General features: G+C 68.0%; 851 protein-coding genes, 11 tRNA genes, 10 pseudogenes and 1 riboswitch (2 of these 873 only partly in view). Of the genes and pseudogenes, 413 read left to right on the plus strand and 459 right to left on the minus strand.

The genetic code is table 11. The annotated features are described in order from the left end of the window. The 5 genes from clpX to SPHPHY_RS0113605 all read right to left on the minus strand — a co-directional run. Positions 1-103, minus strand: partial view of an ATP-dependent Clp protease ATP-binding subunit ClpX gene (clpX, locus tag SPHPHY_RS0113585; RefSeq protein WP_022687233.1) — the beginning only. The gene continues 1166 nt to the left of window position 1, outside the view; the window shows 103 of its 1269 coding nt (coding positions 1-103); the start codon lies at positions 101-103; the stop codon falls past the left edge of the window. 266 nt (positions 104-369) lie between these two features. Further along, positions 370-1059: an ATP-dependent Clp endopeptidase proteolytic subunit ClpP gene (gene clpP / locus SPHPHY_RS0113590; RefSeq protein WP_022687234.1), complete on the minus strand. Its 690-nt coding sequence runs from the start codon at positions 1057-1059 to the stop codon at positions 370-372. Between the two features lie 229 nt (positions 1060-1288). Then, positions 1289-2224: a glycosyltransferase family 2 protein gene (locus tag SPHPHY_RS0113595; RefSeq protein ID WP_022687235.1), complete on the minus strand. Its 936-nt coding sequence runs from the start codon at positions 2222-2224 to the stop codon at positions 1289-1291. A 264-nt stretch (positions 2225-2488) separates the two neighbouring features. Continuing rightward, positions 2489-4177 (minus strand): trigger factor, encoded by a 1689-nt coding sequence (gene tig, locus SPHPHY_RS0113600; protein WP_022687236.1) that lies wholly within the window; start codon positions 4175-4177, stop codon positions 2489-2491. Between the two features lie 57 nt (positions 4178-4234). After that, positions 4235-4319: transfer RNA gene (locus SPHPHY_RS0113605), tRNA-Leu, on the minus strand. A 106-nt stretch (positions 4320-4425) separates the two neighbouring features. On the opposite strand from SPHPHY_RS0113605, the gene SPHPHY_RS22310 reads away from it, so the two are divergent. Together SPHPHY_RS22310 and SPHPHY_RS0113615 are read left to right on the plus strand one after the other, a co-directional pair. Continuing rightward, positions 4426-4590, plus strand: a complete 165-nt coding sequence (locus SPHPHY_RS22310; protein WP_022687237.1) for a hypothetical protein — start codon at positions 4426-4428, stop codon at positions 4588-4590. Between the two features lie 11 nt (positions 4591-4601). Further along, positions 4602-4802, plus strand: coding sequence for a hypothetical protein (locus SPHPHY_RS0113615; RefSeq protein ID WP_022687238.1), 201 nt, complete (start codon positions 4602-4604; stop codon positions 4800-4802). A gap of 14 nt (positions 4803-4816) precedes the next feature. Here the strand turns inward: SPHPHY_RS0113615 and SPHPHY_RS0113620 are convergent, their stop codons facing one another. Both SPHPHY_RS0113620 and gatB read right to left on the minus strand, forming a co-directional pair. Further along, positions 4817-5164, minus strand: a complete 348-nt coding sequence (locus SPHPHY_RS0113620) for a GFA family protein (RefSeq protein ID WP_231370422.1) — start codon at positions 5162-5164, stop codon at positions 4817-4819. Positions 5165-5226: 62 nt separating this feature from the next. Continuing rightward, positions 5227-6747, minus strand: coding sequence for an Asp-tRNA(Asn)/Glu-tRNA(Gln) amidotransferase subunit GatB (gene gatB / locus SPHPHY_RS0113625; RefSeq protein WP_419554954.1), 1521 nt, complete (start codon positions 6745-6747; stop codon positions 5227-5229). A 69-nt stretch (positions 6748-6816) separates the two neighbouring features. Between gatB and SPHPHY_RS0113630 the strand changes: the two genes are divergently transcribed. Next, complete coding sequence (locus tag SPHPHY_RS0113630) at positions 6817-7863, plus strand: glycosyltransferase 61 family protein (RefSeq protein WP_022687241.1); 1047 nt, start codon at positions 6817-6819, stop codon at positions 7861-7863. A gap of 25 nt (positions 7864-7888) precedes the next feature. Here SPHPHY_RS0113630 and gatA read toward each other — a convergent pair whose 3' ends face one another. Both gatA and gatC read right to left on the minus strand, forming a co-directional pair. Then, positions 7889-9373: an Asp-tRNA(Asn)/Glu-tRNA(Gln) amidotransferase subunit GatA gene (gatA, locus tag SPHPHY_RS0113635; RefSeq protein WP_022687242.1), complete on the minus strand. Its 1485-nt coding sequence runs from the start codon at positions 9371-9373 to the stop codon at positions 7889-7891. Beyond that, positions 9373-9660 (minus strand): Asp-tRNA(Asn)/Glu-tRNA(Gln) amidotransferase subunit GatC, encoded by a 288-nt coding sequence (gatC, locus tag SPHPHY_RS0113640; protein ID WP_028056908.1) that lies wholly within the window; start codon positions 9658-9660, stop codon positions 9373-9375. Before gatC ends, gatA begins: the two co-directional genes overlap by 1 nt. Positions 9661-9796: 136 nt before the next feature. Between gatC and SPHPHY_RS0113645 the strand changes: the two genes are divergently transcribed. From SPHPHY_RS0113645 to SPHPHY_RS0113665, 5 genes are all read left to right on the plus strand, one after another. Then, a complete protein-coding gene (locus SPHPHY_RS0113645; protein WP_022687244.1) occupies positions 9797-10897 on the plus strand; it encodes a DUF3089 domain-containing protein in 1101 nt (366 codons plus the stop codon). Then, on the plus strand, positions 10894-11370 hold the full coding sequence (gene ruvX / locus SPHPHY_RS0113650) for a Holliday junction resolvase RuvX (protein ID WP_022687245.1): 477 nt from the start codon (positions 10894-10896) through the stop codon (positions 11368-11370). The genes SPHPHY_RS0113645 and ruvX overlap by 4 nt, the downstream gene beginning before the upstream one ends. Before the next feature lie 73 nt (positions 11371-11443). Next, on the plus strand, positions 11444-11701 hold the full coding sequence (locus SPHPHY_RS0113655; protein ID WP_028056910.1) for a DUF1294 domain-containing protein: 258 nt from the start codon (positions 11444-11446) through the stop codon (positions 11699-11701). Positions 11702-11744: 43 nt separating this feature from the next. After that, positions 11745-12734 carry an aspartate carbamoyltransferase catalytic subunit gene (locus tag SPHPHY_RS0113660; protein ID WP_028056911.1) on the plus strand — a complete coding sequence of 330 codons (990 nt, stop codon included), beginning with the start codon at positions 11745-11747 and terminating at the stop codon, positions 12732-12734. Beyond that, positions 12731-13951 (plus strand): dihydroorotase, encoded by a 1221-nt coding sequence (locus SPHPHY_RS0113665; RefSeq protein WP_022687248.1) that lies wholly within the window; start codon positions 12731-12733, stop codon positions 13949-13951. Before SPHPHY_RS0113660 ends, SPHPHY_RS0113665 begins: the two co-directional genes overlap by 4 nt. A gap of 3 nt (positions 13952-13954) precedes the next feature. Here SPHPHY_RS0113665 and SPHPHY_RS20190 read toward each other — a convergent pair whose 3' ends face one another. The 3 genes from SPHPHY_RS20190 to serB form a co-directional block, all read right to left on the minus strand. Then, positions 13955-14803, minus strand: a complete 849-nt coding sequence (locus tag SPHPHY_RS20190) for a hypothetical protein (protein WP_051148322.1) — start codon at positions 14801-14803, stop codon at positions 13955-13957. After that, positions 14803-15519, minus strand: coding sequence for an AAA family ATPase (locus SPHPHY_RS0113675; protein WP_022687249.1), 717 nt, complete (start codon positions 15517-15519; stop codon positions 14803-14805). The genes SPHPHY_RS20190 and SPHPHY_RS0113675 overlap by 1 nt, the downstream gene beginning before the upstream one ends. Before the next feature lie 77 nt (positions 15520-15596). Then, positions 15597-16478: a phosphoserine phosphatase SerB gene (gene serB / locus SPHPHY_RS0113680; protein ID WP_022687250.1), complete on the minus strand. Its 882-nt coding sequence runs from the start codon at positions 16476-16478 to the stop codon at positions 15597-15599. Here serB and miaA point away from each other — a divergent pair. The 6 genes from miaA to SPHPHY_RS0113710 all read left to right on the plus strand — a co-directional run bounded on the left by miaA (position 16477) and on the right by SPHPHY_RS0113710 (position 22835). Further along, positions 16477-17391 carry a tRNA (adenosine(37)-N6)-dimethylallyltransferase MiaA gene (gene miaA, locus SPHPHY_RS20195; protein ID WP_022687251.1) on the plus strand — a complete coding sequence of 305 codons (915 nt, stop codon included), beginning with the start codon at positions 16477-16479 and terminating at the stop codon, positions 17389-17391. The genes serB and miaA overlap by 2 nt on opposite strands. 79 nt (positions 17392-17470) lie before the next feature. Continuing rightward, positions 17471-19216 carry an acetolactate synthase 3 large subunit gene (locus SPHPHY_RS0113690; protein ID WP_022687252.1) on the plus strand — a complete coding sequence of 582 codons (1746 nt, stop codon included), beginning with the start codon at positions 17471-17473 and terminating at the stop codon, positions 19214-19216. Between the two features lie 90 nt (positions 19217-19306). Continuing rightward, the gene (gene ilvN, locus SPHPHY_RS0113695) at positions 19307-19822 is read left to right on the plus strand and encodes an acetolactate synthase small subunit (protein ID WP_022687253.1); all 516 of its coding nucleotides are present in this window, start codon (positions 19307-19309) and stop codon (positions 19820-19822) included. A gap of 122 nt (positions 19823-19944) precedes the next feature. Then, positions 19945-20964, plus strand: coding sequence for a ketol-acid reductoisomerase (ilvC, locus tag SPHPHY_RS0113700; RefSeq protein ID WP_022687254.1), 1020 nt, complete (start codon positions 19945-19947; stop codon positions 20962-20964). A gap of 272 nt (positions 20965-21236) precedes the next feature. Then, a complete protein-coding gene (locus SPHPHY_RS20200) occupies positions 21237-22031 on the plus strand; it encodes a hypothetical protein (protein WP_022687255.1) in 795 nt (264 codons plus the stop codon). A gap of 186 nt (positions 22032-22217) precedes the next feature. Next, a complete protein-coding gene (locus SPHPHY_RS0113710; protein WP_022687256.1) occupies positions 22218-22835 on the plus strand; it encodes a YceI family protein in 618 nt (205 codons plus the stop codon). 42 nt (positions 22836-22877) lie between these two features. On the opposite strand, the gene SPHPHY_RS0113715 is transcribed toward SPHPHY_RS0113710, so the two are convergent. Both SPHPHY_RS0113715 and SPHPHY_RS0113720 read right to left on the minus strand, forming a co-directional pair. Next, positions 22878-23246, minus strand: coding sequence for a hypothetical protein (locus SPHPHY_RS0113715; protein ID WP_022687257.1), 369 nt, complete (start codon positions 23244-23246; stop codon positions 22878-22880). 66 nt (positions 23247-23312) lie between these two features. Then, positions 23313-23717, minus strand: coding sequence for a BLUF domain-containing protein (locus SPHPHY_RS0113720; protein ID WP_022687258.1), 405 nt, complete (start codon positions 23715-23717; stop codon positions 23313-23315). A gap of 229 nt (positions 23718-23946) precedes the next feature. Here SPHPHY_RS0113720 and leuA point away from each other — a divergent pair, with 229 nt between their 5' ends. After that, positions 23947-25605 carry a 2-isopropylmalate synthase gene (gene leuA, locus SPHPHY_RS0113725; RefSeq protein WP_022687259.1) on the plus strand — a complete coding sequence of 553 codons (1659 nt, stop codon included), beginning with the start codon at positions 23947-23949 and terminating at the stop codon, positions 25603-25605. Beyond that, the gene (locus SPHPHY_RS0113730; protein WP_028056913.1) at positions 25602-26264 is read left to right on the plus strand and encodes an HAD-IA family hydrolase; all 663 of its coding nucleotides are present in this window, start codon (positions 25602-25604) and stop codon (positions 26262-26264) included. Before leuA ends, SPHPHY_RS0113730 begins: the two co-directional genes overlap by 4 nt. A gap of 288 nt (positions 26265-26552) precedes the next feature. Here SPHPHY_RS0113730 and SPHPHY_RS0113735 read toward each other — a convergent pair whose 3' ends face one another. Genes SPHPHY_RS0113735 through SPHPHY_RS0113745 form a run of 3 tightly spaced genes read right to left on the minus strand, consistent with a single transcriptional unit; the run spans position 26553 to position 27993 of the window. After that, the gene (locus tag SPHPHY_RS0113735) at positions 26553-26978 is read right to left on the minus strand and encodes a DUF1178 family protein (protein WP_022687261.1); all 426 of its coding nucleotides are present in this window, start codon (positions 26976-26978) and stop codon (positions 26553-26555) included. A gap of 12 nt (positions 26979-26990) precedes the next feature. After that, complete coding sequence (gene grxC, locus SPHPHY_RS0113740) at positions 26991-27248, minus strand: glutaredoxin 3 (protein ID WP_022687262.1); 258 nt, start codon at positions 27246-27248, stop codon at positions 26991-26993. A gap of 31 nt (positions 27249-27279) precedes the next feature. Then, positions 27280-27993, minus strand: coding sequence for a ComF family protein (locus tag SPHPHY_RS0113745; RefSeq protein WP_022687263.1), 714 nt, complete (start codon positions 27991-27993; stop codon positions 27280-27282). A 50-nt stretch (positions 27994-28043) separates the two neighbouring features. Between SPHPHY_RS0113745 and SPHPHY_RS0113750 the strand changes: the two genes are divergently transcribed. Beyond that, the gene (locus tag SPHPHY_RS0113750; RefSeq protein WP_022687264.1) at positions 28044-28883 is read left to right on the plus strand and encodes a class I SAM-dependent methyltransferase; all 840 of its coding nucleotides are present in this window, start codon (positions 28044-28046) and stop codon (positions 28881-28883) included. A gap of 3 nt (positions 28884-28886) precedes the next feature. On the opposite strand, the gene SPHPHY_RS0113755 is transcribed toward SPHPHY_RS0113750, so the two are convergent. From SPHPHY_RS0113755 to tpiA, 4 genes are all read right to left on the minus strand, one after another. Continuing rightward, positions 28887-29273 (minus strand): response regulator, encoded by a 387-nt coding sequence (locus tag SPHPHY_RS0113755; RefSeq protein WP_022687265.1) that lies wholly within the window; start codon positions 29271-29273, stop codon positions 28887-28889. 71 nt (positions 29274-29344) lie between these two features. Beyond that, the gene (locus SPHPHY_RS21005; protein WP_156025102.1) at positions 29345-31738 is read right to left on the minus strand and encodes an ATP-binding protein; all 2394 of its coding nucleotides are present in this window, start codon (positions 31736-31738) and stop codon (positions 29345-29347) included. After that, on the minus strand, positions 31735-33042 hold the full coding sequence (locus SPHPHY_RS0113765) for an EAL domain-containing protein (protein WP_022687267.1): 1308 nt from the start codon (positions 33040-33042) through the stop codon (positions 31735-31737). Before SPHPHY_RS0113765 ends, SPHPHY_RS21005 begins: the two co-directional genes overlap by 4 nt. Before the next feature lie 938 nt (positions 33043-33980). Continuing rightward, complete coding sequence (gene tpiA, locus SPHPHY_RS0113770; RefSeq protein ID WP_022687268.1) at positions 33981-34718, minus strand: triose-phosphate isomerase; 738 nt, start codon at positions 34716-34718, stop codon at positions 33981-33983. A gap of 114 nt (positions 34719-34832) precedes the next feature. Between tpiA and SPHPHY_RS0113775 the strand changes: the two genes are divergently transcribed. Both SPHPHY_RS0113775 and SPHPHY_RS0113780 read left to right on the plus strand, forming a co-directional pair. Then, positions 34833-36770, plus strand: a complete 1938-nt coding sequence (locus SPHPHY_RS0113775) for a peptidylprolyl isomerase (protein WP_022687269.1) — start codon at positions 34833-34835, stop codon at positions 36768-36770. After that, positions 36751-38256 (plus strand): anthranilate synthase component I family protein, encoded by a 1506-nt coding sequence (locus SPHPHY_RS0113780; protein WP_022687270.1) that lies wholly within the window; start codon positions 36751-36753, stop codon positions 38254-38256. The genes SPHPHY_RS0113775 and SPHPHY_RS0113780 overlap by 20 nt, the downstream gene beginning before the upstream one ends. Before the next feature lie 693 nt (positions 38257-38949). Here the strand turns inward: SPHPHY_RS0113780 and rpsI are convergent. The 8 genes from rpsI to SPHPHY_RS21010 all read right to left on the minus strand — a co-directional run bounded on the left by rpsI (position 38950) and on the right by SPHPHY_RS21010 (position 47276). Then, positions 38950-39501: a 30S ribosomal protein S9 gene (gene rpsI, locus SPHPHY_RS0113785; protein ID WP_022687271.1), complete on the minus strand. Its 552-nt coding sequence runs from the start codon at positions 39499-39501 to the stop codon at positions 38950-38952. Beyond that, on the minus strand, positions 39501-39980 hold the full coding sequence (gene rplM / locus SPHPHY_RS0113790; RefSeq protein ID WP_022687272.1) for a 50S ribosomal protein L13: 480 nt from the start codon (positions 39978-39980) through the stop codon (positions 39501-39503). Before rplM ends, rpsI begins: the two co-directional genes overlap by 1 nt. A gap of 131 nt (positions 39981-40111) precedes the next feature. After that, positions 40112-40891 (minus strand): hypothetical protein, encoded by a 780-nt coding sequence (locus SPHPHY_RS0113795; RefSeq protein ID WP_022687273.1) that lies wholly within the window; start codon positions 40889-40891, stop codon positions 40112-40114. Next, positions 40891-41931, minus strand: coding sequence for a heme A synthase (locus SPHPHY_RS0113800; RefSeq protein WP_022687274.1), 1041 nt, complete (start codon positions 41929-41931; stop codon positions 40891-40893). Before SPHPHY_RS0113800 ends, SPHPHY_RS0113795 begins: the two co-directional genes overlap by 1 nt. Before the next feature lie 184 nt (positions 41932-42115). Continuing rightward, entirely contained in the window at positions 42116-42622 is a 507-nt protein-coding gene (locus SPHPHY_RS0113805; RefSeq protein ID WP_028056916.1) for a CinA family protein, read from the minus strand. After that, a complete protein-coding gene (locus SPHPHY_RS0113810; protein ID WP_022687276.1) occupies positions 42619-43320 on the minus strand; it encodes a prolyl hydroxylase family protein in 702 nt (233 codons plus the stop codon). The genes SPHPHY_RS0113805 and SPHPHY_RS0113810 overlap by 4 nt, the downstream gene beginning before the upstream one ends. A 56-nt stretch (positions 43321-43376) precedes the next feature. Beyond that, a complete protein-coding gene (locus SPHPHY_RS0113815) occupies positions 43377-44315 on the minus strand; it encodes an RcnB family protein (protein WP_022687277.1) in 939 nt (312 codons plus the stop codon). Positions 44316-44402: 87 nt separating this feature from the next. Next, positions 44403-47276, minus strand: a complete 2874-nt coding sequence (locus SPHPHY_RS21010) for a hybrid sensor histidine kinase/response regulator (RefSeq protein WP_196802169.1) — start codon at positions 47274-47276, stop codon at positions 44403-44405. A gap of 76 nt (positions 47277-47352) precedes the next feature. Here SPHPHY_RS21010 and SPHPHY_RS0113825 point away from each other — a divergent pair, with 76 nt between their 5' ends. After that, positions 47353-49395 carry an NAD(+) synthase gene (locus SPHPHY_RS0113825; RefSeq protein WP_028056918.1) on the plus strand — a complete coding sequence of 681 codons (2043 nt, stop codon included), beginning with the start codon at positions 47353-47355 and terminating at the stop codon, positions 49393-49395. A gap of 282 nt (positions 49396-49677) precedes the next feature. Here the strand turns inward: SPHPHY_RS0113825 and SPHPHY_RS0113830 are convergent, their stop codons facing one another. Both SPHPHY_RS0113830 and SPHPHY_RS0113835 read right to left on the minus strand, forming a co-directional pair. After that, on the minus strand, positions 49678-53904 hold the full coding sequence (locus SPHPHY_RS0113830) for a translocation/assembly module TamB domain-containing protein (protein ID WP_022687280.1): 4227 nt from the start codon (positions 53902-53904) through the stop codon (positions 49678-49680). Then, complete coding sequence (locus tag SPHPHY_RS0113835) at positions 53904-56033, minus strand: autotransporter assembly complex protein TamA (protein WP_022687281.1); 2130 nt, start codon at positions 56031-56033, stop codon at positions 53904-53906. The genes SPHPHY_RS0113830 and SPHPHY_RS0113835 overlap by 1 nt, the downstream gene beginning before the upstream one ends. Before the next feature lie 244 nt (positions 56034-56277). On the opposite strand from SPHPHY_RS0113835, the gene SPHPHY_RS0113840 reads away from it, so the two are divergent. From SPHPHY_RS0113840 to SPHPHY_RS0113865, 6 genes are all read left to right on the plus strand, one after another. Beyond that, the gene (locus tag SPHPHY_RS0113840) at positions 56278-57444 is read left to right on the plus strand and encodes an acyl-CoA dehydrogenase family protein (protein WP_022687282.1); all 1167 of its coding nucleotides are present in this window, start codon (positions 56278-56280) and stop codon (positions 57442-57444) included. After that, a complete protein-coding gene (locus tag SPHPHY_RS0113845) occupies positions 57441-58214 on the plus strand; it encodes an enoyl-CoA hydratase/isomerase family protein (protein ID WP_022687283.1) in 774 nt (257 codons plus the stop codon). The genes SPHPHY_RS0113840 and SPHPHY_RS0113845 overlap by 4 nt, the downstream gene beginning before the upstream one ends. 100 nt (positions 58215-58314) lie before the next feature. After that, entirely contained in the window at positions 58315-59547 is a 1233-nt protein-coding gene (locus SPHPHY_RS0113850; protein ID WP_028056920.1) for an efflux RND transporter periplasmic adaptor subunit, read from the plus strand. A 6-nt stretch (positions 59548-59553) separates the two neighbouring features. Then, positions 59554-62868 carry an efflux RND transporter permease subunit gene (locus tag SPHPHY_RS0113855; RefSeq protein ID WP_022687285.1) on the plus strand — a complete coding sequence of 1105 codons (3315 nt, stop codon included), beginning with the start codon at positions 59554-59556 and terminating at the stop codon, positions 62866-62868. Further along, positions 62868-64421 carry an efflux transporter outer membrane subunit gene (locus tag SPHPHY_RS0113860; protein WP_043131237.1) on the plus strand — a complete coding sequence of 518 codons (1554 nt, stop codon included), beginning with the start codon at positions 62868-62870 and terminating at the stop codon, positions 64419-64421. The genes SPHPHY_RS0113855 and SPHPHY_RS0113860 overlap by 1 nt, the downstream gene beginning before the upstream one ends. Positions 64422-64473: 52 nt before the next feature. Next, entirely contained in the window at positions 64474-64983 is a 510-nt protein-coding gene (locus SPHPHY_RS0113865; protein WP_043130071.1) for a GNAT family N-acetyltransferase, read from the plus strand. A gap of 46 nt (positions 64984-65029) precedes the next feature. Here the strand turns inward: SPHPHY_RS0113865 and SPHPHY_RS20215 are convergent, their stop codons facing one another. Beyond that, positions 65030-65368 carry a phasin family protein gene (locus tag SPHPHY_RS20215; protein ID WP_022687288.1) on the minus strand — a complete coding sequence of 113 codons (339 nt, stop codon included), beginning with the start codon at positions 65366-65368 and terminating at the stop codon, positions 65030-65032. Positions 65369-65507: 139 nt separating this feature from the next. On the opposite strand from SPHPHY_RS20215, the gene SPHPHY_RS0113875 reads away from it, so the two are divergent. From SPHPHY_RS0113875 to SPHPHY_RS0113890, 4 genes are read left to right on the plus strand one after another with little or no spacing between them, the layout of a single operon-like run. Further along, entirely contained in the window at positions 65508-66038 is a 531-nt protein-coding gene (locus SPHPHY_RS0113875; protein WP_028056922.1) for a hypothetical protein, read from the plus strand. Next, the gene (locus SPHPHY_RS0113880; protein ID WP_022687290.1) at positions 66035-66646 is read left to right on the plus strand and encodes a peptidylprolyl isomerase; all 612 of its coding nucleotides are present in this window, start codon (positions 66035-66037) and stop codon (positions 66644-66646) included. Before SPHPHY_RS0113875 ends, SPHPHY_RS0113880 begins: the two co-directional genes overlap by 4 nt. A gap of 55 nt (positions 66647-66701) precedes the next feature. Beyond that, the gene (locus tag SPHPHY_RS0113885; RefSeq protein ID WP_022687291.1) at positions 66702-67934 is read left to right on the plus strand and encodes a M20 metallopeptidase family protein; all 1233 of its coding nucleotides are present in this window, start codon (positions 66702-66704) and stop codon (positions 67932-67934) included. Between the two features lie 14 nt (positions 67935-67948). Continuing rightward, positions 67949-68455: a biliverdin-producing heme oxygenase gene (locus tag SPHPHY_RS0113890; protein ID WP_022687292.1), complete on the plus strand. Its 507-nt coding sequence runs from the start codon at positions 67949-67951 to the stop codon at positions 68453-68455. A gap of 4 nt (positions 68456-68459) precedes the next feature. Here the strand turns inward: SPHPHY_RS0113890 and SPHPHY_RS20220 are convergent, their stop codons facing one another. Further along, positions 68460-70598 (minus strand): histidine kinase dimerization/phosphoacceptor domain -containing protein, encoded by a 2139-nt coding sequence (locus SPHPHY_RS20220; RefSeq protein ID WP_022687293.1) that lies wholly within the window; start codon positions 70596-70598, stop codon positions 68460-68462. Positions 70599-70735: 137 nt separating this feature from the next. On the opposite strand from SPHPHY_RS20220, the gene SPHPHY_RS0113900 reads away from it, so the two are divergent. The 9 genes from SPHPHY_RS0113900 to nagE all read left to right on the plus strand — a co-directional run bounded on the left by SPHPHY_RS0113900 (position 70736) and on the right by nagE (position 80666). Beyond that, a complete protein-coding gene (locus SPHPHY_RS0113900) occupies positions 70736-71092 on the plus strand; it encodes a PilZ domain-containing protein (protein WP_022687294.1) in 357 nt (118 codons plus the stop codon). A gap of 44 nt (positions 71093-71136) precedes the next feature. Beyond that, positions 71137-71688, plus strand: coding sequence for a (2Fe-2S)-binding protein (locus SPHPHY_RS0113905; RefSeq protein ID WP_022687295.1), 552 nt, complete (start codon positions 71137-71139; stop codon positions 71686-71688). Positions 71689-71778: 90 nt separating this feature from the next. Continuing rightward, positions 71779-72051, plus strand: a complete 273-nt coding sequence (locus SPHPHY_RS0113910; protein ID WP_022687296.1) for a DUF1488 family protein — start codon at positions 71779-71781, stop codon at positions 72049-72051. Positions 72052-72465: 414 nt separating this feature from the next. Next, complete coding sequence (locus SPHPHY_RS0113920) at positions 72466-73473, plus strand: N(4)-(beta-N-acetylglucosaminyl)-L-asparaginase (RefSeq protein ID WP_022687298.1); 1008 nt, start codon at positions 72466-72468, stop codon at positions 73471-73473. Beyond that, on the plus strand, positions 73470-74222 hold the full coding sequence (locus tag SPHPHY_RS0113925) for a copper homeostasis protein CutC (RefSeq protein WP_022687299.1): 753 nt from the start codon (positions 73470-73472) through the stop codon (positions 74220-74222). Before SPHPHY_RS0113920 ends, SPHPHY_RS0113925 begins: the two co-directional genes overlap by 4 nt. A gap of 82 nt (positions 74223-74304) precedes the next feature. Next, positions 74305-75342 (plus strand): SIS domain-containing protein, encoded by a 1038-nt coding sequence (locus SPHPHY_RS0113930; RefSeq protein ID WP_022687300.1) that lies wholly within the window; start codon positions 74305-74307, stop codon positions 75340-75342. After that, positions 75339-76469: an N-acetylglucosamine-6-phosphate deacetylase gene (gene nagA / locus SPHPHY_RS0113935; RefSeq protein ID WP_022687301.1), complete on the plus strand. Its 1131-nt coding sequence runs from the start codon at positions 75339-75341 to the stop codon at positions 76467-76469. The genes SPHPHY_RS0113930 and nagA overlap by 4 nt, the downstream gene beginning before the upstream one ends. 22 nt (positions 76470-76491) lie before the next feature. Beyond that, positions 76492-78969, plus strand: a complete 2478-nt coding sequence (gene ptsP, locus SPHPHY_RS0113940; protein ID WP_022687302.1) for a phosphoenolpyruvate--protein phosphotransferase — start codon at positions 76492-76494, stop codon at positions 78967-78969. Next, entirely contained in the window at positions 78966-80666 is a 1701-nt protein-coding gene (gene nagE / locus SPHPHY_RS0113945) for an N-acetylglucosamine-specific PTS transporter subunit IIBC (RefSeq protein WP_022687303.1), read from the plus strand. The genes ptsP and nagE overlap by 4 nt, the downstream gene beginning before the upstream one ends. A 35-nt stretch (positions 80667-80701) precedes the next feature. Here nagE and SPHPHY_RS0113950 read toward each other — a convergent pair whose 3' ends face one another. Then, positions 80702-81439: a GntR family transcriptional regulator gene (locus SPHPHY_RS0113950; RefSeq protein ID WP_028056925.1), complete on the minus strand. Its 738-nt coding sequence runs from the start codon at positions 81437-81439 to the stop codon at positions 80702-80704. Positions 81440-81784: 345 nt separating this feature from the next. Here SPHPHY_RS0113950 and SPHPHY_RS0113955 point away from each other — a divergent pair, with 345 nt between their 5' ends. The 6 genes from SPHPHY_RS0113955 to SPHPHY_RS0113980 all read left to right on the plus strand — a co-directional run bounded on the left by SPHPHY_RS0113955 (position 81785) and on the right by SPHPHY_RS0113980 (position 95356). Continuing rightward, positions 81785-84553 carry a TonB-dependent receptor gene (locus SPHPHY_RS0113955; RefSeq protein ID WP_022687305.1) on the plus strand — a complete coding sequence of 923 codons (2769 nt, stop codon included), beginning with the start codon at positions 81785-81787 and terminating at the stop codon, positions 84551-84553. Positions 84554-84688: 135 nt separating this feature from the next. Further along, positions 84689-87019: a beta-N-acetylhexosaminidase gene (locus SPHPHY_RS0113960; protein ID WP_022687306.1), complete on the plus strand. Its 2331-nt coding sequence runs from the start codon at positions 84689-84691 to the stop codon at positions 87017-87019. Continuing rightward, positions 87019-89580 carry a glycoside hydrolase family 3 C-terminal domain-containing protein gene (locus SPHPHY_RS0113965; RefSeq protein ID WP_022687307.1) on the plus strand — a complete coding sequence of 854 codons (2562 nt, stop codon included), beginning with the start codon at positions 87019-87021 and terminating at the stop codon, positions 89578-89580. Before SPHPHY_RS0113960 ends, SPHPHY_RS0113965 begins: the two co-directional genes overlap by 1 nt. 82 nt (positions 89581-89662) lie before the next feature. Next, on the plus strand, positions 89663-91090 hold the full coding sequence (locus SPHPHY_RS0113970; protein WP_022687308.1) for a glycoside hydrolase family 125 protein: 1428 nt from the start codon (positions 89663-89665) through the stop codon (positions 91088-91090). Positions 91091-91101: 11 nt separating this feature from the next. Next, the gene (locus tag SPHPHY_RS0113975) at positions 91102-93408 is read left to right on the plus strand and encodes a GH92 family glycosyl hydrolase (protein ID WP_028056927.1); all 2307 of its coding nucleotides are present in this window, start codon (positions 91102-91104) and stop codon (positions 93406-93408) included. A 46-nt stretch (positions 93409-93454) separates the two neighbouring features. After that, positions 93455-95356: an alpha-L-fucosidase gene (locus SPHPHY_RS0113980; RefSeq protein WP_022687310.1), complete on the plus strand. Its 1902-nt coding sequence runs from the start codon at positions 93455-93457 to the stop codon at positions 95354-95356. 318 nt (positions 95357-95674) lie between these two features. Here the strand turns inward: SPHPHY_RS0113980 and SPHPHY_RS0113985 are convergent, their stop codons facing one another. Next, complete coding sequence (locus SPHPHY_RS0113985) at positions 95675-97513, minus strand: methyl-accepting chemotaxis protein (RefSeq protein ID WP_022687311.1); 1839 nt, start codon at positions 97511-97513, stop codon at positions 95675-95677. A 112-nt stretch (positions 97514-97625) separates the two neighbouring features. Continuing rightward, positions 97626-98669 (minus strand): DUF2332 domain-containing protein, encoded by a 1044-nt coding sequence (locus SPHPHY_RS20225; RefSeq protein ID WP_022687312.1) that lies wholly within the window; start codon positions 98667-98669, stop codon positions 97626-97628. A 298-nt stretch (positions 98670-98967) separates the two neighbouring features. Between SPHPHY_RS20225 and SPHPHY_RS0113995 the strand changes: the two genes are divergently transcribed. The 9 genes from SPHPHY_RS0113995 (at position 98968) to SPHPHY_RS0114035 (ending at position 106184) form a co-directional block, all read left to right on the plus strand. Beyond that, on the plus strand, positions 98968-99231 hold the full coding sequence (locus SPHPHY_RS0113995) for an STAS domain-containing protein (RefSeq protein ID WP_022687313.1): 264 nt from the start codon (positions 98968-98970) through the stop codon (positions 99229-99231). A gap of 30 nt (positions 99232-99261) precedes the next feature. Further along, on the plus strand, positions 99262-101466 hold the full coding sequence (locus tag SPHPHY_RS0114000; protein WP_022687314.1) for a chemotaxis protein CheA: 2205 nt from the start codon (positions 99262-99264) through the stop codon (positions 101464-101466). Then, entirely contained in the window at positions 101463-102320 is an 858-nt protein-coding gene (locus SPHPHY_RS0114005) for a CheR family methyltransferase (protein ID WP_022687315.1), read from the plus strand. The genes SPHPHY_RS0114000 and SPHPHY_RS0114005 overlap by 4 nt, the downstream gene beginning before the upstream one ends. Then, positions 102317-103348 (plus strand): protein-glutamate methylesterase/protein-glutamine glutaminase, encoded by a 1032-nt coding sequence (locus SPHPHY_RS0114010; RefSeq protein ID WP_022687316.1) that lies wholly within the window; start codon positions 102317-102319, stop codon positions 103346-103348. The genes SPHPHY_RS0114005 and SPHPHY_RS0114010 overlap by 4 nt, the downstream gene beginning before the upstream one ends. Beyond that, on the plus strand, positions 103336-103911 hold the full coding sequence (locus SPHPHY_RS0114015) for a chemotaxis protein CheD (protein WP_022687317.1): 576 nt from the start codon (positions 103336-103338) through the stop codon (positions 103909-103911). Before SPHPHY_RS0114010 ends, SPHPHY_RS0114015 begins: the two co-directional genes overlap by 13 nt. A 43-nt stretch (positions 103912-103954) precedes the next feature. Then, a complete protein-coding gene (locus SPHPHY_RS0114020) occupies positions 103955-104329 on the plus strand; it encodes a response regulator (protein WP_022687318.1) in 375 nt (124 codons plus the stop codon). A gap of 19 nt (positions 104330-104348) precedes the next feature. Next, a complete protein-coding gene (locus tag SPHPHY_RS0114025; RefSeq protein WP_022687319.1) occupies positions 104349-104789 on the plus strand; it encodes a chemotaxis protein CheW in 441 nt (146 codons plus the stop codon). Between the two features lie 70 nt (positions 104790-104859). Beyond that, positions 104860-105864: a chemotaxis protein CheB gene (locus SPHPHY_RS0114030; protein WP_028056929.1), complete on the plus strand. Its 1005-nt coding sequence runs from the start codon at positions 104860-104862 to the stop codon at positions 105862-105864. Beyond that, entirely contained in the window at positions 105861-106184 is a 324-nt protein-coding gene (locus tag SPHPHY_RS0114035) for a hypothetical protein (RefSeq protein ID WP_022687321.1), read from the plus strand. Before SPHPHY_RS0114030 ends, SPHPHY_RS0114035 begins: the two co-directional genes overlap by 4 nt. Before the next feature lie 27 nt (positions 106185-106211). Here SPHPHY_RS0114035 and SPHPHY_RS0114040 read toward each other — a convergent pair whose 3' ends face one another. Further along, positions 106212-106556 carry a hypothetical protein gene (locus SPHPHY_RS0114040; RefSeq protein WP_022687322.1) on the minus strand — a complete coding sequence of 115 codons (345 nt, stop codon included), beginning with the start codon at positions 106554-106556 and terminating at the stop codon, positions 106212-106214. A gap of 318 nt (positions 106557-106874) precedes the next feature. On the opposite strand from SPHPHY_RS0114040, the gene nhaA reads away from it, so the two are divergent. Further along, the gene (gene nhaA / locus SPHPHY_RS0114050) at positions 106875-108074 is read left to right on the plus strand and encodes a Na+/H+ antiporter NhaA (RefSeq protein ID WP_022687324.1); all 1200 of its coding nucleotides are present in this window, start codon (positions 106875-106877) and stop codon (positions 108072-108074) included. Between the two features lie 9 nt (positions 108075-108083). Then, a complete protein-coding gene (locus tag SPHPHY_RS22070; RefSeq protein ID WP_156025103.1) occupies positions 108084-108290 on the plus strand; it encodes a hypothetical protein in 207 nt (68 codons plus the stop codon). Between the two features lie 106 nt (positions 108291-108396). Here the strand turns inward: SPHPHY_RS22070 and SPHPHY_RS0114060 are convergent, their stop codons facing one another. Next, positions 108397-108834 carry a hypothetical protein gene (locus SPHPHY_RS0114060; RefSeq protein WP_051148324.1) on the minus strand — a complete coding sequence of 146 codons (438 nt, stop codon included), beginning with the start codon at positions 108832-108834 and terminating at the stop codon, positions 108397-108399. Positions 108835-108990: 156 nt separating this feature from the next. Between SPHPHY_RS0114060 and SPHPHY_RS0114065 the strand changes: the two genes are divergently transcribed. The 6 genes from SPHPHY_RS0114065 to lexA are packed head-to-tail and all read left to right on the plus strand — an operon-like array spanning position 108991 to position 113719. Continuing rightward, positions 108991-109581: an anthranilate synthase component II gene (locus SPHPHY_RS0114065; protein ID WP_022687327.1), complete on the plus strand. Its 591-nt coding sequence runs from the start codon at positions 108991-108993 to the stop codon at positions 109579-109581. Beyond that, a complete protein-coding gene (trpD, locus tag SPHPHY_RS0114070; protein WP_022687328.1) occupies positions 109578-110573 on the plus strand; it encodes an anthranilate phosphoribosyltransferase in 996 nt (331 codons plus the stop codon). The genes SPHPHY_RS0114065 and trpD overlap by 4 nt, the downstream gene beginning before the upstream one ends. Continuing rightward, on the plus strand, positions 110570-111355 hold the full coding sequence (trpC, locus tag SPHPHY_RS0114075) for an indole-3-glycerol phosphate synthase TrpC (protein ID WP_022687329.1): 786 nt from the start codon (positions 110570-110572) through the stop codon (positions 111353-111355). The genes trpD and trpC overlap by 4 nt, the downstream gene beginning before the upstream one ends. Then, positions 111356-111826 carry a cyclic pyranopterin monophosphate synthase MoaC gene (moaC, locus tag SPHPHY_RS0114080; protein WP_022687330.1) on the plus strand — a complete coding sequence of 157 codons (471 nt, stop codon included), beginning with the start codon at positions 111356-111358 and terminating at the stop codon, positions 111824-111826. After that, positions 111823-112998, plus strand: coding sequence for a molybdopterin molybdotransferase MoeA (locus SPHPHY_RS0114085; RefSeq protein WP_022687331.1), 1176 nt, complete (start codon positions 111823-111825; stop codon positions 112996-112998). Before moaC ends, SPHPHY_RS0114085 begins: the two co-directional genes overlap by 4 nt. Positions 112999-113056: 58 nt before the next feature. After that, positions 113057-113719 (plus strand): transcriptional repressor LexA, encoded by a 663-nt coding sequence (lexA, locus tag SPHPHY_RS0114090; protein ID WP_022687332.1) that lies wholly within the window; start codon positions 113057-113059, stop codon positions 113717-113719. A 969-nt stretch (positions 113720-114688) separates the two neighbouring features. Here the strand turns inward: lexA and SPHPHY_RS20230 are convergent. Further along, positions 114689-116962, minus strand: coding sequence for a ComEC/Rec2 family competence protein (locus tag SPHPHY_RS20230; protein ID WP_196802170.1), 2274 nt, complete (start codon positions 116960-116962; stop codon positions 114689-114691). 29 nt (positions 116963-116991) lie between these two features. Between SPHPHY_RS20230 and gltX the strand changes: the two genes are divergently transcribed. Genes gltX through SPHPHY_RS0114115 form a run of 3 tightly spaced genes read left to right on the plus strand, consistent with a single transcriptional unit; the run spans position 116992 to position 119943 of the window. Continuing rightward, positions 116992-118440 carry a glutamate--tRNA ligase gene (gene gltX / locus SPHPHY_RS0114105; RefSeq protein WP_022687335.1) on the plus strand — a complete coding sequence of 483 codons (1449 nt, stop codon included), beginning with the start codon at positions 116992-116994 and terminating at the stop codon, positions 118438-118440. Between the two features lie 12 nt (positions 118441-118452). Further along, entirely contained in the window at positions 118453-119736 is a 1284-nt protein-coding gene (gltA, locus tag SPHPHY_RS0114110) for a citrate synthase (protein WP_022687336.1), read from the plus strand. 12 nt (positions 119737-119748) lie between these two features. Further along, positions 119749-119943, plus strand: coding sequence for a hypothetical protein (locus SPHPHY_RS0114115; protein WP_022687337.1), 195 nt, complete (start codon positions 119749-119751; stop codon positions 119941-119943). Between the two features lies 1 nt (position 119944). Here SPHPHY_RS0114115 and SPHPHY_RS0114120 read toward each other — a convergent pair whose 3' ends face one another. Genes SPHPHY_RS0114120 through SPHPHY_RS0114130 form a run of 3 tightly spaced genes read right to left on the minus strand, consistent with a single transcriptional unit; the run spans position 119945 to position 123580 of the window. Next, positions 119945-121270: a sensor histidine kinase gene (locus SPHPHY_RS0114120; RefSeq protein ID WP_022687338.1), complete on the minus strand. Its 1326-nt coding sequence runs from the start codon at positions 121268-121270 to the stop codon at positions 119945-119947. An 8-nt stretch (positions 121271-121278) separates the two neighbouring features. Continuing rightward, positions 121279-122367: a DUF2336 domain-containing protein gene (locus tag SPHPHY_RS20235; protein ID WP_022687339.1), complete on the minus strand. Its 1089-nt coding sequence runs from the start codon at positions 122365-122367 to the stop codon at positions 121279-121281. 34 nt (positions 122368-122401) lie between these two features. After that, a complete protein-coding gene (locus tag SPHPHY_RS0114130) occupies positions 122402-123580 on the minus strand; it encodes a hypothetical protein (RefSeq protein ID WP_022687340.1) in 1179 nt (392 codons plus the stop codon). A 232-nt stretch (positions 123581-123812) separates the two neighbouring features. Here SPHPHY_RS0114130 and SPHPHY_RS0114135 point away from each other — a divergent pair, with 232 nt between their 5' ends. After that, positions 123813-126011, plus strand: coding sequence for a hypothetical protein (locus tag SPHPHY_RS0114135; protein ID WP_022687341.1), 2199 nt, complete (start codon positions 123813-123815; stop codon positions 126009-126011). 15 nt (positions 126012-126026) lie between these two features. Here the strand turns inward: SPHPHY_RS0114135 and SPHPHY_RS21015 are convergent, their stop codons facing one another. Both SPHPHY_RS21015 and SPHPHY_RS0114145 read right to left on the minus strand, forming a co-directional pair. Beyond that, a complete protein-coding gene (locus SPHPHY_RS21015; RefSeq protein WP_081645315.1) occupies positions 126027-126785 on the minus strand; it encodes a PAS domain-containing protein in 759 nt (252 codons plus the stop codon). A 76-nt stretch (positions 126786-126861) separates the two neighbouring features. Next, complete coding sequence (locus SPHPHY_RS0114145) at positions 126862-127686, minus strand: class I mannose-6-phosphate isomerase (RefSeq protein WP_022687343.1); 825 nt, start codon at positions 127684-127686, stop codon at positions 126862-126864. A gap of 116 nt (positions 127687-127802) precedes the next feature. On the opposite strand from SPHPHY_RS0114145, the gene bamD reads away from it, so the two are divergent. From bamD to SPHPHY_RS0114160, 3 genes are all read left to right on the plus strand, one after another. Next, a complete protein-coding gene (bamD, locus tag SPHPHY_RS20245; RefSeq protein ID WP_022687344.1) occupies positions 127803-128801 on the plus strand; it encodes an outer membrane protein assembly factor BamD in 999 nt (332 codons plus the stop codon). A 63-nt stretch (positions 128802-128864) separates the two neighbouring features. Further along, entirely contained in the window at positions 128865-130520 is a 1656-nt protein-coding gene (recN, locus tag SPHPHY_RS0114155) for a DNA repair protein RecN (RefSeq protein ID WP_022687345.1), read from the plus strand. Positions 130521-130626: 106 nt separating this feature from the next. Then, positions 130627-131214 carry a DUF1826 domain-containing protein gene (locus SPHPHY_RS0114160; protein WP_081645316.1) on the plus strand — a complete coding sequence of 196 codons (588 nt, stop codon included), beginning with the start codon at positions 130627-130629 and terminating at the stop codon, positions 131212-131214. A gap of 7 nt (positions 131215-131221) precedes the next feature. Here the strand turns inward: SPHPHY_RS0114160 and SPHPHY_RS0114165 are convergent, their stop codons facing one another. Then, positions 131222-131554 carry a hypothetical protein gene (locus SPHPHY_RS0114165; protein WP_043131259.1) on the minus strand — a complete coding sequence of 111 codons (333 nt, stop codon included), beginning with the start codon at positions 131552-131554 and terminating at the stop codon, positions 131222-131224. Positions 131555-131565: 11 nt separating this feature from the next. Next, a complete protein-coding gene (locus tag SPHPHY_RS0114170; protein ID WP_022687348.1) occupies positions 131566-133017 on the minus strand; it encodes a L,D-transpeptidase family protein in 1452 nt (483 codons plus the stop codon). Positions 133018-133229: 212 nt separating this feature from the next. Here SPHPHY_RS0114170 and SPHPHY_RS0114175 point away from each other — a divergent pair, with 212 nt between their 5' ends. Beyond that, positions 133230-135965, plus strand: a complete 2736-nt coding sequence (locus SPHPHY_RS0114175; protein ID WP_028056937.1) for a TonB-dependent receptor — start codon at positions 133230-133232, stop codon at positions 135963-135965. Between the two features lie 70 nt (positions 135966-136035). On the opposite strand, the gene SPHPHY_RS0114180 is transcribed toward SPHPHY_RS0114175, so the two are convergent. The 6 genes from SPHPHY_RS0114180 to SPHPHY_RS0114205 all read right to left on the minus strand — a co-directional run bounded on the left by SPHPHY_RS0114180 (position 136036) and on the right by SPHPHY_RS0114205 (position 143225). Continuing rightward, positions 136036-136683: a glutathione S-transferase family protein gene (locus SPHPHY_RS0114180; RefSeq protein WP_022687350.1), complete on the minus strand. Its 648-nt coding sequence runs from the start codon at positions 136681-136683 to the stop codon at positions 136036-136038. Next, positions 136680-137522 (minus strand): class I SAM-dependent methyltransferase, encoded by an 843-nt coding sequence (locus SPHPHY_RS0114185; protein WP_022687351.1) that lies wholly within the window; start codon positions 137520-137522, stop codon positions 136680-136682. The genes SPHPHY_RS0114180 and SPHPHY_RS0114185 overlap by 4 nt, the downstream gene beginning before the upstream one ends. Positions 137523-137556: 34 nt before the next feature. Beyond that, positions 137557-138630, minus strand: coding sequence for a recombinase RecA (gene recA, locus SPHPHY_RS0114190; RefSeq protein ID WP_022687352.1), 1074 nt, complete (start codon positions 138628-138630; stop codon positions 137557-137559). A 112-nt stretch (positions 138631-138742) separates the two neighbouring features. After that, on the minus strand, positions 138743-139576 hold the full coding sequence (locus SPHPHY_RS0114195) for a 4-(cytidine 5'-diphospho)-2-C-methyl-D-erythritol kinase (RefSeq protein WP_022687353.1): 834 nt from the start codon (positions 139574-139576) through the stop codon (positions 138743-138745). Beyond that, on the minus strand, positions 139577-141277 hold the full coding sequence (locus tag SPHPHY_RS0114200; protein ID WP_022687354.1) for a tetratricopeptide repeat protein: 1701 nt from the start codon (positions 141275-141277) through the stop codon (positions 139577-139579). It lies immediately after the preceding gene. Positions 141278-141566: 289 nt separating this feature from the next. Next, positions 141567-143225, minus strand: coding sequence for an electron transfer flavoprotein-ubiquinone oxidoreductase (locus tag SPHPHY_RS0114205; protein WP_022687355.1), 1659 nt, complete (start codon positions 143223-143225; stop codon positions 141567-141569). A 109-nt stretch (positions 143226-143334) separates the two neighbouring features. Between SPHPHY_RS0114205 and SPHPHY_RS0114210 the strand changes: the two genes are divergently transcribed. Beyond that, positions 143335-144090 carry a uracil-DNA glycosylase family protein gene (locus SPHPHY_RS0114210; RefSeq protein WP_022687356.1) on the plus strand — a complete coding sequence of 252 codons (756 nt, stop codon included), beginning with the start codon at positions 143335-143337 and terminating at the stop codon, positions 144088-144090. Then, entirely contained in the window at positions 144087-145934 is a 1848-nt protein-coding gene (locus SPHPHY_RS20250; protein ID WP_022687357.1) for a lytic transglycosylase domain-containing protein, read from the plus strand. The genes SPHPHY_RS0114210 and SPHPHY_RS20250 overlap by 4 nt, the downstream gene beginning before the upstream one ends. Before the next feature lie 503 nt (positions 145935-146437). Here the strand turns inward: SPHPHY_RS20250 and SPHPHY_RS0114220 are convergent. Further along, the gene (locus tag SPHPHY_RS0114220) at positions 146438-147010 is read right to left on the minus strand and encodes a TIR domain-containing protein (RefSeq protein ID WP_022687358.1); all 573 of its coding nucleotides are present in this window, start codon (positions 147008-147010) and stop codon (positions 146438-146440) included. Next, positions 146995-147855, minus strand: a complete 861-nt coding sequence (locus SPHPHY_RS22075) for a macro domain-containing protein (RefSeq protein ID WP_156025104.1) — start codon at positions 147853-147855, stop codon at positions 146995-146997. The genes SPHPHY_RS0114220 and SPHPHY_RS22075 overlap by 16 nt, the downstream gene beginning before the upstream one ends. A 333-nt stretch (positions 147856-148188) precedes the next feature. On the opposite strand from SPHPHY_RS22075, the gene SPHPHY_RS0114230 reads away from it, so the two are divergent. The 4 genes from SPHPHY_RS0114230 (at position 148189) to SPHPHY_RS21470 (ending at position 151029) form a co-directional block, all read left to right on the plus strand. Next, positions 148189-148857: a recombinase family protein gene (locus SPHPHY_RS0114230; RefSeq protein WP_022687360.1), complete on the plus strand. Its 669-nt coding sequence runs from the start codon at positions 148189-148191 to the stop codon at positions 148855-148857. An 823-nt stretch (positions 148858-149680) separates the two neighbouring features. After that, positions 149681-149944 (plus strand): hypothetical protein, encoded by a 264-nt coding sequence (locus SPHPHY_RS22080; RefSeq protein WP_156025105.1) that lies wholly within the window; start codon positions 149681-149683, stop codon positions 149942-149944. Positions 149945-149972: 28 nt separating this feature from the next. Continuing rightward, positions 149973-150227, plus strand: a complete 255-nt coding sequence (locus SPHPHY_RS0114235) for a hypothetical protein (protein WP_022687361.1) — start codon at positions 149973-149975, stop codon at positions 150225-150227. 44 nt (positions 150228-150271) lie between these two features. Next, positions 150272-151029, plus strand: a protein-coding gene (locus SPHPHY_RS21470) for an IS5 family transposase (protein ID WP_156024961.1) whose coding sequence is annotated in 2 segments (ribosomal slippage) — positions 150272-150605 and positions 150605-151029 — 759 coding nt in all. Because the reading frame shifts where the segments join, the coding sequence is not laid out codon by codon here. On the opposite strand, the gene SPHPHY_RS22805 is transcribed toward SPHPHY_RS21470, so the two are convergent. Both SPHPHY_RS22805 and SPHPHY_RS0114250 read right to left on the minus strand, forming a co-directional pair. Continuing rightward, entirely contained in the window at positions 150960-151628 is a 669-nt protein-coding gene (locus SPHPHY_RS22805; RefSeq protein ID WP_419554955.1) for a DUF6538 domain-containing protein, read from the minus strand. The two genes, SPHPHY_RS21470 and SPHPHY_RS22805, sit on opposite strands and share 70 nt — an antisense overlap. Positions 151629-151719: 91 nt before the next feature. Beyond that, positions 151720-151806: transfer RNA gene (locus SPHPHY_RS0114250), tRNA-Leu, on the minus strand. Positions 151807-151976: 170 nt separating this feature from the next. On the opposite strand from SPHPHY_RS0114250, the gene SPHPHY_RS0114255 reads away from it, so the two are divergent. The 6 genes from SPHPHY_RS0114255 (at position 151977) to gltB (ending at position 160632) form a co-directional block, all read left to right on the plus strand. Further along, positions 151977-152906 carry a complex I NDUFA9 subunit family protein gene (locus SPHPHY_RS0114255; RefSeq protein ID WP_028056942.1) on the plus strand — a complete coding sequence of 310 codons (930 nt, stop codon included), beginning with the start codon at positions 151977-151979 and terminating at the stop codon, positions 152904-152906. 35 nt (positions 152907-152941) lie between these two features. Continuing rightward, complete coding sequence (locus SPHPHY_RS0114260; RefSeq protein WP_022687363.1) at positions 152942-153751, plus strand: undecaprenyl-diphosphate phosphatase; 810 nt, start codon at positions 152942-152944, stop codon at positions 153749-153751. 155 nt (positions 153752-153906) lie between these two features. Then, the gene (locus tag SPHPHY_RS0114265) at positions 153907-155346 is read left to right on the plus strand and encodes an NAD(P)-dependent oxidoreductase (protein ID WP_022687364.1); all 1440 of its coding nucleotides are present in this window, start codon (positions 153907-153909) and stop codon (positions 155344-155346) included. After that, positions 155343-155639, plus strand: coding sequence for a hypothetical protein (locus SPHPHY_RS0114270; RefSeq protein ID WP_022687365.1), 297 nt, complete (start codon positions 155343-155345; stop codon positions 155637-155639). The genes SPHPHY_RS0114265 and SPHPHY_RS0114270 overlap by 4 nt, the downstream gene beginning before the upstream one ends. Beyond that, positions 155636-156118 carry a hypothetical protein gene (locus tag SPHPHY_RS0114275; protein ID WP_022687366.1) on the plus strand — a complete coding sequence of 161 codons (483 nt, stop codon included), beginning with the start codon at positions 155636-155638 and terminating at the stop codon, positions 156116-156118. The genes SPHPHY_RS0114270 and SPHPHY_RS0114275 overlap by 4 nt, the downstream gene beginning before the upstream one ends. Beyond that, positions 156115-160632: a glutamate synthase large subunit gene (gene gltB / locus SPHPHY_RS0114280; protein WP_022687367.1), complete on the plus strand. Its 4518-nt coding sequence runs from the start codon at positions 156115-156117 to the stop codon at positions 160630-160632. The genes SPHPHY_RS0114275 and gltB overlap by 4 nt, the downstream gene beginning before the upstream one ends. A gap of 131 nt (positions 160633-160763) precedes the next feature. Here gltB and SPHPHY_RS0114285 read toward each other — a convergent pair whose 3' ends face one another. The 8 genes from SPHPHY_RS0114285 to SPHPHY_RS0114320 form a co-directional block, all read right to left on the minus strand. Further along, positions 160764-161285 carry a hypothetical protein gene (locus tag SPHPHY_RS0114285; RefSeq protein WP_022687368.1) on the minus strand — a complete coding sequence of 174 codons (522 nt, stop codon included), beginning with the start codon at positions 161283-161285 and terminating at the stop codon, positions 160764-160766. A 223-nt stretch (positions 161286-161508) separates the two neighbouring features. After that, on the minus strand, positions 161509-162393 hold the full coding sequence (mmsB, locus tag SPHPHY_RS0114290; RefSeq protein ID WP_028056943.1) for a 3-hydroxyisobutyrate dehydrogenase: 885 nt from the start codon (positions 162391-162393) through the stop codon (positions 161509-161511). Next, entirely contained in the window at positions 162393-162662 is a 270-nt protein-coding gene (locus tag SPHPHY_RS0114295) for a hypothetical protein (RefSeq protein WP_022687370.1), read from the minus strand. The genes mmsB and SPHPHY_RS0114295 overlap by 1 nt, the downstream gene beginning before the upstream one ends. Positions 162663-162674: 12 nt before the next feature. Continuing rightward, positions 162675-163451: an enoyl-CoA hydratase gene (locus SPHPHY_RS0114300; RefSeq protein ID WP_022687371.1), complete on the minus strand. Its 777-nt coding sequence runs from the start codon at positions 163449-163451 to the stop codon at positions 162675-162677. Between the two features lie 119 nt (positions 163452-163570). Next, on the minus strand, positions 163571-164611 hold the full coding sequence (locus tag SPHPHY_RS0114305; protein ID WP_022687372.1) for an enoyl-CoA hydratase/isomerase family protein: 1041 nt from the start codon (positions 164609-164611) through the stop codon (positions 163571-163573). Further along, on the minus strand, positions 164608-165753 hold the full coding sequence (locus tag SPHPHY_RS0114310) for an acyl-CoA dehydrogenase family protein (protein WP_028056944.1): 1146 nt from the start codon (positions 165751-165753) through the stop codon (positions 164608-164610). Before SPHPHY_RS0114310 ends, SPHPHY_RS0114305 begins: the two co-directional genes overlap by 4 nt. A 10-nt stretch (positions 165754-165763) precedes the next feature. After that, complete coding sequence (locus SPHPHY_RS0114315; RefSeq protein WP_156025106.1) at positions 165764-166321, minus strand: hypothetical protein; 558 nt, start codon at positions 166319-166321, stop codon at positions 165764-165766. 8 nt (positions 166322-166329) lie between these two features. Continuing rightward, a complete protein-coding gene (locus tag SPHPHY_RS0114320) occupies positions 166330-167865 on the minus strand; it encodes a CoA-acylating methylmalonate-semialdehyde dehydrogenase (RefSeq protein WP_022687375.1) in 1536 nt (511 codons plus the stop codon). 80 nt (positions 167866-167945) lie between these two features. Here SPHPHY_RS0114320 and SPHPHY_RS0114325 point away from each other — a divergent pair, with 80 nt between their 5' ends. The 4 genes from SPHPHY_RS0114325 (at position 167946) to SPHPHY_RS0114340 (ending at position 170948) form a co-directional block, all read left to right on the plus strand. Further along, complete coding sequence (locus SPHPHY_RS0114325) at positions 167946-168845, plus strand: LysR family transcriptional regulator (RefSeq protein WP_022687376.1); 900 nt, start codon at positions 167946-167948, stop codon at positions 168843-168845. 220 nt (positions 168846-169065) lie between these two features. Beyond that, positions 169066-169731, plus strand: a complete 666-nt coding sequence (locus SPHPHY_RS21020; protein ID WP_022687377.1) for a PEPxxWA-CTERM sorting domain-containing protein — start codon at positions 169066-169068, stop codon at positions 169729-169731. Continuing rightward, a complete protein-coding gene (locus SPHPHY_RS0114335) occupies positions 169728-170318 on the plus strand; it encodes a L,D-transpeptidase family protein (protein ID WP_022687378.1) in 591 nt (196 codons plus the stop codon). Before SPHPHY_RS21020 ends, SPHPHY_RS0114335 begins: the two co-directional genes overlap by 4 nt. A gap of 99 nt (positions 170319-170417) precedes the next feature. Continuing rightward, the gene (locus SPHPHY_RS0114340; RefSeq protein WP_022687379.1) at positions 170418-170948 is read left to right on the plus strand and encodes a CAP domain-containing protein; all 531 of its coding nucleotides are present in this window, start codon (positions 170418-170420) and stop codon (positions 170946-170948) included. Here the strand turns inward: SPHPHY_RS0114340 and SPHPHY_RS22810 are convergent. The 3 genes from SPHPHY_RS22810 to SPHPHY_RS0114350 all read right to left on the minus strand — a co-directional run bounded on the left by SPHPHY_RS22810 (position 170924) and on the right by SPHPHY_RS0114350 (position 172434). Next, on the minus strand, positions 170924-171154 hold the full coding sequence (locus tag SPHPHY_RS22810) for a PEPxxWA-CTERM sorting domain-containing protein (RefSeq protein ID WP_156025107.1): 231 nt from the start codon (positions 171152-171154) through the stop codon (positions 170924-170926). The genes SPHPHY_RS0114340 and SPHPHY_RS22810 overlap by 25 nt on opposite strands. Before the next feature lie 196 nt (positions 171155-171350). Then, a complete protein-coding gene (locus SPHPHY_RS0114345; RefSeq protein ID WP_156025108.1) occupies positions 171351-171746 on the minus strand; it encodes a hypothetical protein in 396 nt (131 codons plus the stop codon). A 436-nt stretch (positions 171747-172182) separates the two neighbouring features. Further along, entirely contained in the window at positions 172183-172434 is a 252-nt protein-coding gene (locus tag SPHPHY_RS0114350; RefSeq protein ID WP_022687381.1) for a DUF2171 domain-containing protein, read from the minus strand. A 56-nt stretch (positions 172435-172490) separates the two neighbouring features. Here SPHPHY_RS0114350 and SPHPHY_RS0114355 point away from each other — a divergent pair, with 56 nt between their 5' ends. After that, positions 172491-172703, plus strand: coding sequence for a hypothetical protein (locus tag SPHPHY_RS0114355; RefSeq protein WP_022687382.1), 213 nt, complete (start codon positions 172491-172493; stop codon positions 172701-172703). 51 nt (positions 172704-172754) lie between these two features. After that, the gene (locus tag SPHPHY_RS0114360; RefSeq protein WP_022687383.1) at positions 172755-173813 is read left to right on the plus strand and encodes a ribonucleotide-diphosphate reductase subunit beta; all 1059 of its coding nucleotides are present in this window, start codon (positions 172755-172757) and stop codon (positions 173811-173813) included. A gap of 175 nt (positions 173814-173988) precedes the next feature. On the opposite strand, the gene SPHPHY_RS0114365 is transcribed toward SPHPHY_RS0114360, so the two are convergent. The 3 genes from SPHPHY_RS0114365 to SPHPHY_RS0114375 all read right to left on the minus strand — a co-directional run bounded on the left by SPHPHY_RS0114365 (position 173989) and on the right by SPHPHY_RS0114375 (position 177351). Next, positions 173989-174828, minus strand: coding sequence for a hydroxypyruvate isomerase family protein (locus tag SPHPHY_RS0114365; protein ID WP_043130076.1), 840 nt, complete (start codon positions 174826-174828; stop codon positions 173989-173991). Between the two features lie 240 nt (positions 174829-175068). Then, entirely contained in the window at positions 175069-176178 is a 1110-nt protein-coding gene (locus SPHPHY_RS0114370) for a glycoside hydrolase family 43 protein (protein ID WP_231370425.1), read from the minus strand. A 117-nt stretch (positions 176179-176295) separates the two neighbouring features. After that, positions 176296-177351: a glycoside hydrolase family 43 protein gene (locus SPHPHY_RS0114375; protein WP_022687386.1), complete on the minus strand. Its 1056-nt coding sequence runs from the start codon at positions 177349-177351 to the stop codon at positions 176296-176298. A gap of 611 nt (positions 177352-177962) precedes the next feature. Between SPHPHY_RS0114375 and SPHPHY_RS0114380 the strand changes: the two genes are divergently transcribed. Beyond that, complete coding sequence (locus tag SPHPHY_RS0114380) at positions 177963-178295, plus strand: STN domain-containing protein (protein ID WP_156025109.1); 333 nt, start codon at positions 177963-177965, stop codon at positions 178293-178295. Between the two features lie 35 nt (positions 178296-178330). On the opposite strand, the gene SPHPHY_RS0114385 is transcribed toward SPHPHY_RS0114380, so the two are convergent. Beyond that, positions 178331-179086, minus strand: a complete 756-nt coding sequence (locus SPHPHY_RS0114385; protein ID WP_022687388.1) for a glutaredoxin family protein — start codon at positions 179084-179086, stop codon at positions 178331-178333. 55 nt (positions 179087-179141) lie between these two features. On the opposite strand from SPHPHY_RS0114385, the gene SPHPHY_RS0114390 reads away from it, so the two are divergent. Further along, on the plus strand, positions 179142-179558 hold the full coding sequence (locus SPHPHY_RS0114390; RefSeq protein ID WP_231370427.1) for a MerR family transcriptional regulator: 417 nt from the start codon (positions 179142-179144) through the stop codon (positions 179556-179558). A gap of 219 nt (positions 179559-179777) precedes the next feature. Here the strand turns inward: SPHPHY_RS0114390 and SPHPHY_RS20260 are convergent, their stop codons facing one another. Both SPHPHY_RS20260 and SPHPHY_RS0114400 read right to left on the minus strand, forming a co-directional pair. Beyond that, entirely contained in the window at positions 179778-181697 is a 1920-nt protein-coding gene (locus tag SPHPHY_RS20260; RefSeq protein ID WP_022687390.1) for a TonB-dependent receptor, read from the minus strand. 359 nt (positions 181698-182056) lie between these two features. Further along, positions 182057-182266: a hypothetical protein gene (locus SPHPHY_RS0114400; RefSeq protein ID WP_022687391.1), complete on the minus strand. Its 210-nt coding sequence runs from the start codon at positions 182264-182266 to the stop codon at positions 182057-182059. A 535-nt stretch (positions 182267-182801) separates the two neighbouring features. Here SPHPHY_RS0114400 and SPHPHY_RS0114405 point away from each other — a divergent pair. Both SPHPHY_RS0114405 and SPHPHY_RS0114410 read left to right on the plus strand, forming a co-directional pair. Continuing rightward, positions 182802-183920, plus strand: a complete 1119-nt coding sequence (locus SPHPHY_RS0114405) for a glycosyltransferase (RefSeq protein WP_028056948.1) — start codon at positions 182802-182804, stop codon at positions 183918-183920. Next, positions 183905-185440: a hypothetical protein gene (locus SPHPHY_RS0114410; protein WP_022687393.1), complete on the plus strand. Its 1536-nt coding sequence runs from the start codon at positions 183905-183907 to the stop codon at positions 185438-185440. The genes SPHPHY_RS0114405 and SPHPHY_RS0114410 overlap by 16 nt, the downstream gene beginning before the upstream one ends. A gap of 618 nt (positions 185441-186058) precedes the next feature. Here the strand turns inward: SPHPHY_RS0114410 and SPHPHY_RS0114415 are convergent. Next, positions 186059-186135 (minus strand) — tRNA-Arg (locus SPHPHY_RS0114415). 83 nt (positions 186136-186218) lie between these two features. Here SPHPHY_RS0114415 and SPHPHY_RS0114420 point away from each other — a divergent pair. Next, on the plus strand, positions 186219-186719 hold the full coding sequence (locus SPHPHY_RS0114420; RefSeq protein ID WP_022687394.1) for a hypothetical protein: 501 nt from the start codon (positions 186219-186221) through the stop codon (positions 186717-186719). Between the two features lie 10 nt (positions 186720-186729). Here the strand turns inward: SPHPHY_RS0114420 and SPHPHY_RS0114425 are convergent, their stop codons facing one another. Genes SPHPHY_RS0114425 through hemB form a run of 3 tightly spaced genes read right to left on the minus strand, consistent with a single transcriptional unit; the run spans position 186730 to position 190434 of the window. Continuing rightward, entirely contained in the window at positions 186730-188922 is a 2193-nt protein-coding gene (locus tag SPHPHY_RS0114425; protein WP_022687395.1) for a spermidine synthase, read from the minus strand. Then, positions 188915-189445, minus strand: a complete 531-nt coding sequence (locus SPHPHY_RS0114430) for a GNAT family N-acetyltransferase (protein ID WP_022687396.1) — start codon at positions 189443-189445, stop codon at positions 188915-188917. Before SPHPHY_RS0114430 ends, SPHPHY_RS0114425 begins: the two co-directional genes overlap by 8 nt. Continuing rightward, a complete protein-coding gene (gene hemB / locus SPHPHY_RS0114435; RefSeq protein ID WP_022687397.1) occupies positions 189442-190434 on the minus strand; it encodes a porphobilinogen synthase in 993 nt (330 codons plus the stop codon). The genes SPHPHY_RS0114430 and hemB overlap by 4 nt, the downstream gene beginning before the upstream one ends. Before the next feature lie 76 nt (positions 190435-190510). Here hemB and SPHPHY_RS0114440 point away from each other — a divergent pair, with 76 nt between their 5' ends. Then, the gene (locus SPHPHY_RS0114440) at positions 190511-191395 is read left to right on the plus strand and encodes a diacylglycerol/lipid kinase family protein (RefSeq protein WP_022687398.1); all 885 of its coding nucleotides are present in this window, start codon (positions 190511-190513) and stop codon (positions 191393-191395) included. 530 nt (positions 191396-191925) lie between these two features. Beyond that, positions 191926-192114, plus strand: a complete 189-nt coding sequence (locus SPHPHY_RS0114450; RefSeq protein WP_022687400.1) for a hypothetical protein — start codon at positions 191926-191928, stop codon at positions 192112-192114. A gap of 9 nt (positions 192115-192123) precedes the next feature. Here SPHPHY_RS0114450 and SPHPHY_RS0114455 read toward each other — a convergent pair whose 3' ends face one another. The 3 genes from SPHPHY_RS0114455 to xseA all read right to left on the minus strand — a co-directional run bounded on the left by SPHPHY_RS0114455 (position 192124) and on the right by xseA (position 194679). Further along, the gene (locus SPHPHY_RS0114455; protein ID WP_081645439.1) at positions 192124-192954 is read right to left on the minus strand and encodes a M23 family metallopeptidase; all 831 of its coding nucleotides are present in this window, start codon (positions 192952-192954) and stop codon (positions 192124-192126) included. 71 nt (positions 192955-193025) lie between these two features. Beyond that, a complete protein-coding gene (locus tag SPHPHY_RS0114460) occupies positions 193026-193226 on the minus strand; it encodes a DUF2093 domain-containing protein (protein ID WP_022687402.1) in 201 nt (66 codons plus the stop codon). A gap of 13 nt (positions 193227-193239) precedes the next feature. Next, positions 193240-194679, minus strand: coding sequence for an exodeoxyribonuclease VII large subunit (gene xseA / locus SPHPHY_RS0114465; RefSeq protein ID WP_022687403.1), 1440 nt, complete (start codon positions 194677-194679; stop codon positions 193240-193242). On the opposite strand from xseA, the gene purD reads away from it, so the two are divergent. From purD to SPHPHY_RS0114480, 3 genes are all read left to right on the plus strand, one after another. Then, positions 194678-195937, plus strand: a complete 1260-nt coding sequence (gene purD / locus SPHPHY_RS0114470; protein ID WP_022687404.1) for a phosphoribosylamine--glycine ligase — start codon at positions 194678-194680, stop codon at positions 195935-195937. The genes xseA and purD overlap by 2 nt on opposite strands. Before the next feature lie 79 nt (positions 195938-196016). After that, a complete protein-coding gene (locus tag SPHPHY_RS0114475; RefSeq protein WP_231370429.1) occupies positions 196017-196616 on the plus strand; it encodes a hypothetical protein in 600 nt (199 codons plus the stop codon). After that, positions 196613-197077: a GreA/GreB family elongation factor gene (locus tag SPHPHY_RS0114480; protein WP_022687406.1), complete on the plus strand. Its 465-nt coding sequence runs from the start codon at positions 196613-196615 to the stop codon at positions 197075-197077. The genes SPHPHY_RS0114475 and SPHPHY_RS0114480 overlap by 4 nt, the downstream gene beginning before the upstream one ends. 4 nt (positions 197078-197081) lie before the next feature. Here the strand turns inward: SPHPHY_RS0114480 and SPHPHY_RS0114485 are convergent, their stop codons facing one another. Beyond that, positions 197082-198377, minus strand: coding sequence for a hemolysin family protein (locus tag SPHPHY_RS0114485; protein WP_022687407.1), 1296 nt, complete (start codon positions 198375-198377; stop codon positions 197082-197084). 145 nt (positions 198378-198522) lie between these two features. On the opposite strand from SPHPHY_RS0114485, the gene SPHPHY_RS0114490 reads away from it, so the two are divergent. Further along, positions 198523-199206 (plus strand): OmpA family protein, encoded by a 684-nt coding sequence (locus SPHPHY_RS0114490; protein ID WP_022687408.1) that lies wholly within the window; start codon positions 198523-198525, stop codon positions 199204-199206. A 27-nt stretch (positions 199207-199233) separates the two neighbouring features. Here SPHPHY_RS0114490 and SPHPHY_RS0114495 read toward each other — a convergent pair whose 3' ends face one another. Both SPHPHY_RS0114495 and SPHPHY_RS0114500 read right to left on the minus strand, forming a co-directional pair. Next, positions 199234-199662, minus strand: a complete 429-nt coding sequence (locus tag SPHPHY_RS0114495) for a nucleoside deaminase (protein ID WP_028056949.1) — start codon at positions 199660-199662, stop codon at positions 199234-199236. Positions 199663-199720: 58 nt separating this feature from the next. Then, positions 199721-199951 carry a hypothetical protein gene (locus SPHPHY_RS0114500; RefSeq protein ID WP_022687410.1) on the minus strand — a complete coding sequence of 77 codons (231 nt, stop codon included), beginning with the start codon at positions 199949-199951 and terminating at the stop codon, positions 199721-199723. Between the two features lie 142 nt (positions 199952-200093). On the opposite strand from SPHPHY_RS0114500, the gene rpmB reads away from it, so the two are divergent. Next, positions 200094-200390 (plus strand): 50S ribosomal protein L28, encoded by a 297-nt coding sequence (gene rpmB / locus SPHPHY_RS0114505; protein WP_022687411.1) that lies wholly within the window; start codon positions 200094-200096, stop codon positions 200388-200390. A gap of 79 nt (positions 200391-200469) precedes the next feature. Here rpmB and SPHPHY_RS20265 read toward each other — a convergent pair whose 3' ends face one another. Next, positions 200470-201432 carry an esterase-like activity of phytase family protein gene (locus tag SPHPHY_RS20265; RefSeq protein WP_156025110.1) on the minus strand — a complete coding sequence of 321 codons (963 nt, stop codon included), beginning with the start codon at positions 201430-201432 and terminating at the stop codon, positions 200470-200472. Positions 201433-201575: 143 nt separating this feature from the next. Between SPHPHY_RS20265 and SPHPHY_RS0114515 the strand changes: the two genes are divergently transcribed. Next, entirely contained in the window at positions 201576-201926 is a 351-nt protein-coding gene (locus SPHPHY_RS0114515) for a glycine zipper 2TM domain-containing protein (RefSeq protein ID WP_022687413.1), read from the plus strand. A 213-nt stretch (positions 201927-202139) separates the two neighbouring features. On the opposite strand, the gene phbB is transcribed toward SPHPHY_RS0114515, so the two are convergent. The 4 genes from phbB to SPHPHY_RS0114535 form a co-directional block, all read right to left on the minus strand. Continuing rightward, positions 202140-202862, minus strand: a complete 723-nt coding sequence (phbB, locus tag SPHPHY_RS0114520) for an acetoacetyl-CoA reductase (protein WP_022687414.1) — start codon at positions 202860-202862, stop codon at positions 202140-202142. 57 nt (positions 202863-202919) lie between these two features. Then, on the minus strand, positions 202920-203924 hold the full coding sequence (gene hemH, locus SPHPHY_RS0114525) for a ferrochelatase (protein ID WP_043131278.1): 1005 nt from the start codon (positions 203922-203924) through the stop codon (positions 202920-202922). Next, positions 203924-206137 carry a xanthine dehydrogenase family protein molybdopterin-binding subunit gene (locus SPHPHY_RS0114530; RefSeq protein WP_022687416.1) on the minus strand — a complete coding sequence of 738 codons (2214 nt, stop codon included), beginning with the start codon at positions 206135-206137 and terminating at the stop codon, positions 203924-203926. The genes hemH and SPHPHY_RS0114530 overlap by 1 nt, the downstream gene beginning before the upstream one ends. An 88-nt stretch (positions 206138-206225) precedes the next feature. Beyond that, positions 206226-207905, minus strand: coding sequence for a class I adenylate-forming enzyme family protein (locus tag SPHPHY_RS0114535; protein ID WP_022687417.1), 1680 nt, complete (start codon positions 207903-207905; stop codon positions 206226-206228). Positions 207906-207970: 65 nt separating this feature from the next. On the opposite strand from SPHPHY_RS0114535, the gene lgt reads away from it, so the two are divergent. Genes lgt through SPHPHY_RS22675 form a run of 5 tightly spaced genes read left to right on the plus strand, consistent with a single transcriptional unit; the run spans position 207971 to position 211343 of the window. Further along, on the plus strand, positions 207971-208858 hold the full coding sequence (lgt, locus tag SPHPHY_RS0114540) for a prolipoprotein diacylglyceryl transferase (protein WP_022687418.1): 888 nt from the start codon (positions 207971-207973) through the stop codon (positions 208856-208858). After that, positions 208858-209880, plus strand: coding sequence for a class I SAM-dependent methyltransferase (locus SPHPHY_RS0114545; RefSeq protein WP_043130078.1), 1023 nt, complete (start codon positions 208858-208860; stop codon positions 209878-209880). The genes lgt and SPHPHY_RS0114545 overlap by 1 nt, the downstream gene beginning before the upstream one ends. Further along, entirely contained in the window at positions 209877-210392 is a 516-nt protein-coding gene (locus SPHPHY_RS0114550; protein ID WP_022687420.1) for a GNAT family N-acetyltransferase, read from the plus strand. The genes SPHPHY_RS0114545 and SPHPHY_RS0114550 overlap by 4 nt, the downstream gene beginning before the upstream one ends. Next, positions 210389-211150 (plus strand): peptidoglycan editing factor PgeF, encoded by a 762-nt coding sequence (gene pgeF, locus SPHPHY_RS0114555; protein WP_022687421.1) that lies wholly within the window; start codon positions 210389-210391, stop codon positions 211148-211150. Before SPHPHY_RS0114550 ends, pgeF begins: the two co-directional genes overlap by 4 nt. A 58-nt stretch (positions 211151-211208) precedes the next feature. After that, positions 211209-211343, plus strand: a complete 135-nt coding sequence (locus SPHPHY_RS22675) for a hypothetical protein (RefSeq protein WP_269213766.1) — start codon at positions 211209-211211, stop codon at positions 211341-211343. Positions 211344-211503: 160 nt separating this feature from the next. Here the strand turns inward: SPHPHY_RS22675 and SPHPHY_RS0114565 are convergent, their stop codons facing one another. From SPHPHY_RS0114565 to hslV, 3 genes are all read right to left on the minus strand, one after another. Beyond that, complete coding sequence (locus SPHPHY_RS0114565; protein WP_022687423.1) at positions 211504-212610, minus strand: helix-turn-helix transcriptional regulator; 1107 nt, start codon at positions 212608-212610, stop codon at positions 211504-211506. Between the two features lie 37 nt (positions 212611-212647). Next, positions 212648-213949, minus strand: coding sequence for an ATP-dependent protease ATPase subunit HslU (gene hslU, locus SPHPHY_RS0114570; RefSeq protein WP_022687424.1), 1302 nt, complete (start codon positions 213947-213949; stop codon positions 212648-212650). A 135-nt stretch (positions 213950-214084) separates the two neighbouring features. Next, the gene (hslV, locus tag SPHPHY_RS0114575) at positions 214085-214627 is read right to left on the minus strand and encodes an ATP-dependent protease subunit HslV (RefSeq protein WP_022687425.1); all 543 of its coding nucleotides are present in this window, start codon (positions 214625-214627) and stop codon (positions 214085-214087) included. A gap of 143 nt (positions 214628-214770) precedes the next feature. Between hslV and SPHPHY_RS20270 the strand changes: the two genes are divergently transcribed. Then, positions 214771-214956 carry a hypothetical protein gene (locus SPHPHY_RS20270; RefSeq protein ID WP_022687426.1) on the plus strand — a complete coding sequence of 62 codons (186 nt, stop codon included), beginning with the start codon at positions 214771-214773 and terminating at the stop codon, positions 214954-214956. Between the two features lie 224 nt (positions 214957-215180). Here SPHPHY_RS20270 and SPHPHY_RS0114585 read toward each other — a convergent pair whose 3' ends face one another. From SPHPHY_RS0114585 to folE, 5 genes are all read right to left on the minus strand, one after another. Beyond that, positions 215181-215588 carry a holin family protein gene (locus SPHPHY_RS0114585; RefSeq protein ID WP_022687427.1) on the minus strand — a complete coding sequence of 136 codons (408 nt, stop codon included), beginning with the start codon at positions 215586-215588 and terminating at the stop codon, positions 215181-215183. Positions 215589-215603: 15 nt separating this feature from the next. Beyond that, positions 215604-216140 (minus strand): glycoside hydrolase family 108 protein, encoded by a 537-nt coding sequence (locus SPHPHY_RS0114590; protein WP_022687428.1) that lies wholly within the window; start codon positions 216138-216140, stop codon positions 215604-215606. Positions 216141-216209: 69 nt separating this feature from the next. Next, on the minus strand, positions 216210-216560 hold the full coding sequence (locus tag SPHPHY_RS0114595; RefSeq protein WP_022687429.1) for a dihydroneopterin aldolase: 351 nt from the start codon (positions 216558-216560) through the stop codon (positions 216210-216212). Next, entirely contained in the window at positions 216560-217285 is a 726-nt protein-coding gene (locus tag SPHPHY_RS0114600) for an SDR family oxidoreductase (protein ID WP_022687430.1), read from the minus strand. The genes SPHPHY_RS0114595 and SPHPHY_RS0114600 overlap by 1 nt, the downstream gene beginning before the upstream one ends. 5 nt (positions 217286-217290) lie before the next feature. Then, entirely contained in the window at positions 217291-217917 is a 627-nt protein-coding gene (gene folE / locus SPHPHY_RS0114605; RefSeq protein WP_022687431.1) for a GTP cyclohydrolase I FolE, read from the minus strand. 104 nt (positions 217918-218021) lie between these two features. Here folE and SPHPHY_RS0114610 point away from each other — a divergent pair, with 104 nt between their 5' ends. Beyond that, positions 218022-218228, plus strand: coding sequence for a DUF2945 domain-containing protein (locus SPHPHY_RS0114610; protein WP_022687432.1), 207 nt, complete (start codon positions 218022-218024; stop codon positions 218226-218228). Between the two features lie 128 nt (positions 218229-218356). Next, positions 218357-219742: a M20/M25/M40 family metallo-hydrolase gene (locus SPHPHY_RS0114615; protein ID WP_022687433.1), complete on the plus strand. Its 1386-nt coding sequence runs from the start codon at positions 218357-218359 to the stop codon at positions 219740-219742. Here SPHPHY_RS0114615 and betI read toward each other — a convergent pair. Continuing rightward, complete coding sequence (gene betI, locus SPHPHY_RS0114620; RefSeq protein ID WP_022687434.1) at positions 219709-220299, minus strand: transcriptional regulator BetI; 591 nt, start codon at positions 220297-220299, stop codon at positions 219709-219711. The two genes, SPHPHY_RS0114615 and betI, sit on opposite strands and share 34 nt — an antisense overlap. Before the next feature lie 48 nt (positions 220300-220347). Here betI and SPHPHY_RS20275 point away from each other — a divergent pair, with 48 nt between their 5' ends. Then, a complete protein-coding gene (locus tag SPHPHY_RS20275) occupies positions 220348-221568 on the plus strand; it encodes an aromatic ring-hydroxylating oxygenase subunit alpha (protein WP_022687435.1) in 1221 nt (406 codons plus the stop codon). A gap of 100 nt (positions 221569-221668) precedes the next feature. Further along, positions 221669-223297, plus strand: a complete 1629-nt coding sequence (locus SPHPHY_RS0114630) for a phytoene desaturase family protein (protein WP_022687436.1) — start codon at positions 221669-221671, stop codon at positions 223295-223297. Here the strand turns inward: SPHPHY_RS0114630 and SPHPHY_RS20280 are convergent. Then, complete coding sequence (locus tag SPHPHY_RS20280) at positions 223269-224576, minus strand: amino acid permease (protein WP_022687437.1); 1308 nt, start codon at positions 224574-224576, stop codon at positions 223269-223271. The genes SPHPHY_RS0114630 and SPHPHY_RS20280 overlap by 29 nt on opposite strands. Between SPHPHY_RS20280 and SPHPHY_RS0114640 the strand changes: the two genes are divergently transcribed. The 5 genes from SPHPHY_RS0114640 to SPHPHY_RS0114665 all read left to right on the plus strand — a co-directional run bounded on the left by SPHPHY_RS0114640 (position 224575) and on the right by SPHPHY_RS0114665 (position 235718). Then, on the plus strand, positions 224575-226173 hold the full coding sequence (locus SPHPHY_RS0114640) for a tetratricopeptide repeat-containing sulfotransferase family protein (protein ID WP_022687438.1): 1599 nt from the start codon (positions 224575-224577) through the stop codon (positions 226171-226173). The two genes, SPHPHY_RS20280 and SPHPHY_RS0114640, sit on opposite strands and share 2 nt — an antisense overlap. A gap of 232 nt (positions 226174-226405) precedes the next feature. Continuing rightward, positions 226406-228916 carry a TonB-dependent receptor gene (locus SPHPHY_RS0114645; RefSeq protein WP_022687439.1) on the plus strand — a complete coding sequence of 837 codons (2511 nt, stop codon included), beginning with the start codon at positions 226406-226408 and terminating at the stop codon, positions 228914-228916. Between the two features lie 589 nt (positions 228917-229505). Then, positions 229506-232364: a TonB-dependent receptor gene (locus tag SPHPHY_RS0114650; protein WP_022687440.1), complete on the plus strand. Its 2859-nt coding sequence runs from the start codon at positions 229506-229508 to the stop codon at positions 232362-232364. Between the two features lie 55 nt (positions 232365-232419). Then, positions 232420-233523, plus strand: coding sequence for an arabinan endo-1,5-alpha-L-arabinosidase (locus SPHPHY_RS0114655; protein WP_022687441.1), 1104 nt, complete (start codon positions 232420-232422; stop codon positions 233521-233523). 170 nt (positions 233524-233693) lie between these two features. Then, positions 233694-235718 (plus strand): M13 family metallopeptidase, encoded by a 2025-nt coding sequence (locus SPHPHY_RS0114665; protein ID WP_022687442.1) that lies wholly within the window; start codon positions 233694-233696, stop codon positions 235716-235718. A 132-nt stretch (positions 235719-235850) separates the two neighbouring features. Here SPHPHY_RS0114665 and SPHPHY_RS0114670 read toward each other — a convergent pair whose 3' ends face one another. Continuing rightward, positions 235851-236393, minus strand: a complete 543-nt coding sequence (locus SPHPHY_RS0114670; protein ID WP_051148443.1) for a DsrE family protein — start codon at positions 236391-236393, stop codon at positions 235851-235853. A gap of 566 nt (positions 236394-236959) precedes the next feature. Here SPHPHY_RS0114670 and SPHPHY_RS0114675 point away from each other — a divergent pair. From SPHPHY_RS0114675 to chrA, 3 genes and pseudogenes are all read left to right on the plus strand, one after another. Next, a pseudogene (locus SPHPHY_RS0114675) lies at positions 236960-237781 on the plus strand (glycoside hydrolase family 43 protein); the annotation flags it as partial. A 612-nt stretch (positions 237782-238393) separates the two neighbouring features. Continuing rightward, positions 238394-239047: a chromate resistance protein ChrB domain-containing protein gene (locus SPHPHY_RS0114680; protein ID WP_419554957.1), complete on the plus strand. Its 654-nt coding sequence runs from the start codon at positions 238394-238396 to the stop codon at positions 239045-239047. Further along, positions 239044-240441: a chromate efflux transporter gene (gene chrA / locus SPHPHY_RS0114685; RefSeq protein ID WP_022687446.1), complete on the plus strand. Its 1398-nt coding sequence runs from the start codon at positions 239044-239046 to the stop codon at positions 240439-240441. Before SPHPHY_RS0114680 ends, chrA begins: the two co-directional genes overlap by 4 nt. Before the next feature lie 154 nt (positions 240442-240595). Here chrA and SPHPHY_RS0114690 read toward each other — a convergent pair whose 3' ends face one another. Both SPHPHY_RS0114690 and SPHPHY_RS0114695 read right to left on the minus strand, forming a co-directional pair. Then, positions 240596-240949, minus strand: coding sequence for a hypothetical protein (locus tag SPHPHY_RS0114690; RefSeq protein WP_022687447.1), 354 nt, complete (start codon positions 240947-240949; stop codon positions 240596-240598). Between the two features lie 394 nt (positions 240950-241343). After that, positions 241344-241433, minus strand: a tRNA-Ser gene (locus tag SPHPHY_RS0114695). Between the two features lie 127 nt (positions 241434-241560). On the opposite strand from SPHPHY_RS0114695, the gene hspQ reads away from it, so the two are divergent. The 4 genes from hspQ to SPHPHY_RS0114715 all read left to right on the plus strand — a co-directional run bounded on the left by hspQ (position 241561) and on the right by SPHPHY_RS0114715 (position 243419). Next, positions 241561-241950 (plus strand): heat shock protein HspQ, encoded by a 390-nt coding sequence (gene hspQ / locus SPHPHY_RS0114700; RefSeq protein WP_022687448.1) that lies wholly within the window; start codon positions 241561-241563, stop codon positions 241948-241950. 145 nt (positions 241951-242095) lie between these two features. Then, positions 242096-242392 carry a 50S ribosomal protein L21 gene (rplU, locus tag SPHPHY_RS0114705; RefSeq protein ID WP_022687449.1) on the plus strand — a complete coding sequence of 99 codons (297 nt, stop codon included), beginning with the start codon at positions 242096-242098 and terminating at the stop codon, positions 242390-242392. A gap of 28 nt (positions 242393-242420) precedes the next feature. After that, entirely contained in the window at positions 242421-242690 is a 270-nt protein-coding gene (rpmA, locus tag SPHPHY_RS0114710; protein WP_022687450.1) for a 50S ribosomal protein L27, read from the plus strand. A gap of 177 nt (positions 242691-242867) precedes the next feature. After that, on the plus strand, positions 242868-243419 hold the full coding sequence (locus tag SPHPHY_RS0114715; protein ID WP_022687451.1) for a GNAT family N-acetyltransferase: 552 nt from the start codon (positions 242868-242870) through the stop codon (positions 243417-243419). Positions 243420-243688: 269 nt separating this feature from the next. On the opposite strand, the gene SPHPHY_RS0114720 is transcribed toward SPHPHY_RS0114715, so the two are convergent. Then, positions 243689-244543: a metal-dependent hydrolase gene (locus SPHPHY_RS0114720; RefSeq protein ID WP_022687452.1), complete on the minus strand. Its 855-nt coding sequence runs from the start codon at positions 244541-244543 to the stop codon at positions 243689-243691. Positions 244544-244596: 53 nt separating this feature from the next. Between SPHPHY_RS0114720 and SPHPHY_RS0114725 the strand changes: the two genes are divergently transcribed. Next, a complete protein-coding gene (locus SPHPHY_RS0114725; RefSeq protein ID WP_022687453.1) occupies positions 244597-245187 on the plus strand; it encodes a TetR/AcrR family transcriptional regulator in 591 nt (196 codons plus the stop codon). A gap of 129 nt (positions 245188-245316) precedes the next feature. Here SPHPHY_RS0114725 and SPHPHY_RS0114730 read toward each other — a convergent pair whose 3' ends face one another. Then, on the minus strand, positions 245317-245643 hold the full coding sequence (locus SPHPHY_RS0114730) for an MTH938/NDUFAF3 family protein (RefSeq protein ID WP_196802173.1): 327 nt from the start codon (positions 245641-245643) through the stop codon (positions 245317-245319). Positions 245644-246514: 871 nt separating this feature from the next. On the opposite strand from SPHPHY_RS0114730, the gene obgE reads away from it, so the two are divergent. The 9 genes from obgE (at position 246515) to lptG (ending at position 256716) form a co-directional block, all read left to right on the plus strand. Beyond that, a complete protein-coding gene (obgE, locus tag SPHPHY_RS0114735) occupies positions 246515-247561 on the plus strand; it encodes a GTPase ObgE (RefSeq protein ID WP_022687455.1) in 1047 nt (348 codons plus the stop codon). A 78-nt stretch (positions 247562-247639) separates the two neighbouring features. Continuing rightward, positions 247640-248761 (plus strand): RICIN domain-containing protein, encoded by a 1122-nt coding sequence (locus SPHPHY_RS21025; protein WP_022687456.1) that lies wholly within the window; start codon positions 247640-247642, stop codon positions 248759-248761. Between the two features lie 44 nt (positions 248762-248805). Continuing rightward, on the plus strand, positions 248806-249909 hold the full coding sequence (gene proB, locus SPHPHY_RS0114745; protein WP_022687457.1) for a glutamate 5-kinase: 1104 nt from the start codon (positions 248806-248808) through the stop codon (positions 249907-249909). Continuing rightward, positions 249906-250808, plus strand: a complete 903-nt coding sequence (locus SPHPHY_RS0114750; RefSeq protein ID WP_022687458.1) for an NAD-dependent epimerase/dehydratase family protein — start codon at positions 249906-249908, stop codon at positions 250806-250808. The genes proB and SPHPHY_RS0114750 overlap by 4 nt, the downstream gene beginning before the upstream one ends. A gap of 42 nt (positions 250809-250850) precedes the next feature. Continuing rightward, a complete protein-coding gene (locus tag SPHPHY_RS0114755) occupies positions 250851-251093 on the plus strand; it encodes an acyl carrier protein (protein ID WP_022687459.1) in 243 nt (80 codons plus the stop codon). A gap of 5 nt (positions 251094-251098) precedes the next feature. Beyond that, positions 251099-252382, plus strand: coding sequence for a serine palmitoyltransferase (gene spt / locus SPHPHY_RS0114760; RefSeq protein WP_022687460.1), 1284 nt, complete (start codon positions 251099-251101; stop codon positions 252380-252382). 48 nt (positions 252383-252430) lie between these two features. Then, on the plus strand, positions 252431-254341 hold the full coding sequence (locus tag SPHPHY_RS0114765; protein WP_022687461.1) for an ATP-binding protein: 1911 nt from the start codon (positions 252431-252433) through the stop codon (positions 254339-254341). An 84-nt stretch (positions 254342-254425) separates the two neighbouring features. Then, positions 254426-255625: an LPS export ABC transporter permease LptF gene (gene lptF, locus SPHPHY_RS0114770; protein ID WP_022687462.1), complete on the plus strand. Its 1200-nt coding sequence runs from the start codon at positions 254426-254428 to the stop codon at positions 255623-255625. Then, positions 255622-256716: an LPS export ABC transporter permease LptG gene (gene lptG / locus SPHPHY_RS0114775; RefSeq protein WP_028056961.1), complete on the plus strand. Its 1095-nt coding sequence runs from the start codon at positions 255622-255624 to the stop codon at positions 256714-256716. The genes lptF and lptG overlap by 4 nt, the downstream gene beginning before the upstream one ends. Positions 256717-256826: 110 nt before the next feature. Here the strand turns inward: lptG and SPHPHY_RS0114780 are convergent, their stop codons facing one another. After that, positions 256827-257906 carry a fatty acid desaturase family protein gene (locus tag SPHPHY_RS0114780; RefSeq protein ID WP_022687464.1) on the minus strand — a complete coding sequence of 360 codons (1080 nt, stop codon included), beginning with the start codon at positions 257904-257906 and terminating at the stop codon, positions 256827-256829. A 119-nt stretch (positions 257907-258025) separates the two neighbouring features. Between SPHPHY_RS0114780 and SPHPHY_RS0114785 the strand changes: the two genes are divergently transcribed. Then, positions 258026-259177, plus strand: a complete 1152-nt coding sequence (locus SPHPHY_RS0114785) for a hypothetical protein (RefSeq protein WP_022687465.1) — start codon at positions 258026-258028, stop codon at positions 259175-259177. Positions 259178-259229: 52 nt separating this feature from the next. Here SPHPHY_RS0114785 and SPHPHY_RS0114790 read toward each other — a convergent pair whose 3' ends face one another. The 10 genes from SPHPHY_RS0114790 to SPHPHY_RS0114840 all read right to left on the minus strand — a co-directional run bounded on the left by SPHPHY_RS0114790 (position 259230) and on the right by SPHPHY_RS0114840 (position 268107). After that, positions 259230-259475, minus strand: a complete 246-nt coding sequence (locus SPHPHY_RS0114790) for a hypothetical protein (RefSeq protein WP_022687466.1) — start codon at positions 259473-259475, stop codon at positions 259230-259232. Between the two features lie 155 nt (positions 259476-259630). Next, a complete protein-coding gene (locus SPHPHY_RS0114795) occupies positions 259631-260455 on the minus strand; it encodes a transporter (protein WP_022687467.1) in 825 nt (274 codons plus the stop codon). Next, on the minus strand, positions 260452-261222 hold the full coding sequence (gene xth, locus SPHPHY_RS0114800) for an exodeoxyribonuclease III (RefSeq protein WP_022687468.1): 771 nt from the start codon (positions 261220-261222) through the stop codon (positions 260452-260454). The genes SPHPHY_RS0114795 and xth overlap by 4 nt, the downstream gene beginning before the upstream one ends. Positions 261223-261259: 37 nt before the next feature. Beyond that, positions 261260-261598, minus strand: a complete 339-nt coding sequence (erpA, locus tag SPHPHY_RS0114805) for an iron-sulfur cluster insertion protein ErpA (RefSeq protein WP_022687469.1) — start codon at positions 261596-261598, stop codon at positions 261260-261262. A gap of 91 nt (positions 261599-261689) precedes the next feature. Next, positions 261690-262826 carry a M23 family metallopeptidase gene (locus tag SPHPHY_RS22565; RefSeq protein ID WP_022687470.1) on the minus strand — a complete coding sequence of 379 codons (1137 nt, stop codon included), beginning with the start codon at positions 262824-262826 and terminating at the stop codon, positions 261690-261692. Between the two features lie 202 nt (positions 262827-263028). Further along, positions 263029-263475 carry a peroxiredoxin gene (locus SPHPHY_RS0114815; RefSeq protein ID WP_022687471.1) on the minus strand — a complete coding sequence of 149 codons (447 nt, stop codon included), beginning with the start codon at positions 263473-263475 and terminating at the stop codon, positions 263029-263031. Then, positions 263454-266099 carry a bifunctional [glutamine synthetase] adenylyltransferase/[glutamine synthetase]-adenylyl-L-tyrosine phosphorylase gene (locus tag SPHPHY_RS0114820; RefSeq protein WP_022687472.1) on the minus strand — a complete coding sequence of 882 codons (2646 nt, stop codon included), beginning with the start codon at positions 266097-266099 and terminating at the stop codon, positions 263454-263456. Before SPHPHY_RS0114820 ends, SPHPHY_RS0114815 begins: the two co-directional genes overlap by 22 nt. A 225-nt stretch (positions 266100-266324) precedes the next feature. Next, on the minus strand, positions 266325-266972 hold the full coding sequence (locus tag SPHPHY_RS0114830) for a sigma-70 family RNA polymerase sigma factor (protein WP_028056963.1): 648 nt from the start codon (positions 266970-266972) through the stop codon (positions 266325-266327). A gap of 103 nt (positions 266973-267075) precedes the next feature. Next, complete coding sequence (locus tag SPHPHY_RS22320) at positions 267076-267213, minus strand: hypothetical protein (protein ID WP_022687475.1); 138 nt, start codon at positions 267211-267213, stop codon at positions 267076-267078. 99 nt (positions 267214-267312) lie between these two features. Beyond that, on the minus strand, positions 267313-268107 hold the full coding sequence (locus SPHPHY_RS0114840; protein ID WP_022687476.1) for a response regulator: 795 nt from the start codon (positions 268105-268107) through the stop codon (positions 267313-267315). A 265-nt stretch (positions 268108-268372) separates the two neighbouring features. On the opposite strand from SPHPHY_RS0114840, the gene SPHPHY_RS22570 reads away from it, so the two are divergent. The 3 genes from SPHPHY_RS22570 (at position 268373) to SPHPHY_RS0114855 (ending at position 270536) form a co-directional block, all read left to right on the plus strand. After that, positions 268373-268531, plus strand: coding sequence for a NepR family anti-sigma factor (locus SPHPHY_RS22570; RefSeq protein ID WP_231370432.1), 159 nt, complete (start codon positions 268373-268375; stop codon positions 268529-268531). Between the two features lie 54 nt (positions 268532-268585). Beyond that, positions 268586-270130, plus strand: coding sequence for a sensor histidine kinase (locus SPHPHY_RS0114850; RefSeq protein WP_022687478.1), 1545 nt, complete (start codon positions 268586-268588; stop codon positions 270128-270130). 271 nt (positions 270131-270401) lie between these two features. Then, positions 270402-270536, plus strand: coding sequence for an entericidin A/B family lipoprotein (locus tag SPHPHY_RS0114855; RefSeq protein WP_028056964.1), 135 nt, complete (start codon positions 270402-270404; stop codon positions 270534-270536). 397 nt (positions 270537-270933) lie between these two features. Here SPHPHY_RS0114855 and tatC read toward each other — a convergent pair whose 3' ends face one another. The 10 genes from tatC to petA form a co-directional block, all read right to left on the minus strand. Continuing rightward, positions 270934-271698 carry a twin-arginine translocase subunit TatC gene (gene tatC, locus SPHPHY_RS0114860; protein ID WP_028056965.1) on the minus strand — a complete coding sequence of 255 codons (765 nt, stop codon included), beginning with the start codon at positions 271696-271698 and terminating at the stop codon, positions 270934-270936. A 5-nt stretch (positions 271699-271703) separates the two neighbouring features. After that, the gene (gene tatB, locus SPHPHY_RS21485) at positions 271704-272171 is read right to left on the minus strand and encodes a Sec-independent protein translocase protein TatB (RefSeq protein WP_022687481.1); all 468 of its coding nucleotides are present in this window, start codon (positions 272169-272171) and stop codon (positions 271704-271706) included. Between the two features lie 29 nt (positions 272172-272200). After that, complete coding sequence (locus tag SPHPHY_RS0114870; RefSeq protein ID WP_022687482.1) at positions 272201-272440, minus strand: twin-arginine translocase TatA/TatE family subunit; 240 nt, start codon at positions 272438-272440, stop codon at positions 272201-272203. Between the two features lie 27 nt (positions 272441-272467). Continuing rightward, complete coding sequence (gene scpB / locus SPHPHY_RS0114875) at positions 272468-273037, minus strand: SMC-Scp complex subunit ScpB (protein ID WP_022687483.1); 570 nt, start codon at positions 273035-273037, stop codon at positions 272468-272470. After that, complete coding sequence (locus SPHPHY_RS0114880; protein WP_022687484.1) at positions 273034-273768, minus strand: segregation and condensation protein A; 735 nt, start codon at positions 273766-273768, stop codon at positions 273034-273036. Before SPHPHY_RS0114880 ends, scpB begins: the two co-directional genes overlap by 4 nt. Positions 273769-273849: 81 nt before the next feature. Continuing rightward, positions 273850-274404 (minus strand): hypothetical protein, encoded by a 555-nt coding sequence (locus tag SPHPHY_RS21030; RefSeq protein ID WP_022687485.1) that lies wholly within the window; start codon positions 274402-274404, stop codon positions 273850-273852. Positions 274405-275164: 760 nt separating this feature from the next. After that, positions 275165-275695 carry an adenine phosphoribosyltransferase gene (locus tag SPHPHY_RS0114890; protein WP_022687486.1) on the minus strand — a complete coding sequence of 177 codons (531 nt, stop codon included), beginning with the start codon at positions 275693-275695 and terminating at the stop codon, positions 275165-275167. An 81-nt stretch (positions 275696-275776) separates the two neighbouring features. Beyond that, positions 275777-276619 (minus strand): cytochrome c1, encoded by an 843-nt coding sequence (locus SPHPHY_RS0114895; RefSeq protein WP_022687487.1) that lies wholly within the window; start codon positions 276617-276619, stop codon positions 275777-275779. A gap of 31 nt (positions 276620-276650) precedes the next feature. Further along, a complete protein-coding gene (locus SPHPHY_RS0114900) occupies positions 276651-277937 on the minus strand; it encodes a cytochrome b (RefSeq protein WP_022687488.1) in 1287 nt (428 codons plus the stop codon). A gap of 14 nt (positions 277938-277951) precedes the next feature. Beyond that, complete coding sequence (petA, locus tag SPHPHY_RS0114905) at positions 277952-278536, minus strand: ubiquinol-cytochrome c reductase iron-sulfur subunit (protein WP_022687489.1); 585 nt, start codon at positions 278534-278536, stop codon at positions 277952-277954. 171 nt (positions 278537-278707) lie between these two features. On the opposite strand from petA, the gene SPHPHY_RS0114910 reads away from it, so the two are divergent. Then, positions 278708-279160 (plus strand): tRNA (cytidine(34)-2'-O)-methyltransferase, encoded by a 453-nt coding sequence (locus SPHPHY_RS0114910; protein WP_022687490.1) that lies wholly within the window; start codon positions 278708-278710, stop codon positions 279158-279160. Here the strand turns inward: SPHPHY_RS0114910 and SPHPHY_RS20305 are convergent. After that, positions 279087-279863, minus strand: a complete 777-nt coding sequence (locus tag SPHPHY_RS20305) for an AcvB/VirJ family lysyl-phosphatidylglycerol hydrolase (protein ID WP_022687491.1) — start codon at positions 279861-279863, stop codon at positions 279087-279089. The two genes, SPHPHY_RS0114910 and SPHPHY_RS20305, sit on opposite strands and share 74 nt — an antisense overlap. A 64-nt stretch (positions 279864-279927) precedes the next feature. On the opposite strand from SPHPHY_RS20305, the gene hemF reads away from it, so the two are divergent. Both hemF and SPHPHY_RS0114925 read left to right on the plus strand, forming a co-directional pair. Next, positions 279928-280770 carry an oxygen-dependent coproporphyrinogen oxidase gene (gene hemF, locus SPHPHY_RS0114920; RefSeq protein WP_022687492.1) on the plus strand — a complete coding sequence of 281 codons (843 nt, stop codon included), beginning with the start codon at positions 279928-279930 and terminating at the stop codon, positions 280768-280770. A 92-nt stretch (positions 280771-280862) separates the two neighbouring features. Continuing rightward, positions 280863-281399, plus strand: a complete 537-nt coding sequence (locus SPHPHY_RS0114925) for a GNAT family N-acetyltransferase (protein ID WP_051148446.1) — start codon at positions 280863-280865, stop codon at positions 281397-281399. Here SPHPHY_RS0114925 and SPHPHY_RS0114930 read toward each other — a convergent pair. Further along, on the minus strand, positions 281369-282112 hold the full coding sequence (locus SPHPHY_RS0114930) for a hypothetical protein (protein WP_022687494.1): 744 nt from the start codon (positions 282110-282112) through the stop codon (positions 281369-281371). The two genes, SPHPHY_RS0114925 and SPHPHY_RS0114930, sit on opposite strands and share 31 nt — an antisense overlap. After that, positions 282109-282930 (minus strand): hypothetical protein, encoded by an 822-nt coding sequence (locus SPHPHY_RS0114935; protein ID WP_022687495.1) that lies wholly within the window; start codon positions 282928-282930, stop codon positions 282109-282111. Before SPHPHY_RS0114935 ends, SPHPHY_RS0114930 begins: the two co-directional genes overlap by 4 nt. A gap of 137 nt (positions 282931-283067) precedes the next feature. On the opposite strand from SPHPHY_RS0114935, the gene lipB reads away from it, so the two are divergent. The 3 genes from lipB (at position 283068) to SPHPHY_RS0114950 (ending at position 285027) form a co-directional block, all read left to right on the plus strand. Next, positions 283068-283772: a lipoyl(octanoyl) transferase LipB gene (gene lipB / locus SPHPHY_RS0114940; RefSeq protein WP_022687496.1), complete on the plus strand. Its 705-nt coding sequence runs from the start codon at positions 283068-283070 to the stop codon at positions 283770-283772. 91 nt (positions 283773-283863) lie between these two features. Beyond that, positions 283864-284121: a hypothetical protein gene (locus SPHPHY_RS0114945; protein WP_022687497.1), complete on the plus strand. Its 258-nt coding sequence runs from the start codon at positions 283864-283866 to the stop codon at positions 284119-284121. A gap of 216 nt (positions 284122-284337) precedes the next feature. Then, the gene (locus SPHPHY_RS0114950) at positions 284338-285027 is read left to right on the plus strand and encodes a hypothetical protein (protein WP_022687498.1); all 690 of its coding nucleotides are present in this window, start codon (positions 284338-284340) and stop codon (positions 285025-285027) included. A 203-nt stretch (positions 285028-285230) separates the two neighbouring features. Here SPHPHY_RS0114950 and queE read toward each other — a convergent pair whose 3' ends face one another. The 6 genes from queE to SPHPHY_RS0114980 form a co-directional block, all read right to left on the minus strand. Continuing rightward, the gene (gene queE, locus SPHPHY_RS0114955; protein WP_022687499.1) at positions 285231-285863 is read right to left on the minus strand and encodes a 7-carboxy-7-deazaguanine synthase; all 633 of its coding nucleotides are present in this window, start codon (positions 285861-285863) and stop codon (positions 285231-285233) included. After that, the gene (gene queC, locus SPHPHY_RS0114960) at positions 285860-286558 is read right to left on the minus strand and encodes a 7-cyano-7-deazaguanine synthase QueC (protein ID WP_022687500.1); all 699 of its coding nucleotides are present in this window, start codon (positions 286556-286558) and stop codon (positions 285860-285862) included. Before queC ends, queE begins: the two co-directional genes overlap by 4 nt. Positions 286559-286751: 193 nt before the next feature. Continuing rightward, positions 286752-287669 carry an Hsp33 family molecular chaperone HslO gene (locus SPHPHY_RS0114965; protein WP_022687501.1) on the minus strand — a complete coding sequence of 306 codons (918 nt, stop codon included), beginning with the start codon at positions 287667-287669 and terminating at the stop codon, positions 286752-286754. Positions 287670-287813: 144 nt separating this feature from the next. Next, positions 287814-288731: an ornithine carbamoyltransferase gene (argF, locus tag SPHPHY_RS0114970; protein ID WP_022687502.1), complete on the minus strand. Its 918-nt coding sequence runs from the start codon at positions 288729-288731 to the stop codon at positions 287814-287816. 39 nt (positions 288732-288770) lie between these two features. Then, positions 288771-289973: an aspartate aminotransferase family protein gene (locus tag SPHPHY_RS0114975; RefSeq protein WP_022687503.1), complete on the minus strand. Its 1203-nt coding sequence runs from the start codon at positions 289971-289973 to the stop codon at positions 288771-288773. Between the two features lie 100 nt (positions 289974-290073). Further along, a complete protein-coding gene (locus SPHPHY_RS0114980) occupies positions 290074-290709 on the minus strand; it encodes a YoaK family protein (protein WP_043131327.1) in 636 nt (211 codons plus the stop codon). A 98-nt stretch (positions 290710-290807) separates the two neighbouring features. Here SPHPHY_RS0114980 and SPHPHY_RS0114985 point away from each other — a divergent pair, with 98 nt between their 5' ends. Next, complete coding sequence (locus SPHPHY_RS0114985) at positions 290808-291392, plus strand: hypothetical protein (RefSeq protein WP_022687505.1); 585 nt, start codon at positions 290808-290810, stop codon at positions 291390-291392. 28 nt (positions 291393-291420) lie between these two features. Here SPHPHY_RS0114985 and parE read toward each other — a convergent pair whose 3' ends face one another. Continuing rightward, positions 291421-293397: a DNA topoisomerase IV subunit B gene (parE, locus tag SPHPHY_RS0114990; protein ID WP_028056971.1), complete on the minus strand. Its 1977-nt coding sequence runs from the start codon at positions 293395-293397 to the stop codon at positions 291421-291423. 141 nt (positions 293398-293538) lie between these two features. On the opposite strand from parE, the gene SPHPHY_RS0114995 reads away from it, so the two are divergent. Then, positions 293539-294402, plus strand: coding sequence for an outer membrane protein (locus tag SPHPHY_RS0114995; RefSeq protein WP_022687507.1), 864 nt, complete (start codon positions 293539-293541; stop codon positions 294400-294402). A 334-nt stretch (positions 294403-294736) separates the two neighbouring features. Here the strand turns inward: SPHPHY_RS0114995 and SPHPHY_RS0115000 are convergent, their stop codons facing one another. Further along, a complete protein-coding gene (locus SPHPHY_RS0115000; protein WP_022687508.1) occupies positions 294737-295519 on the minus strand; it encodes a GcrA family cell cycle regulator in 783 nt (260 codons plus the stop codon). Between the two features lie 63 nt (positions 295520-295582). Here SPHPHY_RS0115000 and SPHPHY_RS0115005 point away from each other — a divergent pair, with 63 nt between their 5' ends. Continuing rightward, the gene (locus SPHPHY_RS0115005) at positions 295583-296434 is read left to right on the plus strand and encodes an ABC transporter permease (protein WP_022687509.1); all 852 of its coding nucleotides are present in this window, start codon (positions 295583-295585) and stop codon (positions 296432-296434) included. Then, positions 296392-297138 (plus strand): phosphatase PAP2 family protein, encoded by a 747-nt coding sequence (locus tag SPHPHY_RS0115010; RefSeq protein ID WP_022687510.1) that lies wholly within the window; start codon positions 296392-296394, stop codon positions 297136-297138. The genes SPHPHY_RS0115005 and SPHPHY_RS0115010 overlap by 43 nt, the downstream gene beginning before the upstream one ends. A 42-nt stretch (positions 297139-297180) precedes the next feature. On the opposite strand, the gene galE is transcribed toward SPHPHY_RS0115010, so the two are convergent. Continuing rightward, on the minus strand, positions 297181-298179 hold the full coding sequence (gene galE, locus SPHPHY_RS0115015; protein WP_022687511.1) for a UDP-glucose 4-epimerase GalE: 999 nt from the start codon (positions 298177-298179) through the stop codon (positions 297181-297183). Between the two features lie 66 nt (positions 298180-298245). Here galE and msrA (SPHPHY_RS0115020) point away from each other — a divergent pair, with 66 nt between their 5' ends. Continuing rightward, positions 298246-298785 carry a peptide-methionine (S)-S-oxide reductase MsrA gene (gene msrA, locus SPHPHY_RS0115020; protein ID WP_022687512.1) on the plus strand — a complete coding sequence of 180 codons (540 nt, stop codon included), beginning with the start codon at positions 298246-298248 and terminating at the stop codon, positions 298783-298785. 231 nt (positions 298786-299016) lie between these two features. On the opposite strand, the gene SPHPHY_RS0115025 is transcribed toward msrA (SPHPHY_RS0115020), so the two are convergent. Continuing rightward, positions 299017-299943: an L-threonylcarbamoyladenylate synthase gene (locus SPHPHY_RS0115025; RefSeq protein ID WP_022687513.1), complete on the minus strand. Its 927-nt coding sequence runs from the start codon at positions 299941-299943 to the stop codon at positions 299017-299019. Between the two features lie 37 nt (positions 299944-299980). Between SPHPHY_RS0115025 and SPHPHY_RS0115030 the strand changes: the two genes are divergently transcribed. Continuing rightward, entirely contained in the window at positions 299981-301666 is a 1686-nt protein-coding gene (locus SPHPHY_RS0115030) for an acyl-CoA dehydrogenase (RefSeq protein ID WP_022687514.1), read from the plus strand. A 562-nt stretch (positions 301667-302228) separates the two neighbouring features. Here SPHPHY_RS0115030 and SPHPHY_RS20310 read toward each other — a convergent pair. From SPHPHY_RS20310 to SPHPHY_RS0115050, 3 genes are read right to left on the minus strand one after another with little or no spacing between them, the layout of a single operon-like run. Further along, positions 302229-302714, minus strand: coding sequence for a hypothetical protein (locus SPHPHY_RS20310; RefSeq protein ID WP_022687516.1), 486 nt, complete (start codon positions 302712-302714; stop codon positions 302229-302231). Positions 302715-302729: 15 nt separating this feature from the next. After that, on the minus strand, positions 302730-303086 hold the full coding sequence (locus SPHPHY_RS0115045) for a GntR family transcriptional regulator (protein WP_022687517.1): 357 nt from the start codon (positions 303084-303086) through the stop codon (positions 302730-302732). Positions 303087-303132: 46 nt separating this feature from the next. Then, a complete protein-coding gene (locus tag SPHPHY_RS0115050; protein ID WP_022687518.1) occupies positions 303133-303711 on the minus strand; it encodes a nitroreductase family protein in 579 nt (192 codons plus the stop codon). Between the two features lie 124 nt (positions 303712-303835). Between SPHPHY_RS0115050 and SPHPHY_RS0115055 the strand changes: the two genes are divergently transcribed. From SPHPHY_RS0115055 to SPHPHY_RS0115080, 6 genes and pseudogenes are all read left to right on the plus strand, one after another. Next, positions 303836-305635 carry a peptide MFS transporter gene (locus SPHPHY_RS0115055; RefSeq protein ID WP_022687519.1) on the plus strand — a complete coding sequence of 600 codons (1800 nt, stop codon included), beginning with the start codon at positions 303836-303838 and terminating at the stop codon, positions 305633-305635. Positions 305636-305745: 110 nt separating this feature from the next. Further along, positions 305746-306324 (plus strand): AMP-binding protein, encoded by a 579-nt coding sequence (locus tag SPHPHY_RS0115060; RefSeq protein WP_022687520.1) that lies wholly within the window; start codon positions 305746-305748, stop codon positions 306322-306324. Between the two features lie 39 nt (positions 306325-306363). Beyond that, positions 306364-307121, plus strand: a protein-coding gene (locus SPHPHY_RS21490) for an IS5 family transposase (protein ID WP_156024961.1) whose coding sequence is annotated in 2 segments (ribosomal slippage) — positions 306364-306697 and positions 306697-307121 — 759 coding nt in all. Because the reading frame shifts where the segments join, the coding sequence is not laid out codon by codon here. Between the two features lie 29 nt (positions 307122-307150). Beyond that, positions 307151-307777: pseudogene (locus tag SPHPHY_RS20315) on the plus strand (AMP-binding protein); the annotation flags it as partial. Between the two features lie 90 nt (positions 307778-307867). Further along, positions 307868-308212: an AMP-binding enzyme gene (locus SPHPHY_RS22680; RefSeq protein ID WP_269213773.1), complete on the plus strand. Its 345-nt coding sequence runs from the start codon at positions 307868-307870 to the stop codon at positions 308210-308212. Positions 308213-308287: 75 nt separating this feature from the next. Next, positions 308288-309373: a mechanosensitive ion channel family protein gene (locus SPHPHY_RS0115080; protein ID WP_022687522.1), complete on the plus strand. Its 1086-nt coding sequence runs from the start codon at positions 308288-308290 to the stop codon at positions 309371-309373. Here SPHPHY_RS0115080 and SPHPHY_RS0115085 read toward each other — a convergent pair. The 6 genes from SPHPHY_RS0115085 to SPHPHY_RS0115110 all read right to left on the minus strand — a co-directional run bounded on the left by SPHPHY_RS0115085 (position 309346) and on the right by SPHPHY_RS0115110 (position 316494). Further along, the gene (locus SPHPHY_RS0115085) at positions 309346-310503 is read right to left on the minus strand and encodes a sensor domain-containing diguanylate cyclase (protein WP_022687523.1); all 1158 of its coding nucleotides are present in this window, start codon (positions 310501-310503) and stop codon (positions 309346-309348) included. The two genes, SPHPHY_RS0115080 and SPHPHY_RS0115085, sit on opposite strands and share 28 nt — an antisense overlap. A 97-nt stretch (positions 310504-310600) precedes the next feature. Beyond that, on the minus strand, positions 310601-311995 hold the full coding sequence (gene otsA / locus SPHPHY_RS0115090) for an alpha,alpha-trehalose-phosphate synthase (UDP-forming) (RefSeq protein ID WP_022687524.1): 1395 nt from the start codon (positions 311993-311995) through the stop codon (positions 310601-310603). Beyond that, positions 311992-313773: a glycoside hydrolase family 15 protein gene (locus SPHPHY_RS0115095; protein WP_022687525.1), complete on the minus strand. Its 1782-nt coding sequence runs from the start codon at positions 313771-313773 to the stop codon at positions 311992-311994. The genes otsA and SPHPHY_RS0115095 overlap by 4 nt, the downstream gene beginning before the upstream one ends. Beyond that, positions 313770-314513, minus strand: a complete 744-nt coding sequence (gene otsB / locus SPHPHY_RS0115100; RefSeq protein WP_028056976.1) for a trehalose-phosphatase — start codon at positions 314511-314513, stop codon at positions 313770-313772. Before otsB ends, SPHPHY_RS0115095 begins: the two co-directional genes overlap by 4 nt. A gap of 47 nt (positions 314514-314560) precedes the next feature. Next, a complete protein-coding gene (locus SPHPHY_RS20320) occupies positions 314561-315223 on the minus strand; it encodes a hypothetical protein (protein ID WP_022687527.1) in 663 nt (220 codons plus the stop codon). A 284-nt stretch (positions 315224-315507) separates the two neighbouring features. Continuing rightward, a complete protein-coding gene (locus tag SPHPHY_RS0115110) occupies positions 315508-316494 on the minus strand; it encodes an NAD(P)H-dependent flavin oxidoreductase (RefSeq protein WP_022687528.1) in 987 nt (328 codons plus the stop codon). Between the two features lie 252 nt (positions 316495-316746). Here SPHPHY_RS0115110 and SPHPHY_RS22685 point away from each other — a divergent pair, with 252 nt between their 5' ends. The 8 genes from SPHPHY_RS22685 (at position 316747) to SPHPHY_RS0115155 (ending at position 323773) form a co-directional block, all read left to right on the plus strand. After that, positions 316747-316872: a hypothetical protein gene (locus tag SPHPHY_RS22685; protein WP_269213767.1), complete on the plus strand. Its 126-nt coding sequence runs from the start codon at positions 316747-316749 to the stop codon at positions 316870-316872. Positions 316873-316967: 95 nt separating this feature from the next. Continuing rightward, a complete protein-coding gene (locus tag SPHPHY_RS0115125) occupies positions 316968-317927 on the plus strand; it encodes a UDP-2,3-diacylglucosamine diphosphatase (RefSeq protein WP_022687531.1) in 960 nt (319 codons plus the stop codon). Next, entirely contained in the window at positions 317927-318949 is a 1023-nt protein-coding gene (locus SPHPHY_RS0115130; protein ID WP_028056978.1) for a glycosyltransferase family 4 protein, read from the plus strand. Before SPHPHY_RS0115125 ends, SPHPHY_RS0115130 begins: the two co-directional genes overlap by 1 nt. 99 nt (positions 318950-319048) lie before the next feature. Continuing rightward, on the plus strand, positions 319049-319726 hold the full coding sequence (locus tag SPHPHY_RS0115135) for a DUF1013 domain-containing protein (protein ID WP_022687533.1): 678 nt from the start codon (positions 319049-319051) through the stop codon (positions 319724-319726). A 178-nt stretch (positions 319727-319904) separates the two neighbouring features. Continuing rightward, positions 319905-320675, plus strand: coding sequence for a 3'-5' exonuclease (locus SPHPHY_RS0115140; RefSeq protein ID WP_022687534.1), 771 nt, complete (start codon positions 319905-319907; stop codon positions 320673-320675). A 112-nt stretch (positions 320676-320787) separates the two neighbouring features. Continuing rightward, a complete protein-coding gene (locus SPHPHY_RS0115145; RefSeq protein ID WP_022687535.1) occupies positions 320788-322296 on the plus strand; it encodes a sensor histidine kinase in 1509 nt (502 codons plus the stop codon). Further along, positions 322293-322742: a response regulator gene (locus tag SPHPHY_RS0115150; RefSeq protein WP_022687536.1), complete on the plus strand. Its 450-nt coding sequence runs from the start codon at positions 322293-322295 to the stop codon at positions 322740-322742. The genes SPHPHY_RS0115145 and SPHPHY_RS0115150 overlap by 4 nt, the downstream gene beginning before the upstream one ends. Before the next feature lie 2 nt (positions 322743-322744). Further along, positions 322745-323773 carry a sensor histidine kinase gene (locus tag SPHPHY_RS0115155; RefSeq protein ID WP_022687537.1) on the plus strand — a complete coding sequence of 343 codons (1029 nt, stop codon included), beginning with the start codon at positions 322745-322747 and terminating at the stop codon, positions 323771-323773. A 256-nt stretch (positions 323774-324029) separates the two neighbouring features. Here the strand turns inward: SPHPHY_RS0115155 and metH are convergent, their stop codons facing one another. The 5 genes from metH to SPHPHY_RS0115180 are packed head-to-tail and all read right to left on the minus strand — an operon-like array spanning position 324030 to position 329848. Next, the gene (gene metH / locus SPHPHY_RS0115160) at positions 324030-326705 is read right to left on the minus strand and encodes a methionine synthase (RefSeq protein WP_022687538.1); all 2676 of its coding nucleotides are present in this window, start codon (positions 326703-326705) and stop codon (positions 324030-324032) included. After that, positions 326702-326932 (minus strand): hypothetical protein, encoded by a 231-nt coding sequence (locus SPHPHY_RS0115165; RefSeq protein ID WP_022687539.1) that lies wholly within the window; start codon positions 326930-326932, stop codon positions 326702-326704. The genes metH and SPHPHY_RS0115165 overlap by 4 nt, the downstream gene beginning before the upstream one ends. Next, positions 326929-327975: a homocysteine S-methyltransferase family protein gene (locus tag SPHPHY_RS0115170; RefSeq protein ID WP_022687540.1), complete on the minus strand. Its 1047-nt coding sequence runs from the start codon at positions 327973-327975 to the stop codon at positions 326929-326931. Before SPHPHY_RS0115170 ends, SPHPHY_RS0115165 begins: the two co-directional genes overlap by 4 nt. Next, positions 327972-328913, minus strand: a complete 942-nt coding sequence (gene metF / locus SPHPHY_RS0115175; protein ID WP_022687541.1) for a methylenetetrahydrofolate reductase [NAD(P)H] — start codon at positions 328911-328913, stop codon at positions 327972-327974. The genes SPHPHY_RS0115170 and metF overlap by 4 nt, the downstream gene beginning before the upstream one ends. Continuing rightward, entirely contained in the window at positions 328910-329848 is a 939-nt protein-coding gene (locus SPHPHY_RS0115180) for an ArsR/SmtB family transcription factor (protein WP_022687542.1), read from the minus strand. Before SPHPHY_RS0115180 ends, metF begins: the two co-directional genes overlap by 4 nt. A 128-nt stretch (positions 329849-329976) precedes the next feature. Between SPHPHY_RS0115180 and SPHPHY_RS0115185 the strand changes: the two genes are divergently transcribed. The 3 genes from SPHPHY_RS0115185 to SPHPHY_RS20325 are packed head-to-tail and all read left to right on the plus strand — an operon-like array spanning position 329977 to position 331918. Beyond that, entirely contained in the window at positions 329977-330273 is a 297-nt protein-coding gene (locus SPHPHY_RS0115185; protein WP_022687543.1) for a hypothetical protein, read from the plus strand. A 60-nt stretch (positions 330274-330333) separates the two neighbouring features. Next, on the plus strand, positions 330334-331275 hold the full coding sequence (locus SPHPHY_RS0115190; protein WP_022687544.1) for an aldo/keto reductase: 942 nt from the start codon (positions 330334-330336) through the stop codon (positions 331273-331275). After that, a complete protein-coding gene (locus tag SPHPHY_RS20325; protein ID WP_022687545.1) occupies positions 331268-331918 on the plus strand; it encodes a hypothetical protein in 651 nt (216 codons plus the stop codon). The genes SPHPHY_RS0115190 and SPHPHY_RS20325 overlap by 8 nt, the downstream gene beginning before the upstream one ends. Before the next feature lie 108 nt (positions 331919-332026). On the opposite strand, the gene SPHPHY_RS20330 is transcribed toward SPHPHY_RS20325, so the two are convergent. Both SPHPHY_RS20330 and SPHPHY_RS0115205 read right to left on the minus strand, forming a co-directional pair. Then, on the minus strand, positions 332027-332677 hold the full coding sequence (locus tag SPHPHY_RS20330) for a DUF4893 domain-containing protein (protein WP_022687546.1): 651 nt from the start codon (positions 332675-332677) through the stop codon (positions 332027-332029). After that, positions 332674-333459 carry a 3-hydroxybutyrate dehydrogenase gene (locus tag SPHPHY_RS0115205; RefSeq protein WP_028056980.1) on the minus strand — a complete coding sequence of 262 codons (786 nt, stop codon included), beginning with the start codon at positions 333457-333459 and terminating at the stop codon, positions 332674-332676. Before SPHPHY_RS0115205 ends, SPHPHY_RS20330 begins: the two co-directional genes overlap by 4 nt. 125 nt (positions 333460-333584) lie before the next feature. On the opposite strand from SPHPHY_RS0115205, the gene SPHPHY_RS0115210 reads away from it, so the two are divergent. Then, positions 333585-334484, plus strand: a complete 900-nt coding sequence (locus SPHPHY_RS0115210) for a neutral zinc metallopeptidase (protein ID WP_022687548.1) — start codon at positions 333585-333587, stop codon at positions 334482-334484. A gap of 743 nt (positions 334485-335227) precedes the next feature. Here SPHPHY_RS0115210 and SPHPHY_RS0115215 read toward each other — a convergent pair. Then, positions 335228-336550 (minus strand): DUF2171 domain-containing protein, encoded by a 1323-nt coding sequence (locus tag SPHPHY_RS0115215; protein ID WP_022687549.1) that lies wholly within the window; start codon positions 336548-336550, stop codon positions 335228-335230. A gap of 250 nt (positions 336551-336800) precedes the next feature. Between SPHPHY_RS0115215 and SPHPHY_RS0115220 the strand changes: the two genes are divergently transcribed. The 4 genes and pseudogenes from SPHPHY_RS0115220 to SPHPHY_RS22815 form a co-directional block, all read left to right on the plus strand. Next, positions 336801-336876, plus strand: a tRNA-Ala gene (locus SPHPHY_RS0115220). Positions 336877-336895: 19 nt separating this feature from the next. Beyond that, positions 336896-337660, plus strand: a complete 765-nt coding sequence (locus SPHPHY_RS0115225; RefSeq protein WP_028056981.1) for an NUDIX domain-containing protein — start codon at positions 336896-336898, stop codon at positions 337658-337660. 41 nt (positions 337661-337701) lie between these two features. Beyond that, on the plus strand, positions 337702-338397 hold the full coding sequence (locus SPHPHY_RS0115230) for an extensin family protein (RefSeq protein ID WP_022687551.1): 696 nt from the start codon (positions 337702-337704) through the stop codon (positions 338395-338397). Positions 338398-338435: 38 nt separating this feature from the next. Next, positions 338436-338585, plus strand: a pseudogene (locus tag SPHPHY_RS22815) (barstar family protein); the annotation flags it as partial. Positions 338586-338677: 92 nt separating this feature from the next. On the opposite strand, the gene SPHPHY_RS0115240 reads toward SPHPHY_RS22815, so the two are convergent. From SPHPHY_RS0115240 to SPHPHY_RS0115260, 4 genes are all read right to left on the minus strand, one after another. Continuing rightward, positions 338678-339217, minus strand: coding sequence for a hypothetical protein (locus tag SPHPHY_RS0115240; protein WP_022687553.1), 540 nt, complete (start codon positions 339215-339217; stop codon positions 338678-338680). Between the two features lie 210 nt (positions 339218-339427). Next, entirely contained in the window at positions 339428-339721 is a 294-nt protein-coding gene (locus SPHPHY_RS0115245; protein ID WP_028056983.1) for a hypothetical protein, read from the minus strand. Positions 339722-340224: 503 nt separating this feature from the next. Continuing rightward, entirely contained in the window at positions 340225-340998 is a 774-nt protein-coding gene (locus tag SPHPHY_RS0115255) for a transglutaminase-like domain-containing protein (RefSeq protein WP_022687556.1), read from the minus strand. Positions 340999-341103: 105 nt separating this feature from the next. Next, positions 341104-341844, minus strand: coding sequence for a Bax inhibitor-1 family protein (locus tag SPHPHY_RS0115260; RefSeq protein WP_022687557.1), 741 nt, complete (start codon positions 341842-341844; stop codon positions 341104-341106). 120 nt (positions 341845-341964) lie between these two features. Here SPHPHY_RS0115260 and thpR point away from each other — a divergent pair, with 120 nt between their 5' ends. Beyond that, positions 341965-342513, plus strand: coding sequence for an RNA 2',3'-cyclic phosphodiesterase (thpR, locus tag SPHPHY_RS20335; protein ID WP_022687558.1), 549 nt, complete (start codon positions 341965-341967; stop codon positions 342511-342513). A 6-nt stretch (positions 342514-342519) separates the two neighbouring features. Here the strand turns inward: thpR and SPHPHY_RS0115275 are convergent, their stop codons facing one another. Further along, positions 342520-343542 carry a glycoside hydrolase family 3 N-terminal domain-containing protein gene (locus tag SPHPHY_RS0115275; protein ID WP_022687559.1) on the minus strand — a complete coding sequence of 341 codons (1023 nt, stop codon included), beginning with the start codon at positions 343540-343542 and terminating at the stop codon, positions 342520-342522. Positions 343543-343900: 358 nt separating this feature from the next. Between SPHPHY_RS0115275 and SPHPHY_RS0115280 the strand changes: the two genes are divergently transcribed. Then, complete coding sequence (locus SPHPHY_RS0115280; RefSeq protein ID WP_022687560.1) at positions 343901-344773, plus strand: MipA/OmpV family protein; 873 nt, start codon at positions 343901-343903, stop codon at positions 344771-344773. Here the strand turns inward: SPHPHY_RS0115280 and SPHPHY_RS0115285 are convergent. Together SPHPHY_RS0115285 and argS are read right to left on the minus strand one after the other, a co-directional pair. Further along, the gene (locus SPHPHY_RS0115285) at positions 344763-345497 is read right to left on the minus strand and encodes an SPOR domain-containing protein (RefSeq protein ID WP_022687561.1); all 735 of its coding nucleotides are present in this window, start codon (positions 345495-345497) and stop codon (positions 344763-344765) included. The genes SPHPHY_RS0115280 and SPHPHY_RS0115285 overlap by 11 nt on opposite strands. After that, positions 345497-347224, minus strand: coding sequence for an arginine--tRNA ligase (gene argS, locus SPHPHY_RS0115290; RefSeq protein ID WP_022687562.1), 1728 nt, complete (start codon positions 347222-347224; stop codon positions 345497-345499). Before argS ends, SPHPHY_RS0115285 begins: the two co-directional genes overlap by 1 nt. A 152-nt stretch (positions 347225-347376) precedes the next feature. Between argS and SPHPHY_RS20340 the strand changes: the two genes are divergently transcribed. Beyond that, positions 347377-347658, plus strand: a complete 282-nt coding sequence (locus tag SPHPHY_RS20340) for a hypothetical protein (RefSeq protein WP_022687563.1) — start codon at positions 347377-347379, stop codon at positions 347656-347658. Positions 347659-347972: 314 nt separating this feature from the next. Here SPHPHY_RS20340 and SPHPHY_RS0115300 read toward each other — a convergent pair whose 3' ends face one another. From SPHPHY_RS0115300 to SPHPHY_RS0115410, 21 genes are all read right to left on the minus strand, one after another. After that, entirely contained in the window at positions 347973-349136 is a 1164-nt protein-coding gene (locus tag SPHPHY_RS0115300; protein ID WP_022687564.1) for a deoxyguanosinetriphosphate triphosphohydrolase, read from the minus strand. A 1-nt stretch (position 349137) separates the two neighbouring features. Next, complete coding sequence (locus tag SPHPHY_RS20345) at positions 349138-351090, minus strand: SPOR domain-containing protein (protein ID WP_156025112.1); 1953 nt, start codon at positions 351088-351090, stop codon at positions 349138-349140. Between the two features lie 307 nt (positions 351091-351397). Next, entirely contained in the window at positions 351398-352909 is a 1512-nt protein-coding gene (gene ftsZ / locus SPHPHY_RS0115315; protein ID WP_022687567.1) for a cell division protein FtsZ, read from the minus strand. A gap of 117 nt (positions 352910-353026) precedes the next feature. Further along, positions 353027-354286, minus strand: a complete 1260-nt coding sequence (ftsA, locus tag SPHPHY_RS0115320; RefSeq protein ID WP_022687568.1) for a cell division protein FtsA — start codon at positions 354284-354286, stop codon at positions 353027-353029. A gap of 12 nt (positions 354287-354298) precedes the next feature. Beyond that, positions 354299-355288, minus strand: coding sequence for a cell division protein FtsQ/DivIB (locus tag SPHPHY_RS0115325; protein WP_022687569.1), 990 nt, complete (start codon positions 355286-355288; stop codon positions 354299-354301). Further along, positions 355285-356256 carry a D-alanine--D-alanine ligase gene (locus SPHPHY_RS0115330; protein WP_022687570.1) on the minus strand — a complete coding sequence of 324 codons (972 nt, stop codon included), beginning with the start codon at positions 356254-356256 and terminating at the stop codon, positions 355285-355287. The genes SPHPHY_RS0115325 and SPHPHY_RS0115330 overlap by 4 nt, the downstream gene beginning before the upstream one ends. Beyond that, positions 356253-357161: a UDP-N-acetylmuramate dehydrogenase gene (murB, locus tag SPHPHY_RS0115335; protein ID WP_022687571.1), complete on the minus strand. Its 909-nt coding sequence runs from the start codon at positions 357159-357161 to the stop codon at positions 356253-356255. Before murB ends, SPHPHY_RS0115330 begins: the two co-directional genes overlap by 4 nt. Continuing rightward, positions 357158-357352: a hypothetical protein gene (locus SPHPHY_RS20350; protein ID WP_156025113.1), complete on the minus strand. Its 195-nt coding sequence runs from the start codon at positions 357350-357352 to the stop codon at positions 357158-357160. The genes murB and SPHPHY_RS20350 overlap by 4 nt, the downstream gene beginning before the upstream one ends. After that, positions 357349-358764 (minus strand): UDP-N-acetylmuramate--L-alanine ligase, encoded by a 1416-nt coding sequence (gene murC / locus SPHPHY_RS0115345; RefSeq protein ID WP_022687573.1) that lies wholly within the window; start codon positions 358762-358764, stop codon positions 357349-357351. Before murC ends, SPHPHY_RS20350 begins: the two co-directional genes overlap by 4 nt. After that, entirely contained in the window at positions 358761-359921 is a 1161-nt protein-coding gene (gene murG / locus SPHPHY_RS0115350) for an undecaprenyldiphospho-muramoylpentapeptide beta-N-acetylglucosaminyltransferase (RefSeq protein WP_022687574.1), read from the minus strand. Before murG ends, murC begins: the two co-directional genes overlap by 4 nt. Beyond that, a complete protein-coding gene (locus SPHPHY_RS0115355) occupies positions 359918-361159 on the minus strand; it encodes an FtsW/RodA/SpoVE family cell cycle protein (RefSeq protein WP_022687575.1) in 1242 nt (413 codons plus the stop codon). Before SPHPHY_RS0115355 ends, murG begins: the two co-directional genes overlap by 4 nt. Beyond that, positions 361156-362457 (minus strand): UDP-N-acetylmuramoyl-L-alanine--D-glutamate ligase, encoded by a 1302-nt coding sequence (murD, locus tag SPHPHY_RS0115360; protein WP_022687576.1) that lies wholly within the window; start codon positions 362455-362457, stop codon positions 361156-361158. Before murD ends, SPHPHY_RS0115355 begins: the two co-directional genes overlap by 4 nt. Continuing rightward, complete coding sequence (gene mraY, locus SPHPHY_RS0115365) at positions 362454-363524, minus strand: phospho-N-acetylmuramoyl-pentapeptide-transferase (protein WP_022687577.1); 1071 nt, start codon at positions 363522-363524, stop codon at positions 362454-362456. The genes murD and mraY overlap by 4 nt, the downstream gene beginning before the upstream one ends. Position 363525: 1 nt before the next feature. Next, a complete protein-coding gene (locus SPHPHY_RS0115370) occupies positions 363526-364896 on the minus strand; it encodes a UDP-N-acetylmuramoyl-tripeptide--D-alanyl-D-alanine ligase (protein ID WP_022687578.1) in 1371 nt (456 codons plus the stop codon). Beyond that, a complete protein-coding gene (locus tag SPHPHY_RS0115375; protein ID WP_028056986.1) occupies positions 364893-366308 on the minus strand; it encodes a UDP-N-acetylmuramoyl-L-alanyl-D-glutamate--2,6-diaminopimelate ligase in 1416 nt (471 codons plus the stop codon). Before SPHPHY_RS0115375 ends, SPHPHY_RS0115370 begins: the two co-directional genes overlap by 4 nt. A gap of 10 nt (positions 366309-366318) precedes the next feature. Next, on the minus strand, positions 366319-368034 hold the full coding sequence (locus SPHPHY_RS0115380; protein WP_022687580.1) for a peptidoglycan D,D-transpeptidase FtsI family protein: 1716 nt from the start codon (positions 368032-368034) through the stop codon (positions 366319-366321). Then, positions 368031-368651: a hypothetical protein gene (locus SPHPHY_RS0115385; protein ID WP_022687581.1), complete on the minus strand. Its 621-nt coding sequence runs from the start codon at positions 368649-368651 to the stop codon at positions 368031-368033. The genes SPHPHY_RS0115380 and SPHPHY_RS0115385 overlap by 4 nt, the downstream gene beginning before the upstream one ends. 2 nt (positions 368652-368653) lie before the next feature. Continuing rightward, the gene (gene rsmH, locus SPHPHY_RS0115390) at positions 368654-369592 is read right to left on the minus strand and encodes a 16S rRNA (cytosine(1402)-N(4))-methyltransferase RsmH (RefSeq protein ID WP_022687582.1); all 939 of its coding nucleotides are present in this window, start codon (positions 369590-369592) and stop codon (positions 368654-368656) included. Continuing rightward, the gene (locus SPHPHY_RS0115395) at positions 369589-370092 is read right to left on the minus strand and encodes a division/cell wall cluster transcriptional repressor MraZ (protein WP_028056987.1); all 504 of its coding nucleotides are present in this window, start codon (positions 370090-370092) and stop codon (positions 369589-369591) included. Before SPHPHY_RS0115395 ends, rsmH begins: the two co-directional genes overlap by 4 nt. Positions 370093-370463: 371 nt before the next feature. Then, positions 370464-370817: a hypothetical protein gene (locus tag SPHPHY_RS22330; RefSeq protein WP_022687585.1), complete on the minus strand. Its 354-nt coding sequence runs from the start codon at positions 370815-370817 to the stop codon at positions 370464-370466. Between the two features lie 39 nt (positions 370818-370856). Further along, a complete protein-coding gene (locus SPHPHY_RS0115410; RefSeq protein ID WP_022687586.1) occupies positions 370857-371846 on the minus strand; it encodes a cysteine synthase A in 990 nt (329 codons plus the stop codon). Between the two features lie 134 nt (positions 371847-371980). Here SPHPHY_RS0115410 and SPHPHY_RS0115415 point away from each other — a divergent pair, with 134 nt between their 5' ends. The 4 genes from SPHPHY_RS0115415 (at position 371981) to aat (ending at position 375319) form a co-directional block, all read left to right on the plus strand. After that, positions 371981-373264, plus strand: coding sequence for a type VI secretion protein ImpB (locus tag SPHPHY_RS0115415; protein ID WP_022687587.1), 1284 nt, complete (start codon positions 371981-371983; stop codon positions 373262-373264). A 73-nt stretch (positions 373265-373337) separates the two neighbouring features. After that, complete coding sequence (locus SPHPHY_RS0115420; RefSeq protein ID WP_022687588.1) at positions 373338-373724, plus strand: hypothetical protein; 387 nt, start codon at positions 373338-373340, stop codon at positions 373722-373724. A 159-nt stretch (positions 373725-373883) separates the two neighbouring features. Beyond that, the gene (locus SPHPHY_RS0115425) at positions 373884-374591 is read left to right on the plus strand and encodes a ParA family protein (protein ID WP_022687589.1); all 708 of its coding nucleotides are present in this window, start codon (positions 373884-373886) and stop codon (positions 374589-374591) included. After that, on the plus strand, positions 374561-375319 hold the full coding sequence (gene aat, locus SPHPHY_RS0115430) for a leucyl/phenylalanyl-tRNA--protein transferase (protein WP_051148328.1): 759 nt from the start codon (positions 374561-374563) through the stop codon (positions 375317-375319). The genes SPHPHY_RS0115425 and aat overlap by 31 nt, the downstream gene beginning before the upstream one ends. 35 nt (positions 375320-375354) lie before the next feature. Here the strand turns inward: aat and SPHPHY_RS21500 are convergent. From SPHPHY_RS21500 to SPHPHY_RS0115450, 4 genes and pseudogenes are all read right to left on the minus strand, one after another. Continuing rightward, positions 375355-375588 (minus strand): annotated as a pseudogene (locus tag SPHPHY_RS21500) (DUF2155 domain-containing protein); the annotation flags it as partial. A 215-nt stretch (positions 375589-375803) separates the two neighbouring features. Continuing rightward, positions 375804-376199 carry an NADH:ubiquinone oxidoreductase subunit NDUFA12 gene (locus SPHPHY_RS0115440; RefSeq protein ID WP_022687592.1) on the minus strand — a complete coding sequence of 132 codons (396 nt, stop codon included), beginning with the start codon at positions 376197-376199 and terminating at the stop codon, positions 375804-375806. Between the two features lie 102 nt (positions 376200-376301). After that, positions 376302-376958 carry a cold shock domain-containing protein gene (locus tag SPHPHY_RS0115445; protein WP_231370433.1) on the minus strand — a complete coding sequence of 219 codons (657 nt, stop codon included), beginning with the start codon at positions 376956-376958 and terminating at the stop codon, positions 376302-376304. Positions 376959-376979: 21 nt separating this feature from the next. Continuing rightward, positions 376980-377525 (minus strand): regulatory protein RecX, encoded by a 546-nt coding sequence (locus SPHPHY_RS0115450; RefSeq protein WP_022687594.1) that lies wholly within the window; start codon positions 377523-377525, stop codon positions 376980-376982. Between the two features lie 121 nt (positions 377526-377646). Here SPHPHY_RS0115450 and SPHPHY_RS0115455 point away from each other — a divergent pair, with 121 nt between their 5' ends. The 6 genes from SPHPHY_RS0115455 to nusG all read left to right on the plus strand — a co-directional run bounded on the left by SPHPHY_RS0115455 (position 377647) and on the right by nusG (position 383553). Beyond that, positions 377647-379410: a fatty acyl-AMP ligase gene (locus SPHPHY_RS0115455; protein WP_022687595.1), complete on the plus strand. Its 1764-nt coding sequence runs from the start codon at positions 377647-377649 to the stop codon at positions 379408-379410. Positions 379411-379697: 287 nt separating this feature from the next. Continuing rightward, positions 379698-382046 carry a putative bifunctional diguanylate cyclase/phosphodiesterase gene (locus SPHPHY_RS0115460; RefSeq protein ID WP_022687596.1) on the plus strand — a complete coding sequence of 783 codons (2349 nt, stop codon included), beginning with the start codon at positions 379698-379700 and terminating at the stop codon, positions 382044-382046. Between the two features lie 45 nt (positions 382047-382091). Next, positions 382092-382167, plus strand: a tRNA-Trp gene (locus tag SPHPHY_RS0115465). A gap of 101 nt (positions 382168-382268) precedes the next feature. Then, a complete protein-coding gene (locus tag SPHPHY_RS0115470) occupies positions 382269-382511 on the plus strand; it encodes a hypothetical protein (RefSeq protein ID WP_022687597.1) in 243 nt (80 codons plus the stop codon). Positions 382512-382801: 290 nt separating this feature from the next. Next, a complete protein-coding gene (gene secE, locus SPHPHY_RS0115475; protein WP_022687598.1) occupies positions 382802-382999 on the plus strand; it encodes a preprotein translocase subunit SecE in 198 nt (65 codons plus the stop codon). A 17-nt stretch (positions 383000-383016) separates the two neighbouring features. Further along, a complete protein-coding gene (gene nusG, locus SPHPHY_RS0115480) occupies positions 383017-383553 on the plus strand; it encodes a transcription termination/antitermination protein NusG (RefSeq protein ID WP_022687599.1) in 537 nt (178 codons plus the stop codon). 362 nt (positions 383554-383915) lie between these two features. Here the strand turns inward: nusG and SPHPHY_RS20360 are convergent, their stop codons facing one another. Beyond that, a complete protein-coding gene (locus tag SPHPHY_RS20360; protein WP_156025114.1) occupies positions 383916-384803 on the minus strand; it encodes an AraC family transcriptional regulator in 888 nt (295 codons plus the stop codon). Positions 384804-385114: 311 nt separating this feature from the next. On the opposite strand from SPHPHY_RS20360, the gene rplK reads away from it, so the two are divergent. The 5 genes from rplK to dapF all read left to right on the plus strand — a co-directional run bounded on the left by rplK (position 385115) and on the right by dapF (position 389316). Beyond that, on the plus strand, positions 385115-385546 hold the full coding sequence (gene rplK / locus SPHPHY_RS0115490; RefSeq protein WP_022687601.1) for a 50S ribosomal protein L11: 432 nt from the start codon (positions 385115-385117) through the stop codon (positions 385544-385546). A gap of 4 nt (positions 385547-385550) precedes the next feature. Then, positions 385551-386243 carry a 50S ribosomal protein L1 gene (gene rplA, locus SPHPHY_RS0115495; RefSeq protein WP_022687602.1) on the plus strand — a complete coding sequence of 231 codons (693 nt, stop codon included), beginning with the start codon at positions 385551-385553 and terminating at the stop codon, positions 386241-386243. 345 nt (positions 386244-386588) lie between these two features. Further along, positions 386589-387752 carry an alpha-hydroxy-acid oxidizing protein gene (locus tag SPHPHY_RS0115505; RefSeq protein ID WP_022687603.1) on the plus strand — a complete coding sequence of 388 codons (1164 nt, stop codon included), beginning with the start codon at positions 386589-386591 and terminating at the stop codon, positions 387750-387752. Between the two features lie 72 nt (positions 387753-387824). Further along, positions 387825-388301, plus strand: coding sequence for a DUF6456 domain-containing protein (locus tag SPHPHY_RS0115510; protein ID WP_022687604.1), 477 nt, complete (start codon positions 387825-387827; stop codon positions 388299-388301). A gap of 70 nt (positions 388302-388371) precedes the next feature. Further along, entirely contained in the window at positions 388372-389316 is a 945-nt protein-coding gene (gene dapF, locus SPHPHY_RS0115515) for a diaminopimelate epimerase (protein ID WP_022687605.1), read from the plus strand. A 43-nt stretch (positions 389317-389359) separates the two neighbouring features. Here the strand turns inward: dapF and SPHPHY_RS20365 are convergent, their stop codons facing one another. From SPHPHY_RS20365 to SPHPHY_RS0115530, 3 genes are all read right to left on the minus strand, one after another. After that, positions 389360-390475 (minus strand): sensor domain-containing diguanylate cyclase, encoded by a 1116-nt coding sequence (locus SPHPHY_RS20365; RefSeq protein ID WP_196802174.1) that lies wholly within the window; start codon positions 390473-390475, stop codon positions 389360-389362. Then, positions 390472-391770 carry an HD-GYP domain-containing protein gene (locus tag SPHPHY_RS20370; RefSeq protein WP_022687607.1) on the minus strand — a complete coding sequence of 433 codons (1299 nt, stop codon included), beginning with the start codon at positions 391768-391770 and terminating at the stop codon, positions 390472-390474. Before SPHPHY_RS20370 ends, SPHPHY_RS20365 begins: the two co-directional genes overlap by 4 nt. 130 nt (positions 391771-391900) lie before the next feature. Continuing rightward, positions 391901-391986 (minus strand) — tRNA-Tyr (locus SPHPHY_RS0115530). 224 nt (positions 391987-392210) lie between these two features. Between SPHPHY_RS0115530 and SPHPHY_RS0115535 the strand changes: the two genes are divergently transcribed. Continuing rightward, on the plus strand, positions 392211-392987 hold the full coding sequence (locus tag SPHPHY_RS0115535; RefSeq protein ID WP_022687608.1) for a TrmH family RNA methyltransferase: 777 nt from the start codon (positions 392211-392213) through the stop codon (positions 392985-392987). 103 nt (positions 392988-393090) lie between these two features. Here the strand turns inward: SPHPHY_RS0115535 and SPHPHY_RS0115540 are convergent, their stop codons facing one another. Continuing rightward, positions 393091-393408 (minus strand): 2Fe-2S iron-sulfur cluster-binding protein, encoded by a 318-nt coding sequence (locus tag SPHPHY_RS0115540; protein WP_022687609.1) that lies wholly within the window; start codon positions 393406-393408, stop codon positions 393091-393093. A gap of 53 nt (positions 393409-393461) precedes the next feature. Here SPHPHY_RS0115540 and SPHPHY_RS0115545 point away from each other — a divergent pair, with 53 nt between their 5' ends. Both SPHPHY_RS0115545 and SPHPHY_RS0115550 read left to right on the plus strand, forming a co-directional pair. Next, a complete protein-coding gene (locus SPHPHY_RS0115545) occupies positions 393462-394088 on the plus strand; it encodes a DNA-3-methyladenine glycosylase family protein (RefSeq protein ID WP_022687610.1) in 627 nt (208 codons plus the stop codon). A 74-nt stretch (positions 394089-394162) separates the two neighbouring features. Beyond that, a complete protein-coding gene (locus SPHPHY_RS0115550; RefSeq protein ID WP_022687611.1) occupies positions 394163-395122 on the plus strand; it encodes a sensor domain-containing diguanylate cyclase in 960 nt (319 codons plus the stop codon). 91 nt (positions 395123-395213) lie between these two features. Here the strand turns inward: SPHPHY_RS0115550 and SPHPHY_RS0115555 are convergent, their stop codons facing one another. Then, positions 395214-395633: a DUF2147 domain-containing protein gene (locus SPHPHY_RS0115555; protein WP_022687612.1), complete on the minus strand. Its 420-nt coding sequence runs from the start codon at positions 395631-395633 to the stop codon at positions 395214-395216. 24 nt (positions 395634-395657) lie between these two features. Between SPHPHY_RS0115555 and SPHPHY_RS0115560 the strand changes: the two genes are divergently transcribed. The 3 genes from SPHPHY_RS0115560 to ychF all read left to right on the plus strand — a co-directional run bounded on the left by SPHPHY_RS0115560 (position 395658) and on the right by ychF (position 399034). Then, on the plus strand, positions 395658-396527 hold the full coding sequence (locus SPHPHY_RS0115560) for a 5'-methylthioadenosine phosphorylase (RefSeq protein ID WP_022687613.1): 870 nt from the start codon (positions 395658-395660) through the stop codon (positions 396525-396527). Between the two features lie 34 nt (positions 396528-396561). Next, the gene (locus SPHPHY_RS0115565; protein WP_022687614.1) at positions 396562-397863 is read left to right on the plus strand and encodes an Nramp family divalent metal transporter; all 1302 of its coding nucleotides are present in this window, start codon (positions 396562-396564) and stop codon (positions 397861-397863) included. Positions 397864-397933: 70 nt separating this feature from the next. Then, positions 397934-399034, plus strand: coding sequence for a redox-regulated ATPase YchF (gene ychF / locus SPHPHY_RS0115570; RefSeq protein WP_022687615.1), 1101 nt, complete (start codon positions 397934-397936; stop codon positions 399032-399034). A 449-nt stretch (positions 399035-399483) separates the two neighbouring features. Here ychF and SPHPHY_RS0115575 read toward each other — a convergent pair whose 3' ends face one another. Beyond that, the gene (locus tag SPHPHY_RS0115575; protein WP_022687616.1) at positions 399484-399708 is read right to left on the minus strand and encodes a hypothetical protein; all 225 of its coding nucleotides are present in this window, start codon (positions 399706-399708) and stop codon (positions 399484-399486) included. A 119-nt stretch (positions 399709-399827) separates the two neighbouring features. Between SPHPHY_RS0115575 and SPHPHY_RS20375 the strand changes: the two genes are divergently transcribed. From SPHPHY_RS20375 to bfr, 7 genes are all read left to right on the plus strand, one after another. After that, positions 399828-401198, plus strand: coding sequence for an ectonucleotide pyrophosphatase/phosphodiesterase (locus tag SPHPHY_RS20375; RefSeq protein WP_051148329.1), 1371 nt, complete (start codon positions 399828-399830; stop codon positions 401196-401198). Continuing rightward, on the plus strand, positions 401195-401515 hold the full coding sequence (locus SPHPHY_RS0115585; RefSeq protein WP_022687617.1) for an ArsC/Spx/MgsR family protein: 321 nt from the start codon (positions 401195-401197) through the stop codon (positions 401513-401515). The genes SPHPHY_RS20375 and SPHPHY_RS0115585 overlap by 4 nt, the downstream gene beginning before the upstream one ends. Then, positions 401512-402939, plus strand: a complete 1428-nt coding sequence (locus SPHPHY_RS0115590) for a phospholipase D-like domain-containing protein (protein ID WP_022687618.1) — start codon at positions 401512-401514, stop codon at positions 402937-402939. The genes SPHPHY_RS0115585 and SPHPHY_RS0115590 overlap by 4 nt, the downstream gene beginning before the upstream one ends. Positions 402940-403287: 348 nt before the next feature. Continuing rightward, positions 403288-405519 (plus strand): phosphoribosylformylglycinamidine synthase subunit PurL, encoded by a 2232-nt coding sequence (purL, locus tag SPHPHY_RS0115595; RefSeq protein ID WP_022687619.1) that lies wholly within the window; start codon positions 403288-403290, stop codon positions 405517-405519. Positions 405520-405636: 117 nt separating this feature from the next. Further along, a complete protein-coding gene (locus SPHPHY_RS0115600) occupies positions 405637-406830 on the plus strand; it encodes a DUF418 domain-containing protein (protein WP_022687620.1) in 1194 nt (397 codons plus the stop codon). A 53-nt stretch (positions 406831-406883) separates the two neighbouring features. After that, positions 406884-407054, plus strand: coding sequence for a (2Fe-2S)-binding protein (locus tag SPHPHY_RS21505; RefSeq protein ID WP_081645327.1), 171 nt, complete (start codon positions 406884-406886; stop codon positions 407052-407054). A gap of 89 nt (positions 407055-407143) precedes the next feature. Further along, positions 407144-407659, plus strand: a complete 516-nt coding sequence (gene bfr, locus SPHPHY_RS0115605; RefSeq protein WP_028056991.1) for a bacterioferritin — start codon at positions 407144-407146, stop codon at positions 407657-407659. Between the two features lie 41 nt (positions 407660-407700). Here the strand turns inward: bfr and SPHPHY_RS0115610 are convergent, their stop codons facing one another. The 7 genes from SPHPHY_RS0115610 to SPHPHY_RS20385 all read right to left on the minus strand — a co-directional run bounded on the left by SPHPHY_RS0115610 (position 407701) and on the right by SPHPHY_RS20385 (position 414084). Then, positions 407701-408180 (minus strand): Hpt domain-containing protein, encoded by a 480-nt coding sequence (locus SPHPHY_RS0115610; protein WP_028056992.1) that lies wholly within the window; start codon positions 408178-408180, stop codon positions 407701-407703. Positions 408181-408245: 65 nt separating this feature from the next. Beyond that, a complete protein-coding gene (der, locus tag SPHPHY_RS0115615) occupies positions 408246-409613 on the minus strand; it encodes a ribosome biogenesis GTPase Der (RefSeq protein ID WP_022687623.1) in 1368 nt (455 codons plus the stop codon). A gap of 228 nt (positions 409614-409841) precedes the next feature. Then, on the minus strand, positions 409842-411167 hold the full coding sequence (locus tag SPHPHY_RS0115620; protein WP_022687624.1) for a PQQ-like beta-propeller repeat protein: 1326 nt from the start codon (positions 411165-411167) through the stop codon (positions 409842-409844). Then, entirely contained in the window at positions 411164-411910 is a 747-nt protein-coding gene (locus SPHPHY_RS20380; RefSeq protein ID WP_022687625.1) for a tetratricopeptide repeat protein, read from the minus strand. The genes SPHPHY_RS0115620 and SPHPHY_RS20380 overlap by 4 nt, the downstream gene beginning before the upstream one ends. A 68-nt stretch (positions 411911-411978) precedes the next feature. Further along, positions 411979-412857, minus strand: coding sequence for a 3-methyl-2-oxobutanoate hydroxymethyltransferase (gene panB / locus SPHPHY_RS0115630; protein ID WP_022687626.1), 879 nt, complete (start codon positions 412855-412857; stop codon positions 411979-411981). Between the two features lie 24 nt (positions 412858-412881). After that, a complete protein-coding gene (locus SPHPHY_RS0115635; RefSeq protein ID WP_231370484.1) occupies positions 412882-413265 on the minus strand; it encodes a hypothetical protein in 384 nt (127 codons plus the stop codon). A gap of 57 nt (positions 413266-413322) precedes the next feature. Next, on the minus strand, positions 413323-414084 hold the full coding sequence (locus tag SPHPHY_RS20385; RefSeq protein WP_022687628.1) for a Crp/Fnr family transcriptional regulator: 762 nt from the start codon (positions 414082-414084) through the stop codon (positions 413323-413325). 410 nt (positions 414085-414494) lie between these two features. Here SPHPHY_RS20385 and SPHPHY_RS0115645 point away from each other — a divergent pair, with 410 nt between their 5' ends. The 7 genes from SPHPHY_RS0115645 to SPHPHY_RS0115685 all read left to right on the plus strand — a co-directional run bounded on the left by SPHPHY_RS0115645 (position 414495) and on the right by SPHPHY_RS0115685 (position 425042). After that, on the plus strand, positions 414495-415844 hold the full coding sequence (locus tag SPHPHY_RS0115645) for a site-specific integrase (protein WP_022687629.1): 1350 nt from the start codon (positions 414495-414497) through the stop codon (positions 415842-415844). A 433-nt stretch (positions 415845-416277) separates the two neighbouring features. Beyond that, positions 416278-416931 (plus strand): hypothetical protein, encoded by a 654-nt coding sequence (locus SPHPHY_RS0115650; RefSeq protein WP_022687630.1) that lies wholly within the window; start codon positions 416278-416280, stop codon positions 416929-416931. 358 nt (positions 416932-417289) lie between these two features. Continuing rightward, positions 417290-417526, plus strand: coding sequence for a hypothetical protein (locus tag SPHPHY_RS0115660; protein ID WP_156025115.1), 237 nt, complete (start codon positions 417290-417292; stop codon positions 417524-417526). Then, the gene (locus SPHPHY_RS0115665; protein ID WP_156025116.1) at positions 417523-417807 is read left to right on the plus strand and encodes a hypothetical protein; all 285 of its coding nucleotides are present in this window, start codon (positions 417523-417525) and stop codon (positions 417805-417807) included. Before SPHPHY_RS0115660 ends, SPHPHY_RS0115665 begins: the two co-directional genes overlap by 4 nt. 402 nt (positions 417808-418209) lie before the next feature. Further along, positions 418210-420318 (plus strand): AAA family ATPase, encoded by a 2109-nt coding sequence (locus SPHPHY_RS0115675; RefSeq protein ID WP_022687635.1) that lies wholly within the window; start codon positions 418210-418212, stop codon positions 420316-420318. 423 nt (positions 420319-420741) lie between these two features. Beyond that, complete coding sequence (locus tag SPHPHY_RS0115680; protein ID WP_022687636.1) at positions 420742-421116, plus strand: hypothetical protein; 375 nt, start codon at positions 420742-420744, stop codon at positions 421114-421116. Then, positions 421116-425042: a phage tail length tape measure family protein gene (locus tag SPHPHY_RS0115685; RefSeq protein ID WP_022687637.1), complete on the plus strand. Its 3927-nt coding sequence runs from the start codon at positions 421116-421118 to the stop codon at positions 425040-425042. The genes SPHPHY_RS0115680 and SPHPHY_RS0115685 overlap by 1 nt, the downstream gene beginning before the upstream one ends. Before the next feature lie 38 nt (positions 425043-425080). Here SPHPHY_RS0115685 and SPHPHY_RS20390 read toward each other — a convergent pair whose 3' ends face one another. From SPHPHY_RS20390 to SPHPHY_RS0115695, 3 genes are read right to left on the minus strand one after another with little or no spacing between them, the layout of a single operon-like run. Next, positions 425081-425329, minus strand: a complete 249-nt coding sequence (locus SPHPHY_RS20390) for a helix-turn-helix transcriptional regulator (RefSeq protein WP_022687638.1) — start codon at positions 425327-425329, stop codon at positions 425081-425083. Further along, entirely contained in the window at positions 425319-425597 is a 279-nt protein-coding gene (locus SPHPHY_RS22820) for an AlpA family phage regulatory protein (protein ID WP_081645329.1), read from the minus strand. Before SPHPHY_RS22820 ends, SPHPHY_RS20390 begins: the two co-directional genes overlap by 11 nt. Before the next feature lie 58 nt (positions 425598-425655). Next, positions 425656-425856 carry a hypothetical protein gene (locus SPHPHY_RS0115695; RefSeq protein ID WP_156025118.1) on the minus strand — a complete coding sequence of 67 codons (201 nt, stop codon included), beginning with the start codon at positions 425854-425856 and terminating at the stop codon, positions 425656-425658. A 266-nt stretch (positions 425857-426122) separates the two neighbouring features. Between SPHPHY_RS0115695 and SPHPHY_RS0115700 the strand changes: the two genes are divergently transcribed. Then, the gene (locus SPHPHY_RS0115700; RefSeq protein ID WP_022687640.1) at positions 426123-426764 is read left to right on the plus strand and encodes a hypothetical protein; all 642 of its coding nucleotides are present in this window, start codon (positions 426123-426125) and stop codon (positions 426762-426764) included. Beyond that, the gene (locus SPHPHY_RS0115705) at positions 426757-427188 is read left to right on the plus strand and encodes an SGNH/GDSL hydrolase family protein (protein ID WP_022687641.1); all 432 of its coding nucleotides are present in this window, start codon (positions 426757-426759) and stop codon (positions 427186-427188) included. Before SPHPHY_RS0115700 ends, SPHPHY_RS0115705 begins: the two co-directional genes overlap by 8 nt. Positions 427189-427655: 467 nt before the next feature. Here the strand turns inward: SPHPHY_RS0115705 and SPHPHY_RS0115710 are convergent, their stop codons facing one another. The 5 genes from SPHPHY_RS0115710 to SPHPHY_RS0115735 all read right to left on the minus strand — a co-directional run bounded on the left by SPHPHY_RS0115710 (position 427656) and on the right by SPHPHY_RS0115735 (position 433363). Then, complete coding sequence (locus SPHPHY_RS0115710) at positions 427656-428756, minus strand: N-6 DNA methylase (protein WP_022687642.1); 1101 nt, start codon at positions 428754-428756, stop codon at positions 427656-427658. A gap of 118 nt (positions 428757-428874) precedes the next feature. Continuing rightward, positions 428875-429816, minus strand: a complete 942-nt coding sequence (locus tag SPHPHY_RS20395; RefSeq protein WP_022687643.1) for a hypothetical protein — start codon at positions 429814-429816, stop codon at positions 428875-428877. Next, complete coding sequence (locus SPHPHY_RS21035) at positions 429803-431656, minus strand: hypothetical protein (RefSeq protein ID WP_022687644.1); 1854 nt, start codon at positions 431654-431656, stop codon at positions 429803-429805. Before SPHPHY_RS21035 ends, SPHPHY_RS20395 begins: the two co-directional genes overlap by 14 nt. Beyond that, positions 431653-432567 (minus strand): hypothetical protein, encoded by a 915-nt coding sequence (locus tag SPHPHY_RS0115725; protein WP_022687645.1) that lies wholly within the window; start codon positions 432565-432567, stop codon positions 431653-431655. Before SPHPHY_RS0115725 ends, SPHPHY_RS21035 begins: the two co-directional genes overlap by 4 nt. 154 nt (positions 432568-432721) lie before the next feature. Continuing rightward, positions 432722-433363: a hypothetical protein gene (locus SPHPHY_RS0115735; protein WP_051148454.1), complete on the minus strand. Its 642-nt coding sequence runs from the start codon at positions 433361-433363 to the stop codon at positions 432722-432724. Positions 433364-433601: 238 nt separating this feature from the next. On the opposite strand from SPHPHY_RS0115735, the gene SPHPHY_RS0115740 reads away from it, so the two are divergent. Next, on the plus strand, positions 433602-434090 hold the full coding sequence (locus SPHPHY_RS0115740) for a hypothetical protein (protein WP_022687648.1): 489 nt from the start codon (positions 433602-433604) through the stop codon (positions 434088-434090). 317 nt (positions 434091-434407) lie between these two features. Here SPHPHY_RS0115740 and SPHPHY_RS0115745 read toward each other — a convergent pair whose 3' ends face one another. From SPHPHY_RS0115745 to SPHPHY_RS0115750, 3 genes are all read right to left on the minus strand, one after another. Further along, positions 434408-435184 carry a S1/P1 nuclease gene (locus SPHPHY_RS0115745; protein WP_022687649.1) on the minus strand — a complete coding sequence of 259 codons (777 nt, stop codon included), beginning with the start codon at positions 435182-435184 and terminating at the stop codon, positions 434408-434410. A gap of 175 nt (positions 435185-435359) precedes the next feature. Further along, positions 435360-436850 (minus strand): recombinase family protein, encoded by a 1491-nt coding sequence (locus SPHPHY_RS21520; RefSeq protein ID WP_196802178.1) that lies wholly within the window; start codon positions 436848-436850, stop codon positions 435360-435362. Positions 436851-437091: 241 nt separating this feature from the next. Further along, positions 437092-437919: a glycosyltransferase family 2 protein gene (locus SPHPHY_RS0115750; protein ID WP_022687650.1), complete on the minus strand. Its 828-nt coding sequence runs from the start codon at positions 437917-437919 to the stop codon at positions 437092-437094. Between the two features lie 499 nt (positions 437920-438418). Here SPHPHY_RS0115750 and SPHPHY_RS0115755 point away from each other — a divergent pair, with 499 nt between their 5' ends. The 3 genes and pseudogenes from SPHPHY_RS0115755 to SPHPHY_RS22580 form a co-directional block, all read left to right on the plus strand. Beyond that, on the plus strand, positions 438419-438622 hold the full coding sequence (locus SPHPHY_RS0115755) for a hypothetical protein (RefSeq protein ID WP_022687651.1): 204 nt from the start codon (positions 438419-438421) through the stop codon (positions 438620-438622). A gap of 9 nt (positions 438623-438631) precedes the next feature. Further along, positions 438632-439105 (plus strand): hypothetical protein, encoded by a 474-nt coding sequence (locus SPHPHY_RS0115760; protein WP_022687652.1) that lies wholly within the window; start codon positions 438632-438634, stop codon positions 439103-439105. A gap of 117 nt (positions 439106-439222) precedes the next feature. Continuing rightward, positions 439223-439427, plus strand: a pseudogene (locus SPHPHY_RS22580) (IS5/IS1182 family transposase); the annotation flags it as partial. Positions 439428-439559: 132 nt separating this feature from the next. On the opposite strand, the gene SPHPHY_RS0115765 reads toward SPHPHY_RS22580, so the two are convergent. The 3 genes from SPHPHY_RS0115765 to SPHPHY_RS0115770 form a co-directional block, all read right to left on the minus strand. Further along, complete coding sequence (locus SPHPHY_RS0115765) at positions 439560-439787, minus strand: DUF6471 domain-containing protein (RefSeq protein WP_022687653.1); 228 nt, start codon at positions 439785-439787, stop codon at positions 439560-439562. Between the two features lie 510 nt (positions 439788-440297). Next, positions 440298-440894 carry a DUF4760 domain-containing protein gene (locus SPHPHY_RS21530; RefSeq protein ID WP_196802179.1) on the minus strand — a complete coding sequence of 199 codons (597 nt, stop codon included), beginning with the start codon at positions 440892-440894 and terminating at the stop codon, positions 440298-440300. Positions 440895-441655: 761 nt separating this feature from the next. Further along, positions 441656-441732: transfer RNA gene (locus SPHPHY_RS0115770), tRNA-Pro, on the minus strand. Between the two features lie 166 nt (positions 441733-441898). Between SPHPHY_RS0115770 and yajC the strand changes: the two genes are divergently transcribed. The 4 genes from yajC (at position 441899) to SPHPHY_RS0115795 (ending at position 445306) form a co-directional block, all read left to right on the plus strand. Continuing rightward, complete coding sequence (gene yajC / locus SPHPHY_RS0115775) at positions 441899-442237, plus strand: preprotein translocase subunit YajC (RefSeq protein ID WP_022687654.1); 339 nt, start codon at positions 441899-441901, stop codon at positions 442235-442237. Position 442238: 1 nt separating this feature from the next. Beyond that, on the plus strand, positions 442239-443840 hold the full coding sequence (gene secD / locus SPHPHY_RS0115780; protein WP_022687655.1) for a protein translocase subunit SecD: 1602 nt from the start codon (positions 442239-442241) through the stop codon (positions 443838-443840). 88 nt (positions 443841-443928) lie between these two features. Beyond that, complete coding sequence (gene secF, locus SPHPHY_RS0115790; RefSeq protein ID WP_022687657.1) at positions 443929-444900, plus strand: protein translocase subunit SecF; 972 nt, start codon at positions 443929-443931, stop codon at positions 444898-444900. 19 nt (positions 444901-444919) lie between these two features. Continuing rightward, complete coding sequence (locus SPHPHY_RS0115795; protein WP_028056997.1) at positions 444920-445306, plus strand: Mth938-like domain-containing protein; 387 nt, start codon at positions 444920-444922, stop codon at positions 445304-445306. Positions 445307-445322: 16 nt separating this feature from the next. On the opposite strand, the gene SPHPHY_RS0115800 is transcribed toward SPHPHY_RS0115795, so the two are convergent. From SPHPHY_RS0115800 to SPHPHY_RS0115895, 20 genes are all read right to left on the minus strand, one after another. Beyond that, the gene (locus SPHPHY_RS0115800) at positions 445323-445736 is read right to left on the minus strand and encodes a DUF983 domain-containing protein (RefSeq protein ID WP_051148455.1); all 414 of its coding nucleotides are present in this window, start codon (positions 445734-445736) and stop codon (positions 445323-445325) included. 44 nt (positions 445737-445780) lie between these two features. Then, positions 445781-446077: a DUF1467 family protein gene (locus tag SPHPHY_RS0115805; protein ID WP_022687660.1), complete on the minus strand. Its 297-nt coding sequence runs from the start codon at positions 446075-446077 to the stop codon at positions 445781-445783. Positions 446078-446122: 45 nt separating this feature from the next. Further along, the gene (locus SPHPHY_RS0115810) at positions 446123-447763 is read right to left on the minus strand and encodes a ribonuclease J (protein ID WP_022687661.1); all 1641 of its coding nucleotides are present in this window, start codon (positions 447761-447763) and stop codon (positions 446123-446125) included. Between the two features lie 85 nt (positions 447764-447848). Further along, a complete protein-coding gene (locus tag SPHPHY_RS0115815; RefSeq protein WP_022687662.1) occupies positions 447849-448637 on the minus strand; it encodes a type III pantothenate kinase in 789 nt (262 codons plus the stop codon). A 14-nt stretch (positions 448638-448651) separates the two neighbouring features. Then, positions 448652-449353, minus strand: a complete 702-nt coding sequence (locus SPHPHY_RS0115820) for a biotin--[acetyl-CoA-carboxylase] ligase (RefSeq protein WP_419554974.1) — start codon at positions 449351-449353, stop codon at positions 448652-448654. 22 nt (positions 449354-449375) lie between these two features. Then, positions 449376-450836: an NADH-quinone oxidoreductase subunit NuoN gene (gene nuoN / locus SPHPHY_RS0115825; RefSeq protein ID WP_022687664.1), complete on the minus strand. Its 1461-nt coding sequence runs from the start codon at positions 450834-450836 to the stop codon at positions 449376-449378. After that, positions 450836-452374 (minus strand): NADH-quinone oxidoreductase subunit M, encoded by a 1539-nt coding sequence (locus SPHPHY_RS0115830; protein WP_022687665.1) that lies wholly within the window; start codon positions 452372-452374, stop codon positions 450836-450838. Before SPHPHY_RS0115830 ends, nuoN begins: the two co-directional genes overlap by 1 nt. Before the next feature lie 16 nt (positions 452375-452390). After that, positions 452391-454526, minus strand: coding sequence for an NADH-quinone oxidoreductase subunit L (gene nuoL, locus SPHPHY_RS0115835; RefSeq protein ID WP_022687666.1), 2136 nt, complete (start codon positions 454524-454526; stop codon positions 452391-452393). A 6-nt stretch (positions 454527-454532) separates the two neighbouring features. Further along, positions 454533-454847 carry an NADH-quinone oxidoreductase subunit NuoK gene (gene nuoK / locus SPHPHY_RS0115840; protein ID WP_043131399.1) on the minus strand — a complete coding sequence of 105 codons (315 nt, stop codon included), beginning with the start codon at positions 454845-454847 and terminating at the stop codon, positions 454533-454535. An 8-nt stretch (positions 454848-454855) separates the two neighbouring features. After that, complete coding sequence (locus SPHPHY_RS0115845) at positions 454856-455467, minus strand: NADH-quinone oxidoreductase subunit J (RefSeq protein ID WP_022687668.1); 612 nt, start codon at positions 455465-455467, stop codon at positions 454856-454858. Positions 455468-455552: 85 nt separating this feature from the next. After that, on the minus strand, positions 455553-456038 hold the full coding sequence (gene nuoI, locus SPHPHY_RS0115850) for an NADH-quinone oxidoreductase subunit NuoI (RefSeq protein WP_022687669.1): 486 nt from the start codon (positions 456036-456038) through the stop codon (positions 455553-455555). 1 nt (position 456039) lies between these two features. After that, positions 456040-457086, minus strand: coding sequence for an NADH-quinone oxidoreductase subunit NuoH (nuoH, locus tag SPHPHY_RS0115855; protein ID WP_022687670.1), 1047 nt, complete (start codon positions 457084-457086; stop codon positions 456040-456042). Further along, on the minus strand, positions 457083-459077 hold the full coding sequence (nuoG, locus tag SPHPHY_RS0115860) for an NADH-quinone oxidoreductase subunit NuoG (RefSeq protein WP_022687671.1): 1995 nt from the start codon (positions 459075-459077) through the stop codon (positions 457083-457085). Before nuoG ends, nuoH begins: the two co-directional genes overlap by 4 nt. Beyond that, positions 459077-460381 carry an NADH-quinone oxidoreductase subunit NuoF gene (gene nuoF / locus SPHPHY_RS0115865; protein ID WP_022687672.1) on the minus strand — a complete coding sequence of 435 codons (1305 nt, stop codon included), beginning with the start codon at positions 460379-460381 and terminating at the stop codon, positions 459077-459079. Before nuoF ends, nuoG begins: the two co-directional genes overlap by 1 nt. Continuing rightward, on the minus strand, positions 460378-461073 hold the full coding sequence (locus SPHPHY_RS0115870; RefSeq protein WP_022687673.1) for a complex I 24 kDa subunit family protein: 696 nt from the start codon (positions 461071-461073) through the stop codon (positions 460378-460380). Before SPHPHY_RS0115870 ends, nuoF begins: the two co-directional genes overlap by 4 nt. Further along, entirely contained in the window at positions 461073-462353 is a 1281-nt protein-coding gene (locus SPHPHY_RS0115875) for an NADH-quinone oxidoreductase subunit D (protein ID WP_022687674.1), read from the minus strand. Before SPHPHY_RS0115875 ends, SPHPHY_RS0115870 begins: the two co-directional genes overlap by 1 nt. Beyond that, positions 462350-463198 (minus strand): NADH-quinone oxidoreductase subunit C, encoded by an 849-nt coding sequence (locus SPHPHY_RS0115880; protein ID WP_022687675.1) that lies wholly within the window; start codon positions 463196-463198, stop codon positions 462350-462352. The genes SPHPHY_RS0115875 and SPHPHY_RS0115880 overlap by 4 nt, the downstream gene beginning before the upstream one ends. Next, entirely contained in the window at positions 463195-463785 is a 591-nt protein-coding gene (locus SPHPHY_RS0115885) for a NuoB/complex I 20 kDa subunit family protein (RefSeq protein ID WP_231370435.1), read from the minus strand. Before SPHPHY_RS0115885 ends, SPHPHY_RS0115880 begins: the two co-directional genes overlap by 4 nt. Next, positions 463755-464129 carry an NADH-quinone oxidoreductase subunit A gene (locus SPHPHY_RS0115890; RefSeq protein ID WP_022687677.1) on the minus strand — a complete coding sequence of 125 codons (375 nt, stop codon included), beginning with the start codon at positions 464127-464129 and terminating at the stop codon, positions 463755-463757. The genes SPHPHY_RS0115885 and SPHPHY_RS0115890 overlap by 31 nt, the downstream gene beginning before the upstream one ends. Before the next feature lie 105 nt (positions 464130-464234). After that, a complete protein-coding gene (locus tag SPHPHY_RS0115895; protein ID WP_022687678.1) occupies positions 464235-464699 on the minus strand; it encodes an NUDIX domain-containing protein in 465 nt (154 codons plus the stop codon). A 107-nt stretch (positions 464700-464806) separates the two neighbouring features. Between SPHPHY_RS0115895 and dcd the strand changes: the two genes are divergently transcribed. After that, positions 464807-465361: a dCTP deaminase gene (gene dcd / locus SPHPHY_RS0115905; RefSeq protein ID WP_022687680.1), complete on the plus strand. Its 555-nt coding sequence runs from the start codon at positions 464807-464809 to the stop codon at positions 465359-465361. Positions 465362-465496: 135 nt separating this feature from the next. Beyond that, positions 465497-466083: pseudogene (locus SPHPHY_RS21535) on the plus strand (IS5/IS1182 family transposase); the annotation flags it as partial. 374 nt (positions 466084-466457) lie between these two features. Here the strand turns inward: SPHPHY_RS21535 and SPHPHY_RS0115910 are convergent. The 5 genes from SPHPHY_RS0115910 to SPHPHY_RS0115930 form a co-directional block, all read right to left on the minus strand. After that, the gene (locus tag SPHPHY_RS0115910) at positions 466458-466808 is read right to left on the minus strand and encodes a tetratricopeptide repeat protein (protein WP_022687681.1); all 351 of its coding nucleotides are present in this window, start codon (positions 466806-466808) and stop codon (positions 466458-466460) included. A 190-nt stretch (positions 466809-466998) separates the two neighbouring features. Next, entirely contained in the window at positions 466999-467427 is a 429-nt protein-coding gene (locus SPHPHY_RS0115915; protein WP_043130100.1) for an ExbD/TolR family protein, read from the minus strand. Positions 467428-467449: 22 nt separating this feature from the next. Beyond that, positions 467450-467917 (minus strand): ExbD/TolR family protein, encoded by a 468-nt coding sequence (locus tag SPHPHY_RS0115920; RefSeq protein ID WP_022687683.1) that lies wholly within the window; start codon positions 467915-467917, stop codon positions 467450-467452. 117 nt (positions 467918-468034) lie between these two features. Further along, on the minus strand, positions 468035-468826 hold the full coding sequence (locus SPHPHY_RS0115925) for a MotA/TolQ/ExbB proton channel family protein (protein ID WP_022687684.1): 792 nt from the start codon (positions 468824-468826) through the stop codon (positions 468035-468037). 70 nt (positions 468827-468896) lie between these two features. After that, positions 468897-469568, minus strand: a complete 672-nt coding sequence (locus SPHPHY_RS0115930) for an energy transducer TonB (RefSeq protein ID WP_022687685.1) — start codon at positions 469566-469568, stop codon at positions 468897-468899. Positions 469569-469792: 224 nt separating this feature from the next. On the opposite strand from SPHPHY_RS0115930, the gene SPHPHY_RS20405 reads away from it, so the two are divergent. Continuing rightward, on the plus strand, positions 469793-470677 hold the full coding sequence (locus tag SPHPHY_RS20405; protein ID WP_022687686.1) for a hypothetical protein: 885 nt from the start codon (positions 469793-469795) through the stop codon (positions 470675-470677). Here the strand turns inward: SPHPHY_RS20405 and SPHPHY_RS0115940 are convergent. After that, a complete protein-coding gene (locus tag SPHPHY_RS0115940; protein WP_022687687.1) occupies positions 470652-471032 on the minus strand; it encodes a dihydroneopterin aldolase in 381 nt (126 codons plus the stop codon). The genes SPHPHY_RS20405 and SPHPHY_RS0115940 overlap by 26 nt on opposite strands. Then, the gene (locus SPHPHY_RS0115945; protein WP_022687688.1) at positions 471029-471661 is read right to left on the minus strand and encodes a glutathione S-transferase family protein; all 633 of its coding nucleotides are present in this window, start codon (positions 471659-471661) and stop codon (positions 471029-471031) included. The genes SPHPHY_RS0115940 and SPHPHY_RS0115945 overlap by 4 nt, the downstream gene beginning before the upstream one ends. 145 nt (positions 471662-471806) lie before the next feature. Between SPHPHY_RS0115945 and SPHPHY_RS0115950 the strand changes: the two genes are divergently transcribed. The 4 genes from SPHPHY_RS0115950 to SPHPHY_RS0115965 are packed head-to-tail and all read left to right on the plus strand — an operon-like array spanning position 471807 to position 474683. Further along, the gene (locus SPHPHY_RS0115950) at positions 471807-472316 is read left to right on the plus strand and encodes a GNAT family N-acetyltransferase (RefSeq protein WP_022687689.1); all 510 of its coding nucleotides are present in this window, start codon (positions 471807-471809) and stop codon (positions 472314-472316) included. A 38-nt stretch (positions 472317-472354) separates the two neighbouring features. After that, positions 472355-472915: a DUF1285 domain-containing protein gene (locus SPHPHY_RS0115955; protein ID WP_022687690.1), complete on the plus strand. Its 561-nt coding sequence runs from the start codon at positions 472355-472357 to the stop codon at positions 472913-472915. Continuing rightward, positions 472912-473499 carry a CoA pyrophosphatase gene (locus SPHPHY_RS0115960; RefSeq protein WP_022687691.1) on the plus strand — a complete coding sequence of 196 codons (588 nt, stop codon included), beginning with the start codon at positions 472912-472914 and terminating at the stop codon, positions 473497-473499. Before SPHPHY_RS0115955 ends, SPHPHY_RS0115960 begins: the two co-directional genes overlap by 4 nt. Next, complete coding sequence (locus SPHPHY_RS0115965; RefSeq protein ID WP_022687692.1) at positions 473487-474683, plus strand: CCA tRNA nucleotidyltransferase; 1197 nt, start codon at positions 473487-473489, stop codon at positions 474681-474683. Before SPHPHY_RS0115960 ends, SPHPHY_RS0115965 begins: the two co-directional genes overlap by 13 nt. Here SPHPHY_RS0115965 and SPHPHY_RS0115970 read toward each other — a convergent pair. Together SPHPHY_RS0115970 and parC are read right to left on the minus strand one after the other, a co-directional pair. Continuing rightward, on the minus strand, positions 474653-476320 hold the full coding sequence (locus tag SPHPHY_RS0115970) for a putative bifunctional diguanylate cyclase/phosphodiesterase (protein ID WP_022687693.1): 1668 nt from the start codon (positions 476318-476320) through the stop codon (positions 474653-474655). The genes SPHPHY_RS0115965 and SPHPHY_RS0115970 overlap by 31 nt on opposite strands. 132 nt (positions 476321-476452) lie before the next feature. After that, positions 476453-478702, minus strand: coding sequence for a DNA topoisomerase IV subunit A (gene parC, locus SPHPHY_RS0115975; protein WP_022687694.1), 2250 nt, complete (start codon positions 478700-478702; stop codon positions 476453-476455). 82 nt (positions 478703-478784) lie between these two features. On the opposite strand from parC, the gene SPHPHY_RS20410 reads away from it, so the two are divergent. The 6 genes from SPHPHY_RS20410 to purQ all read left to right on the plus strand — a co-directional run bounded on the left by SPHPHY_RS20410 (position 478785) and on the right by purQ (position 483462). Then, positions 478785-479942 carry an OpgC family protein gene (locus tag SPHPHY_RS20410; RefSeq protein WP_022687695.1) on the plus strand — a complete coding sequence of 386 codons (1158 nt, stop codon included), beginning with the start codon at positions 478785-478787 and terminating at the stop codon, positions 479940-479942. 44 nt (positions 479943-479986) lie between these two features. Further along, on the plus strand, positions 479987-480823 hold the full coding sequence (locus tag SPHPHY_RS0115985) for an alpha/beta hydrolase (protein WP_043131409.1): 837 nt from the start codon (positions 479987-479989) through the stop codon (positions 480821-480823). Continuing rightward, a complete protein-coding gene (locus SPHPHY_RS0115990; RefSeq protein ID WP_043130105.1) occupies positions 480823-481641 on the plus strand; it encodes a DUF4349 domain-containing protein in 819 nt (272 codons plus the stop codon). Before SPHPHY_RS0115985 ends, SPHPHY_RS0115990 begins: the two co-directional genes overlap by 1 nt. A gap of 100 nt (positions 481642-481741) precedes the next feature. Continuing rightward, positions 481742-482521, plus strand: coding sequence for a phosphoribosylaminoimidazolesuccinocarboxamide synthase (gene purC / locus SPHPHY_RS0115995; RefSeq protein ID WP_022687698.1), 780 nt, complete (start codon positions 481742-481744; stop codon positions 482519-482521). A gap of 45 nt (positions 482522-482566) precedes the next feature. Next, complete coding sequence (purS, locus tag SPHPHY_RS0116000; RefSeq protein WP_022687699.1) at positions 482567-482797, plus strand: phosphoribosylformylglycinamidine synthase subunit PurS; 231 nt, start codon at positions 482567-482569, stop codon at positions 482795-482797. Then, positions 482794-483462: a phosphoribosylformylglycinamidine synthase subunit PurQ gene (gene purQ / locus SPHPHY_RS0116005; RefSeq protein WP_028057005.1), complete on the plus strand. Its 669-nt coding sequence runs from the start codon at positions 482794-482796 to the stop codon at positions 483460-483462. Before purS ends, purQ begins: the two co-directional genes overlap by 4 nt. A 62-nt stretch (positions 483463-483524) precedes the next feature. Here purQ and SPHPHY_RS0116010 read toward each other — a convergent pair whose 3' ends face one another. After that, the gene (locus SPHPHY_RS0116010; protein ID WP_022687702.1) at positions 483525-484268 is read right to left on the minus strand and encodes a queuosine precursor transporter; all 744 of its coding nucleotides are present in this window, start codon (positions 484266-484268) and stop codon (positions 483525-483527) included. A 57-nt stretch (positions 484269-484325) separates the two neighbouring features. Here SPHPHY_RS0116010 and SPHPHY_RS0116015 point away from each other — a divergent pair. Next, positions 484326-484402, plus strand: a tRNA-Arg gene (locus SPHPHY_RS0116015). A gap of 21 nt (positions 484403-484423) precedes the next feature. Here the strand turns inward: SPHPHY_RS0116015 and SPHPHY_RS0116020 are convergent. The 6 genes from SPHPHY_RS0116020 to SPHPHY_RS22585 all read right to left on the minus strand — a co-directional run bounded on the left by SPHPHY_RS0116020 (position 484424) and on the right by SPHPHY_RS22585 (position 490795). Then, positions 484424-485743 (minus strand): GntP family permease, encoded by a 1320-nt coding sequence (locus tag SPHPHY_RS0116020; RefSeq protein WP_022687703.1) that lies wholly within the window; start codon positions 485741-485743, stop codon positions 484424-484426. 140 nt (positions 485744-485883) lie between these two features. Beyond that, the gene (locus SPHPHY_RS0116025) at positions 485884-487224 is read right to left on the minus strand and encodes a hypothetical protein (protein ID WP_156025121.1); all 1341 of its coding nucleotides are present in this window, start codon (positions 487222-487224) and stop codon (positions 485884-485886) included. 28 nt (positions 487225-487252) lie between these two features. Then, positions 487253-487969 carry a hypothetical protein gene (locus tag SPHPHY_RS0116030; protein WP_022687705.1) on the minus strand — a complete coding sequence of 239 codons (717 nt, stop codon included), beginning with the start codon at positions 487967-487969 and terminating at the stop codon, positions 487253-487255. 1 nt (position 487970) lies between these two features. Continuing rightward, positions 487971-488681 carry a C39 family peptidase gene (locus SPHPHY_RS0116035; protein ID WP_022687706.1) on the minus strand — a complete coding sequence of 237 codons (711 nt, stop codon included), beginning with the start codon at positions 488679-488681 and terminating at the stop codon, positions 487971-487973. 2 nt (positions 488682-488683) lie between these two features. Next, positions 488684-489058 carry a hypothetical protein gene (locus SPHPHY_RS20415; RefSeq protein WP_022687707.1) on the minus strand — a complete coding sequence of 125 codons (375 nt, stop codon included), beginning with the start codon at positions 489056-489058 and terminating at the stop codon, positions 488684-488686. Between the two features lie 72 nt (positions 489059-489130). Next, positions 489131-490795: a beta strand repeat-containing protein gene (locus SPHPHY_RS22585; RefSeq protein ID WP_022687708.1), complete on the minus strand. Its 1665-nt coding sequence runs from the start codon at positions 490793-490795 to the stop codon at positions 489131-489133. A gap of 457 nt (positions 490796-491252) precedes the next feature. Here SPHPHY_RS22585 and SPHPHY_RS0116050 point away from each other — a divergent pair, with 457 nt between their 5' ends. Further along, positions 491253-492284, plus strand: coding sequence for a helix-turn-helix transcriptional regulator (locus tag SPHPHY_RS0116050; protein ID WP_022687709.1), 1032 nt, complete (start codon positions 491253-491255; stop codon positions 492282-492284). An 11-nt stretch (positions 492285-492295) separates the two neighbouring features. Further along, positions 492296-493150, plus strand: coding sequence for a helix-turn-helix domain-containing protein (locus SPHPHY_RS0116055; protein WP_081645335.1), 855 nt, complete (start codon positions 492296-492298; stop codon positions 493148-493150). A 16-nt stretch (positions 493151-493166) separates the two neighbouring features. Here SPHPHY_RS0116055 and SPHPHY_RS0116060 read toward each other — a convergent pair whose 3' ends face one another. After that, a complete protein-coding gene (locus SPHPHY_RS0116060) occupies positions 493167-494402 on the minus strand; it encodes an NAD(P)/FAD-dependent oxidoreductase (protein ID WP_022687711.1) in 1236 nt (411 codons plus the stop codon). 213 nt (positions 494403-494615) lie between these two features. Between SPHPHY_RS0116060 and msrB the strand changes: the two genes are divergently transcribed. Beyond that, positions 494616-495065: a peptide-methionine (R)-S-oxide reductase MsrB gene (msrB, locus tag SPHPHY_RS0116070; RefSeq protein WP_022687713.1), complete on the plus strand. Its 450-nt coding sequence runs from the start codon at positions 494616-494618 to the stop codon at positions 495063-495065. Positions 495066-495391: 326 nt separating this feature from the next. Here the strand turns inward: msrB and SPHPHY_RS0116075 are convergent, their stop codons facing one another. Continuing rightward, the gene (locus SPHPHY_RS0116075) at positions 495392-496393 is read right to left on the minus strand and encodes a hypothetical protein (RefSeq protein ID WP_156025122.1); all 1002 of its coding nucleotides are present in this window, start codon (positions 496391-496393) and stop codon (positions 495392-495394) included. A 510-nt stretch (positions 496394-496903) separates the two neighbouring features. Here SPHPHY_RS0116075 and SPHPHY_RS0116080 point away from each other — a divergent pair. From SPHPHY_RS0116080 to SPHPHY_RS0116115, 7 genes are all read left to right on the plus strand, one after another. Beyond that, on the plus strand, positions 496904-497308 hold the full coding sequence (locus SPHPHY_RS0116080; RefSeq protein ID WP_022687715.1) for a hypothetical protein: 405 nt from the start codon (positions 496904-496906) through the stop codon (positions 497306-497308). A gap of 22 nt (positions 497309-497330) precedes the next feature. Beyond that, positions 497331-497936, plus strand: coding sequence for a cob(I)yrinic acid a,c-diamide adenosyltransferase (gene cobO / locus SPHPHY_RS0116085; RefSeq protein ID WP_022687716.1), 606 nt, complete (start codon positions 497331-497333; stop codon positions 497934-497936). A gap of 304 nt (positions 497937-498240) precedes the next feature. Then, positions 498241-498430: riboswitch (cobalamin riboswitch) on the plus strand. A gap of 164 nt (positions 498431-498594) precedes the next feature. Continuing rightward, positions 498595-500538: a TonB-dependent receptor plug domain-containing protein gene (locus SPHPHY_RS0116095; protein ID WP_022687717.1), complete on the plus strand. Its 1944-nt coding sequence runs from the start codon at positions 498595-498597 to the stop codon at positions 500536-500538. 1 nt (position 500539) lies between these two features. Then, entirely contained in the window at positions 500540-500950 is a 411-nt protein-coding gene (locus SPHPHY_RS0116100) for a DUF1636 domain-containing protein (protein ID WP_022687718.1), read from the plus strand. Continuing rightward, positions 500947-501957 (plus strand): nicotinate-nucleotide--dimethylbenzimidazole phosphoribosyltransferase, encoded by a 1011-nt coding sequence (gene cobT, locus SPHPHY_RS0116105; protein ID WP_022687719.1) that lies wholly within the window; start codon positions 500947-500949, stop codon positions 501955-501957. The genes SPHPHY_RS0116100 and cobT overlap by 4 nt, the downstream gene beginning before the upstream one ends. Beyond that, complete coding sequence (locus tag SPHPHY_RS0116110; protein WP_022687720.1) at positions 501954-502568, plus strand: histidine phosphatase family protein; 615 nt, start codon at positions 501954-501956, stop codon at positions 502566-502568. Before cobT ends, SPHPHY_RS0116110 begins: the two co-directional genes overlap by 4 nt. Positions 502569-502695: 127 nt before the next feature. Next, entirely contained in the window at positions 502696-503394 is a 699-nt protein-coding gene (locus SPHPHY_RS0116115; RefSeq protein WP_022687721.1) for an adenosylcobinamide-GDP ribazoletransferase, read from the plus strand. A gap of 3 nt (positions 503395-503397) precedes the next feature. On the opposite strand, the gene SPHPHY_RS0116120 is transcribed toward SPHPHY_RS0116115, so the two are convergent. The 3 genes from SPHPHY_RS0116120 to SPHPHY_RS0116130 are packed head-to-tail and all read right to left on the minus strand — an operon-like array spanning position 503398 to position 506787. Beyond that, positions 503398-504843 (minus strand): cobyric acid synthase, encoded by a 1446-nt coding sequence (locus tag SPHPHY_RS0116120; protein WP_022687722.1) that lies wholly within the window; start codon positions 504841-504843, stop codon positions 503398-503400. Continuing rightward, complete coding sequence (gene cbiB, locus SPHPHY_RS0116125) at positions 504831-505760, minus strand: adenosylcobinamide-phosphate synthase CbiB (protein WP_022687723.1); 930 nt, start codon at positions 505758-505760, stop codon at positions 504831-504833. Before cbiB ends, SPHPHY_RS0116120 begins: the two co-directional genes overlap by 13 nt. After that, complete coding sequence (locus tag SPHPHY_RS0116130) at positions 505747-506787, minus strand: aminotransferase class I/II-fold pyridoxal phosphate-dependent enzyme (protein WP_022687724.1); 1041 nt, start codon at positions 506785-506787, stop codon at positions 505747-505749. Before SPHPHY_RS0116130 ends, cbiB begins: the two co-directional genes overlap by 14 nt. A gap of 54 nt (positions 506788-506841) precedes the next feature. Here SPHPHY_RS0116130 and cobU point away from each other — a divergent pair, with 54 nt between their 5' ends. From cobU to mobA, 4 genes are all read left to right on the plus strand, one after another. Continuing rightward, positions 506842-507357, plus strand: a complete 516-nt coding sequence (gene cobU, locus SPHPHY_RS0116135) for a bifunctional adenosylcobinamide kinase/adenosylcobinamide-phosphate guanylyltransferase (RefSeq protein WP_022687725.1) — start codon at positions 506842-506844, stop codon at positions 507355-507357. 61 nt (positions 507358-507418) lie between these two features. Next, on the plus strand, positions 507419-508510 hold the full coding sequence (locus SPHPHY_RS0116140) for a Gfo/Idh/MocA family protein (protein ID WP_022687726.1): 1092 nt from the start codon (positions 507419-507421) through the stop codon (positions 508508-508510). A 75-nt stretch (positions 508511-508585) separates the two neighbouring features. Continuing rightward, positions 508586-509899: an adenylosuccinate lyase gene (purB, locus tag SPHPHY_RS0116145; RefSeq protein ID WP_022687727.1), complete on the plus strand. Its 1314-nt coding sequence runs from the start codon at positions 508586-508588 to the stop codon at positions 509897-509899. A 253-nt stretch (positions 509900-510152) separates the two neighbouring features. Then, positions 510153-510698 carry a molybdenum cofactor guanylyltransferase gene (mobA, locus tag SPHPHY_RS0116155; RefSeq protein ID WP_022687728.1) on the plus strand — a complete coding sequence of 182 codons (546 nt, stop codon included), beginning with the start codon at positions 510153-510155 and terminating at the stop codon, positions 510696-510698. A 207-nt stretch (positions 510699-510905) separates the two neighbouring features. Here the strand turns inward: mobA and SPHPHY_RS0116165 are convergent, their stop codons facing one another. Continuing rightward, positions 510906-511496 (minus strand): arylesterase, encoded by a 591-nt coding sequence (locus SPHPHY_RS0116165; RefSeq protein ID WP_043130108.1) that lies wholly within the window; start codon positions 511494-511496, stop codon positions 510906-510908. 50 nt (positions 511497-511546) lie between these two features. Here SPHPHY_RS0116165 and SPHPHY_RS0116170 point away from each other — a divergent pair, with 50 nt between their 5' ends. Together SPHPHY_RS0116170 and SPHPHY_RS0116175 are read left to right on the plus strand one after the other, a co-directional pair. Continuing rightward, positions 511547-512266, plus strand: a complete 720-nt coding sequence (locus tag SPHPHY_RS0116170) for an ABC transporter ATP-binding protein (protein ID WP_043130111.1) — start codon at positions 511547-511549, stop codon at positions 512264-512266. Continuing rightward, positions 512263-514752, plus strand: a complete 2490-nt coding sequence (locus SPHPHY_RS0116175; protein WP_022687731.1) for an ABC transporter permease — start codon at positions 512263-512265, stop codon at positions 514750-514752. The genes SPHPHY_RS0116170 and SPHPHY_RS0116175 overlap by 4 nt, the downstream gene beginning before the upstream one ends. Positions 514753-514754: 2 nt before the next feature. Here the strand turns inward: SPHPHY_RS0116175 and SPHPHY_RS0116180 are convergent, their stop codons facing one another. Then, positions 514755-515450 (minus strand): FadR/GntR family transcriptional regulator, encoded by a 696-nt coding sequence (locus SPHPHY_RS0116180; RefSeq protein WP_022687732.1) that lies wholly within the window; start codon positions 515448-515450, stop codon positions 514755-514757. Positions 515451-515665: 215 nt separating this feature from the next. Here SPHPHY_RS0116180 and SPHPHY_RS0116185 point away from each other — a divergent pair, with 215 nt between their 5' ends. The 3 genes from SPHPHY_RS0116185 to SPHPHY_RS0116195 are packed head-to-tail and all read left to right on the plus strand — an operon-like array spanning position 515666 to position 519863. Then, complete coding sequence (locus tag SPHPHY_RS0116185; protein WP_022687733.1) at positions 515666-516835, plus strand: HlyD family secretion protein; 1170 nt, start codon at positions 515666-515668, stop codon at positions 516833-516835. Between the two features lie 2 nt (positions 516836-516837). Continuing rightward, positions 516838-518421, plus strand: a complete 1584-nt coding sequence (locus tag SPHPHY_RS0116190) for an MDR family MFS transporter (RefSeq protein ID WP_022687734.1) — start codon at positions 516838-516840, stop codon at positions 518419-518421. Further along, entirely contained in the window at positions 518421-519863 is a 1443-nt protein-coding gene (locus SPHPHY_RS0116195; protein WP_022687735.1) for an efflux transporter outer membrane subunit, read from the plus strand. Before SPHPHY_RS0116190 ends, SPHPHY_RS0116195 begins: the two co-directional genes overlap by 1 nt. Here the strand turns inward: SPHPHY_RS0116195 and SPHPHY_RS21040 are convergent. The 9 genes from SPHPHY_RS21040 to coxB (SPHPHY_RS0116240) all read right to left on the minus strand — a co-directional run bounded on the left by SPHPHY_RS21040 (position 519849) and on the right by coxB (SPHPHY_RS0116240) (position 528739). Beyond that, positions 519849-520547, minus strand: a complete 699-nt coding sequence (locus SPHPHY_RS21040; RefSeq protein ID WP_022687736.1) for a TetR/AcrR family transcriptional regulator — start codon at positions 520545-520547, stop codon at positions 519849-519851. The genes SPHPHY_RS0116195 and SPHPHY_RS21040 overlap by 15 nt on opposite strands. Then, the gene (locus SPHPHY_RS0116205) at positions 520460-521149 is read right to left on the minus strand and encodes a Crp/Fnr family transcriptional regulator (protein ID WP_231370436.1); all 690 of its coding nucleotides are present in this window, start codon (positions 521147-521149) and stop codon (positions 520460-520462) included. The genes SPHPHY_RS21040 and SPHPHY_RS0116205 overlap by 88 nt, the downstream gene beginning before the upstream one ends. A gap of 23 nt (positions 521150-521172) precedes the next feature. Beyond that, positions 521173-521514 (minus strand): response regulator, encoded by a 342-nt coding sequence (locus tag SPHPHY_RS0116210; RefSeq protein WP_196802181.1) that lies wholly within the window; start codon positions 521512-521514, stop codon positions 521173-521175. 38 nt (positions 521515-521552) lie between these two features. After that, on the minus strand, positions 521553-523109 hold the full coding sequence (locus tag SPHPHY_RS21045) for a sensor histidine kinase (protein ID WP_051148331.1): 1557 nt from the start codon (positions 523107-523109) through the stop codon (positions 521553-521555). A 105-nt stretch (positions 523110-523214) separates the two neighbouring features. After that, a complete protein-coding gene (locus SPHPHY_RS0116220; protein WP_022687738.1) occupies positions 523215-524276 on the minus strand; it encodes a c-type cytochrome in 1062 nt (353 codons plus the stop codon). Next, a complete protein-coding gene (locus SPHPHY_RS0116225; RefSeq protein WP_231370437.1) occupies positions 524273-524839 on the minus strand; it encodes a cytochrome c oxidase assembly protein in 567 nt (188 codons plus the stop codon). The genes SPHPHY_RS0116220 and SPHPHY_RS0116225 overlap by 4 nt, the downstream gene beginning before the upstream one ends. After that, complete coding sequence (locus tag SPHPHY_RS0116230) at positions 524836-525243, minus strand: hypothetical protein (RefSeq protein WP_022687740.1); 408 nt, start codon at positions 525241-525243, stop codon at positions 524836-524838. Before SPHPHY_RS0116230 ends, SPHPHY_RS0116225 begins: the two co-directional genes overlap by 4 nt. Then, positions 525240-527765: a cbb3-type cytochrome c oxidase subunit I gene (locus SPHPHY_RS0116235; RefSeq protein ID WP_022687741.1), complete on the minus strand. Its 2526-nt coding sequence runs from the start codon at positions 527763-527765 to the stop codon at positions 525240-525242. The genes SPHPHY_RS0116230 and SPHPHY_RS0116235 overlap by 4 nt, the downstream gene beginning before the upstream one ends. Then, positions 527762-528739 carry a cytochrome c oxidase subunit II gene (gene coxB, locus SPHPHY_RS0116240; RefSeq protein ID WP_419554975.1) on the minus strand — a complete coding sequence of 326 codons (978 nt, stop codon included), beginning with the start codon at positions 528737-528739 and terminating at the stop codon, positions 527762-527764. The genes SPHPHY_RS0116235 and coxB (SPHPHY_RS0116240) overlap by 4 nt, the downstream gene beginning before the upstream one ends. A gap of 68 nt (positions 528740-528807) precedes the next feature. Between coxB (SPHPHY_RS0116240) and SPHPHY_RS0116245 the strand changes: the two genes are divergently transcribed. After that, positions 528808-530385 carry an alpha-amylase family glycosyl hydrolase gene (locus SPHPHY_RS0116245; protein ID WP_022687743.1) on the plus strand — a complete coding sequence of 526 codons (1578 nt, stop codon included), beginning with the start codon at positions 528808-528810 and terminating at the stop codon, positions 530383-530385. A gap of 49 nt (positions 530386-530434) precedes the next feature. Continuing rightward, positions 530435-531439, plus strand: a complete 1005-nt coding sequence (locus SPHPHY_RS0116250; RefSeq protein ID WP_022687744.1) for a glycosyltransferase family 4 protein — start codon at positions 530435-530437, stop codon at positions 531437-531439. A 59-nt stretch (positions 531440-531498) separates the two neighbouring features. Here the strand turns inward: SPHPHY_RS0116250 and SPHPHY_RS0116255 are convergent, their stop codons facing one another. The 7 genes from SPHPHY_RS0116255 to cyoA form a co-directional block, all read right to left on the minus strand. Next, entirely contained in the window at positions 531499-532029 is a 531-nt protein-coding gene (locus SPHPHY_RS0116255) for a response regulator transcription factor (RefSeq protein WP_022687745.1), read from the minus strand. Further along, positions 532026-533324: an ATP-binding protein gene (locus SPHPHY_RS0116260; RefSeq protein WP_022687746.1), complete on the minus strand. Its 1299-nt coding sequence runs from the start codon at positions 533322-533324 to the stop codon at positions 532026-532028. The genes SPHPHY_RS0116255 and SPHPHY_RS0116260 overlap by 4 nt, the downstream gene beginning before the upstream one ends. A gap of 175 nt (positions 533325-533499) precedes the next feature. Continuing rightward, complete coding sequence (locus SPHPHY_RS0116265) at positions 533500-534198, minus strand: SURF1 family protein (protein WP_022687747.1); 699 nt, start codon at positions 534196-534198, stop codon at positions 533500-533502. Next, positions 534198-534620 carry a cytochrome o ubiquinol oxidase subunit IV gene (gene cyoD / locus SPHPHY_RS0116270; protein WP_022687748.1) on the minus strand — a complete coding sequence of 141 codons (423 nt, stop codon included), beginning with the start codon at positions 534618-534620 and terminating at the stop codon, positions 534198-534200. Before cyoD ends, SPHPHY_RS0116265 begins: the two co-directional genes overlap by 1 nt. Then, complete coding sequence (gene cyoC, locus SPHPHY_RS0116275; RefSeq protein WP_028057018.1) at positions 534620-535252, minus strand: cytochrome o ubiquinol oxidase subunit III; 633 nt, start codon at positions 535250-535252, stop codon at positions 534620-534622. The genes cyoD and cyoC overlap by 1 nt, the downstream gene beginning before the upstream one ends. 5 nt (positions 535253-535257) lie before the next feature. Further along, entirely contained in the window at positions 535258-537258 is a 2001-nt protein-coding gene (gene cyoB / locus SPHPHY_RS0116280; RefSeq protein ID WP_022687750.1) for a cytochrome o ubiquinol oxidase subunit I, read from the minus strand. A 7-nt stretch (positions 537259-537265) separates the two neighbouring features. Continuing rightward, positions 537266-538399: a ubiquinol oxidase subunit II gene (cyoA, locus tag SPHPHY_RS0116285; RefSeq protein WP_051148332.1), complete on the minus strand. Its 1134-nt coding sequence runs from the start codon at positions 538397-538399 to the stop codon at positions 537266-537268. 111 nt (positions 538400-538510) lie between these two features. On the opposite strand from cyoA, the gene SPHPHY_RS0116290 reads away from it, so the two are divergent. Next, complete coding sequence (locus tag SPHPHY_RS0116290) at positions 538511-539839, plus strand: MFS transporter (protein ID WP_022687752.1); 1329 nt, start codon at positions 538511-538513, stop codon at positions 539837-539839. 158 nt (positions 539840-539997) lie between these two features. On the opposite strand, the gene grpE is transcribed toward SPHPHY_RS0116290, so the two are convergent. Beyond that, a complete protein-coding gene (grpE, locus tag SPHPHY_RS0116295; protein ID WP_022687753.1) occupies positions 539998-540564 on the minus strand; it encodes a nucleotide exchange factor GrpE in 567 nt (188 codons plus the stop codon). Positions 540565-540603: 39 nt separating this feature from the next. Continuing rightward, a complete protein-coding gene (gene hrcA, locus SPHPHY_RS0116300; protein ID WP_022687754.1) occupies positions 540604-541701 on the minus strand; it encodes a heat-inducible transcriptional repressor HrcA in 1098 nt (365 codons plus the stop codon). Positions 541702-541748: 47 nt separating this feature from the next. Here hrcA and SPHPHY_RS0116305 point away from each other — a divergent pair, with 47 nt between their 5' ends. After that, a complete protein-coding gene (locus SPHPHY_RS0116305) occupies positions 541749-542099 on the plus strand; it encodes a hypothetical protein (RefSeq protein WP_022687755.1) in 351 nt (116 codons plus the stop codon). A 93-nt stretch (positions 542100-542192) separates the two neighbouring features. Here the strand turns inward: SPHPHY_RS0116305 and SPHPHY_RS0116310 are convergent, their stop codons facing one another. Next, positions 542193-542693, minus strand: a complete 501-nt coding sequence (locus tag SPHPHY_RS0116310) for a DUF6438 domain-containing protein (protein WP_028057021.1) — start codon at positions 542691-542693, stop codon at positions 542193-542195. 89 nt (positions 542694-542782) lie between these two features. Between SPHPHY_RS0116310 and rph the strand changes: the two genes are divergently transcribed. Next, on the plus strand, positions 542783-543496 hold the full coding sequence (gene rph, locus SPHPHY_RS0116315; protein WP_028057022.1) for a ribonuclease PH: 714 nt from the start codon (positions 542783-542785) through the stop codon (positions 543494-543496). Further along, positions 543493-544119 (plus strand): RdgB/HAM1 family non-canonical purine NTP pyrophosphatase, encoded by a 627-nt coding sequence (rdgB, locus tag SPHPHY_RS0116320; protein WP_022687758.1) that lies wholly within the window; start codon positions 543493-543495, stop codon positions 544117-544119. The genes rph and rdgB overlap by 4 nt, the downstream gene beginning before the upstream one ends. A 188-nt stretch (positions 544120-544307) precedes the next feature. Here the strand turns inward: rdgB and SPHPHY_RS0116325 are convergent, their stop codons facing one another. Then, positions 544308-544856 carry a CAP domain-containing protein gene (locus tag SPHPHY_RS0116325; RefSeq protein ID WP_022687759.1) on the minus strand — a complete coding sequence of 183 codons (549 nt, stop codon included), beginning with the start codon at positions 544854-544856 and terminating at the stop codon, positions 544308-544310. An 81-nt stretch (positions 544857-544937) separates the two neighbouring features. Here SPHPHY_RS0116325 and hemW point away from each other — a divergent pair, with 81 nt between their 5' ends. Next, the gene (gene hemW, locus SPHPHY_RS0116330; RefSeq protein WP_231370439.1) at positions 544938-546170 is read left to right on the plus strand and encodes a radical SAM family heme chaperone HemW; all 1233 of its coding nucleotides are present in this window, start codon (positions 544938-544940) and stop codon (positions 546168-546170) included. A gap of 257 nt (positions 546171-546427) precedes the next feature. Here hemW and SPHPHY_RS0116335 read toward each other — a convergent pair whose 3' ends face one another. Then, a complete protein-coding gene (locus tag SPHPHY_RS0116335) occupies positions 546428-547588 on the minus strand; it encodes a Gfo/Idh/MocA family protein (protein ID WP_022687761.1) in 1161 nt (386 codons plus the stop codon). Between the two features lie 143 nt (positions 547589-547731). Here SPHPHY_RS0116335 and SPHPHY_RS0116340 point away from each other — a divergent pair, with 143 nt between their 5' ends. The 8 genes from SPHPHY_RS0116340 to SPHPHY_RS0116375 all read left to right on the plus strand — a co-directional run bounded on the left by SPHPHY_RS0116340 (position 547732) and on the right by SPHPHY_RS0116375 (position 555744). Next, complete coding sequence (locus SPHPHY_RS0116340; protein WP_022687762.1) at positions 547732-548112, plus strand: c-type cytochrome; 381 nt, start codon at positions 547732-547734, stop codon at positions 548110-548112. 17 nt (positions 548113-548129) lie between these two features. Then, positions 548130-549173, plus strand: a complete 1044-nt coding sequence (locus tag SPHPHY_RS0116345) for a sugar phosphate isomerase/epimerase family protein (protein WP_028057024.1) — start codon at positions 548130-548132, stop codon at positions 549171-549173. Positions 549174-549230: 57 nt separating this feature from the next. After that, the gene (locus SPHPHY_RS0116350; protein ID WP_022687764.1) at positions 549231-550538 is read left to right on the plus strand and encodes an MFS transporter; all 1308 of its coding nucleotides are present in this window, start codon (positions 549231-549233) and stop codon (positions 550536-550538) included. Continuing rightward, positions 550535-551455 (plus strand): hydroxypyruvate isomerase family protein, encoded by a 921-nt coding sequence (locus tag SPHPHY_RS0116355; RefSeq protein WP_022687765.1) that lies wholly within the window; start codon positions 550535-550537, stop codon positions 551453-551455. Before SPHPHY_RS0116350 ends, SPHPHY_RS0116355 begins: the two co-directional genes overlap by 4 nt. Positions 551456-551487: 32 nt before the next feature. After that, positions 551488-552069: a gluconate 2-dehydrogenase subunit 3 family protein gene (locus tag SPHPHY_RS0116360; RefSeq protein ID WP_022687766.1), complete on the plus strand. Its 582-nt coding sequence runs from the start codon at positions 551488-551490 to the stop codon at positions 552067-552069. Continuing rightward, positions 552066-552902, plus strand: coding sequence for a sugar phosphate isomerase/epimerase family protein (locus tag SPHPHY_RS0116365; protein WP_022687767.1), 837 nt, complete (start codon positions 552066-552068; stop codon positions 552900-552902). The genes SPHPHY_RS0116360 and SPHPHY_RS0116365 overlap by 4 nt, the downstream gene beginning before the upstream one ends. A 26-nt stretch (positions 552903-552928) precedes the next feature. Beyond that, the gene (locus SPHPHY_RS0116370; protein ID WP_022687768.1) at positions 552929-554608 is read left to right on the plus strand and encodes a GMC family oxidoreductase; all 1680 of its coding nucleotides are present in this window, start codon (positions 552929-552931) and stop codon (positions 554606-554608) included. Positions 554609-554709: 101 nt separating this feature from the next. Next, a complete protein-coding gene (locus SPHPHY_RS0116375; protein WP_022687769.1) occupies positions 554710-555744 on the plus strand; it encodes a LacI family DNA-binding transcriptional regulator in 1035 nt (344 codons plus the stop codon). A gap of 164 nt (positions 555745-555908) precedes the next feature. Here SPHPHY_RS0116375 and SPHPHY_RS0116380 read toward each other — a convergent pair whose 3' ends face one another. Both SPHPHY_RS0116380 and SPHPHY_RS0116385 read right to left on the minus strand, forming a co-directional pair. Continuing rightward, positions 555909-556352, minus strand: a complete 444-nt coding sequence (locus SPHPHY_RS0116380) for a hypothetical protein (RefSeq protein WP_156025124.1) — start codon at positions 556350-556352, stop codon at positions 555909-555911. A gap of 133 nt (positions 556353-556485) precedes the next feature. Then, positions 556486-556839: a DNA primase gene (locus SPHPHY_RS0116385; RefSeq protein WP_231370441.1), complete on the minus strand. Its 354-nt coding sequence runs from the start codon at positions 556837-556839 to the stop codon at positions 556486-556488. A 117-nt stretch (positions 556840-556956) separates the two neighbouring features. Between SPHPHY_RS0116385 and SPHPHY_RS0116390 the strand changes: the two genes are divergently transcribed. Together SPHPHY_RS0116390 and SPHPHY_RS0116395 are read left to right on the plus strand one after the other, a co-directional pair. Then, positions 556957-557913 (plus strand): isopenicillin N synthase family dioxygenase, encoded by a 957-nt coding sequence (locus SPHPHY_RS0116390; protein WP_022687772.1) that lies wholly within the window; start codon positions 556957-556959, stop codon positions 557911-557913. Further along, positions 557910-558152, plus strand: a complete 243-nt coding sequence (locus SPHPHY_RS0116395; RefSeq protein ID WP_022687773.1) for a polymer-forming cytoskeletal protein — start codon at positions 557910-557912, stop codon at positions 558150-558152. The genes SPHPHY_RS0116390 and SPHPHY_RS0116395 overlap by 4 nt, the downstream gene beginning before the upstream one ends. A gap of 993 nt (positions 558153-559145) precedes the next feature. Here the strand turns inward: SPHPHY_RS0116395 and SPHPHY_RS0116400 are convergent. Together SPHPHY_RS0116400 and SPHPHY_RS0116405 are read right to left on the minus strand one after the other, a co-directional pair. Further along, positions 559146-559670 carry a phosphoribosyltransferase gene (locus SPHPHY_RS0116400; RefSeq protein ID WP_022687774.1) on the minus strand — a complete coding sequence of 175 codons (525 nt, stop codon included), beginning with the start codon at positions 559668-559670 and terminating at the stop codon, positions 559146-559148. Between the two features lie 56 nt (positions 559671-559726). Next, complete coding sequence (locus SPHPHY_RS0116405) at positions 559727-560926, minus strand: penicillin-binding protein activator (RefSeq protein WP_022687775.1); 1200 nt, start codon at positions 560924-560926, stop codon at positions 559727-559729. Here SPHPHY_RS0116405 and rsmI point away from each other — a divergent pair. The 6 genes from rsmI (at position 560925) to SPHPHY_RS0116435 (ending at position 566762) form a co-directional block, all read left to right on the plus strand. After that, entirely contained in the window at positions 560925-561779 is an 855-nt protein-coding gene (rsmI, locus tag SPHPHY_RS0116410; RefSeq protein ID WP_028057028.1) for a 16S rRNA (cytidine(1402)-2'-O)-methyltransferase, read from the plus strand. The two genes, SPHPHY_RS0116405 and rsmI, sit on opposite strands and share 2 nt — an antisense overlap. Before the next feature lie 72 nt (positions 561780-561851). Next, positions 561852-562619 carry a 3-keto-disaccharide hydrolase gene (locus tag SPHPHY_RS0116415; protein WP_022687777.1) on the plus strand — a complete coding sequence of 256 codons (768 nt, stop codon included), beginning with the start codon at positions 561852-561854 and terminating at the stop codon, positions 562617-562619. A 115-nt stretch (positions 562620-562734) separates the two neighbouring features. Next, positions 562735-564666, plus strand: a complete 1932-nt coding sequence (locus tag SPHPHY_RS0116420) for a beta-N-acetylglucosaminidase domain-containing protein (protein WP_022687778.1) — start codon at positions 562735-562737, stop codon at positions 564664-564666. Between the two features lie 98 nt (positions 564667-564764). Beyond that, positions 564765-565145, plus strand: coding sequence for a YraN family protein (locus SPHPHY_RS0116425; RefSeq protein WP_022687779.1), 381 nt, complete (start codon positions 564765-564767; stop codon positions 565143-565145). A 32-nt stretch (positions 565146-565177) separates the two neighbouring features. Beyond that, complete coding sequence (gene gshB, locus SPHPHY_RS0116430; protein WP_022687780.1) at positions 565178-566143, plus strand: glutathione synthase; 966 nt, start codon at positions 565178-565180, stop codon at positions 566141-566143. Positions 566144-566162: 19 nt separating this feature from the next. After that, the gene (locus tag SPHPHY_RS0116435; RefSeq protein ID WP_022687781.1) at positions 566163-566762 is read left to right on the plus strand and encodes a DedA family protein; all 600 of its coding nucleotides are present in this window, start codon (positions 566163-566165) and stop codon (positions 566760-566762) included. A gap of 22 nt (positions 566763-566784) precedes the next feature. Here SPHPHY_RS0116435 and SPHPHY_RS0116440 read toward each other — a convergent pair whose 3' ends face one another. Further along, positions 566785-567672: a tyrosine recombinase XerC gene (locus tag SPHPHY_RS0116440; RefSeq protein ID WP_028057029.1), complete on the minus strand. Its 888-nt coding sequence runs from the start codon at positions 567670-567672 to the stop codon at positions 566785-566787. Positions 567673-567763: 91 nt separating this feature from the next. Here SPHPHY_RS0116440 and SPHPHY_RS20440 point away from each other — a divergent pair, with 91 nt between their 5' ends. Further along, positions 567764-569209, plus strand: coding sequence for a diguanylate cyclase domain-containing protein (locus tag SPHPHY_RS20440; protein ID WP_022687783.1), 1446 nt, complete (start codon positions 567764-567766; stop codon positions 569207-569209). A gap of 218 nt (positions 569210-569427) precedes the next feature. Next, the gene (locus SPHPHY_RS0116450) at positions 569428-571599 is read left to right on the plus strand and encodes a primosomal protein N' (protein WP_022687784.1); all 2172 of its coding nucleotides are present in this window, start codon (positions 569428-569430) and stop codon (positions 571597-571599) included. A gap of 93 nt (positions 571600-571692) precedes the next feature. Here SPHPHY_RS0116450 and SPHPHY_RS0116455 read toward each other — a convergent pair whose 3' ends face one another. The 3 genes from SPHPHY_RS0116455 to SPHPHY_RS0116465 form a co-directional block, all read right to left on the minus strand. Then, positions 571693-573063 carry a dihydrolipoamide acetyltransferase family protein gene (locus tag SPHPHY_RS0116455; RefSeq protein WP_022687785.1) on the minus strand — a complete coding sequence of 457 codons (1371 nt, stop codon included), beginning with the start codon at positions 573061-573063 and terminating at the stop codon, positions 571693-571695. Between the two features lie 6 nt (positions 573064-573069). After that, a complete protein-coding gene (locus SPHPHY_RS0116460) occupies positions 573070-574074 on the minus strand; it encodes an alpha-ketoacid dehydrogenase subunit beta (protein ID WP_028057030.1) in 1005 nt (334 codons plus the stop codon). A gap of 145 nt (positions 574075-574219) precedes the next feature. Further along, the gene (locus SPHPHY_RS0116465) at positions 574220-575533 is read right to left on the minus strand and encodes a 3-methyl-2-oxobutanoate dehydrogenase (2-methylpropanoyl-transferring) subunit alpha (protein WP_022687787.1); all 1314 of its coding nucleotides are present in this window, start codon (positions 575531-575533) and stop codon (positions 574220-574222) included. Positions 575534-575728: 195 nt separating this feature from the next. On the opposite strand from SPHPHY_RS0116465, the gene SPHPHY_RS0116470 reads away from it, so the two are divergent. Together SPHPHY_RS0116470 and SPHPHY_RS0116475 are read left to right on the plus strand one after the other, a co-directional pair. After that, the gene (locus SPHPHY_RS0116470) at positions 575729-576478 is read left to right on the plus strand and encodes an ImuA family protein (protein ID WP_022687788.1); all 750 of its coding nucleotides are present in this window, start codon (positions 575729-575731) and stop codon (positions 576476-576478) included. After that, on the plus strand, positions 576393-578600 hold the full coding sequence (locus tag SPHPHY_RS0116475) for a Y-family DNA polymerase (protein ID WP_022687789.1): 2208 nt from the start codon (positions 576393-576395) through the stop codon (positions 578598-578600). The genes SPHPHY_RS0116470 and SPHPHY_RS0116475 overlap by 86 nt, the downstream gene beginning before the upstream one ends. A 1-nt stretch (position 578601) precedes the next feature. Here the strand turns inward: SPHPHY_RS0116475 and SPHPHY_RS0116480 are convergent, their stop codons facing one another. After that, positions 578602-579015: a type II toxin-antitoxin system VapC family toxin gene (locus tag SPHPHY_RS0116480; protein WP_022687790.1), complete on the minus strand. Its 414-nt coding sequence runs from the start codon at positions 579013-579015 to the stop codon at positions 578602-578604. Further along, positions 579012-579275 (minus strand): type II toxin-antitoxin system Phd/YefM family antitoxin, encoded by a 264-nt coding sequence (locus SPHPHY_RS20445; protein WP_196802182.1) that lies wholly within the window; start codon positions 579273-579275, stop codon positions 579012-579014. Before SPHPHY_RS20445 ends, SPHPHY_RS0116480 begins: the two co-directional genes overlap by 4 nt. 42 nt (positions 579276-579317) lie before the next feature. Between SPHPHY_RS20445 and SPHPHY_RS0116490 the strand changes: the two genes are divergently transcribed. Then, positions 579318-582572: an error-prone DNA polymerase gene (locus SPHPHY_RS0116490; RefSeq protein WP_022687792.1), complete on the plus strand. Its 3255-nt coding sequence runs from the start codon at positions 579318-579320 to the stop codon at positions 582570-582572. 79 nt (positions 582573-582651) lie between these two features. Then, positions 582652-583113 carry a BLUF domain-containing protein gene (locus SPHPHY_RS21050; RefSeq protein ID WP_022687793.1) on the plus strand — a complete coding sequence of 154 codons (462 nt, stop codon included), beginning with the start codon at positions 582652-582654 and terminating at the stop codon, positions 583111-583113. 75 nt (positions 583114-583188) lie between these two features. Here the strand turns inward: SPHPHY_RS21050 and SPHPHY_RS0116500 are convergent, their stop codons facing one another. Together SPHPHY_RS0116500 and SPHPHY_RS0116505 are read right to left on the minus strand one after the other, a co-directional pair. Then, positions 583189-584208 (minus strand): fumarylacetoacetate hydrolase family protein, encoded by a 1020-nt coding sequence (locus SPHPHY_RS0116500; RefSeq protein ID WP_022687794.1) that lies wholly within the window; start codon positions 584206-584208, stop codon positions 583189-583191. A gap of 51 nt (positions 584209-584259) precedes the next feature. Next, entirely contained in the window at positions 584260-584877 is a 618-nt protein-coding gene (locus tag SPHPHY_RS0116505; protein WP_022687795.1) for a S24 family peptidase, read from the minus strand. Between the two features lie 85 nt (positions 584878-584962). Here SPHPHY_RS0116505 and SPHPHY_RS22340 point away from each other — a divergent pair, with 85 nt between their 5' ends. Continuing rightward, entirely contained in the window at positions 584963-585139 is a 177-nt protein-coding gene (locus SPHPHY_RS22340; RefSeq protein ID WP_022687796.1) for a hypothetical protein, read from the plus strand. Next, on the plus strand, positions 585136-585477 hold the full coding sequence (locus SPHPHY_RS20455; protein ID WP_022687797.1) for a hypothetical protein: 342 nt from the start codon (positions 585136-585138) through the stop codon (positions 585475-585477). Before SPHPHY_RS22340 ends, SPHPHY_RS20455 begins: the two co-directional genes overlap by 4 nt. On the opposite strand, the gene SPHPHY_RS0116520 is transcribed toward SPHPHY_RS20455, so the two are convergent. Together SPHPHY_RS0116520 and SPHPHY_RS0116525 are read right to left on the minus strand one after the other, a co-directional pair. Next, positions 585434-585769 carry a hypothetical protein gene (locus SPHPHY_RS0116520; protein ID WP_022687798.1) on the minus strand — a complete coding sequence of 112 codons (336 nt, stop codon included), beginning with the start codon at positions 585767-585769 and terminating at the stop codon, positions 585434-585436. The genes SPHPHY_RS20455 and SPHPHY_RS0116520 overlap by 44 nt on opposite strands. Positions 585770-585882: 113 nt before the next feature. Beyond that, a complete protein-coding gene (locus SPHPHY_RS0116525) occupies positions 585883-586440 on the minus strand; it encodes a type 1 glutamine amidotransferase domain-containing protein (protein WP_022687799.1) in 558 nt (185 codons plus the stop codon). A gap of 129 nt (positions 586441-586569) precedes the next feature. On the opposite strand from SPHPHY_RS0116525, the gene SPHPHY_RS0116530 reads away from it, so the two are divergent. The 7 genes from SPHPHY_RS0116530 (at position 586570) to SPHPHY_RS0116565 (ending at position 593620) form a co-directional block, all read left to right on the plus strand. Next, on the plus strand, positions 586570-587583 hold the full coding sequence (locus SPHPHY_RS0116530) for a DNA topoisomerase IB (protein ID WP_022687800.1): 1014 nt from the start codon (positions 586570-586572) through the stop codon (positions 587581-587583). 1 nt (position 587584) lies between these two features. Next, positions 587585-588769 (plus strand): mechanosensitive ion channel family protein, encoded by a 1185-nt coding sequence (locus SPHPHY_RS20460; protein ID WP_022687801.1) that lies wholly within the window; start codon positions 587585-587587, stop codon positions 588767-588769. A gap of 399 nt (positions 588770-589168) precedes the next feature. After that, a complete protein-coding gene (locus tag SPHPHY_RS0116540; protein WP_022687802.1) occupies positions 589169-590440 on the plus strand; it encodes a dicarboxylate/amino acid:cation symporter in 1272 nt (423 codons plus the stop codon). A 52-nt stretch (positions 590441-590492) separates the two neighbouring features. Then, entirely contained in the window at positions 590493-590879 is a 387-nt protein-coding gene (locus SPHPHY_RS0116545) for a glycine zipper 2TM domain-containing protein (RefSeq protein ID WP_022687803.1), read from the plus strand. A 232-nt stretch (positions 590880-591111) separates the two neighbouring features. Next, positions 591112-591561 carry a MaoC family dehydratase gene (locus SPHPHY_RS0116550; protein ID WP_022687804.1) on the plus strand — a complete coding sequence of 150 codons (450 nt, stop codon included), beginning with the start codon at positions 591112-591114 and terminating at the stop codon, positions 591559-591561. A 24-nt stretch (positions 591562-591585) separates the two neighbouring features. Beyond that, on the plus strand, positions 591586-592764 hold the full coding sequence (locus SPHPHY_RS0116555; RefSeq protein WP_022687805.1) for an acetyl-CoA C-acyltransferase: 1179 nt from the start codon (positions 591586-591588) through the stop codon (positions 592762-592764). 352 nt (positions 592765-593116) lie between these two features. Further along, positions 593117-593620: a pyridoxamine 5'-phosphate oxidase family protein gene (locus SPHPHY_RS0116565; RefSeq protein WP_022687807.1), complete on the plus strand. Its 504-nt coding sequence runs from the start codon at positions 593117-593119 to the stop codon at positions 593618-593620. A 60-nt stretch (positions 593621-593680) separates the two neighbouring features. Here SPHPHY_RS0116565 and SPHPHY_RS0116570 read toward each other — a convergent pair whose 3' ends face one another. Next, positions 593681-594925, minus strand: a complete 1245-nt coding sequence (locus SPHPHY_RS0116570) for a polyhydroxyalkanoate depolymerase (RefSeq protein WP_022687808.1) — start codon at positions 594923-594925, stop codon at positions 593681-593683. A 146-nt stretch (positions 594926-595071) separates the two neighbouring features. Between SPHPHY_RS0116570 and SPHPHY_RS0116575 the strand changes: the two genes are divergently transcribed. Then, positions 595072-596847: an ABC transporter transmembrane domain-containing protein gene (locus tag SPHPHY_RS0116575; protein WP_022687809.1), complete on the plus strand. Its 1776-nt coding sequence runs from the start codon at positions 595072-595074 to the stop codon at positions 596845-596847. A gap of 84 nt (positions 596848-596931) precedes the next feature. Further along, entirely contained in the window at positions 596932-598473 is a 1542-nt protein-coding gene (locus SPHPHY_RS20465; protein ID WP_022687810.1) for a hypothetical protein, read from the plus strand. Between the two features lie 1090 nt (positions 598474-599563). Here SPHPHY_RS20465 and SPHPHY_RS0116585 read toward each other — a convergent pair. The 5 genes from SPHPHY_RS0116585 to SPHPHY_RS0116605 all read right to left on the minus strand — a co-directional run bounded on the left by SPHPHY_RS0116585 (position 599564) and on the right by SPHPHY_RS0116605 (position 604601). Next, positions 599564-599815 (minus strand): ATP synthase F1 subunit epsilon, encoded by a 252-nt coding sequence (locus SPHPHY_RS0116585; protein ID WP_022687811.1) that lies wholly within the window; start codon positions 599813-599815, stop codon positions 599564-599566. Positions 599816-599971: 156 nt separating this feature from the next. Continuing rightward, positions 599972-601453: a F0F1 ATP synthase subunit beta gene (gene atpD, locus SPHPHY_RS0116590; RefSeq protein WP_022687812.1), complete on the minus strand. Its 1482-nt coding sequence runs from the start codon at positions 601451-601453 to the stop codon at positions 599972-599974. A gap of 65 nt (positions 601454-601518) precedes the next feature. Next, positions 601519-602397 (minus strand): F0F1 ATP synthase subunit gamma, encoded by an 879-nt coding sequence (locus SPHPHY_RS0116595; protein WP_022687813.1) that lies wholly within the window; start codon positions 602395-602397, stop codon positions 601519-601521. A 100-nt stretch (positions 602398-602497) separates the two neighbouring features. Next, positions 602498-604027, minus strand: coding sequence for a F0F1 ATP synthase subunit alpha (gene atpA, locus SPHPHY_RS0116600; RefSeq protein WP_022687814.1), 1530 nt, complete (start codon positions 604025-604027; stop codon positions 602498-602500). A 4-nt stretch (positions 604028-604031) separates the two neighbouring features. Next, positions 604032-604601, minus strand: coding sequence for a F0F1 ATP synthase subunit delta (locus SPHPHY_RS0116605; protein ID WP_028057034.1), 570 nt, complete (start codon positions 604599-604601; stop codon positions 604032-604034). A gap of 120 nt (positions 604602-604721) precedes the next feature. Between SPHPHY_RS0116605 and SPHPHY_RS20470 the strand changes: the two genes are divergently transcribed. From SPHPHY_RS20470 to SPHPHY_RS0116625, 4 genes are all read left to right on the plus strand, one after another. Further along, on the plus strand, positions 604722-605630 hold the full coding sequence (locus SPHPHY_RS20470) for an Ada metal-binding domain-containing protein (protein WP_231370442.1): 909 nt from the start codon (positions 604722-604724) through the stop codon (positions 605628-605630). 63 nt (positions 605631-605693) lie between these two features. Beyond that, the gene (locus SPHPHY_RS0116615; RefSeq protein WP_081645342.1) at positions 605694-607220 is read left to right on the plus strand and encodes a CpaF family protein; all 1527 of its coding nucleotides are present in this window, start codon (positions 605694-605696) and stop codon (positions 607218-607220) included. A 59-nt stretch (positions 607221-607279) separates the two neighbouring features. Continuing rightward, entirely contained in the window at positions 607280-608461 is a 1182-nt protein-coding gene (locus tag SPHPHY_RS0116620; RefSeq protein WP_022687816.1) for a retropepsin-like aspartic protease, read from the plus strand. A gap of 77 nt (positions 608462-608538) precedes the next feature. Beyond that, complete coding sequence (locus SPHPHY_RS0116625) at positions 608539-608772, plus strand: DUF6894 family protein (RefSeq protein WP_022687817.1); 234 nt, start codon at positions 608539-608541, stop codon at positions 608770-608772. Between the two features lie 4 nt (positions 608773-608776). Here SPHPHY_RS0116625 and SPHPHY_RS0116630 read toward each other — a convergent pair whose 3' ends face one another. Further along, complete coding sequence (locus SPHPHY_RS0116630) at positions 608777-608983, minus strand: hypothetical protein (RefSeq protein ID WP_022687818.1); 207 nt, start codon at positions 608981-608983, stop codon at positions 608777-608779. Between the two features lie 152 nt (positions 608984-609135). Further along, positions 609136-609330, minus strand: a complete 195-nt coding sequence (locus SPHPHY_RS0116635) for a hypothetical protein (RefSeq protein WP_022687819.1) — start codon at positions 609328-609330, stop codon at positions 609136-609138. Between the two features lie 47 nt (positions 609331-609377). On the opposite strand from SPHPHY_RS0116635, the gene SPHPHY_RS0116640 reads away from it, so the two are divergent. Beyond that, the gene (locus tag SPHPHY_RS0116640; protein ID WP_022687820.1) at positions 609378-610169 is read left to right on the plus strand and encodes a class I SAM-dependent methyltransferase; all 792 of its coding nucleotides are present in this window, start codon (positions 609378-609380) and stop codon (positions 610167-610169) included. Between the two features lie 64 nt (positions 610170-610233). Here SPHPHY_RS0116640 and phaR read toward each other — a convergent pair whose 3' ends face one another. Continuing rightward, a complete protein-coding gene (phaR, locus tag SPHPHY_RS0116645) occupies positions 610234-610797 on the minus strand; it encodes a polyhydroxyalkanoate synthesis repressor PhaR (protein WP_022687821.1) in 564 nt (187 codons plus the stop codon). Positions 610798-610897: 100 nt separating this feature from the next. On the opposite strand from phaR, the gene SPHPHY_RS0116650 reads away from it, so the two are divergent. After that, on the plus strand, positions 610898-611893 hold the full coding sequence (locus SPHPHY_RS0116650; protein WP_419554976.1) for an alpha/beta fold hydrolase: 996 nt from the start codon (positions 610898-610900) through the stop codon (positions 611891-611893). A 93-nt stretch (positions 611894-611986) separates the two neighbouring features. Here the strand turns inward: SPHPHY_RS0116650 and alr are convergent, their stop codons facing one another. Beyond that, positions 611987-613036, minus strand: a complete 1050-nt coding sequence (gene alr, locus SPHPHY_RS0116655; protein ID WP_028057038.1) for an alanine racemase — start codon at positions 613034-613036, stop codon at positions 611987-611989. Positions 613037-613402: 366 nt separating this feature from the next. Between alr and SPHPHY_RS22825 the strand changes: the two are divergent. After that, positions 613403-613543 (plus strand): annotated as a pseudogene (locus SPHPHY_RS22825) (metallopeptidase TldD-related protein); the annotation flags it as partial. Positions 613544-613673: 130 nt separating this feature from the next. Here the strand turns inward: SPHPHY_RS22825 and SPHPHY_RS0116660 are convergent. The 3 genes from SPHPHY_RS0116660 to SPHPHY_RS0116670 all read right to left on the minus strand — a co-directional run bounded on the left by SPHPHY_RS0116660 (position 613674) and on the right by SPHPHY_RS0116670 (position 616683). Beyond that, complete coding sequence (locus tag SPHPHY_RS0116660; RefSeq protein WP_022687824.1) at positions 613674-614252, minus strand: TerD family protein; 579 nt, start codon at positions 614250-614252, stop codon at positions 613674-613676. Positions 614253-614351: 99 nt separating this feature from the next. Next, complete coding sequence (locus SPHPHY_RS0116665) at positions 614352-615431, minus strand: DUF475 domain-containing protein (RefSeq protein ID WP_022687825.1); 1080 nt, start codon at positions 615429-615431, stop codon at positions 614352-614354. Positions 615432-615441: 10 nt separating this feature from the next. After that, positions 615442-616683 carry a TerD family protein gene (locus SPHPHY_RS0116670; RefSeq protein ID WP_022687826.1) on the minus strand — a complete coding sequence of 414 codons (1242 nt, stop codon included), beginning with the start codon at positions 616681-616683 and terminating at the stop codon, positions 615442-615444. Positions 616684-616970: 287 nt separating this feature from the next. Between SPHPHY_RS0116670 and SPHPHY_RS0116675 the strand changes: the two genes are divergently transcribed. Next, complete coding sequence (locus SPHPHY_RS0116675) at positions 616971-621434, plus strand: AAA domain-containing protein (protein WP_028057041.1); 4464 nt, start codon at positions 616971-616973, stop codon at positions 621432-621434. Between the two features lie 6 nt (positions 621435-621440). Here the strand turns inward: SPHPHY_RS0116675 and SPHPHY_RS0116680 are convergent, their stop codons facing one another. From SPHPHY_RS0116680 to SPHPHY_RS0116705, 6 genes are all read right to left on the minus strand, one after another. Continuing rightward, a complete protein-coding gene (locus SPHPHY_RS0116680; RefSeq protein WP_022687828.1) occupies positions 621441-621746 on the minus strand; it encodes a hypothetical protein in 306 nt (101 codons plus the stop codon). A 10-nt stretch (positions 621747-621756) separates the two neighbouring features. Then, on the minus strand, positions 621757-624027 hold the full coding sequence (locus SPHPHY_RS0116685) for a ribonuclease R family protein (RefSeq protein ID WP_028057042.1): 2271 nt from the start codon (positions 624025-624027) through the stop codon (positions 621757-621759). A 166-nt stretch (positions 624028-624193) separates the two neighbouring features. Beyond that, entirely contained in the window at positions 624194-624970 is a 777-nt protein-coding gene (locus tag SPHPHY_RS0116690) for a metallophosphoesterase family protein (protein WP_022687830.1), read from the minus strand. Positions 624971-625042: 72 nt separating this feature from the next. Further along, positions 625043-625672, minus strand: a complete 630-nt coding sequence (locus SPHPHY_RS0116695) for a DUF1190 domain-containing protein (RefSeq protein ID WP_022687831.1) — start codon at positions 625670-625672, stop codon at positions 625043-625045. Between the two features lie 10 nt (positions 625673-625682). Then, positions 625683-626096, minus strand: coding sequence for a DUF350 domain-containing protein (locus SPHPHY_RS0116700; RefSeq protein ID WP_022687832.1), 414 nt, complete (start codon positions 626094-626096; stop codon positions 625683-625685). A 134-nt stretch (positions 626097-626230) separates the two neighbouring features. Beyond that, entirely contained in the window at positions 626231-626872 is a 642-nt protein-coding gene (locus SPHPHY_RS0116705; protein ID WP_022687833.1) for a DUF2491 family protein, read from the minus strand. Positions 626873-626971: 99 nt separating this feature from the next. Between SPHPHY_RS0116705 and SPHPHY_RS20475 the strand changes: the two genes are divergently transcribed. From SPHPHY_RS20475 to SPHPHY_RS0116720, 3 genes are read left to right on the plus strand one after another with little or no spacing between them, the layout of a single operon-like run. Further along, on the plus strand, positions 626972-627397 hold the full coding sequence (locus SPHPHY_RS20475) for a YjfI family protein (RefSeq protein ID WP_043130112.1): 426 nt from the start codon (positions 626972-626974) through the stop codon (positions 627395-627397). A 15-nt stretch (positions 627398-627412) separates the two neighbouring features. Then, positions 627413-628153, plus strand: coding sequence for a PspA/IM30 family protein (locus SPHPHY_RS0116715; protein WP_022687835.1), 741 nt, complete (start codon positions 627413-627415; stop codon positions 628151-628153). 6 nt (positions 628154-628159) lie between these two features. Further along, positions 628160-629323: a glutathionylspermidine synthase family protein gene (locus tag SPHPHY_RS0116720; RefSeq protein WP_022687836.1), complete on the plus strand. Its 1164-nt coding sequence runs from the start codon at positions 628160-628162 to the stop codon at positions 629321-629323. Between the two features lie 21 nt (positions 629324-629344). Here SPHPHY_RS0116720 and SPHPHY_RS0116725 read toward each other — a convergent pair whose 3' ends face one another. The 3 genes from SPHPHY_RS0116725 to SPHPHY_RS0116735 all read right to left on the minus strand — a co-directional run bounded on the left by SPHPHY_RS0116725 (position 629345) and on the right by SPHPHY_RS0116735 (position 634099). Next, complete coding sequence (locus SPHPHY_RS0116725) at positions 629345-629770, minus strand: VOC family protein (RefSeq protein ID WP_022687837.1); 426 nt, start codon at positions 629768-629770, stop codon at positions 629345-629347. Positions 629771-629961: 191 nt separating this feature from the next. Continuing rightward, complete coding sequence (locus SPHPHY_RS0116730) at positions 629962-633300, minus strand: glycosyltransferase (RefSeq protein WP_028057045.1); 3339 nt, start codon at positions 633298-633300, stop codon at positions 629962-629964. A 58-nt stretch (positions 633301-633358) separates the two neighbouring features. Beyond that, on the minus strand, positions 633359-634099 hold the full coding sequence (locus tag SPHPHY_RS0116735) for a Crp/Fnr family transcriptional regulator (RefSeq protein WP_028057046.1): 741 nt from the start codon (positions 634097-634099) through the stop codon (positions 633359-633361). Between the two features lie 181 nt (positions 634100-634280). Here SPHPHY_RS0116735 and SPHPHY_RS0116740 point away from each other — a divergent pair, with 181 nt between their 5' ends. Further along, on the plus strand, positions 634281-637691 hold the full coding sequence (locus SPHPHY_RS0116740) for an amidohydrolase family protein (RefSeq protein WP_028057047.1): 3411 nt from the start codon (positions 634281-634283) through the stop codon (positions 637689-637691). Between the two features lie 256 nt (positions 637692-637947). Here SPHPHY_RS0116740 and SPHPHY_RS0116745 read toward each other — a convergent pair whose 3' ends face one another. The 7 genes from SPHPHY_RS0116745 to SPHPHY_RS20480 all read right to left on the minus strand — a co-directional run bounded on the left by SPHPHY_RS0116745 (position 637948) and on the right by SPHPHY_RS20480 (position 643242). Next, the gene (locus SPHPHY_RS0116745) at positions 637948-638334 is read right to left on the minus strand and encodes a DUF4174 domain-containing protein (RefSeq protein ID WP_231370444.1); all 387 of its coding nucleotides are present in this window, start codon (positions 638332-638334) and stop codon (positions 637948-637950) included. A 130-nt stretch (positions 638335-638464) separates the two neighbouring features. After that, positions 638465-638674, minus strand: coding sequence for a hypothetical protein (locus SPHPHY_RS0116750; protein WP_022687842.1), 210 nt, complete (start codon positions 638672-638674; stop codon positions 638465-638467). Between the two features lie 102 nt (positions 638675-638776). After that, entirely contained in the window at positions 638777-638983 is a 207-nt protein-coding gene (locus tag SPHPHY_RS0116755) for a cold-shock protein (RefSeq protein ID WP_022687843.1), read from the minus strand. Between the two features lie 319 nt (positions 638984-639302). Further along, positions 639303-640343, minus strand: a complete 1041-nt coding sequence (locus SPHPHY_RS0116765) for an oxidoreductase (protein WP_022687845.1) — start codon at positions 640341-640343, stop codon at positions 639303-639305. A 128-nt stretch (positions 640344-640471) separates the two neighbouring features. Further along, on the minus strand, positions 640472-641275 hold the full coding sequence (locus SPHPHY_RS0116770) for an NIPSNAP family protein (protein WP_022687846.1): 804 nt from the start codon (positions 641273-641275) through the stop codon (positions 640472-640474). 174 nt (positions 641276-641449) lie between these two features. Further along, positions 641450-641788 carry a hypothetical protein gene (locus tag SPHPHY_RS0116775; protein WP_022687847.1) on the minus strand — a complete coding sequence of 113 codons (339 nt, stop codon included), beginning with the start codon at positions 641786-641788 and terminating at the stop codon, positions 641450-641452. 188 nt (positions 641789-641976) lie between these two features. Continuing rightward, the gene (locus SPHPHY_RS20480) at positions 641977-643242 is read right to left on the minus strand and encodes a PQQ-dependent sugar dehydrogenase (RefSeq protein ID WP_022687848.1); all 1266 of its coding nucleotides are present in this window, start codon (positions 643240-643242) and stop codon (positions 641977-641979) included. A 376-nt stretch (positions 643243-643618) separates the two neighbouring features. Here SPHPHY_RS20480 and SPHPHY_RS0116785 point away from each other — a divergent pair, with 376 nt between their 5' ends. Continuing rightward, complete coding sequence (locus SPHPHY_RS0116785; RefSeq protein WP_022687849.1) at positions 643619-645757, plus strand: TonB-dependent siderophore receptor; 2139 nt, start codon at positions 643619-643621, stop codon at positions 645755-645757. Between the two features lie 305 nt (positions 645758-646062). Here the strand turns inward: SPHPHY_RS0116785 and SPHPHY_RS20485 are convergent, their stop codons facing one another. The 4 genes from SPHPHY_RS20485 to SPHPHY_RS0116805 form a co-directional block, all read right to left on the minus strand. Beyond that, entirely contained in the window at positions 646063-646500 is a 438-nt protein-coding gene (locus SPHPHY_RS20485; protein ID WP_022687850.1) for a copper uptake system-associated protein, read from the minus strand. Continuing rightward, positions 646493-647113, minus strand: a complete 621-nt coding sequence (locus tag SPHPHY_RS20490; RefSeq protein WP_022687851.1) for an SCO family protein — start codon at positions 647111-647113, stop codon at positions 646493-646495. The genes SPHPHY_RS20485 and SPHPHY_RS20490 overlap by 8 nt, the downstream gene beginning before the upstream one ends. After that, positions 647113-647589, minus strand: a complete 477-nt coding sequence (locus tag SPHPHY_RS0116800) for a copper chaperone PCu(A)C (protein WP_028057049.1) — start codon at positions 647587-647589, stop codon at positions 647113-647115. Before SPHPHY_RS0116800 ends, SPHPHY_RS20490 begins: the two co-directional genes overlap by 1 nt. A gap of 282 nt (positions 647590-647871) precedes the next feature. After that, positions 647872-648339 (minus strand): hypothetical protein, encoded by a 468-nt coding sequence (locus SPHPHY_RS0116805; RefSeq protein WP_156025125.1) that lies wholly within the window; start codon positions 648337-648339, stop codon positions 647872-647874. A gap of 265 nt (positions 648340-648604) precedes the next feature. Here SPHPHY_RS0116805 and SPHPHY_RS0116810 point away from each other — a divergent pair. From SPHPHY_RS0116810 to SPHPHY_RS0116825, 4 genes are all read left to right on the plus strand, one after another. Further along, a tRNA-Gly gene (locus tag SPHPHY_RS0116810) sits at positions 648605-648678 on the plus strand. A gap of 207 nt (positions 648679-648885) precedes the next feature. Then, positions 648886-651150, plus strand: a complete 2265-nt coding sequence (locus SPHPHY_RS0116815; RefSeq protein ID WP_022687854.1) for an alpha-N-acetylglucosaminidase — start codon at positions 648886-648888, stop codon at positions 651148-651150. Then, positions 651147-652274, plus strand: a complete 1128-nt coding sequence (locus SPHPHY_RS0116820; RefSeq protein WP_022687855.1) for an acyltransferase family protein — start codon at positions 651147-651149, stop codon at positions 652272-652274. The genes SPHPHY_RS0116815 and SPHPHY_RS0116820 overlap by 4 nt, the downstream gene beginning before the upstream one ends. Positions 652275-652518: 244 nt before the next feature. After that, positions 652519-653469, plus strand: coding sequence for an alpha/beta hydrolase (locus SPHPHY_RS0116825; protein ID WP_051148459.1), 951 nt, complete (start codon positions 652519-652521; stop codon positions 653467-653469). A gap of 57 nt (positions 653470-653526) precedes the next feature. Here SPHPHY_RS0116825 and SPHPHY_RS0116830 read toward each other — a convergent pair whose 3' ends face one another. From SPHPHY_RS0116830 to SPHPHY_RS0116850, 4 genes are all read right to left on the minus strand, one after another. Then, positions 653527-653877 (minus strand): hypothetical protein, encoded by a 351-nt coding sequence (locus SPHPHY_RS0116830; RefSeq protein ID WP_196802183.1) that lies wholly within the window; start codon positions 653875-653877, stop codon positions 653527-653529. A 136-nt stretch (positions 653878-654013) separates the two neighbouring features. Continuing rightward, positions 654014-656809, minus strand: coding sequence for a TonB-dependent receptor (locus SPHPHY_RS0116835; protein ID WP_028057052.1), 2796 nt, complete (start codon positions 656807-656809; stop codon positions 654014-654016). Positions 656810-657857: 1048 nt separating this feature from the next. Beyond that, complete coding sequence (locus tag SPHPHY_RS21055; RefSeq protein ID WP_022687860.1) at positions 657858-660467, minus strand: PAS domain-containing protein; 2610 nt, start codon at positions 660465-660467, stop codon at positions 657858-657860. A 476-nt stretch (positions 660468-660943) separates the two neighbouring features. Further along, positions 660944-662869 (minus strand): CocE/NonD family hydrolase, encoded by a 1926-nt coding sequence (locus SPHPHY_RS0116850; RefSeq protein ID WP_022687861.1) that lies wholly within the window; start codon positions 662867-662869, stop codon positions 660944-660946. Positions 662870-663073: 204 nt separating this feature from the next. On the opposite strand from SPHPHY_RS0116850, the gene SPHPHY_RS0116855 reads away from it, so the two are divergent. Then, a complete protein-coding gene (locus SPHPHY_RS0116855; protein WP_022687862.1) occupies positions 663074-663562 on the plus strand; it encodes a glycine zipper 2TM domain-containing protein in 489 nt (162 codons plus the stop codon). A gap of 3 nt (positions 663563-663565) precedes the next feature. Here SPHPHY_RS0116855 and SPHPHY_RS0116860 read toward each other — a convergent pair whose 3' ends face one another. Beyond that, positions 663566-663763, minus strand: a complete 198-nt coding sequence (locus tag SPHPHY_RS0116860; protein ID WP_022687863.1) for a hypothetical protein — start codon at positions 663761-663763, stop codon at positions 663566-663568. Positions 663764-663794: 31 nt separating this feature from the next. Here SPHPHY_RS0116860 and SPHPHY_RS0116865 point away from each other — a divergent pair, with 31 nt between their 5' ends. Then, the gene (locus SPHPHY_RS0116865) at positions 663795-665240 is read left to right on the plus strand and encodes an oligosaccharide flippase family protein (protein WP_022687864.1); all 1446 of its coding nucleotides are present in this window, start codon (positions 663795-663797) and stop codon (positions 665238-665240) included. Positions 665241-665247: 7 nt separating this feature from the next. Here the strand turns inward: SPHPHY_RS0116865 and SPHPHY_RS20500 are convergent, their stop codons facing one another. From SPHPHY_RS20500 to panC, 8 genes are all read right to left on the minus strand, one after another. Then, a complete protein-coding gene (locus SPHPHY_RS20500; protein ID WP_196802184.1) occupies positions 665248-666141 on the minus strand; it encodes an ATP-grasp fold amidoligase family protein in 894 nt (297 codons plus the stop codon). 144 nt (positions 666142-666285) lie between these two features. After that, positions 666286-667344, minus strand: a complete 1059-nt coding sequence (gene queA / locus SPHPHY_RS0116875) for a tRNA preQ1(34) S-adenosylmethionine ribosyltransferase-isomerase QueA (protein ID WP_022687866.1) — start codon at positions 667342-667344, stop codon at positions 666286-666288. Beyond that, positions 667344-668027 carry a peptidylprolyl isomerase gene (locus SPHPHY_RS0116880; protein WP_022687867.1) on the minus strand — a complete coding sequence of 228 codons (684 nt, stop codon included), beginning with the start codon at positions 668025-668027 and terminating at the stop codon, positions 667344-667346. Before SPHPHY_RS0116880 ends, queA begins: the two co-directional genes overlap by 1 nt. Before the next feature lie 191 nt (positions 668028-668218). Beyond that, positions 668219-668719 (minus strand): pantetheine-phosphate adenylyltransferase, encoded by a 501-nt coding sequence (gene coaD / locus SPHPHY_RS0116885; RefSeq protein ID WP_028057053.1) that lies wholly within the window; start codon positions 668717-668719, stop codon positions 668219-668221. Between the two features lie 16 nt (positions 668720-668735). After that, positions 668736-669644, minus strand: coding sequence for a polyprenyl synthetase family protein (locus SPHPHY_RS0116890; protein ID WP_022687869.1), 909 nt, complete (start codon positions 669642-669644; stop codon positions 668736-668738). Beyond that, positions 669641-669880 carry an exodeoxyribonuclease VII small subunit gene (locus tag SPHPHY_RS0116895; protein WP_022687870.1) on the minus strand — a complete coding sequence of 80 codons (240 nt, stop codon included), beginning with the start codon at positions 669878-669880 and terminating at the stop codon, positions 669641-669643. Before SPHPHY_RS0116895 ends, SPHPHY_RS0116890 begins: the two co-directional genes overlap by 4 nt. 108 nt (positions 669881-669988) lie before the next feature. After that, the gene (locus SPHPHY_RS0116900; RefSeq protein WP_022687871.1) at positions 669989-670279 is read right to left on the minus strand and encodes a hypothetical protein; all 291 of its coding nucleotides are present in this window, start codon (positions 670277-670279) and stop codon (positions 669989-669991) included. Between the two features lie 109 nt (positions 670280-670388). Beyond that, entirely contained in the window at positions 670389-671231 is an 843-nt protein-coding gene (gene panC, locus SPHPHY_RS0116905; RefSeq protein ID WP_022687872.1) for a pantoate--beta-alanine ligase, read from the minus strand. A gap of 74 nt (positions 671232-671305) precedes the next feature. Here panC and SPHPHY_RS0116910 point away from each other — a divergent pair, with 74 nt between their 5' ends. Genes SPHPHY_RS0116910 through pgmG form a run of 3 tightly spaced genes read left to right on the plus strand, consistent with a single transcriptional unit; the run spans position 671306 to position 673760 of the window. After that, entirely contained in the window at positions 671306-672124 is an 819-nt protein-coding gene (locus SPHPHY_RS0116910) for a division plane positioning ATPase MipZ (RefSeq protein WP_022687873.1), read from the plus strand. A gap of 2 nt (positions 672125-672126) precedes the next feature. After that, positions 672127-672393, plus strand: a complete 267-nt coding sequence (locus SPHPHY_RS0116915) for a J domain-containing protein (protein ID WP_022687874.1) — start codon at positions 672127-672129, stop codon at positions 672391-672393. Then, a complete protein-coding gene (gene pgmG / locus SPHPHY_RS0116920; RefSeq protein WP_022687875.1) occupies positions 672390-673760 on the plus strand; it encodes a phosphoglucomutase/phosphomannomutase PgmG in 1371 nt (456 codons plus the stop codon). The genes SPHPHY_RS0116915 and pgmG overlap by 4 nt, the downstream gene beginning before the upstream one ends. Before the next feature lie 91 nt (positions 673761-673851). Here pgmG and SPHPHY_RS0116925 read toward each other — a convergent pair whose 3' ends face one another. Next, a complete protein-coding gene (locus SPHPHY_RS0116925; protein ID WP_022687876.1) occupies positions 673852-674592 on the minus strand; it encodes a Crp/Fnr family transcriptional regulator in 741 nt (246 codons plus the stop codon). 136 nt (positions 674593-674728) lie between these two features. Here SPHPHY_RS0116925 and murA point away from each other — a divergent pair, with 136 nt between their 5' ends. From murA to SPHPHY_RS21550, 3 genes are all read left to right on the plus strand, one after another. Then, positions 674729-676012: a UDP-N-acetylglucosamine 1-carboxyvinyltransferase gene (gene murA / locus SPHPHY_RS0116930; RefSeq protein WP_022687877.1), complete on the plus strand. Its 1284-nt coding sequence runs from the start codon at positions 674729-674731 to the stop codon at positions 676010-676012. A gap of 146 nt (positions 676013-676158) precedes the next feature. Beyond that, positions 676159-676371: a hypothetical protein gene (locus SPHPHY_RS0116935; protein ID WP_156025126.1), complete on the plus strand. Its 213-nt coding sequence runs from the start codon at positions 676159-676161 to the stop codon at positions 676369-676371. A 284-nt stretch (positions 676372-676655) separates the two neighbouring features. Further along, positions 676656-677598, plus strand: a protein-coding gene (locus SPHPHY_RS21550; protein ID WP_156025127.1) for an IS630 family transposase whose coding sequence is annotated in 2 segments (ribosomal slippage) — positions 676656-677002 and positions 677001-677598 — 945 coding nt in all. Because the reading frame shifts where the segments join, the coding sequence is not laid out codon by codon here. An 85-nt stretch (positions 677599-677683) separates the two neighbouring features. On the opposite strand, the gene SPHPHY_RS21555 is transcribed toward SPHPHY_RS21550, so the two are convergent. The 3 genes from SPHPHY_RS21555 to SPHPHY_RS0116955 form a co-directional block, all read right to left on the minus strand. Beyond that, positions 677684-678145, minus strand: a complete 462-nt coding sequence (locus SPHPHY_RS21555; RefSeq protein ID WP_081645349.1) for a VOC family protein — start codon at positions 678143-678145, stop codon at positions 677684-677686. 626 nt (positions 678146-678771) lie between these two features. After that, on the minus strand, positions 678772-679995 hold the full coding sequence (locus tag SPHPHY_RS0116950) for a threonine synthase (RefSeq protein ID WP_022687879.1): 1224 nt from the start codon (positions 679993-679995) through the stop codon (positions 678772-678774). A 135-nt stretch (positions 679996-680130) separates the two neighbouring features. Next, on the minus strand, positions 680131-681417 hold the full coding sequence (locus SPHPHY_RS0116955; RefSeq protein WP_022687880.1) for a homoserine dehydrogenase: 1287 nt from the start codon (positions 681415-681417) through the stop codon (positions 680131-680133). Between the two features lie 940 nt (positions 681418-682357). Here SPHPHY_RS0116955 and SPHPHY_RS21060 point away from each other — a divergent pair. Then, positions 682358-683140: a DUF6454 family protein gene (locus SPHPHY_RS21060; protein WP_022687881.1), complete on the plus strand. Its 783-nt coding sequence runs from the start codon at positions 682358-682360 to the stop codon at positions 683138-683140. Between the two features lie 13 nt (positions 683141-683153). On the opposite strand, the gene SPHPHY_RS0116970 is transcribed toward SPHPHY_RS21060, so the two are convergent. Continuing rightward, on the minus strand, positions 683154-683807 hold the full coding sequence (locus SPHPHY_RS0116970) for an FMN-binding negative transcriptional regulator (protein WP_231370447.1): 654 nt from the start codon (positions 683805-683807) through the stop codon (positions 683154-683156). A 52-nt stretch (positions 683808-683859) separates the two neighbouring features. Here SPHPHY_RS0116970 and SPHPHY_RS0116975 point away from each other — a divergent pair, with 52 nt between their 5' ends. From SPHPHY_RS0116975 to SPHPHY_RS20515, 4 genes are all read left to right on the plus strand, one after another. After that, the gene (locus SPHPHY_RS0116975) at positions 683860-685797 is read left to right on the plus strand and encodes an OPT family oligopeptide transporter (protein ID WP_022687883.1); all 1938 of its coding nucleotides are present in this window, start codon (positions 683860-683862) and stop codon (positions 685795-685797) included. Continuing rightward, complete coding sequence (locus SPHPHY_RS0116980; RefSeq protein ID WP_028057059.1) at positions 685794-686252, plus strand: OsmC family protein; 459 nt, start codon at positions 685794-685796, stop codon at positions 686250-686252. The genes SPHPHY_RS0116975 and SPHPHY_RS0116980 overlap by 4 nt, the downstream gene beginning before the upstream one ends. A 130-nt stretch (positions 686253-686382) precedes the next feature. After that, positions 686383-686763: a hypothetical protein gene (locus tag SPHPHY_RS21065; protein WP_022687885.1), complete on the plus strand. Its 381-nt coding sequence runs from the start codon at positions 686383-686385 to the stop codon at positions 686761-686763. A 50-nt stretch (positions 686764-686813) separates the two neighbouring features. Next, complete coding sequence (locus SPHPHY_RS20515; protein ID WP_022687886.1) at positions 686814-688121, plus strand: PepSY-associated TM helix domain-containing protein; 1308 nt, start codon at positions 686814-686816, stop codon at positions 688119-688121. Here SPHPHY_RS20515 and SPHPHY_RS0116995 read toward each other — a convergent pair. Both SPHPHY_RS0116995 and SPHPHY_RS0117000 read right to left on the minus strand, forming a co-directional pair. Then, positions 688076-689269, minus strand: coding sequence for a multidrug effflux MFS transporter (locus SPHPHY_RS0116995; RefSeq protein WP_022687887.1), 1194 nt, complete (start codon positions 689267-689269; stop codon positions 688076-688078). The two genes, SPHPHY_RS20515 and SPHPHY_RS0116995, sit on opposite strands and share 46 nt — an antisense overlap. Positions 689270-689312: 43 nt before the next feature. Then, the gene (locus SPHPHY_RS0117000; protein WP_022687888.1) at positions 689313-690494 is read right to left on the minus strand and encodes a M24 family metallopeptidase; all 1182 of its coding nucleotides are present in this window, start codon (positions 690492-690494) and stop codon (positions 689313-689315) included. A gap of 126 nt (positions 690495-690620) precedes the next feature. Between SPHPHY_RS0117000 and SPHPHY_RS20520 the strand changes: the two genes are divergently transcribed. Then, positions 690621-690938: a PilZ domain-containing protein gene (locus SPHPHY_RS20520; RefSeq protein ID WP_022687889.1), complete on the plus strand. Its 318-nt coding sequence runs from the start codon at positions 690621-690623 to the stop codon at positions 690936-690938. On the opposite strand, the gene SPHPHY_RS0117010 is transcribed toward SPHPHY_RS20520, so the two are convergent. From SPHPHY_RS0117010 to SPHPHY_RS0117080, 15 genes are all read right to left on the minus strand, one after another. Next, the gene (locus SPHPHY_RS0117010) at positions 690920-692605 is read right to left on the minus strand and encodes a glycogen debranching enzyme (protein ID WP_081645451.1); all 1686 of its coding nucleotides are present in this window, start codon (positions 692603-692605) and stop codon (positions 690920-690922) included. The genes SPHPHY_RS20520 and SPHPHY_RS0117010 overlap by 19 nt on opposite strands. 59 nt (positions 692606-692664) lie before the next feature. After that, a complete protein-coding gene (locus SPHPHY_RS0117015; protein ID WP_022687892.1) occupies positions 692665-694284 on the minus strand; it encodes an alpha-D-glucose phosphate-specific phosphoglucomutase in 1620 nt (539 codons plus the stop codon). After that, the gene (glgA, locus tag SPHPHY_RS0117020) at positions 694281-695729 is read right to left on the minus strand and encodes a glycogen synthase GlgA (protein ID WP_022687893.1); all 1449 of its coding nucleotides are present in this window, start codon (positions 695727-695729) and stop codon (positions 694281-694283) included. The genes SPHPHY_RS0117015 and glgA overlap by 4 nt, the downstream gene beginning before the upstream one ends. A gap of 5 nt (positions 695730-695734) precedes the next feature. Continuing rightward, positions 695735-696997 carry a glucose-1-phosphate adenylyltransferase gene (glgC, locus tag SPHPHY_RS0117025; RefSeq protein ID WP_081645350.1) on the minus strand — a complete coding sequence of 421 codons (1263 nt, stop codon included), beginning with the start codon at positions 696995-696997 and terminating at the stop codon, positions 695735-695737. Positions 696998-697263: 266 nt separating this feature from the next. After that, the gene (gene glgB, locus SPHPHY_RS0117035) at positions 697264-699435 is read right to left on the minus strand and encodes a 1,4-alpha-glucan branching protein GlgB (protein ID WP_022687896.1); all 2172 of its coding nucleotides are present in this window, start codon (positions 699433-699435) and stop codon (positions 697264-697266) included. Continuing rightward, positions 699432-701855, minus strand: coding sequence for a glycogen/starch/alpha-glucan phosphorylase (locus tag SPHPHY_RS0117040; protein ID WP_022687897.1), 2424 nt, complete (start codon positions 701853-701855; stop codon positions 699432-699434). The genes glgB and SPHPHY_RS0117040 overlap by 4 nt, the downstream gene beginning before the upstream one ends. A 31-nt stretch (positions 701856-701886) precedes the next feature. Next, on the minus strand, positions 701887-702792 hold the full coding sequence (locus tag SPHPHY_RS20525) for a YihY/virulence factor BrkB family protein (protein ID WP_022687898.1): 906 nt from the start codon (positions 702790-702792) through the stop codon (positions 701887-701889). A gap of 96 nt (positions 702793-702888) precedes the next feature. Next, positions 702889-703242: a HesB/IscA family protein gene (locus SPHPHY_RS0117050; RefSeq protein WP_022687899.1), complete on the minus strand. Its 354-nt coding sequence runs from the start codon at positions 703240-703242 to the stop codon at positions 702889-702891. Continuing rightward, positions 703242-703721, minus strand: a complete 480-nt coding sequence (locus tag SPHPHY_RS0117055) for an SUF system Fe-S cluster assembly protein (RefSeq protein WP_022687900.1) — start codon at positions 703719-703721, stop codon at positions 703242-703244. The genes SPHPHY_RS0117050 and SPHPHY_RS0117055 overlap by 1 nt, the downstream gene beginning before the upstream one ends. Continuing rightward, positions 703718-704935, minus strand: coding sequence for an aminotransferase class V-fold PLP-dependent enzyme (locus tag SPHPHY_RS0117060; protein WP_022687901.1), 1218 nt, complete (start codon positions 704933-704935; stop codon positions 703718-703720). The genes SPHPHY_RS0117055 and SPHPHY_RS0117060 overlap by 4 nt, the downstream gene beginning before the upstream one ends. 82 nt (positions 704936-705017) lie before the next feature. After that, complete coding sequence (locus tag SPHPHY_RS0117065; protein WP_022687902.1) at positions 705018-706082, minus strand: SufD family Fe-S cluster assembly protein; 1065 nt, start codon at positions 706080-706082, stop codon at positions 705018-705020. Then, complete coding sequence (gene sufC / locus SPHPHY_RS0117070; RefSeq protein ID WP_022687903.1) at positions 706079-706822, minus strand: Fe-S cluster assembly ATPase SufC; 744 nt, start codon at positions 706820-706822, stop codon at positions 706079-706081. Before sufC ends, SPHPHY_RS0117065 begins: the two co-directional genes overlap by 4 nt. A 7-nt stretch (positions 706823-706829) precedes the next feature. After that, positions 706830-707078: a hypothetical protein gene (locus SPHPHY_RS22090; RefSeq protein ID WP_156025128.1), complete on the minus strand. Its 249-nt coding sequence runs from the start codon at positions 707076-707078 to the stop codon at positions 706830-706832. Next, positions 707075-708550: a Fe-S cluster assembly protein SufB gene (gene sufB, locus SPHPHY_RS0117075; protein WP_022687904.1), complete on the minus strand. Its 1476-nt coding sequence runs from the start codon at positions 708548-708550 to the stop codon at positions 707075-707077. The genes SPHPHY_RS22090 and sufB overlap by 4 nt, the downstream gene beginning before the upstream one ends. 2 nt (positions 708551-708552) lie before the next feature. Further along, positions 708553-708996: an RrF2 family transcriptional regulator gene (locus tag SPHPHY_RS0117080; protein ID WP_022687905.1), complete on the minus strand. Its 444-nt coding sequence runs from the start codon at positions 708994-708996 to the stop codon at positions 708553-708555. Positions 708997-709279: 283 nt separating this feature from the next. Between SPHPHY_RS0117080 and SPHPHY_RS0117085 the strand changes: the two genes are divergently transcribed. Then, entirely contained in the window at positions 709280-710305 is a 1026-nt protein-coding gene (locus SPHPHY_RS0117085; protein WP_028057064.1) for a quinone-dependent dihydroorotate dehydrogenase, read from the plus strand. Between the two features lie 64 nt (positions 710306-710369). On the opposite strand, the gene SPHPHY_RS0117090 is transcribed toward SPHPHY_RS0117085, so the two are convergent. Both SPHPHY_RS0117090 and SPHPHY_RS20530 read right to left on the minus strand, forming a co-directional pair. Then, positions 710370-710660, minus strand: coding sequence for a hypothetical protein (locus SPHPHY_RS0117090; RefSeq protein ID WP_022687907.1), 291 nt, complete (start codon positions 710658-710660; stop codon positions 710370-710372). Positions 710661-711038: 378 nt separating this feature from the next. Further along, a complete protein-coding gene (locus SPHPHY_RS20530) occupies positions 711039-712787 on the minus strand; it encodes a gamma-glutamyltransferase family protein (protein ID WP_196802186.1) in 1749 nt (582 codons plus the stop codon). Positions 712788-713016: 229 nt separating this feature from the next. Between SPHPHY_RS20530 and SPHPHY_RS0117105 the strand changes: the two genes are divergently transcribed. Next, positions 713017-714768 carry an AMP-dependent synthetase/ligase gene (locus tag SPHPHY_RS0117105; protein ID WP_022687910.1) on the plus strand — a complete coding sequence of 584 codons (1752 nt, stop codon included), beginning with the start codon at positions 713017-713019 and terminating at the stop codon, positions 714766-714768. Between the two features lie 135 nt (positions 714769-714903). On the opposite strand, the gene SPHPHY_RS0117110 is transcribed toward SPHPHY_RS0117105, so the two are convergent. After that, positions 714904-715197: a GIY-YIG nuclease family protein gene (locus SPHPHY_RS0117110; protein ID WP_022687911.1), complete on the minus strand. Its 294-nt coding sequence runs from the start codon at positions 715195-715197 to the stop codon at positions 714904-714906. Positions 715198-715244: 47 nt separating this feature from the next. Then, positions 715245-718196, minus strand: a complete 2952-nt coding sequence (locus SPHPHY_RS0117115; protein ID WP_022687912.1) for a M16 family metallopeptidase — start codon at positions 718194-718196, stop codon at positions 715245-715247. A gap of 167 nt (positions 718197-718363) precedes the next feature. On the opposite strand from SPHPHY_RS0117115, the gene SPHPHY_RS20535 reads away from it, so the two are divergent. The 15 genes from SPHPHY_RS20535 to SPHPHY_RS0117190 all read left to right on the plus strand — a co-directional run bounded on the left by SPHPHY_RS20535 (position 718364) and on the right by SPHPHY_RS0117190 (position 729711). Beyond that, positions 718364-719185, plus strand: coding sequence for an aspartyl/asparaginyl beta-hydroxylase domain-containing protein (locus SPHPHY_RS20535; protein WP_022687913.1), 822 nt, complete (start codon positions 718364-718366; stop codon positions 719183-719185). A gap of 83 nt (positions 719186-719268) precedes the next feature. Next, complete coding sequence (locus SPHPHY_RS0117125) at positions 719269-719841, plus strand: NifU family protein (protein WP_028057067.1); 573 nt, start codon at positions 719269-719271, stop codon at positions 719839-719841. A 34-nt stretch (positions 719842-719875) separates the two neighbouring features. After that, on the plus strand, positions 719876-720469 hold the full coding sequence (locus SPHPHY_RS0117130) for a malonic semialdehyde reductase (RefSeq protein ID WP_022687915.1): 594 nt from the start codon (positions 719876-719878) through the stop codon (positions 720467-720469). Positions 720470-720483: 14 nt separating this feature from the next. Further along, positions 720484-721098, plus strand: a complete 615-nt coding sequence (gene tsaB / locus SPHPHY_RS0117135) for a tRNA (adenosine(37)-N6)-threonylcarbamoyltransferase complex dimerization subunit type 1 TsaB (protein WP_022687916.1) — start codon at positions 720484-720486, stop codon at positions 721096-721098. Continuing rightward, positions 721095-721580, plus strand: coding sequence for a ribosomal protein S18-alanine N-acetyltransferase (gene rimI, locus SPHPHY_RS0117140; protein ID WP_022687917.1), 486 nt, complete (start codon positions 721095-721097; stop codon positions 721578-721580). The genes tsaB and rimI overlap by 4 nt, the downstream gene beginning before the upstream one ends. Before the next feature lie 61 nt (positions 721581-721641). Then, positions 721642-722061 (plus strand): Fur family transcriptional regulator, encoded by a 420-nt coding sequence (locus SPHPHY_RS0117145; RefSeq protein WP_022687918.1) that lies wholly within the window; start codon positions 721642-721644, stop codon positions 722059-722061. 9 nt (positions 722062-722070) lie between these two features. Then, complete coding sequence (locus SPHPHY_RS0117150) at positions 722071-722784, plus strand: lysophospholipid acyltransferase family protein (RefSeq protein WP_022687919.1); 714 nt, start codon at positions 722071-722073, stop codon at positions 722782-722784. Then, complete coding sequence (locus SPHPHY_RS0117155) at positions 722781-723206, plus strand: c-type cytochrome (RefSeq protein ID WP_022687920.1); 426 nt, start codon at positions 722781-722783, stop codon at positions 723204-723206. Before SPHPHY_RS0117150 ends, SPHPHY_RS0117155 begins: the two co-directional genes overlap by 4 nt. 256 nt (positions 723207-723462) lie before the next feature. After that, positions 723463-724782 (plus strand): tRNA (N6-isopentenyl adenosine(37)-C2)-methylthiotransferase MiaB, encoded by a 1320-nt coding sequence (gene miaB / locus SPHPHY_RS0117160; protein ID WP_028057068.1) that lies wholly within the window; start codon positions 723463-723465, stop codon positions 724780-724782. Positions 724783-724960: 178 nt separating this feature from the next. After that, entirely contained in the window at positions 724961-725959 is a 999-nt protein-coding gene (locus tag SPHPHY_RS0117165; protein ID WP_022687922.1) for a PhoH family protein, read from the plus strand. A 45-nt stretch (positions 725960-726004) separates the two neighbouring features. After that, positions 726005-726253, plus strand: a complete 249-nt coding sequence (locus SPHPHY_RS0117170; protein WP_022687923.1) for a type II toxin-antitoxin system VapB family antitoxin — start codon at positions 726005-726007, stop codon at positions 726251-726253. Beyond that, positions 726250-726648 carry a type II toxin-antitoxin system VapC family toxin gene (locus SPHPHY_RS0117175; protein ID WP_022687924.1) on the plus strand — a complete coding sequence of 133 codons (399 nt, stop codon included), beginning with the start codon at positions 726250-726252 and terminating at the stop codon, positions 726646-726648. The genes SPHPHY_RS0117170 and SPHPHY_RS0117175 overlap by 4 nt, the downstream gene beginning before the upstream one ends. Further along, complete coding sequence (gene ybeY / locus SPHPHY_RS0117180; protein ID WP_022687925.1) at positions 726645-727154, plus strand: rRNA maturation RNase YbeY; 510 nt, start codon at positions 726645-726647, stop codon at positions 727152-727154. Before SPHPHY_RS0117175 ends, ybeY begins: the two co-directional genes overlap by 4 nt. Positions 727155-727165: 11 nt before the next feature. Beyond that, positions 727166-728080: a hemolysin family protein gene (locus SPHPHY_RS0117185; RefSeq protein ID WP_022687926.1), complete on the plus strand. Its 915-nt coding sequence runs from the start codon at positions 727166-727168 to the stop codon at positions 728078-728080. A gap of 302 nt (positions 728081-728382) precedes the next feature. After that, on the plus strand, positions 728383-729711 hold the full coding sequence (locus SPHPHY_RS0117190) for a PQQ-dependent sugar dehydrogenase (protein ID WP_022687927.1): 1329 nt from the start codon (positions 728383-728385) through the stop codon (positions 729709-729711). Positions 729712-730059: 348 nt separating this feature from the next. Here the strand turns inward: SPHPHY_RS0117190 and SPHPHY_RS0117195 are convergent, their stop codons facing one another. Next, positions 730060-730362, minus strand: a complete 303-nt coding sequence (locus SPHPHY_RS0117195; protein WP_022687928.1) for a polyhydroxyalkanoic acid system family protein — start codon at positions 730360-730362, stop codon at positions 730060-730062. A gap of 168 nt (positions 730363-730530) precedes the next feature. Between SPHPHY_RS0117195 and lnt the strand changes: the two genes are divergently transcribed. Both lnt and metK read left to right on the plus strand, forming a co-directional pair. After that, positions 730531-732063, plus strand: coding sequence for an apolipoprotein N-acyltransferase (gene lnt / locus SPHPHY_RS0117200; RefSeq protein WP_028057069.1), 1533 nt, complete (start codon positions 730531-730533; stop codon positions 732061-732063). Between the two features lie 42 nt (positions 732064-732105). Then, positions 732106-733305: a methionine adenosyltransferase gene (metK, locus tag SPHPHY_RS0117205; protein WP_022687930.1), complete on the plus strand. Its 1200-nt coding sequence runs from the start codon at positions 732106-732108 to the stop codon at positions 733303-733305. A 249-nt stretch (positions 733306-733554) separates the two neighbouring features. Here the strand turns inward: metK and SPHPHY_RS20540 are convergent, their stop codons facing one another. Continuing rightward, on the minus strand, positions 733555-734181 hold the full coding sequence (locus tag SPHPHY_RS20540; RefSeq protein ID WP_022687931.1) for a phosphatase PAP2 family protein: 627 nt from the start codon (positions 734179-734181) through the stop codon (positions 733555-733557). 57 nt (positions 734182-734238) lie between these two features. Then, a complete protein-coding gene (locus SPHPHY_RS0117215) occupies positions 734239-735012 on the minus strand; it encodes a hypothetical protein (protein ID WP_156025129.1) in 774 nt (257 codons plus the stop codon). Between the two features lie 47 nt (positions 735013-735059). Between SPHPHY_RS0117215 and trmB the strand changes: the two genes are divergently transcribed. The 3 genes from trmB to SPHPHY_RS0117230 all read left to right on the plus strand — a co-directional run bounded on the left by trmB (position 735060) and on the right by SPHPHY_RS0117230 (position 736704). Beyond that, the gene (gene trmB, locus SPHPHY_RS0117220; protein ID WP_022687933.1) at positions 735060-735740 is read left to right on the plus strand and encodes a tRNA (guanine(46)-N(7))-methyltransferase TrmB; all 681 of its coding nucleotides are present in this window, start codon (positions 735060-735062) and stop codon (positions 735738-735740) included. 91 nt (positions 735741-735831) lie between these two features. Continuing rightward, the gene (locus tag SPHPHY_RS0117225; RefSeq protein ID WP_022687934.1) at positions 735832-736401 is read left to right on the plus strand and encodes a PEPxxWA-CTERM sorting domain-containing protein; all 570 of its coding nucleotides are present in this window, start codon (positions 735832-735834) and stop codon (positions 736399-736401) included. A gap of 96 nt (positions 736402-736497) precedes the next feature. Then, positions 736498-736704 (plus strand): hypothetical protein, encoded by a 207-nt coding sequence (locus SPHPHY_RS0117230; protein WP_022687935.1) that lies wholly within the window; start codon positions 736498-736500, stop codon positions 736702-736704. Between the two features lie 31 nt (positions 736705-736735). On the opposite strand, the gene SPHPHY_RS0117235 is transcribed toward SPHPHY_RS0117230, so the two are convergent. Genes SPHPHY_RS0117235 through SPHPHY_RS0117245 form a run of 3 tightly spaced genes read right to left on the minus strand, consistent with a single transcriptional unit; the run spans position 736736 to position 739952 of the window. Beyond that, entirely contained in the window at positions 736736-737194 is a 459-nt protein-coding gene (locus SPHPHY_RS0117235; RefSeq protein WP_022687936.1) for a DUF3429 domain-containing protein, read from the minus strand. Between the two features lie 3 nt (positions 737195-737197). Beyond that, positions 737198-737821, minus strand: coding sequence for a YbhB/YbcL family Raf kinase inhibitor-like protein (locus tag SPHPHY_RS0117240; RefSeq protein ID WP_028057071.1), 624 nt, complete (start codon positions 737819-737821; stop codon positions 737198-737200). Between the two features lie 55 nt (positions 737822-737876). Continuing rightward, entirely contained in the window at positions 737877-739952 is a 2076-nt protein-coding gene (locus tag SPHPHY_RS0117245) for a catalase (protein WP_022687938.1), read from the minus strand. 165 nt (positions 739953-740117) lie between these two features. Here SPHPHY_RS0117245 and SPHPHY_RS20545 point away from each other — a divergent pair, with 165 nt between their 5' ends. Then, positions 740118-741542: a methyl-accepting chemotaxis protein gene (locus SPHPHY_RS20545; protein ID WP_231370449.1), complete on the plus strand. Its 1425-nt coding sequence runs from the start codon at positions 740118-740120 to the stop codon at positions 741540-741542. Here the strand turns inward: SPHPHY_RS20545 and SPHPHY_RS0117255 are convergent. Further along, positions 741530-743191: pseudogene (locus SPHPHY_RS0117255) on the minus strand (ATP-binding protein); the annotation flags it as partial. The gene SPHPHY_RS20545 and the pseudogene SPHPHY_RS0117255 sit on opposite strands and share 13 nt — an antisense overlap. Positions 743192-743311: 120 nt before the next feature. Next, positions 743312-743737, minus strand: a pseudogene (locus tag SPHPHY_RS22830) (PAS domain-containing protein); the annotation flags it as partial. Between the two features lie 160 nt (positions 743738-743897). On the opposite strand from SPHPHY_RS22830, the gene SPHPHY_RS0117260 reads away from it, so the two are divergent. Further along, positions 743898-745298, plus strand: a complete 1401-nt coding sequence (locus SPHPHY_RS0117260; protein WP_022687941.1) for a DEAD/DEAH box helicase — start codon at positions 743898-743900, stop codon at positions 745296-745298. A gap of 99 nt (positions 745299-745397) precedes the next feature. On the opposite strand, the gene ruvA is transcribed toward SPHPHY_RS0117260, so the two are convergent. Together ruvA and SPHPHY_RS0117270 are read right to left on the minus strand one after the other, a co-directional pair. Next, complete coding sequence (gene ruvA / locus SPHPHY_RS0117265; protein WP_022687942.1) at positions 745398-745994, minus strand: Holliday junction branch migration protein RuvA; 597 nt, start codon at positions 745992-745994, stop codon at positions 745398-745400. An 89-nt stretch (positions 745995-746083) separates the two neighbouring features. Then, the gene (locus tag SPHPHY_RS0117270) at positions 746084-746509 is read right to left on the minus strand and encodes an organic hydroperoxide resistance protein (protein WP_022687943.1); all 426 of its coding nucleotides are present in this window, start codon (positions 746507-746509) and stop codon (positions 746084-746086) included. A 116-nt stretch (positions 746510-746625) separates the two neighbouring features. Here SPHPHY_RS0117270 and SPHPHY_RS0117275 point away from each other — a divergent pair, with 116 nt between their 5' ends. Both SPHPHY_RS0117275 and SPHPHY_RS0117280 read left to right on the plus strand, forming a co-directional pair. Then, positions 746626-747066, plus strand: a complete 441-nt coding sequence (locus SPHPHY_RS0117275; protein WP_022687944.1) for a MarR family winged helix-turn-helix transcriptional regulator — start codon at positions 746626-746628, stop codon at positions 747064-747066. A 128-nt stretch (positions 747067-747194) separates the two neighbouring features. Further along, complete coding sequence (locus SPHPHY_RS0117280) at positions 747195-747518, plus strand: hypothetical protein (protein WP_028057073.1); 324 nt, start codon at positions 747195-747197, stop codon at positions 747516-747518. Here the strand turns inward: SPHPHY_RS0117280 and SPHPHY_RS0117285 are convergent. The 5 genes from SPHPHY_RS0117285 to SPHPHY_RS0117305 all read right to left on the minus strand — a co-directional run bounded on the left by SPHPHY_RS0117285 (position 747509) and on the right by SPHPHY_RS0117305 (position 752225). Then, a complete protein-coding gene (locus tag SPHPHY_RS0117285; protein WP_022687946.1) occupies positions 747509-748123 on the minus strand; it encodes a glutathione S-transferase family protein in 615 nt (204 codons plus the stop codon). The two genes, SPHPHY_RS0117280 and SPHPHY_RS0117285, sit on opposite strands and share 10 nt — an antisense overlap. Further along, complete coding sequence (locus tag SPHPHY_RS0117290; RefSeq protein WP_022687947.1) at positions 748120-749007, minus strand: dienelactone hydrolase family protein; 888 nt, start codon at positions 749005-749007, stop codon at positions 748120-748122. Before SPHPHY_RS0117290 ends, SPHPHY_RS0117285 begins: the two co-directional genes overlap by 4 nt. Positions 749008-749231: 224 nt before the next feature. Then, complete coding sequence (clpS, locus tag SPHPHY_RS0117295) at positions 749232-749564, minus strand: ATP-dependent Clp protease adapter ClpS (RefSeq protein WP_022687948.1); 333 nt, start codon at positions 749562-749564, stop codon at positions 749232-749234. A gap of 130 nt (positions 749565-749694) precedes the next feature. Beyond that, entirely contained in the window at positions 749695-750519 is an 825-nt protein-coding gene (locus tag SPHPHY_RS22590; protein ID WP_022687949.1) for a phasin family protein, read from the minus strand. Positions 750520-750602: 83 nt separating this feature from the next. Further along, positions 750603-752225 (minus strand): PHA/PHB synthase family protein, encoded by a 1623-nt coding sequence (locus SPHPHY_RS0117305; RefSeq protein WP_081645453.1) that lies wholly within the window; start codon positions 752223-752225, stop codon positions 750603-750605. Positions 752226-752418: 193 nt separating this feature from the next. On the opposite strand from SPHPHY_RS0117305, the gene SPHPHY_RS0117310 reads away from it, so the two are divergent. Together SPHPHY_RS0117310 and SPHPHY_RS0117315 are read left to right on the plus strand one after the other, a co-directional pair. After that, a complete protein-coding gene (locus tag SPHPHY_RS0117310; protein WP_022687951.1) occupies positions 752419-753627 on the plus strand; it encodes an LL-diaminopimelate aminotransferase in 1209 nt (402 codons plus the stop codon). Positions 753628-753763: 136 nt separating this feature from the next. Beyond that, positions 753764-755884: a RelA/SpoT family protein gene (locus SPHPHY_RS0117315; protein WP_022687952.1), complete on the plus strand. Its 2121-nt coding sequence runs from the start codon at positions 753764-753766 to the stop codon at positions 755882-755884. 311 nt (positions 755885-756195) lie between these two features. On the opposite strand, the gene SPHPHY_RS0117320 is transcribed toward SPHPHY_RS0117315, so the two are convergent. Continuing rightward, positions 756196-758019, minus strand: a complete 1824-nt coding sequence (locus SPHPHY_RS0117320; RefSeq protein WP_022687953.1) for a methyl-accepting chemotaxis protein — start codon at positions 758017-758019, stop codon at positions 756196-756198. A 488-nt stretch (positions 758020-758507) separates the two neighbouring features. On the opposite strand from SPHPHY_RS0117320, the gene SPHPHY_RS0117325 reads away from it, so the two are divergent. Continuing rightward, on the plus strand, positions 758508-759497 hold the full coding sequence (locus SPHPHY_RS0117325; protein WP_022687954.1) for a M48 family metalloprotease: 990 nt from the start codon (positions 758508-758510) through the stop codon (positions 759495-759497). A 22-nt stretch (positions 759498-759519) separates the two neighbouring features. Then, positions 759520-760530 (plus strand): glycosyltransferase family 2 protein, encoded by a 1011-nt coding sequence (locus tag SPHPHY_RS0117330; RefSeq protein ID WP_022687955.1) that lies wholly within the window; start codon positions 759520-759522, stop codon positions 760528-760530. Between the two features lie 36 nt (positions 760531-760566). On the opposite strand, the gene SPHPHY_RS0117335 is transcribed toward SPHPHY_RS0117330, so the two are convergent. Next, entirely contained in the window at positions 760567-761838 is a 1272-nt protein-coding gene (locus SPHPHY_RS0117335) for an aspartate kinase (protein WP_022687956.1), read from the minus strand. Between the two features lie 51 nt (positions 761839-761889). On the opposite strand from SPHPHY_RS0117335, the gene ubiG reads away from it, so the two are divergent. Further along, positions 761890-762651, plus strand: a complete 762-nt coding sequence (ubiG, locus tag SPHPHY_RS0117340; RefSeq protein ID WP_022687957.1) for a bifunctional 2-polyprenyl-6-hydroxyphenol methylase/3-demethylubiquinol 3-O-methyltransferase UbiG — start codon at positions 761890-761892, stop codon at positions 762649-762651. 6 nt (positions 762652-762657) lie between these two features. Here the strand turns inward: ubiG and SPHPHY_RS0117345 are convergent, their stop codons facing one another. Further along, a complete protein-coding gene (locus SPHPHY_RS0117345; protein WP_022687958.1) occupies positions 762658-762888 on the minus strand; it encodes a hypothetical protein in 231 nt (76 codons plus the stop codon). 113 nt (positions 762889-763001) lie between these two features. Between SPHPHY_RS0117345 and SPHPHY_RS0117350 the strand changes: the two genes are divergently transcribed. Continuing rightward, entirely contained in the window at positions 763002-764816 is a 1815-nt protein-coding gene (locus tag SPHPHY_RS0117350; protein WP_028057078.1) for an ABCB family ABC transporter ATP-binding protein/permease, read from the plus strand. Between the two features lie 451 nt (positions 764817-765267). On the opposite strand, the gene SPHPHY_RS0117355 is transcribed toward SPHPHY_RS0117350, so the two are convergent. Further along, on the minus strand, positions 765268-766437 hold the full coding sequence (locus SPHPHY_RS0117355) for a phospholipase D-like domain-containing protein (RefSeq protein WP_022687960.1): 1170 nt from the start codon (positions 766435-766437) through the stop codon (positions 765268-765270). Positions 766438-766552: 115 nt separating this feature from the next. Between SPHPHY_RS0117355 and rpoZ the strand changes: the two genes are divergently transcribed. Further along, positions 766553-766897, plus strand: a complete 345-nt coding sequence (rpoZ, locus tag SPHPHY_RS0117360; RefSeq protein WP_022687961.1) for a DNA-directed RNA polymerase subunit omega — start codon at positions 766553-766555, stop codon at positions 766895-766897. A gap of 537 nt (positions 766898-767434) precedes the next feature. Here rpoZ and SPHPHY_RS0117365 read toward each other — a convergent pair. From SPHPHY_RS0117365 to rpmI, 6 genes are all read right to left on the minus strand, one after another. Beyond that, positions 767435-768229, minus strand: a complete 795-nt coding sequence (locus SPHPHY_RS0117365) for a ThuA domain-containing protein (protein WP_231370451.1) — start codon at positions 768227-768229, stop codon at positions 767435-767437. 58 nt (positions 768230-768287) lie between these two features. Further along, entirely contained in the window at positions 768288-769166 is an 879-nt protein-coding gene (locus SPHPHY_RS0117370; protein WP_022687963.1) for an aldose 1-epimerase family protein, read from the minus strand. After that, positions 769159-771522: a phenylalanine--tRNA ligase subunit beta gene (pheT, locus tag SPHPHY_RS0117375; protein WP_022687964.1), complete on the minus strand. Its 2364-nt coding sequence runs from the start codon at positions 771520-771522 to the stop codon at positions 769159-769161. The genes SPHPHY_RS0117370 and pheT overlap by 8 nt, the downstream gene beginning before the upstream one ends. A 103-nt stretch (positions 771523-771625) precedes the next feature. Continuing rightward, positions 771626-772726 (minus strand): phenylalanine--tRNA ligase subunit alpha, encoded by a 1101-nt coding sequence (gene pheS, locus SPHPHY_RS0117380; RefSeq protein ID WP_028057079.1) that lies wholly within the window; start codon positions 772724-772726, stop codon positions 771626-771628. 165 nt (positions 772727-772891) lie between these two features. Next, positions 772892-773257 carry a 50S ribosomal protein L20 gene (rplT, locus tag SPHPHY_RS0117385; RefSeq protein ID WP_022687966.1) on the minus strand — a complete coding sequence of 122 codons (366 nt, stop codon included), beginning with the start codon at positions 773255-773257 and terminating at the stop codon, positions 772892-772894. A gap of 20 nt (positions 773258-773277) precedes the next feature. Then, positions 773278-773481 (minus strand): 50S ribosomal protein L35, encoded by a 204-nt coding sequence (gene rpmI / locus SPHPHY_RS0117390; protein WP_022687967.1) that lies wholly within the window; start codon positions 773479-773481, stop codon positions 773278-773280. A 178-nt stretch (positions 773482-773659) separates the two neighbouring features. On the opposite strand from rpmI, the gene SPHPHY_RS0117395 reads away from it, so the two are divergent. The 4 genes from SPHPHY_RS0117395 (at position 773660) to SPHPHY_RS0117410 (ending at position 778957) form a co-directional block, all read left to right on the plus strand. Continuing rightward, on the plus strand, positions 773660-775741 hold the full coding sequence (locus tag SPHPHY_RS0117395) for an AsmA family protein (RefSeq protein WP_022687968.1): 2082 nt from the start codon (positions 773660-773662) through the stop codon (positions 775739-775741). Between the two features lies 1 nt (position 775742). Then, positions 775743-777320 (plus strand): cisplatin damage response ATP-dependent DNA ligase, encoded by a 1578-nt coding sequence (locus SPHPHY_RS0117400; RefSeq protein WP_022687969.1) that lies wholly within the window; start codon positions 775743-775745, stop codon positions 777318-777320. Positions 777321-777348: 28 nt separating this feature from the next. Further along, a complete protein-coding gene (gene aroC / locus SPHPHY_RS0117405; protein ID WP_022687970.1) occupies positions 777349-778425 on the plus strand; it encodes a chorismate synthase in 1077 nt (358 codons plus the stop codon). A gap of 73 nt (positions 778426-778498) precedes the next feature. Further along, entirely contained in the window at positions 778499-778957 is a 459-nt protein-coding gene (locus SPHPHY_RS0117410) for a hypothetical protein (RefSeq protein ID WP_022687971.1), read from the plus strand. Positions 778958-779678: 721 nt separating this feature from the next. On the opposite strand, the gene SPHPHY_RS0117415 is transcribed toward SPHPHY_RS0117410, so the two are convergent. The 5 genes from SPHPHY_RS0117415 to SPHPHY_RS0117445 all read right to left on the minus strand — a co-directional run bounded on the left by SPHPHY_RS0117415 (position 779679) and on the right by SPHPHY_RS0117445 (position 786092). Beyond that, on the minus strand, positions 779679-780968 hold the full coding sequence (locus SPHPHY_RS0117415; protein WP_022687972.1) for an adenylosuccinate synthase: 1290 nt from the start codon (positions 780966-780968) through the stop codon (positions 779679-779681). Positions 780969-781078: 110 nt separating this feature from the next. Further along, positions 781079-781672: a CPBP family intramembrane glutamic endopeptidase gene (locus SPHPHY_RS0117420; RefSeq protein ID WP_156025130.1), complete on the minus strand. Its 594-nt coding sequence runs from the start codon at positions 781670-781672 to the stop codon at positions 781079-781081. 437 nt (positions 781673-782109) lie between these two features. After that, a complete protein-coding gene (locus tag SPHPHY_RS0117435) occupies positions 782110-783210 on the minus strand; it encodes an ATP phosphoribosyltransferase regulatory subunit (protein WP_022687975.1) in 1101 nt (366 codons plus the stop codon). A gap of 38 nt (positions 783211-783248) precedes the next feature. Then, positions 783249-784826 (minus strand): phosphoglycerate dehydrogenase, encoded by a 1578-nt coding sequence (serA, locus tag SPHPHY_RS0117440; RefSeq protein WP_028057080.1) that lies wholly within the window; start codon positions 784824-784826, stop codon positions 783249-783251. 111 nt (positions 784827-784937) lie between these two features. Next, on the minus strand, positions 784938-786092 hold the full coding sequence (locus SPHPHY_RS0117445; protein WP_022687977.1) for a phosphoserine transaminase: 1155 nt from the start codon (positions 786090-786092) through the stop codon (positions 784938-784940). Between the two features lie 296 nt (positions 786093-786388). Here SPHPHY_RS0117445 and SPHPHY_RS0117450 point away from each other — a divergent pair, with 296 nt between their 5' ends. Both SPHPHY_RS0117450 and SPHPHY_RS0117455 read left to right on the plus strand, forming a co-directional pair. Next, positions 786389-786928: an extensin family protein gene (locus SPHPHY_RS0117450; RefSeq protein ID WP_231370452.1), complete on the plus strand. Its 540-nt coding sequence runs from the start codon at positions 786389-786391 to the stop codon at positions 786926-786928. Between the two features lie 38 nt (positions 786929-786966). Then, complete coding sequence (locus SPHPHY_RS0117455) at positions 786967-787854, plus strand: LOG family protein (protein WP_022687979.1); 888 nt, start codon at positions 786967-786969, stop codon at positions 787852-787854. A gap of 277 nt (positions 787855-788131) precedes the next feature. Here the strand turns inward: SPHPHY_RS0117455 and SPHPHY_RS21070 are convergent, their stop codons facing one another. The 3 genes from SPHPHY_RS21070 to recQ are packed head-to-tail and all read right to left on the minus strand — an operon-like array spanning position 788132 to position 790776. After that, positions 788132-788524 carry a hypothetical protein gene (locus SPHPHY_RS21070; protein ID WP_022687980.1) on the minus strand — a complete coding sequence of 131 codons (393 nt, stop codon included), beginning with the start codon at positions 788522-788524 and terminating at the stop codon, positions 788132-788134. Between the two features lie 10 nt (positions 788525-788534). Further along, the gene (locus SPHPHY_RS0117465; RefSeq protein WP_022687981.1) at positions 788535-788963 is read right to left on the minus strand and encodes a TIGR01244 family sulfur transferase; all 429 of its coding nucleotides are present in this window, start codon (positions 788961-788963) and stop codon (positions 788535-788537) included. Between the two features lie 46 nt (positions 788964-789009). Then, entirely contained in the window at positions 789010-790776 is a 1767-nt protein-coding gene (recQ, locus tag SPHPHY_RS0117470; protein ID WP_022687982.1) for a DNA helicase RecQ, read from the minus strand. Positions 790777-790882: 106 nt separating this feature from the next. Between recQ and SPHPHY_RS22095 the strand changes: the two genes are divergently transcribed. Together SPHPHY_RS22095 and SPHPHY_RS0117480 are read left to right on the plus strand one after the other, a co-directional pair. Then, a complete protein-coding gene (locus SPHPHY_RS22095; protein ID WP_022687983.1) occupies positions 790883-791053 on the plus strand; it encodes a hypothetical protein in 171 nt (56 codons plus the stop codon). Beyond that, on the plus strand, positions 791050-791328 hold the full coding sequence (locus tag SPHPHY_RS0117480) for a GNAT family N-acetyltransferase (RefSeq protein ID WP_022687984.1): 279 nt from the start codon (positions 791050-791052) through the stop codon (positions 791326-791328). Before SPHPHY_RS22095 ends, SPHPHY_RS0117480 begins: the two co-directional genes overlap by 4 nt. A 166-nt stretch (positions 791329-791494) precedes the next feature. Here SPHPHY_RS0117480 and SPHPHY_RS20560 read toward each other — a convergent pair whose 3' ends face one another. The 4 genes from SPHPHY_RS20560 to SPHPHY_RS20565 form a co-directional block, all read right to left on the minus strand. Beyond that, complete coding sequence (locus SPHPHY_RS20560) at positions 791495-793660, minus strand: M3 family metallopeptidase (protein WP_022687985.1); 2166 nt, start codon at positions 793658-793660, stop codon at positions 791495-791497. Between the two features lie 85 nt (positions 793661-793745). Next, entirely contained in the window at positions 793746-793931 is a 186-nt protein-coding gene (locus SPHPHY_RS0117490) for a DUF1328 family protein (RefSeq protein ID WP_022687986.1), read from the minus strand. Positions 793932-793962: 31 nt separating this feature from the next. After that, positions 793963-794460, minus strand: a complete 498-nt coding sequence (locus SPHPHY_RS0117495) for a Dps family protein (protein WP_022687987.1) — start codon at positions 794458-794460, stop codon at positions 793963-793965. Positions 794461-794539: 79 nt separating this feature from the next. Continuing rightward, on the minus strand, positions 794540-794797 hold the full coding sequence (locus SPHPHY_RS20565; RefSeq protein ID WP_022687988.1) for a hypothetical protein: 258 nt from the start codon (positions 794795-794797) through the stop codon (positions 794540-794542). Between the two features lie 164 nt (positions 794798-794961). Between SPHPHY_RS20565 and rpmG the strand changes: the two genes are divergently transcribed. Then, positions 794962-795129: a 50S ribosomal protein L33 gene (gene rpmG / locus SPHPHY_RS0117505; protein ID WP_022687989.1), complete on the plus strand. Its 168-nt coding sequence runs from the start codon at positions 794962-794964 to the stop codon at positions 795127-795129. A 118-nt stretch (positions 795130-795247) separates the two neighbouring features. Here rpmG and SPHPHY_RS0117510 read toward each other — a convergent pair whose 3' ends face one another. Then, on the minus strand, positions 795248-795610 hold the full coding sequence (locus SPHPHY_RS0117510) for a response regulator (protein ID WP_028057081.1): 363 nt from the start codon (positions 795608-795610) through the stop codon (positions 795248-795250). A 37-nt stretch (positions 795611-795647) separates the two neighbouring features. Between SPHPHY_RS0117510 and SPHPHY_RS0117515 the strand changes: the two genes are divergently transcribed. The 4 genes from SPHPHY_RS0117515 to SPHPHY_RS0117530 are packed head-to-tail and all read left to right on the plus strand — an operon-like array spanning position 795648 to position 798217. After that, a complete protein-coding gene (locus SPHPHY_RS0117515) occupies positions 795648-795926 on the plus strand; it encodes a DUF3572 domain-containing protein (RefSeq protein ID WP_022687991.1) in 279 nt (92 codons plus the stop codon). Positions 795927-795970: 44 nt separating this feature from the next. Beyond that, the gene (locus SPHPHY_RS0117520; protein WP_051148463.1) at positions 795971-796552 is read left to right on the plus strand and encodes a hypothetical protein; all 582 of its coding nucleotides are present in this window, start codon (positions 795971-795973) and stop codon (positions 796550-796552) included. A gap of 32 nt (positions 796553-796584) precedes the next feature. Further along, complete coding sequence (locus SPHPHY_RS0117525; RefSeq protein WP_022687993.1) at positions 796585-797055, plus strand: RidA family protein; 471 nt, start codon at positions 796585-796587, stop codon at positions 797053-797055. A gap of 31 nt (positions 797056-797086) precedes the next feature. After that, positions 797087-798217: a GNAT family N-acetyltransferase gene (locus SPHPHY_RS0117530; RefSeq protein ID WP_022687994.1), complete on the plus strand. Its 1131-nt coding sequence runs from the start codon at positions 797087-797089 to the stop codon at positions 798215-798217. On the opposite strand, the gene SPHPHY_RS20570 is transcribed toward SPHPHY_RS0117530, so the two are convergent. Genes SPHPHY_RS20570 through SPHPHY_RS0117545 form a run of 3 tightly spaced genes read right to left on the minus strand, consistent with a single transcriptional unit; the run spans position 798214 to position 803210 of the window. Then, on the minus strand, positions 798214-799917 hold the full coding sequence (locus SPHPHY_RS20570) for a hypothetical protein (RefSeq protein WP_022687995.1): 1704 nt from the start codon (positions 799915-799917) through the stop codon (positions 798214-798216). The two genes, SPHPHY_RS0117530 and SPHPHY_RS20570, sit on opposite strands and share 4 nt — an antisense overlap. A gap of 10 nt (positions 799918-799927) precedes the next feature. Then, complete coding sequence (locus SPHPHY_RS20575) at positions 799928-801664, minus strand: hypothetical protein (RefSeq protein ID WP_022687996.1); 1737 nt, start codon at positions 801662-801664, stop codon at positions 799928-799930. Positions 801665-801695: 31 nt separating this feature from the next. Then, positions 801696-803210: an NAD(P)/FAD-dependent oxidoreductase gene (locus SPHPHY_RS0117545; RefSeq protein WP_028057082.1), complete on the minus strand. Its 1515-nt coding sequence runs from the start codon at positions 803208-803210 to the stop codon at positions 801696-801698. Positions 803211-803320: 110 nt separating this feature from the next. On the opposite strand from SPHPHY_RS0117545, the gene SPHPHY_RS20580 reads away from it, so the two are divergent. Continuing rightward, positions 803321-805732 (plus strand): hypothetical protein, encoded by a 2412-nt coding sequence (locus SPHPHY_RS20580; protein WP_022687998.1) that lies wholly within the window; start codon positions 803321-803323, stop codon positions 805730-805732. 165 nt (positions 805733-805897) lie between these two features. On the opposite strand, the gene SPHPHY_RS0117555 is transcribed toward SPHPHY_RS20580, so the two are convergent. The 3 genes from SPHPHY_RS0117555 to SPHPHY_RS0117565 form a co-directional block, all read right to left on the minus strand. Continuing rightward, positions 805898-806299, minus strand: a complete 402-nt coding sequence (locus SPHPHY_RS0117555; RefSeq protein ID WP_022687999.1) for a hypothetical protein — start codon at positions 806297-806299, stop codon at positions 805898-805900. Beyond that, positions 806296-807210 (minus strand): hypothetical protein, encoded by a 915-nt coding sequence (locus tag SPHPHY_RS0117560; protein WP_231370453.1) that lies wholly within the window; start codon positions 807208-807210, stop codon positions 806296-806298. Before SPHPHY_RS0117560 ends, SPHPHY_RS0117555 begins: the two co-directional genes overlap by 4 nt. Positions 807211-807550: 340 nt before the next feature. Further along, on the minus strand, positions 807551-808768 hold the full coding sequence (locus SPHPHY_RS0117565) for an argininosuccinate synthase (RefSeq protein ID WP_022688000.1): 1218 nt from the start codon (positions 808766-808768) through the stop codon (positions 807551-807553). 208 nt (positions 808769-808976) lie between these two features. Here SPHPHY_RS0117565 and SPHPHY_RS20585 point away from each other — a divergent pair, with 208 nt between their 5' ends. From SPHPHY_RS20585 to SPHPHY_RS0117580, 3 genes are all read left to right on the plus strand, one after another. Next, positions 808977-809411 (plus strand): EF-hand domain-containing protein, encoded by a 435-nt coding sequence (locus SPHPHY_RS20585; RefSeq protein WP_022688001.1) that lies wholly within the window; start codon positions 808977-808979, stop codon positions 809409-809411. Between the two features lie 258 nt (positions 809412-809669). Further along, positions 809670-812156, plus strand: coding sequence for a glycoside hydrolase family 3 protein (locus SPHPHY_RS0117575; protein ID WP_028057084.1), 2487 nt, complete (start codon positions 809670-809672; stop codon positions 812154-812156). 129 nt (positions 812157-812285) lie between these two features. Beyond that, complete coding sequence (locus tag SPHPHY_RS0117580) at positions 812286-813620, plus strand: glycoside hydrolase 5 family protein (protein WP_043131561.1); 1335 nt, start codon at positions 812286-812288, stop codon at positions 813618-813620. Between the two features lie 464 nt (positions 813621-814084). Here the strand turns inward: SPHPHY_RS0117580 and SPHPHY_RS0117585 are convergent, their stop codons facing one another. Beyond that, the gene (locus tag SPHPHY_RS0117585) at positions 814085-814990 is read right to left on the minus strand and encodes a hypothetical protein (protein WP_156025132.1); all 906 of its coding nucleotides are present in this window, start codon (positions 814988-814990) and stop codon (positions 814085-814087) included. 105 nt (positions 814991-815095) lie between these two features. Continuing rightward, positions 815096-816325, minus strand: coding sequence for an SAM-dependent methyltransferase (locus SPHPHY_RS0117590; protein WP_022688005.1), 1230 nt, complete (start codon positions 816323-816325; stop codon positions 815096-815098). Positions 816326-816409: 84 nt separating this feature from the next. Here SPHPHY_RS0117590 and thrC point away from each other — a divergent pair, with 84 nt between their 5' ends. Together thrC and SPHPHY_RS0117600 are read left to right on the plus strand one after the other, a co-directional pair. Further along, positions 816410-817807 carry a threonine synthase gene (gene thrC / locus SPHPHY_RS0117595; RefSeq protein WP_022688006.1) on the plus strand — a complete coding sequence of 466 codons (1398 nt, stop codon included), beginning with the start codon at positions 816410-816412 and terminating at the stop codon, positions 817805-817807. A gap of 2 nt (positions 817808-817809) precedes the next feature. Continuing rightward, positions 817810-818691, plus strand: a complete 882-nt coding sequence (locus SPHPHY_RS0117600) for a class I SAM-dependent methyltransferase (protein WP_022688007.1) — start codon at positions 817810-817812, stop codon at positions 818689-818691. Between the two features lie 203 nt (positions 818692-818894). Here SPHPHY_RS0117600 and SPHPHY_RS0117605 read toward each other — a convergent pair whose 3' ends face one another. The 3 genes from SPHPHY_RS0117605 to SPHPHY_RS0117615 are packed head-to-tail and all read right to left on the minus strand — an operon-like array spanning position 818895 to position 820542. Continuing rightward, positions 818895-819530 (minus strand): heme exporter protein CcmB, encoded by a 636-nt coding sequence (locus SPHPHY_RS0117605; RefSeq protein ID WP_022688008.1) that lies wholly within the window; start codon positions 819528-819530, stop codon positions 818895-818897. 29 nt (positions 819531-819559) lie between these two features. Next, the gene (ccmA, locus tag SPHPHY_RS0117610; protein WP_022688009.1) at positions 819560-820129 is read right to left on the minus strand and encodes a heme ABC exporter ATP-binding protein CcmA; all 570 of its coding nucleotides are present in this window, start codon (positions 820127-820129) and stop codon (positions 819560-819562) included. Further along, a complete protein-coding gene (locus SPHPHY_RS0117615) occupies positions 820123-820542 on the minus strand; it encodes a metallopeptidase family protein (protein WP_028057085.1) in 420 nt (139 codons plus the stop codon). Before SPHPHY_RS0117615 ends, ccmA begins: the two co-directional genes overlap by 7 nt. Positions 820543-820588: 46 nt before the next feature. Between SPHPHY_RS0117615 and SPHPHY_RS0117620 the strand changes: the two genes are divergently transcribed. From SPHPHY_RS0117620 to SPHPHY_RS0117630, 3 genes are all read left to right on the plus strand, one after another. Continuing rightward, entirely contained in the window at positions 820589-820891 is a 303-nt protein-coding gene (locus SPHPHY_RS0117620) for a 4a-hydroxytetrahydrobiopterin dehydratase (protein ID WP_022688011.1), read from the plus strand. 96 nt (positions 820892-820987) lie between these two features. After that, positions 820988-821689 (plus strand): guanitoxin biosynthesis heme-dependent pre-guanitoxin N-hydroxylase GntA, encoded by a 702-nt coding sequence (gene gntA / locus SPHPHY_RS0117625; RefSeq protein WP_022688012.1) that lies wholly within the window; start codon positions 820988-820990, stop codon positions 821687-821689. After that, positions 821686-822276, plus strand: coding sequence for a DUF1989 domain-containing protein (locus SPHPHY_RS0117630; protein WP_022688013.1), 591 nt, complete (start codon positions 821686-821688; stop codon positions 822274-822276). The genes gntA and SPHPHY_RS0117630 overlap by 4 nt, the downstream gene beginning before the upstream one ends. Here the strand turns inward: SPHPHY_RS0117630 and SPHPHY_RS22100 are convergent. Then, on the minus strand, positions 822273-822434 hold the full coding sequence (locus SPHPHY_RS22100; protein ID WP_022688014.1) for a hypothetical protein: 162 nt from the start codon (positions 822432-822434) through the stop codon (positions 822273-822275). The genes SPHPHY_RS0117630 and SPHPHY_RS22100 overlap by 4 nt on opposite strands. 132 nt (positions 822435-822566) lie before the next feature. On the opposite strand from SPHPHY_RS22100, the gene fdhD reads away from it, so the two are divergent. The 3 genes from fdhD (at position 822567) to SPHPHY_RS0117650 (ending at position 828559) form a co-directional block, all read left to right on the plus strand. Beyond that, positions 822567-823352 (plus strand): formate dehydrogenase accessory sulfurtransferase FdhD, encoded by a 786-nt coding sequence (gene fdhD / locus SPHPHY_RS0117640; protein ID WP_022688015.1) that lies wholly within the window; start codon positions 822567-822569, stop codon positions 823350-823352. Then, the gene (locus SPHPHY_RS0117645) at positions 823349-825613 is read left to right on the plus strand and encodes an FdhF/YdeP family oxidoreductase (protein WP_022688016.1); all 2265 of its coding nucleotides are present in this window, start codon (positions 823349-823351) and stop codon (positions 825611-825613) included. The genes fdhD and SPHPHY_RS0117645 overlap by 4 nt, the downstream gene beginning before the upstream one ends. Before the next feature lie 195 nt (positions 825614-825808). Then, positions 825809-828559, plus strand: coding sequence for a TonB-dependent receptor (locus SPHPHY_RS0117650; protein WP_022688017.1), 2751 nt, complete (start codon positions 825809-825811; stop codon positions 828557-828559). A gap of 4 nt (positions 828560-828563) precedes the next feature. On the opposite strand, the gene SPHPHY_RS0117655 is transcribed toward SPHPHY_RS0117650, so the two are convergent. After that, positions 828564-830078: an ABC transporter permease/substrate-binding protein gene (locus SPHPHY_RS0117655; RefSeq protein WP_022688018.1), complete on the minus strand. Its 1515-nt coding sequence runs from the start codon at positions 830076-830078 to the stop codon at positions 828564-828566. After that, positions 830075-830842, minus strand: coding sequence for an ATP-binding cassette domain-containing protein (locus SPHPHY_RS0117660; RefSeq protein WP_028057089.1), 768 nt, complete (start codon positions 830840-830842; stop codon positions 830075-830077). Before SPHPHY_RS0117660 ends, SPHPHY_RS0117655 begins: the two co-directional genes overlap by 4 nt. A 58-nt stretch (positions 830843-830900) precedes the next feature. Between SPHPHY_RS0117660 and SPHPHY_RS0117665 the strand changes: the two genes are divergently transcribed. After that, positions 830901-831674, plus strand: coding sequence for an SDR family oxidoreductase (locus SPHPHY_RS0117665; RefSeq protein ID WP_022688020.1), 774 nt, complete (start codon positions 830901-830903; stop codon positions 831672-831674). 206 nt (positions 831675-831880) lie between these two features. On the opposite strand, the gene dnaN is transcribed toward SPHPHY_RS0117665, so the two are convergent. Then, a complete protein-coding gene (gene dnaN, locus SPHPHY_RS0117675; RefSeq protein ID WP_028057090.1) occupies positions 831881-832984 on the minus strand; it encodes a DNA polymerase III subunit beta in 1104 nt (367 codons plus the stop codon). Positions 832985-833101: 117 nt separating this feature from the next. Next, positions 833102-833716 (minus strand): outer membrane protein, encoded by a 615-nt coding sequence (locus tag SPHPHY_RS0117680; RefSeq protein WP_022688023.1) that lies wholly within the window; start codon positions 833714-833716, stop codon positions 833102-833104. 133 nt (positions 833717-833849) lie between these two features. Between SPHPHY_RS0117680 and SPHPHY_RS0117685 the strand changes: the two genes are divergently transcribed. The 3 genes from SPHPHY_RS0117685 (at position 833850) to SPHPHY_RS0117695 (ending at position 836330) form a co-directional block, all read left to right on the plus strand. After that, a complete protein-coding gene (locus SPHPHY_RS0117685; RefSeq protein ID WP_231370454.1) occupies positions 833850-834335 on the plus strand; it encodes a hypothetical protein in 486 nt (161 codons plus the stop codon). A gap of 62 nt (positions 834336-834397) precedes the next feature. Further along, a complete protein-coding gene (gene rlmN, locus SPHPHY_RS0117690; protein WP_022688025.1) occupies positions 834398-835582 on the plus strand; it encodes a 23S rRNA (adenine(2503)-C(2))-methyltransferase RlmN in 1185 nt (394 codons plus the stop codon). Further along, positions 835575-836330 carry a sulfite exporter TauE/SafE family protein gene (locus SPHPHY_RS0117695; RefSeq protein ID WP_028057092.1) on the plus strand — a complete coding sequence of 252 codons (756 nt, stop codon included), beginning with the start codon at positions 835575-835577 and terminating at the stop codon, positions 836328-836330. Before rlmN ends, SPHPHY_RS0117695 begins: the two co-directional genes overlap by 8 nt. 7 nt (positions 836331-836337) lie before the next feature. On the opposite strand, the gene SPHPHY_RS0117700 is transcribed toward SPHPHY_RS0117695, so the two are convergent. Then, positions 836338-836943, minus strand: coding sequence for a flavin reductase family protein (locus SPHPHY_RS0117700; RefSeq protein ID WP_022688027.1), 606 nt, complete (start codon positions 836941-836943; stop codon positions 836338-836340). Between the two features lie 26 nt (positions 836944-836969). Here SPHPHY_RS0117700 and SPHPHY_RS0117705 point away from each other — a divergent pair, with 26 nt between their 5' ends. Both SPHPHY_RS0117705 and SPHPHY_RS0117710 read left to right on the plus strand, forming a co-directional pair. Further along, positions 836970-837662 carry a cytochrome b/b6 domain-containing protein gene (locus tag SPHPHY_RS0117705; RefSeq protein WP_022688028.1) on the plus strand — a complete coding sequence of 231 codons (693 nt, stop codon included), beginning with the start codon at positions 836970-836972 and terminating at the stop codon, positions 837660-837662. Beyond that, positions 837659-838414, plus strand: a complete 756-nt coding sequence (locus tag SPHPHY_RS0117710) for a molybdopterin-dependent oxidoreductase (protein WP_022688029.1) — start codon at positions 837659-837661, stop codon at positions 838412-838414. The genes SPHPHY_RS0117705 and SPHPHY_RS0117710 overlap by 4 nt, the downstream gene beginning before the upstream one ends. A gap of 31 nt (positions 838415-838445) precedes the next feature. Here the strand turns inward: SPHPHY_RS0117710 and SPHPHY_RS0117715 are convergent, their stop codons facing one another. From SPHPHY_RS0117715 to coxB (SPHPHY_RS0117760), 10 genes are all read right to left on the minus strand, one after another. Further along, positions 838446-839078: an SURF1 family cytochrome oxidase biogenesis protein gene (locus SPHPHY_RS0117715; RefSeq protein ID WP_022688030.1), complete on the minus strand. Its 633-nt coding sequence runs from the start codon at positions 839076-839078 to the stop codon at positions 838446-838448. Then, on the minus strand, positions 839075-839404 hold the full coding sequence (locus SPHPHY_RS0117720) for a DUF983 domain-containing protein (protein WP_022688031.1): 330 nt from the start codon (positions 839402-839404) through the stop codon (positions 839075-839077). The genes SPHPHY_RS0117715 and SPHPHY_RS0117720 overlap by 4 nt, the downstream gene beginning before the upstream one ends. 53 nt (positions 839405-839457) lie before the next feature. Continuing rightward, the gene (locus SPHPHY_RS0117725; RefSeq protein WP_022688032.1) at positions 839458-840369 is read right to left on the minus strand and encodes a cytochrome c oxidase subunit 3; all 912 of its coding nucleotides are present in this window, start codon (positions 840367-840369) and stop codon (positions 839458-839460) included. A 34-nt stretch (positions 840370-840403) separates the two neighbouring features. Then, positions 840404-840949, minus strand: coding sequence for a cytochrome c oxidase assembly protein (locus SPHPHY_RS0117730; protein WP_022688033.1), 546 nt, complete (start codon positions 840947-840949; stop codon positions 840404-840406). Beyond that, positions 840946-841083, minus strand: a complete 138-nt coding sequence (locus SPHPHY_RS22350; RefSeq protein ID WP_022688034.1) for a hypothetical protein — start codon at positions 841081-841083, stop codon at positions 840946-840948. Before SPHPHY_RS22350 ends, SPHPHY_RS0117730 begins: the two co-directional genes overlap by 4 nt. After that, a complete protein-coding gene (locus SPHPHY_RS0117740; RefSeq protein ID WP_022688035.1) occupies positions 841080-841979 on the minus strand; it encodes a heme o synthase in 900 nt (299 codons plus the stop codon). The genes SPHPHY_RS22350 and SPHPHY_RS0117740 overlap by 4 nt, the downstream gene beginning before the upstream one ends. A gap of 13 nt (positions 841980-841992) precedes the next feature. Continuing rightward, positions 841993-842976 (minus strand): alpha/beta fold hydrolase, encoded by a 984-nt coding sequence (locus SPHPHY_RS0117745; protein WP_022688036.1) that lies wholly within the window; start codon positions 842974-842976, stop codon positions 841993-841995. Further along, positions 842958-843713 carry a GNAT family N-acetyltransferase gene (locus SPHPHY_RS0117750; protein WP_022688037.1) on the minus strand — a complete coding sequence of 252 codons (756 nt, stop codon included), beginning with the start codon at positions 843711-843713 and terminating at the stop codon, positions 842958-842960. The genes SPHPHY_RS0117745 and SPHPHY_RS0117750 overlap by 19 nt, the downstream gene beginning before the upstream one ends. 71 nt (positions 843714-843784) lie before the next feature. Then, positions 843785-845452, minus strand: a complete 1668-nt coding sequence (gene ctaD / locus SPHPHY_RS0117755; protein WP_022688038.1) for a cytochrome c oxidase subunit I — start codon at positions 845450-845452, stop codon at positions 843785-843787. A gap of 4 nt (positions 845453-845456) precedes the next feature. Beyond that, positions 845457-846662, minus strand: a complete 1206-nt coding sequence (coxB, locus tag SPHPHY_RS0117760) for a cytochrome c oxidase subunit II (protein WP_043130132.1) — start codon at positions 846660-846662, stop codon at positions 845457-845459. Between the two features lie 189 nt (positions 846663-846851). Between coxB (SPHPHY_RS0117760) and pyrE the strand changes: the two genes are divergently transcribed. From pyrE to SPHPHY_RS0117800, 8 genes are all read left to right on the plus strand, one after another. Next, a complete protein-coding gene (gene pyrE, locus SPHPHY_RS0117765; RefSeq protein ID WP_028057097.1) occupies positions 846852-847433 on the plus strand; it encodes an orotate phosphoribosyltransferase in 582 nt (193 codons plus the stop codon). Positions 847434-847435: 2 nt separating this feature from the next. Beyond that, a complete protein-coding gene (locus SPHPHY_RS0117770) occupies positions 847436-848176 on the plus strand; it encodes a pyridoxine 5'-phosphate synthase (protein ID WP_028057098.1) in 741 nt (246 codons plus the stop codon). Between the two features lie 10 nt (positions 848177-848186). After that, positions 848187-848606 (plus strand): holo-ACP synthase, encoded by a 420-nt coding sequence (gene acpS, locus SPHPHY_RS0117775; protein ID WP_022688042.1) that lies wholly within the window; start codon positions 848187-848189, stop codon positions 848604-848606. Positions 848607-848610: 4 nt separating this feature from the next. Next, positions 848611-849555 carry a signal peptidase I gene (gene lepB, locus SPHPHY_RS0117780; protein ID WP_028057099.1) on the plus strand — a complete coding sequence of 315 codons (945 nt, stop codon included), beginning with the start codon at positions 848611-848613 and terminating at the stop codon, positions 849553-849555. Continuing rightward, the gene (locus SPHPHY_RS0117785; protein WP_022688044.1) at positions 849552-850646 is read left to right on the plus strand and encodes an AI-2E family transporter; all 1095 of its coding nucleotides are present in this window, start codon (positions 849552-849554) and stop codon (positions 850644-850646) included. Before lepB ends, SPHPHY_RS0117785 begins: the two co-directional genes overlap by 4 nt. A gap of 75 nt (positions 850647-850721) precedes the next feature. Then, complete coding sequence (locus SPHPHY_RS0117790) at positions 850722-851681, plus strand: hypothetical protein (protein ID WP_156025133.1); 960 nt, start codon at positions 850722-850724, stop codon at positions 851679-851681. Then, positions 851663-852196, plus strand: a complete 534-nt coding sequence (locus tag SPHPHY_RS0117795; protein ID WP_022688046.1) for a DUF2141 domain-containing protein — start codon at positions 851663-851665, stop codon at positions 852194-852196. The genes SPHPHY_RS0117790 and SPHPHY_RS0117795 overlap by 19 nt, the downstream gene beginning before the upstream one ends. 14 nt (positions 852197-852210) lie before the next feature. Then, complete coding sequence (locus SPHPHY_RS0117800; protein ID WP_022688047.1) at positions 852211-853395, plus strand: glycosyltransferase; 1185 nt, start codon at positions 852211-852213, stop codon at positions 853393-853395. Here the strand turns inward: SPHPHY_RS0117800 and SPHPHY_RS0117805 are convergent. The 6 genes from SPHPHY_RS0117805 to rpmF form a co-directional block, all read right to left on the minus strand. Further along, positions 853350-854093 (minus strand): polysaccharide deacetylase family protein, encoded by a 744-nt coding sequence (locus tag SPHPHY_RS0117805; RefSeq protein WP_022688048.1) that lies wholly within the window; start codon positions 854091-854093, stop codon positions 853350-853352. The two genes, SPHPHY_RS0117800 and SPHPHY_RS0117805, sit on opposite strands and share 46 nt — an antisense overlap. A 43-nt stretch (positions 854094-854136) precedes the next feature. Beyond that, positions 854137-854496 carry a MerR family transcriptional regulator gene (locus SPHPHY_RS0117810; protein WP_022688049.1) on the minus strand — a complete coding sequence of 120 codons (360 nt, stop codon included), beginning with the start codon at positions 854494-854496 and terminating at the stop codon, positions 854137-854139. Positions 854497-854501: 5 nt separating this feature from the next. Then, positions 854502-854801 (minus strand): integration host factor subunit alpha, encoded by a 300-nt coding sequence (locus SPHPHY_RS0117815; RefSeq protein ID WP_022688050.1) that lies wholly within the window; start codon positions 854799-854801, stop codon positions 854502-854504. A gap of 88 nt (positions 854802-854889) precedes the next feature. Beyond that, the gene (locus tag SPHPHY_RS0117820; protein WP_022688051.1) at positions 854890-855870 is read right to left on the minus strand and encodes a beta-ketoacyl-ACP synthase III; all 981 of its coding nucleotides are present in this window, start codon (positions 855868-855870) and stop codon (positions 854890-854892) included. Then, positions 855867-856901 carry a phosphate acyltransferase PlsX gene (gene plsX / locus SPHPHY_RS0117825; protein ID WP_028057101.1) on the minus strand — a complete coding sequence of 345 codons (1035 nt, stop codon included), beginning with the start codon at positions 856899-856901 and terminating at the stop codon, positions 855867-855869. The genes SPHPHY_RS0117820 and plsX overlap by 4 nt, the downstream gene beginning before the upstream one ends. A gap of 43 nt (positions 856902-856944) precedes the next feature. Then, a complete protein-coding gene (gene rpmF, locus SPHPHY_RS0117830) occupies positions 856945-857124 on the minus strand; it encodes a 50S ribosomal protein L32 (RefSeq protein WP_022688053.1) in 180 nt (59 codons plus the stop codon). A 210-nt stretch (positions 857125-857334) separates the two neighbouring features. On the opposite strand from rpmF, the gene SPHPHY_RS20590 reads away from it, so the two are divergent. Continuing rightward, on the plus strand, positions 857335-857718 hold the full coding sequence (locus SPHPHY_RS20590; RefSeq protein WP_022688054.1) for an MAPEG family protein: 384 nt from the start codon (positions 857335-857337) through the stop codon (positions 857716-857718). A gap of 7 nt (positions 857719-857725) precedes the next feature. Here SPHPHY_RS20590 and SPHPHY_RS0117840 read toward each other — a convergent pair whose 3' ends face one another. Then, complete coding sequence (locus tag SPHPHY_RS0117840; protein WP_028057102.1) at positions 857726-858385, minus strand: MBL fold metallo-hydrolase; 660 nt, start codon at positions 858383-858385, stop codon at positions 857726-857728. Positions 858386-858482: 97 nt separating this feature from the next. On the opposite strand from SPHPHY_RS0117840, the gene pabB reads away from it, so the two are divergent. From pabB to msrA (SPHPHY_RS0117860), 4 genes are all read left to right on the plus strand, one after another. After that, the gene (pabB, locus tag SPHPHY_RS0117845) at positions 858483-860228 is read left to right on the plus strand and encodes an aminodeoxychorismate synthase component I (protein WP_022688056.1); all 1746 of its coding nucleotides are present in this window, start codon (positions 858483-858485) and stop codon (positions 860226-860228) included. A gap of 49 nt (positions 860229-860277) precedes the next feature. Continuing rightward, entirely contained in the window at positions 860278-861477 is a 1200-nt protein-coding gene (locus SPHPHY_RS0117850; RefSeq protein ID WP_022688057.1) for a pyridoxal phosphate-dependent aminotransferase, read from the plus strand. Between the two features lie 222 nt (positions 861478-861699). After that, positions 861700-861849, plus strand: coding sequence for a hypothetical protein (locus tag SPHPHY_RS22105; protein ID WP_022688058.1), 150 nt, complete (start codon positions 861700-861702; stop codon positions 861847-861849). A gap of 37 nt (positions 861850-861886) precedes the next feature. Then, complete coding sequence (msrA, locus tag SPHPHY_RS0117860; RefSeq protein ID WP_022688059.1) at positions 861887-862540, plus strand: peptide-methionine (S)-S-oxide reductase MsrA; 654 nt, start codon at positions 861887-861889, stop codon at positions 862538-862540. A gap of 132 nt (positions 862541-862672) precedes the next feature. Here the strand turns inward: msrA (SPHPHY_RS0117860) and SPHPHY_RS21560 are convergent, their stop codons facing one another. The 7 genes from SPHPHY_RS21560 to SPHPHY_RS0117895 form a co-directional block, all read right to left on the minus strand. Then, the gene (locus tag SPHPHY_RS21560; RefSeq protein ID WP_022688060.1) at positions 862673-862846 is read right to left on the minus strand and encodes a Trm112 family protein; all 174 of its coding nucleotides are present in this window, start codon (positions 862844-862846) and stop codon (positions 862673-862675) included. Next, the gene (locus SPHPHY_RS0117870) at positions 862843-863466 is read right to left on the minus strand and encodes an LON peptidase substrate-binding domain-containing protein (RefSeq protein WP_022688061.1); all 624 of its coding nucleotides are present in this window, start codon (positions 863464-863466) and stop codon (positions 862843-862845) included. Before SPHPHY_RS0117870 ends, SPHPHY_RS21560 begins: the two co-directional genes overlap by 4 nt. Further along, positions 863463-864359 carry a tetratricopeptide repeat protein gene (locus tag SPHPHY_RS0117875; RefSeq protein ID WP_022688062.1) on the minus strand — a complete coding sequence of 299 codons (897 nt, stop codon included), beginning with the start codon at positions 864357-864359 and terminating at the stop codon, positions 863463-863465. Before SPHPHY_RS0117875 ends, SPHPHY_RS0117870 begins: the two co-directional genes overlap by 4 nt. Before the next feature lie 92 nt (positions 864360-864451). Further along, complete coding sequence (locus tag SPHPHY_RS0117880) at positions 864452-865315, minus strand: TorF family putative porin (RefSeq protein ID WP_028057103.1); 864 nt, start codon at positions 865313-865315, stop codon at positions 864452-864454. A gap of 161 nt (positions 865316-865476) precedes the next feature. After that, on the minus strand, positions 865477-867030 hold the full coding sequence (locus tag SPHPHY_RS0117885) for a SulP family inorganic anion transporter (RefSeq protein ID WP_081645357.1): 1554 nt from the start codon (positions 867028-867030) through the stop codon (positions 865477-865479). Positions 867031-867173: 143 nt separating this feature from the next. After that, entirely contained in the window at positions 867174-868496 is a 1323-nt protein-coding gene (locus SPHPHY_RS0117890) for an ATP-binding protein (RefSeq protein WP_022688065.1), read from the minus strand. 10 nt (positions 868497-868506) lie between these two features. After that, positions 868507-869217, minus strand: coding sequence for a response regulator transcription factor (locus SPHPHY_RS0117895; RefSeq protein ID WP_022688066.1), 711 nt, complete (start codon positions 869215-869217; stop codon positions 868507-868509). Positions 869218-869374: 157 nt separating this feature from the next. On the opposite strand from SPHPHY_RS0117895, the gene SPHPHY_RS0117900 reads away from it, so the two are divergent. The 3 genes from SPHPHY_RS0117900 to SPHPHY_RS0117910 all read left to right on the plus strand — a co-directional run bounded on the left by SPHPHY_RS0117900 (position 869375) and on the right by SPHPHY_RS0117910 (position 871087). After that, a tRNA-Gly gene (locus SPHPHY_RS0117900) sits at positions 869375-869449 on the plus strand. Positions 869450-869585: 136 nt separating this feature from the next. Continuing rightward, a complete protein-coding gene (locus tag SPHPHY_RS20595) occupies positions 869586-870296 on the plus strand; it encodes an HPP family protein (protein WP_022688067.1) in 711 nt (236 codons plus the stop codon). Continuing rightward, positions 870293-871087: a DUF72 domain-containing protein gene (locus SPHPHY_RS0117910; protein ID WP_022688068.1), complete on the plus strand. Its 795-nt coding sequence runs from the start codon at positions 870293-870295 to the stop codon at positions 871085-871087. The genes SPHPHY_RS20595 and SPHPHY_RS0117910 overlap by 4 nt, the downstream gene beginning before the upstream one ends. Positions 871088-871390: 303 nt before the next feature. Here SPHPHY_RS0117910 and SPHPHY_RS0117915 read toward each other — a convergent pair whose 3' ends face one another. Further along, a complete protein-coding gene (locus SPHPHY_RS0117915; RefSeq protein ID WP_022688069.1) occupies positions 871391-871759 on the minus strand; it encodes a hypothetical protein in 369 nt (122 codons plus the stop codon). A 93-nt stretch (positions 871760-871852) separates the two neighbouring features. On the opposite strand from SPHPHY_RS0117915, the gene SPHPHY_RS20600 reads away from it, so the two are divergent. Next, positions 871853-872272 carry a putative quinol monooxygenase gene (locus tag SPHPHY_RS20600; RefSeq protein WP_051148465.1) on the plus strand — a complete coding sequence of 140 codons (420 nt, stop codon included), beginning with the start codon at positions 871853-871855 and terminating at the stop codon, positions 872270-872272. 205 nt (positions 872273-872477) lie between these two features. On the opposite strand, the gene ribH is transcribed toward SPHPHY_RS20600, so the two are convergent. Genes ribH through SPHPHY_RS0117950 form a run of 6 tightly spaced genes read right to left on the minus strand, consistent with a single transcriptional unit; the run spans position 872478 to position 877342 of the window. Beyond that, on the minus strand, positions 872478-872897 hold the full coding sequence (ribH, locus tag SPHPHY_RS0117925) for a 6,7-dimethyl-8-ribityllumazine synthase (RefSeq protein ID WP_022688071.1): 420 nt from the start codon (positions 872895-872897) through the stop codon (positions 872478-872480). Further along, positions 872897-874027 carry a 3,4-dihydroxy-2-butanone-4-phosphate synthase gene (ribB, locus tag SPHPHY_RS0117930; RefSeq protein WP_022688072.1) on the minus strand — a complete coding sequence of 377 codons (1131 nt, stop codon included), beginning with the start codon at positions 874025-874027 and terminating at the stop codon, positions 872897-872899. Before ribB ends, ribH begins: the two co-directional genes overlap by 1 nt. Then, complete coding sequence (locus tag SPHPHY_RS0117935; protein WP_022688073.1) at positions 874017-874622, minus strand: riboflavin synthase; 606 nt, start codon at positions 874620-874622, stop codon at positions 874017-874019. The genes ribB and SPHPHY_RS0117935 overlap by 11 nt, the downstream gene beginning before the upstream one ends. Positions 874623-874633: 11 nt before the next feature. Continuing rightward, entirely contained in the window at positions 874634-875611 is a 978-nt protein-coding gene (gene ribD / locus SPHPHY_RS0117940) for a bifunctional diaminohydroxyphosphoribosylaminopyrimidine deaminase/5-amino-6-(5-phosphoribosylamino)uracil reductase RibD (protein ID WP_028057105.1), read from the minus strand. Between the two features lie 25 nt (positions 875612-875636). Beyond that, on the minus strand, positions 875637-875987 hold the full coding sequence (locus tag SPHPHY_RS0117945) for a hypothetical protein (protein ID WP_022688075.1): 351 nt from the start codon (positions 875985-875987) through the stop codon (positions 875637-875639). Positions 875988-876004: 17 nt separating this feature from the next. Then, positions 876005-877342: a glutamate--tRNA ligase gene (locus tag SPHPHY_RS0117950; protein ID WP_028057106.1), complete on the minus strand. Its 1338-nt coding sequence runs from the start codon at positions 877340-877342 to the stop codon at positions 876005-876007. Positions 877343-877421: 79 nt separating this feature from the next. Here SPHPHY_RS0117950 and SPHPHY_RS0117955 point away from each other — a divergent pair, with 79 nt between their 5' ends. Continuing rightward, positions 877422-878357 (plus strand): ribose-phosphate pyrophosphokinase, encoded by a 936-nt coding sequence (locus SPHPHY_RS0117955; RefSeq protein WP_022688077.1) that lies wholly within the window; start codon positions 877422-877424, stop codon positions 878355-878357. Between the two features lie 63 nt (positions 878358-878420). On the opposite strand, the gene SPHPHY_RS0117960 is transcribed toward SPHPHY_RS0117955, so the two are convergent. Next, the gene (locus tag SPHPHY_RS0117960; protein ID WP_022688078.1) at positions 878421-879401 is read right to left on the minus strand and encodes an NAD(P)H-dependent glycerol-3-phosphate dehydrogenase; all 981 of its coding nucleotides are present in this window, start codon (positions 879399-879401) and stop codon (positions 878421-878423) included. After that, complete coding sequence (gene tsaD / locus SPHPHY_RS0117965) at positions 879398-880423, minus strand: tRNA (adenosine(37)-N6)-threonylcarbamoyltransferase complex transferase subunit TsaD (RefSeq protein WP_022688079.1); 1026 nt, start codon at positions 880421-880423, stop codon at positions 879398-879400. Before tsaD ends, SPHPHY_RS0117960 begins: the two co-directional genes overlap by 4 nt. A 55-nt stretch (positions 880424-880478) precedes the next feature. Between tsaD and hemC the strand changes: the two genes are divergently transcribed. From hemC to SPHPHY_RS20605, 3 genes are read left to right on the plus strand one after another with little or no spacing between them, the layout of a single operon-like run. After that, entirely contained in the window at positions 880479-881372 is an 894-nt protein-coding gene (hemC, locus tag SPHPHY_RS0117970) for a hydroxymethylbilane synthase (protein WP_028057107.1), read from the plus strand. After that, entirely contained in the window at positions 881369-882031 is a 663-nt protein-coding gene (locus SPHPHY_RS0117975) for a uroporphyrinogen-III synthase (RefSeq protein ID WP_022688081.1), read from the plus strand. Before hemC ends, SPHPHY_RS0117975 begins: the two co-directional genes overlap by 4 nt. A gap of 24 nt (positions 882032-882055) precedes the next feature. Next, on the plus strand, positions 882056-882931 hold the full coding sequence (locus SPHPHY_RS20605; protein ID WP_022688082.1) for a hypothetical protein: 876 nt from the start codon (positions 882056-882058) through the stop codon (positions 882929-882931). Positions 882932-883474: 543 nt separating this feature from the next. On the opposite strand, the gene SPHPHY_RS0117985 is transcribed toward SPHPHY_RS20605, so the two are convergent. Further along, entirely contained in the window at positions 883475-885049 is a 1575-nt protein-coding gene (locus SPHPHY_RS0117985) for a lysine--tRNA ligase (RefSeq protein ID WP_022688083.1), read from the minus strand. A 51-nt stretch (positions 885050-885100) separates the two neighbouring features. Here SPHPHY_RS0117985 and SPHPHY_RS0117990 point away from each other — a divergent pair, with 51 nt between their 5' ends. Continuing rightward, a complete protein-coding gene (locus tag SPHPHY_RS0117990; protein WP_022688084.1) occupies positions 885101-885622 on the plus strand; it encodes a sterol desaturase family protein in 522 nt (173 codons plus the stop codon). A 37-nt stretch (positions 885623-885659) separates the two neighbouring features. Here SPHPHY_RS0117990 and SPHPHY_RS21565 read toward each other — a convergent pair whose 3' ends face one another. Next, the gene (locus tag SPHPHY_RS21565; protein ID WP_022688085.1) at positions 885660-885821 is read right to left on the minus strand and encodes a DUF1674 domain-containing protein; all 162 of its coding nucleotides are present in this window, start codon (positions 885819-885821) and stop codon (positions 885660-885662) included. Between the two features lie 91 nt (positions 885822-885912). On the opposite strand from SPHPHY_RS21565, the gene SPHPHY_RS0118000 reads away from it, so the two are divergent. From SPHPHY_RS0118000 to purH, 4 genes are all read left to right on the plus strand, one after another. After that, positions 885913-887214, plus strand: coding sequence for an RsmB/NOP family class I SAM-dependent RNA methyltransferase (locus SPHPHY_RS0118000; RefSeq protein WP_022688086.1), 1302 nt, complete (start codon positions 885913-885915; stop codon positions 887212-887214). A 28-nt stretch (positions 887215-887242) separates the two neighbouring features. After that, the gene (rpe, locus tag SPHPHY_RS0118005; protein WP_022688087.1) at positions 887243-887905 is read left to right on the plus strand and encodes a ribulose-phosphate 3-epimerase; all 663 of its coding nucleotides are present in this window, start codon (positions 887243-887245) and stop codon (positions 887903-887905) included. Further along, the gene (locus SPHPHY_RS0118010; protein ID WP_022688088.1) at positions 887902-889638 is read left to right on the plus strand and encodes a heparinase II/III family protein; all 1737 of its coding nucleotides are present in this window, start codon (positions 887902-887904) and stop codon (positions 889636-889638) included. The genes rpe and SPHPHY_RS0118010 overlap by 4 nt, the downstream gene beginning before the upstream one ends. A 331-nt stretch (positions 889639-889969) precedes the next feature. After that, a complete protein-coding gene (gene purH / locus SPHPHY_RS0118015) occupies positions 889970-891523 on the plus strand; it encodes a bifunctional phosphoribosylaminoimidazolecarboxamide formyltransferase/IMP cyclohydrolase (RefSeq protein ID WP_022688089.1) in 1554 nt (517 codons plus the stop codon). A 149-nt stretch (positions 891524-891672) separates the two neighbouring features. Here the strand turns inward: purH and SPHPHY_RS22110 are convergent. The 5 genes and pseudogenes from SPHPHY_RS22110 to nadB form a co-directional block, all read right to left on the minus strand. Then, positions 891673-892430 (minus strand): annotated as a pseudogene (locus tag SPHPHY_RS22110) (IS5 family transposase). A 257-nt stretch (positions 892431-892687) separates the two neighbouring features. Next, entirely contained in the window at positions 892688-894211 is a 1524-nt protein-coding gene (locus SPHPHY_RS0118030) for a lipopolysaccharide biosynthesis protein (protein WP_022688090.1), read from the minus strand. A gap of 160 nt (positions 894212-894371) precedes the next feature. Further along, positions 894372-897152, minus strand: coding sequence for a DNA polymerase I (gene polA / locus SPHPHY_RS0118035; protein ID WP_022688091.1), 2781 nt, complete (start codon positions 897150-897152; stop codon positions 894372-894374). A 52-nt stretch (positions 897153-897204) separates the two neighbouring features. Further along, positions 897205-898440 (minus strand): serine hydrolase, encoded by a 1236-nt coding sequence (locus SPHPHY_RS20610; protein WP_022688092.1) that lies wholly within the window; start codon positions 898438-898440, stop codon positions 897205-897207. Positions 898441-898459: 19 nt separating this feature from the next. Next, on the minus strand, positions 898460-899357 hold the 3' portion of the coding sequence (gene nadB / locus SPHPHY_RS0118045) for an L-aspartate oxidase (RefSeq protein ID WP_022688093.1). The gene runs 680 nt beyond the window's last position; only the last 898 of its 1578 coding nucleotides appear in the window; its start codon lies beyond the right edge, outside the window; it ends in the stop codon at positions 898460-898462.

The raw sequence follows: 899357 nt of genomic DNA on the forward strand, positions 1-899357 counted from the left end.
AGACGGTCGGACCGGCGATCAGCTTGCGCACTTCGTGCTGCGACTTACCGCAGAACGAGCAATAGAGGGTGCTCTTGCTATCGCCACCACTAAGTTTCGTCATTCAGTCCATCCTTCGTCGCAGGCCGTTCGACCCGCCCTGTGCGCGGCGCAAGCTAACGCACCGTCCCTTAAGCAACAACGTACAAAGCGCCGTTCGTCGTCGCGCGGGCGCATAATCACCTCGCACCGCCTTCCCGTGACATATCGAGCCTCGGGCCACCTGCTTCAAGAGCCGCACGCCCGCGGTCCGGTGTGATGCCGCTAACGGAAAAGGGATAAGGTTGGGTAGCGCGGCGCGCGTCATCGACACGCGCGCCGCGCGAGGCATTACGCGGTGGTCGCGCTGTCGTCGGCCGGCTGCGGCCGCTTGTCGAACACCTCGTCGATCAGGCCGAATTCCTTCGCCTCCTCGGTGGACAGGAACTTGTCGCGGTCCATCGCGCGCTCGATCTCCTCGAGCGAGCGGCCGGTGTACTTGGCATAGAGCTCGTTCAGGCGATGCCGGATACGCAGGATTTCCTTGGCCTGGATCTCGATGTCGCTCGCCATGCCCTGCGCGCCGCCCGACGGCTGGTGGATCATGATCCGCGCATTGGTGAGCGCGACGCGCATGCCCGGCTCGCCCGCCGCCAGCAGGAAGCTGCCCATCGACGCCGCCTGCCCGATGCAGACCGTGCCGACGCGCGGCCGGATATATTGCATCGTGTCGTGGATCGCCATGCCCGCCGTGACGACACCGCCCGGCGAGTTGATGTACATGTAGATGTCCTTCTTCGGATTTTCCGACTCGAGGAACAGCAGCTGCGCGGTGATGAGGCTGGCCATGCCGTCCTCGACCCCGCCGGTCACGAACACGATCCGTTCGCGCAACAGGCGCGAGAAGATGTCGAACGAGCGCTCGCCGCGGTTCGACTGCTCGATCACGATCGGCACCAATCCGGCCTGCGTCTGCTGCATACCGAGCCCGGCGCTGGCCAGCTTGCCCGCGAAATCGCCGGTGTCGAACGGATTGTGCATGGAAAACTCTCTTTTCGCGCTTTCGGAAGACCCGCAACATCGGTGCTTCCGCGAAACGGTTCAAGCCCCTTCGCCGCGCTGCGGCGGTGGCGCGCACAAGTTGACGGGCCTGATGCCACCTCGGCGCAGCGGGCGCGCGCCCCCGGATAACGACGGCTAGGCCCCATGCCGCAGGGCGTGCCGGGCCGCTGCCGCCACGCTAATCCATTATGGCCGCTGCCGAACGGCCTCAGCGGGGCGCGGGATACGCCAGATACGCGAGCCGCCGGACTTCGCGGCGTCCGCGCACGACGGTGTCGAGAATCAGCCCCGCGAAAATGCACAATGCAGCGAGGATCACCAGCCCGGTCACGAGGATCGCGGTGGGCACGCGCGGCACGAGCCCGGTTTGCATGTACGTCATCACCAGCGGCACGGCGAGAATCACCGCGAGCACGGCCAGGAGCCCGCCGACCGCGCCGAAGAACCACAAGGGCCGTTCGATGCGATAGAGCGTGGCGATGGTGCCCACGATCCGCCAGCCATCGCGATACGTGCTCAGCTTGGACTCAGACCCTTCCGGACGGGCGGAATACGGCGTCTCGATCTCGCCGACCGGCATCTTGAGCTCCAGCGCATGGACGCTGATTTCGGTTTCGATCTCGAACCCGACCGACAGCACCGGGAAGCTTTTGACGAAGCGGCGCGAGAAGACGCGATAGCCGGTCAGGATGTCGCTGAAGCTACGCCCGAACAACCGGGTGAGCATGCCCGTGAGCAGCGCATTGCCCAGGCGGTGCCCGCGGCGATAGGCGGCGACCGCTTCTCCGATGCGACAGCCAACCACCATATCGAGCTGTTCGTCACGCATCCGCGCCACCATCGCGGGCGCGGCGCTGGCGTCATAGGTCGCATCACCATCCGCCATGACATAGATGTCGGCGTCGATGTCGGCGAACATGCGGCGCACCACTGCACCCTTGCCCTGAATGCGTTCGGTGCGGACCACCGCCCCGGCGGCGCGTGCCACCGCGACGGTGCGGTCGCGACTGTTGTTATCGTAGACGTAGACGGTCGCCTCCGGCAGCGCCGCGCGGAACGCCGCCACGGTCTGCGCGATCGCGGCCTCCTCGTTATAGCACGGCAGCAGCACGGCGACCGAAGGCCGGGTAGCGATCTCAACCATCTTGACCTTCCTTGCCGGCTTCGAATGCCCGCCGCGTCGCTCTTATGGGGTGGGTGCGGCAAAATCGAGGGAGCGTTGCGGGCCTGGGATTGCGGGTGTTCGCGCTCGGACAGGCGGGCAACCTTGTTCGATCACCGTTGACGAAGGTGACATCGGCCGTGCGCCGAACGCGAAGACGCCGCCGGCGGGATTCTGGCCCCGCCGGCGGCGTCCGATCCTCCATCGCAGCGGCGGTCGCGTGACGCCCGCGCGCCGCTCACGGCATCAGGCGGCGGGCTTCTTCGCGCGCGGCTTCTTCGCGGGTGCCGCGTCGGCCGCCTGCGTGCCCTCGGCAGCTTCCGCTGCCTCCGGCGACCCCTCGACGATCTGCGTCTCGGCCTCGACCGGCGCTGCGGCCTTCTTGGCGCGCGGCTTCTTGACGGGGGTCGGCTCGGCCTCGCCCTCGGTCGCTACTTCGTCCGCTTCGCTCACCGCGGCCGGCTTCTTGGCCGCTCCCTTCTTGGCGGGCTTGGCATCGGCCGCTTCGTCGCTGCCCTCCGCAGCCGGATCGGCCTTCTTCTTGGCGCGCGCCTGCTTCGGCTTGTGGTTGTCATGATCGTGGCTGTGCGTGCCGGTCGCGAAACCGTCCTCGCTCTCGATCGCGGCTTCCAGCTCTTCCTTGGTCGTCTCGCGGTCGGTGACCTCGGCCTTGTCGAACAGAAAGTCGACGACCTTGTCCTCGTACAGCGGCGCACGCAGCTGCGCGGCAGCCATCGGGTCCTGCTGCACGTACTGCATGAAGCGCTGGCGATCCTCCGGACCGTATTGCTGCGCCGCCTGCATCAGCAGACGCTGCATTTCGGCCTGCGTCACCTCGATGCCGTTGGCCTGGCCGATCTCACTCAGCAGCAGGCCCAGGCGCACGCGGCGCTCGGCGATCTTGCGGTAATCGTCGCGCTCCTTCTCCATCTCGTCGAGCGCGGCCTGCGGATCGGGCTCGTGCGTCGCTTCGTGCTGGAGCTGCTGCCAGATCTGGTTGAACTCGGCCTCGACCATCGACGGCGGCACTTCGAAGTCATGCCCCTCGGCAAGCTGGTCGAGCAGCTTGCGCTTCATGTAGGTGCGCGTGAGGCCGTTGTTCTCCTGCTCGAACTGACCCTTCACGAGCCCGGTGAGCTGCTCCAGGCTTTCCAGCCCGAGGCTCTTGGCCATCTCGTCGTCGATCTGGCTCTCGCCTGCGGTCTGTACCGACTTGATCGTCAGGTCGAACGTCGCGTCCTGCCCGGCCAGTTCCTTGGCGCCGTAATCGTCGGGGAAGCTGACCTTGATCTGGCGCTCCTCGCCGGCCTTCGCGCCGACGACCTGCTCCTCGAAGCCCGGGATCAGGCGACCCGCGCCGATCTCGACTGCCATGTCGGTGCCGGTGCCGCCATCGAATGCAACGCCGTCCATGGTCTTGCCGACGAAGTCCATGACGACCTGGTCACCGGTCTCGGCGGTCTTGTCGCCGGCGTCTTCCCAACGCTTCGCGCCGTCCGCGAAGCGCTTCAGCTGCTCCTCGATCGCCGCTTCGTCGACCGGTACGGTCAGCCGCTCCAGCTTCAGCCCCTCGATCGCCGGTGCCGGCACCTGCGGCAGCACTTCCAGCTCGATCTTCAGCTCGGCGTCCTTGCCGGACTCATAGCCGTCGGCCAGCTCGACCGTCGGCTGCATCGCCGGGCGCAGCTGCTTCTCGGCGATCAGCGCCTGGATGCCCTCCTGGATCGAGGTGTTCAGCGCGTCCTGCTCGATCGCGGGGCCGTGCATCTTCTTGACCAGGTTGGTCGGCACCTTGCCGGGGCGGAAGCCGGGCATCTTGATCTGCGGTGCGACGCGCTTCAGCTCCGCATCGACCCGCTTGGCGATATCGCCGGCGGGGATGGTCAGGGTGTAGGCGCGCTTCAGGCCCTCGTTCAGTGTCTCGACAGTCTGCATTGGCCGCTTTCGTGAGAAGAATTTTGTGAGTGGTGGCCACCCCGCTGACGCGGGGACTGGTGCGGGCGAAGGGAATCGAACCCCCACATCTTGCGATACCAGAACCTAAATCTGGCGCGTCTACCAGTTCCGCCACGCCCGCTAGTCGGACACCGCCGGTCGGCGGCATCTATACCGCGTTGCGCGATGGGGCAAGCGGGCAACCCGCGCTTCGGCCACGCGTTGATGGCGAGAAGGAGAAAAATCCCATGGCGACCAACCCCGGAGACATTCCCGCCGACGTGCCGCAGCCGACCCAGCCGGTCACGCCCGACGCGCCGCCGCCCGAAATCTCGCCCCCCGGCCCCGATATCGACGTCCCCGCCCCGGGCATGCCGTCCAGCGACCCCGCCCCCGCGAACCCGAGCTTCTGAAAGGCGCATCCATGACCGACAAGACGATCGACCCGATTCCGAATCGCGACGACGAGCGCTCCGACATCCAGCAGGCCGTTGAAGCGCGCAGCGATGCCGTAGCGCGCGGCGAAGGCGGCGAGGAACCCGCCCGTTTCACCGACAGCGGCGAGTTCGACGGTAACAGCGGCACCGGCGGCGAGGTGAAGAACCAGGATCTGACGCAGCAATAAGCGGCGCGACGGCATTAGTCCTGATGAATGATGCCGTCGCCCTCGATCCTAAGCCACGGCTGCTTCTCGCCTTCAAATACCGAAATGGTCAGTGCGGGGAGCGGTTCGTCGCCCGTGTCGTCCGCGAAGGCGCCGAGCGGAACGGCGACGAGTTCCTCAACACCCTCATTCACATAGGCGATCGTTCCGCCACAGCCGACGCACCACCGATACCACGCCTTGCGGCCGCTATCCGCAAGACGCTCCCACACACGAAATTGGCCGTCGATCGAGACGTTCTCAATCGGGAAGCGCGCCTGCGCCGAAAATGGCCCGCCCGTACGACGCTGACAGGCGCGGCAGTGGCAGATCGACACGCGCACCGGCTGTTCGACACCGGTAGCGGTCAGTTGACCGCACCGGCACCGGGCCACCCGCCTGACCGTCACCCCAGCGCCTTCTTCAGCAGGTCGTTGACCACCGCGGGATTGGCCTTGCCCGCCATGGCCTTCATCGTCTGGCCGACGAAGAAGCCGAACAACGCCACCTTGCCGCCGCGATATTGCTCGAGCTGGCCGGGGTTCTTCGCAAGCACATCGGCGATCACCGCCTCGATCGCGCCGGTGTCGCTGGTCTGTTTCAGCCCGCGTTCCTCGACGATCTTGCCGGGCGCTTCGCCGGTTTCCAGCATCGCCTCGAACACCTGCTTGGCGAGGCTGCCGCTGAGCGTGCCGTCGGCGACCAGGGCGAGCAGTTCCGCGGCCTGACCCGGCGTGACCGGGCTCTGCGCGATGTCCTTGCCGAGTCTGTTCAGCGCGCCGAACAGCTCGCTCGTGACCCAGTTCGCCGCCGCGACCGGCTTGGCACCGGCCTCCAGCAGCGCGTCGAACCAGCGCGCGCTCTCGACCTCGGCGGTCAGCACCTCGGCATTGTAGGCCGTGATGCCGAGCGCCTCGTAGCGCGCGCGCTTGGCGCCCGGAAGTTCCGGCAGCGAGGCGCGGCATTCGTCGAGGAACGCGTCGTCGAGTTCGAGCGGCAGCAGGTCCGGATCGGGGAAGTAGCGGTAGTCGTGCGCATCTTCCTTGGAGCGCATCGACCGCGTGGTGCCGCTGTCGGGATTGAACAGCCGCGTTTCCTGGACGATCGTCCCGCCATTCTCGATGACCTCGACCTGGCGCACCGCCTCATGCTCGATCGCCTGCATGACGAACCGGATCGAGTTGACGTTCTTGGTCTCGGTACGGGTACCGAATTCGTCGCCGGGCTTGCGCACCGACACGTTGACGTCGGCCCGCATCGAGCCCTGGTCCATGTTGCCGTCGCACGATCCGACATAGCGCAGGATCGAGCGCAGCTTGGTCAGATACGCGCCCGCGTCCGCCGGCGACCGCATATCGGGGCGGCTGACGATCTCCATCAGCGCGACGCCCGAACGGTTGAGGTCGACGTAGGAGCGGGTCGGATGCTGGTCGTGCATCAGCTTGCCGGCGTCCTGCTCGACGTGGATGCGCTCCACACCGATCGTCTTCGTCGCGCCATCGACCTCGATCTCGACCGCGCCCTCACCGACCAGCGGGTGGTAGAGCTGCGAAATCTGATAGCCCTGCGGCAGATCGGCGTAGAAATAATTCTTGCGATCGAACCGCGACCATTTGTTGATCTGGGCATCGATCGCCATGCCGGTGCGCACCGCCTGCCGGATGCACTCGCGGTTCGGGACCGGGAGCATGCCCGGCATCGCGGCGTCGACGAGCGACACCTGGCTGTTCGGCTCCGCCCCGAACGTGGTCGCGGCGCCGGAAAACAATTTGGCGTTGCTGGTCACCTGGGCATGAACCTCCAGCCCGATCACGACTTCCCAGTCGCCGGTGGCACCCTTCACTTTGTACGCGCTCGCGGTCACCGCTTCCGCTCCTTGCTGCAAGCCCGCCGCTCTAGTCAGCGTGCCGCGCTCTGGCAACGGCATGGTTCCGGCTTGACTCGCGCCGGGGGCTCCGGTCCTTGCGCATGCGGGGAAGCGAGGGGAAGCGCCACGATGTTCAGCCTTCAACCGATCACGTCGCGGATCGCGCAGCGCTTCGCCGGCAAGAGGTTCGATCGCGATGCGGAGACCGTCGAGATCGACCCGGCCGGGCGCGTCGCGCGGGCGCCGGCGCTGTTCCTGCCGGACGAGCTCGATCGGGTGGCGGGGCATCATCCCGGCGTGTCGGCGCACGACGATCTCGAACGCCTGCTGCACACCGACCGCGTCGAGCCGGCGACCACCGCGCGAATCGTTCGCGACGTGATGATCGCGGACGGAACGCTGATGCGTCGCGCCGGGATCGAGGTGCTGCGCGACGGCCCGAAGCGAAAGGTGCTGCGCGGATCGATGCCGGTGATCGCCGAGGCGATGCTGTGCACCGACTGGGTGATCGAGCGCTACTTCGGGCATTGGGTGGCGGACGGCTGGTCGCGCGAGCAACTGGCGATCGATCGCGGGCTGGTGCCCGGCGTCTTCGACCCGGCGCTCTTCGCACATGGCGCGCAATACCGGCCGCTGCTCGAGCTGGCCGCGGTTTCGCTGGCCGATACGCTCGTGCGGCGGCTGTGGCTGGTGGACGACCGCGGCTACAATCCGGCGCGAATGGAGCGCTTCCGACGCGTGCGCGCGCGCCTGCGCCGCGCGGTAAGCGGCGGCGGACCGCAGCGGGTGTTCATTCGCCGCGGCGGCCGGGCGGCCGGGCGTCACCTGCTCAACGAAGTCGACGTGATCGACACGCTGGCCACGCGCGGCTTCACGATCATCGCGCCGGAGGAGATGACCGCGCAGGCGGTGGCGACGGCGTTGCGCGATACGCGACTGGTGATCGGGGTCGAGGGGTCGGCGCTTTCGCACGCCAATGCAATACTGGGCGACGGCGCGTGCGTGTTCGCGATCCAGTCACCGACGTCGTTCAACTCCGTCCACCGGCTCGCCACAGCTGACGCGGGGCTGCGCTTCGCCTTCTCGGTCGGCGACGCACGGGAAGGCGAGGCATTCACCATGCCGATAGAGCGCCTGTCGCGCGCGATCGACATGGTGGAGGAAACGCTCCGCTAGGCAGCGGGATCGCGGCGCTGAAAGATCACCACCAGCGGTTCGGGCGCGCGCTGAAGCCGGCGCGTTCCTCGATCGCCAGCGCGGCGTTCAGCACGCCCTGTTCGTCGAGCGGCCGTCCGATGATCTGCAATCCCAGCGGCAGCCCGGCCGCATCGAGCCCGCCCGGCACGCTCATCGCGGGCAGCCCGGCGAGGCTGGACGGCACGGTGAACACGTCGTTGAGATACATCGCCAATGGATCGTCGGACTTCTCACCGAGCGCGAACGCCGCCGACGGCGCGGTGGGGGTGAGCAGGACGTCGCACGTCTCCCACGCACGCTCGAAATCGCGCGCGATCAGCGTACGAACCTTCTGCGCCTGCGTGTAGTAAGCGTCGTAGAAGCCGGCGGAAAGCACGTATGTGCCGATCAGGATGCGGCGCTTCACCTCGTCGCCGAAGCCCTCGGCGCGGGTCTTCGCGTACATCTCCTGCAGGTTCGCGCCGTCCGGCAGGTCGCGCAAACCGTAGCGGACGCCGTCGTAGCGCGCGAGGTTGGAGGAAGCTTCCGCAGGCGCGATGATGTAATAGGCCGGCAGCGCGTATTTGGTATGCGGCAGCGAGACCTCGACGATCTCCGCGCCGGCATCCTTGAGCCATGCCACGCCCTGCTGCCAAAGCGCCTCGATTTCCGGCGGCATGCCATCGACGCGATACTCCCGCGGAATGCCGACGCGCTTGCCCTTCAGCGAGGCGTTCAGCTGCGCCTCCCACTGCGGGACCGGCAGGTCTAGCGAAGTGGCGTCCTTCGCGTCGAAGCCGGCCATCGCCTCCAGCATGATCGCGCAGTCGCGCACGTCGCGTGCCATCGGCCCGGCCTGGTCGAGCGAGGAGGCGAAGGCGATCGTGCCCCACCGCGAACAGCGGCCGTAGGTCGGCTTGATCCCGGAGATGCCGACGAATGCCGCCGGCTGGCGGATCGAACCGCCGGTGTCGGTGCCGGTCGCACCCGGCGCGATCCGCGCCGCGACCGCGGACGACGATCCGCCCGACGAGCCGCCCGGGGCGAGATCGGCATTGCCGCCACCCGCGCGCCGCCACGGGCTGATCACGTTGCCGAAGTAGCTGGTCTCGTTCGACGATCCCATCGCGAACTGGTCCATGTTGAGCTTGCCCAACATGCCTGCGCCCGCATCCCACAGGTTCTGCGACACGGTCGATTCGTATTCGGGAGTGAAGCCTTCGAGGATATGGCTCGATGCGGTGGTCGGCACACCCTTCGTGCAGAACAGGTCCTTCATCCCGATCGGCACGCCTGCCATCGGCTTGAGCGTCTCGCCCGCCGCGCGCGCTTCATCGGCGGCGTCCGCGGCGGCGAGCGCGTGATCGGGGGTTTCCACGAGGAAGGCGTTGAGCGGCCGCGCAGTGACAACGGCGGCGTTGAACGCCTCGGCCACTTCACGCGCGGAAAAACTGCCGTCACGCACGCCGGTGCGGATCGCGGCGATGCCCAGGTCGGTGAGTTCGGTCATTATTCGATCACCTTGGGAACCGTGAAGAAGCCGTGTTCGGCCTGCGGGGCGTTGGCCAGCACGCGCTCGCGGATGCCGCCGTCGGTGACGACATCGTCACGCAGCCGCAGATGGTTGGGGATCACCGCGGTCATCGGCGCGATGCCGGCGGTATCGACCTCTCCGAGCTGCTCGATCCAGTCGAGGATATTGCCGAGCTCGGGCGCGAGCCGGGCGGCTTCGTCGTCGGTGATGGCGATGCGGGCGAGGCCGGCGATGCGCCTGACGGTTGCAGTGTCAACGGACATGCGTGTGCCGCTACCACCCGCGGGCACGATCTTGCAACACGCCTCCGCCCCGGTTGCGCGACGTGCGACGATCGGGCACCAGCTTTGCGGTTGCGGACTGCGCGATTTTGCTGCACCGCACAATGGTGATACGCCCTTGGTTCGCAAATTCCTCTACGTCGTCGTTGCGCTGATCGTGCTCGCGACCGCGGCTGCCTTCGCCTACCGGCTCTGGGGAGTGGGCATGATGCGCATGGCGATGGTGCCGGGCGAGTCGTTCCGCGACCAGGGCCGCATGACGGCGCAGGATTATGCGCCGGATCGCATGTGGCTGTCGCGCCCTGCCCTGGCCGGTAATCCGGCACTATGGGCGCCGCCGGGCTATGCAGCCCGGAAGGCCCCGGGGGGCGCGGCGGTGTTCTTCATCCACCCGACGTCGTACCTGAACCGCGCGCACTGGAACGCGCCGCTGAACGACGACGAGGCGAACAATCGCGCCGCCCTGTTCCTGCGCGGGCAGGCCAGCGCCTTCAACGAGGCCGGCGAGATCTGGGCACCGCGTTATCGGCAGGCGACGTTCGGCGCGTTCCTGACCGACCAGCGCGCCGCCGAACAGGCGCTGGCGCTGGCCTATGGCGACATCCTCGCTGCGTTCGACGCGTTTCTTGACGAGGCCGGGCCGACGCGCCCGATCATCCTCGCCGGGCACAGCCAGGGCGCACTGCACCTGACGCATCTGCTGAAGGACCGCGTGGCGGGCACGCCGCTCGCGAAGCGGATCGTCGCGGCGTATGTGGTCGGCTGGCCGATCTCGATGAGCAACGACCTGCCGGCGCTGGGGCTGCCGGCCTGTGCGCGTCCGGACCAGCGCGGCTGCGTGCTATCGTGGCAGACGTTCGCGGAGCCGGCCGACCCGTCGCTGATCCTCGAGAACTACGACCGCTCGACCGGGTTCGACGGCAAACCGCGGCGCGGCACGCAGATGCTGTGCACGAATCCGCTGACTGGCACGCCCGACAGCGCCGCGCCGGCGAGCGCCAATCTCGGCACGCTGTTCCCCAACGCCTCGCTCAGCGACGCGAAGATCGAAGCCGGGCGGATCGGCGCGAAGTGCGGCGGGCGCGGGCTCTTGCTGATCGGATCGCCGCCGGACGTCGGCCCGTACACGCTGCCGGGCAACAACTACCACGTCTACGACTACAGCCTGTTCTGGGCGAACGTGCGCGCCGACGCCGTGCGGCGGCTGGCTGCCCGGTGACGTTCGGCACGATCGTGGGCGAGGCTGCGGCGTTTCGCGCGCTGCTGCCGGAAGGCGGGCGGCTGCTGGGGCTGGACGTGGGCACCAAGACGATCGGCACCGCGCTGTGCGACGCCGAATGGAGCTTCGCCAGCCCGGCGCAACTGATCCGGCGCACGAAGTTCACCGCCGATAAAGCGGCATTGCTGGCGCTGTCGCAGGCGCAGCAGGTGAAAGGCTGGGTCATCGGGCTGCCGCTGAACCTCGACGGCAGCGAAGGCCCGCGCAGCCAATCGACCCGCGCCTTTGCGCGCAATTGCCGCGACACCGGGCTGCCGATCCTCTTGTGGGACGAACGCTGGTCGACCGTGGCCGCGGAGCGTGCGCTGATCGCGCAGGACTTCAGCCGTGCCAAACGCGCCGAGCGGATCGACAACCATGCCGCCGCGCACATCCTGCAAGCTGCGATCGACGCGCTGGTCGCCGTTCCCTGACGATCATCGTTTGTGCGCATCGCCGTGCGAAACGCGGACAGCCCTTGTGACGCCTGACGTATTTACATGGGTCGTGCCAGCGGTTCTGGCGACCAACCTGCTGACGATCCTGTGCTTCGCCACCGACAAGCGCGCCGCCGAACGCGGCGGGCGGCGCGTTCGCGAATCGACGCTGCTGTGGCTCGCGGCGATCGGGGGTAGCCCGGCGGCGTTCTGGGCGCGTCGGCGCTTTCGCCACAAGACGCGCAAACAGCCGTTCTCGCTACGCCTCCAACTGATCGCCATGGCGCAGGCCGGCATGGCGCTGGGGCTGGGGTCGCTGTTCTTCTGAGCGGCTTGCACCGTCCCTGCCCCGCCACTAGGCAGCGGCTTTGATGATGCAATCGGACCACCGCCCCGCCACGCTGATCCCCGGAGGCGCGGTGTTTCCGCATCGCCACCTGACCGGGATCGAGGGACTCGAACCGCACGAGATCACCTTCCTGCTCGACGAAGCGGATGGGTGGGTTGAGGCGAACCGGACCCGCGCCGCGCCCGACAAGCGGCTGGCGGGCTTCACGCAGATCAACGCCTTCTTCGAGAACAGCACGCGCACGCTGCTGAGCTTCGAGATCGCCGGCAAGCGGCTGGGCGCGGACGTGGTCAACATGCACGCCGCGCAGTCCAGCGTGAAGAAGGGCGAGACGCTGATCGACACCGCGATGACGCTGAACGCGATGCGCGCCGACGTGATCGTGATCCGGCACATGTCGTCGGGGGCCGTGCGGCTGATCGCGGACAAGGTCGACTGCCCGGTGCTGAACGCCGGCGACGGGCGGCACGAGCATCCGACGCAGGCGCTGCTCGACGCGCTGACGATCCGGCGGCGACTGGGCAGCATCGTCAACAAGCGCGTCGTGATCTGCGGCGACCTGCTGCACAGCCGCGTCGCGCGTTCCAATATCCTCGCGCTGACCGCGCTTGCCGCGGAGGTGCGCGTGTGTGCGCCCTCGACGCTGATGCCGCCCGCGATCGAGCGGTTCGGGGTGACTGCGTTCACCGATTTCAATCGCGCGATCGAGGGCGCCGACGTGGTGATGATGCTGCGCTTGCAGACCGAGCGGATGGCGGGCGGCTACGTGCCGTCGATGCGCGAATATCACCTGCGATATGGCCTGACGCTCGAGCGGCTGAACACGCGCGCGCCCGGCGCGCTGGTGATGCATCCGGGGCCGATGAACCGCGGGGTGGAGATCGATTCGGCGGTGGCCGACCATGTCGAGCAATCGGCGATCACGGAACAGGTGGAGATGGGCGTGGCGGTACGGATGGCGTGCCTGGACGTGCTGACGCGCCGCGCACGCAAGGTGGAGGGCTGGGCATGACGCAGGCGCTGCACCTGACCGACGCGCGGATCGTCTGCCCGGCAGGCGGCGAGCGGAACGGCGCGCTGCTGATCGTCGACGGCACGATCGCCGCAGGCGAGGCGCCGAGCCATGCCGAGCGCGTCGACTGTCGCGGCCGGGTGCTCGCGCCCGGCATCATCGACGTCGGCGTGGCGCGGATCGACCGGGCAGCCGCGCGCGCGGGCGGCGTGGTACGGGTCGCGCCGATGCCGGACCAGACGCCGGTGCTCGACGAACCCGGCGCGGTACAGCGGCTGGCGCTGATCGGCCGGCCCGACGTGTGGATCCACCCGATCGCCGCGGCGACTCGCGGATTGCAGGGACAGGATCTCGCCGAGATGGCGATCTGCCTGTCGGCCGGCGCGCGCGCGGTCGGCACCGGCCGTGGCTGGATCGCCGATTCGGGCGTGATGCACCGCGTGCTGATGTACGCGCGCGATCTCGACGTGACGGTCGTCAGCCACGCCGAGGACGGCGGGCTGGCGGCCGGCGCGGTCGCGACCGAGGGCGAGACGGCAACCCGGCTCGGCCTGCCTGCCGCTCCGGCGCTGGCCGAGCCGCTGGCGATCGCGCGCGACCTGCTGCTGGCGGAGGAGACCGGCGCGCGGCTGCACCTGCGCTGCGTCACGACCGCCGCCGGCTTCGCGCTGGTGCGGGCCGCGAAGGCGCGCGGCGTGCGGGTCACGTGCGGGATCACGCCGGCCTATCTGCTGCTGAGCGACAATGCCATGAGCGATTTCCGCACCTTCGCGCATCTCTCCCCGCCGCTGCGCAGCGAGGATGATCGCAAGGCGGCGCTGGCGGCGCTGAGCGACGGGACGATCGACCTGCTGTGCTCGGGGCACGACCCGCACGGCCCGGAGGAGAAGCGCCTGCCGTTCGCGGACGCCAGCGCGGGGGCGGCGGATGCGGCGACGCTGCTGCCGCTCGCGCTTGGGCTGGTGCGCGACGGGCGCATCACATTGCCCCGATTGTTCGCGTTGCTGGCGCAGGGCCCGGCGGCGCTGCTGCGGCTGGACACGGGCACGCTGGCGGCGGGGATGCCGGGCGACGTGATCCTGATCGACGAGCACGCGCCGTGGCAGATCGACACTGACCGGCTGCCGGGCATGGCGGGCAACACGCCGTTCGACGGCCTGCCCGTGCAGGGGAAAGTGACCGCGATGTGGAAGGGCGGCCGCCCCGTCGCGGGGTGAGCGTCAGCGCGCGTGGCGCGGCGGCGCGACTCCGGCGAGCGCGGCGGTAACCGCACCCTCGTCCGCCGGACCGGGCATGAAGCGGTCGATGCTCGCCGCCGCTTCGGCCGGGGCCGGTGCCTGGTGCAGCGCCAGCGCGACGGGCTGACCGGGGTCGATCGCGGGCGTGATCGAAAGCAACGCCGCGACCTGGTCGGCGCTCCCCTGCGGGCGCGCGAAGCGCATCCAGTCGAGGATCCGCTGCCGTGCCGCGGCGGGCGGCAGGTCGAGTCCGACGAGGAAGAAGGCGTCCGGCCATTCGCCGGCCAGTGCGAGCGCCAATGCCAGGTTCTGCCGCGTGCGCGCATCCGCCCCCGGCACGCGCATCGCCGCCATCAACACCTCGACGCCCTGCTGCGGCGCTCCGCCCAGCGCGAGCGCGAGGCCGCGGTCGGTGGCCGGGATCAGCGCAGCAAAACGGGCGAGCGTGGCCTGCGCGGCATTGCCCTGCCCCGACGCGACTTGCGCGAGCGCGAGGTTCAGCGCGGTGCGCCCATCGACCTGCCGCAACGCGAGCGTGTCGGCGAACGCCTGCGCCGCCGAGCGAAAGCGCCCGGCGCGAAGATAGGCGGTACCGAGCAGCGCGCGCCGCTCGCCATCCGCGCCGTCAAGCGCCACGGCGTGTTCGGCACGCGCGATCGCGACCGGCCAACGTCGTTGCTGAAGCGCACGCCGCGCCGCCAGCATGTCCTCGGCGCCGGTCGCGCTGGCCACGTTGCGATGGTCGCCGAAATCGAAGCGCAGGATCGCGCAGCCCGCCAGTGCCATCGCCAGCACGAGCACCGCGCCGGCGCGTATCGCCGCCCGCGCCATCAGCCGAGCACCCGGCGACCGAAGCTGTTGGCGGTCGCACGTACCGCACCATAGCCGCCGCCGGGCGTGCCGGCCGCGAACACCGTGCGCCGGAAATTCTTCTCCAGCCGGTCCGAGACGAACGTCCAGAGCGCGGCGATCTCCGCGGCGGCGCGGCCGTCCGGATCGGCCTCCATCACGGTCCGTCCGTCGACCATCGACGCGGCGTAATCGGTACGCTGGTGGATGGTAACCGGCGCGACGGTGCCGTGCTGCGACAGCGTCACGGCGGTTTCAGCGGTGATCCGCGCATTCGGGGTCGCGGCGTTGACGACGAACAGCAACGGCTTGCCCGAGCGCTCGCACAATTCGATGGTCGCGCCGACCGCATGCAGGTCGTGCGGACTAGGCCGCGTCGGTACGATGATGAGTTCGGCGACGTGGATCACCGCCTGGATCGCAACCGTCAGCGCCGGCGGCGTGTCGATCACGGCCAACCGCACGCCCTGTTCGCGCATCGCGTCGAGATCGGCGGCAAGCCGTGGCACGCTGGTGGGCACGAACAGCGGATGCGGCTCGGCACGTGCCGCCGACCAGTCGATCAACGTCCCCTGCGGGTCGATGTCGAGCAATGCCACCGGCCCGGCGGCGGCGTGCTGTGCCTGCACCGCCAGATGCCCGGCGAGCGTGGTCTTGCCCGATCCGCCCTTCTGCGATGCGACCGCGAGTACGCGCATATGCTGCCGATGTCCCCCGTTGATCCGCTGCCTGGCCTTGCCATGCGGACGGTGGAGGAAGCGTTAACGACGTAGCGTCAGGTGGCGATCCACTCCGCGCGCGGCACCCCTTGCGCCCACAGCAGCGCGGTGAGATCGCCATGCTCGACCCGGGCCGCAGCGGCGGCGGCGACGATCGGCTTGGCATGATAGGCGACGCCCAGTCCGGCGATCTCGATCATCGCGAGGTCGTTCGCGCCATCGCCGACCGCCAGTGTCGCACCCTCGGCCAGCCCCAGCGCCTCGCGCCGCTCCAGCAGCGTTGCACGCTTCGTGGCGGCGCCGACGATCGGGCGCGCGACCGTGCCCGACAGGACCGCGCCGTCGATCTCCAGCACGTTGGCGATCGCGCGATCGAAGCCGATCGCACGTGCGACCGGCTCCGCGAAGCGCGTGAAGCCGCCCGACACCAGCACCGCATTCGCCCCCCATGCGCGCATCGTGCGTACCAGCGCCTGCGCACCGGGCATCAGCGCCACCCGCTCGCGCAGGCAGGCGTCGATCACTGCCGCGTCCAACCCCTTCAGCAACGCGACCCGCGCGTCGAGCGCAGCCTCGAAATCGAGCTCGCCGCGCATCGCCGCCTCGGTGATCGCGGCAATCCTGGGCTTCAGCCCGGCATAGTCGGCGAGTTCGTCGATGCACTCGACGGTGATCATCGTCGAATCCATGTCGGCGACCAGCAGCATCTTGCGGCGTCCGTCGCGTGGTTGCACGACCACGTCGACGCCGGCGAATGCGCCTTCCAGCGTCGCGCGCGCCGCCGCCGGGGCCAGCTCGAACTGCCAGTCGGCGGCGTCGCCCTCGTCGATCCACGCCAGCGTCGTCGGTGCGCAGCCCGCCGCGGCGAGCCGGTCGTGCGCCTCGGCCATGATGTTGGGCGTCAGTCGCCCTGCTGCTATCAGCGTCGCCGTGAACATGCCCACCCCCGAGAAACCAAGGCTGGCGCTCATCGCAGGGCCGACCGCCAGCGGCAAGAGCGCGCTGGCGATCGCGCTGGCGGAGCAGATCGGCGGGGTGGTGATCAACGCCGACGCCAGCCAGGTGTACCGCGACCTGCACGTGCTGTCCGCGCGCCCCTCGCCCGACGACGAGGCGCGCGTGCCGCACCGGCTGTTCGGTTACGTCGATGGGGCGGCCGCGTGGTCGGCGGCGCGCTGGGCGGCGGATGCGGCGGCCGAGGTGCGCCGCGCGCATGAGACGGGTAAAGTGCCGGTGCTGGTCGGCGGCACCGGGCTGTATCTGCGGACGCTGCTCGACGGGATCGCCCCGGTGCCGGAGATCGACCCGCTGGTACGCGCCGCGGTGCGCGCGTTGCCGGTGGCGGAGGCGCATGCGGCGCTGTCCCACGAGGATCCCGCCGCGGCCGCGCGCCTGCACGCACGCGACACGACGCGCGTGGCGCGGGCGCTTGAAGTGGTTCGCGCGACCGGCCGACCGCTCGCCGCATGGCAGGCGGCACGCGTCGGAGGCATCGGCGCCGCCGTCGACGTGCGCGGACTGGTGCTGCTGCCGGACCGCGAGACGTTGTTCGCGCGCTGCGACGCGCGGTTGACCGCGATGTTCGCGGACGGCGGGGTGGCGGAGGTGGAGGCGCTGCTCGCACGGGCGGACGTTCCGGTCGACGCGCCGGTGCGCCGCGCGATCGGCGTGCAGGAAGTGGCGGCGATGCTGACAGGCACGCTGTCGCGCGATGAAGCGCTGACGGCGGCGCAGCAAGCGACGCGGCAATATGCCAAGCGGCAATATACGTGGTTTCGCAATCAGTTACCGGCTGAATGGCAATGCTGCACCGCGCCAAACCTGCAATTATATTTCGCAAAAGACGGTTGACGCGTAACTTTCTATGCCGTAGCGCGCCCCGACTTGCCGGGCTAATAGCGTCAGGCAACCCATTTCGAGGAGACGTGACGTGACCGAGAAGAGCGGAGCAGACATCCTGGTCGAGGCGCTGTGCGATCTCGGCGTGGAAGTCGTGTTCGGCTATCCGGGCGGTGCCGTCCTGCCGATCTACGACGCCTTGTTCCGGTCGCAGCGGATCAAGCACATCCTGGTGCGGCACGAACAGGCAGCGACGCACGCAGCGGAGGGCTATGCCCGTTCGACCGGCAAGCCCGGCGTTGTGCTGGTCACCTCCGGCCCCGGCGCCACGAACGCGGTCACCGGGATCACCGACGCACTGCTCGATTCAATCCCGATGGTGGTCATCACCGGACAGGTGCCGACCGCGCTGATCGGCTCGGACGCGTTCCAGGAGGCCGATACCGTCGGCATCACGCGTCACTGCTCGAAGCACAATTACCTGGTGAAGGATCCCGCGCGCCTCGGCCCGGTGATCCACGAGGCATTCCACATCGCCACCTCGGGCCGGCCCGGGCCGGTCGTGGTCGACATCCCGAAGGATGTGCAGGTCGCCACCGCGCGCTATACCAAGCCCGGTCCGATCCAGCACAAGACCTATCGCCCGCAGCTAAAGGCAGATCGCGCCGCGATCGAGCAGGTCGTCGACATGCTGGCGGCCGCCGAGCGCCCGGTGCTGTACACCGGCGGGGGCATCATCAACTCCGGCCCGGCGGCGGCGCAGATGTTGCAGGAACTGGTGCGGATCACCGGCGCGCCGGTCACCTCGACGCTGATGGGGCTGGGCGCCTATCCCGCCAGCGGCCCCCAGTGGCTCGGCATGCTCGGCATGCACGGCACCTACGAGGCCAATATGGCGATGAACCAGGCCGACCTGGTCGTCGCGATCGGCTCGCGGTTCGACGACCGTGTCACGGGGCGGCTCGACGCCTTCTCGCCGAACAGCCGCAAGGTGCATATCGACATCGATCGGTCGAGCATCAACAAGACGGTGCGGATCGACCTCGCCATCGTTGCCGATGCTGGCCACGCGATGGAGGACATGATCCGCGTCTGGAAGGCGCGCCAGCATCCGAAGCCCGACACCACCGAATGGCAGCACCGCATCGAGGGCTGGCGCGCGGTCAAGTGCCTGGACTTTCCCGAGACCGGCCCGGACATCATGCCGCAACGCGCCGTCCGTGCGCTGTACGACGCCACGCATCGGCGCCAGCCGATCATCACGACCGAGGTCGGTCAGCACCAGATGTGGGCCGCGCAGCATTTCGGGTTCGACCTGCCGAACAAATGGCTGACCAGCGGCGGGCTCGGCACGATGGGCTACGGCCTGCCCGCCGCGATCGGTGCGCAGCTCGGCAATCCGAATGCGCTGGTCATCGACATCGCGGGCGAGGCGTCGATCCAGATGAACATCCAGGAACTGGCGACGGCGACGCAATATCGCCTGCCGGTAAAGGTGTTCATCCTGAACAACGAATATATGGGCATGGTCCGCCAGTGGCAGGAACTGACCTATGAGAGCCGCTATGCCGAAAGCTATTCGGACTCGCTGCCCGATTTCGTGAAACTGGCCGAGGCCTATGGCTGGAAGGGCATCCGTATCGAACGGCCCGACCAGCTCGACGCCGGAATTGCCGAGATGCTGGCGCACGACGGTCCGGTGATGGTGGATTGCATGGTGGCGAAACTCGCCAATTGCTTCCCAATGATCCCGAGCGGCGCGGCCCATACGGACATGATCCTGCAGGCCAACGAGGTGTCGGGCACCATGGACGACGAAGCCAAGGCGCTCGTCTGATCATCGTCACCCCGGCGCAAGCCGGGGGCTCGTGCCGCAAGGGCGCGCTTACAACAGGGAGACTCCGGCTGCCGCCGGGGTGACGCTATAGTGCATATCCGCGAAGAGAAAGCCGAGCGCCACACGCTGGCGGTGATCGTCGACAACGAACCGGGCATCCTCGCCCGCATCGCCGGGCTGTTCACCGCCCGCGGCTACAATATCGAGAGCCTGACCGTCAGCGAGATCACCGCCGACAAGGCGGTCAGCCGGATTACGATCGTCACCAGCGCAAGCCCGGCGACGCTGGAGCAGATCGTGGCGCAGCTCGACCGGCTGGTGCCCGTTCACCGCGTTCACGATCTGACCGCAGAGGGCGATCACGTCGAGCGTGAGCTGGCGCTGGTCAAGGTTCGCGGCACCGGCGACCAGCGTATCGAGGCGCTGCGACTGGCAGAGGTGTACCGCGCCCGCGTCGTCGACGCGACCACCAGCAGCTTCGTCTTCGAGGTGACCGGCGGATCCGCCAAGCTCGACAAGTTCGTCGAACTGATGGGCGAGGTCGGGCTGATCGAGGTCGCGCGCACCGGCATCGTCGCGATCTCCCGCGGCAAGGGCGCGGCGTAAGTCAATCACCACCACCACCGTCACCCCGGCGCACGCCGGGGTTCCCGGCAAGGGGCAGAACGCCTGCCGCTGGAGATGCAGCTTTTGCTGGCATCACGGACAATTCGAAAGGGAATGAAGATATGAAGGTCTATTACGATCGCGATGCCGACCTGAACCTGGTCACGGCCAAGAAGATCGCCATCGTCGGCTATGGCTCACAGGGCCATGCGCACGCACAGAACCTGCGCGATTCTGGCGTGACCGAGATCGCGATCGCGCTGCGCGAGGGCTCCGCGACCGCGAAGAAGGCCGAAGGCGCCGGCTTCAAGGTGATGAGCACCAAGGATGCCGCGGCATGGGCCGACATCCTGATGATCCTGGCACCCGACGAGCATCAGGCGGCGATCTGGGAGGACGACATCAAGGGGCGGATGAAGCCGGGCAGCGCGCTCGCCTTCGCGCACGGCCTGAACGTCCATTTCGGGCTGATCGAGCCGCCGACGGACATCGACGTCATCATGATCGCACCCAAGGGCCCGGGCCACACCGTGCGCAGCGAGTATGTGCGCGGCGGCGGCGTGCCGTGCCTGATCGCGATCCAGCAGGACGCCAGCGGCAACGCACATGACGTCGCGCTCGCCTATGCCAGCGGCGTCGGCGGCGGTCGCTCGGGCATCATCGAGACCAACTTCAAGGAGGAGTGCGAGACCGACCTGTTCGGCGAGCAGGCGGTGCTGTGCGGCGGCGTGACCCACCTGATCCAGGCCGGCTTCGAAACGCTGGTCGAGGCCGGCTATGCGCCGGAGATGGCGTATTTCGAGTGCCTGCACGAAACCAAGCTGATCGTCGACCTGCTGTACGAGGGCGGGATCGCGAACATGCGTTACTCGATCTCGAACACCGCCGAATATGGCGACATCGTCACCGGCCCGCGGATCATCACCGACGAGACCAAGAAGGAAATGAAGCGCGTGCTGGCCGACATCCAGTCCGGTCGCTTCGTGAAGAACTTCGTGCTCGACAATCGCGCCGGCCAGCCGGAGCTGAAGGCGGCGCGCAAGGCCGCCGCCGCGCACCAGATCGAGAAGACCGGTGCGGAATTGCGCGCGATGATGCCGTGGATCGGCGCGAACAAGCTGGTGGACAAGGACAAGAACTAAGCGAGGCGCGGCCGTCGGCAGCAAGGCTGGCGGCCGACTCGCACAAGCGCGGCCGGACCCGGCGGGGAGCGCCGCTTACTCCCCGCCCCTCCTTCAAGGGAGAGGTCGCCGGGTGGGCGGCGCATCGTAAGCGGCCGCCGCCGCGACACACATCCGCCACGAACGCTCCCCACCACCGCGCGTCTCGCAGGGGAAGCGCGCGGTTCCACATGACGGTTTTGTCACCCCAAAGCCGATTGCCGCCCCACCGGTGCTGATGTAATCGCCCGGCCATGCGGACGGCGACGTACCGAGCTTCGTCGTACCGGACCCGTCGGGATGCGGCCAGTCGCGTCGTCTCGACGCTGCTGGCGCTCGCCATCGCCGCAGCGATCATCCTCGCGTTGCTGACGATGGGCGGGGTGGTGCGCGGCGATTTCGGCGACGGGCGGCGCCTGACCACATTCGACGTACGCAACGAAGGCGCGCCGCAGCAGAAATCGACGACGCAAAAGGCCGAGCGGCAGCGCGCCGCCCCCGAGCGCAGCGAGATCACACCGCCGCGCGTGGTGACCGAGCGCCCCGTCCCGGCACCGCCGTTGCCCGAACAGCCGCTGCACCTGCCCGGCGTCATGATCCTCAACAAGTCCGATTATGCCGCTTCGGACATCGGCACGATCCGCGGCACCGCCGGGCCGCCCGCCACCGGCAATGGCAAGAGCGGGCGCGGCGACGATACGCAAACCGTCGGGCTCGGCCCGGGCGGCGAGCCGCTGTACGCCGCGGAATGGTATCGTCGCCCGTCGCGCGCCGAAACCGAGCCGTACATGCCGCGCGGCAAGACCGGCTGGGGCATGGTCGCGTGCCGCACCGCGCCGCGCTTCCATGTCGAGGATTGCCGGGAGCTGGGCGAATCGCCGGGCTCGGGGATCGGCCGCGGCTTGCGGCAGGCCGCGTGGCAGTTCCTGGTGCGGCCACCGCGCAAGGGCGGAACGGACATGATCGGCGCCTGGGTGCGGATCCGCTTCGACATCACCGCACGCGGCGCACCGGACGCCGACGCACCGGAAAGCGACGACGGTAATTAGGTCCGATCGACCTTGACCGGAATTGGTCGCCGCCCGTCGCGCTCGGTTCGAGGTTCCGCCGCTGCGGCGCCGGTAGAGACGGCGAGGCCTGAGCGCCTGGCGTGAAATGATCCGTTTCGTGCGCGGCGTCTTCGCAACGACCTGAAACTGTGGTGCAAGGCTCGTTACAACAGGAGGATCGATACCATGCGTCCCATCATCGCCGCCGTGCTCGCCACGACGCTCGCCGTTCCCGCGGTCGCGCAACTCGCCACCACCGCGCAACAGCCCGGCCAGCCGCAGGCATCGCGCGTCACCGCAGGCACCTATCAGGTCGATCCGGCACACACGCAGGTGACATGGGAGGTCAACCACATGGGCTTCTCGATGCTGCAGGGGCAGTTCGGCGCGCAGGGCGGCTCGATCACGATCGACCCGAAGAAGCCGGCCGCGACCAAGGTCGACGTGACCTTTGCGATCGACGCGCTGTCGGTCACCTCGCCGCAGTTCGCCAATCACCTGAAGTCCGGTGACTTCTTCAACGCGGCTGCAAACCCGACCGCGCGGTTCGTCTCCACCTCGGTCACGCCGCGCGGCGCAACGCGCGCGACGCTGAACGGCGACCTGACGATCAAGGGCGTGACGAAGCCGGTGTCGCTGGACGTCACCTTCGTCGGCGCCGGGGCCAACCCGATGAGCAAGAAGGCGAACTTCGGCTTCACCGGCACCGGCACGATCAAACGCAGCGACTTCGGGCTCGGCTATGCAGCGCCGGTCGTCTCCGACGCCGTGAAGCTGACCGTGCAGGCGGCGTTCACCGCCTGATCCGAACGTCCCGGCCCCCATCCGGGGGGCCGGGCTTCGTCATCACCCCAGCGTGTAGGCGACGGTGAACTTGCCGTTCTTGCGATTGCCGAGGCTCCACAGCCACGTCTTCCCGCCGGCATATCTGACCGCATAGGTCTCCACGCGCGCGTTGTCGTCCTCCTCGGCCTTGATGAACGACACGCCTTCGATCGGGCCCAGCGCGGCAAGTGCGGGCTTCATCTGCGACATCTGGTTGCCGCAGGCGGACAGCAGCGGCTCGGCCATCAGGTCGGCGGGGCACGTACCTGCCGCCGCTTCGGTCACGATCCGCCGCAGCGCCGGCCCATATTGCCCCTCATCGGCGGCCTGCGCGGCCCCTGCGGCTGCCATCGATGCCGCGGCAGTCACGAACAGCATCACCTTGCGCATCGCGCTCTCCCCTTGTCGTTGCGGGAGGTATCGCGCCGATCGCGTCGGCCGGCAAGCGGTGACGCGTCAGGCGGCGCGGCGGATCTGGACGAAGCCGTCGAAGGTCGCGCGCACCGCCGGAGAAGCCCCGGCAATCAGCGTCTGCACATGCCGGACGAACGCGTCGGCGTCGGCACCGGCCACGCGCTCCGCCATCGCCCATTCGCCGAACTCGCGCGCGGCAATGTCGCGGCATGACAGGATCACGACCGCGCGGTGCCGCGGGTCGGCGGTGATCCGCTCCAGCGTACGCTCCAGCGGCAACTGATTGCCTTCGAGCGCCTGCAGAAAGCGGCGGCCGTCGGCATAGAGCAACCCGGTCAGCCCATCGCGCGCGTTGTTGCGGCGCGACGTGGCGAGGATCGACGCGGTATCGACCGCGCCGACGAACGAGCTGATATAGACGACCTGCAACAGGGAAGTTCCGGACATAGCGACACTATTTGCCGCGCAACGGTTTCATTTTCCTCAACGTCCCGGACGCACTGGACAGCGGCCGCGGGCGCGCGCTAATTATCGCGGCGATGACGTGCCGGCTGGCCCTCCTTCTGCGACTTACGCGCCCTTAGGCGTGCATCTGCCGACGCGTGCATCGCACGCGCCACGCGCCTAAGGGCTGACCCGACTTTCCCTTTTCGCTCCTGTCCGAGAGAGCCTCGTCATGCTGCGCGATCCTTCCGCCAAATACCGCCCTTTCCCCACCATCGACCTGCCCGACCGCCGCTGGCCATCACAAACGATCGCCACCGCGCCACGCTGGCTGTCGACCGACCTGCGCGACGGGAACCAGGCGCTGATCGATCCGATGGACGCCGAGAAGAAGACGCGCTTCTTCGACCTGCTGGTCAAGGTCGGCCTGAAGGAGATCGAGGTCGGCTTCCCCAGCGCCGGCGCGACCGAGTTCGACTTCATCAGCGGACTGGTGCGTGACGGGCGCGTGCCTGACGACGTCGCGATCCAGGTGCTGACGCAGTCGCGCCGCGACCTGATCGTGCGCAGCTTCGAGAGCCTGGAGGGGGCGAAGACCGCGATCGTCCACCTCTACAACGCCGTCAGCCCGGCGTGGCGCAAGATCGTGTTCGGGATGACCCGTGACGAGGTTAAGGCGATTGCGATCGAGGGCGCGAAGGTGCTGCGCGACGAAGCCGGCAAGCGTCCGGATACGCGCTGGCAGTTCGAATATTCGCCGGAGACGTTCTCGACCGCCGAACTGGATTTCTCGGTCGAGGTCTGCGCGGCGGTGATGGACGTGCTGCGCCCGACCACCGACGCGCCGATCATCCTGAACCTGCCCGCCACCGTCGAATGCGCGACGCCCAACGTCTATGCCGACCAGATCGAATGGTTCGGGCGCAACATTCCGAACCGCGAGGCGGTGGTGATCTCGCTGCACACCCACAACGATCGCGGCACCGGCGTGGCGGCGGCGGAGCTGGGGTTGATGGCGGGCGCCGACCGCGTCGAAGGGTGCCTGCTGGGCAACGGCGAGCGCACCGGCAATTGCGACCTCGTGACCGTTGCGCTGAACATGTACACGCAGGGCACCGACCCGCAGCTCGACCTGTCGAATATCGACGAGATCGTGAAGACCGTCGAATATGCGACGCGCATCCCGGTCCATCCGCGCACGCCTTATGCCGGCGACCTGGTGTTCACCGCCTTTTCCGGCAGCCATCAGGACGCGATCAAGAAGGGGTTCGCGTCCCAGTCGGCACGCAACGACGGCATGTGGGAGGTTCCCTATCTGCCGATCGATCCCGCCGATCTCGGCCGCAGCTACGAAGCGGTGATCCGCGTCAACTCGCAATCCGGCAAGGGTGGCGTCGCCTGGGTGCTGGAACAGGACAAGGGCCTGAAGCTGCCCAAGCGGATGCAGGCCGATTTCAGCCGCCACGTTCAGGCGCTGGCCGACGAAAGCAGTCGCGAGTTGAACGCCGCCGATATCTGGGGCGCGTTCGATCGCGCGTATCTGCCCGGCGACGACGATCGCTTCGTGCTGCGCGACTATGAGGAAACCGGTGCGGCGGGCGAGCGGGTGTTCGTCGGGCGCGTGGCGATCGACGGCGAGGAACGCTCGCTGTCGGGTCGCGGCAACGGGCTGATCTCGGGCGTGATCGCGGCGCTGGCCGACAGCACCGGGCCGGCGCTCGACGTGATCGACTATAGCGAGCATGCGATCGGGCACGGCGCAGGTGCACAGGCGGTCGCGTATCTCGAATGCCACACCGGTGACGGACGCACGGTGTGGGGCGTCGGGATCGACAGCGACATCGCCACCGCCAGCGTGCGCGCCGTGCTCTCCGCGGCGAACCGCGCGTGACGCGCCGCTACGCCGCCTTCCTGTTCGATATGGACGGGACGCTGATCAACAGCATCCCCTCCGCCGTCCGCGCCTGGACCGCCTGGGCCGAACGCCATGCTATCGACGTCGACGAACTGATGGCGGTGATGCACGGCGTCCGGGCGATCGAGACGATCCGCCGCTTCGCACCGCCCGGTGTCGATCCGCAGGCGGAGTTCGAGGCGCTGCTCCAGGCCGAGATCGACGATGTCGCCGATGTCGTCGAGATACCCGGCGCCGCGGCGTTCGTCGCGACGCTACCGCCGGAACGCTGGGCGATCGTGACGTCGGCACCGCGCTCGCTCGCCGAGGTGCGGCTGCGCGCCGCCGGGCTCGGCGCGCCGGGCGTGATGGTGACCGCCGATGACGTGTCGCAGGGCAAGCCGGCACCGGATTGCTTCCTGCTCGCGGCCGAACGGCTGGGGGTATCGGCGGCGGACTGCCTGGTGTGGGAGGACGCCCCCGCCGGGATCGCCGCGGGAGAGGCCGCGGGGGCTGATGTGATGGTGATCACCGCGACGCATCACGCGCCCTTGGTGACGCCGCATGGCACGGTGGTGGATTACGGCGCGCTGGCGGTGTCTTCGGCGAGCGACGGCAGCCTCTTGCTGCGAAAGAACGTCGACGCTGCTACCTGAATGGCGCCGCTGCACCAGCCGTGCAGCGCGCTGCCACGCCCGATCGACATTCAGCCGGTTGCCCCACAAGCTCCGTCACTGCGAGTGTGGCAAAGCGATCCAGCGTTGCGCAAGACGACCCGGATTGCTTCGCTACTCTCGCAACGACGGTAGATGAGCGAGTCTGTCCGATCGTGGGAGCGGGTGCGCCCGAACCGATCGATGATCTTCAGTGGCCGGCAGTCCGGCACGCGTGCTGCGCTGAATGTCGACTCTGCCCCAGCCTCTGGCTCCGGCAGCGCTGAAGCGTCAATTTACCGTCTCGGGTGGCGTGACCGGCAGCGGCAGCGGCGCGATCGGTACGCCTTCTTCAACCAATTGCCGCGCTTCGGCCACCGACGCCTGCCCGTGAATCGGCGCATCGGGCTTGTCGCCGGCGTGCATCGCTCGCGCTTCGGCGGCGAACTCGCCCCCTACCCAGCGCGACCCGGCCAGCGCCCGTGCCTGTGCGGTCGCGAGCTTCGCCAGCAACGCTTTCGCCTCTGCCGGCGCGACGCCGCGATTGCCCTTGGGTGCGACATTGGGCGCCATCATCGCCTTCTCGATCTCGTCCGTCCCGCATGACGGACAGGCGAGCAGCCCACGCGCCTTCTGGTCGTCGAAGGCGGCGGACGACGCGAACCAGGCTTCGAAGACATGCCCGTCCCGCGCACAGCGCAGATCGAAGACGATCACGTCCGGATCACGTCAACGACCCAGCAGCGCGTCGAGCTTGCCCGCGCGGTCCAGCGCGGCGAGATCATCCGACCCGCCGACATGCGCGCCGTCGATGAAGATCTGCGGCACGGTGGTGCGCCCACCCGCCCGCTCGATCATCTCGCCGCGCTTGGCGGTGTTCATCCCGATGTCCGTTTCCTCGACCGCGACGTCCTTCGACGACAGCAGCTTCATCGCGCGCGCGCAATACGGACAGAATGCCTTGGTGTAGATTTCGACCTGTGCCATCGATCCTAGGTGAGATCGCGCAGCCGCGCTGTCAATCGTCGTCGTCCGCCAGCACCCGCGCCCAGGCGAGGATCGTCACCGATGCCGCCCCCGCGGCCGCGAGCACCCGCACGCAGGCGTCCGCCGTCGCGCCGCTGGTGTGGACATCGTCGACCAGCACCACGGCGTGCCCGCGTACCGCCGCCCGCCCGGCGTCGCTCACCCGGAACGCGCCGGCGACCGTCGCGCGGCGTTCGCGCGGCGAGCGGTTGCGAAGCGGCGGCGTGGCGCGGTGCCGCTCCAGCGCGCGGACATCGACCGGCAGGTCGGACAGGCGCGCGATCGCAGTCGCGATCAGCGCCGCCTGGTTATAGCCGCGCCACCACAGGCGCCGCCGGTGAAGCGGCACCGGGATCAGCAGTGTCGCCGCGTCCGGCACGTGCCGCAACATCAGCCGGGCCGCGGCGTCCGCGTAGGCGGTGCGCCCGCCGTACTTCAATCGCAAAGCGACCGTCCGGGCCACGGGACCATAGGCGACCGCCGCGCGCACGCCGCCATGCACGGGAGGATCGGCGAGGCACGCGGCGCAACGGCTATCCGGGCCACGATAGTGGTCGAACGGAATGTTGCATCCCGCGCACCACGGCGGTCCGATGAAACGCAGGCTCGCCCAGCAAGCGGCGCAGAACCGCCCCTGCCCGGCAACCGTGCCGCCGCACCCGGGGCAGCGCGGCGGCAAGGCGAGATCGATCAGGCGGGACAGCACGCCCGCCCTTGTGGCGCGCGGCGCGAACGGGCACAAGCCGGGGCAGGATCATGCAGCCCGCCGACATCTTCGATCGCGCCGCACGCCGCGCCCGCCGCGATCGCGCCGCCGCCGGCTACGCCGCACACGATTTCCTGCGGGCCGCGATGCTCGACGGCATCGCCGACCGGCTGGATGCGGTGAAGCGCGACTTCGCCGACGTGCTGGATCTCGGCTGTTTCGACGCCTCCTTCGTGCCCCCGCCCGGCACGCGGGTGGCGCGGCTCGATCCCGGCTTCGGCTTCGCCAAGGCGGCGTGCGGGGTACAGGGCGACGAGGATCGGCTGCCGTTTGCCGATGCCGCGTTCGATCTGGTGGTCGCGGCCGGCACGCTCGACAGCGTCGGCGACCTGCCCGGCGCGCTGACGCTGATCCGCCGTACGCTGCGCCCGGACGGATTGTTCCTGGGCGCGTTCGTCGGCGGCAACAGCCTTTCCACGTTGCGCGCCGTCCTGCGCAGCGCCGAGGGCGAGCGGCCGGTGGCGCGGCTGCACCCGCAGATCGATCTGCGCTCGGCAGGCGATCTGCTGGTGCGCGCCGGGCTGACGCTGCCGGTGGCGGACTTCGAGACGTTGACGGTCCGCTACGCCTCGTTCGGGCGGCTGCTGGACGATCTGCGCGGAATGGCCGCGAGCAACGTGCTGGCGTCGCGGCACCCGCTGCGCCGCGACGTATTGGCGCGCGCGATGGCGGAGTTCGCGGCACGTGCGGCGCCCGACGGGCGGACGGCCGAGCGGTTCGACATCGTCTTTCTCACCGGCTGGTCGCCCGCGCCCGACCAGCCCAAGCCGGCGCGCCGCGGCAGCGGGCGGACCTCGCTCGCGGACGCGCTTCGCCCGCCGGGCGGCTGATCGTCAGATCAGGTCGGCGTCGCCGTCGTCGGCGAGCAGCCGGCCCATCGCGTCGAACAGCTCGTCCATCGCCACCGGCTTGAAGATGACATCGTCGGCGCCCCCGGCCAGGCAGCGTTCGCGCAGGTCGACGGCGGTATCGGCGGTGACCACGATGATCGGCATCCGTGCCTTGGAGTCGGAGCGCGCGCGGATGTGTCCGATCGCGGTCATGCCGTCCATGCCCGGCATCCGCAGGTCGACCAGGGCGATGTCGAAGTCGTGCGCGTCGATCAGCGCCAGTCCGATCTCCGCACTTTCGGCCTCGACCATCGCGGCCCCCGCGACGTCCAGCATGTCGCGAACGACGCGACGGTTCATCCTGTCATCCTCGATGAACAGTACCGTCATCGCTGCCATGTCCGGCCCCTTTGCTGCGCCGCCACGCGTTTTGCGCGAGACGGCGGCGACTCCTCACCCGGCTACGCAGCGTCCTTGACGGTGCGTCTGGGCATCACGCCTATTGCGTCCACTAGGCCCTTCTTGGAAATAGGCTTTTCTATAACTTTAGTGAGCCCGATTGCGTGGACTTCCTGTCGCTCGCGGTCGCCGAGCGCCTCGGTCAGCAGCGCGACCGGCGCGTGGTGCGCTGCGGCGACCAGCGCCGCCAGCTCGGCAGGAGCGCGACCGAAGGTCGCGGCGTCGACCAGCACCTGATCCGGATCGACGCGGGCGATCGACGCCAGCGCGTCGTCGGCATCGCTGAACGTGACCATGCCAAGGGGCTCGAACAGCGCACGAAACATCGCGCGGGTGATGGGGTTGCGCTCGACGATCAACAGGCCGCCGCGCGCACCCGCCGCGACGGGGGCAGTGGCCGGCACCAGCGGCAGGTCGAGTGTGAAGCACGATCCCGCGCCGACGCGGCTCGTCACCGCGACGTCGCCGCCCATCGCCTGCGCAAGGCTGCGGCTGATCGACAGGCCCAGCCCGGTGCCCCCGAAACGCCGCGTCGTTCCGGCATCCGCCTGCCGGAACGACTCGAAGATGATCGGCTGCGCCGCGCCGTCGATGCCGATCCCGCTGTCGGCGACGGCGATCCGCAGCCGGTCGCCCTCCTGCGCGACCAGCAACGACACCGATCCGGCCTCCGTGAACTTCACCGCGTTCGACAGCAGGTTGAACACCACCTGCCGCAATCGCGCCGCGTCGCCCGTGATCCATTGCGGCGCGTCGCCAAGCTCGACCTCGAACCGCAAGCCCTTGGCCAGCGCCGGCTCACGCCAAAGCCGTGCCGCTTCGGTCACGCACTCCCGCAGGTCGAGCGGCGCCGCCTCGACGGTAAGCCGCCCGGTCTCGATCTTCGCCATGTCGAGGATATCGTCCACCAGCGCGCGCATCGTCAGCCCGGCGGCGCGCACCACGCCCAGCCGCTCGCGCGTCACCCTGTCCAGCCCGCCGCCCGCGATCATCACCTGCGTCATGCCGAGGATGCCGTTCAGCGGCGTGCGTATCTCGTGGCTGGTGGTCGCAAGGAACTCGGTCTTCGCACGCGAGAGCTTCTCCAGCTGGGCGTTGCCGGCGGCGAGGTCGCGGTTCGCGGCGCGCTCGCGGTTGCGGCTCCGGCCGATCAACGCGAGCCCGATCGCCAGCAACGCGATGACCAGCAGGGTCGCGCCGACCACGAAGTAGAGCACCATCCGCTGCGTCTGCGCGGTCGCACGCTCGAACGCGATCGTGCGCGACAGCGCTGCAGCCTTCAGTCGCGTGATCCGCAATTCCTGGTTGGCATAATCGAAGCGCGCCGCCGCCAGCGCTGCGCTGGTCGAGCGTGCGATCTCGGTCGCCTGATCGTCGAGCCGCTTGAGCGCCGTAAGATGGGCCAACGCCGCGGCGGGATCGTTCGCGGCGACAAAGACGCGATGGGCGATCTCGTGCGCGTCGCGATCGGCGAGCACCGTCCGGGTCGCGTCCGTGCCGGTAAAACTCTGCTCCACCAATTGCCTGGCGTGGGCGATGTCACCCTTCTTCAACGCGATATCGGCGAGCACCGCCAGTAATTGCGGTCGGGTCGACGTCGCACCGGGTCGCGCCGCTATTGCAAGCGCGCGGGTCGCACTGCGCCACGCGCCGTCCACATCGCCGCCACGCAATTGCGCGAGCGCCAGATTGCCCGCGGACTGGACGATCGCCGGCGCGCTCCGCAGCGTTCGCGCCGCCTCCAGCGCGCGGCGGAACTCGGCCTGCGCCTCCGCGACGCGCCGCAACGCCAGCAAGGCGTTGCCGCGGCCGTTCTCGACCGCGACTGCCAATCCGGCGTCGTTGGGGTAGACTTCGCCGGCCTGCGAGAAATAGCGCAACGCCCCCTCGTAATCGTGCGCACTGACATAGAGCAGCGCGATCAGGATCAACGCGCGGGCGCGGCTGCGCGAGTCGCGCACGGCCACGAACATGTCGTGCGCGCGCTGGAGCGTGACCAGTGCATCGGCGACGCGGCCGGCGTCGGTCAACGCACTCCCCTGCGACAGCGTGATATCCGCGAGCAGCGGCCGCGGCGCCCTTGCCCGTATCGCGGTGCGGCGGGCATCGTCGAGGATCTTCAGCCCCGCATACGGATCGCCGACCCGGACCTGCGCTTCGCCTTCCAGCCACAGCAACGTCGCGCCGGGAACGCCGCGCGCGTCCTCCGGCGCGAGCTGTGCACGTGCCGTCCGCGCCAGCGTGATCGCGTGTTCCGGATCGACCGCCACCCGCTCCTCGATCGCCGCCAGCCCCGATGCGGCGGCAGGAGCTGGCCCGGCTGCATAGGCGGGCACCCCGCCGATCAGCGCGACGGCGAGGAAAGCGCCAGGCGCGATCCGCACCCGGCGTGTCACGCGCGTTTCCACGTCGCGGCCAGCCGCGTGAACGAGGCGCGCATGTCCTGCGTCGCGTCGCGGAAGCGGTCCTCGGTCAGGAAGGTCAGCAGAACGTCGAGCGCGACGGGGCGGCTGATCAGATAACCCTGCACCATGTCGCACCCCATCACGGACAGCAGCGCGAGCGCGGCGTGGCTTTCCACCCCCTCCGCAACGACCTCCATGTCCAGGGCATGCGCCAGATCGATCGTCGAGCGGACGATCAACGGGTCGCGATTCGAGCTGGTCAGCTGCGTGATGAACAGCTTGTCGATCTTCAATTCACGCGCGGGCAACTGCTTCAGATAGGCGAGGCTCGACAGCCCGGCGCCGTAATCGTCGATCGAGATGCTGATCCCGATCCGGTCGAATTGCTGGAGATGCGCGATCGCGCGATCGGGATCGCGGATGACCGACGTCTCGGTGACCTCGAAGCCGAGCCGTGCGTCCGGTGCCGCGGCAATCCGTTCGCCCACCAGTTGCGCAAAACGCGCATCCGCCAGCAAGTGACCGGAGATATTGATGAACACGCGCAGGTCGTGCCCCGCCGCGCGGAGCCGCCGCTGGTCCTCGATCGCCTGCGCGATCGTCCATAACGTCAGCCGCTCCATGCGCTGCGCGCGCTCGATCGCCGGGATGAACTCGGTCGGCGCCACCAGGCCGCGGTCGGGATGGTTCCAGCGGACGAGCGCCTCGACGCACTCGATCGCCTGCCGGCGAACATGCACCTTGGGCTGGTAGTGGAGCATCATCTGCCCGCGATCGAGCGCGAGATCCACGGCATCCGCAATCGCGTCATCGACGTCGTGCTGCCCGGCGTTCCAGCGCGCGAGCGGTGATATCCCCGACTGCGCTTCCGCCAGCGCCGCCTCGGCCTCCTCGATCAGCAGCGCCGACCCACGCCCGACCGGTCCGATCGCGCCGCCAAGGACGAGATCGACATCATGTCCCTCGTCGTCGATCACCATCGACGCGATGCAGCTGCGGCGACAGGTCGTCAATCCGTCCGCCAGCGCGTCCGGCCGGTCGCTGACGAACTGGACCTCGATCACGTCGCGGCCGGACCATTCGACACTGGCGTCCGGCACTGACGCCACGAGCCGTGCGACCAGTTCCGACATGACGCGACGCACGCCCGCCACGTCGATCGTCCGCCGTAACGCATTGTAATTGTGCAATTGCACCAACACGCAGATCTGCCGCGCCAGCGACACGTCACGCTGCTCGAAAGCGCGTTTGCCGTTCAGGCGCCGGGGCAATGCGAGGTGATGCAGGCTGGCCATGTCCTTCCCGGTCTAGAACGCACTCTTGAAGAATGACTTAAGTCCTCAGCACCGATGGTGAATAAATGGTTAACGATGTTGAGCTATCCCTAACCTTCAATTAAGTAGAAGTCACCCGCTTAAGGGTCGTCAAAAAAAGATGGAGACAGCCATGTTCGCCTTCGTCACCGCACTGATCCTCGGTTTCGTCGTTAAGCCCTGGTAATTGCCAGATTGGTCCGGGGCCTGCGCCGTTTCCTTACGGAAAGCGCGGACTTCCGGACCACACTGCGGCCTCGCCGGGCATGGAGTTCGGCCGGTCGATGATCCCGGCGCGTTCGCGCCGGCGCCGCCTCAGCCGGGCGGCCCCTTCCACATTCCGAACCATCGCGGACACGGTCGAGCCACCTGCCCCAGATCGACGCACGACTTTCGACGATGCGACGGAGCATTATCGCGTTTCCCTGCGGCAGGCGTCGTCCGATGAACGGATGCTTGTGCGCGTCGCGTCGGGCATCTCGCCGCACTTGCCGCACGATACGGCACGTCAAAGCCGACGCGCCAAGGCTTCTGTGGCTGCGGCCCGACGGGCGTGAACGGAGGTGCCATACGCGCTGACCGCCGGTTGCAACGTCACGCACCACGCTCGACCACAGCCCGTTCGTGCACACACGTATGAAGCGCCGGGTGCTACGCAGCAGGAGCCTTGGAGGAGGTCCGCTTGGCTCGCCCGCCCTTTACAGACCGGTCTCACGCCCGCACGGGCGGCCCGAAAATCGCCCGGTGGCCAGCCATGTAACGCGACGAGCGACGAGGCCGACGACGACCTCCGCACAACCGGTGCGCGTTTAAAACGCGACGTGGACCATCCCTCCGCCGCTTCGCCGCGTGATGCGAGCGACGCCCCCGGTCCCCTCCATCCCGACGCCGTGCTGGTCGACGCCCGGCGTCGCTGCGACCTAATCCGCGCCCTCGATGATCGGCACGAACTTCGCGGCCGTCAAACTCGCGCCGCCCACCAGCGCACCGTCGACGTCGGGCAACGCCATGATCGACCGCGCATTGTCGCCGGTCACGGAGCCGCCGTAGAGAATTCGCACCGCGTCCGCGCCTGCGCCGATCAACTGCCGCATCTTGGCGCGCGCGATCGCGTGGATTGCGGCGATGTCATCCAGCGTCGGGGTTCGTCCGGTCCCGATCGCCCAGCGCGGTTCATAGGCGAGCGTCAGCCAGTCGCCGCTCGCCCGCTCCGGCAGCGACTTCTCGATCTGCGCCTGCACGACGCGCTCGGCACGGCCGGCATCGCGCTCGGCGCCGGTCTCGCCGCAGCACAGGATCACCGACAGGCCGTGGCGCCGCGCCGCCGCCGCCTTCGCCCAGGCGTCCTGGCTGGTCTCGCTCTGGTATTCGCGGCGCTCCGAATGGCCGACGATCGTGAAGCGCGCGCCCGCCTCACGCACCATCGCCGCCGAGACGCAGCCGGTATAGGCGCCGCCATCCGCCTCGTGGATGTCCTCGGCACCGATCGCCAGGGCCGGCACGCGCTGCGCGGCGGGCGCGATCAGCGTCGCGGGCACCGCCACCGCCACGTCGACGGCCGGGTGCGCCGCCGCCGCCACCGCGATCGCCTCCAGCTCGGCCAGCATCGCCAGGTCGCCGTTCATCTTCCAATTGCCTGCCACCAGCTTGCGCCGCATGCCCCGCTCTCCCTGTTTTGCAATGAACCTGCGTTAGCCGCCTGCACGGCTTGATGCCAACCGGACGTGTAACTAAAGCGACAGGCTTCACTCCTCTGCCGGTCTTCCTCCTCCATGCTCAGCTTCCTCCGCGGCATCATCCATTCGAAGGTCGGCATGATCGTCACCTTCGGCGTCCTGATCGTGATCGCGCTGGCGTTCGCGGCCGGCGACGTCACCGGGCTAGCGAGCAGCAGCGGCATCCTCGGCCACCCGCTCGCCAGCGTCGACGGCGAGAAGGTGACGGCCGACGACATCCGCCGCCGCGCGCAGGACGAGCTGCGCAACGCCCGCCAGCAACAACCCGACCTCGACATGGCCGGGTTCGTGCGCGCCGGCGGGGTGGAGGGCCTGATCACCCGCACGCTGACCGGCCTCGCGCTGGAAACGTTCGGCGAGGAACAGGGCATGCGCGTCAGCCGCGCGCTGATCGGTAGCGAGCTGAAAGCGATCCCCGCCTTCGCCGGCGCCACCGGGCAATTCGACCAGCAGGCATATCTCCGACTGATCGCGCAGCGCGGGATGACCGACGCACAGGTCCAGCGCGAGATCGCCCGCGAGACGATGGCGCAGTTCCTGATGGTGCCGACAGTCGGCGCGACGCAGGTGCCGCAGCAGCTGGCGCTCCGCTATGCCTCGCTGCTGCTGGAGCGGCGTGCGGGCCAGGCGGTCCTGATCCCTGCGCTGCCCGCCGGCCCGGCTCCCACCGATGCGCAGGTGCAGGACTGGTACAAGCGCAACATTGCCAGATACACCACCCCTGAGCGTCGCGTGATCCGCTACGCGCTCGTCACGCCACAACAGGTCGCGGCGCAGACCGCACCCACCGCCGCCGAGATCCAGCAGGCCTATACCGCCGACAAGGCGAAATACGCACCCAAGCCGCTGCGCGACGTCACACTGGTGACCGTGCTCGACCAGAAGGCGGCGCAGGCACTCGCTGGCAAGGTCAAGGCCGGCACGCCGCTCGCGGCTGCGGCGCGCAGCGCCGGGCTGGAGGCGCGTACCGTGACCGGTACCGAGCAGTCGGCGCTTGCGACGCAGACCGCACCCGCGGTCGCCGCCGCGTTGTTCGCAGCACCGCAGGGCGCCGTCGTCGGCCCGCTGCGCGGTGCGATCGGGTTCGTCGTCGCACGCGTCGAGAAGGTGACGCAGGACCCCGGCAAGACGCTGGACCAGGCCCGCCCGGAGATCGTCGCGGCGCTGACCAAGCAGAAGTCGGCCGATGCGATCGGCAAGATCCGCGACGCGATCGAGGATTCGCTCGCCGACAACGCCAACATCAACGAGGTCGCACGCGACCAGAAGCTGACCGTGCTCGCCACCCCGGCGGTGCTGTCGAGCGGCGTGAACCCCGATCAGCCGCAGGCGCAGGCCGACGCCGCGCTCACCCCGATCGTCGCGGCCGGCTTCGCCGCGGAGGACGGCGACACGCCGACCACGGTGCCGCTCGGCGAGGACGGCGGCTTCGCGGTCGCCGCGCTCGACCGCATCGTGCCCGCCACGCCGATCCCGCTGGCGCGCGCGCGCGCGCAGGTGGTGGCCGACCTCACCGCCGAGCGCGCGCGCCTCGCCGCGCGCGCCGCCGCCGATGCGATCGTCGCGAAGGTCAACGCCGGCACCCCGCTGCCCGCCGCCGTCGCGCAGACCGGTGTCAAGGCGCCGCCGGTCGAACGCGTCGAGGCGACGCGCGCGCAGATCACCGCCAATCAGGGCCAGGTGAATTCGGTGCTGGCGATGATGTTCGGGATGAAGCAGCGCACCGCCCGCGCCATCCAGGCGCCCGACGGCCGCGGCTGGCTGGTGCTGCATGTCGACACGATCGTGCCGGGGGATGCCAGCAAGCAGCCATCGGCGATCCAGGCCACCCGCGTCGATCTCGGCCGCGCGATCGGTGCCGAATATGCGCAGCAATTCGCCAACGCGGTCGCCGCCGCACAGGGCGCCAAGCGCTTCCCCGATGCCATCGCCACGCTGAAGAAGGACCTGCTCGGTGGCGACGCCGGCCAGTGAGGCGCTGGCGGCGCTCGCCGCCGGCCGCCCCGCCCTGGTATGGCGGCGGCGGATCGCCGATACCGAGACGCCGGTCGCCGCCGCGCTCAAGCTGATCGAGCCCGGCCGCGGCGACTTCCTGCTCGAGTCGGTCGAGGGCGGCGCGGTGCGCGGGCGCCACTCGATGATCGGCCTGGCCCCCGATCTCGTGCTGCGCGCGCGTGGCGACCGGGCCGAACTCAACGCGCGCTGGCTTGAGGACCGCGACGCCTTCGCGCCGGTCGCGGCGCCGACGCTGGCCGCGCTGCGCGATCTCGTCGCCTCGATCCGCATGGATCTGCCCGCCGAACTGCCGCGCGCGCTCGCCTGCCTCGTCGGCTATTTCGGCTATGAGACGATCGGGCTGGTCGAGAAGCTGCCCGAACCGAAACACGACGCGCTCGGCCTGCCCGATCTGATGTTCGTGCGCCCGACCGTGATCCTGATGTTCGATCGCCTCGCTGACGAGCTCTTCCTCGTCGCGCCGGTCTGGCCCGACACCGCGCGCGACCCCGGCGCGCAGATCGCCGCCGCCGAAGAACGGCTCGATGCGGTCGAGGCGCGGCTCGCCAGCGCCACGCTGCCGCCCCGTTCGCGCGTCGATGCCGCGGAACCGGCACTCGCCCCGGTGCTCGCGCCCGGCGCTTATGCGGGGATGGTGGCGCGCGCCAAGGACTACATCTCGGCCGGCGACATCTTCCAGGTGGTACTGGCGCAGCGCTTCACCGCACCATTCCCGCTCCCGGCGTTCGAACTCTACCGCGCGCTGCGGCGCATCAACCCGTCACCGTTCCTCTATCACCTGGACTTGCCGGGTTTCGCGCTGACCGGCTCCAGTCCCGAAATCCTGGTGCGCGCGCGCGATGGCGAGGTCACGATCCGCCCGATCGCCGGCACCCGCCCGCGCGGCCGCACCGCCTCGGAAGACGCCGCCAACCGCGACAGCCTGCTCGCCGATCCCAAGGAACGTGCCGAACACCTGATGCTGCTCGATCTCGGCCGCAACGATGTCGGCCGTGTCGCGTCGCCGGGCACGGTGCAGGTTACTGACAGCTATGGTGTGGAATTCTACAGCCACGTCATGCACATCGTGTCGAACGTCGTCGGCCGGCTCGCCCCCGGGCACGACGCGATCGACGCGCTGTTCGCCGGCTTTCCCGCCGGCACCGTCAGCGGCGCGCCAAAGGTTCGCGCCTGTCAGGTGATCGCCGAACTGGAGGCGGAGAAGCGCGGCGCCTATGCCGGCGGCGTCGGCTATTTCTCGCCCGACGGATCGATGGATTCGTGCATCGTGCTGCGCACTGCAGTGGTCAAGGACGGCACGATCCACGTCCAGTCCGGTGCCGGCATCGTCGCCGACAGCGATCCGGCCTACGAACAGCGGGAGTGCGAGGCGAAGGCAGGCGCGATCCTCGCCGCTGCCCGTGAGGCGCTGCGACAGGCCGCCGCGCCGGACTTCGGGCAGTGAACGACTAGCGCGTTTTCCGATCATGTTGCGCCATCGGCACGGAGGTGATTTCGATCCGCCGCAAGGCGCGAGGAGGGCGCGATGCCTTGGTATCGTAAGCGGGGAGCAACGCCGCGGCGGGCCGAAATCACCCCGCCGCGTAGCGGGCGCCCAAAGGGCGATGACGGTGGCGCAACGTGGTCGGAAACCGCTCTGGCGGAATCGACACCCGGCGCCTCACGGGCACCGGACTGCTCGCCGACATCATCGACCTGTTCGGGCGAACCGCGCTCCGGCGGTGGGGCGGACTGCTCCCTCCACCCGCTGTTGCCAGCATAGCGACGCAAGCCGGGGCGGCGTGCGGAACGCTGGATCGCCTCGGCACGCTCGCAGTGACGACGCTTGCGGGGTATCCGGCTGAAGGTCGATCGGCCCCTGCGCGGACCTCACGTCGCTGGCCGCCTTTGCGCCCGGCCAGGCACCACTGCGGCCAGCGGCTTCGATACGCGCGCGAACGACATCGAACGACAATCGTCACCGCCATCGCAGGACCCAGGCGCTGCAGGCACGCCAGCTCGACACAGCAAAAGGGCGGCCCGTTGCCGGACCGCCCTTTCGTGTAACCGGCCGTGCCGCCGCCGCGCGGTCGGACTTCGCCGACCTGCCCGCTGCAACGAGGCTCCGGACCGCGTGGCGATCCGGAGCAGCCCGCATTTAGCGCTTCGAGAACTGGAAGCTACGACGTGCCTTGGCGCGGCCGTACTTCTTACGCTCGACGACGCGCGGATCGCGGGTGAGGAACCCGGCGGCCTTCACGGGCGCGCGCAGCGCCGGCTCGTAACGGGTGATCGCCTGGCTGATGCCGTGCTTCACCGCACCGGCCTGACCCGACAGACCACCGCCCTTGACGGTGCAGATCACGTCGTACTGGCCCTCGCGCTCGGTGATCCCGAACACCTGGTTGATGACCAGACGCAGCGTCGGACGTGCGAAATAGACTTCCTGATCGCGACCGTTGATCGTGATCTTGCCCGAGCCCGGCTTCAGCCAGACGCGTGCGACGGCGTCCTTACGACGGCCGGTCGCATAGGCGCGGCCGTACTTGTCGATCTCCTGCGCACGCAGGGGCGCGCGCTGCACCGGCTCCTGCACGTCGCCGGCCAGATACGCATCGGCCGAGGTCTCGACCTGCTCGCCGTCGTTGGTCTCGCGCTGCTGCTGGAGCGCCGCACCCAGATCGGAAAGGGACTGGCGGTTGTCGGACATTATGCGCCCACCTTGTTCTTGCGGCTCATGGCCGCGATATCCAGGACTTCCGGGTTCTGCGCCTCGTGCGGGTGCTCCGAACCGGTGAAGATGCGCAGGTTACGCATCTGCTGACGGCCCAGCGGACCGCGCGGGATCATGCGCTCGACGGCCTTTTCCAGAACGCGCTCCGGGAAGCGACCTTCCAGCACCTTCGCGGCAGTGATGCCCTTGATGCCGCCGGCATAGCCGGTGTGCTTGTAATAGATCTTGCCGGCCAGCTTGTTGCCGGTGAAGCGCACCTTGTCCGCGTTGATGACGATGACGTTGTCACCGCAATCGACGTGCGGGGTGAAACTGGTCTTGTGCTTGCCGCGCAGCACGTTGGCGATCACCACCGCCGCACGACCGACCACGAGGTCGGTGGCGTCGACGATGTGCCACTTCTTTTCCACCTCATGCGGCTTGGCCGCCTTGGTGGTCTTCATCAGCGCCTTCATGGTGCCTGGTGACCTTCATATTCGCGTCGAAAGAGAAAGACGCGCCACCCCGCCGGGTGCACGCGTCGATGGCGGCGCAATGCCGCGAGCGGCCGAACCTGTCAAGGTTTCCGCCGCTTTGCTGACGGGTATTATGATACCGCAGGAAAAAACGTGAGCCGTGTGACGTCGCGGTTCACGTGTCTTTCACCCACGACTCCCGCATCCACCCGCTGATCGTCATGCTGCTGCGTGACAAGGCCACTGCGGCGGTCGACGACACTGCTTCGGGCCAGCGATATGGCGGTGCCGCCGTCCTTCCCCGCGGCAGAAACGGTCACCGACACGCGCCGCCCGCTCACGCGCACGGTCTCCGTCCCGTTCATCGACAATGGCGGCTGCACGGCGCCGACCGGCGGCAGCGTCACGGTGCGGCTGCCGGGCCGCCGCCCGGTGTCATCCGGCGCAAGGACCATCGACAGCACGCCTGCCACCACCTGCACGCGCTGGGCTGTGGTCGCCGCATCGTGGACGCGCCACAGGGGCAGCCGGAGATCGTCGCGCGTCGCCGCCGTCCCGATCGCCGCGCGCAGCCGTGCCCAGATCGCATCGAGATCGCGGATGCGCAGGAGGTGCCCGCCCCGGTCGAGTTCGACGTCGATCGCGCGCCCGTTCAACGCCGTCGCCAGCATCGCGTAATCGCTGCCGCTGCGGCTGTCCTGCGTCGCGATCAGCGTCATCCGCGCGAGGTAACCGTCGCCACGCCGCGTGAAGACGATCCGCCGCTCGCTCTCGAAACGCCGCACGCCGTCGCGATCGTCGTGATGTTCCTGCACGCGGACCAGCCGGTAGGGAACATCGAGCGCCGGCGCGAAGCGCGCCTGCGCGGCGCCGCCCGCCAGCAGTGACAGAAGCGCGAACGCGCCGCGCATCACCCGCGGCGGCGGCTGACCGCGTGCGCGGCGGCGACCGTCGCGATCAGCAGCAGCGCGGCGTTCGCCTGATGCGCGACCGCAACGACGATCTGGACTCCGCTGAGCAGGGTGGCGATGCCGAGCAGGATCTGCGCGACGACCAGTGCAGCGACCGCCAGCGCCGTACGCGGCGCATTCCGCATCCGCGCGCGATACGCCAGCCACAGCAGCGCCCCGGCCGCGGCGAACGCGATCCAGCGGTGGAGGAATTGCACCACGATCGGATTGTCGATCGCGTTGCGCCATGCCGGCGCGACCATCGGCACATCCGCCGGAAACACGGCATCGCCCATCAACGGCCAGCTCGAAAATGCATAACCGGCGTCCAGCCCGGCGGTCAGCGCGCCCAGCAGGATCTGCACCGCCAAGGCGCCGATCGCCAGCGCCGGCGCGAGGCGCAGCGCGGTGGCGCGCGCCATCGGATTGGCGGCGAGCAGGTCGAGGTCGCGCGCGGTCCACACGATCCCGCCGAGGATGAACAATGCGGTGCCGAGATGCGTGGCGAGCCGCAGGTGGCTCACGTCGGTGCGCACCGACAGGCCCGAGGCGACCATCCACCAGCCGATCGCGCCCTGCAACCCGCCCATCGCCAGCAACGCCGTCAACCGCCAGCCATAGCCGCGCGGGATCTGCCGCCGCACCGCGAACCATAGCAGCGGCAGCGCGAAGGCGAGCCCGATCACGCGCCCGAGCAGGCGGTGGAGATACTCCCAGAAGAAGATCGCCTTGAACCCGTCCAGCGTCATGCCGCGGTTCAGCTGCTGATATTCCGGAATGCGCTGGTAATGCGCGAACTCGGCCATCCACTGCGCCTGGGTCAGCGGCGGCACGATGCCGCTGATCGGCTTCCACTGCGTGATCGAAAGCCCGGACTCGGTGAGCCGCGTGATCCCGCCGACCACCACCATCGCGACGATCAGCGCCGCGACCATATACAGCCAGCGCGCGATCGCCGCCGGACGCGTGGAGAGCGAGAAACCCGGGCTGGCCTGGAGCATGCCGCCTTCTAGGCCCCGGCCGGTTGGAAGGAAAGCGCGTTCATCCCCTGCCCGGCGCGCCAGTAAGCGAACCCCATAAGCGACCCGATAAGCGAACGACGTGCCCCCCCCTTGCGCCTATTCCCTTCCAGCCCCGTCCCTTCGGGAACCAGCTTTCGTTCCGCTCGCGATTCCGTTGGAGCCGCTACGCCACCGCCTCTTCCAGCAGCCCCAGCGCAACCTCCAGCGCAGCTTCGCGCACCGGGCCGCGGCCACGGTCGCCGAAGTGGCATTCGCGGTGCCAGACCTTGCCGTCGCTGCGTCGCCGACAGGCGAGGTGGACCAGCCCCGGCTCGTCGCCCGGCGCGCCCGCGCCGGCGAAGCCGGTGATCGACAGCGCGATGTCGCCGTCGGAATGCAGCAGCGCACCCTCCGCCATCGCACGCGCGACGTCCTCGCTCACCGCCCCGCACCGCTCGATCTTCTCCGCCGCGACGCCGAGCAGTTCGCACTTCGCCTTGGCCGAATAGACCACGAAGCCGCGCTCGAACGCGTGGCTCGCACCCTCGACATCGGTCAGCAACGAGGCGAGCAGCCCGCCGGTGCAGCTTTCCGCGGTGACGATCGTCAGGTCGCGCGCGCACGCCGCCTCCAGCACGCGCCGCGCGGCATCGACGACCGCGGCGGGAATGCCGCCGAGCGGCTCGCTCACGAGGCCGCGGCGTCGCGCGGACGACGCCCCCACGGCTCCTCGCGGAACCACTTGGTGATGATGTACTTGGTGCCCTCCAGCACCGCCATCCCCTCGTGCAGCGTCGCGGTGTTGGGGCGGCCGTCCGCGGTCATGTTGTCCCACGCCAGCAGCATCCCCTTGCGCGGCGCCACCCGCAGCCCTCCCTTCGGAAACCACGTCGCACCGCCTTCCTCCACGTCGTTGAGGTAGATCATCGCGGTGAAGGTGCGCTGCCCGCCATTCTCGCGCATCGCCGGCCAGTAACTTTCGGCCTCGTGGAAATAATCGTGGTGAGCGCGGAAAAGCTGGCCGGGGGCATAGCGCTGCCCCTGCATCGTCTCGCCGAATTCCGGCGCGATGCCCAGCGATGCCGCGATATAGGCGTCGATCTGGCGGATGCCGTCCGCGGCGCGATCCATGTCGCAGCTGTCGCTGGTGCGGCTGCCGGGCCCCCCGCGGTCGCTGAACAGCGTCGAGGGGCGGCGGTTGGCATCGATGACCTGCACCAGCCAGTCGCAATTGGCCTCATCGAGGAAATCGATGCAGCGCCACGCCGCGACCGTGTCGCTCGGCAGGCGCTGCATCCGCGGATCGGCATCGAGCCGCGCCGCCACCGCCTGCCCTTGCGCGGCGCGGACGGCGGAGGGGTAGCCGGGGGGTGTGGTCGCGATCGACATGACCGCCCCGGTTTCGCGCGCGGCGCGCTGCGTTGCAAGTGATCCGCGTCAACCCGTCAGGCGAAGATGCCGTGGATCACGTCGACGACCGTCCCGTCCTCGATATCGACCAGCAGCGCGTCGTCATAATAGCGCACCCAGCGGTAAGGCTCCTCCGCGTCGGGCAGGCGATAGGCGTAGGGATCATAGATCCAGTAGCGCGGCGTGTAGAGCATCGGGGACAGCGGCACGCCGACGCCGAAGCGCCGATAACCGCCGTTCCAGCCGTAAGGCGCGTAATAACGCGGCAGCCGGAATGCCGCGCTGCGTTGGTTGCGATAGCGGTTCCAGTCGTAGCGCGGATCACGCCGCCAATCGCGATCCCAGCCGGCGCCGCGTCCCGAGCGCCACGCCACGGACGGCGACGGCGACCGGTCGGGACCACCGAAGCGCTGCCGCGGATCGGCACGTTCGCTACGCCACACCCGATCGCCCTGCTCGCCGCGCGCACGCACGTCGTCGCGGCGGTCGCGATCACGGTCCCGGTCGCCCGTTGCGACGGGTGGCCGCGCGAGGCCGCGATCCCAGCGGCGTTCCCCCTCACGCGCGGAGGTGCGGGAATCGTCGCGACTTCCCTGCCAGTCGCCCGGTTGCCGATCGGGGCGATCGTCGCCGCGTCCGTCAAGCTGCGACTCGACCCGATATTCCCGACCGCGCTGCCGGTCGCCATCCGGTCGATCGGCGCGCTGGTCGCCGCGTCCCTGCCAGCCGCCCGGCTGCGCCGTCGCGGGCGTCGCACCGCCGCGGTCGCGGCGTGGCTCTCGCGGCTCCTCTCGCGGCGCGGCGGAGGGCCGCTCGGCCGGTGCAGCTTGCTGCGGCGGCGGTTGCGGGCGTTCGGCGCGCTCGCGTCGCCAGTTGCCGCGATCCATCGACCGGTTGTCCTGCGCCAGTGCCGGCGGCACCAGCGCCGTCATCGACAGCAAGCCCGCCATCATCGCCCTCAACATCGTCCGCATCTCCACCGATCATGGGGATGCTTGTGCACGCCCCCGCGACAACGAACACTGAACCGCGTCGTCAGCCGATTGAAAGGAGCGACCGCATCAGCGCTGGTGGAGCAGCCCGCGGACGCGTTCCAGCAGCAGTGCGCGCGGGTACGGCTTGCGGATCAGTTGCTGCTCCGAAACGCCCGCGATCTCCGCCGGATCGGCATGGCCGGTCACGAACAGGATGCGGACATGCGCGTGGCGCTGCGCGACGTGTTGCGCGAACTCGATCCCGTTCATCCCCGGCATCGTGATGTCGGTGACGACCAGCTGGATGCCCGGTTCGTGGAAGAAGGCGTCGAGCGCGGCGGCGCCGTTCGACGCCTCCACCACGTGGCATCCCACCTCGCGCAATGCCTCGACCGCGATCTGCCGCACGCGATCGTCGTCGTCGAGCACCATGACGATGGCGCCGGCAAGCGAGTCGGCGAGCGGCGGCGGGCTCGGCAGTGGCTCGGCGACCGCCTGCGTCGCGGCGCGCGGCAGGAACACGCTGACCGTCGTGCCCTCGCCCGGTGCACTGTCGATCCGCACCCCGCCGCCGGATTGCTTCGCGAAGCCGAAGACCTGCGCCAGCCCCAGTCCGGATCCCTTGCCGACCTCCTTGGTCGTGAAGAACGGCTCGAACGCATGCGCCAGCACCGCGGGCGGCATGCCGGTGCCGGTATCCTGCACGGATACGCGGACATAGTCGCCGGGCGGCGGCTCCTCGGCGCGCGTCGGCTCGCCACGCCGGACGTTATCGACCGCCAGCGTCAACAGCCCGCCGCCGACCATCGCGTCGCGTGCGTTGATCGCGAGGTTGAGGATGATGAGCTCCATCTGCGTCGGATCGACCAGCGCCGGCCACACCGGCATCGCCGCGCGCGTCTCGATCGCGATCTCGCGCCCTAGCGTGCTGCCGAGCAGGTCGAGCAGCCCCAGCACGGTGAGCCGCAGGTCGACCACCTTCGCCTCCAGCCGCTGCCGCCGCGAGAAGGCGAGCAGCTGCGCGGTTAGCGCCGCGCCGCGCTCGGCGGCGACGCGGATATGGTCGAAACGCGTGCGCAGCCGCTGGTCGAGCAGGCCACGCTGCCCCGCGACGGTCAACGCATCGACATTGCCGAGGATCACGGTCAGCAGGTTGTTGAAATCATGCGCCACGCCCGAGGTGAGCTGCCCGATCGCCTCCAGCCGCTGCATCTGGTGAAGCGTTTCCTCGACGCGCTCGCGCTCGGCGATCTGTTGCATCAGCTCGGCGGTCCGCGACGCGATGCGCTCCTCCAGTCGCTCGCCGGCCAGATGCGCCTCGGTCACGTCGATGCCGCACGCGGTATACCCCTGGAACTCGCTGCCCAGAAAGCGCGGCCGCGCCTCGATATGCACCCAGCGTTCCTGGCCGCACGCGGTCAGCACCGGATATTCGCCGGACATCGATGCCGGCCGGTTGAGCCAGCCGGCGCGGTTCCGCAGCGCCTCGTCGCGCCGGTCGGGGCGCAACAACGCCACCCAGCCGCCCGCCGTGACTTCGTCCGGCGAGATGTCGAGGATGGTCTCGAACCCCTTGCTGGCGAACGCGACACGACCGTCGGGCTCGGTCATCCACACAAGTGCCGGCAGGCTGTCGGCCAGCGCGCGGAAGCGTTCCTCGCTCTCGCGCCACGCCTCGGCCTGCGATTTGCGCGTCGTGACGTCGGCGAGCGTGCCGACGATGCGGACGCAGACGTCGCCATCGAACAGCGCGCGCCCGCGCGCCGACAGCCAGCGCACGTCCGCCCCCGCCGGGCGGACGACCCGGTATTCGATATCCAGCGGCGCGCGGACCACGGGATCGACCACCGAGGGGAAGACCGCGCGGAGCGCGGCGCGATCCTCGGGGTCGACGCGCTCGCGAAACTGCTCGATCGTCATGAACGGCGTGTCGGGCGGCAGCCCGTAGAAATACAGGCCGCGCGGCGAACAATAGAAGCGGTCGCGTACGAGGTCATATTCCCAGGTCGCGATCTCGCCGGCCTCGGTCGCCTGCTCCAGCGAGGCCCGTCCGCGCTCCAGCGCCTGACGCGCCTGATGACGATCGGTGCGATCGACGCCCTCGATGAAGATCGCCGTCACCTGCCCGTCCGCATCGGTGATCGGCTGGCAGATGAAGTCGATCCAATAATCGCGCAGCCCGCCCGGCTCGGTGGTCGGCAGCTTGACCGGCATGTCGCGTCCGCGGAACGGCCGGCCGGTGCGGCGCACCTCGTCCAGCTTCTCGATGAAGCCGATCGCGGCCACGTCGGGCAGCGCCTGCGCATAGGGAAGGCCGATCAGCGGCCGTTGCCCGGTCATCTCCCGATACGTCTCGTTGGCCAGTTCGATGACATGGTCGGGGCCACGCAGCACCGCGATGAAGCCGGGCGCCTGATCGAACATCTGGCGCAGCCGCTCGCGCTCATCGTCGATCGTCTCGATCTTGCGCACGCGCTCGGTGGTGTCGGAGACGATCGACAGCACGCCGCCGACGCTGCCGTCCGGAAGCAGGATCGGCGAATAGGAGATGTCGAAATAGACACGCTGCGGGCGGCCGTCGCGCAGAACCTCGAACGGGTGGTCGCGCGCGGCCACCGTGCGTCCCGTGGTGCGCACCTCGTCGAGCATCGGGCCCAGCGCTTCCCACGTCTCCCCGCTCCACTCCCGCGCCGGGCGCGCGAAGCCACGTGGGTGCATGTCGCTCATCACCTTGGCGTGAGCATCATTGTAGAAGGCGACATAATCGTCGCCCCAGAAGATCGCGACCTGCGCCGCCGATGGCAGGAACAGCGTCAGCGCGCTGCGCAGCGTCGCGGGCCATGCGCCGGGCGACCCCACCGACGAGGACGTCCAGTCGGTGTCGCGGATCAGCCGCCCCATCTCTCCACCCCGCGTCAACGACTGGGCGAAGTCGTCGTACGGAAGCTCTTTTCTTTCCATCGCGTTCGAATGTAGCGCGCCGGATTTGCCGCGAATAGTTGGCAAAGTGTACATTCGCTCGGTATTTACCGGACGCATGAACCCTGCTTTCCGCTCGCTGCATCGTCACGGCATGGTGCGCGTCGCCGCCGCCACCCCGGTCGCCACCGTCGGCGATCCCGCCGCCAACGCCGCGGCGGGGATCGCGCTGGCCCGCACCGCACACGACGCCGGCGTCGACCTCGTCGTCTTTCCCGAGCTGAACCTCAGCAGCTACGCGATCGACGACCTTCATCTCCAGTCGGCGCTGCAGGCGGCGACCCGCGCTGCGGTGGCAGCGGTGGTCGCGGCGAGTGCGGAGCTTCGTCCGGTGCTGCTCGTCGGCGCGGCGCTGGAACGCAGCGGGCGGCTCTACAATTGCGCGCTCGCCATTGCGCGGGGGCGTGTCCTCGGCGTGGTGCCCAAGACGTTCCTGCCCAATTACCGCGAATATTACGAGAAGCGCTGGTTCGCGAGCGGCGCCGGGCTGACCGGCCTGTCGATCGCGATCGACGGGCAGGACGTGCCGTTCGGCACCGACCTGCTCTTCGCTGCCGACGACCTGCCGCGCTTCGTCTTCCATGCCGAGATCTGCGAGGATTACTGGTCCCCTACCCCGCCCTCGACGCTGGGGGCGCTGGCGGGCGCGACGATCTGCGCCAATCTGTCGGCGTCCAACGTCGTGATCGGCAAGTCGCGTGAGCGGATGATGCTGTCGGCGTCGCAATCGGCGCGCGCGCTATGCGCCTATGTCTATGCCGCTGCCGGGCCGGGCGAGAGCACCACCGACGTCGCGTGGGACGGGCAGGCGAGCGTCCACGAGCTCGGCGAATTGCTCGCGCAGTCGGAACGGTTCGCGCATGCGGCCTCGCTGACGATCGCCGACGTCGATGTGGAGCGACTGGTGCAGGAGCGGACGCGCAACGGCACCTTCAACGACGCCGCCGCCTTCGCGGGACACCCTGAGACGCGCTTCCGGCGGATCGGCTTCGCGCACCGGCCGGACTTCGCGGATCTCGGGCTGATGCGTGAGATCCGGCGCTTTCCGTTCGTGCCGAATACACCCGGCAAGCTGGACGAGGATTGCTACGAAGCGTTCAACATCCAGGTCGAAGGTATCGCCAAGCGGCTGGTGGCGGCGCGTGCGCAGCGGCTGGTAATCGGCGTGTCGGGCGGGCTGGACAGCACCCACGCATTGATCGTCGCCGCCAAGGCGCTCGACCGGCTGGGGCGGCCGCGCAGCGACATCCTCGGCATCACCATGCCGGGCTTCGCCACCAGCGCGGGCACGAAGGACAATGCGTGGAAGCTGATGCGCGCGCTGGGCATCACCGCGGAGGAGATCGACATCCGCCCCGCCGCGACGCGGATGCTGGAGGACATGGGGCATCCGTTCGGCCGCGGCGAGCCGGTCTACGACGTGACGTTCGAAAACGTGCAGGCGGGGCTGCGCACCGACTATCTGTTCCGCATCGCCAACCAGCGCGACGGGCTGGTGGTCGGCACGGGCGACCTGTCGGAACTGGCGCTCGGCTGGTGCACCTACGGCGTCGGCGACCAGATGAGCCACTATGCGGTCAACGCCGGCGTGCCCAAGACGCTTATCCAGTTCCTGATCCGCTGGGCGATCGGCACCGACCAGTACGATCGGGAGACCGATGCGGTACTGGAGGCGATCTTGGGGCAGGAAATCAGCCCGGAACTGGTCCCGGGCGACACCATGCAGAGCACGGAGAGCAAGATCGGGCCGTATCCGCTCAACGATTTCTTCGCGCATTACCTGATCCGCCACGGCCTCGCGCCGTCGAAAGTCGCGTTCCTGGCGTGGCATGCTTGGCACGACGCCTCGGCCGGCCGCTGGCCGCTCGGCTATCCCGCGGAAGCGCACACCGCCTACGATCTGGCAACGATCACCCATTGGCTGGAACGCTTTCTTATCAGGTTCTTCCAGACCAGCCAGTTCAAGCGCTCGGCGCTGCCCAACGGACCGAAAGTGTCGGCGGGCGGCGCGTTGTCGCCGCGCGGCGACTGGCGCGCACCGTCGGACGGCACCGCCGCGGCGTGGCTCGCGGAGCTGAAAGCGAACGGGCCGGGGATCTGAAGTCCCCAGCCCGCGCGATCTGCGGGTCGATCGACTGAACAAGTGGCTTGTTCGGCATCCTGTCTGGCGACGAAGTAGCTAAAATCGCCGAACAATTCTGAGCGCCGCTCCACCCGGTCACCGCCCTTGCAGATGCCGCCTTCGCCGTTGATTATCGCGACCAGACGAGCTCACGACGCTGACGTTTGTCCAACAGCGTGTCGCGGCGTAATCGACGCTTTGACTCCGCGTCACGTCACGCCGGTGACCTGCGCCCGATCTCGGGCGTAGGTGCGTCTCGGCTTAGAAATCGCGGGAGTAGCGGAGCTGCACGTTCGACCCGCCGAACGACCCGGCCTGTGACAGAATGCTGATCGACTTGGTCAGGGCGATCGTTAGCTGGGTCGCCGTGAAGCCGCGGGCATCGGTGACGATCTCGATATAGATGTCGTTCGTCAGATATTTGCCCGCTGCGAGTGCCGACCCGCGCCCGGTCGCCTCGTCGGCGCCGAGGACACGCAAGCGGTCGAACCCGGTCGCCGAGCGCAGCTTGCCCAGCGGGTTCAGCCCACCGCCCGACCCGCGCAGCGAGTTGAGCGCGGAGGCGAGTTGCAGCGCCTCGATCGCCGACAGGTTCTCCGGATTGGTGCCGAACAGCAGCCGGCTCAATACCTCGTCCTGCGGTAGCGACGGGGTGGAGGTGAAGGCGATCTGCGGCCGCTGGCCGGTGCCGGTGATGTTGATGTTGAACGTCACCCCATCGTTGACCGTGGTCGCCAGGATGTTGATGTCCGGATCGGTCAACGCCGCGCCGCCACGGAACCGCACCTGCCCACGCTGCACGTCGAAGCGCTTGCCCGCGAACGAATACGTACCGCGCACCAGGTCCAGCCCGCCCCCGATCGTGGGTGCGGCGGAGGTGCCGCCGACGCGCAGGTCCATCGACCACTCGCTCTCCAGCCCCATGCCGGACACGAACAGCTGGTTCTCGGCCCGCACGCGCAGGTCCAGCTTGAACAGTCCGACGGGCGGTGGAGCCGGACGATCAGTCGGTCGCGCCGCGCGGACGTCGCTCTTGCGGCGCACGCCGGTAAGTTCCGGCACCTCGGCCGATCCCTGGCGGATGATCTCGTAGCGCGCATTCGGCACGCGAATATCGCCGGAGATCAATCCGCCCGCCGCGCTGTTCTGGATGCGGATGTCGCCGCTCGCCGTCGCGCCGAGTGCATCGGAGCGCGCCAATTGCGCGTTGCGCATCGCCACGCGGACGTCGAGCGGGAAGCCTTGCGCCGCCGCGAGGCTGACGTTGCCCTGCGCCTGCACGGTCCCGTCGCCGGCGCGTGCCTGCAACTGCGACAATTCGAGCCGGTCGTTGTTGAAGCGCGCCGCGATGCGCATGTTGCTCAGCCGCGTACCGTAGGTTTCGTTGGTGTAGGTCAGGTTGTCCGCACGCACGAGCCCGTTGACGCGCGGTGCGCCGACCGTGCCGCCCAGGTCCGCCGCGATCGCGATCGGTCCGGACAGCTGCTGCTCGGCGAGCCCGGCAAGGCTGAACAATACCCCCGACGGCCCATTGTAGCGGATGCCACCCGAAAGCGCCCCCTGCATCAGCCGCGTCGTCCAGCTGCCGCTGCCGCTCGGCGTCAGCGTCGCGATCATCCGCCCGACCGGCGTGCCCCCGCGCTTGATCAGCGCGCGTCCTTCGCCGGCTGCGCTGGTCAGCCGGCCCTGGAAGACGATGTCGACCGGCTCGGAAACCGAGGTCAGGCTGGACCGCGTGAAATTGGCGATGTTCATCCGGGCATCAGCGCGCGGGGAGGCCTGGCCGGCTTCCTGCACGTAATCCATGCTGCCGGTCGCCTGCCCGCCGACGCCGAGGTTCGGCACGAGCGCGCTGAGCAACGACAAGTCCAGCTTGTCGAGCCGCACCTGCGCCTGCGTCCCACCGCCGCCGAAGCGACCGGCAAGCCGCATCGAGCCCTTGTCGAAATCGAGCCGGGCCGGTTGCAGGCGATAACCACCACGCTCCGGCACGATCCGCGCCGGCGCGGCGGTGCGGAATGCGACGTTGTTGGCCGCGCCCTGCAATGCGATGAGGTACAGGTCGGGCGACAGGCGCGAATTCACCGCGACACGGAACGGCACGCTGTTCGAGCCGGTGAACAGCGCCTGCGCCGTACCTGACCCGCCACGGTAATCGACCTTCACGCGCCCGCTATCGAGCACCGTCGCACCGTAACGAAGGTCGGCGACCTGCGCGTCGGCCACTATCTGCGGCTTGTCGTACAGGACGATGTCCGCGTTGATCAGCGCGCGGCCGATCGTAAAGTCGACCATGCCGGGGATCGTCGCCGACAGCGCACGCGCATTGACGCTGGCGCGCTGATACTTGCCCTGCGCGCGCAGCGTGGCGAGCCCGTTCAGGCCCTGCCCGTTGAAGCGCACCTGGCCGGCGAACGGTCCGGCCACGGTCTGTACGACGCGTCCGCCGAACTGGACCCCGGCGAACAGCACGCGGCGGATATCGACCGCCAGCTGTCTGCCCGGCGTGACCAGCACGTCGGCGGTGAACGGACCGTAATTGGTGCCACCGGTCGCGTTCACCTGATAGGCGCCGCCACGCCCGACAACCCGTGCATCGAGGTTCGCAAGTCCGATCCCGACCCCGGGGCGCGGCGCGCGCAGCCGCACGACGGGCGCCGTCGCCGATCCCGTGACGCGCGCGGTCAACGGGCCGTATTGCTTCGAGAAGGCGTCTGCATCGACCAGCACCGCGCCGCTCGCAGGGTCGAACCGCCCCTGCCCGCGCGTGATGCGGAATTGCGGCGCATTCATCGTAAGACTCTGGAAGGTGACGACGCCTTCAGGCGAATAGCCGAAGCGCGTGCTGAGCACCGCATTCCCGCCCAGGAAGGAGCGAACGCCCTCGTTGAAGAGCTGCTTGGTCTGCACTGCGACGCGCCCGGTGATCCCGAACCCGCCACGCGCGCCGGGAACCAGCTTCGCATCGGTCTGGATGTTGAGAATGCCGACGCTATCGACGCGGAAGTTGTTGACACGGCCCTGCAATCCACCGGTGTATCGCCCGGTCTGGACGTTGGCGGCGATGATTGCGGTCGCATCGATCGTGTCGGAGCGGATGCGCAGATTGTCGGACAGCACGTTCGGCATCTGCACCGCAATGTCGCCATCGATCCGCGCATTGGTGGTCAGCCCGCCGAGCGCCGGGTTCAACCCCGCAACGCGCTTGGCGCGGGCGTGGACCGGCACCATGATACGGTCGCTGTTCACACGAGCTAGACCCTCGGCATACAGGTTCTCGACGCTCATCTCGCCGAAGCCGAGCGACGCGGCCCGCACCTTGTAGTCGACCGTCGGCGTGGCGAACGCCCCGTTCAGCACCACGCGCGCCAGCACGTCACGCCCGCGCAGGTTCGGAGCGATCGCACCGGGGGTCAGCAATCGCGCGTCGACCGCGAAATTGCCGAACCGGCTGTTCTTCAGGTCGAGCATCCCGCCGGCATCCACCGCCAGCGCGTCCGAATTGAGCTTGATGCGGGTGTCGGCGCTACGCTCGCCGAGCGTCACGTCGGCCGCCACCTGCAACGCGGGTGCCGTCAGACGCTCGACCGGGCCTTCCAGATAGAGGCCGGGGCGCGTCGGACCGCGCACTTCGAAATGGCCATTGCGCGCGGTCAGCGACAGGTTCGCCAATTGTCCGCCGCCCAGCGTGGCGAGCGCACGCCCTTGCCACGCCGCCCAGCTGCCGCGACCGGCGACGGTAGCAGTCAACGGCGCCTTCAATCCGGCCAGCTGCGCGACCACGCCGCCCGCGGGGGCGTTCAGCCGCACGTCGAGATCGAGCTTGTTGTCGTCGGGCACCGCATCCAGCTTCAGCCGCGCGACATCGCCGCCGGCGACCCCGGGGCCACGCAACGCGACCGCGTCCACCAGCAATTGTGCGCGACGATCGGCGATATGCGCCTGCCCGTCGAAGCGCGCGATGTGGCGCGCACCCGAAACCGCCGGTTCCATGACGAAGCGTGCGACCTGCATGCGGCCGATGTCGATATCGAGATCGGGCAGCAGCGGTGCATTGGGGTCGGTCGGCTCGGTCGACGGCTTCAGCTCGGGATTGCGGCGTAGCGTGATGAGCTGGCTCGACACGCTGCGCACGTCGACATGGTTGCTGGCGAACGCGAACGGCCGCCAGTCCACCTCCAGCCGCGGCGAGGTGAGGAACACGCCCTTGGGGTCGCTGACCCGCACGTCGCTGAGCCGCATCCGGCCGTAAAGCGAACCGTCGATCCGCCCGACCTTGATGTTCAGCCCGGAGGCGGTGGTGTAGCCGCCGATCTGGTCGGCGACGAAGCGCCGGCCGGGATCGGTGTTGATGCCCAGCACGATCGCGAGCACCAGCAGCAGCAGTGCGGCGATCGCGATCCCGATCCACTTCAGGATTCGCAGCCACAGCGGACGGCGATCCGCCGCGATCATGCCCTCGCCCGGCGCCAGCGTCTCGTCAGTCATCAGAACGCCTGCCCGATCGAAATGTAGAGCGCGACCTTGGCATCGCCGGGACGCGGGTTGAGCGGCGTCGCGACATCGACGCGCATCGGGCCGAAATTGGTATAGAAGCGTCCTCCGATACCGGCGCCGAAGCGCAGGTCGCTGGCATCCGGCAGGCTGCTTTCGTAGGTGTTGCCGGCGTCCAGGAACGGCACGATTCCGAAGTTGCCGAAGCGGTAGCGTGCCTCGATCGAGAATTCGTTCAGGCTGCGCCCGCCGATCGGCCGGAGGTCCTTGACCTCGTCGCGATCCTTGTCGTCCGGGACCAGCGAGCTTTCGGGTTCGAGCGGCCCGAGCCGTTGGAAGCCGTAGCCGCGCACCGATCCGCCCCCGCCGCCGTAATAGCGGCGCGACGGCGCGATATCATCGCGCGCGATGCCGAAGATGCTGCCCGCGCGTACGCGGCCGGCGATCACCAGCTTGTCGGACACCGGATAATAAGCGGTGCCCTCGATCAGGCTGCGCCCATAGGGACGCACCGAGCCCTGTACCGAGGTTTCCGGGCTCAGACTGAGTTTCAGGCGATAGCCACGCGTCGGATTGAGCAGATCGTCAGAGGTATCGAACTGCACCTGCCCGGGGAGCGCGAGCACGCCATAAGTTCGGCGCACGCGATCGTTGTCGGCGAAGTCGAAGACGCTTTCGTTCGTGCCGACCAGCTCGAACCCATAGGCATAGGTGAACTTCTTCTGCCAGATCGGCGTCGAATCGTAGGAGATGCGGCCGGACAGCGTGCCGGTGAACGCCTCGAACGCATCGTAATTGGCGCGCAACGCGCTGGCGACCAACGTCACCGTGCGGTCGCGCTTGCCGGCGTTCTGTCGGCGGAAGGTCCCCGACACCCCCTGCTGCTGCGTGCCCGCGATCGCGCCCAGGATCAGCGCGCCCTCGGGCGGGAACCGGTTGCGGTTGGTGAATGTGCCCTCGACCGTCACGCCCTGCCCGGTCTGGAAACCGGCTCCGCCTGCCAGGCTTTTGGCCGGGCCGCGCGTCTGCCGGACCATCAGGTCGACCTGCTCGGTCCCGTCGGGCAGGATCGTGCCGGTGCGCACCGGCTGGACGCCGACACCGTTGAACAGCCCGGTCGCGACCAGCGCTTCGCGCAGATCGTCGGCCTTGCGGTTGTCGTACAATTGTCCTTGGTCGAAGCGCGGGAAAACGTTCAGGTGCTTCAGGTCGAACACCGGGTCACCCTCGGTCCTGAGCGCCCCGAACGACGATCGCGGACCGGTATCGACCGGCAGGGTGTAGTCGCCCCGCGCGGTCCGCTCGTCGAGCAGGATGTCGCGGTCGCCGACCTTTACGAACGGATAGCCCTGCTGCGGCAACTTCAGGCTGACGTTCGCCTCCGCGCCCTGCACGCGTGCCGCCTCGATGGGATCGCCGGTCCTGAGCGGCAACTCGCGCCGGACGAGGTCGGACGGGGTCGTCGGTTGCGCCTGCACGGTGATCGTGCCGAGTTTGTATTGCTGGCCCGGCGTCGCGCTGACGATCGCCTTCAGTTGCTGCTTTTCGCCCGTCACGTTCTCGATCGTGGAGATCGCCGTTCCGTCGTAATAGCCGAGCGACTTCATCAGCCGCACCGCGAGTTGCTCGTCCTCGCGACCGCGCGCCGCCACTTGCGTGGCATTGTCGGCCTTGCCCTTGCCGTCGCGCAGTGCCGACAGCGAATTGAACTCGTCGGTCAGCCCGAGCGGGTCGAGGCCGCGCACTTCGCTGGCATAGCGGATGTCGGGTGTCTCGTCCGCCTTCGGATCGGCGACGCTCTGGAGCGGCGTCGAGTCGAAGGCCGCCAACGGCTCCAGCGGCTGTGTCAGCGCGGGGTCAGGCGCTGGCGCCGGCGGCAGCGCGCCGGGCACGATCGGCTGCTGCGCGGCATCCTGCGCCGGCGCGGGCGCAGCGGTCGGGGCCGCTTCGGTCGTCATCGGCTCCAGTGGCGCGTTCAGGTCGCCGGACAGCGGCGGCAAGGCCTTGTCGAACTCGGCATCGGGGACGATCGGGGCGTTCGCCTGCTGGTCGGCTTCGGCGGGCTCCGCGGGCGTTTGCGGCGCATCGGGTCCCTGCGCGGGCGCCGCGCCGGGGGTTTGCATTTGCGCATGCGCCTGCCCGGCGATCAGCGCGATCCCGGCGGTAGCCAGGAGCAGACGGAAATGACGAGTCGAACGAACCAAGAATACGCCCCTTTGCGCAGGGGACACCGGTGCTCCGGCTCGTACCCCCGTCCCCTCGCAACGTTCGACATGCCAAACAGTTGCGCTTGCCCGTGTCATCCCGGCGACTGGCGTACCGCCCGGCCAGGCCGTAGGACGGCGGCAACGAAGCGTGGGAGAGTGCATGAACTTCGATCTCGACGACGATCACCGCATGATCGCCGAGCTGGTGCGGCGGTTCGTCGACGACGAACTGGTTCCGCTGGAAAACGGCGTCCTTGACCGTGACGCACGCGGCTACGGGCTGGAGCTGACCGCCGACGAACGCGCGCAGGTCGACCGCGTCTCGCGCGAGCTGGGATTATGGGGCCTCGACGCGCCCGCCGACGTCGGCGGGACCGACCTGCCGGCCGTGGCGATGGTCGCGGTCAACGAGGCGCTGGGTCGCACGATCGCGCCGTGGACGCTCCCCCCCGATTCGCCGAACCTGCGCATGCTGGCCGCTACGGTCGACGAGCGCCAGCGCGAGGCGTATCTGGCGCCATATGTACGCGGCGAGACGATCTCGGCGATCGGCATCTCCGAACCGGGCGCGGGCTCCGACCCGGCGGGTATGAAGACCATTGCGGTGCGCGACGGCGACGACTGGGTGTTGAACGGTCGCAAGATCTGGATCACGAAGGCCGACCGCGCCGATTTCACGATCGTGATCGCGGTGACCGACAAGGAAAAGCGCCAGCGCGGCGGAATGAGCGCGTTCCTGGTCGATCGCGACGCACCGGGCTTCTCCGTGGTGCGCCCGATCCCGATGATCGGCGGCGAGACGACCTACGAGGTCGCGCTGGACGATTGCCGGGTGCCGGGTTGGAAGCTGCTCGGCACCGAAGGCCAGGGGTTCGCGCCGATGCAGCTGCGGCTGAACACGCGTCGCGCGGAGATGGCGGCGAACGCGATCGGCATGGCGGCACGCGCGCTCGACATGCTGGTCGAGTACGCACCACAGCGCACGACCTTCGGCAAGCCGCTCAGCGAGCGCCAGACGGTGCAGAACTGGGTCGCCGATGCCGCGATCCGCATCCATGCGGCACGGCTGATGGCCTATGACTGCGCGTGGAAGATCGACCAGCGCCGCGATGCGCGCACCGAGGTGTCGATGCTGAAGAGCTTCGCGCTGGAAATGGCGTGGGAGGTGCTCGACCACGTCATGCAGGCATTCGGCGCGATGGGGGTGACCCGCGAGCTGCCGCTGGCGCAGATGGCGGCGCGCATCCGCCTGATGCGGATCTACGACGGTCCGACCGAGATCCACAATTGGGTCGTAGCCCGCAACCTTCTGGGAACCCGCGCATGAAGCAGCATCTCTCCGTAGCCCGCGCCCGCCATGTCGCCACCGTGGTGATCGATCGCGCGCCGCACAATCACGTCAACGCCGCGCTGATCCATGCGCTGGCGGACGTGCTCGACGACTGCGACGCCGATCCGGACGTCCGCGCTGTCGTGCTGGCGACCGAAGGACGGGTGTTTTGCGGCGGCGCCGACCTGACCGGTGACAAGCCGCTGGTCGACGAACAGGGCGAGAGCGAGACACCGGCGCTATATCGCGGCGCGGTGCGGCTATTTTCCGCGAAGAAGCCGATCGTCGCGGCGATCCAGGGCGCGGCGGTCGGCGCCGGGCTCGGGCTCGGGCTCGTCGCCGACTTCCGGGTCGCGGCGCCCGAGGCGCGCTTCTCCGCCAATTTCGTGACGCTCGGCTTCCATGCCGGCTTCGGGATCAGCCACACGCTGCCGCGGGTGATCGGCGGGCAGCATGCGTCGCTCATGCTGCTGACCGGGCGGCGGGTGAAGGCGGACGAGGCGCTTCGTTACGGTCTGGTGGACGCGATTGCGCCACTTGACGAGGTGCGCGCCGCCGCGCAGGCGCTGGCGGCCGAGATCGCGGTCAACGCGCCGCTGGCTGTCGAGGCGACCCGCGCCACGCTGCGCGCCGATCTCGCCGAGGCGGTGCGGACACGGACCGAACACGAGCGCGCCGAACAGGATCGGCTGATGCTTACGGCCGATTTCCGCGAAGGTCTGCGTGCCGTCGCCGAGCGTCGAGCGGGACGTTTCGTACGCGCCTGAAAATATAAATCGTCACGCTGCGAAACATTTGCGACAAATAACGCTTAGCCGACAGGGCGCTTCCCGCATTCAGACAGGGCGATGTGTGACGACAGGTTCGATGGTACGGCGGGTGCGTGCAGCAGCCGGGCCGGCAGGCGCGGCGGCGCTGCTTGCGCTGGCGGCGTGTAGCGGCGGCTCCGGCGAAGACGGTCAGGGCAAAAGCAAGGGCGGCCCCGGCGGCGCGGGCAACGGACCGGTGCAGGTCGGTTTCGTCGTCGTGCAGCCGACCGCGGTGCCGACGATCAGCGACCTGCCCGGCCGCACCGTCGCCTTTGAAAGCTCGCAGGTCCGCCCGCAGATCACCGGCGTCATCCAGAAGCGCTTCTTCACGGAAGGCGCATTGGTGAAGCGCGGTCAGCCGCTCTACCAGATCGACCCCTCGCTCTACCGCGCCGCCGCCAACCAGGCGAGCGCGAACGTCGCCAACGCACAGGCCACCTTCGCCGCGGCCAAGACCCGCGCCGACCGCTACAAGCCGCTCGCCGACATGGAGGCGATCAGCGCGCAGGATTATACCGACGCGGTCGCCACGCAGCGGCAGGCCGCGGCATCGATCGACGTCAACCGGGCGCAGCTCGACACCGCGCGCGTCAACTTGCGCTTCACCACCGTTCCCGCTCCGATCACGGGCCGGATCGGGCGCTCGTTGTTCACGGTCGGCGCGTTGGTCAGCGCGACGCAGGCCGATCCGCTCGCTACGATCCAGCAGCTCGACCCGATCTTCGTCGATATCCAGCAATCGAGCGCCAATCTGCTCGCGTTGCGCCGCGCGCTGGCCAGCGGCGGCGCCGCGCCGGCCCGCGCCGAGGTGACGCTGAAGCTCGAGGACGGCACCGACTACGGGATCAAGGGCACGGTGGAATTCGCCGAGGTGGTCGTCGATCCGACCACCGGCACCGTAACCCTGCGCGCACGCTTCCCCAATCCGCAGTCCCTACTGTTGCCCGGTATGTTCGTCCGCGCGCAATTCGCGCAATCGATCCAGAACAACGCCTTCCTCGTGCCGCAAGCCGCGATCAGCCGCGACGCCAAGGGTGCCGCCTCGCTCTTCGTCGTCGGCGCGGACAACAAGGCGGTCCAGCGCACGATCCAGGCCGACCGCACGCAAGGCGCCTATTGGGTGGTCACCGGCGGGCTCCGCCCCGGCGACAAGGTCATCACGCAGGGGCTCGCGAATTTGCGGCCGGGCGCGGCGATCACCGCGGTGCCGGCCAATGCTCCGCAACCCGTCAAGGCCCCCTCCGCCGAGCAGATGGAGAAGATGCAGGCCGGCAAGAGCAAGGCGGGCTGACGCTTCATGTCGCGTATCTTCATCGATCGGCCCATCTTCGCGTGGGTGCTGGCGATCATCGTGATGCTGGCCGGCGTCGGGGCGATCCTGTCGCTGCCGATCGCGCAATATCCCGATGTTGCGCCGCCGCAGGTGTCGATCCGCGCCACCTTCCCCGGCGCGAATGCGCAGACGATCCAGAACAGCGTCACGCAGGTGATCGAACAGCAGCTGACCGGCATCGACGGGTTGCTCTATTTTCAATCGAGCTCGTCCAGCCGCGGCTCGGTGACGATCACCGCGACCTTCGACAAGGGCACCGATCCCGACATCGCGCAGGTGCAGGTTCAGAATCAGGTCCAGCAATCGCTCAGCCGCCTGCCGCAACAGGTGCAGCAACAAGGGCTGGTGGTTCGCAAGTCCAACCCGGACTTCCTGCTGATCGTCGGCGTCTATGACACCACCGACAAGCTGACCAACCAGGACGTCTCCGACTATCTCGTCTCCAACCTTCAGGATCCGCTCGGACGTACCCAGGGCGTGGGCGACACCAACGTGTTCGGCTCGCAATATGCGATGCGGATCTGGCTCGACCCTGCGCGGCTCAACAGCTTCCAGCTAATGCCCGGCGACGTCGTCACCGCGATCCAGAACCAGAACACCGAAGTGGCGGCCGGCGAGATCGGCGGGCAACCGATGCCGTCGTCGCAGATGCTGAACGCGGTGGTCACCGCGCAGTCGCGGCTTCAGACCCCGGCGCAGTTCGCGCAGATCATCCTCAAGACCGCACAGGATGGCGGCACCGTTCGCCTCTCCGACGTGGCGCGGATCGAATTGGGCGCGGAGAGCTACAATGCGTTCAGCCGCGTCAACCGCCACCCGGGTGCCGGCATCGCGGTGCTGCTCGCGCCCGGCGCCGACGCGCTCAAGACCGCCGAGCTGGTGAAGGCGCAGGTCGCGCAGGCGGCGAAGGGCTTCCCGGCGGGGCTGACCTACGCTTTCGCCAACGACACCACCGACTTCATCAAGCTGTCGATCGAAGAAGTGGTCAAGACGCTGATCGAGGCGATCATCCTGGTCGTCATCGTCATGTTCGTCTTCCTGCAAAGCTGGCGCGCGACGCTGGTGCCCGCGATTGCGGTTCCGGTCGTCCTGCTCGGCACGTTCGCGGTCTTCTATGTCGCGGGCTTCTCGATCAACACGCTGACGCTGTTCGGGCTCGTGCTCGCGATCGGCCTGCTGGTGGACGACGCGATCGTCGTGGTCGAGAACGTCGAGCGGCTGCTGGAGGAAAACCCCGGCATGACCCCGCGCGAGGCGACGATCGAATCCATGAAGGAGATCACGGTCGCGCTGGTCGCGATTGCGCTGGTCCTGTCGGCGGTATTCATGCCGATGGCGTTCTTCGGCGGATCGACCGGCGTGATCTATCGCCAGTTCTCGCTGACGATCGTGTCGGCGATGGTGCTGTCGGTGCTGGTCGCGGTGATCCTGTCGCCGGCGCTGACCGCGACGTTGCTGAAGCAGACGCACGACGAACATGGCGATCCGATCGAGGAAAGCTGGGTCGGCCGCAAGCTGCCGCGCGTCGCGCATGTGCTGGAGCGCGCGCGCGACGGCTTCAACGACACCTTCGATCGCGGCGTGGCGCGCTACGTCGCGGGCGTGCGGCGCGTGATCGATCGCAAGGCGCTGTTCCTGCTGATCTACCTGCTTACCGTTGCGTTGCTGGCGGTGCTCTTCCTGCGGATGCCGACCGGCTTCCTGCCGACCGAGGATCAGGGCGCGGCTATCGTCCAGTTCCAGCTGCCGGCCGGCGCCACCCGCGCACGTACCGAGGAAGTGCAGCACAAGGTCGAGGATTATCTCGCCACCAGCGAGGGCAAGAACGTCCGCACGATGTTCACGGTCAGCGGCGGCGGCGGTGGCGGCGCCAGTGGTCAGAACACCGGCCAGGGCTTCGTCAACCTCGCCCCATGGGATGATCGCGCGGGCAAGGAAAACACCGCGGATTCGATCGTCGCGCGTGCCTCGGCGGCGTTCCGGGGGCTTCGCGACGCGCGTGTCTTCGCGCTGGTGCCGCCGGCCGTGCGCGGGCTGGGGCAATCGAACGGCTTCACGATGGAATTGCAGAATTCCAGCGGCATGAGCGCCGAGAAGTTTGGCGCCGCCAAGGACAAGCTGCTCGCCGCAGCCAACGCCGATCCGGCGCTGGCTTCCGTGCGCCTGACCGAGCTGCCCGATGTCGCCACGCTGAAGATCGACGTCGACCAGCAGAAGCTCGCGGCGTTCGGGCTGACGCAGGCCGATGTGAACACCACGCTATCGACCGCGTGGGGCGGTCGCTACGTCAACGACTTCGTCGATCGCGGCCGTGTGAAGCGCGTGTTCGTGCAAGGCGACGCACCCTATCGCGCCGCACCGACCGACCTGAACCAGTGGTTCGTACGCGGATCGGGCGGGCAGATGGTCCCCTTTGCCGCGTTCGCGCAGATCGGCTGGAGCCAGGCACCCGTCACGCTGTCGCGCTTCAACGGCATCCCGTCGTTCGAATTGCAGGGCGCCGCCGCCGCCGGCAAGAGCTCGGGCGACGCGATGACGCGGATCGAGGAACTGGCGGCGCAGATCCCGGGCACCAGCGTGTCGTGGGCCGGGCTGTCGTTCCAGGAACGGCTGTCGTCGGGACAGGCGCCGCTGCTCTACGGTCTGTCGATCCTCGTCGTCTTTCTCTGCCTCGCCGCGCTTTACGAAAGCTGGTCGATCCCGTTCGCGGTGCTGCTGGTCATTCCGCTCGGGTTGATCGGGGCGATCCTGTTCACGACGCTGCGCGGACTGGTCAACGACGTCTATCTCCAGATCGGTCTGCTGACGACGATGGGGCTGGCCGCGAAGAACGCGATCCTGATGATCGAGTTCGCCGAACAGGAGGAGAAGAAGGGCAAGCGCGTCATCGATGCCGCATTGTCGGCAGCGCGCATCCGGCTGCGCCCGATCCTGATGACCAGCCTCGCGTTCATCTTCGGCGTGCTCCCGCTGGCGATCTCGACCGGCGCGGGCGCCAACAGCCGCATCGCGATTGGCACGTCCGTGATCGGCGGGATGGTGACAGCGACGGTGCTGGCGGTCTTCTATATTCCGCTGTTCTTCGTGCTGGTCCGCCGCGGGTTCCGCGACGGGTGGAGGGGCCTGCGCCGCGGTGCCGACCCCAGCCCCGACGATAACGGCGACGATCACGGCGACGATCATGGGGGCGGTCACGGCTCCGCCGCGGCGCCCGACGCGCCCAGGCAACTGCCGCGCCCGATCGAAAAGCCCGCGCTGCCAGCGCCAGAGGGGGCATGATGATCCGCCTGTTCGCCATCCTGTCTGCCTCGGCCGCATTGGCCGGCTGCTCGCTCGCGCCAACCTATGTCCGCCCCGCTCCCCCGGTGCAGTCGTCATGGCCGGTCGGCGACGCCTATCTGCGCCGAAGCGAGGCGGCGTTGCCCAGCGTCACCTATCGCGACATTTTCCGCGATCCGCGTCTGCAGACGCTGATCGACCAGTCGCTCGCCAACAATCGCGACCTCCGCGTCGCGGTGGCGAATATCGAGGCGACCCGCGCGCAATATCGCATCCAGCGCGGCGACCTGTTCCCGCAGATCAACGCGAGCGGCAATTACAGCTACCGTGAGAGCAGCCGATCCGGCGTGAACACCGGTATCAACACCGGCACCGGAGCGGGCACTGGGTCTGGGACTGGAACCGGCAACACGGGCGGCACCGGTTTAGGCGGAAGCGGTGTCGGCACGGGTACGGGCGGCACCGGTACGACCGTGGTCTCCGGCGCGAACAGCACGTTCCAGGCGCAGGTCGGCGTGACAGCATTCGAGATCGACCTGTTCGGTCGTGTCCGCTCGCTGACCGGAGCGGCGCTGTCGCGCTATTTCGCGCAGGAAGCCGCCGCCCGCGCGACGCGGCTGACACTGATCGGCGATCTCGCCACCGCGTGGCTCAGCTATGCCGCCGACAAGAGCCTGCTGACCGTCGCCGAGCAGACCGCGGTCGCAGCCCGCAACAGCGTGCGGCTGACCGATGCGCGCCGTCGCGGCGGTGTCGCACCGCGGACCGACGTGCGCCAGGCCGAACAGATACTCGCCACCGCAGAAGCCGATCTCGCCGAACAGCGCACGTTGCTGGCGCAGGACGTCAACGTGATCCAGTTGCTGGTCGGCGCGCCGGTCGATCCGGCGCTGCTGCCGGGCGGTATCGAACAGGCCGCCCGGACGATCGGCGAACTGCCGGCCGGAATCGACTCCGGCGTGCTGCTCCGCCGCCCCGACGTGGTGCAGGCGGAATATTCGCTCCGCGCCTTCAATGCTGAAATCGGCGCCGCACGCGCGGCGCTGTTCCCGCGCATCACGCTGACCGGGCTGGTCGGCTTCGCGAGCACGGCGCTGCGCACATTGTTCACCGGCGATGCCTTCAACTGGTCGGTCGCCCCCAGCGCCAGCTATCCGATCTTCCGCGCCGGCGCCGGCCGCGCCGGGGTCGAGTACAGCGTGGCGCAGCGCGATGCGGCGCTCGCCACCTACGAGCAGACGATCCAGAGTGCGTTCCGCGAGGTGTCGGATGCGCTCGCGCGGCGCGGTACGATCACCGAACAGCTCGCCGCCAACCAGCGCTTCTACACCGCGGCTGTCGACACGCTGAACCTGACCAACGCGCGGTACCGTGGCGGGATCGACACCTATCTGACGTCGCTCGATGCGCAGCGGCAATTGTATTCGGCGCAACGCACGCTGGTGCAGACGCAGCTGGTGCGGGCGACCAATCTCGTCACGCTTTACCGTACCTTGGGCGGCGACTCGCTGCTCGACGTCACCGATCAGGGGCCGAAGCCCGCAGCGGGTTGACCGCCGCGTCGTGCGCGCCGACGATGGCCGATCGATGGTGAGGAACGCGAGCATGCCGCAACATCGCATACGCCGTTTCGAAGAGCGCGACCGGTTACCGATGCAGGCGTTCGCGCGCGGCCTGCCGGAGCACGACCTGCTGTTCCTCGGCCGCGACCTGCGCCAGCCGCGCGTGATCGCGGCGTGGCTGGCCGCGATCGCTGATGGCTGGATCGACGGGCTGGTCGCCGAGGATGAGGGCGCGCTGGTCGGCACGGCGGCGCTGGTCCGCGATCCGCTGAGCTGGAGCGCCCATGTCGGCGAGATCCGGTTGCTCGTCGCCCCGGATCGGCGTGGCAGCGGGCTGGGCGGCGACTTGTTGCAGGCGGTGATGCAGATCGCCGACGCGCGCGACGTAGCGAAGCTCACCGTGGCGATGACCGCGGATCAGACGGGCACGCTGGCGCTGTTCGAAGGTCTGGGCTTCGTCGCGGAGGCGCGGCTTTGCGATCATGTACGCGACGGCGCCGGACGGGCGCACGACCTGCTGGTACTGGCGCATCGCCCCCGCCCCACTGCGTGACGACATCGCGGACGGCGAACCCGCCGCCCGCGAGATCTGGCCGGGCTCAGGCGGAGGGGTCACCCGAATTGCCCGGTGCCACTGCCGCGCGGCCGAACTGCATGATGAGCTGGCCGATCTCGCGCGCCTGCTCCATCGATCGCTGGCCCTGTGTCTGCAGATAGTCGCTCTGGATCTGCATGACCTGCGACAGGTCCTTGGCCTGCGCCGCGGCGCGCATCGCGGCGAATGCCTGTTGGGTGTTCGTCTCGACCTGATCGAGGATCTTGGTGCTGATCGTCGATCCGCTTTCCATCATGTGCTGCCCCGACTGGCGGATCTGGTCGGTGGCTTTCTGCGCTGCGTCGGCGGCAGCGCGGCCCATGTCGTTCCTGTTGTCGGTCATCGTCGATCTCCCTCGTGGCAGATGATGGCTGCCTGCGCTCAACCCGGCAAGCCGGTGCTTGGTTGCTGCGTGTCGCAACCGCGGGCTGGTGGAGCGACCGCGCTCGGGATAGAATGCGCGGATGTCCTGGAGCGCGAAGATGACCCTTGCCCTGCTGCTGCCGCTGCTGATCGCCGCCGCGCCCCCGCCCGCGCCGCAGGAGCAGCCGGCCTCCGACGCGGCATGCGCGACGATCCGCCCTGCCTTCCCGGTGGGGTTCGAGGGGTGGAGCGTCCGCACCCCACTGGATGCCGGCGCCGGCACACGCAGCGCGCCGGTGCTGGTCGTCGGTCGCGCCGCCGAGCTGCGGCTGGTGTCGTTCGATCGCCTGACCCCGGCCGTTACCCCCACGCGCATCGCGGAGCCGAGCAGTTCCGGCGGCATGGCGTTGTTCCAGGTCACGCGGCCCGGCACCTACCGCGTCGCACTGGGTGGCCCGGCGTGGATCGACGTGGTGCGCGCCGGTCGTTCGCTGCCGGCCATGGCGCATGGACATGGACCGTCGTGCACCGGCATCCGCAAGATGGTCGACTTCAAGCTCGCACCCGGGCGCTATATCCTGCAATTGACCGGCGCCACGGCCGTGACCTTGCCGGTGATGATCGCGCACGCCCGGCGGGTCGCGGCATGATCGCGCCGCTGCTCGCGCTGCTGCTCGCCACACCGCAGGTCGCGCCGACCCCGCCCCCGCCCCCCGCGGCTCCCGCAACGGCCCCCACCCCCGCGACGTTGACCCGCGTGGTGCTGACCACCGCGGCAGGACCGATCGTGATCGGCGTCGACTCGCGCGCCGCACCCGTCACCGCCGCCAACTTCCTGAAATTCGTCGACGGCAAGAAGCTGGACGGCGTCTCCTTCTATCGCGCGGTGAAGGTCGCGAACGGCTTCGGCCTCGTCCAGTTCGGCACCCGCAACGATCGCGCGCGCACGTTGCCGGCGATCAAGCACGAACCGACGACGCAGACCGGGCTCAGTCACACCGACGGCACGATCTCGATGGCGATGGCCGCGCCCGGCACCGCCAGCGGCGACTTCTTCGTCGTCGTCGGCGATTTGCCGTCGATGGACGCCACCGCCGGCCAGCCCGGCTTCGCCGCGTTCGGACGCGTGCTGGAGGGGATGGACGTCATCCGCACGATCCTGCTCGCGCCCACCTCGCCGACGCTGGGCGACGGCGCCATGAAGGGGCAGATGCTGGCGCCCGCGATCCGCATCACCACGGCACGTCGCGCGCCCTGACGCGCTTCCGCCTCCATGACGGATCGGTTACAGGAGCGACCAAAGGAGTCCGCCCATGACCAGCACGCTCGCCACCCGAACCGACTGGAGCGCGATCGTCGCCACCGAACTGGCCGACGTCATCGCGCTGCGCCGCGCGATCCATTCCGAGCCGGAGGTCGGGCTGCACTGCCCGCTGACTACAGCGAAGGCCAAGGCGGCGCTCGCCGGGCTGCCGCTGGAAATCCGCGACAGCACCAGCACCACCGGCTTCATCGCGATCCTGCGCGGCGGGCGCGGTGGCGGCGGCGCATCGAACGGGCGCACGGTGCTGCTGCGCGGCGACATGGATGCGCTGCCGATGACCGAGGAGACCGGGCTGCCGTTTGCCTCCACCATCCCCGGCGCGATGCACGCCTGCGGACATGACGCGCATACCGCGATGCTGGCCGGCGCCGCCAAAGCGCTGTGCGCGCGTCGCGAAGAGCTGTCGGGGACGATCGTCTTCATGTTCCAGCCCGGCGAGGAAGGCCATCACGGCGCACGGCACATGATCGCCGATGGCCTGCTCGACATCGCCCGGCCGGAGGCGGCGTTCGCGCTGCACATCCTGCCGAACGCACCGGCGGGAACGTTCGTCGGCCGCGAGGGCGCGATGCTCGCCTCGACCGACACGGTACTGGCGACGATCCGCGGCACGGGCGGGCACGCCGCGATGCCGCACGACGCGATCGATCCGATCCCGGTCGCCTGCGCAATCGTCACTGCGCTGCAACAGCATGTCGCCCGACGCGTGCCGGTCGCCGATCCGGCGGTGCTGACGATCACGCAGATCCACGCCGGTTCGTCGCACAACATCATTCCCGGCGAAGTGAAGCTGATGGGGACGCTTCGTACCCTGTCGGAGAGCACGCGCAGCGCGATGCGCGCGGCCTTCCATCAGGTTGCGCAAGGGATCGCCACCGCGCACGGCTGCGTCGCCGAGACCTCGATCGAGGAAGGCTATCCGGTGACGATGAACGACCCGCGCGCCACGCGCGTGCTGCGCGAATTGGCCGGCGAGGTGCCGGGTGCGAGCGGCTGGACGACGATGTCCGCGCCGATCATGGGTGGCGAGGATTTCAGCTACGTGCTGCGCGAGGTGCCAGGCGCAATGGCGTTCATGGGCGTCGCCGCGCCCGACAGCGACTGGCGCACCAATCCACCGCTCCACAACACGCGAATGACGATCGACGAGCAGGTAATGGCGACCGGCGTCGCGATGCACTGCGCTGTGGCGGAACGCTTCCTGGATCGCGGGCTGGACTGATCGTCGTGACCGCCATGACGATGCTGCGCGACGCCACCGGCCCGGCGCACGAGCAGGTCGACGCCGCCTTCGGCGCGCACGATCTGTCCTCGACCGCGGCGTATCGCGCCTTCCTGCTGGCGCACGCGCGCGCATTGCCGGCCGCCGAGCGCGTGATGGCGGCGCTGCCGTTCGCCGCCACGTTGCCGACGCGCACGCCGTCGCTCACCGCCGATCTCGCCGCGCTGGACGCCGACATGCCCGCGCCGTTGCCCTTCACGCCCGGCGGTGACGCCGCGACATTGTGGGGCGTGCTCTACGTGGTGGAGGGGTCGCGGCTCGGCGGTGCGCTGTTGGCACGGCAGGTGCCGGACGGGTCTCCGCGCGGCTATCTCGGCGCGGTTCATGCGCCCGGCCAGTGGCGCGCGATCCGCGCCGCACTCGACGACGCGGCCGCGGGCCGGGACGCGGACTGGACAGGGCGGATGGTGGCGGGCGCGCTGGCGACCTTCGCGCTCTACGCGGACGCCGCCGGCGCCTGAGCGCTCAATCCGCCTCGATCGGCGCAGTCAGCACGGCGCGCAGACCGGGGCGGTTGTCGAGATATTCGACCTGCCCGTCGATCCGCTGGATGACGGCGCGCATCATCCGGCTGCCGAAGCCCTCGCCATCGCCCTTCTTGCCGACGCCCTGGTCGGCGACGATCAACCGCAGCCGGTTGCGATATTGCTCCAGCACGATCTCGATCGGCCCGCCATCCTGCGCGGGATACGCGTATTTGGTGGCGTTGATGACCAGTTCGGCGGCGATCAGCCCGATGTTCACGGCGCGATCCGTGGGGATCAGAACGGGCGCAAGCGACAACGACATGTGCCGCCCCCATTCGTCGCCCAGCGACGCCTTCATGTCCTCGATCAACTCGCCGATATAGCGGCTGAGGTCGATGGTCTCGATCTGGTCGTCGCTGTAGAGGCGACGGTGCACCAGCGCGACCGCGGAGAGCCGCGAGCGTGCTTCACGTAGCTGGTCGGCCACGGCGCCCGGGCCCGCATCACGCGCCTGGATCGCAAGGAACGACGACACAAGTTGCAGGCTGTTCTGCACGCGGTGATCGACCTCGCGCATCAGCAGGTCCTTCTGCACCAGCAACGCGTCCTTGTCGGCGCTGGCGCGCTCCAGTTCCTGGTTCAGCCGCCGCAATTCGTTGGAGGCCCGCGCCTCGCGCAACAACCGGCGCAGGCGACCGACGCCTTCGATCTGCTCCAGGGTCCAGCGCCGCGCACGCCCGCGTACCGTCTCGTGCCACGATTCGAAGGAGGCGCGCGGGTGGAGCGTGACGTCGGGATCGTGCGGCACCGCCTTGTGTGGATTGCCGGCCCACTCGATTTCCTCGATCTGCTCGACCCGCAGCCACATCATCACGTGGCGATCGTCGATGCGGAGCGCGAGCACCCCCGTGATCGCGCCGAACGACCGCGCACCGTGCCATTCGGCCGCCAGTTCGCGTGTCGCGAACGGCATCGCTTCCTCGCGTAACGACAGTGCGCGAACCAGATCGAGCACGTCCTCGTCAGCCGGAACGACGCCGCTGGCGATAACGGTCTGGTCGCGGATCAGCACCAGACCATCCGCATCGAGCATCCGGCGCACCTCCTCGACACGCCGACCGAGGATCTTGAGCAGGTCCGCATCCTGGAACAGCAGCGGGCGTAGCGCATCCTCCTCGCTGCGCAGCGCCAGCCGGCCGCGATACGCCTCCGCCTCTTCCTTCGCCAGGATCTGCCGCGCCAGCGCGCCGGCCATCGCCGCGGCGGCAGCGCGGATGCTGCGCGACATCGTCTTGGGCGTCATGTTGTGACAGGCGACCAGTCCCCACAACAGCCCGTCCTTCACGATCGAGATCGACGCCGAGGCTTCCACGCCCATGTTTTGCAGATACTCGACGTGCACCGGCGAGACGCTGCGGATCGCGACGTCGCTCAGGTCCACGCCCTCAAACCCGGCAGGGCGCAGCGGCGCGGGCACGTAGTGGACGTCGGGGATCACGCGCGTGCGGTTGCGCACGTAAAGCGCACGCGCCTGCCGCGGAATGTCGGTCGCGGGGAAATGGTGGTGGAGGAACGAGGACAAGGCGGGATCGCGGTCCTCGCCGACCACGCAGCCCGCTTCGTCGTCGAGAAAGCGATAGATCATCACGCGATCGAACCCGGTGAGCGCCCGAAATGCCGTGGCGGCGCGTTCGCACAGCGCCTTCAGCGTACCCGCCCGCTCGAACCCGGCGGTGATCGCGTCGAGCCAACCGAGCGTCGCGGCGGCCGAGCGCGTCTCCTCGCCGGCCGGCTCCAGCTCGGCGATCAGCCACGGACCGGACCGGTGCAGCGCCACGTCCAGCCCGGCGACCGGCGCCGCCAGCACCGTACCCCCGGGTCCCATCGGCGCCGCATCGGCCAGTGCCGCGACGTCCTGCGCCAGAAGCTCCGACAGATCGCGCCCCAGCCACTCGGGCGTCAGCACGTCCTCGATCGCGCCCGCACCGGCCACGACCCGCATCGTCTTGGGATCGGCGACGAGCATGATGCCATGCGGCTGCACGGCGCCCGACAGGTGGATAGGCTCACGATCGCACGGCGTGAGCTCCCGATGCTCCGGAAGAAGCGCGTCTTTCGAAGCAGGTTGCGGATCCATCACCTCGCGATATGGCAACCCGCCCGCGAGTGGCAACCGATCTTACGTAGATCAGCGGTTTTTTCGAGCCAACGGGTGCACAATGGGTGCAACGTCATTAACGCGCGTTTTGCTCTGCATGCTAAGAAGAACCTGCGATGTCCGATTCCCCGCCACGTGAACCGCGCGCCAGCGTCATCCTCTACGCGCGGATCGACCATGCCGGCCGCTCGGTGGAGGTGCGCGTGCGCAATCTGTCGGCGACGGGGGCATGTATCGAGAACCCCGGTGAACTGAATCAGGGCGATCAGGTCGCCGTCACGATGGGCACGCTGCTGGAGCTGCCGGCGGAGGTGATGTGGACCTCCACGACGCTGGCGGGTTTGCACTTCGTCGAGGGCGCGATCGATCTGGCGGAGGCGCGCAAGCACCGCGACCGTGGCGTCACCGGCCCCAGGCCGAGCGCGGGCTGGATCAACAACATGCAGCACGCCTATCGCCGCCGCGACGGCTGATCACCCCGCTTGTTGCCGCGCAGGCGGCGGCCTAGGACGGCGGCATGACCCGCCTGACCGTCAATAACGAGGCCGTCGAATACCGGATGGCGCCCGATACGCCGCTCCTGTGGGCGCTGCGCGACGCATCGAATTTGACCGGCACCAAATACGGCTGTGGGACCGGCAGCTGCGGCGCCTGCACCGTCGATGTCGACGGACGCGCGGTGCGATCGTGCCAGCTGACGCTGAAGGCGGCGGAAGGCGCGTTCGTCACCACGATCGAGGGGTTGTCGCGGGAGCGCGCCCATCCGGTGCAGCTGGCGCTGATTGCCGGCAACGTGCCGCAATGTGGATATTGCATCCCCGGCATCACCATGGCCGCGGCGGCGCTGCTCAAGCACGATCCTGCGCCCAGCGAAGCGGCGATCGCTGCGGCGATCACCAACATCTGCCGCTGCGGCATCTACCCGCGGTTGATCGAGGCGATCCAGCGCGCCGGCCGCGCGATCCGCGGCGACGAGCGGCTGCCCCCCGCCCCCCGCCCCGGGATCGAGCCCGCCGATGCCGCGCGCCTCGTACCCGCGCTCGACCCGACCCGATCCGGCCGCCGATAACCGTCTTCGCTACGCTGCGTGCGACGCGCTCGGGAACATCATCGCGCCTTCTGTCTTCTTGGCTCGACACTCACGTGAAGGAAAAATGGCATGGCTGCCGACCGGCTCGAAATCGACAACAGCACCCTGCTCGACAACATCGACGAGCGACAGGTGGAATTCAGTGCCGAGGCGGACGGCGACGATTATGAGTTCGCGGTCCAGTATGACGTGCTGGAGGCGTTGAGCGGGGATGCGCCCGACGGCGACGCGCTCGACACGTTCAATCGCTTCTCCGACACGATCATCGATGCCGCGCTGTCGGCGCTGGCGCGCAACGCGGATGCAGTGCCGATCGTCGTCAGCGAGAGCGATCTGGAATAGCGTTTCGCGCAACAATGCTGCCGCCGCGACAAGAAGGTTGCGGCGGCACCCGCTTCGGTCCACTCTCCCACGCACATAATGAAAAGCCGCCATGACGCGGCAGGGAGAGGATAATGGACGTACCAAGCATCATGGTGATCGGCGTGGGCGCACTCGGGGCGCTGGGCACACTCGCGATGGTAGTGGTGCTCGCCCGCCGCGCACCGCAGCGCTGACAGCCTGTCGGCCGTCGTGACCTGACGGTTTGACGGCATCGGGACAAAGGCCGTGGAGCGTGATCGCCCCGCGGCCTTTGTCGTGTGTGGAATCCAAACCTTTATGGAACCAGTAGCATGACCAATGCCGGTTTGCATTGGCGACCGGCCGCGGAGTGTGCATGGTAATCGCCAACATGGAAGGCGGCGGAGAGATCGCATGACAAATCGACGGTCGGTGTTGACCGGTCTGGCCGCGCTGGGCGCTGCGGCACCGCTGGCGGCGCGTCCGGCACCGGCGAAGGGGGCGATGATCGTCTCCACCTGGGATTTCGGTGCCGCCGCCAACGACGCCGCCTTCGCGGCAATGAAGGCGGGCGGCAGCTTGCTCGATGCGGTCGAGGCGGGGGCGAAGGTGCCGGAGGCCGATCCGGCCAATCATTCGGTCGGCTATAGCGGCTATCCCGATCGCGACGGACACGTCACGCTCGATGCCGTCATCATGGACGATGCCGGCGGGGTCGGCGCGGTCGCCGCGCTGGAGGATACCATCCACGCGATCTCGGTCGCGCGACGGGTGATGGAGCGCACGCCCCACACGCTGCTGGTCGGCGAAGGCGCGACACGCTTTGCGCGCGATCAGGGGTTTACGACCCGGAACCTGCTGACGCCCGAGGCGGAGCAGGCGTGGCGCGACTGGCTGAAGACCGCGCATTACAGTCCGGCCGCGAACAGCGAAACCGGCACGTATGGCGGGCCGCGCCACGTCACCCCCGGGGGCGCGCTCGACCACGACACGATCGGGCTGCTGGCGCGCGACCGCGCGGGGCGAATGGCGGGCGCGTGCACGACATCGGGCATGGCGTTCAAGATGCGCGGCCGCGTCGGCGACTCGCCGCAGGTCGGCGCCGGCCTATACGTCGAGCGCGGCATCGGCGGCGCGACCTCGACCGGGCTGGGCGAGGAAGTGACGCGTGTCTCGGGCACTGCGCGCGTGGTTGCGTCGATGCGCGCCGGGCTGTCGCCGCAAAAGGCGTGCGAAGAGGTGGTCCGTCACATCGCACGGCTGCGCGGCGATGCCATCAAGGGGGTGCAGGTCGGCTTCCTCGCCCTCGATCCGCGCGGCGACGTTGGCGCGTTCTGCCTGCTGCCCGGCTTCACCTATGCCGTAACCGACGCGACCGGGCGGACGAGCGTGTTGACGGCCCCGTCGCTGTTCGCGGCATGACCGAACGATTGCTCGAGGTCTGCGTCGAGGACGTGCGCGGCATCGCCGCGGCGGTCGCCGGGGGCGCGCATCGTATCGAATTATGCGCCGCGCTCGATGTCGGCGGGCTGACCCCGCCCGCCTCGCTGGTCCGCGCCGCCGCGCTGGCGCCGCTGCCGGTTCACCTGCTCGCCCGCCCGCGCGCGGGCGGCTTCGCCTATGACGCTGCCGAGCGCGCGCTGGTCGCCGACGATATCCGGACCGCGGCCGACGCCGGTCTGGCCGGGGTGGTGATCGGCGCGAGCGGCCCCGACGGACGGCTCGACACGGCGGCGCTGGCGCAGTGGATCACGCTCGCGCGCGAGCTGGGCACCGCGCGCGGCCGCCCGTTGTCGCTCACCCTGCACCGCGCCTTCGATCTGGCTCCCGATCTTCCCGCCGCGCTCGACACTGCGGTGGAGTTGGGGTTCGATCGCATCCTGACCTCCGGCGGCGCGCCACACGCTGCCGACGCGCTGGCGATGCTGACTCGGCTGGTCGGGCATGCGGGCACGCGAATCGTCGTCCTGGCAGGCAGCGGCGTCGCTACGACGACATTGCCGGCGATCCTGGCGACGGGGGTACGCGAGGTCCACGCCTCGTGCCGCACGTCGAGCGGGGAACAGGACCCGGAGCTGCTCCGCTTCGGCTTCGTCGCGGCGACAGCGAAGGCTGCCGACGTGAAAAGCGTCAGCGCGCTGGCCGCGCTGCTTTCTGCCTGGCGGACTTGAACAATACCAATTTAAGACTTAAGCTTTTCCGAGGGAAGCGGCACATCATGGTCGCGCCATCGTGAGGGGACCACATTAGATCATGCCCGACAACGCCGACCAGACGTTGATGTTCGCGGAAGCGGGCGAATCCGCTGCTGCGGTTGCGCGCATGATCGCCGCGAACCGCGCCACGCTCCAGTCGCTCGCGCAGGAGCTTCGCGCGACGCCGCCGGCGGTGGTCGTCACCTGCGCCCGCGGCTCCTCGGATCATGCTGCCACCTACGGCAAATATCTGATCGAGACGGCGGTCGGCGTGCCGGTCGCCTCCGCCGCACCGTCGGTGGCATCGGTCTACGAATCGGCGGTGAAGACGCCGGTCGCGCCGCTGTGCATCGCGATCTCGCAGAGCGGGCGCAGCCCCGACCTGCTCGCCACGGTCGCCGCACAGAAGGCCGCGGGCGCGCGGATCGTCGCGCTGGTCAACGATGCGACCTCGCCGCTCGCCGAAGCCGCCGACACATTGGTCCCGTTGATGGCCGGCCCGGAGAAATCCGTGGCAGCGACCAAATCCTATATCACCGCGCTCGCCGCTTTGGCGCTGCTGGTCGCCGAATGGGCGGATGACGACGCCTTGCGCGACGCGGTCGCGCGCCTGCCGGATCGGCTCGCCACCGCGTGGGCGCTGGACTGGAGCGACGTCGTCACGATGCTGACCGACGCCAGCAACCTGTTCGTGATCGGGCGTGGACTCGGCTTCGGCGTCGCGCAGGAGGCGGCGCTGAAGCTCAAGGAAACCTGTGCGCTCCACGCGGAGGCCTTCAGCGCCGCCGAAGTTCGCCACGGGCCGATGGCGATCGTCAACGAGGGTTTCCCGCTGCTGGCCTTCGCCACCTCCGACAGCGCCGGTGACGGCGTGCGTGAGGCCGCAGCCGAGTTCGCCGGGCGCGGCGCCCGCGTCGCGCTGGCCGATGCGCTTGCCGACGGGGCGAGTCATCCGCCCGCGCTCGCCGACCATCCTGCGATCGAGCCGATCCTGACGATCCAGAGTTTCTATCGCATGGCCAACGCACTGTCGGTCGCGCGCGGGCTGGACCCCGATTCGCCCCGCCACCTGAGCAAGGTCACCCGCACGCTATGACGCTGCACAGCTTCATCAACGGCCATATCGTCACGCCGCTCGGCACGCTGTCGGCCGCGACGATCGGCATCGAGGGCGAGATCATCGCGGCGATCACGCCCGGGGCAGCCGACGACGCGATCGACCTCGACGGCGGCTGGGTGATGCCCGGCTTCATCGACACGCAGGTGAACGGCGGCGGTGGCGTGCTGTTCAACGACACGCCGACCGTTGCGGGCGTTGCCGCGATCGCCGCCGCGCATGTCCGTTACGGCAGCACCGCGACGATGCCGACGCTGATCAGCGACACTCCCGACGTAATCGCGCGCGGGCTGGACGCGGTCGACGCCGCTATCGACGCCGGCGTGCCCGGCGTGGTCGGCATCCATGTCGAAGGCCCCGTCATCAACGTCGTGCGCAAGGGCATCCACGATCCGGCGCGCTTCCGCCCGCTCGACGACGAATTGCTGACGCTGCTGACCACGCCGCGCCGCGGACGCGTGATGGTCACGCTGGCGCCCGAGCGGGTCACGACCGCGCAGATCGCCGCGCTGGTGGCGGCGGGCGTGCGCGTGTGCCTGGGGCATACCGACGCCGACTATGCGACCGCCACCGCCGCCTTCGCAGCCGGCGCGACCGGGGTGACACATCTGTTCAATGCGATGTCGCCGCTCGTGCATCGCGCGCCGGGTGTCGTCGGCGCGGCGCTCGACAACGACAGCGCGTGGTGCGGGATCATCGTCGACGGCTTCCATGTCGACGACGCTGCGCTGCGCATCGCGTTGCGCGCACGCCCTGCGGACCGCTTCATGCTGGTTTCGGATGCGATGCCGTGCGTCGGCGCGGCGAACAAGGATTTCGTCCTGCAGGGTAAGCCGATCCGCGTCGAGGACGGTCGCTGCGTCGGCGCCGACGGGACGCTGGCAGGCTCCGACCTCGACATGGCGGGCGCGGTGCGCGGCGCCGTGACGCGGCTCGGGATTGCCCCGGAACAGGCGGCGGCGCTGGCATCGACCAGCCCGGCGGAGTTCCTCGGCCTGTCCGACGAGCGCGGCACGCTCGCGGTGGGCAAGCGCGCCGACTGGGCGATCCTGACCCGCGACCTGTATCCTGCCAGCACCTGGATCGGCGCCCGGCCGGTTGCCTGACCTTCCTTCGTTCGGAGACGCCATGGCCCCCCTCTCGCTGACCGCACCGCTCGCAGGCTGGGCCGGGACGCTCGACGACGTGCCCGACGCGGTCTTCGCCGAACGGATGCTCGGCGACGGCCTGGCGATCGACCCGACCGGCGACGTGCTGGTCGCGCCGTGCGCTGCCCGCGTGCTGACGGTGCAGCCGACCGGCCATGCGATCACGCTGGTGACGGCCGAGGGTGCGGAACTGCTGATCCATCTCGGGCTGGACACGGTGACACTGGGCGGGCGCGGGTTCGAGATGCTGGTCGCGGCCGACGAGCAGGTGACGCGCGGTCAGCCGCTGATCCGCTTCGACCTGGACCTGATCGTGCGCGAGGCGCGCGCGGCGGTGACCCCGATCGTCGTCACCAATGGCGAGGCGTTCGCGATCGAGACCCGCGCCACCGCGGGGGTCGTCGCGACCGGCGATGCGTTCATGACGCTCGTCCCGCGGGATGCGGCGAGACGGCAGGCGGCGAGCGATGGTCCGGCCGCGACCCGCACGATCGTCGTGCCGCTGCCGCATGGCATCCACGCCCGCCCCGCCGCGCGTATCGCCGAGACCGCGCGCCGCTTCGATGCGGTAGTAACGCTCGCCAAGGACGGGGCGCCGGTTGCCGCGACCAGCCCGATCGGGCTGCTGTCGCTGATTGTCGCGAAAGAGGATCGGCTGACGATCGCGGCGACCGGCGCGCAGGCCGAGCAGGCGGTCGCCGCGATTGCCGAGCTGATCCTGCACGGTATCGAGGAAGCGCCCGCCACCGCCCGCCCCGCCCCCGCGGCCCCGGCCCCGGCAACCGTGCCCGACGGCGCGATCGCCGGCGTCACCGCTGCACCCGGCCTCGCGATCGGCCCGGTTGCGCGCTGGGACGTGCAGGATCTCGACGTACCGACGGACGGCTGCGGCATCGCCGCCGAGGAAGCGGCGTTCGCCACGGCGTGCACCGCGCTGTCGGCTGACCTCGCCGCCCGCTCCGCTGCGGCAAGCGGCCCCGCGCGCGCGATCCTGGACGCGCACGCGTCGATGCTCGGCGACGACGCATTGCTCGACGCGGCCCGTGCCGCGATCGCCCGCGGGCACAGCGCGGCGTTCGCGTGGCGCGCTGCGATCCGCCCGCAGGCGGATGCGCTGCGTGCCGGCGGCGACCCGCGGCTCGCCGAGCGCGCCGACGACATGCGCGATCTCGAACGCCAGCTGATCGCGCGGTTGATGGGTGTCGCGGACAGCATCGTGGCGCTGCCCGATGGCGCGATCCTCGTCGCCGACGACCTGCTGCCGTCGCAATTCATGGCGCTCGACCTCGATCGGGTGGCCGGTCTCGCGGTGGTACGCGGTGGCCCGACCTCGCACGTCGCGATCCTCGCCGCCGCGCGCGGCGTGCCGATGCTGGTCGCGCTGGGCGAGGCGCTGCGTGCGGTGCCGGTCGGTGCGCAGGTGATCCTCGACGCGAGCGGCGGGCTGCTGCACGCGACCCCAGACGCCGCGACGCTCGACGACGCGCACGGCCGCGTCGCCGCGGCCGCCACCCGGCGGACCGAGGCGCTGGCGCGCGCCGGCGAGGACTGCCGCACTCTCGACGGCATGCGGATCGAGCTGTTCGCCAATTGCGGGTCGGCTGCCGATGCCGAGCTCGCGGTGCGCAACGGCGCCGAAGGCTGCGGCCTGCTCCGCACCGAATTGCTGTTCCTCGACCGCGACACCGCCCCGGACGTCGCCGAGCAGACCGCCGACTATCAGGCGGTCGTCGATGCGCTCGACGGGCGTCCGCTGATCGTCCGTCTGCTCGACATCGGCGGCGACAAGCCCGCGCCCTATCTGCCGATCGCGGCGGAGGAAAATCCCGCGCTCGGTCTGCGCGGCATCCGCGTCGCGCTCGCGCACCCGGACATCCTCGAGGACCAGCTGCGCGCGATCCTGGCGGTGCGCCCGCTCGGCCGGTGCCGGATCATGGTGCCGATGATCGCGGGGGTCGACGAATTGCTCCGCGTTCGCGCGGTGCTCGACCGGCTGACCGGCGGCGCGCGCGACGTCGAGCTGGGCGTGATGGTCGAGACGCCTGCCGCCGCGATCGGCGCCGACCTGTTGGCCGCCGAGGCGGATTTCCTGTCGATCGGCACCAACGACCTCACCCAATATACGCTGGCGATGGACCGCGGGAATCCGGCCGTCGCCTGCGCGCTCGACGGATTGCACCCGGCGGTGCTGCGCCTGATCGCCGAAACGGTGCGTGGGAGCGGCCTGCGCGGGCGCTGGACCGGCGTGTGCGGCAGCCTCGCCTCCGATCCGCTGGCGGTGCCGATCCTGCTCGGGCTCGGCGTCACCGAATTGTCGGTCGCGCCCGCGGCGGTGCCGGAGATCAAGGCGCTCGTCCGCGAGCTCGATCTGCGCGCCGCGCGCGATCATGCACGCGCCGCGCTCGCCTGCCCGGACGCCGCCGCCGTCCGCCGCCTCGCACGGGAGTTTGCGCGATGAAGTCGATCCTGGGCACGCTCCAGCCGCTGGGCCGCGCATTGATGCTGCCGATCGCGGTGCTGCCGATCGCAGGGCTGCTGCTGCGCCTCGGCCAGCCCGACCTGCTCGACATCGCGTTCGTCAGCGCGGCGGGCGACGCGATCTTCTCGCACCTCGGATTGCTGTTCGCGATCGGCGTCGCGACCGGCTTCGCGCGCGACGGGAACGGCGCGGCCTGCCTGGCGGGCGTCGTCTGCTTCCTGGTCGCGACCGAGGCGGCAAAGGTGCTGCTGGTCGTCCCGCCGGAGACGAGCGCCGGGCTGACCGGCGCCGCTGCCGAGCTCGCCACCGCGGCGTGGAAGGCGAAGGCGATCGCGCGGCTGGACGTACCGGCCGGGATCATCTCCGGGCTGGTCGGCGGGCTGTTCTACAACCGTTTCTCCACGATCAAGCTGCCCGAATATCTCGCCTTCTTCGGCGGACGCCGCTTTGTGCCGATCGTCAGCGGGCTTGCCGGGCTGGTGCTCGCCGTGGTCATCGGTACGGGATTCGCGTCGATCTCAAGCGGCATCGACCAGCTGAGCTGGGGCATCGCCGCCTCCGGTGGCGCCGGGCTGTTCCTGTTCGGGTTGCTCAACCGGCTGCTGCTCGTCACCGGGCTGCACCATCTGCTCAACAACATCGTGTGGTTCGTGATGGGCGACTATCACGGCACCACCGGCGATCTTCGCCGCTTCTTCGCGGGCGATCCCGGCGCGGGCGCGTTCATGGCCGGCTTCTTCCCGGTCATGATGTTCGGCCTGCCCGCCGCCTGCCTCGCGATGTACCACGCCGCGTTGCCGGAGCGGCGCAAGGCGATCGGCGGCATGCTGTTCAGCCTCGCGCTCACCTCCGCACTGACCGGGGTGACCGAGCCGATCGAATTCAGCTTCATGTTCCTCGCACCGCTTCTCTACGCGGTCCATGCCGTGCTGACCGGGGTGTCGATGGCGTTGATGGACGCCTTGGGCGTAAAGCTGGGCTTCGGCTTCTCCGCCGGGCTGCTCGACTATGTGCTGAACTTCAATCGCGCGACGCGGCCGCTGCTGCTGCTCCCGGTCGGTGCGGTGTATTTCGCGCTCTATTACGGGCTGTTCCGCTTCTTCATCGCACGGTTCGACCTGAAGACACCGGGGCGCGAAACCGTCGAGGCGGGTGCGCCTACGGTCGTCGCAGCCGGCGAGCGCGGCGCCGCCTTCGCACGTGCGCTGGGCGGCGCCGCGAACCTGATCGAGGTCGGCGCGTGCACCACCCGCCTGCGGCTGAACGTCCGCGATCAGCAGGCGGTGGACGAGGCCGCCCTGAAGGCGCTCGGCGCGCGTGGATTGATCCGCCCCTCGGCGACGGCGTTGCAGGTCGTCCTCGGCCCGATCGCCGACGTCGTCGCGGTCGAGATCCGCGATGCGCTGGCGGCCGGCGGGATCGAGGTCGCCGCGGTCGCGGCTGCGGACCGGGTGGCGGAAGCGCCCGTGGCGCTGTCCCCGGCGGCGCTCGTGGCGCTCGGCGGCAAGGCCAACGTCCACACGGCGAGCATCCATCCGGGCCGCGTCCGCGTGGCGCTTGTGAACGAAGCCGTCGACGAGGCGGCACTTCGGACGCTGGGCGTGCGCGCGGTCGCGCGTCCCGCCGACGGGACGCTGCACCTGCTGGTCGCCGATACGGGAACACTGACGGTCTGATCGTCATCCCGCCGCGGCGCGGATGACGATCAGACCTACAGGTCGGAAAGCTCCGCCACGAAGTCGTAGGCATCGCCGCGGTAATAGGAGCGCGTGAACTCCACTGCGCGCCCGTCGCGACGAAAGCCGCGCCGCTCGATCAACAGCCCGGCGTGGCCGGCATCCACCCCCAGCATCTTGGCGTGTTCCGGGCCGAACGGCACCGCACGCAGCCGCTGCAGCGCGCGCACCGGCCGGCTGCCCGCCTTGTCGAGCGCGCTGTAGAGCGAGTCGCCGACCGCATCTGCGGAAGGCAGGCAATAACCCGCGATCGCGGACATCTCGAACGCCATCGGCTCGTTGTCGGCGTGGCGGATGCGCTGGAAACGGAACACCGGCGCACCCGGCGACAGACCCAGCGCCATGCTCTCTTCCGGGCTGACGGTGCTGGCGATGCGGCTGATCCACTTGCTGGACGCGGTCTTGCCGCGCGCCGCCATGTCCTCGGAAAAGGACGACAGCTTGGAGAAGCTCTTCTCGACCCGCCCGGCGACGAACGTCCCCGCGCCGCGGCGGCGCGTCAGCAGCCCGTCCTCGACCAGACCACCGATCGCCTTGCGCACGGTGATGCGCGACACCTCATATTCGGTCGCCAGGTCGCGCTCGGCCGGGATCGCGTCGCCGTGGTTCAGTATCCCGCCGTCGATCGCATCGCGGATCACCTGCTGCAACTGGAGGTAGAGCGGCGCCGAATTGCCTGGGCGAAACCGTCCCACCTCATCCGAAAAGGCCATCCACATCCCTCCACGCCGCCGCTCCCGACGAACGCGACGGGTAAAGGCACGGCAAACCGTAACCAAACCCCGTGCCGCGGACAACGTGCAAGCCGATGCCCGGCGTATTTTACCGGCACGCTCTCCGGTCAGGAGTATGTAGCGAAAAGGCCACAGTCCCACGCAAAAGCGAAATTTGGTTTTGTGAATGAAACCTTCCCGTAACTTTCCATGCCGCTCCGGACCGATTTGGGTTATAAGACCAACTACGGACCGATTGAGACGAGAAGCGCCGAGCGGTGCCCTCTTCCGCCGGTGCGGCACTGCGGAAATGCACCTCCACGTGCATTCATGAGGGGATTTAATATGCGCCTGCGTCGTTACATGCTGGTTTCCACCGCGCTGCTCGGCTTCACCGGCACCGCATACGCGCAGCAGACCACCCCGCCCGCTACGACGCCGCCCAGCGAAGCCGCATCGGACACCACCGGCGAAGACATCGTCGTCACCGGTTACGCCGGCAGCCTGCGTCAGGCGATCGAGCTGAAGCGCAACGCCAACGCCGTCGTCGATTCGATCTCGGCCGAAGACATCGGCAAGTTCCCCGACCGCAACGTCGCGGAGTCGCTGGCGCACATCCCCGGCGTGTCGATCGACCGCCGTTTCGGCGAGGGCGAGAAGGTCGCCATCCTCGGCACCGATCCGGCGCTGAACCGCATGCTGCTCGACGGCCACGCGCTCGCCTCGGCCGATTGGGGCGGCAACGACAACGACCCGTCCAGCCGTACCTTCAACTATTCGTTGCTCGCTCCCGAGCTCGTCGACCGCCTCGAAGTATACAAGTCGCCGGAAGCGCGCCTGGAAGACGGCAGCCTCGGCGGCACCGTGATCGTGCGGACGCGTCGTCCGCTGGAACTGAAGGCGAACTCGTTGTTCGCGTCGGGCGGCTACACCTACAACGACCGCGCGGAAAAGGGCAGCATCCGCGGCTCGGGCCTGTACAGCTGGAAGAACGACGACGAGACGTTCGGCGTCCTGGTCGCCGCGACCTATGACAAGCAGCAGCTGGTCCGCGCGGGCGTCGAATTCTTCGGCTACGACAATGCCGATGGCTCGGGCAGTCCGTTCATGACGACGAACGGCGCCGGGCAGCGCGTGCTGAAGAATCCGAATGCAGTCATCACCGGCGGCACGCTTGCCGATCTCGACAAGGCGGCCTCTCCGTTCGGCATCAACTACGCCTATTTCCAGCAGCAGCGCGAGCGCACCAGCGTGTCGGGCACGGTGCAGTATCGCCCGGCCAGCAACCTGACGCTGACCCTGAACGGCCTGCACATCAACGGCAATTACAACAACTACAGCCAGTCGATGTACACCATCCCCGGTGCGTGGAGCGGGGCAGACCTGCAATCCGCCACGATCTCGAACGGCGTCGTCACCAACGCCGCCTTCGGCGCGGCGACCAGCCAGCGCAACGCCCAGCTCGACACGCTGGTGCGCGCCACGAAGCTGAAGACCGACAATCTGAACTTCTTCGCGGACTGGGAAGGCGACGACGGCGCGAAGGTTTCGTTCCTCGGCGGCTGGAGCAGGGCATCGGGTGGTCGCAATCCGGAATATCTGTTCAACGTGCAGACCAAGTTGCCGTTCAGCTACGCGATCACGCCGACCACGGCACAGGTCGACTTCACGGGTGATGCGACCAACCCGGCGAACTACTTCACGAACCCGAGCAACAATCCGGTCACGATCGAAGGCCGCCCGTTCAACGTGAACGGCACGCAGCTCAACGCGGCGCAGATCGGCGGACAGGATTATAGCGTCACCACCGACCGCGATATCTTCGGCGGCTTCGACGCAACGGTGCCGATCGGCGACGGTTTCTTCAAGCAGATCCTGATCGGCGCGCGCATCACCGATCACGTCAACAAGATCGACGCGCGCGGCGTCAACAGCTACCTGGCCACGTCGTTGCTCGGCTCGCAGCTCGGCGTGGCGACGTCGACGACGCCGGACGGCATCTTCGACGGCTCGGGCGGGTCGGGTTCGGCCACCAAGTACATCAACCTGTCGCGCGAGGCAGTGATCGATATCCTGGCGAACAGCATCAATACGCCGCTGTTCTACAAGGTCGGTGCCTCGACCCGTGTCGAGGAGCGCACCGCGGCCAGCTACGTGCAGGTGAACTTCGATCAGGGCGGACTGCGCGGCAACCTGGGCGGTCGTCTCGTCTACACGCGCGACATCTCCTCCTATGCATTGTCGCTGCCGACCCCCGGAAACGACAATCCGATCCCGATCCCGACCAGCACCGCGACCGATTATCTGAAGTTCCTGCCGGCCTTCAACGTCGCTTACGAGATCAGCCCGCAGTTCATCGTCCGCGGTGCGGCGGCGAAGGTCATCTCGCGTCCGCGCTATCAGGATCTGGCCGCGTCGATCTCGCAGAACGACGTGACCTTCGATGCCGGCGGCGGCAATCCGAACCTGAAGCCGTATGAATCGACCAATTACGAAGTGACGGCGGAATTCTACCCGCGCGCCGGTGCGTTGCTGTCGCTCGAACTGTATCGCCGCGAGATCAGCAACTACATCGTAACGACGTCGATCCCGAACCAGAGCTTCTTCAACTCCCTGCAGGGCAAGGTCATCAACACCTACCGCGTGTCCAGCCCGATCAACGCCGGCAAGGCGAAGGTCAACGGCGTGCTGGTCAACGGTCAGGCGGAGATCTGGGGCGGGTTCGGCATCCAGGCGAACTATGCCTATCAGGACAGCTCGACCGAGGTGATCCCCGGAGTCGACGGTGCGCTCAATCTGCCGTACCTCTCGAAGCACACGGTCAACGTGATCCCCTACTTCGAAAAGGGTCCGTTCCAGGCGCGTCTCAGCTACAATTACCGCTCGTCCTACTTCCGGTCGATCGGTCGCCTGAACTCGTTCGAGATGGTGGCGCCGTACAACCAGCTGGACGCTTCCGCATCGCTGGAACTGACCAACAACATCTCGGTCACGGTGAATGCGCAGAACCTGCTGGACGAGACCTATCTGCAGTATAGCAGCACGCGCGATCGTCCGTCGGCCTTCTACAAGAACGGCCGCACCTATGTGGCGAGCCTGTCGTTCCGCCTGTAACCTTCCCTATTGATCTTCCTGAGCCTGGGCCTTCGTCATCGACGGAGGCCCATTTTTTATGTCCGCACCCCATGGACGCGCCTCGTGGCGGACGGCATGATGGCCCTAATACCAAAACGAGACCAAGGAGTTGAGATGACCGGCAAGGCAGCCGTCGCCACGATCGGAGCCGCGCTTGCCGCAGCGATCGTCGCCCCCGCGAGCGCGCAGGTGTCGCCGTCGCTGCTCCCGCTGCCGCAATCGGTTGTTCCCGCAAAGGGCGCGATCACGATCGCCGAGGGTACGACGGTCGCCGCGACCGTGCCCGAAGCGGCGGCGGCCGCGCGGTTGCTGGTCGAGCATGTCCGCACCACGCGCGGGCTGACGCTCGCACTGGCGGATGCCGGTGCGCGCATCCGCTTCGACCGCGATGCGAGCGTGACCGGCGACGAAGCCTATCGCCTCGCCGTCACGCCCGCCGGCATCCGCATCCTCGCCGCCGCGCCGGCCGGCTTCGTCCATGGCGCGATGACGCTGGTGCAGATGTTGAGCCCCGACGCGCGCATCGGCCAGCCGGTGCGCGTGCCTGCGGTCACGATCGACGATGCGCCGCGTTTCGGCTGGCGCGGGCTGATGATCGATCCCGCGCGCCACTTCCTGCCGCTGCCCGCGCTCCGCCGGATCGTCGACCAGATGGCGGCGGTGAAGCTCAACACGCTCCACCTGCACCTCACCGACGATCAAGGCTGGCGATTCGAGGTGAAACGCTATCCGAAACTGACCGAGGTCGGCGCGTGGCGCACTGCGCCGTCGACCGGAGGCGCGGCGCCCGCAGCGCGCGTCGGCGGCTTCTACACGCAGGACGAATTGCGTGCGCTGGTCGCCTATGCCGGCGAACGCGGCATCACGATCGTGCCCGAGATCGACCTGCCGGGCCATGCCACCGCGCTCGTCGCCGCCTACCCCGAGCTCGGGATGCTCGGCGACCGGCCGCCGGTCGGCAACCGCTGGGGGATCGAGGCCTATCTGTTCAATCCGGGGCCGAAGGGCATCGCATTCGTCAAGGAGGTGCTCGACGAGTTGATCGCGGTCTTCCCCGGCACCTACGTCCATCTTGGCGGCGACGAGGCGGTGAAGGACCAGTGGCAACGCAGCCCCGAGGTGCAGGCGCAGATCAAGGCGCTGAAGCTTAAGGACGAGAATGCGCTGCAAGGCTGGATGATCGACCAGTTCGGTCAGTATCTGCAATCCAGAGGTCGCCGCCTGATCGGCTGGGACGAGATACTGGAGGGCGGGCTCCCGGCCTCCGCCTCGATCATGTCGTGGCGTGGCGAGGCGGGGGCGGTCGCCGCGGCGAACCAGGGCCACGACGTCGTGCTCTCGCCGGGCACGCCGCTCTACCTCGATCGCGTGCAGAGCACCCTGCCGGACGAACCGCCCGGGCAGAATGTCGCGAGCACGCTGGCGGCGGTCTACGGCTATGATCCGCTGCCGCAGGGGATCGCCGCCGACAAGGCGCAGCATGTGCTGGGCGCGCAGGGCAATGCGTGGAGCGAGTATCTCGTCACCCCCGCCGCCGTCGAGCACAAGCTGTTCCCGCGCGCCGCCGCGATCGCCGAGATCACCTGGTCCGCGAAGCAGGCGCGCGACCTGGCGGGCTTCCTGCCGCGCGTGCGACGGCAGTCGGAGCGCTGGACCCGCGCCGGGGTCACCGTCGCCGACAGCGCGTTCGCGGTCGATTTCGCGGTGCCGGGCAAGCGCGGCGCCGCGTTGCGCGGCGGGCGCGTGCCGCTGACGCTGGCGACGCAGGCCGGTTACGGCACGATCCGCTACACCACCGATGGCACGGCGCCGACCGCGCGGTCGCGCCCGTATCGCACACCGTTGTCGCTGGCGCCCGGCGTCGTCGTGCGCGCCGCAGCCTTCGACGCCGCCGGCCTGCCGACCGCGGCGGTGCGGCAGTTCGACACATCGCGCCCGGCATTGCTGGCGCGCAGCAACGCGCAACTCGCCGCCTGCGCGCCCGGTACGTTGGGATTGCGCGTACCGCTGACCCCCGACGCGACCGACACGTCGCCGGCGTTCAACCTGAACCTGTTCGACACCTGCTCGATCTATCCTGCCGCGCCGCTCGACCTCGCCGGCGGCTATCGGATCGAGGTGGTGCGGCTGGCCCGCAACTGGGCGCTGGCGCACGACCAGTCCAGGCTGCGCGAGCATTACGCCGTCTCGCCGCACGGCGAGTTGCTGGTGCAGCTCGGCTGCGTCGCGGCGGCGGCGGCACGCAAGGCCGGCGACACGACGGTGCAGCCGGTCGCGCTCGGCGCCTTCCCGCTGCCCGATCCGGCCACCGCGCCGCAACGCTTCACCTTCGCGGGCAGCCTGCCCGCCATGACCGGAGATCAGGACATCTGCTTCCAGTTCACCTCGCCGCTCGGCGACCCGTATTACGCGGTCGCCGGCGTACAGCTGACGGAGCGGCGCTGATGTGCGCGCGCTGGTCGGCGCTGCCGTTGCTGCTCGCCTCCACCGCCGCCGTCGCTGCGCCCGCGCCCGCCGATCCGGTCGCAGCGGCGATCGCGAAGATGACGATCGAGGAAAAGGCCGCGCAGCTGCAAAGCACCGCGCCGGCCGACGCGGCGGCCCGCCTGCCCGCGTACGACTGGTGGAACGAGGGGCTGCACGGCCTCGCGCGCAATGGTCATGCGACGGTCTTCCCGCAGGCGATCGGGATGGCGGCGACCTGGGACACCGACCTCGTCCACCGCATCGGCGACGTCGTCGCCACCGAGGCGCGCGCCAAGTTCAATGCGCAGCCGGTCGGCGCCAACCGCCGCATCTACGAAGGGCTGACGATCTGGTCGCCCAACATCAACATCTTCCGCGACCCGCGCTGGGGCCGCGGCCAGGAGACGTACGGCGAGGATCCATATCTGACCGGGCGGCTCGGCGTCGCCTTCGTCACCGGATTGCAGGGGCCGGACCCGCTCCACCCGAAGGTGATCGCGACGCCCAAGCATCTCGCGGTCCACAGCGGCCCCGAGGCGGGCCGCGACGGCTTCGACGTCGATCCCAGCCCGCAGGATCTGGAGGCCACCTACCTCCCGGCATTCCGCATGGCGGTGACCGAGGGCAAGGCGCAGTCGCTGATGTGCGCCTATAATTCGATCCTCGGCACCCCGGCCTGCGCATCGGGCGCGCTGCTCAACGATCGCGTGCGGCGCGACTGGGGCTTCACCGGGTTTACCGTATCGGACTGCGATGCGATCGCGAACATCCACCTGTTCCACCACTACCGGCTCGATGCGGCGGCGGCGGCGGCGGCGGCGATCCGCGGCGGCAACGACCTGAATTGCGGCAACACCTACGCGGCGCTGCCCGCGGCGGTGAAGCGCGGACTGGTCGGCGAGGCGGAGGTCGACACCGCGCTCCACCGGGCGCTGGACGCGCGTCGGACGCTCGGCATCGCCTTCGGCGCGACCAGCCCGTGGGCGTCGATCAGGCCGGATGCGATCAACACCCCCGCCGATCGCGCGCTCGCGCTGGAGGCGGCGCGCAAGGCGATCGTGCTGCTCCGCAACGAAGGCCGGCGCCTGCCGCTCGCCGCGAGCACGAGGCTGGCGGTGATCGGCGCGAACGCCGACGATCTCGGCGTGTTGCAGGCCAATTACCACGGCACCGCCGTGGCGCCGGTCACCCCGCTGGAAGGCCTGCGGCAGCGGTTCGCCCGCGTGGCGTATGCGCAGGGATCGGTGCTGGCGGACGGCGCGCCGGTGGTGCTCCCCGAAACCGCGCTGACCGGCCTTGCCGCCAGCTACAGCGTTGCAGGACGCGAGGTGCTGAAGCGCGCCGAGCGGCATATCGACCTCGATCTCACGCGCGTTCCCCCTGCCCCCGGCTTGCCGGCGCAGGGCTATGTCGCGCGCTGGACGGCGCGTCTGACGCCGCCGGGGCCGGGCACCTACCGGCTGGTGCTGGACCAGGCGCAATGCTGGAAGGATTGCAGCACGCACGACACCGCGACGCTGACGATCGGCGGGCGCGTGCTTCACGACGGCGCGCTGCCGAAGGGGCGCGTCGAGATCGCATGGGACAGCGGCGGCCGGCCGCAGCCGCTGGAGCTGGTGCTGAACCACGCCAGCCAGGACGAAAGCTTCCGCCTGCTGTGGTTGCCGCCGGAAGAGCCGCTGCTTGCCGAGGCGGTTGCGGCCGCGCGGAAGTCCGATGTGGTGGTGATGGTCGGCGGGCTCTCTCCCGATCTCGAGGGCGAGGCATTGCAGGTGCAGGTGCCGGGCTTCGTCGGCGGCGATCGCAGCGATATCGCGCTGCCGTTCGCGCAGCAGCGGCTGCTCGCGGCGCTGAAGGCGACCGGCAAGCCGCTCGTGCTGGTGCTGGCGAGTGGCAGCGCCGTGGCGGTCGATCCGACGCTCGCCGATGCGGTGCTGGCGCTGTGGTATCCCGGCGAGGCCGGGGGCACCGCGCTTGCCGACGTGTTGACCGGTGCGACCAATCCGTCCGGGCGGCTGCCCGTCACTTTCTACAAGGCCACCACCGATCTGCCCGCCTTCGTCGATTACGGGATGAAGGAGCGCACCTATCGCTACTTCACGGGCTCGCCGCTCTGGGGGTTCGGGCACGGCCTGTCGTACACGTCGTACGGCTATGCGCAGGTGTCCGCACCGGCGAGCGTGGCGAGCGGCCAGCCGCTGACCGTCACCGCGCGCGTCACCAACAGCGGCACGCGCGACGGCGAGGAGGTGGTGCAGGCGTATCTGGTCCCGCCGAAAGCGGCCGCCGCCAGCTTCACCGCACCGGTGCTGCAACGCCAGCTGGTCGGCTTCCGGCGCGTATCGCTGCGCGCCGGCAAGAGCGCCAGCGCGCGCTTCACGATCGATCCGCGGATGATGAGCATCGTCGATCGCGATGGTCGCCGCCACATCGCGCCGGGCGCCTACCGGTTGTGGGTGGGCGGTGGGCAGCCCGACAGTGCACCGGGCGCGTGGACCGACTTCACCGTGACCGGGCAGGACGTGGACCTGCCGAAGTGAAATGCCCCGTCCGCCTTTCTCGTCACTCTGGCGCGTGCCGACGTGACGGGGGCGAAACGACGTCCCGACCAAGGAACTCGATATGACCGCCACCCGCCGCCACTTTCTCGCCGGCACCGCCGCCTTGGCTGCCGCCCCCGCGATCGGTGCCGCCGCCCCCGGCCTTGCGAGCAAACGCCCCGCCCCCGCCGACCGCCGCTTCACCTCGCCGGCAGTGGAGCGCGAACTCGCGCGCGTGTCGCGACAGATCGCCGACCCGAAACTGCGCTGGATGTTCGGCAATTGCTATCCGAACACGCTCGACACCACGGTCAAGATGGGGGCGGTCGACGGAAAGCCCGACGCCTTCGTCATCACCGGCGACATCAACGCTCTGTGGCTGCGCGACAGCTCGGCGCAGGTCACGCCGTATCTCCACCTCGTGAAGGAAGACCCGAAGCTCGGCGAGCTGTTCCGCGGGCTGATCGCACGACAGGCGCGCTCGATCCTGATCGATCCCTACGCCAACGCCTTCACGCAGGATCCGGCGGCGATGACCGAGCTGGAATGGTCGCTCAAGGATCAGACCGAGATGAAGCCCGGCGTCGCGGAGCGCAAATGGGAGATCGACTCGCTTTGCTACCCGATGCGGCTCGCGCATGGCTATTGGCAGGCGACGCGCGATCCGCGCCCTTTCGACAAGACCTGGGCCGCCGCCGCCCGCGCCAGCATCCGCACCTTCCGCGAACAGCAGCGCAAGGACGGTCGCGGGCCGTACAGCTTCCTGCGCACCTCCAATCGCACCACGGAGACGATGCCGCTGGAGGGCTGGGGCAATCCGATGCGACCGGTCGGGCTGATCGTCTCCGGCTTCCGCCCGTCGGACGACGCCTGCCAATATCCGTTCCTCATTCCGTCCAACCTGTTCGCGGCGACTGCGCTGCGGCAGATGGCGGCGGTCGCGAGCGAAGCCGCGCGTGACGCGGCACTGGCGCAGGATGCGATCGGGCTCGCCACCGAGGTCGAGGCGGCGTTGCGGCAATATGGCACGATGCGGCTGCGCGACGGGTCGGAAGTGTGGGCGTATGAGGTAGACGGCTTCGGCAACGCGATGTTCATGGACGACGCCAACGTGCCGTCGCTGTCGGGGCTGGCCTATCTCGGCTGCGTCGCACCCGACGACGCGCTGTGGCGGCGTACCGAGGCGGCGGCGTGGAGCGCGGCCAACCCCTATTTCTTCCGCGGCACCGCCGGCGAGGGGATCGGTGGCCCGCACGTCGGACTGGGGCAGATCTGGCCGATGTCGCTGATCGTCCGCGCGCTGTCGACGAGTGACGCAGGTATCATCCGCGCCTGCCTGAAGACGCTGCGCGACACCGATGGTGGCACCGGCTTCATGCACGAGACCTTCGACCGGAACGATCCGGGCAAGTGGACCCGGCACTGGTTCGCCTGGGCCAATGGGCTGTTCGGCGAACTGATCGTGCGCCTGGCGCGCACGCACCCTGCGATCCTGAAGGAAGCGCTGTGAACGACACGCCGATGCTCACCCGCCGCGGGCTGCTCGCCACCACCGCCACGATCGCCGCCGCACCGATGCCGGCGTTCGCCGCGTCCGCACCGCGCGCTGCGCCGAACCTGTTCGTCGGCACCGGTGGCGACGGCCACACCTATCCCGGTGCGACATTGCCGTTCGGGATGGTGCAGCTGTCGCCCGACACCGATGTCGATCGCTGGGACACCTGCTCGGGCTATCACCACGGCGACGCGTCGATCATGGGGTTCAGCCACACGCATCTGTCGGGCACCGGGATCGGCGACATGCTGGACGTGCTGGTCGTCCCCGCGCGCGGCCCGGTCCGGTTGCTTCCCGGCCCGCTCGCCGATCCCGACGCCGGCTATCGGCAGCGCTATTCCGACGAACATGCCGAACCCGGCTATTACCGCGTCGCGCTGGAGAACGGCGTGCGCGCCGAGCTGACCGTGACGGACCGCACCGGCTGGCATCGCTATACCTTCCCGAAGGGCGCCGGGCACATCCTGGTCGACCTGTCGCACCTGATCGCCGACAAGCCCGGCGCGCGCCCGCTGATCGACGACGCCAGCCTTGCGATCGATGCCGACGGGACATTGACCGGCAGCCGTCGCGTGTTCCGCTGGGCCAGGGGCCGCCGCGTCCATTTCGCGATGCAGCTTTCGCGTCGCCCCGACCGCATCGTCTTCTATGGCGACGCCGATGCCGAGCAACCCGCCGGGGCACGCCGCGTCGCGGGCAAGCGCGTGAAGGCGGTGTTGTTCTATGACGACGCCGGCGCCGCGCCGCTGCTGATCCGCTGCGGGATTTCTGCGGTGGACGTCGCTGGCGCGCGCGCGAACCTCGCTGCGGAGGGCAGCGGCGACTTCGACGCCGTCCGCCGCGCGGCCGCGCGCCGCTGGGCGACCGAGCTGGACGCGATCCGCATCGAGGGTGGCACTGCCGACCAGCGCGCGATCATGGCCAGCGCGCTCTATCATGCGATGGTCGCCCCGACGCTCTTCTCCGACGTCGACGGGCGCTACGTCGGGCTCGACCGGCAGGTGCACGCGCTCCCCGCCGGGCAGCGTGCCTATTCGACCTATTCGCTGTGGGACACGTACCGTACGCTCCACCCGCTGCTGACGATCATCGCCCCGGATCGTGCCGCCTCGCTGGTCACCGACCTGATCCGCCAGACGCAGCAGAGCCCGTACGGTCCGCCGGTCTGGCCCTTGCAGGGCGTGGAGACCGGCACGATGATCGGCTGGCACGCCGTCCCGGTGCTCGCCGAGGCGCAGGCCAAGGGCATCCGCGCCGATTACGCCGCGGCGTGGCCGGCGATCGCGAAGCGCTCGTTCGACTTCGCCGCCCCCGATCTGGAGAGCAGCCAGGGCCGCGAACCCTATGACCGGCTCGGCTACGTCCCGGCCGATCGCGTCAACGAAAGCGTCAGCCGCACGCAGGAATATGCGTATGACGATTGGGCGGCATCGCGGCTCGCGCAGGCGATCGGGCGCACGCCCGACGCGACCCGGCTGCGCAAGCGCAGCGGCAACTGGCGCAACGTCATCGATCCGGCGGTCGGCTTCGCGCGCCCGCGCTTCGCCGACGGCGGGTGGTGGAAGGACTATGACCCGATCCAGCTCGGCCACGATCCCGATCGCTGGCGCGACTATACCGAGGCGAACGGCTGGCAGGCGACGTTCCTCAACCAGCACGACATCTACGGCCTGATCGCGCACATGGGCGGGGAGGCGCGGTTCGAGGCCAAACTCGACGCCTTGTTCTCCGCGCCCTCGACGCTGCCGAAGAACGCGCCGCCCGATATCAGCGGGCTGGTCGGCCAATATGCGCACGGCAACGAGCCGGACCAGCATGCCGCCTACCTCTATGCCTTTGTCGGCGCGCCGTGGAAAACGCAGGCGATGATCCGCCGCCTCTGCACGGAAATGTACAAGAACGCGCCCGACGGCGTGATCGGCAACGACGATTGCGGGCAGATGAGCGCGTGGTTCGTGATGTCCGCGCTCGGTTTCTACCCGGTCGATCCGGTCGAGGCCGCCTATGTCTTCGGCTCGCCGTTGTTCGAGCGCGCGACCGTCACGTTGCCCGGCGGCAGGCAACTGGTCGTCGAGGCGCCCGGCAACACCGAAGCGACCCCGTATGTCGGCGCGGTGAGCTGGAACGGCCGGCCGTGGACGAAAAGCTGGATCGCGCATGCCGAGCTCGTGAAGGGCGGCACGTTGCGCTTCACGATGAGCGCGACGCCCAATCGCGCGTTCGGGCGTGCCATGGCCGATCGGCCGCCCTCGTCCGGGCGCGCGCCGGTATGATCCCGCCGCCCGCCGTCGCCTTGTCCGCTTTCGTCAGGAACCTCCGATGACCGATCTCACCCGTCGCGCGCTGATCGCCGCCGGCGCCGCCACCACCGCGCTCCCCGCGCTCGCGCAGGGCAGCGCGGCACCCCGGCCGTGGGGCGCGACACCGTCGAAGCGCCAGCTCGCGTGGCACATGCGCGAGCAATATGCCTTCGTGCATTTCTCGATCAACACCTTCACCGATCGCGAATGGGGCTATGGCGACGAGAGCCCGAAGCTGTTCGACCCCAGCGACTTCGACGCCGACCAGATCGTCGGCGCGGCCAGGGCGGGCGGCATGCGCGGGATCATCCTGACCGCCAAGCATCACGACGGCTTCTGCCTGTGGCCGACGATGCTGACCGAGCATTGTATCCGCAACAGCCCCTATAGGAACGGCAAGGGCGATATCGTCCGCGAGATCGAACAGGCGACGCGCCGCGCCGGGCTTGCGTTCGGCCTGTACCTGTCGCCGTGGGATCGCAACCATGCCGAATACGGCCGTCCCGCCTATATCGATTACTACCGCAAGCAGGTGGTCGAGCTCTGCACCCGCTACGGCGAGCTCTTCGAATTCTGGTTCGACGGCGCGAATGGCGGCGACGGCTATTACGGCGGCGCGCGCGAGACCCGGAAGATCGACGCGCCGAGATATTACGACTGGCCGTCGATCATCGCGCTGGTACACCGGCATCAGCCGATGGCGTGCACCTTCGACCCCTTGGGCAGCGACATCCGCTGGGTCGGCAACGAGGATGGCGTCGCGGGTGATCCGTGCTGGCCGACGATGCCGGACCATCCCTATGTCCAGTCGGAGGGCAATTCGGGTGTGCGCGGCGCGGCGCTGTGGTGGCCGGCGGAGACCAACACCTCGATCCGCCCCGGCTGGTTCTACCACGCCGACGAGGATGCGAAGGTGAAGTCCCCCGCGCGGCTGCTGCGCTATTTCGACGAGTCGGTGGGACGCGGGACCAACATGCACCTCAATCTTCCGCCGGACCGCCGCGGCCGGCTCGCCGATCACGACGTGGCGGTACTGCGCAGCTTCGGCGAGGCGCAGGCGAAGACCTATGCCCGCGATCTCGCGCAAGGCGCGGTGGCCCATGCCAGTGCCGAGCGCGGACGCGCGTTCGCGGCGGCGCGCGTGCTCGACGGGCGGCGCGACAGCTACTGGTCGACCCCGGACCGCGACACGACGCCGACGCTGACGCTCGACCTGCCGCCCGGGCGGACCTTCGACGTGATCCGCGTGCGCGAGTTCCTGCCGCTCGGCGTGCGCGTCACGCGGTTCGCGATCGATCTGGAGGAGGCCGGACGATGGCGCACCGTCGCCGAGCATGACGGGATCGGCGCGCAGCGGATCGTCCGCCTGCCGCAGCCCTCCTCGGCCCGCCGCCTGCGCCTGCGGATCATCGAGGCCCCCGCCTGCCCCGCGATCAGCGAGATCGCGCTGTTCCGGCAGGTACAGCCCGTGGCGGTCGCCGCGCCGCGGTCGTCCGACCCGACGATCGTCCCGCGTGACGGCTGGTCGATCGTCACCGCGAGCGGTCCCGGCGCCGAGGCGCTGATCGACGGCGATGCGCAGACGCGCTGGACGGTGCCGTCGCCCACCGCCGCGCGCCCCGCCGGCGTCACGCTCGATCTCGGGCGCGCGCTGTCGCTGGCCGGATTCAGCCTGACGCCGTCGCGGACCATCGCCAGGGATACCGCTCCTCCCCGCGGTTACGCCGCGGAGACGAGCGTCGACGGGAAGACCTGGGCGCCCGCCGCGACCGGCGAGTTCGGCAACATCGCCTATGCCCTCGCGACGCAGCGGATCGCCTTCGGGGCGCGACAGGCGCGCTACCTGCGCCTGCGCTTCGACGCGCCCGCGATCCCGGCGGGGCAGATGACCGTCGCGGAAATCGGGGCGTTCACCGGCTGATCGTTTTGAAACGGACCTGCCGCGCTCGTTGACCCGTGGGCAGGCCTGGCGCGACGATGATGAGACGTCCGCCGGGCCGGGGATCGACGTGCGTCCGGACGCCGTGCCTCACGTGACAGGTCAGCGCCCCCGGCCGCTTCGCCGCATTCCCCGATGACGCGTGGAGCGACCGTACGATATCGCGCGCCGCGTTGCGGCGGCTGATCCGCTGATCGCGGGGCGGGTCGTTTCGCCCCGGCTGAAATCACCCCGCCGCGTAGCAAGCGCCGAAGCGGCGATGACGGTGGTGCAACGTGGTCGGGAAACCGCTCCGGCGCCTCAGAACGCCGACCAGTCGTCCTCTACCGTCGCCAGCGCGGTGTTGCCGACCGCGCGCACCGGACGGGGCGCGCTGCGCACCGGGGCGGTGACCTGGCGCGGCCGCGGTGCCGCCGCGACCGGCATCGCGCGGATCGGCGCATCCTCGACCGTGAACGTCGCTACGGCTCCGGCCAATTGCTCGGATTCGCGCGCCAGCAGGTTGGCGGCGGCGGTCGATTCCTCGACCATCGCGGCGTTCTGCTGCGTCACGCTGTCCATTTCGTTGATCGCGATGTTCACCTGGCTCAGGCTCTGCGCCTGATGTTCCGAAGCGCGCGCGATCGTCGCCATGACCGTGCTGACGCTGCCGACGCGATCGATGATCTTCTCCAGCGCGTGCCCGGTTTCGTCGACCAGCTTCACCCCCGACTGGACGTGGTTGATCGCCGAGAGGATGCGCGTCTTGACGTCCGACGCCGCATCGGCGGAACGCTGCGCCAGCGCGCGCACTTCGCTCGCCACCACGGCGAAGCCCCTGCCCGCTTCGCCCGCGCGCGCCGCTTCGACGCCGGCGTTCAGGGCCAGCAGGTTGGTCTGGAATGCGATCCCGTCGATCACGCTGATGATGTCGGCGATCTCGCGGCTGGCCTGGTCGATACCGTTCATCGCCACCACCGACTTGCGGACGACCTCGCCGCCCTGCTCGGCGGCGTCGCGCGCCTCGGCCATCGCGCCGTTGGCGTTGGCGGCGTTCGACGCGCCCTCCCGGACGGTGCCGGTGATCTCGTCCATCGCCGCGGCGGTTTCACGCAGCGATGACGCCTGCTGCTCGCTGCGGGCCGAAAGATCGCGCGCCGACTGGCTGATCTCATCGGCGTTCTGCTTGATCGTCTCCACGCTGTGGCGAACGTTGCGCGTCAGGTCGGACAATTTGCCGACCGCGTCGTTGAAGTCCTTCGCCAGCACGCCGAAGCTGCCCGGCAACGCCGCCAGCCGCACCGTCAGATCCGCGTCCGACAGGCGATGCAGCCCATCGCCGATCGCGCGCATCGCCAGCTCGCGCTCCTGATCGGCGGTCAGCTTGGCCCGCGCGGCGTCGCGGAACACCAGGACCGCGCGCGCCATGTCGCCCAGTTCGTCGGCGCGGTCGACGACCGGCACGTCGATGTCGTTCTTCCCGTTGGCGAGATCCGCCATGCGGCCGGTCAGCGCGGTGATCGGGCGCGCGATGCTGCGGCTGAGCACCATCTGCAGAATGACGGCGATGCCGATCAGCGCCAGGCCGCCGAGCACCAGCGCGATCGTCGCGGTGGTCATCGCCTGCGACTGGTGCGCGGCATTCTGCTCGATCGCGGCGGTTTCCTGCTCGCGCAACTCGCGCAAGGGCAGGACCACGGCGCTGGTAAGCACCTTCTTCCCGGCGTCGCGCACCGCCTGTTCGGCGGCCTCGCGCTGCCCGGACTTCACCATCTCGACCAGCCGGTTGCTCCAGTCGTGCCGCCATCTGGCGGTTTCGCGACGTGACGTGAGCACCAGTTCGCGGCTCTTCGAATCGGTCACCAGCGACCCGAGCGCGACGGTCGTCTCGTCATATTCGGCGCGCGCTTCGTCATAGGACTTCAGGTAGGACGAGTCGCCCGTCACCAGATAGCCTCGCAACTGGCTGTTCTCGCGCAGGATCGATGTTTCCAGCGTCAATGCCTTGGCATAGACTTCCTGGCTGTGATTGCTGCCCTCGGTCGCTGCGCGAATCATCCAGATATTCGCGAAGAACACCACCATCATGATCGCGGCGGACGCATTGATGACGAGGAAGGCGAAACCCAGCTTTTTGGGTATGCTCAAGGTCTTGAACATTAGAAGTCTTCCTGTCGACGGAACAGCGCCTGTACGCTGCGGGTGTTAAGCGTTGTTATTGCGGTCTTATCGGCGATTAGTTAAGCCTCTATAAAGCCGGGGTTCATGTTCGTTAATTCTGCGACGGGCCGCCGCACCACTGGATCCACCCGCCGTAGGGGTGGCACGTCGCGAGCAGGCGGTTACCCCCGGTGGGCCAGCAGGTGAGCCGCAGTTCCACCGCGGTCCGCGCGGCATTCCATTCGAAAGAGATCCAGGCGAGTGGCCGAAGCCGATCGGCGCGTGCGCCCGCCGCGGCGATCGTCTCCAGCAGGCGACACCGCTCGTCTATCCCGAAATACTGGATCACCATCGAGTGGAACACGACGCGCACCCGCCCCGGGACCCCGGGGGTTTCCAGCTGCCGTGCCAGCCACGTCGTGGCGTCTTCGCGCGTCAACGTGGGGGGATATCGACGCGCCAGGCCCAGGGCGTGCGACAGTCGCGACGACCGCGCGGGCTGGTCGGCGAAGACATAGGCCATCAATCGCTCGCACGTCGCCGGATCGTGGGGGTCGAGCGGATGCAGGTCGACGCCGCGTGACGCGACCACCTCCACCGGCTGGTCGGGCGCGGGGGCGCCGCGCCATTCGGGCGCGATGCGCACCGGGGAGGCCGGATCGCCCGCGGCCACGCCGCCGAGATCGTAGGCATAGCGCGCCAGGTTGAGGTTCAGCCCGGCGCTGGAACCGAGTTCGAGCAATTCGACCGGCAGGGCGAAACGCTGCCGCACCGCCATCAACGCGGCGAGGATCGCGGCCGCGCGGCCGACTTCGTTGGTCTGTGGCGGATCGCGCATCCAGTCGGCGATGAACGAATCGTGGCCCGTCAGCGCGGCACCCACCGCGCCGTCGACGTCGTCATGCGTGCCGCGGTACAGGGCGCCGAGCACCGGCGGCGTGTTGCGGCGCGCCAGCGCATGGAGCGCGGCGTTGAAGCGCATCGCCACCGCCGCTGCCGACGGGTCGCCCGGCCAGTTCGCCAGCATCGTGGCGGTGCGCGGGGCCCGGTGCAGCTGCCGCTCACCCGCCGCCAGGACGTCGGCGACGAACGGCGAGCCGATCGCTCGCATGACGACCGATTGGCGCGCGAGTTCGCCCTGCTGCGGTTCAGGCACGTTATACTTCCATGCTTCGGGCAAGTCGTTGATCTCTCGGGCGGGATCGCCCCTTGTCCCGGACCAATGCGCAACATTGATTGCCAACGAATTAATCCTCCCGATCCCTTCGCGGCGACCGGCCGATATATGTTCAGTGATTAACGCCATTTTAGGAGGGCTCGGGCAAATCGGGAAACAGCCCGGCCTCGTCATCGCGACGGCAAGAGGAACCGGCGACCGCAAGCGAAGGGGACAGGGCCATGATCGTACGACGCCGACCACCCTGCCCCGCCGCCATCTGACAGGAAGCCCCGCGATGTCGATCATCCTCAATTCCCGACTGGATACCGCGGCCGCCGGCCCGCTGCACCAGTCGCTGAAGAAGCTGGTCGAGGCCGGGCAGCCGATCGCGATCGACGGCAACGCGGTCGACCAGATCGGTCAGGCGTGCCTGCAGGTGCTGGCCGCGGCGCGTGCCGCGGCGGTGGCGCGCCGCCTGTCGTGGCAGGTCGCTTTCCCCAGCGTGGCGATGATCGAGGCCGGCGAACTCGCCGCGCTCGACGTCGTCACCGCCGCCTGATCCTTCGAACCTTTCGCGCAGGAGCCGACCTTGGACCTCGACGCAATCCAGCAGATGTTCTTCCAGGAATGTGAGGAAGGTCTGGCCGGCATGGAAAGCGCGTTCGCCGCGCTTCGTGACCAGCAATACGACAACGAGACGATCAACGGGATCTTTCGTGCGGTCCACTCGATCAAGGGCGGGGCGGGCGCGTTCGGCCACGAACGGCTGCAGGCCTATACCCACCAGTACGAAACGCTGCTCGACCTGCTGCGCAGCGAGACGCTGGGGCTGACCCCGCCGCTGGTCGACCTGATCGTCGCCGCGTTCGACATGCTGGCCGATCACGTCGCGGCGGCGCGCGACGCGGGCGATGCGCCCGACGATGCGGCGATGCTCGCGCGGCTGATCGCGGCGGCGAGCGGCGAGGAGGCCGCGCCGGCCCCGGCGCCCGCAGCGGCACCCGTCGAGCTCGCCTTCGAGCCGACGCCCGTAGCGCTCGACGATTTCGACGACCTGATGTCGATGCTGGACGACGTCGGCGGCGCGGCCGCACCCGATGCGGCGCCGGTCGCGGATGGCCCGCCCGCATGGCTGGTCACGTTCCGTCCCTCCGCCAACGCGCTGGACCACGGCGCCGAGCCGTTGCTGCTGCTGCGCGAACTGATCCGCATGGAAGGCCGCGTGCTGTCGTGCGACGCCGGCGCGCTGCCGACGCTGAACGCGCTGGACCCCGAGCTGTCGTACCTTGCGTGGCAGATCGCGGTGCCCGGCACCGCCGAGGAAGACGACATCCGCGCGGTGTTCGAGTTCACCGACAGTTGCGCGATCACGCTGACCCGTGCCGACGGCCCGGCGCCGCTCGCCGCGCCGCAGACGATCGTGGTCGCGGCGCCGGTCGCGGCCGCCGCCGTACCTGCGCCGGCCGTCGCCCCGGCCCCTGCCCCCGTCGCTGTGGCCCCGGCACCCGCCCCGGCTCCGACTCCGGCCGCCCCGGCGCCCGTGGCAGTCGCCGCCGTCCCTGCGCCCCCCGCGCCGCGCCCCGCACCGACCGGCCCGGTCGCACCCGCGACCCCGGTCGCGCAGACGATCCGCGTCGACCTCGACAAGCTCGACCGGCTGGTGAACCTCGTGGGCGAGCTGGTCATCACGCAGGCGATGCTCGCGCAGCGGCTGAGCGAGAACGACATGGCCGGCATCTCGGAGCTGACCGATCTCGATCACCTGACGCGCGAACTGCAGGAATCGACGATGGCGATCCGCGCGCAGCCGATGAAGACCGTCTTCAGCCGCGTGCCGCGCATCATCCGCGAACTGGAAGGCGAGACCGGCAAGCGCGTCCGCCTGGATATCGAGGGCGAGATGACCGAGGTCGACAAGACCGTCGTCGAGCGGATCGGCGAGCCGCTGACCCACCTGATCCGCAACGCCGTCGATCACGGGCTGGAGACGACCGAGGAGCGGATCAAGGCCGGCAAGTCGGAGACCGGGGTCGTCACGCTTTCGGCCGCGCATCATTCGGGCCGCATCGTCATCACCGTCGCCGACGACGGGCGCGGGATCGATCGCGCGCGCGTCCGCGCCAAGGCGGTCGAGCGCGGGATCATCCTGCCCGAGGCGGTGTTGAGCGACGAGGAGGTCGACAACCTGATCTTCGCGCCCGGCTTCTCGACCGCGTCGACCGTCTCGAACATCTCGGGGCGCGGCGTCGGCATGGACGTGGTGCGCAAGAACGTCCAGGCGCTGGGTGGACGCATCGGCATCCACTCGCGCTTCGGCTCCGGCTCCAGCTTCTCGCTCAGCCTGCCGCTGACGCTGGCGGTGGTCGACGGGATGATCGTCACGGTCGGACACCAGACGTTCGTCATCCCGCTCAGCCACATCGTCGAGAGCCTGCGCCCGTCCGACGGCTCGGTGACGGCGGTCGGCATCAACGGCTCGGTGCTGGACGTGCGTGGCTCCTACGTGCCGATCTATCCGGTAGCCGAGCAGCTCGGCATCGACGGCGGCGAGAACGATCCGCAAAAGGCGGTGCTGATCGTGGTCGAGGGCGACCAGGGCCAGGCCGCGCTGCTGGTCGACTCGATCCAGGACCAGCGGCAGGTCGTCGTGAAGAGCCTGGAGGCGAACTACCAGGCGATCGACGGGCTGGCCGGTGCGACGATCCTCGGCGACGGGCGCGTCGCGCTGATCATCGACGTCGATGCGCTGACGTCGCAACGCTCGCGTCGCACCCCGCTGGCACATGCGGCATGAGCAATGCCGCTGCCCTCGCGGCTCCGTCGGCCCGGCGTGAGTTCGATTTCACGCATGCCGATCACCAGGCGATCTCGCGGATCGTCTACGACGCGCTCGGCATCCTGCTGCCGGAGGGCAAGGCACAGCTGGTCTATGGCCGTGTCGCCCCGCGCGTGCGCGCCTGCGGACTGGGCAGCGTCGCCGCCTATCTGAAGCAGATCGCCGACGACGATGACGAGCGCGACCGGATGCTGGACGCGCTGACCACCAACCACACCAGCTTCTTCCGCGAGGCGCATCACTTCGAGGATTTCTCCGAGCGGATGTGGCCGAAACTGGCGCAGCGGCTGACCAGCGGCGGGCGCGTCCGGCTGTGGTCGGCGGCATGTTCGAGCGGCGAGGAACCCTATACGTGGCTGATGGCCGCGCTGGGTGCCGACAAGAGCGCCGCGCAGCGCCTGCTGAAGGGCGACCTGCGCCTGCTCGCCACCGACGTGTCACCCAGCGTGCTGGAGACCGCGCGGGCCGGCCGCTATTCGGCGGACACGCTGCGCACGGTGCCGGCGAAGCTGCGATCGACCTGGATCGACAGCCGGCTGACGGTCGACCCGCTGCTGCGCGACGCGATCTCGTTCCGCCCGCTCAACCTGCTCGGCGCCTGGCCGATGAAGGGGAAGTTCGACGCGATCTGCTGCCGCAACGTCATGATCTATTTCGATGAACCAACGAAGGCCAAGCTGCAATCACGGCTGGCCGATCATCTGGAGACTGGGGGGATGCTGTACATCGGTCATTCGGAGCGCCTGTCGCCCGATGTGGCGAAGCGCTTCGACTGCGTGGGGCGTACCGCCTATCTGAAGGTGAGCGCGTGAGCGTCCGCACCCTCGTCGTCGACGATTCGCTGACCATGCAGGCGCTGATCCAGCGCACGCTGGCCAGCGACCCGGACATCCAGGTCGTCGGCACCGCGTCGAGCGCCGACGAAGCGCGCGCGCGGATCAAGGAACTCGATCCCGACGTCGTCACGCTCGACATCGAAATGCCGGGCATGAACGGGCTCGACTTCCTCGAACGGCTGATGCGGCTGCGCCCCACCCCGGTGGTGATGCTGTCGACGCTGACCTCCGAAGGCGCGGATGCGAGCATCGCGGCGCTGGAGCTGGGCGCGTTCGAATGTTTCGACAAGCTGGCACTGCGTCGCCCGGACGAGGCGATCCGCCTGCCGGCGCTGGTCCGCGCCGCCTGCGGATCGCGCGGGCGCAGCGTCGCCGCCGCGCCGCGCAGCATCGCGCCGGAGCCGGTCCACCATGCCGATTACGTACCGCGCGACCAGTCGATGATCGCGGTCGGGGCGTCGACCGGCGGGGTCGAGGCGCTGATCGAGCTGCTGTCGGGCTTTCCCGCCAACTGCCCGCCGACCGTCATCGTGCAGCACATGCCGCCCAGCTTCACCGCCAGCTTCGCCGCGCGACTCGACCGGCTGTGCAAGCCGCACGTCGAGGAAGCGCGAGCGGGCGCGGTGCTGGCGCCGGGCAAGGTCTATCTGGCGCCGGGCGGCGACCGGCACATGGAGATCGCCGGCCCGGCGACGCGCCGCTACTGCCGGCTGCTGACCGGCCCGAAGGCGAGCGGCCACCAGCCGTCCGTCGACGTGCTCTTCCACTCGGTCGCCAGGATCGCCGGTGCGGACGCGGTCGGCGCGATCCTGACCGGCATGGGCGCGGACGGCGCCGAGGGGATGCTGGCGATGCGCGACGCAGGCGCGATGACGGTCGGCCAGGACGAGGCGTCCAGCGTCGTCTACGGCATGCCCGCCGTCGCGCACCGCATCGGCGCGGTCGCGCAGCAGATGCCGCTGCGCCGGATCGCCGCCCGCCTGCTTCAGGAATGCCGCGCATGACCGGGATCGTGCTTCGCGACGGCCTGCGCCGCATGACGGTGGCGCAGGGCGAGACGCGCGTCAGCGGCGAGACCGACGTGGTGCTGACCACCGTGCTCGGCAGCTGCATCGCCGCCTGCTTCTACGATCCGGTCGCCAAGGTAGGAGGCATTAACCATTACCTGTTAGCGGAGGGGGGTCATGCTTCCGATCCCGCCTCGATGCAGCGCTACGGCGTCTATGCGATGGAAGTGCTCATCAACGCCATGCTGGCGATGGGCGCGGCGCGCTCGCGGCTCAAGGCGCGGATCTTCGGTGGCGCCACGATGCGCAGCGGGTTCCGCGACATCGGCGGCGACAACATCGCGTTCGCCCGGCGGTTCCTGCGTGACGAACGCATCGCGCTCGTCGGCGAGGATGTCGGCGGCAGCGGCGCACGGCGCGTCGAGTTCCGCCCTGCCCTCGGCCTCGCACGGTGCCGTGTCGTGACCGAGACCACGATCGCCATGCCGGCCGTACGCGCCCGCCCGGTCGCGCCACCGCCACCGCCGCCCGCGTCGCTCGGCGACGTCGAGTTCTTCTGATGCCCGCCCTCGCCACCCGCATTCTGCCCAGGAGCCGTTACCCGTGACCAAGACGATCATGACCGTCGATGACTCGCCTAGCATGCGGATGCTGCTGCGCGCCGCGCTGACCGACCTCGGCTATCAGGTCGTCGAGGCCGAGGACGGCGTCCACGCGCTGGAGACGCTTGCCAGCTTCGACGAGGAGGAGGAGCCGGACCTGCTCATCACCGATATCAACATGCCGCGCATGGACGGGTTCGGGCTGATCGAGAACGTCCGCGCCGACGGTCGCCGCACGCTGCCGATCCTGGTGCTGACCACCGAAAGCTCCGACGAGAAGAAGCAGCGCGCGCGCCAGGCCGGCGCGACCGGCTGGATCGTCAAACCCTTCAACCCCGAAAAGCTCGCCGCCGCCATCCGGCGCGTGTTGCACTGATCCAGGAGGACCGTTCGTCATGTCCCGTCAGCTCATCACCTTTCAGCTCGGCGACCAGTATCTGGGCGTTGATATCATGGCGATTCGCGAGATCCGCGCCTGGTCGCCCGCCACGCCGCTGCCGAACGTGCCGAGCCACGTGCGCGGCGTCGTGAACCTGCGCGGCGTCGTGCTGCCGGTACTCGATCTGCGCCACCGCCTGGGCTGGGGCATGACCGATCCGACGGCGCGCCACGTGATCATCGTCGTGCGGATCGGCGAGCAGTTGCAGGGCATCATCGTCGACGCCGTCAACGACATCGTCACCGTCCAGACCGAGGACATGCAGCCGCTGCCCGACATGGGCGACGCCGCTGCGCAACAGTTCCTCGACGGTCTCGCCACGATCGACCAGCGGCTGATCATGGTGCTGGCGCTGGACCGGCTGGTCGAGCGGGCCGCGCTGGCGGACGCGGCCTGAGCCGAGGGCAAGGCGACACCGCGATGCGGGTCGAAACAGATAGTTAACGCGCGTGTACTAGGACAGGGTCATGGCTGGAACGAAAGTATTGGTGGTCGACGATTCGCTGACCATGCGCGCGCTGATCTCCGGCGCGCTGGAGCGGATCCCGGGCGTGGAGGTGGTCGGCATGGCCGACGGCGCGGCGGAAGCACGCGGGCTGGTGGAGAGCACCCGGCCCGACGTGATGACGCTGGACGTCGAGATGCCGGGAATGAGCGGGCTCGCCTACCTCGCCGAGATCATGGACACCAAGCCGATGCCGGTGATCATGTTCTCGACCCGGACGCAGGACGGCGCGGCGGAATCGATCGAGGCACTGCGGCTGGGCGCGATCGACTGCTTCCCGAAGCCGCGCGTCGCGGCGCCGGCCGAGCTGGACGCGATCATCGCCAAGCTGGCGAAGCGGCTGAAGGCGGCGAAGAAGGCCGACCTGAAGCCCAAGAGCGCGCCCAAAACGGCGAAGTCTCCGCCGATCGACTGGAACGGGCGCCTGCTGCTGGTGGGCGGCGACGCGTCGAACACCAAGTCGATCTTCGACCTGTTCGCCGGTTTCCCCGCCAATTGTCCGCCGACCGTCGTCGTCCAGCACCTGGGTCCGGGCATGGTCGAGAGCATGGTCGAGAAGCTCGCCGAGCAATGCGCGCCCAAGGTTGTGGTGGCCGCCGACGGGATGAAGCCCGAGCAGGGCACGATCTACCTCGCGCCGCACGGCGACGCGCATCTCGTGATCGACAGCTGGCCCAACGGCACGCTGCGGCTGCTGCCCAAGGACCCTGTCGCGGGTGAGCGTCCGTCGATCTCGCTGCTGTTCGCCTCGGCGGCGAAGGCGGCGGCGGCCAATGCGGTCGGCGTGCTGCTGCTCGACGGCAACGAGGACGGTGCGGGCGGCCTGCGCGCGATGAACGCGGCGGGCGGCTATGCCTTCGCGCCGGCCGAGAGCGGCGGCGGGTACACGCTCACGCGCGGCATGGTGCAGCAGCCGGTGGCCAGCGACGCGCTGGTGGCGGGCGTCATGAAGATGTGCTCGAAATGAGCGCCGCCGCGCTTCCCTCCCCGTCCGGCGGGGGGGTGGCGACGGGGGCGGTGCCGCGCTCGCTCGCCCATGCTCTCGCCAACGAGCTGGTGCTCGCGTCGGGCATGCTCGCCGACCTCGCCTACGACCTGGGCAGCGACGGCGACACGCTGCGCCGCCACATGGCAAGCCTGCAGCGGATCGATTATGTGACGCAGATGCAGCTGGCGATCGCCGATCTGCTGCGCAGCGTCGGCGATGAGGGCGGCATCGCGCAGGTGACGTTGCAGGACATGGCCGACCGGCTGCGCGCGTCCGTCGCGGAGTCCGCCGCGGCCTGACGCCGCGCCGGATCGCCGCCATGCCGCCTATCGGCCTTCGCGCCGCCGCAGGGTTCGCGCGATCAGCCCGAAGTGCAGCAGCTGGATCGCGACCAGCAAGGCGCCCGCGCCGATCGATGCCGGGAGCACATCGCTCTCCTGCCCGGCGCGTGGCGGGACCGTCAGCGACATGACCGCCATCCCGCCGAGCGTGACGACGGCGAGCGCCGGCATCACCGACAGCGCGATGCGCCGCGGCGCCGACCACGTGACCGCGCCCGTGAACGACCATTGCATCGGCAGGTGCTCCTCGCACCGAAAGCGTTCGTTCGCCCGGTACGCCAGCACGCAGCTGACGAGGACGAACGTTGTTGCGACGATCGACGTGCCCATGACGACGCTCCTGATGCTCAGCCCCCACATCGCCTTTCTGCCGCCGGCTGGGCAAGCGCGTTCGAATGTCATCGCGCGCACACCGAAGCGCCCCGAAACGCTGCGGCGCGGCCCCGAACGCTCCCGATGACGGCGTTCCGCGTCCCTGGATCGCCCCGAACGCGACGCGCAGCGATCGCGACGAAGCGCACGGCTTGTCCTCGGCGGCTCCCGATGCGATAGACGACGCGGGTGTCGACCGCCGAATTCCGGTGGCAGGCAGGTGTCTTGCGCTGGTCGGGCCGCCAGTGACGCCGCTCTGTATCCGGACCCGCCGCCATGCCCCGACACGCCCCCGCGCGCCGCAGCCCGATCCGCGCCTTCCTCTCCTCGCAAGCCGCTGCCGGCATCCTGCTGATGGCCGCCGCCGCGCTCGCGTTGCTCGTCGCCAACTCGCCGCTGGCTGCGGATTATGCCGCGCTGCTTCATCGCACGCTTGGCCCTATGTCACTGGAACATTGGATAAATGACGGGCTGATGGCCGTCTTCTTCCTGCTGGTCGGCCTTGAGATCAAGCGCGAGCTGCTGGACGGACAACTGGCGACCTGGCCGCGTCGGATCCTGCCGGGCATCGCAGCGGCGGGCGGGATGGCGGTTCCGGCACTGATCTATCTCGCCTTCAATCGCGGCGCGACCGCTGCCGGCTGGGCGATCCCGGCAGCGACCGACATCGCGTTCGCACTCGGCGTCATCACGCTGCTGGGCGATCGCGTGCCGGCCTCATTACGCGTCTTCCTCGCCGCGCTGGCGATCATCGACGATCTCGGCGCAGTGGCCATCATTGCCCTTTTCTACACCACGCACGTCTCCCTGCCCGATCTCGCGACAGCCTTCGGCGCGCTCGGCGTGCTGGTCGCACTCAACCGATACGGGGTGCGTCGGCTCACGCCGTTTCTGCTCGTCGGCGTCCTCCTGTGGGTCTTCATGCTGCGATCGGGCGTCCATGCCACGTTGGCGGGGGTCATGCTGGCGCTGACGATCCCCATGACGCGCGCGCGCGACAGCGCCGACGGCAGCGCTGACGGCGAGAGTGCGCTGCACCGCCTGGAACATGCGCTGCATCGGCCGGTCGGGTTCCTCGTCGTGCCAGTGTTCGCGCTGGCCAACGCAGCGGTGCCGATCGTCGGCCTGCCCGCCGCCGCGCTGACCGCGCCGGTGACGCTCGGGGTGGCCGTCGCATTGCTGACCGGCAAAGTCGCGGGCGTGTTCGGCGCCGCGACGCTGGCGATCCGGCTCGGGCTCGCGGACATGCCCGCGCACGCCACGCCCCGCCAGTTGTTCGGCGTCGCGCTGCTATGCGGAATCGGCTTCACGATGAGCATCTTCATCACCTTGCTCGCCTTTCCCGCCGATCCGCTATTGCAGGCGGAGGCGAAGCTGGGGGTGCTGGCAGGATCGCTGCTGTCCGGCGTGCTGGGCTACGGCGTGCTGCTCAGGTCGCGTCGAGAGGGCGAGCGAAGCAGATCGATTCCAGGTTAGAGCCAATCGGTGCCCGACGTCGGTGTTCGCATCAATCAGTACGCGCTCACGCCAGCGCTTCAAAAAATCACTGTGCCGGCCGACTGGCCATTGCGGATGGCCAAGCACGATCGATCCGACAACGCGATCGAACATGGTTTAGTGATCCAAGCGCACGCCTCGTCGCCAGCGCGACCATCCGCCGCCGACAACCTCCCGCCGTCGATCCGCGCCTGAACGCCGGTCTCCGATCGCAATCCATTGGCAAACCGAGCGGCGACCTGGGTTCCGCATGATGTCGGGCCGGATCGCTGGTCGCGCCGCCCCGGCCGCCCCTTGAAACTCAGCGCCCGCCCGGGATCATCGAGTCGTTCTTCTCCGCCGCGCGCCGCTCCGCCGCCCACGCGCGGTTGATCGCGAGCGCACATCCGGTCTGCCCGCCAGATCCGACCGGGGAGCACGTATCCGGCAACCCGCCAGCCACGCGGCTCACCTGGTCAGCGGTCGCCACCCGGTTCGTCCATGCCTGATTCTTCGCCGCCGGCTCAGCGCTGTCGCGGAGCGGCTTCGGAATGCGGAATTGTTCGTCCGGGTTCAGGCGGCTGCAGACCACCACTTCATCACCCTGCGCCTTCGGGCACGCTTCGTTGCCCTCCAGCGTCACGCTACGCACGCGCTGTGGAGCCCGGCCTGTGTTGCCGGCAGACTGGACCTGCGCCAAGGCACCTGTCGGCAGCGCCAGCGCCACGGCGAAAACAAACGCAACAGCGTGACGACGCATGTCATTTCTCCTTATCACCGCGAACGCGCAGCATGGCGCTTTTCTCCGCGCCGTATCTCTCCCGTCCATTACGATTCTTTGCGCGCCTGCAATATTCCTTCGGCCCGCCGCCGCGCTGCCGGTTGCGATGCCGCGCGCATCGGCTATGGCGGTAGCATGATCCTGGTGATCGACAATTATGACAGCTTCACCTGGAACCTGGTCCATTACGTCATGGAACTGGGTGCCGAGGTGCGCGTGGTTCGCAACGACGCGCTGACAGCCGCCGAAGCGCTGGCGAGCGGGGCTCAGGCGATCCTCATCTCGCCCGGACCGTGCACCCCGAACGAAGCCGGGGTCAGCCTAGATCTGGTCGCCGCCTGCGCCGAGGTGCGTCGCCCGCTGTTCGGGGTGTGCCTGGGACATCAGGCGATCGGTCAGCATTTCGGCGGCAAGGTGGTGCGTGGCGGGCTCATGCATGGCAAGACCTGCCCGGTCGACCATGACGGCACCGGCGTGTTCGCCGGCCTGCCTGCGCCGTTCACCGCCACACGCTACCATTCGCTGATCGTCACCGACGTGCCCGATTGCCTCGCGGTCAACGCCACTGCCACCGATGCCTCGGTGATGGGGCTGCGCCACCGCGAGTTGCCGATCCATGGCGTCCAGTTTCACCCCGAAAGTATCGCGACCGAGCACGGCCACGATCTCATCGCCAATTTCCTGCGTATGGCCGGTATCAACCACGCGGGGCGGATCGCGGCGTGACGACGGTGGCATTGCTGCCCGACCCCTCCTCGCCGCTGTCGCGCGAGTCGGCGGCGCAGGCGTTCGCGGACATCCTCGATGCGCGGACCGGCGAGGAGGCGGTCGCCGACTTCCTCATCCGACTGGCGGAGCGCGGCGAGACCAGCATCGAAATCGCCGAGGCTGCCCGCGCTTTGCGTGCACGACTGCTGCCGATCGAGGCACCAGCCGGTGCGATCGACGTCTGCGGGACTGGCGGTGACGGGCAACACACGCTGAACGTCTCCACCGCAGTCAGCCTGGTCGTCGCCGCCTGCGGCGTGCCGGTCGCCAAGCACGGCAATCGCGCCGCCTCGTCCAAGGCCGGCGCCGCCGACACCCTGGAAATGCTCGGTCTCGATATGGAGCGTGCCGGCGCGCAGGCGGAGGAAACGCTCGCCGGGCTCGGCATCTGCTTCCTGTTCGCCGCCAACCATCATCCGGCGATGAAGCGCATCACTCCGATCCGCCGTCGCATCGGCCGTCGCACGATCTTCAACCTGATGGGCCCGCTCGCCAACCCGGCCCACGTTACGCGGCAGCTGATCGGCATCGCCCGACCCGACTACGCGCCGCTTTACGCAGACGCACTGGCGCAGCTCGGCAGCGATGCCGCGGCAGTCGTCGCCGGCGAGGAGGGGCTGGACGAAATCTCCGGCGCCGGTGCGACGCGCGTGGTGACGGTCGGCGACGTAACGCTGCCCGCGCGGATCGTGCCCGAGGACGCCGGGGTCGCGCGCCATCCCACGATCGCGATCCGCGGCGGTGACCCGGCCTACAATGCTGCGGCGCTGCGCCGTCTGCTGGCAGGCGAGCACGGACCATATCGTGACGCTGTGCTACTCAACGCCGCCGCGGCCTTGGTGCTCGCCGGACGCGAGCGCGATTTGCGTGCCGCTGCGCGAATCGCCGCACGCGCGATCGATGATAAGAGCGCAACGACCCTGCTCGATCGCTGGATTTCCTGGTCATGACCATCCTTGCCGAGATTTGTGCGACAAAGCGTGCCGAGGTGGCGGCGCGCAAGGCCGCGACCTCGCTGTCTGAGCTATCTGCGCTCGCCGCCGCCCAGTCGGCGCCGCGTGGCTTCCGCGCGGCGCTCGACGCGATGGTCGCTGCCGGCCGCCACGCGCTCATCGCCGAGATCAAGAAGGCCAGCCCGTCGAAGGGCCTGATCCGTGCCGATTTCGATCCGCCCGCGCACGCCCGCGCCTATGCCGAAGGTGGAGCGGCCTGCCTCTCTGTGCTGACTGATGCGCCTTATTTCCAAGGACATGAGGATTATCTGGTCGCGGCCCGTACCGCGTGCGCGCTGCCGGTCCTACGAAAGGACTTCACGGTCGATCCTTGGCAGGTGATCGAGGCGCGGAGCATCGGCGCGGACGCAATCCTGCTGATCGCTGCCGCGCTCGACGATGCCTGCATGGCCGAATGCGAGGCAGCGGCGATCGAACAGGGGCTGGACGTGCTGGTCGAAGTTCACGATGCCGTTGAAATGGAGCGTGCGGCCCGGCTGCGGACTCGACTCGTCGGCGTCAATAATCGCGATCTGAAGACTTTCGAAGTCGATTTCCGGCGCACGTACGAGTTGGTCGCGCACGCCCCCGCCGGCTGCACATTCGTTGCCGAGAGCGGGTTGTCGATACGCGCCGACCTCGATGAACTGGCGGCACATGGCGTGTATTGCTTCCTGATCGGCGAAGCTCTGATGCGCCACGCCGATGTCGCAGCAGCGACCCGCGCAATGGTCGGCTGAATGGCCGGTCTCACCCACATCGACGACGATGGTGCCGCGCACATGGTCGACGTCGGCGACAAGGCGGTGACCCGGCGCGAGGCGGTAGCGACCGGGCACATCGCGATGTCGGACGAAGCACTTGGCGCAATCCGCGCCGGCGCGGTGAAGAAGGGCGACGTCCTCGCGGTCGCTCGCGTCGCCGGGATCATGGCCGCCAAGCGCACCAGCGATCTCGTGCCGCTTTGCCACCCGCTCCCGATCACGCGCGTCTCGCTCAACCTTCTGCCCGAAAACAATGGCATAACCGCCGTCGCGACCGTCGCTACCGACGGCAAGACCGGGGTCGAGATGGAGGCGCTGACCGCGGTGTCGGTCGCATTGCTCACCGTCTACGACATGGCCAAGGCAATCGACAAGGCGATGACGATCAACGACATCCGCGTGATCGAAAAACGCGGTGGCCGCTCCGGCGACTGGCGGGCGGCATGACGCTGGTTCCGGTTGCCGAGGCGCAGGCCCGCGTGCTGGCGCTGGGCCGCCATGTCGACGCGGTGGACGTCCCGCTGATCGAGGCACTTGGCCGCTGGGCCGCCGCTCCCGTCATCGCGCGCCGCACCCAACCTGCCGCCGATCTGTCCGCAATGGACGGCTACGCGCTGCGCTTCGCCGATCTTCCCGGACCTTTTCAGGTAATTGGCGAAAGCGCCGCGGGCACCCCTTTCGGGACCGCCGTCGATAGCGGACAGGCGGTCCGCATCTTCACCGGCGCCGCGCTACCATCCGGCACCGATACCGTGCTGGTCCAGGAAGACGCCGCTCGCGATGGTGCGACGCTGACGCTCGCCGGCGAAGGCCCCGCGCATGTCGGCCGCAACGTCCGCCGCCGCGGGCTCGATTTCCATGAAGGCGATATCCTCGTCGAGCGAGGGCAACGCCTTACACCCGCGCGACTCGCGGTCGCTGCGACTGGTGGAGTGGCGCGGTTAACGGTCGCGCGCCCGGTCCGCGTCGCGCTGGCCGCAACTGGTGACGAACTGGTCGAACCCGGCACGCCCGGTGACGCCCTGCCCGAGTCCAACCGCCTGTTATTGCGCGCGTTGCTCGCCGACATGCCGGTCGAGATCGTCGACCTCGGAATCCTCCCGGACCGGCTAGATCGCTTGACGGACGCATTTGCGCGCGTCGACGCCGACGTGCTGGTCACCACCGGCGGCGCCTCGGTCGGTGACCACGATCTCGTCCGCCCTGCGCTCGCAGCCGCGGGTACGACGCTCGACTTCTGGCGGATCGCGCTGCGCCCCGGCAAGCCGATGCTCGCCGGGCGGCGCGGCGACATGGCAGTGGTCGGCCTGCCCGGCAATCCCGTGTCCGCGTTCGTCACCGCGCTCCTCTTCGTGCGTCCGCTCGTCGCGCATCTCGCCGGCGCCAGCGATCCTTTCCCAAGCGTCTCCCGGGTCTTGCTGGGCGAAAACCTGCCCGCGAACGGCGAGCGTACCGACTATCTACGGGCCGAATTGCGCGACGGGCGCGCGTACGCCTCGACTATCCAGGACAGCTCGATGCTGCGCACGCTGGCACGCTCGACATGCCTGATCGTGCGTGAATCGCACGCGCCCGCGGCGGCGGCCGGCGACTCGGCGGAAGTCCTGATGATCGCTTGACGGAGGGCTATATGTTCCATAAAGGTTCGCACTCCGTTCACTAGGAAGGCGCCGGGACATGCTGACGCGCAAGCAGCACGAGCTGATCTGCTTCATCGAGGATCGCCTGGCCGACACCGGCGTCTCGCCCTCGTTCGAGGAGATGAAGGACGCGTTGGAGCTGAAGAGCAAGTCGGGTGTCCATCGCCTCATCAGCGCCCTTGAGGAACGTGGTTATCTGCGCCGCCTTCCCAATCGCGCGCGCGCACTGGAAGTTCTCAAGGCACCTGAGCGCGGCGCCGAGGCGAAGCGCGCCGCCCCTCCGTCGGTCAAGCGTACCATGCCCGCGCCCGCGAACGACGTGGTCGAGATCCCGCTGCACGGGCGGATCGCCGCGGGCGTGCCGATCGAGGCGTTCGAAGGTTCGACGATGCTTCCGGTACCCGCCGCACTGCTCGGGGCAGGCGAGCACTTCGCGTTGGAAGTGTCGGGCGATTCGATGGTGGAGGCTGGCATCTTCGACGGCGATTATGCGCTGATCCGCCGTCAGGAAGTGGCGCGCGACGGTGAGATCGTCGTCGCACTGATCGACGACAGCGAGGCGACGCTCAAATACTTCCGCCACGAAGGTGCGATGATCCGCCTCGATCCTGCCAATCGCGCGTACGACCCGCAGCGCTATGCGCCGGCGCAGGTCCGTGTACAGGGTCGCCTGGCTGGGCTGTTGCGTCGTTATTCCTGACGCTCGGTAGCGGCGGCAGCCGGCAATGTGTCGTACCGCGGTGATCGATATTCGCTAGGATCGTCGCGCCTACGGGTAGTTGGTTGAAGGCTTCCTGGCTAAACTCGCGCCGGCACCGCGGGGTTGAGCGGCTTCGATGCGCTTGCTCGCAAAATGGGGTGCACGTGCCGCCGACTTTGTGCGCGTTCACGACGTTTTGTAGCACCAACCACCTTCAGCCTAAAACGTCGGAGCATCCGGCGATCCAGATGCGCGATTACTGACAAACCGGTGTGCGCTGAGATCCGGCTGCTGCTTTTGTCATCAAGCAACGAAGCTTCGGATCAGATCCGTGGCGAAGGCGAGTGCTGATGACTGGCAGACACCAACCTGCACTGGATCGAAATCGATATGCCGATGCGACGTGCACTTGCCGGGAGCCGCGGCGCTCGAACATTTTCGCAGTTTCAAGATAGAACGCGGCAAGCCGCCGAAGTTCGTGACCGGGAGCGGGGTCGAGGACGGTGGCGTGGTGCGGCCGGATTGTCGTGCTACGCTGACGAATACGGAATAGCGAGTGACGCCGAGGTATAACCATCAAGACCAGACGTGCAACATGACTCCGCGCAAAACAACGCCAGATCTCACGCGTCACTATCTTGTATGCAGCCGTTCTTACAAGTGAGGCGGAGCGCATAACAGCGCGCGAGATTGATTGGCTACGCTGATTCCGCTTGTGCAGCACGTCGTTCACGTCCGCCCGGCGACAATGAGCGCCGCTCTAGGGCCGATCGACATTCAGCCGAATCCCCTGCCAACTCCGTCTCTCCAAGCGTGGCTAAGCAAAGGGCATCGTGCGGAACGCTGGATTGCTTCGCTACGCTCGCAAGACAGGTGAAGGGAGCAGATCTGCCGGGCCGTGCAAGCGCGGTTGCCCGAGCAGGCGGAATGTCGATCCCGCCCTGTTCGCACGACAATCGCTACCGACCGTCACTCACTGATCCGCCGCCGATCTCCGCCACTCATACGACTTTGGCTCGGCAATCCGTAATCGCGAACGTCGCCCCGCGGGCGGTCCCGGCGAACGAAACGCGACACCCTGCCCCTTGCAGCGACAACCGGGAGCGCCGTCGCCATGATCCACGGGTGCGCGTCGCCGGCGCGACGGACGGTGGTCACCCGCTGCGTTGCGAAGGTCACCGCCACCCCGCCGGTCCGCGCCAGCATCGTTCGATCGAGCGTCAGCCAGCGGGCGCGGCAACGGTGTGGCAGGCGTCGATCGCTGACGACGACATCGGCATCATGGCACAGTGGCACGAACGCGGCCGCGGGGACGAGATCGCTGCTGCGGGTCGCCAGAATACGCCAGCGCCGACCCGCGGCGGTACGCTCCATCCGGCAGAGGTCGCGGTTGCACTGCGCCGCGCCCTCCTCGCTGAGCAGCGCCGGCTCGCCGTCCAGGCCGCCAGCCTCCGACAGCAGATCGCGCATATAGTCACCGGTACGATCGCGCAGGATCGCCACCCGACCGGCATCGTCGCGCAGGGCGAGGTGCCGGCCGCCCCCGGTAACGATCAGGTCCGGCACCGGCGTCGCCAGCGTCCAGACGGTGCCGATCGCAACCGGCAGCAACCCGGCGTAGCGCCACCGCGTCCGCCAGATCGCCAGCCATAGCCCGCCTGCCACGATCGCGCCGAACGCCGCGTGCGGCATCACCGGCAGCGCCGTCACGGCGCCGGGCGCCGCCGCCACGCTCCGCGCGATCCACAGCAACACCGCGAGCGCCTTGCCGGCGACCCACCACCCCACCGCGCCCAACCCAACCGCATCGAGCAACAGCGCCAGCGCCTCCGCAGGCATCACCACGAATGTCGTCAGCGGGATCGCCACGATGTTTGCGAACGCACCGTACAGCCCGGCCTGATGAAAATGGAACACCGCGATCGGCATCAGCGTCAGTTCAACCGCCACGCCAGTGACCAGCAGCGATGCAAGCCCGCGCAACACGCCGCGCCAGCGCGACTCGTCATGTACGACGAACCATCCGCGCACGCGCGGATGTTCGTGGAGCGCCACGATCGCGGTCACCGCCGCGAACGACAATTGGAAGCTCGCCCCCGCCACCGCCTCGGGCCATGCCAGCAACACGACCAATGCCCCCACCGCCACCAGCCGCAGCGTCAGCGCCTCGCGTCCCAGCGCCAGCGCGACAAGCACCATCAGCGCCGCGACGCAGCTGCGGATCGTCGGCACCTGCGCCCCGGTCAGCCACGTATAACCGATCGCCGCGACCGCTCCCGCCGCGGCTGCGACCAGCGGCAGCCGCCCGGTCAGCGCCAGCCGCGGTGACAACGCGAGCACGCGCAGCGTCATCCACATCACCAGCGCGACCGCCGCGGTGATGTGCAGCCCGCTGACCGATAGCAGGTGCGCGAGTCCTGCCCGCCGCATCGCCTCGGCATCGGGTTCGTCGATAGCACCGGTGTCGCCGGTGGCGAGTGCCGCGGCGATCCCGCCCGCGCTGCCCGGTAGCCGTGCCTCGATATGGGCGCTCAAGCGCTCGCGGACGCCCGCGCCGCCGTCTTTTGCCGGGGTCACCACCGTCACGGGTGCGAACCCGCGCCCGCTCGCCCCCAGTCCCGCGAACCACGCCACCCGCGCGAAATCGTACGCGCCGGGCACCGCCGCCGGCGCGGGCGGCATCAATCGCGCGCGGACCCGGACCGTCGCGCCACGCGCCACCCCCGCCCGCAACCCGTCCGCTTCCAGATTGACGCGCACCCGAGTCGGCGCACGACCGTCACCATCCCACGCGCGCACCGCCAGCGTCACCCGCACCAGCCGCCGCGCCGGCAACGGCTCCACGCGTTCTACTTCGCCGGTCACCCACGCGATCGTCGGACGCGCCAGCACCGGCGCGGCGACACGCTCGGCCCGCGCCCAGACCAGCGCCAGGCCGATTGCGAAGCCGAGCGCCACCGCACCCAGCAACACCGGCGCCCTGCCGCCCCGCGCCGTCGCCAGCGTGGCCAGCCCCGTCGCGAGCGCCACCAGCAACGCCGCCGTCCAGCTGCGCGGATCGGGCAGCACGAACCACGCGGCCACCCCGGCACCGAGCGCGACCGGGACCCACAGCACGAGCTGGTCACGCTCGGCCTCCAGCCGCCGTTCGATGCGCGCGTGTATCAAAGCGATACCATGTCGCGCGCGCGTTTGAAGCGCCGACGATGCTTTGCTAGAGGCGGGCGCGGCTGAACTGGCCATTCGATTTTCCAGCCTGGGAGCAAGCGCGCTTGAGCGCAACCGACAAAACCGCCAGCGCGGACGGCCCCGCCGTCGTCACCCGCTTCGCCCCGTCGCCGACGGGGTTCCTTCACATCGGCGGCGCGCGCACCGCGCTGTTCAACCTGCTGTATGCCCGGCATCACGGCGGCACCTTCCGGCTGCGGATCGAGGACACCGACCGCGCACGCTCGACGCAACCCGCGATCGACGCGATCCTGAACGGAATGCGCTGGCTCGGCCTCGACTGGGACGGCGAGGAGGTGTTCCAGTTCGCGCGCGCCGATCGCCACGCCGCGGTCGCGCACACGATGATCGAACATGGTCACGCTTACCGCTGCTACCTGACGCAGGAGGAGCTGGACGCGATGCGCGCCGCGGCGCAGGCCGCCAAGCAGCCGTTGCGCATCCGCTCGCCGTGGCGCGATCGCACCGATCATCCCGCGGACAAGCCCTATGTCGTGCGTCTGCGCGCGCCGACCGAGGGCGCCGTGACGATCGCGGACAAGGTGCAGGGGGAGGTGACGGTCCAGAACGCCGAGCTCGACGACCTCGTACTGCTCCGCTCCGACGGGACACCGACCTATATGCTTGCGGTCGTCGTCGACGACCATGACATGGGAGTGACGCACGTCATCCGCGGCGACGACCATCTCAACAACGCATTTCGCCAGCTGCCGATCTATCGCGCCATGGACGCGATCGAGGGCGGCTGGCCCGACCCGGTCTATGCGCACATCCCGCTGATCCACGGCAGCGACGGCGCCAAGCTGTCGAAGCGCCACGGCGCGGTCGGGATCGAGGCGTACCGCGACGAACTCGGGATCCTGCCGGAAGCGCTGGACAATTACCTGCTGCGGCTCGGCTGGGGGCATGGCGACGACGAGATCATCAGCCGCGAGGATGCGATCCGCTGGTTCGATCTCGACGCGGTCGGCAAGTCGCCAAGCCGGTTCGACCTGAAGAAGCTTGAGAACCTCAACGGTCATTATATCCGCGCCACCGACGATGCGCGGCTGGCGGATCTGGTCGCGGCCAAACTCGATCTGGATCATGACGATACCCGGCGTTCGATCCTGCTGGCGGCGATGCCGTCACTCAAACCGCGCGCCGCGAACGTCAATGAACTCACGGACGCCGCAGGGTTCCTGTTCGCCACGCGCCCGCTGGCGGTGGACGAAGCAGCCGCACCGTTGCTGGCCGGGGACGCGCCCGCGCTCCTCGCCCGCCTGCACGGGACACTTGACGCAGTGCACAACTGGGATACGGAGACGACCGAAGCGGCGGTGCGTTTGGTGGCCGAAGAGGCGGGCGTGAAGCTCGGCCAGGTCGCCCAGCCCCTCCGCGTCGCGCTGACCGGCCGCAAGACCTCGCCGGGCATCTTCGACGTACTCGTCCTTCTAGGACGCGCGGAAAGCCTGGCCCGCATTGCGGACCACATGACCCCGACCGGGGCCTGACAGGAGAAGATCATGACCGAAGCCGCAAAGTTCACGCTGTCGGGCGAGGCGCTCGACTATCCGGTCCTGTCGGGCTCCGTCGGCCCCGACGTGGTCGACATCCGCAAGCTCTACGCGCAAACGGGCGCGTTCACCTATGATCCGGGGTTCACCTCGACCGCGTCGTGCCAGTCGAAGCTGACCTATATCGACGGCGACGAGGGCGTGCTTCTGCACCGCGGCTACCCGATCGGCGAGCTTGCCGAGCAGTCCAGCTTCATGGAGGTCTGCTACCTGCTCCTGAACGGCGAACTGCCGGACCAGGGCGAGCTCGACGCCTTCTCGCGCACGATCACGCGCCACACGATGGTGCATGAGCAGCTGGCGCAGTTCTTCCGCGGCTTCCGTCGCGACGCACATCCGATGGCGATCATGTGCGGCGTCGTCGGCGCGCTCAGCGCTTTCTACCACGATTCGACCGACATCCATGATCCGCAGCAGCGCATGATCGCGTCGCATCGGCTGATCGCGAAGATGCCGACGATCGCGGCAATGGCCTATAAGTACAGCGTCGGACAGCCGTTCCTCTATCCCGACAACTCGCTGAGCTACACCGGCAACTTCCTGCGCATGACGTTCGGCGTTCCCGCCGAGCCGTATGTCGTGAATCCGGCGGTGGAGAAGGCGATGGATCGCATCTTCATCCTGCACGCCGATCACGAACAGAATGCGTCGACCTCCACGGTCCGGCTGGCGGGTTCGTCGGGGGCCAATCCGTTCGCGTGCATCGCAGCGGGCATCGCCTGCCTGTGGGGGCCGGCGCACGGCGGCGCGAACGAGGCGGCGCTCAACATGCTGCACGAGATCGGCACGCCGGAGCGCATCCCCGAGTTCATCGCGCGTGCGAAGGACAAGAACGATCCGTTCCGCCTGATGGGCTTCGGCCATCGCGTCTACAAGAACTACGATCCGCGCGCGACCGTGATGCAGAAAACGGTGCGCGAGGTGTTCGAGGCGCTGAACGTGCAGGATCCGCTGTTCGAGACCGCGCTGCGGCTTGAAGAGATCGCGCTCAACGATCCGTATTTCGTCGAGAAGAAGCTGTTCCCGAACGTCGATTTCTATTCGGGCGTGATCCTGTCGGCGATCGGCTTCCCGACCAGCATGTTCACCGTGCTGTTCGCGCTCGCACGTACCGTCGGCTGGGTGGCGCAGTGGAACGAGATGATCACCGATCCCGATCAGAAGATCGGCCGTCCGCGTCAGCTCTACACCGGGCCGACGCAGCGTTCGTACCTTCCCGTCGACCAGCGCTGAGGACGTCGGCCCATGCTCCGCAAGACCCTGTTCGCCGTCGGCGTGCTCTGCGCGTTGATGGGCGCCTTATGGATCGCGCAGGGGCTGGGCTATGTGGATTGGCCGCGCTCCAGCTTCATGCTGGGGCGTGCCGTCTGGGCGGATTACGGCACCGGGCTGGCGGTGTTCGGGCTATTGCTGATCCTGCTCGGGCGGCGGCTGCGCTGAACTAGGCGGCGTCGGGTAGCGAGAGCGTGAAGCACGCGCCTTCGCCGGCCCCGCTCTCGACGGTAAGCGCGCCGTCCATTGCCTGTGCCAGGCGACGGGCGATGTAGAGGCCGAGGCCGTTGCCGCCGGGCTCGCTGTCGTCGCCACGAACGAATTTCTCGAAAATGCGCGGCTGCTCATGCTCCGGGATGCCGCGTCCGTCGTCCGCGACCAGCAGGCGAACGTGCCCGTCGCGACGTTTCAGCCGCATCCGCACCGTCCCGCCGCGCGGTGAGTAGGCCACCGCGTTGCCAAGCAGGTTGACGACGATCTGCAACGCCCGGCGATGTTCTCCAATCGCCAGTGCGCTCGCTTCGCCCGACAAGGGCGCAATCGTGACGCCCGCCTGCGCGGCCGCCCCGGCCAGCAACCCCGCAGCGGTGCGCGCGATCTCGCCCAGGTCGATCGGGTCGCGGGCGGTCGCGAAATCGGAACGCTCGATTGCCTCCATGTCGACCAGATCGTCGACCAGTCCGAGCAGGTGCCGCCCGGCGCTGGCGATGTCCGCGGCATAGTCCATGTAATGCGCGTCGACGGGCCCATCGACGGCGGCGCGGATGCTCTCCGCCTGTGCGATGATCGTGCCGAGTGGCATGCGCAGAACACGGTGCAGCCGCGCGTTGAAATTGTTCGTCAAACCGTCGGGTACCGACGCCTCCGGCACATCGGTGAACACGCCGCCCACGAAACCGGCGAACCCGCCCCCGACATCGTGACGGACATGCCCCGCCAGCATCACGCGCTCGCCGCATGCACGCAAGGTGGCCGCCTGTCCGGCGAAGTCGCGCGCGTTCGACACCGCCTCGAGCAACGGCATCGCGCCATCCGAATGCGCCGTCAGGACGAACAATCCGGCGAGCGGCTGTGCCAGAACGACCACCGGATCAAGCCCGTGCCGCGTCACCGCTTCGGGCGCGAGCCGCGTGACGCGCAGGCCCGCATCGACCTCCCACGTCCACGCCGCGCCCGCCGGGGGCGATACCTCCGCAATCATGCCCGGTGCGGCTGCGGCCGCCGGCCGCTCGCGCAGCAGGGTCGCCGCCAGTGCGACGGTACGATCCTCGCCCGGCACCGCGCGGACATGCCAGTCGCCGTCCACGCGATCGTCGCCGATCGTCACCGTCCGCGCGACCGGCACCCGCAAACCGCGCGCGATCCGCACCAATGCGCCGACCGCGGCCAAGGCGAGTCCCGCACCGGCGCGGCCTGCCGCACGGTCGTTCAACTCCGCGAACCGTGCGTCGCCGCTCAGCACACGGTCGTCGGCATCGACCAGGGCGTGGAACATGCCGCGGGTCACGCGGCGGAGCGGCGGGCCAGCGCCCGCACGGCGGCGCGGAAGTCGCGCGGCAACCGCACCGTCGCGATTGTCGAAGCGGCGGCCGCCGGGTCAAGCGCGGCGAGCGTCTCGATCGTCTCGACCAGCATCGACAGATCGCGCTCGCGATCCGCCTCCGACAGGAGGAAGCCGGCGCGCGCAATCGCTTCTCTCGGCAAGCCTGCCGCGCGCAGCGCCAGCCATAGCCGGTCGCTCGCCGAATCGAGCACCAACGCGCGCGCCTCCACGGAGTCGATCGACAACCCCTCCGCCAACAATGCCACGAACAGCGTAATGCGGGCGCTATCGAGGGCACGCACCATCAACTCGGCACGCTCCGAAGCCGAGGGTGAAAGCGCCTGCACGAGCCGCGCGGCCGCATCGTCGACCCCGGCGGCGTGGTCATACCCGCTCAGGCAGCGATGTGTGGCGTCGGCCAGCGCGCGATCGCTCTCTACGCCGCCCGCCCCGCTCAGTCGTTCGCGCAGAACCGCCGCCACCCACCACGCGACTCGCGCATACAGCACCACCGGCAAGATCGCCTGCCGCCCGCCCACCGCCAGCCGACGCGTCCCATCCGCGACCAGATAGGCGATCGCGGCGGTGCGCTGCGCCGGCGCGCCGCTCTGGACCAACGCCGTCACCAGGGTTGTCCCGGCGTCCGGCGCCCGCAGCGTGGTCAGTGAGTCATCGAGCAAGTCGACGCGTGCCTGGGCAATCAGTTCGCCGATCAGTTCGGCATCGCGCATCAGCCCGGCCTCGATCAACCGCGGCCACGCCAACGCCTGATTCGATTCGAGCACCGCTGCCGCGTCGCGGCGACCGGCGTCCGCCAGGGCGCGCGCGGCGTCGCCGACGATCTGCTGCTCGATCGCGCCGATCGTCGTCTCGGCCAGCCGCAGCGTTGCGGCACGCGTCCGGTCGTCCAGCCGGCCGGGCTGCGAGAGGAACACGTCCTCGACGGCCACGTCCGATCGCCGGTCCGCCGCGGACGCGGCATCGGCGACCCGCGCCGCGATTCGCGCGGGATCGCCGACGACGGAGGCGTGATGAAAAGCCGCGGACATGCCGACACTCTAGCCGGCCTTCGTTAAGGCCCGGCTAAGCGTGGCGGAGTCGCTCGACGGCGGCGATCAGCGTCACTGCGGCGTAAGCGGAGACCGCTGCGATGCCGAAGGTCGGGTATCCCAGCAACGCGAACAACGTCAGCAACGCCAGATAGGCGGGGGTCACACCCCACCACGGCCTCCGCCCGCTCGCGCTCGCCGCCCGCTCGCCGACCCCGCCGACCACGAGCGCGAACAGCGCAAGCAGCCGCGCCGTCGTCGTCGCGGCCTGCGCATCGACCACATGCGCCAGCAGCAGCGTCGCCAGCCCCGGCGCGACCAGGATCGCGATGCGGTTCGCGCGCAGCAGCCCAGGCTCGTCGCGAAACAGCGCCAGCGCGCCGGCCAGTTCCGACGACAATATCCCGACCAGCACCAGCGCCAGACCGCTCCCCGGGAAACCAGATGCGATCGTCGCCAGCCCGGCGAACATCGCCACCGCCGCGCCGGCGCAGCAGGCCTCGGTCCCGATGCCGTGCCGGGCGATCCAGGGGATCGCCATTCGCGCGAGCGGACGCAGCACCACCCGCTCGAACCAGCTCGGTCGCACTGCCATCGATGCGGAGAGGACCGCGCGCCCACGCTCCTCCAGCGCGACGGCACGCCGCTCGATCCCGTGCCCCATCGCCATACCGTCCAGCCGCAGCGTGACGTGTCGCGCGCCGGCCTGTTCGGCGGCATGGAGCAAGGTGGATTGCAGGTCGTAATCCTCCGGCAGCCGCGCCGCATCCGCCACGCGGCCGGCATCGATGCGTGCCACCCCCGCCCACGCCGCGCCGCCGCCGACACGCTCGAACCCCGGCGCCGCCTGCGCCGCCGGCACCACCAGCAGCGCGTCGCCTGCCTCGCCCGCGATCCGGCTCACCACGTCCTCGGTCGTGACCAGCCCGTCGGCGACCATCACGACCCGTGCCAGCGGGTGGAGCTTGGCCAAGGCGTCGGCAGCACTGCGCACCGTATCAACCGCCACGCCGCGGCGGCCGATCCGGGCCAGCGCCCCGATCAGTTCGGGCGTCAGCCGCGAGACGACCACGACGATCTGCCCCGCATCGCACGCCAGCAGCAGCCGCGCCTGATATTCGATCAGCGTGGCGGCCGCGAACGGCAGCGTTGCCGCAAGCATCCCGGAGCGGTCCTCCGCCTCATGGGTCGCGAATAAGAGGCCAGCCAGCATGGATGAGGCTGTTAGGATCGACGGCCGCCACTGGCAACAACCGTGACGCGACCGCTGCTTGCGCCGAACCGAGCGGCCATGTGGGCCGGAAACGGCTTCCCGGGCGCGGCAAACGTGTTACACCCGCCCGATGAACGGGGGGCCGTCTTCCATTTACGACATTCGACCGGCTGGTGCGGACGCGCCGGCAGCATCATTCGTCCCGACGCCGCACGCGGAGCCGCAAACGTACGTGACCGATCCCGTCTTCTCCGATGACGACGACATGGCCGCGCCGCTGCGTCGCCGCATGATCCTCGGCTGGGTCGCGGCGGTGCTCGCCGCGGTCTGGATCGTGGGGCTGCTTTGGATCGCCCGCGACGCGCTTCCGACGATGCCGCCGCTCGCGCTCGCGCAGTTCGGCGCCGCCGCGGCGACCGTTCCCGCACTTGCCGGGATCGTCTGGCTGCTCGCCCTGCGCACCAGCGATGCCGAGGCGCGACGGTTCGGCGCGACGGCGCGCGCGATGCGTGTCGAATCGGCCGCGCTGGAGAGCGCGGTCGCGGCATTGGGCGACGAGATCGAGGATCGCCGCACCGCGCTTGCCGAACAGGTTCGGTTGCTCACCGCGCTCGGCGAGGCCGCGACCGCACGGCTGGCGACCATCGGCGACGACCTGTCGGCGGAGATCGGGCGCGCCGACACGCACGCGCGTGCGCTGTCGATCGCAACCGTCCACGCGAACGAACAACTGGCCGCCCTGCTCGCGGCGTTGCCGCAGGCCGAGGACGAGACGCGCGCGCTCGCCGCCACGATCGATCAGGCCGGGCTGGTCGCCTACGAACATGCCGGTGCGCTCGACGCACAGGTCGCCGCGCTCACCGCACGCGGGCGCGAGGCGGAAACGGTCGCGGGCGGCGCTGCCGAGAAACTCGCCGCTTACATGCAGCGCATGGAGGCGACCAGCGCCACCGCCGGGCTGCGGCTCGACGGCGTTACGTCGGACGCCGCCGCGGCAGTCGACGCGTTGCTGGAGCGGACCGCGAGCGCGATCGACGCGTCGCGCAAGGGCATCGTCGCGCAGGGCGAAGCGATGCTGGCGATGGTCAACGCCAACCAGCAGGCGCTCGACCATGCCGCGCGCGGCAGTGCCGAGGCGCTCGGCGAGCGGATTGCGCTCGTCGAAGTCGTGATCGAGCGAATCGCGGCGCGGCTGGACGCGCAGCGTGGCGCGGGCGAGATGCTGTTCAGCACGCTCGACGACGCGATCGATCAGGCCGGCGGCCGCTTCGATGCGCTGCACGCGCAGGGTACCGAGCGCAGCCGGCAACTGGCGGCGACGATCAGCGCCCTGCAGGCCACCACGGAGGCGCTGACCGTCGCGCTGGACAGCGGCAACGGCTCGGCCGAGCGCACGATCGCCACGACCGAGAACCTGCTCGTCGCGCTCGACGCCGCGGCGCGTGAGATGGACGAGACGATGCCCGACGCAATCGCGCGGCTCGAGACGCGGGTCGGCTCGACCAAGCAGGTGATCGTCGCCGCCAAGCCCGAGCTGCTCGCCCTGGTCACCGCCGCGGAGAGCACGCACGACGCGATCGAGGCGGTAGCGCAGGTCGTCGCCGAGCAGCGCCAGACCGTCGAGACGCTGACGACGCGGCTCAGCGAAGGGCTGGAGCGCGGCCGCGCGCAGGCCGGGTTGATCGGCGACGCGGTCGAGGATGCGACGCGCCGCGCCGACGACCTCGCCAAGGAAGCGGCCCCGCGCCTCCTCGAAGCATTGCTGCGCGTCCGCGAGACCGCGGCGGCCGCCGCAGATCATGCGCGCGAAGCGTTGGCGCGCGTGATCCCCGAGGCGGCCGAGGCGCTGGAGAGCGCTGGCGTCGCCGCACTGGAGCGCGCCGTCGAAAGCGGCGTACAGCGGCAGGTGGAGCAGGTCGCGCGCATCTCGGAGACCGCCGTGGCCGCCGCAGGGCGTGCGGGTGAGCGCCTGCAATCGCAGCTGAGCGGCATCGAGGCGACGATCGCATTGATCGATCAGCGGTTGGAAGACGCACGTGCTGCGGGCGAGGAGAACGAACGCGACACGTTCGCGCGCCGTGCCTCGCTACTGATCGAATCGCTGAATTCCGCGTCGATCGACCTCACGCGCACCTTCGCACCGGAGATCTCCGACAGCGCCTGGGCGGCGTATCTGAAGGGTGATCGCGGCGTCTTCACCCGGCGGGCGGTGCGGTTGCTCGACGGCAGCGAGCAGCGCGACGTGGCGCGGCTCTATGACGACGACGCGTCGTTCCGCGAGCAGGTCAACCGCTACATCCACGATTTCGAGGCGATGCTGCGCACGATCCTGGCGCAGCGCGACGGCTCGCCGCTGGGCGTGACGTTGCTGTCCTCGGACATGGGCAAGCTGTACGTGGCACTCGCGCAGGCGATCGAACGCCTGCGCTGATCCGCGGATCGCTCCTCAGATCTGGATCGTCGCGCGCAGATACTCGCGCATCCGCTCGGCGCCATCGTCCGTCATCCGCAACAGCACCCGGCGGCGGTCCACCGGGTCGGGCTCGCGCGCTACCAGCCCGCGCTCGACCAGCATCGCAATCTGGCGCAGCGCAGTGGTGAGCGGTGCACGCGAGGCGATCGCGGCACTGGTGGTGTAGGTGCTGCGCCCGGCCAGATCCTGCACGAACAGGTCCAGCATGACGTCGAACCCCGCCTCCCCGAACAGCTCACTGTCGAAATATTGGTTCCGGAGCCGACGCTTCTGCAAGATGCACTCCGCGGTGCGATGCAGGATACGATCCTCCTCGCCGGGCGGGGGGCCATCGAGCAGTTCCACGGTCGCCATCACATGCCGCATGGCACCCACTTGGAACAGGGTCACATGGTTGGTGACCCACAGCGGCCTGCCATCGGCGCAGACGTAGCGCTTCGTGATCGAGAACGGGGGGCCGCCGGCCACCAGCGCGTCAAGCCGCTCGCGGTTCATCGCCCTATCGTCGGGATGGATGATCGCCAACAGGTCGCGTCCGATCAGTGCTTCCCGCGTGTGACGCAGCGCTGCGACGAAATCGTCGTCCGCGTCGACGATCATCAAATCCTGATCGACAACACAACTCGACAGTCCGCGCGTCCCCGCACGGTCACCGACCCGATTGATGTTCCCCGTCACTCTGTTGTCCCCGCGCGCGGCGATGGCTGCGCCGCGTGATGTTAGCGCCAACATCCCGCGGAATGTACTGCGACGCAACAGGAATGTGGAAGCTGCGCGGGCGGCGCATCACCCGCCGCCCGCACGTCAGTCACAAGCGAGTGGTGCCGGGATAGGCAAACAGCAGGTCGGCATCTTCCGACGCGTGCAGTTCTTCGGTGCCGGTAACGGTCACGCACTCGCCTGCCTTCCATGCCACGCCTCCCACCACGCCTTCGCCGCGGATGGGCACCAGCCAGCCGGTCGTGCCAACGGGGAGAGCGATCGCGCGCTTGCCGCCAGTCCACCGCTCAAGAACGAATTTGGGACCCTCGACCAGGATCGTCCGTCCCGGGGTGACCTCGCCGGGCTGCGGAGGCGCGACATAGGGATCGAGGTCGGCGACCGCGACACCGTCGTCCAGGTGCAACTCGCGCGGCCGTCCATAGTCGAACAGCCGGTAGGTCGTGTCGGAATTCTGCTGCACCTCGATCAGCGTCAGACCGGCGCCGATTGCGTGGATCACTCCCGAATGCGAATAAAAGAAATCGCCCGCCTTCACCGGCTTCCAGTCCAGCTTGTGCTCCAGGCTGCCGTCCTCGGCCGACGTGCGCAGCTCCTCGCGCGTCATCGGCTGCAGGGGACCGATCGCGATCGTCGAATCGGGTTCTGCGGCCAGGATCGTCCAGCATTCATCCTTGCCACGCGGTAGTCCGCGCTTCTGCGCCTCCGCGTCGGACGGGTGATCCTGTACCGACAGTTTCTCGCTCGTGAAAAGATATTTGATCAGCAGCTCGGATTGCTCGGGATGCGGGGACTGGAACCACACCTCGCCGATCGGCTCGGCGCCGGGCGCCGGATCGGGGAAGCCCGGATAAAGCTGATGCCGGCCCCAGGGCTTCTCGACGCGCTTGGTGGCGAGCAGGGTGGCGGGCATGATATGATCCTTCGTCCGGTCGTTGACGGGCGCATCAACGCATTCGCGCTAGCGCGCGTTGCGCGCTCGTGAAAGCCGTTGTTCGCAAGCCCAGGTCTACGCTAAGAGCCGGGTCGATGCGTACCCTGTCCCTTCGCCCGCTCCTGTCCCGCCCGCTCGCGACCGGGCTCGTCGCCGCGCTGGCAGTCTCTCTCGCCGGCTGTTCGAGCGGCGGCCGCAATCGCGCCGACCTGCCCTATGTGGCGCGCGACGTGGGTACGCTTTATTCGGCCGCGAAGCAGCGGCTCGACCAGGGCCGTTACAAGGAAGCCGCGGCGCTGTTCGACGAGGTCGAGCGCCAGCATCCGTATTCGGTATGGGCGCGGCGCGCGCAGTTGATGGGCGCGTTCAGCTATTATCTGGGCGGCGAGTACACGCAGGCGATCCAGGGCGCGCAGCGCTTCCTGTCGGTGCACCCGGGCAATCGCGATGCACCCTATGCCTATTATCTGATCGCGATGAGCTATTACGAACAGATCAACGACGTCACCCGCGATCAGAAGATCACGCAGCAGGCGCAGGATTCGCTGGGCGAGTTGATGCGCCGCTATCCGACCTCGCGCTACGCCGCCGATGCGCGACTGAAGCAGGATCTGGTGAGCGACCACCTCGCGGGCAAGGAAATGGAGATCGGCCGCTTCTACGAACGCCGTCGCCAATGGCTGTCCGCGACGTTGCGCTTCCGCCGCGTGGTCGACCAGTATCAGACCACCACCCACGTGCCCGAGGCGCTGATGCGGCTGACCGAAGGCTATCTGGCACTCGGCGTCCGGAACGAGGCCGAGAAGGTCGCGGCAGTGCTGGGCGCCAATTACCCCGGCACCGATTGGTACAGCCGCGCCTACAAGCTGGTGAAGGACAATCCGCCCGCCACGATCGCGCCGCTGCCGCCCGGCCAGCCGATCGTGCCCGTCGCGACGAAGCCGGCCATTCCAGGAGAGGCGACAGGCGCGACGCCCAAGGCGACTGCGCCTCTGCCCTCCACGCCGGCGACGACCGGTGGCGACGCGCAGGCCGGCATCCCGGCGCCGGCGGTCGGCGCATCTTCGCCCGCGACGAACCCGATCGGCGGTTGAGCCGAGCCCCTGGAACAAAAAGGGTAACCCCTCGCGGCTTTTGCGGGTAAGGAACCCCGGCCCATGCTGACCGCGCTTGCCATCCGAGACGTCGTGCTGATCGAGGCGCTGGAGCTGGAATTCGGCCCTGGCCTCGGCGTGCTGACCGGTGAGACCGGTGCAGGTAAGTCGATCCTGCTCGACGCGCTCGGGCTTGCGCTGGGGCGACGTGGTGAAAGTTCGCTGGTACGCAGCGGCGCGACGCAGGCGGTGGTCACTGCCACCTTCGACACCCCGCCGACGGTCGCCACGCTGCTGACCGAGAACGGACTGGAGATCGACCGGGGCGAGCCGCTCATCATCCGACGCATCGTCAAGGCCGACGGCGGCAGTCGTGGCTTCATCAACGACCAGCCCGCCTCCGCCGCGCTGTTGCGGGAGATCGGCACAATGCTGGTCGAAATCCATGGCCAGCACGACGATCGCGGGCTGCTTGCCGCAGCGGGGCACCGCGCGCTGCTCGACACGTTCGCCCGCGGCGGGGTGCGCGACGTCGCCACCGCCTATGCCGCATGGCGCGACGCGCGCGCGGCGTTGACCACGGCGCGCGATGCGATCGCCGCGGCGCGCGCCGATCGCGACTGGCTGGATCATGCCGTCACCGAGCTTGAGACGCTCGCTGCCGAGCCCGGCGAGGAAGAGACGTTGGCCGAGCGGCGACGTTCGATGCAGCGTGCCGAAAAGACCGCAGTCGATCTCGACGCGGTGGTGGAGCATCTCGACGGCAGCGCGGGGGCGCTCAGCCACCTGCGGCAGGCCGCGCGCGTGCTGGAGCGGATTGCGGACGATCATTCCACGCTCGGCGAGGCGCTGGCCGCGGTCGATCGCGCGCTGATCGAGGGCAGCGTGGCCGAGGAGAAGTTGCGCGAGGCGTCGCTGGCGTTGATCCACGATCCGCGCCAGCTGGAGGACGACGAGGCGCGATTGTTCGAGTTGCGCGCGATGGCGCGCAAGCACCGTGTTCAGCCCGACGCACTTGCCGATCTCGCGGCCGAGCTGCGCGAGCGGCTGACGCGGCTCGACGCTGGCGAACAGGGGCTGGTCGATCTGGAAGCGGCCGTAGCTCGCACACGCGGCGCCTATGATGCGGCGGCCGAGCAACTGACCGCGATCCGCAGCGCCGCTGCGACCCGGCTCGATGCCGCGGTCGCCGCGGAGCTGGCGCCGCTCAAGCTCGACGCCGCCCGCTTCCGCACCGTCGTCGCCCCCCTGCTCGAAGGCGACTGGTCGGCCGCCGGCCGCGACCGGGTCGAATTCGAGATCGCCACCAATCCGGGCGCGCCGTTCGGGCCACTCGCGAAGATCGCATCCGGCGGCGAATTGTCGCGCTTCATCCTCGCGCTGAAGGTGGCGCTTGCGGAGGAAGGCGGCGCGGCGACGATGATCTTCGACGAGATCGATCGCGGTGTCGGTGGCGCCGTCGCCAGCGCGATCGGCGAACGATTGGGGCGACTTGCCGGATCGACGCAATTGCTGGTCGTGACGCACAGCCCGCAGGTGGCGGCACGCGGCGCGACGCATCTGATGATCGCCAAGGCGAGTGACGGCACCGTGACTCGCACCAGCGTCCGCCCGCTGGACCCGGCCGGCCGCCGCGAGGAGATCGCGCGGATGCTATCGGGCGCGACCGTCACGGATGAGGCGCGCGCGCAAGCCGAGCGGCTGCTGGAAACGGCATAGCGAGCGAGCGCCCGGCACGCGCCGGGAGAGACGTTATAGAATGTCGTATGGACAAACCCAGCGCGCTAGCGTTATGTTACACTATAACATAGCTCGAAGGTAGGCAATGTATCTAACGGACATTCCACCAGGCCCCTCTTCCGCGGACTGCGTCGCGATCGACAGCACGTCCGACGTGCTCGACAGCGTCACCGCGCCGCATTTCGCGCTCGCGCTTTGGCGGCGTCCTGCGCCCGCGATCGTCTCGGCCTTCGATCTGGATACGGTGGACGACCTGTCGCTCGTGCTCCATGCGCTCGACGAAGGTACGCCCGCTGGCCCCGCTCTGCTCGCCGCAGGCTACCCACCCGACACAGCAAGGACGCTCGCGGACGACCTTACGCTACTTGCCGCCATCCATCGACGATTGACCGGCGCAGCCGCCATCACGGTACGTCTTGACGTCATCGACACCGATGCATGTCGCCGCTTTCACGCCGATTACGTCAGCTTGCGGATGCTGTGCACGTATCGCGGCATCGGAACGCAATGGTGCCGCACCGCCACGCCGGAGACCGTGCACACGCTCCCCACCGGTACGGTCGGCGTCTTCAAGGGGCGGCTGGCGATGGAGGAACCGCTGATCCTGCATCGCTCACCGCCGCGATGCGCCACCGGCGCACAACGGCTCTTGCTGGTCCTCGATCCGGGCTGAGGCCGCATCAATCGCGACGCCTGGTCTCCGCCGGCGCGGTGTCGGCGTCCTCGCCGCTGCGATCGGCGCGCGCGGTCATGCCGGTCGCCGACGCATCGTCCATCATCTGTGCGTCTGGTGCGGGCTCCTCGGGCTCGGGCAGTGCCGCCGTCTCGTTGCTCGGCTCGGGCGTCGGCATCGCCACCGGGCTCGGTTCCTCGGTCGGGGTCGGCTCGGGCGTCGGCTCAAGTTCCTGGACGGTCATGTTCATCTCGGGCGGCTCCGGCTCCGACTTCGAGCATCCGGCCACGGTCAGGCTCGCCAGCGCGACCAATGCCAATCGATGCCGACATACCGTCATTCGTCCGTCCTTCATTTCGCCGCCAGCGCCTGTGCCGCGGAACGCCGTTCGACCGTAGCAGCCAGCTTGCCGTCCCAGCCATAGGGATCTTCACGAAAACCGACCTGCCCGTTCGCGCCCGCGAACGCCGACCAGTAGAGCAGGTACACGCTGACCGGCTCGGCCATCTTCGCGCGCACCGTCTTGCCAGCCGCCAATGCAGCGTCGATCTGTTCCGGCTGCCACTCGGGTGTCGTCGCCATCAGAAGCTTTGCTAGATCCTCCGGCTTTTCAAGCCGTACGCACCCATGGCTGGCCAGCCGATCGAACTTCGAAAATCCTGCCCGCGCCGGCGTGTCGTGCAGGTACACCGCGAAATCGTTGGGGAAATCGAACTTGAACCTTCCCAGCGCGCTCTGTTCCGACGCTTGCTGCAACCGCTTGCCGCCGTCCGGCGTCGCGATCACGCGAAAGCCGTTGCGCTTCAGATAGCCGGGGTTGGCGCGCTCTTTGGGAAACAGCTCCTTGGTCGCGATCGACGTCGGCACGTTCCACGGCGGGTTGATGACGATGCTGTTGATCTGCGAGACCAGCATCGGCGTCTCGTTGCCGGGCCGGCCGGTCACCGCGCGCATCGACATGATCGGCTTGTCGCCGTCGAACGCCGTCAGCACCGCCGCGGCGATGTTCACCTGCACGCGTCGCCGGTCCAGCGTGGGGGGCAGCCAGCGCCAACGCTCCAGGTTGGCCATGATCTGCTGCACGCGCTGTTCGACCGGCACGTTCAGCGCCGCCAGCGTCTGCGCGCCGACCTGCCCCGCGGGGTTGAGCCCGTAGCGCCGCTGCGCGCGCCGCACCGCCTCGAGCAAATCGGCGTCGAAGCGATCGCCGGTGCCGGACAGGTCCGGATCCTCGATCGCCAACCGCTCGCGCAACTTCGCCACCGCCGCGCCGCTGCTCCCGAACGATGGCGCGGTCGTCAGCATGGGCCACCCGCCCGCCGCCGCGATCCTGCGATAGCGCGCCAGCCCTTCGACCAACGTGTCGTAGCCCTGATAGGGCGGTGGCAGCGAGCGCACCCACGTCGTCAGCTTGTCGCGCGCCGCCGCATCGGTAAAGCCGGGCAGCGGATCATAGGCGACCGGGCGGATACCCCAATCCTTCTGGAAATCCGACGGCATCAATCGCCCGCCATGCACCGCGCGCGCATGGTCGAGCGCGACGCGCGCCAGCGACGGCCCGTCGAGCGACTCCAGGTCGGTGCGCGGCGTGCGGCTCAGCCCCTGCGCCACCTCGTCCTGCGCGATCAGCTTCGCGAGTTCGCGCTGCTGCGCACTGGTCAGCGTCGGCAGCGGCAGTTGCGGATCGACCAACGGCACCGGCGGCAGCGCGGGAACGGGCGGGGTGACCGGCACCTGCGCGGCGGCGGGAACGACCGCCAGCGTGGCGGTCAACAATAGGCTGCGGAGAACGGAACGGATCATGGTTGCGGCTCTATCACCTTTGATTCGCGGGGGTGAGCCGGCAAATCGCACAATCGCGATTGCGGGTCATGCAGCGCGCGGACGTCATGCCCGTCCAACGAGCGGTTTCTCGAAAGGTCGCGCATCCACCAGGCGACATTAACCAATCTTTATCGTCGCCGGCCTTAGGAGCGAAACCGAGCAACATAATGAAATTCCGAGGGGAATAACTGATGTCGAGGGCGGCTTTCTTTTTGTCGGCGGCGATGATCGCGCTGGTTGCCGCGCCGGCCACCGCGCAGGACCTGCGCGGGTCCGCCGCAGACGCCAAGGGCAAGGATGGCAAGGAAGCGGCTTCCCCCAACACCGCCGACATCGTGGTCACCGCGACGCGTCGTTCCGAACGGCTGTCGAACGTGCCGATCGCGGTGTCCGCCTTCGGGCAGGCCGCGCTCCAGAATTCGGGCGCGACCGACATCCGTCAGATGACGCAGATCGCGCCGTCGCTGCTCGTCTCCTCGACCGGCAGCGAGGCGAACGCCTCGGCGCGCATTCGCGGCGTCGGTACGGTTGGCGACAACCCCGGCCTGGAAAGCTCGGTCGCCGTCTTCATCGATGGCATCTACCGCAGCCGCACCGGCTCGGGACTCAATGATCTGGGCGAGGTCGAGCGGATCGAAGTGCTGCGTGGGCCGCAGGGCACGCTGTCCGGGCGAAATTCCTCGGCAGGCGCGATCAGCATCTACACCAAGCTGCCCGAATTCAACTTCGGCGGCATGGGCGAGGTGACGTACGGCAATTACGATATGGTGCGCGCACAGGCGGCGCTGACCGGCCCGATCATCAAGGATCTGCTGGCATTCCGGATCGACGGCGTGGCCTCGAAGCGCGACGGCTTCCTCAAAGATACCGTCAACAATACCGATTACAACAATCGCAACCGTTATTTCGTACGGGGCCAGTTGCTCTTCACCATCACCCCGGATCTCGCGGTTCGCCTGATCGGTGACTATACGCATCGCGACGAGAAGTGCTGCGGCGCGGTCTATGTCGACACGAACGAGAAGATCGATCCGACACCGGGGGTACCCGGTGACTATGCGATCAACCCGGCCGGCAATCGGATCACGTCGATCCTGCGCAGCCTGGGCGGCATTCTTCCCAGTGAGGGCAATCCGTACAACCGCGTCATCGCGCAGACGGCGGGCCGCGCCTATTCGAACGTCACCACCGACGGCGGCGTCTCGATGCGCGTGCGCTGGAACCTCGGCGCCACCCAGCTGACCTCGCTGACCGCGTATCGCGAGTACAAATCGGGCGGCGCGGCCGATGTCGATTACTCGAACGTCGACATTGCCTATCGGCCCGACGATGGCGAAAGCTATCGTCAGTTCAAGGTGTTCAGTCACGAAAGCCGCTTGTCGGGCTCGATCTTCGACAATCACCTCGACTGGCTGGTCGGCGGCTATTACGCGCACGAAAAGCTTGCGGTCGTCGACAATCTCCGCTTCGGTAGCCAATATGGCGCATTCGCCGCCTGCCGCATGGTCGCGACGATCAACCCACTGGCCGCGTTGCGCAATCCTGCCAATCTCGGCTGCCTCAGCGCCGCAGGACGTGGTGCGCTGGGCGCCGCCGTCGGCGCGAACATCATCGGCGGCCTCGATCGCCTGAGCACGCTCAACAACCTCGGCAGCCTGCGCGACGTCTACGACCAGACCAGCGAGAACTTCGCCTTCTTCACCCACAACATCTACAAGATCACCGATCGCCTGAACGTGACAGTCGGTCTGCGCTACACCAACGAACATAAGACGCTGGAAGCAGGCTTCAACAACAACAATAGCGTCTGCCCGGCGCAGCAGGCAGCGCTGCGTCCGCTGCTCGGCGGCAGCAACGCGACGCTGCGGTCGTTGGCAGCCGGTATCGTCACGCTGTCGTGCACCGGCAATTCGACTTCGGCGTTGACGGGCGTCGCGCTGAATGACCAGATTCGCGAGAGCCAGCTGACCGGCACCGGCGTCCTCTCGTGGAAGCCGCTTGAGAGCACGCTGCTCTACGCTTCCTACGCGCGCGGCTACAAGGCGGGCGGCTACAACCTCGACCGTTCGGACCTTACCCCGAACGTCTTCGCGACACCGGTTGCGGGCAACGTCACCAACCTGCGCTTCGATCCGGAGACGGTGAACGCTTACGAACTCGGGCTGAAGTTCAGCTCGCGCCAGTTCACCGCCAATGTTGCGGCATTTCGTTCGGAGTTCACCAACTTCCAGCTGAACACCTTCAACGGAACCAACTATATCGTCCAGAATATCGGCGGCTGCGACACGGCGCTGAACGGGGCCGATCGCGATCCGTCGTCGGACACCGGCGCCTGCGCCGGCAAGGTCGGCAAGGGCTTGGTCACGCAGGGTGTCGAGATCGAAGTCGGCATGTATCCCACGCCGGACGTGACCGTGAACATCGGCTACACGCTGGCCGACGCGAAATATGCGCGCAATCTGGTCGGCAGCAAGGCGGGCGAGCCGTTGAACAGCGCGTTGTTCCTGCTGCCCGGCGCGCAAATGTCCAACGCACCGCGCAACACTGTTACCAGTTCGGTGAGCTGGACGCCGGCGATCGGCAGCAGCGGGTTAAGTGCGCTGTTCTACGTCGACGGCCGCATGACCAGCGACTACAACACCGGCTCCGATCTGTTCGTCGAGAAGCGGCAGGACGGCTTCTTCCTGATGAACGCACGTGTCGGCCTGCGCGGGGACGAACAACGTTGGGCGATCGAGCTTTGGGCGCAGAACCTGCTCGACACCGATTACCAGCAGGTCGCGTTCAGTGCGCCATTCCAGGGCGCGAATTCGCAGTCGCAGGTGCAGGCGTTCGGTGCGCCGGGCGTCCCGACCGCCAACACGCTGTTCACCTCGTTCATCGCCGAGCCGCGCACCTATGGCCTGACCCTGCGCTCACGGTTCTGAGACCTCTGCCGCCGGACGAGGCGATCCTCGCTCCGGCGGCACATACCTGATCGCACGTCAGCGGTTCCCGCTACGCGTAGGCGTAAGGTCCCCCCTTTGCGAGCGCGCGCTGGTACGCCGGGCGGGCGTGAATGCGCTCCAGCCAGCCGATCGTGTTGGGATGCCCCTTCGCCAGCCCGGCACGATGCCGCGCCGCCTCCAGCGGAAAGCTCATCATGATGTCTGCGGCCGTGAACGCATCGCCCGCAAACCACGGATGGTCGGTAAGCGACGCCTCGACGTAATCGAGATGTCGGTCGATCATCGGCTGGATCCGCGCCGCGACACGCTTGCCGAGCAGCGGGATGCGCGACACGATCAGCTTGACCAGCAGCGGCGGCATCAGCGAACCCTCGGCGTAATGCAGCCAGAAGCGGTAGGCGAGCGCATCGTCGCGGCGGGCCGGCGCGCCCAGCTTGCCGTCGGCGCGATCGACCAGATATTCGACGATCGCGCCCGTTTCCGCGACCACCCGCGGTCCGCTTGTGCCTGGCGCAGCCATGTCCTCGATCACGGGCGACTTGCCGAGCGGATGGACGCGGCGCAGCTCCGGCGGTGCCAGCATCGTCGCCTTGTCGCGTTCGTAGCGCTTCACCTCGTAAGGCAGCCCGAGCTCCTCAAGCAGCCACAGAACCCGCTGCGACCGCGAATTCTCGAGATGGTGGACGACGATCGTCATGGCACTTCCTTCGGCGCGTAGGCGGTTACGACCCATATCGCAGCGGTGAACGTGACGGCACCGTTCCGTATCCGTGTCGCGAACAGATCGCCGAGCCGTGCTTCCAGCTTCGCACGCTCGCCCGTTTCGGCCTCGGCCAGCACGGACGCAGCCGGACCGATGCGACGGTAGAAGGCGAGCGCCTCGGCGATCGGGTCCGCCCCCGCCCCCGCCCCGACGACGTAATCGACATCGTGCGGCTGCATGTCGACCGCGCTCCAGCCGGCCCTCGTCAGGAGATCGGTGACGAACCCGCGATCCGCGAAGGCGAACGGGCCAGGCTCATACCCGCCGTTCGCCGGCCGCACGATGCCCAGCGTGGCGTCGAGCGCCGCCGCCCAGTCGTTCTCTCCGCGCGCGCGAAAACAGGAAAAGATCAACGTTGCGCCGGCCACGGCGCTGCGACGCAACGTGGAAAAGCCCGCATGCGGATCGGCGAAGAACATGACGCCATGACGCGATACCAATAGGTCCAGCGGCGCCATCCCGGGCACCACGTCGAGCACATCGCCGGCGACGAAGCGGACGCGGTTATCGACATCGCGCGCGCGCGCCACGGTAAGCAGGGGCTCCGACAGGTCGATCCCGCTGACCTTCAACCGCGGCCGAGCCGCCGCGAGCGCCAGCGCGGTGCTCCCGGCCCCGCAGCCGAGATCCACCGCGCTCCCTTGCTCGGGCGCCTGCACAGCAATCGCCGCGTCGAGCACCGCTCCCACCCCGGCGAGTGCGCGTTCGGTGCGGGCATGCTCCTCCGCCCATGTTCCACCCACACGCCCGCGCCATGCCGCGGCATCGGTCATGACGTGCAGCCGCCCGCCAGCGTCCGACGCGCGATCAGATGTCGTCTTCTTCGCTCGGCCCGGCCATCATTCCATCGGCGACCTGCTCGGTACGCCCACGGATCGCCTTTTCCAGCCGATCCATCATCTCGGGGTTCTCGCGCAGGAAGTTCTTGGAATTCTCACGTCCCTGCCCGATCCGCACGGAATCGTAGGAGAACCAGGCACCTGACTTCTCGACCAGCCCGGCCTTGACGCCGATATCGAGGATTTCACCGACCTTCGAGATGCCCTCACCGTACATGATGTCGAACTCGACCTGCTTGAACGGCGGCGCGACCTTGTTCTTGACCACCTTCACGCGGGTCGCATTGCCGGTCACCTCGTCACGATCCTTGATCGCACCCGTGCGGCGAATGTCGAGGCGAACCGACGCGTAGAACTTCAGCGCATTGCCGCCGGTCGTCGTCTCCGGATTGCCGTACATCACGCCGATCTTCATGCGCAGCTGGTTGATGAAGATCACCATACAGCGCGAGCGGCTGATCGAACCGGTCAGCTTGCGCAGGCTCTGCGACATCAATCGCGCCTGCAAGCCGACGTGGCTGTCGCCCATCTCGCCCTCGATCTCGGCCCGCGGCACGAGTGCGGCGACCGAATCGACCACCAGCACGTCGATCGCGTTCGAGCGCACCAGCGTGTCGACGATCTCCAGCGCCTGCTCGCCCGTATCGGGCTGCGACACGATCAATTCGTCGATGTTGACGCCCAGCTTCTTGGCGTAAACCGGATCCAGCGCGTGCTCGGCATCGACGAACGCCGCGGTGCCGCCGCCTTTCTGCGCCTCGGCGATGACGTGCAGCGCCAGCGTCGTCTTACCCGAGCTTTCCGGGCCATAGACCTCGATCACGCGCCCGCGCGGCAACCCGCCGACGCCCAGCGCGATGTCGAGCCCGAGCGAGCCGGTGGAGATCGTCTCCACCTCCATCGATTGCTTCGCGCCCAGCTTCATCGCCGAACCCTTGCCGAAGGCACGGTCGATCTGTGCCAGTGCGGCGTCGAGCGCCTTCTGACGGTCTGTAGTCGCGGTTGCCATGCCGGTATCGATCACCTGAAGTTTGGCGGCCATTGCCGTGGAGCCTTTCGCTAGAGCAACCGCGCGCCGCATTCAACGCGCAGCGCCGTTGTATCCATTTTGTTCTAATAGAACAAGTGGCGAACTTCACCGGAAAATCAACCATTCAGCCAATCGTGGTCGAACAACACCACCAGCCCGGCGCCGCCGAAGCGATCAGCGAAGCCGCTGAGTCGCGTCCAGCGACGTCTTCGAACAGCGCGAAGCACGTCGCGCCCGATCCCGACATCCGCGCGAGCACCACGCCGTCGCACCCGGCCAGTCGTGCCAACACGTCCCGGATCACGGGCGCGACCGCTTCGGCCGGCGGCTGGAGGTCGTTGCGCCCCGCCATTGCGCGCGCCAGCGTCGTACCCGTTTCGGACAGCGCGCCGCGATCGACGCCATCCCAGCGCGCGAACACCGCCGCCGTCGACACCGCGACGTTTGGATTGACCAGCAACGCCGGCATGTCTCCCAGCCCGTCGATCCGCGTGAGCGCATCGCCGCGTCCGCGCCCGAACGTGGCCCGGCCGAGCAGGCACGCGGGTACGTCCGCGCCAAGGTCGGCGGCGATCGTCATCAGCCGCGGCGTTTCCACCGGCACGTTGTGGAGCCGCGCCAACGCGCGCAGCGTCGCGGCTGCATCCGCCGATCCGCCGCCGATCCCGGAGGCGACCGGCAGATGCTTGTCGAGCGTGATCGCGTGGCAGGCATCGGGTGCGAACGCCTGGCGAAAGGCGTGTTCGGCACGCATGACGAGGTTGTCGCACGCCGGCCCGACCGCGGCAGCGAACGGCCCGGTCACCGTGAACGACGGCCGCTCGGCTGCGTCCACCGCCACGCGATCGCCGTCGCGCGCGAAGACGAACAGCGTCTCCAACTCGTGATATCCGTCGTTGCGACGCGCGCGGACGTGCAGCGCGAGGTTGAGCTTGGCGGGCGCGATCTCGGTCGGCATCTACTTGGACAAACCCCTGGCGATCTTCTCGCCCAAGCGCGCCCGCACGGCCGCCGCGGCGGTTTCGTGCGCCGCGTTCCAGGCGTAGCGCGCCTCGTAGCGCCGCCCCGCATGCCAATAAAGATCGCCGAGATGCTCGCCGATCTCGGCGTTGAGCGGATCGGCGAGCGCGGCGCGCTCGACGAGCGGCAATGCACGTTCCGGATGGCCGCGCAGGTAGAGCGCCCACCCGAGCGAGTCGGCGATCGCGGCATCGTCCGGCTTCAGGCGCGCGGCTTCCTCCAGCATCGCCTGCGCCGCCGCCATCCGCTCGCGATGGAGGATCAGCGCATAACCGAGATAATTGAGCGCCAGCGGCTCGCTCGGCCCCTTTGCGGCGGCTCGCTCCAACGCCGGGCGTGCTTCGCGCCAGCGCCCCGCCCCGTCGAGCGCGGCGCCATATTGCAGCCAGTCCGCCCAGTCGGCGCGCGCGCCGGCGCGCGCGATCAGCCGCGCATAGAGCGGCGCCGCGGCGGCGGGCTGGTCGAGCTGCATGTGCAGGTCCGCAAGCCGCTGGAGCGCGCCGGTGCTCGCATCGGTGTCGGCAGAGAGCTTCGCCAGCGCTGCCAGCGCATCGCCCTCGCGGTCGTTCTCCGCCAGCATCTGCACGCGCCCGGTCGCCGCGATGGACGCATAGGCGCTGTCGGCCGGCACCTCGGCCAGCACGTCGAGCCCGGCATCGACCGCCCCATCGCGCGCAAGCACCCCGGCCAGCAACAATCGCGCGCGGTCGTTGTCGGGATCGGCGCGCAACGCCGCGCGCAGCAGCGTGTACGTCAACGGGCCGGGTTCGCCGGTCGCCAGGTCCGCGGCAACGCGCGTGAACAGGTGCGAGGCGCCGAACGCCAAAGACGGCTTCACGCCGCGCTTCGGGACAATGCTCAGCGCGGTGTCGCCACCGTCGGAGTCGAGCAACGCCTGTGCCTCCGCGGTCCTGCCCTGCCCGGTCAGCAGGCGCGCGGCGGCAACGCGCTCGTCGAGGCCGGCGAGGTCGCCGCTGCCCAGCGCCCCGATCGCGGCGACACCTTCGGGAGTGCGTCCGGTGGCGATCAACAGCAGCGCACGGGTCTCGGCGGCGAAGCGGCGCGCGACCGGCTCGGCGGGTGCCTCCGCCACCGCGGCAAGCGGATCGCCACCGTTCTCCAGCGCGACCCAGCCACGCAGCGGCGCCGACAGGATGCGCAGCCGGTCGCCATCGAAGCGCGCCAGTGCCGCGGCCGCGGCCGCACGGTCGCCATCATGCGCCGCCCTGGCCAGCGCGAGCAGCGCGGTGTCGGAAGGTGCGGCACGCTGCGCCACGAGCGCCGCGGCGGCGCGGTCGGCCAGCGCCATGTCGCCGGCGCGCACCGCCGCGCGGTACGTACGCAGCGCCACCGGCACGTCGCCGGGATCGTCGGCCAACGCCCGTGCATAATCGCGGGTCGCCAGGCCTAGCGCTCCGTCGCTCTCCGCGATCCGCGCACGGGCATAGGCCGCGAGGTCGCCGGCCGCGGCGTACGCAGGCGTCGCCAGGCCGAGCAGCCCGGCGGCGAGCGGAAGCAGGAGGCGGCGAGCAAGCGGAATGGCAGTCTTTCGGTCACGAACGGCGTGCGGGGACGGGTAGTTGGGCGCGCGGGCGAGGTCCAGCGTGGCGAGGTCCGGTGATGGCACGGGGCGGATCATGCCGCATCAACTCGCGAGCCGGCGGTGGCGTTCATGCGCGATGCGATGAAGATAGGCGACGGAGTCGGATCGGCGACGGTTGTCGGCCGGGGTGGAGGCGTGCCGGGCCGGCGCACCCTGCGGGGCGGTCGATATCCCGGTTTGCTGCGAGCATTGATCCGTATGGCTCGCTACGAAGCGACTGCGAGGCCGGTCTCCCACCGTCGAACCGAAGGGAAACCGGACGCCCGGATCACCGCGATGCCGCCCCACCCCTCGAACGCCCCACCGCCCCCGATCACCTAACACCTCACATGTTAGGATAATTCGGTCCGCCGCCGCCTTCGGGCACCACCCAGTTGATGTTCTGGGTCGGGTCCTTGATGTCGCACGTCTTGCAGTGCACGCAATTCTGCGCGTTGATGACGAACTTCGGCTCACTGACGTCCTCGCCGACGATCTCGTAGACCCCTGCCGGGCAGTAACGTTGCGCCGGCTCGTCGTACAACGGCAGGTTGTATTCGACCGGCACCGCCGGGTCCTTCAGCGTCAGGTGGACCGGCTGGTCCTCCTCGTGGTTGGTGTTCGACAGGAACACCGAGGAGAGCCGGTCGAAGGTCAGCACGCCGTCCGCCTTGGGATAGGCGATCTTCTTGACCAGGTCCTTGCGCCACAAGGTCTCGTGATCGGGGTGGTGGCGCATCGTGAACGGCATCTTTAGCCCGAGATATTCCGCCCACATCGTCACGCCGGACAGCCCCGAGCCCAGCAGGTCGCCGAACTTCTTCACCAGCGGCACGACGTTGCGGACGACCGACAGCTCCTTCTTCACCCAGCTGCGCTCGAAAGCCTCCGGATATGCCACCAGCTCGTCGCTGCCGCGCTGTGACAGGATGGCGTCGACCGCCGCCTCGGCGGCCATCATCCCGGTCTTCATCGCGGTATGCGTGCCCTTGATCCGCGGCACGTTGAGGAACCCGGCGCTGTCGCCGATCAAGGCACCGCCGGGGAAAACCAGCTTCGGGATCGACTGCAACCCGCCGTCACTGATCGCGCGCGCGCCGTAGCTGACGCGCTTGCCGCCCTTCAGCAGCGCGGCGACAGCGGGATGCGTCTTCCACTTCTGCATTTCCTGGAACGGCGAGACATAGGGGTTGGAGTAGTTCAGCCACGTCACGAAGCCGATCGACACCTGCCCGCCGGCCTGGTGATAGATCCATCCGCCGCCATTCCCGCCGTGTTCGCTCAGCGGCCAGCCCTGCGTATGGACGACCTTACCCGGCTGATGCAGCGCGGGGTCGATGTCCCACAATTCCTTGACGCCAAGCCCGTAGACCTGCGGATCGCAGTCGCGGCGCAGGTCGAAGATCCGCATCAACTCCTTCGACAGATGCCCGCGGCATCCCTCGGAGAAAAAGGTGTATTTGGCGTGCAGCTCCAGACCCGGCTGGTAATCGGGCTTGTGCGTGCCGTCGCGCGCGACGCCCATGTCGCCGGTCGCGACCCCCTTTACGCTGCCGTCGTCGTTGAACAGGATCTCGGCGGCCGCGAAGCCGGGAAAAATCTCGACCCCCAGTTCCTCGGCCTTGCCCGCCAGCCAGCGGCACAGGTTCGCCAGGCTGCCGGTATACGTGCCCTTGTTATGGAGGAACGGCGGGGTCCAAAGGTGCGGCAAATTGACCTTGCCCGCCTTGGTGAGCACCCAATGAAGGTTCTCGGTCACCGGCACTTCGGCGAGCGGGCAGCCGGCGTCGCGCCAGTCCGGCAGCAGCTCGTCCAGTGACTGCGGATCGATCACCGCCCCCGACAGGATGTGCGCCCCGACCTCGGAGCCCTTTTCGAGCACGCACACCGAGATGTCGGCTTCACGTTCGGCCGCCAGCTGCTTCAGGCGGATCGCCGCCGACAGCCCTGCGGGACCGGCACCGACGATCACCACGTCATAGGGCATGGATTCGCGGTCGCTCACTTCGTCATCTCCTGCGCGGGCGCCGCACCGGGCGCTCGTCGTATCGTCCCAACGTCTGGTCGGCTCGGCGGTGCCAGCAAGTTGACCTTCCCGTCAACCTCGCATCCTAATGGCGCCGATGGGGGCCGATCAGAAAATAGACTGGGCTGCGCACGCGGCCAGCGCACTCGACTGGTGGCACGATGCCGGCGTCGATGTGACGGTCGGCGACGAAGGTTTTGCATGGCTGGAGACCGCCGAGCGGTTGGCCGAGGCGCGGCAGGCCGCCCGTACCGCGCCCGAGCCCGCCACTGCTCCCGCGATCCCGCCCGACGCGCTCCCCGGCGACGCTCCGGCCTTCGCGGCGTGGCGTATCGGCGAGACGGTGCCCGAGGCGCGCTGGGGCGGCGCCGCGATCGCCGCCAGCGGCCCCGCCGGTGCCGACCTCCTGGTGTTCGTCGACTGCCCGGAGCGCGACGACCGCGAATTGTTGATGGAGGGCGACGTCGGACGCCTGTTCGACCGGATGCTCGCCGCGATCGGACGCTCGCGCGCGGATACCGGGCTCGCCTCGGTGTGCGTGCGCCGCCCGACCACCGGCCGCGTGCCGCGCGACACCGAGGCGCGGCTTGGCGAGATCGCGCGCCATCACGTCGCACTCGCAGCGCCGCAACGACTGCTGGTGATGGGCGATGCGGCGAGCCGTGCAATCCTGGCGATGAACGTCGCGGACGCGCGCGGGCGTTTTCATGCGCTTAACCATAAGGATGGCAAGGTGACGCAGGTCGTGGCAAGCCACCACCCGCGGTTCCTGCTGGACCGGCCTGCCGCCAAGGCGGAGGCATGGAAGGACCTGTTGATGCTGACCGGGGAGGTCGAACAGTGAAGCACGCTTTTGCCGGACTGTTGCTGACCGCTGCGACGGTACTGGCCGCGCCGGCGCTGGCGGCGCCGATTGATGGCGCGATGCCGGCGGTGGCGCCTGCCGCTCCTGTTCCCGCCGCCCCTGCTCCCGCGATCGCTGCCGATGCCGGCATTCCGTCGCAGCTCACGCCCGAACAGCGCAGCGGCTACCGGGCCGTGTTCGCGGCGCTTCACGAAGGCCGCTGGAGCGACGCGCAACTCGGGCTGGATGCGATGGCGCCCGGCCCGCTCCATTCCTACGCGCGCGCGGAACTCTACACCGCCAAGGGTTCGCCGAAGGCGGATGGCGCGGCCGTGGCACGGCTGCTCGCCGAGGCACCCGAACTGCCGCAGGGCGATGCCTTGCTGCGCGTCGCCAAGGCGCGCGGGCTGACCGACCTGCCGGTGCTGCCCGAACAACAACGATTGATCTGGCAGGACGGCGCGCCGATCCGTGTGCGGGCCCGGGCAACCGGCAGCGATCTGGTCGCCGCCGATCTTGCGGTGAAGATGCAGCCGCTGGTCAAGGCCGACCTCGGCGCCGAGGCGCAGGCGCTGCTCGAATCCACCACCGGCCTCTCGCCCGAGGCGCAGACCGAATGGCAGGCGCGGGTCGCGTGGATCTACTTCCTGCAAGGACTCGACACGCAAGCACGCGAGATCGGCGCGCGCGCCGCGAGCGGCAGCGGCGACTGGGCGATCCACGGCCGCTGGACGCAAGCGCTGTCGGCATGGCGCCAGCACGATTGCGCGACCACGCAGGTCGAGTTCGAGAATGTCGCGGCCCGCAGTCCCGACACCGATCTGCGCGCCACCGCGCTCTTCTGGGCCGCACGCGCCGACATGGCATGCGGCCGTCCCGACCGTGTCGAAGCGCGGCTGAAAACCGCGTCGCAATATGGCGAGACCTTCTACGGCCTGCTCGCCCGCCAGGCGCTCGGACTCGGGATGCCGGCGGTGCGGCCGCAGCGGGTATCGGGTGACTGGGCGCGGCTGGAGCGCCGCCCCAACGTCCGCGTCGCCGCCGCGCTTGCCGAAATCGGTGAGACGGACGATGCCGACCGCGTCGTGCGGCAGCAGGCGCGGATCGGCAGCCCGTCCGAATTCGCCAGTCTCGTGCGGTTCAGCGAGACGCTGGACCTGCCCGCCACCACCGTCTGGCTGGCGCACAACATGCCGCAGGGTTCGGTTGCCACCGCCGAAACCCGCTATCCGATGCCGAACTGGACGCCCGACACGGGCTGGCGGATCGACAAGGCGCTGGTCTATGCACACACGCTTCAGGAATCGGGCTTCCGCAACAAGGTGCGCAGCCCGGCCGGCGCGTTCGGGCTCATGCAGATCATGCCCGCCGCGGCCACCGATTACATGCGCGAACGCGGGGTCGCGATCGATCAGGACGCGCTCGCCCGCCCCTCTACCAATATCGACATCGGCCAGCGACATATCGAGAAGCTGCGCGACATGGGCCTGACCGGTGGGCTGCTGCCGAAGGTCATCGCCGCGTACAATGCCGGGCCAAAGCCGGTCGGCGAATGGAACGCGCTGGTTCGCGACGGTGGCGATCCGCTCCTCTATATCGAGAGCATTCCGTATTGGGAGACGCGCGGCTACGTCGTCACCGTGCTGCGCAACTATTGGATGTACGAGGCGCAGGGCGGCAAGGCGAAGAGCCCCAGCCGCGTCGCGCTGGCACAGGGAATGTGGCCGCGCTTCCCCGGTCTGCCGGGCGCAACCGCAGTGCGCATGAAAGCGCCGCTAAGCCCCGATACCGCGCTTGCCGTCAACGCCAGCGTCGACGTCCGCACGCCGGCCCAGTCGAACTAAGGTGCTGCGAGCCCGATTGCGTCGGTGATCGGCTTTCGGTTGGCTCCTTGAGCGTCCGGCGGCGCTGTCCGCGCAAGCTGCCGCATCGGCAACGAGCAACGCCCGGTCGGGCGCGAACCAAGCCGACGAGAATGGTCGCGGACTTCCCGGCAAGGCAGCAGGCACACGTACCGAGAACACGCGGACGCCGGCATTTCGCCAGACCCACCGCCGCTTGTCGAAAAAGTGTGATCGTGCGTGACGGTAGGAAGCCGCGGTGACCGCTACCACCTGCGCTCTCACGAGAAAGCCCTGCCGGCTAGAAAATTCGGCGGGCTCGCGAGCCCGGCGAAAAATGGTGCCCAGAAGAGGATTTTACCGGACCCCTCCTAAGGCACTGAGAAACAATGACTTTTATTTAGGCCGCTGTCACTGTTGGTAATGCCTGATGTAACAGTTTGCCTAGGCGCATTGCAAGGGGCTGGCCGATGTGAGTCCGCAACAGGGACTCGAACCGCATGGCCTCACTTATTGAACACCACGCCCTTACTCTCCTGATATGCCTTAGAGTAGTAAGCTAGGGCGCTAGTCGGCTGGGTAGTGAGGTTGAACTGCCCTATGGCTTGATCGATGATGGCGCGCTTGAAGGGGATATGGATCGCTTTCACTGTCTTCGCGTCGATACGGGCAGCAAGCGCAGCAGGCCATTCAGAGCGATGCGAGGCAGGATTGAGGATGCCCGCATAGTCGGTGTAGACAACGATCAACGGTATCTTGCAGGTATCGATAGCGTACTTAATCTCATACGGTACGAAGTCAGTGTCATTCTTGGTAGTCTTGCCGATTATCAAAACCATGTTCTTAGAATTATCAAGCCTCTCACGAAGGCTTCGCATGATCGTCTCGCGCTTGCTCGTATCACGAACGGCAGCGACCTTATCATGGCTGTTGACGAACTTGAAGTCTACGCCGTCGTGCTCATGCCACGCTTTCAGCATACGGTAGTATTTGATATCGGATGCTGTCGGGTCCGTCTTCCCCTCAGCGTGGAAGGCGATGTATGTTCCGTTGCGATAGGCCATTAGATCGCGCTCCATCCACGCTTGATTTCAACGATATCTAAATGCTCGAAACAATCGTCTGAAAGGTTGATTGTCATGTTTCGGGGCAAGTCATGCGTCCGCTTAGCATCAACGATCTTCAACGCGATCAATCTAAGCAGATGTTGAGGCGCGATGTTGAGGCTAGCTCGACCGTTCCCGATAAGCGGCATGGCTACAGGAGCGCCATTCCCCACGCGATCAACGGCAGCGAGGACCGCACCAAGGGCATCCCACAGGACCGGCACAGTCGAATTGGCCCGATGCGTCACAACGTCTGTCTTAGTCAGGGCTACTAGGTAAATCTTATGAGGGCCGTTCTTGATAATAGCTACCGTTCCGAGGGGGTAGCGTATCGGATGCCCCTTTGCCCTTGCCTCTGCTACACCCTGATATCCAGCTAGGGCATTGTCTACGTCGGCACGGAAACTTTGCTCGTTGCCGCCATAGACCCTAGAAATGACCTGACCATGCAGAGACGTGGCAGCTACAATGTCGCCTAGCGTACTATCGAAGTATTCATTTACGGCTACGATCCAATCCGTCGCCTCATCAAAGATATTAGCGAACTTAAGCGTCAGCGTTGTTCCCGTATTCGGAAGGCGAAAGCTCACCTCCCTATGCTCGTATATCGAGCCGAGAAACCCAGCTAGGGACAGCAGCCCGGCAACCACAAGATAGCCGACGCCATGACCATCAAGCCATGTGCTAGCGTCTTTGGACACTCTGGTGATTACCTCAGTCAGCAACCACACCGTACCTAAGACGCTCAGTGCCGCAGTGAGGCCGCGCCACCATCGCCGCCTAAAGCCAATCTTAAATGACTGCCAAACCTTGTCCACACTGCCCCCGATGACGATCCCCTATGAATGATTAGAGGGCATCCGTTCGCAGGTAGCAAGGCGGCTACGACCTGAAATTGCTAGAGATATGCGAGAGGGTAGATCAAAGCGGAGGGAGCGGTCTTTCCCCCGTATACCCGGCCTGCCCGGTCCCACGATTATGACACGCCTGCCCGACCTGCATTATCGCGCGTGGTTCTCCATCCCTGCATGACGTGTCACAGTCGCCAAGCTTCGCCCCAGCTAGATCGATGATGACAGGACCGGGAACGGCTTGCCCTTCTAACCGTTCATGGGTATACGTTCGTTGACCCGTGAACAGGACTAGCTGAAATGAACCTCCGCAAGATGACCAAGGCTGTCGCCTACCTCCGCGTTAGCACGGATAAGCAGGGCAAGAGCGGCCTAGGGCTAGAGGCTCAGCGGGAGGCAGTGGCCCGATACGTTGCGGCCAATGGCGTTGACCTGATCGGGGAGCATATCGAGGTAGAGACGGGCAAGGGAGCTAATGCCCTGTCCAAGCGGCCTGAGCTTGTCGCTGCCCTCGCTACTGCCAAGCGGGAGAAGGCTGGCCTGATTATCGCCAAGCTCGATAGGCTTGCCCGCAATGTTCATTTCATATCGGGGCTGATGGAGACAGGCGTAGAGTTCGCCGTCGCTGATATGCCGAACGCTGATCGCTTCCAGCTACACCTATTCGCCGCATTGGCTGAGAAGGAGGCCGAGGTAATCAGCCAACGGACCAAGGCCGCTCTAGCCGCTGCCAAGGATCGGGGGACTGAGCTAGGCAAGCATGGCAAGGTACTGGCTGCTGCCAACAAGGCTGAGGCTATGGACCGGCTAGAGCCTATCGCTGCTGACCTCCTGGCATTGAAGGCTGAGGGCCTGTCCGTTCGCAAGATGGTCGAGGCCCTGAATACCCGGTCGATCCCGTCGCCAGCCGGGGGCAAGTGGCATCCCGCCAGCCTGCACAAGGCGCTTGCTCGATTGGAGGCCCGCTAGATCGGCCAGAGACGGCCACCGGAGTCGATATGGGAGGCTCAGGGTATCGACCTAGCCGGGATACCGTGGCGGCTCTGTACGGGGCTTATTCTGGGGCCGCTCAGATGCGGGAGGAAGGCCCGGAGCATTTCATTACCGTATAGCATAGAGACACCGCCAGTTCCCGTTTAGGCCGGGAGCAACGTAAGCCGCATTAGCGGCAGGGCATACGTAACTGCTAAGATACTGAAGGCCGCAAGGCTTAGCTTAAGAGCGACGGGCTGTGCCATCTTTTATTAGATGATGCAGGGTATCGGACCACGGGCAATACAAGCTGCGCTAATCAAACTCAACGATCATGCTGCTGTAGTGCTCCTCCATAGTGACAGAACGGATTTACTCAATCCGGTTATCTATCTGTCCGGGGGGGACCACGGGATACAGCTACATCTCTCAAATCTAACGATCATACTATAGCAGTATGTATCCTTGGTACTCGACGGCTTGATACCGTGAATGCCACGCACATCATCATCATTCTTCCGATAGGCTCAGAGCAGCTACCGTTCGCTTTATTCGGTCATGCTTTCTGGAACAGTAGCTCGATATCAGGCTGAGCCTTTCTGAGGAATGATCCTCTCCATACGCATTGCTCATCAATCCAATGATGCCCATCGGCCCTGAGCAAATTGCCAGCCTGCTAGCTATAGCATTGCCCTAGTTGGTAGCTAGCAGGCGTACCCTTTCCTTAACTGGAATATCCCTGTTCCTGTTTGCTTACGTGCAAGCGGGCGGTCTGTCTGAACTTTTGCCAAATTACCTCCACCATAATCAAGGATGACCCATGACAATTATGTCCGTTGATACCAGCCGCCTTAGTGATCCCCGGATTATTGCCCATCTTGATGGCATTGATAGCCGGATCATCAACGGCTTTCGCCTTGCCCTAGATGTTCTCTGTATTCCGATGCCCAAGCATATTGAGCGCAAGCCTGCTGGCCGTCCCTCTATTGCCAAGCTGATGGCCGCTGCTGATGCAGATAGCGGGACCATTTATACCTATCGCAATGAAAAGCTGAGGCTCGGGGCATCTGCTCCGCAAATCTAATCCCCTCTACTTCATACAAGGAATAGCTATGACCAACAAAGACACCCTTGCTGCTATCGCCACTGAGATTGAAACGCTCAGCGCCGACCTGCTCAAGGTCAACAACTACATCGATATCCTTGGCAAGCCTGCCATCGATAAGGCCAATGAGATTGATAGGGCATTGAAGGATGCCAAGGATCGCTTTGCTACTGCCCTTGCTGACGAACAGGTAGAGGCCCGTACTCAACGGCTTAGCCGCTTCTCTGATATCCGTGTTGAGGTTACGGTCAGGACCCATTGATGTGAGCGCCGCGATCTGATTCAGGCCCCGTGAGGAGAGCGTGGATGAGCGACCTGTACTGGTTGACGGATGAGCAGATGGCGCGCCTGCAGCCGTACTTCCCCAAGAGCCATGGCAAGCCGCGGGTCGATGACCGACGGGTGCTGAGTGGCATCGTCTTCGTCAATCGCAACGGACTGCGCTGGTGTGATGCACCGAGCGCGTATGGTCCGCACAAGACGCTGTACAACCGGTGGAAGCGCTGGGGTGAACGGGGCGTTTTCCTGCGCATGATGGAGGGTCTGGCGTCAGCGGAGGCCGTGCCGAAAACAGTCATGATCGACGCGACTTACCTGAAGGCACACCGCACGGCATCGAGCCTGCGGGTTAAAAAGGGGATCTCGGCCGCCTGATCGGCCGCACGAAAGGCGGTATGAACACCAAGTTGCATGCCGTCAGCGATGCGGATGGGCGGCCCTTGAGCTTCTTCATGACCGCCGGGCAGGTCAGCGACTACACCGGCGCGGCAGCTCTGCTCGACGATCTGCCAAAGGCGCAATGGCTGCTTGGTGATCGCGGTTATGATGCGGATTGGTTCAGGGACGCCCTGGAAGCCAAGGGCATCCAGCCCTGCATCCCGGGCCGTAGATCGCGCAACGAGCCGGTCAGGTACGACAAGCGGCGCTACCGGCGCCGCAGCCGCATCGAGATCATGTTCGGCCGCCTGAAAGATTGGCGCCGCGTCGCCACACGCTACGACCGATGCCCAACGGTCTTCCTCTCCGCCGTCGCCCTCGCGGCCACAGTCATCTTCTGGCTATGACCAATGAGTCCTGACCCTAGGTATTTGCCTTTGCCCTCATTGGGGCTGGCATCGTCGCTGTACTCAACGGCCTGATTTTGGCTTTCCGATGCGCGGGCATTCTGTCCGAACCGGGCATGAAGTGAGTTTAGCAGGGCTTCCCGATCTGCCCCGGCTGTCTCCCGCTCATGCTCTACTAGCAATCTGCCAGCCCTAGCTATGTCGGCTAGCGATCCCTCAGGTTCCTTACCGGCGCTCAGGGCGTCCATGATCGGGGAAAGAGCCTCAGCCTCCATGTCCGTGGCAAATAGCTCATCGGCTACATGGTCCGTTTGCTCTAGCTCCTGTTCCCATTGGCTCCGCTCCCGCTCAATCTGAGCAGGGGACCGGGGAGGCTTTGGTTTGGGAGCAGGCTTGCCAGCTAGGGACCGGGTAGCATCTGCTAGCAGCTTGTCCGTTTCGACAGTGTGAGCAGGGATGCGGAGCTTGGCCTCTGCCCGATCCTTGGACCGTAGCGACAGCATGAACTCAGCCCGACCGCCAAAGGCAGGCCGTAGCTCGACAGGGATGGCCCGCCGAAAATAGTAGGTTGAACCGCGCTTAGCGAGATAGGTACACATGGCTTTCAGCCCCTGTTACATCTGTAACAGCCGCCTGTAAAAACCGTTGTATCTCAGCTATTTCCTAGGCTTTTCAATAGCCTAGGGAGAATGGTGCCCAGAAGAGGACTCGAACCTCCACGACCTTGCGATCGCCAGCACCTGAAGCTGGTGCGTCTACCAATTCCGCCATCTGGGCACGGGGTAGGCCGGTGCCTCTATGGGCCGTCGCCGGGGCTGTCAACACGCCTGACCGGATTGCCGTCACTTTTTTGCAGCGCGGCACGTTTGGCGGCTAAACCTTGTCAACGCGCGAGGCGGAGGGCAAGGCGGGGGCAGAGCTTTGGGGCTTTCGAGATGAAGGACGGCATGGACAACAAGCTGGTGACGCTGATCGGCGGCGGGGGCTTCCTCGGTCGCTATATCGCGCAGGCGCTGCTGGCGGCGGGCGCACGCGTGCGCATCGCGCAACGCGATCCGCGGCAGGCATTTTTCCTGAAGCCGCAAGGCGGACTGGGACAGACGCAGTTCGTCGCGGTCGACGTGACCCGTCCCGATACGATCGCCAACGCAGTGCACGGCGCCGACGGCGTCGTGAATCTCGTCGGCACGTTCGCGGGCAACCTGCACCGCATCCATGTCGACGGCGCGCGCCATGTCGCCGAAGCCGCGGCGCAGGCCGGTGCCGCGCTGGTGCACGTCTCGGCGGTCGGCGCGAACGCCGATGGCGATTCGGCCTATGCGCGGAGCAAGGGCGCCGGCGAGGATGCCGTGCGCGCCGCCTGCCCCGCAGCCACGATCCTGCGTCCTTCGACCGTGTTCGGGCGCGAGGACCAGTTCATCAATCGCTTCGCCGCGATGATCGCCGGTCTGCCGGTCGTGCCGGTGCTGCGTGCCGGCGCGCGCTTCCAGCCGGTGTTCGTCGGCGACGTCGCGCGTGCCGCAGTGACCGCGCTTGCCGATCCCGAGACGTTCGGCGGCCGGACCTTCGAGCTCGGCGGCCCGGAAGTGCTGACGATGCTCCAGCTTCATCAGCGGATCGCCTTCCACACCGGCCGCTCGCCGCGGCTGGTCGCGCTGCCCGATGCGCTCGGCAGCCTGCTCGCCGCGCTGCCCGGCACGCCGATCACGGCCGACCAGTGGAAGATGCTAGGGCATGACAGCGTCGTCGGCGCGGGCGCGGAGGGATTGGCCGCACTCGGCGTTGCCGCGACGCCACTCGATGCGGTCGCACCCGAATGGCTGGTGCGCTATCGCAAGGCCGGCCGCTTCGGCATGATCGGCCGCGCGGCGGGCTGATCCCGCCGGCGGCCACCCACCAGCGGGGAACGCGCGTGAACGACCTTTTGACCATCATCCTCCTCGGCATCGTCGAGGGGGTCACCGAATTCCTGCCCGTCTCCTCGACGGGACACCTCGTCCTGGCCGGCGCCTTGCTCGGGCTGTCGGAAGGTGACGCGACCTTCGACATCGTCATCCAGCTCGGCGCGATCCTCGCGGTGATCGTGCTGTTCTGGCGACGCTTCCTGCACGTCGGCACGGGGCTGCTGCAACGCCGGCCCGACGCGATCCACTTCACGCGCAACGTCCTGCTTGGCTTTCTCCCCTCCGCCGTCGTCGGTGCGATCGCCTATTCCGCGATCCGCGCCCTTCTGGAGGCACCGGGCACCGGGCCGTTCGTGGTGGCAGTGGCGCTGATCGTCGGCGGCGTCGCGATCCTGTTCATCGAACGCGTCGCCCCGCGTGCCGAGCGCGGTTCGGTGGAGACGATGTCGTGGAAGACCGCACTGAAGATCGGCTTCGTGCAATGCCTCTCGATGGTCCCGGGCGTCAGCCGTTCCGGCGCGACGATCATGGGCGCGCGCGCGATGGGCGTCGATCAGGAGACTGCCGCCGAGTTCAGCTTCTTCCTCGCGATCCCGACGATGATGGGCGCAACGGCGCTGGCCCTGTGGAAAAGCCGCCACGATCTCGGCGATGCGCACCTTTCGGCAATCGCCATCGGCTTCGTCGTGTCGTTCGTGGTCGCGATGGTCGTGATCCGCTGGTTCATGGCGATCGTGACCAAGCACGGCTTCGCGCCATTCGCCTGGTATCGAATCATCATCGGCGTGGTCGCGCTCGCCATGCTGGCGATGCGGTGATTATCATATCGGACCTATTTTTTGGGTGAAGATGCGAGCCACTTGCATCTTCGGCCACGAACCGGCATTTAATAGGTAAGTCTTGCTTACCCACTAGCTCAAAAGCGCGTGACAGCCGGCGAATGATGTGAGACGTCGGCCATCGGAGGACACCGATGGCCGACATGCTCAAGTTCGTTGATCGCCCGCAATCCTATCCGGCAAAGCGTACTGCCGACGACCGCGCCGATGATTTCCGCGAGATCGCGGAACGCTATGCGCCACCCGCGGCGGAGGATCAGGCCGGCCGCTGCTCGCAATGCGGCGTGCCGTATTGCTCGGTGCACTGTCCGCTCCACAACCACATTCCCGACTGGTTGCGACTGACTGCCGAAGGGCGGCTGCGCGAGGCATACGAGTTGAGCAACGCTACCTCGACCATGCCCGAGATCTGCGGCCGCATCTGCCCGCAGGACCGGTTGTGCGAGGGCAATTGCGTCATCGAATTCTCCGGCCACGGCGCGGTCACGATCGGGTCGGTCGAGAAGTTCATCACCGATACCGCCTGGGAAGAAGGCTGGGTCGAGCCGCTCGTCCCCGGCCCGGCGCGCGGCCAGTCGGTCGGCGTGATCGGTGCCGGCCCGGCCGGGCTGAGCGCCGCGGAATATCTGCGTGGGCACGGTTATGAGGTTCATGTCTACGATCGCCACGATCGCGCAGGCGGGCTGCTGACCTATGGCATCCCCGGCTTCAAGCTGGAGAAGCCGGTGGTCATGCGCCGCGTGGACCGGCTCAAGGCCGGCGGCATCGTCTTCCACGAAGGCTTCGAGGTCGGCCGCGACGCGACGCTTGACGAGCTGCGCACGCGCCACGACGCGTTGCTGATCGCGACCGGTGTGTACAAGGCGCGCGCGATCGAGGTCGGCGGCAACAACCTGAACGGCGTCGTCGCGGCGCTGGACTATCTCACCGCATCGAACCGCAAGAGCTTCGGTGACGCCGTGCCGGCGTTCGAGGACGGCAGCCTGAACGCCGCCGGCAAGGACGTGGTCGTGATCGGCGGCGGCGACACCGCGATGGACTGCGTGCGCACCGCGATCCGCCAGGGCGCGAAGAGCGTGAAATGCCTCTACCGCCGCGACCGTACCAACATGCCCGGTTCGCAGCGCGAGGTCGCCAACGCCGAGGAAGAAGGCGTCGAGTTCGTCTGGCTCTCCGCCCCGCACAGCTTCGAGGGCGAGGACGGCGCGGTACGCACGGTACGCGCGAACCGCATGCGGCTCGGCGCGCCCGACGCCAGCGGCCGCCGTGCGCCCGAAGTTGATCCCGGCGCTGCCGAGGCGATGCCGGCCGATCTCGTCATCAAGGCGCTCGGCTTCGATGCCGAGGAACTGCCGCGGCTGTGGGGTGCCCCCGAACTGGGCGTCACGCGCTGGGGCACGGTGCTGGTCGACAGCAAGACGTTGATGACCAGCCTCGACGGCGTGTTCGCGGCCGGCGACATCGTGCGCGGCGCCTCGCTGGTGGTCTGGGCGATCCGCGACGGCCGCGACGTCGCCGCCACGATGCATGCGCATCTGAAGGCGAAGGCCAGGGCGGAAAGGCAGGCAGCGTGAGGTTGTCGCCCCGGTATATCGACGCGATCAGGTCGGCGACCCGGGAGGCGTTCGGCGCCAGCGCGATCGTGCGGCTGTTCGGCAGTCGTCTTGACGACACCAGACGCGGCGGCGACATCGACCTTCACATCGAGGCCGATCCGGCATCCGCGGATCTTGAACACGAGGTCCGTTTCCGCGTGCTGCTGTGGCGATCGCTGGACGAGGAACAGGTGGATGTGGTCGTCGCGGCGCGTGGGGCCGAACCGCGATGGATCGATCGCGCCGCATGCCGCGAAGGCGTCGTGCTATGACACGCGACGATGTGCTTGCCGCTACCGGGGAGGCCGTTGTCGCCGCGCAGCAACTCGCCGACCATGTCGAGCGCCTGCGCGGCAGAATGGACCGGGCGCTGCCGACGACGGGTGACGCGATTGTCCGTTGGCAGGACGAGGAACGCGAGCGGCTTCATGCCTTGTTGCGCATGTTCGACCAACTCTACGATCTGACGTCGCGAAAGCTGTTTCGCGGGCTGCTGTTCCTGTCGGGGGAGACGATCGCCGGTCTTTCCGCACAGAACCAGTTTCGCCGGGTAGAGGCGCTGGGCGGCATCGCATCGGCAGACCGCTGGATCGAGCTGGCCGCCACCCGCAACGTGCTCGCCCACGATTATCCGACCCGACCTGTAGAACAGGCTGCCCGCGCCAATCTGGCCTGGCGCGAATTCATCGATCTCATCGCCGGCACCCGCCAGACCATTTCGCTGCTTCGAACCGAAGGGCTGATTTCATGACCGACTCCCTCGACGCCCGCCGTCAGTATCTCGCCGAACACGGCATGTACCGCCCCGACATGGAGGGCGATGCGTGCGGCGTCGGGCTCGTCGCCGCCACCGACGGCAAGCCGTCACGGCGTGTCGTGCAGTCCGCGGTCGATGCGCTGAAGGCGGTGTGGCATCGCGGCGCGGTCGACGCCGATGGCAAGACCGGCGACGGCGCGGGCATCCACGTCGACCTGCCGGTGCGCTTCTTCGACGATTGCATCGCGGCCAGCGGGCACAAGGCGATGCCGAACCGGCTCGCGGTCGGCATGATGTTCCTGCCGCGCACCGACCTGTCGGCGCAGGAGACGTGCCGCACGATCGTCGAATCCGAGGTGATCGGCGCCGGCTACACCATTTACGGCTGGCGGCAGGTGCCGGTCGACGTCTCGGTGATCGGGTTGAAGGCGCAATCGACGCGCCCCGAGATCGAGCAGATCATGATCGCCGGTCCGATGCCCGACGACGTGTCGGTCGAGGAATTCGAGAAGAACCTGTATCTGGTCCGTCGCCGCATCGAAAAGCGCGTGATCGCCGCACAGATCCAGGGCTTCTACGTCTGCTCGCTCAGCTGCCGCTCGATCATCTACAAGGGGCTCTTCCTCGCCGAGAGCCTGTCGGTCTTCTATCCCGACCTGACCGACGCGCGCTTCGAAAGCCGCGTCGCGATCTTCCACCAGCGTTATTCGACCAACACCTTCCCGCAATGGTGGCTGGCGCAGCCGTTCCGGTGCCTGGCGCACAACGGCGAGATCAACACGATCCGCGGCAACAAGAACTGGATGCTCAGCCACGAGATCCGCATGGCGTCGATCGCGTTCGGCGAGCATTCGGAGGATATCAAGCCGGTGATCCCCGCCGGTGCATCGGACACCGCCGCGCTCGACGCGACGTTCGAGGCGATCTGCCGCTCGGGCCGCGACGCGCCGACCGCGAAGCTGATGCTGGTGCCGGAGGCCGCAGCGGACGACATGCCGCCGACGCATGCCGCAATGTACCAGTATCTCGCCTCCGTCATGGAGCCGTGGGACGGCCCCGCCGCGCTCGCGATGACCGACGGGCGCTGGGTGGTGGGCGGCGTCGATCGCAACGCGCTGCGCCCGTTGCGCTACACGCAGACCGCGGACGGCCTCCTGATCGTCGGGTCGGAGGCGGGCATGGTCGTCGTGCCGGAGAGCACGATCGTCGCCAAGGGCCGGCTCGGGCCGGGGCAGATGATCGCCGTCGACCTGCACGAAGGCCGCGTGCTGCTCGACCGCGAAGTGAAGGACCGCATCGCCGCGGAGCAGGATTATGCCGCGATGATCGGCGAATTCTCGACGATGGACGACCTGCCCCCTGCCCCTCCCGGCACGCTGGCGCGCTACGATCGTGCCGAGCTGGCGCGGCGGCAGGTCGCCGCCGGTCAGACGATCGAGGACATGGAGCTGATCCTGTCGCCGATGGTCGAGACGGGCAAGGAAGCGATCGGCTCGATGGGCGACGACACGCCGCTGGCGGTCATCTCCGACAAGCCGCGGCTCATCAGCCAGTTCTTCCGGCAGAATTTCGCGCAAGTCACCAATCCGCCGATCGATCCGCTGCGCGAGCGCTACGTCATGTCGCTCAAGACGCGCTTCGGCAATCTCGCCAACATCCTCGATACGGAGGATCGGCGCGAGCGCGTGCTGGTGCTCGAATCGCCGGTGCTGACCTCCACCGACTGGGGGCGGCTGAAGGGATATTTCGGCAACGCCGCCGCCGACATCGACTGCACGTTCGAGGCGGGGGGCGGCCCGGAGCGGCTGCGCGCCGCGATCCAGCGCATCCGCAACCAGGCCGAGCAGGCGGTGCGGGAGGGCAAGAGCGAGCTGTTCCTCACCGACGAGCGCATCGACGAGGACCGCGTCGCGATTCCGGGCGTGCTGGCGGCGGCGGCGGTGCACACACACCTCGTGCGCCGCGGCCTGCGCTCCTATGCGTCGATCAACGTCCGCGCGGCGGAATGCCTCGACACGCATTATTACGCGGTGCTCATCGGCGTGGGTGCCACGACCGTGAACGCGTATCTGGCGGAGGCGGCGATCGCCGACCGCCACGCACGCGGGCTGTTCGGCAAGCTGTCGATGGAAGAATGCACCGCGCGCCACAAGAAGGCGATCGAGGAGGGGCTGCTCAAGATCCTCAGCAAGATGGGGATCGCGGTCATCTCCTCGTACCGCGGTGGCTATAATTTCGAGGCGGTCGGGCTCAGCCGTGCCTTGGTGAACGACCTGTTCCCCGGCATGCCGGCGAAGATCAGCGGCGAGGGTTATGCCTCGCTGCACGTCAACGCCATCGAACGCCACGAAGCGGCATTCGACCAGGCGGTCGCGACGCTGCCGATCGGCGGTTTCTATCGCCAGCGCCACACCGGCGAGGCGCATGCCTATTCCGCGCAGCTGATGCACCTGCTCCAGACGGCGGTGTCGACCGACAGCTATTCCAGCTATCTGCAATTCTCGCGCGGCGTGGCGGACCTGCCGCCGATCTACCTGCGCGATCTGCTGCAGTTCAACTTCCCCAACGAAGGCGTCGCGGTCGATCAGGTCGAGGCGATCACCGAGATCCGCAAGCGCTTCGTCACCCCCGGCATGTCGCTCGGCGCGCTGTCGCCGGAGTCGCACGAGACGCTGGCGATCGCGATGAACCGCATCGGCGCCAAGGCGGTGTCGGGCGAGGGCGGCGAGGACAAGATCCGCTACAAGCCCTACGATAACGGCGACAACGCCAATTCGGTCATCAAGCAGGTCGCGTCCGGCCGCTTCGGCGTCACCGCGGAATATCTCAACGCCTGCGAGGAGATCGAGATCAAGGTCGCGCAGGGTGCCAAGCCCGGCGAGGGCGGGCAGCTGCCCGGCTTCAAGGTGACCGAGTTCATCGCCAAGCTGCGCCACGCCACCCCCGGCGTGACGCTCATCAGCCCGCCGCCGCATCACGACATCTACTCGATCGAGGATCTGGCGCAGCTGATCTACGACCTGAAGCAGATCAACCCGCGCGCACGCGTTTGCGTCAAGCTGGTGTCGTCGGCCGGGATCGGCACCGTCGCGGCGGGTGTGGCGAAGGCGCATGCCGACGTCATCCTCGTCTCCGGCCATGTCGGCGGCACCGGCGCCTCCCCGCAGACCAGCATCAAATATGCCGGCACACCGTGGGAAATGGGCCTGTCGGAGGTCAACCAGGTCCTGACGCTCAACGGCCTGCGCGGGCGGATCAAGCTGCGCGCCGACGGCGGGCTGAAGACCGGGCGCGACATCGTGATCGCCGCGATCCTGGGTGCGGAGGAGTTCGGGATCGGCACGCTCAGCCTCGTGGCGATGGGCTGCATCATGGTGCGCCAGTGCCACAGCAACACCTGCCCGGTCGGTATCTGCACGCAGGACGAGGCGTTGCGTGGCAAGTTCGTCGGCACGCCGGAAAAAGTCATCAACCTGATGACCTTCATCGCCGAAGAGGTCCGCGACATCCTCGCCCGGCTCGGCGTCCGCTCGCTCGACGAGGTGATCGGCCGCACCGAATTGCTGCGGCAGGTCAGCCGCGGTGCCGAGCATCTCGACGACCTCGACCTGAACCCGATCCTCGCCAAGGTCGACGCGACCGACGCCGAGCGCCGCTTCTCGCTGAGCACGTTCCGCAACGAAGTTCCCGACAGCCTCGACGCGCAGATCATCAAGGACGCGTCGGCGGTGTTCTCGCGCGGCGAGAAGATGCAGCTGACCTATTCGGTGCGCAACACGCACCGCGCGGTCGGTACGCGGCTGTCGAGCGAGATCACGCGCACCTTCGGCATGTCGAAGCTGGCCGAGAACCACGTCACGATCCGCCTGCGCGGCTCGGCCGGCCAGTCGCTCGGCGCATTCATGTGCCGCGGCATCACGCTGGAGGTCTTCGGCGACGCCAACGACTATGTCGGCAAGGGGTTGTCGGGCGGCAAGATCATCGTGCGACCGGCGGTATCCTCGCCGCTGCGCAGCCAGAACAACACCATTCTCGGCAACACCGTCCTGTATGGCGCGACCAGCGGCAAGCTGTTCGCCGCCGGCCAGGCCGGTGAGCGCTTCGCGGTGCGCAATTCCGGCGCGACCGTGGTGGTGGAGGGCTGCGGCGCGAACGGCTGCGAATACATGACCGGCGGCACCGCGGTGGTGCTGGGCGAGGTCGGCGCCAATTTCGGTGCGGGCATGACCGGCGGCATGGCGTTCGTCTACGACGAAAGCGGCAGTTTCGCGCGCCGCGCCAACCCCGAGAACATCGTCTGGCAACGCGTCGCCGCCGCGCATTGGGAAGAGATACTGCGCGGGCTGATCGCCGAACATGCGGTGGCGACCGACAGCCGCTGGTCGCGCGGGCTGCTCGACGATTGGGACCGCACGGTCGGCGCGTTCTGGCAGGTCATCCCGCGCGAAATGCTGTCGCGGCTCAGCCACCCGCTCGACGACGCCGAGACGCTGGAGGCGGCGGAGTAAAAGCGGATTGCTTGAAGGCCTGCGTTGAAGCGGTGGGTGAAGTCGCGTCGTCCCTCGCTCGTCTTCGCATCGTCATTGCGGGCGGAGCGAAGCGATCCCCGGGCATTCTGGTCCGGCGCTGGATTGCTTCGCTACGCTCGCGATGACGGACCATCGTTGGCCCTGCCGCGGAACCGCCACGCTATCCAGACCGCACCGACGGCAAGCGCCAGCACCGGCCAGCCGCCATCGGTGCGCCAGAGGTACGCCGCCCCCGCTACGACCGCCGCCAGCGTCAGCAACAACGCCGCCCATGGCGCATGTAGCCGCCGCGCGAGCCACACGGCGAGCGCCAGTGCGGCAAGCGCGTTCAACGCCAGCCATGCGTAGGAGGCGCCGGCCCCCAGCGATCCGGCGAACGGCAGCTTGACGGTGGCATAGCCGATCATCCGGTTCGGGAAACTGTCGGCCGCCAGATGCACCCCCGTCCCCGCCGCCACGCCGCACGCCGCCGGATACCATCGCCGCCGCGCCAGCAACGCGCACGCCGGCACGATACTGTGCGTCAGTGCGCTGCGATGCCCGAGCCACAGGTGCAGGTCGACGTCGGGCAGGGTCAGCCCGATGACGAACGCGACGATCGTGACCGCCACGGCGGCAAGGGCGGGTGTCATGCGCCGCGGGTGCCACGGCCGCCGCCTCGCGTCCATCGTCGCGCGCTGTCAGGCGAGCGGCCTCAGGCGAGCAACGTCGTAACGTTTGTCATTGCGACCGCAGCGAAGCAATCCATGCCCGACCAGGACGACCCGGATTGCTTCGCTGCGCTCGCAATGACGATCTACCGGCAACGCCGATCCCTCCGCCTGCGATGCCGGAGCGCAGAGGCCGCCCGATCGATCAACCCCGCGGCGTATCCAGCATCCGGATGATCCCCGAGAAATCGAGCCCACCCTGCCCGGCATCCACGAACTGCCGGTACAGGTCCCGCGCGCGCGCGCCCATCGGCGCTTGCGCCGCGGCGCCCTCGGCGGCCGCCATCGCCAGCTCCAGGTCCTTGAGCATCAACGCTCCGGCAAACCCGCCCTGATAGTCGCGATCGGCCGGCGATTCCGGGCCGACGCCCGGCACCGGGCAATAGCTCGTCATCGACCAGCTCTGCCCCGTCGCCTTGCTGGAGATGTCGTAGAAGGTCTGCGCATCCAGCCCCAGCTTCTCCGCCAGCGCGAACGCCTCGCACGTCGCAGCCATCGTCGCGCCGAGGATCAGGTTGTTGCACATCTTGGCGACCTGGCCTGCGCCGCTGTCGCCGGCATGGATCACCGCCTTGCCCATGTCCTCCAGGAACGGCCGCGCGCGCGCGAACGCATCGGCGCTGCCCCCGACCATGAAGGTCAGCGTACCGGCCTGCGCCGCGGCGATGCCGCCGGATACCGGCGCATCGACCGCCGCGATCCCGCGTGCCGCCGCCTCCCCGGCGATCCGCCGCGCGGTGGCGAGATCGATCGTCGAGCAATCGATCAGCACGGTATCGACCGCGACGTCACCGAGGCTCTCGGCATAGACCTGCGCGACGTGGCTGCCGGCGGGCAGCATCGTGACGATCGCTTCCGCGCCGTCGGCCGCCTCGTGCGCCGATCCGACCGGCAGGCAACCTGCCGCCCGCGCCACCTCCAACGCCGCCGCCGACAGGTCGAAGGCGCGGACATCGTGCCCCTTTTTCGCCAGATTGGCGGCCATCCCGCCGCCCATGTTGCCCAGCCCGATGAACCCGACGCGCGCCATCATGCCACCTTCGCCCGGCGCGGCCGCAGCGCAGCGCCGATCAATGCGCCGACCAGCGCCAGCGCCGCGACGCCGAGGAACGTGCCGACGAAGGTGATCGCGACCGGCTCGAACGACGCCGACACCGACGCCAGCATCATCGCCACGACCACGACGGCGCCCGCCGCACCGATCGCCGCCGCCGCGACGAGCGGGTGCCAGTGCGTGAAACGCACCGCCGCCACGCCGGCGAGCAGGATCAACAGCAATGTCAGGATCACCAGCGTCATCTCGTCTACTCCCTACTTGCCCGTCCATTGGCCGGGGCGCTTCTCGACGAACGCCGCCATGCCTTCCTTCTGGTCGGCGGTCCCGAACAGCCCGTGGAACAGCCGGCGCTCGAACTGCACGCCCTGCGCCAGCGTGGTCTCGAACGCGGCGTTGACCATTTCCTTGTTCGCCAGCACCGCCAGCGGCGCCATGTCGGCGATCGTCTGCGCCGTCTTCACCGCTTCTTCGACCAGCCCGGCCGCGGGAAGGATACGGCTGACCAGCCCGGCGCGTTCCGCCTCGGCGGCGTCCATCATCCGCCCGGTCAGGCACATCTCCATCGCCTTGGCCTTGCCGACCGCGCGCGCCAGCCGCTGCGACCCGCCCATGCCGGGGGTCACCGCCAGCTTCACTTCGGGCTGCCCGAACTTCGCGTTATCGGCGGCAAGGATGAAGTCGCACATCATCGCCAGCTCGCACCCGCCGCCCAGTGCATAGCCCGCCACCGCGGCGATGATCGGCTTGCGCGTCTGCGTCAGCCGTTCGTAACCGCCGAAGAAATTGCCGCCGTACATCTCGGCGAATCCTTGCGCCGACATCTCCTTGATATCGGCACCGGCGGCGAACGCCTTCTCGCTGCCGGTCAGGACCGCACAGCCTTGCGTCGGGTCCGCATCGAACACGGCAAGTGCGGCAAGCAGGTCGGCCAGCACCTGCGAATTGAGCGCGTTGAGCGCCTTCGGCCGGTTGAGCGTGATCAGCGTCACGCCCCCGCGCTGCTCGACCAGGATCGTCTCGTACTCGGCCATTCGTTCGTCTCCCGTCGCTCCGGCGCAGCCAGGAGCCTGTGGCTGTTCAATCGCCGCGGTCGGTATGACGCGGGGCGCCTCGGCCGACACCGCCCCCTTCCCGCGGCGGGGCGATGACATCACCCCGGCGTCCACGCCTCGTCGTCCGGCAACGGCGCGAAGATACGGTCGATCATATGATCGCTCACGCCCTCGACGGTCGCGGGCTCCCAACGCGGCGCATTGTCCTTGTCGACGATCAGCGCGCGCACGCCCTCCACGAAGTCGGGGCGCTGCACCACCCGGCACGCGACCGCATATTCCTGCCGCATCTCGTCCGCGAACGTCGCCATCCCCGCGGCATCCTTGAGCAGCTTGAGCGACACCTTCATCGCCTGCGGCGATTTGGTCGCCAGCGTCGCACGGGTCGCCTGCGCGAAGTCGCCACCGTCCGCGTCGAGCGCCGCCAGCACCTCCTCCAGGTCGTCCGACGCGAACAAGCGGTCGATCTCCGCCCGCTGCGCCAGGATCTTGCCCGCAGGCGCCGCCTCGGCCAGCGCCGACAACGCCGCGTCGATCGCATCGGGGTCGGTCGCGATCGCCGCCTTCGCCTCCTCGATCCGCGCGGCCGGCAGGTAATGCGTCGCCAGCCCGAGCGCGACCGCCTCCGCACCGTCGAGTCGCGCGCCGGTCAGCGCGAGATACTGCCCGATCCGCCCCGGCAGCCGCGACAGATACCAGCCGCCGCCGACGTCCGGGAACAGTCCGATGCCGGTCTCCGGCATCGCCAGCCGGGTGTTCTCGGTGGCGACGCGATAGCGGCACGGCATCGACACGCCGACCCCGCCGCCCATCGTCACGCCGTCCATGAACGCTATCGTATCCTTGACGTAGGTGAACAGCCGGTGGTTCATCCGATACTCGGCCCGGAAGAACGCACGCGCCTCCTCGCCGTCGGTCGCGCCGCTGCCGGCCAGCATGCGGATGTCGCCACCCGCGCAGAACCCCCGACCCTCGGCATGATCGATGACGACGCACCGCACCGCCTCGTCGCCGCGCCATGCCTCCAGTGCATCGAGGATGCCCACGCACATTGCGGTGTTCAGCGCGTGCAGCGCCTTCGGCCGGTTGAGCCGGATCCGCGCGACCGGGCCGTCGGTCGAGACGAGAAGGTCGCTCACTGCCGCACCAGTTCGCGGCCGATGATCATCCGCATCACCTGATTGGTGCCCTCCAAAATCGAATGGACGCGCAGGTCGCGCCAGAACCGCTCGATCGGATAATCCATCAGATAGCCATAGCCGCCATGCAGCTGCAGCGCACGATCGACGACGCTCGATCCCGTATCGGTCGCCAGCCGCTTGGCCATCGCCGCGAAGCGCGTCTTGTCGGGCGCGTCCGCGGTCACCTTGGCCGCCGCGACGTAGAGCAGACAGCGCGCCGCCTGCAGCTCGGTCTCCATGTCGGCCAGCATGAATTGCGTGTTCTGGAAATCGCCGATCGCCTTGCCGAATTGCTTGCGATCGGTGGTGTAGCGGATCGCCTCGTCGAGGCAGCGCTGCGCCCCGCCCAGCGAGCACGCCCCGATGTTGAGCCGCCCACCGTCCAGCCCCGCCATGGCGAAGCGGAACCCCTCGCCCTCCTGCCCGACGCGATTGGCGACGGGCACGCGGACGTTGTCGAATGTCACCGCGCGCGTCGGCTGCGCGTGCCAGCCCAGTTTGCGCTCGTTCGCGCCGAACGACACGCCCGGCATGTCCTTTTCGATCACCAGGCAGGAAATTCCCTTCGGTCCATCGGCACCGGTGCGCACCATGGTGACATAAAGCTCGTTTTCTCCGGCACCGGAGATGAACTGCTTGGTACCGTCGACGACATAATGGTCACCGTCGCGCCGCGCGGTCGTGCGCAGCGCCGCTGCGTCGGACCCCGATGCCGGCTCGGTCAGGCAGTAGCTCGCGATCCGCTCCATCGTGACCAGATCGGGCAGGTAGCGCGCCTTGAGCTCCGCCGATCCGTAGCTATCGATCATCCAGCTCGCCATATTGTGTATGGAAATGAACGCGCTGGTCGCCGGGCACCCGTAGGCCATCGCCTCCATGATGAGCGCAGCCTCCAGCCGTCCGAGGTTGATCCCGCCGCTCTCCTCGCTGACGTAGATCGCCGCGAAGCCCAGTTCCGCCGCGGCCTTGATCGTGTCGCGCGGAAAGATGTGCTTCTCATCCCACTCCGCCGCGAACGGCGTGATGCGGTCCGCGGTGAAGCGGCGCGCAAGCTCTTGAATCTCCCGCTGTTCGTCGGTCAGGTCGAATTGATCGGTCATGCTCATATCCTCAACAGCGACGATAGCGCTGCGTGGCGGACGGGTCGCTGCGCACCAGCACGGTGCCGCCGGCGTCCAGTCGATAGATCTCGCGGCGCTCGAACGTCCTGCCGTCGCGCGAGAAACGCAGATCGACGGCGACTTCCTGCGCCGTATGCCGCTCCATGCGCTGCACCCGGGCACGCGCCTGGTAGAAGCGAATGGTGTCGGCGTCGACGTTGATGCGCCCGGTGGCCTCGGTGTTGGCCAGCTCGCAATCGTTATCGCCCGCACCCCAATAGCCCAGGAACTCGGTCGGGAAGGCGCGGTCGCGTGCGGCGTTGGGGCTGACGCGCGCGATCGGCACGCCGCTCAACGCCGTGCGCGCCGCACCGTTCTGCGCTACCGACTGCTCGATCGCCGCCTGCGCCTCGGCCTCGCGTTCGGGAACGTCGACGCGGTTGTAGTCTGCCTCACCCCCGCCAGAGCAGCCGGCCAACAGGATCGCCGCCACCACGACCAGTCGTCGGGCGGCACCGCGACGGGGCGCGGCGCCATGTCGCGAACGAACCGGAGAAATCGCTGGCATCACCTTCTTTACCCCATGGTTGGGATCACGAACGCGTCCTGGACGCGACTGGGTCCACCGTCTTCGCTGCCGCGCGGGAGCGCCGAGCCATCGGGCCAGCGCTGCGTCACCGTCTTCACCTTCGTCCAGAAGCGGACGCCCTCGGTGCCATGCTGGTTGGTGTCGCCGAACGCGCTGCGCTTCCACCCGCCGAACGTATGATAGGCGACGGGTACGGGGATCGGCACGTTGATTCCCACCATCCCGACGTTCACCCGCGCGGCGAATTCGCGCGCGGCATGTCCGTTACGCGTGAAGATCGCGACGCCGTTGCCATATTGATGCTCGCTCGGCAGTCGCACGGCGGTCTCGAAGTCGGGCGCGCGGACGATCTGGAGGACCGGCCCGAAAATCTCTTCCTTGTACGCCTGCATGCCGGGCGTGACGCGGTCGAACAGGCTCGGGCCGATGAAGAACCCTTGCTCATGCCCCTGAAGCGCGAAGCCGCGTCCGTCGACGACCAGTTCCGCCCCTTCGTCGACGCCGGTCTGGATCCAGTCCGACACGCGTTGGCGATGCGCGGCATTCACCACCGGGCCGTAATGCGCCTGCTGGTCGGTCGACACGCCGACCCGCAACGCCGCGATCGCAGGGAGCAGTTTCTCGCGCAACGCCTCGGCGGTCTTCTCGCCAACCGGCACGACTACCGGCAACGCCATGCACCGCTCACCCGCCGAGCCGAATGCCGCGCCTGAAAGGTCTGCGACCACCTGGTCGAGATCGGCGTCGGGCATGACGATGCCATGGTTCTTCGCACCACCCATCGCCTGCACGCGCTTTCCCGCCGCCACGCCGCGGCGATAGACGTGATGTGCGATATCGCTCGATCCGACGAAGCTGATCGCGCCGATCGCAGGGTGATCGAGGATGGCGTCGACCATTTCCTTGTCGCCGTGCACCACTTGCAACACACCCGCCGGCAGCCCGGCCTCCGCCATCAGTTCGGCCAGCCGCACCGGCACGCTCGGGTCGCGCTCGCTCGGTTTCAGGATGAAGGCGTTGCCGCACGCGATCGCCACGCCGAACATCCACATCGGGATCATCGCCGGGAAGTTGAACGGGGTGATCCCCGCACCGATCCCGATCGGCTGCCGCATCGAATAGACGTCGATCCCCGGCCCCGCACCGTGCGTATACTCACCCTTAAGGACGTGCGGGATGCCGCAGGCGAACTCGATCACTTCGAGGCCGCGCTGGATGTCGCCCTTCGAGTCTGCGATGACCTTGCCGTGCTCGGACGACAGCAGATGCGCCAGTTCGTCCATGTGCGCCTCGACCAGTTCCTTGAACCGGAACATCACACGCGCGCGCCGCTGCGGGTTGGTCGCCGCCCACGCCGGCTGTGCCGCCTGCGCTGCCGCTACGACATGGTCGAGCAGCGCCGCGTCGCCCAACGCCACGCGCGCCTGCACCGCGCCCGTATTGGGGTCGTACACATCCGCGGTGCGCGGCGTCGTGCCGCCGGTCGGACGGGCGCCCGCGATGTGATGGTCGACGCTGCGCATGGCATCTCTCTCCTGTTTGGGTGAGGTGTGCGCGCCACCACGTTTGCAGGCAAGCGGCAAATCTGCAACGTTCACCTGCAATGACGCAGCCCCTTCCCTGGAACGATCTGCAGGACTTCCTCGCGGTGGCACGCGTCGGACAGATCGCCCGCGCTGCCGCGCTGGTCGGCGTCGATGCCACCACGATTGGCCGCCGCCTGCGCCGGCTGGAGGCGCGGCTGGGCCGAACCCTCTTCGAACAGACACGCGAGGGGCAGGTGCTGACGGAGGCGGGCGAGGCGCTGCTCGCGCAGGTCGAGGAGATGCAGAACGCCGCCGAGCGGATCGTGGAGGCGCCCGGCCCCGCGGAGTCGCTATCCGGCCTGTTACGCATCAGCGTAGCGGAGGGATTCGGCACCTGGCTGGTCGCCGCACACCTCCACGAATTCGCCGCCCGGCATCCCGCGCTTACCATCGACCTCGCCGCCAGCTCCGGCTTCCTCAGTCCGTCGCGCCGCGAGGCGGACGTGGCGGTGCTGCTCGCACGGCCGCGCCACGGGCCGGTCGTTGCGGGCAAGCTGTCCGACTATGCGCTGCATCTGTATGCGGCCCGCTCGCTGATCGAACGCAGCGGCGCGCCGACCCGCGAGTCCCTCGGGCGGCAGCACCCACTCGTCGGCTACATCCCCGACTTGCTCTATTCGCCCGAACTGCGTTTCGCCGACGATCTCGGCGCCCTGCCCGCGCCGACCTTGCGCAGCTCCAGCATCAACGCGCAGGCGCGACTGATCGCCAGCGGCGCCGGGGTCGGCGTGCTGCCGCATTTCATCGCGGGAGCCGAACCAACGTTGGTACGTGTGCTGCCCGAGGTGACGATCACGCGGTCGTTCTGGCTGGTCACGCACCGTGATACTCGACAGTTACGGCGCATTCGGGCCTTTTCCACATGGCTCGGTGAACTCGTCGGCAAGCACCGCGCACGACTCGTGCCGACTTGTTAACTTTCCAACGCCCGTTAACCTTTGGCTGGATTGTTGATAATCCTAACGAAAGGTTAACGAATCGCCAGTTCCGGGTGGCGTACCGGCCACAGTCGTCCCGCAATGCATCAGGTGGGACGGTGTTTGGACGCATTTCACTGGACTCACGTGGAGAGTGAGGCGCAATTGAAACAATCGCGTTATCAACGATGAATCTGTACGAGAGAGATTGGTCGATCGAATGAAAAACTGGCGCTCCCTCCTGCCTTACGTCTCGCGCGTGCCCGTGGTGCGCGTGGCGATGGCGCTGGGTGTGGGCACCACCGTGATCGGCGGTTATGCCGGGCTCGGCTATCTCGGCGGCACGGTTCCGTTTGCAGAGGCGATGAACCTTCCCGCAGCATTGGCGGTGATGCCCGATCCGCTTTCGATCCTGACCGCGCGCTCGCCCGGCGAGCGCGGCAAGGGCGCGATGTTCAATATAAAGCCCAACAAGCCACCCAAGCCACGGCAATATGCCGGCGTGCCGCCGCGCGGCCCGCGCGAGCGCGTGCTGGGTAATGTGCGCGAGCGCAATCCCGGTCCGGTGGTCCCGGCTGGCGCGTTGCCGCTGCAGCCGGCCGGCTTTGTCCCGGACCTGCCCGTGCCGCTGACCCCCGATGCGCTCGGCCCGCTGCCGCCGGGCGGCACCACCGGCTTCGGCCCGCCGGGCGTCTTCCCGACCGGGCCGGTCGGCACGCCGGGCGTGCCCGGTGTTCCCGGGCCGAACCCTACCCCCACCCCGACGCCGATCATCCCCGCCCCCGCAGTGCCCGAACCGGCAACCTGGGCGATGATGTCGCTGGGCTTTGCGCTCACCGGCCTCGCGGTACGCCGCCGCAAGCGGACGCGCGCACCCGCCGCATGATCCGGCAACGCCTCGGCGCGGTTGCGCTGACGCTTGCCGCCGTCACGATCGCAGTGCCGGTGGCGGCGACGACCACCGCCACCACGATCGGCACCTATGGCATGCGCTTCCGCTATCCGGCAGGGCGCGAGGGCGCCTTGCCGATGACGGGCGGGCAGCCGTTGCGCGTGCGCAGCCTGCTCAACATTCGCCGCCCGATGCAGTTCGGTGATTATGTCTGGAGCGACCTCGGCGTACCCGCGACCGGCGCGATCCGCGTTCGGATCGATCTTCCGCGGCAGACAGTCTCGGTCTTTCGCGACGGTCACGAAATCGGCACTGCCGTGATCCTCTACGGCACCGATCACAAGCCGACGCCGACCGGCACCTTCCCGATCCTGATGCGCGCGCGCCAGCACACCTCGACACTCTACGATGCGGAGATGCCGTACATGCTGCGCCTCACCAACGACGGGGTCGCGGTCCATGCAAGCGCGGTGCGCCGCGGATCGGCGACCCACGGCTGCATCGGCGTGCCGCTCGCCTTTGCGCGGCTGTTGTTCGACCAGGTCGCGCGCGGCGATCTCGTGACGATCGTCGGCGCCTGATCGCCACAGGCGTAAACACGCCCTAACCAGATTCCCTAACCCGCGGTAAGGAAGGCGGGAAGTACCTTTTCCAGGTCATCAGGAAAAGGTTACCCGGACATGCCGCGTGTCACGCTGCGCCCCCGATCACTGCTCGTCGCGCTCGCCGCGCTGGTCTGTGCACCGTTCGTCACCGGTGCATCGAACTATTCGAATACCTTCGACGCGCGCGTGCTGGCCGCGCACAATGCCGAGCGTGCCGCGCTCGGCATCCCGCCACTGCGCTGGAACCCGGAACTCGTCCAATCAGCCCACGCCTGGGGCCAGTATCTCGCCTCCACCGGTCGTTTCGAGCATGCGCCGGAACGCCGCATGGATCCGGAGGGCGAGAACCTGTGGGCCGGCACCCGCGGCTATTACTCGCCCGAGGCGATGGTGGACGGCTGGATACGCGAAAAGCGCTACTTCAAGTCCGGCGCCTTCCCGAACAACAGCACCACCGGGCATGTGGGCGACGTCGGTCACTATACGCAATTGATGTGGCGCGACACGATCGAGGTCGGCTGCGCGCTGGCACGCGGTGGTCAGGAGGACGTGCTGGTCTGCCGCTACAAGAACGCCGGCAATTATCGCGGCGAACGCCCTTTCTGAGCCGGTCGGGCGCGAGGTCGGCAAGGACCACGGCGGCCTTGGACGAAGCGCAGCACCGTCTTGCGACGTAGCGCGCACCCGATAACGGCAAAGCCGACGATCATCGTCGCCCTTGTCGCCGGCTCCGGCGGCACACCGCCTTGACGCACTGCGGTGATGATAGCGCGGAACCGTCCGGGTCGTGGCGCTCGCCCGAACGTCGACACGTTGCGCCACGGCGTCCACCACGCGCGTCACCGACGAGAAGCCGGAGCGCGACAAGCTATTCACGTCTGCCACTGCCCGCACCGACCGGATGCGTCACCGTTACGCGACCGTCCGGAAATAGCGCCATCGCCGAACCCCGATGTACGCCACGCGGGACCCAGCACGTATCCAGCGAAATCGCCCGCTGGCCCATCATCATCGAACAGCGCGCGCAAGTCGATACGATCGACGCTCCCCTGGACGGCTGCATTCGGCCCATGGCTTAACGATGCCAGCCCGGCGCCACGCTCGACAGGTGCCCCGCCGGCCCAGGCTACGATCCTCGCCCGTCCTCCCAACGCCGATCATCAGATCGCCAAGCGCCAGCACCTCGTCGGGCGCGTCCATCGTCAGCGACGTCTCGATCCGCGTCGGCGCGCCGATCGGATCGCGGTACGTCACCGCGCCATCTTCGATCATCACGGCCTGCGCGCGTGTCGTGGTGGCGATCACGCCGCCGTGCACGATGCAACCTCGTAGCGTCCCGGCACGCAGCGGCGCGGAGGTCACCGCGGTGGCGGAAGCACGCGACGCGAGCGCAATCAGCGACAATGATGCGAACGACGCATTGTTCATCCCGGCACTCGACCTGCCGACGGGTGCTTGCCTTATGCGCCTCCGCTCCGTTTAACGCGCAATGACGGACGCAAGCGCGTCCACTGCTCCAGACGGGGCCACCGCCGGACGGCAGTCGCGTCGACCCGGTGCCACCACCGGCAGTACGGCGTAGCGCTCAATCTGGTAGATACTGCGACCGGACGACCACAATCTGTAGCGTTTTTGCGGTCCTTGCCGTACAACGATGTGACTCGACGGATCACCGTCGATCACCGCCGCCGCGGGCCTGTTGGGGCGCACGGCCGGCAGTCAGGAGCAGGTTCGGCGAATGAACGGCGGCGCGTCATGGCAGGCAAACGAAACCCCGGCGCGCCTATTGGCGGCCGGGGCCGGCGATTGCAGCCGCGCGACGGGCGCCGCCGCGGCGGGCTTATTCCGCCTCTTCGAACATGTCCTGCGCGTTCTGCGCGGTTGCGGACAGCCGCACCGTCTCGCCCTCGATCTCGGCGACGAGGCCGATCGGCAGGTAATGGTGCTTGGCGCCCTGCCCGTCCTGCGTGGAGGGCGAGTCGTTCTTGGTCAGCTTGATGCGGTCGCCGTCGACGTGGTCGACGGTGCCGACGTGCACGCCGTCCGCGCCGATCACTTCGGCATGTTCCTTGATCTGGCTGGCATCGACCATAGTCGTTCTCCTTTGTTGGGTTCGGGCGGCAAACGCGCTGCGACGGCTTTGGTCGCATGATCGATACGCTTCCGCTGCAATCCGCGATCATGTTCGCGGTCGCCGCCGTCTTCGTTCTGGCGGGCACGTGGCTGCTGTGGCAGTTACGCATCCCGCAAGGCCCGGCGCGCGTTTACGTCTACCGCATGGCCGGAATCATGGCGATTTCAGGCGGTGCTGTGCTCGCAATGTCGGCATGGGCGATGTGGCAATGGAGCCTCGATCCGTAAGCCGGCCGCCCGCCTGTTCCTTTCCCGAATTATATCCCTCGGAGTAAACCCATGTCGCTTCTTCAGGCGTCCAAGCAGTACAAGCCCTTCGAATATCCCTGGGCATTCGAATATTGGAAGCGTCAGCAGCAGCTGCACTGGCTTCCCGAGGAAGTGCCGCTCGGCGAGGATTGCCGCGATTGGGCGCAGAAGCTGACCGATCACGAACGCAATCTGCTCACGCAGATCTTCCGCTTCTTCACGCAGGCCGACGTCGAGGTGCAGGATTGCTACCACGAAAAGTACGGTCGCGTGTTCAAGCCGACCGAGATCAAGATGATGCTGACCGCGTTCAGCAACATGGAGACGGTTCACATCGCCGCTTACTCGCACCTGCTCGACACGATCGGGATGCCCGAAAGCGAGTATGGCGCATTTCTCGAATATACCGAGCTGAAGGAGAAGCATGACTACATGCAGAACTTCGGCGTCGACAGCGACGAGGATATCGCGCGCACTCTGGCGATGTTCGGCGGCTTCACCGAAGGCGTACAGCTGTTTGCCAGCTTCGCGATGCTGATGAACTTCCCACGCTTCAACAAGATGAAGGGCATGGGACAGATCGTCACCTGGTCGGTGCGTGACGAAAGCCTGCACTGCGAGGGCATCATCAAGATGTTCCACACCTTCTGTCAGGAGCGTCAGTGCCTGACCAAGGCGGTGAAGGCCGACATCGCCGACGTGTGCCAGACGACGATCCGCCTCGAGGACAATTTCATCGATCTCGCCTTCGAGATGGGGCCGGTCAACGGCATGACGGCGAAGGACATCAAGAAGTACATCCGCTACATCGCCGACTGGCGGATGGGGCAATTGGGGCTGAAGCCGATCTACATGATCGACGAGCATCCGATCCCGTGGCTCACCCCGTTGCTGAACGGCGTGGAGCATGCGAACTTCTTCGAGACGCGCGCTACCGAATATTCGAAGGCCGCCACCCGCGGGCAGTGGAACGACGTCTGGGACAGCTTCGACAAGCGCCAGAAGGCCAAGGTCATCGTTCCCGCCGCCAATGAAGATCCCGTCGAGATGGGCGACATGTTCTCGCGCGCTGGCGTCGCCGCCGAATAAGCGCACGCATCGACACGAACAGGGCCGCAGCTTCCCAACCGGAAGCTGCGGCGGCGTTTACGGTGGGTGGGCGCCGCCAGGGTCCGAACGTCAGCGCCGCTGCGCCGTCCTCTCGTCCCATCCAGTGCCCTGCCGACACCAAGCGGTTATAACGGCCAGCCCGGCAGGATGATACTCAGACGGTGCAGGTCCGCACGGCTTGCGCCAGGGCGGTCAGTGGATCGCCCACCGGCACGAACTCGTGGGCGAAGTAACCCTGGAAGCCGAGATCGGCGACACTGCGCGCGACCGCCTGCCAATTCACTTCTTGGGTTTCATCGAGATTGTGGCGCCCCGGAACCCCGCCGGTGTGGAAGTGGCCGAGCCACTGGATGTTCTTGCGGATCGTGGCGATCAGGTCGCCTTCCATGATCTGCATATGATAAATGTCGTAAAGCAACTTCACGCGCGGCGAGTTGACCTCCTTGGCCACGCGCACGCCCCAGTCCGTATGGTCCGCCATATAGTCGGGATGGTTCACCTTGCTGTTGAGCAGCTCGATGCAGATCGTCACGCCATGATCCTCGGCGATCCGCTTGACGCGGTTCAGGCCGATCACCGCGTTCGACGCGCCCTCCTCGTCGGACATGCCGCGACGATTGCCCGAAAAGGCGATCACGTTCGGCACGCCGGCCTTGGCCGCCTGCGGAATACCGATCCGGAACGCCTGTTCGATCGCCGCGTGATTTTCCCGTCGGTTCAGGCCGTTCGGGATCGTCATGTTGTCGGCGGCATAGCCCATCGTACAGCGCAGCCCGTAACGGCGCGGCGTCTCATACTCCGCGGGCTGGAGCAGATCGATGCCTTGCAACCCCATCTTCACCGCCGCGGCGCACAGCGTGTCGAGTGGAATATCCTGATAGCACCAGCGGCTCACCGACTGCTTCAGCCGGCCGGCACGTGGAGGCGTCGCGGCCACTCCCGCGGTTGCGCCAAGCGCGAGAGAAGAACCGATGACGTTTCGCCGTGTGATCATGGCTGTTCTCTACGTGAGAAGCGAGCGCCGGGAAAGCGCAATGCTGCTCGGGCGCGCAACCGGGCAGCCGTGCGGCGTCACGGGAACGCCGCTACCCTCAGACACATAGAACGGCTCCTGCCGCAATTGCGTCGCTCCCTTCGCACGGCAACGGTTGGCCGGGGTTGATGCAATACCGTCCAAGCCGACGTGCAGGGTCGTCCGCCCGCCGGCCACGCTGCTTGCGAAAGTGCGGCCGCTTCAATGGAAGAAACGTTCGAGGCGTTCCGCCTCCCCTACTGTGATCGCGATGACCGCCCCATGCTTCGGGCGCGTGAAGTTGGTCGCCTTCATCGGCGATCCCGCGTCGTTGAAGCGACCGATCGGCGTGTAGGTCATGAAGTCCTTCGTCTCCGCGAAGCCCATGTTGTTGGGCTTGATCCCGAACACGTCGTACATCAACACGTAGGTGTTGCTGTTGTAGCGACGCCACAACGTCGGCGCCTCCGACGCATGCTGTTCCTGATCGACCTTGCCGGGCTCGTAGCTCCAGCCGCCATTGATCCGGGTGGACACCGCATGGCGGATGTTTCCCGGCGGCGTGTGGGCGACGTAGAACATGTGATATTTGCTGCCGACCTTCGTGATGTCGGCGTCGATCACGTTGACCTTCGCATCGGGGAAGGAGAACAGTTTGCGCGGCGCCTCCGTCAGGGTCTTGAAATCGGCATCCGCGTACGAATAGACCAGATAGTTCGGCCCGTTGCCATCGCGGACCGTGTAATAGACCATCAACCTACGACGTTGCGGATCGTAAATCGTTTCCGGCGCCCAGCTGTTGCCGATGTTGCGATACTGCGGAAACAGGCTGGCGGGCGTTACCCGTGCTAGCGTCCAGTGCAGCAAATCGTACGACTTCATGAAGATCAGGTTGCGATTGTTACCCCAGCCATATTCCTTTTCCGGCCGCTCCCAGTCGGTCGTACGCAACCCTTCCCGTTTGGCGAAGATGTGCAAGTCGGTCATTGAGAGATAGAAGGCGCCGTCCGGTCCGCGCATGATGTGCGGATCGCGAATACCTTTCTGCTCGGCGACGTCACGGCCCGAGAGCACCGCCTTGCCGTCATTCACGTCGGTGAAACTATACCCGTCGCGCGACGTGGCGAAGTGAAGGGAGTGATCTTCGTCCGTGAAATAGGTCATCAGATAGGCGCTGCGCTTGCCGGTATCTGCCGCCGGCTTGATCAGGCCCGCCTTGTCGACGATGGCGAGCTGGCGAGCCGCCGGTGCAGCAGCCGGCGTCGCGGCGTGCATCGCGGTCGTGGCCACGGCGACCACCAGGCAGGTTACGTTTCGCAGGACACGTTTCAAGATGCTCTCCCTTTCCGAACGGCTCTCACCAATACTCCGACAAGTCAATCAGGAGAGCTGACTGCTGCGGTGCCTGTCAGCGCGGCAGACCGCGCCGGCGACGATCGGCAATCCGGCTCACGATCGCGGTGCCGCCACCTTCTCGAAGACCGGCCGCGTCTCTCCGTCGAGCTCGGTCGCTTCCCGTACGACCTCGATCCGGTCGCCCCGGTCGCGAAGCTCGTAGAGCTTGCCGCGCGCATTCTGGAACGGGCGGTGCAGGACCATCATCAGCGTATCGTCGAAGCGGCGGAAGATCATGCCATGCCCGCTGTCTGCGCGGACCAACGGCGGCAATTGCTCCCACGGGCCTGCAATGTCGCCGCTCGTGGAACGCGCGACCGACTGGACGTAGCCGTCCTTGTCGTAGCTGGACCAGAGCATCAACAAGGTGCCGGTCCGCGTGCGGAACAACTCCGGCCCATCGGTGACGTTGCCGGCCGTGGGATCGGTCGGGTCGGCTCGTTTCACCCACGGCGCCTCCGACGCGCGGAACAACAATCGCGGCACCCCGGCGGCGCGCAGGTCGCCGGTCAACGGCACCGCCTCGATCGTCCCGTCGCCGATCTGCACCCACTCGTGCGCGTAGACCATCCACGGCTTGCCGTCGCGATCGACGTGGAGCGTGCCGTCGAGCGTCATCACCGAGGCGTCGACCACCGGCGCGCCGCCGCGCAACAGCCGAAAAGGACCGCCGAGCGTGTCGGCAACCGCGATCAGCGTGCTGCGCCGTACGGGTCGGCGGCCGCCCACCGTCGGCAGCTTGGCCGCATCGTTGTAGAACGTGGCGAACAAATACCAGCGCCCGCGCCACCGGTGGACCTCGGGCGCCCAGGCGCCGTCGTTCGCCCATGTCCCCGGCGGCAAGGTGAAGACCACTTTGCCGCGCTGCCAGCGTTTGAGGTCGCCACTGCGATAGGCCATGATGCCGAGCCGCTTGTCGCCGGTCATCTCCGGCTCGTTACGCGTGAACAACCAATAGCTGCCGCTCGCACGATCCGCGACGATCCATGGATCGTGCAGCGGCATTGCGGGCATCAGCAGCGATCCCGCATCGGTCGCGACGGATCGCTTCGGCACCGCCGCGGGAAGGCAGATCAGGAGCGCCGCAGCGGCTAGCGAGCGAATAAACATGATACACGAGCACCTTCGCGACTTACCTTGAGGGTAGCGACAGACCGCGGCGGAGCAAGCCCGACCGCGCCCGAGCGCGTAAGACGGGAAGAGGCTCCGCTTCGGCAGCGCGCCAAACCTGCGCTCCGCCAGGCACGTATCGCACCTCGCCGCCAATATGGGTCGCAAAAGCAGCGAAGCGCAAAGCCGGGCGCGTTAAGGATGTTGCAGTTGCCGCGGCCGACAGCCGGCAACTCGCTTTCAGTCCGGACCCGTAGATGATCGGAGCAATCGACCTTCGCGGCCGATCAGATGACAACGGGCAACCAGAGTGGTCGGGGCCGGTACAAGGTAGCCGTCATGCACACATCGATCGTGCCTTGCGCCGGCCACATCGTGTGTACCGCTGTGATAGCACGAAGACCATTGTCGCGCCGGGCATCGAACGCGACACCCGGGATCAATTTGACCGACCGACGCGCCTGCGGCGACATGGTTCGCGGAGGAAGATTCGCGGTCAGGCGAACGCGCGTCACGATCGCGATACAATCTCGGTTTTCAGCCCAACGGGCGTGTCCGCCGCACGATCGGCGCCGCTGTCTCTCCCCCCATCAAAGTCGAAGGATGAATCGATGAAAATCTCTGTGGCACGAATGATGGCGCCGGCCCTCGCGCTTGCTTTCGCGGGATCGGACGCTGCGGCGCAGGGTCTGCGCTACGATTGCCAGAACGAGCCGGTCGCGATCGAAATCCCCGGCGATCGCCTCGACAGGGCGCTGGCGCAATTGCGGATCGCGACGCGCTGCCCGATCTCCGGCACGAAGCTGGCGAAGGGCAAGCGGTCGCGCCCGCTCGTCGGCACGATGGTGCCCGAGGAAGCGCTACAGGCGATGCTGAACGGCACCGGGCTGCAGGCACGTCGCCTGAAGGGTGGGTTCCAGGTCGTGCGGCTCCCGCGCCGTTGAGAATGCACCGGGGAGGCTGAGCGCCTCCCCGGGCGTCACCCGGCCATGCCGATGCCCGTCCACACGGCCATCGCGATCATCATCAGATTCTCGGTCAGCGACAGGAAGCCGAGCGGCACGTTGCTCGATCCGCCGACGCACGCGCATTTCAACGCGCGCCGGTCGATGTAGACCGCCTTGATCACCGACGCCGCGCCGATCGTCCCGATGCTCAGCGCGACCGGCACGGACAGCCACGTCGCCGCGCCTGCGATCATCAGCACGCCCGCCAGTCCCTCGGCAAAGGGATAGACGTAGGAATAAGGCACCCAGCGTTTCGCGAGCAGGTCGTAGTTGAGGAACATCGTCGCGAAACTCTCGATATTCTGGAGTTTCAGCAGCGCCAGCACGGCCATGCTGAACGCGACGAACCACTCCCCCGCACGCAGCGTGAACGATGTGCCGTACACCGCATGGCTGGCGGCCAGCGCCATCAGCGCGGTCATCGCGAACAGCGCCGCGACCGGGCGGTAGGTGGTCGCCTCGGGATCCACGACGCGCTTGCCGAAGCGGCGGCGCAGATCGTCGTAGCCGCCGATCCGGTCGCCATCGATGAAGATCTGCGGGGTCGTGCCGACGCCGTGCTCCGCCTTGAACGCGTCGGTTTCCGCACGCGTGCGCAGCCAGTGGTCCTCGACGGCATAGCCCTGCCGTCGCAACAGATCCTTCGCCTTTAGACCATACGGGCAGACATGGCGCTCCATCACCATGCGGTACAGGACGGCGCGGCGCGGTTCGACAGAGGCGGGCATGACAGCGTCTTTCGGTTGGTATCGGGGAAGCTGTCACCCATATGGGGTCCGTACCATGGTACGGAGTCAAGGCATGTCGGGACTGACGATCGCCGGACTGGCGCGCGCCGCAGGAGTTGGTGTGGAGACGGTGCGTTACTACCAACGGCGCGGGTTGCTGCTCACCCCCGATCGCACCGGCGCGACCGGCGGCATCCGCCGCTACGACGCGCAAGATGTTCGCCGGCTGCGTTTCATCCGCTCGGCGCAGGCGGCCGGCTTCACGCTCGAACAGATCGGTGAGTTGCTGGCGCTGGACGCAACCGAGGATCGCGCGCGGGTACGCGCGCTGGCCGGCGAGCGGCTGGCGGCGCTGGATGCGCAGATCGCTGCACTGGAGACCGCGCGCGCGTCGCTGCGACGGCTGGCCGGCGAATGTGCGGACGGGGCGGCCGGACCCTGCCCGATCCTGACGTCCTTCGAACATCGCTGAACGAGATACCGGATGGGAGCGGCATGATCTCCGCACGTGGCGCCGGTCCGAGCCACATGCCGCGATCATGAGCGGGACCGGGACGCGACGGCGGCCTGATCAGGCGAAGCCTCGCCCTGTCCACGAGCCCGCGCATCTTGCGATCGAAGCGGTGTGATGGGCTCGGTCCGCCACCCGGGCCACGGCCCGGCTGGCGCGCAAACCGACGCCGTAAATTGGTCAGCCTTCGAGATCGGTGGCGAGCGAAACGCCCATGTAGCGGCCGGCGTTGTAGGTCAGTCCCCCCGAGGACCCGGCGATCCAGCGATAGCTGTCGAACAGGTTCGTCACCTGGACACGTGCCACGAGGTCACGTTGCGCCAGTCGGAGCCGGTGCCGCGCGCCGATTGCGACGGTGAGCCGGGACGGCAGGTGGACGGCATTTTCCTGATCGGCGAACGACCCGCCGTGACGGGTCACCTGAACGTCGAGCGATGATCCCTTCCACCCCTCGGGATGCACGTCCATCGCTACCACGACGCGGCTGCGGCTGGTCCCGACCGGACGCGCGCCGATCGCCCCGTTCGTCACCGGTTCGCCGGCGACACGCGGATCGAGCAGGACCGCGCCGGCGACCACGCTCGCGAACCGCGTCACCTCGCCGCTCAGCGATCCCTCGACGCCGCGATGGCGGACCTCACCCAGCCGGCGGTAAAAGCCGCTCGCGTCCAGGTTGAAGTAGGGCTTGCGGATGTCGAACACCCCGACCGCACCCTTCAATCCACCTGCGGTGGCGCGCACGCCCGCATCCACCTGTTGCGTCCGCAACGCCGGCGGCGCCGCGTTCCGGTTGCTGGCGTTGTCGGGCGCGACTTCGCTTTCCTCCAGGCCGCGGGTAAAGCCTGCGTACGCCGACACGCCGGACGCGACATCCAGCGACGCCATCAGGTTGAACAGCCACGGGCGATCGCGCGCGACGATCTCGTCGCTGCCCGGTGGGCGCACATGCTTGCGGTAACCGGTCTTCTGGATGCCGAGGTTCAGGCTGCCGCGTCCCTTCCAGCGACCTTCGTAGGCGATCCCGGCCGTGACCTGCCGGACGTCGTCCGGCGTGCGTTCCGCAAAGCCGAACAACGGCTCCGCCTGCGGTGCCTGGGTCCTGATGTCGCGTCGGGACAGTTCCACCGCATCCGCGTCGCCATAGATCCGCGCCTGATCGCGGGCGCGCAACGATGCATGGAAGCGGTGGACGCGCGGACCTTCGGTGAGCGCGCGCGACACGCGGATCTCGCCCGAGGTCGAGGCGTAGCGTGACGCGGGCGCGGCATAGACGGTTTCGACACCCACGCCGCGCGCGTCCACGTCCAGCCACAAGGTCGTCCGGTCGCGGTCGATGGCATAGACCGAGCGGAACAGGCCAGCCGCCAGCGACCATTCGCCGCGGCGCGTCCGTGCGATCACCCCGGCGTTGCTGCCGCTCGACGTATTCGTCGCCCACGTCTGCCCGGTGTATCGTCGACGATCGCGCAGCGGTGGCGGGACGAACGGCCCGCTGGTGAAGTAGGTCGGGACGGCTTCCTCGCTCCACGATGTCTCCGCGCTCCAGAACGGGATCACCTCGGTGTCGGGTGCCGGTCGCCACCGGAAGCTGAGCCCGGCGGAAAATATCTGCGGCGTGCCGCCGAACCATTCGTTGTCGCGATATCCGGCCACGCCGCCGGCGGCGGACAGCACCTCGCCGGCAATCGGGGCGCGGACATCGAACTCGATACTGGCATCGCCGAACGTCCCTGCGTTCAGCCGCGGGCTCAGCACCACCGCATCGGGCGTTTCGGGCAGCCGGAAATCGGCGATGCCGGTGGGAGCGGGAAACGGATAGTCGATCGCGGTCAGGCCGATGCGGACGATGGAACTGTCCACGATACGGTAGCTGAGGTCGGCCTGCTGATCGATATACAGGCCCTCGACGCGGACGTTGCCGGCGTCGACGGGCGAGAAGCCGCGCACGTCCTCTTCATCGTACAGCCCCACGGATTCATTGGCGTAGCTTACGCCGAACGCGTCCTCGGCGGCGCGTGCCGCATTCTGGTCGGCACGTTGCGCCGCTGCCTCGCCGGCCCACCCCAAGGCCGCGAGCGCCATCAATACCCGGTTGTGCATACCCGATCCCCTTCCGCTTTTTTAGCGGAAGGGCGCGCACCGACCAAGATGAAACCGCGCCGGGGCCGCGCAAGATCGGTCAGCATCGGTCAAAGCGAGGAATAGACGCGGGATAGTCGAAGTCTTTCGCGACAACCAACGCACGGGAGCGCTGCAGGTCACGGTCTCCCGGCAACGCACCTTCGACAGCATCGACCAGCATCGCGCGCTGCTCTCACGCCAGCGACACTCCTATTTGCGCCGAACCTCGCCGCGATTGCTTTTCCCCGAAGCGCAAGCCGAACGAGAACCCCGCGCCACGCGAAAGCGTCCGCGCGAGACGCCGCGCCGCACGGTCCATCGCGGCCAGCGCAGCGCCGTCAGTCGCGCGGCGCGCGGGCGATCACTGCCTGCGCCGCACGCAGCCGCGCCTTCCATATCTTCACCGACGGATGCCCGGCAGCGAGACCCACGAGCCGCCCCTCGATCTGCGCCACATCGCGCCGTGCTGCGTCGAGTTCGGCCGCGGTCGGCGCGGGTTGGATCTTGGCACGCGCATGTGCGCCGGTGCGGCCCTTGCTCTTGGTCATGACGACCCAGATGCTCGCAGCGGCGGCCCGGCGTCAATGACCGACGTGCAGGGGGCGGGCGTCATCGCGGCACGACGCGCCCCGCCGCCGGAAAAAGCCCGTCCGGATACAAGACGATCCGCGACGAGCACGAGCGCGGGGCATGGTATGGCATCAGCATATCGGCAGGCATGATCGGGGCTCCGGTCGGCCGTGATGGCCACGCCCTCTCCTGGCCACCCCCCTGCTGCCAGCATGGTGGCAGCAGCATGCCCGCCCCATCGCCTTTCCTTGCCCTCCCGCATCGGAACGGACCGCTGCCCCTTTCCACGCCATGCCGAAACGTGGAACCGCCGGGCCGATGAACCCGGCCCCCGCTCCCTTCATACTCCTCGCAAAGCAACGGCCTGGCCGACGTTGCAGCAATCTTTGCAACGCTTCGTCGTAAATGCTGCTGCTCCGCGCGCTTTTGCTATACTAGCGGATCCGTCATCAGTGTTCTCCGTGCGTCATCCTTGCCGATCGTCATTGAAATGAAACCGGAGCGAGCCCGATCGTGACCAATACTGAGCCCTTCCCCGCGCCTGTGCCGGGTCCGGAGCTGTCGATCGTGGTGCCGACCTTCAACGAGGCCGACAACATCGGTTTGCTGGTCGAGGCGGTGGCAGCGGCTGCAACCGGGATCGCGTGGGAGCTGGTGTTCGTCGACGACCACTCGCCGGACGGGACCGCCGAACGCGTGCGCGGGATCGCGCGAGACGACGCCCGCGTGCGGATCGTGCATCGCTACGGGCGCCGCGGGCTGTCCAGCGCGTGCGTGGAAGGGATTATGTCGTCATCCGCGCCGTGCTGCATCGTGATGGATGCCGATTTTCAGCACGACGAGCGGATCATCCCGGCGCTGTTCGCTGCAATCCGCAGCGGCGAAGCGGATCTGGCGGTGGGAAGCCGCTATACCGATGGCGGCGGCTTCGGCGGGTGGGACAAACGCCGCGTCGCGATCAGCAAGCTGGCGACGCGACTGGCGGCGCGGCTGACCGGCACCGCGATGACCGATCCGATGAGCGGGTTCTTCGCGGTCCGCCGCGATAGCTTCATGCGCTCGCTGCCGGGCCTTTCCTCGATCGGGTTCAAGGTGTTGCTCGATATCGCGGCCTCGGCACCGGCGCCACTCGTGGTGGTGGAGGTGCCCTATACCTTCCGCACCCGCCAGCGCGGCGAGAGCAAGCTCGATACGCTGGTACTTTGGCAATATATCGAACTGCTGATCGACAAGACCATCGGGCGCTACGTCTCGACCCGTTTCGTCAGCTTCGCGGTGGTCGGCGGGCTGGGCGTTGCGGTGCACTTCCTGATCCTGACCAGCCTGTACATGGGGCTGGGCACGTCGTTCGGCGTGGCGCAGACCGCGGCCACGGTCGTCGCGATCTCGAACAATTTTTTCCTCAACAACGCGCTGACGTACAGCGATCGGCGGCTGAGGGGACGTCGGCTGTTCTGGGGCTGGATCACCTTCAACCTGATCTGTGCCACCGGCGCCGCCGCCAACGTCGGCGTGGCCGATTATCTGTTCGCACGTCCGGTCAACTGGGTGTTGTCGGCATTCGCCGGCATCCTGGTCAGCGTGGTCTGGAATTACACGATCAGCAACGCCGTGACGTGGCGCAGGAAGTGAACGGCGCGACCGAAGCGGCGGCGTCGCCGGCGAGCGCGGACGAGGTGGATGGCGCCGCCGCGAACCGCGCGACCGCGACGGGATTTTTCCGCCAAAACCCCCACCAATGGAGCCGCGCGGCGTGGCGGAGCGACCGCGTCGGCCTGACGATGCGTGCGCTCGACGCGGTGCCGCCGGCGCGCATGGCCCTGTGGCTTTACGTGCTGGCCTGCGCAATCCTGCTGCTCGTCGGATTCGCGGTGCGGTTCCGCACCGGGGCCGCAGCGCTGGAGGCCGACGAGGCCGAATATCTCGGCCTGTCGAGCGAGATCATGCGCGGGATCTGGCATCTCTCGCCGCGCCGCACGCTGGCCTTCCCGGCGCTGCTGGCTGCGATTCGGTCGCTGTGGGACGACCTGCTGTTCCTCCAGGTCGTCGTCGCCGCGATCTTTGCGCTGTCGGCGCCGGCGCTGTTCGCGCTGGTACGACGGCTGACATGCTCGACCGCGATCGCCGCGGTCGCGACGGTCGCCTTCGTGCTGTGGCCGCCGGTGATCTATTATGGCGTTTCACTGTACAGCGAAACGCTGGCGCTGCCGGTCTTCCTTGCCGCACTGGCGCTGCTACCGTCCGGCACGCGGGTTGCCGACGGGATCGCCGCGGGCACGCGCGCAGGCATCGATACCGCCCTGCTGCGCGCGCCGTGGCGGCATGCACTGTTCGCCGGCATGATGCTCGGGTTCGCGGCGCATGTCCGCCCGATGTACCTGCTGTTCCTGCCGGTGCTGGTGCTGATCGTGCTGATCGAGGAGCGGCGCGTCGCCGTCGCGTTGCGCCGTACCGCGATCGTGCTGGCAGGCTTTGCGCTCGTCGTGCTGCCGTGGTCGCTCTACATGAGCCAGCGCCACGAGCGCGTGATCCTGCTGACCGCCAATGGCGGCGAGACGCTGGCCGGCGGGCTGACGCCGCGGCTGCTGACGCCGGCCGGTCGCTACACCATCCGAACCGATGACCGCACCACCTGGGTTGGGCCGGGCAAATGGCTGCCGATGCACGACAACGGCTATCTGTCGGCGCAAGAGCAGACCCTCCCCTACACGCAGGTCGACGGGCTTCTGCAGAAACGCACGTTCGCGTGGATCGCCGCCGACCCCGCGCAGGCCGCGTTCATCGAAATACGCAAGCTGAGCTACATGTGGGGCATCTATCCGTTCGCCGGGAATGGCACGCGGCAATGGCTGTTCGGCAACCTGCCGACGCTGTTCGTGCTCGCGCTGTCGCTGGCGTTCCTGCTGACAAGCCGCACGGCGCGCGTCGCCTTGCCGCGACTGTGGATGCTGGCACTGTTCGTCAGCGGCGTGGCGCTGATCAGCTGGGGTAGCTGGCGTTTTCGCCAGCCCGCCGACGCCGGCCTCCTGGCCTTCGTCGCGTGCAATCTCTGCTGGCGGCTCCGCCGGCACTTGCCCGCGCGGCGTGCGGATGACGGGGAGAGCGGGGACCCGCCCCGCGCCGACGGCGGCCTTACGACCACGATCAGTTGAACGGCGACGGCGCGGCCGTCGCGTTTGCCCTACGTTTCGAATCGCTCGCTTTCCGGCACGTCATGGCGGGGCGGATTGGTGCCCGATCAACTGACGGGCAGCTGCAGGTGACGACAACGGCTCCTACCCGGCAGAAGGCACGCTCGCGATCCGACCGGTCGCATAGCCCACGACGTCGCCGCCCGTTGCACAGGCGGCTGTAGGTCACCTGTCCTTCCGGGCGTGACCGGCCCTCGAGCCCGGCGCCGCTCCTTATCCGTGAGGTCACGATTCCAGAAGTGGGGGCGAAGCGTCGAGGGAAGGCCAAGAGGCGGTGTGCTCGTGAGCCGCTCCAATCGCGGATACGCCGCGTGCATCCTTGGCGTCGCCACCCGGAACGCATCGTCCCTCTGTACCGGCACCTGCGGTCCGGACGCGTGCGTCTGGCGAAGCATAAAGCTCATGAAGCATGAAGCTTACACGAACATGCGCGATCTACTCCAGAAAGCGTATTTCACGCCGACACGGCGACGTCACACATGGCGCCAAGCAGCCGGCACTCCATCGAAGCAGGCACCAAGCACGGCAACAAACAAAAACCCCGCCCAGCACTTGGCGGGACGGGGTTTTGTTTTCCAATGGTGCGCCCGGAACGATTCGAACGTCCGACCCTCAGATTCGTAGTCTGATGCTCTATCCAGCTGAGCTACGGGCGCATCGTGGAGCGGCGCTGTTAGCCGGCGAATCGGGACCACGCAAGGGCATTGCGCCACTTTTTTTGCCCCTCTACGCCGAAACCATGCTTCGCCCGCTCGCCTCGTTCGCTTCGCTGTCGCTCCTCGCCGCCTGTGCGGCCGATCCGACGGTCTACCCCTCGCTCGCGCCCCGTCCGGCCGAGAAGCTGGGGTTCGAGGAACCCGCCCCGCCGCCAGCGACTGCGGCCGTCGCTGACCCGGCGCTCGACGCACGCCTCGCGGCGCTCTCGCAGCAGCGCGCCACCGCCGTGAAAGACTTCGATCGTGCCGCCGCGCGCGCCGACACGCTGGCGCGCTCCGCGCGTGGTGCGAAGGTCGGCAGCGACGCCTGGATCGCGGCGCAGACCGCGATCGCCGATCTCGATGCGCTGCGCTCGACGCATGCCGACGCGCTCGGCACGCTCGATGAACTCGCCGCCGCGCGCGCGCAGGCGCTGCAACCCGCCTATCCGTCGCTGGAACGCGAACTGGCCGCGGCGCGCGCCGCCGCCACCGCGCAGACCGCGCGCATCGACGCCCTCACCGCCGCGCTGCCCAGCCCCTGAGCGCCGCCGCTCAGAACGTCAGCAGAGGCAGGATGCTCGCATAATCGTCGGTCCACGCCGCGAACCCGGGGCGCGCGCGCAGCGTCTTCCATTCGCCCTCCCGACCCGTGACCAGCGCCAGCGTCCACGGATCACGTGTCATCACCACCCAGGACGACGGCGTCTCCTCCTCCTTCAGCAGCGAGGGGCGGTGGTCGAGGATCAACGCCTGCCACCCGCCCGCACGCGCCGCCGCCGCGACGACCGGGCGCAGGTTGACGAAGCGGTTGGAGATATGGACCGCCAGCACGCCGTTGCGCGCCAGCACCCGCGCGTAGCCCGCGAACGCCTCGCGCGTCAGCAGGTGCATCGGCACCGCGTCGGAGGAGAAAGCATCCAGCGCGAGCACGTCGAGGCTGGCGGGTGCGGCCCGCTCCAGCGACAGCCGCGCATCGCCCAGTACGATCGTCGCCTGCGGCGCGCAATCCGCGACGAAGGTGAAGCGCCGCGCCCGCGTCAGCGCCGCCATCGCGGGATCGATCTCGTAGAAGCGCCAGCGCTGTCCCGGTTGCGCGTAACAGGCCAGCGTGCCCGTCCCCAGCCCGACAACCCCGATCCGCGCGCCCGGCCCGAACACCGCCGGCGCGGCGCGCATCACGTGACCCACACCCGAATCGGGCGTGTAATAGGTCGTCGGCGTCCGCTCGCGCGCCGCCGTTCCGGTCAGCTGGACGCCGTGCAGCGTCGTGCCGTGGATCAGCGTCCGCCGCCGCGCCTCGTCCGCCACGGTATAGACCCCGAAATAGCTGCGCACCCGCGCGCCCGGCTCCAGCGACAGCGACACCGCGCGCACGCCGCCGAACAGCAGCAACCCGCTGGCGAGCACCAGCAGGTACGGCACTCGCGCGCCCAGCGACACCAGCCCGCCCAGCGCGACGATGGCGAAGATCGTGCCGACATGCCGTACCTCGCGAAACCCGCCCGGCTCGCGCCCGATCAGCAGCACCGCGCCCGCCAGCAGCAGCACGATCGCGACCGACCCGATCGCCGGCGCTCCACGGCGATGCCAGACGGCGCGCAATGCTGGCGTCAGATAGGTCTGCGGCACCAGCATCCCCGCCGCCACGATCAGCAGCGGATATTCCCACGTCCAGTCGAACAGCGTCGGCGCGACCAGCCCCGCGAACACGCCGCCCAGCGCGCCACCGAACGACATCGCGAGGTAGAAGCCGGTCAGCCTCGCCGGCTCCGGACGCAGGCGGTACAGCTGGGTGTGCAGCGCGACCGAGATCATGAACAGCAGGATCAGCGCGGTGACCGCACTGAACGTCGCGCGCTCCGCGAATCCGCCCATCAGGACGCCGCCGAACAGCACGATCGTCACCGGCGCGCTGGACGTCAGCAGGTCCGCCGCCCCGCGCCGCGCCGCGAACGCGATCGAGAAGCTCAGCAGGTAGATCGCGAGCGGGATCACCCACAACAGCGGCATCGCGACCAGATCGGTGCTGACGAACGTACTGGTCGCCAGCATCATCCCCGACGGTACGAAGCCCAGCGCGATCCACCGCAGCACCCGGGCTCGGCTCGGCGCCGGCCGCCGCGCCGGCTCTCCGCCCGTTCCCGATCCGGCGGGCAGCAGCCGCGCACATGCCGCGACCAGCACGATCAGCGCGATATAGCCCGCGCTCCACAACCACCGCTGCCGCGTGACGGTCATCAACGGCTCGACCAGCAGCGGGAACGCGAGCAGCCCCGCGAAACTTCCAAGGTTCGACGCCGCATAAAGCGCATAGGGATCGGCGCCGGGTCGTGCGCTGGCGAACCAGCGCTGCATCAACGGCGCCTGCGCCGACACCGCGAAGAACAGCGGCCCGATCGACACGACGAACAGGTATGGCACCCACAAGGCCGGCTCCGCGCCGTCCGGCAGCGCGCGGTCGCTCAGCCCGATCGGCAGGAACGCGCAGGCGGCGAGCAGCACCGCCAGATGCACCACCCGCTGACGCCGCGGCGCGACCCGGCTCAGCAGATGCGCATAGCCATAACCGCCGAGCAGCAGCGCCTGATAGACGAGCATCGCCGAATTCCACACCGCCGGCGCCCCGCCCAGCCGCGGCAACGCGATGCGCGCGATCATCGGCTGGACCAGGAACAGCAGGAACGATCCGGTCAGGATCGTCGCGACGAACAGCACCCGTGCCCGCGCCGACGCGCCCTCAGTCATCCAGCGCCCGGTCGATCCGGTACGTCACGCTGTCGGCCAGCGCCGGGTCGTCCGCATGCACGGGGTGGAAGAAATCCAGCGCCGCCACGTGCCGCATGCCCAGCCGCGCCATCACCGCGCGGCTCGCGGCGTTGCGGCGCGCGGTGATCGCGTGGATCGCCGCCTCGTCGCGGTTCGCCCAGGCCCAGCCGAGCCACCCCGCCGCCGCCTCGCGCGCATAGCCCGCACCCCAATGCTCGCGCGCGATCGCCCAGCCGATCTCCAGCATCCCCGCGATCGGCGTGTGCGGTGCCCCCGGCTTCAGCCCGACGTGCCCGATCACCGCGCCATCGTCGCGCCGCTCGACCACCCCGAAGCCGAGCGGGGCATAGCCGGCGTGCCGCGCCAGCGTCGCCGCGCACGCCGACTCGTCCTTCGGCCCGCCCAGATCGGCCATCACCGCCGGATCGCACCAGATCGCAAACAGCGCCGCGTGGTCCGCCGCCACCGGCATCCGCAGGATCAGGCGCGGCGTGTCGATCACGCGCCCAGCAACCGCGCCGCCAGCGGCGCGTGATAGGTCAGCACGCCCGAGCAACCGGCACGCTTGAACGCCAGCAACGTCTCCAGCACCACCTGCTCGCGATCCGCCGCGCCCGCCGCCACGGCGGCCTCGATCATCGCATATTCGCCGGACACCTGGTACGCGAACACCGGCACCGCGAACGCCTGCTTCACCTTGGCGACGATATCGAGATACGGCAGCCCCGGCTTCACCATCACGCTGTCCGCGCCCTCGGCGATGTCGAGCGCAACCTCGCGCAGCGCTTCCTCGGCATTGGCCGGGTCCATCTGGTACGTGGTCTTGTCGCCTTTCAGCAGCCCGCGGCTGCCCACCGCGTCGCGGAACGGGCCGTAGAAGGCGGAGGCATATTTCGCGGCATAGGCCATGATCTGGACGTTGACGAAGCCCTCGCGCTCCAATGCCGCGCGGATCACGCCGACGCGCCCGTCCATCATGTCGCTCGGCGCGATCACGTCCGATCCGTTACGCGCCTGGTTGAGCGCCTGCGCGACCAGCGCCTCGACCGTCGCGTCGTTCATCACATAGCCGCGCTCGTCGATCAGCCCGTCATGCCCGTGCGTGGTATAGGGATCGAGCGCGACATCGGTCAGCAGCCCGATATCGGGCACCGCGTCACGGATCGCGCGTAGCGCCTGGCACATCAGATTGTCTGGGTTCAGCGCCTCGACACCGTCGTCGCTGCGTCGCCCCGCCTGCGTATTCGGGAACAGCGCCAGGCACGGGATGCCCAGCTCGTGCGCCTCCTTCGCGCGTGCCACGATCCGGTCGACCGACCAGCGCGACACGCCCGGCAGCGACGCGATCGGTTCCTCGACGTCCCTCCCCTCGGTCACGAACAGCGGCCAGATCAGATCGGCCGGCGTGAGGACGTTCTCGGCATGGAGCCGGCGGCTCCAGGCGGCGGCACGGGTGCGGCGCAAGCGCAACGCGGGATAAGCGGCGTGCATGACCGCGCTTTCCCGCAATCGGCGCGCCCATGCAAGCGTTACGGGGGCGAAACGCCGACCTGTGCGTTGGTCGCGTATGACCGAGATCCGCTCCGCCGTCCTGATCGTCAACGCCAAGTCGCGCCGCGGACGCAAATTGTTCAGGCGTGCCTGCCGCCAGCTGCGCGACCTGCCGTTCAGTGTGATCCCGCACGCGGTGAAGGACCCCAAACACCTCGACCGTACCGTGCGCAAGGCGCTGGAGAAGAAGCCCGATCTCGTGATCCTCGGTGGCGGCGACGGCACGATCAGCGGGCTGGTCGACCTGCTGGTCGGCCATGACGTGATCCTCGGCGTGCTGCCGCTGGGCACCGCGAACAGCTTCGCGCGCTCGCTCGGCCTCCCGCTCGACATCGAGGGAGCGATCGACGTCTTCAAGACCGGGGTGCCGAAGCGCATCGACCTGGGAATGATCGACGACGATTATTTCGCCAATTGCGCTGCGATGGGGATCAGCCCGCAGATCGCCGAGACCGTCCCGCACAACCTCAAGAAGGTGCTGGGCCGCATCGGTTATCTCGGCTGGGCCGGCTATCAATTGTCGCGCTTCAAGCCGTTCACGCTCTACGTCGACAATGGCGAGGGTGAGAAGAAACTGCGCGTGGTCGAAGTGCGCATCTCCAACGGCCCCTATCATGGCGGCACGTGGCTGGTCGACGAGGCCGGCATCGCCTCGGGCGAGATCGTGGTGCAGGCGGTGAAGGGTCATTACAAACGGCGGCTGGTCCGCAACTGGGCGTACAGCTTCCTCGGCCGCAACGAACGCCACCACGATACCGTCAGCTTCTCCGGCAAGTCGATCAAGGTCCGCACCGACCCGCCGCTGCCGATCTCGATCGATGGCGAGGTGCTCGCCCACACCCCCGTCACCGCGCACGTCGCTGCCGGCGTGATCGAGGTGATGGTGCCGCGGACCGATTGAAGGACCCGCTACCGGATCGAGCGCGAGCGGCGAGCGGCACCCGTCCGCCACGCCGGGTTCGATCGGGAGCGTCCTTGCGAAACGGCGACGCAGCGGATCAGGTACGATACGACGCGGTCGGTCGGATCGATGCGGGATCGCGCTGCGTCGACGTCAGGGCCGGAATGTCGATCGGCTTGCGACCGCAGGTCCCGCCACCGTCCACTGCCCCCCGCCTGCCGTCATTGCGAGCGCAGCGAAGCAATCCAGAGCCGGACCACGACACGCCGGATCGCCGCGCCACACTCGCATCGGCGACAACGTATCCACAAAATCAGCCTGGCCGCGGGCGGAGCCCCCGCCGGAAAAGCGGCCGCGCGGTAGATCGCAGCCGTGCAAGCTCGCCCAGCGTCACGTGGACAGCCTCGCGACGACCACTATGAGCCAAATCGCCAAGCCGACCATCTTTCCGCCCGTTGCGGACCCCGCGATACATCTCCTCCCACACACAAGGCGGAGACCAACCGGTGCCATCACGAACGCAGGCGATAATGGTCGCCGCCGCGCTTCTGGCGACGGGGGTGATCTTCGTGCTCGGCATCGTCGCGATGCGGGCGCTGCTCCATTACCTCGACGCACATCCCGCCGCCGCGACGATCCTGCGCGCGGCCGGCATCGCTGGCGTGATCCTGCCATTATCTGTCGTTTACCTGCGCAGGATTCGCCGGCCCGAGGCCTGACACGCGCACTCAAGCGCGCGGCATCGTCCCCGCCACCAGCATCGGATCGATCCGCGCGCCGTTCCACGTCATCGCCCAGTGCAGATGCGGCCCGGTCGCGCGGCCCGTCCGCCCGACAAGGCCGATCGCCTCGCCCTGCCGCACCCGCTGCCCGACGCGCACGTCGATGCGCGACAGGTGCAGGAATGCGCTGGTCAGCCCGTGACCATGATCGAGGATCAGCAATCGCCCCTCCAGCGTGAACGGCGGATCGGCGGCCAGCACCACCACGCCATCCGCCGGCGCGACGACCGGCGCGCCCTCCGGCTTCGCCACGTCGACGCCGCCGTGATAGCTGCCCGGCTCACCCGCGTAGATGCGTTGCGCCCCGAACAGCCCGGAGATTCGCCCCGTCGCCGGCCATACGAAGCGCTGCCGCCACCCCTCCGCCGCGCTGCCCACGGTGCGCGCCGCGACGATCCGCGCCAGCTCGCCCGATCGTTTCGCCGCAAATTCCGCGTCCGGCACCGGCACCTTGCGCAGCGTCGGCAGCCGCTCGATCCGCCAGTCGCCCGCCGCGATCGACAACGTCGCGGTCATCGTGCTCCCGTCGGACAATCCGGCGATCAGCACCGCCTGCGGGCCGGCGTCGCGGTCGAAGGCGATCACGAACCGCCCGTCCGGCGCGACCACCACCGGCGCACCGTCGAGCGTCAGCGCAGTCGTCCCCGCCGGCACGTTCCCCAGCGCCAGCCCGCCCTGCCGCAACGCCCCGCGCAATCCGAAGCGGGTCGCTGCTACCAGCTGCGGTGGCGCCGGCAGCAATGGTCGCGGCGCGGCGGCCACCGACGCGGCGGGCATCACCGCCGGCGCCCCCACGCATGCCGCCGCCAGCAACGGTGCGAGCAGCGGTGCGAGCAGCGGCCGGCGCCTCACCGCGGCGCCAGCTCCTCCATCGCGATCGCGCCGCTTGCGAACGGCCGCTGCGTCGCGACGTCCCAATATCGAAGGTCCTCCAGCGGGATCCGCGCGCCGCTCACCGCGCACACCACATGGTCGCCCGGCGCCAGGATGCGGAAGCCGTTGGCCATGTAATGCAGCTTGGCGGGACGATCGGTATGGGACATCAGCATCGGACAAGGGCTTTCAGATCAGGCGCGGCTGTTCGGGTTTGTCAGGATAGGCGCGGCGCGGGCTTCGCTCAACCTTGGGCTCAACCTTGGGCTCAGCCGTGGGCTCGACCGTCGGCCCCGGTCGCGGGCTCCCGTCGACCTGCACCGCGACCGCGCCGTCGCGGAAGCGAAGCGACAGCGCGCCCGCCGCCCGTGCCGCATCCGCGGTCGTCACGGTTCCGCCCTCCGCCGCCTCGACCCGCGCATAGCCGCGTTCCAGGATGCGGTCCGGGTTCAGGCTGTCGATCAGGCGCCCGACATCGGCCAAGCGCCGCCGTCCCGCCTCCAGCCGCCGCTCCAGCGTCGCCGGGCGGATCGCGCCCGCCGCATGGGTCAGCTCGCCGCGCGCCCGCGCCACACGCCGCTCCAGCGCGCGGTCGCCGCGCATGCCCAGTTCGTCCAGCCGCTGCCGCTGCGGCCCCAGCAACCGGTCGCGCGTCGGCATCAGCCGCGCCAGCCCTGCCAGTTGCTCGCGCCCGCGCTCGACATAGCGGCGCGCGCAACGCTGCGTGCGGTTGGCCATCGCATCCAGCGTCAGCCGCAGCTCGGCGAGCACCGGGACCGCGATCTCCGCCGCCGCGGTCGGGGTGGGGGCGCGCAGGTCGGCGGCATGGTCGCACAGCGTCGTATCGGTCTCATGCCCCACCGCCGAGATGATCGGGATCGAACATCCCGCGACGGCGCGCACCACCACTTCCTCGTTGAACGCCCACAGGTCCTCGATCGAACCGCCACCGCGCGCGACGATCACCAGGTCGGGGCGCGGCACGGGTCCGCCGTCCGGCAACGCATCGAAGCCGCGCACCGCTGCCGCGACCTCTTCGGCCGCCCCCGCGCCCTGCACCTTCACCGGCCACACCAGCACGTGAGTCGGGCAGCGATCCTCCAGCCGGTGCAGGATGTCGCGGATCACCGCGCCGGTCGGTGACGTCACCACCCCGATCACGCGCGGCATGAACGGCAGGGGCTGCTTGGCGGCCGCATCGAACAGCCCCTCGCCCGCCAGCTTGGCCTTCAGTTTTTCCAGCAACGCCATCAGCGCGCCGGCGCCGGCCAATTCCATCCGCTCGATGACGATCTGGTATTTCGACCGGCCGGGGAAGGTCGTCAGCCGCCCGGTCGCGACCACCTCGATCCCGTCCTCGGGGCGGAATGCCAGGCTCCCGGCGCTCCCCTTCCACATCACGCCGTCGATCACCGCGCTCTCGTCCTTCAGGCACAGGTAGACGTGCCCGGAGGTCGCGCGCTTGTAGCCGGAGATCTCGCCGCGCAGCCGGACGTGGCCGAACTCGCCCTCCACCATCCGTTTCAGCTTGCCCGACAGCTCGCCGACGCTCATCGCCATCGCATTGTCGCCGGGCGTCGGCTCGGCTACCAGCCGCCCCGCCTGAGTATCGAAAAGGGGGTCGGCCATGAACATCCTGCTGGTGGGTTCGGGGGGACGCGAACATGCGCTCGCCTGGAAGCTTGCGCAGTCCCCGACGCTGGATACGCTCTTCGCGGCACCGGGCAACCCCGGCATCGCCGAACATGCGACGATCGCGGAACTGGACGTGACCGATCACCGCGCAATCGTCGATTTCGTGCGACGCCAGCGCATCGGACTGGTCCTGATCGGCCCCGAGGCGCCGCTGGTGGACGGGCTGGCGGACAATATCCGCTCGATCGGCGTGCCGGTCTTCGGCCCGGGGCGAGAGGCAGCGAAACTCGAGGGTTCCAAGGGCTTTACCAAGGATCTGTGTGCGCGCGTCGGCATCCCGACCGCGCGCTATTTCCGGGTCACCTCGAAGGACGGTGCCCTCGCCTGCCTCGACGATTTCGGCGAACGCTGCGTCATCAAAGCCGACGGCCTCGCCGCCGGCAAAGGCGTCGTCGTCGCGACGACCCGCGCCGAGGCCGAGGCCGCCGTCGCCGATCTCTACGCAAACGGCCCTGTCGAGGCCGTGATCGAGGAGATGCTCGAAGGCCCGGAAGCGAGCCTGTTCGTGCTATGCGATGGCACCAGCACCGCCTCCTTCGGCTCCGCGCAGGACCATAAGCGGGTGGGCGACGGCGATACCGGCCCGAATACCGGCGGGATGGGGGCGTACAGCCCTGCCGCGGTGCTCACGCCCGCTCTGGAGGAACGCGCGCTGGGCGAGATCGTGCGTCCGACGATCGACGCGTTGGCGGCCGCCGGGACGCCGTATGTCGGCGTGTTGTACGCTGGGCTCATGTTGACCACCGACGGCCCGAAGCTGATCGAATATAACGTAAGATTCGGCGATCCCGAGTGTCAGGTGCTGATGATGCGCTACACCGGCGATCTGGCCGCGCTGTTGCTCGCCGTTGCCGAGGGCAAGCTCGCCGACACCCCCTCCCCGGTCTTCTCCGACGACGTCGCGCTCACCGTCGTAATGGCCGCCGACGGATATCCCGGCACGCCGAAGACCGGGGGCGCGATCGCTGCAATCGACGTTGCGCAGGCCGACGGTGCGGTCGTCTTTCAGGCGGGTACGACGATGAAAGACGGACATTTGGTGTCGAACGGCGGGCGCGTTCTCACCGTGACCGCCACGGGCGCCGATGTCGCCGCGGCGCAACGCGCCGCTTACGCCGCCGTCGCACGGATCGACTTCCCGACCGGCTTCTACCGCCGGGACATCGGAGCCAAGGCGCTCATCGAAGGTTGAGCGTGCACTCTTTTCGGCACAGGACGACGTGATGAACTCTAGCGGTTATGCTTTGGAGCCGATTTCGCAGGACGGCGCGTTGATCACGATCGCGCTCGGGCTGGTCGCGGTTCTCGCGATCCTCACCGTGATCGCCATGATCTGGGGCGCAAAGCTCAAGCGGCAGCGCCGGGCCGCCGAGGCGGATGAACAGCATCGCATCGAAAGTCTGAAAGCGGACGGGGTCGAGGCGACCAATACCGCCGAAGGCGGATCGCCGGTCGTCACAGCTCCCCATGCTGCCCCGAGCGACGAGCTGGCGACCGCTACGCCTCCGCCAGAGACGGCGATCGACACGTCCCGCCCGACACTTGCCGGGGAGCCGATCCCGGCGGCCGCGCCGTTCGAAGCTGTCCCGGCCAGCGTTGTCGCAGAGGTTCCGACCGAAGAATCGCCCGACACGCAATCCGTCTCGATCCTCAAAGGCCTCGGTCCCAAGATCGCGACCCGGCTCGGTGAACTCGGCATCACGCGCGTCGATCAGCTCGCATGGCTGGACGACGCCGAGGCCGAACAGCTGGACGCGCAGCTCGGCGTCTTCCAGGGGCGCATGGAGCGTGACCGCTGGCGCGAGCAGGCGCGGCTGCTCGCGCAGGGCGACCGCGCCGGCTACGAAGCACAATTCGGCAAGTTGGGATGAGCGTCGCCTTCCGCCGCGAGAGCGATGAGGAACATCTCGAACCGCGCTTCGAACTGCCGATCCCGCCCGGCCCCAATCTCGTGACGCCACGGGGCCGCGCGCTGATCGACGCGCGCGTCCGTGATCTCGAAGCGGCGTTGGCAGCGGCGAGCGACGATGAAGCCGTCAAGCCGATCGCGCGCGACCTACGCTATTGGAAGACCCGCCGCGCCACCGCGATCGAAACCGCGCCGCGTGCTGACGGCATAATCGGCTTCGGCAGCGCCGTCCGTTTCCGCCTCGCCGGTCGCGAGCGCACCGTGACGCTGGTCGGCGATGACGAGGCCGATCCCGCTGCCGGCCTGCTCGCCTTCTCCGCCCCGCTGGCGCGCGCACTGATGGGCGCGGAGCCGGGAGAAGCGGTTGCCTTCAACGGCCGCGACGATGCTATCGATGTGCTCGCGGTGAACGAGCACGGCTGAGCGTTCAGGCCTCGCTCACCAGCAGCTTGTCGATCCGCCGGCCGTCGAGGTCCACCACCTCGAACCGCCAGCCCTGCTCCTCGAAACTCTCGCCTTCCTCCGGCAGCTTGCGGAACGCCGCAAGCGCCAGCCCGGCGACCGTCGCATAATCACGATCCTCGGGCAGATCGATGCCGAGGCGGTCGGCGAGTGCATCCGCCGCCATCGTCCCGGCTACCAGCAACGACCCGTCGTCGCGCACGACCACGTTGGGGCTCTCGTGCGGATCGGCATCGGAAACGAACTCGCCCGCAATCGCGGCCAACAGGTTCGCAGGGGTCACGATCCCCTCGAAATGCCCGTATTCGTCGTGGATAAGCGCCATTGGCACCTCGGCACGGCGCAGCGCGTCGAGCGCGTCCATGGCGTCAATCTGGTCGATCACCACCGGCGCCTTGCGCACCAGCCGCTCGAGGTCGAGCGTCTCGCCGCGGAACAGCGCCATCGCCACGTCGCGCGCCTGCACCACGCCGACCACCGCATCGATCGAGCCGCGCGCCACCGGCAGGCGGCTGTGCGGCGTGTCGAGCAGCTTGGCGCGGATCGCGGCATCGTCCAGCGAGATGTCCAGCCAATCGACCTCCGTGCGCGGCGTCATCACCTCGCGCACCGGCCGGTCCGCCAGCCGCACCACGCCCGAGATGATCGAGCGCTCGTGCTCCTCGATCACACCCGACTTGCTCGCCTCGGCGACGATCAGGTGCAGCTCCTCGGCGGTCACCTGGTCCTCATTCTCCCGGTTCAGCCCTAGGATGCGGAACAGCAAGGCACTGCTGGCGTCGAGCACCCAGACGATCGGCTTGGTCAGCATCGCAAGCCACGCCATCGGCAGCGCCACCAGCGCCGCGACCGCTTCCGGCTTGCGCAAGGCGAACTGCTTGGGAACCAGCTCGCCGACGATCAGCGAGGCGTAGGTCGTCAGCGCGATGACCAGCACATAACCGAGCCGCTCCGCCAGCGCATGGCTGAGCCCCATTGCCTCCAGCCGCGCGGCCGTCGGCGTGCCGAGGCTCGCGCCCGAATAGGCGCCTGCTATGATCCCGATCAGCGTAATGCCGATCTGGACGGTCGAAAGGAATTTTCCGGGATCGGCGGCAAGATCCATCGCGATCGCAGCGCCGCGCCGACCGGTGCGCGCCATCGCCTCCAGCCGCGCCTTGCGGGCGGACACGATCGCCAGTTCACTCATCGCGAAGACGCCATTCAGCGCCACCAGCGCCAGAATGATGACGACGTCGATCCAAGGGAACGGCGGTAGCATGGTTCGCGTCCCTCTTGGCGACAAAGCGCGGCGACGACAATCCGCAAAATCACCTCGGCACGCTTCAGCCGCCATTCAGTGCGCGTGCGGAACAATCCCGCGCAACGTCGGGTTGACCGGCATCAGCCACGAAAGGGAATTGTAGATGAAGCTATCGTCGAAGCTGGCGGCCACGCTGGCCTGCGTGTCGCTGCTGAGCGTAGCGGCATGCACGACCGATCCCGAGACCGGTCAGCGCACGATTTCCAAGACCGCGATCGGCGGTATCGGCGGCGCGTTGGGCGGATACCTCTTGGGCGATCTGGTCGGCGGGCGACGTGACCGGACCGAGAAGATCATCGGTGCCGGCATCGGCGGTATCGCCGGTGCCGGCGTCGGCGCGTACATGGACAAGCAGGAGCGCGAGTTGCGTGAGCGCACGCGCGGCACCGACGTGGAGGTGACGCGACAGGGTGACGACCTGCTGCTCAACATTCCGTCCGGGATCAACTTCGCCTATAACTCGGCGAACGTGCAGCCGCAGTTTCGCGCGACCCTCGACAAGGTCGCCAGCGTGCTCGCCGATTACAACCAGACCTACGTCGACGTGTACGGCCATACCGATTCATCCGGCAGCGACGCCTATAATCAGGATCTGTCGGAGCGGCGTGCTACCTCGGTCGCCGACTATCTCTCCAGTCACGGCGTGCAACCCGCGCGGATCGCAACGCGCGGCTTCGGCGAGACGCAGCCGATCGAGTCGAACGAGACCGAGTCGGGACGCGCCGCCAACCGCCGCGTCGAGATCAAGATCGTCCCCGTCTCGCAGAACGACGTCTCGGCACGCTGAGAGCCACACGGCGCTGGCGATCGATCGTCAGCGCCGCGCTGCAAAGAACGCGCGCAGCAACGCCGATGCCTCACCTGCCCCGATTCCGGCGAAGGTCTCCGGACGATGATGGCAGGTCGGCTGCGCGAAAAAGCGTGGGCCGTGCTCGACGGCTCCGCCCTTCGCATCGTCTGCGCCGTAATAAAGCCTCGCGATGCGTGCGTGGGCGATCGCGCCGGCGCACATGGCGCATGGCTCCAGGGTGACCCACAGGTCGCAATTCTCCAGCCGATCGCGATCTAGCGTCTGGGCGGCGGCGCGAATGGCAAGGATTTCGGCGTGGGCTGTGGGGTCGCGAAGGCCACGCGGCGCATTGGCGGCTACCGCAATGATCGCGCCTTGGCACATCACCACAGCGCCTACCGGGACCTCGCCAGCGCGCCCTGCTGCGCGGGCAGCGTCCAGCGCGGCGCGCATCGGATGTGGCAGCGGAAACATACCGCCGCCTACCCCGCCGCGCGCCACCCGGCCAGCGTCAGCGCGGCTGCTCCGCCGGCTTCTCCACCTTGATATCCGGCACAGCGACGGTCTTGTTCTCCGTACCGACCGTCACCTTGGCAACGTTCGCGTCGAACTTGGGCGCTTGCCCGCCTTCGATTCGCGGCAGCTGCGCAGTCTGCGTCTGGTCGAACTTGACAAAGCCGAGCAGCAGCGCGGCAAGAAACACCAGCGCTACAATTCCGATCAGCACCAAAAGGGTACGCATCCTTTTTCTCCCGACTTTATTGGATTCGCTGCCGCAACAACGCCGGCTTCGCGGGGTGGTTGCAGCCATCGCGACTTGACCGATCGCGCAAGGAAGGTTACTCGCGCCCACTTTCCGGGCAACCGAATTCAGGATTAGTCACATGTCGCGCATTTGCGAGCTGACCGGCAAGGGCCGGCAGGTGGGTAACAACGTATCCCACGCCAACAACAAGACGAAGCGCACGTTCCTGCCGAACCTGCAGAACGTCACGCTGCTGTCGGACGCGCTCGAGCGTTCGATCCGGCTGCGTGTGTCGACGCACGGCCTGCGCTCGGTGGAGCACAATGGCGGGCTTGATAACTGGCTGGTCAAGACCGCCGACGACAAGCTGTCGCTGAAGGCGCGCCGCCTGAAGCGTGACGTCGTGAAGAAGCGCTCGGCCGCCGTCGCGGCCTGACGCCAGCGGCACTGCCCGATACGAGGAAGACCTGCCGTCCCGCTGACGGTGGGTCTTTCTGCGTGTCCGTGGCTCATGTTCAGCCGTGCCACCGGTATTTGGCAAGCACGGTCCGCCGCCACGCGGCACCGTCATTGTCGGTGACGAGCCAGATCATCGTTGCGTCACGCTCGCGCGCGACTGCGAGGCCCTCGGGATTCTCGCCGCCCAGCGTAGGCCCGAAACGCGCCACCACCTTCCCGTGCAGCAGCGCCCCGGCGCGGATACGGTCTGCTTCGACTCGTACCAGCAGCGCATCGAAATGCAGCGGTGGCTGCCAGCGACGATTGAGCACCAATACATCGCCATCGGGCAGCACCGCCGCATCGCTCGGTACATAACCCGGCGGCGGCAGGTAGCGGAGAGCATGGCTGACGGTGGCCTCGGACGCCGGATCACCGTCAAACAGTGCCGCCGCGCGTGCCCCGACCTGCCGCAGCCCGCCTTCGCGCAGCGCCAGAAAGCGTCGCTCGCGAAGCCGCACCAGCGACTCGGCACCGCTGTTTACACCCCAACCGCGTAAAGCCGTGAGAGCCGCCCACTTCTCAGCACGGGCGAGGCCAGGTGCATACCGCCAGATCGCGTTCGCGCGCTCGTAGCCGATCCAGGTGCGGCCCGTTGCGGGATCGACCACCATCGACTCGGTGTCACGGGTCTCCTTGCTCCAGCCAGTTCCCGGTCCGTCGTGAAGCGTCCTGCCGGGTAGCGTGCGCACCACCCCGCCCGCGAGTCGCAGCCGTACCAACATGCCGCCATCGGTGAGCAGGATCACTTGCCCACGATGTAGGGCCAGCGCGGAGAAGCCGCCGAAACCACGTTGGTTCGCCGACAGCGTGAACGCGCCGACCGGTTCCAGCGCCCCGATTCGGCGTGGCCACCCGCCGTCGGGCACGAATGGCTTCGCGGTAACGATCAGGTCGCGTGGGAAGATCAGCCGCCGTGGAGCGCCGCTGAACGACGGCACCAGCAGCAACACCATCGGGATGAATGCCCACCGTCGCACGCGGCCTTTTAGGCGACCTACATCACGGTGGAAAAGGATGAACCTGCGATAACGGGCGCATTCAGGCTCCGCTCAACGCGAATCACCCATAAGCATCACATCGACGGGAAACCGCCGACCGGATTGAGAACGGGAGACGATCGATGTTCAAGAACCTCGCACTTGCCGGCGCCGCGCTCGCGATGGGTGCCGCCGCCGTCGCGCCGACCACCGCTGATGCGCAGCGCTACGGCAGCCGCTATAGCCGCTACGACGATAACCGTGGCTCTTACGACCGTCGCGACTATCGCGGCTCGGACCGCCGCTACAACTACAACCGTCGCTGCTCGAACGGCACGACCGGGACCGTGGTCGGCGCGATCGCCGGCGGACTGCTGGGTCGGGTGATCGACTCGCGCGGCGACCGTACGCTCGGCACCGTACTGGGTGGCGTCGGTGGCGCGGTTGCAGGCAATGCGATCGAGAAGTCGAACAACTCGCGCGGCTGCCGCTGAGGCGGTGGTCGGCACTGCCGGCAAGCGATGTGTGCAGGGCGCATCGTCTTGCCAGGCCGCCCCAGGCCGACAAGGATCCCTCGCGTAGTGTATGAGGGCGCGAGCCCGGTGCCAAAAGGCGCCGGGCTCGTGTTATTCATAAGGCACCGGCTCAAGCGAACCCAGCGGCGTCGATCAAATGCAGCGGACCCGCAGCGCGCAGGCCTCCGCCCGTCAGTACATATGCTGACCGCCGTTGATGCTCAGCGTCGAGCCGGTCACGAATCCGGCATCATCCGAGCAAAGGAAGGCAACGCCACGTGCGATCTCCTGCGCCTGTCCCAAACGCCCGACCGGGATCTTGGCGACGATCTTTTCCAGGACGTCGCCAGGTACGGCCGCGACCATGTCCGTGTCGATATAGCCCGGTGCGATCGCGTTCACCGTCACCCCGGCACGGGCGCCTTCCTGCGACAACGCCTTGGTGAAGCCGTGGATGCCGCTCTTGGCGGCCGCATAATTGACCTGCCCGTATTGACCGGCCTGCCCGTTGATCGAGCCGATGTTGACGATCCGCCCCCATTTGCGGTCGCGCATTCCGGGAAACACGGCTTTCGCCATGTTGAAGCAACCGCCGAGGTTGGTGTCCATGACCTCTTTCCACATCTGGTAGGTCATCTTCAGGATCGTGCCATCACGCGTGATGCCGGCGTTGTTCACCAGTACGTCGACAGGGCCGAGCGCCTCGGCGACCTTCGCACAGCCCGCCTGGCAGGCGTCGAAATCGGCGACGTCCCACTTGAACGCCGCGATGCCGGTGCGTTCGGAAAACTCCTTCGCGCGCTCATCATTGCCGGCATAGACGGCCGCGACGGTCATTCCCATTTCGCGAAGCGCAAGGCTGATCGCCTCCCCGATGCCACGCGTACCTCCCGTGACGATCGCGATCCTTGCCATAGCATCCTCTCCCGTTGTCCTCGCCCCGGCGGAGCGACGTACATCAACCCGGCAAGCCTATGCGGCGCGCACCCAGCCTTCAAGTTCACGTGCGAGTAACGTGCGCAGCATCGCGATGCCTTCCGCGCCGTCGTTCAGGCACGGCAGGTAGGCAAAGTGCGTACCACCCGCCGCGACGAAGCTTTCGCGTCCGCGGATCGCGAGTTCCTCCAGCGTCTCCAGGCAATCCGCCGAGAAGCCCGGCGCCAGGACCGCAACCTTGCGCTGCCCCTGTGCCGCCAGTTGCTCCAGCGTGATGTCGGTCGCGGGCTCCAGCCACTTGGCGGGTCCGAAGCGCGACTGAAATGCGACGTTCAACGGCCGGCCCAGCGCGTCGCTCAGCAATCGTGCGGTCTTGCGGCAATGACAATGATAGGGATCGCCCAGTTCGAGCGTGCGCTTCGGCATGCCGTGGAAGCTGGCGATGATCGTGTCCGGCTCGAAATCAAGCTTAGCCAACTGCGTCGTCACGTTGCGGGCGAGCGCATCGATGTAGGCGGGGTCGTCGTAATAGGGCGGCAGGGTGCGCAACGCCGGCTGCCAGCGCATTCCCGCCAGCGCCAGAAATGCCTTGTCGTTGGCGGTCGCGGTCGTCGCCGCGCAATATTGCGGATAGAGCGGCGCCAGCAGGATCCGCTCGCACCCGGCCGCCTTCATCGCCGCCAACCGGTCGCCGATGGACGGATTGCCATAGCGCATCGCCCAGTCGACCAGCACATCATCACCGAACGCGCCCTTCAGCGCCTCGGCCTGTGCACGGGTGACCGCGGCGAGCGGCGAGCCGGCGTCGGTCCACACTTGCTGATAGGCGTGCGCAGACTTTTTCGGCCGGGTCGTCAGGACGGCACCGCGCAGGATCGGCTGCCAGAGCAGCTTCGGAAGCTCGACGACGCGCCGATCGGACAGGAACTCCGCCAGATAACGGCGCACGGCACGCGTGTCCGCAGCATCGGGCGTGCCGAGATTGATGATCAGCACGCCAATGCGCGCTCGCGGGATGATCGGGTGATCGGGGGGAAGCATCACGCGCTCCTGAACGGCAGATGGCGCCACCGCGTTCCCCCGGCGGCGAACAACGCATTGGCGATCGCCGGTGCCACTGCCGGCACGCCCAGGTCGCCGACCCCGCCCGGGTCCGCCGACGACGCGATCAACTCGATCGTGATCTCCGGTGTATCGCCCAGAGTTGGCAGTCCGACATCGCCAAGGCGGCGCACACTCGCCAGTCCGGACTGATAAGATGCCGCCGTCCCACACCCCATTGCAACCCCGAAGACCAGCCCGCCCTCGATCTGCTGGCGTACCACGTCGGGGTTGATCGCGCGGCCGCAATCCACCGCCGCCACCAGCCGATCGACGCGGGGCTGCCCGCTTCCATCGACGCTCGCCTCCGCCAACACCGCCACGGCGCTGCCCGCCATGCTGTGGCAGGCGATCCCCTGCTCGCTGCCCGGCACGCCACCGCTCCACCCGCCGAGTGCCGCCGCGGTCGTGAGGCAACGCGCCAGCCGCACGTCGCCGCCGAGCATCCCGACGCGGTACGACATCGGCTCGCTGCCCGCGACGCGCGCTAACTCATCGAGGAAGCATTCTGTAAAGAATGCGGTGTAGCCGTCCGCCCCGCCGCGCAGATGCCCGGTCGGCAGATCGAGCCCGACGGGATGATGATGAACCGCCAAGGCCGGAAGGCGATACGGCGGCATTGCCCCAGCCATCGCATAGCCGTCTGACCCCGCTGGCAGCAGCGCCGAGAGCCGCCGCAGCGCATCGCCCGGCAGAAGCCGCGCCGCCAGTTCTCGCCCGGTCGCCGCCACCGCTACCCGTGCACGCCATCCCAGAATCGTACCATTCGGGGCCAGCCGTGCCGCCATCCGCGCCTTGGCGGGCGCGCGTACCCGGTCATGGAGCAGGGCTTCCCCGCGCGACCACGCCAATTGCACCGGGCGGCGCAACTCGACGGCCAGCACCGCCGCCTGCCGGATGACGTCGACCTCCAGGGCCGCGCCGAACGACCCGCCTGCCAGCATCGGGTGAACGATGACCTGCGTCTCGCTCACGCCGATCGCCTCCGCCGCCGCGCTACGCGCCAGCGACGGCGCCTGCGTCGCGACCCACAACTCCAGCCGATCGTTCTGCCAGTGAGCGGTCGCCGCGGGCGGCTCGACTGCGGCATGCAGCCCCGGGGCGACGCTATACTCGGCCTCGACCAGCCGCGCGCCCGCGAACACCGCCTCGACGTCGCCGACCGCGGCTGTACGATACCCCTCTTCCTCCAGCGCGGCGTCGAGCGCCCGCGCGATGGCGGCATCGTCCGGGATCCGGGGGCCCTCGAAGCGCGGCGCAAGCGCCTCCAGCGCGCGATTGGCCGACCACCAGTTATTCGCGACCGTCGCCACCCAATGATCGTTGCGGACGACGTGAAGCACCCCGCTGATGCGCTGTGCCGCCGGCAAGTTCGCCGACAGCAATCGAGCGCGCGGATGCGGGGCCTGCCGGATGCTGGCGAACACCATGTCGGGCAAGCGTATGTCCGCGACGAAGTTTGCCGATCCGTCGACCTTCGCCGGCACGTCGAGACGCGGTACCGCGGTGCCGGTCAACCGCCCCTCGTCGCCGATCCGGTACGGCAATTCATCCGGCAGCGTTTCACTCGCGGCGGCCTCGGCCAGTTCCGCGAAGCGCAGACGCCGCGCGCCCTGCACGACGAAGCCGTCCGCCGTGGTGCAGTCGCGCCAATCCGCGTCCCAGCGCTTCGCCGCCGCCTGGCACAACAGCACCCGCGCCGCTGCCCCCGCCTCGCGCAGTGGCGCCTCGAAGCGGCGGATCGAGGTCGAACCTGCGGTCAGCATCAGCGCGTCACGCGTCCAGCGCTCGTCACGCACCCGCTCCGGCATGCCATCGAATCCGGCGCCGAACAGGTAGTCCGCCGCCAGTGCATTGGCATAAAACGGCGAAACGGGCGCAGCCTCCACCCCCACCGTCCGCCAGTCCGCGCCAAGCTCGTCGGCGACGATCTGCGGCAATGTGGTATAAACGCCCTGCCCGTGCTCGCATTGCGGCACCGCCACGACGACACGCCCGTCGCGCGCGATCTTCACGAAGGCGTTGAACACCTGCTCGCCAGGCGCGGCGGCAAGGTTGGGCAGATAAGTCCGCGGCCACGCCGCCCAGGCGACGACCAACCCCACGCCCACCCCGCCGGATACGAGAAGCCTGCGCCGCGTGATCTCCACCATGCCGCCGGGTTAGCGGGCGGCGCAGTGCGGCGGAAGAGGCTTGTCAGCGATGCGGGCCGGCGCGGGGAAGCGCACGCCACGCCAGCGCTCAGCCCGCCACCAATTCTCCATAACGCTTGCGCAGCGCCAGCTTGTCGATCTTCTCGGTTCCCAGCCGCGGCAGCGGGCTGGCGCTGAACCATAGTCGATGCGGAACCTTGAAGGCGGCGAGGTGCTCGGCGAGGAAGGCCAGCAGATCGGCCTCGCTCGCCGCGCGCGGGTCGGCCAGATGCACGACCGCGCATGGCACTTCGCCGAGCCGCTCGTCAGCCAGCCCGAACACCGCTGCCTCGGTCACGGCAGCATGCGTATAGAGCGCGGCCTCCACCTCCTGGCAGCTGATGTTCTCGCCGCCGCGAATGATGATGTCCTTCTTGCGGTCGACGATGAAGAGATAGCCGTCGTTATCGAGATAGCCGAGGTCGCCGGTGCGGAAGAAGCCGTCGGCGGTGTAGCAGGCGGCGGTGTCCGCGGGGCGGCCCCAATATTCCTCGAAACAGGCCGCCGAACGGATGCCGATCTCGCCCAGGCCGCCGTGGCGCACGTGATGGCCGGCATCGTCGAGGATCGCGAAGTCGACGAGCGGCGCGGAGGCGCGTCCGGTGGAGGAGGGCTTGCCGAGATAATTGCTGCGCCAGTTGCCCGCGCCAACGGCGTTGGTCTCGGTCAGGCCGTAGCCGATCAGCGGCGACCCCGGCAGTTCGGCATCGAGACGGCGGACATGCTCCACCGGGCGCGGCGCGCCGCCGGCAGCGAAGTCGCTGACCGTCGACAGATCATAGTCGCCGCGTCGTGGGTGGTTGAGCATCTCGAGGCTCATCAGCGGCACGCCGACGAAATAGGTCACCTTCTCGCGCGCGATCAGCCGCATCGCCTCCTCGGCATCCCAGCGCGGCATGAGCACGAGCTTACGCGCCATCGCGAAGCTCTGCAAAAAGGTCGGCACCATTGCCGTAACGTGGAACAGCGGCACGTTGAGCAACGTAGCGGGCTGTGCCGCCATCGGCTTGCCATCCTGCGCCGAGATCGCGAGCATCATCATCGCCGAAGCGAGAAAGTTGAAGGTGCCCTGCACGACCTGGAAGTGCGTCGACAACGCACCGCGCGCGCGGCCGGTCGAGCCCGACGTGAACAGGATCGTAGCGTGATCGTCGGGCTGCACCACCGGCAGCGCGGCACCGTGCGAGCGCGCGAACACCGCGTCCAGCGCGCGGTCCAGCGGCTCGGCATCGTCGAACGGCTGCACCGGCACGTCGATGCCCGCCAACCGCTTCGTCCGCGGCGGATCGGCGAAAATCAGCGCCGGCGCGACCTCTTCGATGGCCGCCGCGAGTTCCTCGGCCTGCCACCAGCCATTGAGCAGCGTCGCGACGCCGCCAGCCATCACGATGCCCATATAGAGCACGATCCACGCCGCCGAATTGCGCGCGGCGATCCCGACGCGATCGCCGGGCCGGATGCCGTAGCCATCGACCAACGCCTGCGCGACGCGCGATGCAGCGTCGTGAGCCTGTCCAAAGGTGATGCGCTCCGCACCTGCGACCAGGAATTCCTTGTCGCGGTGCTCGGCGCAAAAGTGCGCGAAATAGGCCGGCAGCGTCGGCGGCGCGGTGGCGATCGTGGGCAGCGTACGCCCGAAGCGAGCAATGCTACCCAGCATCAGCGGTCCACCTTCCCCGGTCAAGGCCGCCATCGTGGCATCCATGCGCGCGTCAAGCTCGGTCCGCATCACTCTCTCCGCTTGGGTTTGTCTTATTCGCCCCTTATGGAGGCGCGATTCACGAGGGGAAAGCCTTGATCCTGCCCGCGCTCACGGCTGCCGTAGCGGCAAGCCACATACATTTTTCCGACCTGGGCCTGCACCCCGACATCTTCTCGATCGGCGTGTTCACGCTGCGCTGGTATAGCCTCGCCTATATCGCCGGGATCGTCATCGGTTGGTGGTATCTGCTGAAGCTGCTCGCCCAGCCCGGCGCACCGATGGCGCGGCGCCATGCCGACGACCTCGTCTTCTACGCGACGCTCGGGATCATCCTGGGCGGGCGGATCGGCTACGTGTTGTTCTACGCGCCCGAGATGCTGACGCGGCCGCTGTCGATCCTGCGGCTGTGGGATGGCGGCATGTCGTTCCACGGCGGGGTGATCGGCACGTCGCTGGGGCTGATATGGTTTGCGCGCAAGCAGGGTCTGAACTGGCTGCGCATCCACGATTACGTCGCGTGCTGCGTACCGTTCGGGCTGTTCTTCGGGCGGCTGGCGAATTTCGTGAACGGCGAATTGTGGGGCAAGCCCGCCGACGTTCCATGGGCGATCGTGTTCGAGCGGACGGTGCCGTTCGGCATGGCCGAGCCGGCCCGCCATCCCAGCCAGCTGTACGAGGCCGGGCTGGAGGGGATCGTACTGTTCGCGCTGCTGTGGTTCTTCTTCTGGCGCACCGACGCGCGCTACCAGCCGGGCAAGTTGGTCGGGCTGTTCCTCGCCGGCTACGGCGTGGCGCGCTTCACGGTCGAGTTCTTCCGCGAGCCTGACGCCCAGCTGCGCCAGTTCGCCGAAGCGACCGGGCTGCACATGGGCCAGTGGCTGTGTGTGCCCATGGTGATCGCGGGTGCGTTCCTGGTCGTCACCGCGCCAAGCCGTCGTACGCGCGTCGCGCCGATCGCCGGATCGGACGCGGTCGCCTGATGGCTGAAATGCTGCTTGCCGAGCGGCTGGCGCGCGCGATCGCGCTGGGCGGGCCGATACCGGTCAGCCAGTTCATGGCCGCCGCAAACGCGCATTATTACGGCACGCGCGATCCGCTCGGCGTGGGCGGCGATTTCACGACCGCGCCCGAGATCAGCCAGATGTTCGGCGAGTTGATCGGCGCCTGGGCTGCCGATGTGTGGGACCGCGCCGGGTGCCCGCCGGTGGCGTGGGTCGAGCTCGGCCCGGGGCGCGGCACCATGACCGCCGATGCCTTGCGCGTGATGACGCGCGCCGGGATGACGCCGACGGTTCATTTCGTCGAAACCAGCGCGACGATGCGCGCCGCGCAGGCCGAACGTGTGCCGGGCGCGACGTGGCACGACTCGCTCACCACCCTGCCCGACGACCTGCCGCTGATCGTCGTGGCCAACGAATTCTTCGATGCGCTGCCGATCCGCCAGCTCGTGCGCCGCGACGGCGCGTGGCACGAGCGGCTGGTAGCGTGTCAGGACACGCTGTTCGTGCCGATCGCCGGCGCGCGTGTGCCGGACACGATCATCCCGCCAGCGCTGCTCGACGCCTCGCCGGGCGCGATCATCGAGACCTCGCCAGCCAGCGTCGCGATCATGGCGGACCTGTCCGCGCGGATCGTCGAGCAGGGCGGCGTCGCGCTGGTGATCGACTATGGCTACGACGGGCCCACGGTCGGCGACACGTTGCAGGCGGTGCGCGGCCACGCCTACGCCAATCCGTTCGAGGCGCCGGGCGAGCAGGACCTGACCGCGCACGTCGACATGGCGACGCTGCGACTGGTAGCGACAGCGTCGGGCGCACGCACGTACGGCACCACGACGCAGGGCGCGTTCCTGCGCGCGCTGGGGATCGATCAGCGCGCGACGGCGCTTGGGGAACGGGTCGCCGGCGATCGCCGGCGGCTGGTGGAAGACATGGGGGAGTTGTTCAAGGTGATCGCATTGACGCACAAGGATTGGCCGCAACCCGCGGCCCTCGCCGCATGACGCGCCCGGCCACGCTGCGCCGCGCGTCCGCAAAGGACGCCGCCGCCCTCGCCGGCGTCGCGCGCGCCACCTTCACCGAGACGTTCGGAATGCTCTATTCCGCCGCCGACCTCGCCACTTTCCTGGAGCAGCACACCCCCGATGACTGGGCGCGCGAGATCGACGATCCGCGCTATGCGGTGATGGTGGTCGAGGACGGCCATGCCGCGGTCGGCTACATCAAGCTCGGCCCGCCGCGGCTGCCATTCACGCCGCCGCAGGGCGCGATCGAGCTGCGGCAATTCTATCTGCTCCAGCCGTGGCAGGGCGGCGGCATGGGGCCGAAGATGATGGAATGGGCGCTGGAGGAGGCGCGCGCGCGCGGCATGGATGAGATGTACCTGTCGGTATTCATCGACAATGAGCGTGCGCGGCGCTTCTACGTCAAATACGGGTTCGAGGATGTCGGCCGCTACGCCTTCATGGTCGGCGATCACGAGGATACCGACGTCGTGATGCGACGCGCGCTGTGATCGTGCCGCGGCCGTTTCGCGCCGCGCTGCTGGACGGTGTGCCGCACGGCTTCTTCGGGCGCTCGGGCGGCGTGTCGGATGGAGTCCACGCCGGGCTGAACGTCGGCCTGGGGTCGGGCGACGACGGCGCGACCGTACAGGCGAACCGCGCCGCGGCGCTGGCGGCAGTCGCCCCCGACGCGTGCCTGCTGACGCCGTACCAGGTTCACTCCGCAACCTGCGTCACCGTGGAGGCGCCATTCGCGGAGCGACCGCAGGCGGATGCGCTGGTCACCGATCGTCCGGGGCTGGCGATCGGCGTGGTCACGGCCGATTGCGCGCCGGTGCTGCTGGCCGACGTCGCTGCGAACGTGGTCGGCGCGGCGCATGCCGGGTGGAAGGGGGCGTTGGGCGGGATCACCGACGCCACCGTTGCAGCGATGGTTGCGCGGGGCGCGCGGGTAGAGCGGATCGTCGCCGCGGTCGGCCCGTGCATCGCGCGCCCCAGCTACGAAGTGGACGACGCCTTCCGCCGCCGCTTCGAGGAGGCGGATGCTGCCAACGAACGCTTCTTCGTCGATGCTCGCGCCGGACACCATCGCTTCGACCTCGAAGGCTATGTCGTCCACCGCCTTGCCGCCGCCGGGGTGACGCGCGTCGCGGCGCTCGGGCTGGACACCTATGCGGACGAGGCGCGCTTCTTCTCCTATCGCCGCGCCACGCACTGCGGAGAACCGAGCTACGGCCGACAGATCGCGATCGTCGCGCCGGCCGGCTGAGCGCGGCCGGATCGTTCGCCGGGGCCAAGGGTTGATGGCGGGCAAGCGGAGAGCGATCATGAGCGACGACATCATGGACCGGCCGGTCCTGGAGAAGAATTCGAAACGGCCGATCAAGTTCGGACTGTTCTATCTCGGCTTCCTGCTGATCGCAGCGCTGCTGATCCTGTTCTACGCCGGCGACCTGATCTAACCCCGGCACGCTCGGCGGCGGCGTTGCCGCATCCGGATCGCGACGACGATCGTCACGATCACAAGCGCTCCGGCTGATGCATAGTCCATGTGGGTGGCTCTCCCGATGACCGGAGTACGCCCGACCCGTGCGCCGCCTCCGTCAAAGAGATGAGAGGGCGTCAAAACCTCGTCAGTATCCGGATCAGCTGCGATTGCCGGGTGGTCTGCGTCTTGGCAAACAATTGCCGCATGTGGACGCGGACGGTCGCGATGCTGACGCCAAGCATCGCCGCGGCCTCGTCCGGGGTCAGGCCGTCCACCAGCACCTTCGCCACGTCGCCCTCCCGCGCCGTCAGCCCGAAGGCGGCGCACCACAAACCGCGTGCGGGCGCCGGCCGCGCCTCTGGATCGAGCAGCGTCACCAGCGCTGCGGCGTGATCGGGCACCAGCGAGCGGCGCTCCTGCGGGAGCGGCCACGCACATAGCACGTAGGAGGGCCGGTCGGCATCGCGTTCGATCTGCGTCGCGTCGGCTGCCGCGCCCCCCGGCACCGTCGCGCGTTCGATCAGCGCGGACAGGCGCCGCTGGCTCGCCCAGTCCGTCGCCACCAACCGACCGCCACGCACGCGCAGCCCGTCACCGCGCGCCACCGCCGCCTCGAAATCGGCGGTCATGCGCAGTACCGCGCCGCTTTCGTCGAGCAGCGCCGCCGGCTCGCCCGTCGCGGCCAGCCGCGCGGTCCACCATTGTTCGCGCAGCTTCTCGGCATGAAGCACGCCGAAGGAGAGCGCGCGCTCCAGCGTGTCGGACAACGCGGCGAGCCGCCGCCATTGCGCGTCGCTGGTGACGCCCCGTCCGACGGCATTGTGGATCGACAAGCCTCCCACCCAGCGGCCGTCGCCGATCACGGCCGCCATGGATGCGAAATGCCCCATGCCGGCATGTTCGGCCGTCCAGTCGACATGGCGACGCGTCATCGGATCGTCGAAGTCCAGCACGTCGATGTCGCGGTAGAGGCGTGATCGTTCGAGGCGCGCCACCACCGGCACCTGCGGATCGAGCAGGTAGATGCCCTCGTCACGATAGCGGGCGGTGGCGACAGGATCGGGATGGTGGATCGCGTTCCACGCCAGCGCGCCGCGCCCGCGATCGACCATGCCCAGAAAGCCGCAATATCCGCCGACCCAGTCCGACGCGCGCTGCAACCACGGCAGCCAGCCGTCCGCCCCGTCATCCATCGCCGCCACATAGGCGCCGTGGATCAGCGCCCCGTATTCGTCATCCATGCCGCCCCCCAGCGATAACCTGGGGATAAAGCCTATGTTACAGGACGAAGCGGCTCAAGTCGGAGTTGCGCGCGACGCTGGCCAGTTGCCGCTCGACATAGGCGCCGTCGACGGTCAACGCGTCGCCCTTCCGATCTTCGGCATCGAAGCTGACGTCCTCCAGCAATTTCTCCATCACCGTCTGAAGCCGGCGCGCGCCGATATTCTCGATCTCGCCGTTCACTTCGGCCGCGATCCGCGCGATCGCGCGGATGCCGTCGTCGGTGAAGGTCACCTCGACCCCCTCGGTCGCGATCAGCGCCCGGTATTGCGCCGGCAGCGATGCCTTGGTGTCCGACAGGATCGAGACGAAATCGTCCTCGGTGAGGCCCTTGAGTTCGACGCGGATCGGCAGCCGGCCCTGAAGCTCGGGCAGCAGATCGCTCGGCTTGGCGACGTGGAACGCGCCGCTGGCGATGAACAGGATGTGGTCGGTCTTCATCGGACCGTATTTGGTGGCGACCGTCGTCCCCTCGATCAGCGGCAGCAAATCGCGCTGCACGCCCTCGCGGCTGACCGAGCCACCCCGCACGTCGCTCACCGCGATCTTGTCGATCTCGTCAAGGAAGACGATGCCGTTCTCCTCGGCGTCCTGCAACGCCACGCGGCTGACCTCGTCCTGGTCCAGGCGCTTGTCGGCTTCCTCCTCGACCAGTTTCTCCCATGCGGCCGGCACCAGCAGCTTGCGACGCTGCTTCGGCCCGCCGCCGAACGCCTTGCCCATCATCTCGGACAGGTTGATCATCCCGACCGATCCCTGCCCGCCGGGCAGATCGAACGGCATCTGCGGCGCCTGCGCGAGTTCGAGCTCGACCTCCTTGTCGGCGAGATGCCCCTCGGCGAAACGTTGGCGGAAGCTGTCGCGGGTCGCCTGGCTGGCGTCCTTGCCGACCAGCGCGTCGAGCAGCCGGTCCATCGCCGCAGCCTCGGCCTTGTCCTTCACCGCCAGGCGACGGCGTTCCTTTTCGAGCCGCACCGCTTCCTCGACAAGGTCGCGCGCAATCTGCTCGACGTCGCGGCCGACATAGCCGACCTCGGTGAACTTGGTCGCCTCCACCTTCACGAACGGCGCGTCGGCGAGCTTGGCGAGGCGGCGGCTGATCTCGGTCTTGCCGCAGCCGGTCGGCCCGATCATCAGGATATTCTTGGGCGTCACCTCGTCGCGCAGGTCCGGCGCGAGCTGCTGGCGGCGCCAGCGGTTGCGCAGCGCCACTGCGACCGCGCGCTTGGCGTCCTTCTGCCCGATGATATGCGCATCGAGCGCGGCGACGATCGCCTTGGGGGTGAGATTATCGTTCATGGTTTTTCAAAGCCTTGGTCGGCGAATGTTGCGAATGTTGAGACGCTGGTCATTTCCGTGGACGCCGGAATCGCGTGCGGCACGCGCGCGTTGCCGGACGAGGACGCCCAGCCTCCACCGCGGCGACGACGATGGTCAGGTGCTGGACTCCAGCGTCTCTACGGTGAGCCGATCGTTGGTGTAGACGCACACCTCCGCCGCGATCGCCATCGCCTTGCGGCACAGCACCTCGGCATCGTCCTCGTAATCGACCAGCGCGCGTGCCGCAGCGAGCGCGTAATTGCCACCCGAGCCGATCGCCGCGATGCCCTTCTCCGGCTCCAGCACGTCGCCGTTGCCGGTGAGGATCAGCGTCACGTCCTTGTCGGCGACGATCATCATCGCCTCGAGGTTGCGCAGATACTTGTCGGTCCGCCAGTCCTTGGCCAGTTCCACGGCCGCGCGCATCAGGTGGTAGCCGTGGCGCTCCAGCTTGGCCTCGAGCCGCTCGAACAGCGTGAAAGCGTCGGCGGTCGCGCCGGCAAATCCGCCGATGACCTTCCCGTCGCCCAAGGTCCTGACCTTGCGCGCATTGGGCTTCATCACGGTCTGGCCCATCGAGACCTGCCCGTCGCCGATGACCACGACCTTGCCGCCGCGCCGTACCGAAAGAATGGTGGTGCCATGCCAGACGGGCATGGAATGTGAATCGTTACCGCTCATAGGCCCGCGATTTGGGGCGCGGGGGTGCCACAGGCAAGGGCAACGGAAGATTGTAACCGGGGTAATAGTATCGACACGAACAAGCGACCATATCGCGCGCAGGAGAGTGAGCAGCGTCGATGATTACCGACAAGGACCGATTGTATTTCCAGACCCGTGCCGAGGCCGAACTGCGGCTGGCGGCCGAGGCCGAGGACCCCGCCGTGTGCCAGGCGCATTATGCGATGGCGACCCAGTATCTGGAAGCCGCGCACGGCGCCAACATGCGGCTGCCGCCCGACCCGCAGCGGCTGGCGCGGATATAGTCGCCCACGTCCGGCGTTCGTCGCGTCGCCGTCGTCGACCCGGAATCCCGCTTTCTTCCGTCCGCGCCGACGGAGATCTGGGTCGTACGGCGCTTCGCGCCACGGTCGACCTGACGTTCGTCATTGCGAGCACAGCGAGGCAATCGAGGGCGTCCTTGCCCCTCTCGGGATTGCTCGCTCCGCCCGCAACGACAGATCACCGGACGCGTGCTGGCGGAATCCCGTCAGCGCGCCTTTGCCTTCCCCCATTCCCGCGCGACGGTATAGCCGAGATAGCCGGTGCCGAAGAGCGCGTAGAGCGGCTCGGGCAACCCGGTGAGATACGCGTTCATCGCCTGCGCGATCGCGGTCGCGGCCGCCGGCCGGAATGCGGCGATCACCCCCATCGGGATACTCCACAGCAGCAGCGCATACATGACGTAGAGGAAGCCGGGGCGCGCGCGGCTGGTCCACGGATCGGCAGCGCCGGCCTCCGCCAGGATCGCGGAGAGCTGCGCCTTGACGCGCTCCAGTTCCTGCGTGCCCTCAAGCCGCAGCAGTTCGCGTTGCGCCGTCTCACGCGCACGCGGATCGGGGATCAGTTTGTCGAGCAGCCCCGCAACGGGGCCGATGATCGTATCGACGATCGCCATGTCCGTTCCCCTCCGTCAACCAATGCGCTGTGCGAGCCAGCCGTAGAGGAAGGCCTCGTTGGCGGGGCGCTGCTCGGCGAGCGTCAGGTAGCGTTCGCCCTGCAACGCCTCGACCGCGCGCGTCAGCACCGTCTCGGCGACCGGACCGCGCGTGGCGAGGAAGCCGGCGAGCGCGTCTAGCGTCTGCGCGCCGATGCGGCCGTCGCACGGCAGGTCGGGATACTCGCGCGCGCCGCGATTGAGCGCGTTGAGCGCGCGTTGCAGGAAGGTCGCCGCGACGATCGGCCCCATGTTGACCCCGGTGTCGAACAATTCGGCGGCGAGCCGCGGTGCGTGCGCGGCGACCTTGTCGAAGGCGGGACGCGTCCAATAGCTGCGGCGATAGATCGCGGCGGCGGCGGGGCGCGCGAAATGGCGCATGTCGCCGGCATAGCCGCTGGCGCGCGCGACCGCCTCGGTGATGCCGAAGCGGGTCGCCCCGCCGCGGTCCGCGGGGTGATGGACATAGCCGCCCTCACGGTCGATCACGGCGTCGATGAGATCGTCGATCATGCTGTCATTCTCCTTCTGCTGGAGAACATATCAGCAACATCGTCTTGTAGGACAGCCGCCCGGCGTGGCTCAACGCCCCCGGACGATCTCGCATCCCACCCGCGCGTCGGGATAGACGTCGGGCTTCATCGAGCGGACCCGCACCTCGCGGACGCGCGGATCGGCGAGGCAAAGCGCCGCGACACGTTCGACCAACGTCTCCTGCAAGGCGAAACCCTCGCCCGCGGTCAGTGCATGGATGCCGTCGCGCAACGCATCGTAATCGAGCACCTGCGCGATCGTGTCGGCGTCGGGCGCCTGCTCGTAGGCTACGGTCATCCGCACCGACAGCAGCACGCGTTGCGGCACCGCCTCGTGCGGGTGGATGCCCAGCCGCATCGCGACCGCGAGATCGTCGAGGATGATCGCATATTCGGCCATCACGCGCGCCCCTCGAACATCACGTCGCGGTCGCCGGGGCAGAAACGCTGGCCGCAATCGACGAACACGTTCTGCCCGGTAACGCTGCGCGCCTCCAGCAGCCAGACGACCGCTTCCGCCACCGCTTCCGCCCCGACCGGGCGGCGCAGCAGGTTCGCACGCGATACCGCATCGAATTCGGCCGCGCTCTGGTCACCGCTCGGCAGCGTCAGGCCGGGCGACACCGCGTTGACGCGCACGCGCGGCGCGAACGCCTGCGCCATCAGCACCGTCGCCTGCGCCAGCGCCGCCTTGGTCAGCGTGTAGCCGTAGAAATCGGGGTTGGGGTTGGCGAGCTTCTGGTCGAGCAGATTGACCACAGCGCCCTCCCGCCCCTGCCCCGCCAGCGCCGCGGCCAGCAAGGACGGGGCGACGACGTTGATCGCGTGCAGCCGCGCGGCCAGCACCGCATCCGGCGCGGCCGGCGCGTCATATTCGAAGAGCGAGGCATTGTTGACCAGGCCGTCGACCGGACCGCCGTCGCAGGCGCGTGCGAACAGCGCCGCCGCGTCCGTCGCGTCGGCCAGATCGCCCGGCACCGCCACGCCGCCCAATGCCGCCGCCAGCGCCTCCGCCTCGTCCCGCGAGGATCGATAATGGATCACCGGCACGTGCCCCGCCGCCGCAACCGCGCGCGCGATCGCCGCACCCAGCCGCTTCGCGCCCCCGGTCACCAGCACGCGCATGGCGATCAGCGCAGCCCCATCAGCGCCAGCACTTCCTTGCGGCTGCGCTCGTCGTCGCGGAACACGCCCATCATCCGGCTGGTCACCATGCCGACGCCGGAGGTGCGCACCCCGCGCGCCGTCATGCAGGCGTGGCTCGCCTCGATCACCACCGCGACGCCGAGCGGCTTCAGCCGCGTCCAGATGCAGTCGGCCACCTCGGCGGTCAGTCGTTCCTGCACCTGCAGGCGTCGCGCATAGCCGTGCAGCACACGCGCCAGCTTGGAGATGCCGACGACATGGTTGCGCGGCAGGTACGCGATATGCGCCTTGCCGATGATCGGCGCCATGTGATGCTCGCAGTGCGACTGGAACGGAATGTCCTTCAGCAGCACGATCTCGTCATAGCCGCCGACCTCTTCGAAGACGCGCGACAGGTGCACGCCGGGATCCTCGCCGTAGCCCGCGCAATATTCCTTCCATGCGCGCGCGACGCGGCGCGGGGTGTCGACAAGACCTTCGCGCGAAGGATCGTCGCCGGCCCAGCGCAGCAGCGTGCGCACCGCGGCGGCCACGTCGTCGGGCACCGCGATCTTGCCGTCTGCTGCCACCAGATCGCCGTCGTCGGGCGTCGCCTGCACCGTTTCGCTCATCTTATCCTCAATCAAGTCGCGCGCAGCCTTAGCACGATTTGCCCGCGCGCAACCCTGCGCGTCCCCCGCGGGTTGCACAGGCCGATACGCGAAGGAGAGCGACGATGGCCGACGATCTGAAAAAGGGCGACGACGTGAGCTGGAAGTCGCATGGCGGCACCGCGCACGGCACGGTCGAGAAGAAGCTGACGTCCGAAACCTCGATCAAGAGCCACAAGGTCAAGGCATCGAAGGACGATCCGCAATTTCTGGTCAAGAGCGACAATGGCGGGAAGGCCGCACACAAGCCGGGCGCGCTGAAGAAGGAATGAGCCGACGCGCGCGTCGACGGTGACGAAGCATCAGGCAAGCAACGCGTCGTCACGGTCGCTCACACGCCTTGTTGCGGTCGAAGACAGGTCCTAACGTCAGCCACTTCGGCGCAACGAAGGGGCGGCAAATGACGTACGGCAGGTTCTTCTCGGGCATGGTCGCCGCTACGCTGTGCGCCACGCCGTTCGCCGCGCTCCGTGCCGAGCCGGCTGCCGAGGCGCAGGCGCTGGACATCGCCAAGCGCGCGATCGCCTTTCGCAGCGTCGCCGGGCCGGGCAACCAGACCCCGCAGCTTGCCGCCTATCTGAAGTCGGTGCTGGTCGCGGGCGGCATCTCGGACGTGGCGGTGACGCCCGTCGAGGACACCGCCTATCTCGTCGCGCGCTGGCCGGGCACCGATCGCGCCGCCAAGCCGCTGGTGATCTCCGGCCATATCGACGTGGTCGAGGCGAAGCCCGCCGACTGGCAGCGCGATCCCTTCACCCCGGTGGTCGAGAACGGCTACCTGTACGGCCGCGGCGCCACCGACATGAAGCTGGACGCCGCGGTGACGATCGCGGCGCTGTTGCAGATGAAGCGCGCCGGCTTTCGCCCGCGCCGCGACGTCGTGCTCGAATTCTCCGGTGACGAGGAGACGCGCATGAAGACCAGCGCGCTGATCGCCGAGCAGCTCAAAAACGCCGAGCTGGTGATCAACATCGACGGCGGCGGTGGCCGGCTCGGGGAGGACGGCAAAGCGCAATTCTTCACCTGGAACGGCGCCGAGAAGACCTATGCCGATTTCGAGCTGACCGTGACCGACCCCGGCGGGCACAGTTCCGCGCCGCGTCCGCAGAATGCGATCAACCAGCTGTCGGCCGCGCTGGTGCGGATCGGCAATTACCGCTTCACCCCGCAATCGTCCGATCTGACCAGGGCCTTCTTCGTCGCCGCCGCGAAGCAGAAGACCGGCGCGCTCGCGGCCGCGATGCGCGCGTTCGCCGCGAACCCGAAGGACGAGAAGGCGATCGCCACGCTCGCCGCCGACCCCGCGTACGTCGGGCAGATCGGCACCACCTGCGTCGCGACGATGGTGGGCGGCGGGCACGCGCTCAACGCCTTGCCGCAGCGCGCCACCGCCAACATCAATTGCCGCATCTTCCCCGGCGTGAAGCCCGCCGACGTGATGGCGACGCTCAAGCAGGTCGCCGCCGAACCGAAGATGACGATCCGCGACGTCAGCGAGGGTTCGGTTGCCAACGACGCCTCGCCGATGCGCGCCGATTTCGTCGCTGCGGTGACCAAGGCGATCGCGAAGACGCGCCCCGGCGTGCCGGTGTTCCCCAGCATGTCGGCGGGCGCCAGCGACAGCATGTGGTTCCGCTATCACCACGTCCCCAGCTATGGCGCGAGCCCGACCTTCATCAAGGAATCGGACGATTTCAGCCACGGCCTGAACGAGCGGACGCCGATCGACAACATCGCGCCCGGCATCGCCTACTACGAGTCGCTGTTCACCGACCTGTCGAGATAAGCGGCGGCGAGCGCGCGCGCCTCGTCGGCGGTGAAACTGCCGGGCGACAGGCACAGCTCGAGCCACAAGCCATCGACCAGCGCGGTCACCCCGATCGCCGCCAGCCGCACGCGCGCGGCCGGAAGCCCGCAGTCGGCGAGCAGTTGTTCCAGCCGCGCACGGAACCCCGCATAATGATGCTCGTGCCGCGCGAGCATCGCCGCATCCCCGCGCGCAAGGCTCCATAGCGCCAGCCAGGTCGCGAGCAGCGCCGGGTCCGCGATCGGGGCACCGAAATTCGCCGCGACATAGGCACCGAGCCGTGCACGCGGCGACGTGCCCGCCGACGCCACCGCCACCTCCAGCGCCGCGCCGACCTGCGCCGCGACATGGTCGTAGGATGCCGCCACCAGCCGATCGACTCCGCCGAAATGGTGCGTCACCAGCCCCGGCGACACCGCCGCCGCCGCTGCGATCGTGCGCACCGATGCGCCCGCCGCGCCGCGCTCCGCCAGCACGCGCACCGTCGCTTCGATCAACTCGCGACGCCGATCGTCGGGAGTGGCGCGCTTGCTCATCGCCCCGGCCTGTTATACGATCGTGCAACAAGCATGCGAGAACCTCCTATGCCTCGTTCTGCCGAGCTGCCACCTGCCGGTCTCCCCCACGCCGATCCTGACGCGGACTGGAGCCTGCCCGGCTGGCTCTATACCGATCCCGAGTATTTTGCGCTCGAATGTGCGCGAGTGATCCGCCCATCGTGGCAGATCGTCTGTCACGAAAGCGATCTCGACCGGCCCGGCGCATGGCGGACGCTGTCGTACCTGGACGAGAACGTCGTCGTGGTGCGCGGTGCCGATGGAGAGATCCGCGCCTTCCACAACGTCTGCCGCCACCGCGCGATGCGGCTGGTGGACGGCAGCGCGGGATGCGCGCGCAAGCTGGTCTGCCCGTACCACGCCTGGGTCTACGAACTCGACGGGCGGCTGAGCGGCGTGCCGGCGCGCCGCGACTATCCTGCGCTGGACATGGACGCGAGCGGGCTGGTCCCCGTCGAGGTCGACCGCTGGCGCGGGTTCGTCTTCGTCCGGCTGGAGGACGACGGCGGCCCGCGCGTCGCGGAGATGATGGCGCCCTACGACCACGAGATCGCGCCGTATCGCTTCGGCGACATGCGTCGCATCGGCGACGTGCGCCACCGCGAGCGGGCCGTGAACTGGAAGAACGTCGGCGACAATTATTCCGACAACCTGCACATCCCGGTCGCGCACGACGGCCTGACGCGCCTGTTCGGCAAGAGCTATGCGATCGAGGCGGCGGGATGGGTGGACCGGATGTCGGGCCAGCTGGTCGACCGCCCGTCCGACGATCCGTGGGAACGCTTCTACCAGACGCACCTGCCGCCGGTCGAACACCTGCCGCCGGCGAACCAGCGGCTGTGGCTCTATTACAAGCTGTGGCCGAACATGGCGTTCGATCTCTACGCCGACCAGATCGACTTCATGCAATGGCTGCCGCTGACGCCGACCACGTGCGTGCTGCGCGAGATGACCTTCGCGCTGCCCGATCCGCGGCGCGCGATGAAGCTGGTCCGCTATGCCAACTGGCGCATCAACCGCACCGTCAACGCCGAGGACACATGGCTGATCGAGCGCGTGCAGCAAGGCATGGCCTCATCCAGCTACACCGCCGGCCCGATCGGCGCGAGCGAGGTATGCCTGCGCAGTTTCGCCGCAAAAATCCGGACCCGCATTCCCGAAGCCCGCCTCCACCGCGCGCCGGCGCCGGGCTGGTCGAAGCACTCTCCGTCACCCCTGCGCCGGCAACGGCCCGTGGCGGTCGAGTGAAGGCAGGAGGCGGGACACGGGCGCGCCGGTGCTGTGCCGGGCGTGCGGCGGACTGAACAGCGATAGCCCCCTGTATGCGCAGGGGCGACGGGGAGCGGGCATGGCGGGAAAGTACGACGCGATCATCATCGGCGGTGGCCATAACGGGCTGGTCTGCGCCTTCTATCTCGCGCGCGCCGGATTGAAGGTCCGCGTGCTCGAACGCCGCCATGTCGTGGGGGGTGCGGCGGTGACCGAGGAATTCCACCCCGGCTTCCGCAACTCCACCGCCAGCTACACCGTCAGCCTGCTGCGCCCGAAGGTGATCGCCGACATGAAGCTGCACGACCGCGGCTTTCGCATCATCGAGCGGACGATCAGCAACTTCTTCCCCTTTCCCGACACCTATCTGACGCTAGGCGGCGGGATGGCGCGTACGCAGGAGCAGTTCGCGCGTTTCAGCCGCCGCGATGCGGAAGCTTATCCGCGCTACGACGCCGCGCTGGAGCGCGTTGCGCAGGTATTGCGCGACCTCGCGCTCAAGGCGCCGCCCAACGCCGGCGGCGGTCTGGCCGAGGTGGTCTCCGCGGCGCGGCAGGGGTGGCCGCTGGCGAAACTCGACATCGCCGCGCAGCGCGACCTGCTCGACGTCTTCACCAAGTCCGCGCGCGAGTTCCTCGACGGCTGGTTCGAGGACGACCACGTCAGGTCGGCGTTCGCGTTCGACGCAGTGGTCGGCAATTTCGCGGGCGTCTCCACCCCCGGCTCGGCCTACGTCCTGCTCCACCACGTCTTCGGCGAGGTGAACGGCAAGTTCGGCGCTTGGGGCCATTCGGTCGGCGGCATGGGTGCGATCACGCAGGCAATGGCGGCGGCATGCCGCGATGCCGGGGTGGAGATCTCGGTCGACGCGCCCGTCGCGCGCGTGCTGGTCGACGGCGGCAAGGCGGCGGGGGTGGCATTGGACAGCGGCGAGGAGATCGTCGCACCGGTGGTCGCCGCCAATGTCGGCCCGGCGCTGCTGTATCGCGAGATGGTCGACGACGCCGACCTGCCCGAGGACTTCCGCCGCCGCATCGCCGGGTTCCGGACCGGTTCGGGTACGTTCCGCATGAACGTGGCGCTGAGCGAGCTGCCCGACTTCACCGTCCTGCCCGGCAAGGAACGCGCCGAGCATCATACCGCCGGGATCATCATCGCCCCCGGACTCGACTATATGGACCGCGCGTTCGACGATGCGAAGGCGCACGGCTGGTCGCGCGAGCCGATCGTCGAAATGAAGCTGCCGACCACCGTAGACGACAGCCTCGCTCCGCCCGGTATGCACATCGCCAGCCTGTTCTGCCAGCAATTCGCCCCCGAGCTGACCCCCGGACCCGACGGGCGCCCGCGCAGCTGGGACGACGTGCGCGAGGAAGTCGCCGACCTCATCATCGACACCGTCGACCGCCACGCGCCCAATTTCAAGAAGTCGGTCATCGCGCGCCAGATCCACTCCCCGCTCGACCTGGAGCGCAAGTTCGGTCTGGTGGGCGGCGACATCTTCCACGGCCGCATGAGCCTCGACCAATTGTGGTCGGCGCGCCCCGTGCTGGGGCACGGCGACTATCGCGCGCCGATCCGCGGGCTCTACATGTGCGGGTCCGGGACACATCCCGGTGGCGGCGTAACCGGCGCGCCCGGGCACAATGCCGCGCACGCGATCCTCGCCGACCGCAGCCTCATGGCGCGGTGGCGCCGCCGCGCCTGACCGCGAGGTACACCGGCACCCCGGCGAGCAGCAGCCCCAGTGCCCAGCCGTTCGCCTCGCGCCCCAGCCCCCACGCCAGCCACGCGACGAACCCGGCCGCGACGAGGCCCGCCACGCGCGCGGGCCCGTCACGCCGCAGCAGCTTCACTGCGGCCAGCGCGCTGACGAAATACGCGAGCATCCCCGCGGCCAGCGACACCGCCGCGACGAACGCGAACAGGTCGCCCATCCCGCGCGTGTAATTGGCCAGCGTCACCGCCGTCACCATCGCACCCGCCAGGACGTGCGCGCGCACCGGCACGCCACGCATGCTTTCGTGCGCGAACCAGTGCGGGAACACGCCGCCGCACGCCATCGCGCGCGGCACCTCGCCCTGCAACAGCACGAAGCCGTTCAGCGCTCCCAACGCACTGACCGCGGCGAACAGCGCGACGACCTGCGCCACCCCGCTGCCGAATGCCACCCCCAGGAAGTCGGCGATCGGCGCGGGCGAGGCGGCGATCGCGGCGCGTGGCATCATGTACGTGATCGCGCTGGACACCGCGAGGTAGATCAGCCCGACCGCCGCCGTACCGATCAACGTGGCGCGCGGCACCGTCCGGCTGGCATCGCGCACCTTGTCCGCCGGCACGGTCGCCGATTCCAGACCCAGGAACCCCCAGAAGGTCAACGCCGCCGCGCCTGCCACCGCGCGCGCGTCCAGCGGTACGGCCGGGTTGCGCACCGCTGGTCCGCCGCCTGCCAGCACCCACCATGCGGCGAGCAGCACCACGGCACCGAGCGGCAGCAGCTTCAACACCATCGTCACCACCTGCACCCGCGCCGCCGCGCCGACCCCGGCGATGTTGACCAGCACCATTGCCCACACCAGCGCGACCGCGACGAGCGCGGCATGCGGGATCAACGCCGGGATCGCGACGCTCAGCGCGCTGACCGCCGCCACCGCGATCGCGCCGTTCCCGGCCCACACCAGCGTCCAGTAACTCCACGCCGCCGCAAAGCCGATGCGCGGGCCGAACGCGAGATCGGCATAGGCATATGGCCCGCCCGCCCCCGGCACCGCGCCGGCCAGCCGCGCGAAGACGAATGCCAGGCAGAGCGATCCCGCGATCGTCGCCACCCACCCCAGCGTGCCGTTGCCGCCCAGCGGCGCGAGCGTCGCGGGCAGCAGGTAGATCCCCGATCCGACCAGGTTGCCCATCACCAGCGCCAGCGCACCGAAGAAGCCGATCGTGCCGCTTGATCGCCGGGCGTCCGCGTGGTTTGCTCGCTTCTCCATGCCCGCTTCCTCCCGCACCACCCGCTTCCCGCCGATGCTAGTCGACGCCGCGCTGGCGCTCCATGACAATCGCCTCGACGTCGCCGAGCCGCTGTTGCGCACCTATTTGAAACGCGATCCGTTCGACGCGCGCGCGATCCGGATGCTTGCGGAGCTTGCCGGGCGCATCGGGCGCAATCGCGATGCCGAGACGCTGCTGCGCCGCGCGCTCGAACTTGCGCCCGGTTTCACCGCGGCGCGCGCCAATCTCGCGATCGTCCTGTATCGCCAGAACCGCGCGGTGGATGCGCTGGCCGAACTCGACACGCTGCTCGCCGCCGAACCCGAGCATCTCGGCCACGCCAATCTGAAGGCCGCGGCGCTCGGCCGGCTCGGCGGGTTCGAGGAAGCGATCGCGCTCTACGAACGCGTGCTGGGCGCCGCCCCCGCGCAACCCAAGGTGTGGATGAGCTATGGCCATATGCTCAAGACGGTCGGGCGGCAGGGCGACGGCGTCGCCGCCTATCGCCGCGCCACCGCGCTGCGCCCCGCGCTGGGGGAGGCGTGGTGGAGCCTCGCCAACCTCAAGACGGTCCGCTTCGACGACGCCGATGTGGCAACGATGGCCGCGCAGCTCGCCGACCCGACGCTCGCCACCGAGGACCGCTTCCACCTCGACTTCGCGCTCGGCAAGGCGTGGGAGGAACGCGGCGATGCCGACCGTGCCTTCACGCATTACGACGCCGGCAACGCGTTGCGACGCGCGCAGATCGCGTATGACGCCGAAGAGACGACCCGCTTCGTCGACGCGATCGTCGCCACCTGCGACGCCGGTTTCTTCGCCGCGCGCGCCGACTGGGGTTGCCCGGCCCCCGATCCGATCTTCGTGCTCGGCATGCCGCGCGCCGGCTCGACGCTGGTCGAGCAGATCCTCGCCAGCCATCGGCTGGTCGAGGGGACGACCGAGCTGCCCGACCTGCCCGCGCTCGCGCGCCGGATCGCAGACTACCCCGCCGGCCTGTCGGCGCTCACCCCCGAACGCGCGCGCGAACTCGGCGAGGAATATCTGCGCCGCGCCGCGGTGCAGCGCCGTACCGACCGCCCGTTCTTCGTCGACAAACTGCCCAACAACTGGGCGCATGTCGCGCTGATCCGGCTGATCCTGCCCAACGCCACGATCATCGACGCGCGCCGCGACCCGCGCGCCTGCTGCTTCTCCAACTTCAAACAGCATTTCGCGCGTGGTCAGGGGTTCAGCTACGCGCTGGACGACATGGGCCGCTATTACCGCGACTATGTGCGGATGATGGCGCATGTCGATCGCGTCCAGCCGGCGCGGGTTCACCGCGTCATCCACGAAGCGCTGGTCGACGCGCCGGAACCGCAGATCCGCGCGCTGCTGGCGGCGTGCGGGCTCGACTTCGATCCCGCCTGCCTGTCGTCGCACCGCACCGAGCGCGCCGTCCGCACCGCATCGTCGGAACAGGTGCGCCAGCCGATCTTCCGCGGCGGCGACCGCGCGTGGCGCCCGTTCGCCGCCCATCTCGCCCCGCTGGAGGCGGCGCTCGGCGACACGATCGACTGCTATCCGGAGCCACCCGCCTCGCTGTCCCGGTAAGGCGCGCTGACGAAGGGGCTCGCTGCGCCCCGTCGTGACGCGCGGTTCTTCATCACACCTGTACGATCCGCCCGCCCACGTGACAAATTCGCCACGCTTCATCGCCATCGTTCAATGGCTTGCATGCCCGATTGACCGCGCCACCGCCGCAGCGCAGCATGTCGTCACAAGAGCGCAACAAAGGGGCGCACCGAAAAGGGGGATTGTTGTGGTGGTCAGCTTTCGTGCTCGCATGCTTCTGTCGCTTCTCGCATCGGCGGCGATTGCCACCCCCGCCGTCGCGCAGACGACCGGCAGCGACAGCGGTCAGACCACGCAAGCGGACGTGCCATCGCAGCAGTCCGCCGCCACCAGCGACGGCGACATCATCGTCACCGCGCAGAAGCGCGACGAAAGTATCCAGAACGTCCCGATCAGCATTCAGGCGATCGGCACCCGCCGGCTCGATCAGCTGAACGTCTCGAATTTCAACGACTATACGCAGCTCCTGCCGTCGGTCGCGTTCCAGTCCTCGCAGCCCGGCGTCACCACCGTCTACATGCGCGGCGTCGCCTCGGGCGGGGACGGCAACCACTCTGGCTCGCTGCCGTCGGTCGGCGTCTACCTCGACGAACAGCCGGTGACCACGATCGGCGGCACGCTCGACATCCACATCTACGACATCGCGCGCATCGAAAGCCTCGCCGGCCCGCAAGGCACGCTCTACGGCGCGTCGAGCGAGGCGGGCACGATCCGCATCATCACCAACAAGGCCGACACCGCCGGCTTCTATGGCCGCGTCGATGGCGAGGTGAACATGCTGCGCTCGGGCGGGATCGGCTACACCAGCGAGGGGATGCTCAACATCCCGTTCGGCGAGCGCGTGGCGCTGCGCATGGTCGGCTTCTACCAGAAGGACGCCGGGTTCATCGACAACGTACCGGGCTCGCGCAGCTTCCTTCCGCAGCCCGGCGGCGTCACCGTCGACAATGCCGGCTTCGTCGAGAAGGACTATAACGACACCGAGACCTACGGCGGCCGCACCGCGCTGAAGATCGACCTCGACGATACATGGACCGTCACGCCGACGCTGCTCTACCAGGAACAGCGCAGCCACGGCAGCTACGGCTACGATCCGAAGGTTGGCGACCTCGAGGTGCAGCGCTTCTACCCCGAATATCGCCGCGACCGCTTCGCGCAGGCCGCGCTGACGATCGAGGGGCAGGTCGGCAACTGGGACGTCACCTATGCCGGCGCGCTGCTCGATCGGCGCGCGGTCCAGTCCAGTGACTATACCGATTATTCAGAGGCCTATGACTCGCTCTATTCGGCGGTCGGCGGGCTCGCCGGCTACTTCTACTACCAGGACAACGCCGGCAACACGATCGACCCGCGCCAGCGCGTCATCGGCCGCGATCATTTCAAGAAGCTCAGCCAGGAAGTGCGCATCGCCTCGCCCGCGGACCAGCCGTTCCGGATCGTCGCGGGCGGCTTCTACCAGCGGCAGAGCAACCTGATCTTCCAGGATTACCAGATCCCCAACCTCGGCGCGCAGGTGTCGGCGAACGGTTATCCCGGCACGCTGTGGCTGACGCGCCAGCACCGCGTCGACAAGGATTACGCCGTCTTCGGCGAGGCCAGCTACGACCTGACCCCGAAGCTGACGCTGACCGCGGGTGGCCGCGTCTTCATCTATGACAATTCGCTGATCGGGTTCTTCGGCTTCGGCCGCAATCCCGGTGTCGATCCGGAAGACGGGCGCCCCTATACCGCGACACCCTTCAACGCCGCCGGCAGTTCGCGGACCGGCGTGGCGAGTTGCTACCTGGCGGGTGGCGGTACGTTACGCGACGCGTTCATCAACGGCGGCGACACGTCCGCTTTCCTGACCACGCCGGACGTCGGCGCGATCCCGTGCGTCAATCTCGGCGTGCCGGCCGGCGGGCGGGTCCTGCCCAAGCGTGCCGATGGCCAGGGCGTCACCTACCGCTTCAACGCGACGTGGAAGCCAACCGACGAGATCCTGTTCTACGCCACCGCCTCGCGCGGCTTTCGCCCCGGCGGGATCAACCGGCGCGGCGACGTCGGCGACTACGATGCGGATTTCCTGACCAATTACGAACTGGGCTGGAAGACGTCGCTGCCCGGCGGTGCGCTCCGCTTCAACGGCGCGATCTATCAGCAGAACTGGGACCAGTTCCAGTTCTCGTTCCTCGGCGAGAACAGCTTCACCGTCATCCAGAACGGCCCGGATGCGCGCATCCGCGGTATCGAGATGGACACCAACGTCGCGCTGGGCGGCCTGTCGCTGACCGCCGCCGGCTCCTACACCGACGCGAAGACGCGTACCGACCTCTGCGCGTCGGTGGTGTGCAGCGGCACCGGCGACGACGTGCTCGCCCCGTCGGGAACGCGCCTGCCGATCACGCCGCGCTTCAAGGTCAGCGGCACCGCGCGCTATTCGGTGCCGATCGGCGCGATGCGCGCCTATGTGCAGGGGCTGGTCGCGCACCAGAGCTCCGCGTCCTCGGACCTGCGCATCGCCAAGGCCGGCGCGCTTGGACGACTGGAGGCTTACACCAGCGCGAACCTTTCGATCGGCGGCGAGCTGTCGAACTATACGTTCGAGGTTTTCGTGCGGAACCTGTGGGACGAACGCGGCCAGATCTCGCGCTTCCAGCAATGTGGATCGTGCGACCAGCGCCCGTACGTCGTCCCGATCGCGCCGCGCACGATCGGAATCCGCGCGGGCGCGAAATTCTAGGCGGGATCGAGATTCAGCGCCTCGCGCATGCCGGGCTGTTCGCCAATGAAGATTGGCCATCCGTCAGGGCGCATCGCGCTCGCACGATCGGGCAGGTTTGCGGCCTTCGCCCGTCATTGCGAGCGGAGCGAAGCAATCCAGCGTTCCGCGCGACGCCCTGGATTGCTTCGCTCCGCTCGCGATGACGGCGCTGCGGGGACGTTCGCTGGATGTCGATCGGCCTAGGTTGCGCACCCCGGCCTCGCGCCGGGGTCCGCTTCGCCCCAGCGATCAGGCAAACGATCGGGCCAGCCCCGGCCGAGGGTCGCGCGTCGGCCGCGGGGAATGTCGGACAGTCTGACGGGCTGTCGGGCCATGCTCGTCAGGACAGCCGGCGACGAGCCGTGCCGATTGCCGTCACTTCCTCTTTTCGCAAACGTTGTCTCCGCCGGTTGCTGTGTCGCGCGCGCCACATCATGTGGAGATTGCACGAAATATGAAACGCCGCTTCTTGCGCAATCCGCAGCCCGTGATACGCATATGTCCGAGTAATGGACGGCGGCAGACCGTCCATCTCGCGGACTGTTCCGCGTTGCAGGAGAGGATTGTCGTGGCACCCAAGCTGTTGTTTCTCGCATCGGTTTCCGCAGCGTCGCTGCTCGCCGCGGCCCCTGCGTACGCGCAAGCCGATGCCGTAGCGGCAACCCCGTCTTCCGACGCCGCGGCGCAGCCCGCCGCGCAGGAGCAGGCGGCCGACGATATCGTCGTCACCGGCGTTCGCGCCTCGATCATCGGCGCGCTCAACCGCCGCCGCGAATCGACGCAGATCGTCGATTCGGTCGTTGCGGAGGATGTCGGCAAACTCCCCGACAACAACGTGGTCGAGGCGTTGCAGCGCGTCACCGGCGTGCAGGTCACCGATCGCGGCCAGGGCGAAGCAGCGGGCATCCAGATCCGCGGCCTGCCCGATGCGCTCACCACGCTCAACGGCCGCAACATCTTCACGTCCTCGGGTCAATCGTTCTCGCTGCAGGACATTTCCGCGAACCTCATCAAGCGCGTCGATGTCTACAAGACCCGCGCCGCCGACCAGATCGAAACCGGCCTGGCCGGCCAGGTGGACGTCGTGACGCGCCGCCCGCTCGATTTCGACGGTTTCGCGCTCTCGGCGCTGGCGCGCGGGATCTACGACCAGGAAGCCGACACCTTCAATCCGAACGGCGCACTGCTGGTCAGCAACCGGTGGGAAACCGGGATCGGCGACATCGGCGTGCTCGTGAACGGCAGCTACACGCGCTCGAAATTCCGCACCATGTCGACCACCGCGGGCGCGTTCGTGCCCTTCGCGACGCTCAACCCGCCCGCGGGCAGCGGACTCACCGGCTTCCAGCGCATCTTTCCCGCCCCGACCAATCCGACGACGGGCGCGTTCATCAACACCCCGGCGCTCGGCAACTGGCAGGTCGGAACCGAAACCGGGCTGCCGACCGTGCCGGGCTCGACGATCAACGTCAACGGCGTGGAAACGCCTTACTATCTGTCGCGCGACGCCGTCTTCAGCTCCGACCTTTATGGCAAGCGTGAGCGGCCGTCCGTCAATATCGCGCTGCAATGGGCGCCGAACAGCAGTTCGGTCTATACCGCCGAGGCTTATTACTCGGGCTTCCGCGGCGAGACGTTCAACAGCCTCCAGTTCAGCTTCGTCGACGCATGGGGAAATCCGCAGGCGCCGGAGATCTATGACGGCACCAACATCGTCAAGTCGCGTGTCGCCAACGACGTCTACGGCTTCAACAGCGCGGATTACGGCCGCAGCCAGACCGACAGCTTCGTCTATGCCCTGAACGGCAAATGGGATGTCGGCGAGCATGGCGGGATCGTCGCCGACCTCGCGTATCAGACCACCACGAACAAGACCGCCTTCTTCGCGATGCGGACCGACCGCCTCGCCAAGCAGATCACCACCGACTTCAATGCCGGCGGCGGGATCCCGTCGTACCAGTTCGACAACGACGCGCTCCTCACCGATCCGAGCGTGTGGAACGTCGCGCAATTGTACGACAACAATAGCCGCGACAAGGGCAGTGCCTTCACGGCAACCCTCGACGGTTTCCACAAGTGGGACGGCGGCTTCCTTCGCCAGATCAAGGGCGGCTTCCGCTACGACGTTCGCCGCGCGTCGAACGAAATCCGCACGGCCGACGCCGCTTCGCTCAACCGCCCGCTGTCCAGCCTGCCGGCCGGCGCCACCTTCACGAACTCGGACTTCTTCGAAGGCCGCGGCGACGTGCCGACCAGTTGGGTCTCCGGGAACGGTTATTATAATTACGCAAACGCCGACCAGATCCGTACCCTGTACGGGCTGAAGACCTCGGACCAATTGTCGCTGACCAAGACCTTCGACATCGATGAGAAAACGACGGCCGCGTACCTGCAAGCAGACGGACAGCTGACGATCTTCGGTCGCCCGCTCGATCTGCAAGGCGGCGTCCGGTACGTTGCGGTCGATACCGACGCGACCTTTATCGACCGGTTCAACAACGGCGCGGTTTCGCGCGCCTCGCCGGGCTCGGACCGCTTCCTGAAGAGCTTCACGGCTCGCTACGAGATCACGCCCGCGATCCGCGCGCGCTTCAATTACGGCGAGACGCTGCGCCGGCCCAACTTCGGCGACATCAATCCCAACTTCAATCTCACCGGCGATCTGACCAACGTCGGCTATGGCAGCGGCAGTGCGGGCACCGCGAACCTGAAGCCGACCACGTCGAAGAACTATGACGTGGCGCTGGAATGGTATTTCGACCGCAACAGCGCGATCACCGTCACCGGTTTCCGCCGCGAGATCGAGGGGCTGGTGGTCCCGGTCAGCCAGCTGGAATTCATTCCGAACAACGGCATCGTGGCGGGCGCGACCAACAATTTCGTCATCAGCCGTCCCGCCAACGCCTCGAGCGGCGTGCTGAAGGGGCTGGAAGTGGGACTCACCTACTTCCCGACCTACCTGCCCTCGATCCTCGATGGTCTCGGCTTCCAGGGCAGCCTGACGCTGCTCGATTCGAGCCAGAGCGTGCCGATCTACGACAATGGCGGCCGACAGACCGGCGAGCAGCGCTCGAAGTTCTTCGGCGTGTCGGACCTGTCGTACAATGCGACGCTCGCCTACGACAACGGCCCGGTCGGCGCGCGGCTCTCCTACGTCTACCGGAACGCGTGGCAGGCCCGGTACGAAGCGCGGCTGTTCGCCAACCCGCTCGGCGTGTGGCGCCGCGCCGAGGCGAGCCTCGATCTCCAACTGACCGCACGGCTTACCGACCGGCTCGGCCTGACCTTCGACGCGGTGAACCTGACGCGCACCAAGCAGCAGGAATATTATCGCTTCGACAATGCCGGCGACAAGGATCGCTACAATCTGGGCACGGTGCTGATCCCGCGGACCTTCGCGATCGGCGCACGCTACAGCTTCAACTGATCGCCAGGGGGCGGGCCGCACGGTCCGCCCCTTCCTCCATGAGAAGGATCTGCCCGTGAAGCGCTTCCCCACGCTCGCGTTGCTGCTGTGCGCCGCGGGTTGCGGCGCGTCGGACGGCAAGCTGTCCGCCAGCACCGCGCCCGCCGCCGTGCCGAGCCCCGCCCCCTCGCCGACGCCCGGCCCCTCGCCGACGCCCAGCCCCACCGCCGCTCCGACGCCGGGTGCGAGCCTGTCGCTTGCGCTGACCGGCAATGTCGCGCCCGTCCACGACCCGGCGATCATGAAGGACGGCGACAGCTATTACCTCTTCACCACCGGCAATGCCGGCGACTCCGAGGGGCTGCTGGCGCTGCGCACGTCGACCGACCTGCGCGACTGGACGTTGCGCGGCGGCAGCTACGCCGCGCTGCCCGCCTGGACCGCCGCCGCCGTGCCCGGCGCGTCGGGAATGTGGGCGCCAGACATCTCGAAGGTCGGCAACCAATATCGGCTCTATTACTCGATCTCGACCTTCGGGAAGAACCAGTCCGCGATCGGGCTGGCCACCGCGACGGCGATCGATCCCGCCGCACCGGCCGCGAACTGGGCCGATCAGGGGCCGGTGATCCAGTCGCAGGGCAGCGACGATTACAATGCGATCGATCCGATGGCGTTCACCGATGCGGAGGGGCGCGCGTGGCTGACCTTCGGCAGTTTCTGGTCCGGCATCAAGATCATCCGCCTCGATCCGGCGACCGGCCTGCGTCTGTCCGGCGCCGCCGCGCCGCGTGCATTGGCGCAGCGACCGGCGCCGGACGCGATCGAGGCGCCGTTCATCATTCGCCACGACCGATTCTATTATCTGTTCGCGTCGTTCGACTTCTGCTGCCAGGGATCGAAGAGCACCTACAACACCGTCGTCGGGCGCTCGGCGGCGGCGGACGGCCCCTATGTCGACCGCGACGGCAAAGCGATGCTGCAGGGCGGCGGGACGCAGGTGCTCGGCAACGGCCAGGGCGACGGCAGTCGCTACGTGGGACGCGGCCACGCCGCTGTGCTGCAGCAGGGCGACGGCGACTATATCGTCTACCACGCATATGACACGCAGAAGAACGGCCTGCCGACGCTCCAGATCCAGAAGCTGACGTGGAGCGCGGACGGTTGGCCGAGCGTGCAGTGACGTTGCGGCGGACGCCCGCGCACTAGTCGATCGAGGCGAGACGCCGACATGCGGCCGCCGTCGTCCGCCCCCGGCATGTTCGCGACGATCGTGGCGCCGGGGTTCGGCGTGGCGCCGGCTCGATCCTGCGGCTAGGCTCGACGTTCGCCGATCCGCTTCTGGAGTCCTCGATGCGCCGTACCGCCTTGCTCGCCCTTGCGCTGGCCTCCCTGCCCGCGCTGCTCGCCGCCCAGACCGGCGGGCCGCGGTATCGCCCATGGGGGCTGGAGCTCCGGAACATGGACCGGAGCGTGAAGCCGGGTGACGATTTCTACGCTTACGCGGTGGGAACGTGGCTGCGCGATCACCCGATCCCGGCGGACAAGGTCGGCGCGGGTTATAATTACGATCTTCCCGACGAGATCGAAGCGCAGGTGCGCGGTATCGTCGAAGAGTCGGCGGCGCGTCCGGCGACGGCATCGGCAAGGAAGGTCGGCGACTTCTACGCGGCGTGGATGGATGACAAGGCGATCGAGGCGCGCGGGCTTGCACCGCTGAAGTCGCGGCTGGCGCCGATCGACGCGGTCCGGACGCGGCAACAACTGGTGCGATTGATGATGCGGCCGGGCTATTCCTCGCCCGTCAACATCGGCATCTCGACCGACGCCGACGATCCGACGCGCTACATGGTCGATGCCGGGCAGGCGCGCCTGGGGCTGCCGACGCGCGACTATTACCTTCTCACCGGCGAGAAGTACGACACGGTGCGCCGCGCCTATCGCGCCTATCTCGTCAAGTTGCAGGATCTCGCCGGAATACCGGACGCCGCCGCGCGCGCCGACCGGATCATCGCGCTGGAAACCCGGCTCAGCCAGGATCAATGGACGCCGGAGCAGGGCCGCGATCCCGTCAAGACCCACAATCCGATGACCCGCGCCGAGCTGACCAGGCTCGCGCCCGAAATCGACTGGACGCCGACCCTTGCCGGCATGGGGCTGGGCGCGGCCGCAAAGGTCAACGTGTCGCAGCCGAGCGCCGTCGCCGCGGCGGCGAAACGGCTGGGTGACGTACCGATCGCGACGTGGAAGGAATGGATGACGGCGCGCTTCCTCTCGGATGCCGCACCATTTCTGCCAAAAGCGTTCGATCAGGCAAACTTCGACTTCTACGCCAAGACGTTGCGCGGCGTACCGGAGCAGCGCGCGCGCTGGAAGCGCGGCATGGCGCTGATCGACGATGCGCTGGGCGAGGCGGTGGGCGCGATCTACGTGCAGCGGTACTGGTCGGCGACGACGCAGGCGAAAGCCGACGAGCTCGTATCCGATATGCGCGCGGCGTATCGCGACAAGATCGAGGCCGCGAAGTGGATGGACGACGCCACACGCACGGCCGCGCTGGCGAAGCTGGCGAGCTTCGATCCCCGGGTCGGCCACCCCGCGAAGTGGATCGACTATACGGCGCTGACCGTCAGCCGCACCGATCCGCTGGCGAACAATCTCGCCGTCGCGGATTTTCAGTGGCGGCTACAGCTGAAACGCTTCGCCGGGCCGGTCGACCGTGGGCTGTGGTTCATGACGCCGCAGACCGTGAATGCCTATTACGATCCGACGATGAACCAGATCACGCTGCCGGCCGCGATCCTGCAGCCGCCGTTCTTCGACGCGAACGCCGATCCCGCGGTCAATTACGCGGAGACCGGCGCCACCACGATCGGGCACGAGATGGGACATGGCTTCGACGACGAAGGCCGGCAGTTCGACGACAAGGGGCGCCTGCGCGACTGGTGGAGCAAGGCCACCGCTGCGCAATATACCGTGCAGGCGGACCGGCTTGCGCAGCAGTTCGACCAATATGAGCCGATCCCGGGCGTGAAGATCAAGGGGCGGCTGACGCTCGGCGAAAATCTAGCGGACCTCGGCGGCCTCGAAACCGCCTATGCCGCGTATCGCCGCTACGTGTCGCGGCACGGCGAGCCGCCGGTGCTGGACGGGATGACGGGCGACCAGCGCTTCTTCCTCGCCTATGCGCAGGCGTGGCAGGGGAAGCGGCGCGAGGAAGCAGTCCGTCAACAGCTGCTGAGCGACCCGCATTCGCCCGACAAATACCGGGTGAACGGCATCGTCCGCAACTTCGCGCCCTGGTATCAGGCGTTCGGCGTAAAGCCGGGCGACGCCATGTATCTTCCGCCCGAACAACGCGTCAGCGTCTGGCAGTAGGCGTCGCGTCTTCCGAGTGACGGGGAGCGGGCAGGCTTGTCCGCGCGATGCGTGTGCCGACGGTGCGCGCAGCGCCCGGCCCGTCCGAAGCGACGGTTCACACCCCGCGCCGATACGTCGCGCACGGCGCGCTCAGTCCGGTATCAGCGCCCATCCACGCAGCTGCAACGTCGCCAGCGTGGTCAAGGCCGAGACATCGACCTCGACATCCTCGTCGACCGACGCCGGATCGATCTTGTTCCCGACGAGCGCCTGGCTGCACACCCGCACCGACACGCCGGCCGACCGCAGCGCCGCGATCAGCGGCAGATTGGGATTCTTCGCCACCGAGGTTCGTCCGGCGTAGGCGGCGTCCGCCATCACCAGCGGCGTCGCGGCGCCGTGGACGACGACGACGACGTCGCCCGGCGCCGGCCTGACGCCGTCGGCGCCCAGCAGGTTCAGGAAGCGGGCGACCTTTTCCAACGACGGGTTCGCCTGGTCGGGTGTCGCCGCCGCCCTGGTGACGTTGAACATCACCCGATAGCGTAGCGAACGATCGGGCCGCTCCTTCGCGTCGGGAACCGGGGTTATGGCACCGTAACCCTGCACGACGGGATGGCGCGGATCGGCGGCGCTCGCGGCAGCCGGCGTAACCATTGCCAGCGCGGCCACGATAACCGGCTTGAAGATCATCTGCATTCCTTGCACCATCCTGTTCGGGCGAGCGTCACGGGCGGGCGTGGCAGCCGGGACGCCTCCTAACTCCCCGCTCTGCCCTGCGGCAAGCGACGGTGCCTGCGCGGTCCTCAAGCGACCCGCACCCGCGGTTGGAACGAGCGCGTCCGTTCCGGTGGCCGCGACAGCGACCTTGCCCGATCGGCGACGCGACTTCCTGCGCCGCAATCACCCGCGCGCTATCCGCTCCTCTCCGGAAAAGCGGCGGCGCGCACCGGTTTTGCTGCATGAGAGCGGCGTATGGCGCATCGATCGAGCGATCCATCGGGGCAGCGGCGGGACATGGCCCCGCGCGCGGGGGCCATTGGCTGCGGATCGTCGGGCCGGGCCTTGATGACCGACGACAAAGGCCTGACAACCGGCACCTCCGGACACCCGGGGCGAAATTGGAAGGAATGGATATGTTGAACCGACGCGACTTCGGCGCAGTGCTGGCCGCCGGCATCGCCGCGCCGGCCGTCGCCCGCATCGCACCCGCTGCGCCGCGCGGTGGCGGCTTCGTGTTCAGCTATTTCCACAATGCCGACGACGGCAGCGCCGGCATGCGGCTGGCGATCAGCGATGACGGATGGCATTTCCGCCCGGTGCGCGGTGGCGCACCGATCCTGGTGCCGCAGGTCGGCGAGAACAAGCTGATGCGGGACCCGTCGATCGCGCGCGATCCGCTGACCGGGCTGTACCATATGGTCTGGACGACGGGCTGGACCGGGGTGACGATCGGCCATGCCTCCTCGCGCGACCTCGTCCACTGGTCCGCCCAGCAGGCGGTGCCGGTGATGGCGGCGTTTCCGGGCACGCGAAACACCTGGGCGCCCGAACTGGTCTGGGACGATGCGGCACGCCGCTTCCTCATCGTCTGGGCGAGCACCGTCGGCGAGGCCGGAACCGAGGGCGATCACCGCCTCTATGCCACCACCACGCGTGATTTCCGCAACTTCAGCCCGACCACCAAGTTCTTCGACCCGGGCTTCAGCGTCATCGATGCGACCTTCCTGAAGCATGATGGCCGCACGATCATGTTCTTCAAGGATGAGCGCAAGCAGCCGTTGCGCAAGGTGATCCAGTGGTGCGAAGCCACGCTCTCGCCGACGCCACGCTTCGGTCCGCTTTCGGCGCCGATCACCCCGGCGTGGAGCGAGGGCCCGACCGCGATCGCCGTCGACGGCGAGATGCTCGTCTTCTTCGACCGCTACACCGACAAGCGCTGGGGCGCGGTGGCGTCGCGGGACGGCAGGAGCTGGCGCGATGTGTCCGGCCGTATCGCCGTTCCCGCCGGCGCGAATCATGGGACGATGATATCCGCCGACCGCGCGTTGCTCGACGCACTGGCAGCGCTGCCGATGTGAATCGCGTGCGCATGCCGGCGGAGAGATCGGCTCCGTGGCCGGCATGCCGCGCCGCACAGGCACGGGACATGGTAACCTCGCCCGGCCGTGCTGCCGCGCCATCCGCCCGAGAAAGCCGTGACGAAGATCGCGGATCTGCCGGGGAGCGATGTCTCCGCGAGACCGCGGCCAGGCAGGATCGACATTCAGCGCTTCGCGCGCTGCCGGACGGCTCGCGAATGAAGATGGTCCATCTGTCCGGGCGAACCGCGCTTCCACGATCTGGCGGCGGATGGCACACGCGCTGCCGTCCATCCCCCGTTGCCGTGACACGTCGCAAACGAGCTCCGGCAGTTGACAATGCGTAGGGCGCATGGCTCACTACGGGCATGGGGATCGCGATTACCCCACGAGGCGTCAGCCGATGAATCGCGTCCAGCAAGCACATGCAAGGGACGCGTCATGCCTTCTCCAAACCTGATCACACCGGACAAGCTCGCCCGCCTCATCGGATCGGTGAGCGTCCCCTGGATCTTCGATCTGCGCGACGAACCGGCGCGCGCCATTCCGGGATCACTGTTTCCCGCTCACCGCGATCCGACCAAATGGGGTCATGCCGCCGGGGCACCCGCCGTGCTGGTGGATGCCGATGGCAGCGGCCGGGCCGTCGCCGCAGCGGCTATCCTGCGCAGCGAAGGCGCTGTTGCCGAGGTGCTGGAAGGCGGATTCACAGCGTGGACCGCCGGCGCGCTGCCAACCATATCGCTCGCCCATTTGCCGCCGCGGCATGAAGACGGCCGGACCTGGTGGGTTACCCGCGCGCGCCCCAAAGTCGATCGCATTGCCTGTCCGTGGCTGATCCGGCGCTTCGTTGATCCCGATGCCCGGTTCCTGTTCGTCGCCCCGGGCGAGGTGCTGACCGTCGCGGCGCAGCAGCAAGCCGAACCGTTCGACATCGCGGACGAGGGCGTCTTCTGGAGCCACCGCGGCGAGCGCTGCACTTTCGACGTGATGGTCGAGGCGTTCGGACTCGAAAAGCATGAACCGCTGATGCGACTGGCCGCGATCGTGCGGGGTGCCGACACCGACCGGCTCGATCTGGTGCCGGAAGCGGCCGGGCTGCTCGCCATCTCGCTTGGGCTGTCGCGCATCCACAGCGACGATCACGCCCAGCTCGATGCGGGGATGGCGGTGTACGATGCGCTCTATCGCTGGTGCCGCGACGCGCAGGGCGAGAAGCACAACTGGTCCTCGCATCAGCCGGCGCGCGGGAAGGTTTCCGCATGACCGCGGTGACGGTGGGCGCCGCGATCCCGGCGCGTCCGGAGCCGGTCACGCTCGGTCAGGCATTCTGGGTCTGGCTGCGTATCGCGATGCTCTCGTTTGGCGGCCCGGCCGGGCAGATCGCGGTCATGCACCGCATCCTCGTCGACGAGAAACGCTGGATCGGCGAGCAGCGCTTCCTGCACGCGCTCAACTATTGCATGTTGCTGCCCGGCCCCGAGGCGCAGCAGCTCGCCACGTATATCGGCTGGCTGATGCACCGCACGAAGGGCGGCATCGTCGCCGGCGTGCTGTTCGTCGCTCCCGGCGCCGTCGCCATCATGGCGCTGAGCTGGATCTATGTCCTCTATGGTCGCGTCGGCATCGTCTCTGCCCTGTTCTTCGGCCTGAAATGCGCGGTGCTGGCCGTCGTGCTTCAGGCAGTGGTGCGGATCGGCGGGCGGGCGCTCAAGACGCTGCCGGCACGGATGCTCGCAGCGGCTGCCTTCGCGCTGATCTTCTTCGTCGGCGCGCCATTCCCGCTGATCGTGCTGGGTGCCGGCCTGGTTGGCTGGTGGTCTGCCCGGCAGGGCAGCACGGCCTTTCGGGGTGGCGGCCACGGCGCCTCCAGGGGTGCGATCGTGGCCGACGCGGACACGCTGCTCGGTGAGGAACTGCCGGCCCATGCGCGGCCGACGTGGCGGCAGACGGTCCGCACGGCGGTGGTCTGGCTCGCGCTCTGGCTCCTGCCGGTCGCGGCGTTGTTGGTCGTGCTCGGTCGCGACGACGTGTTCAGCCGCATCGCGACCTTCTTCTCGACGATGGCGATGGTGACGTTCGGAGGGGCCTACGCCGTGCTCGCCTATGTCGCGCAGCAGGCGGTGGAGAATTACGGCTGGCTTGGGCCGAAGGAGATGCTGGACGGCCTCGGCATGGCGGAAACGACACCCGGACCGCTCATCATGGTCCTGCAATTCGTCGGCTTTCTCGGCGCCTACCGTGATGCGGGCAGCCTGTCGCCGCTGGTGGCCGGTACGTTGGGCGGCTTGCTTGCGACCTGGGTGACGTTTGTGCCGTGTTTCTTATGGATATTCCTTGGCGCCCCCTTCATTGAACGGCTTCGCGGAAACGTCGCGGTCGCCAGCGCTCTCTCCGCCATCACGGCGGCCGTCGTAGGGGTTGTCCTCAATCTCGCGGTCTGGTTCGCCCTCCACACGCTGTTCCGTGCGACGGTAATGGTCAAGGCTGGACCGATCCGCTTCGACGCGCCGGTGTTATCCAGCATCGATCCAGCCGCCCTCTTTCTCGCGGTGGGTGCCGGCTGCGCGATATTCATGACGCGGGCAGGCGTCATCACGACCTTGCTGGCGACTTCCGCCGCCGGCCTGGCGCTTCACGGCTTCGGAGCGATCCCGTAAGGGCGTTCGTGCCACCTCACGATGACGCTTCCGTAGCTTCAGTGGCGAGCACGAGGTCTGCTCCTGAGCATAGGCGACCTGCCGAGCGGGTACTCGCCGGGTGCACTGGGCATCGCCGCCGGCACGCCGCGAAGCGTAATGCGGATTGTGGCGGTTAGTGCGCATCCCCGGTCTCAGACGAAAGTCGATCAAGCCAGGCCTGTGCCTGCTTTGGCTCACCCACGGCATGGGATGTGACGGATCCCCGCGACTGGAGGAACTGCCGATGCAATTCGAACGCGGGCAGTGCCAGTTGACCCCTGATCTTATCGATTGCCCCAGCCATTTCGGTGAGGCTGTCGACAACGGGGGCAATCACCGCGCGGGTCCGACGATCTCCATGGTGATCGAACAGCCCCCACTTTCCCGCGGCCGTAGCTCGCAATGCGGTGACGAGCTGCTCACGATACTCGGCCTCAAGGTCCAGGCGGCGAGAATCTAGTTGTTCGAGGCGGTCAGCTTTGGCCATCAGTCGAAGCTTACAGGAGCAAGCTGATGTCCGCTACCAGGCGATCACCGCCGATGATCGCCTGGTAGCGGACACAGCACCGACCACCACCAGGTTCATGGGATCGGCGGTTGCCTATCCCGGCATGGGCGGAGCCGCCCTGCGGCGGCCGGCACTTTCAGCGCCACGACGTGAAGCCGCCCGGCAGCACGCAGAGGCAGAGGCCGCTCGATGGCGGAGCTTGAACGGCCTGTCGGGTGGTATAGCGTTCCGGCAGGCGGCGTCCGTCAGCATCCGGTGCCAGATCGATGCGGTACAGTGATGTGGATCGCGTCCGGTTGCGACAGCGGACAACGCTTCCCGCATGGGAGAGCGAGTCCGTCCAGGCTTATGAGACAAACTGAAATGATGGAAGTGGCGGAGAGGGTGGGATTCGAACCCACGGTACCGTTGCCGGCACGCCGCATTTCGAGTGCGGTGCATTCGACCACTCTGCCACCTCTCCGCGAGGGTCACCAGGGGCCGGTCGGCACACCCGGTGGCAGGTCGAGGCGCGGCCCCTAGCCTGCCGTCGCATCGGACGCAAGCGCATCTCGTGTTGTGCCGCGCGATTTCCGCACTAGATACGATGCATGACCCGCGAAGTGCAGGCTGATACTCGCCACCACGATCCGATCGCTCCGCCGATCGCCCCCCCGGTAGTCCACGCCCGCTTCTCGATCGGCGACGTGGTGCGCCACCGCATGCTCGATTTTCGCGGCGTGATCTTCGACGTCGATCCCGTCTTCGCCAATAGCGAGGAATGGTATGAGTCGATTCCCGAGACGCTGCGCCCGCGCAAGGATCAACCGTTTTACCACCTGCTCGCCGAGAATCTCGAATCGAGCTACGTCGCCTATGTCAGCCAGCAGAACCTGGAGCATGACGACAGCGACGAACCCGTCGAGCACCCGGCGATCGCCGGCCTGTTCGATCGGCTGGCCGACGGGCGTTACGGATTGAAGCCGCTGCATCGCCATTGAATGGCGATCGTCGGACATCATGATCGGGGAATCGGTTGACATCCGCCGGGGGCTATCTTAACCGCCACCCTTCAACCGCTCGGCTTCGTCCGTAGCGGTCCATGACATTTGGGAAGCAATTCCCGTTGAAGGAAACATCGTAGCCATGTTCGCAGTCGTGCGCACGGGCGGCAAGCAGTATCGCGTCGCCGCCGGAGACAAGATCGTCGTCGAGAAGATCGAGGGCGAGGCCGGCGCGTCCGTGACGCTGGGTGATGTGCTGCTCGCTGGCGAGGGCGCGGAGCTGAAGGACGTCGCGGGCCTGACCGTCGCCGCCGAAATCATCGCCCAGGCGAAGGGTGAGAAGGTGATCGTTTTCAAGAAGCGTCGCCGCCACAACTATCGTCGCCGCAACGGCCATCGCCAGAACCACACGATCCTCAAGATCGTCTCGGTCGGCTGAGCCCAGAAGCGCGGAAGGAACAGACACAATGGCACATAAGAAAGCAGGCGGTTCGTCGCGTAACGGTCGTGATTCGGCCGGTCGGCGCCTCGGCGTGAAGAAGTTCGGCGGTCAGGAAGCGATCGCGGGCAACATCCTCGTGCGCCAGCGCGGCACGAAGTTCTATCCGGGCCGCAACGTCGGCATCGGCAAGGACCACACCCTTTTCGCACTCGTCGATGGCCGCGTGGTATTCCACGACGGCAAGCTGGGCCGTAAATTCTGCTCGGTGGACATGATTGCGGCCGCGGCCGAATAACATCGGGTAACCAAGCGGGTTGCCCACCAGGGTGACCCGGGGTTCCGCCAAGGAACCCAGCCAGACAAGGGAGACGGGTCCGCCCCGGCTCCCTTTTTTTCATGCTCCCTTCCCCCGGATGTCCAGTGTCGCGCCAGCGTCATCGATGCGTGGCAGGCCCCGACGAGGAGAGTGAGCATGTTCGCGTTGACGCCCCGCTTGACGTTACGGCCCGGTTGGCTGGAGGACGCACCCGCGCTGACGCGCGCGATCGGCCATGCGGCGGTCGTCAATTGCCTCGCGCGCGCGCCATGGCCGTATGCGCTGGATGACGCCGCGGCGTTCCTGTCGCTGCCGCACGGCCCTGCCGAGCCGCGCTTCGTCATCATCGATCGTCAGCACGCGTACCGGCTGGTCGGCGGTATCGGGCTGCACCGCGCCGACAACGGCGACCACGAGCTCGGCTATTGGCTGGCACCGGATGCATGGGGGCGTGGGTACGCGACCGAGGCGGGTCGCGCCGTCCTGGACATCGCACGCCACGCGCTGCCGATCACGCGCATCGTCGCCTACCACCATGCGGACAATCCGGCCTCGGGCCGCGTCCTGCGCAAGCTCGGCTTCATCGAGGGCGGTCGCTCGCAACGCTTCTCGTTGGCGCGGGGCGCAATGGTCGAGGCCGTCGACTTCGCGCTCGATCTCGATGCGGAAGACACCCGTACCGACGCCGCGATGCCGATCGCGGCGTGAACGCCCGGGTACGCTGCCGCGCGCACCCGGGCGCGCCCCGGCGGCTGGAATGCGGTGAGCGGCGCCCTCAAGCGGCAAGCGGCCCGGACCCAAGTCCCCGGACATGGTGCGACCCTGTGACGCACCGCCAGACGTAGAAGCAGCTCCCCGGATCATGTCCGCGACGATCGGGAGTTTCAATGAACGCCCCCTGCCCACAAGCTCCACGCCGGACGCGACCGCCGCCCGGCGCGCGGCGCTGCGCCCGGCCCTCTCCGCTGACGTCGGCGTCACGCCACAATCCGCGGCAGCACCGCCGCTTCGTAGTCGCTTTCCGCCAGCGCGATCAGCGCGCGATCGTCATGCTTCCACGGGTGGAAGCCGGGCAGGAAATACGCCGCCCAGACCCCGGCCACCTTGCGCGCCATGCCGGGGTTGCCGAACGCATACCACGCCATCCGCGCCCACACCCGCGGCCCCGTCAGCCCGTCCTGCCGCAGCAACTCGGCCATGCCGCGCGCACGGCCATGCACGAACCGCCACGTCGTGATCAGCATCACCAGCGCCTTGATCCGCCAGCGCGTGAAGCGCGGCCACGCCCGCGTCGCGTGTAGCCACGTGTCATAGGCGACGCCCTTGTGCTCGATCTCCTCCGCGGCGTGCCACAGCCACAGCGCGCGCGCCTGTTCGTCGCCGCCCGCCAGATGCTTCGGGTTCGCGATCAGTTCGTGCGCCAGCATCGCGGTGAAATGCTCCAGCGCGCTCGTCGCCGCCAGGCTGCCGATCGGCGGGCGGCCCCTGGTCAGCGCCAGCGCGGCATCGACGTCGCGCTCCAGCAGCGTGGTGTCATATCCCTGCTCGGCGACGTGGCGGTTGAACGCGACATGCTCGCGCGTGTGGATCACCTCCTGCTTTACGAAGGCGTTGATCTCGCGCGCCAGCCGCGGCGGCGTGCCCTCGCGAAAGCGGCGCACGCTGTCGACGAAGAACCCCTCCCCTTTCGGGAACGTCACGGACAGCGCGTTGTAGAAGGCGGTCCCATACGGGTCGTCGTTCAGCCACCAACGCCGGATCGCCTGCCCGCGCCCGAATCGCCGGTCGCGCGGCGTGATCGTCAGGTCGGCAGGGGTGGTTGCTTTCGCCACGGAAACCTCCACTAGGGATAGACACAGCGCTCTAACTTACACTGGTGTAAATAGTGGCCTCCGCTCCCAATGCAACTCCTCGCCGGCGGCTCAGCCCCGAGGCGTCGCGCGACGCGGCGCTGGAGGCGGCGCGCGCGCTGCTGGTGGCGGAAGGCCCGGGGGCGGTGACGCTGAAGGCGGTGGCGGGGCGGATCGGGCGCACGCATGCCAATCTCCTCCACCATTTCGGCTCGGCGGACGGGCTGCAATCGGCGCTGATCCAGCGGATGACGGCGCATGTCGTCGCCCCGATCCGCGACGCCGCCCGCCGCTCGCGCGAGCGTAAGGATCCGGCCGAATTGGTCGACGTCGTCTTCGACGCGTTCGGCGCGAACGGTGCCGGGGCGCTGGCGAGCTGGATGATCCTGAACGGCAACCAGGACGCGCTCGACCCGATCCTCACCGCGGTCCACGACCTCGTCGAGGAACTCTCGCGCGAGGAACAGCGCCCCGACGCCCCGATCAAGGACGAGACGCTGCAGCTGGTGCTGGCGGCGCTGGGCGATGCGCTGCTCGGCGCGCCGATGGCGCGCGCGCTGGGCTTGCCACGCGGTCGCGCACGCGCGCTCGCACGGCAGATGCTGTTGCGCGACCGCGGGCTGTGAGGGGCGGGATCGCTGTTAGTGGCGCACGCGCCGCTTACGCCCGATACTCGAGGTTGAAGGGAAGAGCCATTCGCCACCGTTCAGCCTCCGGCCTCGCGACCGTCACGATCCGCGGCGACGCGGCGCAATTCAGCAGGTGGAGTGCAATAGCGCTCCTACGGCGCGGTCGACCGCCAGCGTGTTGTAAAGACTAACGGCGTCGTTAGTCTCTCGTATGTGCACGACGAGGCCGGCATCAGCGAGCACGACTAGCGTCTCCGGCATCGTCTCCAGCATCAGGTGCATGCCCCGACTGAGTATTACAACTTCACTGCTCTTATCGATCAATTCCTGCACGTCTGCCGGTTGAATACCCGGTCGATGCCGAGTGCCAGTTTCCCGCCAGTCCCATTCGCGCCCGCCGCCGGGATACAGCTTGAGGTCGCGCGCACGCGGTATCCCCTCGGCCTCGATCATCCCCCAAGATATGCGGCAAACTTTGGGGGATGGTTTAACAGGCATTGCACCGCCGCTCAGCATTGTCGCCCGGCGCATTCCGGGAGCGAACTTAAGTGGTCTAACACTCGTAGCAGGCACTGCCCAGAACCTCCGCAAAATGGCGAGGCTCATCCCTATGCCAAGTCCGTTTTCCACCACGTTGTGCCGTTCCGGCGGCTCCGAGCCGACCGGATCACCCGCAATCCGACCGGCTCCTATCGGGCGGAAAAGCGGACAGGCGGGAAGCGCCGATTGCGGTCAATCGCACGACCGCATACCCTTCCTGGATGCGGTCCTTTGTTTCCCTGCTCCTTCCGTTGCTCGCAGCCTGCGACGCTTGGCCCACCGTCGTGGATAATCGGACTCAGTCGCAGTTGACGGTGCGCTATCTTCATCGCGATTACGATCAATGGTCAGCGCCGTTTCCCGTCTCAGCGGGTAAAGCGATGCCGTTAGCTAGAGCCCATTGGATACAGGACGTTCGCGCGCTTCGCATCGACGACGGATCTAGGTCTTATTCTGTCTCCGGAGACGCCCTGCAAAGGATAAAAGACGCTTGCCCAAGCACCGAGATGGGGCGACGCTTCTCTACCGCGGGCACCTGCTACTTGATCTACTTAGGCGTCGGCCGATTACAGACGATGGCAGCAACCCCGCGAGGTCTTGAATATGAGGAGGTAGGGAACGGCAGCTAATCTGCTCGCAGCGTAAAAAGCTGCTGGCCCGCTAACCACCAAACCCTGTCACCCACCGCCCGGAAGAAGCCGCGTCGCCGGTCGCGCGCAAGCCCGCCCCCGCCGCGTGCGCTCCGATATCGCTTTGGCGGCGCTAAAGCGCTAAGCCGCGCCCCATGCACTTTCTCGATCAAGCGAAAATCTTCGTCCGCTCCGGCGGGGGCGGTCCCGGCGCCGTCAGCTTCCGGCGCGAAAAGTTCATCGAATATGGCGGGCCGGACGGCGGCAACGGCGGCAAGGGCGGCGACATCGTGTTCGAGGCGGTCGCCGGGCTCAACACGCTGATCGACTTCCGCTACACCCAGCATTTCCGCGCACCGCGCGGGCTCGGCGGATCGGGCAGCAACCGCACCGGCGGCGGTGGCGACGATCTGGTCATCAAGGTACCGGTCGGCACGCAGATCCTGGCCGATGACGAGGAGCGCACGCTGCTGGCCGACCTGACGCGCGTCGGGGAGCGAATCACCTTCCTGCGCGGCGGCGACGGCGGGCGCGGCAACGCCAGCTACAAGACCTCCACCAACCGTGCGCCGCGCCAGCACGGCACCGGCTGGCCGTATGAGGAGGCGTGGGTGTGGCTGCGGCTGAAGCTGCTCGCCGATGCCGGGCTGGTCGGGCTGCCCAACGCCGGCAAGTCGACCTTCATCAACCAGGTGACGAACGCGCAGGCCAAGGTCGGCGCCTACGCCTTCACCACCACGCGCCCGCAATTGGGCGTGGTCCGCCACAAGCAGCGCGAGTTCGTGGTCGCCGACATCCCCGGCCTGATTGCAGGCGCAGCGGAGGGCGCCGGTATCGGCGACCGCTTCCTGGGACATATCGAGCGTTGTCGCGTGCTGCTCCACCTGATCGATGCCAACGATGCCGACGTGGCCGAAAGCTACCGCATCGTCCGCGACGAGCTGAACGCTTATGGCGGCGGCCTCGACGAGAAGCCGGTGGTCGTCGCGCTCAACAAGATCGACACGCTCGACGACGAACTGATCGCGGCGCTCTCGGCCGAGCTGGAGGAAGCGAGCGGCGCGGAAGTGATCCCGATCTCCGGTGCGAGCGGGGTCGGCGTCGACTGGGCGCTCGACCGCTTGCTGGAGGCGATCCCGACCCCGGGGCGTCCGGTCGAGGACGACGGCGAGGAAGATACGCTGGAATGGTCACCGGTGTGAGCCGTTAACGACGAAACTGACCTGCACTATCGGACAAACCGATCTGCTCGGCTATGCGAGGAGCGGAAAGGTACGTTTATGATCGAGATCAGGTTGCGTTCGTTGATGGCGGTGGCCGGGCTGGCGCTGCTGGCGTCCTGCGGCGGGGAAGACGCGGACACCGCTGCTCCGATCACAGGGGTTACGCCGACGCCGACGCCTTTGCCGTCGCCGTCGCCGTCGCCGGCAACGTCCCCCGCCCCGGCCCCCGCTCCGACGCCGTCACCGACACCCTCCCCGACCGTGGCGCCCACGCCGACGACCGTGGCGGTGGTGCCATATACGCTCGGGTCGTTGACCTACACGCTGCCCGCGGACACCCCCGCGGACAAGGCCGCGGCAATCCGTGATGCGATGGATTTCGCGGTCGACCACAGCAATGCGCTCGGTGCGTTCCACGGCAACGTCAACGTCGTCTACGATGCGGGCGTGCCGACGGCGGACGCGGGCTATCTCCGCACGATCCGCTTTGGCGGGTCGATCGGCCGGCGCGTGGCCCTGCACGAACTGGCGCATTGGCTCGGCTCCGGCTCGGTCGGCGAATGGGACCAGCTGGTGCGCGCAGGTCGTTTCACCGGCGCGCTGACGGTGGCACGGATCACGGCGTACGAAGGCCCGGCGGCGTGGCTGAACGCGGACGGCCAGCATTTCTGGCCATACGGATTGAACTACGATCGCGAATTCAGCGAGACCCAGCGCAACACGCAACTGGTCAGCGCGCAGGTCGTCGACATGGGGCGCGGCGGGGACGCGACGGCGGCGATCGCCGGGACGCGCCGCTTCCAGAACAGGTCCAGCGGCATCGTCCTGCAGGCGGTCGCCGCCGCCGGCGTACCGTCGCAGGGCCCCTCGATGAGCGGGGACGACCAGCAATGGCGCGTCATCTTTGCGGACGGGTTCATCACGCTCGCCAATGTCACGGACGGTCGGATGATCCAGGCGAGCGGCACCGGTGACGGCGTCGCAGCGGTCCTCGCCGCACCCGCGACGACCCCCGCGCAGCAATGGGAGATGCTGCCGACCGGCGACGGCTGGTTCCTGCTGCGCAACCGCGCGACCCGCACCTGCCTCGACAATGTCGGCGACGTCGCTGCCGGCGCCGCGATCCGGCTGTGGGGATGCGGCTTCCATCCCAACCAGCAATGGCGATTGATCCGCTGACGGCATTGCTGGGCGCGGGGGGCGTGGCTAACGCTGTCGGCGTCATGTCGCTGTTCCCGCCCGCCACCTGCCCGCGGCTGATCGTCAAGATCGGCTCGGCCCTGCTCGTCGATCCCGATGGCGGGGTGCGCCGCGCTTGGCTGGAGGCGGTCGCCCGCGACATCGCCCGACGCACCGCCGCGGGGCAGCAGGTGGCCGTCGTCTCGTCCGGTGCGATCGCGCTGGGCGCGCGGCGGCTGGGGCTTGCGAAGGGCGGACGCGCGAGCCTGGAGGATGCGCAGGCGGCGGCGGCGACCGGGCAGATCGCGCTGGCCGGCGTCTGGGCGGACGTGCTGGCGGCGCAGGGGCTCACCGCCGCGCAGATGCTGGTGACGCTCGGCGACCTGGAGGAGCGGCGCCGCTACCTGAACGCCGCCGCGACGCTCGGGCGGCTGCTGCAACTGGGCACCGTGCCGGTCATCAACGAGAACGATTCGGTCGCCACGGAGGAGATCCGATTCGGCGACAACGATCGGCTGGCGGCGCGCATCGCACAGGCGGCGGGCGCGCAGGGGGTGTTGCTGCTGTCCGATATCGACGGCCTCTACGATCGCAATCCGGCGCTGCCCGGCGCGCAGCATATCCGGCGCGTCGAGCGGATCGACGCCGCGATCGAGGCGATGGCCGATCGCGGCTCGGCCTCTGGGATGGGATCGGGCGGGATGGTGTCGAAGATCGCCGCCGCGCGGATCGCCAATGCCGCGGGTGCGAGCCTCGCGATCGCATCCGGCCGCGTCGAACATCCGCTGTCCGCCGATGCCCGCCACACGTTGTTCGTCGCGGAGCGCACGGCCCCGGCGCGCAAGGCGTGGCTCGCCGGTGGCCTCACCGCCGCGGGTGCAATCCATGTCGATGCCGGCGCGGCGCACGCGCTGACCGAGGGGCGCAGCCTGCTCGCCGCCGGGGCGACCCGCGTCGAGGGCGGGTTCGCACGCGGCGACCTCGTCACGATCGCCGGCCCGGCCGGACCGATCGCGCGCGGCCTGTCCGAATATGACGCCGCCGACGCCGCGCGGCTGCTCGGGCGACGCAGCGACGAGCATGCGGCGCTGCTCGGCTACGCCCCGCGCGCGGCGCTGGTCCACCGCAATCACATGGCGCTGCTGTGATCCTGGCGATCACCGGCGGCACCGGCTTCGTCGGCGGGCACCTGATCGACCGCGCGCTGGCCGCCGGGCATCAGGTACGCGCGCTCGCCCGCCGTGCGCAGCCGCCGCGCACCGGCGTGACATGGATCGCGGGGGCACTGGACGATACCGACGCCGTATCGGCGCTGGTCTCCACCGCGGCGGCGGTGATCCACGTCGCGGGGTCGGTCAACGCCCCCGATCGCGCCGCCTTCGCCGCCGCCAACATCGACGGCACGCGCACGATCGTCGCGGCGGCGCAGACCTGGGACGTCAAGCGCTTCGTCCACGTCTCGTCGCTGGCCGCGCGCGAACCCGGACTGTCCAACTACGGCTGGTCGAAGGCCGGTGCCGAAGAGGCGGTACGCGAAAGCGGTTTGTCGTGGACGATCGTCCGCCCGCCCGGCGTCTACGGCCCCGGCGACTTGGAGCAGCGCGACCTGTTCCGCGCCGCCGCGCGCGTCGGTATCGTGCCGATGCCGCCGCGCGGGCGCTTGTCGATCCTCCACGCCGCCGATCTGGCCGACCTGCTGCTCGCGCTGGCCGCGATGCCGGGCGACCGCGCGATCTACGAACCCGCGGATGCGAGCGGCGCGCTCGGCTACGACGATTTCGCGCGCGCGATCGGCCGCGCGGTCGGACGGCGCGTGCTGCCGGTGTCGCTGCCTGCCGCGTTGCTGCGCACCGCCGCGCGCGCCGACCGGCTGCTGCGCGGCACGCAGGCCAAGCTGACTGCCGATCGCGTCGCCTATATGGTCCATCCCGACTGGACCGCCGACCCCGCGAAGGCCCCGCCCCCGGCGCTGTGGCAGCCGCGGATCGGCACGGACGAAGGGCTATCCGACACGGCCCGGTGGTATCGCGCCCACGGCTTGCTATAGCACAGCCCGACAAACGCCGCATTTCGGGGCCAAAGCACATCCATGACCGACCGCACCACCATTCTCGACACGCTGCGCGCGCAGATCGAACCCTTCAACAAGAAGGGCGTCGCCGTGACCGAAGCGACCACGTTCCAGGGCGACCTGGAATGGGATTCGCTGACCGTCATGGATTTCGTCGCCGCGATCGAGGACGAGTTCGAGATCATCATCACGATGAACATGCAGGCCGAAATCGAGACGGTCGGCCAATTGGCTGACGCGGTCGAGAAGCTGAAGGGCTGAGCGGCATGACCGAGAGCGGCCTCCAGCCCGAAGCGCTGTCCCCCGAGGCACTGGCCGGCGCGCCGGCGATGGCGCCGACCGCGCACGATCTGTTCGCGAAGTTCGATCCGCTGCTCGCCGAACGCGATGCGTTGATGGCATCGGGCGTGCGCGATCCGTTCGGGATCGTGATGGAGCAAGTCCTCTCCCCCACCACCGCGGTGATCCGCGGCAGGGAGACGATCCTGCTCGGCACCTACAATTACATGGGCATGACGTTCGACCCGGACGTGATCGCCGCCGGCACGCGCGCGCTGGAACAGTTCGGCAGCGGCACCAACGGCAGCCGGATGCTCAACGGCACGTTCCGCGACCATGTCGAGGCAGAGGACGCGCTGAAGGAATTCTACGGCGCCAGCGGGGCGATCGTCTTCTCGACCGGCTACCAGGCGAACCTCGGCACGATCTCGACGATCGCGGGGCGTGGCGAATACGTCATCCTCGACGCCGACAGCCATGCGTCGATCTACGATGGCTGCAAGATGGGCGACGCGGAGGTGGTCCGCTTCCGCCACAATTCGGTCGAGGATCTCGACAAGCGCCTCGGCCGCCTGCCCAGGGAGCCGGGCAAGCTGGTGGTGCTGGAGGGCGTCTACTCGATGCTCGGCGACATCGCGCCGCTGCGCGAAATGGTCCAGGTATCGAAGAAGCACGGCTGCATGGTGCTCGTCGACGAAGCGCATTCGATGGGCTTCTTCGGGGAGCACGGCCGCGGCGTATACGAAGCGCAGGGGCTCGTGCTGGGCGAGGACGTCGATCTGGTGATCGGCACCTTCTCGAAGTCGGTCGGCACGGTCGGCGGCTTCTGCATCTCGAACCATCCCAAGTTCGAGGGGCTGCGCTTCTCGTGCCGCCCGTACATCTTCACCGCCTCGCTGCCGCCGTCGGTGGTGGCGACCGCCGCCACGTCGGTGCGCAAGCTGATGACCGCGCACGACAAGCGCGCGCGGCTGTGGAACAATGCGCGCCAGCTTCATGCCGGGCTGAAAGGCCTCGGCTTCGCGCTCGGCACCGACGATTGCGACTCGGCGATCGTCGCGGTGATCCTGCGCGATCAACAGCAGGCGGTGATGATGTGGCAGGCGTTGCTGGAAGCCGGTCTGTACGTGAACGTCGCCCGCCCGCCCGCCACGCCGTCCGGCACGTTCCTGCTGCGCTGCTCGATCTGTGCCGAGCATAGCAGCGAGCAGATCACGCGTGTGATCAGCATGTTCGCGGCGGCCGGGCGCCTTGCCGGCGCGACCGGCTGAGCAGGCGTTTTTAGGATCCGTTAACGATTATTAACTAACGTCGCGGGCGTGAGCGATCCCGACGAAACCCGGCCACCGCTGGCCAGCGCCTGGCGCACCATCACGCTCGCCGTGATGGCGGTCGCCGGTGCGGTCGTGCTCGCGCTGCTCGTCGTCACGCTGGCCGAAGTCAACGGCCAGCGCGATCGCGCCCTCGCCTCGCAGCGCCGCAGCTACAACGTGATGATCCTCGCGCGCACGGTGCAGGGCACGATCGCGCATTCGGAGGCGTCGCTCGGACGCTACGTCATCTCCGGCGATCAGCAGCTCGGGCAGGTCTATTACGACGATTGGCGTCGTGCCCGGCAGGCGATCAGGCGGCTGGTCAAGCTGGTGTCGGACAATGCCGTTCAGCGTCAACACGTCGGCGCATTGAACGCGGCGTTCGAGGAACGCGGCGGCGAGCTCGCACGCGTCGCGCTCAGCACCAATTACGGGCAGAACAGCCAGGCGCTGTCGCGTTTCTATCAGGCGCGCACCAGCACCGCGCTCACGCACATCAACGACGCGTTGGACGGGATCATCAGCGACGAACGACTGCTGCTGCAGATGCGTACCGCGCAGGCGCGCGCATCGGTGCATCGCTCGACGACGATCGCCAAGGTGCTGGCGGTGTTCGGCGTGCTGCTGGTCGGCGGCGGTATCGCGATGGGGTGGGTGATGGTCGACGCGCTGACCGATCGCGCCGCAGCCCGCGGCGAAGCGGAGAGCGAGCGGCTGCGCGCGGACGAGCTGGCCGCGGCGGTGGCAAACGCCACCGCCGAATTGCGCGCGCAGGAAGCGCGACTGCGGCAGGTGCAAAAAATGGAGGCGGTCGGGCAGCTGACCGGCGGCATCGCCCACGATTTCAACAACATGCTCGCGGTGGTCGTCAGCGGGATCGAGCTTGCCGCGCGCCACCTTCCACCCGGCGCCACCGAAGCGGCCCGCCATCTGGACGGCGCGCGCGATGGTGCCGACCGCGCCGCAGCGCTGACCGGGCGGCTGCTGGCCTTCGCGCGGGAGACCGCGATCAACCCCGAGTCGATCGGCGCGGGCGCGTTGTTCGCCGGGCTGGGCGACCTGCTGACGCGCTCGCTGGGCGACGGCATGACCCTGCTGCTCGAGGACGACAGCGACGGGTGGTGCGCGCGCGTCGATCGCGTCCAGCTCGAAAACACGCTGGTCAATCTCGCGGTCAATGCGCGTGATGCGATGGCCGGACGCGGTACGCTGACGATCCGTGCCGGTCGCGCGACGACCGCCGCCGGCGCGTTCATGTCGCTGGCGGTCACCGACACCGGCTGCGGGATCGCACCGGCGGTGCTGGACCGGGTGTTCGAGCCGTTCTTCACCACCAAGCCGCTCGGCAAGGGCACCGGGCTGGGCCTCAGCCAGACGTTCGCCTTCGCGCGGCAGGTCGGCGGCGAGGTGACGATCGCGTCGGTCGTCGGCCAGGGCACGACCGTCACGTTGCTGCTGCCGCGCGACCGCGTCGATGCCCCGCCGGTCCCGGCCGCCGTGGTGGCGCTCCCGCTCTCCGCCGCCGAGACGACGCCGCTGGCGGTGCTGGTCGTCGAGGACGATCCGCGCGTGCTGTCCGCGACGATGGAGGCGCTTGCCGAGCTCGGCCATTATCCGGTCGCGTGCGACGACCCGGCCGATGTCGCGGATGCGCTGGCCGCGATGAAGCAGGTCGACCTGATCCTGTCCGACGTGCTGATGCCGACGCTGACCGGGCCGGAGATGATCGCGACGCTGCCCGGCGCCTTCGCCCATATCCCGGTGCTGTTCATCACCGGTTTCGCCGGCGAGGCGGGCGGCGGTATCGACCTGGGGGATCGCCCCGTGCTGCGCAAGCCGTTCACGCTCGCGGGGCTGGACCGCGCGGTCGCGAACGCCGCACTGCGCATCGATCCGGCCGCGCTCGCCGCCGAATAGCCGAAATCGCCTGCTGACGCGCTCGCGTACGCGCCCTATAGCCGGTCGCTCCGTCCCCGACCCAAAGGCAGCGCCGCCCCGCCCATGACCTCGATCGACCGCTACATGGCCCGGCTGATCGCGCTGCCGCTCTTCTCGACGCTGCTGATCTCGGCGATGCTGCTGATCCTCGACCGGATCCGCCGCCTCTTCGATTTCGTCGCGACGCAGGGCGGGCCGGTCAGCGTGGTCTGGAAGATGCTCGCGAACCTGCTGCCCGAATATCTCGGGCTCGGCATACCGATCGGGCTGATGCTCGGCGTGCTGCTCGCCTTCCGCCGCATCGCGACATCCAGCGAGCTGGACGTCATGCGCGCCGTCGGGATGAGCTACGGGCGGCTGCTGCGCGTGCCCTTCTATTACGCGATCGTGCTGGCGGCGCTGAACATCGCGATCGTCGGCTATGTCCAGCCGCAGGCGCGCTACGCCTACGAGCAATTGCGTTTCGAGCTGCGCACCGGTGCGCTCGGCGCCTCGATCAAGGTCGGCGAATTCACGCATCTCGGCAACCGCATGACGCTGCGGATCGAGCGCAGCCAGGATCGCGGCCGCAAGCTGTCGGGGATCTTCGTCCATGCCGAATCGCCGAAGGGCGACTGGGTCGGCGTCACCGCGGCGACCGGGCAGTTCCTCGCGACCGATGACCCCAACGTCATCATCTTCCGCCTGACCAACGGCACGCTGATCCACAACCGCCCGGACTTCAAGACGCCGCGCACGCTCACCTTCACCGCGCACGACCTGCCGATCAACCTGCCGCGCTTCGAAAGCTTCCGCACGCGTGGCGGCAAGAACCTCGAATATACGTTGCCCGAACTCGCGAAACTCGGTCACGCGCCGAAGCTGAGCGAGCAGCAGCGCGACGGCAGCCGCGCCGAATTCCATTTCCGGCTGGTGGAAGTCGCGTCGATGTTCCTGCTGCCGCTGCTGGCGGTCGCGCTGGGCGTGCCGCCCAAGCGGTCGACCTCCGCGCTCGGGGTCTTCCTCTCGATCGTGATGGTCGTCACCTATCACAAGATCAATCAATATGCGGCGTCGCTCGGCGAGCGCGGGGCGGTCGATCCGGCGATCGCGCTCTGGGTGCCGTTCGTGGTCTTCGCCGCGGTGATCCTGTGGATGTACCACACCATCGCCAACGTGCCCGGCGGACAGCCGATCGGCGCGCTGGAACGGTTCTTCGGCAAGGCATGGGCGATGATCGCGCGCTACTTCCCGGGACGGCGCCGCAAGGAGGCCCGCGCATGACCGCGATGTTCCCGTCGCGCACCGTCGCGATCTACATGGCGCGGCTGTTCCTGACGCGCACCTTCGGTATCCTGTTCGGATTGGTGCTGGTGCTCCAGACGCTCGACCTGCTCAGCGAAAGCGGGCGCGTGCTTGCGACCGCCGGAAACGGCGATGCGGAGGTGTGGCGCTACGTCTCGCTGCGCGCGCCGCAGCTGATCTCCACCTTCCTGCCCTTCTCGGTGCTGCTGGGCACGATCCTGACGCTGATCACGATGAACGCCAACAGCGAGATCGTCGCACTGAAGGCGTCCGGCCTGTCCGCGCATCAGGTGCTGGCGCCGCTGGTGATCGCCAGCGTCGGCATCGCGATCGTGACCTTCGCCTTCAACGACCGCGTCGTCAGCCGTGCCACCGCCGAACTCAGTGCGTGGCAGAAGGTGAACTACGGGCAGATGCCGATCGATCGCGGCAACCGCAGCAACGTGTGGGTGCGCGCGGGCGACGATCTGATCCAGGCCGACACGATCGGCGGACGCGGCGCGGGCGCGCAGCTGGGTGGCGTCACCCTCTACCAGCGCAACCCGGACGGGGGCTTGCGCGGGCTGATCTCCGCGCCGCGCGGCGTGCGCGCCGGCGACGGCTGGCGGATCTGGCCGGCGAAGCGCTTCGACGTGGCGGCGGGCACCGTGACCCGGCTGGGCGCGACGATCGTTGGACGCGGGGTGACGCCGGACCAGTTCACGCTCGCCAGCGTCGATGGCGACGCGTTGTCGTTCAAGGGCCTGCGCGAGGCGATCGGCGACCTCAAGGAGGCGGGGCGTCCCACCAAGTCGCTGGAGGGCGTGCTGTGGCACAAGCTGTCCGGGCCGCTTTCGTCGGTGCTGATGCCGCTGCTGGGCGCGGTCGCGGCTTTCGGGATCGCGCGCTCGGGCGCATTGTTCATCCGGGCGGTGATCGGAATGGGCCTGGGCTTCGCGTATTTCGTCGCGGACAGCTTCGCACTGGCGATGGGCAATCTCGGCGCCTACCCGCCGTTCCTCGCCGCCTGGGCGCCGTTCCTGCTGTTCCTGCTGATCGGTGAGGCCGTACTGCTCCGGACCGAGGAATAATCGACATAGCGCGGCACCGCGCGTTCCCGATGCTCCCGAAAACGTGCGGCCCGGGATCCCGATCGATCCCGGGCCGCACCGCCCGACCGCCTATGCCGGCGTTGCGGCCTTTACCGTCCCCGCATCGTCGCGGTTGCCAGCTTCCCGACCAGACCGGGCAGCCCGCGATAATTCGCCTTATAGTAAGGCGATTCCGGCTCCAGCACCCCGATAAGCCGACGGTGCGCCTCGCCCAGCGCATGATAGGGCACGCCCGGCAGCAGGTGATGCAGCGCGTGATAGCGCAGCCCAATTGGCGCCCACAGCGCAGGCAGCAACGCCGGCGGCGGAACGTTCACTGAATCAAGGTATTGCGCGGTCACAGACATCACCTCACCCTCGTTCTCCCACAGATGCGCGACAAGCGTGCGAACCTGATTGATCAGCGCGACACCCGAGCCGACCGCCAGGAAAACAAGAAACGCCTTGAGCGGAAGCACGCCGGTGGCAGCCGTCACGATTAGCGCGAGCGCCCACACCGCGGTCGCCGCTTCCATGCGATCCCAGCGCGACTTCTCATCACCCTGCGGCACCCGACGCCGGAACTGCGGGTTGATCGAAAGTGCCGAATAACGCGACACCACCGCCTCGCGCAGCCGCGGCGACACCGCCGAAAGCGGCGCCAACACCCCGAAACGGATCAACAATCCGACCGGCGCCAACGCGGACACCAGGATGAACACCGGCAGCGTCCACGGCTTCATCAGTGCGAGCGGCAGATATTCGGGGTCCTCCGACGTGCCGTAACGCGTCTTTGCGTGGTGCAGGTTGTGCACGCCCTCGTACATGAACGACGGGATCATCATCGGCACGCCGATCAGCGCGTTCCAGCCCGTACGAAACCCCGGCAGCGCCGCATGCTTCACATGCGTCAGCTCGTGGATCATGCTCATGCCGCGATACAGCGCCAGCACCGCCACGACGCCAGCAACGATCGCCAGTGCGGTAGAGCCGGCGACGATCGCCACCACGAGCGCACCGTAGCCGACCAGCGACGAACCGATCAGGTCCGCCCAATAAAGGCCGGGCCGCGGCTTTATGAGGTCGCGCGTCAGCTCGGCCGCGGCCTTCAGCATCGCCTTGTCATCGGCGATCACCGCGCGCGGGTTGCGCGGCGTGGTGCCCGCGCGATCGAGGGTGATGGTGTTCATGGTAGTATCCATTGCCCCTACATAGTGGCGAGACGGTGACCCGAACAGGACATGGCCGGCACCATTGCGCGCAAATGCTCACTCGCCATGATCGAGCCGCTTGTTTACAGACGAGCAACATGGCTGCGCTTACGATCACCCCCGTCCGAACCAAGAGCGATCGCAAGGCGTTCGTCGACCTGCCATTCCGCCTCTATCAAGACGATCCCCATTGGGTACCGCCGCTCAAGGGCGAGGCGCTGGGGCTGATCACGCCCGAGAAGAACGGCTGGTTCAGCCATGCCAGGGCGCAATTGTTCCTGGCGCATCAGGAAGGGCGCGTCGTCGGGCGTATTTCCGCGCACATCGACACGCTCGGGCTGGAGATGCCGGCCGAGCGCGGCTTCGGCCCTGGATGCGGACAATGGGGACTGATGGATGCCGAGAATGAAGGCATCTTCAAGGAATTGCTGGCCACGGCCGAGGAATGGCTGCGCGCGCAAGGCATGACGCGCGCGCTGGGCCCGCTCAGCATGTCGATTTGGGAAGAGCCGGGCCTGCTCATCCAGGGGTATCAGCAGGCGCCCACCGTGATGATGGGGCATCACAAGCCCGAGTATCGCGGCTGGATCGAGGCGGCCGGCTACGTGCCGGTCAAGCAGCTTGTCACGTACGAGCTGGATATCACGCAGGAATTCCCTCCACTGGTAAAGCGGATCATCCGCTCTGGCGAGGGCAACAAGAGCATCGTCATCCGCAAGGTCGACAAGCGGAAGTTCGAGGAAGAGGCCGCGATCATCCTCGACATCCTCAACGATGCATGGTCGGACAATTGGGGCTTCATCCCGCTTACCCCGCCAGAGATCAAGGACGTTGGGGTCAAGCTGAAGCCGATCGTTTTCAACGATTTGATCCGCATCGCCGAGCTGGATGGCACGCCGGTGGCGTTCATGATCACGCTGCCCGACCTGAATGAGGCGATCCGGCCGCTGAATGGCAACCTCCTCCCGTTCGGCTGGGCCAGGTTGCTGTGGTGGCTGCGCAAGCCGAAGGTGAAGACGATGCGCGTGCCGTTGATGGGCGTACGCAAGGACCTGCAGAGCTCGCGGCTGGCGGGCCAACTCGCGTTCATGATGATCGAGGCGATCCGGCAGGCGTCGATCACGCATTATGGCGCTACGCGCGGCGAGATCGGCTGGGTGCTCGACGACAACCAGGGCATGAACTCGATCGCGACCGCAATCGATAGCCGCGTCAACAAGATCTACCAGGTCTACGAACGGACGCTTTGATCCCTGACGGGCACCGCGCCATTTGCGGCGGTGCCCGTGCGGCGGGGGTCGGTCACAGATCGGCGGGAACGATGACGCCCTGGTCCTTCCAGTCGGCGCGCGTCTTGCACACCTTGGTGATCAGCCGCGAACCGGTGATCTCGGTCTTGTAGCAATAGCGGGTGCTGGCATTGCGGAACGGCGCGGGCGCGGTGCTGGCGGCAGGGCTCGGCTCCGCAGTCGGGGCGGTCTTCGGTGCGGCGGTGGCGGGGACGACGGCGAACAGGCTGGCGATAACGGCGGCGGCGATGGTCTTCATGGTGGGTCTCCCTGCCCCGTTTATCGGGGACACAGGACACTATGCAGCTACCGTGCCAATCCAATTTGCCGTGCAATTACAGCAAGTTAGGCAAATTACGAGTGTGTTACATCAGCAGATCACGCCAATAGTCGGCGTGATCTGCCGTACCTTGGTCAGAACAGCACCGCACCACCTATGGAGACGCGCGCATCCGGCGCATCGTGGTTGAGCCCGGCGACCGCAAGCACATCCAGCTGGGTACGATCCGTCGTCCGCCACGCCACCGACGCCGCAGCAAGGGTGCGGACGACATGGCCGGCGGGATCAAGATCACGCTCGACCGAGAATTCGGCGGTGGCGGTCACCTTTTCGGTCAGCGCATAGCCGACGCCGACCACGCCAGTCGCATCGAAGTGCCGTCCACTGCCATCCTCGTCGACGGCAGCCGCCGCCTGCCCGGTGAAGTCGAGGCTCCAGTGTTGGTCGATTTCCCAATAGACCGGCAGGACGGCGCCCGCCGCCCAGTCGCCCGCGCCGATACCGCTGCGCCCCGTCGGCAGGGTGACGTAAGGCTGGATCGCCGCCGACAGCTTCTTGCCGTCGGGATGGCTGATCGAACGCTGCCAGCCGAGCGTCACGTCCCCGCTGCCGGTGATGTGGTCGACCTGCCCGGTCGCGATGTCGCGCGTCCGAAGCGCCGCGATCGGCGTCCACGTGAACTGAAACTCGCTGTGGCGGGTAGCGCCGATCCGCGCAGTGACCTGAGCGAACTGCACCAGATCCTCGCGTGTCTCGCCGTCATCATCACGCTGCCAATCGATGCCGGACACTTCGAGCTGCACCTGCCCCGGCAACGTCGTGCAACCGGTCGCGCCAAGCGACGGGCGGTTTGGACAAAAGCGTATTTCGGGCGAGTCGGCATCCTGCGCCGACGCGGGTAGCGCCACGACGCCCGCGACCGCCGCCAGCAACGCCGCGATCGCACCACGCAGCATCATCGCAGCCGTACCCAGGTCGGCGCATGGTCGCTGGCCTTTTCGCGGCCGCGATACTCCTTGTCGACGCCGGCATCGGCGAGCCGGTCCGCGACCGTCGGGCTCAGCAGCAGATGGTCGATTCGGAAGCCGGCGTCGCGCTGCCACGCTCCGGCCTGATAGTCCCAGAAGGTCCAGACGCCGCCTTTCGGGTTGCGGATGCGCAGCGCATCGGTCCACCCCTGCGCCAGCAGCGCGCGATAACCGTGCCGGCTCTCCGGCTGCATCAACGCGTCGCTGGCCATCGCCTTGACCGAGAAGGTATCGTCGTCGTTGGGGATCACGTTGTAGTCGCCCGCAAGGATCACCGGCAGCTCCTCGGCGAGCAGCGCCCGCGCGCGATCTTGCAAGCGGCCGATCCAGCGCAGTTTGTAATCGAACTTCGGTCCCGGCTGCGGATTGCCGTTCGGAAGGTAGATCGAGGCGATCACCAGCCCGAACACTGCGCATTCGAGATAGCGGCTGTGCTCGTCCTCCGGCTCGCCGGCCAGCCCGCGCTGACGCTCGACCGGATCGATGCCCTTCGCCAGCACCGCAACGCCGTTGAAGCCCTTCTGACCGTGCCACAAGGCGCCATAGCCGGCAGCGCGGATCTCGGCCTCCGGGAAGGTCTCGTCGCTGGACTTGAGTTCCTGAAGGCACACCACGTCGGGCTGCGCCTCGGCGAGATACTCCAGCAACCGCGGCAGCCGCGCCTTGATGCCGTTGACGTTGTAGCTGACGATCTTCACGTGCGCCGGTGTAACCGCGGCACCGACACTTGTCTAACTACACCGAGAAGCTGGTGCCACAGCCGCAGCCGCTGGCCGCGTTGGGGTTCTCGACCTTGAACGACGCCCCGCCCAGCGATTCGACATAATCGACACTCGCACCGCGGACCAGATCAAGGCTGATGTCGTCGACGACCAGCCGCACGCCGTCCGTTTCCGTGACGATATCCGCCGCCTCGGGCGCGTCCGCAAAGCCGAAGCGGTACTGGAACCCCGAACAGCCACCCCCCTCCACCGACAAGCGCAGGATCGCGGGCTTGTTCTGCCGCGCAGCGATCGCGGCGACACGCGCGGCGGCGGCGGGGGTCAGGGCGATGTCGGGTGCTAGGCTGGCCATGCGTGCAAGATAGGCGTCATCGCGCAGAACGCAAAGGGCCGGCCCGCGTGTCTGCGGACCGGCCCCTTCGGCACGATCATGAAGCGGTCGATCAGTCCTGCGGCACCGGGCCGGTCGTGGAGACCGGGATCTGCCCGACGGCGCGGTCCTGCGCGGCCATCAGGTAATCGGCGGTGGTCAGGAACGGCACCGGGTTGACGGCGTGGCCGTCGATGCGGACTTCGTAATGGAGATGTGGGCCGGTCGAGCGCCCGGTAGAGCCCATCAGCGCAATCAGCTGACCACGCTTCACGCGCGTGTTGTCGGCGACGATGATCTTGGAAAGGTGGCCATAACGGGTGGCGATGCCCTTGCCGTGGTTGATCTCGACCATGTTGCCATAGCCGCCCTGACGTCCGGCGTGGCTGATGATGCCGTCCGCGGTCGCGTAGATCGGCGTGCCGCTCGGGCCGGGGATGTCGACGCCGGCGTGCATCGCGGCGGTGCCGCGGAACGGGTCGGAGCGAATGCCGAAATTGCTGGTGAACTGCAGCTTCTGCACCGGCTGCACCGACGGAATGGCGATCACGCCCTGTTCCAGCCGGTCCAGCTTCTTCCACGTCATGAACAATGAGCGGAACTGCTGGTCGGCGGCGAGATCGGCGCGCGCCTCTGTGCTGTTCGCCTCGACCAGCGGGCCACCCATCGCCGACGTGCCGCGCGCGACGCGATTGGGGGCGATGCCGCGCTGGCGAAGCTGGCGAGCGGTCTGGGTGTAGCGGTCGAGCAGCTGGCGCTCCGCAACCTGTGCGAGTTCGGCCTGCCGGTTCTCGACCTTCAGGAACGGGCGGATCGTATCGGCGGCGACGCGCGTCGCCTGCGGATCGATCGCGAGCGTGGCGAGCGCCAGCCGCTTGGCATCTCCCTGCCCGGTCAGCGCGGCGGTCAGCAATTGCTGACGCCGTTCGATCCGGTCAGCGTGGAGCTGGGCGGCGGTGCGGATCGTCGCGACCCGCGCCTGCATCCGCTGCACCTTGTGTTCCATCGTCTGGAGCCGCTCCGCCGAAGCCGCGGCGGCCGGGGTCAGCCCGGCGGCGGCGGCGACTTGCGTCGAGGCCTGCAATGCGCCGTAGCCGGCAAAGCCCAGCAACAACGCGGCGCCCCCGCGCAGCATGATGGTACGTCCGGCAATGGCGGCGCCGAAGCGCACGGTCGGCCGCCCGGCCGGCAAGGAAGCGGTGTCGGTCATCGAACCCCAGATCAAGACTGTGGCCAGAACGACACGCTCCGGCCTTCCCCTTTTTCCGTGTCGCCGGTCGGAAGTTCCGCTCCGGCAACGCAAAGGTTTGTGCCCGCCGAAAGGTTAATCGCGCAATAGCCCAGCGCGCCGCGCGCGTCCAAGTGCCGGAGTCGTGCGCCGAGCCGTTGCCGGAAGCCCCGGATTGCCTGACTTAAAGCGCGTTTGCCGCCGCCAGCACCGCCGCGGCATGGCCCGGCACCTTCACCTTTCGCCACGCCCCGGTCAGTCGCGCGTCGCGATCGAAGAGGAAGGTCGCCCGTTCGATGCCCATGTACGTCTTGCCATACAACTGCTTCTCGCCCCACACGCCGAACGCCTCGGTGACGCTGCCGTCAAGGTCACTCGCCAATGTGACGGTCAGCGCATGTTTGTCGCGGAATCTCGCATGCTTGGCCACCGTGTCCCGAGAAATGCCGAGCACCGTCACGCCGGCTGCGGCGAAGTCGGCCGACAGCGCGGAAAAATCCTGCGCCTCGCGCGTGCAACCGGGCGTGTCGTCCTTGGGGTAGAAATAGACGACGAGCGGGCGAGCCATGTCGTGCAGCCGCAGCGGCGCGCCGTCGGCGCCGGTGACGGTCACGTCCGGGAGGGTGTCCATGCGATGCTCTCCTGCCAGCTTGTCGCGACGCTCTCGCGCACCGTCGCCAGCGTGGCAAGCAACGTCTCCCAATCCGGCAGCGCCACCGCCCGCGCGATCAGCGCGCGGGTAGCGGGCGCCGCGGGCTCCTGCGCGTCGGGGGCGACCAGTCGCCCGGTGACGAGCAGGCGGCTGAGCAGGTCGTAGGCGGTGCGAAGCTCGGCACGGAAGACGCCGGCGGCCACCAACGCGTCGATCGCCGGCCCAAGCTGCGGGGTGAAGGCGATCCGGCGCGTCAGCTGCGCGACATGCACCGCAAACTCGAGATCGACCAGCCCGCCGGGCAGCAGCTTCGCGTCGAGCGGCCCTTGCGGCGGTTTGTGCTGCGCCATCTCGGCGCGCATCGACGCGGCGTCGGCGGCGATATCGCGTGGTCGCCGTGCGCCGGCGAGCACCTCGGCGACGATCGCCTCCACGGCTGCACGCGCGCCCGCGCTACCATAGACGGCCCGCGCCCGCGTCAGCGCCATATGCTCCCAGGTCCACGCTTCCTCGCGCTGGTAGCGGGCGAAGGAGTCGACGCTGACCACCAGCGGCCCTTGCGCACCCGACGGCCGCAATCGCGTGTCGACGGCATAGAGCGGGCCGGCCGCGGTCGGCACCGACAAGGCCGCGGTGACGCGTTGCGCCAGCCGCGAGAAATACAGCGTCGCGCCGAGCGGCTTGGCGCCGTCCGATTCCGCGGTGAAGTCGCCGGTGAACAGGTAGATCACGTCGAGGTCGGAGGCATGGGTCAGCGCCGCCCCGCCGAGCCGGCCGAGCGCGAGGATCACCAGTTCGCCCCCGGGGACGCGGCCGTGCGCGGCCTCGAACAGCGCGACCGTCGCAGCCGTCAGCACCTCGACCGCAGCCTCGGCAAGCCGCGCATAGCCCGCGGCGACGTCGAGCGGGTCGGCACGCCCGGCGACGATCTGCGCGCCCAGCGCGAAACGACGGTCGCCGACGACGCGACGCACATGTTCCAGCACGGCCTGGTAATCCGCGCCCGGCTCGCTCGCGCGCATCTCGGCGGTCAGCGCCGCCACATCGCCGACCGGATCGAAGGCGCTGGCATCGATCAGCCCGTCGAGCAGATCGGGGCGACGCGCGAGCGCCTCGGCCAACGTCGGTGCATGGCTGAGGATCTCCGCCAGTAGCGTGGCGAGCGCAGGACGCGCCTCAAGCAGACGGAAGATGTTGATCGCGCTCGGCAAACGCTCGAGCAGCCGATCGAGCCGGTTGAGTGCGGTCATCGGCACCGGCGATTGCGCAAGCGCCTCGACCAGCCCCGGCAGCACCGCCTCCAGCGCGCTCTGCGCCGCGGGGCTGCGTAGCGCGGGATAACGCCCCTCACGCCACGCGACGATCCGGCGCGCCGCGTCCTCGGTCTCGGCAAAGCCCGCGCCGCCGAGATAATCGGCAAGCCGCGCGGCATCGCGCGGTACTGCGGCGACCGGTGCGGGTGCGAGCTTGTCGAAGGTCGTCGCAACGCGCGCGACATGCGGGCGCAGCAACTCGAGCAACGCGGCGCCGTCGTGCAGGCCGTGCAACCGGGCGACACGATCGAGCCCGTCCCCCGTCGGCAGCGCATGCGTCTGGCGATCATCGATCATCTGGATGCGATGCTCGATCGTGCGCAGCAGGGTATAGGCTTCGGACAACGCGCGCGCGTCTTCCGCTTCGATCCGTCCTGCCGCCGCCAGCGCCGCCAGCGCGTCACGGGTCGCCGGCGCACGCAGCGACGGATCGCGGCCGCCGTGGATCAACTGATGTATTTGCGCGAAGAACTCGATCTCGCGGATGCCGCCACGACCGCGCTTCAGATCGTAGCCGGGGCCGAACGCCTGCCCCTGCGCATGATGGTCGCGGATACGGCGCGTGATGTCGAGGATTTCGCCGACCGCGCCGAAGTCGAGGCTGCGCCGCCAGATGAACGGGCGAATGGTGTCGAGAAACCGCTGGCCGAGCGCCGTATCGCCGGCAGCGGCGCGGGCGCGAATGAACGCCGCACGCTCCCAAGGCAGCGCCTGCGATTCATAATAAGCGATCGCCGCATCGATCGGGATCACGATCGGCGTCGCCTCCGGCGAGGGGCGCAGTCGCAGATCGACGCGCAGTACATAGCCATCGGCGTCGCGGGTCTGGAGCAGTTCGAGCACGCGCCGCCCGATACGGACCGCGGCGTCTGCGACATCCTCGCGCGGACGATGCGGGAGCGTCGCCGGATCGTAGATCAGGATCGGGTCGATGTCCGAAGAGTAATTGAGCTCGCGGCTACCCTGCTTGCCGAGCGCGATCGCCGCAAACCCGCGAGGTTGTGCCTCCGGGGTCCGCTCGATGATGGCAGCCTCGATCGCCCGGTCGAGCGCGTCGTCGGCAAACTCGGTGAGCGCCGCGGTGACGCCGGTCAGGTCGAGCATGCCCGCAAGATCGCCCTCGGCGACCGCCAGCGCCACTTGGCGACGTTCCAGGCGCAGACGCTTGCCTACCGAAATGCCGGACTCCGCCAACGCCGCGTCCGTCACGTCGTAGCGCGCAAGCAGCCCGTCCAGAAATGGCGCATTCTGGGTCATGCGCAGGCGGGCCGGGACGATCGCGTCGGTCATGGAACCGCAACCTTAGCGGCAAACCCGCGTTCGACCATCATGGTACAAGACGCTTCCTCTCACACCCTTCCGCTGCGGGACGTATATGTCGTCCAGGCGCCGCAGGTGACGGATGCGATCGCGGAGCCGCTGCGCGCGGCCTTCGGAAGCGAAGCCGCGCTGCCGTCCGACCTCGCCAGGTGCATGGCCCAGCTATACCGGATTCACGACCGCACCTGACACGCGTCAGGCGTTACGATCGCGACTGAGTTCGTCGACCTCGCTCATGATCGAGTCGAGCGTCGAACGCTCGGTGTCGACCTCGTGATCGCGACGCGAGGAAAGCGTGCTTCCCGCCATCAGCGCCTCGAGCGCGACCCGTCCGCGTGCCACGCGACTCTTGATCGTGCCGACTGCCACGCCGCAAATCTCGGCCGCTTCCTCATAGGCGAAGCCACCCGCACCGACGAGGATCAGTGCCTCGCGCTGCGGCTGCGGCAAATGCAACAACGCACGTTGCATATCGGCGAGTTCGACGTGCTTGTCCTGGCTGGCCGGCGCGGCAAGCACGCGGTCGGCAACCAGATCGTCCCACTCGCCCTTGAAGCGCGCACGACGCATCTGGCTGAGGAACAGGTTGCGCAGGATGATGAAGGTCCATGCGCGCATGTTCGTGCCGGCCTGGAAGCGCTTGCGTGCCGCCCATGCCTTCAGCAGGGTTTCCTGCACCAGATCGTCGGCAAGGTCGCGATTGCCCGACAGCGATCGCCCGAAGGCGCGCAGATGTGGAATCACCAGCGCCAGTTGCTTCTTAAACTCTGGATCGGAAAGCGCGACATGCTCGACAGGAGGTGGCGCCGACGCGTCGTCCGCGAGCGTAGGGGATTGGGTCATGCCGCTCCGTTGTGCTGGATCGACGCCGGTCTGGCGCCCTTCCGAGCCATCAAGATAGGTACCGTCCGGCTGCTTGGCCAGTGCGTCCGTCAACATCCGGGCGTCAGGACAACAGGATGGCCGCAAAGATGGCGATGACCAGCAGCAATGAAGCCGCCAGGATGTAGCGGGTCATGCCGGGCGTGCTGCCCGCACGCGCCTCGTCGGTTTCGAGGTGAATGCGATCGTTATCGTCTGCCATGAGCGCTCAACCCCCCAACAACGTTTTGGGTCCGTATCGACCACGGACCCGGGAAACGTATTCGTAACGCCCGTTTCGTGACGCGCGTTTCGTCCGGACTTATGCCGGAACGGTGCTTTCATCGAAGAACAATGCCTGGCTGATCGCCGCCTTTACCGTCGAGCGCTGGAATGGCTTGGTGATCAGGAACGTGGGCTCCGGCCGCTCGCCGGTAAGGAGCCGCTCCGGGAAGGCGGTGATGAAGATCACGGGTACGTTGAATTCCGCCAGGATGTCCTTGACCGCATCGATGCCCGAGCTGTCATCGGCAAGCTGGATGTCGGCGAGCACCAGCCCCGGCCGATCTTCCATCGCCAGCGCGACCGCCTCGTCGCGCGTCACCGCCACGCCGGTGACCTCATGCCCCAGATCGCGAACGATCGACTCGATGTCCATCGCGATGATCGGCTCGTCTTCGATGATCAGCACGCGCGCACGGGTCTGGTTCTCGATCTCGGCCAGCGCCTCGGCGACCAGCACGTCCACTTCGGCCGTATCGACCTCGATCAGATACGCCGCGTCCTCGGGCGTGAAACCCTCCATCGCCGTCAGAAGCAGCGCCTGACGCGACAGCGGCGTCATCCGCGACAGCCGCGCACGTGCCACGGCCTCCTGATCCTCGGCCGGCATCTCGTCGGCGGTCTCGTCGAAATTGGCCGAGTTCCAGATCGCCTGGAACGTCCGATACAGGCCGAGCCGCGGATCGACGTCGCGCGGAAACTGGTCCGGCGCCGCCACGATCGCTTCCAGCGTGGCGCGCACGTAACGGTCGCCCTGCGCCTGGCTGCCCGTCAGCGCACGACCATAGCGGCGCAGGAACGGAAGATGCGGCGCGAGTTGTTGTCCGAGCGACATGTGTAGAAAACCCTCCCTGCGACCGACGGACCCACGCCGCGGCCGCGAAACCGATACGTTCGTGGACGCGAGATCCGGCCGCAGATGAAAGCCCGCTACCGGCGAAATTCGTCGCACGGGCATGGAACCATCGACGTCAGTTTTGGTTTCATCGGCCATACGTGCATTACGCGCTCGTCCGGTTTGGGCGTCCGGTCCGGGGTCGGCTGCCGGGTCTTTCGACCCATGCTGTCGATATTGATCGGGTTGTCTTGGGGGGTTTACGTTGACGTCGGATAAGGAAGCGCCTGAAAAGCCTAAGAAAGGCACCGCGGCGCACTCGAAGAATCGCGATATGGGATCGGCGTTGCGTTCCGTCTATCAGAAGACTGTCGAGGAAACCGTTCCCGACGATCTCCTGTCGCTGCTCGGCAAGCTAGACTGACGCGGCGTGACGGACCCTCCCGTCACTGACGCCCCCCGGCCTGCCGCGGGGCGTATGGACGTATTTACGCGCTGGCCGACGGGCGCCAAGCTGTTCCTCATCCTCAGCGTCGCGCTGTTGCCGCTGGCGTTGATCGCGATCTTCGCGACGCTGCGCGTGACTCAGATCGCAGATACCGAACTCCGCTCGCACCTGCGCGTCGCCGCTTCCGAGGCAAGCCGCGCGATCGCGATCGAGCTTGTCGGCGACATGACGGCGTTGCGCGTCGCGGTCGACGCGCTCACCGCCGATCGCGGCGATGCGCCGAGCTGCGCGCGCGCCCAGGGCGTCTTCGCACAGCAATCCGCCGCCGGAACCGGCTTCGTCATTCTCGACCGGCGCGGCCGCGCGATCTGCGGAGAGCCTTTCCCCGGCGCGGCGGTGTTCGCGCGGCAATCTCCCACCGACGCGGTAAGCGCGCGGATCGTTGAAGGCCGCGGATTGATGCTGCGCTTCGCCGGCCGAAACGACGGCCTGACGGCAGCGGCCTATTTTCCCGCGCCGTTCCTCGCGCAGATCGGACACCCGAGCGGCTTCGCGCCTGATTACGGACAGGCGCTGTCGATGGGCGACGAGCGGCTCGAGCTCGACCCCCTCGATCGCCAGACCGCGCTGGAACGGCGCGAAAGCCTGCGCAGCGAATTGGGCATTGCGGGACTAGTCCTCGACATGCAGGTGCGCAGCGCCCCGATCGGCTCGCCGCTGCTGATCGCGCTCACCCTGCCGCTACTGATGTGGGCGGCGGCGGCGGCGATCAGCTGGTTCGTGGTCGACCGGCTGTTGATCGCGCCGCTACGCGCGCTGCGCGGCAGCATCGCGGCCTATGCCCCCGGCGACCAGCCGGATCCCGCGATGCTCCGGGCGTTGCCCGCACAGGAAATCCGCGATCTGGGTGACACGTTCCGGGCGCTCAGCCGCACCGTCGCGATCCACGAGGCCGGGCTGGCAGACGGGCTGATGCGTCAGACCAAGCTGACGCGCGAAGTGCATCACCGCGTCAAGAACAACCTTCAGGTTATCTCCAGCCTCATCAACTTCCATGCCCGCGGCGCACGCAGCAGCGAAGCCACGCAAGCCTATGCCTCGATCCAGCGCCGCGTCGATGCGCTCGCGGTCGTCCACCGCTACCATTATGCGGAAATGGAGGAGAACCGCGGCGTCGGGCTTCGCGCGGTGCTGGGCGAACTGGCGTCGAGCATTCGCGCCACCGCACCGGAAGGGACGCGCATCGGGATCGCGCTCGATATCGATCCTTATTACGTCACGCAGGACGTGGCGGTGGCGGTGGCGTTCCTGGTCACCGAACTCGTCGAGCTGGCGATGACCTGTGCGCCGGAGTCGCAGATCCGCATGACGCTGAAGGAGAGCGCCGACCCGCAACGCGCGACGCTGCGCCTATCGTCCCGCGCGCTCGTCGACAGCGATCCGCTTCGCGACGGGCTGAAGCATCGCTACGGCCGCGTAATCGAGGGACTGACTCGCCAGTTGCGCTCGACCTTGCAGCACGATCCACTGACCGGCGCCTACGAGATTTCGATCGCGACAACCGGGCGCGAGTAACGGCCTCCGGTATTTTGGAAAAAAGTGCGGCAGCCGCGGAACCTGGTGATACTCGCCTCGTTAAGTCCTTCGGATAGCGACTATACGCCCCCCCGCTTTCGCTATCCAAGTCATAGGCCCGAAGGCGCTCACCCCTCCCCCCCCCCCGGTGACGCTTTCGGGCCTTTTCCTTTTTTCCGCCATTCCTTGATCCACGGATCGCTTGCTCCGCCTGAGGAACGAAGTGTCTGCGCCGCGCATTGTCCGCGCAGATTTGCAGGAGACGGGTTCGATGCGTAAAATTCTGACCATGGTGGCGCTGACGGGTGCGGTGCTGGTCTCCGCCTGCAACACGGTGCACGGGGTGGGTCGCGACGTCTCGTCGGCGGGCGACGCGGTGGCAGGCGCGGCGGACAAGAACAAGTAAGCCTTGGTCCGCTGAGATAGGAAAGGGCGGTTCGCGGTGGCGGACCGCCCTTTTTCTGTGTTCGACCTGCGTCAGGCAAAATTGCCGGAGGTCAACGCGATCCAGTCGCGATCCCGGACAAAGCGCCGACGCCATGGCGCGTTCGCGAAGCAAGCCGCCGTGTTCCCGGTCGGGCGCTCGATCGCGTCACCAAGCTCGCGATCAGGCGTGCCCGGCCTATGCGGGCGTTCCTCGCAAGAGAGCGATCGCCGAGCACACAGTCATCGACGCACTACAGTGGCGAGCATGTGAGCGGGAACGCGCGATCAGGCTTGACCAATGCTTGATGGAAGGAAGGGTGCGCCGGGCAGTGACGAATGCTCTCGCCAACCCTCCGCCGTCCGAACCCCCTCGCCGTTTACTCCGCGGTCACCACGTCTTCACGGGCGCGTCGCCGCTCGGTGAACCAGATACCGATGATCGCAGCCTCGTAGAGGATCACCAACGGAATCGCGAGCAACAGCTGCGAGCCGACGTCCGGCGGAGTCAGCACAGCCGCAATCGCGAACGCGCCGACGATGGCATAGCGCCGCGCACCGATCAGCTGCTTGCGGGTCACGATCCCGCCACGCTCCAGCAGCATCAACAGCACCGGCAGCAGGAACGCCGCGCCGAAGCCGAACAGGAACTGCATGACGAAGCTGAGGTAATTGCCGATCGCGGGCAGCGCCTGTTGCTGCACGCCGCCGATCATCCCCGAATAACCGAGCAGGAAGTGCAGGGCCATCGGGATCGCGATATAATAGGCCATCGACGCGCCCATCAGGAACAACACCGGGGTCGCGAGCAGGAACGGCAGCAGTGCGCGACGCTCCTTCCGGTACAAGCCGGGCGCGATGAACTGCCACAACTGGTTCGCGATCACCGGGAACGAGATCATCGTCGCCGAGAAGAACGCGACCTTCACCTGGACGAAGAACGCTTCGAATACCTGCGTGTAGATGACCGTCTTCTGCCCGGCATGCAGCAACGGCTGCACCAGGAACGCGAAGATATCCTCCGCGAAATACCAGCACACGAAGAACGACAGCAGCACCGCGACGATACAATAGAGCAGCCGCCGCCGCAGTTCGAGCAGATGGTCGAGTAGCGGCGCGCGCGAATCTTCCAGTTCGTCGACGATCTCGGTCACGATGCTGCCTTATCCTGAAGCGCGGCGTCCCGCGTCCGATCGCTCTCGACGACCGGCGCTGCGGCCGGATGCTCACCGACATGGCTCGTATCCGTCGCCGGAACCTCGGCAGGCACGACGTGCGGTTTCTCGACCATCACCGGCTGTTGCGTCTCGTCCGGCAAAGCAGCATCCCCATCGGCACGGTCGTCCGCGGCATGATCGGGCAATGCTGGTGGGGGCGGCACGAACGGATGCTCGCGCATGATCCGCTCGTTCTCCGCCTTCCACTTCTTTTCCATTTCCTCGAGCTCGGCCTCGCGCACCATCTCGTCGAAGCCGGCGCGGAACTGGCGGCCGACCGCACGCGCGCGTCCGACCCAGTAACCAAGGACCCGCATCGCCTTGGGCAGATCCTTAGGGCCGATCACCACCAGCGCGACGAGCGCGACCAGCAGGAATTCAGACGAATCGATACCGAACATTCAGCGCGCCGGGAAAAGAGTGCGGTCGATCAGCGGCGTTCTTCGCGCACTCGATCGGCATCCCGGTCGAACGCCGGCTCGGCATGGCTCTTGGCCTCGATGCGCGGCTTCGGACGGCCATCGTCCTCGTCCTCTTCGGCCATACCCTTCTTGAAGTTCTTCACACCCTTGGCGACGTCGCCCATCAGGTTGGAGAAGCGCCCGCCACCCAACAACAGGATCGCGACCACCGCGAGGATAAGGATGTGCGGAAGACTGAAACTGCCCATGCGGAATCTCCTGATATGCTAGGCTATCTAGTCCTCCTCGCGCTGGTTTACCACCGCGAGTTGATCGAAGGCCAGATCGACCGGGTCGAGCAGCCCCGCGGCGCGCAGGTCGTCGATCCCGGGTAGGTCGCGACGGCTGTTGAGCCCGAAATGTGACAGGAATTCGGGGGTGGTCGAAAAAGTAAGCGGACGGCCCGGCGCCTCGCGACGTCCGCTCGGCCGCACCCATCCCGCTTCCATCAGCACGTCGAGCGTACCGCGCGCCGTCTGCACGCCGCGGATCGCCTCGATCTCCGCGCGCGTCACCGGTTCGTGATAGGCGATGATCGCCAGCGTTTCGATGCCGGCGCGGCTCAGCTTGCGGATTTCGTCGCGACCGCGCCGCAACAGGTGGGCCAGATCCGGCGCGGTCTGGAAGTGCCAGCGCCCGCCACGCTCCACCAGCTCGATGCCGCGCCCGCGATAGCGCCCGACGAGCCGCGCCAGCGCCGCGCGCACGTCTCCCTCGCCGACATAGGCGCGGATCGCATCCAGCGTCAGCGGCTCGGCGGCCGCGAACAGCACCGCCTCCACTGCGCGCTCGTGCGTCTCGCTCACGCCGTCGGCCGACGCAGGTAGAGCGGGGCGAACGGCGCTTCCTGCTGCAACTCGGCACGTCCCTGCCGCGCCAGTTCCAGCGCGGCGAGAAAGCTGGAGGCGAGCGCGGAACGCCGCAGCCCGGCGCTACGCACCTCGGGCAGGAAGCCCTCGATCGCCTGCCAGTCGACCGCGGTGCCGAGCAGCGCGGAGAGACGCGCCAGCGCCGCCTCCAGCGTCACGACCTCGCGATCGCGGACGACGTGCAACACCGGGCGCGAGCGGGCGGTGGCGCGCCCATAAGCGGCGAGCAGGTCGTAATATTCCACCGACCAGAACGCCTTGCGGGTGACATGCAATCCCTCGGGCGCGCCGCGCGTGAAAACGTCGCGCCCGGTCCGGTCGCGCGCCATCAGCCGCGCGCCGGCATCGCGCATCGCGTCGAGCCGCTCGAGCCGCAATTGCAGGCGGAGCGCGAGGTCCTCGGGGTCTGGTTCGACCTCCGGATCGCGCGGCAGCAGCAACGTCGACTTCAGATAGGCAAGCCACGCCGCCATCACGAGATAATCGGCGGCAAGTTCGAGCTGGAGCACCCGCGCTTCGTCGACATAGGCGAGGTATTGCTCGACGAGGTGGAGGATCGAGATTTCGCGTAGATCGACCTTTTGCGCGCGTGCCAGCGACAATAGCAGGTCGAGTGGGCCCTCGAAGCCATCGAGGTCGAGCGTAAGTTGCTCGGGCGCAACGCTCATCGCGCAATCGGGGCCGGCAAACAGTTCACGTTGGCGAGAGTGGCACAAGCGGTACGGCGCGGAAAGTGGCTCGATCGTGCCTCAGCGACGTTGCCGTGGCCGGAATGCGCGGTCAGGCCGGGGTGTGCGATAGCCCTCGGCGCGATTGCCGCGACGCAGGTCACGATAGTCGCGGCGGACGTCCTGCCGATATTCGCGACCGGCCTCCCGGCGTTGCTGGCGGAACTGCTCGCGGGTGATCTGGCCATTGCGGTACGCTTGGCGATCGGCGCGGACCTCGCCGCGATAGTCCCGTCGCTCGCGCCGCACGTCACGCCCGAAGTCGCGCCAGTTGGCGCGCACGCCGCTGTTCGTAACGCCATGCCGGCGCTGCTGCCAGTACCGCCGCTGGCCGTCGTTCCACGCGTAGGCGCGGCGTTGACGATCGTAGACGTACCCGCCGGTGCCCGGATAATAATAGTCGCCGTACCAACCGTAATAGCCGCCGCCATAACCGGACGCGTACGATGGATCATCGTAATAACCCGATCCGGCGCCGATCCCGATGCCCGAATAGCCGTAGCCGTCGGTGCACGCCGTCGTCGCGAGGGAAAGGCTGCCGAGAAGCCCTGCAAGCAGTAAACGAGTCGCGAACATCGCGATTCTCCTTGGCGGGAGTAAGCGGCAGATACGCGCCGCCAGTGATGATGAACGGCGCGTCCCGGGCGATGTTCCGCACGTCTTCCCCGCTCATCATCCGGGACGCCGTGCCAGAATGCGGCGCGCCTCGGTGCCTCGGAAACGCCACCGGCGCGGACACTGCAATCGCGTCCCTGCGCAACCCGTCCGCGCCGCCAAGACCGGAAAGATCGACGACGAACTGCGCCTGCGTTACCACCGCCCCGCCGTCCGCACAGCCGTACCGCGGCGCGGGTTGTCCGAAGGGAGCGATGTCACCCAGAGTCTGGCAAAAAACCGCGCGCCACGAGGCGGCGCGGCTCCGTGCCCGCCACCGGCGCGGGCACTGCGATCACGCCCCCACGCAACTCGCCCGCGCCGCCCAGATCCGGGAGCTCGACGACGAACGCGGCTGCGGCAGCATCGCCCCGACGTCCGCAACAGCCGTACCGCGGCGCGTGTTGTTCCGAAGGGAGCGATGTCGCTCAGAGTCTGGCAAAAAACCACGCGCCACGAGCCGGCGCGGCTCCGTGCCCCGGAAACGCCATCAGCGGGGACACCGCGATCACGTTCCCACGCGACCCGTCCGCGCCGAGCGGATCGGAAAGTCGACGACGAACTGCGCCTGCAGCGCCACCGCCCCGCCGTCCGCACAGCCGTACCACGGCGCGGGCCGTCCGAAGGGAGCGAGGTCGCCCAGAGCATGGCGAAAAGACCGCGCGCCACGACGCGGCGCGGCTCAGTGACCCGGAAACGCCACCAGCGCGGACACTGCAATCGCGTCCCCGCGCAACCCGTCCGCGCCGCCCAGATCGGGGAGGTCGACGACGAACTGCGCCTGCGTCACCACCGCCCCCGCCTTCCGTAACAGTCGCACCGCAGCGCGCGCCGTTCCGCCGGTGGCGATCAGGTCGTCGACCAGCAGCACGCGTGCGCCCGGCGCGCACGCATCGGCGTGGATCGCGATCCGGTCCTGCCCATATTCCAGGGCATAATCCTCTGCGATCGTCGCGCCGGGCAGCTTTCCGTCCTTGCGGATCAGCAGCACGCCAGCGCCGAGCGGCACCGCGAGCGCAGCGGCGAAGAGGAAGCCGCGCGCCTCGACCCCGGCCACCAGATCGACCGGACCGTCGACAGCGGCGACCATCCGCTCGATGCAGGTTGCCAGTCCGGTCGGCGACAGCAGCAACGTGGTGATGTCGCGGAACTGGATGCCGGGCTTTGGAAAATCGGGGACGGTGCGGATCAGCGCCTTGAGATCGTCGTTCATGCGCGCCCGACTACACGAAAACGGCGACCGGGACACGTGCCCCGGTCGCCGCCGTCATGCGTCAGGCCACTGCCCGCGCCCTCAATGCTTCACGTTGCGCCACACGTTCTGATAGGCGCCCCACGTCAGGTAGACGAAGATCAGCAGGAAGATCACCGCCGCGATGCCCGCGGCATGGCGCGCTTCCAGGTTCGGCTCGGCAGTCCACGTCAGGAAGGCTGCGACGTCGCGCGCCATCTGATCCTTGGTCGCCTTGGTGCCGTCCGAATAGGTCACCTGACCATCGGAAGTGATCGGCGGCGGCATCGCGATGTTGAGGTTCGCGAAATAGGGATTGTAGTGCAGCCCCTCGGGCGTCTTCGCGTCCGGGAACTCCTTCAGCAACTCGGCCGGCTGGTCACGATAGCCGGTGATCAGCGCATGGATGTAGTTCGAGCCATCCTCGCGCGCCTTGGTCATCAACGACAGGTCGGGCGGCAGCGCGTTGTTGTTTGCGGCGCGCGCGGCGACCTCGTTGGCGAACGGCGACGGGAAGTGGTCCGACGGCAGGTTCTTGCGCGTCGCCGCCTCACCCGTCTCCGGGTTCACGCTCGGCTGCTCGATCACCCAGTTCGTGGCGATCGCCTTCACCTCGGGCTCGTTGTAGCCGATCTCCTGAAGGTCGCGGAATGCGACATACTTCAGCGAGTGGCAGGCAGCGCACACTTCCTTGTAGACCTGGAAGCCGCGCTGGAGCTGCTGCCGGTCGAATTTGCCGACCAGCCCGGCCGAGGACAGGTGAATGTCCTCCGGGTGCAGGCGGAAGGAGTGTTCCGCAGTGTGCGGTGCCGGATTCTGGATCGCGTCCTTCGCGGTGAAGAACAGCGCCAGCGCGAGCACGAAGACGAACCCCGCCCCGACCAGCAGTGAAATGAGACGAACCATTGCCTGTCGAATCCCCTCTTCGTCTCTTCGCTCAGCTCGCCATCGCGGTCTGCGCGGGGCTGGTGCCGCCGTGCTTGGCCAGCACCGCCTCGGTGATCGAGTTCGGCAGCGGGCGCGGACGCTCGGCCGCCGACACCAGCGGCAGGATGATGAGGAAGTGCGCGAAATAATAACCCGCCGCGATCTGTCCCATCATCACGTTGCGCGCGTTCGCCTCCGCGCCGCCGACATAGCCGAGCACCAGCACGTCGAGCAGCAGCACCAGCAGGAACCAGCGGTAGGTCGGGCGGTAATTGGCCGAACGTACCGGCGAGGCATCGAGCCACGGCAGGAAGAACAGCAGCAGGATCGACCCGAACATCGCCAGCACGCCCCACAGCTTGGCCGGGAGGATGAAGTCCGCGGTGAAGCTCTTGAGGATCGCGTAGAACGGCAGGAAGTACCATTCCGGCACGATATGCGCGGGGGTCGAGAGCGGGTTCGCCTCGATGTAATTGTCCGGGTGGCCCAGCAGGTTGGGCGAGAAGAACACCAGGAACGCGAAGATCAGGAAGAACACGCCGACCCCGACCCCGTCCTTCGCGGTATAATAGGGGTGGAACGGCACCGTGTCCTGCTCCCCCTTCACGTCCACGCCGGTCGGGTTGTTCGACCCCGGGATGTGCAGCGCCCAGATGTGCAGGATGATGACACCCGCGATCACGAACGGCAGAAGATAGTGAAGCGAGAAGAAACGGTTGAGCGCGGCGTTATCCGGCGCAAACCCGCCGAGAAGCCAGGTGCGGATCGTCTCGCCCACCAGCGGGATCGCCGAGAAGAAGCCGGTGATGACCTGCGCACCCCAGAAGCTCATCTGCCCCCACGGCAGCACGTAGCCCATGAACGCCGTCGCCATCATCAGCAGGAAGATCACGACCCCGAGCAACCACACCATCTCGCGCGGCGCCTTGTACGAACCGTAATAAAGGCCGCGGCCGATGTGGATATAGACGACCGCCAGGAACATCGACGCGCCGTTGGCGTGCGCATAGCGCAGGAACCAGCCGGCGTTGACGTCACGCATGATGCTTTCGACCGAGCCGAACGCGACGCCGGCATTGGCGGCGAAATGCATCGCCAGCACCACGCCGGTGACGATCTGCAGCACCAGCGCCGCGCCCGCGAGCACGCCGAAGTTCCAGAAATAATTGAGGTTGCGCGGCACCGGATAGCCGGCGCCGATCGCGTTGTAGACGAGCCGCGGCAACGGCAGCTTCTCGTCCATCCAGCGCATCAATGGCGCCTTCGGCTCGTAATGCTTGGCCCAGGGAAAGCTCATTTCTCTATCTCCCCTCAGCCGACCGTAACGACGGTGTCGGAATTGAATGCATAGTCGGGCACGTGCAGGTTCTGCGGCGCCGGCCCCTGCCGAATCCGCCCCGCCGTGTCGTAGGCCGAGCCGTGGCACGGGCAGAAATAGCCGCCGAACGGCCCCTTGTTCTCGCCCTCGCCCGCGCCCAGCGGCACGCAGCCCAGGTGCGTGCAGACGCCCAGCGTGATCAGCCAGTTCTTCTTGCCCGCCTTGGTGCGCTCTTCCAGCGTCTGCGGATCGCGCAGCGAGGAGATGGCGACCGCATCGGCCTCCGCGATCTCCTTGGGCGTCAGGTTGCGCACGAACAGCGGCTGCTTGCGGAAGCTGGCCTTGATCGCCTGCCCCGGCGCGATCTTCGAGATATCGATCTCGGTGGTCGATTGCGCCAGCACGTCGGCGGACGGGTTCATCTGGTTGACCAGCGGCAGCACGATCGCGACCGCACCGACGCCGGCGAACGAGATCGCGGCGATGTTGATGAAATCGCGACGACGCGGATCATGCGCATCCTCGTGATAAGGCGCGGGATCTTCGCCGAGGGGGATTTCCTGCTCTGCCGTCGCCATTCGCGTCAAACCTCTGCCCGTTCACCTGTCCGGCGGGTGGGCCGATGCCGCATGCGACATTGTAGCTCCCCGCCGTCTCGACCTGCCCGTCCCCACGGCGGCCTTCCCGGCCTGATAGCCGTGCCTCCGCCGCTTTGCCAACAGCATTTTGCGCAGCTAGGGATCGCCGCCATGCGGATCGCGCTCTTCCAGCCCGACATTGCGGGCAACGTCGGCACGCTGTTGCGGCTCGGCGCATGTCTCGGGATCGGGGTCGACCTGATCGAACCGATGGGATTCCCGTGGAGCGGCCGAGCCCTTGCGCGCTCGGGCATGGACTATGCCGGGCTGGTCGAGGTGCGGCGCCACGTCGACTGGAACGCGTTCGTCGCGACGGCGGCGGGGCGGATCGTGCTGGCGACCACGACCGGTGCGGTGCCGCTGCCCGCGGCGCGCTTCGAAGCGGATGACATTTTGTTGCTGGGCAGCGAGGGCGCGGGGGTGCCCGCGCATGTCCACGATCGCGCGGACCTGCGCGTTCGCGTGCCGATGCGCGCCGGGCTGCGCTCGCTCAACGTCGCGGTGGCGGGGGCGATGCTGCTGGGCGAGGCATTGCGCCAGACGGAGGGCTGGCCGACGGCGTGACCGCGCGGACCGCCGCCAGCACGTGCGCGAACAACGCATCGCTGTCATGGTGCAGATTGTGCCCGCCCGGCATCGCGATGATCCGCGCACCCGCCACGCGCAGCAGCGGGCAGAGGCTGTCGTCCTCCTCCTGACCGTAGATGCAGGTCAGCGGCGCCCAGGTCAGCGTGTCGCCAGTGACCTTGCCGATGCTGTCGGGGGTGCCGTCATAGACCCAGCCGGTCGGATCGGCGCGATAGAAGACGGTCTCACCGGGCAGGATCAACACGATTCCCGCGACTTGCGCGCGCAGCGCTGGTGGCAGGTGCGCGAGCCCGGTCTGCGCGATATCGGCGCCGTACGACTGGCCCATCACCACCACCTTGCGCGTGCCCGTGCGCGCCATCGCGGTGCGCACCGCATCCGCGACGAAGGCGTCCACCTCGGCGCGCGTGCGCCGGGTGCGGAATACCGCCGGGGTCGACAGGCCGACGACGGGGATGTGGTGTTCGGTCAGCCCGCGCGAGGTCGATGCGCCGAGCAGGAAGCGCAGCCCCATGTCGCCGGAAATATTGACCACCGCGATCGGCCGCGCCGGCGGATGCGCGGGATAGACGTGGACGGGATCACGATCGAAATAGCCCGCCGCAGCGACCATCGCGCAGACGAAGGCCGAGCTGACGGCGGAGACGCGGACGCCGCGCCAGAAGGACTTGGCGTTCATTATCCGGCCCCTGCCACCGCGGCCTCGCCTTGGCCAGCGCGTGGCGAGACGCTAGGGCAAGAGCATGATGACGCTGGATACCGAACAGGCCGCCGCGCGGGCGTGGTTCGAGGAATTGCGCGACCTGATCTGCGCCGAGTTCGAGGCGATCGAGCGCGAGGCCGGCTCCGACGCCCGCTTCGATTATACGCCATGGGATCGCATCGATCCCGCGGGCCTGCCCGGCGGTGGCGGGGTGCGGGGCGTGATGAAGGGGCGTGTGTTCGAAAAGGTCGGTGTCAACGTGTCCACCGTCGGCGGCACGTTCGAGGGCGATTTTGCGCGCACCATCCATGGCGCGGGTGACGATCCGCGCTTTTTCGCGACCGGGATCAGCCTCGTCGCGCACATGGCCAATCCACATGTGCCCGCGGTTCACATGAACACGCGCTTCCTGGTGACGACGAAACGCTGGTTCGGGGGTGGCGCCGATCTCAACCCGCCGCTGCCCATCGCCGAGGATACCGAGGATTTCCACGCCACGCTGGCGCGGGCCTGCGACGCGCACCATCCGGACCATTATCCGCGCTTCCGAAAATGGGCGGACGATTATTTCTACATTCCGCACCGCAAGGTCCATCGCGGCGTCGGCGGGATCTTCTACGACCATCTGGAGGGCGATTTCGCCGCCAATTTCGCCTTCACGCAAGACGTCGGGCGCGCCTTCCTCGATGCCTATCCGCGAATCGTCCGACGGCGGATGGACATGGCATTCGGCGACGCGGACATGGCGCAACAGCGCGCGTGGCGCGGCCGCTATGCCGAGTTCAACCTGGTTTACGATCGCGGCACGCTGTTCGGGCTGAAGACCGGCGGCAACATCGACGCGATCCTGATGAGCCTGCCGCCGGTCGCGACGTGGGAGTGACCACCGGCGGTGTGGCCGCCGGGGGCGCGAAAGCCGGCGGACTGTCGCGCGTTCCCGACGATCATGTCGCCGCGATCGTCACCACGCTTGAGATGACCGCGCGTCCCCGCCCGCGCCCGCTGCCCGAGTCGCCGCTGCGGCTGGTCCGCTGGGAGCAGCCGACACCCGAGAAATACCGTGCGCTGTTCCGGCGCGTCGGCGCGCCGTGGCTATGGTTTTCGCGGCTGGTGATCGGCGACGCGGCGCTGCTCGCGATCATTCATGACCCGCTGGTAGAGGTCTATGCAGCGGTCGACCGCACCGGCATCGAGGTCGGGATGCTGGAGCTCGACTTCCGCGCCCCCGATGCGTGCGAGATCGGCTATTTCGCGCTCGTGCCCGAACTGGCCGGTCGCGGGCTGGGGCGCTGGTTGATGGCGCAGGCGCTGGCGCTCGCCTGGCGCGGCGCAGTGACGCGGGTGTGGCTGCACACCTGCACGCTCGACCATCCCGGTGCGCTCGGCTTCTACCGCGCGCAGGGTTTCGCCGCGACCGCGCGGACGGTCGAGACGTTCGCCGACCCGCGTGTGCTGGGCGTGCTTCCCGTCGACGCCGCGCCTCACGTCCCCTTGCTGGCGCGCACGCGGTAGGCGACGACGCCAAGCAGCAGCGTCGACAGCGCATAGGTCGCGCCGACCGCCGCGATCAGCGCGTCGACCAGCGCCAGCGCCAGCGGATTGCCCGCCCCGGTACGCAGCGCATCGTCGGCGAGCAGCAGCGGCGACACCGCCAGCCATTGCGCCAGGAACAGCGCGACCAAGGCGCCGGTCACCGCACGGTCCAGCCCCTTCGTCATCTTCCAGCTGAGCCGCAGCGAGGCGAGCGGACGCAGCGCCGGATGCCGCGCCATCGCCGGCACCGCGACGATCAGCCGCGCCTGCAGGTAAAGCCCCGGCAGCACCAGCAGCCACAACCCCAGCGATACCGGGACCGCGATCGCCAGCGTGGCGATCGTGAAAGCGACCAGCCGCACGACCGCCTGTCCCAGCGACTGGCCGATCGTCAGCCGGTCCGGCTCGAGCAGGAACAAGGCGATCGCCGCCAGCCCAAAGGTGGCGACCAGTTCGGCGAGCAGGAACCAGACGCCGTTGCCCTGCCCCCAGATCGCGACGCTGTTCATCCATGCCTGCATCACGATTTCGTCGCGCGGCGCCGGGGGCAGAGCGGGGACCGGATCGCATAGCAGCAGTGCGGCGAAGGCGGGCAGGAACACGAACGTGCCGACGATCGGCAGTACCAGCGCCGCATCGCGCCGGAACAGCCGCCAGGTGATCGACAGCAGCGCCGCGAAACCGATCGTCATGACAGCGGCGCCATCCGTTGTTCCTGCGCATGCGCGGTGACGTAGAAGCGGGCGTAGAACACGCTTTGCAGCACGGTTGCCGCTGCCGAGATCAGCGTGGTGGCCACCGCGACCACGAAGCGCACGCCCCCGGCCGCCTCCGCCCCCAGCGCCAGCCGCGCGATCACGCCGATCACCATCGTGGCGGCGAACATCGCGACGCTGGTGACGATGAAATAGAGGATCAGCACCCCGATCAGCCGTAGCGTCGCACCGCGCGTGAGCGTCAGGCTGCGACGCAGCGCCCGGATCCCGTGACGCTCGTTGACGACGACACCGAACAGCGGGACGATCCGCGCGCTGAACCACAACCCCAGCAGCACCGCCAGCAACACCGATGCCGCTGCCGCGATGCTGTAACCGGGTGTCGCGCCGCTCACGTCGATCGCGCCCGCCGCGTTCATCCGCGCCCCCGACATCGCCAGCAACGCACCCGCCGGAATGAAGAGCAGCGCGGCGACGACCACCAGCACCACGAGCAATCCCAGCGCCGGGAACAACCGCTGCCCGGCGATGCGGAACGCCTGCGCGCGGTCCACCGCCGGGTCGCTGGCCACCGCCGTGATCGCCAGCATCGCGAAGATCAGCAGGACGATGACCGCAAGGCGGACGAGCGGCACCAGCAGCATGGCCCCGCCGCCCAGCGGCACGACCGTCCCCGGCGCGGCAGCGATGATGCCGGGCGCGACGAGCGCCATCAACGCGATGCTCGCCAGGATTCCCGCGCGCCCGCGCAGGACGTCGACCGTCTGGTCCCACACATCGCCGATCCTGACCATCGCCACCTCTTACGTCGCCTGCGGGTTCAATGCCTGCCAGCCCCTGCGTGCGGACTAGGAGCACTTCCGTCACTCGGCAATGGCCGTAACCATGCCTGCGCTTGCCAAGCGGCGATCGCGTCCGCATCTGTGCCGGCGTGGAAACGAGCATCCAGCAGCCGGGCAGCGACCCGGACGCCGCCGGGCCGGGCGGGATCGAATGGCGCGTCACGCCGGGACTGACCGACTATGCGCAGGCGCTGGCAGCGATGGAGGCGCGTGCTGCCGCAGTCGCCGCGGGCGAGGAACGCGAGCTGGTGTGGCTGCTCGAACATCCGCCCGTCTACACCGCGGGCACCAGCGCCGACCCCAGCGAGCTGGTCGATCCGCGCTTCCCGGTGGTGCCGGCGGGACGCGGCGGGCGCTACACCTATCATGGCCCCGGGCAGCGCGTCGGCTATCTGGTGCTCGACCTCAACAGGCGCGGCCGCGACGTGCGCTGCTTCGTCCATGCGGTGGAAGGCTGGGTGATCGCGGCGCTCGAGCGGATCGACATCGCGGCATTCCGCGCGCCGGGCCGGATCGGGATCTGGACCCATGACGCACAGGGCAACGAGGCGAAGATCGGTGCGATCGGCATCCGCGTCCGCCGCTGGGTGACGCTGCACGGCTTTTCGGTGAACCTCGCGCCGGACCTGGCTCATTTCGGCGGCATCGTTCCGTGCGGCCTCGCCGAATTCCCGGTGACCAGCGCGGCGGCGTTGGGTAAGCACGCCGATCACGCAACCTTCGACGCGGCTCTGGCGTTCACCGCCGTGGCCTTTCTGAATAGCCTTACTTGTGTCGGCCAAAACGAGACTTGAGGGGCCGGTCATCTGTGATTAACATCCACGTCGGTTTGGAACACAAAAACGGCCGGTCGGTCGCCAAATCCACAGTCTAGGGAGCAATTTCATGCGTGCAGTCATCACCAAGGTCCTCAGCGGCTCGGTTCTCGCGGCGGCCGCTCTTGCGGTTTCGGCGTGCGGTTCGAAGACCGAGGGCACCGAGAACACCATGGTCACCGACATGAACGCCACCGAGGGCATGGACACCATGACCGACAACATGACCGCCGTGGACGGCGCCATGAACGGTGGCATGATGGCCAACGACACCATGATGAGCAACGACATGATGATGTCGAACGGCAGCATGTCGAACGCGATGTAATCTGCCGCACGGCGATTGTATCTGAAAGGCCGTCCGGGCGACCGGGCGGCCTTTTTCTTTGCAGGGCGACCGTTACGCAGGGCGAACAAGTTCCCGGCCCCGCAACCGATTTGCGCCGAACCGAATCACAATTACGTCAGATTGCGCTTGGGTCATCGTGTCCGATTATCGTAAAGAAGGGCAGCGGCGCGGTTGCGTGCGAGGAGTGTTGGGGAAATGCAAAAGGTGGGGTTCGCCGGTGCCGTGACGGTATTGGTGGCGGGAATTCTGATGGCGGCGCCGGCATCGGCGCAGTTCTTCATGAAGAGCAAGGACTTGCGCGGCGAGCGCATTCGCGGCGACGAAACCGGGATCGGCCAGATGCTGCCCGGCGCGACGCCCGACGAGCTGCGCGCCGCCGTGGTGTGGAACATGCGCGCGGCCTTGAACGTCGCGGCGCTGCAATGCCAGTTCGAGCCGTCGCTGCTGACCGTCCAGAATTACAATGCGATCCTCTCCGATCACAAGCAGGAGCTGGCGCAATCCTATACGGCGCTGACGAAGTATTTCGAGCGCGTGGCCAAGAACAAAAAGGCCGGGCAGACCGCGCTCGACCAGTTCGGCACCCGCACCTATTCGGGCTTCGCGACCGTCGCCGCGCAATATGGCTTCTGCACGACCACGTCGAGCATCGGGCGTGAGGCGCTCTACACCGCCCGCGGCGGCTTCGGCGACGTCGCGCTGTCACGCATGCGGGAAGTGCGCAGCAGCCTGATCCCGTGGGGCGAGCAGCAATTCCCGCGCATGGAGGTCTATCTGACGCCGGCCTTCCTGCCGCGCTTCGACAAGGCTTGCTGGAAGAAGGACGAATTCGTCGTCAAGAAGTGCGGCGTTCCCTTCGGCCAGGTGGCCTACGCCGCACGCTGATCGTTCGCTGTGAACGCGCGGGCTGCGGCCCGCGCGAACCAGACGGCCCGGCGTCGCGGCCCTCAACCGGTAATCGCGACCCGGAACTGACGACATCCAGGCTCGACCTCGAACGAGCTGCGGTTGCGGCGCCACGACATGATCTTGCCGCCCTGGACTTGATCGCGAGCAACGGCCGATCACCCCGGCGTGTCGAACCTCGCCTACCGCAATCCCAGCAACTTGTGCGTCTGGAGCGACAGCCGCCAGCGCGGCCGCTCCATCACCACCGCCATCGCCGCCGTGACATTGGCCTCGACGCGCGCATCGTCCAAGGGCTGAAGCAGGAAGTTCGCGAAATCCCAGCCTTCGATCGCGGCGATATCGGTGCCCGGCTGCGGCCACACCAGCTTCAGTTCGTCGCCGCTGCGCTGCACGGTTTCGCTGCCCGCCTTGGGGCTGATGCATATCCAGTCGATGCCGGGATGAACCGGCAGCGTACCATTGCTCTCGATCGCGATCTCGAACCCCGCGCCATGCAGCGCGTCGACCAGCGCATCGTCGACCTGCAGCATCGGCTCGCCCCCGGTCAGTACCACGAAGCGGCGCGTGCGCGCCTCGCCCCAGAAGCGCTCAGCCGCCGCGACCAGCGCGGCCGCATCCTCGAACTTGCCACCGCCCGCGCCATCCGTCCCGACGAAATCGGTGTCGCAGAACCGGCAGATCGCGCGCGTGCGGTCCTGCTCGCGGCCGGTCCACAGATTGCACCCGGCAAAGCGCACGAACACCGCGCGTCGGCCGGCCTGCACGCCCTCACCCTGAAGCGTCAGGAACATCTCCTTGACGGCGTAAGTCATGGCAGTGGCGGGACGACCGCATAATCGGTCGGATCGGGCACGCCCGCGTCCACGAAGCCCTTGTGACGCAACCGGCAGCTATCGCACAGCCCGCAATGCCGCGCGCCCGGTGCCGGATCGTAGCACGACCAGCTCATCCCCATGTCGAGCCCCAGCCGCGCGCCCTCGCGGACGATGTCGGCCTTGGTCATGTGCTGAAGCGGCGCGCGGAAGCGGAACGGCACGCCCTCGACCCCGGCCTTGGTCGCCAGTTCCGCCATCTGCTCGAACGCCGCGATGAATTCGGGGCGGCAATCGGGGTAGCCGGAATAATCGAGCGCATTGACGCCCAGATAGATGTCGCGCGCGCCCGCCGCCTCCGCCCAGCCGAGCGCCAGGCTCATGAAGATCGTGTTGCGCGCCGGAACATAGGTGATCGGGATCGCGTCGCCGACGCCGTCCTTCGGCACGTCGATGGAGTCGTCGGTCAGCGCCGAGCCACCGAATGCCGAAAGGTCGATCGGCAGCACGATGTGCCGCACCGCGCCCAGCGCACGCGCGACACGCCGCGCCGCCGCCAGTTCGACCTGGTGGCGCTGGTTATAATCGATCGACAGCGCGAACAGCGGATGCCCGGCCTCGCGCGCGAGTGCGGCAGACACCAGGGAGTCGAGCCCGCCGGAAACGAGCGCGACCGCAGGAGTGGGAGTGGTCATGATGGCTGGCGAGCTAGGCCTACCGCGGCGCGGTTGCAACTGCCGCGCAGGCCATCGCGGTTGCAAAAAAGAACGGGTCGCCGTGGACGGCGACCCGCAGGATGCCCGTTGCGGGCAAGGGAGAGAGCATGCCGCCTGAACAGCATGGCACCCTGATAACGCGGGATCGTAAACGAATCGCTAAGGCAATCCGTCACGCCGCCAGATCGTTGGCCTGCAAAGGAAATACCGTCGAGCAGAACGCGCAGTCGACCGCGATCACCCCGCGCTCGTCCGCCATCTCCATCCGCTGCTCGACCGGAAACCGCGCCAGCACAGCGCGAATGTGTTCGAGCGTGCAACGGCATCCCTTCCCGATCGGCTGGCCATCCAGCACGCGCACTTCGCTTTCCTCATTGAACAGCCGCCACACCAACGTCTCAATCGGCAGCGCGGCGTCGGCGAGTTCCTCTGCACCCACCGTCCGGCCCAATGCCTCGACATGCTCCCACTCGGGATGATCGAGTTTGGTATGCAGCCGCTCGCGCCCTTCCTCGCCTTCGGGCAGGTGCTGGATCAGCAGCCCGCCTGCGACGCAGCGCCCGTCGGCGTCCTTGCGCATCCCGGCGCGCACCAACGTCGGGATTTGCTCGGATTGGTAGAAGTAGCTTTGCGCCGCCGCCGCCAGCGTGTCGCCGTCCAGCGGAACGATCCCCTGGTAGCGTTCACCGGTCGAGGCAAGATCGAAGGTGATCGCAAGATAGCCCGCACCGAACAGCGCGAACAGCGACGGCTCCGCCGGCCCTTCGGCCAGCCGGTCGGCGTCGAACTGCACATAGCCGCGCACCTCGCCGCCGCGCCAGTCGCACACCAGCAAGGTGACGATGCCGTCCTGCGTCTGCGTCTGCATCGTCAGCTGCCCCGCCGGGTCCTTCAACGTCGATCCGATCAACGCGGTCAGCGTCAGCGCCTCGGCGAGCAGTTTCTCGATCGCGGGCGGATAGGCGTGCGCGGAAAGGATCGCGTCCAGCGTCGGCCCCAGCCGCACGACCCGACCGCGTGCATGGCGGGCGGGAATCGTGAAGCCGAGCGCGCGGTCTAGGTCGGTGGTCGGCAAGGCAGGATCGGTCATCGATTATTCCGTCACCCCGGCAAACGCCGGGTTCTCGGGCGGCACGTGCACGCCGGGTAAATGGACCGGCCGACGCACGCCGGGTAAATGGGACCGCCGGCGCACGCCGGCGTGACGGTCATTTGGGGTGGCGGGCGCCTGCGATCAACCGATCTGCCCAAGGCACCAGCGCAGCACGGATTTCTGCGCATGCAGCCGGTTCTCCGCCTCCGCCCAGATCAGTGACTGCGCGCCGTCGATCACCTCCGGCGTCACTTCCTCGCCGCGGTGGGCGGGCAGGCAGTGCAGGAACTTCGCGTCGGGCTTCGCCGCCGCCATGAGCGCGTCGTCGACCTGATACGGCATCATCGCCGCCAGCTTCGTCTCGGCATGCGACTGCCCCATCGATATCCAGGTGTCGGTGACGACCACGTCGGCGCCCGCCACCGCCTCGCGCGGGTCGGCGACCACGCGTGCGCGCCCGCCGCCGCGTGCCAGCACGTCGTCCTCGGGCTGAAAACCCTGCGGGCAGGCCGCGACCACATCGAAATGCATCAGCCCGGCCGCCTCGACGATCGAGGCGAGCACGTTGTTGCCGTCGCCCAGCCACGCCACCTTCAGCCCGGGCAGCGCCTTGCCGCTCTCGATGATCGTCAGCAGGTCGGCCATGATCTGGCAGGGGTGCGATTCGTCGGTCAGGCCGTTGATCACCGGCACCGTCGCGTAATGCGCCATCTCCTCGACCTTGGCGTGATCGTCGGTGCGGATCATGATCGCATCGACGTATCCGGACAGCACGCGCGCGGTGTCCGCCACCGTTTCGCCGCGGCCGAGCTGCATCTGCCCGGCCTCCATCACGATCGACTGCCCGCCGAGCTGGCGCACCGCCATGTCGAACGACACGCGGGTGCGCGTGGAGTTCTTCTCGAAGATCATCGCCAGCACGTGCCCGGCGAGCGGCGCATCGGCATCGACGCGGCCCTTCGTCCAGCCGGCGCGCGCCGCCTTGCGGGTCAGCGCATCGTCCAGCATGGCCGCGATCGCGTCCGGCCCGGCGTCGGTGAGATTCAGAAAGTGGCGCATCTTGTCCCCCCTGCCCCGCGCAACGCGGGGGTCAGGCCATCAATCGTCGGCGACCGGCACGTAGACGCGCGCCGCTTCGCTCAGCTTCTCGACGCATTCCGCGATATGGCTCTCGTCGATCACCAGCGGCGGCAGGATGCGCACGACATTCTCGCCCGCCGCCACCAGCAACAGACCGTGGTGATCGCGGCAATGCGCGACGAAGCGACGACTGTCGCTCTTCAGCTTCAGACCCTGCATCAACCCGTGCCCGCGCACCGAATCGAACAACGCGTCATGGTTCGGGATCAGCTGTTCCAGTGACGAGCGCAGCCGCTCGCCCATCTGTGCGACATGGTCGAGGAAGCCGTCTTCAAGGATGACGTCGAGCACCGCCTCGCCTGCCGCCATCGCCAGCGGGTTGCCGCCGTAGGTGGAACCGTGCGTGCCGAACACCATCCCCTTCGCCGCCTCGGCGGTGGCGAGGCACGCGCCGAGCGGGAAGCCGCCGCCGATCCCCTTGGCCGCCGCCATGATGTCCGGGGTGATCCCGTACAGTTCGTGTGCGAAGAACTTGCCGGTGCGGCCGTAGCCCGCCTGCACTTCGTCGAGCACCAGCAACAGGCCGTGCTCGTCGCAGGCCTTGCGCAGCCCTTGCAGGAACTCCTGGGTCGCGGGGCGGATGCCGCCCTCGCCCTGGATCGGCTCGACCAGGAAGCCGGCAGTGTTGGCGTCGATCAGCGCCAGTGCACCGTCCAGGTCGTTGAACTGCGCGTATTTGAAACCGGGCAGCAACGGCTCGAACCCGTCCCGCATCTTGGCCTGGTTGGTGGCCGAGATCGTCCCCAGCGTCCGCCCGTGGAAAGCGGTGTCGAACGTGATCAGGTCGTGCCGCTCGGGATGGCCATTGGCGAAATGATAGCGGCGCGCGGTCTTGATCGCGCACTCAACCGCCTCGGCGCCCGAATTGGTGAAGAAGACCGTGTCGGCAAACGTATGGTCGACCAGCCGCTGCGCGAACTTCTCGCCCTGCGGGCTACCGTAAAGGTTGCTCACGTGCATCAGCGTCGCGGCCTGCTCCGCGATCGCCTTCACCAGCGCCGGATGACCATGGCCGAGCGCATTGACCGCGATCCCGCTGGCGAAGTCGAGATACTGCTCGCCCTCCTCGCCATACAAGTACACGCCCTCGCCGCGGACCGGTCGCACGCCGCACCGCGGATAGACGGGCATCAACGGCGGGATGGTTGCGTCAGGCGACACGGCGGCCTTCTCCTTGGAACGGAAAGGGCGATCCGACAGGATCGCCCGGAGCAGCCTGATACGGGCAAAGCGCGCGGCGAATCAACACCGCGCGGACGCCTCACGCGGCGCGCCGCATCGCCGCTGCGACCGCCAGCGCGAAGGCGAACGACGTCGCGCCCCACAAGGCATCGGTCCCCCATGCGCGATAGCTCAGCGCGCCGCCCGCCGCGCCCACCATCAACCCGCTCCACAACAACAGGTAAGTCACCCATCCCGTCCGCGGCGCGATCCCCATCAACGCCCCGGCGAGCGACTGGCCGAACCGCACCAGCGTGCCGGTCATATAGGTGATCGGGATGCTCATGCCCCCGCCGCGCTGGAACACGACGTTCAACGCACCCATCGCCGCCGCCAGCAGCACCGCACCTGCCCCCTCGACCATCAGCAACGCCGCCCAGGCCAGCAGCGCGGTAGACAGCAGGATCATCGCCACCGGCGACCAGCGACCGAGCCGTTCGGCCATGGTCGCCGCGATCATCACTCCGGCGACGAAGCCGAGGATCAACGCTGCGGACATCCGCCACAACCCGTCACCATCCGCAACCGCGACCGCCAATTGCGTCGAATTTCCGCTCATGAACGACACGAACAGGCCACCGATGCGCAGAAAACCGACCGCATCGACGAACCCCGCCAGCATCGCCATCGCGATGGCGAGCGGCCAGTCGGCACGCGGCCGCGCGGCTATCGGCATGCCGGGCGATCCCATGTCAAAGTGGGTCCGAAACGGACGCGGCTTACCACGAACGAAGCACAGAACATGCCATGGCTGTAACGACTTTATGGGGGGGAATGTCGATGCCAAGCAAATATATCGCCATGGTCTGTGCCGCCGGCTGCCTTTCCGGCTGCGCGACTGGCCCGTTCGAATGGAAGCACGGACAGGACAAAATCGTGCCCGGGCAATTCGCGATAGTCGGCGATCAGGGCTCGGTGCTTACATGGCCGTCCCATGCCGTTGGCGCCGTCGTTTATCCCGGAACAAGCGGCGCTTGCATCCAGAGCGCGCAAAGTGCGAAGGCGCGAGGCAGCAGCGGCGCCGGCGGCATTTCGGTAAAGGTTCCAGCAGGCCCGGAAGGCGCGATCAATCTGGCACAGGCAATCAGCGAGGCTGTCGCGCTGCTTCAGGACAAGAACGACGTCGCGACCTTCACGGACATATCCTTGTTTCAGGTTTGCACGATCGCCGCGAACAACAAGCTGACGGCGGCGCAAAGCATGGAACTGGTGCGCGCCGTCATGAGCTCCGCGGTCGAGATCGCCCGGGCGCGACCGAACACCATACGGGAGCGGACGACGACGGTGACGTCACCTGCGCCGACCACCGCCGCCGTGGCGCGGACAGAGCAGGAAGTGGTCAAGACCAGCAGCGATTGACGAGGGAGGCGACGATCGTGCGCGCCGCTCACGCGTCGATCGCCGCCTCGTCCAGCCGCGCCGCATTTTCCTGAATGAAGGCAAAGCGATGCGCGGGGTTGGTGCCCATCAGGCGGTCGACCAGATCCTTCACCCCCATCCGCTCCTCATATTCCTGCGGCAGCGTGATACGGATCATGCTGCGCTTGGCCGGGTCCATCGTCGTCTCGCGCAGCTGCGACGGGTTCATCTCGCCCAACCCTTTGAAACGCGCCACTTCTACCTTCTTGCCCTTGAACGCGGTCCGCTCCAGCTCGGCGCGATGCGCGTCGTCGCGCGCGTACAGGCTCTTCGTCCCGGCCGTCAGGCGGTAGAGCGGCGGCTGCGCCAGATACAGGTGACCCTGCCGCACCAGTTCCGGCATTTCCTGAAAAAAGAACGTCATCAGCAGCGTCGCGATATGTGCGCCGTCCACGTCGGCGTCGGTCATGATGACGATCCGTTCGTAGCGCAGCTGCTCGGGCCGACAATCCTTGCGCGTCCCGCATCCCATCGCCAGCGTCAGGTCGGCGATCTCCTGATTGGCGAGGATCTTGGCCGAAGTCGCCGACGCGACGTTCAGGATCTTGCCGCGGATCGGCAAAATCGCCTGCGTCTTGCGGTCACGCGCCTGCTTCGCCGAGCCCCCCGCCGAATCGCCCTCGACGATGAACAATTCCGTTCCGTCCGGGCTGTCGGCGGCGCAATCGGTCAGCTTGCCCGGCAGCCGCAGCTTCCGCGCCGAGGTCGCGGTCTTGCGCTTCACGTCGCGCTCGGCCTTGCGCCGCAACCGCTCGTCCATCCGCTCCAGCACATAACCGAGCAGCGCCTTGCCGCGGTCCATGTTGTGGCCGAGCCAATGGTCGAAATGGTCGCGCATCGCCTTTTCGACCAACCCCGCTGCCTCGGGCGAGGTCAGCCGGTCCTTGGTCTGCGACTGGAATTGCGGCTCGCGGATGAAGACGCTCAGCATCAACTCGCTACCGACCATCACGTCGTCGGCGGTCAGATCCTTGCCGCGTTTGTTACCGACCAGTTCGGCGAACTGGCGTAGCCCGCGAACCAGCGCCTGCCGCAAGCCCTGTTCGTGCGTACCCCCGTCCGGCGTCGGGATCGTATTGCAATACCAGCTATAGCTGCCCTCGCTCCACAGCGGCCACGCCACCGCCCATTCGACCTTGCCCTGGCTGTCGGCGAAATCCTGCTGCCCCGTGAAGAAATCCGCGGTCGCGCATTCGCGACCGGCGATCTGCTCCTTCAGATGATCGGAAAGCCCCCCCGGAAACTGGAACACCGCCTCCGCCGGGGTGTCGTCGCCGATCAGCTCGGCGGAGCATTTCCAGCGGATCTCGACGCCTGCGAACAGATAGGCCTTTGATCGCGCCAGCCGGTACAGCCGCGCCGGCTTGAACGACAGCTCGGGTCCGAAGATCTCGGTGTCGGGCACGAAGCTCACCGTCGTGCCGCGTCGGTTCGGCGCCGCGCCAACGTTCTCCAGCGGCCCCAGCGTCTGCCCGCGCGCGAACCGCTGCCGATAGAGCTGCCGGTCCCGCGCGACCTCCACCACCGTCTCGCTCGACAATGCGTTGACGACCGACACACCCACACCGTGCAACCCGCCCGAGGTGGCATAGGCCTTGCCTGAGAACTTGCCGCCCGAGTGGAGCATGGAGAGGATGACCTCCAGCGCCGACTTGTCCGGGAATTTCGGGTGCGGATCGACCGGCATCCCGCGGCCGTTGTCGACGATCGTCAGGCGGTTGCCTGCCTCCAGGGTAATCTCGATCCGCGTCGCATGCCCCGCGACCGCCTCGTCCATCGCATTGTCCAGCACCTCGGCGGCGAGGTGGTGCAACGCGCGCTCGTCGGTGCCGCCGACGTACATGCCGGGACGGCGGCGCACCGGCTCCAGCCCTTCCAGCACCTCGATCGACGATGCGTCGTAACTGGCGGTAGCGGCGGTAGCGGACGCAAAGAGATCGGACATGCCGCCTACATACGACGCCCGCGACCGCGACGCCACCTGCCGCTGTGGCTGCGATATCACACCGCGGCGCAGCAACCCTTCCTTACGCAACCCGACGCGCGACGCCTCCGTTTGCGGGGCATCATCTTAGGGAGTTATTGGATGAAGACCTATCTTCTGGCGGCCGCCGCGCTTTTCGTGGCCGCCACCCCCGTCATGGCGCAGGACGGCGCGAACAGCGACCCGTCCGTGTCGACGGGCTTCTCGGGCATCTATGTAGGCGCCTCGGGCGGTTATGACGTACAGCCCAACGACGGCGACGCGACGATCCTGTTCGACCGCAACCTCGACGGCCGTTTCGGCGACACCGTGCTGACCGGAACCGGCGGCAACGCCTTTGCCCCCGGCTTCTGCGGCGGGCGCGCGCGCGCCGCCACCGGCCCGCAGAACGGCGGCCCGGGCTGCGCCAACGACAAGGACGGCTGGTCGTACAACGCCCGTGTCGGCTTCGATCACCAGAACGGCCCGATCGTCTATGGCGTGGTCGGCGAGTTCGGGAAGTCGCACATCTCCGACAGTGTGACCGGCTTCTCCTCGACCCCCGCCAATTACGTGATGACCCGCGAGATCGGCTGGGAGGCCGCAGTGCGTGCCCGCGCCGGCGTCACGCCGAACGATTCGACCCTGTTCTACGGTACGTTCGGCCCGTCCTTCGCGCGCATCGACCGGAACTTCTCGTCGAGCCAGAGCACGAACACTTTCCCGGAGCGCGGCAAGCGCAACCAGTTCGGTTTCCAAGGCGGCGGCGGCATCGAGCAGCGGTTCGGCGACCATTTCTCGATCGGCATGGAATACGTCTACCATCAGTATCAGGACGGTGACTTCCGCGTCCGTGCCAGTGGGCCGGCGGGCACTCCCTTCACCAACGCCGGCAATGGCGGCACGGTGAACGGGACGGATTTCCGGCGTTCGGACGACAAGTTCCGGTGGCACAGCCTGCGCGCAACTGCGGCGTTCCGGTTCTGAGCAAAGCGCGCCCTGCACCGTTCTGGCGCAGGGCGCGCCCCGGCGCGGTCCGACCAGCGCCGTGAGGACCGGCGACGCGGCTTAGCCGGCGCGGCGGCGAACGAGTTGTGCCGTCACCCCGGCCAAGAAAACGGCCGGATTGCGGAATTTCGCGATAGCGCACCCTGCGTCGTCACGAATGTTCCACAAGCTGATTTAGCCCGCGCCTTCGCCGAAGCGTCGGACAATTCATATCGCGGTCGAAGCGGCGCACGATCCCGGCTTGTCGCCGGAACGACCACTTCGACAAAAATACGCGTGCTCCAGGCTTTCTGTAGCGCCGCGCTCGCAACCGTCAGCGCATCCGTGGCCCGCCGAACGGCAGTGGTGGCGCACGGCGATCACGCCGCGGCAACTGCGCCTGGTACGCGTGTCCGCAATGCGTGACGCAATATGGAAACCCGGGGTTCACCTTGTCGCCGCAGAAATGGAAGTCAGGCTCGCCGGGATGCCCGAGCGGCCACTTGCAGATCTTGTCGTTCAGATCGAGCAGCGACGTCTTGTCGGCGAACTCCGGTGCGGTGCGCGCCGGAACCAGCCGGCGCGGCGGAGCGGGCGCGATCGGCGGCTGCTGCTCGCCCGGTGCCTGCCGCACGAAACCGCCCGGACCGACCGAGCGCATCACCGGCTGCGGCGGACGCTCGGGAGCGGGTGCCGCGGGGGTCGTCTCGTCGTCGCTGTCCTCGGCATCACCGGCGGCGAAGGGCGCATCGTCCTCCTCATCCTCGTCCTCGGCAACGACCGGAGCAGGCGGCGGCGGTGCGGCGACGGCCACGGCAACAGGCGCGGCGACGACCGGCCGCGGTCGCGGTTCGGGCTTCGGTTCCGGCGGACGCACTGCCGCCGCGGCGGGCGCAGGTGCCGCGGCCAAAACAGAGGCTGCCGCCTTCTCGGCAGCGACTCGGGCGTCCTCCTTGCTCACCACCGGCGACGGGCGTGATTGCAGGCCGAGGCGATGCGCCTTGCCGATCACTGCATTGCGGCTGACGCCGCCCAGCGCTTCGGCGATCTGGCTGGCGGTCTGCCCACCTTCCCACATCGTCTTGAGCGTATCGATGCGCTCCTCGGTCCAGGACATGATCGTCTTCCTCGTTCGCGTTCCGGTTGCGGGCGGCGGCGGCAGCGGTTACCCGCGTTGGCGATGAGCAGCCAGCCCCCTATCGGACAAATTCCATCAGGCGTCAGAAACGCCCCCGGCGTGCCGGTAATCCGGAACGTGAACTGGGGCGGCCTGAAGACCCTCTATGTGAAGGAGGTACGCCGTTTCTTCAAGGTGCAGCTCCAGACGATCTGGGCGCCCGCGATTACGACGTTGATGTTCCTCGTGATCTTCACCGTCGCCAATGGCGCGCGCAGCCCGGTGACGGTCGGCGGCGCACCGGTGGCGTTCGCGGACTTCATCGCGCCCGGCCTGATCGTGATGGGAATGCTCAACAACGCGTTCGCCAACGCCAGCTTCTCGCTGCTGGTCGGCAAGATCCAGGGCACGATCGTCGATTATCTGCAACCACCGCTGTCCACCGCCGAGCTGCTCGTCGCGCTGACCGGCGGCGCGGTGACGCGCGCCTTCTGCGTAGGCGCCACGGTGTGGCTCGCGATGGCGCTGTGGCCGGGCGTCCATGTCACGCCGCAACACTTGTGGGCGGTGCTGTGGTTCGGCCTGCTCGGCTCGGTGTTCCTCAGCCTCGCGGGCGTGCTGACCTCGATCTGGGCGGAGAAGTTCGACCATGCCGCCGCGGTCACCAACTTCGTGATCGCACCGCTGACGCTGCTCAGCGGCACGTTCTATTCGGTCGATCACCTGGCGCCGGCGTTTCGCGCGTTCAGCCACGTGAACCCGTTCTTCTACGTCATCTCCGGCTTCCGCTACGGCTTTCTCGGCACCGCCGACTCGCCGGTCGCGACCGGAAGCGTCGTGATTCTGGCGATCGACATCGCGCTCGGGCTGCTGTGCTACACGCTGCTGCGCCGCGGCTGGAAGCTGAAGAGCTGAGCGACTCGCTTCCCGCGGCCGAGCCGCGCACCACCCCCGTCGCCCCACCACTGGCGTGGATCGCGCTGGCGATCGCCGGGTTAATCGCCGCCGCGTTGCTGGCGCTGAACGTGCGCGACGGTGCGCCGCTCGGCTGGGACCGCGCCATCATTCTTGGGTTGCGGGTTTCGGGCGATACGAAACAGCCGATCGGTCCGCCGTGGCTGCACGAGGTGATGGTCAACCTGACCGCACTCGGCAGCGGCACCATCCTGACGATCGTCGTCGTCGCGGTGGTGGGGTTGCTGCTGGTCCAGCGGCTGCGACTCACCGCCGCGCTGGTGATCGTCGCGACCACGCTCGGCGGGGGCGTAGCGGCGCAGGCCAAGCATTGGGTGGGGCGGCCACGCCCCGAACTGGTCGATCATCTTGTGCAGGTGACCGGGCTCAGCTTCCCCAGCGGCCATGCGACGAACAGCGCGATCGTCTATCTTACGCTTGCCGGACTGGTCGCGCAGGTCACGCGCACGGCGGCGGTGCGCGTCTACGTGCTGATGCTCGCCGCGCTGCTGGTCGGCGCGATCGGGAGCAGCCGCGTGTACCTGGGCGTCCACTGGCCGTCGGATGTGCTCGCGGGCTGGTGCGCCGGGACCGGCTGGGCAGCATTATGGTGGTGGATCGCCGCCACGCTACGCGCACGCCTAGGCGGAACGATGCACCGCTGACCAGCGGGAGCCCGGCGATGCCCGGGGTCCCGCCGTGCGATGTCAGGCTTGCCGTTCAGCCAGCTTGCGCTCCCACGCCAGCGCGTCGCGGACGATCCCGTCGAGGTCGTCACGCTGTGGCGTCCAGTCGATCGTGCGCAGGATCGCGGCATTGTCTGCGACCAACTCGGCCGGGTCACCTGCGCGCCGCCCCTGCAGCTTGCGCTCGATCGTGCGGTTGGTGACCCGGTCGACCGCGTCGAGCACCTCCAGCACCGAGAAGCCGCGGCCGTAGCCGCAGTTGAGCACATGGCTGTCGCCCGGCTGCTCGATCAGCAGCTTCAGCGCCGCGACATGCGCCTCCGCCAGGTCGCTGACGTGAATATAGTCCCGCACGCCGGTGCCGTCGCGCGTCTCGAAGTCGGTGCCGTAGACGCCAACGCTGTCGCGCTTGCCGGTCGCCGCCTCGACCGCGATCTTGATCAGGTGGGTCGCGCCGACCGTCGACTGCCCGCTGCGGCCCTGCGGGTCGGCACCGGCGACGTTGAAGTACCGCAGGCAGCAGTGGTTCATCGGGTGCGCCGCCGATACGTCGCGCAACATGAACTCGCTCATCAGCTTCGACATGCCATACGGGTTGATCGGCGACTTGGGATCGCCCTCCGCGATCGGCACGCGCTCCGGCGTGCCATATGTCGCGGCAGTCGAGGAGAAGATGAAGTGCGGCACGCCCTCGGCCACCGCGCTCTCGATCAGCGTGCGCGTGGCGGCGGTGTTGTTGCGATAGTATTTGAGCGGGTCGCTCACCGATTCGGGCACCACCACCGATCCGGCGAAGTGCATGATCGCGCGGACGTTATGTGCGCGGATCACGTCACGCACGCCAGGGTCCTCGACCGCGATGTTGACGAAGGCCGCGCGCCCGTCGACCGCCCAGTCGAATCCGGTCAGCAGGTTATCGATCACGACGACCTCGTATCCGGCATCGAGCAGCGCAAGCACCGCATGGCTGCCGATATAGCCCGCCCCGCCCGTTACCATCACCTTGCCGTCGAACGTCATACCAGTCTCCCAGATGTTGCCGCCGCCTAGCCGCTTCCTACATGGGACGCAAAGGAGACCATCTTCATGACCGAATATGCGACACTTGCCGGCGGATGCTTCTGGTGCACCGAGGCGGTGTTCAAGGATGTGATCGGCGTCGAAAGCGTCGAGAGCGGCTATATCGGCGGCCACGTTCCGAACCCGACCTACAAGCAGGTGTGCGGCGGCGACACCGGCCACGCCGAGGCGATCAAGGTGGGATTCGACCCCGCGCAGGTCAGCTATGCCGACCTGCTCGACATCTTTTTCGCGACCCACGACCCGACGCAGCTCAACCGGCAGGGCAACGACGTCGGCACGCAATATCGCTCCGCGATCTTCCCGGAGACGGTGATGCAGGAAGAGCAGGCGAACCAGGCGATCGCCCGTGCGCAGGAAATGGCGACCGGCAGGATCGTGACGACGATCGAGGAATATTCGATCTGGTACCCGGCGGAAAACTACCATCAGGATTACTGGGAAGGGGACGGCCAGCGCAATCCCTACTGCATGGCAGTGATCCCGCCGAAGCTGCAGAAGCTGCGCAAGAGCTTCGCGGCGCGCAGCAAGGCGGTTACCGCCTGACCGCCATGCGACATCGCCCTGCGCCAGCAGCGGCGATGTCGCGACGTACGGCGCGCCCGATGACTTGGGCGCGCCGCTCCTGCGTCAGACACAAACTTCCGGCGACATCGCAGCGGAACGCAGCCTTCGCAGGCGCTAACGAGCTCCGGGATGGCGCAACATCAGACACCTGCGGGGACCGCCCGTCACGCCCGGCTCCCGCTCCCGAAAGGCGGACGCAGCGCAATGCTCTCAACGATGCGCGGCGCGCCGCAAGCGATCGTTGATGGCAACCCCTACTCCCACGTGCGGCACCCCTGCGACCGCGATCGTCGTGCGGTCGCTCGCGTCGCCCCGGTGGAGCGCGTCGAACAATCGCGCCGCTGCCTCCACCACGTCGCCGTCTGCCGACAACGTATCGTCGCCCGCCACCGCGCCAAAGCCGATCAGCCATTCGTCGCCCTCGCGCACCAGCGCCCCCAGCCGCAGCGGCTTCCGCGGCGCGTAATGCGTCGCCATCTGCCCCGGTGCACTGACCTGCGCGGTGGTCCCCGCCGCGACCGGCAACACCTCTTCCAGCATCTCCGCCGTCACCGGCCCCGGACGCAGGATCGTACGCCCGGCGACGATCGTCGACTCCACCCCCGCCGCAGTCGCGCCGTCGTCCAGGATCAGCGGCACCGCCGCTCCCAGGCTTGCCGCGACGTGCTCGGCGCGGGTCGGGCTAATCCCGTTGCTCGCGTTCGCGGATGGCGCTGCAAGCGGTGCGCCGCTCTGCGTCAGCAGATCCTGCATTGCCCGGTGCGCCGGCACGCGGATCGCGATCGTCGGCAGACCTGCGGTGACCAGCCTGGCAATGCCCGCCCCCTCACGCAGGGGCAGCACCAGCGTCAGCGGACCGGGCCAGAAACGCGCCGCGAGCGCGCGCGCGTCGTCATCGAACACGGCGATCCGCTCCGCCGCCGCGAGATCGCGGACATGCACGATCAACGGGTTGAAAGCAGGCCGTCCCTTGGCCGCATAGATGCGCGCCACCGCCGCCGAATCGCACGCGTCGGCGGCGAGCCCGTAGACCGTCTCGGTCGGCACCGCGACGATACCGCCGGCGCGAATCAGCGCCGCCGCCTCTTGCGAGGCGGCCGTGCCGTAACGTCGAATGACGGGGGATTGAGCGTCCATCGCCAACGGCTATAGCGGCTGCACAGGAGAGAGAGAAATGCCCTTCGCCGCCGCCACCGCCGATCAGCGCTTCGTGCTCGACCATGTCGTGCGCCTGGACGAGATCGCCGCCGCCGAGCGCTTCGCCGCCGCCAGCCCGGACGTGATCGAGGCGGTGCTGGACGGGGTTGCGCAATTTGCGGCCGGGGAATGGGCGCCATTGCTGCGCGTCGGTGACACGATCGGCGCGAAATGGACGCCGAATGGCGTGATAATGCCCGACGGGTTTCGCGACGCGTACCAGGCGTATGTCGCCGGCGGCTGGGGCACGATCGGCGTCGACGAGGCATGGGGTGGCCAAGGCTTGCCGTTCGTCGTGCAGGCCGCGGTGCTGGAAACGCTGGGCACCGCCAACATGGGCTTTGCGCTTGCCCCCACGCTGACGGTCGGCGCGATCGAGGCGCTGGCGCACCACGGCTCGCCCGAACAGCAGGCCGCGTACCTGCCGAAGCTGGCGACCGGCGAATGGACGGGCACGATGAACCTGACCGAACCGCAGGCCGGCAGCGATGTCGGTGCGCTGCGCTCCACCGCCACGCCGATCGAGAAGGAGGGCCGTCATGACGGCACCTTTGCGATCAAGGGTACGAAGATCTTCATCAGCTTCGGCGACCACGACATGGCCGACAACATCGTCCACCTCGTCCTCGCCCGCACCCCGGACGCACCCGCCGGCACGCGTGGCATCTCGCTGTTCCTCGTGCCCAAGATCCGGCTGGACGGCACACCCAACGACGTCCGCGTCGTCTCGATCGAGCACAAGATGGGGCTCCACGCCTCACCGACTTGCGTGCTGTCGTTCGGCGACCATGACGATTGCATCGGTGAGCTGATCGGCGCGGAGTTCGGCGGCATCCGCGCGATGTTCACCATGATGAACAACGCGCGGCTCAACGTCGGCGTGCAGGGCGTGCAGGTCGCGGAGGCAGCGACGCAGGCCGCCGCCGCCTACGCCCGCGACCGCATACAGGGTGCGCGCGACGGCAAGGCGGCGGCGATCGTCGAACATGCCGACGTGCGCCGCATGCTGCTGCGGATGAAAGCGCAGACCCAGGCGGCGCGCGCGCTGGTCTATTACGCCTGCGGGCAGGTCGATCGCGCGACGCTGGGCGATGCGCGCGCGAAGGAACGGCTGGAGATCATGACCCCGCTGGCCAAGGCGCACGCCACCGATCTCGGCAACGAGGTCGCCAGCCTGGGCGTGCAGATCCATGGGGGGATGGGCTATATCGAGGAGACCGGCGCCGCGCAGTTCTTCCGCGACGCGCGCATCACCCCGATCTACGAGGGCACCAACGGCATCCAGGCCGCCGACTTGGTCGGCCGCAAGCTGGCGCTGTCGAACGGCGGCGCCTTCGCAGACCTGATCGCGGACATGCGCGCCGAGGCACGGCATCCCGCGCTGATGCGGCTGATCGACGCCTGTGAGGCCGTCGGGCGGCGTTTGCAGGGCGCGAGTGCGGACGATCGGCAGGCGGCGAGTTATCCGTTCATGACGATGCTGTCGGTCGCCGCCTGCGGCTGGTTGATGGAGCGTCAGATGCACGCCGCGGACGCCGATGCGGTCAAGCTGGCGGCCGGCACCTTCTACCTCGACCAGATCGTACCGGAAGCACTCGGGCTGGAAGCCGCGGCGAACGCCGACGCCTCGGTGCTCTACGCACTTCCGGCGGAAGCATTCTAGGGCCAATCGACATTTGGCCAGCGTCCCCGCAAGCGCCGTCATTGCGAGCGCAGCCAAGCGATCCAGGGAGTCGCGCGGAACGCTGGATCGCTTCGCTCGGCTCGCAATGACGGGTAGAGGTCGCCAACCTGCCCGATCGTGCGAGCGCGGTGCGCCGTAAGAGATGGATAATCTTCATTGGCGAACGGCCCGGCATTCGTGAGGCGCTGAATGTCGACCCCGCCTAGATTGCTTCGCGAGGCTCGCAATGACGGATCAACCCGATGCCATACCGCACTCCGTCGCGCGGTTCGCACGGCGTCGCCACTCGAGCGTCGCGGATCAGTTCGGGGATCGCGACCACGTGCGACCGATCCATCAATGCTTCATCGTCCCCGGTTCGGCTTAGCGAGCGTAAGCGAAGCGATCCGGGGCGTTGCGATCCATCACCGGGTTGCGCCGCTACCCACGATGATGAGCCTTCGATAGCCGCGCGCTTCCGGCAAAGGGCAAAACCGCTGACGGACGCGCGTGATGTGTCGCAGTCCCGGAAGACCCCAGCCGCGCACCACGAGACTGCGCCTCAATCTCCCGAAGGGCAGCCGTTCACCGGCACCGGCGCTGCGCCTTCGGGATACCAGCGCGCGACGCGCCGGTCCTGATCGTAATAGCACACGGCCGGCGCACTGCCGTCCGGCCGCAGCGCGATCGCCCAATTGTGCGGCCCGCAATTGTGCGGCTCGCACCCGAACGCCAACAGCTTGCCCGCCTCCAATACGATCGGCGTCGCCGTCACGTCGCTGCCCAGCACCGTCTTGCGTACCCCGGCATCGCTCACCACCGTCGCCACGGCGTCGCGCACTGCCGACAGCTGCAGAAAACTCGGCGCTCCCGCCTTCGCCTCGGTTGGATATGCCCCGACATAGCGCGACAGGTCCGCTGTCGCCGCCGCGGTAGCGGAGGGGGATGGCGCGACGACCCGCTCCGGCGTCGGCGCCGCGGCCGGTTCGTCATGCTGCTGACACGCGGCAAGCGCGCCCAGCATCAGGATCGGGATGAAACGCCGCATGTCGCGATCAAAGCCTCACGCCGGTGCACGTTCCAGCAGCGCCGCGACGTCGAGCCCGAGCAGGTCGATCCGTTCGCGGATCCGCGGCCATTGCTGCGCAACGAAATCCTCGCGTTCGGCCGTTCGCAGCCGCTCGGCAGCGCCCGGCAGGACGAACATCCCGACTCCGCGCCGCACCTCGACGTATCCGTCGTCCTGGAAGCTTTGATAGGCCTTGGCCACCGTCAGCGGGTTCGCACCGTGCTCGGCGGCCAGCGCGCGAACCGAGGGAAGCTGATCACCGGCGGCGAAGTCCCCGCGCAGGATCGCCGCCGCGATGGTGCCACGCAGCCGGAGATAGACCGGCGAGTCGTCGTTACTCAGAGCTGCCATGCTGCCTTAATACACCACATGGCCTGTTTGTCGAGCGCGGCACCGCTTACCCTTGCCAATCGCTCCACAATCGCGCCGGGTCCGGGCGCGGCCGCTCCTCAAGCTCACGCATGGGCGTACCAATGAAGACGAAGCCGACGATCCGTTCCGGCGCAGCACCGAACGCGTCGCGCACCCGGTCCGAAAATGCCGGCCAGCCGGTCAGCCACCCCGCCGCGAAGCCATGTGCGTGCACCGCGTGGAGCAGGTTCATGCACGCGGCGCCCGCCGACAATTCCTGCTCCCACATGGGAATATGGCTATCGGGGCGCGGGCTGGAGAGCGCGACGACCAGCGCCGGCGCCTGCCGCGCGAATTGCTCCATGGCCTCGATCTCGGCCCGCCCCGCGGCGGGCCGCTCGGCCCGATACGCCTCGACCAGCAACGCGGCGAGCGCATCGCGACGATCGTCGCCCACGATCACGAACCGCCACGGCGCCAGCTTGCCATGATCGGGCGTCCGCCCGGCGAGCGCGATCATCTCGACCAGTTGCGCATGGGTCGGCGCGGGCGCGGCCAGATCGCGCGGCTTGCCCGAACGGCGCGTCGCCAACAGCGACAGGGGCGAGGAAAGGTCGTTGAACATGCGCGGCGCAATAGGCCATGTGACGGGATATTTACAGCGTCCGCTTTGACGCTAGTCTCGCGCGTAACCTTGTCCCCCGCGCCATGCGGGGCGGTCGATCGGATTTCAGGAGCGTATTCCCCCCATGGTGGACACCCCAACCGCGGACAGTCCGCGCGAGCCGGATATCAGCCACGTCAATCCCGCTGCCGAGGCGACGTGGTTCGGCCATCCCCGCCAGCTTGCGCGGTTGTTCACCACCGAGATGTGGGAGCGGTTCGGCTTCTACGGCATGCGCGCGCTGCTCACGCTTTACCTGACGCAGCACTTCCTGTTCGGGGATCGGCAGGCGACCGGCCTTTATGGCGGCTATACCGCGCTCGTCTATCTCACCCCGCTGATCGGTGGCTATCTCGCCGACCAGTATCTTGGATCGAAGCGCGCGGTGAAGTTCGGCGCCGTGCTGATGGCGATCGGCTATTTCACGCTCTGCTTCGGCGGCGAGACCGCCAAGCCGTTCGCGACGATCGACGGCCAGCGCTACGAGGTGGCGATCGAGAAAAGCGCCGCGGGCGAGGAGACGCGTTACGTCGTCGACGGTACGAAGCGGCTGGCGATCAAGGGGAATGACGACGGCACCGTCGCGCTGCTGAACAACGCCGGCCAGCCGGAGCGCGTCGTCGCCAAGGGCGGCTTCCAGTCGGATGGCGAGCGCAGCCCGTTCTACGTCACCGTGATGTTGCTGGCGCTGTGCCTGGTCTCGGTCGGCAACGGCTTCTTCAAACCCAACATCTCGACGATGGTGGGCGAGCTGTACCCGGCCGGCGACCGGCGCCGCGATACCGGGTTCACGATCTTCTACATGGGGATCAACATCGGCTCGACGCTGTCGCAGCTGCTCTGCCCGTTGCTGGCGACGATGGTCGGCTGGTGGGCGGGGTTCGGGCTTGCCGCGATCGGGATGCTCGCGTCGTGGTCGCTGATCCAGTTCGATGGCGGACGCCTGGGCGGTTATGGCGAGCCGCCGCTGCGCGACGGACAGCCGGACCGTGCGATGGGCATCTATGCCGCCGCGCTGATCGGCGTGCCGATCTTCTACCTGCTGTTCACCAACCTGATGAACGCGCCCGATCCGGTCGCCGGCGCAGGGATGGTCGGCTACATGCTGGCGCTGCCGCTGATGGGCAAGCTGCTGTTCGGCACCTTCCTGGTCGCGGTGCCCGGCATCCTGATCTGGTCGTGGAAGAACGGCTCGCGGCCCGAGTTCCAGATGATGCTCGCCGCGATGATCCTGATCGTCTTCAACGTCGTCTTCTGGACGCTGTTCGAACAGGCCGGGTCCAGCCTGACGCTCTATGCCGATCGCAACACCGACCTTTCGGTGTTCGGGCTGTTCTCGTTGTCGGCGGGGCAGACGCAGTTCTTCAACGCCTTCTTCATCGTCGTCTTCGCGCCGATCATGGCGGCGATGTGGACGACGCTGGCCGCGGCGGGGCGCGAGCCGTCGATCCCGGTCAAGTTCGGGATCGCGCTGATCCTGGTCGGACTGGGCTTCCTGTTCCTCGTCTTCGGCGGGCAATTCGCCGGGGCCGACTTCAAGGTCACGATCTGGTGGCTCGCCGGGCTCTACCTGATCCACTCGGTCGCCGAATTGTGCATCTCGCCGGTCGGCCTGTCGATGGTCACGAAGCTGTCGATCGCGCGCGTCGTCGGGCTGATGATGGGCGTGTGGTTCCTGTCGGTGTCGGTGGCGCAATATGTCGCGGGGATCGTCGCGCAGGTCGCCAGCGTCGAGACGGTCGGCGGGCAGGTGACCAACCTGAAGGTCAGCCTGGATACCTACAACGGCGTCTTCTGGACGATCGGGCTGGTCGCCGCGGCCGTCGGCGGACTGCTGCTGCTGCTGTCGCCGATCATCCGCAAGTGGATGCACGGCGTCCAGTAACCGACATCAATCGATACGCGACAAGCCCGCGCGCTTCTGGCAGCAAGACGGCGGCGACCCGGCATTCCGGGCGCCGCCGTTTTCGCGAGACGGCCAGGTGAGGAGCGGCGATGGCAGAGTTGTTCGGATTGATGCAGGACGCCGCGCTGACGGTGGATCGCTTCCTCGATCATGGCGCGACATGGCATGGCGACCGCGAGATCGTGTCGCGCGACGGCGACGGAACGGTCACCCGCACCGACTATCGCACGCTCCACCACACCGCCCGCCAGGTATCCGACGCGCTGCTCGCCGCCGGGATCGCACCGGGTGACCGCGTCGCGACGCTCGGCTGGAACGGCGCCCGCCACATGGCGGCGTGGTACGGCACCACCAACATCGGCGCGGTGCTCCACACGCTCAACCCGCGACTCTTCCCCGAGCAGATCGCATGGATCGCCGCGCATGCCGGCGACCGGCTGCTGCTCGCCGACCCGGCCTGCGCCGCGCTCGCCGCGCGGCTGGTGCGTGACGTACCGACGCTGGAGACCGTCGTCTTCCTGTGCGCGCGCGACGCGCTGCCGGTGGTCGATTTCCCCGCGGTCGCCTTCGACGACTGGATCGCACCGCACGTCGGGATCGCGGCATGGGGCGGGTTCGACGAGCGGCTGGCGTGCGGGCTGTGCTACGGTCAGGACCCATTGATGTGAGCGCCGCGATCTGATTCAGGCCCCGTGAGGAGAGCGTGGATGAGCGACCTGTACTGGTTGACGGATGAGCAGATGGCGCGCCTGCAGCCGTACTTCCCCAAGAGCCATGGCAAGCCGCGGGTCGATGACCGACGGGTGCTGAGTGGCATCGTCTTCGTCAATCGCAACGGACTGCGCTGGTGTGATGCACCGAGCGCGTATGGTCCGCACAAGACGCTGTACAACCGGTGGAAGCGCTGGGGTGAACGGGGCGTTTTCCTGCGCATGATGGAGGGTCTGGCGTCAGCGGAGGCCGTGCCGAAAACAGTCATGATCGACGCGACTTACCTGAAGGCACACCGCACGGCATCGAGCCTGCGGGTTAAAAAGGGGATCTCGGCCGCCTGATCGGCCGCACGAAAGGCGGTATGAACACCAAGTTGCATGCCGTCAGCGATGCGGATGGGCGGCCCTTGAGCTTCTTCATGACCGCCGGGCAGGTCAGCGACTACACCGGCGCGGCAGCTCTGCTCGACGATCTGCCAAAGGCGCAATGGCTGCTTGGTGATCGCGGTTATGATGCGGATTGGTTCAGGGACGCCCTGGAAGCCAAGGGCATCCAGCCCTGCATCCCGGGCCGTAGATCGCGCAACGAGCCGGTCAGGTACGACAAGCGGCGCTACCGGCGCCGCAGCCGCATCGAGATCATGTTCGGCCGCCTGAAAGATTGGCGCCGCGTCGCCACACGCTACGACCGATGCCCAACGGTCTTCCTCTCCGCCGTCGCCCTCGCGGCCACAGTCATCTTCTGGCTATGACCAATGAGTCCTGACCCTACACATCGGGCACGACGGGCGATCCGAAGGGCGTGCTCTACTCGCACCGCTCGAACTATCTGCACACGATGATGGCGCTGCAGGCCGATGCGCTTGCGCTGACGCAGCGCGAGACGGTGTTGCTGGTCGTGCCGATGTACCACGCCAACGCGTGGGGCGTCGTCTATGCCGCGCCCGCGGCGGGCGCCAAGCTGGTGCTGCCCGGCGCGCGGATGGACGGCGAAGCGCTTTACGAGCTGATCGAACAGGAAGGCGTCACCTTCTCCGCGGCGGTGCCGACGGTGTGGCAGGGGCTGCTGCAGTATCTGCGTGGCACCGGGCGCGGGTTCTCGACGTTGAGCCGCGTCGTGATCGGCGGTGCCGCCCCGCCGCCGGCGCTGATCCGCGCCTTCCAGGACGATTACGGCGTCGAGGTGGTGCAGGGCTGGGGCATGACCGAGACGTCGCCGCTCGCCACGCTCTCCTCGCCGACCGCCGAAGTGCTGGCGCAGCCCTATGACGAGCAGGTGCGCCGCAAGGCGATGCAGGGGCGGTTGCAGGTCGGGCTCGACTTCCGGCTGGTCGACGACGCGGGGCAGCCGCTTCCGCACGACGGACAGTCGTCGGGGCGACTGCTGATCCGCGGCGCGACCGTCGCCAGCGGCTATTTCCGCGACGACACCCCCGTGCTCGACGATGACGGGTTCTTCGATACCGGCGACGTCGCGACGATCGACGACGCCGGCTACATGCAGATCACCGATCGCGCCAAGGACATCGTGAAATCCGGCGGCGAATGGATCAGCTCGATCGCGATCGAGAACATCGCCACCGCGCACCCGGCGGTCGCGCTCGCCGCGGTCATCGGCGTCCCGCATCCGAAGTGGGACGAGCGCCCGATCCTGCTGGTCCAGCCCGCCCCCGGACAGACGCCCGACAAGGCCGAGTTGCTCGCCTTTCTCGACGGCAAGATCGCGCGGTGGTGGATGCCCGACGACGTGGTGACGGTCGACGCGATCCCGCTGGGCGCGACCGGCAAGATCGACAAGAAGCTGTTGCGCCGGCAATTCGCGGACTATCGCCTGACGGAATAGTCGGCGGCTCTCGCGCGGGAACACCCTGCCCCACCGCCTCGTTTCGCCAGCGACACCGATAATATGAGAGAAGCGATGGCGGACTGGATCAGGGCCGCGCGAGGCTGGCTGCACGATTGGCCGGGCTGGCTCGTCGACATGCTGTATGTGGTCGCGGCACTGGCGCTCGCGCTGGTGCTGCATCGCCTCGTGGTGTGGGGAGCGCGCCGCGCGACCGCCGCGCGGCCCGACAGCGCCTCCGCGCTGTTCGTCGAGCGCATCCGCAAGCTGCTGCGCTGGCTGATGCTGGCGATCGCACTCGCCGCGGTGCAGCCCGCGCTCGACCTGACGCGCAGCCAGGCGACGCTGTGGGGGCGCATCGCCGCGTTGCTGGTGCCCGGACTGATGGGCTGGTGCGCGATCGTCGCGGTCGGGACGGTCACCGACGCCATGATCCGCCACGCCGACATCAGCGTCGCGGACAATTTGCGCGCGCGTCGCCGCCGGACGCGGCTGGGCATCTTCCAGCGCATCTTCATCTCGCTGATCCTGCTGGTCACGATCTGCACGATGTTGATGACGATCCCCAGCGTGCGCAGCCTCGGCGTCACGCTGGCGGCGTCGGCGGGGCTTGGCGCGCTGGCGGTCGGCGCCGCCGCGCAGCCCGCGCTCAAGAACCTGATCGCCGGCTTCCAGATGATCTTCACCGAGCCGATCCGCATCGACGACGTCGTCATCATCGACGGCGAATGGGGGCGGATCGAGGAGATCCGCCTGACCTATGTCGTCGTGAAGATCTGGGACGAACGGCGGCTGGTCGTCCCGGTGTCCAAATTCCTGGAACAGAGTTTCCAGAACTGGACGCGCCAGTCGAGCGCGCTGCTCGGCAGCGTCTTCTGGTACGTCGATCCTGCGACAGACGTCGAGGCGTTGCGCACGAAGCTGGGCGAGATCGTCACCTCCAATCCGCGCTGGGACGGGCGCTTCTGGAATCTGCAGGTCACCGACGTGAAGCCCGACGGCACCGTCGAGCTGCGCGGACTGATGACCGCCAAGGATGCCGCGGTCGCGTTCGACCTGCGCTGCGACGCGCGCGAGGCGATGCTCGCCCATATCCGCGCCGAGCATCCCGCCGCGCTGGTTCGCCACCGCGCCTATCTGTCGCGCGACGTCGCCGGATAGATACGGTCGCGCCCCGCCGCCTTCGCGTCATAGGCACGGCGGTCGGCACGATCGAGCAGCGTGGCGAGCGTATCGTCGGGGCGCAGCATCGCAATCCCGCCGCTGATCGTCGTCCGCGGCAGGTGCGGCCCCAGATCGGCGACCGCGGCGCGGATCGCCTCGCCGGTCAGCGCCGCGCGCTGCGCCGTCGTCCCCCCGAACAGGGCGACGAACTCCTCGCCGCCCAATCGTGCGACCAGCGCGTCCGCCGGTGCCGCAGCGCAGATCGCCTGCGCCACGGCCTGCAGCACCATGTCGCCGGTCGCGTGGCCGAAGCCATCGTTGACCTGCTTGAAATGATCCAGGTCAAGCATGAGGACCGCCACCCGATCGCCGTCGCGCCGCGCGGCAGCGATCCGCCGCACCGCGCCTCGCTCGAACCCGCGACGGTTCGCGACGCGCGTCAGCATGTCGGTGTCGGCTTCGTCGCGGGTGGAGCGCAGCACCGCACGCATGACCTTCAACAACACCATCAGTGCGGTGGCGACCGTCAGGATGCCGCCCAGCGCGTGCGAGAACAGCGCGTACGAGGTCGTCGCGTAATCGCGCATCGTCGCGCCCGATCCGGATGCGGCGGCGACGAACGGCTTGATCGCGAAATAAGCGGCGGTGATCGCGAAGACGACGCCGGTCGTCGCCCACATCATGTCGGGCGACCGCCGCGCCTTGCACGTCGCCATCGCCGCGCAGAGGAAGGAGAGCGTGAAGAACGGCAGTTGATAGACGATGCCGTGAGCCAGCGTGTTCCAGGCGTGATCGTAAAGCGACACGCGCACGAGAGCGGCCGGCACGACGATCGCCGGCAGCAACCATCGCGGCATCTTCTGCTCCGACAGCACCGACACGCCGATCGTCAGGCACATGAGCGACGCGACCAGCGCGATATAGCTGGTGACGCTGAATACCGACGGGGTCGACGAATAGCGGATGGCCAGTCCGCCGAGCGGCGAGAAGATGCCGAGCGCATATGCCGCGCAGAACCAGCCTGTCGCGCGATGCTGCGGATAGGAAGCGCGCAACACCGCGAACGTCGCGGCAAAAAGCACCGCGACGCAGCTATTCACGATCAGGGCAGAAACCGCACCGTCCACGTCGCGTATCGCCTCGAACCCTTCCGGGCGGGTCCGTGCGGTAAGTCTTCAGGCAACACAAGCAGCGGAGTCGGCGCAGCGAGCAAGGCGCCGTATATCAGTGCACCGGGTCGGGAGTGGCCTCCGCCTTCTCAAGCGCCGTCAAAAACGTCGCAGACCACCAGGCAACATCCTGTTCTTGCACGCCTTCCATCAATGCCTTCCAGCGCCGCACACGCTCTTCGCGCGGCATCCGCAACGCCTGGTAGATCGCGTCCGAGACTTCCTCGGCACTGTAAGGATTCACCAGCAGCGCCTCCGCCATCTGCTCGGCCGCCCCGGCGAATCGCGACAGGACCAGCACGCCGGGATCTTCCGGGTCTTGCGCCGCGACATATTCCTTGGCGACCAGGTTCATCCCGTCGCGCAATGGCGTCACCAGCCCGATCTTGGCGGCGCGATAGATGCCGGCCAGCTGGTCGCGCGGATAGCCCTGGTTGACGTAGCGGATCGGCACCCAGTCGACGTCCGCATAGGCACCGTTGATGCGCCCCGACAGACCCTCCAGCGACTGGCGGATCCGCTGGTAGCTCTCCACGGACACGCGGCTCGGCGGTGCGATCTGGAGCAGGAACACTTCCTTGCGTTCCTCGGGATGCTCGTTGAGGAACCGTTCGTAGCCGAGGAAGCGCTCCTCCAGACCCTTCGAATAATCGAGCCGATCGACCCCGACGATCATGTCGCGTCCATCGGCGCTGTCGCGCATCCGGCGGTAGGCGAGCCGCGCCGGCACGCTCTTCGACATCTCGGCGAACTCGACCGCGTCGATCCCGATCGGGCATGCGATCAACTCGACGTGCCGGTCGCCCAGCCGCGCGACATTGCCGTCGATCGTGGCACCCATATCGTGCTTGGCGAAGTCGCAGAACGACTCCAGCCATTCCTCGGTATGGAACCCGATCAGGTCGTAGGAGAACAGCGACTCGACCAGCTCACGGGCATTGGGCAGGGTTCCGAGCAGCCGTCGCGGCGGCCACGGGATGTGCAGGAAGAAGCCCATCCGGTTCGAACAGCCGCGCTCGCGCAGTTCGGCGCCCAGCGGGAACATGTGATAATCCTGGATCCAGATCACATCCTCCGGCTCGATCAGCGGGCGGACCGTGTCGGCGAACCGTTGATTGGTGCGCTTGTACCCGCCCGCGAAATCACGCTCATATTCGGCCAGGTCGATGCGATAGTGGAACAGCGGCCACAGCGTACGGTTGGCGTAGCCGTCGTAATATTCCTGGACGTCCTGCTCCTCCAGATCGACCGTCGCGGTGGTGACGCCCTGGTTGCGCTGGAAGTTGATATGGCCGTTGAACTGGTCGGTCTGTTCTCCCGACCAGCCGAACCACATGCCGCCGCGATCACGCAGCGCCGCGGCCAGCGCGACCGCCAGCCCGCCCTGCGCGCCGGCCGTGGAGCCCTTGGGCGCGGTGACGCGGTTCGAGATGACGATCAGGCGGCTCAACGGATACTACTCCAAGGTTTGCTCAGCATGGCGGCGCAGTTGATCATGCCCACCAACGAATAGGTCTGAGGATAATTTCCCCACAATTCACCACTTTGCGGGTCGATGTCCTCCGACAGCAGCCCGGCGGCGGTGCAGCGCGACAGCATCTCGTCGAACAAGGCCCGTGCCTCGTCGCTGCGGCCGGTCAGGAACAGCGCCTCGATCAACCAGAAGGTGCAGACGTTGAACGCCGTCTCGGGCAGCCCGAAATCATCCTCGGTGTCGTAACGCAGCATCGTCGAGCCGCGGCGCAGGCCCTTCTCGATCGCCACCAGCGTGTCGAGGAAGCGCGGGTCGTCCGCCTCCAGAAAGCGCAGGTCGAGCAACTGCAGCACGCTGGCATCGAGATCGTCACCAGCGAACGTCGCCGACATCCGCCGCGTATCCTCGCGCCACGCCGCCGTCTCGATCCGCTCGCGGATCACTTGCGCGCGCTCGGACCAGAGCGCGTGGCGATCGGCCAGCTTCAGCCGCTCGGCCGCATTGGCAAGCCGGTCGCACGCCGCCCAGCACATCGCGCTGGAATAGGTGTGGACGCTCTGTCGGGTCCGCAGCTCCCACAGGCCGGCGTCTGGCTGGTCGTAATAGGCCCAGGCGCGCTCGCCGACCCGCTCCAGCGCGTCGAAATCCTCGATGCCGCTCAGCCGGAACAGGCGATGATCGAAGAAGGCGTGGACCGAGCACAGCACGATCTGCCCGTACGCGTCATGCTGGATCTGCTCGGCCGCCTGGTTGCCGACCCGCACCGGCCCCATGCCGCGATAGCCGGGCAACTGCTCCTCGATCCGCTCCGGCAGCTGCGCCTCGCCCAGCACGCCGTACAGCGGCTGGATATGCCCGCCGCGCGCGCCATCGACGATGTTGCGGAGGTAGCCGAGATAGCCCTCGAGCACGTCGAGCGCGCCAAGCCGGTTGAGCGCCTGCACGGTGTAATAGGCGTCGCGGATCCAGCAGTAGCGATAGTCCCAGTTGCGCTGCGACCCGGCGTGCTCCGGAACGGAGGTGGTCAGCGCCGCGACGATCGCGCCGGTTTCCTCGTGCTGGCACAATTTCAGCGTGATCGCACAGCGGATGACGACTTCCTGCCACTCCAGCGGCACGGCCAGCCCGCGCACCCAGCCCTGCCATTCCTGCGTCGTGCGGTACAGCATCAGGTCGACGGTGCTGGCGAGATCGCCCTGGAAGCTCTCATCCGGCCCCAGGAAGAAGTGCAGCGGCCGTTCGACCCGGAACGCATGCTCGCCCTGCACCATCGCGATCGGCGCGGTGGTGGTCAGCCGCAAGGCGATCGTATCGAGCAGCAGCCGCAGGTGGTTCGATCCGCCGATCTGCTCGCGGCATCCCCCGCCCCAGCCGCACGTCGGGCGCAATGCGATGCGCACCCGCGGGCTGCCGGCGATCGGCCGCACGATCCGCGCATAGCCGACCGGGCGATAGGTACGCCCCTCGCGCTGGAACCGCGGGCAGAAATCGATCACCTCGATCGCACCGCCCTGCGCATCGCGGTGCGTCGTGACGAGGATCGGCGTGTTGCGGATGTACGTCTGCTCGATCGAGACGCTGTCCTCCAGCGCGATCCCCCAATAGCCGGTGTCCGGCTCCTCGCCGCCCAGCAATGCGGAGAACAACGGATCGCCATCGACGCGCGGCACGCATCCCCAGACGAAGCGCCCCTGCCGGTCGACCAGCGCGCTCACCTGGCAATTGCCGATCGGCCACAGATCCAGCGTCGTCATGTCATCTCCCTGCATGCAGCGTCGAGCCAGGCGAGCACGTCGGCGACGCAGTTCACCCGGTAGGTTGCGGAGGTGGCGCGCGCCGGGCCGACCAATACGCCGGCCCCGCCCATCGCGACGGCGGCGGCAAAGCCGGCCTCGTCGGTCACGTCATCCCCCACGAAGACAGGAACCGTACGGCAACGCGCCGGTTCCGCCATCAGCCATTCGACCGCGGCGCCCTTGTCGCGCCCGGCCAGCCGCAGCTCGACCACCATCTTGCCGTGTTGCAGATGCAGGTCGTGCGCCGCGGCGAGTTCCTCGGCCAGCGCGGCTACCGCCTCCCCCGCCTCCGGAGCGCCGCGATAGTGCAGGCCGACCCCGAATGGCTTGTCCTCGACCAGCGTACCCGGATGCCTGCTCGCAAACACCCGCGATGCGGCCAGCGCGGTATCGAGTGCGGCGGGCCGATCCGGCGCGGCGATCGCACCATCGGCCGCGGCGATCTCCAGCCCGTGGCTTCCGGCGATCGGCAACGTGGCGGGCGCGACGAGCGCCTGCACCTCGTGCACCGGCCGGCCGCTGACGATCGCGACCCCGCCGGGCAGCGCCGCCGCCAGCCTCTCCAGCAAGGGCGCGACGCCGTGCCCGACCGCGACGGCATCGGGCGTGTCCGCGATCTCCACCAGCGTCCCGTCGAAATCGAGGAACAGGCTGGCGTCAATCAACAGGGAAGGCGGCGGTGGCGCGAGATCGATCATGCCGCCTGCAACGATGCGGCCGGTGTTTCGATGCAACCCCGCAACGATCATCCCGACGCCGCGACCGTCGCCGGCGCCGGCGCGGGGTCGGGCGCCCGCACCAGCGCGCCCGCGCGCCAGCGATCATAGGCGGTGAAGAAGTCGGTGAACGGCGCCTCCAGCACCGGCAGCCGCTGGGCCGCGAACGCGGGGAGTGCGGCGGGCGGTACGGCCGCCGCCGCGGCGAGCGCATCGCGCGCGGCCGTGCAGAAGCCGGCGTGCGCGAAATCCTGCGCGAAGAAATTGTAGAGCCGCGTCATCTGGTCGTCGAACGCATCCTCCCACTCCTTGCCGCGGGTGGCGCGATATTCCTGCTGCAACGCGGTCTGCGCATTGGCGAGCACCGCTTTACGGGTATTGAGCAGCGCGTTGTATTCGTTGACCATCAACGACTGCTCCGGGCCATGGCACGCCAGCACCGCGACGTTCAGCGCGGCACGCAGGTGCCAGGTCGTCCCCGATGCCGACAAACCCACGTTCGGCGTCGCCCAGCGCCCGTCGGCAAGCCGCGCCGGGATCCGCATCCCCGGCCGTGCGCCCGTCGGCATCGGCGCCGGCACCATCACCGCTACCGGCACCGGTGGGGCTGTGGGTGTCGCGGGCGGCGGCGTGCGCGAACAGGCCGTGGCCAGGACGGACGCCACCATGACGGCGGACAGGCGCAGGCGCATCGTGAAACCCCTTTTATGACGCGTTGCGTTCGCGTCCCATTCCCGGACGCGTCGCGAAAGAGTCGAGCCGGCACGCCGTGCCCCAGACGCGCCGAGGCGAGTCCGGTTCGCTGCACGGACAAAGGCTTTGGTCGGTCCTGCCGGAGATCGACGCGGACAGGTGCGGCTCGGCAAGGGCCATACTTAAGGCCAGGATCGAGCTTCACCCGATCGTCGACCTGGTCCGACATGCGCACCTGCTTGCCCGACTGCCCGCAGGCTCCTGCGCACGCGAACGCCGCGCCTCACCCCACCCGCTTCTCGAACGCCTGCGCCGCCTCGGCGACCAACGACGCGATGATGTCGGCGATCGGCTCTTCCTTCGTGACCATCCCGACCGACTGCCCGGCCATCACGCTGCCATGCTCGACATCGCCGTCGATCACCGCGCGGCGCAGCGCGCCTGCCCAGTAATGCTCGATCTGCAATTGCGCCTCGGCCATCACCACCTTGCCCTCGTCCAGCGACAGCGCCACCTCGCGCTGCCGCGCCGAGAACAACTCGCCCGCCGCATTCTTCAGCGCGCGCACCGGGATGACCGGCAGGCGCGGATCGAGCTGGACGCTCGCCACCGCGTCGCGTGCCGAGGCGCGGATGAACGCCTTTTTGAAATTGGGGTGCGCGATGCACTCGGTCGCGCAGACGAACCGCGTGCCGAGCTGCACCCCGGCGGCGCCCATGTCGAGATAGCCTGCGATCGCCTCGCCGCGCCCGATTCCGCCGGCCACGAACACCGGGACGACCTCGGCCAGTTCCGGCAGCATTTCCTGCGCCAGCACGCTGGTCGAAACCGGGCCGATATGTCCACCGGCCTCCATCCCCTCGATCACCAGCGCATCGACCCCGGACCGCACCAGCTTCTTGGCCAGCGCCAGCGTCGGCGCGAAGCAGACCGCCTTCGCACCCGACGCCTTGATGGCCTCCAACGCCCCCTTCGGCGGCAATCCGCCCGCGAGCACGACATGCCCGACCCCGTGCCGCGTGCAGACGTCGATCAGCGCATTCAGGTCCGGGTGCATCGTGATCAGGTTCACCCCGAACGGCCGCGCCGTCATCGCCGCGGTGGCGGCGATCTCGGCGTCCAGTAGCGCCGGCGACATCGCCCCGCACGCGATCACCCCGAAGCCGCCCGCATTCGACATCGCCGCCACCAGGTGCCGCTCCGACACCCACGACATCGCGCCGGCCATGATCGCCACCTCGCTGCCCAGGAACGCCGCGCCGCGCGCCATGCGGTCGGCGAGCCGGCGATGGCCTCCGCTGACGATCGAAGCGGCGGGGGCCGGCGAAGCGGCGGAGGCAGGCGCGGTCAGGACATCGGTCATCGATGCTGACTAGGCGGGGCATCGGCATGTGGCAACACGGGCGCCGCCCGCCGCACTGCACAATCGTTTCCAGTGATCGAAATAATCACCGATGAACGACAGCAATCCATACTTTTCGGATGCGATCAGCCGTGTCATTTCTTGGTCATAATAACGAGGATGAGGATCCTGAACATGATCGCCGGCTATAATTTTTCCCCGCGTCGCCGCTTCGCCGTTCTTACAGGGCTGGTTGCTGCGAGCTGGAGCATGGTGGTGCTCGCGACCGACGTATTGCTGCGCTGACGCGAAAGCGTCACCGATCGGCCACGCACGCGTCACCGGGGCGAGACGCGCCCGTCACATGACGGCGGCATAATAGCGGCAAGGGAGAGCCGCTTATGCCGCCGATCGCCGACCCGCTCGACAGCCGCCCGCGCCCGCCCACGGGCGCAGGACATGTCGCCCCCCTGCCCGCTGCCATCCTGCCCGGGATCGGGCACGTGGCCGAGGTCACCGACCTTTTCGACTTCGCGAACTCGCGCCCGCACCGCCCCGAGGAGTCGGCTGGCGAACGCCGCCGCTACCGCACGGTCTGGATCAGCGACGTCCACCTGGGCACGCGCGGCTGCAATGCCGACCTGTTGATCGACTTTCTCGATCACGTCGACAGCGACACGATGTACCTGGTCGGTGACATCGTCGACGGCTGGCAGCTCAAGAAGCGCTTCTACTGGCCGGCGGCGCACAACGACGTCATCTGGCGGTTGATGAAGCGCGCACGGCGCGGCACGCGGATGATCTACATTCCCGGCAACCACGACGAAATGTTCCGGCAGTTCGCCGGGCTCGACTTCGGCGGAATCAAGATCCGGCGCAAGGCGGTGCATGAAACCGCCGACGGGCGCCGCCTGCTGGTGCTGCACGGCGACGAATTCGACGCCATCACATTGTCGCACCGCTGGCTCGCGCACGTCGGCGACGCCGCCTATACCGCGCTGATGACGCTCAACCGCGCGGTCAGCGCGGTACGCCGCAAGTTCGGCATGCCGTATTGGTCGCTCAGCAAGCACGCCAAGGCCAAGGTAAAGAACGCGGTCGCGTTCATCTCGCGCTTCGAGGAGATCGTCGCCGAGGCCGCGGGAAGCCGCGGGGTCGACGGCGTCGTGTGCGGGCACATCCACACCGCGGAAATGCGCGAGATCGCCGGCATCGCTTATTACAACGATGGCGACTGGGTGGAGGGATGCACCGCGCTGGTCGAGCATTTCGACGGGCGAATGGAAATCCTGCACTGGGGTGACGAGATCGCGCGCCGCGATCCCGCGCCGCTCGCCGCGCTCGCCACGCTCGCCGCGTGATGCGGATCGCGATCATCACCGACGCCTGGGCCCCGCAGGTCAACGGCGTCGTGCGCACGCTCGAAAACGTCATCGCCGAGCTGCGCGACAGCGGGCACGAGGTGCTGGTCGTCTCCCCCGCCGACGCGCCGTCGTTGCCCTGCCCCACCTACCCCGAGATCCGCCTCGCGCTCATGACGCCGGCGACGATCGGGCGGCGGATCACCGCGTTCGGCGCGCAGGCGGTGCATATCGCCACCGAAGGCCCGCTGGGTGTCGCGGCACGGCGCTGGTGCCTGTCGCGTCGGCGGCCGTTCACGACCGCCTATCACACGCAGTTCCCGGACTATGTCGCGGCACGCACCGGCGCCGACCCGGAGTGGGTCTGGCGCTACGTCCGCTGGTTCCACGCACCGGCCGCCGCGGTGCTGGCCTCGACGCCGACGATCGAACGCGCGCTGGGCGTGCACGGGCTGACCCGCGTCCGCCGCTGGGGCCGCGGCGTCGCACCGTTGTTCTCGCCCGCCGGACCGCGCGACGCGACGATGGCCGCGCTACCCGGCCCGGTGCTGCTCCATGTCGGGCGCGTGGCCGTGGAGAAGAACATTGCCGCGTTCCTCGCCGCCGACGTGCCGGGCACGAAGGTGGTGGTCGGCGACGGCCCGGCGCGGGCCGCGCTGGCGCGGCAATTCCCGCAGGCGATCTTCCTGGGTGCGCTGTTCGGCGCGCAGCTCGCCGCCGCCTATCGCGCCGCCGACGCGCTGGTCTTTCCCAGCCGCACCGACACGTTCGGACTGGTGATGATCGAGGCGCTGGCGTGCGGCACCCCGGTCGCCGCCTTCCCGGTTCCCGGCCCGCTCGACGTGCTGACCGCCGACACCGGCGCGATGGCCGACGACCTGCCCGCCGCGATCGCGCGCGCGCTGACGCTGGACCGCACGACCTGCGCCGCAGCCGGTGTGCGCTTCACCTGGCCGGCCAGCGCGCGACAATTCCTCGATGCGCTCGAACCCTTCGACATGGGCTTGTCGCGCGCCGCCTAAGCGCGTGCTTGCCCTTGGCGGCGGCACGCACTAAGTCGATGGTCAAGATGTGGCCGCTCCGGGAAGGGGCGGCCCTTTGCATTTATGGAGACTGTCCGCATGGCCCAGCCGCTCATGCCCCACGCGACCGCCTCATGGCTGGTCGACAATACCGCGCTCTCCTTCGAGCAGATCGCCGATTTCTGCGGCTTGCACATCCTCGAGGTGCAGGCGATCGCCGACGATACCGCTGCGACCAAGCTGACCGGGCGCGATCCGGTCCGCGCGCACGAGCTGACGCAGGACGAGATCGACAAGGCGCAGGCGAACCCCAAATATCGCATGACGATGACCAAGGGGCCGGACCAGGTGCGCCGCACCAAGGGTCCGCGCTATACGCCGGTGTCGAAGCGCCAGGACAAGCCCGATGGCATCGCCTGGATCATCCGCAACCACCCGGAGATCTCGGATGGCGCGATCGGCAATCTGATCGGCACCACCCGCACGACGATCGCGGCGATCCGCGACCGCAGCCACTGGAACATCGGCAACATCACGCCGAAGGACCCGGTGACGCTCGGCCTGACGACGCAGCGCGAGCTGGACGCGGCGGTCAACAAGGCCGCGAAGGCCGCCGGTATCGAGCCGGCGCCGACCGACACCCGCCTCGACGGCGACCGCGAGGCGCTGATCGCGTCGCTGCGTGCCGAGCGCGAGCAGGCTGCGCGCGATGCCGAGGCCGGGATCGACGGCGACGCTCCCGCACGTCCGGCCTTCGAAGACCCCTTCCGCCGCTGACCGGCCGGGGCGACGGCCTGACTGCCGCGCCCCGTTCGCCGTACACGCAAGGGCGGGCGCCGCTCCCGGCCCGTGCCCCGACTTTTTCGGGCGCGAGGTCGGCGGCCGGTGCCGTAGCGATATCGCATCAAACCGCGACGCTGGCATTCCCGGCTCCGATCCCCCACATCGGGGATGCATGATGTATCCCCGTCGCACCCAATCGCAGATCATCCGCGTCATCGACCTTGAAACCACCGGCGCGGCACCGCCCGCCCATGCGGTGTGCGAGGTGGGGTGGCAGGATGTCGCGCTCGGCAACGACGGGCGCTGGGAATTGTACGGGGAGGGTGGCAGCATCCTCGTCAACCCGGGCCGCCCGCTGCCCGCGATCACGCAGGCGATCCACCACATCCGCGACGAGGATGTCGCCGACGCGCCATGGTGGCACGACGTCGCGCGGCAGGTGCTCGATCCCTATCCGCGGCGCGTCGCGCTCGCCGCGCATCGTGCGTCCTTCGAGGAGCAATTCTGCACTCCGGCGCTCACGCACGGTGCCGACTGGATCTGCACGTGGAAATGCGCGCTGCGGCTGTGGGCGGACATGCCCAGTTATTCCAACCAGGTCCTGCGTTACTGGCGCAAGCCCGAGGGGCTGGACCACGAACGTGGCCTGCCCGCACACCGCGCGTTCCCGGACGCCTATGTCACCGCCCACCATCTGCGCGATCAGCTGAACGAGGCGTCGGTGGCACAGCTGATCCAATGGTCGAGCGAACCGGGCTTGCTTCCGCGCGTCCGCTACGGCCCCGATCGCGGCAAGGACTGGCGCGAGATCGAGGAGGAAAGCCTCGCCAAGTTCCTCACCGATCGCGATCCCGACGTCCGCTTCACCGCCGAAACCGAAATGGCCCGGCGTCGTGGCGGCGGTCACGTCGGCCGCATGACCGCGCAGGAATTGCTGCTGTAGTGCGCGGGACGCGGTGACATGCCGCCCGCGATGCCGCCAACCCACCAACCTGCATCACCCTTCCCGCACGAGCCGCTGGCGCCCGCGCACATAGCGCGATATCGCGTTCGCGATGGCCGATCTTCCCGCCGACGCCCCTGTCAATCGCGTGCTGACGCGGCGCATGAGCGCGTTGATGGTGTTCGGCTTTCTCGCGCTTGTGCTGGTCGGCTATGCCGCGGTGCGCGTCATGCAGCGTAACGAGGTGCATACCCGGCTGGTCGAGCACACCTACCAGGTCGAGAACGCCGTCCTCAACGTCCACCGGCTGGTCGAGCAGGGCGAGACCGCGCGCCGCGGCTACATGCTCGTTCCGGGCCGCACCGGGGCGCTCGCCAATTTCCAGCGCATCGAACGTCAGTTGCCGGATGCGATCGCGCGCCTCGAACGCCTCACCCGCGACAATCCGGTCCAGCGCCGCTATCACCTCGGGCTGCGGCTTCAACTCGCGAGCCTCGCCGCGCGGCGCGCGAACACCATAACGCTGCTCGGACAAGGTGACCGGGCGGGCGCGCTGCGCGCCTTCGAGGACGATGCCGAGATCCGCACGATCGTCACGATCCGCAACCTGCTCGACCGGATGGGCGCGGTCGAGCGGCGGCTCATGACGCACCGCGACGCCGAACTGCGCGCCAGCGAACGTGCCTTCTACACGATCATCATCCTGGCCGGCGCGTTGCTCGCCACGGTGGCGGTGATCTCGCTGCTGACGATACTCTCCTACACCCGCGACCTGTCGCGTTCGGACGAGGCGCTGCGTGCGCTCAACGCCGGGTTGGAAGACATGGTCGTCGTGCGCACCGCCGACCTGACCCGTGCGAACGAGGAGATCCAGCGCTTCGCCTATATCGTCAGCCACGATCTGCGCTCGCCACTGGTCAACGTCATGGGCTTCACCGCCGAGCTGGAGACCGCCGCGAGTGCGCTGCGCGGCCTCGTCGCGCGCGTCGAGGCCGAAGCCCCGGCGCTCGCCGACGAAGAGGCGCGGCTGGCCGCGAACGAGGACCTCCCCGAGGCGATCGGCTTCATCCGCGCTTCGACGCAGAAGATGGACCGGCTCATCAATGCCATCCTGCAGCTTTCCCGGCAGGGCCGCCGCGCGCTGACGCCCGAGAAGATCGACGTTGCCGCGCTCGTCCGCCAGATCGGCGACACGCTGTCGCACCGGCTGAGCGAGACCGACACCGTGCTGACCGTCGAGGCCGATCTGCCGCCGGTGGTCAGCGACCGGCTCGCACTCGATCAGGTGCTGTCGAACCTGATCGAGAATGCGGTGAAATACCTGCGGTCCGGCGTGCCCGGGCGCATCACGGTCAGCGGCCGGCGCGAGCGCGATCGGGTGGTCTACATCGTGCGCGACAATGGCCGCGGCATCGACCCGCGCGACCATGCGCGCGTCTTCGACCTCTTCCGCCGTTCGGGCGCGCAGGACCGGCCCGGCGAGGGCATCGGCCTCGCCACCGTCCGCGCGCTCGTCTTCCGGCTGGGTGGCACCATCGACGTCGCCTCCACGCTCGGGCAAGGTGCGGCCTTCACGTTGTCGCTCCCGCTCGTCCTCCTCAGACAGGAACCGAATTCATGAACGCCCCGCAATCCGTGAACATCGTGATGATCGAGGATGACGAGGGTCATGCGCGACTGATCGAGAAGAACATCCGCCGCGCCGGGATCATGAACCCGATCCGCCACTTCACCGACGGCACGAGCGCGCTCGACTATATCTTCCATGATTCCACCGGCCCGCAGCTCAACGGCCCGGCGCTGGTGCTGCTCGACCTCAACCTGCCGGACATGAGCGGCACCGACATCCTCGCCCGGATCAAGACCGACGAGGGCCCGGTCAAGCGCACGCCGGTCGTCGTCCTGACCACCACCGACGACAGCCGCGAGATCCAGCGCTGCTACGATCTGGGCGCCAACGTCTACATCACCAAGCCGGTGAACTACGAAAGCTTCGCGCAGGCGATCCGCCAGCTCGGGCTGTTCCTGTCGGTAATCCAGGTTCCCGATCTGGGTGACAGCCACTGACCATGGCCGGCCCGCGGATCCTGTATATCGACGACGATGCGGGAATCCGCCGGCTGGTGACGCGTGCGCTGGAACGCCGCGGCTATCAGGTGACCGTGGCCGATGGCGGCGAAGCCGGGGTCGCGGCGGCGCAGGCGGCGACCTTCGACGTCGTCGCGGTCGATCACTACATGCCGGGCATCGACGGGCTGGAGACGATGGCGCGGCTGTCCGCGCTGCCGGATGCCCCCGCGATGGTCTATGTCAGCGGATCGGAGGAGACGCAGGTCGCGCTCGCCGCGCTGCGTGCCGGCGCTGCCGACTATATCGTCAAGACACCGGGCGAGGACTTCTTCGACCTGCTCGACGCCACGTTCCGGCAGGTGATCGCCCGCGCGCAGCTGGCGCGGGCCAAGGCGCGCGCCGAGGACGAACTGCGCGCCAGCAACGCGCGGCTCGAGGCCCTGCTGGCCGAGGTCAACCACCGCGTCGCCAATTCGCTGCAACTCGTCTCCGCGATGGTCCGGATGCAGTCGAGCGCGCTTACCGACGAAGCGGCGCGCGCCGCGCTGGAAGACACGCAGGCGCGGATCAGTGCGATCGCGCAGGTCCATCGCCGGCTCTACACCGGCGACGATGTCGAAAGCGTCGACATGCTCGACTATCTCACGCAGTTGATCGACGAGCTGACGCAGACATGGTCGACCACCGACCTGCCGCGCGCGCTCGTGCTCACTGCCGAGCCGTTGCGCCTGCCCACCGACCGCGCCGTATCGCTCGGGGTGATCGTCACCGAGCTGGTCAGCAATGCCTGCAAGTACGCCTATCCCGACGGCGCCGGCGAAGTACGCGTCCACTTGTCGCGCGACGGCGACGGACGCTTCCGGCTGACCGTGGAGGACGACGGGATCGGCATCGGCGATGCGCCGCCGAAGGGCACCGGCGTCGGCACCCGCCTGATCCGTGCGATGGCGCAAAGCCTCGACTCGATCGTCGAATACGACCGGACTCATACCGGCACCCGCGCCACCGTCGCCGCCGCGCTCGGCTGACGCCGTCGCCCCTCCGCAGGCCAGGACCCATATCTATCGAAGGGATGTGGTTGGCTGACAGCCGGGTGTCGCGCCTGTGTCATGAGACCCGAGGCACCGCACAGCATTCGGCCTCTGGCTCCGCAGCAGCGACGACCGGTGATGAACCGTCATCCCGGCGAAAGCCGCGATCTCCCGCCATATGCGTTACCGCCGCCGAGGAAGACCCCGGCCTTTTGTTGAGGGCGACGTCACGTGCCGACGTCGCCCCCTCGCCTCAATCCAGGTTCGGTCGCAACAACCGCGTCGCCCGCGCGACATCCACGCCCAGCCGCTGCGCGTAATCCTCCAGCTGATCCTCGCCGATCCGCGCCACGCCGAAATATTCCGCCTGCGCATGCCCGAAGTAGAAGCCGCTGACCGCCGCGGTCGGCAGCATCGCGAAACTTTCGGTCAACTCCAGCCCGACGTTCTTCTCCGCGTCCAGCATCTCGAACAAACGCACCTTCAGCGAATGCTCGGGGCACGCCGGATAGCCCGGCGCCGGGCGGATGCCACGATATTGCTCGCGGATCAGCGCGTCGTTCGTCAGCTGCTCGTCGGGCGCATAACCCCACAGCACATGACGGACGTGCGCGTGCAGCGCCTCGGCGAACGCCTCCGCCAGCCGGTCGGCCAGCGCCTTCAGCAGGATGTCGTTATAATCGTCGTTATCGGCCTTGTAGCGCGCGATATGCGCATCGATGCCGTGGATGCCGACCGCGAAACCGCCGATCCAGTCGCCCACCGGATCGATGAAGTCGGCCAGGCACATATTCGCGCGCCCCTCCCGCTTGGCGATCTGCTGGCGCAGGAACGGCAGTCGCGTCGAATGTTCGTTGCGGCGGTCGAGGTCTGGCAGGTTGAACCCGGCCGGCACGCTGCCGCCGTCCGGCGAGCGGGTGTCGACCACATGGCGATCGTTCACCCACACGTCGTCGTCGTGGCGATGGCACGGCCACAGTCCGGCGACGCCGCGCGCGGTAAGCCACTTTTCCGCGACGATCCGGTCGAGCATCGCCTGCGCGTCGGCGAACAGCGACGTGGCGCTTTCGCCGACCACGTCGTCGGTCAGGATCGCGGGATAATTGCCCGCCAGCTCCCACGCGCGGAAGAACGGCGTCCAGTCGATATACTGCCGCAGATCGGCCAGATCCCAATCGTTGAACACATGCACGCCCGGCTGTTTCACCGGCGCCGCCTTCAACGCCATGTCGGCCGCGAAGCCGCGCTTGCGCGCCTCGTCCAGCGGCAGCAGCTTGTTCTGCCCCTTGCCCTCGCGCGCGTCGCGCACCGCCTGATAATCGGCCGCGACGCCCGCGACATACTTGTCGCGGATTGTATCGCTGACCAGCGTCGTCGCCACGCCGACCGCGCGGCTGGCGTCCAGCACGTGCACCACCGGCCCGGTATAGGCCGGCGCGATCCGCAGCGCCGTGTGGACCTTGCTGGTCGTCGCGCCGCCGATCAGCAGCGGCATCTGCATCTCCGCGCGCTGCATCTCCTCGGCCACCGTCACCATCTCGTCCAGCGACGGCGTGATCAGCCCCGACAGCCCGATCATATCGGCGTCGTTCTCATTCGCCGCCGCCAGGATCTTCGACCACGGTACCATCACGCCCAGGTCGATCACCTCGAAGCCGTTGCACTGGAGCACGACGCCGACGATGTTCTTGCCGATATCGTGAACGTCGCCCTTCACGGTCGCCATCACGACCTTGCCCTTGCCCTTCGCGCCCGGCTCCTTCGCGGCCTCGATGAACGGCATCAGGTGCGCAACCGCCTTCTTCATGACGCGCGCCGATTTCACGACCTGCGGCAGGAACATCTTGCCCGATCCAAACAGGTCGCCGACCACGTTCATCCCGTCCATCAACGGCCCCTCGATCACCTCGATCGGGCGCGGGAACAGCTGGCGGCATTCCTCGGTATCGTCGACCACATGCGCGTCGATGCCCTTGACCAGCGCATATTCCAGCCGCTTGGCGACCGGCAGGCTGCGCCATTCCGCGGCCTGCTTCTCGGCGACCGCATCGGTACCGCGGTATTTCTCCGCCAGCGCGACCAGCCGGTCGCCAGCTTCGGCGTCACGGTTGAGGATGACGTCTTCGCACGCCTGCCGCAGTTCGGGGTCGATCGTGTGATAGACGTCGAGCTGCCCGGCGTTGACGATCGCCATGTCCATGCCCGCGGGGATGGCGTAATACAGGAACACGGAATGCATCGCGCGGCGCACCGGCTCGTTCCCGCGGAAGCTGAACGACAGGTTCGACAGCCCGCCGGAGATATGGACGTGCGGGCAGCGCGCCTTGATCGCCTTGCACGCCTCGATGAAGTCGACGCCGTAATTGTTGTGCTCCTCGATCCCCGTCGCCACCGCGAACACGTTGGGGTCGAAGATGATGTCCTCCGGCGGGAAGCCGATGCCGATCAACAGGTCATAGGCGCGGGCGCAGATCTCGACCTTGCGCGCCTGCGTATCGGCCTGCCCCACTTCGTCGAACGCCATCACGACGACGGCGGCGCCATAGTTCATGCACTTGCGGGCATGGGCCAGGAATTGCTCCTCGCCCTCCTTCATGCTGATCGAGTTCACGATCGGCTTGCCGCTGACGCATTTCAGTCCGGCCTCGATCACGTCCCACTTGGACGAATCGATCATGACCGGCACCCGCGCGATATCGGGTTCGGCGGCGATCAGCTTCAGGAACGTCGTCATGGCGTGGTGCGCGTCGAGCAGCCCCTCGTCCATGTTCACGTCCACCACCTGCGCGCCATTCTCGACCTGCTGGCGCGCGACCTCGACCGCGCGATTATAGTCGCCCGCCATGATCATCTTCTTGAACGCCGCCGATCCGGTGACGTTGGTCCGCTCGCCGATGTTGACGAACTGGGTGGCGGTGCTGGTGGTCATTGCGTATCCGAGAAACGAGCGAACAGTTCGACGAGTGCGGCTTCGCCCGCGATTTCGCCGGCAGAGGTATAGCGTTCGATCTCGACGTGCCCGTCCTCGAACACCTCGATTTCCCAACGCTCGCCCGGCACCGCGGCATCGATCATGATCGCATCGTCACGAATGCTGGTGATGGTGTGGTGGATGCGTGCGGCATTGAGCCGCGCGATGATGGCAAAGGGCGTCATGCGGCCATCGTGAACGGTTCGAGCCCGGCCAGCCGTGTCTTCACCGGCGGCACCGCCACCCGGCGCGGCGCAAGGTCACGCACGCCATCGGCGATCGCCCTGATGTGCGCGGGCGTCGATCCGCAGCATCCGCCCAGTACGTTCACCTGCCCCGCAAACGCCCATTCGCCGACCAGCCCGGCGGTGGTCGCCGGCTCCTCGTCATACGCGCCCAGTTCGTTGGGCAAACCGGCGTTCGGATAGACCATGATCAGCGTGTCGCACAATTCGCTCAGCACCTTGACGTGCGGGCGCAACTGCTCGGCACCAAACGAGCAGTTCAGCCCGATCGTCAGCGGTTTGGCGTGCCGCACCGCGTGCCAGAACGCCTCGACGGTGTGTCCGGACAGGTTGCGCCCGGACAGATCGGTCAGCGTCATCGACAGCATGATCGGCAGGTCGCGGCCCAGCGCCTCGCCCGCCTCGATCGCCGCCATGATCCCGGCCTTGGCGTTCAGCGTGTCGAACACCGTCTCGATCAGCACGAAGTCCGCACCGCCCTCGACCAGCGCGTCGATCTGCTCGCGGTACACGTCCTTCAGGTAATCGAAGTCGATCTCGCGATAGCCGGGATCGTTGACGTCGGGGCTCAGCGACAGCGTCTTGTTGGTCGGCCCGATCGCGCCGGCCACGAAGCGCGGGCGGCCGTCCTTCGCCTGATATTCGTCGGCGATCCGCCGCGCCAGCTTCGCGCTCTCGACGTTGATCTCGCGCACCAGCCCCTCGGCGCCGTAATCGGCCTGGCTGATCCGGTTCGCCGAGAAGGTGTTCGTCTCGGCGATGTCGGCGCCCGCCTCGAAATAGGCGCGGTGGATCGCCTCCGGCACCTCGGGCTTGGTCAGCGCCAGGATGTCGTTGTTGCCCTTCTGGTCGTGGCCCAGCGTCAAATGCCCGGCGTAATCCGCCTCCGACAGTTTCCAGTTCTGGATCTCGGTCCCGAATGCGCCGTCGGTGATGAGGATGCGCTTGGCCGCCTCGGCGTTGAAGATCTCGCGGGTGGTCATGCGGCGGCCCTTTCCCGAGTGGCCTGCGTCCGCACACCCAGCAGGTGGCAGATCGCAAAGCTCAGCTCGGCCTTGTTCATCGTATAGAAGTGGAGGTGCTTGACGCCCCCGGCATACAGCTTGCGGCACAGCTCGGCCGCGACCGTCGCCGCTACCAGCTGCCGCGCGGCCGGATGATCGTCCAGCCCCTCGAACAGCCGCACCAGCCAGCCCGGCACGTCGGTGTTGCACATCGCCGACATCCGCTGGACGCCCGCAAAGCTGCCGATCGGCATGATCCCCGGCACGATCTCCGCGGCGATCCCCGCCGCCGCCGCCGCGTCGCGGTAACGGAAGAAGGTCTCGGCCTCGAAGAAGAATTGCGTGATCGCGCGGTTCGCGCCCGCATCCAGCTTGCGCTTCAAATTTTCGAGGTCGGCCGTCAGGTCGGTCGAGTTCGGATGCATCTCCGGATACGCCGCCACCGAGATCTCGAACGGATGCAGCCGCCGCAGCCCCGTGACGAGCGCCGCGGCATTCTCATAGCCGCCCGGATGCGGCGCATAGTCCGCCGCGCCCGCCGGCGGATCGCCGCGCAGCGCGACGATATGCCGCACGCCGGCTGCCCAATATTCCTGTGCGACCGCGTCGATCTCCTCGCGCGTCGCCTCGACGCAGGTCAGATGCGCCGCTGCCGGGACGCCGGTGTCGCGTGCGATCCGCGCCACGGTCGCGTGCGTCCGGTCGCGCGTCGACCCGCCCGCACCGTAGGTCACCGACAGGAAACGCGGGCCCAGCGGGCACAAGGTCTCGATCGACTGCCACAGGTTTTCCTCGGCCTTGTCGGTCTTGGGCGGCGAAAATTCGAAGCTGACGTCCACGTCGCCGCCGACGTCGGCATACAGCGGTGCGTCGAGGGCACGACGCGCCTCTTCGAGTTGATTGACCGAGAACGTCATGCCGCCTTCACCTCCCGCACCGGCACGCCTTGCTTGCGCCCGAGCCACAATTTCACCGTCAGTTCGCCGCCTTCGAGCGTTTCGACACGCTCCAGCGTCAGCCCGGCCGCATCGAACCATCCCGCGATCTGCGCGTCGCCGAACCCCAGGCGGGTGTGGGCGTCGCGCGCGCGCAATTCCTCGCGATCGTGGCTCGCGAAATCCGCGATCAGCAACCGCCCCCGCCCGGCCAGCACGCGCGCCGCCTCGGCGATCGCAGCGCCCGGCTGCTGCGCGAAATGCAGCACATTGTGCAGGATCGCGAGGTCGACGCCGCCGTCCGTCACCGGCAGCGCGTAGAGATCGGCCTGCCGCAGTTCGGCACGCTCGCCGACCCGCGCGCGTGCCAGCCGCAGCATCTCGCTGCTCTTGTCGATCCCCAACACCTGCGTGGCCGCGGGCGCGAACAGCTCGATCATCCGCCCGGTGCCGGTGCCGATATCGATCATCCGGCCCAGCGGTTCGCTGCCCAGCAGCGCGCGCATCGCCGCTTCGACCTGTTCCTCCGCGACGTGCAGCGACCGGATCGCGTCCCATTCGCCGGCATGCGCCTCGAACCACGCCGCCGCCGCCGCCGCGCGATCGGCGCGCACCGCCGCCAGCCGCGCGACATCCGCCTCGACGTCGGCGGTGACGCCATAGGCATCCAGCGCTGCCATTACGGGGGTGACGCGTGCGCGATCACCCAGCGCGACGAACACCCAGCTGCCTTCCTTGCGCCGCTCCGCCAACCCCGCATCGCACAGGATCTTCACGTGCCGCGACACGCGCGGCTGGCTTTGCCCCAGTACCTGTGCGAGCTCGCCGACGGACAATTCCATCGTCCCCAGCAGCGCCACGATGCGAAGCCGCGACGCGTCGGCAAGCGCGCGGAAGATGTCGAGAGCCTGCTCCATCCCGCGACATATAAAGATATCTTTATATGCGGTCAACGCATCTGCGATGGACCCTTTTGCCGCGATGTTTCGTTCGCGTGACCGCTACGGCAGTATTGCCGGCGTAACGAAACAGGGGAGAAAACCCAATGAAGCGTCTCATCACCACCGGCCTGGTCGCCGCCACCGCCCTCGGCCTCGCCGCCTGCAGCCCGAAGGCGCAGAACGAGACTGCCGAAGCCGGCAACGCGATCGCCGCCGACACCTCCGCAACCACCTCGAACGCGGTCAGCGATGTCGACGCCGCCACCGATCGCGCGCTCAACAAGGCCGAAAACAGCCTCGACAACGCCGGCGCGGCGCTGAAGAACAGCGGCGACCGCGCTGCCGACGCCACCGGCAACGCGATGGTCCGCGCCGGTGAGGACCTGCGCGACAAGAACTAAGCCTGTCGAGCGGCCGCCGCCTGCAGACGGCGGCGGTCGCTCCTGTTACGAAGGACGCATATGACCGACCTGCGGCGCCTGGGCGCCTCCGATCTTCGGATCGCCCCTTTGGTGCTTGGCGGCAACGTCTTCGGCTGGACCGCCGACCGCGCTGCCTCCTTCGCGGTGCTCGACGCCTTCGTCGCGGGCGGCGGCACGCTGATCGATACCGCCGACGTCTATTCGGCATGGATCGATGGCCACTCCGGCGGCGAATCGGAAACGATGATCGGCGAGTGGCTCAAGGCCAGCGGTCACCGCGGTCGCGTGCTGATCGCCACCAAGGTCGGGATGCTCGGCGAGGAGAAGCTCGCGCCGTCGCATATCGTCGCGGCGTGCGAGGCGTCGCTCCGCCGGCTCGGCACCGACCGCATCGACCTCTATTTCGCGCATCAGGACGACGAGGCGCAGCCGCAGGAAGCGGTCGCCGAGGCGTTCGCGACGCTGGTACGCGACGGCAAGGTGCGCGTGCTCGGCGCATCGAACTTCCACGCCGCGCGGCTGAAATCGGCGATCGAGATTGCGCGCGCCGCCGGCCTGCCGCACTATCAGGCGCTGCAACCCGGGTATAATCTCGTCAGCCGCCACGCCTTCGAAGGCGAGTTGCAGGATTATTGCGTTACCGAGAATATCGGCGTCACGCCGTATTTCGGCCTCGCCTCGGGCTTCCTGACCGGCAAGTATCGCCGTCGCGAAGACTTGTCGCAGAGCGTTCGCGGTGCGCGGATGGGCGATCTGCTGGAGGGCAAGGGCCGTGCGGTCCTCGACGCGATGGACGCGGTCGCGACCGAGACCGGCGCCACGCTCGCGCAGATCGCCCTCGCCTGGCTCATCGCACAGCCCGGCGTCACCGCCCCGATCGCCAGTGCCACTGCCGTGACGCAGATCGAGGAACTGCTCGGTGCGATGGAAGTGCGCCTGAGCGGCGAGCAACTCGACCGGCTGACCGTCGCCGGTGCGTGACGGCGCGCAGCGCTGGCTTCTGCGGTTCGCGCTGCTCGTCGCCGCGTTCGGCGCGTGGCCGGCGCACGCGGCGATCACGATCACTTTCTGGAGCCGCGACTTCGGCAACTACTTTCCGCACGCCTTCTTCATGCTGCGCGGCACGCCCGACGCCGGCGGCGCGCCCGTCGACGCCAGTTACGGCTTCACTGCCAAGTCGGTCAGCCCCGCGCTTCTGTTCGGCAACGTGAAGGGCCGCATCGAGCGTCCAAAGCCCGCCTATATGAACGGCAGCCACGTCCGCTTCGCCCGCACGCTCACCGATGCGCAATATACCGCCATCCTGTCGCTGGTGCGCGAGTGGGACGAAAAGACCGGCGATGCCACCTACAATCTCGGCAAGCGCAATTGCGTCACCTTCGTCCGCGAGGCGGCGCGCCGTGCCGGCCTGACGATCGTCGAGTTCCCGAAGCTGATGAAGAAACCCAGCAGCTATCTGCGCGCGGTCGTCGCCGCGCAGCCGGAGGCGGTGACGGTGATCGACCGGACCGGCAAGGATTACCTCGCCACCCTGCCCCCGCTCGACGGCACGGTGCCCGTCGAGGCGCCGGTCTCGACCCCCGGCACCCTGCCGGGAAAGACGGAACCCGCGACCCAGCCTTGAAGCCGGATCAACGTTGATCCATCGCCCGAACGCGGTCGACAGGCCCGGGCAGACGCGGACGGCGCATTCAGGACGCCACGAGGACGCGGCCGTCGACCCGACCCGCCGCTATTCCGCCGGCACCAGCTCCAGAACGTCGAGCACCGATTCAAATGCCGGATACGGCATCGCAACGCGCCAGCGCCGCCCCGCCACACGCTCGACCCAGCCCGCCACGTCGCGCGTCTTGTCGACGCCGTACGCATAGGCGCGCGCCTCGTCGCCCAGCATCAGCGTTCCCAGGAACGCCGCGCGCGTCGGTGCGGCGGGATAGACGATTCCCGCCTGCCGCTGCGATCCGGTCAGCTTCGAGAGCCGCACCGCGCCGTCCGCCGTCGCCGCGACGCGACAGTCGAACCACCCGTAAGCCACGAACCCAAGCCCGCCACCGCCCGGCGACCCCAGCTTGAACATCCGGCAGCGATACGCCCCCACGGGCGGCACGGGATCATCAAGCGCCGCATCGGCCGCGAACAGCGCGCCCTGCGCTGCCACCGCTGCCGCGTCGGATCGCTGCGCCTGCGCCAGCCCGTCGGTCCACGCGTCGCGCCACCGCCGCATCCGCTCGCGGTCGGCGGGTGTCGCCACCGCACGCCAGTCGCGCGCGCCGGAGTCACGCGCACCGGTCAGCGCCGCGGAACCCAGCGCAGGCGCCGCCGCCGGTTGTCGCGCGCCGCATCCGGCCAGACATATCAGCAGCGCGCCCGCCGAGCGCTTCACGCGGCGGTCCAGCCGCCATCGACCGCAAGGTTCGCGCCCGTGATCGCCTTCGCCTCGTCGCGGCACAGGAACAGCGCGAGCGCGGCAACCTGCTCCGGCGTCACGAACTCCTTGGTCGGTTGCGCGGCGAGCAGCACGTCGTCGATCACCTGTTCGCGCGTCAGCCCGCGCGCCGTCATCGTGTCCGGGATCTGCTTTTCCACCAGCGGCGTCCAGACATAGCCCGGCGAGATGCAATTGGCGGTGATCCCGTCGGTCGCGGTCTCCAGCGCGACGGTCTTGGTCAGCCCGACCAGCCCGTGCTTCGCGGCGACATAGGCCGATTTGTTGGGGCTCGCGACCTGGCTGTGTGCCGAAGCCGTCGACACGATCCGCCCCCAGCCACGCGCCCGCATGTGCGGGATCGCGACGCGCATCGTGTGGAAGGCACTGCTGAGATTGATCGCCAGAATCGCATCCCATTTCGCGACGGGGAAGTCCGCCACTCCGCTAACGTGCTGGATCCCGGCATTGTTCACTACGATGTCCGGCCCGCCCCATGCCTCATGCGCGCGCGCCACCATCGCCGTGATCGCGGCGGGGTCGGTCATGTCGGCGCCATCGTACAGCACCGCACCACCGCCGAGTGCCACGACGCTCGCGCGCGCCGCCTCGATCGCATCGGGCTCGCCCAGCCCGTTGAGCATCACGTCCGCGCCCGCCTCGGCCAGCGCGCGCGCCACCGCCAGCCCGATGCCGGACGTCGACCCGGTCACGATCGCGCTCTTGCCCTTCAGGAACATTGCCGGCCTTCCGCTGCTGTCGATGCCCTTATCCATCGGCGACTGCGCCGACGGTTGCAACCCGCACGCCGCCACGCGCATTCATACCGTATCGACAACGATCCGGCTTCAGGGGGAGGCTTGCCATGCGGCTCGACGATTACGACAAAGATATCAATGTTGAGGACCAACGCGGCATGTCCGGCCCCGGCTTGGGCGGCGGCGGCGGCGGTCTGCTGCTTGGCCTGCTCCCGATGATCGGCAGCCGCTTCGGGTGTGGTGGCGTGGTCGTCGTGCTGCTCCTGCTCGCGGTGTTCGGCGGTCTCGGTAATCTGGGAAGCCTATTCTCCGGGGGTGCGCCGACGACACGGCAACAGGCGGGTCCCTCGACGGCGGCACAGGCATGCGATACGCAAGCCGCCAAAGCTGCGTGCAATGCGTTTTCTTCGGCGGACAACACCTGGGAAAAGATCTTTGCCGGTCAGCAGCAACGGTTTCAGGCGCCAAAGCTCGTGTTTTTCGGCCAGCAGGGCGGCCAGTCCGGCTGCGGTGCTGCGCAGTCGGCGATGGGGCCGTTCTACTGCCCCACCGATCGCGGTATCTACCTCGACACCAGCTTCTTCGACGAGCTGACCAACAAGTACAAGGCGGGCGGCGACTTCGCGCAATATTACGTGATCGCGCATGAATTCGGCCACCATATCCAGAACCTGCTCGGCACCTCCGACCAGGTCCAGCAGGCACAGCGCCGCGCCGGCGAGACGGAGGGCAACGCACTGTCGGTGCGGCTCGAACTACAGGCGGATTGCTACGCCGGCGTCTGGGCGTCGATGAACCGCCAGCGGCTCGATCCCGGCGACGTCGAGGAAGGCATGCGCGCAGCACAGGCGATCGGTGACGACACGCTGCAACGCGAAGCGCAGGGCCGCGTCGTTCCCGACAGCTTCACCCACGGCACCTCGGCACAGCGGCAGGCGTGGTTGCGCAAGGGAATGGAAAGCAACGGCAATCCGGCGGTCTGCGACACCTTCTCGGGCGCAATCTGACGATGTATGGTCTCGGGACCAAGGCGGACGGAAGCTCACCTTGTCCCGGGCCACGTGGCGGAGGGCAGTGCTCATTCAGCGCCGAGATACTGCGGCCGGGCACCCTCCACTCCTCTCCGCTTTTGTGGAAGCGCGATTCGTAAGCTCATCGCGCCGATGACAAGCGATCACACCTCTCCCCGAAATGGCCACATGCCCGCGTCTTGCTGACGCCGGCACATGCTGGGTTCCACCTGTCAGCTTGAGCCGAGGTACGCGCCCCGCCTGCAAGCCATACGGCGAAGGCGCTCCCACTTTTGAGGAAGCACGTCACGTAAGCGCCGATCGATATTTGGACAGGGCTGTCGTGGGCGTAAGTCCCGACGCCACGCTGCGGCTTCTACAGACGCTTCTGGAAGCCGCCGCGCGCCTGACGTGCGCGGCGGGTGGATATGGAGGATCGGCGGATATCATCCGACCGCTGTCACGCTCTCAGCGGTTGCGGCTACCAAGCGATCCCCGATTGCGCTCACGCTGGCCTCGACCAGGCACGCGCGAGCATCCCGCGGTAGGAATGCGTCAACTCAGCGCTCCACCCCCGCCGTCCCGAGGGTCACGAAGCAATCCAGACCGGCTTGGAACGCTCGCTGGTAGCGCCAAAAAGCACGATGCTCCACACACGACAAGGAAAAGCCCCGGACCGCACGGCCCGGGGCTCCCCACCTTACCCGCACCGCCCGAAGGCGGCACAGCACTTCACCGGATCAATACGTGCCGGAGAAGCTGCTGTTGAGGTTCGTGTCCTTCTGCGGCGATCCTGTCGTGCTCGAACCGGTCGAGCCGGTCGAACCCGTCGCGCTCGACGACGAAGCGGACGACCCGTCGTTCGTCGCCGTCGCGCCACCCGCGGCCTGCGTCGACGTGCTGCGGTTGCGATCACCGTAGCCGAACATCGCCTGATTTTCTTCCTCGTTGCGCCAGTGCTGCTTGGCTTCGTCGGCGGTCTTGGACAGCGTCACCTTCTTGTCCTCCACCGACGCGATCCAGCGCGACGGGATCGAATGGTGCTGGCCACCCGCATCGACGTCGTTCTTGGTCAGCAGGATACGGTCGCCGCGCACCTTGTCGACGGTGCCGACATGGCTGCCGTCGGAGCCGAGCACCTCGTCATGCTCCTTCACCTTGTCGAGCGAGGCGCGCTGCGTCTGCCGCTCGGTGCGGAAGCTAGAGAATTCGTTCTCGAAGCGGCTACGGTTCTCCTGCCGGTATTCGTCATAATCGCGATCCAGCGCCGCGATCTGGCCCGAGCGCCAGTTATGGTAATCGCCGTCGCGGTCGCGCCCGCCCTGCTGCTGGTAATAGCGATCGTCGTAGCGGCTGTCGGCCTCCCGGCGTCGCTCCGCATCCTCGTCGCCGAACCAGCTGCGCACTTCATCACCGGCGCGCGCCAGGAAGCCGCGGTCCTCATAATCGTAGCCCTGCGGCTGGCGTCCGTAATTGGCGCCGCGGTCACGATGCCGGCCGTGGTCGCGCGCGCGATCGTCGTCGTCGTCACGGCGGTGCGATCCGACGTCGTTGAAGCGATGCCCGTCCGAGGCGTAGCTGCCGCGATATTCGCTATCCCGCCCGGAGCGCGACTGGCCATATTGCTGGCCGCCATAGCTGCTGCCCGACTGCCCATAACCGGACTGGCCATAACCGGACTGGCCATAGCGCTGCGCGCCGTAGCCCCCCGAGCGCGCGCCGTACCCGCCGCGGTCGTCGTCGCGGTCGCTGCGATAGCCGCGCTGGTCGTCACGGTCGTAGCTGCCGAAGCCGCCCTGCCGCTGGCCATAGCGCTCGCGCTGGCCCTGATCGTCGCGCTGGCCATAGCTGTCGCCGCGCCCGTAGCTGTCGCGTGCGCCATATTGATCGCGGCCACCGCGGTCACCGTCGCGGTCGAACGCGCCGGCGGCCTGGTAGTCGCGCGCGCTCGAATAGCTGCCGGAGCGTCCCGAGCCATAGTCGCGGCCGTAATCCTGAGTCTCGCTGCGACCGTAATAGTCGTCCTGCGGGTTCGTCCCGCGCGGATAGCGTTCATTGCCCATGATATTTCTCCTGCGTCTGACACGGTCGCGCCCCGCTTTGCGGCGTCGCGACGGTAAGAAGGGAAAGCTGATCCAGCGCAGTTCGTTCCTGTTGTTGCGGAGCCGCAACGGTATTTCATCTTGGCTCTGCCCCACCCCGCCGTTCGTAGATCACGTCAGCGAATTTCCGTCGGCGGCGATAAGGGCTGTTGCGTCGCTCGCGCATCGCGTTTAAGGGCGGCGCTCTCGGCATTTGCCGGGCTTGGCGGGCGGGGCTGTAGCTCAGATGGGAGAGCGCTGCAATCGCACTGCAGAGGTCAGGGGTTCGATTCCCCTCAGCTCCACCACCCGCCGCCCATGACATCGATGCCATCCGAAGCGCCTGACGCGATCCCCGCCGCAACGCTGATCGTGATGCGCGACCGCGTCGGTGGCGATCCCGACATCCTGCTGGTCGAGCGTGCCGGCGCCATGGCGTTTGCGCCCGGCGCGATGGTCTTTCCCGGCGGACGCGTCGACCCGGCCGACCACGCCTTCGCGCGCTTGCTGGGATGCGACGACCTCGACGAAGCCGCCGCGCGCATTGCGGCGATCCGCGAGACGATCGAGGAAGCCGGCCTCCCGATCGGCCTTGCCGCCATGCCCGATGCCGCGGCGCTCGCGACGTTGCGGGCCGCGCTGCGGGACGGCACGCCGTTCGCCGCGGCGCTCGCCGCGATCGGCGCCGTGCTCGCCCCGGCGGAGCTCGTCGCCTTCTCGCGCTGGCGGCCGGATCACAGCCCGGTGCGTCGCTTCGACACGCGCTTCTACCTCGCACGCCTGCCCGCCGGTGCACCGGCCGCGCAGGTGGACGGTACCGAGAACGTGCGGCTGTGCTGGGCCAGTGCGCGTGCGATACTCGCCGACGCCGATGCGGGGCGATTGTCGATCATCTTTCCGACCCGACGCAACCTGGAGCGGCTTGCCCTGTTTGCCGATCATGCCGCGGCGGTGACGCAGGCGCGCGCCATCCCGGTGCGCACGGTGGTGCCGTGGACCGAATGGCGCGACGGGAAGGAATATCTCTGCATTCCGGACGACCTCGGCTACCCCGTGACCGCGCAGCCGGTCGGCGACGTCCGGCGCGGATAGCGCGCGCGATCCGCCGCGGTGTCGGTTGCGGCGTCGCGATCGTGCTGCTCGCCGCGGTTGCGCTGGTCGTCTGGGGCAGCGTGCGCGGCCGTCCGCAGGATCTGCCGTGGACGCCGCTCGATCTCGGCCAGCCGATCGGCCTGTTCACCGGGCGCAAGCTCACCGCGCTGACCGGCGATGCTGCCGCCTGTCGCACGCTCCTGACGCAGGCCGGGGTCCGTTACACCGCGCTGCCCGCGCGACACGAACGCCAGTGCGGCTACGACGATGCGGTGCGCCTCGCCCGCGGGGCTGCGCGCACAACCGCCTTCGCGCCCGCCGACGTCGGCATCGCGTGCCCGGTGGCCGCGGCGATGGTGATGTGGGAATGGGATGTGCTCGCCCCTGCGGCGCGCCGCCACTTCGGGGCGCGGGTCGTTCAGGTGGATCATTTCGGCAGCTATTCGTGCCGGCGCCTCTACGGCCGCGACGCCGGCGCATGGAGCGAGCACGCCACGGCCGACGCGATCGACATTGCCGGTTTCCGCCTCTCCGATGGCACGCGGATCAGCGTCGCGCGCGACTGGACCGCAACGGGCCGCAGTGCCGAAAAGGCGGCGTTCCTCCGCGAGGTCCGCGACGGCGCCTGCCGCTTGTTCGCGACCGTCCTGTCACCCGATTACAACGCCGCGCACCGCGACCATTTCCACCTCGATCAGGCCGCCCGTGGCGCCGCCGGGTGGCGCGCATGTCGCTGATCCGCCTCGATGCTGCCGCGCCGCAGGGTCGTGAGGATATGTGGCAGGCGCTGCTTGCGGCGCTCGGCGCACCCGAGTGGCATGGCCCCAATCTCGACGCGCTCTACGACGGGCTGGTGGCCGGCGAGAACCGTGTCCGTCCCCCGCTCACGGTCGAGATCGCCGCCACGCGCCATCTTCCCGTCGCACTGCTCGCCGATCTCACACGCGTCCGGATCGTCTTCGAGGACGCGGCGCGCGACACCGGCCTGCCGATCACGCTCGGCCTCGTCCAGGTTGCTCAGTGCGGCAGCGCGGCGGTGTCGACCTTCTCGACCCAATGCGGAAAGAACGCCGGCTGGCGCGACGACCATCCCGACGCGGTTGCCGCCGCCTCGCTGATCGACTGCAACAGCTTGCGTCGCAATTCCGGGTGCAGATGCGGCATCGCCGCCGCGGCGCAGAAGGCCGAGGGCAGCCATGGCCGAACCTTCGCGCCGACCAGTCGCTCGAAGAGGAAACGGAACGCCGAGAAGGAGGTGATCCGCCCCTGCCCCAGATCGAACCCGGCCAACGTCACCAGTGGCGCCAGCACCTGCTCGGCAGCATCCAGACCGCTGTCGTCGGGAACCAGCGCACGTAGCTCCGGCAAGCGCCGGTAATGCTGCGCCTGTGCGCGGATGCTCGCCGCCTCCACCACATCGCGCGACCAGCGTACCAGCGCGTCCTCGCGATCAAGTCCGATGTCGAGGCTCCGGCGGATGTACCGCTGCGTCGCGGCCGGGAAGGTCGCGAACTCCTTCATTTCGGCCAGCGTCATCGCGCCCTCGGCCGCCTTCATCCGTCCCATCGCCACACCCCGCCGCGTAGATCCAACGGTCGGAAGAATGCACCACAGTGGTTAACACTTGGCTTAACGATGCTGTCTTCCGACCGTCACAGATCAACACGGCGACTGCCGCACCGCAATATGGATGCGACGAAGCGAGTTACATTGGCAGGAAAGGTCCCCATATGCAGCAAACGGGCAACATTCGGTCACGCCTTCGTGTCACGCGTCGCGCTGACGCTCCGCCTCTTCGGCAGCATCGAAGCCCGACGACGGTGCCGGTTCGCTGCGACCGGGCTGGGTGATCGAGACTGGATCGGAGGCGTCCATCGTCTCGTCCAGTCCCTCGTCCAGCCGCGCATCCTCGCTGCTCGGATGCTTGCGCAGCCGTTTGTCGATCGAGCGGTCCTGCCCGGCATCCTGACGCGCATCTCTCGATCCGCCGGCATTACCGGCCTCGGGCGCAACCGACAGGCTGTCGAGCGCGCGGTCGTCGATCGGGCTCTCTTCGGTCATCATACCCTCCTGGTCCGGAAACATTCTGTCGTACCCAAACGCCGCACCCCGCCCGCCGTTCCTAGGCGGGATCGACGTTCGGCGCCTGACGAATGCCGGGCTGTTCGCCCATGAAGATTATCCCTCTTTCAGGGCGCACTGCGCTCGTACGATCGGGCAGGTCCACGACCTTTACCCGTCGTTGCGAGCGTAGCGAAGCAATCCGGCGTTCCGCGCGACATCTTGGATTGCTTCGCTACGCTCGTAATGCGGCGCTTGCGGGGAACCCGCGGAATACCGATCGGTCCAGGTGTTTAGCGCCGACATTCCTCGCTCATCGGCAGCGGCGGTCGCCCCCGTGAAGCTGACCGACACAACGGTCAGACCGCGCGCGATCGCGACGCGTCACGCCGCGCGCCGGCCAGGGGCGAAGCCGCTCGCGCTCATGGCCGGCGAACCAGCCAAGCGCCGGGTCAACTCCGGTACGCGCCTTCGATTCCGGCGATAAGCGACGCCGCAGCGACCTAGTCGACGCGGACGACGCGCACCTGTTGCTCCCACAGCATCGCGGTGCCGAAGATCGTCATGAACGCGATGTCGGTCGCGTCGCGGCCAACGCCGACCCGCGCCATCTCGTCGGCGCGCGCCATCCCGGTCGCGTCGACCAGATGCCAACTCCCGTCCAGCCACAATTCGGCAGCGGCATGAAAATCGGGCGGGTCGACGCCGGGCGCATAGACCGACACACACCGCGCCGGAATCTCCGCCGCCCGGGCCAGCGTCACCAGCAGGTGCGCGTAATCACGGCACACCCCGCGCCGCTCGGCAAAGGTATGCAGCGCCCCGCCACCGATCGGCCCGGGCGCATATTCCAGATTGGTGCGGACCCACTCCGCCAGCGCGACAGCCAGCGCGCCGCCGTACAGCCCGGCGAACGTGCGGCGCACGAAGTTCTCGAAGCGGTCCGACTCGCAATAGCGGCTCGGGAAGAGGTACGGGATCGTCGCCGCCGGCAAGTACGCCGCCGGGGTCGCGGGCAGCCTGTCGATGTGGATGGTCGGCCGGTCGATCACCACGGTCGCGGCATAGCGCGCGACCAGCCGCCGCTCGCCACGCGCCCAACAGCGTTGCCCGATCCCGTCCTCGCCGGCAACGGCGCGGATCGGATGGTCGGATTCGACGACAAGCGATTGCGTCTCCAGCCGCTGGTCGGGCTGTGCTGCCACTTCGATCTGGAGCAGCACGTCGGCCGGGGCCGGAAAACCATAGTCCAGTACGGCTTCGATCGAGAGGCGCATCGCCGCCGTTTCCTTGCAGTTCGAGTGATCGGGACCGAAAATAAGAAAAGGGCCCGGCGGTCACCCGCCGAGCCCTCGTCGTGTTACGTCACTCAATCCCGCGGATCAGTTGCGGTTCCCGCCGAACAGCCGGAGAATGAACAGGAACATGTTGATGAAGTCGAGGTACAGGCTCAGCGCCGACATCACGACCGCCTTGCCGACCATCTCCGGACCATAGCCCGCAACCTGGAAATACAGGCTCTTGGTGCGCTGGGTGTCATAGGCGGTGAGGCCCGCGAACAGCAGCACGCCAACCAGCGAGATCATCAGGCCCAGCGGACCGGAGTTGACGAACATGTTGATCAGGCTCGCGACGATCAGGCCGACGAGGCCGATGATCAGGAACGTGCCGAATGCCGACAGATCGCGCTTCGTCGTATAGCCGTATAGGCTCAGCGCCGCGAAGCCTGCCGCGGTGGCGGCGAATGCCTGCGCGATGGCGATCGGCGAATAGACGAAGAAGATCGACGACAGCGACAGGCCCATCGCGACCGCGAAGCCCCAGAACATCGCCTTGAGGGTCGAGGTCGAGAACTTGCCCTGACCGAAGCTCATCGCGAACACGAAGCCGAGCGGCGCCAGCGCGACGACCCAGCGAAGCGGCGTACCGAACACCGCCTGGGCATAGCCGGACAGCGCGAACGCCAGTGCCACGATGCCGGTCAACAACACGCCCGAAGCCATGTAATTGTAGACGGACAGCATGTACGACCGCAGGCCGGCGTCACGCGCCTCCGTGCGGGTGCCCGAAGCGGTCCCGCCGAACGGGGCAGCGGAGGGCCGGGGATCGGACCAATTGGCCATTGTCTCTTTGCTCCTTCATCCGAACGAATGGGTCGGATACGGGGAATATCGCGCGTCGGCTCCCGCTTTTCAAGCGACCCCGCCGATGCATCCGGTCCAGCAAAGGTTCGTTACAGCGCCATGCACCGCCTTTTCGTCGCCCTGCGCCCGCCGCCCGCGGTCCGCGCCCTGTTGCTCGACGCGATGGGCGGCGTGCCGGGCGCGCGTTGGCAGGACGACGAGCAGTTGCACATCACGGTGCGTTTCATCGGGGAGGTCGACCGGCGCCATGCCGAGGACATCGCCGCCGCGCTGGCCGCGGTCGCCGCGCCGGCGCCGGGCGTGCGGATCGACGGCGTTGGCACCTTCGATCGGCGCGGGCGAGTCGACACGCTCTGGGCGCGCGTCGGCCCCGCCGATCCGCTCGCCGCGCTTCACCGGAAGGTCGACCAGGCGCTCGCGCGAGCGGCGGTCGCGCCCGACCCGCGCCGCTACCTCCCGCATGTAACGCTCGCCCGGTTCTCGCGCACCGCTGCCGACCCGGCTGCGATCGAGCGTTGGGTCGCCGATCACGCCGCGCTCGCGTCGCCCACCTTCGCGCTGTCGCACCTCATGCTCTACGAAAGCGTCCTCGCGCACGACGGCGCCCGCTACGAAGCGATCGCACGCTGGCCGCTGGACCCCGCCTGAAAGCGATCAGGGCTGCGGCACCGCATCCTTCACCAACGCCAGCAACCGGTCGCGCTTGTCGAGCAGCGCCGCCATCTCTCCGGTCGCGGCCGTGCGCCCTGCCATCGCGCGCTCCAGCCGCTCGCGCGCAGCGGGCGTGATCTCGCCCAGCCGGCCGGCGATCTCCTCCATCTCCGGCATCCGCGCCCAGCAATCGAGCACCACGTCGCATCCGGCCGCGATCGCGCCCGCCGCCTTGTCGCCAGCCGATCCGCTCAGCGCCTTCATGTCGATGTCGTCGGTCATCAGCAGCCCGTCGAAGCCGATCCGCCCGCGGATCACTTCCTCGATCACCACCGGCGACAACGTCGCGGGCCGCTCCGCGTCCCACGCCTGATAGACGATGTGGCTGGTCATCCCCATCGGCGCGTGCGCCAGCGTGCGGAACGGCGCGATATCCGCTTCCAGCTCGGCGGCCGATGCCGTTACCGTCGGCAGGTGGTAATGCGTGTCGAGCGACGCGCGTCCGTGCCCCGGCATGTGCTTGACGATGCCGACCACCCCGCCGGCGGCGAGCCCTTCCAGCGTCGCACGCCCCATGGCCGCGACCCGCTTCGGCTCGTGCCCGAACACGCGACAGGTGATCGCCTCGGTCGTCCCTTCGCGTGCGACATCGAGGATCGGATGGCAGTCGACGGTGATCCCGACCTCCGACAGCATCAGCCCCAGCGCATGGCCGTTGGCGCGCGCCGCCTCGATCCCCGACATCGGCGCGAGCTCATAGAGCGCGTCGAACTCAGGGCCGGCCGGGAACACCGGCCATTCCGGCGGCCCAAGCCGGGCGACGCGCCCGCCTTCCTGGTCGACGAGGATAGCGACATCGTCGCGCCCTTCCAGTTCACGCACCGAATCGGTCAGCGCCCGCAGCTGCGCACGCGTCTCGATGTTGCGGCGGAACAGAATGTAGCCGGCAGGACGCATCGCAGCGAAGAAAACGCGTTCCGCCGCAGTCAGGACGGGGCCGGACAGGCCGAAGATGACAGGCTTCATGCCCGCATCTTTACGGCGGAACAGCGCCGTGAGGAAATGGCTTTGGAACCGCGCCGTGCCAGCCTAGGGTTCGGGCTCAATCAGGGTGGGGTCTTGGAGGAGCGGATCTAGGCGCCGGGCCAATGCAAGAAGGGAGTGATGCTTTGCATCGTCACCGACGCGCGACACCGTACGCCGCCCGGATCCGTTACCGCCGAAGACGGTCGCCCGTGGAAGGCGGTTCAGCGTGTTGCTTGCCTGCATGTGGCGGTGCGTAGCGACGGTGCTGCGCTCCTCGTCGGGCGGCCTTCCGCGGCGATCACGGCCCCCCGCCTGATCGGGTGTGTGCCCTGGCAAGGTCGGTAACGGAGGATCACGGATGCGCGTTTCGGGTTGCTGGGCTTGCCTGTTCGTCACGATGCTCGCCACGCCTGCCTTCGCGCAGGATGCGCCTCCGCCGGCCGATCCCGGCGCGCTGCAATCGACCACGCCGGATGATGTCCCTCCGCCGATCGTGCCGACGCGCATCCAGATCGGCGCTGGCCCGCAATGGCAGCCATGGTTCCCCGGCGACGACCAGCGGCGGCTCAGCCCGTGGTTCAGCCTGTCACGCGCGCGGGGCGACACGCCGTTCGCGTTCGGCGCGCCCGACGACGGCACCAACCTGACGTTGCTCCGCCGCGGCACCACCGAATTCGCAATCGCGGTGCGCCGCGAAGGTCGTCGGCGCGGTGGCGACCTCGTCCCCGGCCTGCCCGGCGTCGGCCGCACGCTCGAACTCGGCGGATCGGTGGAAACGTGGTTCAGCGACAATGTGCGCGGGCGCGGCGACGTGCGCAAAGGCATCAACGGCCACAACGGCTGGGCCAGCCAGCTCGGCATGGACTATGTACGGCGCGACGGCGATCGCTGGCTGGTCTCGCTCGGGCCGCGCGTACTGCTGGGTGACGGGCGCTATCAGCGCGCGTGGTTCGGCGTCGACGACCGCGCCGCCGCGGCGACGGGGCTTCAGCAATATACCCCCAAGGCGGGGCTACGCTCGGTCGCGGCGACCGGCAGCGCGTCGATGGAGATCACGTCGCACTGGGGGATCGAGGGGCAGGTCACCTACGAGCGGCTGGTGGGCGACGCCGCGCATTCGCCGATCATCCGCCGCGCCGATTCGGCGACGCAGCTACAGGTCGCGATCGGGCTGCATTATACCTTCTCGGTGCGGCTGCCCGACCGCGGGATCTTCCGCCTCATCCGGTGACGAAGCAATTCTCGCCCGCCAGCTTCAGCCGCGCGCACAGGTCGCCCGCCGCCGCGGCGTTGCCGGCGTCGACCCGGAGCCGATAGACGGTGCGTCCCTTCACCACCGCCGGCTGCACGACCTTGTTGAGGGTCGCGACATAGCCGAAGCGACGTGCGATCTGGCTCCATGCGCTATTGGCGACCGCTTCGCTGGGGAAGGCGCCCAGTTGCACCAACGCCCCGCCCGATGCCGAGCCGGGCACGTGCGCCGCGGGGGCGCCGACCGGGCGTTGCGCGCGTAGCGGGGCGCTCGCCTGCGGCACCGCGACGCTGGCCGACGCGCTGCCGGAGGCGGTGGCGCTCGGCGTCGCCACCGGTGCGGTGGCGCGCGCGACCGGCGCCTCGGGCACCTGCGCCAGATCGATCGCCGCATCGGTGTGGCTGCCGGCGCTCGCCGCGATCGCCGAATCGCCTTCGCCGATCACCTTCATCCCGCCCGGTTCGTCGGGGCGCACCTTATAGTCGCCCGCCGGTGCCGCGATCAGTCGCCCGTCGCCGCCGCTGGCGTCGAACTTCCACTTGTACAGCCCGAACAGGATCGCGGCGAGCAGCAGCAGCCCGATCGTGACCAGCGCCACGATCCGCCCGACCGGCACCGCATAGGGATCGTCGGCCTCGACGGTATCGAGCCACGGCAGGCGATCCGCGTCGCTCATCCGGCCGATCGGCTCCCCCTCACGCATCAGTGCATCTCCGCAACCGCCTCCACCCCCATGATGGCGAGACCGTTGCGGATAATCTGCCCGATCGCCGCCGCCAAGGACAGTCGCGCGGCGGTGACGGCGTGATCGTCGGGCACCAGGAAGCGGCGATCCGGGCGGTCGTTGCCGGCATTCCACAGTGCATGGAATTCGGCGGCAAGATCATAAAGATAAAAGGCGATCCGGTGCGGCTCGCGCGCCGCCGCGGCGGTCTCCACCACCCGTGGGAACTGGCTGGCCAACCGCACCAGCGCCAGCTCCTCCGTATCAAGCCGGGACAGATCGGCGCTCTCCGCCGCGATCCCGGCCTCGGCGGCGCGGCGATGCAGCGAATGGACGCGGGCGTGCGCGTATTGAACGTAGAAGACCGGGTTCTCCTTCGACGCCTCGACCACCTTGGCGAAGTCGAAGTCCATCTGCGCGTCCGACCGCCGCGTCAGCATCGTGAAGCGCACCACGTCCTTGCCGACCTCGCGCACCACGTCGGCCAGCGTCACGAAATTGCCCGCGCGCTTCGACATCTTCACCGGCTCGCCGCCGCGCAGCAGCCGCACCATCTGCACCAGCTTCACGTCGAAGCGCGTCTTGCCGTCGGTCAGCGCCGCCACCGCCGCCTGGATGCGCTTCACCGTGCCGGCGTGATCCGCGCCCCAGATGTCGATCAGCTGGTCGGCGCGCTCTGCCTTCTGGAAGTGATACGCCATGTCCGCACCGAAATAGGTCCAGCTGCCGTTCGACTTGCGGATCGGCCGATCCTGATCGTCGCCGTACCTGGTGGAGCGGAACAACGGCAGCTCGACCGGCTCCCAATCCTCCGGCGTGTCACCCTTCGGCGCCTCCAGCACGCCGTCGTAGATCAGGTCGCGCGCGCGCAGTACCGCCTCGGCCGCCTCGGGCTTGCCCGCCGCCTGCAATTCCGCTTCCGACGAGAAGAGGTCGTGGTGGATGCCCAGCAGCGCCAGGTCGTCCTTGATCAGCACCAGCATCGCCGCCACCGCGCGGGTGCGGAACAGCGCCAGCCACTCGTCCTCCGGCGCGGCGGCGTAGCGATCGCCGAATTCCTGCGCCAGCGCCTGCCCGACCGGGACCAGATAGTCGCCGGGATACAGCCCCTCCGGAATGGCGCCGACATCCTCGCCGAGCGCCTCGCGGTACCGAACGTGCGCCGACCGCGCGAGCACGTCGACCTGCCCGCCGGCGTCGTTGACGTAATATTCGCGGATCACCTTGTTTCCGGCGAATTCCAGCAGGCTGGCGAGTGCGTCGCCAACCACCGCGCCGCGGCAATGCCCCATGTGCATCGGCCCGGTCGGGTTGGCGGAGACATATTCGATGTTCACCGTCACGCCCTGCCCGCGTGCCGAGCGCCCGTAATCCGCACCCTCGCCGCCGATCGTCGCGATTTCGGCGCGCCAGACATCGTCGTGCAGCCGCAGGTTGATGAACCCCGGCCCCGCCACCGACACCTCTGCCACTTCCGGCAACGCGCGCAACTCGCCCGCCAGCGCCTCGGCCAGCACGCGCGGGTTGGTGCCGGCAGGCTTTGCCAGCACCATCGCCGCGTTGGTCGCGAGGTCGCCGTGCGTCGCATCGCGCGGCGGCTCGACCGTCACGTTGCGGCGATCGAGGTCGGCGGGCAGCGTGCCCGCGGCGGTCAGCGCATCGAGCGCGGCATCCACATAAGCGGTGAAACGGGTGAAAAGCGTCATGCCGCCGCGCTTAGCCGAAGGGCGATCCGGACGCAAAATCCGTGAAGGCACCGTGCAGCAACTGCAACGACGAATGCGTCACGCGCAGTTGCGATGGTGCGACGCAACATGGATGCTGCACCGCATCAATCGTAGACAGGGAAGATAGACCGATGCGCTCGCTGACCATCCTCGCCGCCGCCGCCGCCGTCCTGCTGCCCGCCACTGCATTTGCTGCGACCGGGGAGCGCAGCTTCACGCGCGACGGTCACACCTATGTCTATACCCTCACCCCGAACGACGACGGCACCACGCTGATCCAGGGGCATGAGGTCGGCAGCGATTCGCGCTTCCGCCTCACCGTCAACGGCACGCGCGTCTCCGGCCAGGCCAACGGCCGCACCGTCTCGTTCCGCGCCAGCCGCCCGCTGGGAACCGCTGTCGCCAGCAACTGATCGGTCGCGGATCGCTGCTCTGGTGGAAAACCGGGGAGCGATCCGCCATCGCCTGCCGGGTTGCACCTCCGGGTGCGCTCGCGATCGGCCCGGAAAGGGATCGGAACCCGCACCGGGTCAGGAGCGACGGTAAAACAACGACCTGCAACGGCTCACTGCCTGTCGCAGGATCACATGGGCCCCATCCCTGCCCGTCATTGCGAGCGTAGCGAGGCAATCCAGGGCGTCCTGGTCCGACTCTGGACTGCTTCGCGCGCTCGAAATGACGAACGTTGCGCTGCAACGCGCGTTGCCTCGCCCTAAAAATCCTCGCCCTAAAAACCCTCGGGCAGATCGATCGGCCCGACGACCTCGCGATACCGCGACACCGCGTAGCGATCGGTCATCCCCGCGATGAAATCGGCGATGTGGCGGCTGACCCCCGGCTCGCCCTTCGGCAACCGCAGCCGCCATTCCTCCGGCAGCAGCCCCGGATCGCCGCGATACGCCGCAAACAGTGCGGACACGACGCGCTGCGCCGCCGATGCCGCCTCCAGCTGGCGGGGATGATGATACAGATTGGCGTACATGAAGCGCTTCAACGTGCGCTCCGCCGTCGCCATCGCCGGCGAGAAACCGATCAGCGCACGCCCGGCCGCCCGCACGTCCTCGACACTCCCCACCGCCGCGTCCGCGATCCGCGCGCGCGATTCAGCGATCAGGTCGTTGACCATCGCGCCGATCTGGCTGCGGATCAGCTCACCTGCCAGCCGTTCGCGCGGCAGGTCGGGGAAGCGTGCGTCGACCCGCCGCCACCCGTCCGCAACCAACGGCACGGCCTCGATCTGCTCCAGCGTCAGAAGCCCGGCGCGCAGCCCGTCGTCGATATCGTGATTGTCATAGGCGATGTCGTCGGCCAGCGCCGCCACCTGCGCCTCCAGCGAGGCATGGCTGGTCAGTTCCAGTCGCGCCTCGGCATCCGCCGCGGCCAGCGCCCATGGCGGCACCGCGATCGGCCCGTTGTGCTTGGCCAGCCCCTCCAGCGTTTCCCATGTCAGGTTCAGCCCCGGCCAGCGCGGATAGGGGCGCTCGATCCGCATCAGCGTGCGCAACGTGTGGCCGTTGTGATCGAATCCGCCCGCGTCGCGCATCGCCTGACGCAGCGCATCTTCCCCGGCGTGGCCAAACGGTGGGTGGCCGATGTCGTGGGCCAGGCACAGCGCCTCGGTCAGGTCCTCGTTCAGCCCCAGCACGCGCGCGATCGTCCGCCCGATCTGCGCCACCTCCAGGCTGTGGGTCAGGCGGACGCGGAAGTGGTCGCCGTCGGGGGCCAGGAACACCTGCGTCTTGTGGCGCAGCCGCCGGAAGCTGATCGAGTGGATGATCCGGTCGCGGTCGCGCTGGAACGCGTCGCGCGGGCCGCGATCGGCGCTCTCCTCGGGGTGGAGCCGCCCGCGGCTGCGCGCCGGGTCCGACGCCCACGGCGCGCATTCCGCCATGTTACTTCCCGCCCAGCCGCGTCATCTTCTGGCCGGCCTCGCTGGTAAAGGTGAAGGCGGAGAGCCCCTGCTTCTTCAGCGTGTTGACCATCGCACGTGCTTCCGCCTCGGTCTTGAACGGCCCGGTCACCAGCCGGTTCGTCGCGCGGTTGGCGACGCTGAAGGCGCGCTTGCCGGCCAGCGCGTCGGCTTTGCCCTGCGCCCCCTTCCACGCCTTCGGCAAATCACCGGCGTTCGCGCCGCTGGCGATCTGCACCCAGATCCGCTCGGGCTCGGCGCGCGCCGCCTTCTTCTCGGCGGCCTCCTTGGCGGCGACTTCCTTCTTCACCTTTTCTGCGGCGAGTTCCTTCGCGCGTGCCTTGCGATCGAGCGGCTTGTCGGTGGCCTTGGGCGTCGGCTTCGCAACCGGCGTCTCCTCGGCTTCGATCACCGGGGCCTTTTGTGCGACGCGCTTCGCGGCAGCGAGCCGCGGGCGCTTCTGCTCGTCGGCGGCGGCGTTGCGCTCGGCGGTCTGCGCGGCTTCATCCAGCGTCGCGGCCGCCGGCGCGGGTGGCGCGACGACCGGCATGCGCTGCGCGCCCGGCATCGGCCTGACCCCCAGTTCGGTGGCTGGCACGGAAATTCCCGCGACGATCCGCGCAAGGATCGAATCCTCGCTGATCCGCGGCACCGCACGCAACGGCGGCGGCGTGATGCGGCGCGCCGGGCGCGGCACCGGCGCGGCCGTGGCTGCGCTCGCCAATTGCGTCGGCGTGGGCGTCGAACGCAGCGGCGCAGCCGTGGTGGCGGGAACCGGGACCGGAGCGGGTGTCGCCTGCGCCACCTGCGTCGGAACCGGCTGCCGTTCCGGGGTAGAGGGGGCCGCGGCCGGCACCGGATCCGGCACGGCGCGCGTGGTCGTCGGCACCGTCTGTACCATCTGCGGTGTCGGCGTCGTGCTCTGCACCGGCGCGGGCTGCGCCGTCGCGGCCGGGCGCGACGGCGTCGGTATCGAGGTCGGCACGCGCGTGTTCGCCGCGGCGAGCTGCACCGCGCGATCGCGCTTGCGCTGCTCGCTACGCGACAGCCGCTTCTGCGGCAGCGGCTGCACCACCGGCGCGGCGGCCACCTGCACCGGCGCAGGCGCGACCGCCAGCGGCGTCAACGCCGGCACCATCCGCGCGTCCGCCAGCCGTGCCGCGGTCGGCGCCACTTCGCCGAAATGCACTGCGAACGCCCGGTCGACCGGCGACAGCGTCGGCAGCCGCTGGAAGAAGGCCGCCAGCCCGCCCGCCATGCCGCGCGGCATCATGCTCGATGCGATCTTGTTCGCACCGGACACGTCGCCGTTCATCGCCAGGATGAAGGCACGCGCACGCCACGCCCCGCGATCCGACTTGCGTAGCAGCGTGTCGATCTCCGCCAGCGCCTCCTCCTGGCGGCCCGAAATCCCCAGCGACAATGCATAGCGGCGGCGCGTCTCGTCCAGTTCGCCCGCGTCGCGCCCGCCTTGCGACAGCGCCAGTCGATAATCCTGCTGCGCGCGCGCCTGCTCGCCGATCAGGTCGTATGCCAGCCCGCGGTCGTCGGCATAGTGCGCCATCGGCGCGCCGTGCCGCTGCGCCTGCTCGAAGAAGCGCAGCGCCTCGCCCGGACGCTCGCCGTTGACCAGGATGCGCGCGATCCCGGCCTTGATCCGGCCGTTGTTGGGATCGATTGCCTCACCGCGCTTGTAGAAGGCGGCGGCGGCAGTCGCATCGCCCAGCGCGAACGACAGGTCGCCTGCCTCGATCAGCGCCGACAGGTCGCGCGGCGATGCGCCCAGCCGGCGGACGACGTCGGCCAGCCGGTCGGCATCCGGGTTGGCGGCAGCGACCACTTCCTGCGCGTGCGCGGTGACACCCGGCAGCGGTAGCGTGGCCAAAACTACGGCCAGCCCGCGCGTGAAGGCAGCACGTCGTTGAGATCGCGTCATGCGCGCTGCTCCCGGCGCGCGCGGTGGCGCGACCGGCAACGGGGCCCGGCACCGGGCCGGAGGGTCTTGGCGACCGGAACGGAGAAGCGGTACGTGTCGGTCATGGCCGTGGTGGCGAAGCATTCCTGGGTCCGGCGCATACGCGCAGCGTGTGCCGCGACGTTAGCAACGACGGACGGGAGGGAGGTCATCGCGCCATAGAGCCGCCGGCGGCTGAACCGGCAATGACATGGCCGGCAGGCGTGCGACGAAACGAGCCAACGCGGCGATGCACGGCGATTGCCGGCATCGCCGTGCGGGTCTCGGGTTACTGGTTGTTCTGGCGGTGCAGGAAGCGCGGCAGGTCGCCTGGCTCGCGACCCTCGTCGTCGGCCACGCGGCCACCGGCATTGCGGGTCGCGTTCTGCATGCGCTCGAACAGCGTGCCGCCCAGCTTCACGCGCGGTGCAGCGGGTGCCTCTTCCTCGCCGCTCGGCGACAGGAAGCGGCGACGTGCCGGATCGCCGGCGGCGGGCGCAGGCGCGGGCGCAGCGGCGGGCATCAGCGACTCGGCACCGAGCACCAGTTCGTCCTCGTTCGGACGCGCCGGCGACGGGTCGATGCCGGCGCCCGCATTGGCGGGTGGCACGCCTTCGGCCATCGCACCGGCGGCGGCGCCGCTCGGCTGCTGCGGCGGAACGGCGGAGGCCGGCTCGTAGGCGGTCGGCTGCGAGGCGGCGCTCGGCTGCGCGGCCGGCGCGGGAGCGGCGGCGGTCGGTGCCGGGGTCGGCTCCGCACGGCGCGGGGCCGAGAAGCTGAACGTGCGCGGCGGCTCCGACGGGGCGCTTGCCGCGGCCGGAGCGGCGCTCTGTCCGACACTCTCTATGCCGGTCGCGACCACCGAGACGCGGATCTTGCCTTCCAGCTCCGGGTTGAACGCCGAACCCCAGATGATGTTGGCGTCGGGATCGACCAGCTCGCGGATGTGGTTCGCGGCCTCGTCGACCTCTAGCAGGCGCATGTCGTCGCCGCCGGTGATCGAGACGATGACGCCCTTGGCGCCCTGCATCGACACGCCGTCGAGCAGCGGGTTGGCGATCGCCTTCTGCGCAGCGATCAGTGCGCGGTCGTCGCCTTCCGCCTCGCCGGTGCCCATCATCGCCTTGCCCATCTCCTGCATCACCGATCGGACGTCGGCGAAATCGAGGTTGATGAGGCCGGGCATGACCATCAGGTCCGTGATGCCGCGCACGCCCTGCTGCAGCACCTCGTCCGCCATTTCGAACGCCTGCTTGAAGGTCGTGTTCGCATTGGCGACCAGGAACAGGTTCTGGTTCGGGATCACGATCAGCGTGTCGACGAACTTCTGCAGCTCCTCGATACCGGCATCGGCCGAACGCGAGCGGCGCGCGCCCTCGAAGCTGAACGGCTTGGTCACGACGCCGACCGTCAGTATCCCCATGTCGCGCGCCGCCTTGGCGATGACCGGGGCCGCGCCGGTGCCGGTGCCGCCGCCCATGCCCGCGGCGATGAAGCACATGTGGCTGCCTTCGAGCAGGCGCGACAGTTCCTCGATCGTCTCCTCGGCGGCCGCGCGCCCGATTTCGGGGCGGCTACCCGCGCCCAGGCCCTGCGTGATCTTGGCGCCGAGCTGGATCTTCTGGTCGGCCTCCGACTGCTTCAGCGCCTGCGCGTCGGTGTTGGCGACCAGGAAGTTCACGCCCTGCACGTCGGCGCGCATCATGTTCGCGATCGCATTGCCGCCGGCGCCGCCCACGCCCACCACCGTGATCCGGGGGGTCAGGTCGTCGACGTCGGGGGTGATGAATTCGATGCTCATCGCAAACTTACTCCGTCCGCCCGCATCGCAGATCGTGGTAACGGGCCGTTTACACCGATGTGCAACATGCTGGCGCGCGGCGAAAGAGGAAACACCGCGAAACGCCCTGCTGTTGCGTCAATAATTTGCCTTGGCGGCCTGAACCAGCTTCCAGAAGCCGCGCAAGCCCCGCTGCCGGTGCACCATCTGCTGCGTCGGCACCAGCCCGCGCAGGTCGATCGGATCGCTCGCCGCGAAAAACGCCAGCCCCGCCAGCGTCGCGAATCCCGGTCCGGCATGCGCCTCCGGCAACCCCGTCAGCCCGCGCGGCCGCCCGATCCGCACCGACCGACCCAGCGCCTGCTGCGCATAATCGGCGATGCCCTTCAACTCCGCGCCGCCGCCGGTCAGCACCACCTGCCGCCCGACCGGCCCTTCGAACTTCAATTCCTTCAGCGCCGCCTGGATCTCGCCGACCAGATGCTCCAGCCGCTGGCGGATCACCGCGATCAGCGCCGCCTTGGTGATCTGGAGCGCTTCCGAATCCTCTTCCTGCGTCCGCTCGCGGATCGTCACCATCTCGTGGTTGTCGCGCGGCGAAGCGTTGGCGGAGCCGTGGAAACACTTGATCCGCTCCGCCTGCAGGCGCGTCGTCCCGAAGGCGCTCGCGATGTCGTCGGTGATGTCCGCCGCGCCGAACGGCAGCGACTTGAGCCCGACCAGCATCGAGCCCGCGAACAGCGACACGTTGGTGATGCCCGCCCCGATCTCGACCAGCGCCACGCCCAGGTCGCGCTCCTCGCCGGTCAGGCAGGCCAGCCCGGTCGCGACCGGAGCGGCGATGATCGACTTCACCTCCAGATGCGCCGAGCGAACACACAGGTCGAGGTTGCGCACCGGCGATCCGTCCGCCGCGATGACGTGGATGTGCACGCCCAGCCGGTCGGCATGCAGCCCCAGCGGCTTCTTCACGCCGGTCAGCCCGTCGAGCGTGTAGAGCGCCGGCTGCGCGTGCAGCACCATCCGCCCCTGCGGATCGATCGACTGGCGACCTTCGTGGAGCAGCGCGTCGATATCGGCCTGCTCGATCCGCATCCCGCCCAGTTCGGCCTCGATGAACGCCTCGTCGCTCACCAGTCCGCCGGCCGAGAAGCCCGCCCAGACGTTCTCGATATTGAAGCCGGCGATCCGCTCGGCCTGCTCCACCGCCTCGCGCACCGCGACTTCGGTCGCGTCCATGTCGGCGATATAGCCGCGCTTCACGCCGCGGCTCTCGCGCTGGCCGGTGCCCAGCACCACCAGTTCGCCGCCGTCGCCCTTCTGCGCGATCATCGCCGATACCTTGGACGATCCGATATCGAGCGCGGTTATCAAGCCGTCCGGTGCTGCCTTCGCCATCGCCTTACCCCCTCATGCCTCGCCGGACCGCAACGCTTCCCCGGCGCGCGCCTCGGTGATCGTGTTGTTATCGCCCGTCACGTTGCTGCCCGCTACGGTCGCCGCAGCGGCGGGCGGATCGTTGCGCCCGTCGTCCGCCACCTGCTGCTTGTCCTGCCCGGCGCGGCGCGCATACATCTTGGCGGGATCGCGCATGTCGAACCGCAGCCAGCCCTTGCCGAGCAGCGGATCGGCGCCGTCCATCTGCGCGAACTTGATCAGCGCCTGCGGTGCGCCGTCCTGCGGCAGCGCCAGCGTCTCGCCGGTCGTGAAGGTCAGGTCCCAGCGGCGGTTGCCGACCCAGGTCGCGGCGCGGATGCGCGGGCGCAGCGCGGGCGCGGCGGCGAGCAGCGCCTGATAACCCGGCTCCTGCTGGTCGGCGCCCGGCCCGATCACCAGCGGCAGGTCCGGCATCCGCGACGGATCGACCGGCGCCAGCAAGCGCCCGGTATCGTCGATCAGCGTCAATTGTCCGTGGTCCTGCCAGATCGCCGCCGGCTCGCGCTCGGTGATGTGGATCACCAGCCGGTCGGGCAGCCGGCGCGCGACATAGGCATCGGACACCCAGCCATAGGCCAGCAACCGCTCGCGCACGCGCTCCAGGTCGACGCGCAGCATCGCGCGGCTCGACTGATCCTCCAGCGCGACGGCATACACCGTCTCGCGGTCCATCCGCTTCAACCCGGTGATGTCGACCTGCTCGACGCGCAGCCCCGCACGCCCGGCCGCCTCGGCGATGCCGGCGCCGATCGCCTGCGGCACGCCCAGCACGTTGGCGACGAACAGCGTCGCGACGCCGACGCCGCCCAGCACCGTCCACGTCACCGCCTTGCGGAGCGTGTCCTCGCCGATCGGCAGCTTGGCAAGCAACCGGTCGCCCAGCGATGCCTTGGGGACGCGCCGGCGGGTACCCGCGGCGCGGCGCGGCGGCGGCGTGGCGCCACGCTTGATCGTACGGCTCATAGCGGCGCGGCCCCGGCCGTCGGCCCGGCAACCGATCCGGCCATCGCCTCGTCGACGATCGCCTGCACCAGCGCGGGATAGCTCATGCCGGTATGCCGCGCCTGTTCGGGAACGAGGCTCAGCGGCGTCATCCCCGGTTGCGTGTTGACCTCCAGCAGGAACAGCCCGTCGACACCGCGCTCGTCGTCCCAGCGGAAGTCCGACCGGCTTGTCCCCCGGCACCCCAGCACGCGATGCGCCTGCAATGCCAGCGCCATGCACGCCTGCGTGATCTCGTCGGGAATTTCGGCGGGAAAGACGTGCTCGGTCATCCCGTCGGTATATTTGGCATCGTAATCGTACCAGCCCGATTTCGGCCGCAACTCGGTGACGCCCAGCGCGCGGGGGCCGTCGACTCCGCCCAGCACCGCCGTGGTCAGCTCGCGCCCGCGGACGTAGGGCTCGGCCAGCAGCTCGTCGAATTCCTGCCACGGCCCGGTCGCGTCGCGCGCGATCGGGTTGCCGTAATTGCCCGCATCGGTGACGATCGCGACGCCCACCGACGAGCCTTCGTTGACCGGCTTCAGCACATAGGGGCGCGGCAGCGGATCGCCCTCGTGCACCTCCGCCGACGTGACGATCCGGCCACCCGGCATCGGCACGCCCGCGGGCACCAGCACCTGCTTGGTCAGTACCTTGTCGATCGCGATCACGGAGGTGGCGAGCCCCGAATGGGTATAACGCACCCCCATCAGGTCCATCATCCCCTGCACGCTGCCGTCCTCGCCGGGGGTGCCGTGCAGCGCGTTGAAGACCAGATCGGGAGCCGTCGCGGCCAGCCGTGCGGCGACGTCGCGGCCCATGTCGATCCGTGTGACGCGGTGCCCCAGCGATTCGAGCGCATCGGCCACGCCATTCCCCGACGACAGCGACACTGCGCGCTCCGCCGACCACCCGCCCATCAGGACCGCGATATGAAGCGCCGTCATGCTGCCTCTCCGTTTTCGGAAGCAACGCCCACGCGCTGAATCTCCCACTCCAGTTCGATCCCGCTCGCCGCCTTCACGCGCGCCCGCACGTCCTCGCCCAGCGCCTCGATCTCCGCGCTGGACGCCGTGCCGAGGTTCAGCAGGAAATTCGTATGCTTCTCGCTCACCTGCGCATCGCCGCGCCGCAGACCGCGGCAGCCTGCGGCATCCACCAGCGCCCACGCCTTGTGGCCGTCGGGGTTCTTGAACGTGGATCCGCCGGTCTTCGAACGCAACGGCTGCGACGCCTCGCGTGCGGCCGCGATCCGGTCCATCTCCGCCTGGATCCCCGCGGGCTCGCCCGGCGTCCCGCGGAATGTCGCGGCGATTACCAGCGCACCCGCCGGCAGCGCCGAATGGCGATAGGTATAGCCGAGATCGCCGACCGCGATCGTCCGCCGCTCGCCCGAACGCAGCACCACCTCGGCCTCCACCAGCACGTCGGCGGTTTCGCGGCCATAGGCGCCGCCGTTCATCCGCACGAACCCGCCGACCGTGCCGGGGATCGAGCGCAGGAATTCCAGACCCGCCACACCGGCGTCGCGCGCGGTCGAGGAGACGAGGATGCCGCTCGCCCCGCCGCCGCAGCGCAGTGTCGTCGCATCCAGCGCCGTCACGCCCGCGAACGGCTTGCCGAGCCGGATCACGACCCCCGGCACCCCGCCGTCGCGCACGATCAGGTTCGATCCCAGCCCCAGCGCCAGCACCGGCACCGCCGGGTCCAGCCCGCGCAGGAAATCGGCGAGATCATCGGCGTCGGCCGGCTCGAACAGCCATTGCGCCGCGCCGCCGGCCTTGAACCAGACGAGCGGCGCCAGCGGCGCGTGCGCGGTCAGGCGGCCGCGGACGGCGGGCAATTCGCTCACCGCGCGTCGGCTTTCGACGGTGCGACGCGCCGGCGCTGCGCCCGGGCCTGCCACGCCGCCGTGGTCGCCTCCTGCGCCATCATCAGCGCCGCGCCTGCGTCGGTCGGCACCCGCCCGAATTCCCGCGCGCTGCGCTGCCTGTCCAGCCGCTGCTTTTGCCAGCCGGTCGCGGCCTCGAACCCGGCGGTCACGCGCGTTCCCCGATCGCGCTCGCCAGGCCCGCGGCCCATTTGGTGATGTCGCCCGCGCCCAGGCAGATCACCTGATCGCCCGCGCGGATCTCGCCCGCGAGTTCGTCGGCCAGCGCGGCGGCGTCGGCGACCACCGCCGCCTGCCGGTGCCCGCGGTCGCGCAGCCCGGCGACCAGCGCCTCGGCATCGACGCCGGGCATCGGCGCCTCGCCGGCGGCGTAGACCGGGGTGACATAGACGAGGTCGGCGTCATTGAACGCGCCGCGGAAGTCCTCCATCAAATTGCCGAGCCGCGAATAACGGTGCGGCTGCACCACCGCGATCACGCGCCCTTCCGCCGACTCGCGCGCCGCGGCCAGCACGGCGCGGATCTCGACCGGGTGATGCCCGTAATCGTCGACGATCGTGGCGACGCCGCCGTCGACGGGCACCTCGCCGACCTTAGTGAAGCGCCGTTTCACACCCGTGAACCGCTCGAACCCCTTGCTGATCGTCGCGTCGTCGATCCCCAGTTCCAGCGCGACGCCGATCGCGGCCAGCGCATTCTGCACATTGTGCCGCCCCGGCATCGGCAGGTCGATGCCCTCGATCGAGCGCACTCCGCCATCGCGTGCGCGGATCTGCGCCTCGAACCGGTTGCCGCCGGGATAGGGGGTCACGTTCACGCCGCGCACATCCGCCGACGCCGCAAAGCCGTAAGTCACGATCCGCCGGTCGCGCACGCGCGGGATCAGCGCCTGCACCTCCGGATGATCGAGGCACAGCAAGGCCGCGCCGTAGAAGGGCACGTTCTCGACGAACTCGACATACGCGTCCTTGGCGCGCTCGAAGCTGCCGTAATGGTCGAGGTGTTCGGGATCGATGTTGGTGACCACCGCGATCGTGCCGTCCAGCCGCAGGAAGCTGCCGTCGCTCTCGTCTGCCTCCACCACCATCCAGTCGCTCGCGCCCAGCCGCGCGTTCGAGCCGTAGCTGTTGATGATCCCGCCGTTGATGACGGTCGGGTCGACCCCACCGGCATCCAGCAGCGCCGCGACCATCGAGGTCGTCGTGGTCTTGCCGTGCGTCCCAGCCACCGCGACCGTCGATTTCAGCCGCATCAGCTCGGCCAGCATCTCGGCGCGCCGCACCACCGGGATACGGTTGCGCAATGCCGCCTCGACCTCCGGGTTGCCGCGCTTCACCGCGGTCGAGGTGACGACCACCGCCACGCCCTCCACGTTGGCGGCGTCGTGCCCGATCGTCACCGCGATGCCGCGCGCGCGCAGCCCCTCGACCACATAGCCCTCGGCCACGTCGGAGCCCTGCACCTTGTAGCCCAGATTGTGCATCACCTCGGCGATCCCGGACATGCCGATCCCGCCGACGCCGACGAAGTGGATCGTCCCGATATCGGTCGCGACGCCCTTCATGCGAACGCCCGCTTCGTTTGCGCCTTGCCCACCATCACGCGTGCCTTGGGCGCGTCGAGGCTTTCGACCAGGTCGGCGAGGTCGGTGACGGCATGCGGCGCCCCGCACGACCGCGCGCGCGTGGCGGCGTTGCCGAGGGCTTCGGGATCGAGTCCGAGTTTCTGCATCTGCTTGGCGAGTTCCGGCGGCGTGAAGACGGTCTGCGCGATCGTGCGTGCGCCGCCCGCCGCGGTGATCTCGCGCGCGTTGGCGGTCTGGTGGTCGTCGGTCGCCGAGGGTAGCGGCACGAGGATCGCGGGGCGGCCGGCGGCGGTCAGCTCGGCGATCGTCGAAGCGCCTGCGCGCGCGATCACGATGTGCGACCAGCCGAGCTGCTCGGGCAGGTCCGGCAAATAGGTGGCGAGATCGGCGGCGATGTCGAGGCTCGCATATTTCTCGCGCACGGCGTCGATGTCCTCGACCCGCGCCTGATGCGTCACCTGCAAGCGCCGCCGGAACGCAACGGGCAATAACGCGAGACCATCCGGCACCACCTCGCTCAAAATCGACGCACCCTGGCTACCACCCGTCACCAGAACGCGGAAAATACCGTCCTCTTCCGGCACCGGATAGGGCCTGGCGCGCAGCGCCAGCACGCTTTCGCGCACCGGATTGCCGATCAGGTGCGCCTTGCTGCGGTGCCGCGGTTTCATCCGCTCGGTCTCGGCATAGCTGGTCGCGATCGCATCGACGCGCCCCGCCACCAGCCGGTTGACGCGTCCCAGCACTGCATTCTGTTCGTGCACCGCAGTCGGGATGCCGCTTGCGAATGCCGCCGAAAGTGCTGGAAACGCCGGGTAACCGCCAAAGCCGATCACCGCTGCGGGGCGGAACGTGCGGTATAGCTCGCGCGCCATGCTGCGCCCCTGCACCATCAGCCGCGCCGCCTTTGCCCAGCCGATCGGCCCGCCGGCGAAGCGACCTGCGGGGATGACGTGCGTCTGCACATCCTCGAAAAGTCCCGGGAACCGCACCCCCCGTGCATCGCTCACCAACGCAACCCTATGACCGCGCTTCGTTAATTCCGCCGCCAGCGCCGCGGCCGGCACCATGTGCCCGCCGGTCCCGCCGGCGGCGAGTACGTAGTGGCGAGGGCGAAAGTCGCGGACCTGCGTCATTCGGCGCTCCAGCGTTGCTGCGCGATATAAGGACTGCGGAGCAGGAACGGGTTGCGGCGCGTGAACGCCAGCAGCAAGCCCATGCCCATCGACAAGGCGACCATCGACGACCCGCCATAGCTGATGAACGGCAGCGTCATGCCCTTCGACGGCGCCAGCCCGGTGTTGACCGCCATCGACACCAGCGCCTGCGCGCCGAACTGCACCGCCAGCCCGGAAGCCGCGAGCAGCCGGAACGGATCCTGCTCATCAAGCAATTTCACGAACACCCGCACCACGATCGCAAGGAACGCGAGCGCGACGATCATACACGCCAGCAACCCGAATTCCTCGCCGATCACCGAGAAGATATAGTCGGTATGCGCCTCGGGCAGCCCGAATTTCACGGTGCCGCCGCCCGGACCTGTTCCGAACCACCCGCCCGACGTCAGCGTGTTGTGCGCGGCGTTCGTCTGGAAGTGATCCGCCGCCCCTTCGCCTTCGACACTCGGGAACAGGAACGCGTCGATCCGCTTCCGCGCGGTGCTGTAGAACAAATATGCAGCGACAAGCGCGACCGGGATCATCGACAGGAACCCGACGATCACGCGCGTCGGCGTGCCCGCGATCACCACCAGCGCCAGCCAGATCGTGCAGAAGATCACCGTCTGCCCGAAATCGGGCTGGAGCATCAGCAGCACCGCGATCACGCCGGTCAAACCGGCGGTGATCGCGGTCACCGGCAGCTCGGCGTCGCGCGACTTGAACGACAGCAGCCATGCGACCGTAACGACGAAGAACGGCTTCAGGAATTCCGATGGCTGGAACTGCGCAAACCCGAACCCGACCCAGCGGCGCGCGCCGTTCACGCTGACGCCGACGAACGGCACGAACACCATCAACGCGATGCATACCGCCGCACCGATCAGCGACATGCGGCGCGCCATCGTCAGCGGCAGCATCGACACGCCGAACAGCACCGGCAACGACACCGCCACCCACATCGTCTGGCGCCAGAAATAATGCAGCGGCTCGAATTTCAGATGCTCGCCCGAATAGCGCATCGCGCTGGCCGGCGATCCCGCCGCGACCGCGATCAACCCGATTGCGATCAGGAACAGCGCGAGCAGCAGCAGCACGCGGTCGATGTCCCAGAACCATGTGCCGAGCGGCGACGGATCGCCGCGCCCGCCGCGGTTGCGCAGGGCGATCTTCTCGCGCGAACGCTCGCCGCGGGTGCCGGCGCGAACATCGGTCATGCCAGTTCCTCCACCGCTGCGCGGAACGCGAGCCCGCGTGCCTCGAAATCGCGGAATTGGTCGAATGACGCCGCGGCAGGCGACAGCAGCACCACGTCGCCGCGCTCCGCCTCCTGCGCCGCCAGCTTCACCGCGCGCTCCAGCGTCTCGACCTCGGCGACCGGCACCTGGCCGCGCAGCACCGCCGCGAAGCGCGGGCCGCCTTCGCCGATCGTATAGGCGCGCACGACATTGCCCAGGTGCGGAATGCACGCGTCGAGCCCGTCGCCTTTCACCTTCCCGCCGACGATCCAGTGGATGCGCGGAAAGGCCGCCAACGCCGGCGCGGCGCTCTCGGGATTGGTCGCCTTGCTGTCGTTGATCCAGGCGACGCCGTTCAGCGTCGCAACCCGCTCCATGCGGTGCGGCAGGCCGGTGAACGTTTCCAGCGCGCGCGCGACGTCGTCGGCCGTCACGCCCAGCGCCTCGGCGACCGCAACCGCCGCCTGCACGTTCTGCGCGTTATGCGGGCCTTGCAGCGACGGCCAGCGCGCCTGCTCGCCGGGCAGCGGCACGCCGTCGATGAAGCGCACGCCCATCCCCTCCGGCGCGTCGTCGAGCACGCCGAACTCCGCTTCGGCCTCATAGTCGACAACCGCAAGCTGCGCGCGCGACTGCATCGCGAAAAGCCGCGCCTTGCTCGCGGCATAACCCGCCAGCCCATCGTATCGATCGAGGTGGTCGGGCGTGACGTTCAGCAACACCGCGACCTCGCAGTCCAGCGTCCGGGTCAAATCGATCTGGTAGCTCGACAGCTCCAGCACATAGACGCCACCTTCCGGCAGCGATTCCTGCGCCAGGATCGGGAGGCCGATGTTGCCCCCCATCCGCACGGGCACGCCCGCGGTGTCGAGGATGTGGTGGACCAGCGCTGTGGTGGTCGACTTGCCGTTGGTGCCGGTAATGCCGACCACCTTGTGCGCCGGCAGGTCGGCGCGTGCCTGGGCGAACAGCTCGATATCGCCGATGACGGGCACGCCGGCCGCACGCGCCCGGGCGGCGAGCGGGTGGGTGTTGAGCGGCACCCCCGGGGAGACGACCAGCGCGTCGAACCCGGTCAGGTCCGACGCCTCCAGATTGGCGGCAGCGAACGCGTCGTCGCCGAACTCGTCCTCCAGCACGCCACACTTCACGGCATCATTGTCCCACGCCGTCACGCGCGCCCCGCCCGCGAGCAGCGCCCGAACGACCGCGGCGCCCGAGCGCGCCAGCCCGAGCACCGCATAATGCTTGCCCGCCCAGGTACGCGAAACGATCATCGTAGCTTCAACGTCGACAGGCCGGCCAGTGCCAGCACCAGCGCGATGATCCAGAAACGGATCACCACCGTCGGCTCGCTCCACCCCAATTGCTCGAAATGGTGGTGGATCGGCGCCATGCGGAAGATGCGCTTGCCGGTGCGCTTGTACCAGAACACCTGGATGATGACCGACATCGCTTCGACCACGAACAGTCCGCCGATGATCCCCAGCACGATCTCGTGATGCGAGACCACCGCGATCGTGCCCAGCGCGCCGCCCAGCGCGAGGCTGCCGGTGTCGCCCATGAACACCGCCGCGGGTGGCGCATTGTACCACAGGAACGCAAGCCCGCCGCCGATCACCGCACCGCAGAAGATCGCCAGTTCGCCAGCGCGCGGCACGTGCGGGATGCCGAGGTAATCCGCGAACTTCACATTGCCCGCGAGATAGACGATCAGCATGAACGCCACGCTGGCGATGATGACCGGCATCGTCGCGAGCCCGTCCAGCCCGTCGGTCAGGTTCACCGCATTGCCGAACGCCACGATCGTGAACGCGGCGAAGACCGGATAGAAATAGCCGAGGTCGACGAAGTAGCGGCTCGTGAACGGGAAATAGAGTCCCGAACCGTTCTCCTGCATCACGATCCACGCCGCCACGCCCGCGATCGCGAATTCGAGCAACAGGCGCACCCGGCCGGAGACGCCCGCGGTACTCGCCTTCCGTACCTTGTCGTAATCGTCGAGGAAGCCGATCGCGCCGAAACCCAGCGTGACGAACAGGCACGCCCAGACGAACGGGTTGCTCAGGTCCATCCAGATCAGCACTGCCAGCACCAGGCTGGTCAGGATCATCAGCCCGCCCATCGTCGGCGTGCCGCGCTTGGCGAGGTGCGTCTGCGGGCCGTCGGCGCGGATCGGCTGGCCCTTGCCCTGCCGTACGCGCAGCCAGCCGATGAAGCGCGGCCCGATGATCAGGCCGATCAGCAGCGCCGTCGCCACCGCGGCACCCGCGCGGAACGTCTGATAGCGGATGAGGTTGAAACCACCCTCGAAACCGAGTTGTTCGGCGATCCAGTACAGCAACTCAAGTCATCCCGTTCGCAAGGCCGCTCACCAGCCGCGACAGGCCGACGCCGTTCGAGCCCTTCACGAGCACCGCGTCGCCGGGGCGGATCAGCGCCCGCAATCGATCGAGCGCCTGGCCGGCATCCGGCACATGGACGAATTCGATCCGGCCCTCAAGCGCTTCGGCCAGCGGCGCCATCGCCTGACCGACCAGCACGGCCGTTTCGACGCGTGCCGCGACGACGTCATCGGCGAGCCCGGCATGAAAATCCGCCGAGCCGTCGCCAAGTTCGCGCATCTCGCCCAACACCGCGACGTGCCGCCCGGGCTCGCGCGCCAGCACCGCCAAGGTCGCACGCATCGACGCCGGATTGGCATTGTAGCTCTCGTCGATCACCACCGCGGCCCCGTCGCCGGCCGCGACGTCCAGCCGCGCGCCGCGGCCCGGGAGCCCGCCCAGCTCGCCCAGTGCCAGCCCGACCAGCGCCAGATCGGCACCGACCGCATCCGCCACCGCCAGCACCGCCAGCGCGTTCGACACCCAGTGCCGCCCCGGCTGCGCGATCGTAAAGTTCAGCTCGCGCCCGCCGACCTGCGCGTTGACGAAGCTGGCGCCGCCGCGCAGCACCATCGCCTCGCCCGCGCCGACGTCGGCCATGCGATCCAGCCCGAACGTGACGATCCGGCCGGCATAGGGCTTGGCGGCCTCGATCAGCCGGTCGCGATGCGGGCTTTCGTAGGGAATGATCGCAGTACCGCCCGGTTCAAGTCCGCGGAAGATCTCGCCCTTCGCATCGGCGATCGCGGCCTCGTCGGGGAAGAATTCGGTATGCGCCGGCGCGATCGCGGTCACCAGCGCGACGTGCGGGCGCACCAGCGTGGTGAGATGCGCAAGCTCGCCGGGGTGGTTCATCCCCATTTCCAGCACCGCATAATCGCTGTCGGCCGGCATCCGTGCCAGGCTGAGCGGGACGCCGGTGTGATTGTTGTAGCTCTTGACCGAGCGGTGTGCACGCGTGCCCGGCGCGCGGTCCAGCGCGGCGAACAGCGCCTCTTTGGTCGAGGTTTTCCCGACCGAACCGGTCACGCCGATCACCTTCCCGGACACCCGCGCCCGCGCGGCGCGCGCCAGATCCTCCAGCGCAGCGAACGTATCGCGGACCTGCACCGCCGGCTGCGCGCACGGCTGCGACACGATCGCCCCGCCCGCCCCTTGCGCGAAGGCCTGATCGAGGAAGCGGTGGCCGTCGGTATGCTCGCCGGTCAGTGCCACGAACAGGTCGCGCTCGCCGACCTCACGCGAATCGAAGGCGACCCCGTCGACGCTAAAGTCTGCCGTCGCCGTCCCGCCGGTCGCCGCGGCGATCTCGGCGGCGGTCCACAGCGTCATGCCGCCACCTCGCGCGCGACGGCGACGTCGTCGAACGGCAGCACCAGGTCGCCGACGATCTGCCCCTGTTCGTGCCCCTTGCCCGCGATCAGCACGATGTCGCCGCTCCGCGCCTCGGTAACCGCTGCCGCAATCGCGGAACGGCGATCGCCGATCTCGCGTGCGCCCGGTGCGCCCTCCAGCACCGCATGGCGGATCGCGGCGGGGTCCTCGCTGCGCGGATTGTCGTCGGTGACGATCACGATGTCAGCAGCTTCGTTCGCCACCTTCCCCATCGGGGTGCGCTTCCCGGGATCGCGGTCGCCGCCGGCGCCCAGCACCAGGATCAGCCGTCCCTCGACATGCGGGCGCAGCGCCGCGCATGCGGCCTCGACGGCGTCGGGGGTGTGCGCATAGTCGACATAGACCGGCGCTCCGCCGGCGGTGATCGCCGCCCGCTCCAGCCGCCCGCGTACCGGCTGCAACCGTGCCAGCCCAGCGATCGTCTGCGCGACATCTCCGCCGGTCGCGATCACCAGCCCGGCCGCGATCAGCGCATTGGCGGCCTGATATCCACCGATCAGCGGCAGCGTGACGTGATGATCGCGCCCCTCGGCATGGATCGTCATTCCCTGCCCCAGCAGCGTCGGCGCGCGCGCCACCAGCCGCAGGTCGTCGCCGTGCTCGCCGACCGAAAAGACGCGGTTACCGCGCTCGCGCGCGAGGTCGATCACGCGTTCCGAATTCGCATCGTCGACCCACACCACCGCGGTGCCGTCGTCCGCCAGCACCTGCGCGAACAGTCGCAGCTTGGCAGTGAAATACGCTGCCATGTCGCCGTGATAATCGAGATGGTCGCGGCTGAGATTGGTGAACGCCGCCGCGCGCACCGGCAGTCCCTCGGTGCGATATTGGCTCAACCCGTGACTCGACGCCTCGAACGCCAGGTGCGTCACGCCCTCGCGCGCCAGCCCGGCGACGTTCGACAGGAACGTCACCACGTCCGGCGTGGTCAGTCCGGTCACGACCCGCTCGTCGGCAGTGGCGACACCCAGTGTCCCGATCGACGCGGCGTGCTGCCCCGCCATCCGCCACAGCTGCCGCGTCATCTCGACGGTCGAGGTCTTGCCGTTGGTGCCGGTCACCGCCACGGCGGTCGGCGGGAACGGCGCGAAGAACCGCGCCGCCAGCCGTGCGAACGCCTCGCGCGGATTATAGTCGCGGATATGCAGCGCGCCCTCGACGCGCGCCTCGGGCCGGGCGACCACCGCGATCGCCCCGGCCTCGACCGCCGCCGGGATGTAATCCTCGCCGTTCACCCGCGCACCCTCGAACGCGCCGAAGATCGTGCCGGGCGCCACCTTGCGATGGTCGATGGCGAACCCGGTGACCGCCACCTCGCCGCCGCCGTCGACCAGTTGCGAAAGCCTCATGCCGCCCGCCTCATTGGCCACCGCCCTTGGGACGACGATCGGGATCGTCCCACAAGGTCGGCACGATATCCGACACGTCGATATCGCGATTGTCGTCCGGCACCACGCCCAGGATCGCGCCGACCCGTGCGATTGTGCGCCCGACCACCGGGGCGACGTTCCACGCGGCGGTCTTCCACCCACCGGTTTCCTTGGTGCCGAGGGGCGAGTCGAGCATCGCCACCACGACATAGCGTGGCGCATCCATCGGGAAAGCCGCCGCGAACGTGGCGACGTTGCGCGACCGGTCGTACCCGCCCGCCACCGCCGCCTCGGCGGTGCCGGTCTTGCCACCGACGCGGTAACCCGGCGCATCGCCCTTGCGCCCGGTGCCGCGCATCACGATCAGCCGCAGCATCTGGCGCATCCGCGCACTCGTCGCCTCGCTGATGACACGCCGCCCGGCGGGCGCATGGCCCGGCTGCACCTTCAGCAGCGTCGCCGGTCGCCACGTGCCGCCGTTGACCAGCGCGGCATAGGCGTTGGCCAGGTGCAGCGGCGTCACCGCGATGCCGTGCCCGTACGCGGTGGTCATCGTCGTGGTGCGCGCCCAGAACGTCGGCCACAGCGGACGCCCCTTCTCGCGCACTTCGATATCGGGGCGGGTGTCGAAGCCGAGTTTGCGGAACATCGCCTGCATCCGCTGCGGCCCGACCTCGTCGGCGACGCGCGCGGTGGCGATGTTCGACGAATAGATCAGCGTCTCGGCCATGTTCAGCCACCGCTTCGGATCGCCGCGTTCGTCATGGATCGTGAAGCGGCCGACCTGCAACGGATGCGTCGCATCGAAGCGGCGCTGGAACGAGGTGACCACCCCGGTATCCATCGCGGCGGCCATCGTGATCGGCTTGAAGGTCGATCCCAGCTCGAACACGCTCTGCGTCGTGATGTTGCGCAGCTGCTCGCTGCCCGACATGCCGACCCGGTTGGGGTTGAACGTCGGCAGCGACACCATCGCCACCACTTCGCCGGTCGCGGCGTCGAGCACGATGCCGCCGCCAGCGCGCGCGGAGAAGGTGGTCATCGCGCGGCTCAGCTCGCTCTCCATCGCCGCCTGCACGCGCGTGTCGATCGAGAGCGTCACCGGCTGGCCGATCGTCGCCGGGTTGGTCAGTCGCTCGTCCAGCGCACGCTCGATCCCGCTCATCCCGTGCCCGCCGCTGATGAAGCCCAGCACATGCGCGGCCATCGTCGATTGCGGGTAGAGGCGCTGCGTCTCGCGCTCGAAGACGATCCCCGGTTCGCCGATCGCGTTCACCGCCTCCACCAGGGCGGGACTGGCGCGACGATTGAGGTAGGTGAAGCTCACCGGCTTCGTGATCTGCGCGTAGAACCACGCCTGGTCGCCCTTGTCGGGCATCAGGTCGGCTAGCTTCTGCGCGGTCCGTGACGGATCACCGAGCAGCTTCTTGGGATGCACGCCGATCGTCCAGGCGTCGATCGTGCGTGCCAGCGGCGCGCCGTTGCGATCGACGATATCGCCGCGCGGCGCGGTCAGCACCGCAGCGGTGCCGCGCTCCCCGCCCTCCAGTACGCCCAGCATCGCCAGCCGGCCGATCACGATGAACACCGCCGCGGCGAACAGCAGCAGCAGGATCATCAGCCGCAGGTGTTGCGTCGCCAGCAGTTGCTGGCGCTGGTCGCCCGATCGACCGGCGCGTAGAGGTCGGGCGACCAGCGTCGTCACCGCAGGCGGCTCCGCTCGGCACGTGCGCCGCTAAGCAGGTCGCCGAGCGTGTTGTCGCTCAGCAACCCACGGTCGAGCATCGCGACCTTGGCGGCCTTCACCGGCGCGCCAACTGCGCGTACCGCCACCTTGGTGACGGTGACCGGCATCGAAGCGGCCGCGACCTGCACCGCGGCGACCTTCACGACCGTCGCGGGCGCACGCGCGGCGCTGGCGGTCGCCACGGCGGGGAGCGCGACGGGCGCGGCGACAACCGGCGCGGATGGCACGATCAACTGCGCGGTCTGCACTTGCACGTCACGACCCGGCACCGGCATGCCCTGCACCGGCGAAAGCGCGGCGAGCGCGCGCTCGTTCGGCACGAATTGCTGCGAGGTCGGCACGGTCAACGCCAGGGTATTGCCGTTCCAGCGTTCCAGCTGCGCCAGGTTTGCGCGCACGTCGAACTCCGTTTCCAGCGCGCGGATGTCGCGCTCGGCGCTCGCGATGCGGCGGTCGACCTGCTCCAGCCGCTTGCGCTCCGCAGCGACCTGCGACGACACGAGGTAGAAGCCGATCGCCACGATCGCGCAGCCGGACAGCCATCCCAGCCCCTTCAGTCGGTAAATCGCCGCCATCGTTACGCCTCCAAACGCCAAGGTGCCGCCCCGGTACGCCGGGCGGTGCGAAGTGTGGCGGAGCGGGCGCGCGGGTTCGCGGCCAGCTCCGCTTCGCCCGCGCGGATCGCACGGGCAGTGATCTCGAAGGTCGGCGCGCGCGTCGGCGCGCTGACCGGCATGTGGCGCGAGCCGCCGGGCGCACTGCCCGAACGATCGCGCAGGAAGCGTTTCACGATCCGGTCCTCCAGCGAGTGGAAGGTGACGATCGCGAGCCGCCCGCCCGGCGCCAGCACGCGCTCGGCCGCTTCCAGCCCGCGCTCCAGCTCGTCCAGCTCGCCGTTGACGTGGATCCGCACCGCCTGAAAGGCGCGCGTCGCGGGGTCCTTCTTGTCGTGCGGCCGATGACCGAGCGCCTTGCGCACGACGTTCGCGAACTGCGCGGTCGTTTCCAGCGGGCGCGCCGCGACCACCGCGCGGGCGATCCGCCGCGACTTCGGCTCCTCGCCGTAGCGATAGAGGACGTCGGCGATCGCTTCTTCGTCGGCTTCGTTCAGAAAGTCGGCGGCGGACAGGCCGTCCTGGCTCATCCGCATGTCCAGCGGGCCGTCCGACTGGAACGAAAAGCCGCGCGCCGCCTGGTCGAGCTGCATCGACGACACGCCGATGTCCATCGTCACGCCGTCTACCGGCACCGCATCCAGTGCCTCCAGTTCGGCCGTCATCGCCGAGAAGGTCGCGGATACCAGGGTGAGCGCAGCTTCCTTTTCCAGTCCGCGGCCGCTGGCGATCGCATCCGGATCGCGGTCGAACGCGATCACCACCGCGCCGGTGGCGAGGATCGCGCGCGTGTAGCCGCCCGCGCCGAAGGTTGCGTCGACGTGGCGCTCGCCGGGGGCGGGGGCAAGCGCGGCGACGACTTCGGCCAGCAGGACGGGGATGTGGGGCGCCGCACTGTTCATGACAGGGCGATCCCTTTGTCTTCGCAGGTGAACTCGACATATTCCTTGAGGAACGGGTCGATCCCCGGCGTCTCGATCAGGACGTTCGGTGCCCAGATCGTGATCCAGTTGAATGCGCCAAGGAAGACCGCCGCGCCCGCGATCCGCGCATAGCGGCGCTCGAAGGTCGGCATGATGAAGCGGCCCGATCCGTCGAACGGCAACGGCTCGGCGCCGCCGGCGCGATCGAGGATGTTGTAGTCGGTGCGCCCGCTGCTCGCGAATTGCGCGGCGTCCAGCGCCTCCAGTTTCGCCTTCCAGAACGGCACGAAACCGGGATCGTAGGCGATCAGGCAGCGATGTTCGGGATGCGGAGCGATAATGACGGTGCCACCGTCCTTGCCGTCCTCGCGCGGCGCGTTCTTCGCGAGCGTTGCGCGAAGGGTGTTGGGAATCGCGACCCGGCCCTTGTCATCGACAAGACCAAGACCCTTTCCCTGATAATCCACCCTGTCGACCACGCCCACCTCACACCCGGAGCGCACGAACCTCCTGCCCGGCGAACGGCCTTCACCGCACGCCGACGTTGCTGCCAGCAAACAACAGTGGTCCTGCCCCCAATGTCGTAGGCATTACGTAACAGGGTTAAATGGGGAGAGAAAGGGAAATTCGGGGAAAACCGGGGATCAGCCCGATTGCGCCTCGAATCCGGCGGGAATCCGCGGTGGCGCCTGCGCGCAGCGCGCGATCGGCGCACCGTACGGCAGCCGAATCGCCCAGCCCGACCCCGGATTTTCCAGATGGTGGTGCATTGTCCCCGATTCTCCCCGCCATGCAGCGGACGGGAGCGGACGCGTGCGCGGCGCCGCGGAAGCACCCCGCGGCGGAAGCATCAGAGCGCGCCGCCCGATGGAGCCGGAGCCGGTTGCGCCTCGGGCTGCGGATCGACCGGCGCGGCCGGCGTCGGCGCCGCGCCGGGGGTCACGCCCATTTCCGCCAGCGGCTCGTTGCTCGGCGTCGCGCCCGGCCCGGACGCAGGGGCACTCATGTTGGCGACCAGTTCCGGCTGTGCCGCGCCTGCGACGTTCACCGGCTGCTGCTGGTTAACCGAAGAGAAGATCGCGCTCGCCAACCCGATCAGCAGCACGACCGCAGCCAATCCGATCATCCCGACGCGCACGCGCTGGCGCGTCTGCTCTGCCTGCTGTCGTTCGACAGCGACCTTGTCTTTACGTGGCAACTTCATCGGTCGTGCAATTCTAACCGATCGTCGTACGACTGTCGATCAATTCGTTAACGCCGCGCGCCGTTCCAGTCCTTTCGCCGCCAACCACGCCGGATCGTACAGCGTCGACAGGTAGCGGAAGCCCGTGTCGCACAGGATCGTCGCGATCCGCTTGCCCGGACCCAGCTTCCTGGCCAGCCGCACCGCGCCCGCGACGTTGATGCCGGACGACAGCCCGAGGCACAGTCCCTCTTCGCGCAGCAGCCGGTCGGTCCAGTCCAGGCCTTCCTGATCGGGGATGCGAAATTGCGCATCGACCGGCGCACCCTCCAGATTGGCGGTGATCCGCCCCTGCCCGATCCCCTCGGCCACCGACGAGCCCTCCGCGCGCAGTTCCCCGCACGCGTAATATTCGTAGAGCGCGGCACCGTGCGGATCGCTGAGCGCGATGCAGACGTCCGGATCGTGCGCCTTCAGCCCCAGCCCGACGCCCGCCAACGTTCCGCCGGTACCGACCGCGCAGGTAAAGCCGTCGATCCGCCCGTCCATCTGTGCCCAGATCTCCTCGGCGGTGCCGACGATATGCGCGCGGCGATTGGCGATATTGTCGAACTGGTTCGCCCACACCGCGCCGGGCGTCTCCTCCGCGATCCGCCGTGAGGTATGGACGAAATGGCACGGCGAGGAATAGGGCGCCGCCGGCACCGTCACCAGCTCCGCGCCCAGCGCGCGGAGCGTGTCCATCTTTTCCTTCGACTGCGTGTCCGGCATCACGATGATCGTGCGGTAGCCCTTGGCATTCGCGACCAGCGCCAGCCCGATTCCGGTATTGCCGGCGGTTCCTTCCACGATCGTCCCGCCGGGCTTCAGCACGCCGCGCTCCTCGGCGTCGGCAACGATGAACAGGGCGGCGCGGTCCTTCACGCTGGCGCCCGGATTGGTGAACTCGCACTTGCCGAAGATGTCACAGCCGGTGGCCTCGCTCGGCGCTGCCAGTCGGACGAGTGGCGTGTTGCCGATCAGGGCCAGCGTGTCGGGTAAGGTATGCATACCGCGTAGATGCGGGCGCCGCAGGTCATCCGCAAGCGAATGAAACTATCCCCTGCCCGACCGCGGCTTGCCCGCGATAGCTATCGCCGCGAACATCTGCCATGTTCCCGGTTCGTTTCACATCCGAGTCGCCAATGCACGATCTGCCGCCCCGACCGCTGCGCTGGCTGTTCCTCGATCTGAACAGCTATTTCGCCAGCGTCGAGCAGCAGTTGCAGCCCGCGCTGCGCGGTCGGCCGGTCATCGTCGCCCCGGTCGGCACGGACACCACAGTGGCGATCGCCGCCTCGGTCGAGGCGAAACGCTACGGCATCTCCACCGGTACGCCGGTCTGGGAGGCGAAGCAGCGCTGCCGCGAACTGGTCGTCACGCCTGCGCGCCACGAACGCTACGTCGAATTCCACCACGCGATCGTCGCCGAGATCGAGCGCCATATCCCCGTTACGAAGGTCTGCTCGATCGACGAAGTCGCATGCCGCCTGCTCGATAACGAAAATGCCCGCGACCATGCCGAGGCGCTCGCGCGGCGAATCAAGCGTGCCATCCGCGAGAAGGTCGGCGCTTGCCTCACCTCCTCCGTCGGCATCGCCCCGAACCGCCTGCTCGCCAAGCTCGCCTCGGACCTGCAGAAACCGGACGGGCTCATCGTGTTCGAGGCCGCCGATCTGCCGCACGCGCTCTACCGGCTATCGTTGCGCGACATCAGCGGGATCGGCGCGAAGATGGAGCGGCGGCTGGCGCGCGACGGGGTGAACGATATCGCACAACTGCTCGCACGTCGCCCGCGCGATGCGGGGCACGCCTGGGGCGGTACCGGCGGCGACCGGCTATGGTATCTGCTGCACGGCGTCGACCTGGACGACAAGCCGACGCAAAGCCGCGCGATCGGGCACAGCCACGTCCTGTCGCCAGGCAAGCGCGGCTATGGCGCGGTCCGCCTGACGGCGCGCCGCCTGGCGTTGAAAGCGACCAGCCGCCTGCGCCGCAAGGAGTATCGCGCGCGGTTGCTGGTGCTCCATGCGCGGTTCGAGGATGACAAGAGCGTCTGGCGTACCTCCGCCAAGCTGCCCGCAACGCAGGACAGTTTCGCAGTGCTGTCGATCCTCGATACGTTGTTGCCCCGGCTGCGCGCCCAGGAAACGGTGCATCGCAGCGGCTGCCGGATGATCGGCGTGACGCTTGCCGAGATCGAGCCGGTCGTCGGCGAGCAGCACTCGCTCTTCGCGCATCTGCCCGCCGACGATCCGCTGGCGCGCGAGACCCGCGGGCTGGCGCTCAGTCGCGCCATGGACCGGATTAACGAGCGATTCGGGCGACATGCGGTGTCGGTCGGCGCTTCGCACGGCGGGCGGCTCGACCGCGTCGGTACGAAGATCGCGTTCGGTCGCATCCCGGACATGGACGAATTCCACGAATGATGCGCCGGATTGACGCGGCGCAACAATCCGGGACTTGACGGAGTAAAGCGCATCGGCGAAGCCCCCGCGCATTATGCAGAAGCTTCTCCCCCTTTCGGTGGCCGCCGCCCTGCTGGCGCTGTCGGCTTGCAATTCCGAACCGTCCACGCCGCAGGTGCTGGACAGCAATCCCGATCCGATGGCGTCCACGCTCGCCAACGCCGCGCCGGTCGAACTGCCGCCGGCGATCAAGGCCGACAAGACCATGCGCTGCAAGGACCAGAGCCTGGCCTACGTCACCTTCTTCGATGGTGACAAGCAGGTGGTGGTGCGCACCGAAAAGGGCGGCGCCGCGACGACGCTGACGACCGAGAAGGCCGGCGATCCGCTGACCGCCGAAGGCGGCTGGAAGATGACCGGCACCACCAGCGAGATCAAGCTGACCCGTCCCGGCAAGCCCGAACTGGTCTGCCACTCCTGATCCGGTGTCCGGGGCGCGGACCTCGCCGCCCCGGACGACGTCGCGTGCAGGCCGATGCCGCGCGCAATGACCCAATGCTGCCAGCCGGCGCGACTCGCGCCGCTGCAACCTGCATCATCCATCTTGCCCCGCCTGCCACCGGACCGTAGCGTCACGCGCATGACAACGGTGGCGATCTACAGCATGAAGGGAGGCGTGGGTAAGACCACGCTGGCGATCAATCTCGCCTGGTGTGCCGCGACCCTTTCCGCACGCCGTACGTTGCTGTGGGATCTCGATCCACAGGCCTCCGCCACATGGCTGCTCGGCGATGGCAAGGCGCACGACCGTGCCGGCGCCTTGTTCGCGCGCGACGTTGCGCCCACCAGGCTGATCCGGGCCACCGCATTCGACCGGCTCGACCTGCTCCCCGCCGACGCGTCGCTGCGCGATCTCAACCACCAGCTGCGCGAACTCGACAAGAAGCGCCGGCTGCGCAAGCTGGTGTCGCAGCTTGGCGACCATGATACCGTCGTGCTCGATTGTCCTCCGGGCCTGACCGAGACAGCCGACCAGGTCGTACGCGCCGCCGACCTGCTCGTGGTCCCGGTCGTCCCCTCCGCCTTTTCGCAACAGGCGTTCGCCACGCTCGACCGGGAGTTCGGCGGACAGGTGCCGATGCTCCCGGTCCACATGATGGTCGATCGTCGCCGCGCGCTTCATGCCGAGGCGATCGACCGTCATCCCGACTGGCCGGTGATCCCGATGGCGAGCGCGGTCGAAAACGCCACGGCGCAGCGGCTGCCGACCGGCGCCGCGCAACCGCGCAGCCCCGCCGCCGCAGCATTCGCGCAGCTATGGCGAACGATCGAGCAGCGCCGGACTTGACCGTCGCCCCCGACCCGCTCGACCCCGCGCTGCTGCTGGGTGCCTATTCCGTCGGCGTCTTTCCGATGGCCGATAGCCGCGGCGCCGACAGCATCTACTGGGTCGAGCCGCGCCGCCGCGCGATCCTGCCGCTGGACGGCTTCCATCTTGCGCGATCGCTGCGCCGCGTGATCGCGGCCGATCGCTTTCGCGTCACCGTCGATCGTGCCTTCGCGCAGATCATCGCCTTGTGCGCCGAATCCGCCGACGACCGCCCCGACACCTGGATAAACCCCGCCATCGAGCAGGCGTTCGTCCGCCTCCATGCCCTCGGCCACGCACATTCGGTGGAGTGCTGGGACGGCGAGCAGCTGGTCGGCGGGCTTTACGGTCTCGCACTCGGCCGCGCCTTCTTCGGGGAAAGCATGGTCAGCCGCGCGCCCAACGCGTCGAAGGTCGCGATCGCCGCGCTCGTCGCACGGCTGAAGGCCGGCGGCTTCACCCTGCTCGACTGCCAGTTCATGACCGCGCACCTCGCCTCGCTGGGCGCGCAGGAAATCGACCGCGCCGATTACATGGCGTTGCTGGGCGCCGCGCTTTCCTCGATCGGCTCGTCCGCCGCCGCGTCTTCGGGCGCCGTCGACGTAGCGGCCGGCGCAGGCGACTTCTTCGCGCTCGACGCCGCCGCCGGTGCCGACGGAGCGGTTTCGGGGAAGGCCATCGTGCAGCTTTTGGTCCACACGTCGTAGACCGGGTCGATCACGACGTTCAGCGCCGGTCGCTCCTTGTAGATCCAGCCCGAGAACACCCGCCGCCATCCGGTGTCGGCGCGGCGCACCTCCATCTGCACGAACGCGCCGGTCAGTTGCTCGGGTTCCCACGGCGCGGTCTTCTCGCACGCGCGCAGCCGGACGATCACGTCGCCGATCCGCCCCGCCTGCCCCGGCTTCAACGTGATGTCGCGGCTGACGCCGTTGCGCTTGTTGAGCAGCCCCAGCACCGCGACACGCTGCGCCATCGGCGTCGTACCGGCGTCGACCGGCGCATCCTGCCCGTCGGGACGCACTTCGTCCGCGGCGGGCGGGGGCAGCGTGCCGGCGCTGTCCGGCACCGGCTTGCTCACGATCGGGGCGTCGGAGGCAGGTACAGGGTAGGTCGGGCGCAGGCTCAACCCCGCCCAGGTCACTCCGGCCACCGCCACCAGAACCAGCCCGCCGATCGCGAGCGGACGCTTCACGCGTCGGGGCTCCACGCCTCGTAATCACCGGTCGCGGCGGCACGGTTGCCGCCGTTCTCCAGCGCGCCTTGCGGGCGATGCGCAAAGGCGGTGCCCGTCATGTTCGGTACGGGCGGCTTTTCCCAACGCCGCGGTGCGGGCAGCACCTCGGTAGGCACGCCGTCCACCTGATGGTGGAGCCAGCTGAACCATTCGGAGGGCACGCGGCTGGTATCGTTGGCGCCGGTGTAGATCACCCAGCGCCGCGGGTTGCCGGCGGTGTCGCTGCCGCCTTCCCAATAGGTGTTGCCCAGCGAATCCTCGCCCACCTGCCGCTTGCCGCGCAGGCCGTAGAAGATCGTGCCCCAGCTTGCGCCGTTCCACCAGGTGAAGGGGTTGAGGTTGATGCCCATCGTGGCGCCTCGCTTACCCGCGTGCGCCCGCGCGTTCAATGCCCGATGCGATGCGCTGGGTTACGAAGGCGTGATCGCGACGCCCCGCTCCACCTGGAGCGATCACTCCGGTGCGGTGACGCCAACCGCCAGCGGCCCCTTGCGTCCCTGCACCACGCGCGCGCGCAGCCGCTGCTCCGGCTCGACGTCGGCAAGCCCGGCGCGGCGCAGCGTCTCCATATGCACGAAGATATCGCCGGGCCGCGCCAGCGCGACCAGGAATCCATATCCCTTGATGCGGTTGAACCATTTGACGCTGACGTCCTCCCACTCCGCCTGCGCGGCGGCCTCGTCGGGCACCAGTTCGGGGTCCAGCCGCGCACGATCGCGGTCGCGCACCGTCTCCACGACGGTTGCGAGGTCCAGCGCCGTGATCGACACCGCCTGCCAGCCACGCGGCCCCTGCGTGGCGCGGCCCTCGATGCGGGTTCCCTCCGGCAGGGTGCGGCGGCCATAGGCCTGCAGGACGGTGAAATGGAGCAGTACGTCGCCCATTGCGGTGTCGTCGGCGACGACGAAGCCGAAGCCGCGCGTCGCATCGAACCATTTGAGCACGCCCGACAGCTCGACCGTCGGCATCTCGCCCACGCTCGCAGCCTGGCTTTCGCCAGTGCGGATCACCCCGCCGTCGATCGGTGCGGCCGGCCCGTCCTGCACGTCGCGTCCTGCCCCTCTACAGCCCTGATCCACATCGGTGCACTGCACCATGAACGAAAGCAAGCTGCGATCTACTACGACCTACTATTCGGGTTCGGGGATTTCCCCGGGCGCACTGTCCACCACGCGGCGCGCGGTGGCGCTGTCGTGCCCGGCGCGTAGCAGCGCGCCCAGCTGCCGCTCTCGCTCGCGGGGGTCCGGCCGGGCGGCGGCGAACGGACCGATCCGCTTGCGCCTTGCCAGCCGCAGCGCGCCCTCCAGCGCGGCGGCGCGCGCTTCCTCGACCACTGGCGCGCGATCCTCCGCATCCAGCCCGGCGGCGCGCAGCGTTTCGGCGATGCGCCGCGCGCCATACCCGCGCCGTGCCAGCGCCGCGCCCTTCTGCTCGGCGAAGCTGCGATCGTCGACATAGCCGGCCTCGGCCATCCGTTGCGCCACCGATGCGGGATCGACCGCCGGGCCGTCCCATCCACGCTCGCGGATCTTGCGCGCCAGATACTGGGTCAGCTTGCCGCGCGACGTGGCGAACCGCTCGACGTAGCGCAGCGCCAGCCGGTCGAGCGCAGCGGCATCGAGGGGTGGCGGCGCGCGGCGGCGATCGGTCGGGCGGTCAGTCAGGGTCCGGGTCACGCCTTGATTGTGCCACAGTGACCATGGAGTTTGAGGGTGGAATTTTAACACTGGCCGGCAAACCGCCCCTTTTTGCCGATCAACCATTGCGCCCACGTTACAGGTGCGACAGGAACACAGGATGACCATCGACCTCGCCCCGACGACCGACACCGCGCCGGTTGCCCCGACGGCCACGCCGACGGAAGACCGGCTGCCGCGCCGTTTCTCCGATTTCGCGACGCTGGGCGAAGCGCTCGATTATGCCGCATCCGGCGTGCGCGGGCTGAACTTCCACGATGCCCGCGGCACGTTGGTGCGCGGCTATCCCTTCGCGCAACTGCGCGACGATGCGCAGGACGCCGCCCGCCGCCTGATCGCTGCCGACGTCGTGCCCGGCGACCGGATCGCGCTGGTTGCGGAGACGAGCGCCGAATTCGCGGCGCTGTTCTTCGGCACGGTGCTGGCGGGTGCCTGGCCGGTACCGTTGCCGCTGCCGACCTCGTTCGGCGGGCGCGAATCGTACATCGACCAGTTGCGCGTCCAGCTCGCAAGCTGCGATCCGAAGCTGCTGATCTATCCCGCCGAGCTGGGGCAGATGGCTGGTGCGGCGGCCGAGGCAGCGGGCGTGAACGGCATCGACTGGGCCGAGTTCGCGACGCGCCCGGCGCCTGACGCCGTGTTGCCTTCCGCGAACGGCGACGACGTCTGCTACCTGCAATATTCCAGCGGCTCGACCCGCTTCCCGCACGGCGTGGTCGTGACGCACCGTGCGCTGCTGAGCAACCTCGCGGCGCACGCGCACGGCATGCAGATCGCCGAGACCGACCGGTGCATCTCGTGGCTGCCATGGTATCACGACATGGGGCTGGTCGGCTGCTTCCTGTCGCCGCTCGCCAACCAGGTGTCGACCGATTACCTCAAGACCGAGGATTTCGCGCGCCGGCCGCTGTCGTGGCTCGATCTCATCAGCCGCAATGCCGGCACGTCGCTCAGCTATTCGCCGACCTTCGGCTACGACATCTGCGCACGCCGCATCTCCAGCCAGACCAAGGCGTCGGATCGCTTCGACCTGTCGCGCTGGCGGGTTGCCGGCAATGGCGCCGACATGATCCGCCCGGACGTGATGCAGGCGTTCGTCGACGCCTTCGCCGATGCCGGCTTCCAGGCGACCGCCTTCCTGCCCAGCTACGGCCTTGCCGAGGCGACGTTGGCGGTATCGCTGATGCCGCCGGGCGAGGGCATCCGCGTCGAGCTCGTCGAGGAGACCGAACTGTCGGGCGCGCATCATGGCGAGGATCGCCCGCAGCGCTACCGAGCGATCGTGAACTGCGGCAAGGCGGTGCGCGACATGGAGATCCAGGTGCGCGAAGAGGACGGCACCCCGCTGCCCGACGGCGCGATCGGGAAGGTGTGGTGCCGCGGCCCCAGCGTCATGGTCGGCTATTTCCGCGATCAGGCCTCGACGGACGCCTGTCTGGTCGACGGCTGGCTGGATACCGGCGACATGGGCTATATGTCGGACGGCTACATCTTCATCGTCGGCCGCGCCAAGGACATGATCATCATCAACGGCCGCAATCACTGGCCGCAGGACATCGAGTGGGCCGTCGAGCAGCTGCCCGGTTTCAAGGCCGGCGACATCGCCGCCTTCGCGATCACCGCCCCCGGCGGCGAGGAGACCCCGGCGGTGCTGGTGCAGTGCCGCAGCTCCGACGAGGCCGAGCGCGTTCGCCTGCGGGACGAGATCCGCGATCGCGTGCGCTCGGTGACCGGTATGAACTGCGTCGTCGAACTGATCCCGCCGCGCACGCTGCCGCGCACCAGCTCGGGCAAGCTCAGCCGCGCCAAGGCGCGCAACCTTTATCTGAACGGCGAGATCAAGCCATACGACCTGGCCGCCTGACCGCGCGTTCAGTGGCGATCGACCAGCCTTTCACGCCATCGATCGCCGCCGCTGACTTCAGGGCGTTCCGAACGGCACAAAGCAACAAGATAAATTAGCGCGTCGGCGCCGCCTTCCTCTCCCCGACGACGAGATTCCAACAGGCCCTTTCGTCACAACCACCTGACAAATATACACATTTTTGGCGCGGGCGGATGCCGAAGCGCTGCCGGCAAAGAACCGCCGGCAAAGTGGCAGGAACGTGCCGGGCAACGGTTCGTCAACCAGCCCGCGGCTATGGCGGTGCGGTGACCGGATCCATCGCCTCGCCGCTGCCGCACGTCTCGCTCCCCGCGCTGCTGGGGCTGCGCGACGGGAACGACCCCGATCTGTGGGCGCGGATCCGCGCCGCGCAACTGCTCGCCGGGCGACAGCGCGCGTTGCTGTTGCTGGCCGCGCATCTGATCGGCGCGGCGATGGTCGCGTTGCTGTTGCAAGGTCGCGCGCCGCTGGTCCCGGTCATGCTGTGGACGGTCGCCGCCGCTTCGCTGGCGGTCGGCACCGCGGTTCGCCGGTTGCGCGTTCGCAATTATCCGGGTGGTTATGCCGATCTGCCCGCGATGCGCGGGCCGATCATGGAGGCACTCGCGCTTGGCATCGTCTGGGCGGCGCTACCGCTCGCCTTCGCGCCCTATATCGACGTTACGACGGCGCTCGCGCTTCACATCGTCATGGCGGTGCTGATGGCGGCGACCGCGCTGGCGATGGTGTCGCTGGTGATGGCCGCGACCGCCTTCATCGGCATGACGGCGCTGACCGCCGCGATCGCGCTCACGCTTGCCGGCAGCCTGCTGGGCGCCATTGCCGACCTGCTTTTCGCCGCGTTGCTGTGCGTCGCGACCTTCGATCGCGCCCGCGCGCTCGCCTTGCTCCACGTCGCGGACGTGACGCTGGCCGAGCGCGACGAAACCGTCGGGCTGTTGCTGCGCGACTTCGACGACACCTCGCCCGACTGGCTGTGGCAGACCGATGCCGCGCGCCGGATCATCGACCCCAGCCCGCGCTTCGCCGCCGCCTGCGGGCGTGATCGTGCCGACATCGCCGATCGCCCGCTGCTCGAGATACTGGCCGGCGACGGCTGGAGCACGGGCCGCGTCGCCCCCGCGCTGCGCGAACTCGCGAGCCGCCTCCAGAACCGCGAGAGCTTCCGCGACCTCGACCTGCCCGTGGTCGTCGACGGCGAGCTGCGCTGCTGGCAGATCGCCGCCTCGCCCCGCCGCGACGCCGACGGGCATTTCGGCGGCTTTCGCGGCGTCGCCTCGGACGTGACGGAGGAGCGCGCCTCCGCGGCGAAGATCGCGCGGCTCGCGCATTACGACACGCTCACCGGGCTGCCCAACCGTCTGTTCGTCAACGAAGCGCTCACCGACGCGCTCGCGCGCGCCGAGCACGGACGCACGCGCTGCGCATTCATGATGATCGACCTCGATCGCTTCAAGGCAGTCAACGACACGCTCGGCCACCCGGTCGGCGACCGGCTGCTCGGCAAGGTCTCCGAACGGCTCGCCCTGCTCGTCACCGAATGCGAGCTCGTCGGGCGACTGGGTGGTGATGAATTCGCGGTCGTCGTTCGCGACGCCAGCGACCCGCAGCATGTCGAGGGACTGGCACGGACGATCATCGACACGCTGTCACGCCCGTACGAAGTCGATCAGCACACGCTCTACATCGGCGCCTCGGTCGGCGTCGCCACCTCCCCGCGGGACGGGCGCAGCGCCGAGACGCTGATCCGCTCCGCCGACCTCGCGCTCTACCGCTCGAAAGACCAGGGGGGCGGCGTCTTCCACGCCTACGAACCGCAGCTTCATGCCGATGCCGAGGAACGTCGCGTGCTTGAAATGGCGCTGCGCAAGGCGCTCGAGAACGGTGAGCTCTACATCGACTATCAGCCGGTCGTCGACGCGCGCAGCGGCGCTCTGCGTGGGTTCGAGGCGCTGCTGCGGTGGCGGCATCCCGCTTTCGGGCAGATCCCGCCTTCCAAGTTCATCCCGATCGCCGAGGAAGCGCGGCTGATCGCGATGATCGGCGAGTGGGTGGTGCGCACCGCCTGCGCCGAGGCGGCGACCTGGCCGGACGGCGTGCGCGTTGCGGTCAACGTCTCGCCCGAGCAGCTCCACAATCCGCAGTTCGTGACGATCGTCTCCGACGCGCTGGCGACCAGCGGGCTGCCCGCCCGTTCGCTGGAACTGGAGGTGACCGAAAGCGTGTTCCTGCGCGAGGGGACCGGCGCGGTGCGCGTGCTCGGAGAAATCCTCGATCTCGGCGTCGGGCTAAGCCTCGACGATTTCGGCACCGGCTATTCCTCGCTCGGCTATCTCAGTTCGACGCGTTTCTCCTCGATCAAGATCGACCGCAGCTTCGTGCAGACCGCCGCAGCGGGTCGCGTCGAGGCGATCGCGATCATCCGCGCGGTCGTCGCAATGGCCGACAGCCTCGACATGACCACCACCGCCGAGGGTGTCGAGACCGAGGCGGAGTTGCGCATGGTCCAGGACCTCGGCTGCCGCAGCATCCAGGGCTATTACTTCGGGCGCCCGCTGCCCGTCGCTGAGGCGCGTGCGCTGGCGATGCGCCACGTGCAGACCCGCGCCGCGTAATCGCTTGACGAACGCCCCCGATCCGTTCAACAGCGGCGCCCACACAGGAGTGTAGCTCAGTTGGTAGAGCATCGGTCTCCAAAACCGAGGGCCGTGGGTTCGAGTCCCTCCACTCCTGCCAGCAACAAATTGTAAGCAATGAACCAACGGCACGTCTTGCGTGTTGTGTTTCTCAGCGCCATAGCGCCGATTGACTTACGTCTACTTCAAGGGAGTTTCTTCATGCGTTCGATCCTCGCCGGCGCCGCTGCGCTCAGCCTCATCGCCACTCCGGCGCTCGCCGCCACCGCCAATCCGGCGTCGAGCCTGTCGGTTGCGCAGTCGCGCGCCGCTTCGCCGTCCGCCAAGAAGAGCGAGCTGGCCGGTGCCGGCCTGTTCGGCGCGATCATCGCCGCTGGCATCGCCGCGATCGGCGTCATCGCGATCGTGAACGACAGCAACGACGACGATTCCGACAGCAACTGATCGGACTCGCGCGCTGCCTGCGGTGGCGCGCGATCGTTGAGGAGGGGGCCGGGCGCTGGTGCGTCCGGCCCCTTTCCATGTCTGGAACCACAGGATCGTGGCGCCGATGATGCGACGGCCTGCCCCGCTTGCCTTTTCCAGGGCATAATCCTATGTCGGCTGACACATCCGACAGCGCGGACGGTTTGCCCATCGCGATCTGGTCATCGACCGGGTTGCGGTAGCAGGCCCATGCCGGGACTTTTCTTTCAGGCTCAACCAGGGCCAGGGCTCAACGAGGGCGCAGATCCGTGGCGAAGACGACCCCGCTGGAATTCATCCGTCAGGTCCGCACCGAGACCGCGAAGGTCGTGTGGCCCACCGGACGCGAAACCGTGATGACGGGCGTGATGGTCGTCATCATGACCACCGTGCTCGCGTTGTTCTTCCTCTCGGTTGATTCGATCTTCAACGCCGTGGTCAAGGCGTTGCTGAGCCTGGCGCAGTAAGGACGGAATTAGAGACGATGGCGCGCTGGTACATCATCCACGCCTACTCGGGCTTCGAGGGCAAGGTCCGCGATTCGATCATGTCCGAGGCGACCCGCATGGGCCTCGAACAGTTGGTCGAGCAGATCGAGGTGCCGACCGAAACGGTCACCGAGGCGCGCCGCGGCAAGAAGATCGCGGTCGAGCGCAAGTTCATGCCCGGCTACGTGCTGGCGAAGCTGGCGATGAACGACGACGTCTATCACCTCGTCAAGAACACGCCGAAGGTCACCGGCTTCCTGGGCTCTTCGGGCAAGCCGCAGCCGATCTCGGATGCGGAAGCGGCACGGATGCTCAATTCCAAGGAAGAGGCCGCCGCCGCGCCGAAGACCAAGGTCAAGGTCGACTATGAGATCGGCGACGCCGTGAAGGTGCTGGAAGGCCCGTTCGCCAGCTTCAACGGCACGGTCGAGGAACTCGACTTCGACAAGTCGAAGGTCAAGGTCTCCGTCAGCATCTTCGGTCGTGCGACCCCGGTCGAACTCGACTTCGAGCAGGTCGAGCGCAGCAAGTAACAGCGGCGATCGCTTCCCCGGCTTCGCGCCGGTGGAGCGCTGCTGGGCTGGGCCACGCAGGGCGAAGAGCTCTGCGGTCGTCGAACTACAAGCCGAAACGTCACGCCGTCCTCAAGCCGTGCGCGGCGACGGCACGCGTAGGGCGCCACGCAATGCCGCCATCTCCGTCGGGTTGGGTCGCTAACGGGCTTCGAACTTTGAACATGCCTCGTGATATAAATCGCCCCGGCACCCGCGAAGTTAAGTTGCCGCTTCTCCGGCGGTCTGTAGTTATCACGCCCCGGATCACTTCGGGAGAAAGTCGATGCGAGCGACTGGGCGTAGATCCGGCCCGTCGAGCCGCATCACGGGCTCTCCGCCCGCTACGCCTCCGGGCGAAGACCTTCGCTCGCTGCTTCGTCGCGCCACGGCGCAGCGACGATGTGCGGGGCGAGATCGACCCGCTTGCGCTGCTGACGCACTTCCAGCGCCGGTGTGAACAAGGTCGTCGCGGTGCGCCGGAACTGCGCGGGCGTCATTTCCACGAACTCGCGGAACTCGCGGTTCAGATGCGACGCGTCGTAGAAGCGCAATTCCGCGAGTTCGTCCGCGGTCGGCACGGCCAGTCCGCGCATCACCGCCGCCATATCCAGAAAGCGGCTGCGGCGCAGTACCGTCTTGGGCAGATGCCCGAAATGCGCGCGCACCGCGCGGTCGAGCCGCCGCCCCGACATTCCGAACTCCTCCGCGATGTCCGCGACCGGGCGCGTCGGATCGACGCGCGCGATCCGCTCGAACGCTGCGCTGACCGCATCGGCGGGCACCGCCCGAACCGCAACGCGCTCGCGCACCACTTCTTCCAGCCGCGCGAACGTCTGCTCGGTATCGTAGACGTCGACGGTCGCCCACCGCAGCGCGGCGCCCCAGTCGCCGTCGATCGGCCGCACCCGGTCCGCCATCTCGTCCGCAGGTTCGTCGGCGAACGCGAACCAGCCGCCGGGGCGGATCGAGAAGCCCGCCGCGATCACCGGTCCGCGGCACCGCACCGGGAACCGCCGCTCCTGCGCGCCGAACAGCATCGGCCCCTCGTACGCGATCCAGCGATCATCGACCAATGTCTCCCACTCGCCAAGCAGCGGGACGCGGACATAGGCGTTCTCATGCAGCAGGAACGCGTCGAGCAAGGCATCGTCCGGCCGCTCGATGATCGTCACGAAGAACCGTGCGACATGATCGGCCAGCGCATCCGGCGGGGTACGGCTGAACGACAACGGCGCCCCGCCATAAGTTGCACCCGTCCGCGGAATCAGCCCACCCATCGCTTAGGGCTACGTCCGATCCCGGCGTCAGGCAATGTTCTTGCCCAGGATCAATCCATAATGGCCCCAATTGCGGGACGGCCATTTTGCGTGATGCACGAGCTGTCGGTTGCGTGTTCGCGCGTAACCCGCTAAGGGCGCACGCTTCCCATCGGACAGATTGGAACGTGCGGGAGGGTGTCGCGAAGGCGGCGCCCGGACGAACCGCTAGACTTGAACCGGGCGCACCGGCAACGGCCGCGCCCCGTAACAGAGTGAGACAGATGGCAAAGAAGATCACAGGCTATATCAAGCTGCAGGTCCCGGCCGGTTCCGCCAACCCGTCGCCGCCGATCGGCCCGGCGCTGGGTCAGCGCGGCGTGAACATCATGGAATTCTGCAAGGCGTTCAACGCACAGACCGGCGATATGGAGAAGGGCGCACCCCTCCCCACCGTCATCACCGTCTATGCCGACCGCAGCTTCTCGTTCGTGACGAAGACGCCGCCGGCGACCTTCCTCATCAAGAAGGCGGCGAACCTGAAGTCGGGCTCGAAGGAGCCGGGCAAGGTGTCGGCGGGCAAGATCAAGCGCTCGCAGCTGGTCGAAGTCGCGCAGACGAAGATGAAGGATCTGAACGCCAACGACATCGAGGCGGCGACCAAGATCATCGAAGGTTCGGCCCGCGCGATGGGCCTCGAAGTGGTGGAGGGCTGAGACCGTGACGAAGCTGAGCAAGAAGCAGAAGGCGATCACGGTCGATCGTGAGAAGCTCCACGGCATCGACGAGGCGATCGCGATGGCGAAGTCGGGTGCGACCTCCAAGTTCGACGAGACCATCGAAGTCGCGCTGAACCTTGGCGTCGATCCGCGTCACGCCGACCAGATGGTCCGCGGCGTGGTGACGCTGCCGGCCGGCACCGGCAAGACGGTGCGCGTCGGCGTATTCGCGCGCGGCGCGAAGGCTGACGAGGCGCGTGCGGCGGGTGCCGACGTGGTCGGGGCCGAGGACCTGATGGAGACGATCCAGGGCGGCACGATCGACTTCGATCGCTGCATCGCGACGCCGGACATGATGGGCGTCGTCGGTCGCCTCGGTAAGGTGCTGGGCCCCAAGGGTCTGATGCCGAACCCGAAGCTGGGTACGGTGACCATGAACGTCGCGGAGGCCGTGAAGGCGGCCAAGGGCGGCCAGGTCGAGTATCGCGTCGAGAAGGCCGGCATCATCCACTCGGGCATCGGCAAGGCGTCGTTCGCGCAGGAAGACCTGCGTCGCAACTTCGACGCGTTGGTCGATGCGGTGGTAAAGGCCAAGCCGTCGGGCGCGAAGGGCAAGTACGTCCGCAAGGTCGCGCTGAGCTCGACGATGGGTCCGGGCATCAAGGTCGACACCGCGGAAGTCGCCGGCGCGTAAGGCGTCGTCGGGCGCGGCCGCAGGCTGCGTCGGACACGGGAGCGGATCTCCTCCGCTCCCGGCCTGGATAACGAGAAAGGCCGAGGTCACCCGGAAGGGCGATCTCGGCCTTTTCGCGTGCTCCTTGCGCGACATGCGCCCGAATCCGTCGCCGTGTGCCGGCGGCGCCATGTCTGCCTCGTCCGGCGTGCCGAACTGTCCGGGCTTTCCCGCGCATGTATCGACCTTCACGAAGGCGGTGCCGTCCGCCCGCACGCGCGCGCCGATCACAGGTCACCGCCCACCGCAACCGCATCGACAACCTGTTTGCGCGGCGCCACTCTCTCCCGAAGACCGGAGAGGAACATGCCGCATTACGGCGACTATCAGAACGCGATCTACTTCGCGGGCCTTTCGGGGATCGTCCCCGAATGGCCGGTCGATCACGCCGGCCTGCGCGCCCGTGCCGAGGCGCATTGGCCGGCGGCGGTACGCGATTACGTCCAGGGTGGTTGCGGCGACGAGGCGACGCAGGACGGCAACGCCGCGGCCTTCGATCACTGGGGCATGACACCGCGGATGATGGTCGACACCAGCGCGCGCGACCTTGCGACCACGCTGTTCGGCCATCGCCTGCCGTCGCCGCTGTTCATGGCGCCGATCGGCATCAATGGCATCTGCACCGACGATGGCCATGGCGACCTCGCCGCCGCCCGCGCTTCGAACGTCACCGGCGTGCCGTTCTGCGCCTCGACGCTCGCCAACGATCCGCTTGAGGACGTGCGCGCCGCCTGCGGCGCCGCCCCGGCGCTGTTCCAGCTCTACACCCCTCGCGAACCGGATGTCGCCGCCAGTCTCGTCGCGCGTGCCGAAGCGGCGGGCTATGCCGCGATCGTCGTCACGCTCGACACCTGGGTGACCGGCTGGCGCCCGCGCGACCTCAACACCGGCAACTTCCCGCAATTGCGCGGTGCGGTGCTCGCCAACTACTTCACCGACCCGGCCTTCCGCGCACTGCTGGCCCGCCCCCCCGAGGAGGACCGCCAGGCCGCGATCATGACATGGGCCGCGACGTTCGGGCGCGTGCTCACCTGGAACGACATGACGTGGTTGCGCTCGTTGACCAGCTTGCCGATCATCCTGAAGGGCATCTGCCACCCGGACGATGCGCGGCGCGCGATCGACGCTGGCGCCGACGGGATCTACGTCTCCAACCACGGCGGCCGGCAGGCGAATGGCGGGGTCGCCGCGATCGACCATCTGCCCGCCGTCGTCGAGGCGGTCGCCGGGCGCGTGCCGGTCCTCTTCGACAGCGGCGTGCGCTCCGGCACCGATATGGTGAAGGCGATCGCGCTCGGCGCCGACCTCGTCGGCCTCGGCCGCCCCTATTGCTACGGCCTCGCGCTCGGCGGCGCGGAGGGTTGCGCGCACGTCCTCAAATGCGTGCTCGCGGAGGCGGACCTGCTGATGGCGGTCAACGGCTGGCCGACGCTCGCCGCCGTGCGTGCAGCGGGCGCGATCCGCACCTGACACGGCGCTGTCCTACATCCTCCAACATCTGCGAGCCCCTCCCTCCACGTTAACACGGTTGAGGAACATCGGATGCAGGACCTGGTGGAGCAGACGATCGATGCGCAGGGCCGACGCGGCGCGGTGGCGACGAAAACGGGATTGCGGCGCGGGCGCACCGTCACCGTCAACCGGCGCGAATCGCCGCTCGCGTGGCTGGCGGCACGCAAGCTGGTGACCACACGCCAGAACGAGGCCGGTGAGCGGTTGCAGGCCGATCACGAACGCGCCGCATTGGGTGCGGCGGTGACGATGCGCTGGAGCGCGCGCGTCGATGGCGGTTCCGGCACCCGAATCGACCCCGCCGAGGCGCAACTCGCCGCGAAGCGCCGCTTCGATGCCGCGATCGCCGCCGCCGGTCCCGGTCTGTCCGATGTCCTGTGGCGCGTGGTGTGCGCGGGCGAGAGCCTGCCCGACAGCGAGCGCGCGCTCGGCTGGCCGACGCGCAGCGGGCGGCTGGTCCTGACGCTCGCGCTCGATCGCCTTGCCCACCATTATCGCCTGCCCTGATCCCTTGCCACCTGACCCCTTGCCCTGCTGAGCCCTTGCCCCCTCGCTCGCGCGCCCGCAGATAGGCGCAATGGAATGCCGCTTCATCAAATGCCACGGCTCGGGCAACGACTTCCCGCTCGTCGACGGCCGCATGCTTTCGCTGTCGGACGCCGACTGGGGGCAACTCGCACGCGCGCTCGGCGATCGTGCCGGGCCGGTCGGCGGCGACGGCCTGCTCGTGCTCACCGCCGGTGACGAACAGGCGGCCTTTGGAATGCGGATGTTCAACAGCGACGGGTCGGAGGCCGAGACCTGCCTCAACGGGCTGCGCTGCGTCGCGCGCGCCGGGTTCGAGGCGCTGGGGATCGACCACGCGGTCGTCCGGCTGAAGACCAGCCGCGCCACCGTCGCCGCCGCCGCCCCGCTCGCGACGTCGGTCTATACGATCGAGGAAACCGCCGGTCCCGCCACGCTCGACCTCGCGGATTGGCCGCTCGCCGGCGCCGGGGCGCGGCTGATCGACGCGCCGCTCGCGTCGCTATCGCCTGCGCAGCGGTTCACCGCGGTCGCGATGCCCAATCCGCATCTCGTCGGCTTCGTCGATCGCATCGACGAGGAGGAACTGGTCCGCATCGGGCAGCTGTGCGAGGCGGCGCCGGCCTGGCTGCCGAACCGCGCCAACGTCTCGTTCGTCGAGGTGCGCGACCCCGTTACACTGTTCGTGCGCACGTTCGAACGCGGCGTCGGGCTGACCGACAGTTGCGGCAGCGCGATGGCCGCCTCCACCTACGCCGCGTGCCTCACCGGGCGGATCGGCTACGATCGCGATGTGACGGTGCTTAACCGCGGCGGCCTCGTCCGGGCCCGCGCCGCCGCGGACGCGATGGTCACGCTTTACGGCAACGCCACATGGGAGTGGGAAGGCGAAGTGATCGTCGACCTCGCCCAGGCACGCGCTGGCGACTTGCGCGTGCTGCGCCACCACGATGCCGAGATCGCGGCCTGGGCACAGGTCGCCGACGCCGCGCGCTGAGCCGTCGCGGGAGGCGTTCGGTCGCCCCGTCCGCCGCCTCTTGTCAGCCGATCTGGTTGCCTCCGCGCATCACGCGGTTCTTGCCCGCATTCTTCGCCGCATAGAGCGCCAGATCGGCGGCACGCAGCACGTCGTCGCCTCCGCCGACCACCACGATCCCGGCCGAGAAGGTCACACGCCCGATCGCCTCGCCGCTATCCTGATGGACCAGCGAACGGCGCGACAGCCGTTCGCGCGCGTCGTCCAGCGCGGCTGCCGCATCATCCAGCGACATGTCCTCGAACAGCAGCGCGAACTCCTCGCCGCCGTAGCGCGCCACCAGCACCTTGCGGCGAAGCTGTGCGCGCAGGAACCCGGCGACGAACTTCAGCACGCGGTCACCGGCCGGGTGGCCGAAGCGGTCGTTGACCTGCTTGAAGTCGTCGATGTCGATCAACGCCACCGCGGCATGTCGCGGCCCCGGTTCCGCAAGCACGTTGCGCAGCCGTGCTTCGAAGCTGCGCCGGTTGGGCAGACCGGTCAGATGGTCATGCTCGGCGGCGCGGCGCGCGTCCTGCAGGTCGTGGCGCAGGCGGTCCGCTTCCGCGCGGGCGCGTTGCAGCTTGGTCTCCACCAGCCGCGTTGCCTCCACCGCACGTTCCGTCAGCGCGATGATTCGCTCCAGCGTCGCGTGCGGGTCGCTCCGCAGCCGCCCGGCCTCCTCATGCAGCGCCGTCCCGAACGTCTCGGCGGTGCCACGTGATTCACCCGCCGCCGTCAGGCAGTCGGCGATCCGCGCTTCCAGCGCCTCGGCGATCTGCCCGAGCGCACCTGTCTGCAGCGCGTCGTTATCTTCGGCGATCCGCGCGACCACGGCGTCGCTCAGCCCCGCGGGATCGCGCAACCGATCCGCCACCGCCGCGCCCGTCCTCGGGTCCTCGCCCGACACATAGGCGTGCAGCACGCCGTAGGCGCGTGGTGACGGTGTCAGCCCATGCGCGAACACCAGCGTTCCGATGTCGTCGAACAGTCGCCGCCGCAACGTGATGCGGCGCTCCGCCGCCACTGCTGCCGCGGGCGTGCCCTCCGCCGACGCTTCGGCATGATCACCGCCGAACCAGCCGAGCACACGGCGACGGCGTCGCGCCGCGACGGGAATAGTGGACGAGGGCAAGGTCATGACGACGCTTCCTGGAAAGAGGAGGCGGCGCCGGGTTCGAGCGCTTCCGCCCGCGCGTTCGCGATCATGCCGGCGAAGACCGCCGCCTTCGTCGCGGGCCATTCGTCGCCGAACCAGTAAGCGCCGCGTTCGGCGCGCTGGATCGGGTCGACGTCGCGCACCGCAGCCAGGTCGCTCGCTGCGATCACGCGCTGCTGCGGGATGTCGTAGAAGGGCCGGACGCGCGGCGCGGTCGGATCGCCGTCATTGCCCTCGATCACCAGCGCCAGTCGGTTGGAGCGCAACCGCACCAGCCCGCCGACCGGATAGATACCGATGCTGTCGATGAAGCGCATCAACAGGTCTTCGTCGAAGTGTCCGGTCCACGACCACATGCGTGCCAGCGCGTCGCTTGCCGACCACGCGCATTTGTAGGGCCGGTTCGAGGTGACCGCGTCATAGACGTCGCAGATCGCGCTCATCCGTGCCGGCAGGCTCAATCGCGCCGCCGGAATGCCGTGCGGGTAGCCGCGCCCGTCGACGCGCTCGTGATGATGCAGGCAGACGTCCAGCACCACCTCGGGCACCGGGGGCCCGGCGCACAGCAGCGCATGCCCGCGCTCCGGATGGTTGCGCAACACCGCCATTTCCGGCGGATCGAGCTTGCCCGGTTTTTCCAGCAGCGCCTTTGGCACCGCCATCTTGCCGATGTCGTGGAGCAGCCCGGCCAGCCCGAGATCGTGCACCTGCGCTTCGGGCAGTTCCAGGTGATGCGCGAAATGGATAAGCAGCGCGGCGACCGCAATCGAGTGGATATAGGTGTATTCGTCCTTGGTGCGCAGCCGCGTCACCGCCAGCAACGCGCCGGGATCGCGCGTCATCGATTCGGCGATCTGCTCGACGAGCGGCGCGATCGCCGCAACGTTCACGGCCTTGCCGAGCCGCACGTCGTCGAACACCGCGCTGACGACGCGCTTGGACGCGTCGACGGTCGCCTGCGCGCGATCGAGCGCGCGCTCCTCCGCGGAACGGCGCGAGCGCCGCGGACGCGCCGCCGGCATGTCGTCGACGACGGCCGCGACCTCTGCCATATCGCCGTCCATCGCGCGCACCGCAGTCGCCGCGCCCTCCGGCGCGACACCTTTCGCCACGTCGATCACGATCTCGCCGATGCCGGCGTCGCGCAATTTACGGATCTCGCTGGTGCGGGTGAGCACCAGCTGCGAGCGCCAGAACGGGCTGGCCATCCATCCCCCTGCCACCGCGTGGACGAACATCCCGATCCGCGCATCTTCGGTCTTGATCGTTACCAGCACCCGTTATGGCCCCCCGTCATTCCGGTGCTATGCACGCAGACTGATTAAGGTTGGGTGTTGATCGCGCGATCCATTGCGCCGGCGGCGCTGCGTTCGATCATCAAATCGGGGTTGGCCCGCGGCGGGCCTGTGGTGGAAGGGACTGGATTCGAACCAGTGTACACTTGCGTGGGCAGATTTACAGTCTGCTGCCTTTAACCACTCGGCCACCCTTCCACGAGCGGCGCCGTCAAAGCGAGGGCGCCCAATGCCCGCGCGTCGCGGCGGTGTCAACGCCCGTATCGCCTGATGGCGCGACAAAGTTCGCGGCGGTTGCGCTGCACGCCCGCGACGCATAGCGTCCGCGACCGCCCCCCGTTCAACCGCACTCACTCACGGATCCGACGCGTCATGCCCTTCCTGTCCCCCGCTCCCGCCCCCGCCGTTCGAGGGGCACGCTGATGGCGCGTCGCGGCCACCGCCCCAGCCAGGCGCCCGGCAACCGCCCGCGCTTCTGGGGCCGCCACGCCGTCCTCGCGGCGCTCGCCAATCCCGAGCGGGTCGTGCGCAAGATCTGGGGCACGCGTGAGGCGCTGGCCGGCCTGGACCTGCCGCCCGCGCTGCCGGTGGTGTTCGCCGACGTCGCCGATCTCGGCCGGCTGGTGCCCTCCGACGCGCCGCACCAGGGAATGGTGGCGGAAGTCGACCCGCTCGAGGACGTGTGGCTGGGCGACCTGCTCGAACAGGGCGCTGCCGACGATGCCGGGCGTCCGCGTCCGCTGGTGGTGCTCGATCAGGTGACGGACCCGCACAACGTCGGCGCGATCCTGCGCTCCGCCGCCGCGTTCGACGCGCTCGGCATCATCACGCAGGACCGGCATGCGCCCCCCGAATCGGGTGCGCTCGCACGCTCGGCCAGCGGCGCGCTGGAATCGGTGCCGTGGGTACGCGTCGTCAATCTCGCCCGCGCGCTCGAGGAGATGGCAGAGGCCGGCTATTGGCGGATCGGGCTGACCGGCCACGCCACGCAGACGCTGCCGCAATCGCTGGCCGAGATCGGCACGTCGCGCCGCATCGCGATCGTGCTCGGCGCGGAGGGCGAAGGGATGCGCCAGAACACCGAGACGCATTGCGACGAACTGGCGAAGCTGCCGATCTCCGGCCGGGTCGAGAGCCTGAACGTGTCCAACGCCGCCGCGATCGCGCTTTACGCAGTGACCGCGCGCGAGCCGGGATGATACTGCCCGCCGGCCATCGCCCGGACCTGGGCCGGGGCGATGGCCGGGGCGATGGCCGGCGCGATCGCGGCTGGTCGGACTACCGACGCGCGTCGGGTTACCCTCAATCCTCCGCGGCGATCCTGACGCGCAGGCCGTCCAGCGCCGGCCCGAACTCGATCTGGCACGACAATCGCGAGGTCGCGTCGCGCTCCGCCGCCGCATCCAGCAGGTCGTTCTCGTCCTCGCTCATCGCCGGCAGCCGGTCGGCAAAGGCGGGATCGACATGCACGTGGCACGTCGCGCAGCTGCAACAGCCGCCGCACAGCGCCAGTATCTCGTCGATGCCGGCGTCGCGGATCACCTCCATCACCGAAAAACCCGCCTGACCTTCCAGTTCGCGTTCTTCCCCGCTGCGGGTCTCGACGATAAGCTTGGCCATATGAACTCCACCGATGATCGCGCCGCTGATGGCGGCAAGCCCGGCCCCTTGCAATGGGGCTGAGCGCTGCTGACCTCAACGCCGGGCTCGACGCTCTGGCCGCACGCGAACCGGCATTCGCCGCGGCGCTGGAACGCGTCGGCTACCCCGCACCCCGTATCCGCGCGCGCGGCTATGCCACCTTGCTGCGCACGATCGTCGGCCAGCAGGTGAGCGTGAAGGCCGCCGACGCGGTGTGGCGCAAGCTGGAGGCGCTCGGCGACCCGACCGATCCGGACGTCGTCGCCGGGCTGGACGACGACAGTCTGCGCGCCTGCGGCTTCTCGCGGCAAAAGACCGGTTACGCGCGCAGCCTCGCCGAGGAGGTCACCACCGGCCGCCTCGACCTCGACCATCTACCCGCCGATGACGAGGAAGCGATCGCGCAGCTCGTCCGTGTCAAGGGCATCGGCCGCTGGTCGGCGGAGGTCTACCTGCTCTTCGCGGAGGGCCGCCCCGACATCTGGCCGGCCGGGGACCTGGCGGTGCAGATCGAGACCGGCCGCATCCTCGGCCATCCGGAGCGGCCCAGCGAGAAGCTGACCCGCGACCTCGCCGAGCCGTGGCGGCCGTACCGCGGCGCGGCGGCGATCTTCACGTGGCACCATTACGGCGCCGGCGCGGACGCCGCGCCGGTCTGATCGCGCCCGCCTTCACGTCGCTTTAACGATCCTGGATTAGAGACACGGCGCAACCGGCAGGCGGAAGAAGGGTGATGAGGACGGCTTTCGACCGCGCGCGCCGCGCGCTCAACTTCCTCGAACTGCATCAACTCGATCCGTCGCCCGCGCATTTCGAGTTCGCGCTGGCGGTGATCTGCGCGCCCGGCTCGAAGCTGTCGGAGGCGGTCGCGCTCTACACCGACGGCGGACTGCGCCTCACCGCTGCGGCGGTGCACATGCTGGTCGAGCGCTATCTGTCGCCGCCGCGCGGACAGACGCTGGACCGCCGCGAACGCACCGTCGCGCGACAGGCGCAGGAACTTGGCACGCTCACCACCGACGCGCATCACCTGGCCGAGGCGCTCGGCCGCGACATGGGCGCGTTCGTCGCCCAATCGGGCGGCGAGCAGGACAACCTTCCCGGCGCCGCCACCGACTTCGTCGTCCGGCTGTCGGATGCCGAGCGTGAACTCGCGGCGTTGCGCAGTGAGGTCGTGCTGCTGCGCGACAACATCGTTCCGATGCCACTTCCGGAGGATACCGGTCGCGACGACCTGACGCAGGCGCTCAACCGCAGCGGTGCGCGCGGGCTGATGGAGCGCGCCGACGAAAGCGGCGCCGGCCATGTCGTGCTCGCGTTCAGCGTCGACGCGCTGGAGGCGATCAACGACCGCTACGGTCGCGCGGTCGGCGACAACATCCTCAACGCCTTCGCCGCGACGCTGCACCAGGCGTTCGACGACGAGGAGCTGATCCGCTGGAGCGGCAACGAATTCCTCTTCATCATCCGCGAGCTGCCCGCCAGCGCCGCGCGGCTCCGCACCGAACAGGCGCTCGCGTCCTTCGCCGCGCGTCGCCTGCGGCTGCGCGGCTCGGGCGAGCCGATCGGGACCGTCACCGCCTCGGCGGGGATGGCGGTCGGCCACCCGGGCGCGCAGGAGCAATCACTGATCCTCGCCCGCTCCCACGCCGCGCTCGCCGCCGGCCGCGGCGGCAACCAGCTCGAGGGCTGACCCGCCCCTGCCGGGGTAAGATGACGTGAGGGGCGGCTCGCCGGGCGCGACGCGGCAGCGGGCGACCGGGGCTGCCGGATCGACGCGTCGCCTACTTCGCCGGCCGCCACGTCTGCGTCTGGCAGAAGAACGCGATGCAGCCCTTTACCGCCAGCGTGCCGTCGGCGTTCTTCGCGACGATGGACTTGTAGGTCTTCCCGTTGCGCGGATCGTAGATCTTGCCGCGCCAGTCCTTGCCCGCGTCCTTGAACTCCGACAGGATCGGCATTCCCAGAACGGGACGGCTGCGCAGCGCCGGGTCGGAGTTGTTGAGGTCGGTGTCCTTCGCGTCCGGGCGCTTCTTCAGGATCGCGGTCAGCTTGCCGCAGACGCTCGCGCCGCACGGTCCGACCGTGACGACGCCTGCGCCGTCCTCGGTGACGTAGCGTCCGGCGATCGGGGTCGCGGCGAAGGCGGTGGCGGGTACGGCGGCGGCGAGCAGCGCGAGCGCTGCGGAGGGCATGATACGCATGCGCGAAACTATCGGAGATCAGTCGTGAACACACAATGGACGATCGGCATCATCGGCGGCTCCGGCCTGTACGCGATCGACGGGCTGGAGGACGCCGAATGGCGCACCGTCGACACGCCATGGGGCATGCCGAGCGATGACATCCTGTTCGGGCGGGTCGGCGCGGTCGCGATCCGCTTCCTCCCCCGTCACGGCCGCGGCCACGTCCACCTGCCCGGCGAAATCCCCGCGCGCGCCAATATCGACGCGCTCAAGCGCGCCGGCTGCACCGATCTGCTCGCGATCTCCTCGGTCGGCGCGTTACAGGAGGAGTTGCCGCCAGGCACCTTCGCGATCGTCGACCAGTTCGTGGATCGCACCACGCAGCGCCCCGGCTCGTTCTTCGGCAGCGGCCTGGTCGGGCACGTTTCGATGGCGGACCCGACCTGCGAGCGGCTCGGCGCCTTCGCCGCCGCCGCCTTCTCCGCCGTCGGCGGGACGGTCGCCGAGGGGGCCACCTATCTCGCGATGGAAGGGCCGCAATTCTCGTCGCGCGCCGAAAGCCGCCTCTACCGCGACTGGGGCTGCGACGTGATCGGGATGACGGCGCTGCCGGAGGCGCGGCTCGCCCGCGAGGCCGAGCTGCCCTATGCGCTGGTCGGCATGGTCACCGATTACGATTGCTGGCGCGACGATCGCGCCGCGGTCGACGTGGCCGAAATCGTCGCGCAGATGGCCGCCAACGGCCGCATCGCGCGCGCCGCGGTCGCGCATCTGCTTCGCCACCTGCCGCCCGAACGCACCCCGTCGCCGATCGACACCGCGCTCGACGGCGCGATCATGACCGCGCCCGCGCAGCGGGATACCACCTTGATCCAGCGCAATGCCGCCATCCTCGCGCGGGTGCTCGGTTGAAACCGCCACGCTTCTCCCGCATTCATGCGCGCAAATGACCCCCACCGTCCGCTCGCTCGGCGATAGCTTCGCCTCCGTTCCCGTGCCGCATGGCGCCGGCTTCTGGCGCAAGCTGCTGGCCTTCGTCGGCCCCGGCTGGCTGGTCGCGGTCGGCTATATGGACCCGGGCAATTGGGCGACCGACATCGCGGGTGGCTCCGCGTTCGGCTATACCTTGCTCAGCGTGGTGCTGCTGTCGAACCTGATGGCGATCGTGCTGCAATCGCTGTCGGCGCGGCTCGGTATCGGCGCCGGGCTCGATCTGGCGCAGGCGTGCCGGCGGCATTCGTCGCGGCCGGTATCGTGGATGCTGTGGCTGCTGGCCGAGGTCGCGATCGTGGCCTGCGATCTCGCCGAGGTGCTCGGCACCGCGATCGCGCTGAAGCTGCTGTTCGGGATGCCGCTGCTCTACGGCGTGCTCGTCACCGTCCTCGACGTGTTCCTGATCCTCGCGCTGCAGCGCTACGGCTTCCGCCGGCTGGAGGCTTTCATCGCCGCGCTGCTGATCGTCATCGCCGGCTGCTTCGCGTTCGAGCTGTTCTGGGCGCGGCCGGATTGGGGCGCGGCGGCGGCGGGGCTGGTCCCCTCGCCCGAGATCATGCGCAATCCCGCGATGCTCTATATCGCGATCGGCATCCTTGGCGCGACGGTGATGCCGCACAACCTCTATCTGCATTCCTCGATCGTGCAGACCCGCGCCTATGGCGATGATGAGGCGAACCGCCACGAAGCGCTGAAAATGGCGACGATCGATTCGACCGTCGCACTCGGGCTCGCCTTCTTCATCAACGCCGCGATCCTGATGCTCGCCGCCGCCGCCTTTCACAGCGCGGGGCGGTTCGAGGTCGCCGAGATCGAGGATGCGCACCGCCTGCTCGCCCCGATGCTGGGCGTCGGCGCGGCCAGCGTACTGTTCGCGGTCGCCCTCCTCGCCAGCGGGCAGAATTCGACGGTCACCGGCACGCTTGCCGGGCAGATCGTGATGGAGGGCTTTCTCGACATCCGGCTCGCGCCGTGGCTGCGCCGGCTGGTGACGCGCGCGATCGCGATCGTCCCCGCGGTGGTGGTGGTCGCCTCGACCGGCGACCGTGGTGCGACGAACCTGCTGGTGCTCAGCCAGGTGATCCTCAGCCTGCAACTGCCGTTCGCGGTGATCCCGCTGGTGCTCTACACCGGCAACCGCGCGCTGATGGGCAGCTTCGCCGCGCCGCGCTGGCTGGCCGCGCTGGCCTGGCTGATCGCGGTGGTGATCGTGGTGCTGAACGGCTATCTGCTGTGGGGCATGGCGGTCGGCTGACCCGCCCCTCTAGCCACGCGCGCGCCACTCGCCTATCTGGCGCGCTTTCCTCATCACACAGGTTTTCGCCATGGGTTTCCGCTGCGGCATCGTGGGCCTGCCCAACGTCGGCAAGTCCACTCTCTTCAACGCGCTGACCGAGACGGCCGCGGCGCAGGCGGCGAACTATCCGTTCTGCACGATCGAGCCGAACGTCGGCAACGTCGGCGTCCCCGATCCGCGCCTGTCGAAGCTCGCCGCGATCGCCGGCTCGGCCAAGATCATCGAGACGCAGCTCGGCTTCGTCGACATCGCCGGGCTGGTGCGCGGCGCCAGCAAGGGCGAAGGGCTGGGCAACCAGTTCCTCGGCAATATCCGCGAAGTGGACGCGATCGTCCACGTCCTGCGCTGTTTCGAGAACGACGACATCCAGCACGTCGACAACCGCGTCGATCCGATCGCCGATGCCGAGACGGTCGAGACCGAGTTGATGCTCTCCGATCTCGACAGCCTCGAAAAGCGCGTGCCCAATCTCGCCAAGAAGGGCCAGCAGGGCGACAAGGAGGCCAAGCTGGGCGCTCTTGTCCTAGGCCGCGCGCTCGATCTGCTGCGCGAGGGCAAGCCGGCGCGCCTGACGCAGGTCGCCGATCCGGAGGAGCAGCGCGTGCTCGACCAGGCGCAGCTGCTCACCGCCAAGCCGGTGCTCTACGTCTGCAACGTCAACGAGGAAGATGCCGCGAACGGCAACGCCTTCTCCGCCCGCGTGTTCGAGAAGGCGGCGGCCGAGGGTGCGCAGGCGGTGGTCGTCTCCGCCGCGATCGAGGCCGAGATCGCCACGATGCCGCCCGAGGACCGGCCCGAGTTCCTCGCCGAACTCGGTCTGGAGGAGACCGGCCTCGCCCGCGTCATCCGCGCCGGCTACGCGCTGCTCCACCTGCTGACCTTCTTCACCGTCGGCCCCAAGGAGGCCCGCGCGTGGACGATCGAGGCCGGGTCGAAGGCACCGCAGGCGGCGGGTGCGATCCACTCCGACTTCGAACGCGGCTTCATCCGCGCGGAAACGACCGCGTTCGACGACTACATCGCCTGCAATGGCGAAGCGGGCGCGCGTGATGCGGGCAAGCTGCGTCAGGAGGGCAAGGAATATGTCGTCCACGACGGCGACGTCCTGCTCTTCCGCTTCAACGTCTAGGGCTGATCGACATCCCGCAAGCGCCGTCATTGCGAGCGTAGCGAAGCAATCCAGGGTGTCGCGCGGAACGCTGGATCGCTTCGCTACGCTCGCAACGACGGGTAAAGGTCGTAGGCCTGCCCGACGCTGCGAACGCGGTGCACCCTGACAGATGGATAATCTTCATCGGCGAACAGCCCGGCATTCGTGAAGCGCTGAATGTCGATCCCGCCAAGGGGCGCGCCGCCCCGCCCCCCCTTTCGCGCGACTTGCCCGGCTCTCGACTGCACCCGGCGTAAGCCGGGGTCAGTTGGGAAGCCAAGGTAATCCCGCGCCGCCGGACCGCTCGGCGATCACGACGCGATACCGTTGCGGCCCGCACGCAAGAACAGCCGCCGCCACCCTGCGCCAGCGAACGCCCTTGCCGCTCAGACCCGATCGACGCGCGCCCCGGCGGCAACCAGCCCGGCCTATTTCGGCGCGCCCTCGACCACCGGCTTGTTCAACAGATCGCCATATGGCGCCTTCAGCTCCGCGCCTTGGCCCGGCTGCGGCTTCAACCACGCCGGGGTCGCGCCGGGCGCGGGGGTGATCTGCATCACCGGGGTGCGCGGCGCCGGTGCGGTGGCGCGCGGAGTCGGCGCGGGTTGCGCCTGCTCCTTCGCGGGCTCGCCCTTGCCGCAGGCCACGAGCATCAGGCACGATAAGGGAAGCAACCGTCGCATCACCTCTGAAAGCGCGACGCCCCGCCCGCGTTCCGCGCCGGTCACGACAAGTCTTTGTTCTGCAAGAGACGCGGCGTAAGGGCGCGAAAATGACGGCTCGTTTTCTTACTATCGCCGCGCTCGCCGCGCTCTCCGCCTGCGCTTTGCCGCACACCCCGCCCGCGCTGCCGCCGGTCACGGCCCCCGCCCCGGCCCCGGCCCCGGCCCCCGCACCGCCCGCGACCACCGGCGTCGCCGCGGCGCCGCGCGCGCCGGTGACGATCCTCGTCTCGATCGACGGCTTCCGCCCCGACTATCTCGACCGCGGCGTCACCCCGCACCTGTCGCATCTCGCCGCGACCGGCGTGTCGGCGGCGATGCGTCCGTCCTTCCCGTCCAAGACCTTTCCCAATCACTGGACGCTCGTCACCGGGCTGGTCCCCGACCACCACGGCATCACCGCCAACAGCATGGAAGACCCGGCGCGCCCCGGCGAGACCTTCACCATGGCCACCGACGATCCGTTCTGGTGGAACGCCGCCGAGCCGATCTGGGTGACCGCCGAGCGCGCCGGCCTCCGCACCGCGACGATGTTCTGGCCCGGCTCGAACGTTGCCTGGGGTGGAACCCGCGCCGCCGCCTGGCCGCACGAGACCACCGGCGGCACGCGCCCGTCGGACTGGCAGCAATATGCCGAGGCCGCCAGCGACCGGCAGCGCGTCGACGGGATCATCGACTGGCTGCGTCGTCCGGCCGCCACCCGCCCGCAGTTCCTGACGCTCTATTTCGAAGAGGTCGACACCGCCGGCCATCGCTTCGGCCCCGCCGATCCGCGCACCACACACGCCGTCGCCGCAGCCGACGCCGCGATCGGTCGCCTGACCGCGGAACTTGCCGGTCTGGGACAGCCCGCCAACCTCGTGATCGTTTCCGACCACGGCATGGCACCCACCGACTCGCGCCGGACCGTCGCGCTCGACACCGTCGTCGCCGCCACCGATGCGCGCGTGGTCGAATCCGGCCCCTATGCCACGCTCGCCCCGCTTCCCGGCCGCGACGCCGCGGTCGCCGCCGCGCTGCTCCGCGCGCACCCGCACATGCGATGCTGGCGCAAGGGCGAACTGCCCGCGCGCCTTCGCTACGGCACCAGCCCGCGCATCCCGCCGTATCTGTGCCTCGGCGAAGACGGCGCGGGCGGCGGCTGGACGATCGCGAAGACCACGCCGACGCGGCAGGTGTCGGACGGCGCGCACGGCTTCGACAATGACGCGCCGGACATGCGCGCGCTCTTCATCGCCAGCGGTCCGGCGTTCATGCCGGGCAAGCGGCTGCCGACGTTCGACAATACCGATGTCGCCCCGCTGCTGCGCGACCTGCTCGGGCTCCCGGCCGGGCAGGGTCTCGACGGCAGCGACAAACCGTTTCGCGGCGTGCTGCGCGCTGGACCGCAGCGTGCCGGCCTGCCACACGCGCAACGATGAACGCGACGATCCTCCACAACCCGCGCTGCTCGAAATCGCGTGAGGCGCTGGCGCTGCTCCACGATGCCGGCGCGCAGGTGACCGTCGTCGACTATCTCGGGAACCCGCCGTCGCGCGACGAACTCGCGCGGCTGTGCGCCCGCGCCGGCCTCGCCCCGCGCGCGGCGCTCCGCAAGGATGCGCCGGCGGTCGCCACCGACGATGCCGCGCTCGACCTGATGGCGCGCGATCCTGCCACGATCGAGCGGCCGTTCGTCGAAACTGCGAAGGGCGCGGTCATCGCGCGCCCGGCCGATCGCGTCCGCGACCTGCTGTGAGGCTGCCCGACGACGCTCGCTGGCGCGTGGAGCCGGCCACCCGCGCCTCGGTGGTGGTCGATGCCGACGATTACTTCCGCGCCGCCCGCCAGGCGATGCTGAGCGCGAAGCACCAGATCCTGCTGGTCGGCTGGGACTTCGATGCGCGCATCCGCCTCGCCTGGGACGACGATCATCCCGAAGCGCCGGCCGACGTCGGCGCATTCATCACCTGGCTGGTGAAGCGCACCCCCGGCTTGCAGGTCCACATCCTGCGCTGGGATACCGGCGCGATGAAGACGCTGGGGCGCGGCAAGACGCTGTGGACGCTCCTCGCCTGGCGCTGGCGGCAACCGCGCATCCACCTGAAGCTCGACGGGCACCACCCGCTCGCCGCGTCGCAGCACCAGAAGATCGTCGTCATCGACGATTGCCTCGCCTTCTGCGGCGGGATCGACATGACCGACGAGCGCTGGGACACGCGCGAGCACCGCGACGACGATCCGCACCGCCGCTCGCCCAGCGGCCGCGCATACAAGCCGTGGCACGACGTCACCACCGCGCTGCAAGGCCCGGTCGCCGCCGCGCTCGGCGATCTGTGCCGCACCCGCTGGCAGATCGCGGGCGGCGCGCCGATCGCCCCGCCGCCCGCGCGGGAGGGGACGTGCTGGCCCGAAAGCCTCGCCCCGCAATTCACCGATGTCGACGTCGCGATCTCGCGCAGCCAGCCCGACCATGACGGGCAGGAGGAGGTGCTGGAGATCGAGCGGCTCTACCTCGCGCTGATCGCCGGCGCGACGAAGCGCATCTACGCCGAGAGCCAGTATTTCGCCTCGCGCCGCATCGCCGAGGCGATCGCGAAGCGGCTCGCGGAGGACGACCCGCCCGAGATCGTCGTCATCAACCCCGTCACCGCGCAGGGCTGGCTGGAGCCGATCGCGATGGACACCGCGCGCGCGCGGCTGGTCGCCGAGCTCAAGAAGCGCGATCGCCACGGCCGCTTCCGCATCTACCACCCGGTCACGAAGGGCGGCGAGCCGATCTATTGCCATGCCAAGGTGACGGTGATCGACGACGTCGCGCTCCGCATCGGCTCGTCCAACTTCAACAACCGCTCGCTGCGGCTAGACACCGAATGCGACGTCACGATCACCGAGGAACCGGAGACCATCGCCGCGATCCGCGCCGACCTGCTCGCCGAGCATCTCGGTGCCGACCCCGCCGACGTCGCGGCACGCATCGCCCGCGACGGCCTGATCGCGACGATCGAGGATCTGCGCGGCGCCGGCCGCACGCTGATCCCCTATGAGATCGACGATCTCAACGGCGTTGAGAAATGGCTCGCCGATAACGAGGTGCTCGATCCCGAAGGACCGGGCGAGATGTTCGAATCCTTCGAAAAACGCGGTCTGCTCCGCCGGCTCCGACGGCGGCGGCGGAAATAAGCTCCCCGTCGTCGCGAGCGCGGCGGAATAATGCCGGCCGCCCTGCTCCGCCGGCGCCCGAGGTCGGCGGAGCAGGGCACGGTCAAACCAACCTGCCGTCCTTGCGAGCGAAGCGAAGCGATCCAGGGCATCCCGCGCTCCCCTGCGAAGCATCGCGCCGCCCGGAATGCCGCCATCCCGTAGCGAAAGCCCGTTCCTCCCGACCCCGGCGGATCGCGGCACGCGGATCACGTCAACGCTCCACGGCCGGACACCATGGTCTTCGCCCACACCCCGAAACCCCCGCCCGAACCCCGAACCCGCAAACCGCATCTGGCATCCGCGCCCGCGCCCCGCTATGCGCCGCGCATGACCGCCATCACGCCACAGATCGTCGCCGACCACGGCCTGTCTCCCGAGGAATATGAGCGCGTGCTGGGCGCGCTCGGGCGTGAGCCGAACCTTGTCGAACTCGGCATCTTCTCGGTGATGTGGTCCGAACATTGCAGCTACAAGTCGAGCCGCATCCACCTGAAGAAGCTGCCGACCGAAGGGCCGCAGGTCATTTGCGGCCCGGGCGAGAATGCCGGCGTGATCGACATCGGTCCTGGTCCGGATGGTCGGGGCCAGGCCGCGATCTTCAAGATGGAGTCGCACAACCACCCGTCCTACATCGAACCGTATCAGGGCGCGGCGACCGGGGTCGGCGGAATCCTGCGCGACGTCTTCACGATGGGCGCACGCCCGGTGGCGAACCTGAACGCGCTGCGTTTCGGCCGGCCCGATCATCCCAGGATGCGCCACCTGATCTCGGGCGTCGTCCACGGCATCGGCGGCTACGGCAATTGCGTCGGCGTGCCCACGGTCGGCGGAGAGGTGAACTTCCACCCCGCCTATGACGGCAACATCCTCGTCAATGCGATGACGGTCGGCGTCGCGGATACCGACAAGATCTTCTATTCCGCCGCCAGCGGGATCGGCAATCCGATCGTCTATGTCGGCAGCAAGACCGGGCGCGACGGCATCCACGGTGCGACCATGGCCTCGGCGGACTTCGGCGAGGATGCCGATGCCAAGCGCCCGACCGTGCAGGTCGGCGATCCCTTTACCGAAAAGCTGCTGATCGAGGCGTGCCTCGAACTGATGGCCTCCGATGCGATCGTCGCCATTCAGGACATGGGCGCGGCCGGCCTCACCTCCTCCTCGGTCGAGATGGCCTCGAAGGGCGGCGTCGGCATCGAGCTGGTCATGGACGACGTGCCGCAGCGCGAGGAGGGCATGACGCCGTACGAGATGATGCTCTCCGAGTCGCAGGAGCGGATGCTCATGGTCCTGAAGCCGGGTCGCGAGGATTTCGCGCGCGCGATCTTCGAAAAGTGGGAACTCGACTTCGCGATCATCGGCCATGTCACCGATACCGGGCGCATGGTGCTGAAATGGCAGGGCGAGACGGTGTGCGACATCCCGCTCGGGCCGCTCGCCGACGATGCGCCGCTCTACGATCGCCCGCATGTCCCGACACCGCCCGCCAAGGCGCTGGTGAACGTGCCGGAGAGCAGGGACCCTGCCGCCGATCTGCTCGCGCTGATGGCCTCGCCCGATATCGCCAGCCGCCGGTGGATCTGGGAGCAATACGATCACATGGTCGGCGCCGACACCGTGCAGCGCCCCGGCGGCGACAGCGCGGTGGTGCGCGTCCACGGCACCGACAAGGCGCTGGCGATGACCACGGACTGTACCCCGCGCTATTGCTTCGCCGACCCGGTCGAGGGCGGCAAGCAGGCGGTGGCGGAGGCGTGGCGCAATCTGACCGCGGTCGGCGCGACCCCGCTGGCGATCACCAACTGCCTCAACTTCGCCAATCCGCAACGCCCGGAGATCATGGGCCAGATCGTCGGCTGCCTCGACGGCATGGCGCAGGCATGCCGCGCGCTCGACTTCCCGATCGTCAGCGGCAACGTCAGCCTCTATAACGAATCGAAGGCGACCGGCGGCGGCTCGGCGATCCTGCCCACCCCGGCGATCGGCGGCGTCGGCCTGCTCAAGGACTGGCAGAAGAACGCTACGATCTCCTTCAAGCAGACCGGCGACATCATCGTCGTCGTCGGCACGCGGCGCGGCGACCTCGGCCAGTCGCTGTGGCTGCGCGAGCTGCACGGGCGCGAGGAAGGTCCGCCGCCGCGCGTCGACCTCGATCTGGAACGCCGCGCCGGCGACTTCATCCGCGCGCAGATCACCGCCGGGCATCTGGGCGCGGTCCACGACGTGTCGGACGGCGGCATCGCCGTGACGATCGCCGAAATGGCGCTGGCCGGCAACATCGGCGCGATGATCGACCGTGCGCTGCCCTACGATACCGCCGCCTCGCTGTTTGCCGAGGATCAGGGCGTGTACGTCGTCACCGTCCACGATCATGCGCTGCTCGATTTCCTGCAGGCCGCACTCGACGCCAATGTCGAGGCCGAGCCGCTTGGCCGCACCATCGGCACCCGCATCATCTTCGAGCTGGCCGCCGGCGACTTCTGCGTACCGCTCGACGCACTGCGCGCCGCCCATGAGGGCTTCTTCCCCAATCTGATGAACGCCGAGGCCGCGCTGTAATCCACAACCCCCGTCGTTCCCGCGCCGGCTCCCGCAGCGGTCGAGGCGGCAGCGGCGCCGGATGCTCGCCGCTGCGGGAGCGACGGGCAGGGACAGGAGAGCGGTCGCCACACCCCGATGACTGACGCCGCCCCCCGCATCGTCGTACTCGACGCGCTCCGCGGCACGGCGGTGCTCGGCATCCTCGTCGCCAACCTGCCCGGCTTCGCGCTCCCGCTCGCCGCCTATTTCTCCCCCGCTGCCTGGGGCGGCACCGCACCCGCCGACGTCGCGATGTGGACGCTCACCTTCGTGCTGGTGGAGGGCAAGATGCGCGGACTGTTCGCCGCGCTGTTCGGCGCGTCGATGCTGCTCGTCATCGAACGCGCCGACGCGCGCGGCGACAATGGGGCCGCGCTTCACCTGCGCCGCATGGGCACGCTGTTCGTCATCGGCTGCGTGCACCTCTATTGCGTCTGGAGCGGCGATATCCTCGCGCTCTACGCGCTGGTCGGCACCGTCGCGCTGCTCTTCACCGGCGCACCCACCCGGCTGCTGCTGTTCGCCGCCGCCGCCGCCTTGCTGGTGGCGACGATCAACGGCCTCGCGCTCACCGCCGTCGGCGACCGCGTGCTCGAGGAGGTCTTCGGCCGCTCCTCCCCCGCCGCCCTGGCGCGCGAGATCGCGGCGCTGCGCGGCTCATGGACCGGCACCGTCGCGTGGCGCTGGCATGAGGAAGCCGGCCCGCTCACCGCTTTCCTCGCCAATGGTCCGGAAACGCTCGCGTATATGCTGCTCGGCATGGCGGGGCTGCGCAGCGGCTTCCTGACCGGTGCCTGGCCGCGCCGCCGCTACGCGGTGGTGGCGGCGCTCACGCTCGGCATCACGCTGCCCGTCTACGCCGCGGTCGCGTGGCGGACGATCGCGCACGCGTTCGATGCGCACGCCGTCGTCCTCGCCAGCTTCGTCCTCACGCCCCCGCTCCGCCCGCTAGGCGTCGCCGGCGATGCCGCGTTGTTGCTGCTGCTGTTTCGTGACGGGCCACTCACGCGCCGCCTCGCCGCCACCGGCCGTGTCGCGCTCAGCAACTATCTGGGGTGCAGCCTCGCCTTCACCGCGCTCTTCTACGGCTGGGGTGCGGGGCAGTTCGCGCGCTGGGATCGCGCCTCGCTGTACCTGCTGATCATCCCGGCATGGGCGCTGATGCTGCTGTGGCCGCGCTGGTGGCTGACCCGGTTCGGGTACGGCCCCGCGGAATGGTTGTGGCGATGGGCGACTCGCGGTCGCTGGGCACCGCTTCGTCGCACCAGTTGCGAGCGCGACGCAATTTAGCTTGCGATCCATTCGCAGTATCGGTACTCGGCGAACATCGGTAAGGAGCCCGTATGGTCGTCTGCGTTTGCAATGCGATTCGCGAGTGTCAGGTGCGGGAGGCGGCACGTGCCGGCGCCACCACTGCATGTCAGGCCTATCGCTGTCTCGGTCGTCAGGCCAAATGCGGACAATGCGTTTCGTTCGCACGAGAGATCATCGCGGACGAACGTGCGGCTGCATAACGTTCTCAACAGTTGACACCATAGTTTTCGGGCTTTCGCGCCTGCCCTGACCGATGTATTCGGCCTGCATTCCACTGGAGGCAGGCACGATGAAGGGTGACCCTAAAGTCATCGAATTTTTGAACGAGTCACTCAGGAACGAGCTGACCGCTATCAACCAATATTGGTTGCATTACCGGCTGTTCGATCACTGGGGCGTCTACAAGCTCGCCGAGTTCGAGCGTCACGAATCGATCGACGAGATGAAGCACGCCGATTGGCTGGCGGAGCGCATCCTGTTCCTCGACGGACTGCCCAACTTCCAGCTGCTCGGTCGCCTGCGCATCGGCGAGACCGTCGAGGAAATCCTCAAGGCCGATCTGGCGATGGAGATCGAGGCCGTCGCGCAGCTCAAGGCCGCGGTGTCCTATTGCGAGGAAGTGAAAGACTATGTCAGCCGCGAGCTGTTCGCGCGCATCCTCGCCAGCGAGGAAGAGCATGTCGACACGCTCGAGCGGCAGTTCGAGATGATCGAGCGGATGGGCATCCACAACTACATCCAGCTCAACTCGATCAGCGAGCATGACAAGCCCGAAAGCGGCGCCGCGCCGTACCTGAAGGGCTGAGCATCCGGCAGGCGGCGGACGGCACGTCCGCCCCTGCCGCGTTACACCGTCTTGCGCCCGAAGCCGCCGGGTCCGCGCGATAATGGCTGCGGATGCGGCACCGGGGCGGACACAGGCGTCGCCATCGGCGTCGAAACCGGCACCGGCGGCGCGCCTGCCCCGCCGTCGCGCTCCAGAAACGCCAATGTCTGCAACAGCACGGGACGGAGTGCGACCACATCCTCGATCGCGCCTTCCGGCGAATCGTGGTGTTCGATGCACAATCGCGCGTGATCCTCGATCTTCTCGGCCAGATCCGCCAGCGCGGTCGCGCCGAACTGCCGCGCCTCGCCTTTCAGCGTGTGCGCCGGGATCACCATCGCCACCGCATTGCCCTTGCGCATCGCTTCTTCCAGCGCGGACAACGACTTGATGCCATCCTCGCGGAAATAGCCGAGGATGCGCGCGAAGCCGGTTCCCAGCTCGGCACGGGCACGCGCCAGCGCTTGGCCGTCAACCAGATTGCTCGATTCCAACGACACCAACGTCTCCCGCTTCGGCTACCTTGGCGGAACGTAGCCGACGCCGGTAAACGCTTGGTAACCGGCTATTTGACGAACGGGTTCTTTGGCGCGCGCAGCATCAGGCGGACCGGCACAGCGCCAAACCCCAACTCGCGCCGGATGCCGTTGATAAGATAGCGTTGATAGCTCATCGGCAATTCATCGACGCGCGTCCCGAACAGCACGAAACCGGGCGGGCGCGTCTTGGCCTGCGTCAGGTAACGCAGCTTGATGCGCTTGCCGCCGGGCGCAGGCGGCGGATTGGCTTCGATTGCGCGCTCGAACCAGCGGTTTAGCTCGCCGGTCCCCACGCGCCGCGACCACGCCTCGCGGGTTTCGAACGCGGCGGCGATCAACTGGTCGATGCCCTTGCCGGTGGCGGCCGATACCGCCAGCAACGGCACGCCCTTCACCTGCGCCAACCCCTCGTCCAGCGCCTTCTTCACGCCGTTGAACAGCCCCGACGGGTTCTCCGCCACGTCCCATTTGTTGAGCGCGATCACCAGCGCGCGCCCCTCTTCCAGCACGCGGTCGGCGATGCGCAGATCCTGCGCCTCCAGCCCCAGCGTCGCATCGAGCAACAGCACGACCACCTCGGCGAAATCGACCGCGTGCAGCGCATCGGCGACCGACAACTTTTCCAGCTTGTCCTGCACTTTGGCGCGCTTGCGCATCCCCGCGGTGTCGATCAGCCGCACGTCGCGCGGGCCGCCGACCGAGCCGTGCCAGACCCAGTCGACCGAAATCGAATCGCGCGTGATCCCGGCTTCCGGGCCGGTGATCATCCGGTCCTCGCCCAGCATCCGATTGACCAGCGTCGACTTCCCCGCATTCGGGCGCCCGACGATCGCCAGCTTCAGCGGCGCGTCGAGTTCGTCGACATACGGCTCATTCTCTTCCTCGATCTGCAACGGCTCCAGATGCGGCAGCAGCGATTCGAACAGGTCGACCACACCTTCGCCATGCTCGGCGGAAAACGGCACCGGATCGCCGAAGCCAAGCGCCATCGCCTCGTACACGCCTGATTCCCCCGCGCGCCCTTCGGCCTTGTTCGCCAGCACGATCACGGGGGTATCGGCGCTACGCAGCCAGCGTGCGATCTCTTCGTCCAGCGGCACGATCCCGGCGCGCGAATCGATCACGAACAGCGCGACGTCGGCATCGTCGACCGCAGCCTGCGTCTGCTGGCGCATCCGGCCCGGCAGCGTCTCGGGATCCTCGTCCTCATAGCCCGCGGTGTCGACGACGCGGAACTCCAGCCCGAGCAGGTGTGCGTCGCCCTCGCGCCGATCACGTGTGACGCCGGGCCGGTCGTCGACCAGCGCCAGTCGCTTGCCGACCAGACGATTGAACAGCGTCGACTTGCCGACATTGGGACGGCCGACGATCGCGACGATGGGAAGACGGGACATACGCGTGACCTAATGATTTATCGGCGAAGGCGATAGTGTGCGTGTCGCCCGACCGCCGGACCGTGCCCCGTACGAGCGCACAGACGAAGCGAATGGAATAAAGCCGATCATCGCGCATGTGGCGATGCAAACCAGGGCGCATCAGGACGTCCTTGATTGCCTCGCTACACGCGCGATGCCATGTGAGTAGCACGTGTCGTCCGCCACGGGACGAACGGCGCGGGTGCCTCACCGCCAGGCGGTGATGACCCCTTTGCCGTCCAGCGTGTACAGCGTCTGGTTCGCCACCACCGGATTCAGCGAATATTCGTCGCCGGCCTCGATCGTCGTCTGCACGCTGCCGTCCACCGGCGACGCGCCTACCAGCTCGCCGCGCGAATTGGTCAGCCACAGCCGGTCGCCGGCCAGCACCGGCCCGAACCAGTTATAGGGGTCGCTGCGCTTTTCTTCGTTCTTGAACCCGCGCAGCTGGCTGATCCAGCGCAGTTTGCCATTCGCGCGCGACAGGCACACCAGCTTCGCGTCGTCGGTGACCAGGAAGATCCATTCGCCCGCCACCCACGGCGTGGAGATGCCGGCGAGGTTCTGTTCCCACATCCGCTGTCCGGTGGCGATCTCCAGCGCGACCATGCGCCCGCCCTGCCCGATCGAATAGACGCGCCCGTCCTCGATCACCGGATCGGCATCGATGTCGGCGAGGCTCGACACCGAGGTCGTGATCGAGGTGCGCGACAGCGCGTCCTGCCACAGCGTCCGCCCGTTCTCGTAGCGATAGGCGTTCAGCTCGCCGCTCGAAAAGCCGGCGACCACCGTGCCCGAGCTGGCGGCCGGTGCTGCGACCCCGAACACGCCCTGCGTCTCGAGACTCGCCGACTGCGTCCACACCACCTTGCCGTCGGCCTGGCCCAGCGCGAATATCTGGTTGTCCTGGCTCAGCACATAGACCTGCCCGTTGGCGACGGACGGCGCGCCGCGCAGCGGCCCGCCCGGCTTGGCGCGCCACACGACGCTGCCGTCCGCGGCGTTCACCGCGACGACATCGCCCAGCCCGTCGGTGGCATACAGCTTGCCCTCGTCATAACTGACGCCGCCGCCGAAACGCGCGGAACGGTTGTCGTCGTTCTCGGGCAGCGCGCGCGTCCACAGCTTCGCTCCGGTATCGGCCGCGAAGGCGTGCAGCGTCGCATCGACGTCGACCGCGAACAACTTGTTCTCGGCGATGACCGGCCCGGCGGCGAGCCGCGCGCGGTTGCTGCCGCCGTTGATCTGCGCGCTCCAGACCTTGGCCGGCTTCGGGGAGGCGAGGAGCAGGTTGCCCATCGACTTGGCCGCATTGCCGCCCGGCTGCGTCCAGGCGTCGTTCGCCACCGCGGTCGGCAGGGTGACGGGAACGTTCTCCAGCCCCTTGTCGACGGTCGCCTGATTCTCGGACATCAGGATGGGCACGCGTTGCCCGATGGTCGGCGTCTTCTTGGGAGAACCCTTGAAGATGCCGCAGCCGCTCAACCCCACCAGCGCGGCGAGCGCCAGGCCGGTCGCCACCCGTGTCGTCATCGCGTCGTCACACCTTCGTTCTGGGCCGGGGCGGTCGCGCCCGGCGCCTTGGGCGCCGCGGCAGGGGTGCCGGTCGCCTTGTCATCCAATACGCCCGCCATCTGAACGGCGCGTTGACGCAGCGAGCGCGGCACCTGCTCGTCGGCGGCGATCCGCGCGAAGACCTGTCCGGCCAGGTCGCGGCGGCCCTGTTGCAGGTATGCGGCCGCCATCAACTCGCCCGCGCTGCCCAGCCACGGATTGCCCGCGACTGCCAGCGGGCGCATCCGCTCGGCGACGACGTCGGGCTTCAGCGTGTCGAATTCGGCGCTGGTCTGGCGGATCAGCGCCAGGTCACGGAACGGCTGCGCCACCGACGCATCCTGTGCAATGCCGGCGAACTTGGCCGCGGCACCCTTCAAGTCGTTCTTCTGGAGGAGCACGTCGGCTTGCGTGAAGGTCGCGGCGACGCGGTATCCGACGCGACCCGACTGCGTCAGCGTCGCAAGCGGGGCCGCGGCCGCATTGGCGTCGTTGGAGGCTAGCGCATCATAGGCGGCCTGCAACTGCTCTCCTTCGCGTCCCGCCGCCTGCTCCTGGCGATGCTGCCAGAAAAGGTACGCACCGAACGCGGCCAGCGCCACGACGATCGCGACGATGATCGCGATGCCATAGCGGCGCCAGACGTGCATCGCCTGGTCGCGACGCAACTCGTCGTCGACCTCGCGCAGGAACGCTTCATTGTTTTGCGGCGTCAGGGCCACCTAATACTCCGGGCTATACGGAAAACGACCGGCGTGTAGCCGCTCGCCAGGGGAAACGGAAGGGCCGGCTATTCGCGCGGCGCGTACAGCTGCTCCGCGGTGGGAAACGCCCGCGTGCGGACCTCCTCGGCATATTGCTGCGCGCGCTCGGCGACGAAGCCGGCCATGTCGCCGTAGCGCTTCACGAAGCGCGGCGTCCGCTCGAACAAGCCCAGCATGTCCTCGGCGACCAGCACCTGCCCGTCGCAGCGCGCCGATGCCCCGATGCCGATCGTCGGGATCGCGATCGCGGTCGTGATCTCGACGGCGATCGGCTCCACGACGCCTTCGATCACCAGCGCGAACGCGCCTGCCGCCGCGATCGCATGCGCGTCGGCGACGATCTTCTGCGCTTCCTCGGGCGTGCGCCCCCTGGCACCATAGCCGCCCAGCACGTTCACCGCCTGCGGCGTGAGGCCGATATGTCCCACGACCGGAATGCCGCGCTCGACCAGGAACGCCACCGTCGGCGCCATCGCGACCCCGCCTTCCAGCTTCACCGCCGCCGCGCCGGTCTGCTTGAGCAGCATGGCAGCGTTCTCGAACGCCTGCGCAGGCGACGCCTCGTAGCTGCCGAACGGCATGTCGACCACCACGGTCGCATGATGGCTGCCGCGCACCACCGCCGCGCCGTGCGCCGCCATCATCTCCAGCGTCACCGGCACCGTCGAGGGCAGGCCGTAGATCACCTGCCCCAGGCTGTCGCCGACCAGCAGCATGTCGCAATGCGGGTCCATCAACTGCGCCATGCGCACGGTATAGGCGGTCAGCATCACCAGCGGCGCGGCGCTGCCCGCGGCGATCGCGGCCTTGCGTGCGCGAATCGCCGGAACGGTCAGCCGCTTCATCGGCGCGGATACCGGGGTGGCGCGGCTGGTGGCGGTGTCGATGGTGAAGGTCGTGGACATGGGCGCCGTGCTACGCCAGCGCGCTCAAACGATCCAGCCGCGTCGCCGCGCGAGATGCGCCAGGTGCAGCGCCAGCGCGCCGAACGCCAGGATCAGCAGCGGAAAGTACAGCACGTATGGCCCCTTGACGGCGATGATGTCGGTCATCGCGAACATCCATCCGAACTGGATCATGACCGCCACCAGCGACACCGTCAGCAGCGCGACCGCGTGTCGCGACCGCAGCAGCAGCGCCACCGCGCCGAGCAGCATCGTGCCCGTCGCGATCGCATAGTCGAGTCGATACCACAGCGGCAGGCGGTCGAAGAGCGCGCGGTCATAGTCGCTCGCCGCCGCCATCGCATCGGCACCTTGCGTCAGCTGCGTGAAACATGCCCAGCAGCCGAGCGCACCCCACAGCAGCAGCATTGCCACCACGATCCGATACCACCACGGCGCGCGACTTGCCCGATCCCTGTCCATCGCTCAGGTCGTAATCATGTCGACCGGCGGCGGCGACTGGTAATCCGCCATCCGCATCAACTCGTCCGTGCGCAGCAGCGTCACGTCCCTGCCGGCCAGCGCGATCAGCCCGTCCTGCCGCATGACCTGCAAGGTGCGATTAACGTGGACGCTCGTCAGCCCGAGCGTGTCGGCCAGCATCTCCTGCGTCAACGGCATCGGAAACGAGCGTTCGCTGGCGAGGCCGACGTCGAGCAACCGGTCGCGAAGCTCCAGCAACAGGTGCGCGAAGCGCTCGATCGCCGATTGCCGCCCAAGCCGCGCGGTCCCGTCGAGCAGGTGGTGGAGCGTCTGCATCGCATGCCGGCGCAAGGCCTCGTCGAACAGCGCGATGTCGGGCCCCCGGAGCCCGTCGAGGTCGATCAGGGTCACCGGCGTCAGCGCGACGATCGTCGCAGGATTGGGCAAGCGACGGTCGAGCACCATCAGGTCGCCGGGCACGAACAGGTGCTGGATCTGCCGCCGGCCGTCCGCGAAATGCCGGACGTACGCCGCCCACCCCGATCGCAACGCCGGTACGCCCGCCACCATTTCTCCATCATGCGCGATCTCGCGGCGCGAGCGGACGTTGCGCGCCAGGAAGCGCCGCGTCCGGATCCCGATCGTGTCGGCGAGGCCCGGGGAAAGCCGGTCGAGTCGCCGCCGCACCGGATCGCTGCCGTCGATCGTCACCGGTGACGGCGGATCGATGCCGGCGAACGGCCCGCGACGCTCGACCCGGATCATGGCCCCGGGCGCGGGCCACCCGCCTCGCTGCTGCTGTCGTGGTCGGCGGCTGCGGCCATCCTCGTTCTCCCGCTCGGGAGCCGGACGACGTAGCCGCTGTGAAACACATCCGGTTCCACGCGCTCGTGCCACATCGCCCCGATGCTACATACATCATAGCAGGCGAAGCGTCTGAGACCGAAGGTATAATTGCGGATTGTAACTCTTGGTCGGGGCGACAGGATTCGAACCTGCGACCCCCACACCCCCAGTGTGCATCTGCTAAACTCAAGATGATCTACAGTTGTCAGATCGGATACGTGAAGAGTCCTAAAAACCTTAGCAAATGCGAACGATTTCGCGTCACTTGCGCCCTGCCGTCACCCGCTGTCATAAGCGCGGTGGCGACTCCGTGGCGACTCAGGTGATACATGCCGACTCTAAAGTTAGGCCGTAAGGCACTGTCCAATCTGCCGACGATCACCCGTCCGACAATCTTCTACGATGCGGAGTTAAAAGGGTTTGGCTTGAAGGCCCTCCCGCCCAGCGGCCGACACGCCGCAGGCAGCCGCTCGTGGATCGTCGAATATCGCCCTGGGTCAGGCGGTCGGAACGTAGCCAAACGAAGAGTCGTGCTCGGCTCTCCGGAGACGCTATCGCCCGAGACCGCGCGTGAAGCTGCCAGGGTCATGCTTGCCAGGGTGCGCCTCGGCGAAGACCCTGCAGCAAGGCGCAAGGAGGCGCGCATCGCGCAGTCGATCGCCGAGCTGGAGCCTCTTTACAGCGCCGACACGAACCCGCTGCGAAAGCCCCGCACGGTCGTCCTGTATATGGCGCTGTGGAAAAATCATCTGATCCCTGCTTTCGGGCCGAGTAACGCGCGCGATCTGAAGGTCAGCGACGTGCTGCGCTTCCATCGCTCATTCGGCCAAAAGCATCCATCGACGGCGAACCGCACCATCATCCTATTGAGCCACTTCTTCAGATGGGCACAGCAGGCGCAGCATGTGGCAGAGAACCACAATCCCGCACGTGGTATACAGAAATTCAAGGAACGGGGTCGCGAGCGCTACCTGGCGTCGAATGAGCTGTCCCGTCTCGGAGCCGCGATCCGGCTTGCGGAAACCGAGGGCGTGCCTTGGCGCGCGGCGGACCCACTCCGCCCGAATGCTAAGCACACTCCAAAACGGCCTGAGGTGCGACTTACAAAAATCGATCGCGAGGCCGCCGCTGCCCTCCGGCTGCTAATTTTCACCGGCGCGCGCCTCCGCGAGATCCTCCATCTTCGCTGGAGAGAGGTGGATCTTGATCGAGGGCTGCTGCTCCTGTCCGACTCAAAGACCGGCAAGAAGACCATTGTTCTAGGTAGTCCCGCGATCGTCGTGCTGAGCGAGCTTAAGGCCGCTGCCATCGCGCTGGCTGCAACGGCGGGTAGTAGATCCACCGCACCGCTCAGCGAGTACGTGTTTCCCTCAATGGATGATCTCACACGCCCGAAGGCCGATTTAAAGCGCCCTTGGGCGACAGTTATTCGGGCGGCTGACCTGCCAGGCCTGAGGCTCCACGATCTTCGGCACAGCTTCGCTAGCGTCGGCGCCGGCGCGAGCATGGGCCTGCCGGTCATCGGAAAACTGCTCGGACACGCCGACGTGAAGACCACGGCTCGCTATGCGCACCTCGACTCGAGTCCTCTGCGCAGGGCGAGCGACGCGATCGGGGGCGCAATCGCCGTCGCGATGGGCGAGATGCCGCAAGCTGCTGCGGTGCCTCAAAAGGCTTGATCGATGAGCGCGGCTTGGCATGCGGTGCGTCTTGCTAAGACTTTCGTTGGCAGTTTTCCGCCATTTTCTGATTTTAGCTTTCGGCCCTCAACAATCCGTTGAGTTGAGGCTTCACTCAACAAAGTGTTGACAACTCACGAATCGTTGTACCGCAAGCAGAATCAGTGTATTCCTACGTCACCTTATCCGATTTGAGGTGACACGCCATGAGCGAGCGCTTGTTCGCGGACACACTTGAAACAGCAGCGATGCTGGGCCTTTCCGCCGGCCACTTACGCAATCTGCGAATCTATAACCCCGCAGAAGGACCACCCTTCATGCGGGTAGGCCGGCGGGTTCTCTATCCACTTACTGGTCCAAAGGGCCTTCGTGCTTGGGCAGAGCAGCGCGCCGTCGCTCGCTATCCAATCCTGACGACGGAGAACTAACAACCATGCCGACGAAACTGGAAACCGCGCGTCGCGCGGCTGATTACGCGCGCGCTGAAGAGGCGCGAGAGGAGCAGGTCGGGCGCGATCTTTCTAAGAAGAAGAGCGCCGCAGAGGCCGCTCTACTCGCGGCCGAGACCGAGACCCGCGACGCCGCACGCCGCAAGGCGACTGGCGAGACCGTGGAGGTGCCGCGGCATGACTTCACGGCGATGAAGCTCGAGGTCGAGGGCATCACGGAAGCATGCGCCACTCAGGACAGCGTGATCGCGAAGGCGCAGCGGGTCGTGGTCGGCGCTGAGCGCGACGTGAGGCAGGCTCTCCATGAGGGGAGCGTAGCGCTATACTCGGAAGCTCAGGACGCCTTTCAGGAGGCGGTCGATGCCTGCGTTCGTGCCGCAATCGACGCGGGCGGCGCTTACCAGGCGCACCACACGCGCTTTCCGACACCCGGCAAAACGACGCACCCATTTCCCAGCCTGGCAAAGGCTTATGGCCCAGCCGGCGAGTTCCTCGACATGCTGCGCCACTACCAGTGGCCGTTTCACCCCTACGACCTCCGACCGGCATCGTGCCCGAAGAACCCTGGCCAGAACTCTGGCCTCTTCCCTGGTCTCGGCGCTGCCGTTTCGGCCTACATCGCTGAGGTGGAGGCATGAGCCGCCTCACTCCACAGCAGCTCGCCAGCATTGCGCGAGCAGGGTCCGCGGAGCAGGCGATCGCGACCATTGCAGCGCTGCGCCCGGCATCCACTCAAGCACCTGCGCGCGTGCACGAGCCCGCCTCCCCTACCGCTCCGGCCGTCGCCGTGCCACCGGCCCGGGTGGGCGCGGGCAGCAAGCCGGACGGCGGCGACTTGGTCGCCCTCGCGAGATCGGTCGGACTTGCCGGGCTGACCGCTAAGGCCGCACCCCAGGCGTCGCCTCAACCTAAATCCAACGACGACGACGAAATCGTAGCGCTCGTTCGGTCCGCTGGTCTCGCTGGCTTCAAGCGTCAAAACGAGGAGGAGTCCAAGTGACCCTACTCGCCGCAGTTCACCTGCTCTCCATGCCCGATGTCGATCCTGCGACCGGGCTGCACCGGTACAATTACGATACCGGCAAACGTTCCGAACGCCGCGTCTTGCCCGGCGAAGTGTTCGAGTTCACCGATGACCGAGCCGAGCTTCAATGGCTGCGCGATCAGGAGGCTGTCCGCGATCCGACGCCGGCTGAAGTGGACGCCTACAATCTCGCGAGCGGCGTCCTGTGATGCTCCTCGTGGCGCTTCACCTCGTCTCTTTGCCCGACCGGAACATGCCGAAGCACGGCAGCGCTTTCGATCGTAGCGGGAGACCCGTCCAGATCTCGGATGCTGAGCCCGCACCCGCAGACGGCCTGGACTTCCGCCTCCATGCCGAGAAGCAGGTACGTCCCGGCGCCATCTTCGACTTGGTCGAAGGCGGCGCTGTGGAGGGGGCCCGGCTGATAGCCCTCGGTGCCGCGCGACTGCCGACTGCCGACGAAATCACTGCCCATGAGGCCGCGAGGTGAGGCCGGCAGGGAGCGACTGGTCGCGGGCCGCACGCGAACGCCGGCGCCACTTTAAGGCGGAAGGGCTCGCCCCAAAGTTAGCGGCGCAGATCGTCCGTGCGGAACGCCTTATGCGGCAGCGGCTCGCCGCAATTATCGGGAAGGCGACGGCGAATAAGGCCAGACTTGCCTACTTCGAAGGCGACCCACGACCGGTTAAAATGCTGCTCGACGACTGCCACCTCGACAATGAGCAGCGGTTAGCAATCGCGCCGCTCTGCTCAGGATATGCAGTCCACACCCATTAACAGAAAAGCCGGCGTCGAACGGTGGGGACCATCGACGCCGGCTTCCTGGATTACGTCCTAACAACCGTTTCCTTTATAGGATGATCCGGGCCTATGCACAAGGTGCTACGTCCCCATGCCAACTTTGCCTGACGAATTTGATACGCTGCTTGGCGCGTGCATGACTGCATCGCCGCATGATCAGCCGATCACGATCACCACGTTTTCTGACGTGCACGCGACCGCTCAGACGGTTGTCACTTCATCAGTTCGCAATTTCATCGGCGGCTTCTCATCGCGCACCGCAAAGAACAAGGCAGCACTTCCTCTCTTTAAGATGGCTCAGTTTGGCGACGCGGCGACCGATCGCGGAAGCTTGCGCCATGACGACAACATCGTTGCGATTAGCGGTATCGTCGCGGACTACGACGCGGGAGAAATCAGCATATCTGAGGCGGCCGCCATGGCGCGCGCCGCCGGCATCGCAGTTGCCTTCGTCGGATCTCCTTCCCACTCTGCCGCGAAGCCGCGCTGGCGAGCCGTCGCACCGCTGGCAGAACTCGTTAGTCCGGACGAGCATGCTCGCATGTGCGCCCGGCTCAACGGCGCCCTAGGGGGCGCCCTGGCGAGCGAAAGCTTCACCACTTCGCAGTCGTACTTTTACGGTCGCTTGGATGGGGCTCCTGAGCTGGAGGTCGCCATTGTCGACGGGCAGCCGCTCGACAGGGCTATAGATCTCGACGCGAAGGCGCTCGGCCGCGACGGGCGGCCATTCAACGGCTTTGCTGCCACCAGGGCCGCCGACGAGCAGCAGGAGCCATTTGAAGCCGCCCGCGCCGAGTCAGCGCTTGCGGCGATCCCCGCAACCAACGCCGACGATCCCGCAACCGGCGGCCGTGACCTTTGGCTCAACCTCGGCATGGCGCTGTTCCATGGCAGCTGCGGCTCGGATGAAGGCTTCGCGCTGTGGGACGCTTGGTCGAAGCGTGGCGCCAAATATGGTGGCGAGCGCGATCAGCGCCGCAAGTGGCGATCGTTTGGTCGAGCGGGTGCCAAACGCTCAATCGGCCTAGGTACGCTGTACCGAACAGCAGCCCAGTACGGGTGGGAGCCGCCAGAGACCGCGGCGCGAAAAGAGGCGATCGAGTCGGCGATCGCTGATCTAGACGATCTCGATCCACTCGCCGACCCCGCTGAAGCCCTGCTGCGCCCGAACCGTCTGCGATTCTTCAATCCTGCCGAGTGCGCCGCCGAGCCATCCCGCGGCTACATCGTGAAGGGGCTCATGGCACCCGGCGATGTCGGCTGCATCTACGGCGCGCCAGGCGCCGGCAAGTCGCTGATCAGCCCGCATATCGGCTACGCGGTCGCGCGCGGCGTACCCGCGTTTGGCATGCGAACGAAGCCGGGCCTCGTGCTCTACGTCGCGGCCGAAGACGCGCGCGGCATGAAAGATCGAGTGCGCGCGCTCCGCATCCGGCACGGAGATGCTGACGCGTTCCGGGTCGGCGAGGGCATCACGGACCTACTCACCACCGGCAGCGAGGATCTGGTCGAGCTGCGCAGGCACGTCCGCGAGCTGCAGCCATCGCTGATCTTCATTGATACGCTGGCGATGGCCTTCCCTGGCTTGGAAGAGAACTCCGCCGAAGGAATGGGTCGCGTGATGGCGGCCGCGCATTCGCTTACAAAGCCGAGCAACGCTGCAGTTGTCTTGGTTCACCACGACACGAAGGCTCAAACGCCTACGCCACGGGGCCACAGTCTGCTCAACGGCGCGCTCGACTTCGCCTTGCAGCTCTTCCCCAAGGATGAGTCCGGCGTCGTGCGCGGCCGCCTATCTAAGAACCGCAATGGCGCGTGCGATCGCGACATCGCCTTCCGCATCGACACCGAGCAGCTAGGCGTCGACGAAGACGGCGACCCGATAACCGCCGCCCTGGTTGCGGAGCTGACGCTCGGCGCAGCAGCTCAGCGTGTCAAGCTGTCGCCGAGCGAGGCAGCCGCGCGCCGCCACCTATCCGGGTTGCAGGTCGACACCAATGGCTCCGCATGTGAGCGCGAGTGGCGCGAAGCGTGCATCAACGGCCGCGCAGTGTCGGGCTCGGACAACGCAGATAGTCGCCGCCGGGTCGTAGATCGCGCCGTCGCAAGCCTCGTCCGAAAAGGCGCCGTAACCATACGAGACGGCCGAGTTTTTCCGGACAACGGCGCTTCGTACCAACACGATGATTTGGAGCCCTGACGTGTCAGGCGCTCGTCAGCATCGCACCTTATCCGGACAAGCCCGCAACGAAACCTGTTCGGCTAGGCATGCTGGATTTCCGCCGTTTGTGCCTAGCCGGACAACTCCGGACAATCTCCGGACAGCCCCTTTTTGTCCGGCCTTGCGCAGCTTCGCGAACCCGGACGGACTCGGACACACCCCTATAGGGGTGTCCGGCTGTCCGGATCGCAGTGCGGGACTTACTTACACCGGTGTAAATAGGCGTTTGCCTCGGGTGCATGACCCAACTCGCGATGTTTTCGGGCCTCAGCGAGTCCCGCATTCGGCATTCGGCACCCCCAAGGACCCGTTGCCAACCGCCCAGGGTGACCCGTCACCTTCCTGGTGACGCCCCCTTAGTCCCAGCCCGTCCCAGCCCGTTCTCAAAGGATAAGCCGACCCATGACCACGCTCCCCGAACCCTCCGCCCCGACCCTCTCGCAGATCTCCGGCATCATTGCCGCGCATCGTCAGCACCTCGCCCCCGTCGCGATGACGGCCATGGCGCAGCTCGGCGGGCAGAAGGCGAACCCACACGCGCCGGATGTCGCTCAGGTCCTCCCTGCCCTTCCATCCATGGCAAACGCGCTGATCGAAGCCAGCTACGGTGAGACCGTTCGCGCCGCTGCACTTCCCCTGCCCCTGCGTATCGAAATGCTCGGGCGCGTCGTGCGACTTATCATGGAGGCATACCAACCGTCGGCGCTACTGACGACCGCGACACTCGCCGCACTCGGCGGTGGCTTCTCGGCTGCGACCGCGGGAGGTCGCCACTAATGGCCCGCAACACCGATCGCAGCGTCAGCCTGGTTGTCCGGGCTCGCGACGACGCCACATCGACGTTTGAGCGTATCTCCGATGCTCTGGGGAAGGTGACCGGGGCGCAGGACGGCACTCGCGCCAGCGCTGCCGATCTCGCCGCAGCGCTGTCCACCGTCGACAAGAGCGCGTCGACCATCAACGCCGCGGCCGATCGCGCAGCTTCGGGCATGGAAAAGCTGGGTGGCCGGATCGCCGCGCAGCAGGACAAGCTAGACGAGCTGAAGCGTGAGGCCGCCGATGCAGCCCGAGCTCTGGCATCTCTCAACTCGCCGGACACCATCGTCGCAGCAGGCCGCGATCAGGCGCCCCGCCTTCAGCAAGTCGCCGAGGTGACGAAGCAGCAGGAGCGGTTGCGTCGTGAGATCGCCCGCACCACTGAAGCGCTGGCGGCCGAACAGGGAAAAATCGACGGCAGCCGGGCCGCGATGCAACAGCTCGGCTCGATCGCGAACGCTGCCGCGGAGGCGCAGGCGAAGCTTCGTGCCGAGATCGACCGTGCTACCGCCGCTGAGGAGCGGCAGGTATCGGCGCTGCAGCGAGTGGCAGAAGCCGCAGATCGGGCGCAGCGCGCCCAGGCAGCATTTGCCCCGCGGCCGGCAGCCACGACCCAGGGTGCCGGGTACGAGGCAGTCGCTGCCAACGACATGCGGCTCGATCGAGCCGCGGACGCGCTGCGGGCATCGCTGAACCCGGTTGCGGCTATCCAGACGCAGATCAACGCCAAGCTGCGCGAAGCCAACGAGTTGTTCAGGGCGGAGAAGATCTCGGCTGCCGAGCTGACGCAGCAGACTGCCCGACTGAATGCTGAGATGAAGCGCGCGACAGACGCCGGCAGCGGTAAGCAGTTCAGCGCATTCGGCCTTCAGCCATACCAGCTGACGAACCTCGGCTATCAGCTCAACGATATCGGTACGCAGCTCGCTTCCGGTACGAGCCTGACACAGACGCTTGGCCAACAGGCCGGTCAGATCATCCAGATCTTCCCTAGGGTCACCACCGGGATCATCGCCGCCTTCACGAACCCGGCGTTCCTTGGCGCCGCTGCCGTGGTCAGCGGCATCACCGCGGCTGTCATTCGGCTTCAGGCTGAGACCGAGCGACTGCGCGACTTCTCGGGTGTGCTGACGGCGAACGGCAACGGGCTGGCGTATCAGGCCGGCGACCTGGAGAAGATCACTCAGCGCGTGCGACAGGTTGGCATTGCCGCTGACGATGCTTCCGCCGCTCTGCGCGGGTTCGTGGCGGACGGGATTGCCGCCGACAAGTTGGAGCCGTTCCTGCGCACCTCGCGCGACTTGGCGGAGGTGATGGGCACCAAGCTGCCAGACGCGGCGAAGGTTCTCAGCGATGGGTTCAGCGGCGGCTACGATGCCGTGGTGAAGCTGGATGCGGCGACCCACGCCTACACGTCCGCTGAGCTGGATCGCATCCGAACGCTCTACGAAGCTGGCCGCGCGGATGAAGCACGTAGCGAGGCGTTTCGAGTCTTCAGCCAGCGCATGGATGCAGCCGCCGAGAAGATGCGCGGCCCGTGGGCGAATGCCACGCGGGAGCTGGGTGGCGCATTCCAGACGTTCTTCGACACGCTGTCGCACACGAAGCCGATCGAGGCTGTAAACGCGCTGCTGCTCGACGCAGCAACCGGTGTGACCCGTCTGCTCAACCTGATCGGTGGCGGTGCCATGAAGTCGCGCGTCGATATGCTGCGGGAGATCAGCGCGCTGTCGATCCGTATCCGCGAAGCGGAGCAGATCCAAGCGCGCGACCGGTCGCAGCCTCGCGCGCTTGGCATTCAACGCCTCCGCGATCAGCTGGCAGCCCTGAAGCGCGATTATGCGGCGGCTGTGCCTAAGCCCGACAGTGGCGACACGCTGGCATCCGGCGATACACCGGAGAAGAAGCGCGAGGCGGCGGCGTTGCGCGAGCTTTCGCTGCAGCAGCAGCTGGAGCGCGCTCGTGAGCGCCTAGACGTAGCAGAGGCGTCGCGATTGGCAGGATTGATCGCTGCGCAGGGCGTCGAAGGTGACATCCTGAAGGCGAAAACCGGGCAGCTGGCTGCCGAGAAGGAGCGCGCCACGCTCCAGCAGAAGGCGGATGCGGCAGCGAAGTCGGCGCGTGCCGATCGTGAGCGCGAGATCCAGCAGTTCAACGGTCGCGTTGTCGGCGCGGAAGGTGGAGCTGGCCGCAACCCGTTCTCGACGGCATCCGGGTTCGGGCAGTTTACGGAAGGAACCTGGCTGGAGCAGTTCCGAAAGGTGTTCCGTGATGAAGGTGACAAGCTGTCGCGTGACCAGATCCTGGCGCTGCGCGGCAACGCGTCGGTGGCGAAGGCCGTCATTGATAATTACGCCCGCGAGAATGCTCGTTTCTTAGAGTCGTTCGGTGCGAAGGTGACCGCCGGCAATCTGTACCTGTCGCACTTCCTCGGCGGGGCTGGTGCGAAGAAGGTATTGCAGGCGAACGGCAGTACCCCGGTCGATCGGCTGCTGGATAAGCAGGTACTCGCCGGAAACCGCGGCTATCTCTTCGATAAGGGCGCCGGACGGTACCGCACCGCGGACGAGCTGGAGAAGTTTATCGCCGGCCGTGTTGGCGACACCGGACAGGCGCAGAGCGCTGGGGTCGTCGAGATTGAAAAGCTGCTGGAGCAGTCGCGCCGGCGCCAGGACGAGTTCAACGAAGCTGTTGCCCGCGGCAATGCGGAACGTGAGCGTGGCAACGATGCCGTGATGATCCAGAACGACTTGATCGACACGGCGTTGATCGCGGCTCAGCGGGAAGCGACAATCACCAAAGCCTTGAGTGATCTACAAACTCGTGCGGCAGAGGCGAACAAAAATCTGCCCGCCGGCGAATCAGCGGTCACCGTGACGACTGAACAGATCGCCAGGACTCGCGAATTGGCGGCCGCGGAGTTCGACCTTCAGAACGCCCGTGCACTGGCACAGGCTCAGCAGAACGAGGTTGAGCGGCCAATGCGCGGGTTGGAGGCGGAGCAGCAGGCGCTCCGTGCACGAGTCGACCTGTTGCGGGATCTCGGCGACACCGCCGGCGCGAAGGCCGTCTCTGGGCAGCTGGACGAAGTGAATGCCAAGCTTCGCGAGTCGATCGAAGCCACGATCGCTTTCTATGAGGCGTTAGATCCGGAGACCGACCCGCTGCACCGGACGCGCGAGGAGATCGACGCGACGGTAACGGCGTTGCAGAACAGCCGTGATGAGGCAGCCGACTGGGGCACGATCCTCGGTGAGAGTGCGCGGAATGTGGCCAGCTCCCTGGCTAACGATCTTGAGGGAGCACTCGACGGCTTCGCGCAACGCATCGCGGATGGGGCAAACGCCTTCCGCGCGTTGAAGCTGTCGTTCCTGGATTTCGCCTCCAGCTTCCTGCGCACGATCGCGCAGCTGATCCAGCAGCAGATCGCGTTCAATATCGTTCGCGGTCTGCTTTCGGCGGTGGGCATGGGCGCCAGTTCGGCGGCCTCTGCTGGTGGATCGTGGTTCTCGCAGACGGTGGGCGCCGGCTTCACTGTGGCGCACACCGGCGGCGTGATTGGAAGTTCAGTCCTTCCGAACAGGCAGGGCGATATGTCGTGGTTGCAGACGGCAGCGCGCTATCACACCGGCGGCATCGCGGGGCTAAAGCCGAACGAGGTGCCGGCAATCCTGGAGCGGGGCGAAGAGGTTCTGACGAGGGCGGACGCACGTCACCGCGATAACGGTGGTGGGACTGCCGTGACGGTGCCAGCACCGAAGATCGTCAACCTGTTTGATGCTGAATCCGCTGCTCAGGAGCTGCTTAATACGCGAGCTGGCGAGAAGGCCGTACTCAACATCATCAGCACGAACCCTCGAGCTTTGAGGAGTCTGCTCGGCGGGTAACGATGTAGCCCGGCGACCTGAGTAGGGTCGCCGGGCTCTCATCCTAGCAGCGCATCGTAATCATCCGGCTTGCGGCCGACGCTTAACAGCGCGGCCCATTCGTCCTCTCCTACCTGCTCTGCCTGCCAGCGCTGGACCTCGGTTGAGATCCAAAAGCGCTTGTTGGGGATGTCCTTGTACGGCCGCGACTTAGGGAACTGCCCCTGGCTGACCCGGCGGTAGATTTCGGTCTTGGACAGACCCGTCACCTCAATGACGCGCGGCAGCCTCCACAATTCAGCGCTCATAAGCCAACTCCGGTTCGGCCGCCCAAGCGGCAAGCACCGCATCCAACCATGGGCGCGGAAAGCCCTTGGCGTTTGCCGTCAAACTGATCGGCTTCGGCAGCGAGCCTTCCGCTACGAGGCGATAGAACGTTGATCTTGACACTCCCATGTAAGCCGAGGCGTCACGCTGGCGCAGTATGGGACCTGTCACAGGGAGACCGTGCCAAGGCACCTTACCCCGACACGGGACTCGCACTTTCTCGGACATACTTAAGACCTCTAGAAGCATGCCGGGATTCTGCCACGCCTCCGAAGGCGAAATCAACAGAGTTGTTCGAATCACCAAACTATTGGGTAATCAACAAACATGCCACACGCGTGAAGAAACCGATCTGAATAGGAGTCAACTGCCCTACCTCCTTAACTGCAGAGGTTAGCAGCAAGGGATTGCCGTCTTCACGCATCTGCAAAACCATCATATCAGCACGTGCACGCCCTACTGCGCAGAGATCGCTATAGTCGAGCGCCTCTTTGTCTACCTTGCTCATTATCGCCTCCATTGTATTAACCACGATTGGAGTTACTCGGACTCAATCGGACGAGTCAACCATAGTTTTTACCGCCCTCAGGCGCGGCAATGTTGTCACGATTTGCGTGACTATTCTACTATATGTTGGCGACTGCAAATGATCATCTACACTTTGCACTTCCAATTGGCTCATGCACTGCCGCGGATGCTGCACTGACCCGCCTCTACAGCGGCGTGCCCGGCGCCACCCCTTTGCTAAATCGAACGCTCTTCCAAGTAACCCGGATGACTGGCGGCCGTCCGACTTTCACGGAGGACGGCACGAACCGCATCGTGTTTCCTTCTGCGTCGATCGCTCCGGCAGTGACCGGGGCAAATCTCACCAATACCCTGCAATCCACCCCAAGCTACAATGCGTGGGGTTGGGAGGTGGAGACCGTCACCGACGCGCTTAAGGTGCAGTTCCGGCTGGTCGGCAATACGGTCAGCGGCGTCCGAATGACGGTCGACGGCAAGTACGTGTCGAAGGCTGCACTGAACTATGCCAGCAACAACAGTCAGAACTATGCGACGTTGGTTTTCCCAGACCGCCGGCCACGAGTCATCCGCCTGGAAGGTGCAGGCGGTTCTGGGCAACTCGTCAGCCTTGCCGTAGCACCCACGGCAAATTGCGCACGCAGCGAGGGCCCGCTTGATCGCGTTCTGGCGCTATGTACCGGCGACAGCTATTCGGAAGGCGCCGGCGCCTCGATCCCTGGCATGTTCGCGTGGACCAAAGCGCTGGGTCGGCGGATGGGCTGGTCGGACACCCGGGTGGTCGCGGTTGGCCAGACTGGCTACATTTCGAATGGCGGCGGGAACCCGCAAAACGATCCGTCAGCAGGTCGCCGATTGGCCGGTGGTCAACGTCGACATCAACATGTCTGATGTCGATATTGTATGTGTCGCAGGTGGCTTCAACGACTATGCGCAGGCTAACGTCCTGACGCTTCTGCAGGCGGAGGTCGTCGCCACGATCCAGGCGATCCGCGCGATGTGCCTAAATGCTATGATCGTGGTTTTTGGAAGCCACGTTGGCGCACGCGGTCCCGACACGCAGACACTTAACGTTGAGGCCTTGATTCAAGCGGGCTTTGCGCAGGCGGGTGATCAGCGCGCTTACTATGTTCCCCTCGCAGCTGACGCTTCGCCGTGGACGTTTGGCACTGGCTATGTAGGCGCGACCAACAACAGCGGAAATTCCGATGTAGCAATCGCCGCTGACCGCATCCACCCCAGCGATCTCGGTCATTCGATCTACGGGGTGCGTGCCACCAACGGTGTCAGGTCAATCCTGTCTGGGGTTGGCTGATCGTCGTCCTCGATTGCGGGTGCGGCACCGGCGGCTGAGAAGCTGACCGCTAGTGAGCGGGCCGCGTTCGCTATCTTCACGGCGCTTGAAGCGGCCAGGGGCGTAACTGAGCACGCATGGCTGAAGGGATGTAACAAGTCCCGCACCGTGTCTGCAGCCCACAACCTCGAAAGCCGCAGAAAGAAAACAATCCGCGCTTTCCAAAACTGGCGTAGAAGAGGGTCGTCATCATGGGTGCGTCGAGGGGCAGCGTTGGTAGCGCACTGACGAAGACGATTGCGACTAAGGCGGTCAGACCATTCCCTCAGCAGCAAACATTGGATGTGAGACTTGCACCGGGCCCAGGTGCTTCTCACGTCCGGTCCTTCGTGAGAATCGGGTTAGGAGTGCTTCTGAAGCGTATGGATCAGAGCGCTTCGCAACCGGAAGCGTTTACATTGGCAATAATCATGCATTCCGTGAAAACCTTACACGCGTAGCGCGAGGAGCGCGCTTAGAGGCAGCACCCTAGTAGTGAGCCCCGACAGTCCCGCCTCGATCTGTGTTCGCCCAGACCGTGACCGCAGCCCTCTCCAGACCCGGTCAGTGTGGAGGGGCGAGCAGCGCAGCCGGTACACGCAGTCACTTATCGCGCCGGTTCCTGTCTCCACGCGGGCGATCTTATCCGGAATGCTGCGGCCTACGCGCGCGATGAGGATGTCGCCGGGTCGAGCGGTACGTCGATCGTCGGTTGTGACGTGGTCGGTCCCGAGCTGCACCACGCCATTCCGGGCCGCCGCAAAGCCGTCGAGGTGGAAAGCGCGTTCGCGACGTGCGTCGGGCGTGCTCAAGCTCCCCCTAACAATCTCAACTTCGAGGTCCTGCAGTGGTGCTAGCGCCGGATCATCCAGACCAGGAGCGGCGGCGCGCGTGAACCAAGGATCGGCGGATCGTCTAGCTTCTTCCAGCCGATTTAGCACCACCATGACAGTTCGTGCCTCGGTGCCGGGGAACGTCCGTTCGGGCAGGGTCGCGATGGATCGCAGTGAGGCTTCGGCCGTAATCAGCGCGCGGTTGCGCCCGGCGAGCCGGCTCGTCACGAGAGTTTCGGGGAGGATTGCGGCAACGACGCCACCGGCTCGCACTGCCCGCAGCGCGTGCAATGTGAAGATGGTAGCGCGGCAACGGATCCGCTGCCTCATCTCGAGCGCAGGGCTTGGGCCGCGCGCGCCCACGTCTGCATCCGTGCCGGCACCGCCAATTGCCAGCATGCGACCATAGGGCGGGTTTAGCACCGCCAGGTCGAATGAGCCGGGCACGATGTCGGCAGCGAAGGCGTCGTTGTGAAGCAAATCGCGTCGAAAGTGACGATGCTCATCGGCCCATAAACCGAGGGCAGGCCCGGCTGCGGGGTCAATGTCCACTGTGGTGAGGCGCAGCGTCGCGCCCCAGCGGTCGACTGCGGCGCGGGAGAGGGCGCCGCGCCCGCAGCCGAGGTCGATGGCGCTCGCGGGCGCGCCCTCCACCATACCGACCAGTGCTTGGGCGACCGTTGGAGGCGTGTAAAATTGGCCGAAGCTGCGCGCCATCGTGGTTATGGTCACCTCCTAACAAACAACCGCAACCCTGCCTCGACTATGCAAGAGGTACCATCCGCCGATCGACAGTTCGTCCTGCATCGGTACCGGCTTGGCGATTACCGCTCGCTTAGACGTTCAGGAACTCGCTGACGGCGTAGACCAAGCATTTGGACGCGCCCCGCGTCCGCCCCGCTTTCCTCCGGGCGTGGTCGTAGACGATCTCCGATCGCTCGTTGTTAGCGATCGCAAAAAGGACCGCGCCAAGCGCGTGCGGCTTGGTACCGATCAAACCAAGGCGCAACAGGTCGTCCGGGGCGAGCCGGGCAACTTCCTCGAGCTCCCGGTGCAGGCTGAACGGGCAGTTCGACTTGGCGTACCGAATATTGCGAATGCTTGCCTTATCCTGTTCCAGCCCGTCTGCGTTCAGCACCAGCGCGTCTAGCGTGTAGTGGGGCACGAAACCTGGAGCGCCGATGATCGGGAAAACCTTGTCTTTCGATGGATCAACCTCGTTCAGCATGTGCTTGAATCTGGCACCCTCAAAGCCAAGCAGCGGCACAAAGCAGGCATCTTCGCGGCGCCGGTCGGCTAGCTTCGCGAAAAGCGGAATAGGCCTGATGCCTTCAATGCGCTCGCTGAGGTCGTAGATGACGCCGCTGCCTGATTGCGCGGACGCGCTGTAGGATCCCGGCTCGAGATAGAGGACGTTGAACGGCACGCCGGCCTCGGCACATACGCGCACGAGTGGCGCCCAAAGCGAGTGACCAAGTCCCGTCATGTCGATATGGATTGGCTTGGGGAGAGCGGCGACGAAGGCTTCTATAGCGGTTCGCGATCGCAGCCCAATGTCTGTATGCCCAATCAGGTCAGTCTCGAGCTTGCCAGACGTGCGCTCGGCTAGCTGCACGAAGCGCGTGGCCGTGAACCGCGCAGCAAGCCAGCCTGCTACCGCGCTGCGCGGTTCGTCAGTCACAGAAAACAGGTAACTGCCGCCGTAAGGAAGCTGGACGTCCCCGGCTGAGTCGTGCTCCGTGGTGAAGAGCGCGCCTGGTGCGCTACCGGTCGCCATAGAAACTTTCGAAGAGGCGGAGTTGGTCAGGAAGGGGGGCGTCCGCGTCCGTCTCCAGCCTAGCGATCTCGCGAATAGTGCGCTTTGGGTCTTGCATCAGGCGCAGGATCTGGTTGGGCGACAACTCCATCTTGCGCATGTCGCGGTGGCTGAAACCGAAGAAAGCGGCGAAGATGGGGTGCACAGCGTAGTCGTAAGACTTCAGGTCAAGGTCCGTTCGTTGGCTTGATACGCGCCGCACCAAAGCGAGGTGCATGACCGCAGCGCGCAGCAGGGGTTCGATCTCGTCGGCAGGCTCGTTCGGCGGAAGGGTAAAGCGAGTCACCTCCGGCCTACGGCCCTGAGGACTCTGGGCGAGCATTTCGAACAATCTGCCTAGCGATAGCACTAGGCGGGTTAGCTGCGCGCCATGTACACCGAGCCCTTCGAGATCCTTTATGTTCTTTTGTCCCACAGAAATGGCGGCGCGGGTTTGGACGAGGGGGTCGATCGGCTCGCCGTCAGCGGGCTGGCCATCGAGACGCTGCAGACGCAGGGCTTCGCCGACGAGCTGCAGCAGGTAGCGTATGTTGTTGCCAGCAAGTAGTGTGAACGTTCGCCAACCAGCATAATATTTTCGTACGCCCGGGACGCTTCCCCGAAGCGTGAAGAGGAGGGGCACTCGATAGTTGTGAAGGCGGTTCTGCCAGGTTTCAGGCTGTTCTGCGCGCTCCTGAACGACTCTGGCGATACTTATCCTCTTAGCGCGAGCCCAATACGCTATCAGTGCAACCTCGAGCGAACTGACATCCTCCAGCGGCGTTAGCAGGTCAGGATCACTTCTTGCGATCGCTTCACGCGCCGCTTTGGCGACTTGGTTGACGCCAAGGAGAACCGCCTCGTCTTCCACGCTGAGCGCTGGCAACATGGTTTCGAGGTAGAGGCTCTCCGGGTAGCGTTCAGCTATTCGAAGCCTGCAAACCTCTGCTGCAAAGCTGGCGAACTGGTCTCCATCGAGCCGCTCCTCAATGTTGATCCGCTCGTAATCGGCAGGACTCTGCAGTTGCTCGTCGGGATTGAGGGTGTGCCGGCGTCTCCAGCCCTGCTCGCGCACCCCAATCTTGAAGGTGTAGCCGGGGCCGCAATGCTTGACGAGCGTATTGACGACTGCCTGTTGATCGTCGCGCAGGTTCTCAAATTCGTCGATGATAAAGAAGAGGCGCTTGCCTTTGAACCGCGGCAAATTAAGCACGGCGTTGCACAGATGCTCGAGGGCGACGCCTTGCATGGACATCGGCGGAAGATTGGTCGGGTCTATATTGTTGACCCAGCCCTCAAAGCGCCTGAGGCCCTGTTGGATCGAAGCGGAAAGCTCTTCCGCCGTCGTAGCTGGCTGGCAGAACAGCGACTCCGCAGTGTTGGCGCAAAGCTCCGGCGGAAGCGATACCCCGCTAGGAACGGCTTTGCCGAACCATTCTAAAAAGTCGGCCACACGACCACACAGCACTAGATTCAGATAATGAGCGAATAGCTTCTGCCATTGCCGCTCGGGTAGCTCGTCTCCTTGGAAGGCCCGGACGCTGTTGGTGTCGGCCTTGTAGTAGAAGCCGTAGTATGGCCATTCGCCCGCTCTTGTCGGGTCGTTGCCGTCACGCGCAAGGCGCCCCTCGAAGGAGAGGCACTGGAGGACAGTAGTCTTACCCGTGCCCCTTCCGCCCTCCAGCAGGCAGGGGCGATCCGTCTCCAACTCTGGAAAATAGCTGGGCTGGCTGAAAAGTCGAAAGATGGCGTCCTTAAGCCACTCGGCCCGGTAAATACCGAAAAGCTCGGCGAGGTCTCTTCTTTCGCTTGCATCACTCATGCGCGCCTCACCAGCGGAGTCCAACCTTTGCTATTGGAGAAGAACAGCGGGAGGTTGGCGTCCGGCATCGAATCTTGCATGGCGATGCCGAGGCCCAATCGATGAAACCCGCGCCAGTCACTTTCTCCGCCATCTATACCCGTGTAGCCGAGCACCCTTCCAACCCTCCGGGCAAGCCTAGCGCCCTCCATCGCAGATCCTTGAGGCCACATTGCTGAGCGCAGAGTAGCGAAGTTGTGGTCAAATGGTATCACGTTCCCTGAGGCGAGCGCGACGCTGGGTGCTTGCAGACGGAGGCGCCGCCGTCCGTATGCTGTGGCGAATACGTTGCAGTACGAAGCACCGAACCGCGCCGATACGGAAGCGAACGACGCAGTGCCACTAGGAAGGTGGTGGACCCTGCGCCAGGTTTTCAGGAATTGCTCGCCAGAGCCGACGAAGTCGTCGACGAACATAACCGGGCCTACCAAGCCGTCTACGATCCGTGCGAGTGCGTCGACGGGTTGCATGAGTCGCTTCTCGTCGATGCCAAGCAGCTGACGTGCCTTGCGAGCGAACCCCCAGCCGCTGTCGGACGGGTTCGGCCGCTCACCCATCACCGGAACCACCGCGACTGTGTCGACGAAGCGTTGCCAAGCCTCTCGCCGAGCCTGAGGCGAAGGGGCCGCGGGAACGACGACGTTGGACAAAGTGTGGAAGGCTGACAGGAACAGCTGGTCAACTAGCTCGTGAGAGAAGTAGGTGAAGCGGCTAAGCATATGCACGGCGAGAGGCCGGTCGCTCTTGTCGAAGTTGTCAAGCCACCCCCGGTATTCGACGGCGCGCCGCGGCCAGACATGGAGGTCGACCAGGCGTTCACATGCCTCAAGCACCTGAGTTTCGTCCGCCATCAACTCTGAAGCCATGGTCATGGCATACCGGTCTGGTCGCTCGGCACAAGCCCCACGCGAGTTTGATCCTCGACGTCGACTGGCACGTCGATCGAGCGCCAATCGATCATCACCTGAAGTGGCTCGACCGACGCCGAGGCAAAGCTAGTCCATGCTACTCTGCCCCGGCGCACTATCACTTCGGGCTTAGGACACTAACCGGTGTCAGCGTCGGTGCTGTCGGAGACGCGGGCACAGCGGCTACCATCGCAGCGGCGGCACCTACCACCAACGGCTCGGGACCAGCCCCTGCCATCGCGAGCGGAACGTCCTCGTCAAGAAAACCCTTTACCACAGTGCCCGCAGGAACCGTCGCGCTAGTACCGGTTACGAAGAAGCCGGCTACCGGCAGAAGTACGGCAGCGCCAACGACGCCTGCGGTTCCTGCCGTGCCCTTGTCGTCGAAAGCCCCTGACAGCCTGATCTGCCGGCCGTTGACGGTGACGTAGAGAACGCGAGCACCAAGGTGCCCGGATTTACCCCACATGCCCTTGTTCTTGACGTCGGTGATCTCGCCAATTGCTGGACTTCCCACAGGGATTACCGTGACGCCTTGAACGATGACAGGCTCGGCGGTCTCCAGGTGAACACGCTGGCCGACGCGCAGCTTCTTGCCCTTCGTCGTCAACTCCTCGGAGAGCTTCAGAGGCACTTCCATGCCCGTGCGCAGCACGGCCGAATTGGTGATCGGCGCTGCTATCGGAGCGGTTGCCATCTGCGCGGTGACCGGCACGGCCAACAGCAGCGCGCCCGCAAGCGCGCCAACCTTCTTGATCATTCTGAACCCCCACATCAGCGAGTCCCCCGACTCGCTTCCTCGACCATGGCGCGTTCCCATCACGGCGCAACAAGCTAATGCAGATTGTAAAAAATGACGGCACAAGAGTGTTCCTTCGACAAGAACGTCCGCAGGTCCGATCACCGACGCGGGGACCTGCGACCTTTCATCCTGTTGATCTGATTGCCGCTCTTCATCTACGGGCACGCCGCCTCCATCTCGGAGGCGGGGGATAACAATGAAGGCATACGTTGCTGCGGCTCTGGCCGCGGTGTTGTCGTGCGCGACGACGCCTGCTGCTGCGCAGATCACGCTTGAAGGAAATGGCGCCCGTGCTGACGGCGAATGGGGCGGTGAGCTGGGGATCGGCTATGGCGTTGGCGCCGCTGGCTTCAAGGTTACGCCGATTGTCGGTGCCTTTGTCTACGCTGGCGATAACGACCGCTACTACGAGGACAACAATGGCGGGAACCCGCGCTGTCGGGATGGCGACACCGGACGGTATGCGAAGAGCAGCTATTGCGACAACACCGCGGTCAACATCTATGGCAAGGTTGAAGCGACGTACTCGATTCCGCTGATCGCAACGATTGGCGCTGGCGTCCGCTTCAGCGAGCGCGACACCACGCCGTACGGCACCGTCGCATTGCCAATCACGCCTGGGCTGAAGGTCAAAGGTAACATCGGCGATGGCTATTACGCGGTCGGTCTTCGGCTGGGCTTGTAACGAAATAGGGGCGGAACGATGAAGGTGGGATTGATGCTCGGCTGTGTCGCGCTGGTGGCAACAGGCTGTTTGAGCGAGCAGGCAGATGCGAAGCGTCGCTACGCTTTTTCGAGCGGGAAGAGCCGATCAGGTCGGGTCCGGGGCTATTCGGCATACGGCACACGCGGAACCACCGACGGGCGATGCCCGTGCAATGGTGGGGACGTCTGCGTCGGACCTCGTGGTGGCCGCTATTGCATCACTAGCGGCGGCAACAAGCGTTACGGCGTCTGAGTTATCCGGGCGCAGCGCTTATCAACCTGGCGTCGCCTTCGCGTTCACCGGAATAGGCTGTTGAGATAGGCGGCAAGCCGAACGCCGCCTTTTTCAAGCTGCAGCTCCATCCGCGGCGTGTTCTCGTAAACGTACCGGTAGCTCAGCGCCGTTTCACCAGCCGGCGGGTAGACCTGATCCCGCGCGTTCACACTGTCGGCCATCCAAACCTTCGGGTCAGCAGACGACCATGCCCTGAGATCGGCCGGCGAGATGCGCGCATTCAGCCACGACGCCATCTCGGAAAAAGACAGCTGCTCGTCGTCCACCAGCAGCGAGTCCCAAACACTGTGCAGGTTCGTCGGCTTGCCGAACCACGTCACCTTCAACTCGTTGCCGCCGCGATCTGCGCCATTGCCGTTGTTGAGCGGCTGAGCGAGATCGCCGCAGATGTGGATGATGAAGCGCAGCGCGACCCGCTTGTCTGCTAGCGATGCCTTACGATCGCGCAGCGTAGCGCTGAAACGGTCCAGTGCGGTGATCGCGTCGCCCTCCGCCGGGGCGCCTACTTGATCATAGGTCTTTCCGCCCGGGAGCGTCACATAGTGCCAAGCGCTCGCCGTCTTCTGCCAGAAGGGCGCTGGATCGGACTTCATGAAGTCGGGCCAGTTCGAGGCCTCTGCCATCGTCTCGGCGCCGAGGATCCGCTTCACAGCGGTGCGAGCTGCACCCGTCAGGTGGGCGTCGGCGATCTGCCCTACGACCCGATGACCGGTCTTGCCCCAGGCGAACGCGGGGGTAGGAACCAGAGCTAGTGCAGCGGCAGCAACAAGGATACGCATGGCACTCTCTCTGCCGGCTTAAGGTGGCGTTTTCGTGTCGCATAGTTCGGCGTTGTCGGCTCAAACGTCTGAAATAAGGCCGCAGATGAGCATATCGGGAGACACGCGGGATGTCCCGCGTCCGCATTAAGCTAGAGGGACCGGACCCACCCGTAGGCGCCAAGTGCCCATTCGACTACTGAGGTTCAATCAATAGCTCGCTGGCGGCACCACATCTAAACGCACATCTTCCAGTTTCCAAATCAAGCGTTGCATCACTAAAGATGCGCCTGAGCGAAGCATTCGTTAGCACCCGACCTGTAGCAGTTAACATCGCGGATTGCGCAGCAGTAAGAATAGTGGATAGGTCATTCACAAGATAGCGTCGACCACTTCGCGTGCGTAGGTAATCGGCGGCACTCGGCGGTAGCGCGTTCGCGATAGCTTCACAACTCGCCCTCGAACGTAGCAAGCGGTCATGTTTGATGACAAGGGCGCGGTTACCAAGGGGCCGGTGATGAACTCCGCGGGCGTTAACACCGCCTTTGAGATCCAGGGAGCGGACCCATACAATTCCTTCTGCTGCCCACGACGTAAGCTCGATAAGCGTCTGCTTTTCCAAAACGGCATAGGCGTACTCTGGCGCAGTGCATCCGTGCGCGATTGCGGCTGCAGCACAGATTAGAACCGCGTGCCCTCGTCCTCCTACGGTCCGATGGCGAATGTCGGCCCCGCAAGTGGCGCATCGTAGGAGGTTAGCGAAGATGTTGCCCTTCGCGGCGTTGCCACCTCGACGGCGTGTGCTTGATAGTGCCCACACACGTAAGAACGCCTCCGGTTCAATGATGCGCGGGAAGTAGCCTTCTAGAACCCCAATCGGGGTGCGGCACTCCGCGTTGCGCTCGTAGTTAGATACGTAAAGGGGCAGGATTCCAGTCACACGGCGGTTGTTAAGGATTGTGAATACCGCTGCCCGAGTCCAGGGTTTATCCACCCTCCAGCGCGGGACATCTTCGTGGTTTAATGTATTCGCGATGATTTCAGGTGTAGCCCCCGCCTCGGCGAGGCCAAAGATGTGTCGCAAAACCTCTACACGGTCGATAATAGGGAGAATCCTGCCCTTTTGGACCGAGAGCCAATCGGGCACTCTATCACTCATGACGGTAGTACGTGCAAAGTCGCGTTTGCGTACCCAGGCTTCACGAGCCCGCAGGGACTTGATCGCGCTCTCTTCATTCGCACGGATGAAGACAATGAGGGCATAGATCAACCCGAGTGGATCATCTGCCAGGCTTTTCTCTGAATAGAGCCGGTTGTCTGCTAACGACACTACGTTGATCCCAGCGATCACTAAATTCGTTAGGATCGCTTGTGCGCGAATGATGTTGTCACGGCTGAGCCGGTCTAGGCTCTCGATTAACAAGAAGCTGCCTTCGGCAATCCGTCCGACGCGCACCGCTTCTAGAAAAGAGGCCAACTCTCCATGCGCGGCGTTACGGCCGCGAAAGCCCGATACGCCTAAATCCCGGAACGTAAGCGCATCATCTAGTTGCAACCCATGCCGGTCAGCATACGCCTTTGCCAACGATGATTGCCTAGCCAGGCTGTCTCCACTTGCCTGGGATGAACTGCTGAAACGCTGATATGAGTACGCCTGAACCTGCGCAAAATCAAAGCGCTCACTCACTTCCGCTCTCCGCCAGTGCGTATTATTTGGAACAGCCGGCACTGCAATCGTGAGCGATATACAACATAATGGAGACGCGTGGAGTCTAATATTGCCGCGGCCGCGATCGGCATACATTAACTATCCGGGACTATCCTATATTCGGGGAAGTTATAACCTTAAAACATTTTCTTGCTGCTGATGGGCGGGTGGCGCGACCATCCGCGCCGACCTTTGGCAACTGTACTATCAATGATGGACGTTAGGCTCGCTCCTGGCCGGATGCTTCTGCTTCCAGAAGACGTCCGAACACCGGATGGGCTTGGACGCGCCGGGCATTCGCCAGCCCTGCCTCGCTGTCGTGGCTGAGCCTATTGGCTTCGGCAATGTGGTAGAAGGCGACCACGTCATCGATACGCACAAACCTGGCGCCTGCCGCGACAAGGCGCACGTAGAAGTCCCAGTCATTGCAGTTATGGTATGTAGGATCGAAGCCAGCGACGGAGAGAGCCGCCGAGCGTCGGACAATCGACCAGCTAGGCCCTACGGCGCCAGTGATCGCTAGAGCCGACAAGACATCACCGCCGCTCCATCCGCATTCAGGCTCACCCGAGGAGCCACAAGGCCAGATCCGGCGGAACTGACCCACCACAACGTCGGCCTTCGATGCAGGCGCTAGCATGGCTTTGGCTGCACCCGGCAACCACACGTCGTCGCTGTCGAGAAAGGCAACCCAGTCTCCACGCGTGAGCGCCAGTCCAGCGTTCCTGGCGGCTGAGGCGCCGACGTTTCGAGGCAGCAAGAGGGCCTTTACGGAGGCGTGACGATCCTCCAGCGCACGCACGATCTTGGCGGTTTGATCAGACGAACCATCATCTACCAGAATGATCCGAGCTGCGGCAGGGACTTGGCGAAGGACGCTATCTACTGCTTGCTCAACGGTACGCTCGCGATTGAAGCAAGGGATCACGACGTCGTAGGTCTCTCGCCTCACATCGTGAGACGGGCACATTCCGGTTTGTAGCATGCCCACCAGCATAGGTGGGCGGGCCGGCAAGGACAACAGCCGCTCTAGGAAGCGGCTTTGCACTCACCCATCCCATATCGGTGCCAGTATCGATCCCAGCGTGCAGCCGCGCCAGCCGCCACCGCCGCGCACGACAACGACCGTCCATCCGGCAGCGTACACCGAGCGACCACGCGCTTGTGGCTGGTGCCAATCGGCTGGCAGGTGAGCCGCTTGCCGAGCGTCAGCCGCTCCATGATTTGACGGCTTCGCTTCGCCGCAGGATCATCGCAGACATAGGCGCGCCGCTGCGATGCTGGCCGACGACACGGAGCCGCGTTCTCGAAGTCCGGCGCCTGTACACCAGCGATCCGGATCTTCACGCCCGACCTGCACCAAAGCGGTCCGTCACCATCATGGACCCGGACAACGTGGCAGACGAGCGGTGGCGGCGGAGCGGCAATCATGGCGGGCGTCATGTCAGCAGACCCATGTTCCCGCAATGTTCTTGCGAATCAGGGCGGCATCGGCGTAGCATGCGCCACCGCCGACCGACGGCGCACCGACATGAAGGAGCCTTGGCATGGAGCACGATCTCCTGCTGCGTGCGGCTGCGCGCGCGATCTACGACGCCTGCTATCCAAGCGACGATTGGGCGCCGGTCGGCTTCGACGAGGCCGAGCGATGCGGGACAGTTCATTACCGCCAGGCGGTCGACGCGGCGCTCCAGGCGCGGGCGGCACTGGCTGTCCGGGGCGAGCAGTTGTCATTGCCGGCGTTTGCGTAGCCTGCGGATGTGGTTGGTGATCCCAAGACCCTGTACGACCTGCGGAAGATAGAGGCCTCGCTCCGGGTCACGTGCCGCGTTTGCAGAACGGTAAAGGTCCACGATCTGGAGGCGGTGATCACATCACGCAGCTTCCACCGGCAGACGATGGACTGGCTCACCGCACGGCGGGATTTTGTATGCCAGCGGTGTGACGTAGGCGCCGGGCACGACGTGAGGGTCGACGCGTTACCGTTCGGCCGAGACGATCGTGAACTGCGCGAGCAGCGCGCCAAGACGTTGATGATGAACCTGGCGCTTCTGGTATTGAAGGACGTCGCTCAGCGCGCGGTGCGGGAGGACGTCTGCACGCCGCCGGTGCGCCTCGCTCTGCGTGTGCTGCGGCCCTGCCTCGCCAGCTCCGACCTGCTGACGACGTTCTGGACCGCGGCGCAGGAGAGCGTCGGCAAGCCGTGGGGCGGTGCACAGCAGGCGCACCGCTGACTTGTCGCCGAGCTGGTGAAGGGCGGACATACGGTGTGGGCCGAGTTTCGGTGATGTCTCCGACCCACGAGAACCCTCCTGTTTTAAAAACGTGAAGTTGAGGCTATGCAGGCCTGACTCGACCGCTGGCCCGATGCCATGCGCGTGCGACGACGAACGTTAGAGCACGTTTTTGGTACGCTGAAAGACTGGATGGGGCGAAGCCACACGAAGGCTCCGCAACGTCGCGACCGAGGCCAGCCTCCACATCTTCGCCTACAACATCAAGCGCGCCATCGCCCTCCTCGGCGTTCGAGGGCTCATCGCTGCGATGCAGAGCTGAACGAGAGGCTCTGCGCAGTCCCGATCCCGCCAATGCACCGCACGTTTTCACACAGCCTCCACCAAACTTGGACATAGAGGCGGAGGAGGTCCCCGGCTGGGTCGTGGTGACTGTGAGCACTAGGGCATATGGTCAGTCTTTCAAACGCAGAACTGATGTTCCGATAGCTTCCAAGCACTGAAACAAAAATACGGCCGTAAATTTTCCGCGGCTCAACTTGTTCCTGATGTTAGGCTCAGAATCTGGAACGCCTATCTCTGACAGCTTCCCAGCCAGCTGAGCGTAGGTCACGCCTTTGCGTTTCAGCTCAGCCTTGAGCATCGCGCTGACGCGCCGCTCCCATGCGATGTCTTCGTTCATACATGCAACCATACGCAATGCATTTGCAGTTGTATACAGTGCCTGAAAATGCCGCACTTGATGCATAAGCATGGGACGCAATGCCGTGCAGCACTTTCCTCGTCTCGCTCAAGCTCTCGAACGGAGATACACGGTCACACTGCGCAAGAACGATAAGCCAGATTACGAGTACTTTAGCGGTCCGCACACTGGTCAGGTAAACGGTGAGACAGCATGCACGAACCGCTATTTGTGCCACAAGTACGACACAGCCCAAGCACAGACCATTGATTAACTTCCGGCGCCTCTGAGCAGGCGTGGCGTAGTTCCAGTCCGTTCGCCTTGAGTCATGTCGGTATGCTCACCACGATGCACTCCAACGAAGACGTCGCCGAGTCGTAAACAGCGCTTAAAAGTAGGCTTTATGATTTGAAGGTTACCGCCGCGCCAACATCACGCAGGCAGCGATGCCAATGCGAGCCGACGCGATTTCAATAGCATCTCGTCGCTCGGCGAGACATTAGAGACTGGCTATCTTGCCTTCGCCGCCGCCCTTGCCCGATCGATTTTGTCATTTTGCTTCATTATTGCCCACCAAGCCATTTTGAAGGCACTAGGGGTGGATTCAGGATGCCCGCTCTTATCCCATTTACGATACAGGTTTGAACATTCCCAAAATATGGAAGGTTTATTAGCCTGCAGGCCACTTATAAATGCTTGGGCGCCTTCGTAATCGATCATGAACTGGTTATGATACCAGCGTTTATAAAATGCCTCGTCGAAGATGCCGCGCCTTATTCCAAGTGCCATAAGTTCATATACATTAAGCTGAGCTAAAACTGCGCGCCGCTCGGGCGAAATTACTGATGTTGTGAGCAGCAAAGATTCTATTTTAAATTCGTCTGCGGTGTTTTTATCTTTACTGAGAACGCTTTTAAACGTTGCATACTTCGCCTGCACACTATCATCCATGAGGGTCTTCATCACCATGTCAAGCGTAGCTCGACGGCGATTAGCGGCGCGGGTGTAACGAAGTACCGTCAAGGCAACCAATGCTGACAGTACGGCTGTTATAGCACCTGCCGCCGGTGCAGCTTCCTTCCACTCAATTAGTAATTCTTTTACCACCCTCATCCCCCATGAAAAAAGCGCCCCGGCCGAGAGGCCGAAGCGCTTTTCTAGGGGTTGGATTGGTTTGTGACTAGGGTCAGTCGGTCCAGCCCTCACGAGCGACCTTCACGCAGCGGGGGCCCTTACGACCGTTTGCACTACGCATCATATTCTCCTTGCCTTCCGAATATTGAGAGGCGCTAGCCTCCCAACTACTGTCCTACCTTAGATAGGCACGATTAACGAACAGTTAACCCTACGTACTGTATATCGTTACAAAGAGCAGAACCGTCGTTACATTTTCGAGCTTATCTAGAGTAGGTATGTGCGTCAACGCCGCAGAAAACGGGCAGTGCCACGCAGATACAAAAATCACGTTCGACAGCGGCAACGTACATATAGCCAGCGGCCGTCATCAAACCTCGGTACATGGAACCGATTTTCCAGCAACCTTATCAGACTGCGTTCCCTCGCGACCCGAACCGCTTGCCCTCGGCAGAGGAGGGCGGCCGACCCTCTGACTACCGCATCGAACACGCTACTTTCCAGGCGTACCATTGAGCGTGGTAGCATCAGCAATCAGTCTGACCACTACTGCCATCAGCTCTGCAGTCTCGCTTGCCGGATTGTCCGCAGGATATAAAGGGCGCCGCTGGTGATTCAACCGAGCTTCCACCATTCAGCGTACGGTGGCGACTCCGTGGCGATTCAATCTGCCCGAACTTTCGAGGTCGAGCGGCAAGGGAGAACCCAAACCACTTAAATTCAGCAACTTTTCTTGGTCGGGGCGACAGGATTCGAACCTGCGACCCCCACACCCCCAGTGTGATGCGCTACCAGGCTGCGCTACGCCCCGACCGAGGGGGCGCCTCTACGCCCGGTCGCGCGGCGATGCAAGCGTGTTGGCGGCGCGCCCGGATGGCCGCGGCGGCTCGCGTGTTGCGCGCGGCCCGTCGCGATGATAGCGGCAGCGACTTCGCGCGGCCGTATCCCGGCCGCCCAACGGTCATGCACGGAAACCGATGCTTATCTCTCCCGCTTATGCGCAGACCGCCAGTGGCGCCGCCCAGGGTGGCGGCCTTGCCGGCTTCATCAGCCTCGCGCCGCTGCTCCTCGTCTTCGTGGTCTTCTATTTCCTGATGATCCGCCCGCAGCAAAGCCGCATGAAGGCGCTGCAGGCCGCGGTCGCGGGCGTGAAGAAGGGCGATTCGGTCGTCACCGCCGGCGGGCTGGTCGGCAAGGTGACCAGGGTCGAGGACGCCTTCGTCGAGGTCGAAATCGCGCCGAACACGCGCGTCCGCGTGGTCAAGGCGACGCTGGCGGAAATCACGCCGCTCGGCGGCAAGCCGGCGAACGACTGACATGCTGGACTTTCCCCGCTGGAAGGTCGCCGGCATCTGGCTCCTGCTCGCCGTGCTGGTGTCGCTGTCGATCCCGACGTTCCTGCCCGAGCGCGTGACGAGCGGCTGGGGCTTCAACGTGCCGCGCGTCAACAAGGGACTCGATCTCGCCGGCGGCAGCTACCTGCTGCTGGAGGCTGACACCAACGACGTCGCCGCCGCGCGGGTCGATGCGATGCGCGAGCAGGTGCAGACCGAGATGCGTCGCCAGAACCCGCGCATCGAGATCGGCGAGATCTCCAGCCGCGGCGGACAATTGTCGTTCCTGCTGCGCGATCCCGGCCAGGTCGACGCCGCGCGCGAACGTCTGCTCCAGATCACCGGCACCGGCGCCGGAATGACCGGCCAGCGCCAGTGGGATATCCAGGTGGTCGACACCAGCCGCTTCGTGCTGACGCCGACCGTCGAGGGGCTCAAGCAGGCGGTCGAGACCGCGATGGGCGACGCGACCGAGGTCGTGCGTCGCCGCATCGACGAGATGGGCACGCGTGAGCCGACGATCGTCCGTCAGGGCAGCAACCGCATCGTCGTGCAGGTTCCGGGTCTCCAGAATCCGCAGGCATTGAAGGATCTGCTCGGCAAGACGGCCAAGCTCGAATTCAAGCTGGTCGACCTGAACGCCGATCCGCAGGCGCTGGCGAAGGGCCAGGCACCGGCCGGCGACCAGATCCTGCCCTATCCCAACAATCCCTCGGGCATCCCGCTGATCGCGGTGAAGCGTCAGGCGATCATCACCGGCGACATGCTGAGCGATGCGCGCCAGGAGTTCGAGCCGCAGACCAACGCGCCGCAGGTGGCGATCACCTTCGACAGCCAGGGCGGCCGCCGTTTCGCGCGCGCGACGCAGGAGAATGTCGGCAAGCCGTTTGCGATCGTCATCGACAACAGCGTCATCTCGGCGCCGAACATCAACGAGCCGATCATGGGCGGTCGCGCGTCGATCAGCGGCGGGTTCACCGTTGAAAGCGCCAACCAGCTCGCGATCGCGCTGCGTTCGGGAAAGCTGCCGGTCGACCTGAAGATCGTCGAGGAATCGACGGTCGGGCCGGATCTCGGCGCCGACTCGATCCGTGCCGGCGTCCTCGCCTCGGCGGTCGCGGTGGCGCTGGTCGTCGCGTTCATGCTGGTGACATATGGCCGGTTCGGCTTCTACGCCAACCTCGCCGTCATCATCAACGTGTTCGTGATCCTGGGCGTGATGGCGCTCATGAAGGGCACGTTGACGCTGCCCGGCATTGCGGGCTTCGTGCTCACGATCGGCACCGCGGTCGACGCCAACGTGCTCATCAACGAGCGCATCCGCGAGGAACGGCGGCGTGGCCGCAACATCGTGCAGGCGGTCGAGCTTGGTTACAAGGAAGCCAGCCGCACGATCTTCGAGGCGAACGTGACGCACGCGATCTCCGGCATCATCATGTTCGTGCTGGGGTCCGGCCCGGTGAAGGGCTTCGCGGTCGTGCTGCTGATCGGCATCGCCACCAGCGTGTTCACCGCGGTCACCTTCACGCGGATGCTGGTCGCCGGCTGGCTGCGTCGCGCCAAGCCGAAGACGATCAACATATGATCGCCGCCGCGCTCGTCACCCCGGCGCAGGCCGGGGTCTCCCCGACGGAGAAGGACCCCGGCGCACGCCGGGGTGACGGATACTCGCTATGAAATTGCTCAAGCTCGTCCCCGATGACACCAATATCGATTTCGTCCGCCTGCGCGGCTGGGCGTTTGGCCTGACGCTGTTGCTCAGCGTGCTCGCGGTCGGCCTTACATTCTACAAGGGGCTGAACTTCGGCGTGGATTTCGAAGGCGGCCTGATGATCGAGGAACGGTTCGCGCAAGCACCGGATCTCGGCCGCGTGCGCGAGGTCGTCGATGCGCAGGGCGTCGGCGAAGCCTCGCTCCAGCCGTTCGGCGACAAGCGCAACATCACCATCCGCCTTCCGGTCCAGCAGGGCGGCGACGAAGGCGCGACCAACGCCGCGGTCCGCAAGGTCGAAGGGGCGCTCGCCAAGGCATTCCCCGGCACCGAATTCCGCCGTTACTCGACCGTCTCGGGCAAGGTATCGGGCGAGTTGATCCGCAACGGTATCCTGGCGGTCGTGCTCGCGATCCTCGGCATCGGCCTGTTCGCGATCTTCCGCTTCGAATGGCAGTTCGGCGTGTCGACGATCGTCGCGATCGTCCACGATCTGCTGATGACGCTCGGCTTCTTCGCGCTGACGCAGTTCGAGTTCGACCTGAACATCGTCGCTGCGGTGCTGACGATCATCGGCTATTCGATCAACGACAAGATCGTGATCGATGATCGCATCCGCGAGAACATGCGCCGCTATCGCAAGATGGAGATGCGTGAGATCATCAACCTCTCCGTCAATGAAACCCTGCCGCGCACGGTGATGACGTCGGTGACGATCCTGCTCGCGCTCGGGGCGCTGCTGTTCCTCGGCGGGCACGTGCTGCGCGGCTTCACGGCCGCGATGACGCTCGGCATCGTCGTCGGAACCTATTCGTCGATCTACGTGTCGTCGTCGCTGCTCATCTCGCTCGGCCTGCGCGCCGAACCGGAGAACGAGAAGCCGGCACGCGGCCGCCCGAGCGACAACGCCGAGCGCGTCGGGCCGCGCGCCTGACGCCGCCGGAGCGCCACGCATGAGGATGGATCGCGAGCGCGACGCTGCCGGGCCGTTGGTGCGCGGTTTCGGCCCGGCCGGGTTCAAGGTCGACGCCCCCGACGGCACGATGGGCGTCTATCCGGCACTGCTGCTCACCGCGACGCGTGCCGATTCGTGGACGCCGCCGTCCCTCGAATCGCTCGATGAGGCGGCGCTGCTGCCGCTGCTTGGTGAGCCGATCGAGTTCGTGCTGCTCGGCACCGGCGCCACGCTGCGCCGGCCGCCGCGCACGCTGATCGCCGCGCTGGAGGCGCGTGGCATCGGTCTGGAGCCGATGGACAGCCGCGCCGCGGCACGCGCCTGGGGGGTGCTGCGGGCCGAAGCGCGCCGCGTCGCCGCCGCACTCTACCCGCTGGAGGTTTGAGCGCCCCGGCGGCGGCTCACTCGTCGCGGACCAGCCGTCCCTCGCGTGCCTTGAAGTAGAACTGGCTCGCCACCAGCCACCCCTTGATCGGGCGTAGCGGCAGTACCGTGCTGACCAGCAGCACCGGCAGGCTGACGACGACATGCACCCACCACGCCGGACTGGCGAGGATTTGCAGCATCAGCGTGAACACCACCCCCGGGATACACGCGAACAACTGCACGAACACCGCCGGCCCGTCGGCAGGATCGGCGTAGGAATAATCCAGCCCGCACACCGGACACTCGTCGCGGATCGTCAGGAAGCCTCGGAACAACGCACCCTTGCCGCACCGTGGGCAGCGCCCGCGCGCACCGGTGACGAGCGGCGACAGCCGCGGCCACGCATGGCCATTGGCGTCGGTCAGCCGCGGATCGGGAACGTCGGTCATCATCCTCCTGTGCGCTTCGGCTTGACGCGCCGCCACAACCCGCGTCAGTCGGCCACGTTGGCCGCTTCCATGGCGTTGCCGACGCCCATGACGTCGAGTGTCTGCACGGTCACCCAGCCGAATTCGTAATTGCCGACGAACAGGGCGAACAATGTCGTCGCGACGATCGTGGTGCGGATCAGCACACGCTTCAGCGAGAATTCGTGCGGCGCGCTCTCGGCGCTGCCGGGCAGGTGCGCCGCGCCCGCTTCCGCGGACGTGCGCACACCGAACGGCAGCACCAGGAATACCGAGAACGCCCAGAACAGGATGTAGATCGCCAGCAGCGAGGTCCAGCGCATGTCAGCGCCTTCCGCGCGCTACGGCGATCGACATCATGGTCGCGCTCAGACCTGCACGATCACGACGTCGATGATCGGCTTCTTGCCCGTCCAACGCGTCGCCACCTTGCGCACCGCCAGCCGCACGTCCTCGCGCAACCGCTCACGATCGCGCGGGCGACCGGCCATCGCCTCGGCGGCGGCTTCCGCTGCCTCGAGCAGGAACGGCTCGCGCTCCTCCTCCACCGGCACGCCCTGCACGCGCACTTCGGGCGTGCCGCCCGCGCGCCCGTTGCGGTCGACGGCGATCCCGACCGACACCTGTCCGTTCACCGCGATACGACGGCGCTCGTTGATCGTGCTGCCGTCGGCAGGGAGGATCACGTCGCCGTCCAGCACCAGCCGGCCGACCGCGACATTGCCGATCTTCTTCGGCGCGCCCGGCATCAGCCGCACCATGTCGCCGTCGGTCTGCACCAGCGCATTCTGGATACCCTGCGACAGGCCGTAGCGCGCATGCTCCATCAAATGGCGCATCTCACCGTGCACCGGCACAAGCGACGTCGGGCGGATCCAACCGTACATTTTTGCGAGTTCCGGGCGTCCCGGGTGTCCCGAAACGTGCACATGAGCCTGCTTTTCGGTCACCATCTCGACGCCTTTGGCCGCCAGCTGGTTCTGGATGCGACCGATCGCCACCTCGTTGCCCGGAATCTGCTTGGACGAGAAGATCACCATGTCGCCCATCTCGACCGCGATCGGGTGGCTGCCGGCTGCGATCCGCGCCAGCGCGGCGCGCTCCTCGCCCTGTCCACCGGTCGCGACGATCAGGACGCGGTTCTTCGGCAGCCGCATCGCCGCATCGACGTCGACGGTCTGCGGGAAGTTCTTGAGATAGCCCGTCGCTTGGGCAACCCGGATGATCCGGTCGAGCGAACGCCCGGTCACGCACAGCTTGCGCCCGGTCTCCTCGGCGACCTGCGCCAGCGTCTGGAGCCGGGCCGCGTTCGAGGCGAAGGTGGTCACGACCACGCGCCCACGTGCGCGCGCGACGCTCTTGGCCAGCCCTTCGCGGACGGTCGCCTCGCTACCCGATGCCTCGGCGTTGAAAACGTTGGTCGAATCACACACCAGCACATCGATGCCCTCGGCACCGATTTCCGCCAGTTCCTCCGGCGAGGACGGCTGGCCGATCACTGGCGTGGGGTCCAGCTTCCAGTCACCGGTATGGAACACCTTGCCCGCCGGGGTTGCGATCACCAGCGCGTTGGCCTCCGGAATCGAGTGCGACAGCGGCACGACCTCGACTTCGAACGGGCCGACCTTGAAGGACTTGCGCGCCTCGACCAGCCGGATCTTGACCCGATCCTCGATCCGCTCCTCCTCCAGCTTGCCGCGTACCAGCCCGGCCGTGAACGGCGTGGCGTAGATCGGCACACCCAGATCCTCGGCCAGGTAAGGCAACGCGCCGATGTGATCCTCGTGGCCGTGCGTCAGTACGATGCCGACCAGATCGTCGATCCGCTCCTCGATGAAGCGCAGATCCGGCAGGATCACGTCGATGCCGGGATAATGGGCGTCGGCGAATGTCACGCCACAATCGACCATCAGCCATTTGCCGGCGTGGCCGTACAGCGTCACGTTCATGCCGATCTCGCCCGACCCGCCTAGCGCGCAGAAGAGAAGCTCGTTGTTCTTCGGTGTCATTCGATTCCTTTGTGCGCCGGCACCGCGGCCCGTGCGCGATATGGCGACGGGCGTGGAGAAACGGACGTGCGCGCCGGCGGGGCGTTCATCCGTCGATATGGGCGCGTTCGTACATGATCGCCAGTCCCTGGATGGTCAGGTCCGGTTCGATCGCGTCGAAGGCGTTGGTATGTCGTTCGAAAAGCGTGGCGAGGCCACCTGTGGCGATCACCTTCACCGGGCGCGCGATCTCGCGCTTCATCCGCGTGACCAGCCCCTCGATCATCGCGATATAGCCCCAGTAGATACCGATGTTCATCTGATCGACGGTGTTGCGGCCGATCACGCTATCGGTCGCCGGCGCCTCGATCGCGATCCGCGGCAGTTTGGCGGCGGCCATCACCAGTGCGTCCAGCGACAGGTTGATCCCCGGCGCGATGATCCCGCCCTTATAGGCGCCATCGAAGTCCGAATGGTCGAACGTGGTGGCGGTGCCGAAGTCGATGACGATCAGGTCGCCGGCGTGTAACATGTGCGCCGCAATCGTATTGACCGCGCGGTCCGCCCCCAGGCTGCGCGGCTCGTCTACGTCGACCGACAATTGCCACTCGACCGGTGCGCGCCCGGCGATCAGCGCGTCGGTACGAAAATACTTGCTGGCGAGCACCTCGAGATTGTGGAGCGCGCGTGGAACCACCGTCGACACGATAACCGCGGTGACGTCGTCACGGGTATAGCCCTCGAGCGTCAGCAGCTGGCTGAGCCACACCGCATATTCGTCGGCGGTGCGACGCGGGTCGGTGGCGATCCGCCACCGCGCCCGGATGTTGCGCGTGCCCGGCTCCACCAGCGCGAAGACGATGTTGGTGTTGCCGGCATCGACCGCGAGCAGCATCGCCCCCTCCCCCCTCAAACCAGAAACACGTCGCCGGCATGGATGACATGCCGTGTGCCCTCCGCCAAGCCCAGCAGCAGCGCGCCGCCCGTGTCGAGCCCAAGAAAGCGGCCGTCGAGTTCGTCGCCGTCGGGCAGCCGGACGCGGAGCATCGTGCCAACCGGATGGGCGCGCTCCGCCCAGCGCGCCGCAACCGGGGCCATTCCGCGCGCGCGCCACTCGCCCAGCCACATGGCGAAGCGCGTCGCGACATCCTCGAACAGCGTCGCGGCATCGATCGTCGCGCCCGCCGCGTGCAGGCTGGTCGTCGCGCGATCGGCCAGCGCCGGATGATGCGCGACGTTGACCCCGATCCCCACGACGACATGTGTGCCGCCTCGCTCTAGCAGGATGCCGGAGAGCTTCGCGTCATCCAGCAACAAGTCGTTGGGCCATTTCAGCCGCAAGCCGCTGGGGCTGGCCAGGGCGGCGCGCACCGCCTCCTCCAGCGCGACGCCGGCCAGCAGCGCCAATCCGGCGGCCGGCGGATCCTCGGGGCCGATGCGGACGATCGTGCTCGCATACAGATTGCCGGGCGGCGATTGCCAAGGCCTCCCCTGTCGCCCACGCCCGGCGGTTTGCTGTTCGGCGCGCAGCCAGACGCCTTCGTCCACGGTCCCGGCACTCGCCAGTGCCAGAAGGTCGGCGTTGGTCGATCCCGTCGCGGGGACCGTCAGGAGGCGGGCCAGCGCCGCCGCCTCAGAAGAGGCTGGCGGCGGCGGCGAGCGTCCAGGCCGACAGCGCCGGGATCGCGAGATACCCAAGCGGCGACACGAACACGGCCGCGACGGCGATCAGCCCGCCTTCGAGCTTGTCACCGGGGCCAAACTCGGCGGCCGGCTCGTCGAAGTACATCGTCTTGATAAGGCGGAGATAATAATATGCGCCGATCACGCTGAACACGACACCGACCACCGCCAGAGGGAACAGTCCCGCCTGCACCGCGGCATAGAAGACCGCGAACTTCGCATAGAAGCCGAACAGCGGCGGGATGCCGGCCAGCGAGAACATGAAGATAGCGAGCGCCGCCGCCAGCCCCGGCCGGGTCCGCGACAGTCCAGCGAGGCTGGCAATCGTCTCGATCGGCTGCCCGTCTGCGGCGCGCATCTGCAGCACGACCAGAAAGCTGCCCAGCGTCATCGCCAGATAGATCGTCATATAGGTCATGACCGCAGCCACGCCCTCCGGCGTTCCCGCCGCCAGCCCGATCAGCGCGAAGCCGACGTTGTTGATCGACGAATAGGCGAGCAGCCGCTTGATGTTCTGTTGTCCGATCGCGGCGACCGCGCCGAGCAGGATCGAGGCGAGCGATGCGAAGATCACGATCTGCCGCCACTGCACCTCGGCCGGCCCCATCGCCTCGATCGCGACGCGAACGCTCAGCGCGATCGCAGCAACCTTCGGGGCGGACGCGAAGAACGCCGTCACCGGGGTCGGCGCGCCTTCGTAAACGTCCGGGGTCCACATATGGAACGGTACTGCCGAGATCTTGAAGGCGAGTCCGGCGAACACGAACACCAGCCCGAACAGCAGCCCCAGCGAGCGCGCGTCACCGGTCAGCGGCGTGGAGGCGAACGCGCCGGCAATCTCGTTGAACAGCGTCGAGCCGGTAAACCCGTAGACCAGACTGATCCCGTAGAGGAGAATGCCGCTGGCCAGCGCCCCGAGTACGAAATACTTGAGGCCTGCCTCAGCCGAACGCGCATCCTGCCGCATGAAGCTCGCCAGCACATAGGCGGCAAGGCTTTGCAGCTCCAACCCGACATAGAGCGTGAGCAGGTCGCCCGCCGACACCATCATGCCCATGCCGCATGCCGACAGCAGGATCAGCACGGGATATTCCGGACGCAGATCGGCGCCGGCGGTCCGACGGAAGAAGTCCGGCGCCATCACGATCGCAACGGCGGCGGCGATGTAGATCAGCACCTTGGCAAAGGCTGCGAACGCGTCGGCACGATACAGCCCGTAGAAAGCGTCCCCGCCTGACGACGCCGGACCGGTCAACGCGATCAGTGCGCCCCCCAGCACCGCAACCGCGGTCCACGACACGGCCTTGGTAGACGTTGGGCCGCCCCAGGCAGCGACCAGCATCAGCACGATCGCGCCGACCGCAAGCACCAGCTCGGGCAGCGTCATCGCGAGGTTGGCGGCGTAGTCCATCAGTGTGCGCTCCCGTGCGCGGAAGTTTCGGCATGCGCCGCCGGTACGATCCCCCGGCCCTTGGTGGGCCGCGAGTCACCGGCCGGCCGCGCGCGATCGATGCGAGCGAGCAGGATCTGGGTGTCCTTGCGCATCGGCGCCAGGAAGCTCTCCGGATAGATGCCCATCCACAGCACCGCCGCGGCGATCGGCACCAGCAGCCACAACTCGCGCGGGGTCAGGTCCGACATGGCGCGCACTTCGTCCGACTTGATCTCGCCGAACACGACGCGGCGATAGAGGTACAGCATGTACGCTGCACCAAGGATGATGCCCGTCGTGCACAGCAACGCGATCGTCGTCGAGACCTGGTACGTGCCCATGAGGCTCAGAAGCTCGCCGACGAAGTTGCTGGTCCCCGGCAGGCCGACCGAGGCCATCGTAAACAGCAGGAACAGGATCGCGTAGCGCGGCATGTTGATCGCAAGGCCGCCATACCGGCTGATCTCACGGGTGTGCAGGCGGTCGTAGATGACGCCGACGCACAGGAACAGCGCGCCCGATACCAGCCCGTGCCCCAGCATGACCATCATCGCGCCCTCGATCCCCTGCGCGTTGAACGCGAACAGGCCGATCGTGACGATCGCCATGTGCGCGACCGACGAATAGGCGATGAGCTTCTTCATGTCGGACTGCACCAGCGCGACGAGGCTGGTGTAGATCACCGCTACCGCACTGAGCCCGAAGACCAGCCACACGAGCTGGGCCGACGCCTCCGGAAACATCGGCAGGCTGAAGCGCAGGAAGCCGTAACCGCCCAGCTTCAGCAGCACGCCCGCCAGGATCACCGATCCCGCGGTCGGCGCCTGCACGTGCGCGTCCGGCAACCAGGTGTGGACTGGCCACATCGGCATCTTGACCGCGAACGATGCGAAGAACGCGAGCCACAGCCATGTCTGGACCTGCGCCGGGAAGTCGTAGTTCAGCAGCACCGGGATGCTCGTCGTATTTGCGGTGATGCTCATGTAAAGCATCGCGACGAACATCAGCAGCGAACCCAGCAACGTGTACAGGAAGAACTTGTACGACGCATAGATGCGGTTTGCTCCGCCCCATATCCCGATGATCAGGAACATCGGGATCAGGCCGGCTTCGAAGAAGATGTAGAATAGGAACAGGTCCTGCGCCGCGAAGGTGCCGATCATCAGCACTTCGGTGAACAGGAACGCCGACATATATTCCGGCACGCGCTTCTGCACCGCCTGCCAGCTGGCGCCGATGCAGATCGGCATCAGGAACACACTGAGCACGATCAGCAGCAACGCATAACCGTCGATGCCCAAGGCCCAGGCGAAGCGCCCGAACAACGGTGCACTCTCGACGAACTGCCACTGCGCGCCGCCGACGTCGAACGACGTCCAAAGCACGACACCCAGCGCCAGGTCAATCAAAGTAGCGGCCAGCGCCGTGACGCGCGCGGCGGGCGCGGAAAGGAAAAGACACGCGACGGCGGCGACCGCAGGCACCGCGAGCATCAGCGAAAGGATCGGGAACGACATCTTCCTTCTCCCCCGCTCAGCCCGCGATCGCCCAGGTGATCGCGGCGGTGAGCCCGATCAGCATGACGAAAGCATAGGTATAGACATATCCGGTCTGAAGACGAACCGCGACGCGGCTGCCGACCTGCACGAGCCACGCCGAACCGTTTGGTCCGAAGCGGTCGATCGTCCCTTCATCGCCACGGTGCCACAGCAGGCGACCGATCGCGAACGCGGGGCGCACGAACAGGAAATTGTAAAGCTCGTCGAAATACCACTTCCGCAGCAGGAAACGATACAGCGGCTGGAAGGTGTCGGCGAACTTGGCCGGTGCTTCTGGCGAGCGGATGTACGTCAGGTAGGCGATCAGCAGGCCCGTCAGCATCACGATCGTCGCCGACAGCTTAACGAGCAGCGGCACTTCGTGCATTTCGTGCATCAAATGTTCGTTGAAGAACAGCGCACCCTTCCAGAAGCCGCCCGCACGCTCCGGGTCGATGAACCACGGGTGGAACACGAAACCGGCCGCAACTGCACCGATCGACAGCACGATCAGCGGGATCAGCATCGGCACCGGGCTCTCGTGCGGATGGTAGCCGCCGGTACCTTTCGGAATCTCGTTGAAGCCGCGCGACTCGACATGCGGCGCATGGCCGGCGTCTTCGCCCGCCGGATCCGGATGATGCGCGTCGTCATGCCCATGCGCATGCACGTCGCCGTGATCGCGCGCGTGCGCGGCACCATGATCGTGTGCGTGGTCGTCATGTCCATGCGCATCGTGGAGCGCGTGCTGGATATGCTCCGATGCCGCCCAGCGCGGTTCGCCCCAGAACGTCAGGAACATCAACCGCCACGAATAGAAGCTCGTCAGCAGCGCAGCGAACACGCCGACCATCGACGCGACCGGCGAGCCGGCAGCCCATGCGACCTCGATGATCGCGTCCTTCGAATGGTATCCGGCGAACCCGCCGATCCCGTAGATCCCGACACCGGTAATCGCCAGCGTCCCCAACAGCATCGCCCAGAAGGTGACCGGAATCGCCTTCCGCAGCCCGCCATAGAAACGCATGTCCTGCTCGTGGTGCATCGCGTGGATGACCGAGCCGGCGCCCAGGAACAGCAGCGCCTTGAAGAAAGCGTGCGTGAACAGGTGGAACATTGCCGCGCCGTACGCGCCGACGCCTGCGGCGAAGAACATGTAGCCGAGCTGCGAACAGGTCGAATAGGCGATCACGCGCTTGATGTCGGTCTGCGTCGTGCCGATCGTCGCAGCAAACAGACACGTCGCCGCGCCGATGAAGGTGACGAAGCCCATCGCCGTCGGCGACGTCTCGAACATCGGTGACAGGCGGCACACCATGAACACCCCCGCGGTGACCATCGTCGCCGCGTGGATCAGCGCCGACACCGGCGTCGGCCCCTCCATCGCGTCCGGCAACCACGTGTGCAGGCCAAGCTGCGCGGACTTGCCCATCGCGCCGACGAACAGCAGCAGGCACAGCACCGTCATCGTGTCGGCACGGAACCACAGGAAGCCGATCGTCGAGCCCGCCATCGAGGGCGCCGCGGCGAGGATGGCAGGGATCGAGACGGTGTCGAAGACCAAGTAGGTGCCGAAGATGCCGAGCATGAAGCCAAGATCGCCGACGCGGTTGACGACGAATGCCTTGATCGCGGCTGCATTGGCGGACGGCTTGCGGAACCAGAAGCCGATCAGCAGATAGCTGGCGAGACCCACCCCTTCCCAGCCGAAGAACATTTGGATCAGATTGTCTGCGGTGACCAGCATCAGCATCGCGAAGGTGAACAGCGACAGATAGGCGAAGAAGCGCGGCTGATCCGGGTCCTCGCTCATATAGCCCCAGCTATAGAGGTGGACGAGCGCCGACACGCTGGTGATGACGACCAGCATGACCGCGGTCAGTGCATCGACGCGCAGCGCCCAGGACACGTCGAACGTGCCCGACGTCATGAAGTGGAGCACCGGCGTAACGGTCGCCTCGCTGGTGCCCGCAAGGAAGCCGATGAACACCGGCCACGACAGCGCGCACGACACGAACAATGCACCGGTCGTCAGTGCCTTGGGCAGCGTGGCGCCGAACGACTTGTTGGCGAAGCCGGCGACGATCGCCGCGACGAGCGGCAGGAACACGATGAAGAGGATAGGATGCACCGGTATTTATCCCTTCATCCGGCTGGGATCATCGACCGAGATCGAGCCGCGACCGCGGAAGAAGATGACGAGGATCGCCAGCCCGATCGCCGCCTCGCCGGCAGCGACCGTCAGCACGAACATCGCGAAGATCTGGCCGACAAGGTCCTGCAACGCCGCGGAGAAGGCGACGAGGTTGATGTTCACTGCCAGCAGGATCAGTTCGATCGCCATCAGGATGACGATGATGTTCTTGCGGTTGAGGAAGATCCCCAGCACGCCCATCGTGAACAGGATCGCCGCGACGACAAGATAGTGAATGAGGCCGACGCCTCCCGACATGGCCGCGTTCACAGCTGCACCCCCTGCCCGATCTCCGGCCGCACATTGCGCGTCGCATCCTGCGGACGGCGCGCATTCTGCCGCGCGATATTCTGGTAGCGCGCACCCGACCGCTCGCGATGCGTCAGCACGATCGCGCCGATCATCGCGACGAGCAGAACCAGCCCGGCGCCTTCGAAGATGAACAGGTACCGCGTGTAGAGCAGGTTGCCGATCTGCACGATGTTGGGGACGACATGGTCGGTCGGCGCCGCGCGTCGTGCCAGGTCGATACCGCCCGCGCTCCACGCTCCGACACCGATGAGGATCTCGGCGACCAACGCGACCGCGAGCACGAGCCCGATGCCGAAATAGCGAACGAACCCGGCGCGCAGCTCCGCGAAGTCGATGTCGAGCATCATGACCACGAACAGGAACAGCACCGCGACGGCGCCGACATAGACGATCACCAGCAGCATCGCGATGAACTCGGCGCCGACGAGTACCATCAGCCCGGCGGCGTTGAAGAACGCCAGGATCAGCCACAGCACCGAATGCACCGGATTGCGCGACGAGATCGTCATCGCGCCGGACACCAGCACGACGGCAGCGAACAGATAGAAGGCGATGGCCTGGATCATAGCGCCTTCCCCGCGTTCGCACGCCCGCCAGGCGCGCAGATAGAAACCGTCAAAATCATCTCGACCCCTGATGTCACGCGAGCGCCTACCGGTACGGCGCGTCGGCGGCAAGGTTCGCGGCGATCGCGCGTTCCCACCGGTCGCCGTTGTCGAGCAGCTTGGCCTTGTCGTAGATCAGTTCCTCGCGCGTCTCGGTCGCGAAATCCAGGTTCGGACCTTCGACGACCGCGTCGACGGGGCACGCTTCCTGGCACAGGCCGCAATAGATGCACTTGGTCATGTCGATGTCGTAACGCGTCGTGCGGCGGCTGCCGTCGTCGCGCGGCTCGGCCTCGATCGTGATCGCCTGCGCCGGGCACACCGCCTCGCACAGCTTGCACGCGATGCAGCGCTCTTCCCCGTTCGGGTAGCGACGCAGCGCATGTTCGCCGCGGAAGCGCGGGCTCAGCGGATTCTTCTCGTACGGATAGTTGATCGTCGCCTTCGCCTTGAAGAAATACTTCAGCGTCAGCGCATGCGCCTTCACGAACTCGTAGAGCGTGAAGGCCTTGATCGTCTGTGCGATATTCATCTCAAATCCCCACGCGCACGATCATCAGCACGCCCGATACCAGGAACACCCAGAACAGCGACAGCGGCAGAAAAATCTTCCAGCCCAGGCGCATCAGCTGGTCATAGCGGTACCGCGGCACCGTCGCCTTGATCCACGAGAAGACGAAGAAGAAGAACAGGATCTTGGCGAACAGCCAGATGATGCCTGGCACCGCATACAGCGGTGCCCAGTCGAACGGCGGCAGATACCCGCCCCAGAACAACGTCGCGTTGAGCGTGCACATCAGCAGCACGTTCGCATATTCACCGAGCCAGTAGAGCGCGAACGCCATCGACGAATATTCGGTCTGATACCCCGCGACCAGCTCGCTCTCCGCCTCGGTCAGGTCGAACGGCGCCCGCTGCGTTTCGGCAAGCGAGGAGATCAGGAACACCACGCTCATCGGGAAAAGCAAGGGATTGAACCCGAAGCCGTTGATGAAGCCGTACAATCCCCGCTGCGCCTCGACGATCGCCGTCAGATTGAACGACCCTGCCCACAGCACGACCGAGATCAGTACGAAGCCGATCGCGACCTCGTAGCTGACCATCTGCGCCGCCGCGCGGATCGCGGAGAAAAACGGGTATTTGGAGTTCGACGACCAGCCCGCCAGGATGATCCCGTAGACGCCCAGCGACGACGCCGCGAGCACGTACAGAAGACCGACGTTGATGTTCGCGAGCACCACGCCCGGCTGGAACGGCACCACAGCCCACACGATCAGCGCGACCGTGAAGGTGATGATCGGTGCGAGCAGGAACAGCCCGCGATTGGCTGCCGACGGAACGATCGTCTCCTGAAGGAAGACCTTCAGGCCGTCCGCGAACGACTGCAGCAAGCCGAACGGGCCGACGACGTTCGGCCCGCGCCGCAATGCCATCGCTGCCCAGATCTTGCGGTCGGCATAGATGATCATCGCAACCGACAGCATCAGCGGCAATGCGATCAACAGGATGCCTGCGATCGTCGCCACGAACCACGCCCAGCCATAAGGAAGGCCGACGGTATTCTGGAAGAAGTCGGTCACTCCGCCGCCTCCGCGAACGTTTCACCATGCACGAGTTCCGCCGAGCAGCGCTGCATCGTCGGCGATGCGCGGCAGATGGCGTTGGTGAGATAGAAATCCTTGATCGGATAACCTTCAAGCACGCCTTCGGCGGTCGTGCCGAGCGACGGCGGGTTCCACGCGAAGGTCTTGAGGCCAGGCGTTGCGAGATCAGCGCAATCCAGCGCCATCGCCGACCGCAACTCTCCGAGCGTGTCGAACGGCAGCGTCCGGCCAAGCCGCTCGCTCAGCGCGCGGAAGATCGTCCAGTCCTCGCGCGCGTCGCCGGGTGGGAACACCGCACGCTCGCCGCGCTGCACGCGCCCTTCGAGATTCACCCAGGTCCCCGACTTCTCGGCATAGCTGGCGCCCGGCAGGATCACGTCGGCATGATGCGCGCCGCGATCGCCGTGATGGCCCACATAGACCTTGAACCCGGTGAAGCGCGCATGATCGCACTCGTCCGCGCCGAGGAAGAACGTCAGCTTCGCATCGTACAGCGCGGAGATACCGGCCTTCTGCGCGTAACCGAGCATCAATCCGCCCATCCGCGACGCCGCCATGTGGATGACGTTGAAGCCGTTCCAGTCCTGCTTGACGAGCCCCAACGTGTCGGCGAGCCCGAGTGCGGCGCCGTGCGCGCCCTTCAGCGCGCCACCGCCCACGATCACCATTGGCTTGCCGGCCTTGCCGAACGCCTCGGTCACTCGTTCCGGCAGGTCGCCGAGTACCGACAGGTCGGCACCCAGCCACTCGACCTTGTAGGTCAACTCGGTCTCCGGCCCGATCGCGAAGACCCTTGCGCCCTTCTTGATCGCCTTGCGGATGCGCGTGTTCACCAGCGGCGCTTCCCAGCGCAGATTGGTGCCGACCAGCAGGATCGCGTCGGCCTCTTCCGTGCGCGCGATCGTGGTATTGAAGTTCACCGCGGCAAGACTGGACGTGTCATAGTCCATGCCTGTCTGCCGCCCCTCGAGCAGCGACGAACCGAGCGACGCCAGCAGCGCCTTGGCCGCGAACATCGTCTCGCAATCGACCAGATCGCCCGCGACCGCCGCGACCGCACCATTGTGCTCAACGGCTGCGATCGCCGCGAACGCCTCGTCCCACGTCACCGCGTGCAGCTTGCCGTCGCGGCGCACGTACGGGCGGTCGAGCCGCTTGCGGACCAGTCCGTCGACGGCATGGCGGGTCTTGTCGCTCGCCCACTCCTCGTTCACGTCGTCGTTGACGCGCGGCACGCAGCGCAGCACCTGCCGCCCGCGGCTGTCGAGGCGGATGTTCGTGCCGACCGCGTCCATGACGTCGATCGTCAGCGTCTTGCGCAACTCCCACGGACGGGCTTCGAACGCATAGGGCTTGCTGGTCAGCGCGCCGACCGGGCACAGGTCGACGACGTTGCCGCTCAGCTCGCTGGTGACAGCCTCCTCCAGATAGGAGGTGATCTGCATGTTTTCGCCGCGGTAGATCGCGCCGATCTCCTCGACGCCCGCGACCTCCTCCGCGAACCGGATGCAGCGCGTGCACTGGATACAGCGGGTCATGATCGTCTTCACGATCGGCCCCATGTACTTCTCGGTGACCGCGCGCTTGTTCTCGTCAAAGCGCGAGTGGCCGCGCCCGTACGCCACCGACTGGTCCTGCAGGTCGCACTCGCCGCCCTGATCGCAGATCGGGCAGTCCAGCGGATGGTTGATGAGCAGGAATTCCATGATGCCCTCGCGGGCATGCTTCACCATCGGCGTATTGGTGAAGATCTCCTGGTTTTCCGCGGCCGGCAGCGCGCAACTCGCCTGCGGCTTCGGCGGCCCGGGCTTCACCTCGACGAGGCACATCCGGCAATTACCGGCGATGCTCAGTCGTTCATGATAGCAGAAGCGCGGGATCTCCTTGCCGGCAAGCTCGCACGCCTGCAGCACGGTGGCGCCCTGCGGCACCTCGATCTCGACTCCGTCGACTTTGACCTTGGGCATTATTCGGCAGCTTCCTGCATGGGGGCCGTGTCGCCCCCGCGTTCCCTGATGCGGCGTTCCAGCTCCGGGCGGAAATGGCGGATCAGCCCCTGCACGGGCCACGCCGCCGCATCGCCCAGCGCACAGATCGAATGTCCCTCGACCTGCTTCGTCACCTGCTGGAGCATGTCGATCTCGCCGATCTCGGCATCGCCGGTCCGCAAGCGCTCCATCACGCGCCACATCCAGCCGGTGCCTTCACGGCAGGGCGTGCACTGCCCGCAGCTCTCGTGCTTGTAGAAGTAGCTCAGCCGGCTGATCGCGCGGACGACGTCGGTCGACTTGTCCATGACGATCACCGCCGCGGTGCCGAGCCCGGATCCGACCGCCTTGAGACCGTCGAAATCCATCGGCGCGTCCATGATTTCCTTGGCTGGAACCAGCGGCACGGACGATCCACCAGGGATCACTGCGAGCAGATTGTCCCAACCGCCGCGAATACCGCCGCAATGCTTCTCGATCAGTTCGCGGAACGGGATGCTCATCGCCTCCTCGACCACGCATGGCGTGTTCACATGCCCGGAGATCTGGAAGAGCTTGGTGCCCTTGTTGTTCTCCGCGCCAAAGCTGGAGAACCACGCCGCACCGCGCCGCAGGATCGTCGGGGCCACCGCGATCGACTCGACGTTGTTGACGGTCGTCGGGCAGCCATACAACCCGGCGCCGGCCGGGAACGGTGGCTTCAGCCGCGGCTGGCCCTTCTTGCCCTCGAGGCTTTCGAGCATCGCGGTCTCTTCGCCGCAGATGTAAGCGCCCGCACCGCGGTGAACGAACACGTCGAAGTCATAGCCGGAGCCGCAGGCATTCTTGCCGACCAGACCCTTGTCGTACGCCTCGGCGACCGCCGCGAACAGCACTTCGGCCTCGCGGATATATTCGCCGCGAATGTAGATGTACGCCGCACGCGCCCGCATCGCGAAGCCCGCGACCAGCGCACCCTCGATCAGCTTGTGCGGATCGTGGCGGATGATCTCGCGGTCCTTGCACGAACCCGGCTCGGACTCGTCGGCATTGATGACGAGGAAGTTCGGCCGGTCCGGCTTCGGCTCCTTCGGCATGAACGACCATTTGGTGCCGGTGGGAAAGCCCGCACCGCCGCGCCCGCGCAAACCCGACGCCTTGATGGTGTCGATGATCTTGTCCTGGCCAAGCTCGAGCAACGCCTTGGTGTTGTCCCAGTCGCCACGCGCCATTGCCGCGTCCAGCCGCCACGACTGATAGCCGTAGAGGTTGGTGAAGGTGCGATCCTTATCGAGCAGGCTCATGCGTCGGCCCCCTGCGTGGCGCTATTCCACTCGTCGCGATAATCGTGATTCTCGGTCACCATCGCGGTAAGCGACGTCGGGCCACCCTTGGGCTCGACGGTGTGTCGCCCCGGCTCCTGCGTACCCGGCTTGGGCGCGCCACCACCAGCCAGCGCTTCCAGGATCGCGACGGTGCGGTCGTAATCGAGATCCTCGAAATTGTCGTCGTTGATCTGCACCATCGGTGCTGACGCGCAATTTCCCATGCACTCGACCTCGGTCAGCGTGAACAGGCCGTCTGGCGTGGTCTTGCCCTTGATGAGGCCCTTGTTCTTGCATGCCGCCAACACATCGTCCGACCCGCGCAGCATGCACGGCGTCGTCCCGCAGACCTGCACGTGAAAACGGCCGACCGGCGCGAGGTTGAACATCGTGTAGAAGGTCGCGACCTCGTACACGCGCATGTATGCCACGCCGATCTCGCGCGCGACGAATTCGATCACCGGCACCGGCAGCCAGCCTTGCGTCTGCGTCTCCGCGCCGACCTGCCGTTGGGCGAGATCGAGCAGCGGGATCGATGCGGACTGCTCGCGTCCGGCCGGATAGCGCGCGAGGATCGCGTCACGCTTCGCCTTGCTGTCGTCGTTCCACTGGAACGCGCCCCAGCGCGCACGGACCTCGGCCTCGTCGGGAATGATAGGTGCGTCAGCCATCAGCGGTCACATTCGCCAAAAACGATATCCATCGCGCCAAGGATGGCGGTGGTGTCCGCCAGCATGTGGCCGCGGCTCATGAAGTCCATCGCCTGCAGGTGCGAGAACGCGGTCGGGCGGATCTTGCAGCGATACGGCTTGTTGGTGCCGTCGCTCACCAGATAAACGCCGAACTCCCCCTTGGGGCTCTCGGTCGCGACATATACTTCGCCCGCCGGCACGTGATAGCCTTCGGTGTAAAGCTTGAAGTGGTGGATCAACGCCTCCATCGAGCGCTTCATCTCCGCGCGCTTCGGCGGAACGACCTTCCGGTCGAGCGACGCGATCGGCCCGTCCGGCATTTCGGCAAGGCACTGCTTCATGATCCGCGCCGACTGGCGGACCTCCTCGACGCGCACCATGAAGCGGTCATAGCAGTCGCCGCGCGTGCCCACGGGCACGTCGAAATCCATCCTGGCGTAGACATCATAGGGCTGCGACTTGCGCAGGTCCCATGGAATGCCCGCCGCGCGGATCATCGGCCCGGAGAAGCCCCAGCGGATCGCATCCTCGCGGCTGACCGTCGCGATATCGACGTTGCGCTGCTTGAAGATACGATTGTCGGCAACTAGGCTGATCGCGTCCTCGAAAAGCCGGGGCAACCGCGTGTCGAGCCAGTCGGCGATGTCGGTCAGCAGCTTGAGCGGCACGTCCTGATGGACACCGCCCGGGCGGAAGTAATTATGGTGCATCCGCGCGCCGGTCGCGCGCTCGAGGAAGCCGTAGCAATCCTCACGAATCTCGAACAGCCACAGGTTCGGCGTCATCGCGCCGACGTCCATGACGTGCGAGCCGAGATTGAGCATGTGATTCGAGATGCGCGTCAGCTCGGCGAAGAAAACGCGCAGATATTGCGCACGGATCGGCACCTCGAGGTCGAGCAACTTTTCGATCGCCAGCACGAAGGTGTGTTCCATGCACGCCGGCGAGCAATAATCGAGCCGATCGAAATACGGGATCGCCTGCGCGTACGTCTTGTATTCGATCAGTTTCTCGGTCCCGCGGTGCAGCAGCCCCACGTGTGGATCGATCCGCTCGATGATCTCGCCGTCCAGCTCCATGACCAGGCGCAGCACGCCGTGCGCAGCCGGATGCTGCGGGCCGAAGTTGATCGTATAGTTCTGGATCGCGACGTCGCCCTCGGATGGGTGCGACGCGTCGGTGGCATGGATCAGCTTTTCGATCGCCGGATCGACGGCGTGATCGAGCGCCTGATCCTTCTCGACATAGGTATCGGTCATTGGTTCTGCCCTTCGCCCTTCGACGGCACGACATCGGGGTCGACCGGCTTCGGCTTGGCATCGGCTTCGGCACGCCCGGCGCCGGTCTCGGCGGTGCTGGTCGCATCCTTCTTGGCATAAGGCTGGCTCGGCGCCGGCGCGTCGCGCTTCGGCGTCTCGACGGTCCCCGCCTTCTGCACCTCGGTGGCGGTGGCAGGACTGGGAGCACCCTTCGCCTCGGGCAGCTTCGCCTTCTCGTCGCCCGGCAGCACGTATTCGGCGCCCTCCCACGGGCTTTCGAAGTCGAACGTGCGGAAATCCTGCGCCAGCTTCACGGGCTCATAGACGACGCGCTTCTGCTCTTCGGAATAGCGCAGCTCGACGAATCCGGTCAGCGGAAAATCCTTGCGGAACGGATGCCCGCGAAAGCCATAGTCGGTCAGGATGCGGCGCAGATCGCGGTTGCCGGCGAACAGCACGCCGTACATGTCATAGACCTCGCGCTCCAGCCAGCCAGCGACCGGCCACAGATCGGTCACCGATGCTACCGGCGTGTCCTCGGTCGCCCCGACATGAACGTGCAGGCGGTGGTTGCGCGTCAGCGACAGCAGGCAATAGACGATTTCGAACCGTTCGGCGCGATCCGGATAATCGACGCCCGCGATTTCCATCAGCTGCTGATATTCCAGCCCCGGCGTGTCGCGCAACGCCGTCAGCGCCGCGACCAGGCCGTCGCGCGTGACGTGCAGCTGCACCTCACCCGCGATTTCAACTGCATGGATCAGCGCGCCGCCGATCGCCGCCTGCGCGGCCGCGATCGTCGCATCATTCAGGTTCGCCGCATAGGCGGGCGCCGGCGCCTTCACCGTTCGATGCTCCCCGAACGGCGGATCTTCCGCTGTAACTGCATGACGCCGTACAGCAGCGCCTCCGCGGTCGGCGGGCAGCCCGGAACGTAGATGTCGACGGGCACGACACGGTCGCAACCGCGCACGACACTGTAGCTATAATGATAATAGCCACCGCCGTTGGCACACGACCCCATCGAGATGACGTACTTCGGCTCCGACATCTGGTCGTAGACCTTGCGGAGCGCGGGAGCCATCTTGTTGCACAACGTGCCGGCAACGATCATCACGTCCGACTGGCGCGGACTCGCACGCGGCGCGGCACCGAACCGTTCCATGTCGTAGCGCGGCATGTTGACGTGGATCATCTCGACCGCACAACACGCGAGCCCGAACGTCATCCACCAGAGCGAGCCGGTACGCGCCCACTGGAACAGGTCTTCGGTCGACGTGACGAGGAAGCCCTTATCGGACAATTCACCGTTCAGCCCATCGAAGAAGCCCTGATCCGGCGCAACCAGCGCACTGGCGGGTTCCGGATTGTTGACGAGCCCGATCGGGCCCGAATGCGCTTCTACTCCCACTCCAGCGCTCCCTTCTTCCATGCATAGACAAGGCCGAGCGCGAGTTCGGCAATAAAGATCATCATCGAGATCCACGCGGTCCAGCCGAGCGAAAAAACGCTGACTGCCCAAGGATATAGGAACGCCGCCTCGAGATCGAAGATGATGAACAGGATGGCGACGAGATAAAAACGCACGTCGAATTGCGAGCGGCTGTCCTCGAACGCGGGGAAACCGCATTCATATTCGGAAAGCTTCTCGGGCGACGGCTTGGCCGTGCCGGTGAGCTTGGCCACCGCCATCGGCAGGAACACGAATGCGCTCGACAAGGCGAGCGCCACCCCCAGGAACAGGAGGATCGGAAGGTATTGCGACAGATCGACCACTATGTCTCTCTCGCCTCTCTCGCAGGTGCGAACGGAACGGGCACGCTCTAGACCCGCACTCCCGGAGGGGCAAGGCCGCGAGGCGTGAGAATGAATCGCAGCTGACTACCATGTGGTTCCGCGTGGGCCCCGGCCCTTCCACTCCGCGATCCGGCGTCTGGTTGCGGGAGACGTGTTGCCGGGCAAGGCATCGGGATCGAAGAACCGCGCCTCCAGCAGTTCGCGGCCATCTGCGACCGGAGAGCCGTCGGTATGCGCAGTGAAGAGGAATATGGTGTCGCGCCGGCCCTCGATGCGCGATTCGTACGTGGCGAACGGGACGATGTCGCGCGCGGCGCAGCCGGTCTCCTCGCGCAGCTCGCGCGACGCGGCGACGGCCGGTGCCTCGCCCCGCGCGATCCCTCCGCCCGGCAGCATGTACAGGTCGCTCTGCCCGTAGGAATGCCGCACCAGCAGCACGCGCCCATCGCCGTCGCAGACGATCAGCTTGACCCCGCGCGTGCGCCAACCGAGCAGCGCCAGCACGCGTCGGCGCAGACGATAGGCGAGCGGCATCATCGACGACAGCATGTCGGTACGCCTAGCCGAACCGGCCTGCGACGCCCACCGCGCCGGTGCGGGGTTGCGTCAGGCCGGCTGAGCCGCGAAAGCGCGCGATCACCTGGGGGAGCCACATCATGTCCGTCATGTCCGACCGCTGGATTCGCGACCGCGCACTGAACGACGGCATGATCGAGCCGTTCGTCGAGTCGCAGCGACGCGACGGGTGCATCAGCTACGGGCTGTCGAGCTACGGCTACGATGCGCGCGTCGCCGACGAATTCAAGATTTTCACCAACGTCGACAATGCGCTGGTCGACCCGAAGGATTTCGCGGCCAACAGCTTCGTCGATCGTAAGCGCGACGTTTGCATCATCCCGCCCAACAGCTTCGCACTGGCAAGGACGGTTGAATATTTCCGGGTGCCGCGTGACGTGCTGGTGATCTGCCTGGGCAAGTCCACCTACGCACGTTGCGGGATCATCGTGAACGTCACCCCGCTGGAACCGGGGTGGGAGGGGCACGTCACGCTCGAATTTTCGAACACCACTCCGCTGCCTGCCAAGATCTACGCCAACGAGGGTGCATGCCAGTTCCTGTTCATGCAAGGTAACGAGCCGTGTGAAACGAGTTATGCCGACCGCGCCGGCAAATACATGGGCCAGCGCGGGGTGACGCTGCCACGCTTGTGAGGGGATGAGGGTCAAAACGCCCGCATTGTGGCTTGAGAGCACGTGCGACTCGTTCATGGTCGCGACGGATCTTTAAGGTCGGGACCGTTTGATGTGACCGCCGCGATATGGTTCGGACTCCATGAGAAGGCCTGGATGAGCGACCTTCTTCCGCTTTCGGACGATCAGGCTATGCGGCAGCCGCTCTGCCCCAAGAGCCACGGCAAGCCTCGAAAGGATGATCGGCGGGTGCTGAGCCAGGCGAGTAATGATCGACGCGACCTGTCTGAAGGCCCCCTGCACGACATCGAGCCTGCGCGTAAAAGCAGAATCTCGGCGGCCTGATCGGCGGTACGCAGGGCGGCATGAGCGACGAAGCTCCATGCCGCTGCTGACGCGAACGGCCGCCTTTCGGGCTTCTTCATGACCGCCAGCCAGGTCAGCGACGACATCACCACGCCAGCGTTGCTCGATGAGTTGGCCAAGCCCGATGGCTGTTCTGCGGCCGCGAAGACGACGGCGACTGGTTCAGAGGGGCCCTGCCGGCCAAGGGCATCCAGCCCTGTCTTCCGGGGCGGCGATTGCGGCACGAGGTGATCAGATACGACAAGAGGCGTTATGGGGCCACGTAGCCCATCGACGGCATCATGTTCGACCGTCTCGAAGACTGGCACCGCGTGGCGACACGCTGTGATCGCCGTCCAACTGCCTTCTTCTCTGCCATAGCCCTCGTTTCCACCGTCACCTTGTGCCGGGGAGCAACGAGTGCCGACTCGGGCGACGGCGCTGCTTTCCTATGCGTGCAAATCGTTATGCCGTGACACGACCGGCAGAACTCTCGCGCTTACAGCCTTGCGACGCTCGAACTCATGAATCCTCCAGCAAGTGCGCGACTGTCCGAGGCCTTGAGCAGGCTTCAACGCTTCCTTTCGCCGGGAAGCGTCGCGATCAGCGGAGCCGAGATGAGCGGCCTGCAACGTCTCAATGGGCCTGGCCACGGCGCGAGCCACAGCCTTATGCCGACAAGTCGGAGCCGAAAGTCCCAATCTGAAAAGGCACGAACTACAAGGATGTGTGTGCCCGGCGCCACAAGAGTGGCGCACGGGTCACACAGGCGTCAGCGCGTCGCCATCGTCGTTGCAAGGCGCGAGAGACCCTTCTGCGCCAACGCGTGCGAGGACTGGACGCTGCCATCTGCCATGTCCATCGCCACCGGTTCGCTGCCGAGCACCTCCCCATAGAGCGCCCGTGCCTGTGCATCGCGCCCGGTGCGGGCATATACCGCGGCCAGGTTGAGCATCAATTCAGGACGTTCCGGGAAGATCGCCCGCTCCGCCTGCAGCGTACGCTCGGCATCGACCATACTGCCGGCAGCGATCGCCTGATATCCAACCCGGTCCTTGGCGAAGGCCGGCACGGCTACCATCGTTGCGATCGCGAGTGCCGGGATCATCAGCTTGTTTCGCATTTCACCCTCCTGTCCATAACGCGATCAACGCTCGCGTTACGCTTTTGTGACATGAAGGTGTCATTTATTTGACAACCACGCAAGAGCGATCTGCGGCCGCCTGACCCACCGAAACACGCCTCGGACAAACGAAAAAGGGCGGCCCCACAGGACCGCCCGTTCACTCGCCGGATCACGACCGCAGATGCGATCAGAAATCCTTGTAATATTGCTCGTTACCGACGAATCCAAGCTTGGTCACGTTCGACCGCTTGATGTCGGCCAGCGTCTGGTCGACCACGTCGTAACGTGTCGCCGGATCGGGCTGGAACTGCAGTTCCGGCTCCGGGCTCATCGCCGCCGAAGTGTCGAGATACTGGCGCAGCACGGCCGAGTTGACTGGCGTACCGTTCCAGGTGATCCCGCCCGCAGCGTCGATCGCGATCTTGTTCTTGATCGGATCGACCGGCGGCTTCTGTGCCTTCGGGTCGTTGACCGGAAGATCGACCTTCACGGCATGCGTCGGGACCGGAAGGGTGATGATGAACATGATGAGGAGAACGAGCATGACGTCGATCAACGGCGTCGTGTTCATCTCCATCATCGGCTCGCCGTCATCGCGGCCTGCACTCATTGCCATGTCAGCTACTCCTTACCTGCCGTCAGCCGGCGACGGTCGGCTGCGAGATGAACCCGACCTTGGCAAAGCCGGCCATCTGCATGTTGTAGATCGTACCCGCCACGCAGCGCCACGGCGTGTTGACGTCCGCGCGCACGTGCGCTTCCGGCAATTCGAGATCGGGGTTGCCGGGTCCACCCTGGCGATCGATCTCGGTCTTCAGCTTGGCGACCGCACGGTCCAGCAGTTCCTGATGGGTCACGGGGGTCACGCCCCAATAGACCTGGCAGGTGCCGTTGTTGCCGGCCACCGACAGCGACACGTTCTCGGGCTTGGTCACGGTCGGGTCGAACCGAACGCTGGGCAACTTGATGCCCTTGACCGTCTGGATCGCGACCGGAACCGCGATCAGGAAGATGATGAGGAGAACCAGCATGACGTCCACGAGTGGCGTCGTGTTGATGTCCGACATCGGTTTTTCAGCGGTATCCCCGCCAACGCTCATCGCCATGGATCAGGCTTTCCTATTCCTTCGTTCCGCCGCACCGCCGTCACCCGATCGTGGCAGCTGCGCGGCGGGAGGTGATCGACGGGGCCACCACACCGGCGGCCCCGCATACACCATCGCTTACGGGCGAGTCTGCACGCCGCCGGCCTGGCCGGCCGTCGTGGTCGCCACCGCCGGCTTCACCGGCGCCTTGGCGACGGTGCTGCCGATGGCCGGACGAACCGCGCCGTTCGAGGCCAGGAAGCCCAGCACGTCGTTCGAGAAGGCCGACAAGTCCTCTGCGATCGACTTGTTGCGGCGCTGCAGCCAGTTGTAGGCGAGCACCGCCGGGACGGCGACGACCAGGCCGAGCGCGGTCATGATGAGCGCCTCACCGACCGGACCGGCGACCTTGTCGATCGACGGATCGCCCGACGCACCGATCTTGATCAGCGCGCGGTAGATGCCGACCACGGTACCGAACAGGCCGATGAACGGCGAGGTCGCGCCCACGGTCGCCAGGAACGCCAGGCCACCGCCGAGCTTCGAGTTGATCGCTGCCTCCGAACGCGCGAGCGAGCCGTGCAGCCAGTCATGCGCCTCGACCGGATCGGTCAGCTTCGAGTGCTGCTCCTGAGCGGACAGGCCGTCGTCGACCAGCTGCTTGTAGGCGGAATTCTTCTCGAGCTTGGCCGAACCCTCGCGCAGCGAGTTGCTGTTCCAGAACTGCGACCGGACGCGCTTGGCCTGGTTGATGATCTTCTGCTGCTCGAAGAGCTTCGAGAAGAGGATGTAGAAGGACACAACCGACATCACCACGAGGATGGTGAAAACCGACTGCGAGATGATACCGCCTTCCTTCAGCGCCTGCTGCAGGCCGAACTGGTTCTCGGCTGCCGCGGTCCCACCCGCGGCGAGGATGTTGATGATCATTCGGTTTCTTCCTTAAGCCAGATAAGTTGTCGGCCGGCGATGCTGGTCCGCGCGGCCATGGTCACGCGGATCAGTTGGTTGGCAGCACCCATCGCACCGGCAGCGTATAGCTGGAGGCGATCGGATTACCGCTGGCGTCCTGCGCGGGCGAGAAACGCACGCGGCTCTTGGCGATGCGACAGGTCGCCTGATCGAGCGCCGAGGAATTACTCGACGTCGTCACGACGCAATCCGTCACGCGGCCATCGGTGCCCACGGTCAGCTTGGCGACGACACGTCCCTGTTCCTCGGCGCGGATCGCCGACGGGGGATAGTTGTCGGCACCGAAGAACTGGCCCGGGTTACCCTTGAGACCGGCAGCCTTGCTGACCGCAGGTGCGGGCGGCGCGGGCGGCGCGGGCGGAGCAGGCGGAGCGACCGTCGGCGTGGCCACATAGACCGGCGGCGGAGTCGGCACCGTCGCGACCGTCACGGGCGGCGGATTCGGATTGCGCACGATCGGCGGCGGCGACACCACCGGCGGCGGCGTCATCGGCGTATCGGGCGGCGGGGGCGGCGGCTCCTCCGGCGGCGGGGGCGGTGGCTCCTCGACGTCGAACGTGTTCAACTTCTCGACCTGCTTCTTGACGAAATTCGTCGCGAGGCCGGTTATGAAGGCATAGCCAAGAGCAACGTGGATCAGCGCGACGATTACCAGCGCGCCTACCTTGCCCCCGCTCATCTTCTGGTCAGAATAGGCCATTCAGCAACGAAACTCCCTCATCCTGCGGCCCGTGGCGTGGCCGGATCGCGACCCGGCCGGGTTGTTTACCTTTCCGTAGCGCCCAATAGGCTACCACAGACACACAAGTCCTATCGCGCCCGTTTTGGGAGCGCAAACGCTTTGTCGGACGCAACAAACGTACAACCGGACTGCGACGTTTTTATTTCTGTATCGTTTGTGCGCGCGCGTCTATCCCGTACGTCATGACAAAGCGTATTTTTTTCCTGTTTTACACCGCCAGTCTGATTGCGCTCCCGGCCGCGGCCCCTCCCGCCGCCGCCCAACAGGCGCCAGCCACGGTCGCGACAACGCTCGGCTACGCCGATCTCGCCGACCTTGTCATCGCCAGCCCCCTCGTGATCGACGCGACGATTCGCTCTGCCTCGCGGATCAAGGGAGCCGAGGCGGACGGGCTGGCCGCGGGCAGGACGCGTTTCTACGTTGAGGCGGACGTGGGAACGCTGGTGCGCGGGGCCAGCGCGATTCCGGCGCGGGTCGGCTGGATCGTCGATGTCGCGCCCGACTGGCGCGGACGCACGCCGTCGCTGAAAAAGCGTCGCGTCCTTGCCTTTGCGCGTCCCGTTGCGGGACGCCCCGGGCAAGTTCAGCTCGTCGAACCCGACGCGCAGCACGATTGGAGCACCGCGTTGGAGCAGCGCGTTCGTGCGCTCGCCTCTGAAATCGTCGCACCCGATGCGCCCCCGGTGGTGACGGAGGTCGGCAATGCCTTCCACGTGCCCGGTGCGCTGCCCGGCGAGGGAGAGACGCAGATATTCCTGCGCACGCGCGACAATCGTCCCGCGGCGCTGTCGGTCCTGCGGCGGCCGGGCGAGCAGCCGCGCTTCTCGGTCGCGCTCAGCGAGATCATCGATGACGCGGCCGCGGCGCCGCGGCGCGACACCTTGCTATGGTATCGCCTCGCCTGCGCGCTGCCGGCGACGCTGCCGGAACGCAGCACCGCCTCGCTCGCGCCGGAAGATGCGACGCAAGCGCAGGCCGACTATGCGTTCGTGATCGAACAACTCGGGCCGTGTCGCGCGGCCCCCGCCCAGGCCACCCCGGTCAGCGGCGGTGACGGACCAGCGTGATCCCGATCGATTCGCCAGCCTCGGCGATCGCCAGCTTGACGATCTTCACCTTCACGCGCCGCACGCGCGCGTCCTGGAGGAACAGCGTCTCGGCGATATGATCGGCGACCGCTTCGATCAGCGTGAAATGCCCGGCGGTCGACAAGGCGTCCGTCGCGGCATGTTTCAGGTCGAGGTAATTCTTCGACGCCGACAGCGGCGTGTCGGGCGCATAATGCGACGGCGCGTCCAGCAGCACCGTCAACGCAATCCGCAGCGGCTGCGGCAGGTGCGTTTCCTCGGAGTAGATGCCGGTCAGCACCTGCACCTCCAGGTCGTGAACCTCGAGTTCGAGCGTGTCGCGGGCGTCGCTCATGCCGTCGCACTCGGGCGCGACGAAGCCGATTCGTGCCAGCGGATCAGGTTCGTCGCCTCTTCGGACACGACCAGCTTCGCGGCGCGCGCGAAATCCACCGTGACCAGCGCGGTGATATCGGCGAAGCTGTAGCGGTCGCCCGCAATCCACTCGCTGTCGGCCAGCCGCGCGTCGAGCGTGGCGACGAACGTGCCCCACATCGTCCGGCCCCGGCCCGCGAGCGCCGGAATCTGCTCCAGCCGGGGCCAGTTTCCCGCCTCGGCACGTCCGGCGAACGACGTCGCGGTGTTGCGCAGCACGTAGGCCGCCGCCGCATAACCCTCGGTCTCGATCCGCCGCGTCCACGCCGCGACGCGCGCGATCTCCACCGGGCGCGCGCCGAACAGCGGCGGATCGGCGTGCATCGCCTCGAAGAAGCGGCAGATCGCGGTCGAATCGCCGATCACCTCGCCGTCGTCGAGCTGCAACGCCGGCACGGTGCCGCGCGGATTGATCGCGAGATAGGCGGGTTGCAGATGCTCACCGGCGCGCAGGTCGACCGCGACGCGCTCGACCGAGATCGCCTTTTCAGCGAGGTAGATCCGCACCCGGCGCGGGCTGGGCGCGTGATCGGCGTCGTAGAGCTTCATTCGGTCAACCCGGTTGCATTCCCCGACCGCCCGCCACGAGGGGGCCCCTGACGACCGGCAATGTCCGTTGCCGATCGCAAGGCTCCGCCCTAAAGCCCGCGCGCCCGGGCGTCCACCTCGATCGCGGGCAGGAGGAAGCACGGGCGTGATCCAGACGGTGCCGATCGGATCGGTGGCGAATGCCGCGGTGGAGCGATTGCTCGATCGCGCCTTCGGTCGCGACCGTCACCTGCGCACCGCTTATCGCCTGCGCGCCGGGACGCATGCGATCCCCGCGCTCAGCTTCGCGCTGGTGGAGGACGGCAACGTGCTCGGCTCCATCCAATGCTGGCCGGTGCGGCTCGACGGCGACGACGGCGTCGTGCATCCGCTGGTGCTCGTCGGCCCGGTCGCGATCGTCCCCGAACGGCAGCAGGAGGGGCTGGGGCGGCGCCTGATGGAGGCCGCGCTGGCCGCAGCCGCGGATGGGCCACCGCTGGTGCTGATCGGTGATCCCGAATATTACGGGCGCTTCTTCGGCTTCGACGCCGCAGCCACCGCCGCGTGGCGCCTCCCGGGCCCCGTCGAGCGCCACCGCCTGCTCGCCCGCGGCGCTGGCGTACCGGACGGTGCGGGCGTGCTCGGCCCACGTGCCACGGCGAGCGCGGCGGCCTGACCTTTACCGCGGCGGACGCGCATCCTAGGTGAACGGTCATGCCGATGGCCCCGCCCCCCGATTTCGACGCGCTGACGATCGCCGACATCGCGCGGCTGGCCGACAGCGATCGCCTGCCGCCGGTCGAGCGCTGGCACCCGTCGCATTGCGGCGACAGCGAGATGCGGATCGCGCGCGACGGGACATGGTTCCACCAGGGCGCGCCCCTCGTCCGCCCGGCGATGGTCCGCGCGTTCAGCCGCGTGCTGCGCCGCGAGCCGGACGGCAGCCATGTGCTGGTCACCCCGGTCGAGAAGCTCGACATTGCGGTCGAGGACGCACCCTTCGTCGCGCTGGAAATGAAGATCGAGGGCGACGGTCGCGATGCGAGCCTCGCGTTCCGGCTCAACACCGGTGAACTCGTCGTCGCCTCCGCCGACCACCCGTTGCGCTTCGAGGAGCGCGACGATGGCCCACACCCCTATCTGCACGTCCGCGGTGGCTTGGAAGCGTTGGTGGCACGATCGGTCTATTACGAACTGGCCGAACGCGCGCTGGCCGGCGACGCCGATCCACCGGGAGTGTGGAGCGCGGGCGCGTTCTTCGCGCTGCAAGCGTGACGCTCGCAGAACGGCTGGCCGCAGCGCTCGCCACGCCGACGGGCGCGGCGGCGCTGGACGGCGACGATCACGAGCTGCCGGGCGACGACACGCTCACCCCGGCGGCGGTGCTGGTGGCGATCACTGATCGCGCAACGCCGGGGGTGCTGCTGACCCAGCGCACCGAGACGCTGCGCCGCCATGCCGGGCAAGTCGCATTTCCCGGCGGGCGGGTCGATCCGGGGGAGGACGTGGTGACCGCGGCGCTGCGCGAAGCCGAGGAGGAGATCGCCTTGCCACGTTCGGCGGTGACCCTGATCGGCACCTCCGACGCCTATCGCACCGGCACCGGGTTCCGCATCACGCCCGTGATCGGTGTCGTCCCGCCCGACCTGCCGCTGGTGCCCAGCGAGGCGGAAGTGGCGAGCGTGTTCGAGGTGCCGCTTGCCTTTCTGCTCGACGCGGCGAACCATCGCCCGGCATCGGCGATGTTCGAGGGGCGCGAGCGTCGTTACGTGGAGATGCTGTGGGACGATCGGCGCATCTGGGGGGCGACCGCGGGGATGATCGTGAACCTTTCACGGCGATTGCGATGGCCGGCATGACGCTGCCCGACGCCGCATGGCGCCGCCGGCCGGGGCTGGACCGGCTGACTGCGGCGCTCGACGCCGCGCACGGCCACGCGCGCTGGGTGGGCGGCGCGGTGCGCGATTCGCTGCTCGGCCTGCCGGTCGCCGACCTCGATCTCGCGACCAGCTTCGCGCCCGAGGACGTGGTGCGGCGACTCGCCGCTGCCGGGATCAGGTCGGTACCGACCGGGATCGCGCACGGCACCGTCACCGCGATCGCCGACGGCACGGTGGTGGAGGTGACGACGCTGCGCCGCGATGTCAGCACGGACGGGCGTCACGCGGTGGTCGCCTTTTCCGACGACTGGCGCGAGGATGCCGCGCGCCGCGATTTCACGATGAACGCGCTCTACGCCGATCCGCTGACGGGCGAGATATTCGACTGGTTCGGTGGGCTCCAGGATCTCGCGGCGCGACGCGTGCGCTTCATCGGCGATCCGTACCGCCGCATCGCCGAGGATCACCTGCGCATCCTCCGCTTCTTCCGCTTCCACGCGCGCTTCGGGGATGCGATCGACGACGCCGGGCTGGCCGCATGTACCGCGCGCGCCAACGACCTGATGGCGCTCAGCCGCGAGCGGATCGCGGCCGAACTGCTGAAGCTGCTGGTCGCGCCCGGTGCGGTCGCGGTCGTGACGCTGATGGAAGCCCGCGGCATCTTCCGCCCCGTCGTGCCGGAGATCGACGCCGACGGCGTGGCACGTTTCAAGGATCTCGCGGTGAGCGAGGCGGCGGCACACGTCGCGGCTGACTCGATCCGCCGACTCGCCGCGCTGGTCGCTCCCGAGGCCGCGGAGGCCGTCGGTGCGCGCTTGAAGCTGTCGAACGCCGATCGCAAGCGGCTGATACAGGCCACCGGCGGCATCGGCGACGAAGGCCCGCTGGCGCTGGGCTATCGCGCCGGGATCGAGGGGGCAGTAGACCGGCTGCTGCTCGCCGGCGGCGATCCGCGCCCGCTGCTTGGGTGGGAACGGCCGACGCTTCCGATCGGCGGCGGTGCGCTCGTCGCGCGCGGGCTGGGCAAGGGTCCGGACGTCGCGCGCACGCTGCGCGCGATCGAGGATCGCTGGATCGCGGAAGGCTTCCCTGCCGCCGGGCGCGTCGCAGCGATCGCCGACGATGAAGTGGCTCAGGCGTTGCTGGCGCGCAGGAACTCGTAGGCGTCCTCGGGTTCGAGCGGGCGGGCATAGGCATAACCCTGCCCGAACGTGCACCCCATCGCCGCAAGCGTGCGCCCGACCTCGTGCGCCTCGATCCCTTCCGCGACCGTGGCCATGCCCAGCGCCTGCGCCAGGCCCAGGATCGCGCGGACGATCGCCACCTTGTCGCGATCGGTCAGCAGCCCGGTGACGAAGCTGCGGTCGATCTTCAGCAAGTCGATCGGCAGCTTCTGAAGCGAGGCCAGGTTCGAGAAGCCGGTCCCGAAATCGTCCATCGCGATCGCGACGCCCAGCCCCTTCAACCCGGTCAGCACGCGCGCGATCCGGTCCGGGTCGGCGATCAGCGCGCTCTCGGTGATCTCCAGCTTCAGCCGCTCGCCCGCCAGCCCGGTATCGCAGAGCGCGCGCTCCACGAGCGCCGGGATCGAATCGCGCTGCAACTGGATCGGCGACAGGTTGACGGCCACCGAAACGCCGCAGCACCCGCCGGCGCGCGCATCCCACTCCGCCAGCCGTCGCAGCGCGCTGTCGAGCGCCCAGCGTCCCAGCGGTACGATAAGCCCGGATTCCTCCGCGACCGGAATGAACCGCCCCGGCTCGTGGCGCACGCCCTGATCGTCGGTCCAGCGCGCCAGCGCCTCGAACCCACTGACCCGGCCGGTCGCCAGGTCGCGGATCGGTTGGTAGACGAGATGCAGCTGCTCGCTCTCGATCGCGCGGCGCAACGCGGTCTCCATCGCGAATTCCTCGCGCGCCGAATCGAGTGCGCGGGTCTGGTACGCTTCGGCGGCCTTGGTCGATTTCGACTTCTTCATCGCCACTTGCGCGTGGCGGATCACGTCCTCGGCATCGCCTACCCCGGCATCGCCGAACGCGATCCCGATCGCGCACGACACCCGCAACTCATATTCGCTGAGTCGAAACGGCGTCGCCAGCGCTTCCCGGATCCGCCGCGCGACCTGATCCGCCTCCTCGCGTCCGGCATCGATCGTCAGCAATATCCCGAATTCGTCGCCGCCGGTTCGCGCCAGCGTATCGGAGCCGCGCAGCGCACCCTTGATGCGGCGCGCCACCGTGATGAGCAGTTCGTCCCCGGTCAGCGACCCCAGGCAGGCGTTGAAACGGCTGAACCGTTCGAGGTCGATCATCAGCACCGCCCAATGTGCGGTCCCCTGCGCGATGCTCGTCTCCAGTGCATCGGTGAAGCCGCTACGGTTCGGCAGCCCGGTCAGGCTGTCGGTCGCCATCTCGCGACGCAGCGTCTCTTCGGTGCGCACCTCGGCGGTCTGGTCGACGAAGGAGACGATGCACGCTTGATCGCTGCGGTGCGGCAATCGCGACAGGTTGACCCGGTAATGCCGCCGCTCGACGGTGCCGCCGGTCTGCCAGTCGCGCTCCTCGCTCTGCCCGGACGACGCCAGGAATGCCGCGACCATCGACGCGATGTCCGGTTCGTCGAGCAATCCGGCGCGGGCGAACGCGCGATTGTGCACCTCGCGTTGCACGATTCCGTCGCGCGCCGCCAACAGCGCCAGCGGGATCGGCACCAGCTCCAATGCCCCGTCGCGCGCAGACAATGCCGACGACTTGGGCCGGGTCGCCAATTGCCTCGTCAGCCATGTCGCGCGCGTTGCCATCACCGACGGCACTAGCGGCGAAGGGTTAAGGCGAGCTTTAACCCCCTGCCTGATCGTATACTGCGTCTTCTCAATACACTTGCGACACGATATCGAACGATGTCCGGCCGGCGATGATAACGGGCGCTACGTTCAGAAACGATTGTCGCGCGGGAAGCCGGTGGGCGGCATCCGCCCGGCCGCGCCCCGCGCGGTGCGCCATTGCGACAGGTCGGTTTCGGTCCGCGTCCGCCCGCTGCCGCCGCCCATCGCCCAGCTGAGTCCCTCCGCGAATACCAGGGTCCGCGCATCGGCCAGCCCGCCGTCGCGATAGCGTTGCAATTGCACGCCTTGCCCACGCGTCATTTCCGGCAGCTCGGAGATCGGGAACAGCGCCAGCTTGCGATTGTCGCCGATCACCGCGACGAAATCGTCGCTCCCGCCGACCGGTCGAACCACGGTCAGCGCCGCGCCGGGGCGCGGGGTGACGACCGTCTTCCCCTTGCGCGTCTCGGCGATCACGTCGCCGACCGGCACCATGAAGCCCCGCCCGTCGCTGGCGGCGACCAGCAGCCGCGCAGCGCGCGCCGCGCTCAGCAGGGCGACGATCGGCACGCTCCCGTCGAGATCGATCGAGGCGCGCACCGGCTCGCCGAAGCCGCGCCCGCCCGGCAATTTGTCCGCCGCCAGCGTGAAGAAGCGCCCGTTACCCGCCGCCAGCAGCAATTTGTCGGTCGTCTGCGCGTGAAAGGCGAAGGCCGGACCGTCGCCTTCCTTGAATTTCAGCGTCTCCGGCGCGGACAGGTCGCCATGCCCCTTCATCGCCCGGATCCAGCCACGTGCCGAGAGGATCACGGTGATCGGCTCGCGCTCGATCATCGCCTCCAGCGGGATGTCACGCGCCGCCGCCTGTTCCTCGATCGTCGTCCGCCGCGCGCCCAGCACCGTCTCGGGGCCATAACGGTCGCGGACCTTGCGGAAATCGGCCTTCAGTCGCGTGCGCTGCTTCGCCTCGGAGCCGACCAGCGCCGTCAGCGTCGCCTGCTCCTTCTCCAGCGCCTCCCGCTCGCGCCGCAGTTCCATTTCCTCCAGCCTGCGCAACGAGCGCAGCCGCATGTTGAGGATCGCCTCGGCCTGCCGGTCGGTCAGTTCGAACTCGGCGATCATCACCGCCTTCGGCTCGTCCTCGGTGCGGATGATCTCGATGACGCGGTCGAGGTTGAGGAAGGCGACGATATAGCCGCCGACCAGCTCCAGCCGGTCGGCGATCTTGCGCAGCCGGTGCTCGGTCCGGCGCCGCAGCACGACGAACTGATGCTCGACCCATGCCGCCAGCGCCGCGCGCAGGCTCATGACCCGTGGCGTACGGTCCTTGTCGAGGACGTTCAGGTTGAGCGGGACGCGCACTTCCAGGTCGGAGAGCCGGAACAACCCGTCCATCAATACCTGCGGATCGACCGTGCGGCTGCGCGGCTCCAGCACCATGCGGATTTCCGAATCGCTCTCGTCACGCACATCGGCGAGGATCGGGAACTTGCGGTCGTTGATCAGGCCGGCGATCTGCTCGATCAGCTTGCCCTTCTGGACGCCGTACGGGATCTCGCTGACCACGATCGTCCACGCCCCGCCCTTCTCGCGCTCGATCGCCCAGCGCGCGCGGACCCGGAACGCGCCACGCCCGGTGGCATAGGCCTCGGCGATGATCGCGGGCGGATCGACCAGCAGCCCGCCGGTCGGGAAATCCGGCCCCTTCACATGTTCGAGGATCGCGGCATCGTCGGCATCCGGCCGGTCGACCAACAGGATCGCGGCCTCCATCAGCTCGGCGGCATTGTGCGGCGGCACGCTCGTCGCCATGCCGACCGCGATGCCGGCCGCGCCGTTCGCCAGCAAATTGGGGAACGCGCCCGGGAACAGCTCTGGCTCCTGCTCCTCCCCGTTATAGGTCGCGCGGAACTCGGTCGCGTCCTCGTCCAGCCCGTCCATCAGGTCGATCGCGACCTGCGTCAGCCGTGCCTCGGTATAGCGGTAGGCGGCGGCGTTATCGCCGTCGATGTTGCCGAAATTGCCCTGCCCGTCGACCAGCGGGTAACGCAGCGCGAAATCCTGCGCGAGGCGCACCATCGCGTCATAGACCGACTGATCGCCGTGCGGATGGTATTTACCGATCACGTCGCCGACGACCCGCGCGCACTTCTTGTAGCCGGACGCCGGATCGAGTCGCAGCAGCCGCATCGCCCACAACAGCCGTCGATGCACGGGCTTCAACCCGTCGCGCACGTCGGGCAGCGACCGCGCGGTGATCGTCGACAGGGCATAGACGAGATACCGCTCGCTCAACGCACTGTCGAACGGAGCGTCCAATATGCCGATCGGGGGGTTGTCGGAAAGGTCGCTGGCCATGAAGGGGGGCAGTTAACAGGCGGGAGCCCCCGCGTTAAGAGGCTGGTGGTCGACAATCGCGATCACCACGGCGGGAGCGCGAATGCCACGTTACGGACTGATCGACGGCCTGCGCGGCTTCTTCCTTGTCTTCATGCTCATCAATCACCTGATCTTCCAGGGCGATTACTGGATGCAACAGGTCAACCACAACAAGCTGGCGTTCGTGGAGGATGCGCAGGGATTCGTCTTCCTTTCCGGGTTGATGATCGGGTTGGTCTACGGCCGCAAGATGCTCAGATCGGGTTATCACGAGGGGCGGCGGCAGGTGTGGCGGCGCGCGTTCCAGCTGTATCGCTGGGCGATCGGCATCGTCGTCGCGGTGCTGATCGCGCGCGCGCTGCTGCCGGGTGCGCCGCAGGCGTGGGGCAATTGGCTGGGGCATACCAGCCTCACCGGTGATCCGCTGCGACTGGCGGCGATTGCGGCGTTCCTTTTCCAGCCGACCGTCATGGACATCCTGCCGCAATACGTCCTCTACATGCTGGTCGCGCCGCCGATCCTGCGCTGGTGCCTCGACGGGCGCGTGGTGCCGGTCGCCACCGCATCGGCCCTGCTGTGGATCGCCGGCCAATTGTCGATGCAGCGCATCGTCACCGATCCGGTGGGGCAGTGGGTGACCGCCGCGGACGGTCAGGGCCTGCGCGCCAGCTTCAACCTGCTCGGCTGGCAGGCGGTGTTCTTCTCGGGGATGATCGCCGGCGCGCTGACCGCCTCCGGACGCGTCGAATGGCACCGCCTGTTCCGCGCCGATGCCGCGACGCCGGCCAAGGTGGCGCTGGCCTTCTGCGTGTTCTTCGCGCCGCTGCGGCTGTTCAGCGCTTATGGCCGATTGCCGCAATGGCTGATCGACAAGATCGACCTGCTCGGGATCCGCGGCGATTTCGGACCGATCTACCTCGTCAACTTCGTCGCGGCGACGGTGGGGCTGACGTGGCTGCTGATCGCCGGCGCGGATCATCACCGTGCGGCGGTCCGGCGCGTGGCGGCGGCGACGCGCGGGCTGTTCTCGCTGCGCTTCCTGCGCCTGCTCGGGCGCCACTCGCTTCACGTCTATGTCTGGCATGTCGCGATCGTCTATGCGGCCTTCTATGTCGACCAACGTCACGGACCCTTTTCGCAATGGCTGAAGACGCTGACCGCATTGGCCGGCGTCGCCTTGCTGGCGCTGCCGGCGTTGTGGCGCGAGCGCCGCGCCTGATCGCGCTTGCCGTCGCGCTGTCCGCCACGGCATGTACCCCGGCCATGCCGCATTCGCTGCTCACCTGGGACGATCTCGCCAGCCGCGCGCGCGCGGTGCCCGACGCCACGATCGCTTACGGCGCCGATGCGATGCAGAAGGTCGACGTGTGGCTGCCGAAGGGCAAGGCGCCGCATCGCACCGTGCTGATGGTGCACGGCGGCTGCTGGCAGACCACGATCGCCGACCGGCGGTTGATGGACTGGGTGGCCGACGACCTGCGCCGCGCCGGCTATGCGGTGTGGAACATCGACTATCGCGGCGTCGATCGCGCCGGCGGCGGCTATCCCGGCACCTTCGCAGACGCCGCCGCGGCCGCCGACGCGCTGCGCACCCATGCCGCACGCTTCGGGCTCGATACGTCGCGTGTCGTCGCGGTCGGCCATTCGGCGGGCGGGCACCTCGCGCTGTGGCTCGCCGGACGACCGCGCCTTCCCGCCACCAGCCCGCTGGCCACGCGCGATCCGCTGCGCATCGCGCACGTCATCAGCCTCGGCGGCCTCCCCGATCTCGAAGCGACCGCCGCCAGCCCGGACAATGGTTGCGGCACCGGGGTCGTGGCGAAACTCGTCGGCACCGGCCGGCCCGACCCCTATGACGACACTTCGGTTCCGCGCCTGCTCCCGCTCGGCGTCCCGCAGGAGCTCGTCAACGGCCGGGCCGATCGCATCATCCCCTTCCGGATGGCCACCGACTATGTCGCCCGCGCCCATGCCGCGGGTGACCACGCGACGCTGCACGAAGTTCGCGACACCGGCCACGTCGAGCTGGTCACGCCGGACACCGCAGCGTGGGCGGAGACGAAGCGGCTGATCGCAGCCGCCTTCGCGAGGAGGAAATGATGCGGCACCTGCTCTTCGTGCTCGCGCTGCTGCTCGCGGCCTGCAGCAGCCAGCCGGACGGCGGCAAGCTCGCCAGCTTCGACACGCAGGAAGCCGCCGCCAAGGACGGCGACGCACCGCAGATCGCCTACAGCTACGCACTCGCCTACCGCCTCGCCCCCGGCACGCTCGATGCGGTGCACCGCGCGCACCTCGCCTTGTGCCGCAGCCTCACGCCGCAGCGCTGCATCGTGATGGAGGATGCCGTCACGCACAATCCGCGCGGCGACGATGCCGGCAGCATGCGGCTGCTGGTCGACGCGCAGCTTGCCGGCACCTTCGGGCAGCGACTCGACGGTCGCGTGGCCGAGGCCGGCGGCGGGCTGCAATCGCGCCGTGTCACCGCCGAGGATGTGACCAGGCAGGTCGTCGACGTCGAGGCGCGGCTGCGCGCGAAGCAGGCGCTGTCCGACCGGCTGCTGAAACTGATCCGGAACGGCGGCGGCAGCGTCGGCGATCTCGTCGCCGCCGAGAAAGCCTATGCCGAGGTCCAGCAGGAACTCGATGCCGCACGTTCGCTGCGCGCCGAACTGCAGCGTCGCGTCGCGATGTCGGCGCTGACCATCGCCTATGCGGTCATCCCGGCCGGTGGCGTCTGGGCGCCGGTCCGCACCGCTTTCGGCCAGGGCGGCGATTCGTTCGCGGTCAGCGCGGCGGCGGCGATCACCTTCGTCATCGCCGCGACGCCGTGGCTGGTGATCGTCGGTCCGGCGATCTGGCTGCTGATCCTCGGCTGGCGGCGCTTCCGTCGCTGGCGCGCGAACCGGTCACGCGCGTGATTTGCAGCCCCCGCCCCCTTCCCCTATAGCCACGCCTGATTCCCCGCCCCGGCCGTCCGCAAACCTGCGCCGCCGGGGCGCTTCTTTTCGAGGGGCAAGCATGGCACGCAGGCGGCAGATCTACGAAGGCAAGGCGAAGATCCTCTACGAGGGTCCGGAGCCCGGCACGCTGATCCAGTATTTCAAGGACGACGCCACCGCCTTCAATGCCCAGAAAAAGGGCACGATCAACGGCAAGGGCGTGCTCAACAACCGTATCAGCGAGCATATCTTCACGCTGCTCGACCATATCGGCGTGCCGACGCACTTCATCCGCCGCCTCAACATGCGCGAACAGTTGATCCGGCAGGTCGAGATCGTACCGATCGAGGTCGTGGTCCGCAACGTCGCCGCCGGCTCGCTGTCGAAGCGGCTGGGGATCGAGGAGGGCGTGAAGCTGCCGCGCACGATCCTTGAATATTATTACAAGGACGACGCGCTCGGCGATCCGATGATCTCCGACGAACATATCGCCGCGTTCGGCTGGGCCAGCCAGGAGGAGATGCACGACATCGCCGATCTGGCGATTCGCGTGAACGACTTCCTCAGCGGGCTGTTCGCCGGCGTCGGAATCCGGCTGGTCGACTTCAAGCTGGAATTCGGCCGCATCTGGGACAACGACTACGGCCGCATCATCCTGGCGGACGAGATCAGCCCGGACGGTTGCCGCCTGTGGGACATGGTCTCCAACGAGAAGCTCGACAAGGATCGCTTCCGTCGCGATCTCGGTGGCGAGGTCGAGGCCTATCAGGAGGTCGCCCGCCGGCTCGGGCTGTTGCCCGAAGGCGGCGACACCGCGGTGCTCGACCTCGAAGAACATCGCAAGAGCCGCGGAAAGTAACCACCGGCTTGCCCCGGCGCGCGCGCCGGGGCATAGCGCGCGGCCATGAAACTGCGCATCTACGTGACGCTGAAACCCGGCGTCCTCGACCCCCAGGGCAAGGCGATCGAACACGCGCTGGCCGGCCTCGGCTTCGGCGGCGTACACGGCGCGCGCGTCGGCAAGCTGATCGAGCTCGATGTCGCCGACGAGACCGCGGACGCGGACGTCGACGCGATGTGCCGGCAGTTGCTCGCCAACACCGTCATCGAGAATTACCGGATCGAGCGCGCGTGAAGACCGCCGTCATCGTCTTCCCCGGCTCCAACTGCGACCGCGACATCGCGGTGGCGCTGGAGCGGGCGACCGGCACCGCGCCGCAGATGGTGTGGCACCGCGATACCGAATTGCCCGCCGGAATCGGCGTTATCGCGGTACCAGGCGGCTTTTCCTACGGCGATTACCTGCGTTCCGGGGCACTGGCGGCGCGTTCGCCGATCATGACGGCGGTGCGCGAACAGGCCGCACGCGGGCTGAAGGTGCTCGGCGTCTGCAATGGTTTCCAGGTGTTGACCGAGGCCGGGCTGCTGCCGGGTGCGCTGATGCGCAACGCCGGGCTGAACTTCGTCTGCCGCGACGTCGCACTGACGATCGAGAACGCCGCCACCGCCTTCACGCGCGGCTATCGCGCTGGCGAGCGGGTCAGCTTTCCCGTCGCGCACCATGACGGAAATTACGTCGCCGATCCCGAGACCCTCGACCGACTCGAAGGCGAAGGCCAGGTCGCGTTCCGCTACGCCGAGCCGCTCAACGGAAGCGCGCGCGACATCGCCGGGATCGTCAGCGCCGATGGCAACGTGCTTGGCATGATGCCCCACCCCGAACGCCGTATCGAGCCGGCACACGGCGGCGACGACGGCCAGCGGATGTTCGCCGGCTTGCTGGAGACGGTCGGGGCGTAAGGTTTGGCGGCTCGACCCGTCTTCGACCGCCGTCGCTCCGTTCGTTACGACGGTATTGCCCGTCAGACCCGCGTCCGGAACGGCGTGAAATCGGTCTCGCGGTCGTATACGTCCAGCCCCTCCGCCTTCTTCAGCGCCCCCACCACCAGATAGGTGAGCGGCGTCAGCAGCACTTCCCACCCCACCTTCAGCGCCCATTGCGTGAACAGCACGACGACCACCAGATGCGGAGTCCACCCTTCGGCGCCCCAGAACGCCAGCGGATAGAAGATCAGGCTGTCCACCGCCTGCCCCGCAATGGTCGAGCCGATCGTCCGCATCCACAGGTGCCGCCCTTCGCTCAGCACCTTCATGCGTGCCAGCACATAGGAATTGACGAATTCCCCGGCCCAGAACGCGCACATGCTGGCGAACACGATCCGCGGCACCTGCCCGAACACCGTCTCGTACGCCGCCTGGTTGCGCCAATCCGGGGCGGGCGGCAGCGCAACGACCACCCAGGCCATCACCGCCATGAACAGAGTCGCCGCGAACCCGACCCAGATCACGCGCCGCGCGCGGGCATAGCCATAGACCTCGGTCAGCACGTCGCCGATGATATAGCTGACGGGAAAGAACAGGATACCGGCGCCGAACGGCCAGTCACCGATGCCGGGCAACCGCACCTGCGCCACCTTGCCCGCGCCCAGCACGTTCGACAGCAACAGGATCGCGACGAACGCCGCCATCACCAGGTCGTAGTGGCGAAGCCGTCCGCCATCTACCCGGTCCGCCGCGACCGGCGTTACGCGTGGAACCTCCGCCATGCCCCGATCATGCCCCCCATTCCTTCGGCCGGCAATCCGCGCTAGGCGGATCGGCGGGCGCCCGTAGCTCAGTTGGATAGAGCAAGGAGCTTCTACCTCCTTGGTCGGGGGTTCGAATCCCTCCGGGCGCGCCACACCCTCGCGTATTGCCGGCCCTAGACAGCGCGCAGGACAGCGTCGAGCGACAGAACGAAGACCAGTCCGAACACGCCGACCAGCGTTTCCATCATCGACCACGACCGGAACGTGTCGCGTAGCGACAGCCCGAAATATTCCTTGAACATCCAGAAGCCCGAGTCATTCACATGGCTGCACATCAGGCTGCCCGCCCCGATCGCCAGCACCATCAGATTGGCGTCGGCGCCGGTGGCGACGATCACTGGCTGGATCAATCCGCCCGCGGAAAGCCCCGCCACCGTCGCCGAACCGACGGCGATGCGGATCACGCACGCCAGCAACCAGCCCAGCGCGAGCGGCGGCAGTGGCAGCTGCGCGAGTTGCGCGGCCAGCGTCTTGTCGGCACCGCTTTCCACCAGCACCTGCTTGAGCGCACCCGCACCTGCGATGATGAGCAGGATCGGCGCGATGTCGCGGATCGCGACCCCGAAGCCGTCCATGATCTCGGCGCGCGAGAGTCCGGCGCTCCGCCCCAGGGCAACCATGCCGACCGCGATCGACAGCAGCAGGACGATGGTGGGGTTTCCGATGAAGCCGATCGCCGCTGCGGTGGCGGGTGCGAGCGGGGCGTAATGCAACGCGGTCGCCCCCGCGATCAACACCACCGGCAACAGCGCGCAGGCGAAGCTCGCAAAGGCGCCGGGCAGCGCCCGCTCACGCGCGGCCGTGGCCGCATCGAACAGCGGCGACGCCGTGGTTGCGATGCCCTTCAGGGTCATTGCGAACAGCGGACCCGCGATCGCGAGCGTCGGGATGCCGACCATCAATCCATAGATCAGCGTGACGCCGAGGTCGGCGTTCAGCTGCGCCACGACTGCGGTGGGGGACGGATGCGGCGGCAGGAAACCGTGCGCGATCGACAGGCCCGCCAGCAACGGGATGCCGACATGCACCGCCGGCAACCCCGCGCGGCGCACGATCGAGAAGATCAGCGGCACCATGAGGACGAAACCGACATTGTAGAACAGCGGGATGCCGACGAGGAAACCGGTCGCGGCCATCGCGATCGGCAGGCGCGACGGACCGCACAGACCGATCAGCGTATCGGCGATCCGCTGCGCGGCACCGCTGTCGGCGATCAGCTTGCCGAGGAACGCGCCCAGCACGATCGTGATCACGACCGGCCCGATCGTGTCGCCGATGCCCTTCTCGATCGCGCCCGGGATACGCGCGAGCGGAACGCCGAGCAGCAATGCGGCGAACAGCGCGGCGATGACGAAGGCCAGGAAAGGCGGCGCGCGCAACGTGACCAGCACGATCAATACCAGCAGCGCCGCGACGATCGAGAACAGGATCATATCGCGCGTTCGGTCATCCGGACCCTCCCCTTTTCGTCGGCGCAGCATGGCCGCACGGGCGCAGCGGGGCAAGCGCGCGCGGTTAACCGGCTATTGGGTCCAGCAGCCCGCCGCGACGACCACCTTCGGGAGGAATCCGATCAATAAGCGTTGAAGGTGAACGGGATTCGCAACGTCGTCCGGACGTCCGCGGCATCGTCGGTCGCGCCAACCTCGACGTTCCAGTTGATCGTCGTGCTGGGGGACGTACGATAGCTGACGCCGAAGAGCAGCCGACCGATCTGAAGGTCGCGGCTCACCGCGGTCATCGCCTCGCCGAGTTCCTGCGTTGTCTGGTTCAGCGACCGCACCCGCGTCTTCGTCCCCAGCGCCCAGGTCTGCGCATAACCGAAGCTGATCGAGGTGCGCGGGTTCAGCGCGATGGCGATGCCCGCGCTGGCGGATGGCTGGCTGCCCGGTGCGACGCGCTCGATGTACGCTGCGCCGATCTGCCGGTTGATGTCGCGCGCGAAATTGTAGGTATAGCCAAGCGTCGCGAACAGCACCGCCGGGTCGGTCGGAAGAATGGCGGTCAGGTTCGGCGTAAGGCCCCAGAAGCCGGCGCCGGTCGCGCCCTTCAACGCATTGCCCAGCGGGTCGCGGCGGACGCGGAACGGGTCGGTGCCGGTCGGCGCCACCGCCTGCACGCCGGCGATCAGGTAGGGCGCACCGTTCTTGCCGTCGGTGAACTGGTAACGCAGCCCGAAATCCACGTCGCCGATGTTCGCGCCGCTGACCGGGCGGTCTAGTTGCCCGGCATTGGGTTCGGTCGGATTGGCGACCGGCGCCAGCACCGACTTGTCGGAGCGGTACACGAACGGCAGCCGGCCGTTGACCTCCAGCCTGCTGGTCAGCCCCAGCCGCCCGACCGTGCCGACCGTCAACACGTCCTGCCGGCTTTCGTTGATGTCGAACACGCCGATCAGCACCGCTTCCGGGATCTGCACGCCACGGAACACCACCTGGTTGCGGTCGGCGCGCGCATATTCGAAGTTGACCTCGACCGTCGCCCGTCCCGCCTTGGTGATGATCCCGCCCTGTTCGGAGAGCACCGCGACTTGCACCTGCCGCTGGTCGGACGGCGCCTCGCCGACGGTCTGCACCTGCCCCGCGGCGGAGGCGGATGGCGGCGGCGCCGGCGGCGGGGACGCCGGCAACGGCACGCCGCCGGGCGGCAGCGCGGTCTGCGCGACCTGGCTCCCCGCAGTGCCGCGTCCCGACAGGCGCGCTTCCAGCCGATCGATCCGCGCACGCTGTTCGTCCAGCGCGCGCTGCTGGCGGTCAAGCTCCTGCCGCTCGGTGGCCAGCGTTCGGCGCAGGTCCTCCCCGTCGTCCACCGCGGCGGGTATGGCCGCGGTGGCCGGCGACACCGGCTGCTGTGCCCACGCCGGGGCGGCGATCAGGCCGAGGGAAAGAAATGCACTGGAGGCCGCGGTTCGCATCGATTCAGTATCCCCTTTTCCTGTCTGCTCAGCGCGGTCCAGCGGCCTCGGTCGCGATCCGGTTGATCATCAGCACGCCGTTCATCAGCCCGGCCGGCAGCCCGACCAGATTGACGTTGACGGTGCTGACGGTGTCGATGACGCGGTCGTTGGCGGTGTTCGAGATGACCGCCCCCGTCGCCTGACCCACCAGATGGCGGATCTCGGTCGTCGGCGTCACCAATTGCACCTGGCTCCCGCGATCGTCGCTGGTCAGCCGGATAGCGCCCGGCCCCGCGGCGACCGCCGGACCGTTCGCGGTGACCCGCACCGGGGTCTCGCCCGCGGCGTCCAGCCAGCCGGCGGTCGGTCCCGACACGATGTTCACCGCCGCGGGTGCGCCGGCGGCGGGCGCGGTCACGACGGTGCCGGTGGGCGTGCGCGAGACCGAGACCGTCGGCCAGTTCGGATCGCCGGTGGCGACCGTGACGGTGCCCGGCGCTTCGCTGGGGCTGGTCGTGCCGTCGGTGAACACACGCAGCCCGGCGGCCTCGCTGGAAAAGATCGTGTGCAGTGCCAGCACACCGTCGATGCGGGTCTGGATATCGATGCCGATCGCGACGTTCAGCCCGTTGGGCAACATCAATCCGCCGCGCATCGTCGCCAGTTCGCGATCCGGCACGCGCACCGGCGCGCCGGGAGGATCATCGCTCGTCGGCGGCGCCGCGGCGGCCAGCGCGACCGCGATCAGGGACGCGATCGACATCTCAGAACTCTCCCAGGCGTGGGCGGGTCAGCGCCAGTTGCGCGCTCTCCAGCGGGTCGGCGCTCAGGAACGGGCGACCGCGCGGCGCGCGCTCCAGGTCGGCGGCCATGTTGAAATGCGACTGCCCCACCGCGTCGCGCCCGCTGACGACGAAGAAGACGCCGTTCCATTGCTTCGCGAAACGCCCGATCGTCTCGCGGCGCAGCCCCAGCGACGGGTCGCCGAGCAGCAGCGTCTGGTCGTCGATCCCCTTGACGACGACGAAGTGCCGATAGCCGTCGAAATCGATCAGCGCGATGCCGGGCACCCGCGCCCTGGCGATCTGCTCGATGCTCACCTTGAAGCCGTCCGCCGCGATGCCACGCGCTGCCAGGTAGCGCTTCATGTCGAGGAGCGAGAAGCCCAGCCGGCGGATCTGCGCCTGGTCGCCGTCGTGGAACATGCCGAGGAAGACGCTCTGTTCGTTCTGCGGATCGGCATAGTGGAAGCGCAGCAGCGTCGCGAGCGCCGCCGATCCGCAGCTGAAATCATATTGCTGTCGCACCACCGTCTCGAACCGCCGCCCGATCAGGCTGGTCACCGGCATGGCGAAGTTGAGCGTCGGCGAGAAATTCACGATGTTGCCGCCCTCGGGCAGCGGCATCGCGGTGCAGCCGGCGGTCGCCAGCAGCGCCGCCGCCGCCCAGGAGTGCGATCGGAGCGAGCAGCGCATCGTTACTGGTTGATCGCCACGTTCACGTTCAGCGACGAATTGATGGAAACGTTGTTTCCGGTGTTCGCACTGAGCAACGACAGGCCATTGAGGTTCTGGAAGGAATTGGGGTCGAAGCTGATCGTGCCGGTCTCCGAATGGCCGTTCACGCTATTGCCGCTGACGGTGCTGGTGTTCTGCGCACGGATCACCTGCGACAGGTCCGACTGCCCGGTGACCGTCCCGAGCACCGCATTGTCGACGGGCACCGCGCCACCGAACGGAGCCGCCTGTGCCGCGCCCGCCTGCACCGAGAGCGTCGCTGGCGCCGCTTGCGCGATCGCGGTCGCAGGAAAGGCGGTGAGAAGCGACGCCGCGACGATGAAAAGGATACGCATGTCCCGATCTCCCGATCGATCGAGGAAAAAGGAGGAGGGGCGGCATCGCCACCCCTCCCCGTCCCTCGCGTGTTACTGACCACCGCCGAGGTTGATCGCCCCGGCCGCGACGCTGACGTTCACCGCGGAATTCTGCGATGCACCGGCGCCGGTGTTCATGTTCAGCGACTGCAACCCGGCGAGGTTCTGGAACGCGCCGTCGCCCGTGGTCAGGCTGTTGTTGACCGAGGCGCTCGCACCGCCCGGGGTCTGGCTATAGTCCACCCGTACGCCGGTGACGTAGCTGGCGAGCGTCGCCGAGGAGACGACCGCACTGGCGCCGAAGACGTTCGACGTCGATGCCGCACCCGTGCCCGCCGTGGCCCAGCCATTGCTGCGCGACGAACTGTCGGCATAGCTGGCGTCGCCGTTGGTGGCGACGGAGCCGCTGCCCTCGTTGCTGGCGGTGTTGCGACGATCCGAATTGTCATTGGTCGACATGTCGCGGCTGTCCGTCGCGTCGCCGTTGTTCGCCGCGACCTGCGCGCCGCTCGCGGAGCTGGTCTGCGAGCGGTTCGAGCGGTCGGAATTGTCATTGCTCGACATGTCGCGGCTGTCCGTCGCGTCGCCATTGTTCGCCGCGACCTGCGCGCCGCTGGCCGAGCTGGTGCGCGAACGGTTGGAGTTGTCCGAATTGTCGGTGCTCGACATATCGCGGCTGTCGGTGGCGGAACCGCTGCCGTTGTTCGCCACCTGCGCGCCCGAAGCGGTGCTGGTCGACGTGTTCGTCGTGCTCGACTGGTTGCGATTGTCGCTGGCCGTGCTGCCGCCACTCGCCGCCACCTGCGCGCCGCTGGCCGAATTGTCGGTGCTGGTGTTGGTCGTCCGCGAATTGTCCGATTGGTCGCGGCTGTCGGTCGCCGATCCGCTGCCGTTCGAGGCGACCTGCGCACCCGAAGCGGACGAGGTGCTTGTGGTGTTGGTGGTCGAGCGATCCGAATTGTCGGTGTTCATCGTCGAACGATCGGCGTTGTCGTTATAGGTGTACGAACGGTCGGCATTGTCGGTGTTGGTCACCGACTGGTCGCGGTTGTCGGTGGCGCTGCTGCCGTTGTTGGCCGCCACTTGCGCGCCGCTCGCCGACGAGTTCGTCGTGTTCGTGGTGGTGGAGCGATTCGAATTGTCGGTCGTCGAACGATCGGCGCTGTCGTTGTAGGTGTACGAACGGTCGGCATTGTCGGTGTTGGTCACCGACTGGTTGCGGCTGTCGGTGGCGTTGCTGCCATTGTTGGCGGCGACCTGCGCGCCCGATGCGCTGCTGCTGTCGGTGCGGGTCTGCGAGTTATTGGAATTGTCCGTGGTCGAACGATCCGACGCGTCTGTCCACGTCGACGAAGCGGTGTTGTTGCTGTCGTTCACGGAGTTGTTCGTACGCGAATTGTTCGAATTGTCGGTCGTCGACCGGTTCGACGCGTCGGTCTGCGTGTTGGTGCTGGTCGCAGTGTTGTTGCTGTCGTTCACCGAGCTGTTCGTGCGATATTGCGCATTGTTGGAATTGTCGGTGTTGACGGCGGTGTTGGTGGAGCTGTTGCTCGAATCGGTGTTGTAGGCACCGCTCGCCACGTCGTTGCCCGCGGCGTTGCCGGTGTTGGTGTTGGTCGTCGTGTAGCTCGAGCCCGGCTCCGTGGTCTGTGCGCTCACGGGCGCGGTCCAGGCCAGGGCGGGTATCGAAGCGGCGATCAGAAGACGCGATTTCATGTCTGGCATCCCTTGTTGGCCGGTTCAGCCGGCGATTTTTCGAGCCCGGCGTTCCTGCGGACCGGACCGAATCGGAGATACCGTTAATCTTTCGTTAACTATTCCTCCCCTTCGCGGGCGACCGTTCATCCCGTTCGACAACGCCTTCCACCCCCAAACGAGGGGGTAAAAATCACTGCTATTCCGCTTGTTTCAAAATGGGATACACTGGATCGAATAGGTAAACGGCAAGTTGGCGTACAAAGAGGGGACCCGACACAGGGAATCGGGCCTCATCGTTGGGAGAGGTAGTGCATTGCTGGCAGAGAAAGATCTGCCCATGCTCTTTCGCGGAGCCGTTGCGCGCGGCGATATGTTGCCGGCGCGCGATGGAGAGAGCGTGCGGTATTCACCATTGGAGCCACAACCGTCGGCACGACGGATTGCACGGGTCACTCTCAACGACGACGGGAAGACGGTGTCTCCGCTCCCCGACGACGTCGCGCTGGTCGCCGGGCACTTCGCTCGCACCTTGGGCGCGGACGGCTGGGCACTGACCGGCACGCACGAACACGGCGCAACGCGGTGCTTCGCCGCCGATGGTCTCGACGACGCGATGTGCGCGGCGCTGCTGCAGGTCGCCGACCGGATCGAGCCCGGCTTCGGGCATCACGAGCCGGCGCCGTTGTGGTGCGATCGATTGCACGCTTCGCAGGCAGCGGCACTGGTGATCCCGGTACAGCGGATGCCCGGCCACCCCTGCACCTTCGTCAACCTCGTCCTTCACAAGCCGGATGAGGAGGCGCGCCGCGGCATCGAAAGCGCGTGCCTGCGCGAATGGCCCAGTGTCGCGGCATATTTCCGGCTCTGGCAGTCCGCGCGGGTTGCGCAGCGGCGGATCGACGGTGTCGAGGCGGGGCTGAACCTCGTCGCGATCGGCATCGTGCTGCTGTCCGGTGACGGTCACATCGTCTTCGCCAACGATACGGCGCGTCTGCTGATGGATCGGCACGACGGCATTCGCGAACATCGCGGACAGGTGCAGGCGACCGATCGCGCCGACGCCGCGGCCCTGTCGACCGCCATCGGCTACGTCCTGTCGCAGAGCGCGGCGGAAAAGACCGATCGGATGCCGCTGCTGACCCTGCGTCGCGAACAGGGCCCGCCACTCGTAACGTCGTTCGTGTGCGCGCCGCGCTCCGAGATGGCGGACGAGGACGGCGCACTGCTCTTCTTCGTCGATCCGGGGCTCGACATCCACCAGCTCGCCGAGCCGGTGTGCAAGTTGTTCCGGCTGTCACGGGTCGAAACCGAACTCGCATGCCTGCTGGCGTCCGGGCAGACGCTCGCTGCGGCCGCGGAATCCCTGCACGTCAAGTTGGGGACGGCGCGCGGCTATCTGAAGCAAGTGTTCGTGAAGACCGGCAGCAATCGCCAGGTCGATCTGGTCCGCCTGATCTTCAGCAATCTTGTCCGCACATCTGTGCACGATAATTTGCGGCATCGCTGACCTGGATCAACATGCCAGCGCATCTGCTTCGCAATCACCAACGTAACTCCGGCACAAAACAGCCTGGAGCAGGTTTATTGGAGAGACTGTCGATCACCCCGCGGCCGGAGCGGCATCCGCTCGCGTCGGGCGATGTCGTCGCCGAGCATTTCGGCGGCGTTCCGTTGCGCGCGGACGGTCGGACGATATTGCTGCCCGGCGGGCCACGCATCTACGTCCTGCACGGTGATGCCCCAGGCAGCCGGCTGGTGATCCGGCGCCGGATCTTCGCACCGCTGCCCGCCATCGGCTTCATCGGCCCCACCACCAGCGTCGCGCGTCTCGATCACGGCGGCGTGCTCCTGTCCGGCGTCCGGCTCCGCTCGACGGCGTGGGGGATGTTGTTCGATGGCGACGTGTCGCGCTACACCGACCGGGTCGTGCCGCTCGCGGCGATCGACCGCTCGTCGCCTACGGCTGTTCGCGGCCCACGGGGCGACGAAGCTGCCACCTTCGCTCCGTGGCTGGACGCGCGACTCGAAGCGGGTAACGGTCGCGACCTTCAGGCGCAGCGCATCATCGAGCTGATCGACGCCAGCCCACGTTCCACGGTGGCGGAGATCGCGGCGTCGCTGCGCCTCACGCCGCAGCGGATGTCCGCCACCTGCCTGGAGAACTTCGGCCTGCCGCCCAAGCGTCTGCTGATGCTGCGGCGCTTCGTGCGCGTGCTTCGACGTTTGCTGGCGGATCCGACCGCCACCGGGCGCGCCTTGTGGGAGGCGGGTTATGTCGACCACTCGCACTTCGCGCGGGATTGTCGCCAGTTTCTGGGATCCAGCCTCCAGGCGTTCCGCGAGCTGATCGAGCACCGCGACGATCCGGCGTGATCGCGCACGCCGCCGATCATCCCTCGGCGGCGATCTCCTTCAGCGGCCGCGACGCATCCTCCAGCGCCGCGACGGACAGCCGCGCGCCGCCCGCCACCAATGCACGGCCCTGCACATAGTCCTTCGTCGCGTTGACCGCGTCGATCGCCACCACCCGGCCGCCCCTGAGATAGACGACCGAGAAGCGACGCTCGGCGGGTATGCCGCGCACTACTGCGTGCTCGAACCCGGCCGACAGCCCGACGGTCTGCAACTTCAGGTCGTACTGGTTGGACCAGAACCACGGCACCGCGTCGTAATCCGCGCCGCGTCCGACGATGTCGCGCGCGGCGGTCGTCGCCTGGTCGTTGGCGTTCTGCACCGATTCCAGCCGGATCGTGGCGCCATCGGCGTAGCGGTTGGCATGCGCGGCACAGTCGCCGATCGCATGGACGTGCGGCAGGCTGGTGCGACAGCGCGCGTCGACGCGGACGCCGTTCCCGACTGCCGCCCCCGCCGCCTCCAGCGGCGCCACCGCCGGCACGATCCCGATCCCGACGATCACGACGTCGGCAGGCAACAACGTCCCGTTCGCCAACCGCACCCCGCCGACGCGCTCGTCGCCCTCGATGCAGGCGACCGTCGCACCCAGCATGATCCGTACGCCGCGCGCGCGATGCTCCGCCTCGTAGAAGCGCGACAGCGGTTCGCCCGCCACGCGCGCCAGCACGCGGTCGAGCGCCTCGACCAGCGTCACCGCCTTGCCGAACTTGGTCAGCGCCGCCGCTGCCTCCAGCCCGATATAGCCACCGCCGACCACCACGACGCGCTGCGCCTGCGCCAGTTCGTCGAGCAGCCGGTCGACGTCGGCGCGCGTCCGCACCGCATGTACGCCGTGCAGGTGGTGGCCGTCGCAGGTCAGCCGCCGCGGCGCACCGCCGGTCGCCCAGATCAGCTCGCCATAGCCGACCGTGCGGCCCGCATCGGTGCGCACCGCTTGCGCCGCTGCGTCCACTGCCACCACGCCCTCGCCCAGGTGCAGGTCGATGCCGCGCTCGGCCCAGAACGACGCCGGCCGGATCAGGAGGCGCTCGAACGACTTTTCACCGGCCAGATATTCCTTCGACAACGGCGGGCGCTCGTACGGCAGCTCCGGCTCGGCCGAGACGATCGCGATCGTTCCCGCGAACTTCTCCTGCCGCAGCGCGATCGCCGCCGCCGCGCCGGCATGCCCTCCTCCGACGATGAGGACGTCATAGCGTTCTGCCGTCACGGGTTACGCACCACCTTCATTCTATCGTCTGGTCGATGCCGGCGGATGCGAATGTCGCGGCCGGCCGGGCGACGCTACCGCCGCGCCGGCGCGCGATCAATTCGCGAATGGCGTGCGTGCGCCACGGTGGTCCAGCACCAGCGCCCTTGCGCGGCGAGGGGGGCCGTCACCAGATATTCCGATATTTCCGCGCCGAAGCGAAGGACCACGACCATGACCGACTATCGCAAGACCGACGATGCGCTCGCCAGGCTGACGCCGGAGCAATTCTACGTGACGCAGCAGAGCGGCACCGAGCGTCCCGGCACCGGTGCATATCTCGATAACAAGCGCGCCGGCATCTATGTCGACATCGTTTCGGGCGAGCCGCTGTTCGCCTCCGCCGACAAGTTCGAATCGCATTGCGGCTGGCCCAGCTTCACCAAGCCGATCGACGCCGCCCGGGTCGAGGAACTCCACGACGACACCCACGGCATGGTCCGCACCGAAGTGCGCTCGGCCGGTGCCGACAGCCATCTCGGCCATGTGTTCAACGACGGCCCGCGTGATCGCGGCGGGCTGCGCTATTGCATCAACTCCGCCGCGCTGCGCTTCGTGCCCCGCGAGGAGATGGAGGCGCAGGGATACGGCGCCTATCTCGACCAGGTCGAGGACGTCGCCTGACTGCACGGACCGAGGCCGATCGGACGCGTCGTAGAAGCGCCGAGGTGCAGGCAGATCACCAGCATGCCGGATCAGCGCGCCGCCCGCGACCGAGCATAGCATCGCCTCGCGCGCCCCGACGCCGCATCGCTCCGCGGTACGCGAAAGTGGGTCGCCGCCGTAGATTGCGTCCGGGAGAAGCCGGCGACGCAATGGCACCTCGTCCGACACTCCGTGGATTGCGTCGAACTGAACCCGGATGCCTGACCGATCATCGTCGATCAGGCACCCGGGCACCACCGCCGAAACGCTGGTCCGGTGGCTAGAGAGCGGGGGTGAACGCCGGATCAGCGCTTGCCGGAACCGTATCCGGTCAGGTGCGCGTTGCCGTCGTCGATCGCGAACACGAATCCGTATTCGGTGCCACCCGGACCGAAGAACCCGCCGGTCAGCTTGCCCGTCGCGCCATTGCCGGTCGTGGCCGTGCCTTGGAAGCGCGTCGTGCCGGGCGTCAGCGTGGCGGTGAAACTGATGGCATAGTTCTTGCCGGCAAAGCTGCTCGTGGTGACATTCATTTTACCGGCGAGAACGCCAGCAGCGGCGTCGAACGTGCCAGTCGAACCAGTTTCGAGCGTCGTCAGAAACTGATCACTGGTCTTGTTGATGTACAGCATCCTGACGGTCGCCCACGACTTGTAATCTCCCGACGAAAGCTCGGCAGACGAACCCGTGGGCGCACCACCGATCGCGATCAATTGCGAGGTCTCCGCTACTCCCGGCTTCTGATTGAAGTCGTACCGGGTCAGGAACGTGTACTGAGCATCCAGACGCGACGGAATGCAACCGAAGGTCAATTCCTTCGCGCCAGAGGTATACGAGATACCATCCTTGAACACGCTCGGCTCCTCACGTTCCGTTCCAGTGAACGATGCGAGCGTTGCACCGGCGCGGAGGAGGGTCACATTGCCCGACACCGCATCAAGCCGGAACGCGGAATTTGCCCCGAGATCGACGAGCGCAGTCGATGCCGACGAATGTTGATACGCACCTGTCGAATCGGCTGTTCCCTTCGCCAGCACTTCCGCCCCGAACAGGAGATTGATCGCCTGATCGCGCTTCATGTCGCAGGGTGAAACATACGACGTCGGGATCGGCGCCGGCGCCGGCGCAGGTGTCGGAGTTGGAGTTGGAGTGGGCGTAGGGGCGGGCGTCGGACTTGGCGCAGGAGCAGGCGGAGGCGTCGTCACCACCGAAACCGGCTTGCGGCCTTTCCCGCCGTCGTCGCCGCCGCAGGCCGTCGTGAGTGTGGCCAGACCGCACAAGGCGACACCCGATAACAACTTTTTCATCCTGAATTCCCCTGTTCGCAAACCGGCGCAAGCCGCCGACCTCACATCCGGATCAACCGACGATCCGCCATCCCGCAGACTTTATAGATAACAACCGCGCGTTAACCGCCCTATGCGCCGCCATATCTGACAACATCTTGCGTTCCGGCGCTTTTCCAAGCAGAGTTCCGCGACACTACACGCACTCGTTTACGCGCTATTCGGAGCCGCTGCTTTTAGAATGACCCGACGCGACATGCGAAGGCCGAGACAAAGAACACGCAGCCATACTGACTTAAAACCCTTCGCATCTTCGAGATTACTGGATCTTCCCTTCGAAGACTTGGAGTTGCTGCAAATGGCTGCCACATGCTGCGGTGGCAGCGAAATATTGCCCACCACCCGACCCGCGGAAGGACGGGTGCGAACGCGCCTTCCCGCCGCGCTTGCGCCTGCGTTGGTCCCGAGCTTGTCGAACGGCGTGTCGCCGGCCAGAAGCCGCCGACCGACATACCCCTCGAAGGATTCGACGTGACCGACCAGGACGACCGCGCCGCACGGCGTGCAGAGGATCGCGAGCGGCGCGCGCAGGAACGCGTCGCTGCCGCCGTCGCCCGCACCGAACATCGCGCCGTCGAACGGGACGCCGCCGGCCGCCGCCGCGAGGAAGCGCGCGAGGCGCGCCGGCACGAGGAGGAGCAGCGTCGCACCGCGCTTGCCACCGAACGCGACGCGCGCCCGCGCCGCCGCGCCAGCACCGGCGCGCTCTCCCGCACCGGCGAGAAACCTGTCGAGCGCGACACCCGCAACTATGCGACCGACAAGGATCCCGCGCGCATCCGCACGCTGGCGGCCCGTGGCGCGAAACCGGCGGCGCTGGCGGCGGTGTTCGGGATCAGCGTCGCCGAAGTCGAGGCGGTGCTGGCCGCGGACTGAACGCGCCGCTATCGCCGCGCGCATGACCGACGATATCGACAGCCGCCACAACGAGAAGATGCGCCGCGTACAGGCCGCGCGCCGCACGATGATGGAGAGCAAGACCGTCGAGAAGGGCTTGCTGATCGTCCACACCGGCGCGGGCAAGGGCAAGTCGACCGCCGCGTTCGGCATGGCGGTCCGCGCGATGGGGCACGGCATGAAGGTGGGCATCGTGCAATTCGTGAAGGGCGCGATGACGACCGGCGAGAAGGCGATCTTCGACGCGTTCCCGGATCTGGTCGAATTCCGCGCCATGGGGGAGGGCTTCACCTGGGACACGCAGGACCGCGCCCGCGACATCGCCGCCGCCCGCACGGCGTGGGAGGAGGTCCAGCGGATGCTCGCCGATCCCGGCATCGCGATGGTGATCGCCGACGAGCTCAACATCGTCCTGCGCTACGATTACCTGCCCACCGACGAAGTGGTCGCCGCCGCCACCGCGCGCGCGCCGATGAAGCATTTCGTCGTCACCGGCCGCAACGCCCCCGACGCGCTGATCGCCGCTGCCGACCTCGTGACCGAGATGACGCAGGTGAAGCATCCGTTTCGCAGCGGCGTGAAGGCGCAGGCCGGCGTGGAGTTCTGAGCGACCCGATCCCGGGGGTTGATCCCTTGCCGTCGCCCCACGGCTTGATCCGGGGTCCCGCTCCATCGGCGTCGGTACATCGCGGAACTCCGACCACCCGGCACCCGACACCAGGCACCAGGCACCAGGCACCAGGCACCCGGCGGAAGCGCCAACGAACGGTAGCGCCCCTCGTCATTGCGAGCGCCGCGAAGCAATCCAGAGCCGGGCCAGGACGCACTGGATCGCTTCGCCGCGCCCGCAATGACGGCCTCGGCCACCCGCCGAACCTTACCCGCGATTGACCGCCACGCCACGCGCCGCTACGGCGCGCGCCGCGACAGGTTCCCCTTCACCGGGGATCAAAAGGGAACGGGTGAACCCCGGCTGCCCCTGCAACTGTAAGCGGCGAGCCAGCGTGCCCGATGCCATTGGTCCTCCCGGGGGCTGAGAAGGCGGCACGACCCGGCGATGACCCGTGAGCCAGGAGACCTGCCTGTCGCAGTCGTCCTTCGTTCGGCCAGGGTGCGCCGATCGGACGGGAAGACCGCACGGGGCAAACCCGGCGGGCGGACCAGCGTGACGATGCCTGCCGCCGCGCGCGGTCGACGACGCGGAAGCACGCCTTTCCGCGCCGGCGATCGGCGACGGCTTCGTTGTCGTCACAAGGGTTTTCGCCATGTCGTTCCGCCTCGCCATCCTCCCGTTCCTGCTGTCGTCCACCGCTGCGCTCGCGCAGGAGGCGCCGCGCCCCGATGTCACCGCCCCCGCCCCCACCGACGACATCGTCGTCTCCGCCAACCGCGCGCCCGTCGCCGCCGATCGCGTGATCGCGTCGGTCGCCGTGCTCGACAAGGCCGATATCGATCGTACGCAGGATCTTTCGGTCGCCGACCTGCTGCTGCGCACGCCCGGCGTCTCGCTGTCGCGCAACGGCGGCTACGGCACCAGCACCTCGCTGCGCATCCGCGGCGCCGAAGCCGACCAGACCGTCGTCGTCATCGACGGGGTGAAGATCAACGATCCGTCCTCGCCCGGCGGCGGCTACAATTTCGCCAACCTGCTGATCGGCGACGCCGCGCGGATCGAGGTGCTGCGCGGGCCGCAGTCGATCCTGTGGGGCAGCCAGGCGATCGGCGGTGTGGTCAACATCGTCACCCCGCTTCCCGCCACCGCCCTCGAAGGCAGCCTCGACCTCGAAGGCGGTTCGCGTGAGACGGTCAGCGCGCGTGCCGCACTGGGCGGCAACACCGGCCCGCTCGCATGGCGGATCGGGGCGCAGACCTTCGCCACCGACGGTATCTCGGCGCTGGCGGCGGGCACCGAGCGTGACGGCTATACCAACCAGAACGTACAGGGCCGTGCGGTCCTGACGCTCGCGCCGGGTATCAGCGCCGATGTCCGCGGCTCCTATGCCGATGGCCGCAACGATTTCGACGGGTTCGGCGGCGACACCCCCGAATACGGCCTGACGCGCGAGTTCGTCGGCTATGCCGGCCTCAACATCGACCTGTTCGACGCGCGGCTGCGCAACCGCATCGGCTATGGCTATACCGACACCGACCGCGACAATTACGACCCCTCGCGCCCGTCGCAGCCGCAGACCTTCGCCGCGATCGGCCGCAACCACCGCCTCGAATATCAGGGCGCGCTCGCGATCGTGAAGGGCGTCGACGCGGTGTTCGGCGTCGAGAACGAGGTCAGCCGCTTCACCACCGCCTCGTCGGACTTCTCGCCGCCCTACACGCTCGCCGATCCCGGCACCGGCCGCGCCGAGCTGACCAGCGTCTATGGCCAGCTCAACCTGTCGCCGGTCGACGGGCTGACGCTCAACGGCGGGGTGCGGCACGACGACCACAGCCGCTTCGGTCGTCAGACGCTGTTCGCAGGCGGCGCAAGCTGGACGCTGCCGACCGGCACCGTGCTGCGCGCCAGCTATAGCGAGGGCTTCAAGGCGCCGACGCTTTACCAGCTCTTCTCCGAATACGGGAACCAGGCGCTCGCCCCCGAACAGGCGAAGGGTTGGGAGGCCGGCGCCGAGCAACGCTTCATGGACGGCCGCTTCGCGATCGGCGGTACTTATTTCGAGCGGCGGACCCGCGACCAGATCATCTTCAGCAGCTGCGATGTCGGCGCCACCGACCCGCTCTGCTTCGTCCCCGGCTCCACCACCGCGCAGCGCTTCGGCTATTACCAGAACGTCGCTCGCGCCTTCGCGCGCGGGGTCGAAGCGGTCGGCCGTGCACAGCTCGGGCGTCACCTCGGCATCGACGGCAATTACAGCTGGACGCTGTCGGAGGACCGCTCGCCGGGCAGCACGCTCGGCAACTGGCTGCCACGCCGCCCACGCGATACCGCCAACCTGTCGGCGACCTACACGTTCGCCGAGGCCGGCTCGCTCGGCGTCGCGGCGCGCTGGGCCGGCTCGTCGTTCGACGATGCCGCCAACCGCACACGCCTCGACGGCTATACGCTGGTCGATCTGCGCGGCGAATTGCCGCTGTCGGCCACTGTCCGGCTGTTCGCGCGCGTCGAGAACCTGTTCGACGAACGCTACGAGACGATCGCGCGCTACGGCACGCTCGGCCGCAGCGTATACGCCGGCCTGCGCGGACGCTTCTGAGGTGGCGCTGGTTCCCGTCGCCGATGGCCCCGCAGTGGTCGCCTGCAGCAGCTGCCGCCTCTCCGCCGCCGCGCGCGAGGGCGCGGACGGGCGACGCGGCGGCGCGCTGCTCGCCGAGGCACTGCGCAATGTGCAGGCCAACGATCCGGCGTTCGCGGGCATTTCGGTCCAGGAAATGCCGTGCCTGTTCGCGTGCGACCGCCATTGCACGGTCCACCTGCGCGCACCCGGCAAGATCGGCTATGTGCTGGGCGACTTCACCCCCGACCAGGACGCCGCGACCGGGATCATGACCTTCATGCGCCATTATGCCGCCAGCGAGACCGGGCAGGTCGCCTACTCCCTGTGGCCTGCCGCGGTGAAGGGCCATTTCATCGTCCGCGTGCCGCCGCCCGGGCAGGTCGTCGGGTGACGCGCTTCACCACCGTCGCCGATTTCGACGCCGCGCTCGCCGACCTGCCTGCCGCCGACGCCGAAGCGCGCGCGGCGGCGGCGGCCCGCCAGGCGCGCCTCACCAAGCCGGCGGGTTCGCTCGGCCGACTCGAGGAGATCGCGTTGTTCATGGCCGAATGGCAGCGGAGCGATCGTCCGCGTATCGAGGACGGTCGCGTGCTGATCTTCGCGGGCAACCACGGCGTCGCGGCGCGCGGCACCAGTGCGTTTCCGCCGTCCGTCACCGCGCAGATGGTCGCCAACTTCCGCGCCGGCGGCGCAGCGATCAACGCGCTCGCCGCCGTCGCCGGCCTGTCGCTGACCGTCGTTCCGCTCGCGCTCGACCTCCCCACTGCCGACATCACGCACGCGCCGGCGATGACGCAGGCCGAATGCCTCGATGCGCTCGACGCCGGTGCGGCCGCGGTCACCGCCGGGCTCGACCTGCTCGTCCCCGGCGACATGGGGATCGGCAACACCACCCCCGCCGCGGCGCTGTGCGCGGCCAGCTTCGGCGGCACCGCGCGCGACTGGGTCGGCCCCGGCACCGGCGTCACGGGCGCCGCGCTCGCCGCCAAGGTCGCTGCGGTCGATGCCGCGCTGGCGCATCACGCCGCGGCGACCACGCCGTTCGAGCGTCTGCGCCGGCTCGGCGGTCGTGAGATCGCCGCCATCGCCGGCGCGATCCTCGCCGCCCGTCACGCGCGCGTGCCCGTGCTGCTCGACGGCTTCATCGTCGGCGCCGCGCTCGCCCCGCTCGCCGTCGCGCAGCCCGCGATCGTTGCGCATTGCCTCGCCGGCCACGTCTCCGCCGAGCCGGGCCATGCGCGCCTGCTCGCCCGGCTCGGCCTCGCCCCACTGCTCGCGCTCGACATGCGGCTTGGCGAAGCAAGCGGCGCTGCCGTGGCCGCGACCGTGGTCCGCGCCGCGCTCGCCGCGCACGACGGGATGGCGACCTTCGACCAGGCCGGGGTCTCGGAGGCGTGATCACCTCGCGTATCGTCCACCTGCTGCGGCATGGCACGACGGTACGCCCCGGCCGCTGGCTCGGCCACGCCGACATAGCCGTGAGCCCGCACGGCATCGAAGAGTGCGTGCGCGCCACCGCCACGGTCGCTTTCACGCACATCGTCAGCTCGGACCTTTCCCGCGCCCGGCATTGCGCCGAGGCGATCGCCCGGTCGCGCGCCGCCGCACCGGTCGTCGGACACGCCCCACCCGCCAGCGCCGCCGCTCCGCAAGCGCTGACGAACCACCCCGATCCGCGCTGGCGCGAGCTCGACTTCGGTGACTGGGACGACACCGATCCCGCCACGCTCGACGCTGCAACGCTCGCGGCGTTCTGGCGCGATCCCGATGCGAACCCGCCTCCGAACGGTGAACGCTGGTCGGCGCTGGTCGCCCGCGTCGCCGCCGCCCTCGCCGACGCCGAGGGTGATACCTTGATCGTCACCCATGGCGGCGCGATCCGTGCCGCACTGGCGGCGGCGTGTGGCTTCGACGCGCGGCAGGTCTGGGCGTTCGACCTCCCGTGCGCCGCGCTGCTGACGCTCCGCCTGTGGCCGGACGCCGCGCAGATCGCGCGGCTGCGCGCATGACGCGTCGACGCCCCGTCGTGAGAGCGCGCGCGGCCGACACGACCGGGCGCCACGCTCCGCCGGCCGCCCCGGCCCGGTCGCACCTCATGCGCGCACCGGCACCGCTCGCCCGCACAGGCCGGTCCGCATGACGCGGCTGTGGCTCGCCTTCGCGTTCCTCACGCGTCTGCCGGTCCCGCGCACCACCGGCACGCCGGAGGATTTCGCCGCCGCGATCCGTTGCTACCCCGTCGTCGGCCTCGCGATCGGCGCGCTCGTCACCGCCGCCGCCACGCTCGGCACGCGCCACGATCCGTGGGTGTCCGCCCTCGCCACGCTCGTCGCGTGGGTGGCCGTCACCGGCGCGCTCCACCTCGACGGGCTCGGCGATGTCGCGGACGGCGTCGGCGCGGCGCACGGCGACCGTACGCGCCTGCTGGCCGTGATGCGCGACCCGCACGTCGGCAGCTTCGCGACCGTTGCGATCACGCTGCAATTGCTTGCCAAGCTGGTGCTGCTCCACGCCCTCACCGGCGACCTCCGCATCGCGTTCGTCCCGTTCGCCGCGCGCATCGCGCCGCTGTGCTGGGCGCGCTGGATCGCCCCGCTCGGCCACGGACTCGGCGCGCAGGTCGCCGCGGCCGCCCGCCCGCGCGATATCGCCGGCTGGGCCGCGCTGCTCGCCGCCGCGTGCGTCGTCGCACCCGCACTGCTCGCAACGCCGCTGCTGGTCCTCGGCTACGCCGTCTGGTGCCGCTATCGCCTGGGCGGCATCAACGGCGACGCGCACGGCGCCGGGATCGAGCTGGTCGAGACCGGCCTGCTCGTCGCGTTCCTCTGCGCCTGACGCTTACCCGCGCGCCACCGCCAGCAAGCCGTCCAGATCGAGGTGCCGCTCCAGCGCCGCGGCGATCTCGTCCAGCGCGGCCTCGACAGACGCGGCATGATCCGGCCCGTCGCCCGCACCCGCCAGCCACGCCGCGCGCTGCTCCGCCAGCCCGAACAGCCCGTGGACATAGGTCCCCGCCACCAGCCCGTCGGCGCTCGTCGCCCCGTCGCGCCGTCCGTCGTCGAACACCGCCACCGCACGCGCCGTGTCCGCGCCGGTCGTCTCGCCGAGGTGCATCTCATACCCCGCGAAGCGCGCGCCCCGCGCCGCGCCGCGCACCTGCCGCAGCGCCTTGTCGCCGCCCAGCACGGTATCGACCGCCAGCAGCCCGAGCCCCGCGACGCTTCCCGCCGGCCCCTCCAGCCCCAGCGGATCGGCCACCGTGTGCCCCAGCATCTGATAGCCCCCGCACAGCCCCAGCACCGCACCGCCGCGCCGCCGGTGCGCTAACAGGTCGATGTCCCAGCCCTGCGCACGAAAGAACGCCAGGTCGGCGATCGTCGCCTTCGATCCCGGCAGCACGACCAGCGCCGCCGCCGCCGGCAACGGCGCGCCCGGGGGGATCATCGCCACTTCCACGCGCGGGTCGAGCCGCAGCGGATCGAGGTCGTCGAAATTGGCGATGTGCCGCGTCACCGGGCACGCGACCAGCAGGCGTCCGCCCGCGGTGACGGCGCGCGTCCGTTCCAGCACCACTGCATCCTCGCTCGGCAGGCGAGCCGCGGCGGGCAGCCACGGCACCACGCCGAAGCCGCGCCAGCCGGTCCGCCCGGCGATGGCGCGGTAACCGTCCTCGAACAGCGCCGGATCGCCGCGAAAGCGGTTCACGACGAACCCGTGGATCATCGCCGCATCCTCGGCGTCCAGCACCGCGCGCGTGCCGACCAGCGACGCGATCACCCCGCCGCGATCGATATCGCCGACCAGCACCACCGGCACCCCCGCCGCGCGTGCGAAGCCCATGTTGGCGATGTCGCCCGCGCGCAGGTTGATCTCGGCCGGCGACCCCGCACCTTCGACCAGCACCAGATCGGCCTGCGCCTGCAAGCTCCGAAAGCTGTCCAGCACTTCGCCCAGCAGGCCCTCGCGCCCCTCACGCCACCGGTTCGCCGGCAACTTGCCGCGCATCCGGCCGCGCACGATCAGCTGCGAGGTGCGGTCGCCTTCCGGCTTCAGCAGCACCGGGTTCATGTCGACATGCGGCGCAACCCGCGCGGCGATCGCCTGCGTCGCCTGCGCACGCCCGATCTCGCCGCCCTCGGCGGTGACCGCGGCGTTGGTCGACATGTTCTGCGGCTTGAACGGCCGGACGGCCATCCCGCGATTGGCGTAGGCGCGGCACAGCCCCGCGACCAATACCGACTTGCCGACATCCGAGCCGGTCCCCTGCAACATCAGCGCAGCCATGCGACCCCTCCCGCCACGATCCACAGCAATACGCATGCGCGGACGAACACGCCCAGCGCCCGGCGAAGGTCACGCGCCGTCACTGCCGCGCGCCCGTCGCCGATCCACTCCTTGGCGGACGCGACGCCGTCATAGACGACCGGCCCGGCCAGCTTCAGCCCCAGCGCACCCGCCATCGCCGCCTCGGTCCAGCCGGCGTTCGGGGAGGCATGCCGCCGCGCATCGCGCCACATTACCCGCCAGCCGCCGCCGCCCGCCAGGCAGATCAGCACCGCGCCGATCCGCGCGGGTATCCAGTTCGCGACATCGTCGATCCGCGCCGCCGCCCAGCCGAACAGCCGCCATCGCTCCTCGCGATGCCCGATCAGGCTGTCGGCGGTGTTGATCGCCTTATACGCCCACACGCCCGGCAACCCTCCGACCAGCAACCAGAAAAGCGGCGCGACCACGCCGTCGCAAAAGCTTTCCGCCAGGCTTTCGACCGCCGCACGACCGACCGCCGCCTCGTCCAGCACGGCGGTATCGCGCCCGACGATCATCCCCACGGCAACCCGCGCCGCCGCCAGCTCGTCACGCTCCAGCGCGTCCGCCACCGGGCGGACGTGATCGTACAGGCTGCGCTGCGCCAGCGCCGGCCACGCCAGCACCGCCACCCCCGCCCAGCCGAGCCCCAGCGCGCGCACCACCGATTCCGCAAGCGCCGCCAGCCCGCCGGCGATCCCCACCACCAGCAGGACCGTCATCGCCCCCAGCAGCCGCCGCGCCCGCCCCGCCCGGTTCCAGCGCCCCTCGCACCACCCGATCGCCCGTGCGATGCCGCCGACCGGATGCCCGACGCGCGCATAAAGCCAAGCGGGCCACCCGACAGCCGCCTCGATCGCCAGCGCCGCCAGCGCAACCGGCTCAGCCACCCGCATGCTCCGGGAAGCATGCCAGCGCCGCCGCCAGCCGTGCCGCATCCGCTCCCGGCAGCCCCAACCGCAAGCGCCGCGGGTCGTCGTCGAACGGCCGCGTCAGGATCCCCGCGGCCGCCAGATGCGCGAACAGCGCCGGGGCACGATCGTCCTCGACCGTCCGGAACAACGGGCAGCTCCCGGTCGCGATCACCCCATGTGCCGCCAGCAACGCGTCCAGCGCGGCCCCCTCCGCCGCCAATTGCACGCGCATCGCTCCGGCCCATCCGGCATCGCGATACGCCGCCGCGCCATAGCCCAGCGCGGTCGCCGACACCGGCCAGCTTCCCAGCCAGCCGGCGATCCCGGCGACGACCTCCGGCATGCCGCCGACGAACCCCAGCCGCACCCCGGCCAGTCCGTAGAACTTTCCGAACGACCGCAGCACCACCACCCGGTCACTCGCCTGGATCAACGGCAACACGCTCGCGCCCGCCACTGCATCGGCGAACGCCTCATCGACCACCAGCATGCCGTTTTGCGCCCCCAGCCGTCGCGCGATGCGCAACAGCTCGGCCGGCGCGAACAGCCGTCCGTCCGGATTGTTGGGGTTGGCCAGCAACATCGTCCCGCCGCGTCCCGCGGCTTCCTCGACCATCCCGGCGAGGATCGGCTCCGCACCCGGCAGCGCGTCGCGATGCGTGCGATAACAGGGCGTCACGACCTGCCACGGCCGCGGCAGGTCCAGCGTGGCGAGCAACCGCAATCCCGGCTCGCTTCCCGGCACCGCCGCCAGCGCGCCCGCAAACCCGAACGCCGCGCCCGCCGCCGCGCACAATTCCGCCGCCGCGTCCGCGGCGGGAAGCCGCCGCTGGTCGATCTCCAGCGGCGCGGCCGGTTGCCAGGCGTGCGGATTGATCCCGGTCGACAGGTCCAGCCACGGCCGCGGTGCGGCGGGGAACAGGCGCGCCGCCTCCTCCAGGCGACCCCCATGGAAGGTCAGGTCGCGCAACGTGTGACGGGCCTCGACTTGGCGGACGGCGCCCTCCATCAGCGTTCACGGGACCGCAGGCAAGGGGCAAAAGCGGCCGGGGGGCAAAAGCGCATGGACGACCACGCATGGCGCACGCGGCTGGTGTTGGGCGGGGCGCGCTCGGGCAAGAGCCGCCATGCGCAGGCGCTGGCGGAGGCATGCTCCGGCCCCCGCGCCTTCATCGCCACGGCGCAGGCGTTCGACGCCGAGATGGTCGAGCGAATCGCGCGGCATCGCGCGGACCGCGATGCGGATTGGCGCACGATCGAAGCACCGCTCGCCCTGCCGGAAGCGATCGCCATGGCCGACACCGCAGTGATCCTGGTCGACTGCCTGACCTTATGGGCCTCCAACCTGTTGCTCGGCGACGCCGATGCGGATGAGGCGACCGCCGCGCTGCTCGCCGCGCTGGTTGCCACGCCGGCGCGCGTGATGCTGGTGTCGAACGAGGTCGGCTGGGGGATCGTCCCGGACAATGCGCTCGCCCGGCGCTTCCGCGACGTGGCGGGACGCATCAACCAACGCGTCGCCGCGGCGGTCGATCGCGTCGATCTGGTCGTCGCTGGTCTGGCTATGCGATTGAAATAACCGGCATTGACTTCACTGCGCCGCACCCGCAGCCTCGTGGACACATATAAGGGAGGTGAGGATGGAGATCGGACGCCGCACGCTTATCGCGGCCGCGCCGCTGCTTGCGGCCGGCAGTGCCTGCGCACAAGGGCCGCAGCGCAAGCTCGGTTACGCGATCGTCGGGCTCGGCGGCTACGGCCTCGGGCGAATCATTCCCGAGTTCAGGAATTGCACGCACAGCCGGCTGGCGGCAGTCGTCAGCGGCGACCCGGCCAAGGCGAAGAAGGTCGCGGCCGAACATGGCCTGTCCGAGAAAGCGATCTATTCCTACGCCAGTTTCGACAGCATCCGCGACAATCCCGATATCGACATCGTCTATGTCTGCCTGCCCAATTCCATGCATGCCGAATATACGATCCGTGCTGCGAAGGCCGGCAAGCACGTGATGTGCGAGAAGCCGATGGCGATCTCGGTCGCCGAATGCGAGGCGATGATCGCTGCGTGCAAGGCGGCAAATCGCAAGCTGATGATCGGCTATCGCTGCCATTTCGAGGCTACCAACATCGCCGCGATGCGGCTGGCGAAACAGCCCGACACCGGCAAGATCCGTTACGTCCGCTCCGAACACGGCTTCACGGCCGGCGATCCCAATGCGTGGCGGCTGAAGTGCGCGATGGCCGGCGGTGGCTCGTTGATGGACATGGGCGTCTACAGCCTGCAGGCGGCGCGCTACATGACCGGCGAGGAACCGATCGCGGTCACCGCGCGCGAGTCGACCGACCGCAACGATCCGCGGTTTCGCGAGGTCGAGGACATGATCGAGTGGACGCTGGAATTTCCCTCCGGCGCGCTCGCCGGATGCCAGTCGATGTACTCGGCCAACCAGAACCGCATCCTGCTGATGGGCAGCAAGGGGCGCGTCGAGCTGGAACCGGCGACGCGTTACGACGGTAACCGGCTGTGGACCGGCCGCGACGGGCGCGAGCAGGAAGTGACCCCGCCGCCCGGCCCGGGCAAGACGCAGTTCGCGGGACAACTCGACCACCTCTCGCAATGCGTGATCGACGGGCGCACTCCGATCGTGTCGGGGGAGGAAGGATTGCGCGATCTGCGGATCGTCGAGGCGATCTATCGCTCGGCGCGCGAGGGGAAGACCATCCGGCTGGCGTAGTCCCCGCCCGCATTTGCCCGCCCGTCCCCACGCTGCTACCCGCGCGGCAACTCCCTATTGCCAAGGACCGCGCGCATGATCCCCCGCTATTCCCGCCCCGACATGGCCGCGATCTGGGAGCCGGAGGCGCGCTATCGCATCTGGTTCGAGATCGAGGCGCATGCAACCGACGCGCTCGCCGAGTTGGGCGTGGTGCCCGCGAGCGCGGCCGAGGCGCTGTGGCGCTGGTGGGCGACCAACCCGCGCATCGACGTCGCCGCGATCGACGCCATCGAGGCGGTCACCAAGCATGACGTCATCGCCTTCCTGACGTGGGTGGCCGAACAGGTCGGCGACGAGGCGCGCTTCATGCACCAGGGGATGACGTCGTCGGACGTGCTCGACACCACCTTGTCGGTGCAGCTCGCGCGTGCGTCGGACATCCTGCTCGCCGATCTCGATCGCCTGCTGGAGGTGCTGGAGCGGCGCGCGAAGGAACACAGGCTGACCCCGACGATCGGCCGCAGCCACGGCATCCATGCCGAGCCGGTCACCTTCGGCCTCAAGCTGGCGCAGGCGCATGCCGAGTTCCGCCGCAACCGCGCGCGCCTCGCGATGGCGCGCGAGGACATCGCCACCTGCGCGATCTCCGGGGCGGTCGGCACGTTCGCCAATATCGATCCGCGCGTCGAGGCGCATGTCGCGGCCAGGCTCGGCCTCGCGATCGAGCCGGTGTCGACGCAGGTGATCCCGCGCGACCGCCACGCGATGTTCTTCGCGACGCTGGGCGTCATCGCGAGCTCGGTCGAGCGGCTCGCCACCGAGGTGCGCCACCTGCAACGCACCGAAGTGCTGGAGGCGGAGGAGTATTTTTCGCCGGGGCAGAAGGGTTCGTCGGCGATGCCGCACAAGCGCAATCCGGTGCTGACCGAGAACCTCACCGGACTGGCGCGAATGGTGCGCGGTTATGTCACCCCGGCGCTCGAAAACGTCGCGTTGTGGCACGAACGCGACATCAGCCACTCCTCTGTGGAGCGTTATATTGGACCGGACGCGACGATCACGCTCGATTTCGCGCTGGCCCGCCTGACCGGCGTGGTCGACAAATTGCTGGTTTATCCGGAGCGTATGCAGAAGAATCTCGACCGGATGGGCGGGCTCGTCCACTCGCAACGCGTGCTGCTGGCCCTAACCCAAGCCGGCCTCACCCGCGAGGACGCCTACCGCCTCGTCCAGCGTAACGCGATGAAAGTATGGGAGTCCGACGGCACGCTCTCGCTTCAGGAATTGCTGAAGGCCGACCCGGAAGTCGCCAACGCACTGTCCGCGACCGAGATCGACGAGAAGTTCGACCTCGCCTACCATTATCGGCACGTCGACACGATCTTCGACCGTGTGTTCGGCGTATGACAGTTTAATTGCAAAAGCTGCAACCACGATTGTCTTGTTCGATTATTGCGCAATCGAGCAATAAATATCACATGCCTCCGTGCCGGTGTAACCCGGCAAACGGAGACTATCCCCATGCGCATGTTCGAAACCGCCGCCAGCACCGCGCTGGCTCTGGCGGCTCAGGCGCTGGTGGTCGGTATCGTGTTCACCACGCTCTGACCCATCGGCACACCGCCCCTCTGACGAGGGGCGGCTCGCCCTTCTCCCGGCCATGAACATCCTGGGTGCGGTCCTCGCCGGCGGTCAGTCGACGCGCTTCGGCAGCGACAAGGCGCTGGCGCTGCTCGATGGCACCGCGTTGCTCGACCATGCGCTCGCCAGCCTGCAGCCGCATTGCGCGACGCTGGTGGTTGTCGGTCACCCTCACGCGGCGGTGCCGACGATTCCCGACCTGCCGGTGTCCGGGCTCGGTCCGCTCGGCGGTATCGCCGGGGCACTTGCCTACGCGGCCGATCTCGGCTTCGACGCGGTTCTCACGACCGCCTGCGATACGCCTGAACTGCCCGCCGCGCTCGTCGCCACCTTGATCGCAGAAGCACCAGCTTATGCTGCTGAGGCACCGACGGTAGCGTTGTGGCCCGTGCACCTCGCCATGCCGCTGCTGACACATCTGCTCGGAAATGGCCCGCGCGCGATTCGGCACTGGGCCGACGCAATCGGCGCGCGGTCTATCATGCCGGGAATGGCACTTACCAACATCAACACCCCGGGCGACCTCGCCACCCTAACGCGCGAACCGCCGTCGCGTCGGGCGTAGCGGATCGCTCCACGACCGCTACGCCCGCGAAGCCGATGAGGCGTTATTGGTAGCCGCCCTCTTCCTCACGCTCATGCGCGGCTTCTTCCTGCGCCTCTTCCATCGCCTCGGCCTGATCGTCGTCGGTCTCGCGCTTGTCGGGATCGGTCATCATGATCGCGTCTCCTTGGACGCCATCAACCCGCGACCACGCCGCACGATCCGTCGTCAGCGCAACGCGCGACGCACCGCCGGCGCGATCCGTCGCACGACGATCGCGACCCCGCGCGGGTTCGGATGCAGGCCATCGGCCTGGAACAGCCCGCGCTGCCCCGCGACGCCTTCGAGGAAGAACGGGTACAGCGCCGCGCCGTGCTTGCGCGCCAGTGCCGGGTACATGCCCTCGAACGCCCGCGCATAATCGCTGCCCATGTTCGGCGCGGCGCGCATCCCCGCCAGCAACACCGGAATCTTGCGTGCCCGCAATTCGGCGAGGATGCGGTCCAGATTCGCCCGCGCCTGCTCCACCGGCAACCCACGAAGCATGTCGTTCGCGCCCAGCTCGACAATCACCAGGTCGGGGACAGCCTTCAAACCGCGCAATCCCCAGCGCAGCCGCGCGCGTCCCTGCGCCGCTGTATCGCCCGCGACGCCGCCGTTGCGTACCGTTGCCGCCAAGCCTTGCCGCCGCAATTCGGCCTGCAATTGCACGGGAAATCCTTGTGCTGGCGCCAGTCCGTATCCCGCCGTCAAACTGTCGCCGAACGCCCATATCAACGGCGCACGCGGCGCGGCCGTCGCGGGCCAGGCCAGCAGCATCAGCAGGATCGGATGGACAAGCCACCACCACCCTCCGTATCGACACGTTTGTGACCGGCCCATCATCCCCCCCTGATAGCGCGCCGATCGTCGCGCGCAACGTGCGCCTCGCGCTCGGCAAGCCGCCGGCGCGAGTCGATATCCTGCACGGAATCGACCTGACGGTCGCGGCGGGCGACACGGTCGCACTTCTCGGCGCCTCCGGTTCGGGCAAGTCATCGTTGATGGCGGTGCTCGCCGGGCTGGAACGGCCGACTGCGGGCGAGGTGCGCGTCGTCGGGCGCGACTTCGCGGCTTTGGACGAGGATGCGCTGGCGGTGGCGCGGCGTGGACGGATCGGCATCGTGCTCCAGGCCTTTCACCTGCTGCCGACGATGACCGCACTGGAGAATGTCGCCGTGCCGCTGGAACTCGCGGGCGACGCTGACGCGTTCGAGCGGGCGCGCACCGAACTCGCCGCCGTTGGCCTGGGTCAACGGCTCGATCATTATCCCGCGCAGCTCTCGGGCGGGGAGCAGCAGCGTGTCGCGATTGCGCGTGCGCTGGTCTCGCGCCCGGCGCTGCTTTTCGCCGACGAGCCGACCGGTAACCTCGATACGGCCACCGGAGCGGCGATCATGGACCTGCTGTTCACCCGCGCGATCAACGCAGGAACGACGATGCTGGTCATTACACACGATCCGGCGCTGGCGGCGCGGTGCGCGCGCGTCGTCGAGCTGGCCGACGGGCGCATCGTCGCCGATCGACGGCACGTGACGATCGAGACGTGAGCACGGCGCTCACCCTGGCGCTGCGCGACTTGCGGCGCGGCGGGCGTGGGCTGCTGTTGCTCGCGATGTGCCTGTTCCTCGGCACCGCCGCGCTCGCCGGGATCGGCAGCCTGTCCGCCGCGATGCTCGCCGCGCTTGATGCACAGGGTCGCACGATGCTGGGCGGCGACGCCGAACTCGTCGTTTCGCAACGCCGCGCCACGCCGGAGGAACTCGCCGCCTTCGCCGCGGCCGGGCCGGTCGCCGAAGTCGTCTCGTTGCGCGCGATGGCGCATGCCGGCGCCGACAGTGCGCTGGTCGAGTTGCGCGGCGTCGACGGCCGCTGGCCACTGGTCGGGCGTTTCCGCCTTGCCCCCGGCGCGCTCGCCGCCCGACCCCACGGACGCGAGGTGGCGATCGCCCCCGCTTTGGCGGAGCGGCTGCGCGTCGGCGTCGGCGATACGCTGCGGCTCGGCACCACACCGTTCCGGGTCATCGGTCTGATCGCCGAGGAGCCGGATCGACTCGGCGCCGGCTTCGCACTCGGCAGCCCTGCGCTGGTCGACATGGCCGGGCTTGACGCCAGCGCGCTGATCCAGCCCGGCAGTCTCTACCGGAGCGGCTATCGCATCGTGCTGCCCGCGCGCGCCACGGCCGAGGCGACGGCCAGCCGACTGGCGGCGCGCTTCCCCGGCGCAGGCTGGACGCCGCGCACCACCGATAATGCCGCACGCGGCCTGCGTGGCGGGATCGCGACGTTAGGCCAGTTCCTGCTGCTGGTCGGGCTCGCCGCGCTGGCGATCGCGGGCGTGGGTGTCGGCAGCGGCGTCGCGGCGTATCTGGCGGCGCGAACGAAGATGATCGCGACACTGAAGGTGCTCGGCGCGCGCTCGCCATTGATCGCGCGGCTGTTTCTGATCGAGCTGGGGATCGTCGGCGCCGCGGGAACGCTGCCCGGGCTGGTGCTGGGCGCCGCAGTGCCTTGGATCGTCGTACGCATCGCCGGCGCCGCGTTGCCGATTGCACCGCGGCTCGCGCTTTACCCGCTACCGCTCGCCACGGCCGCGGCTCTCGCGGTCCTCGTCGCATTGCTGTTCGCGCTGCCCGCGCTGGCGCAGGCACGACGCGTCCCCGCCGCGACGCTGCTGCGCGACGCATTGGCCGACGCCGGTCGCCCGTCGTGGCGCGTGCTTGCGGCGATGGCGCTGCTGCTGGCCTTGCTCGTCGCCTTGGCGGTGCTGTCGGCGAGCGACCGGTTGCTGGCACTCGGCTTTGTCGCGGCGATCGCGGCGCTGGTAGCGGCGCTCTGGGCGATCGGCATTGCGCTGCGGCGTCTGCTCGCGCGCCTGCCGCGCCCGCGTCAGGCGCTGCCCCGACTGGCGCTGGCGAACCTTCACCGCCCCGGCGCGGCGACCGACCGACTTGTCGTTGCGCTGGGGCTCGGCTTCTCGCTGTTCGTCGCGCTGGCGGTGATCGACTCGAGCCTGTCGGCCGAGCTGCGCGGCAGTGCGCCTGCTCGGGCGCCCCGCTTCTTCGCCGCGGACGTGCCGGCGGAGGAAGCCGCGACCTTCCGTGCCGCCGTCCGCACCGCCGCACCGACGGCGCGGATCGAGGCGGTGCCGTCGCTCCGCGGCGCGATCGTCGCGATCAAGGGTGTTCCGGTCACACAGCTCAAGACGCTGCCCGCCGACGCCTGGGTGCTGCGCGGCGACCGCACGCTTACCTGGTCGGCGACCGTGCCGCCGCGCAACCAGGTGGTTGCCGGGCGCTGGTGGCCGGCCGACTATCGCGGGCCGCCGCTCGTCTCGATCGAGGATCGTGCGGCACAGGCGCTTGGGTTGAAGATCGGCGACGCGATCACCGTATCGGTGCTCGGCGTCGACGTCCCGGCGCGGATCGCGGCGCTGCGCAAGATCGATTGGCAAGGGCTCGGTCTCAACTTCGCGATCGTCTTCTCGCCCGGCTATATCGAGGAAGCGCCGCACAGCCTGCTCGCGAGTATCTACGCCCCCCCGACGCACGACGGCGCGATCGCGCGTAGCGTCGGCGCGGCGATGCCATCGGTGACACTGATCCGGACCGGTGACGTCATCGGGCAGGTGTCCGCGCTGCTTGGGCAGATCGCCACCGCGGTGCGCGTCGCCGCAGCGGCGACGGTGCTCGCCGGGCTGGCGGTGCTCGTCGGCGCGGTGGCGGCGTCCGGACGAGCGCGCCGCTACGATGCCGTGGTGCTCAAGCTGCTCGGCGGCAGCACGCGGCAGGTGCTGGCCGCACAGGCGATCGAATATGCGCTGCTCGCCGCGCTGCTGTCGGCCGTCGCGCTGGCGGCGGGCGGGGCGGCGGGCTGGTATGTCGTGACCCACGTCTTCGACATGCATTGGGCACCTGATCCGATGCGCGTCGCGCTGACGCTCGGCGGCGCCAGCCTCGTCACGCTCGGCATCGGGGTGGCGGGCAGCGTGCCGGCGCTACGCGCGCGTCCGGCACAGATGTTGCGGACGCTATAGCGTCACCGGGCGGTCGGTTCGATCAGCGTCAGTACGTTGACGATCAGCCCGCGCATTGCCGCATGCGCGCCTGCGGCGTCGCCGGCGACGATCGCGTCGCGTACCGCGGTGTGTTCGGCGATGTTCGCGCTGCGCCCGGCGATCTGGTTGGTGAAGCGGATCGAGGTCCGCAGCGCGGTGCTCACCATCTCGCGGAATTGCACGAAGAACGGATTGTTGGATGCGCGCAGCACCGCGACGTGGAAGGCGATGTCGGCATCCAGCGTGTCGTCCTCGCCACGCTCCGCGGCCACCATCCGCGCCAGTCCTGCGGAGATAGCCGCCTGCTGCTCCGGCGTGCCGCCGCGCGCCGCCAATGCGGCGGCTTCGGGTTCGACGCCGATGCGAAGTTCGTTGAAGTGGCGAAGCAGGTCGATCGATGCCTCGCGCTCCAGCAACCAGCGTAGTACGTCGGGGTCGAGCAGGTTCCATGCATCCTGCGGCAGTACGAACGTGCCCTGCTTCGGACGAGCGCCGAGCAGCCCCTTCGCGGCCAGCATCTTCACCGCCTCCCGCGTCACGGAACGGCTGACGCCGTGCTCGCGCACGATGTCCGCTTCGTTCGGAAACGGCCGATCGACATAGTCGCCGACCACGATCGCGCGCCCCAGCTTTTCATGTAATCCGTAGGTCAGGTTGCGACCGAAAGCATGCTGCATCGGCGATTGTCTCCCCTCCGCGCCTGCACGGCACGGCATCGCGATGGGAGAGCGTATCGGCTGCGACACGCCGCTGCGAGCACATTCGGCAATCATCGCATTTTTGCGGCATGTTGCACCGCGGCACTTGAAGCATCCCGCTAAGCGGACATATTGTCCGCTTCCAACGACTCGCGGCATCATCCGCGAGCCGTCATTGTTGCTGGACCGAATATATGGCGGAAGAGGCTATATCCCCGAGCGAGCCGCACGGGCAGGCGCAGACCGACGCCGCACCCGCGCCGCGCCGTCGGCTCAGCGGCCGCGCCAAGGTGATCCTTATTGCCGTTGCGCTCGTGGTATTGATCGGCAGCGCGATCTGGTACGTGCAGTACAAGGCCCACGGCCAGTACATGCAGGAAACCAACGACGCGCAAGTCCGCGCCGACATGGTGACGGTCGCGCCGCGTGTCGCCGGCTATGTCGCCGAAGTGTTCGTCGCTGACAATCAGGACGTTCGTGCCGGCCAACCACTGGTGCGGATCGACCCGCGGAACTCGCGCGCGCAGGCTGCGCAGGCGGAGGCGCAGATCGCGGTCGCCGACGCGCAGGCCGATAGCGCACGCGCCCAGGTTCGCGAGCAATATGCCGCGATCGACCAGGCGCGCGCGCAGCTCGCCTCCGCGCGCGAGAAGGCCGCGCACGACGCGGCCGAAGTCGCCCGTTACCGACCGCTCGCCGCTTCGGGCGCCGAAACGCGTCAGCAACTCGCCCAACTGCAGCTCGCCGCGCGCCAGTCCGCGCAGGCGGTCCGCGCGCAGGACGCCGCGGTCGCGATGCAGCAGCGTCGCGTCGCCACGTTCGAGACGCAGGTGAAGCAGGGCTTGGCGCAGGCGCAGGCAGCGCGCGCGCAGCAAAGCGCCGCCGATGTCGATCTCAACGCCACGCTGATCCGCGCTGCGATCAATGGGCGCGTTGGCGATAGGACGGTCGAGGTCGGCCAATATGCCGGCACCGGTACGCGGCTGATGTCGCTGGTGCCGCTCGACAAGCTCTACATCACCGCCAATTTCAAGGAAACGCAGCTGGCGCTGATGCGTCCCGGCCAGCCGGTCGAGATCAAGGTCGATGCGCTGGACGGCATCGCGCTGAAGGGCCGCGTCGCCAGCTTCTCGCCGGGAACGGGCGCGCAATTCTCATTGCTGCCGCCGCAGAACGCGACCGGCAATTTCACCAAGATCACGCAGCGCGTACCAGTGCGCATCGCGCTGGAAGCGACTCCGCAGACCCGACGCCTGCTGGTGCCCGGCCTCTCGGTCGAAGTGACGGTCGATACCAGCAGCGCCAAGGACGATATCGAGCGGTTGCGCGACGAGCAGCGCAAGGCGAACCGGCAGGAGCGCTGAGCGTGGCGAGCGCCGCTCCCCCCGCCAGCGGACACGCGCGGGCCGATCTGCCCGCGGGCGGCGCCGAGCGGGCGGACCTCGCCGCATGGCTGGCGGTCGCGGCGGGCACGCTCGGCGCCTTCATGGCGACGCTGGACATCTCGATCGTCAATTCGTCGCTGCCGACGATCCAGGGCGAGATCGGCGCCAGCGGCACCGAAGGAACGTGGATCGCGACCGCCTATCTCGTCGCGGAGATCGTCATCATCCCGATGGCCGCGTGGTTGGAACGGCTGCTCGGGCTGCGCACCTTCCTGCTGATCGCCGCGGTGCTGTTCACGATCTTCTCCGTGATCTGCGGCACTGCCGACACGTTGCCGCAGATGATTTTCGGGCGGATCGGCCAAGGCTTCACCGGCGGCGCGATGATCCCTACCGCGCAGACGATCATCGCCCAGCGCCTGCCACGCTCGCAGCAACCGATCGGCATCGCTGCATTCGGGATGACCGCGATCCTCGGCCCGGTGCTGGGGCCATTGGTCGGCGGCTGGCTGACCGAGAACATCAGCTGGCACTATGCCTTCTTCCTCAACCTGCCGATCTGCGGCATCCTGGTCCTGCTGCTACTGATCGGCCTGAAGCACGAGCCGTCGCGGCTGCATCTCTTCCGTGAGGCGGACTGGCTCGGCATCGCCGGGCTGGCGCTCGGCCTCGGCGGGCTGACGGTGTTCCTCGAGGAAGGGCAGCGCGAGCAGTGGTTCTCCTCCGAGCTGATCCGCTACATGTTCGCGGTCACCGTCCTCGGCTTCGGACTGCTGATCGCCGGGCAGTTCCTTGCGCGCCGCCCGGTCATCAAGCTCCGGCTGTTGCTCGACCGGCAGTTCGGGTCGGTGGCGGTAATGGGGCTGGTGCTCGGCGTCGTCCTCTACGGCACGTCCTACGCGATCCCGCAGTTCCTCGCCGCGATCGCCAATTACAACGCGCTGCAATCCGGCAAGGTCGTGCTGCTCGCCGGCATACCCAGCTTCGTGATGATGGCGATCGTCCCGATCCTGCTGGTGCGCGTCGACATCCGGGTCGCGGTGGGGGCGGGATTGCTCATCATGGGGGCGTCGGCGCTGCTCGACGCGAACCTGACGATCGACTCGGTCGGCAGCGACTTCACCGAATCGCAGTTGCTGCGCGGCGTCGGCCAGATCCTGGCGATGCTGTTTCTCAGCCAGGCCGCGATCCGCTCGGTCCCGCCTTCCGAAGCCGGTGACGCGTCCGGGCTCTTCAGCGCGATGCGCAATCTGGGCGGCAGCTTCGCGCTGGCCGGCATCGCGATCATCCAGGACCAGAGGTCGTGGTTCCACGCACGCCGGATCGAGGAAACGCTCAACGCCAATTCGGTGCACGTGCAGGATTACATGGCCGCAACTGCCCGGTCGCTCGGCGGGCCGCAAACGGCGCTTCGCGCGCTGGGGCAGCAGATCCAGGGGCAGGCGCTGGTGATGACCTACAACGACATCTTCTGGATCATGGGCATGGGCACCTTGGCGGTGCTGCCGCTGGTGATGTTCCTCCGTCCGCTTCCCAAGGGCGCCGCGCCGGCGGCGATGCATTGATGCGCCATCTCGCTTCCCTCCTCACGCTCGCGCTGCTCGGCGCGTGCACCGTCGGCCCGAACTACAAGGGGCCGCCCGCCGTCGCCTCCGACGCGGCGACGCGCGGCACGTTCGTGCGCGCACAGGACAACGCGCTTACACCCGCTCCCGGGCTGGCGCGCTGGTGGGAACCACTCGGCGATGCGACGCTGACCGCCCTGGTCGACGATGCGCTTGCGCACAGCCCGACGATCGACGCCGCTGCGGCAAACCTGCGCGCCGCGGAAGCGCAATACCGGCAGCAGCGCGCCGCCCGCCTTCCCAGCGTCAGCGCCAGCGGAGTCTATCTCGACGCTCGCCTTCCCGGCACCGCGCTGGGCGGCGCGAGCGACGGCGGCAGCGGCGACACCTCGCTCGAATTCTACAACCTAGGCGGCATGGCATCATGGGAACCGGACCTGTTCGGTGGCGGTCGCCGCGCGCTCGAACAGCGTCGCGCCACCAGCGAGCAGCGTTTCGCGCAACTCGCCGACGCGCAGGTCACGCTCTCGGCGCAGGTGGCGCAGGCCTATGTCGGCTTGCGCGACGCACAGGCACGCGCAGCGCTGAATGCGCAGTCCAGCGCCTTGCAACGCCGCCAGCTTGCGCTCGTGCAGCAACGCTACACCGCCGGCACCGCCTCCGCTTTGCAGGTCGAACGGCTCCAGAACCAGCTTAACAGCACCGATGCGCAGACCATCCCGCTCGCCGCGCAGATCGACGAATACAAGGGTCAGCTTGCGATCCTGACGGGTCGCGCGCCCGGCGCGCTCGATGCGACGCTCGCGCCCATTGTGCCGGTGCCGCTTCCACCCGCGCAGGTGCCGATCGGCAATCCCGCGACACTGATCGCGCACCGCCCCGATATCCGTGCGGCCGAGCGCGCGCTGGCGGCGGGCAATGCGCAGATCGGCGTCGCCACCGCGCGGAAGTTCCCGTCGCTCAAGCTGCTCGGCGTCGTCGGGCTCGGCGGCACCGGAATCTCCGACGTGCTCGATCCGTCGAAGCTGGCAACGGTGGCTGCGCCGATGCTCAGCTGGTCGTTCCTGGATTTCGGGCGGAACCGCGCCGCCGTGCGCCAGGCGGAGGCGCAGCGCGACGCCGCGGAGGCGCAATACCGCCAAACCGTGCTGGAGGCGTTGCAGGATGCCGAGACCAGCCTGTCGCGCTTCGGCAACACGCGCGCGCAACTGGCGCAGTTGCTGCTCGCCGAGCAATCCGCCGCGCGCGCTGCCCGCCTGAACGGACAGCGTGTCGAAGCCGGGACCAGCACGCTCGTCGATCAACTCGACATCGAGCGTCAGCGCCTCTCCGCGGCGATCGCGGCCGAGCAGGGCCGTGCGCAGCTCACCGGAAACTACATCGCGATCCAGAAGAGCCTCGGGCTCGGCTGGGCCGAGCCGCCGGCTTCAGCGCGGCCGTAGCCCGACGGTCACCAGCGCCAGCGCCTCGTCGAGCAGCGCATCACGGCGCGTGGCCGGGGCCGGCATGATGATCGCGCCCAGCATCCGCATCGCCAGCATCAGTTCGCGCGCGCCCAGCCCCTCCGCCAGCGTCCCCTCGCGATGGGCCTGCGTCGCCAGCGGCTCGAGCAATCCTTCCAGCCGCTCGCGCAGGCCGTCGAACGCCGCGCGATCCTCGCCGTCCAGCGGCATGTCGATCGCCAGCCGCGCGAACAGCCGCGTCGCGTCCGCACCCTCGATCACGATCCGCGCCAACGCCCGGTCGAGCGGCAGATCGACATCGACCAGTCGCCCGAGCCGATCGACCTCGCGCTCCAGCACCGCGAGCGCCAGCGCCATCCGATCCTTGAAGTTGCGGTAGAAGGTCCCGCGCCCGACCCCCGCGGCATCGGCCACCTCCTCCAGAGGCACGAAATAGCCGGAGCGCGCGAAGCATATCCGCGCCGCCTCGATCAGCGCCGAACGCCGCGCGAGCGCATCGCGACGCCGGGTGCGTGGACCCTCGCCACCGGTACCGTCCTCTTCGCTGCCGCGGGCGTCGCGCCCGTCCGCGGTGCTCAGCGTGCGGAAACGCGCAATGGCGAGTGGCCGATCTTGCGCGCCAGCCCGGCCGGATCGCTCAACCGCACATGCCCGACCCGCCATTGCAGGTCCCCTTCGCGACGCGCCTGTTGCAACATGCGATTGACGTGCACCGACGTGAGCCCCAGCGCGTCGGCGAGCGTCTCCTGCGTCAACGGCAGGTCGAACCCGTCGCCCGCGACCGTCCCGCTCAGCGTCAGCCGCTCATGCAATTCCAGCAACAGGTCGGTGATCCGCTCCTGCGCATTCAGGCGCCCCAGCCGCGTGATCTGCGCCAGCAGATGTCCCTCGTCCATCGCACGACTGATCGCATAGGCGACATGCAGCGGCGAACCCGGCTCGGCAGCCGGTAACGGGCACACCGTCACGTCCGACATCGCTATCACGGTCGCCACCGCCAGCGCATGTGGATGTTCGGAGGAGCCGATCAGGTCGCCGGGCAGCAGGAAGCTGAGGAACTGCCGTCGCCCATCGGGCAGCAGCCGCACCCGTGCCGCCCAGCCGGACAGCAGCAGCAACGGCTCCTCGATCTCGCGCCCCTCGGTCACGATGTCGCGCCGCGGGCGGACGCCGCGGGCGAGTGCCAATGCCGCGGTCAACGCAGCGACCGCCGGGCCGTCCAGCGGTGCAAGCGCCATCAGGCGGGTCAGCGCCGGCTCACGCATTTCGCTGCGCAATTGTCCCCTGATCATCGGACTTCCTCCATCCCGCATAGTGCGTGTACCGCCGCGATCACTGCATCGCTGTCGAACGGCTTGGCCAGTAGCGGAACATTCCGCAGCGGCTCGGGCAACGTCCAGGCGTCATAGCCGGTCAGAAACAGAAAGGGCACACCCAGCGCCTGCAACCGTTCCGCGACCGGAAAAGACATCGCGCTGCCGAGGTTCACGTCGAGCAACGCCACATCCACGCGCTCTCGTTCGACGATCGCGAGCGCGTCGGCCAGTCGACCGACCGGCCCGACCACCTCCACGCCTTCCGCCTGCAGCACACGCTTCAGGTCGGACGCGATGAAATACTCATCCTCCACGATCAGAAGGCGTCTGCCTGACAGAGTGCCGTTGATGGTCAGAACGTGTTCCCTTCCTCGTGCAGCGGCATCGCAATCGAACAGCGTACGCCACCGCCCGCGAACGCCAACTGCGTTTGCGCACCATATTGATATGGCAACGCTTCGCAGATCAGTTCCGTACCAAAACCCTGTCGATTCGGCGAGATAGCGATTACCGGCACGCCCCGCTCCGCCCACGTGAGGTGCACGCCACGCGTTCCGTCGTCTGCGACGTCGGTGGACCAGACGATCTCCAGTGCGGCGCCCGGCACCTTCAGCGCGCCATATTTGACGGCGTTGATCGCCAGTTCGTGCACTGCGAGCCCGATCGCCTCCGCGGCGCGCGGCGGCAACGGCACATCCGGGCCGGACAGCGACAAGGCCTCGCCATCCGCGACGCCCACGCTCAGCAGTTCGTCGCGGATCAGGTTCTCCAGATCGACATGCCCGCTGGCCGTCTGCGTCACGATCGCCTGCGTACGCGCCAGCGCGTCGAGCCGCCCGCGGAAATGGTCGGCGACATCCTCCAGCGCCCCGCCCGTGTCCGCGGTCCGCGCGAAGACCGAGCGTACCACCGTCAGGATGTTGCGCACGCGATGCTGCAATTCTGCGACCAGCCGTCGCTGCCGCTCCTCCAGCAGGTGCAGGTCGTGGACGTCGGTCGCCGCACCGAACCAGTGCGTCACGCTTGATTCCGCATCGCGCATCGGTGCCTGCCGCATCAGGAACCAGCGATAGGCGCCCTCGCGTCCCCGAATCCGCATCTGCCGTTCCAGCGGCTCTCCGTTGCTGTACGACCGCCGGAACGCCTGCTCCGCCCCGGCGCGATCGTCGGGATGAACCGCGTCCAGCCAGCCCCATGCCGCGATCTCGTCTTCGCTCTGCCCGGTCAGCTCGGCCCATTGGCTGTTCGACATCTTGTTGTGCCCGGCGCCATCGGTCCGCCACAGGATCGCCGGCACCAGTTCGATGCTGACGCGCCGCATCTCCTCGCTCTCACGCAGCGCCAGTTCGGCACGCTTGCTGTAGAGCGCCTGCACGATGGCGGGCGCGAGTTCCTCTACCGCCAGCCGATCGATCTCGCGGAAGCCGCCGGGTCGGTTACCCAGTCCAATCACGCCCACCAGCCGCCCCTGCCGGTGCAGCGGCACGCCCAGGAACGAGGCGAGCGGGGGGTGTCCGTGCGGCGTACCGATCGCATCGGGGTGGCGCGGCGCGTCGTTGGCGATCAGGCTGGCGTCGTCGTGGATCACACGCCCGTACAGCCCATGCAGGTCGAGATGCGTCGGCAACGTCTCTGGCCCGAGCCCCGGCCACATGCGGTGGAACACCGCCCATGCGCGATCGCTTATCGCCAGGTCGTGGAGCTTGTCGCCCGTCGGGGTCATCTCGGCCATGAAGCTGAATTCGGCGCCGGTGACGTCCTCCGCCACCGCCAGACAAAGCCGCCCCAGCGCCTCCTCGGATGTCGCGCCCAGCGCTTCGTGGAAAATGCGGTTGATCGCCTGCAACACCGCATTCTTCCGCGCGAGCGTCGCCAGCAGGTCGCTCTCGTCGTGCAGCCCGAGCGTCAACCTGGCCTCCTCGCTTCGTGTCCGCCGTCCCCGCATTCCGGGACGACTCGCGTCAGCGTCGCTGACCCAAACTGACGATCTCCCCGCGACGATGCAAGCGGGTGATCAGCGGCCTTCGCCGGCCAGATAGCGCGCAAGCGGATCGATCAACTCCTCGGGGATCCGGCGGGCGATCACCGGCATCACGTTTTGCGGCAATCGCGCGTCGATCTCCTTGCCATCGCCCTTCCAGTACCGCAACCGCGCCGCGATGTAACCGGCGCGCTGTCCCGCGAGCACCGGCTGCGGCTTGCCCGCGCCGTGGCAGCTTGCGCACGCCGGCAACTGCCGCTCGGGCAAGCCTCGCTGGACGATGACCCGCGCCCGCCGATCGCCCCGCGGCCTAGCGCCGAGCCCCGGCAACGCCGCGAAGTGCGTCGCCAGCGTCCGGCGCTCGGCGGCGGTCAGCGTCGCCGCCACATTCCCCATCACCGCGCTCGCCCGACGTCCGTCGCCATATGCGGCCAGCGCCGCTTCCAGGTAACCGGCGTGTTGCCCACCGAGGACGGGGATATCCGGCTGCCCGCGTCCACGCCCGTCGCTGCCGTGACATGCGACGCAGCCGGCCAGCACGTTGCTACCCAGCGCACGCACGTCGGTGGTGCCCGCTCCCTGTGCCTCGCCACCAAGCGCACGATATTGCGCCGGCGTCATGCCGGGCAAGCGGCGGACGAACGCAACCATGCGCCGGATCTCGTCGTCACGCCCCGCCGCGCCCCACGCCGGCATCCCGGAATATTTCACGCCGTGCCGCAGGATGTAGAACAACTGCCCGTCGGTCCACGCGCGCGCGTTGACGGACAGATCGGGCGCGGGCGGCATCGCCTTCTGCATCACTGGCGAAGGGCGTTGTCCCGGTGCGCCGTGGCAGCTGGCGCAGGCGGCGGCGAAATGCCCGGCCGCACTCACCAGCCGGCCGTCGGTTACGATCGGATCGTCCGGCGAATCGAAGAAGCTGTGGGTCTTCACCGAATTGCGCATCGTCCAGTGCAGGAACCATTCGGTTGCCGCCCAATGCCCCGACGACGCGGCGATGTTGAAGATGCCCGACCACGCGAACAGCAGCCCCGCCGCCGCCAGCGTCATGAGCGCCGCGAACGCGCGTTTCCATGTCACCCGGATCGTCATGCCGCCGCGCGCTCCTTCAACAACGTTCCCAGCAGCGCCAGGCCGCCCAGGCAATAGGCCGCGCCGCCTGCCACCAGCATCACCACCCCGCCGAGTTGCTGGTCGGCCAGCGCGTCCAGCCCAGGCGCGGGATGCATTGCCATCATCGCATAGAGCGGCCGCGGCGCGAGCCCGATCAGCGCACCCAGCAAGGTCATGTGCATCGACGTCAGCAGCAACGCCGCCACCCCCGCAGCGGGATGCGCCAGCGCCGCACGCCACAAGGCGATGCCGACACCCAGGAACATCGCTTGCTCGACCAGCGCCACGGCCATGTGCGCATCCGCAAGCGCGCGCACCGCGGGCGCGTGCCAGGCCCAGACCACGACGAACTCCACCATGGCCCAGCCGAGCGGCGCCCCACCGCTGCCGCCCCCGCCAACCCTCCGCTTCGCCAGCCCGAAGGCCAGGACCGGCGCGGCCACCGCCACCGCACCCATATGCGCGGCCATGTGCCCGGTCATGCCCAGCCCGGCGAACGCCAGCGCGGTCGTCGCCAGCGCGAGAAGCACCCCCGCGATCACCGGCAATCCGTCAGCATCAGCGCGGGCGCGGCGGTGAAGATCACCGCCACGAAGCTCAACCCCGCCAGCAGCAGCGTCGAGGTCGCGAGGAAGCGCAGGCGGTCGATATCGGTGCCCTCGTCGTGCGGCGCCGGGTCGCCGGGGGTGCGGGATTGCACCCACGCGATCCACCCGGATGCGACGATGATCGCCAGCGCCGCCACCGTCCCGATCACGAACGCTGTCGTGAAGCGCGGAAAGGCGCCTTGCTTCGCGCAGCTGACCGCCACCCACAGGTAGCAGAACAGGAAATGTCCCGCCCATACCCCTGGCGGGACGATCAGCGTCCACAGCGTGACGCGCAGCCCGCGGACGCGGTGCCGCAACCCCCGGCGCTCGGGGCCGTGCGGCGTCTCGTTCTTCATGCCGCCCCCGGAAAGAGGCCGATCGTGGCGTAGGTGACCAGCGCCGTCAGCGCCATGAAGTGCTGGTAGACGGTGATGTTACGCACGTCGGCATCGTATTTCGGGGTCATCTTGCCCGCCAGGCTGCGCGCCAGCGTGTAGAGCTGCATGATTGCGCCGACGCCGGCATGCGCGGTCGTCCAGATCACCAAGGTCCAGACGATCGCCGGATAGACGTGCAGCTTGGGCGCCAGGCCCGACAACCACGGTCCGGCCAGCCCGGCGCCGACCGCTGCCAGCGACGCCAGCGCACCCGCCGCCAGCAATCCCCGCGCCATGCCGACCGCGCCACGCGCATTCGTCTCGCGCGCCGCGACGGTCGTCAGCCATCCCGCCAGCGACACGCCAAGCGCGACCATCGGCCAGAACGTACCCGGCCCTTCCATCCCTACGCCGCTGGGCGGGAAGTTCTCATGCCGCGTCCAGAAGAAGAAATATCCGAACACCAGACCGGAAAAGGCGGTGGCGTCCGCCATCATCGTGATGAACATCGCCCACCAGCCGCTCGCCGAAACGCCGGAGATATAGAGCGGCAGCTCGATGCCGTGGCCGATCGCCTTGCTATCCTTCTCCGGGATTTCCGCGGTCCCGGTCCACAGCCACCACAGGATCATCGCCAACGTCACGACCGCACCGACGAGCGACGCCCAGTAAAGGTGATAGGTGGTCAGGATGAAGACGCTGCCCAGCGCGACCGCGGTCAGCATCGGCTTGATGCTCGGCCCGCCCAGCCGCACCACCTGCACGGGACGCGCATCGAGCACGCTGGTGACGATCGTCTCGCGCCGTCCCTCTTCGGCGTCCGGCAGGAAGAACCGCCCCTCATCGACCTTGGCGACGAAGTCCTTCTGATCCCAGATCGGATAACGGCTCTCGATCAACGGCACCGAACGGACACCCCAATCTTCGTCGTCGGGATGCGCCAGCCATTCCAGCGTGCCAGCATCCCACGGATTGCGCGGCGACTTCTTTCGTCGCGGGCTCAGCATCAGGTCGACGCACACGATCGCCACGCCGGTTGCGAACACCCACGATCCGATCGTCGAGGCCATGTTCAGCCCACCGATCCCCAGTTCCGCCGGATAGGTGAACACGCGCCGCGGCATCCCCAGCAGGCCGGAAAAGTGCATCGGAAAGAACGTCAGGTTCGCGCCGCCGAACAGGAACCAGAAAGCGGTGCGCCCCATCCGGTCGGACAGCTTCTTGCCGGTGATCAGCGACCAGTAATAATATAGTCCGCCGAACAGCGGGATCAGCGTGCCGCCGATCAGCACGTAGTGCAGGTGCGCGACGATGAAGTAGGTGTCGTGCGCCTGCCAGTCGAACGGTGCGATCGCCACCATCACGCCGGTGAGTCCGCCGATCACGAAGATCGCGATCGACCCCGTCACGTACAGCAGCGGCGTCGACCAGACCACGCGCCCGGCCCACATCGTCGCGATGAACGCGAAGATCTGAATGCCGGTCGGGATCGCCACCGCCTCCGACGCCGCCGAGAAGAACGCCAGGCTGATCTTGGGCAGCCCGGTCGTGAACATGTGGTGCACCCACAGCCCGAACGACAGGAACGCCGTGCCCACCGCCGCCAGCACGATCCACGGGTAACCCAGCAGATGCCGCCGCGCGAAGGTCGGCACGATCATCGCGAACAGCGCGATGGACGGCAGGAAGACGATGTAGACTTCCGGGTGGCCGAAGATCCAGAACAGGTGCTGCCACAGGATGGGGTCGCCGCCCTTGGCCTGGTCGAAGAACGGCCAGCCGAGCAACCGCTCCATCTCGAACAGCACGTCGCCCGCGATCAATGGCGGGAAGGCGAACAGGATCATCACCGCCACAACCAGGATGTACCAGGCGTAGAGCGGCATCAGGTTCAGCCGCATCCCCGGCGGGCGGCATTTCAGCACCCCGACAATCAGCTCCACCGCCGCCGCCACCGACGACACCTCGATGAAGCTGAGGCCCAGCATCCAGATGTCGGCGCCCAGCCCGCTCAGGTCGGTGCGGGTCGTGAACGGCGGATACATGAACCAGCCGCCATCCGGCGCGACGTTGAAGAAGATCGAGCCGGTGACGAACACGCCGCCGATCAGGAAACTCCAGTAACCGAACGCGGACAGTCGCGGGAACGGCAGATCGCGTGCGCCCAGCAGCTGGGGGAGCAGGATGATCGAGACCGCCTCGAACATCGGCACCGCGAACAGGAACATCATCATCGACCCGTGCAGCGTGAACAGCTGGTTGAAGGTCGCGGGTGAGACAAGGTCGTTGTCGGGAACGGCGAGCTGTGCGCGCATGATCATCGCCAGCACGCCCGCGAACAGCATGAAACCGAACGCGGTCAGCGTGTACCACACGCCGACCTGGTTGTTGTTCGTGTCGGTCCAGCGGAAGAACCAGCCGCTCGGCGGCTTCCACACCGCGCGCAGCCGCTCTTCCTGCGCGGCGCGAAGGGCCGGATCGTCCTGCGCGTGGAGACTCATTTCAACTGCTCCAGCCAGCGCGCGATCGTCGCGGCGTCATCGTTCGTCATCTGCGGATAGGTGGGCATCCGCGCGCCGGGCTTTACGGTCGGGGCATGCCTGATGAAGCGCACCAGGTTGGCCTGCGTCATCGGCTGGATGCCGGCGCCCAGCGCGGCGCGCGTCCCGATATGCGTCAGGTCCGGCCCGATCGCGGCCGCGGACAGCCCGCGTACCTGATGGCATCCGCCGCAACCGTTCGCCGCGAACAATCGGGCGCCGTCACCGCCGACGCGCGCCGGCGCGCGCTGTCCCGCCAGCCACGCGTCGAATGCCGCGGGCTCCATCGCGACGACATCGAACGCCATCAACGCGTGGCTCAGGCCGCAGAACTCGGCACACTGGCCGCGAAAGCGCCCGGCACGCGTCGCGTGGACGACCAGCTTGTTCGTGCGCCCCGGCACCATGTCCATCTTGCCGGCAAGCCCGGGCACCCAGAAACTGTGGAGCACGTCGCCCGCCTCCAGCAGCAGTTCGACGTTCCGGCCGACCGGCACGCGCACTTCGTTGGCGCCGTCGACCGGAATCGCGCCCGACGGCTGGTATCGGACCCGCCACCAGAATTGCTCGCCTTCGACCTTAATGCGCAGGTCGTCGGCCGCTACCGCGATCGGCCGCATCGCCGGCAACGTGGACACCAGCAACGTCAGCAGCACGACGGTCGGCACCACCCCGCCCGCCCACAGCACCAGCCGCATCCCCTGCCGGTGGGTAAGCGCGCCCTCGCGCGATCGACCGGCGACGATCATCAATCCGGCAAGTGCGGTGGCGATCACCACCGCCCCCAGCACCATCCATCCCGTCAGCCCGGCCAGCCACGCCGCCTCCCTGCCGAACGTCGTAAACGCCGATTGCCGCCCCGATCCGAAAATTGTCGCCCCCTGCCAGTGCCAGACAAAGGTCGGTTGTGCAGCGTTGGTTCCTGCGGCGACGATGACGAATTGTTGCTCTGCTTGCCGCCCGTCGCCGCGGATCGTCTGCGACAGTGCACGGTTATCCCGGCATGACCGAACGACACGAACATCCCTGGTGGGAAAGCGGCACCGTCTACCAGGTCTATCCGCGCTCGTTTCAGGACAGCGACGGCGACGGAATCGGCGATCTCGCCGGGATCGAACGTCGGCTCGACCACATCGCGCGGCTGGGCGTCGACGCGATCTGGCTGTCGCCGATCTTCCCGTCGCCGATGGCCGACTTCGGCTATGACGTCGCCGATTATTGCGCGATCCATCCGATGTTCGGCGATCTCGCCGCCTTTGACCGGCTGCTTGCCGCGGCCCATGCCCGTGGACTGAAGCTGCTGCTCGATTTCGTCCCGAACCATACGTCGGACCAGCATCCGTGGTTCGTGGCGAGCCGCTCGTCGCGCACCGATCCGAAGCGCAACTGGTACGTCTGGCGCGATCCCGCCCCTGACGGCGGGCCGCCCAACAACTGGATCAGCGACTTCGGCGGCTCGGCGTGGGAGCATGACCCGGCCAGCGGGCAATATTATCTGCACGCCTTCCTGCGCCAGCAACCCGACCTCAACTGGCGCAATCCGGCGGTCAAGACCGCGATGTTCGACGCGATGCGCTTCTGGTTCGAACGTGGCGTGGACGGCTTTCGCATCGACGTACTGTGGCACATCGTGAAGGCGGCGGACTTCCCCGACAATCCGGCCAATCCCTATTGGCGCCCCGGCATCACCGAGCGTGACCGGCTGATCCAGCAGCATTCCACCGACCAGCCGGAGGCCCATGCGATCGCCGCGGAGATGCGCAAGCTCGCCGACGGATATGGCGCCAAGGGTCAAGGGCGCGTGCTGATCGGCGAGATCTTCCTCCCCAACGATCGCCACGCGCGCTGGTTCGGCACCGCCGACCGCCCGCAGGTCCACCTGCCGTTCAACTTCCAGTTGATCGAGAATGCGTGGGAAGCCGCAACGCTGCGGGAGATGATCGCCGCGTACGAGGCGTCGCTGCCGCCGCACGGTTGGCCGAACTGGGTGATCGGCAGCCACGACGCCCCGCGCATCGCGGCGCGGATCGGCGAAGCGCAGGCCCGTGTCGCCGCAATGCTGCTGCTCACGCTGCGCGGTACGCCGACACTGTACCAGGGCGACGAACTCGGGATCGGCAAGGTCGATATCCCGCCCGACCGTGTCCGCGATCCGCAGGAATTGCGCCAGCCCGGCATCGGGATCGGCCGCGACCGGTCACGCACGCCGATGCCATGGGACGATACCGCGCAGGCCGGCTTCTCCACCGCTGAGCCGTGGCTGCCGCTCAACCCGGACTGGCGGACCCGCAACGTCGCGGCGCAGGAACGCGATCCGGCATCGATGCTGACGCTCTATCGCCGACTGCTGGCGCTGCGGCGGGCGCATCCCGCGCTCGCGGTCGGCGACTTCCGGTTGCTTGATGCCGCGGACGGCGTGCTCGCCTATGAGCGATGCCGTGGCGACGCGGTGCTGCGGGTGGCGCTCAACCTGACGGATGCACCGAAGCCGCTGCCTTTTACCGGCGCGGTCCTGCTGTCGACGCTCGACGGCGCGCGCGGCGACACGTTAGGTGCGAACGAGGGCATCATCTGCCAATAGCGTCGCCACGGTGTGGACCCGGCACGGGAAGCCGAAGGGATTGTTACCAATGAAGATCGCCATGCTTGCCCCGATCGCGTGGCGCACGCCCCCGCGCCACTACGGACCGTGGGAGCTGGTGACGCACCTGCTGACCGAAGCGCTCGTCGAACGCGGCGTCGACGTCACGCTGTTCGCCACGCTCGACAGCGTCACCGCTGCCACGCTCGACGGCGTGGTACCGGCGCCTTATTCCGAAGACCCGAGCGTCGACGCGAAGGTGTGGGAACATCGCCACCTGTCGCACCTGTTCGCGCAGGCCGACCGCTTCGATCTCATCCATAACCAGGCCGACTTTCCGGCCCATGCATTCGCGCCTTTGGTCGACACGCCGATGGTCACCACCATCCACGGCTTTTCCTCGGATCGCATCCTGCCGATGTACGCGCCGTTCCAGGATCGCGTGCATTACGTAGCGATCAGCGATGCGGACCGCCATCCGGACCTGCGCTACGCCGCCACGATCCACCATGGCATCCCGCTCGACGACTTCCGCTTCGATCCGGTCGGCAGCGACGACCTGTTGTTCTTTGGCCGCCTCCACCCCGACAAGGGTGCCGCGGAGGCGATCGCCGCCGCCCGTGCCGCCGGCCGCGCGCTCGACCTGTACGGGATCGTGCAGGATCAGGGCTATCACGATCGCGCCGTGGCACCCGAACTCGACGCACGGATCCGCTACCACGGCGCGGTCGGCGGGGAGGCGCGAATCGCGGCACTCGGCGGCGCGCGGGCGCTCCTCCACCTCATCAACTTCGACGAACCGTTCGGATTGTCGGTGATCGAGGCACTGGCATGCGGCACGCCCGTGATCGCAGCGCGCCGCGGCTCGATGCCCGAGCTGATCGACCATGGCGTCACCGGTTTCCTGGTCGACAGCCCCGCCGAAGCAGTCGACGCGATCGAGCGCGCCGGCGAGATCGAGCGCGCCGCCTGCCGCCGCGCGGTGGCCGAGCGGTTCAGCGTGGGGCGGATGGCCGACGCCTATATCGCGCTCTACCGCGATATCCTCGGCTGAGGCGGCCGCGGGCCGCATCGGCAGCGCGTGCTCGCTTGGGTGCCGTCCCGCCCGCGTCCTTACAGATGCCGTTTGCCCAGCTTCCGCGCCAGCGTCCGACGATGCATACCCAGCCGTCGCGCCGCCTCGGACACGTTGAACCCGCAATCCGCCAGCGTCTGGTGTATATGCTCCCATTCCAGCGTGCGCAGCGAGGTGGGCGGCGCGACCAGCTCGACCGACGCGTCACCTTCCTCACCCGCCTGGAACGCCGCCTCGATATCGTCGGAATTCGCCGGCTTCGACAAATAGTTGGTGGCACCCAGCTTCACGGCCTCCACGGCGGTCGCAATGCTGGCGAAGCCGGTCAGCACCACGATCCGCATCGCCGGATCCAGCGCGTGCAGGCGTGCCACGCATGTCAGGCCCGACGCATTGCCCAGCCGCAGGTCGACCACCGCATGATCGGGGCGCAGCGCGGCGACGGTCGCGTCCAGTTCCTCCGGGTCGGTGATCGCGCGCACCTGATAGCCGCGCCGCTCGAACGAGCGCGCCAGCGTCCGCGCGAGCACCTCGTCGTCCTCGATGATCAGCAGCCGCCGCTCGGTCATGCCCCCTCCTCCGGGATCGAGATCGCGGCGATCGGCAGCGTCAGCGTCACCTCGCCGCCCCCGCCGTCGCGATTGCGCGCCGACACGGTGCCCCCCAGCGTTCGCAGCACGTTTACCGCGAGGAACAGCCCCAGCCCGGCACCGCGCCGCGTCTTGGTGCTCAGGTAGGGCTTGCCGAGCCCGTCGAGGATCGCGGGCGCGAAACCGCGCCCGTCGTCGCGCACCGACAGCACCAGCCGGTCGCCGTCCCACCACGCGCACAGTGCCACCTTCCGCCCGCCCGCCTCCACGGCATTGTCGAGCAGGTTGGTGATCGTCTGCGCCAGCGCCCGGTCGGCAACGATCCGCGGGTCGCCGGTCATCAGATGTTCGTAGGCGGCCGCGACCTGCGTCTTGCCACGCCAGTCGCCGACGATCCCCGAAAGGAACGTCTTCAGTGTCGTGCGCACCGGCGCGTTGCCGCGCACCTCGCCGGATGCGAGCAGCACCTGGCTGAGGATGTCCTTGCAGCGCGTCACCTCGGTGCGCATGTCCTCGAGGTCGGCGAGCAGTGCCGGCGACGTGGCGATCGCCGGCTCGCGCCGCCAGTCCCCCAGCATCACCGCGATCGAGGACAGCGGTGTGCCCAGCTCGTGCGCGGCACCGCTGGCGAGCAACCCCATGCGTACGATATGCTCCTCCTCCGCCGCGCGCTGCCGTAGCGCTGCGAGCCGCGCATCGTGTTCGGAGACGTTGCGCACGATCCGCGTCACGAACAGCGCCAGCAACGTCGCGGTGAGCGTGAAGTTGAACCAGCTCCCCGCGACATACGGCCCTGACAATGACGAGGACCAGCCGGCGGGAAGCGCGAACGGCGGCGCGAAATGCGCCAGCCACGCGAACAGCGCGCTGGTCAGCGCGACCATCGCCCAGCTCGCATGCTCGCGTAGCAGCAGCGCGGCGATCACCACCTGAAGCAGGAACAGCGTCACGAACGGGTTGCCCACCCCGCCGCTCAGGTACAATTGCGTCGTCAGGCACGCCACGTCGACCAGCAGCGTCGCGAAGAGCGCGCCATAGGTAATCGGCCGCTGGCCCACGAGCTGCCCGATCGCGACGTTCAGCGCGACCAGCACCCCAACCGCGCCCAGCATCGGAGCGAGCGGCAGATGCACGCCGACAACGAAATGGACGAGCAGGATCGTGGCAAACTGCCCGCCGACCGCCAGCCAGCGCAGGATCGACAACAGCCGCACGTTGCGCCGCCCCGCATCCTCGCGCAGCCCGGTTCCGGCGATGATATCCGATGCGGCCATCACCGGTCCTTACGGCGGATCGGGCACATATTGCCAGCCGCGCATCAATGACGGACCGCGATCCCCGCATGAAGAAATCGGCGGCGCATTATGGGTCCGACGCCAGCCGACATTCCGGTTCCCGCCTCGGCCGAGTCCGGGGCGAGCGTCGACGCCGCTGCCCGGCAAACGTCTTCTAGCGTTCGTCCGCCACGTCCCGAACGCGCGCGATGCGCCACGCCAGGAACGCCATCATCGCCGCCAGCGTGAACCACGTCAGCGCATAGACGAGGTGGCTGTTGCGAAACTTGACGACCGTCAGCCCGCCGCGCGGCCATGGCGTGCCCGGCGCCGCATCGGCGTCGATGAAATATGACGCCACAGGCCCCAGCCGCCTCGCGCGCGCGATCGCGGCGACGTCGCGCGAATACCAGCGGTCAGCGGCGGGATCGTTGTCGCGCAGGAAGCCGCCGTCGGGCTCGGTGATACGCAACAATCCGGTGACCGTCGCGGTGCCGCGGGGGACCGGCAGTGCGGCGCGGCGCTCGGGTGGCACGAAGCCGCGGTTGACCAGGATCGTGCCAGAAGGCGTGTCCAGCGGCGACAGCGCCCAGAACCCGCCGCCGAGATCGGTCACCGCCTGCACGAACACCGGCGGCACCGCGCGCCACGTCCCGCTGGCGCGCAGGCGGCGGTAGGCATCGTCATCCGAAATCGCCGCCCCGCGTCCAGGCGGTGCCTCGGGGGCGGCGGCGAGGCGCGCCTCGACCCGCGCGATCAGCGCCAGCTTCCACGCACGACGCTCGACCTGCCAGACGCCCAGCGCCGCCAGCCCGATCGCCAGCAGCGCCGCTAGCGCGACAAGGGCGAATCGGGACCGGCGGCGCGTGGCCATCACATCCCGCCGCTCGATTGCTCCATCTGCATGCCGGGCATCATGTTCAGGTTCATGTGGTACATGACCCACAGCGATCCGGCGATCACGATCAACACGATGATCGCGGTGAAGATCAGCGCCAGCATCGTCCAGCCGTTCTCGGACTTGGTGTTCATGTGCAGGAAGTAGATCATGTGGACGACGATCTGCACCATCGCCAGCGCCATCACGATCCCGGCGGTGACGCGCGGATCGGTGATCACGCCGCTCATCACCAGCCCGAAGGCGGGCGCCGTCAGCAGCACCGACAGGATGAAGCCGATCCAATAGCCGCGGCGCGAGCCATGTGCCGCGCCGCCGTGATGATCGTGCGCGTCATGCGTGCCGTGCGCGCCGTGCACCGGCGAATGATCGTGACCGTGATGCGTCTCGGCGGCCATCAGCGCAGCACTCCCAGCAGGTAGACGAAGGTGAAGACGCCGATCCAGATGACGTCGAGGAAGTGCCAGAACAGCGACAGGCACTGCAACCGGCGCAGGTTCGCCGGCTCCAGCCCGCGGCGCATCACCTGCACCATCAACGTCACCAGCCAGATCAGGCCGAAGGTGACGTGCAGGCCGTGCGTACCGACCAGCGTGAAGAACGATGACAGGAATGCCGAGCGCTGCGGCCCCGCGCCTTCGTGGATCAGGTTGCTGAACTCGTAGAGCTCGATCGCGAGGAACGCCGCGCCGAACACGCCGGTGATCGCGAGCCAGCCGAGCACCGCGCCCTGCTTCTTCTCGTCGGCGTTGATCATCGCGAAGCCGTAGGTGATCGACGACAGCAGCAGCATCGTCGTGTTCACCGCCACCAGCGGCAGCTCGAACAGCTCCTTCGGCCCTGGCCCGCCGGCATAGCTGCCGCCGTAGACGCCGTACGCCGCGAACAGCATCGCGAAGATCAGGCAGTCGCTCATCAGATAGAGCCAGAACCCCAGCATCGTGCTGGCACCCGGCGGATGCTCGTGCTCGTCCAGATCGTAATAGGACGGAGCCTCCGTCCCCGGGGCAGTCTGCGTCGTCGTGCTCATCGTGCTCACACCCCCGCCGTCTGGAGCGCGTGGGTGCGCGCGTCCTCGGCCTTGATCACATCCTCGGCGGGAATGTGGAAGTCGCGGTCGTAGTTGAAGGTGTGCCCGATCGCGGTCGCGATCAGCGCGACGAACGACACCGCCGCCAGCCACCAGATGTACCAGATCATCGCCACGCCGAAGACGGTCGCCAGGCCGGCAAGGATGATCCCGGCGCCGGTGTTCTTGGGCATGTGGATCGCGCGGAAGCCGCTTGTCGGCCGTTCGGCGTTCTTCGACTTCATGTCGTGCCAGGCGTCGAGATCGTGGACGACCGGCGAGAAGGCGAAGTTGTAGGCCGGCGGCGGCGAGGAGGTCGCCCACTCCAGCGTGCGCCCGTTCCACGGATCGCCCGTGACGTCGCGCAGCTTCTCGCGGTCGCGGATGCTGACGTAGAATTGCATCAGCATGGCGCCGATCCCGGCGGCGATGATGACCGCGCCGATCGCGGCGACCACGAACCAGATCTGCAGGCTCGGATCCTCGAACGCGCGCAGCCGGCGGGTCACCCCCATCAGCCCCAGCACGTACAGCGGGGCGAACGCGACCCAGAAGCCGACGACCCAGCACCAGAAGCTGATCGTGCCCCAGAATTTGTCCAGCTTGAACCCGAAGGCCTTCGGCCACCAATAGTTCACGCCCGCGAACATCCCGAACAGCACGCCGCCGATGATGACGTTGTGGAAGTGCGCGATCAGGAACAGCGAGTTGTGGAACTGGAAGTCGGCCGGCGGCACCGCCAGCATAACCCCGGTCATGCCGCCGATCACGAACGTCAGCATGAACGCGACCGCCCACATCATCGGCAGCTCGAACCGGATCCGCCCGCGATACATCGTGAACAGCCAGTTGAAGATCTTCGCACCCGTCGGGATCGAGATGATCATCGTCGTGATGCCGAAGAAGCTGTTGACGCTGGCGCCCGAACCCATCGTGAAGAAGTGATGCAGCCAGACGAGGTACGACAGGATACAGATCACGATCAGCGCGTAGACCATCGAGGTGTAGCCGAAGAGCCGCTTGCCCGAGAAGGTCGAGACGACTTCGGAGAACACGCCGAACGCCGGCAGGATCAGGATGTAGACCTCCGGGTGACCCCAGATCCAGATCATGTTCACGTACATCATCGGGTTGCCCCCGCCGGTGTTCGTGAAGAAGTTGGTGCCGACGTAGCGATCGAGGCTGAGCATCGCGAGTACCGCAGTCAGCACCGGGAAAGCCGCGACGATCAGGACGTTGGTAACGAGTGCCGACCAGGTGAAGATCGGCATCTGCATCAGGCCCATCCCCGGCGCGCGCATCTTGATGATCGTCGCCAGCAGGTTGACGCCCGACAGGAGCGTGCCGACTCCCGCGATCTGCAAGGCCCATATGTAATAGTCGACCCCGACATCGGGCGAATAGTCGAGCCCCGACAGCGGCGCCATCGCCAGCCACCCGGTCCGGGCGAACTCGCCGACGAACAGGCTCATCATCACCGTCACGGCACCGCTGACCGTCATCCAGAAACTGAAGTTGTTCAGGAACGGGAAGCTGACGTCACGCGCGCCGATCTGGAGCGGGACGACGAAGTTCATCAGGCCGGTGACGAACGGCATCGCCACGAAGAAGATCATGATGACGCCGTGGGCGGTGAACACCTGGTCATAATGGTGCGCGGGCAGGAAGCCCTCGCTGCCGTTGAAGGCAATCGCCTGCTGGGCACGCATCATCAACGCATCGGCAAACCCGCGCAGGAACATGATGATCGCCAGCACGATGTACATGATGCCGATCTTCTTGTGATCGACACTCGTGAACCACTCTTTCCAGAGATAGCCCCACAGTTTGAAATAGGTGAGCGCGCCCAGCACCGCCGCGCCGCCGAGCGCCACCATGGCGAACGTGGCGACGAGGATCGGCTCGTGGATCGGGAAGCTCTCGAGCGTCAGGCGCCCGAAGATCGTCTTGATGAGATCGTCCGACATGGTGTCCTCAACCCTCCTTCGAGGGGTTGGCGCGCAGTGGCGCAGGGATTTCCAGCTTGGTCATGTTGCGGTTCGCTTCCGATCCGGTGTCACCGGCGCCCGGCGACTGGCCGTGCGGCGCGCTGAGATGCTTGCCCTCGCCCTTCTCGGAGGCGTCGCGGGTCAATGCTCCCTTCGCCTCGCCGTCACGCTGCGGGCGATCGTTCGCTGCCGGACCGGCGTTCGACATGTTCTCCATGCAATCGGTGCCGGGCTTCACGCACATCGCGACGACGCGCTTGAACAAGGCCGGATCGATCGCGCCGAAGCCGATCGGACGCACCTTCTCGCTGGGCTTCTCCAGCTTCAGGTAGGTCGCGTTGTCCAACTGCCAGCGGTTGCGCTTCACGCCCGCGGCCCATTGCTCGAAGCGCGCCGGCGACACCGAATGCGTCCAGAAGGTCATGTGCGAGAAACCGGCGCCCGAGTAGTTGCCGGAGCGGCCCTCGAACTTGCCGGTGCGGTTCAGCACGCCGTACAGCACCGTCTGCATCCCGGGCATCGTGTACACCATGCCCGCCATCGTCGGCACCCACAGCGTGTTCATGACGCTAGACGAGGTCATGGTGAACTTCACCGGGCGATCGACCGGCACGACCAGCTCGTTGACCGTCGCGATCCCCTGCTCGGGGTAGATGAACAGCCATTTCCAGTCGAGCGAGACGACCTGCACCTCCAGCGGGCGAACGCCGGCGGCGATCGGCTTGCCGGGTGCGGTGCGCGCCAGCGGGCGATACGGGTCGAGCGTGTGCGTGCCGACCCAGGTCAGTGCGCCCAGCGCGATGATGATCAGCAGCGGCGCGGCCCAGATCACCAGCTCGAGCCCCGTCGAGTGATCCCAGTCGGGCTCGTAGCTCGCCTCGGTGTTCTGCGCGCGGTAACGCCACGCGAACAGCACGGTCAATGCCATCACGGGAAGGATGATGAGCAGCATCAGCACCGTCGACCAGATGATCAGACTCGACTGCTGCACCGCGACATCGCCGGCCGGATGCATCACGACGGTGTTGCACCCGCCCAGCGCGAGCAGCGCAGCCGCGGCGGTCAAGTGACGGACGAGAGGCGTGCGGCCGGGCGCACGTCGAGCGAGGCGACGGGTCATGGTGCCGCAGCTAGGCTTTGCTGCGTCGCAGCGGAATAGGACATTTTGTCCCATCTACGCGGCCGATCGTTTAGGGTAGGGAATTGCCGGAATACGTCCGACCGATCGGGAATGAATATGGCCACCGCTTCGTCCACGTCGCTCGAGCAGGATGCTCGCGCCCTCCATAGCAAGGGGGACCATGACGTGCGCCCCGGTGAGATCGCGATCGGCGTCATCATCGGGCGCACCTCGGAGTTCTTCGACTTCTTCGTCTACGCGATCGCCTCGGTGCTCGTCTTCCCGGCGGTGATCTTCCCCTATATGCAGCCAATCGCCGCGACGCTGTGGTCGTTCGCGCTGTTCCCGCTCGCGTTCATCGCGCGCCCGATCGGAACGCAGCTCTTCATGAAGCTCGACCGCCGCTATGGCCGCGGGACGAAGCTGACGATCGCGCTGTTCCTGCTCGGCACCTCGACGGTGCTGGTCGCGTTCCTGCCCGGCTATGACACGATCGGTTCGTCCTCGGCGGTGCTGCTCGCGTTGTTCCGCGTCGGACAGGGCATCGCGCTGGGCGGCGCATGGGACGGACTGCCGTCACTGCTGGCGCTCAACGCCCCGGAAAAGAAGCGCGGCTGGTGGGCGATGGTGCCGCAGCTCGGCGCGCCGCTCGGCCTGATCGTGGCCAGCGCGCTGTTCGCGTTCTTCGTCTCGACGCTCCCGGCCGAGGATTTCATCTCGTGGGGCTGGCGCTACCCGTTCTTCGTCGCGTTCGCGCTCAACGTCGTGGCGCTGTTCGCGCGGCTGCGCATCGTCGTCACTCCGGAATACAGCAAGCTGTTCGACAGCCGCGAACTGACGCCGTCGCGCGTCACCGCGACCGTCAAGGCGCAGTGGCGCAACATCATCATCGGGGCGTTCGCGCCACTGGCCAGCTTCGCGCTGTTCCACATGGTCACCGTGTTCCCGCTGTCGTGGGTCAAGCTGTACACACGCGAAGACATCTCCACCTTCCTCATGATCGAGGTGCTGGGCGGCCTGGTCGGGCTCGGCGCGATCGTGGTGTCGGGGTTGCTTGCCGACCGCATCGGGCGACGCAGCGTGCTGGGCTATACCGCCGCCGGCATCGCGGCGTTCAGCGGCTTCGCACCGCAGTTGCTCAGCGGCGGCCGCCCGGGCGAGATCATGTTCATGGTGATGGGCTTCATCCTGCTCGGCCTGTCGTTCGGCCAGTCTTCGGGCGCGGTGACCAGCAACTTCCCGAAGCGTGCGCGCTATACCGGCGCAGCGCTGACGTCGGATCTCGCCTGGCTGTTCGGCGCCGGCTTCGCGCCGCTCGCCGCACTGGCGCTGACGCAGGCGTTCGGGCTGGCGGCGGCGGGCGGCTACCTGCTGTCGGGTGCGCTCGGCACGTTGGCGGCACTCGGCCTCAACGTCGAACTGGCTCGCCGACTCGACTGAGGCGCGCCGGCGGCGTCTCGAAGGGCAAGCGCGGCAGTACGCCGATCCGCAACGCGCGACCGCTTCATCACGGACGATCAGTTACCCGAATGCCGTAGCGCATGGAAAAGGGCGGGCGCGGTGGGAACCGCGACCCGCCCTTTTCTCTACTTGGAACGTCAGTCCGGCTTCTTCGCCACACCGACCAGTGCCGGCCGCAGCAGGCGATCCTTGATCATCCAGCCGGCCTGCATCTCCTGCACGACCGTGCCCGCCGGCTGGTCGCTCGGCATCTCCATCATCGCCTGGTGGCGGTTGGGGTCGAGCGGCTGGCCCATCGCCTCGATCTTGGTCAGCCCGTGCCGGCCGAACACGTTCGCCAGTTCGCGCCCGGTCGCCTCCAGCCCGGTGACCAGCCCCTTGAACTTGTCGTCGTCGCGCAGATCCGCGGGGATCGCCGCCAGTGCGCGTTCGAGATTGTCGGCCACCGACAGAACGTCGCGCGCAAAGCCGGTCGCGGCATAGGCGCGCGCGTCGGCGGCATCCTTCTCGGCGCGGCGGCGGACGTTCTGGATGTCGGCCTGCGCGTACAGCGTCTCCTGCCGCGCGGTGGCCAGTTGTTCCTCCAGCTCGGCGATGCGCGCCGCGGCGCCATCGTGTTCTGCGACCTCGGGCGCGGCACCGGCGGTCGCTTCGCGCAGGTCGTCGGCGCCCAGATTGTCAACGGGGGTGGCGTTGTCGGTCATGTCGGTCCTGTTCGTTATTCCGTAGTCGATTGCCGCGCCTCACCCGAGCAGGCGGGTCAGCGTCGCGGCCGTGAAATCCACCATGGGCACGACGCGCGCGTAGTTCAACCGCGTCGGGCCGATCACGCCGACGACGCCGACCACGCTGCCATCGCGTCCGCGGAACGGCTTGGCGATCACCGACGAGCCGCTGAGCGTGAACAACTTGTTCTCCGCGCCGATGAAGATTCGGGTCGCATCCCCGGCGCGCGCCGAGTCGAGCAGCGCCGCGACCTCCTGCTTGCCGTCGAGATCGTCGAGCAACGCCCGCACCCGCTCGACGTCCGCCGCCTCGGCATCGTCCAGCAGCCGCCCGTGCCCGCGCACGATCAGCACCGGGCGCCGTGCACCGTCCTCGCTCCACACCGCCAGCCCGCGCTCCACCAGCGCCCGCGCCGCCGCATCGAGTGCCGAGCGCCCGGCCGACAATTCGCGGTCGACGCGCGCGCGCGCTTCCGCCAGCGTCAGCCCGGCGAGCGTCGCGGTCATGTAATTCCCAGCCTCCACCAGCGCGCCGGGCACGACGCCGGGCGGCAGCTCCAGCACGCGGTTCTCGACGGCGCCGTCTTCGCCGACCAGCACCGCCAGCGCCTGCGTCGCGCCCAGCGGCACGAACCCGATCGAGCGCAGCACCGCCTCACGCTTGGGCACCATCACCAGCCCCGCGCACGCCGACAGCCCGGAAAGCGCGGCGGTGGTCGCGGCCAGCGCCTCCTCGACCGGCCCGCCCGCACCGGCGCGCGCCTCGATCTGCTTGCGCTCCTCGTCGCTCGGCGCATGCGCCTGCATCATCCCGTCGACGAACAGCCGCAGCCCACGTTCGGTCGGCATCCGTCCGGCCGACGTGTGCGGCGCCGCGAGCAACCCCGCCATCTCCAGTTGCGCCAGCACCCCGCGGATCGAGGCCGGTGACAGGTTCAGCCCGGCCTGCGCCAGGGTGCGCGACCCGACCGGCTGCCCACTCTCCAGATAGCCGTCGACGACGCGACGGAAGATGTCGCGGGCGCGGTCGGTGAGTTCGGTGATGGGCGGCGACGGGGTCACGCCCGCCGATGTATGCGCGTGGACGCCGCGGCTCAACCGCTTGCGCTCTTTCATCTTTCCGCAACGCTGCGCTGGCAGGATGATGCCGAGGTCTTTCAACGATGTACGACGTTTCACTGGATACCGACGCGCACCTGCTGGCGATCCGCTGGCATCGGATCTTCACGCCGGCGGAGGTCGCTCCCTATACGCAGGACGTGATGCGCCGCTTCCTCGCCGCGCGCTTTCGTCCCGGTTATCGCCTGCTGATCGACATGAGCGCGTGCGGCCCGCAGCCGCAGGACACGCTGGCGGCGTTCGTACGCCACATGAGCCCCTTCCCCAAGGCCAGCCGCATCGCGATCGTCGCGGCGGGGGCGGTCGCCCGCGCGCAGGTCCGCCGCGTGATGACGCAGCCGTACATGCAATTGTTCGACGATCCGGCCTCCGCGCGGACGTGGGCCATCGCCTGACGGCGATGACCCCGTGCCACCCCGGGACCATCATTGCGAGCGCCAGCGAAGCGATGACGGACTCCGCGTGCCGCCACCGCCCTGCACCTGCCGCTACTTCTTCCCGATCAACGCCGCGATCGGCAGCCCCGCCGGCGCCTCCCGCAACGCCGCCGCCATCGCCGCATTCCCCATCCGGCAGCCGTAGTAGAAGCGAAGGTGCCCCGCACCGCCGCTCGCCTGCGTCCAGCCGACATCGACACTCGGCATGTCGGTCGGCGCCGGCCCGCAATCGGGCGACCCCATCTCAATGATGCGCTCGCCATCCGGCCGGTACGGCTCCAGCAGCGCCGCGAAGCGCCGGTAGGCCTCCGGCGAAGCGCGGAATTCCCGCGTCCCCGTCACCGCGGTGAACCGCTCGCCCTCGAACGTGCCCGTGCCGTCGGGGCGTACCGACACCTTGTAGACCGGGCATGTCCCGTAGCATGGCCCGGTCGCATAGCTGATCGAATCGCCCTCGATCGCCACCGGCACGCCCGCCGCGGGCCCCGCAGCGCCGCGCGTGCATCCCGCCGCAGCCAGCATTACCAACATCATCGCCATCGTCGTGCGCATATCCGCCTCCCCGTTTCGCCGTGCTTGTCGCTGGCGCGCCATCACCAACCCGGCTAGGGCGTGGACGATCCGACCTTGAGGAGAGTTGAATGCGCCCCAGCGGCCGCACCCCCGACCAGATGCGCCCCATCACGATCGAGCCGCGCTTCACGCGCCATGCCGAGGGCTCGGTGCTGATCGGCTTCGGCGATACCAAGGTGCTCGTCACCGCCTCCGTGGAGGAGCGCGTGCCGCCGTTCCTGCGCGGCAAGGGCCAGGGCTGGGTAACCGCCGAATACGGGATGCTTCCGCGCGCCACTCACACCCGCAGCAGCCGCGAGGCCGCGAAGGGCAAGCAGTCCGGTCGCACGCAGGAGATCCAGCGGCTGATCGGCCGTTCGCTGCGCGCGGTCACCGACATGACGCTGCTGGGCGAGCGGCAGATCACGCTCGATTGCGACGTGATCCAGGCCGACGGCGGCACGCGCACCGCGTCGATCTCTGGCGCGTGGGTCGCGTTGCGGCTTGCGGTGAATTCACTGCTGGCCAGCGGAAAGCTGACCGCGGACCCGATCAAGCAGAAGGTCGCGGCGGTTTCGTGCGGCATCTACAAGGGCGATCCGGTACTCGATCTCGATTACGACGAGGATTCGAACGCCGACGCCGACGCCAATTTCGTGCTGCTGGAAAACGGCCATATCGCCGAGGCGCAGGCCACCGCCGAGCACGCCACCTATGACGAGGAGGCGCTGCTCCGCCTGCTGCGCCTCGCGCGGATCGGCTGCACCGACATCTTCGCGGCGCAGGCGCGCGCGATCGCATGAGCGGCGAGAGCAAGGAACCGCAGGCGATCCGCACGCTCCATCCCGGCAAGCTGGTGATCGCCAGCCACAATGCCGGCAAGGTGCGCGAGATCGGCGCGCTGCTGGAAGGGCGCGGGCTGGAGGTCATCTCCGCGGCCGCGCTCGACCTGCCGGAGCCGGAGGAAACCGGCACCACCTTCGTGATGAATGCCGAACTTAAGGCACGCGCCGCGGCGGACCTGTCGGGGCTGCCCGCGCTGGCCGACGACAGCGGACTGTGCGTCGAGGCACTGGGCGGCGACCCCGGCATCTTCTCGGCGCGCTGGGGCGGGCCGCAAAAGGATTTCGGGCACGCGATGCGGCTGGTCGAGGACAAGCTCGCCGAAACGCCCGACGCGCCGCGCGACGCGCATTTCGTCTGCGCACTGGCGCTGGCGTGGCCCGACGGACACGTCGAATGGTTCGAGGGGCGGGTCGACGGCACGCTCGTCTGGCCGCCGCGCGGCGACAAGGGGCATGGCTACGATCCGGTGTTCCAGCCGGTCGGGCACGACGTGACCTTCGGCGAGATGGACGAACCGGCCAAGAACGAGATCAGCCACCGCGGCGACGCCTTCCGACAGCTGGTAGCAGCAGTCTTCTGAGCGGCTTTCCGGGTACAATGACCTCAAGTTGATCCGTCATTGCGAGCGGAGCGAAGCAATCCAGAGCCGGATCGGGACGCGCTGGACTGCTTCGCTCCGCTCGCAAGGACGGGCTTGGTCAATCTCTTCGCCCGATCGGGCTCGGCAACGCGGCCCACATCCGGCACCACCGGATTACCCGCTGGCAGTCAGTACGCGCGCCGTCCCGCCACCTCGCCGCCGGGGAAATAGCGACACACCAGGAAATCCTGTGCCTGCCCCTGCTCCATCGCGCAGCCGACCTCGGTCGTATCGCGCCACACGATCTGCGCGTAGTGCGCGGCATCCTGCCAGCGACCGGTGCGGCTGAACCGCGGGCTCGGGCCGTTGCGGAAGTTGCGGCGCTCGGCCAGCCAGTACCGCGCCATCTCGCCATAGTCGTAGCCGCCGCGGGTGCCTGCGAACAGGTTTTCCCCCTGCCACCCGCTGCCTGCGGGCTGCTGCGCATGAAACAGTCGCCCGCTCCGCGCCAGTTCCTGCGCGTGGACGGCCGCAGCCGACGCCAGCGTGCGGCTCCACGCCAGCGGCGCCAGACCCAGTTCGCCACGCGCGCGATTGTGCACCTCGAGCATGGCGCGCTGGAGCACGCGGACATCGCGCGGCGGGGTCGGCTGGCGAATCCGCCACTCTCCGCCGGCCGCCGCGGCGGAGGCGCAAGTGAGGACAAGAATCAACGCGACGAGGCGACGTACAAGCATCGTCGCCGTGAATGGCAAAGACGTTGCGCAACCGCAATGTGACTCGGGGGCGTGGTGGCCTTTGCTGCGATGAACCGCCATATGCGCGCGACCATGGCCATCATCGACCTCGCCACTCCCGCCGCCGCCGCCGCCGACAGCAGCGCGGATGCCGCCGCCTTGCGTGACCGCGCAGCGCGCGCCGATGCACCGCTAGCGCTGTACATTCATTGGCCGTTCTGCGTCTCCAAGTGCCCGTATTGCGATTTCAACAGCCACGTCCGCGCCACCGTGGACGAGGCGCGATGGCATGATGCGCTGCTCGCCGACCTCGCGCACGAGGTGGCGCTGCTACCTGGACGGCGGCTGGGATCGATCTTCTTCGGCGGCGGTACGCCCTCGCTGATGCCGCCCGCTACCGTGGCTGCACTGATCGACGCCGCCACCGCGGCCTGGGCGCCGGTCGGCGATGTCGAGATCACATTGGAGGCCAATCCTTCGTCGGTCGAGGCGGCGCGCTTCGCCGATATCGCCGCCGCGGGCGTCAATCGCGTGTCGCTGGGGTTGCAGGCGCTCGACGACGACGCGTTGCGCTTCCTCGGCCGCGCGCACGATGTGACAGAAGGTCTCGGCGCGCTCGCGGTCGCGCAAAAGGCGTTCGCGCGCGTCAGCTTCGACCTGATCTACGCGCGCCCCGGCCAGTCGCCCGCGCATTGGGATGCGGAGCTCGCGCGCGCCTTGTCGTTCGGAACCGAGCATCTGTCGCTCTATCAGCTGACGATCGAGCCCGGCACGCGCTTCGCGACCGAGGCGGCGGCGGGGCGACTGGCGATCCCCGACGGCGACGACGCCGCGGACCTGTTCGAGCTGACCCGCGCGCGCACCGCCGCCGCCGGCTTGCCCGCTTATGAGATCTCCAACCACGCGCGTCCGGGCGCGGAAAGCCGCCACAACCTCGCTTACTGGCGCTACCGCGATTATGCCGGCGTCGGTCCCGGCGCGCATGGACGACGCGACCATCTCGCTACCTTTCGTCGCCGCAAGCCGGAGAACTGGCTCGCCGCGGTCGCGCGCAACGGCCACGGGCTGGAAAGCGAGGAGCCGCTGGACGCCCGAACGCGTGTCAGCGAGGCGCTGCTGATGGGGCTGCGGCTTGCCGAGGGCGTCGACGTCGAGGCGATCGCGGCCGCGGGAGGCGCGCGCGTCGAGGAGATCGTCGACCTGCGCGCGGTCGCCTCGCTACCCGAACTGATCGTCTGCGAAGGCCCGCGGCTGCGCGTCACCGATGCGGGCATGATCCTGCTCGACGCGATCCTGCCGAAGGTGGTGCGATAGGAGGGGTCCGTTCCCCGAGAAGCACGGGAGCGACACGCCGGGCGTTTGCACGGACCCGCCGTCTCAGGACCCCGGCCTCCGCCGGCGAAACCGCAGGTCCCGCCCGACCGGCTCCCGCATCCTGTCCGTTCCGAGGAGACATCCGGCTTGTCGACGCGTCGTCTCGAAGCACACCGGTGGCGCGCATCCCTCGCGACGACGCCTCGACCGGCTCAGCCTGCGCGCAGGCGAACGGCGGTGGCGGGTAGCCGCGGCGCTTAATCCGCCAGACCGCTCCACTTCTCGCCGGACGTCGCATTCGCGACCACCGCCTCGACGAACGCCATCGTCCGCACGCCGTCCCCGGCACCCGGAAACCACGCCGCACTGCCACGCGCCGCCACCGCATCACCGCCGCGGATCGTCGCCGCAACCGCGCGATAGAGATTGGCGAACGCCTCGATATACCCCTCCGGATGCCCGGCCGGCGTCCGCACCCGCGCCATCGTCGTGTCGGCAAGCCCCGGCCCGCCGGTGCGCACTATCTCGGCAGGGCGATCCAGCCACCGCAGCGTCAGCGTGTTGGGCTCCATCTGCGCCCAGTCCAGCCCGCCCTTCTCGCCGTGGATGCGCAACCGCAAGCCGTTCTCGTCGCCGGCCGCGACCTGCGTCGCCTTCAGCACGCCGCGCGCGCCGCCTTCGAAGCGCAGCAGCACGCTGACGTCGTCGTCCAGCCGCCGCCCCGGCACATGCGTGGTCAGGTCGGCGCACAGTGCCTCCACCCTGACCCCGCCGACATGCTCGGCAAGCTGGAAGGCGTGGGTGCCGATATCGCCCAGGCAACCGCCGAGCCCGGCGCGCGCCGGATCGGTGCGCCATTCCGCCTGCCGGTTGCCCTCACGGTCCAGCGCGCTGCTGAGCCAGCCCTGCGAATATTCCACCTGCACCAGCCGGATCGCGCCGAAGTCGCCGCGCGCCACCCGCGCGCGCGCTTCCTCGATCAGCGGATAGCCGCTGTAGGTGAACGCCAGCGCATAATGCCGCCCGCTACGCTCAGCCGCCGCTGCGATCGCGCGCGCTTCGTCGAGGTTCAGCGACATCGGCTTCTCGCACACGACGTGGAAGCCTGCCTCCAGCGCGGCGATCGACATCGGCGCATGCAGGTGATTCGGCGTGACGATCGCCACCGCGTCGATGCGTTCGTCCGCCGGCAGCGCACGCTCCGCGGCCAGCATCGCATCGAGCGAATCATAGACGCGGCGCGCGTCCAGCCCCAGCAGGTCGCCGGTGCGCCGGTTGCGGCCGTCGTCGGTGCTGAACGCGCCCGCAACCAGCCGCCAGTCGCCGTCGATGCCGGCTGCCATCCGGTGCACCGCACCGATGAACGCGCCTTCTCCGCCGCCGACCATGCCGAGCTTAAGTGGTTCTACCCGCGCCATTCATCCTCCCGTCATCCGCATACCGTCATTACGAAGACCGTAACGCCAGCCGCCTTGCTATCCCCCGGTTTAGCGGTAAACTGGCGGCAATCAAATCGGCTTTGCCACGTTGAGTTTGGCCACATTGGATTTGGAGAGATGCGATGAAATTGATCGCCGGGCTGGTTGCAGCCCCGATCGCCGCTACGGTGGCGCTGGCCCTGTCGGCTCCCGCCCCCGCGCAGCAGAGCGGACCGCAGGCATTCGCCGCCTGCAAGGCATGCCACACGCTGAACAAGGGCGGTCGCAACGGCATCGGCCCGAACCTGAGCGGCCTGTTCACGCGTCCCCCCGCATCCGCGCCGGGCTTCAACTATTCGGCGGCGCTCAAGAAGGCGCAGATCAAGTGGGACGACAAGTCGCTCAACGAATTCCTTGCCGCCCCGCAGAAGAAGGTGCCCGGCACGCGGATGCCGATCGCCACGCCTGATCCTGCCAAGCGCGCCGCGATCATCGCCTATCTCAAGGCCGAGACCGTAAAGTGAGCGACACGCCTGCCGTGATGCGTGGTCCGGGCGTCTTCCTGGCGCAGTTCATGGGTGACGCCGCGCCGTTCGACACGCTCGACACGGCAGCGCGCTGGATGGCGGAGGCCGGCTACGAAGGGGTGCAGCTTCCCAGCGGTGATGCGCGTTGCATGGATCTCGCGCGCGCCGCCGAGAGCCAGGATTACGCTGACGAGCTGGTCGGGCGCTGCCGCGAGGCCGGTGTCGCGATCACCGAATTGTCGACGCATCTGCAAGGCCAGCTGGTCGCGGTGCATCCGGCCTATGACGCCGCGTTCGACGTGTTCGCGCCGAAGGAACTCCGCGGCAAGCCCGCCGCACGGCAGGAATGGGCGGTCGAACAGCTCAAGCTCGCCGCAAAGGCCAGCCGCCGGCTCGGGCTCGACGCGCATGCGACCTTCTCGGGCGCGTTCGCGTGGCCGTTCGTCTATCCGTGGCCGCAACGCCCCGCCGGCATGGTCGAGGAAGCGTTCGGCGAGCTCGGCAAGCGCTGGCGCCCGATCCTCGATGCGTTCGAGAACGAGGGCGTCGACCTCTGCTTCGAGCTGCATCCCGGCGAGGATCTGCACGACGGTACCACGTTCGAGCGGTTCCTTGATGCGGTCGGCGGGCACAAGCGCGCCAATATCCTCTACGATCCCAGCCATTTCGTGTTGCAGGCGATGGATTATCTCCAGTTCATCGACTTCTATCACGACCGCATCCGCATGTTCCACGTCAAGGACGCCGAGTTCAACCCGACCGGCAAGGCGGGCGTCTACGGCAGCTATTCGGACTGGATCGATCGTCCGGGCCGTTTCCGCTCGCTCGGCGACGGGCAGGTCGATTTCGGCGCCATCTTCTCGAAGCTGACGCAATACGGGTATCGCGGCTGGGCGGTGCTCGAATGGGAATGCTGCCTGAAGAACGCCGAGGATGGCGCGCGCGAGGGTGCGCCGTTCATCGCCGCGCACATGATCCGTCGTCCCGAGCGCGCATTCGACGATTTTGCGGGCGGGTTCGATCCGTCGGCGAACCGACGGTTGCTTGGGCTCGATTGATCGGCCAAGCTGTCGAATAATACGACAAAAAGAATCATGTGGATAAAGGGGTAGAGGGTGCAGGCTGAGGCAGCGTTCACGGGACAGCATCGTTCCCGATTGTTCTGGCTGAGCGTCCTGGCGCTGACCACCGCGGCGGTCAGCGCGTCGCTGCGGGCGGCGATCGCCAGCAGCCTGAAGGCGCAGTGGATCGATCCGATCGCGCCGGTCGAGGCGGGCGAGCTGATCGGCGCGGCGCTCGGCTCGGCGTTCCTCGGCTTCGCCATCACCCTGTTCGTCGCCAGCGCACTGCTCGACAAGATCGGCGCCAAGCGGATCGTGATCGGCTCGGGCGTGTGCTTCATCCTCGGTACGGCGTTGATCGTCGGCGCGGGCGCGATCGCATCGGGCATGACGATCTATTCGCTCGTCTGGCTGGGCATGATGCTCAGCGGGATCGGCTGGGGCCTGGCCGAATCGTCGATCAACCCGCTGACCGCGCGCCTGTATCCGGACGAGACCACCCACCGCCTCAACGTGCTGCACGCCTGGTATCCCGGCGGGCTCATCATCGGCGGACTGGCGGGCGTATTCCTCGCCAACGTCCTGCCGTGGCAGGCGATCATGGCGCTGGTGTTCCTGCCGGCGATCGGCGTCGTCGTGATCGGCGCCACCACCACCTTCCCGCCCGCCCCCGCCGCGGTCGAGGGCGAGAGCTTCGGCACGATGATCGGCGAGGTGTTCCGTCGCCCCAGCTTCTTCGTCTGGTTCGGCGCGATGTTCCTCACCGCCTCGTCCGAGCTGGCACCCGGCCAGTGGCTCGACGTCGCGCTCACCAACCGCGTCGGAATGCGCGGTATCCTGCTGCTGGTCTATGTCAGCGCGTTGATGTTCGTCTTCCGCCACTTCGCGGGCCGGCTGGCGGGCAAGCTCTCCAACCCGGGCCTGCTGTGGATCTCCAGCCTGCTCGCCGCGATCGGGCTGTTCATGCTGTCGCGCGCGCAGTCGCCGGTCGCGGCGCTCGTCGCCTCGACCGTCTGGGGTCTGGGCGTGTGTGCGATGTGGCCGACGATGCTCGCCTCGGTCGCGGAGCGCTATCCGCGCGGCGGCGCCTGGGCGCTCGGGCTGGTCGGCTCGGCTGGTGCGCTCGCCAGCTTCTTCGTGCTTCCCGCGCTGGGCGGCATGTTCGACGAGGCCAAGGTGCGGCTCGCCGGCGGGCCGGAGGCGTTCAGGCAGTTGACCGGCGAAGCGTTGCGCCAGGTCGAGGACGCCGCCGCATCGCAATCGTTCGCGAAGCTGGCGCTGGTGCCGATCGTGCTGCTGGTCGTCTTCGGGCTGGTCTGGCTGTCGGAACGTCGCCGCCGTACCCCGGTCACCGCCGCATGACGCCGTCGCGGCGCTCGGTACTGGCCGGCAGCGTCGCCGCCGCCTTGTCGTCGTCCGCGTCCTCGGCGACGCCGGGCGCCGCGACCGTGAGCAACGCCGCGACCTTCTCGCTCAACTTCGCGCCGCATGAGGGCAGCTTCGCCAGCCGTGGCGACCGCCTCGAACAGATCGCCTATGCTGCCGACCAGGGCTTCCGCGCCTGGGAGGACAACGAGGCGCGCGGCCGCTCGGTCGCCGAACAGAATGCGATGGCCAAGGCGCTGCAACAGCGCGGCATGACGATGGGCGTGTTCGTCGCATCGATGCCGAGATGGTCGACGTTCCGCCCGATCTTCGGCAGCGACGACGGTGCGGAGCGCGAGGCGTTCCTCGCCGACGTCCGCGCCTCGATCGAGGTCGCCAAGCGTCTCGATGCCAGGCACATGACCGTCGTCACCGGGTTCGTCGACCACAAGGTGCCGATCGAGATCCAGACCGGCCGGGTCATCGACCTGATGCGCCGCACGGCCGACATCCTTGCACCGCACGGTCTGGTCGCCGTGATGGAGCCGCTCAACACCCGCACCGACCACCCCAACATCTACATGCGGTCGTTCGCGGCCGGCTATGCGGTGGCGCGCGGGGTGAACAGCCCGGCGCTGAAGGTGCTGACCGACTGCTATCACGAGCAGATCCAGTCCGGGAACGTCATCCGTTCGCTCGGCATGGTCTGGGACGAGATGGGCTATATCCAGTTCGGCGACAATCCCGGCCGCAAGGAGCCGGGAACCGGCGAAGTCAATTATCACAACGTCGTGCGCTTCCTGCGCGAGCGTCGCTACGGCGGCGTCATCGGCATGGAGCATGGCAATTCGGTGCCGGGCCGGGCGGGCGAGGAGCGGCTGATCGCCGCTTACCGCGCGATCGACGCGGCATGAGCGCGCGCCGCAGCAATTTTGGGAGAGGGTGAGTGATCGACAGACGACATGCCTTGGCGGGGGTCGCCGCCATGTTCGGGGCGCAATTGTTCGCCCCGCTCGCGCGCGCCGCGACCGCGTCGGCGTCCAAGGTGAAGGGTGGCGGCATCCCCGTCATCAACGAAGGGCCGCCCAGCATGCAGGTCTTCACCGCGCCGCAACGCGCGTTGATGACCGCGCTCAGCGACCGGGTGGTGCCGGTCACCGACACGCCGGGCGCGATCGCCGCGGGGGTGCCGGAATATATCGAGAAGCTGCTCGCCGACTGGGGCACGCCGGACGATCGCGTGCCGATCGTCGCCGGGCTCGATTCGATCGAGATGCGCGCCAGGGCCGACTACAAGAAGCCGAGCGCGCAGCTGACCCCCGTCCAGCTCGACGCGCTGCTGACGCTTGCGATGGACGACAAGCTGCCCGGCGGGAAGGCGTTCTTCGAGCCGTTCCGCCAGATGGTGATCGCCGGCTATTACACGTCGGAAATCGGCATCACGCAGGAGCGCGAATATCTGCCCGTTCCCGGCGGCTATGACGGCGCCTTCCCCTATTCCAAAGTCAACAAGGTCTATTCCTCATGATGACCAACCGTCGCAATGTCCTCGCCGGCGCCGGCGGCCTCGCCGCACTGGGCCTGTTCGGGGCGTCGGCGCAGGCCGCGCAGCTCGGCGCGGTCGGGCTCCAGCTCTACACCATCCGCGAGCTTTTCGGGCCGGACCCGATGGGCACGCTCGAGAAGGTTGCGAAGATCGGCTATCGCGAGGTCGAGTACGGCGGCGGCGGCTATGACAAGATGGACCATGCCGCGCTTCGCCGTACGCAGGACCGGCTCGGGCTGAAGGCGCCGTCGGTGCACGTCCCCTACGAGTGGCTGCAGGCCGATTTCGCCGGCGTGGTGAAGATGGCCAAGACGCTGGGTGCCGACACCGTCATCCTGCCGTACATGACCGACCAGCATCGCAACGAGGCCGGCTGGAACGCGGCGCTGAAAGACTTCAACCGCTTCGCACGCGATCTGAAGAAGGCCGGCCTGGCGTTCGCCTATCACAACCACGACTTCGAGTTCACCGTGAAGCCGGGCGGCGTGTCGCTCTACGATCGGCTCCTGAAGGAGACCGACCCGGCGCTGGTGAAGCTGGAGATCGACCTGTTCTGGGCGATCACCGCGGGGCAGGATCCCGCGGCGCTGATCCGCCAGCACGCCGGGCGCATCTACGCCTATCACGTCAAGGACAAGCGCGCCGACGGCAGCATGTGCGCGGTCGGTGAAGGCAAGATCGACTTCGGGGCGATCTTCAAGCTGAACAGCATCGCCGGGGTGAAGCACTTCTACGTCGAGAACGACGAGTGCCCCGCCCCCTACCTGCCCGACATCACCACCAGCTTCCGCACGCTGCGCGCCCTGCGCTTCTGATCGCGCCGACGGAGAGGACAATACACATGGCAGCGACCGATACTTTCGACGCAATCGTCATCGGCTCCGGCGTCAGCGGCGGTTTCGCCGCGAAGGAGCTCACCGAAAAGGGCCTCCGCGTCCTGATGCTGGACCGCGGCATCATGGTCGAGCACGGCGAGGGCTATGATTACGACGGCAAGCCCGCCTACGAGGTGCCCGCGCGCAACTCGATGCCCAAGGAGCTGATGGAGAGCGATTACTTCATCTCCAAGCACGGCTATGTCACGCCCAGCAACCGCAAGTTCTACAACGACGACCGGCTGAACCCCTACGCCTTCGACGAAGGCAGCAAGTTCTACTGGATTCGCCCGGCCGCCGTCGGCGGCAAGTCGCTGATCTGGGGCCGCTGGTCGTTCCGTTGGGCGCCGGAGGATTTCGAGGCGAACAAGCGCGAGAACGTCGGCGGCGCCTGGCCGATCACGTACGACGACGTGCAGCCGTGGTATGATTACGTCGAGAAGTATATCGGCGTCTCCGGCTCGCGCGAGAATCTGCCGCAACTGCCCGACAGCCAGTTCCAGCCGCCGATGGACATGAACATCGCGGAAAAGTGGATCAAGCCGCGGCTGGAGAGCAAGTTTCCGGGCCGCAAGCTGATCAACACCCGCCTGTCCAACATGACCGAGGACAAGCCGGACCAGAACCGTACCAAGTGCCAGTATCGCAACCAGTGCGGCAACGGGTGTTCGTTCGGCGCGTATTTCTCGACGCAGGCGGTGACCCTGCCGGCGGCGCGGGCGACCGGGCGGCTGACGCTGCGTTCCGACGCGGTGGTCACCAACCTCGATTACGATCCCAAGACGAAGCGCGTGACCGGCGTTCGCTACATCGATGCCACGACCGGGCAGGCGCAGACCGTCAGCGCGCGCATGGTATTCCTGTGCGCTTCGACGCTCGCTTCGGTGCAGATCATGATGAACTCGAAGGGGCCGGACGGGCGCAGCTGGTTCGACAACAGCGGCACGCTGGGCCGCTACGTCATGGACCACATCTTCCGGGTCAGCATCGGCGGCAACATCCCCGGGATGACCGACTTCATCGAATATGGCCGTCGCCCCGGCGGCGTCTACATTCCCCGTTTCCGCAACGTCGGCGGTGAGGAAGGCGTCGGCTTCAAGCGCGGCTATGGCTATCAGGGTTCGGCGTTCCGCGCGCCGGCTGCGCCGGTCGGGTTCGGCAAGTCGATGAAGGACGGCATGCGCCGCTACGGCAACTGGCAGTTCGGGATGACCGCGTTCGGCGAGTGCCTGCCGTACGAGGACAATCGCGTGTCGCTGACTCCCGGCAAGGTCGACCGGTTCGGCGTGCCGTTGATGAAGTTCGACGTCACCTTCCGCGACAACGAGCTGAAGATGATGGCGGACGCGCGGGCGCAGGGCGAGGCGATGCTGCGCGGCGCCGGACTGACCGACGTGCGCAGCAGCGAGGGCGAGCATGTCCCCGGCGACGCGATCCACGAGATGGGCGGTGCGCGCATGGGTGCGGACCCGCGCCAGTCGGTGCTCAACAAGTGGAACCAGGCGCATGACGCCGCCAACCTGTTCGTCACCGACGGTGCGCAGATGGCGTCGGTCTCGTGCGTCAACCCGTCGCTGACCTTCATGGCGATGACGGCGCGTGCCGCCGACACCGCGGTGAAGATGATGAAGGCCGGCACGATCTAGGTCCGGCCCTTGCCCCTGCCGTCATCGCGCATGCCGCGGGCCGGGCGGGCCTCACCGCCCCCCCGTCCCGCCCGTCGCGATGGCGGCCGGATCGTGCCGTCGTGACCAAGCGTCCCCGCGAGGGCGTCACGATCCGCGCGGTCGCGGCGCGCGCCGGCGTCTCGGCGATGACCGTGTCCAACGTAATCAACCGGGCCGGCCGCGCCAGCCCCGCCACCGCCGCCGCCGTCCACGCCGCGGTCGCGGAGCTCGGCTACGTCCCCAACGTCGCGGCGCGGCGCCTCGCCCGTGCCCGCGCGACCACCGTGGGGTTGCTGTACAGCGGCCGACGCGCACCGTTCCTGGACGCGATCCTCGTCGGCGCACTGCGCGCCACCAACGCGCGCGGGCTGCAATTGCTGCTCCATCAGGAAGAGCCGTCGTCGCGCGCCGCGGCCGAGACGGCGGTCGGCGCACTCGCGCGCGGCGGTGCCGATGCGCTACTGCTCGTCCCGCCGTTCGCCGAGTTGCTGAGCGGTTCGGACGTGCTCGCCGCGCTCCGCCTGCCGGTCGCGGCGATCGCTACCGGGCACGTCCTCCCCGATATCGCGACGGTGCGGATCGACAATCGTGCCGCCATGGCCGAGCTGACCGCCTCGCTGATCGCGCGCGGCCACCGCCGCATCGCGCTGATCGCGGGCAACCCCGGCCATTCCGACAGCGCCGAGCGCGTGCGTGGCTATCACGACGCCCTCGCCGCGCACGGCATCTGCGCCGATCCGACGCTGTTGATCGCCGGGCGCTACGATCAGCCGTCCGGCGAAGCGGCCGCGCGGCTGCTGCTGGAGCGATCGCCGCGCCCCGACGCGATCATGTGCAGCAATGACGACATGGCCGCCGGGCTGATCGCGCAGGCGCACCGCGCCGGGCTGCGGCTGCCGCACGATCTTGCGGTGACCGGTTTCGATGACACGACGCTCGCCGCGCGCATCTGGCCGCCGCTGACCACCGTCCGCCAGCCCGCCGAGGACATGGCGTTTCGCGCCGCCGAGCAGCTGATCGGCACCGGCGACGGCGACGCCCCACCCTTCGACCTGATCGTCCCGCACGCGATCGTCGAGCGCGAGTCGACCTCCTGCCCACCGGCGTCCCCCTGACGCCGGATCACCCGTCATCCCGAGCGTAGCCAGGCGATCCGGTGCCGGACCGGTACACCCCCGGTCGCAGCACGCCGCCCACTGACCGGACGAGCCGGATGGCCGTTATGCCCGCAGACCGGCCCGCGAGCCTCGATCCGAGGCATCGCCGGCCACCTCCCGCCCTAGGGATGCACCCGCCCGCTCAGCACCGGATCGTCGAGCTCGATCGTCACCCGCCGCGACCGATCGGGTTTGCGCTTCCCCGCGCGCCCGGCTGCACCGACGAGATCGCCGATCAGCATCCCGGTGTTGGTCGCCTCACCGTCCCGCTCGCAACAACTTCCCGGCGCGACCAGCTTCTGCACGCCACGTACCAACGCCGTTCCCAACCCCAGTACGTCGAGCCCGGTCTGGCACCCGCCGACGCGGGTCGCACACGGGGATGAATCCGCGCGTAGCGCGCCCATCCCGGTCATGTCGCGATTGACCGCCACCGGCCGTGACGACACGGCCTCCGCGGGCAGCGGCAGATCCTGCGCCGGCAACGGGTCCGCACATACCACCACTTCGCCCGTCACCGGACGCGCGCACGGCTGGCCCGCCACCGGGACGAGGATGGAGTGCACGGCCGGCACGTCGGGCGCGGACGCAATCGAAGTCGCGACCGGCGGGGCGGACGAAGCTTGAAGCAGGAGCGCGACGATCAACATCGCGTCAGCCTGCCCCTCGCCTTGCCGACCGTCAATCGGTCACACCAGCTTACGGGCGCAGCGCCGTGTCGTCGCGGTCGTCGAGTTCGTCGTCCTCGACGCTACCGTCGTCGAACTCTTCCTGGACTTCGTCTTCCTCGACGTCGGCATCGTCGGCGTCCGCCTCGCCGTCGACGGTCGCGACCTGGTCGTCGGTCATGACCAGCTCGTCCTCGTCCTCCTCGTCGTCGTCGCTGCCGATGTCGGGATCGAGGTCGACGATGATCGTGCCGTCACCCGGCCCGTCGCGCGTCGCCTCCAGGATCTCGGCGCGCTGACTCTCGTCATAGCCTTCCTCGTCATAACCGTCGTCGCCCGAACCCTGGCCATGCACCTGATGCCCGCCCATCGCGAAGTTCCTCATCCGTTGAGCCAACGCAACGGTAGACGCGCCCGCCCGGTTCCCCATCGGCGCGCCTGTGCTGGCATCCCGGCATCGCAACGCCTAACTGGAGGCACGCAGAATAACGGAGCCCGCTTCATGCTCGATACGCCCGCCGCCGAAGTCCCGACGCTCAGCCTTGCCGACGAAGCGCGCGATCCCGCCGCATTCGCCGCCGCGCTGGGCGGTTCGTTCGAGCGCTTCGGCTTCGCGATCGTCGCTGACCACGGCGTGCCGCAGCCGCTGATCGAGCGTGCCTGGGCCGAGACCGCCGCACTGTTCGCGCTGCCCGAGGAGGAGAAGCGCCGCTATCACACGCCGGGCGGCGGCGGCGCGCGTGGTTACACGCCGTTCAAGACCGAGATCGCCAAGGATGCGCGCCACGTCGATCTCAAGGAGTTCTGGCACGTCGGTCGCGAATTGCCGGCCGGCCACCGCTTCGCCGATCAGATGGCACCCAATATCTGGCCCGATCGCCCGGAAGGCTTCCGCGCGACGTTCATCGACCTGTTCGCTGCCTTCGACCGCGCCGGGGACCGTTTGCTCGCCGCGATCGCGCGCCATCTCGGCCTCGCTCCCGACTGGTTCGATCCGGCGGTGAAGGACGGCAATTCGGTGCTGCGGCTGCTCCATTATCCCCCGATCCCGGCCGATGCGGAGGGCGTGCGCGCCGGCGCGCACGAGGACATCAACCTCATCACGCTGCTGCTCGGCGCCGAGGAAGCGGGCCTCGAACTGCTCGACCGCGCCTCGGGCCAGTGGCTGGCGGTAAAGCCGCCGGAGGGGGCGATGGTCGTCAACGTCGGCGACATGCTGCAACGGCTGACCAACCACGTCCTGCCCTCGACCACGCACCGCGTCGTCAACCCGCCGCCCGAGCGCCGCGGCCATTCGCGCTATTCGATGCCGTTCTTCCTGCACCCCGCGCCCGATTTCCTGATCGAGACGCTGCCGCAGACGATCTCCGCGGCGAACCCGAACCGCTATCCCGAGCCGATCACCGCGCATGGTTACCTCCACCAGCGGCTGGTCGAGATCGGGCTGATCAAGCCATGAGGGACCTGTCGGGCATCGTCACCGGCGCGATCCGGCTCGACCACGATGGCGAGATATCGGGCATCGTCAGCGGCGACATCACGGTCGCCGCCGGCTGCCGCGCGCTGATCTCCGGCATGATACGCGGCGACATCACCGCCGAGCCGGGCGCGGAGGTGGTGATCACCGGCATCGTCAACGGCGCGGTTCACGCCGAAGGCGCCACGGTGCACGTGACGGGAATCGTGACGCTGCCGTAAGCGGGACACGGCGGCTTACGCCATCCCCGCGCAAGTCGGGTCCAGATCGCGCGGGCGCGGCCTCGACCGGGCGAAGCCGACGATGAAACATGCCTCCTGTCATAACCCGCTTCCGCTCGTGCCGCGCTCGCCCGAATAAAGATGCGGCGAACCCGCACGTCGACCGGCTTCAGGCGAACGATGCGAGAGGGCCGCCCCACCCGGCGGCATGATGCATGCGTCACGTCATCGGCGAGCACGGCTGCGGCTCGCCACAGCACCCACCACGTGGAAGCGCCGCCGTGCCCACCCTTCCCGGCCGACACCCCTTTGAAGATCCGCCCTGCTACCCACCACAGCGGCAAACAAACCGCCGGAGCGCCCGTACCCGACCATCACGCCGACGCGCGACGGATGAAGTCGCTGCGGCTCACCACAACAGCGCCACGCAAAAGAGCGGTCGTCGCGCGCCGATCTGCCATGTGACAGCCGACCGGACACGAGCAGCGGGGCGGCTCGGCGCACCATCACGTGCACGGACAGGGCGTGCTCCGCCGCTCAGCGACAGACGAACCACGCCTGCTGCTCACCGCCGCGCCCGGCACATGGTCAGCCCGGCTCGCCACCCTTTGGATGTGCGCAAGAAGCGGAACCGGCCATGCCCGATGACGGTCGACATTCGGTTACCCAGCCACCGCCTCCGAAGGCATCCGGCGGGGCTGACCTCTCCCGACAACGGAAAACACCGCGCGTGACGGCCCGCCCGTCGTAACCTCAGCGACTCGCCACCACGCACCCGTCACTGCGAGCGCAGCGCAGCAATCCAGGGCGTCCGGCGCAGGAATGTCTTCATACCCTCGCAATGACGAAAGATCGCGAGCACAGATCGACACGCCGCCGCGATCGGCCATTACCCAATCGGTCGCCCCGCATCCGACCGCTGCCGCAAAAGGCAGGGCGGAAGCTCAAGCCGGCGACCGGCTCACCCGAACCGCCAACCCCCGCGCGACCGGCTCAGGCGGTCCGCTCCGGCACCGCCGCCACATCCGCCGCGATCGACGTCGCAGGGGCCAGCGCTTCCCACGGGAACACGAACCAGTCCTTGGTCACCGCGCGGTCGATCGTCCGCGCCGCCCACTCGACGCGCGCCGCGGAGCCACGGTTGTCGATCAGCGTCGCAAAGCGGACTGCGCCGCGCGGTGCGCCGGCCTGTTCCAGCAGCGTCCGCAACTGGGCGATCGTGCGCCCCGAATCGTTGATGTCGTCGACGAACAGCAATCGCGCACCGTCACGCGTCAACGCCGCCAACCGCGTGATCGCCGGCGCGACGCGCGCATCGTCATGTCCGGAATAATCGACCGACTCCATCGGCACCCCGGCGGCATGGCTGAGGTACACCGCCGGCACCAACCCGCCGCGCCCGACGCCGACCAGCAGCGTGGGGCGCCAGGCGGCGTCGCGGTCGATCAGCGCGGCCAGCGCGCGGACGTCGGAAATCAGGTCGGCATGGGTGACGGCGGTAAGGATCGGCATCGTCATGCCTTACACGACCGTCGCTTCGGTAACATACCCCCGCGCGCGATTTTCGCGCCCGGTTACTTCCCGAACCCGGTCGGCGCCGGCGACACCGTCACCGTGTCGCCACCGCGGACCTCCTGCACCTCCAGCGCACGCTCGGCGACGTTGTCGCGCCCGAAGCGGAACGCGCCGTCGATGCCCGAGAAGCCGTCGTCGTCGCGCAGCCGGCTCTCCGGAAACGGCGTGCCCGGTCGCCAGTCGCGCGCGATCCGCACCACCAGCAGCACCGAATCGTAGCCGAGGCTCGACAGCCGGTAGGGCGCGGCATTGAAGCGCGCGCGGTAATTGCGCGCATATTGGCGGTACAGCGTGTCCGGCACGCTGGCGAACCACGCCCCGTTCAGCGCCGCCGACGATCGCGCCGCGCCGTCCGAGTTCCACAGCTCGGTGCCCAGGATCTGCGTCGACGGGCTGCTGCGCCGCACCAGCGGCACCGCGGTGGCGGCGGTCGATGCGCCATCGGCGATCAGCACCGCCCCGAACGGCGCATCCTTCGCCATCCGCTGCACCGCGACGCCCAGCGCGCCCGGCCCGCGGTCGTAGGTCTGCAACGAGACGACGCGCCCGCCAGCCTGCTCCACCGCGCGCAGGAAGGCGGTGGACGCGCGGCTGCCGTACAGCGCGTTCGGCACCAGCCCGCCGAAATTGTCGACACCGCGGCCACGCGCATAGGCGACGACGCGCTCGATCGCCTGCGCCGGGGCATAGCCCAGCACATAGGCGCCGTTCCCGGCCACGCCGGTGTCGTTCGAGAACGACAGCACCGGCACCTTCGCGGCGCGTGCGATCGGCGCGACCGCGCGCACGTCCTCGGCCAGCAGCGGGCCGAGGATCAGCTGCGCGCCTTCGCGGATCGCGCGTGCCGCCGCGGCGCCCGCGCCGGTCGCGGTATCGTAGCTGGTGATCCGCACCTGCTGGTTGCGGGTATCGAGCAGCGCGAGCTGCGTGGCATTGGCAAGGCTCCGTCCGACCCCGCCGTTGCTGCCGGTCAACGGCACCAGCAGCGCGACACGGTTGCGCGCGACGTCCTGCGGCAGGCCGTTCACCACCTCCGGCGCGGTGTCCCGCACCGGCGGTGCGACCGGGGCGGTCGGCGCATTCTGCACCGGCCCGCGCGGCACCACCGTCGAACAGGCCGCCAGCAACAGCGCCCCCGTGACGGTGACCAGCCGCGATAATGCGTTCGACCATTGCGAACGCCCGATCGCCTCTGCCATGACTACTCCCGTGAACCCGTTGACCCCCGGCCTGTACATCGTCGCCACCCCGATCGGCAATCTCGGCGATCTTTCCCCCCGCGCAGCCCAGGTGCTTGCCGGAGCGGACATTATCGCCGTGGAGGATACGCGCGTCACCGCCGGTCTGCTCCGCCACATCGGCACAAAGCGCCCGATGACCCCCTATCACGATCATAATGCCGAGCATGTCCGACCGCAGTTGATCGCCCGGATGGCAGGCGAGATCGTCGCCTTGGTGTCGGACGCGGGGACGCCGCTGATCTCCGATCCGGGCTTCAAGCTGGTGCGGGACGCGCGCGCCGCCGGGCATCAGGTCGTCACCATCCCCGGCCCGTGCGCCGCGGTCGCCGCGCTGACGCTCGCCGGCCTGCCGACCGACCGCTTCTTCTTTCTCGGCTTCCTGCCGCCCAAGGAACAGGCACGTGCCACCGCAATCGCGGAGGTCGCGAGCGTCCGCGCGACACTGGTGATCTACGAATCCGGGCCGCGGCTTGCCGCCTGCCTCTCGGCGCTCGCCGCCGGGCTCGGCGACCGCGAGGCGGCGGTCACGCGCGAAATCACCAAGAAGTTCGAGGAAGCGGTCACCGGCAGGCTTTCCACGCTCGCCACGCGGTACGCAGACGCACCGCCAAGGGGTGAAATCGTCGTCGTCGTGGCACCGCCCGATCCCCCGGCGCCCGCGGGGGCCGAGGACGCGGACGCCGCGCTCGCCGAGGCGCTGACCCGCCTTCCCGCCTCGAAAGCGGCCGGCGAGGTCGCCAAAGCGCTCGGTCTCGACCGCAAGGCGCTCTATGCCCGCGCGCTCGAGATGAAGGAACGCGACCAGGCGTGATCGCGGCAGGCGTTGCCGCGCCGCCGCGACGACGATAGCACCGCCGCCATCCTTTCCCCCCGTGGAGCCGTCATGAAGAAGCTGCTGATCCTCTCGTGCCTGCTCCTCGCGGCCGCCGCGCCCGCACCGGCTCCCAAGTGGGAGCGGATCTTCGACGGGCGCACGCTCGCCGGCTGGACGCCAAAAATCACCGGCCGCGCCGTCGGCGAAGATCCGCTCCGCACGTTCGTCGTGAAGAACGGCGCGATCACCGTCAGTTACGACAACTACAAGGCCTTCGACGGCGCGTTCGGACATCTGTTCTGGAAGGCGCCGCTCACCGCCTATCGCCTGCGCTTCGACTATCGAATGACCGGCCCGTCGATGCCGGGGATCGAGGGGTGGCAGAACCGCAACTCCGGGCTGATGCTGCACGCACAGGCACCCGCGACGATGACCCGCGACCAGCAATTCCCGGTCAGCCTCGAATTCCAGCTGCTCGCCGTGCCGCGCCCCGATCGTGAGCCGAGCGGCAGCCTCTGCACGCCGGGCACCACCGTCGAAGTGGCAGGAACGCGCCCGACCCGCCACTGCATCACCGGCGCCGGCCCGCTCGTCCCGCTCGGGCAATGGACGCATGCCGAGGTCGAAGTCACGCCCGACGGTCGCATCACGCAGATCGTCGGCGGCAAGCCCGCGATCAGCTACCGCGGTGCGCAGCTCGACCCCGACGACAAGGACGCGCAGCCGGTGATCGCAGCGGCGGGCGGCGCGCTGGCGCTCCGCGGCGGATATGTCGCGCTGCAAAGCGAGGGCCAACCGACGCAGTTCCGCAACATCGAAATCCTGCGGCTCGATTGATTTGCAAGTACCGCCAGCGGGATAGCTGCCCCGGCGCACGCCGCGACGGCGCTTGCCCCGCTCTACCTGCCACCCTACACCGGAGTGCAATACCAATAGAGTACCGGAGAACATCATGACGCGCCGCGCCCGCCGCATCGGCCTGCCCCTGCTCGCCGCCACGCTGTTGTTCTCCACGCCGCTCGCCGCACAGGTCGCGACGCGCCCGGCGATCTTCCCTGCGCCCACCGATGTGGCGCTCGGCACCGGCACCCTGACGCTTGGCCGCACCGTTTCGCTCGTCGCCGCGCCAGGCACCGATCCCGCTACCGTTGCGCTGGTCGAGCGGATCCTCAAGAAGGGCGGCGTCACGACGATCACCCCCGCACGCCGCGCGACCCGCAATCCCGCGCAGGTGCAGATCGTGCTCGGCACCACCGACGCCGCTTCGGTTCGCGATGCACTCGCGGGCACCACCCCCGACACCAACGCCGAGGGCTACACCCTCACCGTCGCGCCGCTCGCGAACACGATCACGCTCGCCGGCCACGATGCCGACGGCCTGTTCCACGCCGTGCAGACGCTTCGGCAGCTCGTTCCGCATACGACGCTCCCGGCGCTCACGATCCGCGACCACCCCGCGATGCCGGTGCGCGGCACGATCGAGGGCTTTTATGGCACGCCGTGGACCATGGCCGAGCGCGAACGGCACCTCGACTTTCTCGCGACGGTGAAGGCCAATACCTACGTCTACAGTCCAAAAGACGATCCATTCGCCCGGGCGCGATGGCGCGATCCCTATCCCGCCGCGACGCTGACGCAGCTCCGCGCGCTCGCGGTCGCAGCGAAACGCAACCACGTCGACTTCGTCTACGCGATCTCGCCGGGACCGAGCGTCTGCTTCTCCGCGCCCGCCGACGCGCAGGCGCTCGACGCCAAGTTCGACGCGCTGCGCGGGATCGGCGTGCACCGCTTCTACGTCGCGCTCGACGATATCGAGTATAAGAAGTGGAATTGCGACGCCGATCAGGCGACCTATGGCGCATCCGGTGCGGCCGCCGCAGGCAAGGCGCAAGCGCTGCTGCTCAACGCGGTACAGGCCAGTCTCACGCGTCGCGACCCGCAGGCGCCACCGCTCATCATGGTTCCGACCGAATATTACGACGCGAAGGAAACGCCCTACAAGGCCGCACTGCGCGAGTATCTCGATCCGAAGGTGGTGGTGCAATGGACCGGCACCGACGTGGTCCCGCCCGCGATCTCGATCCCCGATGCGAAGACCGCGACCAAGGCGTTCGGCCGCAAGACGCTGCTCTGGGACAATTATCCGGTCAACGATTATGCGCAGACCACCGGACGACTGTTGCTTGCCCCCTATGCGCGCCGCGAGGCCGGGCTGTCGGGCGAGTTGACCGGCATCCTCTCCAATCCGATGAACCAGGAAGCGCCCAGCCGCATCGCCGTCACGGGCGTCGCAGCCTTCGCGTGGAACGATCGCAACTACGACCCCGACCTTACGCAGGTATTCGCGGCACGTGAACTCGCCGGCGGCGACCCGCGCGCGACGGATGCGCTGCTGACCTTCTTCGACACGCAGCATATCGCCCCCACCTTCGGCAGCCAGCCGTGGCAGGAACAGGCGCCCCGCCTGCACGCGCTGCTGAACCACGTCCGCGACACGCTGGCGAACGGCGACGCCGACGCGCGCCGCGCCGCCCTTGCCGATCTCGTCCGCGCCGCCGACGATCTCGCCGCCGCGCCCGACACGATCCGCGCCGCCGTCTCTGACCCGACATTCGCCGCGCAATCGCGCCCGTGGCTCGACGCGACCGCGCTATGGGGCCGCGCGCTGCGGCAGACCGCCGCCGGCCTCACCGCCGCTTCCGAAGCAAGCCCCGCCGCCGCCGGCTATTTCGCCACTGCCGGCGATCTTGCCACGCAGGCCGCCACGATCCAGTCGATCCCCGGCGCGACGCGCTTCGACGGCCCGATCAAGATCGCGGACGGTGTGCTCGACGCCTTCATCGCGGAGGCGCCGAAAATGGTGGCGCCGACCAGCACGCGGTAAGCCGCTGCTTCGGGTTGAGCGGTTCGCGCCGACCGATCCCGTCCGCCGCACGGAATTCGCCGCTTGCCGCGCCGGCATCTCGCCGCCATCCTCGCGCCATGCGCTCGCCCCAGCCCCGCTCTGCCGCCACCCGTCGCGCCGCGGAGGAAAGCGGGCGCCGCGCCGAACGGCTGGCGGCGTGGTGGCTGCGGCTCAAGGGTTGGCAGATCCTGGATCGCCGCGTCCGCACGCCGGCCGGCGAAGTCGATCTGGTCGCGAAACGCGGCGCGCTCATCGCCTTCGTAGAGGTCAAGGCACGCCGGACGTCTGTCGAGCTCGACCACGCCATCGACCAGCGCCGCCTGTCGCGCGTCGCCGCGGCGGCGGAAGTGTTGATGCCGCGCTACGCCACCGCCGGCGAGGATATCCGGGTCGACGTGATCCTGCTCGCCCCCGGCATGCGCCCGCGACATATCGAGAATGCGTGGATCGGCTACTGACAGCCGCGCACCCCGCCCCTACATCCACGCACATGACCAAGCCGCTTACCGTCGCCGTCCAGATGGACCCGCTCGACCAGATCAACATCGCGGGCGACAGCACGTTCGCGCTGATGCTCTCCGCGCAGGCGCGCGGCCACCGGCTGTTCCACTACGACGCCACCGCGCTCAACTGGTCCGACGGGAAGCTGTGGGCAAAGGCACATCCCGTCACCGTCCAGCGGGTGGCAGGGGACCATTTCAGCGTCGGCGACCCGGTAGCGCTGGATCTCGGCGCGGAGGCGGACGTGGTGCTGATGCGGCAGGATCCGCCCTTCGACCTCGGCTATATCACTGCCACGCACCTGCTGGAGCGCATCGCCGACCGCACCCTGGTGGTCAACGATCCGGTCAGCGTCCGCAACGCGCCCGAGAAGATGTTCGTGCTCGATTACGCGCACTTCATGCCGCCAACGCTGATCACGCGCTCGCTCGACGAAGCGCGCGCGTTCCTGAAGCAGCATGGCGAGATCGTCGTGAAACCGCTGCACGGCAACGGCGGCAAGGCGATCTTCCACGTCCGCAGCGCCGGCGAGAACCTGTCGGCGCTGATGGAGGTCTTCAACCAGACATGGCGCGAGCCGCACATGGTGCAGGCATTCCTCCCCGATGTCGCGAAGGGCGACAAGCGTATCGTGCTGGTCGACGGCGAAGTAGCGGGCGCGATCAACCGCCTGCCGGGCGAGGGCGAGATCCGCAGCAACCTTGCGGTCGGCGGCTCGGCGCAGAAGACCGAACTGACCCCGCGCGAGCGCGAGATCTGCGCAGCGCTCGGCCCGGAGCTGAAGCGTCGTGGGCTGATCTTCGTCGGCATCGACGTAATCGGCGGGGAATGGCTGACGGAGATCAACGTCACCTCCCCGACCGGCATCGTCGCGATCGAGGCGTTCGACGGCACGGACGTCGCCGGGCTGATCTGGGACGCGATCGACCGCAGGCTGGCGGAACGCGCCGCCTGAGCGGGCCGTTGGCGCCGGCGTGACCGACTTCATCATCCACTGGATCGTCGCGGGCGGTTATTTCGGCATCTTCCTGCTGATGGCGCTAGAGAATGTCGTGCCGCCGATCCCGTCGGAAGTCATCATGGGGCTCGGCGGGATCGCAGTGGCGCGCGGGCAGATGGAGATGCTCCCGCTGCTGCTGTGGGGCACTGCCGGCACCACCGCCGGCAACGTGTTCTGGTACGCGATCGGCCGCCGGCTCGGCTACGCACGCTTCCGCCCGTTCGTGGAGCGGCACGGGCGCTGGCTGACGATTGAATGGGACGATGTCGAGCGCGTGCGCGGCTTCCTTCACGATCATGGCGGCTGGGTGATCTTCGTCTTCCGCTTCATGCCGACGTTCCGCACGATGATCTCGCTGCCGGCCGGCATGGCCGCGATGCCGATGCCGCGTTTTCTGGTGATGACCTTCGCGGGCAGCATCATCTGGAATGGCGTGCTGGCCGGTGCCGGCTTCTATCTCGGCAGCCGCTTCGCCGAGCTCGACCGTTACGTTGGTCCGGTCGGGATCGCGCTGACCGCGCTGGCGCTCGCCTGGTATGCCTGGCGGGTCGCGACCTGGAAGCCGCGCGGCTGATCGCGAAGGCCGACCGCGTCGCTTACCCGCGCGGGTGCGCGTTGCGGTACACGTCGAGCAGGTGCGCCGCATCCACCCCTGTGTAGACCTGGGTCGAGCTAAGGCTGGCATGCCCCAGCAACTCCTGCAGCGCGCGCAAATCGGCGCCGCGACCCAGCAAGTGCGTCGCGAAGCTGTGCCGCAATGCGTGCGGCGTCGTCCGGTCCGACAGGCCCAGCCGCCCGCGTGCCGCCCGCACCCGCATCCGCACGATCCCGCCGTCCAGCGTCCCGCCGCGCACGCCGCGGAACAGCGCGGCGTCCCGCGTCATCGGCCATGGGCAGCGCGCCACATAATCCTCTACGGCCGCGCGTACCGGCGGCAACAGCGGAACGATCCGCGTCCGGTCGCGCTTGCCGGTCACGCGCAAAGTCTCGCCCAGCGGCAGCGCCGCACCCGTCAGCCCCAGCGCCTCGCCGATCCGCAACCCTGCGCCGTAGAGCAGCATCAGCACCGCCCAGTCGCGCGCCGCCACCCACGGCTCGTCACTCTCTTCCATGACGTCGGTGGCCAGCGCCACCACTTCGTCCGGGGAGATGGGTCGCGGCATGCCCTTTTTCACTCGCGGCCCTTTCAGCCGCGGCGCTGCCCCCGCGCCCCCCGCCCAATCGAGGAAGCCGCGCACCGCCGACAGTTCGCGCGCCGCCGAGGCATTGCCCAGTCCGCGTCCGCGCCGCTGCGCCAGATAGGCGCGCAGGTCGCCCGCACTCACTCTCGACAGCGTTGCACGGTCCACCGACTCGCCCCAATGCACGCTCAGGAACGCCAGCAGCCGCTCCGCCGTCGCCCGATAGGCGCGCACCGTGTGCTCGGAGCGGCGCCGGTCGCGCGCCAGATGGATCGACCACTGCACCGGCAGCGGCAGCGGCAGCAGGGCAGGATCATCGCTCACTTCGCCGCTTTCCCGCGCGTGACCGACATTGGCAAATCAAAATTAACGTTACCCGCGCTAGATTGCCTGCATGACACGTACCGGTACCACCTACGACCGTGCCGTTGAATCCGGCCGTGCTGCCGCGTTGCAGGCGCTGGCACTACTCGGCACCGAGACCGAGAAGGAGTTCGACGCGCTCGTCGCGCTTGCCGCCGAATTGCTCGGCTGCCCCACGGCGTTGCTCAACCTGGTCGGCGAAGACCGCTTGTTCGTGAAAGCGCGGACGACGCCTGGCGCGATGTCGTTCGAACGTGACACCGCCTTCTGCGATCGCACCGTCGTCGACGACCGGATGACCGTGATCGACGATACGCTTGCCGACGAACGCTTCCGCGAAAGTCCGTTCGTCATCGACGCGGGCGTTCGCTTCTACGCCGGCGCCCCGCTCCATGTTCCTGATCCGGACGGCATCCGCCGGGCGGTCGGCACGTTGTGCGTTGTCGACGATCGCCCGCGCCACGCGGACCCGCGCGAATTGGCCGCACTGGCACACCTCGCCACGCTCGCCGAGGCACTGCTTGACGCGCGCCGCACCGCGCTGAAGGCGATCCACATCGCCACCACCGGCGAGGAACTGGTGACGCGCCTCGGCCGTCAGGACCATATCTTTCGCCAGGCCGAACAGATCGCCGCGATCGGATCGTGGCGGCTGTCGATCGTCGACCAGACGCTCGAATGGTCGGACAACGTCTATCGCATTCACGGGCTGCCGGTCGGTGACGGGCCACAGCTCGACGACGCGCTGCGCTTCTACCCGCAGCACATCCGCCCGACCGTGCAGACCTCGCTCGACAAGTCGATCGCGCGTGGCCAGCCGTTCGGGATCGAAAGCGACTTCGTTACGGCCGACGGTCGCCTCCGGCGCGTCCGCGCAATGGCCGATCCGGAGATTGTCGACGGCCGCGTGGTCGCGATGGTGGGCGTCTTTCAGGATGTCACCGATCGTTATGCGCTGGAGCAGCAATTGCGTCGCTCGGCGGACACCGACGCCTTGACCGGCATCGCCAACCGCGCCGCCTTCGATCGCGAGTTGCAGGCGGCGATGGAGCGCGCCCGCCGTGACGGCACCCGGCTACACCTCGCGCTGATCGACCTCGACGGATTCAAGGCGATCAACGACACGCTTGGCCACGGCGCCGGCGACGACGTGCTGCGGCTGACCGGCGCTGCGCTTGCCGAGCCATGGCTGATGGGCAGCATCGCGGCGCGGATCGGCGGCGACGAATTCGCGGTCATCGTCGAGCATCCGGCGTTGGCCGCCGATATCGACGGCCTGCGCGATCGGCTCGAGTCGGTGCTGCGCGTGCCGGTGGAGGCGAACGGGGTGGTCATGACCAGCGCGGGTTCGGTCGGGATTGCGGCGTTCGACGACGACTGCCACTCGCTGCGCGATCTCGCGCGTCGCGCCGATACGATCCTCTACTCCGCGAAGCGCGCCCGCGTCGGCACCCGCAACATGCGCCGCGCTGCATAAGGTCGCCGCTCGCGGCGGTCTTCGACGCGGGATTCGTACGCAGCGTCTGATCGATCGCGTCGAACGGCATTCGCGACGATCTCCGGTCCGACCGCTCGTGACGAAGATCATCTGCTCGCTTCTGGGACCAGTGATGCTCGAACACGCCTGAGCGGCCGCGCGAGGCGAGCATCGTGCCCGCTTCCCTCCGACTCGCGCACGCCCCATATGTCGCCGCGATGTCTTCCCGCGCGCGCGTCCTTGTCCTCAACTCCGCCCTGGGCCCGCTCGACTACCGCGTGCCGCACGGGATGAGCGTAGAGCCCGGCTCCGTGGTCGTCGCACCGCTGGGCCCGCGCCAGCTGCTTGGCGTCGCCTGGGAGCCGGAACGCATGCCGTCCGATGCGGAGGTCGGCGACAACCGCCTGCGCAACCTGCTCGCGGTCGCCGACGTGCCGCCGCTGCGCGCACCGTTGCGCCGGTTGATCGAATGGACCGCGGATTATTACCTCGCGCCCCCCGCCGCGGTCGTGCGCATGGCGCTGTCCTCCACGTCCGCGCTGGAGGGCGGGCGCAGCGTCGTCGAATATCGCGCCACCGGCGACGTGCCCGATCGTCTTACCCCGCAGCGCGCGCAAGCACTCGAGCGGATCGGCGAACGACGGGGATTGATCCGCGAGCTGGCACAAATCGCCGACGTCAGCGACGCGGTGATCCGCGGGCTGGTGAAGACCGGCGCTTTGGAGGGGGTGCCGGTGGACATCGACAGTCCCTTTCCGGTCCCCGACCCCGACCATGCCCCTCCGACGCTCTCCGACGACCAGCGCGCCGCCGCCGCGACGCTCGTGGCCGACGTCGACGCCGCGGCCTTTCGCCCGACCCTGCTCGACGGCGTCACCGGCTCCGGGAAAACCGAGGTCTATTTCGAGGCGGTCGCTGCCGCGCTCCGCTCGGGACGGCAGGTGCTGGTGCTGCTCCCCGAGATCGCGCTGACCGAACCGTTCCTGAAACGCTTCCACGACCGCTTCGGCTGCGAACCCGTGGCGTGGCATTCCGGACTACGCGCTACGCAGCGGCGACGCGCGTGGCGCGCGATCGCCGGCGGCGAGGCGCGGGTGACGGTCGGCGCGCGCTCGGCGCTGTTCCTGCCTTATGCGAACCTCGGGCTGATCGTCGTCGACGAGGCGCACGAAACCAGCTTCAAGCAGGAGGACGGCGTCCATTATCACGCGCGCGATGTCGCGGTGATGCGCGGGCTGTTCGAGGCGTGCCCGGTGATCCTCGCCAGCGCCACGCCCGCGATCGAGACCCGTCACCAGGTCGCGCTCGGCAAATATGCCGAGGTGAAGCTGCCGGGTCGCTTCGGGGTCGCGCAGATGCCGACCATCGAGGCGATCGACCTGATCGCCGAACCGCCGGAGCGCGGCCGTTGGATCAGTCCCCGGCTGGTCAAGGCGCTCGAAGACACGCTGGAGCGCGGCGAACAGTCGCTGCTGTTCCTCAATCGTCGCGGTTATGCGCCGCTCACCTTGTGCCGCACGTGCGGGCACCGCTTCCAATGCCCGAACTGCACCGCGTGGATGGTCGAGCACCGCCTGACCCGCCGTCTGGCTTGCCACCATTGCGGCCATATCGAACCGGTGCCGCGGCTGTGCCCGGAATGCCAGAACGAGGATACGCTCGTCGCGTGCGGGCCGGGGGTGGAGCGGATCGCCGACGAGGTCGCGGCGCTGTTCCCGACGGCACGCGTCGCCGTGGTCACCTCCGACACGATCTGGAGCCCCGCCAAGGCGGCCGAATTCGTCGCGCGGATGGAGGCGGCCGATATCGACATCGTCGTCGGCACGCAGCTGGTGACCAAGGGCTATCACTTTCCCAACCTGACCAACGTCGGCGTCATCGATGCCGATCTCGGGCTGGACGGCGGCGACCTGCGCGCGGCGGAACGCACCTTCCAGCAGATCCGCCAGGTGTCGGGCCGGGCCGGGCGCGGGGCCAAGCCTGGCCACGTCTTCATCCAGACGCACAGCCCGAAGGCGCCGGTGATGCAGGCGCTGATCACCGGCGATGCCGACGCGTTCTACGCCGCCGAAACCGAAGCCCGCCAGGAAGCGGACGCGCCACCTTATGGCCGCTACGCCGCGATCATCGTGTCCAGCGAGGAACAGGGCGCCGCGCATGACACCGCCCGCGCGATCGCCCGCGCCGCGCCACGTATCGACGGCATGGAAGTCTATGGCCCGGCGCCGGCGCCGCTTGCGATGTTACGGGGGCGGCACCGATTTCGCCTGCTGGTCCACGCCCGCCGCGCGCTCGACGTGCAGGACGTGATCCGCGCATGGCTCGGCGGGCTTGAATGGGCTGCGAAGGTGCGGGTCGCGGTCGACGTCGACCCGTACAATTTCCTGTAACACTCCGTCGTTGCGGGCTGGGCGACGCGATCCGGCGGGTTCTGGCCCGGCCTTGAAGCGCGTCGCTCTACTCAGGATGACGAACGAGGCACTTCAGTCAGCGAACAGAAGGACCGGTGTTTCCAGATACTTCTTCAGCGCCTGCACGTAACTGGCGGCGTCCCAGCCATCGACCACGCGGTGGTCGCAGCTGATCGACAGGTTCATCAGCTTGGCGCGCACGATGTCGTCGCCCCCCTGCCCGTTCGGCCGAAATACGGGGCGTTCGACGATCTTGTTCGGCCCGACGATCGCCACTTCCGGCCGATTGATGACCGGGGTCGTCGCTATCCCGCCGAGCGGCCCCAGCGAGGTGACCGTGATCGTTCCGCCACCCATTTCCTGTGGCGTCAGCTTGTTGGCACGTGCCGCGCCCGCCAGTCGCGTGATCTCCGTCGCCAATTGCCAGACATTGCGGTCCTGCGCGTCGCGGATGACGGGTACGGTCAGCCCGGCATCGGTCTGGGTCGCCATCCCGAGATGCACGCGCCCCGAGCGCGTCACGACCCCGGCTTCATCGTCATATCGCGCGTTCAACATCGGAAATTCGGGCAGCGTCCGACACATCGCCACGATCAGCAACGGCAGCATCGTCAGCTTCGGTCGCCCGCCACGATTGTCGTTCAGGTCGGCGCGCATCTCCTCCAGGGCGGTGACATCGATCTCGTCGACATACGTGAAGTGCGGGATATTCCGCTTCGACGCCGCCATGTTCTCGGCAATGCGCCGTCGCATGCCGATGACGCGCACCTGTTCGTCGTCGCGCGCACGGGCCGCGTGCGGCGCGTGATAGCCCTGCCCCGTGCTGTAGCGGAGGAACGCATCCAGATCGGCGTGCCGGATCCGCTCGCCGTCACCGACGCGGATCTGCGCGAGGTCGACGCCCAGGTCTTTCGCCCGTGCGCGAACCGCCGGAGAAGCAAGGACGACGCCAGTTCCTGCGAGCGAGGATTCAGGAGCGGGTTCGACTTTCCGGGACAGATCGCGGGCGTCGGAAGCGGCGGCCCGCTCCGGCGCCGGGTCTTCAAATCCGCCACTTTCCGGCGGTCCTTCCCTTGCAGGAATGGAAGCGGTGACTTCCTCGACGCCAGGGTTCTCGGCCTCCAGCGTCGCCTCGTCGGTAGCCGGTGAGGCGACCTCGCCCGCGGCGCTGCTGTCCTCCCCGCGCTCGACCTCGACCTCGCCCTCGATCTCGATCACGACCAGAGCCGCGCCGATCGACACCTGATCGCCGACCTCGCCCGCGATTTCCACGACGACGCCTGCAACCGGCGACTCCATCTCGACGGTGGCCTTGTCGGTCATCATGTCGGCGAGGCTCTGGTCCTCCTCGACGCGGTCGCCGACCGCGACGTGCCATGCCACGATCTCCGCCTCGGAAATGCCTTCGCCGATGTCCGGCAGCTTGAAGGTGAAACGCGCCATCTGCCTTTAATCCTTCAGAATCTTCTTGAGCGCCTGCCCGATCCGCACCGGTCCGGGGAAATAGGCCCATTCCAGGCTGTGCGGGTACGGCGTGTCGAATCCGGTGACGCGCTCGACCGGCGCTTCCAGGTGATAGAAGCATCGCTCCTGCACCAGGGCCGACAGTTCGGCGCCGAACCCGCCGGTGCGCGTCGCCTCGTGGACGATCATGCAGCGGCCGGTCTTCTTCACCGACGCCTCGATCGTCTCGATATCCAGCGGCACCAGGCTGCGCAGATCGATGATCTCGGCATCGACGCCGGCATCGGCGACCACCTGCGCGCAGACGTGCACCATCGTGCCATAAGCGAGGATTGTCAGCGCCTCGCCCGCGCGCACCACGTTCGCCTTGCCCAGCGGGATCTTGTAATAACCGGTCGGCACCTCGCCGGCGGGATGTTTCGACCAGTTTTCCGCCGGGCGATCCCAATGGCCGTTGAACGGCCCGTTGTAGATGCGCTTCGGCTCGAAGAAGATCACCGGATCATTGTCCTCGATCGCCGAGATCAGCAGCCCCTTGGCATCGTACGGCGTCGACGGGATGATCGTCTTCACGCCGGAGACGTGGGTGAAGATCCCCTCGGGCGACTGCGAGTGCGTCTGCCCGCCGAAAATCCCGCCGCCGAATGGCGAGCGCACCGTCATCGGTGCGGTAAATTCGCCGCCGGAGCGATAGCGCAGCCGCGCCGCCTCGCTGACCAACTGGTCGAGCGCGGGGTAGATGTAATCCGCGAACTGGATCTCCGGCACCGGGCGCAGGCCATAGGCGCCCATTCCTACTGCCACGCCGATGATCCCGCATTCGGTGATCGGCGTGTCGAAGACGCGGGTCTTGCCGTACTTCTTCTGCAAACCGGCAGTCGCGCGGAACACGCCGCCGAAATAGCCGACGTCCTCGCCCATGACGACGATCGACGGATCGCGCGCCATCGTCACGTCCATCGCCGAATTGATCGCCTGGATCATGTTCATGCGGGTGGTGGCGGTATCCTCCGCCGGTTGTTCGATCATGTCGGTCAAATCGACGTCATCCCGGCAAAGGCCGGGACCTCCCTGTTACGAAGAGCGCCCTTGTGACGCGAGACCCCGGCGTTCGCCGCGGTGACGAATAGAGCGTTCACTTGCGCGCCCACGGCCGCCCGCTGGCGGTTTCCTCGTCGATCATCTGCTGGCGTTGCTCGCGCAGGTGCCACGGCATCTCCTCGAACACGCCATCGAACAGGCTGTCGAGCGGCTGGTGCAGGCCGTGGCCCAGAATGCCGTTCTTTTCGGCCTCCTTCTGCGCGCGCTTCACCTCTTCGGCGACCTCGCGGTCCATCGCTTCCTGCCGCGCGTCGTCCCATTCGCCGATCGCGACCAGATGGTCCTTCAGCCGCCGGATCGGATCGCCCAATGGCCATGCGGTCGGCTCGCCGGCCGAGCGATATTGCGTGGGATCGTCGGAGGTCGAATGCCCCTCGGTCCGGTACGTGAAATGCTCGATCAGCGTCGGGCCGGCGTTGGTGCGCGCGCGCTCCGCGGCCCATGCGGTGGCGGCATAGACCGCCAGCGCATCGTTGCCGTCGACGCGCAGCCCGGCGATCCCGTAACCCACCGCGCGGGCCGCGAACGTCGTCGCCTCCGCACCGGCGAAGCCCGAGAAACTGCTGATCGCCCATTGGTTGTTGACGACGTTGAAGATCACCGGTGCACGATAGACGGTCGCGAAGGTCAGCGCGGAATGGAAGTCGCCCTCCGCGGTGGAGCCTTCGCCGCACCATGTCGCCGCAATCCGGGTGTCGCCCTTCGACGCGCTCGCCATCGCCCAGCCGACCGCCTGCGGATATTGCGTCGTCAGGTTCCCCGAGATCGAAAAGAAGCCGAACCTCTTTTCCGAATACATGATCGGCAGCTGCTTGCCCTGCAACTTGTCGCCGGTATTCGAATAGATCTGGTTCATCATGTCGACCATCGGGCAACCACGCGCGATGAGAAGGCCCTGCTGACGATAGGACGGGAAGCACATGTCCTCGGCATCCAGCGCGTGCGCGGCGGCGACCGCCACTGCCTCCTCGCCCAGGGATTTCATGTAGAAGCTGGTCTTGCCCTGTCGCTGCGCGCGGAACATGCGTTCGTCGAACGCGCGCACCGTCGCCATGTGGCGCAGCATCCGGCGCAGTTTATCGGGGGATAGCCGCGGGTTCCACGCGCCGACCGCCTGGTTCTGCTCGTCCAGGACGCGCACCATCGTATAGGCCAGTTCGGTAAAGCCGCTCGCCGGCTCCGCAGTGTCGGGGCGGCGCGCCGCGCCCGCCGCCGGCACCTCGACATCCGCGAAGTCGACCGTATCGCCGGGCCGGAACTTGGGCTCGGGCACGTGCAGCGACAGGCGTGGCAGATTCTGCGGCGGCGGGTTGCCGGCGGGATGCTGGATGCCGGGATCGTCGGCCAAGTCTCACTCTCCATCACGCGCCGTTTCGGGTGACGGCGCGGTTTCCCGTCCTTGTAATATTGTTTCAAACGCGACGAAAGCCCCCATGTAGCAAGGTGACGAACCCAGCATTCTCGGGCTATTCAACGAATTGACTCGACTCGCCATTGCGGAACAAACTAGGAACGAACATCCCTTTGCGGAGTCGTACCAGCCGTGCCCGAGTCGAGCGTCCTTCAATCCCTGCGCGATACGCTCCGCGCCATCGAAGGCGACGGCCATCGTCGCCGTCCGGTGTTGCCGTTCGGGATTGGCGAACTCGATGCGCGGCTGGCGAACACCGGTCTGCGGCTCGATGCACTGCACGAGATCGCCGCCGCGACGCCCTCGCCAAGTGACGATGCGTCGGCGACCCTGTTCCTCGCCGGGATCGCCGCGCGTGCCTGGGGGCCGGTCCTCTGGGTGGTGCGGCGGCGCGACCTGTTCGCGCCCGGCCTCTACCAGTCGGGTCTCGACCCCGAACGCGTGCTCTATGCCGAGGCGACCGACGATGCCGAGGTGCTGGCGCTGATGGAGGAGGGGTTGCGCCACCGCGCACTGGGGGCGGTAATCGGCGAGACGTGCCGTGCCGCGATGGCCTCGACGCGCCGGTTGCAACTGGCGGCGGAGGGCGGGCGGACGATCGCGCTGCTGATGAAGCGGCACGCGCGGGAGGGTGCCGACCCGCTCGCTGTGCCATCCGCGGCGGTGACGCGCTGGCGCATCGCTTCCGCCCCGTCCGCGCCGTTGCCGGTCGCCGGTATCGGGCGCGCGCGCTGGGACGTGGCGCTGGTCCGCCAGCGTGGCGGCGAAGCATTTCAAACGATCGTGGAGGCATGCGATGAAACGGGTCGCCTCGCTCTACCTGCCCGACTGGTCGATCGACCGGCTGCGGCGGGCCGAGCCCGCCCTCGCGCCGCCGCCTGAGCGGCGCGTCGCGCTCGATCTTGCCGCGATCAAGGCGGCAGGCGACGCCGAACAGGGCGGCAAGCAATGCGACGCGCCGCGCAACAGCGGCTGGCGCCCCGGTGCGCGCTGGGCACGCGAGGACGTCGCGCGCCACGTCGCCGCGCTGCCCGCGCACCAGCGCCCGCCGATGCGCGAAATGGGTCGCCGCAGCGAAGCCGCCGAACACCCGTACAAGCGCCTGCCCGGCGACGACGGCGGCAAGGCGAGCGGCTGGCCCGAACCGGCGATGGTGGCGGTGCGCTCGCATGGCGAGGGCGTGCGCGACAAAGATCCGGCACCTCACCTCCATCGTCCGCAGCAGACGGACACCACCCGCCATACGGACACCCCGGCTTCGGCAGGGATGACGGCTGCGGCCCCGCCCTTCGCCGCCTGGAACGCGATGCCGGCGATCCGCTATCCCGGCGATGGCCCGCATCCCGACAAGCACGCGGCGAAGGAACGCCGCGGCTCCAACGATGCCGGCGCGACCGTCGGGCAAGTCGCCGCCTTCTTCGACACCGGGCGCAGTACCGCGGGCACCGTCTCGCGCGTCTGTACGCCCATGCCCGCCCCCACCCGGCCGGTAATCCCCGAAACCGCGCCGCCGCTCGTCACCGTCCGCAAGGCCGGCAGCCGCGTCGAGGTCGCCGCCGTCTCCTCCGCCGCACATGCGCTGGGCATCGTTCCCGGCATGGCGCTGACCCAGGTCCGCGCCGCCACGCCCGACGTGGTCGTGCGCGACGCCGATCCGGACGGTGACGCGCGCGACCTGCACCGGCTGGCGGTCGCACTCGCGCGCCGCTGGTCGCCAACCGTCGCCATCGCCGATCCGCAGACGCTGTTCCTCGACCTCACCGGAGTCGCACACCTCCACGGCGGCGAGGCGGGGATGGCACGGCGGATCGTGCGCCTGCTCGCGCGGATCGGCATCACCGCGCGGGTCGCGATCGCCGACACCGCGGGAGCCGCCTGGGCCTGCGCGCACCACGCTGCAGACGGCGTCACGATCCTCCCGCCCGGCGAGACGTTGACTGCCATTGCCAAGCTGCCGGTCGCGGCGTTGCGGATTGACGATCACGCGCTGGAATTGCTGCGCCGGCTCGGCATCGACCATGTCGGGCAGCTCGCCGCGCTCCCGCGCGCGCCGCTAGCGCGGCGGTTCGGACGCGCGGTGCCGTTGCGGCTCGACCAGGCGAGCGGGCGCGCCGCCGAGCCGCTCGCCCCGATCGTTCCGCCGGTCGCGATCATCGTCGAGCAGCGTTTCGCCGAACCGTTGCTGACGGCCGAACCGATCGCGCACTGGATCGCACAGCTCGTCACGCGACTTGTGGAGGATCTCGCGCGCGACGGCCGCGGAGCGCGCGTCGTGCTGCTCGCCGCCACGCGCATCGACGCCGCCGTGCAGGTCGAACGGGTCGGCTTCGCGCGCCCGACCCGCGCGCCCGCCCATATGCTGCGGTTGTTGCTGCGCCGCATCGAGCGGCTCGATCCTGGGTTCGGGATCGAGGCGCTTGCGCTTCACGTCCGCCGCGCCGACCCGCTCGGGCCGGAGGCGTTCGATGACGACCTCGCCGACGGCGAACGTCCCGATCTCGCGCCGCTGATCGACGCGATCGTCAATCGCATCGGGACGCGGCGATTGTGGCGCGCCTGCGCAGTCGAAAGCGATGTCCCCGAACGCTCGGTGGGCGGCGCGGCGGCGCTCGATCCGCCCGCGCATGCCGCGCCGGTACTGGCGCGCGACGACGTACGACGGCTCGATGCGCGCGGCGTCGATCATCCCTGGCACCCGCGCTGGCCGCGTCCCGCACGGTTGCTGCGCCGTCCCGAGCCGGTCGACAATGTCATGGCCGAGCTGCCCGATCACTGGCCGCGCCGCTTCACGTGGCGCGGCGTCACCCATGCGATCGTGCGCGGCGACGGGCCGGAGCGGATCACCGGCGAATGGTGGCGGCGCGTCGCCGAACGCGATTCGGTGCGCGACTACTTCCAGGTCGAGGACGCCGAGGGCCGCCGCTTCTGGCTTTTCCGGCGCGGCGACGCGCAACGCGCGGTCACCGGTGACCTGTCATGGTACGTGCATGGCACGTTCGGCTAGCTCAGACGCGCGCGTCGATCGCCGCGACGTGCCCCGCGGTGGCGTAGGCGAGGATCTTCTCGTCGGCGGTCAGGATCGGGCAGGCCAGATGCCTGGCGGTAGCGATCATCAGTCGATCCGCCGGATCGCCGTGGATAGCGCCAGGCAACGTTCCAGCATCGATGCCGATTTCCGGCGTCAGCGCGATCCAGCGGAAGCCGCCCGTCGCCACGACATGCGTAAACCAAAGGCCGGTTTCCATGCGCAGCGCCAGACGCTCCCTGTCGGCCAGCATCGCCATTTCCCAACTCATGATGGTCGGGATCGAGGCACCGTTGGTCCTGCGCGCCGTTGCGATCACGTCCTGCGCTACCGCACCGAGTCGCCGATCTCCCTGAACCAGCCAGACAAGGACAAGCGTGTCGATGACGATCATGGCGCGCGATACACGCCGGCAGGATTATTGTCGTGCCACTCCTCCATGTCCGACACGGGCGTAAACGGATCGTCGAAGCGGTACGCATCATTCTTGAGCAGCCCGAATACGGGCTTCAGCGGCACATCACGCTTCGGCACGACTTCCGCCACCACCTTGCCACGCTTGGTAATGGTCAGCGGTTCACCGTCCTCCTGCATCTCGTCGATTAGCCGAAGGCAATGGGCCTTGAACTCGCTGACGCTCACGACCTTGCCCATCACCACCTCCGGATTGACCAACTCATATAGTCATCTCGCACCATGACGTACAGCGAGCTGCAGGTCACGACGCACTTCTCGTTCCTGCGTGGCGCGTCGTCGTGCGAGGAGCTGTTCAGCACTGCCGCGCTGATGGGGATGCCGGCGCTCGGCATCGTCGACCGGAACTCGGTCGCCGGCGTGGTGCGCGCGCTCTACGCCGCCGAACAGCTCGCCAGCGAGCAGGGCCTTGCGATCCGCGCCATTCCCGGCTGCCGGCTCGACCTCGTCGACGGCGCGTCGTTGCTGGTGTGGCCGGAGGACCGCGCCGCCTGGTCGCGGCTCACCACGTTGCTCAGCCGCGGCAAGGCACGCGCCGATGCGCAACGCGGCGAGAAGGGCCGCTGCTTCCTCCATTGGGAGGACGTCGCCGCATACGCGCAGGGCCTGGTCGCCGCACTCGTCCCCGGTCACGACGTCGACGCCGATCACATGCGCTGGATGGCCGACCTGTTCGGCACCGCCGGCCATGTCTGCCTCACCCACTATCGCCGCCCGGGCGAGGCGTTGCGGCTCCACCGCATCGCCGCGGCGGCCGGCGCGCACGGCCTCACCCCGCTCGCCACCGGCGACGTGCTCTACCATGCCCCCGACAAGCGCATGCTCCACGACGTCGTCACCGCGATCCGCGAGAAATGCACGATCGACGAACTTGGCCTGCGCCGCGAACGCAGCGCCGATCGTCATCTCAAGCCGCCGGCGGAGATGGAGCGGCTGTATCGCGATCACCCGCTGGCGCTGGCCGCAAGTGCCGCGATCGTCGAGCGCTGCACCTTCTCGCTGCGCGAACTCGACTATCAATATCCCGAGGAACGGGTAATGAGCGGGCGCACGTCGCAGCAGGCGCTGGAACAGCTCGCCCGCAACGCGCTGGCACGGCATTTCGACGGCGCCCCGCCCGACGACTACACCAGGATGCTCGACCACGAACTGAAGCTGGTGGGGAAAATGGACTATGCGCCCTACTTCCTGACGGTCATGTCGATCGTCAGCTTCGCGCGTGGCCAGGGCATCCTGTGCCAGGGGCGCGGCAGCGCCGCCAATTCGATCATCTGCTACGTGCTCGGCATCACCTCGATCGACCCGGTCAAGCACCAGCTTCTGTTCGAACGCTTCATCTCCGAGGAACGCCGCGAACCGCCCGACATCGACATCGATTTCGAGCACGAGCGCCGCGAGGAAGTGATCCAGTGGATCTACGAGACCTATGGCCACGATCATGCTGCGTTGACCGCGGTGGTCAGCCGCTTCCGCACCCGCGGCGCGATCCGCGAGGTCGGCAAAGTGCTGGGACTGCCCGAGGACATGACCGGTGCGCTCGCCAGCCAGGTGTGGGGCTGGTCGAACGAAGGCGTGCCGACCGCGCATGTGGAGGCGCTGAACCTCGACGCCGGGGAGCCGCGGCTCGCGCTCGCGCTGGAACTGGCGCGCGAGTTGATCGGCACGCCGCGTCATCTGTCGCAGCATCCCGGCGGTTTCGTGCTGACCCGTGCGCCGCTCCACGATCTCGTGCCGATCGAGCCCGCCGCGATGGCGGATCGTCGCGTCATCGAATGGGAGAAGGAGGATATCGAGGAACTCGGGTTCATGAAGGTCGACATCCTCGGGCTGGGGATGCTCGGCTGCATGCGCCGCGCCTTCGATCTGCTGCGCGAGCACAAGCACGTCGACATGACGCTCGCCAGCCCGGCGCTCCAGGACGACGACCCGGCCACCTATGCGATGATCCAGAAGGCCGACACGCTGGGCGTGTTCCAGATCGAAAGCCGTGCGCAGATGAGCATGTTGCCGCGCATGAAGCCGACGACCTTCTACGACATCGCAATCCAGGTCGCGATCGTCCGCCCCGGCCCGATCCAGGGCAACATGGTCCACCCCTATCTGAAGCGCCGCGAACAGAAGGAAGCGGTCGAATACCCCAGCCCGGACTTGAAACGCGTACTGGCCAAGACGCTCGGCGTGCCGCTGTTCCAGGAACAGGCAATGCAGGTCGCGGTGATCGGCGCGGGCTTCACGCCGGGGCAGGCCGACCAGTTGCGTCGTGCGATGGCGACGTTCAAGTCGACCGGCGGTGTCGGCCCGTTCCGCGAGCGGCTGATCACGGGCATGCTGCGCAACGGCATCACGGAAGCGTTCGCGGAGCGGCTGGTCAAGCAGATCGAGGGCTTCGGCAGCTACGGCTTTCCCGAAAGCCATGCCGCCAGCTTCGCCAAGATCGCCTACGCTTCGTCATGGATGAAATGCCACCATCCCGACGTGTTCTGCGCGGCGTTGCTCAACGCGCAGCCGATGGGCTTCTATGCGCCCGCGCAGATCGTTCGCGATGCGCGCGAACACGGCGTGGTGGTGCGCCCGGTCTGCGTGCTGGACAGCGAATGGGATACCGCGCTGCTGCCGGCGACACGCATCGGACGCCATCCTCTGCGGCTCGGGCTGCGCATCGTCGCCGGACTGTCGGGTGCGGACGCCGGCCGCCTGCTCACCGCACGCGCGCGGGCACGCTTCACGTCGGTCGAGGATCTGTGGCGCCGCTCGGGCGTCCCGCTTGCCACGCTGGAGAAGCTCGCGCGTGCCGATGCCTTCCACGCGCTCGGCCTCGACCGTCGACAGGCACTATGGGCGATCCGCGGGCTCGGCGAGGCGCCGCTGCCGCTGCTGGCGGGACTGGAGCGGCGCGAGGAACCGGTGACGCTCACCCGGCTGACGGAAGGACGCGAGGTGGTCGAGGATTATCGCGCCACGCAAATGTCGCTGCGGGCGCACCCGCTGCACTTCCTGCGTCCGCGCCTCGACGAACGGCGCATCGCGCGCTGCGCCGACCTGAAGGGCTTCGACGGCAAGCCGATCGAGGTCGCCGGGATCATCCTGGTCCGCCAGCGCCCCGGCTCGGCGAAGGGCGTGCTGTTCATCACGATCGAGGACGAGACCGGCGTCGCCAACGGTATCCTGTGGCCGGATCGCTTCGAGGCGCAGCGCCGCACCGTCATGTCGGCGGCGATGGTCGGGCTGAAGGGCCGCGTGCAGGTGGAAGGCGAGGTGACCCATATCATCGTCGACCGCGTGACCGATCTCACCGCGATGCTGCGCGAGGTCGGCGACGTCGACCTGCCGCGGCTGGTCGCGCGCGGCGACGGCGCCACCCATCCCGGCGCGCCCGACCGCGGCGATCCCGGCTGGAAAGTGCGACCGCGCTCCGATTATCATTTCCGCGATCGTGGCGAAAACGACATCCCGGTGCAGAGCCACGATTTCCACTGACCGCGGGGGCAGCACGGAAAATCTTGAAATGTAACAAAATGCACCTGACAAAATGCCGTCGCCACCACATTTCCCGCCGATGGCCGAAGCGATCCTTCAACTGGTGTATATCAGCCGCGCATCCGCTCCGCTGGACGATGCCGCGCTGGAGGAGCTGGCGCAGGGCGCCGCGATGGCCAATGCCGACAACGCGATCACCGGGCTGCTGCTCCACGACGGCAGCCGCTTCATCCAGGCATTGGAAGGTGATGCCAACGCGGTCGACGCGACGATGGCGCGGATCGCACGTGACGCGCGACACGCCTCGATCGCCTATGTCGAGCGCGCCTTCGTACCGGTACGCCAGTTCGGGGACTGGGCGATGGACGTACGCCGCGTCAACGACGCGCAGGGCACGCGCGCCTTCCTGGCCGACCTCAAGCGTACGTTGCGCCCGGTCGACAACCATCGGCTGGTTGCCGCCTTCATCGGCTTCGCGATGCTCGGCCACCCCGGGCTGCGCGCACGCGGCACGCCGCCCGGCGTGGCCGGCTACGCCTGAACGCCAGGCGATCGCCTGCTCGCCTGGCGCCCGTTCACCGACCGCTTATTTGCCGGCCGCTTATTCGCCGGCCCCTTATTCGCCGACCGTCGGTTCGCCGACACTCTGCTCGATCGTGCCGAAGATCGGGTGGTGGCGATCATCCTCCATCCAGATCCGCACGGTATCGCCCTTCGCGAGAAACGGTGTCGTCGCGGCGCCGTCGCGGATCGCCTCGACGGTGCGCAACTCCGCAAGGCATGAATAGCCGATGCCCCCGTCGGCGATCGGCCGGCCCGCGCCGCCATCGGCATCGCGGTTCGACACCGTACCCGACCCGACGATCGTTCCCGCGCCCAGCGCACGCGTCTTCGCGGCGTGCGCGATCAGCGTACCGAAGTCGAACGTCATGTCCTCGCCCGCCTCGGCGCGTCCGAACGGCGCGCCGTTCAGCTCGATCATCAGCCGCCGGTGCAGCTTGCCGTCCTTCCACCACTCGCCCAGCGCTGCCGGCGTCACGAACACCGGCGAGAAGGCCGAGGCGGGCTTCGACTGCACGAACCCGAACCCCTTCGCCAATTCGTCGGGGATCAAGTGCCGCAGCGACACGTCGTTGGTCAGCCCGACCAGCCGGATCGCGTCGAGCGCCTCCTCGCGCGTCGCACCCAGCGGTACGTCGCCGGTGACGACCACCACCTCGCCCTCCAGGTCGCAACCCCAGCGTTCGTCGGACAGCGGGATGGCGTCGCGCGGACCCAGGAAGCCGTCCGACCCGCCCTGGTACATCAGCGGATCGTGCCAGAAGCTGTCCGGCAACTCCGCCCCGCGTGCCTGCCGCACCAGCGCGACATGGTTCACATACGCCGATCCATCCAGCCACTGGTACGCGCGCGGCAATGGCGCCGCGGCGTCATGTTCGTGGAAGCGTTCGCGCGGGATCGCTTCGTTGCGGAGGTCGGTGGCGAGCAGCTCCAGTGCGGGCGCGATCCGCTCCCAATCGTCGAGTGCCGCCTGCAGCGTCGCGCAGATATGTCCGGCGTCGGCGTACCAGGCCAGATCGTCGGACACCACGACGAGGCGACCGTCGCGCCCCTGCTTCAGACTGGCCAGTTTCATGGGCTACCTCTCCTTGTCTGCCGCTGGTGTATCGATATCGCGCCTGTCCCGCTACAGCCGCCGCAGCAGCAGCCGCGCCCGCCCGATCACCTCGATCCCGGCGGCATCGACGCGCTCGACCGGCCACAGGGGATTGTCGCTGCGAATCTCGACTTCGGCGCCGTGCGCGACCAGTCTTTTCACCGCCACCGTCTCGCCACGCCGCAGCACGTAGATTGCACCGCGCGCGCCGGGGCGCCGCGCCGCGCGGTCGACCAGCAGGCGGTCGCCATCCCGCAACGTCGGCGCCATCGAATCGCCGGCTACCCCGATCAGCGACGCGTCGTTCGCCGCGATCCCGGCTGCGCGCAGCGCCGCGCGCGGCAATGGCTCCGTGCGGATCACGCGTTCGTCGGCGATGCGCCCCCGCCCGGCCGCCGCGGTCACCGCCAGCCACGGCACCGCCACCTCCTCGCTCACGGGTGCAGGTGCGCCGAGCACCGCCTCGTCGATCGCGAGGAAGTCGGCGAGCATCCGCCGCTCGCGTTCCGGCAGCAGGCGCGGCGTGCCCCTGTTCACGAATTGCCCGAGGTACGCCTGGTTACGCCCCAGCATCCGCGACAGCGCGGACAGCGCCACGCCGCGCGTGCGCGCCGCTTGCGCGAGGGCCTGCTGCGGCGTGTCGTCCATCGACTGCTACTAGACTGAGGAATTTTCCTCGACAAGTAGAACAAAGCAGAACATATAAGGAACATCAAGAATCGGAGGCGCTTCCATGAACCTGCTTGGCGACATCGACGTGTATCTGCAGCGGACCGGGGTGGCAGAAACCACGTTCGGGCGGCGGGCGGTGAACGACCCGCGGCTGGTCCGCGATCTGCGCCGCGGACGCGTGCCCGGCCCGGCGCTCTGCGCCCGGATCGAGGCGATCCTTTCGGCGCGCGCGTCATGAGCACAGTCCGCTTCGAGCGCGCGGTCGCCCGCTCGGCGGCCGATGCCGGCGCATCGCTCGCGATCGAAAGCCATCATGCGACCGCATGGCACAGCGCGACGTTCTCGGGCGATCGTCATGAGCTGGTGGTCAACGCCACACCCGGCGCCGCACTGGAGGCGTGGACCGCGGACCTCGCCGCGCTCGACCTTCCCCTCCCCGGGCATCTGCTCGCCGATCTGCGCGTCGCGGCCCGCCAAAGCAGCGGCGGCCGCGTAACGCTGCGGATCGTCGGCGTAACCGTGGCGTGCGAGGTCAGCAGCGCGCGTGGATGCGGTGCAGCGTGCGCTCGAGGATGATCGGATCGACGAACGCCGCAGCAGAGGCGACGACCGGCTGGACGACCGTGCGGCGCAACGCGCCGGGATCGAACGCGCTCAGCGGCAGGTTCAGGTCGCGCGGCAGCGGCTGCTCCGACGGTGGCGACATCCACGCCGCCGGCATCCCGGCGCGCGGCAGTGCCGAGTGACCGTCGACCGCTCGATGTCGGTCACGGCCCTTCGCCAGTCGCGGCAGGCGCGCGACGGCGTCGTACATGGCGGTGAGGACACCCGGACTGCGGGCAGCGATCGGAAGAGCGTCGTCGAACATGAGACTGGCTTAACGGCCAATTGGTAAGCCGATGGTAAACGCGGCGCTATCCATTGCGGTAAACGGAAAAAATACCGCCGCGCCGGGGATCGCCCGGCGCGGCGGCGGTACGATCAGTCGGCGTCGGCCAGTTCCTCGGCCAGGGCGTCGATGATCGCCTTGTTGAACGCCGGGATGTCGTCGGGCTTGCGGCTGGTGATGAGGTTGTCGTCGATCACCACTTCCTCGTCCTCCACCTCGGCGCCGGCATTCTCCAGGTCGGTGCGGATCGATACGAAGCCGGTCACGCGCCGGCCGTCGATCACGTCGGCCTCCGCGAGCAGCCACGGCGCATGGCAGATGGCGGCGACGATCTTGTCCTCGTCCATGAATTGCTGGACGATCTCGACCGCGCGGTCCTCGACGCGCAACTTGTCCGGGTTGGCGACCCCGCCCGGCAACACCAGCGCGTCGTAATCCTCGACCTCCACTTCATCCAGCGTGATGTCGGGCGTGGCGGTCTCCGCCTTGTTGATGTCGCCCTTCATGCCCTGGATCGGATCGCGCTTGATGGACGCGAGCGTTACGGTCGCGCCCGCCGCTTCCAGCGCCTTGCGCGGCTCGAACAATTCCACCGTCTCGAACCCGTCGGCGGCGATCATCAGCACGCGCGCCTGCGACAAATCGGCCATGTCTATCTCCTGATGGAAAGGGGGTTTCCATCTCGCCCAACCCGCCGCGCACGGCGCCCGTTCCGGAACGATGCGATGGCCCGCGCATTTCCAGAGCCGTGCAGGGACAACACCGGCGGAAGGGCAGAGGTGACGGCCAACATCGTTTTCTTCGAGGATGATTCGCCCGGCATCACGCGCAAGCGCACGCGCCACGGTGCGTGGGCCTATTATGGCGCGGATGGCAAGCGGATCACCGACCGTGACGTGATCGACCGGCTGAACGCTGTCGGCCTGCCCCCCGCCTATACCGACGCATGGTTCTGCCCCGATCCGGACGGCCACATCCAGGCAGTCGGCTGGGACGAAAAGGGCCGCAAGCAATATCGCTACCACCTCGGCTTCCGCGCGCAGCAGGAGGCGGCCAAATACGATCTGTGCGCACCGTTCGGCCACGCGCTGACCAAGCTTCGCGCGCGTGTCGAGGCGGATCTCGAAAGCCGCCGACATACCAGGGAACGCACCATCGCCGCGGTGGTCAAGCTGCTGGATATCGCCGCGCTGCGCATCGGGAACGAGACCTACGCCAAGACGAACAAGAGCTTCGGCCTCACCACGCTGCGCGATCGCCACGCGCAGATCAACGGCAGCACACTGCGGCTGGAGTACAAGGCGAAGTCGGGCAAGCTGCGTCGCCTGAAGATCACCGACGGCAGCCTCGCGCGCTTCGTCAAGAAATGCCAGGACCTGCCCGGCCAGAAGCTGTTCCAGTACGTCGGTGACGACGGCGCGCCGCACGCGGTCACCTCGTCGGACGTCAACGCCTATATCCGCGAAGCCACGGGCGCCGCCTTCACCGCCAAGCATTTCCGCACTTGGGGCGCCAGCGTGGTCGCCTTCGAGGCGCTCGCCACTGCCGCTACGCCGATCGGGCTCAAGACGATGCTGGAGCCGGTCGTCGCGCATCTCGGCAATACCCCGGCCATTGCGCGCAAGTCCTACGTTCACCCGGCGCTGATCGAACTCGGCAAGGACAAGGCGGCCCAGGCATCGTTCCGCCAGTCGCTGCGCCTGCCGCGCGCCACCCAATATCTGACGCGTACCGAACGCGGGCTGATCGCCTTCCTCGAGAATTGCGGTGCGTGCGAGTTGAAGGCCGCCTGACATGAGCAATACCAGTGCCGCCGCCGCCCACAAGGCGGCGTTCGATACCGAACGCGTCGGAGCGCAGCTCGACATCTTGTTCCGGTCCAGCGTCGTCTGGCTGGAACGCAACTGGCTGCAGATCCTGATCGCAGTCGGGATAGGCGTCGCGATCGCGCTGCTGCTGTTCTGGCTGCGTGCATTCGGGCCGCGGCTGGCGCAGCGCAGCGCGTCCGGGAAGGGCTGGGCCGCCGTGCTGGGTCGTGCGATCGAGCGGACCAACGCCTTCTTCATCGTCATGCTGTCGGCGAAGCTGGTCGACGGCTACGCGGCGACCCCGCCCGAGGTCGACAAGACGATCACCTTCCTGTTCACCGTCGCCGCGGTGTTCCAGGCCGCGATCTGGGCACGCGAACTCATCCTCGGTGCGATCGAGCATCGCACCCGCGACGAACATTATTCGGGTGAGGCGCTGATGAGCGCGATGGGGCTGATCCGCCTGCTGGTCAGCTTCGCGGTGTTCGCGATCGCATTCGTCGTCGTGCTCAGCAACCTCGGCGTGAACGTCACCGGCCTCGTCGCGGGGCTCGGCGTCGGCGGCATCGCGATCGGCCTGGCCGCACAGGGCATCTTCGCAGACCTGTTCGCCGCGCTGGCGATCATCTTCGACCGTCCGTTCCGACGCGGCGACAAGGTCAGCTACGACAATACCAGCGGCGTGATCGAGGCGATCGGGCTGAAGTCGACCCGCATCCGCGCTTTCACCGGCGAACTGCGGATCATCTCCAACCGCAACCTGCTCGACAAGGAAATCCAGAACACCTCGTGGCGCGACCACGTCCGTGTCTCGTACACGATCGGCGTCGCGTACGAGACACCGCCCGACACGCTCGCGCGCATACCGGACATCCTTACCGAACTGGTGGAGGCGGAGGGCGCGAAGGTGGCCCGCGCCGGCTTCGAATCGTTTGGCGCATCCAGCCTCGACTACGTGCTCCAGGTCGATACGCCCGGCGACGACTGGGCGACCGCGCACGCCACGCGTAACCGCCTGATGGTCGCGATCATCCGCCGCTTCGCCGCCGAGGGCATCGCCATCCCGTATCCGACGCAGACGACCTACACCGCAGCGCCGGACGGCACGCTGGTGATGCCCTACGCCGATCCGGCGCATGTCGCGGCGGCGGAGCAAACGGCGAAGAACTGACCAGAGCCGCTCCGTAACCGGGGGGGCGCGTTGGCGGCATCGTGTCGCGCTCTCGCCGGTCGGCCCGACAGCAGCGCGCCTGATCAGCATCGACCGCCCGGATCCCGCAACTGCATCAATACGTCGGATGCGACGCCCGGACTCACAGGCAAGGGGAACAGCTATCCTGTTGTCTCCGCGGCAGAACAGCCGACGCGGCGACGTCCGCACTTGCGCGTCATCGCGAGCGCAGCGAAGCGATGACGGATCGGCCGCGCGTCGTTTCGCCCGTTCCCGACGCGAGAATGGCGCGGAGTTTTACCCGATTCCGCCCCCTACGCCCGCATGAACAAGCCGCGCTCCCCGGCCACAAACGCAAAGTTGCTGGCACGAACGCCTCGGCCATCACAACTGTGATGTATGAAGAAACCCTCCTTCACCGTGCAGGTGTTCGCCGGCATGGCGATCGGCGTCGCACTCGGCTTCGTCGCGCGCGGTGCGCCCGATGGCGTGCTGGCCGAGGCGCTGCGCCTGACCGGCGAGAGCTTCGTGAAACTGCTCAAGGCGCTGGTCATCCCGCTCGTCTTCACTGCGCTCGTCGCTTCGGTCGCGGCGTTGCGCGACCTCGGCAACGCTGCACGGCTCGTCGGGCAGACCTTGTTGTGGTTCGCGATTACCGCATTGATTGCGGTCGCGATCGGGCTGACGCTCGGTACGGTGCTGCAGCCCGGCGTGCGCGCCGGCGTCGATGTCGCCAGCGCCGCGGCGCCGGGCACCACCGGCTCGTGGCTGGATTTCCTGCGCGGGCTGATCCCCGGCAACTTCATGGGGCTGGAGGCGTCCACCAAGCTGAAGGACGGCGCGGCCACCACCGGCATTTCGTTCAACGTCCTGCAATTGATCGTCGTCGCGATCGCGGTCGGTGCGGCGGCGGTGAAGGTCGGCGCGGCGGGCGAGGCGTTCCTCGCCGTCAACGCTTCGCTGCTCACGATCTTCCGCCAATTGCTGCGCTGGGTCGTGCGCCTGACCCCGCTCGGCACCGCCGGGCTGATCGGCACGGCGATCGTTCGCTACGGCTGGTCGTCGCTGGCGGCGCTCGGCAGCTTCGCGGGTGCGGTCTACCTCGGGCTCGCGCTGGTGCTGTTCGGCGTCTACCCGGCGCTGCTTGCCGCCAACCGCCTGTCGCCACGTCGGTTCTTTGCGGTCGCCTGGCCGGCGATCCAGCTCGGCTTCGTCTCGCGTTCCTCGATCGCGACGTTGCCCGTCACCGAGGATGTGGCCGAGAAGGCCGGCGTGCCGCGCGACTATGCCGCGTTCGCCGTCCCGTTCGCCGCCACCACCAAGATGGACGGCTGCGCAGCGGTCTACCCGGCGATATCGGCGCTGTTCGTGGCGCAATATTATGGCATCGCGCTTCATGCGCCCGAGTACGTGCTGATCGCACTGGTCTCCGTCATCGGCTCGGCGGCGACCGCGGGGCTGACCGGCGCGCTGGTGATGCTCACGCTGACGCTCACCACGCTTGGCCTGCCGCTGGAAGGGGCCGGGCTGCTGCTGGCGATCGACCCGATCCTCGACATGGGCCGCACCGCCGTAAACGTCGCCGGCCAGGTCGTCGTGCCGCTGATCGTCGCGCAACGCGAAAACCTCCTTGCCGGGCAGCCGGATGCGATCGCCGCGCAACCCGCGTGAACCCTTCCACGCCTGCAACGTTCGTGCAGGCAGTAGAAGGAGATTGATCGAGATGAAGAAGGCTCTGCTGACGGCGCTGGCGATGGCCACCGTCTCCGCCCCGATGGTCGCCGCACCGGCGGCGGACGCCCAGCGTCGCGATCGTGACCGCGATTATCAATGGCATGGCGATCGCAACGACTGGGATGCCTCGCGCGACTATCGCCGCGGCAAGTATCGCGAGCGTCGCCTGAGCCGTGAGGACCAGGTCTATCGCGGCCGCGACGGGCGTTCCTATTGCAAGCGCAACGACGGCACGACCGGCCTGGTCGTCGGCGGTGCCGGCGGTGCGCTGCTCGGCAACCTCGTCGGTGGCGGGCTGCTCGGCACGCTCGCGGGCGGCGGCGCAGGGGCGCTGCTGGGTCGGGAGATCGACCGCGGCAAGGTGAAGTGCCGCTAGGCTGATGCCGGGCTTCGCCCTGGCATGAGGACGGCCCGCTGGCGCGACGATCGATCGCACCAGCGGGCCTTTCTTTGTGCGACGCGTCGGCGCAATCCCGTGTTTGGAAGATCGGGTTTGCTCGGCCGCACAGAAGCAACCCCGATGATTTCGCGCTTACGGTTCGCCACCTCTTGCGACCATCACCATACAGCGCCTAGACCATGCCACGACAGATCGGGAGAGTGCGCGCGTGACGCTTGAGGAAGTGAAGGCCGCCGTCGGCCGGGTCAGCGTCTCGGACTGGATCGTCGTGACGCAGGCGATGATCGATGCGTTCGCCGCGGCCACCGGCGATCGTCAGTTCATCCATATCGATCCGGAGCGGGCGCGCGCCACGCCGTTCGGCACCACGATCGCGCATGGCTTCCTGACGCTGTCGCTGCTCCCGCAACTCGCCGCCGCCACGCCGGACATGCCGCAGCCCGCAGGCGCGACGATGCAGGTGAATTACGGCGGCAACCGCGTCCGCTTCCTCGCTCCCGTACCGTCCGGCGCACGAATTCGCAGCCATTCGCGGCTCGTCGCCTTCGAGGAGAAGCGTGCCGGGCAATATCAGTCCACGTCCGAGATCACGGTCGAGATCGAGGGGCAGGAAAAGCCCGCGATGATCGCCGAATGGATCACGCAGGTCTTCGTCTAGGATCTTTCAGGGAAAGGCTCGTTCATGCGCTCCGCCGTCATCGTTTCCACCGCCCGCACGCCGATCGGCCGCGCCTATCGCGGCGCGTTCAACAACCTGCCGTCCCCTACGCTCGCCAGCCACGCGATCAGGGCGGCGGTAGAGCGCGCCGGGATCGACGGCGCGGAGGTCGACGATGTCGTGATGGGCGCCGCGCTCCAGCAGGGTCACCAATCCCCGAACATTGCGCGTACCAGCCTGTTGCGCGCCGGATTGCCGACCACCGTGCCGGGCATGTCGATCGACCGGCAGTGCGCCTCGGGGCTGATGGCGATCGCCACCGCCGCCAAGCAGATCGTCGTCGACGGGATGCAGGTTGCGATCGGCGCCGGGGTGGAGAGCATCAGCATGGTGCAGACGCCCGAGATGCGCGTGTCGCCCGACAAGGAATTGCTGGCGATGCACCCGGACATCTACATGCCGATGCTCCAGACGGCGGAGGTCGTCGCCAGGCGCTACGGCATCAGCCGCGAGGCGCAGGACGAATATGGCTATCGCTCGCAGATGCGCACCGCTGCGGCGCAGGCTGCCGGCCGCTTCGATGCCGAGATCGTTGCCGTTACCGCGACCAGGGCGAACGTGAACAAGGAGACCGGGGAGGTTTCCTATGAAGAGGTCACGCTGTCGAAGGACGAGGGCAATCGCGCCGAGACGACACTGGAGGGCCTGCGCGCGTTGAAGCCGGTGCTCGGACCCGACCTGAACATCACCGCCGGCAACGCCTCCCAGCTTTCCGACGGCGCCTCGGCCAGCGTGCTGATGGAGGAGAAACTGGCCGAGCAGCGCGGGCTGACCCCGCTCGGCCGCTACGTCGGCATGGCGGTCGCCGGGACCGCTCCCGACGAAATGGGCATCGGCCCGGTCTTCGCGATCCCCAAGCTGCTGGAGCGCAACGGCTTGTCGGTCGGCGACATCGGCTTGTGGGAGTTGAACGAGGCGTTTGCGGTCCAGGTGCTCTATTGCCGCGACAAGCTCGGCATTCCCGACGAACTGCTCAACGTCGATGGCGGCGCGATCGCGATCGGTCACCCCTATGGCATGTCCGGCGCCCGCATGGTCGGCCACGCGCTGATCGAGGGCAAGCGCCGCGGCGTCCACTACGTCGTCGTGACGATGTGCGTCGGCGGCGGCATGGGCGCGGCAGGATTGTTCGAGGTGCTGTGACGTTGAAAATCGCACCTGACATGCTATCTGGATCTTGTCGGTAACGTCATTCCGACTCCTGATGAGCCCCGATCGTGCCAGCGACCGGGGCTCAATTGGTTTGGAGCCCGGCTGCCAGACCGGGCTCCGCCCCTGTGTTACTGCTTCCGGGCCACCTCAATCACCTTCAACACCAAGGTGGTAAAGGCGAACATGGTGCCAAGAAACAGGCACAAGCCGGCATACGTCATTTCCGTGCTCCTGATTTGGCGGCACGAGTGCCGCCATGACAAACCATGACGGTGCCGAAACGTTCGCGCAACCAACGCTTCACCCCCTCGTTCTCCCGTCGAACCAGAACAGGAGATGCGACATGGCCGATGCCAATACCGACCCGAAGAAGCTGAAGCAGGATCTGTGGAAGAAGATGGCGGACAGCCCGTACGTCATGGTCGGGCCGGCTGACGGACATGCGCATCACGAGCCGCTGACCGCGCAACTCGACGAGGATCAGGTCGACACGCTCTTCTTCTTCATTGGGAAGACCAATCGCCTTGCCGGCGGCGGACGCGTCATGGCGCAGTTCGTGTCGAAGGGGCACGACTTCTTCGCCTGCCTCGATGGCCAGGCGCGGATCGACAACGATCCGGCGCAGATCGACAAGCTCTGGAATAATCAGGTCGAGGCGTGGTTCCCGGGAGGGCGCAACGATCCCAATCTCGCACTGCTGCGCGTCGATATCGAGTCGGCCGAGCTGTGGGAAACCGACATTTCGCTGTCGGGCCGGGTAAAGATGCTGTTCGGCGGCACGATCCGCGCCGACGAATCGGGCAGCCATGCCAAGGTCGAGACCACTGCGGAAAACAGCCCCGCCTGATCCTTTGCATTCGATGTAGACAAGGGGCCGGTCGTCGGGTGCGACCGGCCCCTTTTCGTATCAGTTGGCGGCCATCCATTCCTCGACGACCGGCGCGATCCGGTTGCGCCACTTCGATCCGTTGAAGATCCCGTAATGGCCGACCGCTTCGGCCATGTAATACCGCTTCTTTTCTTCCGGCAGGGCGGTGGCGATCGTCAGCGCCGCCTTCGTCTGGCCAAGCCCGCTGATGTCGTCGCGCTCGCCCTCGATCGCCAGCAAGCCGACGTCGGTGATCGCGCCGCAATCGACCGGGCGCCCGCGGTGCATCATCTCGCCCTTGGGCAGGCTGTGCGACTGGAAGACGGTGTCGATCGTCTGCAGGTAGAACTCCGCGGTCATGTCGCTGACCGAGCGGTATTCCTCATAGAAGCGCTTGGTCGCCTCGGCGCTGTCGTCGTCGCCGGTCACCAGATGCTTGAACAGCTCGTAATGGCTCATCATGTGGTTGCCGAGGTTCATGGTCATGAAACCGGACAGCTGCAGGAAGCCGGGATACACCTTCCGCCCCGAACCCGGATACAGCAAAGGCACCGTCGCGATGACGTTCTGCTCGAACCACGCGAACGGCCGCTCCGTCGCCATCGTGTTCACCGCGGTCGGCGCCTGCCGCGTGTCGATCGGCCCGCCCATCATCGTCAGCGTGCGCGGGCGGCACGGGTTGCCGTCGGCGCTCATCAGCGCGGTGGCGGCCAGGCACGGCACCGACGGCTGGCACACCGCCAGCATATGTGCGCCATGCGCGCCGTCCGCCGGGCCATCGCTGTCGGCGCCGATCGCCTCCTGGAACGCGACCAGATAATCGATATAGTCGTCCAGGTCGAAGCGGCCCTCGCGCGTCGGCACCAGCTTCGCGTCGCGCCAGTCGGTGATGTAGACATCGGCGACCGGCAGCATCCGCTCGACCGTGCCACGCAGCAGCGTCGCGAAATGCCCCGACATCGGCGCCGCGATCAACAGCCGCGGACCGCCCTCCACGCCCTCGCGGCGGAAGCGCTTCAGCTGCCCGAACGGACGCTGCAGCACGATCTCCTCGGTCACGCGCACCTCGCGTCCGTCGACGATCGTGGTGTCCAGCCCGAACGCGGGCTTGCCGCGCGAAGCGGAGGCATGCGCGAATACCTCCAGCGCCGACGCCATCATCGGCCCGCCGCCCAGATAGGCGAACGGATTCGACGGGTTGTTCAGCCAGTTGGCCCCAACCGTCGCCATCGCGCTGGCCGATGCCAGCCACGACCGCTGGAATTCATAGGCGTCGTACAACATTCGCGTGTTCCTTCCCCGGCCCGCAGGCACGGTAGCCTATAGCGACATTGTGCATCGCAGCACACCTGTAACGATTGCAGAACGTTTCCGGTCCGTCAGGCCACGGCATCCGTTGAGCCCGCCCGTATGCGCTGCTAGGCGGCATCATGGCCAGCGCATCCGACGTCGCTCCTCCCCGCCGTCTCGGCAACCTGGCGATGGTGTTTCGCCATGCCGGTAAATACCCGCTGCAGATTACCGCCGCGTTTAGCGCGCTGGCGGTCACCTCGGCGGCGACGATCGCAATCCCGTACAGCTTCAAGCGCGTGATCGACCGCGGCTTCGCGGGTGGCGATGCCACGCCGGAGGCGGTGGCGCAGTCGTTCCACTACATGCTGCTGATCGTCGTGGTGCTGGCGCTCGGCACCGCGGTGCGTTTCTACTTCGTCGCATGGCTCGGCGAACGCGTCGTCGCCGACATCCGCACCGAGGTTCAGCGTCACCTGATGACGCTCAGCCCGTCCTTCTACGAAAGCAACCGCCCGTCCGAGATCGCCTCGCGGCTGACCGCCGATACGGGTCAGATCGAGACGGTGGTCGGCAGCACCGTCTCGATCGCGCTCCGCAACTCCTTCACCGCGATCGGCGGGCTGATCTATCTCTTCGCGATCTCGCCCAAGCTGGCGGCGATGCTGCTGGCGGGCATCCCGCTCATCATCGCGCCGATCGCGCTGCTCGGGCGGCGCGTGCGCAATCTGTCGCGCACCTCGCAGGACCGGATCGCCGATGTCGGCTCGATCGTGGTCGAGACGCTGGGTGCGATGAAGATCGTCCAGGCGTTCGGGCAGGAAGCGCGCGAGAGCGCCCGCTTCACCGACGCGGTCGAGGCGACGATGGCGACTGCACGCAAGCGCGTGGCACTGCGCGCGATCATGACCGCGATCGTGATCGGGCTGGTCTTCGGCGCGATCACGCTGGTGCTGTGGGAAGGCGCGGAGGACGTCGCCGCCGGACGGTTGTCGGGGGGCGCGATCGCCGCCTTCGTGCTGACGGGCGGGATCGTCGCCGGCGCGTTCGGCGCGTTGACCGAAGTCTATGGCGACCTGCTCCGGGGCGCCGGTGCCGCCGGGCGACTGACCGAGCTGCTCGCCGCTCGACCCGAAATCGCGGCGCCGGCGCATCCGGTCGCGCTGCCGCAGCCGCCGCTCGGCACCGTGGCGTTTCGGCGCGTCGAATTCCGCTACCCGTCGCGACAGGATGTCGCCGCGCTTCACGAATTCTCGCTCGACGTGGCACCGGGCGAGACGCTGGCGGTGGTCGGCCCGTCGGGTGCCGGCAAGTCGACGCTGTTCCAGCTGCTCCAGCACTTCTATCGCCCTGCGACCGGGCAAGTCCTGGTCGACGGCGTCGACCTCGCCACCGCCGACCCGTCCGAGGTGCGCGCCCGCATCGCGATGGTTCCGCAGGAAACGGTGATCTTCGGCACCTCCGCACGCGACAACCTGCGCTACGGCCGCTGGGACGCCGACGACGCGCAGATCTGGGCGGCGGCAGAGGCGGCGAACGCCGCCGATTTCCTGCGCGCGCTTCCGGAGGGGCTCGACACCTTCCTCGGCGAAGGCGGCGCACGGCTCTCCGGCGGTCAACGCCAACGGGTCGCGATCGCCCGCGCGCTGCTGCGCGACGCGCCGATCCTGTTGCTCGACGAGGCGACCAGCGCGCTGGATGCCGAAAGCGAGCGGCTGGTGCAGGACGCGCTTGAACGGCTGATGGCGACGCGCACCACGATCGTCATCGCGCACCGGCTCGCCACCGTCCGCGCCGCGTCGCGGATCGTCGTCATGGACGGCGGTCGCATCGTCGAGCAGGGCACCCACCCGGCGTTGATCGAACGCGGCGGCCTCTACGCTCGGCTCGCCAGCCTGCAATTCCACGACGCCTGAAGTCGCCAAAACGGGTCGCCCGCCGCGATCCGGTCATTGCGCTCCCCCATCGCCCGGGTACGCTGCGGCACGGGGAGGCGGACGATGCTAAGGGTGTGGCGGGTAGCGGCGGCGTTGATGCTGGCGGGATGGTCGGCGATCGCGCCGGCTGCCTGGCAAGAGGCATCGTCACGACATTTCCGCGTCTATTCCGACGACACGCCCGAGGCGGTGTCGGCATTCGCGACCAGGCTGGAGCGGTTCGACAAGGCGATGCGCGTGCTGCGCGGCATGGAAGACCCCCCGTTCAGCCCGACGCAGCGCGTGACCGTCTATGTGCTGCGCGACGTCGGCGCGGTCCAGAAGCTGCTCGGCAAGCGCGATGTCGCCGGCGTCTACATGCCGCGCGTATCGGGCGCGGTCGCGTTCGTGCCACGCAATACGCGCGAGGCGGGGCGGTTCGCATTGTCGGCGCAGGCCGTGCTGCTCCACGAATATGCGCATCATTTCATGTTCGCCTCGTGGGGAGAGCGCGCGTTCCCGGCCTGGTATGTCGAGGGGTTCGCCGAGTTCAACGCGACGGTCGTCTTCGATGACGACCGGCTGATCGTCGGCCCCCCGCCGCTGTATCGGGCGCAGGGATTGATCGACAAGGAAATGGTGCCGATGCGCACCCTGTTGACCGGTACGCCGCAGGATGACGGAATGCCTGGCGCACGCACGCAGGTATTCTACGGACGTGCATGGCTGCTCACCCATTACCTCACGCTGGATTCCTCGCGGCGACCGCTGCTCAGCGGCTATCTCGACGCGTTGCAAAGCGGCACCTCGCTCAAGGACGCCGCCCGGCTGCTCGGCGACCCGAACAAGCTCGACAATGCGCTCAACGCCTATTCGCGGACGCGATTACCGCTGCTGGGCCTGAAGGTCGCCGACCTGCCGATCGAACCGGTCGTCGTTCGCGCGCTCGGGCCCGGCGCGGAGGCGATCATGCCGGCGGTGCTGCGCTCCGCGCGCGGCGTGAACGCCAGGACCGCGCCCGACGTCGCGCTCGCCGCGCGCACGGCGGCTGCCGCATGGCCCAACGATCCCTTCGTACAAGGCGCACTCGCAGAGGCGGAATTCGACGCGAAGCAATTCGACGCTGCCGAGGCGGCGGCGGCGCGTGCGCTCGCCACGGCGCCTGGTTCCCGGCAGGCGCTGATCTATCGCGGGCTCGCGCAGGCTGCGATCGCGCACCGCGATCACGCCGATGGGGCACGCTGGAAGGATGTGCGGCAGTGGTTCGTGAAGGCCAACCGCGCCGATCCCGAGGACCCGTGGCCGCTGGTCGCCTTCTATCAGGCGCTGGTCGCCGCGGGCGAGCCGATGACGCCGAACGCGGAGAAGGGCCTTTCCTATGCCTATACGCTCGCGCCGTTCGACCGCGGCCTGGCGCTACAGGTCGCGGCGATGCATCTGCGCCAGAAGCGATGGGCCGAGGCCGTCCCGGCGCTCCGCCGCGTGGCCTATGATCCACACGGCGGCAAGATCGCGGGGGTCGCCGCGACGCTGCTCACCGCCATCGACGCCCGTCAGACCACAATATTGGAGCAGGCGACGGACATCCTCGACGGCAAGGATCCGGAGGCGAACGACGGCGATTGAACGAGAGGAGGCAGCGCGAGCACGTCTGTGACGACGCACGCAGCGCGGCGCGTCGGGGGGCCTCAGCCCAACCCCGATCACGGCCTGATCCTGCAAGGAAAAGCGACCCCGGTGGGCCAGCGTGCGCCGACGATGTCGAGTCCGCTGCAACGGTGTCGGGCTACTCGCCCCCGCCACCCGCTCCTGCCCGCCAGCGTCGCAGATCGTCGCCGTGACCGTCGCGCGGCCCTCAGCACCGCGAGGTCGACGAGACTCTTCGGCAAGGTGACACGCCGCTGCGAAAGAGACGCGGACTCTTGTTCGGCCTGCGCGTCCGGCGAAGCCCACAACCCGCGCCCACTGCGCGCCGGCGTCACGACACATCGATAGTTTAGAGCGGTTCGTCCAGCCGCTTCCATACCAGCACCCCGTCTTGGTGCGAAGGCCTACGCGACCATGAAGTCGCAGATCTCGGCACGGCGAGCGGCACGCCTCTGGTGCCGGATGACATCGGGTTGATCCGGACGTTCGTTGTCGCGAGCGCAGCGAAGCGATCCAAGGCGTGCCGGTCCGGCGCTTGCAGTTACGCATTAAACCGCTGTCATGCCGCTTTAGCTCGGTCGGCGGGTTCGGCCCTCATGCTAAGCCGGGCGGCGTTGAAGTCGGCGCACGCGCAGCGGCGCGACGGTCTCGGGTCGCCCGCCCCCGCAACTTCTGTCCCAGTACGCCGCCGTCGGGCGAAGGCCCCCAAGAACGCCAGGTCGCAGATCTCGGAACGACGAGCGGCACGCCTCTGGTGTCGGATGACATCGGGTTGATCCGGACGTTGGTCGTCGCGAGCGCAGCGAAGCGACCCAAAGCTTAATGGTCCGGCGCTGGATTGCTTTGCTGCGCGCGCGATGGCGCATCAACCCGGTTTCGTGCCGCACCAACCAGCCGGCGAGTTCGACGGGCGAGGTCCGCACCGCGCGCCTCATTCCACAAATTCGTTAGGGCGCGATAATCGCGCCCGATCCGCTCGGCGGCCTGCGCACCGTTACATAAGCGATGCGCCAAGCTTTCCAGCGCCACCAGGTCCCGTGTCACCGCGTCACGCGCGGCCCCCTTCGGCTCAGCCGGCGTGTTCCGCCAGTACGGTCAGTCCGCGCGCGTTCACCTCGGCGAACCCGCCGCGGATCGCGACGGTCTCGGGCTGTCCGCCCGGGGTCTTCTGCACCAGCACGTCGCCGTCGCGGATCGTCGACATGAACGGCGCGTGGCCTTCCAGCACCGCGAAGTCGCCATCGGTCCCCGGCACGGTGACCATATGGACTTCCTCGGAGCGGACGAGGCGTTCGGGCGTGACGAGTTCGAAATGCAGCATGACGTTGATCCTTCTCCCGCCCTGTCCACGGAAAGGGTCGGGGTGAGGGGAAATGGCGGCAGGGGCGATCACCCCGGACATGCCGCCGGTGGCTGCCCCCCGCCCGACCCTCTCCGCGCGGGAGAGCTGCCTTGGGAGGGGGGCGCCGACCGACCCTTACGCTTCCTTGGCCATCTTCTCGGCCTTGGCGACCGCTTCGTCGATGCCGCCGACCATGTAGAAGGCCGCCTCCGGCAGGTGATCGTACTCACCGTTCACCACCGCCTTGAAGCTGCGTACCGTGTCTTCCAGCTGGACGAACTTGCCCGGGATGTTGGTGAACACCTCGGCGACGTGGAACGGCTGCGACAGGAAGCGCTGGATCTTGCGCGCGCGGCTGACGGTCAGCTTATCCTCTTCGGAAAGCTCGTCCATGCCGAGGATCGCGATGATATCCTGCAACGACTTGTACTTCTGCAGCGTCTGCTGGACGGCCCGCGCCGTGTCGTAGTGATCCTGCCCGACGATGCGCGGCTCCAGCACGCGGCTGACCGAATCGAGCGGATCGACCGCCGGGTAGATGCCCAGTTCGGAGATCGCACGGTTCAGGTTGGTCGTCGCATCAAGGTGCGCGAACGACGTCGCCGGCGCCGGATCGGTGAGATCGTCGGCGGGCACGTACACTGCCTGCACCGAGGTGATCGACCCCTTGTTGGTGGAGGTGATGCGCTCCTGCAACGCACCCATGTCGGTCGACAGCGTCGGCTGATAGCCCACGGCCGACGGGATACGGCCGAGCAGCGCCGACACTTCCGCGCCCGCCTGCGTGAAGCGGAAGATGTTGTCGACGAAGAACAGCACGTCCTGTCCTTCCTGGTCGCGGAAATATTCCGCCATCGCCAGACCCGACAAGGCGACACGCGCACGCGCGCCCGGCGGCTCGTTCATCTGGCCGAATACCAGCGCGACCTTCGAACCCTCGCTGATCGCGTTGCCGTCGGCGTCCTTGGCGATGACGCCGGCGTCGAGGAACTCGTGGTACAGATCGTTGCCCTCGCGGGTCCGCTCACCGACGCCCGCGAACACCGACACGCCGCCGTGGCCCTTGGCGATGTTGTTGATCAACTCCTGGATCAGCACGGTCTTGCCGACGCCGGCGCCGCCGAACAGGCCGATCTTGCCGCCCTTCGCATATGGCGCGAGCAGGTCGATCACCTTGATCCCGGTGACCAGGATCGCACTCTCGGTCGACTGGTCGACGAACGGCGGCGCGCTGGCGTGGATCGGTGCGGTCATTTCCGCACCGACCGGGCCACGCTCGTCGATCGGCTCGCCGATCACGTTCATGATGCGGCCCAGCGTCTTGGGGCCGACGGGCACGCGGATCTGGCTGCCGGTGTCGGTCACCGGCTGACCGCGGGTCAGGCCCTCGGTCGAGTCCATCGCGATGGTGCGGACGGTGTTCTCGCCCAGGTGCTGCGCGACTTCCAGCACCAGCCGCTGGCCGTTATTGCTGGTTTCCAGTGCGGCGAGGATCGCCGGCACCTGCGTCTCGAAATGCACGTCGACCACCGCGCCGATGACCTGGCTGATGCGGCCGACGTTGTTGGTCTGACCCGTGGGATGGGTCGGGCGGATATCTTCAGCGGCGGTTGCCATCGTCGTGCTTCCTTGCCTTCTAGATCGTCGTCCCGCCGCGGCGCGTGCCGGGCGGGTGGGAGTGGTTACAGCGCTTCGGCGCCCGAGATAATTTCCACCAGCTCGGTGGTGATCGCGGCCTGACGCGCGCGGTTGTACTGGATGCTCAGCCGCTTGATCATGTCGCCGGCGTTGCGGGTCGCATTGTCCATCGCGGTCATGCGGCTACCCTGCTCCGACGCGGCGTTCTCCAGCAGCGCACGGAATATCTGGATCGCGACGTTGCGCGGCAGCAGCTCGGCGAGGATCGCTTCCTCGCTCGGCTCGTATTCCACCGTCGCATCGCCACCCGCGCTCGCCGCGGCGCGCTTCGTCTCGGGGATCGCGACGGGGATGATCTGCGCGCCGATCGGCTCCTGGACCAGCGCCGACTGGAAACGCGCGTAGAACAGGTGCGCGACATCGAACTCGCCCGCCTGGTAGCGCGCGATCAGATCGTCGGCGATGTCCTTGGCGGCGTCGAAGCTGGCGGTCTTCATCTCCGACAGGTCATGGTCGGCGACGATCCCGGTCGGGTAGAAACGGCGCATCACACGCCCCTTCTTGCCCGCGATGTAGAAGCGCACGGTCTTGCCGGCGGCCTCCAGCTCCTCGGCCTTGCGGCGCGCGGCGCGGACGATGTTGGTGTTGAACGCGCCCGCCAGCCCGCGTTCGGAGGTGGCGATCACCAGCAGGTGCACCTGATCCTTGCCGGTGCCCGCCAGCAGCGGCGACGCACCGACGCCCACCGTGCGCGCCAGGCTGGCGACCACGCCTTCCAGCCGCTCGGCATAGGGACGCCCGGCGACCGCGGCCTCCTGCGCCCGGCGCAGCTTGGCCGCGGCGACCATCTTCATCGCCTTGGTGATCTTCTGCGTCGACTTCACCGAGCCGATGCGGATCTTGAGGGCCTTGAGTGACGCCATTTCTTCCCAACTTCGTCATCCCAGCAGACGCTGGAATCTCGTGCCACCGGCCGCGCGCTCGCGGCCGAAAACCCCGGCCTGCGCCGGGGTCAGGCGAACTTTACGCGAACGTCTTCGCGAACTGGCCGAGCGCGTCCTTCAGCTTGCTCTCGGTATCCTTGCCCAGCTCGCGGCTGTCGCGGATCGCGGTCAGCACGTCGGCATGGTCCGAACGCAGGTAGCTGAGCATCGCCGCTTCGTAGCGATTGACGTCGGCAACCGGCACCTTGTCGATGAAGCCGTTGGTGCCGGCGTAGATCGACACCGTCTGCTCCTCGAACGGCATCGGCGCGAACTGCGGCTGCTTGAGCAGCTCGGTCAGCCGCGCACCGCGGTTCAGCAGGCGCTGCGTCGAAGCGTCGAGATCCGAGCCGAACTGCGCGAACGCCGCCATCTCGCGATACTGCGCCAGCTCCAGCTTGATCGAGCCCGACACCTTCTTCATCGCCTTGGTCTGCGCGGCGCCCCCGACGCGGCTGACCGACAGGCCGACGTTGATCGCCGGGCGGATGCCCGCGAAGAACAGGTCGGTCTCGAGGAATATCTGCCCGTCGGTGATCGAGATCACGTTGGTCGGGATGTACGCCGACACGTCGCCGGCCTGCGTCTCGATGATCGGCAGCGCGGTCAGCGAACCCGCGCCATTGTCCTCGTTCATCTTCGCCGCACGCTCCAGCAGGCGCGAGTGGAGGTAGAAGACGTCGCCCGGATAGGCTTCGCGGCCCGGCGGGCGGCGCAGCAACAGCGACATCTGGCGATACGCCACTGCCTGCTTCGATAGATCGTCATAGACGATGACGGCGTGCATCGCATTGTCGCGGAAATACTCGCCCATCGCGCAGCCGGTGTAGGGCGCGAGGAACTGCAGCGGCGCGGGATCCGAAGCGGTGGCGGCGACGACGATGGAATATTCCATCGCGCCATTCTCTTCCAGCGTGCGGACCAGCTGCGCCACCGTCGAACGCTTCTGCCCGACCGCGACGTAGATGCAGTACAGCTTCTTCGATTCGTCAGTGCCGGCGTTCGCCGCCTTCTGGTTGATGAAGGTGTCGATCGCCACTGCCGACTTGCCGGTCTGGCGGTCGCCGATGATCAGTTCGCGCTGTCCGCGGCCCACCGGCACGAGCGCATCGATCGCCTTCAGGCCGGTCTGCACCGGCTCGTGCACCGACTTGCGCGGGATGATGCCCGGCGCCTTCACCTCGACGCGGCTGCGCTGATCCGACACGATCGGACCCTTGCCGTCGATCGGATTGCCAAGACCGTCGACCACGCGGCCGAGCAGCCCCTTGCCGACCGGCACGTCCACGATCGTGCCGGTCCGCTTGACGATGTCGCCTTCGCGGATCTCGGCGTCCGAGCCGAAGATCACGACGCCGACGTTATCGGCCTCGAGGTTCAGCGCCATGCCCTGCACGCCGTTCGAGAACTCGACCATCTCGCCCGCCTGGACGTTGTCGAGGCCGTGGATGCGCGCGATGCCGTCACCGACGCTCAACACCCGACCGGTTTCGGAAACCTGTGCCTCGGTGCCGAAATTGGCGATCTGGTCCTTGATGACGCGGGAGATTTCTGCGGCGCGAATGTCCATCAACTCAGCCTTTCATCGCGCTGGCAAGCGCATTCAAACGGGTGCGGATCGACGAATCGATCATCTGGGAACCGATGCGGACGACCAGGCCGCCCAGGATCTGCGGATCGACCGACAGGTCCACCGACACCTCGCGGCCGACGCGGCGGCGCAACTGCTGCTTCAGCTCGTCGACCTGCTCGGCGGACAGCGGATGCGCGCTGGTCACTTCCGCGGTCGTCTCGCCGCGGTGGCGCGCAGCCAGCGCGCGATACGCGCGGATGATCTGCGGCAACGCGCCCAGCCGGCGGTTCTCGGCAAGCACCCCCAGGAAACTGCGCGTCGTCGCGTCCAGCCCCAGCACGTCGGCGGTGGCCAGCACCGCCTTCACCGCCGCGCCGCGCGCGATCGCCGGCGACGACGTCAACGTCCTGAAATCGTCCGAGGCGGACAGCGCATCGCGCACCGCCGTCAGACTCTGTTCGACGCGATCGACCGCGCGGGCCTCCACCGCCAGATCGAACAGCGCGCTCGCATACCGGCCACCGAGACCGGCCTGAATGCTGCTGCCCTGATTACCGCCGGAACTCTCCACGCGATCCACTTTCCTCGTCATTACCCAAGGGTGCCTTACCCATGCGAACGGATGGCGCTCGGGGAGCACCTCGCTTGGGTACGGCGCGCGTAGCAAAGGGGGAACCGCGATGCAACCGGAGTGAAACGAACCGGCCCGGCCGGGACGCGGTTCGAACGCAAGCCACGGGATGCCGCCGGGCGTCGCACGCGCTACGCTCCGCGCATGGACGCAACGATCGACTCCGACACCGCATGGGCTGCGTTTGCCGCGCGCGACCGCGCGTATGACGGGCGCTTCGTCGTCGCCGTGCGGACGACCCATATCTACTGCAAGCCGAGCTGTGCGGCGCGCCGTCCGTGCCGCGACAACGTCCGCTTCCTCGCCGACGCGGCGGCCGCGCAGGCGGCCGGCTATCGCGCCTGCCGCCGCTGCCTCCCCGATTCGGTCGCGCGTGACCGCGCCGCGGTGATCCGCGCGGCGGCGCTGCTCGCCGCAGCCGAGACGCCCTCCTCGCTCGCCAGCCTCTCCGCGGCGGTCGGCTATGCCCCGCATCATTTCCACCGGCTGTTCCGGCGACTGACCGGCGTCACCCCCGCTGCGCTCGCGCGGACGCATCGCGCCGACCGCGCGCTCGACGCGCTGCGCACGACCGACAGCGTCACCGCGGCGATCTACGACGCCGGCTATGCCGCGCCGAGCCGGTTCTACGTCGATGCCGCGCGCTGGGGGATGGCGCCGCACGCCGCGGCGAGCGGCGGAACGGGGGAGGCGATCCGCTGGGCGATCCTCGCCACGCCGCTCGGCTCGCTGCTGCTCGCCGCGACGCTGCGCGGCTGGTGCCGCTTCGCGTTCGAGGACGACGACGCCGCGCTACGCGCCGCCTTCCCCGCTGCCGAGCTACGCCGCGGCGACGAAGCGTTCCATGCGGAGGGCGCCGCTCTGCTCGCCGCGGCGACGGCGACCGCGACGGCCACAGACGCCAGCCTCCCCGCGTCGCTCCGCCGGCTCGCCGTGCGCACCCTCCTCCACGACGCCGCGCTTGGTTAGCCAAATCTAAAGGCTTGCCCGTTAGCGATCGTCGTCGAGCCACTTCGAGGACGATCAGGGTCGATGAACGCGTTCGGACGCCGCAACGGCGGCATGGGTAACGGCACCGGTGCGACGGGTGCGCGCGGCGGCTTCGGCGTCGCCCGGCCGATGCACGTACAGCCCGGCAGCGGCGCGCGCGACGACGGAGCGCTGGAAACCGCGCCGCCGCTCGACGTGCTCGCCGCGATCGACCCGCTCACCCCGCAGGTGCAGGTCGACGCGATGCAGCGGCTGTCGGATCGCCAGAACGCGACCGGCGAGGCCGGCTCCAGCCGCATGGAAGGGTTCGAGGCCTCGATCCACAAGATCAAGGAGCAGGTGCTGCCGCGCCTGCTGGAACGCGTCGATCCCGAGGCCGCCGCCACGCTCGGCAAGGACGAGTTGGCGGAGGAATTTCGCCCGATCATCGGCGAGGTGCTCGCCGAACTGAAGCTGACGCTCAATCGCCGCGAACAATTCGCACTCGAAAAGGTGCTGGTCGACGAATTGCTCGGCCTTGGGCCGCTCGAGGAATTGTTGTCGGACGCCGACATCAGCGACATCATGGTCAACGGCCCCGACCAGACCTTCGTCGAGCGCAAGGGCAAGCTGGAGCTGGCGCAGATCCAGTTCCGCGACGAGGAGCATCTGTTCCAGATCGCGCAGCGCATCTGCAACTCGGTCGGCCGGCGCGTCGACCAGACCACGCCGCTCGCCGACGCCCGCCTCAAGGACGGCAGCCGCGTCAACGTCATCGTGCCGCCGCTCAGCTTGCGCGGCACCGCGATCTCGATCCGTAAGTTCTCCGCCAAGCCGATCACGCTCGACATGATGGCCGGTTTCGGCAGCATGTCGCCGAAGATGGCGACCGCGCTCAAGGTCGCGGGCGCGTGCCGCTTCAACCTCGTCATCTCGGGTGGCACCGGCTCGGGCAAGACGACGATGCTCAACGCGCTGTCGAAGATGATCGACCCGGGCGAGCGCGTCCTGACGATCGAGGACGCCGCCGAGCTTCGCCTGCAACAGCCGCACTGGCTGCCGCTGGAAACGCGCCCCGCCAACCTCGAGGGCCAGGGTGAGATCTCGATCCGCGATCTCGTGAAGAACGCGCTGCGTATGCGCCCGGATCGCATCATCCTCGGCGAAATCCGTGGCAGCGAGTGTTTCGACATGCTCGCGGCCATGAACACCGGCCACGACGGATCGATGTGCACGCTCCACTCCAACTCCCCGCGCGAGGCGCTGGCGCGTATGGAGAACATGGTGATGATGTCGGACATCAAGGTGCCCAAGGAAGCGATCAGCCGCCAGATCGCCGATTCGGTCGACATGATCATCCAGGTGAAGCGCCTGCGCGACGGCAGCCGCCGCGTCACCAACGTGACCGAGGTGATCGGGATGGAAGGTCCGGTGATCGTCACGCAGGAGCTGTTCAAGTTCGAGTATCTCGACGAAAGCGCCGACGGCAAGATCATCGGCGAGTACCGCTCGATGGGGCTGCGTCCCTACACGCTCGAAAAGGCCAAGCAGTTCGGCTTCGATCAGGCGTATCTGGAGGCGTGCCTCTAGCCCCGTGCGCGTCGGCGCCGGCATCGTGACACGCCCGCGCGATCCGCTACACCGCTGACGTGCCGATCCCGTCGCTGCTCTTCGCCGCCCTTCTCGCCGCGCCGCCGCCGGAGCCGCGCGCGGCGTGGGTCGGCCGTTCGACGCTCGCCCCGGATGCCGAGGCGCGCTGGATCCCCTTCGACCTGACGCCCGGCAACCAGATCCGCTTCACCATGGCGGTCGATGGTCGTCCGGTGACCGCGATCCTCGATACGGGGGTCAGCTATTCGGTGCTCGCGCGCCGCTACGCCACCGCCCACAAGCTGGTCGTCCGCGCCGACGGTCGCGCCACCGTGATCGGCGGCAGCGTCGATATCGGGCGCGTCGAGACGCAGCGGATCGCGATCGGCGCGGTCACGCGGCGCGGCGGCAGCCTTGCGGTCGCCGACCTGCCCGCCGCCGCGACCGGCAGCGCACTGGCCGTCGACCTGCTGGTCGGGCGCGACCTGACCGCACCCTATGCGCTGGAGATCGACTATCAGGCGCGCCGCTTCCGCCTGCTGAAAAGCGGTAGCCGCCCGTTCACCGGCGTCGCGGCGCCGCTGGCGATCGCCGCCGACCGGATGATCTACGTCAGCGCGATCACCGCCGGCGACCGCACGCTGGCGCCGATGGTCGTCGATACCGGCGATGGCTCGGCGATCACGCTCGGTCCCGCCGCGTGGGCCGAGGCGCGCGGCACCGCGGGGCCGGTGACCACCACGGTTTCGTTCGGACTGGCCGGGGCGGTCGTCAACGACATGGCGATCGTTCCCGAGCTACGGGTCGGCGCCGCCGTGGCGCGCGAGGTCGAGGTGCGGGTCGAGCCGACGGGCGGCTTCTCCGACACGATCGGCGTCGCCGGACGGATCGGCTCGGGCTTCCTGCAACGTTACCGCGTGCTGCTCGACCCCACTGCCGGCTACATGCTGCTCGGCAGCACGCCCAGCACCGCCGTGCCGCCGGTCCGCTCGACCAGCGGGCTGCTGCTCGGGATGGCCGGCGACAAGCTGAAGGTGCTGCACGTCATGCGCGGCAGCCCGGCGGCGGCGGATGGCTGGCGCGACGGCGATACGATCTGCACAATCGACGGTCAGCGCGTCGGCCCCGATTATGCCGGCGGGACGCTGGCCGGCTGGGCGACGGCCGCGCCGGGGCGCATCGTGACGCTCGGCGGCTGCGACGGCACCCTGCGCCGGCTTAGGCTGCGCCGTTTTTACTGATGCACATCAAACTGCTCCTGGTTACGGCTGTCGTGCGGCTGCGCTAGGATTCCCGATCAACGAAGCACCGGACCACCATGCCGCAATTCAACATCGTTTTCGCCGGGCGCGAGCAGGATCGTACCATCATAGAATGCGTCGACGTGGCTGCGGCCCGCAATCAGGCGGTGCAGCGGCTCGGCGCCTATCTTGCCCAGCACCCCGGCTTTGCGGACGCCGGCCACTGGCGCGTGATCGTCGAGGATGACGTCGGCCGCACGGTCGCGACGGTGATCATCGCCACCGTCTCCCCGCGTCTCGCCACACCGTGACGCGCTAGCGGAAGCGCGTTTCGCCTTCCGTGCGCGGCTCGCTCATCCGTTGCTGCCCGCGCGCACGCGCAGCGCTCCGCACGAGCTCCTCGCTCAGCCGCATCGCGGCCTCCGCCGTGAGATTATAGCTTGCGCCGCAGCGCGAGAGGACCGTGACCACGCCCTCGTCCGCGCTTACGAACGGCGCCATCGTACACAGATCTGCCTTCATGCTTGCACCTGCCGTGACGATCGGAACCCGCCGCTATCCCGTGGCGACAGCGTCGCCGACATCCGCATCGTGACGTCCCGTTAGCGCCTCGCGATGCGTCTTCCAGCGATCCGGGCAACAACTGCCTGGATCGGCGGCTGGTTCCCTTTCGATCAAGCCTTTAGCGCCAGCCACCCCGCGATCCCCGCTGCGATCAGCGCGATCGCCTGCACCCATGTCCAGTCGATCCAGCCGACCGCGTCGGGATCGGCGCGGTGCCGTCGGCGATGATCGCGCCACCCCGCGAACACCGCCAGCGCCAGCGCCGCACCCGCCAGACCGCAAAGCAGGACTTGCGCATCGCTCACCGCCGCGTCAGCCTCCGCAGCATCGTTTCGCGGAGAGGTTTTCGTCCATGCATCGTCTCGCTCCCGTCCTGTTGCTCGCGCTGCCCGCCGCGGCGGTCCACGCCGCGCCCGCCGTCCCCGCGCCGATCGCCGCGGCCGTCAAGGCGCCGACGCGCACCGCCGCCAATATCGCGCGCGACAAATACCGCCATCCCGCGGAGACGCTGGCATTCTTCGGGGTCAAGCCGACCGATACGGTGGTCGAGGTCTGGCCTGGCGCCGGCTGGTATACCGAGATCCTCGCGCCGCTCACCGCCGCGCGCGGCCGCTATTACGCCGCCGGTCCATGGGAGCGCGGGCTGAACGCCGTGCGCGCCATGCAGGGCAAGGACGCGGCGGCCTATGGCAAGGTCCAGCTCGCCGCCCTTCCCGCCACCGCCGGGCAACCATCCGTTCCCGATGGCAGCGCCGACGTCGTGCTCACCTTCCGCAACGTCCACAATTGGCGCTTCGGCGGCGAGGATCAGGCGCGGCAGATGTTCGCGGCGATGTTCCGCATGCTCAAGCCCGGCGGCACGCTCGGCGTCGTCGAGCACCGCCTGCCCGAGAAGCGCGACGCCGGCGCCGAGGAGAAGAGCGGATATATGAAGCCCAGCACCGTCATCGGCTATGCCACCGCCGCCGGCTTCCGGCTTGCCGGCCGGTCGGAGGTGAACGCCAATCCGAAGGATACCGCCGATTGGGCTGGCGGCGTCTGGACGCTTCCGCCCAGCTACGCGCAGAAGGATGTCGATCGCGCCAAATACGCCGCGATCGGCGAGAGCGACCGCATGACGCTGAAGTTCGTCAAGCCGCGCTGAGCGCGATCGGGATGCCTCGGGAGGGCCGGCCGGTCCTCCCGATGTCCGCTTCCGCGCCCGGCGCTCAATTGCCCAGCTTGTCGACCTTGTCGCGCAACCGCGCCAGTTCCGCCTTCAGCGCGGCGATCTCGCCGTCCTTGGTCTCGTTCACGGCCGACGCCGCCGCCGCCGTCGTGGCCGGCACCGAGGGCTTGAACGCCTGTGCCGCCGCTTCGAACATCTCCAGGTTGCGCTTGGCGATGTCCGCGAAGGGCGAGCCCGCGAACGCGCCCTCGACCGCGGTCTTGAATTGCGTCTGGTTGCGGCGGAAGCTGTCCATCGACGCCTCCAGGTAATCCGGCACCATCGCCTGCATCGAATCGCCGTACAGCGCGATCAGCTGGCGCAGGAAATTGACCGGCAGCATCGTCTGCCCGCGGCTTTCCTCCTCCATGATGATCTGCGTCAGGACGTTGTGCGTGATGTCCTCGTCGCTCTTGGCGTCGACCACCTTGAACTCGCGACCCTCGCGCGTCATCGCGGCAAGATGTTCCAGCGTGATGTAGGAGGAGCTTTCGGTATTATAGAGCCGGCGGTTGGCGTATTTCTTGATGATCACCACCCCGTCGGTGGCGTGCTGCTTCTTCATCGCGCGAGATCCCATGACCGAGCCTGTTCGCCGTATTGCACAAAATGTGGCGCTGCAACACGGGCAATACGGCCCGCGTCCTTTGCCGCTGTTCCTGGAGATGCTGCGCCGCGAAACCGCAGCATCCCCCGAACGCGCCGCTGCGGCGCTTGCCGGGTTGCGCCGGTATCAGGAAGCGCCGCGCCGCGCTCGCCGCGCGCGTCCGGTCCGCTATCGCAGCGGCGCCGCGCGGCTGCGTGACGGAGTGCGCGGCAGCGACGCGCCCCCGGTCGTGCTGGTCCCCTCGCTCATCAATCCGCCGTTCGTGCTCGATCTCGCCCCCGGCCATTCGCTGGTCGCGCATCTCGCCGCCGCCGGCTTCCACCCGTGGCTGCTCGACTGGGGCACGCCCCGCGCGCAGGATGCGGGGCTGGACCTCGCCGGCCACGTCACGCGCCGCCTGTTGCCGCTGCTCGCGCGACTCGATCGCCCGCCATTGCTGGTCGGCTATTGCCTCGGCGGTACGCTGGCGCTGGCTGCTGCGGCCGCGCTGCCTGCCGGCAGGGTCGCCGGCGTCGCGACGATCGCGACCCCCTGGCATTTCGCCGGCTATGGCGAAGCGACGCGCGCCGCACTCGCAGATTTCTGGGCGCGGGTCGCCCCCGGCTGTCGTGCGCTGGGCGTCGTGCCGATGGAGGTGCTCCAGACCGCGTTCTGGCAACTCGATCCCGCAAGAACGATCGCCAAATACGCCGCTTTCGCCACGATGCCCGCCGACGCCGCGGCGCGGTTCGTGCAGCTCGAGGATTGGGCGAACGGCGGTGCGCCGCTCACCTACGCCGCGGGCGCGGACCTGTTCGAGACGCTGTTCGCCGCCGACCGCACCGGACGCGGCGACTGGCAGGCCGGCGCGGCAACCGTCGCTCCGCTGTCGCTGCGCTGCCCCACGATCGAGTTCGTCTCGCTTACCGACCGCATCGTCCCCGCCGCCACGGCGATCGGCCTGCCCGACCGCCACGACGTCGACGCCGGCCACGTGGGCATGATGGTCGGCAGCCGGGCGGAGACGTTACTATGGGATCCACTGATCGCCTGGCTTCGCACGATTCACGCGTGACGCGTGCAGCAAAGCCTGCCCGTCCGACAGGAAGACGCCGCGCGATCGGACGATAGCACGCTCGCGCGGAACAGCGCCGCTGCCCGTAACGGCCTACGACCAATGCCGCTCGTAGCGCTGCCCCAGGCCGGTCAGCAATTCGTACTGGCTTACCCCGCTGGCCGCCGCGACATGCACCAGATCGTCGTCGAAGCGCACCCAATCCCCCTCGCGCACCGCAGCGGCGCGCGCGTCGAGCGCGAGCAGGTCCATCGACACGCGCCCGATCACCGGCAACGGCGCGTCGCCAGCAAACGCGCACCCCCGATCCGACAGCGCACGGCGATAACCGTCGGCGTAACCGAGATTCACGATCGCCACCGGCGTGTCCACCGCCGCACGCCACGTCGCATTGTAGCCGACCGTCTCGCCGGCGCGCACCACCCGGCATTGCAATACCTCGGCCGCGATCGTCGCCACCGGGCAGATCGCGCCGGTCAGTCCCGCCGCGGGCACGCCGCCGTACAAGGCGAGCCCCGGGCGCGTCAGGTCGAAATGATAGTCCGCACCCAGCGCGATCCCCGCCGAATTGGCGAGGCTCATCCGCCGCGCCGCCGTCCGCCCCGCCAGCGCCGCGAACCGCGCGCGCTGCGCTTCGTTCATCGCATGCGCGGGCTCGTCGGCGCACGCCAGGTGGCTCATCAACGTGTCCACGTCCACGCCGTCGAGCAACCCCGCCACGATCTCACCCGGCGCGATGCCCAGCCGGTTCATGCCCGTGTCGACCATCACGTCGCACGGCCGCCCCGGCGCGGCGTCCCGCCACCGCGCGACCTGTGCCGCGGTGCTCAGCACCGGCCGCACCTTCGGCAGCGACCCCAGCATCGGCAGGTCGGCCTCGCGCAGCCCGTGCAGCACCACCAGCGACACGCCCGCAGCGTCCGCCAGATCGGCCAGCCCGTCCGCCTCCGCCCATGTCGCCACGAACAGGTCGCGGCAGCCTGCGCCGATCAACCGCTCGACCACCGCGCGCGCACCCAGCCCGTAGCCGTCCGCCTTCACCGCCGCCCCGCACGCCGCCACGCCGCTCAACCGCGCCAGCGCGCGCCAGTTGGCGACCAGCGCGTCGGAGGAAAGGTACAGGCGGTTGGGACGATGCGACATCCGCAGCCGGTTAGCGTCTGCGCCGCCCGCGCGCCACTCTCCGATGTCGCACGCGGTGCATCGCGCCGTCGCGCGCGTGGTGCATCGCCGCGTCGTTCCCCGCCGCGCACGGCCCAGCGTCGCGATACCGCGCGCATCGGCACTCACGATCGCGCCCGGGCCTGCGTCCACCGAATGACGAAGGCCAGTGACCGAAGCCGTCGCCGCATCTTCACGGCAGGGCAAGGGGCGGCGAGGCGAGGGGCGGCAAGGCGGGGGCGGCAAGGCGGGGGCGGCAAGGCGGGGGCGGCAAGGCGGGAGCGGCAAGGCGGGGGCGGCTAGGCTGGGGGCGGCGACGCGACGCGGCGTTGGCCGCCAGCACGCAAGGACAGCGCGTCGGCGCGGCAATGATGGCCGGAGCCGACCGGCCATGCCGTGCGCGGGATCGCCGGAGCACCGGGCGTGTCGACCAGCAACCTCTACATGGAGCCAGGCAAGGTGCGGGTCGCGACGTTGATCGTCGACATCCAGCACAGCGGCACCCGGCCTCCGCGATGCCGCGACGGTCGCCGAATGCTGCCCCCTCCACCGACCGCGCAGCGTCCTCACGCGCCCGCCGGCAAAAACGGTACGCACGCGCGCTCGCCACCCCGGCGTCTCACCCGATATTGACCCCGTAATTGCGCGCCAGCGGGGCCAGCCCGCCTTGATAGCCCTGCCCCACCGCGCGGAACTTCCACTCGGCACCATGGCGATACACTTCACCGAAGATCATCGCCGTCTCGGTCGAGGCGTCCTCGGTCAGGTCGTAGCGCGCGATCTCGCGGCCGGTCGCGTCATTGACGATGCGGATGAAGGCGTTCGAGACCATCCCGAAGTTTTGCCGGCGCGGTTCGCCGTCGTGGATCGTCACCGCCACCGCGATCTTCTGCACCTCACCGGGGACACGCGGCAGGTCGACCGTCAGCGCCTCGTCGTCGCCGTCGCCTTCGCCGGTGCGGTTGTCGCCGGTGTGCTCGACCGCACCGTCGCTGCTGCGCAGGTTGTTGTAGAAGATGAAGTCGGCGTCGCTCCGCACCCGGTCACCTGCGACGAGCAGGAACGCGCTGGCATCGAGGTCGAAGCCGGCGCCATCGGTGCTGCGCGTGTCCCAGCCGAGGCCGATCAGGATGCGGGTCAGCCCCGGCTCTTCCTTGCTCAGGCTGACATTGCCGCCTTTCGACAGACTGACTGACATGATCGTACTCCTGTTGAGAAACTGTGGATAAGTATGTGGAGAGGTCGTGGACAACCGCGGCACAAGCTGTTGGCGGCGCGTGGACAGGCTGTGGATAGGTCAGGCGCGCAAGCGCTCGCCGCCGGGTCCGACCGGCACCGCATCTTCCAGCGCCACGGCGTGGCGATTGGCGCGAACCGATGCGACGAACGCCAGCCCGATGAACGCCGCGCCGATCAGCCCGGTGACCGTCTCCGGCACCTCGACCCGCACCGAGATCAGCATGATCGCCGCCAGCGCGATGATCGCGTAGAAGGCGCCATGCTCGAGGTAGCGGTATTCGGTCAGCGTCCCGCGATCGACGAGCATCACCGTCATCGACCGGACGAACATCGCGCCGATCCCCAGCCCCAACGCGATCACGAACAGGTTGTTCGACAGTGCGAACGCCCCGATCACGCCGTCGAAGGAGAAGCTGGCATCAAGCACCTCGAGGTACAGGAACGCCGCCAGCCCGGATTTCGCGCCGCCCGCACCCGCCGCCGCCCCGTCGCTCTCCATCACCGCGCCGATCGCCTGCACCGCGACATAGGCGACCAGCCCGAACAGTCCCGCCGTCAGGAACGTCAGCGCCGCGTCCGCCCCCAGCAGCCGCGAGATACCGAACAGCGCAAGCAACACGATCGCGATCGCCAGCCCCGAGATGCGCGAAAGCCCCGCGAAGCGCCGCTCGACCGGCGCGATCCAATGCGTGTCCTTGTCCTCGTCCAGGAAGAACGTCAGCCCGACCATCGCCAGGAACGCGCCGCCGAATCCGGAGATGCCGACATGCGCGCCGGTGATGATCCGCTCGTAGGTGACCGGATCGGTCGCGGCGAGCCGCACCGCATCGACCGGCCCCAGCCGCGCGGCGACCGCGACGATCACCAGCGGGAACACGATCCGCATCCCGAACACCGCGATCACGATGCCCCACGTCAGGAAGCGCCGCTGCCAGGTCGGCGACATGTCGCGCAGCACGGTGGCGTTCACCACCGCATTGTCGAACGACAGCGACACCTCCAGCACGCCCAGCACGACGACGATCCACACGATGCCCAGCGTTCCGGCGACATCGTGCGTGATCGTCCAGCCCAGCCAGGCCCCGATCGCCAGGCACAAGGCGGTGAACGCCAGCGATCCCTTGAAATATTGCAGCACGATGCTCCCCTCAGTCCTTGCTGCCCGCGACCCAGCGCAATCCCCAGTCGAAGCGCTCGTCGAGCACCTGCTGGTCACGGACATAGTCGAGGACGCGCGTCGCCTTCAGGCGCCCGCCGTCGTTCTCGATCAGCATCACCCCGCACAGCCGGCGGTCGTCGCGCCCCTCGCTCATCCGCACCTCCACCGGCGGCTGGTCGGGCATCGTCACCAGCACCACGCCGTCGGTCTGCCGCCAGTTGGGCACCCCGTCGTAGATGTTGGCGAACACCAGAATCCGCGCGATCTCGCTCCAGCGTGCACCGTTGATGCGCAGCGTCTCGCCCTGCGCGTCGTCGCCGGTGCGGTCGTCGCCCGACAGCGCGATGTACGGCGCGTCGTCATAGTCGCCGAACCCGCGGCCCAGCGCCTGCACCACGCCCGCGCGGCCGTCCGCCAGTTCCCACAGGCAACCCAGATCGAGGTCGATCGCGCTGCCGCCGCCGAAAAAGCCCTTGCGCCCGCGCGACCAGTTCAGGTTGACGATGATCTCGCCGAACCCGCCGCCGCGCTTCTCCAGGCTGACCGCCTGACCGGGCTTGTCGAGCGTCACCTTCGTCAGGTCCACGGGTGGAGGTGGAGGTGGGGGTGGAGGTGGGGGCGGAGGTGGGGGCGGAGGTGGGGGCGGCACGGCCGCGACCGCCGCCTCGCCCACGTCGATCCCGAACGACTGCGCCAGCGGCGCCAGCCCGCCCGCGAACCCCTGCCCGACCGCACGGAACTTCCACTCCCCGCCGCGGCGATACAATTCGCCGAAGATCATCGCCGCCTCGGGTGCCGCCGCCAGCGCGGGCGCAAAGCGCAGCGCGCCATCCGCGACGTCGATCGACGCGTCGCCCAGCAGCGCGAGCGTCTGTCCCTTCGCCTGCGCCTCATGAACCGTGACGCAGAACACCACCCGCTCGATCGCCGCCGGCAAGCGCGCCGGGTCGACCGAGAAGCCGCCGCGCCGCCCCAGCTCCGCGGCGTAGCGGATCGCGCCCGCCGCCCCTTCGGGCTGGTTGTAGAAGATCATGTCGGCATCGCCGCGCACCGTGCCGCCGGCCGTCAGCAGATACGCCGATGCATCCGCCTGGACATCGCGATCTGGGCGATCCGGGCGATCCGGGCGATCCGGCGCGATCGTCCAGTCGAACGCGGTCGTCAGCGGCCCGGCCGGCACCGGCGCGTTCCCGCCGCGCGACAGCACCGTCACCACGTGCGGTGCCCGCATCCGTCGCGGCGTCCGCTCACGCAGGCGTCGTGCGTACGTCTCCCCCCGCCTGCCCGCACCGGACAGACGGCCTGTCGCAGCCGCAAATTCATCGTCTCGATCCCCCTTCGCCGCCACCCGAATGGATGCCGCCGGTCGCGCCTGGGTTGCCGCGATGTTCCCGGCGCCGCAATCACCGCGCCGCACAGATACATCCGTTTTCGCGCAATCTTCCCGACACGCGCGGGGATCGGCGGCTAGCCGGGTCGGCGACGAATGGCGACGGCGGCGGGGGGCATGGGCGGACGATGACGGAGCGCGAACGGTTGCAGGCGCTGATCGATTACGTGGAGGCGAGCGAGCGCGATCGCTTGCCGCGCGTCATCGACATGGCGGATTATCGCGGCTTCCGCCGTGCCGGCGACGAGCTGCTGCGCTTGCCCGCCGTGCTCGTCAACGTGGCCGATGCCGGGGAGCCGGTGTGGCTGCGTGTCGAGCGGCTCGCGCGCCGTGCCCCGCCGATCCCCGTCGACACCGCGCTCCGCGACTGGATCGACCTGCGCGATGATCCCGCGACGCCGCCGACGCTCCATGTCGAACGCGCCCTGCCCGGCACCGGCACGCCGCTGCGCCTCGCCGATCTGCCGGCGCGCGACGCGATCGACGCCGCGCTCGCGGTGTACCGCCGCACGATGTGGACGCCGTGGTCGCTGGACGAACACCTCCGCCGCCAGACGATCGCGCTCTACAATGCGCTGTTCGCGCTGCGCCAGGCGCTCGACGGCGCCGCCACGCAGCCGGTCGAGCTGGTCGTCGGCATCGGCATCGCGCGCTGGGCGCGCCCTCCGGGTCGGCTGCACCATCCGCTGCTGACCGTCGCGGTCGAACTCGCGCTGGACGACGCGGACCACGCCATCGTGCTGCGCCCGCGCAGCGAGACTCCGCCGTTGCTGGAAACCGCCGCGCTCGACGCGCTCGACGTGACGGGGGTCGATGAATGGCGCGGCGTCGCGCAGGCTCAGCTCGACGCTCTCGCCGGCAGCATCTCCCCGTTCGCGCCCGACGATGTCGCCCCGATCCTGCGCCGCGCGGTCGCGCTGCTCGATCCCGACGGCCATTACCTCCCCGATCTCGGAGAGCGCCCGGCCCCGCCGCCCGGCACGTTGCAGGTCGACGATACGTGGGTGCTGCTGGAGCGTCCGCGCCGCGCGACGCAGTTGATGGAGGACCTGCACCGCTTCCGCCATGCCATCGACGATGCCGTCGATCTGCCCGCGGCAGTGCGCGTGCTGGTCCAGCCGCCCGCCGATGTTCCCGCCTCCGAGGACTATGCGCCGTGCCGTGGCGTCTCGACGATTCCCGGCGTGACCAGCGCCGATGGCACCGGCGACGACCTGTTCTTCCCGCTGCCGTTCAATCGCGAGCAGGTGGAGGTCGTTCGCCGGCTCGGCGTGCGTCCCGGCGTCGTGGTGCAGGGGCCGCCCGGCACCGGCAAGACGCACACGATCGCCAACATCATCAGCCATTATCTCGCCACCGGGAAGCGCGTGCTGGTGACGTCGCAGAAGGCGCCTGCGCTCAAGGTGCTGCGCGACAAGTTGCCGGCCGCGGTCCGGCCGCTCGCGGTCAGCCTGCTGGACAGCGACCGCGACGGATTGAAGCAGTTCCAGGAATCGGTCGACGTCATCGCCGATCGCATCCACCGCACCCGCCCCGCCGATGCCCGGCGGCAGATCGCCGCGCTCGACACGCGAATCGACGCGCTCCACCGCGGGCTGGCGGCGATCGACCGCGAAGTCGACGACATCGGCCGCGGCGCGATGACCGCCGCGACGATCGACGGCGCGACGATCACGCCCGCGGACGCGGCACGGCGCGTGGTCGCGGCCAGCGACGACGCTGCATGGCTGTCCGACCCGCTCGACATCGTCGCCGCGCACGAACCCGCCTTCGACGAGGAAGCCGTCGCGCGCCTGCGCCGCGCCCGCAAGCAGGTCGGCGGCCGCGTCACCGCGCTCGGCGATGCACCGCCGCCTGCCGACCTGCCCGATGCCGCCGCGGTCGCCGCACTCCACCACGATCTGTGCGACGCCAGCACGGTCGCCCGCGCGATCGGCCCCGACGACCGGCTGGCCGGCGATACGGATGCCGCCGCGCTCGACGCCGTTCGCGCGCTGCTCGCCGATCTGCGCGCGGCATGGCGGCGCGCCACCGATCCCGGCGACGCTGCATTGCTCGCGCGCTGGCGGACCGATCGCGACGATCCCGCACTCACCGCGATTGCCGGTCTGGAGGCGGAGGCGATGGCACTGGCGGCGGAGGCGCGACACTTCATCACCCGACCGGTCGCGCTTCCCGCGGACCCCGATCCGGCGCTCCGCGACTGGATCACGCGCCGCGCCGCCGGCGCGGAACCGGGATTGCTCCACAGCCTGTTCGCGCGCCCGGTCGTGGCGCAGCTCGCGGCCGTGCGGCTCAGCGGCCGCGCACCCGGCACCGCCGCGGACTGGGGTGAGGTCGCGCGCTATCTCGCCGCCATCGCCGCGGCAGAGCGACTGTCGGCGGCCTGGAACCACGCCGCCGCGCTGGCCGGTCTCGCCCCCGTCGCCGGCCACGACCCCGCGGTCGCCGAGGCGATGAAGCGCGAACTCGCCCGCGCCGCCGGCTGGCGTGCCGTCGTCGCGCAGGAAGACGCCGCTACGGTTGCCGTCCGTCGCCTCCTGCCGTGTTGGGCCGGCACGCTGGCCGGCGAGGACGCCGCCGCCGGCGCGCTGCTCGACGTCATCGATCGTCACGTGCGGCTGGCGAAGCTGGAGGCGGGGCGGACGACGCTCGCCGCATGGCGTCGCCGGGTCGAAGCGGTCGCAGGCCTTCCCGGCAGCGAATGGCGCGCGATCTTGTCGGAGATGGTCGGGGCACCCGGCATCGACGCTGCGCACCTCGCCCGCCGCTGGCAGGCCGCGCTCGACGAGGCCGCCGCGCTCCGCGCGCTCGCCCCTGCCTTCGCGACGATCCGCGACGTCACCGCCGGCATCGCGGAAAACGGCGCGCCCGCGTGGGCGACGCGCTGCCGGACCGAGCCGGTCACCGGCATCGAAGATCCCGCCACCCCGGCGGACTGGCGCGCGCGCTGGACGCTGCGGCGGCTCGCAACCTGGCTCGCGCGGGTCGATCGCCACGATCGGTTGCGCGCGCTTGGCACCATGCGCAGCGATCACGAACAACAGCTCGCCCGCGCCTATGAGGAAGCGATCGAGGCGCGCACATGGCTCGGGCTGGCGGAAAAGGCGAGCGATCAGGTCCGTGCCGCGCTTGCCGCCTATGCGCAGGCGATGCGCCGGATCGGTCGCGGCACCGGGGTGCGCGCCGCGCGTTACCGGCTCGACGCCCGCGCCGCCGCGGACCGCGCCAAGAACGCGCTGCCGTGCTGGATCATGCCGCATTACCGCGTGTCGGAATCGCTGCCCGCCGAACTCGGGCTGTTCGACCTCGTCGTCATCGACGAGGCGTCGCAATCGACGATCGCCGCACTCCCCGCCCTGCTGCGCGCGCGGCAGGTGCTGATCGTCGGCGACGACCGGCAGGTCAGCCCCGACGCCGGCTTCCGCGAGGAGGCGCGGATGAACCTGCTCGCCGAGCGCCATCTGTCCGGGCAGGTCGCCGATTATCGCAGCGCGTTGCGTGAGGAGAAGTCGCTGTTCGACCTCGGCACCGTCGTGTTCGCGGGCGGCGCGATCATGCTCAAGGAGCATTTCCGCTGCGTTGCGCCGATCATCGAATATGCGAAGGCGCAATTCTACAGCCACCAGCTGGTCCCGCTGCGCCTGCCGCGCGCCAGCGAACGGCTCGATCCGCCACTGGTCGACATCCTGGTCGAGGACGGTCACCGCCTTGGCAAGATCAACCCGCCGGAGGTCGATTGCATCGTCGAGCAGATCGGCCGCATCGTCGACGACCCCGCGCTCGCGCACCGCTCGATCGGCGTCACCACGCTGCTCGGCCACGAACAGGCCGGCGCGATCATGCAGGCGATCGAGCAGGTGATCGGCGCGGAGGCGATGCTGCGCCACGACATCCGCGTCGGGGAGCCGGCCGCGTTCCAGGGTGACGAGCGGGACATCATGTTCGTGTCGCTGGTGGCCGATCGCGGCAGTTCGCCGCTGTCCGGGCTGGGCTATGAACAGCGTTTCAACGTCGCGGCGTCACGCGCGCGCGACCGGATGGTGCTGGTCCGTTCGGTCGAGCTGGAGGAGCTGCGCCCCGCCGACCGCCTGCGCCGTTCGCTGATCGAGCATTTCCACGCGCCGTTCGCGGGCGACACCACGCAGGCGGCCGAACGGCGCGCGCGGTGCGAATCCGGCTTCGAGGAGGCGATGTACGATCTGCTGGTCGAACGCGGTTATCGCGTCGACACGCAGGTCGCGGTCGGCACGAAGCGGATCGACATCGTGGTCGAGGGGGCGGACGACCGCCGCCTCGCGATCGAATGCGACGGCGACCGCTTCCATGGTCCCGAACAATGGCCCGACGACATGGCGCGGCAGCGGATGCTGGAGCGTGCCGGCTGGACGATCTGGCGCTGCTTCGCGTCCCGCTTCGTGCGCGAACGCGACGCCGTGGTCGCGGAGCTGGTCGCGCTGCTCGCTGCGCGCGGGATCGTGCCGCAAACCGGCGCCGCGCTCCCGCCCGGCCGTCATACCGAGCACCGCCGCTGGCGCAGCACGCCCGCGCACGATGGCCCGGTGCCCTATGCCTGGCTGGTCGCGGTGTAGCCGCGCCTATCCGCCGATCGCCATCGCGCCGGCGGCGGCGAACCCGGCGATCGCCAGGATCCCCAGCACCCGCGCCAGCGATTCCTTGCGATAATCGGACGTCCGCTCCTCGTTTAGCCAGTAGAGACCGGCCGGCGTCTTCTCGATCGCGCCGAACGCCACCATCCGCTCGAACACGCGCCGGTCGAGCCGCGCCGCGGGCGTTTCGAAGCGCGTCGCCGTCTCCTTCGATGTCGCGCCGGCGGAGGTGAAGTGCCATGCCACGCGGTTGCGGGCCTTGGCGATCAATGCGGCCATGATGGTGCCGGACATGCGCGTTCCTCTACTTCCTGCGATTCTGGTGGCGAAGGTTGCCGGGGCGCCCACGCCGCTTCAGCACGCGCGGCGGCTTCGCGCCGCGTTCCGGCCGGTCGCGCATCGCGCCGCCGTACCGGCCCTCCGGCAGCTCGAAGCGCAGCGCCCCCGAAACCGGGTTCGCCTCCGCCAGCCGCAGCTCCAGCCGTTGCCCCTGCGCATATTCCTCGCCGCTATGCTCGCCGATCAGGCGCCGCGCGGCTTCGTCGAAGCGGAAATACTCGCCGCCCAGGTCGCGCACCGGCATCAACCCGTCGCCGCCGATCCCGTCCACGGTCGCAAAGAACCCGAAGTTGGTCACGCCCGTGATCCGCACCTCGACCAGCTCGCCCACCCGCTCGCTCAGGAACGCGGCGACATAGCGGTCGATCGTCTCGCGCTCCGCCTCCATCGCGCGGCGCTCCAGCTTGCTGATCGTCGTGCCGGCCAGCTCGAAATCCTCGTCGCCGTTCAGCCCGCCCGGACCCAGCGCATAAGCGGACACCAGCGCCCGGTGCACCATCAGGTCGGCATAGCGGCGGATCGGCGACGTGAAATGCGCGTAGCTGCCCAGCGACAAACCGAAGTGCCCGTGGTTGGCGGGGGCGTAATAGGCCTGCGTCTGCGTGCGCAGCACCTGCTCCATGATCTCGGGGCGGAACGCCACATCGCCGACCCGTTCCAGGATGCGGTTGAACATCGCCGGCTTCACGACCTGCCCCAGCGCGAACGGCACGTCGAACGTTTCGAGATAATCCTTCAGCGCCACCAGCTTCTCGCGCGCCGGCGGCTCGTGCACGCGGTACATCACCGGTGCCTTCTTCGCCTCCAGCGCCTTGGCGGCGGCAACGTTGGCGGCGATCATGTAATCCTCGATCAGCCGGTGCGCATCCAGCCGGTCGCGCGGCGCGACCGACATGATCCGCCCCTTCTCGTCCAGCACGACACGCCGCTCGGGCAGATCGAGGTCGAGCGGCTCGCGCTTGTCGCGCGCTTCCGCCAGCGCGCGCCAGCATTCCCAGAGCGGCACCAGCGCGGTTTCCGTCAACGCGGCATCCCAGTCGAAGCCGCCACCGGCCGCCGCCGGCCCGTCGCCGCCGGCGGATGCGCGCGCATCGATCGCCGCCTGCGCTTCCTCATAGGCGATGTTCGCCGCCAGCCGCACCACCGCGCGCGTGAAGCGCCACGCCTTCAGCGCGCCATGCTTCGACACCTGCAAGTGACACGCCAGCGCCGCGCGATCCTCGCCGGCCTTCAACGAACAGACGTCCGCCGACAGCACCTCGGGCAGCATCGGCACCACGCGGTCGGGGAAATAGACCGAATTGCCGCGCGCGCGCGCCTCGCGGTCGATGGCGCTGCCGGGCCGGACATAGAAACTGACGTCGGCGATCGCGACGATCGCCTTCCACCCGCCCGCATTGGCGGGATCGTCGTCGGGCGCCGCCCACACCGCATCGTCATGGTCGCGCGCATCGGCCGGATCGATCGCGACGATCGGGATCGCGGTCAGGTCTTCGCGGTCCGTCCCCAACGGTTGCCGCGCGACGCGCTGCGCCTCGTCCAGCGCCTCCTGCGCGAACGTATCGGGGATGCCGTGCTTGTGGATCGCGATCAGCGAGAAGCTGCGCGGCGCGAACGGATCGCCCAGCCGCTGCACCACCTTGGCGGTGACGCGCGGCGGCCGCCCGGCCAGTTCGGCCATCACCAGATCGCCCGCGGCCGCCTCGCCGGCGTCGGAGACCGCATATTCGCGACGCTCCTTCTTCTCGACACCCTGCAACCACAGGCGGTCCCCCTCGCGCCGCAGCACCCCGATGACCTGCTCGGACGTCGGCGCCAGCACCTTCATCGGGTGCGCGGTCCAGCCGCCGCCGGTCTCCTCGGTTCGCGCCAGGATGCGCTCGCCGACGCCCAGCGCGCCACCCTTGCGATCGCGCACGCGGATCCGCGGCGCCGGCACGTCCGCCTCCCAGCGCTCCGGCGCACCCCACACGTTCCCGCCGCTGTCGACGTCGACGATGCGCAGCACCGTCACTTTGGGCAACCCGCCCATCTTGTGGAAGGCGCGGCCGGGCGCGGCGTCGATCAATCCTTCGTCGCCCATGTCCTTCAACAGCGCCTTGAGCGCGATCTTCTGCTGCGCGGTCAGGCCGAACGCACGCGCGATCTCGCGCTTGCCGGCCGGCGTCGCGGATCCGGTGATGAAGTCGAGGATCTGCTCGCGCGTCGGCAGGCCGGGGCTGGGTTTCTTTGGCACGGATGCGAGATAGGGGTTGCGGCGCGGGAAAGCCAATGCCGACGCCGCTTCGCTGCCGTCCGACTTGAAGGCAGCCCGGGTCCGTCGAGGCCTCGCTCGACGCCGACGAAGCGTAAACCGCGCCTGACGTCGGACGCCTTCGTGGGAAAAGCGCCCTTTCCCCCGCCTACCGCCCCGCCGACGTCATCCCGCTGATCGGATGCGCCGGTTCCGCCGACATTGTGCGGACCAGCGTTTCGAAGCGATCCCCCGCCACGCGGATCTCGTTGAACGCCGGCGGCGAATTGCGCGTCCGCTTCGACAGCGTTCCCGCCCCGATCATCCGCACCCGCCAGCCGTTGCGCTCATAGGTCATGTCGAACGGATCGTGGACGTGCCCGGACAGCACGGCATGTACCCCGGCATCGGCCAGCGCCGCCAGTGCGACGTCGCCGCGCTTCGTCTTCGCGGTACCCTGGCTCCCGCCGTCGATCAACGGATGATGCCCGGCCACGAAGATCAGGTTTCCGCGCGGCGCCGCCTCGACCAGCGCCATTGCCCGCCGCAGCGATCCCGTGCTCACCCGCCCCTTCGACCAGTTCCAGCGCCATTGCGCGCGGGCCGTCGTCTTCAGCGGCACGATCGTGATGCCGTCGATCTCCAGCGGGCGCTCGATCATCTTCTCGACCGCGGCGTAGCGCGAATAGGGTGCGAACAGCCGCCGCAGCGGATCCCAGTAATACGGGATATCGTGGTTTCCCACCTCCACCGTCACCGGCACGCCCAGGCTCGCCAGCCATGCGCCGCCGGCATCGAACTCGCGCTTGGTCGCGCGCATCGTCAGGTCGCCGGTCATGATGACCGCGTCGGGCTTTTCTGCGGCGACCACCTCCTGGAACCACCGCACCGCCGCCGGGTCCTCGGCGCCGAAATGAACGTCGCTGACGTGGAAAAGCCGGGTCATCCGTGTCCTTTTTCGCCTGCCGTGTTTTCGGCCATCCCGGCAGCGAACGCACCAACCCCGCCTTCGGCTGCGTCACCCCCCGAACGAGCGTCCGCCGCCCCAGCCGCCGCTCGATCGCGCCGACACGCGCCCGCCGAAGCCGCCGCGCGAGATCACCGAGCTGCGCGTCTGGATGCGCTGCGTCGTGATCGGCGCCGTGACCGCGCGCGATCCGACCTGGTAATTGTACCCGCGCCCGCCATAGCCGCCGCCGTACAGCCATGCGCCCGACGGCGTGTACCAGCGGCTGTCGCGATTGTTGCGATACAGGCCGTTGTAGCGATAGCCGGAGCCGTCCAGCAGCCGCCCGATCATGAACCCGGTCAGCAACGGCACGAAGAAGCTCTGCCCGCCGTCGTTGCGCGCCAGGCACTGCCCGGATCCGAACTGGTCCTCGCACAGGTTCTTGTTCTCGAAACGCGGCGCGGCCTTGCCGTCCGTGGTCGCCGCTTCCTTTTGCGCATTCTCGCACGTCACCTTCGCGAACGCGCCGCTGGCGACGCACTCGTCGACGGTCTTGAACGCCGAAACCTCGGTCGGCGGGCCGAACTGCTGCTGGTCGGGCGTGCCGTCGCATCCCGACAGCATCGCCAGCGCGCCGGCCGCGGTCAGGCCGGCGGCGGCGGAGCGCTTGCGCCGCGACGGCAGGGGAAAGTCGGTCATCGCCAAAGCCTCAATAGGTCATGCACGCGGCGTTGAGCAGCCCGACCGCGATCGACGTCGCCGCCATATAGACCGCGCTCGCCACGTTGCCGGTTTCGATCCGCGCCACCAGATCGCGGATCACGATACGCCGCACCACCAACGACGCCATCACCTGGATCACGCCCGCCAGCACGCCCCACGCCACGAACTCGATCGGATTGGCGGTCACCTCCAGCGCGGACGCCAGCGGCAGCGCGAAGCCGACGATCGCCCCGCCGAACACGATCGCCGCCGCCAGATTGCCCTCGGCGACCAGCCGTCGCTCGTCGTACGGCGTCGACACCTGATACAGCCACTTGAAGGCCGCGAGGAACAGGCAGGCGATCCCGAACGCGAGCAGGAAATGCCCGGCACCGAACAGGAAGGCGTTGGTATCCAGCATGGTGCGCGTCCCCTTTGATTCTACGATGCCCGGTATCTAGGGCAGCACGGCGTCGGTTAGAACCGTCATTGCGAGCATGGCGACGCAATCCGGAATCCGGTGCGCGCCGCCCTGCCGACGCAGACCGTCACGTCCTAGGCGCTGAATTCGGCCGGCGACAGCGGCAGGCCGATCATGATGTCGTGCGTCGTATCGCCGCCCTCCGGACGGGCCGACAGCGCCAGCAGCAACTCCTGCCCTTCCGGCGCCAGATCGCGCACATAGAGCATGCATTGCTGACGGATATGTTTCACCGGCTCGCCGTCGCGCTCGTAATACAGCGCTTCCCACAGCTGCACCGGCGCCTGCACGCGCTCGTCGCCGTCGTACCAGAAGCGACGGAACGGCGGCAGCCCGGCCTCGGTCCACACCGGCTGGCTCAGCCGCTCGCGGAACGCCGCATCGTCCCACCCGCCGGTGGCGTAGGTCGACGACCACGGCCGGAACAGCGTGAAGTCGTCGGCGTCCGATCCGTCGGGTTGCTGGCTGACGGCCTGCAACATCAGTTCGTCGTCGGTGTAGAAACGGTGGACGTAGCCGCCGCCGTCGTCGAGCTTGATGATCCCCTGCGCGGTGATCTCCAGCGTGTCGCGGTCCAGCGTGAACGTGCCGCCGGCCAGCCGTCGCCACGCCAGCGCGTCCAGCCGCACCATCCGCCCGATGGTGACGTCGCGCACCACCGCCACCTGCGCCCGCGCCGTCTCGCGTCCGCCGCCGAACAGGCCGCCGAAGATCATGCCGCTTGTATCTCCATTCGCCCGATCGGGCCGTCTGCCGCCTTGCCAAAGGCTGCGGGCTTATGCTTGGAGTGTCAAGCACACGGAGGGCCTGTCAGCGTGACCGATACGATGCAACGGTGGACGATCGAGCGGCTGGTGGAGGCGCTGGGCGCCTCGGAGCGGAGCGACGAATTGCAGGTCGAGCAGGTCGGCGACGTGTTGCGCGTCACGATGCGCGAACATGGCGACCTCGCGATCTTCGTGAGTTGCGCGGGCGAACAGATCGTCGTTTCCAGCCTGTTGTGGCCGGTCGACGAGATGCCGGATGCCGCCGCCTTCAACCATTTCCTGCTCAAGGCGCAGAAGATGGTGCCACTGTCGAACTTCGCGATCACCGAGGTCGACGGGCGCGAATATTACGAGCTGATTGGCGAGCTTTCGGTCGAATCGTCGTTGCGCACGGTGCTGATCGAATTGCGCGCGCTCGCCCATAACGCGCTGGATGCCGCCGCGGACCTGCGCCACGCGTTCGCTGCTGCCTGAGGATATTGGAAGGTCATGTCGATGTGGAAGCAATTGGTCACGCTGATCCGCGGCACCGCGCATGAGGCCGGGCAGTCGGTGGTGGACGCGCGCGCGCTGACGATCCTCGACCAGCAGATCCGCGATGCCGGGTCGGCGCAGGCCAAGGCGCGCGACGATCTCGCCACCGTCACCGCCAAGCGCCGGCTGATCGAAAAGGATATCGAGCAGCTCGGCGCGCAGCGCGACAAGTACGAGGCGTCGGCGCGCGCGGCGATGGGGCGCGGCGACATGGACCTCGCGCGCGAGGTCGCCGAGCGGCTCGCGACGATCGAGCGCGAACTGAACGCGAAGAATCCGCAGGTCGCCGACATGCGCTCGGCCGAGGACCGGATGCGCGGGATCATCAAGGCCGGCGACGGCAAGATCGAGGCGCTGCGCCGCGAGGTCGACGTCGTGCGCGCCAACGAAAGTGTCCAGCAGGCGCAGGCGCAGATCGCCAGCAACACGCACGGCGCGCAGTCGCAACTGGGCTCGGCCGCCGACAGCCTCGCACGCCTCAAGGAGCGGCAGGCGGTACGCGAGGAGAAGTTCCGCGCCTCGGCCGAGCTGGAGGACATGCGCACCGGCGCCGACCTCGATGCCAAGCTGGAGAAGGCCGGGCTGCTGCCGGGATCGTCGAGCGCCGACGACATCCTCGCCCGTCTGTCCGCCCCGCGCGACGGCGGCGAGGCCCGACGCGAAACCGGGCGCCTCGACGACAAGTCCGGCGGCTGACCCGCGATGGAGCGCATCGTCACCGGCGAGCGCGCCGGGTGGGAGGATACCGCCCGCGCGATGGGCTTCACCTTCCACCACATGGACGGCCAGCGTTATTGGGACGAGCGCGCTTATTATCGCTTCTCGCTCGACGAGGTGGAGGCGCGGATCGAAACGCCGAGCGCCGAACTGCATCAGATGTGTCACCAACTGGTCGCGGAGGTGGTCGAAAGCGACACCCTGATGCACCGGCTGGCGATTCCGGCCGGGATGCGCGACATGGTCGCGGCGTCGTGGCGGGCGAACGCCCCCTCGCTCTACGGCCGCTTCGACTTCGCCTATGATGGCACGGCCCCGGCCAAGCTGCTGGAATACAATGCCGATACGCCGACCAGCATCTACGAGACCGCGCTGTTTCAGTGGCAATGGCTGGAAGATCGCATCGCCGACGGCACCCTGCCGCCCGACGCCGACCAGTACAACCGCCTCCACGACGCCCTCGTCAGCCGCTTCGGCGCGCTGCTAACTCCCGGAAGTACGCTGCATTTTGCCAGCGTCGCGGACCATGAAGAGGACCGCCAGACCGTCCGCTACCTCGAGGATGCCGCGCGACAGGCCGGGCTGGATCCCGCGTTCGTCGCGATCGACCGGATCGGCGTCGACGCCGACGGCCAGTTCGTGGACGAGGAAAGCATTCTGATCGCAGCGCTTTTCAAGCTTTATCCTTGGGAAGACATGCTGCGTGAACCGTATGCCGCGCACCTGCCCGCGACCACTACGATGTTCCTGGAGCCGGCGTGGAAGGCGCTGCTTTCGAACAAGGGCATGCTGCCGCTGCTATGGGATCGCCATCGCGGGCACCCCAATCTCCTCCCCGCCGCCTTCGCCGACGACACCGCCGGCGTCGCCGCGGTCGGTGCGCGCTGGGTCCGCAAGCCGCTGTTTTCCCGGGAAGGCTGGGATATCGAGCTTCACGACGGCACCGCCGACGCGCGCGGCCCGGCCGGCGGCTATGGCGAGGAAGGCCATATCGTCCAGGCGCTCAGCCCGCTCCCGGTGTTCGATGGCCAGCATGCGGTGATCGGCTCGTGGATCGTCGGCGACGAGCCGGTCGCGATGTCGATCCGCGAGGACGACGGCCCGATCACGCGCGACCTCGCCCGCTTCGTACCGCACGCGATCGTCTGACCCTTAGCCGATCGCGCGCTCTCAGCCTTTCGCAGCAACCCCGCGTGTGTCGCTGACTTCCAGCCAATAACCGTCCGGGTCCTGCGTGTAGATCTGCCGCACCCCGTCGAACCGCGTCTGCATCGTCCGCGGCTTCCCGGCCAGGTCGGTCCACGCCCGCTTGTGCGCATCGAGCCACGCGGTCACCGCCGCCAGATCGTCGACATGGATCGCCAGATGCTCGTTGATATTCGACGGCTTGGGCGACGTGCGTCCGTCGAGGATGTGCAGCGCGAAACCATGCCCGAGGTCGAACCAGCGCCGGTTGGTCAGCGGCGTGGTGATCGCACGCAACCCGAACGCCTCACGATAGAAGGTGGCGCTGCGGTCCAGGTCGCTCGCCTGGATCGCGACATGCTCGCCCTGGGCGGCGGCGGCGAGCACGAACAGGGCGGATAACAACGACATCGGCAACGCTCCGGCAGATAAAGCGCTACGCTACCGACATTACGGCGTCGCGCCAGTCCCCACGATGGTCTGTCCTACACCGCAGCACCTGCGGCATTATCACGGGATGATGCCACCGGCCGTCCCATGCGAAAACCGCGCCGGCGTCTCAACATTCGCAACATTCGGCAATGTTCGTTTACAAAACGCGGTCAGGCGGCCGCCCGCAGCGGTTCCGGCGTCGGTGCGTCCGCCTCGACCAGCGCCACGCTGCCGGAGCGCTCCAGCTTGCCCCAGCCGACCTTGGGGCCGGTCGCGGCGACATAGAGTGCCCGCAGCACCACCGCGTAGAGCAACTGACGATATCCGAACCGCTGCATCAACAGTCGCAGCGCCGGGAAGCGCGTCTCGCGCCCGTCGAGCCGATACGCGATCCACCCGCACGCCAGGTCAACCGCCGCGAACGCCGCCCAGAACGTCGCCACCGTCACGGCGTCGCCGCCCGCCGCATCCCAGCCACGGTCATGCACCCGCCACGCCGTGCCCCCGACGCCCAGCAGCAATGCGACGTCGATCAACGGCGCAGCCAGCGTGAAGAGGAACTGGAAGACCAGCGCCTGCGGCAAGCCGATACGGCCCAGCCCGCCGGCGCGTCCCAGCACGCCACGATGCTTCCACAGGCATTGCAGCGTCCCGAACGCCCAGCGGAAGCGCTGCTTGAACAAGGCGCGCACCGTCTCGGGTGCCTCGGTCCATGCGACCGCGTCATTGTCGCACGCCACCCGCCAGCCGGCGCGCTGGACCGCAATCGTCAGATCCTGGTCTTCGGCCAGCGTATCCTCGGGATAGCCGCCGACCGCGTCGAGCGCGACGCGCCGCCACGCCCCCACCGCACCCGGCACCACCGTCACCGCGCCCATCGCCGCCAGCGCGCGCCGCTCCAGGTTCTGTGCGGTCACATATTCCAGCGCCTGCCAGCGCGTGACGACGTTCGTGCGGTTGCCGACCTTGGCGTTGCCCGCCACGGCGCCGATCCGCGGGTCCGCGAACCACCGCGCCAGCTTGGCGATCGTGTCGTCCTCGAACTGCGTGTCGGCATCCAGCGCGATCACCACGTCGCCGCGCGCGTGGCGTAACGCCGTGTTGAGCGCGCGCGCCTTGCCGCCATTCTCCAGCGTCAGCAGCCGCACGCGCGGATCGATCCCGAATGCGCGCGCCACCACCGCGCTGGTGGCGTCGGTCGAGCCGTCGTCGATCACGATCACCTCGACGCGCGGGCCGACACTGGCCAGGATGCGCCGCACCGACGCTTCGATCACCCGCGCCTCGTTGAAGGCGGGGATCAGCACCGAAACGAAGCTCGGCACCAGATGCGGCGCGCCATCGACCACCCCCTCGCGCTTCTTTCGCCACAGCGCCAGCGCCGTCAGCGCCACCGCGCGCGCCATGCCGATCGCGATCACGACCGCGAACAGCGTCGCGCCCGCGTCGCGCAACCACGCAAGGCCATCGAACAGCCCGCGCGTTCCCGCGGCATCCGCGGCCGCGGTGCCCGTGAGTTTCGGCAACACCGCCGCGGGCGCCAGCCGCGCCAACGTCGAGACCGCCACGAAATCATAGCCGCGTGCGCGCAAGCCGCGAATGATCAACGGCAGCGCGGCGATCGTCTGCGTCCGATCGCCGCCCGAATCGTGGAGCAGCACGATCTGCGCAGGCCGCTCGATGGTTCCCGCCGTCACTTGCGCGATCACCCGCCGCGCGATCGTCGCCGCGGGCGGTCCCTGCCAGTCGAGCGGATCGACGTTGAGCCCGACCGTCAGATATCCCAGCCGCGCCGCAACGCGCGTTGCATGCAATTCATCGCGGCGATCCGGATCGGCATCGCCCAGAAACGGCGGACGGAACAGCGTCATGCTGCGCCCGGTATACGCCTCCACCACGCGTTCGGTCGCCTTCAGCTCCAACGCGATCGCCCGCTCCGAACGCCGCGACAGATCGGCATGCGAGGTCGAGTGGTTGCCGAGCTCGCTGCCTTGCGCGACAATCCGCCGCAACAAAGCGCCCTGCCCCAGCGCATTCGCGCCGGTCACGAAGAATGTCGCCGGCGCCTTCTCGCGCGCCAGCACGTCGAGGATTTGCGGAGTCCACGCCGGATCCGGTCCGTCGTCGAAGGTCAACGCCACTTGTCGCCGCTGCGCGCCGGTACGCTCGACGGTGTCGGGTTGAGGTAACTGCACATAACGCGCCGCGCGCACCAGCGGCCCGTCCCAGCGCACCTGCCGCTCGCCCGCGCCCGCCTCGGCGGCGATGCGCATGATCTCGCCACTGCCGCGCACCGCGATACCCACGGGCGCCGGCAATGCTCGCAAATCGGGGTGCGAGGCGCCGGACAGCGCGCGCCACACATGCGGATCCTCGCTGCCCAGCCGCCACAGCGCGACCCCGGCTGCGCCGGTGCGGTGCACCACCGCCATCTCGTTGGCCGCGCTCATCGCATCCAGCAGCCACACCTCGTGATGTCGACCAGCCGCATCGTAGGCGAAGTGGCTGTTGCCGCTGGCTGCATCGAATTCCGGCACGACGCCCGCGCGCGCCGCCAGTGCCCAGCCATCGGCGATGCCGAGCGGAAGAGTGGTGCGGCCGTCCCAGTCATAGGCGTAGCTGCCGATCGCAACGATCGCCTTGTCCGCACCGGCCTGCGCCACGGCGCCCGCGACGACGCGCGCGAACCACGGTTGCGACGCGATGGGCCCCGCCGCGCCGCCCATCCAATGCTCGTCATACGCCATCAACACGACGCGGTCGGCGACTGCTGCATAGGCGCGAAGGTTCCAATCCGGATCGGCGACCGGAGCGGCGAGTGTCACCAGCCAGCCATGCGGCGCGAAACGCTTCCGCAACTCGGACAGGAACGCGCGGTAATCCAGGTGCGCGCTCGCGGGCAGGCTCTCGAGGTCGAGCATCACCCCGGCACCCTGCTCGCGCGTCACCAACGCCACGATCTGCCCGGCCAGCTTCGCACGGGCGGCGCGATCGGCGAGCAACGCGGCAGTGCCCGCACCGTCCCAGCCGCCGTCCGCCGTGGCGTTCTGCACCATCGGCAGCACGCGCGGGCGCTTCGCAGCGCGCGCCAGGACCTGCCGCATGAACGGGTCTTCCTCCGCGACGAAACGATGATCGGCACCGGTGACGGTTGCCAGCCCGGGCACCAGCCACGCCAGTTCGCCGACATGCGCCTCCAGCGAGCGGCGCGACGGCGCATCCCACGGCATGTAGAAGCCCATCGTCCCGCCGCTCAACCGCGCGCCGCTGCGCGCCGGCAACCACGCGCCCGTCTCGATCGCCACGGGGATCGTCGCCACGCGGCCGTGCGGCGCGTCAGCCGCCGCGGCGAAGTGCGGCGCCGTCCCGTGCATCGGGCGCAGGATCGCGGCGGCGAGCAGCGCGGCCAACAGCAGTGGCACCGCCACCGCCGCCCCCAGCGCGAGGCGTACCCAGCGCGCGCGCCGCCCGCTGGCATCGTAGAAAATCGCCACGCCTGTCCGTCCCATCCCGATCGATAGCGTGCCGATACGGGTCGAGGACGAAGAAGCGGTTAACTACACCGCGTTAAGCCGTTGCCTCGCGCAACAGCCAGCTATTATCGCGCGCCATCACCCGTTGTTGTCGCGCCGACATGCCCTTCAATCGCACGGGGTCGAGAAGCACGATCCGCTGGCGGTCGCGCGCGATCAATCCCGAGTCCACCATCTGCCGGAACACCCGGTTCACGTGCACCGCCGTCAGCCCGACGTGGTCGCCGATATGCTCCTGCGTCACCGGCAGGTCGAAGCCTTTGCCCTTCGCAAGCCCCGCCGCGCCCAACCGCTCATCGAGATCGAGCAGCAATGCGGCGACCCGCGCGATCGCCGCGGTGCGCCCGACCGCCGCCAGCCGGTCCATCAACGCCACCCGCTCGCGTTGTGCACTGAGGAACATCGCGGCGGCGAAACGTGGTGACGACGCGAACAGCGCGCCGAACACCGGCAGCGGCACGCGGCTGACCGTCACCGGCGTCAGCGCGGTCAGCGTATCGGCGGCCTGCGCCAGGCACATGCTCGGGCCGCCCAGCAGGTCGCCGGGCAGGTGGAACTTGACAATCTGCCGCTCGCCGCCGGGCAGCAGCACCGACGAGGCCACCCAGCCGGCGAGCAGCAGGTAGACGTGACGCGGCACCTCCCCCTCGCGACGCAGCATCGCGTGGCGCGGCAGTTCGACGGGCGCTTCGCCCATGGCCAGGATCGCCTGGCGGTCGACATCCAGCAGCGGCAGAAATTCCTCGAAACGGTGGAGCGGCAAGCAATCTGGCACAGGAGGGTTCCCGGAAAGCACTGCCTTGCCCCTAACGCGACCTTGCCACCCAAAACGCTGATCCGTTTTAAGGTGATGGCGACTTTCCCACAGGTCGTTGCACACACGGCACTTTTCACACGTGACGCGCCGCCCGGATCGGTTAACGATAGGCGCGAGAAACAGGGGACATCATCACATCGTGACCTATCGCGCCATGACCGCCGTCGCACTCTGCCTGCTCGCCGCGCCGCTGGCGGCGCAGGTGACCCCGCCCGCCGACAAGCCCGTAGAACAGACACAGGCGCCCGAGAACGAGGCGACCGCACCGCTGCCCACGCCGGCCGGCGCGCTACCCCCGCCAGCCCCCGCCGCGGGTGACGCCTCCACTGGTACGAAGGCCGACAAGCCCGCCAAGTGGGACGTCAATGCCCCGCGCGGGCTGCGCACGAAGCAGGTACGCATCTCCACCGAAGAGGGCAGTTGGATGAACGTCGACGTCGCGCCGGACGGGCGCACGATCGCGTTCGACCTGCTCGGCGACATCTACACCATGCCGGTTGCGGGCGGCACGCCGACCCGCATCGCCGAAGGGCTGGCATTCGAGCATCAACCGCGCTTCTCGCCCGACGGTCGCCGTATCGCCTTCACCTCCGATCGCGGCGGGGGCGACAATATCTGGGTGATGAACATCGACGGCAGCGACAAGCGCCAGGTGACGAAGGAAGACTTCCGTCTGCTCAACCAGCCGACGTGGAGCCCGGACGGCCGTTTCATCGCCGCCAAGAAGCATTTCACCACCGGGCGCTCGCTCGGCACCGGTGAAGTGTGGCTCTATCACGTCTCCGGTGGTGGCGGCGTGCAACTGGTCAAGCGCGCCAGCGAAGTGCTCCAGAAGGAACTCGGCGAGCCCACTTACGCGCCCGATGGCAAGGGCATCTACTACACGCGCAACGTCTCCTCGGGGCCGACCTTCGAATATGCGCAGAACTCGCGCACCGACCTGTTCGACATCGAACGCTACGATATCGACACCGGCGAGGTGACGACCGCCGTCAGCGGCGTCGGCGGCTCGGTCCGCCCGACGCCGTCGCGCGATGGCAAGCGGATCGCCTTCGTGCGCCGCGACAACAACATCAGCAAATTGTGGGTGAAGGAGCTCGCGAGCGGTGTCGAGCGCATCGTCTACGGGCCGCTCGACCGCGACGTCCAGGAAACCTGGGCAGTGACCGGCGTCTACCCGAACATGAGCTGGACAGCCGACGACAAGGCGATCGTCTTCTGGTCGGGCGGCAAGCTGCGCCGCATCGGCGCGGACGGCTCGGGTGCGGCAGTGATCCCGTTCCGCGTCGACGACACGCGCGTGATCGCCGAGGCCGTGCACCCGCAAGTCGAGATCGCCCCCGACCGCTTCATGACCAGGGCGACGCGCTGGGCAACCGTCTCCCCCGACGGCAAGCAGGTGGTATTCGAGACGCTCGGCAAATTGTGGGTCAAGCCGCTCGCCGGCGGCGCGCCGAAGCGGCTGACACGCGGGGCCGACGAACTGGAACTATGGCCGAGCTGGTCGCGCGACGGGCGCACGATCGTCTTCACCGGGTGGACCGACGCCGGGCTCGGGCAGATCCGCACCGTCGCCGCGACCGGCGGCGCAGCGAAGTCGATCACGACGATCGCCGGCCATTACCGCCGCGCGCGCTTCTCGCCGGACGGCAAGACGATCGTCTTCGAACAGGGTGAAGGCGGGGAGCTCACCGCCCCGCGCGGCAATGCCGATACCGGCATCTATCGCGTCCCGACGACCGGCGGCGCGCCGGTACGCATCACCAAGGACGGTGCCGAGCCGCAGTTCGGTGCCGGCAGCGACCGCGTGTTCCTGATCGCCAACGAAGGCGATAAGCGCCAGCTGGTCAGCATCGACCTGTCGGGAGAGAACCGCCGCGTTCATGCCGCAGGCGAGCTGGTCAACGACTATCAGGTGTCGCCCGCCGGCGATTACGTCGCCTTCCGCCAGAATTACGAGGCGTTCGTCATGCCGCTGATGCCCGGCAAGCAGGCCGTGGAGGTCGACACCAAGTCCGGCGCGCTGCCGGTGACGCGCGTCAGTGCCGATGGCGCGGACTTCATCAACTGGTCCGACGGGGGCAAGCGCATCCACTGGAGCGCCGGCCCGACGCTCTATAGCGCCGATACCGTTGCGCTCTTCCGTCAGGCACCCGCCGGTGAAGACGCGCCCAAGTTCGTTGCCCCGCGCACCGGCGTGTCGCTGTCGATGGACGTTGCCGCCGCCAAGCCGACGCGCACCGTCGCGCTCACCGGGGCGCGCGTCGTCACCATGGCCGGCGCGGACGGCGGCGTGATCGACGACGCCACCGTACTGATCCGCGGCGACCGGATCGTTGCGGTCGGCCCGCGTGCGTCTGTGCCAGTGCCTGCTGGCGCCACCAGCGTCGATGTCACGGGCAAGACGATCATCCCCGGCCTGGTCGACGCGCACGCGCACGGCCCGCAGGGCGACGACGAACTGGTGCCGCAGCAGAACTGGTCCGCGATGGCCAACCTCGCGCTTGGCACCACCACCATCCATGATCCGTCGTCGCGGTCGGCGGAGATTTTCCCGGCCGCGGAGATGCAGCAGGCCGGCATGGTGCTCGCGCCGCGCACCTTCTCGGTCGGCGAGATCATCTATGGCGCGAAAAGCCCCGACGTTTATGCGCAGATCGACAGCTATGACGACGCACTGTCGATCGTCCGACGCCTGAAGGCGCAGGGCGCGCACAGCGTCAAGAACTACAACCAGCCACGCCGCGAGCAGCGCCAGATGGTCGTCGCCGCTGCGCAGGCGGAGGGGATGGAGGTCGTGCCGGAGGGCGGCTCGCTCTTCACGCTCGACATGTCGCTGGTGCAGGACGGCAATTCCACCGTCGAGCACAACGTGCCGCTTGAGCATTTCTATAACGACGTGGTCAGCCTCTGGTCGCAGACCACCGTCGGCTACACGCCGACGCTCGTCGTGGCATACGGCGGCCCGGCGGGCGACCCGTACTGGCGCGCGCATACCGACGTGTGGCGCCACCCGCTGCTCGGACGCCACGCGCCGCCCGCACTGCTCGCCGCACAGAACGCCCGCCGCACGATCGCGCCCGAGGAGGACTATGTCGACGGCGCCACCGCGCGAGAGGCCAGGAAGCTCGCCGCCAAGGGCGTGAACGTCGCGATCGGCGCGCATGGCCAACAATCCGGGCTTGGCGCGCATTGGGAGTTATGGAGCTTCGTGCGCGGTGGGATGACGCCGCTTGAGGCGTTGCGCGCCGGCACGATCGCCGCGGCGACGTCGCTCGGCTATGCCAAGGACGTCGGCTCGCTCGAAGTCGGCAAGCTCGCCGACCTCGTCGTGCTGAACGCCGATCCGACCGCGGACATCCGCAACAGCGACAAGGTCGCCCAGGTGATGCTCGGCGGGCGGCTCTACGACGCCGCCACGCTCAACGAAGTCGCGACCGGCACCCGCAAGCGATTGCCGTACTGGTGGGAAAATGGCGCCGGCGGCGGCGCGGATACGGGCGCCAAGCTGACCATCGGCCACGGCCACGGCAATGGCGATCTCGACTGACAGCCACTGCCGGCCACGCTGCCCCAGACAAAGGGCCGCGGCCGGCGGGTCACCGCGAGAGTGCCGGGTTAACGCGGCACGCTCGCGATCGTCGCAGGCGGCGGTGCGTGGCGGGGACGATGTTCGTGGTCTCGACCGACGCCGACCCGCCGTGCACGCTCGGCAGCCTTCCGCTCAGCATGTATGCGAAGGATGTACATGACGGTTGTGAGGGACGGGAGCACCGTCCATCTTCCGGCGGCGTCCTTCCGGTGCGTTACCGCGCCCCGCCGCGCCGCATCGGCATCGCGTCGATTGTGCCTTCGAGGGTTTCGGCCGTAATGGGTTGCCGTTTGTGCAGCTTGATGCCGCCGTCCTTGCCGATCAGTGCGATCGAGAAGTCGCCGGCCGGCATCCTGTAGCGCTTACGGAGCGCTGCAGCGTCGTCCGAAGCGCCCGTAACAGAGCCGCTTACTATCTCGACCACCACAAGGTCGCGATCCTCCGCTTCGGCCTTCCACCGCTTCATGATCCGGCGCTGTTCGTTAAGGCGCGAGTCGCGCGCGTCGGGTGCGCTAACCAGCAAGATGCGCTTTTCCCATCGCATCACGGCCATGCTGGACGGCGGAACCGCCATCAGCACTGCGGACAGCAACAGGTTCAAGGTACTCATGCACCGACAACGCACCACGGCAGATGACGTGCCGCAATCACGTTAACCTGACGGAATTCCGTGAGAATTCGTCCGTCAGTATCAGGACGACAGGCCGCTCAGGGCCGTCGTCCGGAATAGATCACTTGGAGGCGAACTCTCCAGCAACCGCGCCATGATGCTCCTTGGCGTGCGTGCGGGCCGCATTCGCGCTCTTGAAGGTCTCGGGCTGCAGCGTGGAGGTCACGATCGGATAGCTCTGCGAGTTGTAGCGCACCTCGCGAACGGTGAGGCGGAAATCGCCTTCCTCGTCCTTGGCGATCAGGAAGGGGCGCGGGATGATCCTCGACATGACGTGTCGCTCCGATGTTCCGGGGGTCCCAGCATGGTGGAAGCGCCGCGGGATAGATATCGAAAGCCGGCCGGGCGATCCTGTCGCCCGGCCGGCCATCAATCAGGCAGCCTGCAGATTGACCGCGGAGGTCTTGCCACGGCGGTCCGTCTCGAGCTCATAGGACACGCGCTGGTCCTTGTTGAGCGTCTGCATGCCCGCGCGCTCGACAGCGGAGATGTGGACGAATGCGTCACCGCCGCCGGTCTCCGGCGCGATGAAGCCATAGCCCTTGTCGAGATTGAAGAATTTTACGGTTCCGGTAGTCATATGGGTTTCCTGTCCCAAGCAGTGACGGGCATGCGCCAAGTGCGGCACATCCCGGCTTCGGTGAGGCTAGAAAAGGACAAGGAGGCGACTAAGTCAGCTCAGATATCCGTCGCATGCGACGTCAGCGATTTCGGTATAGCAGATAGATTTTAAATTGGAAGGGTCGTCTTACACCGATCACACGCAACGCGGCTACCTGCGGCACCATGCACCCGTGCTTGCCGCCGACATTCGGCTCGTTACCGCTGTATTTGCGGCGGCATCGCCGGTGGCTGATCTCCTGCTCCGCTGGCGAATCGAATATTCTCCGCCTCGCGCCTTATGGCGCGCCATCGGCGAGAGAGATTTCGCAACGGGCCGCCGCGCTACGCGATCCCGCGTCCAACACCTCCATCACGGCGAACGCCTGCTGCGGCGTCACCGGGTTAGGCCCCGTCCCGTGAATCGCGGCGACCAGCGCCGACCAGAACAAGCGATAGTCACCCGCGCGATTCGGCAGCGGCGCTCCGCCGGGATCCTGATCCGTCGTGAGCCGTCCCGGCTGCGGGTCCTCGCCCCAGCCGGCCCCGCCGGGTACCTGCCCGGCGATCGTCGCCGCCTCCTGCGGGTCGATGCCGTGCTTGGTCCAGGTGCCGCGCGTGCCGTGAACGGTGAAGCGCAGCCCGTGGTCGGCGGCGAGCTTGCTGGAGTGCAGCGTCACCCGCTTGTCCGCGTAACGCAGGGTGGCGTGGAAGTAATCGGGCGCCGGCGCTCCGGCACGCAGCGTGGCGATGTCGGCGCTGACCGCCAGCGGACGACCAAAGAGCAGCAATGCCTGATCGACCAGATGCGGGCCAAGATCGAACCACGAGCCGCCCGGACGCGCCTCCTTCCATGTCGCCGCGGGAACGGGCCGCCAGCGATCGAAACGGCTTTCGTATGTCACCACCTCCCCCAGGCGACCGTCGGCAAGCAGCGCTCGAAGTGTCCGGAAGTCCGCATCCCAGCGGCGGTTGTGGAACACGGTAAGCAGGCGTCCGGCGCGTTCGCTTGCGTCGATCATCGCGCGCGCATCCGCCAGCGAGGTCGCGAACGGCTTGTCGACGAGCACGTGCTTGCCCGCCGCGAGCGCCGCGAGCGCGTGTTCGGCGTGGAGCGCGTCGGGGCTGGAGACGATCACCAGCTCGATCGCGCGATCGTCGAGCAGCGCCTCCACGGTGGGAACGACTCGCACGCAGGGAAGATCGGCGTGGACCTTGGCTGGATCGCGCGAGACGATGCCCCGCAACGACAGCCCCGGGGTAACCCCGACAAAGGGTGCATGGAAGGCGCGCCCGCCAAGGCCGTAGCCGATCAGGCCGACGCCGATCGTCCCGATCATCGCGGCCGTCGTTCCGCCATCGATCGCGACGATGGGCGCGCAGGGGAGCCAAGATCAAGCCGCGCGTCGACCGTCGCCGCCACAGGTGCCAGCCAGGGTGTCTGCGAGGCGATCCGGGGCCCCGTCACTCAAATCTGCGAATAAGGGGTCGGGGCGAGGATCTGGTTATCGATACCCGTGGTGATCTCCGGGTCGGTAAGTCCCGGCGTTGCGATCAGCCGCCGCCAGGCCGGATCCGCGCCGAACGTGCCCCAGTTACGGTTGCGCGTCGCCAGATCCGGAAAGGTCAGCATGTAGGTCAGGCTCGGCAGCCGAGGCCCGGTCAGGTCTTGCGCGAAGAACACCGGCGTCAGCCCGGTACGGCGGAAGATCTCGATCTCGCCGCCCGTATCGAACATGTCGATCTTCGTCGCGCCGGCCTTCTCGCTATGACTGCGGTAGGTCCGCAATTCGAAGATGCGCGCCTGCTTGCCGCTCGGCACCTCGACGCGGGCGAAATGCGGGAACGCCTGCATCAGCTTCACTTCGAGCGACGCATAGGGCGGGGCCGCCGGCGTGGCGTCGAAGAACGGCGCGGCTGCGCTCGTGTAGCCGCTGTCCGCAGCGAGCCGGCCAGCCAGCGCGGCGAATGCCGCGAGCGATGGATGGGGGACGAGAACGAGGATGCTCGGGCTGTCGGGACCGATGCTCACCGTGAAAACGCCGACGGGTCCACAGCCGGCGCGGCGCGCAGCGGGGATGAAGGCGTCGCGGAGATACCCGTCGAGCCGCTCCTTCATCGGGCCGTTGACGAGACGGTAGGTGCGAAGCTCGTACACCTCGGGTGCGGCCGCGGCACCTGATCGGGCCTGCGCGCCGGCGCCAGCCGCAAGTGCCGCACTACCGGCGGTCGCCCCCGCGAGCATCGCACGTCGATCGATCGTAAGGGCCATCGTTTCCTCGCCAAGCCGCCTGTCTACATACGAAGCCGATAGCGTCGACGTCGTCAACCGACGCGGGTTAAGCACGAACGTGAAGATGGTGCCGGGCCGGTGGATCGCTGGCCGGCGGCGACCGCGACCGGACCCACCCCTGCCGGCCCGTGACCAAGCGGACGATCAAGGCGTCTACCCGCCGCGCTCCACCACCGAATGCCAGTCCGCATAACAGGTGTTCCGCGCCATGTGACGGTCGAGGTCCGGAGCATTGTCGTCCCACCACACCGGCCCACGTTCCCCCAGCCCGACCTTGGCCTGCTGGACGCGATCCCGTGCGCGGCGCAGCTCCGCTTCGTCGCCGGCATTCAAAGCCGCCCGTACCGCCCGCCGCGCCGCCATCAGGTCATCGACGAGCGCCTGCCGCTCCTCCGGCGCGAGCGCGGGATCGCTCTTGCGCCACAATCGCCCGCGCACGACGATATAGCGACCATCGGGCGTGGTCGGCGGCTCGGTTACGTGCGCCGCCACTGGCCGGCTCCGTGGGCAGGGAACGCCGCCGCCTCGTCGCCCGCCACCGCGACATGGCGTCGGCCGGGCTGCAGGCGGCGTGGCGCGAGAGGTCCCTCCCCATCACGCACGACGCGGCCATCGCCCGAAAGGCGTGCACGGGCGACATCGAGGGTCATCGCCCCCGCGGCGCATCGATCGACCTTTGCTCAACCCGCCCGTTTGGACGTGAGCCGAAGCAGCCGCCCGTCCGAGCCATCCTCCAATACCCACAAGGCGCCGTCGGGCCCCGCCATCACCGCCCTGATGCGGTTCCCCATGTCCCAGCGCTCCGCTTCACGCGGCACGATGCCGTCGAAGGCGATCCTGATCAGCGCAGTGGAAGCCAGTCCGCCGACGAACGCGGAATCGCGCCATTCGGGGAACATCTGCCCGGCGTAGAAGGTGAGTCCGGCCGGGGCGATGATAGGGTTCCAGTAGAGCGCGGGCTCCTGGAACTTCGCATTGCCCTTCGGAGATGCGATCGGCGTGTCGTCGTAATTCTTGCCGTACGACACCACCGGCCAGCCGTAATTGCGCCCCGGCTCGATCAGGTTCAGCTCGTCGCCGCCTTGCGGACCCATTTCGGTTTCCCACAACCGCCCATGCGTGTCGAATGCCAGCCCGTAAGGATTGCGATGCCCGGTGGACCAGGTTTCCGCGGGGGTCAGGTTTGGCGCATCGAGGGTAACCTTGCGGGCCACCGCCTTCGCCGCCGACCCGGTGTTCTCCGGCGGATCGATGACGCCGATCGTTGCCGCTCCTACCTTCCCGGCGCCCGGGTTGCCCGGGGCGGGCTTGCCGTCCAGCGTCAGCCGCAGGATCTTGCCCAGCGCCTGATCCGGGTCCTGCGCGGGTGTGAAGCGTTGCCGCTCGCCCGACGCAAGGAACAGATATCGGCCGTCCGGCGAGAAAGCGATATAGCCGCCGAACTGGCCGCCCTTGCCGCGCGGCAACTGCCGCCAGAGCACCTCGACATTCGCCAGCGCCGGCTGCGCGCCGCTGGTGTCCAGCGTGGCACGCGCGAGTGCCAGCCCGTCGCCGCCTTCGCCCGGCTCGGAATAGGTGAGATACACCTGCCGGTTCTGCGCGAACGCCGGCGCGGCGGCGACGAACAGTAACCCGCCCTGCCCTTCGAAATGGACGCGCGGCACGTTGCCGACCTGCGTCTTGGCCCCGTCGGCTTTGACCAGCCACAAGCTTCCTGGCTTTTCGGTGACCAGCATCGTCTGGTCGGGCAGGAAGGCGAGCGCCCACGGATTGTCGAACGTGGCGACCGGCGTGACCTTGAACGGCTTCGTGGCTGCGGGCTGCGACGAGCCGTAGTTGATCGGCGCGGCTGCCTGTGCGGCCGGCGGCTCCGACGGCTTGTCCTGAGAACCGCAGCCGGCGAGCGCGGAGAAGGCCGCCAGGGCGGCGAGTGATAAATGAGGCATGCGCCACCTTTCGGGATTGATCCTGTACCGTGGCGAAAGTCGAACCATGATGCCAGTCATTGATGATTGATCTGGGTGGCGTGCGGGGCTTGTTGTCGCTTGACGCAGGTTCGCCACGGTATCGACGAGAAGCGCGACCTTCGCAGCGTCGTGCCGCGCAGCGGCGGCGGCACGCACGTGCCCTCCCCGAAAGAACGGATACGCACCTCGGTGAAGCGCGCTGGTTCACATAGCCGGTCGCTGGACTGAGCGCCCGGAAGCTTGCCGGCATCTTGCGCCCGCCGCGCCACCGGACGTGTAAGACACCGACAGCATGATCAACAAAACCACTTGCTAATGCTCATCGTTCGCAATAGTCGACCGGCGGGGAGTATCTATGCTACACATCACCTACCTGGTTGCGTCCGCGGCCGTGGCGGCACCGCCGCAGGACGCGGCGCCCGCCGCCGCGGCACGTCAGGATCGTACCGACGTCGCGCTGGACGATGTCGTCGTGACCGCCGATCGCTCCGACAGCTTCGGTGCCGATCTCGTGCAGGTCGGGACATTCCGAAACGCGCGCGTGATCGACGTGCCGCTGACGGTCAACGTCGTGCCGCAGGAGCTGCTGCTCGCGCAGGCGGCATCAGGCCTGTTCGATGCGCTGCGCAACACCGCCGGCGTCAGCCGCGCGCAATTGAACGGATCGACCTACGACAATGTCGTGGTGCGCGGCATCCTGGTGGAAACGCGTACGAGCTTCAGGCTCAACGGTTCGCTTCCGACGATCAATCTCGTCGACTTGCCGCTGGAGAACAAGGACCGGGTGGAAGTGCTGAAGGGAGTCGGGGCGCTTTACTACGGTTACGCGCCGCCGTCCGGCATCGTCAATCTGGTCACCAAGCGACCCACGTCCGACGTGACGACCTTTACCGGCAGCGTGACCGATCATGGGGCTGTCTATGCGGCGGCGGATGTCTCGCGCCGGGTTACGGACCGGTTCGGCATCCGCTTCAACGGCGCTGCCGGCATCCTCGACACCGGCGTCGATCGCGTGAACGGCGACCGCTACGTCGCGGCCGTTGCAGCAGACTGGGCGATCAGCAATGCGATCACCGCGCGGCTCGACGTGGAACATGTCGCCAAGGACATCACCGAAACCGCCGCGATCGCGGTGCCCGCCGCCGGGTCCGCGCTGGTGCCGCCGGCAGTGCCAGGGCGAGTCACGCTGCCGCCGATCCCCGATCCGACGCTCAATCTAGGGGGGCGGAACCTGCGCTACGTCGCGCAGGCCACGGACATCCTCGGCCGGGTCGACGTGCGGCTGTCGTCGCAATTCGCATTGACGGTCGAGGGCGGGCAAGCCGTCACGGTGCGCGATCGTGAGTTCAGCCAGATCGAGAATGTCGACTTCCGGGTTGGCTCCGCCAGCTACGGTCGCGGCACGCTGCGCATCGGGCGGGTCGTCGGTCAGCATTTCCGCAACCGGATCGCGCGCGCCGAACTGGCCGGAGCGTTCGCCACGGGACCGTTCACGCATCACCTGATCGTCGGCGCGAACAGCCAGTGGCGCTCGCAGAACGGCCGCAACGCGACCGGCCTGACCGCCGCGCAGGACTATTTCGACCCGATCGATATCGCCGTGCCGGATGCAACGACCTTCACCACGGCACCACTGCGCGTCCGTGACGTCGGCGCCTATGTCACCGATCGGGTGGAGGTCGGCCCGGTACAGTTGCTGGGCGGTGTGCGGTATAGCGACTATCGCAGCCGCGCGACATCTGCCGCCGGCGTCCGCAGCGGCTTCTCGCTCGCGCGCTGGACCCCATCGGTCGGACTGATCGTCAAACCGGTCCGGTCGCTGAGCCTGTATGCGACTTATCTGGAGGGACTTGAAGAAGGCGGCACCGCACCATTGTCCGCCGTGAACGCGACGGAGGCGCTTTCCCCCGCCGTGTCCCGCCAATATGAAGGCGGCATCAAGGGCGAGGTGCTCGCCGGTGTCACATTCCAGCTTGCCGGCTTCCAGATCACCCGCCCGTTCGCCTTCCTCAATCCCCGCGACAACCGCTTCAAGCTGGCAGGACGCTCGCGTTATCGCGGGATCGAAGGATCGTTCACGGGCGAGGTAACGCCCGCCCTCTCGCTCTACGCATCCGGCCAGTATCTGGACGCCGAGGTATTGAACGCCACCCCCGAAACCCTGATTGGGCTGCGTCCCGAGAATACCCCCGAGTGGACCGGTAGCGTATTCGCTGAATATCGACCGCCCATGTTGCGGGGCTTCGCCCTGGGTGGTGGCGCCTTCCATGTCGGACGGCGCGCCGTTAATGCGTTGAACGAGGGCTTCGTCGGAGCCTACACGACGTTTTCCGCGTCGATCCGCTACACCGTCGACGCCGCCGGCAAGAACGTGACGTTTCAGCTGAATGCCGACAATTTGACGAACGAGCGTTACTGGAGCGCGGCAGGCAACAACCTCTTGGGAGTGGGCCTTCCACGCCAGGTCAAGCTGACGACGCGCCTGTCGCTCTGACCGGACCGACAGGCTGGCGTTGCCTCCTTCCCAAGGGGCGTGCGACGACGATCGACTGCACCGGCGAGTGCCCGCGCCGACTGTACCGGCCTTGCAGGTCGTTGCGTGCTCCCGGCCGGAACGCCACATCGGGCTGTACGAAGATCCGCTCGCTCTCGATCGGTCGATACAGTGATCGTTATCCTGATACTCGCCCGCGATCCGCGCCGTTTAGCAGCAGGGTCGGCTACCCGCCTCCTATGCGCTGACGGGCGAAGCGGCGATGGCGAGCACCACGAGGAGACGTCCGGCGCGAACGGGATGCATCATTTCGCCTCCAGCGTCTCGAGATAGTTCTCATGGTCCTGCGCGGTCCCGATGAAGCGCTTCATCCGGGCAAGCCGGCCAGGCGGAAGCGCGGCTTCCGCTTTGGCAAGCTGTTCCGCGATCCGGTGCGCGTTGAAGTCGGGCACGCCCGCCCGCATCAGGTTTTCCGGACGCCGAATGGAATCGCCGCTGCACAGCAGCAGCATCCAGCCGTGCGCGCCGCGCTCGAACAGCGCCCGTCCGCCGAAATCGCCCTGCGTCCAGTCGGCGATGCCGTGATCGCCGCTGATCACGATCGGGCCGGTGTCGATCGGAAACCGAGGGCTGCCGAAATGAGCCTCGGTTCCCTCGCGGATGCGGGCTTCATCCAGCACGATGTTCGGAATGCCGCAGCCGGCGAGCGCAAGAACGCCCGCCAGCAGCACCAGCTTATGCATGGATCAATTGCCTGAGCCGGTCGACCGCCTGATCCTCGGGCTCCTTGGCGTCCATCGTGTCGGCGAACTGCCCGGTGCGGTCGAACAGCAGGATGCGGGCGGTATGGTCGATCGTATAGTCGCCATTGGGCAGCGGCACCCGCTCGACATAGATCCTGAACGCCTTCTCCATCCGCTTGAGCTCGGCGGGATCACCGGTCAGGCCGATCACCGGCGCCTCGAACATCGTGAGGAAGCTGGCGATGTCCTCGCGCTTGTCGTGTTCCGGATCTACCGACACGAAGACGACGTTCATCTTGCCGGCATCCGCCCCCAAGCGCTTGTGCAGCAATGCCATGCGCGCCATCGTGGTCGGGCAAACGTCAGGACACCGGGTGAACCCGAAAAATATCGCGTAGGGCTTGCCCTTCAGCGTGTCGTTCGTGACCGTCCGGCCGTTGGTGTCGATCAGCCGGAACGGTCCGCCGGGCGCATCCTGCCGTGCAGCGCCCGAGCCGTTGCCTGTGCCGTCGGGTTCACGCGAGCATCCCGCGACACCGCTCATCAACGTGATGGTCAGCGCCGCCGCCACGACGGCGCCGCGCACCGATCGGTGTGTGCGATGATCGACCATCAGCGCTGCCCTCCACGCTGGTTCCCCGGCGCGGCGTCACCGGCGCCGCCAACGGCGAACTGCACCCTGACCAGCCCCGCACGCGCAAAGCGCAAGGTCGCCGGCACGCGCTCCCCTGCCTTCAGCGGCGCCTTGAGCCCGATAAGCATGATATGATCGCCACCGGGCGCCAGCGTCGCCTCGCCGCCGGCGGGAAGCACGATGCCGTCCGGCAATGGGCGCATCCGCATCACGCCGTCCTCCAGCGTCATGGTGTGGATCTCGACGCGTTCGGCGCGCGGCGACGCGGCGGAGAGCAGACGGTCGGGTTGCGATCCCGTGTTGCGCACCGTCAGGAAACCGGCTCCGACCGCGGCGCGCGGCGCGGTCGCCCGCGACCACGGTTGAGAGACGGTGACGCTGCCCTTGCGCACGTTTTCTGCGAACGCGGGAGCAGCAAGCGTGGCGATGAGCGCCAGCGCGATACGATAGGTCATGCGATATCCTCGAAACAGGGAGCGTAGGTCAGCGCTGGCGCGCTGCGGCGCGGTGATCCGAAGCGGCATTCAGTCGGACGACTTGCTCCGGGCCATCATGCGATGGCCGATGTGGGCAATGCTTCCGAACGCGAAGGCGCTCCTGCGCATGGCTCAACCGGAAGACCGTGGCGCGGCGGCAAGCCTGCCGCCTTCAACGCGATCGATAGAACGGAAGAGCTGTTTGCGTGTCCGGAGGACCGCAACTGGCAGCAGGAGATCAGCCGGTGTCCCGGACAACCGTCAGTTCGTCAGCGGTGGTCCACGCAAGGGCGGGCGAAGATACGAAGCAGGCTGCGGTACGAAACCGGGCCCGCCGCGCAACGCCATCGCCGCGACGATCGCAAGCGCGATCGTGAGCAAGACAATGTCGACCGCTCCGATGACCTGCGCGGCCAGACCGGCGAACGCGCACGGCATCTCGGCCCTGCCGTGATCCTTGCCGCCGCCGTGATCGGCCACCGCGCCGTGCATCATGGCCATGTCGCCGTCCATACCGGGCATCGCCATCGCACCCGCCTGTGGCGCCAGCCCCGAGCAGACAGCGATGCCGATCCTGCCATGATCGTCGACGATCATATAGCCGGACGGCACCAGCAGCTTCAGCAGCAGTGCGCCTGCGCAGAGCAGCAGCGCGATACGACGTTGCGTCAGAAGGTGCCGAAAGACCGTCACGCTCGCCTGGTTACCCCCGCCCCCTGCCGATGTCACCTGGACATTATGCCTCAGCGTGGCGTGGCGTGGCGTGGCGTTCGGAGCACGTCTGCTGCGAGAACGACGCTGTCCACGGGCGATCGCGACGCCGCGCAACCGAATTGATCGACAGCGTCACGGTCGGTCACCGATCACGGTGCGCCGGACCCGCACGATCTACGTTGACGACCACGCGAGGAATGTGGCACTCGGCCGTCAGATCGCACGTGGGCCGACAAACGGAGCCTAGGGAGTGGTTAGATCAGCGCCAGGTCGTTGATACGCGGGTGTAGCTCAATGGTAGAGCAGAAGCTTCCCAAGCTTACGACGAGGGTTCGATTCCCTTCACCCGCTCCAGCAACGAACACAGGCTTCCGTTGGTCACAGGCCGCGCTCGGGTAGCGTCCCGAGCTGCTCGCACCTGGCGTTGATGAGCGGACCCGCCCGCCCAACAAACGCTGAGGTCATATACATGCCCTCTCCACGCGCACTTTCCGTCCACAGCCAACGCGTTTGTCGATCTGCGCTTTGCTTTTCCAGCAACCGGGCGGAAGGATCGGCGCCATGATGATGCGCCCTTCCGTCCTGATCGCCACGCTGCTGCTTTCCGTCAGCGCCGCGCAGGCCCAGACCGCTTCCGACGCGCGCGCCGCGCTTGCCCGGTTGGGCATCCCCGAAGGCAAGGTCGCGGTCACGCTCACCAAAGCCGCCGACGCACGCTACCGCGTACAGGTCGCGCGCGACCGCGTCGCCGTCACCGCCTCCTCGCCGGTCGCCGCCGTGCGCGGTGTCACCGCGCTGCTGGAGCGGCAAGGACTCTTCCACGCCTCCTGGGAGGGCGGCCGCGTGGGTGCGCTCAACGGGTTGCCGCCTGCCGACAGCGGGTGGGTGTCGTCGCCGTTCGCGTACCGGGCGTTCCTCAACACCTGCACCTATGGCTACACCACGCCGTGGTGGAACTGGTCACGCTGGGAACGCGAGATCGACCTGATGGCGGTGCACGGCGTGGACATGCCGCTGGCGATGGAGGGGCAGGAGTACATCTGGCGCGCCTTGTGGCGCGAGCAGGGTTTGAGCGACGCGCAGGTATCGCAGTTGTTCGCGGGCGCGCCCTTCCTGCCATGGGAGCGGATGGGCAACATGGCCGGTTATCGCGCGCCGCTATCGGGCAATTGGATCGAGAAGAAGCGCAATCTGCAAAAGCGCATTCTCGGGCGGATGCGTGCGCTTGGCATGACGCCGATCCTTCCCGCCTTCGCCGGCTACGTCCCCGAAGCATTCGCAAAGGCGCACCCGGAGGCACGCATCTACCGGATGCGGCAATGGGAGGGCTTCCCGGGCACTTACTGGCTCGATCCGTCCGATCCGCTGTTCGCGAAACTGGCCGCCCGGTTCCTGAAGCTCTACACCGCGGAATACGGCGCGGGCCGTTATTACCTCGCCGACGCGTTCAACGAGATGGTGCCGCCGATCGCCGACGACGGCAGCGACACCGCCGCCGCCAGCTATGGCGACAGTATCGCGAACACCGCCGCCACCCGCGCCGCGGCGCTGCCGAAAGCGGTGCGCGATGCGCGGCTGGCCGCCTACGGCAAGCGCCTGTTCACCGCGATCGCCGATGCGCAGCCGGGTGCGACATGGGTGATGCAGGGCTGGCTGTTCGGTGCCGACAAGACCTTCTGGACCCGCGACGCGATCGCCGCCTTCCTGCGCGACGTGCCCGACAAGCGGATGCTGATCCTCGATATCGGCAACGATCGCTATCCCGGGATCTGGAAACAGACCAACGGCTTCGACGGCAAGGACTGGATCTACGGCTACGTCCACAATTACGGCGGCAGCAACCCCGTCTATGGCGCGCCGGACTTCTACCGCACCGACATCGCGGCGTTGCTCGCCGATCCGGCTCGCGGGCAGGTGCGCGGGTTCGGGATGTTCCCGGAGGGTCTGCACAGCAACAGCCTGGTCTACGATTATGCCTTCGACGCGGCGTGGCCCGGCGCCGACATGGCGCTGTCGTCATGGCTGGAGCGCCATACCCGCGCCCGCTACGGCCGGAGCGACCTTGCGCTGGTCGCGGCGTGGCGCGACGTGGTCGCGGGCGTGTACGACGTCCGCTACTGGACGCCGCGCTGGTGGAACGAACGCGCAGGCGCCTATTTGTTCTTCAAGCGCCCCACCGCCGATGCGCCGGCCTTTCCCGCCGAGCCGGGCGACCGGGCGAGGGCGGTCGCGGGGATCCAGGCGCTGCTGAAGCTCGCCTCGCAGCACCGCGACAGCGCACTTTTCCGCTACGATCTCATCGATCTCGTCCGCCACGAAGCGAGCCTGTCGCTCGACGGTCACATCAAGGCGGCGGTCGCCGCCTATCAGCGTGGCGATGTGCCGGCCGGCGATCACGAAACCGCACGGATCAAGCGGTTGGCGGAGGCGATCGACCGCTTGATCGGCGGCCAGCAGGAAACGCTCGCCAGCTGGATCGCCGACGCGCGCGCCTACGGCGACACTCCCGCCGAGAAGCGCCGTTATGAGGAGGATGCCAAGGCGCAAGTCACCGTCTGGGGCGGCGCAGGACACCTCGGCGACTACGCCTCCAAGGCATGGGCCGGGATGTACGCCGGTTATTATCTGCCGCGCTGGACAATGTACCTCGCCCGGGCCCGCACCGCAGCGCTGGCGGGGCGCACGGTCGATGACGCCGCGTTCACCGTGCGCCTGCGCGACTGGGAAGAAAGATGGGTAAGCGACGGCCGCAGCCATCGCTCTGCGCCGCCCGCCGACGCGATCGGCGACGCGCGCGCGTTGATGACGGAGATCGCACGGCCATGACGACGCGCGCCACGCGGCCGGAGCGGTTCGCCTCGCTCGACATGTTTCGCGGCGCGACGATCTTCCTGATGATCGTCGTCAACACTGCCGGTGCGGGCGAGCCGTTCGCACAGCTCGTCCACGCGCCGTGGATCGGCTTCACACTCGCCGATCTCGTCTACCCGTCGTTCCTTTTCGCTGTCGGCAACGCGATGAGCTTCGCGTTGACCCGCCCGATGAGCGACGCCGCGTTCCTGCGCCGGCTGTTCAAGCGCGCGGCGCTGATCTTCCTCCTCGGCTTTCTGATGTACTGGTATCCGTTCGTCACGCACGAGCCGGACGGCAGCTGGGCGCTCAAGCCATTCGCCGAAACGCGCGTCACCGGCGTGCTGCAACGGATCGCGCTATGTTATCTGCTGGCCGGGCTGCTGGCGCGCTATCTGTCGCCCCGGTGGCTGGTTGCGGCGGCCGTCGCGTTGGTGGCAGGGCAATGGGTGATCCTGCTCGGACTGAGCCCGACCGGCGAGGCGTTCGGGCGCTACCGCAATGCGGGCACGTCGTTCGATCTGTGGCTGATCGGGCCGCAGCATCTCTACCGGAGGGATCACGGCTTCGATCCCGAGGGCTTGCTCGGCACCCTGCCCGCCACCGCCAACGTTATCGCAGGGTTCCTGGCCGGCGTGGCGATCCAGCGGTGGGGCAAGCACATGGCGACCGTCACGCGGATGACCACGATCGGTGTCGCACTGGTCGTCGCGGCGCTGCTGCTCGCGCCGGTGTTGCCGATTGCCAAGAAGCTGTGGACCGGCTCGTTCGTGCTGTTGACGGTCGGGATCGACATGATCCTGCTGGGCGGCGTGATCGGGCTGGTCGAGTTGAAGGGGATGCGCGCCGGGCGTGACTTCCTGCAGATGCTGGGGCGCAACCCCCTGGCGATCTATCTCTTCTCCGAGCTGCTGGTCGTCACGATGGAGTTGATCCATGTCCGCCCCGATGTCGGACTCTACAGCTGGATCGGAGAGACGTGGTTCCAGGCGTTCGCGCCGGGACCGGTCGGGTCGTTGCTGTGCGCGCTCGCCTATACGCTCCTGTGCTGCTGGTTCGGGCGCGCGCTGGACCGGCGCGGAATCATCCTGAAGGTCTGATCCTCACGCGCCCTGCTTGCGGTGCATGGCGATCGGCATGGCGGCACAGATCAGGCGCGGCGGGGCGACGCTCTGTGAGGCCTATCTCATTGTAATAGCAGCCTCTGTTGTAGCGCCGATAGCACTGGCGATTCCGAATGAAGCCGGTGTAACGTCGTCGTCGTCGCGGCAACGACGCTTGTTATCCGAACGGGCGTCGCTGCCGAAAAAGAGAATGTCGACGACAACGGAGGAGGGAATGGCCATGGATCGACGAAGGCGTGGACTGAGGAAGGCATTGTTCGGCTATTTGGGTGCGCTCGCATTGGCGGGCACGGCGATCGCGCTCCCCGCCCGTGCACAGGACGACCGGATGACCCCGATCGCCACCCCCGCGCAGCCGGCGGCGATCACGCTCGACACCGGCCCGCTGCCCGACGGGAAGAACCCGGAGGCGTGGCACCGGCAATATGGCAGCACCTTTACGCGCAACGTGACGATCGCCACGCTGACGCCGTTCCTGCCCGCCCCCGGCACCGCGACCGGCGCGGCGGTGGTGGTGGCGCCGGGCGGCGGGTTCCGCACGCTGTCGATGGAGAACGAGGGCTGGGACGTCGCCAAGGCGCTGGCCAAGCGCGGCGTGGCGGCATTCGTGCTGAAATACCGGTTGAACCAGACGCCCGCCGACATGCCCGGGTTCGAGAAATCGATGGCGGAGATCTTTTCGAGCGCCGCACCGCGCCCGCGCGTCGACCCCAATGCAATGACCGCGCGGCTGGGGCCGCAGATCGCCGATGCACGCGCGGCGTTCGCGCTGATCCGCAAGCGCGCTGCGGAATGGAAGGTCGACCCGGAGCGGGTGGGGATGATCGGTTTCTCGGCGGGCGCGATGCTGACGATGGCGACGACGCTGGCCGGTGAGGATGCGAAGCCGGCGTTCATCGCGAACATCTACGGCCCGCTCGGCGCCGTCGACGTCCCGGCCGACGCGCCGCCGCTGTTCATCGCGCTGGCGGCGGACGATCCATTCTTCGCCAACGATGGGATCGGCCTTGTCGACAAATGGCGCGCAGCGAAGCGGCCGGTGGAATTCCACCTGTACGAACAGGGCGGGCACGGTTTCGGCATGTACCAGAAGCCGACCACTACCACCGGCTGGTTCGATGCCTATGCACGGTGGCTGGCCATGCACGGATTATTGGCCGCGAAGAAATAAGGGCCTGCGAAATAGTAGCGCGTCGGGCGGGCCACGTGCCCTCCCGCCGCCAAGCGTTCAGAAAGCGCGGACTCGCGTTGCGAACCGGCCGGCGAGCGCTGCGATCACGGTGGCGGGGATCGCCAGCAGGCACAGGATCAGCAGGCCGGCGGCGAGCAGGGACCCCGTTCCGCCGTTGAACCACATGACCGGAAGTTGGGCGAACGTGACCAGCCCGCCGGCACGCCAGCCCTGCCTGCCGAGCCGATAGCCGCCGGCGGCGGCGAGCACGCAGGAAAACGGGTACCAAAGACGCCAATAGGCCTCGCCGTCCCACGGCTCGGCGACGCCGGCCGTTCGACAGACCAGGTGCCAGTACAATCCGCTGACGATCAACAGCGAGACGGCTTTCGTCGTTTGAAGCCTCATCGCCGCGTGATCGCACGTCCGGTCGGCGGTGCCAACGGTTCGGCGAAACGTCACTTGCGCCACTCCGCTCTTGCGTGATCGCGATGGTGGATACCTTCGGGAGAGGGAACGTGGCGCTCCCCCTCCCCTTCCCCGATCAGAAGCGGAAGCGGACGCCCAGCGAGTAATAACGGCCTTCCTCGCGGACATCGACGGGGTAACCGGCGTCGGCAGCGAAGTTGCGGAAGTTGCGCCACGGCTGCGCGAGGATGTTGCTGACGTCGGCCGTAAGGGTGATGTTCTCGACCGGCGTGTAGGACGCCGAGAAATCGAGCCGCGAGATCGGCATCACCGACACGCCCGCGAATTGCGCCTCACCGGGATTGCGGGTGAAGCTGTCGACGAAGCTGGAGCGGCGATTGTACGAGAGGCGCGCCGAGATCGGGCCCTTCTCGTAGAAGCCGGTGACGTTGTAGGTCCATTTCGACACGCCGGTAATCGGCACGACCGGCGCTTCCTCACCCAGCGTCGAAGGCAACCGGTTCGTGCCGTCGAGGTAGGTGACGTTCAGCTGCGTCCCGAACCCGCTGAGCAAGCCGGGCAGGAAATCGAAGAACGTCTGGAAGTTCGCCTCCGCGCCCTTGATGCGACCGGAGCCGGCGTTTTCAGGGCGCGACACCTGCAAGCGGCCGTAGGTCGGATCCTGCACGACGCTGGTGTAGGTGCTGATGAAACCGAACAGGTCGCGATAGAAGACCGAGGCCGTGATCGAGCCGGTCGGCGCGAAATACCATTCGAGCGTGGCGTCGAAGTTGTTCGAGGTCAGCGGCACCAGATCCGGGTTGCCGCCGCTGCCGTTGGCGTCGAACAGCGAGCCGGTGGCATTGTTGCGGGTGATGTTGAACGCCGGGTTCAGCTGCGAGAAGCTGGGACGCGTGCGCGTCTCGGTATAGCCCAGGCGACCTTGCAGCTTGTCGGTAAACTTCAGCCGCATCCCGAACGAGGGCAGTACGTCGACGTAATTCTGGCGATTGTCCTGCGGCACGAACGAGATCACGCCGTCGGTCGCCAGTCGCGTGACGCCCGAATAGGTGCCGTCGTTGTTGACGACGCGCACCCCGGCGGTGCCGTCGATCTCGACGCCTGCGACGGTGAAGTCGTAATGGCCCATCAGATAGGCCGCGTAGGTGCTTTCCTGCGCGCGGAAGCCGCCATCGGGCCGCAGCGCGATCTCCTCCTGCGCAAAGCGCGCTACGTTGTCGCGGAGATCGAGATTGGTCGGATCACGCGCGATCAGTCGCGGGCCGACCGAGTACGTGAGCGCACGCAGCGCATCGAAGTTCGATCGGATCGCCGAGCGGCTGGGCATCAGCCAATTGCGGAACTGCGCGGCAGGCTGGCGGAAGCCGTCCTGCACTGTCTCGAGCTGCCCGGTCGGCAGGCTGGCGAGCGGGATGCCGAGCGCGTCGGTGGCCAGGTAACGATCGCCCTGTTCCAGCCGCGCGGTGCGCGAGACCCAGCGCAAGCCGAAGTCGAGCCGCTGGAGGAACGGCAGGTCGGTGTCGAGTTGCACGTCGCCGCGCCATTGATGGCCGCCGCCGGTGGCGTGGTAACGCTTCTGGTAGAAACCGCGCCAGATGTAATTGTCCGGGTTCGTCGCGTCGAAGCCGGGAAAGCTGAACGACGCGCCCCCATCGCGATCGAACTCCACGTTGGTGGTCGGAGACGAGGCGAAGCGCGAGTCCAGACTGTATTCGAGCTGCGAATAGGTGCTGTAGGTATAGGCGTAGTCGCTGCTGATCCGCGCGCGATCGCCCTTCCAGACGAAGCCGATCGCGCCCTGATAGGTGTCGGTACGATCGTTGAAGGTCGAACGAAACATCTGCGGCGCAAGGCCGCCGCTTTTCGTCATGCTGACCACCTTGCGCGGATCGCTCGGGTCGAGGACGACGTTGCTGAGCGTTGGGCGCGTGCCGGTCTGGCCGGGCAGTGCGAGCGTGGCGTCGGTCAGCAACGCGGTGAAGTTCTCGTTCGACTGCTCGCCACGATACGCCTGCCACAGGCCGTCGGCGTAGATCTCCAGTCGATCATTGGGTCGCCATTGCAGGCTGCCATTGACCGACGGGCGCGTGCGCGTGCCGGTGGCGAAGTAGTTGCCGACCGAATTGGGAAAGCGGAAGTCGGTCCCCACGCCCGGCGTGGCCACCGCCAGATCGTCGGTGGCGTTGCCCGCGTCGCCAGCCGCGGTACGCGTTCCCTGGTCGTTGAAGCGCACGGCGTTGCGGTAGCGCGTGCGGGTGATCGCGAAGTTCACCAGCGCACCGATCTCGCCGATGCCGGTATCCCAGCGATCGGTGATCAGGATGTTGCCGACGGGGTCGAGCTTGCCGGACTGGTCGTTGTAATTTCCACGGATCCCGCCGGCGATCTCGAAGCCCTTGAAATCGAACGGGCGGCGCGAGCGGACGTTGACGAGCCCCGCCAGCCCCGGCTCGATCAGGTCGGCGGTGCCGGACTTGTAGACCTCCAGTGCGGCAAGCGCACCCGCGGGGAAATCCTGCAACGCGACGCCGCGGTTCTCGGCGGTGAAGATCTCGCGGCCGTTGAAGGTGGTGGTGATGTCGGGCAGGCCGCGGATCAGCACGCCATTGGCTTCGTCGTTCGAGCGGTTGACCTGCACGCCGGTGACGCGGGCGAGCGCTTCGGACGCATTGTTGTCGGGCAGCTTGCCGATGTCCTCGGCGACGACTGCGTCGAGGATCGAGCTGGAATTCCGCTTCAGCTCCTGTGCCGAACGCAGGCTGGCCCGCACGCCGGTGACGACGATGTCGTCGGCGGCAGGGCCGGCGGCAGCGGGTGCCTGAACAGGAGCTTCCGCCGAAACCGGCGCAGCAGCCGGCGTGACCGCGGCCTGTCCCATCGCCACCCCCGGCATGACCGCGGTACCGGTCAAAAGAACTGTCCGCAAAAGGACCGCCCTGGTGGCTTTCACTGCATCTCTCCCGCTGAACGGCCTCAAATTCGGCCTTAATTAATCAGACATAATGGCAGTGTCATATAATCGTCAATATGAGGGACGCGCATCCTGCGTTCCTGCTGTAAGGTATTGCGACTCTAATCGGGCCAGTTACGCCGATGAGCTGCGACGAACGCAAGGTCAGACCGCCAAGATTTGTCCTACAAGCTGTTTGACGCCGCGATCCGGAGACGGCACACGGCCCTGCCGTGGATCCACGACCCGCGTCTCGCTTCTGGCGAAATTTGCGGACGGCGTTGCGCGCGTTCGACGGCCGTACGCTCCTCAAGGTCTACACCGCTGCACGCCTTCTCTCGTGGATGAGGACGCCACCGACGCGGCGCACCGGGCCGTCGTGTCCGGGTCGGGTGCCGGAACGGCCATCGCGCCGATCGAAATGCTGACGCGTGGGGGTAGACGCCGCTTACGCATCGGAGCGTCCAGCCGATCGGTACGCGAAGGAGCGACGATCTTAGGCGGCCGGGAGAATGTTCGAGCTACGCTCTCGAAGTGGCTGCCACAGCGCCGACGTGCCCTCGCTTCAGTGACACGTTATCAGTTCGGGCTCGCGTTGTTCTTCGTGCGCGATACGGGGAGCTTGCGTACCGACAAAGCATGACGGCCGGTCGCTCCACGCCCGATCCTGGGCGTGCGCGACGCCGGACGGGAGATGAAGCGCCCGGCCAGCGCGAGATAGCCCTCCGCCATCTTGCGCAGAAACGCGCCATCGCCACACGCATCGACCCGCCGCGCCAACCCCGCGTGGCGCTCTGCCTGCGCACACAGATGAATCCTGTCCGGTCCCACCACCCGGCAGCGCGCCGGTGCGCAGACCTTTCAAGGATCGCCGATCCGTGTCAGCCACGCTCCGTTGCGCGGCGGCGATACTGGCGGCGCCCCCCCGCGCACCGGCGGCGCCGGCGACTGTCCCCGCCTCCGTCGCCTTCCTACGCCGCACGCTTGCCGCCCGCCGAGGGAACGCGGTTCACAGGCTGACGGAGACGGGGATGGCGATGTGACAGCGAACGCCATCGCCCCCGATCGCATAGGAGGTGCGCGCGCCGAGCTGGTATGGAAGCGCGTGCTCGATCAGTTCGCGGCCCTGCCCCGAGCCGGCCGGCGTCGTGCCCGCTGCCGGCATCGCCACGCCGCTTTCACGCCAGTCGATATGCAGCCACGGCTCGGAATCGTCGTCACGTTCCAGCCGCCAGTCGATCGAGAGTTGTGCGCCGCATTGGCCCAATGCGCCGTATTTGACCGCGTTGGTCGCCAGCTCGTGAAGGGCCATCGCAAGGGTCTGGACGGTCGACGAGCGCAACCGCACGCCGCGTGGACCGCTGCGCGTTACGTGCGCAGCCGTGCTGCCGAGTGCGGCAAGCTCGGCGTCGAGCAGCGCGTCGAAGGTTACGCGCTCGCAGTCGTTCAGTTGCGACAGCAAGCCCTGCGCGCGCGCCAGGGCCTGCAACCGGTCGCCGAGCCGACGGCGAAGATCGGGCAGGTCGCTGGCGGCGCGAACTCCTTGCTCCACCAGCGACTGGATGACGCCGAGCAGGTTGCGGGTGCGATGCTGGAGCTCGGCGATCAGCACCTGCTGCCGCTCCTGCCATTCGCGGCGCGTGGTGACGTCGATCATCGCACCGGTCATGCGCACCGGTTGCCCGGCGTCGTCGTAGAAGAAGCGCCCACGCGCGGCGTGCCAGTGCCGCGAGCCGTCCGGGTGCACGACACGGAATTCCTGCGCATACGGTGTGCGATCGACCAGCGCAGCCTCGATCATCGCATCGGTACGCGCGCGATCATCGGGGTGGATGCGCTCCCGCCACGCAGCGTAGCTAGGCGTCACCGCGTCGACCCGGAGACCCTGAAGCAGGAAATGCTGGTCCGACCAATGTACCTCGTCGGTAAGGACGTTCCAGTCCCACAGGCCGACGCCGCCGACCTCGACCGCGCTGCGCAAGCGTTCCTCGCTACGCTCCAGCGCCTCGCGCGCAACGCGCGAGGAGGTGATATCCTCGGTGATGCCGCCGATCAACGCGACCTGCCCATCGGCGTCGCGGATCGGGAATTCGGTGGTGCGTAGCCAGCGCGTCTCGCCATCGGAGACGCGGCGGATGCGATAGTCGACGGTGGCGTGCTCGCCGCCGCGTAGCCGCGCCACCGCGCGCTCCACGGTGTCGCGATCTTCCGGCAGCACCAGGTCGAGCCACCGGCGGTAATGATCGCCCGACAATGCCTCGCGGCGCGCGAGACCGTGGATGATACGGAAGGCGGGCGTAAGATAGCGCCAGCGCAGCGTTGCGGCTTCGCGGACCCACAGCGCGTTCTGCGAGGCGTCGCCGAACTGGCGCAGCAATTGGTCGCGCGCGAGCACGCTCGCCTGCGCGAGGCGCTGCTCGGTCACGTCGAAGACCACGCCGTGAATCACCGAGCCATTGGGCGCGTCGACCCGCCCGCGCCAGCGCAGCCAGCGCCCTGCGCCGGGGCCGCCGGCGAATTCCATCTCGCCGTCGAATTCCTCGCCCGCGACGAACGTGCGCTCGATGAAGCGCAGCGCCGCCTTTTGCCAGTGCGGCGTCAACTGCGCGACGAAGTGTGCGTGCGGCACGGGATCGTCGCTGGGCGGCAGGCCGAGCAGCGCGAAGTAGCGCGCATCGCCGCGCAATTCGCGCGTCGCGATATCGTAGCGCCACGCCGCCATGCCACCGCCGTCGAGCGCGATCCGCCGCAGTTCCTCGCTGCGGCGCACCGCTTCGTCGGCGGTGCGGCGGGCGGTGACGTCGATCCCGGAACCGAACCATTCGATGACGGTGCCGTCCGCCGCCAGGATCGGGACTGCGCGCGACAGCACCCAGCCGACCGTCCCGTCCGCACGCCAGACACGATGCTCGCAATCGAAGACGTGCGGACCGGCGCGCGCCGCCGCGACCGCGGCGCGCACCGCCTCGCGGTCCTCGGGCGGGACGAAGCGCACCAGCCAGTCGTCGACCGGTTCGTCGATATCAGCCAGCATCGTGCGGCCGTTGAGCAGCATGAGCCGGCCCCAGTCGGCACTCATGCGATAAAGCATGTGGCTGCCGGTTTCGATCAGGGCGCGCAGCCGTGCCTCGCTCTCGCGCAGCCGCGCCGCGGCGCGCGCGTGCTCGGTCACCTCCACCAGGGTCTGCAACGCCCCCGCCACGACACCCGTCGGATCGCGGACCGGTGACCACGCGATGTCGAAGATGCGCGGTTCGAACCGACCGTCGGCGTCGCGCACCGCCACCTCCAGCCCGTGAAGCGACAGCGATGCGCCGCCGCGCACCGCGGCAAGCCGCTGCCGCAATGCATCGCTGAGAATGTCCGACCAGCCTTGCAGCGCCGGCAATCCGAGCAGTGCGGGGTGCCGGTCACGCGCGATCGCGATATAGGCGTCGTTGTAGATCAGCGACAGCGCGTCGCCCCACAGCAGCACGGCCGGACCGGGCATCGCCAGCATCGTCTCGACCGTCGAGAGCAGCTCGCCTGGCCAATCCGCGAGCGCACCGAGCGAGGTGGCCGCCCAGTCGAATTCGCGGATCCGCAGCGCCATCTCGCCGTCGCCGAAGGGTCGCATCATGGCGGCGTGCCTCGTTAGCCGCGCACGACCCGGCGATGGGCGCGCGCGATCATTGAACCTCGTCAACGTAGCCCGTTCGAGCGCCGCGCGCGATACCGGGGCGGGTACGGATCGAATAACAGGTGACATTTAGTGAAATGGCGGCGCGCGAAGTCGTATCGCGCGATAAAAATCGTCCCGTCTCTACGCCCCTTTCCCTCGCGGCTGGTAATCCATCCATGCGCGGCAAGCACCAGCGCGGCGTTACCGGGAGCAAGCGCAGACGCGGACGCGAAAGGGCGAGATGATGTCGCCCATTCGAAGCCGGATCGCCCGACCGGGCGCGTGCAAGCCAGTCGCCCGCGGCCTGGCCAGCTCGCCAACGACGGGCAGGACCGGGAGCCTCACCTGCGCTTCATCTTGCGCGTTGCGGGCCGATGTATCGCCTCACCACACTCGCAACGATGGGCCACCTCAACGGGCGAGCGCCCCGCCCGTCACGGCGCCTTTCGCACCGGAACGACCGGCAGCAGTACAGCGCTCGCCTGATTGCCGCCGCGCTCGATCGTGACCGTCGCCTTCCTATAGTCGGCGGGCTTCGCGAAGAAGATGTTCTTCACATAGGTCTGCGGATTGCGATCGTAGAGCGGAAACAGGCTCGACTGAACCTGCACCATCAGGCGGTGCCCGGGCTGGAAGACGTGGTTCACCGTCGGCAGGCGGAAGCGATAACGCTGGACCTTGCCGGCAGGAATCGCGCTCGGCTTCTCGAAGCTGTCGCGGTAACGGCCGCGGAAAATGTCGAGGCTGATCGGCAATTGATAGCCGCCCATCTTCGGATCGGTCGCATTGCCAGCCGGGAAGACGTCGATCACCTTCACGACGAAATCGCCATCGGTGCCGGTCGTCGCCGCATAGAGGTCGGCGATCGGCGCGCCCGACACGCGCATCGACTGCGTCAGCACGGGGGTGGTGTAGGTCATCACGTCGGGGCGGCCATCGGCGTGGCGCTGATCGCTGACCAGCCAGTCGCCCCAGCGACCGTCGTTGAAGTTCACCGGGCGGGGCAGATGCGGGACGGGCTTCGCCGGATCGGCGACATAGGCGTCGCCGCCGGATGCGCCCTTCGTCGCGGACAACCCGCCGTCCGCCTGCAGGTACATCGGGGTTAGCGGCGCGGCGCAGCCCTGCGCGCAGGCCAGCGGCCAGTCGGCGAAGCGATCCCAGTGGTTCTCGCCGGTGTTGTAGATGGCGGCCGCGGGCAGGTTGGCGGCCGGTCCATCCTTCAGATACTGGTCGAACAGCGGCAGCACCATCTGCTCGCGGAATTGCGCGGCCGTATCGCCGTTCCACTGGAACGGGCCGAGGCTGCGCCCCTCGCGGTTGACCTGGCTGTGGCGCCATGGCCCCATGACGAGGAAGTTGTTGCCGATCTTGCCGGCCGCCTTCAGCGCTTCCCAGCTGGTGATCGCACCGTACATGTCCTCCTGATCCCACAGCCCCTGCTCCCAGATCGTGGGCACGTTCGAGGGGTTGGCGACGATCAAGCGGTCCAGCGCCTGCCCCTGCCAGAAGACGTCATAGCCCGGGTGCTGCGACATGCGCGTCCAGTAGGGAAGCTGGTCGTAGCCTGACTTCTTCGCCCAGTCGCCTGCCGAACCGACCGCACGAAAATTGTCGTAATCGTCCCAGCCGCCGGTCGGGGGCACGGTGCCGCCGCCCTTGTAGCCGGTCTGCCCGCCCAGCCAGGCGATGTTGGCGAGCCGGAATGCGCCGTAGTGGAACCAGTCGTCGCCCATCCAGCCATCGATCATCGGGCTTTCGGGCGCGGCGACCTTCAGCGCCGGGTGTGGGTGGAGCAGCGCCATGACCACGGTGAAGCCTTCGTAGCTCGACCCGATCATCCCGACGCGGCCATTCGACTGCGGCAGGTTCGCCTTGTCTACCAGCCAGTCGATCGTGTCGTAGGCATCGGTGGTGTGGTCGACCTTCGTCGGATTGAGCGGGCCGATGACCGGACGCGTGACGACGTAATCGCCCTCCGACCCGTATTTGCCGCGGATGTCCTGGTAGACGCGGATGTAGCCGCCGCGGACGAATATCTCGTCCGCGAGCGGAAGCGCGTCGAGCATCGACGGGCTGTCGGACCGGTTCGCACGGGTGGAGGCATCGTAGGGCGTCCGCGTCAGGACGATCGGTGCATTGGTGGCATTCCGCGGCATGACGATGACGGTGTGCAGCTTCACCCCGTCGCGCATCGGGATCATCACCTCGCGCCTGATATAATCGTTCGCGGCGGTCGGCAGCACGAACTTCGCCGGGATGTCCCCGGTCGCGGGCGGCTGCTGCGGCGCAGCCTGCGGCCCTTGCGCCGCGATGGTGGCCAGGGCGATCAGCGGCAGCAGCAAGGCGGAACGGCGCATCGGTAAACTCCGGCAGGATGATTGTCCTGTCTGTGCGGCAGGACCGGAGCGACCGCAAGCGGTGCCGCAGAAGTGCTGGAGTGCGCCTTCGCTCGGTGAACGCCGGATGACGAACGCATTCAGGAGACACTCAACCGGCCCGCGCTAATCCGGGATCGTCGCGGTCGTCCCGGTCGTGGCGGTGACGCGTAGGGGAGCAGTAACATGCTGAGCAAGATGTCGTTTGGGCTTGGATCGGTGGCGCTGGCGATGGTCGCGCTGACGCCGGTCGCAGCGCAGGCACAACGCTACGATGACCGCGCCTATTACGAGCGCGAGTATCGCAACTACGACGACGACGGCTATCGCGACCACCGGGGCGCCTATCGCGAAGCGTATCGCGACGGCTGGAACGGCGAGCCGCGCTACGCCGAATATGATCGCGGGGGATACGATCGGCGTGGCTACGATCGTGGCGGTTACGATCGCGACGGTGGCGATTACCGCGGCGGCAACCGCAACGGCTATCGTAATCGCGGCTGCCAGAGCGGCACGACCGGTACGGTAATCGGCGCGATCGCGGGCGGATTGCTGGGCCGCTCGATCGACGGGCGCGGCGACCGGACGCTGGGTACGGTGCTTGGCGCAGGGGTCGGCGCCCTTGCCGGCAATGCGGTCGAGCGCTCCGACAACCCGCGCCGCTGCCAGCGCTGACCTTCACCATCCCGGCGCAATCGCGGCCGCCGCATCGCGCCGGGGCATATCACTGTTGCAGCCGGTCGGAGAACCGACCAGGCCATCGCAGCGGAAGTGGGCGGTGATCGCCGTACGCCGAACTCGCCCTTGATCGAAAACCGGTCGGTTATGCCGCAGCGCGGTATCAAGCACGTAGCGGTCGCGCGACAAATCGGCCATGGCTCCTCGCGTTACGTCGAAGAGGAAGATCGTGGCGCGTCCAGCGGTTCTCAACACCCTTAGTCTCGCGATCGCCAGCGGGCTGAACTTCGTGTCGCTGCTCTTGTGGGTCCGGCTGCTGCCGGCTGACGAGTTCGGCCGCTACACGCTTATCATCAGCACCGCGCTGCTGATCAACGCGATCATGTTCGAATGGGCGCGGATCGTCGGCGCGCGGACGCTGTATTCGGCGACCGACCCGACCCGCATCGATCCGGGGCGCGCCGACGCGCTCTTCACGATCGTCTCGACGTTCATCCTCGCGCTGGGCGTGACCACCGCGGTGCTCTTCGTCTCCGGCAGGATGATCTTCGGGTTGGCTCCAGGCTGGCTCTGGGTGCTGTTCCTGTTCGTCTTCAGCGAAGTGACGCTGACGATGCTCAACATCGTCAGCCGCGCGCGCGGTGCCGCGTGGCACACGTTCGGCGTGATCGTAACGCGCTCGGCGCTCTCGCTTGCGATCGGCGCGGTGCTGGTTCTGGTATACCATCAGGGGCTGACCGGCGTCCTGCTCGGGCTCGTGATCGGACAGGGGATCGCGGTCGTGGGCGGGATCGTCAGCGACGGCGTGTGGCGCCGGCTGCGGCTGCGCGGGAACGTGGAGGAGCGGCGGATCATGGGCGAGATGCTGACGCTCGGCGCGCCTCTGATGCTCAGCTCGGGCCTGTCGTATGGTGTCGGGGTGCTCGACCGCTACCAGATCGAGCATATCCTCGGCACGTCGAGCGTCGCTTATTATGCCGCTCCCGCCGACCTGTTGCAGAAGACGCTCGGCTTCGCGATGCTGGCCGTCAACATCACGATGTATCCGGCGATGGTGCGGGCCTATGAGGACGAGGGCCCGGCGCAGGCACGCGTGCTTCTGGAGGGCAACGCGATCCTGTATCTGGCGATGTGCCTGCCGGTCGTCATCGCCGCGACCGTCCTTGCCGGGCCGATCAGCCACCTCCTGCTCGGCGGGGCGCTGGCGGATCGCAGCGCCCCGCTGCTGCCGCTCGTGACGGCCGCCGCGTTGCTGCGCCTGCTGACGATCTATCACCTGCAGATCGCCTTCCAATTGACGCGACACATGCGGCTGTTGATGATCGCGCCGGCACTGGCCATCGGAACGTTCGTTCTGCTGGGACCACTGGCGCTGCATCGCTACGGCCTGCTCGGCATCGCTGGCGTGTCGCTGTTGGCGCAGATGCTGGGCTATACCGTCAGCGCGACGCTGGCGCGGCGGGTGTTCGGCATTCGTCTGGCAAGTCGCGACGCCGGCAAGGTGTTGCTCGCCGGCGCAGCCATGGGTGCGGCGTTGGTGCCGTTCGCCGGGGCAAGCGGCGTTATGATGACGCTGGCGGCTTTGGCGGCGGGCGGCATCGTCTACGTCGGCGCGATCCTGCTGCTGCGACTTGATCAGGTGCGAACAATCCGCGCGAAGTTCGCCCGCACCTGATGGGCCATCAGACCGCGATCGGAAGTGGCAACGGCTGATCGTCGCGCGCATCCACGCGCGCGGCCGCTTCCTTCCACCAGTCACCGAGCAGGCGATCGGCGGAAATCGGCGAGAAACGCCCGAATCCGGCTTCCGGCGCGAAGGTCATCTCGCCGAATTTCGGGCCAGTCGCCAGGTCGTAGAAGTCGATGCGGACGAAGGGAAAGCCAACCGAAAGTATTTCGGCCAGTTCGATCATCCTGGCAAGGTGGCGCGGCGGCGCGATCTCACCGACGATCTGCGGGTAGGAGAAGCCGAACGACTGACGCTGCCAAGCGCAATCATAGAACGACCGGCGGTGTTCGGTAAAGCGCCCCTCGTCTACCTGCACGATCTTGACTTCGCCGTTGAAGCAAAAAAACTTGTAGTCGTTCAGATTGTCGCCGATGATCGGCTCGATAAGCAGCAGCCGGTCGATCTCATTATACCACCATTCGTGCAGATAGCGGTGCCAGTCAGCGGCCAGCCACTTCTTGGACGTTTCGCGCAGCAACATCCATTCGGCCGCATCGTCGGTACGGACGAAGTGGTTCCAGCCCGACGAATGGTTCGCCTTCACGATGAAGGGGGTTGCGCATGGCGGTTGCTCAGGGAGCATAGTGCCGGTCCACAATGTCGGGATCACAACGTCACGCCCGACCCGCTCAGCCACCCATTCCTTCACGCGCACCTTGTCGGCAAGCAGCGGCATAAGCGGATCGCGCGCCGCCAGCTTGAGAGCATGCACGCGTTCGTTGAAGGTTTTCGGATTATCGAGGTCGGGCCATTGCCCCAGCGCCTTCAAGGACTGGACCTGCAGCGACTGTTTGGCGGGCAGCGTGTTGTACAGCAGGCGCATTGCCGCGCGTAGCGGGTTTGCCATCATTCCTCTCCAGCACGCTACCGCCGGACCCCGCCCGGCTCACTCACAGCGGCGCGCGCCGGGTAGACGGTCGGCCAGGGAGTGAAAACGTCCTTTTTCTACAGTTCCCGCCCATTTGTGCGAATTTGCCCCGATTAGGGACAATTAGCGCTGACCAAGGCCGCTATGCGCGCGCCCTTGGGGGAGCAACAGGCTCGCGTCGCCGTAGGAGTAGAAACGGTAGTCGTTCCCGATGGCATAGGCATAGGCCGCCTGCATCCGGTCGAGGCCCATCAAGGCCGATACCAGCATGAACAGCGTCGATCGCGGAAGGTGGAAGTTGGTCATCAGGCCGTCGATGCCGCGGAAGCGGTAGCCGGGGGTGATGAAGATTGCCGTATCGCCCTCGAACGGCTGGATCTCGCCAGCGGCGTCGGTCGCGCTTTCGATCAGGCGGAGCGAGGTGGTGCCGACCGCGATCACACGACCGCCGGCGGCGCGCACGGCGTTGAGGCGCCCGGCGGTTGCCGCGTCGATGCGGCCCCATTCGGCGTGCATTTGGTGGTCGGCAGTGTCCTCGGCCTTGACCGGCAGGAACGTGCCTGCGCCGACGTGGAGCGTCAGCGTCGCGTGCGCGATACCGGCGGCGTCCAGCGCGGCGAGCAGCGCGGGCGTGAAGTGCAACGCGGCGGTGGGGGCAGCGACCGCACCGGGTTCGGCGGCGAACATCGTCTGGTAATCGTCCGCATCGCGCGCGTCGGTGTCGCGCTTGCTGGCGATGTAGGGAGGCAGCGGCATCCGGCCGGCGCGCTCGAGCAGCAGTTCGACCGGCTCGTCGCCGGCAAACTCCAGCGCCCAGCTGCCGTCCTCGCCACGCTCCCGCGCGATGGCGGTGACGGCGTGGCCGAAGTCGATCGCGTCGCCGTCGCGCAGACGGCGGCCATTGCGGACGAACGCGCGCCAGCGGCGCGGCCCTTCGCGCTTGTGGAGCGTCGCGCCGATCCGCGCCGATCCGCGCGTACCCTCCAGCTGGGCGGGGATAACGCGGGTGTCGTTGAACACCAGCAGGTCGCCGGCGCGGAGTTGCGCCGGCAGATCGGCGACGATACGGTCCGCCAATCCTTCGGGCGTCACCACCAGCATCCGCGCCGCGTCACGCGGTACGGCGGGGCGCAGTGCGATCCGCTCCGGCGGGAGCGCGAAGTCGAACAGGTCGACGTGCATCAGCGGCGGGTGGCGGGCTTCTTCGCGACGGGCTTCGGCGCGGCCGTGGCCGGCGTCGTGCCGGGCAATGTCGGCAGCGTCGCTGGCAAGGTCGGCGCCGCTGCGGCGGGAAGCGGCTGGTACGCCGGTGGATTGTCCGAGGCGATATAGGCGTGGACGATCCGCGAGGGGTTCTGCGGCGGCTCGCCCTTTTCGATCGCGTCGACGTAGTTCATCCCGGTAAGGACGCGGCCGAAGACGGTGTACTTCTTGTCGAGCTGGAAGCGCGGTTGCAGCACGACGTAAAACTGGCTGTTCGCGCTGTCCTCCTTCTCGGCACGCGCGGCCGCGACCGCGCCGCGGACATGCGGCAGATAGTTGAATTCGGCCGGCAGATCCGGAAGCGTGCTGCCGCCGGTGCCGTCACCCTTGGGATCGCCGCCCTGCGCCATGAAGCCGTCGATGACGCGATGGAATACCAACCCATCGTAGAAATGCTGGCGCGTCAGCGTCTTGATCCGCTCCACCATTTTCGGCGCGACGTCGGGGCGCAGCGCGATCTCGACGCGGCCGCCGGTCGACAGGTCGATCAGCCAGATGTTGCCCTTGTCCGATAGGGGCGGGGCCGGCAGACGCTCCTGCGCGGCGCCGGGGACGGACACGATCGCGGCAAGCGCGGCGGCGATAAGGGCGAACGGGCGCATCGGGTCTTTCGGATCAGGTCGTCGGGTGTGGGCGGCGTTAGACCAGAAACGCGCTTGCGCCAAACTGAACGATGCATGGCGCGGACCGCGCCCGACTTCTCAGCCATTCCAACGTGGTCGAAGGCCCTGAGCCGAACGCAGGCCTCCGTACGAGCGACGAGCCGGACGAAAGCGGCATTGACGAAGGTCCGTCAGCTGCCGCGGCGGCCGTCGCGTTCGACGCGTGCGACCACATCGGCGCACACCGGAGCGCTGACGAACTTGCCGATATGGCCGCCGAAGATCGCGATCTCCTTTACCAGGCGCGAGGCGATCGGTTGCAGGCAGACGTCGGCCATCAGAAAGACCGTCTCGATCCGGTCGTTCAGCTGCTGGTTCATGCCCGCCATCTGATATTCGTACTCGAAGTCGGCGACGGCGCGCAGGCCGCGGACGATCATGCTTGCGCCCTCACGCTCCGCGAAGTCCATCAGCAGCGAATCGAATGAGACGACACGGATGTCGCCGCCGATGCCGACCACCTCGCGCTCCACCATCGCCATGCGTTCGGCCAGCGTGAACATCGGCGACTTGCCGGGATTGGTCGTGACGCCGACGACCAGCCGGTCGACCAGCTTCGCACCGCGCCGGATGATATCCATATGCCCCAGCGTGATTGGATCGAAGGTCCCGGGATAGACGCCGATACGCATGGGATTCGCCTTCAGGTCAGCCGCGGCGGTCGATAACGAAGCGCGCGATCGCGCGGAGCAGGTCGGCTTCGGGGCCATAGCTGCGCAAATGGTCGATCGCCTGATCGACCAGCATCTGCGACTGCTGCCGCGCGCGGTCGACGCCGAGCAGCGAGACGAACGTCTCCTTGCCCTGCTCGCCGTCCTTGCGCAGCTTCTTGCCGGCCAGTTGCTCGTCGCCCTCGACGTCGAGCAGGTCGTCGACGATCTGGAAGGCCAGCCCGAGGTCGTGCGCGTAACCGCGCAGATGGCGGCGACCCTCCGGCGGAACACGGCCCAGGATCGCCCCGCCCTCCACCGCCGCGCCGATCAGCGCACCGGTCTTCATCTGCTGAAGCCGGGTCACGGTATTGAGGTCGAAGCGGGTGCCGTCGGCCTTGAGGTCCATCGCCTGCCCGCCCGCCATGCCGGACGGACCGGACGCACGCGCGAGGTCGGCGATCAGTTCGGCGCGGACGAACGGGTCGGCGTGCGTCGCGGGATCGGCGAGCACCTCGAACGCGAGTGCGTGTAGGCAGTCGCCAGCGAGGATCGCCGTCGCCTCGTCGAACGCCTTGTGAACGGTGGCCTTGCCGTGGCGCAGATCGTCGTCGTCCATCGCCGGCAGATCGTCGTGGATCAACGAATAGACGTGGATCGCCTCGAGCGCCGTAGCAACCCGGCCCGCGGCATCGCGCGCGACGTCGAACAGCCGCGCGGTCGCGAACACCAGCAGCGGCCGCAGCCGCTTGCCGCCGCCGATCGTGGCGTGGCGCATGGCGCGATAAAGCTCGGCACGTGGATCGTTCGGCACCGGTAACAGCGCGTCGAAGCGGCGGTCCATCTCCGCCGACACTTCCTTGAGCGCCGCCTTGAGCTGCGGCGAGGCATTGGCGGCGATCGTCATCCCGCGGCGAACGGCTCGGTGCCGGTCGGCTTGCCGTCGGCTCCCGTACGGATCGCCTCGATACGCGCCTGCGCGGCGTCGAGACGGTCGGCGCAGCGCTGCCTGAGCACGCTGCCGCGCTCGTACAGGCGGATCGCCTCCTCCAGCGGGGTATCCCCGGATTCGAGCCGCGCGACGATCTCCTCGAGCTCGCGCAGACCAGCTTCGAAGGACAGCGTCTCGGTCGTATTCTCCATGCCGGGGCTATGCGCCGGTCAAGCGCGGCCGGTCAAGGCGATGCCGGCCATCCGGTGCGTCGTCCCGCATGCACTCCCGGATCGCCATTCGTCTTGACGATCGATGGCTTACGCGGCGCGGCGCTGCATCCCGCCGAGCAGGTCGCGTGCGGCGCGCTGGGCCGTGGCGATTTCGCGCGCGGTCATGTCCTCGGCGATTTCGGTACGTGCGGCGGCGGCGGCGTCGTTGCCGCGCGCGGCCGACAGATTGAACCACTTGTGCGCCTCGATCAGGTCGAGCGTGGCACCCGAGGTGCCGGTCGAATAGGCGACACCAAGGTCGTAGGCCGCGTCGGCATCGCCGCGGGTCGCTTCGTTGGTGCGGCGCGCGAGCAGCGCCATGTTGAATTCGGTTACCATCGGATCACCCCTCCATCCTTCAATGTAAAGAGAGGTTTGCACCGATTCGGCTCACCAAATGGTTAAAGCCCGAATCATCTAGATCGATCGCCGTGCGCGACGTGAGCGATCAAGCAGGATCGACCGAGAGGTTGTCGATCAGCCGCGTGTTGCCGATCCGCGCCGCGGCCAGCAACTGCCGTCGACGCCCCGGCGCGGGGTCGCTCTCCAGCGTCTCGGCATCGACGAGCGCGACGTAATCGACCTCGAAGCCCGCCGCCGACAGCATGGCGGTGGCATCCGCCAGCGCCTTGGCCGCTTCCGCGCCCGCCAGCAGCGCCCGCGCCGCGACGCCCAGGGCACGCGGCAACGCGACCGCCTTCTGCCGCTCCTCGGGCAGCAGATAGACGTTGCGGGACGACAGGGCGAGGCCGTCATCCTCGCGCTGCGTCGGCACGCCGGTGACCTCGATATCGAAATCGAGGTCGGCGACCATGCGGCGGATGACCGCCAGTTGCTGAAAATCTTTCTCGCCGAAAAAGGCGCGGGTAGGGCGAACCTGGTTGAACAGCTTCGCCACCACAGTGGCCACGCCATCGAAATGCCCGGGCCGCGCGGCACCGTCCCACCCCTCGCTCACGCCGGTCACCGAGACGTTGGTGGCGAAGTCGGCGGGATACATCTGATCGACCGGGGGCAGCCACAGCACGTCGCAGCCCGCATCGGTGAGCATGGCTATGTCGCTGATTTCCTTGCGCGGATACCGCGACAAATCCTCGTTCGCGCCGAATTGCCGCGGGTTCACGAAGATCGACGCGACGACGAGCGTGCCGGGGCGGCGCGCCGCCTCGACCAGCGCGACATGCCCGGCGTGGAGCGCGCCCATCGTCGGCACCAGCGCCACTTCTCGACCGCCGGCGCGTGCCGCGGCGAGCGCCGCGCGCAGGCCGGCGAGATCACGATACACTTCCACCCGTTACCCCTCGAATCTCGCGGGCGGGAGTTCTATGGTCGCGGCGGGACGCAATCAATCGAGGATGCGACGAATTGTCCGAAACGGGGACGGAAGCGCACCACGGTCGCACGCATGTGATCGTGTTCGCCAACGAAAAGGGTGGGACGGGCAAGTCGACGACGGCGGTGCACGTCGCGATCGGGCTGGCGGCGAAGGGCGCACGCGTGGCGTGCATCGACCTCGATCATCGCCAACGTACGCTGGGGCGCTACCTCGACAATCGCGAGGCGACCGTGAAACGGGCGGGCATCGACCTGGTGCTGCCGGTCCATGCCACCGGCGACGGGCGGGCGGACGGCAACTTCCCGGCGATGTACCGGGACTTCACCGACGGCTACGACTTTCTGGTGATCGACACGCCGGGACGTGACGACCCCGCGGCGCGGATCGCCGCGGCGCTCGCCGACACGCTGGTGACGCCGATGAACGACAGCTTCGTCGACTTCGACCTGATCGGGCAGGTCGATCCAGAGACGTACCAGGTGGTGCGGCCGAGCTTCTATTCGGAGCTGATCTGGGATGCACGCAAGGCGCGCGCGCGTGAGGACGGGACGACGATCGACTGGGTCGTGCTGCGGAACCGCCTGCAATATCTGGAGGCGCGCAACATGCGCCGCGTATCGGAGGCGCTGGACCAGCTGGCGCGACGCGTGGGCTTCCGGATCATCCCGGGGCTTGGCGAGCGCGTGATCTATCGTGAGCTGTTCCCCAAGGGTCTGACGCTGCTGGACGCCAAGGAGTTCGGCGGGATGGGGCTGAGCCATGTCGCCGCGCGGCAGGAGCTGCGCGAGATGATGGCCGCGCTGGCGCTGCCCGAGATCTCCGCGTCGGCAGCGGGCAAGGCGGCCTGACGATGGCGATGAAATGGATCGTCGCCGCGCTGATCGTGTGGGGTGTGTGGACGATGCTGCGCAAGCCCGCGAAGAAGCGCCTGTCCCCGGCCGGTGAGGCACGCCGCGTGCTGGGCGTCGGCACGCGCGCCGACGAGGGCGAGATCCGCGCCGCGCACCGCCGGCTGATGAACGAGCTGCATCCCGACCGCGGCGGCGAGGGGCAGCAGGCACGGCGCGTGAATGCGGCGCGCGACACGTTGCTCGCCGCGTTGCGCGATCCGCGATGACGCACGTCTTCGCGGACGAGATCCTCCGCGCCTACGACATTCGCGGGCGCGTCGGCGACACGTTGACCGAGGCGGACGCCTATGCCGTCGGGCGCGGTTTCGCGACGCGGGTGCGACGGGCGGGCGGGCGGCGCATCGCCGTTGGCTATGACGGGCGGACGCACGCGCCGATGCTGGAGGCGGCGCTGGTCGCAGGGCTGACCGCATCGGGGGTCGACGTGGTGCGCGTCGGGCTGGGGCCGTCGCCGATGCTCTATTACGCTACCGCGACGCTAGAGGTGGATGGCGGCGTGCAGGTAACCGGCAGCCATAATCCCGCCGAGGACAATGGCTTCAAGCTGGTGATGCAGGGGAACAGCTTCTGCGGGCCGGACGTCCGCGACCTCGCGCGGCTCGCCGCGGCGGGCGACTGGGAGGAGGGCGCCGGGAACGTCACCGACGCCGACATCCTCGACCTTTATGTCGGCCGGCTGCTCGCCGGCTATGCCGGCGGCACGTACCGGATCGGCTGGGACGCCGGGAACGGCGCCGCCGGCCCCGCCATCCGCGCGCTGACCGCGCAGCTTCCGGGCGAACATCACCTGCTGTTCTGCGACATCGACGGTACCTTTCCCAATCATCATCCCGATCCGACGGTGGAGGCCAATCTGGCGCATCTACAGGCGCTGGTCGCGGAGAAGCGGCTCGATTTCGGACTGGCCTTCGACGGCGACGGCGACCGGATCGGCGCGGTCGATTCCACCGGGCGTGTGCTGTGGGGCGACGAAATCCTCTCCATATTGGTCGCGCCGCTGCTCGCCGAATTGCCCGGCAGCACGATCGTGGCCGACGTGAAGTCGAGCGACGCGCTGTTCGAGCGGATCGCGGCGCTGGGCGGCCGATCGGTGATGTGGCGAACCGGGCACAGCGAGATCAAGACGAAGATGAAGGAGCTCGGCGCACCGCTGGCGGGCGAACTGTCGGGCCATATCTTCTTCGGACACGAATATTACGGATTTGACGACGCACTCTATGCCGCGGTGCGACTGATCCGCGCGGTGCATCTGTCCGGGCAGCCGCTGACCGAACTGCGCGGCGGGACGTCGGCGCGGGTCGCGACACCGGAATGGCGGGTGACAGTGCCGGAGGCGCGCAAGACGCATGTGGTTGAGGAAGTCGCGGCGCGACTGTCGGCGGCTGGCGCGCGCGTCACCACGACCGACGGCGTGCGGGTGTCGACCGACGACGGCTGGTGGCTGCTTCGCGCGTCGAACACGCAGGCCGCGCTGACGCTGCGGGCCGAGGGACGTGACGCGGAGGGGCTGGAGCGACTGGTTGCGTCGATCGACGCGCAACTGGCGGACAGCGGAGTGCGGCGGGCGGATTAGCCCGGTTAGAACAGCGATACGGCGTGGCTACGCGGTGCCACCTCTCGCGCCGTCAGTCAGGAACGCGGCACCATCGCATCCGGGACGACGGTCAGCCGCGCTGCTGCTCCGGCAGCCACGACAGATCGACGCGGGCGCGGCGGTCGACGTGTCCGGCGGCGCGGCGTAGCCCGGCCTCGTCGAGGATCGTGAAGCGCCCGGCACTGCGCGCGATCAACCGCATGTCCTCCAGCTGGCGGAGCATGCGGTTGACGTGGACGGAGGTGAGCCCGACGGCGTCGCCGAGCTCCTCCTGTGTCAATCCGGGGATGAAGCTGTTGCCGATCGCCGCATCGACGCGCCCCATCCGTTCGCGGATCTCGAGCAGCACCGCGGCCACCCGCGCCCGCGCCGACGTCTTGGCGATCGCCGCCAGCCGGTCGGCCATCGCGACGCATTCCGCCTGTTCCAGGGCGGCGAGTGCCAGCGCCAGCCGCGGATGGCGCAGCATCACGTCGACCAGCGCCTGGCGATCGATCGGCGCGACGACGCTGTCGGCGGTCGCGACAAGCGTCTGTTGCGCCTTGCTGTAAGCGAGCACATCGGACCCGAGCAGATCGCCCGGAAAGATGAAGCGCAGGATTTGCCGGCTGCCGTCGTCGAGCAGCACATAGCCCATCATCATTCCGCTCTTCAGCGCGAACAACTCGACCGAACGCTCGTTCTGCCGCACCAGCGTTGCGCCACGGCGCAGCACGCGCTCACGCTCGGTCAGGTCGCCGAGCGCGCTGCGTTCGATCACGGTAAGGGGCAGGACGTCGCCGATCCGGTCGGCGAAACTAAGCGCTGGCACGCAATGAAGATCCTTAAAGTCGTAAGATCGTTACGCGGGCGTGGCCGGCCCGCGCATTAAAACCGATCAACCATCCTTTGTGCGTGATGCGCGGCGCTCGCTTGGCGCGGGCGCGCGGGCACGATAGAGGCGTTCGATGGACCGTATCCTCATCCGCGGCGGCAACCGCCTGAACGGCAAGCTGCCAGTCTCCGGCGCCAAGAACGCCGCCCTCACCCTGATGCCGTGCGCATTGCTGACCGACGAGCCGCTGACGCTGCGCAACCTGCCGCGGCTGGCCGACGTCGACGGCTTCGGGCACCTGCTCAACCAATTGGGTGCGTCGACGCGGATCGAGGGCAGCAAGCCCGACGAATTCGGACGGGTGATGACGATCCGTGCCGGGCAATTGACCTCGACGGAGGCGCCCTACGATATCGTCCGCAAGATGCGCGCGTCGATCCTGGTGCTGGGGCCGATCCTGGCACGCGCCGGACAGGCACGCGTCTCGCTGCCGGGCGGCTGCGCGATCGGCAATCGTCCGATTGACCTGCACCTGAAGGCGCTGGAGGCGATCGGCGCGACGCTGGAGATGAGCGCGGGGTACGTGACCGCGACCGCGCCGGGCGGACGGCTGGCGGGCGGGCGCTATGCGTTCCCGGTGGTGTCGGTCGGCGCGACCGAGAATGTCGTCATGGCCGCGGTCACCGCACGGGGATCGAGCCGGATCGAGAATGCCGCGCGCGAGCCCGAGATCGTCGACCTGTGCCGCTGCCTGATCGCGATGGGGGCAAGGATCGAAGGGGTGGGCACCGATACGCTGGAGATCGAGGGCGTCACCGAACTGCACGGCGCGACCTACAAGGTGATGCCGGACCGGATCGAGGCGGGTAGCTACGCCTGCGCGGTTGCGGTGACGGGCGGCGCGGTGGAGCTGACCGGGGTGGCGCCCGCCGACATGGGCGCGACGCTGGACGCGCTCCGCGAAGCGGGCGTCGGGATCGAGGAGCGGCGCGATTCGATCCTCGTCACCTCCGAGGCCGAGCTGAAGCCGCTCGTGCTGTCGACCGCGCCCTACCCGGGCTTTGCCACCGACATGCAGGCGCAGTTCATGGCGATGCTGTGCAAGGCGCCCGGCACCAGCACGTTGACCGAGACGATCTTCGAGAACCGCTACATGCACGTGCCCGAGCTGGCGCGGATGGGCGCGGACATCAGCGTGCGCGGACGCACCGCGGAGGTGAACGGCGTCGAGCGGCTGATCGGTGCGCCGGTGATGGCGACTGACCTGCGCGCGTCGATGAGCCTCATCATCGCCGGGCTGGTCGCGGACGGCGAGACGACGGTGTCCCGCGTCTACCACCTCGATCGCGGGTACGAGCGGCTGGAGGAGAAACTCCAGGCGGTCGGTGCCGACATCGAGCGCGACGGCGGAGGCTGACGCTCGCTTCGTCCGGAGACGTTAACGCTTCGTCAACCAATCTCGGTCAAGTTGCCGGCGGGGCGTTGACGGACCGGCCTGCGCCGGGTCCTGTCGCATCCCTGCGGCGACACGAGTCGTCCGCACGCCCGAACGGGGTGGAGACGATGGACGCGAACACCGGCCGCTCGCCACGCGAGCAGCTCGAGACGATCCTGTGGACCGCACGCAGCGCCGGCGCGACGCTGATCATTTCGCGTGGGCATGATCCCGCGACGATCAGCCTGTTGCTGGCCGAAGGACTGGTGCGCGAGCGGCTTGGTCATCTCGTGCTGACGATCAAGGGTATCCAGCGGCGACGGGCCTGCGCGCCGTATTGATCGGCTGCCGGCCCAAACGCACCGGTCACCCGCGTTATTCCGCACGGCCCGTCATTCCCGCCCATGCGGGAGCCCGGAAGCCCCGACATCCGTGACTCTAGCGAAGACCTGCGCGTCTGGATTCCCGCTTGCGCGGGAATGACGGGAGTTGGTGGAAAGGCGACAGGCAGGTTTCGGCGGGCCGATGGCGCTAGAGCGTGATGACGTGGATCTGAATCGCTGAGGATTCCCATTGGGCTGGCGATTTGATTCAATGTGCTGGCTGGCGAAGGAGGCCAGCCAGCATGTCAAAGCCGTATTCGATGGACCTGCGGGAACGGGTGGTCGGGGCGGTAATCGCCGATGGCATGTCGTGCCACGCGGCTGCTTCACGCTTCGGGGTGGCGCCGAGTTCGGCGATCAAATGGGTGCGGCGCTTTCGCGATACGGGCAGCGCCGCGCCGAGCCGGATGGGTGGTCGCCGATCCAACATCCTGTCCGGCGCGACACGTGACTGGCTGCTGGAGCGGATGACCCGCGACTTCACCTTGCGTGGACTGGTAGCGGAGTTGGCGGGCCGCGACGTGAAGGTCGACTATGTTCAGGTCTGGCGGTTCGCCCATGTCGAGGGGCTGAGCTTCAAAAAAAAGCGTGCTGCCCGCCGAACAACTCCGTCCCGCGATCGCCCGGCGTCGGGCGCAGTGGAAGAAATACCAGGGTCGGCTTGATCCGGCGCGTCTCGTCTTCATCGATGAGACGTGGGTGAAGACGAACATGGCCCCCTTGCGCGGTTGGGCACCGGTCGGCCAGCGGCTCCATGCCAAGGTGCCCTACGGCCACTGGCGCACGATGACGTTCCTGGCGGCGCTGCGCTGCGACCGGATCGACGCGCCGTGCGTGCTGGACCAGCCGGTCAACGCGCAAAGCTTCACCGACTATATCGAGCAGTGCCTCGTGCCGACGCTGTCGCCCGGCGACGTCGTCATCATGGACAACCTCTCCAGCCACAAGAAACCCGCCATCCGCAACGCTATCCGTGCGGTCGGTGCCAGGCTGCTGTTCCTGCCGCCCTACAGCCCGGACCTGAACCCGATCGAGCAGGTCTTCGCCAAGCTCAAGCACCTCATGCGCAAGGCCGCCGAGCGATCCCACGAGGCAACATGGCGACGCGTCGGCACGCTTCTCGATGCCTTCTCCCCCGCAGAATGCCGCAACTACCTCGTCAACTCAGGATATGAGTCAGCTTGATGTCATCCGACTCTAGCTGCCGTCACCTTTTGCGTCGCCGTTTTCCCCGAAAAGGATGGTTAGGCGGATTGCTCCCGCCGACCCGTCAACGGGCTGGCGGCTGCATAAGCTCTATCGTGATATGATCGGGGCCTGAAACATAGGCCACCAACGTTCCCATCCGAGGACCACCCGGGATCGGCAGCGGACTACCTTTCGCTTTCCATCCCGCTGCCTCGACGCGGGCGATGGCGGCATGAATATCCTTGACGGTCAAAGCTAGGTGGGCCGCTCCGATAGATCCAGCGCTGTTGGGCACCGTCCCGTTCTGGGGTCCGTTTGAATATTGCAACAGTTCGACCACGTAGCCGTCGGGTGCTTTGACGATCGCCGTTTTCACTCGCGGATCATCGACACCTGTCACCTGATGCAGGAAGTCGCCCCCCATTTCCGATTGCCGCACAAGTGCGAAACCGAGCGCTCCCGTCCAGAACCGAACGGCTTCGTCCAGAGACGATACAGCGAAGCCTGTGTGGTCCACGGCAAGTACGTTTGCGGCGTCGGTCATTGCTGCACTCTCACTGGGCCGCCGCTTGCGGTGTCAGGGACTGCGCCCCGGCTGCAACCGACACCAGCAGCATAGCGGACGATCTTCATGGTGACGCCTTAACGCTTAGGCCTCCTCCCGAAAAGGAACGTGTTGCGGGACGGCCTATGCTGGTGCGCGAAGACACCCGGATGGCATATCAAAGATGGAGAAACGGGACGGCCGCGCCTTCTCGAAACGACCGGTTTCGGGAAGCCATGTTGATCGATTGAACGGCAAGGTCTGGGCGTAGGCGGGCATAAGCCCAAGCGGCAGGCGCTTGAAACAAGGCCTGCGATTTACGGTACGGCTTTATCCCCAGGCGCTTGGGAGCGATAGTGATCGACATACTGGCCGACAGCGCCGAGTGCGAGTGCGGCGCACCAAACGCTGGCCCACCCTATGGCTATCCATCGGTAAGTTCGATCAAATTTCGGTCCAAGGACAAACCAGACGAAGATGTATGGTGCCCACAAGACCAATGCACCCATAACAGTGTGGCGCAGTGTGTAGGTTTTCTCCGGGGATTCGAGCGTATCAGTCGAAGCCACCATTTTCGATAGATCGCAGAAGGTGGAATTTCTGCGCCCAGGCGATTTGCGCCATCGCTATAGCCCGTCGAAGTCGATCGTCTTATGTCGATCCAGCCGCTGCTCGGCGGCGGGCAACGGATACTTCAACCCCGTCGCGCAGTTGAACAGCACGACTTCCTCGTCCTCGTCGACCTCGCCGTCGCGCAGCGCCTGCCGGTACGCCGCCAGCGTCGCGCCGCCTTCGGGGCACAGCAGCAGGCCGTCGCGCCGCGCGCATTCGTCCACCGCCGCGAGGATCGCGGGGTCGCCGACCGCCACGGCCTTCCCGCCGCTCTCGCGCACCGCGCGCAGGATCAGGAAGTCGCCCACCGCGCGCGGCACGCGGATGCCCGCGGCGATGGTGTGCGCGTCTTCCCAGCGCTCGGCATGTTCCTCGCCCGCCTCGAACGCACGCACGATCGGCGCACATCCCGCGGCCTGCACCGCAAACATCCGCGGACGCTCGGCGCCGATCCAGCCGAGCTTCTCCATCTCGTCGAACGCCTTCCACATCCCGATCAACCCGGTGCCGCCACCGGTCGGGTAGAAGATCGCGCGCGGCAGCCGCCAGCCGAGCTGCGCGGCGAGTTCCAGCCCCATCGTCTTCTTGCCCTCGATCCGGTACGGCTCCTTCAGCGTCGAGAAGTCGAACCAGCGCCCCTCCGCGGCACCTCTGCCAACAATCGCGCCGCAATCGTCGATCAGGCCGTTGACGCGCCAGACACGCGCACCCTGCGCGGCGATTTCACGCACGTTCACCTCCGGCGTGTCCTCCGGGCAGAAGACGATCGTCTCGATTCCGACGCGTGTGGCATAGGCGGCAAGCGCGGCGCCGGCGTTGCCGTTGGTCGGCATTGCGATGCGTGTGACGCCCAATTCCTTCGCCATCGCAACTGCCATCACCAGGCCGCGTGCCTTGAAGCTGCCGGTCGGCAGGCGCCCCTCGTCCTTTACCAGCACGTTCGGGCCGGCGCTGGCTGGGATCGGGATCAACGGGGTCTCGACTTCGCCGAGGCTGACGACATTGCGAGCGTGGCGGATCGGCAGCAATTCGCGCCAGCGCCACAAGTCGGTCTGTCGTGCCGTCAGCACATCGCGCGGAAGTGCAGCGCGCGCCGCGTCGAGATCGTAACGCACCAGCAGCGGGCGACCGGCACGCGACAGATTGTGGAGCGCGTCGGCCGCATAGCGCTCGCCCGTCAGCGAACATTCGAGGTGCGTGACGAAGGTCGGGCGATCGGCGGTGAGATTGTCGTTCATGCGGACGGGTTTACTGCGCGCATCATCGCCCGTCATCCCCGCCTTGGGGAATCACGGGCCCACAGGTCTTCACGAATCCGGATTTCCGGAGTCGCCGGGATCACGGATGGGACCGGCTAGCCCGCCGCCCTCACTTCAACCCAGGATGTGCATCCACATCGGCTCGCCGGTCAGGCTCTGCGAACCACGCAGTCGCTCCAGCGCGGCGGCGACGCAGCGCTCCGGCCCCTCATGGGTGACGATCGCGACCAGCACGCTGCCGTCAGCATGCGCGCCGCGCTGGATCAGGCTCTCGATCGAGACGCCGGCGTCACGCATTGCGGCCGCGATCTCGGCGAGCACGCCGACCCGGTCAGCGACGGCGAAACGAAGATAGGCGCGCCCGCGCCGCTCGCCGCTGTCGGCTGCGCCGCTCACCGCCAGCGCGTCGGCGGGCATGGCGTAGGGGGGGCCGAACTCTCCGCGCGCGATGTCGATCAGGTCGGCGACGACCGCGCTGGCTGTCGGCCCCTCGCCCGCACCGGCGCCCTGAAACAGCAACCGACCGACGAAATTGCCTTCCGCGACGACCGCATTGGTGGCGCCGGTGACGTGCGCGAGCGGATGGTCGTTGGGGACAAGGTGCGCGTGGACACGCTGGAAAAGGCCGTGCGTGTCGGCTTCGGCGATACCGACCAGCCGCACGCGATATCCGAGTGCCGCGGCCTCCGCGATGTCGGCGGCCAGCACATGGCGGATGCCACTGATCGCGACATCGCCGAACGCGGGTGCAGTGCCGAAGGCGAGACTGGCGAGGATCGACAATTTGTGTGCGGCGTCGACACCGTCGATGTCGAACGACGGATCGGCCTCGGCGAAGCCCAGCGCCTGCGCCTCGGCGAGCACCTCGGCGAAGTCACGAGCTTCGGCCTCCATCTTCGACAGGATGAAATTGCAGGTGCCGTTGAGGATGCCGTAGACGCGCGCAATCTCGTTCGCCGCGGCACCCTCGCGCAGCCCCTTGATCACCGGAATACCGCCCGCGACCGCAGCCTCGAACTTCAGCGCCACGCCCGCACCCTCCGCGGCGCGCGCCAGTTCCAGCCCATGATGCGCCAGCATCGCCTTGTTGGCGGTGACGAAGCCCTTGCCGGCCGCCAACGTGCGGCGCGCCAGCGCGAGCGCGGGGCCGTCGGAGCCACCGATCAGCTCGACCACCACGTCGGCGTGGACGTCTGCCATCGCGGCGGTGTCGTCGATCCACTGAAAACGCGACAGGTCGACGCCGCGGTTCTTGGCGCGATCACGCGCGGAGACCGCGACGACGTCGATCGGGCGCCCGGCACGACGGGTAATCAGCTCGCGATTCTCATCCAGCACGCGGATCACCCCGCCACCGACCGTGCCCAGCCCCGCCAATGCCACTCGTAATGCCTGCGCCATGCCCGCCTCCCGTACTTGCCGGCGACGCTGCTAAGAGGTTGCACACTGGCTGTCGAGCCGCGCACCCATCGACGCAGGTTGCAATACGTGCAACTGCGCTAGATATTATTGCACTTGCGTTCATCGGTGGTGCGGCGCACAAAAGCCGTGCCTTTCAGGCATCCTCTCCTAAAAACTTTTACAGCCGGGCACTGCCCGGCTTTTTTTTGGCCTCGACCTCAGCTAGGCACTGATTCGCCGCGCCAAAGAGCACGGGGGAACAGGAAAACTGGATAGGATGCGCCGGGTCGAACCGGCAGCGGAAAGGGGGGATCGGTCGGCGGGCCATCCCCCCGGCCAAGACGTCAGACCGTCTCCGGCAACCAAAACATCACCGACACGTCGACGACCCATGCGCGCCGGGCGGCATAACGCATGCGGCAGATGGCCAACGATCACGCCTCCGTGTGATCACCAAAGGCCGACTGCGCCTATGTTGCTGGCCACCACGAAGTCGAACTGCATCGCGATGAACACGCGCCCGCAAGCACGCTCCCGTGAATGCTACGCGCCCACCGCCTGTGCACCCCCACGCACGCCCTCATGACGACATAGCCACGATCGACGACGTGATCGCCGGCGCGGGGTAGTTGGCGCGGGTATAGTAGCTGCCGAGCAGCTCGTGTCCGTGACGAATGTCTCGCGATCCCGCCCGCGCCGATAGGCGGGCACGGCGTCGACCTACTTGTCGCGCGCAGCGAGTAGCGTCCGCCCGCCGGGATCACCGGCCGGATCAGCGTCACGGTCGCGGCAGCCTCGACGGCAGTGGCGCGGCGGACCTGCATGCGGGTTCATCACACAGGTGACACGCCCCGCTCATCAAACCGCAACCGAACTTGCGCGGGGATGACACGCACTCGGGCCAAGGACGACGCGAAGGCAAGCGACGGGGGCGAAGCGGATGATGCGAACGGGGCTGACGATCGTACTCCTCTTGCTGGCGAGCCTCTCGGTCGCCGCCGCGCCGGAACCGTTCGATGAGGCGATCGAAGGTGCGCGCTTCCACGGGGCGATCACGCTGGATGGCGAGCTGTTTCACGTGCAAGGGCTGGAATTGCAAGCCGCGCGGATGTGGGTGACGTCGGTCGATCGCGCTACGCGGCGCGGCTATCTCCACGAGGTCGATCGCGTGAGCGGTCGCGTATTGCGACGCATCGATTTGACCGATGGCGTGCGGTATCACCCCGGCGGGATCTCGATCGACGGACGGTCGCTGTGGGTGCCGGTCGCGGAGTTGCGCGCGAACAGCTCGGCGATGCTGGTTGAGATCGATACCGAGACGCTGGCAGTGCGGCGACGCATCCCCGTCGCGGATCATATCGGATGCATCGCGGCGCACGGGCGCTGGCTGGTGGCGGGCAATTGGGACAGCCGCCTGCTCTACGTCGTCGACCGCGACGATCCGCGCCACATGCGGATCGTGCCCAATCCCTCCGGCACGCGCTATCAGGACATGAAGTTCGTCGGCGGGCGGCTGGTCGCGGGAGGACCGCGGACCTGGTGGAACGGAACGGTCGACTGGCTCGACTGGCCCGCTTTGACGCTCCGCCGGTCGATCCGCGCAGGCGGCTATACCGCCGAGGGCATGGCGGTGGAGGGACGCGAATTGTACCTCGCGCCCGAGGATGGGCGCGGACGGGTGTTCCACTTCCGGCTGGACGATCCCACGTCCGCCCATGCCTGAATGCGGGTAGCAGTCAGGACAGCGGCACGAGCGCGGCGGCCGCATCATGCCCGGCGTCGCGGAGACCACGTGCCACTCCCGCCCGATCGGCGAGCGCGCGATTCTGGCTGACCTTCCACTTGCCTTCGATCCGGTCGAGCGGAATTTCCACGCCCGCGATACCTTTTACCTGGGCACGGATGAAATCGGGCGGGGCGTCGGAAGGTGTCCAAGGCGCCGCCTGCCCTGCTTCATGGCTTGCCGTCAGCGCCTCGAGATGGTCGAGCAGCCATGCAGGATCGTCGATCACCCGTGCGACGCCCCGGACCTGTACCACGACATAGTTCCAGGTAGGCACGACCTTCCCATCGGCGAGCTTGCTCGCATACCATGATGGACTGACATACGCCTGCGGCCCCTGGAAGATCACCAACGCCGATGCTCCCGCTCGCAGATCGAGGAGCTGGCCGTTCGCCCTCGCAAGATGGGCACGCAGGACGAAGCCCTCCGGCACACGCTCGACAATGAACGGCACGATGCTGGCGGCCAGGTCACCGTCGCGGGTGGTGACGAGAGTCGCCAGTGGATGCGACTGCATGGCAGCGCGCAGCACCTCCGGACGATCCTCACGAAAGGCTGGGGGGCAGTACATCGACTCGACGTAGCCGGAGCGCGATCGCCGCGCCATGGTGGCGCGCGCCTGCTGTCGTCACCGGCGCACTTGTGCCAGACAGGCGCACATGACGCACCCTCCCGCTCGCTCCCCCGTCGAACTCACGCTGCGCGGCGTGCTGCTCGGCGGGTTGATCACGTTGCTGTTCACCGCCGCGAACGTTTATCTAGGACTGAAGATCGGACTGACCTTCGCGACCTCGATCCCCGCCGCGGTGATCTCGATGGCGGTGCTGCGCGCGTTCCGTAATTCGTCGATTCTGGAGAACAACATCGTCCAGACCGTCGCCTCTGCGGCAGGGACGCTGGCGGCGATCATCTTCGTGCTGCCCGGCCTCGTGATGATCGGATGGTGGCAGGGCTTTCCGTTCGTGACCACCGCCGCGATCACCGCGACCGGCGGCATCCTCGGCGTGATGTTCTCGGTGCCACTGCGCCGCGCGCTGGTGGTCGACACGACGCTGCCCTACCCCGAGGGCAGAGCCGCCGCCGAAGTGCTGAAGGTGGGTGAGGAAAGCCGACGCGGCGGAGCAGAAAGCGCCAAGGGGCTGTCCGCGATCGTGGCGAGCACGCTGGCCGCGGCCGGCTTCTCGATCCTGACGCAGACGCGGTTGATCGTCGGCGAGGCGGCGCGCTATTTCCGGATCGGCGGCGGTGCGACCGGAGTAAGCGCAGGACTGTCGTTCGCGCTGCTCGGGGCGGGCCACCTGATCGGGCTGTCGGCCGGAATGGCGATCCTGCTTGGCGTCACCGTCGGCTGGTGGATCGTGCTGCCGATCCTTACCGCCGCCACGCCGCACACGGGCGACGTTGCCGCATGGGCGAATGGCGTGTTCCGCAGCGACGTACGCTTCTTCGGCGCGGGCGTGATCGGGGTCGCTGCAATCTGGACGTTGCTGCGGATCGCCGGCCCGGTGATCGGTGGCTTGCGCGCGGCGATGTCGGCCGAGCGCGGGGCGAGCGTCGCCATCGAGGAGCGCGACCTGCCGATCGGGATCGTCGCGACCATCAGCGTCGCGATGCTCGTTCCGGTCGCACTACTGCTGCATTCGGTTGTAGCGGGCGGGCCACTGGCCGGGCACGAATGGGCGCTGGTGGCGGGCAGCCTGATCTTCGTCGCGGTAATCGGGCTCGTGATCGCGGCGGTGTGCGGGTACATGGCCGGGCTGATCGGCGCGTCGAACTCGCCGGTTTCGGGGATCGGCATCTTGTCGGTGATCGCGGCGGCGACGTTGCTGGTCGGGCTCTTCGGGCGCGGCGGGCCACCCGAGCAGACGCAGGCGCTGGTCGCCTATGCGTTGATCGTGACCGGCATCGTCTTCGGCGTAGCGACGATCTCGAACGACAATCTCCAGGACCTGAAGACCGGGCAACTGGTCGGCGCGACGCCGTGGAAGCAGCAGGTCGCGCTGGTGATCGGGGTTTGCTTCGGATCGGTGGTGGTGCCACCCGTGATGCAGTTGCTCTACACCTCGTTCGGGTTCGCCGGGATGCCGGGTGCGGGGCCGAACGCGCTGGCCGCACCGCAGGCGGCGCTGATCTCCGCGCTGGCGCAGGGCGTGCTGGGCGGCAATCTCAACTGGTCGATGATCGGCTGGGGTGCGCTGGCGGGCGGCGTGGCGATCGTGCTGGACGAAATGCTCGGACGCGCCGGGCGGCTCCGGTTGCCGCCGCTGGGCGTGGGGCTCGGCATCTACCTGCCGATGAGTGCAACGCTGACGGTGGTGGTCGGCGCGGTGATCGGGCATCTCTACGACAAGGCCGCGGACGGGCGCGCCGAGGCCGAAGGCGCGAAGCGGCTGGGCGTGCTGACCGCGACCGGGATGATCGTGGGTGAGAGCCTGTGGAACGTCGTCTTCGCCGGTATCGTCTATGAGAGCGGCACCGAGACACCGCTGGCGCTGGTGGACGGGTTCGAGACGCCGGCGTTGATCGCGGGAACGCTGCTGTTCGCGTTGGTGACGTGGTGGCTGTATCGGCGCACGCGGCGGCTGCACGCGGCATGACGCGCCTTCGCTTGCGCTGGACGGGCGATCGCGGCGTCGGCACCGCGAGCTACACCGCCTATGCGCGCGACCACGAGATCACCGCGCCGGGGAAGCCAGCGATCGCCGGATCATCGGACCCGCGCTTCCGCGGCGATGCAACGCGCTGGAACCCGGAGGAATTGTTGCTGGGAGCGATCAGCGCATGCCATCAACTCTGGTACCTGCATCTCTGCGCCGAGGCGGGGGTGGTCGTCACCGCCTACGTCGATGACGCGGAGGCGGTGCTAACGCTGGACAGCGACGGCAGCGGCCGGATCACCGAGGCGCTGCTGCGCCCGGCGGTGACGATCGCACCCGGGGACGTCGCGCTGGCCGAGTCGTTACACCAAGCGGCGCAAGCGCGGTGCTTCATCGCGCGATCGGTCGCCTTTCCGGTGCGGCACAAGGCGGTCGTTACGGTCGCGACGGTATAGGCGCGTTAACCATCGCGCGGTAGGATGCGGGCATGTGGCTCTCCCGTTTCGTCGTTGCCCGCATAGCGAAGCATCTCAGGGCACCGGCCCTGGATGGCTTCGTTACGCCCGCGCCGCCGGATCGTATGCGATGATCGGCCTTCGCTCCAGGCCGCAACTGCTCGCGATCCTCGCGACGCTAGCGCTGTTCGTGCGGCTGCTGGTGCCGGCCGGATTCATGCCGCATGTCGCCGACGGGCAGGTCGCGATCGTCTCCTGCCCGGGCGTGATGGCAAGCGTGCCGCACGGGCACGGCCACGACGCGCCGAAGCATGACGGTTTCGAGCGTCCGTGCGCCTTCGCGGCGATCGCCGCGGTCACGACGATCATGGTGATCGCCGTGCTGCTCGCCGTGCCGCTCGCACGCCTCCGGCTCCCGGTGGCGCGGCCTGCCGCGACGCGACGCGCGCGCGCCGCGCTGCGCTGGCGCCCGCCGCTTCGCGCACCTCCGACGATCTCCTCGATCCGCTGAACGCTACCCCGGCCCGCCCTGCGCGCGGGCCGTGCCGAGGATGATCGCCGATGTCTTCTTCCCGTCCGGCCGCGCTCGCGGCCGAGCTCCAGCGCGCAGTGTGGCGCTGGCATTTCGTGGCTGGTGTACTGGTGCTGCCGTTCCTGCTGTGGCTGGCCGTGACCGGCGCGCTGTATCTCTACAAGCCCGAGATCGAGCGGCAGGTCTACGCCGACTGGATCCATGTCACGCCGGGGCGGCCGACCTTCCCGCTGGATACACTGGCCACGCGCGTCGGTGCGACGGTGGGCGGCGCGGTGACGCAGGTGCAGAAGCCCGCTGTGCTTGACGAAAGTTGGCGCGTCACCGTGCGGCGTAGCGACGGCAGCCTGCGAATGGCCTTCGTCGATCCGCATGATGCCCACGTGTTCGGCACCACGAACGCTGGCGGAGTGATGCAGACGGTCAAGCATCTCCACAGCCTGGCGCTGGCCGGGTGGATCGGCAACTGGCTGATCGAGATCGCGGCGGGTTGGTCGATCGTGCTGGTGGTAAGCGGGCTGTATCTGTGGTGGAGCCGCGGACGCACCGTCGCAGTGCGCGGCCGGCCGGCGGGGCGGCTGTTCTGGCGCGATCTGCACGCAACGACCGGGCTGTTCGCAGGCGGGTTGATCCTGTTTCTTGCGATCAGCGGAATGCCGTGGAGCGCGATATGGGGCCGCAACGTGCAGGCGGGGGTCGCCGGCGCGGGCTGGGGCCGGCCGACCGCGCCGACGGGCCAGGCGCATGCCGAACACGATCTGCCATGGTCGTTACAGCAGCACGCGATGCCGATGGGCGGCGCACCACGCGTCTCCGCCGAGATGGCGCTGACGGCGGCGCGCGCGCACGGCATGGCGCCGGACTGGACGCTGACGTGGCCGGCGAGCCCGGGCTCGCCGTATCTGGTCAGCGCGACACTGGGGCCATCGGGGGCGGCGCATGTCGTCTATGTCGATGCCGGCACCGGGCGCGTGTTGCAGGATGCCGGGTTCGGCGACTTCGGCAGGCCAGCGCAGGTGATCGAGTGGAGTGCCGCCGTCCACCAGGGGAAGGAATATGGCGAGGCGAACCGGCTGGTGATGCTGTTCGCATGCGCAGCGCTCGCCCTGTTGACGATCAGCGCGCCGGTGATGTGGTGGAAGCGCGGGCCGCGCGGGCGGACCACCCTGCCGGACGCCCGGACGGGCGCGGGACTACTGGCGATCATGGCCGTGGCGGGGGTGATCTTTCCGCTGACCGGGCTGACGATGCTCGCCGCGCTCGCTTATGGGCGGGTCGCGGCGTGGACGGGTCAGGCGAGCCGGGCGCGGAACAGCTGCCCTTCCTCCACGACATAGACGATCACCAAGGTCGTGACGCCGATCGCGAGATAGCCCAGCGTCAGCGGCAGCGTGGTGCCGGCATAGGATTGGCCGATCGCCGATCCGACCAGCACCGCGCCAACACTGGTGATGAAGCCCTGTACCGACGAAGCCGTCCCGGCGATGCGGCCGACCGGCTCCATCGCCATCGCGCCGAAGTTCGAACCGCACAGGCCGATGCAGGTCATGCTGAGCGACTGGAAAATCATGTAGCTGACCAGCGTCTCCCACCCCACCCACACCACCGACAGGTGCAGCACGGACAGCACGATCAGCGCCAGCACCGCCACCTGCGAGATCAGCCGTGTGCCGAGCCTCTCGACCAGCCGGCTATTCATGAACGACGCGACACCCATCGCGCCAGCGCAGATCGCGAAGAGCAACGTGAAGCGGTCACCGGCGCCGAACTCATCGACGAAGACCTGCTGCGCCGAGGAGACGAACGCGATGATCCCGCCAAAGGTCAACGAAGCGGCTAGCGCGTAACCGATCGAATAGCGGTTGGTAAGCGTGAGCCGGTAGCTGCTTGCGAGGTTGGCGAGGGAGATCGCGGTGCGGCGGTCGGCGGGCAACGTCTCCGGCAGGCGGACCAGCGTCCACAGCAGCACCAGTCCCGCAAAGCCGCCGAGCGCATAAAAAACGAAACGCCACGGCCCGATCACCAGCAACCCCTGCCCGATCGTCGGCGCGAGGATCGGGACCAGGAAGAAGATCATCTGCGCCACCGACATGGTGCGCGCCATCGCTCGTCCCGACGCATTGTCGCGTACCACCGCCACCGCGATGACGCGGGTCGAGGCCGACATCAGCCCCTGCAACACGCGCGCGCCCAGCAACACCGTGAAGGTTGCCGAAGCCGCCGCGAAGACGCTGGCGCCGACGAACCCGACCAAGGTGGCGACCAGCACCGGCTTGCGCCCATAACGATCGGCGAGCGGGCCATAAAGCAATTGCCCAACCCCGAAGCCCAACACATAGGCGGTCACCACCCATTGCCGGTGGTTCGCCGCGCCGACCGACAGGTCGCGGCCGATATCGGCGAGCGCGGGCAGCATCAGGTCGACGCCCAGTGCGTTGACGGCCATCACCGCGGCGACGAAAGCGACGAACTCGCCGGGACGCATTCCCGGTGGCGCGGCGTGGGGCTTCATGACTTCCTGTCCGTGTTCAGTCGAAGGGGCGGTCGATGCTCGGTTGCGGCGGGGTAAACCATGCCGCCCCAGCGTCCGTGACGTGGAAATGATCCTCCAGCCGGATGCCGAACCGGCCCGGCACGACGATCATCGGTTCGTTGGAGAAGCACATGCCGGGCGCAAGCGACGTCGTATCGCCCCGCACGAGATAGGCGGGTTCGTGGATCGACAGCCCGATGCCGTGCCCGGTGCGGTGCGGCAGGCCGGGCAGGCGATAGTCCGGCCCCAGCCCCTCCCGCACCAGCACGTCGCGGGCAGCGGCGTCGATCGCCTCGCACGGCACACCCGGCTTGACCGCCGCGAAAGCAGCCGCCTGCGCCGCGTGTTCGATCGCCCAGATCGCGCGCACCTCGTCGGCGACCGGACCGAACGCGTAAGTGCGCGTGATGTCGGAGTGGTAGCCCTCCACCCGGCAGCCGGTGTCGACCAGCACCACGTCGCCTTCCGCCAAGGCGCGGTCGCCGGGCAGGCCGTGCGGATAAGCGGTCGCCCTCCCGAACTGGACGATGCAGAAGGTGGAGCCGCCACCACCGATCGCGCGGTGCGCGTCGTCGATGAAGCGTACGACTTCGCTTTCGCGGATACCGGGCGCAAGGATGCGCGCGGCGGCGGCCTGCACCGCCAGCGTCATCTGCTTGGCCTGTTTCAGCAGCGCGAGCTCGGCCGGCGACTTGATCAGGCGGCAGCCGTCGATGGCCGCCGCCCCGTCGATCGTCGTAAGGCCGGTGCCCTCCAGCTTGCGCGCCCAGCCGAAGAACAGCAGCGGATCGAGCGCCAGCGTCGCGCCGGCGGGCAGCGCGGCGGCGACGAGCGCGACGGGATCCTCGTCCTCTTCCCACAGCAGCAGGTCGGCGGGGATCGCGAGTTCAGCCTCCAGTGTACCGCGCTCGAACGCCGGGCAGACCAGCTTCGGCGTGCCGACGACGGGCAGCAGCAGCGCGACCATCCGCTCGCTCGGGTTCCACGGCACGCCGGTGAAGTAGCGTAGCGAGGCGCCGGCCTGCACCAGAAGCGCGTCCGCACCGAGCGCGGCGGCCAGAGCGCGGGCGCGCTCCAGCCGCGCGGCACGCTCCTGCACGGTGATCGCGGGAGCCGCGTCCGCCCAAGGACGCAGCGCCGCCAGCTCTGCCGTCGTGCTCGATCCGCCAATCGCCATGCCACGCTCCGCCAAAATGGGTCAGCACCACCGCAGCCAGAGCCGCGCAATAACATAGGTGGTTACCGCTTCTTTACTCCTGCGCCGCTACTTCCGGGGCGGGGCAAGAAGAAGAGAGAAGGGGTCATGGCATCCAAACCGCTGATCGACAACCGTCGCGAGCCACGGCTGCCGGCTGAATGCCGCGGGCTGGCGCGGCTCGCGGTATCTATCGAGATACTCGATGCATCGGCCGCGGGACTGCGCGCGCGCACGGCACTGCCGCTGGCGACGGGAACGCTGCTGAAGCTGACGCTGCCGGGCAATGCCGAGCGGCATGCGCGCGTGGCGTGGGTGGACGGCAATCTGTTCGGCTGCGAGTTCATGAAGCCGTTGAACGCCAGGGAATTGCGCGACCTGGTCGATGCGACGACGAACGCCGCACCCTATGCCGTTTGCGAATAGGCTGACGGCTCGAGCGTGACGGTGCGTCTCGTGCGATCGACCACGATCGTCGCGTCGCGCAGGTTGAGGATGAAACCGTCCGCATTCGTCCAGTCGCCATCGGACATCGGCTGACCATCGAGCCGACGCCATGTCGCGTCGCGCGCGATGTGCGGGTCGGCCAGCGACGGACAAGCCGCGCGCCGCCGTGCAAGGTCGGCGACGAACGCCTCGAGTTCGAGGTCGCGGCCCGGCCAGTCTAGCCACAGCAATTCGTCCTGCGCATAGCCGTTGTTGTTGCCGTCCTGCGTGCGGCCGAATTCGTCGCCGGCGGTCAGCATGATCGTGCCGTGCGTGGCGAACAACGTGGCAAGCAGCGCGCGCTGGTCGGTGGCGCGAGCGGCATGGATCGCGGGATCGTCGCTCACACCTTCGACACCGTTGTTCCATGCGATCTCGCCGGCATGGCCGTCACGGTTGTGCTCGCCATTGGCGTGATTGTGACGCTCGGCGAAGGAAACGGTGTCGGACAAGGTGAAGCCGTCATGCGCAGCGGCGAAGGCGACCCCGCGCGTGCGCTCGCCGAAGATGTCGCCTGATCCCATCAGCCGCGTCGCGAGCGCACCCGCACTACCATCGCCGCGCCAGAAGCGGCGGATGTCGTCGCGGTAGCGGTCGTTCCACTCCAGCCACGCTTCGGGGAAGCTGCCGAGCTGGTAACCGCCCGGGCCGATATCCCACGGCTCGGCGATCAGCACGCGTGACGAGAGTAACGGATCGGCCGCGATCTCGGCGAAGATCGGCGCGACGCGATCGAAGCCCGGACCGCGCGCCATGACGGTGGCAAGGTCGAAGCGGAAACCGTCGACGCCGGCCTGGGTCACGAAGTGACGCATCGTATCGAGCGCCAGCGTGCGGACCGCCTGATTCGCGAAGTCGAGCGTGTTGCCGGTGCCGGCGTCGTTGATCAGCGTGCCATCGGGGGTGCGGGCGTAGGCGGCATCGTCGAGGCCGCGCAGGCTGAGCGTCGGGCCGAGCAGGTCGCTCTCGCCGGTATGGTTCAGTACCACGTCGAGGATCGTCCCGATGCCGGCGTTGCGCAGAGCGGCAACCGTCGCGCGCAGCTCGTCGACGCCGCCGGGAGCGAGCCGCGGGTCGAGCGCCATCGGCACGACCGGGTTGTAGCCCCAGCCGTTGCCGAGCCCCAGCGGCGGAAGGTGGCGTTCGTCGATCCATGCGACGACCGGCATCAGCTCCACTGCGCCGACACCGATCCGTTTCAGGTGCGCGATCACCGACGGGTGCGCGAGCGCGGCGATCGTGCCGCGCTGCGCCGCCGGTACATCGGGGTGACGCATCGTGAAGGCACGCACGTTCACCTCGTAGACCAGCCCGCCGGGGAGAAACACGGGCGCGAGGTCGAGCGGCGGCAGCGGCGCGGTGACGATCGCCTTCGGCACCAGCGCGGCGGTGTCGATGCCGGGCTCGCGCAGACGGGGATCGTAGCCGAAGCAACGATCGAGCGTGACGGCGTACGGGTCGACCAGCAGCTTGCCGGCGTCCGTGGCGCTGCGGAAGCCGTAGCGCACGCCGGCCCCTGCCCCCGAGACGTGCACATGCCAGACGTCGCCGTCGCCGGTCATGGCGACGCGACGCTCGGCATCGCCGTCGAACAGGCATAGCCACATCGCGTCGGTGTGCGGCGCGCGCACCGCGAAGTCGACGCCGCCCGCGACGAGCGTCGCGGTCACGTCACGACGTCGGGCTGCTCGCGTCCGGTATGCGCCCGGATGCCGGCGATCGCGTCGGCCGCGGCGACGATGTCGGCGAGCATCGCGCCGGTCTCGGCATCAAGATCGCCATCCGCCGGTTCGTAGCGTTCGAGGTACACGCGCAACGTCGCGCCACTGGTGCCGGTGCCCGACAGGCGGAAGACGACGCGGCTGCCACCTTCGAACAGCACGCGAACGCCCTGATTGCGGCTGACCGACGCATCGGTCGGGTCCTCATAAGCGAAGTCGTCCGCGGTCGCGACCGTGAGCGCGCCGAACGACGTGCCAGGCAGCGTGGCGAGCTTGCCACGCAATTCGGCCATCAACGTGTCGGCCGCAGCGCTGTCGACGCCCTCGTAATCGTGACGAGCGTAGTAATTGCGACCATATTCCGCCCAATGGTCGCGTGCGATCCGGTCGACGCTCTTGCCGGTCGCAGCGAGGATGTTGAGCCACAGCAGCACCGCCCACAGCCCGTCCTTCTCGCGAACGTGATCGCTGCCGGTACCGGCACTCTCCTCCCCGCAGATCGTCGCCATGCCGGCGTCGAGCAGGTTGCCGAAGAACTTCCAGCCGGTCGGCGTTTCGAACGACGGGATGCCGAGCTTCGCGGCGACGCGATCCGCCGCCGCGCTGGTCGGCATCGAGCGGGCGATCCCCTTCAACCCCTGCCGATAGCCGGGCGCAAGATGCGCGTTGGCGGCGAGCATCGCGAGGCTGTCCGACGGCGTGATGAAGCGCGCACGCCCGATGATGAGGTTGCGGTCGCCGTCGCCGTCCGATGCCGCACCGAAATCGGGCGCGTCGTCGGCCATCATCGTTTCGTAAAGTTCGTGCGCGTGGACGAGATTGGGGTCCGGATGATGGCCGCCGAAATCCTCCAGCGGGATGCCATTGCGCACCGTGCCGGGCGCGAAACCGAGCCGGCGCTCCAGGATCTCGGTCGCATACGGGCCGGTCACCGCGCTCATCGCGTCGAAAGCCATCGTCAGCTTTGCGGCGCGGATCGCGGCGAAATCGAACAACGTCTCCATCAGTTCGGCATAGTCGGAGACGGAATCGATCACCTCGACGGTCATGCCCTCGACCGTCACGTCGCCGAGCGCATCGAGATCGATGTCCGCGGTATCGGCAGCGTGCCAGGCGTCGATCGACAGGGTACGGGCGTGGATTGCGTCGGTGACCTTCTCGGGCGCCGGGCCGCCGTTGGCGACATTGTACTTGATGCCGAAATCTTCTTCAGGCCCGCCGGGATTGTGGCTGGCCGACAGCACCAAACCGCCGATCGCGCCGCGCCGGCGAATCACGTTGGAGGCGGCCGGGGTAGAAAGGATACCGCCCTGCCCGACGACGACGCGCGCGAACCCGGCCGCGGCGGCCATGCGGATCGCGGTCTGGATCACCTCGCGGTTGAGGTAGCGACCATCGCCGCCGATCACCAGCGTCGCGCCGGTCTTGCCCTCCACCACGTCGAACACCGACTGGATGAAATTTTCGGCGTAGTTCGGCTGCTGGAATACCTTCACCTTCTTGCGCAGGCCCGAAGTGCCCGGCTTCTGATCGGTAAAGGGCGTGGTCGGAACGGTACGGATCATGCTGACAGCAGCTCCCGGTAGAGGTCGGCATAACGGCGTCCACTGGTCGCCCAGGAGAAGTCCGCGGCCATGCCCGCGCGCTGGAGCGAGGTCCAGCGTTCGGGAATGGCGTGTAGTCGTATCGCAAGCGCAATGGCGCGCGCCAGTGACTCGTGCGTGACCGCATCGAACTGGATACCGGTCGCCACACGCGCGTCGAGCGCGGCATCGTTGGCGTGGATGATCGTGTCGGCCAGCCCGCCGGTCCGCGCCACCACCGGCACGCAACCATAAGCAAGGCCGTAAAGCTGGGTCAGCCCGCACGGTTCGAACCGCGACGGGATCAGGATCGCGTCGGCTCCGCCCTGCATCAGGTGCGACAGCGCCTCGTCGTAGCCGATCCGCACGGCGACCCGCCCCGGGTGCCGCTTCGCCGCCGCGATGAAGGCCTGTTCGATCCCGGGGTCGCCGGAGCCGAGCAGCGCGAGCCGCCCGCCGCCCGCGACCAGCGCATCGACGGTATCGGCAAGCACGTCCATGCCCTTCTGCCACGTCAGCCGCGTTATGACGCAGAATAGCGGGCCGTCGCCCGGCTCCAGCGCGAACGCTGCCTCCAGCGCCCGCTTGTTCGCGGCACGCGCCGACAGCGTGGCGGCGTCATAGCGCTCCGGGAGGGCAGCGTCCGCGGCAGGGTTCCACACCGCCGGATCGATTCCGTTGACGATGCCCGACACGCGATCCTGTCGCGTGCGGATCAATCCCTCCAGACCCATGCCGAAGTCGGGGCGCAGGATTTCGGCTGCATAGGTCGGGCTGACGGTGGTGATCGCATCGGCGGCCTCCAGTCCGGACTTCAGGAAGCCGACCCCGCCGTAATATTCGACGCCATCGACCGCGAAGGCGCGGTCGGGCAGCGCGAGCGAGCCGAAGATCCCGGCGTCGTAGCGCCCCTGAAAGGCGATGTTGTGGATCGTCATTACCGAACGCGCGACACGCCCGCCGGCCGGTGCGAAGCGGAGGTAGGCGGGTGCGAGCCCGGCCTGCCAGTCGTGTGCGTGCAGCACGTCGAAGCGAAAACCCTTGACCGCGCCGGAAGCCAGATCGGCGGCCGCACGCGCGAACGCGGCGAAGCGGCGCCAATTGTCGTCCCAATCGCGTCCCGACGGATCACCGTATGGCCCGCCCTCCCGCGCGAAATAACCCGGGGCGTCGAGCACCAGCAACTTGTGCCCGCCAAGCGCCCCCGACAGCAGTCGTGCCGGCGCGCCGAGCAGGTCTGGCCAGTCGTGAAGCACCGCCGACTCCTTCACCGCCGCCATCACGCGCGGATAGCCGGGGATGAGCGTGGTGACGGTGACGTCATGTGCTTCCAAGGCGGCGGGCAGCGCGCCGACCACGTCACCCAGCCCGCCGGTCTTGACCAGCGGATAGGCTTCGGACGCGACCGACAGGACCGAGATCGTCATGCGGCTCAGAGCTCCAGCCGGTCGATCATCGGTTGCGTGATCAGGCAGACGCCTTTTTCGGTACGTCGGAAACGATGGCCGTCGAGCTCGGGATCCTCGCCGACGATCAGGCCGTCGGGGATGATGACGCCGCGGTCGATCACCACCTTGCTCAGCCGTGCGTGACGACCGATCTTGCAATACGGCAGCACCACCGCTTCATCGAGCAACGAATGGCTGTGCGCACGTACGCCCGTCGATACCAGGCTGCGGTGGACGCTCGATCCGGAGATGATCGTGTCGCCTGCGATAAGGCTCGACACCGCTTGCCCGCGTCGCCCGTCGATGTCGTGGACGAACTTGGCGGGCGGCGTCAGCTCGGAATATGTCCAGAGCGGCCACTCGCGGTCGTACAGATCGAGTTGCGGCACGACGTCGGTGAGGTCGATGTTCGCTTCCCAATAGGCATCCACCGTCCCGACATCCCGCCAATAGGCGGCAGGCTCCTCGGGCGAACGGACGCAACTGGCCGAGAAGCGGTGCGCGTGCGCATGACCATGCCTGACCAGATAGGGGATGATGTCCTTGCCGAAATCACGGCTCGATCCCGGTGTGGCAGCGTCGCGTCGCAACTCCTCGATCAACAGCTTTGTGTTGAAGACGTAGATGCCGAGGCTGGCGAGCGCGACGTCGGGCTGGCCGGGGATCGCCGGCGGATCGGCGGGCTTCTCGACGAAATCGACGATCCGATCGTCGTTGTCGACGTGCATCACGCCGAACGCCACCGCCTCCATTCGCGGGACTTCCATGCACGCGACCGTCACATCGGCACCGCTGTCGCAGTGCTGGCGCAGCATGATCTCGTAATCCATCTTGTAGATATGATCGCCCGCCAGGATGACCATGAACTCCGGCGCGCTCTCCGCGATGATATCGATGTTCTGGTAGACCGCGTCCGCAGTCCCCTCATACCACTGGAATTCGCTGATACGCTGTGAGGCGGGAAGAATGTCGAAGCTCTCGTTGCGCTCCGGCCGCAGGAAGTTCCAGCCACGCTGAAGATGGCGGATCAGCGAATGCGCCTTGTATTGGGTAGCAACGCCGATGCGACGAATGCCCGAGTTGATCGCGTTCGACAGGGCGAAGTCGATGATGCGGCTCTTTCCTCCGAAATAGACGGCTGGTTTCGCGCGCGTATCGGTTAGTTCCTTGAGGCGGCTGCCGCGTCCTCCCGCGAGAACATAGGCCATGGCATCGCGTGCCAGCGGCTGGTTTCTGCGTTCATCCACGTGAGGCTCTCCTACCCTGCATCTTTACGAGTTGTTCATTTGACGTTAACACGATTGTCATGCAGCACTCACTAGAAGGTGCGCAGGATGTAAGTGCGTGCGTATCAAGACCTAAAAAAGTTGAGAGAGAGGATTCCCGATGCACCACGCTCATCTGCAGCGCTCCTCCGATGGTTTGATCCGCGGCGTCGCGCTGGCGATCGTACCGTCGCTGATCGCCTGGAGCGCGATCTTCATGCTGGTCAGCCGGATCGGCTGAGCCGCGCTCACGCCGCGGGCTCCCATTCCAGCATCACCGTCGCCAACGGCGGCAATGTCACGTCGGCATAGCCGCCGGTGGCCACCACGCCACCCAGATTGCCCAGCCCCGATCCCCAATAATCGTGCGCATCGGAGTTCAGCACTTCGCGCCAGCGCCCGTCGTGAGGCAGCGGCACACGGTACGGCATCCGCGCCACGGGCGTCATGTTGACGATCACCGCGATCGGCGGCGCACCCGGTGCGCTGCGCAGCCAGACGAACACCGAATTCTCGGCATCGTCCTGTACCAGCCAGCGAAATCCCTCGGGCTCGCAATCGCGCGCGTGGAGCGCACGCTTCTCGCGATAGAGGCGGTTGAGATCGCGCACCAGCTTGCGCACCCCGTCGTGCGCGGACGAATTGAGCAGATCCCAGTCGAGCGCGCGCTCCTCGCTCCACTCGGCCCGCTGCGCAAACTCCTGCCCCATGAACAACAGCTTCTTGCCGGGATACCCCCACATCATCGCATAGTAGGTGCGCAGATTGGCGAACTTCTGCCAATCATCGCCCGGCATCTTGGTCAGCATCGAGCCCTTGCCGTGCACGACTTCGTCGTGGCTGATCGGCAGGACGAAGTTCTCGTCGAAGGCATAAACGAGGCCGAAGGTGATCGCGGCATGATGGTGCTTCCGGTGCACCGGTTCGCGCGCCATGTACTTCAGCGTGTCGTGCATCCAGCCCATGTTCCACTTGAACCCGAAGCCGAGCGCGGTGCGCGGGGCTTCGTCGTAGGCGGGAGCGGAGACGCCGGGCCAGCTGGTCGATTCCTCGGCGACGGTGAAGGCGCCGGGTTCGCGGGCATAGAGCGCGCGATTGGCGGCGCGCATGAACTCGACCGCTTCCCAGTTCTCGCGTCCGCCCTCACGGTTGGCGATCCATTCGCCGTCCTTGCGCGAGTAGTCGCGGTATAGCATCGAGGCGACCGCATCGACGCGCAGCCCGTCGACGTGATAGCGCTCGGCCCAGAACAAGGCATTGTTGACCAGGAAGGCGGATACCTCGCGCCGGCCGAAATTGTAGATCGCGGTGTTCCAGTCGGGATGATAGCCGAGCCGCGGATCTTCATGCTCGTAAAGCGCGGTACCGTCGAACCGCGACAGGCCGTGCGCGTCGGTCGGGAAATGCGCAGGCACCCAGTCGAGCAACACGCCGATCCCGGCACGGTGTGCGCCGTCGACGAAGCGCGCAAACCCCTCATGGTCGCCGAACCGCGCACTCGGCGCGTAGAGACCGGTCGTCTGGTATCCCCAGCTCGGATCGTAAGGATGCTCGGAGATCGGCATGAACTCGATGTGGGTGAACCCCATCGCGACGGCATAGGGGATCAGTCGCTCGGCCAGCATGTCCCACGTCAGGAACCAGCCGTTCTCGTCGCGCTGCCAGCTTCCGGCGTGGACCTCGTAGATGCTGATGGGTGCGCGGCGCGGGTCGACCGAAGCCCATGCCTCGCGGTGTGCGGCATCACCCCATTCATGGTGCATCGGCGCCGTCGTGAGCGACGCGGTCTTCGGGCGCAGTTCGGCGGCAAAGGCGTAAGGGTCTGCTTTCAGCGGCTGGGCCACACCGTCCGGACCGGTAATCGCGTATTTGTAGGCGCGGCCAGCACCGATGTCGGGCAGGAATATCTCCCACACCCCGGTGTCGTTGCGACGCCGCATGCCGTGGCGGCGCGGATCCCAGTCGTTGAAGTCGCCGACCACCGCGACGCGGCGTGCGTTGGGCGCCCAGACCGAGAAATGGACCCCCTCGGCGCCCTCATGGACGATCAGGTGCGCGCCCATCTTGTCGTGAAGGCGAAAGTGCGTGCCTTCGTTCATCAGGAAATCGTCGGTCGGCCCGAGCACCGGGCCGAAGCTGTACGGATCGGTGACCCACCATTCGACGCCGCCGCCAGCCGCGACGTAGCGCAGCGGCTGTGGCACGCCGTCGATCACGCCCTCGAACAGCCCGCGATCGTCGACCTTCGCCAACTTCCCCAGCACCGCGCCGTCCAGCGCGCGGGCCGTGACCGCCTCCGCACCCGGTATCCACACGCGGGCGAACGTTCCGTCCGGCCCTTCGTGCGGGCCGAGCAGCGCAAACGGATCCTCGTTGGTCCCGTCCAGCAGCGCGTCGATCGCGGCGACCGGCGGCTTCACTTCACGCCCCAGATGTCGCGCGCATAGTCCCCGATCGTGCGATCGGAGGAGAACCACCCCATGTTGGCGACATTGCGGATCGCGGCCCGTGCCCAGCCATCGCGATCGCCCCAGCGCGCATCCACGTCGCGCTGTGCGGCGGCATAGGCGTCGAAATCGGCTGCCACCATGAACCAGTCATGGTCGTACAGGCCGTTCATGAGATCGCGGTAGCGGTCGTGGTCATCCGGTGAGAACACGCCAGAGGCGATCGCGTTCACCGCCTGCGCCAGTTCCGCCGAATTTTCGATCACCTCGCGGGGCACGTAGCCGTCGGCGCGCTTCGCCGCGACTTCGTCGGCGGTCAGCCCGAAGATCACGATATTCTCCGCACCGACATGGTCGCGAATCTCGACGTTGGCGCCGTCGAGCGTGCCGATCGTCAGCGCCCCGTTCAGCGCGAACTTCATGTTGCCGGTGCCCGATGCCTCCATACCGGCGGTCGAGATCTGTTCCGACAGGTCGGCGGCGGGCACCATCCGCTCGGCAAGGCTGACGTTGTAATTGGGGACGAACGCGACCTTCAGCAGCCCGCCGATCGACGGGTCGGCGTTCACCCGCCGCGCGACGTCGCCGGCCAGCTTGATGATCAGTTTGGCCTGGTGATAACTCGACGCGGCCTTGCCCGCGAACAGCTTGACGCGCGGGGTCCAGTCACGCTCGGGGTGGCTGCGGATCTGGTCGTAGAGCGCGACCGTCTCGATGATGTTGAGCAGCTGGCGCTTATATTCGTGGATGCGCTTGATCTGCACGTCGAACATCGCCGACGGATCGAGCCGAAGCCCCATCTCGCCACGCAGATATTCGGCGAGCGCGACCTTGTTGGCACGCTTCACAGCGGTGAAGCGCTCTCGGAAAGCGGCGTCCTCGGCGAACGGGGCAAGCGCCGTCAGACGCTCGGCGTCGTCGGTGAAGCCGTCGCCAATCGCTTCCTTGATCAACGAGGTCAGGCCGGGATTGCATTCCTGCAGCCAGCGGCGCGGGGTGATGCCGTTGGTCTTGTTGTTGATGCGGTCCGGATAAAGCCGGTGCAGGTCCGCGAAGACGGTGGTCTTCATCAGGCTGGTGTGCAGCGCCGCCACGCCGTTGACGCTGTGCGCGCCGGCGAAGGCGAGATTGGCCATGCGGACGCGCCGCTCACCCCCTTCGTCGATCAGGCTGATCGCGGCGATCGCGCGCTCGTCGATCCCCTCGACCTTGGCGGCGGCGCGCAGCAGCGTAGCGTTGATCGCGTAGACCAACTGCATGTGTCGTGGCAGCAGCCGCTCGAACAGCGGCAAGGGCCAGCTTTCCAGCGCCTCGGGCAGCAGCGTGTGATTGGTGTAGCCGAACGTCTTCTGCGTGATCTCCCATGCCTCGTCGAAGCCCAGCCCGTGCTCGTCGAGCAGGATGCGCATCAACTCGGCCACCGACACCGCCGGGTGGGTGTCGTTGAGCTGAATCGCGGCGCGATCCGGCAAGGTTCGGATGTCGCCGAAATACTGCACGTGGCGACGGACGATGTCCTGGATCGACGCCGAGGAGAAGAAATACTCCTGCCGCAGTCGCAGCTCCTGCCCCGCCGCGGTGGTATCATTGGGATAGAGGACGCGCACCAGCGTCTCGGCGCGCAGCTGATTCGCCATCGCGCCCTCGAAATCGCCGCGGTTGAAGGCGTCGAGCTTGAACGGATCGAGGCTGCGCGCGGTCCACAGCCGCAGCGTGTTGACGCGCCGCCCGCGCCACCCGACGACCGGCGTATCGACGGCCTGCGCCTCGACCAGCTCGCCCGGCTTCCACGTGACCGCACCGCTTTCGTCGCCGTGCACCTCGCCGCCGAAGCCGATCGCATAGGCGCTCTCCCGGCGGCGGAACTCCCACGGGTTGCCGTATTGCAGCCATGTCTCCGGCAGTTCGACCTGCCAGCCGTCGTCGATCCGTTGCCGGAACATACCGTTCACGTAGCGGATGCCATAGCCGTAGGCGGGCAGATCCAGGCTGGCGAGGCTTTCCATGAAGCATGCCGCCAACCGGCCAAGCCCGCCGTTGCCGAGCGCGGCATCGGGCTCGATCTCTTCCAAAGTGGCAAGGTCGAGGCCAAGTTCGGCGAGCGCCGCCGCCACCTCGTCGCGAGCCGACAGGTTGGCGAGCGCGTCGCGCAACAGCCGGCCGATCAGAAATTCCAGGCTGAGATAATAGACGCGCTTGGCGCCGGCCGCATGTGCCGCCTTGGTGGAGGCCATCCAGCGCTCGATAATCTCGTTGCGAACGGTAAGGATCGTCGCCGCCAGCCAATCGTGCGGCCTGGCGGCCTGTTCATCCTTGCCGATGCGGTGGACCAGCGTGTCGAGGATGTTGAGCGCCAGCGGACCCCGCGGTCGCACGGCTTCGGTCTCAGTCACGGTCGCCCCCCAATCTATGTTCTACAAAGGCCTAAGCGCCTGAGGCCGGAGCGGCAACGGTTTCATCGCGGACCGCTTTTCCGCGATAGGCCTGCACGTCGAGCGCGGCGCCGAGCAGGAAGGCGTAGACGCTGAGCCACAGCCACGTCAGCGCGACGATGATCGCGCCGAGCGAACCATAGGTCGCGCCATAATTACCGAAATTTGCGACGTAGATACTGAAGCCGGTGGTCGCGAGCAGCCAGACGATCGTCGCGGTCACCGTCCCCGGCGTCGCCCAGCGCAAGCGCGCGCCGTGGCGGTACGGTCCGAAGCGGAAGAGCAGCGAAGCGCCGGTTATGACGATCATCGCCAGCAACAGGTAAGTGGCGATGCGGATCAGCGCGAGCACGACGCCCGGGAACCACGGGATCAACGTGCCGACGAACGCCACCACAGCGCTGGCAGCTATGCCGAGAAATATCAGCAGGATACCGCCGATCACGATCGCAAACGAGGTGAGCGTCCAGATGAGGAAACTCCGCTTCTCCTTGACCTCGTAGGCGACGTTCAGCGCAGTCATCATCGCGGTCGCAGCCTTGCTGCCGCCGTACAGCGCGATCACCAGTGCGATCACCAGCCCCAGCCCTTTGCGCCCCTGCGACCCCGAGGTGACGATGTCGAGCTGCTGCCCGATCAGCGACGCGACGTCGCCAGGCAGCATCGTGAACAACTCGCGAATATCCTGCTGCACCGACGCCGCGTCCGCGAACAGCCCGTAGGTAAAGACCGTGACCGCGAGGATCGGGGCGATCGACGAAATGATATAGAACGCCGCGCCGGCGGCGATCAGACCGAGGTTGTCATCGTTGGACGCGGTGTAGGCGGATTTCATCTGCCCCCACCAGTCACTTCGGAAGGCACGCCACAGGTCGGCGGAGGACAGGTCGATCTTCATTACGGAGGCGAACGCAGCGGGAGCGCGGAGGCTCCCGGCGGTTATGTCGTTTTGCGTCCATCGGCGCGCGTCACCGTGCGCAGGTGGCGGCCTGAGTCAGACCGTGAAGCTCTCTCCGCAGCCGCACGCACCCTTGGCATTGGGATTCGCGAAAACGAACCCGGCGGTGAAATCGTCCTCGACCCAGTTCATCGTCGAGCCGATCAGGTAGAGGATCGAGCCGCCGTCGACGAACAGGATGCCGCCGGGGGTCTCGATACGTTCGTCCATCGGCTTCGCCTCGCTGACATAATCGACCGAATAGGCGAGCCCCGAACAGCCGCGGCGCGGGGTCGACAGCTTCACACCGATCGCCCCATCCGGCGCGCGCGCCATCAGGTCGGCGATGCGCGCCTCGGCCGCCGGGGTGAGCAACAGCGGCGCGGGACGCGCGCGGAGCGTGGTGGCCATCACAGCATTCCCAATTCAAGCCGCGCATCGTCGGACATCTTCTGCGGATCCCACGGCGGATCCCAGACGAGGTTGACGTCGGCAAAGGCGATCCCGGGCACCGCCGCGACGCGCATCTCGACCTCGCCGGGCATCGACTCGGCGACCGGGCAATTCGGCGTCGTCAGGGTCATCGTGACCGCGGCGTGGCCGTCCCCGGTCACCTCGACGCCGTAGATCAGCCCGAGATCATAGATGTTCACCGGAATTTCGGGGTCGAAGATGTCCTTCAACGCGTCGATCACCGATTCGTACAGCGCGCCGCCGGGTTCGTGCGCCGCATCACCAGTCGCTGGCTTTTGTGCAAGGAAACCAGACAGATAGTCGCGCTGACGTGGTCCGCCCGCCTGCTCCGAAGCAATTTCCGGTGCATCGGACACCTGCGCACGCGGCGGCTTTTCTACCGCCTCCACCGTTTCGCTCCTGACGGATTCGCTCATCCGAAAATCCTTTTCACTCGCTCGATCCCGGCCACCAGCGCCGCCACGTCATCGGGCCCGTTATAGACCGCGAAGCTGGCGCGCGCCGTCGACTCCACGCCCAGCGCCGCCATCAACGGCTGCGCGCAATGATGCCCGGCGCGGATCGCGACCCGGCTCTCGTCCAAGATGGTGCCGATGTCGTGCGGATGCACCCCCTCCATCACGAAGGAGACGATCCCGGCGCTGTCATCCGGCCCCAGCACGCGGATCGAATTGATCCGCGACAGTGCCGCGCGCGCTTCCGCGACCAGCGCGGTTTCGTGCGCATGGATGCGATCGAGCCCGATCGCCCGCACGTAATCGACCGCCGCGGAGAGCCCGAGTGCGCCGACGATATGCGGCGTCCCCGCCTCGAATCGGGTCGGCGCGGGGGCATAGGTGGTGCGTTCGAACGACACGCGGTCGATCATCGATCCGCCGCCCTGGTACGGCGGCATGGCGTCCAGCAACTCGGCCCGCGCCCACAGCACGCCGATCCCGGTCGGCCCGTAGAGCTTGTGCCCGGAAAAGACGTAGAAATCACAACCGAGGGCGGCGACGTCGACCGCGATGCGCGGCACCGCCTGACAGCCGTCGATCAGGATCTTCGCGCCTACCGAATGCGCGATCTCGCTGGCGCGTGCCACGTCGAGGACCGAGCCGAGCACGTTCGAGACGTGCGCCAGCGCGACAAGCTTGTGTTCCGGCCGGATCATCGCCGCCATCGCATCCAGGTCGATACGATGGTCGGCGGTGAGCGGAACGACGTCGATCGCGGCGCCGACGCGCTCGGCGACCATCTGCCACGGCACGATGTTGCTGTGATGCTCCAGCATCGACAGCAGGATGCGGTCACCGGCGTTCAACGTGACGGCCGCGTGGCATTGCGCGACGAGGTTGATCGCCTCGGTGGCGCCGCGCACGAACACGATCTCGTTCGCGGGCGCGCCGATCAGGTCGCCGATGTTGGCGCGGGCGGCCTCGTAAGCGAGCGTCATGTCCGCGGAACGTTGATACACCCCGCGGTGGACGGTAGCGTAGGTCGTATCGTAGCCGTGCGCGATCGCATCGATCACGGCGCGCGGCTTCTGCGCGGTGGCGGCGGTGTCGAGATACGCCCAACCCTCCGGGATCCCAGGGAAATCGGCGACCATGTCGAGCGGGCGGTCGAGCCCGAGCGCAGTGTCGGTCATGAGCGCGATCCGCGGTTTCGCGCGCGGATGTTGGCAAAGGTGGTGCCAAACGCCGTGCGCGGAGAAAATGAAGCGCGCGGGGTCACAGTGCGCTCTCCAGCCAGGCATCGGCGTCGGCGGCGAACGCCTCGCGCACCGTCTCGTCACCGATGCGGTCGATCGCGTCGGCCACGAACGCGCGGGTCAGCAGCGCCTTCGCGCGCGCGGCGGGGATGCCGCGGCTTTCCATGTAGAACAACGCGCGGCGATCCAGCTCGCCGACCGTCGCGCCGTGCGCGCACTTCACGTCGTCGGCGAAGATCTCCAGCTCCGGCTTGAGGTTGACGGTCGCGGTGCGGTGCAGGAGCAGCCCGCGCAGACTCTGTTCGCCGTCGGTCTTCTGCGCATGGCGCGCGACCTCGACCGCGGCGGCGAGGCTCGCCTGCGACTGGTCGGCAGCGACTGCGCGCCAGAGCTGGTGCGACTGTCCGTTGGGCTGCGCGTGGCGGACGCGGACCGCGCATTCCTGCCGCAACCGGTCGCGGGTGAGCAGCGCGCCGCCATATTCCGCGTAACCGCCCTCGCCCGCCAGCGTGATCGCGGCGTCGATGCGCACGCCGTGGTCGCCGGCGGCCAGCATCGTGCCGACCAGGCTGGCGCCCTCGCCAAGTTCGGCTTCGTCACGCAACGACACGAAGCCGGCCGCCTGCGTCATGCGGACGGCGCGCATCAGCCGCGCGGCCTTGCCGAGGCGGATACGGGTGTTGCGGTTCGACCAGCCGGCGCCGACGAACGTCTCCACGACCTGCGCGGAGGTATCGGCGCCCAGCACGATCTCGGCGGCGAGATGGTTTTCGGCACCGGTCGCGACGTGCACGACCTGCACGGGGTGTGCGACCGCCTGTTCGTCGAGGTGGAGAGACCAGCCGGTGGTGGCGCGCTTGCCGAGGGCGTGCTCGCCCGGGGTCAGCGGGCCGACCCGGACGCGGTGCAGCTCGCTGGCGGCGTCATCGAGGACGCCATCGACGAACAGCAACTTCGCCCCGGGCAGGTCGAGGAATTGCGCGTCGGGGCGCGTGATCGCACCCAGCGCGGCGGCGGCGGCGATCCCGCCGAGGTCCGCCCAGCGCCACGCTTCCTCGCGGGTTGAAGGGAGGTCGAGGGTCATGCGGCAGCCTCTGCATAGCCCTGCCGCTCCAGTTCGTGCGCCAGTTCCGGCCCGCCCGAACGCGTGATGCGGCCATCGGCGAGGACGTGGACACGATCGGGCTGCACGTAATCGAGCAGCCGCTGATAGTGGGTGATGAGCAGCACCGCCTTCGTCGGCTGGCGCATGATGCGGTTGATGCCGTCGCCGACGATGCGCAGCGCGTCGATGTCGAGCCCCGAATCGGTTTCGTCGAGGATGGCGAAGGCGGGATCGATGATGCCCATCTGCACCATCTCGTTGCGCTTCTTCTCGCCGCCGGAGAAGCCGACGTTGACCGGGCGCTTGAGCATGTCCTGCTGGAGGCCCAGCGCGTCGGCCTGCGCGCGGGCGATCTTCAGGAACTCGGCGCCCGACAGCGGCTTCTCGCCGCGGCTGGCGCGTTGCGCGTTGAGCGATTCGCGCAGGAACTGGACGTTCGAGACGCCGGGGATCTCGACCGGATACTGGAAGCCGAGGAACACGCCGGCGGCGGCCCGCTCGTGCGGTTCCTTTTCGAGAAGATCCTCGCCGTTGAACGTGACGCTACCGGCGGTCACTTCGTAGCCGGGGCGCCCGCCGAGCACGTAGCCGAGCGTCGACTTGCCCGCGCCGTTCGGGCCCATGATCGCATGGATCTCGCCCGCGTTTACTTCGAGCGAAAGGCCCTTGAGGATTTCCTTGCCGTCGATCTCGGCGTGCAGGTTTTCGATTTTCAGCATCAACTTCTCAACTATGAATGTTCGTGAGTACGGCGACGCTTGCCACCCAGCCCGCCACGCCACCAATCACCGAATGCAGGGGCCAGCGGCCGCTGCGGTCGATAAGGAAGGACAAGCTGCCAACAACAACCATCAGCACCGCGGCAAGCGGCACCGCAAACCATAAGTCACGATCTAGCGCCACGGCCGCTAAAAGCGCGGCACCGATCGGCAGCGCGGGCAACAAGACCGGTTGGAGCGAGCCAAGCCGATTCACCCAACGCTCCCCTCGAGGCTGATTCCCAACAGCTTCTGCGCCTCGACCGCGAACTCCATCGGGAGTTGCTGCAGGACTTCGCGCGCGAAGCCGTTGACGATCAGCGCCACCGCCGCCTCGGCATCCAGACCGCGCGACATCGCATAGAACAGCTGGTCCTCGCTGATCTTCGACGTAGTCGCCTCGTGCTCGATCTGCGCCGACGGGTTCTTCACCTCGATATACGGCACGGTATGCGCGCCGCACTGATCCGACAGCAACAGCGAGTCGCATTGCGTGAAGTTGCGGACGTTCTCGGCGGTCGGCGCGACGCGGACGAGGCCACGGTACGTGTTGTCGCTGCGCCCGGCGCTGATCCCCTTCGAGACGATCGTCGACTTCGTGTTCTTGCCGAGGTGGATCATCTTCGTGCCGGTATCGGCCTGCTGGCGGTTGTTGGTGACCGCCACCGAGTAGAACTCACCGACCGAGCCGTCGCCCGCCAGCACGCACGACGGATATTTCCACGTGATCGCGCTGCCGGTCTCGACCTGCGTCCACGACACCTTGCTGTTGCGGCCCTGACACAGCGCGCGCTTGGTGACGAAATTGTAGATGCCGCCAACGCCGTTCTCGTCTCCGGGGTACCAGTTCTGGACGGTCGAATATTTGATCTCGGCATCGTCGAGCACGACCAGTTCCACCACCGCCGCGTGGAGCTGGTTCTCGTCGCGCATCGGCGCGGTGCACCCCTCCAGATAGCTGACGTAGCTGCCCTTGTCAGCGACGATCAGCGTGCGTTCGAACTGGCCGGTATTTTCCGCATTGATGCGGAAATAGGTCGACAATTCCATCGGGCAACGCACGCCCTCGGGTATGTAGACGAAGGTGCCGTCGGAGAAGACCGCGCTGTTGAGCGTCGCAAAGTAATTGTCGCGCTGCGGCACGACCTTGCCCAGCCACTTGCGGACAAGGTCGGGATATTCGCGAATCGCCTCGCTGATCGAACGGAAGATCACGCCCGCCGCTTCCAGTTCCTTGCGGAAGGTGGTGGCGACCGACACGCTGTCGAACACCGCATCCACCGCGACGCGGCGCTGCGGGGTCTCACCGTCGTCGACGCCGGCGAGCATCTTCTGCTCCGCGATCGGGATGCCGAGCTTTTCGTAGACGCGCAGGATTTCCGGATCGACCTCGTCCAGCGACCCCAGCTTCGGCTTCGCCTTGGGTTCGGCGTAATAATACGCATCTTGATAGTCGATCGGCGGCACGTTGAGTTTCGCCCAGTCCGGCGCCTCAAGCGTCTGCCACAACCGGAACGCCTTCAGGCGCCAGTCCAGCATCCATTCCGGCTCGTTCTTCTTGGCGGAGATATAGCGCACCGTATCTTCGCTCAGCCCCTTGGGCGCGAAGTCCTGTTCGATGTCGGACGAGAAGCCCCATTCATAGGTCTTCGCGACGGCGGCGTGCGCTTCGGCGTTCTTGGTGGCCATGATTATGCCTCAACCTTCATCTGCTGCTGCGCCACCGGCGCGTCTGCGGCGAGTTGCGCCAGCGTGATCCCCGCCAGCGCACCGCGCACCGCCTGGTTCACCGCACTCCAGTGCGGCTTCACCCGGCAATTTCCTTCGATCGCGCAATCGTGATTTGCGGCATCCACGCACGACGTCATCGCGATCGGCCCCTCGACCGCCTCGACGATGTCCGCAAGCGTGATCGACGCCGGCGGGCGCGAGAGGCGGATGCCGCCGCCCGTACCACGCGCGCTGTCGATCAGCCCGGCCGCGGCCAGCTTGCTGACCAGCTTCTGCGCGGTGGGCAGCGGCACACCGGTTTCCTCGGCGAGCACGGTCGCATTCTGCCGCGCCAGGCCGCCGCAATGCCGCGCCGCGGCGCCGAGCAGCACCACCGCATAATCGGTCAGGCTGGATAGCCTCATGATTTCTGGTGCATCACTTGCGAACCACTCTCAAATCGGATCGAATCGTTCCGATTGGCAGATGGTCGTTCGCGCACGCGAAATCAACCGCGCACAAAAAAAGGGCCCGGCGTGACGCCGGGCCCTTCAGGTAAAGTGGCCTCCTTTCGGAGGCCCTTCGGGTCGCACCCCTGCTATGCCAATGATTCGCCACGCTGGATTGGATGGATGCGACATCGGCACCAGCAAGATTTACAATTCGCCGGGCTTGATCTTGTGCGATGCGGTCGCGAAACGCCGAAGCATGGCCGACCTGTTCTCCCGCCTTGCGCGGTCGCTCGATCCCGAAACCGCGCATGTGCTGGCGATCCGGGCGCTGGGCGGCTGGGGCACGCTGCACGCGCCGCTTGCGGGCGCGATACCGCGGCTTGCGATAACCGTGGCAGGCGTCAGCTTTCCCAATCCGGTCGGGCTGGCGGCGGGGCTCGACAAGGATGCGCGCGCGATCACCGGGTTGATGGCGCTGGGCTTCGGCTCGGTCGAGGTCGGCACGCTGACCCCGCGCGCGCAGCCCGGCAATCCTAAGCCGCGGCTGTTCCGGCTGGTCGAGGACCGCGCCGTCATCAACCGCATGGGGTTCAACAACGGCGGGCTGGCGGCGGGGATCGCGCGCGCGCAGGCGGCGGACCGGCGCGGCGGCGTGCTGGGGATCAACGTCGGCGCGAACAAGGACGCGACCGATCGCGTGGCGGATTATGTCGCGGGCGTCGCGGCCGCGGCACCGATCGCCGATTATGTGACGATCAACGTCAGCTCCCCGAACACGCCCGGGCTGCGCGACCTGCAACAGGGCGCGGCGCTGACCGAATTGCTGGCGGCGTGCGGCGCGGTGCGCGGGGCGACGCCGCTGTTCCTGAAGATCGCGCCCGACCTGGATGCGGCGGGGATCGACGGGGTCGCCAGGGCGGCGATCGACGGCGGCGTCGATGCACTGGTGATCGGGAACACCACGATCTCGCGACCGGCGCTGCGCAGTGCGCATGGCAGCGAGACCGGCGGGCTTTCGGGCGCACCGCTGCGGACGCTGGCGGCGGACAAGCTACGCGAAGTGCGCGCGGCGACCGGCGGGCACGTGGCGTTGATCGCGGCGGGCGGGATCGACAGCGGCGCGGAGGCGTATGCACGGATCCGCGCCGGCGCGAGCCTTGTGCAGCTGTATTCCGCGCTGGTCTATGATGGCCCGGGGCTTCCGCGACGGGTGGTCGCGGAACTGGCCGAATGCCTCGCGCGCGACGGGTTCGCGAGCGTGGCGGCTGCGGTGGGGGCTTAACTACCGCGTGCGTTCGCGGGCATTCGCGCCAGGCCGTCGGTGCGCCCGCCGCCTTCAGCGCACGTTAGTCTCCGCGGATCCGACGCACCTGCTTCCGTATGTACGCGATCTGGGTCTGCGAAAGGTCGCCGTCGTTCCGGGCGAGCATCATCTGCACCTCGGCGCGTAGCTTGTCCGCCGCCGCGATCTTTTGCCGCTTCATGGTCGGCGTAACGATGTTCCCGGTGATGGACACTGGTTCCAAGCCAATCATTGGCGTGTAGGGAGTATCGAGAGTGCCGCCGAACCCAAGCCATTGGGCGGATGCAGGGGCCGCCATCGCAATGGCGATCGCGGGGACAAGGAGAAGGCGCATCACGGTCCTTTCAGTCTTAATCTGTTTCACAAGATAACGCGCTGCGGCCACCGGGTGTCAAGCATTTCGGCATAACGTTCAAGTCAAAGCGCCGCCCTGCCGGTGCGCTGGCAGTGCAGCCTCCGATGCGGTGACACCAGGAGCGCGTCCAAGTCAGCGATCGGAAACGACAATCATGATCCGGCGTTGAAAACCCGTGCGGCATGACTGCTCGATGATCGAACCGCAGCCAGCCGCGGCGGCGTGGCGCCTGTCGCGCCCGACTGCCGCTTGCATGTCGGCAACCAGCTGGCCGCGAATCGCGCCGAGCGGGCGCCGAGCGGCCGACAACGTCCCCCCGCACACGCACCTGACCGGTGTCGGGTCGGCGATGACGACTCAGCGTACGACGGGCGCCGGCTCGATCGCCACCTTGCCTTCGCGGCGCGGATCGTAGCCGCCGTCCAGCCGGCCGTCGCGCAGGATGATGCCGTGCAGGCCGGAGTCCTCGCCCTGCCCGGGCCGCACGACGATGCCGCGCGCCGCCAGCCCGTCGCGCACCGCCGTGGGAATGCGGTTCGCCTCGCCCTGGAAACTGTCGCCGCGCGCGATCAGGTTGGGAAGCGCCAGCGCCTGCTGCATCGGCAGCTTCCAGTCGATCGCCGCCACCGCCGCCTTGCCGACATAGGCGAGGATCGCGTTGCCCCCGGCCGAGCCGAGCGCGCCGACGAAGCCGCGCCCGGCATCGAGCAGCAGCAGCGGCGTCATCGACGAACGCGGGCGCTTTCCCGCCGCCACGGCATTCGCAGCCGGCCGACCGGCGGCATCGCGCGGGCTGAACGAGAAATCGGTCATCTGGTTGTTGAGGAAGAACCCGTCGACCATCCGCCCCGACCCGAAGATCGATTCGACCGTGGTGGTGATCGACACGACGTTGCCGCGCGCATCGCCGACCACGAAATGCGAGGTGCCAGTCGGCTCCAGCGTACGGTCGGCGGCGGGCATCGTCGCGCCGGCGGGCGTGCCGGGCGCGGGCGCCGGGCCGGCGCGTGTCCCGATCAGCCGCGCACGCTGCGCGAGATAAGCCGGGTCGAGCAGACCGGCGACGGGCACGTCGACGAAGGCGGGATCGCCGACATAGCGATCACGATCGGCGTACATCAGCCGACTGGCCTCCGCGAACAGGAACCATGCCTGCGGATCGTCGGCACCGCGCGCGGCGATATCGGTGCGCTCCAGCAGGCCGAGCAGTTCCAGCAACCCGACCCCGCTGGCAGGCGGCGGCGGCGCGCAGACCAGCAGCACGCGGTACGGCGCGCACACCGGTGCACGCACCAGCGGGCGATAGGCGGCGAGATCGCCGAGCGTCATCGTGCCGGCGAGCGGCCCCTGCGTCACCCGCGCGACGATCCGCCGTGCCGTGGCGCCGGTGTAGAGCGCGTCGGGGCCTTCGCTGGCCAATCGTCCCAGGAAGGCGGCGTAGGCGGGGTTGCGCAACCGGTCGCCGGCGCGCAGCAACCCGCCGCCGGGGCGCGCGAAATAGGCGCGCACGTCGGGCGCGCCGAGCTCTGCGTACGTGCCCGCGAGGAAGCGGCCGAGCCGTGGCGACACGAGGAAGCCGTCACGCGCGGTGCGCTGCGCATCGGCGAACAAGGTCCGCCACGGCAGCCGCCCGTGCTCCGCCTGCGCCAACGCCAGCATCCTGACCGCGCCGGGCACACCGGTCGCGCGCCCGCTGAGCACCGCCTGCGCGAACGGCAGCGGGCGACCGCCGTCGTCGAGGAACATGTCCGGCGTCGCGCCGGCCGGGGCCGTCTCACGACCGTCGTAGACGCGCACCTGCCGCGCCGCGGCATCGTACCAGGTCATGAACGCGCCGCCGCCGACGCCCGAGCTTTGCGGCTCAACCAGCGACAGCATCGCCTGCACCGCAACCGCAGCGTCGACTGCCGAGCCGCCACGCCGCAGAACCGCCATGCCGGCGTCGGTAGCGAGCGGGTTGGCCGCGACGACGAAGATCTGCGCCGGGCTGGACGGCGTCGCGGGAGCGCTGGCGGAAGCAGCGGCGGGGGTGGGCGCCACGGCGGCGCGCGGCGTGGCACAGCCCGCCGACCATGACAGCGCCGCGCCGAGAAGAAGAATGCGCATGCGCATGGTGCCGTATCCCGTGCCGATCATCGTGCCCGCGATAGCGGCGCCGCCGGGCACCGTCCATGCTGGCGCCCTCGTACGGCGGTAGCGGCGGCGCAGCCCGGCGTCCATGCTGGCGCGGCGCCTAAATCCTTGGCATGGTGAAGCGAAAAGCGCGACACGCGCGGCCAAGGAGAGGAGCGGCACCATCACCCGACGGCTCGAACATTTCCCCAATCTGGTCACGATGTTCTTCACCCGTGCCGCCGAGAAGGGCGATGCGCCGTTCCTGTGGCACAAGCAGGACGGCGCGTGGGTGGCGACGAGCTGGCGCGAAGCCGCCGAGACGGTCGCACGGCTGGCCACCGCGCTGCGCGCCGTCGGGCTGGAGCGCGGCGACCGGGTAATGCTGGTCGCCGAGAACCGTCCGGAATGGTGCCTCTCGGATCTGGCGATCATGGCCGCCGGCTGCGTGACGGTGCCGACCTACACGACGAATACCGAGCGCGATCATCAGCACATCATCGAGAATTCGGGCGCGAAGGCGGTGATCGTCTCCACCGCGAAGCTGGCCAAGGTGCTGATGCCCGCGATCCTGCGCTCGATCCGCCCGCAGATGCTGATCGGCATCGATCCGATGCGGCTGGGGCAGGCGGCGATCGACGTCTACGACTGGCGGACGCTGGTCGACGCGCACCCGGCCGATGTCGGGACCGTCGCCGCCGCGGCCGATTTCGCGCGCAACGATCTGGCGTGCATCATCTACACCAGCGGCACCGGCGGCGCGCCGCGCGGGGTGATGCAGCATCACGGCGCGATCCTGCACAATGTCGCGGGCTGCTCCGCGGTGGTCGCGGAGGATTTCGGCTGGGGCAACGAGGTGTTCCTGTCGTTCCTGCCGCTGAGCCACGCCTACGAACATACCGGCGGGCAGCATTTCCCGATCGGGATGGGCGGACAGATCTATTACGCCGAGGGGATCGAGAAGCTGGCGGCGAACATCGAGGAAGTGCGCCCGACGATCATGTTCGTCGTGCCGCGGCTGTTCGAAGTGCTGCGCACGCGCATCTCGAAGGCGATCGAGCGGCAGGGCGGGCTGTCGGCACGGCTGCTTGCCGCCGCGCTGGACGTCGGCACGAAGCGTAACGCCGGCACGCTGCGGCTGCTCGATCGGCCACGCGCGTTGCTGGTCGACACGTTGTTCAAGCCGAAGATCGCAAAGAAATTCGGCGGGCGGATGAAGGCGATGATCTCCGGCGGGGCGCCGCTGACTCCGGAGGTCGGCGTGTTCTTCCAGTCGCTGGGGGTCACCTTCCTGCAAGGCTATGGCCAGACCGAGGCGGCGCCGGTGATCTCGTGCAACCGCCCCGGCGCGGGGGTGACGATGGACTCGGTCGGCCCGCCGCTCGCCGATACCGAGGTGAAGATCGCCCCTGACGGCGAGATCCTGGTACGAGGTGAGCTGGTGATGCACGGTTACTGGCGCAACGAGGGCGAGACCGCGCGGGTGTTGCAGGATGGCTGGCTACACACCGGCGACATCGGCGAGATCGATGGCGGCGGGCGCATCCGGATCACGGACCGCAAGAAGGACCTCATCATCAACGACAAGGGCGAGAACGTCGCACCGCAGAAGGTCGAGGGGCTGCTGACGCTGCAACCGGAGATCGGGCAGGCGATGATCACCGGCGACCGACGGCCGCACATGGTGGCGGTGCTGGTGCCGGATGCCGACTGGAGCACGGATTGGGCGAAGGCGAACGGGCGTGGCGCCGCGGCGCTGGCGGAGGACCCGGCCTATCGCAGGGCGGTGCAGGCGGCGGTCGACCGCACCAACGCGATGCTCTCCGCCACCGAGCGGGTGCGGCGGTGGATCCTGGCGGACGAACCGTTCGGGATCGAGAACGAGCAGCTGACGCCGAGCCTGAAAATCCGGCGGCATGTGCTCAAGCAGGTCTATGGGGCGCGGCTGGACGGGTTGTACGGGGCGAGTGGGTAGACGCGACCTCCGACAGCCTTCGCCCCTGCGCAGGCAGGGACCCATGGCTTTCGCCGTTGACGCTAGCGCAGAGATCGATCCGCAGCGCTGTCTGACCCGGCAGCAGCGACACCCCCGTCTGCGCAGGGATGACAGTTACATGTTGATCTCGTTCCACAGATCACGCCAGTCGGAATTGGCGCTACCGATCAGGTTCAGCTTCCATGCGCGCTTCCACTTTTTCAGCGCGTTCTCGCGGGTGATCGCGTTGAGCATCGTATCGTGGCGTTCGACATACGCGAGCCGGGTCAGGGCGTGTTCGCGGCAGAACTCGGAACCCTTTCCCTCGCGGTGCTGGAGGATGCGGGCGGCAAGGTGTGCGGTGACGCCGATGTAGAGCGTACCGCTTGGCCCGTTGGTCATGATGTAGACCCAGGCCGTTGGCGGCAACTCACGACGGTGAAAGGCATCGGCCCCTGCCTGCGCAGGGGCGACGGCTATTTCGTCGTTGCCCCGGCCCCCACGCTCCCCGCGCTCTTCGGCACCACCGCCATCGTCCAGTCCTTCTCCGGCTTCAGGTATTTCGCCGCCGCGGCCTGCAGCGAGGCGGGGGTGATGGTCGTGAAGTCGCTGACCAGCGTCTGGCTGGCCTCGATGCGCTTGGGATCGAACGTCCCACCGCTGGTCTGAAGCAGCCAGAACTGATTTCCGGACGACGCGCGCGCCATATATTGCAGCATCGGCACGATCGTGCGGCGCAGCTCGTCCTCGGCGACCGGGGTCGACACCAGCTCGGCGGCGATCTGGCGCGAGAGCTGGAAGAAGAGCGGCACCTTGTCGGGGGCGACCTTGCCGATCGCGATCAGGCGACCGCCGCCGGGCTGGCCGACCGGCCACTGGCTCTGCGCAGACGGCGAATAGCTGGCGCCCGCCACCGAGCGCAGCCGATCGAACAGGCGATCCGCGAACACCGCCGCCAGCACGTCGAGCCGGCGCTGCTCGGCATGGTCGGCCGAGCCGCCACCGGTCGGCCAGGCGATCACCGCGGCGGCCTGGTTGTCGTCGCCGTCGTGGGCGCGGATCACCGGTTGCGCGACGTGCGCGGGGAAGCGCACCTCCGGCGAGCGCGGCGCGTCGGGACGGCGCGCCTTGAGCGCGCCGAAGCTCTTGGCGATCGCAGCGATCGCCTCATCCGGCTTCACGTCGCCGAACACGTCGACCTCGATCGGGCCGGTTGCCAGCAGCGGCTGCCACAATTTGCGGAACGCACCCGCGTCCAGCCCCTCGATCTGCGGAAGCGTCGGCATGCCCCAGCGCGGATCGCCGTCGCGCAGCAACCCCTCGAGGTCGCGCGCCAGCACGCCGTCCGGCGACGACGACAGCCCGGCGTAACCCGCCAGCATCGCGGCGCGCGCGCGCGCCACCGGTGCCTTGTCCCAGCGCGGCGCGGCGAGCTTGGCCGCCATCAGCGTCAGATTGTCGGCATAATCGCCGGGAGTCGTCTGCGCACCGAACAGGAACGAATCGTCGCCGATGTCGAAATCGAGCCCCATGCGCCGCCCGGTCGTCAGCTGGTCGAGGTCGCTCTGGTTCAACTTGCCGATGCCGCTGGCGATCAGCGCATTGTCGCCCGCCCATGCCGGGGTCGGCTTGTCGGACGGCAGCGCCTGATAGCCACGCCCGAAACGGACACGCAGGTAGACGCGGCCGGTCTCCGACGCATTGGGGTAGATCAGCGCGCGGACGCCGTTGGCGAAGGTTACCTGCTCCATCGCCGGATCGCCGACCCGCACCTGCGCGACCGCCTTGCCGGGCGTACCCAGCGTCGGCACGCGCGAGAAGTCGACCGCCGCCTGCTCGGTACGCTTGACCGCCAGCTTCGACACATCGGCCTTCATCGCTGCCGCCAGCCGGGCGGCGGCGCCGGCGTCGGGCGTGCGGGTGTTGACCAGGGCGCGGTTCGCGTCCCCCTTGAACAGGCGATTGGTCGATTCGATCATCGCGGCGGGGGTGAACATCCCCTTGGCGCGCGCCTGCTTGAGGATCTCGTAGCTGGTCTGCGGCCCCGCCACGGTCTCGCGGATGTCGAGCGCGCTGACCATGTCGTCGGCCTGCTTCGCACCGGCCTCGACGCGCGAGGTGTCGACGTCGTTCTTCATCGCGGCGTCGTATTCGGCGAGTTCGCGGTCGATCTCGCCCTGCGTGGGCGGGTTGGCCATCGCGTCGGCGATCACCGCACGGACATCCTTCAGCGCCGCCTCCCAGTCGTTCCCGATCGGGATGACGTTGGTGAAGGTGCCGTTGGCCGACTGCGACACGTCGTCGAGATTGACCGACGCCTGCAGGAAGCTGCCACCGGCGCGCGCGCGCGTCTCGAGGCGACGGTTGATGAGCCGCATCGCGAGCTGGTCGACCATCCGCTTCTGGTTGAAGATCATCGTGTCGCTCTGGTACTTCCATGGGCGGAGCACCGCGGTGGCGACGATCGCGGGCAGCGACGGTTCGGCGATCGTCTTCGCGACCGGCTCACCTGTTCCGGGCGTACCGAAATCGGGCGCCGGCGGGTTCGCGCCGCTCGCCTGCCAGCCGCCGAAGTTCTTGACGACCAGCCGCGCCGCGACGTCGGGATCGATGTCGCCGGAGATGATCACCACCGCCCGCGACGGGCGGTACCATTTGTCGTGGAACGCCTGCACCGCGGCCGGCGTGGCCGCCGCCAGCGTCTTGATCGTCCCGATCGGCGAGCGACTGGCGAGCGGTTGCCCCGCGAAGAAGGTTTCGCGGATCGCGTCGCCATAGCGGACCTGCGGCCCCGGTGCCTCGCGCTGTTCCGCGAGCACCGCCGGGCGTTCCGCGGTCAGCCCGGCATCGGTGATCGCCGGCGCGGCCATCATGCCGGAAAAGATCTTCAGGCTCTCGTCCAGCTTCACGTCGGTCGCGCCGGGCAGGTCGAGCTTGTAGACCGTCTGCGTCGGCGTGGTCGACGCATTCGAATCGCTGCCGAAGGTCGCGCCGAAGCGCTGCCACACGCGCTTGGCCTCGCCATCGGGGACGTATTTGGAGCCGCGGAACGACAGATGCTCGATCAGGTGCGCGTAGCCCTGCTCGGCATCGGTTTCGTAGAGCGAGCCCGCATCGATCCGCACGCGCACCGCCACCTGCCCCGGCGGCACCGAGTTGCGGCGCACGGCGTAGCGAAGACCGCTGGGCAGCGCGCCGAAATGCCAGTTCGGGTCGGGCGGGATGTCCGAATCGGCGAACAGCCACGGCCGCGTGTCGACCTGGATCGGTGCGGTCGCCTGGGTCGGCACGGCACGCGTCGGCGCAGGCCCGACGGGCTTCGCAGGGGCCGCGCGCCGCGCACGCTGCTGCGCGGGGAGCGGCAGCGCGACGGAGACGAGGAGGAGGGCGACGAGCGGCTTCGCGAACGCGCGCGAGTAAAGATGCATGGCCTGATAGTAGGAGGCGGAGCGACCCGCGGCAACGGTTGCGCGACGAAAGACGCGCGCAGGCCAGTGCGGCAGCCTGCCTTTGCCGCGCCACGTTCTGGCCGCGATGCCGGTCTAGCCAAGTCGCCCGGCCCCAAACCACGGACAAGCAACTGATCCGACTACGAATGATGAAGCCCGCACCGAACATCCACGACCTGGCCCCCGTTCCTGTCGCCTTCGCGCGCCCGGCGCCGGCGGCTGCCCGCCCGCTATCCGCTGCGCCGGATCGCCCGTGGGCGGTGCGGCTCGGCAAGCGGCTGCGCGGTACGTTCGACCGCCTGATCGCGGGATCGTCGCTGGTGTCGAACGCGCCGGTGCTCGATGTGCGCGACTTTCCCTGGACGGCGGTGCTGCGCGAGCGCTGGACGGAGATCCGCGACGAGGCGGTGCGCGTCGCGCTGACCGGCAATGCGTCGCCCAGCCTCGCGGTCGTCTCCCCCGATCACCGCGCGATCGCCGAGGTCGGCAAGTGGCGGTCGTTTTTCCTGTGGGGTTACGGGTATCGCATCGACGACAATCTGGCGCGCTGTCCGCGGACCCGCGACGCGATCGCACGGGTCCCCGGGCTGAACTCGGCCTTCTTCTCGATCCTGGCGCCGGGCACGCACATCCCCGAGCATCGCGGGGTCACCAAGGGGCTGATCACCTGTCATCTCGCGCTGGTCGTCCCGCGCGACGGCGACGTGCGGATGCGCGTCGACGACCGGATCGTCCGCTGGTCGGAGGGTGAGACGCTGGTGTTCGACGACACCTACCGGCACGAGGTGTGGAACGACACCGGCGGCACGCGCGTGGTGCTGCTGATCCAGTTCGCGCGGCCGCTGCGTCATCCCGGCAAATGGTTCGCGGACCTGTTCCTCGGCGCGGTGCGGCGATCGGCGTTCGTCCAGGAAGCACGCGCAAACGTCGCGAAGTGGAATGCCGCGGTCGGGCGACTCGAAGGCTAGGAAGCCGCTGCCTATCTTCGTCGAAACGATCGCTTTCGCCACGCGTGCTTGATCCCGCGCGCCGCACGCGCCACATCGCGGTCATGCTGATCGAAACCGAAGCCACGCCGAACCCGGCGACGCTCAAGTTCCTGCCCGGCCGCGTCGTCATGGACGCCGGCACGCGCGACTTCGCGACCCCCGAGGAAGCGGAGGCAAGCCCGTTGGCCGATGCGCTGTTCGGGCTCGGCGACGTCACCGGGGTGTTCTTCGGGCGCGAATTCGTGTCGGTCACCGCGGCGCCGGGTGTCGCATGGGGCACCTTGAAGCCCGACGTGCTGGCGATCCTGATGGATCATTTCACCGCGCAGATGCCGTTGTTCCGCAGCGGCGGCGCCGGCTTCAGCGTGCCCGCCGAGGAAGAGACGTTCTCGGACGACCCCGCCGATGCCGACATCGTCGCGCAGATCAAGGAACTGATCGAGACGCGCGTCCGCCCGGCCGTGGCCAACGACGGCGGCGACATCGTCTATCGCGGTTTCGACAAGGGCAAGGTATTCCTGCGGATGCAGGGCGCATGTGCCGGGTGTCCCTCGTCCAGCGCGACGCTGAAGAACGGCATCGAGCAATTGCTGCGCTATTACGTCCCCGAAGTGACCGAGGTCCGCGCGGTCTGATCCGCGCCGCCTGCCCCCGATAACGGAGTTCCCGATGGCCGCCCCGCTCGACGATGCCGCGCTCGACCAATTGTTTCGCACCGCGCGCAGCTTCAACCATTATCGCGACGAACCGGTCGGCGAGGACAAGCTCCGCGCGCTGTGGGACCTGATGAAGATGGGGCCGACCTCGGCCAACCAACTGCCTGCCCGTCTGGTGTGGTGCGTGTCGGACGACGCCAAGGCCGCGCTGGCGGCGGCGTGTTCGGAGGGCAATCGCGACAAGGTGCTGAAGGCACCGGTGTCGGTGGTCATCGGGATGGACGTCGAGTTCCACGAGCATCTGCCCGAACTGTTCCCGCACACCGATGCCAAGAGCTGGTTCGACGGCAATCGCGAGCTGCGCGAGGCATCGGCGTTCCGCAATTCCTCGTTGCAGGGCGGCTATTTCATCCTCGCCGCGCGCGCGCTGGGGCTGGATACCGGGCCGATGTCGGGCTTCGATGGCGGCGCGGTCGACAAGGCGTTCTTCGCCGACACGCCGGCAGTGCGGACGAACTTCATCGCCACGCTCGGCTATGGCGATCCCGCGACCCTGCACGCGCGCAGCCCGCGCCCGGCGTTCGAGACCTTCAACCGCATCGCGTGACGCGAACCCCGGATATGACGCGCACGCTGGTGATCGACACCGCGACCGCCGCCTGCTCGGTCGCGCTGTTCGAGGGCGGGCGGCTGATTGCGCACACGCACGACGTGGTCGGGCGCGGCCATGCCGAGCGGCTGGTGCCGATGATCGCCGCGCTGCCGGATGGCGGGCGTGCCGGACGCGTTCTGGTCGACGTCGGGCCGGGTAGCTTCACCGGCATTCGCGTCGGGATCGCGGCCGCGCGTGCGCTGGCGTTCGGCTGGGGCGCCGAGGTGGCCGGCTATGGTGCGCTGTCGCTGGTCGCGGTCGCGGCGCTGGCTGAAGATCCGGCTCCGCTTGCGGTGGTGATGGAAGGCGGGCACGGTGAGGTCTTCATGCAGGGCTTCGTCGCTCCCTTCGCCGCGCTGGACGCTGCGCGCTCGCTGACCCCGGCGGCGGCACTGGCCGCGCTGGACGGGCGGCGCGCGATCGGATCGGGGACGCGCTGGCTGGCTGCGCTCGACGCCGCGGTGCCGGTCGACGAGACACTGCCCGACGCGCGCCATGCGCTGCTGCTGCCCGACCAGGCGCGCGCGCTGCCGCCAGCACCCTTTTACGGCCGCGCGCCCGATGCGAAGCTGCCGGCCGCATGACGACACGGGTGCGGCTGATCGAGCTGGCACCGGGCGGCGTGAACGACGCCGAGGCCGTCGACCGCATCATGACCGCCGCCTTCGACCCCCGCTTTGGCGAGGCGTGGACGCGCAGCCAGTGCATCGGCATCCTCGCGATGCCGGGCGTGTGGCTGACGCTGGCACGGATCGAGGGCGCGGTGGTCGGCTTCGCGCTGGTCCGCGCGATCATGGACGAAGCCGAATTGCTGCTGATTGCGGTCGATCCGGCGGTACGTCGAACGGGCGTCGGCGCCGCATTGCTGCGCGGGATGATCGCCGAATGCGAGGGGCGTGGAGTGGCCCGACTTCACCTGGAGGTGCGCGCGAACAATCCTGCGATCTCGCTGTATACCGCGCATGGTTTCCGGCACGCAGGCGTGCGGCGCGGCTATTATCGCGGGCGTGACGGCGTGAGCTTCGATGCCCATACCTACGTCCGCGATCTGGCAGCGGAGCGATAAATCGCCCTCTTGCGAGTCGGTAGCGCTTTTCGCAACAAGCGCGACGCATTAGATAGCGTTCATGGCTCGCAAGATCGATCTCGAAGCGCTGTGTCACGAAAAAGGCCTGCGCATCACCGAACAACGCCGCGTGATCGCGCGCGTCCTGTCGGAGGCGGAGGATCATCCCGACGTCGAAAAGGTCTATGCGCGCGCCTCCGCGATCGATCCCGGCATCTCGATCGCGACCGTCTATCGCACCGTGCGGTTGTTCGAGGAGGCAGGGATTCTCGATCGTCATGACTTCGGCGACGGCCGTGCGCGCTACGAGCCCTCGCCCGAGGCGCATCACGACCATCTGATCGACGTCGAGACCGGCAAGGTGATCGAGTTCGTCGACCCCGAGCTGGAACTGCTGCAAAAGGCGATCGCGGAGCGGCTCGGCTTCCGGCTGGTCGACCATCGCATGGAATTGTACGGCGTCTCGCTGCGTCGCGAATAAAGTAGCGACGTGCGGTTGAACGCGCGCGGATGGATGCGGCTGGCGGCGCTGGCCGCGGCGCTGCTCGTCGCGCTGGCGCTGCACGGAAGCTGGCGACTTGTGCGCGCGCGCTCGCCATGGCCGCGGCACTTCCTCGGCTGGGTCGCGCGGATCGTCGGCGCGCGGGTACGGGTGCGGGGCACGCCGCTGACGCACGACGCGGTGCTGCTGGCGAACCATCTCAGCTGGATCGACATCCCGGCGCTGGCAGGCGCGAGCGGCGCGGCGTTCGTCGCCAAGGCCGAACTGCGTGAGACGCCGCTGGTCGGGTGGCTGTGCACGCTCAACCACACGCTGTTCGTAAAGCGTGGCGACCGGATGGGCGTCGAGGCGCAGGTCGCCAGCCTGCGCGCGCAACTGGCCGGGGCGCAGCCGGTGACGATCTTTCCCGAGGGCACCACCGGGGACGGCGTGACGCTGCTGCCGTTCAAGGCCGGGCTCCTCGCCGCCCTTGTCCCGCCGCCGCCAGCGGTCCGCGTGCAGCCGGTGCGGATCGACTATGGCGCGGCGACCGCCGAACTGGCGTGGGTCGGCGACGAGCATGGCGCGGCACACGCCGCGCGCGTGCTGGGCCGGCGCGGTACGTTCGTGGTGACGCTGCACTTCCTCGAACCGTTCACGCCGGCCGGCGACCGCAAGGCGATCGCCGCCGCGGCCCGGGCGCGGATCGAGGCGGCGCGATGAAACGGCTCGTCATCATTGCCGCCATGGTGCTGGCGGCGTGCTCGCGCGACGACAGCGCGGAGCGGCGCGCACGGCTGCCGCAGAACCCGACGCTTGCACAGCTGATGCACGTCGCCGACGCGAAGGCGGGCGCGCGACGCTTCGGACAGTGTGCGGCGTGCCATTCGATCGCGGCAGGCGGCGCGGATCGTAACGGGCCTAACCTGCACGGCGTGTTCGGCGCGGCGATCGCGCAGAACCGGCCGCGATTCGGCTATACCGATGCGTTGCAGGCGCAGCGCGGCGTCTGGGACGAGCGACGGCTCGACGTCTGGCTCGCCGATCCGCGCGCGGCGGTGCCGGGGACCAGCATGGCGTTCGCAGGGGTTCGCGACCCGCTGGCCCGCGCCGACCTGATCGCCTACCTCGCGACGCAACGGTGAGCGGGGCAGGCGTTCGACTTCGCTACTTCTTGTAGCCATGCCGGCTCCGCCCGGCATGATGCGACAACGTACCGCAGCGGCTGCTGACCGAAGCACGGCCCGGAACTGCGCACGTCACGCCGGGCGATGCCGCTGCGGCCCGACGCTCGCGCGCGGTTCGCGTTCGTGATGCAGGCCGCGGGCGGTGACGACGACGCACCGTGGCGAGATGCTGCTGCGCTGGCCAGCCCGGCACCTTTCCGCTAAGGCACGCGGCATGTCCGCCACCACCAAGACCACGCCGAAGACCTTCCACGTCAAGTCGTTCGGCTGCCAGATGAACGTCTATGACGGGGAGCGGATGGCCGAGTTGATGGCGGCCGAAGGCATGGTCGCGACCGACGACGCGAACGCCGCCGACCTGGTGGTGCTCAACACCTGCCACATCCGCGAGAAGGCGACCGAAAAGGTCTATTCGGACATCGGCCGGCTGCGCAAGCATGGCGACCCGATGATCGCGGTCGCCGGCTGCGTCGCGCAGGCGGAGGGCGAGGAGATCGTGCGCCGCGCGAAGGTGGACGTCGTGGTCGGACCGCAGGCGTATCATAACCTGCCGAAGCTGGTCGCCGATGCCGCCGCGGGAATGCCGGCGCTCGACACCGACATGCCGCTGGCGTCGAAGTTCGCGTCGCTGCCGGCGCGGCGCAAGGTGGCGCCGGGCGCGTTCCTGACCGTGCAGGAAGGGTGCGACAAATTCTGCACCTATTGCGTGGTGCCCTACACCCGCGGCGCGGAAGTGAGCCGCCCGTTCGCGGCGATCGTCGACGAGGCCAAGGCGCTGGTCGATGCCGGCGCGCGCGAGATCACGCTGCTGGGGCAGAACGTCAACGCCTGGACCGACGGCGACGGGCGCGGGCTGCACGACCTGATCCGCGCGCTGGACCGCGTGCCCGGCCTCGCGCGGATTCGCTACACCACCAGCCATCCTAACGACATGACGCAGGGGCTGATCGACGCGCATCGCGACGTCGAGAGCCTGATGCCGTTCCTCCACCTGCCGGTGCAGGCCGGCAGCGACCGCGTGCTGCGCGCCATGAACCGCCAGCATACGCGCGACGGCTATCTGCGGCTGCTCGACCGGATCCGCGCCGCGCGCCCAGACATCGCGCTGTCGGGCGACTTCATCGTCGGCTTCCCCGGCGAGACCGAGGCGGAATTCGCCGAGACGCTGAGCCTGGTCGACGCGGTCGGTTATGCGCAGGCGTACAGCTTCAAATATTCGCCGCGTCCCGGCACGCCTGCCGCGACGCTGAACGGGCAGGTTCCGCCGGAGGCGATGGACGAGCGGTTGCAGCGCCTGCAGGCGGCGCTGGCGCGCGACCAGGCCGCGTTCAATGCGGCGTCGGTGGGCCGCGCGTGCAGCGTGCTGATCGAGCGGCGCGGCAAGCGCGAGGGGCAATGGCTGGGCAAGTCGCCGTGGCTGCAATCGGTGCATGTCGTCGGCCCGCATGCGATCGGCGACGTGCTGGATGTCACGCTGGTGCAGGCCGGGCCGCTGTCGCTGACCGGCGAGGTGCGCGTGCGCGCCGCGGCGTAGCTTCGCCGGATCGCGGCGTTGCGCCGCGTGGGACGATCGGGGTTATGACGATTTCGGCTATCCGCGGTGGGCATCGCCTGCCACACTTGCCCGCGATGCCATTGTGCCGTCACGCGCTGCACCTATCTCGCCCTGGCGGCGGTCCTTGCCGCGTGTCGCCCTTCTCCACAGGAGCCGCATGAGCCGCAAACCCGTTCCCGCCCAGTCGGGCGAGCGTTCCCGCGTCGAGGTCGTGTTCGACCGCCCGCAACTGCTGAGCCGTCTGTTCGGTCAGTACGACCAGCACCTGGTGGCGCTGGAGAACCGGCTGGGCGTCTATATCACCGCGCGCGGCAACCGCGTCGGGCTGGAGGGCACCGCCGAGCAGGTGGCGCTGGCCCGCGACGTGCTTCACGACCTCTATGCGCGCCTGCAGCGCGGCGAGGACGTCGACAACGGCTTGGTCGACGCATCGATCGCGATGGCATCCGAGCCGGTGCTCGACGGGATCATTTCGGCCGAGCGCAGCCCCGCGCCGTCGGTGATGATCCGCACGCGCAAGAAGACGATCGTACCGCGCACCGCGGCGCAGGCGCATTACATGCGAGAGTTGACGACGCACGACATGATCTTCGCGCTCGGGCCTGCGGGCACCGGCAAGACCTATATCGCGGTGGCGCAGGCGGTGGCGCAGCTGATTTCCGGCAGCGTCCAGCGCCTGATCCTGTCGCGGCCGGCGGTGGAGGCAGGCGAGCGGCTCGGCTTCCTGCCGGGCGACATGAAGGAAAAGGTCGATCCGTACCTGCGCCCGCTATACGATGCGCTCTACGACTGCCTGCCCGCCGAGCAGGTCGAGCGGCGGATCGCGAGCGGCGAGATCGAGATCGCGCCGATCGCCTTCATGCGCGGGCGCACGCTGGGCGATGCGTTCGTGATCCTCGACGAGGCGCAGAACACCACGCCGGCGCAGATGAAGATGTTCCTGACCCGCTTCGGCCAGAACAGCCGCATGGTGATCTGCGGCGACCCGAAGCAGACCGACCTGCCCGGCGGCGTGGCCGCAAGCGGGCTGGCCGATGCGACGATGCGGCTGGAAGGAGTGGAGGGCATTTCGCTGTGCCGCTTCACCGCCGCCGACGTGGTGCGCCATCCGATCGTCGGCCGGATCGTCGAGGCGTATGAGGGTGTCGATGGTTGACGGTGCGGTATATCCTTCTTAATTTCGGGATATACGGAGGCGTCGATGGCATCGCTCTACATCAAGGATCCCGAAGCCAATCGATTGGCGGAACGTCTGGCCGCCGCGCGCGGACTGACCAAGACGGCGGCGGTGAAGCTGGCGCTTGCGCACGAACTGGAGCGGAACGAGCGGGTCGTTCCGTTGCGGGACCGACTCGCCGCATGGCGCAGCGCGCACCCGCTCGGCGAGCCGAGCGGGTTGACCGTAGATAAGGCATTTTATGATGCGTTGAATGACGAGGACGAGGATTGACCATCTTCGTCGATGCGTCGGCGGTCGTCGCCATCGTGTGTGGCGAGCCGGAGGCGGACACGTTCGCCGACGTGATCGAGGGTCATGGCGACCGCTGGTATTGTGCGATCGGCGCGTGGGAAGCCGCTCATGCGATCGCTCGGCTACGGTCGATTGATCTCCCGGCAGCGGCAGAGGCGGTGAGCCACTTCGCCTGCGAGGCCGGCTTGCGGATCATCGACATCGGGGAGCGCGAACGGGAGGAGGCGATCTCCGCCGCCGCGCGTTACGGCAAGCATTCCCGCCACCCCGCCCGCCTCAACATGGGCGATTGCTTCGCCTATGCGTGCGCCAAGACGAACGACGCCATCCTGCTCTACAAGGGCGACGATTTCTCGCATACGGACCTGGCATGATCCACATCGAACTGACCCGCGAAGATGCCTGGCCCGAGGATGCTTGGGAGCAGCGTGCCCTTGCCGCCGCCCGCGCGGCGATCGGGCGCACGCCGCATGGCGACCTGCTGACCACCGAGGCGCATGTCGAGGTGAGCGTCCGGCTGACCAGCGACGACGAGGTGCAAGGGCTCAACCGCCAGTATCGCGACAAGGATCGGCCGACCAACGTGCTGTCGTTCCCGATGGTACAGTCCGACCTGATCGACACCGTCTCGCAGAACAGCGACGACGGCGAGGTGCTGCTCGGCGACATCGTGCTGGCGTACGGCGTGTGCGCGCGCGAGGCGGCGGAGCGGAACATCACGCCCGCCGATCATTTCACGCATCTGGTGGTGCATGGCTGCCTGCATCTGCTAGGATATGACCATATGACCGACGACGAGGGGGATGCGATGGAGCAGATCGAGCGCGATGCGCTTGCCGATCTGGGCATCGCCGACCCCTATCTGATTCGCGAGGATTGAACTGAACGGCGATGGCCGAAGACCGAAGTAACGCCCCGAACGGCGGCGAGCACCATGAGAGCGGCATCTGGACGGGGCTGCGCAACATGATCTTCGGCGAGCCGCGCGAGGCAACCTTGCGCGAATTGCTGGAGAAGGCGATCGACCGTTACGAGGAAGATCCCGCCCCCGACATCAAGGGCGACCTGACCCCGCTGGAGCGGCAGATGGTGCGCAACCTGCTGCATTTCAGCGAACGCGACGCCGGCGACGTCGGCGTGCCGCGGGCGGACATGATCGCGGTGGAGGAGGCGACGACCTTCGACCATCTGATCCATGTCTTTGCAGAGGCCGGGGTGAGCCGCCTGCCCGTCTATCGCGGCAGCCTCGACCATATCGTCGGCATGGTCCACCTGAAGGACGTGTTCGCGATCCTCGCCGCGGGCGGCGAGCGCCCGGTGTCGATCGCGGCGCTGATCCGCCAGCCGCTCTACGTCCCGATGAGCCGCGGCACGCTCGACCTGCTGGCCGACATGCGCCAGTCCCGCATCCACCTGGCGATCGTGCTCGACGAATATTCGGGAACCGAGGGGCTGGTGACGATCGAGGACCTGATCGAGGAGATCGTCGGCGAGATCGAGGACGAGCACGACGACGCGCCGGAAGTGCTGCTGATCCCGCTCGACGGCGGCGCCTGGGATGCCGATGCGCGGGTCGAGCTGGAGGATGTCGGCGAGACGATCGACGCGCGGCTGGCCGAGGCGGAGAGCGACGTCGATACGATCGGCGGACTCACCGCGGTGCTGGCCGGGCGCGTGCCCGAGGTCGGCGAGTTCATCGACCATCCCAGCGGGTGGCGGATCGAAGTGACCGATGCCGACGAGCGTCGCATCAACCGGCTGCGGCTCCACCCGCCGATCCCGGTTCCGGAGGGCGCGGAGGAGTAGCTCCGGCTGGCCCGGCCGATGCGATGCGATGCGGGGCCGCTCGGCGCGTAAGCCTGGGTACCGGACCCGGGCGTTGCAAATGTGACGTACATTCCGCGGACGTAAGCCGGGGCGACCGGGGAATCTCGGTCGAGCCCGCCCCGGCGACCAACCGGGTGCCGCCGGGATGGCGGCGAGGCGATCCGCCGGACCGCGCGTCTGCGATCGCGCCATTCCGCTCACGATGACGACCGCCCACGCTACCCGATCCGTCGCGACGATCGCGGTGGCGTTGCCCTGCCCGAGGCCCTACATTCGGGGTCATGCGCAAACACGTTCTTGCCGTCATTGGCCTGCTCGTCGCCTTGGGCGTCGCGATCTTCCTGTACCTTTCCTGGCCCGACAAGGCGCGCGTCGACATCGCGGCCGTCACCGGCGCGCGCCCGACGATCGGCGCAGCGCGCGAACAGGTCGTACCGACCGTCGAGACCGCCGACCCGATCGGCTGGAAGGCCGGTGAGGCACCGGCCGTGGCGGCTGGCCTGAAAGTCGCCGCGTTCGCGACCGGGCTCCAGCATCCGCGCTGGCTCTATCGCCTGCCCAACGGCGACGTGCTGGTCGCCGAAACCAATTCGCCGCCGCGCGAAGGTGGCGGCATCAAGGGCTGGGTGATGCGCCACCTGCTCGGCAAGGTCGGCGCAGGCGTACCCTCCGCCAACCGGATCACGCTGCTGCGCGACGCGAACGGCGATGGCGTGGCGGAGTTGAAGACGGCGTTCATGACGGGGTTGAACTCGCCGTCGGGCATGGCGCTGCTGAACGGCCAGCTCTACGTCGCGAACACCGACGCGCTGGTGCGGGTGCCGTATCGCGACGGCGCGACGAAGATCGACGCGAAGCCCGAGACGGTCGTCACCTATCCCGGTGGCGGCAACCATTGGTCGCGCAACGTGATCGTCGCCGAGGACGGCAAGACGTTGTACGTCTCGGTCGGCTCGGCCACGAACATCGCCGATAACGGCCTCGACGCCGAGCGCAACCGCGCCGCGATCCTGCAGGTCTATCCCGACCAGAAGAAGTTCCGCGTGTTCGCGACCGGCATCCGCAACGCCAACGGCATGGCGCTGGTCCCCGGCACCAATCGGCTGTGGACGGTCGTCAACGAGCGCGACATGCTCGGCTCCGACCTCGTCCCGGACTACCTGACCGCGGTGGAACTGGGCGATCACTTCGGATGGCCGTGGTATTATTGGGGCGGCTATATCGACACGCGCGTCGAACCGCGAAATCCGCAATTGCAGCAATATGCGAAGCGTCCCGATTACGCGCTGGGGCCGCACGTCGCCGCATTGGGGCTGACGTTCGCGGATGGCGCCAAGCTGGGCGACCGCTTCGCGCGGGGCGCGTTTATCGGCGAGCACGGATCGTGGAATCGCAAGCCGTTGTCCGGCTACAAGGTGGTGTTCGTGCCGTTCGACGCCAACGGCTGGCCGGTGAAGGGCGCGAAGCCGACCGACGTGTTGACCGGGTTCGTCAACGCCGACGGCGATGCGCATGGCCGGCCGGTCGCAGTGATCGTCGACAAGGGCGGCGCGCTGCTGGTGGCGGACGATGTCGGCAATTCGATCTGGCGGGTCGGCGCAGGTAGCTGACGTTACACCTCGGCGGAGTCTGGATCGCTCCGCTCGCCTGCATCACCTTCGCCCCCTGCGCAGGGAGGGCCCATGTCCGTCGCGTGCGGCAAGGCGGCTGAGGTAGGCTGCCGCTTTTGTGCCAGCTGAAGATGAAGGACGACGCAGCGATCCTTCGCTGCCGCTCAAGGGGAGGGTCCGGCGGCGGTGCACGTAATCGACGGGATGTCCGAACGGTACGAACCCGACGCCAGACGTTGTTGCGAACCGGGCGAAGCAATGCGGTTCCGGACCAGCACGCTCCGGATTGCTTCGTTATGCTCGCGATGACCGACCAACGTCATCCCATCCCGCTTCGGATGCCAGCCATTACGCCAGCAGCTTCGGCCCGTCCTTCTGCAGCTTTGCGCGCAACTGCTCGCCGAACATCCCGAGCAGGCCCGGCAGCTCGAACAAGGCGTGGACGTTCCGGTCGGTCACGTCGAGCCGCACTGCGACGCGCTGGCCCATGCCCTCCACGACGAAATGCAGCGTGTCGCCGTCCCAGCGATGCTCGCTGACGTGCCCGCCGGGAATATAGCCGGCCAGCTTCTCGAACCCGCCCTCGATGCGCGTGCGTGCGCCGGCGACGCCGAGTTGATGCGGCAAGTCGACTTCGATCGGGGTGCTCATGCCATGGTTCCGTGACGTCTCATGCTGCGATGATACGCCTCGCAACCGTCATCGTCACGCCCTACGTATCGCCGTGGCTTGCGGCGGCGCGCGCGACGTCGCAGGAAGTCGTCAATTACCAGCGCGTCAAGGAAGCCTCCCCTGCCCGATCGTTCGTTCGTCGATGCGCTGCCGCGGCGCTACCCCGCGTCGGCCGCGCTGCTGCTGGGTGCCGCCGCGGCGTGCGGGTTCGCGCCGCTGCAATTGTGGTGGCTGACGCTCGCGTGTTTCGCGGGGTGGATCGCGCTGGTCCACGCCGCACCGACGATGCGACAGGCGTTGTGGCGCGGCTGGGCGTTCGGGGTCGGCCATTTCACGATCAACGACAATTGGTTCCAGCACGCCTTCACCTTCCAGGATCAGATGCCGCATTGGCTGGGCTATGCCGCGCCGATCGCACTGGCGCTGTATCTGGCGGTGTTCCCGGCGATCGCGGCCGGGCTGGCGTGGCGGGTGCGCGGCGGGCGCGTCGATGCCGGGTTCGTGCTGCTGTTCGGCGCGGCGTGGATCCTGACCGAATGGATGCGCAGCTGGCTGTTCACCGGCTACGCATGGGATCCGCTGGCGGTGATGTGGGTGCCGGTACAGCCGGTCGCATGGCTGGCGACGCTGGTCGGCACCTATGCCCTGTCGGGGCTGACGGTGGCGGCAGCCGGGGCGTTGCTGCTAATGCACGGCAAGGCGCGCGCCATACCGGTGATGGTGATCGCAATGATCGCGACCGGCGCGCCGCTGCTCAGCTATCGCACGCCGACCGCCCCGCCGACCGCCGACGCGCCGCGCCTCGTCGTCGTCCAGCCCAACGTGCCGCAGGACCAGCGCGGCGAGAGCGATCAGGCGATGATGCTCGCGCGGCTGCTGCGCCTGTCCGGCGTGCCGGGCGGCGCACCGCGGCTGGTGATGTGGCCCGAAGGCGTGATCCGCGACTTCATCGAGGACGATTATCCGTTCTGGGTCTATGGCAACACCAGCCCGTGGCTGACGCGGACGCGGATGGCGTCGGTGCTGGGCCCGCGCGACATGCTGCTGACCGGCGGCACCGCGTTGCAATTCGATGCGAAAGGGGACGTGACCACCGCGAGCAATTCGGTTTTCGCGCTCGACGCACGCGGGCGCATCCGCGGGCGCTACGACAAGGCGCATCTGGTGCCGTACGGCGAGTATCTGCCGCTGCCGTGGCTGCTCAAGCCACTCGGGCTGTCGCGGCTGGTGCCCGGCGACATGGACTTCGCACCCGGCCCGGGGCCGCGCACGATGTCCGTGCCCAGGTTCGGCGCGATCGGGATGCAGCTCTGCTACGAGATCATCTTCTCCGGGCAGACCGTCGATCCCGCGCATCGCCCGCGGCTGATCTTCAATCCCTCCAACGATGCGTGGTTCGGCACATGGGGTCCGCCGCAGCATCTGGCGCAGGCGCGGCTGCGCGCGATCGAGGAAGGATTGCCGGTGGTGCGCGCGACACCGAACGGCATCTCCGCGGTGATCGGCGCCGACGGCGCGCTGCTCGGCACCGTCGCGCATCATGTCGGCGGCGCGGTGGTCGTGCCGATCCCTCCGGCGCACGCCCCGACGCCGTTCGCGCGGCTCGGGAACTGGGCGGCGCTGTTGGTCGGGGCGATGCTGTGCATCGTCGCATTTGCGTTGCGCCGCCGATCGCGGTAACGACATAAAGCTATCTTTATATCGTTATCTCCCGGAGCTTCCATGCGTCAGTCGTTCATCTTCACGTCCGAGTCGGTGTCCGAAGGTCACCCCGACAAGGTCGCCGATCAGATTTCGGACTCGATCGTCGACCTGTTCCTGTCGAAGGATCCCGAGGCGCGCGTCGCCTGCGAAACGCTGACCACCACGCAGCTGGTGGTGCTGGCGGGCGAGATCCGCGGCAAGGGCGTGTACGAGAACGACCAATGGGCACCGGGCATCGAGGAAGAGATCGAGGCCACCGTCCGCGCGACCGTGAAGCGCATCGGGTACGAGCAGTCGGGCTTCCACTGGAACGAGTTCAAGTTCCTGAACGAACTGCACGGCCAGTCGGCGCACATCGCGATGGGCGTGGACGAGAGCGGCAACAAGGACGAGGGCGCCGGCGACCAGGGCATCATGTTCGGTTACGCGACCGACGAGACGCCGGGCCTGATGCCCGCCACGCTTTATTACAGCCACAAGATCCTCGAGCGCATGGCGGCGGATCGCCACTCGGGCGCGGCCCCGTTCCTGGAGCCTGACGCCAAGAGCCAGGTGACGCTGCAATATGAGAATGGCGTACCGGTGAAGGCAGTGGCGCTGGTCGTGTCGACCCAGCACAGCGCCGAGCTGTCGAACGCCGAGGGCCAGGCCAAGCTGCGCGACTACGTCAAGGGCGTGTTCGCGGACGTGTTGCCGCAAGGCTGGCTGCCGGAAGAGAAGGCGATCTACGTCAATCCTACCGGGCTGTTCGAGATCGGCGGACCGGACGGCGACGCCGGGCTTACCGGGCGCAAGATCATCGTCGACACCTATGGCGGCGCGGCTCCGCACGGCGGCGGCGCATTCAGCGGCAAGGACCCGACGAAGGTCGATCGCTCGGCCGCCTATGTCGCGCGCTATCTGGCGAAGAATGTCGTCGCGGCCGGGCTCGCCAAGCGCTGCACGATCCAGCTGTCCTACGCGATCGGCGTCGCCGAGCCGCTGTCGGTCTATGTCGACCTGCACGGCACCGGTACCGTCGACGAGGCGAAGCTGGAGGTGGCGCTGCCGCAGCTGGTGCGGCTGACCCCCAAGGGCATTCGCGAGCATTTGAAGCTCAACAAGCCGATCTACTCGAAGACGGCGGCGTACGGCCACTTTGGTCGCGACGCCGAGGGCGATTTGTTCACGTGGGAAAAGACCGATCTGGTCGACGCGCTGAAGCAGGCTGTCGCCTGAGCCGATCGACAGCGTCACCCCGTCCTTGAGCCGGGGTTTCGCTTCTGCCGTTGTCGACAAGTGGCGGCAGCCCGGACCACGTCCGGGGTCGAGAGTCGGTAGATGGCGATCTATTCTATGGCGCCGCGTTCCCGATGGGACGCGGCGCTTCTAGCGTGCCGATCGCGGCGGGATCGACCTGTTACGCGAACGCAACCGGTCGCTCGCAGCACGTTTAGACGAGCGAAGCCTGCGCACCCCTCGCTCCCGTCAGCTCGGGTGTGCCTCCACCTCGGCCTCGGCATTGGTGTCGCGCCGCGTCTCGACGAGCCGCGCGGCGGCATCGATCGCCCAGCTTGCCACACGCTCGGAAAGCCAGCCGATCACCGCACCGGCCACGACGTCACTGGTGTAATGCGCGCCACGCGCGACCTGCACCGCACCTGCGGTTCCCGCCACGAGTTTCGCGACGCCCGCCGCCGCGGGCACCTCGCGCCCGATCGACTGCGCGATCGCGACCGCGCCGGCGGTGTGGCCGGACGGGAAGGCGTTCAGATCGGTATCTTCGGTCCCATGGCCTTTCTCCAGCACGGGGCTGGCACCCGCCACGTTCGGCCGCGCGCGATCTACCCCGGCCTTCAGCACGGTCTTCAATCCCGTGGCCAGCAGGTGGCTGCTCACCATACGTGCCCCGCTGCGCGCCAATGCCGGGCGGCGCAGCACCGCGCCGATCGCCAGCGTGCCGAGCCCGAGTGCCAGCAGCGGCGGCTCGTCAGTGGCCTTCGCGATCGGCGCAAGTGCGCGCATCGCTCCCATGGCGGCAAGTGCGCGCGCCGGACCGTGCGCGTCATGCTCGCGCTCGGCGGCCGCGCGCAATGCCTTCTTCTTCTTGCCCATCACGCTGCTCCGGTGGTTATCCGCGTGCCAACGACCCGCGCTGCCATTCGGTCCCGGTCACGACGCAGCGGTATAGGCGGCGAAGCGCTCGGACAGCACCATCCGTCCGTCGCGCCACACCTGCACCCCGCCCCCGCCCTTCGCCGGATCGACCGAGGCGAGCACGCGGTAGACATAGCCGCCGTTCGCGAACTGATAGACGCGCCGCCCGTCACGCTCGTCGACCAGCCGACCGCCGGCGATCGTCAGCGACGTGCGCGTATCGCGTCCGCCCCATGGCTGCTCGACGACCGGCAGGTCGGTGTCGTGGTTGTAGCTGTGATAGACGAAGCCGTCGCGATCGCTGCGCGTCACCTGGATCGAGCGCTTGCCGGTCACGCCCAGCACGCGCGTCTGCGGGGCGAAGCGGCAGCCGGTGGTGTCGCGGCCCCAGGTGACGGAAGTGACCGACGGCGTCGTCGCGCCGGGTTCGACCATGCCGGGATTGACCGCATGGACGTTGCCGACGTCGCGGCCGGCCTCGTTGGTCAGCGGATAATGGATCTGCCCCGCCCCGGGATCGCCTGCGCCGACCCGGACGCGCACCTGATAGCGGACGAGCCCGGGTTTCGACAGGCTGGTCAACGTCGCGGTCCGCTGCCGGTCGGGCGGCGAGAGCACCAGCACGCGATCGCGGTCGACCGAATCGCAGACGAACACCGCCGGCGTCCACGCACCGTCGCTCTCCAGCATCGAGATCGACCGCGGGCTCGACAATTGCGACCACGCCGGCCCGGCGACCGCCGCCGCCATGATCGCCGTCACCGCCACACCGCTCCACCACGTCCGCATCGCTTCCTCCGTTCCGTTTCGCGCGCGCCTGGGCTAGGCGCGCGTGGATGAACGATCCCACAACGATCCGCCGCCTGTACGGCCGGCGTCAGGGCCATGCATTGCGCGCCGGACAGGCGGCGCTGGTCGAGGAATTGCTGCCGCGCATCGCCGTCCCCGAACAGTGCGCGCTCGACGCGACACGGCTGTTCGGCGACGCGCGGCCGATGCAGGTCGAGATCGGTTTCGGCGCAGGCGAGCACCTCGCCGCACAGGCAGCCGCGGCGCCCGGCACCGGCTTCATCGGATGCGAGCCGTTCCTCAACGGCGTGGTCGGCGCGCTCGGCCATGTCCGCGACGGCGCGCTGGACAATGTCCGCATCCATATGGGCGACGCGCTTGAAGTGGTCGAGCGGCTACCCGACGCATCGCTGGAGCGGGTCTATCTGCTGCATCCCGATCCCTGGCCCAAGGCGCGGCATGCCAAGCGCCGGATGATGAACCACGGTCCGCTCGATCTGATCGCCTCCAAGCTGAAGGCGGGCGCGGAGTTCCGGCTGGGCACGGACGACCCCACCTATTGCCGCTGGTCGATGATGGTGATGAACCAGCGGCGCGATTTCGACTGGCAAGCGAGCGGCCCGCACGATTTCCAGGAACGCCCGGCGGACTGGCCAGAGACGCGCTACGAACGCAAGGCGCGGCGGCACGGGCACGAAGTGTGGTATTTCAGGTACGTCCGCGTCTGATCGATCGTTAATTCTTAATGCTTCGTTAACCTCTTCATGTAAGATCCCGTTAAGGCCGGCCTTCCGCGATCGGTCGACGAAAGGGAGAAACATGAAAAAGCTGCTTCTGACCGGCCTGGCGCTTCTGACCGCCGCCGTCACCAACCCCGCAATCGCCGCGCCGTCCTTGGGTGACGTGGTGACTTGCGGGGCGCTCAACCTCGAGTGTCCCGAGGATCCGTTCGTGAAGGTCGGAGCAGGTGCAGAGTTCGGGCTGTCCTTCGGCGAGTTCGGCATCATCCTGCTGGCGGACTTCGCCACCGGTTCGCTGACGCTCAGCAACGCCAACAACTCGGACTTGCCGGACGGTTTCGAGTTGCTGCCGGAAACCTTCGTACAATTCCGCGGCGATACCGTGCCGTTCACCTCGGTGTCGCTCGGCGCGACGAACGGCGTCTCCAACTTCGATGCATCGAAGCTGACGCTGGATGACGACGGATTCCTGACCCTGGACCTGTCCGGTGTTTCGTTCCTGCCCAACGGGTCGTTGCAGGTGCAGATCGACCAGACCGCTGCGGTGCCGGAACCGACGACCTGGGCGCTGATGATCCTCGGCTTCGGCGTTGTCGGTCATGCGCTGCGTCGCCGCAAGGTCGCCGCGCCGCGCGTCGCGCTCGCCTGACCTTCCGCGACCGACCGCTGCTGAAACTGTCCTGTTTGTAACGGGACTATCGTGATGGCACGCCTATCTTCTCCCGATCCACCAAGGAGAGAGAAGATGCGTCCCATCATCGCCGCCACATTGGCCGCTACCGTCCTCATGGCCGCGCCCGCCTCGGCCAAAGGGTGCCTGCGCGGTGCGGCTGCCGGCGGGGTCGCCGGGCATATGATGGGCAAGGGCCACGGACTGGCCGGCGCAGCCGCGGGCTGCATGGTCGCGCACCATCATTATGCGAAAAAGGCCGCGGCAGCGCGCAAGCACTGATGACGACGACGCCCGCCCGCCGCGGCGGGCGTCACCCGCGCCCGGCGAGCGCCGAGAGCAGCAAGGTCAGCGCGCCGAGCCCGCCCGACAACAAGTGGCGCAAGCGTCGCCAGGCCGGCACCTCGCCCATCAGCGATCCGACCGCACGGTCGCCGAGCGGACTGGCGAGCAAAGCCACCGCCAGCACCGCCAGCGCTGTCACCGGTGATGCCGCCCCCAACACGGCCGCCACGATCGCGCCCCAGGCGATCAGGCTCGGCGCGACCGCCAGTGCGTAGGGCCACCACCGCGCATCGCTGCGGCACAGCGCCTGCATCCACCACATCCCGCCGAGGAACGACAGGATCAGCGCGGCATAGCCGCCGCCGACCACCGCCGCCGCCATCCGCGCGTCTGCCCGCGCGAGCGCCAGCAATACGCAAGCGACCTGCGGCAACAAGCCCGCACCACCAAGTGCCAGCGGCGGGGCACGCAAGCGGATGTCGCTCACCGCTCAGATCGCCTGCGGAGTCGCCGGCACGGCGCCGACCGGCACCTCCTCGCCGCGCGAATAGGTGCCGACCAATATGCCGGCGGCAAGCACCCGGCCACGGATCGCCTCCAGCAGGTCGCTGCGCCCGGGATTGACGTCCACCGGCGCGGCTTCGCTCAGCGCGAAGAGCTGGAAGACATAGTCGTGGCTGCCGTGGCCGGTCGGCGGATCGGGTGGAAGCCAGCCTTCCTGGCTGTAGCTGTTGCGCCCGACATCCGATCCGTCGAACCGACCATGGCCGTCCGGTGCGATCGCACCTTCGGGCAGCGCACCGTCTTCAGGCGGCAGGTTCCATACCACAGCATGGACGAGCGGATTGGGGGCCGGGGCGTCCGGATCCTCCACCAGCAACGCCAGCGCCGCCGTACCCGCGGGCACGCCGCGCCATGCAAGTGGCGGCGACACGCCCTCGCCATCCGCGGTGAAGCGCTCGGGCAACCGCGCACCGTTCGCGAATGCGATGCTGCTCACTTCGAGCCGCGCGTCGCCGGCGACGATCCCGTCCTGCACGATCGCCAGCTTGGCGTGGCCCGCGCGGACGTTGTGCATCAGGCTGCCGAGCCAGTGCGGCACGTGTTCGAGCATCAGCTTCTCTCCCAAGGCGGTGACCGCCGGCCTCGCAAGAGGCCGGCGATCGGATTCACGCGAGCGTGCGGACGTTCGGCTCACGATCCCAGTAACGCTGCTTGGCGGCGTCGACGAACGCCTCCAGGTCGGTGACGCCAGCATCGGGTTCGACGCCGGCCTTGTCGAGCAGCGGCTTCGCGGCGTCGTTGTGGCCGATCGCCTTCAGGTGTCCGAAGGCGTCCATCACCCATTGCACCGCCGCGCCTTCCTTCACCAGTTTCGCGCAGGCCGGCGCCGCCAGGATCACCGCGCAGGCATCGACCGTGACCGAGGGTTGGCCGAACAGCTGCGCATCCGCCTGTACCGTCGTGCCGTCCGACAGCGGCACCGCGCCGACCTTGGGCGCGATCGTCAGCGGATGGCCGCCCGCCGCCTTCACCGCCGCGATCGTCGTCTCGAACTCCTCGCGATCGGTGCCGTCGGCGAACAGGATGCCTACGGTGCGGCCCTCCAGCGTGTGCTTCTCCAGCGGGCCGCGCACGATGCGCAATGCCGGCGACGGCGCCATGTCGAGCACCGGGGCGCTGGTCGGCGCGGCCGCCGGCAACTTCATCGCGAGGCCATCGGCGACGCGCTGCGCAAGTTCCTCGTCGACGTTGCGCAGGTTGGAAAGCTGCGTGGTGCGGATGTGCGGGAGCGAGACCTTGCTCAACTCGAACACGAATGCCGAGGCGATGTGCGCCTGCTCGGCCTTGTCCATCGATCGCCAGAACAGTCGCGCCTGCGAATAATGGTCGGCGAAGCTCTCTGCTCGGATGCGAAGCTTCTGCCCGGCTTCCTCGGCCGGGAACGTCTTGAAGCCGTTCGGATCCTCGCGCGGGCCACCGGCTTCGCCGGCCAGGTGCAGGCTGTTCGGCTCGTAATTGGCGCGGCCCTTGGGCACTTGCATCTGCATATGCCCGTCGCGCTGCATGTTCATGAACGGACAGCCTTCGCGGCCCTTCGCCTGATTGATCGGCAGCTGATGCCAGTTGGTCGAACCCAGCCGCTTGATCTGCGTGTCCTGATAACTGAACAGCCGGCCCTGCAGCAGCGGATCGTTCGAATGATCGATGCCCGGCACCATGTGGCTGGGGCAGAAGGCGACCTGCTCCGTCTCGGCGAAGAAATTGTCGGGATAGCGATCGAGCACCATCTTGCCGACGATCCGGACCGGCAGGACTTCCTCGGGGATGATCTTGGTTGCGTCGAGCACGTCATACGGCTGGCTGTTCGCGAATTCCTCGTCGAACAACTGCACGCCCAGATCCCATTCGGGATAGTCGCCGCGCCCGATCCGCTCGAAGAGGTCGCGGCGCTGGAAATCGGGATCGGCGCCGGCGATCTTCACCGTCTCGTCCCAGATCGTCGAGGCGAGCCCGGCGCGCGGCTTCCAGTGGAACTTGACGAAGGTGCTCTTGCCCTCCGCGTTGACGAAGCGGAAGGTGTGGATGCCGAACCCCTCCATCGTCGCAAAGCTGCGCGGCAGCGTGCGGTCCGACATCGCCCACATGATCATGTGGGTGGATTCGGGCATCAACGAGATGAAATCCCAGAACGTATCGTGCGCGGTCGCCGCCTGCGGATAACCGCGATCGGCCTCCATCTTGGCGGCATGGATCAGGTCGGGGAACTTCATCGCGTCCTGGATGAAGAAGACCGGGATGTTGTTGCCGACCAGATCCCAATTTCCCTCGCGCGTGTAGAATTTCACGGCGAAACCACGCACGTCGCGCGGCGTATCGACCGAGCCCGCGCCGCCGGCGACGGTCGAGAAGCGCGTGAACACCTCGGTGCGCTGGCCCTTCTTGCCGAACAGGTCCGCACGGGTGATGTCGGCCAGGCTGTCGGTGCACTCGAAGTAACCGTGGGCGGCCGAACCGCGCGCATGGACGATCCGCTCCGGGATGCGCTCATGGTCGAAGTGGTTCATCTTCTCGCGATAGACTTCGTCCTCCAGCAGCACCGGCCCGCGCGCGCCGACCTTCAGCTGGTTCTGGTTGTCCGACACCGGCATGCCGTGGTTGGTGGTCAGCACCGGATGATCGGCATCCGTAATCTGATGCGTCTCGCCGCCGTTGCCGGCAGGGCGGGTGATGGTATCGGTCATGCAGAATCCTCGCGCTCGAGACCGGCCGGCATCGGCCCGCGCTCTCGCGAAGATGAAAGGGCTGGCGAGGCGGTGCGGTTCCGCAGGAAAGCGACTCATTCACACCAGTGTCACGCCCGGTAAAGTCTGCGTTTACGTACCTGGGCTAGGCCCACGGGCATGACGATGGCCTTCCGCGCCCTGCCTGCAACGATCACGACCGGGCGATCGGGGGACGTCGTCGCCGCCGATTGGGCGACCGACGCCAGCAAGCTGCCGCGCGACGCGGCGCTGCTCGATGCGGTCACGCTGCTGCGCGCGACACCCGACGTGCGGATGATCGCGATCGTCGATGCGCACGACCGTCCGTGCGGCGCGCTGCTGGAGCGCGACATGCGCGCGCTGCTGTTCAGCCCGTTCGGCCACGCGCTGCTCAGCAATCGCGGGCTGTCGATGGGCGTAGCGGGCAAGATGCTGCCATGCCCGACGGTCGAGATCGGGATGCCGGCCTTCGCGGCGCTGACCGCATGGCGCGCGATCGCGAACGCCGAGGGACTGATCCTGACGCGCGCCGGGCGCTTCGCCGGGATCGTCGATCAGCCGCGCCTGTTGCGGATCGCCGCCGAGCAAGCCGGGCGGACGCAGGCGGCGGAGCGGGAGCGCGCGGCGCGTATCGAGCACGCCGCCCTTGGCTTTCGCGAACGCGGTCGCGCGATGATCGACGGACTGGGCGAGGTCTCGCGCCACGTCGACACCGCCTCGCAGCGGATCGCCGACCGCGCCGCCGTGATCGACACCCGCACCGGCGCGGTGGCGATCGCGACCGGCGGTGCGGCAATGAATCTTCAGGCGATCGCCGCGCGGGCGCAGGACTTCGCAGGCGCGCTCGACGCGGTGGAGCAACGGATGCGCGCCGCCGAGGAGGCGACCTGCCGGGCGGTGACGCGCACCCGGTCGAGCGCGCAACAGATCGCCGCGCTGACGCAAGCTGCGGAGGCGATCGCCGCCGTGAGCGCGCAGATCGACACGATCGCGCAGCAGACCGGGATGCTCGCGCTCAACGCCGCGATCGAATGCGCGCGAACGGGGAATGCCGGGCTCGGCTTCACCGCGGTCGCGGGCGAGGTGAAGGCGCTCGCCACGCAGACCCGCACCGCCGCGCGCGGGATCGCCGGCCATGTCGCACACATCCGTACCGCGATCGCGACGGTGTCGGACGGGCATTCCGGGATCGCGGACGCGGTCGGCGCGATGGAGCAGCTGTCCGCCAGCGTGATCGCGGCAGTGCGCGATCAGGGCGCCGTCGGACGCGAGATCGGCGCCAACGTCGCCGAGGCAAGCGTCGCCGCCACCGAAATCGAGGGCAACGTCGCCGACATGCTCGATCGCGCGCAGGAAGCCGGCGACGATGCCGCGGCGATGCGCGCGCTCGCCGAGCGGCTGGCGGCGCTCGCCGCCGCGGCGGAGGCCGGCATCACCGGGTTCCTGGGCGAGCTTGATGCGCCGCCCTGGCCGGCAGACATCGCGCAGGAAGACCTACAATCCAGCGCCACCGTCCTCGTGGCCGACGCGGGACCCGCCCGGATCCGCGATCACGGTCAGCCCCGATGATCCTGCACGTCGGCCAGCAGCGCCCGCACCTTCGACGCCAGCCCTTCCATCGTGAACGGTTTCGTGAGCAGCGCCACGTGCGGGTCCAGCTGTCCGCTGCCGATCACCGCATTCTCGGCATAGCCGGTGATGAACAGCACGCGCAGCGTCGGGAAGCGCGTCAGCGCCGCGTCCGCCACCTGCCGGCCGTTCATCGCGCCCGGCAGACCCACGTCGGTGACCAGCAGGTCCGGCTGGATGCCGCTGTCCAGGATACGCACCGCCGCGGCGCCGTCGCCCGCCTCAAGCACGGTATAGCCGAGTTCGTCGAGCACCTCGATCACCAGCATCCGCACGGTCGGTTCGTCATCGACCACCAGCACCGTCGGCAGCCCCAGCGAGGGCGGTGCGCGGTCGAGCGGCAACGTCGCCTCTTCCTCGTCGCTGGGCGCGCCATGATGCCGCGGCAGGTAGATGCACACCGTCGTGCCCGCGTCCGGCTCGCTATAGATTCGCACCTGCCCGCCTGACTGGCGCGCGAAGCCGTAGATCATCGACAGGCCGAGCCCGGTGCCCTCGCCCTGTGGCTTCGTGGTGTAGAACGGGTCGAAGGCGCGCGCCTGCACCTCCGGTGTCATGCCGGTGCCGGTGTCGCTGACGCATAGCGAGAGATACTGGCCCGGTGGCAAGTCGCGCGGGCGCGCGGCACGCTCATCCAGCCAGCGATTGGCAGTCTCGATCGTCACGCGCCCGCCCTCGGGCATCGCGTCGCGCGCGTTGATGCACAGGTTGAGCAGCGCATTCTCGAGCTGGTTTGGATCGACCAGCGTGTTCCACAGCCCGGCAGTGCCGACCACCTCCAGCGCGATCCCCGGCCCCAGGGTACGGTGGATCAGTTCCTCCATTCCCGCCACCAGCCGGTTCACGTCGGTGGGGCGCGGATCGAGCGTCTGGCGACGGGAAAAGGCGAGCAGCCGGTGCGTGAGCGCCGCCGCACGCCGCGTGGCGCCCTGCGCGGCGACCACGTAGCGATCCAGTTCGCCGATCCTCCCCTGCGACACGCGGATCTGCATCATCTCCAGCGCGCCGGAGATGCCGGTCAGCAAGTTGTTGAAATCGTGCGCCAGCCCGCCGGTCAGCTGCCCGACCGCCTCCATCTTGTGCGCCTGCCGCAATTGCTCCTCGACCGCCATCAGCGCGGCGGTACGGGTCTCGACCTCCTGCTCAAGTCGCTCGTTGAGGTCGGCCAGTTCGCGTTCCGCACGGCGGCGTTCGACCGCGTGGCGCGTCCGCTCCGCCACCTCGCGAACGAAGGCCAGTTCCTCCTCTAGCCACTCGCGTGGCTCGGCATGGTTGAGATAAAGGAGTGCGACGAACCCGCCTTGTTCGGTCACCGGCATGTTGATGAACGACATCGCCGCCAATTGCCGCAGCCCATCCGCGGTATCGCGGGTGCGGTCGTCCTCGCGCACGTCGCCGATCGCCACCGTCACGCCGCGCTTCAGGTCCTCGATGTAGCTGCCGTAATCGCGGAAGTGCAGCACGCCCGGCAACGGGGCGACGCCCTCGGCACAGAAGGCGCGCTCGGTGGTGATCGTCTCCGCGACCGGATCGACGATGCCGTAGCCGGCGCGGCTGACCTCCAGCGTGGCGCCCAGCACGCGCGCCGCCGCCAGCGCGAGATCGCCCGCGTCACCCGGTTCGCGCAATCGGTCGCCCAACTCGACCAGCGCCGCCAGCCGCAATTCGGCCCGCTTGCGCATGTCGACGTCGAAGCTGATCCCCGGAAAATGCGTCACGCGGCCATCTTCGTCGCGATCGACCCGACCTTGCGCCGCCACCCAGCGCCATCGGCCGCCCGCATGGACCCGATACTCCTCCTCGAACGGGTCGCCGGTCGCGAGGCTGTGCGCGATCGCCGCCTGCACGCCGGGCAGGTCGGCCGGCGCGATCCCTTCGAAGAACGCGGCGATCGGCGCCCCGGCCACGGCCTGCGCCGGATCGACGCCATATAGCTGCGCGAAGCCCGCGTCGGAGGTGACGCGGTCCGCGATGATATCCCAGTCCCACCGGCCAACGGCCGGGGCATCGGGCAAGTAACGTGGTGATAGCGAAGGATTGTCGGACATAGCCGGAGGCGAACGCGACACGGCATCGTCGGTTGCGCGCAATCGCGCACCTGCCGTCGGCTTGACTTTTGTGCCGCGATCGGCCATTTGGCACGGTATCGAGGCGTTGGCAGCGTGATCGGACCTTATGGTCCCGGCTCCGCCTCGGTCGTTTTTCACGGGCTTCCCAAGTCACGCGGGGTGTCGATCTTCCCCGCCACTCGTGCGTCCGATGACGTGCGGGTCGCGCCTGTACAGGATAGTTTTCATGTCTTTCGCTCATCTCGGCCTCGCTGAGCCGCTCGTCCGCGCCCTTGAAGCCAAGGGTTATACCGAGCCTACGCCGATCCAGCGCGACTCGATCCCGACGTTGCTGGAGGGCCGCGACCTGCTCGGCATTGCGCAGACCGGCACCGGCAAGACCGCGGCATTCGTGCTGCCGTCGATCCAGCGCCTGAACGATGCCGGCAAGAAGGTATTGCCGACGCACTGCCGGATGCTGGTGCTCGCCCCGACCCGCGAACTGGCCAGCCAGATCGCCGAGTCGGCGCGCGGCTACGGTCAGTTCTCCCGGATGTCGGTCGCGACCGTGTTCGGCGGGACCAGCATCAACAAGAACCGTGCCGACATGAGCCGCGGCGTCGACATCCTCGTCGCCACGCCGGGCCGGCTGATCGATTGCGTCGAGCAGGGTTACATCAACCTGTCCATGATCGAGATCCTGGTGCTGGACGAGGCCGACCAGATGCTCGACCTCGGCTTCATCCACGCGCTCAAGAAGATCGTGCGAATGGTGCCGCGCAAGCGCCAGACGTTGTTCTTCTCGGCGACGATGCCGGTCGCGATTCGCGATCTGGCGTCGCAATTCCTCATCGATCCGGCCACCGTCTCGATCAAGCCCGCAGCGACCACCGCGGAGCGCGTCGATCAGTCGGTGATCTTCTGCAATCAGTCCGAAAAGCAGGCGCTGCTGACGATCCTGTTGCGCGACATGCCGGTCGATCGCGCACTGGTGTTCACCCGCACCAAGCACGGCGCCGATCGCGTCGTGAAGCTACTGGCCGGCAACGGCGTCGCCGCCAATGCGATCCACGGCAATAAGAGCCAGCCACAGCGCGAGCGGGCACTGGGGCTGTTCAAGTCCGGTGAAGTGCCGATCCTGGTCGCCACGGACATCGCCGCACGCGGCATCGACGTGTCGGGCGTCAGCCACGTCTTCAACTTCGAACTGCCGAACGTCGCCGAGCAATACGTGCACCGTATCGGTCGCACCGCGCGCGCCGGCCGCAGCGGCGAAGCAATCGCCTTCTGCGCGGACGAGGAGCGTCCGTACCTCAAGGACATCGAGAAGGTGACGCGGCAGAAGATCCCGGTCAGCGAGCTGCCCGAGGACTTCCTTCACCAGGCCGAGCAACTGAAGGCGCAGCGCGTGAAGACGATCGGTGCCGATCCCGCCCCGCGTGAGGAACGTCCGCGCGGGCAGCGCGGCCCGGCCCGCCCCAAGGCGAGCCACGCTCCGCGTGCGACGCCGGGTTCGGCGCAGGGCGGCCGCAATTATGCGAACGCCAGTGCCGGTGGCGGCGGTGCCCGTCGCAGCCGTGGCGGACGCGGCGGTGGCGGCGGCGGCGGCGGCGGTCGTGGCCGCGGTGGCGCCACGGCGGCACAGTAAGCGCGGCCGGGTAGACAGGGGGCGGGAAACGGCTCCCTTCTACCCGTCCGTCATTGCTAACGCAGCGATTGTCTCGCTGCGCTCGCAATGACGTTTCGGCTATTTGGACGCCTTGCGCAGCGCGAGCCGCACCAGCGCGTCCAGCGACGCAGCCTCGCCCAATTCCTCTTCCGCCTGCGCGACCGCGCTCGCGGCCTCGGCCGGGCGGAAGCCCAGGTTGAGCAACGCCGACACCGCGTCGGCCCCCGCGCCGACCGGCACCACCTGCGCCGCCGCCGCCGGACCGAGCGCGACGCCACCGACCTTGTCCTTCAGTTCGCGGACGATCCGCTCGGCCAACTTCGGCCCGACGCCGTTGGCGCGAGCGACGGTCGCCTTATCCTGCGCCATCACCGCGCGGCTGATATCGGCGGGCTCCAGCGCCGAGAGGATCGCCAGCGCCACGCGTGCGCCGACGCCCTGCACCCCGGTCAGCAGCCGGAACCAGTCCCGCTCGGCAGCGCTTGCGAAGCCGACCAGGCGGATGAACTCCTCCGCGACCAGCATCTCCGTGAACAGCGTCGCGCCCTCGCCGACCGGACCGATCGCGGCCAGCGTGCGCGCCGACGCGCCGACCAGATAGCCGACGCCGTGCACGTCGATCACCGCATGGTCGATGCCGGTCGAGGTGAGGATGCCCTTGAGATGCGCGATCATGGGCCGGGGCGGTAAAGCAATGCGCGCGGCGCGTCACGCACGCCGATCACGCCGGCGGGGGCGAGCCGGTCGGCCCGCCCCACATCGGATCAGGCCAGCGTCAGACCGACATCGACATTGCCGCGCGTCGCGTTCGAATACGGACAGATCTGGTGCGCGGCATCGACCAGCTTCTGCGCGGCGTCCTTGTCGACGCCCGGAAGGTCGACGAGCAGGTCGGCGGTGATCCCGAAGCCGCCTTCGGAACGCGGGCCGATTCCGACGGTCGCGGTGACCTTCACGTCGGCGGGTACCTTCACCTTCAACTGCTGCCCGGCGACCTTCAGCGCACCGATGAAGCACGCCGAGTAACCGGCCGCGAACAACTGCTCGGGATTGCTCCCCTCGCCGCCGGCGCCGCCGAGTTCCTTCGGCGTGGACAGCGCGACGTCGACGCGGCCGTCATCGCTGCGTGCGTGGCCGTCGCGGCCGCCGGTGGCCGAGGCAGTGGTGCTGTACTTCACGTCTACGGCCATGATGAATTCCCTTGGTATCGCGATAATCCATATCGCGATATCGGTATAGGTGGTGTGAAGCCTGCCGTCCAGCGAAAAATGTGTCGCGATAACTATCGCTGTGGTAACGACATGTCATGGCTTCCGCTCGCGCGCTCGACGACCAGCTTTGCTTCGCTCTCTATGCCGCGAGCATGGCGGTAGGCCGCGCCTACAAGCCGATGCTCGACGCGCTCGGCATCACCTACCCGCAATATCTCGTGCTCCACGCCTTGTGGGAGGAGGACGCGCGCACGGTCGGGGCGATCGCCGAGCGGCTCGCCCTGGAGTCGAGCACCGTGACCCCGCTGGTCAAGCGCCTCGAGGCCGCAGGGCACGTCACGCGGCAGCGCGATCCCCGCGACGAGCGACAGGTGCGCGTGACGCTCACCGACAGCGGACGGACGCTGCGCGAACAATGCGGTTGCCTCGGCGAGACGCTGGTCGCGCGCAGCGGCATGTCGCTGGCGCAGATCGACGCGCTCAACCGCCAGGTGTCTGCACTGCGCGCCGCACTCGCCGAAACGCTGCCTTCCTGAACGAACCGCCCGCTTGCGCGACAGAATGACACAGATTCGTCGCAGCCGCGGGACGGTGTTGCGACAGGCGCGCGCTATCTCCTGATCGGTGCCGCCGCTGCCGCGGCGCTTGTGCAAAGGAGCGTATGATGAACCGTTTTCACCTGATCGTCGCCGGGCTCGGCCTTGCCGGCGTCACCGTCCCCGTCGTCGCCAGCGCCGCACCGTGGCAGTCGATCAACGCCCGGCAGGACCGGCTGGAGCAGCGCATCGAGCGCGGCATCCGCAGCGGCCAGCTATCGCGCCGCGAAGCAATGCAGTTGCGCACGCAATATCGCGAGATCGCCCGCCTGGAGGATCGCTACCGCCGCAGCGACGGGCTCTCGGGCCGCGAGCGTCAGGACCTCAACCGCCGCTTCGATGCACTGAGCGCGCGCGTCCGCGTCGATCGGCAGGACCGCCGTCACCGCTGAGCCGCCTCCGCCAGCAGCGCGTCGTCGATCGCGACGGCGCGCTGCCACGCCGGGCGTTGTTGCAGCCGGTCGAGATAACGCATGAACGTCTCGCGCTTTTCCAGCAGGCCGAACTGGGTGAACCAGGCGACCGCGCTGCCGACGTAGACGTCGGCGGCGGTGAAGCGATCCCCGGCGATATAGTCGTGCGCCTCGATCGCGCGCTCCAGCGTGTCGACCGCGCGCGCGAAGCTGGCGTAGCCGACCATCCCCTGCTTGTCGGGGGGAACGGTGACGCCCAGCACCTTGTCGACCATCGCCGCCTCCAGCGGGCCGGCGGTGAAGAACATCCAGCGCAGGTACGGCGCGCGCTCCTCCGGGCGCGGCGCCAGCCCGGCGGCGGGGAATGCCCCGGCCAGATAGGCGCAAATCGCCGCCGCCTCGCTGACCACCGCCCCGTCGTGCACGATCGTCGGCACCTTGCCGAGCGGATTGACGTCGGTCAGCGCGCTGGGCTTGTCGGTCCAGTCGACCAGCACCGCCTCATACGGCTCGCCGACCTCCTCCAGCATCCAGCGCACGATCCGCCCGCGCGACATCGGGTTGGTGAAGAAGGTAAGCGTCATGCGCGTGCGTCCAGATGGGTGTGGAAGAAGCCGATCGTCCGCCCCCATGCGAGATCGGCGGCGGCCTTGTCGTGCCGCTCGGCCGAGGTATCGTTGTTGAAGGCGTGATCCACGCCGGGATAATCGAAGGCCTCGACCGGCTTGCCCGCCGCCTTCAATGCCGCCACCCACGGGACGCCGGTCTGCGCGACGCGCGCGTCCTTGCCGGCATAATGCAGCATCAGCGGCACGGACAATTTCGGGGCCTCGGCAGGATCGGGCGCCGGCCCGTAATAGCTGACCGCGGCGGCAAGCCCCGGCCCGGCCGCCAGTGCGACGCGGCTCACCAGCGCGCCGCCCCAGCAAAAGCCGACCGTCCCCACCTTGCCGGTGCCGTGGGAGAGCTTGCCGAGCCGCCCGATCGTCGCCACCGCACCGGCCAGCACCGCGTTCATGTCCGCCGTGCCGATCAGGTCGCGGGCGCGGTTCTCGTCGGCAGGCGTGCCGCCCTGCGCGGAGAGGAAGTCGGGCGCCACCGCAAAGAAGCCGGCCAGCGCGATCCGGCGCGCGATATCCTCGATATGCGGTTGCAGCCCGCGGTTCTCGTGGATCACCATCACCGCGCCGATCGGGCCACCGGGATTGCGGGGGGCGGCGAAATAGCCCGTCATCTGCGCGCCGCCACCGATCGCATAGCCGCCCTTGCGCGTCACCAGCCGCGGATCGGCCACATCGGTCAGCGCCGCGGCGGCCGGCGAGGCGGCGATGCCGATGATCAGCGCTTCGGCCGCAGCGGCCGATCCGGCGAGCGCCGTCATCTGGCGCAGCAGCGTGCGGCGATCACGATGTTCGTGGGTGAAGGCGTCGTACAGGCCGATCGCCCGGTCGCGCAGGCTGGGATCCATGGCGTCTCTCTCCACGATTCGCGGGGTTTAGGCCGCGAGCCTAACGGGAAGGGATGACGGGCGGAAGGCCGGTGCGGCGGGAGCGGACGCTGCCGCTGCGAAGGCAGCAGCCGATCGCCGTCGCGTCAGGCCGGATCACCCACCGGGATCGGCGCGAGCGCAGCGGTTGGTCCAACGCACGAACCGCTTACACGCCCTGCCGTCGCGACGGCACCGGCGTAACGCTATGCCTTCTCCAGCGTGCATTGCAGCGGGTGCTGGTTCTGCCGGGCGAAGTCCATCACCTGGCTGACCTTCGTTTCCGCCACTTCGTAGCTGAACACGCCGCATACCCCGACGCCCTTCTGATGGACGTGGAGCATCACCTGCGTCGCCTCCTCCATGTTCATTCGGAAGAAGCGTTGCAGGCACAACACGACGAACTCCATCGGCGTGTAGTCGTCGTTGAGCATGAGGACGCGATACGGCGTCGGTTTCTTGGTGCGGGTACGCGTGCGCGTAGCGACGCCGACGCCGGTGCCGTCACCGTCGGCATCGTCGCTACGGCCCGCGGCCATCGGGACAATCTGCTGCTGCATGGACACTGCGCGAATATGGCACCACCGGCGGCAAGGGCAAGCCCCGCCGTTGCGCAAAAAGGGCGGCCGCGTCGCCGCGGCCGCCCCCTTTACCGATGATCGCGAACGATCAGGCCGCAGGGCGGAACTTGTCGGCGGCGGTCGCCAGACGGTTCTGCAGCGGCTTGGCGACGTCGCCGGCCAGCTTCAGCGTGGCTTCGGTCGAGCGCGAGGCTTCCTTGACCAGCGCGTCGAACGCCGTGCGGACGTATTCCGCCTGGATCTGCATCAGCTCGTTCGGCGACTTCACCGACGCCAGCGACTGGATCATCTGCGCGGTGCTCTCATACTGGGTGCGCGCGAAGGTAGCGGCGTCCTGCCCCATCGTCTCGAACGCCTGCGCGGCGATGCGGGTCGATTCGACCAGCGCCTCGACGTTGCCCTTGCCGAACTCGGCCATGTCCTCGGCGACCTTGCGGGTCTTCTCGACGGCGCCGCGGGTCTGCTCGCCGACGTTCGCGAACGCGGTCTTGGTCTGCTCCTGCGCCTTTTCGGCGAACGACGTGACGGTCTCGTTCATCTTCGTTTCCTTCTTTTCAAAAGAGGCCACCGGAGCGGCGGGTTCGAAAGTGGTCGCGGCGGCGGGCGCCGCGGCGGTCTCGGCGGATGGTGCCAAGACCATCGATGCGTGCTGCGGCGCGCTGACCGCGTCCGGCTTCGGCGTCGCGGCTTCCGGAACGGGAGCGGACGCCTCAGCAACAGCGGGCGCCGGTTCACCGGGCGCAGGCTTTGCGAGGACTGCCGGGATGGCGGGCTCTGCCGGAAGTACCGGGCTGCCTGCTACCGCCTTGGCTGGTGCAGGCTTGGCTGGTGCAGGCTTCATCGCGGCGCGCGGACGACCCCTGGTCGACGACATCGCCTTCTTTTCCTCGCCCTTGCCGGTTTCGTCCACCATCTGTGCCCGCTCCGTTGATGCTGCGGTGCACAATAGTGATTTTTTACTTTCAGGGCAAGCTTATTGTGCGGTGCAGCAAGCCCTCACCGCGCGCGGACGTAGGCGCCGGGTGCTGGCTCGAGTGCCCGGAGCGTGCCTTGCCCGGGCACCCGCGCGCCCGTCGTCGCCGCCGTTTCCGGGTTCAACGCGCGCAGCCATGCCGCCCAGTCGTTCCACCAACTTCCCTTTACTTCGCGCGCGCCGGCCACGAAGTCGTCCAGCGTCGCCGCGGGTGCGTCATTGATCCAGTGCTGGTATTTGTTTGCCGCCGGCGGATTCACCACGCCGGCGATATGCCCCGACCCCGCCAGCACGAAGCGCAGCGGCCCGCGCAGATGATGCGTCATCTTCCACACGCTTTCGGCCGGCGCGATATGATCCTCGCGCCCCGCCTGTACATAGGCCGGGGTCTCGACGCGGGTCAGGTCGAGCGGAACCCCGGCGACGGTCATCGCGCCCGGCTGCACCAACAGGTTGTCGCGATAGAGATCGGTCAGGTACGACAGGTGCCATTTCGCCGGCAGGTTGGTGACGTCGCTGTTCCAGTGGAGCAGGTCGAACGGCACATAATCCTTGCCGAGCAGATAGTTGTTGGTGACGTAATTCCAGATCAGATCGCGGCCGCGCAGCAGGTTGAAGGTCAGCGCCAGATAGCGTCCGTCCAGATAGCCCTGCGGGCTCAGCGTCCCGATCATCTTCAGTTGCTCGTCATCGACGAAATGCAGCAATTCGCCTGCGCGGCTGAAGTCGACCTGCGCGGTCAGGAAGGTCGCGCTGGCCACCCGGTCTGCCACGCCCTTGGCCGCAAGCAACGCCAGCGTGGCGGCGAGCGTGGTGCCCGCAACGCAATAGCCGACCGTGTGCACCGCCGGCACGTCCAGCACGTCGCGCACCGTGTCGATCGCATCCACCTGCGCCGCGACGTAATCATCCCAGATCACGTCGGCCATCGCGGCGTCGGCCGACTTCCACGATACCATGAAGACGGTGATGCCCTGCTCCGTCGCCCAGCGGATAAAGCTCTTTTCCGGGGTGAGGTCGAGGATGTAGAAACGGTTGATCCACGGCGGGAAGATCACCAGCGGCGTCGCCAGCACCGACTCCGTTGTCGGTGCATATTGGATCAGCTCGTAAAGCGGCGTGCGTTTGATCACCTGCCCCGGCGTCGCCGCCAGGTTGCGCCCGACCTCGAACGCGCCGCCGTCGGTGTGGGTCAGCTGTCCGCGCCCCATGTCCGACAGCATGTTGGTGAGCCCGGTCAGCAGGTTCTGCCCGCGCGTCTCGATCGTCTTCTCGATCACCTCCGGGTTGGTGACCGCGAAGTTCGAAGGGCTCATCGCATCGACGAAGCCGGCGGTGGTGAAGCGCAATTGCGCGCGCGTCTTCTCGTCGACGCCCTCCAGCGTGTCGACGCCGCGCAGCATATGGTCGGCGATCAGCGCATAGCTCTGCCGCATCCAGTCGAACGCCGGGTTGGCGCGCCACGCCGGGTTGGCGAAGCGGCGGTCCTTCTCCTTCGGACGCTCCGCTTCGGCGGCGGGCGGCGTCGTGAAGCGCTGCCACATGTCGAGGTAATCGGTCCAGAAATCCCGCGCCTGTTCGGCGATGGTCTGCGGCGGAGCGAGTGGCAGCCCGGCCTCGAGCATCATTTGCTGCGCGCGGCCCATCAACCACGTCCAGTGTTGCAGATCGGCAAGGTCGGGAGTCGCTGGCTTCTGCTCGGTCACGCTTTATCCTCTCACTGCCATGCTAACGTAATCACGTTGCGGCGCGAAGTCGGCGCTACGGCTTTTTGTTGCGCGGGGTGTGATCGCGCGCTCGATTGCGCGTATAGCCGGACGCGCAAAGGAGTATGGTCCCGTGTCCGACGAATTCTACCGCATGAAGCGCCTGCCGCCCTATGTCATCGCCGAGGTCAATGCGATGCGGGCGCAGGCGCGCGCGGGTGGCGAGGACATCATCGATCTGGGCATGGGCAACCCCGACCTGCCGCCGCCCGAGCACGTCATCGCCAAGCTGGTGGAGGTCGCGCAGAAGCCCGACGCGCACGGCTATTCGCAATCGCGCGGCATCCCCGGTCTCCGGCGTGCGCAGGCCAATTACTACGGCCGCCGCTTCGGCGTCGACATCGATCCCGAGACGGAGGTCGTCGTGACGATGGGCTCGAAGGAGGGGCTGGCCAGCCTCGCCACCGCGATCACCGCGCCGGGCGACGTCGTGCTGGCGCCGAACCCGAGCTACCCGATCCACACGTTTGGCTTCATCATCGCGGGCGCAACGATCCGCGCGGTGCCGACCACGCCCGACGAGCATTATTTCGAGAGCCTGCAACGCGCGATGGAATTCACCATCCCGCGCCCCAGCGTGCTGGTCGTGAACTACCCGTCGAACCCGACCGCCGAGACTGTCGACCTCGCCTTCTACGAGCGGCTGGTGGCATGGGCGCGCGAGAACCAGGTCTGGGTCCTGTCCGACCTCGCCTATTCGGAACTGTATTTCGACGGCAAGCCGACGGTCTCGATCCTGCAGGTGCCCGGCGCCAAGGACGTCGCGATCGAATTCACCAGCCTGTCCAAGACCTATTCGATGGCCGGGTGGCGAATCGGCTTCGCGGTCGGCAACCGCAAGCTGATCGCTGCGATGACGCGCGTGAAGTCGTACCTCGATTACGGCGCGTTCACGCCGGTGCAGGCCGCCGCATGCGCCGCGCTCAACGGCCCGCAGGACATCGTCGAGAAGAATCGCCAGCTGTATCACAAGCGCCGCGACGTACTGGTCGAGAGCTTCGGCCGCGCCGGCTGGGACATCCCCGCCCCGCCGGCCAGCATGTTCGCCTGGGCGCCGCTGCCCCCCGCGCTGCGGCATCTCGGCTCGCTCGAATTCTCCAAGCAGTTGCTGACGCATGCGAAAGTCGCAGTGGCGCCGGGCGTCGGCTATGGCGAGAACGGCGAGGGGTTCGTGCGGATCGCGATGGTCGAGAACGAGCAGCGGCTTCGCCAGGCGGCGCGCAACGTGAAGCGCTATCTACAGAGCATGGGCGTCAACACGCCCGGCAAGATCGCCGGGTGACCGGTCCATCGCCCCGGCGTGACCGGGGCGGTGGACACCGGATTCCACGCCGACGTTCGCGATCGTCGACCCGCCGGCTGCATTTTTCTGCAAACCATTGTTGCAATGCGGCCATGACCGGCCCCATCGTGGTCCCGTGCTGAGACAGTACGAACTGATCGACCGGGTCCTTGACTACGATCCCGACGCCGACGAGGCGATGCTCAACCGTGCCTACGTCTTTTCCGTCAACGCACACGGGACGCAGAAGCGTGCGAACGGCGATCCGTATTTCAGCCATCCGATCGAGGTGGCGGGGATCCTGACCGAACTCCACCTCGACGACGAGACGATCGCCACCGCGATCCTCCACGACACCGTCGAGGATACCGTCGCCACCTCGGAGGAGATCGAGCGCATCTTCGGCGCGAACATCGCGCGGCTGGTCGACGGCGTCACGAAGCTGAGCAAGATCGAGGCGCAGACCGAGAACGAGCGCGCCGCGGAGAACCTCCGCAAGTTCCTGATGGCGATGTCCGGCGACATCCGCGTCCTGCTGGTGAAGCTCGCCGACCGGCTCCACAACATGCGGACGCTGCACTTCATCCCCAAGCCGGAGAAGCGCCGCCGCATCGCCAGGGAGACGATGGACATCTACGCCCCGCTCGCCGAGCGGATCGGCATGTACGAGTTCATGAAGGAGATGCAGACGCTCGCCTTCGCGCAACTCGAACCCGAGGCCTATGAGTCGATCACCAAGCGGCTGGAACAGCTGAAGGAAGGATCGGGCGGCGATCGGATCGCCAAGATCGGCTCGGGGCTGAAGCTGCTGCTCGGCCGCGCGGGCATCGAGACGCAGGTGTCGGGACGCGAGAAGCATCCGTATTCGATCTGGCGCAAGATGCAGGAGCGCCACATCAGCTTCGAGCAGCTGTCGGACATCATGGCGTTCCGCGCGATCGTGCCGACGATCGAGGATTGCTACCGCACACTCGGGCACATCCACCGGCGCTGGCCGGCGGTGCCGGGGCGGTTCAAGGATTATATCTCGACGCCGAAGCGCAACGGCTACCGCTCGCTGCACACCAGCGTGATCCACGCCGAGAACCGCCGCATCGAGATCCAGATTCGCACCCCCGACATGCATGCCGAGGCGGAGTTCGGGCTGGCCGCGCACTGGGCCTACAAGCAATCGCAGGGCGCCACCGCGCCGGTGCGCCCGGATTCGCAGCAGGACTGGATCGCCGACCTGGTCGAGATCCTCGATACCGCGGCGACCCCCGAGGAATTGCTCGAGCACACGCGCATCGCGATGTACCAGGATCGCATCTTCGCGTTCACGCCCAAGGGCGAGCTGATCCAGCTGCCCAAGGGTGCGACGCCGATCGACTTCGCCTATGCGGTCCACACCGATCTGGGCGATCAGGCGGTCGGTGCGAAGGTCAACGGCCGCGTCGTGCCGCTTTCGACGGTGCTGGAGAATGGCGATCAGGTGCAGGTGCTGCGTTCGAAGGCGCAGGTGCCGCAGCCCGCGTGGCTGAAGGTCGCGATCACCGCCAAGGCGCTCGCCGCGATCCGCCGCCATCTGCGCAACGAGGAACGCGAACAGACGATCGCGCTGGGACGCAAGCTGTACGACGACATCGTCCAGCGGCTGCCCGCGACGCTTGCCGACCATGCGATCGACGAGGCGCTCAAGCGGCTGAAGCTGCCCGACGAGCCTGCGTTGCTCCAGGCGATCGCGCGCCGGACCCTCACCGACGGGCAGGTGATGGAGGCGCTGATGCCCGGCTCGGCCGGCGCCGACGTCGCGCACGCGCCGCCGCAATCCAGCGCGATCTCGATTGAGGGACTGGCACCCGGCGTCGCCTACGAGCTGGCCGAATGCTGCCACCCGGTGCCCGGCGATCGCATCGTCGGACTGCGCCGGCCCGACGCCTCGATCGAGGTCCATGCGATCGACTGCCGCGTGCTCGCCGACCTGGCCGAGCGCGGTGAGGACGAGACCGACTGGATCGACGTGCAATGGGGCCATGCCACCGAGGGCGCGACCGCACGCATCTCGGTCGAGGTCCGCAACCAGCCCGGTGCGCTGGGGATGCTGGCGACGATCATCGGACAGCACAAGGCGAACATCATCAACCTGCGCCTCGACAACCGCGACACGCAGTTCCACACCAACGTCATCGACGTGGAGGTGCACGATGCGCACCAGCTGATGCGCCTGCTCGCCGCGCTGCGCGCCGCCGACGCGGTGAATGCGGCAGAGCGGGTCTGACGGCGAACGGCGACAGCACGCTTCCGTTCGAGCGGCTTCGTGCGGCTCGTACGCACATCCTTCATCAACTCGCGGTGACCCTGCCGTAGGCTGGATCAACATTCGGCGCTGCACGGGTGCCGGACTGCTCGCCGATGAAGATTGTCGAGCTGTTCAGGCGAGAGGCGCTGCCACGACCGGACAGGATCGCTCGCTCCATCCGTCACTGCGACCGTAGCGAAGCAATCCAGCGTTCCGCGCGACGCCCTGGCTTGTTTAGCCATGCTCGCAACAACGGGCTGCCAGGAAAACCGGCGGAGTGTCGATCGGCGCTAGAAGGCCGCCCAGTCGTCATCCGGCTCCACCTTGAGCGCAAGATTACCGCGCACCGCCGGCACCGCCCGCGGCGCGGCACGCGCTGGCATCGGCCGCTTCGGCGCGGGCGCGGGGCGCTCGATCACATCCACGCGGAAGCGGTTCACCTGCCCCTCCAGCGTCACCGTCTCGGTCGTGAGCAGGCGGCACGCGGCGGTCACTTCCTCGACCATCGCGGCATTCGCCTGCGTCGCGCTGTCCATCTCGCCGATCGCGACATTGACCTGCCCGATGCTCGCCGCCTGCGACCCCGCACTTTCCGCAATCGCGCTGACGAAGCGCGCAATCTCGCTGATCCCGGTGGTGATGGCGCGCAGCGAGGCGTCGGTCTCCTGCGCCAGCTCCACACCGCTGCGCACGCGCTGCACGGTGTTGGTGATCCGCGCATTGATGTCGCGCGCCGCGTCGGCCGAGCGTTCGGCCAGCGCGCGCACTTCGCTGGCGACCACGGCAAATCCCTTCCCCGCGTCGCCCGCCCGCGCCGCCTCGACGCCGGCGTTGAGCGCGAGCAGGTTGGTCTGGAACGACAGTCCATCGATCAGCGCGATGATCTCCGCGATCTCGTTCGACGAGCGCTCGATGTCGCTGATCGCGGTCATCGTGCGGCGCACGATCTCCTCGCTGTGGCGCACGTCGGCGGTGGCGCGATCGACGACGCCGATCGCCGCCTTCGCCTGATCGGCCGTGCCACGTACCGAGCTTGCGATTTCGGTCACCGCCGCTGCGCTCTCCGCCAGGCTGGCGGCCTGCTGTTCGGCACGCTGCGCGAGATCGTCGGTGGCGGCATGCATTTCGGCGGTACTCGTCGCGATCCCGCCCGCGCTACCGCGCACCGTGCCGAGCGCGGCGGCCAGCCGGCCGACCGCAATGTTGAAGTCGCGCTCCAGCGCCGCATATGAAGGCGGGAAGCCGCTCAACGTCACGCGCAGATCCGAATCGGCGAGCTTCGCCAAGGCGGTACCGACCTCTGCCATCACCTGCTGCTGCTCGGCATCCGCCTGCGCCTTGGCGGTCGCCGCGTCACGGAACACCAGCACCGCGCGCGACATGCTGCCCAGTTCGTCGCCACGATCGGTGTCGGGCACGGTCAGCCGGTGGTCACCCTTGGCCAGCGTGTCCATGACGCCGGTAAGCTGCACGATCGGACGCGCGAGGGCGCGGGCGAGCAGCATCGACACCGCGATCGCGACACCGCACATCACCAGCCCGCCCAGCAGCAGTGCGAGCTTTCCGGTGGTCAGCGCCGCAACCCGCGCCGCGCTCGCCGCCTCGCCGCGTGCCGTCTCCTCATCGCGCAGTGCACGGAGTGGAGCGAGGACCGGGATCATCGTCACCTTCTTGGCAACCGAGCGCAGCGCCTCCTGCGCGCCGAGCCGGTCGACACGCGCCTTCGCGATCAGCGGGTCGCCGACCTCGCGGCGCCAATCGGCGGCGCGGGCGAGCGAGTCCTCCACCTTGGCACGTCCATCGGGCATGTCGGCGAGCAAGGTGCGCAGTTTGGCGGCGGCGGTTTCCCCCTGCTCCTGCCCTTCGCGATATTGCTTCAGGTAGCTTTCGTCGCCGGTCACCAGGAAACCGCGCATCTGGCTGTTCTGCCGCAGGATGCCGATCTCGATCTGCATCGTCTGCGCCAGCACCTCCTGCCCGCGGCCGCTGACGGCGCTCGTCGCCTCGATCCGCGCCAGGATCGTCCACAGCACGGTCATCATGACGAGCACGGCGAGGATCACCGCGCAGAAGGCGGCGGCGATCTTCTTGCCGATCGGCATGGAAGCAAACATCAGGCGGTCCCCGGGTATTGTCGTCGGGCCGCCGTGCCCGCAAAAGGCCGAAAATCCGGTTAAGAGGCTGTAATCCGCGCCGTGTTTTGCTGGTCCGCACCCACCGGCCCGGCCGCTGCCCGATGCGCGGGTCACACCGCGAACGGTCAAACTCCGCACCACATACCGGCCGATAGCCCGCAAGGGCGGCATTCCACGCCGCCCGATCGCCGCCGGCGGCGCGCAAGCGATGTCCTACGACAGCGCTCATGCGTTATGATCCGGCGATATGCGCCCTTGTCGTCCCGATCACGCCCGTACGCACCACGACGCAAACGCGCGACCATCTCAACATTCGCAACATTCACGCAGCGGCGAAATGCGCCAGCGTCTCAACATTCACAACATTCGCCTGCCATGCCACCGGACATTGCGCAGCAGCGGGCGGCGATACGGCACGGTTGAAACCTGCGGCCCCGTCCCGCATTCATGGACCCACGGGAGAATTGATGATGCTACGATCCGTGCTGCTTGCTGCGGCGCTCACCACCGCAATGCCGGCCGCGGCGCAGTCGATCTCCGCCAGCGACAAGGCGACGGGGGCGCAGGCCAATCCGCAGTTACTATCGCAATTCGGGGGAAAATATACCGGAGCACAGGCTGCTTACGTCGAGCGGGTCGGCAAGCGCGTGGCGGTCCAGTCCGGCCTGTCGAACGCGCAGGGCGACTTCACCGTCGCGCTGCTCGATTCGCCGATCGAGAACGCCTTCGCAATTCCCGGCGGCTATATCTACGTCACCCGCCAGTTGCTGGCGCTGATGAACAGCGAGGCGGAGCTGGCGTCGGTGATGGGGCACGAGGTCGGCCATGTCGCCGCACGCCATTCCGCCTCGCGCAACCAGCGCGCGACGATCGGCGGCGTGCTGGCGGCGGTGGTCGGCGCTGCTGCGGGCAACAGCGCCGCGGGCCAGCTGGTCGGCACCGCCGCGCGGACCGGCGCGCAACTCGTCGTGCTGAAATACGGCCGCGATCAGGAGTATGCCGCCGACGGGTTGGGCGTGAAGTACATCACCGCCGCCGGCTACGATCCGTACGCCGCCGCCGACATGCTCGCGCAGCTCGAAGCGCAGAGCGAGCTACAGGCAGAAGTGGCGGGACGCGGCGGGCAGCAGATGCCGGGCTGGGCATCGACACATCCCAACAGCGCAGAGCGCGTGCGCCGCGCCGCCGCGCTCGCCAAGGCGACCGGGCGCCCGCTGACCGATCCGCCACAGGACGTCGATTTTCTGCGCCGGCTCGACGGGCTCGCCTATGATGCGAAGGGCTCCGGCAAGCGCATCCGCATCGTCACGGTCAAGCAAGGCGACACGATCGATACGCTCGCGCGGCGGATGGCCTACACGACGCTCCAGCGCGACCGCTTCATGACGCTGAATGCGATAGAGGAGGATGCACAGCTTACCCCCGGCCGGTTGGTAAAGGTCGTGACGGACGGATGACCGTGGGCTAGATGCGCCTACCATGCATCGTCCCGCGCTATCGGTCGTCATCCCTTGTTACAACGAAGAGGCCACGCTGCCGGTGCTCCACGCCCGGGTCTCCGCCGCGGCGCGCGCGTCGGTGGGCGACGATCATGAGATCCTGCTCATCAACGACGGATCGCGCGACGAAAGCTGGGCGGCGATGCAGCGGCTCGCCGCACAGGACCCACGCGTGGTGGCGGTCAATCTGTCGCGCAATCATGGCCACCAGCTGGCGCTGACCGCCGGGCTGGACCTGTGCGCGGGCGAGCAGATCCTGATCATCGACGCCGACCTGCAGGATCCGCCCGAGCTGCTCGCCGACATGCGGTTGATGATGGCGCGCGAGCAGGCGGACGTGGTCTATGCCGTACGCCGCAAGCGCGAAGGCGAGACGTTCTTCAAGAAGGCGACCGCAGCGGCCTTCTATCGCGTGCTCGATCGCGTCACCGACACGCCGATCCCGCTCGACACCGGCGATTTCCGGCTGATGACGCGACGCGCGCTGGACGCCTTCCTGGCGCTGCCCGAACAGGCGCGCTTCATCAGGGGCATGGTGGCGTGGGTCGGCTTCCGCCAGGTGCCGTTTCCGTACGACCGGGCCGAGCGCCATGCGGGGGAGACCAACTACCCGCTCGGCAAGATGGTCAGGCTGGCGCTCGATGCGGTGACTGGCTTCTCCACCGCGCCGCTGCGCTGGGCGAGCCATCTGTCGGTGGTGTTGGCGGGGTGCTCGCTGCTGCTGCTGTTCTACATCGCCTACGGCTATTTCGTCAGCGACCGCGTGCAGGGCTGGACCTCGACGATGCTGGTCGTGGTCGTGCTGTCGTCGATCCAGATGTTCGTGCTGGGCATGATCGGCGAATATCTGGGTCGGCTGTATATCGAGGCCAAGCGCCGCCCGCTCTATCTGGTGGCGGATATCGCGGGCACCGCGCACGGCCGCGCGACGCTGGGCTTCCAGGCGGAACGGACGCGGATTCCCGACGAGCAGGTGGCCGGCCAGCCGTGAGGCGCTCCCCCGCGGCGCGGGAAAGCGCCGCGGCGGTTACGCCGCCTCGTCTGCGTCCAGCCCGTAGGAGGTGTGCAGCACACGTACCGCCAGCTCGGTCTCGTCCTCGTGGATCAGCACCGACACCTTTATTTCGCTGGTCGAAATCGCCTGGATGTTGATGCCGCGGGCGCCGAGCGTCGTGAACATCGTGCTGGCGACGCCGGCGTGACTGCGCATCCCCACCCCGACGACGCTGATCTTCGCGACGCGCGTATCGTGGATCAGCTCGCCGAACCCGATCGTCTCGCGCGCCTGGTTCAGCGCCTCGATCGACCTCGGCAGGTCGGCGGCCGGCACCGTGAAGGTAACGTCGGTCGCGCTGTTGCTGCCGGAGCTGCGGTGCGCGATGTTCTGGATGATCATGTCGACGTTGATGTTGGCCGCCGCCAGCGGCTCGAAGATGCTGGCGACCGAGCCGGGCTTGTCGGGCACGCTGGTCAGCGTGATCTTCGCCTCGTTCTTGTCGTGCGCGATCCCGGTGATGAGCTGGCGTTCCACGTCTTCAATCTCCTCTTCGCCCACGATCATCGTGCCGGGCAATGTGTCCGCCATCGGAGCATCGTCGCCGGTGAACGACGACAGCACCTGGACGCGGACCTTCTCCTTCATCGCCAGCCCGACCGAACGGGTCTGGAGCACCTTGGCGCCGACGCTGGCGAGTTCCAGCATCTCCTCATAGGTTACCTTGGCGAGCTTGCGCGCCCGCGGCACGATCCGCGGATCGGTGGTGTAGACGCCGTCGACGTCGGTGTAGATGTCGCAGCGGTCGGCCTGCATCGCCGCGGCCACCGCCACCGCCGAGGTATCCGATCCCCCGCGCCCCAGCGTCGTGATCCGGCCGTTCGCGGACACGCCCTGAAAGCCGGCGATCACCGCCACCTCACCCGCCGACAGGCTGGCGTCGAGCGCGACGGTGTCGATCGTGCCGATCCGCGCCTTGGCGAAGGCGTCGTCGGTGTGGATCGGCAGTTGCCAGCCCAGCCACGATCTAGCCGGTACCCCGATCGCCTGCAACGCGATGGCGAGCAGCCCGCTGGTCACCTGCTCGCCCGCCGCGACCACCACGTCATATTCACGCGGATCGTAGAGCGGCGAGGCTTCGCGGCAGAAGCCGACCAGCCGATCGGTCTCGCCCGCCATCGCGGAGACGACCACCGCCACCTGGTTGCCTGCGGCAGCTTCGCGTTTAACTCGCGCCGCCACCGAGCGAATCCGCTCGATCCCGGCCATCGAGGTACCGCCGAACTTCATGACGATGCGCGCCAATGCTTATCCAAACGCCTTGGGATGAGAGGGGCGTCCTGATAGGAAGCGTGCATGGACGACGCAAGCGTAACAACCGCAACCATCCCTGCCGCGCCGCACGCCTCGGTGGTCGCGAGCGAGGCGGCGCATTTCGGCAAGCTGGCGGCGGAATGGTGGGACCCGAGGGGTACGTCGGCGATGCTGCACCGGCTGAACCCGGTGCGGCTGCGTTACCTGCGTGCGGCGATCGACCGGCACTGGGACCTGGACGACCGTAGCTTCACGCCGCTGGCGGGGAAAAGCGCGCTCGACATGGGTTGCGGCGCGGGATTGCTCGCGGAGCCGCTGGCGCGGATGGGAGCACAGGTAACCGGCGTGGATGCGGCGGCGGAGAGCATAGCGGTCGCGCGCGTCCATGCCGGGAGCGGCGGGCTGTCGATCGACTATCGGGCCGGCGGTGTCGAGGCGGTGGCGGGGGAGACGTTCGATCTCGTCTGCTCGATGGAGGTGATCGAGCATGTCGCCGATCCGAACGGCTTCGTCGCGGGGCTGGCGGAGGGGGTGGCCCCCGGTGGGATGCTGGTGATGAGCACGCCGAACCGCACGTGGCTGTCACGGGTCGCGCTTGTCGAGGGTGCGGAACGGCTGGGGCAGATCCCACGCGGGACGCACGATTGGGACAAGTTCCTGACGCCGGAGGAATTGTCGGCGACGATCGTCGCCAACGGCTTCGAGGTACGTGATGTCACCGGGCTGTCGGTGACGCCGAACGGGTTCGCGCTCGGCGCGTCGACGGCGTTGGATTATTTCGTGACGGCAATACGAGCCGATTGAGCACGGTCAGCCGCGCGTGCGCCCGGTTGCGCGTTCGACCATCTGCACGCCGTTGCGCTGACACGCCGCGCTGACGACCGGATAATCGATGTCGGTGTTGCGCGCGAGCGCAGCCGGCATCGCCGCCTGGCATTGCTGCACGGTGGCATAATGCGCCGGCTCGACTCGCGCGGTCGCGCACGCCGTCGAGGCGTCGCCGCACCCCATGATCGCCATGATGAAGAAAGCCGCTTCCATATCAAGCTCCTGTGGCTATAGAACGATCGCTTGCCCGCGTCGTTCCGCGCCCACCCGGTCTCGAACCGGGGCGGTTGACGTGTCCGGCGCGACGCACGACATCCGCGTTATCCATGCCCCCCGACACATCGACCAAATCCGCCGTCGAGCGCCCGTTGTTGCCGACGCTGCGCCGTTTCCTGCCCGACCTTTGGCCGGCGGACGCGCCGGGCATGAAGCTGCGTGTCACCGGCGCGATGGTGCTGGTGGTGCTGTCGAAGCTGGTGCAGGTCTACGGCGCTCCGTTCGCGTTGCAGGGCGCAGTCGACGGCATGGCGGTCCCGACGACGCCGCTCTCGCTCGTGCTTTTGCTGGTCGCCGGTTACGCTGCGGCGCGGTTCGGTTCCACGTTGTTCGACAATTTGCGCAACACGGTGTTCGAACGTGTCGGACAGGAAGCGACACGGCGACTGGCGGCGCGCGTTTTCCGTCATCTGCATCAGCTGTCGCTGCGCTTCCATCTGGAGCGTCGCACCGGCGCGGTCACCAAGGTGGTCGAGCGGGGCACGAAGAGCATCGACACGATGCTGTACTTCCTGTTGTTCAACATCGCGCCGACGGTGCTGGAGCTGGCGCTGGTGCTCGGCATCTTCTGGGTGAAGTTCGGCTGGCAGCTGGTCGTCGGCACGCTCGCGATGGTGGTGCTCTACATCTGGTTCACGCGGCTGGTAACCGACTGGCGGTCGTCGCTGCGTGAGCGGATGAACGATCTCGACACCGGCGCGGTCGCGCACGCCGTCGATTCGCTGCTGAACTTCGAGACCGTCAAATACTTCGGCGCCGAGGAGCGCGAGGCGCAGCGCTACGATCGCGCGATGCGCGCCTATGCCGACGCGGCGGTGGTCAGCGAGAACAGCCTGGCGTGGCTGAACATCGGGCAGGCCGCGATCACCAACGCGATGCTCGCCGGCGGTATGGCGTGGGTGGCGTGGGGCTGGAGCCAGGGGCGCTTCACCGCCGGCGAGGTGGTGCTGGTGTCGACGCTGTTGTCGCAGCTGTTCCGGCCGCTCGACCTGCTCGGCATGGTCTATCGCACGATCCGGCAGGGGGCGATCGACATGGGCGCGATGTTCGACCTGATCGACACGCCTTCCGAGGTGGTCGACGCACCCGGCGCCCCGCCGCTGCTGGTCGCGAACGGCGCGGTGCGCTTCGAGAATGTCGTTTTCGGCTACGACAAGGGCATGACGATCCTGAAGGGCGTCGACATCGACGTGCCGGCGGGAACGACCTGCGCGGTGGTCGGCCCCTCGGGGGCCGGCAAGTCGACGCTCGCGCGGTTGATGTACCGCTTCTACGACGTCGACAGCGGCCGGATCACCATCGACGGACAGGACATTGCGCGGGTCGAGCAGGCGTCGTTGCGGGCCGCGATCGGGATCGTCCCGCAAGACACGGTGCTGTTCAACGACACGATCGGTTACAACATCGCGTACGGCCGCGCGGGCGCGGACGAGGCCGCGATCGAACAGGCGGCACGCGGCGCGGCGATCGCCGGCTTCATCGAGCGCCAGCCGGACGGCTATGCGACACGCGTCGGCGAGCGCGGCTTGAAGCTGTCGGGTGGCGAGAAACAGCGCGTGGCGATCGCACGCACGCTGCTGAAGAACCCGCCGATCCTGATCCTCGACGAGGCGACCAGCGCGCTCGACAGCCGGACCGAGGCCGAGATCATGGAGACGCTGGAAGCGATCGAGCGCGGCCGCACGACGATCGTCATCGCGCACCGACTGTCGACGATCGTCCACGCCGACCAGATCGTCGTGCTGGAGGCCGGGCGCGTCGTGGAACGTGGATCGCACGCCGCGTTGCTGGCAGCGGGCGGGCTTTATGCGGAAATGTGGGCGCGGCAGGCGCAGGAGCAGGAAGAAGCACTGGCGGTGGAGTGAGGGATGGAGGATCGCGCGGGTGCGGCCGCACCCCCTTTCCCTGCGCCGCTCACGTGCGAGCCGGGACAACTCATCCACGCAGGAAACGCTGCCGTCGCACCGACGCAGACCGCGTGACGTACCCGGGCGGGATCACACCAGCGCTTTGCGGGTGCCGGACTGCTCGCGAATGAAGACGATCCATCGCGCACACCGGGCTCGCACAGATTTCCTCCCTCTCCTCGCCATTGCGGACGTAGGAAGCAATCCAGCGTTCCGCGCGACGCCCCGGCTTGCTCCGCTACGTCCGCGATGACGGCGCGTGCAGGTGAGCTGTCGATCGCCATTAGGATCAGGTCCGTCCTGACGAGCGCAGCGCATCGATCCAGGACGGACGCGGTCCGCCTCCGGATCGCCTCGCTACGCACACGATGACGGATCGACCCACGCGAACCGCGCACCGCGCGCGCCCTTATTCCTCGTCGATGCCCCAGTTCAGCCCGCGCGAGATCGCCGGATCGGCCACGGCGGTGAGCAGATAGGCCACGAACTGCTTGCCGCGCTGCCACCAGCCCGTCGCTTCCCGATATCCCTCGACCGTCACCTCGTTCGACTGCGCGATCTCGCCGTCGACGTAACCGCGGACATGCGCCGCGAACGCCGCATCCTCGATCCGCAGCATCAATTCGAGATTGATGAACAGGCTGCGCATGTCGAAATTGGCGCTGCCGATCCACGTCGCGTCATCGACGACGTACAGCTTGGTGTGCAGCTTCGTGGCGGCATATTCCCAGATGCGCACACCCTTGCGCAACAGCCCGGCGTAGGTGAAGCGCGATGCGGCGACCGTGACGTTGTTGTCGGAACGCGAGGCCGTGACGACGCGCACATCGGCGGCGCGCTTGCCGGCACGGTCGAGACGGCGCAGCACTGTCGGGCTCGGCGTGAAATAGCCGGCGATGATGTCGATGCGGCGTGCGTGGCGCATGTCGGCGCGGATCGCGCGCGCCCATGGCGACAGGTGGCGCGTCGGGCCGCCGATCAGCCACCGCAGCCGCCCCTCGCGCTCGCTCCACGTCGCCAGCGCCTTGTTGAGCCGCCGCACCTGCCCACCGTCGCGAATGCCCTGCTGCAGCGCGTCGAAATAGCCCGCCATCCGCGCCGCCGCCGCCCCCTCGACCAGCAAGCCGAGGTCGCGCCATGCCTGCTGCTTCGGTGTACCGAAATAATCGTCCTCGATGTTGAAGCCGCCGATGATGATCTGCGGTGCGTCGCTCTCGGCATCGGCGAGCGCCAGTTTCTGGTGGTTGCGGAGCAGGTAGCGTCGCCCGACGCGTGGCGAGAAGCGGCACACCGCCGCCCCCGCGTCGCGCAGCGGCGCGAAGAACGTGTCCTCCGCATCCTCGCTGCCGAACCCGTCGACGACAAGCGCCACGGCGACGCCGCGGCGCGCCGCGCGTTCCAGCGCGGCGTTGACGCGCCGCCCCGTGTCGTCGTCGGCGTAGATGTAATAGAGGATCCGCAGCGAGCGCTGGGCGCCATCGATCAGCGCCAGCAGCGCCTCCAGCCGCCGCGGCCCGGTATCGAGCAACGTCAGCCGGTTGCCATCGACGGTGAACGTGGGTTGCGGCGTGGCGTCCATGATCGCGGAGATGGCGCGTGCGGGCGGAGCGGGCAAGCGCAGCCTTTCCTTGACGGATGGCGGCCCGACGTCTACCTGACCGAGCTTCCCAGTTTACCGTTTAGAGGATACGCGGATGGCGCGCGTCACTGTCGAGGATTGCGTCGACAAGATCCCGAACCGTTTCGATCTGGTCCTGCTCGCTGCACAGCGCGCGCGGCAGGTATCGGGCGGTGCCGAACTGACGATCGATCGCGATCGTGACAAGAACCCGGTCGTCGCGCTGCGCGAGATCGCCGAGGAGACCGTGCGTCCCAAGGACCTGCACGAATCGGTGGTGCAAAGCCTGCAGCGCGTGCAGATCGACGACGAGGAAGAGGCGGACGCGATCGGCAGCCTGGCCGCGTCGGCCGAGGCGCTGCGCCTCACCGCCGTCGCTCCGCCGCGCAACCAGAACCTTGGCGCCGACTACGACGGCTGATCCGATGGTTCGTTGATATGGAAAGGGCCGGTCGCTCGATGGAGCGGCCGGCCCTTTTCCGTTCGGCGTGCCGTGCGGTGGCTCCGGTGGCGACTGGTCACGCGTGGGGCGGCGCGAGGCCGGCAACGCTCGTCGGCGCGGGCATAGCCAAGCGATCCACGGCGGCCTGGTCCGGCTCTGGATTGCTTCACTGCGTTCGCCATGACGACCGTGCGCGACGCCGGCGCGACACGCCGTTCGCTCACAACGCATCGACGGTCGCGCCCAAAGCCCGCCGCTTGCGGCACATGCCTCGACACGGGTGGCCCCAAGGCCATCGACATTCAGCCAGCGTCCCCGCAAGCGCCGTCGTTGCGAGCGCAGCGAAACAATCCGGGGGGGTCGCGCGGAACGCTGGATTGCTTCGCTCTGCTCGCACCTGCCCGATCGTGCGGGCGCGGTGCGCCCCGACGGGTGGATCATCTTCATCGGCGAACAGCCCTGCATTCGCGACACGAGCGCGGAGCGGGAGCGCCTCCGTCTGCCGATCGCTGCGCCTTACCGCGCGGCCCAGCGGATCGCGTTGGTCAACACGCGGTGCACGTTGGGGTCGTCATACGCCTCCGGCTCGTGGCCGAGCGCCGAATAGAATACCCGGCCCTTCGCGTGCGAATTCACCCACATCACCGGGTGGGCCGCGCCCATCGCCAGTTTCGCGCCGGGTCGGTAGCTCGCCTCGTCGACCTGCGCGAGCACCGTCATGCCGCGCGCCGCGGGATTGCCTGAGAACGAATACCATTCGTCGCGCAGCATCCATTCGCGCGGCACGCCGGCCATGACGGGGTGCTGCGGCTGCGCTACGACGACCTTGGCCGACTGGATATGATCGTCGCCGCCGGGATGCCCGATGAAGGTCGTGCCGATGATCGTGGCGTCGTACCACGGCTCCTTGTGGCTGTCGTCGCCCGCCGCGTGCAGCGCCGCCACGCCGCCGCCGCGCGCGACGAAGCGCTCCAGCGCGGCCTGCTGCCCGGACGTCATGAACGCACCGCTGGCGCTGTTGAGCACGACGACCGCAAAGTGGCGCAGGTCGCGATCGTTGAAGACCGCCGCGTTTTCGGTCGTGAAGCTCTTGCGCCCGAGCGTGCCCGCGATCTCGCCGAGCACCACGTTCGAATGCGGGATGTGCTCGAAATGCCGCCAGCCGTTGGTCTTGGAGACGATCAGCACCGCGCCCTTCAGCCCGGCCGGCAGCGTCGGCGCGTCGCGATCCATTACCTTGGCCGGGAGGTGCGGATCACCCGGCGCCTGCGCCACCGCCAGCATCGCAATCATCGCCAATGTTTTCAGCATCATCCGTCTCCCAGGAACATCCTAGCGAGTGAATGCGCCAAGGGAATGGCCTTCTTGCTCAATCGACCAGCGAGATACGGAGCGCGATTTGCTTCTCACCCTTTGCGGGCACCTCGAACACGCCGGGCTTGTCGCGATACTCGCCCTCGAAGCCTTCAGGATCGGCGATGCCGTGCCATGGCTCGACGCAGACATAGGCGGCACCGGGCTTGGTCCAGATCCCGAGCTTCGGGGTGTCGGGGAAGGCGATATCGAGCTGCGGCGCGCCCTCGACGCCATAGCGGACCGACGACGATTCGACCGGCGACCACACCAAAGCATCGTCGCTGAAGAGCTGGTCCGCGAGATGCAGCACGCGCCCGTCGAGCGGCGACGCCCGGTCCTGCGCGGTGATCGTTCCGTCGGCGGCGATCACCTTCAGCGCACCGGGCTCGTCCTTCTCGAACGCGATGCGATGCGCGGCGCGGTCCTGACCATAGGGAAGCGGCCAGGCGAAGGCGGGGTGGAACCCGAAGCTGGCGGGCAACGGCTCATCGGCCGGGTTGCACACCGTCACGTCGATGGCGAGCGTGGCGTCGTGGAGTTCGAACGCCACCTCCAGCCGGAAGGCGAACGGATAGGCGGCGCGCGTCGCCTGATCGTCGGTCAACGCGAATACCGCGCGCGTGGCACCAGCCTCGATTACGGAGAAGACGCTGCGCCGCGCGAAGCCGTGCTTGGCGATCGGATAGGCTTGCCCGTCGACGCGGATCGTGCCGCTGGCGGTCATGCCGACCACGGGGAACAGCAACGGCGCGCGCCCGGTCCAGAAGCGCGGATCGGCGTCGGTCATCAACTCGCGGCCCTGCGCGTCGCTCAACGACGAGAGCTCGGCGCCAAGCGGGTTGATCGCGGCGCTCAGCGTGCCGTTCGAGATGCGGATCCAGTCGTCAGCCACGCAATGTTGCTCCCTGCTTGGCGGCGGCGGCCACCACCTTGTCGGCGATCGTCTTCAGGTCGGCGTCGGTGAAGCTCTTCTCCGTGGGTTGCAGCACCACCTCGACCGCGACCGATTTGTGATTCTCCGCCACTCCCGTGCCGGTGAAGACGTCGAAGACGCGCGCACGCACGATCGTCGCCTTGTCCGCGCCCTTGACCGCCCGGGCCAGCGCATCCGCCGAAACGTCGGTGGGCACGAGGAACGCGAAATCACGCCGCACCGGCTGGAGCGCCGGCGGCGCGTAGGCGGGGCGCATGAAGCCTGTGCCGCGCCGGGCGGGGATGGCGTCCAGGTACAGTTCGACCGCCGCGACCTGACCGGCCAGGTCGAACGCCTTCAGGACCGCCGGGTGCACCGCGCCGAACGCCGCCAGCACCGTCTTCGGCCCCAGCCGCAGCGTGCCCGAACGACCGGGGTGGAAGGCCGCGCCCGCCTCGCCCATCACCTGCAGATTGTCGACCGGCGCGCCGGCGGCGGCGAGCAGCGCCAGCGCCTCGGCCTTGGCGTCATAGGCGTCGAACGCCGCTGCCTTGCCCTCCCGCCAGCCGCGTGCGCGGCGGTCGCCCGCCAGCACGGCGCCCAGCGTCGCACGCTCGCCCTCCGCCAGGTAGCGGCGCCCGATCTCGAACAGCCGCACGCTCTCCGCGCCCTGTCGCAGGTTGCGCTCGGCCGCGGACAGCAGCCCGGGCAGCAGCGACGGGCGCATCACCTTCAGCTCCTCGCTGATCGGGTTCGCCAGCCGCCACGGCGCGTCGCCGAACGGCGCGACCTGCTTCTCGCTGAGGAAGCTCCACGTGACCGCCTCGTCGAGACCGCGCGCAGCGGCGGCGCGGCGCGCACGGCGCTCGATCCGTTGTTCCGGCGTGGCGGTCGGGCGCGCGACGCCGGGGATGCGCGGCAGCGCCACTGGCGCGACCTTGTCGATGCCCTCGATCCGGATCACTTCCTCGACCAGATCGGCGGTGCCGTCGATATCGCGCCGCCACGTCGGGGGCGTGACGTTCCACGCGTCGTCGACCGCGAAGCCGAGCGATTCGAGGATCGCGCGCTGCCGATCCGGCGCGACCGCGAGGCCGCCGAGCGTCTCGGCGCGTGCCGGGTCATAAGCGTAGGAGCGCGTGCCCAGCGGCGGTTCGCCGGCGCGGGTCACGCCGCTGGCGGTGCCGCCGCAATATTGCAGCACCAGCGCGGTCGCGATCGCGAGCCCGTCGTCGAGGAACGCCGGATCGACGCCGCGCTCGAACCGCTGGCGTGCATCGCTGGTCAGCGCGAGTTGCTGGCCGGTGCGCGCGATCGCCTCCGGTGCGAAATACGCGCATTCGATCACTACGTCGGTGGTCGCATCCGATACGCCCGAATGCGCGCCACCCATGATACCGCCGATATCGTGGACCGCGACATCGTCGGCGATGACCGTCATCCCTGCGGCGAGCGTGTAGGTCTTGCCGTTGAGCGCCGCGACCGATTCGCCCGCTTCCGCGCGGCGCGCGACCAGCCCACCGGACAGCTTCGCCTTGTCGTACACGTGCAGCGGGCGGCCGAGATCGACCGTCAGGTAGTTGGTGATGTCGACGAGCGCCGAAATCGGCTTCTGCCCGATCGCGCGCAGCCGCTTGGCCATCCACTCCGGTGCAGCGCCGTTCGCCAGCCCCGCGACGCCCTGCGCGAAGAACGCCGGGCAGCCCGCCGCATCCTCGATCCGCACGTCGGGACCAGGGCCTTCGCCCGCCGGATCCGGCACGGTCAGCTCGACCAGCGTTCCCAGCCCGGCAGCCGCCAGATCGCGCGCGATACCGCGGACGCTCATGCAATCCTGCCGGTTCGGCGTGATGCTGACGTCGATCACCGGATCGCCGAGCCCGGCATAATCGGCGAAGGCGGTGCCGATCGGCGCATCGGCGGGCAGTTCGATGATCCCGTCATGATCCTCGCCCAGCTCCAGCTCGCGGGTCGAACACATCATGCCGTTCGATTCGACGCCGCGGATCGCCGCGACCTTCAGCACCATGCCATTGGCGGGGACCGCCGCACCGGGCCTGCCGAACACGCCGACCAGTCCCGCGCGCGCGTTCGGCGCGCCGCACACCACCTGCAACGGTCCGTCGCCGGCATCGACCGACAGCACCTGCAGCTTGTCCGCTTGCGGGTGGCGCCCGGCGGTGAGGACGCGTGCGACGGTGAAGCCGTCGAGCTTCGCGGCGGGATCGGTGACGCCTTCCACCTCCAGCCCGATGTTGGTGAGCGCGACCAGGATCGCGTCGAGCGACGCGTCCGTGTTAAGATGGTCCTTGAGCCAGGAAAGGGTGAATTTCATTGTTCTTGCTTCCGTCCCCCCGGCCGAAGCCGGGGCCTTTCTGGAGCGGGCGGAACGTCCCCCCGCGGGAGACCCCGGCATGCGCCGGGGTGACGCACGTGGTTCAGGCCGGCATGCCCACGCCGCCCGACAGCGTCGGCACGTCGAGCGCGCTGAACCCGTAATGCTTCAGCCAGCGGATATCGCCGTCGAAGAACGGACGCAGATCGTCCATCCCGTATTTCAGCATCGCCAGCCGGTCGATCCCGCAGCCGAACGCAAAGCCCTGCCACTCTTCGGGATCGAGCCCGCACGCCGCGATCACCCGCGGGTGGACCATGCCGCTGCCCAGCACCTCCATCCATCCTTCCGAGCCGCCGATCACGCGCTTGCCCTTCACGATCGAATAGCCGACGTCGACTTCGGCGGACGGCTCTGTGAACGGGAAGTAGCTCGGGCGAAGCCGCAGGACGATGTCGTCGCGCTCGAAGAACGCCTTCAGGAACGTCTCCAGCGTCCACTTCAAGTGGCCGAGCGTGATGCCCTTGTCGATCACCAGTCCTTCGACCTGATGGAACATCGGCGTGTGTGTCGCGTCGCTGTCGGAGCGATAGGTACGCCCCGGCGCGATGATGCGGATCGGTGGCTTGTTCGCCAGCATGGTGCGAATCTGGACCGGCGAGGTGTGCGTGCGCAATACGCGCGGGGTCTCGCGATCGTTCGGGTCGCTGTCCTCCCGGCCGGCCAGATAGAAGGTATCGTGCATCGCGCGCGCCGGATGCGTCTCCGGGATATTGAGCGCGCCGAAATTGTGCCAGTCGGTCTCCATCTCCGGGCCGCTGGCCACCGCAAAGCCGAGATCGGCGAAGATCTCCGCCAGTTCGTCCATCACCTGGCTGACGGGATGGATCGTCCCGGCGAGCGGCGCGTCCGCGGGCAGCGTCATGTCGAGCGCCTCGCTGGCCAGTTGCGCATCGAGCGCGACCTGCTCCAGATGCGCCTTGCGCGCCGCAATCGCGCCGGTCACCGCCTCGCGAAGCCCGTGGATCGCCGGGCCGCGCGCCTGTCGCTCCTCCGGTGACAAGGTGCCCATCGTCTTCAGCAGCTGCGTCACCCGGCCCTGCTTGCCGAGTGCATCGACGCGCACCGCCTCGAGCGCGTCGAGCGAGGCGGATGCCTCGATCGCGACGAGCAGGTGGGTCTTGAGGTCGTCGGTGTCGGTCATCGTCTCATCCGTCATGCCTGCCGTCCAAGCGCAGACTCGTGCTCAAGTCCAGCCCCGCGTCCATCGCTCCGCGTCGGGATACCCGCAAACGACGAGCGGCCGTAACGAAGAAGGGCGCCGGTGTTGCCACCGGCGCCCCGCATTCCGTTCTCGCGTCAGGTCGCCTCAGGCGGCCTGCGGAAGAGCCGCCTTCGCCTGCGCGATGATGGCGCTGAACGCCTCACCTTCGTGCATCGCGATGTCGGCCAGGACCTTCCGGTCCAGTTCAACGCCCGCCAGCTTCAGGCCGTGCATGAACTGCGAATAGGTCAGACCCTCCGCGCGGACACCGGCGTTGATGCGCTGGATCCACAGACCGCGGAAGGTGCGCTTCTTCACCTTGCGATCGCGATAGGCGTACTGGCCGGCCTTCTCGACCGCCTGACGGGCGACGCGGATCGTGTTCTTACGACGACCGCGATAGCCCTTGGCCTGTTCCAGGATGTTCTTGTGCTTGGCGCGAGTGGTTACGCCCCGCTTGACGCGTGCCATATGCTATTCCTCCTCGTCGCTCAGCTAAGGCCGTACGGTGCCCAGGCCTTCACCGCTGCGGTGTCGGCCTTCGACAGCACCTTGGTGCCGCGGTTCTGGCGGATGTACTTGCCGGTGTGATGCAACAGGCGGTGGCGCTTGCCGGCGACGCCGTGCTTCAGAAGGCCGGTGGCCGTTATCTTGAAGCGCTTCTTCACGCCACTCTTGGTCTTGAGCTTGGGCATTTTCATCCTTTCGGCTACGCGATTCGACTGAGACGGCCGCGGCAGCCCTCGATGGCCGGGCCGTCCGTATCCGCCGATCGCTCGGGAAGCGGGCCGCATAGCCGCGGTGCCTTCGAAATGCAATGCCGGCGAAATGCAACGCCGGGAACCGACACGACCACCCCGCGATTGTACCGCGATGGAAACGACCGCGCCCGCGCCGACCACTTCCCGCCGCACCCGGCGCAGGTGGCGGATCGCGCGCCGCATCGCGATCGGCGTGCTCGCCGGGCTGGCCGCGATCTGGCTGGTGCTGTTCATCACGAAGGGCCGCTTCCTGAAGCGCCCGTTCGAAAACATCGTCGGCGGACTGACCCATCGTCACGTGACAGTCGGCGGCGATTTCCAGCTGTATTTCGCACCGTTCAGGATCAAGTTCTACGCCGAGCGGCTGGCGATCGCCAACCCGGCGTGGGCGACCCGCCCGAACCTGTTCACCGCCGCGCGGATCGACACCCGCATCGCGCCGCTGTCGCTGGTGTTCGGAAAACGGCGGCTTTACTGGCTGGACCTGACCGACGGCGCCGTCGACCTGGAATGGAACCGTGCGCACGACCATAACAGCTGGACGTTCGGCGACGGCAAGGGCGGCAAGCCGCTGGACCTGCCGCGAATCGACCGTGCGACTGTGGTCGGGACGCAGGTGCGCTATCTCGACCCGCGTCTGCGGCTGCTGGCCGACGTCAAGCTCGACACGATCCGTTCGACGGACGCACGCATCGGGCAGGCGGTCGGGCTGAGCGGCGGCGGCCAGTTGCGCGCCACGCCCTTCTCGGTCGTGGCGCGGCTGCTGTCGCCCGATGCGACGGTTGCGCGCGGCAAGAACGAGCTGGTCCTGCGCGCGCGCGCCGCGGGCAATGTTCTTGACGTCGCCGGCACGCTCCCGAGCATCGCCGCGTTCGAGGACGTGCCGCTCGCCGTGCGCGCGCGCGGGCGGAATCTGGCGACGTTGCTGGAGGTGATTGGCGTCGCGATCCCCAACACCCGTCGCTACGATCTTCATGCGCAGCTGGTGCAGGACGGCCCCGATTACCGCTTCACGCGACTGCGCGGCACGTTCGGCGCCAGCGACGTCGCGGGGCGGCTGACGATCAGCAACAAGGAACGGCTGCATCTCGATTCGCAGCTGACCACGCGCCAGCTGGACATCGTCGATGCCGCGCCGTTCATCGGCTACAACCCCGATATCGTCGCGGAGAAAGGCGCGATAGCGGCCGCGGCCGCCACGGGTGCCGCACCGGCGCGGATCATGCCGGAGGCCGCGCTCCCGGTGGCGACGATGCAGCGTTTCGATGCCGACCTGAAATGGCATATCGACCGCGTCCGCTCGAAGCGGCTGCCGATCGCCGAGATCGACATGGTGCTCGACCTTGACCACGGACGTCTGGCGCTGTCGCCGCTGACGATGTCGATGGCGCGCGGCAACGTCGCCGCGGACACGATCTTCGATACGCGCCAACGGCCGAGCGCGGTCAGTTACGACATCCGGCTTGCGCCGACGCCGCTCGGGCGGCTGCTGGCGGGCTATGGGGTGGCCGAAGCGGGCACGACCGGCACCGTTCGCGGGCGCATCCAGTTGAAGGGGCGTGGTGACACGATCCACGATTCGCTGGCGTCGTCGAGTGGGCGGATCGCGTTCGTCATCCCGTCCGGAAGCATGTGGACGCGCAACGTCCAGCTTGCCGAGATCGACCTTGGCGTGTTCATCCAGAAGATGTTCGAGCAGGAACTGAAGGAGCCGGTGCGGCTCAACTGCGGGCTCGTTGCCTTTACCGTGCGCGACGGGATCGCGGCGACCGATCCGATCCTGTTCGACACGCAGAAGAACGTGATCCTGGGGCGCGGCGGGTTCAGCTTCCGGACCGAGGCGCTCGACCTAGCATTCCGCGCCGATGCCAAGAAGTTCAGCCTGTTTTCCGGGCAATCGCCGGTCGGGGTCGGAGGCTATTTCGCGGCGCCGTCCCTCAACGTGATCTCGCCGCAACTGGTGGCGCGCGCCGGGGTCGGGCTGGGGCTGGCGGTGGTCGCCACGCCGGTCGCGGCACTGCTCGCCTTCGTCGATCCGGGCGATGCGAAAGCGGCGCAATGCGGTCCGATCCTCGCCGGCAAGAACGCCGCGGCGCAACGCGACAAGAGCGGCAAGCCACGCACCGACGTCGGGAACGGCACGACCGACAAAGGCGCCGACAAGCCGCGCAAGAAGTTCCTCGGCATCTTCTGAGATGCGCGCGTTCGCCGCCCTTCTCGACGCGTTGATCTACACGCGGTCGCGCAATGCCAAGCTGAAGCTGATCGGCGATTATCTGCGCAGCACGCCCGACCCGGATCGCGGTTGGGCAATGGCGGCGTTGACCGGCGAGATGGACCTGCCGGGCGTCAAGCCGGCGGTGATCCGAGCGTTGGTCGAGTCGCGGGTCGATCCGGTGCTGTTCCGGATGAGCCGCGACTATGTCGGCGACACTGCCGAGACGGTGGCGCTGCTCTGGCCCGAGCCGGACGCGCCTCCCGCAGATGTAACGCCGCTGACCGTCGGGATGGCGGTCGACCGGCTGGCACACCTCTCGCGGTCCGATGCGCCAGCGGCACTCGCGACGATGCTCGACCGGCTCGACGCCGAGGAGCGGTTCGCCTTGCTGAAGATGGCGACCGGCGGCCTGCGCGTCGGCGTGTCGTCGCGGCTCGCCAAGCAGGCGCTCGCCGATGCGTTCGAGCTGGACGTCGAGGCCGTGGAGGAGGTGTGGCACGGGCTGGAGCCGCCCTACCCCACGCTGTTCGCCTGGGCGGAAGGTACCGGCGTGCAGCCGACCGCCGCCGACGTGCCGGTGTTCCGTCCGTTCATGCTCGCGCACCCGCTGGAGGATCTGCGCGTCAACCTGAAGGACTATGCCGCGGAATGGAAGTGGGACGGCATCCGCGTCCAGATCGTCCATGTCGCGGGTGAGACGCGGCTGTACAGCCGCACCGGCGATGACGTGACCCGCGCCTTCCCCGATGTCGCGACGGCGTTCGCCACGCCCGGCGTCGTCGACGGCGAGTTGATGGTGCGCGGCGATTTTCAAGGCGGGGAAGCGGGCAGCTTCAATGCGTTGCAGCAGCGGTTGGGGCGCAAGGTGGTGTCGGCGAAGATGCTGGCGGAGGCGCCGGCCTTCGTCCGCCTCTACGATATCTTGTTCGACGGCGACGAGGATCTGCGCACGCTGCCGTGGACCGCGCGGCGGGCGCGGCTGGAGGCGTTCTCCGCGCACCTCGATGCCGAGCGTTTCGATCTCAGCCGCGTCGTCGAGGCGGAGGACTTTACCGCGTTGGAAGGCATCCGCGCCGGTGCCCGCGACGCGGCGATCGAAGGGATGATGCTCAAGCGCCGCGATTCGCCGTATGTCGGGGGGCGGCGCGCCGGGCTCTGGTACAAATGGAAGCGCGATCCGCTGACCGCCGATTGCGTGATGATGTACGCACAGCGCGGCAACGGGCGACGGTCGAGCTGGTACAGCGACTATACCTTCGGATGCTGGACCGACGACGGCGAGCTGCTGCCGGTCGGCAAGGCCTATCAGGGGATCACCGACCAGGAGATCGCGCAGCTCGACCGCTTCGTGCGCCAGCATACGCTGAACCGCTTCGGGCCGGTGCGCGAGGTGGAAAAGACGATGGTGCTGGAGATCGCGTTCGATTCCATCCATGAATCGAAGCGTCACAAATCGGGCCTGGCAATGCGTTTCCCGCGAATCGCGCGCATCCGTACCGACAAGCCGGCCGCGGAGGCCGACACGCTCGCGGCGCTGCGGCGGCTGGTGACGTAGCGCGCCGCTTCTGGCAAAGCGCACGCCCATGAGCTTCAACACCTTCGGCCGCGTCTTCCGTTTCACCACCTGGGGCGAGAGCCACGGCCCGGCGCTGGGCGCAGTGGTGGACGGGTGCCCGCCGGGTATCGCCTTGAGCGAGGACGATATCCAGCCGTGGCTCGACCGTCGTCGGCCCGGCCAGTCGCGTTTCACCACGCAGCGCCGCGAACCCGACCAGGTCCGCATCCTGTCCGGCGTGTTCGAGGGCCGGACGACCGGCACGCCGATCAGCCTGATGATCGAGAACGTCGACCAGCGTTCGAAGGATTATTCCGACATCGCGCAGGCGTACCGCCCCGGCCACGCCGATTACGCCTATGACGCGAAATACGGGTTTCGCGACTATCGTGGCGGTGGGCGCTCGTCGGCGCGCGAGACGGCGGCGCGGGTCGCGGCGGGTGCGGTGGCGCGGATGACGATCCCTGGCGTGCGCGTCCGCGCGTGGGTGGAGGCGATCGGCGGCGACGCGATCAACCCCGCCGCGTTCGACGATGCGCAGATCGACCTGAACCCGTTCTTCTGCCCCGACGCCGCCGCCGCGGCGCGCTGGGAGGAAACAATGGACGCCGCGCGCAAGGCGGGGTCGTCGCTGGGCGCGGTGATCGCGTGCGAGGCGACCGGCGTGCCGGCCGGCTGGGGCGCACCTCTTTATGCCAAGCTGGACAGCGAACTGGCCGCGGCTTGCATGTCGATCAATGCGGTGAAGGGCGTCGAGATCGGTGACGGCTTCGCGGCCGCAGCGCTATCGGGCGAGCAGAATGCCGACCCGATGCGTCCCGGCGCCGACGGCACGCCCGATTTCCTTGCCAACCATGCCGGCGGGATCGCCGGCGGGATCGCCACCGGGCAGCCGATCCGCGTGCGCGTGGCGTTCAAGCCGACCAGCTCGATCCTGATCCCGGTCGCCAGCATCACGCGTGATGGCGCCGCGACCGAGGTGATGACGAAGGGTCGTCACGATCCGTGCGTCGGCATCCGCGGCGTGCCGGTGGTCGAAGCGATGGTCGCGCTGGTACTGGCCGATCAGGCGTTGCTTCATCGCGCCCAATGTGGCAGCATTTAACTAGGTGAACCATTTAGTCAGGAACGACGCTCACCGCGCTTCGTTGACGGACCATTCCATAAGGAGAGGTTCGATGCGTTCCTATATCGCGATCACGGCCGCTGCACTGCTGCTTCCTGCCGCCGCCATGGCACAGACCTCCGGCGGCGCCGGCGGTACGATGGGTGGCGGCACCGGCGGTGGAGCCGGTGGCACCATGGGCGGAACGATGGGTGGCACGATGGGCCAGCCCGGCGGCACCATGGGCCAGACCGGCCAGACCGGCGGCACGACGATGGACCCGATGACCACGTCGCCGCAGACCACCACGACGCCGAATGCGCAGACCGACCGTCAGTCGACGACGCGTAGTTCGCGCAAGACGCGCGACCGCAGCACCACGACGACCGGGCCGGATGCAGTGACCAATTCGCGCACGACGCTGGGCCAGCCGGCGCAAGGCCAGCCGACCGAGGCGACCAACACGCCGCCGGGACAGCTGCCGCAGGACGGTGCGGCCGGCACGACGATGCAGCCGGGACCGCAGCGCTGAGCTGACGACGCGCAGTGCGGGTGACAGCGCTGCCGTGTCCCGGATAAAGTGATGGACGCCGCATTTCTTACCGGAAGTGCGGCGTCCGTCGCGTTTGACGCGTATGCGATGGATGGGCGGGCAGTGACTTGCCAGTCTAGCGGAGCGGAGGCGCTTCATCGGTCGCCGCTGCGCAGAAAGCGTGCGCGATCCGCCGGCTGTTTCGCTATGCGCGGCGTGCCGGTTACGTCAGCTCCCGTGAGATCGCGGTCGCTCTTGCACGGACCGCCCAGGTTCGCCGCTCGTTCCGCCCGCGGGCAAACGGTGTTCCATCCATCAGCGTGGAGCTCGCTTCCTGATCGTGTCGGGGATCTGCCTTGGCATTGCCGATGAACACGCCGTCGGCATCGACGTGTTTACGGCGGAGAGACATGTAGTCGGTTTCCCGGCGCAGCGCCGTCGTTGCGAGCGTAGCGAAGCGAGCCAGAGCTTCATGCGAAACGCTCGATTGCTCCCTTCGGTTCGCAATAACGGGTGGACGGAGCAAATCGGCCCGAGCGCGGTGCCGCAGTTCGCCCGAACAGATGCATAATCGTCATTGGCGAACAGCCGGCCGCCGCCAAGCGTCAACTGTCGAGTCCACCCAGTGCACAGGCATCAGCCCGGCGTAGCGAGGTGGCGGGCCGCGCTGCATCGCGATCGAATCATCACACCTGCAGCGCCGCCCGCGCAGCCCAGCGCGTCAGTCCGCAAAGGGATCGCGGACCAGGATCGTGTCGGCGCGTTCTGGGCTGGTCGAGACCAGCGCCACCGGGCAGCGGATCAGTTCCTCGATGCGGCGGATGTACTTGATCGCCTGCGCCGGAAGCTCAGCCCAGCTGCGCGCGCCGGCAGTCGTTTCCTGCCACCCCTCCACCGTCTCGTATACCGGCTCGACCAATGCCTGGTCGGCGGCATGCGCCGGATAGTAATCGATAACCTGCCCGCGCAGGCGATAGCCGGTGCAGATCCGCACCTCCTCGAAGCCGTCGAGCACGTCGATCTTGGTCAGCGCGATGCCAGTGATCCCGCCGACCGCCGCCGATTGCCGCACCAACACGGCGTCGAACCAGCCGCAGCGGCGCTTGCGCCCGGTCACCGTGCCGAATTCATGTCCGCGCACGCCCAGCCGTTCGCCGGTGGCATCGTCCAGCTCGGTCGGGAACGGCCCGGAACCGACGCGCGTGGTGTACGCCTTCGCGATCCCGAGCACGAAGCCGACCGCCGCCGGCCCGAGCCCGGAGCCACCCGCGGCGCTGCCCGCGATCGTGTTCGAAGAGGTGACGAACGGATAAGTGCCGTGATCGATATCGAGCAGTACGCCTTGCGCGCCCTCGAACAGGATGCGCTTGCCGGCTTCCTTGGCGACGTTGAGGTCACGCCATACCGGGCGCGCGAATTGCAGCACGAAGCCGGCGATCTCGCGCAGTTCGGCGACCAGCGCCGCGCGATCGATCGGCGGCTCGCCGAAGCCGGCGCGCAGCGCGTCGTGGTGCGCGGTAAGGCGATCGAGCTGCGGGCCGAGGTCGTCCAGATGCGCAAGATCGCAGACGCGGATCGCGCGGCGGCCGACCTTGTCTTCATACGCCGGGCCGATGCCGCGCCGAGTGGTGCCGATCTTGCCCGCGCCGCTCGCATCCTCGCGCAGGCCGTCGAGGTCGCGGTGGAACGGCAGAATCAATGCACAATTGTCGGCGATGCGCAGCGTCTCCGGCGTGGCGGTGACGCCCTGCGCGCCGAGCCGCTCGATCTCCGCCTTCAACGCCCACGGATCGAGCACCACGCCGTTGCCGATCACCGACGGGGTGCCGCGCACGATGCCCGACGGCAGCAGCGAAAGCTTGTAGACGTTCTCGCCCACCACCAGCGTGTGCCCGGCGTTATGCCCGCCCTGAAAGCGGACGACCATGTCGGCGCGCTCGGCGAGCCAGTCGACGATCTTGCCCTTGCCCTCGTCGCCCCATTGCGCGCCGATGACTGCCACATTTGCCATGGATGCGATTCCCCGCCTGCCGCTGCGAACCCGCGCGCCCTTCGACAGGACTCGGCACGCGGGCGGTTCAGGAATGTCGGGGGCGCGGGTAGCGGGGCCGCGCTGCCGGGTCAACCATGGCCGGCGGTATGCGGCCGCGCGGTCGCGAGGGGAAGCAAGGGCAAGGTGACATGCACGACGATTAGCCACCACAGATTGCCGGTCAGCGCGTAACCGAGCGTGAACGCCAGCGCCGAACCGCCGCTGGCAACCAGTTTACGCCTGTCCCGAACACCGTGCGCCGCGGCGTAGGCGATGCTGGACAGGATCACGCCGGCAACCATCCCCACACGTGGGGTCAGGTAGAACAGCAGGTATCCGCGGTAGAGCACCTCCCATCCCACCCCGGCGGCGATCGCGGTAGCGACGTAGAGGCGGGTTTCGCCCGGCGTACGCGGCGCGATACCATCAAGCGGGTCGATCTCGCCGTTCACGGCCGAACGCCACGTGAGCCCGGCCGATGCGACAAGGACGAGTGCGGCGATGGCGACGCCGGTGAGGGCAGGCGTCGACATCGGGCGCGCCAGACCCAGCGCCATGATATTGCGATCTGCTATTCGCCAGTCGAGCGCAAGAAGCGCCAACAGGATGAGAATGACGCAGACCGTCGTCGCGTAACGCCGCGACACCGCTGGCTCGAAGGCGGACGGCTCGCGCTCACGCAACGCGGCCCGCGGGGATGCCGAAGAGCAGCAGGCTCGCCAGAACGTGATCGAGCAAGAATCCGCTCCACGGCACCAGGCGTCAGCTTACGTCGACGTTGATCTGGAAGCGCGCGCACGGCCTTCCGACGTCCCGTTTTCGCGCACGACCCCGTCGTGGCCGTGGAAGCCGGCGCCCGCGGTATAGAAGGTCTGGCCCCCGTCGACCTTCTGCCGGTCGCAGATCACGCGGGAGTTGGGGCGACGAAATCGGTGCAGACCTTCCTGGTCGGAAGATCGACCTGTTCGTAAGCCGGGGTGTCGAATCTTCCGCGACATGACAACACCACCTTTCCACAGGAGCTGCGGCGCATTTTTCGTCGCGCGCGTCGGGCGCAAACGGCGGCGTTGCCGGATCGCCACCTTGTCATACGGGGGCGCGGTGAGAGGTGCCGGCGCGTCTACAACGCGCGTGCCTCTCCTTCGACGTAGAGGTGCGTGCAGACCTGCGCCTCGGGCGTGTCGCCGCCGTCGAGCGCGGCGACCGTGACCCAGCCTTCGGCGCGCATCCGTGCCGCTTCGCGCGCGGGGGTGCCGAACGGGACGAACAGCCGACGACGGTCGCCCGCCGGTTGCTCGCCGACGAGCCGGTCGGCGTAGAGCGAGAAGCCGGTCGCGGCTTCTTCCGCGCCGCCTTCATGGACGACGGCGTAGGTGCCGCCGCGGCCGATCTCGGCGCTGGAGCTGCCGCCGAACAGCGAGAAGCCGAGCCAGGTCTGATATTCGAATCCGTGGCGTTCGGTTGGGTCAAGCGTCATCGCGACGCGGTCGCCCAGCGCATGCGCGATCGCCGCCAGTCCGTCGATGCGTGACGCCAGCACGCCGTCGCGATCGAATGCGCGGAGACGAGCGAGCGCCTGGTCGAACGGTCCGGCCGCTTCGATCAACGGCAGGTAATCGGGCGCGATCGCCGCGACCGCGCCGGCATCCTTGGCATCGAGCCGCTGGCGCAGATCGTCGAGCTGGCCCGCGGCGACGGGCAAAGCGCCGGCGGCGAGCGTGTCGACCAGATCCGGAAGCGTGAAGTCGATCGACGGCCGCGCGATGCCCGCCGCCGCCAGCGCGTCGATCGCCACGGTGACGACTTCCTGCGCAGCGGCGACCGAATCGAGCCCGAACAGCTCGGCACCGATCTGCCGCGTTTCACGTGCGGGCGAGAGCTGGCTGGCGCGCAGCTTCAGCACCGCGCCGGCATAGCTGAGCCGGACGGGACGCGGGTGGTGCCCCAGGCGCGTCGCGGCGATCCGCGCGACCTGCGCGGTCAGATCGGGGCGAACGGCAAGCGTGCGCTGTGACACCGGATCGACGAAGCGCACCGCATCGTGGAGCGCGCCGGCCTTCAGCCGCGTACCGAGCGCTTCCGCGAATTCGGCGAGCGGCGGATCGACCCGCTCGTAGCCGTGCGCATGGATCGCAGCGAGCACGCGCGATTCGATCGCGGCGGCGGCATCGGCGAAGGGTGGCAGGCGGTCGCGGAGACCTTCGGGGAGAAGCGCGGTCATGCCAGCCCTCTGCCGTGCCGACAGAGGGCTGACAACCATCAGAACGACAGGCCCATCGCGGTCTTGACGCCCGGCAGCGCCTTGACCCCGGCGAGCAGCTCCGCATCGACCGGCTCATCGACGCTGAGCAGCAGCACCGCCTCGCCGCCGGTATCGCGGCGACCGAGGTGGAAGGTGCCGATGTTGACGCCCTTCTCACCCAGCAGCGTGCCGATGCGGCCGATGAAGCCGGGCGCATCCTCGTTGACGACGTAGAGCATCGCGCCGGTCAGATCGGCCTCGACCTTGATCCCGAACAGTTCGACCAGCCGCGGCGCGCTGTCGCCGAACAGCGTGCCCGCCACCGAACGCTCGCCATCGGCGGTGCGGACCGCGACACGGATCAGCGTGTGGTAATCGCCCTCACGCTCGGTGCGGATCTCGCGCACCTCCATGCCGCGCTCGCGCGCCAGCACCGGCGCGTTGACCATGTTCACGGTGTCGGTCTGCTGGCGCAGGAAGCCGGTCAGCACCGCGCTGGTCACCGGCTTGGGATTGAGGTCCGCCGCGGCGCCCTCGCGGTGGATCGACACGCGATCGATCGCGCCGGTGGCGAGCTGGCCGACCAGCGACCCGAGCTTCTCCGCCAGCCCCATGTACGGACGCAGCTTGGGCGCTTCCTCGGCGGACAGGCTGGGGACGTTGAGCGCGTTGGTCACGCCGCCAGACACGAGATAATCGGCCATCTGCTCGGCGACCTGGATCGCGACATTGACCTGCGCCTCGGTGGTCGAGGCGCCGAGGTGCGGGGTCGAGATGAAGTTGGGCGTGCCGAACAGCGGGCTGTCCTTCGCCGGCTCGGTCACGAACACGTCGAGCGCGGCGCCGGCGATGTGGCCCGAATCAAGCCCTTCCTTGAGCGCCGCCTCGTCGATCAGCCCGCCGCGTGCGCAATTGACGATCCGGACGCCCTTCTTCGTCTTCGCCAGATTCTCGGACGACAGGATGTTGCGGGTCTGATCGGTCAGCGGCGTGTGGAGCGTGATGAAGTCGGCGCGCGCCAGCAGTTCGTCGAGCGTCACCTTGGCCACGCCCATCTCGACCGCGCGTTCCTCGGTGAGGAACGGGTCGTAAGCGACGACCTTCATCTTAAGCCCCAGCGCGCGGTCCGCGACGATCGAGCCGATGTTGCCGGCACCGATCAACCCGAGCGTCTTGGCGGTCATCTCGACCCCCATGAAGCGGTTCTTCTCCCACTTCCCGGCCTGCGTCGATGCGTCCGCCTCCGGCAACTGGCGAGCGAGCGCGAACATCAACGCGATGGCATGCTCGGCAGTGGTGATCGAATTGCCGAACGGCGTGTTCATCACGACCACGCCCTTCGACGAGGCGGCGGGGATGTCGACGTTGTCGACGCCGATTCCGGCGCGTCCGACCACCTTCAGGTTAGTGGCATGATCGAGGATGTCCCTGGTGACCTTGGTCGAGCTACGGATCGCAAGGCCGTCATAGTCGCCGATGATCGCCTTCAGCTCGTCGGGGGTCTTGCCGGTGATCTCGTCCACCTCGACGCCGCGTTCGCGGAAGATCTCGGCAGCGCGGGGGTCCATCTTGTCGGAAATCAGTACCTTGGGCATGACGAATTGCTCCTCGTGCAATTCGTCATCCCGACGAAAGTCAGGATCTTGGGCCGCAGACGTGTGCGACGGGAGATCCCGGCCTTCGCTGGGATGACGTGAAATTGGGGGTTAGTTGGCGGCCTTCGCGGTGGAATACGCCCAGTCGAGCCACGGTCCGAGCGCCTCGATATCGGCCGTGTCGACGGTGGCGCCGCACCAGATGCGCAGCCCCGGCGGCGCGTCGCGATAACCGCCGATGTCGAACGCCGCGCCCTCCGCTTCCAGCAGCGACACCAGCTTCTTGATGACCGCCTCGTCGGCGTCGACCGTCAGGCACACGCTGGTTTTCGAACGCGACGCCGCGTCCTCCGCGAGGTGCCCGAGCCAGTCCCGCTCGGCGACGATCCGGTCCAGCGCCGCGGCATTGGCGTCGGAGCGCGCGATCAACCCACGCTCTCCGAGACCCCTGGCCCATTCGAGCCCCCAGATCGCGTCCTCGACCGCCAGCATCGACGGCGTGTTGATCGTCTCGCCCTTGAACACGCCCTCGGTAAGCTTGCCCTTCGAAACGAGCCGGAAGACCTTCGGCAACGGCCACGCCGGGGTGTAGCTTTCCAGCCGCTCGACCGCGCGCGGACCGAGGATCAGCACACCGTGCCCGCCCTCGCCGCCCAGCACCTTCTGCCAGCTGAACGTGGCGACGTCGATCTTGTCCCATGGCAAGTCGTAGGCGAACACGCCCGACGTTGCGTCGGCGAAGCTCAGCCCGGCGCGATCGTCGGGGATCCAGTCGCCGTTCGGCACGCGCACGCCGCTGGTCGTGCCGTTCCAGGTGAACAGCACGTCGTTCGACCAGTCGAACTGGTGAAGGTCGGGAAGCTGCCCGTAATCGGCGCGGATCACGGTGGGATCGATCTTCAACTGCTTGACCGCATCGGTCACCCAGCCCTCGCCGAAGCTCTCCCACGCCAGCGCGGTGACTGGGCGCGCGCCGAGCATGGTCCACATCGCCATCTCGAACGCGCCGGTATCGGAGCCGGGGACGATGCCGATGCGGTGCGTGTCAGGGAGATTCAGCAATTCGCGCATCAGATCGATGCAATATTGCAGGCGCTGCTTGCCCAGCTTCGAACGATGCGAACGCCCGAGAACGTCGATAGCCAGCTTGGCGGGATCGTAGCCGGGCGGCTTGGCGCACGGACCGGACGAAAAATGCGGACGCGCCGGCTTCGTGGCGGGTTTCGCGGGCGCAATGGTGGCGTCGGCGGCAGTCAAATCAGTCATTTCAGACTCTCCTCACAGAGAGCACGCGCGGCGTTGGGACCGCGTGGCCCGTCGACGGCCCTAGCGGCGCAACCGGGCGATGGCAACATAGATTATCGGGCCGCCGCGCCAGCGACTCCCTTCGTCACCGCGCGCTTGCCCCGCGCATTCGACTGCCGCACATCCGGGGCATGCGGGGCTGGACGACGGGTGGACGCGGGATTGCGACAACGGCGGGATTGCTGGCGCTCGCCGCGTGTGGACGGAGCGAGCGGCCAACCGCGCCGGCGCAGCGCGCGCGCGTAGAGATGCCGTCGGTGCGCGAGACGAATCGCTGCTTTGCGGACCTCCGCGCACTGGGGGTCGACTTCCAGCCGTTGCCCGACAAGGATTCCGGCGGCGGATGCGCACTGGTCGGCACGGTCAAGCTACTCGACATCGGGGTGCCGACGGCCAATCTCGGTGCGATCCGTTGCGGGCAGGCGCGCGCGTTCGCGGGCTGGGCGCGCAACGGCGTGGCACCAGCCGCCTATCAGATCCTGGGCTCCGAGCTGTCACGGATCGTCAGCATGGGAAGCTACGCCTGTCGCAACACCGTCGGCACCAGCGGGCCCGCGCGCCGATCCGGCCATGCGATCGCCAATGCGATCGACATCGGCGCGTTCGAGCTGAAGGATGGACGGCGGATCTCGATCCTGCGCGACTGGAACGCCGCCGACCCCGACGTGCGGCGATTCCTGCGCACCGTCCACACATCGGCATGCCGGCGCTTCGGCACCGTGCTGTCACCCGACTATAACGCCGTGCACCGCGATCACCTCCATCTCGAGGACGACCACGCGCGCTTCTGCCGCTGAGCTTGCGACTGTAAGAATCGCGTTCTATCCCGCGAGGAATGACTGACACCCGCGTACCGAGCCGCGTCTTTCCGCGCGCCAAGCAGGATGCCGAGGTCGCCAAGACCAGCATCTCCACCCCGCAGACCGAGAGCCCGGCCTATTCGCTGGCCTTCCAGGACATGGATTTCCTGCTGCGCGAAGACCTGCGCCCGGTGCGCTTCCAGCTGGAACTGCTCAAGACGCAGCTGATCCTCGACCAGGCGCATATCGGTTCGACGTTCGTCTTCTACGGATCCGCACGCATCCCGGAACCGGCCAAGGCGCAAGCGCTGCTCGACCTCGCCACCGACGAGAAGAGCCGCCGCATCGCCGAGCGGCTGGTCGCCAAGAGCAAATATTACGACATGGCGCGCGAGCTGGCGCAGATGTGCTCGAACTTCCCGCGCGACGCGGCGGGCAAGCGGCATTTCGTGGTGTGTTCGGGCGGCGGCCCATCGATCATGGAAGCGGCGAACCGTGGCGCGGCCGACGTCCATGCCGAATCGATCGGGCTGAACATCGTCCTGCCGCATGAACAGGCGCCCAACCCCTACGTTACGCCGGCGTTGAGCACGCAATTCCACTATTTCGCGCTGCGCAAGATGCACTTCCTGCTCCACGCGCGCGCCCTCGCGGCATTCCCGGGCGGTTTCGGGACGTTCGACGAGCTGTTCGAGCTGCTGACGCTGATCCAGACCGGCAAGATCGAGCCAATGCCGGTGCTGCTGTTCGGCCGTGAATTCTGGGAGCGGGTCGTCAATTTCGAGGCGCTGGTCGAGGAAGGCGTGGTGTCGGAGCGCGACCTGGGCATCTTCCGCTATGTCGAGAGCGCGGCGGAAGGCTGGGCGGTGGTTCAGCAATTCTATCGCGACCGGCAGGCGCGCCGCGAGGCGGACGGGAAGTAGGGGCGAACGTACGCGGGCAGCGAACCGACGCTTGCGTCGGTGCGCTCCTCGCGTTGATGCGCGTCGTGCCAGACTTGATCCGGGACCTTGCTAGCCAGCGGCGGCGGCAGACGCACGGCGCACGGCGCACGGCGCACGGCGGGGGTGATGTCACCCGAACACGAAAGAGGCTGCTTGAAGCCCGCGGCCGAACTATCCGATCGGCACGGCCTTATCGAGGGTGTGAGCGGAAGGCGCACTACGCGTCGTTCGGGACGGGCGCGGCCGTGCGGGACGGTCAGGCTTCGACCGGCTCCGGTTGGCGGACGATCACCGCGGGCTCACGCTGCATCAGCGGCGGCATGCCGAGGCGACGGATGTCGACGGCCGTCAGCCGGTTGAGCACGACCGCGCTGAAACGACGGTCGCGCGTCTCGATCAGAATGCCGCCGTCGATCGTGCGCAGCATCGGCCATTCCACCTTGCACGCGCGAACCTTGCTGCCCTGCGCGACCACGACGGCGAGCCGCCCGTGGCGATCGATCGTCAGCGCCGCGTGGCCGTCGTCGCCGACCGCGGCATCGAACGCGACGAAGCCCGGCAGCACCTCGGCCACCGCGGCGATCGCTTCTTCGACCGTGTCGATCCGTCGCTCCGCCCGGCCGAAGCCGAACAGTGCCGCCAGCCGCATCGCCGCCGCCTCAGCCTGCGCGCGCCACCGCGTCCATCGCCGGGCGCAGCCCGCCGAGGTCGTAGCCGGCCTGCGCCGCCTTTGCGGCCACAACGTCGGCATCGTCGCCACCGGCTGCGCGCGCCAGCGCCCACAGGTTGCACGAGCGCGTGCCGGAGCGGCAATAAGCGAGCACCGGACCGTCCGCTGCGGCAAGCGCCGCCGCCATCGCATCCACCTGCGCGCGCGAGAAGCCGCCGGGCGCGATCGGGATCGCGGTGTAGGCGAGCCCGGCAGCCTCCGCCGCCAGGCGGATCGCGTCGCCTTCCGGCTGTCCGCGCTCCTCGCCGTCCGGGCGATTGTTGACGATCGCGACATAACCGGCGGCGGCGATCGCGGGAACATCGTCAGGGGTGATCTGCGGGGCGACCGCGATCGTCTCATCCAGGGGGCGAAGCATGGCCGGACCCTAGCGGAACCCGCGCGCGCCGTCAGCCGGAAACGTATCAGCCGTGGCTGCGCAGCGCGTCGAGGAACGCCTGTCCATAAGCGTCGAGCTTACGCTGCCCGATGCCGGCGATCCGCCCCAGCGCGGCGAGCGAGGTGGGCCGAAGCGATGCCATCTCGCGCAACGCGGAATCGTGGAAGATGACGTATGGCGGCACGCCGGCCTCCTTGGCCAGTTCGCGCCGGGTGACGCGCAGCGCCTCGAACAACGGATCGTCGACCGGATTGTCGGCCGCGCTGCCGCGCCGCCGCCGCTCGCGCCGGGGTGGTTCGACCAGCGACAGCACCGATTCGCCTTTCAGCAGCGCGCGGGCGGCGGGGCCGAATTCCAGTCCACCGTGCGCATTGGTCCGCAGCGCATCCTTGAGCAGCAGCGCCCGGCCGACCGGCTTGAGCATCGCAAGTTCCGCACCCTCGACGATGTTCCAGACCGACAGTGCCTCATGCCCGTTCATCAGGCTGCGTTCGCTCGACTTACCGGTCAGTACCTCCTCGATATAGGTCGCGCCGAACATCTGCCCGGTGCGGAACACCGCGGACAGGAACTTGCGCGCCGTCTCGGTGGCATCGATCGCGGCGGGGGGCGACAGGCAATTGTCGCAATTGCCGCATGTCTCCGGCGGGTGCTCGCCAAAGTGACGAAGCAGGATCGCGCGGCGACATCCCGCAGTTTCGACCAGCGCGCCAAGCGAGGTCAGCCGCTGGCGCTCGCCGGGCTGGCGCGCTTGCTCGACCTCGGCGATCCGCTGGCGCGCACGCGCGAAATCCTCGGCGCCCCAGAAGAGGTGTGCGACGGCCGGGTCGCCGTCGCGACCGGCGCGACCGGTCTCCTGGTAATAGGCCTCGATCGACTTCGGCAGCCCGGCATGCGCGACGAAGCGGACGTCGGGCTTGTCGATGCCCATGCCGAACGCGACCGTCGCGCACATGATCATGTCCTCGGACGCGACGAAATCGGCCTGGTTCCGCGCCCGCACCGCCGGATCCAGCCCGGCGTGATAGGCACGCACCGGGCGACCGGTGATCTGCGCCAGCTGCGCAGCGAGCTTCTCGGTGGCGGCGCGGGTCTGGACGTAGACGATGCCCGGTCCGGGCGTGTCGCGCACGACGTCCGCGATCTGGCGCGTGCTGTTGTCCTTCGGGCGGATAGCGTAGCGGATGTTCGGGCGATCGAAGCCGGCGACGATCATCCCCTCGTGCGGGATGCCGAGCTGTTCGAGGATGTCGGCGCGGGTGTGCGCGTCGGCGGTGGCCGTCAGCGCGAGTCGCGGCACGTCCGCGAACGTATCAAGCAGCGGGCGCAGCAATCGGTAGTCAGGGCGGAAATCATGCCCCCACTCGCTGACGCAATGCGCCTCGTCGATCGCGAACAGTGCCGGGCGGCCGCGCGTCAGCAGGTCTCGGAACTCCGCGGTGGAAGCGCGTTCCGGCGCGACATAGAGCAGGTCGAGCTCACCATCCAGGTAGCGGCCGCGCGTCTCGGCGCGGTTTTCATCGACGCTGGTGAGCGTCGCGGCCCGCAACCCCACGGCGGTGGCGGCGCGCAGCTGGTCGTGCATCAGTGCGATCAGCGGGCTGACGACGACGCACGTGCCGTCCAGCATCGCGGACGGCAACTGGTAGCACAGCGACTTGCCCGCGCCGGTCGGCATCACCGCCAGCGTACGCTCACCCGCCAGCACGCGCGTCACCACCTGCTCCTGCACGCCGCGGAACGCCGGGAAGCCGAAGATGCGGTGAAGGTCGGGAAGCGGATCGAGCGCCATGTGCGCGGCTGCACCTAGGCGTGCGGTGGCGCGCGCGCAACCACGCCTGCGGAACGCGGGCGGCGGTGGCGCGTAGTGCGCAGACCTTGTCCAGCGAAAGATCGCGATGCGCGTCCGGCCCAATCTCGCCCTGTTCACCTTCGCCACCGCCACGATCCTGACCGGGTGCGAGCGCCGCACGCCGGAGAGCGAGAACCGCGCGGACACTAACCGCCCGATCGCGCCCGCCGCGAGAGGCGTCGACGCGCCGCCCGAAGCGCCGGCAGCGCCACGATGAGCGTCGAACGCGTCCGCGACAACCGCTCCGAACAGGAGTTCACGCTGGCGGTCGGCAACTATCGCGCCGTCGCGGCCTATCAGCTGGAGGGCGACACGATCGTCTTCACCCACACGCTGGTGCCGCCGGAGATCGAGGGGCGCGGTGTGGGAAGCAAGTTGATTGGCGGGGCGCTGGATCTGGTGCGCGACCGCGGACTGAGGGTCGTGCCGCAATGCCCGTTCGTGCGGGCGTATATAGAGAAGCACCCCGAGATGCGGGACTTGCTGGCGTAGGTCGCCGATCGTCGGGCGCCGGCCGGATGCTGTTTCCCGAAGCGAGCCGACCGACGCCAGCTTGCGTCACCCACGTCCTTCCGTCTGTACCCCGGCTCTCGCCGGGGTTCGAGCGTGTGCGACGCTTCCCCCGGCTTGGCGCCGGGGGTCGCGTTAGTCCGATCGCTTACTTCGCCGCGATGCGCGAGCCGTCGGCGTTGATGCCGAGGTCGTGGAGCAACGGCGCGACTTCGGGGTCCTTGCCGTTGAAGGCGCGGAACATCGGGGCGTATTCCTCAGTATGGCCCTTCGACAGGATCATGTCGCGGAAGCGCTGGCCGTTCGCGCGCGTCAGGCCGCCGTGGTTCTCGAACCACGCATAGGCGTTGGCGTCGAGCATCTTGGTCCACTGATACGCATAGTAACCGGCCGAATAGCCGTTGCCCCAGATGTGCAGGAAGTAGCTGGAGCGGTAGCGCGGCGGCACGTCGTCGGTGTCGAGCCCGGTCGCGGCGAGCGCCTGCTTCTCGAACGCGGCGACGTCCTGTCGCCCGGCCGTCGCGGGCAGCGAGTGCCAGCTCATGTCGAGTTCGGCGGCGGCCAGCGCCTGACCGAAGGTGCTACCGGAGTCGAAGGTCGCAGCGCGCTTGATCTTGGCGACCAGTTCGGGCGGGATCACCTTGCCCTCGCGGTTCACCGCATAATGCGGCAGCACCTTCGGATCGAGCGCCCAATGCTCGTTGAACTGCGACGGGAACTCGACGAAGTCGCGCGCGGTGTTGGTGCCGGACACCGACGGATAGGTCTGGTTCGCGAACAGCCCGTGCAGCGCGTGGCCGAATTCGTGGAACATCGTCGTGACGTCATCGAACGTGATGAGCCCCGGCTGGCCCGGCGCCGGCTTCGTGAAATTGCCGACGTTGTAGATCACCGGCTTGGTGCCAAGCAGCTTGGACTGATTGACGAAGTTCGACATCCACGCGCCGCCGTTCTTGTTGTCGCGCTTCCAGTAATCGAAATACATCAGCCCGATCGGCGTCCCATTCTCCTCGGACACCTCATACACCATGACGTCGGGCTGATAGACGGGCAGATCGGTACGGCGCTTGAACGTGATGCCGTACAGCTGGTTGGCGGCGTAGAAGACGCCGTCGGTCAGCACCTTGTCGATCTCGAAATACGGCTTCAGCTCGTCCTGGTTCAGGTCGTACTTCGCCTTGCGCAGCTTTTCGGAATAGAAATCCCAATCCCACGGCTTGAGCACGAAGTCGTCGCCCTCGGCCTTGATCTGCGCCTGAAGCTCGGCGGCCTCACGGCGCTGCTCGGCACCGACCGGCTTGCCGAGCTGCTGCATGAAGCCGAGCGCCGTGGCAGGATTCTTCGCCATCTGGTCGGCGAGCACGTAATCGGCCCAGGTCGGGAAGCCGAGCAGCTTCGCCTTCTGCGCGCGCAGTTCGGCGAGTTCCGCGATCGTCGCGCGCGTGTCGTTCGCGTCGCCCTTTTCGGCGCGTGTCCAGCCGGCGTTGAACAACGCCTCACGCGTGGCGCGATCTGTCAGAGCGGCGAGCGCCGGCTGCTGCGTGGTGTTCTGGAGCGTGAGCACGAACTTGCCCGGCATCCCGCGGTCCTTGGCGGCGCCGGCCGCAGCCACGATCTCCGCCTCCGACAGCCCGGCCAGCTTCGCGCGGTCGTCGACGACCAGCGCGCCGGCCTTGGCGGCGGCGAGCAGCTTCTGCTGGAATGCGGTTTCGAGCGTCGAGAGCTGCGCGTTGAGCGCGCTCAGCTTCGTCTTGTCGGCGGGCGAGAGCTGCGCACCGGCGTGGACCATGTTCTCGTAGGTGAGCGTGAGCACCTGCAATTGCTCGGGCGTCAGCTGGAGCGTGGTGCGCGCATCGTAGAGCATCTTCACGCGCGCGAAGAGCTGCGGGTTCAGCTGGATCGCGTCCTGATGCGCGGCGAACTTCGGCGCGAGCACTTCCTGCGTCTTTTGCAGGACGTCGTTGGTGTTGGCGCCGACCACCCCGTAAAAGGCGAGCGCGGCACGCTCCAGCAGGCGCCCCGAGCGCTCCAGCGCCGCGATCGTGTTGTCGAAGGTCGGCGCGGAACGTACGCGAACGATGTTGTTTACCTCGGCACGCTGTTCGGCCATCCCGGCCTCGAGCGCAGGCTGGTAATCGGCGTCCTTGATACGGTCGAACGGCGGCGCCGCGAACGGCAGCGTACTGGGGGCGGCGAACGGATTGCTTGCAGGAAGCGTCGCGGACGTTGGCACGGCGGGGGTTTGGGCGGCGGCGGGAACGGCGGCAGTGGTCGTCAATGCCGTCAGCACGACGGCAGCAAAGGACAGACGCATCGGAACTCCTCGGGAACATTACCTGCGCGCGGTGATGCACCCGCGCGCAGGCTGGGGCAAGATGGCTGCCCTATTCCGAGGCCGCTCAGTCTACCGCGTCCTTCACCTTCTTGCCGGCGAGCACCCCGAGCACGAGAAAGATCAGGAACAACGCCAGTGCGATGAAGAACAGGATTTTCGCGATACCGACGAACGCGCCGCCGATGCCGCCGAAGCCGAGCGCACCGAGCAACAGCCCGGCGACGAGGAAGATGACAGCGAGTTTCAACATCGACGGCACTCCATACGAAGATCGACCAGCATCAGCCCTTGCGGCTGGCCTCGAACAGGAACCATGCGCGCTCCTCGGCCTGGTCGGTCCATTCGTCGACGATACCGCTGGTTGCGTTGTCGCCAGCATCCTCCGACGCGCGCTTCACGTCGCGGAAACGCTCGACCAGCGTCAGATTGTCGTCACGCAACTCCGCCAGCATGTCGGCGGCGTTCACGAACTCTCGATCGTTGTCCTTGATCGACTGGCGGCGCGAGATGTCGCCGATCGACCGAAGCGTGGTGTTGCCGGTCTTGCGCACACGCTCGGCAATCGCGTCCGTCACGCCGAGGATCTGCGCGGCCTGATCGTCGAGCAGCAGGTGATAGTCGCGGAAATGCGGACCGCTCACGTGCCAATGAAAGTTCTTGGTTTTTAGGTAAAGCGCATAGCTGTCAGCCAGCGAGGCGTTCAGCGCATCGGCGACGGTGCGCGTGTCGTTGCGCGCCAGATCGGTCGGCGTATCAAGGGCGGGGTTGGTCTCGGTCACGTTTCGCTCCGTGCAGAACAGGTGTCGGGAGCGTAACGGTTATCGCACGGATTGGCTCCCGCGCGGAAGGAAGGGCCGATCAGGCGGCGCGGCGCTCTTCGGCGACCGCTTCGCCCAGCAATTGAAGCCAGCGATGAACCGGCACCCCGCGCTCGCCTTTGGCCAGCGCCATCCGCAGCCGATTCGCAACCGCGACCGCGCCGGGAAGGTGATGATGCTGTGCGAGTGCCTGGATCCGCTCGATATCGGGAGCGAGACGCGACGGGCCGGCACGCCATTCGATCGCAGCGATTCGCGCCGTCAGCTCGGCGCGGGCGGTAATGATATCGTCGTGCATGATGACGGGTATCTCCTCGACAGGCACCCTAGAGGCGGCATAGTTACCACCTGCTTAAACGCGGCAATGCTTGACTCCGCCGGCTGCTTGCGCCAAGCGCCCTCGCCTGACGCGGCGGAGAAGCCTTCGCCGCATTTTTCGTTTTCATTCGCTAGGAACTGGTCATGGCAAAGCCGACCACCGTCAAGATCAAGCTCGTCAGTTCGGCCGACACCGGCTTCTTCTACGTCACGAAGAAGAACCCGCGCACCAAGACCGAGAAGCTGAGCTTCAACAAGTACGACCCCGTCGTGCGCAAGCACGTCGCGTTCAAGGAAGCCAAGATCAAGTAAGCCGACGGGTCGCGAGAGCGACCGGAGGTTTACGTGTGACGCACGCCGGGATCCTGGCAAAGGACCCGGCGCAGCGACCTAGAGCCGCCCGCGCACCTGCGTCGGTGGCTTTTTCGCTTCATAGCAGTGAGTTGATCGCCGCTATGAACCGCGCCAGTGTGATCGGCTTCGACACATAAGCGTCGGCGCCCGCCGCGCGCAGCCGTTCCTCGTCCTCGCGCCCCGCATAAGCGGTGACTGCCATGACCGGGATGTGGCGCAACGCCGGGTCGGCCTTGAACTGCACCAGCAACTCGTAACCGGTGACATGCGGCATCTGGATGTCCATGACGACGAGATCGGGGGCGAAGGCGCGCGCACGCTCCACCGCCTCGCGTCCGTCGCGTACCGGCTCCACGGCGAAGTCGTGCGCCCTGAGCAGGTCGCAGAACAACTTCAGGTTGAGTTCGTTGTCCTCGACAACGATCACTCTTTTTGCCACGCGACGGGAACTCCCAATTGCTCGGCGATAGTAGATAATGGCGCGATACGATACAAACACGGATCACGCCGCGGCGATAGCGCTCGAAGCTCTGTCCTTCGTTCTTAACGAACCGTTACGAGCGGAGCGCTTTATCGACATAACGGGGCTTACGCCTGACAACCTGCGAGGGAGGCTGAATGATCCGGCGACGCTTGCGGCGATTCTCGCGTTCCTTGAGGGGCATGAGCCGGACCTGCTCGCCTGTGCCGACTCGACCGGCCACACCCCCGAGGCGCTGGTTGCGGCACGCGGCATGCTGGAGCAGGCGGCGTGACGCGCGCGCTGCTGATCTGCGATTGCGACGAGGTGCTGTTGCACATGGTCCGCCACTTCGCCGACTGGCTGGGCGAGGCGCATGAGATCGACTTCACGATCGGGACGTGGGAACTGGCCAAGAGCATGAGACGCCGCGACAGCGACGTGCCGCTGACCCGCGAGGAGATGTTCGGCTACCTCGGCGGCTTCTTCCCCGAGGAGATGCACCGCCAGACGCTGGTGCCGCATGCGCAGGCGGCGCTGGCCGCGCTGGCGGAGCGCGCCGACATCGTGATCCTCACCAACCTCGAGGATCATTGCCGCACGCACCGCATCGACCAGCTGGCCGGGCACGGCATTGCGCACCGGGTGGAATGCAATCAGGGCGGCAAGGGTGCACCCGTCGCGCGGCTGGTCGCGGAATATGGAAACCCGGTGACGGTGTTCGTCGACGATCTGCCGCATCACCACGAATCGGTTGCGCAGGAAGCGCCGGGAGTGTGGCGGCTGCACATGGTGTCCGAGCCGCAGCTGTCACCCGGTGTCCCGCCCTCCCCGTACGCCCATGCGCGCATCGACGACTGGCAGGATGCGCAGGCGTGGATCGCGGCCCGCTTCGACGGCGGGCTTCCCGCGGAGGCTTGACCGCCCGGGCCCGCAGACGGCAAGCATCGCGGATGACCGACCGTATCGATCGCGCCCTGCAAGAGCTGGGCCTCACGCTGCCGAAGGCGGCCGCGCCCATCGCCGCCTATGTCCCCGTCGTCGAGGCGGGCGGGCTGCTCCACGTTTCCGGGCAATTGCCGTTCAAGGACGGCGCGGTGATCACCGGGCGGCTGGGCGATGGCGTGTCGATCGAGGATGGGCAGGCCGCGGCGCAGGCATGCGCCTTGATGGTGGTCGCACAGGTGAAGGCGCATCTCGGCAACCTGCAGCGCGTGACGCGCGTCGTGAAATTGGGCGTGTTCGTCAATTCGACCGCCGATTTCACGGATCACCCCAAGGTGGCGAACGGCGCGTCGGAACTGATGGCCAAGCTGTTCGGCGACGCGGGCAAGCATGCCCGCGCGGCGGTCGGCGTCGCGGCGCTGCCGCTGGGGGCCGCGGTGGAGGTGGATGCCATCGTGGAGGTCGGGCCGGCCCTTTGATCCCGGCCGCCGCATTCCTATCTTCCGCGCGATGACCTCGCTCACCGCGCGCCTGGTGCCCGGCGTCGCCGCGATCCCCGCCAAGCAGTGGGACGCGTGCGCCGGGATCGCCAACCCGTTCGTCGGCCACGCCTTTCTGGCAGCACTCGAGGAATCGGGCAGCGTCGGAGGGCGTAGCGGGTGGCAACCGGTGCCGATCGTCGTCGAAGGCGACGACGGTGCGCCGGTCGCGATCGCGCCGGCCTATGCCAAGGGGCACAGCCAGGGCGAATATGTCTTCGACCAGGGCTGGGCCGATGCATGGGAGCGCGCGGGCGGACGCTACTACCCCAAGCTCCAGATCGCAGCGCCCTTCACGCCCGTGCCCGGACCGCGGCTGCTGCTACGCGACGAAAGTGCTGCGCCGGCGCTGATCGCGGCGATCGAGGCCGTGGTGGCGCAGCACGAGTTGTCGTCGGCGCACGCCACCTTCGTCGCGCCGTCGCAGGTGCCGGCCTTTGCGGCGGCGGGATGGTTGATCCGCGAGGGCACGCAATTCCACTGGCAGAACGACGGCTATGCGACGTTCGACGATTTTCTCGCCGCGCTCGCCAGCCGGAAGCGCAAGGCGATCCGCAAGGAACGCGCCGCCGCGGTCGAGGGGCTGACGATCCGCCACCTGACGGGCGCCGAGATCGGTACACGCGAGTGGGACGCGTTCTGGCGCTTCTATCAGGACACGGGCAGCCGCAAATGGGGACGCCCTTACCTGACACGCAGCTTCTTCCCGCTGCTGGGCGCGGCGCTGGGCGAGCGCGTACTGCTGATCCTCGCCGAGCGCGATGGCGTGCCGATCGCCGGGGCGCTGAACCTGATCGGCGACGATGCGCTGTACGGACGCTATTGGGGCGCGGTGGAGGAAGTACCGTTCCTCCACTTCGAGCTGTGCTATTATCAGGCGATCGACGCCGCGATCGCGCGCGGGCTGGCGCGGGTCGAAGCCGGTGCGCAGGGCGAGCACAAGCTTGCGCGTGGCTATACGCCGGTGTCGACGTGGTCGGCGCATCATATCCCGGACGAGAACTTCCGCCGCGCCGTTTCGGACTTCCTCGACCAGGAGCGCGCCGCGGTGGAGGGGGAGCAGGCGTTCCTCGGCGAGCTGACGCCGTTCAGGCGCGGCTAGCGCGCCTGCTCGACCCGCAGCCGTTCCAGCCGCTCCTGCTCGCGCTCCTGACGGTCGCGTAGCGCCTCCAGCCGTTCGCGGCGGCGCTTGATCCGCTCGATCAGCCAGCGCGGGACGCCGAGTTCCTCGTCGCTCGCTTCCGGCACGACCGCGTCATGATCGATGCGGAACAGCACCGAATTGCTGCTCGGCGAGCGCCAGATCGGGATCAACCCCACCGTAAAGCGCGGATTGTAGGCCGGTGGGCGGATCAGCCAGACATAATCGAACGCATCGCGCGGGAAGCGGGCGAGCGCGTAATTGGCCGGGCGCCACCATTCGGCGGGACATTTCACCGAGGTCACGATCTGCGTCGGATCGTGCGCATAAGGCCCGGCGGCGGTGTAGCGCGCGGTCAGCAATTGCGCGCCCGCCATCGACCATTGGTCGTCGGTATAGGCGAGCCGCCGCACGAGCGCGATCGCGGGAAGATGCTCGAGCCGCGACATGCGCCAGGCGTTATGGCAATTGTGCCCGACGAAGCTGATGAGCCGCGCACCGACGGGCACGTGCGGCAACGCCGCCAGTTCCTCGTCGTAATCGCGATCGAACTGCAGGAAGCTGATCGTCGTGCCGCCCAGGCGGACGAGGAAGAACGCAAGCCCGAGCGCGGCGAGCACCGCGGCGTGGCGGAAGGTGGTGCCGGGCTTCGGACGGATCGCGATCACCGCGACCGCGATCATGTACGGCGCCATCCGCATATCCGCATAGGCCGAGCCGAAGACGATCCGCGGCAACACGATGTAGACCGCCAGCATGAACAGCGCCGACAACCCGAGGTGGCGCGAATAGCCGATGCGCGGATCGCGCAACGCCTTGAACAGCACGAGGTAGATCACCGCCATGCTGCCGATGTCGAACCACAGCCAGCGGTCGCGCAGCGCCATGACGATCCACGCGATCTTGGTGCGCCAATAGAAGAAGTCGGCGGTCTGCCCGGTGACGTCCGACCCCGATCGCCACGCCACCATCAGCAGCATCGGCAACGCGAGCGGGACACAGCCGAGCCCGGCGCGGATCAGGCTCTCGAGCCAATGCCCGCTTCCCGCCTCCTTGCGCAGATCGTGCTGGCGGATCAGCTCGCTGGAAAACGCGAGCACGCCCAGCACGCCCCAGCCAAATGTGTGCACCACCCACAGAACGCACGACAGGGGCACGAACAGCGCCGCGCGCCACCGGATCTGGCCCCGTCGCGCCATCCGCAGCCACAGCCCGAACATGCACAACCCCACCCCCATCGAGAGCGCGAAGTTCACGAATCCGAACTGGACCGGATAGCCATAGGCGAGCGGCAGCGCGAACAGCGCGGTGGCGGGGATGCGGCCGTGTACCTCGCGCGCGATCCACAGCAGCCCGGCGACGGTAAGCATCGGGATCGAGATGACGATCAGCTTGACCGCCACCTCCAGCCCGACCAGCGGCGCGAGCGGCTCGACCAGCAGATCGACGCCGAGGTTGCCGATCAGCGCCCATTTGAACGAATACCAGTCCGACAGCCACGGGTGCATGCCCCGATCGAGCTGGACGCGGTAACGCCCCATGTGGCCGGGCAGGTCGACGATCGGCGGGATCTCGGGCCATAGCAACGGGATCGCCGCCGCGAGCACCGCCGCGATCGCGAACCATCGCGTTTGCCACCAATGAAGCCGGTCGTGCTGCATCGGCAGCGCCTTACGGGGCGGAGCGTCCTTCCGGCAAGGGGCGGATGACGCGCCACGCCAGCGCGGGGCCACGCACGGGCAGCGGGCGCAGCCAATCGAAGCGTTCGCCACGCTCGAGCCGCGCCCACAGGCCGTGCGGCGCTAGTCGGCGGTAGCTGTCCATTTCCGGCATCCCCGGACAGACCGCGAGATAGTCCGCACCGCTCGCCACGATCGTCGCGCGGGCTGCCCGCGGGGCGGCGGTGAAGCCGGTGATGACGCGGGCCATCGCCGCGGCACCGCGGTGATAGCCACCGGCGATCGCGCGCTGCGGCGTGTCGACCAACAGCGCGGGGGTCATGTCGATCGGCGCGAAGACGGTGCCAGCCGGCAAAGGGCGCAGCGCGCGCATGTCGAGCGCGGTCGTACAAGAGATGCGATGGCGGATGTCGACGCCTGCGCCGCCGGCGGGCAGGAGCTTGAGCACCACGATCCCGGCGAGCGTTCCGGGCGCGGCGAGCGCCAACGCCGCTACGGTCGCCAGGACACGCGGCAGCGGGCGCTCGACCCGCCGCGCGCGATCGAGCACCGCGGCCAGCCACAGCGCTGCGGCGGGCGCGGCGAGCGCGTTGGCGGTGGCGCCCGCGCGGGTGACGAGGACCGCGATCACCAGCGCGGCGACGACCAGCGCCAGCAGGATCGCCCAGCGCTCGCGCGCCTCGCCGCGCGTCTGCCGCCAGCCCAGCGCGGCACCGACAACGCCGAGTAAAGGCAGCGCGATCATCGTCATCGCGGTTGCGGCTTCCTGCTCCCAGAGCGGGCGCCCTTCGAGCACCGCGCGATACCAGACGCGGTAGACGAGCGGTGGCAGGCTGCCGAACGGTCCGGCCAGGCAGGACGGCGCGGCCCACGCGATCGTCGCGGCGGTCGCCAGCCCCGCCAGCGCGAGCGCCAGGAGGCGCATGACGGCGCCGCGCCGTTCGACTGTCTTCGCAAGCAGGAGGCCCAAGGCCGCAACACTCAACGCGGCCAGCCACGCCGGTGCCATCGCATCGCAGGCCGGCGACGCGAAGCGCGGACCGCGCGTCGCAGCGTGGAGCAGCAGGGCAGCGCCGGCGAGCGCGGCCATCAACGCGCGCAGCTGCGCGCCGCGGCTCGGCCGGATCACCCAGCCCACGCTGGCGATGCCGGCGATCGTCGCGGCGATCGGCAAGCCTTCGAGCGAGATCGTCAGCAACATCGCCAACGCGATGCCGGCCAATACCCCGGTACGTGCGGAAGGCGATCCGAGCACCGCGCGCGCCGCCGCGAGCGCCAACACGGTCTGCCAGCCGTGATGGTCGATGCGCAGCGGCGCGAGCTGGAATGTGAGCGGCATCGCGAGTCCAGCGATCAGCAGCGACGACATGACCAGCGCATCACCGCCGACGCGCCGCGCGATCGACGCAACCAGCGCCAGCACCGCGGCCAATGTCAGCAGCGGCACCGCAACCAGCGCGACATGCTCGGCCAGCGCCGCGCCCAGCAGCGGGCGCAGCAGCAGCATGGTCCCTGCCAGCGGCAGGTCGACCAGCCGCGACCAGTGCATCGGGAAATCGCCGTCGTTCAGCCGGTGCTGCGCGACGTCGAACCAGCCCTGCCCGCCCAGCCAGTCGCGGACCTCCAGCAGGCGCATCGCGTCGTCGGCGTCGGCGAAGCGCCGCACGCGGATCGCGTCCCAGCCAGCGACGAGCAGCACGAGCGCGGCGAGCGCCCAGCCCGCCAGCACCAGCCCGACGTGGCGCCTGTCGCCGGACAGGTCAGGCGGCCTTCAATGCGCTCGGCACCTGCCGCAGGCTGGCGAGCGCCGCCGCCTCGCCCTCGTTGCCGCGCTCGTGGTATTCAGCGTCTTCGTTCACCGCCCATACGTCGTAGGCGCGCGTGCCGGCCTGGATATTGCGGACGGTCAGCATCGCGGTCATCATCGCGTGGTCCTGGTTGTTGTAGCGGTGCATGCCGTTGCGCCCGACGCAATGCAGCGTGGGGTAGCGACCCTCCAGCTCGCGACGCAGCATGTCGACGTTCTGCGCATAATCCTCATCGTAGACCGGATAGGCCTTTTCCTGCCGCACGACCACGCCGCCGGTCACCTGTGCGGGATCGCACAGGCCCAGCGTCGCCATCTCGGCGGTGGCGAGCGCGACCAGTTGCGCGTCGCTCGACGTCCACAGTCCGTCACCCTCGAAGCAGAAATATTCGAGCCCGACGCACGCGATCGCGGGATCGGGCACCATCTCGGGCGACCACGAACGGAAGTTCTGGATCCGGCCGACTTTCACCTTGGGATCGTGGATGTAGATCCAATTGTCCGGAAACAGATCGGGCGAACGGATCATCAGCGCGACCGTCAGGAAGTCGCGATACTTCAGGTTCGACGCCTCCGGCAGCGCGGCGGGCAGTGGGTGAAGGCGGCTGGCCAGCTCTCGCATCGGCGCCGAGGAGATGACGTGCGCGGCGTTGAGCGAGACCAGGCCCTCGGCGCCGGTGGCGGTCACCGTCCAGCGCCCGGTCGCCTCGCTCAGCCGCAGCTGGTGCAGCGCATGACCCATCAGCACCTGACCGTCGCGCTCGACGATGCGATCGCGCGCCGCGTCCCACATCATCCCCGGCCCGAGCCGCGGATAGCGGAAGTTCTCGAGCAGCGTCTTCGCCTGCCCCATGCCGTCGTTGGGACGACGATTGAGCCCCAGCGAGCGCTTCAGCCCGTCGACCACCGCGCCCCATAGCGACAGCCCCTTGATGCGCTGCGCCGCCCAGTCCGCGCTCATCCGGTCGCACGGCATCCCCCACACCTTCTCGGTGTAGGTCTTGAAGAAGATGGAATACAGCTTCCGCCCGAAGGCGTTGACGGTCCAGTCCTCGAAGCTCTTCACCTCGCGCCGCGGCCACAGCTTCGCCTTGCCGAAGCTTGCCATGCACAGCGCCGAGCGCACGAGACCGAGGTTGCCGAGCGCCTCGAATGCGCGCAGCGGATAGCTGTAGAACTTGCCCTCGTAATAGATGCGGCTCATCCGCGGGCGCTCGATGAAATCGTCGGGCAGCAGCTCGTTCCAGAGGTCGACGACCTCCTGGGAGCGCGAGAAGAAGCGGTGCCCGCCGATGTCGAAGCGAAAGCCCTCGTGCTCGACGGTCCGGCTGATGCCGCCGACGTAGCGCGCGTCGCGCTCCAGGATCGCGACCGAATACCCGGCCTTGGTCAGCAGATAGCCCGCGGTGAGCCCCGCCGGCCCCGCACCGATGATCGCTACGTCGACCGTAGTGCCTGACTTCGCCATCGCGTCCACCCGCTCCCTTGAATGGAATGGCAATGAATGAAAGTGGTTGAGGCGGGGTTAACGTCGCGGGCGGTGGCACAGCAGGGTGGACCTGTTCTATAGCCGCGCGGATGCGCGCCCTTTCCTACCGTGTGCTGGCCGTCGCGGCCGCCGTCTCGATCGCCGCCCCGGTGATGGTGCCCGCCGCCGCCGCGGCGCAGGGCACCACCTTCGATCTCGCCGGGCCGGTGCTTTCGATGCGTGTCACCCGCGGCACGGTGACGCTGCCTGCCGGCGAAGTGCCGTCGATCCGCGGCGGCGACCGGCTGGACGTGAAGGCCGACCTGCCCCCCGACCAGTCGGCGCGCTACGTGCTGGTCGTCGCGTTCCTGCGCGGCGCGACCAACCCGCCACCCAAGGACTGGTTCTTCAAGGCGGAGACGTGGGACAAGAACCCGAAGAAGGCCGCGCTGTCGATCACGGTGCCGGCCGGCGCGCAGCAGGCGATCGCGTTCATGGCACCCGAGACCGGCGGCGGGTACAACGCGCTGGTGAAGGCGGTGCGCGGCCGCCCGGGCGTGTTCGTCCGCGCCGCGCAGGACCTGTTCCAGGCCTCGCTGGACCGCGCGCGGCTCGAGACGTTCGTCGGCGGGGTGGCGCGCATCGAGGAGACGGCGCCCGAGCGGCTGGTGCCGGTCTCCACCGCGCTCGCCTCCACGCTGGCGATCAAGCTCGACGCCGCCTGCCTGTCGCGCGCGCGCTCGCTCCAGGCGTCGTGCCTGACGCAGAACCGCGACGGCATGGTGCTCCAGACCGGCGGCGGCACCACGTTGGCCGAAATGCTGGGCGGGACGACGACGCAATTCGCCTACAGCCTCGCCGCCACCAAGGAGGGTGGCGCAGGGCTGTACAGCCCGTACATCTCGCTGGCGCGTGACTTCGTTCGGCTGTTCGGGGTATTTCGCAGCGCGAGCTACCAATATGCCCCCGCGCTTGCGGTGGGATCGGGCGAGCGGCTGCGACTCCAGCTGAACAGCCCGCCGTCTTTCCAGGACCCGCAGACGGTGCTGGTCGCGCCGCTCCCCCCGATCGGCGGCGGGGCACCGCCGCCGCTGCGCGCGGCGATGAAGGAGGCGGTATGTCTGGCGCAGCCCGGCCTGACCCTGAAGCTCGACGATGCGCCGCTGCTGTTCGCGACCGACTTCGCCCGCGACCTGCGGCTGCGGCTGGGATTGCAGGACGGACGGACCATCGAGCTGCCGGTGACCGCCGATGCCGAGCGCGGCGGGCTGGTCGTGTCCGCCGATGCGCAGCAGCTGGGACAGAGCACGATCGGCGAGGCGGTGCTGACCGGGCGCTGGGGGTTCGACACGTTTACCGGTCCGCGCTTCCCGGTCCAGAACGGCGCGCCGGGGGCGTGGCAGGCCAAGCCCGACGACGCCGTGGTGGTCGGGCGCGACGCACCGCTGACGCTGCGCGGCGGTGCGGCGGCGTGCGTCGAACAGGTGGCGTTGCGCGACCGTAGCGGCGGCACGAAGCCGGTCGACTGGAAGGCGAGTGCCTCCGACGAGATCACCGCGACGCTGCCGCTGGCGCGCACCCGGCCGGGCGACCTGACGCTGATGGTCGCGCAATATGGCGGCGCCGCGCCGGCCCAGATCACGCTGAAGGGGCAGACCGAGGCGAGCCGGCTGGAGGGGTTCACGCTCTACACCGGCGACAGGGAAGGCCGGCTGGTCGGCGCGCGGCTGGATCAGGTGGCGAAGCTGGAGGTGGCGGGGGTGACGTTCGTCGCGGGTGCGCTGACGCGCGATCCGGGCGGCGGCGACCGGCTGGCGCTGACCACCGAGGCGAACACCGAAACGCTGGCGCAAGGGGCGAGCGATGCCAAGGTGACGCTGAAGGACGGACGCACCACCACCGTGCGCGCGACGATCACCCCGCCGCGCCCGCGCCTGGAGCTTGTCGGCAGTCGCATCGCGACGCCCGGCACCGCCGCGGGGCTGCCGCTGACCTTGCCCGCCGGATTGCTGCCGCCCGATGCGATGCTCACCTTCTCGGTGCGCGCGGTCGGCACGCGCCTTTCCGGCGACGATGCGATCGAGATCGCGACTGCCGACGACAGCGCCACGACGAAGTTGACGGTAGCATCCGGCAAACTGCAGTCCCTGGGCGGCGACGTCGCCATCGGCAGCTTCGTCCCGCGGCAGGCGCTGGGCGCCGGTGCGGTGGGCGCGTTGAAGATGCGGCTGGTGCAGGGCGACACGCTTGGCGAGTGGCAGCCGCTGGTGCGGGTCGTGCGGTTGCCGGCGCTGACGCGGGTGGCGTGTCCGGACAAGGATTGCACGATCGAGGGCGAGGGGCTGTTCCTGATCGCGTCGGTGGCGGGCAGCGCGGACGGGGCCGGCGCGGTGGCGGTGCCGGCCGGCTATGTTGGCACGACGTTCACCGTACCGAAGCCGGCGGGTGACCGATTGTACCTTAAGTTGCTCGATGCGCCGGAGGATGTGGTCACGGTGGCGGTGGGCAAGCCTTTGTCATAGCGGCCGTATCGGCGCGGAAGTTTGCGAAGGGCGCGCACATCGGGTGTGGCGGGATGCGACAAGCGACGTGCGCGACCGGCGCAGGGCCGCAGCATAGCGTGACGCGCCGGCCGTTGGATATGGGCCGGGGTGGCGGGATTGCGTGCCGATGCCGCGTTCCTTGCGTCAGTCGCCGGTGACGCGGCCCTCCTCGTCCTTCAGCTTCGACTTCACGCGCCGCGCGCGCGCCGCATCGATGATGTCGATGAGTTCGTGGATCAGCAGGATGCCCTCCATCGTCTTGGGATCGTCCTCGTCCGCCGCCTCGAGAAACAACGCCTTCATGCGCGCGGCGATGTCGATCGCCGCGGCGTAGCGATCCTCGCCGATCTTGTCGCGGACCTTGCCGAACCCTTCGATCAAACCGTAGAATTCTGTATCGATGCTCCGGCCGGGTAGGTAGCCACTTTCATCCTTGAAGAACGGGGCATTTCCCATCATCGGCACGACGTAATCATTGAGTTCACTCAATGTCTCAGGGACGTATGGATCGGGATTGTGATACGAACTTACGATACGGCACGTCATTTACCTGCCTCCGATCGAGAAATTATATAGCTACTTCCCGGCCCTAGCTGCCGCGGCCGTATGATAATAACGTGACTCGGACGAAAATCTGCATTGAAGAACCCACGGATTTGTGGTGTCTTCAATGTTTTTTCAGACAAAGTAACATCGTACGCAACGCCACCGACCCTTGCATCTGGCCTCCTGTAAGCCATCTCTGGCTTTGATGTATCATACTCCCGACGGTTTACTCGTATATCGGAGCCGATCTGCTTTACCGAGTATCGTCTGTAAACCATCCTCAACTCTGTACGAACGGCATCATCGACATAGGTGCCGATCGCCTCCTCCCTCGACAAGCGCCCCTTGAGCTTTCCGAGCTCGTACAGTCTGACTGCTCTGGTGTAAGCACTATCCGCTATGCCTTGCATAACGCGCATCGTTTCAACCTGCATCGGACTCACCTCGCCCTTCATTTTTACGAAGCTCGCTGCGCGCTGCATTCGCAGGTCATTCAGTTGGTTTTTCTGCCCCTCCCATGTTGTTGGGAAGCCGAGTGACTGAAACTTCCAGTTCGGATCCAATGCGGCAATCTGCTCGATGAGCAATGCGCTCCGCTCCCTCGTCATCGCCGCCATCAACTCGTTCGCGGGACCAGTGATGTCGAAGACATTGTCGAGCAGCGAGATGATGGCGCCGCCGGGTGCGTCGCGCAGGCCGGGGAAGGTCTGCTCAAGGGTCATCGGGTCTTCAAAGGCACGGCTGTTGCTGCCGCGAGGCAGGCGCGGCGGCTGTCGAAACTGGACGTTTTGAAGAGATCCCGTCTGCCCATCCGGGCGATAGACAGCATCGACGATGCCACCGCCCGCCGGCTCCTTGTCGGCCAGCGCGCCGGGCGCCTTTCGCCACACCGCCTCCGAGGGGCGTTGCAACGCCGCTTCCGGGCGGCCGTGGGAGATGACGACTCGATCGAGCGACCGCGGCCCGCCCGGCGCGAAGGTGAACCGCCCGTTCCGTGGATCGTGATAGGGATTGAACTTCAGCTCGATACCGTCCGCGGTTCACGTCGGCGGTCGTCCCGTACGAAGCCAGACGGAGAAATCGCGTCGCCTGTCGATATCAGAAATGTGATTCATCTCACCTCACCCCCTTCGTTCGACAGGAACACTTGAAGAACGTGAGGTGAAATGTCAATAAAAAGCCGGCCCTCCAGCAGCAGAGAGCCGGCCGTTATTTACGTCGGCGATGATATCATTGCCGAATAAGAAGACCTTACCGATCGCGACGCCCCAGAAGACGCAGCCGCAGTGCGTTGAGCTTGATGAAACCCGCCGCATCGCGCTGGTCGTAGGCGCCCTGATCGTCCTCGAAGGTCACAACCTTCTCGGAATATAGCGAATTCGGCGACTTGCGGCCGGTGACGATCACATTGCCCTTGTAGAGCTTGAGCCGCACGGTGCCGGCGACCTTCTCCTGCGAGTGGTCGACCGCGGCCTGCAGCATCTCGCGCTCGGGGCTGAACCAGAAGCCGTTGTAGACCAGCTCGGCATAGCGCGGCGCAAGTTCGTCCTTGAGGTGCGCGGCCCCCCGGTCGAGCGTGAGCTGCTCGATCGCGCGATGGGCGAGCGCGTAGATCGTGCCGCCCGGCGTCTCGTACATGCCGCGGCTCTTCATGCCGACGAAACGATTCTCGACGAGGTCGAGGCGCCCGATGCCGTGCGTGCGGCCGAGGTCGTTCAGCTTCGCGAGCAGCGATGCCGGGCTCAGCGCCTCGCCGTTGACCGCGACGCCGTCCCCGCGCTCGAAATCGATCGTGATCGTCTCGGGCGCATCCGGCGCGTCCTCCGGGTTGACGGTGCGCGAATAGACGTACTCGGGCACCTCGTCCCAGGGATCCTCGAGCACCTTGCCCTCGGACGAGGTGTGCAGCAGGTTCGCGTCGGTCGAGAACGGCGCCTCGCCGCGCTTGTCCTTGCTGACCGGAATCTGGTTGGCCTCGGCGAACTCGATCAGCTTCGTGCGGCTGGTCAGATCCCATTCGCGCCACGGCGCGATCACCTTGATGTCCGGATTGAGCGCGTAATAGCCGAGTTCGAAACGAACCTGGTCGTTGCCCTTGCCGGTAGCTCCGTGGCTGACCGCGTCGGCGCCGACCATCTTGGCGATCTCGATCTGCCGCTTGGCGATCAGCGGCCGCGCGATCGAAGTGCCGAGCAGGTACAGCCCCTCGTACAGCGCATTGGCGCGCATCATCGGGAAGACGTAATCCTTGACGAATTCCTCGCGCAGGTCGTCGATGAAGATATGCTCGGGCTTGATCCCCATCAGCTCGGCCTTGGCGCGCGCCGGCTCCAGTTCCTCGCCCTGCCCCAGATCGGCGGTGAAGGTGACGACCTCGCAGCCATATTCGGTCTGGAGCCATTTCAGGATCACGCTGGTGTCCAGCCCCCCCGAATAGGCAAGTACGACGCGCTTGATCTGATCGGACATCGGCAGAGGCTCCTTCTTGCGCGCGCCGCTACGCGCTCATGCGCGCGAGGGCAACCGTCTTGCCGGCGCTACGGCGGCGATGCGCGGGGCGATATGCGGGGGGGGGGTTATTCCTTTGCCCGGCGTTGCTTCGAGCGACGCGCCGGACATGCGGTACGCGCGCCCGCCGTTCACGCCCGGTAAAAGCGCGCCGCGGCACAGGGCGCGTATGAAGCATCATGCCACCCTCGCCGCCGCGCTCGTCGCATTCCTGTCGTTGCCGGCGCTGAGCGCCGTCGCGACGGGACAGGAGACGCGTGCCAGCGCCACCGCCAAGCTCGACAAGGAGTTCGCCGCGTCCGACGCCAACAAGGACGGCTTTCTCTCGCCGGCCGAGGTTCAGGCGCGGATGGGCAAGATGAAGATGGGCGGCGGCAAGACGCTGGACCCCGTCCATGCCAAGCGTGTCGCGGCGCTGTTTCTGGCGCGCGCCGACACGAACAAGGACGGCAAGGTGAGCAAGGCCGAGTCGGACGCGCTGATGGGCGCGGTGTTCAACGCCTATGACACCAACCACGATGGCAAGGTCGACGGCACCGAGGCGGCGCGGGCACGCGCCGCGGCGAAGGGTGCGACGACCGGGCAGGCGGCGCCGCAACGCTGACGGGCGCGGGCGGCCATCCCGCCCGCGTCATCGCGAGATCGCTTGCCTCTTGGGCGCACACTCCACCCGCCACGGCGAGTGTCGCCAGTGTCGGGTGACCCGGGTCGACGGTAATACCGAAGGTACGAAGGCGGGTGCGGCGGTTCGGACGGTCGCCTGCAATGTTGCTGATCTTATCTGAAATCGCGATAAGTTTCATTGACATCCCCGCTGGCGCGTTGCCAGGCTCGGCCCGATTGACGGGGACGGGGACTGACGATGGCGCTACTTCACAGGCTGATGCTGCTGGCGACCGCGAGCCTTCTGGCGGGTGGGGCCGGCGCGCAAGAAACGGCCGGTGCGGCAGCAGCAGGAGCTACCCCGTCGGCGGTGGCGCACCCCGAGAAGTGGCCGAAGCTCCCGCTCAAATTGCGGCGCGATTCCAGGGTGGAGGCGCGTATCGACGCCATGCTGTCGCGGATGAGCGTCGAGGACAAGGTGGGACAGTTGCTGCAGGTCGACATTGCATCGATCACGCCGGCGGACCTGGAGACCTACAAGCTCGGCTCGATCCTGAACGGCGGCAATTCCGCGCCGAACAACGACGAATTCGCGCCGCCGTCGCAATGGCTTAAGTTGTTCGACGCCTATTGGGACGCGTCCGTGAAGCGCAGCGACGGGCGACCGGTCGTGCCGTTGATCTGGGGCACCGACGCGGTGCACGGCGCCAACAACATCGTCGGCGCGACGCTGTTCCCGCACAACATCGGGCTCGGCGCGATGCGCGATCCGGACCTGATTCAACGCATCGGTGCCGCAACCGCGGCGGAAACGGCCGCCACGGGGATCGACTGGAGCTTCGCGCCGACCGTTGCGGTGGTGCAGGACGACCGCTGGGGCCGCACGTACGAGAGTTATTCCGAAGATCCCGCGATCGTCGAATCCTATGCGGGCAAGATGGTCGAGGGCATCCAGGGAACCGTCGGCGGCGATTTCATGAAACCCGGCCACGTCATCTCTTCCATCAAGCATTTCCTTGGCGATGGCGGCACCGGCGGACGGGACCAGGGTGACACGCGCGTCACGGAGGACGTGCTGCGCGACGTCCATGCCGCCGGCTATCGCAGCGGGCTGGTCGCCGGCGCGCTGACCGTCATGCCCAGCTTCTCGAGCTGGAACGGGACGAAGATGACCGGCAACAAGAGCCTGTTGACCGGGGTGCTGAAGGAAAGGCTGGGCTTCGAGGGTTTCACGATCGGCGACTGGAACGCGCACGGGCAGGTGCCGGGCTGCACGAACGAGGATTGCGCCGCCGCGATCAACGCCGGGCTCGACATGTTCATGTATTCCGGCCCGGGCTGGAAACAGCTGTATGCCAACACGCTGCGCGAGGCGAAGGACGGCACGATCCCGGCGGCGCGGCTTGACGATGCGGTGCGGCGCATCCTTCGCGTCAAGGTGCTGGCCGGTACGTTCGAGGCGGGTCGCCCGTCCACGCGGCCCTTCTCGGGTCGCTTCGCCTTGCTGGGATCGCCGGAGCATCGCGCGATCGCACGCCAGGCGGTGCGCCAGTCGCTGGTGCTGCTCAAGAACAACGGCGGCGTGCTGCCGCTGAAGCCCGGGGCGAACATCCTGGTCGCCGGGCGCGGCGCCGACGACATCGGCCAGCAGGCGGGCGGCTGGTCGATCACCTGGCAGGGCACCGGCGTGACCAACGCCAGCTTCCCGAACGGGCAGTCGATCTGGTCGGGGATCGACGAAGCGGTACGCGCGGGCGGCGGGAAAGCGACGCTGGCGATCGACGGACGCTACGCCGCCAAGCCCGACGTGGCGGTGGTCGTGTTCGGCGAGACCCCCTATGCCGAATTCACCGGCGATCGCCCGACGCTGGAATACAGCCCCGACGACAAGTCCGATCTCGCGTTGCTCAAGCGGTTCAAGGCCGCCGGTGTCCCGGTGGTCGCGGTGTTCCTGTCGGGGCGGCCGATGTGGGTGAACCCGGAGTTGAACGCCGCCGACGCCTTCGTCGCGGCGTTCCTGCCCGGCACCGAAGGCGGCGGCGTGGCCGACGTGTTGGTCGCGGGCGCGGATGGTCGCGCCCGGCACGACTTCCGCGGGAGGCTCAGCTTCTCGTGGCCCAGGCGGCTCGACCAGTTCGTGCTCAACCGACGCGACGCCGGATACGACCCGCTGTTCCCGATCGGTTACGGCCTGACCTATGCACGCGCGGCGACGGTGCCGCCGCTGAGCGAGGCACGACCGGCGGTAAGCGCATCGGACCAGAACGCGCTGTTCGTCCGCGGACGGATCGTCGCGGGTGCGCGGCTCGATGTCGCCGGACCCGTGCAGCAGACCCGCGTCGATCGCGCCGCGCAGGAGGACAGCCTGCGCTTCGCCTTCGCAGGTGGCGGCGCGGCAAGCGCGGCCATCGAGCAGGCGCGCGCCATCGACCTGACCCGCGAGGCGAACGGCCAGTTGAGCCTGCTGATCGATTATCGTGTCACTGCGGCCCCTACAGGCGCCGTGATGCTGGGCATGGAAGGCGGCAAGCGCGCCGACGTGCCGATCACCGGGCTTGTGAAAGGTCCGATCGGCGCGTGGCGGCAACTCGCGTTGCCATTGCGCTGCTTCGCGGACGGTGGCGTGGCGATGGACAAGGTCACCAAGCCGTGGATCCTCGCCACCGAGGGGCGGCTCGGTCTCGACATCTCGTCGATCCGGATCGCCAGCGCACCGCCCGGCCCGGTCAGCTGCGGCATGCGGTGAGCGAGGCGCGGGCGCTCTACGCCTGGCTCCGCTCGCGCTATGGGCGCCGGACGCTGACCGGCAGCAGCCCCGTATCGCCGATCCTAATCTGATGCTGGACGAGATCGCCCGGCGCCCCCGGAGACCATGATGAACCCCACAATCGACCGTCGCCTGCTGCTGGGCTCTGCGGTGTTGCTTGCCGGTTGCGCGACAATGCGCGGCGGTGACGCAGCGCACCGCCAGTTCGTCCGGCGCGACGGCATGCGCCTGATGACCGGCGACCGGCGCTACCGCTTCGTCGGCGCGAACATGTGGTATGCCGCGTATCTCGGTGCCGACGCCGCTTACGGCAATCGGGCGCGACTGATCCGCGAACTGGACGCGCTGGCGGCGCTGGGCGTCACCAACCTGCGCATCCTCGCGTCGGCCGAAGAGGGGCCGCTGCACCATTCGATCAAGCCGGGTTTCCGCACCGCGACGACGGTGAACGACGCGCTGCTCGGCGGACTGGACTTCGCGCTGGCGGAAATGGCCAAGCGCAACATCCGTGCGGTGCTGTACCTGACCAATTTCTGGGAATGGTCGGGCGGGATGATGACGTACCTGTCGTACGTCAACGGCGGTCGCTACATCGACGTGGACGATCCTGCGCACCCGTGGCCGGCGTTCGCCAACTTCAACGCGCAATTCTACGGCAACGACCGGGCGGTCGGGCTATACCATGACTGGGTGCGGGCATTGGTGACGCGCAGCAATGGCGTGACGGGTATCCGCTATGCCGACGATCCGACGATCATGGCGTGGCAGCTTGCCAACGAACCGCGCCCGGCGGGCGATCTGGCGCACGCGGCACCGCCGCAATTCCATGCCTGGGTGCAGGGCACCGCGCGGCTCATCAAGTCGCTCGATCCTCACCATCTGGTCTCCACCGGATCGGAAGGGTTGATGGGCGCCCTGGGGCAGCCCGAGATCGTGCTGGCCGAACACGCCATCGCCGAGGTCGATTACCTCACTGCGCATATCTGGCCGAACAATTGGGAATGGGTGCGTCAGGCCGACCTGCCCGGCACCCATGCGCGCGGCGAAGCGCTGAGCCAGGAATATATCGACCAGCACGTCGGCTTCGCACGTCAATTGAACAAGCCGCTGGTGATCGAGGAGTTCGGTTATCCCCGTGATGGGGGCAGCAACGATCCGGCGATGTCGACGCAGTACAAGGATCGCTTCTACCGGCTGATCTACGCCGCGGTCGAGCGCGACATGGCGCATGGCGGCCCGACCGCCGGGACCAACTTCTGGGCATGGAACGGCGAGGCGCGCGCGCAACATGCCGACTTCAAGTTCCAGCCCGGCGACCTGCAATACATGGGCGACCCCCCGCACGAGCCACAGGGATGGTATGGCATCTTCGCCGGCGACACGACGACGCGGATCGTCGCCGACCATGCAGCGGCGGTCGCTCGCCTGCCCGCGCCGCGGTGAGCCGGACCCGCCCGGCGCGGATCCGGACCGGCTCGCCGAGATCGATGCGCCTGGCGGTGGACCGGACGTGGCGGCCACTTTCCCGCCACCGCCGGTCCGGGTGCCGCGACGACATCGATGTGGCGACGGGACGGAGCGCCCGGCTCGAGCGCGACCGTCCGGGAGGCGAATCGGAGGTGGCGTGATGCACGGCCCAAAAGGCGATTGCATTCCGGTCTTCTCCGATCCACAATCCTTCCAGGTCACTACGGGCCTGCTGCGCCTCGCTCCCGATACCGCATGTTTCGGAAGCGAGGCGCCTTTTGCCTCTTAATGGCCATCATCTCTTCACGATTACCCGCTAGCGACAGCCGCGGGGCGCTACTGCCCCACGGACAGCAGGTCGCGCCGCCTGCGCTTTGCGTATGCAGGCGGGGCGACTTGGTCAGGCCGTCGTCGGACCACGCCTCGCGCGGAGAGGTGGTTCAAGCGGCGCCCACGGTGTCGAACAGCCGCCGGAGATAGCCGATGTTGAGCCGGCTGCGTGCAATTTGCTGAGGTGTGGTCAGGGCGCTGGTCGGGACGATGACACCGCTCTCGCCGATCATGACGGAGCCTCGTCCGGCCATCGCGAGAACGTGCCGCCGCACGGTCTCGAAGGGAAGGTTCACCTCGGCAGCGAGCTTTCGAAGCGATACCGGCCGGCGCACACGATCGGGCAGCGGCTGCGAAGCCTCCGCGTATCCGTCCGGCAGTTGCCCGTTGCTCAGGAGATCGCGGACGTTGGCGGAAATGATCGCCGCCCAGATGCTGCCAGTGGTGACGCTCCCGTGCTGCTCGGCGAACCCCTCCAGACTGCGCACCGCGAAGTCGACGATCGCGCGCCCGACGCGCGCGCTGCTCGCGCCGCGATTGGTTTCGGGGAGCGACTGGAAGCCTTGTGATCGCATCATGTCGAGCAAGGCATGGAGCGCCGTGCAGTCCTGTTCGACCAGCGCGTCCGGCGCGCCGTAGATCAACGGCTCGACCGGCGCGATATAGCCGCTCGCGCTCGAACGTAGGACCTCGCGCCCGACAAGTGCGTGAACCCGTTTGCGGACCGTGGCGTAGCTGAACCCCATCGACAGCGAGACCGCCAGGACGCTGGTCGGCCGCCGGTGGCCGTTCGGCACCTCCAGGCTGGCATCCCTGAGAGGCAGGTGCGCCAGGTTCGCACTCGTCACCGCCTGCAGGATGATGGTGTCGACGCGGTCGAGCCGTAACGTGCGCTGCCACCGTATCCCGCGCCGCAACAGATATTCGCCGATGTGGCTGGCGGCCAGTCGTCCGAACGCCGGCTTGACGATCATCTCGTCGGTGTCGGCTAACGTCGCGTCTGTCCCCTCACCCACCATCGCCGCCGCTGCGCCTCGCCTGTGTTCGTTACCGCCAGTTACTCGACCGGGGTTGACGAGTGGTGTGGATCAGCGTGAACGCATTGAAAAATAAGCCTGCGCTCAGATCTCGCGCAGCCTGCGCTCCTCTTCGATCATATAGTCGCGGGTCAGCGGCAGGCTCAGGCGGTCGCGGCTGAACTGGATTTGGTAGTTGACGAGCGGGCCGTTCGTGAAGGACACGATCGCGCCGGCCAGATAATACGTCCACATCCGGAAGAAGCGCTCGTCGTAAAGCGCGACGATCTGGTCGTGTGCCGCCACCGTCCGCTTGTACCAGTCGCGCAGCGTCAGCGCGTAATGCATGCGCAGCACCTCGATATCGGTGACGAACCAGCGGATCTGCTCGTTCGCTTTCAGCACTTCGGACAATGCGGGGATGTAGCCGCCGGGGAAGATGTACTTGTCGGTGAACTTGTCGGTGAAGTTCGGCCCGTCGCCGCGCCCGATCGTGTGGAGCAGCATCACGCCGTCCGCCGTCAGCAGATTGCGACATTTGTTGAGATAGGTGCGGAAATTGCGCACGCCGACATGCTCGAACATGCCGACCGATACGATGCGGTCGAACGGCCCTTCCAGCGCGCGATAGTCGATCAGCTCGAAGCGTACCTTGTCGGCGACGCCGGCCTCCTCGGCGCGGCGGCGCGCGACCTTCAGCTGTTCCTCCGACAGCGTGATCCCCAACACCTCGGCGCCGGTCTTCGCGTGGATATACAGCGCCATCCCGCCCCAGCCGCAGCCGATATCGAGCACGCGCATCCCCGGCGCGATGGCGAGTTTGGCGACGATATGCGCCTTCTTGTCGGCCTGCGCCTGCTCCAGCGGATTGGCGGTGTCGGTGTAATAGGCGCAGCTATATTGCTTGTCGGCGTCGAGAAACAGGTCGTACAGCCGGTCCGACAGGTCGTAATGGTGCGCGACGTTGCGCTTGGAGGCGAGCGCCTTGTTCGCGGTTAAGAAACGGTGGCGAATCTGCCCGCCGAGCCGCCGGAGCGGGCTGGCGGCCAGCCGATTGCTGCCATTCTCCCAGCGACTGTTGCTGGTCGCCAGCATCAGCAGGTCGAGGATGTCGCCTTCCTCGACGATCAGCCGCCCGTCCATGAACGCCTCGGCGACGCCCAGCGCGGGATCGGCGGCGATCTCGCGGTAGACCCTGGTGTCGGTGATGCGGAACGACACCGGCTTCAGGTCGGGATCGTCCTTCCCGAAGACGGAGACGGAACCGTCGGGCTTGGTGAGGGTCAGACGACCGCGGGCAATGGCGCGGCGGAGGAACACATCGATCAGGGCCATGGGCGCCTGCTAAACCGAGGCTTGGGGCGTGCGCAACTCCCCACGTATTGCGCCGCCGCGGCGCGGCTTATAGGCAACGGCGCCATGCGCTATGTCAGCACCCGCGGAACCGCCCCCGCGCTCGATTTTGCGGGCGTGACGCTCGCCGGCCTCGCCAGCGACGGCGGGCTCTATGTCCCCGAACACTGGCCGACGCTGTCGCCCGAAGAGATCGGCGCCCTGAAGGGATTGTCGTACGTCGATACCGCGGTGGCGGTGATGGCGCCGTTCGTCGCCGGCGCGCTGACCCGCGAGGAACTGCGCGACTTGTGCACGGCCGCTTACGGCGCGTTCAGCCACGATGCCGTGACGCCGCTGGTGCAGCTCGATCACGATCAATGGCTGCTGGAGCTGTTCCACGGGCCGACCCTGGCGTTCAAGGACGTCGCGCTGCAGCTGCTGGGCCATCTGTTCGAGAAGTTCCTGGCCGGCACGACCCAGCACCTGACGATCGTCGGCGCGACCAGCGGCGATACCGGGTCGGCGGCGATCGACGCGGTGGCGGGGCGCAGCGGCGTCGACATCTTCATGCTCCACCCCGAGGGGCGGGTGAGCGACGTGCAGCGGCGGCAGATGACGACGGTCGGCGCGCCCAACGTCCACAACATCGCGATTCGCGGCGACTTCGACACCGCGCAGGCGCTGGTGAAGGCGATGTTCAACGACACGTCGTTCGCCGGACGTTTCCGGCTGTCGGCGGTGAATTCCATCAACTGGGCGCGGTTGATGGCGCAGGTGGTCTATTACTTCTACGCCGCGGTGCGGCTGGGCGCGCCGGCGAAGCCGGTGGCGTTCAGCGTGCCGACCGGCAATTTCGGCGACGTCTTCGCCGGCTACGTCGCGGCACGGATGGGGCTGCCGGTCGCGAAGCTGGTGGTGGCGACCAACGTCAACGACATCCTGGCGCGCGCGCTGGCGAGCGGCGACTATTCGAGTCGGCAGGTGGTGCCGACCGTGACGCCGTCGATGGACATCCAGGTGTCGAGCAATTTCGAGCGGCTGCTGTTCGACCTCGGCGGGCGCGACGGCGCGGCGCTGGCAGAGCAGATGCGCAGCTTCGAGGATGCGCGCGCGATCCGGCTGACCAACGCACAGACCCAGGGTGCCGCGGACCTGTTCGTCGGCGAACGCGTCGACAGCGACGACATGGCCCGTGCGATGCGCCACGCGCACGAGCGGTCCGGGCAGGTGATCGATCCGCATACCGCCATCGCCCTGGCCGCCGCGCACCGCCACGCGCAGCCGGGGGTGCCGATGGTGACGCTGGCGACCGCGCATCCCGCGAAGTTCGGCGACGCGGTAGAGCGCTCGACCGGTACGCGTCCGGTCCTGCCGGCGCGCGTCGGCGACCTGTTCGAGCGCGAGGAACGCTTCGTGACGCTCGACGCCACCTATGAGGCGGTGAGCGGCTATGTCGCCGACCACGCCGTGCCGCGCGCCTGACCATGGAATTGTCGACGCTGATCGGCGAGCCGTGGGCGGATTACGGGCTGATCGATTCGGGAAACGGTCGCAAGCTGGAGCGATACGGCCGCTTCCGCTTCATCCGCCCCGAGCCGCAGGCGCTCTGGGCACCGGCCGGGAACGACTGGCGCGCGCAGGGCGAGTTCGTACCGGGCAGCGACGAGGAAGGCGGCGGCCAATGGCAGTTCGCCGAACCGGTGCCGCGCGACGGCTGGCCGCTGGCGTGGGGAGAGGGCGACGCGCGCGTCCGCTTCACCGCGCAGACGACGCCCTTCCGCCACCTCGGCTTCTTTCCCGACATGGCGCCGGTGTGGTCGTGGATGCGCGGGCGCGTTGCGGGGACCGCGGCGCCGGAATGCCTGAACCTGTTCGGTTACACCGGGGTCGGCACGCTGGCGATGTCGGCGGTCGGCGCCAGGATGGTGCATGTCGATGCATCGAAGAAGTCGGTCGAGGCGGCGCGCGGCAATGCGGCGCTTTCCGGACTGGGCGACGCCCCGGTGCGATGGATCGTCGACGATGCCGCGAAGTTCGTAGCGCGCGAGGTGCGACGCGGGCGACGCTATGACGGCATCCTGCTCGATCCGCCGAAGTACGGGCGCGGGCCGGATGGCGAGGTGTGGCGGCTGGAGGAACATCTGCCGGCGCTGATCGCGGATTGCCGGCAGTTGCTGGATGCCGAGTCGCGCTATCTGTTCCTGACCGTCTATGCGGTGCGGATGTCGGCGCTGGCGATCGGCGAGATGCTGCGCCAGGCGTTCGCCGACCTGCCGGGGCGCGTCGAGGCAGGCGAACTGGCGGTGCGCGAGGAAGCACGCGGACTGGCGTTGCCGACCGCGATCTGGGCGCGGTGGTCGCGATAGCAATTCCCTCCGCGTGGCGAGCGGTTGAGGGTGCTCCGCCTCTGGGTCAGCAAGCGCGGCGCGAACGATTCAGGACGTGCTGATCCGGCTCTGAATCGCTTTGCCGCGTTCGAAGTCCCGGATGGAGGCAATGTCGGATCACGCGCCGGCCTGCCGCTCACGTCACGGCGACGACGGCGCGGTTCTTCCCGCGTCTCACCGGCCTACTCGCTCCCCGCGCGCATCGCCGCGCCCGCCACGACCGGCGCACCGGCGACCAGCACCAGGCTGACCGCCGCGAGCAGCTTCAACCCACTTGCCCCGCCATCGATCGCGCCCGCGCCGAAGATCAGCAGCGGCACGGCAAGCGGCAGCATCACCAGTCCCGCGACGGCGCCCGCCCCGCGCAACCCCGCGACCAGTGCGCCGGTGGCGACCGCCAGCGCGGCAAGCCCGGGCGTGCCGAGCGCGAGCCCCGCCTCGACCAGCAGCAGGCGCCCGGCGGACACGTCGAGCAGCCCCGCGGCGATCACCGCCGCCAGCATCAACGGCGGCGCAAACGCGCACCAATGCGCAGCGATCTTCACCGCCGCGACCATCGCCGGCGATATCCCGCGCACCGCCAGCTGATCGAGCACGCCTGCCTCGAGATCGGGCTGTACCAGCCGCTCGACCGGGAGCAGCGCGGCGAGCAGTGCCGCGGCCCAGATCACCCCGCCCCCGACTCGCGCCAGCAGTGCCGCATCGGGGCCGATCGCGAACGGGAACAGCAACGCCACGAGGAGGAAGAACGCGATCACCAACGTCGCGCCGCCGCCGGCATAGCCACGCCGCACGTCGCGCCAGAACAGGGCGATCACAGGGCGATCACAGCGCGATCACAGCGCGATCACAGCGCGACCGTCGCGGCATCGGGCACCGCCAGCGGCTGGTGTGTGGTCACCACCACCGCCCCGCCGCCGGCGCGGTGCCCGTCGATCAATCCCTCCAGCCGCGCGACCGCCGCCACGTCCAGCCCGCTCGCGGGCTCGTCGAGCAACCACAGGTCGGCGCCGGCCGCGACGACACGCGCCAGCGCGGCGCGGCGGCGCTGCCCGGTCGACAGCAGCCGTACCGGAACATCGGCAAGCTCGTCCAACTCGACCGCGGACAGCGCCGCGGCGATGCGGATGTCGGCGTGCCCGCGGCGGTCCAGCACCGCCCAGAAGCGTAACGCCTCTCCCAGCCGCCGCTCTCCGTCGAGCGCCGCCGCCTCGCCCAGCCATGCCACCGTACCGTCGCGCGTGACGCTACCCGCGGCCGGCGGCAGCAGCCCCGCGAGGACGCGCAGCAGGCTCGATTTACCCGCGCCGTTCGCACCGGTGACCAGCAGTGCACCGCCGCGCGGCACCATCAGGTCCAGCTCCTCCGCCAGCACCCGCCCGCCGCGCGCCACGGCCAGCGCGTGCGTCGTCAGCACGCCCCGTCTGCCACCGCGTCTTCCAGCGCATGCATGTCATCGTCCGACAGGCCGAAATGGTGGCCGATCTCGTGGATCGTCACGTGCGCGACCAGATCGTCGAGCCGCACGTCCGTTTCGCACCATTCGGCAAGGATCGCCTGCCGATACAGATGGATGCGGTCAGGCAGCGCGGCGCTGTCGAACGCGCTCTTCTCGCCGATCGGGCGACCGTGGTAGATGCCGGTCAGCTCCAGTGGATGCTCCAGCCCGACCGCGGCGAGCGTTTCGGCATCCGCCTCCTCCTCGACCAGCAGCACGATATCGCCGAGATGCGCCCGGAACTCGGCAGGCAGGCGCGCGATCACGCCGCGCGCCTGCGCTTCTATCGCGTCCGCGGAGGGCGCGGTGCCCATTGCCTCTTGCCCGTCCATGCCGCTGGTCATACCGCTCCGGGCATCGCAGCGGAAGGGAGAGGTGATGGCCGGGACGATCGAACCGCTGAGCGAGGCCGAACGCGCCGATGCGCTCGATGCCTTGCCGGATTGGGATTACGACGAGGGGCGCGACGCGATCACGCGGTCGATCGTGTTCACCGACTTCGCCGAGGCGTTCGGTTTCATGGCGCAGGTGGCATTGCTCGCCGAACGCGCCGACCACCATCCCGAGTGGAGCAACGTCTGGAATCGCGTCGAAATCCTGCTGACGACGCACGATGCGGGCGGCCTTTCGGGGCGCGATATCGAACTCGCGACCGCGATCGACGCGATCCTGGGTGGGTGACGCAGGCGGTCGACTGATCGCCATCAAGCTGATTCATCGGAACGATCACGACCGATCATCCGTACTCGCTGGCTTATGCCGGCACCTGAAACACCCATGTTCCGCTGGATCCATCACGCGCAAGCCGAGCTGGAATCCATGCTTCACGCGCATGTCGCGGATCGCGCCTTCCCTTGCGTCGGCGCGAAGGCGGCAATGGCGAAGGGGACGCTGAACGTTCTGGCGTGCACGCGGATCGACAGCGCATGGGACGACCTGCGCATCCACGACGGGCTGGTGCAGTTTGCCGCCGCCTATCGCCGGGATCCGACATTGTTCCGCAGCTTCGCAGTGGTATTCGACGGACCGGAGACGCTGGACGAGCCGGCGTTCGAGGCGGCGCTGTGGCAGCGTATCCAGTCGCTGTCCGACAAGGACGTGTGGCGCGGTCAGGAATATGATGCGCGGGTCAGCCACGATCCGCAGGACTCGCATTTCTCGCTGAGCTTCGGCGGTGAGGCGTTCTTCGTCGTCGGCCTGCACGCGCAGGCATCACGTCCGGCGCGGCGCTTCGGCCGCCCAACGCTGGTGTTCAACCTGCACGACCAGTTCGAGCAGCTGCGCGCCGACGGGCGCTACGAGACCATGCGGGAGGCGATCATGGTGCGCGACGAGGCGATCGCCGGGTCGCGCAACCCGATGCTCGCACGGCACGGCGAGACCAGCGAGGCGCGGCAATATAGCGGGCGCGTGGTCGACGAGGCGTGGCGTTGCCCGTTTCATTATGCCGGCACCGCCGAGGACACGAAGCACGCATGACCGGACAGGTGCACGAGATCGCCCCCCGCAGCGGCGCGGGGTTCGCGCTGTCGGCCGGGCAGACCCTGACGGTGATCGACCCGCGTGGCGTGCAGGTCGCCGACTTGCTGGCCTACAATGCCGCCGACGTGCGCGAGGTGCTGTCATCGGGGCGGACGCTGGATTATGCCGAGACGATCCGGCTTACGACCGGGCACAGCCTCTATTCGAACCGATCGAACGTGATGCTGGAGATCGTCGAGGATAGCGTCGGGCGGCACGACTTCCTGCTGACGCCGTGCTCCTACGCCACCTTCGACCATTTCTATCCCGACCTGCCACGGCATCGCGGTTGCTTCGGCAACCTTGCCGAAGCGCTGGCGCCATGGGGCATCACCGAGGACATGATCCCGGTCGCGTTCAATTGCTTCATGAACGTGCCCGTCGACTCCGCAACCGGCCGGCTCGAAGTGTTGCCGCCGGTCAGCAAGGCGGGCGACCGGATCGTGTTGCGCGCGGCGATGGACGTGGTGATCGGCCTGACCGCCTGTTCGGCGCCGGCGTCGAACGGGGGCAGTTTCAAGCCGATCCACTACCGCGTGGACTAGACCATTGCATGGCGCTCCGCCTCTTCGGCGCGCGCCGCGTACCGCGCGGCGAGATCGAGATGGAGGCGGCGGATCGCGGCTTCGCAGGCAGTCCGCGCGCGCTGCTGCTCCTGTGCGACGCGGCGGCGGAAATAGGCGACGTCGTTGCTGGAAGACATGGACATGCTCCTGACCCGAGGGGTGACGATACGCGTGCGACAGGGGCGAGTGTGCGATCGTTCCGGCACGGATGCTTTCACATCGATCACGAATTTCGTGGCGAAAACATGCCGATGGAATGATGTGGATCAATGACGATCCTGCATAGTTTCCGTCGCCACGCCCGCGACTCCGGCGACTCCGAATCGAGTCGCGACGTGGTCGAGGAAGCGCCGGTCGCGATCGAGGTGAACGGCATCGGCTATGCCGTGATGATGGCGACGCCGGCCGACATCGGCGACTTCGCGACGGGGTTTGCGCTGGCCGAGCGGATCGTCGCATCGGCCGGGGAGATCGAGGCGCTGGACGTGCACGACACCGGGCGCGGGACGATCGTGCGGCTCGCGGTGCCGCCGGCCCGCGCCGCGGCGGTGATGGAGCGGGTGCGGCGGCGGACCAGCGACAGTTCATGCGGATTGTGCGGGATGGACAATCTCGACGCGGTGCATCGCCCCCTGCCCCGCGTACCGTCGAGCGACGTACCCGCGGAAGCGATCTTCGCCGCGCTGGGCGCGATGCGGGCTCACCAGCCGCTGCACCGCACGACCGGCGCGGCGCATGCGGCGATGCTCTGCGATGCGGGTGGCGCGGTCCGGCTGGCGCGCGAGGATGTCGGACGACACAATGCATTCGACAAGCTGATCGGCGCGATGGCGCGCGCCGGGCTGGGCTGGGACGGTGGATTCGCGCTGCTGTCGTCGCGCTGCTCCTACGAGCTGGTCGAGAAGGCGGCGCTGGCAGGATGCCCGATGCTGGTGACGGTCTCGGCCGCGACCAGCCTGGCACTGGAGCGCGCCGCCGCCGCCGGGCTGACGCTGGTGTCGCTGGCCCGTGACGATGCGGTGCTTTTTTCCGACCCGCGCGTTCCGGAGGCATGACCGAGCAGCACGACGATCGCCCCGACTTCACTCCTTATGAAGGCCCCGCGGGCGGATGGGGGTCGATGCGCTCACTGGCCGACATCATCCCGCGCGAGAAGAACATCGCGCAGACCTCCGCCGAGCTACTCCGCCAGAACAAGCCCGACGGCTTCGCCTGCGTCAGCTGCGCATGGTCGAAGCCGCACCCGCCCGGCCCGGTCGAGTTCTGCGAGAACGGCGCCAAGGCGACCGCCTGGGAGATCACCAGCCAGCGCGTGACCCCCGATTTCTTTCGTCGCCACACGCTGACCGAGCTGCGCGGCTGGAGCGATTACCGGCTGGAAGAGGCCGGGCGGCTGACGCATCCGATGAAATACGATGCGGCCAGCGACAAATATGTCGTGGCACCGTGGGAAGAGGCGTTCGCGGCGATCGGGGCGACGCTGAAGTCGCTGCCGCCGCGATCGGCGGTGTTCTACGCTTCGGGTCGCGCCAGCCTCGAGACGTCGTACATGTGGCAGTTGATGGCGCGCTTGTATGGCAGCCAGAACCTGCCCGACAGTTCAAACATGTGCCACGAATCGACCTCCGTGGGGCTCAAGACGTCGATCGGGGTGCCGGTCGGCACGACACGGCTGGAGGATTTCGACAGCACGGACTGCATCCTGCACTTCGGGCAGAACGTCGCAACCAACAGCCCGCGGATGCTGCACCAGCTGCGCGGGGTGGCGAAACGCGCGGCCGACATCATCGTGTTCAACCCCCTCAAGGAGCGCGGGCTGGAGCGGTTCACGGACCCGCAGAACCCGGTCGAAATGGCGACCGGCAAGGAGACGCAGATCGCCAGCCAATATCATCAGGTGAAGTCCGGCGGCGACCTGGCGGCGATGACCGGGATCGCCAAATGGCTGCTCGAACACGATGCGATCGACCACGACTTCATCGCGCAGCACACCCACGATTTCGCGCCGTTCGCCGAAAAGGTGCGCGCCACCGGATGGGACGAGATCGAACGCGAATCGGGGCTGACGCGCGCCGCGATCGAGCGTGCCGCCGCCGCTTACGGGCGCGCGAAGGCGGCGATGGCGATCTACGGCATGGGGCTGACGCAGCACGTGAAGGGCGTCGACAACGTGCGGATGCTCGTGAACCTGATGCTGCTGCGCGGCAACATCGGCCGACCCGGCGCGGGGCTGTGTCCGGTCCGCGGGCATAGCAACGTGCAGGGACAGCGCACGGTAGGCATCACCGAGAAGACGGAGCTGGCACCGGTCGAGGAACTGAAGGAGCGCTACGGCTTCTCGCCGCCGACCGAGAAAGGGCTGGATACGGTCGAGACGTGCCGCGGGATCATCGACGGCACCGTGAAGGCGTTCCTGTCGCTGGGCGGCAATTTCGTGCGCGCGGCGCCGGAGACCGATCTGGTCGAGGAAGGCTGGGCGCGGATGGACCTGTCGGTGCAGATCGCGACCAAGCTGAACCGAAGCCACCTGATCCCCGCCGCCGGCGGAACGTGGTTGCTGCCGTGCCTGGGGCGGATCGAGCGCGACCTGCAGGCGACGGGTCCGCAGCGGGTGACGATCGAAGATTCCACCAGCGTGATCCATCCCTCACTGGGCAAGGTGGAGCCGGCCAGCCCGCACCTGCTGTCCGAACCGGCCATCGTCGCCGGGATCGCCAAGGCGACCCTGCCCGCGAATGCGGCGGTCGACTGGGACGCATGGGTCGGCGACTATGCGCTGGTCCGCGACGAGATCGCAGCGGTGTTCCCGCACTTCTTCGCGCGCTTCAACCAGCGACTGGAGGAAGAGAAAGGCGGGTTCTGGAAGGGCAACAAGGCCGCCGGACGCGAATGGGATACCGAAAGCGGCAAGGCCGAGTTCCTGGTGCCGGACGTGATGAATGCCACCGGCTTCACGGAAGCCGACGGACGGTTCCGGTTGCTGACGTTGCGCTCCAACGACCAGTTCAACACCACGATCTACGGTTATTCGGATCGTTTCCGCGGGATCAACGGCACGCGGCAGGTGGTGCTGATGAACCGCGACGACATCGCACGTGCCGGGCTGGCCGCCGGGCAGAAGGTGACGCTCGCCACCGATGCCGAGGACAACCACGATCGGCGTGTCGGCGACCTGACCGTCGTGGAATATGACCTGCCGGCCGGGTGCATCGCGGCTTATTATCCCGAGTGCAATCCGCTGATCCCGCTGGCGCATCATGCCGAGGAGAGCCACGTGCCGGCGGCCAAGTCGGTGCCGGTACGGATCGTCGCATGATCGTGGCTGACGATAGCTGACCCCCTACGGCGGTGCTGCGCCGGCAACCCGCTTCTCCTCCTACGTGGAGGAACAGCCGAGAGCGGCGCATCCCCGGTCCTTGCCGTTGACCCACGGGACACCGGCATAATTATGCGACAAGTCGGCGATAGCGCCATCGTTGCCGCTCGACCTCATGCGCGGCTGGGGTAACACATGCGTCTCTCGTTTCTTCTTCTGGCCTCCACCGCGGCGCTGCCCGCCCACGCACAACAGGCGCCGGCCGCTGCGGCTCCTGCCGGCGCCCAAACGCCCGCGCAGACCGCGTCGCCCGAGGCGGAGGAGGAAACCGCCGAAGACATCGTGGTCACCGGATCGCGCACACAGCGCGGTTCGGTCGTCGGCGACATCGCGCCTGAAGAGCAATTGTCGCCCGCCGACATCCGCAGCTACGGCGTCAGCTCGGTCACGGAGTTGCTCAACGAGTTGTCGCCGCAGACGAACTCGGGCCGCGGCGCCGGCGGGGCGCCCGTGGTGCTGCTCAACGGGCGGCGCATCTCCGGCTTTCAGGAGATCCGCGACCTGCCCACCGAGGCGATCCAGCGCGTCGACATCCTGCCCGAGGAAGTCGCGCTGAAATACGGCTATCGCGCCGACCAGCGGGTCGTGAACTTCGTACTGCGCCGCCGCTTCAGGGCGGTGACCGTCGAGGCGGAGGATCGCTTCGCGACCGAGGGCGGGCGCAACACGCCGGGCGGCGAGCTGGACCTGCTGCGCATCCGCAACAACGGCCGCGTCAACCTGCACATGGAATACAGCCGCCCCGACGCGCTGACCGAGGCCGAGCGCGACATCGTCCAGGCACCGAACGCAGCGGCAGTGGGCGGCAATGTGTCGAGCCTGGACCGCCGCGCGGTCGATCCCCTGTTCGGCACCGCGACGTCGCTGGGCGTTCCCGCGCTGGCCGCGACGCGAGCGCCCGCGCTCGGCGATTTCTCGACGACGCGCAACACCACGGATCAGGGCGCGTACCGCACGTTGTTGCCGCAGCAGCGGACGTTCACCGCCAACGGAACCTATGCCACGACGATCTTCGGCAACGTCGGCGCGACGTTGAACGCCACAGTCGATCACAATGTGACGCAGGCCCTGCGCGGCCTGGCGGAGGTCGACCTCGATCTGCCGGTCGGCAGCCCGTATTCGCCGTTCGCGACCCCGGTGCGCGTGACGCGGGCGTTCGACGATGTGCCCGCGCTGACCCAGCGGGTGGAGAGCACCGACCTGCATCTGGGCGGCGCGCTGAACGGCGACCGCGGGCAGTGGCGCTGGTCGTTGACCGGCAACGTGGACCGCGACGAAAGCAATACCGTGACGCAGGCGGGTCTGGACGCCAGCGCGTTCCAGGCGCGGCTGGATGCGTTCGATCCGCTCGCCAACCCATATGCGCCGCTGTCACTGGGCGCGTTGCCGCAGGATCGCGGTCGGTCGGTTTCCACGACCGCCGGACTCGATGCGCTGGTTGCCGGGCCGCTCTTCGCGCTGCCGGCTGGCGATGCGAACACCAGCATCCGCGTCGGCGCGTCGACCAGCGACTTCACCAGCGACTCGTTCCGGCGCGGGGTGGCGAGCAGCGCCGACATCGGACGCGACATCGCCAATGCGCAGCTCAACCTGGATCTGCCGATCGCCAACAGCGCACAGGGCGTGCTGAGCGCGCTCGGCAGATTGTCGATCAACGGCAACCTCGCGGTCGACCAGCTCTCCGACTTCGGCACGCTGTGGACGATCGGTTATGGCGCGAACTGGACGCCGATCGCGGGGGTGCGGCTGCTCGCCTCGGTCACCGACCAGGACGAGGCGCCGTCCGCACAACAGCTCGGCAACCCGTCCGTAACGACGCCGGGCGTCCGGGTGTTCGACTACGTGCGCGGCACCACCGCAACGGTCACGACGGTGACCGGCGGCAACCCGGCGCTGATCGCCGACAACCGCCACGCGATGAAGATCGGGCTCGATCTCAAGCCATGGAGCGAGCGGCAGATCAACTTTCGCGCCGATTACACGCGGCAAAGCACCGACGATCCGATCGCGGCCTTCCCCAGCGCCACCGCGGCGATCGAGGCTGCGTTCCCGGATCGCTTTCAGCGCGATGCCGGCGGCAACCTGCTGCGTATCGACTCGCGCCCGATCAACTTCGCGCGCAGCGAGACCTCGCAGCTCCGCTACGGCGTAAACCTGTCCTTCCGCTTGAAGTCCGACCTGCAGAAGCGGATCGAGGCGTATCGCGCCGGGACCGGGCCGAACCCGTTCGAGGGACTGCGGCCCCCAGGGGGCGAACGGCCGCCGGAGCGCGCCCCGCAGGATCGCACGCGGCCGGACGGCAGCGCGATGAACGGTGGGCAACCCGACCGTGGCGGCAACGGCGGCGGCGGGCCGCCGGGGGGCGGCTTTCGCGGGCGTGGCGGCGGCGCGCAGGCCGGCGGGCGCGTACAGTTCGCGCTCTACCATACCTGGCACCTTACCGAGCGCGTCACGGTGGCGGACGGCGGCCCGGTGCTGGACCTGCTGAACGGCGATGCCATCGGCTCCTCCGGCGGGCAGGCGCGCCACGAGCTGGAAGGACAGGCCGGCTACGTCAACAACGGGCTCGGCGCGCGGCTATCGGTCAATTACCAGAGCGGGACCCGCGTCAACGGCGGCACCACCGCGGCGCCGGAGACGCTCGACTTCGGCGGGATCGCGACCGCCAACCTGCGGCTGTTCGCCGATCTCGGCGGCAACATCGCGTGGGTGCGCGCGCATCCGTGGATGCGTGGCGCGCGGGTCAGCGTCCAGCTCGACAACCTGTTCAACACCCGCCGCGATGTGCGCGACGAAAGCGGCGCGGTGCCGATCGGTTTCCAGCCGGGCTATCTCGACCCGGTCGGGCGGACGATCCGCGTGTCGGTGCGCAAGCTGTTCTCCTGAGGGATCAAAGGCCGAGGCGCGCCGCCAGCCACCGCGCGGCGGCCTCGGGGCTTTGCTTGTCGACATCGCGATCAACGCGGTAATTTGCCTCGCGCATCATCGTCACGGGGATGCGCCCGACCAGCGGGCGCAACGCGGCGGCGAAGCGGGCATCGTCGCGGTGTGCGGGCGACATCAGCATGACCGCGTCATAGCCGGGCACCGCATGCTTAGGATCGGCGAGCACCGTCAATCGGTCGGCGGCGATCCGCCCGTCGGACGAGAAGGCGCTGATGACGTCGGCGCGTCCGCTGTCCAGCGCGCGGTACATGAAGGTCGGGCTGTACGGCGTCGCGGCGGCGAAGCGCAGCGGATAGGCGCGGCGGATCGCCTGCCATTCGGGACGGTCGAGGAATTCGAGATCGGCACCGAAGCGAAGGCGCGGCGCGGCGCCGACCAGATCGTCGAGGGTCGCGATCCCGCGCCTGCGCGCGTCGTCGCCGCGCATCGCGAAGGCGTAGGCATTCTCGAACCCCAATGCGCCGAGCAAAGTGACGCCGCGCGACTTTTGCGTCCAGTCGGCGATCGCGCGCACTTGCGACGCGCGCGGCGGCGTGTCGGTGCGGTGCATCTCCGCCGTCCAGATCGTGCCGGCATAATCGACGTAGACATCGACGTCCCCGCGCGCGACCGCGCCGAACGCGACCGCCGAGCCGAGCCCGTCGCGGTAGCTGACCGAATATCCCGCCCGCTCCAGCCGGTCGCCGATCAGCCGCGCGAGGATATATTGCTCGGAGAAGTTCTTCGCGCCGACCACGATACGGCGATCGCCTCCACCCGCCCACAAGGGCGCGCTCGCCGCCACCGTGACCGCCGCGAGCACGCCGAGCGCCAGCCACACCCGCGACCAGCGACGCTGCCCGGCGGCGCGTTCGGCGAGGCCGAGCAACGCGTCGACGCCCAGCGCGAGCGCAGCGGCGCCGATGCAGCCGGCGATCACCAGCGTCCACGCCTGCGTCTGCAAGCCGGCGAAGATCAGGTCGCCGAGGCTCGGCTGCCCGACGGTGGTCGACAGCGTCGCCGCACCGATCGTCCACACCGCCGCGGTGCGGATCCCGGCCATTGCGACCGGCAGCACCAGCGGCAATTCGACGATGCGCAGCTTCTGCGCCGCGGTCATCCCGATTCCGTCCGCCGCCTCCAGCACCGCCGGGTCGAGACCGCGCAGCCCGGTGACGATGTTACGGACGATCGGCAGCAGCGCATACAGCGTGAGCGCCAGGAGCGCCGGGAGGAAGCCCAGCGCGGGCACGCCGTGCCCGAACCACAACAACATCGGATAGAAGAGCGCGAGCAGCGCGAGGCTGGGGATCGTCTGGACGAGACTGGCGGCACCGAGCACCACCGCCGCCAGCCGCGGCGCGCGCGCGGCGCGGATCGCGAGCGGAACGCCGATCGCCAGCGCGAGCATCAACGCCGCCATCGCGAGCAGCAGGTGCTGCGCAGCGAGCGCAGGGACGCGGGCGAGCGCGTCGTTCATGAGGCGAGCACCGCCAGCCGCGCGGCCTGGGTACGCGGTACGGCGACCAGCGCCTGCGCGGCATCGCCCCCCGCCCCCGCCAACAGCGCGGCCGGGGTTTCGTCGGCGACGACCCGCCCCGCCGCCATCACCACCACGCGAGTAGCGAGCAGCAGCGCCTCCGCCATGTCGTGCGTGACCATGATCGTGGTCAGCCGCAGTTCGTCGTGCAGCCGCCGTACCGCGCCGGCCAGCGACTCGCGCGTGACCGGATCGAGCGCGCCGAACGGTTCATCCATCAGCAACAGCCCCGGCCGGGTCACCAGCGCGCGCGCAACCCCGACACGCTGGCGCTGCCCGCCGGACAGCTCGGCGGGCATCCGCGTCGCGAGCGTGCGTGGCAGCTCGACCAGATCGAGCATCGCCACGCCGCGCGCCGCATCGGGGGCGTTCGCCAGTCGCAACGGCAGTGCGATGTTCTCGGCCACGCTGAGATGCGGGAACAGCCCGACGTCCTGGAAGACGTAGCCGATCCGCCGTCGCAACGCGGGTGCCGGCTCCGCCGCGACATCGTCATCGTTCAGCGTGACGCGGCCGATGTCGGGAACCACCAGCCGGTTCACGGTCTTGAGCAGCGTCGACTTGCCCGATCCCGACGTGCCGACCAGCGCGACGAACGCACCGCCCTCGATCGCCAGCGACACGTCGGCGATCGCCGCCGCCTCACCGTAGCTTTTGCCGACATGGTCGAAGGCCACCGCCGGTCCGGACGAAAGTGCTGGCATCGCCTGCGGTGATGCGGGAAGCGTGCGCGGGTAACAAGCGATAAGACGGGAGAGCGGAATGAAGGCGATGCTGGTTACGGGCGGCGGCTCGGGCATCGGGCGCGCGGTGGCGCAGGTGTTCAGCGCGCGCGGCTGGCGCGTCGGGCTCGCTGACATCGATGCGCAGGGGCTGAAGGAAACCGCGGCGCTACTGCCCGCCGATCGCACCAGCACGCACGTGATGGATGTACGCGATCCGTCGGAATGGGAGGAAGTGCTCGCCGATTTCGCGCGGGTCAGCGACGGGCGGCTCGACGTCATGTTCAACAACGCCGGGATCGCGGCTGGCGGTGCATTCGCGGAGATCGGGCTCGACGCGATCGACCGCGTCATCGACGTCAACTTTCGCGGCATCGCCTACGGGGCTCGCATGGCCTATCCGTATCTGAAGGAAACGCCGGGATCGTGCCTGTTGAACACCGCATCGGCCTCGGCGATCTACGGCTCGGCGGGGCTGGCGATCTATTCGGCGACGAAGTTCGCGGTGCGCGGATTGACCGAGGCGCTGGACGGCGAATGGGCGGCACAGGGAATCCGCGTTCGCTCGCTGATGCCCGGCTTCATCGACACCAACCTGCTGTCGGCGGCGATCCCGGGGACCAACCATACCGCGCGCGACCTGGTGGTCCGTCGCAAGCTGGAGTTCACGGCCGTCGAGACCGTCGCGGAAAAGGCGTGGGACGCAGCACACGGGGACCGCGTGCACACGGTGGTGGGCAAGACGGCGCAGCGGATGACGTTCGCGGCGCGGTGGATGCCCGGACGGCTGCGGGCGATGATGCGGGCGCGATAAAGCCGAAGGTCAGGATTGAGGCGCGCTCTTGATCGTCATCGCGAGCGCACGCGAGGCAATCAACGCCCTCCTGACCCGGCGCGGGATCACTTCGCTACACTCGCGCTGACCAGGCAGGATCGCGACGACGATCCGCATCGCCGCGACCGCCCGCCAGCCGAGCCCCCCTCGCCCCCGACCGGGAGCGCCTTCCTGCCGAAAGCGGGTCAGACCCGCATCGGCATCAGGACGTACAACGCCGGGCTCTTGTCGTTCTCGCGGATCAGCGTCGGGGCAGCGGCGTCGGCAAGGTGGACCTCGACCGTGTCGGTGCCGATCTGGCCGAGAATGTCCATCAGGTAGCGGCTGTTGAAGCCGATCTCGAACGGTGCGGCGGCGTAGTCGCCGGGGACTTCCTCGGCGGCGGTGCCGTTTTCCGGGCTGGTGACCGACAGCGTGATCTTGTCGCGATCGAGCGCCATCTTCACCGCGCGCGTCTTTTCGGTCGCGATCGTCGAGACGCGGTCGACACCCTCCATGAAGCTCTTCGGGTCGAGCTTCAGGATCTTGTCATTACCCGTCGGGATCACGCGGCTGTAATCGGGGAAGGTGCCGTCGATCAGCTTCGAGGTCAGGACCGCCTGGCCCAGGTCGAAGCGAATCTTGGTGCCCGATAGCGACACGCCCACCGAGCCATCGACTTCGTCAAGCAGCTTGCGCAGCTCCGCGATGCATTTGCGCGGCACGATCACGTCGGGCATCCCGGAGGCACCCTCGGGCTGATCGACCGTCACCCGTGCAAGGCGGTGACCGTCGGTCGCAGCAGCCTTCAGCACGCCCTCGGCAACGTGCAGGAAGATGCCGTTGAGATAGTAGCGCGTCTCCTCGGTCGAGATCGCGAAGCGCGTCTTGTCGATGATCTGCTTGAGCGTTTCGGCGGGCAGTTCGAATTGCGTCGGCAACTCGCCCTCGGCGATCACCGGGAAATCGTCGCGCGGCAGCGTGCCGAGCGAGAAGCGCGCACGACCCGCGACGATCGTCATGCGACCTTCCGCCGCCGTGATCGAGACCTGCGCCCCCTCGGGCAGCTTGCGCGCGATGTCGAACAAGGTGTGCGCGGACACGGTGGTCGCGCCGGGTTGATCGACCGCCGCCGCGACGCTTTCGTTGATCTGCAGGTCCAGGTCGGTCGCCATCAGGCGCAACTGGCCTTCGGCAGTCGCCTCCAGCAGCACGTTCGACAGGATCGGGATGGTGTTGCGCCGCTCCACCACCGACTGGACGTGGCTAAGCCCCTTCAGCAGCGTCGCGCGTTCGATCGTCGCCTTCATCGTCACTTCCCCCGGCCCGCAGGTCACTCACCAGGGGCAATTGGCCGAGTCTCCCTAGCCAAAAAGAAAGGGCCGGAGCAAGCGCCCCGGCCCTTTCCGCGCCACGACGGGCCGAAATCAGAAACGGATGCCGAGCCCCGCCATCAACTGGTGCCGGTCGAGGTCGATGTCATAGCCCTCGATCTCGCCATAATGCGAGTAGCGATATTCGGCGGTGACGAACGACGTCGGGGTCAGCTTGTACTCGAGCCCGGCCCCAAGCCGGAAGCCGTCGAGGTTGGTCTTGTCGACCAGTTCGTCCGCGGCGGCGGTGTTCGTCTGGTAACGGCTCTCGACGCGCGCATTGGTGTAGCCGCCCTTGCCGTAGATCATCGCCTGCGGCGAGATGACGTAGCCGAGCCGTCCGCCGAGATAGATGTCCCGCCCGGCCTCGACCGAGAGCCGATCGCCCGCGGCCAGCGCATTGTAGCTGCGCGCCTTCGTGGTCGCATCGGTCAACTCGCCGTCGACGCCATAGACGATGTTGCCGCGCTGGAAATCGTAGCCGATGCGGCCGCCGTAGCCGAGGCCCTGCCGCCCTTCCGAATCGCCGTCGCCGCCGTCCTGGATGTTATCGTAGCCGGCCAGCACCTCGACACGGCCGCCCGCGAACGGACCGTCCTGCGCCATCGCCGGGGTAGCTACCGCGAAGGTCATCGCCGCTGCCGGGATCGCCATTGCAAGCTTACGCATGTCTCACTCCATCTCACACGCCCCGAACGCGAGGCGTGCTGCGTCAAATAAGCGCGCCGGCCATCGTTGCATGAACCTGACATAAACAGGATTTTCCGTTGCCTTTCGGCCACAGTCTGGCGAGATGGGCGCGATGATCCTTGTGCTCGCCCTGTCGTCCGCAGCGCCGTTGCCCGCAACGCCGGTGCGTGCACCGCTGGGCGTATGGCACCGCTGGGCAGCGCTGCGCGAGACGCCGGGGCCACGTTGCTTCGCGGTCGCGCAGCCGCTGCGCCGCGACGGCAGCACCGACCGTCGCGGCGGCTATGCGCTGGTCGCGGCCCGGCAGGGCGCGGCGCGCGCACCATCGGTCCGCTTCCGGCTTTCGCGCCTGCGCGGAGCGGGAGCGCCGCTGACGCTGGTGATCGGCGAGCGCCGCTTCGCACTGGTGGGCGACGGCGCGGAAGCGCGCGCGGCCGACGCGGCGACCGATCGCGCGATCGTCGGCGCGATGCGCGGCGGTAGCGTGATGACGCTCGCCACCCTCGACGCGCCGGGACGCGCGCTGGCCGATACCTACCCGCTGGCCGGCGCTGCGACCGCGATCGATGCCGCGCAGCTGGGGTGCGCGCGCCGGTAAGGCTGGAAAAATCGGCGCAATGCGGTTATCTAAGCGCGATGCTTACAGCCTCGGCCGCCCCCATGCCCATTCCCGGGCACATCGATCCCGTGACCGTGCCGCGCGCGAGCGCGCCGCGCACCGACGGGCGTATCGACCTGATCGGGTTGCCGCGCGACGAATTGCGCCGCGTGCTGGAGGAAGCCGGACTGGAGCCGCGGCAGGCCAAGCTGCGCGCCAAGCAGATCTGGCACTGGATCTACAATCGTGGTGCGACCGAGTTCGCCGTCATGACCGACATCGCCAAGGCGCAGCATCCGTGGCTGACGGAACGGTTCGCGATCGGGCGCCCGCAAGTGGTGGAGGCGCAGGTTTCCACCGATGGCACGCGCAAATGGCTGCTGCGGAGCGAGGACGGGCAGGATTACGAGGCGGTGTTCATCCCGGACGCCGACCGCGGCACCCTGTGCGTCTCCAGCCAGGTCGGTTGCACGCTGAACTGCCGCTTCTGCCACACCGGCACGATGCGGCTGGTGCGCAATCTAACCGCGGGCGAGATCGTCGGGCAGGTGATGCTGGCACGCGACGCGCTGGGCGAATGGCCGAGCCAGCCCGAGGGACGGATGCTGACCAACATCGTGATGATGGGAATGGGGGAGCCGCTCTACAATTTCGACGCGGTCCGCGACGCGCTGAAGCTGGTGATGGACGGTGACGGCCTCGCGCTCAGCAAGCGGCGGATCACGTTGTCGACCAGCGGCGTGGTGCCGATGATGGCGCGCGCCGGCGAGGAGATCGGCGTCAACCTGGCAGTATCGCTGCACGCGGTCACCAAGGACGTGCGCGACGAGATCGTGCCGCTGAATCGCAAGTACGGCATCGAGGAATTGTTGCAGGCGTGCGCGGACTATCCGGGTGCCAACAACGCCCGGCGGATCACGTTCGAATATGTGATGCTGAAGGACAAGAACGACTCGGATGCCGAGGCGCACGAGCTGGTTCGCCTGCTCAAGCACTACAAGCTGCCCGCCAAGGTCAATCTGATCCCCTTCAACCCGTGGCCGGGCGCCGATTACGAGACATCGACGCCGGATCGCGTGCGGCGATTCAGCGAGATCATCTTCGAGGGCGGAATTTCCGCCCCCGTCCGCACCCCGCGCGGACGCGACATCGACGCGGCATGCGGTCAATTGAAGACCGCCGCCGAGAAGAAGAGTCGCGCCGAGCTCGACCGGCTGGCGGCGGAGAAGCAGGCCGCGCTTGGTTGATACCGCCGGCGTGCTGCTGGCGGGCGGCGCGGGGATCGTCGGCGGGATGATGAACGCGCTGGCCGGCGGCGGTACCTTCGCCACCATGCCCGTGCTGCTCGCACTCGGCACACCCGCGAACATCGCCAACGCGACCTCCAACCTGGCGCTGATGCCGGGAGCGGCGGCGAGCGCATGGAGCTTCCGCCGTGAACTGAAGGCGGTCGGCGGGGTGTCGGTGCGTATGCTGTCGGCGATCACCTTCTTCGCGGGATTGCTGGGCAGCGTGCTGCTGGTCGTCACGCCCGGTGCGGCGTTCGACGTCATCGTACCGTGGCTGTTGCTGATCGCCTTCGTCGCGATCGTGTTCGGCGCGCCGGCCGCGGACTGGCTGGCGACGCGCGTGACGATCGGCCCGCGGACGCTGATGATCGTGCAGGCGGTTCTGGGCACCTATGGCGGCTATTTCGGCGGCGGCGTCGGGATCATGACCACCGCGACCTACGGCCTGCTCGCCGGCGAAACGCCGCGCTCGATGTTCGCGCCGCGCACGCTGATGCTCGCCACCGCCAATTTCGCGGCGGCGATCGTCTTCATCATCTGCGGCATGGTGCGCTGGGACGCGTGCCTGCCGATGCTGGCTGGCGGGATCGTCGGCGGCTGGCTGGGCGCGGTCGTGGGGAGGCGCCTGCCGGCGATCGTGGTGCGGTGGTGGACGATCCTCGTCACCGGCGCGACGACCGCCGTCTTCTTCGCCCGCGCCTATTGATGACGGCTCACCCCGGACGGCGCATCGCAAAGCGCTCGCCGACCTCGAAGTAATCGGCCGGCCCGCCGCCGCGCATGATCGGGTGTGCGCGTGCGGTCTGGTACACGCCGCCCTCCAGCAGCGCGGTGTCGATGTGGATCGCGACCGCTTCGCCCAGCACCAGCCATCCCGGCAGGTCGGCGCCGCCGTGGTCACGGAGCTGGACGATCTGCGTCACCTTGCATTCGAACTGCACCGGGCTGCGCGCGACACGCGGCGCGGCGACGCGGGCCGACGGCAACGTCTCCAGCCCGGCCAGCGTGAATTCGTCGGCATCGGTCATCGCGGAACTCGCGTTCATCGCCACGGCCAGATCGCGCGTCGCGAGGTTCCAGACGAACTCGCCGGTCGCGCGCGCATTGGCGAGCGAATCCTTTGCGCCGGACGAGCAGAAGCCGATGATCGGCGGGCGGTATGAGAACAGGTTGAAGAAGCTGTAGGGCGCGAGGTTGCGGCGTCCGGCGGCGGAGAGCGTCGCGATCCAGCCGATCGGGCGCGGCGCGACGATGGCGTTGAGCGGATCGTGCGCGAGGCCATGGCCTTGCGCGGGTTCGTAGAAATGCCATTCGGTCATGCGCGCGGGTCTGCTAGGAAGCCGGGATGACCGCAACCGTCATTTATCGCCACCGGATCGCCACGCGCTTGTGGCACTGGGTGAACGCGGTGGCGATCTTCATCCTGATCGGATCGGGACTGGGGATCAGCAACGCGCATCCGCGGCTATATTGGGGCCGCTATGGCGCGAACTTCGACCATGCCTGGGCGCAGCTGCCGCGCTTTCCGGCGTGGTTGACCATTCCCGCGCAGTACAATCTCGCGATCTCGCGGCGCTGGCATCTGTTCTTCGCATTGGTGCTCGCCTTTTCGTTGCTGGCGTTCATGATCGTCAGCCTGCTCAACCGGCATTTCCAGCGCGACTTGCGCGTACGGCGACGCGATCTCGCCGCAGCGCATCTGGCGGCGGACGTGCGCGCGCACCTTGCATTCCGCTTTCACGATCCGGAGGCACCGGGCGAGTACAATGCCTTGCAGAAGCTGAGCTACGTCGCGGTGATCTTCGTCGCCCTGCCGCTCGTGGTCCTGACCGGACTGGCGCTGTCGCCGGGGATGGATGCCGCGTGGCCGTGGCTGCTCGACCTGTGCGGCGGGCGGCAGTCGGCGCGCTCGCTGCACTTCATCGCGATGGCCGCGATTGCGGGGTTCACGATCGTGCATCTCGCGCTGGTGATCCTGGCGGGGTGGCACAACGAGTTGCGCTCGATGCTGAGCGGGCGCTGGCGGGTGCCGGAATGACGCCGCCGCTTCTTCACCGCCGTGCGTTGATCGCGAGCGGCGCCGGGCTGGCGCTGGCGGGATGCGACCGCATCATCCAGCAGCCGGCGGTGCGCACGATCGTCTTCAAGGGCGAAGACATGCACCGCGGCTTGCAGCGCGCGCTATCGAACCGTGACGCGCTGGCGCCGGAGTTTTCCGCGGCGCAGATGTCGCCGCGCTTCCGCACCAACGGCACGCGCGATCCGGGAACCGCAGCCTATGCGGCGTTGCGGGCCGGGCGCTTCGCCGACTGGCGGCTGACCGTCGATGGCCTGGTCGCGCGGCCGCTGTCGCTGTCACTCGGCGATCTCGGGCGGTTTCCGCAACGCGCACAGATCACGCGTCACGACTGCGTCGAGGGATGGAGCGCGATCGGCAAGTGGCAGGGGCCGCGGCTCGGCGACGTGCTGAAGGCGGCCGGGCTGCGCGATGCGGCACGCTACATCGTCTTTCGCTGCGCCGATCTGTACGGCGGCGCGCCTTATTACGAATCGATCGACCTGGTCGATGCCTTCCACCCGCAGACGATCCTCGCATGGGCGATGAACGACCGCTTCCTCGACGTTGGCCATGGCGCGCCGCTGCGACTGCGCGTCGAGCGGCAATTGGGGTACAAGCACGCCAAATACCTGATGCAGGTGACCGCGGTCGACAGCCTTGCCGGCATCGGCAAGGGCCGCGGCGGCTATTGGGAAGATAACGTCGACTATGACTGGTGGGCCGGGATCTGAGATCCGCCTGACGATGCCGCTGTCGCTGCGGTCACGGCTTCGTCGTCTCTCCCTCCGGCAGGCGTTTGTCGCGCCGGCGCAGCGCAATGACGTAGATGATCGCCGCGACCGCCGCGAACAGGAACCACTGCACTGCATAGGCGAGGTGGTTGTTGGGGATCGACTCGATCGAGGGCGGTGCGTTGCGCGAGAGCCCGGCGGCGGGGTGATCCGCCACCAGCATCAATTCGCGCACCGCGTTGGGCTGCGTCACGGTGGCGATCAGCGGCCGTGCGTCGGGCGCATGCGCGATCCACCCGGAAACGCGCCCCCCGCCCCATGCGACCTTGCCAACCGGATCGCGTGTGGTGCCGATCTGGACGCGCAGCCCCGGTCCCTCCGCCCCGGTGCGGCAGAGCGCGATGACGCGGTATCCGGCGGCGCCCGCCCCGGCGCGCATTATCGACATCGGCTCCAGGCAAAAGGCGCGCGTGCGGCGAAACAATAGCGCTTCGTCGGGGAAACGCGGAAAGGCGATCGCCGGGCGCGTCGGGTTCGCAGCGAGCTGCGCGAGGAACGCTTCCTTCTGAGGCCGCCGTTCCAGAAGCTGCCATAGCCCGAGCGCAATCATCGCCGCGATCGCGACCGTGACGATGATGGTGGGGACGATCGGAACGCGCCTCACGCGACGATCCGCCCCTCGCGCGCGGCGTTGCGGAATTCGGCGGCGAGCAGCCACCCCTTGGCGATGCGCAGCGACCACATGACGCCAGCAGTGGTCAGCGGCACCCACAGCAGCACGTGCACCCACCAGGGCGGCGACAGCGCGAGCTCCACATAGATCGCCAGCGCCACGACGATCGCGCCCCATGCCAGCACGAGCAGCGCCGCAGGTCCGTCACCGACGTTGAACGAAGCGATATCGAGAGCGCAGGCCGGGCAGCGATCCGCGAAACGGATGACGCCCGCAAACAACGTGCGGGCGCCGCAACGGGGACAAAGCCCCTTCATACCACAATCGATCGGGCGGGGCGATGCCCCCGCCGCCGCCCGATCCATATCGCTCATCCGCCGTGGACCGGTGCGCCCCAGCCGCCCCAGACGTAGACGGTGACGAACAGGAACAGCCACACAACGTCGACGAAATGCCAGTACCAGGCCGCTGCCTCGAACCCGAAATGCTGCTTCGGCGTGAACTCGCCGTTGTAGGCGCGGATCAGGCAGACCGCGAGGAAGATCGTGCCGATGATGACGTGGAAGCCATGGAAGCCGGTCGCCATGAAGAATGCGGCGCCATAGTTGATGCCCTTGAACGGGAACGGCGCGTGGATGTACTCATAGGCCTGGATGCTGCTGAACAGCACGCCGAGCGCGACCGTCACCCACAACCCCTTGAGCACGCCGTCGCGGTCGCCCACGCCCAGCAGACCCCAGAAGCCGCGCTTCTCGCCGCCACGCTGGTTGTGGATCAATGCGTGATGCGCCCACGTCACCGTGGTGCCCGAACACAGCAGGATCAGCGTGTTGAGCAGCGGCAGGTCGAAGGCGTTGATAACCTCCAGCCCCTTCGGCGGCCATTGCGCCGCGATCGCTGCTGCGCCCTCGGCCGCTCGCTCTACCTGCCCGTCGACCACCTGCATCGCCGTGGGGAAGAGCGAGAAGTCGAAGAACGCCCAGAACCAGCCGACGAAGAACATCACCTCGGAAGCGATGAACAGGATCATGCCGTAGCGGAAATGCAGCTGCACCACCGGCGTATGATCGCCGGCGTGCGCCTCGCGGATCACCTGATGCCACCAGCCGTACATGCAGAACAGCACCGAGGCGAAACCGATCAGGAACACCCAACCGCCGCCCGTGCCTTCATGCATGTACATGATGCCGCCCGTCGCCATGATGAGCGCGGCGAACGAGCTCAGAAGGGGCCACGGGCTGGGTGGCAGGATGTGGTAATCGTGGTTCTTGGCACCCGCCATGCGCGGCTCTCCCCGTTTCGCTTATCTGTCGGTCTTACCCGCTCGTTTTCGCGGAATCCACCGGGTAAAAGGTGTAGCTGAGCGTGATCGTCTGCACGTCGCGCGTGTCAGGATCCTGCAGTATCTTCGGATCGACGTAGAAGATGACCGGCATCCGCTGCGTCTCGCCCGGCTTCAGCGTTTGCTGCGTGAAGCAGAAGCATTGGATCTTCGTGAAATATTTGCCCGCGACCGCGGGCGTGACGTTGTACGTCGCAGTACCGGTGACCGCCTGCGCGCCGCGATTGGTGGCGGTGAAGAACGCCATGTCGCGCGCGCCGATCTCGACCGTCTCCTGCTCGCGTTCCGGGACGAAGCGCCACGGCAGCTTCGGGCTGGTATTGGCGTCGAACGCTATCTCGACCGAGCGATGGACCCCGCCCGGTGCGACTTCGCCGCGCCCGGTCGTGCCGTTCAGGCCGGTCGCCTGGCAGAACATGCGGTAAAGCGGCACGCTGGCGAACGCGAGCCCGGTCATGAAGCAGATGCCCGCCACCGCGAAGAGCGCGGTGCGAAGCGTCCGGGGGCGCGCCGTGCTCAATGCGCCATGCCTTGCTTGATCCGGGCGATGGTGATGAAGAAGATCAACACCACGAACGCGCCCAGCAGCAGCGCCACGACGATCGCGCGCGCCTTTTGCCGGCGTCGGATCAGTTCCTGTTCGTCTTCGGTCATGCCACCCACCGATCGACGACCAAGGCGCCGAACATCGCGAAAAGATAAAGGATCGAGAAGGCGAACAACCGCTTCTCGTAGAACATCGGCTTGTCCGCACGCCGCGCGCCTGCCGCGACCAGCGCCGCCAGCACCGCGAACCCGGCGGTGAGCACCACCGCCGCGACACCGTAGACGCTACCTGCGAGCCCGAGCGGCCACGGCGCGATCGCTACGGCGGCCATCGGAATCGTGTAGAGCCCGATCTGCCGCCGCGTCACGGCCTCACCCGCCACCACCGGCAACATCGGCACCCCGGCATTGGCGTAATCGGTCTTCACGAATAGCGCGAGCGACCAGAAGTGCGGCGGCGTCCACAGGAACACCAGCGTGAAGAGCAGGAACGGCAGCAGCGCGACCTGTCCGGTCGCGGCCGCCCAGCCGATCAGCGGCGGAAAGGCACCCGCCGCGCCGCCGATCACGATGTTCTGCGGCGTGCGACGCTTCAGCCAGACGGTGTAGATCAGCACGTAGAAGAGGATCGATACGGTGAGAATCGCTGCGGCGGGCAGGTTTACCGCCAGTCCCATCAGGATCACCGAAAAGGCGCTGAGCCCCACCCCGAAATGCAGTGCGGATTGACGGTCCATGCGGCCGGCCGGCAGCGGCCGCTGCGCAGTGCGCTTCATGACGGCGTCGAGATCGGCCTCATACCATTGATTGAGCGCGCCGGCCGCACCCGCGCCCAGCGCGATGCACAGGATCGCGGTGAAGCCGAGTACCGGGTCGACGACGACCGGCGCCGCCAGCATCCCGCACAAGCCCGTAAAGACGACGAGCGTCATCACGCGCGGCTTGGTCAATGCCAGGAAATCGCGCCAGTCGGCGGGCGGCAGCAGGGGAGCGGCGGGGGTCATCGGTGCGACGGCTCTACTCTCGACGCTCGCCCGAGGGAAGCCGCGCCAGCCAGTCGCCGAGCAGGCGATTCACGTCCGCCGGACGCTCCTGCTGCGTCCAGTGACCGCAACCGTCGAGCATATGGCCTTCCAGCAACGGCACGTGCGGGCGCATCACGGTCAGCGGGTCGCCGAACGCGCCGAAGCCATAGGAGGCGGGATCGCGCGTTCCGCCGACGAACAGCGCCGGCTGCTCGATTCGCTGCCCCTTCCACTGCTGTGCCCACGCGAAGTCGTGCTCGTGATTGCGATAGCGGTTGAGCGGCCCGCGAAAGCCACTTGCCTCGAATTCGCTGACGATGTGATCGAGGTCTGCACCGGTGAGCCACGCGGGGAACGGGTCCGGATCGACGAGGCCGTCGAGCAGGGTCGCGCCTGCCGGCTTCTCCGGCCAGCTGCCCGGCGTGGCATCGCCGGAGATGGCGAAATAGAGCCGGCGCAAATAGCCGCGTACGTCGGCCTCCGCCTCGCGTTCGGCGGGACCGGGCTCCAGAAACCATTCCTGGTAGAAAAAGCGACCGCGTTCGGTGAAGGCGCGGCGGAAGATATCGGTGAATGGCCGCGCGGGTACACCCGTGAAGGGCACCGAAAGGCCGGCGACCGCCGCGACGCGATCGGGGCGGGTCAGCGCGCTGTACCAGACGATCGGCGCGCCCCAATCGTGGCCGATCAGGATCACCGGCACCTCTGGCTGTAACGCATCGGCGACACCGATCACGTCCGCCACCATCGTCGCCATGTCATATGCCGCGATGGCGGCGGGTTTGTCCGACCCGCCATATCCGCGCACGTCGAGTGCGGCGGCGGTGTAGCCGGCGGCGACGAGCGGCGCGAACTGGTGCCGCCAGCTGTACCAGCCCTCCGGAAAGCCGTGGACCATGACGACCAGCGGGCCGCTGCCCTCGACCATCACGCGCAACCGTGCCGTGCCGGTGTCGATCAGGCGGGCGTCGGGCATGGCGAGCTCCTGCGATAGTGATAGCCGTAGAGGTGCGTGCTGAAACCCAGGCCTGCATACAGCGCGCGGGCGGGGTGGTTCGTTGCTTCGACCTGCAACGCCAGATGCCGCGCGCCGGCCTCGATCGCCCAGCCGACCAAGGCCGTGACGATCGCGCGCGCGTGACCCGTACGGCGCGCGGCAGGGGTGGTCGCAACGGCTTCGATGACTGCGATATCGTCGGTGACGGCCACATAGCCGATCGCCTCGATCGCGTCAGTGGCGGCGGTGCGATAAGCATAAGCGGCAGGGCTCGCGATCCGCGCCGCGACCAGTGCGGGGTCTTCGATGCCGGATGTCAGGCGGCGGCGCGCATCCAACCATCTCGGGCCCGGCGAAGCGGCGATCGTGACGTCGTCGGAACAGGCGCGAGGTCGATCGCCGTTCCGGAGCAGCGTGAGCGTCCGCCCCTCCGGAGCTGCGAAATGCAGCTTGTCCAATAAAGCGGCCGCGTCGGGCGTGAGATCGGTGAGACGCAGGATCGTCGGCAGCCCGGCCGCCGCGTAGCATGCGGCAATCGCATCGACGACCGCGGCGTCCAGCGCCGCGCGAGGGGCCAGCGCGCTCGCGGCATTGGTTCGGCGGCTGCCTCCGCCGGATCGCGCCACGGACCAATCCCCCACCCGCTCGACCGCCAGCGGCGGGTAGGCGGCTGTGCACGCGCGCTCGACACGCCAGGCGAGATCGTTGCCGCTCACATCCGCTCCTTCCAGAACGAAAAGTGGCGGGGAAGCTTTCGCCACCCCGCCACTTCTCGTCGGTGAGACCGTCAGTCGATCCGCGGCAGCGTCTCGAACTGGTGGAACGGCGGCGGGCTGGACAGCGTCCACTCCAGCGTCGTCGCCCCCTCGCCCCATGGATTGTCGGGCGCCTTCTTGCCGGCGATCAGCGACCAGATGATGTTGACGAAGAAGATCGCCATACCCGCGGCCATGATCATGTAGCCGATCGTCGCGACGTTGTTCCAATGCGCGAAGCCGTCCGGATAATCCGGGTAGCGGCGCGGCATGCCCTGCAGGCCCAGGAAGTGCATCGGGAAGAACAGCAGGTTCACACCGACGAAGAACACCCAGAAATGCAGCTGCCCGAGCAGTTCCGAGTACATCTTCCCCGACATCTTCGGGAACCAGTAATAGAAGCCCGCGAACAGCGAGAACACCGCGCCAAGGCTGAGTACGTAGTGGAAGTGCGCCACCACGTAATAGGTGTCCTGCATATAGTCGTCGACGCCGCCGTTGGCGAGCACGACGCCGGTGACACCACCGACGGTGAACATGAAGATGAAGCCGATCGCCCAGACCATCGGGGTCGGGAAACGAAGCGAGCCGCCCCACATCGTCGCGATCCACGAGAAGATCTTGATGCCGGTCGGCACCGCGATCACCATCGTCGCGGCCGTGAAGTACATCTTCACGTTCACGCTCATGCCGGTCGTGAACATGTGATGCGCCCACACGACGAACCCGACCACGCCGATCGCGACCATCGCGTACGCCATGCCGAGGTAGCCGAACACCGGCTTGCGGCTGAAGGTGGCGACGATGTGGCTGACGATGCCGAAGCCCGGCAGGATCATGATGTAGACTTCGGGGTGGCCGAAGAACCAGAACAGATGCTGGTACAGCACCGGATCGCCACCGCCGGCCGGATCGTAGAAGGTGGTGCCGAAGTTACGGTCGGTCAGCAGCATCGTGATCGCGGCCGCGAGCACCGGCAGCGCCAGCAGCAGCAGGAACGCGGTGACCAGCACCGACCACGCGAACAGCGGCATCTTGTGCAACGTCATGCCCGGCGCGCGCATGTTGAAGATCGTGGTGATGAAGTTGATCGCGCCCAGGATCGAGCTGGCGCCCGCAAGGTGGAGCGACAGGATCGCCATGTCGACCGACGGCCCCGGCTCGCCATAAGTGGAGAGCGGCGCATAGACGGTCCAGCCGGTACCGGCACCGCCGAAGAACGGCGAGGCGAGCAGCAGCAGGAAGGCGGGGACCAGCAGCCAGAAGCTGATGTTGTTCATGCGCGGGAACGCCATATCCGGCGCGCCGATCATGATCGGCACGAACCAGTTTCCGAACCCGCCGACCATCGCCGGCATCACCATGAAGAAGACCATGATGAGGCCATGCGCGGTGACCAGCACGTTCCACAGGTGAAGCGCCTGGTCGAACGACTGTTCCTGCCCGCCGTGCAGCATCGACGCCCAGTGCGGCAGGTACTGGATGCCCGGATGCATCAGCTCGGCGCGCATCAGCCCCGAGATCGCACCGCCGATGATCCCCGCGACGATCGCGAAGAGCAGGTAGAGCGTGCCGATGTCCTTGTGGTTCGTCGACATGAACCAGCGTGCGAAGAACGCCGGCTTGTGGTCGGCATGCGCGTCGTGGTGATGCTCGTCGTGCGCGACGAACGCTGACGGGTGGAGCGCGGTGTCGGTCATGATCTTAGCGTCCGGCTTCGCCGACGCCGCCCGGATTGCCGGTGGCGCCCTGCGGGGAAGTGGTGGGAGTGTCGGTCCCGTTCTCGGTTGGCCCGGTCATCGCGTTGGCGACCGCGGCGTCGTCCATCACGGCGGCGGAATTGTCCGCGCCCGGCTGCGGGATCACCGCGTCGGAGGCCTTGCCCGGCACCGGCATCTTGCCGCCCTTGGCCTGCACCCACGCCGCGAACTGCGCCGGGGTGACTGCCTCGACCGCGATCGGCATGAACGCATGGCGCGCGCCGCACAGCTCGGAACACTGGCCGAAATAAAGGCCGGGCTTGTCGATCGTGAAGCTGGTCTCGTTCAGGCGGCCCGGGATCGCGTCGAGCTTGATCCAGAACGCCGGCACCGCCCAGCTGTGGATCACGTCATTGGCTGTTGTGATCAGGCGGATCGGCACGCCGACCGGCAGGACGACGCGGTTGTCAGCGGCCAGCAGGCGCGGGCCGTCGGCGGCGGTGCGTGCACGCTCGCCCGGTGCGACCTGATTGGCCTCCTTCAGCATGTTGGCGGTGATCTCGATTCCGCCATGATCCGGATATTGGTAGCTCCAGAACCATTGATTGCCGATCGCCTTCAGCGTCACGGCGCCGGCGGGCGCGGGCTTGAACTGCGCCTGGAGCAAGCCGATCGACGGCACCGCGATCGCAACGAGGATCAGCACCGGCACCAGCGTCCACACCACCTCGATGACGGTGTTGTGGCTGGTGCGCGACGGCGTGGGGTTGGCGCTCGCGCGGAACTTGATGACCACCACGGCCAGCAGCACCAGCACCAGGATCGAGATGATCGTGATCAGGGGAAAGAGAATGCGGTCGTGAAACCAGTGCGCGCGCAGGCCATTCTTGGTGACCTGCGGCTGGATGTGGATCACGCCGTCGAGCGGCTGGCCCATGCCGGGCGCCGACGTGGTCGCGTCGAATGGCGGCGCGCCGTCCATCGCCAGCGCCGGCGACGCCGGAGCGGCATCGGGCTTCTGCACAGATCCGCCGGCCGGACCCTGATTCGAATCGGCCGGGCGCAACCCGGACGGTGCGGCAGTGGCCGCGGTAGCGGGCGACGTTGCGGCGGGGGCGGGCGCCTGCGCCGACGCATCGACAGCACCAGTCGCAGCGGCCAGCGCAAAGCCCGCCGCCATCACCCAACCCTTGAACCCGGTTCTCAGCATCTTCTTATCGTCACCCCTGTCGTGGTGCGCGCATTCGCGTACCGGGCGTGTCGAGCGCCCCTCCTGCACCTGCCTATAGCATGGCATCCCATCGCCTCAAGAGGGCGCAGGCCGGTGCTTTTATCCGCGGTGGTCCGTTGCGTGCGCCCGGCGGCACTCGTATGGCGCGCGCAGGAGGCCTGCGACCCGATGACCGACGACGACGTGCTCGCCGAATTCCGCGCTGCCGATGCACTGCTGGAGGGGCATTTCATCCTCTCCTCGGGACTGCGGAGCCCGCGTTACCTGCAATGTGCGCGCGTGCTGATGAACCCGCGCCGTGCCGCGCGGCTCGCCGAGGCGCTTGCGGCGCGCATCCCTGCCGATCTCCGTGCCCGGATCACCGCCGTGGTGGCGCCGGCGATGGGCGGCGTGATCGCCGGGCAGGAGATGGCGCGCGCACTCGATGTCGACGCGATGTTCGTGGAGCGCCCGACCGGCACGTTCGAGCTGCGCCGCGGCTTCCGCCTGCGTGACGGTCAGGAAGTGCTGATGATGGAGGACGTCGTCACCACCGGGTTGTCGAGTCGGGAGGCGATCAAGGCGATCGCGGCGGCGGGCGGGCGCGTGATCGCGGGCGCGGCGCTGATCGACCGCTCTAACGGCACCGCCGATATCGGCGTGCCGTTTTTTCCGCTGCTCCGGCTTGAGGTGCCGACCTACGAGCCCGACGCGCTGCCGCCCGAGCTCGCGGCGGTTCCGGCGATCAAGCCCGGCAGCCGGGCCGCGTGAACATGATCGACCCTCTTCCGCTCCCGTCGCGTCTTGGGGTCAACATCGATCATGTCGCGACGGTTCGCAACGCGCGCGGCGGCGGTCTGCCGGATCCGGTGCGCGCGGCGTTGCTGGCGGCGCGGGCCGGCGCCGATGGGATCACCGCGCATCTGCGCGAGGATCGACGCCACATTACCGATGCGGATATAGCGCGGCTCTCCGCCGAACTGACGATTCCGCTCAATCTCGAAATGGCTGCGACGGACGAGATGCTCGCCATCGCACTGCGTCATCGCCCGCATGCGGCGTGCATCGTTCCCGAAAAGCGTGAGGAGCGCACCACAGAGGGCGGGATCGATGCCGCCGGGCAGCACAATCGGCTCGCGCCGATGGTGCGCGAGCTGGGTGCCGCGCAGATCCGCGTCTCGCTGTTCATCGAACCCGACCCGCGGCAGATTGCGGCGGCGATCGCGATGGGCGCGCCGGTCGTCGAGTTGCACACCGGACGTTATGCCGAGCTGGACGGAGAGGCGCAGGCCGAGGAACTTCGCCGGCTCGCCGACGCCGCGGCGCTTGCGGCGAAGAACGGGATCGAGGTTCACGCCGGGCACGGCCTGACCTTCGACAACGTGGTGCCGGTCGCGGCGATCCCGCAGGTGCGGGAACTGAACATCGGGCATTTCCTGATCGGCGAGGCGATCTTCGTCGGGCTGGAAGAAAGCGTGCGCCGGATGAAGGCGCTGATGGAGCAGGCGCGATGAGGGCGATGGCGTGATCGTCGGGCTCGGCTCCGACCTGTGCAATATCGAGCGGATCGCGCATTCGCTGGAGCGATTCGGCGAGCGGTTCGAGGCACGCGTCTTCACCGATGTCGAACGCGCCAAGGCCGCACGGCGCCCGTTCACCAAGGCCGGCACGCTTGCGAAGCGATTCGCCGCGAAGGAGGCGTTCTCCAAGGCGGTCGGCACCGGGTTCAAGGCCGGGGTGTTCATGAAGGACATCGGCGTCGTCAACGCGCCGTCCGGTGCGCCGACGCTGGCGCTGACCGGCGGCGCGGCGGCGCGGCTGGCCGGGATGGTCCCTGCGGGGCACGTCGCCCGCATCCATCTGACCCTGACCGACGATCACCCCTGGGCGCAGGCGTTCGTCATCATCGAAGCCGTCCCCGACCAGCAAGCAGGAGCCGAGTGACCGCGTGGCAGAGGACATCGCATTGACCGGCGATCGCGAGGGACCCGTGGCAGCCGCCGGCGAGCCGGCGCGCACGCGCTTCGACTGGTGGGGGGAGATCAAGGGGCTGTTCTGGCTGTTGCTGGCGGTGCTCGGCTTCCACAGCTTCATCGCCAAGCCGTTCTATATCCCAAGCGAATCGATGCTGCCCGGGTTGCTGGTCGGTGATCGGCTGGTCGTGTCCAAGTTCGCCTACGGCTGGTCGTTCGTCTCGCCGACGATTCCCGATCCGGTCGCGATCGTGCGCGGCACGTTGCTGCACCAGCCGGTCGAGAGCTGGTCGGTGCAGGTCCCTTTCATTCACGGCCGGCTGTGGGGGAGCCTGCCCGAGCGCGGCGACGTGGTGATCGTTACCCCGCCGGGGCAATCGAGCGACTATATCAAGCGCGTGATCGGCCTGCCCGGCGATACCCTGGCGGTGCGTGGCGGCGTGGTGATCCTGAACGGCGTTCCGGTCGCGCGCGGCGCGGTCCACTATCGCGACCTGCCCGTCGACGCGAACGCCACCTGCGATCCGGCACAATATTCCGGCGCGCTCCAGACCCGCGCCGACGGCAGCGCGGTGTGCCACCTGCCGATCGTCACCGAGACGCTGCCAAACGGACGCCGTTACGATACCGTGGACCTGGAACCGGACAGCCCCGGCGACAATTACGGCCCGGTGAAGATCCCCGCCGACCACGTCTTCCTGATGGGCGACAACCGCGATCGCTCCGCCGACAGCCGCTTCGCGCTCGGCGGGTTCGAGCGTGGGCTGGGCGGGCCGGTGCCTTACGAAAATATCGGCGGGCGTGCGGAGTTCATCACCTTCTCCGTCAACGGCGATGCGACGCTGAACCCGCTGACCTGGCCGGACGCCTTGCGCGGCGGGCGCGCCGGCACCTCGCTGCACCCGACGCGCGTTCCATGACCGACGCGAAGGACGTGCGCGTCGACGCGGGCGGCGAGCGCGTCCGCGTGCGCGCCGGCGCCAGCCCGTCAGAGATCCGCGATGACGCGACCCGGCAGGAAATCCGTCGCGCCGCGGTGTGGCTGGGCATGGCGGGCGCCATCGCGCTGGTCGTGCTGCTGGTCCAGCCGCTGCTCATTATCTTCGCCGGGCTCGTGTTCGCGGCGCTGCTCGATGGCGGCGTGCGGCTGCTGGGGCGCGTGCTGCCGATCGGGCGAGGCTGGCGGCTGCTGATCGTCTGCTTGCTGACGATCGTCTTCCTGGTCGGCACCTTCTATCTGGCCGGGGTGCAGATCACCGCGCAGGCGCAACAGCTGCGCTCGACGGTCGAGGTGCAGGCGGTTCGGCTGAACGGCTGGCTGAGCGCGCAGGGCCTGATGCCCGGCATGGGCGATCTCAGCGGCATCGCCAAGCAGGCGCTGTCGTCGGTCGGGCGCGTCACCAGCTGGCTGGGCACCGCGGCTGGAGCGCTGACCAGCGGGTTCATGATCGTCGTGCTCGGCCTCTTCATCGCGATCGACCCGCATGGCTACGAACGTGGCGTGCAGTGGATGGTGCCGGAGCGCCACCGCGTCGAATTCGCGGTGGTGCTCAAGCGGATGGCGCAGACGTTGCGCCGCCTGCTCGCCGGCCGGTTGCTGGGCATGGCGCTCGAGGGCGTGCTGACCGCGATCGCGCTGTGGATCGTCGGCGTTCCGATGGCGCTCATCCTCGGCATCCTGACCGGGCTGCTCGCCTTCATCCCCAATATCGGTGCGTTCATCTCGGGCGCGCTGATGGTCGCGGTCGGCTTCTCGGCCGGGGTGCATACCGGCGTGCTCGCGATCGTGGTCTATATCGTCGTGCAGACGTTCGACGGCTATGTCGTGATCCCGATGGTGGCGCGGCGGACGGTCGACCTGCCGCCGGCGCTGACGCTCGGCGCGCAGATCCTCGCCAGCGCGCTGTTCGGGATCATGGGGCTGGCGCTCGCCGATCCGATGACCGCGATCATCAAGGCGGCGATGGAGCGGCGCTCCGAGAACGTCGAGGAGAGCCGCGACGACGCTTAGGCGCCCCGCGGCACGGCTGGCGCCCTTCCCCGCGCGCTGCTAAAGCCCGCCACCCGTGAGCGAGCGGGCCGCAGGATGAACCGATTGCGCGTCGACGAGCCACACCCGTCCCTCTCCGCCGCGGCCGAGGCCGCACCGCTCGGCGCGCTGAAGCCGGTGCAGACGCTGCGGCGTCGCTGGCCCGCATTGCTGGCGATGGTGCTGACGGTCGCGATGCTGGTCGGGGTGGGGCACGAACTGCTCAACCACGGCTTTGCCGGCCTGCGCCGCGCGGTGCCGACCTCGCCCGGCTTTTACCTGTTCTTCCTCGCCTCCTACTTCGCGCTGCCGCTGTGCGATTTCATGATTTTCCGCCATCTTTGGGACGTCCCCACCTCTGCCTTCGCCGCGCTGAACCGCAAGCGAATCGCGAACGACATCCTCACGGGCTATTCCGGGGATGCCTATTTCTACGCCTGGGCGCGCGCACGGCTGTCGATGGTGACGGCGCCGTTCGGGGCGGTGAAGGACGTCGGCATCGTCTCGGCGATCACCGGCAACCTTACCGCGTTCCTGCTCGGCGCGTTCGCGCTGCCGCTCGGCTATCAGTTGATCGCGCCCGATCTGATGCGGGGGATGATCTGGTCGCTGATCTTCGCGCTGGCGATCTCGCTCGGCGTGCTGCTGTTTTCGCGGCGCGTGTTCTCGTTGCCGCGGCGCGACCTGTGGTATGTGTTCTGGATCGACCTGCTGCGGATCGCCGTGGCGTGCGTCGCCAGCGCGATCGCCTGGGCGTTCGCGATGCCGACGGTGTCGCTGGGCATGTGGCTATTCTTGATCGCCGGACGGCAACTGGTGTCGCGCCTGCCGTTCGTGCCCAACAAAGACCTGCTTTTCGCCAACTTCGCGATCCTGGTCATCGGGCATGATCGCGCGTTGTCGGATTTGATGGCGTTCACCGCTGCGTCAACCTTGGTGGTGCACGGGGTTCTGCTGCTGCTCTTCGGCGCAGCATATGTGATGGAAAGGATGCGCGAATGGCGCGAGGCACGCTGAAGACCGGATGGAGCGCCGCACTGGCTGCCGGGCTGGCGCTGGCCGCGCCGGCGGCGTCCGCACAGGTGTTGGGCGAGGACGCGGCCGCCTGCACCAGTGGGCAGGGGCCGGCGATCCTCGCCACGGTCACCGGGCTGAAGGACCGGCAGGGCACGCTGAAGCTGGAACTGTATCCGCCCAACGAGAAGGATTTCCTGGCCGGGGACGACGATCTGGCGCGGCAGGGAAAGTTCTTCCGTCGCATCACCGTCGCGCCGCCCGCCAGCGGCGATGCCGCGATCTGCATCCGCGTACCGCGCCCGGGCCGCTACGCGTTGTTCCTGGGCCACGATCGTGACGGGAAGCGGAAGTTCAATTTCTGGAGCGACGGCGCCGGCTTTCCCGGCAACCACCGGATCGGGCGCGCCCGCCCGAAATTGGAATACGCGCTGATCGACGTCGGCGCAGGCGTGACGCGGACCGTCATTCGTGCGCAATATCTGCGCGGCCTGGGCGGTTTCGGCTTCATGCGCTGAACGGGGGACGCGACATGCGGATCATCGACGTCAACGAATTCTATTCGCCGACCGGCGGCGGCGTGCGCTCCTATCTCGATCGCAAGATGGCGATCATGTCCGAACTCGGACATCAACAGATCGTCATCGCGCCGGGCCGTGAGGAGCGGGTGGAGGAGCGGCCGGGCGGCGCGCGCATCCATTACGTGAAGTCGCCGGGCTTGCCGTTCGATTCGAACTACGGCCTGTTCTGGGATGCCGCCCCGATCCACGCGCTGCTCGACCATTACCAGCCCGACGTGGTGGAAAATTGCGCGCCGTGGCGATCGGCGGCGATCGTCGCGAACTGGCAGGGACCGGCGATCCGTTCGTGGTTCATGCACAACGACAACCTGGAGGCGTACCCCAAACGCTGGTTCTCGCGAGTCGCGTCCGAGCCGACGATCGAGCGCGCCTTCGGCTGGTACGACCGCTACATGGCGCGCTGGCTCGACCGATTCGACACCGTCGTCACCAATGGCCCGGTGCTGACCGATCGGCTGCGCGGACGCGGCTTGCGAATCGACGCAACGATGACGCTGGGTATCGAGCGTGAACACTTCTCGCCCGCGCTGCGTAGCCCGGCCTTGCGCGCCGCGATGCTGGCGCAATGCGGCCTGCCGGAGGACGCTTACCTGCTGATCGGGATCGGCCGCCATCATCCCGAAAAGCGCTGGCCGATGGTCATCGACGCGGTGCGCCGTGCGGGCACGAAGCTGCCGGTCGGGCTGATGCTGCTCGGCCTCGGGCCCGACACCCGGACGCTGGAACGCCACATCGACGAAAGCCCGCACGTGCGGATGTTCGAGCCGATCTTCCACCGCGGCCAGCTCGCCTCGATCATGGCGAGCGCTGACGCGTTCGTACACGGATGCTGCACCGAGACGTTCGGGCTGGTCGCGTCGGAGGCGCTGGCGTCTGGCCTGCCGTTGGTGCTGCCCGATCGCGGCGGCGCTCATGCCGTCGCGCAGCCGGCCTTTGCCGAGACGTACCGCAGCGGTGATGGCTACGACTGCGCGCGCGCGATCGTCGCGCTGGCCTCACGCGACCAGTCGTTGTTGCGCCGTGCGGCGGGAGTCGCAGCTCCCAAGGTGTGGAGTGATCGCGAACACGCGCAAGCGCTGATCGCGCATTATCAGTCGGTGATCGACACGCGCGGGGCAGTGAGCAGGTCCGCATAGGCCGCCGGCCGCCGATCCCGCGTCAGCGCGGCGAACGTGCGATCGATGCTGCTCAGCAACGCCGGACGCGTGACGTCACCGGGATGCACCGCGATCCGCACGGTTGGGAGTGGACGGAGTGCGTGGCGGAGCACCGCCGCCGCCGCCAACGAACTCAGCGCGCGTGAATCCGTACGGCTGGCCCAGGTGATCACCGGTCCGGCGGCCAGCGTCTCGCCACCCGGCACCCAGACGCGATTGTGGTTTTCGGCCAGCGCGAACCCGGCATCGACCAGCGCGGCGCGCGCGTCCGGCGAATAGAGCCAGGCGGGCGCGATGAAGCCGGCCGCAGCGCGACCGGTCACGTCCTCGATCAGTGACTTGCCGCGACGCATCCGCGCCAGCGCCTCGCGACGATCGAGCCCGAGGAACTCGCCCTCGCCCGCGGTCAATCGGCGCGCCTTCACGGCTGTGAGGCCGCGGTGCGCCGTGTCGTCGCGGTGGAACCAGCCATGGACGAACATCTCGATCCCGACGTCTGCCCAGCCTCGCAGTCGCGCCGCGAAGGCGGGCGTCATCGGCGCACTGCCCCAATGGTCCGGCACGACCAGCATCGCGAGCCGCTGCCCGACGAACGGCAACAGCCGCCCAAGGAGGGTCTCCACCTCCCGCTCGAAACGAGGCGAGACGTCGTGGATCGAGGCGAGAAGGCGTTTCATCGAAATGTCACATGCGCATCGCTGCGCAGCAACGCAACCGCGCTCAATCGGCGTCTAGCGCATCCGCGAGCAGTTTGCGGATCGCAGCGAGCGAGGCAACGGGCGCCGGCCGCGACGATCGCGCAGCACCGGCCGCGTCGGCCTGCGGCACGACGGGCTCGCGCGTCAGCAGTTGCTGCACGCCCTTGATCGTATAGCCTTCGCGATTCAGCAGCTGGTCGATGCGCTCGATCAGCGCCACGTCCTCCGGCCGGTAATAGCGTCGGCTGCCCGCGCGGGTGATCGGCCGGAGTTGCGGGAAGCGGCTTTCCCAATAACGCAGGATATGCGGGGCGAGGCCGGTAGCTTGCGCGACCTCGCCGATGGTCCGAAACGCGGCGGCGGATTTATTGTCCGACGCCAAAGCGCTCAGCCTGCGCCGACGATGCGGTCGCGCATCATCTGGCTCGCACGGAACGTCAGCACGCGGCGCGGTGCGATCGGCACCTCGACGCCGGTCTTGGGATTGCGGCCGATCCGCTCACCCTTGTCACGCAGGACGAAGGTGCCGAACCCGGAAATCTTGACGTTCTCACCGTCGGAAAGCGCGCCGCACATACGATCGAGGATCTGCTCGACCAGTCGCGCGGAGTCGGCGCGCGACAGCCCAACCTGCTTGTGAAGTGATTCGGCCAGATCGGCCCGCGTCAGCGTACCTGCTTGTGTCATCGACTTACCTCTACGCCCCCGGAAAGGTTATACTTCGCGTCAGTTATCGCGGTCGGGGCGAATTGTCGATGCAACCCGTCGGTGGCCGTCACATGCGAATGACGGCCGCACCCCAGGTAAATCCGCCGCCCATTGCCTCGAGCACGACGACGTGCCCGGCGTGAATCCGGCCGTCGCGAACCGCCTGGTCGAGCGCCAGCGGCACGGACGCGGCGGAGGTGTTGGCGTGCTGATCGACCGTGACCACAACCCGCTCAGATTCCAGCGAAAGTTTCCGCGCGGTCGCATCCAGGATGCGGGCATTCGCCTGGTGCGGGACCACCCAATCGACCGCCGAAAGTGGCAATCCGGCGACCCCCAGCGCCTCCTCCATCACCGCCGCGAGGTTGACCACGGCATGCCGAAATACCTCCCGGCCCTTCATCCGCAGCTTGCCGACCGTCCCGGTCGTGGACGGTCCTCCGTCGACGTAAAGCAACCCATTATGGCGACCATCGGCATGAAGCCGCGTCGCGAGGATGCCGCGCGCACCCGGATCGGTCACGGCGTCGACCGACTCGCGTGCTTCCAGCACGATCGCCCCCGCGCCATCCCCGAACAACACGCAGGTGGTGCGATCCTCCCAGTCGAGGATGCGGCTGAACGTCTCCGCCCCGATCACCAGCGCGCGGCGGTGCGCACCCGCGCGGATCATGCTGTCGGCAACCTGCACCGCATAGAGGAAGCCCGAACAGACCGCCGCGACGTCGAACGCCACGCAGTCGTCGATCCCGAGCATCGCCTGCACCTTGGTGGCGGTGGCCGGGAACGTATTGTCGGGCGTGGCGGTCGCCAGCACGATCAGGTCGATGTCGCCCGGCGTGAGCCCCGCCGCCGCGACCGCCGCTGTCGCCGCGTCCCGCGCCAGGGTCGCGGTGGTTTCACCCTCGCCTGCAATATGACGGAAGCGGATGCCGGTACGCTCGACGATCCACTCGTCGGAGGTGTCGACCTGCTCGGCCAGTTCGGCATTGGAAACGCGGCGGGCGGGGAGCGCGGATCCCGTTCCCGTCAGCACGGCACGGATCATGCGGCCGCCTTCGCTTCGAAATGGCGAAGATCCTCGACGATCCGGCGCGTCAGGTCGGCGCGGACCATCTTGGCGGCATTGCCGATCGCCGTCGCCACGCCGCGCTCGTTCGCGCTGCCGTGGCTCTTCACGACCAGCCCGTTAAGCCCGAGGAAGACCGCGCCATTGTGGTTGTTGGGGTCGAGATGATGGCGCAGCAGGTCGGTCGCGGGGCGTGAGATCAGGAACCCGACCTTCGAGCGTACCGAACTGCGGAAGGCACGTTTCAGCAGGTCGGCGACGAAGCGCGCCGTACCCTCGGCCGTCTTGAGCGCGATATTACCCGAGAAGCCGTCGCAGACGATCACGTCATGCTCGCCGCGTGACAGCCGATCGCCCTCGACGAAGCCGATGAACTTCATCGGCAGATGCGGCGCCGCGCGCAGCATCTGGGCAGCATCGCGGATTTCCTCGGTGCCCTTCTGGTCCTCGCTGCCGATGTTCAGCAGCGCGACGCGCGGCGACTCGAGCTCCAGCGTGGTGCGTGCATAGGCCGCACCCATCACCGCGAATTGCACGAGGTTGCGGGCATCGCACTCGGTATTCGCGCCGAGATCGAGCACGACGACATCATTGTCGCCGAGCGTCGGCAGCAGCGCCGCGAGCGCCGGGCGATCGATGCCGCGCATCGTCCGCAGCGACAGCTTGGCCATCGCCATCAACGCGCCGGTATTGCCGGCGGACACGGCCGCAGCGGCGCGACCCTGCTTCACGCAGTCGATCGCGACACCCATCGACGTCGTCTTGGCGCGACGAATCGCCTGGCTCGGCTTGTCGTCGCCCGCGATCACGTCGGGCGCGTGGACGATTTCCGAATGCTCGGCGAGGTTGGGGTGGTTCTTGAGCCCTTCGCGAATCGCCACCTCGTCGCCGACCAACAGATAGTTGACGTCGTCGTAGCTGCGGCACGCACGCGCCACCCCGGCCAGCATTACCGCCAGCCCCTCGTCACCGCCCATCGCATCGACGGCGATCCGGGACCTGTCGGATATCACTGGATCACGCTCCCGATGTCACGCCTGCAACCCACCGGGATCAGGCGTCGACCGCGACGACCTCGCGACCGTTGTAGTGTCCGCACGCGGTGCACAGGTTGTGCGGGCGCTTCAGCTCGCCGCAGTTCGGGCACTCCTGGAACGCCTCCACCGAGAGAGCGTCGTGCGCGCGGCGCATGCCACGGCGTGAGGGAGAAGTCTTTCGCTTGGGGACGGCCATCGCGGCACCTTGATTTGTCTAGTAGTTCATAAGAGCGGGGAGCCGGTGCACGGTGCCGCGCGGACGATGCGAGCACCGGCCGCGGCAGGCAGCCGGGCATCGGCTCGCATCGCGAAGCCCCGCGCCTATAGCGATTTCCCCGAACGTTGCAAGTCGAGCCGGTCACTGCGATCCTCCCTGGACCACTTGAACGAGCGAGAACGCGAAGCGATGCCATTGCCTGTCACCCTTACCTTCGCCGCGGCCTGCGCCATGCTGAACCTGTGGCTGGCGCTGCGCGTCGCGCGCGGACGCTTCCGCACCAAGGCCATGATCGGGGACGGCGGCGATGCGCAGTTGCTCGCCGCACAACGGGCGCACGGCAATTTCACGGAATATGCGCCGTTCGTGATGATCCTGGTCGGGGCGATCGAGTTGGCGGGCGGCTCGCCCACGTGGCTGCGCGCCGCCGCGATTGCGTTCGTGGCTGCGCGAATCGCCCACGCGCTGGGGATGAGCGCTCCCGCGCCCAACCCGGGCCGCGCGGGCGGCATCGCCGCAACGTGGCTGGTGCTCGTCGCGCTCGCCGGCTGGGCGGTCGCGCTGGTGCTGTAGCCGCCGGCTATGCCGACAGCGCGCGATCGCTGACGAACATGTTGTGCGCGCGTTCGTGTGCGAAGGTGCTCGGCTTGCCGTGACCGGGGATGAAGGCGGTCTCGTCGCCCAGCGGCCACAACTTGGTCACGATCGATTCGAGCAGCTGCTTGTGATTGCCCTGCGGCAGGTCGGTACGGCCCACGGACCCCTGGAACAACACGTCGCCGACCTGCGCGAATCGGGTCGGGGCGTGGTGGAAGATGACATGCCCGGCGGTGTGGCCGGGGGTATGGTAGACGTCGAGCGTCAGATCGCCGATCGTCACCGTATCTCCTTCGGCAAGCCAGCGGTCGGGCTCGAACACCACGCCGCGGATGCCCCATTGCCGCCCGTCCTCGTCGAGTCGCGCCAGCCAGAAGCGATCGTCCTCGTGCGGCCCCTCGATCGGCACGCCGAGCTGCTCGGCAAGCGGCTTCGCCTCGCCGGCATGGTCGATATGCCCATGCGTGAGCAGGATCTTCTCGACGGTCACCCCGGCCTGCCCGACCGCCGCCAGGATGCGCGGCAGGTCGCCGCCGGGATCGACCACCGCGGCCTTCTTCGTCGCGGTGCACCAGATCAGCGTGCAATTCTGTTCGATTGCGGTGACGGGGATGATCGCGGCGCGCAGCGGGGTATCGGTCATTCGAGGCTCCAGCCCGGTGAAGCGCGGTGCTAGCCGCCGCCAGCGCTCCACGCAACGCAGCTTGCCGTAGCGGTCGCGCACAGGCATTTGTCAGGTGATGCCGCCGCTTGCGCCTTTCGTCCTCCTTCACGATGCCCGGTGCGGGGGCGCGGCAGCGCGGCTGTACCGCGACCCGCGCCGGATCGTCGCCGCGCATACGCCTGCCGAGGTCGCGGACGTACTGGCGACGGTGCGTGGCTGGGAAGGCGCTGCCGCAGGGTTCCTCTCCTATGGCGCGGGCGCGGCGTTCGAGCCGGCTGCGGCGGCGGAGCCCGCCTCCCCCACCCCATTGGCGTGGTTCGGGCTGTTCGATGGCCATGAGGAGATCGCCGACGTCGCGGCCTGGCTGCCCGACCCGGCCGGCGCGCGCACCGGCACACCCGCGCCCGAAACCGCGCTGGCCGCGTATCGCGCGATGTTCGAGGCGACGCAGGCGCTGATACGCGCCGGCGACCTCTACCAGCTCAACCTCACCTTCCGTGCGCGCGTGCCATTTACCGGCGATCCGCTGTCGCTGTATGCGCGGTTGCGCGAGACGGCGGGCGCGGGCTGGAGCGCGGTGGTCGCGACGGGCACGCAGACGATCCTGTCGCTGTCGCCCGAGCTGTTCTTCGCGCTGGACGGCGATGCGCTCACCTGTCGCCCGATGAAGGGCACCGCGCGCCGCCATGCCGATCCGGCCACCGACCTGGCGATCGCGCGCGCGCTTGCCGCGGATGCCAAGCAGCGCGCCGAGAATTTGATGATCGTCGACCTGATGCGCAACGACCTGTCACGCGTCGCGTTGCCGGGCAGCGTCGCGGTGCCGGCGTTGTTCTCGGTCGAACGCTACCCGACCGTGCACCAGATGACCTCGACCGTCACCGCGACGCGCGCCCCGGAGCAGGACGCCGTCGACGTGATCGAGGCGCTGTTCCCATGCGGGTCGATCACCGGCGCGCCGAAGGTCCGCGCGATGCAGGCGATCGCCGCGATCGAGCAGGGCAGCCCGCGCGGCATCTACACCGGCGCGATCGGACGGATCGATGCGGATGGATCGGCGGCGTTCAACGTCGCGATCCGCACGTTGTTGATCGAGGACGGCGCAGACCATGCGATGATCGGGATCGGCGGCGGGATCGTCGCCGACTCGCGCGCGGAGGACGAATGGGACGAGGCGCTGGCGAAGGCGGCGTTCCTGACCCGCGACACCCGCACCGTCGACCTGATCGAGACGATGGCATTCGATCCCGAGGAAGGCCTGTTGCGGATCGAGCGGCATCTCACGCGGCTGCGCGCGAGTGCGGATGTACTCGGCTACAGCTTCGACCGTCACGACGTGCGCAACGAATTGCAGGCAGCGACCTTCCGGCTGCGCAAGCCCGCGCGCGTACGCCTGCTGGTGTCGCGCACCGGCGCGATCGCGATCGAGGTCGCCGCCGCCCCGCCGCCACCGGATCGCCCGCTGCGGGTCATGCTCGTGCCGCTGCCGGTCGGCACCCGCGACTGGCGGTTGCGGCACAAGACCAGCGACCGGCGCTTCTATGACGCCGCGCGTGCCGCCAGCGGTGCCGACGAGGTGGTGTTCGTCGCCCCTGACGGACGGGTGACGGAGGGCAGCTTCACGAACGTGTTCGTCACGCGCGGCGACACGCTGGTCACGCCCCGCGCCGGCCCCTTGCTGCCCGGCGTCCTGCGCGGTGAGATGCTGGAGGACGGACGCGCGATCGAGGGCGACCTGTTCGCCGCCGATCTCGCGGACGGGCTGTTCGTCGGGAATGCGTTGCGCGGGCTCATGCCCGCTGCGCTCGCGGTTGCACAATGAGGCAAGCCGTCGCATAGGCGCACGCGCTTCCCATCAAAGGCGCCCGCTCATGCACACCTCCGCCGCGCTCGACCGCATCAATCCCTCGCCGACGCTGGCGATCACCAGCCGCGTGCTGGAACTGAAGCGGGCCGGGATCGACGTGATCGGGCTGGGCGCGGGCGAGCCGGACTTCGATACGCCGGACTTCGTGAAGGAAGCCGCGATCGCGGCCATCCGCGCGGGCAAGACCAAATATACCAACGTCGACGGCACGCCGGAGCTGAAGGAGGCGATCGTCGCCAAGTTCAAGCGCGACAACGCGCTGGAGTATACCCCGGCGCAGGTCACCGTGAACGTGGGCGGCAAGCACACGCTGTTCAACGCACTGGTCGCGACGCTCGATGCGGGCGACGAGGTCATCGTGCCCGCGCCATATTGGGTCAGCTACCCGGACGTGGTGCAGTTCGCTGGCGCCACCCCGGTGATCGTCGCGGCGGGCGCCGACGTCGGCTACAAGCTGACGCCGGCGATGCTGGAGGCGGCGATCACGCCCAGGACCAAGTGGCTGATCCTCAACTCGCCCTCCAACCCGACCGGCGCTGCCTATTCCGTCGCCGAGCTGAAGGCGCTGGGCGAGGTGCTGGAACGGCATCCGCACGTCTGGATCTTCGCCGACGATATGTACGAGCATATCGTCTACGACGACTTCCGCTTCGCCACGATCGCCGAGGTCTGCCCGTCGCTTTACGAGCGCACGCTGACCGTCAACGGCTGTTCCAAGGCCTATGCGATGACCGGGTGGCGGATCGGCTTCGCGGCCGGTGCCCCGTGGCTGATCAAGGCGATCGCCAAGCTACAGTCGCAGTCGACCAGCAACCCGTGTTCGATCGCGCAAGCGGCGGCGACGGCGGCCCTGAGCGGCGACCAGTCGTTCCTCAAGGAGCGTGCACAGGCGTTCCAGATTCGCCGCGATCTGGTGGTCGACATGCTGAATGCCGCCGAGGGGATCACCTGCCCGAAGCCCGAGGGTGCCTTCTACGTCTACCCGGACGTGTCGGGTGTGATCGGCAAGGCGACCCCGGCGGGCAAGCGGATCGATACCGACAGCGACTTCGTCGGCTATCTGCTCGATGATGCGAAGGTCGCCGCGGTACAGGGGGTCGCGTTCGGCGTGTCGCCCGCGATGCGGATCAGCTACGCGACCTCCGAGGCGCTGCTGACCGAGGCCTGCCGGCGCATTCAGGCGGCGTGCAGCGCGCTTAAATAGCCGCGGCGGGCAGCCGCCACACACACGCGCTTTTCGAAACGATCGCTTTCCGCACCCGTGATGGTGCGGCAGCGATGCTGTCGCTATATCGCCGATGAACGAGCAGCCCAGCCGGCGTTCAGGCACGTAAGCCGAAAGTGATCCCCTCGTCGCACCGGCCTTGGCCGCGCGGCGATGCAGGATCGACATGCCGCCCCAGCGGCCAAGGAAAAGAGAGCAAGAATGACCCGCTTCATCAAATCGAGCTTCGCATGGCAGTTTGTCGGCGGCTTCATGCTCGGCGCCATGGGCATGATGGCGGCGCATGTGGCCCAGCCCGAAGCCCCTGCCAACGCCTATGCGGCGACCGCCGCCTCGCACGCGGCTCGCTGATCTAGCGGAAGGTCGAAGCCAGCCCCATATCAATGGCATGAAGCGCCCCTTGCTCCCGATGGCGGCCTTGCCGCTGCTCCTCGCCGCTTGCGGTACCGCGCAGGCCGAGCGGGCCGTTCCGATCCCGGCCGCAGCGCATGATGTGCCGGCTGCACGGGGCATGCAGACCGCGATACTCGCTGGCGGCTGCTTTTGGGGTATGGAGGCGGTGTTCCAGCAGGTGAAGGGCGTGCGCGACGTCGTCGCCGGCTATGCGGGCGGCACGCCACAAACCGCCAATTACGAAGCGGTCAGCAGCGAGGCGACGCGGCACGCCGAGGCGATCAGGATCAGCTATGATCCGCGCGTGGTCAGCTACGCGACCCTGTTGCGCGTCTATTTCTCGATCGCGCACGATCCCACGCAGTTGAACCGGCAGGGCCCGGACAGCGGCACCAGCTATCGTTCGGCGATCTTCCCGCAGAATAATGCGCAGCGTGCGGTCGCAGCGGCCTACATCAAGCAGCTTGGCGGGACACACGCCTATCCGCGGCCGATCGTGACGCGCATCGAGAGCGGGGGCTTCTACCCGGCGGAGGCCTATCATCAGGACTTCTTCCGCAAGAATCCGACACATCCGTACATCGTGCGTTGGGACAAGCCGAAGGTAGCGGGATTCAAGGCTGGCTTCCCGCAACTGGCGATGCGCTAAAACGCGCTCCGTCATACCCGGTGTTCACCTGGCGCAGGCCGGGATCCGGTCGGCGGGAGTCTGGTGGCGAAACATCGTCCGTCATCATCAACATCCGGGTAGGGCCCCGGCGCAATAACAGCCGCGGGAGCGTTATACGGCGAGCGGGCGCGCCTCTTCCACCAGCAGGACCGGTACGCCATCGCGCACCGGATAGGCCACACCCGCCGCCTCCGACACCAGCTCCTGCCGCTCCACATCGTAGCGCAGCGCGGTACGCGTCGCCGGGCACACCAGCCGTTCGAGCAACCACGCGTCGAGCGTCATTGCAGCGTCACCCGCTCCTCGCCGTCATGGCGACCGAAGAACTGCATCAACTGTACCAGCAGTTCGGCACGCGTCGCGAGATCGGGTGCCTCGAGCAGCGCCTGCTTCGCGGCGACGTCGAACGGCGCAATCTGCGCGACCCCGTTCACGAAGCTCATATCATCGAGCCGCCCGACGGCTTTCCAGTCGACCGCATAGCCATGCGCCTCGGCGAAGCGGCGCGATTCCAGTTCCAACGACGCACGTGCGCCCAGCGACAGCGTTTCTTCGTCGGCAAGCGGCAGCAGTTCGGCCTCGACCTGCCGGAACGGCGTGGTGACGACCAGCTCGCGACGCAGCCGGAACAGCGAAACGCCTTGCAGGATCACGTTGTAGCGCCCGTCGTCGAGCGCCTCGACCTCGGCGATCTTGCCGACGCAGCCGATGTCGAACAGCGCGGGCGTCGCCGCATCGTCGCTGTCCGGACGTGGCTGGATCATCGCGATGCGGCGGTCGCGTGCCATCGCGTCGGACACCATCGCACGATAGCGCGGCTCGAAGATGTGCAGCGGCAGGTGCAGCTGCGGGAACAGCAACGCGCCCGGCAGCGGGAAGATCGAGAGCCGCGTCAGGCCGGTCATCCGAACAGGATCGCCGACAGCCGCCGGCGCTGCGCCGACACCCACGGATCCTCCAGTCCGACGACCTCGAACAGCTTCAGCAATTGCTGCCGCGCTGCGCCGTCGTTCCAGTCGCGCTCCGCGGCGACGATCGACAGGAAGCCGTCCGCCGCCGCGTCACGCTGGCCGGCCGCCATGCGCGCGTTGGCAAGGTCGTAGCGCGCCTGGAGATCGTCCGGGCTCGCCGCGACCGCCGCCTCGAATGGGGCGAGGTCGTCGACGGCGGGTGCCGACTTCGCGAGTGCCAGTGCGGCGGCGGCGCGCGCGATATCCGGCATCTTTGCGACATCTTCGGGCAGGGCGGCGATCGCTGCCTCGGCTTCCTCGACCGCCCCGGCGGCGACCAGCGCGCGGATGCGGCCGGAGAGCACCGCATGATGATCGGGCGCCATCTCCATCAGCTGGTCGAAGATCGACAACGCCCGAGCCGCGTCGCCCTCCGCCAGCACCTGCTCGCCCATTGCGATCAGCGGCTCGAGTTCGGCGTCCTGCGACTGCGCCTCGCCCTCGATCGGCAGCTGGCGCAGCAGTTGATCGAGCATCGTCTTCAGCTGCGATTCGGTACGCGCGCTGGTCAGGTCCGCGACCAACTGCCCCTGGAACATCGCGTAGACGGTCGGCATCGAGCGAATCTGGAATTGCGCGGCGATGAACTGGTCCTTGTCGGTATCGACCTTGGCCAGCACGACGCCCTGATCGGCATATTCGGCCGCGACCTTCTCCAGCACCGGCGTCAGCGCCTTGCACGGCGCACACCATTCCGCAAAAAAGTCGACGATCACCAACTTGGTCATCGACGGATCGACGACATCCGCACGGAATCGCTGGACGGCTTCCTTCTGTGCCGGGGACATGCCTAACGTGGCCAAGGGGCGCTCCTGAAATTGCTCGGCCCCTTATGTGGGAAGGCGGCGGGGGATACAAACCCCCCGCCCCTCCCCGCGCGTCAGAAGGCGGCGGTCACTGCGAAGACGACCTTAGCGTCGGCGATCGAGCCGTTGCCGTCCTGCCCGCGGCTGAAGCTCGGCTGGAGATACGCGGCCTTGCGGTCGGTGATGTTGGTGTCGACATAGGCGACGCCGACCGTCAGCGGCGTGCTGGGGATCGTATAGTCGACGCCCAGCAGCCAGTCGGCATAGGCGCCGGTCGGCGCGACACTGGTCGCGAACGGCCCCAGGCCCTTGTTGCCGCTCGACGCGCCGATATGCGCCTTGGCCGTCAGCCCGGTGTTCGGGATCGCCGCGGCGGCGTCGCCCCAGACGTAGAGGTTGTCGCCCTTCGCGCCCGGGTTGCTGTAGCCGGTGCCGGCGCTGTAATCGACCTGGGAGGCGACGAACCCGTTCGCCGACCAGGCGCCGAGCGCCTCCTGCTTGGGCGCATAGGCAACACCCGCGGTCAGGCTGACCGGGCCGGCGGTGCCCGACAGCTTGGCGTAGGGCTCGATGAAGTCGGTGTTGTCGAAGCCGCCGGGATACATGTACCAGGTCGCGCCGACGTCCAGCGTGCCGCCGCCGACCGGGAGCTTGTAACCCGCGATCAGGTCCAGCTCCATATTGGCGCCACCGAACGTGCCCCAACCGGCAAGATTCGAGCCCCAGGTGCCAATATAGATGCCGCTTTCGTGCGCGATCGTGAAACCGCCCTGCACCGCGAGGTTCTCGTCTGATTGCGAGACGCCACGAAAGCGATAGTCGCTGACCAGCCCCACCGAACCGGACACGGTAACCGCCTTGGGGGGTGCCTCTTCCTGCGCAGCGGCGGGAATGGCGGCCAACATCGCGATGGCGGAGAGTAGGAATGCGTACTTCAATGGAACCTCCCTTGTGGCAGAGGCTCCTCCTGCTTGTGTCCCGCGCTGCTCTCCCCCGCCGAAAGAAACGGGAGGGCAGCCACTAGGCCACCCTCCCGAGATATCCGCGCCCCTTTTCCGCAATGTGTCCGTATAGCATCAAAGCATTGCTGTGATCGGCCTTAGTTGGGATCGTCATTCAGTGTGGCGATCCGGCCACGTGCACCCGTCACTTCAACGGGGTGGCCGGAGGCGCGACGCCGCTGGAACCAGTCACGCAGCATCTCCGCGGTCGTGTGGTCGACAGCGCTCAGCCGCGACGCGTCGATCCGTACCGGGGTGCCGGCGGGCACGCGGTCCAGCGTTTCCGACAGCTTGGGCAGCGTCACGAAGGTGGCGGTGCCGTCCAGCGTGATCGCATGCGTGTCCGCCTCCTGACCTTCGTACACGCGCAGCCGCAGCCGGTGCAGGTTCGGGATCAGCTCCAGCATCGTCAGTCCGATGCCGACCAGCACGCCGGTCAGCAGGTCGGTTGTTACCACCATCACCAGCGTTGCCGCCCAGATCAGCACGGGCAACGCGCCGTAATCGCGGAACAGGTGCGTCGCATGTTTGACGCTCACCAGGCGAAAACCGGTGACGACGAGGATCGCGCCGAGCGCAGCCATCGGGATAAGCTTCAGTACGAACGGCAGCGCCGCGACGAAGCCGAGGATCCACGCGCCGTGCAGGATCGCGGACAGCCGGGTCGCTGCGCCTGCCTGGACGTTTGCGGAACTGCGAACGATCACACCCGTCATCGGCAGCGCGCCCGCAAAGCCGCACAGCAGGTTGCCGACGCCCTGCGCACGCAGTTCCTTGTTGTAATCGGTGCGCACGCCGTCATGCATCTTGTCGACCGCCGCCGCCGATAGCAGCGTCTCGGCCGAGGCGATGAACGCGATGGCGACGGCAGCCGCGATCACTGACGGATCGAGCAGCCGTGCGAAGGCCCCGCCTGCGGGCAGCGTCACCGCTCCGAAGATCGAATCGGGCACCTGCACGCGCGCCACGTCGAAACCGAGCAGCAGCGCCACGATCGTGCCGACGGTCACGCCGACCAACGCGCCGGGCAGCAATCGCAGCGCCGCCGGTCGAAACTTCTCCCAGCCGACCATCGCCGCGATCGTCGCCATGCCGATTGCAAACGCGAACTCGCTCGCCTGCAGATTGCCCGGCGACAGGCCGAACATCCGCTCCGGCATGGCGGCGAGGTTCTGCAACCCGCTGGGCAGCGGGCGATGGTCGAACAAGACGTGGAACTGCCCGACGACGATCAGCACGCCGATTCCCGCGAGCATGCCGTGGACGACGGCGGGCGAGATCGCCTTGAACCAGCCACCAAGCCGGAACACACCCGCCGCAACCTGCACCGCACCGGCGACGACGAGGATCGGGCCGAGCGCCGACAGACCCTGGTCGCGCACCAGTTCGTAGACGATCACCGCAAGACCGGCAGCCGGGCCGCTGACCTGCAACGGCGATCCGGCGAGCGCGCCGACGATCAGTCCGCCGATGATGCCGGTGATCAATCCCTTCTCGGCCGGCACGCCCGAGGCGATCGCGATCCCCATGCACAAAGGCATCGCCACGAGGAACACCACGATCGACGCGGTGAGATCCCGCCCCAGCAGCGGGATCGTCGGAACCGAAATGCCCGGCCGCGCGGCGGCGGACACAGGAACGACACTGGCCATTATGCGTCTACTCGCAGGGTGCCCGCTGCGGCCTTGTTGATGCTGACGGCGTCGCGCTTGCGTCCCCTGGCCACGTCGAATCTCCTGATGCTAACCGATCAGGGCTTAGGGCCTTGTTCTTGCCAAGTTACGGCGCGCGCGTGTCATTTCGTTTCCTGCGGCGGCAATTCGATCTGCGCGCGCAGCCCGCCACCCGGGCGATTTGACAGCGTCAGCACTCCGCCTTCCGCCGCTACCGCCAACTGGACGATCGACAACCCCAACCCGAACCCGACGGTGTCGCGCGCCCGCGCCGCGTCCAGCCGCACGAACGGTTCCAGCACATGCTCCAGCTCATCGTCGGGGATGCCAGGTCCGTCGTCCTCGATGCGGATCGTCACCCCCGGCTGGCCGATGAGCAACGTGACCGTCACCGCGTCGCCATAGTGAAGCGCATTCTCGACGAGGTTGGCCAGCGCACGCTTGAATCCGACGCGCCGTAGCCGCCATTCGCAGTGATCGGGGCCGACGTAATGCGCCGTGCGTCCGCGATCCTCTGCATCATCGGCCAGCGTCGCGCACAGCACCGCCAGATCAACGATGCTCACCTGCTCCGGATCGGCGGCGCCGCCCAGGAAGGCGAGCAACGACGTGATCATCGCCTCCATTTCGGCAACGTCGTGCGCGATCGCGTCGCGCGTGTCGGCCTGCGCCAGCGCCTCGGTCCGCAGCCGCAGTCGCGCCAAGGGCGTGCGCAGGTCGTGGCCGACCGCCGCCAGCGCCTGCGTCCTACCCGCGATCAGGGCCTGAATCCGGTCCTGCATCCGGTTGAAGGCCGTGATGACGCGACGTACCTCGCCGGGGCCGTCTTCCTCGACATGCTCGACCGCGCCATGCCCGACGCGATCCGCAGCGGTCGCCAGTCGCCGCAGCGGGAGCAGCACGCGCCCCAGCAGCAGCGCGCCCAGCAGCATCAGCGCGATGGCGGGCACCATCGCCAGCGCGATCCGCTCGAACGACAGGTTCAGATTGGCGACCGGCTGGCGGGTGCGGAAGAACAGCCAGCTGCCATCGTCGAGCCGCAAGCCCCCCGATACCACCGATCGCCGACCCGGCGACTGGAGCCGCATCCACAGATCGGTCGCGGCGAGCGACGGCTCCCACTCGAACACCTGGCGCTGCATCTCGTCCAGCGCAGGAGCGATCGCCGGGATCGCCGGCAACGTATCGCCCCATTGCAGCACGTAGCGGTCTGTGGTCAGCTCGGCTGCCATCGCCGCACGCTCCGTGGGGGGCCGCTCGGCGATCAGGCGGCGACTGATGACGAGATGCTCGGCGAGCCGGTTGGCCTCGTCGTCGCGCACGGCAAAGCTGCTCGCACGCTCGTAGAGCAAGGTGCTCGCGCCGAACTCGATCACCATCGTCAGCAACAGGATCGCCAGCACCTGCCCCAGCAAGCCGACTGCCGGGCGGCGCAGGAAGGTCATGCGTGCGGGCTCAGTTCCGCTCGACCGGCGCGTTGAGCATGTAACCGACCCCGCGCACCGTTACGATCGGCGCCGGCGCACCCGCCCCGCCCAGCTTGCGGCGCAGGCGACTGACCAGCACGTCGATCGAGCGATCCGAACTGTCGCCCAGCCGCGTCCGGCTGAGCTCGATCAGCCGCTCGCGCGCAATCACGCGCTGCGCATGGTCGGCGAGCACCACCAGCAGGTCGAACTCCGCCCCGGTCAGGTCGACGATCGCGCCTGTAGGGGAAGCCAACTCGCGACGCGGAAGGTTCACGGTCCAGCCGTCGAAGCTGAGCACGCCCTGGTCGCCCGCGCCCGCACGGCGGTCGAGCGCCGGTCGGCGCAGCACCGCACGGACCCGTGCCACCAGTTCGCGCGTGCCGAATGGTTTCGCTATGTAATCGTCTGCGCCCAGTTCCAGTCCGACGACGCGATCGGTCTCGCTGGCGCGTGCCGACATGAAAATGATCGGGACGTCGCTTTTCTGGCGCAGCGACCGGCACAGGTCGATACCGCTGGTGCCTGGCAACATGATGTCGAGGAGCACGAGGTCGACCGGTCCGGATTCGAGTGCAAGCCACATCTCGGGAGCCGCAGAAGCCGGGCGAACGGAAAATCCGTTTTCCTGGAGTGCGCGCGCGGTGAGCATGCGAAGCGACGGATCGTCCTCGACAAGCAGGATCGTAGGGGCAGTCATGCCCCAAGGACCTAGGGTCCGGACTTATGCCGGTCAATTCTTCGCCTGAAAATCGACGTCCTCCGCGAAAAAGCTGTTGCGGGGTCATGGCACCGCTGCTAGTGGCCCCACCTCACCCGATGGGAGCGTCCAGATGCTCCCCATCAACGGCGCCAGAGCGGGCGTAGCTCAGGGGTAGAGCACAACCTTGCCAAGGTTGGGGTCGAGGGTTCGAATCCCTTCGCCCGCTCCAGTTTTCGGCCGTGGGGTCGTGGCTGAGCCGATCCGGCTTTCGCCGGGCCATCCTGCCAGATTTGCCAAGTCCATCTTTTGCGTCGCAGCGCATCGCTATCGTCGTGCACGGCGCGCGAGCGTGCTAGGCGCGCGGCATGGCTTCGTTCTTCACGCCGATCCTCGCCGGTGCGCAATGGCCTGCACGGCTGGTCGCGTGCCTGGGCGCCGCGACATGCCTGGCGCTCACGTTCCTCGTCTGCGCGCATCTGCCGCTGTCGCAGGCCGACCTGCCGATCATCGTCGCGCCGCTCGGGGCGTCTGCCGTACTGGTGTTTGCGGTACCGGCGAGCCCGCTGGCGCAGCCGTGGCCGGTGATCGGCGGGAACACGATCTCTGCGCTGGTCGGCGTCGCGGCGTTCGAGACGATACCGCAGACCGCCGTGGCGGCCGGCGTTGCGGTGGGTGCGGCGATCCTCGCGATGTCGCTGCTGCGTTGCCTGCACCCGCCGGGTGGCGCGGCCGCGCTGACCGCCGTGATCGGTAGCCCCGGCATCCATGCCGCGGGCTTCGGCTTCGCGCTGGTGCCGGTCGGCATCAACTCGCTGGCGCTGGTCGGGCTGGGGGTTTGCTACCATCGGCTGACGCGCCATTCCTATCCGCACCGCGCCGCCGCGCCTGTGACGCCGGCGGGCGGGTTGCACGCCGCCGACATCGACGCGGCGCTGGCCGACCTGCACGAGACGTTCGACATCGCGCCCGCCGACCTCGATGCGCTGCTGACACGTGCGGAAGTGCATGCCGAGGCGCGGCGGCGTGGTCGTTCGCTCTCGACAGCGGCACCGCGGCCCGGCACCCCTGCGCGATGACTTCGAACGCGATCCGAGTCGGCATCGGCGGCTGGACCTACGAGCCGTGGCGTGGCACCTTTTACCCTGAAAAGTGGCCGCAAAAGCGCGAACTGGAATATGCCAGCCGGCACGTCACCGCGATCGAGGTGAACGGCACCTTCTATTCGTCCTTCAAGCCTGCGACGTTCGCCGGATGGCGCGAGACGGCATCGGAGGGGTTCGTCTTCGCGCTCAAGGCGTCGCGCTATTGCGTCACGCGCAAGGTGTTGGCCGAGGCGGAAGAATCGATTGCCCGCTTCGTCGGGCAGGGCATCGTCGAGCTGGGCGACATGCTCGGTCCGATCCTGTGGCAGATGCCCGCGACGCGGAAGTTCGACGCGGACGACATGGGGGCGTTCCTGAAGCTGCTGCCCGCCAGCGAAGCCGGCGTGCCGCTGCGCCATGCGATCCAGGTGCGGCATGCAAGCTTTGCGACACCGGACTTCGTCGCGCTGTGCCGTGCCGCCGGAGTGGCGATCGTCCATGGCGATTCGGCGGACTATCCGGCGCTGGCGGATGTGTCGGGCGACTTCGTCTATGCGAGGCTGGAGGATGCGCGCGAGGAGGAGCCGGCCGGCTATGCCCCCGACGCGCTCGACCGTTGGCGCGAGGTCGCCCGGGCGTGGGCAGCCGGGGAGCCCCCAACCGGCCTGCCGTATGTCGCGGAACCGGCGTCGATGGAGCCGCGCGACACGTTCATCTTCATGATAAACGGCGCAAAGGTCCGTGCTCCGCACGCCGCGATGGCATTGATCGAGCGACTCCGCTGACGCGGCGAATGTTGCGAATGTTGAGACGCTGGCGGGCTTTCTCAACGTTCGTCCGGTACGGCGGCGCGAGCGGCTGAACCGACTTTCCGGCCTGTAGGTGGAAACGTCCATGTGGTGCCAACCCGGCCTCCCGATCCTTGGCCGGGGCCCGGCTGCTCCCGCCCACAGTAGGTAGCGCGGGCGCGGCGCACGTCGGAGCGCACGGTCGCACGCCGACGATCGGGGGCTGTCGGGGCGGCATCGTTGGATGTGGTCGCACATCCCGACAACGTACGTCGGGTGAGCGGGTGTAGGACAGCCGCATCAGGTTGCGGTTCGATCGAGCGCGGCGACGATCGCGGCGATCGCCGGATCGGTGTAGGTGCCGACCGGATCGTCCGAGCCATCAGGGCGGCGGTGCCAGCCGCCGGCCTCGAACGCATCGTACACCTGTTGAAAGAGCACCGGCCAATCGTGTGCGACCCCGTCCATCCGCAGCCCCTCCAGCAACCCCCACAGGTCGCCGACGATGCTGTCGCATACGGCATAGGGCAGTTCGCCGTTGTGATAGGCGCGCGCTATCCGCGCCGCGAAACGATCGAGAAAGGCGGCGACATCGGTGCCCGGCTCGAACCGGCCGCCACCGTGCGCGGCGACGGCATGGGACGCAGGCGGGCGGAGCGGATCGTCCATGCCCACCTCCTCGCCCGCGCGTGGGACGGTGGCAAGAGGGAGGGCGATACGCTTATACCGCTGTATGGACGGGATGAAGGAAGGCGAATGGCGATGAGGAAGGCCCCGATCGGCGCGGGCGCTGCGGCGCTCGCACTGGCCGCGACGATGGCGCAAGCTGCGCCCGCCGATGGGCAGATGATGGTCAGGATCGCCGAGCTGTCGATCGATCCGGCGCAGATCGACGCCTATAAGGCGATCCTGAAAACCGAGCAGGAAGCGTCGGTGCGCGACGAGCCGGGCGTGTTGATGCTGCACTCGGTGCAGATCGCCGACGACCCGACGCAAATCCGGTTGCTCGAAGTCTACGCCGATCGCGCCGCGTACGGATCACACATCCGCTCGCCGCATTTCCTGACCTACAAGACCGCGACCGAGCGGATGGTACGCTCGCTGCGACTGGTCGAGACCCGGCCGATCCTGTTGTGCGCCAAGTCGAAGGGCAGGAGGGGCGGACCCGTGACATGCCTGTGACCGGCGTTCGGATGCTGGTTCTACGGCCGCTATGATACCGGGGCGCCGTGGTGATGCTGTTCGCAGTTCACGGCGTCTTCGCGGTAGCATCCGGTGACGACGGACTGCTGCCGTTATGGCTGGTCGGTGCCGCGATCGGGCTGGTAATTCGCGCTTCGATCCGAACGGTACCGTTCCGGTACCGCCAGCCGATCGCGGCGCGGCGTCACCCCAGCCGCTGTTTCAGGTCGAGCATCGCCAGCGCCGCGTGCGCCGCCGCGCCGCCCTTGTCGAGCTGGGCGGGATCGGCGCGTACGATCGCCTGCGCCTCGTTCTCGGTCGTCAGGATGCCGTTGCCGACGGGCAGCCCGTCGAGGGTCAGCGCCATGATGCCGCGTGCGCTTTCGTTGGCGACGATCTCGAAGTGATAGGTCTCGCCACGGATGACGACCCCGAGCGCCACGAACGCGTCGTAGCGGCCGCTATCCGCCGCCATCGCGATCGCGCCGGGCACCTCCAGCGCACCGGGGACGGTCAGCACCTCCGCGACGTGCCCCGCCGCGACGATCGCGGCCGTGGCGCCAGCGACCAGCATGTCGTTCAGGTGATCGTAGAAGCGCGCTTCGACAATGAGGACGTTGGCCATCAATCCACCTTCCGTTCGCCGACGATCGACAGCCCATAGCCGTCGAGCCCGACCAATGTGTGATGCGTGTTGGTGAGCAGCACCATGTCGTGCACGCCCAGTTCGGCGAGGATCATCGCGCCGACGCCGTAGTCGCGCAATTCCTCCATGTCGGCGGGCGCGGGCTCCCCGGCCTTCATCCGCACCGCCGTGGTGAAGGCATCGGCGCGGTGGCGGTTGATGACGACGATCACCCCGGCACCCTCGGCCGCGATCAGTTCCATCGAGCGCGAGAGCATCCGCCCACGCTCGCCCTCCTCGCCGAACACGTCGGCGAACGGCGACAGCGCGTGCATCCGCACCAGCGTGGGGCGCGACGGATCGACGCGGCCCTTCACCAGCGCGATCTGCTCGGTGCCGGTCGCCTTGTTGCGATACGCGCGCACCGTCCAGTCGCCGCCCCAGCGGCTGGCGAACGGCGCTTCGCTGACCAGTTCGACCAGATGGTCGTGGCGGCGGCGGTAGGCGATCAGATCGCGGATCGTGCCGATCTTGAGGTTGTGGAGCTGCGCGAAGGAGACGAGATCGTCGAGGCGCGCCATCGTGCCGTCCTCGTTCATGATCTCGCAGATCACGCCCGACGGATTGAGCCCGGCGAGCCGCGACACGTCGACGGCCGCCTCGGTATGGCCGGCACGCACCAGCACGCCGCCGTCGCGCGCGACCAGCGGGAAGACGTGGCCGGGGGTGACGATGTCGGCGCGGCCCTTGGTAGAATCGATCGCCGCCGCGATCGTGCAGGCGCGATCGGCTGCGGAAATGCCGGTCGTGACCCCCTCACGCGCCTCGATCGAAACGGTGAAGGCGGTTTCGTGCCGTGTGCCGTTGTTGCGGCTCATCAGGTCGAGCCCGAGATCCTCGACGCGCGTCTTGGTCATCGCCAGGCAGATCAGCCCGCGGCCGTGGCGGGCCATGAAGTTGATCTTCTCGGGCGTGGCCATCTGCGCGGGGATGACGAGGTCGCCCTCGTTCTCGCGATCCTCATCGTCGACCAGGATGAACATCCGGCCGTTGCGCGCCTCGTCGATGATCTCCTCGGGCGTGGAGAGATAGCCGTGGCGCAACCGCGCCAGTTCGGGATCAGCGGCCACGATAATGCTCCATGCGTTGCAGATAGCGGGCGAGGACGTCGATCTCGACGTTGACGGACTGCCCGGCTTCGAGCGCGCCCAGCGTGGTGACGGCCTGGGTGTGCGGGATCAGGTTGATCGCGAAATGCGTGGCATCGGCCTCGTCGCTGACGGCATTGACGGTCAGCGAGACGCCGTCGATCGTCACTGAACCCTTTTGCGCGAGGAAGGGCGCCAGTGCGGGCGCGACGCGGAAGCCGATACGGCGCGAATCGCCGTCGGGGCGAACCTCGACCACCGCCGCCACGCCGTCGACATGGCCGGTGACGATATGCCCGCCGAGTTCGTCGCCCAGCTTCATCGCGCGTTCGAGGTTGAGCGCGCGGCCCGGCTGCCACTGGTCGCGGGCGGTGCGCGCGATCGTCTCACCCGAGACGTCGACCGCGAACCAGCCGGGACCGGTCTCGACCACCGTCAGGCACACGCCCGAACAGGCGATCGAGGCGCCGAGATCGATCGTGGCGGTGTCGTAGCCGGTCGCGATCGTGACGCGTGCGTCGCCGCGCGCGTCCACGCGCTGGATGGTGCCGATGTCGGTGACGATGCCGGTGAACATGGGAAAACCTTTCAGCCGCGCTCGTAGACTTCGAGCCGGTCGCTGCCAAGCTGGCGCTGGTCGGCCAGCGTCCACCGGCCGTGCGCGGCGGCAAGGTCGACGAGGCCGATATCGGGGAGCGTGCGTCCGCCGCCGATCACGATCGGGGCACGGTAGAGGAGCAGGCGGTCGACCAGTCCGGCGCGAAGGAAGGCGGCGGCGGCCTGCGCGCCCCCCTCGACGAAGAGGTGGTCGGCGGAAAGCGCGGCGATGCCGTGCGGATCGGCGATCCACACCGGCGCGGGCGGCCCGGCGTCGTCGCGGGCCGAATCGGCGGGCGCGCGATGCTGCACGCTTCGTGACAGCACCACGCGCAAGGGCGCGCGATCCTCGAGCCCCGGCAAGCGAACATCGAGCCGCGGCGCGTCCGCATCCCACGTCCCGCGCCCGACGAGAATCGCATCGTGGCGGCTGCGTTCGAGATGGGTGTGGGCGCGCGCCTCCGCGCCGGTGATCCAGCGGCTGCGCCCGTCCGCCATTGCCAGCGCGCCGTCGAGCGACAGCGCCAGCTTGAGCGTGACGTGCGGGCGACCCAGCGCGCGACGGGTGAGGAACCCGGCCATCGAGCGCTGCGCCTGGGTGGCGAGCAATCCGGATTCCACGGCGATCCCGTGATCGCGGAGGCGCGCGAAGCCGTGCCCGTCGGTGCGCGGATCGGGATCGCCCAGCGCGGCGACCACCCGCGCGATGCCGGCCGCGACGAGCAGCCCGGCGCAGGCCGGACCGCGCGGGCTGACGTGGGCGCAGGGTTCCAGCGTGACATAGGCGGTGGCGCCGCGCGCGCGATCGCCGGCCTCGGCCAGCGCCATCGCCTCGGCATGCGGGCGCCCGCCGGGTTGCGTCCAGCCGCGCCCGACGACGCGGCCGGCGCGGACGATCACGCAGCCGACGTTCGGATTGGGCGTGGTGCGCCCGCGCGTCCGCCCCGCCAGCGCGAGCGCCGCCGCCATCCAGCGCGCGTCGTCGCTCAAGGCGTCAGATGCCCATCGCGTTCAGTTTGTCGTCCAGCCGCTTGAACCCGGCGCGCAGCTTCTCCTCGCGCTCGCGTTGTGCGGCGACCTGCGCGTCGCGGATCGGCTTGTCGATCTTCTGCTGCGCGATGATCTCCGCATCGCTGCGATCCAGCTTCCATTGCTCGAAATAGACGATCTTGGGCTTGTAGACCTTCTCCGCGTAGGAATCGTGCACGAACGCCCACAGGATGAAGCAGGTGATCGTGATCGAGAGCAGCAGGAACCACAGGTCCTGCGGCTGCCGCGTGCCCAGGAACAGGCGGAGATCGTGCCATGCGCGGATCGGCGACATGCGGGCGAAGAATTGCTGCATCACGCCGATATAGTCGCTCAGGCGACGCTGTTCGAGTCCAGCCGCGCGATCGCGCGATCGCGGCCGATCAGCGGCAGCAGCGCGGCCATGTCCGGCCCGTGATCGCGGCCGGTCAGCGCGCGGCGCAGCGGCAGGAACAACGGCTTGCCCTTGCGCCCGGTCGCCTCCTTCAGCGCCGTCGTCAGCGCGTGCCACGGGTCGCCCGCCCAGTCGATCGTGCGCGCGACCGCGGCGGCCCGGGCAAGATAATCGGCATCGTCGCCGGCGGCCGGCGCCTGGATCGGCCCCTCCACGACCTGCCACCATTCGGCGGCACCGGCGACCGTCTCCAGATTCGGGCGCACCGCCTGCCATGTCGCTTCGTCCATCCCGGCGGGCAAGCGATCCGCGACCGCCGCGAACGGCAGCTGGTGGACGATCCGCGCATTGACCTGCGCCAGTTCGCGCTCGTCGAACCTGGCGGGCGCGCGGCCGAAATGCGCGAAGTCGAAGTCGGCGAGCAGCGGCGTGACGTCGAGGTGCGGCTCGACGGGCTGGCTGGTGCCGAGCCGCGCGAGCAGCGACACGATCGCGGCCGGCTCGATCCCGTCGTCACGCAGCGCGTCGATGCCGAGGCTGCCGAGCCGCTTCGACAATTTGCCCTCGGCGCCGGTCAGCAGCGCCTCGTGCGCGAAGGCGGGCGCGGGGACGCCCATCGCGGCGAACATCTGCAATTGCAGCGCGGTGTTGGTGACGTGATCCTCGCCGCGCACGACGTGCGTGACGCCCATGTCGCGATCGTCGATCGCGGAGGGCAGCATGTAGAGCCACGACCCGTCGGCGCGGCGGATGACGGGATCGCTCATCGTCGCGGCGTCGAAATGCTGCGGGCCGCGGATCAGGTCGGTCCACGCGATCGGGGCCGCATGGTCGAGCCGGAAGCGCCAGTGCGGGCGCACCCCGTCCGCCTCCAGCCGCGCGCGCTCTTCATCGGTCAGCGCCAGCGCGGCGCGATCGTAGACCGGCGGCAACCCGCGCCCGCGCAGGATCTTGCGCTTCAGGTCGAGTTCCTGCGCCATCTCATAGGCCGGATAGATGTGCCCGGCCGCACGCAGCTCCTCGAACACCGCCTCGTAGCGCGCGGTGCGCAGCGACTGGCGCTCCTCGGCGTCGGGGTGCAACCCGAGCCACGCGAGGTCGGCGCGGATCGCATCGACGAAGCGTTCCTCGCTGCGTTCCGCATCGGTATCGTCGATGCGCAGCAGGAAACGCCCGCCGCGCGCCTTCGCCCACATCCAGTTGTGGAGCGCGGTACGGATGTTGCCGACGTGGAGCGTGCCGGTCGGCGACGGAGCGAAACGGGTGATGACGGTCATGGTATCGCCGCTTACGCGCGCCCCCTTCCCCTCGCCAGCCCCCCGGCCTACACGACGCCGCACGAAAGGGTGTTCGTCCATGAAATTGATGACCGGCAACTCCAACCTGCCGCTGGCGCGTGCGATCTCCGATTATCTGGAGGTGCCGCTGACCGAGGCGCTGGTGCGCCGGTTCGCCGATGAGGAAATCTTCGTCGAGATCATGGAGAATGTCCGCGGCGAGGACGTGTTCGTCGTCCAGTCGACCAGCTATCCCGTCAACGACAATTTGATGGAATTGCTGATCATGATCGACGCGCTGAAGCGCGCGTCAGCCAAGCGGATCACCGCGGTGCTGCCGTATTTCGGCTATGCCCGGCAGGATCGAAAGCCCGGCCCGCGCACGCCGATCTCCGCCAAGCTGGTCGCCAATCTCGTCACCACCGCCGGCGCGGACCGCGTGCTGTCGGTCGACCTGCACGCCGGGCAGATCCAGGGCTTCTTCGACATCCCGACCGACAATCTCTTCGCCGCGCCGGTGATGTCGCAGGATATTCGCGCGCGGTTCGGCGAGAAGAACCTGATGGTCGTCTCCCCCGACGTCGGCGGCGTGGTGCGCGCGCGTGCGCTGTCGAAGCGGCTCGACAACGCCCCGCTGGCGATCGTCGACAAGCGCCGCGAGCGTGCCGGCGAGTCGGAGGTGATGAACATCATCGGCGACGTCGAGGGGCGCTTCTGCGTCCTGATCGACGACATCGTCGATTCGGCGGGCACGCTGTGCAACGCCGCCGCGGCGCTGAAGGAAGCGGGCGCGGAGGACGTGGTCGCCTATGTCACGCACGGTGTGTTGTCGGGCGGCGCGGTCGCGCGGGTAGAGGGATCGGCGCTGCACGAACTGGTGATCACCGATTCGATCGGCAACCACGACACGATCCGCGAGGCCGGCAAGATCCGCCACCTGACGATCGCGCCGCTGGTGGCGGAGGCGATGCGGCGGATTTCGGACGAGGCGAGCGTCAGCAGCCTGTTCGACTGACGCCGGGGCCGCGGCGACCCGGCCGAACCGCGCCGGCCAGCCTTCGGTGCCGTGACGTCGCGGTCAGACCTCTTCCTTCAACGGCCTGGCGAGCAGGTCATCGATGACGCCGCGCACCGCGGCGCCCTCCAGCAGCCGGCACACCGCGGCGGTGATCGGCATCTCCACCCCGGCGGCCTGCGCCGCCTCCAGCAGCACGGGTGCGGTGAACGCACCCTCCGCGACGGTGCGGCGGTTGGCGAGCAGGTCCGCCGCCGCCCGCCCCTGCCCGATCCCGACGCCCAGCGAGAAATTGCGCGACGCGGTCGACGAACAGGTCAGCACCAGATCGCCCAGCCCCGACAGCCCGGCGAGCGTCCCGGCGCGCGCGCCCTTCGCGAGGCCGAAACGGGTCATCTCCGCGAAGCCGCGCGCGATCAGCGCGGCGCGTGCATTCTGCCCCAGCCCGGCTCCGTCGACCACGCCGCACGCGATCGCCAGCACGTTCTTCACCGCGCCGCCGATCTCCGCGCCGATCACGTCGCCGGTGGCGTAGGGGCGGAAATGCGGCGCGGCGATCGCCGCAGCCAGCAGCGCGCGCGTCGCCGCGTCATGCCCGGCCAGCGTCACGGCCGTCGGCAGGCCGCGCGCGACCTCATGCGCGAACGTCGGCCCCGACAGCACCAGCACCGCGGAGGCGGGATGCTGCTCCTGCGCGACCTCGCTCATCAGCCGGTGCGTGCCCGCCTCGATCCCCTTCGCGCAGACGACCAGCGCCTGCCCATTGGCGGGCAACTGCGCCAGCACCGCGCGCATCGCCTGCGCGGGGGTGACGATCAGGTTGGCGGCGGCATCCGCCACCCACGCCAGATCGCCGGTGGCGCGGATCGCCGCGGAGAGCGGGATGCCGGGAAGATACGCGGCATTCTCATGGCCGGCGTTGATTGCATCGACCAGCGCCGGATCGCGTGCCCACAGCCGCACCTCGTGCCCGTTCGCGGCGGCGACCTGCGCCAGCGCGGTGCCCCAGGCACCCGCGCCGATGACGCCGAGCGCGCCCTTCACGCCTTCACCCCCGCGCCGCGCACCTTCTCCGCATCCGGATCGAGCGGCCAGCGGGCACGCGCGGCGACGTCGAGCGGATCGGTGAGCCCGGCGGCGAAGCGCTCCGCCCCGGCCCAGGCGATCATCGCGGCATTGTCGGTGCACAGCCATCCCGGTGGCGCGACGAAGCGCAAGCCTTGTTCGGCAGCGAGCGCCTGCAACGCCGCGCGCACCGCGCCGTTCGCCGCCACCCCGCCGGCCACCACCAGCGCGGTCGCGCCCGCGGCGTGGCGCAGCGCGCGGCGCGTGCGGTCGATCAGGCAGTCGACGACCGCCTGCTGGAAACTGGCGGCGACATCCACCGCGGCATGATCGGGCGCCATCCGCGCCACCGCCGCCTTCAGCCCGGCGAAGGAGAAATGCGGCTCGGGCGACCCCTTCAGCGGGCGCGGCAACGGCACCGCGCGTGCATCGCCCTCCGCGGCCGCGCGCTCCACCGCCGGGCCGCCGGGGAATCCGAGCCGCAGGATCTTGGCGGTCTTGTCGAACGCCTCGCCCGCCGCATCGTCGATCGTCGTCGCGAGCCGACGATAGCGCGCCACCCCCTCGACGAGCAGCAACTGGCAATGCCCGCCGCTGACCAGCAGCAGCAGATAGGGAAAGTCGAGGCCGGGATCGGCGAGCCGCGGGCTGAGCGCATGCCCTTCGAGATGGTTGACCGCGACCAACGGCTTGCCGGCGGCGTGCGCCAGCGCCTTGCCGGTGACCAGCCCGACCAGCACGCCGCCGATCAGGCCCGGACCGGCCGTCGCCGCGATCGCATCGACATCCGCCAGCGTCTTGCCGGCATCCGCCAACGCCGCCTCGACCAGCGGCTGCAACACCTCGACATGCGCGCGCGCCGCGATTTCGGGCACGACACCGCCGTACGGACGGTGCGCTGCTTCCTGCCCCGCGAGGCGATGCGCCAGCACCCGCCGGTCGCCGGTGACCAGCGCGGCGGCGGTTTCGTCGCAGGAGGATTCGAGACCAAGGATCAGCATGCGCGGCTATCTAGGGTGCTTGCGGGCGAATGTCGAAGCCGCCAAGACGTGCGCCATGTTCAGGCTCGGCACCCGTGGTTCTCCGCTCGCGCTCACCCAGGCGGGCATGGTGCGCGACGCGTTGATGGCCGCGCACGGGTGGGCCGACGTCGAGATCGTCGTGATCCGCACCACCGGCGATCGTGTGCAGGACCGCGCGCTCGCCGAGATCGGGGGCAAGGCGCTGTGGACCAAGGAGCTGGACCGCGCGCTGCTGGCGGGCGAGGTGGATGCCTGCGTCCACTCGATGAAGGACGTCGAGACGCTGCGCCCGGATGCGATCGCGATCGCTGCGACGTTGCCGCGCGCCGACGTGCGCGACCGGCTGATCGGCGCCGCATCGATCGCGGCGCTGCCGGACGGCGCGACGATCGGGACGAGCAGCCCGCGGCGCGCGGCGCAGCTGCGGCGGTTGCGGCCGGACGTGTCCGCGGTGCTGTTCCGCGGCAATGTCGACACGCGGCTCGGCAAGCTGGCGGCGGGCGAGGTGGACGCGACGCTGCTCGCCGCCGCCGGGCTGGAGCGGCTGGGGCGTCACGATACCGGGGTGGCGATCCCGCTGGACGTGATGTTGCCCGCGCCGGCGCAGGGTGCGGTCGGCGTCGAGACGCTGGTGGACGGCATGGCGCGCGCGCAGGTGGCGGCGATCGATCATGCGCCGACGCACCGCGCGATCGCGGCCGAGCGCGCGCTGCTTGCCGGGTTGCGCGCCGACTGCCACTCGCCGGTCGCCGCGCTGGCGGTGGTCGAGGATGACGCGCTGCTGCTGCGCGCGCAATTGTTGACGGCGGGCGGCGAGGAGGCGGTGGACGGCGCGGCGCGCGGTGCCGATCCGGTCGCGCTGGGCGCGCGGCTGGCCGAGGAGCTGCTGGCGCGCGCCTCGCCGGCGATCCGCTCGCTGTTCGGGTGACATCGCGGCGCGCGCTGGTGCTGCGGCCGGCGCCGGGCAATGCGCGCACCTGCGCGGCATTGGCGGCGGCCGGGGTCGAGGCGGTCGCGCTGCCGCTGTTCGCGGTCGCGCCGGTCGCCTGGACGCCGCCCGATCCCGGTCGCTACGATGCGCTGCTGCTGACCAGCGCGCAGGCGGTGCGCCATGCCGGAGCCGGAATCGCGGGATTGGCAGGGTTGCCGGTGGTCGCCGTCGGTGCGGCGACCGCGGCGGCGGCGCGCGCGGCGGGATTAACGGTGGCACTGGTCGGCACGGCCGATGCCGCCGCGATCGTCGCGCAGGCGGCGGCCTTCCCGCGCCTGCTGCATCTCGCCGGGCGTGACCGGGTCGCGCAACCCGGCGTCGATACGCTGACCGTCTATGCCAGCGAGGCGCTGCCGGTCGATGCAACGGCGATTGCGGCAGCGGTGGACGCGGTGGTGCTGCTCCATTCAGTGCGTGCGGCGACGCGATTCGGCGCGTTGACGGTGGAATTGTCGCGGACGCGCGTGCGAATCGCCGCGCTCAGCGCCGCGATTGCGGCGGCGGCAGGCGCCGGATGGGCATGCGTCGCGGTCGCGCCGCAGCCCGGCGACGCCGCGTTGGTGCAGACGGCGGTGCGGCTCGCGATTGACCACTGACGCGGGCGCGGAGATAAGCGGCGGATGAGCGAACCCAACGCTATGCCGCGCAGCCAGACGCGATCGCGGATCGGCCCGGCGCTGGCGATCGCGATCGCCGCGTTCGTGATCGGCCTGGGGCTGATGGCCTATGCGGTGCGCAACACGCCGGGCTTCTTCGCGCGCGGCTCGACCGCCGCACCCGCGACTCGCCCCACCCCCGCGCCGACGCCGGTCGCCCCCAGCGCCGATGCGGCGACGCTGGCGCTGCGCGAGGCGACGTTGGCGGCGCAGCTCGCCAATCTGGAGGCGCGTGCGGCGCGCACCGATGCGGACACCGCCGACGCGGCGGTGAATGCGGGCAAGGCGGAGGCGATCCTGGTCACCTTCGCCGCGCGCCGCGCGCTGGATCGTGGCGCGGGGCTCGGGTATCTCGAAAACGAATTGCGGCGACGCTTCGGCGCGACGCTGCCGCAGCAGGTCGGCACCGTGCTTCGCGCCGCGCGCCAGCCGGTGACGCTGGAGGACCTGCGCGAAAGCCTGACCACCGCCGCGCCGATGCTGCTGGCGACGCCCAGCGACTGGTGGAGCGGGATCGGCAGCGAGTTGCGCAACCTGGTGGTGATCCACCGCGCCGACACGCCTTCCCCGCTGCCGTCCGACCGGCTGGCGCGCGCGCGCCGGCAGCTCGACAACGGCAATGTCGAGACGGCGCTGGCCGAAGTCGAGCGGCTGCCGGGCGCGAAGGACGCCGCGAACTGGACCGCGGCGGCGCGGCGCTGGATCGACGCGCGTGCCGCGCTGGACACCTTGGAGACGGCGGCGATCACCGGCGCGTTCGCCCCACCGCCGGCGCGGCTCGCCGAGCCGGCGAGCGCGCCGACGCCCGCCGCTGCGCCGACCGGCGACGGGTTGTTCTAGGGCCTGTGCCGATCGACGCTCCGCGATAATCGGTATGTGGGCGAGCGGCAGCCGGACCGGCTGATCGGTAAGAGCCGGCGGTCGCTTCATACATCGAATATCGATTGGGCACGCGATCGGTGCAGCAGCCCGCCGCGCCTTTCGTCGTTGCGAGTTTAGCGGCGCAATACAGTACCTGATCAGGGCGTTCTGGATCGCTTCGCTACGCTTGCGATGACGTCGCTGACTGGACCGCGGCCGGCTCGCTGGGCCGACAAGCGTGGCGACGCAGGCTGCTGCGCCGACCGGCAACCGGTTGTCCTTGGGCCGAACAGCGTCTCGGGACGATTGGTATCCGGGCGAGCTGGACTGGCTGGCCCGGACGAGACATCTGCCGGGCGTGCCATCCGTGCAGCAGCACGCCGCCCTTTCGTAACTGCGAGCTTGGCGACGCAACTTGGTGTCTGATCGGGACGCGCTGAATCGCTTCGGTGCGCTCGCGGTGACGTCGGTGCCATCCGGCAACGGCTCAGGCTCGTTCCGAGCCGCGCGTTGGGCCTTTGCTCAGCCTTGCGCCAGCGCCGCCGCGATCAGCGTACGGGTATTGGCGATGCCGTAGAGGCGGATGAAGCTTCCCATCCGCGGACCCTGGCTCGAACCAAGCAACGTCTCGTAGAGCGCCTTGAACCAGTCGCGCAGCTCCACGAAGCCGCCGGTCTTGCCGATCTCGTAGACGATGTTCTGGATATCTTCGGCGCTTGCCTCCTCCGGCAGCGCGGCAAGCTCGGCGTCCAGCCGTTCCAGCGCGGCCACCTCGACGCCCTCGGGCGCACGGCGCTGCAGCGTCGGGGCGACATGATCGCGGTGATAGGCCAGCGCGTGGCCGATCAGCCGGTCCAGTTCCGGGTAGGCGGCGGGCGTCGCGTCGGCGACATAGTTCGCCAGATACGCCCACACCTGCTCGCGGGTCGCGCCTTCGCCCATCACGCCGACCAGGTTGAGCAGCAGCCCGAAGGTTACCGGCAACACGCCCTCCGGCAGCTTGCCGTCGTGGACGTGGTGGACCGGGTTGCCGAGCCGCTCCTTGATCGCCTGCCCCGCGTAATTGCCGCGAAACTGCCAATAATCGTCCACGGCGCGCGGGATCACGCCCATGTGGAGCTGCTTGGCCTTCTTCGGCTCGCGATAGATGTAGAAAGCGAGGCTCTCCTCGGGGCCGTAGGTTAGCCATTGTTCGATCGAGAGGCCGTTGCCCTTCGACTTCGAGATCTTCTCGCCACGCTCGTCGAGGAACATCTCGTAGTTGAACCCCTCCGGCGGGCGCCCGCCGAGCACGCGCGCGATCTTCGAGGATTGCACGACCGAATCGATCAGGTCCTTGCCCGCCATCTCGTAATCGACGCCCAGCGCGACCCAGCGCATCGCCCAGTCGACTTTCCACTGGAGCTTCGACAGGCCCCCCAGCGCAGATTGCTCGATCCGCTCGCCCTCGTCCTCGAAGGCGATCGTGCCGGCCTCGGCATCGATCACCTCGACCGGCACCTGCAGGACGATGCCGCTTTTCGGGCTGACCGGCAGCACCGGCGAATAGGTCGCGCGGCGTTCGGCGCGCAGCGTCGGCAGCATGACGTCCATCACGCCCTGCCAATGGCGCAGAACGCCCTTGATCGCCGCATCGAAGCGGCCCGAGGTGTAATATTCGGTCGACGACGCGAATTCGTAATCGAAGCCGTAGCGGTCCAGGAAGTCGCGCAGCGTCGCGTTGTTATGCGCGGCGAAGCTGTCGAACCTGCCGAACGGATCGGGGATGCGCGTCAACGGCTTGCCGAGATGCTCGCGCAGCATGTCGCCGTTGGGCACGTTGTCCGGCACCTTGCGCAACCCGTCCATGTCGTCGCTGAACGCGATCAGTCGGGTCGGCTGGTCGCTAAGCGCGTGGAAGGCGTTGCGGACCATCGTGGTGCGCAGCACTTCGTTGAACGTGCCGATATGCGGCAGCCCCGACGGGCCGTAGCCGGTCTCGAACAACACGGACGCGCCGCCCGCCTTGCCATCCGGGTAACGCTTGAGGAGCTTGCGGGCCTCCTCGTACGGCCAGGCCTTGGATTCGAGAGCGGCGGAGCGGAGATCGTCGGTCATGATGGCCAGCGACGTAGCGAGACGCGCGCGCGATGGCTATATGCACGCGCGATGTCGTTCTGGCCCGCCTTGCTGCTGTTCCTCGCCACCGTCGCGCTGATGGAAGGGTTCGCCTATGTCATGCACCGCTGGGTGATGCATGGCTGGGGCTGGTTCCTGCACGAGAGCCATCATCGCCCGCGCACCGGCAATTGGGAATGGAACGACCTGTATGCCGTGATCTTCGCGGTGCCGTCGTTCCTGCTGATCTTTGGCGGGCTGCAGCTTGGCTGGTGGCCGGGCTTCACGTGGATCGGCGCCGGGATCGCGGCGTATGGCGCGATCTATTTCGGCTTCCATGACGTGATCGTCCACCGGCGCCTGCCGACGCGCTACCTGCCGAAATCGACCTATATGAAGCGGATCGTTCAGGCGCACCGCCTGCATCATGTCGTCGAGACCAAGGAAGGCAACGTCAGCTTCGGCTTCCTCGTCGCGCCGCGGCCCGAGGATCTGAAGGCGGAACTGAAGCGCCGCGGCCGGGCCGGCGTTCGGGCGGCGACCAGCGAACGCGAGGGTTCGTCCCGCGACTAGCCGGCCATCCGGCAAGCGCGAGGTCGTGAAGACCCGCTCAGAAATCGACCGCCACGCCCTTCAGCTCCCAATCGCCGAACCGCACCGGATCGCGGCCCAGCGGGTCCTCCGACGGGCGCGCCATCGGCTCGGGATCGGGCACCGGCGTGGTCGGCGTCAGGTGAGCGGGCGGCTTCACATGGTCGGGGCGCTTGCCCATGGTGGGTCCTTCCGATTGATCCGGCGTGCGCACCGGCACATATGCAGCGCCATGACCGCCTTCAACCCGAGCCGTTCCGCGCAGACCGCGCGTGACTGACACGCCCCGCCCCGCCGCCCGTCCGCGCCCCGCCCCCGGCGGCCCGGAACCGCTTGGCACCGCCAGCCGACGCGCTGCGCTGCGCCTGCTCGACGCGGTGCTGCGCCGGGGCGAGCCGCTCGAATCGGCGCTTGCACATGCCACGCGCGCGCTGGCGGGTGGACCCGACCGTGGCCTCGCGCATGCGATCGCCGCCGAGACGCTGCGCCGCATGCCCGATCTCGACGCGCTGATCGATTCGGCGACGCGGCAGCGGCTGCCCGACGATGCCAAGGCGCGCAGCGCGCTGCGGGTAGCACTGGTGCAGGCGCTGGCGCTGGGCACCCCGCAGCATGCCGCGATCTCGACGGTGCTGCCGCTGGTCGACGGCGGCCCGCGCAAGCTGGTCCATGGCGTGTTCGGGACGCTGATGCGCGGCAATGCGAAGCTGCCCGAGGTGCCGACGCTGCCGCCTGCGGTCGCGGAGCGCTGGCGTGCGAATTGGGGCAAGGACGTCGCCGAGGCCGCCGCACGCGCGATCGCCGCGCCGCCGCCGGTCGACCTGAGCTACGCCGATCCCGCCAGGGTGCTGCCCGATGCCACGTCGCTTGCCGCGGCGCATGCGCGCGTACCGGCCGGAAGCGATATTGCGACGCTGCCCGGGTATGATGCCGGTGAGTGGTGGGTGCAGGACATCGCCGCGTCGATCCCCGCGCGGCTGTTCGGGCGCGGGAGCGGCCTCGCGCTAGACCTGTGCGCCGCGCCGGGCGGCAAGACGCTGCAGCTCGCCGCCGCCGGATGGCAGGTGACCGCCGTGGAACTCTCCGAAAGTCGCGCGGCGCGACTTCGCGCGAACCGCGACCGCACCGGGCTCGCCTTCGACATCGCGATCGCCGACGTGCTGAAATGGTCGCCCGCGACCCCGGGGGATGCCGTGCTGGTCGACGCTCCGTGCAGCGCGACCGGCATCTTCCGCCGCCACCCCGACGTGCTCCACCGCGCGCACGGCGGGATCGTGGCCGAAATGGCGGACCTCCAGGCGCGCATCCTGAAGCGCGCCGCCGCCTGGGTCGCGCCGGGCGGCACGCTGGTCTACGCCACCTGTTCGCTGGAGCCCGAGGAAGGCGAGGTGCAGATCGAGCGCTTCTTGCGCGAACATCCCGATTACGCGATCCGCGCCGTCACCGCCGACGAACTTCCCGCGGGCATCGCGCCGGAGCCGGAGGGCTGGGTGCGGACCTTGCCGGGGATGCTGGAACAGGCCGGCGGATGCGACGGGTTCTTCGTGGCGCGGGTCCAACGCGCTTCCGCCTGACGCCCGCCTGGGGTAACGGGGCGGAATCATGACAAAGCCCGTCCGCATCGCACCTTCGATCCTGTCCGCCGACTTCGCCAGACTGGGGGAGGAGGTGCGCGCGATCGATGCCGCCGGGGCGGACTGGATCCATATCGACGTGATGGACGGGCATTTCGTCCCCAACATCACGATCGGTCCGGCGGTAGTGAAGGCGCTGCGCCCGCACACGACCAAGCCGTTCGACGTCCACCTGATGATCTCGCCGGTCGACGTCTATCTCGACGCCTTCGCCGACGCGGGCGCGGATACGATCACCGTCCACACCGAGGCGGGGCCGCACATCCACCGGACCATCCAGCACATCAAGTCGCTGGGCAAGCGTGCCGGTGTGGTCCTCAACCCCGGCACCCCCGCCAAGATGCTCGATTACCTGATCGACATGGTCGACCTCGTGCTGGTGATGAGCGTCAATCCCGGCTTCGGCGGGCAGCATTTCATCGACGGCCAGCTCAAGAAGATCGCCGCGATCCGCAAGATGATCGAGCAGTCCGGTCGCGACATCGACCTGGAGGTCGACGGCGGGATCGATGCCGCGACGGCGCGTCGCGCGATCGAGGCGGGCGCGGACGCGCTGGTCGCGGGCACCGCCACCTTCCGCGGCGGGCCGGAACGCTATGCGGAGAACATCCGGGGTCTGCGCGGCGGATGAACGACGACCGCAACGGCACCGACCACGACGGCATCAACCAGGACCGCCGCATCATCTCGGCCGGCGCAGGCGAATCGCTCGGCGACCGGATGGCGACCTGGTTCGAGCGGCTGACGTGGCGCACCCCGCTTCACGACCGGCGGCTCGACGGCCAGCATCCGGTGAAGCTGGTGGTGGTGCCGGTCGACCCGCTGCCGGGCGAGGTCGACCTGGGCGAAGCGTTGCTCGAAGGCTGGATGTACGCCGGCGGCGAGCATCACGCGCTGGAGACGCTCGACGTTGCCGCGCCCGCCGCAGGTCCGGCGTTCGTCGAATATCTGCACGGCTTCGCGTGGCTGCGCGATCTGGCGGCGGTCGGCGATCGTGCGCGCACCGTGCCGCTCGCCGAGGCGCTGACCGCGCGGTGGCTGGCGGCGCATGGCGACCGTGTGTCCGATCCGGCGTGGCGCCCGGCGACGGTGGCGCGGCGGCTGGCGATGTGGGCGTTCCATTCGCCGCTGCTGCTGTCCTCGACCGATCTCGTCTTCCGCTCGCGCGTGCTCAACGGCATCGCCCGTGCCGCCCGCCATCTCGATCGCACCGCCGACAAGGCGCCACCCGGCGCGGAGCGCATCGCGGCATGGGCCGGCGTGGTGACCGCCGGGCTGTTGATCCCCGGCGGCGAGACACGCGTCGCGATCGGCGAGGCCGGGCTGACGCGCGCGCTGGCCACCGGGCTGACTGCCGACGGTGGCGTCGTCAGTCGCTCGCCCGCCGACCTGCTCGACGTGCTGGCGACGATCGGCCTGCTGCGCGCCGCCTGCGCGGCGCGGCGGCTGCCGTTGCCCGACGCGGCGGACGAGGCGCTGGCGCGCGCCACCCCGGCACTGCTCGGCACGACGATGGGCGACGGCGGACTGTCGAGCTGGCAGGGGGCGCTGCCGATCGATGCCGAGGCGGTGAACGATGTGCTGATCGCCAGCGGCGCGCACGGTCGACCGCTGCGCCAGTCGCGCGACTGGGGCTATCAGCGGCTGGCGAACGGCAGCGCGATCCTGCTCATGGACGCGGCACCGCCGCCGATGGCGCGCGTGGCGCAGGGCGGCTGCGCCTCGACGCTGGCGTTCGAGTTCAGCGACGGGACGGAGCGGCTGGTCGTCAATTGCGGCGGCGCGGGCGTCACCGGTGCGCGGATGTCGCCGGCGATGACGATCGGGCTGCGCAGCACCGCCGCGCATTCGACGTTGACCGTCGCCGATACGAATTCGACCGCGATCCTGCCCGACGGCACGCTGGGCAAGGGCGTAAGGGAGGTCGAGCTGACGCGGCAGGAGTCCGAGCTCGGCAGCCGGATCGAGGCCCGCCACGACGGCTATGCCCGCCGCCACGGCTTCCTTCACCAGCGGACGTTGCTGCTGCTGAACGACGGGCGCGAGCTGCGCGGCGAAGATGCGCTGATCACGGCGCCGGGCGCACGCGCCAGACGCGCCGATGCGATGACCCCGTTCATGCTGCGCTTCCATCTCGGCGCCGGCGTCGAGGCGGTGGCGACCGCCGACGGGCAGGCGGCGATGCTGCGCACGGGAAGCGCGCAATTCTGGCACTTCCGCAGCCGCGGCGAACGGCTGACGATCGAGGATAGCGTGTGGGTCGATGGCTGGGGACGGCTGTTCACGACGCACCAGATCGTGATCCACGGCCTTGCCCCGCCCAGCGGCGTCAACGTGAACTGGGTGCTGAAGCGCGCGCGATGACCCTCCTGTGCTCGGGAGGAAGCGGGGGCGCGGTCTAGGGCCAATCGACATTCCGCCAGCGTCCCCGCAAGCGCGGGCAAAGGTCGCAAACCTGCGCGACCAAGCGCGGTTCGGCCTGACAGATGGATAATCTTCGTTGGCGAACAGCCCGGCATTCGCGAGGCGCTGAATGTCGATCCCGCCTAAAAAGCCGCAGCAAGGAGGCGTCACGCTTCGCCATGATCGTCTCGCAGCTGCTCGCTACGAGCCTGCGCCGCGGAGTGGTGATGCGGGAAAGCCGCCATGCCCTTTAGGGTTGAGCCCCGCCCGTCGCCCGCGTAAGCGCGCGCGCATGACCAGCATCCCGATCCGCCGCGCGCTCCTCTCCGTCTCCGACAAGACGGGAATCGTCGATCTCGCCACCGCTCTGTCGGGCAAGGGCGTCGAGCTGGTCTCGACCGGCGGTACCGCAAAGACGCTGCGCGACGTCGGTTTGCCGGTGCGCGACATCAGCGAGCTGACCGGCTTTCCGGAGATGATGGACGGCCGCGTCAAGACGCTTCACCCCAAGGTGCACGGCGGGCTGCTGGCAGTGCGCGACGACCCCGCGCATGCCGCGTCGATGCGCGAGCACGATATCGGCGCGATCGATCTGGTCGTGGTGAACCTCTATCCGTTCGAGGCGACCGTCGCCAAGGGCGCGGGGCGCGACGAAGTGGTCGAGAACATCGACATCGGCGGGCCGAGCATGGTGCGATCGGCCGCGAAGAACCACGCCTATGTCGCGATCGTCACCGATCCGGCGGATTATGCGCTGGTCGCAAGCGGCGAGACGACGCTGGAGGATCGCAAGCGGCTGGCGGCGAAGGCGTATCGCTTGACCGGCATCTACGACACGCTGATCGCCGACTGGTTCGCGAACGACATCGGCCAGACGCCGGTCGAAGACATGCCGATGCTCGAGCTGCGCTACGGCGAGAACCCGCACCAGACCGCGCAGGTCGGCCAGAAGGCGAGCGAGCCGGTCGCCGGCCTGCCACAGGCCCGGCAGGTGCAGGGCAAGGCGCTGTCCTACAACAATTACAACGACGCCGACGCAGCACTGGAACTGGTCGCGGAGTTCCGCGAGGCCGATCCGACCGTCGTGATCGTCAAGCATGCCAACCCATGCGGCGTCGCAACCGCGGCGACGCTGGCCGAGGCCTATGAGGCGGCGTTCGCGTGCGACACCGTATCCGCGTTCGGCGGCATCATCGCACTGAACCGCGCGATCGACGCCGCCACGGCGCGCGCCATCACCGGCATCTTCACCGAAGTGGTGGTGGCGCCGGACGCCGACGAGGAAGCGCTGGCGCTGTTCGCCGCCAAGAAGAACCTACGCCTGCTGCTGACCGGCACCTTGCCCGATCCGTATCGCGACGGGTCCGTCACGAAGCAGATCGTCGGCGGCATGCTGCACCAGTCGCGCGACAACGGCCGGCTGACCGACGACATGCTGAAGGTCGTGACGAAGCGCCAGCCGACCGCGCAGGAGCTCGCCGATTGTCGCTTCGCCTGGACCGTGGCCAAGCACGTGAAGTCGAACGCGATCGTCTACGCCAGGGACGGCGCGACCGCCGGCGTCGGCGCGGGGCAGATGAACCGGCTGGAATCGGCGCGGATCGCGGCATGGAAGGCCCGGGACGCCGCGGAAAAGGCGGGCTGGAGTTCGGCACGGACGATCGGCTCCGCAGTGGCGTCGGACGCGTTCTTCCCGTTCGCCGACGGCCTGCTGGCAGCCGTCGAGGCCGGGGCGACGGCGGTGATCCAGCCGGGCGGCTCGATCCGCGATGACGAAGTGATCGCCGCGGCGGACGAAGCCGGGCTGGCGATGATCTTTACCGGTATGCGCCACTTCCGGCATTGATGTCGGTCGCCCCTGCGCAGGCGGGGGCGAGGCTGTGCCGTGCCGCGCACGCCGCGTCACGCCAGACGCGCTCGTACAGGGCGGCGTGCGACCGGGGCGCGTCACCCGCCCCTACCTGCGCAGCGCGACGGACTAGGTTGTGTCTGCATTCATCGTAGCCAGATCATGGCACAGGCGAGATGTACGAAGCCCATGAAGGCAGTGATGGTTTTCTCGCAGCGCAGGGCGATGCGGCGGAAGCGTTTGAGCTTGTTGAAGAAGCATTCGACCTGATGCCGCTCCTTGTAGAGCCGCCAGTCGATTGACGGTTTTTTGGTGCGGCTGGGGTTTGCCTTGATCTGCGCGGTCGCGCCGAGATCATCGACGATGAAGGCGCGTAGCGGGTCGGCGTCGTAGGCGGCATCGGCGATGACGTGCCCGACGCCCTGTTAACCGGCCAGGAGGTTCCTGGCTTGCGGGGCGTCGCCATGTTGCCCCGGCGTGGGATGAATGCGGATCGGCAGACCGATGGCATCGACGGCTGCATGCAATTTGGTCGTCAGCCCGCCACGGGAGCGACCGATCGAGGCAGCTTCAGCCCCCCTTTTGCGCCGCTCGCATCGGCGTGGACTTTCGAGATGGTGCTGTCGATCAGGACGTATTCGAAGTCCGGCGTGTCGGCCATGCTATGGAAAAGCCTCTCCCATATCCCTGCGTGCGACCAGCGCCGGAACCGCGCATGAACCCCTGACCATTTACCGAACATCTCCGGCAGATCCCGCCAGCGTGCTGAGTTTCCCGCCATCCACAGGATCGCGTCCACGAACAGCCGGTTATCCATTCCACTCCGGCCGGGCATCCCCCTGCGTCCGGGAAGGTGACCTTCGATCCGCGCCCATTGCTCATCCGTCAGTGTCCGTCTGCTCACCGCTGGCTCCTTCCGCCAACCTTGAATCAGAACTTCACATCAAACGGAATCCCTGAATGCAGACACGACCTAGAGCGGTTTCCGATTATGTCGCATTATCGGCACGGAGGCGATTTCGATCCACCGCAAGGCGCGAAAAGGGCGCGATGCTTTGGCATCGTAACCGAGGAGCAACGCCGCGGCGGGCCGAAATCGCCCCGCCGCGTAGCGGGCGCTCAAAGGGCGATGACGGTGGTGCAACGTGGTCGGAAACCGCTCTAGCGGATGAACCCGCCCTCGTTCGGCAGCGTCGCCTCCTCGGCGCTGGGCATCTTGCTGAAGAGTGCGCGGTCGTCCGGACCGAAGGCGTAGCGCCAGATCACGAACAGATACGCCGCCAGCGTCGCCGCCACGCCGATCGACACCTGCGCCCAGCGCCATGCCGGCGGCAGCAGCGCGAACGCGCCGCCGACTAAAGCCCCCGCACACGCCGCCCAGATCAGCGGCCAGCGCATCGGCGAGACGCTGACGCCCAGGATACGCCCCAGCACGCCGGCCTTGATGAACGAGGTGAGCAGCACCACCAGCATCAGCGCGATCGGCGCACCGGCCGCCTGTGTGGTCACGCCATAGCCCGCCGTGCGCAGCGCGAGAATCAGCGCGAACGACAACGCGATCTGCAGCGCGAGCATCGTCATCGAGATCAACAGGTTGCGATGCCTTGCCATATAGACCAGCGCCGATTCGGAGACAGCCCCGGTCGAGGCAAAGACCTCCGCGAACAGCAGGAACACCATCGGAGCCGCGCCGCCGACGAACTGCGGACCGATCGTCGCCATCACGCCTTCGCGCGGGATCGAAGCGGTGATCGCCAGCGCCAGCTGCGCCGCGATGATCCAGAACGCCACCTGCCGCACCTGTCGCGCGATCGCCGCGAGATCGCCGCGCGCAAGGCTCTGCGTCACCACCGGACCGAGGATCGGGTCGAAGCTGGTCTTCAACTTCTGCGGCAGGCTCGCGACCTGTTGCGCCATGTAGTAGATGCCGACCACGCTGGGCGCGAACAACGTGCCCAGGATCAGCCGATCGACGTTGCGGCTGCCCCATTCCAGCGCATCGGCCCCCGCCAGCGGCGTGTTGGCGCGCGTCATCTGCCACAGAACACCGACCTGCGGCGACCAGCCGTGCGGCACGCCGTAGCTGCGGATCAGCGGCACGATGCTGGCGGTCAGCGCCGCGACCATGCTGGCGACATAGGCGAGCACCAGCCCGTCCTTGTGCGTGAAGAACGAGAAGAGGAACGCGAAGATTGACAGCGTCCACGGCTCGATCACCGCGCGCGCGGTGACGCTGGCCTTCACGTTGTGACGATAGGCGAGCGCGGCAAGGCTGACATCGGACAGCGCCGGTGCGAGGATGATCAGCGGAAAGAAGCGGTCGAGCCCGACGATCGCCGAATTGGGATACATCGCCTGCGGAAAGGCGAACAGCATCGCGCTGGCGATCAGACTGGCGATCAGCGCGAGCGCAAGCGCGTCGAAGACGACGTGATTGTGCGGGCGATCGGTGGAGGACAGCGCCTGCGCCAGGCCGCGTTTCAGGCCCAGCGTGGCGATCAGCGCGGCGAACTCGACGACCACCACCGCGATCGCGAAGCGCCCTACCAGCGCCGCACCGTACATATGCCCGGCGATGAACAGGAACGGGATCCGCGCGCCCAGCCGCAGGACGAACCCCGCGACGTTGGTGCGACCGCCCTTGGCGAGGGCGGCGATGTCCTCCGGCTGGTCGGCGGTGGTCATGCGAGCGAGCGATCCGGCGCCGCGGTCATTGCTGCGCTGCGCTCGCAACGACCGGGGGCATAAAGCGATGCCGTGGCGAAGCCACGTCGTCGGACTGGCGCTGCCCGCCGGCCGCGCTTGCTTGAGTCAGCCGGGCGCGGCTGGCTGCCACGCTGCGCGGTCAATGCGCCGCGCCCCAGCTGGCACCCACGCCGATCTCCACCGCCAACGGCACGTCCAGCACCACCACCGGCGTCGCCGCGTTCGCCATCACCCTCTCGATCACCGGACGGGCGCGTTCGACGTCGCCTTCCGGCAGCTCGAACACCAGTTCGTCGTGCACCTGCAACAGCATCCGCACGTCGGGCAGCCCGGCCTCCTGCAAGGCCGGCTCCATCCGCACCATCGCGCGCTTGATGATGTCGGCGCTCGTCCCCTGGATCGGCGCGTTGATCGCGGCGCGCTCGGCACCCTGGCGTTCGTGCTGCACCTTGCTGCGGATGCGTGGGAAGTGCGTCTTGCGACCGAACAACGTTTCGGTGAAGCCATGCTCGCGCACCTGCGTCAGCGTCTCGGCGATGTAGCGATTGATGCCTGGGAAGCGATCGAAATAGCGGTCGATCATGGCTTGCGCCTCGTCAGCCGAGATATCCAGCCGCCCGGCCAGCCCCCAGCGCGAGATGCCGTACAGGATCGCGAAGTTGATCGTCTTGGCGCTCGCCCGCGTGTCGCGCGTCACCTCGCCGAACAACTCCTGCGCGGTCAGGCTGTGAATGTCGTCGCCGCGCGCGAACGCCTCCTTCAACTGCGGCACGTCCGCCATATGCGCCGCCAGCCGCAATTCGATCTGCGAGTAATCGGCGGCGAGGATGACGTTGCCCGGTTCCGCCACGAACGCATCGCGGATCTGTCGTCCCACCTCGGTGCGGATCGGGATGTTCTGCAGGTTCGGGTCGGTCGACGACAGCCGCCCGGTCTGCGCACCGCTGAGCGAGTAACTGGTGTGGACGCGCCCGGTCTGCGGGTGGATCTGCTCCTGCAAGCTATCGGTATAGGTGTTCTTCAGCTTCGTGAGCTGGCGCCATTCCAGCACCCTGGTCACGATCGCCGCGCCCGGCGAATCCTTGTCGGCGGCCAGCCGCTCCAGCTCGGTCACGTCGGTGGAATAGACGCCGCTCTTGCCCTTGCGTCCGCCTTTCAGCCCCATTCGCTCAAACAGCACGTCGCCCAGCTGCTTCGGGCTGCCGATCGTGAACGGACCGCCGGCCAGTTCGTGGACGACACCCTCCAGCTGCGCGATCTGCGTCGAGAACTCGCCCGACAGCTGCGCCAGCCGCTCGCGGTCGACCTTGATCCCGCGCCTCTCCATCCGTGCGATCACCGATACGAGCGGACGGTCGACCATCTGGTAGACACGCGTCCCGCCCTCGCGCGGCAAGCGCGCGGCAAAGCGCCGCCACAGCCGCAGCGTCACGTCGGCATCCTCGGCGGCGTAGCGGGTCGCGGCCTTCAGATCGACCTCGTGGAAGCCCAGCGCCTTCTTGCCGCTGCCCACCACGTCCTTGTACGCGATGCACGTGTGCGACAGGTGCGTGGCCGCCAGCTCGTCCATCCCGTGCCCATGGCGCCCGGCATCGAGATCGAAGCTCATCACGATCGTGTCGTCATAAGGGGCCACGTCGATGCCGCCCTGCGCTTCATAGGCGCGGGCGAGCACGATCAGGTCGTATTTGAGATTATGCCCGATCTTGAGGACGCCGGCGTCCTCCAGCAGCGGCTTGAGCTTCGCGAGCACCACCTCGGCGTCGAGCTGCGGCGGGCGTTCGGCGAACATGTCGCTCCCGCCGTGCGCGAGCGGGATATAGCAGGCGAGGTTCGGGTGCAGCGCCAGCGACACGCCGACCAGCTTCGCCAGCATCGGGTCCTTGGCGGTCGTCTCGGTATCCACCGCCACCCAGCCCTGGTGTCGTGCGATCGTGATCCAGCGATCGAGCGCGTCTTCGTCCACCACCGTCTCATAGCCGTCGTGGTTGCAGGCGGGCTCGTCGTCGTCGAACGCCGCATCCGTCGGCGCCTCGGCGACCGGCGCGTCGGCTACCTCGCCCAGCCGCGACAGCAACGAGCGGAAGCCATGATGGTCGAGGAACGCCCGGAGCGGCGCATCGGGGATGCCGTCCGCCAGCGAAAGCTCCTCCAGCGGCTGCGGCAACGGCACGTCGCACGCCAGCGCGACCAGCCGACGGCTCATCCGCGCCGCATCGGCATGTTCGATCAGATTGTCGCGCAGCTTGCCCTTCTTCATGGCGTCGGCAGCGGCGAGCACGCCCTCCACATCGCCATGTTCGAGGATCAGCTTGGCAGCCGTCTTGGGGCCGACGCCCGGGACGCCGGGGACATTGTCGACGCTGTCGCCCATCAGCGCCAGCACGTCGCCCAGCTTCTCCGGCCCGACCCCGAACTTCGCCTCGACGTCGGCGGGGCCGAGCGTGCGGTTGTTCATCGTGTCGAGCATGTCGACCGACGGGTCGGTCATCAGCTGCATCAGGTCCTTGTCGGAGCTGACGATCGTCACCTGCCATCCCTGCGCCAGCGCGGCCTTGGTATAGCTGGCGATCAGATCGTCCGCCTCCCAGCCCTGCTCCTCGATGCACGGCAGCGAGAAGGCGCGGGTGGCGTCGCGGATCATCGGGAATTGCGGGACGAGATCCTCGGGCGGCGGCGGGCGGTGCGCCTTGTACTGGTCGTACAGCTCGTTACGGAACGTGTGGCTGGACTTGTCGAGGATCACCGCCATGTGCGTCGGGCCATCGGCCCTGTGCAGCTGATCGGCGAGCCGCCATAGCATCGTCGTATAGCCATAGACCGCACCGACCGGTTCGCCGTGCTTGTTGGTCAGCGGCGGGAGGCGGTGATAGGCCCGGAAGATGTAACCCGATCCGTCGACTAGATAGAGGTGCGGCATGCCGATCGCCCTATAACGTTATCGCGTGGCGGGGAACCGGCGTTCTACGTGCTCACTCCGTCTCTTCCGCGCCGCTGCCCCGCGGCTGCGCCCCGGTCAGCGCGGCGGCGACCTGCTGGATCAGCACCTGGCGCACGCGCATCGGCGCGGTGGTGTCGCCGATCTGCACCGCGATCGCATAGCGGCGCCCGTCCGGCGCAGTCAGCAGCCCGATATCGTTGAACCCGGCATTGCGGCTGCCCAGTTCCTGGCCGGTCCCGGTCTTGTGCGCCAGCGTCCATCCGGCCGGAGTCGCCGCCTTCAACCGCGCACGCCCGGTGTGCGAGGCGGCCATCGTTTCCAGCAGCACGCGCGTCGACGTCTCGCTCAGCAACTCGCCGCGCGCCAGCCGCGCCAGCGCCTCGACGATCCCGGCGGGCTGCGCGCCATCGGGCGGGTTGTCGATATACCGTTGCAGCGCGGCGCGGCGCAGCGCGGGGTCGAGCCGCGCACGCGCCGCCTCGAACCCGCGCCCCATCGCCATCGACTGGTTCCACGTCACCCCGGCGGTGCCGCTCTGCAACAACCGCTCGCCAGGGCCGAAGCGAATCCCGTTCAGCCGCTTTTCCGCCAGGAAGCGCCGCACCGCCGACGGGCCGCCGACCACGTTCAACAGCCGGTCGTTGGCGGTATTGTCGCTTTGCGTCAGCGCGCGGGTCAGCAGCGCGCCGACCGTCGTCTGATAGCCCTGCACGGTCACCAGCGACGCGATCGGCTGATGGAACAGCGTCAGGTCGTCACGCGTCACCAGCACCGGATCGTCGAGCTTCAGCCGCCCGGCGTCGCGTTGCGCCAGCACCGTCATCGCGACCCACAATTTGCTGACGCTCTGCTGCGGCAGCGACAGCGTGCCGCCCTCCGATACGATCCAGTCCTCGTCCACCGCCTGGATCGCGGCGCCGGCCTTTCCGGGGAAGCTGCGGATCAGCTGCGACACCCGCGCCTGCAACGCGCGTGGCGCGGACTTCGGGCGCGGCGGCGCCGGGGGCGGCACCGCGACCGACACGAGCGGCGGCGGCGGCGCGGCCGGGATCAGCGTCGACCCCGCACCGGCCCCGCACCCGGCAATCAGCAGCGACCAGCCGATCACCGCCGTCCGGTGCGCGAAAGTCGTCTTTCCCATGTCTGCCGCCGTCACCCCTGCTTCGCCGATCGGTGTGCCGCTCGCGTCCCCCAGCGCATAGCCCTGCGACTCGGGCTTGCGACGATCGCCCGCCGTCGCGCGACGAAGCGAGTCGTTCGTCCTCAACCGGTGGATCCGCCGCGATTCACGGCACCAGCACCGTGTCGACCGGCGGGTCGCTCAACCCGGGATAGTCGAGCGTATAGTGCAGCCCGCGGCTTTCATGGCGATGCAGCGCCGCACGGACGATCAACTCGGCGGTCTGCAACAGGTTGCGCAGCTCGATCAGGTCGGGGGTGACGCGGAAATGGCCGTAATAATCCTCCACTTCGGAGCGCAGCAGATCGATGCGATGCTGCGCGCGCTCCAGCCGCTTGGTCGTCCGCACGATGCCGACGTAATTCCACATGAAGCGCCGGATCTCGGTCCAGTTCTGCTTGATGACCACTTCCTCGTCGGAATCGGTCACGCGGCTTTCGTCCCATGCGCGGATCGACGGCACCGGCGGCAGCGTGTCCCAGCATTCGGCGATGTGCTGCGCCGCCGCCTCGCCGAAGACGAAACATTCCAGCAGCGAGTTCGACGCCAGCCGGTTCGCACCGTGCAGCCCCGATTGCGTGCATTCGCCCGCCGCGTACAGCCCGGGCAGGTCGGTCCGCCCGTCGCGATCGACGACGATCCCGCCGCAGGTGTAATGCTGCGCCGGCACGACGGGGATCGGCGAGGTCGTCATGTCGATTCCCAGCCCGAGCAGCTTCTCGTGGATGTTGGGGAAATGGCTCCGGACGAAATCGGGCGGCATGTGGCTGATATCGAGATGGACGAAGTCGAGCCCGTAGCGCTTGATCTCGGCGTCGATCGCGCGCGCCACCACGTCGCGCGGCGCCAGCTCCAGCCGCTCGTCATAATAAGGCATGAAGCGCTTGCCGGTGGTCGGGTTGATCAGCCGCCCGCCCTCACCGCGGACCGCCTCGGTGATCAGGAAATTCTTGACCTCCAGGTGGTAGAGGCAGGTCGGATGGAATTGCATGAATTCCATGTTG

Source organism: Sphingomonas phyllosphaerae 5.2 (assembly GCF_000419605.1).
Lineage (GTDB): Bacteria > Pseudomonadota > Alphaproteobacteria > Sphingomonadales > Sphingomonadaceae > Sphingomonas > Sphingomonas phyllosphaerae_B.

Bases quoted from the DNA above. Each gene is read 5' to 3' on its own strand.
- SPHPHY_RS21060 (WP_022687881.1), top strand. From the start codon at position 682,358: ATGATGCGAACGGGGCTGACGATCGTACTCCTCTTGCTGGCGAGCCTC.
- rpmI (WP_022687967.1), bottom strand. From the start codon at position 773,481: ATGCCCAAGCTCAAGACCAAGAGTGGCGTGAAGAAGCGCTTCAAGATA.
- SPHPHY_RS0113795 (WP_022687273.1), bottom strand. From the start codon at position 40,891: ATGCGCGGCGCGTTCGCGCTTCTGTCACTGCTGGCGGGCGGCGCCGCG.
- SPHPHY_RS0114015 (WP_022687317.1), top strand. From the start codon at position 103,336: ATGCCGCGCATGACCGGGATCGTGCTTCGCGACGGCCTGCGCCGCATG.
- SPHPHY_RS0115675 (WP_022687635.1), top strand. From the start codon at position 418,210: ATGCCAACTTTGCCTGACGAATTTGATACGCTGCTTGGCGCGTGCATG.
- SPHPHY_RS0116670 (WP_022687826.1), bottom strand. From the start codon at position 616,683: ATGCGGGCACCGCACGTGGTGACGGTGCTGTCGCGCGGCGGGAACGCG.
- SPHPHY_RS20525 (WP_022687898.1), bottom strand. From the start codon at position 702,792: ATGAAGATCGACCTGTCCTCCGCCGACCTGTGGCGTGCCTTCCGAAGT.
- SPHPHY_RS20515 (WP_022687886.1), top strand. From the start codon at position 686,814: ATGTCTTCTTCCCGTCCGGCCGCGCTCGCGGCCGAGCTCCAGCGCGCA.
- SPHPHY_RS0117530 (WP_022687994.1), top strand. From the start codon at position 797,087: ATGACCTCGCTCACCGCGCGCCTGGTGCCCGGCGTCGCCGCGATCCCC.
- SPHPHY_RS0117320 (WP_022687953.1), bottom strand. From the start codon at position 758,019: ATGTTTGCTTCCATGCCGATCGGCAAGAAGATCGCCGCCGCCTTCTGC.
- sufB (WP_022687904.1), bottom strand. From the start codon at position 708,550: ATGGCCACCAAGAACGCCGAAGCGCACGCCGCCGTCGCGAAGACCTAT.
- SPHPHY_RS0115765 (WP_022687653.1), bottom strand. From the start codon at position 439,787: ATGAACGAAGACATCGCATGGGAGCGGCGCGTCAGCGCGATGCTCAAG.
- SPHPHY_RS0116140 (WP_022687726.1), top strand. From the start codon at position 507,419: ATGGAGATCGGACGCCGCACGCTTATCGCGGCCGCGCCGCTGCTTGCG.
- SPHPHY_RS0113930 (WP_022687300.1), top strand. From the start codon at position 74,305: ATGCCCGACAACGCCGACCAGACGTTGATGTTCGCGGAAGCGGGCGAA.
- SPHPHY_RS0113665 (WP_022687248.1), top strand. From the start codon at position 12,731: ATGACGCAGGCGCTGCACCTGACCGACGCGCGGATCGTCTGCCCGGCA.
- SPHPHY_RS20190 (WP_051148322.1), bottom strand. From the start codon at position 14,803: ATGGCGCGGGCGGCGATACGCGCCGGCGCGGTGCTCGTGCTGGCGATG.
- cobU (WP_022687725.1), top strand. From the start codon at position 506,842: ATGGACGACCACGCATGGCGCACGCGGCTGGTGTTGGGCGGGGCGCGC.
- SPHPHY_RS0117870 (WP_022688061.1), bottom strand. From the start codon at position 863,466: ATGACCGGCCTGACGCGGCTCTCGATCTTCCCGCTGCCGGGCGCGTTG.
- SPHPHY_RS0116075 (WP_156025122.1), bottom strand. From the start codon at position 496,393: ATGAAAAAGTTGTTATCGGGTGTCGCCTTGTGCGGTCTGGCCACACTC.
- SPHPHY_RS0117145 (WP_022687918.1), top strand. From the start codon at position 721,642: ATGGCTCGCAAGATCGATCTCGAAGCGCTGTGTCACGAAAAAGGCCTG.
- SPHPHY_RS0116235 (WP_022687741.1), bottom strand. From the start codon at position 527,765: ATGAGTCTCCACGCGCAGGACGATCCGGCCCTTCGCGCCGCGCAGGAA.
- SPHPHY_RS0117910 (WP_022688068.1), top strand. From the start codon at position 870,293: ATGACTTCGAACGCGATCCGAGTCGGCATCGGCGGCTGGACCTACGAG.
- coxB (WP_043130132.1), bottom strand. From the start codon at position 846,662: ATGCTGAGAACCGGGTTCAAGGGTTGGGTGATGGCGGCGGGCTTTGCG.
- SPHPHY_RS0116405 (WP_022687775.1), bottom strand. From the start codon at position 560,926: ATGGCAGAGGCGATCGGGCGTTCGCAATGGTCGAACGCATTATCGCGG.
- rpmB (WP_022687411.1), top strand. From the start codon at position 200,094: ATGTCGCGCATTTGCGAGCTGACCGGCAAGGGCCGGCAGGTGGGTAAC.
- SPHPHY_RS0114670 (WP_051148443.1), bottom strand. From the start codon at position 236,393: ATGATCTTCAAGCCGGTTATCGTGGCCGCGCTGGCAATGGTTACGCCG.
- SPHPHY_RS0113960 (WP_022687306.1), top strand. From the start codon at position 84,689: ATGACCGGCAAGGCAGCCGTCGCCACGATCGGAGCCGCGCTTGCCGCA.
- SPHPHY_RS0117060 (WP_022687901.1), bottom strand. From the start codon at position 704,935: ATGACCGACACTGCGCTCGGGCTCGACCGCCCGCTCGACATGGTCGCC.
- SPHPHY_RS20605 (WP_022688082.1), top strand. From the start codon at position 882,056: ATGAGCGAACCCAACGCTATGCCGCGCAGCCAGACGCGATCGCGGATC.
- clpS (WP_022687948.1), bottom strand. From the start codon at position 749,564: ATGGCCGCGGGCCGTAGCGACGATGCCGACGGTGACGGCACCGGCGTC.
- SPHPHY_RS0114890 (WP_022687486.1), bottom strand. From the start codon at position 275,695: ATGAACGACGATCTCAAGGCGCTGATCCGCACCGTCCCCGATTTTCCA.
- SPHPHY_RS0113920 (WP_022687298.1), top strand. From the start codon at position 72,466: ATGACAAATCGACGGTCGGTGTTGACCGGTCTGGCCGCGCTGGGCGCT.
- rpmA (WP_022687450.1), top strand. From the start codon at position 242,421: ATGGCACATAAGAAAGCAGGCGGTTCGTCGCGTAACGGTCGTGATTCG.
- SPHPHY_RS22310 (WP_022687237.1), top strand. From the start codon at position 4,426: ATGGCGACCAACCCCGGAGACATTCCCGCCGACGTGCCGCAGCCGACC.
- pheT (WP_022687964.1), bottom strand. From the start codon at position 771,522: ATGAAATTCACCCTTTCCTGGCTCAAGGACCATCTTAACACGGACGCG.
- SPHPHY_RS0114945 (WP_022687497.1), top strand. From the start codon at position 283,864: ATGCGTGCAGTCATCACCAAGGTCCTCAGCGGCTCGGTTCTCGCGGCG.
- SPHPHY_RS0114935 (WP_022687495.1), bottom strand. From the start codon at position 282,930: ATGGTCAGGATCGGCGATGTGTGGGACCAGACGGTCGACGTCCTGCGC.
- lptF (WP_022687462.1), top strand. From the start codon at position 254,426: ATGACCTCGATCGACCGCTACATGGCCCGGCTGATCGCGCTGCCGCTC.
- SPHPHY_RS20270 (WP_022687426.1), top strand. From the start codon at position 214,771: ATGATTACCGACAAGGACCGATTGTATTTCCAGACCCGTGCCGAGGCC.
- SPHPHY_RS0114850 (WP_022687478.1), top strand. From the start codon at position 268,586: ATGGACGTATTTACGCGCTGGCCGACGGGCGCCAAGCTGTTCCTCATC.
- SPHPHY_RS20305 (WP_022687491.1), bottom strand. From the start codon at position 279,863: ATGAACGCCAAGTCCTTCTGGCGCGGCGTCCGCGTCTCCGCCGTCAGC.
- SPHPHY_RS0116195 (WP_022687735.1), top strand. From the start codon at position 518,421: ATGCGCCATCTCGCTTCCCTCCTCACGCTCGCGCTGCTCGGCGCGTGC.
- SPHPHY_RS0116220 (WP_022687738.1), bottom strand. From the start codon at position 524,276: ATGACGATCCGGGTGACATGGAAACGCGCGTTCGCGGCGCTCATGACG.
- SPHPHY_RS0115705 (WP_022687641.1), top strand. From the start codon at position 426,757: ATGTCTGATGTCGATATTGTATGTGTCGCAGGTGGCTTCAACGACTAT.
- purH (WP_022688089.1), top strand. From the start codon at position 889,970: ATGACCAGCATCCCGATCCGCCGCGCGCTCCTCTCCGTCTCCGACAAG.
- SPHPHY_RS0113675 (WP_022687249.1), bottom strand. From the start codon at position 15,519: ATGCGCGTACTCGCGGTCGCATCGCAGAAGGGCGGATCGGGCAAGACC.
- SPHPHY_RS0114265 (WP_022687364.1), top strand. From the start codon at position 153,907: ATGGCCGACATGCTCAAGTTCGTTGATCGCCCGCAATCCTATCCGGCA.
- SPHPHY_RS0117720 (WP_022688031.1), bottom strand. From the start codon at position 839,404: ATGAAGGGGCTTTGTCCCCGTTGCGGCGCCCGCACGTTGTTTGCGGGC.
- sufC (WP_022687903.1), bottom strand. From the start codon at position 706,822: ATGCTGAAAATCGAAAACCTGCACGCCGAGATCGACGGCAAGGAAATC.
- SPHPHY_RS0116260 (WP_022687746.1), bottom strand. From the start codon at position 533,324: ATGGCCGCATCGGATATCATCGCCGGAACCGGGCTGCGCGAGGATGCG.
- SPHPHY_RS20440 (WP_022687783.1), top strand. From the start codon at position 567,764: ATGACACGTACCGGTACCACCTACGACCGTGCCGTTGAATCCGGCCGT.
- SPHPHY_RS0116250 (WP_022687744.1), top strand. From the start codon at position 530,435: ATGAAGATCGCCATGCTTGCCCCGATCGCGTGGCGCACGCCCCCGCGC.
- rimI (WP_022687917.1), top strand. From the start codon at position 721,095: ATGACGACACGGGTGCGGCTGATCGAGCTGGCACCGGGCGGCGTGAAC.
- SPHPHY_RS0117985 (WP_022688083.1), bottom strand. From the start codon at position 885,049: ATGACCGACGATCTCCGCTCCGCCGCTCTCGAATCCAAGGCCTGGCCG.
- SPHPHY_RS0115425 (WP_022687589.1), top strand. From the start codon at position 373,884: ATGACAACGGTGGCGATCTACAGCATGAAGGGAGGCGTGGGTAAGACC.
- SPHPHY_RS0114005 (WP_022687315.1), top strand. From the start codon at position 101,463: ATGAGCAATGCCGCTGCCCTCGCGGCTCCGTCGGCCCGGCGTGAGTTC.
- SPHPHY_RS0116475 (WP_022687789.1), top strand. From the start codon at position 576,393: ATGAAACGGGTCGCCTCGCTCTACCTGCCCGACTGGTCGATCGACCGG.
- SPHPHY_RS0114485 (WP_022687407.1), bottom strand. From the start codon at position 198,377: ATGCTACCGCCGTTCCCTTGGATCGACGTCGTCATCATTCTGGCGCTG.
- SPHPHY_RS0117185 (WP_022687926.1), top strand. From the start codon at position 727,166: ATGGCCGAAGACCGAAGTAACGCCCCGAACGGCGGCGAGCACCATGAG.
- SPHPHY_RS0114420 (WP_022687394.1), top strand. From the start codon at position 186,219: ATGCTTCGCCCGCTCGCCTCGTTCGCTTCGCTGTCGCTCCTCGCCGCC.
- ybeY (WP_022687925.1), top strand. From the start codon at position 726,645: ATGATCCACATCGAACTGACCCGCGAAGATGCCTGGCCCGAGGATGCT.
- SPHPHY_RS0117490 (WP_022687986.1), bottom strand. From the start codon at position 793,931: ATGTTGAAACTCGCTGTCATCTTCCTCGTCGCCGGGCTGTTGCTCGGT.
- gntA (WP_022688012.1), top strand. From the start codon at position 820,988: ATGTTCCGCTGGATCCATCACGCGCAAGCCGAGCTGGAATCCATGCTT.
- rdgB (WP_022687758.1), top strand. From the start codon at position 543,493: ATGAGCGGCGAGAGCAAGGAACCGCAGGCGATCCGCACGCTCCATCCC.
- SPHPHY_RS0116480 (WP_022687790.1), bottom strand. From the start codon at position 579,015: ATGATCGTCATCGACACGCTTGTCCTTGTCTGGCTGGTTCAGGGAGAT.
- SPHPHY_RS0114275 (WP_022687366.1), top strand. From the start codon at position 155,636: ATGACACGCGACGATGTGCTTGCCGCTACCGGGGAGGCCGTTGTCGCC.
- rplK (WP_022687601.1), top strand. From the start codon at position 385,115: ATGGCAAAGAAGATCACAGGCTATATCAAGCTGCAGGTCCCGGCCGGT.
- cbiB (WP_022687723.1), bottom strand. From the start codon at position 505,760: ATGCGGGTGGCTGAGCCGGTTGCGCTGGCGGCGCTGGCGATCGAGGCG.
- hrcA (WP_022687754.1), bottom strand. From the start codon at position 541,701: ATGAAAGAGCGCAAGCGGTTGAGCCGCGGCGTCCACGCGCATACATCG.
- SPHPHY_RS0113980 (WP_022687310.1), top strand. From the start codon at position 93,455: ATGACCGATCTCACCCGTCGCGCGCTGATCGCCGCCGGCGCCGCCACC.
- hemW (WP_231370439.1), top strand. From the start codon at position 544,938: ATGCGCGCGACCATGGCCATCATCGACCTCGCCACTCCCGCCGCCGCC.
- SPHPHY_RS0115370 (WP_022687578.1), bottom strand. From the start codon at position 364,896: ATGACGCTGTGGACCGCCGCCGAGATCGCCGCGGCGACCGGCGGGACG.
- gshB (WP_022687780.1), top strand. From the start codon at position 565,178: ATGACCAAGCCGCTTACCGTCGCCGTCCAGATGGACCCGCTCGACCAG.
- SPHPHY_RS0115875 (WP_022687674.1), bottom strand. From the start codon at position 462,353: ATGACCGATACCTATGTCGAGAAGGATCAGGCGCTCGATCACGCCGTC.
- SPHPHY_RS0114550 (WP_022687420.1), top strand. From the start codon at position 209,877: ATGACGCGCCCGGCCACGCTGCGCCGCGCGTCCGCAAAGGACGCCGCC.
- SPHPHY_RS0116025 (WP_156025121.1), bottom strand. From the start codon at position 487,224: ATGCGAACCGCGGCCTCCAGTGCATTTCTTTCCCTCGGCCTGATCGCC.
- SPHPHY_RS0117480 (WP_022687984.1), top strand. From the start codon at position 791,050: ATGAGCGTCGAACGCGTCCGCGACAACCGCTCCGAACAGGAGTTCACG.
- SPHPHY_RS0115080 (WP_022687522.1), top strand. From the start codon at position 308,288: ATGGCGGACTGGATCAGGGCCGCGCGAGGCTGGCTGCACGATTGGCCG.
- argS (WP_022687562.1), bottom strand. From the start codon at position 347,224: ATGACGCTTTTCACCCGTTTCACCGCTTATGTGGATGCCGCGCTCGAT.
- SPHPHY_RS0117580 (WP_043131561.1), top strand. From the start codon at position 812,286: ATGAACCCCACAATCGACCGTCGCCTGCTGCTGGGCTCTGCGGTGTTG.
- SPHPHY_RS0114545 (WP_043130078.1), top strand. From the start codon at position 208,858: ATGGCTGAAATGCTGCTTGCCGAGCGGCTGGCGCGCGCGATCGCGCTG.
- nagA (WP_022687301.1), top strand. From the start codon at position 75,339: ATGACGCTGCACAGCTTCATCAACGGCCATATCGTCACGCCGCTCGGC.
- SPHPHY_RS0115415 (WP_022687587.1), top strand. From the start codon at position 371,981: ATGCACGATCTGCCGCCCCGACCGCTGCGCTGGCTGTTCCTCGATCTG.
- SPHPHY_RS21020 (WP_022687377.1), top strand. From the start codon at position 169,066: ATGAAAAACTGGCGCTCCCTCCTGCCTTACGTCTCGCGCGTGCCCGTG.
- obgE (WP_022687455.1), top strand. From the start codon at position 246,515: ATGCACTTTCTCGATCAAGCGAAAATCTTCGTCCGCTCCGGCGGGGGC.
- SPHPHY_RS0117725 (WP_022688032.1), bottom strand. From the start codon at position 840,369: ATGGCGGGTGCCAAGAACCACGATTACCACATCCTGCCACCCAGCCCG.
- SPHPHY_RS0114235 (WP_022687361.1), top strand. From the start codon at position 149,973: ATGACCAACAAAGACACCCTTGCTGCTATCGCCACTGAGATTGAAACG.
- parC (WP_022687694.1), bottom strand. From the start codon at position 478,702: ATGGCCAGCGACCTTTCCGACAACCCCCCGATCGGCATATTGGACGCT.
- SPHPHY_RS0117000 (WP_022687888.1), bottom strand. From the start codon at position 690,494: ATGGCGATTGGCGGATCGAGCACGACGGCAGAGCTGGCGGCGCTGCGT.
- SPHPHY_RS20260 (WP_022687390.1), bottom strand. From the start codon at position 181,697: ATGCACAACCGGGTATTGATGGCGCTCGCGGCCTTGGGGTGGGCCGGC.
- SPHPHY_RS0114120 (WP_022687338.1), bottom strand. From the start codon at position 121,270: ATGTTCCACGCCCTGGTCGATGCCGACGACCGTGTGCTGAGCGGCGAC.
- serB (WP_022687250.1), bottom strand. From the start codon at position 16,478: ATGTTCACGGCGACGCTGATAGCAGCAGGGCGACTGACGCCCAACATC.
- SPHPHY_RS0117655 (WP_022688018.1), bottom strand. From the start codon at position 830,078: ATGAACGACGCGCTCGCCCGCGTCCCTGCGCTCGCTGCGCAGCACCTG.
- SPHPHY_RS0115700 (WP_022687640.1), top strand. From the start codon at position 426,123: ATGACTGGCGGCCGTCCGACTTTCACGGAGGACGGCACGAACCGCATC.
- metF (WP_022687541.1), bottom strand. From the start codon at position 328,913: ATGACGTTCTCGGTCAATCAACTCGAAGAGGCGCGTCGTGCCCTCGAC.
- SPHPHY_RS0116230 (WP_022687740.1), bottom strand. From the start codon at position 525,243: ATGAAGAACGAGACGCCGCACGGCCCCGAGCGCCGGGGGTTGCGGCAC.
- SPHPHY_RS0114390 (WP_231370427.1), top strand. From the start codon at position 179,142: ATGGTACGGAGTCAAGGCATGTCGGGACTGACGATCGCCGGACTGGCG.
- SPHPHY_RS0117305 (WP_081645453.1), bottom strand. From the start codon at position 752,225: ATGGGCCGCGCGCAGCAAATGATGCTCGAGGCCGGGCTGCCACTCGCT.
- SPHPHY_RS0115565 (WP_022687614.1), top strand. From the start codon at position 396,562: ATGACCCCCACCGTCCGCTCGCTCGGCGATAGCTTCGCCTCCGTTCCC.
- SPHPHY_RS0114910 (WP_022687490.1), top strand. From the start codon at position 278,708: ATGCGGATCGCGCTCTTCCAGCCCGACATTGCGGGCAACGTCGGCACG.
- SPHPHY_RS0117165 (WP_022687922.1), top strand. From the start codon at position 724,961: ATGAGCCGCAAACCCGTTCCCGCCCAGTCGGGCGAGCGTTCCCGCGTC.
- SPHPHY_RS0113830 (WP_022687280.1), bottom strand. From the start codon at position 53,904: ATGACTGACGAGACGCTGGCGCCGGGCGAGGGCATGATCGCGGCGGAT.
- purL (WP_022687619.1), top strand. From the start codon at position 403,288: ATGACCGCCATCACGCCACAGATCGTCGCCGACCACGGCCTGTCTCCC.
- SPHPHY_RS0115420 (WP_022687588.1), top strand. From the start codon at position 373,338: ATGCAGAAGCTTCTCCCCCTTTCGGTGGCCGCCGCCCTGCTGGCGCTG.
- SPHPHY_RS0115810 (WP_022687661.1), bottom strand. From the start codon at position 447,763: ATGACACCGAAGAACAACGAGCTTCTCTTCTGCGCGCTAGGCGGGTCG.
- SPHPHY_RS0117680 (WP_022688023.1), bottom strand. From the start codon at position 833,716: ATGCGTAAGCTTGCAATGGCGATCCCGGCAGCGGCGATGACCTTCGCG.
- SPHPHY_RS0114795 (WP_022687467.1), bottom strand. From the start codon at position 260,455: ATGATGCTGCGTGGTGCGATCGCGGCGTTGCTGGCGGCGGTCGCGGGC.
- gltA (WP_022687336.1), top strand. From the start codon at position 118,453: ATGACCGAAGCCGCAAAGTTCACGCTGTCGGGCGAGGCGCTCGACTAT.
- secF (WP_022687657.1), top strand. From the start codon at position 443,929: ATGAAATTGCTCAAGCTCGTCCCCGATGACACCAATATCGATTTCGTC.
- SPHPHY_RS0116095 (WP_022687717.1), top strand. From the start codon at position 498,595: ATGTCGTTCCGCCTCGCCATCCTCCCGTTCCTGCTGTCGTCCACCGCT.
- SPHPHY_RS0117770 (WP_028057098.1), top strand. From the start codon at position 847,436: ATGATCGACCCTCTTCCGCTCCCGTCGCGTCTTGGGGTCAACATCGAT.
- SPHPHY_RS0113875 (WP_028056922.1), top strand. From the start codon at position 65,508: ATGACCCTTGCCCTGCTGCTGCCGCTGCTGATCGCCGCCGCGCCCCCG.
- SPHPHY_RS0115025 (WP_022687513.1), bottom strand. From the start codon at position 299,943: ATGGACGCTCAATCCCCCGTCATTCGACGTTACGGCACGGCCGCCTCG.
- SPHPHY_RS0113840 (WP_022687282.1), top strand. From the start codon at position 56,278: ATGAACTTCGATCTCGACGACGATCACCGCATGATCGCCGAGCTGGTG.
- SPHPHY_RS0116975 (WP_022687883.1), top strand. From the start codon at position 683,860: ATGACGCACCCTCCCGCTCGCTCCCCCGTCGAACTCACGCTGCGCGGC.
- SPHPHY_RS0115510 (WP_022687604.1), top strand. From the start codon at position 387,825: ATGCAGGACCTGGTGGAGCAGACGATCGATGCGCAGGGCCGACGCGGC.
- SPHPHY_RS0116720 (WP_022687836.1), top strand. From the start codon at position 628,160: ATGGAGCGCATCGTCACCGGCGAGCGCGCCGGGTGGGAGGATACCGCC.
- SPHPHY_RS0117555 (WP_022687999.1), bottom strand. From the start codon at position 806,299: ATGACGTGCCGTATCGTAAGTTCGTATCACAATCCCGATCCATACGTC.
- SPHPHY_RS21070 (WP_022687980.1), bottom strand. From the start codon at position 788,524: ATGCGGCTGGCGGCACTGTTCGGCTTCGGCCGGGCGGAGCGACGGATC.
- rph (WP_028057022.1), top strand. From the start codon at position 542,783: ATGCGCCCCAGCGGCCGCACCCCCGACCAGATGCGCCCCATCACGATC.
- SPHPHY_RS0117915 (WP_022688069.1), bottom strand. From the start codon at position 871,759: ATGGACGATCCGCTCCGCCCGCCTGCGTCCCATGCCGTCGCCGCGCAC.
- SPHPHY_RS0116675 (WP_028057041.1), top strand. From the start codon at position 616,971: ATGACGGAGCGCGAACGGTTGCAGGCGCTGATCGATTACGTGGAGGCG.
- SPHPHY_RS0117285 (WP_022687946.1), bottom strand. From the start codon at position 748,123: ATGACGCTTACCTTCTTCACCAACCCGATGTCGCGCGGGCGGATCGTG.
- betI (WP_022687434.1), bottom strand. From the start codon at position 220,299: ATGAGCAAGCGCGCCACTCCCGACGATCGGCGTCGCGAGTTGATCGAA.
- SPHPHY_RS0116425 (WP_022687779.1), top strand. From the start codon at position 564,765: ATGCGCTCGCCCCAGCCCCGCTCTGCCGCCACCCGTCGCGCCGCGGAG.
- rpsI (WP_022687271.1), bottom strand. From the start codon at position 39,501: ATGTCCGACAACCGCCAGTCCCTTTCCGATCTGGGTGCGGCGCTCCAG.
- SPHPHY_RS0115375 (WP_028056986.1), bottom strand. From the start codon at position 366,308: ATGAGGCTTTCGCAACTGGTCGACGGCGGCGGCGAGGTGGCGGTCACC.
- SPHPHY_RS20410 (WP_022687695.1), top strand. From the start codon at position 478,785: ATGCCACGTTACGGACTGATCGACGGCCTGCGCGGCTTCTTCCTTGTC.
- SPHPHY_RS0114815 (WP_022687471.1), bottom strand. From the start codon at position 263,475: ATGGACACCCTCCCGGACGTGACCGTCACCGGCGCCGACGGCGCGCCG.
- otsB (WP_028056976.1), bottom strand. From the start codon at position 314,513: ATGATCGATCTCGCGCCACCGCCGCCTTCCCTGTTGATTGACGCCAGC.
- ptsP (WP_022687302.1), top strand. From the start codon at position 76,492: ATGGCCCCCCTCTCGCTGACCGCACCGCTCGCAGGCTGGGCCGGGACG.
- SPHPHY_RS0115540 (WP_022687609.1), bottom strand. From the start codon at position 393,408: ATGGCCAAGCTTATCGTCGAGACCCGCAGCGGGGAAGAACGCGAACTG.
- SPHPHY_RS0117645 (WP_022688016.1), top strand. From the start codon at position 823,349: ATGACCGAGCAGCACGACGATCGCCCCGACTTCACTCCTTATGAAGGC.
- SPHPHY_RS0117660 (WP_028057089.1), bottom strand. From the start codon at position 830,842: ATGCCAGCACTTTCGTCCGGACCGGCGGTGGCCTTCGACCATGTCGGC.
- SPHPHY_RS0113965 (WP_022687307.1), top strand. From the start codon at position 87,019: ATGTGCGCGCGCTGGTCGGCGCTGCCGTTGCTGCTCGCCTCCACCGCC.
- SPHPHY_RS0116460 (WP_028057030.1), bottom strand. From the start codon at position 574,074: ATGAACATGATCCAGGCGATCAATTCGGCGATGGACGTGACGATGGCG.
- SPHPHY_RS0117700 (WP_022688027.1), bottom strand. From the start codon at position 836,943: ATGACCGAATGGCATTTCTACGAACCCGCGCAAGGCCATGGCCTCGCG.
- SPHPHY_RS0115795 (WP_028056997.1), top strand. From the start codon at position 444,920: ATGAGGATGGATCGCGAGCGCGACGCTGCCGGGCCGTTGGTGCGCGGT.
- SPHPHY_RS0117710 (WP_022688029.1), top strand. From the start codon at position 837,659: ATGACGCCGCCGCTTCTTCACCGCCGTGCGTTGATCGCGAGCGGCGCC.
- SPHPHY_RS20275 (WP_022687435.1), top strand. From the start codon at position 220,348: ATGCCTCGTTCTGCCGAGCTGCCACCTGCCGGTCTCCCCCACGCCGAT.
- SPHPHY_RS0117190 (WP_022687927.1), top strand. From the start codon at position 728,383: ATGCGCAAACACGTTCTTGCCGTCATTGGCCTGCTCGTCGCCTTGGGC.
- SPHPHY_RS0117955 (WP_022688077.1), top strand. From the start codon at position 877,422: ATGAAATTGATGACCGGCAACTCCAACCTGCCGCTGGCGCGTGCGATC.
- SPHPHY_RS0115695 (WP_156025118.1), bottom strand. From the start codon at position 425,856: ATGAGCAAGGTAGACAAAGAGGCGCTCGACTATAGCGATCTCTGCGCA.
- SPHPHY_RS22340 (WP_022687796.1), top strand. From the start codon at position 584,963: ATGAACCTGCTTGGCGACATCGACGTGTATCTGCAGCGGACCGGGGTG.
- SPHPHY_RS0116900 (WP_022687871.1), bottom strand. From the start codon at position 670,279: ATGGTAACCGAATTCAACATGGCGCTGCTCGCGCGCCGCACCAACGAA.
- SPHPHY_RS0116765 (WP_022687845.1), bottom strand. From the start codon at position 640,343: ATGATCGGGACGATCGGCGTCGGCCTGATCGGCTACGGCCTTGGCGGG.
- SPHPHY_RS0117685 (WP_231370454.1), top strand. From the start codon at position 833,850: ATGATCCTTGTGCTCGCCCTGTCGTCCGCAGCGCCGTTGCCCGCAACG.
- SPHPHY_RS0114985 (WP_022687505.1), top strand. From the start codon at position 290,808: ATGTCGATGCCAAGCAAATATATCGCCATGGTCTGTGCCGCCGGCTGC.
- SPHPHY_RS0113855 (WP_022687285.1), top strand. From the start codon at position 59,554: ATGTCGCGTATCTTCATCGATCGGCCCATCTTCGCGTGGGTGCTGGCG.
- SPHPHY_RS21010 (WP_196802169.1), bottom strand. From the start codon at position 47,276: ATGGAAAGAAAAGAGCTTCCGTACGACGACTTCGCCCAGTCGTTGACG.
- SPHPHY_RS0117615 (WP_028057085.1), bottom strand. From the start codon at position 820,542: ATGGACGGGCAAGAGGCAATGGGCACCGCGCCCTCCGCGGACGCGATA.
- SPHPHY_RS0115165 (WP_022687539.1), bottom strand. From the start codon at position 326,932: ATGACGCCCTTTGCCATCATCGCGCGGCTCAATGCCGCACGCATCCAC.
- SPHPHY_RS21555 (WP_081645349.1), bottom strand. From the start codon at position 678,145: ATGACCGACGCCGCAAACGTACTTGCCGTGGACCACACAGGCTTCGCT.
- SPHPHY_RS0117055 (WP_022687900.1), bottom strand. From the start codon at position 703,721: ATGAGCGAATCCGTCAGGAGCGAAACGGTGGAGGCGGTAGAAAAGCCG.
- SPHPHY_RS20320 (WP_022687527.1), bottom strand. From the start codon at position 315,223: ATGCGCCTGCGCCTGTCCGCCGTCATGGTGGCGTCCGTCCTGGCCACG.
- SPHPHY_RS0116815 (WP_022687854.1), top strand. From the start codon at position 648,886: ATGATGATGCGCCCTTCCGTCCTGATCGCCACGCTGCTGCTTTCCGTC.
- SPHPHY_RS0114980 (WP_043131327.1), bottom strand. From the start codon at position 290,709: ATGCCGATAGCCGCGCGGCCGCGTGCCGACTGGCCGCTCGCCATCGCG.
- SPHPHY_RS0116500 (WP_022687794.1), bottom strand. From the start codon at position 584,208: ATGAAACTGGCCAGTCTGAAGCAGGGGCGCGACGGTCGCCTCGTCGTG.
- dnaN (WP_028057090.1), bottom strand. From the start codon at position 832,984: ATGAAGGCGACGATCGAACGCGCGACGCTGCTGAAGGGGCTTAGCCAC.
- hslV (WP_022687425.1), bottom strand. From the start codon at position 214,627: ATGCCCGTCTGGCATGGCACCACCATTCTTTCGGTACGGCGCGGCGGC.
- SPHPHY_RS0116725 (WP_022687837.1), bottom strand. From the start codon at position 629,770: ATGTCGTTGTTATCCGCCCTGTTCGTGCTCGCCGCCGCCGCCCAGGGC.
- SPHPHY_RS0113720 (WP_022687258.1), bottom strand. From the start codon at position 23,717: ATGTCCGGAACTTCCCTGTTGCAGGTCGTCTATATCAGCTCGTTCGTC.
- xseA (WP_022687403.1), bottom strand. From the start codon at position 194,679: ATGGCCGACCCCCTTTTCGATACTCAGGCGGGGCGGCTGGTAGCCGAG.
- SPHPHY_RS0113955 (WP_022687305.1), top strand. From the start codon at position 81,785: ATGCGCCTGCGTCGTTACATGCTGGTTTCCACCGCGCTGCTCGGCTTC.
- SPHPHY_RS0117590 (WP_022688005.1), bottom strand. From the start codon at position 816,325: ATGGCCCTGATCGATGTGTTCCTCCGCCGCGCCATTGCCCGCGGTCGT.
- SPHPHY_RS0115095 (WP_022687525.1), bottom strand. From the start codon at position 313,773: ATGACGACGCTGGATCTGTGGCCGATCGGCAATTGCCAGGTGAGCGCG.
- SPHPHY_RS0114315 (WP_156025106.1), bottom strand. From the start codon at position 166,321: ATGCCAGCGATTTCTCCGGTTCGTTCGCGACATGGCGCCGCGCCCCGT.
- cyoB (WP_022687750.1), bottom strand. From the start codon at position 537,258: ATGTCGGACGATCTCATCAAGACGATCTTCGGGCGCCTGACGCTCGAG.
- SPHPHY_RS0115225 (WP_028056981.1), top strand. From the start codon at position 336,896: ATGCCATCCGAAGCGCCTGACGCGATCCCCGCCGCAACGCTGATCGTG.
- SPHPHY_RS0116855 (WP_022687862.1), top strand. From the start codon at position 663,074: ATGCTGAGCAAGATGTCGTTTGGGCTTGGATCGGTGGCGCTGGCGATG.
- SPHPHY_RS20340 (WP_022687563.1), top strand. From the start codon at position 347,377: ATGCGCTCGCTGACCATCCTCGCCGCCGCCGCCGCCGTCCTGCTGCCC.
- SPHPHY_RS0116890 (WP_022687869.1), bottom strand. From the start codon at position 669,644: ATGACGATCGCCGCCAATGCCTCGCCGCAGCTCAAGGCGGCGCTCAAG.
- SPHPHY_RS0116565 (WP_022687807.1), top strand. From the start codon at position 593,117: ATGGCCGATGCCAATACCGACCCGAAGAAGCTGAAGCAGGATCTGTGG.
- SPHPHY_RS0115895 (WP_022687678.1), bottom strand. From the start codon at position 464,699: ATGCTGTCGTCGATGATGCCGCTCGCCTATCGTCTGCGCCGACGCGTG.
- SPHPHY_RS0116800 (WP_028057049.1), bottom strand. From the start codon at position 647,589: ATGACCTATCGTATCGCGCTGGCGCTCATCGCCACGCTTGCTGCTCCC.
- SPHPHY_RS20460 (WP_022687801.1), top strand. From the start codon at position 587,585: ATGAGCAATACCAGTGCCGCCGCCGCCCACAAGGCGGCGTTCGATACC.
- SPHPHY_RS0116860 (WP_022687863.1), bottom strand. From the start codon at position 663,763: ATGGCCGATTTGTCGCGCGACCGCTACGTGCTTGATACCGCGCTGCGG.
- galE (WP_022687511.1), bottom strand. From the start codon at position 298,179: ATGACGTTCGACGGCAAGGTGATGGTAACGGGCGGGGCGGGCTATATC.
- mmsB (WP_028056943.1), bottom strand. From the start codon at position 162,393: ATGGCGCGCGTCGGGTTCATCGGGCTGGGCAACATGGGCGGCGGGATG.
- SPHPHY_RS0114755 (WP_022687459.1), top strand. From the start codon at position 250,851: ATGACCGACCGCACCACCATTCTCGACACGCTGCGCGCGCAGATCGAA.
- SPHPHY_RS20405 (WP_022687686.1), top strand. From the start codon at position 469,793: ATGACAAAGCGTATTTTTTTCCTGTTTTACACCGCCAGTCTGATTGCG.
- miaB (WP_028057068.1), top strand. From the start codon at position 723,463: ATGTCCGCCACCACCAAGACCACGCCGAAGACCTTCCACGTCAAGTCG.
- nuoG (WP_022687671.1), bottom strand. From the start codon at position 459,077: ATGCCCAAGGTCAAAGTCGACGGAGTCGAGATCGAGGTGCCGCAGGGC.
- grxC (WP_022687262.1), bottom strand. From the start codon at position 27,248: ATGGCACAGGTCGAAATCTACACCAAGGCATTCTGTCCGTATTGCGCG.
- SPHPHY_RS21065 (WP_022687885.1), top strand. From the start codon at position 686,383: ATGATCGGCCTTCGCTCCAGGCCGCAACTGCTCGCGATCCTCGCGACG.
- SPHPHY_RS0116400 (WP_022687774.1), bottom strand. From the start codon at position 559,670: ATGACGATGCCGATCCTTACCGCCGTCACCCATGCCGACCTGATTTCC.
- recN (WP_022687345.1), top strand. From the start codon at position 128,865: ATGCTGACCGCGCTTGCCATCCGAGACGTCGTGCTGATCGAGGCGCTG.
- SPHPHY_RS0114160 (WP_081645316.1), top strand. From the start codon at position 130,627: ATGTATCTAACGGACATTCCACCAGGCCCCTCTTCCGCGGACTGCGTC.
- hslU (WP_022687424.1), bottom strand. From the start codon at position 213,949: ATGAACGATAATCTCACCCCCAAGGCGATCGTCGCCGCGCTCGATGCG.
- SPHPHY_RS0116820 (WP_022687855.1), top strand. From the start codon at position 651,147: ATGACGACGCGCGCCACGCGGCCGGAGCGGTTCGCCTCGCTCGACATG.
- SPHPHY_RS0116030 (WP_022687705.1), bottom strand. From the start codon at position 487,969: ATGTCGATCGCGTCCCTGATCGCGGTCGCGCTGGCCGCCGCGGCGCCG.
- SPHPHY_RS0115550 (WP_022687611.1), top strand. From the start codon at position 394,163: ATGAGGACGGCTTTCGACCGCGCGCGCCGCGCGCTCAACTTCCTCGAA.
- recA (WP_022687352.1), bottom strand. From the start codon at position 138,630: ATGGCCGCCAAACTTCAGGTGATCGATACCGGCATGGCAACCGCGACT.
- SPHPHY_RS20375 (WP_051148329.1), top strand. From the start codon at position 399,828: ATGACGGCTCGTTTTCTTACTATCGCCGCGCTCGCCGCGCTCTCCGCC.
- SPHPHY_RS0114500 (WP_022687410.1), bottom strand. From the start codon at position 199,951: ATGCGTACCCTTTTGGTGCTGATCGGAATTGTAGCGCTGGTGTTTCTT.
- folE (WP_022687431.1), bottom strand. From the start codon at position 217,917: ATGAGCGAAACGGTGCAGGCGACGCCCGACGACGGCGATCTGGTGGCA.
- SPHPHY_RS0115150 (WP_022687536.1), top strand. From the start codon at position 322,293: ATGAACGCCCCGCAATCCGTGAACATCGTGATGATCGAGGATGACGAG.
- SPHPHY_RS0115925 (WP_022687684.1), bottom strand. From the start codon at position 468,826: ATGATCATCAACATCCTCGCCGCGGGTGGGACCGCGGCAGCCGAGAAC.
- SPHPHY_RS20465 (WP_022687810.1), top strand. From the start codon at position 596,932: ATGCTAAGGGTGTGGCGGGTAGCGGCGGCGTTGATGCTGGCGGGATGG.
- trmB (WP_022687933.1), top strand. From the start codon at position 735,060: ATGAACGATCCCACAACGATCCGCCGCCTGTACGGCCGGCGTCAGGGC.
- msrB (WP_022687713.1), top strand. From the start codon at position 494,616: ATGACCGACTATCGCAAGACCGACGATGCGCTCGCCAGGCTGACGCCG.
- SPHPHY_RS0114040 (WP_022687322.1), bottom strand. From the start codon at position 106,556: ATGGGCACGTCGATCGTCGCAACAACGTTCGTCCTCGTCAGCTGCGTG.
- pgmG (WP_022687875.1), top strand. From the start codon at position 672,390: ATGACGCACGTCTTCGCGGACGAGATCCTCCGCGCCTACGACATTCGC.
- SPHPHY_RS20600 (WP_051148465.1), top strand. From the start codon at position 871,853: ATGAGGAAGGCCCCGATCGGCGCGGGCGCTGCGGCGCTCGCACTGGCC.
- murC (WP_022687573.1), bottom strand. From the start codon at position 358,764: ATGAAGGGCGTCGCGACCGATATCGGGACGATCCACTTCGTCGGCGTC.
- SPHPHY_RS0117600 (WP_022688007.1), top strand. From the start codon at position 817,810: ATGGAATTGTCGACGCTGATCGGCGAGCCGTGGGCGGATTACGGGCTG.
- SPHPHY_RS22095 (WP_022687983.1), top strand. From the start codon at position 790,883: ATGCGCGTCCGGCCCAATCTCGCCCTGTTCACCTTCGCCACCGCCACG.
- SPHPHY_RS0113890 (WP_022687292.1), top strand. From the start codon at position 67,949: ATGACGATGCTGCGCGACGCCACCGGCCCGGCGCACGAGCAGGTCGAC.
- SPHPHY_RS0114035 (WP_022687321.1), top strand. From the start codon at position 105,861: ATGAGCGCCGCCGCGCTTCCCTCCCCGTCCGGCGGGGGGGTGGCGACG.
- SPHPHY_RS0113775 (WP_022687269.1), top strand. From the start codon at position 34,833: ATGCTCAGCTTCCTCCGCGGCATCATCCATTCGAAGGTCGGCATGATC.
- SPHPHY_RS0117275 (WP_022687944.1), top strand. From the start codon at position 746,626: ATGGCTTCCGCTCGCGCGCTCGACGACCAGCTTTGCTTCGCTCTCTAT.
- SPHPHY_RS0116850 (WP_022687861.1), bottom strand. From the start codon at position 662,869: ATGCGCCGTTCCGCCTTGCTGCTGCCGCTGATCGCCCTGGCCACCATC.
- tig (WP_022687236.1), bottom strand. From the start codon at position 4,177: ATGCAGACTGTCGAGACACTGAACGAGGGCCTGAAGCGCGCCTACACC.
- purD (WP_022687404.1), top strand. From the start codon at position 194,678: ATGAACATCCTGCTGGTGGGTTCGGGGGGACGCGAACATGCGCTCGCC.
- SPHPHY_RS0117365 (WP_231370451.1), bottom strand. From the start codon at position 768,229: ATGCTGAAAACATTGGCGATGATTGCGATGCTGGCGGTGGCGCAGGCG.
- bfr (WP_028056991.1), top strand. From the start codon at position 407,144: ATGAAGGGTGACCCTAAAGTCATCGAATTTTTGAACGAGTCACTCAGG.
- SPHPHY_RS0116245 (WP_022687743.1), top strand. From the start codon at position 528,808: ATGACCGAACGACACGAACATCCCTGGTGGGAAAGCGGCACCGTCTAC.
- SPHPHY_RS21565 (WP_022688085.1), bottom strand. From the start codon at position 885,821: ATGGGCAAGCGCCCCGACCATGTGAAGCCGCCCGCTCACCTGACGCCG.
- SPHPHY_RS0114460 (WP_022687402.1), bottom strand. From the start codon at position 193,226: ATGCTGATGTCCCATACCGATCGTCCCGCCAAGCTGCATTACATGGCC.
- SPHPHY_RS0115330 (WP_022687570.1), bottom strand. From the start codon at position 356,256: ATGACGGCGCTTCATATCGCGGTCCTGATGGGCGGGTGGTCGGCGGAG.
- SPHPHY_RS0117345 (WP_022687958.1), bottom strand. From the start codon at position 762,888: ATGGAAGCGGCTTTCTTCATCATGGCGATCATGGGGTGCGGCGACGCC.
- dapF (WP_022687605.1), top strand. From the start codon at position 388,372: ATGGAATGCCGCTTCATCAAATGCCACGGCTCGGGCAACGACTTCCCG.
- gltB (WP_022687367.1), top strand. From the start codon at position 156,115: ATGACCGACTCCCTCGACGCCCGCCGTCAGTATCTCGCCGAACACGGC.
- secD (WP_022687655.1), top strand. From the start codon at position 442,239: ATGCTGGACTTTCCCCGCTGGAAGGTCGCCGGCATCTGGCTCCTGCTC.
- SPHPHY_RS0117515 (WP_022687991.1), top strand. From the start codon at position 795,648: ATGGCGCGATACGATACAAACACGGATCACGCCGCGGCGATAGCGCTC.
- SPHPHY_RS0113715 (WP_022687257.1), bottom strand. From the start codon at position 23,246: ATGCGCAAGGTGATGCTGTTCGTGACTGCCGCGGCATCGATGGCAGCC.
- SPHPHY_RS0113800 (WP_022687274.1), bottom strand. From the start codon at position 41,931: ATGCTCCAGGCCAGCCCGGGTTTCTCGCTCTCCACGCGTCCGGCGGCG.
- SPHPHY_RS0116290 (WP_022687752.1), top strand. From the start codon at position 538,511: ATGAATATGGCCACCGCTTCGTCCACGTCGCTCGAGCAGGATGCTCGC.
- SPHPHY_RS0117105 (WP_022687910.1), top strand. From the start codon at position 713,017: ATGTTCTTCACCCGTGCCGCCGAGAAGGGCGATGCGCCGTTCCTGTGG.
- SPHPHY_RS0114440 (WP_022687398.1), top strand. From the start codon at position 190,511: ATGACCGAGATCCGCTCCGCCGTCCTGATCGTCAACGCCAAGTCGCGC.
- nusG (WP_022687599.1), top strand. From the start codon at position 383,017: ATGGCGCGCTGGTACATCATCCACGCCTACTCGGGCTTCGAGGGCAAG.
- SPHPHY_RS0115945 (WP_022687688.1), bottom strand. From the start codon at position 471,661: ATGAAGCTCTACGACGCCGATCACGCGCCCAGCCCGCGCCGGGTGCGG.
- yajC (WP_022687654.1), top strand. From the start codon at position 441,899: ATGCTTATCTCTCCCGCTTATGCGCAGACCGCCAGTGGCGCCGCCCAG.
- msrA (WP_022687512.1), top strand. From the start codon at position 298,246: ATGACCGAATATGCGACACTTGCCGGCGGATGCTTCTGGTGCACCGAG.
- SPHPHY_RS0115410 (WP_022687586.1), bottom strand. From the start codon at position 371,846: ATGCATACCTTACCCGACACGCTGGCCCTGATCGGCAACACGCCACTC.
- SPHPHY_RS0114565 (WP_022687423.1), bottom strand. From the start codon at position 212,610: ATGGATGACGAATACGGGGCGCTGATCCACGGCGCCTATGTGGCGGCG.
- ribD (WP_028057105.1), bottom strand. From the start codon at position 875,611: ATGGCGGCGGCGCTCGCGCTGGCGGGGCGGACGCGCGGGCGCACCACG.
- SPHPHY_RS0117785 (WP_022688044.1), top strand. From the start codon at position 849,552: ATGACCGACGCGAAGGACGTGCGCGTCGACGCGGGCGGCGAGCGCGTC.
- SPHPHY_RS0116625 (WP_022687817.1), top strand. From the start codon at position 608,539: ATGCCGCAATTCAACATCGTTTTCGCCGGGCGCGAGCAGGATCGTACC.
- SPHPHY_RS0115985 (WP_043131409.1), top strand. From the start codon at position 479,987: ATGCCGCATTCGCTGCTCACCTGGGACGATCTCGCCAGCCGCGCGCGC.
- SPHPHY_RS0117935 (WP_022688073.1), bottom strand. From the start codon at position 874,622: ATGTTCACCGGCATCGTCACCGACATCGGCACCATCCAGCGCGTGGAC.
- SPHPHY_RS0116575 (WP_022687809.1), top strand. From the start codon at position 595,072: ATGGCCAGCGCATCCGACGTCGCTCCTCCCCGCCGTCTCGGCAACCTG.
- SPHPHY_RS0116395 (WP_022687773.1), top strand. From the start codon at position 557,910: ATGAGGGACCTGTCGGGCATCGTCACCGGCGCGATCCGGCTCGACCAC.
- SPHPHY_RS20230 (WP_196802170.1), bottom strand. From the start codon at position 116,962: ATGGCCAGTTCAGCCGCGCCCGCCTCTAGCAAAGCATCGTCGGCGCTT.
- ilvC (WP_022687254.1), top strand. From the start codon at position 19,945: ATGAAGGTCTATTACGATCGCGATGCCGACCTGAACCTGGTCACGGCC.
- SPHPHY_RS0115545 (WP_022687610.1), top strand. From the start codon at position 393,462: ATGGGGCTGAGCGCTGCTGACCTCAACGCCGGGCTCGACGCTCTGGCC.
- SPHPHY_RS0115210 (WP_022687548.1), top strand. From the start codon at position 333,585: ATGCGGCTCGACGATTACGACAAAGATATCAATGTTGAGGACCAACGC.
- SPHPHY_RS0116895 (WP_022687870.1), bottom strand. From the start codon at position 669,880: ATGGAGAATACGACCGAGACGCTGTCCTTCGAAGCTGGTCTGCGCGAG.
- pabB (WP_022688056.1), top strand. From the start codon at position 858,483: ATGCCGCCGCTTGCGCCTTTCGTCCTCCTTCACGATGCCCGGTGCGGG.
- SPHPHY_RS0115735 (WP_051148454.1), bottom strand. From the start codon at position 433,363: ATGATCAAGAAGGTTGGCGCGCTTGCGGGCGCGCTGCTGTTGGCCGTG.
- glgA (WP_022687893.1), bottom strand. From the start codon at position 695,729: ATGACGATCTCGGTCCTGTCGGTCGCGTCCGAAGCCTATCCGCTGGTC.
- SPHPHY_RS0115740 (WP_022687648.1), top strand. From the start codon at position 433,602: ATGAAGGCATACGTTGCTGCGGCTCTGGCCGCGGTGTTGTCGTGCGCG.
- hemC (WP_028057107.1), top strand. From the start codon at position 880,479: ATGTTCAGGCTCGGCACCCGTGGTTCTCCGCTCGCGCTCACCCAGGCG.
- atpD (WP_022687812.1), bottom strand. From the start codon at position 601,453: ATGGCAACCGCCGCTGAAGATATCCGCCCGACCCATCCCACGGGTCAG.
- pyrE (WP_028057097.1), top strand. From the start codon at position 846,852: ATGACCGACGACGACGTGCTCGCCGAATTCCGCGCTGCCGATGCACTG.
- SPHPHY_RS0117400 (WP_022687969.1), top strand. From the start codon at position 775,743: ATGCGCGCGTTCGCCGCCCTTCTCGACGCGTTGATCTACACGCGGTCG.
- SPHPHY_RS0117875 (WP_022688062.1), bottom strand. From the start codon at position 864,359: ATGTCCCCGGCACAGAAGGAAGCCGTCCAGCGATTCCGTGCGGATGTC.
- SPHPHY_RS0115635 (WP_231370484.1), bottom strand. From the start codon at position 413,265: ATGCTGCTGCTGTGGGGTGCGCTCGGCTGCTGGGCATGTTTCACGCAG.
- SPHPHY_RS0116355 (WP_022687765.1), top strand. From the start codon at position 550,535: ATGACGCCGTCGCGGCGCTCGGTACTGGCCGGCAGCGTCGCCGCCGCC.
- SPHPHY_RS0114515 (WP_022687413.1), top strand. From the start codon at position 201,576: ATGTTCAAGAACCTCGCACTTGCCGGCGCCGCGCTCGCGATGGGTGCC.
- purB (WP_022687727.1), top strand. From the start codon at position 508,586: ATGATCCCCCGCTATTCCCGCCCCGACATGGCCGCGATCTGGGAGCCG.
- SPHPHY_RS0115575 (WP_022687616.1), bottom strand. From the start codon at position 399,708: ATGCTCGTGGCCTGCGGCAAGGGCGAGCCCGCGAAGGAGCAGGCGCAA.
- SPHPHY_RS20390 (WP_022687638.1), bottom strand. From the start codon at position 425,329: ATGAGCGCTGAATTGTGGAGGCTGCCGCGCGTCATTGAGGTGACGGGT.
- SPHPHY_RS0114895 (WP_022687487.1), bottom strand. From the start codon at position 276,619: ATGGTTCGTCTCATTTCACTGCTGGTCGGGGCGGGGTTCGTCTTCGTG.
- SPHPHY_RS0114490 (WP_022687408.1), top strand. From the start codon at position 198,523: ATGAAGCTATCGTCGAAGCTGGCGGCCACGCTGGCCTGCGTGTCGCTG.
- SPHPHY_RS0115650 (WP_022687630.1), top strand. From the start codon at position 416,278: ATGCCGACGAAACTGGAAACCGCGCGTCGCGCGGCTGATTACGCGCGC.
- SPHPHY_RS0117330 (WP_022687955.1), top strand. From the start codon at position 759,520: ATGCATCGTCCCGCGCTATCGGTCGTCATCCCTTGTTACAACGAAGAG.
- SPHPHY_RS0115355 (WP_022687575.1), bottom strand. From the start codon at position 361,159: ATGACCGATGTTCGCGCCGGCACCCGCGGCGAGCGTTCGCGCGAGAAG.
- SPHPHY_RS0115005 (WP_022687509.1), top strand. From the start codon at position 295,583: ATGAGCAGCCAGCCCCCTATCGGACAAATTCCATCAGGCGTCAGAAAC.
- SPHPHY_RS0114730 (WP_196802173.1), bottom strand. From the start codon at position 245,643: ATGATCGAGGCCGAGGGGATACCGCGTGCGCGCGACCTCAAGCTGTAT.
- SPHPHY_RS0116915 (WP_022687874.1), top strand. From the start codon at position 672,127: ATGGCGATGAAATGGATCGTCGCCGCGCTGATCGTGTGGGGTGTGTGG.
- SPHPHY_RS0116205 (WP_231370436.1), bottom strand. From the start codon at position 521,149: ATGCGTGAGCCGGCGCTGACCCGCCTGATGGCGCTTGCACCGCTGGAC.
- SPHPHY_RS0114965 (WP_022687501.1), bottom strand. From the start codon at position 287,669: ATGACCGATCCTGCCTTGCCGACCACCGACCTAGACCGCGCGCTCGGC.
- SPHPHY_RS0115930 (WP_022687685.1), bottom strand. From the start codon at position 469,568: ATGGCCTATTCTGACCAGAAGATGAGCGGGGGCAAGGTAGGCGCGCTG.
- SPHPHY_RS0115130 (WP_028056978.1), top strand. From the start codon at position 317,927: ATGCGGATCGCGATCATCACCGACGCCTGGGCCCCGCAGGTCAACGGC.
- SPHPHY_RS0116995 (WP_022687887.1), bottom strand. From the start codon at position 689,269: ATGCGTCCCGGCGAGTTCGTCGCTTTCGTCGCCGCGGTGATGGCCGTC.
- SPHPHY_RS21025 (WP_022687456.1), top strand. From the start codon at position 247,640: ATGATCGAGATCAGGTTGCGTTCGTTGATGGCGGTGGCCGGGCTGGCG.
- SPHPHY_RS0115710 (WP_022687642.1), bottom strand. From the start codon at position 428,756: ATGGCGCGCAGCTTCGGCCAATTTTACACGCCTCCAACGGTCGCCCAA.
- SPHPHY_RS0116420 (WP_022687778.1), top strand. From the start codon at position 562,735: ATGACGCGCCGCGCCCGCCGCATCGGCCTGCCCCTGCTCGCCGCCACG.
- SPHPHY_RS0115125 (WP_022687531.1), top strand. From the start codon at position 316,968: ATGCCGCCGATCGCCGACCCGCTCGACAGCCGCCCGCGCCCGCCCACG.
- SPHPHY_RS0117325 (WP_022687954.1), top strand. From the start codon at position 758,508: ATGATGCTACGATCCGTGCTGCTTGCTGCGGCGCTCACCACCGCAATG.
- queE (WP_022687499.1), bottom strand. From the start codon at position 285,863: ATGACTTACGCCGTCAAGGAGATGTTCCTGACGCTTCAGGGTGAGGGC.
- SPHPHY_RS0116690 (WP_022687830.1), bottom strand. From the start codon at position 624,970: ATGACCCGGCTTTTCCACGTCAGCGACGTTCATTTCGGCGCCGAGGAC.
- SPHPHY_RS0114115 (WP_022687337.1), top strand. From the start codon at position 119,749: ATGCTCCGCAAGACCCTGTTCGCCGTCGGCGTGCTCTGCGCGTTGATG.
- SPHPHY_RS0115275 (WP_022687559.1), bottom strand. From the start codon at position 343,542: ATGAAGCCTGTCATCTTCGGCCTGTCCGGCCCCGTCCTGACTGCGGCG.
- pheS (WP_028057079.1), bottom strand. From the start codon at position 772,726: ATGACCGACACCGACGACCTCAAGACCCACCTGCTCGTCGCGATCGAG.
- SPHPHY_RS22320 (WP_022687475.1), bottom strand. From the start codon at position 267,213: ATGGCAGACGATAACGATCGCATTCACCTCGAAACCGACGAGGCGCGT.
- SPHPHY_RS0113910 (WP_022687296.1), top strand. From the start codon at position 71,779: ATGGCTGCCGACCGGCTCGAAATCGACAACAGCACCCTGCTCGACAAC.
- SPHPHY_RS0117815 (WP_022688050.1), bottom strand. From the start codon at position 854,801: ATGACACAAGCAGGTACGCTGACGCGGGCCGATCTGGCCGAATCACTT.
- SPHPHY_RS0116345 (WP_028057024.1), top strand. From the start codon at position 548,130: ATGCGTGGTCCGGGCGTCTTCCTGGCGCAGTTCATGGGTGACGCCGCG.
- SPHPHY_RS20540 (WP_022687931.1), bottom strand. From the start codon at position 734,181: ATGGGCAAGAAGAAGAAGGCATTGCGCGCGGCCGCCGAGCGCGAGCAT.
- SPHPHY_RS0117850 (WP_022688057.1), top strand. From the start codon at position 860,278: ATGCACACCTCCGCCGCGCTCGACCGCATCAATCCCTCGCCGACGCTG.
- SPHPHY_RS0116750 (WP_022687842.1), bottom strand. From the start codon at position 638,674: ATGTCGAGGATCATCCCGCGCCCCTTCCTGATCGCCAAGGACGAGGAA.
- SPHPHY_RS0113710 (WP_022687256.1), top strand. From the start codon at position 22,218: ATGCGTCCCATCATCGCCGCCGTGCTCGCCACGACGCTCGCCGTTCCC.
- SPHPHY_RS0113975 (WP_028056927.1), top strand. From the start codon at position 91,102: ATGCTCACCCGCCGCGGGCTGCTCGCCACCACCGCCACGATCGCCGCC.
- queA (WP_022687866.1), bottom strand. From the start codon at position 667,344: ATGCACGTCGACCTGTTCGACTTCGCGCTCCCGCCGGAGCGGATCGCA.
- SPHPHY_RS0117705 (WP_022688028.1), top strand. From the start codon at position 836,970: ATGACCGCAACCGTCATTTATCGCCACCGGATCGCCACGCGCTTGTGG.
- SPHPHY_RS0116335 (WP_022687761.1), bottom strand. From the start codon at position 547,588: ATGGCGCGGGTAGAACCACTTAAGCTCGGCATGGTCGGCGGCGGAGAA.
- SPHPHY_RS0117650 (WP_022688017.1), top strand. From the start codon at position 825,809: ATGCGTCTCTCGTTTCTTCTTCTGGCCTCCACCGCGGCGCTGCCCGCC.
- SPHPHY_RS0114820 (WP_022687472.1), bottom strand. From the start codon at position 266,099: ATGACCGACGCGATCGTCCCGGCCCGCCTGCGCATGACCCAGAATGCG.
- phbB (WP_022687414.1), bottom strand. From the start codon at position 202,862: ATGGCAAGGATCGCGATCGTCACGGGAGGTACGCGTGGCATCGGGGAG.
- SPHPHY_RS0115260 (WP_022687557.1), bottom strand. From the start codon at position 341,844: ATGGCCAATTGGTCCGATCCCCGGCCCTCCGCTGCCCCGTTCGGCGGG.
- SPHPHY_RS20565 (WP_022687988.1), bottom strand. From the start codon at position 794,797: ATGCACGACGATATCATTACCGCCCGCGCCGAGCTGACGGCGCGAATC.
- SPHPHY_RS0116585 (WP_022687811.1), bottom strand. From the start codon at position 599,815: ATGCTGCATTTCGAACTCGTCACGCCCGAACGCCTCGTCCGCTCCGAG.
- SPHPHY_RS20415 (WP_022687707.1), bottom strand. From the start codon at position 489,058: ATGCGTATCCTTTTCATCGTCGCGGCGTCGCTTCTCACCGCCTTTCCT.
- SPHPHY_RS0116825 (WP_051148459.1), top strand. From the start codon at position 652,519: ATGGATCGACGAAGGCGTGGACTGAGGAAGGCATTGTTCGGCTATTTG.
- SPHPHY_RS0116970 (WP_231370447.1), bottom strand. From the start codon at position 683,807: ATGGCGCGGCGATCGCGCTCCGGCTACGTCGAGTCGATGTACTGCCCC.
- SPHPHY_RS0116640 (WP_022687820.1), top strand. From the start codon at position 609,378: ATGCATCGTCTCGCTCCCGTCCTGTTGCTCGCGCTGCCCGCCGCGGCG.
- SPHPHY_RS0115060 (WP_022687520.1), top strand. From the start codon at position 305,746: ATGGCAGAGTTGTTCGGATTGATGCAGGACGCCGCGCTGACGGTGGAT.
- SPHPHY_RS0116980 (WP_028057059.1), top strand. From the start codon at position 685,794: ATGACGCGCCTTCGCTTGCGCTGGACGGGCGATCGCGGCGTCGGCACC.
- SPHPHY_RS0118030 (WP_022688090.1), bottom strand. From the start codon at position 894,211: ATGACCACCGCCGACCAGCCGGAGGACATCGCCGCCCTCGCCAAGGGC.
- SPHPHY_RS0114640 (WP_022687438.1), top strand. From the start codon at position 224,575: ATGCCCGCTTCCTCCCGCACCACCCGCTTCCCGCCGATGCTAGTCGAC.
- SPHPHY_RS0114480 (WP_022687406.1), top strand. From the start codon at position 196,613: ATGAGCGTCGCCTTCCGCCGCGAGAGCGATGAGGAACATCTCGAACCG.
- SPHPHY_RS0116630 (WP_022687818.1), bottom strand. From the start codon at position 608,983: ATGAAGGCAGATCTGTGTACGATGGCGCCGTTCGTAAGCGCGGACGAG.
- rsmI (WP_028057028.1), top strand. From the start codon at position 560,925: ATGACTACTCCCGTGAACCCGTTGACCCCCGGCCTGTACATCGTCGCC.
- SPHPHY_RS0116595 (WP_022687813.1), bottom strand. From the start codon at position 602,397: ATGGCGTCACTCAAGGCCCTCAAGATCCGCATCGGCTCGGTGAAGTCG.
- SPHPHY_RS0117950 (WP_028057106.1), bottom strand. From the start codon at position 877,342: ATGACCGTCATCACCCGTTTCGCTCCGTCGCCGACCGGCACGCTCCAC.
- ruvA (WP_022687942.1), bottom strand. From the start codon at position 745,994: ATGATCGCGCATCTCAAGGGCATCCTCACCTCGACCGGCATCGACCAT.
- clpP (WP_022687234.1), bottom strand. From the start codon at position 1,059: ATGCACAATCCGTTCGACACCGGCGATTTCGCGGGCAAGCTGGCCAGC.
- SPHPHY_RS20520 (WP_022687889.1), top strand. From the start codon at position 690,621: ATGGCATCCAAACCGCTGATCGACAACCGTCGCGAGCCACGGCTGCCG.
- SPHPHY_RS0117575 (WP_028057084.1), top strand. From the start codon at position 809,670: ATGGCGCTACTTCACAGGCTGATGCTGCTGGCGACCGCGAGCCTTCTG.
- SPHPHY_RS0116120 (WP_022687722.1), bottom strand. From the start codon at position 504,843: ATGGCTGCGCTGATGTTGCAGGGGACCGGCTCGGATGTCGGCAAGTCG.
- SPHPHY_RS20385 (WP_022687628.1), bottom strand. From the start codon at position 414,084: ATGATCCGGGTCGAGCGTCGCGGGCCGTTCGCCGGCATCGATCCGCCG.
- SPHPHY_RS0116305 (WP_022687755.1), top strand. From the start codon at position 541,749: ATGTACGACGTTTCACTGGATACCGACGCGCACCTGCTGGCGATCCGC.
- SPHPHY_RS0113755 (WP_022687265.1), bottom strand. From the start codon at position 29,273: ATGACGGTACTGTTCATCGAGGATGACAGGATGAACCGTCGCGTCGTT.
- hemH (WP_043131278.1), bottom strand. From the start codon at position 203,924: ATGCTTCCCCCCGATCACCCGATCATCCCGCGAGCGCGCATTGGCGTG.
- petA (WP_022687489.1), bottom strand. From the start codon at position 278,536: ATGGCGACGGCAGAGCAGGAAATCCCCCTCGGCGAAGATCCCGCGCCT.
- SPHPHY_RS20530 (WP_196802186.1), bottom strand. From the start codon at position 712,787: ATGCGCATTCTTCTTCTCGGCGCGGCGCTGTCATGGTCGGCGGGCTGT.
- SPHPHY_RS20580 (WP_022687998.1), top strand. From the start codon at position 803,321: ATGCGCGCCCTTTCCTACCGTGTGCTGGCCGTCGCGGCCGCCGTCTCG.
- SPHPHY_RS22805 (WP_419554955.1), bottom strand. From the start codon at position 151,628: ATGTGTACCTATCTCGCTAAGCGCGGTTCAACCTACTATTTTCGGCGG.
- nuoK (WP_043131399.1), bottom strand. From the start codon at position 454,847: ATGTCGGGAGGCGTCGGCCTCATTCACTATCTTGTCGTCGCGGCGATC.
- SPHPHY_RS0114385 (WP_022687388.1), bottom strand. From the start codon at position 179,086: ATGCCCGCCTCTGTCGAACCGCGCCGCGCCGTCCTGTACCGCATGGTG.
- rlmN (WP_022688025.1), top strand. From the start codon at position 834,398: ATGCCCATTCCCGGGCACATCGATCCCGTGACCGTGCCGCGCGCGAGC.
- SPHPHY_RS0114785 (WP_022687465.1), top strand. From the start codon at position 258,026: ATGGCTGCGCTTACGATCACCCCCGTCCGAACCAAGAGCGATCGCAAG.
- SPHPHY_RS0114180 (WP_022687350.1), bottom strand. From the start codon at position 136,683: ATGACGATCGTCGTCCACCATCTCGAGAATTCGCGGTCGCAGCGGGTT.
- SPHPHY_RS0116325 (WP_022687759.1), bottom strand. From the start codon at position 544,856: ATGCTTGTACGTCGCCTCGTCGCGTTGATTCTTGTCCTCACTTGCGCC.
- SPHPHY_RS20570 (WP_022687995.1), bottom strand. From the start codon at position 799,917: ATGCAGCACGACCGGCTTCATTGGTGGCAAACGCGATGGTTCGCGATC.
- SPHPHY_RS20215 (WP_022687288.1), bottom strand. From the start codon at position 65,368: ATGACCGACAACAGGAACGACATGGGCCGCGCTGCCGCCGACGCAGCG.
- SPHPHY_RS0116955 (WP_022687880.1), bottom strand. From the start codon at position 681,417: ATGGCGCAGGCATTACGAGTGGCATTGGCGGGGCTGGGCACGGTCGGT.
- SPHPHY_RS0117010 (WP_081645451.1), bottom strand. From the start codon at position 692,605: ATGTGGCTATGCCTGTTCGACGGCGATGCCGAGCGTCGCGTCGCCATG.
- SPHPHY_RS0116370 (WP_022687768.1), top strand. From the start codon at position 552,929: ATGGCAGCGACCGATACTTTCGACGCAATCGTCATCGGCTCCGGCGTC.
- SPHPHY_RS0116115 (WP_022687721.1), top strand. From the start codon at position 502,696: ATGACGCGGCTGTGGCTCGCCTTCGCGTTCCTCACGCGTCTGCCGGTC.
- SPHPHY_RS22105 (WP_022688058.1), top strand. From the start codon at position 861,700: ATGACCCGCTTCATCAAATCGAGCTTCGCATGGCAGTTTGTCGGCGGC.
- SPHPHY_RS0113925 (WP_022687299.1), top strand. From the start codon at position 73,470: ATGACCGAACGATTGCTCGAGGTCTGCGTCGAGGACGTGCGCGGCATC.
- gatA (WP_022687242.1), bottom strand. From the start codon at position 9,373: ATGACCGAACTCACCGACCTGGGCATCGCCGCGATCCGCACCGGCGTG.
- SPHPHY_RS0115845 (WP_022687668.1), bottom strand. From the start codon at position 455,467: ATGATCCAGGCCATCGCCTTCTATCTGTTCGCTGCCGTCGTGCTGGTG.
- SPHPHY_RS0115800 (WP_051148455.1), bottom strand. From the start codon at position 445,736: ATGACCGACGTTCCCGATCCGCGGCTGACCGACGCCAATGGCCATGCG.
- SPHPHY_RS0115910 (WP_022687681.1), bottom strand. From the start codon at position 466,808: ATGCGAAACAAGCTGATGATCCCGGCACTCGCGATCGCAACGATGGTA.
- SPHPHY_RS0115325 (WP_022687569.1), bottom strand. From the start codon at position 355,288: ATGAGCCGTACGATCAAGCGTGGCGCCACGCCGCCGCCGCGCCGCGCC.
- SPHPHY_RS0115805 (WP_022687660.1), bottom strand. From the start codon at position 446,077: ATGCGCTGGACCTCGCTGCTGGCGATCTACATCCTGTTCTGGGCGTTC.
- moaC (WP_022687330.1), top strand. From the start codon at position 111,356: ATGGCCGGTCTCACCCACATCGACGACGATGGTGCCGCGCACATGGTC.
- SPHPHY_RS0116385 (WP_231370441.1), bottom strand. From the start codon at position 556,839: ATGAGGAACTTCGCGATGGGCGGGCATCAGGTGCATGGCCAGGGTTCG.
- SPHPHY_RS21505 (WP_081645327.1), top strand. From the start codon at position 406,884: ATGGTCGTCTGCGTTTGCAATGCGATTCGCGAGTGTCAGGTGCGGGAG.
- SPHPHY_RS20365 (WP_196802174.1), bottom strand. From the start codon at position 390,475: ATGACCTTGCCCTCGTCCACTATTCCCGTCGCGGCGCGACGCCGTCGC.
- SPHPHY_RS0114375 (WP_022687386.1), bottom strand. From the start codon at position 177,351: ATGTTTATTCGCTCGCTAGCCGCTGCGGCGCTCCTGATCTGCCTTCCC.
- nhaA (WP_022687324.1), top strand. From the start codon at position 106,875: ATGCCCCGACACGCCCCCGCGCGCCGCAGCCCGATCCGCGCCTTCCTC.
- SPHPHY_RS0115155 (WP_022687537.1), top strand. From the start codon at position 322,745: ATGGCCGGCCCGCGGATCCTGTATATCGACGACGATGCGGGAATCCGC.
- SPHPHY_RS22330 (WP_022687585.1), bottom strand. From the start codon at position 370,817: ATGAAGTTGCCACGTAAAGACAAGGTCGCTGTCGAACGACAGCAGGCA.
- hemB (WP_022687397.1), bottom strand. From the start codon at position 190,434: ATGCACGCCGCTTATCCCGCGTTGCGCTTGCGCCGCACCCGTGCCGCC.
- SPHPHY_RS0117015 (WP_022687892.1), bottom strand. From the start codon at position 694,284: ATGATCCGTACCGTTCCGACCACGCCCTTTACCGATCAGAAGCCGGGC.
- SPHPHY_RS0116035 (WP_022687706.1), bottom strand. From the start codon at position 488,681: ATGCGCTGCTCGCTCCGATCGCACTCCTGGGCGGCGGCGGCGCTGCTG.
- SPHPHY_RS20220 (WP_022687293.1), bottom strand. From the start codon at position 70,598: ATGGATCCGCAACCTGCTTCGAAAGACGCGCTTCTTCCGGAGCATCGG.
- SPHPHY_RS0114175 (WP_028056937.1), top strand. From the start codon at position 133,230: ATGTCGAGGGCGGCTTTCTTTTTGTCGGCGGCGATGATCGCGCTGGTT.
- SPHPHY_RS20535 (WP_022687913.1), top strand. From the start codon at position 718,364: ATGATGAAGCCCGCACCGAACATCCACGACCTGGCCCCCGTTCCTGTC.
- SPHPHY_RS22585 (WP_022687708.1), bottom strand. From the start codon at position 490,795: ATGAAATCGCGTCTTCTGATCGCCGCTTCGATACCCGCCCTGGCCTGG.
- SPHPHY_RS20345 (WP_156025112.1), bottom strand. From the start codon at position 351,090: ATGACGCGATCTCAACGACGTGCTGCCTTCACGCGCGGGCTGGCCGTA.
- SPHPHY_RS0117355 (WP_022687960.1), bottom strand. From the start codon at position 766,437: ATGGACGCCACGCCGCAACCCACGTTCACCGTCGATGGCAACCGGCTG.
- SPHPHY_RS0117240 (WP_028057071.1), bottom strand. From the start codon at position 737,821: ATGCTCGAACACGTGCCGCACTGGCTCGGCAGCCTGATGCACAACGTC.
- SPHPHY_RS21035 (WP_022687644.1), bottom strand. From the start codon at position 431,656: ATGAGTGATGCAAGCGAAAGAAGAGACCTCGCCGAGCTTTTCGGTATT.
- SPHPHY_RS20545 (WP_231370449.1), top strand. From the start codon at position 740,118: ATGGCCTTCCGCGCCCTGCCTGCAACGATCACGACCGGGCGATCGGGG.
- spt (WP_022687460.1), top strand. From the start codon at position 251,099: ATGACCGAGAGCGGCCTCCAGCCCGAAGCGCTGTCCCCCGAGGCACTG.
- SPHPHY_RS0117455 (WP_022687979.1), top strand. From the start codon at position 786,967: ATGACTGACACCCGCGTACCGAGCCGCGTCTTTCCGCGCGCCAAGCAG.
- SPHPHY_RS20500 (WP_196802184.1), bottom strand. From the start codon at position 666,141: ATGGCAAACCCGCTACGCGCGGCAATGCGCCTGCTGTACAACACGCTG.
- mobA (WP_022687728.1), top strand. From the start codon at position 510,153: ATGAACATCCTGGGTGCGGTCCTCGCCGGCGGTCAGTCGACGCGCTTC.
- SPHPHY_RS0114350 (WP_022687381.1), bottom strand. From the start codon at position 172,434: ATGGTCGATGCCAGCCAGATCAAGGAACATGCCGAAGTGATCGGCGCG.
- SPHPHY_RS21015 (WP_081645315.1), bottom strand. From the start codon at position 126,785: ATGTTGGCGCTAACATCACGCGGCGCAGCCATCGCCGCGCGCGGGGAC.
- SPHPHY_RS0114230 (WP_022687360.1), top strand. From the start codon at position 148,189: ATGAACCTCCGCAAGATGACCAAGGCTGTCGCCTACCTCCGCGTTAGC.
- SPHPHY_RS0115870 (WP_022687673.1), bottom strand. From the start codon at position 461,073: ATGGCTGACGCACCTATCATTCCCGACGAGGCCGAGGTCCGTGCGCGC.
- SPHPHY_RS0114995 (WP_022687507.1), top strand. From the start codon at position 293,539: ATGAAGACCTATCTTCTGGCGGCCGCCGCGCTTTTCGTGGCCGCCACC.
- SPHPHY_RS20480 (WP_022687848.1), bottom strand. From the start codon at position 643,242: ATGCCTCATTTATCACTCGCCGCCCTGGCGGCCTTCTCCGCGCTCGCC.
- SPHPHY_RS22350 (WP_022688034.1), bottom strand. From the start codon at position 841,083: ATGACCGAAGACGAACAGGAACTGATCCGACGCCGGCAAAAGGCGCGC.
- SPHPHY_RS0114285 (WP_022687368.1), bottom strand. From the start codon at position 161,285: ATGACACCCGCCCTTGCCGCCGTGGCGGTCACGATCGTCGCGTTCGTC.
- SPHPHY_RS0114830 (WP_028056963.1), bottom strand. From the start codon at position 266,972: ATGACCCAATCCCCTACGCTCGCGGACGACGCGTCGGCGCCACCTCCT.
- SPHPHY_RS0114530 (WP_022687416.1), bottom strand. From the start codon at position 206,137: ATGGTGGAGATCACGCGGCGCAGGCTTCTCGTATCCGGCGGGGTGGGC.
- SPHPHY_RS22820 (WP_081645329.1), bottom strand. From the start codon at position 425,597: ATGCTTCTAGAGGTCTTAAGTATGTCCGAGAAAGTGCGAGTCCCGTGT.
- SPHPHY_RS0114365 (WP_043130076.1), bottom strand. From the start codon at position 174,828: ATGATCACACGGCGAAACGTCATCGGTTCTTCTCTCGCGCTTGGCGCA.
- SPHPHY_RS0113995 (WP_022687313.1), top strand. From the start codon at position 98,968: ATGTCGATCATCCTCAATTCCCGACTGGATACCGCGGCCGCCGGCCCG.
- SPHPHY_RS0114145 (WP_022687343.1), bottom strand. From the start codon at position 127,686: ATGCCCGCCACCCTGCTCGCCACCAAGCGCGTCGAGAAGCCCTGGGGC.
- rsmH (WP_022687582.1), bottom strand. From the start codon at position 369,592: ATGAACAGTGCGGCGCCCCACATCCCCGTCCTGCTGGCCGAAGTCGTC.
- SPHPHY_RS0114025 (WP_022687319.1), top strand. From the start codon at position 104,349: ATGTCCCGTCAGCTCATCACCTTTCAGCTCGGCGACCAGTATCTGGGC.
- SPHPHY_RS0114790 (WP_022687466.1), bottom strand. From the start codon at position 259,475: ATGAAGACCATCGCCGCCGCCGTTATCGCCAGCCTGTTCGCCGTCGTC.
- SPHPHY_RS0114085 (WP_022687331.1), top strand. From the start codon at position 111,823: ATGACGCTGGTTCCGGTTGCCGAGGCGCAGGCCCGCGTGCTGGCGCTG.
- SPHPHY_RS0113630 (WP_022687241.1), top strand. From the start codon at position 6,817: ATGTTCAGCCTTCAACCGATCACGTCGCGGATCGCGCAGCGCTTCGCC.
- ychF (WP_022687615.1), top strand. From the start codon at position 397,934: ATGGGTTTCCGCTGCGGCATCGTGGGCCTGCCCAACGTCGGCAAGTCC.
- SPHPHY_RS0114590 (WP_022687428.1), bottom strand. From the start codon at position 216,140: ATGATCGACGATCTCATCGACGCCGTGATCGACCGTGAGGGCGGCTAT.
- SPHPHY_RS0117290 (WP_022687947.1), bottom strand. From the start codon at position 749,007: ATGGATCCCAGCCTGCGCGACCGGGCGATCGGCCTGTACGACGCCTTC.
- SPHPHY_RS0116680 (WP_022687828.1), bottom strand. From the start codon at position 621,746: ATGTCCGGCACCATCATGGCCGCATTGATCGCCAAGGCCCGCAACCGC.
- SPHPHY_RS0116165 (WP_043130108.1), bottom strand. From the start codon at position 511,496: ATGCTGCTGGCCTGGCCCGCGACGGCCGCGCCGCGTGCGCCGTTGATA.
- SPHPHY_RS0115205 (WP_028056980.1), bottom strand. From the start codon at position 333,459: ATGTTCCTGAAGGGCAAGAGCGCGATCGTGACCGGGTCGACGTCCGGC.
- SPHPHY_RS0114185 (WP_022687351.1), bottom strand. From the start codon at position 137,522: ATGACCGATGCCGCGGCATGGCGCGGGCGTGTGGGTGGAACATGGGCG.
- SPHPHY_RS20585 (WP_022688001.1), top strand. From the start codon at position 808,977: ATGAAGCATCATGCCACCCTCGCCGCCGCGCTCGTCGCATTCCTGTCG.
- SPHPHY_RS20395 (WP_022687643.1), bottom strand. From the start codon at position 429,816: ATGGCGACCGGTAGCGCACCAGGCGCGCTCTTCACCACGGAGCACGAC.
- SPHPHY_RS0114925 (WP_051148446.1), top strand. From the start codon at position 280,863: ATGACCGCGCGTCCCCGCCCGCGCCCGCTGCCCGAGTCGCCGCTGCGG.
- SPHPHY_RS0114065 (WP_022687327.1), top strand. From the start codon at position 108,991: ATGATCCTGGTGATCGACAATTATGACAGCTTCACCTGGAACCTGGTC.
- gatB (WP_419554954.1), bottom strand. From the start codon at position 6,747: ATGCCGTTGCCAGAGCGCGGCACGCTGACTAGAGCGGCGGGCTTGCAG.
- SPHPHY_RS0114930 (WP_022687494.1), bottom strand. From the start codon at position 282,112: ATGACGATCGGTTTCGCGGCGCTGCTGTCGATCACCTGGCGGCTGTTC.
- SPHPHY_RS0115940 (WP_022687687.1), bottom strand. From the start codon at position 471,032: ATGAGCGACGCCCGCGACACGCTCGAACTCGAGGTTCACGACCTGGAG.
- SPHPHY_RS0116450 (WP_022687784.1), top strand. From the start codon at position 569,428: ATGTCTTCCCGCGCGCGCGTCCTTGTCCTCAACTCCGCCCTGGGCCCG.
- SPHPHY_RS0114840 (WP_022687476.1), bottom strand. From the start codon at position 268,107: ATGTCGCTCGGACAACAACTCGCGCCGCATCTTCCGTTCCTGCGCCGC.
- SPHPHY_RS0115170 (WP_022687540.1), bottom strand. From the start codon at position 327,975: ATGACCACCCGCGAGATCTTCAACGCCGAGGCGGCCAAGCGCATCCTC.
- SPHPHY_RS0116650 (WP_419554976.1), top strand. From the start codon at position 610,898: ATGCTGCGCCGCGAAACCGCAGCATCCCCCGAACGCGCCGCTGCGGCG.
- SPHPHY_RS0114585 (WP_022687427.1), bottom strand. From the start codon at position 215,588: ATGGCGATCGTCGATACGATCATCGGCCCCGTTGCGGGGCTGCTCGAC.
- murA (WP_022687877.1), top strand. From the start codon at position 674,729: ATGGACCGTATCCTCATCCGCGGCGGCAACCGCCTGAACGGCAAGCTG.
- SPHPHY_RS0115215 (WP_022687549.1), bottom strand. From the start codon at position 336,550: ATGGGCAATGAACGCTATCCGCGCGGGACGAACCCGCAGGACGACTAT.
- SPHPHY_RS0114335 (WP_022687378.1), top strand. From the start codon at position 169,728: ATGATCCGGCAACGCCTCGGCGCGGTTGCGCTGACGCTTGCCGCCGTC.
- SPHPHY_RS22590 (WP_022687949.1), bottom strand. From the start codon at position 750,519: ATGGTGGACGAAACCGGCAAGGGCGAGGAAAAGAAGGCGATGTCGTCG.
- SPHPHY_RS0117840 (WP_028057102.1), bottom strand. From the start codon at position 858,385: ATGACCGATACCCCGCTGCGCGCCGCGATCATCCCCGTCACCGCAATC.
- SPHPHY_RS0113835 (WP_022687281.1), bottom strand. From the start codon at position 56,033: ATGCAAACCCCCGGCGCGGCGCCCGCGCAGGGACCCGATGCGCCGCAA.
- SPHPHY_RS0117225 (WP_022687934.1), top strand. From the start codon at position 735,832: ATGAAAAAGCTGCTTCTGACCGGCCTGGCGCTTCTGACCGCCGCCGTC.
- thpR (WP_022687558.1), top strand. From the start codon at position 341,965: ATGCACCGCCTTTTCGTCGCCCTGCGCCCGCCGCCCGCGGTCCGCGCC.
- tsaB (WP_022687916.1), top strand. From the start codon at position 720,484: ATGACGCGCACGCTGGTGATCGACACCGCGACCGCCGCCTGCTCGGTC.
- SPHPHY_RS0115055 (WP_022687519.1), top strand. From the start codon at position 303,836: ATGGTGGACACCCCAACCGCGGACAGTCCGCGCGAGCCGGATATCAGC.
- purC (WP_022687698.1), top strand. From the start codon at position 481,742: ATGGCACGCAGGCGGCAGATCTACGAAGGCAAGGCGAAGATCCTCTAC.
- SPHPHY_RS0116520 (WP_022687798.1), bottom strand. From the start codon at position 585,769: ATGTTCGACGACGCTCTTCCGATCGCTGCCCGCAGTCCGGGTGTCCTC.
- SPHPHY_RS0116570 (WP_022687808.1), bottom strand. From the start codon at position 594,925: ATGTTGTACGACGCCTATGAATTCCAGCGGTCGTGGCTGGCATCGGCC.
- msrA (WP_022688059.1), top strand. From the start codon at position 861,887: ATGAAGCGCCCCTTGCTCCCGATGGCGGCCTTGCCGCTGCTCCTCGCC.
- recQ (WP_022687982.1), bottom strand. From the start codon at position 790,776: ATGGCGCTCGATCCGCTTCCCGACCTTCACCGCATCTTCGGCTTCCCG.
- SPHPHY_RS21560 (WP_022688060.1), bottom strand. From the start codon at position 862,846: ATGACGCTCGACGCGTGGTTGCTCGAACGGCTGGTGTGCCCGGCGACG.
- cyoD (WP_022687748.1), bottom strand. From the start codon at position 534,620: ATGGCCGCCGAGACGCATCACGGTCACGATCATTCGCCGGTGCACGGC.
- SPHPHY_RS0114130 (WP_022687340.1), bottom strand. From the start codon at position 123,580: ATGCTGGCTGGCCTCTTATTCGCGACCCATGAGGCGGAGGACCGCTCC.
- SPHPHY_RS0116055 (WP_081645335.1), top strand. From the start codon at position 492,296: ATGCCAGCGCATCTGCTTCGCAATCACCAACGTAACTCCGGCACAAAA.
- SPHPHY_RS0113825 (WP_028056918.1), top strand. From the start codon at position 47,353: ATGAACCCTGCTTTCCGCTCGCTGCATCGTCACGGCATGGTGCGCGTC.
- SPHPHY_RS0117065 (WP_022687902.1), bottom strand. From the start codon at position 706,082: ATGACCCTCGACCTCCCTTCAACCCGCGAGGAAGCGTGGCGCTGGGCG.
- alr (WP_028057038.1), bottom strand. From the start codon at position 613,036: ATGTCGCATCGTCCCAACCGCCTGTACCTTTCCTCCGACGCGCTGGTC.
- serA (WP_028057080.1), bottom strand. From the start codon at position 784,826: ATGCCCAAGGTACTGATTTCCGACAAGATGGACCCCCGCGCTGCCGAG.
- SPHPHY_RS0115505 (WP_022687603.1), top strand. From the start codon at position 386,589: ATGCCGCATTACGGCGACTATCAGAACGCGATCTACTTCGCGGGCCTT.
- rplT (WP_022687966.1), bottom strand. From the start codon at position 773,257: ATGGCACGCGTCAAGCGGGGCGTAACCACTCGCGCCAAGCACAAGAAC.
- SPHPHY_RS22680 (WP_269213773.1), top strand. From the start codon at position 307,868: ATGCAGATCACCGATCGCGCCAAGGACATCGTGAAATCCGGCGGCGAA.
- SPHPHY_RS0115680 (WP_022687636.1), top strand. From the start codon at position 420,742: ATGACCACGCTCCCCGAACCCTCCGCCCCGACCCTCTCGCAGATCTCC.
- SPHPHY_RS20490 (WP_022687851.1), bottom strand. From the start codon at position 647,113: ATGGTCGATCATCGCACACACCGATCGGTGCGCGGCGCCGTCGTGGCG.
- SPHPHY_RS0115555 (WP_022687612.1), bottom strand. From the start codon at position 395,633: ATGCGTATCATGCCCTCCGCAGCGCTCGCGCTGCTCGCCGCCGCCGTA.
- SPHPHY_RS0115280 (WP_022687560.1), top strand. From the start codon at position 343,901: ATGCGCGTTTCGGGTTGCTGGGCTTGCCTGTTCGTCACGATGCTCGCC.
- ribH (WP_022688071.1), bottom strand. From the start codon at position 872,897: ATGGCCAACGTCCTCATTGTCGAAGCGCGCTTCTACGATCACCTGAAC.
- der (WP_022687623.1), bottom strand. From the start codon at position 409,613: ATGTCCCGTCTTCCCATCGTCGCGATCGTCGGCCGTCCCAATGTCGGC.
- SPHPHY_RS0116415 (WP_022687777.1), top strand. From the start codon at position 561,852: ATGAAGAAGCTGCTGATCCTCTCGTGCCTGCTCCTCGCGGCCGCCGCG.
- SPHPHY_RS0117790 (WP_156025133.1), top strand. From the start codon at position 850,722: ATGAACCGATTGCGCGTCGACGAGCCACACCCGTCCCTCTCCGCCGCG.
- SPHPHY_RS0116010 (WP_022687702.1), bottom strand. From the start codon at position 484,268: ATGGCGGAGGTTCCACGCGTAACGCCGGTCGCGGCGGACCGGGTAGAT.
- SPHPHY_RS0114615 (WP_022687433.1), top strand. From the start codon at position 218,357: ATGACGTACGGCAGGTTCTTCTCGGGCATGGTCGCCGCTACGCTGTGC.
- hspQ (WP_022687448.1), top strand. From the start codon at position 241,561: ATGACCCGCGAAGTGCAGGCTGATACTCGCCACCACGATCCGATCGCT.
- nuoI (WP_022687669.1), bottom strand. From the start codon at position 456,038: ATGAATATCGCACAGACGATCAAGGCCTTCACGCTCTACGAGTTCGTG.
- SPHPHY_RS0114295 (WP_022687370.1), bottom strand. From the start codon at position 162,662: ATGACGCTGGTGATCCTGACATTGCTGTTGATCCTGCTCGCCGGCGTG.
- SPHPHY_RS0117155 (WP_022687920.1), top strand. From the start codon at position 722,781: ATGAAACGGCTCGTCATCATTGCCGCCATGGTGCTGGCGGCGTGCTCG.
- SPHPHY_RS0116880 (WP_022687867.1), bottom strand. From the start codon at position 668,027: ATGCGCCCGTTCGCCCTTATCGCCGCCGCGCTTGCCGCGATCGTGTCC.
- SPHPHY_RS0114780 (WP_022687464.1), bottom strand. From the start codon at position 257,906: ATGAACACCATCACCCTCGATCGCGCGGGCACCACGCCGCGCAACCCG.
- SPHPHY_RS0117435 (WP_022687975.1), bottom strand. From the start codon at position 783,210: ATGACCGCGCTTCTCCCCGAAGGTCTCCGCGACCGCCTGCCACCCTTC.
- atpA (WP_022687814.1), bottom strand. From the start codon at position 604,027: ATGGACATTCGCGCCGCAGAAATCTCCCGCGTCATCAAGGACCAGATC.
- SPHPHY_RS0116545 (WP_022687803.1), top strand. From the start codon at position 590,493: ATGAAGAAGGCTCTGCTGACGGCGCTGGCGATGGCCACCGTCTCCGCC.
- thrC (WP_022688006.1), top strand. From the start codon at position 816,410: ATGCGCTATGTCAGCACCCGCGGAACCGCCCCCGCGCTCGATTTTGCG.
- grpE (WP_022687753.1), bottom strand. From the start codon at position 540,564: ATGACCGACAACGCCACCCCCGTTGACAATCTGGGCGCCGACGACCTG.
- SPHPHY_RS0116785 (WP_022687849.1), top strand. From the start codon at position 643,619: ATGCTACACATCACCTACCTGGTTGCGTCCGCGGCCGTGGCGGCACCG.
- SPHPHY_RS0117125 (WP_028057067.1), top strand. From the start codon at position 719,269: ATGCTGATCGAAACCGAAGCCACGCCGAACCCGGCGACGCTCAAGTTC.
- SPHPHY_RS0116540 (WP_022687802.1), top strand. From the start codon at position 589,169: ATGAAGAAACCCTCCTTCACCGTGCAGGTGTTCGCCGGCATGGCGATC.
- SPHPHY_RS0115385 (WP_022687581.1), bottom strand. From the start codon at position 368,651: ATGGCGGCGATTTACCGACTGAAGGGGCTGGGATGGCTGTCCGGCTGC.
- SPHPHY_RS20455 (WP_022687797.1), top strand. From the start codon at position 585,136: ATGAGCACAGTCCGCTTCGAGCGCGCGGTCGCCCGCTCGGCGGCCGAT.
- SPHPHY_RS0117895 (WP_022688066.1), bottom strand. From the start codon at position 869,217: ATGACTGCCCCTACGATCCTGCTTGTCGAGGACGATCCGTCGCTTCGC.
- SPHPHY_RS0116555 (WP_022687805.1), top strand. From the start codon at position 591,586: ATGCGCTCCGCCGTCATCGTTTCCACCGCCCGCACGCCGATCGGCCGC.
- SPHPHY_RS0113880 (WP_022687290.1), top strand. From the start codon at position 66,035: ATGATCGCGCCGCTGCTCGCGCTGCTGCTCGCCACACCGCAGGTCGCG.
- SPHPHY_RS0114665 (WP_022687442.1), top strand. From the start codon at position 233,694: ATGCGCCGTACCGCCTTGCTCGCCCTTGCGCTGGCCTCCCTGCCCGCG.
- SPHPHY_RS0113815 (WP_022687277.1), bottom strand. From the start codon at position 44,315: ATGCGGACGATGTTGAGGGCGATGATGGCGGGCTTGCTGTCGATGACG.
- SPHPHY_RS0116390 (WP_022687772.1), top strand. From the start codon at position 556,957: ATGCTCGATACGCCCGCCGCCGAAGTCCCGACGCTCAGCCTTGCCGAC.
- SPHPHY_RS20280 (WP_022687437.1), bottom strand. From the start codon at position 224,576: ATGGAGAAGCGAGCAAACCACGCGGACGCCCGGCGATCAAGCGGCACG.
- SPHPHY_RS0113595 (WP_022687235.1), bottom strand. From the start codon at position 2,224: ATGGTTGAGATCGCTACCCGGCCTTCGGTCGCCGTGCTGCTGCCGTGC.
- SPHPHY_RS0117795 (WP_022688046.1), top strand. From the start codon at position 851,663: ATGGCGCGAGGCACGCTGAAGACCGGATGGAGCGCCGCACTGGCTGCC.
- SPHPHY_RS0115725 (WP_022687645.1), bottom strand. From the start codon at position 432,567: ATGACCATGGCTTCAGAGTTGATGGCGGACGAAACTCAGGTGCTTGAG.
- SPHPHY_RS0114900 (WP_022687488.1), bottom strand. From the start codon at position 277,937: ATGAGCTTTCCCTGGGCCAAGCATTACGAGCCGAAGGCGCCATTGATG.
- SPHPHY_RS0114425 (WP_022687395.1), bottom strand. From the start codon at position 188,922: ATGACTGAGGGCGCGTCGGCGCGGGCACGGGTGCTGTTCGTCGCGACG.
- SPHPHY_RS0115755 (WP_022687651.1), top strand. From the start codon at position 438,419: ATGGAGCACGATCTCCTGCTGCGTGCGGCTGCGCGCGCGATCTACGAC.
- SPHPHY_RS0117080 (WP_022687905.1), bottom strand. From the start codon at position 708,996: ATGAGGCTATCCAGCCTGACCGATTATGCGGTGGTGCTGCTCGGCGCC.
- bamD (WP_022687344.1), top strand. From the start codon at position 127,803: ATGCGTACCCTGTCCCTTCGCCCGCTCCTGTCCCGCCCGCTCGCGACC.
- SPHPHY_RS0115045 (WP_022687517.1), bottom strand. From the start codon at position 303,086: ATGGCAGCTCTGAGTAACGACGACTCGCCGGTCTATCTCCGGCTGCGT.
- SPHPHY_RS0117270 (WP_022687943.1), bottom strand. From the start codon at position 746,509: ATGGCCGTAGACGTGAAGTACAGCACCACTGCCTCGGCCACCGGCGGC.
- SPHPHY_RS22675 (WP_269213766.1), top strand. From the start codon at position 211,209: ATGAGCGACGACATCATGGACCGGCCGGTCCTGGAGAAGAATTCGAAA.
- SPHPHY_RS0117245 (WP_022687938.1), bottom strand. From the start codon at position 739,952: ATGACCGATACCATCACCCGCCCTGCCGGCAACGGCGGCGAGACGCAT.
- leuA (WP_022687259.1), top strand. From the start codon at position 23,947: ATGCTGCGCGATCCTTCCGCCAAATACCGCCCTTTCCCCACCATCGAC.
- SPHPHY_RS0113845 (WP_022687283.1), top strand. From the start codon at position 57,441: ATGAAGCAGCATCTCTCCGTAGCCCGCGCCCGCCATGTCGCCACCGTG.
- SPHPHY_RS0117565 (WP_022688000.1), bottom strand. From the start codon at position 808,768: ATGTCCGATCAGATCAAGCGCGTCGTACTTGCCTATTCGGGGGGGCTG.
- SPHPHY_RS0115145 (WP_022687535.1), top strand. From the start codon at position 320,788: ATGGCCGATCTTCCCGCCGACGCCCCTGTCAATCGCGTGCTGACGCGG.
- SPHPHY_RS0115885 (WP_231370435.1), bottom strand. From the start codon at position 463,785: ATGGAAGAAGGGAGCGCTGGAGTGGGAGTAGAAGCGCATTCGGGCCCG.
- SPHPHY_RS0114340 (WP_022687379.1), top strand. From the start codon at position 170,418: ATGCCGCGTGTCACGCTGCGCCCCCGATCACTGCTCGTCGCGCTCGCC.
- SPHPHY_RS0115535 (WP_022687608.1), top strand. From the start codon at position 392,211: ATGGCGCGTCGCGGCCACCGCCCCAGCCAGGCGCCCGGCAACCGCCCG.
- SPHPHY_RS0117395 (WP_022687968.1), top strand. From the start codon at position 773,660: ATGGAAACGACCGCGCCCGCGCCGACCACTTCCCGCCGCACCCGGCGC.
- panB (WP_022687626.1), bottom strand. From the start codon at position 412,857: ATGTCCACGACCTTCACCATCGACACCGCCACCAGCCGCGCCACCCCG.
- SPHPHY_RS0114455 (WP_081645439.1), bottom strand. From the start codon at position 192,954: ATGCCCGCCGCGTCGGTGGCCGCCGCGCCGCGACCATTGCTGCCGGCG.
- SPHPHY_RS0116700 (WP_022687832.1), bottom strand. From the start codon at position 626,096: ATGCTGGATACCAACGCCTTCCTGTTCGGTGCCGGGCATTTCCTGCTC.
- SPHPHY_RS20235 (WP_022687339.1), bottom strand. From the start codon at position 122,367: ATGTCCGCGGCTTTTCATCACGCCTCCGTCGTCGGCGATCCCGCGCGA.
- SPHPHY_RS0115285 (WP_022687561.1), bottom strand. From the start codon at position 345,497: ATGCGTGAGGGGGAGCCGATCGGCCGGATGAGCGACGCGGATCGCCTG.
- SPHPHY_RS22685 (WP_269213767.1), top strand. From the start codon at position 316,747: ATGAGGATCCTGAACATGATCGCCGGCTATAATTTTTCCCCGCGTCGC.
- miaA (WP_022687251.1), top strand. From the start codon at position 16,477: ATGCCCACCCCCGAGAAACCAAGGCTGGCGCTCATCGCAGGGCCGACC.
- SPHPHY_RS0117740 (WP_022688035.1), bottom strand. From the start codon at position 841,979: ATGACCCCCGCCGCTCCCCTGCTGCCGCCCGCCGACTGGCGCGATTTC.
- SPHPHY_RS0114170 (WP_022687348.1), bottom strand. From the start codon at position 133,017: ATGATCCGTTCCGTTCTCCGCAGCCTATTGTTGACCGCCACGCTGGCG.
- SPHPHY_RS0117130 (WP_022687915.1), top strand. From the start codon at position 719,876: ATGGCCGCCCCGCTCGACGATGCCGCGCTCGACCAATTGTTTCGCACC.
- dcd (WP_022687680.1), top strand. From the start codon at position 464,807: ATGTCCGTCATGTCCGACCGCTGGATTCGCGACCGCGCACTGAACGAC.
- SPHPHY_RS0114535 (WP_022687417.1), bottom strand. From the start codon at position 207,905: ATGCGGACCGAGCTTGACGCGCGCATGGATGCCACGATGGCGGCCTTG.
- SPHPHY_RS21040 (WP_022687736.1), bottom strand. From the start codon at position 520,547: ATGGCGGGTCGGGCATGTGCGGTTGAGCGATCCGGCCGGGCTGGCGCG.
- SPHPHY_RS0117260 (WP_022687941.1), top strand. From the start codon at position 743,898: ATGTCTTTCGCTCATCTCGGCCTCGCTGAGCCGCTCGTCCGCGCCCTT.
- murG (WP_022687574.1), bottom strand. From the start codon at position 359,921: ATGACGCAGGTCCGCGACTTTCGCCCTCGCCACTACGTACTCGCCGCC.
- SPHPHY_RS0114360 (WP_022687383.1), top strand. From the start codon at position 172,755: ATGTCGCTTCTTCAGGCGTCCAAGCAGTACAAGCCCTTCGAATATCCC.
- SPHPHY_RS0113765 (WP_022687267.1), bottom strand. From the start codon at position 33,042: ATGGCCAGCCTGCATCACCTCGCATTGCCCCGGCGCCTGAACGGCAAA.
- SPHPHY_RS0115190 (WP_022687544.1), top strand. From the start codon at position 330,334: ATGACCGACCTGCGGCGCCTGGGCGCCTCCGATCTTCGGATCGCCCCT.
- ftsZ (WP_022687567.1), bottom strand. From the start codon at position 352,909: ATGAGCATCGAATTCATCACCCCCGACGTCGACGACCTGACCCCCCGG.
- SPHPHY_RS0115255 (WP_022687556.1), bottom strand. From the start codon at position 340,998: ATGCGCCTCTCGATCGAAGCCGTACTGGACTATGGTTTTCCGGCCCCG.
- SPHPHY_RS0116265 (WP_022687747.1), bottom strand. From the start codon at position 534,198: ATGGCCACGCGCCGCCGGTCCCGATTCGCCCTTGTCGCGCTAGCGGCG.
- SPHPHY_RS0114600 (WP_022687430.1), bottom strand. From the start codon at position 217,285: ATGCGCGTGCTGGTGACCGGGGGCGCGAAGCGGCTGGGTGCGGCGATC.
- SPHPHY_RS0117085 (WP_028057064.1), top strand. From the start codon at position 709,280: ATGGCCGACCTGTTCTCCCGCCTTGCGCGGTCGCTCGATCCCGAAACC.
- SPHPHY_RS0115965 (WP_022687692.1), top strand. From the start codon at position 473,487: ATGGCCGGCATGACGCTGCCCGACGCCGCATGGCGCCGCCGGCCGGGG.
- SPHPHY_RS0113885 (WP_022687291.1), top strand. From the start codon at position 66,702: ATGACCAGCACGCTCGCCACCCGAACCGACTGGAGCGCGATCGTCGCC.
- ftsA (WP_022687568.1), bottom strand. From the start codon at position 354,286: ATGGCGAAGGCAGCACCGGACGGCTTGATAACCGCGCTCGATATCGGA.
- SPHPHY_RS20445 (WP_196802182.1), bottom strand. From the start codon at position 579,275: ATGGGCAAGGTCGTGAGCGTCAGCGAGTTCAAGGCCCATTGCCTTCGG.
- SPHPHY_RS0117520 (WP_051148463.1), top strand. From the start codon at position 795,971: ATGGTCCGCCACTTCGCCGACTGGCTGGGCGAGGCGCATGAGATCGAC.
- SPHPHY_RS0115830 (WP_022687665.1), bottom strand. From the start codon at position 452,374: ATGTCGTTCCCGATCCTTTCGCTGATGCTCGCGGTGCCTGCGGTCGCC.
- gatC (WP_028056908.1), bottom strand. From the start codon at position 9,660: ATGTCCGTTGACACTGCAACCGTCAGGCGCATCGCCGGCCTCGCCCGC.
- rplM (WP_022687272.1), bottom strand. From the start codon at position 39,980: ATGAAGGCGCTGATGAAGACCACCAAGGCGGCCAAGCCGCATGAGGTG.
- coaD (WP_028057053.1), bottom strand. From the start codon at position 668,719: ATGCGTATCGGCGTCTATCCCGGGACCTTCGATCCAATCACGCTGGGG.
- SPHPHY_RS0114715 (WP_022687451.1), top strand. From the start codon at position 242,868: ATGTTCGCGTTGACGCCCCGCTTGACGTTACGGCCCGGTTGGCTGGAG.
- SPHPHY_RS0116185 (WP_022687733.1), top strand. From the start codon at position 515,666: ATGGCGGAAGAGGCTATATCCCCGAGCGAGCCGCACGGGCAGGCGCAG.
- SPHPHY_RS0115050 (WP_022687518.1), bottom strand. From the start codon at position 303,711: ATGTTCAACGACCTTTCCTCGCCCCTGTCGCTGTTGGCGACGCGCCGT.
- SPHPHY_RS0114610 (WP_022687432.1), top strand. From the start codon at position 218,022: ATGGCCGACGATCTGAAAAAGGGCGACGACGTGAGCTGGAAGTCGCAT.
- SPHPHY_RS0116255 (WP_022687745.1), bottom strand. From the start codon at position 532,029: ATGACCGAGCGGCGGCTGCTGATCATCGAGGACGACGAGGTGCTCGCG.
- SPHPHY_RS0114030 (WP_028056929.1), top strand. From the start codon at position 104,860: ATGGCTGGAACGAAAGTATTGGTGGTCGACGATTCGCTGACCATGCGC.
- SPHPHY_RS0116935 (WP_156025126.1), top strand. From the start codon at position 676,159: ATGGACGCGAACACCGGCCGCTCGCCACGCGAGCAGCTCGAGACGATC.
- SPHPHY_RS0115240 (WP_022687553.1), bottom strand. From the start codon at position 339,217: ATGAAGGCGGCCGAGGGCGCGATGACGCTGGCCGAAATGAAGGAGTTC.
- SPHPHY_RS0117890 (WP_022688065.1), bottom strand. From the start codon at position 868,496: ATGACCTTCCTGCGCCGCCCGGCAGTCGGCTTGCTGGGGCAGGTGCTG.
- SPHPHY_RS0113905 (WP_022687295.1), top strand. From the start codon at position 71,137: ATGACCCGCCTGACCGTCAATAACGAGGCCGTCGAATACCGGATGGCG.
- SPHPHY_RS22080 (WP_156025105.1), top strand. From the start codon at position 149,681: ATGACAATTATGTCCGTTGATACCAGCCGCCTTAGTGATCCCCGGATT.
- SPHPHY_RS0115815 (WP_022687662.1), bottom strand. From the start codon at position 448,637: ATGCTGCTCGCGGTCGATGCCGGCAACACCAACATCGTCTTCGCGCTG.
- SPHPHY_RS0116705 (WP_022687833.1), bottom strand. From the start codon at position 626,872: ATGATCTTCGGCGGCCTGTTCGGCGGCGGACGCGAGACGGCGCGGGCG.
- SPHPHY_RS20595 (WP_022688067.1), top strand. From the start codon at position 869,586: ATGGCTTCGTTCTTCACGCCGATCCTCGCCGGTGCGCAATGGCCTGCA.
- SPHPHY_RS0114060 (WP_051148324.1), bottom strand. From the start codon at position 108,834: ATGCGTCGTCACGCTGTTGCGTTTGTTTTCGCCGTGGCGCTGGCGCTG.
- SPHPHY_RS20590 (WP_022688054.1), top strand. From the start codon at position 857,335: ATGCCATTGCCTGTCACCCTTACCTTCGCCGCGGCCTGCGCCATGCTG.
- SPHPHY_RS0115955 (WP_022687690.1), top strand. From the start codon at position 472,355: ATGCCGATGGCCCCGCCCCCCGATTTCGACGCGCTGACGATCGCCGAC.
- SPHPHY_RS0117990 (WP_022688084.1), top strand. From the start codon at position 885,101: ATGTCGTTCTGGCCCGCCTTGCTGCTGTTCCTCGCCACCGTCGCGCTG.
- SPHPHY_RS0115000 (WP_022687508.1), bottom strand. From the start codon at position 295,519: ATGTCCTGGACCGAGGAGCGCATCGATACGCTCAAGACGATGTGGGAA.
- SPHPHY_RS0116340 (WP_022687762.1), top strand. From the start codon at position 547,732: ATGAAATTGATCGCCGGGCTGGTTGCAGCCCCGATCGCCGCTACGGTG.
- SPHPHY_RS0117410 (WP_022687971.1), top strand. From the start codon at position 778,499: ATGCGTTCCTATATCGCGATCACGGCCGCTGCACTGCTGCTTCCTGCC.
- SPHPHY_RS0115920 (WP_022687683.1), bottom strand. From the start codon at position 467,917: ATGGCGATGAGCGTTGGCGGGGATACCGCTGAAAAACCGATGTCGGAC.
- chrA (WP_022687446.1), top strand. From the start codon at position 239,044: ATGACCGCGGTGACGGTGGGCGCCGCGATCCCGGCGCGTCCGGAGCCG.
- SPHPHY_RS20200 (WP_022687255.1), top strand. From the start codon at position 21,237: ATGCGGACGGCGACGTACCGAGCTTCGTCGTACCGGACCCGTCGGGAT.
- tatB (WP_022687481.1), bottom strand. From the start codon at position 272,171: ATGTTCGGTATCGATTCGTCTGAATTCCTGCTGGTCGCGCTCGTCGCG.
- SPHPHY_RS21030 (WP_022687485.1), bottom strand. From the start codon at position 274,404: ATGTTCGCGACTCGTTTACTGCTTGCAGGGCTTCTCGGCAGCCTTTCC.
- rplU (WP_022687449.1), top strand. From the start codon at position 242,096: ATGTTCGCAGTCGTGCGCACGGGCGGCAAGCAGTATCGCGTCGCCGCC.
- SPHPHY_RS0117820 (WP_022688051.1), bottom strand. From the start codon at position 855,870: ATGATCCGTGCCGTGCTGACGGGAACGGGATCCGCGCTCCCCGCCCGC.
- SPHPHY_RS0117745 (WP_022688036.1), bottom strand. From the start codon at position 842,976: ATGCCCGACGCCCGCCTGATCGACACCGGCACGGCACGGTTGCGCGTG.
- SPHPHY_RS0116830 (WP_196802183.1), bottom strand. From the start codon at position 653,877: ATGAGGCTTCAAACGACGAAAGCCGTCTCGCTGTTGATCGTCAGCGGA.
- lptG (WP_028056961.1), top strand. From the start codon at position 255,622: ATGACCGCGATGTTCCCGTCGCGCACCGTCGCGATCTACATGGCGCGG.
- SPHPHY_RS0114630 (WP_022687436.1), top strand. From the start codon at position 221,669: ATGGCGGGAAAGTACGACGCGATCATCATCGGCGGTGGCCATAACGGG.
- SPHPHY_RS0113900 (WP_022687294.1), top strand. From the start codon at position 70,736: ATGTCCGATTCCCCGCCACGTGAACCGCGCGCCAGCGTCATCCTCTAC.
- SPHPHY_RS0117280 (WP_028057073.1), top strand. From the start codon at position 747,195: ATGAACCGTTTTCACCTGATCGTCGCCGGGCTCGGCCTTGCCGGCGTC.
- SPHPHY_RS0116455 (WP_022687785.1), bottom strand. From the start codon at position 573,063: ATGGCGCGTTTCACCTTCAAGCTGCCGGACATCGGCGAAGGCATTTCC.
- rpe (WP_022688087.1), top strand. From the start codon at position 887,243: ATGACAAAGCCCGTCCGCATCGCACCTTCGATCCTGTCCGCCGACTTC.
- SPHPHY_RS0117805 (WP_022688048.1), bottom strand. From the start codon at position 854,093: ATGAAACGCCTTCTCGCCTCGATCCACGACGTCTCGCCTCGTTTCGAG.
- SPHPHY_RS0113615 (WP_022687238.1), top strand. From the start codon at position 4,602: ATGACCGACAAGACGATCGACCCGATTCCGAATCGCGACGACGAGCGC.
- SPHPHY_RS0114880 (WP_022687484.1), bottom strand. From the start codon at position 273,768: ATGAGCGTTGCGCCCGAGCAACTTACGCTCGACCTCGATGGCTTCGAG.
- SPHPHY_RS0115135 (WP_022687533.1), top strand. From the start codon at position 319,049: ATGGCCCAGCCGCTCATGCCCCACGCGACCGCCTCATGGCTGGTCGAC.
- SPHPHY_RS0115645 (WP_022687629.1), top strand. From the start codon at position 414,495: ATGCCGACTCTAAAGTTAGGCCGTAAGGCACTGTCCAATCTGCCGACG.
- ubiG (WP_022687957.1), top strand. From the start codon at position 761,890: ATGGACGACGCAAGCGTAACAACCGCAACCATCCCTGCCGCGCCGCAC.
- SPHPHY_RS0116180 (WP_022687732.1), bottom strand. From the start codon at position 515,450: ATGCAGCATGCTTTCGGTCGCAACCTGACCTACGGATTACATGAAAAG.
- murD (WP_022687576.1), bottom strand. From the start codon at position 362,457: ATGATCGTTTCGCGTACCTGGGCGGGCAAGCATTATGCGGTGCTCGGG.
- SPHPHY_RS0116525 (WP_022687799.1), bottom strand. From the start codon at position 586,440: ATGGCCGATTTGTCGCAGGCGCGCGTGCTGATGATCGCCGCCGACGGG.
- SPHPHY_RS0114200 (WP_022687354.1), bottom strand. From the start codon at position 141,277: ATGATCCGCCCCGTGCCATCACCGGACCTCGCCACGCTGGACCTCGCC.
- SPHPHY_RS0115140 (WP_022687534.1), top strand. From the start codon at position 319,905: ATGATGTATCCCCGTCGCACCCAATCGCAGATCATCCGCGTCATCGAC.
- SPHPHY_RS0113810 (WP_022687276.1), bottom strand. From the start codon at position 43,320: ATGTCGATCGCGACCACACCCCCCGGCTACCCCTCCGCCGTCCGCGCC.
- nuoF (WP_022687672.1), bottom strand. From the start codon at position 460,381: ATGAGCCTGCTCGATAAGGATCGCACCTTCACCAACCTCTACGGCTAT.
- SPHPHY_RS0117800 (WP_022688047.1), top strand. From the start codon at position 852,211: ATGCGGATCATCGACGTCAACGAATTCTATTCGCCGACCGGCGGCGGC.
- hemF (WP_022687492.1), top strand. From the start codon at position 279,928: ATGATGACGCTGGATACCGAACAGGCCGCCGCGCGGGCGTGGTTCGAG.
- metH (WP_022687538.1), bottom strand. From the start codon at position 326,705: ATGACCACCAGCACCGCCACCCAGTTCGTCAACATCGGCGAGCGGACC.
- SPHPHY_RS0116715 (WP_022687835.1), top strand. From the start codon at position 627,413: ATGTCGATGTGGAAGCAATTGGTCACGCTGATCCGCGGCACCGCGCAT.
- SPHPHY_RS0114310 (WP_028056944.1), bottom strand. From the start codon at position 165,753: ATGACCGATCAATTCGACCTGACCGACGAACAGCGGGAGATTCAAGAG.
- SPHPHY_RS0118010 (WP_022688088.1), top strand. From the start codon at position 887,902: ATGAACGACGACCGCAACGGCACCGACCACGACGGCATCAACCAGGAC.
- trpC (WP_022687329.1), top strand. From the start codon at position 110,570: ATGACCATCCTTGCCGAGATTTGTGCGACAAAGCGTGCCGAGGTGGCG.
- SPHPHY_RS0117090 (WP_022687907.1), bottom strand. From the start codon at position 710,660: ATGCGCCTTCTCCTTGTCCCCGCGATCGCCATTGCGATGGCGGCCCCT.
- SPHPHY_RS0116950 (WP_022687879.1), bottom strand. From the start codon at position 679,995: ATGAACGACAATCTCACCGCCGATCGCCCGACCTTCGTCACGCACCTC.
- SPHPHY_RS0114495 (WP_028056949.1), bottom strand. From the start codon at position 199,662: ATGCGCGCCGCGCTGGACGCTGCCCGCGCAGCAGGGCGCGCTGGCGAG.
- erpA (WP_022687469.1), bottom strand. From the start codon at position 261,598: ATGGCCAGCCTAGCACCCGACATCGCCCTGACCCCCGCCGCCGCCGCG.
- SPHPHY_RS0113660 (WP_028056911.1), top strand. From the start codon at position 11,745: ATGATGCAATCGGACCACCGCCCCGCCACGCTGATCCCCGGAGGCGCG.
- SPHPHY_RS0117620 (WP_022688011.1), top strand. From the start codon at position 820,589: ATGGCCGGGACGATCGAACCGCTGAGCGAGGCCGAACGCGCCGATGCG.
- phaR (WP_022687821.1), bottom strand. From the start codon at position 610,797: ATGAAGAAGCAGCACGCCACCGACGGGGTGGTGATCATCAAGAAATAC.
- SPHPHY_RS0116365 (WP_022687767.1), top strand. From the start codon at position 552,066: ATGATGACCAACCGTCGCAATGTCCTCGCCGGCGCCGGCGGCCTCGCC.
- SPHPHY_RS0117195 (WP_022687928.1), bottom strand. From the start codon at position 730,362: ATGAGCACCCCGATCGAAGTCGACTTGCCGCATCAACTCGGCGTCGCC.
- SPHPHY_RS0114855 (WP_028056964.1), top strand. From the start codon at position 270,402: ATGCGTAAAATTCTGACCATGGTGGCGCTGACGGGTGCGGTGCTGGTC.
- SPHPHY_RS0117170 (WP_022687923.1), top strand. From the start codon at position 726,005: ATGGCATCGCTCTACATCAAGGATCCCGAAGCCAATCGATTGGCGGAA.
- SPHPHY_RS22100 (WP_022688014.1), bottom strand. From the start codon at position 822,434: ATGTCTTCCAGCAACGACGTCGCCTATTTCCGCCGCCGCGTCGCACAG.
- SPHPHY_RS0114195 (WP_022687353.1), bottom strand. From the start codon at position 139,576: ATGCCGACCGAGATCGCGCCCGCCAAGCTCAACCTCGCGCTGCACGTC.
- SPHPHY_RS0117350 (WP_028057078.1), top strand. From the start codon at position 763,002: ATGCCCCCCGACACATCGACCAAATCCGCCGTCGAGCGCCCGTTGTTG.
- SPHPHY_RS0114355 (WP_022687382.1), top strand. From the start codon at position 172,491: ATGATCGATACGCTTCCGCTGCAATCCGCGATCATGTTCGCGGTCGCC.
- SPHPHY_RS0116130 (WP_022687724.1), bottom strand. From the start codon at position 506,787: ATGGAGGGCGCCGTCCGCCAAGTCGAGGCCCGTCACACGTTGCGCGAC.
- fdhD (WP_022688015.1), top strand. From the start codon at position 822,567: ATGACGATCCTGCATAGTTTCCGTCGCCACGCCCGCGACTCCGGCGAC.
- cobO (WP_022687716.1), top strand. From the start codon at position 497,331: ATGACCGACGATATCGACAGCCGCCACAACGAGAAGATGCGCCGCGTA.
- SPHPHY_RS22565 (WP_022687470.1), bottom strand. From the start codon at position 262,826: ATGACCGACACCGCTTCCTTGCCGGCCGGGCGGCCGACCGTGCGCTTC.
- rpmG (WP_022687989.1), top strand. From the start codon at position 794,962: ATGGCAAAGCCGACCACCGTCAAGATCAAGCTCGTCAGTTCGGCCGAC.
- SPHPHY_RS0116490 (WP_022687792.1), top strand. From the start codon at position 579,318: ATGACGTACAGCGAGCTGCAGGTCACGACGCACTTCTCGTTCCTGCGT.
- SPHPHY_RS0113850 (WP_028056920.1), top strand. From the start codon at position 58,315: ATGGTACGGCGGGTGCGTGCAGCAGCCGGGCCGGCAGGCGCGGCGGCG.
- SPHPHY_RS0114325 (WP_022687376.1), top strand. From the start codon at position 167,946: ATGACGCAGCCCCTTCCCTGGAACGATCTGCAGGACTTCCTCGCGGTG.
- SPHPHY_RS0113750 (WP_022687264.1), top strand. From the start codon at position 28,044: ATGCAGCCCGCCGACATCTTCGATCGCGCCGCACGCCGCGCCCGCCGC.
- rpmF (WP_022688053.1), bottom strand. From the start codon at position 857,124: ATGGCCGTCCCCAAGCGAAAGACTTCTCCCTCACGCCGTGGCATGCGC.
- SPHPHY_RS20560 (WP_022687985.1), bottom strand. From the start codon at position 793,660: ATGCGTCTGTCCTTTGCTGCCGTCGTGCTGACGGCATTGACGACCACT.
- SPHPHY_RS0115915 (WP_043130100.1), bottom strand. From the start codon at position 467,427: ATGGCAATGAGTGCAGGCCGCGATGACGGCGAGCCGATGATGGAGATG.
- SPHPHY_RS0117445 (WP_022687977.1), bottom strand. From the start codon at position 786,092: ATGACTGATTTGACTGCCGCCGACGCCACCATTGCGCCCGCGAAACCC.
- SPHPHY_RS0115455 (WP_022687595.1), top strand. From the start codon at position 377,647: ATGACCATCGACCTCGCCCCGACGACCGACACCGCGCCGGTTGCCCCG.
- queC (WP_022687500.1), bottom strand. From the start codon at position 286,558: ATGACCACTCCCACTCCTGCGGTCGCGCTCGTTTCCGGCGGGCTCGAC.
- cyoC (WP_028057018.1), bottom strand. From the start codon at position 535,252: ATGAGCACGACGACGCAGACTGCCCCGGGGACGGAGGCTCCGTCCTAT.
- SPHPHY_RS0115745 (WP_022687649.1), bottom strand. From the start codon at position 435,184: ATGCGTATCCTTGTTGCTGCCGCTGCACTAGCTCTGGTTCCTACCCCC.
- SPHPHY_RS0114645 (WP_022687439.1), top strand. From the start codon at position 226,406: ATGCTTCTGTCGCTTCTCGCATCGGCGGCGATTGCCACCCCCGCCGTC.
- SPHPHY_RS0115110 (WP_022687528.1), bottom strand. From the start codon at position 316,494: ATGGCGCGCGGCGCGGCGTTCCTGGGCAGCGAGGTGGCGATCATGGCC.
- argF (WP_022687502.1), bottom strand. From the start codon at position 288,731: ATGCGCCACTTTCTGAATCTCACCGACGCCGGGCCGGACGCGATCGCG.
- aroC (WP_022687970.1), top strand. From the start codon at position 777,349: ATGAGCTTCAACACCTTCGGCCGCGTCTTCCGTTTCACCACCTGGGGC.
- SPHPHY_RS0115185 (WP_022687543.1), top strand. From the start codon at position 329,977: ATGAAGCGTCTCATCACCACCGGCCTGGTCGCCGCCACCGCCCTCGGC.
- SPHPHY_RS0117525 (WP_022687993.1), top strand. From the start codon at position 796,585: ATGACCGACCGTATCGATCGCGCCCTGCAAGAGCTGGGCCTCACGCTG.
- nuoN (WP_022687664.1), bottom strand. From the start codon at position 450,836: ATGGACTACGCCGCCAACCTCGCGATGACGCTGCCCGAGCTGGTGCTT.
- SPHPHY_RS0116615 (WP_081645342.1), top strand. From the start codon at position 605,694: ATGAACGCGTTCGGACGCCGCAACGGCGGCATGGGTAACGGCACCGGT.
- SPHPHY_RS0114400 (WP_022687391.1), bottom strand. From the start codon at position 182,266: ATGACCAAGAGCAAGGGCCGCACCGGCGCACATGCGCGTGCCAAGATC.
- SPHPHY_RS0117665 (WP_022688020.1), top strand. From the start codon at position 830,901: ATGAAGGCGATGCTGGTTACGGGCGGCGGCTCGGGCATCGGGCGCGCG.
- SPHPHY_RS0117415 (WP_022687972.1), bottom strand. From the start codon at position 780,968: ATGGCAAATGTGGCAGTCATCGGCGCGCAATGGGGCGACGAGGGCAAG.
- SPHPHY_RS0114320 (WP_022687375.1), bottom strand. From the start codon at position 167,865: ATGCGCAGCGTCGACCATCACATCGCGGGCGCCCGTCCGACCGGCGGC.
- proB (WP_022687457.1), top strand. From the start codon at position 248,806: ATGTCGCTGTTCCCGCCCGCCACCTGCCCGCGGCTGATCGTCAAGATC.
- SPHPHY_RS0115180 (WP_022687542.1), bottom strand. From the start codon at position 329,848: ATGGAGCAGGCTCTCGACATCTTCCGCGCGCTTGCCGACGCGTCGCGG.
- SPHPHY_RS0113860 (WP_043131237.1), top strand. From the start codon at position 62,868: ATGATCCGCCTGTTCGCCATCCTGTCTGCCTCGGCCGCATTGGCCGGC.
- SPHPHY_RS0116505 (WP_022687795.1), bottom strand. From the start codon at position 584,877: ATGGACGACACGCCGCAGCAGGCCCTCGCGCAAGCGGCGCGCACGCGC.
- SPHPHY_RS0116730 (WP_028057045.1), bottom strand. From the start codon at position 633,300: ATGGGACGGACAGGCGTGGCGATTTTCTACGATGCCAGCGGGCGGCGC.
- purS (WP_022687699.1), top strand. From the start codon at position 482,567: ATGAAACTGCGCATCTACGTGACGCTGAAACCCGGCGTCCTCGACCCC.
- SPHPHY_RS0117050 (WP_022687899.1), bottom strand. From the start codon at position 703,242: ATGGCCACCACGCTCCGCGCGCGTCCCGCGCCGCTGTTGCTCACCCCG.
- SPHPHY_RS0114380 (WP_156025109.1), top strand. From the start codon at position 177,963: ATGAAAATCTCTGTGGCACGAATGATGGCGCCGGCCCTCGCGCTTGCT.
- SPHPHY_RS0117115 (WP_022687912.1), bottom strand. From the start codon at position 718,196: ATGCATCTTTACTCGCGCGCGTTCGCGAAGCCGCTCGTCGCCCTCCTC.
- metK (WP_022687930.1), top strand. From the start codon at position 732,106: ATGCGTCAGTCGTTCATCTTCACGTCCGAGTCGGTGTCCGAAGGTCAC.
- lexA (WP_022687332.1), top strand. From the start codon at position 113,057: ATGCTGACGCGCAAGCAGCACGAGCTGATCTGCTTCATCGAGGATCGC.
- polA (WP_022688091.1), bottom strand. From the start codon at position 897,152: ATGCCGCACCTCTATCTAGTCGACGGATCGGGTTACATCTTCCGGGCC.
- SPHPHY_RS0113865 (WP_043130071.1), top strand. From the start codon at position 64,474: ATGCCGCAACATCGCATACGCCGTTTCGAAGAGCGCGACCGGTTACCG.
- SPHPHY_RS0115585 (WP_022687617.1), top strand. From the start codon at position 401,195: ATGAACGCGACGATCCTCCACAACCCGCGCTGCTCGAAATCGCGTGAG.
- SPHPHY_RS21055 (WP_022687860.1), bottom strand. From the start codon at position 660,467: ATGATGCGACCCTTCGGCGACGGCGAGATGGCGCTGCGGATCCGCGAA.
- SPHPHY_RS0114690 (WP_022687447.1), bottom strand. From the start codon at position 240,949: ATGGCCAAAGCTGACCGCCTCGAACAACTAGATTCTCGCCGCCTGGAC.
- SPHPHY_RS0116020 (WP_022687703.1), bottom strand. From the start codon at position 485,743: ATGATCCTGTTCTCGATCGTCGCGGCGCTGCTGGTATTGATCGTGCTG.
- SPHPHY_RS0114255 (WP_028056942.1), top strand. From the start codon at position 151,977: ATGGACAACAAGCTGGTGACGCTGATCGGCGGCGGGGGCTTCCTCGGT.
- SPHPHY_RS0114300 (WP_022687371.1), bottom strand. From the start codon at position 163,451: ATGGCCGAGTACGAGACGATCCTGGTCGAGCAGCGCGGGGGCGTGACG.
- SPHPHY_RS0115990 (WP_043130105.1), top strand. From the start codon at position 480,823: ATGCGGCACCTGCTCTTCGTGCTCGCGCTGCTGCTCGCGGCCTGCAGC.
- SPHPHY_RS0116755 (WP_022687843.1), bottom strand. From the start codon at position 638,983: ATGACTACCGGAACCGTAAAATTCTTCAATCTCGACAAGGGCTATGGC.
- SPHPHY_RS0115470 (WP_022687597.1), top strand. From the start codon at position 382,269: ATGCGTTCGATCCTCGCCGGCGCCGCTGCGCTCAGCCTCATCGCCACT.
- SPHPHY_RS0116310 (WP_028057021.1), bottom strand. From the start codon at position 542,693: ATGCGCACGACGATGGCGATGATGTTGGTAATGCTGGCTGCGGCGGGA.
- SPHPHY_RS20485 (WP_022687850.1), bottom strand. From the start codon at position 646,500: ATGCATAAGCTGGTGCTGCTGGCGGGCGTTCTTGCGCTCGCCGGCTGC.
- SPHPHY_RS0115245 (WP_028056983.1), bottom strand. From the start codon at position 339,721: ATGACCGAAGAGAGCCCGATCGACGACCGCGCGCTCGACAGCCTGTCG.
- SPHPHY_RS0113985 (WP_022687311.1), bottom strand. From the start codon at position 97,513: ATGTTCAAGACCTTGAGCATACCCAAAAAGCTGGGTTTCGCCTTCCTC.
- SPHPHY_RS0115600 (WP_022687620.1), top strand. From the start codon at position 405,637: ATGACTGACGCCGCCCCCCGCATCGTCGTACTCGACGCGCTCCGCGGC.
- SPHPHY_RS0116695 (WP_022687831.1), bottom strand. From the start codon at position 625,672: ATGACCGACTTTCCCCTGCCGTCGCGGCGCAAGCGCTCCGCCGCCGCC.
- SPHPHY_RS0115030 (WP_022687514.1), top strand. From the start codon at position 299,981: ATGCCCTTCGCCGCCGCCACCGCCGATCAGCGCTTCGTGCTCGACCAT.
- SPHPHY_RS0116770 (WP_022687846.1), bottom strand. From the start codon at position 641,275: ATGGCCCTTACGATCGATCGACGTGCGATGCTCGCGGGGGCGACCGCC.
- SPHPHY_RS0116660 (WP_022687824.1), bottom strand. From the start codon at position 614,252: ATGTCAGTCAGTCTGTCGAAAGGCGGCAATGTCAGCCTGAGCAAGGAA.
- SPHPHY_RS0114450 (WP_022687400.1), top strand. From the start codon at position 191,926: ATGGTCGCCGCCGCGCTTCTGGCGACGGGGGTGATCTTCGTGCTCGGC.
- SPHPHY_RS0117215 (WP_156025129.1), bottom strand. From the start codon at position 735,012: ATGCGGACGTGGTGGAGCGGTGTGGCGGTGACGGCGATCATGGCGGCG.
- SPHPHY_RS0114220 (WP_022687358.1), bottom strand. From the start codon at position 147,010: ATGGAGCGCGATCTAATGGCCTATCGCAACGGAACATACATCGCCTTC.
- SPHPHY_RS0117945 (WP_022688075.1), bottom strand. From the start codon at position 875,987: ATGCAGCAATTCTTCGCCCGCATGTCGCCGATCCGCGCATGGCACGAT.
- nagE (WP_022687303.1), top strand. From the start codon at position 78,966: ATGAAGTCGATCCTGGGCACGCTCCAGCCGCTGGGCCGCGCATTGATG.
- SPHPHY_RS0114165 (WP_043131259.1), bottom strand. From the start codon at position 131,554: ATGACGGTATGTCGGCATCGATTGGCATTGGTCGCGCTGGCGAGCCTG.
- SPHPHY_RS0115970 (WP_022687693.1), bottom strand. From the start codon at position 476,320: ATGGCAACGCGCGCGACATGGCTGACGAGGCAATTGGCGACCCGGCCC.
- aat (WP_051148328.1), top strand. From the start codon at position 374,561: ATGGCGAACGATCGAGCAGCGCCGGACTTGACCGTCGCCCCCGACCCG.
- rpoZ (WP_022687961.1), top strand. From the start codon at position 766,553: ATGGCGCGCGTCACTGTCGAGGATTGCGTCGACAAGATCCCGAACCGT.
- SPHPHY_RS0115300 (WP_022687564.1), bottom strand. From the start codon at position 349,136: ATGGCGGAATGCGCGCCGTGGGCGTCGGACCCGGCGCGCAGCCGCGGG.
- SPHPHY_RS0117885 (WP_081645357.1), bottom strand. From the start codon at position 867,030: ATGGCCAGTGTCGTTCCTGTGTCCGCCGCCGCGCGGCCGGGCATTTCG.
- tsaD (WP_022688079.1), bottom strand. From the start codon at position 880,423: ATGCTGATCCTTGGTCTCGAATCCTCCTGCGACGAAACCGCCGCCGCG.
- SPHPHY_RS0114595 (WP_022687429.1), bottom strand. From the start codon at position 216,560: ATGGCCGAATATGCGATCATCCTCGACGATCTCGCGGTCGCGATGCGG.
- parE (WP_028056971.1), bottom strand. From the start codon at position 293,397: ATGTCCGATCTCTTTGCGTCCGCTACCGCCGCTACCGCCAGTTACGAC.
- SPHPHY_RS0114870 (WP_022687482.1), bottom strand. From the start codon at position 272,440: ATGGGCAGTTTCAGTCTTCCGCACATCCTTATCCTCGCGGTGGTCGCG.
- SPHPHY_RS0113970 (WP_022687308.1), top strand. From the start codon at position 89,663: ATGACCGCCACCCGCCGCCACTTTCTCGCCGGCACCGCCGCCTTGGCT.
- SPHPHY_RS0117465 (WP_022687981.1), bottom strand. From the start codon at position 788,963: ATGCTTCGCCCCCTGGATGAGACGATCGCGGTCGCCCCGCAGATCACC.
- SPHPHY_RS0117545 (WP_028057082.1), bottom strand. From the start codon at position 803,210: ATGGCGAAGTCAGGCACTACGGTCGACGTAGCGATCATCGGTGCGGGG.
- SPHPHY_RS0117230 (WP_022687935.1), top strand. From the start codon at position 736,498: ATGCGTCCCATCATCGCCGCCACATTGGCCGCTACCGTCCTCATGGCC.
- SPHPHY_RS20310 (WP_022687516.1), bottom strand. From the start codon at position 302,714: ATGCGGCGTTTCATCCCGATCCTGATGCTGGGCGCGCTTGCCGCGTGT.
- SPHPHY_RS0115440 (WP_022687592.1), bottom strand. From the start codon at position 376,199: ATGGGCATCAACCTCAACCCCTTCACCTGGTGGAACGGCGCAAGCTGG.
- SPHPHY_RS0115620 (WP_022687624.1), bottom strand. From the start codon at position 411,167: ATGACGACACGGGTGGCGACCGGCCTGGCGCTCGCCGCGCTGGTGGGG.
- SPHPHY_RS21050 (WP_022687793.1), top strand. From the start codon at position 582,652: ATGGCCGAAGCGATCCTTCAACTGGTGTATATCAGCCGCGCATCCGCT.
- tpiA (WP_022687268.1), bottom strand. From the start codon at position 34,718: ATGCGGCGCAAGCTGGTGGCAGGCAATTGGAAGATGAACGGCGACCTG.
- cyoA (WP_051148332.1), bottom strand. From the start codon at position 538,399: ATGACCCGTCGCCTCGCTCGACGTGCGCCCGGCCGCACGCCTCTCGTC.
- SPHPHY_RS0115685 (WP_022687637.1), top strand. From the start codon at position 421,116: ATGGCCCGCAACACCGATCGCAGCGTCAGCCTGGTTGTCCGGGCTCGC.
- SPHPHY_RS0113950 (WP_028056925.1), bottom strand. From the start codon at position 81,439: ATGGCCTTTTCGGATGAGGTGGGACGGTTTCGCCCAGGCAATTCGGCG.
- SPHPHY_RS0114210 (WP_022687356.1), top strand. From the start codon at position 143,335: ATGGCGCCGATGGGGGCCGATCAGAAAATAGACTGGGCTGCGCACGCG.
- SPHPHY_RS0117630 (WP_022688013.1), top strand. From the start codon at position 821,686: ATGACCGGACAGGTGCACGAGATCGCCCCCCGCAGCGGCGCGGGGTTC.
- ctaD (WP_022688038.1), bottom strand. From the start codon at position 845,452: ATGACCGACACCGCGCTCCACCCGTCAGCGTTCGTCGCGCACGACGAG.
- SPHPHY_RS0114950 (WP_022687498.1), top strand. From the start codon at position 284,338: ATGCAAAAGGTGGGGTTCGCCGGTGCCGTGACGGTATTGGTGGCGGGA.